Source organism: Sediminicoccus rosea, assembly GCF_033547095.1.
GTDB lineage: Bacteria > Pseudomonadota > Alphaproteobacteria > Acetobacterales > Acetobacteraceae > Roseococcus > Roseococcus rosea.
In genome coordinates, this window is sequence record NZ_CP137852.1 from 1,074,868 (window position 1) to 1,962,654 (window position 887,787).

858 protein-coding genes, 13 tRNA genes and 2 pseudogenes (1 of these 873 only partly in view) are annotated in these 887,787 nt (G+C 70.0%); 476 read left to right on the forward strand and 397 right to left on the reverse strand.

Annotation, left to right across the window (positions count from 1 at the left end):
• From R9Z33_RS05080 to R9Z33_RS05105, 6 genes are all read left to right on the forward strand, one after another.
• A protein-coding gene (locus R9Z33_RS05080) for an ABC transporter ATP-binding protein (RefSeq protein ID WP_318651615.1) crosses the window boundary here: on the forward strand, positions 1-722 show its 3' portion. The gene continues 190 nt to the left of window position 1, outside the view; the window shows 722 of its 912 coding nt (coding positions 191-912); the start codon falls outside the window, past its left edge; it ends in the stop codon at positions 720-722.
• Positions 719-1,699 carry an ABC transporter ATP-binding protein gene (locus R9Z33_RS05085; protein WP_318650217.1) on the forward strand — a complete coding sequence of 327 codons (981 nt, stop codon included), beginning with the start codon at positions 719-721 and terminating at the stop codon, positions 1,697-1,699. Before R9Z33_RS05080 ends, R9Z33_RS05085 begins: the two co-directional genes overlap by 4 nt.
• A gap of 220 nt (positions 1,700-1,919) precedes the next feature.
• Complete coding sequence (locus R9Z33_RS05090; protein ID WP_318650218.1) at positions 1,920-3,023, forward strand: sensor histidine kinase; 1,104 nt, start codon at positions 1,920-1,922, stop codon at positions 3,021-3,023.
• Between the two features lie 51 nt (positions 3,024-3,074).
• Positions 3,075-3,950: a glutathione-dependent disulfide-bond oxidoreductase gene (yghU, locus tag R9Z33_RS05095; RefSeq protein WP_318650219.1), complete on the forward strand. Its 876-nt coding sequence runs from the start codon at positions 3,075-3,077 to the stop codon at positions 3,948-3,950.
• Between the two features lie 58 nt (positions 3,951-4,008).
• The gene (locus R9Z33_RS05100) at positions 4,009-4,818 is read left to right on the forward strand and encodes an exodeoxyribonuclease III (RefSeq protein ID WP_318650220.1); all 810 of its coding nucleotides are present in this window, start codon (positions 4,009-4,011) and stop codon (positions 4,816-4,818) included.
• Positions 4,815-5,702, forward strand: coding sequence for a PhzF family phenazine biosynthesis protein (locus R9Z33_RS05105; RefSeq protein ID WP_318650221.1), 888 nt, complete (start codon positions 4,815-4,817; stop codon positions 5,700-5,702). The genes R9Z33_RS05100 and R9Z33_RS05105 overlap by 4 nt, the downstream gene beginning before the upstream one ends.
• Positions 5,703-5,807: 105 nt before the next feature.
• Here the strand turns inward: R9Z33_RS05105 and holA are convergent, their stop codons facing one another.
• Genes holA through leuS form a run of 3 tightly spaced genes read right to left on the reverse strand, consistent with a single transcriptional unit; the run spans position 5,808 to position 9,971 of the window.
• A complete protein-coding gene (holA, locus tag R9Z33_RS05110; protein WP_318650222.1) occupies positions 5,808-6,821 on the reverse strand; it encodes a DNA polymerase III subunit delta in 1,014 nt (337 codons plus the stop codon).
• A 5-nt stretch (positions 6,822-6,826) separates the two neighbouring features.
• Positions 6,827-7,393 carry an LPS assembly lipoprotein LptE gene (gene lptE, locus R9Z33_RS05115; RefSeq protein WP_318650223.1) on the reverse strand — a complete coding sequence of 189 codons (567 nt, stop codon included), beginning with the start codon at positions 7,391-7,393 and terminating at the stop codon, positions 6,827-6,829.
• Entirely contained in the window at positions 7,383-9,971 is a 2,589-nt protein-coding gene (gene leuS, locus R9Z33_RS05120; protein ID WP_318650224.1) for a leucine--tRNA ligase, read from the reverse strand. The genes lptE and leuS overlap by 11 nt, the downstream gene beginning before the upstream one ends.
• 86 nt (positions 9,972-10,057) lie before the next feature.
• Here leuS and R9Z33_RS05125 point away from each other — a divergent pair, with 86 nt between their 5' ends.
• From R9Z33_RS05125 to R9Z33_RS05140, 4 genes are all read left to right on the forward strand, one after another.
• Positions 10,058-11,164 carry an alpha/beta hydrolase gene (locus R9Z33_RS05125; RefSeq protein ID WP_318650225.1) on the forward strand — a complete coding sequence of 369 codons (1,107 nt, stop codon included), beginning with the start codon at positions 10,058-10,060 and terminating at the stop codon, positions 11,162-11,164.
• A gap of 390 nt (positions 11,165-11,554) precedes the next feature.
• Positions 11,555-22,312 (forward strand): SdrD B-like domain-containing protein, encoded by a 10,758-nt coding sequence (locus R9Z33_RS05130; protein WP_318650226.1) that lies wholly within the window; start codon positions 11,555-11,557, stop codon positions 22,310-22,312.
• Between the two features lie 134 nt (positions 22,313-22,446).
• Entirely contained in the window at positions 22,447-23,775 is a 1,329-nt protein-coding gene (locus tag R9Z33_RS05135; protein ID WP_318650227.1) for an aspartate aminotransferase family protein, read from the forward strand.
• 163 nt (positions 23,776-23,938) lie between these two features.
• A complete protein-coding gene (locus R9Z33_RS05140) occupies positions 23,939-24,907 on the forward strand; it encodes a CobW family GTP-binding protein (protein WP_318650228.1) in 969 nt (322 codons plus the stop codon).
• A 96-nt stretch (positions 24,908-25,003) separates the two neighbouring features.
• Here the strand turns inward: R9Z33_RS05140 and R9Z33_RS05145 are convergent, their stop codons facing one another.
• Both R9Z33_RS05145 and R9Z33_RS05150 read right to left on the reverse strand, forming a co-directional pair.
• Positions 25,004-26,089, reverse strand: coding sequence for a phosphatase PAP2 family protein (locus R9Z33_RS05145; protein ID WP_318650229.1), 1,086 nt, complete (start codon positions 26,087-26,089; stop codon positions 25,004-25,006).
• The gene (locus R9Z33_RS05150; protein WP_318650230.1) at positions 26,086-27,876 is read right to left on the reverse strand and encodes a hypothetical protein; all 1,791 of its coding nucleotides are present in this window, start codon (positions 27,874-27,876) and stop codon (positions 26,086-26,088) included. Before R9Z33_RS05150 ends, R9Z33_RS05145 begins: the two co-directional genes overlap by 4 nt.
• Before the next feature lie 142 nt (positions 27,877-28,018).
• Here R9Z33_RS05150 and R9Z33_RS05155 point away from each other — a divergent pair, with 142 nt between their 5' ends.
• From R9Z33_RS05155 to R9Z33_RS05170, 4 genes are all read left to right on the forward strand, one after another.
• Positions 28,019-29,449, forward strand: coding sequence for a S8 family serine peptidase (locus tag R9Z33_RS05155; protein WP_318650231.1), 1,431 nt, complete (start codon positions 28,019-28,021; stop codon positions 29,447-29,449).
• 16 nt (positions 29,450-29,465) lie between these two features.
• Positions 29,466-30,497 (forward strand): WD40 repeat domain-containing protein, encoded by a 1,032-nt coding sequence (locus R9Z33_RS05160; protein ID WP_318650232.1) that lies wholly within the window; start codon positions 29,466-29,468, stop codon positions 30,495-30,497.
• Complete coding sequence (locus R9Z33_RS05165; RefSeq protein ID WP_318650233.1) at positions 30,494-31,330, forward strand: aldo/keto reductase; 837 nt, start codon at positions 30,494-30,496, stop codon at positions 31,328-31,330. The genes R9Z33_RS05160 and R9Z33_RS05165 overlap by 4 nt, the downstream gene beginning before the upstream one ends.
• Positions 31,331-31,408: 78 nt before the next feature.
• Positions 31,409-31,816, forward strand: coding sequence for a DUF3775 domain-containing protein (locus tag R9Z33_RS05170; RefSeq protein WP_318650234.1), 408 nt, complete (start codon positions 31,409-31,411; stop codon positions 31,814-31,816).
• Between the two features lie 19 nt (positions 31,817-31,835).
• On the opposite strand, the gene R9Z33_RS05175 is transcribed toward R9Z33_RS05170, so the two are convergent.
• The 6 genes from R9Z33_RS05175 to R9Z33_RS05200 all read right to left on the reverse strand — a co-directional run bounded on the left by R9Z33_RS05175 (position 31,836) and on the right by R9Z33_RS05200 (position 38,779).
• Positions 31,836-32,432, reverse strand: coding sequence for a D-sedoheptulose-7-phosphate isomerase (locus R9Z33_RS05175; protein WP_318650235.1), 597 nt, complete (start codon positions 32,430-32,432; stop codon positions 31,836-31,838).
• Between the two features lie 25 nt (positions 32,433-32,457).
• Positions 32,458-33,531 (reverse strand): class I SAM-dependent methyltransferase, encoded by a 1,074-nt coding sequence (locus tag R9Z33_RS05180; RefSeq protein ID WP_318650236.1) that lies wholly within the window; start codon positions 33,529-33,531, stop codon positions 32,458-32,460.
• A complete protein-coding gene (locus tag R9Z33_RS05185; protein ID WP_318650237.1) occupies positions 33,528-34,793 on the reverse strand; it encodes an FkbM family methyltransferase in 1,266 nt (421 codons plus the stop codon). The genes R9Z33_RS05180 and R9Z33_RS05185 overlap by 4 nt, the downstream gene beginning before the upstream one ends.
• A 31-nt stretch (positions 34,794-34,824) precedes the next feature.
• Positions 34,825-35,514 carry a DUF1194 domain-containing protein gene (locus R9Z33_RS05190; protein ID WP_318650238.1) on the reverse strand — a complete coding sequence of 230 codons (690 nt, stop codon included), beginning with the start codon at positions 35,512-35,514 and terminating at the stop codon, positions 34,825-34,827.
• 101 nt (positions 35,515-35,615) lie between these two features.
• Positions 35,616-36,770, reverse strand: a complete 1,155-nt coding sequence (locus tag R9Z33_RS05195) for a DegT/DnrJ/EryC1/StrS family aminotransferase (RefSeq protein ID WP_318650239.1) — start codon at positions 36,768-36,770, stop codon at positions 35,616-35,618.
• 80 nt (positions 36,771-36,850) lie between these two features.
• The gene (locus R9Z33_RS05200) at positions 36,851-38,779 is read right to left on the reverse strand and encodes a polysaccharide biosynthesis protein (protein WP_318650240.1); all 1,929 of its coding nucleotides are present in this window, start codon (positions 38,777-38,779) and stop codon (positions 36,851-36,853) included.
• A 112-nt stretch (positions 38,780-38,891) separates the two neighbouring features.
• Between R9Z33_RS05200 and R9Z33_RS05205 the strand changes: the two genes are divergently transcribed.
• Positions 38,892-40,091, forward strand: a complete 1,200-nt coding sequence (locus tag R9Z33_RS05205; RefSeq protein ID WP_318650241.1) for a Zn-dependent hydrolase — start codon at positions 38,892-38,894, stop codon at positions 40,089-40,091.
• On the forward strand, positions 40,084-41,283 hold the full coding sequence (locus R9Z33_RS05210) for a Zn-dependent hydrolase (RefSeq protein ID WP_318650242.1): 1,200 nt from the start codon (positions 40,084-40,086) through the stop codon (positions 41,281-41,283). The genes R9Z33_RS05205 and R9Z33_RS05210 overlap by 8 nt, the downstream gene beginning before the upstream one ends.
• A gap of 45 nt (positions 41,284-41,328) precedes the next feature.
• On the opposite strand, the gene R9Z33_RS05215 is transcribed toward R9Z33_RS05210, so the two are convergent.
• From R9Z33_RS05215 to R9Z33_RS05265, 11 genes are all read right to left on the reverse strand, one after another.
• Positions 41,329-42,687, reverse strand: coding sequence for a CoA transferase (locus tag R9Z33_RS05215; protein ID WP_318650243.1), 1,359 nt, complete (start codon positions 42,685-42,687; stop codon positions 41,329-41,331).
• Positions 42,684-44,429, reverse strand: coding sequence for an allophanate hydrolase (gene atzF / locus R9Z33_RS05220; RefSeq protein ID WP_318650244.1), 1,746 nt, complete (start codon positions 44,427-44,429; stop codon positions 42,684-42,686). Before atzF ends, R9Z33_RS05215 begins: the two co-directional genes overlap by 4 nt.
• Positions 44,426-45,250: an alpha/beta hydrolase gene (locus tag R9Z33_RS05225; protein WP_318650245.1), complete on the reverse strand. Its 825-nt coding sequence runs from the start codon at positions 45,248-45,250 to the stop codon at positions 44,426-44,428. Before R9Z33_RS05225 ends, atzF begins: the two co-directional genes overlap by 4 nt.
• Before the next feature lie 8 nt (positions 45,251-45,258).
• Complete coding sequence (locus R9Z33_RS05230) at positions 45,259-46,125, reverse strand: polysaccharide deacetylase family protein (protein ID WP_318650246.1); 867 nt, start codon at positions 46,123-46,125, stop codon at positions 45,259-45,261.
• A complete protein-coding gene (locus tag R9Z33_RS05235; RefSeq protein ID WP_318650247.1) occupies positions 46,122-46,886 on the reverse strand; it encodes an ABC transporter ATP-binding protein in 765 nt (254 codons plus the stop codon). The genes R9Z33_RS05230 and R9Z33_RS05235 overlap by 4 nt, the downstream gene beginning before the upstream one ends.
• Positions 46,876-47,676 (reverse strand): ABC transporter permease, encoded by an 801-nt coding sequence (locus tag R9Z33_RS05240; RefSeq protein ID WP_318650248.1) that lies wholly within the window; start codon positions 47,674-47,676, stop codon positions 46,876-46,878. The genes R9Z33_RS05235 and R9Z33_RS05240 overlap by 11 nt, the downstream gene beginning before the upstream one ends.
• On the reverse strand, positions 47,673-48,620 hold the full coding sequence (locus R9Z33_RS05245; RefSeq protein ID WP_318650249.1) for an ABC transporter substrate-binding protein: 948 nt from the start codon (positions 48,618-48,620) through the stop codon (positions 47,673-47,675). Before R9Z33_RS05245 ends, R9Z33_RS05240 begins: the two co-directional genes overlap by 4 nt.
• 147 nt (positions 48,621-48,767) lie before the next feature.
• The gene (locus R9Z33_RS05250; RefSeq protein ID WP_318650250.1) at positions 48,768-49,724 is read right to left on the reverse strand and encodes a D-2-hydroxyacid dehydrogenase family protein; all 957 of its coding nucleotides are present in this window, start codon (positions 49,722-49,724) and stop codon (positions 48,768-48,770) included.
• A 17-nt stretch (positions 49,725-49,741) separates the two neighbouring features.
• Positions 49,742-51,544 (reverse strand): heavy metal translocating P-type ATPase, encoded by a 1,803-nt coding sequence (locus R9Z33_RS05255; protein ID WP_318650251.1) that lies wholly within the window; start codon positions 51,542-51,544, stop codon positions 49,742-49,744.
• Positions 51,541-51,975 (reverse strand): acyl-CoA thioesterase, encoded by a 435-nt coding sequence (locus R9Z33_RS05260; RefSeq protein WP_318650252.1) that lies wholly within the window; start codon positions 51,973-51,975, stop codon positions 51,541-51,543. The genes R9Z33_RS05255 and R9Z33_RS05260 overlap by 4 nt, the downstream gene beginning before the upstream one ends.
• The gene (locus tag R9Z33_RS05265; RefSeq protein WP_318650253.1) at positions 51,972-52,913 is read right to left on the reverse strand and encodes an ABC transporter substrate-binding protein; all 942 of its coding nucleotides are present in this window, start codon (positions 52,911-52,913) and stop codon (positions 51,972-51,974) included. The genes R9Z33_RS05260 and R9Z33_RS05265 overlap by 4 nt, the downstream gene beginning before the upstream one ends.
• A 125-nt stretch (positions 52,914-53,038) precedes the next feature.
• On the opposite strand from R9Z33_RS05265, the gene minC reads away from it, so the two are divergent.
• From minC to R9Z33_RS05300, 7 genes are all read left to right on the forward strand, one after another.
• On the forward strand, positions 53,039-53,812 hold the full coding sequence (minC, locus tag R9Z33_RS05270; RefSeq protein WP_318651616.1) for a septum site-determining protein MinC: 774 nt from the start codon (positions 53,039-53,041) through the stop codon (positions 53,810-53,812).
• A gap of 30 nt (positions 53,813-53,842) precedes the next feature.
• A complete protein-coding gene (minD, locus tag R9Z33_RS05275) occupies positions 53,843-54,664 on the forward strand; it encodes a septum site-determining protein MinD (protein ID WP_318650254.1) in 822 nt (273 codons plus the stop codon).
• On the forward strand, positions 54,661-54,945 hold the full coding sequence (gene minE / locus R9Z33_RS05280) for a cell division topological specificity factor MinE (protein ID WP_318650255.1): 285 nt from the start codon (positions 54,661-54,663) through the stop codon (positions 54,943-54,945). The genes minD and minE overlap by 4 nt, the downstream gene beginning before the upstream one ends.
• The gene (locus R9Z33_RS05285; RefSeq protein ID WP_318650256.1) at positions 54,942-55,982 is read left to right on the forward strand and encodes a serine hydrolase domain-containing protein; all 1,041 of its coding nucleotides are present in this window, start codon (positions 54,942-54,944) and stop codon (positions 55,980-55,982) included. The genes minE and R9Z33_RS05285 overlap by 4 nt, the downstream gene beginning before the upstream one ends.
• Positions 55,983-56,051: 69 nt before the next feature.
• The gene (locus R9Z33_RS05290) at positions 56,052-57,566 is read left to right on the forward strand and encodes a YifB family Mg chelatase-like AAA ATPase (protein WP_318650257.1); all 1,515 of its coding nucleotides are present in this window, start codon (positions 56,052-56,054) and stop codon (positions 57,564-57,566) included.
• Positions 57,567-57,661: 95 nt separating this feature from the next.
• Positions 57,662-59,329 (forward strand): gamma-glutamyltransferase, encoded by a 1,668-nt coding sequence (ggt, locus tag R9Z33_RS05295; protein ID WP_318650258.1) that lies wholly within the window; start codon positions 57,662-57,664, stop codon positions 59,327-59,329.
• 6 nt (positions 59,330-59,335) lie between these two features.
• Positions 59,336-60,121: an FkbM family methyltransferase gene (locus R9Z33_RS05300; protein ID WP_318650259.1), complete on the forward strand. Its 786-nt coding sequence runs from the start codon at positions 59,336-59,338 to the stop codon at positions 60,119-60,121.
• Here R9Z33_RS05300 and R9Z33_RS05305 read toward each other — a convergent pair.
• Positions 60,118-60,837, reverse strand: a complete 720-nt coding sequence (locus R9Z33_RS05305) for an aspartate/glutamate racemase family protein (protein ID WP_318650260.1) — start codon at positions 60,835-60,837, stop codon at positions 60,118-60,120. The two genes, R9Z33_RS05300 and R9Z33_RS05305, sit on opposite strands and share 4 nt — an antisense overlap.
• 136 nt (positions 60,838-60,973) lie before the next feature.
• Here R9Z33_RS05305 and R9Z33_RS05310 point away from each other — a divergent pair, with 136 nt between their 5' ends.
• The 4 genes from R9Z33_RS05310 to R9Z33_RS05325 all read left to right on the forward strand — a co-directional run bounded on the left by R9Z33_RS05310 (position 60,974) and on the right by R9Z33_RS05325 (position 65,248).
• Positions 60,974-62,587 (forward strand): ABC transporter substrate-binding protein, encoded by a 1,614-nt coding sequence (locus tag R9Z33_RS05310; RefSeq protein ID WP_318650261.1) that lies wholly within the window; start codon positions 60,974-60,976, stop codon positions 62,585-62,587.
• 148 nt (positions 62,588-62,735) lie between these two features.
• Positions 62,736-63,689 (forward strand): ABC transporter permease, encoded by a 954-nt coding sequence (locus tag R9Z33_RS05315; RefSeq protein WP_318650262.1) that lies wholly within the window; start codon positions 62,736-62,738, stop codon positions 63,687-63,689.
• Positions 63,690-63,691: 2 nt separating this feature from the next.
• Positions 63,692-64,591, forward strand: coding sequence for an ABC transporter permease (locus R9Z33_RS05320; protein ID WP_318650263.1), 900 nt, complete (start codon positions 63,692-63,694; stop codon positions 64,589-64,591).
• A 108-nt stretch (positions 64,592-64,699) separates the two neighbouring features.
• Entirely contained in the window at positions 64,700-65,248 is a 549-nt protein-coding gene (locus R9Z33_RS05325; protein WP_318650264.1) for a lipid-binding SYLF domain-containing protein, read from the forward strand.
• Positions 65,249-65,255: 7 nt separating this feature from the next.
• On the opposite strand, the gene R9Z33_RS05330 is transcribed toward R9Z33_RS05325, so the two are convergent.
• A complete protein-coding gene (locus R9Z33_RS05330) occupies positions 65,256-65,894 on the reverse strand; it encodes a glutathione S-transferase family protein (RefSeq protein ID WP_318650265.1) in 639 nt (212 codons plus the stop codon).
• A gap of 202 nt (positions 65,895-66,096) precedes the next feature.
• Positions 66,097-67,509: a helix-turn-helix domain-containing protein gene (locus tag R9Z33_RS05335; RefSeq protein ID WP_318650266.1), complete on the reverse strand. Its 1,413-nt coding sequence runs from the start codon at positions 67,507-67,509 to the stop codon at positions 66,097-66,099.
• 189 nt (positions 67,510-67,698) lie between these two features.
• Between R9Z33_RS05335 and aceA the strand changes: the two genes are divergently transcribed.
• Both aceA and R9Z33_RS05345 read left to right on the forward strand, forming a co-directional pair.
• Positions 67,699-68,973, forward strand: a complete 1,275-nt coding sequence (gene aceA / locus R9Z33_RS05340) for an isocitrate lyase (protein WP_318651617.1) — start codon at positions 67,699-67,701, stop codon at positions 68,971-68,973.
• Positions 68,974-69,111: 138 nt separating this feature from the next.
• The gene (locus tag R9Z33_RS05345) at positions 69,112-69,282 is read left to right on the forward strand and encodes a hypothetical protein (RefSeq protein ID WP_318650267.1); all 171 of its coding nucleotides are present in this window, start codon (positions 69,112-69,114) and stop codon (positions 69,280-69,282) included.
• A 5-nt stretch (positions 69,283-69,287) separates the two neighbouring features.
• On the opposite strand, the gene R9Z33_RS05350 is transcribed toward R9Z33_RS05345, so the two are convergent.
• From R9Z33_RS05350 to R9Z33_RS05365, 4 genes are read right to left on the reverse strand one after another with little or no spacing between them, the layout of a single operon-like run.
• Complete coding sequence (locus tag R9Z33_RS05350; RefSeq protein WP_318650268.1) at positions 69,288-69,716, reverse strand: GNAT family N-acetyltransferase; 429 nt, start codon at positions 69,714-69,716, stop codon at positions 69,288-69,290.
• A complete protein-coding gene (gene tsaB, locus R9Z33_RS05355) occupies positions 69,713-70,315 on the reverse strand; it encodes a tRNA (adenosine(37)-N6)-threonylcarbamoyltransferase complex dimerization subunit type 1 TsaB (RefSeq protein ID WP_318650269.1) in 603 nt (200 codons plus the stop codon). Before tsaB ends, R9Z33_RS05350 begins: the two co-directional genes overlap by 4 nt.
• Positions 70,316-70,341: 26 nt before the next feature.
• The gene (locus tag R9Z33_RS05360; RefSeq protein ID WP_318650270.1) at positions 70,342-71,193 is read right to left on the reverse strand and encodes a cell division protein FtsX; all 852 of its coding nucleotides are present in this window, start codon (positions 71,191-71,193) and stop codon (positions 70,342-70,344) included.
• Positions 71,186-71,851, reverse strand: coding sequence for a cell division ATP-binding protein FtsE (locus R9Z33_RS05365; RefSeq protein ID WP_318650271.1), 666 nt, complete (start codon positions 71,849-71,851; stop codon positions 71,186-71,188). Before R9Z33_RS05365 ends, R9Z33_RS05360 begins: the two co-directional genes overlap by 8 nt.
• Before the next feature lie 83 nt (positions 71,852-71,934).
• Between R9Z33_RS05365 and R9Z33_RS05370 the strand changes: the two genes are divergently transcribed.
• On the forward strand, positions 71,935-72,468 hold the full coding sequence (locus R9Z33_RS05370; protein ID WP_318650272.1) for a zinc-ribbon domain-containing protein: 534 nt from the start codon (positions 71,935-71,937) through the stop codon (positions 72,466-72,468).
• An 11-nt stretch (positions 72,469-72,479) separates the two neighbouring features.
• Here the strand turns inward: R9Z33_RS05370 and R9Z33_RS05375 are convergent, their stop codons facing one another.
• The 3 genes from R9Z33_RS05375 to R9Z33_RS05385 all read right to left on the reverse strand — a co-directional run bounded on the left by R9Z33_RS05375 (position 72,480) and on the right by R9Z33_RS05385 (position 75,982).
• Positions 72,480-74,462 (reverse strand): RiPP maturation radical SAM C-methyltransferase, encoded by a 1,983-nt coding sequence (locus R9Z33_RS05375; RefSeq protein WP_318650273.1) that lies wholly within the window; start codon positions 74,460-74,462, stop codon positions 72,480-72,482.
• A 7-nt stretch (positions 74,463-74,469) separates the two neighbouring features.
• Positions 74,470-75,288, reverse strand: coding sequence for a hypothetical protein (locus R9Z33_RS05380; protein ID WP_318650274.1), 819 nt, complete (start codon positions 75,286-75,288; stop codon positions 74,470-74,472).
• A gap of 259 nt (positions 75,289-75,547) precedes the next feature.
• On the reverse strand, positions 75,548-75,982 hold the full coding sequence (locus R9Z33_RS05385) for a DoxX family protein (protein ID WP_318650275.1): 435 nt from the start codon (positions 75,980-75,982) through the stop codon (positions 75,548-75,550).
• Between the two features lie 120 nt (positions 75,983-76,102).
• Here R9Z33_RS05385 and R9Z33_RS05390 point away from each other — a divergent pair, with 120 nt between their 5' ends.
• Complete coding sequence (locus tag R9Z33_RS05390; protein WP_318650276.1) at positions 76,103-77,011, forward strand: LysR family transcriptional regulator; 909 nt, start codon at positions 76,103-76,105, stop codon at positions 77,009-77,011.
• 6 nt (positions 77,012-77,017) lie between these two features.
• On the opposite strand, the gene R9Z33_RS05395 is transcribed toward R9Z33_RS05390, so the two are convergent.
• From R9Z33_RS05395 to gloB, 5 genes are read right to left on the reverse strand one after another with little or no spacing between them, the layout of a single operon-like run.
• On the reverse strand, positions 77,018-77,980 hold the full coding sequence (locus tag R9Z33_RS05395; protein WP_318650277.1) for a Bug family tripartite tricarboxylate transporter substrate binding protein: 963 nt from the start codon (positions 77,978-77,980) through the stop codon (positions 77,018-77,020).
• Positions 77,981-78,035: 55 nt separating this feature from the next.
• Positions 78,036-78,641: an SAM-dependent methyltransferase gene (locus tag R9Z33_RS05400; protein WP_318650278.1), complete on the reverse strand. Its 606-nt coding sequence runs from the start codon at positions 78,639-78,641 to the stop codon at positions 78,036-78,038.
• Positions 78,638-79,078 (reverse strand): cupin domain-containing protein, encoded by a 441-nt coding sequence (locus tag R9Z33_RS05405; protein WP_318650279.1) that lies wholly within the window; start codon positions 79,076-79,078, stop codon positions 78,638-78,640. The genes R9Z33_RS05400 and R9Z33_RS05405 overlap by 4 nt, the downstream gene beginning before the upstream one ends.
• Positions 79,075-79,662, reverse strand: coding sequence for a glutathione S-transferase N-terminal domain-containing protein (locus tag R9Z33_RS05410; protein WP_318650280.1), 588 nt, complete (start codon positions 79,660-79,662; stop codon positions 79,075-79,077). Before R9Z33_RS05410 ends, R9Z33_RS05405 begins: the two co-directional genes overlap by 4 nt.
• A complete protein-coding gene (gloB, locus tag R9Z33_RS05415) occupies positions 79,659-80,387 on the reverse strand; it encodes a hydroxyacylglutathione hydrolase (protein ID WP_318650281.1) in 729 nt (242 codons plus the stop codon). The genes R9Z33_RS05410 and gloB overlap by 4 nt, the downstream gene beginning before the upstream one ends.
• A gap of 56 nt (positions 80,388-80,443) precedes the next feature.
• Here gloB and R9Z33_RS05420 point away from each other — a divergent pair, with 56 nt between their 5' ends.
• Entirely contained in the window at positions 80,444-81,172 is a 729-nt protein-coding gene (locus tag R9Z33_RS05420) for a class I SAM-dependent methyltransferase (protein ID WP_318650282.1), read from the forward strand.
• Between the two features lie 30 nt (positions 81,173-81,202).
• Here the strand turns inward: R9Z33_RS05420 and R9Z33_RS05425 are convergent, their stop codons facing one another.
• The gene (locus R9Z33_RS05425; protein WP_318650283.1) at positions 81,203-81,526 is read right to left on the reverse strand and encodes a hypothetical protein; all 324 of its coding nucleotides are present in this window, start codon (positions 81,524-81,526) and stop codon (positions 81,203-81,205) included.
• Entirely contained in the window at positions 81,523-82,419 is an 897-nt protein-coding gene (gene rsmI / locus R9Z33_RS05430; RefSeq protein WP_318650284.1) for a 16S rRNA (cytidine(1402)-2'-O)-methyltransferase, read from the reverse strand. The genes R9Z33_RS05425 and rsmI overlap by 4 nt, the downstream gene beginning before the upstream one ends.
• A 29-nt stretch (positions 82,420-82,448) precedes the next feature.
• Between rsmI and R9Z33_RS05435 the strand changes: the two genes are divergently transcribed.
• Genes R9Z33_RS05435 through R9Z33_RS05445 form a run of 3 tightly spaced genes read left to right on the forward strand, consistent with a single transcriptional unit; the run spans position 82,449 to position 85,353 of the window.
• On the forward strand, positions 82,449-83,540 hold the full coding sequence (locus R9Z33_RS05435) for a penicillin-binding protein activator (RefSeq protein WP_318650285.1): 1,092 nt from the start codon (positions 82,449-82,451) through the stop codon (positions 83,538-83,540).
• Positions 83,541-83,593: 53 nt separating this feature from the next.
• Positions 83,594-84,901 carry an ATP-binding protein gene (locus R9Z33_RS05440; protein ID WP_318650286.1) on the forward strand — a complete coding sequence of 436 codons (1,308 nt, stop codon included), beginning with the start codon at positions 83,594-83,596 and terminating at the stop codon, positions 84,899-84,901.
• Positions 84,898-85,353 (forward strand): GNAT family N-acetyltransferase, encoded by a 456-nt coding sequence (locus R9Z33_RS05445; RefSeq protein WP_318650287.1) that lies wholly within the window; start codon positions 84,898-84,900, stop codon positions 85,351-85,353. The genes R9Z33_RS05440 and R9Z33_RS05445 overlap by 4 nt, the downstream gene beginning before the upstream one ends.
• Before the next feature lie 3 nt (positions 85,354-85,356).
• On the opposite strand, the gene R9Z33_RS05450 is transcribed toward R9Z33_RS05445, so the two are convergent.
• Genes R9Z33_RS05450 through R9Z33_RS05460 form a run of 3 tightly spaced genes read right to left on the reverse strand, consistent with a single transcriptional unit; the run spans position 85,357 to position 87,729 of the window.
• Entirely contained in the window at positions 85,357-85,800 is a 444-nt protein-coding gene (locus R9Z33_RS05450) for a PaaI family thioesterase (protein ID WP_318650288.1), read from the reverse strand.
• Positions 85,801-85,822: 22 nt separating this feature from the next.
• Entirely contained in the window at positions 85,823-86,689 is an 867-nt protein-coding gene (motA, locus tag R9Z33_RS05455) for a flagellar motor stator protein MotA (RefSeq protein ID WP_318650289.1), read from the reverse strand.
• Complete coding sequence (locus tag R9Z33_RS05460; protein WP_318650290.1) at positions 86,686-87,729, reverse strand: flagellar motor protein MotB; 1,044 nt, start codon at positions 87,727-87,729, stop codon at positions 86,686-86,688. The genes motA and R9Z33_RS05460 overlap by 4 nt, the downstream gene beginning before the upstream one ends.
• A 304-nt stretch (positions 87,730-88,033) precedes the next feature.
• On the opposite strand from R9Z33_RS05460, the gene R9Z33_RS05465 reads away from it, so the two are divergent.
• From R9Z33_RS05465 to mltG, 3 genes are read left to right on the forward strand one after another with little or no spacing between them, the layout of a single operon-like run.
• Complete coding sequence (locus tag R9Z33_RS05465) at positions 88,034-88,276, forward strand: acyl carrier protein (RefSeq protein ID WP_213613217.1); 243 nt, start codon at positions 88,034-88,036, stop codon at positions 88,274-88,276.
• A 40-nt stretch (positions 88,277-88,316) separates the two neighbouring features.
• Positions 88,317-89,600, forward strand: coding sequence for a beta-ketoacyl-ACP synthase II (fabF, locus tag R9Z33_RS05470; RefSeq protein ID WP_318650291.1), 1,284 nt, complete (start codon positions 88,317-88,319; stop codon positions 89,598-89,600).
• A 6-nt stretch (positions 89,601-89,606) separates the two neighbouring features.
• Positions 89,607-90,566 (forward strand): endolytic transglycosylase MltG, encoded by a 960-nt coding sequence (gene mltG, locus R9Z33_RS05475; protein ID WP_318650292.1) that lies wholly within the window; start codon positions 89,607-89,609, stop codon positions 90,564-90,566.
• Between the two features lie 59 nt (positions 90,567-90,625).
• Here the strand turns inward: mltG and R9Z33_RS05480 are convergent, their stop codons facing one another.
• From R9Z33_RS05480 to R9Z33_RS05490, 3 genes are all read right to left on the reverse strand, one after another.
• Positions 90,626-91,330: an AzlC family ABC transporter permease gene (locus R9Z33_RS05480; protein ID WP_318650293.1), complete on the reverse strand. Its 705-nt coding sequence runs from the start codon at positions 91,328-91,330 to the stop codon at positions 90,626-90,628.
• Positions 91,327-91,890, reverse strand: coding sequence for a regulatory protein RecX (locus tag R9Z33_RS05485; RefSeq protein ID WP_318650294.1), 564 nt, complete (start codon positions 91,888-91,890; stop codon positions 91,327-91,329). The genes R9Z33_RS05480 and R9Z33_RS05485 overlap by 4 nt, the downstream gene beginning before the upstream one ends.
• A 131-nt stretch (positions 91,891-92,021) precedes the next feature.
• Positions 92,022-92,468 carry an RrF2 family transcriptional regulator gene (locus tag R9Z33_RS05490; RefSeq protein WP_318650295.1) on the reverse strand — a complete coding sequence of 149 codons (447 nt, stop codon included), beginning with the start codon at positions 92,466-92,468 and terminating at the stop codon, positions 92,022-92,024.
• Positions 92,469-92,570: 102 nt separating this feature from the next.
• Between R9Z33_RS05490 and cysK the strand changes: the two genes are divergently transcribed.
• Positions 92,571-93,533, forward strand: a complete 963-nt coding sequence (cysK, locus tag R9Z33_RS05495; protein ID WP_318650296.1) for a cysteine synthase A — start codon at positions 92,571-92,573, stop codon at positions 93,531-93,533.
• A 109-nt stretch (positions 93,534-93,642) separates the two neighbouring features.
• The gene (locus R9Z33_RS05500) at positions 93,643-96,087 is read left to right on the forward strand and encodes a DNA translocase FtsK (protein WP_318650297.1); all 2,445 of its coding nucleotides are present in this window, start codon (positions 93,643-93,645) and stop codon (positions 96,085-96,087) included.
• Here R9Z33_RS05500 and R9Z33_RS05505 read toward each other — a convergent pair.
• From R9Z33_RS05505 to R9Z33_RS05530, 6 genes are all read right to left on the reverse strand, one after another.
• Complete coding sequence (locus R9Z33_RS05505) at positions 96,084-97,061, reverse strand: UDP-glucuronic acid decarboxylase family protein (RefSeq protein ID WP_318650298.1); 978 nt, start codon at positions 97,059-97,061, stop codon at positions 96,084-96,086. The genes R9Z33_RS05500 and R9Z33_RS05505 overlap by 4 nt on opposite strands.
• Positions 97,062-97,145: 84 nt before the next feature.
• A complete protein-coding gene (locus R9Z33_RS05510) occupies positions 97,146-97,454 on the reverse strand; it encodes a YdhR family protein (protein WP_318650299.1) in 309 nt (102 codons plus the stop codon).
• A gap of 72 nt (positions 97,455-97,526) precedes the next feature.
• Positions 97,527-98,378 (reverse strand): fumarylacetoacetate hydrolase family protein, encoded by an 852-nt coding sequence (locus tag R9Z33_RS05515; RefSeq protein WP_318650300.1) that lies wholly within the window; start codon positions 98,376-98,378, stop codon positions 97,527-97,529.
• A gap of 91 nt (positions 98,379-98,469) precedes the next feature.
• Complete coding sequence (locus R9Z33_RS05520; RefSeq protein WP_318650301.1) at positions 98,470-99,222, reverse strand: SDR family NAD(P)-dependent oxidoreductase; 753 nt, start codon at positions 99,220-99,222, stop codon at positions 98,470-98,472.
• A 75-nt stretch (positions 99,223-99,297) separates the two neighbouring features.
• The gene (locus R9Z33_RS05525) at positions 99,298-100,263 is read right to left on the reverse strand and encodes a Bug family tripartite tricarboxylate transporter substrate binding protein (RefSeq protein ID WP_318650302.1); all 966 of its coding nucleotides are present in this window, start codon (positions 100,261-100,263) and stop codon (positions 99,298-99,300) included.
• A gap of 75 nt (positions 100,264-100,338) precedes the next feature.
• Positions 100,339-100,950 (reverse strand): MSMEG_1061 family FMN-dependent PPOX-type flavoprotein, encoded by a 612-nt coding sequence (locus tag R9Z33_RS05530; protein WP_318650303.1) that lies wholly within the window; start codon positions 100,948-100,950, stop codon positions 100,339-100,341.
• Between the two features lie 68 nt (positions 100,951-101,018).
• On the opposite strand from R9Z33_RS05530, the gene R9Z33_RS05535 reads away from it, so the two are divergent.
• The 8 genes from R9Z33_RS05535 to R9Z33_RS05570 all read left to right on the forward strand — a co-directional run bounded on the left by R9Z33_RS05535 (position 101,019) and on the right by R9Z33_RS05570 (position 106,824).
• On the forward strand, positions 101,019-101,762 hold the full coding sequence (locus tag R9Z33_RS05535; protein ID WP_318650304.1) for a YebC/PmpR family DNA-binding transcriptional regulator: 744 nt from the start codon (positions 101,019-101,021) through the stop codon (positions 101,760-101,762).
• Between the two features lies 1 nt (position 101,763).
• On the forward strand, positions 101,764-102,276 hold the full coding sequence (ruvC, locus tag R9Z33_RS05540) for a crossover junction endodeoxyribonuclease RuvC (RefSeq protein ID WP_318650305.1): 513 nt from the start codon (positions 101,764-101,766) through the stop codon (positions 102,274-102,276).
• Positions 102,273-102,896, forward strand: a complete 624-nt coding sequence (ruvA, locus tag R9Z33_RS05545) for a Holliday junction branch migration protein RuvA (RefSeq protein ID WP_318650306.1) — start codon at positions 102,273-102,275, stop codon at positions 102,894-102,896. The genes ruvC and ruvA overlap by 4 nt, the downstream gene beginning before the upstream one ends.
• Entirely contained in the window at positions 102,889-103,956 is a 1,068-nt protein-coding gene (gene ruvB / locus R9Z33_RS05550) for a Holliday junction branch migration DNA helicase RuvB (protein ID WP_318650307.1), read from the forward strand. The genes ruvA and ruvB overlap by 8 nt, the downstream gene beginning before the upstream one ends.
• A gap of 15 nt (positions 103,957-103,971) precedes the next feature.
• Complete coding sequence (gene ybgC / locus R9Z33_RS05555; protein ID WP_318650308.1) at positions 103,972-104,421, forward strand: tol-pal system-associated acyl-CoA thioesterase; 450 nt, start codon at positions 103,972-103,974, stop codon at positions 104,419-104,421.
• A gap of 47 nt (positions 104,422-104,468) precedes the next feature.
• Positions 104,469-105,212: a protein TolQ gene (gene tolQ, locus R9Z33_RS05560; RefSeq protein ID WP_318651618.1), complete on the forward strand. Its 744-nt coding sequence runs from the start codon at positions 104,469-104,471 to the stop codon at positions 105,210-105,212.
• Positions 105,213-105,216: 4 nt separating this feature from the next.
• Complete coding sequence (gene tolR, locus R9Z33_RS05565) at positions 105,217-105,741, forward strand: protein TolR (protein ID WP_318650309.1); 525 nt, start codon at positions 105,217-105,219, stop codon at positions 105,739-105,741.
• 78 nt (positions 105,742-105,819) lie between these two features.
• A complete protein-coding gene (locus R9Z33_RS05570) occupies positions 105,820-106,824 on the forward strand; it encodes a hypothetical protein (RefSeq protein ID WP_318650310.1) in 1,005 nt (334 codons plus the stop codon).
• Positions 106,825-106,830: 6 nt separating this feature from the next.
• Here R9Z33_RS05570 and R9Z33_RS05575 read toward each other — a convergent pair whose 3' ends face one another.
• Both R9Z33_RS05575 and R9Z33_RS05580 read right to left on the reverse strand, forming a co-directional pair.
• Positions 106,831-107,004, reverse strand: a complete 174-nt coding sequence (locus R9Z33_RS05575; RefSeq protein WP_318650311.1) for a hypothetical protein — start codon at positions 107,002-107,004, stop codon at positions 106,831-106,833.
• Positions 107,005-107,352: 348 nt separating this feature from the next.
• A complete protein-coding gene (locus R9Z33_RS05580) occupies positions 107,353-107,730 on the reverse strand; it encodes a hypothetical protein (RefSeq protein WP_318650312.1) in 378 nt (125 codons plus the stop codon).
• Between the two features lie 174 nt (positions 107,731-107,904).
• Between R9Z33_RS05580 and tolB the strand changes: the two genes are divergently transcribed.
• The 8 genes from tolB (at position 107,905) to R9Z33_RS05620 (ending at position 116,137) form a co-directional block, all read left to right on the forward strand.
• Positions 107,905-109,257: a Tol-Pal system beta propeller repeat protein TolB gene (gene tolB / locus R9Z33_RS05585; RefSeq protein ID WP_318650313.1), complete on the forward strand. Its 1,353-nt coding sequence runs from the start codon at positions 107,905-107,907 to the stop codon at positions 109,255-109,257.
• A gap of 175 nt (positions 109,258-109,432) precedes the next feature.
• On the forward strand, positions 109,433-109,909 hold the full coding sequence (pal, locus tag R9Z33_RS05590; protein ID WP_318650314.1) for a peptidoglycan-associated lipoprotein Pal: 477 nt from the start codon (positions 109,433-109,435) through the stop codon (positions 109,907-109,909).
• A 23-nt stretch (positions 109,910-109,932) separates the two neighbouring features.
• Positions 109,933-110,781, forward strand: coding sequence for a hypothetical protein (locus R9Z33_RS05595; RefSeq protein ID WP_318650315.1), 849 nt, complete (start codon positions 109,933-109,935; stop codon positions 110,779-110,781).
• Between the two features lie 62 nt (positions 110,782-110,843).
• A complete protein-coding gene (gene tilS, locus R9Z33_RS05600; protein WP_318650316.1) occupies positions 110,844-112,007 on the forward strand; it encodes a tRNA lysidine(34) synthetase TilS in 1,164 nt (387 codons plus the stop codon).
• A gap of 90 nt (positions 112,008-112,097) precedes the next feature.
• Positions 112,098-114,020, forward strand: coding sequence for an ATP-dependent zinc metalloprotease FtsH (gene ftsH / locus R9Z33_RS05605; RefSeq protein WP_318650317.1), 1,923 nt, complete (start codon positions 112,098-112,100; stop codon positions 114,018-114,020).
• Positions 114,020-115,045, forward strand: coding sequence for a dihydropteroate synthase (gene folP / locus R9Z33_RS05610; RefSeq protein WP_318650318.1), 1,026 nt, complete (start codon positions 114,020-114,022; stop codon positions 115,043-115,045). Before ftsH ends, folP begins: the two co-directional genes overlap by 1 nt.
• Positions 115,046-115,047: 2 nt before the next feature.
• On the forward strand, positions 115,048-115,512 hold the full coding sequence (locus R9Z33_RS05615) for a TspO/MBR family protein (RefSeq protein WP_318650319.1): 465 nt from the start codon (positions 115,048-115,050) through the stop codon (positions 115,510-115,512).
• A gap of 64 nt (positions 115,513-115,576) precedes the next feature.
• Positions 115,577-116,137 (forward strand): peptidoglycan-binding domain-containing protein, encoded by a 561-nt coding sequence (locus R9Z33_RS05620; protein ID WP_318650320.1) that lies wholly within the window; start codon positions 115,577-115,579, stop codon positions 116,135-116,137.
• Here the strand turns inward: R9Z33_RS05620 and R9Z33_RS05625 are convergent.
• Positions 116,134-117,378: an RsmB/NOP family class I SAM-dependent RNA methyltransferase gene (locus tag R9Z33_RS05625; protein WP_318650321.1), complete on the reverse strand. Its 1,245-nt coding sequence runs from the start codon at positions 117,376-117,378 to the stop codon at positions 116,134-116,136. The genes R9Z33_RS05620 and R9Z33_RS05625 overlap by 4 nt on opposite strands.
• Positions 117,379-117,427: 49 nt before the next feature.
• On the opposite strand from R9Z33_RS05625, the gene R9Z33_RS05630 reads away from it, so the two are divergent.
• The 3 genes from R9Z33_RS05630 to R9Z33_RS05640 all read left to right on the forward strand — a co-directional run bounded on the left by R9Z33_RS05630 (position 117,428) and on the right by R9Z33_RS05640 (position 120,412).
• On the forward strand, positions 117,428-119,116 hold the full coding sequence (locus tag R9Z33_RS05630) for an ArnT family glycosyltransferase (protein WP_318650322.1): 1,689 nt from the start codon (positions 117,428-117,430) through the stop codon (positions 119,114-119,116).
• A complete protein-coding gene (locus tag R9Z33_RS05635; protein ID WP_318650323.1) occupies positions 119,113-119,724 on the forward strand; it encodes a DedA family protein in 612 nt (203 codons plus the stop codon). Before R9Z33_RS05630 ends, R9Z33_RS05635 begins: the two co-directional genes overlap by 4 nt.
• Before the next feature lie 79 nt (positions 119,725-119,803).
• Positions 119,804-120,412, forward strand: coding sequence for a protocatechuate 3,4-dioxygenase (locus R9Z33_RS05640; RefSeq protein WP_318650324.1), 609 nt, complete (start codon positions 119,804-119,806; stop codon positions 120,410-120,412).
• A gap of 7 nt (positions 120,413-120,419) precedes the next feature.
• Here the strand turns inward: R9Z33_RS05640 and R9Z33_RS05645 are convergent, their stop codons facing one another.
• Positions 120,420-120,878: an L-2-amino-thiazoline-4-carboxylic acid hydrolase gene (locus R9Z33_RS05645; protein WP_318650325.1), complete on the reverse strand. Its 459-nt coding sequence runs from the start codon at positions 120,876-120,878 to the stop codon at positions 120,420-120,422.
• Between the two features lie 143 nt (positions 120,879-121,021).
• Here R9Z33_RS05645 and cnbZ point away from each other — a divergent pair, with 143 nt between their 5' ends.
• From cnbZ to R9Z33_RS05660, 3 genes are all read left to right on the forward strand, one after another.
• Positions 121,022-121,780, forward strand: a complete 759-nt coding sequence (gene cnbZ / locus R9Z33_RS05650; RefSeq protein WP_318650326.1) for a 2-amino-5-chloromuconate deaminase CnbZ — start codon at positions 121,022-121,024, stop codon at positions 121,778-121,780.
• A gap of 102 nt (positions 121,781-121,882) precedes the next feature.
• Positions 121,883-122,857 (forward strand): Bug family tripartite tricarboxylate transporter substrate binding protein, encoded by a 975-nt coding sequence (locus R9Z33_RS05655; RefSeq protein ID WP_318650327.1) that lies wholly within the window; start codon positions 121,883-121,885, stop codon positions 122,855-122,857.
• Between the two features lie 7 nt (positions 122,858-122,864).
• A complete protein-coding gene (locus tag R9Z33_RS05660; protein ID WP_318650328.1) occupies positions 122,865-123,257 on the forward strand; it encodes a RidA family protein in 393 nt (130 codons plus the stop codon).
• Here R9Z33_RS05660 and R9Z33_RS05665 read toward each other — a convergent pair.
• Both R9Z33_RS05665 and R9Z33_RS05670 read right to left on the reverse strand, forming a co-directional pair.
• Positions 123,254-124,447 carry an MFS transporter gene (locus R9Z33_RS05665; RefSeq protein ID WP_318650329.1) on the reverse strand — a complete coding sequence of 398 codons (1,194 nt, stop codon included), beginning with the start codon at positions 124,445-124,447 and terminating at the stop codon, positions 123,254-123,256. The genes R9Z33_RS05660 and R9Z33_RS05665 overlap by 4 nt on opposite strands.
• Entirely contained in the window at positions 124,444-125,130 is a 687-nt protein-coding gene (locus R9Z33_RS05670; protein ID WP_318650330.1) for an ArsR/SmtB family transcription factor, read from the reverse strand. Before R9Z33_RS05670 ends, R9Z33_RS05665 begins: the two co-directional genes overlap by 4 nt.
• A 169-nt stretch (positions 125,131-125,299) precedes the next feature.
• Between R9Z33_RS05670 and R9Z33_RS05675 the strand changes: the two genes are divergently transcribed.
• The 12 genes from R9Z33_RS05675 (at position 125,300) to R9Z33_RS05730 (ending at position 138,080) form a co-directional block, all read left to right on the forward strand.
• Positions 125,300-126,169, forward strand: coding sequence for an endonuclease/exonuclease/phosphatase family protein (locus tag R9Z33_RS05675; RefSeq protein WP_318650331.1), 870 nt, complete (start codon positions 125,300-125,302; stop codon positions 126,167-126,169).
• 1 nt (position 126,170) lies between these two features.
• On the forward strand, positions 126,171-127,409 hold the full coding sequence (locus R9Z33_RS05680; RefSeq protein WP_318650332.1) for an MFS transporter: 1,239 nt from the start codon (positions 126,171-126,173) through the stop codon (positions 127,407-127,409).
• Positions 127,406-128,299 carry a polyphosphate kinase 2 family protein gene (locus R9Z33_RS05685; RefSeq protein ID WP_318650333.1) on the forward strand — a complete coding sequence of 298 codons (894 nt, stop codon included), beginning with the start codon at positions 127,406-127,408 and terminating at the stop codon, positions 128,297-128,299. Before R9Z33_RS05680 ends, R9Z33_RS05685 begins: the two co-directional genes overlap by 4 nt.
• Entirely contained in the window at positions 128,296-129,174 is an 879-nt protein-coding gene (locus R9Z33_RS05690; RefSeq protein WP_318650334.1) for a gamma-glutamylcyclotransferase, read from the forward strand. The genes R9Z33_RS05685 and R9Z33_RS05690 overlap by 4 nt, the downstream gene beginning before the upstream one ends.
• 128 nt (positions 129,175-129,302) lie before the next feature.
• Positions 129,303-129,437 carry a hypothetical protein gene (locus tag R9Z33_RS05695; protein WP_318650335.1) on the forward strand — a complete coding sequence of 45 codons (135 nt, stop codon included), beginning with the start codon at positions 129,303-129,305 and terminating at the stop codon, positions 129,435-129,437.
• Positions 129,438-129,455: 18 nt separating this feature from the next.
• Complete coding sequence (locus R9Z33_RS05700; RefSeq protein WP_318650336.1) at positions 129,456-129,662, forward strand: hypothetical protein; 207 nt, start codon at positions 129,456-129,458, stop codon at positions 129,660-129,662.
• Between the two features lie 111 nt (positions 129,663-129,773).
• Positions 129,774-131,987: a sensor histidine kinase gene (locus R9Z33_RS05705; RefSeq protein ID WP_318650337.1), complete on the forward strand. Its 2,214-nt coding sequence runs from the start codon at positions 129,774-129,776 to the stop codon at positions 131,985-131,987.
• Complete coding sequence (locus R9Z33_RS05710; RefSeq protein WP_318650338.1) at positions 131,984-132,640, forward strand: response regulator transcription factor; 657 nt, start codon at positions 131,984-131,986, stop codon at positions 132,638-132,640. Before R9Z33_RS05705 ends, R9Z33_RS05710 begins: the two co-directional genes overlap by 4 nt.
• Positions 132,641-132,733: 93 nt before the next feature.
• Positions 132,734-134,182, forward strand: coding sequence for a hypothetical protein (locus tag R9Z33_RS05715; protein ID WP_318650339.1), 1,449 nt, complete (start codon positions 132,734-132,736; stop codon positions 134,180-134,182).
• Positions 134,183-134,221: 39 nt separating this feature from the next.
• Positions 134,222-135,223, forward strand: a complete 1,002-nt coding sequence (locus tag R9Z33_RS05720; protein ID WP_318650340.1) for a hypothetical protein — start codon at positions 134,222-134,224, stop codon at positions 135,221-135,223.
• Between the two features lie 26 nt (positions 135,224-135,249).
• Positions 135,250-135,915 (forward strand): hypothetical protein, encoded by a 666-nt coding sequence (locus tag R9Z33_RS05725; protein ID WP_318650341.1) that lies wholly within the window; start codon positions 135,250-135,252, stop codon positions 135,913-135,915.
• A 371-nt stretch (positions 135,916-136,286) separates the two neighbouring features.
• The gene (locus R9Z33_RS05730) at positions 136,287-138,080 is read left to right on the forward strand and encodes an IlvD/Edd family dehydratase (RefSeq protein WP_318650342.1); all 1,794 of its coding nucleotides are present in this window, start codon (positions 136,287-136,289) and stop codon (positions 138,078-138,080) included.
• A gap of 127 nt (positions 138,081-138,207) precedes the next feature.
• Here the strand turns inward: R9Z33_RS05730 and R9Z33_RS05735 are convergent, their stop codons facing one another.
• The 5 genes from R9Z33_RS05735 to R9Z33_RS05755 all read right to left on the reverse strand — a co-directional run bounded on the left by R9Z33_RS05735 (position 138,208) and on the right by R9Z33_RS05755 (position 145,195).
• Complete coding sequence (locus R9Z33_RS05735) at positions 138,208-138,801, reverse strand: hypothetical protein (RefSeq protein ID WP_318650343.1); 594 nt, start codon at positions 138,799-138,801, stop codon at positions 138,208-138,210.
• 35 nt (positions 138,802-138,836) lie between these two features.
• Entirely contained in the window at positions 138,837-140,105 is a 1,269-nt protein-coding gene (locus R9Z33_RS05740) for a hypothetical protein (protein ID WP_318650344.1), read from the reverse strand.
• A gap of 863 nt (positions 140,106-140,968) precedes the next feature.
• Complete coding sequence (locus R9Z33_RS05745) at positions 140,969-142,810, reverse strand: pectate lyase family protein (protein ID WP_318650345.1); 1,842 nt, start codon at positions 142,808-142,810, stop codon at positions 140,969-140,971.
• A 10-nt stretch (positions 142,811-142,820) separates the two neighbouring features.
• On the reverse strand, positions 142,821-144,842 hold the full coding sequence (locus tag R9Z33_RS05750) for a phage tail protein (RefSeq protein ID WP_318650346.1): 2,022 nt from the start codon (positions 144,840-144,842) through the stop codon (positions 142,821-142,823).
• Complete coding sequence (locus tag R9Z33_RS05755) at positions 144,842-145,195, reverse strand: DUF6950 family protein (RefSeq protein ID WP_318650347.1); 354 nt, start codon at positions 145,193-145,195, stop codon at positions 144,842-144,844. Before R9Z33_RS05755 ends, R9Z33_RS05750 begins: the two co-directional genes overlap by 1 nt.
• Positions 145,196-145,334: 139 nt before the next feature.
• Here R9Z33_RS05755 and R9Z33_RS05760 point away from each other — a divergent pair, with 139 nt between their 5' ends.
• The 3 genes from R9Z33_RS05760 to R9Z33_RS05770 all read left to right on the forward strand — a co-directional run bounded on the left by R9Z33_RS05760 (position 145,335) and on the right by R9Z33_RS05770 (position 146,619).
• The gene (locus tag R9Z33_RS05760) at positions 145,335-145,646 is read left to right on the forward strand and encodes a hypothetical protein (RefSeq protein ID WP_318650348.1); all 312 of its coding nucleotides are present in this window, start codon (positions 145,335-145,337) and stop codon (positions 145,644-145,646) included.
• A 245-nt stretch (positions 145,647-145,891) separates the two neighbouring features.
• Entirely contained in the window at positions 145,892-146,257 is a 366-nt protein-coding gene (locus R9Z33_RS24760; protein ID WP_404830656.1) for a polymorphic toxin type 50 domain-containing protein, read from the forward strand.
• The gene (locus R9Z33_RS05770) at positions 146,257-146,619 is read left to right on the forward strand and encodes a hypothetical protein (RefSeq protein ID WP_318650350.1); all 363 of its coding nucleotides are present in this window, start codon (positions 146,257-146,259) and stop codon (positions 146,617-146,619) included. Before R9Z33_RS24760 ends, R9Z33_RS05770 begins: the two co-directional genes overlap by 1 nt.
• Before the next feature lie 16 nt (positions 146,620-146,635).
• Here the strand turns inward: R9Z33_RS05770 and R9Z33_RS05775 are convergent, their stop codons facing one another.
• Both R9Z33_RS05775 and R9Z33_RS05780 read right to left on the reverse strand, forming a co-directional pair.
• On the reverse strand, positions 146,636-147,202 hold the full coding sequence (locus R9Z33_RS05775) for a hypothetical protein (protein WP_318650351.1): 567 nt from the start codon (positions 147,200-147,202) through the stop codon (positions 146,636-146,638).
• Complete coding sequence (locus R9Z33_RS05780; protein WP_318650352.1) at positions 147,202-147,888, reverse strand: hypothetical protein; 687 nt, start codon at positions 147,886-147,888, stop codon at positions 147,202-147,204. The genes R9Z33_RS05775 and R9Z33_RS05780 overlap by 1 nt, the downstream gene beginning before the upstream one ends.
• A gap of 41 nt (positions 147,889-147,929) precedes the next feature.
• Between R9Z33_RS05780 and R9Z33_RS05785 the strand changes: the two genes are divergently transcribed.
• Positions 147,930-148,214, forward strand: coding sequence for a helix-turn-helix domain-containing protein (locus R9Z33_RS05785; protein WP_318650353.1), 285 nt, complete (start codon positions 147,930-147,932; stop codon positions 148,212-148,214).
• Between the two features lie 7 nt (positions 148,215-148,221).
• Here R9Z33_RS05785 and R9Z33_RS05790 read toward each other — a convergent pair whose 3' ends face one another.
• The 3 genes from R9Z33_RS05790 to R9Z33_RS05800 form a co-directional block, all read right to left on the reverse strand.
• Positions 148,222-150,390, reverse strand: coding sequence for a tape measure protein (locus tag R9Z33_RS05790; RefSeq protein WP_318650354.1), 2,169 nt, complete (start codon positions 150,388-150,390; stop codon positions 148,222-148,224).
• Position 150,391: 1 nt separating this feature from the next.
• Entirely contained in the window at positions 150,392-150,541 is a 150-nt protein-coding gene (locus R9Z33_RS05795; protein ID WP_318650355.1) for a hypothetical protein, read from the reverse strand.
• A gap of 164 nt (positions 150,542-150,705) precedes the next feature.
• On the reverse strand, positions 150,706-151,083 hold the full coding sequence (locus R9Z33_RS05800; protein ID WP_318650356.1) for a hypothetical protein: 378 nt from the start codon (positions 151,081-151,083) through the stop codon (positions 150,706-150,708).
• A gap of 130 nt (positions 151,084-151,213) precedes the next feature.
• Between R9Z33_RS05800 and R9Z33_RS05805 the strand changes: the two genes are divergently transcribed.
• Positions 151,214-156,529, forward strand: coding sequence for an ATP-binding protein (locus tag R9Z33_RS05805; protein WP_318650357.1), 5,316 nt, complete (start codon positions 151,214-151,216; stop codon positions 156,527-156,529).
• A 17-nt stretch (positions 156,530-156,546) separates the two neighbouring features.
• On the opposite strand, the gene R9Z33_RS05810 is transcribed toward R9Z33_RS05805, so the two are convergent.
• From R9Z33_RS05810 to R9Z33_RS05840, 7 genes are read right to left on the reverse strand one after another with little or no spacing between them, the layout of a single operon-like run.
• Positions 156,547-157,503, reverse strand: coding sequence for a phage tail tube protein (locus R9Z33_RS05810; RefSeq protein ID WP_318650358.1), 957 nt, complete (start codon positions 157,501-157,503; stop codon positions 156,547-156,549).
• Between the two features lie 21 nt (positions 157,504-157,524).
• Entirely contained in the window at positions 157,525-157,953 is a 429-nt protein-coding gene (locus tag R9Z33_RS05815; RefSeq protein ID WP_318650359.1) for a hypothetical protein, read from the reverse strand.
• On the reverse strand, positions 157,950-158,672 hold the full coding sequence (locus R9Z33_RS05820) for a DUF6441 family protein (protein WP_318650360.1): 723 nt from the start codon (positions 158,670-158,672) through the stop codon (positions 157,950-157,952). Before R9Z33_RS05820 ends, R9Z33_RS05815 begins: the two co-directional genes overlap by 4 nt.
• Positions 158,673-158,675: 3 nt before the next feature.
• On the reverse strand, positions 158,676-158,984 hold the full coding sequence (locus tag R9Z33_RS05825) for a head-tail joining protein (protein WP_318650361.1): 309 nt from the start codon (positions 158,982-158,984) through the stop codon (positions 158,676-158,678).
• 6 nt (positions 158,985-158,990) lie between these two features.
• Entirely contained in the window at positions 158,991-159,266 is a 276-nt protein-coding gene (locus R9Z33_RS05830) for a hypothetical protein (RefSeq protein ID WP_318650362.1), read from the reverse strand.
• Complete coding sequence (locus tag R9Z33_RS05835) at positions 159,263-159,913, reverse strand: structural protein (protein WP_318650363.1); 651 nt, start codon at positions 159,911-159,913, stop codon at positions 159,263-159,265. The genes R9Z33_RS05830 and R9Z33_RS05835 overlap by 4 nt, the downstream gene beginning before the upstream one ends.
• A gap of 2 nt (positions 159,914-159,915) precedes the next feature.
• The gene (locus tag R9Z33_RS05840) at positions 159,916-160,266 is read right to left on the reverse strand and encodes a DUF2190 family protein (protein WP_318650364.1); all 351 of its coding nucleotides are present in this window, start codon (positions 160,264-160,266) and stop codon (positions 159,916-159,918) included.
• A 195-nt stretch (positions 160,267-160,461) separates the two neighbouring features.
• On the opposite strand from R9Z33_RS05840, the gene R9Z33_RS05845 reads away from it, so the two are divergent.
• Positions 160,462-160,812, forward strand: a complete 351-nt coding sequence (locus tag R9Z33_RS05845; protein ID WP_318650365.1) for a hypothetical protein — start codon at positions 160,462-160,464, stop codon at positions 160,810-160,812.
• Positions 160,813-160,826: 14 nt separating this feature from the next.
• Complete coding sequence (locus R9Z33_RS05850) at positions 160,827-162,467, forward strand: hypothetical protein (protein ID WP_318650366.1); 1,641 nt, start codon at positions 160,827-160,829, stop codon at positions 162,465-162,467.
• A gap of 39 nt (positions 162,468-162,506) precedes the next feature.
• On the opposite strand, the gene R9Z33_RS05855 is transcribed toward R9Z33_RS05850, so the two are convergent.
• The 10 genes from R9Z33_RS05855 to R9Z33_RS05900 form a co-directional block, all read right to left on the reverse strand.
• On the reverse strand, positions 162,507-164,627 hold the full coding sequence (locus tag R9Z33_RS05855) for a prohead protease/major capsid protein fusion protein (protein ID WP_318650367.1): 2,121 nt from the start codon (positions 164,625-164,627) through the stop codon (positions 162,507-162,509).
• Positions 164,628-164,675: 48 nt separating this feature from the next.
• Positions 164,676-166,133 carry a ubiquitin-activating E1 FCCH domain-containing protein gene (locus R9Z33_RS05860; protein ID WP_318650368.1) on the reverse strand — a complete coding sequence of 486 codons (1,458 nt, stop codon included), beginning with the start codon at positions 166,131-166,133 and terminating at the stop codon, positions 164,676-164,678.
• A gap of 29 nt (positions 166,134-166,162) precedes the next feature.
• Entirely contained in the window at positions 166,163-167,647 is a 1,485-nt protein-coding gene (locus tag R9Z33_RS05865; RefSeq protein ID WP_318650369.1) for a phage portal protein, read from the reverse strand.
• Positions 167,647-167,883 (reverse strand): phage head-tail joining protein, encoded by a 237-nt coding sequence (locus R9Z33_RS05870; protein ID WP_318650370.1) that lies wholly within the window; start codon positions 167,881-167,883, stop codon positions 167,647-167,649. Before R9Z33_RS05870 ends, R9Z33_RS05865 begins: the two co-directional genes overlap by 1 nt.
• Positions 167,884-167,896: 13 nt before the next feature.
• The gene (locus R9Z33_RS05875; RefSeq protein WP_318650371.1) at positions 167,897-169,810 is read right to left on the reverse strand and encodes a phage terminase large subunit family protein; all 1,914 of its coding nucleotides are present in this window, start codon (positions 169,808-169,810) and stop codon (positions 167,897-167,899) included.
• A 25-nt stretch (positions 169,811-169,835) separates the two neighbouring features.
• On the reverse strand, positions 169,836-170,348 hold the full coding sequence (locus tag R9Z33_RS05880; protein ID WP_318650372.1) for a MerR family transcriptional regulator: 513 nt from the start codon (positions 170,346-170,348) through the stop codon (positions 169,836-169,838).
• Between the two features lie 90 nt (positions 170,349-170,438).
• A complete protein-coding gene (locus tag R9Z33_RS05885; RefSeq protein ID WP_318650373.1) occupies positions 170,439-171,296 on the reverse strand; it encodes a DUF3489 domain-containing protein in 858 nt (285 codons plus the stop codon).
• Between the two features lie 131 nt (positions 171,297-171,427).
• A complete protein-coding gene (locus R9Z33_RS05890) occupies positions 171,428-171,664 on the reverse strand; it encodes a hypothetical protein (protein ID WP_318650374.1) in 237 nt (78 codons plus the stop codon).
• Between the two features lie 100 nt (positions 171,665-171,764).
• On the reverse strand, positions 171,765-173,033 hold the full coding sequence (locus R9Z33_RS05895) for a site-specific DNA-methyltransferase (RefSeq protein ID WP_318650375.1): 1,269 nt from the start codon (positions 173,031-173,033) through the stop codon (positions 171,765-171,767).
• On the reverse strand, positions 173,023-174,414 hold the full coding sequence (locus R9Z33_RS05900; protein WP_318650376.1) for a site-specific DNA-methyltransferase: 1,392 nt from the start codon (positions 174,412-174,414) through the stop codon (positions 173,023-173,025). Before R9Z33_RS05900 ends, R9Z33_RS05895 begins: the two co-directional genes overlap by 11 nt.
• Positions 174,415-174,501: 87 nt before the next feature.
• On the opposite strand from R9Z33_RS05900, the gene R9Z33_RS05905 reads away from it, so the two are divergent.
• Positions 174,502-175,676, forward strand: a protein-coding gene (locus R9Z33_RS05905; protein ID WP_318650377.1) for an IS3 family transposase whose coding sequence is annotated in 2 segments (ribosomal slippage) — positions 174,502-174,760 and positions 174,760-175,676 — 1,176 coding nt in all. Because the reading frame shifts where the segments join, the coding sequence is not laid out codon by codon here.
• A 463-nt stretch (positions 175,677-176,139) separates the two neighbouring features.
• Here R9Z33_RS05905 and R9Z33_RS05910 read toward each other — a convergent pair.
• Entirely contained in the window at positions 176,140-177,723 is a 1,584-nt protein-coding gene (locus R9Z33_RS05910) for an LA2681 family HEPN domain-containing protein (RefSeq protein WP_318650378.1), read from the reverse strand.
• 52 nt (positions 177,724-177,775) lie between these two features.
• Positions 177,776-178,159 (reverse strand): DUF6456 domain-containing protein, encoded by a 384-nt coding sequence (locus tag R9Z33_RS05915; RefSeq protein WP_318650379.1) that lies wholly within the window; start codon positions 178,157-178,159, stop codon positions 177,776-177,778.
• A gap of 175 nt (positions 178,160-178,334) precedes the next feature.
• On the opposite strand from R9Z33_RS05915, the gene R9Z33_RS05920 reads away from it, so the two are divergent.
• The 14 genes from R9Z33_RS05920 to R9Z33_RS05985 all read left to right on the forward strand — a co-directional run bounded on the left by R9Z33_RS05920 (position 178,335) and on the right by R9Z33_RS05985 (position 187,701).
• Positions 178,335-178,565, forward strand: coding sequence for a hypothetical protein (locus R9Z33_RS05920; protein ID WP_318650380.1), 231 nt, complete (start codon positions 178,335-178,337; stop codon positions 178,563-178,565).
• A 520-nt stretch (positions 178,566-179,085) separates the two neighbouring features.
• The gene (locus R9Z33_RS05925; RefSeq protein WP_318650381.1) at positions 179,086-180,387 is read left to right on the forward strand and encodes a tyrosine-type recombinase/integrase; all 1,302 of its coding nucleotides are present in this window, start codon (positions 179,086-179,088) and stop codon (positions 180,385-180,387) included.
• Between the two features lie 151 nt (positions 180,388-180,538).
• On the forward strand, positions 180,539-181,327 hold the full coding sequence (locus tag R9Z33_RS05930) for a hypothetical protein (protein WP_318650382.1): 789 nt from the start codon (positions 180,539-180,541) through the stop codon (positions 181,325-181,327).
• A gap of 157 nt (positions 181,328-181,484) precedes the next feature.
• Positions 181,485-181,715 (forward strand): helix-turn-helix transcriptional regulator, encoded by a 231-nt coding sequence (locus R9Z33_RS05935; RefSeq protein WP_318650383.1) that lies wholly within the window; start codon positions 181,485-181,487, stop codon positions 181,713-181,715.
• Positions 181,715-181,918, forward strand: a complete 204-nt coding sequence (locus tag R9Z33_RS05940) for a hypothetical protein (protein WP_318650384.1) — start codon at positions 181,715-181,717, stop codon at positions 181,916-181,918. The genes R9Z33_RS05935 and R9Z33_RS05940 overlap by 1 nt, the downstream gene beginning before the upstream one ends.
• Positions 181,919-182,041: 123 nt before the next feature.
• On the forward strand, positions 182,042-182,638 hold the full coding sequence (locus tag R9Z33_RS05945; protein ID WP_318650385.1) for a hypothetical protein: 597 nt from the start codon (positions 182,042-182,044) through the stop codon (positions 182,636-182,638).
• The gene (locus tag R9Z33_RS05950; RefSeq protein ID WP_318650386.1) at positions 182,635-183,048 is read left to right on the forward strand and encodes a hypothetical protein; all 414 of its coding nucleotides are present in this window, start codon (positions 182,635-182,637) and stop codon (positions 183,046-183,048) included. The genes R9Z33_RS05945 and R9Z33_RS05950 overlap by 4 nt, the downstream gene beginning before the upstream one ends.
• Positions 183,045-183,260 carry a hypothetical protein gene (locus R9Z33_RS05955; RefSeq protein ID WP_318650387.1) on the forward strand — a complete coding sequence of 72 codons (216 nt, stop codon included), beginning with the start codon at positions 183,045-183,047 and terminating at the stop codon, positions 183,258-183,260. The genes R9Z33_RS05950 and R9Z33_RS05955 overlap by 4 nt, the downstream gene beginning before the upstream one ends.
• On the forward strand, positions 183,257-184,207 hold the full coding sequence (locus tag R9Z33_RS05960) for a DUF7146 domain-containing protein (RefSeq protein ID WP_318650388.1): 951 nt from the start codon (positions 183,257-183,259) through the stop codon (positions 184,205-184,207). Before R9Z33_RS05955 ends, R9Z33_RS05960 begins: the two co-directional genes overlap by 4 nt.
• Entirely contained in the window at positions 184,204-185,625 is a 1,422-nt protein-coding gene (locus R9Z33_RS05965) for a phage/plasmid primase, P4 family (RefSeq protein ID WP_318650389.1), read from the forward strand. The genes R9Z33_RS05960 and R9Z33_RS05965 overlap by 4 nt, the downstream gene beginning before the upstream one ends.
• Before the next feature lie 217 nt (positions 185,626-185,842).
• Positions 185,843-186,376, forward strand: coding sequence for a hypothetical protein (locus tag R9Z33_RS05970; RefSeq protein WP_318650390.1), 534 nt, complete (start codon positions 185,843-185,845; stop codon positions 186,374-186,376).
• The gene (locus R9Z33_RS05975) at positions 186,369-186,695 is read left to right on the forward strand and encodes an HGGxSTG domain-containing protein (RefSeq protein ID WP_318650391.1); all 327 of its coding nucleotides are present in this window, start codon (positions 186,369-186,371) and stop codon (positions 186,693-186,695) included. The genes R9Z33_RS05970 and R9Z33_RS05975 overlap by 8 nt, the downstream gene beginning before the upstream one ends.
• Before the next feature lie 131 nt (positions 186,696-186,826).
• A complete protein-coding gene (locus R9Z33_RS05980; RefSeq protein WP_318650392.1) occupies positions 186,827-187,390 on the forward strand; it encodes a hypothetical protein in 564 nt (187 codons plus the stop codon).
• 104 nt (positions 187,391-187,494) lie between these two features.
• Positions 187,495-187,701, forward strand: a complete 207-nt coding sequence (locus R9Z33_RS05985; RefSeq protein ID WP_318650393.1) for a hypothetical protein — start codon at positions 187,495-187,497, stop codon at positions 187,699-187,701.
• Positions 187,702-188,222: 521 nt separating this feature from the next.
• On the opposite strand, the gene R9Z33_RS05990 is transcribed toward R9Z33_RS05985, so the two are convergent.
• Both R9Z33_RS05990 and R9Z33_RS05995 read right to left on the reverse strand, forming a co-directional pair.
• Positions 188,223-188,888 (reverse strand): hypothetical protein, encoded by a 666-nt coding sequence (locus R9Z33_RS05990; protein ID WP_318650394.1) that lies wholly within the window; start codon positions 188,886-188,888, stop codon positions 188,223-188,225.
• A 55-nt stretch (positions 188,889-188,943) separates the two neighbouring features.
• A complete protein-coding gene (locus tag R9Z33_RS05995) occupies positions 188,944-189,420 on the reverse strand; it encodes a hypothetical protein (protein ID WP_318650396.1) in 477 nt (158 codons plus the stop codon).
• Between the two features lie 387 nt (positions 189,421-189,807).
• Here R9Z33_RS05995 and R9Z33_RS06000 point away from each other — a divergent pair, with 387 nt between their 5' ends.
• The 7 genes and pseudogenes from R9Z33_RS06000 to R9Z33_RS06030 all read left to right on the forward strand — a co-directional run bounded on the left by R9Z33_RS06000 (position 189,808) and on the right by R9Z33_RS06030 (position 196,823).
• Positions 189,808-191,154, forward strand: a complete 1,347-nt coding sequence (locus R9Z33_RS06000) for a tyrosine-type recombinase/integrase (RefSeq protein ID WP_318650397.1) — start codon at positions 189,808-189,810, stop codon at positions 191,152-191,154.
• 245 nt (positions 191,155-191,399) lie between these two features.
• A pseudogene (locus R9Z33_RS06005) lies at positions 191,400-192,179 on the forward strand (phage/plasmid primase, P4 family); the annotation flags it as partial.
• Between the two features lie 386 nt (positions 192,180-192,565).
• Entirely contained in the window at positions 192,566-193,078 is a 513-nt protein-coding gene (locus R9Z33_RS06010) for a terminase small subunit-like protein (RefSeq protein ID WP_318650398.1), read from the forward strand.
• 843 nt (positions 193,079-193,921) lie between these two features.
• The gene (locus R9Z33_RS06015) at positions 193,922-194,260 is read left to right on the forward strand and encodes a hypothetical protein (protein WP_318650399.1); all 339 of its coding nucleotides are present in this window, start codon (positions 193,922-193,924) and stop codon (positions 194,258-194,260) included.
• A 52-nt stretch (positions 194,261-194,312) separates the two neighbouring features.
• Positions 194,313-195,116: a TIGR04282 family arsenosugar biosynthesis glycosyltransferase gene (locus R9Z33_RS06020; RefSeq protein WP_318650400.1), complete on the forward strand. Its 804-nt coding sequence runs from the start codon at positions 194,313-194,315 to the stop codon at positions 195,114-195,116.
• A 184-nt stretch (positions 195,117-195,300) separates the two neighbouring features.
• On the forward strand, positions 195,301-196,011 hold the full coding sequence (locus R9Z33_RS06025) for a TVP38/TMEM64 family protein (protein WP_318650401.1): 711 nt from the start codon (positions 195,301-195,303) through the stop codon (positions 196,009-196,011).
• 11 nt (positions 196,012-196,022) lie between these two features.
• Positions 196,023-196,823, forward strand: a complete 801-nt coding sequence (locus R9Z33_RS06030) for a DUF547 domain-containing protein (RefSeq protein WP_318650402.1) — start codon at positions 196,023-196,025, stop codon at positions 196,821-196,823.
• 11 nt (positions 196,824-196,834) lie between these two features.
• Here R9Z33_RS06030 and R9Z33_RS06035 read toward each other — a convergent pair whose 3' ends face one another.
• The gene (locus R9Z33_RS06035) at positions 196,835-197,416 is read right to left on the reverse strand and encodes a rhodanese-like domain-containing protein (RefSeq protein ID WP_318650403.1); all 582 of its coding nucleotides are present in this window, start codon (positions 197,414-197,416) and stop codon (positions 196,835-196,837) included.
• 124 nt (positions 197,417-197,540) lie between these two features.
• Between R9Z33_RS06035 and R9Z33_RS06040 the strand changes: the two genes are divergently transcribed.
• From R9Z33_RS06040 to R9Z33_RS06070, 7 genes are all read left to right on the forward strand, one after another.
• A complete protein-coding gene (locus tag R9Z33_RS06040) occupies positions 197,541-198,842 on the forward strand; it encodes a glycosyltransferase 87 family protein (RefSeq protein ID WP_318650404.1) in 1,302 nt (433 codons plus the stop codon).
• Positions 198,839-199,555 (forward strand): glycosyltransferase family 2 protein, encoded by a 717-nt coding sequence (locus tag R9Z33_RS06045; RefSeq protein WP_318650405.1) that lies wholly within the window; start codon positions 198,839-198,841, stop codon positions 199,553-199,555. Before R9Z33_RS06040 ends, R9Z33_RS06045 begins: the two co-directional genes overlap by 4 nt.
• A 75-nt stretch (positions 199,556-199,630) precedes the next feature.
• Entirely contained in the window at positions 199,631-200,593 is a 963-nt protein-coding gene (locus R9Z33_RS06050; protein ID WP_318650407.1) for a radical SAM protein, read from the forward strand.
• Between the two features lie 11 nt (positions 200,594-200,604).
• Positions 200,605-201,456, forward strand: a complete 852-nt coding sequence (locus R9Z33_RS06055) for a phosphate/phosphite/phosphonate ABC transporter substrate-binding protein (RefSeq protein ID WP_318650408.1) — start codon at positions 200,605-200,607, stop codon at positions 201,454-201,456.
• Complete coding sequence (phnE, locus tag R9Z33_RS06060) at positions 201,456-202,202, forward strand: phosphonate ABC transporter, permease protein PhnE (RefSeq protein WP_318650409.1); 747 nt, start codon at positions 201,456-201,458, stop codon at positions 202,200-202,202. Before R9Z33_RS06055 ends, phnE begins: the two co-directional genes overlap by 1 nt.
• Positions 202,202-202,849 (forward strand): phosphonate ABC transporter ATP-binding protein, encoded by a 648-nt coding sequence (locus R9Z33_RS06065; protein WP_318650410.1) that lies wholly within the window; start codon positions 202,202-202,204, stop codon positions 202,847-202,849. Before phnE ends, R9Z33_RS06065 begins: the two co-directional genes overlap by 1 nt.
• A gap of 193 nt (positions 202,850-203,042) precedes the next feature.
• Entirely contained in the window at positions 203,043-203,198 is a 156-nt protein-coding gene (locus R9Z33_RS06070; protein ID WP_318650411.1) for a hypothetical protein, read from the forward strand.
• Positions 203,199-203,513: 315 nt separating this feature from the next.
• On the opposite strand, the gene R9Z33_RS06075 is transcribed toward R9Z33_RS06070, so the two are convergent.
• The 3 genes from R9Z33_RS06075 to R9Z33_RS06085 all read right to left on the reverse strand — a co-directional run bounded on the left by R9Z33_RS06075 (position 203,514) and on the right by R9Z33_RS06085 (position 205,898).
• Positions 203,514-204,167 (reverse strand): NrsF family protein, encoded by a 654-nt coding sequence (locus R9Z33_RS06075; RefSeq protein WP_318650412.1) that lies wholly within the window; start codon positions 204,165-204,167, stop codon positions 203,514-203,516.
• Positions 204,168-204,174: 7 nt separating this feature from the next.
• Entirely contained in the window at positions 204,175-204,774 is a 600-nt protein-coding gene (locus R9Z33_RS06080; protein ID WP_318650413.1) for an RNA polymerase sigma factor, read from the reverse strand.
• Between the two features lie 641 nt (positions 204,775-205,415).
• Positions 205,416-205,898 carry a DUF302 domain-containing protein gene (locus R9Z33_RS06085; RefSeq protein WP_318650414.1) on the reverse strand — a complete coding sequence of 161 codons (483 nt, stop codon included), beginning with the start codon at positions 205,896-205,898 and terminating at the stop codon, positions 205,416-205,418.
• Positions 205,899-206,054: 156 nt separating this feature from the next.
• Here R9Z33_RS06085 and R9Z33_RS06090 point away from each other — a divergent pair, with 156 nt between their 5' ends.
• Genes R9Z33_RS06090 through R9Z33_RS06110 form a run of 5 tightly spaced genes read left to right on the forward strand, consistent with a single transcriptional unit; the run spans position 206,055 to position 209,318 of the window.
• Positions 206,055-206,654, forward strand: coding sequence for a TetR/AcrR family transcriptional regulator (locus R9Z33_RS06090; RefSeq protein WP_318650415.1), 600 nt, complete (start codon positions 206,055-206,057; stop codon positions 206,652-206,654).
• Entirely contained in the window at positions 206,651-207,361 is a 711-nt protein-coding gene (locus R9Z33_RS06095) for a glutathione binding-like protein (RefSeq protein ID WP_318650416.1), read from the forward strand. The genes R9Z33_RS06090 and R9Z33_RS06095 overlap by 4 nt, the downstream gene beginning before the upstream one ends.
• A 14-nt stretch (positions 207,362-207,375) precedes the next feature.
• Entirely contained in the window at positions 207,376-208,077 is a 702-nt protein-coding gene (locus R9Z33_RS06100; RefSeq protein ID WP_318650417.1) for a glutathione S-transferase family protein, read from the forward strand.
• Positions 208,078-208,105: 28 nt separating this feature from the next.
• Positions 208,106-208,627, forward strand: coding sequence for a redoxin domain-containing protein (locus R9Z33_RS06105; protein WP_318650418.1), 522 nt, complete (start codon positions 208,106-208,108; stop codon positions 208,625-208,627).
• A 7-nt stretch (positions 208,628-208,634) separates the two neighbouring features.
• Positions 208,635-209,318, forward strand: coding sequence for a haloacid dehalogenase type II (locus tag R9Z33_RS06110; protein WP_318650419.1), 684 nt, complete (start codon positions 208,635-208,637; stop codon positions 209,316-209,318).
• 138 nt (positions 209,319-209,456) lie between these two features.
• Here the strand turns inward: R9Z33_RS06110 and R9Z33_RS06115 are convergent, their stop codons facing one another.
• From R9Z33_RS06115 to R9Z33_RS06175, 13 genes are all read right to left on the reverse strand, one after another.
• Positions 209,457-210,152, reverse strand: a complete 696-nt coding sequence (locus R9Z33_RS06115; RefSeq protein WP_318650420.1) for a DUF3047 domain-containing protein — start codon at positions 210,150-210,152, stop codon at positions 209,457-209,459.
• Positions 210,149-210,841: a TIGR04283 family arsenosugar biosynthesis glycosyltransferase gene (locus R9Z33_RS06120; protein ID WP_318650421.1), complete on the reverse strand. Its 693-nt coding sequence runs from the start codon at positions 210,839-210,841 to the stop codon at positions 210,149-210,151. Before R9Z33_RS06120 ends, R9Z33_RS06115 begins: the two co-directional genes overlap by 4 nt.
• Positions 210,838-211,683: a ferritin-like domain-containing protein gene (locus R9Z33_RS06125; RefSeq protein ID WP_318650422.1), complete on the reverse strand. Its 846-nt coding sequence runs from the start codon at positions 211,681-211,683 to the stop codon at positions 210,838-210,840. The genes R9Z33_RS06120 and R9Z33_RS06125 overlap by 4 nt, the downstream gene beginning before the upstream one ends.
• Positions 211,684-211,920: 237 nt before the next feature.
• Entirely contained in the window at positions 211,921-212,085 is a 165-nt protein-coding gene (locus tag R9Z33_RS06130; RefSeq protein WP_318650423.1) for a hypothetical protein, read from the reverse strand.
• Positions 212,085-212,321 (reverse strand): phage head-tail joining protein, encoded by a 237-nt coding sequence (locus tag R9Z33_RS06135; protein WP_318650424.1) that lies wholly within the window; start codon positions 212,319-212,321, stop codon positions 212,085-212,087. Before R9Z33_RS06135 ends, R9Z33_RS06130 begins: the two co-directional genes overlap by 1 nt.
• 13 nt (positions 212,322-212,334) lie before the next feature.
• Entirely contained in the window at positions 212,335-214,248 is a 1,914-nt protein-coding gene (locus R9Z33_RS06140) for a phage terminase large subunit family protein (RefSeq protein ID WP_318650425.1), read from the reverse strand.
• A gap of 25 nt (positions 214,249-214,273) precedes the next feature.
• Positions 214,274-214,789, reverse strand: coding sequence for a MerR family transcriptional regulator (locus tag R9Z33_RS06145; RefSeq protein ID WP_318650426.1), 516 nt, complete (start codon positions 214,787-214,789; stop codon positions 214,274-214,276).
• 78 nt (positions 214,790-214,867) lie between these two features.
• Positions 214,868-215,149: a hypothetical protein gene (locus R9Z33_RS06150; RefSeq protein ID WP_318650427.1), complete on the reverse strand. Its 282-nt coding sequence runs from the start codon at positions 215,147-215,149 to the stop codon at positions 214,868-214,870.
• On the reverse strand, positions 215,149-215,349 hold the full coding sequence (locus R9Z33_RS06155) for a hypothetical protein (RefSeq protein ID WP_318650428.1): 201 nt from the start codon (positions 215,347-215,349) through the stop codon (positions 215,149-215,151). The genes R9Z33_RS06150 and R9Z33_RS06155 overlap by 1 nt, the downstream gene beginning before the upstream one ends.
• Positions 215,350-215,496: 147 nt before the next feature.
• On the reverse strand, positions 215,497-216,354 hold the full coding sequence (locus R9Z33_RS06160) for a DUF3489 domain-containing protein (RefSeq protein ID WP_318650429.1): 858 nt from the start codon (positions 216,352-216,354) through the stop codon (positions 215,497-215,499).
• Between the two features lie 95 nt (positions 216,355-216,449).
• Complete coding sequence (locus R9Z33_RS06165; RefSeq protein ID WP_318650430.1) at positions 216,450-216,677, reverse strand: hypothetical protein; 228 nt, start codon at positions 216,675-216,677, stop codon at positions 216,450-216,452.
• 97 nt (positions 216,678-216,774) lie between these two features.
• A complete protein-coding gene (locus R9Z33_RS06170; RefSeq protein ID WP_318650431.1) occupies positions 216,775-218,043 on the reverse strand; it encodes a site-specific DNA-methyltransferase in 1,269 nt (422 codons plus the stop codon).
• A complete protein-coding gene (locus R9Z33_RS06175; protein WP_318650432.1) occupies positions 218,033-219,505 on the reverse strand; it encodes a site-specific DNA-methyltransferase in 1,473 nt (490 codons plus the stop codon). The genes R9Z33_RS06170 and R9Z33_RS06175 overlap by 11 nt, the downstream gene beginning before the upstream one ends.
• Positions 219,506-219,866: 361 nt before the next feature.
• Between R9Z33_RS06175 and R9Z33_RS06180 the strand changes: the two genes are divergently transcribed.
• Together R9Z33_RS06180 and R9Z33_RS06185 are read left to right on the forward strand one after the other, a co-directional pair.
• Positions 219,867-220,190: a type II toxin-antitoxin system TacA family antitoxin gene (locus R9Z33_RS06180; protein ID WP_318650433.1), complete on the forward strand. Its 324-nt coding sequence runs from the start codon at positions 219,867-219,869 to the stop codon at positions 220,188-220,190.
• Entirely contained in the window at positions 220,187-220,690 is a 504-nt protein-coding gene (locus tag R9Z33_RS06185) for a GNAT family N-acetyltransferase (RefSeq protein ID WP_318650434.1), read from the forward strand. The genes R9Z33_RS06180 and R9Z33_RS06185 overlap by 4 nt, the downstream gene beginning before the upstream one ends.
• A 3-nt stretch (positions 220,691-220,693) precedes the next feature.
• Here R9Z33_RS06185 and R9Z33_RS06190 read toward each other — a convergent pair whose 3' ends face one another.
• From R9Z33_RS06190 to R9Z33_RS06255, 14 genes are all read right to left on the reverse strand, one after another.
• Positions 220,694-221,248: a DUF6456 domain-containing protein gene (locus tag R9Z33_RS06190; RefSeq protein ID WP_318650435.1), complete on the reverse strand. Its 555-nt coding sequence runs from the start codon at positions 221,246-221,248 to the stop codon at positions 220,694-220,696.
• Positions 221,238-221,468, reverse strand: coding sequence for a hypothetical protein (locus R9Z33_RS06195; RefSeq protein ID WP_318650436.1), 231 nt, complete (start codon positions 221,466-221,468; stop codon positions 221,238-221,240). The genes R9Z33_RS06190 and R9Z33_RS06195 overlap by 11 nt, the downstream gene beginning before the upstream one ends.
• Positions 221,465-222,013, reverse strand: coding sequence for a crossover junction endodeoxyribonuclease RuvC (locus R9Z33_RS06200; RefSeq protein WP_318650437.1), 549 nt, complete (start codon positions 222,011-222,013; stop codon positions 221,465-221,467). Before R9Z33_RS06200 ends, R9Z33_RS06195 begins: the two co-directional genes overlap by 4 nt.
• A gap of 420 nt (positions 222,014-222,433) precedes the next feature.
• Complete coding sequence (locus R9Z33_RS06205; protein ID WP_318650438.1) at positions 222,434-224,830, reverse strand: AAA family ATPase; 2,397 nt, start codon at positions 224,828-224,830, stop codon at positions 222,434-222,436.
• A complete protein-coding gene (locus R9Z33_RS06210) occupies positions 224,782-225,549 on the reverse strand; it encodes a hypothetical protein (RefSeq protein WP_318650439.1) in 768 nt (255 codons plus the stop codon). The genes R9Z33_RS06205 and R9Z33_RS06210 overlap by 49 nt, the downstream gene beginning before the upstream one ends.
• Positions 225,549-225,758 carry a DUF6511 domain-containing protein gene (locus R9Z33_RS06215; RefSeq protein ID WP_318647594.1) on the reverse strand — a complete coding sequence of 70 codons (210 nt, stop codon included), beginning with the start codon at positions 225,756-225,758 and terminating at the stop codon, positions 225,549-225,551. Before R9Z33_RS06215 ends, R9Z33_RS06210 begins: the two co-directional genes overlap by 1 nt.
• A 165-nt stretch (positions 225,759-225,923) precedes the next feature.
• Positions 225,924-227,597, reverse strand: coding sequence for a DEAD/DEAH box helicase (locus R9Z33_RS06220; RefSeq protein ID WP_318650440.1), 1,674 nt, complete (start codon positions 227,595-227,597; stop codon positions 225,924-225,926).
• A gap of 20 nt (positions 227,598-227,617) precedes the next feature.
• Positions 227,618-228,262, reverse strand: coding sequence for a hypothetical protein (locus R9Z33_RS06225; RefSeq protein WP_318650441.1), 645 nt, complete (start codon positions 228,260-228,262; stop codon positions 227,618-227,620).
• A gap of 16 nt (positions 228,263-228,278) precedes the next feature.
• Positions 228,279-229,181: an ATP-binding protein gene (locus R9Z33_RS06230; protein WP_318650442.1), complete on the reverse strand. Its 903-nt coding sequence runs from the start codon at positions 229,179-229,181 to the stop codon at positions 228,279-228,281.
• Positions 229,178-229,546 (reverse strand): hypothetical protein, encoded by a 369-nt coding sequence (locus R9Z33_RS06235; RefSeq protein ID WP_318650443.1) that lies wholly within the window; start codon positions 229,544-229,546, stop codon positions 229,178-229,180. Before R9Z33_RS06235 ends, R9Z33_RS06230 begins: the two co-directional genes overlap by 4 nt.
• Positions 229,543-229,899, reverse strand: coding sequence for a hypothetical protein (locus tag R9Z33_RS06240; RefSeq protein WP_318650444.1), 357 nt, complete (start codon positions 229,897-229,899; stop codon positions 229,543-229,545). The genes R9Z33_RS06235 and R9Z33_RS06240 overlap by 4 nt, the downstream gene beginning before the upstream one ends.
• A gap of 33 nt (positions 229,900-229,932) precedes the next feature.
• Positions 229,933-230,505 carry a sigma factor gene (locus tag R9Z33_RS06245; protein ID WP_318650445.1) on the reverse strand — a complete coding sequence of 191 codons (573 nt, stop codon included), beginning with the start codon at positions 230,503-230,505 and terminating at the stop codon, positions 229,933-229,935.
• A 123-nt stretch (positions 230,506-230,628) separates the two neighbouring features.
• Complete coding sequence (locus R9Z33_RS06250) at positions 230,629-231,558, reverse strand: hypothetical protein (protein ID WP_318650446.1); 930 nt, start codon at positions 231,556-231,558, stop codon at positions 230,629-230,631.
• On the reverse strand, positions 231,539-232,771 hold the full coding sequence (locus R9Z33_RS06255) for a hypothetical protein (RefSeq protein WP_318650447.1): 1,233 nt from the start codon (positions 232,769-232,771) through the stop codon (positions 231,539-231,541). Before R9Z33_RS06255 ends, R9Z33_RS06250 begins: the two co-directional genes overlap by 20 nt.
• A 323-nt stretch (positions 232,772-233,094) precedes the next feature.
• On the opposite strand from R9Z33_RS06255, the gene R9Z33_RS06260 reads away from it, so the two are divergent.
• From R9Z33_RS06260 to R9Z33_RS06305, 10 genes are all read left to right on the forward strand, one after another.
• A complete protein-coding gene (locus R9Z33_RS06260; RefSeq protein ID WP_318650448.1) occupies positions 233,095-233,601 on the forward strand; it encodes a DUF2924 domain-containing protein in 507 nt (168 codons plus the stop codon).
• Positions 233,598-234,950, forward strand: coding sequence for a recombinase family protein (locus tag R9Z33_RS06265; RefSeq protein ID WP_318650449.1), 1,353 nt, complete (start codon positions 233,598-233,600; stop codon positions 234,948-234,950). The genes R9Z33_RS06260 and R9Z33_RS06265 overlap by 4 nt, the downstream gene beginning before the upstream one ends.
• Positions 234,947-235,336 carry a hypothetical protein gene (locus R9Z33_RS06270; RefSeq protein ID WP_318650450.1) on the forward strand — a complete coding sequence of 130 codons (390 nt, stop codon included), beginning with the start codon at positions 234,947-234,949 and terminating at the stop codon, positions 235,334-235,336. Before R9Z33_RS06265 ends, R9Z33_RS06270 begins: the two co-directional genes overlap by 4 nt.
• A gap of 317 nt (positions 235,337-235,653) precedes the next feature.
• Complete coding sequence (locus R9Z33_RS06275) at positions 235,654-238,308, forward strand: hypothetical protein (RefSeq protein WP_318650451.1); 2,655 nt, start codon at positions 235,654-235,656, stop codon at positions 238,306-238,308.
• Entirely contained in the window at positions 238,305-239,306 is a 1,002-nt protein-coding gene (locus R9Z33_RS06280; RefSeq protein WP_318650452.1) for a hypothetical protein, read from the forward strand. The genes R9Z33_RS06275 and R9Z33_RS06280 overlap by 4 nt, the downstream gene beginning before the upstream one ends.
• A complete protein-coding gene (locus tag R9Z33_RS06285; protein WP_318650453.1) occupies positions 239,296-242,583 on the forward strand; it encodes a DUF1156 domain-containing protein in 3,288 nt (1,095 codons plus the stop codon). Before R9Z33_RS06280 ends, R9Z33_RS06285 begins: the two co-directional genes overlap by 11 nt.
• A 3-nt stretch (positions 242,584-242,586) precedes the next feature.
• Complete coding sequence (locus R9Z33_RS06290) at positions 242,587-243,090, forward strand: hypothetical protein (RefSeq protein ID WP_318650454.1); 504 nt, start codon at positions 242,587-242,589, stop codon at positions 243,088-243,090.
• Positions 243,090-245,894: an SNF2-related protein gene (locus R9Z33_RS06295; RefSeq protein ID WP_318650455.1), complete on the forward strand. Its 2,805-nt coding sequence runs from the start codon at positions 243,090-243,092 to the stop codon at positions 245,892-245,894. Before R9Z33_RS06290 ends, R9Z33_RS06295 begins: the two co-directional genes overlap by 1 nt.
• Before the next feature lie 196 nt (positions 245,895-246,090).
• A complete protein-coding gene (locus R9Z33_RS06300; RefSeq protein WP_318650456.1) occupies positions 246,091-247,461 on the forward strand; it encodes an HD domain-containing protein in 1,371 nt (456 codons plus the stop codon).
• The gene (locus tag R9Z33_RS06305; RefSeq protein WP_318650457.1) at positions 247,458-247,979 is read left to right on the forward strand and encodes a hypothetical protein; all 522 of its coding nucleotides are present in this window, start codon (positions 247,458-247,460) and stop codon (positions 247,977-247,979) included. Before R9Z33_RS06300 ends, R9Z33_RS06305 begins: the two co-directional genes overlap by 4 nt.
• Before the next feature lie 352 nt (positions 247,980-248,331).
• Here R9Z33_RS06305 and R9Z33_RS06310 read toward each other — a convergent pair.
• A tRNA-Ser gene (locus R9Z33_RS06310) sits at positions 248,332-248,421 on the reverse strand.
• Positions 248,422-248,939: 518 nt separating this feature from the next.
• Between R9Z33_RS06310 and R9Z33_RS06315 the strand changes: the two genes are divergently transcribed.
• A complete protein-coding gene (locus tag R9Z33_RS06315; RefSeq protein WP_318650458.1) occupies positions 248,940-249,863 on the forward strand; it encodes a transglutaminase family protein in 924 nt (307 codons plus the stop codon).
• A 33-nt stretch (positions 249,864-249,896) separates the two neighbouring features.
• Positions 249,897-252,746: a PAS domain-containing protein gene (locus R9Z33_RS06320; RefSeq protein ID WP_318650459.1), complete on the forward strand. Its 2,850-nt coding sequence runs from the start codon at positions 249,897-249,899 to the stop codon at positions 252,744-252,746.
• Between the two features lie 18 nt (positions 252,747-252,764).
• Here R9Z33_RS06320 and R9Z33_RS06325 read toward each other — a convergent pair whose 3' ends face one another.
• Positions 252,765-254,465 (reverse strand): AI-2E family transporter, encoded by a 1,701-nt coding sequence (locus R9Z33_RS06325; RefSeq protein WP_318650460.1) that lies wholly within the window; start codon positions 254,463-254,465, stop codon positions 252,765-252,767.
• A gap of 214 nt (positions 254,466-254,679) precedes the next feature.
• Here R9Z33_RS06325 and R9Z33_RS06330 point away from each other — a divergent pair, with 214 nt between their 5' ends.
• Positions 254,680-254,943 carry a hypothetical protein gene (locus R9Z33_RS06330; RefSeq protein WP_318650461.1) on the forward strand — a complete coding sequence of 88 codons (264 nt, stop codon included), beginning with the start codon at positions 254,680-254,682 and terminating at the stop codon, positions 254,941-254,943.
• A gap of 128 nt (positions 254,944-255,071) precedes the next feature.
• Positions 255,072-255,596: a PRC-barrel domain-containing protein gene (locus R9Z33_RS06335; RefSeq protein ID WP_318650462.1), complete on the forward strand. Its 525-nt coding sequence runs from the start codon at positions 255,072-255,074 to the stop codon at positions 255,594-255,596.
• A 58-nt stretch (positions 255,597-255,654) separates the two neighbouring features.
• Here R9Z33_RS06335 and R9Z33_RS06340 read toward each other — a convergent pair whose 3' ends face one another.
• Positions 255,655-255,819 carry a hypothetical protein gene (locus R9Z33_RS06340; protein WP_318650463.1) on the reverse strand — a complete coding sequence of 55 codons (165 nt, stop codon included), beginning with the start codon at positions 255,817-255,819 and terminating at the stop codon, positions 255,655-255,657.
• A 36-nt stretch (positions 255,820-255,855) separates the two neighbouring features.
• Here R9Z33_RS06340 and R9Z33_RS06345 point away from each other — a divergent pair, with 36 nt between their 5' ends.
• The 3 genes from R9Z33_RS06345 to R9Z33_RS06355 are packed head-to-tail and all read left to right on the forward strand — an operon-like array spanning position 255,856 to position 257,805.
• Positions 255,856-256,185, forward strand: a complete 330-nt coding sequence (locus R9Z33_RS06345; RefSeq protein WP_318650464.1) for a hypothetical protein — start codon at positions 255,856-255,858, stop codon at positions 256,183-256,185.
• Positions 256,186-256,189: 4 nt separating this feature from the next.
• A complete protein-coding gene (locus R9Z33_RS06350; protein WP_318650465.1) occupies positions 256,190-257,041 on the forward strand; it encodes a diacylglycerol/lipid kinase family protein in 852 nt (283 codons plus the stop codon).
• Positions 257,041-257,805 (forward strand): metallophosphoesterase family protein, encoded by a 765-nt coding sequence (locus R9Z33_RS06355; protein ID WP_318650466.1) that lies wholly within the window; start codon positions 257,041-257,043, stop codon positions 257,803-257,805. The genes R9Z33_RS06350 and R9Z33_RS06355 overlap by 1 nt, the downstream gene beginning before the upstream one ends.
• A 6-nt stretch (positions 257,806-257,811) precedes the next feature.
• On the opposite strand, the gene R9Z33_RS06360 is transcribed toward R9Z33_RS06355, so the two are convergent.
• The 5 genes from R9Z33_RS06360 to R9Z33_RS06380 form a co-directional block, all read right to left on the reverse strand.
• Positions 257,812-259,614, reverse strand: coding sequence for an ABC transporter ATP-binding protein/permease (locus tag R9Z33_RS06360; RefSeq protein ID WP_318650467.1), 1,803 nt, complete (start codon positions 259,612-259,614; stop codon positions 257,812-257,814).
• On the reverse strand, positions 259,611-260,243 hold the full coding sequence (locus R9Z33_RS06365) for a hypothetical protein (RefSeq protein ID WP_318650468.1): 633 nt from the start codon (positions 260,241-260,243) through the stop codon (positions 259,611-259,613). Before R9Z33_RS06365 ends, R9Z33_RS06360 begins: the two co-directional genes overlap by 4 nt.
• Before the next feature lie 5 nt (positions 260,244-260,248).
• On the reverse strand, positions 260,249-260,398 hold the full coding sequence (locus R9Z33_RS06370) for a DUF1328 domain-containing protein (protein ID WP_404830658.1): 150 nt from the start codon (positions 260,396-260,398) through the stop codon (positions 260,249-260,251).
• Positions 260,399-260,534: 136 nt separating this feature from the next.
• The gene (locus tag R9Z33_RS06375) at positions 260,535-260,741 is read right to left on the reverse strand and encodes a CsbD family protein (RefSeq protein ID WP_318650470.1); all 207 of its coding nucleotides are present in this window, start codon (positions 260,739-260,741) and stop codon (positions 260,535-260,537) included.
• Positions 260,742-260,817: 76 nt separating this feature from the next.
• The gene (locus R9Z33_RS06380) at positions 260,818-261,531 is read right to left on the reverse strand and encodes a response regulator (RefSeq protein WP_318650471.1); all 714 of its coding nucleotides are present in this window, start codon (positions 261,529-261,531) and stop codon (positions 260,818-260,820) included.
• Positions 261,532-261,761: 230 nt separating this feature from the next.
• Here R9Z33_RS06380 and R9Z33_RS06385 point away from each other — a divergent pair, with 230 nt between their 5' ends.
• The 3 genes from R9Z33_RS06385 (at position 261,762) to R9Z33_RS06395 (ending at position 262,955) form a co-directional block, all read left to right on the forward strand.
• Positions 261,762-262,415, forward strand: a complete 654-nt coding sequence (locus R9Z33_RS06385; RefSeq protein WP_318650472.1) for a sigma-70 family RNA polymerase sigma factor — start codon at positions 261,762-261,764, stop codon at positions 262,413-262,415.
• Between the two features lie 8 nt (positions 262,416-262,423).
• Positions 262,424-262,636, forward strand: coding sequence for a hypothetical protein (locus R9Z33_RS06390; RefSeq protein WP_318650473.1), 213 nt, complete (start codon positions 262,424-262,426; stop codon positions 262,634-262,636).
• A gap of 190 nt (positions 262,637-262,826) precedes the next feature.
• Positions 262,827-262,955, forward strand: coding sequence for a hypothetical protein (locus R9Z33_RS06395; protein WP_318650474.1), 129 nt, complete (start codon positions 262,827-262,829; stop codon positions 262,953-262,955).
• 72 nt (positions 262,956-263,027) lie between these two features.
• On the opposite strand, the gene R9Z33_RS06400 is transcribed toward R9Z33_RS06395, so the two are convergent.
• The gene (locus R9Z33_RS06400; RefSeq protein WP_318650475.1) at positions 263,028-265,376 is read right to left on the reverse strand and encodes an AsmA family protein; all 2,349 of its coding nucleotides are present in this window, start codon (positions 265,374-265,376) and stop codon (positions 263,028-263,030) included.
• The gene (locus tag R9Z33_RS06405) at positions 265,373-266,359 is read right to left on the reverse strand and encodes an RluA family pseudouridine synthase (RefSeq protein ID WP_318650476.1); all 987 of its coding nucleotides are present in this window, start codon (positions 266,357-266,359) and stop codon (positions 265,373-265,375) included. The genes R9Z33_RS06400 and R9Z33_RS06405 overlap by 4 nt, the downstream gene beginning before the upstream one ends.
• A gap of 136 nt (positions 266,360-266,495) precedes the next feature.
• Between R9Z33_RS06405 and R9Z33_RS06410 the strand changes: the two genes are divergently transcribed.
• Positions 266,496-267,035 carry an OmpA family protein gene (locus tag R9Z33_RS06410; RefSeq protein WP_318650477.1) on the forward strand — a complete coding sequence of 180 codons (540 nt, stop codon included), beginning with the start codon at positions 266,496-266,498 and terminating at the stop codon, positions 267,033-267,035.
• A 95-nt stretch (positions 267,036-267,130) separates the two neighbouring features.
• Here R9Z33_RS06410 and R9Z33_RS06415 read toward each other — a convergent pair.
• Positions 267,131-267,205: transfer RNA gene (locus R9Z33_RS06415), tRNA-Thr, on the reverse strand.
• A 119-nt stretch (positions 267,206-267,324) separates the two neighbouring features.
• On the opposite strand from R9Z33_RS06415, the gene sppA reads away from it, so the two are divergent.
• From sppA to R9Z33_RS06455, 8 genes are all read left to right on the forward strand, one after another.
• The gene (gene sppA, locus R9Z33_RS06420; protein WP_318650478.1) at positions 267,325-268,242 is read left to right on the forward strand and encodes a signal peptide peptidase SppA; all 918 of its coding nucleotides are present in this window, start codon (positions 267,325-267,327) and stop codon (positions 268,240-268,242) included.
• Between the two features lie 71 nt (positions 268,243-268,313).
• Positions 268,314-268,616, forward strand: coding sequence for an integration host factor subunit beta (gene ihfB, locus R9Z33_RS06425; RefSeq protein ID WP_318650479.1), 303 nt, complete (start codon positions 268,314-268,316; stop codon positions 268,614-268,616).
• Positions 268,613-268,900, forward strand: a complete 288-nt coding sequence (locus tag R9Z33_RS06430; RefSeq protein ID WP_318650480.1) for a LapA family protein — start codon at positions 268,613-268,615, stop codon at positions 268,898-268,900. The genes ihfB and R9Z33_RS06430 overlap by 4 nt, the downstream gene beginning before the upstream one ends.
• 15 nt (positions 268,901-268,915) lie before the next feature.
• A complete protein-coding gene (pyrF, locus tag R9Z33_RS06435; protein WP_318650481.1) occupies positions 268,916-269,629 on the forward strand; it encodes an orotidine-5'-phosphate decarboxylase in 714 nt (237 codons plus the stop codon).
• The gene (locus tag R9Z33_RS06440) at positions 269,626-270,267 is read left to right on the forward strand and encodes a phosphoribosylanthranilate isomerase (protein ID WP_318650482.1); all 642 of its coding nucleotides are present in this window, start codon (positions 269,626-269,628) and stop codon (positions 270,265-270,267) included. The genes pyrF and R9Z33_RS06440 overlap by 4 nt, the downstream gene beginning before the upstream one ends.
• Positions 270,268-270,336: 69 nt before the next feature.
• Positions 270,337-271,581, forward strand: coding sequence for a tryptophan synthase subunit beta (gene trpB / locus R9Z33_RS06445; protein ID WP_318650483.1), 1,245 nt, complete (start codon positions 270,337-270,339; stop codon positions 271,579-271,581).
• Positions 271,578-272,393, forward strand: coding sequence for a tryptophan synthase subunit alpha (gene trpA, locus R9Z33_RS06450; protein WP_318650484.1), 816 nt, complete (start codon positions 271,578-271,580; stop codon positions 272,391-272,393). Before trpB ends, trpA begins: the two co-directional genes overlap by 4 nt.
• A gap of 40 nt (positions 272,394-272,433) precedes the next feature.
• Positions 272,434-273,225, forward strand: a complete 792-nt coding sequence (locus R9Z33_RS06455) for a sulfite exporter TauE/SafE family protein (RefSeq protein ID WP_318650485.1) — start codon at positions 272,434-272,436, stop codon at positions 273,223-273,225.
• Between the two features lie 5 nt (positions 273,226-273,230).
• On the opposite strand, the gene serB is transcribed toward R9Z33_RS06455, so the two are convergent.
• Positions 273,231-274,124, reverse strand: coding sequence for a phosphoserine phosphatase SerB (gene serB, locus R9Z33_RS06460; RefSeq protein WP_318650486.1), 894 nt, complete (start codon positions 274,122-274,124; stop codon positions 273,231-273,233).
• Positions 274,125-274,153: 29 nt separating this feature from the next.
• Here serB and miaA point away from each other — a divergent pair, with 29 nt between their 5' ends.
• The 4 genes from miaA to ilvC all read left to right on the forward strand — a co-directional run bounded on the left by miaA (position 274,154) and on the right by ilvC (position 279,030).
• Positions 274,154-275,095, forward strand: coding sequence for a tRNA (adenosine(37)-N6)-dimethylallyltransferase MiaA (gene miaA / locus R9Z33_RS06465; RefSeq protein ID WP_318650487.1), 942 nt, complete (start codon positions 274,154-274,156; stop codon positions 275,093-275,095).
• A gap of 51 nt (positions 275,096-275,146) precedes the next feature.
• Complete coding sequence (locus R9Z33_RS06470) at positions 275,147-276,946, forward strand: acetolactate synthase 3 large subunit (protein ID WP_318650488.1); 1,800 nt, start codon at positions 275,147-275,149, stop codon at positions 276,944-276,946.
• Between the two features lie 143 nt (positions 276,947-277,089).
• Complete coding sequence (gene ilvN / locus R9Z33_RS06475; RefSeq protein WP_318650489.1) at positions 277,090-277,605, forward strand: acetolactate synthase small subunit; 516 nt, start codon at positions 277,090-277,092, stop codon at positions 277,603-277,605.
• A 408-nt stretch (positions 277,606-278,013) separates the two neighbouring features.
• The gene (ilvC, locus tag R9Z33_RS06480; protein ID WP_318650490.1) at positions 278,014-279,030 is read left to right on the forward strand and encodes a ketol-acid reductoisomerase; all 1,017 of its coding nucleotides are present in this window, start codon (positions 278,014-278,016) and stop codon (positions 279,028-279,030) included.
• Positions 279,031-279,156: 126 nt separating this feature from the next.
• Here ilvC and R9Z33_RS06485 read toward each other — a convergent pair whose 3' ends face one another.
• The 3 genes from R9Z33_RS06485 to R9Z33_RS06495 form a co-directional block, all read right to left on the reverse strand.
• On the reverse strand, positions 279,157-280,623 hold the full coding sequence (locus R9Z33_RS06485) for a methyl-accepting chemotaxis protein (protein WP_318650491.1): 1,467 nt from the start codon (positions 280,621-280,623) through the stop codon (positions 279,157-279,159).
• A gap of 112 nt (positions 280,624-280,735) precedes the next feature.
• On the reverse strand, positions 280,736-281,143 hold the full coding sequence (locus R9Z33_RS06490; RefSeq protein WP_318650492.1) for an OmpA family protein: 408 nt from the start codon (positions 281,141-281,143) through the stop codon (positions 280,736-280,738).
• A 78-nt stretch (positions 281,144-281,221) separates the two neighbouring features.
• Positions 281,222-281,692, reverse strand: a complete 471-nt coding sequence (locus tag R9Z33_RS06495; protein ID WP_318650493.1) for an OmpA family protein — start codon at positions 281,690-281,692, stop codon at positions 281,222-281,224.
• Positions 281,693-281,805: 113 nt separating this feature from the next.
• Between R9Z33_RS06495 and puuE the strand changes: the two genes are divergently transcribed.
• On the forward strand, positions 281,806-282,765 hold the full coding sequence (gene puuE / locus R9Z33_RS06500) for an allantoinase PuuE (RefSeq protein ID WP_318650494.1): 960 nt from the start codon (positions 281,806-281,808) through the stop codon (positions 282,763-282,765).
• Between the two features lie 36 nt (positions 282,766-282,801).
• Here puuE and aqpZ read toward each other — a convergent pair whose 3' ends face one another.
• Together aqpZ and R9Z33_RS06510 are read right to left on the reverse strand one after the other, a co-directional pair.
• Complete coding sequence (gene aqpZ, locus R9Z33_RS06505; protein ID WP_318650495.1) at positions 282,802-283,488, reverse strand: aquaporin Z; 687 nt, start codon at positions 283,486-283,488, stop codon at positions 282,802-282,804.
• Between the two features lie 95 nt (positions 283,489-283,583).
• Positions 283,584-284,564 carry a Bug family tripartite tricarboxylate transporter substrate binding protein gene (locus tag R9Z33_RS06510; protein WP_318650496.1) on the reverse strand — a complete coding sequence of 327 codons (981 nt, stop codon included), beginning with the start codon at positions 284,562-284,564 and terminating at the stop codon, positions 283,584-283,586.
• Positions 284,565-284,882: 318 nt separating this feature from the next.
• Between R9Z33_RS06510 and R9Z33_RS06515 the strand changes: the two genes are divergently transcribed.
• The 6 genes from R9Z33_RS06515 (at position 284,883) to rodA (ending at position 292,427) form a co-directional block, all read left to right on the forward strand.
• Positions 284,883-286,487, forward strand: coding sequence for a 2-isopropylmalate synthase (locus tag R9Z33_RS06515; protein WP_318650497.1), 1,605 nt, complete (start codon positions 284,883-284,885; stop codon positions 286,485-286,487).
• Between the two features lie 126 nt (positions 286,488-286,613).
• Positions 286,614-287,657 carry a rod shape-determining protein gene (locus R9Z33_RS06520; protein ID WP_213616110.1) on the forward strand — a complete coding sequence of 348 codons (1,044 nt, stop codon included), beginning with the start codon at positions 286,614-286,616 and terminating at the stop codon, positions 287,655-287,657.
• A 125-nt stretch (positions 287,658-287,782) separates the two neighbouring features.
• A complete protein-coding gene (gene mreC / locus R9Z33_RS06525; protein WP_318650498.1) occupies positions 287,783-288,646 on the forward strand; it encodes a rod shape-determining protein MreC in 864 nt (287 codons plus the stop codon).
• Between the two features lie 34 nt (positions 288,647-288,680).
• On the forward strand, positions 288,681-289,190 hold the full coding sequence (locus tag R9Z33_RS06530; RefSeq protein WP_318650499.1) for a rod shape-determining protein MreD: 510 nt from the start codon (positions 288,681-288,683) through the stop codon (positions 289,188-289,190).
• Positions 289,191-289,240: 50 nt separating this feature from the next.
• Positions 289,241-291,109, forward strand: a complete 1,869-nt coding sequence (gene mrdA / locus R9Z33_RS06535) for a penicillin-binding protein 2 (RefSeq protein WP_404830678.1) — start codon at positions 289,241-289,243, stop codon at positions 291,107-291,109.
• A gap of 166 nt (positions 291,110-291,275) precedes the next feature.
• The gene (gene rodA / locus R9Z33_RS06540) at positions 291,276-292,427 is read left to right on the forward strand and encodes a rod shape-determining protein RodA (protein ID WP_318650501.1); all 1,152 of its coding nucleotides are present in this window, start codon (positions 291,276-291,278) and stop codon (positions 292,425-292,427) included.
• Positions 292,428-292,453: 26 nt separating this feature from the next.
• Here the strand turns inward: rodA and R9Z33_RS06545 are convergent, their stop codons facing one another.
• Complete coding sequence (locus R9Z33_RS06545; RefSeq protein WP_318650502.1) at positions 292,454-292,840, reverse strand: c-type cytochrome; 387 nt, start codon at positions 292,838-292,840, stop codon at positions 292,454-292,456.
• Positions 292,841-293,037: 197 nt separating this feature from the next.
• On the opposite strand from R9Z33_RS06545, the gene R9Z33_RS06550 reads away from it, so the two are divergent.
• Positions 293,038-293,304 (forward strand): hypothetical protein, encoded by a 267-nt coding sequence (locus R9Z33_RS06550; protein ID WP_318650503.1) that lies wholly within the window; start codon positions 293,038-293,040, stop codon positions 293,302-293,304.
• Positions 293,305-293,342: 38 nt separating this feature from the next.
• Here R9Z33_RS06550 and R9Z33_RS06555 read toward each other — a convergent pair whose 3' ends face one another.
• Complete coding sequence (locus tag R9Z33_RS06555; RefSeq protein WP_318650504.1) at positions 293,343-293,741, reverse strand: c-type cytochrome; 399 nt, start codon at positions 293,739-293,741, stop codon at positions 293,343-293,345.
• Between the two features lie 122 nt (positions 293,742-293,863).
• The gene (locus R9Z33_RS06560; protein ID WP_318650505.1) at positions 293,864-294,214 is read right to left on the reverse strand and encodes a thiol-disulfide oxidoreductase DCC family protein; all 351 of its coding nucleotides are present in this window, start codon (positions 294,212-294,214) and stop codon (positions 293,864-293,866) included.
• Positions 294,215-294,267: 53 nt separating this feature from the next.
• Here R9Z33_RS06560 and R9Z33_RS06565 point away from each other — a divergent pair, with 53 nt between their 5' ends.
• From R9Z33_RS06565 to R9Z33_RS06575, 3 genes are read left to right on the forward strand one after another with little or no spacing between them, the layout of a single operon-like run.
• The gene (locus R9Z33_RS06565) at positions 294,268-294,789 is read left to right on the forward strand and encodes a demethoxyubiquinone hydroxylase family protein (RefSeq protein ID WP_318650506.1); all 522 of its coding nucleotides are present in this window, start codon (positions 294,268-294,270) and stop codon (positions 294,787-294,789) included.
• Positions 294,790-294,792: 3 nt separating this feature from the next.
• On the forward strand, positions 294,793-295,230 hold the full coding sequence (locus R9Z33_RS06570) for a YqaA family protein (protein WP_318650507.1): 438 nt from the start codon (positions 294,793-294,795) through the stop codon (positions 295,228-295,230).
• Between the two features lie 39 nt (positions 295,231-295,269).
• On the forward strand, positions 295,270-296,784 hold the full coding sequence (locus R9Z33_RS06575) for a phytoene desaturase (RefSeq protein WP_318650508.1): 1,515 nt from the start codon (positions 295,270-295,272) through the stop codon (positions 296,782-296,784).
• Here R9Z33_RS06575 and R9Z33_RS06580 read toward each other — a convergent pair.
• Positions 296,772-297,515 carry a hypothetical protein gene (locus R9Z33_RS06580; RefSeq protein ID WP_318650509.1) on the reverse strand — a complete coding sequence of 248 codons (744 nt, stop codon included), beginning with the start codon at positions 297,513-297,515 and terminating at the stop codon, positions 296,772-296,774. The genes R9Z33_RS06575 and R9Z33_RS06580 overlap by 13 nt on opposite strands.
• 100 nt (positions 297,516-297,615) lie before the next feature.
• On the opposite strand from R9Z33_RS06580, the gene R9Z33_RS06585 reads away from it, so the two are divergent.
• Complete coding sequence (locus R9Z33_RS06585) at positions 297,616-298,986, forward strand: cytochrome P450 (protein ID WP_318650510.1); 1,371 nt, start codon at positions 297,616-297,618, stop codon at positions 298,984-298,986.
• A complete protein-coding gene (locus R9Z33_RS06590; RefSeq protein WP_318650511.1) occupies positions 298,983-300,101 on the forward strand; it encodes an ATP-grasp domain-containing protein in 1,119 nt (372 codons plus the stop codon). Before R9Z33_RS06585 ends, R9Z33_RS06590 begins: the two co-directional genes overlap by 4 nt.
• On the opposite strand, the gene R9Z33_RS06595 is transcribed toward R9Z33_RS06590, so the two are convergent.
• The gene (locus R9Z33_RS06595) at positions 300,098-301,174 is read right to left on the reverse strand and encodes an isocitrate/isopropylmalate dehydrogenase family protein (RefSeq protein WP_318650512.1); all 1,077 of its coding nucleotides are present in this window, start codon (positions 301,172-301,174) and stop codon (positions 300,098-300,100) included. The genes R9Z33_RS06590 and R9Z33_RS06595 overlap by 4 nt on opposite strands.
• A gap of 80 nt (positions 301,175-301,254) precedes the next feature.
• Between R9Z33_RS06595 and R9Z33_RS06600 the strand changes: the two genes are divergently transcribed.
• Positions 301,255-302,226, forward strand: coding sequence for a Bug family tripartite tricarboxylate transporter substrate binding protein (locus R9Z33_RS06600; RefSeq protein ID WP_318650513.1), 972 nt, complete (start codon positions 301,255-301,257; stop codon positions 302,224-302,226).
• A 3-nt stretch (positions 302,227-302,229) separates the two neighbouring features.
• Here R9Z33_RS06600 and R9Z33_RS06605 read toward each other — a convergent pair whose 3' ends face one another.
• Positions 302,230-303,309, reverse strand: a complete 1,080-nt coding sequence (locus R9Z33_RS06605) for a patatin-like phospholipase family protein (protein ID WP_318650514.1) — start codon at positions 303,307-303,309, stop codon at positions 302,230-302,232.
• Between the two features lie 12 nt (positions 303,310-303,321).
• A complete protein-coding gene (locus R9Z33_RS06610) occupies positions 303,322-304,326 on the reverse strand; it encodes an AI-2E family transporter (RefSeq protein WP_318650515.1) in 1,005 nt (334 codons plus the stop codon).
• A gap of 183 nt (positions 304,327-304,509) precedes the next feature.
• Here R9Z33_RS06610 and R9Z33_RS06615 point away from each other — a divergent pair, with 183 nt between their 5' ends.
• The gene (locus R9Z33_RS06615; RefSeq protein WP_318650516.1) at positions 304,510-305,034 is read left to right on the forward strand and encodes a hypothetical protein; all 525 of its coding nucleotides are present in this window, start codon (positions 304,510-304,512) and stop codon (positions 305,032-305,034) included.
• A 25-nt stretch (positions 305,035-305,059) separates the two neighbouring features.
• On the opposite strand, the gene R9Z33_RS06620 is transcribed toward R9Z33_RS06615, so the two are convergent.
• The 6 genes from R9Z33_RS06620 to R9Z33_RS06645 all read right to left on the reverse strand — a co-directional run bounded on the left by R9Z33_RS06620 (position 305,060) and on the right by R9Z33_RS06645 (position 310,247).
• Positions 305,060-305,839: a 3-hydroxybutyrate dehydrogenase gene (locus R9Z33_RS06620; RefSeq protein WP_318650517.1), complete on the reverse strand. Its 780-nt coding sequence runs from the start codon at positions 305,837-305,839 to the stop codon at positions 305,060-305,062.
• A 2-nt stretch (positions 305,840-305,841) separates the two neighbouring features.
• Complete coding sequence (locus R9Z33_RS06625) at positions 305,842-306,594, reverse strand: acetoacetate decarboxylase (protein WP_318650518.1); 753 nt, start codon at positions 306,592-306,594, stop codon at positions 305,842-305,844.
• A 2-nt stretch (positions 306,595-306,596) separates the two neighbouring features.
• Entirely contained in the window at positions 306,597-307,775 is a 1,179-nt protein-coding gene (locus R9Z33_RS06630; RefSeq protein WP_318650519.1) for a patatin-like phospholipase family protein, read from the reverse strand.
• A gap of 167 nt (positions 307,776-307,942) precedes the next feature.
• Complete coding sequence (locus R9Z33_RS06635) at positions 307,943-308,695, reverse strand: FkbM family methyltransferase (protein ID WP_318650520.1); 753 nt, start codon at positions 308,693-308,695, stop codon at positions 307,943-307,945.
• A complete protein-coding gene (locus tag R9Z33_RS06640; RefSeq protein WP_318650521.1) occupies positions 308,692-309,588 on the reverse strand; it encodes a VOC family protein in 897 nt (298 codons plus the stop codon). The genes R9Z33_RS06635 and R9Z33_RS06640 overlap by 4 nt, the downstream gene beginning before the upstream one ends.
• Entirely contained in the window at positions 309,585-310,247 is a 663-nt protein-coding gene (locus R9Z33_RS06645; protein WP_318650522.1) for a glutathione S-transferase family protein, read from the reverse strand. Before R9Z33_RS06645 ends, R9Z33_RS06640 begins: the two co-directional genes overlap by 4 nt.
• 84 nt (positions 310,248-310,331) lie before the next feature.
• On the opposite strand from R9Z33_RS06645, the gene R9Z33_RS06650 reads away from it, so the two are divergent.
• On the forward strand, positions 310,332-311,504 hold the full coding sequence (locus R9Z33_RS06650; RefSeq protein WP_318650523.1) for a murein hydrolase activator EnvC family protein: 1,173 nt from the start codon (positions 310,332-310,334) through the stop codon (positions 311,502-311,504).
• A gap of 56 nt (positions 311,505-311,560) precedes the next feature.
• Positions 311,561-312,028, forward strand: a complete 468-nt coding sequence (locus R9Z33_RS06655; protein WP_318650524.1) for a GlcG/HbpS family heme-binding protein — start codon at positions 311,561-311,563, stop codon at positions 312,026-312,028.
• A 69-nt stretch (positions 312,029-312,097) separates the two neighbouring features.
• On the opposite strand, the gene R9Z33_RS06660 is transcribed toward R9Z33_RS06655, so the two are convergent.
• Positions 312,098-312,730, reverse strand: coding sequence for a flavin reductase family protein (locus tag R9Z33_RS06660; protein WP_318650525.1), 633 nt, complete (start codon positions 312,728-312,730; stop codon positions 312,098-312,100).
• A gap of 172 nt (positions 312,731-312,902) precedes the next feature.
• Here R9Z33_RS06660 and R9Z33_RS06665 point away from each other — a divergent pair, with 172 nt between their 5' ends.
• Positions 312,903-313,169 (forward strand): hypothetical protein, encoded by a 267-nt coding sequence (locus R9Z33_RS06665; RefSeq protein WP_318650526.1) that lies wholly within the window; start codon positions 312,903-312,905, stop codon positions 313,167-313,169.
• On the opposite strand, the gene R9Z33_RS06670 is transcribed toward R9Z33_RS06665, so the two are convergent.
• The 7 genes from R9Z33_RS06670 to R9Z33_RS06700 form a co-directional block, all read right to left on the reverse strand.
• Positions 313,147-314,847, reverse strand: a complete 1,701-nt coding sequence (locus R9Z33_RS06670) for a flavin-containing monooxygenase (RefSeq protein ID WP_318650527.1) — start codon at positions 314,845-314,847, stop codon at positions 313,147-313,149. The genes R9Z33_RS06665 and R9Z33_RS06670 overlap by 23 nt on opposite strands.
• 92 nt (positions 314,848-314,939) lie before the next feature.
• The gene (locus R9Z33_RS06675; protein ID WP_318650528.1) at positions 314,940-315,284 is read right to left on the reverse strand and encodes an FKBP-type peptidyl-prolyl cis-trans isomerase; all 345 of its coding nucleotides are present in this window, start codon (positions 315,282-315,284) and stop codon (positions 314,940-314,942) included.
• A gap of 51 nt (positions 315,285-315,335) precedes the next feature.
• On the reverse strand, positions 315,336-315,806 hold the full coding sequence (locus tag R9Z33_RS06680) for a hypothetical protein (RefSeq protein ID WP_318650529.1): 471 nt from the start codon (positions 315,804-315,806) through the stop codon (positions 315,336-315,338).
• Between the two features lie 116 nt (positions 315,807-315,922).
• Complete coding sequence (locus R9Z33_RS06685) at positions 315,923-318,016, reverse strand: hypothetical protein (protein WP_318650530.1); 2,094 nt, start codon at positions 318,014-318,016, stop codon at positions 315,923-315,925.
• A 142-nt stretch (positions 318,017-318,158) separates the two neighbouring features.
• Positions 318,159-320,840 carry a DUF4159 domain-containing protein gene (locus R9Z33_RS06690; protein WP_318650531.1) on the reverse strand — a complete coding sequence of 894 codons (2,682 nt, stop codon included), beginning with the start codon at positions 320,838-320,840 and terminating at the stop codon, positions 318,159-318,161.
• Between the two features lie 10 nt (positions 320,841-320,850).
• On the reverse strand, positions 320,851-321,729 hold the full coding sequence (locus R9Z33_RS06695; protein WP_318650532.1) for a DUF58 domain-containing protein: 879 nt from the start codon (positions 321,727-321,729) through the stop codon (positions 320,851-320,853).
• Positions 321,722-322,717, reverse strand: coding sequence for an AAA family ATPase (locus R9Z33_RS06700; protein WP_404830660.1), 996 nt, complete (start codon positions 322,715-322,717; stop codon positions 321,722-321,724). The genes R9Z33_RS06695 and R9Z33_RS06700 overlap by 8 nt, the downstream gene beginning before the upstream one ends.
• Positions 322,718-322,883: 166 nt before the next feature.
• Between R9Z33_RS06700 and R9Z33_RS06705 the strand changes: the two genes are divergently transcribed.
• From R9Z33_RS06705 to R9Z33_RS06725, 5 genes are read left to right on the forward strand one after another with little or no spacing between them, the layout of a single operon-like run.
• Positions 322,884-323,462, forward strand: a complete 579-nt coding sequence (locus R9Z33_RS06705; RefSeq protein WP_318650533.1) for a DUF1285 domain-containing protein — start codon at positions 322,884-322,886, stop codon at positions 323,460-323,462.
• The gene (locus tag R9Z33_RS06710) at positions 323,459-324,052 is read left to right on the forward strand and encodes an NUDIX hydrolase (protein ID WP_318650534.1); all 594 of its coding nucleotides are present in this window, start codon (positions 323,459-323,461) and stop codon (positions 324,050-324,052) included. The genes R9Z33_RS06705 and R9Z33_RS06710 overlap by 4 nt, the downstream gene beginning before the upstream one ends.
• A complete protein-coding gene (locus tag R9Z33_RS06715; protein WP_318650535.1) occupies positions 324,052-324,306 on the forward strand; it encodes a hypothetical protein in 255 nt (84 codons plus the stop codon). The genes R9Z33_RS06710 and R9Z33_RS06715 overlap by 1 nt, the downstream gene beginning before the upstream one ends.
• On the forward strand, positions 324,303-325,505 hold the full coding sequence (locus R9Z33_RS06720) for a CCA tRNA nucleotidyltransferase (RefSeq protein WP_318650536.1): 1,203 nt from the start codon (positions 324,303-324,305) through the stop codon (positions 325,503-325,505). The genes R9Z33_RS06715 and R9Z33_RS06720 overlap by 4 nt, the downstream gene beginning before the upstream one ends.
• A 14-nt stretch (positions 325,506-325,519) precedes the next feature.
• Entirely contained in the window at positions 325,520-327,268 is a 1,749-nt protein-coding gene (locus R9Z33_RS06725) for an ABC transporter ATP-binding protein (protein WP_318650537.1), read from the forward strand.
• A 74-nt stretch (positions 327,269-327,342) separates the two neighbouring features.
• On the opposite strand, the gene R9Z33_RS06730 is transcribed toward R9Z33_RS06725, so the two are convergent.
• Positions 327,343-328,317 (reverse strand): Bug family tripartite tricarboxylate transporter substrate binding protein, encoded by a 975-nt coding sequence (locus R9Z33_RS06730; protein WP_318650538.1) that lies wholly within the window; start codon positions 328,315-328,317, stop codon positions 327,343-327,345.
• A gap of 123 nt (positions 328,318-328,440) precedes the next feature.
• Here R9Z33_RS06730 and R9Z33_RS06735 point away from each other — a divergent pair, with 123 nt between their 5' ends.
• Positions 328,441-328,938 (forward strand): MOSC domain-containing protein, encoded by a 498-nt coding sequence (locus R9Z33_RS06735; RefSeq protein WP_318650539.1) that lies wholly within the window; start codon positions 328,441-328,443, stop codon positions 328,936-328,938.
• 3 nt (positions 328,939-328,941) lie between these two features.
• On the opposite strand, the gene gpt is transcribed toward R9Z33_RS06735, so the two are convergent.
• Together gpt and R9Z33_RS06745 are read right to left on the reverse strand one after the other, a co-directional pair.
• A complete protein-coding gene (gene gpt, locus R9Z33_RS06740; RefSeq protein ID WP_318650540.1) occupies positions 328,942-329,421 on the reverse strand; it encodes a xanthine phosphoribosyltransferase in 480 nt (159 codons plus the stop codon).
• Positions 329,421-329,759 (reverse strand): tRNA-binding protein, encoded by a 339-nt coding sequence (locus tag R9Z33_RS06745; protein ID WP_318650541.1) that lies wholly within the window; start codon positions 329,757-329,759, stop codon positions 329,421-329,423. The genes gpt and R9Z33_RS06745 overlap by 1 nt, the downstream gene beginning before the upstream one ends.
• Positions 329,760-329,874: 115 nt before the next feature.
• On the opposite strand from R9Z33_RS06745, the gene ggt (R9Z33_RS06750) reads away from it, so the two are divergent.
• Both ggt (R9Z33_RS06750) and R9Z33_RS06755 read left to right on the forward strand, forming a co-directional pair.
• Positions 329,875-331,476, forward strand: a complete 1,602-nt coding sequence (gene ggt, locus R9Z33_RS06750) for a gamma-glutamyltransferase (RefSeq protein WP_318650542.1) — start codon at positions 329,875-329,877, stop codon at positions 331,474-331,476.
• 152 nt (positions 331,477-331,628) lie between these two features.
• Positions 331,629-333,125, forward strand: a complete 1,497-nt coding sequence (locus tag R9Z33_RS06755) for an amidase (RefSeq protein ID WP_318650543.1) — start codon at positions 331,629-331,631, stop codon at positions 333,123-333,125.
• Positions 333,126-333,132: 7 nt separating this feature from the next.
• Here the strand turns inward: R9Z33_RS06755 and R9Z33_RS06760 are convergent, their stop codons facing one another.
• Together R9Z33_RS06760 and R9Z33_RS06765 are read right to left on the reverse strand one after the other, a co-directional pair.
• On the reverse strand, positions 333,133-333,396 hold the full coding sequence (locus R9Z33_RS06760; RefSeq protein WP_318650544.1) for a hypothetical protein: 264 nt from the start codon (positions 333,394-333,396) through the stop codon (positions 333,133-333,135).
• Between the two features lie 165 nt (positions 333,397-333,561).
• Positions 333,562-333,816 carry an Lrp/AsnC ligand binding domain-containing protein gene (locus tag R9Z33_RS06765; RefSeq protein ID WP_213614786.1) on the reverse strand — a complete coding sequence of 85 codons (255 nt, stop codon included), beginning with the start codon at positions 333,814-333,816 and terminating at the stop codon, positions 333,562-333,564.
• Positions 333,817-334,032: 216 nt separating this feature from the next.
• Here R9Z33_RS06765 and R9Z33_RS06770 point away from each other — a divergent pair, with 216 nt between their 5' ends.
• The 3 genes from R9Z33_RS06770 (at position 334,033) to R9Z33_RS06780 (ending at position 337,871) form a co-directional block, all read left to right on the forward strand.
• Positions 334,033-335,085 (forward strand): ABC transporter ATP-binding protein, encoded by a 1,053-nt coding sequence (locus tag R9Z33_RS06770; protein WP_318650545.1) that lies wholly within the window; start codon positions 334,033-334,035, stop codon positions 335,083-335,085.
• A complete protein-coding gene (locus R9Z33_RS06775; protein WP_318650546.1) occupies positions 335,082-336,074 on the forward strand; it encodes an ABC transporter ATP-binding protein in 993 nt (330 codons plus the stop codon). Before R9Z33_RS06770 ends, R9Z33_RS06775 begins: the two co-directional genes overlap by 4 nt.
• Positions 336,075-336,167: 93 nt before the next feature.
• Positions 336,168-337,871, forward strand: a complete 1,704-nt coding sequence (locus R9Z33_RS06780; protein ID WP_318650547.1) for a thiamine pyrophosphate-dependent enzyme — start codon at positions 336,168-336,170, stop codon at positions 337,869-337,871.
• A 28-nt stretch (positions 337,872-337,899) separates the two neighbouring features.
• Here the strand turns inward: R9Z33_RS06780 and dps are convergent, their stop codons facing one another.
• The gene (dps, locus tag R9Z33_RS06785; RefSeq protein WP_318650548.1) at positions 337,900-338,382 is read right to left on the reverse strand and encodes a DNA starvation/stationary phase protection protein Dps; all 483 of its coding nucleotides are present in this window, start codon (positions 338,380-338,382) and stop codon (positions 337,900-337,902) included.
• Between the two features lie 92 nt (positions 338,383-338,474).
• Here dps and R9Z33_RS06790 point away from each other — a divergent pair, with 92 nt between their 5' ends.
• Positions 338,475-338,813: a DUF962 domain-containing protein gene (locus tag R9Z33_RS06790; RefSeq protein ID WP_318650549.1), complete on the forward strand. Its 339-nt coding sequence runs from the start codon at positions 338,475-338,477 to the stop codon at positions 338,811-338,813.
• Here R9Z33_RS06790 and R9Z33_RS06795 read toward each other — a convergent pair.
• The 3 genes from R9Z33_RS06795 to R9Z33_RS06805 all read right to left on the reverse strand — a co-directional run bounded on the left by R9Z33_RS06795 (position 338,797) and on the right by R9Z33_RS06805 (position 342,256).
• A complete protein-coding gene (locus tag R9Z33_RS06795) occupies positions 338,797-340,368 on the reverse strand; it encodes an MFS transporter (RefSeq protein WP_318650550.1) in 1,572 nt (523 codons plus the stop codon). The two genes, R9Z33_RS06790 and R9Z33_RS06795, sit on opposite strands and share 17 nt — an antisense overlap.
• Before the next feature lie 17 nt (positions 340,369-340,385).
• Entirely contained in the window at positions 340,386-341,672 is a 1,287-nt protein-coding gene (locus R9Z33_RS06800) for an NCS2 family permease (protein WP_318650551.1), read from the reverse strand.
• A 146-nt stretch (positions 341,673-341,818) separates the two neighbouring features.
• Entirely contained in the window at positions 341,819-342,256 is a 438-nt protein-coding gene (locus R9Z33_RS06805; protein ID WP_318650552.1) for an Rrf2 family transcriptional regulator, read from the reverse strand.
• Between the two features lie 83 nt (positions 342,257-342,339).
• Here R9Z33_RS06805 and R9Z33_RS06810 point away from each other — a divergent pair, with 83 nt between their 5' ends.
• The 4 genes from R9Z33_RS06810 to R9Z33_RS06825 all read left to right on the forward strand — a co-directional run bounded on the left by R9Z33_RS06810 (position 342,340) and on the right by R9Z33_RS06825 (position 345,343).
• Positions 342,340-342,492: a hypothetical protein gene (locus tag R9Z33_RS06810; RefSeq protein ID WP_318650553.1), complete on the forward strand. Its 153-nt coding sequence runs from the start codon at positions 342,340-342,342 to the stop codon at positions 342,490-342,492.
• Positions 342,485-342,865 carry a group III truncated hemoglobin gene (locus tag R9Z33_RS06815; protein ID WP_318650554.1) on the forward strand — a complete coding sequence of 127 codons (381 nt, stop codon included), beginning with the start codon at positions 342,485-342,487 and terminating at the stop codon, positions 342,863-342,865. Before R9Z33_RS06810 ends, R9Z33_RS06815 begins: the two co-directional genes overlap by 8 nt.
• 71 nt (positions 342,866-342,936) lie before the next feature.
• On the forward strand, positions 342,937-344,544 hold the full coding sequence (locus tag R9Z33_RS06820; protein ID WP_318650555.1) for an ABC transporter substrate-binding protein: 1,608 nt from the start codon (positions 342,937-342,939) through the stop codon (positions 344,542-344,544).
• Positions 344,545-344,704: 160 nt separating this feature from the next.
• Positions 344,705-345,343, forward strand: a complete 639-nt coding sequence (locus R9Z33_RS06825) for a VOC family protein (protein ID WP_318650556.1) — start codon at positions 344,705-344,707, stop codon at positions 345,341-345,343.
• Between the two features lie 56 nt (positions 345,344-345,399).
• Here R9Z33_RS06825 and R9Z33_RS06830 read toward each other — a convergent pair whose 3' ends face one another.
• Positions 345,400-346,011: a class I SAM-dependent methyltransferase gene (locus tag R9Z33_RS06830; protein ID WP_318651621.1), complete on the reverse strand. Its 612-nt coding sequence runs from the start codon at positions 346,009-346,011 to the stop codon at positions 345,400-345,402.
• A gap of 59 nt (positions 346,012-346,070) precedes the next feature.
• On the opposite strand from R9Z33_RS06830, the gene R9Z33_RS06835 reads away from it, so the two are divergent.
• The gene (locus tag R9Z33_RS06835) at positions 346,071-347,441 is read left to right on the forward strand and encodes a PleD family two-component system response regulator (RefSeq protein ID WP_318650557.1); all 1,371 of its coding nucleotides are present in this window, start codon (positions 346,071-346,073) and stop codon (positions 347,439-347,441) included.
• Positions 347,442-347,546: 105 nt separating this feature from the next.
• Here the strand turns inward: R9Z33_RS06835 and rpmG are convergent, their stop codons facing one another.
• The 7 genes from rpmG to R9Z33_RS06870 all read right to left on the reverse strand — a co-directional run bounded on the left by rpmG (position 347,547) and on the right by R9Z33_RS06870 (position 356,475).
• A complete protein-coding gene (gene rpmG, locus R9Z33_RS06840; RefSeq protein WP_248708211.1) occupies positions 347,547-347,714 on the reverse strand; it encodes a 50S ribosomal protein L33 in 168 nt (55 codons plus the stop codon).
• Positions 347,715-347,829: 115 nt separating this feature from the next.
• Positions 347,830-350,313, reverse strand: coding sequence for a ribonuclease R (gene rnr, locus R9Z33_RS06845; RefSeq protein WP_318650558.1), 2,484 nt, complete (start codon positions 350,311-350,313; stop codon positions 347,830-347,832).
• A 1-nt stretch (position 350,314) separates the two neighbouring features.
• Positions 350,315-353,026 (reverse strand): type I DNA topoisomerase, encoded by a 2,712-nt coding sequence (gene topA / locus R9Z33_RS06850; RefSeq protein WP_318650559.1) that lies wholly within the window; start codon positions 353,024-353,026, stop codon positions 350,315-350,317.
• Between the two features lie 23 nt (positions 353,027-353,049).
• The gene (dprA, locus tag R9Z33_RS06855) at positions 353,050-354,111 is read right to left on the reverse strand and encodes a DNA-processing protein DprA (protein WP_318650560.1); all 1,062 of its coding nucleotides are present in this window, start codon (positions 354,109-354,111) and stop codon (positions 353,050-353,052) included.
• Positions 354,111-354,707, reverse strand: coding sequence for a glycerol-3-phosphate 1-O-acyltransferase PlsY (gene plsY, locus R9Z33_RS06860; protein ID WP_318650561.1), 597 nt, complete (start codon positions 354,705-354,707; stop codon positions 354,111-354,113). The genes dprA and plsY overlap by 1 nt, the downstream gene beginning before the upstream one ends.
• Positions 354,707-355,975, reverse strand: a complete 1,269-nt coding sequence (locus tag R9Z33_RS06865) for a dihydroorotase (RefSeq protein ID WP_318650562.1) — start codon at positions 355,973-355,975, stop codon at positions 354,707-354,709. Before R9Z33_RS06865 ends, plsY begins: the two co-directional genes overlap by 1 nt.
• A gap of 44 nt (positions 355,976-356,019) precedes the next feature.
• Positions 356,020-356,475, reverse strand: coding sequence for a GNAT family N-acetyltransferase (locus tag R9Z33_RS06870; RefSeq protein WP_318650563.1), 456 nt, complete (start codon positions 356,473-356,475; stop codon positions 356,020-356,022).
• A 235-nt stretch (positions 356,476-356,710) separates the two neighbouring features.
• On the opposite strand from R9Z33_RS06870, the gene R9Z33_RS06875 reads away from it, so the two are divergent.
• Positions 356,711-357,751 (forward strand): HAMP domain-containing protein, encoded by a 1,041-nt coding sequence (locus R9Z33_RS06875; RefSeq protein WP_318650564.1) that lies wholly within the window; start codon positions 356,711-356,713, stop codon positions 357,749-357,751.
• 3 nt (positions 357,752-357,754) lie between these two features.
• Here the strand turns inward: R9Z33_RS06875 and R9Z33_RS06880 are convergent, their stop codons facing one another.
• Both R9Z33_RS06880 and ruvX read right to left on the reverse strand, forming a co-directional pair.
• Complete coding sequence (locus R9Z33_RS06880) at positions 357,755-358,708, reverse strand: aspartate carbamoyltransferase catalytic subunit (RefSeq protein WP_318650565.1); 954 nt, start codon at positions 358,706-358,708, stop codon at positions 357,755-357,757.
• Between the two features lie 7 nt (positions 358,709-358,715).
• Positions 358,716-359,189: a Holliday junction resolvase RuvX gene (gene ruvX, locus R9Z33_RS06885; RefSeq protein ID WP_318650566.1), complete on the reverse strand. Its 474-nt coding sequence runs from the start codon at positions 359,187-359,189 to the stop codon at positions 358,716-358,718.
• A gap of 48 nt (positions 359,190-359,237) precedes the next feature.
• Here ruvX and gatC point away from each other — a divergent pair, with 48 nt between their 5' ends.
• From gatC to R9Z33_RS06905, 4 genes are read left to right on the forward strand one after another with little or no spacing between them, the layout of a single operon-like run.
• Positions 359,238-359,531, forward strand: coding sequence for an Asp-tRNA(Asn)/Glu-tRNA(Gln) amidotransferase subunit GatC (gatC, locus tag R9Z33_RS06890; RefSeq protein WP_318650567.1), 294 nt, complete (start codon positions 359,238-359,240; stop codon positions 359,529-359,531).
• The gene (gene gatA / locus R9Z33_RS06895; protein WP_318650568.1) at positions 359,531-361,012 is read left to right on the forward strand and encodes an Asp-tRNA(Asn)/Glu-tRNA(Gln) amidotransferase subunit GatA; all 1,482 of its coding nucleotides are present in this window, start codon (positions 359,531-359,533) and stop codon (positions 361,010-361,012) included. Before gatC ends, gatA begins: the two co-directional genes overlap by 1 nt.
• Complete coding sequence (gene gatB / locus R9Z33_RS06900) at positions 361,009-362,484, forward strand: Asp-tRNA(Asn)/Glu-tRNA(Gln) amidotransferase subunit GatB (protein WP_318650569.1); 1,476 nt, start codon at positions 361,009-361,011, stop codon at positions 362,482-362,484. Before gatA ends, gatB begins: the two co-directional genes overlap by 4 nt.
• Positions 362,485-362,491: 7 nt before the next feature.
• On the forward strand, positions 362,492-363,022 hold the full coding sequence (locus R9Z33_RS06905) for a P-loop NTPase family protein (protein WP_318650570.1): 531 nt from the start codon (positions 362,492-362,494) through the stop codon (positions 363,020-363,022).
• A 16-nt stretch (positions 363,023-363,038) separates the two neighbouring features.
• On the opposite strand, the gene R9Z33_RS06910 is transcribed toward R9Z33_RS06905, so the two are convergent.
• Complete coding sequence (locus R9Z33_RS06910; protein ID WP_318650571.1) at positions 363,039-363,269, reverse strand: hypothetical protein; 231 nt, start codon at positions 363,267-363,269, stop codon at positions 363,039-363,041.
• A gap of 74 nt (positions 363,270-363,343) precedes the next feature.
• A complete protein-coding gene (locus R9Z33_RS06915) occupies positions 363,344-363,652 on the reverse strand; it encodes a TM2 domain-containing protein (protein WP_318650572.1) in 309 nt (102 codons plus the stop codon).
• Between the two features lie 83 nt (positions 363,653-363,735).
• Between R9Z33_RS06915 and R9Z33_RS06920 the strand changes: the two genes are divergently transcribed.
• On the forward strand, positions 363,736-364,368 hold the full coding sequence (locus tag R9Z33_RS06920; RefSeq protein ID WP_318650573.1) for a glutathione S-transferase family protein: 633 nt from the start codon (positions 363,736-363,738) through the stop codon (positions 364,366-364,368).
• A gap of 84 nt (positions 364,369-364,452) precedes the next feature.
• A tRNA-Ser gene (locus tag R9Z33_RS06925) sits at positions 364,453-364,545 on the forward strand.
• Positions 364,546-364,780: 235 nt separating this feature from the next.
• Here the strand turns inward: R9Z33_RS06925 and R9Z33_RS06930 are convergent.
• A complete protein-coding gene (locus R9Z33_RS06930; protein ID WP_318650574.1) occupies positions 364,781-365,512 on the reverse strand; it encodes a hypothetical protein in 732 nt (243 codons plus the stop codon).
• 324 nt (positions 365,513-365,836) lie between these two features.
• On the opposite strand from R9Z33_RS06930, the gene R9Z33_RS06935 reads away from it, so the two are divergent.
• Both R9Z33_RS06935 and R9Z33_RS06940 read left to right on the forward strand, forming a co-directional pair.
• Complete coding sequence (locus tag R9Z33_RS06935; protein ID WP_318650575.1) at positions 365,837-366,169, forward strand: hypothetical protein; 333 nt, start codon at positions 365,837-365,839, stop codon at positions 366,167-366,169.
• A 191-nt stretch (positions 366,170-366,360) separates the two neighbouring features.
• A protein-coding gene (locus R9Z33_RS06940) for an IS3 family transposase (RefSeq protein WP_404830607.1) occupies positions 366,361-367,511 on the forward strand; the annotation gives its coding sequence in 2 pieces (ribosomal slippage) (positions 366,361-366,613 and positions 366,613-367,511; 1,152 coding nt in all).
• A gap of 606 nt (positions 367,512-368,117) precedes the next feature.
• Here R9Z33_RS06940 and R9Z33_RS06945 read toward each other — a convergent pair.
• A complete protein-coding gene (locus R9Z33_RS06945; RefSeq protein ID WP_318650576.1) occupies positions 368,118-368,696 on the reverse strand; it encodes a recombinase family protein in 579 nt (192 codons plus the stop codon).
• A 1,473-nt stretch (positions 368,697-370,169) separates the two neighbouring features.
• Between R9Z33_RS06945 and R9Z33_RS06950 the strand changes: the two genes are divergently transcribed.
• The gene (locus R9Z33_RS06950) at positions 370,170-370,703 is read left to right on the forward strand and encodes an Abi-alpha family protein (RefSeq protein WP_318650577.1); all 534 of its coding nucleotides are present in this window, start codon (positions 370,170-370,172) and stop codon (positions 370,701-370,703) included.
• Between the two features lie 47 nt (positions 370,704-370,750).
• On the opposite strand, the gene R9Z33_RS06955 is transcribed toward R9Z33_RS06950, so the two are convergent.
• On the reverse strand, positions 370,751-372,124 hold the full coding sequence (locus R9Z33_RS06955; protein WP_318650578.1) for a DUF6538 domain-containing protein: 1,374 nt from the start codon (positions 372,122-372,124) through the stop codon (positions 370,751-370,753).
• A 291-nt stretch (positions 372,125-372,415) separates the two neighbouring features.
• On the opposite strand from R9Z33_RS06955, the gene R9Z33_RS06960 reads away from it, so the two are divergent.
• Complete coding sequence (locus R9Z33_RS06960) at positions 372,416-374,095, forward strand: dihydroxyacetone kinase family protein (RefSeq protein WP_318650579.1); 1,680 nt, start codon at positions 372,416-372,418, stop codon at positions 374,093-374,095.
• 169 nt (positions 374,096-374,264) lie between these two features.
• On the forward strand, positions 374,265-375,221 hold the full coding sequence (locus tag R9Z33_RS06965) for an MBL fold metallo-hydrolase (RefSeq protein ID WP_318650580.1): 957 nt from the start codon (positions 374,265-374,267) through the stop codon (positions 375,219-375,221).
• A gap of 7 nt (positions 375,222-375,228) precedes the next feature.
• Here the strand turns inward: R9Z33_RS06965 and R9Z33_RS06970 are convergent, their stop codons facing one another.
• On the reverse strand, positions 375,229-376,902 hold the full coding sequence (locus tag R9Z33_RS06970; protein ID WP_318650581.1) for a formate--tetrahydrofolate ligase: 1,674 nt from the start codon (positions 376,900-376,902) through the stop codon (positions 375,229-375,231).
• Positions 376,903-377,002: 100 nt separating this feature from the next.
• Between R9Z33_RS06970 and R9Z33_RS06975 the strand changes: the two genes are divergently transcribed.
• Positions 377,003-377,977 (forward strand): Bug family tripartite tricarboxylate transporter substrate binding protein, encoded by a 975-nt coding sequence (locus R9Z33_RS06975; protein WP_318650582.1) that lies wholly within the window; start codon positions 377,003-377,005, stop codon positions 377,975-377,977.
• A gap of 4 nt (positions 377,978-377,981) precedes the next feature.
• Positions 377,982-378,752, forward strand: coding sequence for a polysaccharide lyase (locus R9Z33_RS06980; RefSeq protein WP_318650583.1), 771 nt, complete (start codon positions 377,982-377,984; stop codon positions 378,750-378,752).
• Here the strand turns inward: R9Z33_RS06980 and R9Z33_RS06985 are convergent.
• Entirely contained in the window at positions 378,721-380,385 is a 1,665-nt protein-coding gene (locus R9Z33_RS06985) for a glycosyltransferase (protein WP_318650584.1), read from the reverse strand. The two genes, R9Z33_RS06980 and R9Z33_RS06985, sit on opposite strands and share 32 nt — an antisense overlap.
• 2 nt (positions 380,386-380,387) lie before the next feature.
• Positions 380,388-382,004, reverse strand: a complete 1,617-nt coding sequence (locus R9Z33_RS06990; RefSeq protein ID WP_318650585.1) for a PilZ domain-containing protein — start codon at positions 382,002-382,004, stop codon at positions 380,388-380,390.
• Between the two features lie 199 nt (positions 382,005-382,203).
• Here R9Z33_RS06990 and R9Z33_RS06995 point away from each other — a divergent pair, with 199 nt between their 5' ends.
• Complete coding sequence (locus R9Z33_RS06995; RefSeq protein WP_318650586.1) at positions 382,204-382,854, forward strand: OmpW/AlkL family protein; 651 nt, start codon at positions 382,204-382,206, stop codon at positions 382,852-382,854.
• On the opposite strand, the gene R9Z33_RS07000 is transcribed toward R9Z33_RS06995, so the two are convergent.
• Positions 382,842-383,396 carry an NAD(P)-dependent oxidoreductase gene (locus R9Z33_RS07000; protein WP_318650587.1) on the reverse strand — a complete coding sequence of 185 codons (555 nt, stop codon included), beginning with the start codon at positions 383,394-383,396 and terminating at the stop codon, positions 382,842-382,844. The two genes, R9Z33_RS06995 and R9Z33_RS07000, sit on opposite strands and share 13 nt — an antisense overlap.
• The gene (locus R9Z33_RS07005; protein ID WP_318650588.1) at positions 383,393-385,057 is read right to left on the reverse strand and encodes an NADPH-dependent assimilatory sulfite reductase hemoprotein subunit; all 1,665 of its coding nucleotides are present in this window, start codon (positions 385,055-385,057) and stop codon (positions 383,393-383,395) included. The genes R9Z33_RS07000 and R9Z33_RS07005 overlap by 4 nt, the downstream gene beginning before the upstream one ends.
• 88 nt (positions 385,058-385,145) lie before the next feature.
• Between R9Z33_RS07005 and cobA the strand changes: the two genes are divergently transcribed.
• The 4 genes from cobA (at position 385,146) to R9Z33_RS07025 (ending at position 389,860) form a co-directional block, all read left to right on the forward strand.
• Positions 385,146-385,955, forward strand: coding sequence for a uroporphyrinogen-III C-methyltransferase (cobA, locus tag R9Z33_RS07010; RefSeq protein WP_318650589.1), 810 nt, complete (start codon positions 385,146-385,148; stop codon positions 385,953-385,955).
• Positions 385,942-386,115, forward strand: a complete 174-nt coding sequence (locus tag R9Z33_RS07015) for a hypothetical protein (protein WP_318650590.1) — start codon at positions 385,942-385,944, stop codon at positions 386,113-386,115. The genes cobA and R9Z33_RS07015 overlap by 14 nt, the downstream gene beginning before the upstream one ends.
• Positions 386,115-386,765, forward strand: a complete 651-nt coding sequence (locus tag R9Z33_RS07020) for a peroxiredoxin (protein WP_318650591.1) — start codon at positions 386,115-386,117, stop codon at positions 386,763-386,765. The genes R9Z33_RS07015 and R9Z33_RS07020 overlap by 1 nt, the downstream gene beginning before the upstream one ends.
• Before the next feature lie 155 nt (positions 386,766-386,920).
• Positions 386,921-389,860: an Ig-like domain-containing protein gene (locus R9Z33_RS07025; protein WP_318650592.1), complete on the forward strand. Its 2,940-nt coding sequence runs from the start codon at positions 386,921-386,923 to the stop codon at positions 389,858-389,860.
• A gap of 28 nt (positions 389,861-389,888) precedes the next feature.
• Here R9Z33_RS07025 and R9Z33_RS07030 read toward each other — a convergent pair whose 3' ends face one another.
• The 3 genes from R9Z33_RS07030 to R9Z33_RS07040 are packed head-to-tail and all read right to left on the reverse strand — an operon-like array spanning position 389,889 to position 393,096.
• Complete coding sequence (locus R9Z33_RS07030) at positions 389,889-390,833, reverse strand: isopenicillin N synthase family dioxygenase (protein ID WP_318650593.1); 945 nt, start codon at positions 390,831-390,833, stop codon at positions 389,889-389,891.
• 2 nt (positions 390,834-390,835) lie between these two features.
• Entirely contained in the window at positions 390,836-392,401 is a 1,566-nt protein-coding gene (locus R9Z33_RS07035) for an acyl-CoA synthetase (protein ID WP_318650594.1), read from the reverse strand.
• Positions 392,398-393,096, reverse strand: a complete 699-nt coding sequence (locus R9Z33_RS07040) for an SDR family NAD(P)-dependent oxidoreductase (protein ID WP_318650595.1) — start codon at positions 393,094-393,096, stop codon at positions 392,398-392,400. Before R9Z33_RS07040 ends, R9Z33_RS07035 begins: the two co-directional genes overlap by 4 nt.
• A gap of 100 nt (positions 393,097-393,196) precedes the next feature.
• Between R9Z33_RS07040 and dctP the strand changes: the two genes are divergently transcribed.
• From dctP to R9Z33_RS07065, 5 genes are all read left to right on the forward strand, one after another.
• Complete coding sequence (gene dctP / locus R9Z33_RS07045) at positions 393,197-394,237, forward strand: TRAP transporter substrate-binding protein DctP (protein ID WP_318650596.1); 1,041 nt, start codon at positions 393,197-393,199, stop codon at positions 394,235-394,237.
• A gap of 10 nt (positions 394,238-394,247) precedes the next feature.
• Positions 394,248-394,757, forward strand: a complete 510-nt coding sequence (locus R9Z33_RS07050; RefSeq protein WP_318650597.1) for a TRAP transporter small permease — start codon at positions 394,248-394,250, stop codon at positions 394,755-394,757.
• A gap of 25 nt (positions 394,758-394,782) precedes the next feature.
• Positions 394,783-396,069, forward strand: coding sequence for a TRAP transporter large permease (locus R9Z33_RS07055; RefSeq protein ID WP_318650598.1), 1,287 nt, complete (start codon positions 394,783-394,785; stop codon positions 396,067-396,069).
• 81 nt (positions 396,070-396,150) lie between these two features.
• Complete coding sequence (locus R9Z33_RS07060; protein WP_318650599.1) at positions 396,151-398,280, forward strand: acetate--CoA ligase family protein; 2,130 nt, start codon at positions 396,151-396,153, stop codon at positions 398,278-398,280.
• Positions 398,281-398,340: 60 nt separating this feature from the next.
• Positions 398,341-399,174, forward strand: coding sequence for an EipB family protein (locus R9Z33_RS07065; protein WP_318650600.1), 834 nt, complete (start codon positions 398,341-398,343; stop codon positions 399,172-399,174).
• Positions 399,175-399,189: 15 nt separating this feature from the next.
• On the opposite strand, the gene R9Z33_RS07070 is transcribed toward R9Z33_RS07065, so the two are convergent.
• Positions 399,190-400,008: an NAD-dependent epimerase/dehydratase family protein gene (locus R9Z33_RS07070; protein ID WP_318650601.1), complete on the reverse strand. Its 819-nt coding sequence runs from the start codon at positions 400,006-400,008 to the stop codon at positions 399,190-399,192.
• Positions 400,009-400,062: 54 nt separating this feature from the next.
• Between R9Z33_RS07070 and R9Z33_RS07075 the strand changes: the two genes are divergently transcribed.
• Both R9Z33_RS07075 and R9Z33_RS07080 read left to right on the forward strand, forming a co-directional pair.
• Positions 400,063-401,415, forward strand: a complete 1,353-nt coding sequence (locus R9Z33_RS07075) for an amidase (RefSeq protein WP_318650602.1) — start codon at positions 400,063-400,065, stop codon at positions 401,413-401,415.
• Positions 401,412-402,497: an LLM class flavin-dependent oxidoreductase gene (locus R9Z33_RS07080; protein WP_318650603.1), complete on the forward strand. Its 1,086-nt coding sequence runs from the start codon at positions 401,412-401,414 to the stop codon at positions 402,495-402,497. Before R9Z33_RS07075 ends, R9Z33_RS07080 begins: the two co-directional genes overlap by 4 nt.
• 34 nt (positions 402,498-402,531) lie before the next feature.
• Here R9Z33_RS07080 and R9Z33_RS07085 read toward each other — a convergent pair whose 3' ends face one another.
• Positions 402,532-403,512, reverse strand: a complete 981-nt coding sequence (locus R9Z33_RS07085; RefSeq protein ID WP_318650604.1) for a Bug family tripartite tricarboxylate transporter substrate binding protein — start codon at positions 403,510-403,512, stop codon at positions 402,532-402,534.
• Positions 403,513-403,643: 131 nt separating this feature from the next.
• Between R9Z33_RS07085 and R9Z33_RS07090 the strand changes: the two genes are divergently transcribed.
• A complete protein-coding gene (locus tag R9Z33_RS07090) occupies positions 403,644-404,441 on the forward strand; it encodes a hypothetical protein (protein WP_318650605.1) in 798 nt (265 codons plus the stop codon).
• Here R9Z33_RS07090 and R9Z33_RS07095 read toward each other — a convergent pair.
• Genes R9Z33_RS07095 through R9Z33_RS07120 form a run of 6 tightly spaced genes read right to left on the reverse strand, consistent with a single transcriptional unit; the run spans position 404,431 to position 409,083 of the window.
• Positions 404,431-405,186, reverse strand: coding sequence for an NAD kinase (locus R9Z33_RS07095; protein WP_318650606.1), 756 nt, complete (start codon positions 405,184-405,186; stop codon positions 404,431-404,433). The two genes, R9Z33_RS07090 and R9Z33_RS07095, sit on opposite strands and share 11 nt — an antisense overlap.
• Complete coding sequence (locus R9Z33_RS07100; RefSeq protein WP_318650607.1) at positions 405,183-406,010, reverse strand: carbon-nitrogen hydrolase family protein; 828 nt, start codon at positions 406,008-406,010, stop codon at positions 405,183-405,185. Before R9Z33_RS07100 ends, R9Z33_RS07095 begins: the two co-directional genes overlap by 4 nt.
• Before the next feature lie 8 nt (positions 406,011-406,018).
• On the reverse strand, positions 406,019-406,501 hold the full coding sequence (locus R9Z33_RS07105) for a hypothetical protein (RefSeq protein ID WP_318650608.1): 483 nt from the start codon (positions 406,499-406,501) through the stop codon (positions 406,019-406,021).
• A complete protein-coding gene (locus R9Z33_RS07110; protein ID WP_318650609.1) occupies positions 406,498-406,815 on the reverse strand; it encodes a hypothetical protein in 318 nt (105 codons plus the stop codon). The genes R9Z33_RS07105 and R9Z33_RS07110 overlap by 4 nt, the downstream gene beginning before the upstream one ends.
• Positions 406,815-407,804: a GTP 3',8-cyclase MoaA gene (gene moaA / locus R9Z33_RS07115; RefSeq protein ID WP_318650610.1), complete on the reverse strand. Its 990-nt coding sequence runs from the start codon at positions 407,802-407,804 to the stop codon at positions 406,815-406,817. The genes R9Z33_RS07110 and moaA overlap by 1 nt, the downstream gene beginning before the upstream one ends.
• A gap of 49 nt (positions 407,805-407,853) precedes the next feature.
• On the reverse strand, positions 407,854-409,083 hold the full coding sequence (locus R9Z33_RS07120) for an MFS transporter (RefSeq protein ID WP_318650611.1): 1,230 nt from the start codon (positions 409,081-409,083) through the stop codon (positions 407,854-407,856).
• A gap of 185 nt (positions 409,084-409,268) precedes the next feature.
• Between R9Z33_RS07120 and R9Z33_RS07125 the strand changes: the two genes are divergently transcribed.
• A complete protein-coding gene (locus R9Z33_RS07125) occupies positions 409,269-409,682 on the forward strand; it encodes a Rap1a/Tai family immunity protein (RefSeq protein ID WP_318650612.1) in 414 nt (137 codons plus the stop codon).
• A gap of 17 nt (positions 409,683-409,699) precedes the next feature.
• On the forward strand, positions 409,700-409,966 hold the full coding sequence (locus R9Z33_RS07130; protein WP_318650613.1) for a glycine zipper domain-containing protein: 267 nt from the start codon (positions 409,700-409,702) through the stop codon (positions 409,964-409,966).
• 64 nt (positions 409,967-410,030) lie between these two features.
• Here R9Z33_RS07130 and R9Z33_RS07135 read toward each other — a convergent pair whose 3' ends face one another.
• Positions 410,031-410,372 carry a DUF1127 domain-containing protein gene (locus tag R9Z33_RS07135; RefSeq protein ID WP_318650614.1) on the reverse strand — a complete coding sequence of 114 codons (342 nt, stop codon included), beginning with the start codon at positions 410,370-410,372 and terminating at the stop codon, positions 410,031-410,033.
• A gap of 153 nt (positions 410,373-410,525) precedes the next feature.
• On the opposite strand from R9Z33_RS07135, the gene R9Z33_RS07140 reads away from it, so the two are divergent.
• Positions 410,526-412,295 carry an aminopeptidase P family protein gene (locus R9Z33_RS07140; RefSeq protein WP_318650615.1) on the forward strand — a complete coding sequence of 590 codons (1,770 nt, stop codon included), beginning with the start codon at positions 410,526-410,528 and terminating at the stop codon, positions 412,293-412,295.
• 4 nt (positions 412,296-412,299) lie between these two features.
• On the opposite strand, the gene R9Z33_RS07145 is transcribed toward R9Z33_RS07140, so the two are convergent.
• The 7 genes from R9Z33_RS07145 to lpxC form a co-directional block, all read right to left on the reverse strand.
• Entirely contained in the window at positions 412,300-412,761 is a 462-nt protein-coding gene (locus R9Z33_RS07145; protein WP_318650616.1) for a CreA family protein, read from the reverse strand.
• Positions 412,762-412,794: 33 nt separating this feature from the next.
• Positions 412,795-414,909 (reverse strand): NAD-dependent DNA ligase LigA, encoded by a 2,115-nt coding sequence (ligA, locus tag R9Z33_RS07150; protein ID WP_318650617.1) that lies wholly within the window; start codon positions 414,907-414,909, stop codon positions 412,795-412,797.
• Entirely contained in the window at positions 414,906-415,370 is a 465-nt protein-coding gene (locus R9Z33_RS07155; RefSeq protein ID WP_318650618.1) for a GNAT family N-acetyltransferase, read from the reverse strand. The genes ligA and R9Z33_RS07155 overlap by 4 nt, the downstream gene beginning before the upstream one ends.
• Positions 415,367-415,843: a GNAT family N-acetyltransferase gene (locus R9Z33_RS07160; protein WP_318650619.1), complete on the reverse strand. Its 477-nt coding sequence runs from the start codon at positions 415,841-415,843 to the stop codon at positions 415,367-415,369. The genes R9Z33_RS07155 and R9Z33_RS07160 overlap by 4 nt, the downstream gene beginning before the upstream one ends.
• Positions 415,840-417,516, reverse strand: a complete 1,677-nt coding sequence (gene recN / locus R9Z33_RS07165) for a DNA repair protein RecN (RefSeq protein ID WP_318650620.1) — start codon at positions 417,514-417,516, stop codon at positions 415,840-415,842. The genes R9Z33_RS07160 and recN overlap by 4 nt, the downstream gene beginning before the upstream one ends.
• 11 nt (positions 417,517-417,527) lie before the next feature.
• The gene (locus R9Z33_RS07170) at positions 417,528-418,379 is read right to left on the reverse strand and encodes an outer membrane protein assembly factor BamD (protein ID WP_318650621.1); all 852 of its coding nucleotides are present in this window, start codon (positions 418,377-418,379) and stop codon (positions 417,528-417,530) included.
• A gap of 130 nt (positions 418,380-418,509) precedes the next feature.
• Complete coding sequence (gene lpxC, locus R9Z33_RS07175) at positions 418,510-419,481, reverse strand: UDP-3-O-acyl-N-acetylglucosamine deacetylase (RefSeq protein WP_318650622.1); 972 nt, start codon at positions 419,479-419,481, stop codon at positions 418,510-418,512.
• Between the two features lie 304 nt (positions 419,482-419,785).
• On the opposite strand from lpxC, the gene R9Z33_RS07180 reads away from it, so the two are divergent.
• From R9Z33_RS07180 to R9Z33_RS07190, 3 genes are all read left to right on the forward strand, one after another.
• Positions 419,786-420,430: a LolA family protein gene (locus R9Z33_RS07180; RefSeq protein ID WP_318650623.1), complete on the forward strand. Its 645-nt coding sequence runs from the start codon at positions 419,786-419,788 to the stop codon at positions 420,428-420,430.
• Positions 420,431-420,494: 64 nt separating this feature from the next.
• The gene (locus R9Z33_RS07185) at positions 420,495-421,283 is read left to right on the forward strand and encodes a gamma-glutamyl-gamma-aminobutyrate hydrolase family protein (RefSeq protein WP_318650624.1); all 789 of its coding nucleotides are present in this window, start codon (positions 420,495-420,497) and stop codon (positions 421,281-421,283) included.
• Between the two features lie 426 nt (positions 421,284-421,709).
• The gene (locus R9Z33_RS07190; protein WP_318650625.1) at positions 421,710-422,396 is read left to right on the forward strand and encodes a fumarylacetoacetate hydrolase family protein; all 687 of its coding nucleotides are present in this window, start codon (positions 421,710-421,712) and stop codon (positions 422,394-422,396) included.
• Between the two features lie 18 nt (positions 422,397-422,414).
• On the opposite strand, the gene R9Z33_RS07195 is transcribed toward R9Z33_RS07190, so the two are convergent.
• A complete protein-coding gene (locus R9Z33_RS07195) occupies positions 422,415-423,350 on the reverse strand; it encodes a hypothetical protein (protein WP_318650626.1) in 936 nt (311 codons plus the stop codon).
• A 126-nt stretch (positions 423,351-423,476) separates the two neighbouring features.
• On the opposite strand from R9Z33_RS07195, the gene R9Z33_RS07200 reads away from it, so the two are divergent.
• The 8 genes from R9Z33_RS07200 (at position 423,477) to R9Z33_RS07235 (ending at position 431,826) form a co-directional block, all read left to right on the forward strand.
• Positions 423,477-424,427: a lysophospholipid acyltransferase family protein gene (locus R9Z33_RS07200; protein WP_318650627.1), complete on the forward strand. Its 951-nt coding sequence runs from the start codon at positions 423,477-423,479 to the stop codon at positions 424,425-424,427.
• 167 nt (positions 424,428-424,594) lie between these two features.
• Entirely contained in the window at positions 424,595-425,974 is a 1,380-nt protein-coding gene (gene miaB, locus R9Z33_RS07205; RefSeq protein ID WP_318650628.1) for a tRNA (N6-isopentenyl adenosine(37)-C2)-methylthiotransferase MiaB, read from the forward strand.
• Complete coding sequence (locus R9Z33_RS07210) at positions 425,971-427,053, forward strand: PhoH family protein (RefSeq protein ID WP_404830661.1); 1,083 nt, start codon at positions 425,971-425,973, stop codon at positions 427,051-427,053. The genes miaB and R9Z33_RS07210 overlap by 4 nt, the downstream gene beginning before the upstream one ends.
• Positions 427,037-427,543 (forward strand): rRNA maturation RNase YbeY, encoded by a 507-nt coding sequence (gene ybeY, locus R9Z33_RS07215; protein ID WP_318650629.1) that lies wholly within the window; start codon positions 427,037-427,039, stop codon positions 427,541-427,543. The genes R9Z33_RS07210 and ybeY overlap by 17 nt, the downstream gene beginning before the upstream one ends.
• A gap of 35 nt (positions 427,544-427,578) precedes the next feature.
• The gene (locus R9Z33_RS07220; RefSeq protein WP_318650630.1) at positions 427,579-428,427 is read left to right on the forward strand and encodes a hemolysin family protein; all 849 of its coding nucleotides are present in this window, start codon (positions 427,579-427,581) and stop codon (positions 428,425-428,427) included.
• A gap of 57 nt (positions 428,428-428,484) precedes the next feature.
• Positions 428,485-430,005, forward strand: coding sequence for an apolipoprotein N-acyltransferase (gene lnt, locus R9Z33_RS07225; RefSeq protein ID WP_318650631.1), 1,521 nt, complete (start codon positions 428,485-428,487; stop codon positions 430,003-430,005).
• Positions 430,006-430,242: 237 nt separating this feature from the next.
• Positions 430,243-430,692, forward strand: coding sequence for a helix-turn-helix domain-containing protein (locus R9Z33_RS07230; RefSeq protein ID WP_318650632.1), 450 nt, complete (start codon positions 430,243-430,245; stop codon positions 430,690-430,692).
• Between the two features lie 162 nt (positions 430,693-430,854).
• A complete protein-coding gene (locus tag R9Z33_RS07235) occupies positions 430,855-431,826 on the forward strand; it encodes a Bug family tripartite tricarboxylate transporter substrate binding protein (RefSeq protein ID WP_318650633.1) in 972 nt (323 codons plus the stop codon).
• A 3-nt stretch (positions 431,827-431,829) separates the two neighbouring features.
• On the opposite strand, the gene R9Z33_RS07240 is transcribed toward R9Z33_RS07235, so the two are convergent.
• Positions 431,830-432,417: a hypothetical protein gene (locus tag R9Z33_RS07240; RefSeq protein WP_318650634.1), complete on the reverse strand. Its 588-nt coding sequence runs from the start codon at positions 432,415-432,417 to the stop codon at positions 431,830-431,832.
• Between the two features lie 146 nt (positions 432,418-432,563).
• Between R9Z33_RS07240 and R9Z33_RS07245 the strand changes: the two genes are divergently transcribed.
• The 8 genes from R9Z33_RS07245 to R9Z33_RS07280 all read left to right on the forward strand — a co-directional run bounded on the left by R9Z33_RS07245 (position 432,564) and on the right by R9Z33_RS07280 (position 441,038).
• On the forward strand, positions 432,564-433,820 hold the full coding sequence (locus tag R9Z33_RS07245) for a glutamate-5-semialdehyde dehydrogenase (RefSeq protein ID WP_404830679.1): 1,257 nt from the start codon (positions 432,564-432,566) through the stop codon (positions 433,818-433,820).
• A 61-nt stretch (positions 433,821-433,881) separates the two neighbouring features.
• Complete coding sequence (locus R9Z33_RS07250) at positions 433,882-434,733, forward strand: 2-keto-4-pentenoate hydratase (protein WP_318650636.1); 852 nt, start codon at positions 433,882-433,884, stop codon at positions 434,731-434,733.
• Positions 434,730-435,362, forward strand: a complete 633-nt coding sequence (locus R9Z33_RS07255) for a nicotinate-nucleotide adenylyltransferase (protein ID WP_318650637.1) — start codon at positions 434,730-434,732, stop codon at positions 435,360-435,362. Before R9Z33_RS07250 ends, R9Z33_RS07255 begins: the two co-directional genes overlap by 4 nt.
• A gap of 453 nt (positions 435,363-435,815) precedes the next feature.
• Positions 435,816-436,235, forward strand: a complete 420-nt coding sequence (gene rsfS, locus R9Z33_RS07260) for a ribosome silencing factor (RefSeq protein WP_318650638.1) — start codon at positions 435,816-435,818, stop codon at positions 436,233-436,235.
• A 3-nt stretch (positions 436,236-436,238) separates the two neighbouring features.
• The gene (locus tag R9Z33_RS07265) at positions 436,239-436,700 is read left to right on the forward strand and encodes a 23S rRNA (pseudouridine(1915)-N(3))-methyltransferase RlmH (RefSeq protein ID WP_318650639.1); all 462 of its coding nucleotides are present in this window, start codon (positions 436,239-436,241) and stop codon (positions 436,698-436,700) included.
• A gap of 16 nt (positions 436,701-436,716) precedes the next feature.
• Entirely contained in the window at positions 436,717-438,495 is a 1,779-nt protein-coding gene (gene dnaG / locus R9Z33_RS07270; RefSeq protein WP_318650640.1) for a DNA primase, read from the forward strand.
• A 43-nt stretch (positions 438,496-438,538) separates the two neighbouring features.
• A complete protein-coding gene (gene rpoD, locus R9Z33_RS07275) occupies positions 438,539-440,455 on the forward strand; it encodes an RNA polymerase sigma factor RpoD (protein WP_318650641.1) in 1,917 nt (638 codons plus the stop codon).
• 13 nt (positions 440,456-440,468) lie between these two features.
• Positions 440,469-441,038 (forward strand): GNAT family N-acetyltransferase, encoded by a 570-nt coding sequence (locus tag R9Z33_RS07280; RefSeq protein WP_318650642.1) that lies wholly within the window; start codon positions 440,469-440,471, stop codon positions 441,036-441,038.
• A gap of 64 nt (positions 441,039-441,102) precedes the next feature.
• Here R9Z33_RS07280 and R9Z33_RS07285 read toward each other — a convergent pair.
• The 3 genes from R9Z33_RS07285 to ppa form a co-directional block, all read right to left on the reverse strand.
• Positions 441,103-441,176 (reverse strand) — tRNA-Ile (locus R9Z33_RS07285).
• A 36-nt stretch (positions 441,177-441,212) separates the two neighbouring features.
• Positions 441,213-442,220 (reverse strand): tripartite tricarboxylate transporter substrate binding protein, encoded by a 1,008-nt coding sequence (locus R9Z33_RS07290; RefSeq protein ID WP_318650643.1) that lies wholly within the window; start codon positions 442,218-442,220, stop codon positions 441,213-441,215.
• 79 nt (positions 442,221-442,299) lie between these two features.
• Positions 442,300-442,833 carry an inorganic diphosphatase gene (ppa, locus tag R9Z33_RS07295; RefSeq protein WP_318650644.1) on the reverse strand — a complete coding sequence of 178 codons (534 nt, stop codon included), beginning with the start codon at positions 442,831-442,833 and terminating at the stop codon, positions 442,300-442,302.
• Between the two features lie 166 nt (positions 442,834-442,999).
• Here ppa and R9Z33_RS07300 point away from each other — a divergent pair, with 166 nt between their 5' ends.
• Positions 443,000-445,117, forward strand: coding sequence for a sodium-translocating pyrophosphatase (locus R9Z33_RS07300; RefSeq protein WP_450104024.1), 2,118 nt, complete (start codon positions 443,000-443,002; stop codon positions 445,115-445,117).
• 298 nt (positions 445,118-445,415) lie between these two features.
• Here R9Z33_RS07300 and R9Z33_RS07305 read toward each other — a convergent pair whose 3' ends face one another.
• Complete coding sequence (locus R9Z33_RS07305) at positions 445,416-446,582, reverse strand: OmpA family protein (protein ID WP_318650645.1); 1,167 nt, start codon at positions 446,580-446,582, stop codon at positions 445,416-445,418.
• 170 nt (positions 446,583-446,752) lie between these two features.
• Here R9Z33_RS07305 and R9Z33_RS07310 point away from each other — a divergent pair, with 170 nt between their 5' ends.
• The 12 genes from R9Z33_RS07310 (at position 446,753) to R9Z33_RS07365 (ending at position 462,248) form a co-directional block, all read left to right on the forward strand.
• Complete coding sequence (locus R9Z33_RS07310; RefSeq protein ID WP_318650646.1) at positions 446,753-448,795, forward strand: protein-disulfide reductase DsbD family protein; 2,043 nt, start codon at positions 446,753-446,755, stop codon at positions 448,793-448,795.
• A gap of 35 nt (positions 448,796-448,830) precedes the next feature.
• Positions 448,831-450,321 (forward strand): alpha/beta hydrolase, encoded by a 1,491-nt coding sequence (locus R9Z33_RS07315; protein WP_318650647.1) that lies wholly within the window; start codon positions 448,831-448,833, stop codon positions 450,319-450,321.
• Between the two features lie 150 nt (positions 450,322-450,471).
• On the forward strand, positions 450,472-451,554 hold the full coding sequence (locus R9Z33_RS07320) for an efflux RND transporter periplasmic adaptor subunit (protein WP_318650648.1): 1,083 nt from the start codon (positions 450,472-450,474) through the stop codon (positions 451,552-451,554).
• On the forward strand, positions 451,551-454,607 hold the full coding sequence (locus R9Z33_RS07325) for an efflux RND transporter permease subunit (RefSeq protein WP_318650649.1): 3,057 nt from the start codon (positions 451,551-451,553) through the stop codon (positions 454,605-454,607). The genes R9Z33_RS07320 and R9Z33_RS07325 overlap by 4 nt, the downstream gene beginning before the upstream one ends.
• Positions 454,604-455,071 (forward strand): Na+/H+ antiporter subunit E, encoded by a 468-nt coding sequence (locus R9Z33_RS07330; RefSeq protein WP_318650650.1) that lies wholly within the window; start codon positions 454,604-454,606, stop codon positions 455,069-455,071. Before R9Z33_RS07325 ends, R9Z33_RS07330 begins: the two co-directional genes overlap by 4 nt.
• Positions 455,064-455,327, forward strand: coding sequence for a monovalent cation/H+ antiporter complex subunit F (locus R9Z33_RS07335; RefSeq protein WP_318650651.1), 264 nt, complete (start codon positions 455,064-455,066; stop codon positions 455,325-455,327). Before R9Z33_RS07330 ends, R9Z33_RS07335 begins: the two co-directional genes overlap by 8 nt.
• Positions 455,324-455,617: a monovalent cation/H(+) antiporter subunit G gene (locus tag R9Z33_RS07340; protein ID WP_318650652.1), complete on the forward strand. Its 294-nt coding sequence runs from the start codon at positions 455,324-455,326 to the stop codon at positions 455,615-455,617. The genes R9Z33_RS07335 and R9Z33_RS07340 overlap by 4 nt, the downstream gene beginning before the upstream one ends.
• The gene (locus R9Z33_RS07345; RefSeq protein WP_318650653.1) at positions 455,614-456,552 is read left to right on the forward strand and encodes a hydrogenase subunit MbhD domain-containing protein; all 939 of its coding nucleotides are present in this window, start codon (positions 455,614-455,616) and stop codon (positions 456,550-456,552) included. The genes R9Z33_RS07340 and R9Z33_RS07345 overlap by 4 nt, the downstream gene beginning before the upstream one ends.
• On the forward strand, positions 456,549-456,836 hold the full coding sequence (locus R9Z33_RS07350; protein WP_318650654.1) for an NADH-quinone oxidoreductase subunit K: 288 nt from the start codon (positions 456,549-456,551) through the stop codon (positions 456,834-456,836). The genes R9Z33_RS07345 and R9Z33_RS07350 overlap by 4 nt, the downstream gene beginning before the upstream one ends.
• Positions 456,836-458,311, forward strand: coding sequence for a complex I subunit 5 family protein (locus R9Z33_RS07355; protein WP_318650655.1), 1,476 nt, complete (start codon positions 456,836-456,838; stop codon positions 458,309-458,311). Before R9Z33_RS07350 ends, R9Z33_RS07355 begins: the two co-directional genes overlap by 1 nt.
• A complete protein-coding gene (locus R9Z33_RS07360) occupies positions 458,308-459,912 on the forward strand; it encodes a complex I subunit 5 family protein (protein ID WP_318650656.1) in 1,605 nt (534 codons plus the stop codon). The genes R9Z33_RS07355 and R9Z33_RS07360 overlap by 4 nt, the downstream gene beginning before the upstream one ends.
• Positions 459,909-462,248 (forward strand): AsmA family protein, encoded by a 2,340-nt coding sequence (locus R9Z33_RS07365; protein WP_318650657.1) that lies wholly within the window; start codon positions 459,909-459,911, stop codon positions 462,246-462,248. The genes R9Z33_RS07360 and R9Z33_RS07365 overlap by 4 nt, the downstream gene beginning before the upstream one ends.
• A 63-nt stretch (positions 462,249-462,311) precedes the next feature.
• Here the strand turns inward: R9Z33_RS07365 and glsA are convergent, their stop codons facing one another.
• A complete protein-coding gene (gene glsA, locus R9Z33_RS07370; protein WP_318650658.1) occupies positions 462,312-463,316 on the reverse strand; it encodes a glutaminase A in 1,005 nt (334 codons plus the stop codon).
• Positions 463,317-463,523: 207 nt separating this feature from the next.
• Here glsA and R9Z33_RS07375 point away from each other — a divergent pair, with 207 nt between their 5' ends.
• From R9Z33_RS07375 to R9Z33_RS07415, 9 genes are all read left to right on the forward strand, one after another.
• A complete protein-coding gene (locus R9Z33_RS07375) occupies positions 463,524-463,937 on the forward strand; it encodes a Rap1a/Tai family immunity protein (RefSeq protein WP_318650659.1) in 414 nt (137 codons plus the stop codon).
• A gap of 16 nt (positions 463,938-463,953) precedes the next feature.
• Complete coding sequence (locus tag R9Z33_RS07380; protein ID WP_318650660.1) at positions 463,954-464,235, forward strand: glycine zipper domain-containing protein; 282 nt, start codon at positions 463,954-463,956, stop codon at positions 464,233-464,235.
• The gene (locus R9Z33_RS07385) at positions 464,232-466,004 is read left to right on the forward strand and encodes a DcaP family trimeric outer membrane transporter (RefSeq protein ID WP_318650661.1); all 1,773 of its coding nucleotides are present in this window, start codon (positions 464,232-464,234) and stop codon (positions 466,002-466,004) included. Before R9Z33_RS07380 ends, R9Z33_RS07385 begins: the two co-directional genes overlap by 4 nt.
• A 26-nt stretch (positions 466,005-466,030) precedes the next feature.
• Positions 466,031-467,257 carry a patatin-like phospholipase family protein gene (locus tag R9Z33_RS07390; RefSeq protein WP_318650662.1) on the forward strand — a complete coding sequence of 409 codons (1,227 nt, stop codon included), beginning with the start codon at positions 466,031-466,033 and terminating at the stop codon, positions 467,255-467,257.
• A 117-nt stretch (positions 467,258-467,374) separates the two neighbouring features.
• Positions 467,375-468,757, forward strand: a complete 1,383-nt coding sequence (locus tag R9Z33_RS07395) for a M20/M25/M40 family metallo-hydrolase (protein WP_318650663.1) — start codon at positions 467,375-467,377, stop codon at positions 468,755-468,757.
• A 23-nt stretch (positions 468,758-468,780) separates the two neighbouring features.
• Positions 468,781-470,313: an AbgT family transporter gene (locus R9Z33_RS07400; protein WP_318650664.1), complete on the forward strand. Its 1,533-nt coding sequence runs from the start codon at positions 468,781-468,783 to the stop codon at positions 470,311-470,313.
• A 23-nt stretch (positions 470,314-470,336) separates the two neighbouring features.
• Entirely contained in the window at positions 470,337-472,181 is a 1,845-nt protein-coding gene (locus tag R9Z33_RS07405) for an SLC13 family permease (RefSeq protein WP_318650665.1), read from the forward strand.
• A complete protein-coding gene (locus R9Z33_RS07410; RefSeq protein WP_318650666.1) occupies positions 472,178-474,004 on the forward strand; it encodes an SLC13 family permease in 1,827 nt (608 codons plus the stop codon). The genes R9Z33_RS07405 and R9Z33_RS07410 overlap by 4 nt, the downstream gene beginning before the upstream one ends.
• 25 nt (positions 474,005-474,029) lie before the next feature.
• Positions 474,030-475,841 carry an SLC13 family permease gene (locus R9Z33_RS07415; RefSeq protein ID WP_318650667.1) on the forward strand — a complete coding sequence of 604 codons (1,812 nt, stop codon included), beginning with the start codon at positions 474,030-474,032 and terminating at the stop codon, positions 475,839-475,841.
• Positions 475,842-475,897: 56 nt separating this feature from the next.
• Here R9Z33_RS07415 and R9Z33_RS07420 read toward each other — a convergent pair whose 3' ends face one another.
• Entirely contained in the window at positions 475,898-476,446 is a 549-nt protein-coding gene (locus R9Z33_RS07420) for a Yip1 family protein (protein WP_318650668.1), read from the reverse strand.
• Positions 476,447-476,585: 139 nt separating this feature from the next.
• On the opposite strand from R9Z33_RS07420, the gene R9Z33_RS07425 reads away from it, so the two are divergent.
• Complete coding sequence (locus R9Z33_RS07425) at positions 476,586-478,031, forward strand: amidase (protein WP_318650669.1); 1,446 nt, start codon at positions 476,586-476,588, stop codon at positions 478,029-478,031.
• A gap of 6 nt (positions 478,032-478,037) precedes the next feature.
• On the opposite strand, the gene R9Z33_RS07430 is transcribed toward R9Z33_RS07425, so the two are convergent.
• The 5 genes from R9Z33_RS07430 to R9Z33_RS07450 all read right to left on the reverse strand — a co-directional run bounded on the left by R9Z33_RS07430 (position 478,038) and on the right by R9Z33_RS07450 (position 487,173).
• On the reverse strand, positions 478,038-479,300 hold the full coding sequence (locus tag R9Z33_RS07430; protein WP_318650670.1) for a Zn-dependent hydrolase: 1,263 nt from the start codon (positions 479,298-479,300) through the stop codon (positions 478,038-478,040).
• 38 nt (positions 479,301-479,338) lie between these two features.
• Positions 479,339-480,298, reverse strand: coding sequence for a Bug family tripartite tricarboxylate transporter substrate binding protein (locus R9Z33_RS07435; RefSeq protein ID WP_318650671.1), 960 nt, complete (start codon positions 480,296-480,298; stop codon positions 479,339-479,341).
• Positions 480,299-480,384: 86 nt separating this feature from the next.
• Positions 480,385-484,041: a translocation/assembly module TamB domain-containing protein gene (locus R9Z33_RS07440; RefSeq protein ID WP_318650672.1), complete on the reverse strand. Its 3,657-nt coding sequence runs from the start codon at positions 484,039-484,041 to the stop codon at positions 480,385-480,387.
• A gap of 8 nt (positions 484,042-484,049) precedes the next feature.
• A complete protein-coding gene (locus tag R9Z33_RS07445) occupies positions 484,050-485,777 on the reverse strand; it encodes an autotransporter assembly complex protein TamA (protein WP_318650673.1) in 1,728 nt (575 codons plus the stop codon).
• A gap of 133 nt (positions 485,778-485,910) precedes the next feature.
• Complete coding sequence (locus R9Z33_RS07450) at positions 485,911-487,173, reverse strand: MFS transporter (RefSeq protein ID WP_318650674.1); 1,263 nt, start codon at positions 487,171-487,173, stop codon at positions 485,911-485,913.
• A gap of 119 nt (positions 487,174-487,292) precedes the next feature.
• Between R9Z33_RS07450 and R9Z33_RS07455 the strand changes: the two genes are divergently transcribed.
• From R9Z33_RS07455 to R9Z33_RS07475, 5 genes are read left to right on the forward strand one after another with little or no spacing between them, the layout of a single operon-like run.
• On the forward strand, positions 487,293-487,520 hold the full coding sequence (locus R9Z33_RS07455; RefSeq protein WP_318650675.1) for a biotin/lipoyl-binding carrier protein: 228 nt from the start codon (positions 487,293-487,295) through the stop codon (positions 487,518-487,520).
• A 10-nt stretch (positions 487,521-487,530) separates the two neighbouring features.
• Positions 487,531-488,898: an acetyl-CoA carboxylase biotin carboxylase subunit gene (locus R9Z33_RS07460; RefSeq protein ID WP_318650676.1), complete on the forward strand. Its 1,368-nt coding sequence runs from the start codon at positions 487,531-487,533 to the stop codon at positions 488,896-488,898.
• A complete protein-coding gene (locus R9Z33_RS07465) occupies positions 488,895-490,454 on the forward strand; it encodes an acyl-CoA carboxylase subunit beta (RefSeq protein ID WP_318650677.1) in 1,560 nt (519 codons plus the stop codon). Before R9Z33_RS07460 ends, R9Z33_RS07465 begins: the two co-directional genes overlap by 4 nt.
• Positions 490,451-491,401 carry a Bug family tripartite tricarboxylate transporter substrate binding protein gene (locus R9Z33_RS07470; RefSeq protein ID WP_318650678.1) on the forward strand — a complete coding sequence of 317 codons (951 nt, stop codon included), beginning with the start codon at positions 490,451-490,453 and terminating at the stop codon, positions 491,399-491,401. The genes R9Z33_RS07465 and R9Z33_RS07470 overlap by 4 nt, the downstream gene beginning before the upstream one ends.
• A gap of 49 nt (positions 491,402-491,450) precedes the next feature.
• Positions 491,451-492,332 carry a polysaccharide deacetylase family protein gene (locus R9Z33_RS07475; protein ID WP_318650679.1) on the forward strand — a complete coding sequence of 294 codons (882 nt, stop codon included), beginning with the start codon at positions 491,451-491,453 and terminating at the stop codon, positions 492,330-492,332.
• Between the two features lie 6 nt (positions 492,333-492,338).
• Here R9Z33_RS07475 and R9Z33_RS07480 read toward each other — a convergent pair whose 3' ends face one another.
• Entirely contained in the window at positions 492,339-493,322 is a 984-nt protein-coding gene (locus R9Z33_RS07480; protein ID WP_318650680.1) for a Bug family tripartite tricarboxylate transporter substrate binding protein, read from the reverse strand.
• A 125-nt stretch (positions 493,323-493,447) separates the two neighbouring features.
• On the opposite strand from R9Z33_RS07480, the gene R9Z33_RS07485 reads away from it, so the two are divergent.
• The gene (locus R9Z33_RS07485; RefSeq protein WP_318650681.1) at positions 493,448-494,869 is read left to right on the forward strand and encodes an amidase; all 1,422 of its coding nucleotides are present in this window, start codon (positions 493,448-493,450) and stop codon (positions 494,867-494,869) included.
• On the opposite strand, the gene R9Z33_RS07490 is transcribed toward R9Z33_RS07485, so the two are convergent.
• The 8 genes from R9Z33_RS07490 to R9Z33_RS07525 form a co-directional block, all read right to left on the reverse strand.
• The gene (locus R9Z33_RS07490; RefSeq protein ID WP_318650682.1) at positions 494,859-495,836 is read right to left on the reverse strand and encodes a phosphoribosylaminoimidazolesuccinocarboxamide synthase; all 978 of its coding nucleotides are present in this window, start codon (positions 495,834-495,836) and stop codon (positions 494,859-494,861) included. The genes R9Z33_RS07485 and R9Z33_RS07490 overlap by 11 nt on opposite strands.
• A 23-nt stretch (positions 495,837-495,859) precedes the next feature.
• Positions 495,860-497,479 carry a flavin-containing monooxygenase gene (locus tag R9Z33_RS07495; RefSeq protein ID WP_318650683.1) on the reverse strand — a complete coding sequence of 540 codons (1,620 nt, stop codon included), beginning with the start codon at positions 497,477-497,479 and terminating at the stop codon, positions 495,860-495,862.
• A 78-nt stretch (positions 497,480-497,557) separates the two neighbouring features.
• Positions 497,558-498,277 carry an ABC transporter ATP-binding protein gene (locus R9Z33_RS07500; RefSeq protein WP_318650684.1) on the reverse strand — a complete coding sequence of 240 codons (720 nt, stop codon included), beginning with the start codon at positions 498,275-498,277 and terminating at the stop codon, positions 497,558-497,560.
• Positions 498,274-499,029: an ABC transporter ATP-binding protein gene (locus R9Z33_RS07505; RefSeq protein WP_318650685.1), complete on the reverse strand. Its 756-nt coding sequence runs from the start codon at positions 499,027-499,029 to the stop codon at positions 498,274-498,276. Before R9Z33_RS07505 ends, R9Z33_RS07500 begins: the two co-directional genes overlap by 4 nt.
• Positions 499,026-499,814: an SDR family NAD(P)-dependent oxidoreductase gene (locus R9Z33_RS07510; protein WP_318650686.1), complete on the reverse strand. Its 789-nt coding sequence runs from the start codon at positions 499,812-499,814 to the stop codon at positions 499,026-499,028. The genes R9Z33_RS07505 and R9Z33_RS07510 overlap by 4 nt, the downstream gene beginning before the upstream one ends.
• Positions 499,811-500,767: a branched-chain amino acid ABC transporter permease gene (locus tag R9Z33_RS07515; RefSeq protein ID WP_318650687.1), complete on the reverse strand. Its 957-nt coding sequence runs from the start codon at positions 500,765-500,767 to the stop codon at positions 499,811-499,813. The genes R9Z33_RS07510 and R9Z33_RS07515 overlap by 4 nt, the downstream gene beginning before the upstream one ends.
• Entirely contained in the window at positions 500,767-501,666 is a 900-nt protein-coding gene (locus R9Z33_RS07520) for a branched-chain amino acid ABC transporter permease (protein WP_318650688.1), read from the reverse strand. The genes R9Z33_RS07515 and R9Z33_RS07520 overlap by 1 nt, the downstream gene beginning before the upstream one ends.
• Positions 501,667-501,723: 57 nt before the next feature.
• Positions 501,724-502,986, reverse strand: a complete 1,263-nt coding sequence (locus tag R9Z33_RS07525) for an ABC transporter substrate-binding protein (protein WP_318650689.1) — start codon at positions 502,984-502,986, stop codon at positions 501,724-501,726.
• A gap of 192 nt (positions 502,987-503,178) precedes the next feature.
• Here R9Z33_RS07525 and R9Z33_RS07530 point away from each other — a divergent pair, with 192 nt between their 5' ends.
• The gene (locus R9Z33_RS07530; protein ID WP_318650690.1) at positions 503,179-504,225 is read left to right on the forward strand and encodes an LLM class flavin-dependent oxidoreductase; all 1,047 of its coding nucleotides are present in this window, start codon (positions 503,179-503,181) and stop codon (positions 504,223-504,225) included.
• A gap of 1 nt (position 504,226) precedes the next feature.
• On the opposite strand, the gene R9Z33_RS07535 is transcribed toward R9Z33_RS07530, so the two are convergent.
• Positions 504,227-505,261: a Bug family tripartite tricarboxylate transporter substrate binding protein gene (locus R9Z33_RS07535; protein ID WP_318650691.1), complete on the reverse strand. Its 1,035-nt coding sequence runs from the start codon at positions 505,259-505,261 to the stop codon at positions 504,227-504,229.
• 137 nt (positions 505,262-505,398) lie between these two features.
• Here R9Z33_RS07535 and R9Z33_RS07540 point away from each other — a divergent pair, with 137 nt between their 5' ends.
• Positions 505,399-506,940: an amidohydrolase family protein gene (locus R9Z33_RS07540; protein ID WP_318650692.1), complete on the forward strand. Its 1,542-nt coding sequence runs from the start codon at positions 505,399-505,401 to the stop codon at positions 506,938-506,940.
• Positions 506,941-506,946: 6 nt separating this feature from the next.
• Here R9Z33_RS07540 and R9Z33_RS07545 read toward each other — a convergent pair whose 3' ends face one another.
• Positions 506,947-507,933 carry a Bug family tripartite tricarboxylate transporter substrate binding protein gene (locus tag R9Z33_RS07545; protein ID WP_318650693.1) on the reverse strand — a complete coding sequence of 329 codons (987 nt, stop codon included), beginning with the start codon at positions 507,931-507,933 and terminating at the stop codon, positions 506,947-506,949.
• An 83-nt stretch (positions 507,934-508,016) separates the two neighbouring features.
• Here R9Z33_RS07545 and R9Z33_RS07550 point away from each other — a divergent pair, with 83 nt between their 5' ends.
• A complete protein-coding gene (locus R9Z33_RS07550; RefSeq protein WP_318650694.1) occupies positions 508,017-509,192 on the forward strand; it encodes an MFS transporter in 1,176 nt (391 codons plus the stop codon).
• On the opposite strand, the gene R9Z33_RS07555 is transcribed toward R9Z33_RS07550, so the two are convergent.
• Complete coding sequence (locus R9Z33_RS07555; RefSeq protein ID WP_318650695.1) at positions 509,174-509,560, reverse strand: RidA family protein; 387 nt, start codon at positions 509,558-509,560, stop codon at positions 509,174-509,176. The genes R9Z33_RS07550 and R9Z33_RS07555 overlap by 19 nt on opposite strands.
• 75 nt (positions 509,561-509,635) lie before the next feature.
• Here R9Z33_RS07555 and R9Z33_RS07560 point away from each other — a divergent pair, with 75 nt between their 5' ends.
• Positions 509,636-510,619 (forward strand): Bug family tripartite tricarboxylate transporter substrate binding protein, encoded by a 984-nt coding sequence (locus R9Z33_RS07560; RefSeq protein WP_318650696.1) that lies wholly within the window; start codon positions 509,636-509,638, stop codon positions 510,617-510,619.
• A 48-nt stretch (positions 510,620-510,667) separates the two neighbouring features.
• Here the strand turns inward: R9Z33_RS07560 and R9Z33_RS07565 are convergent, their stop codons facing one another.
• Entirely contained in the window at positions 510,668-511,645 is a 978-nt protein-coding gene (locus tag R9Z33_RS07565) for a tripartite tricarboxylate transporter substrate binding protein (protein ID WP_318650697.1), read from the reverse strand.
• 124 nt (positions 511,646-511,769) lie between these two features.
• Between R9Z33_RS07565 and lepA the strand changes: the two genes are divergently transcribed.
• Entirely contained in the window at positions 511,770-513,575 is a 1,806-nt protein-coding gene (lepA, locus tag R9Z33_RS07570) for a translation elongation factor 4 (RefSeq protein ID WP_318650698.1), read from the forward strand.
• A 70-nt stretch (positions 513,576-513,645) separates the two neighbouring features.
• Complete coding sequence (locus tag R9Z33_RS07575; protein ID WP_318650699.1) at positions 513,646-513,843, forward strand: hypothetical protein; 198 nt, start codon at positions 513,646-513,648, stop codon at positions 513,841-513,843.
• A gap of 3 nt (positions 513,844-513,846) precedes the next feature.
• On the opposite strand, the gene R9Z33_RS07580 is transcribed toward R9Z33_RS07575, so the two are convergent.
• The 7 genes from R9Z33_RS07580 to R9Z33_RS07610 form a co-directional block, all read right to left on the reverse strand.
• The gene (locus R9Z33_RS07580; RefSeq protein ID WP_318650700.1) at positions 513,847-514,902 is read right to left on the reverse strand and encodes a 2Fe-2S iron-sulfur cluster-binding protein; all 1,056 of its coding nucleotides are present in this window, start codon (positions 514,900-514,902) and stop codon (positions 513,847-513,849) included.
• Positions 514,899-515,645 (reverse strand): FAD binding domain-containing protein, encoded by a 747-nt coding sequence (locus R9Z33_RS07585; protein WP_318650701.1) that lies wholly within the window; start codon positions 515,643-515,645, stop codon positions 514,899-514,901. The genes R9Z33_RS07580 and R9Z33_RS07585 overlap by 4 nt, the downstream gene beginning before the upstream one ends.
• Entirely contained in the window at positions 515,642-517,936 is a 2,295-nt protein-coding gene (locus R9Z33_RS07590) for a xanthine dehydrogenase family protein molybdopterin-binding subunit (protein ID WP_318650702.1), read from the reverse strand. Before R9Z33_RS07590 ends, R9Z33_RS07585 begins: the two co-directional genes overlap by 4 nt.
• 49 nt (positions 517,937-517,985) lie before the next feature.
• On the reverse strand, positions 517,986-519,257 hold the full coding sequence (locus tag R9Z33_RS07595) for an amidohydrolase/deacetylase family metallohydrolase (protein ID WP_318650703.1): 1,272 nt from the start codon (positions 519,255-519,257) through the stop codon (positions 517,986-517,988).
• Positions 519,258-519,343: 86 nt separating this feature from the next.
• On the reverse strand, positions 519,344-520,162 hold the full coding sequence (locus tag R9Z33_RS07600; RefSeq protein WP_318650704.1) for an ABC transporter permease: 819 nt from the start codon (positions 520,160-520,162) through the stop codon (positions 519,344-519,346).
• On the reverse strand, positions 520,162-520,926 hold the full coding sequence (locus R9Z33_RS07605) for an ABC transporter ATP-binding protein (protein ID WP_318650705.1): 765 nt from the start codon (positions 520,924-520,926) through the stop codon (positions 520,162-520,164). The genes R9Z33_RS07600 and R9Z33_RS07605 overlap by 1 nt, the downstream gene beginning before the upstream one ends.
• An 11-nt stretch (positions 520,927-520,937) precedes the next feature.
• Positions 520,938-522,020 carry an ABC transporter substrate-binding protein gene (locus tag R9Z33_RS07610; RefSeq protein ID WP_318650706.1) on the reverse strand — a complete coding sequence of 361 codons (1,083 nt, stop codon included), beginning with the start codon at positions 522,018-522,020 and terminating at the stop codon, positions 520,938-520,940.
• 246 nt (positions 522,021-522,266) lie between these two features.
• Between R9Z33_RS07610 and R9Z33_RS07615 the strand changes: the two genes are divergently transcribed.
• Genes R9Z33_RS07615 through R9Z33_RS07625 form a run of 3 tightly spaced genes read left to right on the forward strand, consistent with a single transcriptional unit; the run spans position 522,267 to position 525,274 of the window.
• The gene (locus tag R9Z33_RS07615) at positions 522,267-523,244 is read left to right on the forward strand and encodes a Bug family tripartite tricarboxylate transporter substrate binding protein (RefSeq protein WP_318650707.1); all 978 of its coding nucleotides are present in this window, start codon (positions 522,267-522,269) and stop codon (positions 523,242-523,244) included.
• Positions 523,245-523,295: 51 nt separating this feature from the next.
• Entirely contained in the window at positions 523,296-524,951 is a 1,656-nt protein-coding gene (locus R9Z33_RS07620) for an FAD-binding protein (RefSeq protein ID WP_318650708.1), read from the forward strand.
• Entirely contained in the window at positions 524,951-525,274 is a 324-nt protein-coding gene (locus R9Z33_RS07625) for a 2Fe-2S iron-sulfur cluster-binding protein (RefSeq protein WP_318650709.1), read from the forward strand. Before R9Z33_RS07620 ends, R9Z33_RS07625 begins: the two co-directional genes overlap by 1 nt.
• 6 nt (positions 525,275-525,280) lie before the next feature.
• Here the strand turns inward: R9Z33_RS07625 and R9Z33_RS07630 are convergent, their stop codons facing one another.
• Positions 525,281-526,231, reverse strand: coding sequence for a Bug family tripartite tricarboxylate transporter substrate binding protein (locus R9Z33_RS07630; protein ID WP_318650710.1), 951 nt, complete (start codon positions 526,229-526,231; stop codon positions 525,281-525,283).
• Positions 526,232-526,349: 118 nt separating this feature from the next.
• On the opposite strand from R9Z33_RS07630, the gene R9Z33_RS07635 reads away from it, so the two are divergent.
• Positions 526,350-527,042, forward strand: a complete 693-nt coding sequence (locus R9Z33_RS07635; protein ID WP_318650711.1) for a cyclase family protein — start codon at positions 526,350-526,352, stop codon at positions 527,040-527,042.
• Positions 527,043-527,087: 45 nt separating this feature from the next.
• On the opposite strand, the gene R9Z33_RS07640 is transcribed toward R9Z33_RS07635, so the two are convergent.
• From R9Z33_RS07640 to R9Z33_RS07655, 4 genes are all read right to left on the reverse strand, one after another.
• Positions 527,088-527,678, reverse strand: a complete 591-nt coding sequence (locus R9Z33_RS07640; protein ID WP_318650712.1) for a GAF domain-containing protein — start codon at positions 527,676-527,678, stop codon at positions 527,088-527,090.
• An 8-nt stretch (positions 527,679-527,686) separates the two neighbouring features.
• Positions 527,687-528,802, reverse strand: a complete 1,116-nt coding sequence (locus R9Z33_RS07645) for a mandelate racemase/muconate lactonizing enzyme family protein (RefSeq protein WP_318650713.1) — start codon at positions 528,800-528,802, stop codon at positions 527,687-527,689.
• An 89-nt stretch (positions 528,803-528,891) separates the two neighbouring features.
• Complete coding sequence (glnA, locus tag R9Z33_RS07650; protein ID WP_318650714.1) at positions 528,892-530,316, reverse strand: type I glutamate--ammonia ligase; 1,425 nt, start codon at positions 530,314-530,316, stop codon at positions 528,892-528,894.
• 144 nt (positions 530,317-530,460) lie between these two features.
• Positions 530,461-530,799, reverse strand: coding sequence for a P-II family nitrogen regulator (locus tag R9Z33_RS07655; RefSeq protein WP_248707930.1), 339 nt, complete (start codon positions 530,797-530,799; stop codon positions 530,461-530,463).
• A gap of 294 nt (positions 530,800-531,093) precedes the next feature.
• Here R9Z33_RS07655 and R9Z33_RS07660 point away from each other — a divergent pair, with 294 nt between their 5' ends.
• Positions 531,094-532,284 carry an aminotransferase gene (locus R9Z33_RS07660; protein ID WP_318650715.1) on the forward strand — a complete coding sequence of 397 codons (1,191 nt, stop codon included), beginning with the start codon at positions 531,094-531,096 and terminating at the stop codon, positions 532,282-532,284.
• 73 nt (positions 532,285-532,357) lie between these two features.
• A tRNA-His gene (locus R9Z33_RS07665) sits at positions 532,358-532,433 on the forward strand.
• Between the two features lie 18 nt (positions 532,434-532,451).
• Here the strand turns inward: R9Z33_RS07665 and R9Z33_RS07670 are convergent.
• Positions 532,452-533,432 carry a glutathione S-transferase family protein gene (locus tag R9Z33_RS07670; protein WP_318650716.1) on the reverse strand — a complete coding sequence of 327 codons (981 nt, stop codon included), beginning with the start codon at positions 533,430-533,432 and terminating at the stop codon, positions 532,452-532,454.
• 4 nt (positions 533,433-533,436) lie between these two features.
• Positions 533,437-534,312, reverse strand: coding sequence for an EamA family transporter (locus R9Z33_RS07675; RefSeq protein WP_318650717.1), 876 nt, complete (start codon positions 534,310-534,312; stop codon positions 533,437-533,439).
• Between the two features lie 78 nt (positions 534,313-534,390).
• Here R9Z33_RS07675 and R9Z33_RS07680 point away from each other — a divergent pair, with 78 nt between their 5' ends.
• From R9Z33_RS07680 to R9Z33_RS07695, 4 genes are all read left to right on the forward strand, one after another.
• Entirely contained in the window at positions 534,391-534,903 is a 513-nt protein-coding gene (locus tag R9Z33_RS07680) for a MarR family winged helix-turn-helix transcriptional regulator (RefSeq protein ID WP_318650718.1), read from the forward strand.
• A 38-nt stretch (positions 534,904-534,941) separates the two neighbouring features.
• A complete protein-coding gene (locus R9Z33_RS07685; RefSeq protein ID WP_318650719.1) occupies positions 534,942-535,901 on the forward strand; it encodes a Bug family tripartite tricarboxylate transporter substrate binding protein in 960 nt (319 codons plus the stop codon).
• 94 nt (positions 535,902-535,995) lie between these two features.
• Positions 535,996-538,212, forward strand: coding sequence for a sensor histidine kinase (locus tag R9Z33_RS07690; protein ID WP_318650720.1), 2,217 nt, complete (start codon positions 535,996-535,998; stop codon positions 538,210-538,212).
• Positions 538,209-538,835, forward strand: coding sequence for a response regulator transcription factor (locus R9Z33_RS07695; protein WP_318650721.1), 627 nt, complete (start codon positions 538,209-538,211; stop codon positions 538,833-538,835). Before R9Z33_RS07690 ends, R9Z33_RS07695 begins: the two co-directional genes overlap by 4 nt.
• A gap of 15 nt (positions 538,836-538,850) precedes the next feature.
• Here R9Z33_RS07695 and R9Z33_RS07700 read toward each other — a convergent pair whose 3' ends face one another.
• The 5 genes from R9Z33_RS07700 to R9Z33_RS07720 all read right to left on the reverse strand — a co-directional run bounded on the left by R9Z33_RS07700 (position 538,851) and on the right by R9Z33_RS07720 (position 543,606).
• Positions 538,851-539,711, reverse strand: a complete 861-nt coding sequence (locus R9Z33_RS07700; RefSeq protein WP_318650722.1) for an endonuclease/exonuclease/phosphatase family protein — start codon at positions 539,709-539,711, stop codon at positions 538,851-538,853.
• Between the two features lie 94 nt (positions 539,712-539,805).
• Positions 539,806-540,852, reverse strand: coding sequence for an ABC transporter ATP-binding protein (locus tag R9Z33_RS07705; protein ID WP_318650723.1), 1,047 nt, complete (start codon positions 540,850-540,852; stop codon positions 539,806-539,808).
• Complete coding sequence (locus R9Z33_RS07710; protein WP_318650724.1) at positions 540,852-541,670, reverse strand: ABC transporter permease; 819 nt, start codon at positions 541,668-541,670, stop codon at positions 540,852-540,854. Before R9Z33_RS07710 ends, R9Z33_RS07705 begins: the two co-directional genes overlap by 1 nt.
• Entirely contained in the window at positions 541,667-542,506 is an 840-nt protein-coding gene (locus tag R9Z33_RS07715; protein WP_318650725.1) for an ABC transporter permease, read from the reverse strand. Before R9Z33_RS07715 ends, R9Z33_RS07710 begins: the two co-directional genes overlap by 4 nt.
• Entirely contained in the window at positions 542,503-543,606 is a 1,104-nt protein-coding gene (locus R9Z33_RS07720; RefSeq protein WP_318650726.1) for a PotD/PotF family extracellular solute-binding protein, read from the reverse strand. The genes R9Z33_RS07715 and R9Z33_RS07720 overlap by 4 nt, the downstream gene beginning before the upstream one ends.
• Before the next feature lie 86 nt (positions 543,607-543,692).
• On the opposite strand from R9Z33_RS07720, the gene R9Z33_RS07725 reads away from it, so the two are divergent.
• The 3 genes from R9Z33_RS07725 to R9Z33_RS07735 are packed head-to-tail and all read left to right on the forward strand — an operon-like array spanning position 543,693 to position 546,944.
• The gene (locus R9Z33_RS07725) at positions 543,693-545,030 is read left to right on the forward strand and encodes an amidohydrolase family protein (protein ID WP_318650727.1); all 1,338 of its coding nucleotides are present in this window, start codon (positions 543,693-543,695) and stop codon (positions 545,028-545,030) included.
• A complete protein-coding gene (locus R9Z33_RS07730) occupies positions 545,027-545,935 on the forward strand; it encodes an ABC transporter substrate-binding protein (protein WP_318650728.1) in 909 nt (302 codons plus the stop codon). The genes R9Z33_RS07725 and R9Z33_RS07730 overlap by 4 nt, the downstream gene beginning before the upstream one ends.
• Before the next feature lie 13 nt (positions 545,936-545,948).
• The gene (locus R9Z33_RS07735; RefSeq protein WP_318650729.1) at positions 545,949-546,944 is read left to right on the forward strand and encodes an isopenicillin N synthase family dioxygenase; all 996 of its coding nucleotides are present in this window, start codon (positions 545,949-545,951) and stop codon (positions 546,942-546,944) included.
• A gap of 9 nt (positions 546,945-546,953) precedes the next feature.
• Here the strand turns inward: R9Z33_RS07735 and R9Z33_RS07740 are convergent, their stop codons facing one another.
• On the reverse strand, positions 546,954-547,934 hold the full coding sequence (locus R9Z33_RS07740; protein ID WP_318650730.1) for a Bug family tripartite tricarboxylate transporter substrate binding protein: 981 nt from the start codon (positions 547,932-547,934) through the stop codon (positions 546,954-546,956).
• 249 nt (positions 547,935-548,183) lie between these two features.
• Between R9Z33_RS07740 and R9Z33_RS07745 the strand changes: the two genes are divergently transcribed.
• On the forward strand, positions 548,184-549,143 hold the full coding sequence (locus R9Z33_RS07745) for a Bug family tripartite tricarboxylate transporter substrate binding protein (RefSeq protein WP_318650731.1): 960 nt from the start codon (positions 548,184-548,186) through the stop codon (positions 549,141-549,143).
• Positions 549,133-550,125 (forward strand): Bug family tripartite tricarboxylate transporter substrate binding protein, encoded by a 993-nt coding sequence (locus R9Z33_RS07750; RefSeq protein WP_318650732.1) that lies wholly within the window; start codon positions 549,133-549,135, stop codon positions 550,123-550,125. The genes R9Z33_RS07745 and R9Z33_RS07750 overlap by 11 nt, the downstream gene beginning before the upstream one ends.
• 9 nt (positions 550,126-550,134) lie before the next feature.
• Here the strand turns inward: R9Z33_RS07750 and R9Z33_RS07755 are convergent, their stop codons facing one another.
• Positions 550,135-552,945 carry an ATP-binding protein gene (locus tag R9Z33_RS07755; RefSeq protein ID WP_318650733.1) on the reverse strand — a complete coding sequence of 937 codons (2,811 nt, stop codon included), beginning with the start codon at positions 552,943-552,945 and terminating at the stop codon, positions 550,135-550,137.
• Between the two features lie 228 nt (positions 552,946-553,173).
• A complete protein-coding gene (locus tag R9Z33_RS07760; protein ID WP_318650734.1) occupies positions 553,174-553,713 on the reverse strand; it encodes an invasion associated locus B family protein in 540 nt (179 codons plus the stop codon).
• A 138-nt stretch (positions 553,714-553,851) separates the two neighbouring features.
• Between R9Z33_RS07760 and R9Z33_RS07765 the strand changes: the two genes are divergently transcribed.
• Positions 553,852-553,928: transfer RNA gene (locus R9Z33_RS07765), tRNA-Pro, on the forward strand.
• Between the two features lie 48 nt (positions 553,929-553,976).
• A complete protein-coding gene (locus tag R9Z33_RS07770; RefSeq protein WP_318650735.1) occupies positions 553,977-555,596 on the forward strand; it encodes a peptide chain release factor 3 in 1,620 nt (539 codons plus the stop codon).
• Between the two features lie 55 nt (positions 555,597-555,651).
• Here R9Z33_RS07770 and R9Z33_RS07775 read toward each other — a convergent pair whose 3' ends face one another.
• Both R9Z33_RS07775 and R9Z33_RS07780 read right to left on the reverse strand, forming a co-directional pair.
• On the reverse strand, positions 555,652-557,346 hold the full coding sequence (locus tag R9Z33_RS07775) for a GMC family oxidoreductase (protein ID WP_318650736.1): 1,695 nt from the start codon (positions 557,344-557,346) through the stop codon (positions 555,652-555,654).
• A 137-nt stretch (positions 557,347-557,483) separates the two neighbouring features.
• On the reverse strand, positions 557,484-557,897 hold the full coding sequence (locus R9Z33_RS07780; RefSeq protein ID WP_318650737.1) for a RidA family protein: 414 nt from the start codon (positions 557,895-557,897) through the stop codon (positions 557,484-557,486).
• Between the two features lie 248 nt (positions 557,898-558,145).
• On the opposite strand from R9Z33_RS07780, the gene R9Z33_RS07785 reads away from it, so the two are divergent.
• Positions 558,146-558,865 (forward strand): helix-turn-helix transcriptional regulator, encoded by a 720-nt coding sequence (locus R9Z33_RS07785; RefSeq protein ID WP_318650738.1) that lies wholly within the window; start codon positions 558,146-558,148, stop codon positions 558,863-558,865.
• A gap of 20 nt (positions 558,866-558,885) precedes the next feature.
• Here R9Z33_RS07785 and R9Z33_RS07790 read toward each other — a convergent pair whose 3' ends face one another.
• From R9Z33_RS07790 to R9Z33_RS07800, 3 genes are all read right to left on the reverse strand, one after another.
• Positions 558,886-559,542: a glutathione S-transferase family protein gene (locus R9Z33_RS07790; RefSeq protein ID WP_318650739.1), complete on the reverse strand. Its 657-nt coding sequence runs from the start codon at positions 559,540-559,542 to the stop codon at positions 558,886-558,888.
• 64 nt (positions 559,543-559,606) lie between these two features.
• Positions 559,607-560,497: a metal ABC transporter solute-binding protein, Zn/Mn family gene (locus tag R9Z33_RS07795; protein ID WP_318650740.1), complete on the reverse strand. Its 891-nt coding sequence runs from the start codon at positions 560,495-560,497 to the stop codon at positions 559,607-559,609.
• 57 nt (positions 560,498-560,554) lie between these two features.
• Entirely contained in the window at positions 560,555-561,307 is a 753-nt protein-coding gene (locus R9Z33_RS07800; protein WP_318650741.1) for a hypothetical protein, read from the reverse strand.
• A gap of 156 nt (positions 561,308-561,463) precedes the next feature.
• Between R9Z33_RS07800 and R9Z33_RS07805 the strand changes: the two genes are divergently transcribed.
• From R9Z33_RS07805 to nusG, 8 genes are all read left to right on the forward strand, one after another.
• On the forward strand, positions 561,464-562,273 hold the full coding sequence (locus R9Z33_RS07805; RefSeq protein WP_318650742.1) for a class I SAM-dependent methyltransferase: 810 nt from the start codon (positions 561,464-561,466) through the stop codon (positions 562,271-562,273).
• A gap of 110 nt (positions 562,274-562,383) precedes the next feature.
• Complete coding sequence (gene pip, locus R9Z33_RS07810) at positions 562,384-563,331, forward strand: prolyl aminopeptidase (protein WP_318650743.1); 948 nt, start codon at positions 562,384-562,386, stop codon at positions 563,329-563,331.
• Positions 563,332-563,595: 264 nt separating this feature from the next.
• Positions 563,596-563,678: transfer RNA gene (locus R9Z33_RS07815), tRNA-Tyr, on the forward strand.
• A gap of 90 nt (positions 563,679-563,768) precedes the next feature.
• A tRNA-Gly gene (locus R9Z33_RS07820) sits at positions 563,769-563,842 on the forward strand.
• A gap of 85 nt (positions 563,843-563,927) precedes the next feature.
• The gene (gene tuf / locus R9Z33_RS07825; protein WP_318650744.1) at positions 563,928-565,115 is read left to right on the forward strand and encodes an elongation factor Tu; all 1,188 of its coding nucleotides are present in this window, start codon (positions 563,928-563,930) and stop codon (positions 565,113-565,115) included.
• Between the two features lie 78 nt (positions 565,116-565,193).
• Positions 565,194-565,270, forward strand: a tRNA-Trp gene (locus tag R9Z33_RS07830).
• Positions 565,271-565,423: 153 nt separating this feature from the next.
• On the forward strand, positions 565,424-565,615 hold the full coding sequence (gene secE, locus R9Z33_RS07835; RefSeq protein ID WP_318650745.1) for a preprotein translocase subunit SecE: 192 nt from the start codon (positions 565,424-565,426) through the stop codon (positions 565,613-565,615).
• 56 nt (positions 565,616-565,671) lie between these two features.
• Complete coding sequence (nusG, locus tag R9Z33_RS07840) at positions 565,672-566,208, forward strand: transcription termination/antitermination protein NusG (RefSeq protein WP_213617385.1); 537 nt, start codon at positions 565,672-565,674, stop codon at positions 566,206-566,208.
• 60 nt (positions 566,209-566,268) lie between these two features.
• Here nusG and R9Z33_RS07845 read toward each other — a convergent pair whose 3' ends face one another.
• Both R9Z33_RS07845 and R9Z33_RS07850 read right to left on the reverse strand, forming a co-directional pair.
• Entirely contained in the window at positions 566,269-567,054 is a 786-nt protein-coding gene (locus R9Z33_RS07845; protein WP_318650746.1) for a manganese catalase family protein, read from the reverse strand.
• 63 nt (positions 567,055-567,117) lie between these two features.
• A complete protein-coding gene (locus tag R9Z33_RS07850; protein WP_318650747.1) occupies positions 567,118-567,990 on the reverse strand; it encodes a DMT family transporter in 873 nt (290 codons plus the stop codon).
• A gap of 103 nt (positions 567,991-568,093) precedes the next feature.
• Here R9Z33_RS07850 and R9Z33_RS07855 point away from each other — a divergent pair, with 103 nt between their 5' ends.
• From R9Z33_RS07855 to R9Z33_RS08055, 41 genes are all read left to right on the forward strand, one after another.
• Positions 568,094-568,825: a substrate-binding periplasmic protein gene (locus tag R9Z33_RS07855; protein WP_318650748.1), complete on the forward strand. Its 732-nt coding sequence runs from the start codon at positions 568,094-568,096 to the stop codon at positions 568,823-568,825.
• Complete coding sequence (locus R9Z33_RS07860; protein ID WP_318650749.1) at positions 568,825-570,762, forward strand: putative bifunctional diguanylate cyclase/phosphodiesterase; 1,938 nt, start codon at positions 568,825-568,827, stop codon at positions 570,760-570,762. The genes R9Z33_RS07855 and R9Z33_RS07860 overlap by 1 nt, the downstream gene beginning before the upstream one ends.
• 121 nt (positions 570,763-570,883) lie before the next feature.
• Entirely contained in the window at positions 570,884-572,566 is a 1,683-nt protein-coding gene (locus R9Z33_RS07865; protein WP_318650750.1) for a HAMP domain-containing methyl-accepting chemotaxis protein, read from the forward strand.
• Between the two features lie 307 nt (positions 572,567-572,873).
• Positions 572,874-573,308 carry a 50S ribosomal protein L11 gene (rplK, locus tag R9Z33_RS07870; protein ID WP_318650751.1) on the forward strand — a complete coding sequence of 145 codons (435 nt, stop codon included), beginning with the start codon at positions 572,874-572,876 and terminating at the stop codon, positions 573,306-573,308.
• Between the two features lie 2 nt (positions 573,309-573,310).
• On the forward strand, positions 573,311-573,997 hold the full coding sequence (rplA, locus tag R9Z33_RS07875; protein WP_318650752.1) for a 50S ribosomal protein L1: 687 nt from the start codon (positions 573,311-573,313) through the stop codon (positions 573,995-573,997).
• A 288-nt stretch (positions 573,998-574,285) separates the two neighbouring features.
• Entirely contained in the window at positions 574,286-574,801 is a 516-nt protein-coding gene (gene rplJ, locus R9Z33_RS07880; protein WP_318650753.1) for a 50S ribosomal protein L10, read from the forward strand.
• Positions 574,802-574,958: 157 nt separating this feature from the next.
• Complete coding sequence (rplL, locus tag R9Z33_RS07885) at positions 574,959-575,339, forward strand: 50S ribosomal protein L7/L12 (protein WP_318650754.1); 381 nt, start codon at positions 574,959-574,961, stop codon at positions 575,337-575,339.
• Between the two features lie 204 nt (positions 575,340-575,543).
• The gene (gene rpoB, locus R9Z33_RS07890) at positions 575,544-579,731 is read left to right on the forward strand and encodes a DNA-directed RNA polymerase subunit beta (protein WP_318650755.1); all 4,188 of its coding nucleotides are present in this window, start codon (positions 575,544-575,546) and stop codon (positions 579,729-579,731) included.
• Positions 579,732-579,834: 103 nt separating this feature from the next.
• A complete protein-coding gene (rpoC, locus tag R9Z33_RS07895; RefSeq protein ID WP_318650756.1) occupies positions 579,835-584,016 on the forward strand; it encodes a DNA-directed RNA polymerase subunit beta' in 4,182 nt (1,393 codons plus the stop codon).
• A 294-nt stretch (positions 584,017-584,310) separates the two neighbouring features.
• Positions 584,311-584,682 (forward strand): 30S ribosomal protein S12, encoded by a 372-nt coding sequence (rpsL, locus tag R9Z33_RS07900; RefSeq protein WP_131546751.1) that lies wholly within the window; start codon positions 584,311-584,313, stop codon positions 584,680-584,682.
• Positions 584,683-584,693: 11 nt separating this feature from the next.
• The gene (gene rpsG, locus R9Z33_RS07905) at positions 584,694-585,170 is read left to right on the forward strand and encodes a 30S ribosomal protein S7 (protein WP_131546750.1); all 477 of its coding nucleotides are present in this window, start codon (positions 584,694-584,696) and stop codon (positions 585,168-585,170) included.
• Positions 585,171-585,242: 72 nt separating this feature from the next.
• A complete protein-coding gene (gene tuf / locus R9Z33_RS07910) occupies positions 585,243-586,430 on the forward strand; it encodes an elongation factor Tu (RefSeq protein WP_318650744.1) in 1,188 nt (395 codons plus the stop codon).
• 14 nt (positions 586,431-586,444) lie between these two features.
• Positions 586,445-586,753 (forward strand): 30S ribosomal protein S10, encoded by a 309-nt coding sequence (rpsJ, locus tag R9Z33_RS07915; protein WP_131550998.1) that lies wholly within the window; start codon positions 586,445-586,447, stop codon positions 586,751-586,753.
• 10 nt (positions 586,754-586,763) lie between these two features.
• Complete coding sequence (rplC, locus tag R9Z33_RS07920) at positions 586,764-587,447, forward strand: 50S ribosomal protein L3 (RefSeq protein ID WP_318650757.1); 684 nt, start codon at positions 586,764-586,766, stop codon at positions 587,445-587,447.
• Positions 587,448-587,457: 10 nt separating this feature from the next.
• A complete protein-coding gene (gene rplD / locus R9Z33_RS07925) occupies positions 587,458-588,078 on the forward strand; it encodes a 50S ribosomal protein L4 (protein ID WP_318650758.1) in 621 nt (206 codons plus the stop codon).
• A gap of 35 nt (positions 588,079-588,113) precedes the next feature.
• Positions 588,114-588,410: a 50S ribosomal protein L23 gene (locus tag R9Z33_RS07930; protein WP_318651624.1), complete on the forward strand. Its 297-nt coding sequence runs from the start codon at positions 588,114-588,116 to the stop codon at positions 588,408-588,410.
• 3 nt (positions 588,411-588,413) lie between these two features.
• On the forward strand, positions 588,414-589,250 hold the full coding sequence (gene rplB, locus R9Z33_RS07935) for a 50S ribosomal protein L2 (protein WP_318650759.1): 837 nt from the start codon (positions 588,414-588,416) through the stop codon (positions 589,248-589,250).
• A gap of 5 nt (positions 589,251-589,255) precedes the next feature.
• Positions 589,256-589,534 (forward strand): 30S ribosomal protein S19, encoded by a 279-nt coding sequence (gene rpsS / locus R9Z33_RS07940; protein WP_318650760.1) that lies wholly within the window; start codon positions 589,256-589,258, stop codon positions 589,532-589,534.
• Between the two features lie 3 nt (positions 589,535-589,537).
• Complete coding sequence (rplV, locus tag R9Z33_RS07945) at positions 589,538-589,942, forward strand: 50S ribosomal protein L22 (RefSeq protein ID WP_318650761.1); 405 nt, start codon at positions 589,538-589,540, stop codon at positions 589,940-589,942.
• A gap of 1 nt (position 589,943) precedes the next feature.
• Positions 589,944-590,621: a 30S ribosomal protein S3 gene (gene rpsC, locus R9Z33_RS07950; RefSeq protein ID WP_213612956.1), complete on the forward strand. Its 678-nt coding sequence runs from the start codon at positions 589,944-589,946 to the stop codon at positions 590,619-590,621.
• Between the two features lie 15 nt (positions 590,622-590,636).
• Complete coding sequence (rplP, locus tag R9Z33_RS07955) at positions 590,637-591,059, forward strand: 50S ribosomal protein L16 (protein ID WP_318650762.1); 423 nt, start codon at positions 590,637-590,639, stop codon at positions 591,057-591,059.
• Between the two features lie 4 nt (positions 591,060-591,063).
• On the forward strand, positions 591,064-591,270 hold the full coding sequence (rpmC, locus tag R9Z33_RS07960) for a 50S ribosomal protein L29 (protein WP_318650763.1): 207 nt from the start codon (positions 591,064-591,066) through the stop codon (positions 591,268-591,270).
• A gap of 15 nt (positions 591,271-591,285) precedes the next feature.
• The gene (gene rpsQ, locus R9Z33_RS07965) at positions 591,286-591,549 is read left to right on the forward strand and encodes a 30S ribosomal protein S17 (RefSeq protein ID WP_318650764.1); all 264 of its coding nucleotides are present in this window, start codon (positions 591,286-591,288) and stop codon (positions 591,547-591,549) included.
• A complete protein-coding gene (rplN, locus tag R9Z33_RS07970; protein ID WP_213612960.1) occupies positions 591,546-591,914 on the forward strand; it encodes a 50S ribosomal protein L14 in 369 nt (122 codons plus the stop codon). The genes rpsQ and rplN overlap by 4 nt, the downstream gene beginning before the upstream one ends.
• Positions 591,915-591,916: 2 nt before the next feature.
• Complete coding sequence (gene rplX / locus R9Z33_RS07975) at positions 591,917-592,237, forward strand: 50S ribosomal protein L24 (protein WP_318650765.1); 321 nt, start codon at positions 591,917-591,919, stop codon at positions 592,235-592,237.
• Positions 592,234-592,917 (forward strand): 50S ribosomal protein L5, encoded by a 684-nt coding sequence (gene rplE / locus R9Z33_RS07980; RefSeq protein WP_404830663.1) that lies wholly within the window; start codon positions 592,234-592,236, stop codon positions 592,915-592,917. The genes rplX and rplE overlap by 4 nt, the downstream gene beginning before the upstream one ends.
• 54 nt (positions 592,918-592,971) lie before the next feature.
• Positions 592,972-593,277 (forward strand): 30S ribosomal protein S14, encoded by a 306-nt coding sequence (gene rpsN / locus R9Z33_RS07985; protein WP_318650766.1) that lies wholly within the window; start codon positions 592,972-592,974, stop codon positions 593,275-593,277.
• 12 nt (positions 593,278-593,289) lie between these two features.
• A complete protein-coding gene (gene rpsH, locus R9Z33_RS07990) occupies positions 593,290-593,688 on the forward strand; it encodes a 30S ribosomal protein S8 (RefSeq protein ID WP_213612964.1) in 399 nt (132 codons plus the stop codon).
• 12 nt (positions 593,689-593,700) lie between these two features.
• Positions 593,701-594,234 (forward strand): 50S ribosomal protein L6, encoded by a 534-nt coding sequence (rplF, locus tag R9Z33_RS07995; protein WP_318650767.1) that lies wholly within the window; start codon positions 593,701-593,703, stop codon positions 594,232-594,234.
• Positions 594,234-594,596 carry a 50S ribosomal protein L18 gene (rplR, locus tag R9Z33_RS08000; RefSeq protein ID WP_213612966.1) on the forward strand — a complete coding sequence of 121 codons (363 nt, stop codon included), beginning with the start codon at positions 594,234-594,236 and terminating at the stop codon, positions 594,594-594,596. Before rplF ends, rplR begins: the two co-directional genes overlap by 1 nt.
• Positions 594,597-594,614: 18 nt before the next feature.
• A complete protein-coding gene (gene rpsE / locus R9Z33_RS08005) occupies positions 594,615-595,247 on the forward strand; it encodes a 30S ribosomal protein S5 (RefSeq protein WP_318650768.1) in 633 nt (210 codons plus the stop codon).
• Positions 595,240-595,425 carry a 50S ribosomal protein L30 gene (rpmD, locus tag R9Z33_RS08010; RefSeq protein WP_318650769.1) on the forward strand — a complete coding sequence of 62 codons (186 nt, stop codon included), beginning with the start codon at positions 595,240-595,242 and terminating at the stop codon, positions 595,423-595,425. Before rpsE ends, rpmD begins: the two co-directional genes overlap by 8 nt.
• A 37-nt stretch (positions 595,426-595,462) precedes the next feature.
• The gene (rplO, locus tag R9Z33_RS08015) at positions 595,463-595,945 is read left to right on the forward strand and encodes a 50S ribosomal protein L15 (RefSeq protein WP_318650770.1); all 483 of its coding nucleotides are present in this window, start codon (positions 595,463-595,465) and stop codon (positions 595,943-595,945) included.
• A 50-nt stretch (positions 595,946-595,995) separates the two neighbouring features.
• Positions 595,996-597,351 carry a preprotein translocase subunit SecY gene (gene secY / locus R9Z33_RS08020; RefSeq protein WP_318650771.1) on the forward strand — a complete coding sequence of 452 codons (1,356 nt, stop codon included), beginning with the start codon at positions 595,996-595,998 and terminating at the stop codon, positions 597,349-597,351.
• Positions 597,352-597,361: 10 nt separating this feature from the next.
• On the forward strand, positions 597,362-598,015 hold the full coding sequence (locus R9Z33_RS08025; protein ID WP_318650772.1) for an adenylate kinase: 654 nt from the start codon (positions 597,362-597,364) through the stop codon (positions 598,013-598,015).
• 211 nt (positions 598,016-598,226) lie between these two features.
• Positions 598,227-598,604: a 30S ribosomal protein S13 gene (rpsM, locus tag R9Z33_RS08030; protein WP_213612972.1), complete on the forward strand. Its 378-nt coding sequence runs from the start codon at positions 598,227-598,229 to the stop codon at positions 598,602-598,604.
• Between the two features lies 1 nt (position 598,605).
• Positions 598,606-599,001 carry a 30S ribosomal protein S11 gene (gene rpsK / locus R9Z33_RS08035; RefSeq protein WP_213612973.1) on the forward strand — a complete coding sequence of 132 codons (396 nt, stop codon included), beginning with the start codon at positions 598,606-598,608 and terminating at the stop codon, positions 598,999-599,001.
• Positions 599,002-599,124: 123 nt separating this feature from the next.
• Positions 599,125-600,141 carry a DNA-directed RNA polymerase subunit alpha gene (locus R9Z33_RS08040; protein WP_318650773.1) on the forward strand — a complete coding sequence of 339 codons (1,017 nt, stop codon included), beginning with the start codon at positions 599,125-599,127 and terminating at the stop codon, positions 600,139-600,141.
• Positions 600,142-600,320: 179 nt separating this feature from the next.
• A complete protein-coding gene (gene rplQ / locus R9Z33_RS08045; RefSeq protein WP_318650774.1) occupies positions 600,321-600,743 on the forward strand; it encodes a 50S ribosomal protein L17 in 423 nt (140 codons plus the stop codon).
• Positions 600,744-600,884: 141 nt separating this feature from the next.
• Positions 600,885-601,247 carry a YciI family protein gene (locus tag R9Z33_RS08050; protein WP_318650775.1) on the forward strand — a complete coding sequence of 121 codons (363 nt, stop codon included), beginning with the start codon at positions 600,885-600,887 and terminating at the stop codon, positions 601,245-601,247.
• Positions 601,244-602,464, forward strand: a complete 1,221-nt coding sequence (locus R9Z33_RS08055) for an RNA polymerase sigma factor (protein WP_318650776.1) — start codon at positions 601,244-601,246, stop codon at positions 602,462-602,464. Before R9Z33_RS08050 ends, R9Z33_RS08055 begins: the two co-directional genes overlap by 4 nt.
• 86 nt (positions 602,465-602,550) lie before the next feature.
• Here the strand turns inward: R9Z33_RS08055 and R9Z33_RS08060 are convergent, their stop codons facing one another.
• From R9Z33_RS08060 to R9Z33_RS08080, 5 genes are read right to left on the reverse strand one after another with little or no spacing between them, the layout of a single operon-like run.
• Complete coding sequence (locus R9Z33_RS08060; RefSeq protein WP_318650777.1) at positions 602,551-602,973, reverse strand: hypothetical protein; 423 nt, start codon at positions 602,971-602,973, stop codon at positions 602,551-602,553.
• Positions 602,966-603,949, reverse strand: a complete 984-nt coding sequence (locus R9Z33_RS08065; protein ID WP_318650778.1) for a Bug family tripartite tricarboxylate transporter substrate binding protein — start codon at positions 603,947-603,949, stop codon at positions 602,966-602,968. Before R9Z33_RS08065 ends, R9Z33_RS08060 begins: the two co-directional genes overlap by 8 nt.
• Positions 603,950-603,999: 50 nt before the next feature.
• On the reverse strand, positions 604,000-604,767 hold the full coding sequence (locus R9Z33_RS08070) for an SDR family NAD(P)-dependent oxidoreductase (protein WP_318650779.1): 768 nt from the start codon (positions 604,765-604,767) through the stop codon (positions 604,000-604,002).
• A gap of 20 nt (positions 604,768-604,787) precedes the next feature.
• The gene (locus R9Z33_RS08075) at positions 604,788-605,534 is read right to left on the reverse strand and encodes an amino acid ABC transporter permease (protein ID WP_318650780.1); all 747 of its coding nucleotides are present in this window, start codon (positions 605,532-605,534) and stop codon (positions 604,788-604,790) included.
• 20 nt (positions 605,535-605,554) lie between these two features.
• Positions 605,555-606,352, reverse strand: a complete 798-nt coding sequence (locus tag R9Z33_RS08080) for an ABC transporter substrate-binding protein (RefSeq protein WP_318650781.1) — start codon at positions 606,350-606,352, stop codon at positions 605,555-605,557.
• Positions 606,353-606,440: 88 nt separating this feature from the next.
• Here R9Z33_RS08080 and R9Z33_RS08085 point away from each other — a divergent pair, with 88 nt between their 5' ends.
• The 4 genes from R9Z33_RS08085 to R9Z33_RS08100 all read left to right on the forward strand — a co-directional run bounded on the left by R9Z33_RS08085 (position 606,441) and on the right by R9Z33_RS08100 (position 609,938).
• Positions 606,441-607,379, forward strand: coding sequence for an arginase family protein (locus tag R9Z33_RS08085; RefSeq protein WP_318650782.1), 939 nt, complete (start codon positions 606,441-606,443; stop codon positions 607,377-607,379).
• 99 nt (positions 607,380-607,478) lie between these two features.
• Positions 607,479-608,378 (forward strand): YicC/YloC family endoribonuclease, encoded by a 900-nt coding sequence (locus R9Z33_RS08090; RefSeq protein WP_318650783.1) that lies wholly within the window; start codon positions 607,479-607,481, stop codon positions 608,376-608,378.
• Positions 608,368-609,009, forward strand: coding sequence for a guanylate kinase (gmk, locus tag R9Z33_RS08095; protein WP_318650784.1), 642 nt, complete (start codon positions 608,368-608,370; stop codon positions 609,007-609,009). Before R9Z33_RS08090 ends, gmk begins: the two co-directional genes overlap by 11 nt.
• The gene (locus tag R9Z33_RS08100; RefSeq protein ID WP_318650785.1) at positions 609,006-609,938 is read left to right on the forward strand and encodes an AEC family transporter; all 933 of its coding nucleotides are present in this window, start codon (positions 609,006-609,008) and stop codon (positions 609,936-609,938) included. Before gmk ends, R9Z33_RS08100 begins: the two co-directional genes overlap by 4 nt.
• On the opposite strand, the gene R9Z33_RS08105 is transcribed toward R9Z33_RS08100, so the two are convergent.
• The 8 genes from R9Z33_RS08105 to R9Z33_RS08140 form a co-directional block, all read right to left on the reverse strand.
• Complete coding sequence (locus R9Z33_RS08105) at positions 609,901-611,526, reverse strand: hypothetical protein (protein ID WP_318650786.1); 1,626 nt, start codon at positions 611,524-611,526, stop codon at positions 609,901-609,903. The two genes, R9Z33_RS08100 and R9Z33_RS08105, sit on opposite strands and share 38 nt — an antisense overlap.
• The gene (locus tag R9Z33_RS08110) at positions 611,523-612,200 is read right to left on the reverse strand and encodes a cysteine hydrolase family protein (protein ID WP_318650787.1); all 678 of its coding nucleotides are present in this window, start codon (positions 612,198-612,200) and stop codon (positions 611,523-611,525) included. Before R9Z33_RS08110 ends, R9Z33_RS08105 begins: the two co-directional genes overlap by 4 nt.
• Before the next feature lie 138 nt (positions 612,201-612,338).
• Positions 612,339-613,823 carry a Ppx/GppA phosphatase family protein gene (locus R9Z33_RS08115; RefSeq protein ID WP_318650788.1) on the reverse strand — a complete coding sequence of 495 codons (1,485 nt, stop codon included), beginning with the start codon at positions 613,821-613,823 and terminating at the stop codon, positions 612,339-612,341.
• Positions 613,824-613,828: 5 nt separating this feature from the next.
• Complete coding sequence (locus tag R9Z33_RS08120) at positions 613,829-615,997, reverse strand: RNA degradosome polyphosphate kinase (RefSeq protein WP_318650789.1); 2,169 nt, start codon at positions 615,995-615,997, stop codon at positions 613,829-613,831.
• A 9-nt stretch (positions 615,998-616,006) separates the two neighbouring features.
• Complete coding sequence (locus tag R9Z33_RS08125; protein ID WP_318650790.1) at positions 616,007-616,735, reverse strand: HdaA/DnaA family protein; 729 nt, start codon at positions 616,733-616,735, stop codon at positions 616,007-616,009.
• 136 nt (positions 616,736-616,871) lie between these two features.
• On the reverse strand, positions 616,872-617,996 hold the full coding sequence (locus R9Z33_RS08130) for an AI-2E family transporter (protein WP_318650791.1): 1,125 nt from the start codon (positions 617,994-617,996) through the stop codon (positions 616,872-616,874).
• A 10-nt stretch (positions 617,997-618,006) separates the two neighbouring features.
• Positions 618,007-618,576: a CDP-alcohol phosphatidyltransferase family protein gene (locus tag R9Z33_RS08135; protein ID WP_318650792.1), complete on the reverse strand. Its 570-nt coding sequence runs from the start codon at positions 618,574-618,576 to the stop codon at positions 618,007-618,009.
• Between the two features lie 13 nt (positions 618,577-618,589).
• Positions 618,590-619,225 carry a hypothetical protein gene (locus R9Z33_RS08140; protein WP_318650793.1) on the reverse strand — a complete coding sequence of 212 codons (636 nt, stop codon included), beginning with the start codon at positions 619,223-619,225 and terminating at the stop codon, positions 618,590-618,592.
• An 82-nt stretch (positions 619,226-619,307) separates the two neighbouring features.
• Between R9Z33_RS08140 and purM the strand changes: the two genes are divergently transcribed.
• Genes purM through R9Z33_RS08160 form a run of 4 tightly spaced genes read left to right on the forward strand, consistent with a single transcriptional unit; the run spans position 619,308 to position 621,932 of the window.
• Positions 619,308-620,387, forward strand: coding sequence for a phosphoribosylformylglycinamidine cyclo-ligase (gene purM, locus R9Z33_RS08145; RefSeq protein ID WP_318651626.1), 1,080 nt, complete (start codon positions 619,308-619,310; stop codon positions 620,385-620,387).
• 44 nt (positions 620,388-620,431) lie between these two features.
• Positions 620,432-621,064, forward strand: coding sequence for a phosphoribosylglycinamide formyltransferase (purN, locus tag R9Z33_RS08150; RefSeq protein ID WP_450104027.1), 633 nt, complete (start codon positions 620,432-620,434; stop codon positions 621,062-621,064).
• 12 nt (positions 621,065-621,076) lie between these two features.
• Positions 621,077-621,235: an aa3-type cytochrome c oxidase subunit IV gene (locus tag R9Z33_RS08155; RefSeq protein WP_318650795.1), complete on the forward strand. Its 159-nt coding sequence runs from the start codon at positions 621,077-621,079 to the stop codon at positions 621,233-621,235.
• 19 nt (positions 621,236-621,254) lie between these two features.
• Entirely contained in the window at positions 621,255-621,932 is a 678-nt protein-coding gene (locus R9Z33_RS08160; RefSeq protein ID WP_318650796.1) for a potassium channel family protein, read from the forward strand.
• Positions 621,933-622,029: 97 nt separating this feature from the next.
• Here R9Z33_RS08160 and ndk read toward each other — a convergent pair whose 3' ends face one another.
• On the reverse strand, positions 622,030-622,452 hold the full coding sequence (gene ndk / locus R9Z33_RS08165; RefSeq protein ID WP_213612996.1) for a nucleoside-diphosphate kinase: 423 nt from the start codon (positions 622,450-622,452) through the stop codon (positions 622,030-622,032).
• Positions 622,453-622,591: 139 nt separating this feature from the next.
• Between ndk and R9Z33_RS08170 the strand changes: the two genes are divergently transcribed.
• Entirely contained in the window at positions 622,592-624,460 is a 1,869-nt protein-coding gene (locus R9Z33_RS08170) for an ABC-F family ATP-binding cassette domain-containing protein (RefSeq protein WP_318650797.1), read from the forward strand.
• Positions 624,457-624,897 carry a nucleoside deaminase gene (locus tag R9Z33_RS08175; RefSeq protein WP_318650798.1) on the forward strand — a complete coding sequence of 147 codons (441 nt, stop codon included), beginning with the start codon at positions 624,457-624,459 and terminating at the stop codon, positions 624,895-624,897. The genes R9Z33_RS08170 and R9Z33_RS08175 overlap by 4 nt, the downstream gene beginning before the upstream one ends.
• Before the next feature lie 3 nt (positions 624,898-624,900).
• On the opposite strand, the gene R9Z33_RS08180 is transcribed toward R9Z33_RS08175, so the two are convergent.
• Genes R9Z33_RS08180 through R9Z33_RS08195 form a run of 4 tightly spaced genes read right to left on the reverse strand, consistent with a single transcriptional unit; the run spans position 624,901 to position 628,573 of the window.
• Positions 624,901-625,809, reverse strand: a complete 909-nt coding sequence (locus R9Z33_RS08180) for a glucokinase (protein WP_318650799.1) — start codon at positions 625,807-625,809, stop codon at positions 624,901-624,903.
• Positions 625,806-626,660 carry an HpcH/HpaI aldolase/citrate lyase family protein gene (locus tag R9Z33_RS08185; protein WP_318650800.1) on the reverse strand — a complete coding sequence of 285 codons (855 nt, stop codon included), beginning with the start codon at positions 626,658-626,660 and terminating at the stop codon, positions 625,806-625,808. The genes R9Z33_RS08180 and R9Z33_RS08185 overlap by 4 nt, the downstream gene beginning before the upstream one ends.
• A complete protein-coding gene (locus tag R9Z33_RS08190; protein WP_318650801.1) occupies positions 626,657-627,331 on the reverse strand; it encodes a GntR family transcriptional regulator in 675 nt (224 codons plus the stop codon). Before R9Z33_RS08190 ends, R9Z33_RS08185 begins: the two co-directional genes overlap by 4 nt.
• A 30-nt stretch (positions 627,332-627,361) precedes the next feature.
• Complete coding sequence (locus R9Z33_RS08195; protein ID WP_318650802.1) at positions 627,362-628,573, reverse strand: CaiB/BaiF CoA transferase family protein; 1,212 nt, start codon at positions 628,571-628,573, stop codon at positions 627,362-627,364.
• A gap of 93 nt (positions 628,574-628,666) precedes the next feature.
• On the opposite strand from R9Z33_RS08195, the gene R9Z33_RS08200 reads away from it, so the two are divergent.
• Together R9Z33_RS08200 and R9Z33_RS08205 are read left to right on the forward strand one after the other, a co-directional pair.
• Positions 628,667-629,629 (forward strand): Bug family tripartite tricarboxylate transporter substrate binding protein, encoded by a 963-nt coding sequence (locus R9Z33_RS08200; protein ID WP_318650803.1) that lies wholly within the window; start codon positions 628,667-628,669, stop codon positions 629,627-629,629.
• A gap of 67 nt (positions 629,630-629,696) precedes the next feature.
• Positions 629,697-630,878: a M20 family metallopeptidase gene (locus R9Z33_RS08205; RefSeq protein WP_318650804.1), complete on the forward strand. Its 1,182-nt coding sequence runs from the start codon at positions 629,697-629,699 to the stop codon at positions 630,876-630,878.
• Between the two features lie 26 nt (positions 630,879-630,904).
• Here R9Z33_RS08205 and R9Z33_RS08210 read toward each other — a convergent pair whose 3' ends face one another.
• Positions 630,905-631,621, reverse strand: coding sequence for a trypsin-like serine peptidase (locus R9Z33_RS08210; protein ID WP_318650805.1), 717 nt, complete (start codon positions 631,619-631,621; stop codon positions 630,905-630,907).
• 37 nt (positions 631,622-631,658) lie between these two features.
• On the opposite strand from R9Z33_RS08210, the gene R9Z33_RS08215 reads away from it, so the two are divergent.
• On the forward strand, positions 631,659-632,618 hold the full coding sequence (locus R9Z33_RS08215) for a Bug family tripartite tricarboxylate transporter substrate binding protein (RefSeq protein WP_318650806.1): 960 nt from the start codon (positions 631,659-631,661) through the stop codon (positions 632,616-632,618).
• A gap of 55 nt (positions 632,619-632,673) precedes the next feature.
• Here the strand turns inward: R9Z33_RS08215 and R9Z33_RS08220 are convergent, their stop codons facing one another.
• Positions 632,674-633,702, reverse strand: coding sequence for an ABC transporter substrate-binding protein (locus R9Z33_RS08220; protein WP_318650807.1), 1,029 nt, complete (start codon positions 633,700-633,702; stop codon positions 632,674-632,676).
• Positions 633,703-633,960: 258 nt separating this feature from the next.
• On the opposite strand from R9Z33_RS08220, the gene rutB reads away from it, so the two are divergent.
• The 4 genes from rutB (at position 633,961) to R9Z33_RS08240 (ending at position 637,424) form a co-directional block, all read left to right on the forward strand.
• Positions 633,961-634,695 carry a pyrimidine utilization protein B gene (rutB, locus tag R9Z33_RS08225; RefSeq protein ID WP_318650808.1) on the forward strand — a complete coding sequence of 245 codons (735 nt, stop codon included), beginning with the start codon at positions 633,961-633,963 and terminating at the stop codon, positions 634,693-634,695.
• 9 nt (positions 634,696-634,704) lie between these two features.
• Positions 634,705-635,091 (forward strand): pyrimidine utilization protein C, encoded by a 387-nt coding sequence (rutC, locus tag R9Z33_RS08230; protein WP_318650809.1) that lies wholly within the window; start codon positions 634,705-634,707, stop codon positions 635,089-635,091.
• Positions 635,088-635,852, forward strand: a complete 765-nt coding sequence (gene rutD, locus R9Z33_RS08235; protein ID WP_318650810.1) for a pyrimidine utilization protein D — start codon at positions 635,088-635,090, stop codon at positions 635,850-635,852. The genes rutC and rutD overlap by 4 nt, the downstream gene beginning before the upstream one ends.
• A 75-nt stretch (positions 635,853-635,927) precedes the next feature.
• Entirely contained in the window at positions 635,928-637,424 is a 1,497-nt protein-coding gene (locus tag R9Z33_RS08240) for an amidohydrolase family protein (protein WP_318650811.1), read from the forward strand.
• Between the two features lie 6 nt (positions 637,425-637,430).
• Here the strand turns inward: R9Z33_RS08240 and R9Z33_RS08245 are convergent, their stop codons facing one another.
• Positions 637,431-637,976 (reverse strand): carboxymuconolactone decarboxylase family protein, encoded by a 546-nt coding sequence (locus R9Z33_RS08245; protein ID WP_318650812.1) that lies wholly within the window; start codon positions 637,974-637,976, stop codon positions 637,431-637,433.
• Positions 637,977-638,096: 120 nt separating this feature from the next.
• Between R9Z33_RS08245 and R9Z33_RS08250 the strand changes: the two genes are divergently transcribed.
• The 4 genes from R9Z33_RS08250 to R9Z33_RS08265 are packed head-to-tail and all read left to right on the forward strand — an operon-like array spanning position 638,097 to position 642,000.
• Positions 638,097-639,062 carry a Bug family tripartite tricarboxylate transporter substrate binding protein gene (locus R9Z33_RS08250; RefSeq protein WP_318650813.1) on the forward strand — a complete coding sequence of 322 codons (966 nt, stop codon included), beginning with the start codon at positions 638,097-638,099 and terminating at the stop codon, positions 639,060-639,062.
• A gap of 12 nt (positions 639,063-639,074) precedes the next feature.
• On the forward strand, positions 639,075-639,941 hold the full coding sequence (locus R9Z33_RS08255) for an FAS1-like dehydratase domain-containing protein (protein WP_318650814.1): 867 nt from the start codon (positions 639,075-639,077) through the stop codon (positions 639,939-639,941).
• Entirely contained in the window at positions 639,938-641,140 is a 1,203-nt protein-coding gene (locus tag R9Z33_RS08260) for a CaiB/BaiF CoA transferase family protein (RefSeq protein ID WP_318650815.1), read from the forward strand. Before R9Z33_RS08255 ends, R9Z33_RS08260 begins: the two co-directional genes overlap by 4 nt.
• Positions 641,140-642,000: an HpcH/HpaI aldolase/citrate lyase family protein gene (locus R9Z33_RS08265; protein WP_318650816.1), complete on the forward strand. Its 861-nt coding sequence runs from the start codon at positions 641,140-641,142 to the stop codon at positions 641,998-642,000. The genes R9Z33_RS08260 and R9Z33_RS08265 overlap by 1 nt, the downstream gene beginning before the upstream one ends.
• 46 nt (positions 642,001-642,046) lie before the next feature.
• On the opposite strand, the gene R9Z33_RS08270 is transcribed toward R9Z33_RS08265, so the two are convergent.
• Genes R9Z33_RS08270 through R9Z33_RS08280 form a run of 3 tightly spaced genes read right to left on the reverse strand, consistent with a single transcriptional unit; the run spans position 642,047 to position 644,468 of the window.
• The gene (locus tag R9Z33_RS08270) at positions 642,047-642,289 is read right to left on the reverse strand and encodes a hypothetical protein (protein ID WP_318650817.1); all 243 of its coding nucleotides are present in this window, start codon (positions 642,287-642,289) and stop codon (positions 642,047-642,049) included.
• 56 nt (positions 642,290-642,345) lie between these two features.
• A complete protein-coding gene (locus R9Z33_RS08275) occupies positions 642,346-643,497 on the reverse strand; it encodes a mandelate racemase/muconate lactonizing enzyme family protein (RefSeq protein ID WP_318650818.1) in 1,152 nt (383 codons plus the stop codon).
• Positions 643,498-643,499: 2 nt separating this feature from the next.
• On the reverse strand, positions 643,500-644,468 hold the full coding sequence (locus R9Z33_RS08280; protein WP_318650819.1) for a Bug family tripartite tricarboxylate transporter substrate binding protein: 969 nt from the start codon (positions 644,466-644,468) through the stop codon (positions 643,500-643,502).
• A gap of 127 nt (positions 644,469-644,595) precedes the next feature.
• Here R9Z33_RS08280 and htpG point away from each other — a divergent pair, with 127 nt between their 5' ends.
• A complete protein-coding gene (gene htpG, locus R9Z33_RS08285) occupies positions 644,596-646,413 on the forward strand; it encodes a molecular chaperone HtpG (RefSeq protein WP_318650820.1) in 1,818 nt (605 codons plus the stop codon).
• A gap of 19 nt (positions 646,414-646,432) precedes the next feature.
• On the opposite strand, the gene R9Z33_RS08290 is transcribed toward htpG, so the two are convergent.
• The 10 genes from R9Z33_RS08290 to R9Z33_RS08335 all read right to left on the reverse strand — a co-directional run bounded on the left by R9Z33_RS08290 (position 646,433) and on the right by R9Z33_RS08335 (position 656,404).
• The gene (locus tag R9Z33_RS08290) at positions 646,433-647,227 is read right to left on the reverse strand and encodes an SDR family NAD(P)-dependent oxidoreductase (protein WP_318650821.1); all 795 of its coding nucleotides are present in this window, start codon (positions 647,225-647,227) and stop codon (positions 646,433-646,435) included.
• Positions 647,228-647,233: 6 nt separating this feature from the next.
• A complete protein-coding gene (locus R9Z33_RS08295) occupies positions 647,234-647,947 on the reverse strand; it encodes a response regulator transcription factor (protein ID WP_318650822.1) in 714 nt (237 codons plus the stop codon).
• 77 nt (positions 647,948-648,024) lie between these two features.
• Complete coding sequence (locus R9Z33_RS08300) at positions 648,025-648,312, reverse strand: hypothetical protein (RefSeq protein WP_318650823.1); 288 nt, start codon at positions 648,310-648,312, stop codon at positions 648,025-648,027.
• 79 nt (positions 648,313-648,391) lie between these two features.
• The gene (locus tag R9Z33_RS08305; RefSeq protein ID WP_318650824.1) at positions 648,392-649,087 is read right to left on the reverse strand and encodes an SCO family protein; all 696 of its coding nucleotides are present in this window, start codon (positions 649,085-649,087) and stop codon (positions 648,392-648,394) included.
• A 62-nt stretch (positions 649,088-649,149) separates the two neighbouring features.
• Positions 649,150-650,205 (reverse strand): ribonucleotide-diphosphate reductase subunit beta, encoded by a 1,056-nt coding sequence (locus tag R9Z33_RS08310; RefSeq protein ID WP_318650825.1) that lies wholly within the window; start codon positions 650,203-650,205, stop codon positions 649,150-649,152.
• Positions 650,206-650,424: 219 nt separating this feature from the next.
• On the reverse strand, positions 650,425-652,275 hold the full coding sequence (locus tag R9Z33_RS08315) for a ribonucleoside-diphosphate reductase subunit alpha (RefSeq protein ID WP_318650826.1): 1,851 nt from the start codon (positions 652,273-652,275) through the stop codon (positions 650,425-650,427).
• Positions 652,276-652,780: 505 nt separating this feature from the next.
• The gene (locus tag R9Z33_RS08320) at positions 652,781-654,067 is read right to left on the reverse strand and encodes an ArgE/DapE family deacylase (RefSeq protein WP_318650827.1); all 1,287 of its coding nucleotides are present in this window, start codon (positions 654,065-654,067) and stop codon (positions 652,781-652,783) included.
• An 18-nt stretch (positions 654,068-654,085) separates the two neighbouring features.
• On the reverse strand, positions 654,086-655,681 hold the full coding sequence (locus tag R9Z33_RS08325) for an ABC transporter substrate-binding protein (RefSeq protein WP_318650828.1): 1,596 nt from the start codon (positions 655,679-655,681) through the stop codon (positions 654,086-654,088).
• A 62-nt stretch (positions 655,682-655,743) separates the two neighbouring features.
• Positions 655,744-655,956, reverse strand: coding sequence for a hypothetical protein (locus R9Z33_RS08330; RefSeq protein ID WP_318650829.1), 213 nt, complete (start codon positions 655,954-655,956; stop codon positions 655,744-655,746).
• Positions 655,957-656,059: 103 nt separating this feature from the next.
• The gene (locus R9Z33_RS08335) at positions 656,060-656,404 is read right to left on the reverse strand and encodes an ArsC family reductase (protein WP_404830664.1); all 345 of its coding nucleotides are present in this window, start codon (positions 656,402-656,404) and stop codon (positions 656,060-656,062) included.
• A 98-nt stretch (positions 656,405-656,502) separates the two neighbouring features.
• Here R9Z33_RS08335 and R9Z33_RS08340 point away from each other — a divergent pair, with 98 nt between their 5' ends.
• Positions 656,503-657,381, forward strand: coding sequence for a CPBP family intramembrane glutamic endopeptidase (locus R9Z33_RS08340; RefSeq protein WP_318650830.1), 879 nt, complete (start codon positions 656,503-656,505; stop codon positions 657,379-657,381).
• Positions 657,382-657,561: 180 nt separating this feature from the next.
• On the opposite strand, the gene R9Z33_RS08345 is transcribed toward R9Z33_RS08340, so the two are convergent.
• The gene (locus tag R9Z33_RS08345; RefSeq protein WP_318650831.1) at positions 657,562-658,155 is read right to left on the reverse strand and encodes a nitroreductase family protein; all 594 of its coding nucleotides are present in this window, start codon (positions 658,153-658,155) and stop codon (positions 657,562-657,564) included.
• 81 nt (positions 658,156-658,236) lie between these two features.
• On the opposite strand from R9Z33_RS08345, the gene R9Z33_RS08350 reads away from it, so the two are divergent.
• Positions 658,237-658,791 carry a hypothetical protein gene (locus tag R9Z33_RS08350; RefSeq protein WP_318650832.1) on the forward strand — a complete coding sequence of 185 codons (555 nt, stop codon included), beginning with the start codon at positions 658,237-658,239 and terminating at the stop codon, positions 658,789-658,791.
• 50 nt (positions 658,792-658,841) lie between these two features.
• Here R9Z33_RS08350 and R9Z33_RS08355 read toward each other — a convergent pair whose 3' ends face one another.
• From R9Z33_RS08355 to R9Z33_RS08395, 9 genes are all read right to left on the reverse strand, one after another.
• The gene (locus R9Z33_RS08355) at positions 658,842-660,623 is read right to left on the reverse strand and encodes an amidohydrolase (RefSeq protein ID WP_318650833.1); all 1,782 of its coding nucleotides are present in this window, start codon (positions 660,621-660,623) and stop codon (positions 658,842-658,844) included.
• Positions 660,624-660,724: 101 nt separating this feature from the next.
• Positions 660,725-662,293, reverse strand: a complete 1,569-nt coding sequence (guaA, locus tag R9Z33_RS08360) for a glutamine-hydrolyzing GMP synthase (protein ID WP_318650834.1) — start codon at positions 662,291-662,293, stop codon at positions 660,725-660,727.
• Between the two features lie 30 nt (positions 662,294-662,323).
• Positions 662,324-663,154, reverse strand: a complete 831-nt coding sequence (bla, locus tag R9Z33_RS08365; RefSeq protein ID WP_318650835.1) for a class A beta-lactamase — start codon at positions 663,152-663,154, stop codon at positions 662,324-662,326.
• A 2-nt stretch (positions 663,155-663,156) separates the two neighbouring features.
• Complete coding sequence (locus R9Z33_RS08370; RefSeq protein WP_318650836.1) at positions 663,157-663,720, reverse strand: GNAT family N-acetyltransferase; 564 nt, start codon at positions 663,718-663,720, stop codon at positions 663,157-663,159.
• Positions 663,721-663,732: 12 nt separating this feature from the next.
• Positions 663,733-665,040, reverse strand: coding sequence for an RsmB/NOP family class I SAM-dependent RNA methyltransferase (locus R9Z33_RS08375; RefSeq protein ID WP_318650837.1), 1,308 nt, complete (start codon positions 665,038-665,040; stop codon positions 663,733-663,735).
• Positions 665,037-665,747, reverse strand: a complete 711-nt coding sequence (locus R9Z33_RS08380; RefSeq protein ID WP_318650838.1) for a haloacid dehalogenase type II — start codon at positions 665,745-665,747, stop codon at positions 665,037-665,039. The genes R9Z33_RS08375 and R9Z33_RS08380 overlap by 4 nt, the downstream gene beginning before the upstream one ends.
• Positions 665,740-667,230: an IMP dehydrogenase gene (guaB, locus tag R9Z33_RS08385; protein ID WP_318650839.1), complete on the reverse strand. Its 1,491-nt coding sequence runs from the start codon at positions 667,228-667,230 to the stop codon at positions 665,740-665,742. The genes R9Z33_RS08380 and guaB overlap by 8 nt, the downstream gene beginning before the upstream one ends.
• Positions 667,231-667,343: 113 nt before the next feature.
• Positions 667,344-668,027, reverse strand: a complete 684-nt coding sequence (locus tag R9Z33_RS08390) for an RlmE family RNA methyltransferase (protein ID WP_318650840.1) — start codon at positions 668,025-668,027, stop codon at positions 667,344-667,346.
• A 32-nt stretch (positions 668,028-668,059) separates the two neighbouring features.
• Positions 668,060-669,073 carry a Ppx/GppA phosphatase family protein gene (locus tag R9Z33_RS08395; protein ID WP_318650841.1) on the reverse strand — a complete coding sequence of 338 codons (1,014 nt, stop codon included), beginning with the start codon at positions 669,071-669,073 and terminating at the stop codon, positions 668,060-668,062.
• 130 nt (positions 669,074-669,203) lie between these two features.
• Between R9Z33_RS08395 and R9Z33_RS08400 the strand changes: the two genes are divergently transcribed.
• Positions 669,204-669,277: transfer RNA gene (locus R9Z33_RS08400), tRNA-Gln, on the forward strand.
• A gap of 47 nt (positions 669,278-669,324) precedes the next feature.
• Here R9Z33_RS08400 and R9Z33_RS08405 read toward each other — a convergent pair.
• A complete protein-coding gene (locus R9Z33_RS08405; RefSeq protein ID WP_318650842.1) occupies positions 669,325-671,037 on the reverse strand; it encodes an amidohydrolase in 1,713 nt (570 codons plus the stop codon).
• Positions 671,038-671,101: 64 nt separating this feature from the next.
• Complete coding sequence (locus tag R9Z33_RS08410; RefSeq protein ID WP_318650843.1) at positions 671,102-671,608, reverse strand: GNAT family N-acetyltransferase; 507 nt, start codon at positions 671,606-671,608, stop codon at positions 671,102-671,104.
• Positions 671,609-671,721: 113 nt separating this feature from the next.
• Between R9Z33_RS08410 and R9Z33_RS08415 the strand changes: the two genes are divergently transcribed.
• Positions 671,722-672,312, forward strand: a complete 591-nt coding sequence (locus tag R9Z33_RS08415) for a transposase (RefSeq protein WP_318650844.1) — start codon at positions 671,722-671,724, stop codon at positions 672,310-672,312.
• Between the two features lie 8 nt (positions 672,313-672,320).
• Here R9Z33_RS08415 and serA read toward each other — a convergent pair whose 3' ends face one another.
• Both serA and R9Z33_RS08425 read right to left on the reverse strand, forming a co-directional pair.
• Positions 672,321-673,592 carry a phosphoglycerate dehydrogenase gene (gene serA, locus R9Z33_RS08420; RefSeq protein ID WP_404830665.1) on the reverse strand — a complete coding sequence of 424 codons (1,272 nt, stop codon included), beginning with the start codon at positions 673,590-673,592 and terminating at the stop codon, positions 672,321-672,323.
• A 3-nt stretch (positions 673,593-673,595) separates the two neighbouring features.
• Positions 673,596-674,876 (reverse strand): M20 family metallo-hydrolase, encoded by a 1,281-nt coding sequence (locus R9Z33_RS08425; RefSeq protein ID WP_318650845.1) that lies wholly within the window; start codon positions 674,874-674,876, stop codon positions 673,596-673,598.
• A gap of 117 nt (positions 674,877-674,993) precedes the next feature.
• Here R9Z33_RS08425 and R9Z33_RS08430 point away from each other — a divergent pair, with 117 nt between their 5' ends.
• Genes R9Z33_RS08430 through R9Z33_RS08440 form a run of 3 tightly spaced genes read left to right on the forward strand, consistent with a single transcriptional unit; the run spans position 674,994 to position 677,423 of the window.
• Entirely contained in the window at positions 674,994-675,827 is an 834-nt protein-coding gene (locus R9Z33_RS08430) for a hypothetical protein (protein WP_318650846.1), read from the forward strand.
• Between the two features lie 58 nt (positions 675,828-675,885).
• Entirely contained in the window at positions 675,886-676,236 is a 351-nt protein-coding gene (gene uraH / locus R9Z33_RS08435) for a hydroxyisourate hydrolase (protein ID WP_318650847.1), read from the forward strand.
• Positions 676,236-677,423, forward strand: coding sequence for a urate hydroxylase PuuD (locus tag R9Z33_RS08440; RefSeq protein WP_318650848.1), 1,188 nt, complete (start codon positions 676,236-676,238; stop codon positions 677,421-677,423). The genes uraH and R9Z33_RS08440 overlap by 1 nt, the downstream gene beginning before the upstream one ends.
• Before the next feature lie 57 nt (positions 677,424-677,480).
• Here R9Z33_RS08440 and R9Z33_RS08445 read toward each other — a convergent pair whose 3' ends face one another.
• Positions 677,481-678,671: a DUF1501 domain-containing protein gene (locus R9Z33_RS08445; RefSeq protein WP_318650849.1), complete on the reverse strand. Its 1,191-nt coding sequence runs from the start codon at positions 678,669-678,671 to the stop codon at positions 677,481-677,483.
• Positions 678,672-678,690: 19 nt separating this feature from the next.
• On the reverse strand, positions 678,691-679,980 hold the full coding sequence (locus R9Z33_RS08450) for a DUF1800 domain-containing protein (RefSeq protein WP_318650850.1): 1,290 nt from the start codon (positions 679,978-679,980) through the stop codon (positions 678,691-678,693).
• A gap of 112 nt (positions 679,981-680,092) precedes the next feature.
• On the opposite strand from R9Z33_RS08450, the gene R9Z33_RS08455 reads away from it, so the two are divergent.
• Genes R9Z33_RS08455 through R9Z33_RS08465 form a run of 3 tightly spaced genes read left to right on the forward strand, consistent with a single transcriptional unit; the run spans position 680,093 to position 682,476 of the window.
• Positions 680,093-681,124: a ring-opening amidohydrolase gene (locus tag R9Z33_RS08455; RefSeq protein ID WP_318650851.1), complete on the forward strand. Its 1,032-nt coding sequence runs from the start codon at positions 680,093-680,095 to the stop codon at positions 681,122-681,124.
• Complete coding sequence (locus tag R9Z33_RS08460) at positions 681,121-682,116, forward strand: isopenicillin N synthase family dioxygenase (RefSeq protein WP_318650852.1); 996 nt, start codon at positions 681,121-681,123, stop codon at positions 682,114-682,116. The genes R9Z33_RS08455 and R9Z33_RS08460 overlap by 4 nt, the downstream gene beginning before the upstream one ends.
• Positions 682,117-682,152: 36 nt before the next feature.
• Positions 682,153-682,476, forward strand: coding sequence for a hypothetical protein (locus R9Z33_RS08465; RefSeq protein WP_318650853.1), 324 nt, complete (start codon positions 682,153-682,155; stop codon positions 682,474-682,476).
• A 99-nt stretch (positions 682,477-682,575) separates the two neighbouring features.
• Here the strand turns inward: R9Z33_RS08465 and prpF are convergent, their stop codons facing one another.
• From prpF to R9Z33_RS08490, 5 genes are all read right to left on the reverse strand, one after another.
• On the reverse strand, positions 682,576-683,757 hold the full coding sequence (gene prpF, locus R9Z33_RS08470; protein ID WP_318650854.1) for a 2-methylaconitate cis-trans isomerase PrpF: 1,182 nt from the start codon (positions 683,755-683,757) through the stop codon (positions 682,576-682,578).
• 34 nt (positions 683,758-683,791) lie between these two features.
• Entirely contained in the window at positions 683,792-686,398 is a 2,607-nt protein-coding gene (gene acnD, locus R9Z33_RS08475; RefSeq protein ID WP_318650855.1) for a Fe/S-dependent 2-methylisocitrate dehydratase AcnD, read from the reverse strand.
• Positions 686,399-686,597: 199 nt separating this feature from the next.
• Positions 686,598-688,679 (reverse strand): glycosyltransferase, encoded by a 2,082-nt coding sequence (locus R9Z33_RS08480; protein WP_318650856.1) that lies wholly within the window; start codon positions 688,677-688,679, stop codon positions 686,598-686,600.
• 352 nt (positions 688,680-689,031) lie between these two features.
• Positions 689,032-689,625, reverse strand: coding sequence for a class I SAM-dependent methyltransferase (locus R9Z33_RS08485; protein ID WP_318650857.1), 594 nt, complete (start codon positions 689,623-689,625; stop codon positions 689,032-689,034).
• 34 nt (positions 689,626-689,659) lie between these two features.
• Entirely contained in the window at positions 689,660-690,310 is a 651-nt protein-coding gene (locus tag R9Z33_RS08490) for a class I SAM-dependent methyltransferase (protein ID WP_318650858.1), read from the reverse strand.
• 308 nt (positions 690,311-690,618) lie between these two features.
• On the opposite strand from R9Z33_RS08490, the gene R9Z33_RS08495 reads away from it, so the two are divergent.
• From R9Z33_RS08495 to R9Z33_RS08605, 23 genes are all read left to right on the forward strand, one after another.
• The gene (locus R9Z33_RS08495; RefSeq protein WP_318650859.1) at positions 690,619-692,844 is read left to right on the forward strand and encodes a tetratricopeptide repeat protein; all 2,226 of its coding nucleotides are present in this window, start codon (positions 690,619-690,621) and stop codon (positions 692,842-692,844) included.
• A gap of 206 nt (positions 692,845-693,050) precedes the next feature.
• Positions 693,051-694,310: a polysaccharide pyruvyl transferase family protein gene (locus tag R9Z33_RS08500; protein ID WP_318650861.1), complete on the forward strand. Its 1,260-nt coding sequence runs from the start codon at positions 693,051-693,053 to the stop codon at positions 694,308-694,310.
• A complete protein-coding gene (locus R9Z33_RS08505; protein ID WP_318650862.1) occupies positions 694,307-695,989 on the forward strand; it encodes a fatty acyl-AMP ligase in 1,683 nt (560 codons plus the stop codon). Before R9Z33_RS08500 ends, R9Z33_RS08505 begins: the two co-directional genes overlap by 4 nt.
• Positions 695,986-697,176 (forward strand): cytochrome P450, encoded by a 1,191-nt coding sequence (locus R9Z33_RS08510; protein ID WP_318650863.1) that lies wholly within the window; start codon positions 695,986-695,988, stop codon positions 697,174-697,176. Before R9Z33_RS08505 ends, R9Z33_RS08510 begins: the two co-directional genes overlap by 4 nt.
• Positions 697,166-697,432: an acyl carrier protein gene (locus R9Z33_RS08515; protein WP_318650864.1), complete on the forward strand. Its 267-nt coding sequence runs from the start codon at positions 697,166-697,168 to the stop codon at positions 697,430-697,432. The genes R9Z33_RS08510 and R9Z33_RS08515 overlap by 11 nt, the downstream gene beginning before the upstream one ends.
• Positions 697,429-698,340: a glycosyltransferase family 2 protein gene (locus tag R9Z33_RS08520; protein WP_318650865.1), complete on the forward strand. Its 912-nt coding sequence runs from the start codon at positions 697,429-697,431 to the stop codon at positions 698,338-698,340. Before R9Z33_RS08515 ends, R9Z33_RS08520 begins: the two co-directional genes overlap by 4 nt.
• Positions 698,324-699,208: a glycosyltransferase family A protein gene (locus tag R9Z33_RS08525; protein ID WP_318650866.1), complete on the forward strand. Its 885-nt coding sequence runs from the start codon at positions 698,324-698,326 to the stop codon at positions 699,206-699,208. Before R9Z33_RS08520 ends, R9Z33_RS08525 begins: the two co-directional genes overlap by 17 nt.
• Positions 699,205-699,921 (forward strand): class I SAM-dependent methyltransferase, encoded by a 717-nt coding sequence (locus tag R9Z33_RS08530; protein WP_318650867.1) that lies wholly within the window; start codon positions 699,205-699,207, stop codon positions 699,919-699,921. The genes R9Z33_RS08525 and R9Z33_RS08530 overlap by 4 nt, the downstream gene beginning before the upstream one ends.
• Positions 699,914-701,140, forward strand: a complete 1,227-nt coding sequence (locus R9Z33_RS08535) for a polysaccharide pyruvyl transferase family protein (protein WP_318650868.1) — start codon at positions 699,914-699,916, stop codon at positions 701,138-701,140. Before R9Z33_RS08530 ends, R9Z33_RS08535 begins: the two co-directional genes overlap by 8 nt.
• A gap of 265 nt (positions 701,141-701,405) precedes the next feature.
• Positions 701,406-702,752 (forward strand): tyrosine-type recombinase/integrase, encoded by a 1,347-nt coding sequence (locus R9Z33_RS08540; protein WP_318650869.1) that lies wholly within the window; start codon positions 701,406-701,408, stop codon positions 702,750-702,752.
• Positions 702,753-702,923: 171 nt separating this feature from the next.
• Positions 702,924-703,274: a hypothetical protein gene (locus tag R9Z33_RS08545; RefSeq protein ID WP_318650870.1), complete on the forward strand. Its 351-nt coding sequence runs from the start codon at positions 702,924-702,926 to the stop codon at positions 703,272-703,274.
• A complete protein-coding gene (locus tag R9Z33_RS08550) occupies positions 703,271-704,236 on the forward strand; it encodes a hypothetical protein (protein ID WP_318650871.1) in 966 nt (321 codons plus the stop codon). Before R9Z33_RS08545 ends, R9Z33_RS08550 begins: the two co-directional genes overlap by 4 nt.
• Before the next feature lie 135 nt (positions 704,237-704,371).
• The gene (locus R9Z33_RS08555; RefSeq protein ID WP_318650872.1) at positions 704,372-704,599 is read left to right on the forward strand and encodes a hypothetical protein; all 228 of its coding nucleotides are present in this window, start codon (positions 704,372-704,374) and stop codon (positions 704,597-704,599) included.
• A 284-nt stretch (positions 704,600-704,883) separates the two neighbouring features.
• Positions 704,884-705,585 (forward strand): hypothetical protein, encoded by a 702-nt coding sequence (locus tag R9Z33_RS08560; protein ID WP_318650873.1) that lies wholly within the window; start codon positions 704,884-704,886, stop codon positions 705,583-705,585.
• A gap of 5 nt (positions 705,586-705,590) precedes the next feature.
• A complete protein-coding gene (locus tag R9Z33_RS08565; protein WP_318650874.1) occupies positions 705,591-708,416 on the forward strand; it encodes a DUF3987 domain-containing protein in 2,826 nt (941 codons plus the stop codon).
• Positions 708,417-709,098: 682 nt separating this feature from the next.
• A complete protein-coding gene (locus tag R9Z33_RS08570) occupies positions 709,099-709,686 on the forward strand; it encodes a hypothetical protein (protein ID WP_318650875.1) in 588 nt (195 codons plus the stop codon).
• A gap of 348 nt (positions 709,687-710,034) precedes the next feature.
• On the forward strand, positions 710,035-711,372 hold the full coding sequence (locus R9Z33_RS08575) for an RtcB family protein (protein WP_318650876.1): 1,338 nt from the start codon (positions 710,035-710,037) through the stop codon (positions 711,370-711,372).
• A gap of 114 nt (positions 711,373-711,486) precedes the next feature.
• Positions 711,487-712,632, forward strand: coding sequence for a tail fiber domain-containing protein (locus R9Z33_RS08580; protein WP_318650877.1), 1,146 nt, complete (start codon positions 711,487-711,489; stop codon positions 712,630-712,632).
• Between the two features lie 897 nt (positions 712,633-713,529).
• Positions 713,530-713,943 (forward strand): HVO_A0114 family putative DNA-binding protein, encoded by a 414-nt coding sequence (locus tag R9Z33_RS08585; protein WP_318650878.1) that lies wholly within the window; start codon positions 713,530-713,532, stop codon positions 713,941-713,943.
• Positions 713,940-715,685, forward strand: coding sequence for a restriction endonuclease subunit S (locus R9Z33_RS08590; protein WP_318650879.1), 1,746 nt, complete (start codon positions 713,940-713,942; stop codon positions 715,683-715,685). The genes R9Z33_RS08585 and R9Z33_RS08590 overlap by 4 nt, the downstream gene beginning before the upstream one ends.
• On the forward strand, positions 715,675-717,348 hold the full coding sequence (locus R9Z33_RS08595) for an AAA family ATPase (RefSeq protein ID WP_318650880.1): 1,674 nt from the start codon (positions 715,675-715,677) through the stop codon (positions 717,346-717,348). Before R9Z33_RS08590 ends, R9Z33_RS08595 begins: the two co-directional genes overlap by 11 nt.
• Entirely contained in the window at positions 717,345-718,232 is an 888-nt protein-coding gene (locus R9Z33_RS08600; RefSeq protein ID WP_318650881.1) for an HNH endonuclease family protein, read from the forward strand. Before R9Z33_RS08595 ends, R9Z33_RS08600 begins: the two co-directional genes overlap by 4 nt.
• Entirely contained in the window at positions 718,229-719,818 is a 1,590-nt protein-coding gene (locus R9Z33_RS08605) for a class I SAM-dependent DNA methyltransferase (RefSeq protein WP_318650882.1), read from the forward strand. Before R9Z33_RS08600 ends, R9Z33_RS08605 begins: the two co-directional genes overlap by 4 nt.
• Positions 719,819-719,949: 131 nt before the next feature.
• Here the strand turns inward: R9Z33_RS08605 and R9Z33_RS08610 are convergent, their stop codons facing one another.
• Both R9Z33_RS08610 and R9Z33_RS08615 read right to left on the reverse strand, forming a co-directional pair.
• Entirely contained in the window at positions 719,950-720,120 is a 171-nt protein-coding gene (locus tag R9Z33_RS08610) for a hypothetical protein (RefSeq protein WP_318651704.1), read from the reverse strand.
• A 49-nt stretch (positions 720,121-720,169) separates the two neighbouring features.
• Positions 720,170-720,637, reverse strand: a pseudogene (locus R9Z33_RS08615) (IS66 family transposase); the annotation flags it as partial.
• Positions 720,638-720,905: 268 nt separating this feature from the next.
• On the opposite strand from R9Z33_RS08615, the gene R9Z33_RS08620 reads away from it, so the two are divergent.
• Complete coding sequence (locus tag R9Z33_RS08620) at positions 720,906-721,439, forward strand: hypothetical protein (protein WP_318650883.1); 534 nt, start codon at positions 720,906-720,908, stop codon at positions 721,437-721,439.
• Between the two features lie 19 nt (positions 721,440-721,458).
• Complete coding sequence (locus tag R9Z33_RS08625) at positions 721,459-721,905, forward strand: ImmA/IrrE family metallo-endopeptidase (protein ID WP_318650884.1); 447 nt, start codon at positions 721,459-721,461, stop codon at positions 721,903-721,905.
• A gap of 174 nt (positions 721,906-722,079) precedes the next feature.
• Here the strand turns inward: R9Z33_RS08625 and R9Z33_RS08630 are convergent.
• Both R9Z33_RS08630 and R9Z33_RS08635 read right to left on the reverse strand, forming a co-directional pair.
• Positions 722,080-722,170, reverse strand: a tRNA-Ser gene (locus tag R9Z33_RS08630).
• A gap of 45 nt (positions 722,171-722,215) precedes the next feature.
• Entirely contained in the window at positions 722,216-722,416 is a 201-nt protein-coding gene (locus R9Z33_RS08635; protein WP_318650885.1) for a DUF1674 domain-containing protein, read from the reverse strand.
• A 36-nt stretch (positions 722,417-722,452) separates the two neighbouring features.
• Between R9Z33_RS08635 and htpX the strand changes: the two genes are divergently transcribed.
• The 10 genes from htpX (at position 722,453) to R9Z33_RS08685 (ending at position 733,427) form a co-directional block, all read left to right on the forward strand.
• On the forward strand, positions 722,453-723,367 hold the full coding sequence (htpX, locus tag R9Z33_RS08640; RefSeq protein WP_318650886.1) for a zinc metalloprotease HtpX: 915 nt from the start codon (positions 722,453-722,455) through the stop codon (positions 723,365-723,367).
• A gap of 122 nt (positions 723,368-723,489) precedes the next feature.
• The gene (locus R9Z33_RS08645) at positions 723,490-724,578 is read left to right on the forward strand and encodes a TRAP transporter substrate-binding protein (RefSeq protein ID WP_318650887.1); all 1,089 of its coding nucleotides are present in this window, start codon (positions 723,490-723,492) and stop codon (positions 724,576-724,578) included.
• Positions 724,579-724,580: 2 nt separating this feature from the next.
• Positions 724,581-725,174, forward strand: coding sequence for a TRAP transporter small permease subunit (locus R9Z33_RS08650; RefSeq protein ID WP_318650888.1), 594 nt, complete (start codon positions 724,581-724,583; stop codon positions 725,172-725,174).
• Complete coding sequence (locus R9Z33_RS08655; protein ID WP_318650889.1) at positions 725,171-726,535, forward strand: TRAP transporter large permease; 1,365 nt, start codon at positions 725,171-725,173, stop codon at positions 726,533-726,535. The genes R9Z33_RS08650 and R9Z33_RS08655 overlap by 4 nt, the downstream gene beginning before the upstream one ends.
• Before the next feature lie 17 nt (positions 726,536-726,552).
• Positions 726,553-727,524 carry a tripartite tricarboxylate transporter substrate binding protein gene (locus R9Z33_RS08660; RefSeq protein ID WP_318650890.1) on the forward strand — a complete coding sequence of 324 codons (972 nt, stop codon included), beginning with the start codon at positions 726,553-726,555 and terminating at the stop codon, positions 727,522-727,524.
• 1 nt (position 727,525) lies between these two features.
• A complete protein-coding gene (locus R9Z33_RS08665; RefSeq protein ID WP_318650891.1) occupies positions 727,526-729,559 on the forward strand; it encodes a hydantoinase/oxoprolinase family protein in 2,034 nt (677 codons plus the stop codon).
• Positions 729,556-731,178, forward strand: a complete 1,623-nt coding sequence (locus tag R9Z33_RS08670) for a hydantoinase B/oxoprolinase family protein (protein ID WP_318650892.1) — start codon at positions 729,556-729,558, stop codon at positions 731,176-731,178. The genes R9Z33_RS08665 and R9Z33_RS08670 overlap by 4 nt, the downstream gene beginning before the upstream one ends.
• Positions 731,175-731,642 (forward strand): MaoC family dehydratase, encoded by a 468-nt coding sequence (locus tag R9Z33_RS08675; protein ID WP_318650893.1) that lies wholly within the window; start codon positions 731,175-731,177, stop codon positions 731,640-731,642. Before R9Z33_RS08670 ends, R9Z33_RS08675 begins: the two co-directional genes overlap by 4 nt.
• A 46-nt stretch (positions 731,643-731,688) precedes the next feature.
• Positions 731,689-732,669 (forward strand): 3-hydroxyacyl-CoA dehydrogenase family protein, encoded by a 981-nt coding sequence (locus tag R9Z33_RS08680; protein ID WP_318650894.1) that lies wholly within the window; start codon positions 731,689-731,691, stop codon positions 732,667-732,669.
• Complete coding sequence (locus tag R9Z33_RS08685) at positions 732,666-733,427, forward strand: SDR family NAD(P)-dependent oxidoreductase (protein ID WP_318650895.1); 762 nt, start codon at positions 732,666-732,668, stop codon at positions 733,425-733,427. Before R9Z33_RS08680 ends, R9Z33_RS08685 begins: the two co-directional genes overlap by 4 nt.
• Positions 733,428-733,430: 3 nt before the next feature.
• Here R9Z33_RS08685 and pdxR read toward each other — a convergent pair whose 3' ends face one another.
• Positions 733,431-734,885, reverse strand: a complete 1,455-nt coding sequence (gene pdxR, locus R9Z33_RS08690) for a MocR-like pyridoxine biosynthesis transcription factor PdxR (RefSeq protein ID WP_318650896.1) — start codon at positions 734,883-734,885, stop codon at positions 733,431-733,433.
• Between the two features lie 109 nt (positions 734,886-734,994).
• Between pdxR and R9Z33_RS08695 the strand changes: the two genes are divergently transcribed.
• Genes R9Z33_RS08695 through R9Z33_RS08705 form a run of 3 tightly spaced genes read left to right on the forward strand, consistent with a single transcriptional unit; the run spans position 734,995 to position 738,408 of the window.
• The gene (locus R9Z33_RS08695; RefSeq protein ID WP_318650897.1) at positions 734,995-735,711 is read left to right on the forward strand and encodes a pyridoxamine 5'-phosphate oxidase family protein; all 717 of its coding nucleotides are present in this window, start codon (positions 734,995-734,997) and stop codon (positions 735,709-735,711) included.
• A complete protein-coding gene (locus R9Z33_RS08700) occupies positions 735,698-737,104 on the forward strand; it encodes an amidase family protein (protein WP_318650898.1) in 1,407 nt (468 codons plus the stop codon). Before R9Z33_RS08695 ends, R9Z33_RS08700 begins: the two co-directional genes overlap by 14 nt.
• A gap of 38 nt (positions 737,105-737,142) precedes the next feature.
• On the forward strand, positions 737,143-738,408 hold the full coding sequence (locus R9Z33_RS08705) for a hypothetical protein (protein ID WP_318650899.1): 1,266 nt from the start codon (positions 737,143-737,145) through the stop codon (positions 738,406-738,408).
• Here R9Z33_RS08705 and R9Z33_RS08710 read toward each other — a convergent pair.
• A complete protein-coding gene (locus R9Z33_RS08710; protein ID WP_318650900.1) occupies positions 738,398-739,723 on the reverse strand; it encodes a cytosine deaminase in 1,326 nt (441 codons plus the stop codon). The genes R9Z33_RS08705 and R9Z33_RS08710 overlap by 11 nt on opposite strands.
• Positions 739,720-740,310: an ABC transporter substrate-binding protein gene (locus tag R9Z33_RS08715; protein WP_318650901.1), complete on the reverse strand. Its 591-nt coding sequence runs from the start codon at positions 740,308-740,310 to the stop codon at positions 739,720-739,722. The genes R9Z33_RS08710 and R9Z33_RS08715 overlap by 4 nt, the downstream gene beginning before the upstream one ends.
• 92 nt (positions 740,311-740,402) lie before the next feature.
• On the opposite strand from R9Z33_RS08715, the gene hpnA reads away from it, so the two are divergent.
• From hpnA to R9Z33_RS08735, 4 genes are all read left to right on the forward strand, one after another.
• Positions 740,403-741,401 carry a hopanoid-associated sugar epimerase gene (hpnA, locus tag R9Z33_RS08720; protein WP_318650902.1) on the forward strand — a complete coding sequence of 333 codons (999 nt, stop codon included), beginning with the start codon at positions 740,403-740,405 and terminating at the stop codon, positions 741,399-741,401.
• Positions 741,398-742,519, forward strand: a complete 1,122-nt coding sequence (locus tag R9Z33_RS08725) for a glycosyltransferase (RefSeq protein ID WP_318650903.1) — start codon at positions 741,398-741,400, stop codon at positions 742,517-742,519. Before hpnA ends, R9Z33_RS08725 begins: the two co-directional genes overlap by 4 nt.
• A 115-nt stretch (positions 742,520-742,634) precedes the next feature.
• Positions 742,635-744,659 (forward strand): squalene--hopene cyclase, encoded by a 2,025-nt coding sequence (gene shc, locus R9Z33_RS08730; RefSeq protein WP_318651629.1) that lies wholly within the window; start codon positions 742,635-742,637, stop codon positions 744,657-744,659.
• 87 nt (positions 744,660-744,746) lie between these two features.
• Positions 744,747-745,922: a BaiN/RdsA family NAD(P)/FAD-dependent oxidoreductase gene (locus R9Z33_RS08735; RefSeq protein WP_318650904.1), complete on the forward strand. Its 1,176-nt coding sequence runs from the start codon at positions 744,747-744,749 to the stop codon at positions 745,920-745,922.
• Positions 745,923-745,963: 41 nt separating this feature from the next.
• Here the strand turns inward: R9Z33_RS08735 and R9Z33_RS08740 are convergent.
• The 5 genes from R9Z33_RS08740 to R9Z33_RS08760 form a co-directional block, all read right to left on the reverse strand.
• Positions 745,964-746,050: transfer RNA gene (locus tag R9Z33_RS08740), tRNA-Leu, on the reverse strand.
• Positions 746,051-746,096: 46 nt separating this feature from the next.
• A complete protein-coding gene (locus R9Z33_RS08745; protein WP_318650905.1) occupies positions 746,097-747,581 on the reverse strand; it encodes a tripartite tricarboxylate transporter permease in 1,485 nt (494 codons plus the stop codon).
• Complete coding sequence (locus tag R9Z33_RS08750) at positions 747,578-748,006, reverse strand: tripartite tricarboxylate transporter TctB family protein (RefSeq protein WP_318650906.1); 429 nt, start codon at positions 748,004-748,006, stop codon at positions 747,578-747,580. The genes R9Z33_RS08745 and R9Z33_RS08750 overlap by 4 nt, the downstream gene beginning before the upstream one ends.
• 73 nt (positions 748,007-748,079) lie before the next feature.
• Entirely contained in the window at positions 748,080-749,072 is a 993-nt protein-coding gene (locus tag R9Z33_RS08755; RefSeq protein WP_318650907.1) for a Bug family tripartite tricarboxylate transporter substrate binding protein, read from the reverse strand.
• A gap of 94 nt (positions 749,073-749,166) precedes the next feature.
• Complete coding sequence (locus tag R9Z33_RS08760; protein WP_318650908.1) at positions 749,167-750,477, reverse strand: NAD(P)/FAD-dependent oxidoreductase; 1,311 nt, start codon at positions 750,475-750,477, stop codon at positions 749,167-749,169.
• A 151-nt stretch (positions 750,478-750,628) separates the two neighbouring features.
• On the opposite strand from R9Z33_RS08760, the gene R9Z33_RS08765 reads away from it, so the two are divergent.
• The 7 genes from R9Z33_RS08765 to R9Z33_RS08795 are packed head-to-tail and all read left to right on the forward strand — an operon-like array spanning position 750,629 to position 759,203.
• Positions 750,629-752,269 carry an amidohydrolase gene (locus R9Z33_RS08765; RefSeq protein WP_318650909.1) on the forward strand — a complete coding sequence of 547 codons (1,641 nt, stop codon included), beginning with the start codon at positions 750,629-750,631 and terminating at the stop codon, positions 752,267-752,269.
• Entirely contained in the window at positions 752,269-753,210 is a 942-nt protein-coding gene (locus tag R9Z33_RS08770; protein WP_318650910.1) for an ABC transporter permease, read from the forward strand. The genes R9Z33_RS08765 and R9Z33_RS08770 overlap by 1 nt, the downstream gene beginning before the upstream one ends.
• The gene (locus R9Z33_RS08775) at positions 753,207-754,079 is read left to right on the forward strand and encodes an ABC transporter permease (RefSeq protein ID WP_318650911.1); all 873 of its coding nucleotides are present in this window, start codon (positions 753,207-753,209) and stop codon (positions 754,077-754,079) included. Before R9Z33_RS08770 ends, R9Z33_RS08775 begins: the two co-directional genes overlap by 4 nt.
• A 12-nt stretch (positions 754,080-754,091) precedes the next feature.
• Positions 754,092-755,702, forward strand: a complete 1,611-nt coding sequence (locus R9Z33_RS08780; protein WP_318650912.1) for an ABC transporter substrate-binding protein — start codon at positions 754,092-754,094, stop codon at positions 755,700-755,702.
• A 3-nt stretch (positions 755,703-755,705) separates the two neighbouring features.
• Complete coding sequence (locus R9Z33_RS08785; RefSeq protein WP_318650913.1) at positions 755,706-757,139, forward strand: amidohydrolase family protein; 1,434 nt, start codon at positions 755,706-755,708, stop codon at positions 757,137-757,139.
• Between the two features lie 7 nt (positions 757,140-757,146).
• On the forward strand, positions 757,147-758,133 hold the full coding sequence (locus R9Z33_RS08790) for an ABC transporter ATP-binding protein (RefSeq protein WP_318650914.1): 987 nt from the start codon (positions 757,147-757,149) through the stop codon (positions 758,131-758,133).
• The gene (locus R9Z33_RS08795; RefSeq protein ID WP_318650915.1) at positions 758,130-759,203 is read left to right on the forward strand and encodes an ABC transporter ATP-binding protein; all 1,074 of its coding nucleotides are present in this window, start codon (positions 758,130-758,132) and stop codon (positions 759,201-759,203) included. Before R9Z33_RS08790 ends, R9Z33_RS08795 begins: the two co-directional genes overlap by 4 nt.
• Here the strand turns inward: R9Z33_RS08795 and R9Z33_RS08800 are convergent.
• From R9Z33_RS08800 to R9Z33_RS08810, 3 genes are read right to left on the reverse strand one after another with little or no spacing between them, the layout of a single operon-like run.
• Entirely contained in the window at positions 759,200-760,573 is a 1,374-nt protein-coding gene (locus R9Z33_RS08800; RefSeq protein WP_318650916.1) for a sensor histidine kinase, read from the reverse strand. The genes R9Z33_RS08795 and R9Z33_RS08800 overlap by 4 nt on opposite strands.
• A complete protein-coding gene (locus R9Z33_RS08805) occupies positions 760,570-761,235 on the reverse strand; it encodes a response regulator transcription factor (RefSeq protein WP_318650917.1) in 666 nt (221 codons plus the stop codon). The genes R9Z33_RS08800 and R9Z33_RS08805 overlap by 4 nt, the downstream gene beginning before the upstream one ends.
• Complete coding sequence (locus R9Z33_RS08810; protein WP_318650918.1) at positions 761,235-761,555, reverse strand: PepSY domain-containing protein; 321 nt, start codon at positions 761,553-761,555, stop codon at positions 761,235-761,237. The genes R9Z33_RS08805 and R9Z33_RS08810 overlap by 1 nt, the downstream gene beginning before the upstream one ends.
• 134 nt (positions 761,556-761,689) lie before the next feature.
• On the opposite strand from R9Z33_RS08810, the gene R9Z33_RS08815 reads away from it, so the two are divergent.
• Genes R9Z33_RS08815 through R9Z33_RS08825 form a run of 3 tightly spaced genes read left to right on the forward strand, consistent with a single transcriptional unit; the run spans position 761,690 to position 763,437 of the window.
• Positions 761,690-762,013: a PepSY domain-containing protein gene (locus R9Z33_RS08815; protein ID WP_318650919.1), complete on the forward strand. Its 324-nt coding sequence runs from the start codon at positions 761,690-761,692 to the stop codon at positions 762,011-762,013.
• Between the two features lie 14 nt (positions 762,014-762,027).
• On the forward strand, positions 762,028-762,210 hold the full coding sequence (locus tag R9Z33_RS08820) for a hypothetical protein (RefSeq protein ID WP_318650920.1): 183 nt from the start codon (positions 762,028-762,030) through the stop codon (positions 762,208-762,210).
• 45 nt (positions 762,211-762,255) lie between these two features.
• Positions 762,256-763,437, forward strand: coding sequence for an iron-containing alcohol dehydrogenase (locus R9Z33_RS08825; protein WP_318650921.1), 1,182 nt, complete (start codon positions 762,256-762,258; stop codon positions 763,435-763,437).
• 10 nt (positions 763,438-763,447) lie between these two features.
• Here R9Z33_RS08825 and R9Z33_RS08830 read toward each other — a convergent pair whose 3' ends face one another.
• Entirely contained in the window at positions 763,448-764,560 is a 1,113-nt protein-coding gene (locus tag R9Z33_RS08830; RefSeq protein ID WP_318650922.1) for an EAL domain-containing protein, read from the reverse strand.
• Positions 764,561-764,749: 189 nt separating this feature from the next.
• Positions 764,750-767,329, reverse strand: coding sequence for a protein translocase subunit SecD (gene secD, locus R9Z33_RS08835; RefSeq protein WP_318650923.1), 2,580 nt, complete (start codon positions 767,327-767,329; stop codon positions 764,750-764,752).
• Between the two features lie 91 nt (positions 767,330-767,420).
• Between secD and R9Z33_RS08840 the strand changes: the two genes are divergently transcribed.
• Positions 767,421-768,362, forward strand: a complete 942-nt coding sequence (locus R9Z33_RS08840) for a Gfo/Idh/MocA family protein (protein WP_318650924.1) — start codon at positions 767,421-767,423, stop codon at positions 768,360-768,362.
• 9 nt (positions 768,363-768,371) lie between these two features.
• Here the strand turns inward: R9Z33_RS08840 and R9Z33_RS08845 are convergent, their stop codons facing one another.
• Entirely contained in the window at positions 768,372-768,677 is a 306-nt protein-coding gene (locus R9Z33_RS08845; RefSeq protein WP_318650925.1) for a hypothetical protein, read from the reverse strand.
• A gap of 116 nt (positions 768,678-768,793) precedes the next feature.
• Between R9Z33_RS08845 and otnK the strand changes: the two genes are divergently transcribed.
• Genes otnK through R9Z33_RS08860 form a run of 3 tightly spaced genes read left to right on the forward strand, consistent with a single transcriptional unit; the run spans position 768,794 to position 771,273 of the window.
• Positions 768,794-770,056 carry a 3-oxo-tetronate kinase gene (gene otnK, locus R9Z33_RS08850; RefSeq protein ID WP_318650926.1) on the forward strand — a complete coding sequence of 421 codons (1,263 nt, stop codon included), beginning with the start codon at positions 768,794-768,796 and terminating at the stop codon, positions 770,054-770,056.
• A 2-nt stretch (positions 770,057-770,058) separates the two neighbouring features.
• On the forward strand, positions 770,059-770,679 hold the full coding sequence (gene otnC, locus R9Z33_RS08855; protein ID WP_318650927.1) for a 3-oxo-tetronate 4-phosphate decarboxylase: 621 nt from the start codon (positions 770,059-770,061) through the stop codon (positions 770,677-770,679).
• A 9-nt stretch (positions 770,680-770,688) separates the two neighbouring features.
• Entirely contained in the window at positions 770,689-771,273 is a 585-nt protein-coding gene (locus R9Z33_RS08860; RefSeq protein WP_318650928.1) for a nitroreductase family protein, read from the forward strand.
• A gap of 67 nt (positions 771,274-771,340) precedes the next feature.
• On the opposite strand, the gene R9Z33_RS08865 is transcribed toward R9Z33_RS08860, so the two are convergent.
• On the reverse strand, positions 771,341-771,910 hold the full coding sequence (locus R9Z33_RS08865) for a histone H1-like repetitive region-containing protein (RefSeq protein WP_318650929.1): 570 nt from the start codon (positions 771,908-771,910) through the stop codon (positions 771,341-771,343).
• 718 nt (positions 771,911-772,628) lie between these two features.
• A complete protein-coding gene (locus tag R9Z33_RS08870; protein ID WP_318650930.1) occupies positions 772,629-773,750 on the reverse strand; it encodes a bifunctional 2-methylcitrate synthase/citrate synthase in 1,122 nt (373 codons plus the stop codon).
• Positions 773,751-774,651: 901 nt separating this feature from the next.
• On the opposite strand from R9Z33_RS08870, the gene R9Z33_RS08875 reads away from it, so the two are divergent.
• From R9Z33_RS08875 to R9Z33_RS08885, 3 genes are all read left to right on the forward strand, one after another.
• The gene (locus tag R9Z33_RS08875) at positions 774,652-775,029 is read left to right on the forward strand and encodes a hypothetical protein (RefSeq protein WP_318650931.1); all 378 of its coding nucleotides are present in this window, start codon (positions 774,652-774,654) and stop codon (positions 775,027-775,029) included.
• A gap of 188 nt (positions 775,030-775,217) precedes the next feature.
• Positions 775,218-776,591 carry a dihydroorotase gene (locus R9Z33_RS08880; protein ID WP_318650932.1) on the forward strand — a complete coding sequence of 458 codons (1,374 nt, stop codon included), beginning with the start codon at positions 775,218-775,220 and terminating at the stop codon, positions 776,589-776,591.
• 72 nt (positions 776,592-776,663) lie between these two features.
• Positions 776,664-777,551: an S-methyl-5'-thioadenosine phosphorylase gene (locus R9Z33_RS08885; RefSeq protein WP_318650933.1), complete on the forward strand. Its 888-nt coding sequence runs from the start codon at positions 776,664-776,666 to the stop codon at positions 777,549-777,551.
• A gap of 1 nt (position 777,552) precedes the next feature.
• On the opposite strand, the gene R9Z33_RS08890 is transcribed toward R9Z33_RS08885, so the two are convergent.
• Genes R9Z33_RS08890 through R9Z33_RS08925 form a run of 8 tightly spaced genes read right to left on the reverse strand, consistent with a single transcriptional unit; the run spans position 777,553 to position 786,375 of the window.
• Positions 777,553-779,271, reverse strand: a complete 1,719-nt coding sequence (locus R9Z33_RS08890) for an ABC transporter ATP-binding protein/permease (protein ID WP_318650934.1) — start codon at positions 779,269-779,271, stop codon at positions 777,553-777,555.
• Positions 779,268-781,454, reverse strand: coding sequence for a glycosyltransferase (locus R9Z33_RS08895; RefSeq protein WP_318650935.1), 2,187 nt, complete (start codon positions 781,452-781,454; stop codon positions 779,268-779,270). The genes R9Z33_RS08890 and R9Z33_RS08895 overlap by 4 nt, the downstream gene beginning before the upstream one ends.
• A complete protein-coding gene (locus R9Z33_RS08900; protein ID WP_318650936.1) occupies positions 781,454-782,677 on the reverse strand; it encodes a DUF1499 domain-containing protein in 1,224 nt (407 codons plus the stop codon). Before R9Z33_RS08900 ends, R9Z33_RS08895 begins: the two co-directional genes overlap by 1 nt.
• Positions 782,674-782,976: a DUF3253 domain-containing protein gene (locus R9Z33_RS08905; protein ID WP_318650937.1), complete on the reverse strand. Its 303-nt coding sequence runs from the start codon at positions 782,974-782,976 to the stop codon at positions 782,674-782,676. Before R9Z33_RS08905 ends, R9Z33_RS08900 begins: the two co-directional genes overlap by 4 nt.
• Positions 782,973-783,572, reverse strand: a complete 600-nt coding sequence (locus R9Z33_RS08910) for a pyridoxamine 5'-phosphate oxidase family protein (protein ID WP_318650938.1) — start codon at positions 783,570-783,572, stop codon at positions 782,973-782,975. The genes R9Z33_RS08905 and R9Z33_RS08910 overlap by 4 nt, the downstream gene beginning before the upstream one ends.
• On the reverse strand, positions 783,569-784,510 hold the full coding sequence (locus R9Z33_RS08915; protein ID WP_318650939.1) for an NAD(P)/FAD-dependent oxidoreductase: 942 nt from the start codon (positions 784,508-784,510) through the stop codon (positions 783,569-783,571). The genes R9Z33_RS08910 and R9Z33_RS08915 overlap by 4 nt, the downstream gene beginning before the upstream one ends.
• Positions 784,511-784,564: 54 nt before the next feature.
• A complete protein-coding gene (gene zigA / locus R9Z33_RS08920; RefSeq protein ID WP_318650940.1) occupies positions 784,565-785,755 on the reverse strand; it encodes a zinc metallochaperone GTPase ZigA in 1,191 nt (396 codons plus the stop codon).
• A complete protein-coding gene (locus R9Z33_RS08925) occupies positions 785,752-786,375 on the reverse strand; it encodes a DUF1826 domain-containing protein (protein WP_318650941.1) in 624 nt (207 codons plus the stop codon). Before R9Z33_RS08925 ends, zigA begins: the two co-directional genes overlap by 4 nt.
• 103 nt (positions 786,376-786,478) lie before the next feature.
• Here R9Z33_RS08925 and eno point away from each other — a divergent pair, with 103 nt between their 5' ends.
• Complete coding sequence (eno, locus tag R9Z33_RS08930; RefSeq protein WP_318650942.1) at positions 786,479-787,756, forward strand: phosphopyruvate hydratase; 1,278 nt, start codon at positions 786,479-786,481, stop codon at positions 787,754-787,756.
• A 27-nt stretch (positions 787,757-787,783) separates the two neighbouring features.
• Here the strand turns inward: eno and R9Z33_RS08935 are convergent, their stop codons facing one another.
• On the reverse strand, positions 787,784-788,038 hold the full coding sequence (locus tag R9Z33_RS08935; protein ID WP_318650943.1) for a hypothetical protein: 255 nt from the start codon (positions 788,036-788,038) through the stop codon (positions 787,784-787,786).
• Between the two features lie 212 nt (positions 788,039-788,250).
• Between R9Z33_RS08935 and R9Z33_RS08940 the strand changes: the two genes are divergently transcribed.
• The 9 genes from R9Z33_RS08940 to R9Z33_RS08980 all read left to right on the forward strand — a co-directional run bounded on the left by R9Z33_RS08940 (position 788,251) and on the right by R9Z33_RS08980 (position 796,457).
• The gene (locus R9Z33_RS08940) at positions 788,251-788,580 is read left to right on the forward strand and encodes an FtsB family cell division protein (protein ID WP_318650944.1); all 330 of its coding nucleotides are present in this window, start codon (positions 788,251-788,253) and stop codon (positions 788,578-788,580) included.
• A 246-nt stretch (positions 788,581-788,826) separates the two neighbouring features.
• Complete coding sequence (pdhA, locus tag R9Z33_RS08945; protein WP_318651630.1) at positions 788,827-789,789, forward strand: pyruvate dehydrogenase (acetyl-transferring) E1 component subunit alpha; 963 nt, start codon at positions 788,827-788,829, stop codon at positions 789,787-789,789.
• A gap of 1 nt (position 789,790) precedes the next feature.
• Positions 789,791-791,128 (forward strand): pyruvate dehydrogenase complex E1 component subunit beta, encoded by a 1,338-nt coding sequence (locus R9Z33_RS08950; protein WP_318650945.1) that lies wholly within the window; start codon positions 789,791-789,793, stop codon positions 791,126-791,128.
• 15 nt (positions 791,129-791,143) lie between these two features.
• The gene (locus tag R9Z33_RS08955) at positions 791,144-792,430 is read left to right on the forward strand and encodes a pyruvate dehydrogenase complex dihydrolipoamide acetyltransferase (RefSeq protein WP_318650946.1); all 1,287 of its coding nucleotides are present in this window, start codon (positions 791,144-791,146) and stop codon (positions 792,428-792,430) included.
• Positions 792,430-792,918: a GNAT family N-acetyltransferase gene (locus R9Z33_RS08960; RefSeq protein ID WP_318650947.1), complete on the forward strand. Its 489-nt coding sequence runs from the start codon at positions 792,430-792,432 to the stop codon at positions 792,916-792,918. Before R9Z33_RS08955 ends, R9Z33_RS08960 begins: the two co-directional genes overlap by 1 nt.
• A gap of 3 nt (positions 792,919-792,921) precedes the next feature.
• On the forward strand, positions 792,922-794,316 hold the full coding sequence (gene lpdA, locus R9Z33_RS08965; RefSeq protein ID WP_318650948.1) for a dihydrolipoyl dehydrogenase: 1,395 nt from the start codon (positions 792,922-792,924) through the stop codon (positions 794,314-794,316).
• 105 nt (positions 794,317-794,421) lie between these two features.
• Entirely contained in the window at positions 794,422-794,832 is a 411-nt protein-coding gene (locus tag R9Z33_RS08970; protein ID WP_318650949.1) for a hypothetical protein, read from the forward strand.
• A 189-nt stretch (positions 794,833-795,021) separates the two neighbouring features.
• Complete coding sequence (lipA, locus tag R9Z33_RS08975; protein ID WP_318650950.1) at positions 795,022-795,987, forward strand: lipoyl synthase; 966 nt, start codon at positions 795,022-795,024, stop codon at positions 795,985-795,987.
• On the forward strand, positions 795,987-796,457 hold the full coding sequence (locus tag R9Z33_RS08980; protein WP_318650951.1) for a type II toxin-antitoxin system RatA family toxin: 471 nt from the start codon (positions 795,987-795,989) through the stop codon (positions 796,455-796,457). The genes lipA and R9Z33_RS08980 overlap by 1 nt, the downstream gene beginning before the upstream one ends.
• Here R9Z33_RS08980 and R9Z33_RS08985 read toward each other — a convergent pair whose 3' ends face one another.
• Positions 796,458-797,012 (reverse strand): DUF4337 domain-containing protein, encoded by a 555-nt coding sequence (locus R9Z33_RS08985; RefSeq protein WP_318650952.1) that lies wholly within the window; start codon positions 797,010-797,012, stop codon positions 796,458-796,460. It lies immediately after the preceding gene.
• Between the two features lie 67 nt (positions 797,013-797,079).
• Here R9Z33_RS08985 and R9Z33_RS08990 point away from each other — a divergent pair, with 67 nt between their 5' ends.
• The 7 genes from R9Z33_RS08990 (at position 797,080) to R9Z33_RS09020 (ending at position 804,945) form a co-directional block, all read left to right on the forward strand.
• Positions 797,080-798,174 (forward strand): threonine aldolase family protein, encoded by a 1,095-nt coding sequence (locus R9Z33_RS08990; RefSeq protein WP_318650953.1) that lies wholly within the window; start codon positions 797,080-797,082, stop codon positions 798,172-798,174.
• Between the two features lie 58 nt (positions 798,175-798,232).
• On the forward strand, positions 798,233-798,544 hold the full coding sequence (locus R9Z33_RS08995) for a YraN family protein (RefSeq protein ID WP_404830681.1): 312 nt from the start codon (positions 798,233-798,235) through the stop codon (positions 798,542-798,544).
• A 130-nt stretch (positions 798,545-798,674) separates the two neighbouring features.
• On the forward strand, positions 798,675-799,829 hold the full coding sequence (locus tag R9Z33_RS09000; RefSeq protein WP_318650954.1) for an efflux RND transporter periplasmic adaptor subunit: 1,155 nt from the start codon (positions 798,675-798,677) through the stop codon (positions 799,827-799,829).
• Between the two features lie 10 nt (positions 799,830-799,839).
• On the forward strand, positions 799,840-802,956 hold the full coding sequence (locus R9Z33_RS09005; protein WP_318650955.1) for an efflux RND transporter permease subunit: 3,117 nt from the start codon (positions 799,840-799,842) through the stop codon (positions 802,954-802,956).
• Between the two features lie 65 nt (positions 802,957-803,021).
• On the forward strand, positions 803,022-803,594 hold the full coding sequence (locus R9Z33_RS09010) for a pyridoxamine 5'-phosphate oxidase family protein (protein ID WP_318650956.1): 573 nt from the start codon (positions 803,022-803,024) through the stop codon (positions 803,592-803,594).
• Between the two features lie 43 nt (positions 803,595-803,637).
• Positions 803,638-804,096 (forward strand): hypothetical protein, encoded by a 459-nt coding sequence (locus R9Z33_RS09015; RefSeq protein ID WP_318650957.1) that lies wholly within the window; start codon positions 803,638-803,640, stop codon positions 804,094-804,096.
• A gap of 33 nt (positions 804,097-804,129) precedes the next feature.
• The gene (locus tag R9Z33_RS09020) at positions 804,130-804,945 is read left to right on the forward strand and encodes a hypothetical protein (protein ID WP_318650958.1); all 816 of its coding nucleotides are present in this window, start codon (positions 804,130-804,132) and stop codon (positions 804,943-804,945) included.
• A 77-nt stretch (positions 804,946-805,022) separates the two neighbouring features.
• Here R9Z33_RS09020 and metC read toward each other — a convergent pair whose 3' ends face one another.
• From metC to R9Z33_RS09040, 4 genes are read right to left on the reverse strand one after another with little or no spacing between them, the layout of a single operon-like run.
• The gene (metC, locus tag R9Z33_RS09025; protein WP_318650959.1) at positions 805,023-806,207 is read right to left on the reverse strand and encodes a cystathionine beta-lyase; all 1,185 of its coding nucleotides are present in this window, start codon (positions 806,205-806,207) and stop codon (positions 805,023-805,025) included.
• Positions 806,207-807,046, reverse strand: a complete 840-nt coding sequence (locus tag R9Z33_RS09030; RefSeq protein WP_318650960.1) for a sulfurtransferase — start codon at positions 807,044-807,046, stop codon at positions 806,207-806,209. The genes metC and R9Z33_RS09030 overlap by 1 nt, the downstream gene beginning before the upstream one ends.
• 1 nt (position 807,047) lies before the next feature.
• Positions 807,048-807,767, reverse strand: coding sequence for an alanyl-tRNA editing protein (locus R9Z33_RS09035; RefSeq protein ID WP_318650961.1), 720 nt, complete (start codon positions 807,765-807,767; stop codon positions 807,048-807,050).
• The gene (locus tag R9Z33_RS09040; RefSeq protein ID WP_318650962.1) at positions 807,764-808,423 is read right to left on the reverse strand and encodes an NUDIX domain-containing protein; all 660 of its coding nucleotides are present in this window, start codon (positions 808,421-808,423) and stop codon (positions 807,764-807,766) included. Before R9Z33_RS09040 ends, R9Z33_RS09035 begins: the two co-directional genes overlap by 4 nt.
• A gap of 58 nt (positions 808,424-808,481) precedes the next feature.
• Between R9Z33_RS09040 and R9Z33_RS09045 the strand changes: the two genes are divergently transcribed.
• Genes R9Z33_RS09045 through R9Z33_RS09055 form a run of 3 tightly spaced genes read left to right on the forward strand, consistent with a single transcriptional unit; the run spans position 808,482 to position 811,709 of the window.
• Positions 808,482-809,372 carry a DMT family transporter gene (locus R9Z33_RS09045; RefSeq protein WP_318651632.1) on the forward strand — a complete coding sequence of 297 codons (891 nt, stop codon included), beginning with the start codon at positions 808,482-808,484 and terminating at the stop codon, positions 809,370-809,372.
• A gap of 46 nt (positions 809,373-809,418) precedes the next feature.
• Complete coding sequence (locus R9Z33_RS09050) at positions 809,419-810,915, forward strand: ArnT family glycosyltransferase (RefSeq protein WP_318650963.1); 1,497 nt, start codon at positions 809,419-809,421, stop codon at positions 810,913-810,915.
• Entirely contained in the window at positions 810,912-811,709 is a 798-nt protein-coding gene (locus tag R9Z33_RS09055; RefSeq protein ID WP_318650964.1) for a YdcF family protein, read from the forward strand. The genes R9Z33_RS09050 and R9Z33_RS09055 overlap by 4 nt, the downstream gene beginning before the upstream one ends.
• Positions 811,710-811,752: 43 nt before the next feature.
• Here R9Z33_RS09055 and R9Z33_RS09060 read toward each other — a convergent pair whose 3' ends face one another.
• The 7 genes from R9Z33_RS09060 to R9Z33_RS09090 are packed head-to-tail and all read right to left on the reverse strand — an operon-like array spanning position 811,753 to position 818,460.
• Positions 811,753-812,250 carry a GNAT family N-acetyltransferase gene (locus R9Z33_RS09060; RefSeq protein WP_318650965.1) on the reverse strand — a complete coding sequence of 166 codons (498 nt, stop codon included), beginning with the start codon at positions 812,248-812,250 and terminating at the stop codon, positions 811,753-811,755.
• Positions 812,247-813,119, reverse strand: coding sequence for a glycosyltransferase family 2 protein (locus tag R9Z33_RS09065; protein WP_318650966.1), 873 nt, complete (start codon positions 813,117-813,119; stop codon positions 812,247-812,249). Before R9Z33_RS09065 ends, R9Z33_RS09060 begins: the two co-directional genes overlap by 4 nt.
• Positions 813,116-814,000 (reverse strand): glycosyltransferase family 2 protein, encoded by an 885-nt coding sequence (locus R9Z33_RS09070; RefSeq protein ID WP_318650967.1) that lies wholly within the window; start codon positions 813,998-814,000, stop codon positions 813,116-813,118. Before R9Z33_RS09070 ends, R9Z33_RS09065 begins: the two co-directional genes overlap by 4 nt.
• Positions 813,997-815,109 (reverse strand): glycosyltransferase, encoded by a 1,113-nt coding sequence (locus R9Z33_RS09075; protein ID WP_318650968.1) that lies wholly within the window; start codon positions 815,107-815,109, stop codon positions 813,997-813,999. Before R9Z33_RS09075 ends, R9Z33_RS09070 begins: the two co-directional genes overlap by 4 nt.
• Complete coding sequence (locus R9Z33_RS09080; protein ID WP_318650969.1) at positions 815,106-816,170, reverse strand: glycosyltransferase family 4 protein; 1,065 nt, start codon at positions 816,168-816,170, stop codon at positions 815,106-815,108. The genes R9Z33_RS09075 and R9Z33_RS09080 overlap by 4 nt, the downstream gene beginning before the upstream one ends.
• A complete protein-coding gene (locus tag R9Z33_RS09085; protein WP_318650970.1) occupies positions 816,167-817,693 on the reverse strand; it encodes an oligosaccharide flippase family protein in 1,527 nt (508 codons plus the stop codon). Before R9Z33_RS09085 ends, R9Z33_RS09080 begins: the two co-directional genes overlap by 4 nt.
• 38 nt (positions 817,694-817,731) lie before the next feature.
• Positions 817,732-818,460, reverse strand: a complete 729-nt coding sequence (locus R9Z33_RS09090) for a sugar transferase (protein WP_318650971.1) — start codon at positions 818,458-818,460, stop codon at positions 817,732-817,734.
• Between the two features lie 218 nt (positions 818,461-818,678).
• Here R9Z33_RS09090 and R9Z33_RS09095 point away from each other — a divergent pair, with 218 nt between their 5' ends.
• Positions 818,679-820,202 carry a DUF6311 domain-containing protein gene (locus R9Z33_RS09095; RefSeq protein ID WP_318650972.1) on the forward strand — a complete coding sequence of 508 codons (1,524 nt, stop codon included), beginning with the start codon at positions 818,679-818,681 and terminating at the stop codon, positions 820,200-820,202.
• Here R9Z33_RS09095 and R9Z33_RS09100 read toward each other — a convergent pair.
• Both R9Z33_RS09100 and R9Z33_RS09105 read right to left on the reverse strand, forming a co-directional pair.
• The gene (locus R9Z33_RS09100) at positions 820,161-821,162 is read right to left on the reverse strand and encodes a glycosyltransferase family 2 protein (protein WP_318650973.1); all 1,002 of its coding nucleotides are present in this window, start codon (positions 821,160-821,162) and stop codon (positions 820,161-820,163) included. The two genes, R9Z33_RS09095 and R9Z33_RS09100, sit on opposite strands and share 42 nt — an antisense overlap.
• Positions 821,159-822,046 (reverse strand): polysaccharide deacetylase family protein, encoded by an 888-nt coding sequence (locus R9Z33_RS09105; protein ID WP_318650974.1) that lies wholly within the window; start codon positions 822,044-822,046, stop codon positions 821,159-821,161. Before R9Z33_RS09105 ends, R9Z33_RS09100 begins: the two co-directional genes overlap by 4 nt.
• 83 nt (positions 822,047-822,129) lie before the next feature.
• Here R9Z33_RS09105 and R9Z33_RS09110 point away from each other — a divergent pair, with 83 nt between their 5' ends.
• The 5 genes from R9Z33_RS09110 (at position 822,130) to R9Z33_RS09130 (ending at position 826,567) form a co-directional block, all read left to right on the forward strand.
• Entirely contained in the window at positions 822,130-823,062 is a 933-nt protein-coding gene (locus tag R9Z33_RS09110) for a dihydrodipicolinate synthase family protein (RefSeq protein WP_318650975.1), read from the forward strand.
• A gap of 148 nt (positions 823,063-823,210) precedes the next feature.
• Positions 823,211-823,945, forward strand: a complete 735-nt coding sequence (locus R9Z33_RS09115) for an SDR family NAD(P)-dependent oxidoreductase (RefSeq protein ID WP_318650976.1) — start codon at positions 823,211-823,213, stop codon at positions 823,943-823,945.
• Complete coding sequence (gene greB / locus R9Z33_RS09120) at positions 823,942-824,481, forward strand: transcription elongation factor GreB (protein WP_318650977.1); 540 nt, start codon at positions 823,942-823,944, stop codon at positions 824,479-824,481. The genes R9Z33_RS09115 and greB overlap by 4 nt, the downstream gene beginning before the upstream one ends.
• The gene (locus tag R9Z33_RS09125) at positions 824,478-825,395 is read left to right on the forward strand and encodes a 3-hydroxyacyl-CoA dehydrogenase family protein (RefSeq protein WP_318650978.1); all 918 of its coding nucleotides are present in this window, start codon (positions 824,478-824,480) and stop codon (positions 825,393-825,395) included. The genes greB and R9Z33_RS09125 overlap by 4 nt, the downstream gene beginning before the upstream one ends.
• Positions 825,392-826,567, forward strand: a complete 1,176-nt coding sequence (locus tag R9Z33_RS09130; protein ID WP_318650979.1) for an MFS transporter — start codon at positions 825,392-825,394, stop codon at positions 826,565-826,567. Before R9Z33_RS09125 ends, R9Z33_RS09130 begins: the two co-directional genes overlap by 4 nt.
• Here the strand turns inward: R9Z33_RS09130 and R9Z33_RS09135 are convergent.
• Together R9Z33_RS09135 and R9Z33_RS09140 are read right to left on the reverse strand one after the other, a co-directional pair.
• Positions 826,524-827,342 (reverse strand): alpha/beta fold hydrolase, encoded by an 819-nt coding sequence (locus tag R9Z33_RS09135; RefSeq protein WP_318650980.1) that lies wholly within the window; start codon positions 827,340-827,342, stop codon positions 826,524-826,526. The two genes, R9Z33_RS09130 and R9Z33_RS09135, sit on opposite strands and share 44 nt — an antisense overlap.
• Complete coding sequence (locus R9Z33_RS09140; RefSeq protein WP_318650981.1) at positions 827,339-828,223, reverse strand: DMT family transporter; 885 nt, start codon at positions 828,221-828,223, stop codon at positions 827,339-827,341. The genes R9Z33_RS09135 and R9Z33_RS09140 overlap by 4 nt, the downstream gene beginning before the upstream one ends.
• Before the next feature lie 79 nt (positions 828,224-828,302).
• On the opposite strand from R9Z33_RS09140, the gene R9Z33_RS09145 reads away from it, so the two are divergent.
• Entirely contained in the window at positions 828,303-830,639 is a 2,337-nt protein-coding gene (locus tag R9Z33_RS09145) for a xanthine dehydrogenase family protein molybdopterin-binding subunit (protein ID WP_318650982.1), read from the forward strand.
• 72 nt (positions 830,640-830,711) lie between these two features.
• Here the strand turns inward: R9Z33_RS09145 and R9Z33_RS09150 are convergent, their stop codons facing one another.
• The 8 genes from R9Z33_RS09150 to R9Z33_RS09185 all read right to left on the reverse strand — a co-directional run bounded on the left by R9Z33_RS09150 (position 830,712) and on the right by R9Z33_RS09185 (position 838,036).
• Positions 830,712-831,878 carry a Bcr/CflA family multidrug efflux MFS transporter gene (locus R9Z33_RS09150; protein WP_318650983.1) on the reverse strand — a complete coding sequence of 389 codons (1,167 nt, stop codon included), beginning with the start codon at positions 831,876-831,878 and terminating at the stop codon, positions 830,712-830,714.
• A gap of 9 nt (positions 831,879-831,887) precedes the next feature.
• On the reverse strand, positions 831,888-832,328 hold the full coding sequence (locus R9Z33_RS09155) for a cupin domain-containing protein (protein WP_318650984.1): 441 nt from the start codon (positions 832,326-832,328) through the stop codon (positions 831,888-831,890).
• Positions 832,329-832,576: 248 nt separating this feature from the next.
• Positions 832,577-833,278 (reverse strand): ABC transporter ATP-binding protein, encoded by a 702-nt coding sequence (locus R9Z33_RS09160; RefSeq protein ID WP_318650985.1) that lies wholly within the window; start codon positions 833,276-833,278, stop codon positions 832,577-832,579.
• The gene (locus R9Z33_RS09165) at positions 833,278-834,030 is read right to left on the reverse strand and encodes an ABC transporter ATP-binding protein (protein ID WP_318650986.1); all 753 of its coding nucleotides are present in this window, start codon (positions 834,028-834,030) and stop codon (positions 833,278-833,280) included. The genes R9Z33_RS09160 and R9Z33_RS09165 overlap by 1 nt, the downstream gene beginning before the upstream one ends.
• Before the next feature lie 16 nt (positions 834,031-834,046).
• Complete coding sequence (locus tag R9Z33_RS09170; protein WP_318650987.1) at positions 834,047-834,970, reverse strand: branched-chain amino acid ABC transporter permease; 924 nt, start codon at positions 834,968-834,970, stop codon at positions 834,047-834,049.
• A gap of 10 nt (positions 834,971-834,980) precedes the next feature.
• On the reverse strand, positions 834,981-835,901 hold the full coding sequence (locus R9Z33_RS09175) for a branched-chain amino acid ABC transporter permease (protein WP_318650988.1): 921 nt from the start codon (positions 835,899-835,901) through the stop codon (positions 834,981-834,983).
• A 117-nt stretch (positions 835,902-836,018) separates the two neighbouring features.
• Positions 836,019-837,218 (reverse strand): ABC transporter substrate-binding protein, encoded by a 1,200-nt coding sequence (locus R9Z33_RS09180; RefSeq protein WP_318650989.1) that lies wholly within the window; start codon positions 837,216-837,218, stop codon positions 836,019-836,021.
• A 35-nt stretch (positions 837,219-837,253) separates the two neighbouring features.
• On the reverse strand, positions 837,254-838,036 hold the full coding sequence (locus R9Z33_RS09185) for an alpha/beta hydrolase (RefSeq protein WP_318650990.1): 783 nt from the start codon (positions 838,034-838,036) through the stop codon (positions 837,254-837,256).
• Between the two features lie 45 nt (positions 838,037-838,081).
• Here R9Z33_RS09185 and R9Z33_RS09190 point away from each other — a divergent pair, with 45 nt between their 5' ends.
• The 4 genes from R9Z33_RS09190 (at position 838,082) to R9Z33_RS09205 (ending at position 841,340) form a co-directional block, all read left to right on the forward strand.
• Positions 838,082-838,627 (forward strand): nucleoside 2-deoxyribosyltransferase, encoded by a 546-nt coding sequence (locus tag R9Z33_RS09190; protein WP_318650991.1) that lies wholly within the window; start codon positions 838,082-838,084, stop codon positions 838,625-838,627.
• A gap of 105 nt (positions 838,628-838,732) precedes the next feature.
• On the forward strand, positions 838,733-839,161 hold the full coding sequence (locus R9Z33_RS09195) for a DoxX family protein (protein ID WP_318650992.1): 429 nt from the start codon (positions 838,733-838,735) through the stop codon (positions 839,159-839,161).
• A 6-nt stretch (positions 839,162-839,167) separates the two neighbouring features.
• Complete coding sequence (gene opgC, locus R9Z33_RS09200; RefSeq protein WP_318650993.1) at positions 839,168-840,277, forward strand: OpgC domain-containing protein; 1,110 nt, start codon at positions 839,168-839,170, stop codon at positions 840,275-840,277.
• 64 nt (positions 840,278-840,341) lie between these two features.
• Positions 840,342-841,340, forward strand: a complete 999-nt coding sequence (locus R9Z33_RS09205) for a Bug family tripartite tricarboxylate transporter substrate binding protein (protein WP_318650994.1) — start codon at positions 840,342-840,344, stop codon at positions 841,338-841,340.
• A gap of 7 nt (positions 841,341-841,347) precedes the next feature.
• Here R9Z33_RS09205 and R9Z33_RS09210 read toward each other — a convergent pair whose 3' ends face one another.
• Positions 841,348-842,136 carry an enoyl-CoA hydratase-related protein gene (locus R9Z33_RS09210; RefSeq protein ID WP_318650995.1) on the reverse strand — a complete coding sequence of 263 codons (789 nt, stop codon included), beginning with the start codon at positions 842,134-842,136 and terminating at the stop codon, positions 841,348-841,350.
• 128 nt (positions 842,137-842,264) lie between these two features.
• Here R9Z33_RS09210 and R9Z33_RS09215 point away from each other — a divergent pair, with 128 nt between their 5' ends.
• Entirely contained in the window at positions 842,265-842,954 is a 690-nt protein-coding gene (locus R9Z33_RS09215) for a DUF1194 domain-containing protein (protein ID WP_318650996.1), read from the forward strand.
• Here the strand turns inward: R9Z33_RS09215 and R9Z33_RS09220 are convergent.
• Positions 842,935-843,933 (reverse strand): hypothetical protein, encoded by a 999-nt coding sequence (locus tag R9Z33_RS09220; protein WP_318650997.1) that lies wholly within the window; start codon positions 843,931-843,933, stop codon positions 842,935-842,937. The genes R9Z33_RS09215 and R9Z33_RS09220 overlap by 20 nt on opposite strands.
• Before the next feature lie 59 nt (positions 843,934-843,992).
• On the opposite strand from R9Z33_RS09220, the gene R9Z33_RS09225 reads away from it, so the two are divergent.
• Entirely contained in the window at positions 843,993-844,823 is an 831-nt protein-coding gene (locus R9Z33_RS09225; RefSeq protein ID WP_318650998.1) for an intradiol ring-cleavage dioxygenase, read from the forward strand.
• 3 nt (positions 844,824-844,826) lie between these two features.
• Here R9Z33_RS09225 and R9Z33_RS09230 read toward each other — a convergent pair whose 3' ends face one another.
• From R9Z33_RS09230 to R9Z33_RS09255, 6 genes are read right to left on the reverse strand one after another with little or no spacing between them, the layout of a single operon-like run.
• Positions 844,827-846,146 carry a TRAP transporter large permease gene (locus R9Z33_RS09230; RefSeq protein WP_318650999.1) on the reverse strand — a complete coding sequence of 440 codons (1,320 nt, stop codon included), beginning with the start codon at positions 846,144-846,146 and terminating at the stop codon, positions 844,827-844,829.
• The gene (locus R9Z33_RS09235; protein WP_318651000.1) at positions 846,139-846,693 is read right to left on the reverse strand and encodes a TRAP transporter small permease subunit; all 555 of its coding nucleotides are present in this window, start codon (positions 846,691-846,693) and stop codon (positions 846,139-846,141) included. The genes R9Z33_RS09230 and R9Z33_RS09235 overlap by 8 nt, the downstream gene beginning before the upstream one ends.
• A gap of 19 nt (positions 846,694-846,712) precedes the next feature.
• Complete coding sequence (locus tag R9Z33_RS09240) at positions 846,713-847,783, reverse strand: C4-dicarboxylate TRAP transporter substrate-binding protein (RefSeq protein ID WP_318651001.1); 1,071 nt, start codon at positions 847,781-847,783, stop codon at positions 846,713-846,715.
• A gap of 51 nt (positions 847,784-847,834) precedes the next feature.
• The gene (locus R9Z33_RS09245; protein WP_318651002.1) at positions 847,835-850,231 is read right to left on the reverse strand and encodes a xanthine dehydrogenase family protein molybdopterin-binding subunit; all 2,397 of its coding nucleotides are present in this window, start codon (positions 850,229-850,231) and stop codon (positions 847,835-847,837) included.
• Positions 850,228-850,710 carry a (2Fe-2S)-binding protein gene (locus R9Z33_RS09250; protein ID WP_318651003.1) on the reverse strand — a complete coding sequence of 161 codons (483 nt, stop codon included), beginning with the start codon at positions 850,708-850,710 and terminating at the stop codon, positions 850,228-850,230. Before R9Z33_RS09250 ends, R9Z33_RS09245 begins: the two co-directional genes overlap by 4 nt.
• Positions 850,707-851,573, reverse strand: coding sequence for an FAD binding domain-containing protein (locus tag R9Z33_RS09255; RefSeq protein ID WP_318651004.1), 867 nt, complete (start codon positions 851,571-851,573; stop codon positions 850,707-850,709). The genes R9Z33_RS09250 and R9Z33_RS09255 overlap by 4 nt, the downstream gene beginning before the upstream one ends.
• Positions 851,574-851,691: 118 nt before the next feature.
• Between R9Z33_RS09255 and R9Z33_RS09260 the strand changes: the two genes are divergently transcribed.
• The gene (locus R9Z33_RS09260) at positions 851,692-852,291 is read left to right on the forward strand and encodes a TetR/AcrR family transcriptional regulator (RefSeq protein WP_318651005.1); all 600 of its coding nucleotides are present in this window, start codon (positions 851,692-851,694) and stop codon (positions 852,289-852,291) included.
• 43 nt (positions 852,292-852,334) lie between these two features.
• Here R9Z33_RS09260 and R9Z33_RS09265 read toward each other — a convergent pair whose 3' ends face one another.
• The 8 genes from R9Z33_RS09265 to R9Z33_RS09300 all read right to left on the reverse strand — a co-directional run bounded on the left by R9Z33_RS09265 (position 852,335) and on the right by R9Z33_RS09300 (position 857,681).
• Entirely contained in the window at positions 852,335-852,613 is a 279-nt protein-coding gene (locus tag R9Z33_RS09265; protein WP_318651006.1) for a chaperone modulator CbpM, read from the reverse strand.
• A complete protein-coding gene (locus R9Z33_RS09270) occupies positions 852,610-853,530 on the reverse strand; it encodes a DnaJ C-terminal domain-containing protein (RefSeq protein ID WP_318651007.1) in 921 nt (306 codons plus the stop codon). The genes R9Z33_RS09265 and R9Z33_RS09270 overlap by 4 nt, the downstream gene beginning before the upstream one ends.
• A 27-nt stretch (positions 853,531-853,557) precedes the next feature.
• On the reverse strand, positions 853,558-854,040 hold the full coding sequence (locus tag R9Z33_RS09275) for a DUF1178 family protein (RefSeq protein WP_318651008.1): 483 nt from the start codon (positions 854,038-854,040) through the stop codon (positions 853,558-853,560).
• Between the two features lie 104 nt (positions 854,041-854,144).
• Complete coding sequence (grxC, locus tag R9Z33_RS09280) at positions 854,145-854,402, reverse strand: glutaredoxin 3 (protein ID WP_318651009.1); 258 nt, start codon at positions 854,400-854,402, stop codon at positions 854,145-854,147.
• Between the two features lie 40 nt (positions 854,403-854,442).
• Positions 854,443-854,685, reverse strand: a complete 243-nt coding sequence (locus R9Z33_RS09285) for a hypothetical protein (protein WP_318651010.1) — start codon at positions 854,683-854,685, stop codon at positions 854,443-854,445.
• A 76-nt stretch (positions 854,686-854,761) separates the two neighbouring features.
• Complete coding sequence (locus R9Z33_RS09290) at positions 854,762-855,508, reverse strand: ComF family protein (protein WP_318651011.1); 747 nt, start codon at positions 855,506-855,508, stop codon at positions 854,762-854,764.
• Positions 855,509-855,531: 23 nt separating this feature from the next.
• Positions 855,532-857,067, reverse strand: a complete 1,536-nt coding sequence (locus tag R9Z33_RS09295; protein WP_318651012.1) for a rhodanese-like domain-containing protein — start codon at positions 857,065-857,067, stop codon at positions 855,532-855,534.
• Positions 857,067-857,681 carry a cysteine dioxygenase family protein gene (locus tag R9Z33_RS09300; RefSeq protein ID WP_318651013.1) on the reverse strand — a complete coding sequence of 205 codons (615 nt, stop codon included), beginning with the start codon at positions 857,679-857,681 and terminating at the stop codon, positions 857,067-857,069. Before R9Z33_RS09300 ends, R9Z33_RS09295 begins: the two co-directional genes overlap by 1 nt.
• A gap of 74 nt (positions 857,682-857,755) precedes the next feature.
• Between R9Z33_RS09300 and R9Z33_RS09305 the strand changes: the two genes are divergently transcribed.
• The 3 genes from R9Z33_RS09305 (at position 857,756) to radC (ending at position 860,393) form a co-directional block, all read left to right on the forward strand.
• Positions 857,756-858,625 carry a methyltransferase domain-containing protein gene (locus R9Z33_RS09305; RefSeq protein ID WP_318651014.1) on the forward strand — a complete coding sequence of 290 codons (870 nt, stop codon included), beginning with the start codon at positions 857,756-857,758 and terminating at the stop codon, positions 858,623-858,625.
• Positions 858,626-858,687: 62 nt separating this feature from the next.
• On the forward strand, positions 858,688-859,500 hold the full coding sequence (gene map / locus R9Z33_RS09310) for a type I methionyl aminopeptidase (protein WP_318651015.1): 813 nt from the start codon (positions 858,688-858,690) through the stop codon (positions 859,498-859,500).
• 155 nt (positions 859,501-859,655) lie between these two features.
• Complete coding sequence (gene radC / locus R9Z33_RS09315; RefSeq protein WP_318651016.1) at positions 859,656-860,393, forward strand: RadC family protein; 738 nt, start codon at positions 859,656-859,658, stop codon at positions 860,391-860,393.
• Here the strand turns inward: radC and R9Z33_RS09320 are convergent.
• A complete protein-coding gene (locus R9Z33_RS09320; protein ID WP_318651017.1) occupies positions 860,390-861,283 on the reverse strand; it encodes a LysR substrate-binding domain-containing protein in 894 nt (297 codons plus the stop codon). The genes radC and R9Z33_RS09320 overlap by 4 nt on opposite strands.
• Positions 861,284-861,457: 174 nt before the next feature.
• On the opposite strand from R9Z33_RS09320, the gene katG reads away from it, so the two are divergent.
• Positions 861,458-863,662 (forward strand): catalase/peroxidase HPI, encoded by a 2,205-nt coding sequence (gene katG, locus R9Z33_RS09325; protein ID WP_404830666.1) that lies wholly within the window; start codon positions 861,458-861,460, stop codon positions 863,660-863,662.
• An 80-nt stretch (positions 863,663-863,742) separates the two neighbouring features.
• Here the strand turns inward: katG and R9Z33_RS09330 are convergent, their stop codons facing one another.
• Positions 863,743-864,594 (reverse strand): L,D-transpeptidase family protein, encoded by an 852-nt coding sequence (locus R9Z33_RS09330; RefSeq protein ID WP_318651018.1) that lies wholly within the window; start codon positions 864,592-864,594, stop codon positions 863,743-863,745.
• Between the two features lie 201 nt (positions 864,595-864,795).
• Between R9Z33_RS09330 and R9Z33_RS09335 the strand changes: the two genes are divergently transcribed.
• Positions 864,796-865,281, forward strand: a complete 486-nt coding sequence (locus R9Z33_RS09335; RefSeq protein ID WP_318651019.1) for a DUF1269 domain-containing protein — start codon at positions 864,796-864,798, stop codon at positions 865,279-865,281.
• Positions 865,282-865,288: 7 nt separating this feature from the next.
• A complete protein-coding gene (locus R9Z33_RS09340; protein ID WP_318651020.1) occupies positions 865,289-865,861 on the forward strand; it encodes a cytochrome b in 573 nt (190 codons plus the stop codon).
• An 18-nt stretch (positions 865,862-865,879) separates the two neighbouring features.
• On the opposite strand, the gene R9Z33_RS09345 is transcribed toward R9Z33_RS09340, so the two are convergent.
• Both R9Z33_RS09345 and R9Z33_RS09350 read right to left on the reverse strand, forming a co-directional pair.
• Positions 865,880-865,955, reverse strand: a tRNA-Lys gene (locus R9Z33_RS09345).
• A 15-nt stretch (positions 865,956-865,970) separates the two neighbouring features.
• Complete coding sequence (locus tag R9Z33_RS09350; protein ID WP_318651021.1) at positions 865,971-866,966, reverse strand: lysine-2,3-aminomutase-like protein; 996 nt, start codon at positions 866,964-866,966, stop codon at positions 865,971-865,973.
• A 38-nt stretch (positions 866,967-867,004) separates the two neighbouring features.
• On the opposite strand from R9Z33_RS09350, the gene epmA reads away from it, so the two are divergent.
• From epmA to R9Z33_RS09365, 3 genes are read left to right on the forward strand one after another with little or no spacing between them, the layout of a single operon-like run.
• Entirely contained in the window at positions 867,005-868,024 is a 1,020-nt protein-coding gene (gene epmA, locus R9Z33_RS09355; protein WP_318651022.1) for an EF-P lysine aminoacylase EpmA, read from the forward strand.
• 42 nt (positions 868,025-868,066) lie between these two features.
• The gene (locus R9Z33_RS09360) at positions 868,067-869,068 is read left to right on the forward strand and encodes a Gfo/Idh/MocA family protein (RefSeq protein WP_318651023.1); all 1,002 of its coding nucleotides are present in this window, start codon (positions 868,067-868,069) and stop codon (positions 869,066-869,068) included.
• Positions 869,065-870,018 (forward strand): Bug family tripartite tricarboxylate transporter substrate binding protein, encoded by a 954-nt coding sequence (locus tag R9Z33_RS09365; protein ID WP_318651024.1) that lies wholly within the window; start codon positions 869,065-869,067, stop codon positions 870,016-870,018. The genes R9Z33_RS09360 and R9Z33_RS09365 overlap by 4 nt, the downstream gene beginning before the upstream one ends.
• A 10-nt stretch (positions 870,019-870,028) precedes the next feature.
• Here R9Z33_RS09365 and R9Z33_RS09370 read toward each other — a convergent pair whose 3' ends face one another.
• The 4 genes from R9Z33_RS09370 to R9Z33_RS09385 all read right to left on the reverse strand — a co-directional run bounded on the left by R9Z33_RS09370 (position 870,029) and on the right by R9Z33_RS09385 (position 873,233).
• Entirely contained in the window at positions 870,029-870,397 is a 369-nt protein-coding gene (locus R9Z33_RS09370; RefSeq protein ID WP_318651025.1) for a hypothetical protein, read from the reverse strand.
• A 114-nt stretch (positions 870,398-870,511) separates the two neighbouring features.
• A complete protein-coding gene (locus R9Z33_RS09375; RefSeq protein WP_318651026.1) occupies positions 870,512-871,480 on the reverse strand; it encodes a Bug family tripartite tricarboxylate transporter substrate binding protein in 969 nt (322 codons plus the stop codon).
• Positions 871,477-872,274 carry an alpha/beta fold hydrolase gene (locus R9Z33_RS09380; RefSeq protein ID WP_318651027.1) on the reverse strand — a complete coding sequence of 266 codons (798 nt, stop codon included), beginning with the start codon at positions 872,272-872,274 and terminating at the stop codon, positions 871,477-871,479. Before R9Z33_RS09380 ends, R9Z33_RS09375 begins: the two co-directional genes overlap by 4 nt.
• Positions 872,274-873,233: an N-carbamoyl-D-amino-acid hydrolase gene (locus R9Z33_RS09385; protein ID WP_318651028.1), complete on the reverse strand. Its 960-nt coding sequence runs from the start codon at positions 873,231-873,233 to the stop codon at positions 872,274-872,276. The genes R9Z33_RS09380 and R9Z33_RS09385 overlap by 1 nt, the downstream gene beginning before the upstream one ends.
• Before the next feature lie 147 nt (positions 873,234-873,380).
• Between R9Z33_RS09385 and R9Z33_RS09390 the strand changes: the two genes are divergently transcribed.
• Complete coding sequence (locus R9Z33_RS09390) at positions 873,381-874,964, forward strand: ABC transporter substrate-binding protein (RefSeq protein WP_318651029.1); 1,584 nt, start codon at positions 873,381-873,383, stop codon at positions 874,962-874,964.
• Positions 874,964-876,436 carry an amidohydrolase family protein gene (locus R9Z33_RS09395; RefSeq protein WP_318651030.1) on the forward strand — a complete coding sequence of 491 codons (1,473 nt, stop codon included), beginning with the start codon at positions 874,964-874,966 and terminating at the stop codon, positions 876,434-876,436. The genes R9Z33_RS09390 and R9Z33_RS09395 overlap by 1 nt, the downstream gene beginning before the upstream one ends.
• Here the strand turns inward: R9Z33_RS09395 and R9Z33_RS09400 are convergent.
• From R9Z33_RS09400 to R9Z33_RS09415, 4 genes are all read right to left on the reverse strand, one after another.
• Positions 876,433-876,825, reverse strand: coding sequence for a hypothetical protein (locus R9Z33_RS09400; RefSeq protein WP_318651031.1), 393 nt, complete (start codon positions 876,823-876,825; stop codon positions 876,433-876,435). The genes R9Z33_RS09395 and R9Z33_RS09400 overlap by 4 nt on opposite strands.
• Positions 876,822-878,447, reverse strand: a complete 1,626-nt coding sequence (locus R9Z33_RS09405; RefSeq protein WP_318651032.1) for an ABC-F family ATP-binding cassette domain-containing protein — start codon at positions 878,445-878,447, stop codon at positions 876,822-876,824. The genes R9Z33_RS09400 and R9Z33_RS09405 overlap by 4 nt, the downstream gene beginning before the upstream one ends.
• 72 nt (positions 878,448-878,519) lie before the next feature.
• A complete protein-coding gene (locus tag R9Z33_RS09410; protein ID WP_318651033.1) occupies positions 878,520-879,554 on the reverse strand; it encodes an MBL fold metallo-hydrolase in 1,035 nt (344 codons plus the stop codon).
• Between the two features lie 60 nt (positions 879,555-879,614).
• Positions 879,615-881,753 carry a malate synthase G gene (locus R9Z33_RS09415; protein WP_318651034.1) on the reverse strand — a complete coding sequence of 713 codons (2,139 nt, stop codon included), beginning with the start codon at positions 881,751-881,753 and terminating at the stop codon, positions 879,615-879,617.
• 132 nt (positions 881,754-881,885) lie between these two features.
• Here R9Z33_RS09415 and R9Z33_RS09420 point away from each other — a divergent pair, with 132 nt between their 5' ends.
• Together R9Z33_RS09420 and R9Z33_RS09425 are read left to right on the forward strand one after the other, a co-directional pair.
• Positions 881,886-883,448: a gamma-glutamyltransferase gene (locus R9Z33_RS09420; RefSeq protein WP_318651035.1), complete on the forward strand. Its 1,563-nt coding sequence runs from the start codon at positions 881,886-881,888 to the stop codon at positions 883,446-883,448.
• A gap of 7 nt (positions 883,449-883,455) precedes the next feature.
• On the forward strand, positions 883,456-884,094 hold the full coding sequence (locus R9Z33_RS09425; protein ID WP_318651036.1) for a GOLPH3/VPS74 family protein: 639 nt from the start codon (positions 883,456-883,458) through the stop codon (positions 884,092-884,094).
• A 10-nt stretch (positions 884,095-884,104) separates the two neighbouring features.
• On the opposite strand, the gene R9Z33_RS09430 is transcribed toward R9Z33_RS09425, so the two are convergent.
• The gene (locus R9Z33_RS09430) at positions 884,105-884,878 is read right to left on the reverse strand and encodes a hypothetical protein (protein WP_318651037.1); all 774 of its coding nucleotides are present in this window, start codon (positions 884,876-884,878) and stop codon (positions 884,105-884,107) included.
• Between the two features lie 462 nt (positions 884,879-885,340).
• Here R9Z33_RS09430 and R9Z33_RS09435 point away from each other — a divergent pair, with 462 nt between their 5' ends.
• Positions 885,341-886,150: a hypothetical protein gene (locus R9Z33_RS09435; protein ID WP_318651038.1), complete on the forward strand. Its 810-nt coding sequence runs from the start codon at positions 885,341-885,343 to the stop codon at positions 886,148-886,150.
• Positions 886,151-886,254: 104 nt separating this feature from the next.
• Positions 886,255-887,676, forward strand: a complete 1,422-nt coding sequence (locus R9Z33_RS09440) for a DUF1254 domain-containing protein (RefSeq protein ID WP_318651039.1) — start codon at positions 886,255-886,257, stop codon at positions 887,674-887,676.
• The last annotated feature ends 111 nt before the right edge of the window (positions 887,677-887,787 follow it).

Sequence of the window (887,787 nt, forward strand, 5' to 3'; positions counted from 1 at the left end):
ATGAGATGCGCGCGATCCGCTCCAAGCAGATCGGCATCGTCTTCCAGGAGCCGATGACCTCGCTGAACCCGGTCTATACCGTGGGGCAGCAGATCGCGGAGACGGTGCGCCACCATGAGGGCCTGTCCAAGCGCGCCGCCTTCGACCGCGCGGCGGAGATGCTCTCGCTGGTGCAGATCCCGAACCCGCAGAAGCGCGTACACGATTATCCGCACCAGTTCTCCGGCGGCATGCGCCAGCGCGTGATGATCGCCATGGCGCTCTCCTGCAACCCGAAGTTGCTCATTGCCGACGAGCCGACCACGGCGCTCGACGTCACCATCCAGGCGCAGATCCTGGAGCTGATGAACGAGATGAAGCAGCGCCTCGGCATGTCCATCCTGCTCATCACCCACGCGATGGGCGTGGTGGCCGAGACCTCGCAGCGCGTCATCGTCATGTATGCGGGCAAGGTGGTCGAGGATGCGACGGTGGAGAACCTCTTCGCCAATCCGCGCCACCCCTACACCCAGGGGCTGATCCGCTCGATCCCGCGCATCGACCTCGCCGCCACCACGCATACGCGGCTGGAGGCCATCCCGGGCTCGGTGCCGAGCCTGCTCAACCCACCCCGCGGCTGCCGCTTTGCCGCGCGCTGTCGCTACGCGACCGAGGCCTGCACGTTGGCGGAACCGCCTCTGCGCGAGGTCGCTCCCGGGCACAAGGTGGCCTGCATCCTATGACCCAGCCTCAGCCTCTCCTCAGCGTGAAGAAACTGGTGAAGCGCTTCCCCGTGAAGGGGGGCCTGCTGCGCCGCACGGTGGATCACGTGCATGCGGTCAGCGGCGTCAGCTTCGACCTCCAGGCCGGCGAGACGCTGGGCCTGGTGGGCGAATCCGGCTGCGGCAAGTCCACCACCGGCCGCCTCATCCTGCGCCTGATCGAGCCCACCTCCGGCGAGGTGAAGTTCGAAGGCCGGGACGTGACCGCGCTGGACAATGAGCATCTCGGCACGCTCCGCCGGGACATGCAGATCATCTTCCAGGACCCTTTCGCCTCGCTCAATCCGCGCATGACGGTGGGCAGCATCATCGCCGAGGCGCTGATCATCCATAAGCTGGCCAAGACCGCGCGCGAGCGCGAGGACCGCGTGGTGGAGCTGCTGGAGACGGTGGGCCTCAACGCCGACCACATGCGCCGCTTCCCGCATGAATTCTCAGGCGGCCAGCGCCAGCGCATCGGCATCGCCCGCGCGCTCGCGGTCAAGCCCAAGCTCGTCATCTGCGATGAGCCGGTGAGCGCGCTCGACGTCTCCATCCAGGCGCAGGTGGTGAACCTGCTGGAGGACCTGCAGGAGAAGTTCGGCCTCACCTTCCTCTTCATCGCGCATGACCTCTCGGTGGTGGAGCACATCAGCGATCGCGTGGCCGTCATGTATCTCGGCCGCATCGTCGAGATCGCGAGCGCACGCGACCTCTACACCAACCCGCTGCACCCCTACACCGAGGCGCTGCTCTCCGCCGTGCCCATCCCGGACCCCACGGTGAAGCGCCAGCGCATCATGCTGAAGGGCGACGTGCCGAGCCCGTTGCGCCCGCCCTCTGGCTGCCATTTCCACACGCGCTGCCCCATTGCCAATGCCGGCGCCTGCCGCGGCGAGGTGCCGGAGCTGCGCGAGGTCTCGCCCGGCCATTGGGTCTCCTGCCACTTGCGCGGATAGCCAGGCCGGACTCCGCCACGGGGCGCTCTCCAAGTTTCTCGCGCACCGCGCGCCCCGCTTGTGGTATCATCCATGCAGCGGGGCGCGGCCTCGTCTTCTTCATGTCTCTCTTCCTGCGGGCGCCCGGGCTGGATACCGCCGCGCCGCGACCTCTCCCGTGTCGCCGAAGCCCGCGCACCGCCTGCCGCACGCATCTGGCCCGCTCGCGAAAGTCCCCCGCATGACCACCGACGACGCCAAGCCCCGGCCCTTGACGGACCTCATCGACAGCCCGGACCTGGCCGCCGCCCTGGACAGCGACAGGTTCAAGCAGTTCCTCGATCACATCCCCTTTGCCATCGCCGTGGCGGAGCTGGAGCCGGTCGAGCGCGTCACCTACGCCAATCTCGAATTCGAGCGCCTCTCCGAGCAGCAGCCGGCGGAGCTGCTGAATCGCCCCTGGACCGATCTCAAGGCCATTGCGAGCGCGAAGGGCGATGACCGCCGCCTGAGCGAGGCCATCGTCGCGGGCGAGGACCACATCGGCACCTTCCACATCGAGGGTGAGCCCGGCATCGTGGTGGATGCCTGGTCGAACATCATCCATGACGACAGTGGCGTGGCGCTTTTCCGCCTGGTCGCGCTGGCCGCGGTCAAGACGCACAGCCGCGATGACCTCCAGGCCTTCGAGCGTCGCGTCGAGGAGAAGGACGTGCTGCTGCGCGAGTTGCAGCATCGCGTGAAGAACAACCTCCAGATGATCGCGGCCCTGATCCGGATGGAGGCCCGCAATGCGCCGGACGACGAGACGGAGGATTCCTTCAGCCGACTGGCCGGCCGCATCGGCGCCCTGGCGCTGCTCTACCACGCCCTGTCCCCGGACCAGCCACGCGAGAGCGTGGACCTGGGCACCTATCTCAGCCAGATCGCGGCCTCCGTCATGCAGGCCCATGCGGTGGAGGGCATCCGCCTCGACCTCAAGGTGGACACCTGGCCGGTCTCCATCAATGTCGCCATGCCCACCGGCCTCGTGGTGAACGAAGTGCTGACCAATGCCCTGAAGCACGCCTTCGTGGGGCGCGAGGGCGGCACCATCACGCTGCACAGCCTGGTGGAGGCGGAGGGCTGCCGGATCGTGATCGCCGATAATGGCATCGGCCTGCCGCCGGGCACCCGCTGGCCCACCTCCGGCCGGCTCGGCTCGCTCATCGTCGAATCGCTGCGGCAGAATGCCGGGGCGCAGCTGGAGGTGGACGCCCCGCCTGGGGGCGGACTGCGCGTGACGATCCGCTTCGCCCGCGTGGCCGCCGCACCCGAGCCCGGCGACGGGGCGCCGCGCGGGTGACACAGCGCGGGGCCGACCCCACATGATCGCCGATCGCAACGGAGTCCCTGCATGACCGACGCCCCCGAATACACCCCACCCAAGGTCTGGACCTGGGTGAAGGCCAATGGCGGCCGCTTCGCCAACATCAACCGCCCCATCGCGGGCCCGACGCATGAGAAGGAGCTGCCGGTCGGCAAGCATCCGCTCCAGCTCTACTCGCTCGGCACGCCCAATGGCGTGAAGGTGACCGTGATGCTGGAGGAGCTGCTGGCGCGTGGCCACAAGGGCGCCGAATACGACGCCTGGCTGATCCGCATCAGCGAGGGCGACCAGTTCGGCAGCGGCTTCGTCGCGGTGAATCCCAACTCGAAGATCCCCGCCCTGATGGATCGCAGCGGGCCCAAGCCCATCCGCGTCTTCGAGAGCGGCGCGATCCTCATGCATCTCGCCGAGAAGTTCGGCGAATTCCTGCCGACCGAGACGGCGGCCCGCGCCGAGACGCTCTCCTGGCTGTTCTGGCAGATGGGCAGCGCGCCCTATCTCGGCGGTGGCTTCGGCCATTTCTACGCCTATGCGCCGACCAAGCAGGAATATCCGATCGACCGCTTCGCCATGGAGGTGAAGCGCCAACTCGACGTGCTGGACCGCCGCCTGGCCGAGAGCGAATATCTGGCCGGCCCCGACTACACCATCGCCGACATTGCCGTCTGGCCCTGGTATGGCGGGCTGGTGAAGGGCTGGTCCTACGGCGCTGCCGAGTTCCTGTCGGTGCACGAATACAAGAACGTGCTGCGCTGGGCCGACCAGATCCATGCCCGCCCCGCCGTGAAGCGCGGCCGCATGGTGAACCGCATGGTGGGCGAGCCCGAGGGCCAGCTGCGCGAGCGGCATGACGCGAGCGACTTCGAGACGAAGACGCAGGACAAGGTGGAAGCCGCGACCTGACTTCCCAAAGGCGGCGCGGCGCGGCAGAGATGGGGCTCACGATCAGCGAGTCCCGCCCTTGTCCGCGCTGCGCATCGCCACCTGGAACATCAACTCCGTCCGTCTCCGGCTGCCCCTGCTGGCCGATCTCGACGCCGCGCTGAGGCCCGACGTCCTCTGCCTGCAGGAGACGAAATGCCCGGATGAGCTCTTCCCGCATGAGGGCATCCGGGCGCTTGGCTTCGAGCATGTGATGGCGCGCGGCATGAAGGGCTATAACGGCGTCGCCGTGCTCTCGCGCATTCCCTTCACGGCGCGCGCGAATGATCCTGACTGGTGCATGAAGGGCGATTGCCGCCATGTCGGCGTCACGCTCGCACTGCCCTCCGGCCCGCTGGACCTGCACAATTTCTACGTCCCCGCCGGCGGCGACATCCCGGACCGCGAAGCCAATCCGAAATTCGCGCACAAGCTCGATCTCATCGCCGAGGCCACCGCCTGGTTTGCGCAGCAGGCCCCGCTGCGCCGTTCGGTGCTGGTGGGCGACCTGAACATCGCGCCGCTGGAGCATGATGTCTGGTCGCACAAGCAATTGCTCGACGTCGTCTCCCACACGCCGATCGAGGTCGAGGCGCTGCAGGGCTGGATGCGCGCGGGCGACTGGCATGACGCGCTGCGCCACTTCGTGCCGGCCGAGCAGAAGCTCTACACGTGGTGGTCCTACCGCGCGAAGGATTGGGAGGCGGCGGATCGCGGCCGGCGGCTCGATCACGTCTGGGTCAGCCAGGACCTGCGCGGCGCGCTCGCGCGGCACGAGATCCTGAAGCCTGCGCGCGGCTGGGAGAAGGCCAGCGACCACGTGCCCGTGATGGTGGAGATGACGCTGTGAGCGCCTGGGATTTCGTCACGCTGGATGTCTTCACAGACACGCGCTTCGGCGGCAACCAGCTCGCCGTCTTTCCCGATGCGCGTGGCCTGACCGATGCGCAGATGCAGTCGCTCGCGGCCGAACTGAACCTGAGCGAGACCACCTTCGTCCTGCCGCCGGAGAACCCCGGCAACACGGCCCGAGTGCGCATCTTCAATCGCGTGGCGGAGATGCCCTTCGCTGGCCACCCCAATGTCGGCACCGGATTCGTCCTGGCGGATCGCGCGACGGATGGGCTGCTGCGCTTCGAGGAGATCGCCGGCCTCGTCGCGGTGACGGTGCTGCGCGATGCCGTGGGTGCCGTGACCGGCGCCGAGATCGGCGCGCCGCAGCCGCTCTCGTTGGGGCCCGAGATGCCGGCCGCGCTGGTGGCCGGCTGCGTCGGGCTCAGCGAGGCGGATGTGCTGACCTCCGCGCATCGCCCCGTCATGGCCTCGGTCGGCAATTCCTTCGTGCTGGCGGAGGTGACGGGCGAAGCGCTCACCCGTGCCAAGCCGGACCTCGCGCGTTTCGCGGCGGCGGCGGCCGAATTCCCGCATCTCGGGCCGCGCCGCCTGCCGCTCTACCTCTATGCGCGGGCGGGGGAGGCGCGGGTCAATGCCCGCATGTTCTCGCCCCTCTCGGGCACGGTCGAAGATGCTGCGACGGGAAGTGCCGCCACGCCGCTCGTGGCGCTGCTGCTGTCGCTGGGCGATGCGCCAAGGCTGAGCCTGGAGATCACGCAGGGGGTGCAGATGGGGCGGCCGAGCCTGCTCAGCGCCTCGGCCTTCCGTGGGGCCGATGGCATCCGCGCCAAGGTCGCGGGCCGCTGTGTGCCCGTCTTCGAAGGACGTTTCCGCCTTTGACGGCGTGCTGAACGAAGGTCCAAGAAACGGGTTTCCTGGTGGGAGAGCGCGAGACGGCAAAGCCCTCTCGCATTCCTCCGCTCACCTTGCCGCGCTCTGCGAGGCTTACCTCGCTGCACTCCGTGCGAGGCCCAGCACCACCTGCCGCGCCACCGTCTCATCCGGCAGGCCGGTGGATTTCGCCTGGCGTTCGGCGCGCAGCAGTGCGGCGCCCAGCGCCTCCAGCCGTGCCACGGACCAGCGCGACAGCGCCCGTGTCATCGCCGGCTTCGCCTTCCAGAAGACCGGCGGCCGCAGCGCGCCCACCGCCTCGTCGGCCGAGGCGCCGCCCTCCATCGCCAGCCGCGCCATGTGCAGCCGCTGCGTGTGGCGGAGCGCGGCGCGCAGCACCTGCACCGGGTTGGCACCCTCGCCGAAGGCCTTGGCGATGGCGCGGTCCGCCGCCGCCACCTCGCCCAGCGAGGCCGCCATCAGCGCCTCGTCCAGGTCGAGCATGCTGCCCTCGCCCAGCAGTTCCATGGCATCCTCGACCGTGATGCGGCTCCCTGGCTCCGCATGCAGCGCCAGCACTTCCAGCGCGCGGCGCATGGCCATCCGGTCCTCGCCGGCGCGCTCGGTCAGCCAGTCCAGCGCCGCGGGCTCGGCCGCGGCACCCAGCTCGCTGAGGATGCGCGTGATGGAGGCGGCGAGGTCCCGCCCGCGCTCCGCATAGCATTCGATGACCTGGCCGCGCGGATCGGCCGCCACCAGCGCCTTCAGCTTGGACTTCCCGGTGAGACCCGCGCCCTCGATGATGACGAGGCCCGGCCCCGGCCCGGCCAGCGCGCCCTTCACCGCCTCGGCCCAGGCATCGCGCGCATCGCGCAGGCGGATCGCCATGCGGCCCCCCATCAGCGGCACGGAAGCGGCCTCGCCCGCCAGCGAGCCGGGGTCGCGCGCCGCCTCGCGCGGGGGTTCCGCGATGCAGATGGGATCATCCCCGGCGACCGCGCGCACCAGCATGGCCGCGCGCTCATTCACGAGCCCCGCATCATCGCCGATGAGCAGGACGACGCGGCACTCGGCCGGCGGGTCGGCCAGGAAGCCCGGAAGGCGCCGCGGCTCGAGCTTCGCGACCATGGCCCTCAGCTCGTGGCCGCGCTCGCCATCCGGCGCCGCAGCGCAACCGCGACGCCGACGGTGACGCGCTGGCTCAGCTCCGCCACCAGGCGGCGCTCCATGTCCTCGCGCGAGGCGTCGGAGGCGAAGAATTGCAGGTTGGGCAGGTTGTAGGCATCCACCGTGCGCGCCGAACCGCGGTCCACCACCTCGCGCGGCACGGATTGCGTCGCCAGCACCCAATTGGCCGAGGCGACGACCCGCACGCGCGTGGCCAGGCCGTCCGTCTGGTAGCCCAGCACCTCTGTCGCGTAGACGAGCGTGACCTCCAGGTCATAGCGCGACTGCACGCCGGGCCGGCTGCCCTCAAGCTGGCGCTGCAGCGCGCGCCGCATGAGCTGCCCGTTGCGCTCGGGAATCAGGCCGACGCGCACCGAGGCCAGCGCCTCGGCCAGGTTCGGCTCATTGGCCGCCACGGCAGCGCCCGTGCCACCCTCGCCGTTCGGCCCGTAGAGCGGACGGAAGCCGCAGGCGCCCAGGGCCATCAGGGGCGCCAGCAGCGGGGCGGCGAGGAGCGCGCGTCTAGATGACAAGATTGACCACCCGGCCTTTCACATGGATGCGCTTCTTGACCGGCTTGCCGTCCAGCGCGCGGATGACATTGGGCTCGGCCTCGGCCAGGGCGAAGACTTCCTCATCCGTGGCGTCCACCGCAACCTCGATGGTGCCGCGCAGCTTGCCCAGCACCTGCACGGCGAGCGTGGCCGTCTCGGCCCGCAGCAGGGCGGGGTCCGCCTCCAGCCAGGGGAGGGTGGCGACCAGCCCCTGGCCGGGGTTCAGCAGCGCCCAGATTTCCTCGGCGAGGTGCGGCATCATCGGCGCACTCAGCCGCACCAGGGCCTCCATCGCCTCCCGCCGTGCGGCCAGCGGGGCCGCGGCGCTGTCACCGATGGTGTTGGCGAGTTCGTGGATCTTGGCGACCGCCACGTTGAAGGTGAAGGCCTCCAGCGCTTCGGTCACGGCGGCGATGGCGCGGTGCGTGGCCTGGCGCAGCTTCTTGCCCACCGCCTCGTCCGGCTTGTCGGCTTCGCTCATGTTCTGCGCGAGGCGCCAGATGCGGCCGATGAAGCGGCTGGCGCCGGCCACGCCGGATTCCGACCACTCCATGTCGCGCTCGGGCGGGTTGTCGCTCAGGATGAACCAGCGGGCGGTGTCGGCGCCGTAGCGGTTGATGATGGCGCCCGGGTCCACCGTGTTGCGCTTCGACTTGGACATGCTCTCGATGCGGCCGACCGTCACGGGCTCTTCCGTGCCCTTGACCACGGCGGTGCCGTCGGCGCGCTTCTCGACCTCTTCGGGGTAGAGCCAGCGGCCATCGGCGCCCTTGTAGCTCTCATGGGTGACCATGCCCTGGGTGAAGAGGCCGGCAAAGGGCTCGTCCAGCTTCACATGGCCGGTCGCCTTCATGGCGCGGGTGAAGAAGCGGCTGTAGAGCAGGTGCAGGATCGCGTGCTCGATGCCGCCGATATACTGGTCCACCGGCAGCCAGGCATCCACGGCCGCGTTCGTCACCGGCTGCGCCGCGCGGGGCGAGCAGAAGCGCGCGAAATACCAGGAGCTGTCCACGAAGGTGTCGAAGGTGTCGGTCTCGCGCCGGGCCGGCTTGCCGCAACTCGGGCAGTTCACGTGCCGCCAGGTCGGGTGGTGGTCCAGCGGATTGCCGGGCTTCGAGAAATCCACATCCTCGGGCAGCACGACGGGGAGCTGATCCGCCGGCACCGGCACCACGCCGCAATCATCGCAATGGATGACCGGGATGGGGCAGCCCCAGTAGCGCTGGCGGGAGACTCCCCAGTCGCGCAGGCGCCAATTGGTCACACCCTGGCCCTGGCCGAGTTCCTCGATGCGGGCGATGGCGGCGCGCTTGGCGGCCGGGACATCGAGGCCGTTCAGGAAGTCCGAGTTGAAGCTGATGCCATCCTCCGTGAAGGCCTCGTTGCCCACGGTGAAGGTCGCGGCGTCAGCCCCATTGGGCAGCACCACGGGCGTCACGGAGAGCCCGTATTTGCGCGCGAAGTCCAGGTCGCGCTGGTCATGCGCGGGACAGCCGAAGATGGCCCCCGTGCCGTATTCCATCAGCACGAAATTCGCGATCCAGACCGGGTATTCCTGGCCGGTGAAGGGGTGCCTGACGGTGAAGCCGGTGTCGAAGCCCTTCTTCTCGCCCTGCTCGATCGCGACTTCGCTCGTGCCCATCGCGCGGCATTCGGCGATGAAGGCGGCGGCCTCGGCCGAGCGCTGGGCAGCGGCGGCGGCCAGCGGATGCTCGGCGGCGACGGCGAGGAAGCTCATCCCGAACAGCGTGTCCGGCCGGGTGGTGAAGACCTCCACCTCCTCAATGCTTTCGCCGGGGCCATCCACGGGCGCGGCCAGCTTGAAGCGCACGCGCGCGCCCTCGCTGCGGCCGATCCAGTTGGCCTGCATCAGGCGCACGCGCTCCGGCCAGCGATCGAGCCCGTCCAGCGCCTCCAGCAGGTCGGGCGCGAACTTGGTGATGGCGAAGAACCACTGGCTGAGCTTCTTCTTCTCGACCGGCGCGCCCGAGCGCCAGCCCTTGCCGTCGATCACCTGCTCATTGGCCAGCACGGTGCCATCCACCGGGTCCCAGTTGACCCAGCTCTCCTTGCGCTCGACCAGGCCCGCCTGCAGGCAGTCGAGAAACAGCTTCTGCTGCTGGCCGTAGTATTCCGGGTCGCAGGTGGCGAATTCGCGATCCCATTCCAGCGAGAGGCCCATGCGTTTCAGCTCGGCGCGCATGTTGGCGATGTTCGCGTAGGTCCATTTCGCCGGATGGGTGCCGCGCTCCCGCGCCGCGTTCTCGGCGGGCAGGCCGAAGGCGTCCCAGCCCATCGGGTGCATCACCATATGGCCCTGCGCCCGCTTGTAGCGCGCCACCACGTCGCCCAGCGTGTAGTTCCGCACATGCCCCATGTGGATCTTGCCCGAGGGGTAGGGGAACATCTCCAGCACATAGTATTTCTTGGCGCCGGCCGGCGGCACGTCGGGCACGGAGAAGCAGCGCGCCGCCTCCCAGGCCTGCTGCCAGCGGGGCTCGGCGGCGGCGAAGTCGTAGCGGGCGTCAGTCTGGATGGGTTGGGGCGTGTCAGGCATGATGGAAGGTGAATAGAGCCCCCGGCCGGGCATCTCAAGGCGGCGGGCAGGCTTGCGGCGAGCCAATTTATGCCAAACTGCCCCCCATGCGCTGGCTTTTGATCCCGTGGCTGCTGTTGGCCGGCCTTCCCGCCCGGGCGGATGAGGCGGCGCATGCCCGCTTCTTCTCGGCCCGGAGCATTCCCGTGGCCCTGCCCTCCACCGGCCTCTCCATCTCTTTCACGCAGCACTACCGCGGCGCCGTGCCGCATGCGGCCTTCGCCTTCGCACAGGGTCCGGATGGTCGCGCTGCCTGGTCCATGGTCTCGGGCCATGACAGCCCGGAGGAGGCGAAGCGCGCCGCCATGGCCAATTGCACGCGCCAGCTCACCCGCATGCGGGGCGAGGGCGTGGGCAGCCCCTGCCGGATTCTCGCCGTGGATGGCGACCTGCGCGGCCCGACCGGAGAGCCGCAGCCCGGCGCGCCGAGCGTGAGCCCGGAGCGTGGCGGCATCGGCCCCTTCACCCGCAGCCCCTTCCATCTGCATCGCGGCCCCCGCGCCGCGGAGGGCGCCGTGATCTGGGCGCATGGCTATGGCGGCGCCGAGGAGGATCACCGCGGCCATGCCCTGCCCGGCATGGTCACGCCGCTGAACGAGGCCGGCTTCGACATCTTCCGCTTCGACCGCCACCCGGGGGACGACAACCTCTTCGTCACCCTGCCGCGCCTGGTGCGCGCCCTGCCGGCGCTGCGCGAGGCGGGCTATCGGCGCATCATCCTGGGCGGGCAGTCGCGCGGCGCCTGGCAGGCCATCCAGGCCGCCTCGGAACGGCCAGACCTGGTGGACGCGGTGCTGGCCGCCGCCCCCGCCGCGCATGGCGAGCGGCCTGAGCAGCGCGCGGTGGCGCTCGAGGATTTCCGCCGCGTGGTCGCCGGCCTGAACGAGCGCCGCACACGCCTCGCCGTCATGCTCTTCGAGCGCGACGAGTTCGACCCCTCGCCGGAGGAGCGTGCGCAGATCGTGGCGGCGCTGGCCCAGCGGCGCAGCGTTCCGACGCTGGCGCTCTGGGCCTCGGGCCCGGCGCGCGGCCATTCCGGCGTCTCGGACTGGCGCTTCACCCGGGATTATGCGGGCTGCGTGGTGACGCTGGTGCAGGCGCCGCCGGCGGCGGCCCCCCGGGGCTTGCGGCGCGAGGGCTGTGGCGGCGGCTGACGCCCGCGCGGTTGCGGGCGAGGCGACGATCTGGCACGCCCCCCTCTGACCGGGCAGCGCGTCTCATCATTTTGGACGCCTCGGTCTTGAGTCTTGGCGTAGATCCGAGATCAAAGCCATCTCGAAACAAAATAAATGATTCAAAAAAACAGATGACGCGCTTGACAGCCTCGATCTGACGGAGGTCAGTCCGGCCAAGTTTCGATGCAAAACGCGCCGTTTCCTGGACTTCACGCGGAAACCTTCCCGCCAGGGTGAGGTTGTCTTAAAAAATCATCTCGCGGACAGATCCATGCCTGGGATCATTGACGTATAATCTCAAAATCTGTAAAAATCCTCTTAACGGGAGTTCGCAGCCGCCCCCGCGGTCCCCGTCTGGAGGCAAAAAATATGTCCGCTCGTCCGATCGTCACGTTCCTCGCCGGCTCGACCCTGAACGCACCGATCGGAGGCCAGCAGACCCTCACGGTCCGCTTCGACAACATCCCGGACGCCGCCCCTGGCTCCAACGTCGGCTACTCGCCCTACATCAACCTGATCCTGCCCACGAATGGCGCGGACGGGGCTGGCTTTGGCAGCGCGGGGGCGACGGCCAATGACGGCGTGATCTTCCTGGGCGCTACCCATCTCGGCGCCGCGCTCGAGCAATGGATCATCGAGTTCCCGGCCAGCGGGACCGTGATCCATCCCTTCAGCAGGGACGCGGCGGGCAATCCGCTCACCATCAGCGGCATTCCGGGCGAGACGCTGGTCGTCCTGCGCCTGCCCTTCGGCAGCTTCACGCCGGACCAGACCGCGGCCGATGTCGAGGTGAAGCTGCAGGTCTCGAGCTCGGCCGATCTCGGCACGCCGCTGAACCTCCAGGCCAGCGGTGGCTTCGCCTATGGCCTCGATCCGCTGGTAAACCCCGCGACCGACTCGCCCGTCTTCGGCCCCAGCGCCGGCCTCGCCATCACCCCCACCGTCATCGCGGTGGATGTGGAATATGTCGGCCCCGAGCAGGAGACGGCGACCGGCCCCTCCTATCCGCGCGAATGGCTGGTCAAGGCGCTGATCGCCGATGGCCAGACGATGACCGGCCTGACGCTGCGCGACAGCATGCCGGACGGCACCTTCATCAAGTCCGTCTCCATCGTGAACGGCACCGGCACCACCTTCTTTGATAACGCGACGGGCGAGGTGCGCGCCGACTTCAGCGGCAGCTACACCGGCGGCGTCGGCGGCGTGCCCACGCTGAAGATCGAGTTCTACGTCCCCGAATTCCTGCGCGACGGCGTGACGCCCGTGCTCGATCCGGTGACGGGCGCCTTCCGCGTGCTGGAGAACAACGCGCGCCTCGACGCCACCTGGGACCCGACCGATGCGCGCGACCCGATCCAGGTCTTCGCCATCAACCCGGCCGGCCCGGAGGATGTGATCACGGCGAAGTCCATCGCCGTGCAGAAGTCGGTCGCGCCGGTCACCACGCTGAAGGCCGGCGAGAACCTGGAGTGGACGCTGGACGGCCAGGTCTCCAACTACTTCAACATGGATGACCTGATCCTCATCGACAAACTCGGTGACGGCCAGGTCTTCGACGCCAGCAAGGCTGTCAGCATCACGATGCGCGAGGGCGGCACCACGCTCTTCACCGGCACCATCGCCAGCAGCAACATCAACGTGGTGCGCGACCCGGCGACGGGCATCTCCACCATCACCTTCAACATCTCGCAGGAGATGCGGGACCGCGGCATCGACGATGTGCTGAACGGCCGCCCCGGCGGCATCGAGAACCAGGCGACCGTCCTGGTGAAGTTCCAGAGCACGATCGAGCAGAGCTACATCTCGACCAGCCCGGCGCCGTCCAACGAGCCGCTGGTGGACCAGGGCGACCCGCTCTCCAACGGCATCGACTTCGGCGGCGTCGTGGATGAGCACAACAACTACAAGGCCGATGACAGCGGCGCCGGCGTGAGCCTGCCGGTGAGCAACGTCTCCAAGGCCATCTATGCCATCAACGGCAACACCGCCTTCACGCCGGGCCCCGTCTCGGCCGGCGATGCCATCACCTTCCGCCTGAAGCTCGACATGCCGCTGACCGGCGCGCATGACGTGCAGCTGCGCGACTACCTGCCGCTGCCCGTGCTCAAGGCCATCTCCGGCATGACCTTCACCGATCTGGTGAATGGCGCGACGCCGGGGGTGAATCAGGCCAAGTGGGGCCCGGGCGCCACCTATGACAGCTCGGGCGATCCGACCACGCTGCCCAGCATCAGCTATGACAGCGCGAGCAATTCGCTCACCTTCGACTTCGGCGACGCGGTCGCGCCGGGCAATCCCTCCTCCACCATTGATCTGCTCTTCACCGTGGTGGTGGGCGACGAGGAATTCGGCGACGGGCTCCTGCTGACCAACCAGGTCACCAGCACCGAGACCAACAGCTTCGGCACCGAATTCCAGGACAACGCCATCGTCCAGTTCGTGCTGGGCGAGCCCGAGCTGAACATCAAGAAGGGCGTCATCGCCGACACCAACCTGGCAGCGACCACCACGGGCTCCGTCGGGCCCGTGACCTTCACCGCGCCCGGCAGCGCGGGCAACCGCTTCAGCGGCGTCATCAACAGCACCAACCTCGACGTCGCGCCGATCGACGCCAACCTGCGCGGCGCCGATGCGGGGGACCGCGTCTCCTTCGCCATCGTGGTGGAGAACACCGGCTCCTCGCTCAAGGGCGCCTTCGACGTCCTGATCCACGACACGCTGCCGCCCGGCTTCGAGATCCCGGCGGGTGGCCTGAACCTGCGCGTCACCGATGGCGCGGGCAATGTGCTGACCTATACGCTGGTCGGTGGCGGCCTGTTCGACACGGCGGGCGGCCTGCGCCTGGATGACGCGACCAACAGCGGCAGCATCGGCGCCTTCAACGCGACGAGCGGCGACAACATCGTCGTCATCACCTATGACCTCGAGCTGGTGGACAATGTCGCGGCCTTCGGCGCCAACCTGACCAACACCGCCACCATCGAGCATTTCGCCGCCATGGAAGGCGGCATTGACCGCACGCCCTATGCGCCCGGCGGCACGCTGACGGACACGGCCGTTGTCACCACCCAGGCGCCGACGCCGGTCAAGGCGGTCTTCTCGACCAGTGAGAGCCATACCGGCAACCTGGCCGGGAATGACAGCCTGACCGATGCCACGATCGGCGAGCGGGTCACCTACCGCATCACCGTCACCGTGCCGGAAGGCCGGATGACCGATTTCCGCGTGGAAGACTGGCTCCCGACTTCCAACGCCAATGGCGGCGGCGTGATGGAAATGCTGGACGCCCGCTTCATTGGCGTCACCGGTCTGGGCGCCGGGAGCACCTTCGACGACACGCCGGTCATCACCCTGTCCGACAGCGACGGCGTCAACGGCAACGACCGCGTCGCCTTCGTCTTTGGAGATGTGCTGAACACCGCGAATACGCTGGGGACCCAGGCCGCCACCGTCACGCTGGAGGTGGATGCGCGCGTGAAGGATCACGCGGACAACGTCCGCGGCGATGTGCTCGTCAACACGGTGAAGGTCAGCGCCGCCAATCCGAATGGCGGTCCGCGCGCCGAGACCACGGCCACCACCAATATCGAGGTCGTGGCCCCCAACCTCTCGATCGACAAGACGGCCGACAGGACGACGGCCGACTCGCACGACACCATCAAGTACACCATCACCGTCGAGAACAGGGGCGTGCCCGCCGCCGGCGGAGCGACCAACGACTACACCGCCCGCGCCTGGGATGTGAGCATCAAGGACCTGCTGACCGATGTGCAGCTGGACGCCATCTACCAGGGCGCCACGCTGAGCATCACGGGCGTGGCTGCGGGCCGCATCACCAATCTGGGCGTGAGCCCGGTGGATTACGTGATCGACTACCTCGACCCCGGCGAGAAGGTCACCATCAGGTTCGACGTCGTCGTGAAGGCGGATACGGATGCCGGCGAGAAGCTGGACAACACCGCCACCGCGAGCGGCAGCTCGATGGACAATACGGGCAGCCCCGATGACCGCGTGAACACCGTGACGGATGCCCATACCGTCACCATCGTCGCGCCCAGCGTCACCAAGACCATCATCGCCACCTCCAACGCCGACACGCGCGGCCCCGCCGCCGAGGGCACCGCGCCGCTCGACCGGCATGACAGCGGCAAGCCGGACCTCGCCATCGGCGAGGAGGTGACCTACGAGATCCGCGTCCGCCTGCCGGAGGGCGACAGCCCCAACCTGCGCATCATCGACGCGTTGGAGGATGCGACGGGCAGCCGCAACGGCTACCTCCAGCTCGTCCCGGGCTCCATCGAGGTCGTCTCCGTCGGCTCCGCGCTGACCACCTATTCGGGCGGCGTGATCGGAGCGCCGACCATCACCTCGGCCAATACCGGCAACAACAACAGCAACGACACCTGGACGCTGAACTTCGGCAATGTCCGCAACACGCTGGTGAATGCGGACACCGATGCCGAGGTGATCGTGCTGCGCCTGAAGGCCATCGTCACCGACCTGGCCGCCAATGCGGACCGCGACGTGCTGTCCAACTCCGCCAGCGCGCAGACCGGCACGGCCGGCACGCCGAGCAGCACGAGCAACACCTCCACCGTGGATGTGGACGTGGTCGAGCCGCTGCTGGTCATCGACAAGTTCTCGACGCTCGCCGCCCCCGACCAGCCGCTCGATGCCGGTGCGCTGGTGAACTACAGCATCACCATCCGCCACGACGCCAACTCGGACGCGCCCGCCTACGACCTCGCGCTGACCGATCTGATCCCGGCCGGGATGGTGCTGGTGGCCGGCACGCTCGCGGCCTCCACCGGCAGCATCAGCAATATCGGCAATGCGATCTCCTGGAGCACGGACCGCTACGCGCTGGGCTCCGCCACTGTCACCATCACCTACCAGGCCCGCGCGCTGGACACGGTGACGCCCGGCCAGGTGCTGGCGAACACCGCCCGCCTGACCTACGACACCAACCCGGCCGATCCGGTGGATCCGCTGAACCCGACGGCGGCCGAGGATCTCGCCAGCCGCAGCTACAACATCCAGGACACCGAGAGCCGTATCGTCGTCCTGGCGCCGACCATCGACAAGTCGGTGATCGCGACCGGCGATGCCAATACCGGCTCGGGCTTTGTGAATGCGGGCAATCCGGACGCCGCGCCCGGCGAGACTGTCACCTATCGCCTGACCGTCACGGTGGGCGAGGGCACGCAGCGGCTGATCATCTCCGACACGCTGCCCAACGGCCTGATCTTCGAGAGCGCCTCGGTCGAGAGCATCGGCGCCAGCATCAGCGACTCCGCCCTGGCCGTGGGCTCGGGCCCGATCACCTTCCCGGGTGGCGCCTATGCCTTCGACTTCGGCACCATCGTCAATGCCGGCGACAATGATCGCGACGCGGGCGACACCATCACCATCCTGGTCAACGCGCGCGTCGCCACGACGGCCACGGCCGGCAGCACGCTGACCAACACCGGCGTCGCGCAGACCTTCGGGCCGGCGCCCGGCAATCCTGGCCTCGCCACCGTCTCCGATCCTGCGGCGATCGACATCGTCCGCCCCGACCTTGTCATCGCCAAGGACGTGATCTCCGGCAATGGCGGCGATGCCGGGAACCTCGTGACCTACCAGATCACGCTGAGCCACGCCTCGGGGAGCACCTCGCCCGCCTATCTGGTCAATCTCTCCGACGTCATTCCCGCCGGCGTCTCGCTGGTGGCCGGCTCGGCCACCGCCTCGCGCGGCACCATTACCGAGGCGGGCGGCAATATCGGCTTCACGCTCAACCAGTTCCTGCTGGGCGATGCGCCGGTCGTCATCACCTACCAGGCGCGTCTCGCCGGCAATATCGTGGATGGCCAGGCCATCACGAACACGGCCAGCGTCACCTACAGCTCCGCCCCCGTGCTCGGCGTCTCGGTCACCGAGACCGATCCGGCGGTGCTGACGACCGACATCGTGAATACGGTGGTGAAGACCCTGGTCTCCACCTCGCTCGGCGCCACGGTCGGCAATGCGGTGGGCATCGGCGAAGAGGCGACCTTCCTGGTCACCGCCACCCTGGGCGAGGGCGCGCAGCGCATCGTGCTGCGTGACGTGCTGCCCACGGGGCTCGACCTCGTCAGCAGCGAGCTGGTCTCGCTGGGTGGCATCACCGGCTCGGCGCTCAGCATCGGCGCGGCGGGCACCTATGATGCCGCCACGCGCACGCTCTCCTTCAACCTGGGCGACGTCCTCAATCCCTTCGACAACGTCGTCACCGCCAGTGACCAGGTGGTGTTCCGCGTGGTGGCCAAGGTGGCCGACATCGCGGGGAACACCGCGGGCAAGGTGCTGGACAACCAGGGTCAGGTCGTCTCCTCCGTGCCGGTGAACCCCTATGCGGTGGCGCCCGGCTCCTCGCCCACCACGGTCACCGAGAATGAGGCGGTGCAGGTGGTGCGCGCCTCGCTCGGCGGCATCGCCTTCACCGATGTGAACGGCAATGGCCAGCGCAATGTGGGCGACACGGTGCTGGCCGGCATCCTTGTCACCCTGCTGAATGCCGATGGCACCTCGACCGGGCGCACGGCGACGACGGGGCCGGATGGCTCCTACCTCTTCGATGGATTGATCCCCGGCAGCTACCGCGTCCGCTTCGACGAGAGCGGCGGCTTCAAGCGCACGCTGGACAACACCGGCCCGGACACGACGGACAGCGACGCGGCACAGGGCTCCGGCATCACGCCCGTCTATACGCTGGCGAGCGGCGACAATGTCCGCAACGTGGACGGCGGCTTCTACAAGCTCGCCACCATCGGCGACCGCGTCTGGGAGGATATGAACGCCGACGGCCTGCAGAATGACGGCGCCACCGGCATCGTCGGCGCCACGGTGCTGCTGCTGAACAGCAGCGGTACTGTCCTCTTCAGCACCACCACGGGCGCTGATGGCTTCTACCAGTTCACTGGCCTCATCCCCGGCAGCTACTCCGTGCAGGTCCTGCCCGCGGGCTTCACCGCCTCGACGCAGAATGCCGGTTCCAACGCCAATGAGGCGACCGACAGCGACGTGAACGGCACCGGCCGCAGCGACGCCTTCACCCTGGTGAGCGACCAGAACGAGGCGCGGCTGGATGCCGGCTTCTTCAAGGGCGCCAAGCTCGGCGGCACCCTCTTCGAGGATGTGAACGGGGATGGCCTGCAGGGCGGCCCCGGTGAGGGCGGCATCGCCGGCCGCGTCGTGGCGCTGCTGGATGCCTCCGGCAATCCCACCGGCCGCACCACGGTCACGGACGCGAACGGCAACTACCTGTTCGATGATCTGCGCCCCGGCACCTATTCGGTGCAATTCACGCCGAATGCGGGCACGCCCTTCACCAAGGCCAATATCGGCCTGAACAACGCGGTGGACAGCGACGCCAACGTCACCACCGGAAAGACCGAGACGGTCACGCTGCGCTCGGGCGGCGAGGATTATTCGCTCGATGCCGGCGTCTATCGCCCGGCCTCGATCGGCGATCGCGTCTTCGAGGACATGAACGGCAATGGTCAGCAGGATCCGGGCGAGCCTGGCCTCGCCGGCGCCACCGTCCGCCTGCTGAACGCCGACGGCACCCCGGTCTCGGGCGTCTCGCCGATCATCACCGATGCCACCGGCGGATATAGCTTCACGCAGCTCGCCCCGGGCGACTACCGCGTGGAGATCACCCGCCCCGGCTATGTCCCGACGCTGAAGGACAGCGGCGCCGAAGGCAGCGACAGCGACATCGCCGCCAATGGCCGGACCGATGTGGTGAACCTCGTCTCCGGCGAGGTGGAGAACACGGTGGATGGCGGCCTCTACCGCACCGGCTCCATCGGCAATTTCGTCTGGCTCGACGCCAACAATGACGGCGACCAGGATCCGGGCGAGGGCGGCGTCGCCGGCGTCACGGTGCGGCTGCTGCGCGCCGATGGCACGCCGACCGGGCTGACCACCACCACCGATGGCGCGGGCGCCTACAGCTTCAACAACCTGGCCCCTGGCGACTACCGCGTGGAATTCGTGGCGCCGCTCAACCGCGCCATCGGCAAGCAGGACCAGAGCGGCAACGATGCCCGCGACAGCGACGCCAACCCGACCACCGGCCGCACCGGCGTCATCAGCCTGGAATCGGGCGAGATTGACGACAGCGTGGACGCCGCGATCGTCGAGCTCGGCGCGCTCACCGGCCGTGTCTGGGTGGACCGCGATGGCGATGGATTTGAGGAAGCCGGCGAGGCTTCGCGCGCCGGCATCACGGTCAACCTGCTGAACGCGGACGGCACGCCGACCGGCCGCACCACCACCACCAACGCCAATGGCGAATACCTCTTCGACGAGGTGGTGGCCGGCCAGTATCGCGTGCAGTTCGTCCTGCCCTCCGGCCTGAAGCTCACCCTGCAGGACCAGGGCGGCAATGACACGGTGGACAGCGACCCGAACGTGACGAGCGGCGTCACCGGCCTGGTCAGCGTTGTGCCCGCCACCACCACGCGCGACGTGGATGCGGGCGTCTATGTCCCGGCCAGCCTGGGCGACCGCGTCTGGCATGACCTGAACGCCAATGGCGTGCAGGATCCGGGCGAGGCCGGCCTTGCGGGCATCACGGTGCGCCTGCTGGCCGCCGATGGCGTCACCGTCATCAGCAGCACCACCACCAATGGCAGCGGCCTCTACAGCTTCGGTGACCTGGCACCCGGCCAGTATGGCGTGCGCGTGGAGCGGCCCTCGGGCTACGAGACCTCGCCCATCGACCAGGGCGGGGACGAGGCGCGCGACAGCGACGCGAATGGCGCGGGCGTGATCGTGCCGACCATGATCTTCTCGGGCGATGCCCGGACGGATCTGGATGCCGGCCTGTTCCAGCGCGTCGCCATCGGCGACCGCGTCTGGATGGACAGCAACGGCAATGGCCTGCAGGACCCGGGCGAGCCCAATGCGCGCGGCATCACCGTCCGCCTGCTCGACGCGGGTGGCACCGTCATCGCCACCACGGCGACGGATGCGGCCGGCGCCTACAGCTTCGCCAACCTGCTGCCGGGCACCTACAGCGTGCGCTTCGTGGCGCCGGGCGGGACGGTCTTCACGACGCGCGACGCCGGCAATGACGCGCTGGACAGCGACGCCAACCCGACCAATGGCAGCACCGGCCGCATCACGCTGACCTCGGGCCAGACGAACAACACCCGCGACGCCGGGCTGCTCCTGGCCGCCTCCATCGGCGACCGCGTCTGGGCCGATCTGGACCGTGACGGCCGGCAGGATGCGGAGGAACCGGGCATCGCCGGCGTCACCGTGCGCCTGCTCGATGCGACGGGCGGCGTGGCGGCGACCACCACCACGGATGCAGGCGGCTTCTACAATTTCGGCAATCTCCGCCCCGGCAACTACAGCGTCGAGTTCGTGACCCCGGGCGGCTTCACGCCGACCCTGCGCGACAGCGGGGATGACGCGGGTGACAGCGATGCCGGCGCGGGCGGCCGGACGGGCAGCTACACCCTCGTCCAGGACCAGGACCTGACGACGGTCGATGCCGGCTTCATCCCCAATGTCGTCGGCGCCTGCGACCTGCCCACCACGCTGCTGACGCCCGGTGCCGACAACACGGTCGGCACCGCGGGCGCGGACCACATTGACGGCCTGGCCGGCAATGACGCCATGCAGGGCCTCGACGGTGATGACTGCCTGCAGGGCAATGACGGCAATGACGCGGTCTTCGGCGGCAATGGCAATGACAAGGTCCAGGGTGGCCGCGGCAACGACAATGTCCACGGCAACCGCGGCAATGACGTCCTCTTCGGCGGCGACGGCGATGACGTGATCGAGGGCGGCGACGACAACGACTGGGAAGAGGGCGGCGCCGGCAACGACAACATGCAGGGCGAGCTGGGCGACGACACCATGTTCGGTGGCTCCGGCCAGGACAGCATGACCGGCAACGAGGGTGACGACATCGTCATCGGCGGAGCCGGGAATGACGACATCCGCGGCTCGATCGGCCGCGACACCATGGCGGGCGGCACCGACACCGGCACCATCCGCCTGGTCGCCGGCGCCTTCACCAATGTGGTGATCGGCGACAGCGTGCAGGGCGATGCCGGGGCGGACAGCTACGTCTACCAGCGCGGCGACGGCGTGGACATTCTCTACGCCTTCAACGCGGCCGAGGGCGACCGGCTGACCATCTACGGGATCAGCGGGCCGACCGCGATCGGCACCTGGAACTCCATGCCGGTGCTGTATTTCGGCCAGGACAGCGCGATCATCCTGCACAGCTACCAGGGCCCGCCGTTGACCATGGGCGGCCCGCTGCCCGGCATCACCTTCGTGCCGGGCACGCTGGTCGCGCCCCTGCCGACCGAGCGTGCGCCGATCCAGGGTGGCGTCGGCAATGACAGTCTGACCGGCACCACGGCCAATGATCTGATCGAGGGCCTGCAGGGTCAGGACACCCTGGTCGGCCTGGCCGGCGCGGACACGCTGGAAGGCCAGCTGGGCGATGACCTGCTGGTCGGCGGCACCGGCGGTGACGCGCTGGATGGCGGCGCCGGCAACGACACGGCGAGCTTCCGCGATGCCACCGGCGCGGTCACCGCGAACCTCGCCACCGGTCTCGGCACGCAGGGCGAGGCCAATGGCGACACCTATGCCGGCATCGAGAACCTGACCGGCGGCGGGTTCAATGACCGCCTGACCGGCGATGGCGGCGCCAACCGCCTGGAGGGCGGGGCCGGCAACGACACGCTGGCGGGCGGCGGTGGCAACGACACCATCCTCGGCGGCGCCGGTCGCGACTCCATGACCGGCGGCACCGGGGCCGATCGCTTCGCCTGGACCGCGCTCAGCGAGAGCGCGGCGGCGAGCGCGGACCGGGTGGTGGATTTCGCCTGGGCCCAGGGCGACATGCTGGACCTCTCGGCAATCGACGCCAACCTGACCCTGGCGGGCGACCAGGCCTTCACCCTGGTGGCGGGCAACGCCTTCCTGGGCGGCGGCCAGGGCTCCATCCGCCAGTCGCAGACCGCCACCGACACCTGGATCGAGATCGACCAGGGCGATGGCGGCGCGGCGGAGGCGGTGATCCTGCTGACCGGGCTGCATGTGCTGGTGAACACCGACTTCGTGCTCTGACGCAGGGCAGCCATGCCCTGGCCGCGTCCGGCCGGGGCATGTCGCGGGTGCTTTTTGCCACGGGGATGTCTGGCCCGGACGTCCCCGTTGGCGCAGTATGGCGGCGATCCGATCCGGTCCAGGAGCCCGCCGCCATGAACGAACTCTCCATCCCGCGTCCGAACAACCTCGACGCCTTCTGGATGCCCTACTCGGACAACAAGTACTTCAAGGACACGCCGCGCCTGCTCGCCCGCGCGGAAGGCATGCTCTACTTCACGCCTGAGGGGCGGGAGATCCTGGACGGCACCGCCGGCCTCTGGTGCTGCAATGCCGGCCATGGCCGGCGCGAGATCACCGAGGCGATCCAGAAGCAGGCCGCCATCCTCGACTTCGCCCCCACCTTCCAGCTCGGCCATCCCATCGCCTTCGAGGCGGCGGCGCGCGTGGCGGAGCTGACGCCCGAAGGGCTGGACCGCGTCTTCTTCACCAATTCCGGCAGCGAGAGCGCCGACACCGCGCTGAAGATCGCGCTCGCCTATCAGCGCGCCCGCGGCCAGGCGCAGCGCGTGCGCCTCGTGGGGCGTGAGCGCGGCTATCACGGCGTGGGCTTTGGCGGCATGTCGGTCGGCGGCATCGGCCCCAACCGCAAGCAGTTCGGCGCCATGCTGCCCTATGTGGATCACCTGCCGCACACCCACCTGCCCGAGCAGAACGCCTTCTCCAAGGGCCTGCCCGCCCATGGCGCGCATCTCGCTGATGAGCTGGAGCGCCTGGTGACCCTGCATGGCGACACCATCGCCGCCGTGATGGTCGAGCCGCTGGCCGGCTCCACCGGCGTGCTGGTGCCGCCGGTGGGCTATCTCAAGCGCCTGCGCGAGCTCTGCGACAAGCACGGCATCCTGCTCATCTTCGACGAGGTCATCACGGGCTTCGGCCGCATCGGCACGCATTTCGGCAGCGAGCGCCTGGGCGTGACGCCGGACATCATGACCATGGCCAAGGGGCTGACCAACGCCGCCGTGCCCATGGGCGCCGTCGCGGTGAAGAACGACATCTACGAGACGATCATCGGCGGCACCGCGGCCGGCATCGAGTTCTTCCACGGCTACACCTATTCCGGCCACCCGCTGGCCGCCGCCGCGGCGCTCGCCGCGATCGACATCCATGTGCGCGACGACCTGCCCGGCCGCGTCCGCGCCATCGAGGATTACTGGCAGGAGGCGGCGCATTCGATGCGCTCCGCCCCCAATGTGATCGACATCCGCAACCACGGCCTGATCGCGGGGATCGAGCTGGCGCCGCTGCCCGGAAAGCCGACCGAGCGCGCCAACCGCGTCTTCCGCCGCTGCTTCGATGACGGGCTGCTGGTGCGCGTGACGGGCGACATCGTGGCCCTCAGCCCGCCGCTCATCATCGAGAAGTCCCATGTGGACCGCATCTTCACCACGCTGGCGGATGCGATCCACAAGGAAGCCGCCTGAGCCCGACGCACCGGGCTGAGCCTGCCACGCGCCCCCGGCCTCACCCGAGGCCGGGGGCGTCGTCGTTCCGGCTCCCCGCGGCCCGCACCCCCTTGGCCTTCCCGGCCGGGCCAGCCCATATAGGCACCAGAATAGTCGCCCCCCTTTGCGGAGCCCGAGCCCCATGCCCGACCAGATCCCCGTCACCGTCCTCACCGGCTATCTCGGCGCCGGCAAGACCACGCTGCTGAACCGCATCCTCACCGAGAACCACGGCAAGAAATTCGCCGTCGTCATCAACGAGTTCGGTGAGCTGGGCGTGGACAATGACCTCGTCGTGGATGCCGATGAGGAGGTGTTCGAGATGAACAACGGCTGCATCTGCTGCACCGTGCGCGGGGACCTCATCCGCATCCTCTCCAACCTCATGAAGCGGCGCGAGAAGTTCGACGGTATCATCGTCGAGACCACGGGCCTCGCCGACCCCGCGCCCGTCGCGCAGACCTTCTTCGTGGATGAGGATGTGAAGCGCGCCACCAAGCTCGATGCCATCGTGACGGTGGTGGACGCGAAGCACCTTCTGGCCCGCCTGAACGACACCAAGGAAGCCGAGGAACAGATCGCCTTCGCCGACCTCATCCTGCTCAACAAGATGGACCTGGTGAGCGAGGCGGAGGCCGTGGAGGTCGAGCGCCGCATCCGCGCCATCAACCCGATGGTGGAACTGATCCGCAGCACCAAATCCGACGCGCCGATCGACAGCGTGATCGGCCGTGACGCCTTCAACCTCGAGCGCATCCTGGTGCGCGAGCCGGACTTCCTCTCGGGCGAGGATCATCACGAGCATGACAGCGACGTGAATTCCGTCTCCTTCGAGGTCTCCCGCCCGATCGACCCCGAGAAGTTCAACACCTGGATGACCGACCTGCTGGCCGCCAAGGGCCAGGACCTGCTGCGCACCAAGGGCATCCTCGCCTATCCGGACGAGGATCGCCGCTTCGCCTTCCAGGCCGTGCACATGATCGCCGATGGCGACTATATCGGCCCGTGGAAAGAGGGCGATCCGCGCAAGTCGAAGATCGTCTTCATCGGCCGTGACCTGAACCGGCCGCAGTTGCGCCGCGGCTTCGAGTCCTGCCAGGTCGCGGGCTAGGGCATGATGCGTTGCGGCGAAATCGCCGAAACGCTGAATCCTCCTCTGATCAAGCGCGGATCGTGATCCAGCGTCAGCGGATCGCGATCCTGGGCGTCAGGTCCACTCCGCCCGGGCGCGGGCCAGCAGGCCGTCGGCGCCCAGCACCACCGGTTTTGGCGCCCCGCCCGCGGCGTCGGGCAACTGCGGCAGCGTGAGCGGCACGGGGCCGTAGCGCCCCGCCGCATCCACCGTCAGTGCCGCCATCTGGCGCAGCGCGGGCTCGGCGGCCGGGTCGGCGGCGTCGCCCACCACGCTCGGGCAGGCCAGCACCAGCGGCAGCGTGCGCGCGGCGAGTTTCTGGCCGACGAAGCTGTCACTCGGATAATGCACGCCCAGCACCTCGCGGTTGCGGGCGATGCGCCGCGCCATGACCCGCAGCGGCGCGCCGTCGCCTGCCGCCGAAAGCTCGGGCGGCAGGATCTGCTCCAGCACCAGCGCGATCAGCATGGATTCCGTCGCATGCCCGCTCGGATAGGCCGGGTGCCCGGGCACCTCGATCGGCGGCAGCAGCGTGGGGTCGATGCGGGAGGGGCGCGCCCGGGCGAAGCGCCGCTTCCAGTACATGTGCGTGAAGACCGCCGCCGCCTCGGCCAGGTCCATCAGCAGCGCCGTGTTGCGATGCGAGGCGGGCGAGAAGTTCAGCACCCCGCGCAGGTAGTTCTTGATCCCCCAGCGCTGGGCCAGCGCCTCGTCCAGCGCGCCGCCGCGATATTCGGTGAGCGCGCGCAGCTCCTCCAGCTCCGCGCGGATCACCGCCTGGTCGCCCACGGGGTCGTAGCGGTCATCCTGGAGGGAGAGCGTCTCCGTCCAATGCGCGGCCGCCGTGCCCGCCACGCGCTGCGTGCTGAATTCCGCGACCAGCGTGTTGACGAAGAAGGCCGGCGCCCAGTCGGTCTCCCGGAAGGCCGCGCCAAGGGTGACGGGTGGCCAATCGGCGGGCTTCACGGGCATCCAGCGCGTGGCCGGGAAGAGCAGGGGCGAGCCGGGCGGCAGGCCACCCAGCGGCGCGCGGTCGGGGGTGATCACCAGGGGGCGGAACAGCCCGTCGCCACTGGCGGCGCCCTGGCCGCCTGCGGCCATGCCGGTCATGCCCGTCATGCCGGTCATGCCGGTCATGCCCGTGAAGCCCGGACCGCTCATTCCTGTCCCCCGCTGCCTGCCGCCGCTGCGGTGAGATGCAAGCACATGCGCTCGCGTATTTCCACATTCTGGAACACCTGCAGCCGTGGCAGATAGGCCGCGAGGTCGAAGTTGGGTTCGATGCGGAGCATGGAGCGATAGGCGAGGCGCGCCTCCTCCATGCGCCCCTGCGCGGCCAGCGCCACGCAGAAGGTCCGCCAGGCCGAACCATGGGCGGGATTGGTGCCGAGCGAGATGCGGCTGTGCCTCTCGGACCGCGCCATGTCCCCCGCCTGGTAATGCGCCATGGCGAGCAGGTGGTGCTGCACATAGCCCAGCGGATCATGCGGCGAGAGCCTGAGGCCCAGCTCAGCCCGCCGCACCGCCTCCGTGCCCTCGCCCAGATAGGCGAGGGTGGCGCTCGACAGCGTCATCGCCATCGCGCTGTTGGGCGAGGCCTGGAGGGCGCGGTCGAACAACGCCTGCGCGGTGGCGCAATCCTGCCGCAGCAGCGCGGTGTTGTGCGCCAGCACCGCCAGCGCCAGCGGGTTGCGCGGGTCGGTCGCCAGCGCCCGCTCGCACAGGTCGAAGGTGGCCTCGCGGTCGGCTGCCAGGTCGTCCGACAGGCCGATGCTGATCCGCAGGTTGTGCCAGTAGCCCCGCCAGGCGAGCGCGAGGGAGAAGCCCGGATCCTCGGCCGTCGCGCGGGCGAGGTGCACGCCCGCGGCGCGGAACCGCTCGGGATCGCTGCAGGAGAGCGTGTGCATGCCGCGCAGCATGTGGTCATAGGCGGTCAGGCTCTCGGGGCGCTTGCGCATGGCGGCCTGCAGCGCGGCGGCGCGGATGGAGGGTGCCACGCCCTGCACCACGCGCGCCGCCAGATGTTCCTGCATGGCGAAGATGTCGCGATCGGCCGCATCCACCCGTTCGGTCCAGAGCTGCTCGCCCGTCTCGGTCTCCATCAGCCAGAGCGACGCCTGGAAACCGCCGCCACGCCGCCGCAGCGAGCCCGCGACGGCGAAGCGCACACCCAGCGCGCGCGCCACGCGCTGCGGTGTGGGCGACTGGCCGAGGAACATCCGGGCGCTCTCGGGGGCCACGACGAACAGCTCGTGCAGCCCGGCGAGGGAGGCGGTGACATCCTCCACCACGCCGGCCGCCAGATGGTCGTCCGCCGGGTCGCCCGAGAGATTGGCGAGGGGCAGGACGACGACCGAGGGCAGCAGGCTGGGCGGGGGCGGCAGGGGCACCGGCATCTGCCGTGCCGGGTCGAGCGAGACGGCCCGGACCGCGCGTGAGAGGTTGCGCAGGGGCAGTTCGCCCAGTTCCCGGGCGCCGGGCGGCAGCGCCCCGCCCAGCAGCGCCGCCGCTTCGGCCGAGAGCAGCGTGCCGCCCGGCGTCGCGTATTCCTGCAGCCGCGCCGCGGTGTTCACGACATCGCCCATGATCCGCTCGCCCGCCACGATGACGGAGCCCGCATGGATCGCGACCCGGAAGGTGATGGGGGCCTCATGCGCGTCGGCGGCGCCTTCGGCCGCCGCATGCAGCCGCCGCGCCCATTCCAGCGCGGCCGCGACATCGGAGAACTCGGCCAGCGTGCCGTCGCCCTGCACATCCACGATGCGCCCACCCAGCGCCTCCGCGGCGGGTGCCACCACCTCGCGGAACATCGCCATCCATCGCGCGGCGGTCCGCGTCTCGTCGGCGGCGGCGAGGATCGAGTAGCCCACGATGTCCGCGAAGGCGATCGCCGCCAGGCGGCGGGGCAGGACGGCGTCCGGGAGGGGGTTCGAGGGCGGCAGCGCCATGGAAAGCTCAAGCGGTCCCTTCGCTTCTGGCGCTCTGCGGCGCCTCCTGGCAAGGCCATGGACCCGCGCCTCGCCAGGATTCTTTGCCGACCAGCCGGTCGGTGCGGCAGAATGATCCCACCAAGCGCGGCAGGGGTGAAACATGCGCCTGATGGTGGAAATGCGAAAGGCGCAAGGCCGCGACAACGCGCTCTACCAGGCCTATGCGGCGGCGGATTCGCTCGGACTGCTGAAGGAGATGGCCAGCCGCTATGGCCTGACCGACCTGCCGGACCGGGTCATGGACCTGCCATCCCTGCGCTTCGAATCTCCCGAACCGCCCCCTGGCGTCCTGGCGCCTGGGCGGGACGATCTGCTGGACCAGCTGCGCAGCCTCGTCATCCCCGTGGAGTTCGACGATCCCGCGCAGGTGCCGGGCTTCATCGCGCGGGTCCGCGGCGCGGGCGGCCGGGTCGGCGCCGATGTGCCGATCGGCGGGATGGGGGCGCATTGGAACCCCTATGGCGACACGCCGCCGCTCTTCCACACACGGGCGGCGGCCGAGGCACTGATCGGCACCCATGCGCTGCGGGCGCAGGGGTTGGCGGGCGCGGGCGTCAACCTCGTCTTCTTCGACGAAGGCATCTCCAGCCCCGCGCTCGCCGCGCGCGTCGAGGGCCTGCCACACAACGCCGCCCGTGCCGCGCCCGGCTTCATCGGCGGCTGGAAGGTGCAGCAGCCCGGCGGCCCGCCGCGCCTGGCCGGCCGGGCCGCGCCGCGCAGCCATGGCACGCTGGTGGCGCTGAATGCGCTGTCCCTCGCCCCCGCGGCGCGGGTCTTCGACCTGCCGGTGCTGCCGGACCGGATGCGCCAGGTCACGACCTTCGCCAGCTTCGCGACCGCGGCGCTGATCTGGGCGCGCCTGGAGATCGCGGTCTGGCTCGCCGCCACCTATCCCGGACCCTGGGTCTTCTGCCACGCCTGGGGCGTCTTCAACCGGGCACTGGAGCAGCCGCGCGGCGGCTTCACGGCGGACCCGCTGCATCCCTTCCACCAATGGGTGGCGCTGCTCGATCACGAATTGCGGCAGGACCAGGTCTTCGCGGCCGGGAATGGCGGGCAATTCGCGCCGCACCCCTATTGCGGCCCGGGCGATATCGGGCCGGGCCAGAGCATCCTGGGCGCCAATTCCAGCCCGCATGTGCTGACGGTGGGTGCGGTGCGCGCCGATGGCGCCCGGATCGGCTATTCCGCGCAGGGCCCCGGGCAGACGGCGTTCCAGGCTTCGCCGGCGACCGGGCGGCAATTCCCCCTGCCCATCGAGAAGCCCGATCTCTGCGCCCCCAGCCACTTCATCGAGGTGGATGACGCCGCCTGGATCTCCACCGGCACCTCGGCCGCCTGCGGCCTCGCGGCAGGCGCGGTGGCGGGGTTGCGCAGCCCGGCGTCTCCGCTCGCCGCACTCTCGCCGGCCGAATTGCGGGCGCATCTGCGCGGCACCGCCCGCAAGCCCGCGGGCGAGCCCGTCGGCTACGACATCAATCTCGGCCACGGCATCCTGGACCTCGCGGGCGCGTTGCAAGCCCCGCCGTAACGCGGCAAGAAAGGCCATGTCCGACAGCACCGATATTGAATTCCTTCTGGGCCAGCGCGGCACCTCCCACAACTTCGGGGCCTGGGTCATCGGCCTCGCCTTCGGGCGGGAGGGGCGCTCGCTGCATGCAGGGCTGGGCGATGGCACGGTGCGCGTGGCGCAATTCGCCTCCCCCTCCGAATGGGTGGCGGTGGAGGCGCACAAGGGCGCCGTCATGTCGCTCTGCGCCGATGCGAAGGACGGCGCGCTGAGCGGTGGCGATGACGGCCGCGTGATGCGCATCGCGCCCGATGGCACCGCGACCGAGCTGGCCAAGTTCGGCAGCAAATGGGTGGAGCATGTGGCCGCGCATGAGAGCGGCATCCGCGCCGCCGCCGTGGCCAAGGCCGTGCATGTGCTGGATGCGAAGGGCGAGGTGATGAAGTCGCTCGCGCATCCCTCCACGGTCGGCGGCATCGCCTTCGACGCCAAGGGCAAGCGCGTGGCGGCCAGCCACTACAACGGCGCCTCGCTCTGGTTCGTGAACGCGAAGGAGGACAAGCCCCGCGTGCTGGAATGGAAGGGCAGCCATGCGGCCATCGCCATCCATCCCGAGGGCGGGCATGTCGTCACCGCCATGCAGGAGATGTCGCTGCATGGCTGGCGCCTGGCCGATGGCCAGCACATGCGCATGTCCGGCTATCCGGCCAAGACGCACAGCCTCTCCTTCAGCAACAAGGGCAAGTGGCTCGCCACCAGCGGCGCCGAGGCGGTGGTGCTCTGGCCCTTCTTCGGTGGCGGCCCGATGGGCAAGGCCCCGACCGAGCTTGCGGGCGGCGATGGCGTGATGTGCACGCAGGTGCTCTGCCACCCGCAGCACGAGATGGTGGCGGCCGGCTTCGAGGATGGCCTCGTTCTGCTGGCCGACATCAACACGGGGCGTGTCCTGCCGGTGGCGCCGCCGGGGCAGGGTGGCGTCTCCGCGCTGGCCTGGAACCCCACGGGCTCGCACCTCGCCTTCGGGACCGAGAGCGGCTTCGTGGGCCTGCTGGACCTCTCCGCCCGATGAGCGTGCCGGTCCTGACGACCGGCAAGCTCGCCATGCCGGCGCTGGGCCTCGGCACCTGGCCGCTCCGTGGCCGGGATTGCGAGGCGGCGGTGGAGAGCGCGCTCGGCCTCGGCTATCGCCACATCGACACGGCCGAGATGTATGGCAATGAGGAAGCGGTGGGTGCCGCGATCGCCGCCAGCGGCATTGCGCGCGGCGAGATCTTCCTCACCACCAAGATCTGGTACGACAAGCCCGATGGTGCCTCCTTCCGCGCCGCCTTCGCTGCCTCGCTGGAGCGGCTGCGCCAGCCCCATGTGGACCTGCTGCTGGTCCATTGGCCCTCGCCCGCGCTGAACCTGCCCTCGGTGCTGACCGCGCTGGCGCATCTCCATGCCGAGGGGCTGGCCCGCGCCGTTGGCGTCTCCAACTTCCCGGGCGCCCTGCTGCGGCAGGCGCTGGCGCTGGACATCGCGCCCATCGCGTGCCTGCAGGTGGAGCAGCACGCGATGCTCGGCCAGCAGGCCCTGCTGGATATCACGCAGCCGGCCGGCATCGTGATGACCAGCTACACACCGCTCGGCAAGGGCGAGGTGCTGGAGCATCCGGTGCTGACCGGCATCGCCGCGCGGCATGGCGCCACCCCCGCGCAGGTGGCACTGGCCTGGCTGCTCTCGAAGAAGCTGGTGGCGGCCGTGCCCAAGGCAGCGAGCGCGGCCCGCCAGGCCGAGAACCTGGCCGCAGCGAAGCTCCGGCTGAGCGAGGCGGACCTCGCCGCCATCGCCGCCCTGCCGAAAAACCGGCGCTTCGTGAACCCCGCCTTCGCGCCGGCCTGGGATTCGCCGGACGCGTGATCCGAGGGTGATCTGGGTGTCGCGCCGGCCGCGCGGCGGCATTATGCTGCCCCGAAGGCAGTGAGGGAGGCCGTCGTGATGTCGCAATCCGAGGAAGAGGGCGAGGAGTTCGATCTCGGCATCAGCCTGGAGATCGTCGCCACCGTCGTGGACCTCGCCAATGCCGTGCAGGACGCCGAGGAGGGCCTGCTGAGCGGCGAGGATGACGAGGAGGAGGACGAGGAGGATGAAGAGATCAGCGAGGAGATGCTGACCGACTTCATCGACGAGCTGAACGAGGAGCAGCAGGTGGCCCTCATCGCGCTCGCCTGGATCGGCCGGGGCGACTACGAGCCCGAGGACTGGGAAGAGGCCCTGAAGCTCGCCGCCGAGCGCAATGCCCGTGGCGATGCCAGCACCTACCTGGCCGGCATGGAGGGCCTGGGCGACCTGCTGAGCGAGGGCGTGGGCGCCTTCGGCCTCGCCATCGAGGAAGTGGAGCGCTGATCGGCGTCGCGCCGGGGCATCAGCCCTGGCGCGGGAAGATCTCCGCCTCGATCATGGCGCAGAGGGCGTGGCCGAGCACCTCATGCCCCTCCTGGATCGCGGGCGTGCTGGTGCTGGGGATGCGGATCACGATGTCCGACACGGCCGCGAGATCGGCCGCGCCCGGCCCGTTGCCGGTAAAGCCGATGGTCACGATCCCGCGCTCGCGCGCCGCGCGCATCGCGGCCAGGATATTGGGCGAGCGGCCGGAGGTGGTGAGGCCCAGCAGCACGTCGCCCGCCTGGCCCAGCGCCTCCACCTGTCGCGCGAAGACGCGCTCATAGCCGTAGTCATTGCCGATCGCGGTCAGGATGGAACTGTCCGTCGTCAGCGCGATGGCGGGCAGGCCGGGGCGGTCATAGTGGAAGCGGCTGACCAGCTCGCCGGCCCAGTGCTGGGCATCGGCCGCGCTGCCGCCATTGCCGCAGATCATCAGCTTGCGCCCGGCCCTGAGCGCCGTGATGCAGGCCATGGCGGCGTCGCTCGCGGCCTGTTGCAGGGGGGCATCCGCCTCCATGCGCGCGAGCAGGGCGGCGGCGGCGCGCAGCGCGCCCAGGATGGTCGGCGTTTCCGCCATGGGGGTCAGCCCTCCGGACGGCGTCTCACGGCGCCTCGTAGCGCGGCAGCCAGTCGAGATCCGCGCAGAACAGGAATTCATCGGCGCGGTCCGGCCGCATCAGCGCGCGGTGCAGTGCCGCATTCAGCCCCACCTCGTCCAGCACCGGCTGCGGCTCATGCGCCGCGTCGAAGGCCACCACATGCGGGAAGGCGGCCAGGCATTCCGCCAGCAGCTCGCGCGGGCCGGGGCCGGGCTCGGCCAGCAGTTCCGCGAGGTCGAAGCGGATCAGCGCCATCGTCCCGCGCTCGCGCAGCCAGGGGGCGAGGGAAGGGGCCGTGCGTGCCGCGCCCGCCTCGTTCAGCCGCAGCAGGTCGAGCCGGGCGGGCTGCTCCCGCTCCATCATGCCGGCGACGGAGCCCATGGCGACGGCCCGCATCGCCACGCGGTCCAGCCCGTTCTCGGCGAGGTTCTCTGAGAGGGAGGCGGCGCGGCGGAGCGAGCCCTCATGCGCGATGATCGCCGCATGGCCGGGCGCGCCGGCGGCGAGGCCGAGCGTGGTGACGCCGATCCCCGCCCCGGCTTCCACCATCACGCGGCCCTCGCCGCCATCGGGCCAGGCGGCGCGCAGCAGCGCGGCGAGCCGCGGGGCATGGCCGGGGGCGGCGATGAATTCCGGGTCGCGGCTATCGCCCTTCAGGGTGAATTCCTGGCCGAGCAGGCGGATGGCGCGGCTGCGCGGCCCCTCAGGCCGTGGCAGCCGCGCCTCGATCGCCGGACAGGAGAGGAGAAAGCGGCGCAGGCTGCGCAGGCTTGGATGGCGCAGCAGCAGCGCCTCGACCTCGGCGGCGTCGGGCACGCGGTCGGTGCCGAGAACGAGGCAGGCGGCCGCGGCCTCCTCCGTCGCGCGGTTGTCGGCCCAGTTGCCGCGCTCGGCGAAGCCGGACATGGCGACGGCGGCCATCTCAGGGCTGGTCATGATGCCGTCGCGCAGCCCGCCGAGATTGGCGGCGCCGCACCAGCCCTGGACCACGGCGTCGTTCTCGGGGTCGCGTCCCAGCAGGAAACGGTAGGCCCAGCGCACCAGGGCGGGCGTGAGCTCTACCGTCACGCCGCTCATTCCCAGCGCTCCAGCCAGTCGAGGTCGTCGCAGAGGATCAGGTCATCCACGCAGTTGCGCTCGGTCAGTACGGTGTGCAGCACCCAGAGCAGGCCGTCATGGTCCTGGATGGGCAGGGGGCGCCCATCGGGGCCGAAGGCGACCAGATGCCGGAAGGCGGCCTGCCACTCCTCCAGCACCTCCATCGGGTTGCGGGCCCCGGCCGTCATCTGCGTCCAGGTGTTGAACTCGGTGAAGATGATCGGGCGGTGGCGGGCGATGCTGCCGCTCGCGCCCAGGATCGCCGGGGTCTCGCCGCCCTCGACGTCGAGCTTGAGGAAATCCAGACGCTCAATGCCCAGATCGGCCAGCACGCTGTCGAGCCGGCGAACCGGCACCTGCTTGAAGGTGGCGCCGGCCGATTGCGTGCGGCTATGCGCCTCGGCCAGTGCGCTGGTCGCGGCGTTGCGCGCGCCGCAGCGCAGGCGGGCCACGCCGTCGCGTTCCGCCAGCGCGCAGTCCAGCACGCGGGCCTGCGGGAAGTCGTTGGCGGTGAGGTTGTGCCGCAGCAGGGGCAGGCTGCGCGCATCCGGCTCGAAGCAGAGGAGTTCGGCGTGGTAGGGCGCGGCCGCGCCCATGACGAGGCCGGTCACGCCGATATTGGCGCCGACATCCGCCAGCACGCGCCCGGCGCCGCCATCGGGGAAGGCCGCCTGGATCAGCCGCGCGAGGCGCTCCAGGCTCGGGTCGTTCGGGCCGGTGATCAGGTCGTTCCAATACCCTTCCGGCCCATCCCCGCGCAGGACGAAGCTGCGGTCCAGCACGGTGAGGGTGTGGTCCTGCAGGGCGATCGCGCGGGGGGCGGCGGGCGCGGGAGGCGCGGCCATGGGGTCCGGTTGGCCCCAGGGCTCCAGCTGGGCCAGCTCGCGCAGTTCCGGCGCAGCCAGGAAGGCACGGCGGAAGCTCAGCAGGTCGGGATGGGCGGCGAGTTCTGCCTGGATCTCCGCCTCGCTCGGCGCGGCGTTGAAGCGCAGCAGCCAGGCGGCGCGGATCGCGGCGGCACCGAGCGGCGAGACCGCCCAGGGCCCATAGGCCGGCGCGCCCGCCATCATGTGGGATTCGGCCTCGGAGGAGCGCACGAAATAGTTGAGGATCAGCCGCCCGTCGCGGAGCGACGCCCAGTGATGCAGGACGGCATCGGTTTCGGCCTCGCGTCCCAGCAGGAAGCGATAGGCCCAGCGTGCGGCCTCCACGTAGGAAGCAGGCGTCCCGGTGCGATCCATGCTGCTCTTTTCCGCGCGCTCCCGGGCGGCGTCAAGCGATCTCCCGGATCAGCTTGCGGCGGACCGCGGTGCCGAAGGCGTCGAAATCCTCGGCGACGATCATGAAGGCGCCGGCGCCGCCGATCACGCTCTGGTGGAAATACTGGTCAAGCGGGACCTGCGGCATGCGCCCGAAGGTCGGCCGGTCATTGATGATGGGCAGGCCGTTGATGATGATGCCCTGCGCCACCGCCTCGTCCCGCGCCAGCTCCGCCGGCCGGCCGGAATTGTTCACGCCGTCGGCCGAGACGTCGATCACGCGGCGCGTGCCCTCGAAGGGCGCCTCGGCCAGGGTGCGGCGGGAGAAGTCGATCGCGCCCGAGATCGAGGTCCAGGAGAGGGAGGCCCGCGGCGCCTCGGCCAGCGCGGAGGACCAGGCATCGGCATCGGCCTGGTTCGCGATCCGCGTCCAGGGCAGGACGAGGCGCTGATACTCGAAGCCCGCCCATTCGACATAGGCGAGGCCGATGGCGCCGATCATGCCGCGGCGGATCACCTCCACCACCCGCGGGTCGCTCACCGCGTTGCGGTAGCCCTCGCGCTGGAGGCGCGCCTCATCCTCGTCGATCGAGCGGCTGACATCCACGGCGAGGACGAGGAGCACATCCACCGGCTCGGGCGCCTGGGCGCGGGCGCTGAGCGGAAGGGCCGCCGAGGCGGCCAGAAGGGAGCGACGACGCATGGCGTTCGACCTCGCGCGCGGGGTGTCCCGGCATCAAAGCCCCCCAGGCATGGGAAATGCAATGCCTGGTTGCATGCGAGCGGCGCTTTTCCCGGGGGGTCTCAGCCCAGGCCGCGCAGCACGGCGGTGCAGACGCGCTCCACCTCGCCCTCCTCCAGATAGGGGTGCATGGGCAGCGACATGACCTGGTGGCACAGCGCCTCGCTCACCGCGAGCGGCGGGGCGGCGGAGAGCGAAGCCGCATGGCTCGCTGCATAGGCCGGCTGGTGGTGCAGCGGCTTCGGGTAATAGACGCCGAAGGGGATGCCGTCGGCCTTCAGCGAATCCTGCACCCGGGCGCGCTCGGCGGCGTCGCGGCAGCGGATGGTGTAGAGGCCCCAGGCCGATTGCGCCGTGTTCGGCACGCGCTGCAGGGCGACCTTGCCGGCGAGGCGCTGGCCATACCAGCCGGCCACCTTGGCGCGGTCCTTCAGCTCCTGGTCGAAGAGGTCCATCTTGCAGAGCAGGATCGCCGCCTGGATCGTGTCCAGCCGCCCATTCATGCCGATGCGCAGCACCTCGTACCGGCCGCCGCCCTCGCCATGGGTGCGCAGCGAGCGATAGAGCGCGGCGCGGTCTTCCGACGGCGTGAGGATCGCACCGCCATCGCCGTAGCAGCCCAGCGTCTTGGTCGGATAGAAGCTGAGCGTCGTCGCATCCGAATGCTGGCCGAGCGACTTGCCGTGCAGCGTGGCGCCGAAGGCCTGCGCCGCGTCATCCAGCGTGAACATGCCATGCTTCGCCGCGATGGCGCGGATGCCGTCCCAATCGGCCGGCAGGCCGAAGAGGTCCACGCCGACGATGGCGCGCGGCTTGAGCTTGCCCTCGGCCAGGACCAGCGCGATGCGGCGCTCGAGGTCGGCCAGGTCCATGTTGAAGCTGTCGGGGTCCACATCCACGAAGACCGGCGTGGCGCCCAGCACCAGCGGCACCTCGGCCGTCGCGGTATAGGTGAAGGCGGGCAGGAACACGGCGTCGCCGCGGCCGATGCCCTCGGCCATCATCGCGATCTGCAGCGCATCCGTGCCGGAGGAGACGCCCACCGCATGCACGCCGGAGAAGGCGGCCAGGCGGGCTTCCAGTTCGCTCACTTCCGGGCCGTTGATGAAGCGGCCGGAGGAGATGACGTGTGCCACGCGGCGGTCGAGCTCGGCGCGGATCAGCGCCTGCTGCGCCTGCATGTCGAAAAGGGCGATGGGCTTCGGAGTCTGGGTCATGATGGCTTCGTGATCCACCGGCCGCCGGGGATCAACCCCCCGGCGATTCAAGCCGTGTGACGGAAGGTGTCAGCCGCGCTTCACAGGCCGCTTTTTTGTGCGGCCTTGCCGTCCTGGTGGTCGAATTCCGGCACCAGCCGCGCGAGCTGGGCCAGCGCCATCCGGCCGTGGCCGCCGCGCGCCGCGGCCGCGATCTCATCCAGCGCACGGCCGACCAGCGCGGCGTCGGCGGTGCGCGGTGTCGCCACAAGCAGTCCGTCGAACTGCGTGGGGCGCGGCGGCTCCTGCCCGTGGAACATTTCCTCGAAGAGCTTCTCGCCGGGGCGCAGGCCGGTGAAGCGGATTTCCACATCCTCATCGGGCCGGAGGCCGGCGAGGCGGATCATGCGGCGCGCCAGATCCACGATCTTCACGGGGCTGCCCATGTCGAGCACGAAGATGCCGCCCTCGCGCAGCTCGGGCGGTGCGTCGTCGCGGTCCACCGCGCCCACCACGGCGGCCTGGAGCACGAGGCCCACCGCCTCGCGCACCGTCATGAAGTAGCGGCGCATGTCGGGGTGGGTCACGGTCAGCGGCCCACCGCGCTCCAGCTGCCGGCGGAACAGCGGCACGACCGAGCCGGTGGAGCCCAGCACATTGCCGAAGCGCACGGTGATGCAGCGCATGCCCTGGCTGCTGGCCCGCGCTTCGCGGTCCAAGGCCTGGCAATACATCTCGGCCAGGCGCTTGGAGGCGCCCATCACGCTGGTCGGGTTCACCGCCTTGTCGGTCGAGATGAAGACCATCAGCGTGCAGCCCACCGCGCGGGCCGTATCGGCCACGATGCGCGTGCCATGCGCGTTGGTCAGCAGGCCCTCCAGCGGGTCGTTCTCGACCATCGGCACATGCTTCAGCGCGGCGGCGTGGAAGACCAGCTCGGGCTTGATCTCCTCCATGAGCCGGCGCATCCGCGCCTCGTCCCGCACATCGGCCAGCATGGCGCGGCGTGGCACGGCGGGGTGGCGCTCGGACAGCTCGAGGTCGATTTCGTAGAGCACGTATTCGCCGTGATCGAGCAGCGTGAGCATGGAGGGGCCGAGCGCGGCCACCTGCCGCGCCAACTCGCCCCCAATCGTCCCACCCGCGCCCGTCACCAGCACGCGCTTGCCCTGCACGAGCCGCGCCATGCCCTCCCGGTCGAGCGGCACCTGGGGGCGGTCCAGCAGTTCCTCGATGGAGACGGGGCGCAGGTCAATCCGCGCCGCCTCATCCGTGCTGCGCGCGGCATGGCCGAGCGAGGTGGGCTGCGGCGCGCGGCGGATCGGCACGCCATGTCGGTCGGCGGCGTCCAGCACCACCTCCAGCGCCGTGCCGTTCAGATCGGGCGAGGCGAGGACCAGCAGGCTCGGCAGGCGCTGTTCGGCGCGCAGCCGCTCCAGCACCGCATCCGTCTCCTCCAGCGTCCCCAGGATGGGGTGGCCCTGGATGCGCCGCCCCGCCTGGCGCGAGCGGCGGGCCAGGATGCCTTGCACGCGGTAGGCCGGCTGGCGCTGCTGTGCCAGCGCCCGGATGAAGAGGTCCGCCTGGTCCACCCCGCCCACCACCAGCACGGGCTGCGTGGCGCCTTCCTCGGCGGTGCGGCGGATGGTCCGCAGTCGCCCGATCAGGCGGGGCACGCCGAGCAGCCCGGTCAGTGCCACCGCATGCAGCGCCGGGAAGGCGAGGTTGGGCGAGTGCCACAGTCCTGCCACCCACAGCGTCCCGGTGAAGAGCAGGGCGGCGACGGTGCAGGCGCCCAGCACGGCCAGCAGATCCTGTACGCCGGAATAGCGCCAATATTGCTGCGGGAGCCCCAGCGCCCAGCCAGGCGGCACGAGGGCCAGCACCGCGAGCGGCAGGGCGAGCGTCCACCAGCCGGCAGGCGGTACCGAGCCCGGCCCGGCCAGCGCCAGCGCAAGCGGCAACGCCAGGACCGCGAGCGCCGCGTCCAGCGAGAGGTTGAGCAAAATCCGCGTGGGAGCCCTGGCCATGGGGGGCTTATAGGCCGTTCCGCCCCCCGCCTCAAAGGCTGCCGGCCGCAGGGCGCGGCTTGCCGCATGAAATTCCTCGCCTATCCTGCCCGCCTCGCAGAAAGGGTGCAGCATGGCGCAGGTGGATACGGACCGGTTCCTTCGGGATCTCAACGAGCTTCGGAAGATCGGCGAATATAAGACCGGCGTGCACCGCCCGACCTTCTCGCCCGAGGACATGGAAAGCCGCCACTGGCTGATGGAGCGCATGCGCGAGTGCGGCCTTGAGGCCTCCATTGATGGCATCGGCAATGTCTTCGGCCGCCACAAGGGCCCGGGGCCCCACCTTCTCGTCGGCAGCCATATCGAGAGCCAGAACCAGGCCGGCTGGCTGGATGGCGCGCTGGGCGTCATGGCCGGCGTCGCACTGGCCCGCGCCGGCCTGCCCGTGGATGTCGTGGCCTTCGCCGATGAGGAGGGCCATTACGGCAGCTTCATCGGCAGCCGCAGCCTGATCGGCCTGCTGGAAGACAGCGAGATCGACACGCTCACCAACCGCTACCACGGCAAGCCGCTGCGCCAGGCGCTGAAGGAAGCCGGCCTGGAGGGTCTGCCCCGCCCTCGCCTCGACCCCGCCCGCTACAAGGGCTTCTTCGAGATGCATATCGAGCAGGGCACGCAGCTCGAATCGCAAAATCTCCGCGCCGGCGTCGTCACCGGCATCGTCGCCATCTGGCAGTTCCGCATCGTGATCGAGGGCATGCAGGACCATGCCGGCGGCACCACCATGGCCGAGCGGAAGGATGCCGGCCTGACCGCCGTGCGCATGCTGGCCCGCATCGACCGCGAATTCCCGATGCTCTGCGGCCCGCGCACCGTCTGGACCTGCGGGCGCATCGCGCTCGATCCCGGCGCGCCCTCCATCATCCCGGGCCGCGCCGAGGTGCTCTTCCAGTTCCGCGACATCGACACCGAGGTGCTGGAGCGGCTGGAGCGCTGCATGCGCAGCGTGGTGCAGGAGATGAACCGCACCGAGCGCACCGTCAGCACCGTCGAGGTCATGAGCCGCAGCAAGCCCGCCCCCTGCGACCCCGCCATGCAGGCGGCCCTGGCCGAAGCCGCGACCAAGCACGCCAATGGCCAATGGCAGCACATGCCGAGCGGCGCTGGGCATGACGCGCAATACATGGCGCGTGTGATGCCCGCCGCCATGCTCTTCACGCCCTCGATCAACGGGATCAGCCACCACTGGGCCGAAGACACCAAGGAAGAGGACCTGGCGTTGAACATCCGAATCATGGCCGATGCGGCGGAGGCCTTCCTCCGTGGCTGAGGTCGACACCGCCCGCTTCCTCGCGGACCTGCATGAGCTGCGCCAGATCGGCAAGTTCAAGACCGGCGTGCATCGCCCGACCTACACGCCGGAGGACATGCAAAGCCGCCACTGGCTGATGGACCGCCTGCGCGAGGTGGGCCTGACGCCGAGCATGGACGGCATCGGCAATGTCATCGGCCGCCATCCCGGCCCCGGCCCTCACCTTCTCGTGGGCTCCCACCTCGAAACCCAGAACGAGGCTGGGTGGCTCGACGGCGCGCTCGGCGTCCTCGCCGGCCTCGCCCTGGCCCGTGCCGGCCTGCCCGTGGATGTCGTCGCCTTCGCCGATGAGGAAGGCCATTACGGCACCTTCCTCGGCAGCCGCAGCCTGATCGGCGATGTGACCGAGGCGCAGATGGATGCGGCCAAGCACAACATGACCGGCAAGCCGCTGCGTGAGGCCCTGCGCGAAGCTGGCCTCGAAAGCCTCCCGCGCGAGCGCCTGGATCCGTCCCGCTACAAGGGTTTCTTCGAACTCCATATCGAGCAGGGGACGCAGCTCGAAAACGCCGGCCTGCGCAGCGGCGTCGTCACCGGCATCGTCGGGATCCGCTACTTCAAGATCACCGCGATCGGCCAGCAGGACCATACCGGCGGCACCACCATGGCCGAGCGCAAGGACGCGGCCGTCGCCGCCATGCGCGTCCTCAGCCTGATTGACGAGCGCTTCCCGATGCATATCGGCGAGCGCACCGTCTGGACCTGCGGGCGAATCATGCTGGAGCCGAACGCACCCCACATCATCCCGGGCAAGGCGGAACTGGTGTTCCAGTTCCGCGACATCTCGGAAGAGGTGATGGACCGGCTGGAAGAACTCCTGCACCGCATCGTCCAGGAAGTCGGCCGGCGGGACCGCTGCACCCTCTCGGTCGAATGCCTCAACCGCTCGCCCCCGGCGCTCGCCCATCCGGCGATGCATGAGGCGCTGCGCCAGGCGGCGACCAAGCATGCCAACGGCCAGTGGCAGCCCATGCCGAGCGGCGCCATCCATGACGCGCAGCAAATGGCGAAGATCCTGCCGACCGCAATGCTCTTCACCCCCTCCATCGGCGGCATCAGCCACCATTGGGCGGAGGATACGAAGGAAGAGGATCTGACGCTGGCGCTGCGCATCCTGGCGGATGCGGCGGAGAACTACCTGAAGCAGTAGAAAGGGCCTCCGGCGGCTGGGGCCATTGGCCCCAGACCCCGTTCTCTAGGCCCAGGCCGGCAAGGATGCGCCAAGCGGCTCTGCGGGGCGCGGCCACATCGCGGGCGTCAATGACATGCGCGCCGAATGCGGGAGATGGCGGACCAATCCGAAAGGACCGTCCTCAACAACCAACTCGGGCGCATGCGGCACGGCGCCGAAGCCATCGATCCGCCCGAGCCCCCGCAGCCACAGCCCAGTCCGCGCCAGCGTCACCCGCACGCGCCAACTGCCGCCTTCGACCGCGCGCCGATGCCACGCCGCGACGACGCCCAAGGCCAGCAGATACCCCGAGGCATGATCCAAGGGCTGGCACGGCATGACCTTCGGCGCCGCCACTCCCGCCGCCTCGGCCTCCGCGACATTGAAGCCCGTGGAGGTCTGCACCAGGCTGTCAAAGCCCCGCTTCTTGGCCCAGGGCCCGCCCCAGCCATAGGCGCAGAGTTCGCCCACCACGATCCCCGGATGCCGCGCGGCCAGCGCCTCGGCCGAAAACCCCTTCGCCGCCAGCGAACCCGCGCGATAGGACTGCACGAAGGCATCCGCCCCCGCTGCCAGCGCATCCAGGCGCGCGGCATCGCCGGCATCGCGCAGATCCAGCATCGCGCAACGCTTGCCGCGCCCGGTATCCACCACCAGCGTGGGAATGCTCGGTAGATGCGGCCCGGTGATGTGCAGCACCTCTGCCCCATGCGCCGCGAGTCCGCGCGCCGCCACAGGTCCTGCGATCACGCGCGTCAGGTCCAGCACGCGCAGCCCTTCCAGCGGACGGCTCGCCGTGGCGGGCAGCGGGCGCGCCGGCGCATCGCCGATCCGCTCGATCGCGACCAGCGGCGTCGTCGCCAGGTGCTGCGCCTGCGGATGCGCGTCCCATTCGGCGAAGCTCCGCATGGCGGAGACGCAAAGCCCCGCCGCCGTGGCCTCGGTCTCGAAGGCGATCGCGTCACGCCGCAGCAGCGCGGCGGCGACGGCGGCGCGGTCATTGGCGCAGCCGAGAAGCTTCAGGATGCCGTCGCGGTGATGCGGGAAATTCGTATGCAGCCGCACCACGCCGTCACGCGTCGGATAGGCGCCCGCGATGGCATCCCACGGATCGGCCGGCGGCGTGTCGCCGATCTGCAGATACCGCTCCGAATGGAACTCGGCCGCCGCGTCGTCCATCGCGACCGCCACGCGCTGCATCGCGCCACCGCGGGCCGCATGCAGCGACGCCGCAGCGAGGCCAAGTGCGGCGATGGAAGCCTGCGCCGCCTCGCCGATGCGGAATGAAGAGGGCAGCGCCGGGTCCGCCCCGCTCAGATCGGCCTGACCAGCAAGGCCGGGCTCCAGCCCCGCGCCCGCCAGCAGGCCGGCGAGGGTGCTCACTTCGCCGCCAGATGCGCGCGCCAGCCGCCGCGCGCCGTGATCTCGGGGGCGCCAACCACGCCCTCGCTTTCCGCCTGGAAGCCCAGCACCGTGCTGCCATCCTCCAGCGTCACGCGGCCGAAGCCCAGTGGTGGCGGAATGGCAGCCAGGAAGGGTCCGATCTGCGCCGCCGGTAGCGCCCAGATCTCGCCGAGGATGGCGGCACCGCCGCTGGCGGCGCGCACCATGCCCGGCCGGTTGCCGAGGTCGTAAAGCCGATAGGTGGCCGCCGTGCGCGCGGCCCGCACGAAGCGCCCGCCAAAGCCGCGCACCTGCGGGTTCAGCGGCAGGCCGGACATATGCGCGCCGATGCAGAACAGCCCCAGTTCATCGGCCGCCAGCTCGGCCGGTGCGGGCGGCACGGGCCCCAGTCCCGCCGCGTGATGCATGGCGGCACCAATGCCCGCGAGCCGCCCTTCGCTGAAGGCCGGTCCCACCAGCGTGACGCCGGCCGGCACGCCATCCGCCCGGAAGCCGGCCGGAATGGCCAGCGCCGAGAGATCGCAGAGGTTCACGAAATTCGTGTAGGTGCCCAGGCGGCTATTGGCCGCAATCGGTTCCGCCGCGAGCGTGGCGAGCGTCGGCACGCCCGGGCAGGTCGGCAGCAGCAGCGCATCGCACTGGGCGAACACCTGGCGCGCGAGGCGCCGCGCCTCGGCCGCCGCGTGGAAATCATCGAAGGCATCCACGGTGAGGCGGCCGAGGCCGCCTTCCAGGATTGTCCGCGTGACGGGGTGCAGCGAAGCCGGTCGCTCCACCACCCAGTCCCGCAACGCCGAGGTCCGCTCCGCCACCCAGGCGCCGTCGTAGAGCCGGCGCGCCACATCCAGGAAGGGCGCGATGTCCACCTGGGTGATGGTGGCACCCATGGCTTCCGCACGCGCGACCGCGCCGGCGAAAAGCGCCGCGTCATCCGGCGTGTCGAAGAGCAGCTGCGCCTGTTCCGGCACGGCCAGGCGCAGCGCGGGGGGTGCGGCCTCCATCGTGCGCCAGCTGGCGGGGGCGGCGCGGCTGTAGGGGTCCGCCGCATCCGGCCCGGCCGCGATGGCCAGCACGGCCGCCGCATCGGCCACGTTCTGCGCGAAGATGGAAATGCAGTCGAGCGAACGGCAGGCGGGCACCGCACCACGCGTCGGGATCAGCCCGAGGCTCGGCTTCAGCCCCACGATGTTCTGCGCCGCCGCCGGCACGCGGCCGGAGCCCGCCGTGTCCGTGCCGTAGCTGAAGGCGGCGATGCCGGCGGCAACGGCCGTGGCGGAACCGCTGGACGACCCGCCGGGAATCAGATCGGCCCGAACGGCATTGCGTGGCGTGCCATAGGGGCTGCGCGTGCCGTTCAGCCCCGTCGCGAATTGGTCGAGATTGACCTTGCCGAGCAGAAGTGCGCCCGCCGCGAGCAGCCGCGCGACCGCTGGCGCGTCCTCCGCCGGCATACGCGCGTAATCGGGGCATGCGGCGGACGTCGGCAAACCTGCCGCGTCGATATTGTCCTTCACCACGAAGGGCACGCCATGCAGCGGCCCGGGCGGCAGCGCCGCGGCGCGCGCCAGCAGCTCGTCCTCGGGCACGGCGGCGAGGAACAGCGCCGGGTCGTTGAAGGCGGCGATGCGCGAGAGCGCCTCGCGCGCCACCTCCACCGGGGAGCCACCGGCGGCGTAGAACCCCGCCAGCGCTTCCAGTGTGAAGGCGGCGGGCGGCCTCATCGCAGCAGCTCGGCCGCGAGCCGCAGCAGCGCCCCATCCGGGCGGCGCAGCGCCTCGAGCACGCGGAAATGGTCGGCGCCCGGCACAGGCCAGAGCGGGCCGGGGGCCTGCGCCTCGCTCCGCAGCCGATGGAAATCGCGCGACTGGCGGCAGAGTTCGGGCAGCTCCGCCGCGCCATAGGCGATGGCGATGGGCTTCTGCACGATCGGCCGGCGCATGGGCGAGAGTTCCACGATCTCCTCATCCGTCAGCTTCAGCGCGGCGTTCAGATAGGTGTCGCGGATCGGCCCCAGCTCGAAGATGCCGGAGATGGCGATGGCGGCGGAGACGGCCGGATGCTCGGCGCCGAGTGCCGTCAGATGGCCGCCTGCGCTCCAGCCGGTCAGCACGATCGGGCCCGCCAGCCCATGCTCCGCGCCATGCGCCGAGAGCCAGCCGAGTGCGGCATGGATCTGGTAGACGATGCGCGTCAGCGTCACCTCGGGGCAGAGGCTGTAGCCGCAGATGGCGACATTCCAGCCCATGGCCAGCGCGCCTTCCGCCATCGCCGCGAAATCCTCGCGCCGGTTGCGCTGCCAATAGCCGCCATGGATGAAGGCCAGCGTCGGCGCCTGCGGGTTGGGCCCGGGGAAGAGGTCCCATTGCTCCCGCTGGCTCTCGCCATAGGCCAGGTCCAGCGCCTTGCCATGCACGGGGCGGAAGGCGGCGGAGGCCTGGTTGCGCTCCTCGATCAGGCTCGGCGCGTCGGGCACCGCTTCATTGTTGTTGTAGGCGGAGTCACGTTCGCGCTGGGTCAGGCTGAACCAGTTCGTTTTCGTCACGTCGAGACTCATGCGGCTTCCCACCAATCCAGAATGTCTGCGCCCTGAGCGAACACCGCCCCGGGCCGGCTGGCAATGGCGTCCAGCGTGGCTTCCAGCACGCCGATGCGGTGGGGCACGCCCGAGATATAGGGATGCACGGCCAGGCCCATGACCTTGCAGCCCTCGGTCTCGGCCTCGGCCAGCAGGCGGTCGAGCTGCGCGAGGGTGCGCGCCTGCAATTCCTCCGCCTGGTGGTGCTGCACCATGATCATGGGAATGTCATTGAGCTCGACGGAATAGGGCATGGACCAGATGGGCCCATGGCGCGTCTGCACCGGCACCGGCACGTCATCCACCACCCAGTCGGCGCAATAGCGGATGCCGTGCTCGGCCAGGATATCCGTGGTGTCGAGCGTCTGGGTCAGGCCCGGGCCGAGCCAGCCCACGGGCGGCTTGCCGGTGAAGGCGCGGATCGTCTCGACCGTCTCGCGCACCATCTCGCGCTGGTCGAGGATCTGGTGCGTCGGGATCTGCTTGAAGCCGTGCCCCATGAATTCCCAGCCCGCATCGCGCGCGGCGCCGGCCACCCGCGGATAGGCGTTGCAGACATTGGCGTTGATCGAGAGCGTGGGCTTGATGCCGCGCGCCTCGCAGGCCTTGAACATGCGCCAGAAGCCCACGCGCATGCCGTATTCATGCCAGGCCCAGTTCGCCACATCGGGCACGACGGCGACACCCGTCGGCGCCGGCAGCACCTGGCGCGGCATGGGGCGCTCGATGCCCCATTCCTCGATGTTGATGACAAAATAGACCAGCACCTTGGCGCCGTTCGGGCCGGGCCGCGGCGCACGGTCCTGTGGGGCGGCATAGGCGATGCGATCGGTGGGCTTCAATGGTGGCCTCCCAGCATGGAAGCGAAGTGGCGGCGCAGCTTGTTGAAATCGGGGTCCGTGGGGTCGCGTGGGCGGGGCAGGTCCACCCGCTCATCGGCCACGATGCGGCCCGGGCCGGGCGACATCACCACGATCCGGTCCGCCATCAGGATGGCTTCCTCGATGGCATGCGTCACGAAGATGACGGTGAGCTTGGTGCGCTCCCAGATCTCCAGCAATTCCTGCTGCAGGTTCTCGCGCGTCATGGCGTCCAGCGCGCCAAAGGGTTCGTCCATGAGGACGACTTCCGCCTCGTTCGCCAGCACGCGGGCGATGGCGACGCGCTGCTTCATGCCGCCCGAGAGCTGGTGCGGATAGGCCTCCGCGAAGCGCGTGAGCCCCACCATGTCCACGAAGCGCTTGGTGGTCTCGGCCACCTCGGCGGCGGGGCGGCCGCGCGCGGCGGGGCCGAAACCCACATTCTTCGAGACATTCAGCCAGGGGAACAGGCCGTAATCCTGGAAGACCATGCCCCGATCCGGCCCCGGCTCGCCAATCGGCTTGCCCCACATGTCGAGCTTGCCTTCGCTCGGCGTCTCGAAGCCGCCGATCATGCGCAGCAGCGTGGACTTGCCGCAGCCGGACGGCCCGATCAGGCAGACGAACTCGCCCTTGCGGATCGAGAGCGACGCATCCTCCAGCGCCACGATCTGCTGGCCCTGGAAGTCGAAGCGCTTCGTGACATGCGTGATGTCGAGGATGTTGAGGGGCTCAGCCGCCATGTTGCGGACTCCAGCGCAGCAGGCGCTTGCCGATCAGTTGCACCACGTAGTCCGAAAGGTAGCCCAGCAGCCCGATGGTGATCATGCCGCTGATGACGATCTCCGTGCGGGAAAGCTGCCGCGCTTCCATGATGATGGCGCCGAGCCCGGTCTGCACGCCCGTCATCTCGCCCACCACGATCACCACCCAGGCAAAGCCGAGGCCGAGGCGCAACCCGGTGAAGATGGAAGGCAGCGAGGCCGGCAGCACCACCTTCCAGAACAGCGCGGAAGGGCTGACGCCCAGCATGCGCGCCGCTTCGAAGAGCCGCGGCTCCACATTGCGCACGCCGAAGATGGTGTTGACCAAGATCGGATAGAAGGCGCCCAGGAACACCAGGAAGAAGGCCGAACGCGGCCCGATGCCGAAGACGATCATGGCCAGTGGCAGCCAGGCCGTGACCGGGATCGGGCGCATCAGTTGCAGCGTCGGGTCCAGCAGGGCGCGCACCAGCCAGATGCGGCCGATCATCATGCCGAGCGGGAGGGCCAGGGCGGCGGCCAGCAGGAAGCCGCCATAGACGCGGCTGACGCTCGCTACCGCGTGTTCCAGCAGCGTGCGCGAATAGAGATCATCCCAGACCCCGCCGAAGGCGAGGTCCCAGAGCTGGATGCCGACATCGAGCGGCGGCGGGATGAGGCTGAAGGCCCGCCCCGCCGTGGAAAAATGCCAGAAGGCGAGGAAGAGCAGCGGCGCGCAAAGGGCGAGCAAGAGCCCGCCCGCGCCGCCCAGTGCGGATGGGGTCTTCACGCCGTGCGCGCCAACTCGTCCGAGAAGCGCGTGTTGAAGAAGGTGTTGAAGTCCGGCAGCGCGCGGATCTGCTGCAGCTCCAGCATGTGCTGGGCATAGGTGCGGCTGCGCTCGACCATGAGCGGCGTCATCCGCCAGTTCAGCTCCACATTCTCGATGCTGATCTCGAGCGCGGGGCGCTGCATGCCCAGACGCTGCACCGCCATCTCGATCGCGGCGGCGCGGTTGGCCGAGGCGAATTCGGAAGCGCGGCGATGCACGCCGAGCATGGTGGCGCAGAGGGCCGCGTTGCGCTGCGTCGTCTCGAAATGGGTCGCGAAGATCATGTTCAGCGTGCCCATTGGCGTGGAGTAGGGGAATTCCACCACCTTGCCGATGCCGGTCACCTGGCTGATGCCCGGGCCCGGCTCCGCGCCCACATAGGCATCGATATCGCCGCGGGCCAGCGCCGCATGCATCTCGCTGAAGCTGACGCGCACGCTGGTGATGTCGCGGATGTTCATCCCCTCCATCCGCAGCCGCTCGCGGATGAAGACCTCCTGCGTCGAACCGGGCCAGATGCCCACGCGGCGGCCACGCAGGTCGGTCAGCGTGTTGATCGGCCCGTCGCGGCGCGCGACGACGGCCATGCCCTTGTCGCAGCAGGAGCCGATGACGGTGACGGGCTCGCGCGCGGCCGCGCCCAGGATGCCGGCGGCGATGCCGAAGGCGCCGAAATCCACGCTGCGGGTCACCACGGCGTTCTTGCCCTCGGTCGGGCTCTCGAACGGAATGACCTCGATGGTCATGCCGTCGGGCATGAAGCGGTCATAGAAAAAGGGCGTGATGGAGTGGATGAGGCGCAGCGCGCCCATCCGGACCCGCGTGCCCTGGGCGGCGACGATGGCGGGGGCTGCGAGCGTGCCAGCGGTGGCGGCCAGCAGCGTGCGGCGGTGAAGGCTCATGGTCGGGCGCTCCCATCTGAATTCGTGATGGGGCGCTTTTTGGCCGGGGGAGGGGGGCGGGCAAGGCCGATTCGGGGGACGCTCTGGCCGCCCGAAGCAGCGAGGTGCCTCCCGCCTGGGCAAGGCGCCCATGCGGGAGGCAGCGCCTCAGCCCTTGATGACGCGAATGGGTGCGTCCGCCTGGAACGCCTCGATCGCCTCCACCGCGCCCTGGAAATAGGCGCGGTAATTCTCCTCCGTGACGTAACCCAGATGCGGCGTCAGCACGGTGTTGGGCGCCTTGAGCAGCGGGTGGTCGGCCGGCAGCGGCTCGATGTCATAGACGTCGATGCCCGCGCGGATGCGCCCGGCATGCAGCGCCTCCAGCAGCGCCGGCTGGTCCACCAAGGGCCCGCGCGAGGTGTTCACCAGCATCGCCCCCGGCTTCATCGCGGCCAGTTCGGTGGCCCCCACGATGCCGCGCGAGCGCTCTGAGAGGATCAGGTGCAGCGTCACCACATCGGCCTGGGCGAAAAGCTCCTGCTTCTCCACGCGCGTGGCGCCCACGGCGGCGGCGGCCTCGGCCGTCAGATTGGTGCTCCAGGCGATGACCCTCATGCCCAGCGCCTGCCCCACCTTGGCGACCTTGGTGCCCAGCTTGCCGAGGCCGACCACGCCCAGCGTGCGGCCTTCCAGCCCCTGGCCCAGCGCCGTCTGCCATCGTCCGGCATGCAGCGCGCCGACCTGCTCGGGGATGCGGCGCGCGAGCGAGAGGATCAGGCCCCAGGTCAGGTCCACCGTGGGCGCGCCGAAGCTCGGCGTGCCGGAGAAGACGATGCCCCGCTCCGCGCAGGCCTCGGCGTCGATGCCGCGATTGCGCTCACCGGTCGTGATCAGCAGCTTGAGGTTGGGCAGGCGCTCGATCAGCGCGCGCGGGAAGGGCGTCCGCTCGCGCATGGCGAGGATGGCGTCGAAGGGCATGAGGCGCTGCACCAGCGCCTCCCGGTCGGCGATGGTGTCGCGGAAGACGGTCTTCTCGAGGCCGGGCAGCCGGTCCCAGGGGCCCATGGCAAGGGTCACGTCCTGGTAGTCGTCGAGGATGGCGAGGCGCTTCAGTTCGGGCATGGTCCGCTCCCTGGGGATCAATCGGTCAGGGCGCGAAGGGCATTGAGAATCACCGCCACGTCAATGGCCTCCTGGATCAGGGCGCCCTGCACGGGGCTCAGATAGCCGAAGGCGGCGAGCACCATGCCGAGGCTGGAGAGGCCGATGCCGATGGTCACGCTTTGCAGCGCGATGGCGCGCGCGCGCCGGGCGGCGGCGAGCGTGCCCGCGAGATGCGCGAGGCCATCCACCAGCAGCACCGCATCCGCCGCCTCGGCCGCCGCGGCCCCCTTGGTGGCGACGGCGACGCCGACATCGGCCGCGGCCAGGGCCGGCGCGTCGTTCAGCCCGTCGCCCAGCATCAGCACCGGGCCTTCCGGGCGCGCGGCCGCGATCAGCGCGACCTTGTCGGCCGGGCTTTGCCGCGCATGCGCCGCATCGGCGCCGATGGCCGCCCCCGCCGCGCGCACCGGCGCATTGGCATCGCCTGAAGCGAGGATGATTCGGCGGATGCCCTGCGCGCGCAGGGTGGCGATGGTCGCGATCGCATCGGGGCGCAACTGGTCGGCGAAGACGAGGGTCGCGGCCTGGGCGCCATCCAGCGCGATGGCGCAGCGCATCGCCCCCTCTGGCACTTTGCCGGCCGGGAGCGGCAGGGCGGGCGCGCCCGTCATCTCGGCCACCCAATTGGGTCCGCCCACCGCCACGCGGCGGCCCTCCACCAGGCCGGTCAGCCCCTCGCCTGGCGTCTCGTGCACCTCCTCCGGCACGCTGAGCGCGAGGCCGCGCGCGCGGGCGGCGGCGACCAGGGCGCGGGCGATGGGATGCTCGGAGGCCTGGTCGAGCGAGGCGGCGAGGCGCAGCGCCTCCTCCGGGCCTTCCATGGCGACGAGCGAGGGCGCGCCCGCCGTGATCGTGCCGGTCTTGTCGATGACCAGCACGCGGATCCGCGCCATCGCCTCCAGCACCGCCGCCGACTTCACCAGCACGCCGAGCTTGGCCGTGCGCGAGAGCCCCGCCAGCAAGGCCACCGGCACGGCGAGGATCAGCGGGCAGGGCGTGGCGATGACCAGCACGGCAAGCGCGCGCTGCGCCTCGCCCGTCAGCGCCCAGGCGCCGCCCGCCATGGCGAGCGTGAGCAGCAGGAAGCCGACCGACCATTGGTCCGCCAGACGCGCCATGGGCGCCCGGCTGTCGGCCGCGGCCCGCACCATGCGCACGATGCCGGCATAGGTGCTGGCCCCCGCGTCGGTGGTGGCGCGCAGGTCGAAGGCATCGCCCGCATTGGCGCAGCCGGAGAGCATGGCCTCGCCCTCGGTGACGCGCACCGGCATGGGCTCGCCGGTCAGCGCCGCCGTGTCGAGCATGGCGAGCGGCGAGGCTAGCGTGCCATCCACCGGCAGCACGGCGCCGCGGCGGATCAGCAGCAGGTCGCCCACCGCGATGTCCTCGATGGGGATTTCGGTCAGCGCGCCATCGTCATGCCGCAGCGCGGTGCGCGGCTGGCGGGCCAGCAGTGCCGTCATCTCGGCGCCGGCGCGGCGATGGGCGTAGTCCTCGAGATACTGCCCGCCCGCATACATGAGCGCGACGATGCAGGCCGCCAGCGGCTCGCCCATCGCGAGGCCGGCCGCCATGGCGAGTGCGGCGATCAGGTCCAGCCCGAAGGCGCCCTGCCGCAGGCTGCGGACCATCTCGGCCACCAGCAGCACCAGGACGGGCAGCGTGCCCATGGCGAGCGCGACCTCGGGCCGCCCGCCCACCCACCAGAGCAGGGCGCCCGCCAGCAGCCCCAGCAGCGGACAGGCAACCAGCAGGCGCCGGTCCGCGAGCGGGTTCACCCTTTCACCGCCTCCCCCGCGGCGCGCAGCGCGGCGGGCAGGGGCACGGTCTCGGATTGCGCGGCGCGCTTCACATAGACATGGGTGAAGTGCCCCTCCGCCGCCGCGCGCTCCTCGTCATTGCGGAACAGCGCGAGCGCATAGGTGATGGAGGAGGTGCCGAGGCGCGTGACGCGCAGCCCGCCCGTGATCTCGTCCGGGAAGGCGAGGGGCGCGTGGTAGCGGCAGCCCGTCTCGACGACGAGGCCGACATGCTCGCTGCTCTTGAGGTCCAGCACGCCATGCGCCAGCAGGAAGCGCGCGACCAGCGTGTCGAAGAAGCTGTAGTGCTGGACGTTGTTCATGTGGCCGTAGATGTCGTTGTCCATCCAGCGCGTGGGCATGGGCAGGAACCACCGGTAGTCGCTCCGGTTGCCAGGCGGCGCCCTCATGGCAGCGCCCCCTTTGCCTGCGCCCCCTGGGCCAGCGCCTCCGCCACCACCGCCTCATCCACGCAGAGGTCGAAATCCGGGATATGCGGCAGGGCGCCGGCGCGGATCATGGCCTCGCCCAGGGCCTGGAAGGCGGCGCGGGGCATATGCGGGCCGTCGGTCCACAGGCCCGCTGCCTGGTAGCGCGCCACGGCGCGTTCCCGCGTGGCCTGCGGCAAGTCGGGGAAGCGCGCTTCCAGCAGCGTCGCGATCTCGGCCGGTGCGGCCGTCTCCATCCAGCGCAGCGTCTCGGCCAGGGCGCGCACCATGCCGCGCATCGCCTCGCGCCGCGATGCGAGCGTCTCGGTCGTGCTGTAGAGCGAGCTATAGGCCATCGGCCCGGTGCTGGCCTGGCTGAACCAGACCGCGCCGCCCGCCTCCTCCACCTGCGAGGCGAAGGGCTCGAAGACCTGGATGGCGTCGAGCTTGCCTTCCAGCAGGGAGGCCACGTTCTGCGCCATGGTCCCGCCCGCGCGGTCCTTCACCTTGCGGCCGCCGGCGCGGGCCACCGCATCGGCCAGGCACCAGACGGGGGTGGGCACCTCGGTCACGAGTCCCAGGCGGAAGCCGTTCAACTCCGCCAGATGCAGCCCCTCGCGGGCCGAACGGCCCATGATCAGGAAGGGGTCGCGCATGATGACGGCGCAGAAGGCCGTAAGCGGGGAGGCGGGGTCCGCCGCGCGGTGCTGCATGACGCGCATCGGCCCGCTCCAGGCGAGGTCGGCGCGGCCTGCCAGCACGGCCTCGGCGGCCAAGGTGGGGGTGCCGGCGGTTTCCATCCGCAGGTCCAGCCCATTCCGGGTGAAGGCGCCGCGCGCCTCGGCCAGGTAATAGGGGGCGTAGAACAGGGCGCGGAAGGGCTCGGCGAGGATCAGGGTCTCGGGCTTGTTCTTGGACATGAGGCCAGCATGCGGCGGATTCGGCACGGATTCCACTCCCGCTCCCGCAGTTGGGGCTTCGCTGGCGGCGCGCGGGCGGCTATCACACCGGCTTCACCTGTTGCCCCGGGAAGCCCTTGGACCCCATGACCGCCGAAGCTAGGCCCATTCAGCCCCCTTCCGGCCCGCCCACCGAAACCTTCCGCCTGCGCGGCAGCAACTACAGCCTGCTGACGCTACGGCTGCTGACGGGCGATGTCGGGGCGGTGCTGCCGGCGCTGGGGGACCAGTTCCGGAAAGCGCCCGGCTTCCTGCGCTATGCCCCCATCGCCATCAGCCTCGATGACCTGGGCGGCGAACAGGTGGATTTCCCCGCCCTGGTCGCCGGGCTGCGCGCGCTGGAGATCCTGCCGATCGGCGTGGTGGGCGGGCCGCAATTGCTGCGCGCCGCCGCCGCCGGCGCCGGCCTGCCCACGCTGCGCCCGGCCGGCCAGCGCGACACGGAGGTGGAGGCGCCCTCGCCCGTCGCGGCCCCGCCGGTCGCCATCGCGCCCGCCGCCACAGCCGAGCCGCCGCGCCCGGCCCCCGCCGCGCGGACCATGGTCGTGAACCAGAATGTCCGCGCCGGGCAGCGCGTCTATGCCGAGGGGAGCGACCTGATCGTCGTGGGCTCGGTCAATGCCGGGGCCGAGGTGCTGGCCGATGGCAATATCCACATCTACGGCGCGCTGCGTGGCCGGGCGCTGGCCGGCGCCTCGGAGGATGGCGAGGCGCGCATCTTCGCCCAGAATTTCGACCCGGAGCTGGTGGCCATCTCCGGGTTCTACGCGGTGCGCGAGGGGCTGACCCCCGCCTCCATCGGCCGGGGCGTGCAGGTGCGCCTCGATGGCGAGCAATTGCGGTTCGACCCCTTCGGTTGAATCCTTGAACCACTCACGAAGGAACACAGCATGGCGCAGGTGATCGTCGTCACATCGGGCAAGGGGGGCGTGGGCAAGACCACCAGCTCCGCCGCCTTCGCCACCGGCCTCGCGCAGCGCGGCAAGAAGACCGTCGTCATCGATTTCGACGTGGGGCTGCGCAACCTCGACCTCATCATGGGCGTCGAGCGGCGCGTCGTCTTCGACATCGTGAATGTCGTGCAGGGCGAGGCCAAGCTCTCCCAGGCGCTGATCAAGGACAAGCGCGTGGAGGGCCTCTCCATCCTTCCGGCCTCCCAGACGCGGGACAAGGATGCGCTGACCAAGGAAGGCGTGCAGGGCATCATCGAGGAGCTGTCGAAGGAGTTCGACTACATCCTCTGCGACAGCCCCGCCGGCATCGAGAAGGGCGCGCTGCTCGCGCTCTATTTCGCCGACCAGGCCATCGTCGTCACCAACCCTGAAGTGTCGAGCGTGCGCGACAGCGACCGCATCCTGGGCGTGCTGCAATCGCGCACCAAGCGCTCCGAGGAGGGGAAGGACCCGGTGAAGCAGCATCTGCTGCTCACGCGCTACGACCCCGCCCGCGTCGAGCGCGGCGAGATGCTGAAGCTGGACGACGTGCTGGAGATCCTGGCCATCCCGCTGCTCGGCGTGATCCCGGAAAGCGAGAGCGTGCTCAAGGCGTCCAACGCCGGCAACCCGGTGATCATGGATGCCGAGAGCCAGGCGGGCCAGGCCTACGCCGATGCGGTGGCGCGCTTCCTCGGCGAGGAACGCCCGCACCGCTTCCTCGAACCCGAGAAGAAGAAGGGCTTCTTCGGCAAGCTCTTCGGCGGGAGGGCGGCATGAGCTGGCTGAACTTCTTCCGCAAGGAGCGCGAGACCAAGGGCACCGCCTCCACCGCGAAGGACCGTCTGCAGGTCATCATCAGCCATGAGCGCGTGAGCCGCACCCAGGCGGATTTCCTGCCCAAGCTGCAGCAGGAGCTGGTGGCGGTCGTCGCGCGCTACGTCGCGATCGATCCGGCCAAGGTGCAGGTCAACCTGGAGCGCGGCGGCGATTTCTCCACGCTCGCGATCGACATCGAGCTGCCGGGCCCGGCCGCCGTGCCGGGTGGCCGCGCGGCGTGAACGCTGACCTCAAGGCCGCGACGGAATTCGCCGCGGCGCACGAAACCCCCTGGCCGCGCGACATCCTGGCCCATCTGGAAGGCGGCTTCTTCGAAGGCCCGCCCGACAATGCGGTGATCGGCCCCACCGCCCCGCGTGGCGGCCCGAACGGCGTGATCTACCAGCACGGCAAGCGCATCGCCGAATGGGGCGACCCTACGCGCGCCGACATGACCTTCAGCGTGGCCAAGAGCTACCTCGCCATGCTGGCGGGCCTTGCCGTGCAGGAGGGCTTGCTGCCCGATCTCGAAGCGCGCGTGAGCGACCGCGTGCCGCATGAGGCCTTCGCCACCGCTCAGAACGTCCCCATCACCTGGCGGCATCTGCTGACCAACACCTCCGAATTCGAGGGCACGCTCTTCGGCAAGAGCGACCTGATTGATCGCGGCCGGAACCTCGGCGTGGAAGGGCAGGGCAAGAAGCGCAGCCCGCGCCCCATGCAGCCGCCCGGCAGCTACTGGGAATACAACGACGTGCGCGTGAACGCGCTGGCGCTGGCCCTGCTGCACCTGTTCCGCCGGCCGCTGCCCGAAATCTGGGCCGAGCGGATCATGGCGCCGATCGGTGCCGGCACCGGCTGGCAATGGCGCGGCTATGCCACCTCCCAGGTCGAGATTGACGGCCGGATGATCGAGAGCGTCTCGGGCGGCGGGCATTGGGGCGGCGGCATCATCATCAATGCCGAGGACCAGGCGCGCGTCGGCCTGCTCGTCGCCGCCGATGGGGAATGGAACGGCAAGCGGATCATCGCCAAGGAGTGGCTGGATCTCTGCCGCACGCCCTGCGCCCTGAACCCGCATTACGGCTTCCTCTTCTGGCTCAACACCGGCCGCACCAAGTGGCCGGCGGCGAGCGAGGGGGCCGTGTGCTTCTCCGGCGCCGGCGGCAACACCACCTGGATGGAACCGGCCGAGGGCATCGTCGCCGTCTCGCGCTGGCTCGATCCGGCGCATCTGAACGGCTTCATGGGGATGGTGCGGGCGGCCCTCGCCAAATAGGGCTTGCCAAATAGGGCTTGCCAAATAGGGCTTGCCAGGGGCGCGTGCCGGTGAAGACACTGCGCGGGCATGAGCCTCGCCCGCATCGCCACCTTTGCCTTCGCCGGCATCAACGCTGTTCCGGTGGAGGTGCAGGTCCAGCTGGCGCCGGGCCTGCCGGCCTTCCTGCTGGTGGGCCTGGCCGACAAGGCGGTCGGCGAATCGCGCGAGCGGGTGCGCGCTGCGCTGACCGGCCTCGGCCTCGCGCTCCCGCCCAAGCGCGTGCTGGTGAACCTGGCCCCGGCCGACCTCGCGAAGGAGGGCAGCCATTATGACCTGCCCATCGCGCTCGCCCTGCTCGCCGCCATGGAGATCCTCCCGCGGGAGGAACTGGCCGGTTTCGCGGCGCTCGGCGAACTCTCGCTCGATGGCTCCATCCTGCCGGTGGCGGGCGTGCTGCCGGCGGCGCTGGGCGCCTCGCAGCGCGGCCTCGGCCTGATCTGCCCGGCCGCGCAGGGAGGCGAGGCCGCCTGGGCCGGCCGCGGCGAGGTGCTGGCGCCGCCCGACCTGCCGGCCATCCTCAACCATTTCCGCGGCGTCCAGGTGATGAGTCCGCCCGAGCCGCCACGCCTGGAGCGCGAGGCCTGGCGCGGCCCCTGCCTCTCGGAGGTGAAGGGGCAGGAGAGCGCCAAGCGCGCGCTGGAGATCGCCGCCGCCGGTGGCCACAATTTGCTGATGATCGGCCCACCCGGGGCCGGGAAATCCATGCTGGCCGCCCGCCTGCCCGGCCTCCTGCCCGACCTGACGCCGGGCGAGGCGCTGGAACTCTCCATGGTGCATTCCGTCGCCGGCCTGCTGCGCGACGGCAAGCTGCTGACCCGCCCGCCCTTCCGCGAGCCGCACCATTCCGCAAGCCAGGCCGCCCTGATCGGTGGTGGCGCCCGCGCTCGGCCGGGCGAGATCAGCCTCGCGCATCACGGCGTGCTCTTCCTCGACGAATGGCCGGAGTTTCCGCGCCCCGCGCTGGAGGCACTGCGCCAGCCGATGGAGACGGGCCGCGCCGTCATCGCCCGCGCCAACGCGCATGTGGAATATCCCGCGCGCTTCCAGTGCATCGCGGCCATGAACCCCTGCCGCTGCGGCCATCTGGGCGAGGCGGGGCGCGAGTGCTCCCGTGCGCCCCGCTGCGGCGAGGAATATGCCGAGCGCCTGAGCGGCCCGCTGCTGGACCGCATGGACATTACCCTCCAGGTCCAGGCCGTGCCGCCGGCCGAGCTTTCGCGCGCGCCGGCCGGCGAGACGACGCAGCGCATCGCCGCCCGCGTCCAGGCGGCGCGCGACATCCAGCGCGCCCGCTGGGGCGAGGACGGGCCGCGGCACAACGCCGCCGCCGATGGCGCGCTGCTGGAGGAGCGCGGCGGGCTGCTGCCCGAGGCGCGGCAATTGCTGGAACAGGCGGCCGAGCGGCTGGGCCTTTCCGCGCGCGGCTTCGTGCGCTCGATCCGCCTCGCACGCACCATCGCGGACCTCGCCGGCAGCGCCAGCATCCAGCGCACGCATCTGGCCGAGGCGCTGTCCTATCGGGGGCGCCGCCGCGCCGCCTGACAAGGCGGCTTGACACCCCTGCGTGACGGGGGCGGCCAAATAGGGCTACACCCGCCGGCGTGATTCGCGCGCCCCTCCTTGCCCTGCTCCTGCTGATGGCCGCCCCAGTGGCCTCGCAGCGCGTGGCCGCGCAGCCCGTGGTGGCGCAGAACCACATGGTCGTCGCCTCGCATCCGCTGGCAGCCGAGGCCGGCCAGGCCATGCTCCGCGCCGGCGGCTCGGCGGTGGATGCGGCCATCGCCGTGCAGGCGGTGCTGACCCTGGTGGAGCCGCAATCCTCCGGCATCGGCGGCGGCGCCTTCCTGCTGCACTGGGACCCCGCCACGCGTGAGCTTGCAGCCTGGGACGGGCGGGAGACGGCCCCCGCCGCCGCCCGCGGCGACCTCTTCCTGCGCGACGGCCGGCCCCTCGATTTCTTCGACGCCGCGGTGGGCGGCCGCGCGGTCGGCGTGCCCGGCGTCGTTCGCATGCTGGAGGAGGCGCATCGCGCCCATGGCAGGCTGGCCTGGGCCGAGCTCTTCGCCCCGGCCATCCGCCTCGCCGAGGAAGGCTTCGAGGTCTCGCCCCGCCTGGCGCAGCTGCTCAGCGCCTTTGGTGGCTCGCTGCGGCGTGACCCGGGGGCGCGGGCCATCTACTTCACGGCGGAGGGCGCACCGCTGGCCGAGGGTGCCAGGCTGCGCAATCCCGCGCTGGCCGCCACCCTGCGCGCCATCGCGGAGGAGGGCGCCGCCGCGCTGCATCGCGGCCCCATCGCGCAGGACATCGTGCGCACGGTGCGCGGCCACGCCAACCCAGGCCTGATGACGGCCGATGACCTGGCGGGCTACGCGCCGGTGCGCCGCGCGGCGCTCTGCCTGCCCTATCGCGCCTATACTCTCTGCGGCCCGCCGCCGCCCTCGGGTGCGGCGGTGGTCCTGCAGATCCTGGGCCTGCTCGGCCATTTCGAGATGCCGGGGCTCGATCCCGCGGGGCTCGATTCCGCCATGCTGCTGGGCGAGGCCGGGCGCCTCGCCTTCGCCGACCGCAACCGCTTCATGGCTGACCCCGGCTTCGTGCCGGTGCCGGTGACCGGCCTGCTGGACGGCGCCTATCTGACCGGCCGCGCGCAGTTGCTCTCGCCGGACCGCGCCATCGCCGCGCCGCAGCCCGGCAATCCACGCCGCTTTGGCCCGCCGCTGGCCAGCCAGCCGCCGCAGCCCGAGGGCGGCACGGCGCACATGTCCATTCTGGATGCCGAGGGCCGTGCCGTTTCGATGACGACGACGGTGGAGGGGGCCTTCGGCGCGCATGTCGTGGTGCGGGGCTTCTTCCTGAACAACCAGCTCACCGATTTCTCCTTCCTGCCGGAGATGGAGGGCCGCCCGGTCGCCAACCGCGTCGAGGGCGGCAAGCGGCCGCGCTCCTCCATGTCGCCCATGCTGGTCTTCCAGCAGGGGCAGTTGGAGGCGGTGGTGGGCTCGCCGGGGGGCGCGCGCATCATCGGCTATGTGGCGCAAGCGCTGGTCGCGATGCTCGACTGGAACCTCGACCCGCAGGCGGCGGCGGCGCTGCCGCATGTGGGTGCCCTGAACGCGATGACCGAGGTGGAGCGCGGCACCGCCGCCGCCGGCCTCGCCCCCGCGCTGGTCGCCCGCGGCGCGCCGGCCGAGGCGCGGGAGATGAATTCCGGCCTGAACCTCATTCGCATCCAGCGCCAGGGTGAGGCGCGGCGCCTGCTCGGTGGCGCCGACCCGCGCCGCGAAGGGATGGTCGCCGGTGACTGAACGCGCATGAGCCGCAGCCTTGCTCGCTTCCTCTCTGGCCTGGTCCGCAACGCCACGCGCCCCATGCGCCCGCGCCGGGCCGAGGCCACGCGCGCGCTGGTCTCCGAGATGCTGGTGCAGCGCCTGACGGTCCCGACCGAGGCTGGGCCGCTGCTGGTGGAATGCCCCTCGGCCCGGGCGCTGCACGATCCGCAGGGCTTCGGCCAGGACGAGCCGGAGACGGTGGCCTGGATCATGGGGCTGCCGGCGGGCTGCGTGCTCTGGGACATCGGCGCCAATATCGGGCTGTACAGCCTGTTCGCCGCGCGGCGTGGCCTGCGCGTGCTGGCCTTCGAGCCCTCGGCGTCCAGCTTCGCGGCGATGACGCGCAACATCGAGATCAACGGCTTCGACGACCGCATCTCGGCCTATTGCCTGGCCTTCGCCGAGCAAACCGCGCTCGTCACGCTGAACATGGCGAATACCGCCGCGGGCCATTCCATGCACAGCATCGAGGCGCGGGAGGGTGGCTTCCGCCAGGCCGTGCCGGGCTTCTCGGTGGATGAGTTCATGGCCCGCTTCGCGCCGCCGCCGCCCGATGCCATCAAGCTCGACGTGGACGGCATCGAGCCCGCCATCCTGCGCGGCGCCATGGTCACGCTCAGGCGCCATGTGTGCGAGGTACTGGTGGAGATCGACGGCGCCAATGCGGCGGCCGGCGGCAATGGCATCCCCGAATTGCTGGCCGAGGCCGGCTTCACGGAGGCGCCGATGGACGGCGCCGCGCGCAACCGGCGCTTCGTGAAGACCTAACCCGCGAGGCTCGCGGCCAGCGCGTCCGACAGGCCGATGCTGGGCGCGATGGAGCCGAGCTGGCGGGCGGCCGTTGCGGTCTCCGCAGCCTCGATGGCGCAGCGCAGCCCGTCCAGCACCGGGACCGTCACCTGCGGGGCCACCAGCGCATCCAGGCCGACCAGCCCCGCGCCGCCCAGCAGGATCACGCCCGCACCGCGCGCCACTTCGCCGCGCGCCGTCTCGGCCAGCAGGCCGGCGGCCTTGACCGGCTCGCGCGCGATCATGTCCCCGGTGGGCGGGATGGCGGCGACGCGAACCTTGTCCGGCCCCAGGCCGCGCAGCAGGAAGAACTCCTCCAGCATGGGCACCCAGGCGGCGCCGCCGGTCAGCACGCCGACGCGGGGGGCGAGGCGCAGGGCCGCGAAAATGGCCGCATCCGCCATGCCGAGGATGGGGATGGGGAAGCACTCCCGCGCCGCCTCCAGCCCCGGATCGCCGAAGCAGCCGATGATGGCGGCATCATAGCCCTTGGGGTTGTCCCGCCCGATCTCGGATGCCAGCGCGTCCAGCACCGCATGGGCCGCGACGGCCGAGGCCGCGCGCGAGGCGATGTAGCGCGCCCCGAAACGGGCGGTCATCGGCACGATTTCATGCTGGCACATGCCCCTCGCCCCCTGCGCCATGCGCTCGGTGATGGCGGGATCGGTGTTGCCGTTGAGGAGGAGAAGCTTCATCGGCGGGCAGTTGTGCCCGGCCCTTGGGCAAAGGCAAGAGGGGGCTGGCCGATCATCCGGTTCAGGACGCTTGCCCCTCCGGGCCGCTTCGGCGCTAAGTAGGTGGGTGAGGAAACCCCAGACAGGGATCAAGAACATGCGTTTGCGTCACGTCATCATGGCGGCCTTGTTGCCGCTCGCCCTTGCCGCCACGGGCCCGGCCGCCGCGCAGGGCACGCTGCGCATCGGCATGACCGCGGCCGACATCCCGCTGACCCACGGCCAGCCCGACCAGGGCTTTGAGGGCAACCGTTTCACCGGCATCCCCCTCTATGACGGCCTGACCGCCTGGGATCTGAGCCGGGCCGACCGCCCCTCCACCGTGATCCCGAGCCTCGCCACCGAGTGGACGAGCGACCCGAACGACCGCACGCGCTGGATCTTCCGGCTGCGCCCCGGCGTCACCTTCCATGACGGCAGCCCCTTCAACGCCGATGCGGTGGTCTGGAACGTCCGCAAGGTGCTGGATCGCGAGGCCCCGCATTTCGACCCGCGCCAGGTGGGCGTGACCGCGACCCGCATGCCTACGCTGCGCCGCGCCGAGAAGATCGACGACATGACCGTCGCGCTCTTCACCAGCGAGCCGGACAGCCTGCTGCCGATCAACCTCACCAACCTCTTCATGGCGAGCCCGGCACGCTGGGAAGCCCTGCGCGCGCAGCACCCGACGGCCGAGGCGACCTGGAACGCCTTCGCCGCCAACCCCTCCGGCACCGGCCCCTTCCGCCTGACGCGCCTCGTCCCGCGTGAGCGGGCCGAGATGGCCCGCAACGACAATTACTGGGGCACCAAGGCGAAGCTCGACCGCATCATCCTGCTGCCCATCCCGGAGGCCAGTGCGCGCACCGCGGCCCTGCTCTCGGGGCAGGTGGACTGGATCGAGGCGCCCTCGCCTGATGCGGTGCCGCAACTGCGTTCGCGCCAGATGCAGATCGCGACCAACCCGCAGCCGCATGTCTGGCCCTGGCAGCCCTGCTTCCTGCCCTCCTCGCCGCTCTCCGATGTGCGGGTCCGCCGCGCGCTGAACCTGGCGATTGACCGCGAGGGCCTGCGCACGCTGCTGGGCGGCATGATGCAGCCGGCCGTCAGCACCTATCCGGCCGGCCACCCCTGGGCGGGCAATCCCACCTTCCAGATCCGCACCGACAAGGCTGAGGCGCGCCGCCTGCTGGCCGAGGCCGGCTACGGCCCGCAGCGACCGCTGACGATCCGCGTGCAGATCAGCGCGAGCGGCTCGGGCCAGATGCAGCCGCTCTCGATGAACGAGTTCCTGCAGCAGGATCTCCGCACGGTCGGCGTGAATGTCGAGTTCGACGTGATCGAGTGGAACGCGCTCTTCACCAATTGGCGCAACGGCTGCGGCCATGCCTCGGCGCGCGGCGCGCATGCCACCAATGTCAGCTTCTCGGCGATGGACCCGTTCTTCTCGCTGGTGCGCTTCTACGACAGCAAGATGGCGCCGCCCGTCTCCAACAACTGGGGCATGTTTAACGATCCGCGCTTCGATGCGATGGTCGCCGCCGCCCGCACCTCCTTCGACCCTGCCGAGCGTGACGCGGCCCTGGCGCGCCTGCATGCGGCGGGCGTGGACGAGGCGCTGTTCATCTGGATCGCCCATGACGTGGGCCCGCGCGCGATGAGCCCGCGGGTGCGCGGCCATGTCCAGCCGCAAAGCTGGTTCGTGGATCTGCGGCTGCCTCACATCCAATGATCCCCACGAAACCGCTTCGCGCTTCCGCAGGGGCCCTCTTCGGGCTCCTGCCTTCCACGCCCGGCTCCTCCTGGCGAGGCCAAGCCTCGCCAGGGCGCCGCGGGGCGGAAGCGGTTTCGCATGACTGTCTGACCGGAGGGTGGGCCTGATGTTTTTCTATCTGATCCGAAGGCTCATCTACGCGGTGCCCATCGCGCTCGCCGTGGGCTTCGTCTGCTTCATGCTGGTGCAGATCGCGCCGGGCGATCCGATCAACGCGATCGTGCCGCCCGACGCGCCGCAGGAGGTGGTCGAGCAGGTGCGGCGCGACTACGGGCTGGACAAGCCGCTGCCGGTGCAGTTCGGCCTCTGGCTGATGAAGGTGGTGCAGGGCGACCTCGGCCGCTCGCTCGCCACCGGCCGCCCGGTCTGGAGCGACCTGCAATCGGCCATCGGCAACACGCTGACGCTGGCCTTCGCCGCCTCGCTCATCGGCTTCGTGCTGGGCTGCATCCTGGGCGGGCTGGCGGGCACCTTCCGCGGCTCGCTGCTGGACCGCATGGCGGTCACCACCGCCGTCGCCGGCGTTTCCGTGCCGCATTACTGGCTCGGCATGGTGCTCGTCGTCATCTTCTCGGTGCAGCTGAACTGGCTGCCGGCGATGGGGGCCGGCCCGGGCGGCAGCGCCGACTGGGCCTGGGACTGGGAGCATATCCAGCACCTGATCCTTCCGGCCGTGACGCTTTCCGTAATCCCCATGGGCATCGTGACGCGCACCGTGCGCGGCATCGTCGCCGAGATCATGAATCAGGAATTCGTCGTCGCCCTGCGCGGCAAGGGCCTCACCTCCTGGAACGTCTTCGTGCATGTCGTGAAGAACGCGGCGCCGAACGCGCTTGCCGTGATCGGCCTGCAGCTCGGCTATCTCATGGGCGGCTCGATCCTGGTGGAGACGGTGTTCTCCTGGCCGGGCACGGGCCTCTTGCTGAACAGCGCCATCTTCCAGCGCGACCTGCCGGTGCTCCAGGGCACGATCCTGGTGCTGGCGATGTTCTTCGTCGCGCTGAACCTCTGCGTGGACCTGGTCCAGACCGCGCTTGACCCCCGGATTAAGCGAGCCTGAGCATGAGCACCTCCGCCGCCACCGCCGAGCTCGCCATCCAGGCGAAGACCGCCGTCCTCCGCTCCGAAGGCTATTGGGCGGGCGTCTGGAAGCGCCTGAAGCGCGACCCCGTGACGATCTTCTGCGCCAGCGTGCTCTTCGTCATGCTGATGATCATCGTCTTCGCGCCCTACATCGCGCCGCACGACCCCTTCCAGGGCAGCATGATCCGCCGCCTCCGCCCGATCGGCACCGAGAACTACCCCCTCGGCACCGACGAGCTGGGCCGCGACATGCTGACGCGACTGATCTATGGCGGCCGCCTCTCCTGGTTCATGGGCATCGTGCCCGTGGCCCTTGCCTTTGTGATCGGCACCTTCCTCGGCGTCATCGCGGGCTTCGTCGGCGGCCGCACGAACATGCTCATCATGCGCGTGACCGACGTGTTCTACGCCTTCCCCTCGGTGCTGCTGGCCGTCGCCATCTCGGGCGCGCTGGGGGCGGGCATCATGAACGCCATCCTCTCGCTGACGCTGGTCTTCGTGCCGCCCATCATCCGTGTGGCGGAGAGCGTTACCACTGGCGTCCGCAACCTCGACTTCGTGGATGCGGCGCGCGCCTCGGGCGCCTCCGCGGTGACGATCGTGCGGGTGCATGTGCTGGGCAATGTGCTGGGGCCGATCTTCGTCTATTCGACCTCGCTCATCTCGGTCTGCATGATCCTGGCCTCGGGCCTCTCCTTCCTCGGCCTCGGCACGCGGCCGCCGGAAGCGGAGTGGGGGCTGATGCTGAACACGCTGCGCACGGCGATCTATGTGCAGCCCTGGGTGGCGGTGCTGCCCGGCGTCTGCATCTTCGTGACCTCGATCTGCTTCAACCTCGTCTCCGACGGCCTGCGGCAGGCGATGGATGTGAAGGGCTGAGCCTTGTCGTGCGGCCCCGGCCACGCGAAACTCCGCGGGATTTCGCACCGGACGTTGCAACCCCTGGCGGGTTGCAACGTTTTGGCACATCGCCCTGAGGAGATTGTCTTGAATCGTCGCCATCTGATCGCCCATCTGCCGGCCCTGGCCGCGCTCCCGCTCCTGTCCGGCCCCGCGGCCGCGGCCAGCCGGCGCGAGATCGACGCGGAGGTTGCGATCGCGCTCGAGACCCTGCGCGGCATGGAGCATGTCCGCCCCCTCGTCAGCGCCGCGCACGCCATCCTGATCTTTCCCCGCATCATCAGCGGCGGGTTCATCGTGGGCGGGCAATTCGGCGAGGGCGCGCTGATCCGCGGCCGCGAGACCGAGGGCCATTACCGCATCGCCGGCGCCAGCTTCGGCCTGATCGCCGGCGCGCAGACCGCCGGCATCGCCATGTTCTTCATGAACGAGGCGGCGCTCCGGGCGCTGATGGCCGCCGACGGCTGGGAGATCGGCACCGGCCCGAGCGTGGTGGCGCTGGACCACGGCCTGCAGGCCAATGCCAGCATCACGACGCTGCGCGAGCCGGTCTACTCCATCACCTTCGGCCAGCGCGGCCTGATGGCGGCCCTGGCGCTCAACGGCACGAAGATCACCCGCTTCCGGCCGGAATAGCCGCCGGTCAGAACAGCGCGGGGGCGACCCATTTCCGGAAGCCCTCGCGCTCGCCGAGGCGCGCATACCAGGCGGCCAGCGCCGGGAATTCCGGCATGCCCGGCACCTGCACCTCGGGCCCGAACCAGCGCCGCGCATAGCAGCCGAGCACGATGTCGGCCAGCGTGAAGGCCTTGCCCTCGATGAAGGGCCGGCCGTCGCCGAGGCGCGCTTCCAGGATGGCCCAGCAGCGCGCGCTGTTGGTCACCGCCGCCGCCACCGCCTTCATGTCGCGCTTCGCCGCGGGCGTGCGGACCATGTTCCAGAACAGGTCGCGCTCGGCGGGCGAGAGGGTGGAGAGCTGCCAGTCCAGCCAGCGATCCACGCTGGCCCGCGCGCCCGCCGCCTCCGGATAGAGGCCGCGCGCGTCGCTGCCCACCATCATGCAGAGATAGCGGCAGACGCTGTTGCTCTCCCAGAGTTCCATGCCGTCATGGCGGAGCGAGGGGATCCGGCCATTGGGGTTGAGCGCGCGGTATTCGGGCGTGTCCACCACGCCATGCTCCATGCCGGCATCGTGCCGCTCGTAGGGCTGGCCCAGCTCCTCCAGCACCCAGAGCGGCTTCCACACATTCACGCTGTTCACGCGGCCAAAGATCTCGATCACGGTCCGCTGTCTCCTGAACCTTGCGGCGGGTGAAGGGCACCTTGCCGCCTTCCGTCTTGTTCCGCCAGAGATACGAAAGCGGCCGGGAGATGAGGAATCTTCCATGCAACGGCGTTCGGTGCCCCGGGTTGCACGCGGATGGCCCGAACCCGGCGCCGCACGGCCTTTGGCCCCCGGCAGGCGCGAGCCGCGTCGGCCGGGCCTAGGCGCGTTGTGGCGGCTTCGCCTTCGGCTCGAAGCGCCAGGGCGAGCCGCCATCGTCATTGGCGTCCAGCCGCAGCCGGTGCTCCAGCGGTGGGAAGGCGCGGCTGCGGCAATCGGCACGGTCGCAGAGCCGGCAGGAGAGGCCGATGCCCACGCGGGCCGTCGTCAGGTCCAGCCCATCCGCATAGACCAGCTCGGAGGCGCGGGCGATGTCGCAACCGATCGCCACCACATGCGTGGGGGAGGGCTCGCCCCAGCGCGGGGTGGGTCCGTGCACGGCCTTGGCGATACAGAGGAAGGCGGCGCCATCCGGCAGTTCCGCCGCCTGCACGCGCACCTGCTCGGGCGTGCCGAAGGCGTGGTGCACCACCCATTTGGGGCAGCTTCCGCCGAAGCGCGCGAAGGGGAAGCCCGCCGCGGCGAAGCGCTTGGTCACGTTGCCCGCCGTATCCGCGCGCAGGAAGAAGAAGGGCACGCCGCGGTGCCCCTCGCGCTGCAAGGTCGAAAGCCGCTGCGCCGCCTGCTCGTAGGAGACGCCGAAACGCGCGGCGAGCTTCTCGACATCGTGCCGCAGCTCGCGCGCCGCATGCAGGAAGGGCAGGTAGGGCATGAGCAGTACGGCGGCCGCATAGTTCAGCAGCCCGATGCGGATGAGCTGCGTGGCCTCCGTGCTCGAGGGCGGTTCCTCGCCCAGCGTCGCATCCACCACCTCGCGCGCTTCCATCAGCATGAGCTGGAAGGCCATGCGGAAGCCGCGGGATTCGCGGGGCAGCGATTCCGCGAGCCAGAGGTCACGCGTGCGCTGGTCGAAGCGGCGGTCGCTCTCGGGCATCGGCGCCACCGTCACGCGCACGCCATGCGCGTTGCGCAGCCGTTCGGCGATGGCGTGGTTCATCTCGGCCGGCGTCGCGCGCAACTCTGCGCCAAGCTTCTCCCCAAAGCGCTCCAACTCGGGGAAGTGGTTGCCGCGCTCGTGGAAGAAGTCGCGCGCCTCCTCCGTCGGCAGCAGCAGGCGCCGGCCCGAGGGGAGCGCGATTCCGGAGCTGTCCTCCCGCGCCACGCGCCAGGCGCGATAGAGCGCAAGCACGCCGCGCGAGGCATTGGGCGCGGCCGCCGCCATCGCCTGCAACTCGCCTTCGGGGACGGAATCCAGCCCCAGCACGGGATCGGCCAGCACCTCGCGCAGTCCGGCCTCCAGCTGGCGTTCCGCATGGCCGGAGAGCGCGGCGAGATCCACGCCCAGTGCCTCCGTCAGCTTGAACAGGACGGCGGCGGTGACCGAGCGCTGGTCATGCTCGATCAGGTTCAGATAGCTGGCGGAGATGCCCAGCCGCGCGGCGAGCGCCTGCTGCGTCATGCCGCGCTCGGTGCGGATGCGACGGACGGTGCGGCCGATCAGCGGGCGGGCCATGGCACTCTCCTCTTTACAACATTGACTGAATTGCGGGCTGAAATGTCGCCGGCTGAACAGTCTTGCCGTGTCTGGGGCAGTTTTACGCGTGACTTGGCGGGGCGCAATGTCAATCTTTCACAGGTCGCCCAGACCTGAGGAGATTTTCCGATGCGCCCCGAAACCACCAAGCTGACCGCGCCCGACGGCATGCCCCCCGGCTCGGGCGGTGAGCCCGGCCGCTTCGACGGCATCCGCCGGGACTATACCCCGGGCGATGTCGCGCGCCTCGCCGGCAGCTTCCGCACCCAGCACACCCTGGCCGAGATGGGCGCCCGCCGCCTCTGGCACCTGCTCCGCACCGAGCCGCAGGTGACGACGCTCGGCGCCATGACCGGCATGCAGGCGCTGCAGCAGGTGAAGGCGGGGCTGAAGGCCATCTACCTCTCCGGCTGGCAGGTCGCGGCCGACGCCAATTCGGCCAACACCATGTATCCTGACCAGTCGCTCTATCCGGTGGACAGCGTGCCCAACGTGATCCGCCGGATCAACAACGCGCTGCGCCGCGCGGACCAGATCGCCACCATGGAGCGGCATGACGGCAGCGGCGATGACCGCACCCACTACATGGCGCCCATCATCGCCGATGCGGAAGCGGGCTTCGGCGGGGCGCTCAACGCCTATGAGCTGATGCGCGCCATGATCGAGGCGGGCGCCGCCGGCGTGCATTTCGAGGACCAGCTGGCCAGCGAGAAGAAGTGCGGCCATCTCGGCGGCAAGGTGCTGGTGCCGATCAGCCAGCACATCCGCACGCTGAACGCCGCGCGCCTCGCCGCCGATGTCGAGGGTGTGAGCACGGTCCTGCTCTGCCGCACCGATGCGGAATCCGCACAGCTTCTCACCAGCGACGTGGATGAGCGCGACCGCCCCTTCCTCAGCGGCGAGCGCACGCCCGAGGGCTTCTTCCGCATCAAGCCCGGCAGGGGCAAGGCCTACGCCATCGCCCGCAGCCTCGCCTACGCTCCCTATGCCGACCTGCTCTGGTGGGAGACCTCCGACCCGGACCTCGACGATGCGCGCGACTTCGCCGAGGCGATCCACCGGCAGTTCCCGGGCAAGATGCTGGCCTACAACTGCTCGCCCAGCTTCAACTGGCAGCGGAAGATGGGCGTGGAGGCCGCCGCCCAGTTCCAGCGCGAACTGGGCGCCATGGGCTACAAGTTCCAATTCGTCACGCTGGCCGGATTCCACAGCCTGAACCTCTCCATGTTCAAGCTGGCGCGTGGCTATGCCGAGCGCGGCATGGGCGCCTATAGCGAACTGCAGCAGGCCGAATTCGCCGAGGAGGTGAACGGCTTCACGGCTGTGCGCCACCAGCGCGAGGTGGGTGTGGGCTATTTCGACGCGATCGCGAACGCCGCGAGCGGCGGCAAGGCCAGCACCACCGCGCTGAAGGACAGCACCGAAGCGGCGCAGTTTGTTTGACGCCCTCAAGCGCCGGGCGCGCGCTCCGCGCGATTGGCTTCGGGATGCTGAAGCATCCTGCCGTGCCTATTCGGCTCGGAATCCCGAAGTGCAGTGCTTTTTCTTCACGTGTTCTTGCCAACCCGAAGGAGACATCCGATGAACGACAATCACGATGATGGCCTGGTCCACTCCCACAACTATGCGTGCAGCGAGCGCGGCCGCATGGCGCATCGCCCGCTGACGACGCGGCCGGAGGAATTCGACGACGGCCTGGTCCACTCCCACAACTACGCCTGTGGCGAGCGCGGGCAGCCGGCCCATCGCTGAGCGCGCTACCCCTCGAGGGAACGCCGCAGCAGCCAGGCATGGGCGCCCGGCGCATAATAGTCGCGCCGGCGCCCGGCCTTCTCGAAGCCGGCCTTGGCATAGAGCGCCATGGCCGGCGCATTCTCCTCGGCCACCTCCAGGAACATCACCCGCGCCCCCGCCGCCGCCGTCACCACCGCCGCCGTCTCCACCAGCGCCTCGCCCAGGCCCTGGCGGCGGTGATCGGGATGCACGGCCAGCGTGAGGATCTCCGCCTCGTCCAGCACGCGGCGCGCCAGGATGAAGCCGCCCGGGCCCCACAGCCCCACCACGCCCTCCATGCCAAGCAGCGTCGCGATCGTGCCCGCATTCCAGGCGGCGCCGGGCGGGAAGGCGGCCGCATGCAGCAGCGCGAGCGCTTCCGCATCCGCGGCGGTGGCGGCGATGAGCTTCACGTGGTGGCCGGCGGCTCGACGTAGAGCGGCTCCAGCGCCAGCGCCGGCATCTCGCCCCGCAGGCGCCGCAGCGCCACGCGGGCCAGCGCCGCGGCCTCGATCCGCCGCGCATCGCCAAGGCCGGCGGGCCAGCCACGCGCGCGCATCCGCGCCACGGCACGCGGCGCGCCATCGCCCATGATCCAGGTGAGGCCCTCGGGCCTGGGCAGCGCGGCCTCCGCCACCACGCAAGGGGGGGCGTCCGGCCGCTCCAGGAAGAGGTCGCCACGGCGGTTCTCGGTCACCGCCCAGGCGGGGAAGGCGGGGTCGCCCATCGCCACCAGCGCCTCGCCCGTCGTCACCGGGATGACCGGGATGCCGCGCGCGAGGCCGATGCCCTGGGCGAGGGCGATCGCCGTCCGCAGCCCGGTGAAGCTGCCCGGGCCCACGCCGACCGCGACCGCATCCACATCGGTCTGCAGCACCGCCTCGGCCAGTGGCGGCAGGGCGGCGGCCTGGCCATGCGCCCCCTCATGCACGCGCTCCATCAGCACGCGCTCCTCCTCCACCATGGCGGCGAGGCAGCGGGAGAGGGCGGCATCGAGAACAAGAAGGCGCATGCCCCCGCTTGGCACCAAGCGGGCGGTCAGGGCAAGCGGCGCAGCCAGGCGCGCAGCGTGATCAGGGCGGTCAGCCAGCCGATGACGGCGGCGGCCGGTGGCACCAGCGCCAGCAGCGGCCAGGGCAGGTCGCCGATCTGCGCGTCGCGCGCCAACACCACGGGCAGCGCCTGCATCGCCAGGAACCACAGCGCCGGCAGCGCGATGGCGAGCCCCCCGAGCGCGCCCAGGAAGCAGAGCCAGCCGAGCCGCCGCGCGAAGCGCCCGGCAATGTCGGCATCCCGGGCGCCCAACTCGTGCAGGATCACGATGGTCTCGCGCCGCGCCGCGATGCCCGCGCGCGTCGCCACCGCGACCAGCGCGGCGCCGACCAGCCCGATCAGCCCGAGCATGGCGAGGGAGAGGCTGCGCAGCCCGTCCGCAAGCCGCATGGCCAGCCGCACCGCCTCGCTGCGCAACTCGAGCTGCGCGCCGGGGATCGCCTGCACCGCCTCCAGGAGCGGCTGGTGATCCGCCCCGGCCGGCAGGGTGATGGCCAGCATGCGGGGCAGCGGCAGGCTCGGCACCTCGCCGAGCCAGGGGGCGAGAAGCTGGCGCAGCCGCTCATCCGGCACGGCCGTCACCGAGGTGACGCCGGGCAGGGCGGCGAGTCGCGTGATCACCGGCTCGGGCGCCGCATCCCGCGGGAGTTGCAGCAGCAATTGCCCGGCCTCGCCCTGCTGCCAGCGTTCGGCGAGGCGCCCCGCGCCGTCGGCGCCGGCGATGGCGAGGGCGGCCAGGAGCGCCATGGCCGCCACCAGCGCGGGCAGCAGCCGGTCCGCCAGGGCACGGCGCAGCCCGAGCGGATCGCGCCCCTTGAGGCGGCGCCCCTCAGCCATGGCTCACCAGCCGCCCGGCATCGAGCCGCAGGGTGGGGGCGGGGTATTCCTCCGGCAATTCCTCGCTGTGGGTGGCGACGATCACCGTGGTGCCCATGCGGTGCATCTCGCGCAGCAGGCTGATGACGCGGCGTGCCTGGGCGGCGTCGAGATTGCCGGTCGGCTCGTCCGCCACCAGCAGCGCGGGGCGGGCCACCACGGCGCGCGCCAGGGCGAGGCGCTGCTGCTCGCCGCCCGAGAGGGTGGAGGGCGGCGCCTCGGCGCGGTCGAGCAGGCCGACCCAGCGCAGGATCTCCCGCACATCGGCGGCGAGGCGCGCCTCTGTCAGCCCCTGGATGCGCAGCGGCAGGGCCGCGTTCTCATAGACCGAGAGATGCGGCAGCAGGCGGTAATCCTGGAACACCACGCCGATGCGCCGCCGCAGCGCGGGGAAGGCGCGGCGCGGCAGGCGGCGGATGCGCGAGCCGAGCACCTCCACCTCGCCCTCGGTGGCGCGCAGTGAAAGGCTGATGAGGCCAAGCAGGCTCGACTTCCCCGCCCCGGAGGGGCCGAGGAGCCAAGTGTAGCTGCCCGGCGCCAGCGCGAAGCTGACATCGGACAGGGTCCAGTAGCCGTCGCCCTCCGGGTAGCGCAGCCCGACCTGGGAGAATCGCACCATGCGTGGAGTTTCGCAGCGCCGTTCAGGATAAAGCAAACCGGCGGTTGCAGGATGCCGGCCGCCTTGGCACATGCGACACCGACATGGACATTGCCTGCCCGAATTGCGCCGCGACCTATCGAGTCCCTGAGGCGCTGCTCGCCCAGGGCAAGCCGCTGCGCTGCGCGGCTTGCGGCGAGACCTGGGTGCCCGAGTTGCCGCCCGCCCCCGCCGTCGAGGAGGCCCCCCCGGCGGAGCCGCCCGTGGCGGAGATTCCCGCAGCTGAAGCCGCCTCGGCCGTGGTGGAGGCCCCGGCCCCTGAGGCGGCTGCTCCGGCGCCGGAGCCTACTGCGCCGCCGCCTGACGCGCCGCCGCCTGCCTTGCCCCCCGAAACGCCCCCTGTCGCGCCGCCCGCCCGCCACGCATCGCCAGCGAGTCCGCCACCGCTCAATCCCCTCGTCTTGCAGCGGCGGACCGCCCGCGCCGGGGGGCGCCGGCGGGGGCTTGCCCTGGGCTTCGCCTGGGCGGCGAGTCTCGCCACGGTGCTGCTGGCGCTGGCCGGGCTGGTCTTCTACAGCGATGTCATCGCCGCCGCCTGGCCGCCATTCGCGCGGGTGACCACGCTGCTGGGCGGCTGACGCGCCGCCCGTCAGGCGGGAACCGCCTCGGGCAGAGTCACGCCGGTGCGATAGCTGCCCTCGCTCACCGGGGCACAGGGCAGGACCAGCGAGAGCAGGCGGTCATCCTCGCGGATCACGAGATCCTCCGCTTCGAGCCAGGCCAGCGCGGCGGCGATGGCGGGTGCCGGGTGCGCGCCACCCAGGCCCTCCAGCAACGCGGCCTCGCTCACCGGGCGGTCCGTCACCTCCAGCACCGCCAGGGCGAGGGCGTCGAGCGCATGCTCCCGCCGGATGCCGCCGCGGCTGTCGAGCACCAGCGCGCCGCCATCCGGGAGCGTTTGCAGGATGTGCAGGCTGGCGAAGAGGTCGTTCTGCGGGATGCCCCAGGCCTTCACCGTGTCATGGATGCGGCCGTAGCTCTGCTGCAGGTGCAGCGAGTTTTCCCAGCCGCGTTCGAAATAGTAGCAGAAATCCTCGTAGCGAAAGCCGGTGCGCTCGACATAGTCGCGCGAGAAGATCAGCTCATAGGTCGGCCCATGGGCCGCGGGCGGAATGCCGAAGCGCTCCGGCGTCGCCTGCAGCGGCGCGTAGCGCGTCACCTGCACCGGCACGCAGGAGACCGGCGGGTCGAAATGCGCGAGCTTGGGCAGCAGCGTCTCCATCCGCCGGTACTCGGGCAGCGTGTCGTCCGGGAAGCCGTAGAGGATGTTGTAGAGGATCCGGATGCCGTATTTGCGGCCGAGCTTGAGCGTGAAGACGTTCTGGATGGCGGTGACGCCCTTGTCGATCCGCCGCAGCACCTCGCTGCTGAAGCTCTCGATGCCGGGCTGCACCTCGTGGAAGCCGGCATCGGCGAGCAGGCGGAAATGCTCCTCCGTCACATTGGATTTCATCTCGCAGCTCAGGGTGAATTTCGGCTGCTCCGCCGCCAGCATGGGCAGCAGCGTCTTGTAGAAGCCGTGCGGCAGGATGTAGTCCGAGAAGCGGAAGCTCGACATGCCATGCCGCGCGCGCAATGTGCGCAGCCCTTCCAGCACCGTCTCCGCCGCGCGGTGGCGGTAGACGAGGTCGGGCTTGTCGATGCCGCAGAAGACGCAGTGATGCTTCGCCCCCCACCAGCAGCCGCGCGAATTCTCGACCGGGATGGAGGCAGGGGTGAGGTCCACCTGGCACTCGGCGGAAAGTCGCGCCGTGTCGGCGAAGAAGTCGCTGTAGTCCGGCACCGGATTGGCATCGAGATCGGCCTTGGGCGCCGCCGGCGTGGCGATGATGGCGCCATCGGCCCCGCGATGCAGGATGCCGCGCACCGCATGGAGCGGCCGCGCGCCGCGTGCGGCTTCGGCGAGGTCGAGGATGGTCGTCTCGCCCTCGCCCGTGCAGATGGCGTCCACCCAGGGATGGCTTTGCATCACCATGCTGCCGGTCGGGTCCCGCACGGCATAGCCGCCGAGCGCCACAAGCTTCTCCGGCGCGCGTTGCTTCACCAGCTTCGCGAGCGCCAGCGAGGCGATCGTCTGGTCGAACATGCAGGTGAAGCCGATGAGCCGCGCGGGTGAGGCCGCAAGCTCATCCGCCCAGCGTTCCAGCCAGCGGGGAATGACCTCGGCCCGCAGGTGCAGCAGGCGTTCGATCACCGCATCGACCGAGCCCACGCGCTCTGGATCCAGCGCGCCGGCGAAGGCCAGGTCCTCCGCCTTCACGCGCAGGTGCCGGCGCTGCGCGTCGGTCACCACGGGGTCGAGCCCATGGCTGAACAGGAAGTCGTTCAGCGCATAGACGACGCTGATGCCGTCATAGGTGCTCGCCTTCAGGAATTCGAGCGCGAAGAGGTTGAGGTGCAGCACCCGCGTCTGCACCCCGCGCCTGGCCAGGATCGCCTTGAGCAGGGCGAGGCCGAGGCCGGGCTCGATCACATTGGTCCAGGGCATGCTGACCAGGAGGATCTCCGGCTCCGGACGATCCTCCCGGGCGTAGGGCCGCACGGGCGGCCAGGCGGGGGGCACCGCATCCATGGCGCGGCTAGAACTTCTCGACGCCGGAGCGGTCCCGGATGAGGCTGTCGATCGGGTTCATCTGCCCGACGAAGAGTGTGCCGACAGCGATGCAGACGCCCGCCCAGATCACCCCCGCCGCGATCGCCGTGCCGCCATCCGAGAGCCGGTCCGCCAGCGAGCCGCGGCCGCCCACGGCGATGATGCGCTCCAGCGCCGCCTCGCTCACCTTGACCTTCAGCGTATCCGCCACGGCCTTCGGGCGGTCGAACCAGTCGGTGGTGAAGCGGCCATCCTTCAGGACGGCGTGGAACATCTTCATCACCTCCTGGTCCACCGGGTCCTGGATGCGGGCCAGGTTGGAGGGGGCGAGGAGCTGCAGCGCCTCGGCATTCTTGCCGCTGAGCTTGAGGCCCAGTTCCTTCGCCGCTGCCGCCGGCTTCTCGAACACCTGGGTGAGGTCGCGCCCGCCCGCCTTGGCGGCGCGGATCAGCTCCAGCACATCGGCCTCGATCACGCCCTGGCGGACGAGGTCCTGCGGTTCCTTGATGGGGCGGGGCGGCCAGGGGAAGGGGATGGGCGGCTTGCCCGTGCTGCCGCAGGTGAAGCCGCCTTCGCCATCCTGGTAGATGATGGCGCGGTTGGGGTTGAGCGCGCCGAACTGCGCTTCCGCGATCTCTACCGCCAGGTTGGCGGCGCCGATCGCCATCTTGGAGAGCTTGGACTGCATCGCGCGCTCCGGCGCGGCGGCAAGCGCATGGACCAGACGCCCGGCCGCCTTGATCGAGGAGAGCAGCTCCGCCTTGAGGGGTGGGATGGGCAGGACCCGCTCCTCGGTGAGGAGCAACGCTCCCTCCTTGCCGTCCTCCATGCGTCCTGGGGAGAATTCCCCTTTTCATGCACGTTCAGGTTGTTTTTGTTGGAGGAATGCAATCACATTAGTCATGGCGGTTACAACTAAAAATTGTACCGGACGAATCGGCGCCGGGCCGCCGGTGCCAGGCCATGGCGGCGCCCCGCGCAGGGCGGGGCGCAAGCGAAGAGGGCGGCGCCCAGTCTCCTGGACGCCGCCCTCTCGCGCGAAGTGGCCGGATGGCCCGACTGGGTCAGGCGGTGCGGGTGGCCGGCGCCCGGCCCAGCAGGCGGGAGACGTCCAGCGCATGGGCGCCGGCGCCGAGGCCCGCCTGCACCAGCATCGCCGCCGTCAGGAAGGCCGGGAATTCCCAGCCGCCCTGCGGCGCCGAGAAGAGCCAGCCATTGCCCGCATGCATCGCGGTGGCGCCGATCAGGATGGGCAGGCTCAGCAGCGCCGCCGGGCGCACCAGCACGCCGGTGATGAGCGCGATGCCCGCCGCCGTCTCGCCGAAGGCGACGATGGCGCCGAGGATGGGCGGGAAGCCGATCGAGCCGAAGAAGCCCATCGTGCCGGCCAGGCCGAAGACGCCGAGCTTCAGCCAGGCGCCATGCGCCAGCATGATCGCGCCAAGGGAGAGCCGCAGCAGCAGGGCGGCATAGGGGGTGGTGACCTGGGTGGACGGCATCGCGGAAATCTCCTTGGGGATTGCGTGTTCCGATGGCCGCAAGCTGCGCCTTCGCCGCTCGCCCTTCCAATCGCGGCTTGGAACGGGGATCATCACCGCGATGAATGATGGCGGGGCCCGATGACCGAACTCTCGCAGCTCGACCTCAACTTGCTGCGCGTCTTCGACGCGGTGGCGCGGGAGCGGCATGTGACGCGCGCGGCGCAACGGCTGAACCTCTCGCAGCCCGCCGTCTCCAACGCGCTGGCGCGGCTGCGCGCGGCGCTGGGCGATGAGCTGTTCCTGCGCCGGCCGGGCGGGGTGGAACCCACCGCGCTCGCCGCGGCGCTGGCCAGCCCGGTGGCCGAGGCACTGGACCGCCTGGCCGATGCGCTGGCCGTGCAGGCACCTTTCGAGCCCGCGACGGCGCGACGCGTCTTCACCGTCGCCTTCTCGGAATACGCCGAGGCCGCGCTCGCTCCGCGTGTGCTGGAACGCATGGCGCGCGAGGCGCCGGACTGCCTGCTCGCCATCCGCCACGCCGACCGCACCAATGCCGAGGCGCTGCTGGAACGCGGCGAGGCGCAGCTTGCCATCGCCGTGCTGCCGGAGCCCGGCGCGCTCTACACGCGGCTGCGCCTGCTGCCCGAGGCCTTCCTCACGCTGATGCGCCACGACCATCCGCTGGCCGGGGGCGAATTGACGCTGGAGCGCTTCATCTCGGTGCCGCACCTGCTCCATTCGCCCAATGGCTCGCGCGATGGCGCGCTGGACGCGATTCTCGCCACGCGCGGCCTTTCGCGGCGGCTCGGCGCCGTCGTCGCGCATCTCTCGGCCGTGCCGGAGATCCTCGGCCGCACGGAGATGATCATGACGCTCTCAGCGCGCCTCGCCGCGCAGATGGCGACGGGCGGGCAGCTCGTCACGCGTATGCCGCCGCTGGATGTGCGGCATACGCGGCTCTCCATGATCTTCCACCGCCGCTTCGAGGGCGACCCCGGCCATGCCTGGCTGAGGCGTCTGCTGCTGGCGGAAGCGCGGGAGGTCTAGCCGCGTCTAGTCCAGGCGCAGCCCAAGCCGCTGGATGATCGGCTGCCAGGTCGCCGTCTCCTCGCGGATCAGGCGCGCCATGGTCGCACGGTCCTGGTAGCGCGGGATGATGCCCTGGCCATTGAAGATGTTCTGCACGCCCGGGTCGTTCACCGCATCGCGGATCGCGTTCTGCAACGCCTCCAGGATGGGCTCGGGCGTGCCCGCGCGGCCGACGAAGCCCTGCCAGCCGCGCACCACGAGGTTGGGCATGCCCTGCTCGGCGGCCGTCGGCACATCGGGCAGCAGTGGGTGGCGCTCGGTGCCGCCGAGGAAGGCGATGGCACGCACGCGCCCGGAATCCACCTGTGGCTTGGCGAGGTTGATGCCGTCGATCATGAACTGCACGCGCCCGCCCAGCATGTCCTGCAGCGCGGGCGCGCTGCCGCGGTAATGCACCACCTCGATCTGCGTGCCGGATTGCGCGGCGAAGAGCTCGAAGGCGAGCTGCGTGATCGAACCTTGCCCGGCCGAGCCGAAATTGAGCTGCCCGGGGCGCGAGCGCGCGAGGGCCACGAATTCCGGCAGGGTGCGGACATTGAGTTCGGCCGGCACCATGAAGAACAGCCCGCCCACGGTGGCCAGCGCGATGGGCGCGAAGTCCCGCGCGGAATCGAAGGGCAGGTTGCGGTAGAGCAGCGGGTTCACCGCGATCACCGCATTGTTCACATGGCCGAAGGTGTAGCCATCCGGCGCGCTCTTCGCGACGACGTCGAGGCCGAGATTGCCATTGGCGCCGCCCCGGTTCTCCACCAGCACGGGCTGGCCCAGGCTCTCGCTCATGCGCTGCGCGATGGGGCGTGCCACGAGGTCCGAGCCGCCGCCCGGCGGGAAGCCGACGACGAGGCGGATGGGCCGCGTGGGGAAGGCCTGGGCGAGGGCGGGCGTGGCCAGGACGGGGGTGGCGAGCAGGGCGCGGCGCGGGATCATCAGCGTTCCTCCGGATGTTTTCCCGGAGGCTGGCACGAATTCCCGCGCCGTCAAATCATGGTTTGCGCAGCACGCAGCGCACGACCTCGGCGAGGCCCTGGTGGCGCGGTCCCTCATCCAGCCGCACTGCGCCCTCGGTCAGTTCCAGCACTTCGAGGCCGGCGAATTCGCGTTCGACGATGGCGCGATCCCAGAGCAGGCTGAGTATCTTCGGCCCGCCCGAACGCCGCCCCTCCTGCGCCGGCGAGAAGCATTCGAGCACCAGCAGCCCGCCCGGCTTCAGCGCGCGCAGGCAGCCCGCGGTCGCAATGGCGCGATCCTCGGGCGGCAAATGCAGGTAGATCCAGGCGATCAGGTCGTATTGCGCCTCGGGCCAGTCCCAGCGCGCCACATCGGCCTGCCGCGCATCGAGTTCGACGCCGCGCTTCGCCGCGAAATCCTGCGCCTTCTCGACCGCCACGGCGGACCAGTCGAGGCTGGTGACGGCCAGCCCCAGCTTGGCAAGCCAGACGCCGTTGCGTCCCTCGCCATCGCCCACCGCCAGCGTCGCCATGCCGGGCCGGAAGCGCCAGGCCTGCGCGCGCAGATACTCGTTGGGCGCGGTGCCGAACTGGAATTCGCCGCCGGTGTAGCGCTCGTCCCATGCCAGGGATGTGCTCATGGATGCGGCTCCCAGCCGGGCGGGGCCAGTTCGAACCCCTCGAAGGTGAAGGCGGGTGCCACGGTGCAGCCGCAGAGCACCCAGCCATCGAGTGGTGCGGCGGCCTGCCACATCCCGCGCGGCACCATGGCGAAGGGACGCTGCCCGGCGGCGAGGTCGGGGCCGAGATGGACCGTCCGCACGCCGGACCCATCGAAAAGTCGCAGCGCGAGGCCGCCGCCGCCATACCAGTGCCAGCCCTCATCGGCATCCACGCGGTGCCAATGGCTGCGGTCACCCGGGCCCAGCAGGTAGTAGATCGCCGTGCTGTGCCCGCGCGCGCCATCCTCCGGCGCGTGGCGGAAGATCTCGCGGTAATGCCCGCCCTCGGGATGCGGCAGCAGCCCGAGCTTTTCGATCAGCGCGCGCGGGTCGAGCGCGGGGTCGGTCAACCTCACCCTGCGGGCACCGTCTGGGCGAAGATCGGGTTCGCCATCTGCGCGTCATAGAAGGCCAGCAGGCGGGGCCGGCCGGGGCGCCAATCCTCTTCGCCGAAGCGGAAATCGAGATAGCCCAGCGCGCAGACCAGCGTGAGCGTGCCAATGTGCAGCGTGGCCGGCACGCCCTCCGCCTCCAGCAGGTCGAGCGTGCGGAACACCGCCACCTTCTGCCGCGCGATGGTGGCGGCGCGCGCTTCCTCGGCCGGCATCAGCGACTGGCCGCGGCGCAGCACGGCGGCGGTCAGGATGCCATCGGCCAGTGCGGCCAGGCGCAGCGCCGGCCAGCGCGCCTCGCCCGTCGGGTAGAGCTTCGTCGCGCCACCGATGCTGTCGAGATATTCGCAGATGAGCGGGCTGTCGGGCAGCGTCAGGCCCTGATCCGTCACCAGGGCGGGCACCTTGGAGAGCGGGTTGTCGGCCAGCAGATCGGCTGGGCTCGCGTGCGGGTTGGTCGCGACCCGCTCGAGCGCGATGCCGTGATGCATCGCGGTGGCCACCACCTTGCGGACGAAGGGGCTGGCGGCGGAGTAATGGAGTTTCATCGGAAGCTGTCCTTTCCGGCGCGGCGCGCCGCGAGTTCGGCCACATCCTTGGCGCGGACGAAGGGATTCACCGCCCGCTCCAGGCCAAGGGTGGTGGGGATGGTGGGCTGGCCCGCATCGCGCTGCGCCTTGGCCTGCACGGAATAGGCCATGAGCGCGAGGTTGTCGGGCTCGACCGTCAGCGCGTAGCGGATGTTGGAGAGGGTGTATTCATGCCCGCAATAGACGCGCGTCGCATCCGGCAGCGGCGCGAAGGCGGCGAGCGAGGCGAACATCTCGGCGGCCGTGCCCTCCAGCAGCCGCCCGCAGCCGACGGCGAAGAGCGTGTCCCCGCAGAACAGGGCGTGGTCGGCCGCGAAGCTCCAGGCGATGTGCCCGCGCGTATGGCCCGGGCTGTCCAGGATGGTGGCCTTGCTCTCGCCCAGCGCGAAGCTGTCGCCCGGCTTCAGCACGACATCCAGCGGCGGCAGCCGTGCCGCGTCATTCGCATTCCCCGCCACCTTGGCGCCGAAGCGCTGCGCCAGCTCAGGGATGCCCGCGATGTGGTCGCCATGGTGGTGGGTGATCAACAGCCAGTCGAGCCGGCCGCCTTCCGCCTGGACGAAATCCGCGATGGGCGCCACCACGGCCGCGTCCATCACCGCCGTCATCCCCGTCGCCTCGTCGCGCAGGAACCAGGCGTAATTGTCGTCCAGGATCGGAATGGGCTTCACGGTGAGGGTCATGGCTTCTCCATTCAGGGGCACTCCCTTGGGGCTCTCTCCTGTCCTATATCCCTCGCATGAGCGGTGAGGTCCACGGTCTGGCGGAGTTCTATCGCGCGCCGCTCGGGCAGGTCGCGGCGCGGCTGCTGCGCGGGCGGCTCTTCGCCTTCTGGCCCGAGCTGAAGGGGCTGGATCTGCTGGGCCTGGGCTGGGCCGAGCCTTACATGGGGCTTTGGCCCTCCGAGGTTGGCCGCCGCATCGCCTTCGCGCCCGAGGGGCTGGGCCCCCTGCCGGGCGCGGCGCAGGTGCAGGACCGGCAGCTGCCGCTGCCCGACCGCTGCCTGGACCGCATCATCCTGGTGCATGCGCTGGAGGCGAGCGAGGGCGCGCATCCGCTGCTGCGCGAATGCTGGCGCGTGCTGCGCGATGACGGCCGGCTGCTGGTGATCGTCCCCAACCGCCTGGGCAGCTGGTCGCTCTTCGACCACACGCCCTTCGGCCAGGGGCGCCCCTATTCGCGCGGTCAGCTGGAAGGGCTGCTGCGCCGCCACCTGTTCGCGGTGACGCGGCGCGATTCGGCGCTCTTCGTGCCGCCGCTCCCCTGGTCCTTCGCGCTGCGCGGGGCACGGCTCTGGGACCGGATCGGCCGCAACACCCTGCCGCGGCTGGGGGGCGTGACCCTGATCGAAGCGGAGAAGGACCTCTTCGCCGCCATGCCCGCGGGCGCGCCGGCCATCGGCCGGCGCGTGGTGGCGGAGCTGCCCGCCGGCTATGCCCGCCGAGCCTCATCCGCCGGGGACGAGTGAACGGAGCGGCGGATCACCCGCGCAGCAAGCTCATAGAAACCGCCCCGGATCGGTGATCCATTCCTCGCGCTCCCAGGCGAGGAAGCCGCGCGTGACGCGCGCGGCCATGTAGAGCCAGGTGAGCGCCAGCAGCGGCTCCATGAAGCCGATGCCGGCGGAGGCCAGCGCGCCCGCCACGCCCACCACGCCCATCCAGAAGGTCCGCACCGCATAGGCATGCTGCGAGGACCAGGCCGTGCCGCGCGCCCCGCCCCAGAGATGCGCCAGCAGCCCCGCGGCCAGCCAGGGCAGCGCGAGCGCCAGGCCCGCGCCGAAGAGGATGTTGATCCAGAGCACGCGGCGGCGCGGATTCATGCGCCCTCGGCCAGATCCAGCGCACGCGCATAGACGCGCTTGCGCGGCAGGCCGGTTGCGGCGGCCACATGCGCCGCCGCGTCGCGCAGCGTCATGCGTGCCATGGCGGCCCGGAGCGCTGCATCCAGCGCATCGGCGCTGGCCTCGGCCGGCGGCGGCGCCGGGCCGACGCAGAGCACCACCTCGCCCCGCGCCTCATGCGCCGCGTAATGCGCGGCGAGATCGGTGAGCGGCCCGCGCCGCACCTCCTCGAATCGCTTGGTGAGTTCCCGTGCGACGGCGGCGGGGCGATCCGGCCCCAGCCCCTCGGCCAGCGCGGCCAGGGTCTCGGCCACGCGATGCGGCGCCTCGTAGAAGATCAGCGTGGCGGAAAGGCCCGCTGCCTCCATCGCGGCGATGCGCGCGATCTCGGCCGCGCGGGCCGCCGCCTTGGTGGGCAGGAAGCCGTGGAACAGGAAGGGGTGCGGCGGCAGGCCCGAGAGCGTCAGCGCCATCACCGCCGCATTGGGCCCTGGAATGGCCGAGACGGGCACGCCGGCCGCGATCGCCGCCCGCACCAGCCGGAAGCCGGGGTCGGAGACCAGGGGCGTGCCGGCGTCGCTCACCAGCGCGAGATTCTCGCCGGCGAGCAGCCGTGCAACCAGCCGGGGGGCCTCGCTTTCCTCGTTGTGGTCGTGCAAAGCGAGAAGCGGCGCGGAAATGCTGTGCCGGGCGAGCAGACGGGCGGTGACTCTGGTATCCTCGCACAGGATGGCGCGGGCTTCGGCCAACGCCTGCTGCGCGCGGGGGGAGAAATCCGCCAGATTGCCGATCGGCGTGGCCACGAGCGTAAGGCCCGGGCTGGTCCTGGCCGGGGCGGAAGGAGGGGGTTCGGATGGGTCGTCGGTTTCCATGGGGGGTCGCCCTGGCCTCACTCTGTCTTGTGCTCATCGGCTGCGCCCCGCAACCCCCGCAGCGGGATTTCCGCCGGCCGCAGACCGCGGCGCAGCCCTGGACGGCGCCCAATGCCACGCCGGCGGGCAGCACGCTCCCCGTCGGCCTGCTGCTGCCGCTGACCGGCGGCAACGCGCCGCTCGGCCAGGCCATGCTGAATGCGGCGCAGCTCGCCCTCTTCGACCAGGGCGACCGCCGGATCGAGCTGCTGCCCCGCGACACGCGCGGCACCCCCTCGGGCGCCGCCCAGGCGGCCCAGGCAGCGCTGGCCGAAGGCGCCGTGGCGCTGGCCGGGCCACTTACCCTGGGCGAGACGGCGCAGGCCGTCGGCGCCGCGGGCGGCCGCGTGCCGGTCTTCGCCTTCACCTCGGATGAGACCCAGGCCGGCACCGGCGTGTGGGTGCTGGGCATCACGCCCGGCCAGCAGGTGCGGCGCATCGTGGGCGCCGCCTCCGAGGCGGGGGCACGCCGATTCGCGCTCTTGGCGCCGGATGACGCCTTCGGCCAGCGCCTCGCCGTCGCCATGCGGGCCGCCGCGCAGGGCCTGGGCGGGCCGCCGCCCGCTATCATCCTCGCCTCGAACCGCGGCGACATGACGGCCATCGTGCAGCAGCTCACGGGCAGCCCGCCCGATGCGGTGCTGATCGGCTTCGGCGGCCCCGGCGCGCGGGCGGCGGCCAATGCCATCGCGGCGGCCTTCCCGGGCAATGCCCCGCGCCTGCTGGGCACCAGCCTCTGGGCGACGGATTCCACGCTGGGTCAGGAACCCGCGCTTGCCGGCGCCTGGTTCCCCGGTCCCGATCCGGTCGGCCGCGCCCGGTTCGATTCGCAATACGACGCCGCCTTCAACGAGCGCGCGCCGCGCCTCGCGGGCGCGGCCTATGACGCCGTGGCGCTCGCCGCCCGCACCGCGCGGGAAGGCGCGCCGCCGGTCGGCGCCGCCTTCATGGGCGCGGATGGCCCGATCCGTCTGTTGGAGGCCGGCAGCCTCACCCGTGGCCTCGCCGTCTTCGCCCTGCGTCCGGGCGGTGAGGCGGAAATGGTGCAGCCCGCGCCGCTGCCCGGAGGCGCGGGCAGCTGAAGTCCAGGCGGCTTCTCCTCACCACCGCGCTCATCGGCGGGCCGCCTGTCCTGGTGCTGGGCGGGCTGATGGCGATGGGCGCGCTCGCGCCCGGCATGGGCTTCTTGGCGCTGGCCCTCTGCCTCGCCGCGGGCGCCGCCCTGGCCGCCGCCTGGCTGGCCGGCGTGGCGCGGCTCGACGCGGCGCTGCGCCGTGCCGCCGAGGAACAGGGGCCCTTCAGCGCGCCACTGCCCGCCCCGCGCCTGCCCGCGCTGGGCGAGATCGAGGAGGGTCTCGCGCGCCTGACGCGCTCGCTCCAGGCCCGGGCGGAGCTGGTGGGGCAGCTGCGCGCGGCCGATGCGGCCATCGTCGAGGCGCTGCCCGACCCGCTGATCGTGCTGGCGGCCGACCGCACGCCGCTGCGCGCCAACCAGGCCGCCCGCCGCCTCTTCGGGCTGGTGGGGGAGGGGCTCTCGCGCGGCGATCTCGGCGCGCTCCTGCGCCATCCGGTCATGGCCGCGGCGCTGGACCGCTGCGTGGCGGAGGGCGCGCCCCAGGCGGTGGAGCTGGCGCTGCCCGGTGCCGTCACGCGGGACCTCTCGGGCCAGGTGCTGCTCATGCAGCCGCCGCTCGCCGATGGCGGTCGCCTCGTCCTCATGCTGGCTGACCGCACGGCGGCGCGCGCGGTGGAGCGCATGCGCGCGGACTTCATCACCAATGCGAGCCATGAGCTGCGCACGCCGCTCGCCAGCGTCATGGGCTTCATCGAGACGCTGCGCGGCCCTGCGCGGGACGACCCCGAGGCGCAGCAGCGCTTCCTCGCCATCATGGCCGAGCAGTCGGAGCGCATGCGCCGCCTGATCGACGACCTGCTCGGCCTCTCCCGCGTCGAGATGAGCGAGCATCAGCCGCCCTCCGAGACGGCCGATCTCGGCGACCTGCTGCGCGCCGAGGTGGCCGCGATGGAGCCGCTCTACGCCGCGCGCGGCATCCGCCTCGTGCTGGCGCTGCCCGAGGCCCCGCTCACAGCAACCCCGGCCGATGCCGACCAGCTGGGCCAGGTGGCGCGCAACCTGCTGGACAATGCGCTCCGCCACGCCCGCGCCGAGGTGCATCTCTCGGCCGAGCCCGCGCGGCTGGGCGGGCGGGAGGGGGTCGCCTTCAGCGTGCGCGACGACGGGCCCGGCGTGGCGCGCGAGCATATCCCCCGCCTGACCGAGCGTTTCTACCGCGTGGACAAGGGGCGCGCGCGCGGCGCGGGGAATACGGGCCTCGGGCTGGCCATCGTGAAGCACATCCTCACCCGGCATCGAGGGCAGCTCGCCATCGAGAGCGAGCTGGGCCATGGCGCCACCTTCCGCGTCTGGGTGCCGGGCGGGTGAACGTCAGGGTCGCGGTGGAAACCCCGCGCCAGCCGGAGGTGGCGGCGCTGCTGGCGCTGTCCGATATGATCGCGGCGGCGCTCTATCCGGGCGAGCCGCGCCGCGCGCTGAACCAGGAGACGCTGGACGCGCCCGGCATCCATCTCCTCGTGGCGCGGCAGCATGGTGTGGCGGCCGGCTGCTGCGCGCTCTTCGAAGGACCTGAGGGAACGGCCGAGCTGAAGCGCATGGTGGTGGAGCCCTCGCATCAGGGGCAGGGCGTCGGGCGCGCGCTGCTGGAAGCGGCGGAGGGCCTGGCGCAGGGCCTCGGGGTCACGCGGATGCAGCTTGAAGTCGGCATCCGCAACACGGCGGGGGAAGCGCTGTATCGTTGCGCTGGCTATCGCGATCGCGCGCCCTTCGGCCGCTATCGCGCCTCGCCCATCAGCCGCTTCCTGGAGAAGGCGCTGTAGGCCTCACGCCTCCGGCACGCCCTCCAGCGTGTGGCTCCCCGCCCGGTAGCGATGCGTCGAGGCGCCGAAGGCGATGAGGTTGCCGGCCTCGTCCTTCACCTCGCCACGCGCGAAGAAGATGTTGCGCCCCGCGCTCACCAGCCGCCCCTCGGCGATCAGGAGGGCGCCGAGCTTGCCCTGCCCGGTGAAGCGCGTATCGAGGTCGAGCGTGACCGCATGGCGCTTGCGCCCCGGCGTCGGGCAATAGAGGCCGGCGAAGGCATTCACCTGGTCGAGCAGGGCGAGCATGACGCCGCCATGCACGATGCCCGAGCGGTTCGCATGCTGCGGCCCCGGCATGCAGACGAGGCGGGCGAGGCCCTCCTCCCAATGCCGCATCTCGATGCCGAGCAGGCCATGGAAGGGCGAGAGCGCCTGGGCGCGGATGTGGTCGGCCAAGTTGTCCATGGCGCGAACCATGCCGCCAGGATCAGGTGATGGAAAGCTCCTGCAGCGCGGCCTCGGTCTCGGCGAAGCTCGGCATGAGGAAGGAGGGAGCGACCTTGCGCCCGGTCTCGACCGCGACCTGCGGCGCATTGCCGTGCAGATGGGCCACGAGCACGGCGCGGATCACCTCGTAATAGGCCGCCTCCTCCTCCACGACGCCCTTCAGGCGCGAGGCGAAGGGCCCCATCATGCCATAGGCCAGGAAGATGCCGAGGAAGGTGCCGACCAGCGCGCCACCGATCATGCCACCCAGCACCGAGGGCGGGCTGTCGATCGACGCCATGGTCTTGATGACGCCCAGAACGGCGGCGACGATCCCCAGGGCCGGCAGCGCATCGGCGGTGCTCTGCATGGCGTGCGAGGGGTGCATCTCCTCCTCCTTCAGCTTCTTCAGCTCGCGCGCCATGCTGTCCTCGATCTGGTGCGGGTCATCGGCGTTCATGCCGATCATGCGCAGGTAGTCGCAGATCAGGTCCGTCGCGTGATGATCCTTCTGGATCTTCGGGAACTTGCTGAAGGCGGGGCTTTCGTCCGGCCGCTCGATATGCGGCTCCAGCGCCATGGCGCCCTTGGTCTGTGCGAGGCGCACGAAATAGTAGAGCAGCGAAAGCAGCTCCGTGTAGTCCTCCTTCTTGAAGCGCGCGCCCTTCAGGATCTTCCCGAAGCCGGCCAGCGTATGCTTCACGTCATGCATCGAGTTGGCCATGAGGAAGGTGCCGAGGGCGGCGCCGCCGATCATCATCATCTCGAAGGGCAGGGCCTTGATGATGATGCCGAACTTGCCGCCGGCGAGCATGTAGCCGCCGAACACCATCACAAACACGACGACGAGACCGAGGATCGTGTTCATCGGCCCGCTCCTTGGTTGGGATGCTCCGCCTGGCGCAGCAGGGTGATGGCGACGCGGCGGTTGCCCGCGGCCTGGGGTTGCTGGGGCAGCAGCGGGTCACGATCGGCCATGCCGGTGACGCCGCGGATGCGCGATTCGGCGACGCCAGCCTCGCTCAGCATGCGGCGCGTCGCATTGGCGCGCTCGGTCGAGAGATCCCAGTTGCTGCGGGTTCCGCCGCCGCGGAAGGGCGTGCTGTCGGTGTGGCCCGTCACCTGGACGGGGTTGGGCAGGCGCGCGGCGGCCTGGGCCACGCGCTGGATCATCTGGCGCGCGCGCTCGGTGGGGGCGGCGCCCCCGGTCGCGAACATCGGCTGGCCATCGGCCTCCAGCAGTTGCACGCGCAGCCCCTCGGGCGTGATCTCGACCAGGACCTGGCGGGCGAGTTCGGCGAGGGCGGGGTCGGCCAGGAAGGTCTGGCGAAGCGCGTCGGCCATCTCCTCGAAGCGCTCCTGCTCGGCGCGGGCGGCCTCCAGGCGGCGGGCGGCCTCGCTGGTCATGGGGGGCGGGGCGGGGGCGGGCGGTTCGGCGGCGGCTTCATGCGTCGAATCGGGGCGCGGGTCGCTCACCGAATCCACGCGGCTCGCGCGGCTGTCCTCGTCGCCGGGCGGGCCGGGGGTGCGGCGCGTCGGCTCGGCCGGGCGGTCGCTTTCATCCTCCTCCAGCTCCTGCTCGGTGGGGCGGGGCCCGCGCTCGAGGCGGATCGCGCCGGTGTCGGAGGTCATGTTGCCCGCGCTGTGCGGCGTCATGCCGCCGAAGGGCTGGCCCGAGCCCGAGGCGGCGGAGGCCAGCGCATTGGTCGGGTTGAAGAAGTCGGCGATGCCGCGTCGCTGTTCCTCGGTGGTGGCGTTGAGCAGCCACATCAGCAGGAAGAAGGCCATCATGGCGGTCACGAAATCGGCATAGGCGACCTTCCAGGCGCCGCCATGATGCCCATGGCCGCCTTCCTCGATCCGCTTGATGACGGTGATCCCGCCATCCCCCTTGCCACGCTTGGCCAAGCCACACCCCATCAGCGGCGTCCTGCCGCCCCGGCAATCTGCCGCCGGGGGGGTTAACCGAGGGCTAAGGGCCGGGCGGAGGGGGCGCGTAACTTCGTGAAGCTTGAAGTGAACGGGCCGGCCGCTGCAACCACGGGCAGAAATTCCAAGTTGCGGGCTTGCCACGGCGCGCGGGGCAGCCTAGTCCGCCCCGCACGATCATGGTAACCGGCCCTGCGGAGCCTGACCGATGGCTCCAGGGGGATTCCCGGCTGGACCCATGGGACGGATTCCAAGGGACCGCTGGCAGCAGGAGAACAGGGTAATGAGCGAGACGGCCGAAAAGGTTAAGAAGATCGTTGTGGAGCATCTGGGCGTCGAAGAGGCCAAGGTGACGGCCGAGGCTTCGTTCATTGACGATCTCGGCGCCGACAGCCTCGACACGGTCGAGCTGGTCATGGCCTTCGAGGAAGCCTTCGGGGTCGAGATCCCGGACGACGCGGCCGAGAAGATCCAGACCGTGAAGGATGCGATCGAGTTCATCGAGAAGCAGCAGGCCTCGGCCTGACCTGCCGCGCCTGACGCCTCGACAGGGATAGGAACGCCACGTGTTCGCGCAGGGCCATGCGCCGCGCCGCGTCGTCGTCACCGGCATGGGGATCGCGAGCCCGCTTGGGCTCGGGATCGACAATGTCTGGAAGCGGCTGATCAACGGCGAAAGCGGCATCTCCAACATCCAGTCCTTCGACGTGAAGGACCTGCCCGCGCGCATCGCCGGGCAGGTGCCCACGGGCGTCAAGGCGGACGGCCGGCTTGACCTTGCCGAATGGATCCCCGTCAAGGATCAGAAGAAGATGGATCGCTTCATCCAGCTCGCCCTCGTGGCGGCGGTGGAAGCGATCGAGACCTCCGGCTGGATGCCGGAGGACGAGCCCAGCCGCTGCGCCACCGGCGTGATGATCGGCTCGGGCATCGGTGGCCTGGGCACGATCCAGGAGGCAGCGGGCCTGGTCGCGGCCGGCCGCACGCGGCGCCTCTCGCCCTTCTTCATCCCCTCCGCGCTGGTGAACCTGGCCTCGGGCCACGTTTCCATCCGCTACGGCTTCAAGGGCCCGAACCATTCTGCCGTCACCGCCTGCGCGACCGGCGTGCACGCCATCGGCGATGCCGCGCGCCTCATCGCCCTGGGTGATGCGGATGTGATGGTGGCCGGTGGCGCCGAGGCCGCGATCTGCGAGCTCGGCATCGGCGGGTTCTGCGCGGCGCGCGCGCTTTCCACCAGCTTCAACGACACGCCGACGGCCGCCTCCCGCCCCTGGGACAAGGACCGCGACGGCTTCGTGATGGGTGAGGGCGCTGGCGTCCTCGTGCTCGAGGAATACGAGCACGCCAAGGCGCGCGGTGCGACTATCCATGCCGAGGTGATCGGCTACGGGATGAGCGGCGACGCCTATCACATCACCTCGCCCGCCGAGGATGGCGATGGCGGCTTCCGCGCCATGAAGGCCGCGCTGCGCGATGCCGGCCTGACGCCGGCCGATGTGCAGTATGTGAACGCCCATGGCACCAGCACGCCGCTGGGCGACGACATCGAGCTTTCGGCCGTCGAGCGCCTGTTCGGCGCCGATGCCAAGGGCGTGGCCATGTCCTCGACCAAGTCGGCGACGGGGCACCTGCTGGGTGCCGCCGGTGCGGTGGAGGCAATCTTCTCCATCCTCGCCGTGCGCGACAATGTGGCGCCGCCCACGCTGAACCTGGAAAACCCCTCGCGCGAGAGCCCGATCGACCGCGTGGCCAAGGTGGCGCAGGAGCGCCAGATCGACGTGGCGCTGTCCAACAGCTTCGGCTTTGGCGGCACCAATGCCTCGATCATCTTCCGGGGCGCGCCCTAGGCCGCCATGTCCCGCCTCCTGAAGCTGGCCGGCGCCGGGCTTCTTGCCCTGGCCCTGCTGGCGGGCGGACTCCTCCTCGTCGCGGGGCAGCGGATCGCCGCCCCGGGCCCCCTGGCCGAGCCGGTCAACCTCGTCATCCCGCGCGGCGGCACCGAGAGCATCGCGGCCGTGCTGCGCGAGGCCGGGGTCATCGCCGATCCGCGCCTCTTCGCCTTTGCCGCCTGGCGCAGCCGCGAGGCCGGGCCGTTGCGCGCGGCGGAATTCACCTTCCCCGCCCGTGCCTCGATCCAGGAGGTTCTGGCGATCCTGCGCGATGGCCGGCCGGTGCAGCGCCGCCTCACGATCCCCGAGGGCCTGACCGCGCGGCAGATCATGGCGCTGCTGGAGCGCACCGAAGGCCTGACGGGCGAGGTGCCGCCGCTCGCCGAGGGCGCCGCCCTGCCCGAGACCTACGCCTTCACCTGGGGCGACACCCGTGCCTCCGTCGCCCGCCGCGCGATCGCCGCCATGGATGCCGCCCTGGCCGAGGCCTGGGCGGCCCGTGCGCCCAACCTGCCGCTGGCCAATGCGCGGGAGGCGCTGATCCTCGCCTCGATCATCGAGCGCGAGACGGGCGTGGCCGCCGAGCGCGCGCTGGTGGGCGGCGTCTTCGTGAACCGGCTTCGGCGCGGGATGATGCTGCAATCCGACCCGACGGTCGCCTATGTGCCGGGGCAGGGGCTGCCGCTGGACCGGCCGCTGACGCGGGCCGATCTGGACCAGCCGCACCCCTTCAACACCTATCGCATCCGTGGCTTGCCGCCTGGCCCCATCGCCTCGCCGGGGCGGGAGGCGCTGCGCGCGGCGACGCGCCCGGCCGAGACGGAGTTTCTGTTCTTCGTGGCGGATGGCACGGGCGGGCATGCCTTCGCGCGCACGCTGGAGGAGCACAATCGGAATGTCGCGCGCTGGCGCGCGCTGCGGTGAGATTGCGCTGGCGCGCGCTGCGGTGAGATTGCGCTGGCGCGCGCGGCGATGAGGCGCGCCTAGCGCACCCGGTCCCGCCAGGCGCCGACTGCGGCCCCGATGATGGCGCCGGCCAGCACCGGCCAGGGCTGGCCGAGCCCCAGCACATGCGAGGCGGTGACCGCCGCCACCGCCGCCACCGCCCAGGGGAGGATCTCGCCCGCGCCGCGCCAGAGCGGCACCATCAGCGCGACCAGCGTGGCGACGGAGGCGAAGAAGATCGGGTGGCCGGGCGGCAGGGCGATCAGGCCGGAAAAGGCGTGGCCGAGCCCGGTCATGCTCATCCAGAAGATCCAGAAGGTCAGGCCCACGCCCAGCAGCAGCGCCGCATCCTTGCCGCCCGCCCGCTGGTCCGCGATCGAGATGGCGAAGCTGTTGTCCACCAGCGTCGCGAGCGTGCCCCAGAGCTTCCAGCCGCGCAGCTTGTCGAGCCAGGGGGCGAGCGCGGCCCCCATGGGCGCCAGCCGCAGGTTGATGACGAAGGCGGCGAGCGTGGCGCCCAGGATCGGCGCCGGATCGGTCCAGAGTTCCAATGCGACGAGCTGGCTGGTGCCGGCGAAGACCAGGGCGGACATCAGAATCGTCTCAAGCCAGGAGAGGCCCCGCCCATCGGCCAGCACGCCGACGATCAGCCCGAAGGGCGCCATCGCCGGCACCATGGGCAGCGAGATCCGCACGCCCCGCCAGAAGCCGCGCCGGGTGAAGACGATGCTGCTGCCGCTCATCGGGCTTCGGCCAGCAGGCGCTCGGCCTCGCCGCGGGGCAGGGCCAGCGCGCGGCGCGCCACCTCCCCGCTGAACCCGGCCCGGGCCAGGCTCGCGAGCCATTTCCGGCGCAGCTCGGGCGCGGGCGGGGCGGCGGCGAAGGGGCCGAAGCGGCGCTTGCGGCAGAGGATCAGGGCGGCGGCGAATTCGCCGGGCATATCTTCGTGCGAGAGGGCGGCGCGGGCCGTCTCGGCGGCGACGCCCTTGGCCGCGAGATGGGCGAGGGTGGCCCGCGCCGAGCGGCCCGAACCCTGCAGCCGACGCGCCCGGGCCTGGGCGAAGAGCGCGTCATCCACCGCCCCCGCCTGCACCAGGCGTGCAGCGATGGCGGCGGCCTGCGCCTGGGCGGTGGCGGCGGTGGCGGCGATGGTGTCGGCGTCCTGGCCCTCGGCGGCGGCTTCCCGGGCCCAGCGGCGGATCCGGTTGCCCAGCACCCGGCGCAGCCCGGCCTCGGTGGTGGCGAAGCGGGCGAGATGGGCGAGGGCGGCCTCGCGCAGGGCGGGTTCGGTGATCTTGGGCATGATGGCCTAACGCGCGGGGGCAGAGGGCTCAATACGCATGCCAGTCCCCCCGGGCATCCGGCCGCATAGCGGCCGGCGCCACCCAGCCGCCCGCATGGCTCTGCGCGGCCGCAGCGCGGTGCCCGAGGGCATCAGATGACAAAATGCAAAGGCTCGGTCACGGGCCGGCGCATGCCTGCCGCGGCCGCGCGCTTCAGCAGGTCCTCCAGCGTCAGCGCCTTCAGGCGCTTGGCCGTCGCCGACTCCAATTCGTGCCAGAGCGGCGCGGTGACCAGCGCGGCCAGCTTGCCTGGCGGCTCTGGCGCGGGCTCATCCTCGGTGACGGCGGCGATGATCTCGATCAGCGGCACCTCGCGGGGCGCGCGGGCCATGCGGTAGCCGCCGCGCGGGCCGCGCAGCGAATCGAGCAGACCGGCCCGCACCAGGGATTGCAGCAGCGGCTCGATCCCACGCCGCGCGGCACCCAGCCGCTCGGCGATATCGGCGGCCCCGGTCACCTCGCCCCCGCGCCCGGCGTGAAAGGCGATGTCGAGGGCGATGTCGAGGGCGAGAAGCCCGCGATCCTGGCGCAGCAGCATGTTTCGAAATTCTCCCGCGATCCGTCGTAGAATAGCGCAAAGGGGCATAAAATCCAGCCATGCCCGGCTCGGTCGCGTGGTTTTTTGTGGTATCGGCATGGCATGGACGCCGAATCGCCACCGCCCCGTCACCGCCTGCGCGCCAGCATCCTCGACACGGTGGGAGAGACGCCGGCTGTCCTGCTGCCCCGGCTCATGGCGGCCGAGGGGCTGAAGGCGCGGCTCGCCCTCAAGCTCGAATTCTTCAACCCGGCCGGCTCCGTGAAGGACCGCATCGGGCTCGCCATGATCGAGGCGGCGGAGGCGGCCGGCCAGATCGCGCCGGAGCGCTCCGTGATTGTCGAGCCCACCTCGGGCAATACCGGCATCGCGCTGGCCTTCGTGGCGGCCGCCAAGGGCTACCGGCTGATCGTGGTCATGCCCGATGGCGCCTCGATCGAGCGGCGCAAAATGTTGAAATTGCTGGGTGCCGAACTGGAACTCACGCCCGCCAAGCGCGGCATGGCCGGCGCCATCGCCCGCGCGGAGGAGATCGTGGCGCGCACGCGCGGCGCCTGGATGGCGCGGCAATTCGACAATGGCGCCAATCCCGACATCCATGCCCGCACCACCGCCGAGGAAATCTGGCGGGACACGGTGGGCGAGGTGGATGTGGTGGTGGGTGGCATCGGCACCGGCGGCACGCTGACCGGCATTGCCCGCGTGCTGAAGCCGCGCAAGCCCGGGCTGCGCGTCATTGGCATCGAGCCCGCGGAAAGCGCCGTCTTGAACGGTGATGAGCCCGGGCCGCACCGCATCCAGGGCATCGGCGCGGGCTTCTGCCCCGGCGTGCTGGAACTCGCGAACCTCGACGGCGTGGAGCGCGTGGCCGAGCGTGAGGCCTTCGCCGCCGCCCGCCAGGTGGCGCGGCTGGACGGCGTGCCAGTCGGCATTTCCTCCGGTGCCGTGCTGCACGCCATGATCCGGCTGGCGCGGGAGCCGGGGATGGAGGGCAAGCTGATCCTCGGCATCGCCGCCTCCTTCGCCGAGCGCTACCTGTCGACCGAGTTGTTCGAGGGACTCTAGCCGGTAGCGAAACGCCCCCGGCGCTGTTATCCTGGGGATCCCCCCGGCTAGTCCCGTGCCTTCCCCCCAAGGCCCGGCCCCAGTGGCGCGTCAACTTGCCGAGGCACCCATGAGTGATTCCGCTGCCGGCTTCAGCCGCTTCGCCTCGCCCGCCGTGAAGCAGGCGATCGGGCGGCGGGTGAACGAGATCCTGGGGATCCTGCTTGGCTTCGCCGGCCTCGCGCTGCTGGTCGCCGTCGGCACCTATCACCCGGGCGATCCCTCGCTTTCCACCGCCACCAGCGGGCCCACGCACAATCTGGCGGGCCCGCTCGGCGCCGTCGTCTCCGACGTGCTGTGGCAGGGCTTCGGCTGGGCCGCCTACCTGCCCGGCGCGGTGCTGCTGGGCTGGGCGCTGCGCATGATGACGCAGCGGGGCGTGAGCCTCCTGCCGGCGCGCATCGTGGCGCTCATGGCCGCGGCCCCCCTGCTGGCGGCCCTGTTCGCGCTGCTGCCCGGGACCGATTCCGGCGTGGCGGGCCCGCTGCTGGCCGATGCGCTGCTGCGCGGGCTGGAGAGCGTCTTCGGGCCGCTGGGCCGGCTGACGGCGCAGCTCGTGACCGGCGGCCTCGCCGCGCTCTTCATCTACCTGGCCTTCGGCGCCTCGCCGAGCGACTGGCGCCGCGCCGCCCGCGTCACCGCCGATGCGGCGCTGGCCACGGCCGACACCGCCGCCCGCGGCGTGGGCGAGGCGGCGGTCTATGGCGCGCGCAAGCGGCACCTGCTGGTGCGCCCCTTCGTGGCGCTGGGCGGGATGTTCCGGCGCAAGCCGCGCCCGGCGCCCGCGGCCGACCTGATGGATGTCCTGAAGGAGGCCGACCGCGCCGCCGCCGCCCCGCACATCGCCCCCTATGTGGCCCCGCCGCCGCCCGCCCCCGTCGAGCGGCCGCCGCTGCGCCAGGAGCCGGAGGTTCGCCCCGCGCCGCGCAGCACGCCGCGTGTGGCGCCGAGCGCCAAGCCCAAGGCGCCGCCGCCCGAGCAGGCCACGCTCGACCTGCCGGTCGAGGGCTGGCGCACACCGCCGCTCGACCTGCTCTCCCCCACGCCGCCGCGCGTGGCGGGCGGCCCGAGCCCCGAGGCGCTGCAGGCCAATGCCCGCATGCTGGAACAGGTGCTGAGCGACTACGGCGTGAGCGGCGCGATCACCGAGATCCGCCCCGGCCCCGTCGTGACGCTCTATGAGCTGGAGCCGGCGCCGGGCACCAAATCCTCCCGCGTCATCGGCCTCGCGGACGACATCGCGCGCAGCATGTCCGTGGTCTCCGTCCGCATCGCGACGGTGCCGGGCCGCAGCGTAATGGGCATCGAGATGCCCAATGTGAAGCGCGAGACGGTCTGGCTGCGCGAGATGCTGACCAGCGAGGAATACCAGCGCGCCGGCGCCTCGCTGCCGTTGATCCTCGGCAAGAACATCGGCGGCACGCCCATCATCGCCGACCTCGCGCGCATGCCGCATCTGCTGATCGCGGGCACCACCGGCTCGGGCAAGTCGGTCGGCATCAACACCTTCATTCTCTCGCTCCTCTACAAGCACAGCCCGGCCGAGTGCCGCTTCATCATGATCGACCCGAAGATGCTGGAGCTTTCGGTCTATGACCGCATTCCGCACCTCCTGGCGCCGGTGGTGACCGAGCCGCCCAAGGCGATCGGCGCGCTGAAGTGGACCGTGCGCGAGATGGAGCGCCGCTACCGCGCGATGAGCCAGATCGGCGTGCGCAACATCACGGGCTACAATGAGAAGGTCTCGGCCGCGCTGGCCCGCGGCGAGGTGCTGACCCGCAAGGTGCAGACCGGCTTCGACCCGGAGACGAACAAGCCCGTCTTCGAGGAACAGGCGCTCTCGCTGCAGAAGCTGCCGATGATCGTCGTCGTCATTGATGAAATGGCTGACCTGATGATCGTGGCGGGCAAGGAGATCGAGGCCGCGGTGCAGCGCCTGGCGCAGATGGCGCGTGCCGCGGGCATCCATGTCATCATGGCGACGCAGCGGCCCTCGGTGGATGTCATCACCGGCACCATCAAGGCGAATTTCCCGACGCGCATCTCCTTCCAGGTCACCAGCAAGATCGACAGCCGCACCATCCTGGGCGAGCAGGGCGCCGAGCAGCTCCTCGGCCAGGGCGACATGCTCTTCCTGCCCGGCGGCGGGCGGATGACGCGCGTGCACGGCCCCTTCGTCGCCGATGCCGAGGTGGAGCGCATCACCGACTGGCTGCGCGAGCAGGGCGAGCCGGATTACGTGGAAGAAGTGACCGAGGTGGAAGAGGATGGCGAGGTCGGCCTTTCCGGCATCGCTGCCGCGTCCGATGCCGACAAGTCGCTGTTCGACCAGGCGGTGGATGTGGTGGCGCGCGAAGGCAAGGCCAGCACCAGCTTCATCCAGCGCCACCTGAACATCGGCTACAACCGCGCGGCCAAGCTGATCGAGCAGATGGAGAAGGAGGGGATCGTCAGCCCCGCCAACCATGTGGGCAAGCGCGAGATCCTGGTCCGGCGCACCAACAACGACGATTAGGCGGCGAAGCGCGCCGCCCTGCCCGTCTCGAAGTAGCGCCGCCGGAAATCCTCAATGGTGCGGATCAGCCCGGCCTCCAGCGGGATGCGCGGCTCCCAGCCCAGCGCGGCGCGCGCCTTGGTGATGTCGGGCTGGCGCTGGCGCGGGTCATCCGCTGGCAGATCGCGGAACTCGATGCGCGAGGCGGAGCCGGTGATGCGCAGCACCTCCTCCGCCAGATGCCTGATCGTGAATTCGCCGGGATTGCCGAGGTTGATCGGTCCCGTCCCGGCGCTGGCCGTTTCCATGAAGGCCACCATCCCCTCCACCAGATCATCCACGTAGCAGAAGGCCCGGCTCTGCCCGCCATCGCCATACAGCGTGATGGGCTCGCCGCGCAGCGCCTGCATGATGAAGTTGGAGACGACCCGCCCGTCATTCGGGTGCATGCGCGGCCCATAGGTGTTGAAGATCCGCACCACCTTCACCGGCACCTTGTGCTGGCGGTGATAGTCGAAGAAGAGCGTCTCGGCGCAGCGCTTGCCCTCATCATAGCAGGCGCGCGGGCCGGTGATGTTCACATTGCCGCGATATTCCTCCGGCTGCGGGTGCACCGTCGGGTCGCCATAGACCTCGCTGGTCGAGGCCTGGAGGATGGGCACGCGCAGCCGCTTGGCCAGGCCCAGCATGTTGATGGCGCCGATGACGCTGGTCTTGGTCGTCTGCACCGGATCGAACTGGTAATGCACGGGTGAGGCCGGGCAGGCCAGGTTGTAGATCTCATCCACCTCCACATAGAGCGGGAAGGTGATGTCGTGCCGCAGCAGCTCGAAGAAGGGGTCGCTCAGCAGATGCGCGATGTTCTCGCGCGAGCCGGTGAAGAAATTGTCCACGCAGAGCACATGGCAATTGCGCGCCAGCAGCGTCTCGCAGAGATGCGTGCCGATGAACCCGGCGCCGCCGGTGACAAGGACGCGCTTTCGGTCACGACGCATGGCCTTCTGCCCCTCCGAGGATGGATCGCGCCGCGCGGCGCGCATCCCGGAGGATCGGCGGGGAAGATGAAGAAAGCCTGAAGGTCAGCCCGCCTTGGTGATCGCCGTCAGCTCGGCATTGATGTCCCAGAGCACGGCGCGGATATCGGTCGCCCCCCGCGCCAGCACGCGCGCGCTGTGCATTTCCTGGTAGGCGAGCGCATGCTCCCGCGTGGTGAAGGCGTAGAGCCCCCCGGCGCGGCCGGCCGCCGCATCCTCGGTCCAGATCTTCCAGACGAGGCCCGGCGTATCGGCCGCGATGGAATGGGCGAGGGGGCGGAGCAGCGCGTTGCGCGCTGGCCCCGGCGCCGGATAGGGGGGCGGCGCCGTCGCGAAATCCATCTGCAGGATCACGGTCGGTTGCCCGGCCGATCCACGGCTTCGGGCTTCGCCCTCAGCCGATCGGACGGGAACGCCGCCCATCACTCAGCCCTTGTAGGCGACGGTGCGCGTGACCTGCTCGCCCAGGCCCGCGATGCCGACCTTCACCTCCTGGCCCGCCTTGAGGAACCAGGGCGTCGGCTTCTTGCCGAGGCCCACGCCGGGCGGCGTGCCGGTGAAGATCACATCGCCCGGGAAGAGCGTGATGCACTGGCTGACATAGCTCACCAGCTGCTTCACGTTGAAGATCATGGTCTTCGTGCTGCCATCCTGCTGGCGGACGCCATCCACATCGGCCCACATCTTCAGATCCTGCGGGTCGGGCACCTCATCCTTCGTGACCATCCAGGGGCCGAGGGGCCCGAAGGTCTCGAAGCCCTTGCCCTTGTCCCAGGTCGGGCCGCGCTCGGCCTGCCATTCGCGCTCGCTCACGTCATTGCCGACGGCGTAGCCCGCGACATGGTCCATCGCCGCGTCCTCGGTCACGTAGCGGGCGGTGGTGCCGATGACGACGCAGAGCTCGCATTCCCAGTCGGTCTTCACCGAGTTCTTGGGGATGATGATGTCGTCGTAGGGGCCGTTCAGCGCGCCGAGCGACTTGATGAAGACGATCGGCTCCTTCGGCACGGCGGCGCCGGTCTCGGCTGCGTGGTCGGCGTAGTTCAGGCCGATGCAGATCAGGTTCTTCATGCCGGTCACGCAGGAGCCGATGCGCGGCGAGCCGGTGACGGCCGGCAGCGTCGCCGGATCAATCTTCGCGAGCTTGGCCAGCACGCCCGGCGCCAGCGCATCGCCATTCACGTCGGGGATGACGCCGGAGAGGTCGCGGATGGTGCCGGCGGCGTCGAGCATGCCGGGCTTTTCCTGGCCCTTGGGGCCGTAGCGGAGCAGTTTCATGGGACGGTTCCTCCTCAGATCGATGCGCGGGAGATTGCCCGCAAAATGTGCGGGCGCGAAGGGTGGCCCCAAGGTGTTGCGGGAGGCGGCGTCAGTGGAAGACGCGGCCCGCGTCGATCACCACGGTCTGGCCCGTCATCGTCCCGGTGCGGCACATGGTCACCACCATGTCCGCGCAGTCGTCCTTGTCCGCGGCCTTGCCCAGCAGCGCGCCGGCCGCCGAGCGCTCGATCTGCTCCGGCAGCAGGTTCGCCGTGGCGCGCGTCCCCTCCAGCAGGCCGGGCGCCACGCAATTCACCAGCACCTGCGGCGCGAGGGCGACCGCCATGCACTTCGTCAGATGGATCAGCCCCGCCTTGGACACCGCATAGGCGATGGAGGAGCCGCTCGGCCCGAGCCCCGCGACGGAGGAGATGTTGACGATGCGCCCGCTGCCTTGCGCCTTCATCACCGGCGCCACCGCCTTGATGAGGCGCATGGGCCCGGTGAGGTTCACCGCCATGATCTTCTGCCACACCTCCTCGGTGAGGCCGTCCAGGTCGGGGAAGGGGATCGCCTTGTTGAAGGCGGCGTCGTTCACCAGGATGTCGAGCCGGCCGAAGCGGGCCGTGACGGCGGCGACCAGCGCCTCCACCGCCGCGCGGTCCGTGATGTCGCAGCCGAAGGCCGTCGCGTTCACCTGATGGCGGGCCGCGATGTCGCGCGCCACACCCTCGGCCTGCTCACGGCTTTGCGCGTACATCACGGCCAGGTGCACGCCCTCGCGCGCCAGCGCCTCGCAGATCCGCTGGCCGAGGCCGCCATTGCCGCCGGTGACCAGCGCCACCTTGCCCCTGAGTTCCATCCCGCTTCCTCCGCCGGTGTGACTTGTCGCGGCAGAGTGCGGCGTATTCCGCGCGCGCGTCCAGCCGGGGCGGCCTCAGGGCGCGGTGATGCCGGCGCGGCGCAGGACCTCCGCCATGCGGGGGATTTCGGCCGCGATCAGGGCCGCGAATTCCTGCGGGGCATTGGCTACCAGCGTGGCGCCCAGGCCATCGAGCCGCGCCCGCATCGCCGGCATGTCCAAGGCCGCCCGGACATCGGCATGGATGCGCGCGATGATGGGCGCCGGCGTCGCGGCCGGCGCCAGCAGCCCGAACCAGGCGCTGGCGTCGAAGCCGGGGAAGCCCAGCTCGGCGATGCCCCGCACCTCTGGGAAGGCGGCGAGGCGCTGGGGCGAGGAGAGGCCGAGCGCCCTGAGCCGGCCCTCGGCCAGCATCGGCCCCGCCACAACGCCGGGGAGGAAGGCGAGTTCCAGCCGGCCGGCCAGCAGGTCCTGCAGCACCGCGGGCAGGCTCGGATAGCCCACGCCGTTCAGCTCGACGCCCGACATCTGCACCAGCAATTCGGCGGCGATCTGCACCGAGGTGCCGGGCCCCGCATGGCCGTAATTGTAGCCACCCCGCGCCGCACGGGCCGCGGCCAGGAACTCCCGCAAGTTTCGCGGCGCAGCCTGGGCCGGCACGACCAGCAGGTTCGGCGTGCGGGCGACCAGCGTGATGGGGGCGAGGTCGCGGCGCGGATCATAGGGCAGGGGCGGCTGCATGCTGACCCGCACCACCACCGCCGCATCGCCCGACATGACGAGGGTGTGGCCATCGGCCGGCGCCCGCACCGTGCGCTCCACGCCGATGCCGCCGCTCGCGCCCGGGATGTTCTGCACCACCACCGGCTGGCCCCAGCGCTCGCCCAGCACGGGCGCCAGCAGCCGGGTGATCACATCGGCCGCGTTCCCGGGCGCGAAGGGCACGATGATGGTGACCGGACGGTCCGGCCAGGCACGGGCGAGGGGCGGGAAGGCCAGGGCCGCGACGAGGACGAGAAAGGCCAGGCGAAGGCGCGGCATGCAGGGCTTCCTGGAATGGAAGCCTTGAAGCTTAGACGCCTGTCCGGAAAGGGGAAGCCTGCCCGGGCCGGTGCCTCAGTAGAGGTTGGCCTTGAGCCGCGCCGGCGCCGCCTGGTCATAGGCCGCCGGGTCAATCCCGCCCTTCTTGTGGGCCGAGATGAGCTGCCCCATGGTCGGCACGCCCTCCGGCCTGGCCTGGCCCGCCCAGAGCGCCGAGCGCATGAAGGCCTTGGCGCATTGCATGAAGATCTCCCGCACCTCGATGACCAGCACGGTGGTGGGCGTCTTGCCCTGGGCCACGCAGCGGGCGCGCAGTTCGGGGTCGGTCGAGATGGTGGCGAGGCCGTGCAGGCGCAGCGTCTCGTTCACCCCGGGGATGAGGAAGAGCAGGGAGACCCGGTTGTCCTCCAGGATGTCGCGCAGCCCGTCGAGGCGGTTGTTGCCCTTGCGGTCGGGCAGCATGACGCGGTGGTCATCCAGCACCTCCACGAAGCCCGGCGCATCGCCGCGGGGGGTGATGTGGTTGCCCCGCGCCCCCTGGGTGCCCAGCAGGCAGAAGGGGGAGGCCGCGATGAAGGCGCGGGTGGGGGCATCCAGCCTGTCCGTGGATTTCGAGGCGGCGACGGGCATCACCTCGTCATAGAGGGACAGGAGGTGGTCGAGGCTGGTGACGGCGTGCGGGTCCATGCCCACATGGTGGCGAAACGCGGCGCCGGGCGCTATACCCCCGACTTCAACCGATTTCTGAAGTCACCATGGCTGGGCATTCACAGTTCAAGAACATCATGCACCGCAAGGGCGGGCAGGACGCCAAGCGCGCCCGCGCCTTCGCGAAGATCAGCCGCGAGATCACGGTGGCGGCCAAGCAGGGCCTGCCCGACCCGGCGCATAACCCCCGCCTGCGGGCCGCCCTGGTGGCCGCGCGCCTCGCCAACATGACGAAGGATGTGGTGGACCGCGCCATCAAGAAGGCCCAGGGGGTCGGCTCGGGCGAGGACTATGCTGAGGTCCGCTACGAGGGCCGCGGCCCGGGCGGGGTCGCCATCATCGTCGAGGCGCTGACCGACAACCGCAACCGCACGGCGAGCGACCTGCGCTCCATGTTCGGCAAGGCCGGCGGCGCGATGGGCGAGACGGTGGCCTTCCAGTTCGACCGCGTGGGCGCGCTGCGCTTCGCCGCCGGCGTGGCCGATGCCGATACCATGCTGGAAGCTGCGATCGAGGCCGGCGCCCAGGATGTGAGCAGCACGGCCGACGGCCATGAGGTGCTGACCGCGCCGGAAGACCTGAACACCGTGCGCGACGCCCTGGAGGCGCGCTTCGGCGAGCCACAGACCGCGCGCCTCGAATGGAAGCCCAACCTGACCGTCGAGCTGGAGGAGGAGGCCGCCGCCAGCGTGCTGAAATTCATCGACCAGCTGGATGATCACGACGACGTGCAGCAGGTCTATGCCAATTTCGAGGTGAGCGACGCCGTGATGGCGAAGCTCTCCGGCTAGCTTGCAGGGCGCGATACGCATCCTCGGGATTGACCCCGGCCTCACCCATACGGGTTGGGGGGTGATCGAGAGTGCGGGGTCGCATCTGCGCTTCATCGCGGCGGGCGCCATCAGCACCGGCACGGTGGACGAACTGCCGGCACGCCTCGTGCAGATCCACAACGCGCTCTCGCACCTGATCGGCGAATGGCGCCCCGATGAGGCGGCCGTCGAGCACACCTATGTGAACAAGAATCCGGCGGCGGCGCTGAAGCTCGGCCAGGCGCGGGGCGTGGCGCTGCTGGCGCCGGCCATGGCGGGGCTGCCGGTCGCGGAATACCAGGCGATGGAGGTGAAGCGCGCCGTCGTCGGCACCGGCCATGCGGACAAGATCCAGGTGCAGGACATGGTGAAGCGCCTGCTGCCCGGCGCCGTGCTGAAGCGCGCCGATGCGGCGGATGCGCTGGCGATCGCCATCTGCCACGCGCATCACCGCGGCACTCGGAACCTCATGGCAAGGCTCGCGCAGGCATGATCGGAATGTTGCGCGGCACGGTGGAGAGCGTCGCCGACGGCGCCTGCGTGCTGGATGTGAACGGCGTGGGCTACCTCGTGGCGTGCAGCCGCAAGACGCTGGACCGGCTGACGGCGCGGGACGGCCTGCAGAAACTGCTGGTCGAGACGCGCGTGAGCCAGGACGCCATCACCCTCTATGGTTTCCTCGACGCCGCCGAGCGCGAGGCCTTCCGCGCGCTGATCGAGGTGAAGACGGTGGGCCCGCAAAAGGCGCTTCTGGTCCTCTCCGGTCTCTCGCCCGAGCAGCTGGCCCGCGTCATCGCCGCCAAGGAGCGCAAGAAGCTCGCCGAGGTGAAGGGCCTTGGCGCGGCCACCGCCAACCGCGTGATCGACGAGCCCGCGATGCAGAAATGGGCGGTGGGCCGCGCCACGCCGGAGCAGGATGGCGGTGGCGTGACCCTTGCCCCGGTCGCGCCCGAGAGCCCGGAGGCTGATGCGGTGAGTGCCCTGCTCAACCTGGGCCTCAAGCGCCCCGAGGCGGAACGCGCGGTGGCCCGTGCCAAGGCGCAGCTGCCCGAGGGCTTCGACCTGAACGCGCTGATCACCCTGGCGCTGCGCGAATCGGCCCGCCATGTCTGAGCGCCTGACCGGCCGCGAGCGCCAGGAGGAGGATGCGGGCGAAGCCAGCCTCCGCCCCCAGCTTCTCAGCGACTTCACCGGCCAGAAGCTGCTGCGCGAGAACCTCTCCGTCTTCATCCAGGCGGCCTCGGCGCGCGGTGAGGCGCTGGACCATGTGCTGCTGCATGGCCCGCCCGGCCTCGGCAAGACGACGCTCGCGCAGATCGTGGCGCGCGAGATGGGCGTGGGCTTCCGCGCCACCTCCGGCCCCGTGCTGCAGCGCGCGGGCGACCTCGCCGCCATCCTCACCAACCTGCAGCCGCGCGACGTGCTCTTCGTGGACGAGATCCACCGGCTGCAGCCCGCCATCGAGGAAACCCTCTATCCCGCGATGGAGGATTTCCAGCTCGACCTCATCATCGGCGAGGGCCCGGCCGCGCGCACCGTGCGCATTGACCTGCCGCCTTTCACGCTGGTTGGCGCCACCACACGCTCGGGCCTGCTTTCAACGCCACTGCGCGACCGCTTCGGCATCCCGCTGCGCCTGAACCTCTACACGCCGGAGGAGTTGTTCCGGATCGTCCGGCGCGGGGCCGAGAAGCTCGGCTTCGCGCTGTCGGAGGACGGCGCGCGGGAGATCGCGAACCGCTCACGCGGGACGCCGCGCATCGCCGGCCGGCTGCTGCGCCGCGTGCGCGACTTCGCCGTGGTGGAGGGGCGCGTGGCCGACCGCACCATGGCCAATCTGGCGCTGGAGCGCCTGGAGGTGGATGCGCGCGGGCTGGATGCGATGGACCGCCGCTATCTCCGCCGCATCGCCGAGCACCACAATGGCGGCCCGGTCGGCGTCGAGACCCTGGCCGCCGCCCTCTCCGAGAGCCGGGACACGCTGGAGGATGTGGTGGAGCCCTTCCTGATCCAGGAGGGGCTCGTGCTGCGCACCCCGCGCGGCCGCATGCTGGGCGAGCCCGGCTGGCGGCATCTGGGCCTGACCCCGCCAGCGGGAAGCGTCGTCCAGCCTGATCTGCTGGACCCGCCGGCCCCTCCAATGGCCGGAGGCGCAAATGCGCCGGAGGGCTGAATCGGTGGGTCCACGATGACAAAGAGTTACGAACACCGGCACAGGATCCGCGTCTATTTCGAGGACACGGATGCGGGCGGCGTCGTCTATCACGCCAATTACCTGCGCTGGGCCGAGCGCGCCCGCACCGAAGCCCTGCGCGACATGGGACTCCCCCATTCCGAGATGCAGCGCCTGCATGGTTGCTTCCTGGTGGTGCGCCGCGCCACCGTGGAGTATGCACGCCCGGCGCGACTCGATGACGAGGTGGAGGTGGCCACCCGGATTCGCCGCGCGGCCGCAAGCCTGCTGCTGACGCAGGAGGTCTTTCGGGGGGAGGAGATCTTGGCCGTGATCGAGGTAACGCTTGCCTGCGTGGACGCGGCGAGCCTGACCCCGAGGCGGCTGCCCGAACCCTGGCTGGGCGCGCTGCGCGCCCGGATCGCAACCGATGACCCTTCACGACCCGGAGGCATGGCCCCTTGAAGTACTTCCTCGCGCTCCCGCTCCTGCTGGCCGCCCCGCTGGAAGCCCTGGCGCAGGGCGTGTCCTCCGCGCCGCTCGCCCCGCCCGCACATGACCTCTCGATGCTCGGCCTCTTCATGCAGGCCGACTGGGTGGTGAAGGCGGTGATGATCGCGCTGCTGCTGGCGAGCGTCTATGTCTGGGCCATCGCCTTCGAGAAGTTCACGGCCCTCAAGCGCGCCAAGCGCGAGGCCGACGAGTTCGAGGACCGCTTCTGGCGCGGCGGCAGCCTGGACGAGCTCTACCGCGCCCAGGGCGACAACCCCGCCCACCCCATGGCCTCGGTCTTCGTGGTCGGCATGCGCGAATGGCACGCGAGCACGGCGGCCGGCACCGGCGCCATGATGGTCGCCGGCACGCGTGAGCGCGTGGAGCGCGCCATGGCCGTGACCATCCAGCGCGAGATGGAGCGGCTGGAGAAGCGCATGACCTTCCTCGCCTCCACCGGCTCGGCCGCACCCTTCATCGGCCTCTTCGGCACAGTCTGGGGCATCATGAACAGCTTCGCCGCCATCGCCGGCATGCAGAACACGAGCCTCGCGGTCGTCGCCCCCGGCATCGCGGAGGCGCTCTTCGCCACCGCCATCGGCCTGGTTGCCGCCATCCCGGCGGTGCTGATCTACAACATGCTCGCCTCGCAGATGGGCCGCTTCGCCGGGCGGATGGAGGGCTTCGCTTCCGAGTTCGGCGCCATCCTGGCCCGGCAGACCGAGGCGGCGGCGAGCGCGCCGCGCGCCGCGGCGGCGGAATAAGCCCATGGCCGGCCCCCTGATGAAGCGCGGCGCGGGCGCCCGCTACCGCCCGATGGCGGAAATCAACGTGACGCCCTTCGTGGACGTCATGCTGGTGCTGCTGATCATCTTCATGGTGGCCGCCCCGATGATGACGACGGGCGTCCCCGTGGACCTGCCCCGCACCACCGCCCAGCCGCTGAACCAGGAGCAGGAGCCGCTCACCATCAGCGTGGACCCGCAGGGTCGCATCTTCCTGCAGGAGACCGAGGTGCCGCTGGAGGGCCTGGTCGCGCAACTCCAGGCCATCGCCCGCAACCAACCGGCCGGCGCCGCCCCCGGAACCCCGCAGGAGCGGCGGATCTTCGTGCGCGGCGACCGCGCCATCAGCTACGGCCGCGTGATGGAGGTGATGGGCACGATCAGCGCCGGCGGCTTCACCCGCGTGGCCCTCCTGGCCGAGCAGGCCAACCCCACGGCGCGCCCCCCCGCGCCCCCGGCCGGCGCGCGCCCCGCCAACCCCCCGGCGCGAGGCCAGGCCCCGCGCTGAGCCATGAACCCCATCGCTTCGCTTGCGGCGCAGGGGCCCTCGGGGCCGAGGCGCCGCCTGCGCCCCGGGCGCTGAGCCATGGATGACGGGCGTTTCCGCCTCTGGGTCGGCGTCTCTCTCGGGGCGCATCTGCTCGTCCTGGTGCTGATCCTCTTCGAGCTGGCGCCGAAGCGCCTGCCCGAGCCGACGGAACAGGCCTTCGCGGTGGAATTCGCGCCTGCGCAGCAGGCCCAGGGCGATACGCCCGCACCGCGCCCGGCGCCGCCCACGCCCGTCCCCGCGCCGCCCACGCCCGATCCGACGCCGCCGGAGCCGCCGCGCAATGCGCCGGTCGCGCCGCCGCCGCCGCCACCCCCGCCGCCCCCGGCCCCCGCCGCGACGCCGATGCCGCCCAGCCAGGCCGCGCGCCCCGCGCCCGCGACGCCACCGCCCGAACCCGCACCCTCGCCGGTGCCGGTCCCGCCGCGGCCGCAGCAGCAGGCGCAGGCCCCCACGCCGCCCAGCCCGACGCCGCCGCCGCCCACCCCCGCGCGCCCCGCGCCGCCCCTGCCGCTGCCCCCGCCCCCGGTGCCGCCGCCGCCCGAGCCCGCGCGCACGCCTGGCACCGGCCAGACGCCGCCCGTGCAGCGGCCGGAGGAGCGCAGCCAATCCGTGCTGAACACGCTGGAGCGACTGCGCCAGCAACAGCAGCAGCAACAGCCGCCCACGGCGCGCGCCAACCCGGCCCCCGGCTCGCCGCAGCAGGGCGGCGGCGCGCCCCCGGGCACCGCCAACCTGACGGCCGCCGAGCGCGCCGGCCTTGCCGACAAGATCGGCGAATGCTGGGCGGTGGATGCGGGCGCGCCCAACCTGCAGAACATCACCGTGGAGCTGCGCGTCGAGGTGGATGCGGGCGGCGTGGTCCGCATCGTGCGCCCCAATGGCGCGGTGCCCACCGAGCCCCGCGCCCGCATGGTCTTCGAGGCGGCGCGCCGTGCGCTGCTCGACCCGCGCTGCAACCCGCTGCCCCTGCCGCGCGAGCGGCTGGACGCGCTTCGCAACACGGTGTTCCGCTTCAACCCACGGGAATTGGGGCTGCGCTGACCGGCTTCAGCGCAGGTCGCAGCACAAGCGGATCGCCATCATGGTCTCCGTGAGCGAGCCGCCACAGGGCGCGAAGCCGGTGAACCTCGCTCCGGCCCCGCGATCGCCGAGCGCCCCGCCGATGATGCCTGTCCTGCGCTGGGCCGGGCCGGTGAGCGTGCGTGCGGCGATGATGTCCATCGGGATGTCCAGCTGGTTCCTCACGATCACATGGACCGTGTTGGCCGGGTGCCGTGACACCACACGCGCATGACATGGGCAACGCACCCATTGGTGCGGTTACCCGTGGCGACCAGCTTGCGGCCGGCCCATCCCATCGGCGCCTGCGCGGCGGCTGGCGCCAGGCCGGCGAAGCTGCCCAGGACGGCCAGGGCCATGATCTGCTTCACACGGGGGCTCTCTCACCGGCGCCATGACGGCAGGCGCGGCCGACCCTCCGGGCGGCCCGGCTGAGCCTTGACCCGGGCCGCGCCTCGCCCCGCGACCGGGATCGCGCGGCCGGCCTTGCTGCCTCCGTCGGCAGCGGCCTCAGCCGGGGGTGCAGCCCAGGAAGCGGATCGCGACGCTGCTGCCGGCGAGCGAGCCACCGAAAGGATGGAAGCCCACAAGCGTCCCTTGCTGCGCGGCGCCGATCAGGCCGGTGATGTTCCCAGCCTTGCGCTGGTTGTCGCCGGTCATGGTGACCTCGGCCATCACGCGCACGGCGGACTGGGCGCGGTTCATGATGATGAAGCGGAGGGAATTGAGCGTATTGCCGCTATGCGACACCTCCACGACGCGCACGTCGCAGCCATTGCTGCGGTTGCCGGCGATGGTGAGGTTCGGGTTCGTCCAGGTCGTTTGCGCCTGAGCCTCCGCCAGGGCGGGGAGGGTGGCGAGCGTGGCGAGGGCAAGAATTCTCTTCATCGGCATCTCCTGTCACCGGAAAAGGTGCCCCGGCTTGGGTCGGGCATCAATCGCCCTGTCCCGATCCCCGCGATCGGCCCTGCCGATCGCGGGTTCGGGCCAGGTTACACAGGGAGAGATTCACCTTTTCCCAAGAATCGGGCAGAACCTCCCGAGGTTCGGAGTAGGCCGCATATGAGCACGATCAACCGCCGTTCGTTTCTCGCCGCGGGGCTGGTGGCCCCGGGCATCTTCGCGACGCCCTGGCCAGCCAGCGGGCAATCGGGCCAGCCCACCATCGTGGACATCACCCGCGCCCGCACCGAGCCCATTCCCATCGCCATCCCCAACATGGCGGGCACCGGCAGCGACGGCGCGCGGCTGGGCGCGCAGATCGCGCAGGTCATCACCAACAATCTTCGCAATTCCGGCCTGTTCCGCCCGGTGGAGCGCGCGGCCTTCATCCAGTCGCCCGAGGCGGCGGCGGCCACGCCGCGCTTCCAGGACTGGCGCGTGATCGGCGCCGTCGGCCTCGTCACCGGCCGCGTGGACGCGAGCGGCGACCGGCTGCGCGTCGAGTTCCGCCTCTGGGACATCCTGCCCGAGCAGCAGGCGCTCGGCACCGCCTACAATGCCAGCGCCAGCAACTGGCGGCAGATCGCGCACATCATCTCGGACGACATCTACAAGCGGATGCTGGGCGAGAACGGCTACTTCAATACCCGCATCGCCTACATCGCGGAGACGGGGCCGCGCGACCGCCGCACCCGGCGCCTCGCGATCATGGACCAGGATGGCGAGAACAACCGCTTCCTGACGGACGGCCAGTTCCAGGCGCTGACGCCGCGCTTCCACCCGAACGCGACGCAGATCGCCTTCATGTCCTACCAGCGCAATGAGCCGCGCGTGTATCTCTTCAGCCTGGAGAGCGGCCGGCAGGAGGTGCTGGGCAATTTCGGCGGCATGACGCTGAGTCCGCGCTTCTCGCCCGATGGGCGCAGCGTGGTGCTCTCCGCCATCCGGGGTGGCGACGCCAACATCTTCGTGGTGGACCTCGCCTCGCGGCGCGAGCGGCAGCTGACCAATTCGCCCGGCCTCGATGTCTCGCCCTGCTTCTCGCCGGATGGCACGCAGATCGTGTTCAACTCGGATCGCGGCGGCGACCAGCAGCTCTACGTGATGGATGCCAATGGCGGCGGCGCGCGGCGCATCTCCTTCGGCAATGGCCGCTACGCGACGCCGGTCTGGTCGCCGCGCGGGGACCTCATCGCCTTCACGCGCATCGCGAGGGGGCAGTTCGCGATCGGCGTGATGCGCCCCGACGGCTCGGGCGAGCGCATCCTCTCCGAGGGCTGGGCGATGGAAGGGCCGACCTTCGCGCCCAATGGCCGCGTCATCATGTTCTACCGCGAGAGCGCGTCGCGCGATCAGCGCGGCGCCGGCTATTCCGCGCGGCTTTCCTCGATCGACATCGCGGGCTTCAACGAGCGGCAGATCGTCACGCCGACCGATGCGACGGACCCCAGCTGGTCGCCGCTGATCAGCTGAGGCGGCCGGCAAGTCGCCCTGTCACGGAGTGTGACCATGCGGTCATTGCGCAGCTTTCGCCTTGATTGCGCCATGTGGCGAAGGTAGGGGATTCCCTCATCATTTTGCGGCTGGCGCGCTTTGCCTCGGGCGAAGCATGAGAGCCAGCCTTTCGGAGCCATCGAAGGAGATGACCATGGCCGCCACGAAATCCCTTCTCGCCGCCATCGCGGCCGCGGGCCTGCTCGTCGCCTGCTCGTCCGACAGCGACACCGCCAATACCGGTGGCGCGGGCGCCGGCGCTGGGCAGATCCGCCCGGGCAGCCAGGAGGACCTGGTCGCCAATGTCGGCGACCGCGTGCTCTTCGACACCGACCGCAGCAGCATCCGCGCCGACCAGCGTCCCGTGCTCGAGCGCCAGGCGCGCTGGATGGGCCAGTATCCGCAGGTGCAGGTGATGGTCGAAGGCCATGCCGACGAGCGCGGCACGCGCGAATACAACCTCGCCCTTGGCCAGCGTCGCGCCAATGCGGCGCGCGATGTGCTGGTGGCGGGCGGCGTCGCCGGCACGCGCATCCAGACCATCAGCTACGGCAAGGATCGCCCCGAGGCGCTCGGCTCGAACGAGCAGGCCTGGGCGCAGAACCGCCGCGCCGTCACCGTCGTCCGCTGATCACGCGCAGGGGGTGAGGGGGCGTGTCGGCATTTCCGGCTGAGCGCGGGCCGCGGGTCCGCTTCCTGGCGGCGGGCCTGCTGGTGGCGGGGTGTCTCGCCCTGGCCGGCCCGGCCGCGGCGCAGATGGACAGCCGCGAAGGCATCGCGCTCCAGAACCAGATCCTGCAATTGCGCCAGGAGCTGGAGCAGCTTCGCAGCCGCGGCGGCTCGGCGCCCGCGCCCGTCGCCCGCGGTGGCGGTGGCGGTGGCGAGCTGGTGGGCCAGCTGCTCGACCGCGTGAACACGCTGGAGGAGGAGGTCCGCCGCCAGCGTGGCCGCGTGGACGTGCTGGAGAACCAGAATCGCCGCCTCGCCGAGGATATCGAGAAGCTTCGCGGCGACATGGATTTCCGCCTGGGCCAGGGCGGTGGTGGCGGTGCCGCGGCGCCCGCGCGCCCGGCCGCGCCGTCCGCCCCGCCCACCACCAGCACCGGCGGCGCCGCGCCCCGCACACCCGAGCGTGCCCTGGCCGAGGGCCAGGCGGCGCTGGGCCGCCGCGATTTCGCCGCTGCCGAAGCCGCCGCGCGCGAAGCCCTGGCCGGCCGCTCGGGCGCCGCGGCCGTCGCCGGACAGATGCTCCTGGGCGAGGCGCTCGCCGGCAAGCGGGACTTCGGCAATGCCGCCATCGCCTTCAACGAGGCCTATACCCGCGCCCGCACCGGCCCCCGCGCGCCCGAGGCGCTGATCGGCCTCGCCAACGCCTTCCAGGGCCTCGGCAACCGGCGCGAGGCCTGCGACACCCTGAATGACCTGCGCAGCCAGTTCCCGAACCTCTCGGGCGCCATGGCGGAACGCGCCAATGCGGCGCGGCAGCGGGGGCAGTGCCGCTAAGGGACGACGAGGGGCCTCGCCCCCCGGCTGCACGCATCGGCGATGCTGAATTCGCCGCGCTCATGGCGCCGCTCGGGCCCTTCACGGCGCTGGCGGCTGTGGGCTGTTCGGGTGGGGCGGATAGCCTTGCCCTCACGCGGCTGGCCGATCGCTGGGCGCGGGCGCGCGGTGGCGCCATCCTCGCCCTGATCGTCGAGCACGGTCTCCGGCCGGAATCCGTGGCCGAAGCCAAGGCCACCGCCGTGGCCCTCACGGCCCGGGGCATCGCGGCCCGCATCCTGCCGCTCGCGCTGCCCGCCGGCCCGCGACTGCAGGAGCGCGCGCGCGCGGCACGGCGCGCCGCCCTGCTCGGCGCTTGCCAGGAGGCCGGCACGCCGCACCTCTTCCTCGCCCACCATGCGGAGGACCAGGCCGAGACCATCCTCTTCCGGGCCCTGCGCGGCAGCGGCGCGCGCGGACTGGCCGGCATGGCGCCCGTTACCATGGCGCCGGAGGCGCTGATCCTCCGCCCGCTGCTCGGCCAGCCCAAGGCGCGGCTCGCGGCCTGCCTGGAGGGGTGGGGCGTCCTTCCGGTCGAGGACCCTTCCAACCGCAACCCGCGCTTCGCCCGTGCCCGGCTGCGCGATGCCGGGGCGGGCGCGCTGGAGGCCGGCGCCTTCGCCCATCGCCGCGCCCGCCATGCCGCGGAGGAAGCGGCGCGGCTGGCCGCCGCCATGCGTCTCCTGCCCGAAGGCTGCGCGGAGCTGGACCCGGTGGCGCTCGGCCAGGACCGCGTGGCCCGGCGCCTCATGGCGGCGTTGATCCGCGCCATTGGCGGCCGCGCCCATGCGCCGCCCGAGGCGGCGGTGGCCGCCCTTCTCGCGCGCGGCGCGGGCACGCTCGGCGGCGCCCGGTGGCTCAAGGGGGGCCGCTGGCTGGTGCGCGAGGCCGCGACGGGCGGGTGGGATGCAGCGACCGGGCTCTGGGATGGCCGCTTCCGCGCCGCGCCCCCGCCCGCGGGCCATCGCTGGGGGGCGCTTGGGGCCGATGCGGCCCGGTTCCGTTCCCGTTTCCGCCATCTGCCCTCCGCCGCCCTGGCCGCCTTGCCCGCCCTGCGGCGCGAGGGCGATGGAATGCTGGCCCTGGTGCCGCATCTGGCCTACCATGCGTCCGGATCAGAAGTTTCCGAGCCACTGCACTTCGCGCCGCTGGCCGGGCCCGTCACGGAATGTCATCCTCCCGGGTGATTTTCATGGCCCCCGGGCATTTTCTCGGGAGGCGCCGACACCATGTTCACCACATGCCGGATCTAGGCCCGGCGAAGGGGAATGCGACACGTGAGCAATTTTGGCCGCAACCTGGCCTTGTGGGTGATCGTCGCGCTGCTGCTGGTGGCGCTGTTCAACCTGTTCCAGCCCTCGGGCCCGAGCAGCCGCGCCCAGATGCAGGTGGCCTACAGCGATTTCCTGAACGAGGTGAACGCAGGCCATGTGCGGGACGTGGTGATCCAGGGCCGCACCGTCTCCGGCCAGCTGACCGATGGGCGCAGCTTCACCACCTTCACGCCTGAAGACCCCGCCATGATCTCCAAGCTGACGGAGAAGGGCGTGCGCGTGGTGGCGCGTCCGGAAGAGAGCGAGGTCAACCCGCTCTTCCAGATCCTCATCAGCTGGTTCCCGATGCTGCTGCTGATCGGCGTCTGGATCTTCTTTATGCGCCAGATGCAGGGCGGCGGCGGGCGCGCCATGGGCTTCGGCAAGTCCAAGGCGAAGCTGCTGACCGAGAAGCATGGCCGCGTCACCTTCGAGGACGTGGCCGGCATCGACGAAGCCAAGGCCGAGCTGGAAGAGATCGTGGACTTCCTGCGCGATCCCGCGAAGTTCCAGAAGCTCGGCGGCAAGATCCCCAAGGGCGTGCTGCTGGTCGGCCCGCCCGGCACCGGCAAGACGCTGCTGGCCCGCTCCATCGCGGGCGAGGCGAACGTGCCCTTCTTCACCATCTCCGGCTCCGACTTCGTCGAGATGTTCGTGGGCGTGGGCGCGTCCCGCGTGCGCGACATGTTCGAGCAGGGCAAGAAGAACGCGCCCTGCCTCATCTTCATTGACGAAATCGACGCGGTGGGCCGCCATCGCGGCGCCGGCCTCGGCGGCGGCAATGACGAGCGCGAGCAGACGCTGAACCAGATGCTCGTCGAGATGGACGGCTTCGAGTCCAACGAGGGCGTCATCATCATCGCGGCCACCAACCGGCCCGACGTGCTGGACCCCGCGCTGCTGCGCCCCGGCCGCTTCGACCGCCAGGTGGTGGTGCCGAACCCCGACGTGAACGGGCGCGAGAAGATCCTGCGCGTGCACATGCGCAAGGTTCCCCTCGCCTCCGACGTGGACCCCAAGACGATCGCACGCGGCACGCCCGGCTTCTCGGGCGCCGACCTGGCCAACCTGGTCAATGAAGCCGCGCTGCTGGCCGCCCGCACCAGCCGCCGCACCGTCGGCATGGCCGAGTTCGAGGCCGCCAAGGACAAGGTGATGATGGGTGCGGAGCGCCGCAGCCTCGTCATGAGCGAGGATGAGAAGCGCATGACCGCCTATCACGAGGCGGGCCACGCGCTGGTGGCGATGCACGAGCCGGAATGCGACCCCGTCCACAAGGCCACCATCATCCCGCGCGGCCGCGCGCTGGGCCTGGTGATGAGCCTGCCGGCCGGTGACCGCTACTCCAAGCACAAGTCCAAGATGAAGGCCGAGCTCGCCATGGCGATGGGCGGCCGCGTCGCGGAGGAGATCGTCTTCGGCGCGGACAAGGTCAGCAACGGCGCCTCGGGCGACATCAAGATGGCCACCAACATGGCCCGCATGATGGTCACCGAATGGGGCATGTCGGACAAGATCGGCATGGTCGCCTATGGCGAGAACAGCCAGGAGGTCTTTCTCGGCCATTCCGTCACGCAGTCGAAGAATCTCTCCGAGGAGACGGCGCGGATCATCGACAGCGAGATCCGCGGCATTATCGACCGCGCCTATGCCCGCGCCACGCAGATCCTGACCGACAACCGGGATGAGCTGGAGCGCCTCGCCAAGGGCCTGCTGGAATACGAGACGCTCTCGGGCGACGAGATCCGCACCGTCCTGCGCGGCGAGCCGGTGGTGCGCAACCGCCCCGACGAGCCGACCTCGGCCGGGCGTGGCAGCGTGCCGAGCGCGGGCCGCAACCCGCGCCCCGACACCGGCGGCGGGCTGAATCCGCAACCGGCGGGGTGATGTCCGCCGAATGGCTGGAGCCGCTGGCCCTGATGCAGGGGCCGGCGGCTTTTTCCGCAATGCGCGATGGGCTCGCCCTGCCACTGCAGGGCGGGCCCTTTGCCTTCGCGCTGGTCCGGGAGCCGGCCGGCACCATCCTGCCCCCGCCCGAGGACCATCCGGCGCTGGAGCGCCTGACCCGCCCCCTGCAACCCTTCGCCGGCATCGAGCGCCACCGCGCCCGGCCGCTGGTCATGGGCATCGTGAACTGCACGCCGGACAGTTTCTCGGGCGATGGGGTGGGGGCCGCGCATGACGCCGCCATCGCCCAGGGCCACGCCATGCTGGAGGCCGGCGCCGACATCCTCGATATCGGCGGCGAGAGCACGCGGCCCGACGCGCCGCCCGTCACGCCGGAGGAGGAGCAGGCGCGCATCCTCCCCGTCATCCGCGCCCTGGCCAAGGCCGCCCCCGTCAGCGTGGACACACGCCATGCGCGGACCATGGCCGCGGCCCTCGAGGCCGGCGCCGAGATCGTGAACGACGTCAGCGCGCTGCGGCATGACCCGGAGGCGGTGCGCGTCGTCGCCCAGGCGCGCTGCCCCGTGATCCTCATGCACATGCGCACGCTCGATCCGCGCACCATGCAGAAGGAGGTGCATTACGAGGATGCGGCGCTGGAGGTGGCGCGCTTCCTGGAAGGGCGCGTCGCGACGCTGGAGGCGCTCGGCATCCCGCGCGGGCGGATCTGCGTGGACCCGGGGCTCGGCTTCGGCAAGCGGGTGGAGGACAACCTCGCCCTGGTCGCGCGGCTCCCGCTGCTGGCCAATCTGGGCTGTACGATCCTGGTCGGCGCCTCGCGCAAATCCTTCATCGGCCGCATCACCGGCGTGGCCGAGGCCGGGCAGCGCCAGGCCGGCAGCCTCGCCATGGCCCTGGCGGCGGCGGCGCAGGGCGCCCATATCCTGCGCGTCCATGATGTGGCAGAGACGGTGCAGGCGCTCAGATGCGCCGAGGCGCTGGCCGCCGGTTTCAACGAGGGCTGACGATGACCGATTGGCTGCCCCTGCTGGGGTTCTTCGCGGCCTGCTTCGCCACCGCCGCCTCGGGCGCGATCTTCACGCCGGGCGCCTGGTATGAGGGGCTGAAGAAGCCCTGGTGGCGGCCGCCCAACTGGCTCTTCGGGCCGGCCTGGGGCGTGCTCTTCTGCATGATCGCGGTGGCGGGCTGGCTGGTCTGGCGGCAGGCGGGCTTCGGCCTCGCCATGGGGCTCTATGCGCTGCAGCTCGTGCTGAACTTCCTCTGGTCGGCCTTCTTCTTCGGCATGAAGCGGCCCGACTACGCGCTCTATGACCTGATCGCGCTGTGGTTCGCCATCCTGGCCTGCATCATCGTCTTCGCGCCGATCAGCCCCTGGGGCATGGCGCTGATGATCCCCTACATCGCCTGGGTCACCTTCGCGGGCTGGCTGAACTACGTAATGTTGCAGCTGAACGGCCCGCGCCCGGCCTGAGCCGCCGCAACGCCCGGGTCCGGGCAGCGTTCGCCCTTGTGACACGCCTCACAAGGAGCTTCCGATGCGAACCTGCCACGCCCTCGCGGCCCTGCTGTTCATCGCGACACCGGGCCTCGCCGCCGCCCAGGCGCCGGCGGGCCTGATCTACACCCAGGCCCTGTCCGGCGGCGTCACCGCCATGGTGCAGGAGAAGCTGCAGCAGGCCGGCGTCTATGCCGGCCGCGCCGATGGTGTCTGGGGGCCGGAAAGCCAGGCGGCGCTGGAGCGCTTCCAGCAGACGCGCAACCTCCAGGTGACGGGGCAGCTCAACCAGGCGACGGCCGCGACCCTCGGCATCCCTCCGGCCGAACTCCTCTCCGCCCGCAATGCCCCCGCCGCGGCCACCACGGCGCCGCCGGCGCTGGAGACGGTGAGCCCTGCCGTCATCCGCAACGTGCAGCAGCGCCTGCGTGCCCTGGGCTTCTACCGGGGCGGCGTGGATGGGATCTGGGGGGCGGGCACCCAGGCTTCGCTGGAGCGCTTCCAGCAGGGCAGGGGTCTGCAGCCGACAGGCCAGGTCAATCCGATCACCCTGCAGGCGCTCGGGCTTGATCCGAACGCGCCGGCCGCCCGCCCGCGCTAGGCGCGCACCAGGCGCATCGCGAAGAACCCGTCCATCCCGCCCTCGGCGCTCCAGAGATCGGGCCGCGTGCGCAGGTGCCCGGCACCCGTGGCGCCGATGCCGGGCAGTTCCTCGTCGCGGATGGGATCGAGCCGCAGCCCCTCGGGGATATGCGCCAGATGCGCCTCGCCCTCCTCGGCCTGGAGCGAGCAGGTGGCGAAGACCAGCCGCCCGCCCGGTTTGAGCAGGCGCGAGGCCGCGACCAGCAGGTTGCGCTGCTGCGCGGCCAGTACCGCCACATCCTTGGCGCGCTTGAGATGCGGCACGTCCGGGTGGCGCCGGATGGTGCCGGTGGCCGTGCAGGGCGCGTCGAGCAGGATGGCGTCGAACAGCGCCTCGGGCTTCCAACCGATCACGTCGCTGTTGACCAGGTCTGGCGTGAGCTTGAGGCGCGCCATGTTCTCGCGCAGGCGCGGCATGCGCGACGCCTCGCGCTCGACGGCGATGACGCGCGCGCCCGCCGCGGCCAGCTGTGCCGTCTTGCCGCCCGGTGCGGCACAGAGATCGGCCACCAGTTCGCCCGGCTTCACCGCCAGCAGCCGCGCGGGCAGGGCGGCGGCGGCGTCCTGTGCCCAGAGCTCGCCCGCCGCGAAGCCGGGCAATTCGGTGATGCGCGTGCCGGCCGGCATCCGCGCCGTGCCGGTCGGCAGCAGGGTCGCGCCCTCGGGCGGCGCGGCGCCGGGCTTGAGCGAGAGGTCGAGCAGCGCCTCCTGCCGGTGGGACGCGGCGATGGCGCGCACCGCGGCGCCGTGGGCGGCGTGCCAGGAGGTCCAGAGCCAGGTGGGCGTGTCCAGCCGCTCGGCGTCCAGCTCCTCCAGCGCGCGCGCCCCATGCTCGGCGACGCGGCGCAGCACGGCGTTCACCAGCCCCGCCAGGGGGCGCGGCACCAGCGAGACGGCGGCGGAGACGGCGGCATGCGGCGGCGTGCCCAGCAGCAGCAGCTCCGCCGCACCGATGCGCAGCGCCCGCAGCGCCGGGGCGGGGGGCGAGCGGCGGAGGAAGGGTTCCATCACCGCATCCAGGCTCCCCAGGCGGCGCAGCACGGCGGCGGCGATGCGATGGCCCGCCGCCTTGTCGCGCGGCTCGATGGAGCCGGGGACGGCGTCCAGCGCTTCCTCCAGCGCGCGGTGCTGTTCCAGCACGGATTCCAGCAGGGCGTCGGCAACGCGGCGGCCAGGGGACACGACATGTGAGATGCTCATTCCCCGCTTTATGGCCGTGCCCGCCCCCCCGTGCTAGACGCGCGGCGACATGTCGACCCTCGCCCTCCGCACGGACCGCTGGATCAGCGGCGTCAGCGCCCGCGCCCAGGCCTGGCCGCGCCTCGCGCTGGTGCTGCTCTGCCTCGCCCTCTTCCTGCCCGGCTTCTTCGTGACCCCGGCGACGGATCGCGACGAGAGCCGCTTCTCCCAGGCGACGCGCCAGATGGTGGAGACGGGCGACTACATCCACATCCGCGTGGGCGACGAGGAACGCAACAAGAAGCCGGTCGGCATCCATTGGGCGCAGGCCGCGAGCGTGCATCTGCTCGAAGCCACGGGGCTGGGCACGCGGCGGGACATCTGGGCCTATCGCATCCCTTCGCTGCTCGGCGCCATCCTCGCCGTGCTCGCCACCTTCCAGTTCGGACGCGTCCTGGTGGGCCGCCGCGCCGCGCTGCTGGCGGGTGCGATGCTGGCCGGCTGCATGGTGGTGATGGTGGAGGCGCATATCGCCAAGACCGATGCGGCGCTGCTTGCGACGATCACCGCCGCCATGGGCCTCTTCGGCGCGGCCTATCTGCAGCCCGGGCAATTCACCGCGCGCCACGCTGCGGCCTTCTGGGTGATCCTCGGCATCGGCGTTCTGCTCAAGGGGCCGATCGCGCCCATGGTGCCGCTGCTGGCGGGCATCACGCTCGTGGTCTCCGACCGTGGCGCGCCCTGGTTCCGCGCGCTGCGCCTGCATTGGGGCCTGCCGCTGATGCTGCTGATGGTGCTGCCCTGGATGGTGGCGATCGGCCTCGCGACCGAGGGGCGCTTCTTCACCCAGGCCATCGGCGACGACATGCTGGGCAAGGTGGGGTCGGGCGATGAGAAGCATTGGGGGCCGCCCGGCTTCTACCTGCTGAGCTTCCTGATCGCGGCCTTCCCGGCCGGCTTCCTGGTCGTGCTCGCCGCCACCACCGCCTGGGCGCAGCGGCGCCAGCCCGTCACGCGCTTCCTGCTCGCCTGGATCGTGCCGACCTGGCTCGTCTTCGAGGCGGTGGCGACCAAGCTGCCGCACTACACCATGCCGACCTACCCGGCGCTGATGCTGCTGGGCGCGGTGTGGGCCATGGACCCGCTGCGGCGCGAGCCGCCGCGCTGGCTCATCCGCGCCATGAAGGGCGCGGTGGCGGGTGTGGCCTTCGGCATCGGCATCGTGGCGCTGGCCGTGCCCTGGTTCGTCACGCGGCATGAGCCGCTGGGCGCGCTGCTCGCGCTGCCCTTTGCCGCGCTGCTCACCTGGCTCGTCTGGCGCGAGATGAGCCGCGCGGCCTGGGCGCGGGCCGCGGTGCTCGGCGTGGTCGCGGCCATTCCGCTCTATGCGAGCATCATGCAGCTCACCTTCCCGCGCATCGAGGCGCTGTGGATCGCGCCGCGCCTGGAAGCGGTGCTGGCGCGCGAGGCGCCGGGCCTCGACCCCGCGCAATTCGGCATCACCAGCCATGCCGAGCCGTCCACGCTCTTCCACATCGGCGGCGCGCTGCGCCTCCTGCGGCGTGGCGAGGATGCGGCGCGCTTCCTGGCCGAGCGGCCGGGCCGCGTCGTCGCCGTCGGCAACCGCGCGCTGGATGACTTCAACCGCGAGGCGGCTGCGCAGGGCATCACGCCCCGCCTGATCGGCGAAGTCGCGGGCTTCAACTACACGCGCGGGCGGCCCATCACGCTCAGCCTCTTCAAGGTCACGACCCCATGATCGATCTCGTCACCTCCTGGGTGGCCGCCGCCGGCTATCTCGGCGTCTTCGCGCTGATGTTCCTGGAGAACCTGTTCCCGCCCATCCCCTCCGAGCTCATCATGCCCTTCGCCGGCTTCGCCGCGGCGCGGGGCGAGCTTTCGCTGCTGCTGGTCATCGTGGCGGGCGTGGTGGGCACGCTGGTCGGCAATGTCGTGTGGTTCGAGCTGGCGCGCGCCTTCGGCGCCGACCGCACGCGCCGCCTCTGCGAGAAATACGGCCGCTGGATCGGCGTGCTGCGCGAGGACCTGGACAAGGCCGAGGCGACCTTGCGTCGCTGGGGCCCGCTCGCCGTGTTCCTGGGCCGCATGATGCCGGGCATCCGCACCGTGATTTCCATCCCGGCCGGGCTGATCGAGATGCCGCGCGTCGTCTTCTATTCCTGGACGGCGCTGGGCAGCACCATCTGGGTCGGCGCGCTCGCCCTGCTCGGCTACATCCTGGAGGAGGGCTACCAGCACATCGAGGGCTATGTGGACCCGATCGGCAAGGTGCTGGTGGTGCTCGTGGCGGGCCTCTTCCTCTGGCAGATCATCCGTATCTGGACGCGCAAGCCGCCCGCGGCCTGACGGTTACATTCGAACGACTTTGTTTCTTGCATCCGCGGGGCCGCGCGGGCCTAAGGGCCATTCCTGAAGGAGTGGACCGATGACGCTGATCCTGCCCCGCCGCCTCCTCCTCGCCGCGCCCGCCGTGATCACGCTGCCCGCCGCGGCGCAGGTCATGCGCACGCCGGCGCAGATGGAAGGGCCCTACTACCCGCGCGCCATCCCCGCCGATGCGGATGACGACCTGCTGCAGGTGGCGGGTCAGCCGCGCGCGGCCCGTGGGCAGAGGCTGCTGCTGGGCGGCGTGGTGCGTGGCCGGGATGGCGCGCCGATGGCCGGCGCCCGCGTCCAGATCTGGCAGGCCGATGCCGCGGGCATCTATCTGCACCCCGGTGATGCGCGCTTCGCCGAACGCGATCCCGGCTTCCAGGGCTATGGCGCCACCCGCACCACCGAGGCCGGCGGCTACGCCTTCCGCACCATCCGTCCGGGCCTCTATCCCGGCCGCACGCCGCATATCCACATGCGGATCACCGCGCCCGACGGGCGGACCGAACTGACGACGCAGGCCTATTTCCCGGACGCGCCCCGCAATGATCGCGATATGCTGCTGCGCTCGCTCTCCGGCGCGGATCGCGCCCTGCTGATGGTGGAACTGACGCCGATGGATGACGGCGCGCGCGCCCGCTTCGACATCGTGCTCGGCTGAGCCGCCCTCAGGCCTCCCGCGTGTAGCGGAAGTTGCAGTGGGTGGCGCCGCCCATGATGGTCTGGGTGCGTTCGAGCTTCAGCTTGGGGTCATAGCCCTCGCACAGCGCGCCATCCCGGTTGCAGGACAGCACGGCGCCGAGCTTGCCGAGGCCCATCTCGCGGTAGGTCTCGGCATAGCGGCAGCGCGTGACGTTGAAGTCGTAATGCGTCTCGTCCTGGCGCAGCACCTCGATGCGCAGCGCGTCATCCAGCTTCCAGCGCTCCATGGCATCGGCGAAGTGCTGGATGCTCGGCGTCTCCGTCGTGGCGGCGATGGTGGCCCCCGCCTGGCGGGCCAGCTTCACGATGGCGCGGGAGAGGATTTCGGTCGCCTGTTCCTCGCCGAGCGTCGCGACCATCTCCTCGAAGACACCCTTGGCGAAGGCGGCTTCGATGCGGCGCTGCTCGAGAACGGAGATGGTCATGCGGGGCTCCTGCCGGGGGTTGCCTGGCAAGCTTGCCGCAGCTTCGCCGCGCTGCCCATCCGCGGCTCCGCAGCGCGGCCCATCCGCGGCTTGTCGCTGCGCGCCGCACGGGCCAGCATGTCGGCCGCATTGCAGGAGGCATCATGTCGGCCACTCAGATCGCCCGCGCGGGCGGGTTCCGCTTCATCCCGGGCGTCTATCAGTATTCCGCCGGCGTCGCGGCCGAGCCGGGCTTCCGGCTGGAGCGCGTGCGCTTCGCCGAGCCCGTGCCGATGGCCGAGGGCTTCAAGCGCATCGCCGCCGTGCTGGAGGCCGCGGGCCGCCCGAAGCAGGCCTTCGCCGCCTGCGAATTGCGCTCGCCCGCGCCTTTCACCGAGGCGGGGTTCGAGGCCTTCAACCGCGAATATGGCGCGGTGCTGACCGAATGGGGCATCTTCCAGGACGGGCTGAACCCCGTGGCGCGCAGCAATGTCTGTCCCGAGCTGCACAAGCCCGCTTCCCCCAGCTTCCATGCCTTCACCTTCACCGTGGTGGACGCGGCGGCCGCGCCTTCCTTCGTCGTCGCCGGCAGCGGTGAATCGGCCGAGGGCAAGGGCAGCTATCGCGACAACACGGTGGCGCTGGGTGATCTCTCGCCCGCCGGCATGCGCCAGAAGGCGCAATGGGTGCTGGGCGAGATGGAACGCCGCATGGCGGCGCTGGGCTTCACCTGGGCCGAGACGACCGGCGTGCAGGCCTATACCGTGCATGACGTGCATCCCTTCCTGGCGGATGAGCTGGTGGCGCGCGGTGCCGCGCGGCACGGCCTCACCTGGCAATTCTGCCGCCCGCCCGTGGTGGATCTGGAATACGAGATGGATTGCCGAGGCGTCTTTCATGAGCGCGTTCTGCCCAAGGGCTGAGCGCTCATTTTTGTCGCCCTGACACAAAAACCCGTCCGGCGCGCTTGACGCGGGGGGGCGGGGGAGCAGCATGATCCCTTGCCGCCCCGAAAGGATTTCGCCATGCCGAAGCTCTCCCGCCGCGCCGCCGGTCTCATGGTCCTCGCCACGCCTGCTCTGGCCGCACGCGCCCGCGCGCAGACCTGGGCGCCGAGCCAGCCCATCCGCGTGATCATCCCCTTCACCCCTGGCGGCACGATGGACACGGTGGTGCGCCCCGTGCAGCAGATCCTGCAGCAGGATCTCGGCCAGCCCGTCATCATCGAGCATCGCCCCGGTGCCGCGACGGTGATCGGCACGCAGGAGGTGATGCGCGCCGCCCCTGACGGCCACACCATGATCATGATCGCCAACAGCTTCGCGGCGAACATCACGCTGCGTCCCAGCATGCCCTACAATTCGCTGCGCGACTTCGCGCCGCTGGTGATGGCGACGGTCGTGCCGCATGTGCTGGTGGTGCACCCCTCGGTCGCGCGGGACTTCCCGGCCTTCCTCGCCGCCGGGCGGCGTGCGGGCGCCAACCTCGCCTTCGGCTCCTACGGCATCGGCACGTCGAACCACCTGGGCGGCGAGCAGTTCCGCGAGCTCACCGGCATCGGTGCCACGCACGTGCCCTACAATGGCGCGCCGCAGGCCTATACCGACCTGATCGGCGGGCGGCTGCAATTCATGTTCGCGAACCTGCCCGATGTGATCCAGCCCGCGCAGGCTGGGCAGATGCGCCCCATCGCCATTTCGGCCGAGCGGCGCGTGAAGGAACTGCCCGACGTGCCGACCATGGCGGAACTCGGCTTCCCGCTGGTGCTCTCCGACAGCTGGTTCGGGCTGATCACCCGCGCCGATGTGCCGGCCGCCGCCCGCACGCGGCTCGAGACAGCCTGGCTCGCGGCGCTGAACCGGCCCGAGGTGAAGGGCCGCCTGGAGGAGCTGGGCTTCACCGTGCTGGCCAAGCCGGGCACGGAATTCGGGGCGGAGATCCGCCGCTACACGGACACCTACGCACAGGTGATCCGTGCCAACAACATCCGCGTGGAGTGAGGGACGCATGAGCGCGCCGCTGGAGCACATCTTCGTCGAGGGGCAGTGGAAGGTCGCCGCCCCGCTCTCGCCCGCGGTGAAGGTGGGCAACCTCATGTTCATCTCGGGCATCCCCGCCTATGACGAGAAGGGCGCCATCGCCGTCGGGGATTTCCCGGCGCAGATGAAGCAGACCATGGCGACCATCACCGGTATCCTCGCCAGCGTGGGGGCGGGCTGGGACCGCGTGGCGAAGGTGAATGTGCTGCTGACGCGGCGTGAGGATTTCGAGGAGATGAACCGCATCTACGCGGCGCATTTCCCGGACGGGAAATACCCGGCGCGCACCACCGCCATCGTCTACTCCCTGCCGCGCCCGAATTTCCTGTTGGAGATCGAGTGCGTGGCGGTGCTCGACTAGCGGCGCGGCAGCCAGCGATAGCCGGCCATGCCGGCGATCAGGAACAGGGCCATGAGGGCGAAGCCGGCGCGGTAGCCGGCCTCGCCCGCACCCACGGCGCCGACCGCCCCGCCCACCAGCGCCGGCAGCAGCGCCGAGCCCAGCACCTGTGCGAGGTTCACCGTGGTCACGCCGCGCCCCACCAGCGCCTCGGGGAAGAGCGCGCGCCCCTGCGTCACCAGCAGGATGGAATAGGCCGAGAAAAAGCAGCACAGCATCAGCAGCGCGACCGCCGGCGCGAGCGGCAGCCCGGGCCAGAGGGCGAGGGCCAGCAGCGTCGCCACCACCGTCCCGGCGGAGACCAGCACCGCCGCATCGCGCCCGAGCCAGCGCTCCATCGGCGGCACGGCCAATTGCCCGGCGGGCACGGCGAGGCCCATGGCGAGGATGACGCTGCCTCGCGCCGCGGCGTCCAGCCCATGCACGTCGAAGAGATAGGGCCCGGCCCAGAGCGCCAGCAGCGTCGCCATCGCGGCGTAGGCGAAGGTGTGCAGCGAGAGGATGCGCGGCAGGCCTGGCGTGCCCCAGACGGTGAGCTGCCCGGCCAGCACCTGCCCGAGCGACTCCCGCGCCACGATGCGCGGCGGCGCATCCGGCGGATCATCGGCGGCGAAGCGCCACCAGATGAGCCCCACCACCAGCATCAGCCCGGCCGAGAGCAGGAAGGCGCCGCGCCAGCCGAGCAGGCCGGCCGTGACGGCGAGCGGCGCGCCGGCGGCGAGGATCCCCGCATTGCTCCAGGCGAAGATGGAACTGAGGGCGCGCGTGAGCGCGGGCCCCTTGTGCCAGCGCCCGGTGAGGAAGACCGCCGCCATGAAGCTCGCCCCGCAGCCGAGACCGAGCAGGAAACGCGCGGCAAGGAATTGCGCGCCATCCTGCGCCAGCGCCTGGGCCGCCGCGCCCAGCACGGCGAGCCCGGTGAGCCAGAGGACGAGGCGTCGCGGCCCGATGCGGTCCAGCATCACGCCGACCGGGATCTGCGCCACCATCAGCGCGCCGAAGAAGGCGGTGTTCGCGGCACCCAGCGCTGTAGGCCCCATGCCGAGGTCCACCGAGAGCTCGGGCGCGATGACGCCCACCGCCGCGCGATGGAATTGCGAGGCGCCGGTCATCGCCGCCAGCGCCACGGCAACGCGCGCCGCTGGACTCACAACGCCATCCCGAACTCGGCGGCGAGCGCGCGCGCCCCTTCCGGCGTGCAGGCGAGGCGGCGGCGTTGCAGCGTGTCCCTCGCGCCCGGCTCGATGCGGGTCAGCCAGTGGCGGCGCAGCATCATCGCCGTCACCTCGCGCCCCAGCCCGCCTGCGAGATGTGGCCGCCGTTCGGACCAGTCCATGCAGTCACAGGCGAAGCGCGGCGCGCGGCGGGCGGCGGGCAGGTCCACGCCGAGGGCCGCGAGCCGCGTCTCGCCCCGCGCGGTGAGTGCCCAGCCGCCGGGGGCCGCCTCCATCCAGCCATCGCCGCTCAGCCGCTCATGCAGCGCGACGCCGAGCCGGCCCGCGAGGTGATGCCAGCACAGCCGGCCCTGGCGGAAGGCCTCGCCATGCGGCCAGGATTTGCGGGGGCTGGTCTGCGGCAGGGCGATCAGCGTCTCCAGCGCGGCCGCCACCTCCTCGCCCGCCAGCCGGTGGTAGCGGTGGCGGCCTTGGGCATGGACGGCGATCAGCCCCGATTCGGCCAGCGCCTTCAGCTGCTGGCTCGCCGCCGCCGCGCCGATATTGGCGACGCGCGCAAGTTCCCCCGCCGTCAGCGCCTCGCCCGGCAGCAGGGCCTGCAGCATGGCGGCGCGTGATGGGTCCCCGATCAGGGCGGCGATGCTGGCGAGGTTCGGCATGCGGGCTTCCGGCTCCGTAACGGCTTGGATGCTAGACCACGCCGAGAGGATGATTCAGCGTCTCGGCGATTTCGTCTCGACGCATCATGCTCTAGCCCACCACAGGCCGGCATGTTTCGGAACCCGCCGAACCCTCGCGCCCCGCACGCTTTCCCGGCAGGATGGATGCATGCGCCGTTTCCTCCCGCTCATGCTCCTGCTGCTGGCCAGCCCGGCCTTCGCCTCCGAGCTCAAGATCGCCAGCTGGAACATCGCCTGGCTGACGCTCCGCCCCGCGAATGACCCGGACCTGCCGCGCGGCCTGACGCCGCGCCAGCCGGGCGACTTCACGCTGCTCGCCGATTACGTCCGCCGGCTGGAGGCGGATGTGGTGGCGCTGCAGGAGGTGGACGGGCCCGAGGCGGCGGCGCGCATCTTCAACCCGCGCGACTACGCCTTCTTCTTCCCCGATGAGCGCGATATCCAGCGCACCGGCTTCGCCGTGCGCCGCAACCTGCGCGCCATCCGCAACGCCGACCTGGCGGAGCTCGACCTGGCGCCCAATGCCCGCTTCTCACAGCGGCGCGGCACCGACATCACCATCGAACATGAGGGGCGGATGCTGCGCCTGCTCTCGGTCCACCTGAATGCCGGTTGCCGCGAGGGGCCGATGGACCCCGCCCGCGGGCGCGAATGCGACAACCTCACGCGGCAATCCGCGGTGCTGGCCGGCTGGGTCGCCGCACGGCGGGGCGAGGGCGCGGCCTTCGCCATCCTGGGCGACTTCAACCGCCGCATCCCGGATGCGCGCGACGACCTCCTGGTTCAGCTCACGCGCGCCGCACCGCTGACCCGCGTGAACGAGGGGGTGGGTAATCCCTGCTGGGCCGATGCGCGGGGTGGGCGGCCCTTCATCAGTCACGTCTTCCTGGGCGGGCCGGCGCAGCGCTGGCTGGTGCCGGGCAGCCTGCGCGTGATGGTCTATGCCGAGCGCGACCCCGCCATGCGGGACCGCCTTTCGGACCACTGCCCCATCAGCTTTCGCGTCAGGATGAACTGAGTTGCACATCTTCCTGCGCGTCACCCTGCCGCTCGCCTTCGTGAACCTGCTGAACCAGGCGAGCCGCGCGATGCTGGCGGTGATCGGCCCGTTGCTCGCGCTCGAATTCTCGCTCTCCGCCTCCGATCTCGGGTTGCTGGCCGCCGTGCTGTTCGTGGCCTATGCCGGCGCGCAATTGCCGGTGGGCGTGGCGCTTGACCGCTATGGCGCGCGGCGGGTGCAGACGGCGCTGGCGGCGCTCTCGGGCGCGGCCTTCCTGCTCTGCGCCCTGGCCGATGGCGTGGTGATGCTGGGCATCGGCCGCTTCCTCACAGGCATCGGCATCGCGGCAGGGCTGATGGCGATGCTCAAGGCCAATACGCAATGGTTCCCGAAAGCGCGGGTGGCGGCGATGACGGGAAGCGGCGTCTTCATCGGCGGGATGGGCGGCATGCTGGCGACGCTGCCGCTTCAGGCGCTGCTGCCACTGGTCGGCTGGCGCGGCGGCTTCGTCATCCTCGCCCTCATGTCCTTCGCCATCGCCGCCTGGATCTGGTTCTCCGTCGCCGATGCGCCGCCCGGCCATGTGAAGCCGCCCCGGCGCGGCTTGCTGAACGAGGTGAAGGCCTTCGGGCCGATCTTCACCCATCCCTATTTCGTGCGCTTCGTGCCGGCGATCATGGTCATGTCGGGCCTGAACTTCGTCTATCAGGGCCTCTGGGCCGGGCCCTGGCTGCGTGACGTGGCGGGCTTCGATGCCGAGGCGCGGGCCATCGTGCTCTTCGCCTACGCCTGCGGCATGGCGGGCGGCAGCCTGAGCAACGGCCAGGCGGCGAGCTTCCTTCAGGCGCGCGGCCATTCGCCCATGCTGGTGCCCTGCATCGCCATGGGCGTGCAGATCTCGCTGCAGGCGCTGTTCGTCTTCCATCCGCCGGCGAGCCTTTGGGCGCTCTGCCTTGTCTGGTTCGTCTTCGCCTTCGCGGGCTCGGCGGGGCCGACGGGCTATGCCGCGGTGGGCCAGCGCTTCACGGCGGAATTCGCCGGCCGCGTGGCGACCGCGATCAACGGCTCCATGCTCGTCATGGTCTTCATCCTGCAATACGTGATCGGCGTCATCATCGACCTCTGGCCGCAGAACGCCACGGGCGGCTGGCACGCCACGGGCTATGCCTGGGCCATGGGCCTCACCCTCGCGCTGCAGGCCTTCACCATCCTCTGGGCCTGGCGGCTGCATGCATTCCGACGGGGAGCAGCGACATGAACATCGCGGAACTCGACATCGACGTGGAGAAGATCCTGGCGCGCTACCGCGTCGAGGGGGGCAAGGGCTTCCGCCTGAAGAAGCACGACCCGGCCGACACGGCCGGCCTGAAGCTCGACAAGAGCGACGCGGCGGAGCTGCTGCAATACGGGGTGGACCGGCTGAGTGCCGAGCAGGACAAGCTCTACGCGCAGGATCGCTGGTCGGTGCTCTGCCTCTTCCAGGCGATGGACGCGGCGGGCAAGGACGGCACGATCAAGCATGTGTTCTCCGGCCTCAATCCGCAGGGCTGCCACGTGGTGAGCTTCAAGCAGCCGGGCCCGGTCGAGTTGGATCACGATTTCCTCTGGCGGCATGTCACGGCGCTGCCGACGCGCGGGCAGATCGGCATCCACAATCGCAGCTGGTACGAGGAGGTGCTGGTGGCGCGCGTGCATCCCCGCGTGCTGGCCGGGCAGAAGCTGCCCGACGCGCTGGTCACCAAGCGCATCTGGGATGAGCGCCTGGAGGATATCGCGGCGTTCGAGCGCTACCTCGCGCGGCAGGGCGTGGTGGTGCTGAAGTTCTTCCTCAACGTCTCTCAGGCGGAGCAGAAGAAGCGCTTCCTCGCGCGGCTCGACGAACCGGAGAAGCACTGGAAGTTCAGCGCGAGCGACGTGGCCGAGCGCCGCCACTGGGACGCCTACATGGATGCCTATGAGCGTGCGATCCGCGCCACGGCCCAGCCGCACAGCCCCTGGTATGTGGTGCCGGCGGACAACAAGTGGTTCACCCGCCTCATCGTCGTTGCGGCCATGAACCGTGCGCTGAAGGGGCTGAAGCTGCACTATCCGGTGCTGACCGAGGCGCAGCGCGCGGCGCTGGCGGAAGCAAGGGTCGCGCTGGGATGACGCTCTACTTCGGCTACGGCTCCAACCTCGACGCGCGGGACTGGAACGCCTTTTGCCAACGCTGGGGCTTCGTCGGCGCGGAGCTGGTGCCGGTCTCGACCGCGCTGATGCTCGATTGCGAAATGGCCTTCGACCGATACGCCGCCTCGCGCCGCGGCGGCGCGTTGAACCTGCGGGCGCGGCCCGGGCAGGCGGTGGAGGGCGTCGTCTTCCGCGCGAACCGGGCCGCCCTCTACGCGCTGGACCGCAAGGAGGGCGCGCCCGTGCATTACCAGCGGCAAGACCGCCATGTCGTGCTGCCCGACGGCCATCTGCTGCCGGTGATGACCTATGTCGCGCCGAGCCAGGGCTTCCACGCCCCGCATGCGGACTATGTCGGCGTGGTGCGGCGCGGCCAGGCGGCGCATGGCATCGCGCATGACATGATGGAGGCCGTGGCGTGCGATGCGGCACCGCCGCTCACCATCCGGCACCTCTTCGTCTATGGCACCCTGATGGAGGGCGAGGCCAATGCCCACCATCTGGAGGGCATCGCGCGCGTGCCCGGCCGCGTGATGGGCCGGCTGCATGATTGCGGCGCCTATCCGGCGCTGAGCCTCGCGGAGGGCGAGGTCCATGGCGAAGTGGTGGAATTGCCGCTGGAGCGCCTGGCCGGCATGGACGCGCTGGAGGATGCGGCGCCCGGCGGCGCCCCGGGTGGCATGTATCGCCGCAGCGTGCTGCGCGTGCGCACGGCCACGGGCGTCATCCGCGCCTATGCCTATGTGATGGATGATGCAGCGCGCTTCCCGGTCATCGCCGCCGGTGATTGGCGCGGCGTGGGCAACCGGCACGCGGCCTGGGCGGCCTATGCCGCGGGGCAGGCGCCGGAGTGAAGCGCCTGGCAGGCGAAGCCGTCCCGCTTCGTCGGAGGCGGGGTGCGGCGAAAGGAGAGCCGCGCGCCCCCAGCCAGGGATTCGCCTTCAAGGCGCAGTTGCTCCTGTGCTAGCCTTTCGATCCTGAGATGACACCGGACCGCCGCCGCTCCCTCCTCGCTTTCCTGACGACGCCCTACGCGTCGTCCCCCCGGCGCCTGCTGGTCGTCAGCGTTTTCATCGCCATCATCCTGACGCTCGGCGCCTTCGGCGCGCTGTCCTGATGCGGGAGGGAACTCTGCGTGGAAAGTGACTTCGCACGGCTGGACTGGGATGCCCTGATCGGTTGGGCGATGACCGCCGTGCCGATGCTGCTGTTCGTCGGCATCATCTGGTACCGGCGGTGGCGGCGCGATCCCAAGGCCTTCCTGGAACGGCTCGGCACCACCACGCCGGGCACCACCATCCCGGGCTCCTCCACCTTCACGCAGCCCAAGGGCCGGCTCTGACTCGCTGGCCTTCCCGTCGTGGGAGCCTTGCCGCCCCCTGAACATCGTGAAAGGAATCAGGCGGTCAGGAGCGAAACGGGACTCAGGGTGCGAAAGCCGGAACAGACGGTCATGGAACGCGGGGCCGCGGCCACCCGGCGCGGTCTTTTCTCGCCGGCCGGCATCATGCTGGCCGCGACCGCTTTCTCCACCCTCTGCGTCGCGCTGGTCCTCGCCGCGGCGCTCTCGCAGCCCTGGCTCGGCCTCACCCTGGCGGCGGAAGCGCCGGGCGGTGGCGTCAGGATCGCGGCGATGGCGCCCGACGGGCCCGCGGCCCGGGCCGGGCTGCAGCCGGGTCAGCGCCTTGCCGCCATAGGCCAGGGGGGCGGCATGCCACTGCGCGCCGAGGACCTCATGGAGGAGCCGGACGCGCACGAGACCTACGCCGCCTATCGCGACTTCATGGCCCGCCAGTCGCGCATGGCCGCGCTGCTCGCCGCGCCGGAGGTCATCCTGCACGTCGCGCCGCCCGGCACGGCGGCGGCGGAGCCGCGCCCCGTTCGGCCCGGGGAGCGGCCACTCGGCGCGCTCCCCCTGGTATTCTGGGTGCAGGTCGCATCCGCGATCGGCTGCCTCACCATCGGCGCCTGGGTGTGGTCGCTGCGGCGCGGTGACCTGGGCGCGTGGCTCTTCGCGCTGTCGGGCCTCGGCCTCTTCGCCTCGGCGCTCGCCGCCGCGGTCTACAGCACGCGAGAGCTGGCGCTGGACGGCGCCGTGTTCCGTCCGCTCTCGGCGGTCAACCATTTCGGCGCCTATCTCTTCGGCGTGGCGATGATCGCGCTGTTCCTCACCTATCCGCGCCAGCTGGTCCGGCCCTTGGCGCTGCTGCTGGTGCCCGGCCTGTTCGTGCCGCTCTACCTTGCCAACATCACCCATCTGGTGGGGACGCCCGCGCTCGGCATCCACATGCCCGTCGCCACCATGATGCTGGGCATCATCCTGCTGGTGCTGCTGCAATGGGTGCTGGCGCGGCGCGATCCGGTCGCGCGCGCGGCACTGCGCTGGATGGGACTCTCCGTGGTGCTGGGCGCTGGCGCCTTCGTCGCGGCCATCGCCGTGCCGCCGCTGCTCGGGCGGGAGCCGGCGCTGAGCCAGGGCTATGCGCTGGCCTTCTTCGGCATCGTCTATGCCGGCATCGCGCTCGGCATTCGCCGTTACCGGCTCTTCGACCTCGGCACCTGGTCCTTCCGCATCCTGTTCTATGGCGCGGGCCTGCTGCTGATGGTGGCGCTCGATGCTGCGCTCATCACGCTGCTGAACCTGGAGCAGGCACCCGCCTTCGGCCTGGCCCTGCTGGCCGTGGGCTTCCTCTACCTGCCGTTGCGCGACGCACTGGCCCGGCGGCTGCTCGGCCGCCGGCAGCCCGAGCATCACGAAATCTTCGCAGCCGCGATGGACGTCGCCTTCGCGCCCACCGCGACGGGGCGCGCGGAGCGCTGGCGCGGGCTGCTGGTCCGCCTGTTCGATCCGTTGGAGATGGAGCCGCTGCCGGATGGGCCGCCGGTGCCCGAGGCCAGCCCCGACGGTGTGGAGATGACCTTGCCCGCCTTGGCCGATGCGCCGCCGCTGCGGCTGCGCTTCCCCTTTCGCGGCCGGGGCCTGTTCGGCCCGCTGCAACTCGGCCTGGTCCGCCAGCTCGCGGTGCTGATCGCCGAGGCCGCCCGCAGCCGCGACGCCTATGAGCGCGGCGTCGCGGAGGAGCGGCGGCGCATCGCGCGCGACCTGCATGACGATGTCGGCGCGCGGCTGCTTACCGGGCTGAGCGGCGCACCGACAGAGACGCGGCCGCTGCTCCAGGCCGCGCTGACCGACATCCGTGCCATCGTCAGCGGCCTCTCGGGGGAACGCGCGACGTTCGACCAGGTGCTGGCGGAGATGCGGCACGAGGCGGCGCGCCGCTGCGAGGCCGCGGGCGTCACGCTCGACTGGCCGCTTGGCGCCATGATGGAAACGGCGCCGCTGGAATACCGCGAGGCGAAGGCCCTGACCTCCGCGATGCGCGAGATCGTCAGCAACATGCTGCGCCATGCCGCTGCGGGACGCTTCTCGGTCCGCGCGGCGCTGGAGGAGGGGGTGGTGACGCTGCGCGCCGCCGATGACGGCGTGGGCTTCGCGGAGCCCGCGCCGGGCGGCGGCTTCGGGCTTGCGAACATGCGGCAGCGCGTCACGGAACTCGGTGGCAGCCTCGCGATCGAGTCCGGGCCGCGCGGCACCAGCACGACGATCCGCCTGCCGCTGCCGGCGGCCGTTGCGGCGCCGCTGCCCGCGCCGCCCGCCGCGCCGTGACGCCCGGTGCCGCGCCGCGCAGCTGCCTGATCGTCGAGGACCTTCCAGCCTCGCGCGAGGTGCTCCGCCGCGTCGCGGAGACCGCGTTTCCCGGCATCGCCACCCTCGCCACGGCGACCCTGCGCGAGGCGCAGGCCGCACTGGATGCGCCCGGCGCCCGGTTCGACCTGGCGCTGGTGGATCTCGGCCTGCCGGACGGGTCGGGCATCTCGCTGCTGCACCGGATCGCCGCGGCGCATGCCGGGACCCTGCCGGTGGTGGCCACCATCTATGACGGCGACGCCCACCTCTTCGAAGCGATCGCCGCCGGCGCGCGGGGCTACCTGCTGAAGCAGGAGGAGCCCGCGTTGCTGGTGGAATATCTCCGGCGCATCGAGCGCGGCGAGCCGCCGCTCTCCCCCGCCATCGCGAACCGCATCCTGGGCCATTTCCGCAGCCGCCTGCCGGGCCGGCGCGACGAGGCTGGGCTGACCCCGCGCGAGGCCGAGACGCTGGCGCTGCTCGCGCGTGGCCTGACGGTGGCCGAGGCGGCGGCGCAACTGGGGCTGAAGCCGCAGACCGTCGCCAGCTACGTCAAGGTCATCTACCAGAAGCTCGACGTGGACACGCGCGCCGCCGCCACGCGCGAGGCGATCCGCCGCGGCTTGGCCTGACGGGCGCCCCCCCGTTCAGGGGTGTCGGCGCGGGTCGGCGCGGTGCAATCTCGACGCCGTGGCGCCCCCCTTGCGGCGCCAAGGATCGTCCTCATGCCCATCGCGCCCGCCCTCGCCACGCTGTTTTCGCTCACGCTCCTTTTCGCCTGGCCCGCCGGGGCCCAACCGCGCGGCTGCACGGTGCCGGCCGGGCCGCTCCAGGCGACGCTGTGCCAGGATGACGTACTGCGTGCCCTGGATGCGCGGCGGCGCGCCTTGGAAGCCGAAGTCGTCGCGACGGAACTGCGCCGCGCCACCTTCGCCCAGCGCGCGCGCGACTGGCAGGCCACGCTGGCGGCGGATGCGCCCGACCGCGGGGCGCTGCGCGACGCCTATGCCGCGCGGATCGCCGCGTTGGAGGAGGCGCTGCGCCAGGCCCGCGCGCTGCGCCGGATCGAGCAGCGGCGCGGCGCGGATGGCCGGCTGGTCGCGGCACAGGGAGGCACGATCCCGCGGCCTGCGATGCTGGAACAGCGCTGCCTCGGCACCGCCCTGCGTGATTGCCGCGTCACCGGCGCGGGGGTCGCGCTTGGCGAGGATGGCCGCACGCGCGTGCTTTGGCAGATCCAACAGGGCTTCACCGAGGCCGATGGCGTGCGCTCCGGCATCGTGCTGCTCGCCGAGGTGCCGGGCGGCGTGCGCCTGCTGGGCTGGTCGTTCGAGGGGCATGGCTATGAGGCGCCGCGCATCCTGGCGGGCGAGGGCGGGCCGCTGCTGCATGTCCGCGGCAGGGCCGGCGGCATGGGCCGCGCGAATGGCGACCTGCTTTACCGGAACGGGCCGCGCGGCTGGGAGGAGATCGAGACCGAGAGCTGGTGGGCCGCGCTGCCGGGCCGCCTGCCGGCCGGGCTCGAGCTGCGCCAGGCGGTGACTTATGACTTCGAGCAGATGGCGGCCGAGGCCGTGCTGTCGCGCGCGGAGGATGCCAATTGCTGCCCCTCGGGCGGGAGCGCGACGCTGGATTTCCGCATCGAGGGCCAGGGGCTCGTCCTCGCAGGCGTCGGGCTGGATGCCATCGCGCGCGCCGTCTCGCCGCGCGCTGATTCCTGCCCGGCTGAACGCGCGACCTATCGCCTCGATGCCCCGGGCGAATGGACGGCGGAGCTGCGGCGCGAAGGGCCGCCCGCCTCCGATGCCTCGGACCTGCTGCTGCGCCTGCGCTCCGGCGCCAGCGGGCACGACCTCTGGTTCCGCTTCGCCGCCGCGCAGGGCTATGGCGGGCTGACCCTCTGGCCCGTCTCCGCGCCGGGGCCCGGGACGGCCGAGGATGGCGTGCGCGACCTCGAGACCGATGACGCGCTGCGCCTCGATTTCCACCCGGTCAGCGACGCATTCGCCATCCTGCCCGATCCACCGCGCAGCGGCGTTCCGGCGCCGCGGCGGCTTTTCATCCCCGCCCTGGGCCGTGCGCTGCACTACGGCGAATTGCCGCAGCAGGCGCAGGCCGGCGCCGCGCGCGCGCCGATGCCGCCGGGCTTCTGGGTCCTTTCCGCCTGCCGCTGAGCGGCGCCGCCTTCCTTCCACCTCACCACAGGAGACTTCATGCTGCGCCGTGCCTTCGTCCGATCCACCACAAGCCTCGCTGCCCTCGTGATGCTGGCGGGTTGCCTTGGCGCCAATGAGGGCGTGCGCCCCGCCACGCAGCGCGGCAGCGTGCTGACCGGCTTCGCGCCCACCTCGGACGTCGTCGTCAACGGCCAGTCCTACCTGGCGGGCGCGCCGCGTCGTGTCTCCGTGGTGGGCTTCGTCGTCGCCTTCCAGACCGACCTCTCGGCCTCCGCCTCCGCATCGCGTCTTGGCAGTTCGGGCGTGGTGCGCGCCTCGGTGCGCGCCAACCTCAGCGGCGTGGATGAGGCGCGCATGCAGCAGATCACCGATGCCGCCTGGAGCGACTTCCAGGAGCGGATGCGCAGCGCCGGGATCGAACTGGTGGAACCGCCGGCCAATGTCTCGGGCCAGCCGAGCCCGGTGCGCGGCAGCGGGCTGATCGTCTTCGCGCCGACCGGCCGTTCCGTCGTCAGCACCGACACGGGCCTGCCCGGCATTTCCGGCTTCAGCGGCTTCGACACCAATTCGCCGATCCGCGTCATCAGCACCCTGCCGCGCAATGATGGCGTGACGGCCGTGGTGGTGCGCCATTATGTGGACTTCGCCAATGCCGAAGCTTCGGGCGGCATGTTCGCGGGCCGCGCGAGCGCCGAGTTCACGCCCGCATTGTCGGTGCGGGCGGGCAGCGGCCTCAGCAACATCGCGACGCCGCGCGGCGTCGCTTGCGTGGGCTATTGCCCGAACAATGTCGGCAGCATCACGCTCGGCCAGGCGGTCTTCTCGATGGACCGCTACGGCGATCCGGTCCGCGATACCTCCGCCGGCGCCGTCGCGACGGGCGTGCTCAGCGCCCTCTCCGGCGCTTCGGTCGGCCGCTATGAGGTGCGGGCGGATCCCGCTGAATATGCGCGGATCTCCACCTCCCTCCTGCGGGACGCGCAAGGCAAGGTGGTGGGCGCGCTGCTCGGCGCGATGGGCGCGGCGCCGGGCAGCTGAGGAGCCGGGCGGCTTTGGACCGGCTGATGCGAGGATCGGTTCCCGCCCTTCTGGCGCCACTCGCCGTCCTGGTGCTGGTCTTCGGGCTCTATGGGACGCTGGCGGGGGCGCTGGTCGGGCTTGCGGAGATGGTCCGGCTGCCCGCCATCCTGCTTGGCGTGGCGCTGGCCTGCCTGCCGCGCGGCGCGGCGCCGCTTCCGGCCATCGCCGGCTGGATCGCCATCGGCCTCGTCGCGGCGCTGGTGCTCCGGGCTGCGCTTGCCACCCTGGGTGCGGCCGCCTGGCTGCCCACCACGGGCGAGGACCTCGCCGGGGCCGACCTGCTGCTCGATGCCGGATGGCTCTGCGCCCTCGCGCTGCTGGCCTTCCGCGGCGGGCGGGGCGGTGTCTCGGGCCCCATGCTGGCGGCCATCGTCGCGACGACGCGCATCGGCGCCTTCGTGGACCTGCCGGGGGCGCTTCTGGGCGAGGCTTGGTCGGGTTCGGCCGGGATCGTCACCTTCGCCGCCCTCTGCCTTCAGGCGGTGGCCGGCGCCTTGGCGGCGGGCCTGGTCACGATCGGCGCCGGCTGGTTGCTCGCGCGCTGCGCCAGGGCTGGGGCGAGGCTCGCGGCGCCTGCGGTCCTTCTCGCCGTGGTCGCGCTGCTGGCGGCTGCGGCGCGCCTCTGGGAATTGTTCGGCAGCAGGCTCTGATCGCGCGGGGTCAACCCGCCAGGACGGTCGCCGGAAGCGCCAGGACCCGTTCCGGCCCCATAAGCGGCAGCGCGCGGTGCGCGTCGTGGAATCGCAGGGGATCGGTGAGGAGCCATCGGCCATCATCGCGCGGATCAGGCTTCACATGGCCATCGGCAGCACAGCACCGGCCATACGAAGATCCGCGATCGCCGCGCCCATGCCCGAAGATCCGTCGCGCGGCGAGGCCCACGGCCAGTCGGATGCGGCGCTGGTGCCGCCCGGATCCCGACGCATCTGCGCGCCGCCAGGCCCGCGGATGGGATGGCCGGTGATTGACAGGTGCTGACGGCGCCGTGTCCCCTCAGCGGCGATCAGCCAGGACGCGTCAGATGGACGAGCACGACCAGACCAGGAAGCCCTTCAAGCTGCGCAGCCAGCGCTGGTTCGACGACCCCGCCGATCCTGGCATGACCGCGCTGTATTGCGAGCGCCAGCTGAACTTCGGCATGACCTTCGACGAGTTGCAGTCGGGCCGGCCCATCATCGGCATCAGCCAGACGGGCAGCGACATCGCCCCCTGCAACCGGCACCACACCATCCTCGCGCAGCGCATCAAGGAGGGCATCCGCGATGCCGGCGGCGTGCCCCTCGAATTCCCAGTGCATCCGATCCAGGAAACGCTGAAGCGGCCCACCGCCGCACTCGACCGCAACCTGCAATACCTCTCGCTGGTCGAGGTGCTGCACGGCTATCCGCTGGATGGCGTGGTGCTGACGATCGGCTGCGACAAGACGCCCGGCGCGGGGCTGATGGCGGCCGCGACGCTGAACATCCCGGCCCTGGCCTTCTCTGGCGGACCGATGCTGGATGGCTGGCACAAGGGCCGCCTCGTGGGCTCGGGCACGGTGGTCTGGGAGGCGCGCCGCATGCTGGCGGCGGGCGAGATCGACTATCGCCAATTCATGGAGATGGTGGCGGCCAGCAGCACCTCCTGGGGGCATTGCTCCACCATGGGCACCGCGCTCTCGATGAACTCGCTGGTGGAGGCGGTGGGGATGAGCCTGACCGGCTGCGCCGCCATCCCGGGCCCGCACCGCGAGCGCGCGCAGATGGCCTATTGGTCCGGCCGGCGCATCGTCGAGATGGTGCGCGAGAACCTGACGCCATCGCGGATCATGACGCCAAAGGCCTTCGAGAATGCGGTGGCGGTGGCGAGCGCCATCGGCGCCTCCTCCAACTGTCCGCCGCACATGATCGCCATCGCGCGGCACATGGGCGTGGAACACTCTCTGGAGGACTGGCAGCGCATCGGGGCGGACATCCCGCTGCTGGTGGATTGCCAGCCGGCCGGGCGCTTCCTGGGCGAGGCCTTCCACCGTGCCGGTGGCGTGCCGGCCGTGATGCGTGAGTTGCTGGAGGCCGGTCGGCTGCATGGTGATGTGATGACGGCCACCGGCAAGACGGTGGCGGAGAACCTCGCCGCCATCCCGCTCTCACCAGACCGCGAGGTGATCCGCGCCTATGCCAGGCCGATGAAGGAGCAGGCGGGCTACCTGGTGCTGACGGGCAACCTCTTCGACAACGCCGTCATCAAGGTCAGTGTCATCGACGCCGAGTTCCGGCAGCGCTTCCTCTCCGACGATCCCGACGTGTTCGAGGGCAAGGTGGCCGTCTTCGAGGGGCCGGAGGATTATCACGCGCGCATCGAGGACCCGGCTCTGGGCATTGACGAGAAGACCGTGCTGGTGATCCGCAATTGCGGCCCCGTGGGCTATCCGGGCTCGGCCGAGGTGGTGAACATGCAGCCGCCCGCGGCGCTGATCAAAGCCGGGATCAAGGCACTGCCCACCATGGGCGATGGGCGGCAAAGCGGCACCTCGGGCTCGCCTTCCATCTTGAACGTCTCGCCCGAGGCGGCGGTGGGCGGCGGGCTGGCGCTGCTGCGGCATGGCGACCGCATCCGCATCGACCTCAAGACGCGGCGCGTGGATGTGCTGATCCCGGAGGAGGACCTCGCCGCGCGCCGCGCTGCCTGGGTGCCGCCGGTGCTGCAGAACAAGACGCCGTGGGAGGAGATCTACCGCAATTCCGTGGGACAGCTCGGCAACGGGGCCTGCCTGGAGGCGGCGACGCTCTACCTCAATATCCTCGAGACGCGTGGCGAGAGCCGGCACAATCACTGAGGGGAGGGACGACCCGGTGGGCTGGATGGCCGGATGCGCAGTCACTGGGGGAATTGGCGGAGGAGGTGCGACTCGGTACAGGCGGTCTCCAGGCTGAAGCCTTGGAGAATAGGCGCCAGGATAAGAATCACCCATTCGCTGCAATCAGCTTTTGGATGAATGTCATCGGGGTATCTGTCGCGGTGCGGGACGGAACTACCAGGCCCGCTATCCTAAGGGTTTGTGCAACGCGAATCATAAAATCTATACAGTCATTCCCGCTCAGAGAATAACGTTCCGCTGATGCTGCAAGATTATCCGGGATACCCAGTATGACCAATGTAGGTCGTGCTGCAGTTAACGCGTCCTGATAGCGAGCCCGATCCACTTGCACGGTTAGGCATGCTTGCTTCATATGGGTGAAGCGTTCCTCGGCCTGCTGACCAGCGACCGATCCCCCACCAAAGTAAGTAAATACTGCTGCTGGGGTCGTGGTTGATGGAGCTACTGTATGGCCAACGGCACGAAAAATGCGACGTTGTCCCGTCGGCTGTTCACTAAAACTGACGAAAGCATGACCGGGGAAACCCCAGGAATTCGGACTCGGTCGCGCACAGAATCCAATCTCTGTAACGCCCGAAGCATCCGTTTGAGTTCTAAGGTCTTTCTCTCTCGCCAAGGCTGCTGGAATCGCCAGCATAATGGTCGCCGCCACCACAATTACAGAGAGAGCCGATTTCATGTGGACTCCTGAAGGATAAATCTGGGATCGTCAGACTAGCACCACGGCAAGCAGATGCGCCTTCCGCCGACCGATCCTAATTGCAGCGGCGCCGGCGCCAGTTGGCTGGGATTATTAAATACTGAATTAGAGCCGCCCCAAATCTGGGATGGATTTCGAACGAACGAATTGGAACCGCCGAAAACCTGGCCAGGATTTCGGACAAAAGAATTGTCTCCACCCCATATCTGACCCGGGTTATTGACAACTGAGTTGGGGCCGCCAGCGATCTGACCTAGTGTCCGAGCAGTCCAACCGTTGCGACCGATGAGGTCGTTAGAATCTCCAAAGCAACCGTCACCTCCGACCCCGTCCGTCATGCATTTAGTTAGCTCACGCATCGTCAGGCGTGAACCGATGCACCCCGCCGCGGCATACGGCTGCCCACCGGTCGAGACGACGCACTGGACAGCGATCTGTTGCTCCGGGTTCAGTTGCAGATTGAACATGTTGGCGCCAGCACACGTTGCCATTCCTGTCGGGTCGCCCTGAGATTGCGCTGCACACTCAAGCGCAACGCGTTGTTCGCGGCTTAACTCGCGGCCCAACATCCGCGAGGCGGAGCATCCAGCAAACCTCCCGGTGTCTCCATTTGCGCTGACAGCGCAGTTGAGGATGGCTTGCTCGTCAGGGGACAGGTTGCGGTTCAGGAAAGAGGCGCCGGCACAAACACCAAAGGCATTGCGATCGCCATTTGAACTTAAGGCGCATCTCGCCAAGATCCGCTGGTCATCAGACATGCGAATTCCCGAATTCGATGCAGCACATGTCGCAAAGGTCTGCGAGTCAGAGGCGGAGACTGCGCAATTCAGAACTGCCTGCTGTTCTAGAGCCAAGAACCTCCCCGAAGCGCAGGATGCGAACTGTCCCGCATCGCCGTTGGAGTTAGCCGCGCAATTTAGGATAGCTCTATCATTTTCGTTTAGCGAGCGGCTCAGATATTGCCCGCCTGCGCAGCTGGCAAACCTACTGGCGTCACCGCGTGTCGTCATTGCACAACCGGCGACCACGCGCTGCTCGTCGGAAAGACGAATTCCAAGATTCGGCGCAGCGCAGTTGGCGAAGCCAGCCGCGTCGCGGTTCGAGACCGCGCAGTCGAGTACTGCCTGCTGGTTCCGCGGCAAAATGATTTGTTGACGCGCACACCCAGCAAAGGCTGCGACATCGAGGCCGACACGCTTTGCGCATTCAGCAGCCAAGCTCTGCGGCGAAGACAAGTCAGCCGGCAGACCAAACGAGGAAGCAGCGGGCACAGGGCCGCTCATGCGATCAAGGCTAAATTGGCCGACCAGAGTGCAAGGGCTCGGCCCGAATGGACCGCTACACATCGGGCCTGTTTCAGAAGTCCCGCCCGGAATCACCTGAGCAGCGCGTGGGTCAAACGCGGCGCCACGCAGTGTTCCAGCCTGTTGTTGGGCCAAGTAGGCCTGGATCACCTGACACGGTGCAGGCCCCATCGGCCCGAGGCAAATAGGGCCTACTCCAGGCGCGTTCCCAATCACATTGAGTGGAAAGCGCTGAGCCCCGATTAGCTGCGCTGCAATGTAAGATCGTACATCGTTGCACGGGCCAGGGCCGAGTGGCCCTCCACACATCGGACCGAAGGTCGGATGCATGCCCAGCATGGGAACATTAATGGTGGAGGCGACGAGCTGGATCCAAAGGAATTGCTGAACTGCTTGACAAGGTCCGGGTCCGAGAGGGCCAGCACAGATTGGGCCAACGAAGGGATCCATGCCAATTTGGTGGACGGGCGGCGGCGGCGGGATCGCACCCGGCTGGGTGTGACCTGGTGAGTGGATCAAGAGGAAAAGGGCGATGATCGCCGTATGAAAACGCCCCATGGGTTCCCCACTCACGCTCAACAGCCAATCCGTTGCATGGGGACCGCCATCGTAACAAGAACATTCGTTCATCAATGAGGAGCGGCTGCTTGGAACGGCTTGGCCCAGCGCAAAAGATTGAAGGGCGCGGTCGTGGGGATGGCGGCGAACCGGTCGGGAGCCCGCCAAGGCGGCCGTCACAGGGCCGGCCAGATGTTGCCCGGCATGCCGGGAGGTGAGACGAAGGGGGTGCGAGGTTGGGCTGCGAACCCCCTCCCTCCTAGGGGTCGGCATTCGGACCGCCGTCACGGCACCCGCCGCTTCGCCACCCCCACCGACAGCGTTGCCGCCGACAGGTCGAACGTCGCCGCGGAGATGTTTCGCGCCATCACCCGCACCGTGTTGTTCGACCACACCGCGGCGTCGAGCTCGATGAAGCGCGTCGACGACACCAGCGACGCCTGCGCGAGATCCCCCGCCCGCGCCCCGTTCACCGTGACGTCGAGCAGCGATGTCGCTCCGGGCGCCAGGCTCGGCAGATCCCAGGACACCTCGGCAGCGAACTCCCGCCGCCCTGAGCCGAACAGCGCGCCGGTCAACAGCGGCGTGCCGTTCAGCACCGCGGGCGCCGCCTCGGGCAGCCCGTAGAGGCGCAGCGATTGCAGGTCGATCGGCCCATCAAACCCGATCACCCCCACCTGCGCATAGGCCACCGCCGCGCCGACGCGGATGGTCTGCCGCCGATTGAAGTTGGCGTCATCCATCGGCGCACCGGCGTTCCATCCCTTGGCCGGCCCGTTCCACTGCATGGTGGTGATCGAGGCCAGCACATCACCGGCGATGTCCTCCCGGACATTGCCCGCTCCGTCGAACACTCGCACGAACAACCGCCCGCCCGAAGCGCCGCTCGTCAGCCAATGCGCCAGCGCGAACTCCTTCGCCTGGGAGGTGTCCAGCATCCACCCGAGCCCACGGTTTGCCGCCAGCGTCACCGCCCGATCGGTCGGCGTCAGGTCGGTCAGCCCGTTGAAGCAGAAATCCGCCATGAAGGTCGCGGTGGTGGTCGACGTGGCTATGGTGATCAGCCCCTCCACCCCGACCTCCGTCGCCGACTGCCGGAACGCCGCCGCCCGGGTGTTCGGCACACCGGCCAGGAAGCGCTGGAAGCGCGACGCCGGCGCGCGGTGCCGATTGATCACCGCATTGCCACAGCGATTGGCCGTCGCCGTGTAGTCGATGCCGACCAGGTAGGTGTTGATCCAGGCGATGTCGTACTCGCAGTCCTGCGCCCCTGCGGTGTGCCGAGCCGCCAAGGGCGAGCAGGCCTCCATGCGCATGTTGCGCGCGATGATGGCACTGCCCGAAGTCTCGTTCAGGAACGGGATGGCGATGTTGCTGCCGGCCTGGCGCAGCTCGAAGTTCGGCGCGTCAAAGACGTGGCGGTTGTGGTTGGTATAGGCGCCGACCTCATTGCCAAACCGCACGCCAAAGCGGTCCAGCGCGGCGTTCACCCCCGTCGCCTGGGCGAAGTGCCCGCCGTAGTAGCGGATGGAGGTGTTCCAGGCCGTGGCCGTGGCGCACCAGATGTCGAGACCGATGCGGTTGTTGACGATGCGCCCGAGCGTGAAGGTGCTGTCCTCCACGCCGCGGCCATCGCCCAGCGTGCGCATGCCGATGGTGAAACCCTCGACGCGGCGAAGCTCGATCTGGCTGGCATCGACGTTGCGCACGGTAATGCCGATATCGGCCTCGGAGGACCAGTCCGACAGCGTCTGACGGATCACGTTTAGCCCCGTGTAGAGCTTCTCGGCGTTGCGGATGGTGCCGCCATCGCCCAGCACCAGCACGGAGGTGGGGGCGGTGCCCGTGTAGCGGATGGTGCCCTGCATGATCAGCCCGCGCGCGCCGCCCGGCAGCGTCACGGTGCCGGAGACGTTCCAGGTGCCGGGCGGGATCATCGCGAATTTCTGGTCCGCCCCGGCGCGATCGAAGGCCACCTGGATGGCGGTGCGATCATCCGCCACGCCGTCGCCCAACCCGCCGAAGTCATTCGGCAGCACCGCCTCGCGGTCGCGCAGATACTTGGCGAAGTCGGTCTTGTTGAGGTTGGCGTTGAGGACCAGCAGGTCGTCGATGCGTGCCGGCATGGCGGGCCTCCTACAAGGCGGTGGCAGTGACCGGGCCGGCGAAGGCGGAGACATTGCCCTCGGCCGAGACGCTGCGCAGCCAGTACCAACGGGTCTGGCCGGTGGTGAGGCCGGTGCGGTCCCAGGGAAGTGCGGTCGGCTCGGCGGCCAGTTTGGTCGCGCTGGCCAGGCTGTTGCTGCTCGCCTCGAAGACCTGCAGCCGCACTGCGTCCGTGGGAAAGCCGCCCGACAGGCGCACGCCACCCACGATCCCTGTTGCGGCCAGGCGGGACGCGGCGGCCGGCACCAGCGCCTCGCGCCAGCCCGACACCGCGCCGCTGCGCGCCTGCGCCCGCACCCGGAATGCCGTGGGCTCCGCGGTGGGGATGGCGACGGCGGTGGCGCCGAAGCCGCCGGCATAGCCCTGCCAGATGGCGACGGAGGTGGGGCGGAACTCGATCTCGTAGCCGGCCAGATAGGCGGAGCCCACCGCCGACCAGGAGACGGCGATCGCCGTGAAGGTCGTCCCCAGCGGCGTCTCCACCAGAATGGCGGCCGGCGCGGCGATCACGCCCGGGTTGGGCAGCACCACGGACGGGTTCTGGCCGGTGGCGCGCTCATCCGTCGCCGGGTTCCAGGCCCAAACGGCCGGGTCCTCCTCGGCCAGTTGCAGGTTCACCCCGCCATCCGGCGCCAGCGCCCAGCCCGTCACCCGCGCCGGGAAAGGCGTCAGACGGTCGAGGGCCACCGTCACCCCATCCCAGGGTCGCAGGCGCAGCGCCGAGAGGTTGGCCTGCATCGCCACCTCACGCTGGCGGCGGTTGCGCTCCAGCTCGATTTTCATCAGGCGCTGCACCGTGCTGGCGCTGGTGGTGAGCGGGAACTCCATGTCCCGGTAGATCGCCTCGCCGCCATCCTCGGTGACGTAGTTGCTGGCCAGCAGCGGCGGCGCATCGGTCGGCTGCCAGGCGGCGGCCGGCTCGACGTAGACGGCGCGCACCCCGTTGAAGAGATCCCGCCGCGGCCGCGAGCCCACGATGGTGACGTCGCCGCGCAGATCGTCGGAGGTGAGCGTCGCGGCCGGCAGCGCCGGTGCGCCAGCATGGATGTAGAAGCGCCCGCCCGAGACCACCAGCGCGCCCGCCATGGCGGCGACGAGCTTGCGGGTGATGGCGATCTTGCCCTCGCCGAGGGTGACGGCGCCGTTGACGGTGTAGCGGCGCTCGGCGGTGCCATCGCGCCGGCCCATGATCTCGTCGCAGATGTTGGCCGCCGCCATGAGCGCCGGCAGGTCGATGTCGGCCCAGGCGGCGGGCCAGCCGAAGGGTGAGGTCAGGTACCAGGCCAGGCACAGCGCGGGATTGTCCGACCAGCCGGTGGTGCCGGTGCGCGGATCGAGGATGGTGTCGGCGCCCTCGACGATGGCCGAGAGGCTGGGCGCGCCGGAGGGAAAGGCCTCGGGCCGCAGCTTGAGCCTCACGGCGAGATAGGCGCGGCCCTGGCCACGGTGCGCTGCGGTCCATTGGCCGCCGGTGTCCGCCACGAGATTCGCATTCGCGGCCTGGCCCGGATCGCCGAGCGCGCGATCGATGCGCAGCAGGCCGGCGAACTTCGCGTCGGTGGAGGCGGTACCGTTCAGGAACACTTCGCCGATGGCGCGGACGCGGTGCGCGGCCAGCACCACGACCACATGGAGGAAGCCGTCGGCGCGGCCCTCGTCGTCGGTGGCGGAATGCAGGAACACGACAGGGCCGGAGGTGCGGCAGCGCCCAAAGACGATTTGGAGCTCGGTGATGGGCTGGTGGAAGGACTGGGTGCGGCCAGCGCCGGGCGTGCGGGGATCGAAGCCGGAGCCCGGCCCGGTGTCGGTGCCTGGCGTGACGTTGGCGCTGCGGGCGGCGGAGGGCGACTTGGGGCGGAAGACCGCGGCACCGACGGCCGAGACCACCAGGGCGGCGCCGGCGGCCGCCACGGCGCCCAGGACGCCGCCGCCGATGACGGCCGAGGCAGCGGCCCCTGCGGCAGCGGCGATGAAGGGAATGGCGACGGGCATCAGCCAACCCTCCAGGCAATGGTGCAGGCGGTGATGGGGAGGCGCAGGAGTCCGGCGGGTCCGACGAAGGCCACGCGGCCGGCGTCGAGCACGACGCCGAGGCGGTCGGGGTCGGCGGCCAGCGCCACGTCCCCAGCGCGGGCGAAGGGCACCGCCACGCGCGGGTAGCCGGCGGTGTCGGCCATCGCGGCGAGCGTGGGGCGGTGCTGCCAGAACGGCCGCTGGCCCGTGCAGGCTGCCACCGCCGCCATGGCGAAGCGCCCGCAGTTCCAGCGCGCTGCGTCGAAGGGCCGATGCTCCGCCGCCGTGATGAGCTCCGCCAGGCGTTCCGGCCAGCCGGGCAGCCGGTTCACGGGCGCGGTAGTCTGGCTGGAGGAAATCATCGATTGGCTGCTTTCGCGTGACCGGAGCCACTTCCGATGGGGGGGTCGGAATATAATCCTTGACAATTAGAACATAAAAGGAACATATAGGTGGCCGGAGGTGCCGCTGATGGCCGAGTTCATTCACGTCACCGAAGAAAGCCTCCGGGCCGCGATGCGCGATCCGCGCTATTGGCGTTCAGGGCATCCAGAGCGTGAGGAATACAACCGCTGGGTCACCGAAGGGTGGCGGGCCGTTGTCAACGAAGGCCAGGGCAAGGGCGGTGTCGTGCAGGTTCGCGCCTACACCCGCACGCGGAATGGCAAGACTGAGCAGGTGGGGCACATACCAGGGCTGATCCGCCCGGCGGTGATGACGACAAAGCTCCGTCCGCGCGAACGCCAAAGGCTGCGGGAGGCGATGCGGATGTTATTCAGGTAGCAGCAGCGCCGGCCCTTGTGCAGGGCGCGATCCGTCTTGCTCCGCAAATCGGACGTGTCCTGCCACGAGGCCTCCCGGCACTGCGGCGGCGGAACTTGCTTGATGACGCAATCGACGAGGCTAGGCGCGGGAGCATCGCTCCTCGGTCATGGTACAATGCAATTCCGGAGCAACCCGGCGAGCGCGAGGCTGCGGCTGGTGCGGACCAGGATGCCCGCAACGACGGCGCTGTGGTACCTCCGAGGGTGGAACCCCGACAGGATGACGGCGAACGACCGCGCTACACTGTCGATGGCGATCAACAGGGCAAACATCTCCCCGGGCATAAAAATCATCGTCCGCAAGGAGGACGTAGCGAACTCGACCCATCCGCAGATCCCCAGGGTCTCATTGATCGTCATGCACACCGCGGCACTTCGGCGAATGGCATGCCCCCTGGGCAGCCGGGCGCACGGGAGAGATTCGATAACGGCGATGAGATCATCGGCATCTACCGCGATGGTCGCGGCGCATCTGCGCCCACAACGCGGGGCATCATCCACTACGGCTCCGATGGCCGAGTGCATATTGTGCCTGCGCGTCCGCGGGGCTGGATTGAAGGAGGCAGGTGATGATCGAGCGAACAGAGACTTGGGAAGAGCGCGTCCGGTGGTATGCGGAGATGGAGTGGCCAGAGCATGCGATGGAAGCTCTGTTGGCGTATTGCTTCGTAGTTGATCGTGCAGCGAAGACAGTAACGCTGAGAGCCCTATTCGACCACGCGCCTTCCGAACAGGAGAAGTCTGATCTGTGGGAACTTGAAGGTGAGATCGGCGTGCATTTTCCCGATGAGTGGCAGATCACCACCAAATTCGAAAGGTTGTCGCCAGTGCAGGAGGCAGACCTTGGCAATGTCGAGATCATCTATCGCCGCGGAGACGCGATGAACCCCCGCGATCGTTGGGAGCAAAGAGAAGCGGGCGAAAGAGCATGAACAACCGAACACCGGTTCACTGGATCGGCAGCCGGATCTCCGCCTCCTGGAGCGCCGGCACGAACTCGAAGAACCGATCGCCGGGGTATTCCGCCTGCTGGTCGGCGTCGGTGTAGCGCCGCACTTCGGCCCGCTCGAGGTCCACCAGCCGGCTCTCGCAGGCCAGCGCCACGGAGGGTTCGGCGCCGTCCGTCACCTCGATCGTGTCCATCAGCCCGGCCCAGAGCGGAAACGGGTCCGCCACAAAGGCACCTTGGGCGTCCAGCAGCGCGCCCCACAGCGTGACCGGCCGAAGCCGATAGCTGCGCTCGGCGAGTGCGATGTCCACCACCTCCTGCGGCACCGGCGACAGCGCGAGCGTCAGGCGGACGGCGCGGAGCTCCACCGTCTCCTCCACATCCGAGATGGCGCCGATGCTGCCGGCGCCCTCAAAGACCTTCCCCGCCCAATCGAGCGGCCCGAGCCCGGTCCAGACGCGAAAGGGGCCGGTGGCGAAGTCGAGCTCGACCAGCACCACGGGCGTGGCGATGGGCGCTGTGGCGGCGGACGCGGCCTGGTTGCCGAGGCGTGGGGTGCCGGACATCAGAGGGCCTCCTCCAGGCGGATGGTCACGGCGGCGAAAGGGCCGGGCCGCGTTGGGTTCGCCGCCTCGTCGTCGGAGACCAGCCGCATCGGCACGCTCGGCAGGGAGAGGATCAGCGGCTCGCCGACCACCACCGCGGCGCGCAGCGGCGGCGCGATGGCGATGGTGGCGGTGCCGGCGCCGGAGGCGGTGACCGCGGCGGTGGCGATGTAGAGGCGCCCACCGAGGCCGATGTAGTCGCCGGCGCCGACCGCCACGGTGCTGGGCCACCAGCCCTGGGTGACGATGGATAGCGCGCCGCGGGGTGCGCCGGCCGCCAGTGAGGGATTGCCCGAGCCCACCACCAGGCCGGTGCCGTCCGTGAAGATGGTCGCGTCCGAGAAGCTGTAGGGCCCGGTCGGCACGTCGCCCTGGCTGCGCGGATCGCCGGTGCGGTATTCGCGCCGCCAATCCGAGATGCGCACCGTGTTGGCGGATCCCGCCAGTGCGGCCAGCAGCCCGTCCATCACCCCGGCCTGCACGCGCCCCAGAGGCTCGAAGGTTGCCTCGGCCACCCAGCGCGCGCCCTCGCGCCGCAGCACCTGGGTGGCACGGGTGACCGGCGACACGAAGCGCGTGGTGTTGTGCTGCAGGTAGAAGGTCAGCCGCGAGGGTCGCAGCGCCTCGGGCCAGGCGTATTCGGTCACAGCACTGCCCTCTTGCCGACAAGGGATGGCCCGGACGGCTCGTGACGCTGGTGCTCGCGCGAATCGTCGCGCCGCAGGCAGACACGAGGATGAAGCTGATGGAGATGAACAGCGCGCCGGCACCGATGCGGAACTCGGTGCTGGCATACCGGATCAGCGAACTTGGGCCGCTGATTGGTGTTGGCCGCAGCACGATCTATCGCTTGATCGGCGAAGGCCGATTGCGCGCGATGAAGATCGGGCACCGGACGGTTGTCTGCGGCGAAAGCGTCCGACGTTTCCTCGCAGAGTTACCGGCAGCAACGTGCAGATCATACCAACGCTGAGAGGCGCTCAGCCTCGCACCGTCTCGTAGGCGCTGCCGCCGCGGCGGATGGCGTCGAGCGTCATGGCCGCGGCCTGCCGCGCGATCTGCCCGGCGAGCAGCCGCAGCCGCGCCTCGACACCGGCATCGGCACCGCGCGCGTCGATGTTGATCGTCTGCTGGATGACCCGACCGCCCGGCGCCATGCCGTTCGGCAGCACAGTGCCGCCACGGTCCGGGACAAACCATTCGGGGCCACGCTCGCCGACGATGTAGGGCTGCCCCGCCGCGACAGGGCCGCCCTCGGCGCGGAACAGCCCGCCAAGCCAGGAGCCGATGCCGTCGAACCAGCTGCCGGCGCCGAGACTCGTGAGGCCGGCCGAGACCGCGTTACCCAGCGGCTCGGTGATGGTGCGCCGCGCGATGATGCGGGTGATGTCCTGCAGCAGACCTTGCATGACCTTGGACAGCTTGTCGCCGCGCACGATCGCGTCCTCGAAGGCCGAGGAGAACGCGAAGCCCAACTCGCGCGCCGCCTCCCGCGTGCCCTCGGTGCTGCGCTGCAGGCGCCGCTCGGCCTCCTCCAGGTCCTCCAGCGCGCGCTGCGCCTCCCGCCCTATCGTCTCGTCCGGGATCGGCCGGCCGGCGCGTTCGGCGCGCTGCACCAGGTCGGACAGCCGCTCCAGCCGGCGCTGGTAGCGCTCATAGGCGGTCTCGTTGTCCTGGATCAGCCGCTCGCGCTCGCGCAGCAGGTCGTTCAGCTGGCGCTCGGCGTCCCGGGCCTCCCGCGCGCCCTCGGTGCTGACGCGGCGCACCGCAGCGACGCGCGGCTCCAGCCTGCGCAGCGCCTCGTCGCGCTCCTGCAGCGCAAGGGTCTCGAGGCGGGTGCGCTCGGCGGCGGTGACGCCGCCCGCGGCCTCCGCCTCGCGCAGGCGACGGACCCGCTCCTCGTATTCGCGGTTGATCCGGAAGCGGTCGTCGAGGTCGCGGGTGAGCTCCTGGACGTCCTGCGTGGCGCGGCGCCGGCGGGCATCGGCGGCGGCCTGACCGGCGCGCTCCTGCTCCTCCAGGCGGCGGTTCAGCGACTCCCGCTCGGCGGTGTCGATCTCGGCGAGTGTCGCGAAATAGTCGCGGCGCAGCTCCTCCAGCCGCGCCCGGCTGTCGACGCCGGCCTGCTGCTCGGCGGCGCCGACCAGGCCGGGGCGGATGCTGCCGCGGCGGACTGGGGCGCGCAGGCTGTCGCGGCCGTCGCCCTCGCTCTCCAGCCGGCCGATCTGCGCCGAGAGCGACTCGGCCTGGCGGCGCAGGCCGGCGAGGCGTTCCTCCTCACTGCGCAGCCCGGCGCCCTGGCGGACGCTGTCCACCGCGCGCGCGGCGCCCGAGAGCGCCCGGGCCAGCGCGTTGGAGAGGCCAATGGCGCGGTCGAGCTGGCCGAGGAAGTTCTCGGTCGCCGCCGTCAGCTGCCCGAAGGCACGGCCGAGCGAGAGCGGGGCGCGGTCGAGTTCCGCGCCGAGGCGTTCGGTAGCGCGCAGCAGGGCGGGAAAGGCCCGCTCGGCGGTGAGCTTGCCCTCGGAGCCGAGCTTGCGGAGCTCGCCGATGGAGACGCCGAGTTCGCGCGCCAAGCCCTCGGCCAGCAGCGGCATGGCCTCGAGGATGGAGCGGAGCTCGTCGCCCTGCAGCACGCCGGAGGCCAGCGCCTGGGCGAGCTGCAGCGTGGCCGAGGAGATCTCCTGCGTGGAGGCGCCGGAGACGATGGCGACGCGCTGCAGGCCGCCGACGAGGCGGACCACTTGGTCGGAGGTGGCGCCGATCTCGCGCGCGGCGATCGAGAAGCGCTGGAAGGCGTCGACGCTCTCGGAGACCGCCACGCCGGTCTGGAGCGCGTTGCGGTACAGCGCCTCATAGACCAGCACGGCGCGCTCGACCGAGCCGGTGGCGTTCTGCAGGCGTGAGAGGCCCTGGGTGAGCGCATCGTCGGCCTGGACCAGGGCCCGCGCGGCGACCGCGACGCCGGCGATCTGGATGCCGCGGGTGGCGACGTCGAGCAGTTCGAGGGAGCGGGAGGCGCGCTCGGCGCCGCCCTTGATCTGGTCGAGGGAGCGCTGGCCGGTCTCGCCGACCTCGCGCAGCCCGGCCTTGACCCGGGCGGCGTCGTCCAGCGAGAGGCGGACCGAGACGCGGCGGGTGGCGTCGGCCATGTCAGGTCGTCTCCCCCTCGCGGCGGGCGGCGCTGCCCTCGGCCATGCCGATGCGGATGGCGAGCAGCAGTTCGGCGGCGGCCCAGCCGGCAGCGCCGAGATCGCGCGCCGCGGCGAGCGCGCCGGCCGTGTCGAGGGTCAGGCCGGACATGGTGGCTTCGGCGCATGAGGTGCCGGCGGCCCAGCAGGCGTGGCCCTCAAGGCTGGTTGGTGCCTGCGCTGCGTAGGGGCACGCGTCGGCGCAGTCGCGGCCGAGGGCGGCACAGCCGCGGCAGTATTCGGGCCCGCGGCCGAAGTGCCAGGCGGCGCGGGCCCTCAGCCGTTTCCCTCGGCGGCCACCACGGCGACCGGCGCAGTGGCGCGGTCCCAGAAGGCGGCGGCGATGTCATCAAGGTCCATCAGCCGCTCGACCGCCTCGGGCGAGAGCGGCAGCGGCTTGCCCGCGCTGTCGCCGACGCCCTCCCAGGCGGTGACGGCGTGGCGGGCGAGAGCTTTCACCAGGAAGGCGAAGGACAGGCCGCGCGACATGTCGGGATCAAGGTCCGGATCGGCGATACGGACCGCGGCGAGGCGGCGCGCGGCGGCAGCCTGGGCAGCGGCCATGACCGCTGTCGTCACAGGCCGGATCTCCACGCGGACGCCGCGGGGCAGGTCGAGCCAGTACTGCTCGGCCGGGAGGTCGAGAGTGAGCATGAGCTTCTCCGTCATTTATGCTTGAGTCGGAAGGGTTCTCTGGCGCTTAAGCTACCGATGGACGCCGGGTGACGATGGCGCGCGACGCCCGCGTGCTTTGCGGTGATCAGAGCGGAGCCTGGCAGGGGACATGCACGATCAGGTGGACAATCTTCGAGCTCATGATGGTGGGAACGAGCCCAGCCTAAACCGCTCACTGTCGACTTCGGCCGCCGACGCGATCCAGAAGCTCACTCGGTCCCAGCTTGAGCATGCACTCGACGCGCACCACCGCGGGCTCAAGGTGTACGAGAGCCTCAAGAGCTTGAACGATGTGATTGGCACCCAGTACGGCGAGCGGGTCCTCTACGAACTGCTCCAGAACGCGCATGATGCCCACGCCCTCGACGAGAAGGGCGAGATCGCCGTCAGACTAGTCATCCACAACGACGCGACCGGCGAGCTGCTCGTTGCAAACAGGGGCCGTCCATTCTCAGCCTCGAACCTCGATTCGATCCGAAACATCGGCACCAGTGACAAAAAAATCGGCGAAGGGATCGGGAACAAGGGCCTCGGATTCCGCAGTGTCGAGGCATTGACAGATGATGTTCGTATCTTCTCCGCCGCCTCAGAGCAAACCTCTTCTAGGTTCGACGGCTTCTGTTTTCGGTTTGCCACGATCAGCGAGATAGCTGCGCGACTGCGAGAAATCGGGGCCGATGCCGCCAAGGCAGAGACGGTAGCTGCGAACGTGCCGCGCTACCTCGTGCCTGTAGTGGTGGAGGAGCAATCTGAGGAGGTGCTGCGGCTCGCGCAGAGGGGATACGCTACGGTGGTCTGCTTGCCCCTTACCTCAGCACGTGCTGTCGACCTGGCGCGCAAGCAGGTAGCCGCCGTGCTGGAGGAGGCCGCGCCTCTCCAGCTCTTCCTCGACCGCCTTGCATCCCTGGACGTAGCGGTCGTCACCTCGGGCCAGCTCACGCAACGAAAGCGTCTGTCGCGACATGTGGAGGCTGTGCCTGCGTCAGGTCTTCCGCCCAACTTCCGCATGGAAAAAGTGACGCTCGATGCCCGGAATGCCTTCCTTATCGTCCGACAGACTCTCCCCAAGGATGCGGTCCTCTCCGCCGTGCGAGACAGCATTCCAGCCGCCCCGCCACTGAAGCGGTGGCTCGACTGGAAGGGTGATGCGGTAGTTTCCGTTGCCGTGCCCCTCGGTCCGACGCCGCTGGCGCAACCCAGGTGCTTCAACTTCCTGCCTATGGACAAGCAGGCGGTCTCGCCGATGGCGGGACACATCGATGCGCCGTTCTTTGCTGACATTGATCGGCGTTCGATCAAGCCTGATCTAGCGCTCAACAGGTTTCTTCTCCAGTCCGTCGCCGTGACCGCAGCGACGGCAGCTATCGCAATCGTCGACCACGATATGCCCCTCCCCGCGAATGCCGTGATTGACCTGACCGCCTGGTCCGGGCCGCACATGCATAAAGTCATTGCGGCGTTCCAGGCACTTGGACGTCCGCTCTCCACCGCTGCCGTTTGGCCATTGACCTCGGGCGGGAGCAAAAGGTGGGCCAGCCTCGAGACGCTCTATGCCTGGCCAGAAATCCGCACGAAGCAGCTGACCCCCAGTCGACTAGCGTACCTCGCGAAAGCGGACATCCTGTCCCGTCAAATCGGTGAATCCCGCCTCGCGCGCATTCGGGAAATCGCTGTCGCTATATCCCTGCCGATCACACCCAATGGGGATACGCTGTGCCAGTGGGTGGAGGCAGTCGCCGAGTATCTCGTGAGCAGCGGTCGGCAAGCCCGAGGGCGATGGCGCGACTTCTACGACGACATCGTCACCTTCTTTTCTGCCTCGTCAGTCAGCTTAGAAGCGCTCGTCGGCAAGCGCATCTTCCTCGGCAGTGACGACAAGCTGCTCGTGGCGACCGCCAAGGGGCTGGACGGCGCACCCCCGGTATTCTGCCGCGTCGGACGCGAACGGGGCAAACGGAGCGAGGGACCGCCCAGCCCACCTTCAGCCCTTTCGCGAAAGTTCCGCTTCTTGAGTCAGAGTGTTGACGTCTCTGATGCAGCTTTCCGGGCGTTCGAGAAGGCTGGTTTGCTACGGCGCTACGATCCAATCGAGGCGCTCGCCGGACTGAAAGGGGCGCTGAGCGGGACCGCCACCGAGATCCAAAGGCGCGAAGCGATGACTTGGGCGTTTCGCGTTTGGCGCAGCGCGGGAGGCAGGTCAGTGGAGGAGGCGCTCCGCGATGCGGATCTTCTCGTTCCCTGCTTTGGGGGCTGGCGACTTGCGCGAGAGGCATCGCTTTCAGGCACCTGGAGCGCCTTAGGCCGGACGCTTGAGCAGTATCTCCACGAGGCGGCGTTGCACTCCACGGATTGCCGCTTCGCGCGGGACGGACTCCTCGTGAATTATGGGGAATGGCCACGTTCAGCTACCGACGACCGGCGCGAGGACTGGCTGCGCTTCCTCACCATTCTGGGCGTGCGGGATGGATTGCAGCCAATCGCCGGCGTGACGCGCCGGAAGGGCACCCCCTCGGGTTACTGGAATCGTCTCTTCCAGCTCGGCCAGCAAGACATTGGCCTTGACGTACACTGGACCAACGAGGCGCGTGCAAAAAATCTGTCGTACCCGATGACAGACTACCTGCTGGGCGGCGAGATTTGGCGGGTTCCCGGACAGGTAGAGCACCAAGCGCTACCGGGATCCGCAAAGGAGGCCTTGTCTGACCTTCTGGTCGCGTACCTGCGGGATAGCGGGGATGCGCACTTCACATTTCGCGTTGCACACCATCGAGGCTTCCAGACGATCGAGCTGCCTACTCCACTGCAGATATTTCTTCGCGAGGGCGAATGGGTCGCAAGTCTGCGCCGGGACGAAACTGTATTCGCCACGCCACGCGCGAGCTGGTCGACCTCCGCCGCCCGTCAGCACCCACCGCGGTTTGTGCCGCGCTTCGGCGCCGAGCCAGGTAGCCGCACGGGCCTGCCCCCGATCCTCTTCGACGCACGGGTTGGCCTCCGGGACTGGGCATCGCCCGCCAGCGCTCCAGAACGCCTGGAGACTTTAGCGTCCGTGCTTTTGGACCTCGCCGCCGCTGAACGCCGCGACCTTCGTGATCAGATCCGGCGTGCTTGGCATGACGTCGCCGAGCAGCGCAGTGCAATCCCTCCTCGACTTGAGCTCGTGGTCGAAAGGGCGGGGATCCTTGACCTATGCTCTCCCGACGCGGAGAGCCCGCCGACGGTCTACGTAACGGGCGAGCGCCAGGGCTTCGCGGCTCGCGCTCTGGCCGACGCTGGCGAGGCCGTGCTGGACGTAGGCGAGGCAGATGGGGCCGTCATCTGCGATCTCCTGGTCTCCACCGGCGTCTATGCGCCAAGGCTCGCCGATTCCGGTGATGTGCAGTTCGTCGTCGACGGCGACACATTCGAGCCCTCGGCCAACGATCCGCTGCTTGTAGCGGGCGACCTGTCCTGGTTGAGCTCCGCGGCGGTCCTCGCCCACGAGTACCTCGGGGACCCTCTTGAACTGAGAACCTTACCGACAGACGAAATAGAGCGGAGGCTCCGCCAGATCCGGGTGCGACGGTGCAGACACTTCGCGCTCACCATCGCGGATCAGGTGATTCCAGTCCGAGGCCACGAGCGCACTCAGGCTGTGCCGCACACTCGCGTCCCAACGCTGCTCGTCAGTGGAGACGAGCCCATAGGCATGGACCTCCTCTTTGAGGCATCGCCAGCGCTGACGAAGTTGGTCGGTTCCCGGCGCAACACGCTCGAGACGATGCTCAGCAGGCTAGCGCGCGAGGGGTTTACTGGCGCCGCTGCTGGCCCGACGGAACTGATGCTGGCCCGCGCGATTCGACGGGATGTCGGTGTCGTCCGCGATTATCTTGCCGCCATGCGCGGAGGCGTTGAGCGCCGCGTGGCGGCCGTTCTGCCGGTGGTGGCCTTCCTGAAGGGTCGCGATGCTGCGGAGCGTCTTTCGGACCGACATTTCCGCCTCGGCCCTGCGCTACGGCTGCGCGAATGGCTGGCCGGAGAGTTCGAAGTCGGACTCGCCGAGAGAATCCTGTCCGCGGTCGATGAGACGGACGATCAGCGAGTCATTCGTGAGCGGCTAGGCTTCGACTTCGCCGCCTACGGGCGCACCCTTGTCGAACTTGGCTATCCACCTCTGAACGATGAGGCAGATTTCCGGAGGCTCTTCGCCGTTCTGCTCGCGGAGATGACGCCGTCGCTCCGGGAGCGCCTGCGACGAAAGTTCATCATCGTCTGGCGCGCCAGCAAGGACCTGGCCGAGTATGTCGCGCTGAGGCAGCTCGACTTCATCTCCTTCGATCCGGCGTGGACACTTGAGAGGGAAAATATAGATCTCTCGTTCGTAGCATCTCATGCAGCCGCAGCCATGGAGGCGAAGCTCGGACCAGACGATCCCTCGATTGCGCTGCCGGCACTCGATGCTGTGACATCGACCAACCGTAAGCTGGTGCTTTCGAGATACGCCCGGCTGACAAGCCTGATACGGGCATGGTGTCGAGTGAATGGCGCGGTACGCCCAGTCCTAACGGAATCTGCCGATCCACAGCCTCTCGTCCGTGCACTCGATCAGGCGGGCCTGATTGACTTTGACAATCTCCGATCCGACGAGTTGCCTGCTCTGTTGCGCCGCGTAAACGCGTGGCCGGCCGGCATGCCAACGGCTGACACGCTGGACGTGCTCGGGCTGACTGAAGCCGATCTGCAGCACGAAGAGCGGGAGGCACGGGAGACCCGCCGAAAGGCTGAAGTCGCACGGCGGACGATTGAGTTTGGCGGTAAGCCTATCGACACTGGCGGCGATGACTTCGCGATCGTGTTTGAGCAGCTCGCCAGTGCAGCGCTCACAGAGGGAAACGATTGGTACAATCGGAGCCGTCCTCCCAGGCTTCGCTTGCAAGACCACGCAGATGAGGAGCGGCGGCGGCCGGGTACGCGCGGGGGCAAAGGAGGCGATTGGCGACAGCAACTGCCCGAAGCTGTCCGCACGGCGATGGGCGTCGCCAGCGAGTGGCTAGCCCGTGAGTACCTCAGGCGCCGACACCCGAAGGAGATGACGGACGCGTGCTGGGTTTCCTCAAACCGCCAGGCATTCTGCACGGGTGCGCCGGGCGATGATTCGCTCGGCTACGACTTTTGCGTTCAGACGATGCGGCACGAGTACCTCTACGAGGTCAAATCAGCGCTGGACGATGGCGGCGAGTTCGAGTTGACCGCGCGCGAGTTGGAGGTGGCGAGCAGCGCCAGTCTCGATCGGAAGCGGCGGTACCGGATCCTGTATGTACCCCATGTCTTTGACCCGAAGCGCTGGCGGGTTTTGCCTCTGCTCAATCCCGTCGGCAGCGACACCCGGAGCAGGTTCCGAGTCGTTCGCAGCGGCTCAGTGCGGTATCGGTTTGAGGTGCGCTAGACCTGCGATGCATCATCTCACGCGTACTCCGTCCCAGCCTGCTGGTTCTTCAGCACCACCGTCATCATGCGCGTCGCCGTCGCGTTAAAGGCGGCGCGGAACTCGAAGCTCGCCTCGACCCCCGCCGGCCCCTCGATCGGCGTCTTCGCCAGCGCCAGGTAGACCTCGTGCAGCGTGAAGGTGAGGCTGCGGTTGGCGTCGATCGTGAACGCGAAGGCGAATTCCGCCGCCGTGCCGTTCTGCGCCTGCGTCAGCAGCGTGGTGTCCGCGAAGCGTGCGGTGATCTGGCCGGTGGCGCGCGCAATGCCGGGATCCGCGCCCTCGATCTTGCGGTCGGCGCGGATGGTACGCACGGCCTCGACGCTGTTCGAGTAGGCGAGCCGCGCGCCGGTGACCTGCGCCAGCGCCGAGCCAGCGCGGCTGATCGAGCCCTGCGCCTTGTTGAAGGCGGTGTAGGCCGCAGAGACAGGCGTGCCGCCTGAAGACGAACCGGAGCGCGTCGAGCCCTGCGCAATGAGCTTGATTGTCGCCGTCGCCGGTCCGGTCGGGCTGAAGTCGATCTCCAGCGCGTCGGCGCGGACGCCGGCGCAGACGTCGTAGCTCGGCACGTCGGGGTAGCCGATCTCGATCGCCTGCGACGGCAGCGTCGCCGCGCCGGATCCGAAGGTGTGGGTGAAGTTCGGGTTGGTGCCGGTCGTGGTCGGCGCGCCAAGCAGCAGACGCAGCCAATGGCCGATGTTGATCAGGTCGACAGGTACGACGACGTCGCCCTCGACCGTGACGGTGTCGAAGAACGGCGCGGCCGGATCGCGATTGCCGCCGAGGCCGATGACGTCCGCATCCAGAAGCGGCTGCTCAGCGCCGAGGTTGCAGGAGAGAAAGGGCACGCGCCGCCAGTTGCCGCCGGGCGCGGTGCCGTAGGTGACCTCGGGGACCATGAGCAGGCGCGAGTTGGCGCCGATGGCACGGGGCATGGGGCGTCTCCGGAAGCGGGATCAGGCCAGCGGTGAGCCGGCGACGGTGAAGGACAACGTGATGGGAACGGAGGCGGCGCGGGCCGGGGCGGCGCCCTCGGTCTCGGCATCGTCGAAGGTCGGGGCCCCGGGCTGCGCCCATTCGACTGCGCCGCCGAGGGTGCGGTCGCCAGGGATCGCGGCCGCGATGTCGACCAGCAGCGCATCGAGCAGCGCGCCCGTGGTCGCGACGACCTCGACCTCGGCGCGATGCTCGACCGCCCAGGCGAGCGGCGAGAGGATGGCGGTTTCCTCCACCGTCTCGCCGTCACGGACCACGACGAGCCCGCCGGGCGGAAGGCGCTGCGGAACGCTCTCGTTGCGGAGGACCTTCGGGGCGGGGTTCCGCGCGGCCAGGGCGGCACCCAGGCGGGCGTACAGGGCAGCCAGAGCCGTCTCGCGCACACTCATCCGGTCCTCGCCGTCTCGGCTTCCCAGGCCGCCACGAAGCGCCGCGGCAGGCGACGTAGGGCGCGCAGGGAGGCGCCACCGACGTCGAGGCGCTTGGCCAGCTTCACCTGCGGCAGCAGGAGGAACATCGGCACCATCCCCTGTTCGAGCAGGCCGCGGGCCCAGGCCTCGCGGCCCTTGCGGTTGGCGGTGCCGACCTCGGCGACGCCGCCGGCGATCAGGCGGGTGCGCCGGCGGCGGCCGGTCTGCGTCCCCTGGCGCAGCGGCAGGCACCAGACGAAGCCCCGCCCCGAGCGGAAGGGCCGGAGGAACCCCTGGCCGGAGGCGACCATCTGGGCAGGCGTGACGCGCAGCCCCTTGTCGCCGCGGCCGCGCCAGCCACGGCCCGCGTTGAAGCCCGTAGCGATCGCGAGGAACCGCCCGCCGCCCTTCGGCCGGACCAGCGCGCCGCGCTCGAAGGCATCGATCACCAACGGCGTCTTGCTCCAGACGAGGCCGGCGGCGCGCATCGACACGCCCGTGCGCGGGAAGACCTGCGCGCGCCAGGCATTGGCGATGCCGCGCGCCTTGCCGCCGAGCGAGCCGGTGACCTGCTGGCGCAGTTCCCCCTTGAGCGCGTCGGTCTCGGCGCGCACGGCGCGTGTGGCGGCCCGCTCGCCGGCGCGGACCTCCTCGGCCAGCGCCTTGCGCAGGTCGCCCACGACGGCAGAGAGGCGCATCGCCTACCGCCGGCAGAGCACGCGCCAAGCAACGCCGGCCGCGTCCCGCTCGGCGCTGTCCACCGTCAGCAGGTCCGCGCCGATGGCGAAGGTGTCGCCCGCGTCGATCGCTGGCAGCAGGGCGATGCCGACCGTCACCACATCTGTCGCGCGCAGCACCGCCGTATCGAAGGCGTCCGCCACGCGATCGGGGCTTGAGCGCAGGATGCGGAGGGGCACAGGCGCACCAGTGCCTGCCGCCCGGTAGGTCGCCTCGACGCCGATGTTAGGGTCGGCCGCGAGCACCGCCAGCGCCTCGTCGAACACGCCCATGGCGGATCAGCCGAGCCCGAGCCAGGAGGCGAGCTTCGCGCCGACCGCGGCGCCGACGATGCCGCCAGCCGCCGCCGCGCCCGTGGCCGGGATCGCCGGCGACGCGCTCGGCACGCCGCCCGCCGCCAGCGACAGCGGCGCCGTGAGGCCGGCCATCGCCTTGACCAGCTCCGTGACGGTGCGGGTGAGCTCGCGCATGTCCTTGTCGCCCTCGGCGAGGCGCCTCTCGATCTCGGTCAGGCGGGTGACGATGGTGCCGAGTTCGCGATCATGGTCCGTCATCGAGCGACCTCCCGCTGCCGCTGCAGCCGCTGGTGGATGGTCCAGGCCGCGACGCCGATCACCGCGGCGGCAACGCCCCAGGGGCCGAGCGCCCGCAGGACCGACGCCAAGCCCTCGGCATGCGGCGCGAGCGTCGTGACGGCATCGACCGCCGCTGCCGCCGTGACGCCGGCGACCACCGAGCCCGCGGCCGCGCGCACGGTGCCGCTGTGGGCGAGGCCGGGCGCAATCAGCCCCGCCATGCGCAGCCCCTCCGCGATCGTCTCCGGCGCATAGGGCATGCCGCCGAGCTCGTGTCGGATGATCGCCTCGACCAGCCCGCGCATAGTGGCGGCATCGTGCAGGTCGATCGGATCGTCGAGCCCGACCCCCAGCCGCGCAGCGACCGCCGCTTGGTAGGCGCGCGTGTCGTTCTCGTTGCTCGGGGCCCAGCGCGCCACGATGCCGCGGACCGTGCGCAGCCCGTGCCGGTCCTGGTAGCTCTGCAGCAGCAACGCCAGCGCGCGGATGCCGTGCTGGTGCGAACGGAAGCGGCAGAAGCGCCCGTCCGAAGGCGGATCGACGAGCCCGAGCCATTTGTTTGTGGCGACGTGCTCGATGTTCCCGGGATTGCGGTTGCGGTAGCCCCGGCTGGCCTTGGGATCCATGGTCACGCCCCCGAGGCCGGCACGCGGGCCAGCATGACGCGCACCGTGGTGTCGGCCGCGAGGGCGGCGACGGTGACGACGCCGACCTGGAAGTTCCCCGTCGCGGTGGTGGTCAGGCGCCGGTTGGTGTTGTCCCAGAAAACGCGCGTGCCGGCCGCCATGGCCTGGGTCGGGTCCTTGGCGAGCTCGAACTCGCCGCGGGTCTCGCACTCGACGGTGGCGTTCTGCGCAGCGTCGGCGGCGGCCACGCCGAAGAAGGCGCCGACCAGCATGCCTTGGCCAGAGAGGATGCCGCCGGCGTAGGGCACGACCATGGGGACGGAGCGGGCGTCGGGACGGATGCAGTTGCGCATGGAGGGTCTCCTGTGGATGACGTTGAGAAGGCTCGACTTCCAGCGAGCAGGCCTTGGTGGGAATCCGTCACCTAGACTTCCAAAAAAGCTTCCGAAAATTCTTCCAAAGAAATCTTGCGTTGGTTCCGGAAACTGGAAAGATCAATGGTCTAGGACGGCGTATTTCCCGGCTCGAACCTGATGGGACGGGCCAACATGCAGACCACCGCAGCGGATGAAATCAGCTTCACCCACCACGCCTTGGCTCGGATCAGACAGCGCGGGGTGCGCGCCGAGGCGCTCTCGCTCGTGCTCGCCGAGGCCGACCAGGGGCATCACGTCGGCGGCGGCGCCGTCGCCGAGCATATCTCGCGCGAGAAGCGCAAGCGGCTGGAACGAGGCGGAATCCCCGTCGCCGTCCTTGAGGCGGCCTGTCAGCTGGTTGTCGTGTTTGCAGAGAACGGATCTGTAATGACTGTCATCTCGCACCCAAGCCATCGAGGTCGGGTGTACCTCGGCGCCGATCGTACCAACCCGCGGCGGCATGCGGCTCGGACGCGCCGGTGAAGGGAGCTACGCGCATGGGAGACAAGACGCCTAACGTGCCGGGTCACGATCTATCGCAGCAAGCGGAACGCGACCGGCAAGTCCGCGCCGCTCGCGTTGCGCGGATCAACCAGGATTTGCTTGACCGGCCTCGCGAGATGAAGCGGCAGATGGGCGCGCAACCGAGCCTGCGCCTGCGCATCGCCGAGAACCTCTGGAACATCATGGAAGATGCGCAGAGCCGATCGCCTGCCGTCACGCGAGCGACGATTCTGCACGAGGCGGGGATGGGCAGAGCTAGTGAGTCGACCAAGCGAGCTCCGTACTTCCTTTGTGATCCGACTTGGCCGCCGGCGAAGAAGGCTGAGCGCGCCAAACAGTTGACGCACGATCCTTCAGGGTACGTCAGGCTCGCGCGCGCCGCGGCCAAGCTGCTTGGTCTCGACGACAGGGACTTCTATCTGGTTGATCTGTTCGCCGGCACTCGCTTCGCCGCAGAGATCGAGAGCGAACTGCCGCCCGAGGATCCTCAGCGGGAGGCATGGGCCACCCTACTCGCCCTATTGCAGCATCAGGCACGGAAGATCTCCCAGGAATTCGACCTGCCGCGGTATTTCGCCAGACAGACGGGTTGGGGCCTCGGCTATCGGGACGGCAAGTTCCAACCGGGATCGGGCGGAGCCAAGGAGCCATCGGCGTTCCTGGGGTGGGTTGAAGCAGGCTCTCCCCGATCCGGCGTGTTTCGCTTTCGGCTTCTAGATCCCAAGGAACTCTACGGACCGGACTGCACACCTGATGATGTGGCCAACTACGAAGATCTTCTCCGGCGCGGAGCTGATGAGCTTCCCGTCACCGTCCATACGGTCCTGGTCCTGCATCTCGTCCTAGCGCCGCAAGGCCCGGGAAGCGCAGTCGCCCCGTGTCTGCGCGCCCGGTGCGTCAGCTACATCCTGTCGGCTGACTACTCGAACGTCTTTGAGCCTTACACCGGAAAGCAGATGCAGCGGGGCGACGTAATCGCTGTCTGCCATAGAGCGATTGCCACCAGAGCCGAAAGCCCCCTAACGCGACTGCCTGAATCTCTGGCTGCGGGCCTGGTGAGGAGCGTGAGTCAGCAGCCTGCCCCAAAGCGGGAATTCGAGATCGGTGAGCGTGAAATGGTTTACACGCACATGAGCGATTGCAGCGGCTACGGCTTCGATATGGGCGATGTCGTGCTTCGGGACGAACTGCATGGCATTCCGCCGTCGCTCGCATCAGTCGAACCTGACGACAGTCCGAGGATCATTGTGCCTCTTGGTGAGGAGGCCCTGGTTATACTCGGCTTACGGATCAGCGGCTTCATGGCAGAGCGGAACTGGACGGAAGCGCAGCCGTCCAAGCCTGTGTCGGCCGCGCCCGCGATCCTGACGGCATCGACAGTGCCCCTCGCGGACGAGTGGCTCGCTCAGGACGAAGCTGGGCGCGCCCGCATTGCCGCGATCGCCGCCAATCCGACGCCATTCGCGGCGGGCACGATGCTCGCGGCTCTGGATCGCGCCTGCCAAGCGCCGGACCACGAGCAGACGCCAATCAATCAGCTGCGAGGCTCGGCGCGAGAGTTGACCGCGGCTTTGGCCACAGCGATCGCCGAAATGGAAGCGACGCGTGACGCGAACCTCAGAAAATCACTCTGAGGTCCGCACCAGCGTTGAGGCTTGAGGCAAGCTGCAACATCACGTCCCAGGGTTAAACCAGGCGCCGCGCCAGTCGATGGCGCCGACGCCGAAGTCGAAGATCACGCTGACCTCGATGCCATCCGCGCCCTGCACCGGGCCGGTGGCGACCTGCGGCCCCTCCGCCCCGTTCAGGTAGCCGTAGACATAGACCGGCGCCGAGAGCGGGTCGGAGAAGAGGTACCAGCGGTTCGCTCCGATCAGCGGCTCGACCAGCGGCTGCACGAAGCCCGCGAAGACCTTCGCGTTGCCGATCTGGTTGGCGGCGACGCTGACGGTGAGCTGCCGGGCCGCCAGCTCCTGGCTCGGGCCGACCAGCAGCCGCATGCTGCTGCCGATCGAGATGGGGAGGCCGTCCAGCGTCTTCTGGCGCATGATGGCCGCGCGGCCGACGGCGAGGTTCGGCAGGTCGAGAGCAGAGCCCGCGCCGGCCTTGTTCGCGCGCCCCGCGCCGGTGCCGAACACCGTGGCGTTGCCGGTGGTGAGCGTCGGGCCATCGCCATCGCCATTGCCGCTGTTCAGCAGCTGGTAGGCCGTCGCGTTCTCGAACTCGGCGACGCGGCGGCCGATCGCCGCGGCGAAGTCGGTGAAGGCGCCGAGGTCGTCGTTGACCAGCATCGGTCGCGTGACGCGGATGCGCCGCGCGAAGGTCTGCAGGACGACGATCTCCTGGCTCTCGGACATGGTGCCGACCTGGATCTCGCCGTTCTCCAGCAGCGGCAGGAGCGTCGGGAAGTCGCCGATGCGCAGATGGCGATGCGGCTTGAAATCCCGGAAATCGCGGCGGAGGAAGATCTGTCGGTAGGTCGGCTGCGCCGGGGCATAGGCCGCGAGCAGCATCTTGTTGGCGGCGGCAGAGAGCAGCGCCGGGAAGTCGGAGCTGGTGTGGAAGGCGCGCTCGGCGAGCAGCGTCGGGTTGCGCGGCGGGTTGCGATCGCCGCGGCGCGCGAGGAGCTCGCGCAGCATGTCGGAGGGGCGCCAGCCCATGAACTCGGCGTGGCGGCCAGCGCCGGGGCCCCTGCTGGGCGGCTGGTAGCCCGGCATGGAGCGGGCGGCGAGCGCCTCGGCCATGGCGTCGAGCAGCTGCGCGGGATAATCGTGGCCGGGGCCGCTCTCCGGGCGGGCCGGGAGCGTCGGGCGGGTCGTCTGCGCCTGGGTTAAGGCCTCCCACAGCCGGGCGCGCAGCACCTCGGGGCTGGCGCGATCGCGCATCGCGGCCTGGCGCAGCGCGTCGATGGTGTCGGCGGGGAGCAGGCCGCGCGCGGCGGCGAGCACCGGCTCGTAGCTGGCGATGCGCTCGGCGACGGCGCGCTCGGCCTCGGCGCGGATCGCGTCGAGGTCGATCGGCGAGGTGGCCGGCACCGGCGCGGCGCGGGTGGGCTCGGGCGGTGCGGCCGGCGCAGGGGTGGGCGTGGTGGTCACGGAGGTCTCCTGGGGTGGGATGGACGGCGCGGCGGAGGGCGGCGCCGCGGGCGGGGCAGCCGGCTCAGCCGGCGTCGTCTCGGGCATGATGGGGTCCTCGTCAGACAGGGCAGGCTCGATTGCCGGCGCCGGGAGGCCCTGCTCTCCCTGCGCACGGACTGCGGCGTCCCGGTCCACCGGGACCGGCACGACGGAGATCTCGAAGGGCTCCCAATCCACGGCGCGGTGGACGGTCTCGCCCGTGGCGGCGTCCGGCCGCGGCTCGTAGCGGTGAACGCGATAGCCGACGCTGACCGCCCGCAGCGTGCCGTCGGCGATGCGCTGCCAGACGGGCTCCACATCGGCGGCGGTGCTGAACTGCAGCGTGGCGTAACCGCGGCCGCGCTCGAGGCGGGCAGCGGTGACGCGGCCGAGCACGTCGCGGGCATCGCCGCGGCGGTGGGTGTTCAGCACCGGGGCCTGGCCAGATCGCAGCGCGTCCATGCGCACCGCATTCGGCGACATCTCCAACTCCTCGGTGATGAGGCCGAGGGCGGGGACGAAGTTGCGGGCGCGGGCGCCGGTGGACCAAACCACCTCGACGGTGCGCGCGGCACGATCGACGGTGGCCGGGGCCGCCAGCGCGCGCTGCGCCACGATCGGCATGGCAGGGGCATCCGGCGCGGGGTCGCCCCCGCCCGGCTCGGTCGTCGCGGTCATGTGGATAAGCCTGTGGCTAAGCGCGGGAAAAGCTGTGGACAACGGCCGTCACGGCGCGGCGTAGCCCTGCGCGTTGACGTAGACCTGCGCGCCGGTGGTCAGGCAGGCGAAGTTCACCGCCGTGGCCGCCGTCCCGCGCAGCGGCGTCGGGAAGGCGATGTCCACCGGCGTCGCCATCGCCGCCGGCAGCAGCTGCCGCCAGATCACCGTCGCCCCGTCCTTGATCACCACCTCGGTCGCCACCGTCGCATGCGCGTTCCGCACATCGATCGACGTGACGTAATTCCGGATGCCGGCGGCTGCCGCTTTCAGCACCACGTCGGTCGTGCCGGTAATCCCGCCCGCGGCGCCGGCGTACTGCCAGTCGGCCTCCGGGATCGAGAAGGGCTTGTTCACCAGCGCGCCGATCAGCGTCGCGAGCAGGTCGATGCCGCGGCCGGTGGTCACCGCCGTGGGGTTCGCCGAGAGGCCCGTGGCCACCAGCACCGGCAGAGCGCCAGAGGTGTTGCGCGGCTGGCCGCCCACCGCCGTCAGCGTCGGGGCGATGGTGCTCAGCACGTTCACCCCGAGCCCCTGGCCCGCGACCGACTGGCCGCGGCCGGCGGTGATCTCGGTGGTGAGCTCGGCGTAGTCGGCGATCGTGACGAACTGCACCTTCACATCTGTGCTGGAGGCCGGCGCCAGGTTCCGCGAGACCGAGGCCCAGCCGGTGTTCAGGTAGGCGCCGGAGAAGGTCGAGCCGACCAGATCGAAGCTATTCGCGTCGATGACCGTGATCGTGAAGGTGCCGTTCGCCCCCGGCACGCCGGAGACGTCCGCCACCGTCACCACGTCGTTCGTCGCGAAGCCATGCGCTGCGCGGGTGATCCGAACCAGACCGGAGCCGTTGTTGGCGACCGCCGAGATGCCGTTGACGAACTGCCGGTTCCGCACCCGGATCCGGAATCGGTAGAGCGCATTCGGCTCCGGGATCTGCTGGTGGCGGACGTAGGAGTTCGATCGCGCCGCCGTGGTGTCGATCTGCCGGCCGTGGAACCAGCACTCGTCGTTGGTCGGTTCGATCTCCAGCACCGACCAACCCGCCGGGGCCGTGGTCGGGATGGTCGAGGCGGAGGCGGTGACGAGGCGGGGAGCGCCCTCGCTCTGCACCTCGTAGTTCGCGAGCGTCGGGCTGGTGCCGTCCAGCCGCCAGGCGGCGGCGCTGCGGCCGTCCGGCTGGGCGGAGGTTGGGTCGACGGAGACCAGCTCGAGCCAGACCGACTGACCGGCGATGCGCTGGCTGAGGTTCACCGCGACCATGACCCGGAGCGGGATGGTAAAGGCGGTGCGGCTGGTCAGCACGACCTCGTCGTCGAGCACGGTGCCGGTCGAGATGGTGACGGTGCCGTCGGCGACGGCGAGCGCCATGCCGCTGCCGCTGGCCGCGACGTCCCAGCGGGCCGGGTTGATCTCGGTTCCGTTGAAGCTGTCGCGGAACTTCTTCTGCATGCTCTTGATCTTGAGCATGTCGTCCGTCCAGTCGTAGGCGCCGGCGATCATGCGGGGGCTCCTGGGGTTGGCTCGGCGCGGGGCGGTGCCGCGGCGCCGGTAGCGGCGATCTCGACGGCGGCCATCTGCGCGGCGTCCTGTGCGGCGCCGGACTTCGCGACGCGGCGCGGATCGGTGTCGAGGGCGAGGCCGGCCTCGTCCAGCAGCGCGTTGGCCTCGCGGATCATCTCGACGACCTGGCGGAAGTCGTAGCCGAAGGCGCCCACCGCCTCGGGCTGCGGCACAAAGCCGGCGCGGACCTGCGCGATCAGAGCGGTGGTGTCCTTGAGCGGGTCGATCATCTCGTGCGCGGGGGGGACGTGGGAGAGACCGTCCGGCACCTCGGCGCCCCACAACCCGAGCAGCGCACCCTGCGCATGGAAGCGGTCGGCGATGGGGCGCACCAGCATCGGGATCAACATCCCGTACTGCACCTGCTCGCAGAGGCGGCGGAACTCGATCTTGCCGGCGCGGAGCGAGGAGTAGTTCGCCTGCGTCAAGTCACCGGCGACCTGGTCGTAGGTCAGGCCCGTGCCGACTGCAGAGGCTTCCAGCGCCCGGCGCGCGAAGGCGGCATGCGATCCACCACCGGAGGGATTCACCACCTCCACGGACCCAATGCCGCGGCGATACAGGATCATGCCCGGCTCGAAGCTCTCCACCGTGCGGCCCTGTGCATCCCGCAGCAGGCCCGACGCCGGGCCGGTCATGGCGTCGTCGCCATCCTCGGAGACGACCGCCGCCAGGCAGGCTTCGATCTTGGCTTTCATCAGCAGCGCCGCCTCGTAGTCGCCGAGGTCGCGCAGGCGGGTCAGCACGGGCGCCAGCCAGGAGACGTCGCGCAGCTGTCCCGGCCGGCGCTTGCGATAGATGTGCAGCACATCGCGGGCGGGCACGCGCTGGCTGCTGAGCCAGGTGGCGCCGCCCGGCAGCACCCAGGAGGCACCGGGATGCACGCGGTGCAGCCAATAGCCGACCGGCTCGCCGGTCTCGCCGAGGCCGATGCCCTGCAGCGTAGGGACACCCTCGATGACGCCCTGCCGTGCCGTGTCGAGGTGGTCGCTTTCCAGCACCTGCAGGCGGAGCCCGATCGGATTGGCCGGCGTGATGTCGGCCGGCAGCAGGCGGACGAAGCATTCCCCGCTCTCGACCACGGCGCGCATGACCAGGGCCTGCAGGCCATAGAGATCGAGCCGCCCCTCGGCGTCGCAGGCGGTGCTGTCGGACCAGCGGCGCCAGGCCTCGGCGTGCGCCTTGTCTGGCCAGCGGGTGGTGATGCCGGCGCCGACGGCATTGCCGGTCCAGAGGTCGACGATACGGGCGGCGTAGGGGTCGTTGCGGACAGCATCCCGGGCACGGCGCGCCACAGTGGGGGCCGCAGCACCAACCTCGGCCGTGGCGCTGGTGCCGGACGCAGCCCAGCTCGACGCGCGGTTGTCCTGCGCCGCGGCATAGCCGCGCAGGGCGTTCCAGGCATCACGAAGACGCCCCATCACTTGGTTCCCTCGCGGGAGAAGCTGGCGAACGTCACGTTGGGGCGGCGCGCGGCGGCGTTCTCCGCTGCATGGAGCACCGATAGGGCGCGGCCGAGTTCATCGAGCGACCGGTATTCCACGGTGCGACCGTCGAAGGTCACGCGCGTGGTGCCGCCGGTGAAGGCCGCCGCCAGGACGGCAGCACGGGTACCAGCGGGCTGTGCCAGCGCCCAGGCGAGGACGGTCGCGTCCATGATCGTCCTCCTGTCAGCGAAGCCAGCCGCTGCGTGGCGCGAGCCAGCCTCGCGGGCGCTGGCTGTCGGATGGCGGCACCGCCGCGGCCTGCGACGCCGGCGATGGAGGAGCGACATTCCCAGCGGCGGGAACCTCGCTCGGCCGAAGCGGCGCATCCGCCGCCTCATCCCGCAGCCGCGCCCAGAACTGCTCGCCATAACGATCGGCGCCGAGCAGCCACAGCGCGGCGCGGGCCAGAACAGCGCAGTCCAGCGCCTCGTTCCGCTCGCGCAGCTTGGCCCATTCCTGCCGCGCAAAGCCGCGGCGATCATTGGTGGTGCGCAGCTGCTCGGCGACCAGCTGCTTGACCCATTCGACGTCGATCGCGCGCGGCAGATGCACCCAGCCGGGCGGCAACTCCTCCGCGTCGCCGCGGCCGAGCCAGAGCCGGCGATAGAGATCGGCTTTCCAGGTCGAGACGGACACGGTCCAGAGCTTGAGGCCGCGGCGCAGCTTCTGGCCGTTGACCAGCGCGTCCACCGGCGTCGGGCCCTGGACGGGCTGCGCCCGGTTCCAGCCGTCAATGCCCTTGGTCGGCGCGATGCGCGGATCCCGCAGGCGCCGCAGATGGCCATAGACGGCGGCGGTGTCCCGGCCGCCGGTGTCGACGCAGAGCCGGGCGATGCGCATGGCGCCGCCACCGTGGCGCGGCCAGTCGCGCGCCAGCGCCCGGGCCAACTCGTCCCAGGGCTCGCGGTCCCGCGGGCTGCCGGGGATCACGACGTGATCGACGAGCCAGGACGAGAAGCCCTCCGCCCAGCCCCAGACGTCGCATTCCAGGCGGTCGTCCTGCACGTCTACGCCGGCGGTCAGCACCAGCGCGCCGGGCGGCACCACGCCCATCGGAAAGTCCTCGCGGCGTTCGACCAGCCGCTCCCAATCCGGCGCCTCGCCCTGCTCCTGCCAGGTCTCGCCCAGGACCGTGTTCTTGAAAGTCTTGATGTCCTCGGACTTGCCCTGGGCGGCCTCCCAGTCCCGGGCGATCTGCTCCCAGGAGAGCCAGCCCACGGGCGAGTACAGCGCCGAGATGTGAAAGCCGATAGTGTGGGGATCCTGGCCTTCCGCCGTCGCGCGCCATTCCCCGCCGCCGAGCATGGCGGTCTTGTCGTGCTCCTGCATGGGATGGTCGCAGGCAGTGCAGTGATACCGCGCCGTCTCGGGCGCACCCTTCTCCCAGAGCAGCCGCTCGAAGCGCAGCCACTGCATCTCGCCGCAAGCCGTGCACGGCACGAAGAACCGCCGCTGGTCGCTGGCCAGGTACTCGCGCTCGATGCGGCTGCGGCCCGCGATGGTGGGCGTGCTGACCAGGAAGGCCTTGCGCCGCCAGCCGAAGGTGCGGGCGCGCGCTTCGGCCAGCGCGATCGGATCACCCTCGCCGGCGACGTCGCCCGGATAGGCGTCCACCTCGTCGAGGAACAGGAACCGCGCCGTCATCGATCGCAGCCCCACCGCGCTGTTCGCGCCCGTCAGCACCAGGATGCCGCCGGGGAATTCCTTCGACAGCATGGTGTTGCCGCTGTCGCGGGCCCGGGCCGGCGCAACCCGCTCCCGCAGTGCGGGTGTTTCCTCCAGCAGCGGGTCTATGCGCTGGCGCGAGAAGCGCTTGGCCAGTTCCACGGTCGGCTGCACCGCCAGCGCGGGTGCTGGCACGTGGTGCATGATGTAGCCGAGCCAGTTGTTACCGCTCTCCGTCGCGCCGACCTGCGCCCCCTTCATGAAGACGACGCGCCGGGCGGGATACACCGCCGACAGCGCGTCCATCACGTCCTTGAGGTACGGCGTGCGGCTGGTGCGCCACGGGCCAGGTTCCGCCGAGGCGCGGCTGCCGAGCATGCGATGGCGCTCGGCCCATTCCGAGACGGTGAGCTGCGGCGGCGGGCGGAGCATCGCGCCGACGCGCCGGCGCACATGCTCACGGCTGCGGAGACCGGTCGCCTCCGAGGCCTGCTGGATCGAAGCGATCGGCCGCCTCCGTCAGCAGGTCGTTGATGTGGCTCTGCAGGATGGTCTGCAGCAGATGCGGATCGACGCTGATCTCGGCGGCGATCAGGCCGGAGACGCGGGCGGGCCAGTTCAGCAGCGCGTCACGCATCGTGCTGCCGATCTCGTCGAGCGCGGCATTCGCCTCGGTGACATCGAGCAGGCGGCGCTTGGTCTCATCCAGCGAGAGGCGCTGCGCCTCCACTTTCAGCGCGAGCTGCGCGACCTTCAGCCGGGCGAAGGGCGTGCCCTCAGCGCCGATGCTGGCCAGGGGCGAGCGGGCGGGATCAGCGGTCTCCGTCAGGCGGCGTCGGGTCTTGTCGATGTCCCAGCTACCGTCGGGCTCGCGGGCGATGCGACCCGCGCGCTCGGCCTTGTGGATGGCGGTGTCGCTGACGCCGAGGCGCCGTGCGGCCTCGCGCGTGGAGGCGGTGAGTTCCGGCATGGCGGCGACCTCCCGCCGCACGTGATGGTCATCACGAGCAAGGGCCCGCTACCTGCCGGCGGCGGGCCCTCGACGTGTCCGGCTCCGTGGTCAGGCCGGCAGGTGGTAGATGGTGAAGGAGCCCTTCGCGCCCGTCTTGTTCGGGCCGACCATCCGCTCGCGCGACTTCACCTCGACCGCGTGGCCCTTATTCTTCAGCCCGGCGAAGAAACCTCGGACCGTGTGCTGCGCCCAGCCCGTGGCCTCCGCGATCTGCGCGACGGTGGCGCCCTCGGGCCGGCGGAGCATTGCCAACACCTGCTCCTGTTTCGTGCCCTCGCGCGGCTTGCGCGGCGCTCCGACCTCGCGCGGGGCGCGGGGCGGCTTGCCAGCGAGCAGGGTGCGCAGCGCCTCCATCGGGGCATCGAGCGCGGCGATCATGTCCGTGGCGCGGTTGGCCTCGTCGTCCCAGGCCGCGAGGATCGCCGCGGCGGCGTCGCGCAGGCTGGTCCGCGGCGCGGCGGCGCGTGCCGCGAGGGCCTGGTCGAGCAGGGCGATTTCCTCCACCAGGGGCGCGGCCTGGGCGGCTTCGGCGACCGTAGCGTCCTGTGCGGCGGGCTGCGCGGCCGGCGCCACCGTGGGCGCCGTGTCGGGCACGCTGCCCTCGATGCCCGAGCAGTCGGGCTCGCCGGCCACCGCGTCGCCCTCATTCGGGTCGATGCCGATGGCGCGCAGCCCCTCGTCGGTGATGCGCGCCACAATCCAGGTGCCGTCGTCATCCTGGCGCCAGCCCAGCCCGACATGCTCCCGCGGGGCGTTGATCTCGGTGAGCAGGTCGTTCTTGATCAGGCTGCGGAACACCGCGTTGCGCGCGGCGGCCGGCAGGGTCTTGGGCGCGCGGGCGAGGCCGATCTCGTGCTGCGCGGCGGCGCTGAGGATCACGCGCTGGGTGTCGGAAAGCTTCGTCATCGTGGTGGTCTCCGGTTCCGGGTGCCGGTCATCGGCCCCTACTGCCGGGAGCCCCGCCGGCCTGGGTTCCCATCGCAGCTTGCTGCGATGGGGTCCCGTTGCCGGTCGGGGCGGTGCGGGAGTGGCCCGCGTCAGACTTCGTATTCACCGCGGCGGAAATGCTGATCCGCGATGTCCTTCAGCTTCGCGGTGGCATCGGAAAGCCAGGCCGCTTCGCCCCAGAGCACCGTCTCCGGATCCGCGCCGAAATGGTCTGCGCTGGCCTGGGTGAGTTCCGCGAGGAGGGCGTCGAATTCGGCCTTCTTCGCCAGGAAGGCGGCCAGGCTGCGTTCCTGGTTGCGGGCGGCGCGGGCTTCGCGGTCGGTCATCTTGGTCTCCGTCGTGGTGCAGGGCGGGGTGCTCTGCGTGTGACGGACCATTCGCGCTGTGCCGCGCACGAGCCAAGCAAGATGCAGCGGCGCGGAATTGCTATGTTTCGGCGGTCTGGATCACATCATGATCGACGATGCCGCGCGCCGCGGCGACATCGGCGAAGATGCGATCATCGCCTTCCAGCACGGCCGCTTCGCCAGTCGTCTCCTGCCAGCGCCGTACTATGACGTCGGCATAGGCGGGATCGATCTCCAGCAGCACGGCGCGCCGCCCAGTGCGCTCCGCCGCGATCATCGTCGTGCCCGAGCCGCCGAAGCAGTCCAGCACCGTGTCGCGCGGCTTGCTGCTGTTGCGGATTGCGCGCTCGACCAGCGCCACGGGCTTCATCGTGGGGTGCAGGTCGTTCCTGGCCGGCTTGTCGAAGTGCCAGACGTTCCCCTGGTCGCGCGCGCCGCACCAGTAGTGCTGCGCGCCGGCCTTCCATCCGTAGAGCATCGCCTCGAACTGCTGGTGGTAGTCGGCGCGGCCGAGGGCGAAGGTGTTCTTCGCCCAGATGATGGTGCTGGACCACTTGCCGCCCGCCTCCTGCCAGACGCGATGCAGCGTCGGCCATTCGGAAGAGGACATGCAGACGTAGCAGGCGCCCTTGGTCACGGAGAGCAGATTGGCCAGCGCGGGGCGCAGGAACTCCGGAAAGCCGCCGCCGAGCGCGTCATTGGCGATGGTCATCTTCGCCGCCGTGCCGCCCTCGTAGGCGACATTGTAGGGCGGATCCACGAAGCCCATGTCGGCCAGGTGACCGGCACCGAGGGCGCGCTGCACGTCCTGGATCTTGGTGGCATCGCCACAGAGCAGCCGGTGCTCGCCGCAGCGCCACAGATCACCGGTCCGGCTGACGGGCAACACGGGCGGTGGCGGGGCGTCATCGGCATCATCGTCGAGACCGGCATCGGCCGCGGCCAACAGCCGGTCGAGCTCCATGCCGGAGAAACCGAGCACCTCCAGGTCGACCACCGCCTCGTCGCGGATGCGGGCGATCTCGGCGGCGAGCAGCGCCTCGTCCCAGCCCGAGTTCAGCGCAATCTGGTTGTCCGCGAGCCGCAGCGCCCGCGCCTGGGCCGGGGAGAGATGGCCAAGCCGAAGCACCGGCACCGAGGCGAGGCCCAGCTGCTTGGCCGCCATGACGCGACCGTGGCCGGCAATGAGCACGCCCTCGGCGTCGACCAGCACCGGGTTCACGAAGCCGAACTCGGCGATGGAGGCGGCGATCTGTGCCACCTGCGACGGCGAATGCGTGCGCGCGTTCTCGGCGTAGGGGACCAGCGCTGCGACCGGCAGAGCACAGACAACGAGGTCAGGCTGCATCGGCGGTGACCTCCTGCCTTGCTGCAGCGACCGCGTCGTAATCGCGCCCGTCATCGGCCAGCGTCACCGGCATGTCCGGGTGCAGCATCCGCCACCGCGCCACGGCCAGGTCGACATAGGCCGGCGCCAGCTCGATCGCCCGCACGCGGCGACCGGTGCGCTGGCCGGCGATGACGGTGGTGCCAGCGCCAGCGAAGGGCTCGAACACCACGTCGCCCTCATCGGCATAGGCACGCATCACGAAGTCAGGCAGCGCGACCGGAAACACCGCGGGATGCTCTGTCTCGATACCGCGGGCCTTGTGCCGCGTGATGCGCAGCACGTTGTCCGGGATCCGGGTTTCCTGGACGCCTTGGCCGGCGTGCTGCCATTCGCCGACGGTGCCGTCCTTCGCGCGCAACCCACCCTTCTCCGAGTTGACGTGCCCTGCCCAGCGGCAGGGGATGATCTTGTTGGGGCGCCGGGCCTCGCGATTGAAGTGGAACAGGAGCTCGAAGGCGGGCGACAGCCGCCCGTTCCAGTCGCCCGGCAGGCCCGGCCCCTGGTCCCAGGTGTAGAGCCCGAAGCGGCGCCAACCGCGGGCGCGCATCCAGTCGAGCCAGCCGGACCAATAGGGCTGCCACTCATTGTCGCGATGGATCAGCCCAAGGTTCACCAGCACCTGGCCATCGGGTCGCATGGCCGCGTCGAGATGCTGGAACACAGCCTGCATCAGCGCATCCCAATCCGTGACGCCGCCGGTGGTGTAGTCCCGCTGGTTCCCATAGGGCGGGGAGGTGAAGAGCAGCGCCGCGCGGTCGTCGCCCATGACGCGAGCGACCGAGGCAGCATCGGTGCTGTCGCCGCAGAGCAGGCGGTGGTCGCCCAGCAGCCAGAGATCGCCGGGGCGGGTGACGGCCTGGCGCGGCAACTCGGGTTCGGCGTCGGCGGGATCCTCCGTCGTCTCCTCCGCATCCGCCGCGCCAGTCGCGCCGTCCCCCTCGGCTGGATCCGCGGACAGAGCCTCGGGCGCGTCGCCGTCGGACACGGCATCTCCAGCCGCCGCGAGGATGTCCGCGAGCTCATCCGCCGAGAAGCCGAGCGCGCCGAGGTCGATGTCCTGCGCAGCCTGTACCGCGGCGAGCGCATCCCGCAGCAGCGCCTGGTCCCAGGACGCATTCTCCGCGATGCGATTGTCGGCGAGGCGCAGCGCCTCCTTCTGCGCGGCGGACAGGTGCCGCAGCACGATGGTCGGCACCTTGATCATGCCGAGTGCGGACGCCGCCTCGAGACGACCATGGCCCGCGATCAGCACACCGTCCTCATCCACCAGCAGCGGGTTGGTGAAGCCGAAGGCCCGCATGCTGGCCTTGATCTGCTCCAACTGCTCGGCGCTGTGCACGCGCGCGTTACCGACGTGCGGGCGTGACCTGCCCCCTACCTGATCCCTTGATTTGGGTGAGAGTCCGTCCCCAACAGGAGATGGACGATGAAGAAGAGCAGGTTCAGCGAAGCGCAGATGATTGGTGTGCTGCGGGAGCAGGAGGCCGGTGCGACGACGGAGGACGTCTGTCGGCGGCACGGCATCAGCCAGCAGACGTTCTACCGTTGGAAATCGAAGTACGGCGGCATGGAAGTCTCGGACGCGCAGAAGCTGAAGGCGCTGGAGGACGAGAACCGGCGTCTGAAGAAGCTGCTGGCGGAATCGATGCTGGATGTCTCGGCGTTGAAGGACCTGCTGGGAAAAAACTGAGGACGCCCGCGGCACGCCGGGCTGCGGCGCTGCGCCTGATGGCGGAGCGTGGATATTCGCAGCGGCGTGCCTGCGGGCTGCTCGAGGTAGATCCCAAGACGGTGCGGCGGGAGCCGGTGCCGGGCGATGGCGAAGTGCGTGCTCGTCTGCGCGAACTGGCGGCAGAGCGCCGGCGGTTCGGCTATCGGCGGCTGGGCATTCTGCTGCGGCGGGAAGGCGTGGCGATGAACAAGAAGAAGCTCTACCGCCTCTACCGGGAAGAGGGGCTGTCGGTGCGTCGCCGGCGTGGCCGCAAGCGGGCGACCGGCACCCGTGCGCCGCTGGCCTTGCCGCAGGGGCCGAACCAGCGCTGGTCGCTGGACTTCGTCTCCGACGCGCTGAGCTGGGGGCGACGGATCCGCATTCTGTGCATCGTCGACGATTTCACCCGCGAGGGCCTGGCGCTGGTGGTGGACACCTCGATCGGCGGGCGACGCCTGGTGCGCGAGTTGGAAGCGTTGATCGCCCGCCGTGGCCGCCCCGCGGTGATCGTCAGCGACAACGGCACGGAGATGACCTGCCGCGCCGTGCTCGAATGGTGCAACCGCAGCGGCGTGGCGTGGCACTACATCGCGCCTGGCAAGCCGCAGCAGAACGGGTTCGTGGAATCCTTCAACGGGAAGCTGCGGGACGAGTGCTTGAACGAGGAGGTCTTCGCCAACCTGGCCGAGGCCCGCGCTGTCATCGAACGCTGGCGGCTCGACTACAATCTGAACAGGCCGCACTCGGCGCATGGCGGGCTGACCCCGGATGCCGCACGCCGTCGCCACGCGGACGCGGCCGGGCGGCTGCGCTACCTCGAAGGCTCCGCCGCCCGGCCGCTCCAGCCACCACAGGATTTCGGCTACAACCCCGGCGGGCTCTCACAATGAACGCGGGACCAACGGGGAGCAGGTCAGGCGCACCTCCGCCACCGGACGCAGCAGGATCTTCGCCGCCATCCAGGGGAGCGTCATTGGGCCATCCGGATCTGGGAGTGGGTGCAAACCATGCGGCCCGTGAGAGCAAACCTGGCACGGTATGGTTTGCGGGTTATCTGGCTGATCGCACGGGGAAAGGGCTGCAAACCGCAACCCTGTTTTATGGCCTGGCGCTAGCGACCTTGCGCGCTTCCGCCCCCCGCATACAGCAGGGCCGGGAAGGAACCATCGGCTCGAGAGCCACAGTGGCTGATCAGCTGGCGAGTGGCTCGGGAGCCACTCGCCTCAGCCGCAATTCAACGACTGTCGAGAGATTAGCCGATGTGAGTTTCAGGCATCAACGCGACATTCTTTCGCTGCTCTACGTTTGTCTTCGCTCTCCGAAACTGGTGTCGGTACGGTTTGTGCTTGACTGTCACCGCTTCCAATCATCGCTCCAAAGAGAAAGCGGCATAGAAACCAAGCCAACTGAGCGTTCCCGAGACCGCCGTTCCTCCTCTCGCCTCACCGCGAGCGAGAGGTAGACCACGGCGCTGCGCGTGAGCTGCAACAAGCGAATTGCCTTTGCCTCAAATACAGCTCGATCGACACTCATAGATGGCTGATCGTCAGTCTCCTTCTCAATAGCAGATAATGGGAAGGCGAGTGTCCCATCGTGAATGCGCAGAAAGCGATGCTCGAGGTGGTTTCTGATGGCGCGGACTCCGCGAGCATCTGGGTCGGTGACATCGCTGAAGTCCGGCTCGTATAGGTCCTTCGCCAGCCAAAACAGGCCCCGCAGTGGCCAGTTATCCAGGCGAGCGAACTCAGGCCGAATCACCCAGTCCCTACCCGTTTTCTCAAGCCAGATGCTGCGGAAGCTCACGCGCGCAGTCGGTACGGCCAGACCAAGGTAAACGTTGATAAAAATTGCTATCTTGTCCAGCAGCGAATAAGCAGAACGGTAAGCTATTTTTACTTGCTCTATAGCCAGACCATGGATCGGATAGTCGAGAGTGTTGAAAAGGACAACACCACGATCCGAGTTATGCGGTCCGTCGGCGGCAAGTCCACTGAACAGGAGCCAGCGAGCCGACGCGTATTCCTGCTTGATTTGATTGTAGAATGCGATGATTCGAGGAGGCTCCGGGCCGTCAGTCAGCGGTGTGGTCAGGTCCGGCAGAGTCAGCACGTCGCGAGCAACGATAGGGCGACGCCACAGATCGTTCAGCGGGTTCAGGAAAAGACGCCTCTGCATGCACCACCGGCGATATTCCCGCTCACCTAAATCGGCACCCAAGTGCTCCACATTGTCGGGATCGAGTTCGACGTCTTCAAATCCGTCTAGGCGTGACGTCAGATCATCACGAAGGCGCGCGAATACCTGATGTGGGCCTTTGGCGGCCTCTTCGCCGCCTTCCCAAATGGCGTCTTTTGCAAGTGCGGCGTGAAGACCAGACAGTGCGCCTCTCAGAAAGAGGATTTGGTGGCCTGGATCGTAGAGAGCTCGTGCGTAATGCATCAGGCCAGCACCACGATTCCCAAGTGCCATTGCGAAGTTTTGATTCAAAGCCAGCGCTTGATCCCAAAGTTGAATGGCGTCGACGAAGCGGCCAGCCGCGTTCATCTGATTGGCAAGGTTCGTGAGGATCTGGCACTTCCGGACTGAAGGGAGTGCCGCAAAACCTGGGTGTGCCCAGGCTCTGCGTAGGTGGAGGATCTGCTTGGAAAGCTCGGGGTGTTCCCAAAGCCACGCGTCGGCAGGTTCGCTCTGCCGAATCTCCTGTAGAGCGGCCCAGGCATTGGCTTTAAAATACTCAACAGTTACCTTGAGCGCGTCTGACAGTTGGCGCTTCTCGATCTGGTCACAAAGAGCAAGCGCCCCGAGTACTGTAGCCTCATGACCGAAATCATGCGCGGCATCGATCACCAAACCAATTTGGAAGACAGCATCTTCCGGATCTAAGTCGGGCCTTGATGCTTCTGCTAGAAGCTGGCCGAGGTTGGGTTGGTCCGACATTGTTGCTCCAGAAATGGGGGCTTTGTTCTAGTGCCCCCAGGCCTCCCACAGTTTATAGCCGGTAGTGGGCTGCCAGTACGCTCAGCGCCGCGACCAGCATCCCCTGCGCCTGGGTCGCCGGCACCGTTCGGCCACCCCAGCCCTGCCGCATCGCCCATTCCCGGACTGAGCATTCCAGGCCGATAACATGCCAGACGCAGCTTCCGGCGGCGCTTTCGGAGCCGCCAAGAACCTCCATGGCGGATGCCACCCTGTCCCTGGCTGCGATCTGCTGTTCCGTAATGCAGTCGCCTCCGCCACCCACGATCCGGATCATCGGCATGGCACGCAGGCCGTCCAGCATCGCGGCGCGGAACTGACGCCGGAAGATCCCGCCTGCCTCGAACATTTCGGCCGTGATGGTCCCGTTGGCCTGCATGGCGCCCAGCGTATCCACGGCACGGCGATGCTGGACCGGCACCCGAAAACAGAACGACGCGGTCTGGGGCAAAGGCTGGCGGTGGTCCAGCGCCGCTTAGGGCCAGGTACTCTTGCGGCGGTGAAACGCGGCGCGTCGCCTTGAACGCGAAGGCAAATCTATCGTCTGACAGAAAGGTCAGCGTTGACTCGAGTTGGCTGAGGACCTGCCGGTCGCTCCAGAAGGCGAAGTCACGGACGGCAATGGTGAAGCGGAAATCTCGCTGCCAATCGCCGCCGAGACGAGCCATAAGCTTTGTGTCGCGGCGCGTGAGCTGATCCGCGCAATAGACGTAACAGGCGATGTCCAACAGATCGGCGAGGCGGTCGGGAATCTTCCCGAGCATCTTGCGTGTGACCTCTGCGGCGCTGAGCCGCACCCGTGAGGATGCACGTTCTCGCGCGTTTCATCGAGTGGACCGTCGAACCACTACAAGCCAGGTCTCCGCCTCGCCGAGGGTTCCGTACCAAAGTGTTCGCTCTCGAAGTACGGATTTCGGGCAAGTGGGGTTCGAACCAGGGCAAGCGTCCGCCGCGCGGGAACCGGCCTTTTACCTAGGTTTTTGAGTTCCGTACTGAAACGCCCAAGTCAGGAGGTCCGGAGAGAAAGGGCCTCCGGAGAGCGATTTTCGCCCGTCTCCGCGCCGGGCCAGTCAACAGGTCTGCCCTGAAAACCCCAGGAAACCTGCCACTCAGCGCGGCCCTCGGTCGGGGGGAGAGTGCGGCTCGTATTGGAACTGGCGGAGAGGGTGTCTGCCAAAAGACTGTCCCGGGCTGAACCGCATTGCCTCATAACTAAGGCCTTAGGCCGATAAATCACAAATCCATCATCCCCTGCTGTTTCACCTTGAACCGGGGTAGTCCACAAATTATTTGTGGACGACCTTGTGGACGGGATTGTGTGGCATGGCGGGTAAGCTGACGGCGGCGGCGGTGAAAAGTTTGGTGGCGAAGGGCAAGCCTGGCGCCACGGCGGATGGTGGCGGGCTGTATCTCCGCGTGACCGCACCCGGCATGGGGAAGTGGACGCTGCGCTACATGCTCGGCGGCAAGGCCCGGGAGATGGGCCTGGGCTCATTGGCGGACGTGTCGTTGGCGGAGGCGCGCATCAAGGCGGAGGAGCAGCGCCCGCTTCTTCGCGCGGGAACCGACCCGATCAAGGCGAAGGCGGAGGCGGCGGAACAGGCCGCGCGGGAAGCCGCCTTGGCAACAACCTTCGAGGAAGCCGCCCGCATGGTGGTCAAGGAGCGCCAGCCCGGCTGGCGCAATCCGAAGCACGGCACGCAATGGCTTGCGACCCTCTCCGCCTATGCCTTCCCGGTGATCGGCAAGCGCCCGGTGGCGGCCGTGAATACGGATGACGTTCTGGCGGTGCTGCGCCCGATCTGGCAGCGCGTGCCGGAAACTGCGTCACGGGTGCGGGGGCGTATCGAGGCGGTGCTTGATGCCTCCCGCGCGAAGGGGTGGCGGACTGGTGAGAACCCCGCGCGGTGGAAAGGCCACATGGCCGAGTTGCTGCCGCCGCCTCGGAAGGTGCGGGCGGTGGCGCATCATCCGGCTTTGCCCTTCGAGCGCGTGCCCGCCTTCCTCAAGGCACTCGGCAAGCATGAAGGAGCCGGCGCCCTTGCGCTGCGCTTCGCCATCCTCACGGCGGCCCGGACGGGTGAAGTCCGCAAGGCGACGTGGCGGGAAGTGGACTTGGACAACGCCATCTGGACGGTGCCGGGCAACCGCATGAAGGCCGGCAAGCTGCATCGCGTGCCGCTGGCGCCGGAGGTTGTGGCCCTGCTGAAAGCGCACAAGCCGAAGGAGGTTGAGCCCGGCGCCTTTGTCTTTCCGACCGTGACCGGGAAGGCCCCTTCCGACATGACGCTTTCGGCGGTGGTGCGGCGGATGAATGAACCGGCCGAGGGCGCCAGCCCGGATGCGCCCCCCGCGTGGTGTGACTTGGAGTGCCGCGCGGTGGTGCCGCACGGCTTCCGATCCACCTTCAAGGCTTGGACGCTCGCCCGCGCTTTCCCGGACCATCTGAGCGAGCGGGCTTTGGCCCATACCGACAAAGACAAGGTGCGGGCCGCCTATGCGCGCGGTGATCTGTTGGAGGAGCGCCGGCCGATGATGGAGGCATGGGCGAAGTATTGCCTTGCCGCCGCCGCCAGCGTGGCCGACCTCGCCACGGAAAAGGCGAAGCGGAAGGCGAGCGCGTGATGCCTCGCCTGTGCCCACCCTCCGGCGATGGAAGCGGGGCCGCGTGATCCTGTAGTGTGACTACGGCGGGGCAGGGCCGGCCAGCCCGCGCGGAACCTCTGCCCGCGCAGCCCCGCCGCTTCATCGCAGAGGCGCGAAGTAGAGGCGCGGCATGTCGGTATTGACCCCGGAGGGATACCTTCCGCTTAGTGATGCCATATCGGAGCTTGCTCGTCAGATTGGCGGCGATGTGATGTCCGAGCGTAAGCCGGAGGCTCTTATCCGGCTTGAAGCTGCGACCACTGCCGCCATTGCCAGAAGCAAGGCAGTCTCAGTTGCTCCGATGGGCTCACTCCGAGCGCCGCGTCAAGGCGCCATTATTCCGGTGGGGCCGCCGCCGACCACAGAGCAAATCGCTTCCCTTGTGGCGGAGCTTGCCAAGGCGCGGGCTCAATGGCTTCCGATTGCTGAACGGCAGCAGCGCGCCTTGGCAGAGGCGCGGCGCCGACTTCGAATTGAGTTGGCGGAGGGCCGCTTGATGGCGGTTGCGATTACTGACAACGGCCACTTCAAGAACGTCGCATCCGCGCCATGGCGGGTAGCGGATGGGGAAAAGGCCATGGCTACAGGGCGACTTGTCGCGCCTGCTTTCAGCAACGTGCCCGATTGGCCGGTGTTCCTCCCTGAGCAGGCTTTTCGAGCGTGGCTTAGGCCTCCAACGAAGGAGCGCGTCTCGGATGAAGTCCTGGCGCCAATCGTTGCTGGTATGGCCGAGAAGATTGCCCACGAAACGGGGCAGAAGGTGACCCAAGGAAAGATAGAGGCTGAGCTACTGGCGGCGGATTTCACTGAGGCTGAGGCTAGGCGAGGGGCAAAGATGATACCGCCCCATCTCGCGCGGGGCCGAGGAGATCATGATCGCGCGCCATTGAGCCGGGTGGCAGTCAAAAAGAGCCCTTAGCGGGTGATCCGATAATCGCAGGATAATTGCGGGGTAATCGCAAGGCCAAAGGAGCCGGTTGCGATTATGCGATATCGCGATGAAGCGGCTTGGGTGTGCTCTGGATGCCCCCGGATCAGCGGGAAATTGTTCCCCTGCACCATGGGAGCGACGGTTCATGCCGAACCTCAATTTCACCACCCGCCAGCCGCCCGCGCTGGTGCCGCTGCCGCAAGGGCAAGCGGTGTTTGGCCTGTCTCGCAGCACGACCTACCGCGCTGCCGCTGAGGGCCTGATTACGCTCCGCAAGATCGGATCGCGGACCTACATCGTCACGGAAAGCGCGCTGGCTTACATCGCGGCGCTGCCGGTGATGACCCCGCGCGGCGCCGCGAAGGAGGCCGCGTGATGGCCGCCCGCATGACGCCCGGCCCGATGGAGGCGGAGGCCATCGTTGCCCTGGACGTGCTGGCATCCAGCCGCGCCACGGGCGCGCATGAGTTGGCCGACATGATCGCGCTTGATCTGCATGCGACGATCCGGCGGCTTCAAGCAACGCTCGGCGGCCCCAAGCCGCCCGGCAGCGCTCATCTCGACAACCGCCAGAAATAGAAACGCGCCCGACCCGTTAAGGCCGGAGCGCGCGAAACGTGTTGGACCAGCAACCGACACATACTCATTTCGCGGCAGTTTTCCAAGGTCTTTCGGGCGGCACACATCGCAAAGGAAAGCGATATGCCCGACGATATCCGCCCCATCATGGGGGCCTTTGAACACAACCACGGGGTGGCGGGGGAAGGCCCGCTGCCGGTGCTGGCCACGCGGCCGGATGGCTTTCTGGATGCCCTGCATCACGACTTCGATAGCCTGGCGGACGCGCCCGGCGCCTATGGCTTCGAGGGCGCCGAGCCGCTGTTGGAGGCGGTGGACGGGGGCCAGCTGCAAGCCGCCTTCATCACGCCGGGCGAGATGCGCCCGGGCCTGAAAGCGACCTATCAGGACCGCCGCCCGCATGTGGTGCTGTTCCGCGATACCGGCGCGGATGGTGACGGCCCCGCCGGCTTCCCGCTGGCCGGCGCCGCGATCCGGTGGGGCTATGGCGTGGCGATCTGCACCGCGCCCATGGATGAGGAACGCGCGGGCTTCATCCTGGCCTTCGCGGAACGGCTTCAACGCGCTGTGGCGGTGATGACCACACCGGAGTGGGCGGCAGATTGGGCCAGCTTCGCAGCTGCCTCCGCCGCGCCCCGCGCGCTGCGTTGCGTCACGCTCCGGGAGGGCGAGGCCCTGCCAGCGATCAAGGCGCCTTCGCCCAAGCGGGGGCGCCGATGAGCGGCGGCACCAATCTTCCTCCGGCCGCGCGGCAGCGGCTTGTCCGCTTCTGTGGGATGCTTGGCAGCGACCATGACGGCGAGCGGGCCAATGCAGCGCGCATGGCGGATCGGTTGATCCGTGAAGCCGGGCTGACCTGGGATCACGTTATCGCGGTTCCGGCAGCGATGCGGCAGGACGTGCCGAAGCGACCGGCCCCGCCGCCTGAATGGTCCGCCTCTGAGTTTCGGACGCCGGGCATGCAGCGCATAGCGGAGGTGGAAACGATCCTCCGCCAGCACCGCCCGCTGCTGACGCAATGGGAGGTGGATTTCCTCGGCAGCATCGCTTCCCGGGGCCATCTTACGATCCGGCAGCTTGAAGTGCTTGAGCGCATCCGGCGGAAGGTCAAAGCGCGAGGTGCGGCATGACGCGCCGAGGCAACCGCCCCGACAAGCCCGCCACGGCGCCGCATGGGCCTCTGCACGACGCGGCGCGGCTGGTGATCGTCCCAGGGCTGCAAAACGCCCTGGGCGGCCCTGTGCTGGCCTGGGCGGGCGGATCGGCACGCCGGCCGGTGCTGAAGGCCCTGGCGACCTTCGCGGCCCTGGCAGCCGCCCGGGATGATGGGGGCGCCGCGTGAAGGAACGCCCGGACATTCCCGAAGTGGTGGCCATGCTCTCGGCCCGCATGTCGGAACTCGCCATGCAGTTGTGCGGCGAGCCGACCGAACGCGGCCGGGATACCTGGCGCTACCGCCGCAAGGGCAGTCTCGCGGTGGTGGTGCAGGGCGCCAAGCGTGGCAGCTGGTTTGACCATGAGGCCGGGCAGGGCGGCGATGCGCTGGGCTTCATCGCCCATCTGAACGGGAAGCCCATGCGGGAGGCTTACAGATGGGCGCTGGGCTGGCTGGGCGTTGAGGTAGGGCAGCGACGCCCGGAAGCGCCACAACGCCCTGTAGCGCCTCCTGAGGGGCAAATAGAGGCATCCCGGACGCTGGACCTCGCCCGCCTGATCTGGATGCAGGCTGCGCCCGCCGCCGGGACGGTGGTTGAAGCCTATCTCGCATCGCGCGGGCTGGCGCTGCCGGATGCGGCGCCGATCCGGTTTCACGGTTCCTGCCCGCGCGGCCCGGAGCGGCTGCCCGCGATGGTGACGCTGATGGTCTCGCCATCAACCGGCGAGGCGGCGGGCGTGCATCGCACCTTCCTCAAGCCGGACGGCACCGGGAAGGCCGAAGGCAAAGCCAAGATGATGGCAGGCCATGCGGGCGTGATCTGCCTTTCACCACGGCGCGACGTGGGCGACGCGCTGGGCCTGGTGGAAGGCATCGAGACGGGCCTTGCGGTGATGCAGCGCGGGGGATGGCGGCCGGTGTGGGCGGCGACCTCGGCGGGAAGCATCGCGGCGTTTCCGGTGCTGCCGCCCATCGGGACGCTTCACCTCTTTGCGGATGCGGACACGGCAGGACTGAGCGCGGCGCGGCAATGCGCGGGGGCGTGGGCAGCGGCGGGCCGGAGGGCGCGGGTGATCTGGCCGCCGGCTGGTGATTGGGACGATGCGCTACGGCGCGGAAGGGGGATCAATTGAGCGATAGGGACGAAGCCGAGCGGATCTTCCGTGAGGCAGGCGCACAAGAGGAATGGTTCACGCCGAGCGGCGCGAAGCCGGAGCCTCCGGCGGAAGGGGAACCGCCTGAGCATTCGGACGACGCGCTGGCGCTGGCCTTCTCGGATCGGCACGCGGGGCAATTGCTGCATGTGCCGGAGTGGGGCGCATGGCTGCGCTGGGATGGCTGCCGGTGGGCCTTCGACAAGACGCTGGCGGTTTACGATCTGGCGCGGCTGATCTGCCGGGAGGCAGCGATTGCGGCGGAGGAGGGCGGGCGGCGCGATGAACAGGCCGCCGCCGCCAAGCTGGCCAGCGCGCAAAAGGTCTCGGCGGTTGAACGACTGGCCCGCGCGGATCGGCGCCATGCACGCCCGGCCGATGCGTTTGACGCCGATCCTTGGGCGCTGAACACGCCGGGCGGTGTTGTGGACCTCAGGACCGGCGGCATGCGCCAGCACGGCACGGCGGACTTGTTCACCAAGGTCACGGCGGTTGCGCCTGGTGGTGACTGCCCGCGCTGGCGGCGCTTCCTGAATGAGATCATGCAGGGCGACGCCGAGGCCATCGCCTACGCGCAGCGGTGGTGCGGATACGCCCTGACAGGCAGCACGCGGGAGCATGCCTTCCTGTTCCTCTATGGGCCGGGCGGCAACGGTAAATCCGTCCTGCTGAACACGCTGGCGCACGTCATGGGGGACTACGCCACCACGGCCGATATGGAGCTGTTCACGGTGGGCGGCGGGAACAGTCATCCGACCGGCCTTGCGGACCTACGCGGCGCGCGGCTGGTGCTGGCGCAAGAGACGGAACAGGGCCGCGCGCTCGCGGAAGCGAAGATCAAGGCCATGACGGGCGGCGACCGCATCAAGGCCCGCTTCATGCGGCAAGACTTCTTCGAGTTTCAGCCGGTCTTCAAGCTGGTGATGACAGGCAATCACCGGCCTGTGATCCGCAACCCGGATGAGGCGATGCGGCGCCGGCTGCATCTGCTGCCGCTGACCTACAAGCCGCCGGCACCGGACCGCGATCTGGCCGAGGCGTTGCAGCGCGAAGCGCCCGGCATCCTGGCCTGGGCCATCGAGGGCTGCATGGCCTGGCAGAGCGAAAGGCTCGGCAGCTGCCCGACCATGTTGGAGGCAACGGCCGAATACTTCGCGGAACAGGACTTGATCGCGCAATGGCTGGCCGAGCGATGCGAGGCGGTGCGGCACGGCGAAGCGCCATCCTCGGCGCTGTTCCGGGACTGGCAGGCATACGCGAAGGATCGCGGCGAGGAGGCCGGGACAAGCAAGACGTTCTCCGCCGCGCTGGAGCGGCACCACGCGAAGAAGCGGAAACCGAGCGGGGTTGTCTTCCTGGGGCTGCGTTTGCGGCCGAGCGATACGGGGGTTTTCTGATGGCGCAGCACATGGCCGATGTAGGGTTGTGTAGGGTTTTTCGTTGTCTCTCGTGTGTGACGCGCGAGCGCACGCGCGAACGGGTATTACGAGAAACCATACACAACCCTACATGCTTTTGCGGGAAAGCGGCGGGTAACTGCGGATTTTGGCCAAATGGCCCTATCCTGCCGAAAGGGCGCCTTTCGTGACCGGCGCGGCGAGGAAATCGGGCCGCGTGGCGGTGCCGGAGAAGCCCGCCGGGAAGGGCAACGTGGCGCGCATCGCTTCCCCTGAGGAGGCGGCCCATCACCGCAGAGAGGGCCACCTTGCCCGCATCACGGGCGGCAAGACGGACCGCTTCAACAACCACGCCATCCGCCAGCTGGTGGACACGCTTTGGCTGCCCGGGTGGGCGGACCGGGATCAAGTCATCGGCGCGGCGGTGGACGCGGTGGCAGGCTTCGAGCCGACCGACCCGGTTGAGGGGATGATGGCAACCTTGGCCGTGGCGCAGCACGCGGCGGCGATGGAATGCCTCCGGCGCGCGATGCTGGCCGAACAACCTTTCGAGATCACGACGCGGCTTCGCCATGACGCGGCAAAATGCACCCGGGCCTTTGCCGAGATGGCCGAGGCGATTGATCGGCGCCGGGGCAAGGGCCAGCAAACCGTCCGGGTTGAGCATGTCACGGTGCAGGCCGGAGGGCAGGCCATCGTTGGGGCTGTCGCGGCGCCGAGCGGCAAGGCCCGGGGGGTGGGGCATGAATGAAGAACCGCCCGACAAGGCGATGCGGCGCGGCCGGTTGAAGAACGGCAATCCGGGCGGCGATCTCAGCAAGGCGCCCCGGTGCGGCGCGAAGACGCGGGCCGGAACGCCCTGCCAGCAAGCCGCGATGCGCGGGAAGCGGCGGTGCCGGATGCACGGCGGCGGCAGCACCGGACCCAGGACGCCGGAGGGCATGGCGCGGATGCGCGCCAGCAAAATCAAGCACGGGTTGAAGACGAAGGAGGCGAAGGAGCTTCGCAAGCTGATCCGGGAATTGGACCGGCTTTGCAAGCCGATGGCGCGGGAGGAGCGGGACAGTTGAGTTTCGGGGGTTCGACTGGGCGGCCGGGACGAGATGCAGATGTCTAGGCTCCCTTGATCCAGCGCGCTTTCTCCTATTGCCGCAGAAAATTATGTATCTCAGAGTGGGGTAGGAACCCTTTGGAGCACCTTATGAGTGTCTGGCATTGGCTTATATTAATTCTCGTTTTTGCTCCGTTTGCCGGTATCATTTACGTGGCAGTTTCGAGGGCAAAACTAGAAAAGATGCAAGGTTTAGGAATTACGGCCGGACTGAAGGGGTGGCTATTTATATTTGCTGCATCATTGTGGATCGGTGTCTTAAAGGCGTTGGGCGAAATCGCTAAATTTTTAGAAAACAGAGACCCGCAAATATCGGCGCAGTTTCCTTTGCTCGATCACATTGATTTAATGGCTCTGATTGTGCAGTTGTCTTTAATTGGTTTGTGTATTTTTGGTTTGATGAGGGGGAAAATATACTTTAAGAAGTGCTGGGTTGCGTTGGTGGGGTTTGTGGTTGTTTCGCCGTTTCTTACATCGGCTTTGGCTGTTTTGGCGTTAAGCTTAAAGTATGGGGTTTCTGTCGGTTTTGGGGCAGTTCTTGACGAAATTCCGGGTGAAGCCTGGGGCTCGTGGTTTGGCGCCCTGGTGGGGCTGGGGGTGTGGTCCATCTATGTTTTCCGGTCGCGTCGTGTGGCCGTGACTTGCGTCGCGTGATCTGCCGCGAGGCTGAGCGCAGTTAGGGAAATCGAGGCGCTCGATATCGGAGGCGGAGAGGTCCGCGCTTGTGTCCCGGCTTTTGTTCGCTTTATGTTCTCGACATGCCGCAGCCCTACCGCACGCCCCCTTGGCTTACGGCCCAAACTGCTGACGCCATGCGGCGAGCGGCGGCCCTGGCCCTTAGCCGCCGCCTGGATGCGGCCGAGGAAGCCCGCCGGGTGGCGTGGGCGCTGCATCCGGCGCTACCGGCGAAGATGATCGGGGAGGCGGTTCAGGCGGTGCTACAGCACGGCGAGGGCGAGGAGTGACCGCACCGGACCTGACGCCCGCCGAGCCGGATGATCTGGCCGAGACCATCGCCTACGCCCTGAGGTTCAACGACCGGGGCAAGCCTCTGGGCATGCGGACCCGGGATGATCCGGCGGCGGTGGCACGGGGCGTGGTGGCACACTTGGCCCGGTGCGGGTTTGTGGTGCTGAAAAAGCCACCGATGGAGGCACACTCAACCGGGTAGGCCAGCGCGCACGTGGGGGGGTATCTGGCAACCCCTTGTGGACGCATTTGTGGATCGCCTAAAGCGACAACAGAAAAAACAAAATCCAATCAGTGTCTTGTATGGAAATGCTGGCGGGGCGTAGTTCACTGGGAATGAACGGTCTCTGCGATCGCGGGTCGCCGGATGGTCACGCCGCGCGCGCTCTGGGCGAAAATCGTGCGCCAGGCCAGCGCGGCCACGCTCGACGCCATCCGCTGCGGCTGTGGTGCCGCCTCTACCGTGCGCGAATAGCTGCCACCGTCGAGAACCACATCGCCGTACGAGACGCTTGGATTAGTTCACAGGGCTCGAACGCGTGTGCCCGGATACTGGATGACCATCACGAGTATGAGGGCGGACCTGCACGGCGCCACCTGTTGTGTTGCTCTCGCGCTCCGGTCTGCCGCCGCCATCGATCCGACGACGATACGTCCTGAAATGCTCTGCCTCGTCGATCTTGGACCAGTTGTTCGGCGACCAGTTGGCCAACGTCGAGCCCTCCGACCAATATCTCGCCTCACGCCAGTACGGACTGTTCCCACGTCCGGACCCGCCTGTGGTCTCGATGGCACGCTCCATCATAGAGCGGACGCGCATGACAACATCTTCGGTAGAACGCGCCCGAGCACCTATTCCAACCGCGAGAAGGTTGTTGTGACGATCCATCCTGCGCGCCACAGGCATGTTGCTTGGAGCAATAGGTCTGCCGCCGAGAATTGAGCGCAGCATCGCTTCGGTGCTGGCCCACTCATTCCGCTCAGCCATCGCTGCGGCAAGCAGTGGACCCGCGCGGCGTGACAGTTCCGCAACTCCAACGAGATGGCGGTAGGCATCTGCTGGTCCTTGGTCCTGCCCGGGCAGCCGCGACGCCTCGGCTTCGTCGTTAGCAAAGTCGCGCACTTGCGCAGCGATCGCGCGCAGACGCGCAATCCTGCCCAAGCTTGGGCTGGGATCATCCATAGTTTCATCCTTTCAGGGGGTAGGTTGCAATCGCCGGCGCCAGCCGATCTCGGCCTCAGTGTCGCCAAGTACCGCCGTAGGAGGCAGGTCGATGGTTGGTGCAGGCGCTGGCGCGCGGCCCTTCCTCAGCAAAGCGGACCGCCACGTCGCACTGACTTTGCGCGATGAGATCGACGTCGAACTGGAAAACCTTCGTCTCAGCACTGTGACCGACGCGGTAGCGGATTTCGGCTTGTTGGCGGCCTTCACGTGCCGACACCGTCGCCCAGGACATTGTCCCGCGGCTCGATGGGCTAGGGATCGTGTAGCTCCTGTCGGAAGCTTCCTCGCTCAGGCGCGCGTTTTCACCGAGACGAAAAGCGACGATCCGGACCTCATCCGGCCGCTCTCCAACAAAGGAGAAAACCGCGGCCCCATGGTCGGAGAGGGGATCCTCGAAAATCAAAACTAGGATGTCCCAGGCAGGGCGCGCGGCGATGGCCAGGAGCCCGGCGACGCAGAGGCCGATCAGCAATGGCTTCTGCACCTTCAAAAGGCATGGCTCCACGCATAAGAGCTAAGGATATTCCTATTTTGTTCTTCGTGTCAAGACGTTTATGAGATCCATTTTGTGTGCCGCTTGCACATTGTGCTGCGGTCGTCGCGGCTGGGCTTCTACACGCGGTCCCTCGCAGATTTTCGCGCGTAATTGATGGTTTCCTGAGTGACACCGCGAACCGGAGCGAAAAGCAGCGTAGCCGAGCGAAATTCTGCGAACTGGCGGATGAGGTGTCCGCCTGTATGGTGCCCCTGACCGTCCCGGACTGTGCCAAAACTGACGTTTAAGCTGGGCACGATCGAATGGGAGTGTGCCCCTCTGGTTTCCCTTGCCTCCCTCCGTTCCCACGCTAATGTGGGAACCAGTGTGGGAAGCGAAATCATGGCGGACATATCAGCGAAGGCGTTGAAGGCGCGGCTTTCAGCCCTGGCAGAGAACCCACCCGGCAAGGTGGTACGGATCATGGCCGGCGCTGGCCTGCATCTGCTGGTGAAGCCCACCCATGAGGCCGGCGCGGGCGTATGGGTGTTGCGCGTCACGGTGGCCGGCAAGCGCAGGGACATGAGCCTGGGGGCCTTCCCCCTGGTGGGGCTGGCAGATGCCCGCATGGCTGCCGAGGATGCCCGGAGGCTGGCAACCAAGGGGGCGGACCCTATCGCCGCCCGTGCCGAGAAGAAGGCCGCTGCTGCCCCCGCCGTCACCACCACCTTCAAGGCCGCTGCCGAGGCCCTGCACCGCGCCAAGGCCCCGGAGTGGAAGAACCCCAAGCATGGCGCCCAATGGCTCGCCACCTTGAAGGCCCATGTGTTCCCCAAGATCGGGGCGCGGCCTGTCGCCAAGGTGGACACGGATGACGTGCTGCGCGTGCTGCAACCCATCTGGACGAAGACGCCTGAGACTGCCTCGCGCGTGCGGGGCCGTATCGAGGCGGTGCTGAACTACGCCGCCGCGACCGGCAGCCGCCCGCGCGGCCCGAACCCTGCCACATGGCGCGGGCATCTGTCGGAAGCCTTGGGCGCCCCGTCCAGGCTCAAGGCGGTGGTGCGGCGGGAGAAGGGGAAGGGCGAGAACCATCCCTCCCTGCCGTGGCAGGAGATGCCCGCCTTCATGGAGGCGCTGGAAGGCCGGAAGGGCATGGCGGCCCTGGCGCTGCGCTTCTCCATCCTGACCGGCGCCCGCACGGGCGAGGTCCGCGGGATGACGTGGGGCGAGGTGAATGAAGCTGATGCCGTATGGATTGTTCCCGCTGCCCGCATGAAGGCTGGCAAGGTTCATTTCGTGCCGCTCTCCCCTGCCGCGCTGGCGGTGCTGGAGGAGGTGAAGAAGCTGGCGGAGGGGCGGGATAGCCTGGTGTTCCCCGGCCAGCGCAGCGGCAAGGCCCTCTCCGACATGACGCTCTCCATGCTGGTGCGGGGCATGGCAACCGATGGCCTGGCCGAGGGCGAGCTACCCCGCTGGCGCGATCCCGAGGGCCGGGTGGTGGTGCCGCATGGCTTCCGCGCCAGCTTCAAGGCGTGGTCCCTGGCCCAAGGCTGGGGCGACCATCTGAGCGAGAAGGCCCTCGCCCATACCGACAAGGACAAGGTGCGGGCCGCCTATGCGCGCGAGCCGCTGACGGAAGAACGCCGGCCGATGATGGAGGCGTGGGCAGCTTGGCGCGCGAAGTCGGCACCGGCTGTCGTGGCATCGCTGGCCGCCGAGAAGGCGAAGCGGCAGGCTTCGGCCTGAGTGATCCGCGCCCGGCGGTTCCGGGCAACGAGGGCGGCCGGAGGAGTGGTTGTGACACCCTTCCGGCCTGACCCCACAACGGGAGAGGTATTCCCATGAGTGAGGCTGATAGAACGATGCCCATGCGAGCGATGGCCGGCAATTGCGCTGACACAGCCTGGAGGACGAGCGCATGAACCACGTGGATCAGGTGGCGGCCGCGAACTGCGGCGGGCCTGGGAGCGCGCTGACCGGGCGGCAACGGAAAGAGCGTCTTCCTGAACACCCTCGCCGGCATCCTGGCTGACTACATCGCATCGGCAGCGATGGACACCTTCACCAGTTCGCCCAACGACAAGCATCCTACTGACCTCGCCATGCTGCGCGGCGCGCGTTTGGTGACAGCGACCGAGACCGAGGAGGGCCGGACATGGGCTGAAGCCCGCATCAAGCAGATGACCGGTGGCGACCCCATCTCAGCTCGCTTCATGCGCCAGGATTTCTTCACCTACACGCCTCAGTTCAAGCTCACCATTGCAGGCAACCACAAGCCTGCCCTCCGGAATGTGGACGATGCTGCGAGGCGGCGGTTCAATATCGTGCCGTTTCTCCACAAACCTGAGACGCCCGACCGTCACCTTGAGCAAAAGCTAAAGGCCGAATGGCCCGGCATCTTGCGATGGATGATCGAGGGTTGCCTCGATTGGCAGGAGAACGGCCTCGTTCGCCCGGCAATCGTGACCGGCGCGACTGAGGAATACTTCGAGGCCCAGGACGTCATTGGGCGCTGGCTGGCTGAGCGCTGCATCCTAGCGTCACATCTGGAGATAAAGCCGGGCGTGCTGCTTGCGGATTGCCGCACCTGGGCCGCGGAGAGCGGCGAGGCCCCGCCCACCCCGCAGCAATTCCGCAGCGCGTTGGAGAAGGTGAAGGGCGTCCGATACGCCACAGTGAAGGGCGTGCAGTGGATTAAGGGCATCGGCCGCCAGGCCCAGCCGGACGCCCGGGGGGAGAGGGTGGAGGAGGGTGGAAGTGAGGAACGTTAATCTCCCACGTGCGCGCGTGCGTTGAAACGGGTCAGTCCTCCACCCTCCTCCACCCTGGCCAGCCGGCCGCTCGCCTATGAGGGGCGGCTGAACGCCCACTGGCGCTGCCGGCGCCGCCTGAGCGCGACCGCACCTGCCTCACCGGATGGCGCGGGAAGCCCCCTGGCGGGCGTTGTGGGCAATCCTGACGCTTTTGGTAGACGGCCTGTCGTGAAACCATATACCGAGGAGGGTGCGTCCCCAGCCTTCCAAGCAGGACCGTTGAGGATGGCGCCCGGCACTCTCGCGGTCCTGATACCGTGGATTGCCGCTACGCTGCCGTGTTAAACGAGCGTCTCACGGCCGCGCATGAGTGCGATCCAGTCCGATCAACGCGGAGGGACCTCATGACAAAGCGAAAAACTGATAGCCCGACCAAGGGGCAGGCGAAGCAGCGTGGAGCGCCCGCGCGCCGCCCGATTGGCCGCCCTCCGATCAAGCCATCACCTGATGATCCCCAGGCCATCGATCGGCTGTGCCAGCTTCTCATTGGCGGGATGAGCATGAGCGAGGCCTGTGCACAGGATGATTGCCCCGCCCGCACGGCGGTCTATGCGAAGATGGCCGTGGACGGGGATTTTCGGAACGCTATCGCGCGTGCGCGCGAGGCGCAGCAGCATGCGATGATTGATGAGACAATCGAATTGGCCGATGCCGCCACGCCGGAGAACTGGCAGGTGGTGAAGCTCCGCATCTGGGCGCGGCAATGGCGAGCTGCGAAGCTGGCGCCGAGGACCTATGGAGAGAAGGTTGAGGTCGCCGGGAGCGCAGAGAACCCGTTGACCCTGCTGATCCAGGAAGTGCAGGGGCGCGCCTTCAAGCCCGTGCAAATCGTGGATGGGGAGGCGGAGGAAACGTGATGGAGGCGGGCGCGGCGCATCGGACTGATCGCCAGGCAGATGCCGCGGCGTATCCACTGCCTCCCCCATGCCAATGATGGCTAAGTAGTCCGGCGCGGGACGGGCCGACTTCACAACACGGCAACGTCAACCGCACCGTGCTCGCATTTTTCCGCCTCGCATCCATTCGTCTCATGATGCGAAGACTATGCAAGCATTAAAAATGTTCGCGGACAGACACTCAGGCGTTGCGCTATCTAGAAACACGGAGCAAGGCGGCCGGTAATCGCCGCAGGAGATACGCATCCCTGCAACCCTCCCCAAGTCTCGCATTCGGCAGATAAGCGGGGCTCTCAAAGCTAGGAAGTGCCAAAGGACGCCCCAGGCATCCGCCCCGATCCCCCCCGCTTGGAAGGCGGGCGATGAGGGCGGCGCCGAGGGCGCGAGTGTCAAGCTGGATGAAGTGCCCACCGAAATCAAGGTAGCTCTCCGGCTGGGGCTCGATCGAGACAGCCAACGAGGAGCCCCGCTGACACCCGAGGGCGAAGCGATCTTGCGCGAAATCCTGAAGCGCATCGCAGGTCCGGAGCCGTGCTGGAGGCCGGCCGCACGGGCGCCGAGAATGGCATTGCCGCCCGGCAACACGATGCTGCACGAGCCCGTCCATCCCCCACCCATCCTGCGCCTAATTGGCGCGCGGGAATGGGCGGTGCTGGAGCTTCCCCTCACACGGCAAATGTGCTGGCATGAATGATGCCCCTCCGTCGAAAGACCCTCACCGTTCTAGCCTCGGCAGCAATCGCGTTGGTTGCTGGCAGCGCGGGCGCAATGGAATTCACTTCGGCCCCTCTCGCGAGTGACACGATGGCGATCCGGGCGCAGGGGAACATCGTACGGGGAGACGCAGAGCGCCTGCGGCGTGCGATCCGCGCGCATCCGGGACAGGAGGTTGTGCTTCACATCTCCAGCGAGGGCGGTTTGCTGGGCGAAGCCTCCGATATGGCGAGCATGATTGCTCGATATCGCATCCCCGTCTTTCTTCCACACAATGCCATCTGCGCTTCCGCCTGCTTTCTTCTCCTGGCGGCCTCGCCGGACCGGATGATGAGCGAGACGGCGCGGGTGGGCGGCGTCGGCGCCGCAGTCAACGGCGCCAATACCCGTCCTGAAGCTCGGCGCCAGGATCTGATGCATCCGAGGTAACCTCCTCGGTCTCGTGAACGTATGGCCGGTTCAACAATGTGAGTGAGGAGCGATGGGTCCGGGGGCTGCGATTTCGATTGTCTGCAAGACGCCGGGCGTCGGCGGGGGCAAATCGCGCCTTCGGCCTCTGCTCGGGGCGGAAATGGTCGCACGACTGTCCGGCTGTTTCATTCGTGACGTTGCTGCTGCGCTGGAAGCCGTGCCCAGCCCTCTCGGCCGGCAACTTTACGCGCTCTACAGTCCAGCCGGGTCGGACGTATTGCTGCGGGCGCTGCTGCCACCGCCCTGGACGCTGGTGTTGAGCCACGCGCAGAGCGTCGGCGCAGTTCTGGACATGAGCATGGCGGCCTTTCTTGGCGACGGTCACGACTGCGCCATTATGGTAAACGGCGACAGCCCGACCCTGCCGACGGATTTCATCGTCGAGGCCATCGCTGCACTCCGTGCGCCCGGTGACCGGGTCGTTCTCGGTCCCGCTCTCGACGGTGGCTACTACCTGGTCGGGCTGAAGCGGCCCCATCCGCGACTTTTCGAGGACATCGCCTGGAGCACGCCGGATGTGCTCGCGTGCACGGTCGAACGCGCGCGGGAACTCGGCCTGCCCGTCATGCTGTTGCCGCGTTGGTATGATGTCGACGAGCCTCAAGACGTCCTTCGATTGCAGAGGGAATTCGCCGGGCAAGCGCCATGCCTCAATTCGGGGATGACGGGCGGCCCGGCGCCGCACACGCGCGCTCTGCTGGCCGAGTGGGCCGGCGGTGAGAGGTCTGCCTTTTCGGGAGGTCTCGAGACGAAATGCTTGGCTCCGCCTGTAACCCCCACGAGTTGCCCGCCGATCTGTGGCGCGAACCAGTGAGGCTCAACCCCGATGGATGCGATGCTGCCAGCCCCCGGCGTTCCGGCGCGCTGCCCTCGACCTCCGCCTGATCGGCGTGGGCTTTGGTGGCATCTCGGTCGCGGCCGGCACTTCCGTTGTCCCGATCAAGACGCACCGGTTGGTCGGCCTTATCCAGCGCCTGTTGCGCTGAGGAGAGCACGTCATGATCTTTCCCCTTTTGCTGCGCGACCGCCGGGTCTGGATCAGCCTCGGTATGGTCGGACTGCTCGTCGCTCTACGCGCGACGGGGCTTTCGGAGCACCTTTCCCTTGCCACGCTGGCAGCACACCGTGAGGCGCTGAACGCCTTCGTCGCGGCGAACCTGGTGCTGGCCGCGCTCGGCTATGTCGGGGTCTATGTCGTGGCCGTCGCCTTCTCGGTGCCTGGCGCCGTGTTCCTCACCCTGTCGGGCGGGCTGCTGTTCGGTACGCTCGGTGGAACGGCACTGACGGTGGTGGGTGCGACGGTCGGCGCGACGCTGATCTTCCTGCTCGCGCAGCGCCTGTTCGGCGCGGATGCGCTGGACCGGCTGGGACCGAAGGCGCGCACGCTGGGCGATGGCATCCGGCGCAACGCCGCGTCATATCTGCTGGTGCTACGCTTGGTCCCGCTATTCCCCTTCTTCCTGGTCAACCTTGTCCCGGCTTTCGTCGGCGTGCGGCTGACGACCTACATCGTCACCACCGCGCTCGGCATCCTGCCAGGGACGATGGTGTTCAGCCTCGCGGGCGCCGGGCTCGGCGATGTGCTGGCGATGGGGGGCGACTTCGATCCGCGCGCGGTGCTGACGCCGCAGATCCTGGGTGCGCTGCTGGGCCTCGCGGCCCTTTCACTGGCCGCTATCCCGATCAAGGCGCGGTTCGCGCGCAACTGATGGAGCCGAACATGACACCTCGCCGAACATTCCTGGCACTCCCCCTCGTCGCGCTGCTGCCGCGCGCCTCGCATGCGCAGGCTGATGCCGATGATGTGCTGGACGCACTGCTGGCCCGCCATGTCGTCCCGCATGCGGATGGCGTGATGCGCGTTCGCTACGCCGCCTGGAAGGCCTCCGCCGCCGACATGGGCGCGCTGCATGGCTGGATCGCCTTAGCCGCGACGCGCCGCCCAGCGGCGATGCCGCGCAACGAAGCCTTCGCCTTTTGGTCCAATCTATACAATGCGCTGACCCTGAAGGTCGTGTTGGACCGCTACCCGGTGCGTTCCATTCGCGACATCCGATCAACCGGCGTTCCCTTCGACCCGCGCCAGTTCATCGGGCCGTGGCGCACGCGCCTCGTGACCATCGAGGGCCGGCGGATGTCGCTAGATGACATCGAGCACGAGACCATGCGCCCGACCTTTCGCGACCCGCGCGTGCACTACGCCGTCAACTGCGCTTCGATCGGCTGCCCGAACATCTGGCCACGTGCCTGGCGAGCGGCGACGCTGCGGGCGGAGCTGGACGCGGCCGCGGCCGCCTTCGTCAACCATCCCCGCGGTGCTACGGTGCTGCCGGACGGACGGCTGCGCGTCAACTCCATCTACCACTGGTTCAAGGAGGATTTCGGGGGCAATGATGCGGGCGTGCTCACCCACCTGCGCCTGTACGCTGCGCCGGCGCTCGCGGCGCAACTCGCTGCCGTCGCCACCGTTGCCGACCATGTCTATGACTGGACGCTGAACGACGTCGCGCCTAGCGGATGAGGCTTCATCGCTCAGCTGCCTGTGAGCCTCTGCAGCAGCAGCCCCCAGGCGGCGTTGAACTGGTGCACGCCCTCTGCGCCGGCCGCGAGTTCGAGGGGACGGTGCTCCGCGTGCCAGCGGAAGATGCCACCGCGAAGGTTCAGCAGCGCCGCCGCAGGCGCCTCTGCCGCTGCCTGCCTGATACCCTTCAGCATCAGGCCGGAACGCCAGCCAACGGCGCAGTAAAGCACCACGGTGGTGCCGGCCATCCGCGTGCCGAGCTCCGCCAGGACCGCGCCGGCCGGGGCGTCGGGCGGGACGCGCAGCGCGCCAGGGATCCGGCTCTGCGCGTATTCGGCTGGCTCGCGCACGTCGAGCAGCAGGATGCGTTCACCCGTCCCGATCCGCCGGGCGAGCTCCGCGGAGGTGATCTCCGGCACCGGGAGCAGTCGGGCTACGGCCGCTTCGACATCGCGCATCGTCGTGCGCGGGTTGGCGGGGTCGGGCAGGCCGCGCGGCCAGGACAATGCCAAGGCCGTGCCGCCCGTGACGGCCAGCGCCCCGGCGCCGGCAAACAGAAGGCTCCGTCGTGTGGGTCGAGAGAAAGGCGCCATGGCGTTGGGTCCTTCGGTTGGGTCTGGGCCTGGTATACCCCAGCGATGATTCGTCGCAGGCCGCACCTGGGTTACACAGATGGGGCATAGCGCCGCCCCGCGCGAGGGTCAGCGCCTGCTGGCGATGGCTGCTGTGCTCGCAGGCGCCCATGCCGGCATGATCGCCCTGGCTCCCGCGCTGGTTGAGCAGGATAGCCCGGGCGCGCCGCAGATCGCGGCCTTTGTCGGCCTCGCGCTGCTTGGCGGCGCGGCCTGGTTCGCGGCGATCGGCCCGCTGGAGCGGCTGCCGCCGGCTCGGGTGGCGGTCGGCGCCATATTCATCCTTGGCGCCGCCATGCGCCTGGGTTGGCTTGCAACCCCGCTGGTCCTCGACACCGACGCGCTGCGCTATCTATGGGACGGGGCGCTGGTGGCGCATGGCATCTGGCCATGGGGCGCGCCGCCAGGCGCAGGGCTCCCCCCCGGGCTTGGCGAGGCCGGATCGGCACTGCATGCCATCCTGCCCTTTGCGGCGCTGCGGACCATCTACCCAGGCACCGCCCAGCTCGCTTTCCTACTCGCGCATTGGGTTGCGCCGTGGGAGCTCCTGGGTCTGCGGGTCATCATGCTCGCGGCGGAACTGGCGACGCTCGGGCTGCTCGCGGCGATGCTGCGGCGGTCGGGCCAACCCGTGATGCGCGTGGCGGTGTGGTGGCTTTGCCCGCTGCTGCCTCTGGTGCTGACGAACGCCGCGCATGTGGACGCGCTCCTGCAGCCACTCCTGCTCGGCGTTCTGCTGGCGACGCTGAGTGGGCGCGGCTGGTTGGCCGGCGCCTTGCTCGGCCTGGCGGCTGGCGTGAAGGTCTGGCCGCTGCTGCTTGCGCCGCTCATCGCGCGCTGGCTGCCACCTGGGGCGAGGGTAGCGGCGGCGGTTGCCTTCGTCACGGTCGCCGCGGCCACGCTCCTGCCACTGGCAACGACCTTGGCGGCGCCAGATGCCGGCCTCAGCGCCTTCGCCGTCAAATGGGTCGTCAACAATGCCCCGGTGTCTTGGATCGTGGCTCTGCTCGGGCGGGATGCCGGCCAGGTCCTGCGGCCGCTTCTTGCCCTGGCCGCGGGCGCGGTGGCACTGGCGGTGGCGTTCCGCCCGCCGGGCGGCCCAGTGGAACTGGTCCGCGCCGCACTCGTCGTGTCGGCGGCAACCTTCTACCTCTCGCCGGCACAATACCCCTGGTATGCGGTGTGGTTCCTGCCCTTCGCAGCGATGCTCGGGTGTCGGGCGCTGCTGCTGCCGGCGGTCCTGCTGCCGCTGTACTACCTGTTCTTCGCCTTGCTGTCTGAGCCCGGCCACCGGGCCTTCTTTGCCAACGGGATCGCCGCCGTGCACGTGCTTGGAGTTCTTGTCATGTTAATCTGGTCAAGACGGCGCAGGGAGTTCCGACCATGACCGCGCCGGCGGGATTGCGGGTCGGTGTGATCATCCCGACCCGCAACGAGGCACTGGCACTGCCGAGCGTCCTGCCGGCGATCCCGCCTTGGGTCGCCGAGGTGATCGTGGTGGACAATGCCAGCAACGACGGTACGCCCGAAATTGCTCGCCGCTACGGGGCGCGCGTCGTCTCGGAGCCACGCCGCGGCTATGGCCGCGCCTGCCTCGCCGGCATTGCTGCTCTTTCGCCTGACGTGGATACGGTGATCTTCATGGATGGTGACGCCTCCGATCGGCCGGAGGACATGTTGCGGCTCCTCGCCCCGATCGCGGCGGGGGAAGCGGAACTGGTCATCGGCGCGCGCACGCTCGGCGTCGAGACCGGTGCGCTGACGCCCCAGCAGCGCTTCGGCAATGCACTGGCGTGCCTGCTGATCCGCCTGGTCTGGGGCGTGCGCTACACCGATCTCGGCCCGTTCCGCGTGATCCGCCGGGAGGCGCTGGCGCGGCTTGCCATGCGCGACGAGACCTGGGGCTGGACGGTGGAAATGCAGGTCCGGGCGGCCCGTCTCGGCCTGCGCGTGCAGGAACTGCCCGTAGGCTATCGGCGTCGCATCGGGATATCGAAGATCTCCGGGACACTGTCGGGCACCATCCGGGCGGGGTGGAAGATTATTTGGGTGATCGGGGCGGAAGCGCTTGATGGCCTGCGAGCCCGGCGCCGATCGTGATTGGGCGGGTAACCTCGCCGTTGCCTCCGGCGTAATGGCAGCCTGACCATCCGATCTGCCAGGAGGAACGCTGCCTTGTCCGTCCGCATCATCGTGCCGCATGCGCCGAGCCCCGCGAAGTTTCAGGATCCGGTCCGGACGGCCAAGGGGCAGCCACGCGCGCAGGTGGCGCCGCAGGGTCTCCAGACCCTGTGGATCAATACCGGCACGCTGTGCAACATCACCTGCGCCGGCTGTTACATCGAGAGCAGTCCGCGCAACGACGCGCTGGCCTACATCTCGCCCGCCGAAGTGGCTGGTTTTCTCGACGAGGCGACCTTTCGCGGTGAGCCGCTGGAGGAGGTCGGCTTCACCGGCGGCGAGCCCTTCATGAATCCTGGACTGCTGGCGATGCTGGCGGATGTCCTCGCCAGGCCGGGCCTCTCCGCCTTGGTGCTGACCAACGCGATGCAGCCGATGCGGCGATACGCCGACGGGCTGATGAAATTGCAGGCCCGCTTCGGATCAGCCCGGCTGGTGCTGCGCGTCAGCCTCGATCACCACGATGCCGCCATCCACGATCTGGAGCGCGGCGAGGGCAGCTTCGCGAAGGCGTTGGATGGATTGGTCTGGCTCGCCCGGCAGGGCTTCACGGTGCATGTCGCCGGTCGGCTCGGCTTCGGCCGCGAGGGCGAGGCGGCGATGCGCGCCGGCTACGCCGCGCTCTTCGCGGAACACAGCATCGCGGTGGAGGCACAGGACCCGGTTGCGCTGATGCTCTTCCCCGAAATGGACGAAGGCGCCGAGGTGCCGGAGATCAGTGAGGCCTGCTGGGGCATCCTGGGCAAGGCGCCAGGCAGCGTGATGTGCGCCTCCTCCCGCATGGTGGTGAAGCGCAGGGGCGCGGCGCGGCCTGCCGTCATCGCCTGTACGCTGCTGCCCTACGACACGCGCTTCGAACTCGGCGCGACGCTCGCCGAAGCCGCGCGCCCGGTCGCGCTCAACCATCCGCATTGCGCGCGCTTCTGCGTGCTCGGTGGCGCCGCGTGCTCGCGATAAGGTCCAAGCCCATGCATCGCCGTTCCCTGCTGACCCTGCCGCTTGTTGCGTTGGCCACACCCGCCATCGCCCAGGCTGCGCCGCTGCGCTTCGCCGTCGGTCCCTTCCAGCCGACCGCCGGCGACACGCGCCGCGCCTTCGCGCCCTTCTTCGCCCATGTCGCCGCTGCACTCGGCCGCCCGCACGAACTGGCGGTGACCACGGATTGGGCCGGCATCGCGGTGGCGCTCGGAAGCGGCCAGACCGACTGCGCCTGGATGGGCCCATGGGGCTACGTGCTTGCCCGAGCGCGCGCGCGGGCGGAGGCGCTGGCCACTGTGCTGTACGAAGGCCGGCCGACCTATCACGCCATCATCATCGGCCGACCCGATCTGCCCATCGCACGCTTCCCGGAGGATGCGCGGGGGATGTCGATCTCCTTCGCCGATGCGGGCTCCACCAGCGGCTGGCTGATCCCGCACCACTGGTTCCTGACGCGCGGCATCGAGCCGCGGAGCTTCTTCCGCTACCGCGACGGCGCGAGCCATGCGGCGAACGTCATCTCCGTTGCCTCGGGACAGGTGGACCTCGCGACCGATTTCGACCGCAACCTCGCCGCCATGATGGCGGCGGGGCGCGTGCGCGAGGGGCAGGTGAAGGTGGTCTGGCGCAGCGATCCGTTGCCCAATGACGCGCTGGCCGTGCGCCGCGATCTCGACCCCGGCCTCAAGGCCGCCATCGCGCAGGCGGCGCTGGCGATCGGGGATGCCGATGCGCCGCGGATCATGCCACCGAACTACACCGGCTGGCTGCCCGCCACCGCGGAAACCTACGCGCCGATCGAGGCGGCGGGCCGCGCACTCGGCCGGCTCTCCACGACCTGATGCGGCGCACGGCCTGGATCGCCGCCTTCTTCGCGCTGCAGGCGGCGTGCATCTGGGTGGTGGAGCCCGATCTGGCGCGCCTCTGGGCCGGCTTGCCGCGGCTCGCGGGCTGGATCGCCGGCGGCTTCCCGCCAGATTTCTCGGGTTTCGGCGACCTGATGGCTCGCGCGGCAGAGACCGTGGCGCTCGCCACCCTCGGCACCACGCTCGCCGCGGTTCTGGCGCTGCCGCTGGCTCTGGCCGCTGCACGGCCGTCGAACCCCATCCCGGCGCTCTATCATCCAGTCCGCACGCTGCTCGATGCGCTGCGCGGCATCGACAGCTTCGTCTTCGCGCTGATCTTCGTCGCCGCGGTCGGCCTCGGCCCGTTCGCGGGCATGCTTGGCGTCGCGCTGCATTCCGCCGGCAGCCTCGGCAAGCTGTGGTCCGAGGCGCTGGAGGCGGCTGACCCGGCGCCAATGGAGGCCGCCCGCAGCGCCGGTGCCGGCCGCGCCCAGGCTGCCGCCGTGGTGCTGCTGCCGGAGACGTTGCCGCAGACCGCCTCCGCCACGCTTTATGTCTGGGAGTTCAACATCCGCGCCTCCACCGTGCTCGGCCTCGTCGGTGCGGGCGGCATAGGGCAGGAGTTGAAGAACGCCGTGGACCTGCTCGACTTCGGCCGCTTGCTGGCCATCCTCACGCTCATCGTCGCGATGACGCTCGCAGCCGACCGTCTCTCCGCCATGCTCAGGGCGCGGCTTCTGTGATGCTGCGGGCCGATCCGGGGCTGGTGGTGCGCGGGCTCAGCGCGACGCTCGGCGGGCGCGCGGTGCTGCGCGACGTCGCGCTCGATGTCTCCCCCGGCGAGCTGGTGGCGCTGACGGGCGCCTCCGGCGCGGGCAAGACGACGCTGCTGCGCGCCATCGCGGGGCTGCTGGTCGCGCGCGGCACGATCCTTGTGGCCGGCCCGCCGGCGCTGGTCTTCCAGCAGCACGCGCTGGCGAACCGGCTGAGCGCGCGCGACAACGTGCTGGTCGGTGGGCTCGGCCGTATCGGCTTCTGGCGCGCAGCCTTCAGGCTCTGGCCGCGCGCGGATATTGCGGCGGCCGAGGCCTGCCTTGACCGTGTCGGCCTCGGTGGGCTCGGCGCGCGGCGGGCCGACCGGCTGTCCGGCGGGCAACGCCAGCGCGTCGCCATCGCTCGCGCGCTGCACCAGCGCGCCCGCATCCTGCTGGCCGACGAGCCGGTGGCAAGTCTCGATCCCGCGCTGGCGGAGGAGGTGGTCGCCCTGTTGCGGGACCTCGCTCGCCGGGACGGGCTCGCGGTGCTCGTTTCGCTGCATCAGCACGATCTCGCCCGCCGCTTCGCCGACCGCCTGCTGCATCTGGAGAATGGGTGTCTGAAAATCAGTTGACGCGCCTGGCCGCCGACGGGCCGATGCGCGTCTTCGGCGGCCCTATTCGAACCTGCGGGCGACACGGGCCGTGCTGACCGAGGCGGCGCGGCATCCCGCCCCAGCGCGTGGTGTTCACCTGCGACGTCGTCGCCTATGGAGCCCATGCCTCCGACTGCTTTCACCCGCCTGGTACGCGCATGCCGATCGCGAAGTGACGGCGGCCCACCGCGCCGGGATGGCAGCGCTGCCACGGCGGATGGTGCTGGACCTGCCGGACGGGCGCAGCCTGGCCGTGTCGCGTGGGGGCTTTGGTGACATCAGCCAGTTCATCTTCGCCTCCACGCCCGAAGCGCAACTGGCCGAGTAACTTGCCGCGATCGGCTGCGATGGCGGCTGGATGAATGTGGGCGCCATCGGCATGCCGGCGGATGACGGTACGCCGCGCGTCTGGCTCGCGGTGCTGACGCCCGTGGCAAGCGAACTTCAGGTCTAGATCCTGCCGCTCGACTACGAGCATGCCGCAGCGGCCGGGGCGATGCGCGCGGCACGGCTGCCGGAGTGCTACGCCGCCGCACCCGGCAGCGGCATTTGGCCAAGCTCCGACGTCCTGCCCCCGGCAGGGCGGGCCCGGCGCGGCGTGCGGCGCGACCCCGCCATCCTCGACCGGGAGCGCCGCGCTCGGTCAGCCCAGCGGGCGCGCGCGGCGCATCAGTCGCGGCCCGAGCAGCGCGGCAAGCAAGGTGACGACCAGCATCGACAGGCCGTGCCACGCGAGCACCATCGCAGCGCCGTCCAGGTGGTGAATGAAGCTCAGCCCGACGCTGGCAAACGCCGCCGCGGATAGTCCGCCAAGTGCCGCGACGGGGCCTGCGCGCAGCCGTGCGGCGTGGCGTGCAAGCCACAGCATCGCGACGGTGAGCGGCACGCTGAGACCGGCGATGAACACCATGCAAGACACGCTTACGCCGATCCGCAATCCGTCCGGCCCAAGACGCGCCAGGTCCTGCAGGCACCCCCAGCCCATGGTCGCGAGCCATGCGACAGCGGCTGGAAGTGGCAGCAATGCCCAGCGCCTGCTCCGCTCAGGCAGGGCGAGCTCGAAGGCTGCGAAAGCAGCCAGAACCCCGGTGACCGAGGCTGTCACGATTTGCGGCAGGTCGAAACCGTCGGTGAGGCGTTCCGCGAGGTCATGCCGCGGTCCGGAGACGAGCACCGCCAAGCCGATGACGGCCGCAACGATGGTGAGCCAGACAGCGGTGGCGAGCGCAGGGTGCGATGCCGGCCGGACCGGGCGCAGATTGATGGCAAGGCGATGGATCAAGTCTTCGCTGCGCATGGTTGCGTCACTCTTTCGTGTCGAAGCGGCGCCGCAATGCATGCAGCGCGCGATGGGTGGCCACCTTGAGCGCGCTCACGCTCATCCCCGAACGCTGGCTGGCTTCAAGCAGCGTCAACTCCTGGATCTTTGTCAGTCCGAGCGCCGTACGCTGCGCCGGCGGTAGGTCCTCGATCGCCTGCCGCAGGTTCGCTGCGGCACGCCGTGCGTCCAGCCCAGCTTCCGCGCCAGCATCGCCTGAAGCGATTTCTCCCGCTGCATCCACCGACACCTCGCGGCGGACCCTGCGCCCGCGTGATCGAACCCGGTCCAGTGCGCGCCGCTCGGCGATGGCGACCAGCCAGGGACGGAAGGGACGCGCGGCATTGTAGCTGTCCCGCGCCCGGTGGATCGTGAGCAGCGTGTCCTGCACAGCGTCCTCCGCCTCGGTCGCGTCGCGCAGGCGCGCCCGGCATATTGCCCGCAGAAGCGGCAGGCACTCGCGGAGGAGCGCCTCATAGGCTCCGGCGTCGCCGGCCTGCGCGGCGGCCATCATTCGCGACCAGCGCAGGTCGCGCGTAACCCGCTCGGCGATCGCGGCCGTCTCACTGACGTCGCCCAAGGTCACCTGGAATGCACCCGTTGGGGATGCTGACGCTCTGGCATGGGACATCCGGATTGAACCCCGTGAAGGATGGTCGGCGTGCGTTCATGGCGGGGGACGTCGCAGAACTGCCCTACCCATACGCCTGAGCGGCCGCAGAGGTTACGCGGGGCGCTCCACCCGCCAATTGGCCTCCCAGCACACCACGGAGACAGACAATCGGTTGCGCCATCCACATCCGGTGCAATCGCTGGCGGGCCGCAACCAAGGTGGCGCATCCGATGCCATGGGTGATCTGCGTGCCGACGCCGAAGATCCCAGCGTTGGCCAGCAGCGGCAGCCCGATCGGGGGCGACGAACCGCCCATAGCCCTCCACCAGCATCTCGACGGGCAGCACGACCCACGCGACCACCGCGGGCACGGCGAAGGCAGCGCCAGGCGCACAGCCACCTCGCTCCACGAGGAACGCGCGGAAAACGGCTGTAAACAGATAGTCGAGCCAGACGAACACTGCGCCGAGCACCATTAATGTCGCCAGCACAAACGCAAGTGTTGCATCGCCGATGCCGGAGACGTCCGCAACGGCCAGAACGGCGCCGGCAGCCCAAGCAGGAGGACCGTCACATGGACAGGCGGTGGCGCGGCCGAGAGCACGCCCGCCACGCTATTCGGCGGCGTTGCGAACCAGTGTCTCGATAAAGGCTTCGGTGTTGCGCTGGCCTTCGGGCGGGATGGACACGCCGTGGCGGGCAAAGACCCGCTCCGCGACATCCGCCCCGTTGCTCCTGGTGACGAAGGTCCGGCCCTGGTCATCTTCCCACACCAGGACACGCATCGGCAGGTCGATGGCGAGCGTGGGGTTGGCGGCCATGCCCGGCGTGCCAGCGCGTGGATTGCCGAACAGCACCACCGTGCGCGCCCGCAGCGTCATGCCGACATCGCGTGCCGCGGCGGCGTGGTCCACCTCTGTGAAGACGATCCAACCGGCCTCCCGCACAGCGGCGGTGAAACGATCAAGCGTTGCGCGCGTCGGATGCGCGCTTGGCCTCGTCACGAGGCTAGCCTGCTGCGCATGGACGGTGGAGGTGGCCGCGACCCAGCTGAAAGCCAGTGCCATGAGCAGCGGGCGGCGGGGCAGGTTTGGCATGGCGGTCTGTCTCCTCAGTGGGACGGGCGGGCCCGCTTGTGTCGGCTTCGACGGGCTTCGATGGAAGGTTACGTCGGCCGGGCAGAAATTTGGATCTTGCCGGCAGTCGCAAACATTCTAAACCGGGCGCTCTAGAATTAGGGATCCCATCTCCTGATGGCACGCGCCCGTGAGTTCAATGACAATGCAGTCCTCGACGCTGCAACCGACCGCTTCTGGCGACAGGGCTACGTCGCAACCTCGGTGCGCGACCTCGGTGAGGCGATGGGGCTTGTGCCGGCGAGCCTCTACAACGCCTTCGGCAGCAAGCACGCGCTGTTCGCGTTGTGTCTCGACCGTTACCTTGACCGCAACATGCGCGAACGGATCGAGCGTCTGGAAGCGAGCCATCCACCCCGCGCGGCCATCGAGACCTTCCTGAAAGAGATCGTGGCGCGCTCCCTTGCCGATCCGCGCGGCTGCCTGCTGGTCAATTCAGCGCTAGAAGTGGCGCCGCATGATGTGGAGATCGGTTCCGTCATCGCCGCCCGGCTTGGTGAGTTGGAGGCATTCTTCCACCGTTGTGTCCTCGCGGGGCAGCGCGATGGGAGCATTGCCGCGGCGTCGCGCGCGCGCGACCTCGCGCGGCTGCTGTTGACCACGGTGATGGGTTTGCGCGTTCTGGCGCGCAGCAAGCCGGAACCAGCCCTGCTGCGGGGCGCCGCGCGCCAGGCGTTGGCCCTGCTCGATCCCCCCTTTAAGGAGCAATCCACATGATCGACCTGCACTACTGGACCACGCCGAACGGACACAAGATCACGATGTTTTTGGAGGAGGCAGGCCTGGCCTACCGCATCGTCCCAGTGAACATCTCGGCCGGCGACCAGCTCAAGCCAGAGTTCCTGGCGATCGCGCCGAACAACCGCATTCCCGCGATCGTGGACCATGCGCCCGAGGGTGGTGGCGCGCCGGTGTCGCTGTTCGAAAGCGGCGCCATCCTCCTGTATCTGGCGGACAAGATCGGCCGCTTCGTGCCGCCCGCCAGCGATGTTCGCGGCCGGGCCGAGGTGCTGCAATGGCTGTTCTGGCAGATGGGCGGGCTTGGCCCGATGGCCGGTCAGAACCATCACTTCAGCCAATACGCGCCGGAGAAGATCCCCTACGCCATCAATCGCTACGTCAACGAGACGGGGCGGCTTTATGGCGTCCTGAACAAGCGGTTGGCCGATCGTGAATTCATGGCCGGTGCCGACTACTCCATCGCCGACATGGCAAGCTACCCCTGGATCGTACCGCATGCGCGGCAGGGCCAGAACCTTGACGACTTTCCGCATCTCGCGCGCTGGTTCGGCGCCATCAAGGCGCGGCCCGCGACCGAGCGCGCCTATGCCCGCGCGGCCGAGGTGAACACCGCACCCACGGTCAGCGCAGCCTCGGCCGCGCTGCTGTTCGGCCAGACCGCCGCAACCGTCGCCAAGACCTGACACCGGAGAGCCCCGTGATCCGCTTCTATTTCCACCCGACGCCGAACCCCGCGAAGATCGCCCTGTTCCTGGAAGAGGCCGGCCTCGCTTACGAGACCGTGCCGGTGGACACGATGAAGGGCGAGCAGCATGAGCCGGCGTTCCGCGCCATCAACCCCAATGGCAAGGTGCCGGCCATCGTCGATACCGAGGGCCCGGGCGGGTCCGAGGCGCGTATCTTCGACAGCAGCGCCATCCTGCTCTACCTCGGCGACAAGACGGGGCAATTCCTGGGCACGCCCGCGGACCGGCCGGAGCTGCTCTCCTGGCTGTTCTTCATCGCCTCAGGCCTCGGTCCCTTCTCCGGCCAGGCGGTGCATTTCCAATGGGCCGCGCCCGAGGGGCTCGACTATGCGCGCAACCGCTACCGGCGCGAGGCGGAGCGGCACTACGAAGTGCTGGAGGGTCACCTTGCCGGACGCGATTTCGTCGTCGGGAACGGCTACACCATCGCCGACATGTCGGCCTGGGGCTGGATCGATCGCGCAGCCCGCGTGATGAAGGGCGAGGCCGATCCGCTTTCTGCCTTCCCGAACATCAAGCGTTGGTTTCATGGCATCGATACGCGGCCCGCGGTGGCCCGCGCGCGCGCCGTGGGGAAGGACCACGCCTTCAAGAAGGATGCGGATGAGCAGACTCGCCGCGCGATGTTCCCGTCCAACTATCCCCGTGCCTGACGCAACCCATATCTCGGAGATTTCGACGATGAGCCAGACCGTGAAACTCGCCGCCGGCGCGGCCTTTCCCGCCATCACCGTGCCGCGCCTCGGCGGCGGTGAAATCGCGCCCGCTGCGATGGAAGGTTGGCGCCTGCTGGTCGTCTATCGCGGCAAGCACTGCCCGCTGTGCAAGCCCTATCTGGGCACGCTCGATAAGCTGCTGGAGGAGTTCGAGGCGGCCGGCGTCGCGGTGGTGGCGGTATCCGCCGACCCGGAGGAGAAGGCGGCGGCAGATCATGCCGAGTTCGGCTGGCGCTTCCCGCTTGGCTTCGGGCTGACCATCCCGCAGATGCAGGAATTGGGGCTGTATGTCTCTAACCCGCGCTCGCCGCAGGAGACCGACCGACCCTTCTCGGAGCCTGGCTTGTTCCTGATCAACCCCGCCGGACAGGTGCAACTGATCGACATATCCAACGCGCCCTTCGCCCGTCCCGACCTGGCCGGCATCGCTCGCGGCGCGAAGCGCATCCAGGAGATGAACTATCCGATCCGTGGCACGCTGGTCTGATCGCGCCATGCTGACCGGGATCCGCGCCTGCGTCTTCGACGCCTATGGGACACTTTTCGACTTTGCCTCGGCGGCAGCCGGCTGCGCCGACGTCCTAGGTGACAAGGCTGGTCCTTTGACCGCCCTTTGGCGAGACAAGCAGCTTCAGTACTCCTGGCTGCGCGGGCTGCAGGGCCGTTACGTGCCGTTCTGGCAGGTCACGGGCGACGCCCTCGACTTCGCGTTGGAGACACTCGGCCTGCCGACGGATGGGCCGCTGCGCAAGCGTCTGATGAACCTGTATCTCACGCTGGGCACCTTCCCCGAAGTGCCCAGGGTGCTGGGCGCGCTGCGCGAGGCGGGCTACGCCACCGCCATCCTGTCCAACGGCTCGCCGGATATGCTGGCGAGCGCGGTGGAGGGGGCTGGGCTCGCCGGGGCCTTCGATGCGGTGATCTCGGTCGAGGAGGTCGGCAACTTCAAGCCGGATCCGCGTGTCTATCAGCGCGCGGTCGACCGGCTCGGTGTGCCCGCGGAGGCGATTGCCTTCCAGTCCTCGAATGCCTGGGATGCGCATGCTGCCTCAGCCTTCGGCATGCGCGTGGTGTGGTGCAACCGCTACGGCCAAAGGCGCGAGAGGCTGCCCGGCGCTCCGGACCACGAAATCCACAGCCTTGCAGATCTGCCGGGCTTACTCGCAGCGTCCGCATAGCCAAAAGAGGGCGACTGCAACGAAGACCTGGTTGCGCATGCCGCGCTCCTGCGGGCGCATTCCGGCGCGATCCTCGGCGTGGCGACGCGGTGAGCCGGGGCAGCGGCGGCGTGACCCGATGACGGTGCGATGCGAATGTCAGAGCGGCAGGAAGCGCGGCGCCTGAACCTCCGCCACCGCGACACCGCCCAGGTCGTCGGTGTCGGCGGACAGCGCGAGATGCGTGGGGGGCGGTGCCACCTCGCCGAACGCCGCGCGGTAGTCGGCTGCCGGATCGACTTTTTCGTCGTGCCAGGCGCGGAGAGGCGCCTCCGGTCCGCGCAACACGATCAGCGCGCCGTCCGGCGCGATGTGCGGGTTGGCGCTGACGGTGCCCGGCGGGGCTCGTCCGCCCCACACGTAGGTGAGTACGCGCCCCGAGAAGGCACTGCCCAGGAGTCCTGCGCGCAGCCGCCGACGGAGCGCGGCGCCGAGCCCGCCACCGCGCCCCGCACCGGCAAACAGCAGATGCACGCTGGCCGGCCGGTCATCGGCGCCGATCGTCGCTGCATCGCTAGGCGCCGGCGCCGCGAGCACACGCCAGCGCCAGGCCAGGCGATAGTCGCCACCCAGGAGCTCGTCAGGCCGGGTCGGGCGCAGGAGAAAGCCCACCGCGCTTTCGGCGGTCATGACGACCGTCCCCTGCGGGCGCCCTACGAAACGCGTCGGGGTCCGCCCTGGCACATCGAGGCAACTCCATCCCTCGGCCATGAGTGACGCATCGGCACCTGCAGCCGGCCGGGCCGCAAGGGAGGACAGGAGGATCAGCGGCAGAGTGCGACGCGGCGTCGTCATCGCGCGCGGCTTCGAGCGGAATTGTACAGCGCGGCCAGTCGATCCGGAGCGACACCCAGCGCATGCAGCAGGTGCACGCGCAGCCAGCCCGCGATGATCGCAACCCGCCCCCGCCCGGCGAACCGCCGTGACGAAGTGATCAGCGCCGGTGTCTCGATGTGGAGGGTGGGCCCCGCGCGCTCCAGCCGCCGGACCAGATCGAAATCCTCCATCAGCGCGATTGGACGGATGCCGCCGATTGCGTCGAGGGCCGTGCGGCGGATGAAGATGCCACTGTCGCCGTAATAGACGCCATGCTGCCGCAAGCGGGCATAGAAGCCCTCAAGCCAGCGGGAGAACGCTTCCTCCCCGTCGAACAACAGTCTGAAATTGCCGCCTGGCGCTTCCGCCCGGCAAGCGAGCGCAGCCTCGATCGCCGCCAGCCCGCCGGACGGGAAGGTGGTGTCGGCATGCAGCATCAGCAGCACGCTGCCCCGCGATGCGGCAATGCCACGGGCCAACTGGCCGCCACGCCCGGGCGGGCCGCAAATCCATCGCGCGCCACCCGCGAGGGCTGCCGATCGGGTGTCATCCGTGCTGCCACCGTCGCTAACGACGATCTCGCCAAGCGAGACCTCGGCGCGCAGTTGCGCTAGCAGCACCGGCAGGCATAGCGCCTCATTGAGCGTCGGGATGATGACTGAAATCACGCACTCGTCTCGGCGAAGAGGCTGTCTTCCCCGGCGCCGATCAGGCCCACCCGCCGAAATCGGGCCTGAAGCCGGCGCCAACCCGTCTCCAGGCGGCCCTCCGGAGCAGCGCGAGCGAAGGCCCATCCGTGATCAGCCTTGGCGGCAGCTGCACAATCTCGCCATAACCGCCGCAATTGGCGATGGAGCTTAAGCCTCACCTCGAACGGTTGGGCAGGCAGGGCCGCCGCGCGCAGCAATACGCGGCCGAGCGCGATGTGTCGGCTCTCGTCACGCGCCGAGAATCGCGAAATCTGATGCATGATCGGGCAGGGGAAGTCGCGTGCCAATTCCTGCTGAATGGCCAATGCCTCGCTTTCCAGCACAACATGCGTGGCCAGTACCAGACCGATGGCGCAACCCTGCCAATCCTGGATATGGCCCAAGGCCTGAACCAGCAGCGGGCGCGGTGGCGCAATGTCGCCGATGCGGGAGAGATAGCGCGCATGGGCTTCGACGTGGCGTGCCTCATCGGCGATCTGCGTCTCCAGGGCCTGGCGGAACGGGCCCTCGGGCAGCAGCGGTAACAACGTCTCGCACGCGGATCTTGCGACCTGTTCGCCATGCAGGAACTGGCTGGTCAGAATCACATGGTTGCGACGCGGAAGCCACCAGGGGCGTTGCGGTGGCACGTGCCAATCGATATCCCGCGTAGCCGACCATGCCTGTTTGGCCGCCTTGTCCACCAGCATACCGCAATACCTTTCCGTATGGCCGGAGGCGGCGAAGCCCTCATTAGGCGGATCTGCGGATTTGGACGGCTGCATGGTTGCGCTCCCAAGCCAATGGAACGCCTTCGCCATGGTTGCGCCCGAGGTTACGGTGCATCGCGCGGCGTTCCGCACGAACGCCGGACTCACGACTGCCAGCGATGACCAGCGGCGGTGGACCGGGACGATGAATTAGCGTGTCGCGAGTTCCTGGTTCAGTCTGACCAGCAGACGCATCGAGGCGCCGATGGCAATGGGCAGCCCTGGATCTTTTGGCACATGACCTTGGCGTGGCCGGCGGCGAGTAGCGGCTCGTAGCCCGCGATGCGCTCAGCCAGGGCGCGCTCGGCTTCGGCGCGAATTGCGACGAAGTCGGGGGGTGGCACCGACCTCGGCCGTGGCGCTGCTGCCCGAGGCCGCCCAGCTCGAGGCGCGGCTGTCCTGCGCGGCGGCATAGCCGCGCAGGGCGTGCCAGGCATCGCGAAGGCGGCCCATCACCTGGTTCCCTCGCGGGAGAAGCTGGCGAAGGTGACGCTGGGCCGGCGCGCGGCGCTGTTTTCCGCGGCGTGGAGTACCGACAGCGCGCGGCTAAGCTCGTCGAGGGAGCGGTATTCCACGGTGCGGCCATCGAAGGTGACGCGCGTGGTGCCGCCGGTGAAGGCGGCGGCGAGTACGGCTGCGCGGGTGCCGGCAGGCTGCGCCAGCGCCCAGGCGAGGACGGTCGGGTCCATGATCGTCCTCCTCTCAGCGCAGCCAGCCGCTGCGCGGCGCCAGCCAGCCGCGCGGGCGCTGGGTGTCGGGCCCCGATGCCGGGGCAGCCAGGGACGGCGGTGATGGGGGAGCGATGTTCCCGGCGACGGGAAGCTCGCTTGGCCGCAGCGGCGCGTCCGCCGCCTCATCCCGCAGCCGTGCCCAGAACTGCTCGCCGTAGCGATCAGCGCCGAGCAGCCAGAGCGCCGCCCGCGCGAGGACCGCGCAGTCCAGCGCCTCGTTCCGCTCGCGCAGCTTGGCCCATTCCTGCCGGGCAAACCCACGGCGGTCCTTGGTCGTGCGCAGCTGCTCGGCGACCAACTGCTTGACCCATTCGACATCGATCATGCGCGGCAGATGCACCCAGCCGGGTGGCAGCTCCTCTGCATCGCCGCGGCCGAGCCAGAGCCGGCGGTAGAGATCGGCCTTCCAGGTCGAGACCGACACGGTCCAGAGCTTCAGGCCACGACGGAGCTTCTGGCCATTGACCAGGGCGTCCACCGCCGTCGGGCCCTGGACGGGCTGCGCCCGGTTCCAGCCATCGATGCCCTTGGTCGGAGCGATGCGTGGATCCCGCAGCCGCCGCAGGTGGCCATAGACGGCCGCCGTATCCCGGCCGCCGGTGTCGACGCAGAGCCGGGCGATGCGCATCGCGCCGCCGCCCTGGCGCGGCCAGTCGCGCGCCAGCACGCGGGCCAGTTCGTCCCACGGCTCGCGGTCCCGCGGGCTGCCGGGGATCACCACGTGATCGACGAGCCAGGAGGAGAAGCCCTCCGCCCAGCCCCAGACGTCGCACTCGAGGCGATCGTCCTGCACGTCGACGCCGGCCGTCAGCACCAATGCGCCGGTGGGCACCACGCCCATGGCGAAGTCCTCGCGGCGCTCTACCAGGCGCTCCCAATCCGGCGCCTCGCCCTGCTCCTGCCAGGTCTCGCCCAGGACCGTGTTCCGAAACGTCTTGATGTCCTCGGGCTTGCCCTGCGCCACCTCCCAATCCCGCGCGATCTGCTCCCAGGAGAGCCACCCCACCGGCGAGTAGAGCGCCGAGATGTGAAAGCCGACCGTGTGCGGATCCTGGCCCTCTGCCGTCGCGCGCCACTCGCCGCCGCTGAGCATCGCGGTCTTGTCGTGCTCCTGCATCGGGTGGTCGCAGGCGGTGCAGTGGTACCGCGCCGTCTCCGGCGCTCCCTTCTCCCAGATCAGCCGCTCGAAGCGTAGCCACTGCATCTCGCCGCACGCCGTGCATGGTACGAAGAAGCGCCGCTGGTCGGAGGCCAAATACTCCCGCTCGATGCGGCTACGGCCGGCGATGGTCGGCGTGCTGACCAGGAAGGCCTTGCGTCGCCAGCCGAAGGTCCGCGCCCGGGCCTCGGCGAGTGCGATGGGGTCACCCTCGCCGGCGACATCGCCGGGATAGGCATCCACCTCGTCGAGAAACAGGAACCGCGCCGTCATCGAGCGCAGCCCAACCGCGCTGTTCGCCCCGGTCAGGACCAGGATGCCGCCGGGGAATTCCTTCGACAGCATCGTGTTGCCGCTGTCGCGGGCGCGAGCCGGGGCGACGCGCTCCCGCAGCGCCGGCGTTTCCTCCAGCAGCGGGTCGATGCGCTGGCGCGAGAAGCGCTTGGCCAGTTCCACGGTTGGCTGCACCGCCAGCGCGGGCGCCGGCACGTGGTGCATGATGTAGCCGAGCCAGTTGTTGCCGCTCTCCGTCGCCCCGACCTGCGCGCCCTTCATGAACACGACGCGCCGTGCCGGATGCACCGCCGACAGCGCGTCCATCACGTCCTTGAGGTAGGGCGTGCGGCTGGTGCGCCAGGGGCCGGGTTCCGCGGAGGCACGGCTGCCGAGCATGCGGTGGCGCTCGGCCCATTCCGAGACGGTGAGCTGCGGCGGCGGGCGGAGCATGGCGCCGACACGCCGGCGCACATGGTCACGGCTGCGAAGACCGGTCCCCTCCGAGGCCTGCTGGATCGAAGCGATCGGCCGCCTCCGTCAGCAGGTCGTTGATGTGGCTCTGCAGGATGGTCTGCAGCAGATGCGGGTCGACGCTGATCTCGGCGGCGATCAGGCCCGACACGCGGGCGGGCCAGTTCAGCAGCGCGTCGCGCATGGTGCTGCCGATCTCGTCGAGCGCGGCGTTTGCCTCGTTCACGTCGACCAGGCGACGCTTGGTCTCGTCCAGCGAAAGGCGCTGCGCCTCCACCTTCAGGGCAAGCTGCGCGACCTTCAGCCGGGCGAAGGGCGTGCCATCCGCGCCGGCGCTACTGGCCAGGGGCGAGCGGGCGGGATCGGCGGTTTCGGTCAGGCGGCGTCGGGTCTTGTCGATATCCCACTGGCCGTCCGGTTCACGGGCGATGCGGCCGGCGCGCTCGGCCTTGTGGATGGCGGTGTCGCTGACGCCGAGGCGCCGCGCAGCCTCGCGTGTGGAGGCGGTCAGTTCCGGCATGGCGGCGACTCTGCCTCCCATCGCGGAGCCGCGATGGGGGCCCGCAAGCCGCCGCGCGTGATGGCGATGCCGGCCTTGTCAGAGGGGACGAAGGGCGCGCTGGCGGGCGGCTTCAAAGGCGGTGATGGCGGCGGACCAGTCCAGCGTGGCGCCGTCGCCGAGCATCTGCACCGGCGCGAGGGCCACGCGGCGGCGCGACCAGTAGTTCCCGTCGAGTGTGGCGAGCCAGCCTGCCAGCCCCTGTGCGGCAAGCGCCGCGGCGGCGGCCTCGACCTCGGCTTCGCTGGGCGGCGCGGCGCGGCCCATCGTCACGTGCCGGCCATCCTGCGCCAGGATGATCCAGCGGCGCTCGGAGGGCATCAGCCCTCCTCCTTCTCGGTCTGCCAGGTGGCGTAGTCCACCGTGGCAAAGATCCCGCGCCCGTCGCTGGCGGTGCAGACCTGAATGGTGGCGCGGCCCACGCTGTCGGTGCTGCGCGGCGCGGTGGCAAGAAGCTGCTGCCAGGCAGCGCGGTCCTGCGGGCCTTCGGCAGTCTGGTGCGGGAGGATGGTGGTGCTCATCGTCGTCTCCGTCTCGGCGGGGCGGGATGGCCCTGCGCGTGACGGACGATTCGCGCTGTGTCGGAGCGCAGCCAACTCGATAAGGCGCCGGGAATCTCGATGATCCCCGGCGCTCCCGATCATGTTCAGCGGCGTGGCTGAGATGCTTCACTCCGCCAATGCGTAGATGGTGAAGGACCCCTTCGCGCCGGTCTTGTTGGGGCCGACCATCCGCTCCCGCGACTTCACTTCGACCGCGTGGCCCTTCTTCTTCAGCCCGGCAAAGAAGCCGCGTACCGTGTGCTGCGCCCAGCCCGTTGCCTCGGCGATCTGCGCGACCGTGGCGCCCTCGGGGCGGCGCAGCATGGCCAGCACCTGCTCCTGCTTGGTGCCCTCGCGCGGCTTGCGCAGCGCGCCCGGCTCGCGGGCGATGCGGGCGGGCTTGCCGGCGAGCAGGGTGCGGAGCGCTTCCATCGGCGCGTCGAGTGCACCGATCATGTCGCCCTCGCGGTTGGCCTCGTCATCCCAGGTGGCGAGGATCGCCGCGGCGGCGTCGCGCAGGCTGGCGCGCGGCGTGGCGGCGCGCGCAGCGAGGGCCTGGTCGAGCAGGGCGATTTCCTCCGCCAGGGGCGCGACCTGGGCGGCTTCGGGCGGCGGGGCGTCCTCACCCTGCGGCGCCGGCTCCTCCGCGCCCGTGGGCGCCGTGTCGGGCACGCTGCCCTCGATGCCGGAGCAGTCGGGCTCGCCGGCCACCGCGTCGCCCTCGTTCGGGTCGATGCCGATGGCGCGCAGCCCCTCGTCGGTGATACGCGCCACAATCCAGGTTCCGTCGTCATCCTGGCGCCAGCCCAGGCCCACGTAGTCCCGCGGGGCGTTGATCTCGGTCAGCAGGTTGTTCTTGATCAGGCTGCGGAACACCGCGTTGCGCGCGGCGGCCGGGAGCGTTTTCGGCGCGCGGGCGAGGCCCATCTCGTGCTGCGCGGCGGCGCTCAGGATCACGCGCTGGGTGTCGGAAAGCTTGGTCATCGTGGTGGTCTCCGGTGTCGGGCGCCGACCATCGGCCCCTACTGCCCGGAGCCCCGCCGGCGTCGCCGGTCGGGGCGGTGCGGGAGTGACCCGCGTCAGGCTTCGTATTCGCCGCGGCGGAAATGCTGGTCCGCGATGTCCTTCAGCTTCGCGGTGGCATCCGAAAGCCAGGCCGCTTCGCCCCAGAGCACCGTCTCGGGGTCCGCGCCGAAATGGTCCGCGCTGGCCTGCGTGAGTTCCGCAAGGAGGGCGTCGAATTCGGCCTTTTTCGCCAGGAAGGCGGCCAGGCTGTTTTCCTGGTTGCGGGCGGTGCGGTCGGTCATGTTCGTCTCCGTCGTCGTGCAGGGCATTCCCTGCGTGTGACGGACCATTCGCGCTGTGGCGCGCACGAGCCAAGCAAGATGCAGCGGCGCGGAATTGCTATAATTCGGCGGTTTGGATCACATCATGATCAACGATGCCGCGTGCCGCGGCGACGTCGGCAAAGATGCGATCATCGCCTTCCAGAACCGCCACCTCGCCGGTCGTGTCCTGCCAACGCCGCACGATCACGTCGGCATAGGCCGGATCGATCTCCAGCAGCACGGCACGCCGCCCGGTGCGCTCCGCCGCGATCATCGTGGTGCCCGAGCCGCCGAAGCAGTCCAGCACCGTGTCGCGCGGCTTGCTGCTGTTGCGGATGGCGCGCTCGACCAGCGCCACCGGCTTCATGGTCGGGTGCAGGTCGTTGCGTGCCGGCTTGTCGAAGTGCCAGACATTTCCCTGGTCGCGCGCGCCACACCAGTAGTGCTGCGCGCCGGCCTTCCACCCGTAGAGCATCGCCTCGAACTGCTGGTGGTAGTCGGCGCGACCGAGCGCGAAGGTGTTCTTCGCCCAGATGATCGTGCTGGACCATTTGCCGCCGGCCTCCTGCCAGACGCGATGCAGCGTCGGCCATTCGGAGGAGGACATGCAGACGTAGCAGGCGCCCTTGGTCACCGAGAGCAGGTTGGCCAGCGCGGGCCGGAGGAATTCGGGAAAGCCGCCGCCAAGCGCGTCATTGGCGATGGTCATCTTGGCGGCGGTGCCGCCCTCGTAGGCCACATTATAGGGCGGATCGACGAAGCCCATGTCGGCCAGGTGGCCGGCGCCAAGCGCGCGCTGGACGTCGGCCAGCTTCGTCGCATCGCCGCAGAGCAGCCGGTGTTCCCCACAGCGCCAGAGATCGCCCGTGCGGGTGACGGGCACCGCGGGCGGCGGCGGCGCCTCGTCCACCTCATCGCCGAGCCCCGCGTCGGCAGCCGCCAGCAGCCGGTCCAGCTCCATCCCGGAGAAGCCGAGCACATCCAGGTCAACCACCGCCTCGTCGCGGATACGGGCGATCTCGGCGGCCAGCAGCGCCTCGTCCCAGCCCGAATTCAGCGCAATCTGGTTGTCGGCCAGGCGCAGCGCACGCGCCTGCGCGGGGGAGAGATGGCCGAGCCGCAGCACCGGCACCGAGGCGAGCCCGAGCTGCTTCGCCGCCATGACGCGACCATGGCCGGCGATCAGCACGCCCTCGGCGTCGACCAGGACCGGGTTCACGAAGCCGAACTCGGCGATGGACGCCGCGATTTGGGCCACCTGCGTCGGCGAATGCGTACGCGCGTTCTCGGCGTAGGGGACCAGCGCCACCACCGGCAGCGCGGAGACGACGAGGTCAGGCTGCATCGGCAGTGACCTCCACCCGCGCCGCGGCCACGGTGTCGTAATCGCGCCCATCATCGGCCAGCGTCACCGGCAGGTCGGGATGCAGCATCCGCCACCGCGCCACCGCCAAGTCGACATAGGCAGGCGCGAGTTCGATCCCCCGCACGTGGCGGCCGGTGCGCTGGCCAGCGATAATGGTGGTGCCGGCGCCAGCGAAGGGCTCGAACACCACATCGTCCTCATCAGCATAAGCACGCATGAGGAAGTCCGGCAGCGCGACGGGGAACACCGCGGGATGCTCCGTCTCGATGCCGCGGGCCTTGTGCCGCGTGATGCGCAGCACGTTGTCCGGGATCCTGGTCTCCTGGACGCCCTGGCCGGCATGCTGCCATTCACCGACGGTGCCGTCCTTGGCGCGGAGGCCACCCTTCTCGGAGTTGACGTGCCCCGCCCAGCGGCAGGGGATGATCTTGTTGGGGCGCCGGGCCTCGCGATTGAAGTGGAAGAGCAGCTCGAAGGCGGGCGACAGCCGCCCGTTCCAGTCGCCCGGCAGGCCGGGCCCCTGGTCCCAGGTGTAGAGCCCGAAGCGCCGCCAGCTGCGGGCGCGCATCCAGTCGAGCCAGCCGGCCCAATAGGGCTGCCATTCATTGTCGCGATGGATCAGCCCGAGGTTCACCAGCACCTGGCCATCGGGCCGCATGGCCGCGTCGAGGTGCTGGAATACGCCCTGCATCAGGGCATCCCAATCCGTGACGCCACCGGTCGTGTAGTCCCGCTGGTTCCCATAAGGCGGGGACGTGAACAACAGCGCCGCACGATCATCGCCCATCACGCGCGCCACTGAGGCGGCGTCGGTGCTGTCGCCGCAGAGCAGGCGATGCTCGCCGAGCAGCCAGAGATCGCCGGGGCGCGTGACGGCTTGGCGCGGCGGCTCCGGATCGGCGTCGGCGGGATCGTCCGCCAGCGCATCCTCGGCGCCTGCCGCGCCTGCCGCACCGCCCCCCTCGACGGGATCCGCGGACAGCGCCTCGGGCGCGTCGCCGTCGGACACGGCATCTCCAGCCGCCGCGAGGATGTCCGCGAGCTCATCCGCCGAGAAGCCGAGCGCGCCGAGATCGATGTCCTGCGCCGCCTGCACCGCAGCCAGCGCATCGCGCAGCAGCGCCTGGTCCCAGGTCGCGTTCTCCGCGATGCGGTTGTCGGCGAGGCGCAGTGCCTCCTTCTGCGCCGCGGACAGGTGCCTCAGCACGATCACCGGCACCTTGGCCATGCCGAGCGCCGACGCAGCCTCCAGCCGACCGTGGCCGGCGATCAGCACGCCGGCCTCATCGACCAGCAGCGGGTTGGTGAAGCCGAAGGCCAGCATGCTGGCCTTGATCTGCTCCAGCTGCGCGGCGCTGTGCACGCGGGCGTTGCCGGCATGCGGGCGAAGCTCCGCCACCGGACGCAGCAGGATCTTCGCCGCCATCCAGGGGAGCGTCATGATGCCATCCGGTTTGCAGGTGGTTTGCAGGGCCGCGGCCCGGCGTTGGTTTGCAGCTAACGAGTTGAAGCCGCGGGCGAAGGCTGCAAACCGCAACCCATATTTTCGGCCTGGCGCTAGCGATGTTGCGCGCTTCCGCCCCCCGCATACAGCGGCGCCCGGAAGGAACCATCGGCTCGAGAGCCACTGTGGCTGAACAGCGGGTCAGTGGCTCGGGAGCCACTCGGCTGCGGTCGCAATTCAACGACTGTCGAAACACTATCCCTTCTGGTTCCGGTGCCGCAATCGGGTTTCAGCAGCGCCGCGACTGCGTGGTGGACAATGTCCACACAAATCCGTAGAACCAGCCCCGGAGGCCACCATGCCCACACCCGCCAAGCGCATCACCACCCCGACCCGACGCCCGGCGAAGGCCAAGCCCGCCATCACCGTCGGCGCGATCAACATCCGCGTCCGGCCCGAGGAGCGGACCCTGATCGACCAGGCAGCGGTACTCTCGGGGAAGTCACGCTCCGAGTTTATGCTGGAGGCTGCTCGCCGCGCTGCGACCGACGCCATTCTCGACCGCACGCTGTTCCGCACCCAGCCGGCTGCGTACGCCAAGTTCCAGGCCCTACTCGACGCGCCGCCCAACCCGAACGGCCGGCTTCGCAAGCTGCTGGAGACCGCGCCTCCGTGGGAGTGAGTGCCGAACGGCTCAGCGCCCCGGCGCCACTCGACGGCACGCACGACCTGGCGTTGTTCGATAGCGGCGAGGCCTCGCTTGACGACTGGCTACGGCGGCGTGCGCGGGCGAATCAGGCGGCCGGCGCGTCACGGACCTTCGTGGTGTGCCGCGCCGGCTTCGTGGTGGGGTTCTACTGCCTGGCGGCGGGGGCTGTGGCCGTGACCGCCGCTCCAGGGCGTGTGAAGCGCAACATGCCCGACCCGATCCCGATGGCGATGCTGGGCCGACTGGCGGTGGACCGCAGCCTGCATGGCCAGGGCATCGGCCGGGCTTTACTGCGGGATGCGGTCTTGCGCGTGCTACAGGCCAGCGAGGTGCTGGCGGTGCGCGGGGTGTTGGTGCAGGCCCTGAACGCCGACGCTCAGCGCTTCTACCAGGCCTGCGGCTTCACGCCGTCACCGATCGACCCAATGACGCTGATGGCCACGATGACCGACCTGAAGGCCGCCCTGGGCTGAGGCTTACGCGGCACGCTCCCGCGGTAGCAGGCCATAATGGGCGGCCAGGACGCCGAGCGCGGTGAGCAGGATGCCCTGCGCCTGGACGTGATGGACCGGACGGCCCGACCACCCCTGCCGCATCGCCCATTCCCGCAGGGAACACTCGAGGCCAAGCACGTGCCACAGGCAGCTTCCGCCGGCGCTGTCCGCGCCGCCGAACAGGTCCAGGGCCGCGGCCAACCGGCGGCGCGCAGCAGCCTGGCGTTCGCTCAGTAGGTCGCCGCCACCGCCCTGGATGCGGAGCAACTGCGTGGTGCGCATGCCGTCCAGCGCCGCGAGGCGGAAGGTCACCCGGAACATCGCCCCGGCCTCGTGCATCTGCGGCGTGATGCTGCCATTGGCGAGCATCAGCCCGAGCGTGTCGACGGCACGACGATTCGCGACGGGTGAGCCCGTGTCCGGATCCGTGTCGCGGACCGGCTCTGAGAAGCCGCCGTGTTGCAGGCGCCACTTCGACGGCTTCGTCAGATCGTCGTGCTTCGGCTTCGCCACCTTGGTCTTGCGCTTACCGGCCATGATGGTTCTCCGCGTTGCGACGCCCCCAGCGCCGGTTGGCCTCGTTGGTGATGGCCTGGCGCAGCCAGTCGTCGGTGATGTCGGCGACGGGCAGAGCGGCGACGCCATGCCGATGCCAGGCAGCCGCACGCATGGCGTTGACCTCGGTGTCGTTCGTCGGGCTGCGCGTGCCCCGGTCGAGGCAGGAGCGGGGCGGCAGCGGTGCGCCGTGCATGCTCATGCGCGGCCTCCGCTGGGTTCAGTCGCCCAGAGCAGCAGGGCGATGGCATCGGCCTCGTTGTCGTCGGCCGGTGCAAAGCCGCGAGCCTCGATGGCGGCGACCATCTTCGCCTTGTCGGCATTACCCTTGCCGGTGGCGTAGCGCTTGATCGTGCCGACCGGGACGCCCTCATAGGGGATGTCGCGCTCCTCGCACCAGGCGGTCAGGGTGCCGAGGAAACCGCCATAGATGTGCGCCGCGTCCGTCCCGGCATGGGCGCGCACTTCCTCGAACACGATACGCGCCACACCGCCGGACAGGGCGGCGACCTCGGCTAGCCATCCGCGGAAGCGCAGGAAGCGCATCCCGCCGCCCTCGAAGCGGGTCGGCTTGAAGGTCATGGTGCCGGAGGTGATGCCGCCGTCACGTGACCGCAGGGCCCAGCCAGTGGTGGTGCCGAGATCCAAGGCGAGCACGGTGTGGTGCGCCAGGCTGATCGCGGGCAGGAGGGCGATGGGCGGGCTGCTTGCATGGGCGGCGGGCATGGTGAGAGTCGTGGGTGCCATGGTGGTCTCCGGAATGGGATCGTCCTGGTGAGGGCGGCGACGGTGCGGTTCTTGGCGGAGCTCGCCGTCGCTGCCCGGCTTGGGGTGGATGGCCCTGGGAGGGGGGTGGCCCGCGCGCCGAACCCGGTCGCCCGAGGTGTGGTGTGCGCGCGCCGTTGAGGCGCGCACGCACACCCCCCGTAGGGGGGAGGCGAAAAACCGAATCTGCCAATCTGCTCCAAGTCGCTGATTTCAAATCAGAAAAAGCAGATTCGGAGCAGTTTCGGACAGATTCGTTACGCGAAACTGCTTTCGGCCAGAAGCCGTTGATCTGATTGACGAAAAGCAGTTTCGCAGTTTTGGTAGGGGAGCAGATTCGGACCGAAACTGCGCAGTTTCGGGAGCAGTTTCGGTCAGTGCGGAGGCGCATCGAGAGGGCCATTAGACGGGCTCCTCGGGGTCGTGCAGCACCCACACCTCGGGGTTCTCGACCTCGAGCAGCGCCTCGCTCCGGGGGCACTGGAAGTGGCTCGGGAGCACCCGCACGGTGGCCGGGATGATCTCGCCGGTCTCCGGATCGATGGCCTCCTCGCCGGTGCCGAGGAGCATGTCCTGGACAACGAGATAGCCGTTCTTCGACTTAGTGTATGGCTGCCCGAGGTCGCGCGCTTCGCGCCGGTACTTGATGTAGCCCTTCATGGCCAGGACACCGATCCGCTCGCGGATGTTGTCCTTGCCGCCGAGCCCGCGCTTGTTCTCGAATTTCGACGCGAAGGCGTTGGCGGTGCAGAGCCGGCCTTCCTCCGCCTCCTCGGCGATGAGGCGCAGGATTACGTCGTGGCGGCGCGTGCGCTCGGCATCGAGCTTGCGGCCGATGTCTTTCCTGACCAGGCGCTCGCCCGTCCGGTCGAGCTCGACCCAGGCGCCACCGCGTTTGTCGACTAACATCGGCTCGAGGCCCGGGCCATTGCGGAGTTCGACATGCAGCTCGCGTTCAGTCTGTTCCTCGTCGGGGCGGAACAGGATGGCGCCCGAGGTGTAGTAGCCGCGCAGCGCGCTCGCGCCGGAGAGGGACAGGAAGGGATCGTCCTTCACCTGCTGCTTGCTGAGCTTCTTCGTGTGGTGGGCGAGGATGATGCCCGCCTCGGGGGCGACCTGGTCGCGCAGCGCCTCGACCCGGCTCTGCAGGAAGAACATCATCGCCGCGTTGTCGTTCTCCCCTTCGCCCGCGGGCCCGCCATCGAAGAGGTTGCGGATGGGGTCGATGCAGATGATGTCCGGCGGCGCGTCGGGGAATGCGGCGCGGATGGCAGTCGCGACGAGCGGCACGCCCTGGTCGTCGAGCAGCATGCGCAGCTTCGGGGTGACGACGAGGGTGTCGCGCGCGCGGGCCACAACGGCGGGGTCGAGCCGGAGTTGCTGCAGGCGCTCACGCAGGTAGTGGTACTGGATCTCAGCCTGCAGATAGAACACCCGCAGCGGGCGCGGTGCCGTGAAGCGCAGGAATGGGGCGCCGGCGGCGGCGTGCACCAGCAGGCTGATCAGGAAGTCGGATTTGCCGACCTTTGGCGCGCCGCCGAGGACTAGCATTCCGCCCGGGGTCAGCAGGCGAGGCCCGATCAGGTCGTCGGGCATCGGGGAGGTGTCGTCGAGCAGCACGCCGAGGGTGTGCGCCGGGATGGTGCTGGGCGGCGGGGCCGTAGCACGGAGCAGGGGCGGCCCGTTCCGATCGACATGCAGTGCCCAGATGCTGTCCGCCTCGACTTTGAGGCGGTCCAGCGGCCACGCCGGGCGGAGGCAGGCGGCGTTGTATTGGCAGATCGCCTCCCAGCCCTCGTCGCCGGTGATGCGGCCCTCGTGGACCATGCGGACAAAGTGGCCGATGGCGGCGCTGGCGCCCTGGAATCGGGTCCAGGCGTCCTGAGCGCCTTCCCGCACCGGGGTGGTCAGGACGTCATCGAGGCCGGGGCGGTTGGCGCCAGGGGCAGCGGTGGGTGCCTCCAGACCCGGTATGGTGGGCATGGCCGCGACCGCCGCGGCAAAGTCGGGGAGCTCCACCTCGACCCTGGGGTGGTGCTCCCGGATCGTGACGCGCCGCTGCACGCCATGCTTCTGGTGGACAGTGCCGGGCACCCGGATCGGCTGGTGCGCGGAGCGGAAATGAAGATCGCCACCAACCTTCTCCGCGATCTCCCCCCGCAGCGCGCATACCCGCGCTAGGTCCTCACCCTCGGCCGGCTCGGTGAGCCGCCACCAGGCGTGCAGCTTGGCGGCACCCTCGGCGGTGCGGCCGCCGCTTTCGACCAGGAGGGTGGGCGCACCGAGATGGTGGACGAGATGCGCCAGCTTGGCGGCGATGTCGCCGGCGTCGAGGTCGACCGCCACGGTCTGCATCTGCAGCACATGCTCGGCGCGGGCCTGGCCCTGCTCGGCGACGGTGCCGGGGATGACATAGACGGCGCTGCCTTCGCGCGCTGCCCAGGTGGCATAGGCGCTGAGGGATGCTGCGGCGTGCCGGTCGGCCGGGACCCAGATGTTGTGCGGCTTGGTGTCGAGTCCCTGGCCCTGGTCGACAAAGCCGCGGACGGGGATCAGCCCGTCGCAATAGCCAAACACCACGTCGAGGAAGGCGGCGATCTGCTCGATGTCCGGCGCGAGGTAGCCGCAAGCAGGCAGCGTCGACTCCCCATCGCTGGGAAGTCGATCGACGGCGATCTGCCCACCGCTGGGAATCTCGCCCGCGCTATCGTCCGGCAGCGGCACGGCATCGTTGAAGTCGCCCCATGCGGTCATGCAGGCTGCGCCCAGCAGCGCTTGGCCCAGGGGCAGAAGCGGCACTCGAAATGGTCGGCCTGGGCGGCAACGCGGGGGAGTAGTTCGCCAGCATCCGTCGCGGCCAGGATGCGCACGGCCCGATCCGACATGCGCTGCGCCAGCTCGGCGTTGAACGGCACCAGCTCGTGGTGCAGCTCCGCGGTGTCCTTGTTGATGGCGGTGAAGAGCGCCGGGTTGTCCGCCACGCCAGGAACGCTGGCGTCCATGTAGGCCTGGTAGACCGCGATCTGCGCCGCGTAGATCGGCTTGGCTGCCGCGACGCCCTTGCTCGACGTCTCGCGCCAGGCCTTGGCGTTCATGGTCTTGCATTCCCACAGCGCCGGGAACGCCATGCCAGGGATGGTCGGGCCGCCGGCGAAGACGCCGTCCACATGGCCGCGGATGCGACCGCCGGCGACCGAGAAGCCGAACTGCTCGCCATGCTCGCCACCACCGCGGCGGGTGTAGAGATCGAAGCGGGCACCCCGGAGCCAGGCGACGGCCACGTCCTCCAGCGCGTGGCCGATCCCAAAGATGCGCAGCAGGCGCCCGTCGAAGTCGGCGCCCTCATCCTTCGGCGCTTGTACGAACTCGAACTGCAGCGCCCGTTCGCAGGCATGGCCGAGGCGCGACCCACCCAGGTAGCTGCGGGGCGGCGCTGCCTGATTGGAGGCGACCAGCGCCGCGTCGATGGCGGCATTCACATGCGTTGAGGTCTGGCTGCGGCTGTTGAAGTCGAGCATCAGAAGGGCACCTCCGCCGCCGCGTCATGCCGGGCGATCGCCTGCATCGCCTCCTGGAAGCCGCCGACGGCGACCTCGATCAGGGTGAGCACCTGCGCCTCGCTCAGCTCCTGGAAGCGGGTGCCCCAGCCGATCTCGGCCATCGTCTCCGCGACACGGCGCATGGCGGCGCGCATCGCGGCCTTCTCCTGCTCGGTGAGGTCAACCATGGCGGACGACCTCCCCGCCAAGCGCGACCAGAAGCTCTGGCAGGCGATGCAGCAGAAGCAGACCGAGGGCCGCGGCCTCTTCCGCGGCGCCGGGTCGAACCAGCCAAAGCCACGCGCCGGGCGGGAGCAGACGGCGCAGGGCGGTTCCGGGGAGCGGGCCATCGATCATGCGGCCTGCCCCAGCGCCGCGGGCTGGGCGCTGCGCACGAGATGCTGGATGGCCTGGCGGTTGAACTTGAAGGTCAGCAGCGCCGAGGCCTGGTACCGGGTCATGCCGAGATCGGCCCGTGCCGCCGGGGGCAGATGGATCAGCTGGCGTTCGGTCGGCGGCTCCCGCAGCCAGCGCCGGCTCTTGTGGGCGCTCTCGTCCGTCTCGTAGGCGTTCAGCCAGTCGTCCGCCGCGGCCAGCGCCACCAGCCGCTCCCCGATAGACAACAGCCGCGGCCGCTCCTCCTTCGCCGCGCCGACCGCGTGCCAGGCGCCGTTCAGGAAGAAGATGCCCGCCCAGCCGTTGAACCCATTGGCCAGCAGCGCGGCATCGTCACCGAACAGGTCGCACCACTGGAAGGCGGAGCGGCGGAGCAGATCGATCTCCGTCATGATGAAGTCGGTGAGCGGCGCCGTCTCGCGCCCGCTGGGCTCGAAGGCGTGGCCGCAGATCGGGCACTCCATCACCGCGATCGGCACCTCGGCATCGCAGGAGGGGCAGGTCTTGGTGGGTGGCTCGCCCTCGCCGGGCTGGCTGTCGAGATCGACGTCCTGCTCAAGGCAGCCGTGGATCTGCGAGGATGTGCCGAAGTCAAGGACGATGCAGTCGCGCTTGACGATGCCGGGATGCTCGCTGGGATCCACGGTGCGCAGCCCGCGGCCCACCATCTGGATCATCGTGCACTTGAACGAGCTCGGCCGCAGCAGCACGACGCAGGAGGTGGGCGGGTGGTCCCAGCCCTCGGTCAGCACCGCGACATTGACGACGATGCGCGCCTCGCCCCTGGCATAAGCGGCCAGGACGGAGCGTCGTTCGCCCTCCGGCATGTCGCCGGTCACCATGACGGTGGGGACGCCGGCCGCATTGAAGGCGGCAGCGACGTGCTCGGCGTGGCCGATGGTGGAGCAAAAGGCCACGGTCTGGCGGCCGCCAGCCTTCTCCTGCCAGTGCTTCACGACCGCGTCGGTGACCGGCACCGTGTCCATCACGCGGGCGACCTCGCCCATGTCGAAATCGTCGCCGCTGCGCCGGACGGCGCGGAGCTCATCCTCGACGCCGACATCGATGATGAAGGTGCGCGGTGGCACCAGGTGGCCGGAGGCGATCAGCTCGCCGAGCCGGATCTGGTCGGCGACGTTCGAGAAGACCTGGCGCAGCCCAATCTTGTCGCCGCGGTTCGGTGTGGCCGTGACGCCATAGATGCGGCAGGCCGGGTTGCGATCCAAGGCGCGGTCGATGATCCGGCGATAGCTGTCGGCGACAGCGTGGTGCGCCTCGTCGATCACCAGCAGGTCCAGCGCCGGCATCGCCTCGAGGTTCGCCTGGCGGGTCAGGGTCGGCACCATGGCGAAGGTAACCTGGCCGCCCCAAGACTTCTGACCGGCGTCAACCACCGAGGTGGTGACGCCCGGGTTCAAGCGGCGGAACTTCGCCAGGTTTTGCGCCGTCAGCTCATCCCGATGCGCGAGGACCGCAGCCTTCGCGGCGCCGCTGCCGATATGCTCACCCACCGCCGCCGACAGCATGATCGTCTTGCCGGCGCCGGTCGGGGCGACGCCGAGGGTGTTGCCGTGCTCGCCGAGCGCACGGAGGCTGCGCTCGACGAAGAGCTTCTGGCGGGGGCGGAGCATCATGCTGGTGCAGCCCTCCCTCAGCGCGCCCAGGCGGGGCGATTGTCGGCACCAGCCGCCGGCGAGTTGCGCGGCACGGCGGCAGGGAAGGCGCCCTGCGTCGGGGCCGCGGGCGGCGGGGCATAGGTCTGGGCCGGCGGCGTATAGGCGGGCCCGGGGGCCGCCGCGTGCGGCCCCATGGCGGCGGCGTAGGCCCGGTGCTCAGGCGTCACCGCCATGCGGATTTCGTTCTTCGCCTCGCCATTGGCGTCGGTGCCGGTGTCGATCTTGGCGAGGAACTCCAGGCCCTCGAGGTCCGCGAAGCCGCCGATCCGCCGCGCGGCCTGGGCCTGCGGCGAGGCATCCTTGTCGGAGATGCCCCGGGCCGAGTTCAGCATGCCGCGCACGAAGCTGCGGCCCATATTTCCCCAGTCCGGACCCTTCGGGCTGTAGAGGCCGATCAGCGTGAAGATCTTCCGCTTCGCGTAGGGCCCCTCCAGCACGGTGAACTCACCATTGAGGTAGACGGCGCCGGTGCTGCCGCGGGTGGCGTAGCCACCCGTCCAGCCCTGGCTCGGATCGTCGAAGCCGCCGGGGCGGATGGTGAGGCGCACCTTGGCGATGGTGCCCTTGGGGATCAGGTTCGGGTTCTGCGAGGCGTCGTTGTAGTCGTTCCAGGAAGCCATGCGGGATCTCCTCGGATCAGGTGTTCGGGGTGTCGGATGGGGCGGCCAGCGCGAGCGGCGGCGGAGGCAGTGCGAGACGTTCGGCGACGGGGCGCGCAGGGCCTCGGATCTTCTCGAACAGCCGGCCGAGATGCGGCTCTTCGACCAGGTCGAGCCGACCGCTGCGGTCCTTCGCGGGATAGCCCCAGGGGTTCAGCGTCTGGCAGATCAACGAGCGGCGGAGCGCGCCGGCCTCGTCTTTGATCGCCGCCAGCGTGAGCACCTCATCGACGATGCCGGGCAGCTCGAGGCCGGTCTTGCTGCCGTCGATCTGCGGCACGAAGACCTTGCGGTTGAAGTCGTCGAGCTTCTCGTCGAGGATCCCGACGAAGATGATGTTCTTGCCGCGCGTGTGCTGCAGATGGGTCAGCCAGGCGATCATCTCGCGCCCGTGCAGACCGTAGGCGCCGCGGATGTCCGGCTTGCCGGTCTTCTCCGCGAAGGCCTCGGGCTGGCCGCGGCACCACTGGAAGCAGAGGCGGCCCGCGACGGTGATGCTGTCGATGAACACCGTCTCGTAGCGGGTGAGCAGGGCGGGATCGCCGAACTGCTCGCAGACGGCGGCGTAGTGCGCCGGGGAATAGGGCTGGTCGTCGCGCAGCGCCGGGTTCGGGCCGCCTATGAAGGCGGCGAAGTCGCGGCATTCCTGCCAGGTGCGCGGGCGGATCGTGTCGCCACCCCAGCCCTCGACCGCGAGATCACCGGCCTCGAGGTCCATGAAGAGCGTGGTGCTGGCGAGCAGGGTCCAGAGCAGGCTGGTCTTGCCTTGGCCGCTCCCCCCAAAGATGCAGGCTTTGACACCGCGAGGCTCAGCCTGGCGCTCGTCGGCAGTGATAATCCGGAAGCCGCGCCCCGGCGCCTGCGCGAAAGGGGCGCTCATTCCGCGCTGTCCACGATGCGGGCGGCGGCGGCCGTCGCATTGACCGTGCCGACGGCGCCGGCGCGGCGCGCCAGGTCGTGGATCTGCCGCAGCGCGTCGGCCTTGCGATGCAGCGCGACCGACTGGCGAAACAGCGCCTCGGCGGCGAAGGCCACGTCGTCCACTGTCGCCTGCGCGATCGGCTTGGTCATGACCGGGCTGCCGCCCGTGCCGGTCGGCACCTCGATGCTGTCGGGCAGCATCTTCAGCCAGAGCTTCTCACGCAGATGGTCAAGCGGGGTCCGCGGCGTCATGCCGTTCTCCTGGTTGCGGGCGATGGAGAGGGTGCCGGGCGCGGCACCCGCATCAGGGGTGGGTGCCGTCACGCCGCGATGCTCGTCGGCTTGGCCGCCGCTAGGACGGAGGCCAGCGTGCCAGCACGGCTTCGGGCGCGCGGCCGGGCGATAGCGAGGTAGGTGAAGTCGCTTTCGCCCATGCGGCGCTGGACGAGATGCACCAGCCCGTCCTCGGCCAGCTGCAGGGCGCGTTCGGCGATGCGCAGAAGAGCGCGACGCTCGGCGTCCGGCACCGTCGAGGTGAGCGGCGAGGCGTCGACCGCCAGGAAGCCGCGGTGATAGACGATGCGATCACCAGGCACGGCGGAGCCGAACCAGGCGCAGAACATCGTCTCGGTGAGCGGCGGCTCCGCAGAGCGGAAGCCAGTGATCGTGCTGTCCATGTTGAGTATTACCCAGCCTCTCGCAAATCCGTCTCACGCTGCTGCCGGGATGCCGGCGACGAGCAGGCGGAGCCGCAGCTCGCGCAGGTGGCGGTAGAGGGTGGCGCGCGACGTTGGGCTGGCCTTGGCCAGCTCGTGCGGGGAGCGCTCTGTCAGTTCGGCGCAGAGGGGGAGGGTCTCCGCCGGCAGCGTGCCCAACGCCCGATCGAGGTCGATGCGGCGCTCCACCGCCGCGAAGGCCTCGGTCGGCTGGCCCAGCCAGGCGGCATAGCCGTCCGCCTCGGCGATGCTGTCACCGATGGTCAGGCCCTCGCCGCCGGGCTGCGGGTCGTCGAGCGAGATCGGGGCCATGGTGGCGCGGCCGCGCAGGATGCGCTCGGTGAGGCGGATGGCGCGGTGGTCAATGCAGGCGGCGGCGAAGGCGCCGAGGTCGCCGCGGGCCGGATCGAAGCCCTTCAATCGGGCGAAGAGGTCCGTCAGCAGGTCCTGGCGGAGGTCCTCCTGCTCATGGCGCGGAATGCGGCAGGTGCGGATGATGCGCAGGGCGACGCGGTCGGCGCTGCGCTGCAGGGCATGGATTTCGGCGCGGGTGGGGGTGAAGGGCATCGGCTGGTCCTGTCCATCGGGTGGCGATGGGGACAGCCTCGTGGACGACGCGCGTCCTGGCCTTTCGGCAGTCTATCGGTTCCTATCGGTAGTCTATCGGGCGCCCAGTGGACCGCCCGCCGGTCAGGCGAGAAAGATCTTTCCCGGCTCGATCGCGAGCCTGTATCCGCCCTTCCGGTCGTTCTGTATGAGCTTCTGTGCCGCCGCACGTTCCAGACCGGCGGCGGAGCCGAGCGCGTTCCGCAGGCGGCTAACCGAGCCCGTGACCTGCTCCCCTTGGGGAAGCGCGTCATGGACCTTGCCTTCTGCAAGGGCTGTGAGGAGATCTTCCCCAGGTACGAAGCCGCCGTCTGTTCCGGCTTCACGCGCCAACTCTAACAACACACGGAAGTCCCGCGGCTCCAACTTCAGCATTTTCCGGTGATATCGGGCCGTGAAGCCATGCTCAGAAATCTCGAGCGCATCCGGCGGCAGTTCGGCGGACATCCCAACAGGGGCCAGCACCAAAGCCAAAGGCAAGGTGGCCTCATCGTCCAGCAGTTCTGATGCGGCGGCGATGGTCACGCCTTCCAGGGTGATCCGGCGCGTGACGTCCAAGCCGAGATGACGCGCTGTCGGGGTCAGAATCACAGGTGACGCCGAGCCGGCCCGGCCCTTCAGCGAAATGGCGAGTTCGATGGCGTTGGCGTCTGTCAGGAGGCGAACGAAGTAGAAGACGCGCCGATGGGGATCATCCGCGAACTGCCCGAGATGGATGACCTTGTCGCTGAGCTTCTCGAGAGGCGGTCCGGCCAGCTGCGAGGATCGCCGGATCTGCAGCCCGACGGCCCGGAAGTTGACGTCGAGCCAACGGCTGCCATCGTGCGCGCCGCTTTCGATGACAGCATCCCCGTGCTCGCTGACGGTGACGAAGCTCAGATCGAGATCGTCCGGCGCCCGGCGAAACCGAAGCAGCTGCAGGCGACGATACTCTGCAACGGCGTCGCCGAACGGCTCGACATCCGCGGCGCTGATGGCGCGTATGGGATGCTGATCAAGCTGCTGCAGCAGCAAGCAGCAGAGGCGGGGGGGCTTGGCTGAATCCATTCTGGCGCAGGTGCTCGAAAATTCGGGCCTCGAACATGTGGTCACGGAAGCTGGCCACATTATGAGGACGGATGGTCACCAATACGTCTCGTCGCTGACCGTCTACATCAAAGCGCAGCAGCAGCTTCACATGGCTGATCCGAAGGGTGGCGAGATCGATGCCGGGCATCATCTCGTAGAGCCGCGAGAGGGCGTTTTCGTTGTCCCACATGGTGAGGTGCCAGGGCGAGCCGCCACGGCCGCTCCGCTCGGGGTCCGCCTCATCGATCTCGATCTCCTTGACGAACACCTCCTTCAGGTCGTCGTCCCAGTCATTCCTGAACTCCCAGGCCGCACCCTTCTGCTGGATGGGGCGCAAGGTGAACAGCCGTTGGCTGGATGGGTTCTTGAAGAAATCGGGTTCGCCGAGCAGGTGCTGCGCAAACAGGTTTGCGAGCTCGCGGCGCTCGACTGCGGTGCGGGCGCTCACCTTTATATGGCCGGTGGCCGGTTCATAGCAGATCGTGTCCAGCGTCATCTCGCGGATGGTGCGGACCTTCTGTTCCCCATTCTCCTCAACGGTGGTGGTTACCGCGCTCATGCCATGCTCGACGATGACTTTCACCAGGCCGGCCTCAGGATACCAGTAAGGGTCGCAGATTCGTCCCTGGTAGCGACGGGCGAAGAATGTCGAGCAGGCTGCGCGGAACGCTTCCTGAGCGTCAGGGTCGTCGTGACGCGAGGGAACGCCGCGGCGGGCTCCGACAAGCCGAAGCGGCGAGGGCGCAAAAAACGCATGCCGATGCACGGCCTTGTCGAAAATCTGCCGGTGATGGAGGTAGGCGATCAACGCCAAGTGCCGGGGCGTCAAATTACGCCCGTCGTCGGGCGCGTCCACGTCTGCCTCGGGCACGAGCTGGACGCCGAACCGTGCTGCGGTTTCTTCCAGCGCCGCCTGGCCGTTGGGGTTGGCGAGGATCAGGATGCAGTGGAGGGCGTCCAAAAGAGCGTCCGGGAACTTACTGCCGTTGTTCTTGAAGAGATCGAAAAGTGCGCCCCGGCACTTCGCATCGTCGGCCGGCAGGGTGTCCCACGCGAGATCGATGGCGGCTGCGTGTGGCGTCAAGAGTTCCCGCAGCAAGTCGAGGTCCACGGTGCGCATGAATGCGCGATTCACAAAGTTCCCGACATTCTTCGCCAACCTGGACTCCACGCAACGTGTTCGTAATGTGTTCTATCAACCCAGGCGTGCGTCTGTCGAATCGAATCTACGCCCCGTGAGACGGATTCCCGCGTGCCTGGGTAAATGCTGGGGGTGGCAAGTGAACCCCTCCGCCCTGCGGCCAATCCCCACCTCCCGCCGCACCTCCGCGAGGTCTGCAGCATCCTGGCCGCCGGCCTCGTGCGGCTGCGGAGCCGCGCTGCCGAGGAAGCTGCGCGCGAGGCTGCTGAGCTGGGAGAGCGCGGCCTACACTTCCCGTCCCCTCAGCGCCTGGATGCGAACCGGACCAACCGGAGACCCGCATGACACGCGCCACCAAATCCAAACCCGGCACCCCGCCGGCGCCGACCATCCCCGCCATTCCGCCGGCCGACGTGCTGGTCCGGCTGGCTGCGTTGAAGACAACCACCACGCCGGACCTGAAGCAGCAGTGGCGGGAACTCTTCGCGGCGGAGCCGCCTCCCTACAACCGGCGCTTCCTGGAAAGCCGCCTGGCCTACCGGATCCAGGAGCTGGCCTATGGCGGCCTGAAGCCACAGACCATCCAGCGCCTCGAGGCCCTGGGCGAACAACTCGATGGCGGCAACCCCGTCCTCCGCCGTATCCGCGGCGACGACAAGCCGATCACCGGCACGCGCCTGATCCGCGAGTACCAGGGCGTCGAGCACAGCGTGACCGTGCTCCACGACGGCTATGAGTATCAGGGGCGCCCCTACCAGTCGCTTTCGTCCATCGCGCGGGCGATCACCGGCACGCGCTGGAATGGCTGGCTGTTCTTTGGCCTAAAAAACCGGAGGGGCACGGCATGAAGCGCAAGCCAGCCGCCGACGCTGCGATGCCGGCCACGGTAAGGAAGATCCGCGCCGCCGTTTACACGCGCAAGTCGAGCGAGGAAGGGCTCGACATGGAGTTCAACTCGCTCGATGCGCAGCGCGAGGCCTGCGAAGCCTATATCACCAGCCAGCGGTCGGAAGGCTGGGTGCTGGTACCGGACCGCTACGACGATGGCGGCGTGTCTGGAGGCACGCTGGAGCGGCCTTCACTGCGCCGCCTGCTGGCCGACATCGAGCGCGGGCTGATCGACGTGGTGGTGGTCTACAAGATCGACCGGCTGTCGCGCGCGCTGATGGACTTCGCCAAGCTGGTGGAGGTGTTCGACGCGAACAGCGTGACCTTTGTGTCAGTGACGCAGAGCTTCAACACGACGACCAGCATGGGGCGGCTCACGCTGAACATCCTGCTGAGCTTTGCCCAGTTCGAACGGGAGGTCATCGGCGAGCGCATCCGCGACAAGGTGGCGGCGTCACGGGCGCGAGGAATCTGGATGGGGGGCTTCGTGCCACTCGGCTACGACGCCAAGGACCGCAAGCTGCTGGTGAACGAGGCGGAGGCGGGACTGGTGCGCCGAATCTTCGAAGGCTTCGTCGAGACGGAATCCGGCACGAAGCTGGTTCAGGCGCTGCGTGCCGAGGGCGCCGCCACGAAGCGCGGCCGCGCCTTCACCAAGAGCGACGTGTATCGCGTGTTGAACAACCGGACCTATCTCGGCGAGGCGATGCACAAGGGGAAGTCGCATCCCGGCGAGCATGCCGCCATCGTGCCGCAGGCGATGTGGGACGCGGCGCACGCCCTGCTCTCGATCAGCCCGAAGACACGCGCCAACCGCACCCGCTGCCAGACGCCTTCGCTGCTGCGCGGGCTGATCTTCGGCAGCGACGGGCGGGCCATGTCGCCCACCCACGCGCGGGGGCGCCGCGGCCAGCAATACCGCTACTATGTCAGCCAGTCGGTGCTGAAGGGCGGCGCCGCGGACGGCCCGGCCATCGCGCGCATTTCCGCCGCGGAGATCGAGGGCGCGGTCATCGCGCAGGTCCGGGGGCTGCTGCGCCAGCCGGAGGTGGTATTGGGCGCCTGGCGCGCGGCACGGGCCGCGGCGCCGGATATGACGGAAGACGAGGCTCGGCTGGCGCTGGAGCGATTCGACCCGCTGTGGGATGAACTCTTCCCCGCAGAGCAGGCGCGCGTCATTCGGCTCCTGGTCGACCGCGTGGACATCGGGGCGGGCGGCGCCGACGTGCGGCTCAAGCTGGAGGGGCTGGCGAGCCTGGCGCGGGACCTGGCGGCAACGCCGGTCGAAACCGCGAGGGTTGCAGCATGACCGGCGCCGCGCAGATGCTGACCGTCCGGGTGCCGCTGGCGGGACGGAAGCCGCGGGGCGGGCGGAAGCTGATGATCGCGCCTGTCAGCACCACGAACCGGGGGTCCTCGACTGCGGACATCACGTTGGTGAAGGCGCTGGCCCGGGCGTTCCGGTGGCGGCGGATGATGGAGGCGGGCCGCTACGGCACGATCAACGAGCTGGCGGCGGCGGAGAAGATCAACTCGTCCTATGTCTCGCGCCTCCTACGCCTAACGCTGCTGGCGCCTCACGTTGTCGAGGCGATCCTGGATGGGGGACAGCCCGAAGGGATGACGCTGCCCGGGCTGATGGAGCCGTTTCCGGTGGAGTGGGAGCAACAGATTAGCATCGGCGCTTGGGACTAGGGCGCGTCGGCACGGTAGCTCTGGCATTTCTGTGCTGCAATAAGTAGCATGGCTTTGCATGGTGCGTGATTCAAGCGCGACGGATGGCGGTCCAGTCTCGCTTTAGAAATCGCCCGCCGTCTACAAAAGGGCAATGCCGTCCGAATCGCCGTAGGGGCTAAAAAAGAATGCTGGGACTAAGCCTTCGGCTCGAATTTCGAGGGAAAATACTTCAGGGGACCCAGATTGACCTGACAAACCCCAAGAAGACCGGCGCTACCCAGCTTCCGGCGCCAGATTTTCTAGAGATCACCTACCCCACCACCGACCTAATCGGCATGCTGCGTGCTGCCGCGCCGGGCCAAAGCCATCCTATAGCGCTCATGGGCGAGCGCGGCCTTGGCAAGTCGCACCTGCTGGGTGCGCTCTATCACGCGCTGAAAGACGGAACGGCGGCCTCAGCATGGCTGTCGCATTGGGCTCACGTGTTGGGCGATGCGTCTCTGGCCAGCTTGCCGCTTAGGTCGGGGCTGGAGGTCGTTACAGCAAGCCTGCACCAGCAGCGCTTTCCTTTCCTTTGGGATGTGCTCTTCGATCAACATCCGGACGGCAAAACATACCGCGGCGCGTGGGAACATGGCGGCGGCCCCAAGACGCAGGTCCCGTCGATGGACCTGCTGCTCAAGATGTTCGAACAGCGCCCAACGGCATTGATCCTCGACGAGTTCCAGACCTGGTTCGATGGTCTTGTTGATGCGCCGAACAAGCCTCACAAGACCTGGGCATTCAACTTCATCCAAATCCTCTCGGAGATCAGCGCGCAGAGGCCTGACATCTTCCTGCTTGTCATTTCCATTCGGAACGGCGATTCGGATGCGTTCAAACAGGTCCAGCGCATCAACCCGGTTCTGCTCAACTTCAGTGGCGCCTACGCGAAGCGCGATCGGCGCCGGTTGCTGCTGCACCGGCTCTTCGAGAACCGCTTGCAGGTGGCTGACACTGACATCAATGCGCTCACCGCCACACACATAGCCGAGTACCTCCGGCTCGCCGAAATCCCATCTTCACACCATGCCGCAGCGCGCCAGGACTTCATCGAGGCATGGCCATTTGCGCCGCACCTGCTGCAGCTGCTCGACGACCAGATCCTCGTCGCCACGTCCGCGCAGTACAATCGCGATCTCGTCAAAATCCTGGCGGGCCTGTTCAAAAGCCGCGGGAGCGTGATTCCCGTGCTGACCGCGGCTGACTTCCAGATCGACAATGAGGAAAGCGGCATCGGTCCACTCCTGGACTCGGTGAACAACCCGCAGCATCGCGCCCTTCGAGACAAGGCGCGCCGCAACCTCGAGGCCGTGACGGAAGCGGTAGATAATCCCGCCAAAGACGTCCCCCATTTGGATGACGTCATCGCATCGCTGTGGTTGCGTTCCATCGCTGCAGAAAAGACGGTGGGCGCCACGCGGACGCAGCTTCAGATCGATTGCACGCGCGACGTCGTCCTCGATGCCAACGCCTTCCCAGCCGAGCTCGACACCATTCTCGACAACAGCTTCAACCTTCATGAGGTTGGCGATCGGCTTGTCTTCCGTGAGGAGGAGAACGCCGAGGCGAAGCTGAAGGCAGCGGCACGCAACCCGAAGCTCTTCGCCGGTGGGGAGGACGAGGCCCATCTCGCGAAGGAGCTCCGCTACGTCATTTACGGCGATCCTGGCGTCCCCTTGCCATTCCGCGTTATCGCTCTGCCCAAGACCTGGCTCGCAGACCCCTGGACCGCGCTTGCCGACGAGGACAAGCCTGGGATGTGGGACAACCGCATCCCTATCCTCGTGCTGCCGGAGACGCCGGATCGCCTCAGTGAGCGGCTGGCTCAATGGCTGAAGGATCATCTCCAGCAGCGCCGGAACGCCGTGCGCTTCCTCTTGCCGCGCGCCGATGCACCACCGTTGTTTACTGACCCGACACTGCTCTTCCACGCACGTGCCGTGGTCAAAGCGACGGAATGGCAAGGCCAGGGCCCCGAGTACGGCAAGCTGCGGACCAAGTACCAGAAGCTGCTGCGGGACGCGCTGAAGGACCGCTACGACCGCTTCGCCATCCTCGCGGCCTGGGACAATCAGACGCCCGCGAAGTCTCGCTTCACCGAGGAAAAACTGAAGGTCCGCGGTAGCGAAATTCCGAAGGCGATGGACGAAGTCATCGCCACTGACCTGTTCGAGCCGGAAGCCTTCGCCGATTACGCTATCGAGGCTGCCAAAGGGGCGGCCTCGGTCAAGAAGGTGCTCGACGAGCTTAAGGAGCCGCGCCCAGCGCCGGCCGATACGATCCCTTGGCTCGGTGACGCGCTGATGAAGGAGAAGCTCATCTCCGTCTGCGCGCAGGGCAAGATCACGATCAACGTGCAGGATCGGGAGCGCCTGGAGCGTCGGCCCGGCGAAGAGATCAAAGACGCCTACACGCGCCTGCGCGGCAAACTGCCGGACGGCAAGCAGTTGGAGGAGGTCATCCTCGGCCTGCCGGGCGCAGGCGCTGCCACCCATGGCGCGGCACCGCAGCCCGGCACGGGCAATGGCGCCACGCCCGGTGCAACGCCGCCGCCTGGGGCAGGGCCTGGCGGCGCCGGTACTGCCCCGCCACCAGGCGGCAACCCTGGCGGAACGACGTCACCGCCGCCCGGTGGCGGCACCCCGCAGCCCGGCTTCGGCGAAGGCCCCCCTGGCAACCTCTTCGGTAACGGCGGCGCCGGGATCTTCGGTGGCAGCGGCACCGCACCGCCAAAGCCCCGGATACGGCTGGAGGCCCCCAAACCCACATCGGGCCTCAACCTCGCTGGCCAGCTTGAGATGTGGTCGATCACACCCGCCACGCCGGTCCAGTCCGTGACTATCACGCTCGAGGCCGCGACCGGGGCTCAGCTCAAGAAGCTGCTGGAGAAACTGCCGGACGGGATGATCTATGGCCTCGCGCTGGATCGCGAGGACGGCCCAGCATGACGCTGCCCCTTCCGCTGTTGCGCCAGCTCCAGGAAGCGACACCGGCGGAAGCCTGGGCTGCGATCACGGAGCATGCACTTCATGTCTGCGACACGGCCGGCCAGGGCAAGCCGTTCGATGCGGCCGCGCGGCTGCGCGACGAGGGCTTGCGCGCGCTCGACGCCTGGATGGCCGGTGCCGGTTGGGATCTCTGGGCGGAGTTCGGCGCCGCCATGCCGCGCACGGCTGATCGCCTGATCGAATGGTGGGGTGCAATTCCACCAGGTGCCGGTGCCGCGGTGCTGATCCTGGACGGGCTATCACTGCGCGAGCTTCCGCTGCTGCGTGAGGGCGCGGCAGCTCATGGCTTCGCTGTCGCCAGCGTAGAGGCGACGGGCGCTGAACTGCCGGGGGACACCAATGCCTTCGCCCAGGCCTTGGGGGTGAGCAGCCGCGGCACGCTCGCCAACAACCACCCGCCTGGCGGTTTTCGTCTCGGTGGAGCCACCACCGAGGTGGCCGACCTGCCCTGGGCGGATTGCGCCGCGCTGGTGAAAGCGGAGCCGCGGTGGCTGTTCTGGCACGCATGGCCCGACACCCGGTTCCACAGCGGCAGCAGCTTCCAGGCCCTCGCCAAGAACGCCGATGAGACCTTCGCCGACGCAGCCTTCTGGGCCTTCCTGCGCCGCCTCGCCACGGGACGGCGGCTGCTGGTCACCTCCGACCACGGCTACGCCCATATCGGCAGCTTTCAGGACACCCACGACGACCAGAAGACGTGGCTCCGTGGCGTCTTCGGCGGGGGGCGTACGGCCGCGGATGGCGAGACGGGCGCGTGGTCCCCACCGCTTGCCCTGGCGGTGGATGGCCGGCAGTCACGGGTACGCCTGCCCCTCGGCCGGCGGAAGTGGCCGGTGCCGGGCGGCAACGCCAGCCTTAGCCATGGTGGTCTGACGCTGCTCGAAGCCTTGTCGCCCTTCATTGAACTCAGACTTCAGGATTCTTCGAATGCCACGTGAAGGCGCCACTGTTTCGCCCAAAGACAAACTCGCCCAGGAGATTGCGAAGGCTGTCGGTGCCGGCCGCCCCATGGCGGTGGAGACCGTAGACTTCTCCGATCCCAATCGACCGAAGACCTGCATCGAGGTGGATTTCCCGATCCTGGCGATCAATCAGATCGCCCAGATTGAAGGGAATGCCGGCAAGCCGATCTACCAGATGTCGAAGTGGTGGGCGCGCCGACGGTCCTCGGTGTTCCGCGCCATGCTGCTGGCCAGCGCGATGAAGGCGCCGGACGACCCGGCCCAGGCCGCGAAGGCAGTGTGGGAGGCCTACTACGCCAACCACCAGAAGAAGGGTGCGCTGAAGCACCTGAAGGTGGCGGACATCTTCATGGGCGGTGGCACCACGCTGGTGGAGGGATCGCGCCTTGGCATGCAGATGTCTGGCGTGGATCTCAACCCTGTAGCCTGGTTCGTCGTGAAGCAGGAATTCGCGAAGCCTGACCTCGACGCGGTGAAGCGGTTGCTGGCCGATGTCGAGGCCGAGGTGAAGCCGCAGATCATGCCCTTCTATGCCTGCGAAGGTCCGGGCGGGGAGAAGGGAGTCTGGACGCGACTGGCCGATGGCAAGGTCATGGGTGACGACTTTGATCCGCTGAGGCTGACGCCGGATGAGCGGAAAGGCTTCTCCTACGCCGGGCCGGAGGCGATTTACACCTTCTGGGCGAAACATGGGCCTTGTCAGGTGACTGGCTGCGGTCACCGCACGCCGATCATGTCCAGCAACATCATGGCGGTGAAGACGCTGACGGTGAAGCGCTGGCCACACGTGTGTGTTGCTTGCAGCCAGGCTTTCGACATTGAAAACGAGCCGGCGCGCATGGCGCCTGATGCACCACTGGCGCTCGCGCCTGGCGAATGCGCTTTCGCGGTTCCGGACCGGGCTGGACGGGTGAAATGTCCGCATTGCGGCAATGCTGAGCAGATCAAACTGAACGGCAAGGGAGAGAACAAGAAAGTCGAGCTCGCGCTCATCGTCGATCCGAACTGGATAACGGGTGCGCCTCAGTTCGATGCGGCTGGTCAAGCTTACGGAGGTTCAGCGCAAGATGACGCGGCCAGCACACGGCGCTGGGATGCCGTGCGCGCAGAAAATTCTGGACTAATTGAATTGCGCGGTATGTCCGTCTTTGAGCGGACAGATAAGAAAACTGGAATCAAGAAGACTGTAAAAGATTGGCCCGAAGTATTTATTCATCCGCTTACGGGCGAAGAAATTCGTGTTGGCGACGCTGGCGGTACTGTGCCGAAGAAATCTGCCTACACGTGTGCCGCTTGCGGCACGGTGCAAGACGTTTTAGCGACGGTGAAAGCATCTAAAAAGACCGGACCGCTGGGAGGATATGCTATTCAGGGATACTCGCCCGCGCTAGCGAGGAACGGTGCCGCCTACAACGGAAGGTTTTTCCTTCCCTTCGATGTTGCGGCGCAGCAGCGCTACGATGCCGCTGTAGCTGAATGGGCGTCCCGTCGAGACGGTGACCTCGCCGAATGGTGGCCTCGTTCGGAGCTGCCCTACGGCTTCATGACGCACCATCTCCAAGGCGGTGTACCAAATCATGGCTTCACGCACTGGTGGACCATGTTTAGTCCGAGACAGCTGCTGGTCCATACTCAATTGCTTAAAGCTATAATGACTGTTGGAAAATATGATAGTGAAACTCGCGAGTACGTTTTGGGCGCATTCCAGCAGTACCTTCGCAATCAATGCCTATTCTCATTTTGGCATGTGGCGCGCGATCACTATGCTCCAGCCCTTTCCAATAATAATTATCATCCAAAATCGACTGTTATCGAAGTTGGCGTATTTTCGCCAGTCGGGTACGGAGTTTGGCGATCTGCTTGGGAGCCATTGATCGAGGGACGCGCATGGGCGGACGCGCCATGGGAACCAGTCGTTGCCGAATATCTGAAGCGCCAGAAACCCGAGCTTGCAGCGGCGATCAGCGGCAAAAGCTTCCGCGTTGAGCCCGGCGATGCGTTAGGTTCTGCGAAAATCGAGGCGCGATCTGCAACCGACTTATCAGATCGACATGACTCGTCTGTCGATATCGTTGTTACCGACCCTCCTTTCGGCGGACTTTTACATTATTCAGAGCTGGCAGATTTTTTTCACGTGTGGCTACGGCTTGCTCTAAAGAATCAGTATCCACGAGAATTTCAGCCAGAGTATACGCCGAAGACGTTGGAAGCGGTCGCGAACCGCGCGCGTCAGCCTGAAGAAGGCGAAGCAGATGCTTTTTACCAGCGGCTGCTCACGCAGGCCTGGCGCGAGGCGCATCGCGTTCTGAAGCCCGGTGGCACCCTCGCATTTACCTTCCACCATAGCGAGGACGATCCCTGGGTCGCCGTACTCGAATCACTCTTCGATGCCGGCTTCTATCTGGAAGCCACCTATCCCATCCGCTCTGATGAGACGAAGGGCGAGGGCGAATTCGGTAGCAAGACGATCGAGTACGACATCATCCATGTCTGTCGGAAGCGCATAGAAGCGCCCACGCCGGTGTCTTGGGCGCGCATGCGCCGCGAGGTGCTTCAGGATGTGAAGCAGCTGCAGAACCTCCTGGAGGGGCATGCGCAGGAGGGGCTTCCGGCGGCCGACCTCGCGGTCATCAAGCGAGGCAAGGCGCTGGAGTATTTCTCCCGCCACTATGGCCAGGTGTTCAAGAACGAGGGCGAAGCGATCAGCGTCAAGGAAGCGATCCTTGGCATCAATCAGATCATCGATGAGGGCGGCAACACAGCCGATATCCCGCCCGTCGATGCAGAGCCCTATACGCGCCAATTCCTCCGCATCTTTAACGACAGTGCCGAGCAGAAGCGCGATCAGATGCAGAAATTCCTCCGCGGCACAGGCAGCACGCCTGATGAATTCGAGACACGCGGATGGTGCACCGAGAAAGCCAAGGTCTACCATATGACGCCACCGCTTGAGATCGCGCAGTCGTGGCATAAGCGCCAGAAGCGAAAGCTCGATAGCGATTACGATCAGGCGATGGTCCTCATCGGTGCTTGCCACACCGGCAGCGGCCTCGACGCGAACGACACGCTGCGCAACCTGAACTTCAAGCCGCACCCGGCGCTCCGCCCGCTGCTGGAATGGTTCGAGCGTCGCGGTCACAGCCAGACCGTTCGTGACGCCGCGAAGCTGGCGAAGATGCGCTTCGAGGCTTGGCAGAACGCCCAGCCCAAGAAGCCGGCCAATGCGCAGATGTCGCTGTTCGGGGAGAGCTAGGCGGTGCCGGTCGTCGAGCCCTGGGCACGCAGCGGCCTGACTTTGCTCTGGGGCGCCGAGGCCCTGCGCGATCTCGCCGAGCCGAGTCAGATTCTGCCGCTGCGAGCGCTCTTCGGCTGGCGCGGTGAATGGCCCGCGGACCTTCCGGCCAATGAGGGGCGGACGCTCGTCGCCACCGGGTTGGAAGCGACCCTGGATTGCCTGGTGCAGGATGATGCCGAGGCGTGGCTCGCCTTCGACCTGCGCGACCTCGTTCTCGGATTTCAGCAGGCCTATGAAGGGCAGCGTGCCCTCGTGCTGTGGCTGCCCAGCGGCCAGCAGCGCGTGGCGTGTGACCCGGCGACCGACGCCTGGCTTTGGACGACAACAGAGAACACCAAGCTGCCCCTCGGCCGACTGCTGTTCTCTGGCGCTGCCTCTGATGCGCGCGCCATCTCTCCGCCCGGTTGGCGCGGTGCGAAAGAAGGCCCCGGATTGATCGGCCTACATCAGGCGCGGCTCTCCTGATGGGCGAAACGCTGGAGATGACGCCTGGCGTGCGGGTGTCGCATGCGGAGCTGGGCGAAGGGGTGGTGCTGGAGGCGTCGCGGGACGGCTACGTCCGCGCCTTCTTCGGCGCCGGCGAGCGCCGCGTGCCGCTTGCCGCATTGCGTCCTGCGCTCTCGCGGGCCGATCGAATCCTGGCCAATGTCGCCGGCACACCGGAGCGATTGCGCACCATCCGCCTGACCTTGCAGGCGCATATGCTGCCCCTGATGGAAGGCGCGGCCGCGCTGACCTCGGCGCGGATTGACCTGCTGCCTCACCAGGTCGTGCTGACCCATCGCGTGGCCACTGCCAGCCCGCGCCGCTTCCTGATCGCCGATGAGGTTGGCCTGGGTAAGACCGTCGAGACGGCGCTGATTCTGCGCGAGTTGGCGAGCCGTGGGGAGCTCGAGCGCGCCCTGATGGTGGTTCCCGCCGGCCTGGTGAACAACTGGCACCGCGAGCTGAATGAGGTGTTCGGTCTCGACTTCGAGGTCTTCGGTAGCGAAGGCGATGTGACCGACCGCAAGACCAATGCGTTCGCCAAGCACCACCGCCTGATCGCCAGCATCGACACGCTGAAGCGGCCCGCGCGCGTGAAGCGCCTGCTGGAGGCGCCGCGCTGGGACCTCGTGGTCTTCGATGAAGCGCATCACCTGACGGCGGTCCAGGAAGGGAAGCGTGTCCGCCGCACGGAAAACTACAAGCTGGCGGAGGCGCTGAAGGACCACGCACGAGACCTGCTGCTGCTCTCTGCCACGCCGCATCAGGGGCACCATTTCCCCTTCTGGATGCTCATTCAACTGTTGAACCCGACCCTGTTCCGCAGCGTGGACGAGATGGTGACGCAGCGGCACCGGCTTTCTACCGTGGTGTTCCGGCGGACCAAGGCTGATGCATGCCGACCGGATGGCTCGCCGCTCTTTGCTAGGCGCTGGGTGCACACCGAATCCTTCGTGATGTCCGACGCGGAGCGAAAATTCTACGAGGCCTTGCAGCGCTTCCTTCAGGACGGCTTTGACCTGGCCAAGCGCCAGGGCGGCAAGGGCCGGGCGCTCGGCTTCCTGATGGCGATCTTCCAGAAGATCGCGGCGTCGAGCTTCGCTGCTGTGCGCCGCACCCTGCGTCGCCGGATGCTCGCGCTGACAATCCATGAAGCGGTGCTGCGCGACCGCGCCCTGGATATCGATGGCCGCGACTCCCTGTACGGCGAGGCGCGGGCACTGATTCACGAGGAATACGGGCTGCCGCAGGATCCCGTTGGCCGCGGGCAGGTGGACCAGGTACTGGCCGACCTGAAGCTCCGGCTGGTGCGCCGCCTGGACAATGAGGAGGAGGCGCTCGCGGAGGCCTCCGATCCCTACGGGAACGAGGCTGCCGCTCAGTCGGCGGAAGACCTCGCTAGCCTCGCTGTGTCGGTCCACCTGCCGGAGGAGCGCCTGCGCATCGCTGAGATGCTGGCGACCTTCCCAGCGGCGCGCGAGACCAAGATTGCGAAGCTGTTGGCCGGCCTCGGCGTGCTGTGGCGACAAAATCCGCAGGAGAAGGTGGTTATCTTCGCCACCTACCTCGGCACCGTCGAGCAGATCGCGCGCGACATCGAGGCAGAGTATCCGGGCCAAGGTGTCGCCGTGCTCCGCGGCGGCGACCACGGCGCGAAGCTGGCGGCAGAGCGCCGGTTTCGGCAGAAGGACGGCCCGCGGGTTCTGGTCTGCACCGCGGCGGGCCGGGAGGGCATCAACCTCCAGTTCGCCCGCGTGCTGTTCAACTTCGATCTGCCCTGGAATCCGATGGATGTGGAGCAGCGCATTGGGCGCATCCACCGCTACGGCCAGCGCGACACAGCGCAGGTCTACAATCTCATCCTGTCGGACACGATCGAGGGACGCATCTTCCTGATGCTCGATCAGAAGCTGACAGAGATTGCGCGCGCGCTCGGCAAGGTGGACGAGGCCGGCAATGTCGCTGAGGATTTGCGGGCGCAGGTGCTGGGCCAGCTGTCGGAGCGGCTGAACTACGACAGGCTGTACCAGGCGGCGCTTTCGGATCCGGAGTTGCGGCGGACCAAGGTCGAACTCGACGCAGCGCTGGCGAATGCCAGCGAGGCGAGGGAGGTTGTGTTCGAGCTTTTCCAGGACCTCGATGGCTTTAGCTTGGAGGATTACCGGCCGTTTTCTGACCTTGCCGGCAGTGTGGGCCGTATCCACGACTTCCTGGCTGCCGCTCTGGCCGAGCAGGGTTGGACACTAAGGAAGGCGGCGGATGGACTGTTCGAGGTCACCGACCAAGCGGCCACGACGGTGGCGCGTTTCACGGACGACCGCGAACGTGCCATGGCGACGGATGGCCTGGGCCTCCTCGGGTTGGACCATCCCCTTGTCGCCAGTCAGCTGACGAAGTGGCGGAGCACGCCGCCCGAACGCTTGGGCTCCAGCGTGCGCCAAGCTGGCGGCGACGCGGCCGTGCTGTGCTGGTGGTTGTTCGAAGCGTCAACAGCGCAGGGAGACCGGAAGTCGCAGGTGCTCGCCCTTGCGATGGGGCTCAGCGGTGGGCGGTCGGCACCCCTGGAGCGGTTGCCTGAGCGGATGCTGGATCGGCCGCCAGCGGATGGCTTTCTCGACCTTGCTGAGCGTCGGCGCTTCCTGGCGGAGTTCGCAGAGCCAGCATTGCAACGCGAGGTTCAGCATCGTGGCCTGCTTGCAGCGGGGGGCTCATTTTCGGCGGAGCTCCTGGGCTGGCTGGAGGTAGGTGCTGACGACCTGCTAGGCGAAAATCAGGCCGGATGACGACGCTGTCGATTATGCCCAGCGAGGCGGCGTGGTGCGCCCGAGCTGTCCGCTACTACGACGGTGACCGGGCAGGAATCTTGACAGTCTTGCCTGAGTTTTCGCTGGTGCCCTTCAATGCGGGGGCGGACGAGCCGGCTAGCTTCGCGCATCGGCTGATCCCAGCAATTGATCGCCTGCGGCAAAGGGACAACCAATGAGCAAGCGTCTGCGGGACCCCATCCACGGGCTGATTGTGTTTGATATCGAGAACCAGGAGGTGGATCGGCTCGCCTGGCGGCTGATCGACACGCCCGAATTCCAGCGCCTGCGTCGTATCCGCCAGCTAGGCGTTTCGGAATTCACCTTCCCTGGCGCCGTGCACACGCGCTTCGCGCATTCGATTGGCGTGTTCCACGTCGCCCGCACGCTGGTCGGCGTTATCCGGCGTGAGATGACCCGGAACGGCGAGATGCCCGATGAGAGGAAATGTGACGTCGCGCTTATCGCGGCCCTTCTGCATGATCTTGGTCACGGTCCCTTCAGCCACACCTTCGAGGGCGTTCAGGAAGCGCGCGGCGTCAAAAAGCGGCACGAGCAGTGGACGGCCGAGATCATCCGCAACGAGACCGGGGGCATCCGGCCCTTACTCGAAGCATTCAGTCCGGGCTTCACCGAGAAGATCGCCCTCCTTCTGGAGAAGGAGGACCCGGAGGACATCTACCACGCGGTGGTCTCCAGCTCCTTCGACGCAGACCGGCTGGATTATCTTCGCCGCGACAAGCTGATGACGGGCACCGGTGCGGGCGGCATCGACTTCGATTGGCTGATCGAGAACATCCGCGTCGCCCCCATCGTACTCGATGTGCCGGATGCGGAGGATGAGGCGTCGCCCCGAAAGGTGCCGACCTTTTGCCTCGACCGAAAGGCGCAGCCGGCGGCGGAGCAGTTCCTGCTCGCCCGCTACACGCTCCACGAGCAGGTCTATTTCCACAAGACCACGCGCTGCGTTGAAAAGATGATCGGTCGGCTGTTCCGCGGCATCGCGGGCGCGGCCGTCGCGGGAGAGGAGGCCGCGCGCCGCACTGGCTTGCCGCCCCGGCATCCGCTGCTGCGTTTTTTCGGTGAGGGGGGCGAGACGGTCGAGAACTATCTCGCACTCGACGACATGCTGGTGCTCGGTGCCCTGGAAGTCATGACCCAGGCCGAGGACCTCGACATCAGCGGCATGGCGCGGAGGCTGCGTGGGCGGAGCCTTTACAAGACGCTCGACACAGCCGAGTTCGGCGCCGACAAGGGCGCACAGGCTATGCGGAAACGGCGAATCGAGTTGCAGTTCAAGGATCAGATAAGCCAGGGAACAGTGATTCTTGATGATAAGGCGGCCATCGGCATCTATTCGGAGATCGGTGGGGATGAGGAGCGGATGCACAAGCGGCTGCACATCCTTGATGGCAATTCGCCCAAGGAAATCAGCACGCTTTCGCTACTCATCAAGACACTAGAGACCAAGAAGCCATTTATCCGTTTCTATTTTTCTGAGACAGCGGATCGCGACAAAGCACGAGGTACGAAGGGGAGAACATGATGCAGGAGCGAGAGAAAGCGGTGGCTGACATCGTAGCAGCCACAGGTGGTCGGCTCGTCAGCCGCGTGCGCTTGCAGAAGCTCGCCTATCTGCTGGATCAGCTCGGAGCGCGGAGTGGCTTCAATTATGTCTACCACCATTACGGTCCGTATTCGCGGGACCTCGATGCCGCGATTTTCGACGCGGAGGCCGATAAACTCGTCGAAGAGCGCATCGAGCACCGGCAGAGTGACGGCGCGCGCTACAGCATCTTCGTCGCACTCAGCACCGCCGATTCTCCTGGGTTCTCGTACCTAAGTGATCCCATGCTGCGAGAACGTGCGCGCGAAATGGCTGCGAGGCCGGTCACTGTCCTGGAACTCGCCGCTACGGCGCATTGGCTGGCGCATGCGGAGAAGGTCGATGACTGGCGCGCGGAGATAGTCCGGCGGAAGGGAACGAAAACGGGTGCTGGGCGGCTTGAGGAGGCGCTGAAGCTGCTCACGGACCTCGGTTTGCCTCCTGCCGCAGCGGCGTGACGCTTTCACAGTGACGACCTGCACGCCATGGCCTGACCTCGTTGGAGAATGGTCATGGCTCTTCTCCTCCGAGAGAGCGTACCAAAGTGTTCGCTCTCGAAGTACGGGTTTGGGGCAAGTGGGGTTCGAACCGGGGCAAGCGCCAACCTCGCTGAAACCGGCCTTTGACCTCGGTTTTTGAGTTCCGTACTAAATCGCCCAAGTCAGCAGGTCCGGAGAGAATTGGCCTCCGGAGAGCGATTTTCGGCCGTCTCCGCGCCGGACCAGTCAACAGGTCTACCCTGAAAACCCCAGGAAACCTGCCACTCAGCGCGGCGGTCGGTCTGGCGGAGAGCACGGCTCGTATGGGAACTGGCGGAGAGGGTGGGATTCGAACCCACGGTACGCTTGCACGTACTCCGGTTTTCGAGACCGGCGCGATCGACCACTCTGCCACCTCTCCATATGCCCGACGGCGGGCTCCCGCCGGTTGGGCGGACGTGGCCGCGCCTAATTGCCCGGATGGACGCGGGGACGCAAGGGCCCGGGAGGCCGGCTAGCCAGAATCCCTCCGCCCCAACCCGCAGGGGCGGCCGTGTCCGTGTGTTCCGCCCCGCTCTCGGGTCAGGTTTCATGCCGGTTGGCCCGACGGCAGGCACCAGCCTTGGCGTCCGGTCCTCGCCTGGCCCGCGCCGCCATGCCCGGGGGGGGCGCCCTGCCGGCGGCGGAGCCTGGAAGCGCGCGGGCAGGGCCCCGGCGGCGAGGCCGCTCCCCCGGGTGTTTGAACACGCGATCTCCCCCCGCTCCAATTCGCCGCTTTCCGCGCAATCAGCCCCGCGCCGGCAAGGCATGGGCCGCCCCCGCGTGCCGGCCCATGCATGCCAGCCTCGTGCAATGCGTCGCTGCATTCCGTGCAAATCAGGTGCAACCTCCGCGGGGCAGCGGCGTTCCATGCCTCGCCAAGCCCCAGGGACCGCACGCATGCCCCGCCTCCAGATCACCCACCGGACCGAATACGCCTATCAGCGGCCGGTCGGCCTGCTGCGGCACCGGCTTCTTGTCCGCCCGCAGGACAGCCACGACCTGCGGCTGCATGCGGCCACGCTGACCGTGGACCCGCCCCCCAGCGCCACCGTCTGGGCGCATGACGTCTTCGGCAATTCCATCTGCCTGCTGGACTGGCCCGAGGATCTGCAGACCGAACACCTCACCATCGTCTCGGAGCTGGAGCTCACGCACTACCCCTCGGGCCTCGGCGTGCCCGCCACCACCCTCGATCCGGCGGCGGAGACCTTCCCCTTCGCCTACCCCGTGGCCGAAATTCCCGATGTGAGCCGCCTGGCCGAGCGGCAATACCCGGACCCTGCCGGACGGGTCGATCGCTGGGCACGGCGCTTCGTGACGCGCGAGGGCGATTCGCCTCCCCGCACGCTCGAGGTTCTCTCCGCGATGACCCGGGCGGTGAAGGCCGAGTTCGCCTACCAGGCGCGCGAGGCGGAGGGCACGCAGCTTCCGGCCGAGACCCTCCAGCGGCAGAGCGGCACCTGCCGCGACTTCGCGCTGCTGATGATGGAGGCGGCCCGCAGCCTCGGCTTGGCCGCGCGCTTCGTCACCGGCTACCTGTACGATGCCGATGCCATGCCGGACCCCGCGGGCCAGCACGGCGCCGGCGCCACCCATGCCTGGTGCGCCATCTACCTGCCCGGCGCTGGATGGGTGGAATACGATCCGACCAACGGCCTTCTGGCCGGCGCCAATCTTGTGCGCGTCGGCGTCTCCCGCACGCCGGAGCAGGCCCTGCCGGTGAGCGGCGGCTTCCTCGGCGATGCGGAGGATCCGCTCGGCCTGCGGGTGGATGTGGAGGTCATGCTGCTGCCCCGGCGGGGCCTGGCCGAGGCTGCCTGAGGCCGGAGGCGAAAGGGAAGGGGAGGGCCCGCCGTGCAGTGGCTGCGACGCAAGGCAAGCGCTCTCCCGCTCGCGGTCTGGGCGGTGATCGGGCTCGTCCTCGCGCTCGTGCCCGCCGCCTTCGTGCAGGTGCTGCTGGAGCGCGAGGCGCGGATCGAGCGCACCCAGCAATTGGCCGAGCAGGCGATGCGCTTCGTCCGCCTCGTCGGCCAGCAGCAGACCAGCATGCTGGAGGGCGCAAGCCAGCTGCTCAGCAGCATGGCGGCGCATGACGCGATCCGCGCGCTGCGCCCCGACCCGGCATGCGATGCCTTCCTGGCCCGCATCGTCGCCGCCAACCCGCGCTACCTGACGGCCACCCTGCTCGACCGGCAAGGCCAGCCGGTCTGCGTGGCGCATGAGACGGCGCGTCAGGTCAATCTGGGGGACCGCCAGCATTTCCAGGAGGTGCTGCGCAGCGGCCGCTTCCAGGTCGGCAGCTATTCCATCGGCCGTGCCACCGGCCAGCGCAGCTTCCACCTGGCAGCGCCGCTGCGCGACGATGCGGGGCAGGTCATCGGCGTCCTGGCCCTTGCCCTTTCGGTGGACTGGCTGATCCGGGAGCTGCAGGAGATCCCCTTGCCGCCGGGCAGCGCCTCCACCATCGCCGGTCCGGACGGTGTCGTCCTCGCGCGCTCGCTCGACCCCGAGCGCTTCGTGGGCCATCCCATGTCGCCGGTCGGGATGGAGGTGCTGCGGGCGCCAGCGCCCGGCATCATCGACGCGCCCGCGCTGGACGGCGTGCGCCGCATCGCCGCCTATCTGCCCGTGGCGGTCGAGCCCGCCGGCCTCTTCGTGAGCGTCGGCCTCGAGACGACCGCGCTGCTGCGCGATGCGGTCTATGCCGACCGGCGCGCCGCGCTGATGATCATCGGCTCCCTCCTGCTCACCTTCGTGCTGGCCATCCTCGTCTTCCACGGCGCGGTGGAGCGGCCCGTGCGCCGCCTGCTGGCCGTGGTCCGCAACTGGGAGGCGGAGGACTGGTCGGCCCGCGTCGGTCCCATCGCGGGCGGGCGGGAGTTCAGCAAGCTCGCCGAGGCCTTCGACAGCATGGCCGAGAGCGTCGCCTCGCGCGAGGCGGCGCGGCTGCGGGCGCAGACGCGCATGCAGGCGGTGGTCGCGGTCGCGCCGCAGATCGTGCTGACGGCCGACCAGCATGGCCAGGTGGACTGGACGAACCGCTACTGGGAGGAGCTGACCGGCCTGAGCCTCGCCGACAGCAGGGGCGATGGCTGGCTCGCGGCCGTCCATCCCGAGGACCGCGAAGGCGCGGCCGCGGCCTGGCGCGAGGCGCTGGACCGCGCCGCCCGTGGCGAGCAGGAGCAGTTCTCGCGCGAGATGCGGATCTGCCAGGCGGCCGCCGAGCAATGGCGCTGGTTCCTCTTCACCGGCGCGCCGATCCGCACCGCCGCCGGCCGCCCCGCCGCCTGGACCGCCGTCGGCCTCGACTACCACGAGCGGCGCGAAGCCGAGGCGGACCGCGCCGAAACCGCCGCCCGCCTGCGCGCCACCTATGAGAGCGCGCCGGTCGGCCTCTGCCTGCTCGACCGTGAGCTGCGCTTCGTCGCCATCAACGAGATGCTGGCCGAGACGAACGGCCATTCGCCCGCCGCGCATGTGGGCCAGCCACTGGAGGAGATCGCGCCCGAGGTGGCCCCCGTCATCGCCCCCTACATGCGGCAGGTGCTGGAGACGGGCGAGCCGGTGGAATCCGTCGAGATGAGCGGCATGCTGCATGGGGAGCCGCGGTCCTGGCTCTGCAGCTACTTCCCCGTGCGGGACGAGCGGGGCCATGTCACGGGCGTGAGCAGCGCCGTCGTGGACATCACCACCCGCAAGCGGATCGAGGCCTCCGAGCGCATGCTCTCGCGCGAGGTGGATCATCGCGCGCAGAACGTGCTGAGCGTCGTGCGCGGCCTGGTGCGCCTTTCGGCGGCCGAGGCGGATGACGACGTACCGGCGCTGATCGAGGTGCTGGAGGGACGGATCGCCGCGCTCAGCCGGGTGCACAACGTGCTGGCGCAGGAGCGCTGGGTCAGCGTGGCGCTTTCCGAGATCCTGCAGCAGGAGCTGGCGGCGGTGCGGGGGCAGGTGGCGATGGAGGGGCCGGCGCTGCGCATCGCGGCCGATGCGGCACAGCCCTTCGGCCTCGTCGTGCACGAGCTGGCGACCAACTCGATGAAGTACGGCGCACTCTCCAGCGCGGCGGGCTGCCTCAGCCTGCAGTGGCGCTTGCAGGGCCAGGAGGTGGTGCTGGACTGGATCGAGCAGGGCGGCCCCGAGATCCTGGAGCCGCCCCAGCGGATCGGCCTCGGCTCCCTGCTGATCGACGCCAATGCCGGCGCGCAGCTCGCCGGCCGGATCGAGCGGCGCTGGCGGCGCGAGGGCCTGCATTGCGTGCTGACCATGGGCGCCACGGCCTTCGCAGGCGAACTGCGGCCGGACATGTCCGCGCAGACCGGCGTGCTCGCTGGCCGCCGTGTGCTGGTCGCCGATGACCAGCCGGGCCGCGCCGCCGCCTTCGGCGCCGCGCTGCGCGAGGCGGGCTGCGAGGTGCTGGGCCCCGCGCCCTCGATCGAGGAGGCGCTGGCCGCGCTGGAACTGGCGGGCGCGGTGGATGCCGCGGTGCTGCCCGCCACGCTGCGCGGCGTCTCCGTCCAGCTCCTGCGGCAGGCGCTTGACCGGCGGGCGGTGGCGACGCTGCTGCTCACCGCCGAGGGCGGCCTGCTCGACGACGATGAGGGCGCACCCGGGCTGCCCGAGGGCGGCAGCTCGGCCGAGCTGCGCGCGGCGCTTGCCGCCGTGCTGGGTGCGCGGGGCAGCGCGGAGCCTGCCGTGGCGTGAGACCGGCGGCGGGGCGGGTCACGCGGCATCGCCGCGGCTGTCCGCGGCTTCCTCGATCCAGCGGTCCACCTGCTCGACGAGCGCGGGCAGCCCGATCGCCCAGGGCAGCGCGACGCCCTCATGCGCCAGGGCCTGCTCGGCCCCGTCATTCGCCGCGAAAGCCAGCACATGGCCGGTCAGCCGCCGCGCCCCGCGCAGCGCGCGCAGCAGGCGCGGCCGGGGCGGGCGTGCCGCGGCGACCAGCACCGTGACCACGGGCGAGGGGGCCTTCTCCAGCTGCTGCGTGGCGGCGTGCCCGGCCTCCAGCAGGGCCGCGACCACCAGCGCCGTGGCCGCGCGGTCCAGCGCGCCGGCCACCGGCTGCACCAGGATGTCGGCCTCGCCATCCGGCTCGTCGGCATAGGGCTCCAGCACGCGCACCAGGGTGCGCGAGGCGCGGATGGCGAGCGCCGTGCCGAAGGACTCGTTGGGTCTCTCGCTGCCGATCTGCGCGATGGCCGGCAGTGCCAGCTGGTCCAGCGCCAGCTGCACGCCCTGCCGCCCGATGGCGGCGCCGAGCAGCACCCCCGCGCCGCGCGCATCCTCCGCCAGCACGCGCTGGTAGAAGCGGGCGGGCAGGGGCAGGGGCTCGGCATCGCCCAGCAGCACGTCGAGGAAGCCGAAGGCCGGCACATGGCGGCCGATGATGACGAGGCAGGCCGTCATCGCCGGGGCCAGGATCAGCCCGACCGGTCCCCAGAGCACCGCCCAGAAGGCGGAGGAGATGAGCAGCGCCAGGGGGGTCACCCCCGTGCTCGCGCCGTAGAGCCAGGGCTCCAGCACGTAGGTGATGGTCAGGTCCACCAGCGCGAAGAGCGCGAGGACGAGCAGCACGGTGGACCAGCCCTCGGTCGTCGCGAAGGCGAGCAGCAGCGGGAACAGCACGGAGAGCGGCGCGCCGAGGAAGGGGATGAAGCGCAGCGCGAAGCCGAGCACGCCCCAGAGCGGCGCATTGGGAATGCCCAGCCCCCAGAGGCCGAGCCCCATGCAGAGCCCGAACAGGCCGTTCACCGCGAGCTGCATCAGCAGGAACCGGCCGATGCGCGCCGTCGCTTCCGTCATGGCGCCCGTGGTCCGGTGCAGCTCGTGCACGCCGGCGAGGCGCAGCGCGCGGTCCCGCACATCCTCACGCCGGACGAGGATGAAGGCCATCAGCAGCAGCGTGATGGCGAGCATCGCGACCGGCGCGACGATGACGATGCCAAGTTCGGCGAGGGTGCGCAGGGCGCTCTGCCCATTGCCGACGATGGCGACCGTCATGGCGGCGGGCGTGGCCTCTTGCGGGTCCAGCGCGGTGCCGAGGCGGCGCAGCAGCCGCATGACGCCCTCGACCGGGCCTGAGCCCTGGCCCAGGCTTTCGAGCTTGCCGCGCAGCACGTTCTCGTAGTCCGGCAGCTCGGCGGCCAGGGCGAGGGCCTGGGTGAGCACGACATAGGCGATGCCCCCGAAGAGGCCCAGCACCAGCAGCAGCACGAGCAGCACGGCGATGACGCGCGGCAGGCCGCGGTCTTCCAGCCATTGGGCGGCGGGCAGGGCGGCGATGGTGAGCAGCAGGGCCAGCGCCAGCGGGGCCAGGACCTCATGCCCGACATAGAGGGCGAGAAGGACGCCGGCGACCAGGAGGAAGCGGCCGCTTCGCCCCTCCGTCGCGCCAGGCTCGGGGGGACGGAACGGCGCCATCGAAGTCTCCTTGCTGAACCCGCCTGCAACGCGCCGCGCGATGTGGCGTTGCGGAAGGAGAGGGAGCCGGTGCCGATGGATCAGCCGACGCCCGCCGCCCATCGCGGCGCTCAAGGCCGGCCCGGCGGATGGAACGCACCGACCCCGCGCATGAGAAGGCCGCCGGGCAGCCCTGCCGCCTGGCGCGATCGCAACCCGAGACAGGAGCCGCCCCATGATGTCCGAACAGCCGCCGCCGCGTGACCCGATGATGCGCGAGCGCCCCCTGCAGGCGCAGGTGGAGGCGATGATGGATCGCCAGGTGACGCCCGCGCTGGGCGAGGTGGTGGGCCAGACGGAAATGGCCGTGCAGGAGGCCGCGGAGGAGCTGCGCCACCGCCTCGAAAGCCTGAGCGGGACGGTGCGCGCGCATCCCATCACCGCGCTCCTGCTCGCGGCGCTGGCGGGATTTATCGTCGCGCGGCTGCGGGAGCGCTGAGTGGGCGCAACGCGGCGCGCCACGGGGTGTTCACTCCTGGTGCGCCACCCGCGCCCCTCGGCGCCGCACCGGAACCCAGAGGAGAGATTCAGTTGCAACACCCCCAGACGGCACCCGCCTTGCTCCGCATGACGCTGGCCGCGGCCTTGCTGATGGCGCCCGGCCTTGCCTTGTCCCAGGCGCCGCCCGCGCCCGGCCAGTCGCCTTCCGGGATGCAGCCCAGCCCGACGCGGCCCATGAATCCCGCGACGGATCCGACCGCGCCCACGCGGATCGCGCCTGCCCCCGCCATGCCGGCCGTCACGCTGAATCCGCCGGTCACCGGCGCCCTGGCCAATGCCCCGCCCGGCGCCATGACCGGCTCCGTCATGGCGGCGCGGCCGCGGATGAGCCAGATCATCAGCAGCCGAATCTACAATGACCGCGATCAGAATGTGGGAGAGGTGGATGACGTGCTGCTGACGGCGAACGGCCCCATGGCCATCGTCCAGGTGGGCGGCTTCCTCGGCATCGGCGGGCGCCTCGTGCAGATGCCGCTGAGCGAGCTGCGCTGGAATGCCGAGCGCGAGCGCCTGATGCTGCCCGGCGCCACGAAGGAGATGCTGGAGGCGCGGCCCGCCTTCGAATACGACGCGGCGCATCGTCGCCGCTGAGTCGCGGCACGGACCACGATCGAGGGCCCGCGGCCAACCGGCCGCGGGCCCTGCCGCGTTAAAGCACGCCGAACAGCCACAGCGCGATGATCACCGGGATGGGAATGCCGATGAGCCAGAGCAGTGCGCCACGCATGAAATCTCTCCTTGGTTGAACAGCAGCGGGAACGCGACGTGCCGCCCGCGGTTGCGGCGGCAACCCGGCGGGCAGGCCGGCGTTCATTCCTGCATCCCAAAGAACCCATCGAAGGACGCTCTCATGACCCTGCTGCGAAACCTGACCCCCTCGGCACTCCTGCTCGGCACGGTCGCCTGCACCGATTCCGGCGGCGGCAACCCGCCCGGCACAGCTGGCACGCGCGCGCTTGACCGCGCTGCCGGCACCAACACCTCCGGCGCCTATCCCGCGCAGTCGGATGGCATGCCCGGCAATCCGCCGGGCGTCGCGAGTTCGCGCGCGCTCGATCGCGCGGCGGGCACCAACACCTCCGGCGCCTATCCCGCGCAATCGGACGGCATGCCCGGCAATCCGCCCGGCACCGGCGCCAGCCGCGCGCTGAATCGCGCCACCACGCCCGCCACGCGCTGAGGACATGCAGGCCGCGCTGATCGTGAACCCCGGGGCCGGCACCATGTCCGGCCTCGCCACGCCCAGGGCCGCGCTGTCGGAGGCCCTGCGCGGCGCGGGCTTCCGCCTCGGCGATCTCGCCGAGGATGCGCCCTTGGAGGCGCAATGGCAGGAGGTGGACGCCTGCGATGCCGAGGTCGTCTTCGTCGCCGGCGGGGACGGCACGCTGCGCAGCGCCGCCGCCCGCCTCCTGGAACGGCGGCGCGCCATGGCGCCCTTGCCGGGCGGCACCATGAACCGCGTCTGCACGCGGCTCGGCCTGCCCGGCGATCCGCTCGCCGCCGCGGCCGCCTATCGCCCGGATGCCTTCACGACGCTGGATGTGGCGAGCGCCAATGGCGAGGTCTTTCTCTACCAGAGCATCGTGGGCCAGCCCTCGCGCCTCATGCGCTTCCGCGAGATGCAGCGCGGCGCGGGCCTCGCGGGCTGGGCACCGGTGGTGCGCGCAGCCCTGCGCGGCCTGCTGCGCCCGCCGGGCCAGGGCCTCGCGCTGCGCACCGGGACGCGCGGGCGCGTGCGTGGCCATGCGGCGGTGGTGACGCTGCCCGTGCCGGGCGATCCGCCGCTCCTCCAGCTCGATCTCGCACGCCCGGCCGGGCCGGTGGCTCGGCTGCGGCAGGCCATCCGCTGGCTGCGCGGCGGGTTGAGCCGCGATGCCGAGGTCCGCAGCTTCACCGGCCGGCGCCTCGTCGTCCACGGGCCGACGCCCTGGCTGCGTCTCAGCCTGGATGGCGAGATGATGCTGGTGCCTGGCCCGGTCCGCTTCCGCCTGCACCCCGGCGCGCTGCGCCTGCTGGCGGCGCGGCGTGCCCCGTGATGGCGCGCATCGCCCACCTCGCGGACCTGCATTTCGGCGAAGGCAGCGAGGCCGCGGCCGAGGCCCTGGCCGCCGACATCCGAACCCAGGCGCCGGATGCGGTGGTGGTCAGCGGGGACCTCACGCGTCGCGCCCGGCCCGCCGAGTTCAGCGCAGCCCTCGCCTTCCTCGAGGCGCTCGAGGCGCCGTTGCTGATCGTGCCCGGCAATCACGACATTCCGCGCGGCGATGTGCTGGCGCGCTTCCTGGACCCGCGCCGCCGCTGGCGTGCCGCGCGTCCGGGCGCGCTGCGCGACGTGCTGTCGCTGCCGGGCCTGCGCCTCATCGGCCTGGACAGCGTGAGCCGCGCGCAATGGCATCTCGACTGGGCGGCCGGCGCCATCTCCGCGCCACGCCGGGCGGGGCTCGATGCGGCGCTCGCGCGGCCTGGCGAGGCGATGACGATCGTCACCTGCCATCACCCGCTGCGCCACCCGGCATGGGCCGCGCACCGGCGCGCGCCGCGCCATGCGGAGCCGACCATCGCCCTGCTGCGTGAGCATGGGGTGGCGGCGCTGCTCTGTGGTCACCTGCATCGCGCGGCGGTCACGGTGCTGGGCGCGGGCGGGCCCCTGCAGGTGGTGGCGCCCAGCGCGCTCTCGCCGCGCGGCCTGGGTTGTCCCAATGGCTGGAACCTGATCATCGCCGAGGCCGGGCGCTGCCGCGTCATCCTGCGCGAGCGTGGCGGCGACGGATGGACCGCGCAGCCGCTCGACCCCGCGTGAGGGTGCTCACCGTCGTGCCCGGGGCTGGGTCCATTGGCGGCGCGCGCCCTCGCGCCGCGGGCGGGAGAGACGTGCGCCGCCCTCCGCGCGCACCAGCGTGAGCGTGCGGGTGTGGAAGGCGGCAAGGCCTGGGCGGTGGCCAATGGAGACCAGCGCCGCCTCGGGCAGGGCGTCGAGCGCGAGCTGCATCATCGCGTCCTGATTCGCCTCGTCGAGGGCGGCGGTCGACTCGTCCATGAAGATCCAGCGCGGCCGGTGCAGCAGAAGCCGCGCGAAGGCCAGGCGCTGCTGCTCGCCCAGGCTCAGCACGCGGTCCCAGCGTTCCTCCTCGGGCAGGCGGTCGGCCAGTCGCTCCAGCCCCACCTGCGCCAGCGCCGCGCGCTGCGCCTCCACGGGAAAACCGTCCTCCGCCGCCGGATAGCAGAGCGCGGCCGCAAGGGTGCCAAGCGGCAGGTAGGGGCGCTGCGGCATGAACATCATGGTCTCGCGCGGCGGGATCTCGATCTCGCCGGCGCCCCAGGGCCAGAGGCCGCCGATGGCGCGGAACAGGGTGGATTTGCCGGTGCCCGACTCCCCCTGGATCAGCACGCGCTCGCCCGCGTGGATCTCGGCCGAGGCATCGGCGATGACCGTGGTGCCATTCGCGAAGGCGACCTCGAGGTTGCGGAAGACCAGTGAATCCTCCTGCCCCACCGTGATGGTGATGGTGGGCTGCGCGGGGTCCTCCACCAGCGCGTCCAGTTCCTCGATCAGGTCGCGGAACACGACGATGCGCGAGACGGCGCTGCGCCATTCCGCGATGCGGCCGAAATTGTCCACGAACCAGTTGAGCGCGCCCTGCACCTGGCCGAAGGCGGCGCCGATCTGCATCAGCCCGCCCAGTGTGATGGCGCCCGAGAAATAGGCGGGCGAGGCGACGATGGTGGGGAAGATCATGGCGAGCGTGCCATAGGCGCTGGTCAGCCACATCAGGTTGCGCTGGCTGCGCATCAGCCCGCGCACCGCCTGGGCCACGCCGCCGAAGAGGCGCGTCAGGCCGCGCTGCTCGTCCGCCTCGCCACGGATCAGCGCAATGCCCTCGCCGCTTTCGCGCGCGCGGTTGAGGCCGAAGCGGAAATCGGCCTCGGCCGTGGTGCGCGCCACGTTCAGCGGCACCAGCGGCCGGCCCACGATCCAGGTCAGGAAGGTGCCGAGCAGCGCATAGGTCAGCGCGGCCCAGACCATGTAGCCCGGGATGTCGAACTCCCGCCCCGCGAGCGTGAGATGCAGCGCGCCCGAGAGCGTCCAGAGAATGCCGATGAAGGCCGCCAGCATCAGCAGGGAGTTCATCAGCCCCGTGGCGAAATCCACCGCGAGGTCGGTGGCCACGCGCACATCCTCGGCGATGCGCTGGTCCGGGTTGTCGGCGCCGGTCTGTGCCATCTCGAGCTGGTAATGCCGCCCCTCGCGCAGCCAGGCCTGCAGCAGGTGCCCTGTCAGCCATTCACGCCAGCGCAGCTGGATCAGCTGCTTCATGTAGAGCTGGTACACGGCGACGCTCATGGACAGCGCCGCGAGGCCCAGGAAGAACAGGATCTGCGCGCGGAAGGCGCCGCCGTCGCGGTTTTCCAGCGCGTTGAAGAAGTCGCGGTTCCAGATGTTGAACCGGATCTGGATCGCCACCTGCGCGAGGGTGAGCAGCACGAGCCCGGCGAGCAGCCAGCGCGCCTGGCCCCGGTTGGGGGCGGTGAGCCAGAGGCGGAAGGTGCCGATGAAGGCCACCACCGGCGAACCGGCGGCGGGGGTGTGCGGGGCGGCCGGTTCGCTCATCCTTGCGGGACAGGCCGCAGGCTGTCCATCGCGCGGCCGATCGCAACCGCATCGAGCGCGACGAGGCCGCCGCGCCGCGTGCCGAGCCCCTCGGCCGCCAGCGGTTCGCCGGGCTTCAGCAGATCCCCCAGGCTGCGATGCGCGGCGACGGAGAGGCGGATGGCGCCGCCCTCGGCCAGCACCACGCCCATCCCCTCACCGCGCGGGGTGAAGAGCGGGCAGAGGATCCGCCCGGCCAGCTGCAGCGGCTCGCGCCCCGGTTCATGCGCGACGAACCAGGCGGGGCGCTCGACGAAGCCCAGCGGCTCGGAATCCGACCGGCCCCAGGCCAGCATGAGCACGACGGCGGCGTTGCGCGCGCGGATACCCCAGACGCTGATCGGCGCGCCCGGCTCGATCGCCGCCATCAGCCCCTCCGCCTCCGAGGGGGCGAAGACGAATTGCGTCCCCTCGCGCAGCAGGCCGCGGTCCACGACGCCCGCGGGCGTCGCGATCCAGCGCTCCAGCCGGCCGGTGTAGGAGGGCAGTTGCGTCGGGTCGAACCAGAGCGAGGCGCCGCGCTGGGCGGTGGCATGGTCCGCCAGCAGCAGGGCTGGGGCCAGCCATAGGGCATCGCGGCGGCGCGGCATGCGCGTCACAGCTCGTGCCCGGCGCCGGTCACCAGCGCCAGGGCGAAGAGGGTCAGGAAGACGAAGAACATGAGGCGCGCCGTTCCGTCGCTCGGGCTGGCCACGCCGCCGAAGCCCAAGGCACCGGCGATCAACGCGACAAGCAGGAAAATCATGGCCCAGGCCAACATGACCGGTCCTTTCAGGCGTCACCCTTGGCTGGCGCCGGCAGGGCGGAGGGGAGAGGCTGCGGGGCCGTCCCTGCCGCCAAGGCGGCCGGGCCAGCCCCGCGCGATCCAGTTGGCTCCGCGGTCACATCGAGCGCTGGCGGGCCTCCCAGGCCTTCACCTGCGTCTCGGCCTCTTCCTTGGCGATCCCGTATTTCTCCTGGATCTGGCCGACCAGCTGGTCACGCCGGCCCTCGATCGCGGTCATGTCGTCATCGGTCAGCTTGCCCCATTGCTCCTTCACGGAGCCGGTGACCTGCTTCCAGTTGCCCTTGATCGTGTCCCAGTTCATCTGCGTTCCCTTTCATGGCCGCGCCATTGCGGCACCGCCCGGGAAACGCGGCGTGGGACAGGCGGTTGCAGCCGTGTCAGGGCAGGGGCACGACGCCTGCGCTGATCGCCTGGTAGGTCAGAACTGCCAGCATGAAGCGGTCGAAGGGCTTGCGCATGACGAAGGCGGGCTCGACCCCCTCGGCGGTCAGCAGGTCTTCCGGATAGGCGGTGACGAAGATCACCGGCACGTCCACGCGCGCGAGGATCTGCTGCACGGCGCGGATGCCGTTGCCGCCGCGGCCGAGGTTGATGTCGGCCAGGATCAGGCGCGCATCGCCCTCCGCCGCCATGCGGACCGCATCCGCCTCAGTCGCCGCGATGCCGATGACGGTGTGGCCGCAATCCTGCACCAGCATGCGGAGGTCCATCGCGATGATGGGCTCGTCCTCGATGATCAGGACGCGGGTGACGACGGCGGAGCGGATGGCCTCGCGCGCCGCGGCGATCCGTGCCTCCACCTCCGCCAGCTCCAGGCCGGTCACGCGCGCCGCCTCGTCGGTGGAGAGCTCCTCGATCGTCGTGAGCAGCAGGAGGTGCCGCGCGAGCGACGGCATGCCCGGCCCCGCGGAGAGGTCCGCGGTGAGGGCCGTGATGGCGGTAAAGAGGCCGATCCGGGCCGGCAGGCCGTCCGGCACGTGTCCCGCGGCGCGGCCCACGAGGTCGTCGCCCGCGGCTTGCGACCCCATCAGGGCCCGTGCATAGCGCCGCGCGTAGGGCAGGGCGGTGATCAGCTCAGACGTCTTCGGCAAGTTCGGATTTTCCCGTGCGATGAGAGGCGGAAGCCGCAGGCGTTCTGCCGCGGGCGTCGGACAGTCTTCGACCCCATGTCGTCATGCCGATTCCACCAGACAGGCAACCGGGCGCGCAACGCAAGGTTGCATGACGTGGCGGAAAATCGCCAAACATGAATAAATTGTCATGCATCGCAAGGGCGGCTGGCGGGTTCTCTCCCCGTCACATGGTGAAAGGGCCTTATTCGATGAGCCGTGAAACACCAGATTGGAACCGGGGCGATGTCACCCTGGGGGAGAAAGCCACCATCGATTTCCATGACCTGATGATGGCGGCCCTTCCCTCCCTGCGCCAGCAGGCCCTGGCGCTGACGCGCAACCGCGCCGATGCCGATGACCTGGTGCAGACCGCCGTCGCCAATGCCCTGGCCGCGAAGGCCTCCTTCGAGCCGGGGACGAATTTCCGCGCCTGGATGGGCAGCATCCTGCGCAATCGCTTCCTTTCCGATTGCCGCCGCCGCCGGCCCACCGCCTCGATCGAGGATGCGCCGCCGGCCTCGCTCGCGCGCAGCGGCGGGCAGGAGGAAAGCCTGGCGATGAAGGAGCTGCAGCATCACCTCGCGCGGCTTCCGGCCGACCAGCGCCTGCTGCTGATGATGATCTCGGTGCAGGGCGTCTCCTACGAGGAGGCCTCGGCGCAGATGGGCATCCCCGTCGGCACGCTGAAGGCGCGCGTCTCCCGCACGCGGGCGCAGCTGCGGAGCTGGATCCTGGGGGAAGGGCCCGTGCGGCCTCCGGCCCGTGAGGGGCGGCTGAGGATGCCGCTTGACGGATCGGTTTCCCGCGATGCAAGCCCGCTCTCGAGGCCTGGGGGCGCACCCCAGGGGATCCGGCTCACCTAGGAGGTGGCTTGCCCAAGGACCACGACAATTCCGCCAAGGAGAAGCGGGTGATGTCTGCGGCACGGCAGAAGAAGCGGCGCACGCGCGATGCGGCGCCCGACGCCGCCTTCGATCTGTGGCTGGACCGCGGGCTCAACTCGATGTTCGGCAAGGTGGCGGAAGAGCCCATCCCGCCCGAGCTGATTGCGCTCATCGAGAAGAGCCGCAAGGGCGGCGCCTGACCCCAGGCCTTCGGGCGCTCGCGTTTTGCAACCTGCAGGGGGGTATCTTGCAATTTGCAACGCGTTTTCCCCTCCAGGCCTCTGGCACGGGCCAGACTGTCCTGGGCGTCTTGTGTGAAATCAATCGGTTAAGATATTGGCCTGTAGCTTGCTCCTTGGGGATCAGACCACCCCACCCAAGGAGCACCTCATGTCCCAGATGACCGAAGCCGCCCGCGGTGACATCGCCCTGACCGTCCTGCGCCTCGTGGTGCTCGGCACCGCCAGCACCCTGGTCGGCGTCCTCGGCCACATCGCCTGGCGCGCCATCTCGCAGTAACCCCCCGAACGAGGCCCTCACGCCAGGCCCCCCCACCCGGAGACTCCTCACCCGGGCCCCCTCCCTGGCGGATCAGCGACCCAGCAATCCCCTGAGCAGGTTGTTGATCGAGGGCTGCGACTGACCGGGCGGAACGGGTGCCCCCTGCGGCACCGGACCTTCCCGGCCCCCCCGCGCGATGCGCAGCGCCCCCGCGCAATCCGGCATGGCCGCCCCCCCGGCCCCCCCACCGGACCCTCCACTGGGCGCACCGAGCAGACTGCCCACCGCCCCCTCGGTCAGGGCAGCGAGCTCCAGGCGCGGCGCCGCCAACGTTCCCCCGAGCGGGATCGGCGCCCGCACCCTTACCCCGGCCAGCCGCAAATCCCCCTGCATGCGGATGGCCAGCGTCTCGTCGCGCAGACTCATCCCCCCCTCGCCGGCGAGACGCCCCGCGGCCCCATCCAGATGGAAGGCGCTGAAGCGCACAAGGCCGCGGTCTGCCTCCCCCCGCAGGGCCAGGCAGTTCACCGGAACGCCACCCGCGAAGCCCGGGATCTGTGCCATCACCTGCGCCGGCCCGCCGCTCAGGCGCCCCTCGACCACCGCCAGCCCGAAATGCCCCGTCGCGCTCGCTGCCACGGCCCGCCAGGTCGCGCCTTCGCCGCGCAGGTTCAGGTCGAGATCGGTGCGGCCGGTCAGCGGCCCCGAGAGCCCGAAGGCCCCGAGCAGCGCCGTGGGGTCGAGCCCCTGGCCGCCGCCGCGGATCTGCACGGCCGGCGCGGCGCCCGTGGCATCGGCCGCCAGCGCGACCGCGAGGCGCCCACCGGGGAGCGTGGCCGCGAAGGGCTCCAGCCGCGCGCGCGCGCCGGCGTTCACCAGCCGGCCTTCCACCTGGCGCAGCGTCAGCTCGCGCTCGATCACCTCGCCCAGGGTGAAGCTCACATCCGCATCGAACAGGCGCAGCGCCGCAAGATCGAGCGGCGTGTCGGGGATGACGCGGCCCGCGGCGGCCGGCGCGGGCGTCGGTGGCACGGCGGCGGGTGGTGCCGCCACCGCTTGAGGCGGCGGCGGCAGGCGCAGCGCGTTCAGATCCATCCGGGTCGACGTGACCCGCCCGCTGACGGTGGGGCGTGGCGCCCAGCGCCATTCCAGCGCCCCCGCCAGATCCCCGGCCGAGGAGGCCAGCGCGAATTCACCGAGCCGCACGCCCTCGCCGAACATCGGCCCCAGCGCCGTGAAGGCGGCACTGAGGCTGGCGTCGCGCAGCGGCGGCAGGGGACGCCCGGCCAGGGCCGAGAGTCGCGCCAATTCGGGCGCCGTGGCGGTGAGGCGGAGCGCGCCGGGCCATTCGCCAGCCAGGCTGGCCGTGGCGCCGCCAGCCGAGAGCCACAGCGCCAGCGGCGCCGGCGTGCCGGCGGCCAGGGCCATCGGCCGGGTTTCCGCGGTGAGCCTCACCGCTTCGCCCCGCAGCTGCCCATTCGCCTCCAGGGTGAGGGGCGCCTCCTGGCCCGTCTGGATGAAGCGCGCGTTGGTCAGCGTGAAGCCGCCGACCTCGCCGCCCGTCGCCTCCCCATCCAGGCCCGCCAGGCGCGCCACGCCGCCCGTCACTTCGGCCGCCGCGCGCAGCGTGATGCCGGTCAGCGCCGGCAGGGGGCGCCTCGCCAGCGGGGCCAGCGCATCGAGGCGGGGAATGTCCGCACGAAGCGCGGTACGCCAGTCGCCCTGCGTCTGCTGCCCCTCCGCGGTCAGCCGCAGGAAAGGGAGCGCGGCGGTCAGTTGGAAGGGCCAGGGCGCCGGGCCGTTCCACGCGGCCGGCGCGCCGAGCCGTCCCTCGATCCGCGCCTCGGTGCCGCGCGTGGCGAGCCTGGCGGTGAGGTCCAGCTGCGATGCAGGCCCGCTGCCGGTCAGGCGCAGCTCGGGCAGGTGCAGCGTCTCGCCGCCCGCCGTCACCCGCCAGTCGCGCAGGGTGACGGCGCGCAGGTCCAGCTCCATCGGTCGGCCCGGCGGGTCCTGGGGGGCCGCCTGGGAGGCGGGCGCAGGCGGCGCCGCCTCGGGTGCCGCGGGCCGGGCGAAGCGCCAATTCTCGCGCTCCAGCAGCAGCCGCCCGCCTTCGAGGCGCAGATGCGCCAGCTCGATCCGGCCCGAGAGCAGCGGCAGCAGGGCGAGGCTGAGCTCAGCCTCGGCGATGCGCAGCATCTCGGGCGCGCTGCCGCCCGGCACATTGGCCAGGACCAGCCCCTCGGCGGCGAGGGTGGGGGAGAGGGCGGGCGTCAGGTGCAGCCGGCCCTCGATGCGGAACTCGCGCCCCGTGGCGCGCTGCACCGCCTCGACCACGCGGGGGCGAAAGGCGTCGGCATCGAAGAAGAGAAGGAACCCCGCCACCACCAGCAGCGGCAGCAGGAGGAGGATGCCAAGCCCGACGGCGAGCGCGCGTTTCATCGGTTGCGGCGGGGTGGGCGGGCGGCCGGGTTGTCGAAGCCGAAGAAGCGCATGGTTTCCTCGAAATGCGGTGGCGGGGCGGCCATGACCTCCAGCCACCCGCCCTCGGGATGTGGCAGCCGGAGCGCGCGGGCATGCAGGTGCAAACTGCCGGAGAGCCCCTCCAGATGCGCGGCCTGGCCGCCATATTTGCCGTCGCCCAGGATGGGGGTCTTCAGCGCCTCGGCGCAGTGGACGCGCAACTGGTGCGTGCGGCCGGTCTGCGGGCGCAGCTCCAGGAAGGCGGCGCGGTGCTTGGCCGCCTCCAGCACCTGGTAGTCGGTGACGGCGCGCATGCCGGCCTCGCCCTTCTCGGCCGGCGCGGTGCGCTCGCCGCCGCGGCCCGCCGCCTGCGCGCCCACGAGCCGCGCGAGCGGCATGGTGATGCGGCCGAGCGCGATCTGCGGCTCACCCACCACCACGGCCCAATAGGTCTTCTCCATGTCGCGCCCGCGGAAGGCCTTGGCGAGATGCGCGGCGGCTGAGACGGTGCGCGCCACGACCAGCACGCCCGAGGTGTCACGGTCCAGGCGGTGAACGAGGCGGGGCTTCTCGCCGTCTTCGGCGAAGGCCTCCAGCATGCCATCCACATGCTTCTTGATCCCCGGGCCGCCCTGCACGGCGAGGCCGGGCGGCTTGTTCAGCACGATCAGGCTGTCATCGCGGTAGAGCACCATGGCGTGCATCTCCGCCACCGCCGCCTCCGAGAGGGGGCGCGGCTCGGCCTTGGGGGCGGGCGCCGTCGGCATGGGCGGCACGCGCAGCTCCTGGCCGGCCAGCAGGCGCGTATTCGCCTCGGCCCGCTTGCCGTCCACGCGGATCTGCCCGGTGCGGAGCATCTTCTGCAGCGCCCCCTGGGTGAGGGCCGGGAAGCGGCGCTTCAGCCAGCGGTCGAGGCGGGTGTCGTCTTCCGCCGGGGGGACTTTGAGCGTGGTGATGGACATGCGCGCCCTCTAGCAGATTTCGGGCGGCAAGGCGTGTCCGGCGCGGAGGGCTGCCGCGCATGGAACGCGGCTTGCATCGGCGGCGGGACCGGTTCCATGCTCCCAACAAACATGGAAGGCAAAAAGGAGAAGCACCATGCAACGCCGTTTTCTCGTCACCGCCCTGCCCGCCGTCCTGGCCGCCCCGCTGCTCGCGGGCTGCGTCTCGGAGCAGCGCTACAACCAGCTGCAGGCCGCCTACGACCAGCTCCAGGCGCGCTACAACGCCGATGAGGCGACCATCCAGCTGCTGGAAGGCCGGCTGAAGGTGACCATGAGCGACCGCATCCTCTTCTCCTCGGGCGGCTATCACATCGATCGCCGCGCCCAGGAGGCGCTGGGCAAGATGATCCCGACGCTGCAGGGGCTGCAGAACACGCGCATCATCGTCGAGGGCTACACCGACACGACGCCGGTCGGGCCTGAGCTGCGCCGCCAGGGCATCAGCACCAATCTCGACCTCTCCTCGCGCCGCGCCGACACGGTGGCGGACAGCCTGATCCGCCAGGGCGCGCCGCGGAACCTCGTCTCGGCCGATGGTCGTGGCGAAGCGAACCCGATCGCCAGCAACGACACGCCGGCCGGGCGCGCGCAGAACCGCCGCATCGAGATCACGCTGGTCGGCCCCGGGACCTGATCCGGACGCAACGCGCGGCGGCCGCCTCCGGAAGGGGGCGGCCGTTCGCATGTCCGGACTCCGGCTTGGTGTGAGATGTCTGGATCGTGGGGGAATGGTGCCGACTCGGGGAATCGAACCCCGGACCTACTGATTACGAATCAGTTGCTCTACCCCTGAGCTAAGTCGGCGCCCTTGGTGGCGCGGTCCATAGCGCCAGCCGCGCCGCCTGTCCATCGCCCCTGTCCCGTCTTCGCAGCCGGCATGCGTCACCCTATGTCAGGGCCAACCCTGACGGATGCAGCACCCCATGGCCCTCGAGCCCGATCTCCTTCTCGACCGGCGCCGCCTGAAACGGCAGCTCGGCTTCTGGCGCGCCGCTCTCATCCTCGGCGCCGTGCTCGGCGGCGCGGCGCTGATGGCCGACGGCCTGCCGGAGAACCCCGCACTCGGCGGCGAGCACATCGCCCGCCTGCCCATCTCCGGCACGATCACCGACAATCGCGAGATGGTGCGCCTGATCGAGCGCGCCGGCCGGGATTCCCAGGTGCGCGCGCTGCTCGTCTCGATCGACAGCCCGGGCGGCACGGTGGCCGGCGGCGAGGCCTTCCACGCCGCGATCCGCGGCGTGCGCGCGGCCGGCAAGCCGGTCGTTGCCGTCATGGGCGGCACCGCCGCCTCGGCCGGCTACATGGTCGCCCTTCCCGCCGAGCGCATCTTCGCCCGCGAAGCGACGGTGACCGGCTCCATCGGCGTCATCCTGCAATCCTTCGAGGTGTCGGAACTGATGGAACGCCTCGGCCTGCGCACCGAGGCGCTGACCTCGGGCCCGCTGAAGGACCAGCCAAGCCCCTTCCGCCCGCTGACCGAACAGGGTCGCGCCTCGCTCAACGCCGTCGTGCAGGACATGCAGAGCCAGTTCGTCGCCATGGTGGTGGCTGGCCGCAACATGCCGGAGGAGCGCGTGCGCGAGATCGCCGATGGCCGCGTCATGACCGGCCGCCAGGCCGTGGCGGCGGGCCTGGTGGACGCGATCGGCGGCGAGGCCGAGGCGCGGCGCTGGCTCAGCGAGACGCATGGCCTGCCGGCCGACCTCCGCCTGCGCGACCTCGACCCGCGCGGGACGGCGGAACGGGTGCTCTCCATGGCCTCGACGCGGCTCTGGGAAGGGGGCGTGGCGGTGCTGCGCGCGCAGGGATGGTGGCCCGGGCATGTTCTTCCCCGGTGAGACGGCACTCAACCCTTGCCAAAGCCTCCAACTCGGCCTGCTATACGAGACGCCCAAGACCTGAGGGATCCATGACCAAGAGCGAACTGATCGCGCATCTCGCCATGCAGCACCCTCATCTGCGCCTGCCGGACGTGGAGGCCGTGGTCAGCACGATCTTCGAGGAGGTGAGCTCCGCCCTCGCGCGCGGGGACCGGGTGGAGTTGCGCGGCTTCGGCGCCTTCACCACGCGGCGGCGCGACCCGCGCCAGGGCCGCAACCCCCGCACGGGCGAGGCGGTGGCGGTGGCCGGCAAGGGCATGCCGCATTTCCGGCCCGGCAAGGAATTGCGCGCGCGCGTGAATGGCGGGCAGGACCCCGGCGAGGCGGGGTGATCACCTATCTGCTGCCGGCGCTGCTTGCCGCGGCGCTGGCCTTTTTCGCCCTGGCCAATCCGCACCCCGTCGCCGTCACCATCTGGCCTGAGGGCTGGGTCCTGGAGATCCCGCTCTGGCAGGCCATCCTGGCACCCTGCCTCGTCACCTTCCTGGCGGGCGCCGTCACCGTCTGGCTGGCCCATCTGCCGGCGCGGCGCAGCGCGGCGCAGCTTCGCCAGGCGGCCGCCCTGCTTGACGCGGAACTCGCCAGCCGCGATCCCAGGCCCGCCAAGCCGCGCTGAGGATGTTTTCGAGTCATGCTGCACCGCCCGACTGGCCCCAAGGGCCGGCTGATCGTCGCCCTGGACACGCCCCGCCTGGACCAGGCGGAGGCGCTGGCCGGACAGGTGGCGCCCTCGGCCGGGCTGGTGAAGCTGGGGCTGGAGCTGTTCTGCGCTGCCGGCCCGCCCGCACTGGCGCGCCTCGCCGCCCATGCGCCGGTGTTCCTCGACCTCAAGCTGCATGACATCCCGAACACGGTGGCCGGCGCGGTTGGCTCGCTGGCCCCGCTCGGCGCCTCGATGCTCACCCTGCATGCGGGCGGTGGGCCGGCCATGATCACGGCCGCGCGCAAGGCGGCCGAGGCCGCCGGGCCCGCGCGCCCCATCCTGCTGGCCGTGACCGTTCTGACCAGCATGGATGCCGAGCAGCTGGGCGCCGTCGGCGTCGCCGGCGGCCCGGCCCAGCAGGTGCTGCGCCTCGCGCGCATGGCGATGGCAGCGGGCGCCGATGGCCTGGTCTGCTCGCCGCGCGAGGTCTCGCTCATCCGCGACGCGCTCGGTGAGGCGCCGATGCTGGTGGTGCCCGGCATCCGTCCCGTCGGCAGCGCGGCGGGTGACCAGGCGCGCATCGCGACACCCGAGGATGCGGTGGCGGCCGGGGCCGACTGGATCGTCGTCGGCCGGCCCATCACCGAGGCCGCCAGCCCCGCCGCCGCCGCCGCCGCCATCACGGCGAGCCTCGGCCGGTGAGCATCGCGGTCAAGATCTGCGGCGTGAACAGCCCCGAGGCGCTGGCCTGGGCGGCCGAGGCGGGCGCGGATTTCGTGGGCTTCGTCTTCTTCCCGCCCTCGCCCCGCGCGGTGACGCCGGAGCAGGCGGGCGCCATTTCGGCCAGCCTCGCGGGCGGCCCGCGCCGCGTCGGCCTCTTCGTGGACCCGGGCGACGCACTGGTGGAAGCCGCGCTCGCCGCCGCGCCGCTCGACGTGATCCAGCTGCATGGCGAAGAGACGCCCGCCCGCGTGGGCGAGATCCGCGCCCGCTTCGGCGTGCCCGTGATGAAGGCGCTCGGCATCGCGACCGAGGCCGATCTCGCGCAGGTCGCGGAATATGCGCCCGTCGCGGATCGCCTGCTGCTGGACGCCAAGCCGCCGCCCGATGCGGTGCTGCCCGGCGGCAATGCCGCGCCCTTCGAATGGCGGCTGGCGCGCCTCGCCGCGATCCCGAAGCCCTGGCTGCTGGCCGGTGGCCTCACCCCCGCCAATGTGGCCGAGGCCATCGCGGCCAGCGGCGCGCCGGGGGTGGATGTCTCCTCCGGGGTCGAGCGCGCGCGCGGCGTGAAGGACAGGGGCCTGATCCGTGCCTTCATCCAGGCGGCCCGCGGCGGCTGAGCAGGGGTTGGGAAAAGCCGAGGGCTTCTATATGACAACCTGTCACCGTCAGCCCCCGGGAATGTCCAGTTGAACCAGCTCCTCAAGCCCAACACCTTCAAGAGCGGCCCGGACTCCGCCGGCCGCTTCGGCGGCTTTGGCGGCCGCTACGTCGCCGAGACGCTGATGCCCCTGATCCTCGAGGTCGAGGCGGCCTATGCCAAGGCCAAGGCGGACCCGAGCTTCGATGCCGAGTGGCGCCGCCTGCTGAAGGACTATGTGGGCCGCCCGAGCCCACTCTGGTACGCTGAGCGCGTGACCGAGCATTGCCGCGCCCAGGCCGAGCCGGGGAAGGGCGCGAAGGTCTATTTCAAGCGCGATGAGTTGAACCACACGGGCGCGCACAAGATCAACGCGGTGCTCGGCCAGATCCTGCTGGCGAAGCGCATGGGCAAGAAGCGCATCATCGCCGAGACGGGCGCCGGCCAGCATGGTGTCGCGACGGCGACCGCCTGCGCGCTGTTCAACCTGCCCTGCACCGTCTTCATGGGTGCGACCGATGTCGAGCGGCAGCAGCCCAACGTCTTCCGCATGAAGCTGCTGGGGGCCGAGGTCGTTGCCGTCACCTCGGGTGCGGCGACGCTGAAGGACGCGATGAACGAGGCGCTGCGCCACTGGGTCGCAAATGTCGAGGACACCTACTACTGCATTGGCACCGTGGCCGGCCCGCACCCCTATCCGATGATGGTGCGCGACTTCCAGTCGGTGATCGGCGAGGAGACCCGGGTGCAGATGCAGGAGGCCGAGGGCCGCCTGCCGGACCTGCTGGTGGCGGCGATCGGCGGAGGCTCCAACGCCATGGGCCTCTTCTATCCCTTCCTGGACGACCCCAGTGTGCAGATGCACGGCGTGGAGGCCGGCGGCCACGGCATCGAGACGGTCACCGGCCATGCGGCGAGCCTGACGGGCGGCCGCCCCGGCGTGCTGCACGGCAACCGCACCTACCTGCTGCAGGATGAGTTCGGCCAGATCCTGGAAGGCCATTCGATCAGCGCGGGCCTCGACTATCCCGGCGTTGGTCCCGAGCATTCCTGGCTGCATGAGCTGGGCCGCGTGCAATACGTGAACGCAACCGACAAGGAGGCGCTGGACGCCTTCCAGCTCTGCTCCAGACTCGAGGGCATCATCCCCGCGCTGGAGCCCGCGCATGCGCTCGCCCATGTGCTGAAGGTGGCGCCGACGCTCCCGGCCGAGACGCTGATCGTAATGAACATGTGCGGCCGCGGCGACAAGGACATCTTCACCGTCGCCGGCCATCTCGGAGTCAAGTTGTGAGCCGCATTGCTGCCAAGTTCGCCGCGCTGAAGGCCGAGGGCCGTGGCGCGCTCATCCCCTTCCTCGAGGCCTATGACCCGGATCCGGCGACCAGCATGGCCATCCTGCGCGGCATGCCGGGCGCGGGGGCCGACCTGATCGAGATCGGCGTCCCCTTCACCGACCCGATGGCCGATGGCCCGATCATCCAGCTGGCCGGCCAGCGCGGGCTGAAGGCCGGCGCCACGCTGGCCGGCACCCTCGCCATGGTGCGCGACTTCCGCGCCGAGGACGACGCGACGCCCGTGATCCTCATGGGCTATCTCAACCCCATCCTCTCCTATGGTGCGGATCGCTTCGTGACCGACGCGGCGGCAAGCGGCGTGGATGGCCTGATCGTCGTGGACATGCCGCCCGAGGAGGCCGAGGTGCTGGCCCCCGCCGCGCAGGCCGCGGGGATGGACATCATCCGCCTCGTCGCGCCCACCACGGATGACGCGCGGCTGCCGCTGGTGCTGAACGCCTCCTCCGGCTTCGTCTACTACGTCGCGATCACCGGCATCACGGGCACGCGCAGCGCGGACCCCGAGGCGCTGCGCGCCGCCATCCCGCGCATCCGCGCTCATACGGACCTGCCCATCGCCATCGGCTTCGGTGTGCGCACGCCGGAGCAGGCGGGCTTCGCGGCCAAGGTCGCCGATGGCGCGGTGGTGGCCAGCGCCCTGATCGACACGCTGGCCAAGTCGCTCGACGAGCAGGGCCGCGCCAGGCCGGACAGCGTCCGCAAGGTGCTGGACCAGGTGCGCGCGCTGGCCGCGGCGGTCCGGGGCTGAGCATGGCCCGGGCGGCCCCCCATCCGATCGGGGGGGCGCCTTGGAACTGACCCTGCTGAGCCTGCTGGCCTTGTTGCTGGCGGGCGCCGGAGTCGGCCTCGCCGGGGGGCTGCTTGGCATTGGTGGCGGCGTCATCGCGGTGCCGGCGCTGCTGGAAATCCTGTCGCATCTGCCGGTGGCGCAAAGGCTGCCTCTGGCCATCGGCACGGCGCAGGCGGTGATCCTGCTCTCAGCCGTCACGGCGGTCAGGGCCCACGCCCGGGCGGGCAGCGTGGATGCCGGTCTCCTGCGGGCCTGGCTGCCGGCGATGATCCTGGGCGGGCTGCTCGGGGTGGTCGTCGCACCCTTTGCGCCGCCGGCGATCTCCCTCCTGGTCTTCGCGGCGATCGCCGCGGCACTCGGCTCCACCTTGCTGTTCGAGTTGCGCCGTGGCGGGGGCCTGCCGACCCCGCCCGTGGGCTGGCTGCCGCCCGGCGTGATCGGGCTGGCCTCGGCCGCGCTCGGGGTGGGGGCGGGGACCCTGAGCGGGCCGGTACTGGGCGTCTTTGGCGTCGGGCTGCACAGGGCCGTGGGGGTGGGGGCGGTGTTCAACCTCGCCATCGCCGCGCCGGCCACGCTGGCCGCGCTCACGGGCGGCCCCTGGTCCCTCGCGGCGCTGGGGCAGGTCAGCCTGCCGGGCCTCGTGCTGCTGGCCGCGCCCGCCATGCTGGTGGCGCCCGCGGCGGCGCGGTTGAGCCGGCGCCTGCCGCAGCGCGCGCTCGCCTGGGTCTTTGGGCTTTGCCTTTACGCCATCGCGGCCCGCGTGGCGTGGCGGGCGCTGGCTGGCGGCTGAGGGAGCTACCCGGCCACGAACTCGCTGGCCTTGTAGCCCTGCGCGAACAACAGGCCCCGCAGATCGCCATGCTCGATACGGTGCCGCGCCGCCGCCGCCACGCTGGGCTTGGCGCGATAGGCCACGCCCAGGCCGGCGGCCTGGATCATCGCGAGATCATTCGCGCCATCGCCGATCGTGGCGGCCTCGCTCAGCGCCAGGCCATGCGCGGCGGCGAGGCGCTTCAGCGTGGCGAGCTTGGCATCGCGGTCCAGGATCGGCTGGCCCACCGCGCCGGTGAGCTTGCCGCCATCGAGCAAAAGCGTATTGGCGTGGTGCTCATGAAACCCCACCAGCTCCGCCACGCGGCCCGTGAAGAAGGTGAAGCCGCCCGAGACCAGGGCGGTGCGCGCACCATGGTGGCGCATGGTCGCCACCAGTTCGCGCGCGCCAGGCATGAGTTCGGTGGCCTTCCAGGTTTCCTCCAGCGCGGAGGCGTCGAGGCCCTTGAGCATGCCGACGCGCTCGGTCAGCGCCTGCCTGAAATCCAACTCGCCATTCATCGAGCGCGCGGTGATCTCGGCGATCTTCTCCTTGAGACCGGCGAAGGCGGCGATCTCGTCCAGCGTCTCGGTGGTGACGATCGTGCTGTCCATGTCGGCCAGCAGCAGCTTCTTGCGGCGCCCCGCGCGGGGCTGGGCGATGAGGTCAAGCGCGCCGTCGCCCAGCGCGCCGCGCACGGCGGCGATGGCCTGTTCGGCGGCGAGCGCGGTGAAGGGCAGGTCCGCCGCCTCGCCCTCGGCGAGCCATTCGGCGGCGTCGCAATCGGCGCCGAGCGCGGTCAGTGCCGCGCGGGCGGCGTTGAGATGGGCGGGCGCGAGCGCACCGGGCGGGGCGATCAGGGTCAGGACATGCGGCATGGCGGCCGGACCATGCCGGGGGCGCGCGCATGACGCAACCGCGCGCGTTGATCATTGCGGGCCCCACGGCCTCCGGCAAATCCGCCCTGGCGCTGGAACTGGCCGAACGCTTCGGCGGCACCGTCATCAACGCCGACGCCATGCAATGCTATCGCGAGCTGCGCATCGTCACCGCCCGCCCGCCGCCGGAGGATGAGGCCCGCGCGCCGCACGCGCTCTACGGTGTGCTGCCCGCGGCCGAGACGGGCTCCGTCGCCTGGTGGCGCGAAGCGGCGCTGGCCGAGATGGCGAAGGCGCGCCTGCCCATCCTATGCGGCGGCACGGGGATGTATCTGCGCGCCCTCACCCAGGGACTTTCCATCCTGCCCGAGGTGCCCGCCGGAGCGCGGGAGGAAGCCCGCGCCCGGCTGGCGGACCTGGGTCCCGAGCGGCTGCACGCGACGCTCCATCCGGAGGATGCGGCGAAGCTGCGCCCTTCCGATAGCCAGCGCCTGGCCCGCGCGCTGGAGGTGTTTCTCGCCACCGGCCAGAGCCTCACCGCCTGGCAGCGCGAGGCGCCGCGGCTGCCGCCCGCGCCCTATGATTTCCGCGCCATCCTGCTCACGCCGCCGCGCGAGCAGCTGCACCCCGCCATCATCACGCGCTGGGGCCTGATGCGCGCGCAGGGGGCGCTGCGCGAGGTGGGGGCACTGGTGGAGCAGGGCCTCGATGCCAGCCTGCCCGCCATGCGGGCGCATGGCGTGCCCGAGCTCGCCGCCGAATGGCGCGGCGAGATCAGTGCGGCCGAGGCCGACCGCCGCGCCATCGCCGGCACCTGGACCTATACGCGCCGGCAAGCGACGTGGTTTCGCCACCAGGAGCTGGTCGCCCCCACGGCGATGCATAGGATCAATGCGCGAATTGCGGGTCTGGCGCAATTTTCAGAAAGAATTTCGCCCGAAATCTTCGCATTTCTTCAATCGGACGGTTGACGCCTCGCGGCATGGCCCCTAAGCCTCGCCTGCCAGAACACGAGGTCCACCATGTCCATCACCGCAGCTCCCGCCGCCGACACCGCTTTGCAGAGCGGCGCCGAGGTCGTCCTTCGCGCGCTGAAGGACCAGGGCGTGGATGTCATCTTCGGTTATCCGGGCGGCGCCGTCCTGCCGATCTATGACGCGCTGTTCCAGCAGAATTCCATCCGCCACATCCTGGTGCGCCATGAGCAGGCGGCGGTGCACGCGGCCGAGGGCTATGCGCGCTCCACCGGCAAGGTGGGCGTGGTGCTCGTCACCTCCGGCCCCGGCGCCACCAACGCCGTGACCGGCCTGGTGGACGCGCTGATGGACAGCATCCCGGTGGTCTGCCTCACCGGCCAGGTGCCGACGCACCTGATCGGCAATGACGCCTTCCAGGAGGCCGACACCACGGGCATCACCCGCCCCGCCACCAAGCACAACTACCTGGTGAAGCGCAGCGAGGACCTCGCCCGCGTCATGCATGACGCCTTCTACGTGGCGAAGTCGGGCCGCCCGGGCCCGGTGGTGGTGGACCTGCCCAAGGACATCCTGATCAAGCCCGCCCCCTATGTGGACGCGCCGGCGCCGAGCGCGCCGCATCGCAGCTACCGTCCGGTGACGGCACCCGATCCCGCGCGCATCCAGGAAGCGGTGCGGATGCTGAAGCAGAGCCAGCGCCCGGTGATCTATGCCGGCGGCGGCGTGATCAATTCCGGCCCCGAGGCCTCGCGCCTGCTGCGCGAGTTCGTGCACCTGACGGGCATGCCCTGCACCAACACGCTGATGGGCCTCGGCGCCTTCCCGGCCACCGATCCGCAGTTCATCGGCATGCTGGGGATGCACGGCACCTACGAGGCGAACCTCACGATGCATGGCTGCGACGTGATGTTCAACATCGGCGCCCGCTTCGATGATCGCATCACCGGCCGCCTCGATGCCTTCAGCCCCGGCTCGAAGAAGATCCACGCCGACATCGACCCCTCCTCGATCAACAAGAACGTGAAGGTGGAGGTGCCGATCGTGGGCGATGCGGCGGCCGTGCTCGCCGCCATGATCGAATGCTGGAAGAGCGACCCGACGCCGGTCGCGAAGGAGGCGCAGCTCGGCTGGTGGCGCCAGATCGACGAATGGCGCAAGCGCGACTGCCTCGCCTATGTCCAGCAGGGGCCGATCATCAAGCCGCAGCACGCGGTGAAGCGCCTCTACGAGATCACGAAGGAGCTGGGCCGCGAGACCTTCATCTCGACCGAAGTGGGCCAGCACCAGATGTGGGCCGCGCAGTATTTCGGTTTCGACAAGCCGAACCGCTGGATGACCTCGGGCGGCCTCGGGACCATGGGCTACGGGCTGCCGGCCGCGATGGGCGTGCAGATCGCGCATCCCGATGCGCTCTGCATCGACATCGCGGGCGAGGCCTCGATCCTGATGAACATCCAGGAGATGGGCACGCTCGCGCAGTATCGCCTGCCGGTGAAGGTGTTCATCCTGAACAACGAGTACATGGGCATGGTGCGCCAGTGGCAGGAGCTGCTGCATGGCGGCCGCTACTCGGAATCCTACAGCGACGCGCTGCCCGATTTCGTGAAGCTGGCCGAGGCTTTCCACGCCCGCGGCCTGCGCGCCGAGACGAGCGACCAGCTGGATGACGTCATTCGGGAAATGATCGCCCATCCGGGCCCGGTCATCGCCGATATCTGCGTGGCGAAGGACGAAAACTGCTTCCCGATGATCCCCTCGGGCGCCGCGCACAACGACATGATCATGGGCCCAGGCCAGGAGGCCAATGCGGCGGCGGTCACCGACGCCGGAAAGGTGCTGGTCTGACGCCCTCAAACGCCGGGCGCGCGCTCCGCGCGCTTGGCTTCGCGCCACGGCGTTTGCGCCGGGTGTGATCTCAGTCTGGGCGCGGCGGCTGCCTTGCAGCCGCATCCTCCGAGCGAGGCGCCCGCAAACATGTGGATGGTCTGATGTCTGGAACGAATACGCGCACGGCCACGATCGCCGTGCTGGTGGAGAACGAGGCCGGCGTGCTGGCCCGTGTCATCGGCCTGTTTTCCGGCCGCGGCTACAACATCGACAGTCTGACCGTCGCCCCGGTCGAGGAAGAGGGGCGCCTCTCCCGCATCACCATCGTCACCTCGGGCACCGAGATGGTGATCGAGCAGATCAAGGCGCAGCTCGACCGCCTGGTCCCCGTGCACCGCGTGCATGACCTGACCATGGAAGGCCCGCATCTGACGCGCGAGCTGGCGCTGATCAAGGTGGTGGGCCGCGGTGAGCATCGCGTCGAGGCGTTGCGCCTGGCCGATGCCTTCCGCGCCCGCGTGGTGGACGCGACGACGGAGAGCTTCGTCTTCGAGATGACCGGCAATGCCGAGAAGATCGACGCCTTCTGCGGGCTGATGCGCCCGCTCGGCCTCAAGGAAGTTTGCCGCACGGGGGCAGTTGCCATCGCGCGCGGTCCGCGCTCAATGGAGAGGTGAGTGCAGGAGATCGCAGTGAGCAAGTCAGACGAACTTCGCTTGTTTTTGGTGACGTTTGACGCAAATTCTGAATCGCGGGAACACTACAAGAAACTCCGTGCGTCCTCAAATGTTCGTATGCCGACTACCCTCTATAATGGTGTAGACAAATATTTGTCTGATCATGGCGTATTTTTGAAGCCAATGCATCAGGTTCGCCTCATTTTGACGTACGAAAGAGCGCCAACTATTAGGAGTGGAATTAAACGACTGATCGGTACGAGGCCTATTTTTGTGACCAGACTGTCAAAAGAATGGGCGGGCTGTCATCCAGATGAGGCTATTCGACAGAAGTTCGGTCGTTGGCTGAGAGGTAATTATTTGCAGAGTGAGCTTTTGGAGCTTCGCTCGTTAGGGAAGGATTAATAAATGCGCGTCTATTACGATCGTGATGCCGATGTGAACCTGATCAAGGCGAAGAAGGTCGCCGTGATCGGCTTCGGCTCCCAGGGCCACGCCCATGCCATGAACATGCGCGACAGCGGCGTGAAGGATGTGGTCATCGGCCTGCGTCCGGGCGGTTCCTGGAAGAAGGCCGAGGCCGCCGGCTTCAAGGTGATGTCCCCCGCCGATGCGGCCAAGTGGGCCGATGTCGTCATGGTGCTGACGCCGGATGAGCTGCAGGGCGACCTCTACCGCGAGCACCTGCATGACAATCTGCGCCCCGGCTCCGCACTCGCCTTCGCGCATGGCCTGAACGTGCATTTCAACCTGCTCGACCCGCGCCCGGACATCGACGTGTTCATGATCGCGCCCAAGGGCCCCGGCCACACGGTGCGCGGCGAGTACCAGAAGGGCGGCGGCGTGCCCTGCCTCGTGGCCGTCGCGCAGAACCCCTCGGGCAATGCGCTCGAGATCGCGCTCTCCTACGCCTCGGCCGTGGGCGGCGGGCGTTCGGGCATCATCGAGACGACCTTCAAGGAAGAGTGCGAGACCGACCTCTTCGGTGAGCAGGTGGTGCTCTGCGGCGGCCTCGTGGAACTCATCAAGGCCGGCTACGAGACGCTGGTCGAGGCCGGCTACGCCCCCGAGATGGCGTATTTCGAGTGCCTGCACGAGGTGAAGCTCATCGTGGACCTGATCTACGAGGGCGGCATCGCCAACATGAACTACTCGATCTCCAACACGGCCGAGTACGGCGAATACGTGACCGGCCCGCGCATCATCACCGCCGAGACCAAGGCCGAGATGAAGCGCGTGCTGGAGGACATCCAGTCGGGCAAGTTCGCCCGCGACTGGATGCTGGAGAACAAGGTCAATCAGGCCAGCTTCAAGGCCACCCGCCGCCGCCTGGCCGAGCACCCGATCGAGGAAGTGGGCGCCAAGCTGCGCGCCATGATGCCCTGGATCACCAAGGGTGCCCTGGTGGACAAGGCGCGCAACTGAGCCTGCGTCCAGCGCAGACGAAAAGGGGCCGGCGGAGCGATCCGCCGGCCTTTTTTCATGCGGGGCGGCGCCGGACGCGGCGGGGCGCCCGGGGCGAGGACGCGCCCCAGACCTTGATCCGGCGCCTCAGCTGGCAAGCGCCTCCGCGATCTGGCGCGTCTGCCCGATCGCGGTCGAGACCTGGCCCACGGCCGCCTCGATCTGGCCGATGCTGCCATTGGCCTCCTCGATCGCGGCCAGGGCGCTCCCCATGGAGGTGGCCATGCCCATGGAGACGGCCTTCTGCTCCTCCACCGCCGCGGCCGTGACGCTCACGCTCTCGGTGATCGTCGTCATCGAGGTGCGGATGCCCGAGACCGCGCCGGCCACACTCTGCGAGGTCTGCTGCAGGCCATCGATTTCGCTGCGGATCTGCTCCGTTGCGCGGGCGGCCTGCAGGGCCAGGTTCTTCACCTCGGAGGCGACGACGGCGAAGCCCTTGCCCGCCTCGCCCGCGCGAGCCGCCTCGATCGTGGCGTTGAGGGCGAGCAGGTTGATCTGGCTCGCGATATTGCCGATCAGGTCCACGATGCCGGTCATCGCCTGCGCGGCGGCGGCCAGTTCATCGGCGCTCTTCGCGACCTGTACGGCCCGGTCCAGGCCAGAGGCCGCGGCCTCGCGCGTGCGGGCCATGGTCTGCGCGATCTCGCCGGTGGAACTGGCCAGCTCGCCGCTGCTGGCCTCCACATCCCGCACATTCGCCACGGTGGAGGCGGTGGCGCCCGAGGCGGCGGCGGCCGACTGCGTGGATTGTCCGACGGCGCCCTCGATCTCGGCGATCTGCTGGCGCAGCTTCTGCTGCATCTCCACCTTGCTCGAAGCGTCCACGGCGAATTTCACGACCTTCGTGACCTCGCCCTTCTCGTCCATGATCGGGTTGTAGGTCCCCTCGATCCAGACCACGCGGCCGCCCTTGGCGATGCGGCGGAAGCGGGCGACGCGAAATTCGCCCGCGCGCAGGCCGTCCCACATCGCTCGGTATTCCGCGCTGCCGGCATCCTCCGGCAGCAGGAACATGCGGTGATTCTGGCCGACCACCTCCGCCTCACCGTAGCCCATGGTCTCGAGGAAGATGGGGTTGGCCCGCAGGATCGTGCCATCGGTCGCGAATTCGATCACGGCCTGGCTGCGGTTGATCGCCGCAAGTTGGGCGGCGTAGTCGAGGTTCAGCAGGCGGTGGCGCGCATCCGCCCATTCGACGACGAAGCCGAGCTTGGCGCCCTTGTCCGTCAGCGGGGAAACGAGAAGGTCGAACTTGCGGCTGCCGACCGAGATGGTCGCGGCATGCGGCTTTTCCATCGCGGCCAGCATCCGGCGCTGATGCGTGGGCGTCTTGTGGAAGATGTCGATGTTGCTGCCGATCAGCTTGTCCAGGTCGAAGCGGGGCAATTCCCGCTTCAGCTCGGCCGCCGCCTCCCGCATCAGGGCCATGGCGGCCGCGTTCACATAGGTGATGTTGAGCCCGGGATCGGCCAGCATGACGCGGGCCCCCAGCGCCTCGAGCGCGACGATCTTCGGGGTGGCGTGCTCGGCGGCGGGATTTCTGAGAAACATCGGGGGTCTCCGGCAGGGGGAGGCCGCGCGCCCGGGGGCCGCGACCCAACAAGGCCGATAACCAGAAGCCGTGAAGAAAGTTCTAACCGCCGGGGCCGGGATCGCCGGCGGGTTACCGCACGCGGACGAGAACCACCCCGGGCTCCGCGCCGCGCGACATGCCCGCGTTCACGATGCGGATGCGCCGGCCCGGGATGCCGCGCCCGGTCAGCGCGCGCCGCACCGCCATGGCGCGTGCCCGCGCGACGGAGAAATCCATTCCAGCGGCATGGGTGATGATGGTGGCGACGGAACGCGGCTCGGCGAGGAGGCGGGCGAGAATGGGGGCGAGGCTGGCCTGCCCGGCCTCGTCAAGGCTGGAACTGCCGGGCGCGAAGCGCACCGACGCCGCAACCCTGGATGCGGCGGCCGGCCGGACTTCACCCGGTGCAGGGGATCCCGGGCGCCGCTCCTGCGCCCAGGCCGCCAGGCTGAACAGGATCGTCACGCCCAGGGCGCCGGCGAGAATGGAACGAGACATGGGGGAACTCCCTCGGGCACCGGGTCCGCGCGGAACCCAACACCCGAAGGCGGGGGCGGTTTCCCGCCCCGTCCGGAATTACCGCTGGCCGCGGTCCACGCGGACTTCGACGCGGCGGCTCTCCAGGCTCTCGAAGCCCGGCGTGGCGCCGCGGTAGAGGATGCGGATACGGTTCCGCGGCACGCCGTTCTCGACCAGGGTGTCAGCCACGACGCGGGCGCGCAGGCGCGAGAGGATCATGTTCGCCTCGGCCGAGCCGCGCGGATCGGCATAGCCGACCACCAGCACGGGGATGCGCGGATTGGCCTTGATGTAGGTGGCGACCTCGGCCAGGGCGACGCGGGCGGGCTCCTCAAGGAAGGCCGACCAGGCCTCGAAGAAGATCGGCAGGGCGCGGTTCGGGTCCACCTGCGTCGCGGTCGGAGCAGGGGCGGCGGCCGGGGCCGGGGCGGGCGGCGCGGCGGTCACCGCGGGGGCAGGGGTCTCGGCGCAGGCGGCCAGCGCCAAGAGGGCGGCGCCGAAGGCGGCTGGGGTGAGGCGGCGGGACATGGGCTCTTCTCCTGGATCGTCCGGCGAATCGGCGGCGTTCCCTTGTCTTTTGCTACAGCCCCGCGCCGCTGTCACCGCTTGACCGTGGCTTCGGGCCGTTGAAGCTGTGCGGCATGAGCAAGACGCCCCCTCCGCACCCCGTCGCGCCCCATGTGATGGCGCCCGGCACGACCTATCCGCGCGACCTGCGCGGCTATGGCGCGACGCCGCCCGACCCGCGCTGGCCCAACGGCGCGAAGCTCGCCCTCTCCTTCGTGCTGAACTACGAGGAGGGCGGTGAGAACACCGTGCTGAACGGCGATGCGGGCTCCGAGCTGTATCTCCACGAGGTGCCCGGCGGCAGCCCGACGCTGGGCGAGCGCAACCGCACGGTGGAGACGCAATTCGACTACGGCGCGCGGGCCGGCGTCTGGCGCGTCATGCGCCTCTTCGCCGCCCACGGGCTGAAATTCACCGTCTATGGCGTGGGCCGGGCCCTGGAACTGAACCCCGACGTGACGCGCGCCTTCGCGGCGGCGGGCCATGAGGTGGCAAGCCATGGTTGGCGCTGGATCGACTACCATTCCATGCCCGAGGCCGAGGAGCGCGCCGAGATCGCCCGCTGCGTCGAGACCATCGAGCGGCTGACCGGCAAGCGGCCGGTCGGCTGGTACACGGGCCGCATCAGCCCCAACACCCGCCGCCTCGTCGCCGAGCATGGCGGTTTCCTCTACGATAGCGATTCCTACGATGACGACCTGCCGCACTACATCGAGGTGGCAGGCCGGCCGCAGCTCATCATCCCCTACACGCTCGACGCCAATGACATGAAATTCGCTGTGCCGCCCGGCTTCGGCGACCCGGACGGCTTCGAGCGCTACCTGCGCGACGCGGTCGAGATGCTGCGGGCGGAGGGCGCGGCAGGTGCGCCCAAGATGATGAGCGTGGGTCTGCACTGCCGCCTGGTCGGGCGGCCGGGGCGCGCGGCGTCGCTCGCGCGCTTCCTGGACCATGTGGTGGCCTGCGGTGATGTCTGGGTCGCGACGCGCGAGGAGATCGCGCGTCACTGGTGGGCGACCCACCCGCCGAAATGAGCGGGAAGGGGGCGGCGCGCCGCCCCCGACCGGTTCCTAGTCTTCGTCGCTGAAGCGATGCGCGAGGCCCGCCAGCGCCGCCCCGATCATCGGCGCCACCCAGAAGAGCCAGAGCTGGTGCAGCGCCGTGCCGCCCAGCACCACCGCCGGGCCCGTGCTACGGGCCGGGTTCACCGAGGTGTTGGTGACCGGGATGCTGATCAGGTGGATCAGCGTGAGCCCCAGGCCGATGGCGATGGGCGCGAAACCCGCCGGTGCCCGCTTGGAGGTGGAGCCCAGGATGATCATCAGGAACATGAAGGTCATGACCAGCTCGGTCACGAAGCCGATGGCCATGCTGTATTTGCCGGGCGAGGCATCGCCGTAGCCATTGGCCGCGAGCCCCTTGCTGATGTCCCAGCCCGGCGCGCCGGAGGCGATGGCATAGAGGAGCATGGCGGCCAGGATGGCGCCCGCAACTTGCGCGACCATGTAGGGAATCGCCTCATCGGCGTCGAAGCGGCCGGCGCAGACCAGGCCGAGCGTGACGGCCGGGTTCAGGTGGCAGCCCGAGACATGGCCGATGGCATAGGCCATCGTCAGCACGGTCAGGCCGAAGGCGAGGGCAACGCCCAGAAGGCCGATCCCCACCTCGGGGAAGGCCGCGGCCAGCACGGCGCTGCCGCATCCGCCGAGCACCAGCCAGAACGTGCCCAGAAATTCGAAACCGAGTCTTTGCGGCATACCATGCCTCCTCGTAGATTTTTTTCTTCCCAGCCGGGACCAAGCTACACGTCATTCACGCCCGGAGAGAAGAGGGCATGTAAAAGCCGATTCAGCTACTCGGTGATGCGCTCGATCCGGTTCACCCGCACCACCTCGCGCCAGCGCGCCACTTCGCTCTGCACATGCTGCGCGAAACGGTCCGGCGGGCCGCCTTCCGGGCGGGCGCCGAGGTCGCGCAGGCGGGCCTGCACCGCCTCGTCGGCGAGGGCCATGTTGAAGAGCTGGTTGAGCCGCGCGACCACGGGGGCCGGTGTGCCGCGCGGCGCCATGTAGCCGAACCAGGGCTCGATCACGGCATCCGACATCCCGGCCTCCTCCAGTGTCGGCACGTCGGGCAGGGCCGCGTCACGGGTGCGGCCGCTGACCACGAGCGCGCGCAGCTGCCCGCCGCGGATGGCGCCGATCAGGGTGGGCGTGTTCTCGAAGAACATCTGCGTATCACCCGAAATCACCGCCTGCATGCCCGGCGCGCCGCCCCGGAAGGGCACATGCGTCATGGTCAGGCCCAGCCGCCCGTTGAGGAATTCGCCGAGCAGGTGGTTCGAGGCGCCGAAGCCCGAGGAGGAGAAGTTCACCCGGTTCCCCTCGCGCTTCGCCCAGGCGACGAATTGTTGGAAGTCGCGCGCCGGATGGTCGGGGCGGACGACGAGCGCGTTCATCACGCTGGCACTCCAGAAGACCGGCACCAGGTCGCGCTCGATGTCGAAGGGCATGCGGGCGTAGATGGCGGCATTGATCGCGCAATTGCCGATGGTGCAGGCGCCGAGCGTATAGCCGTCGGGTGCCGACTGCGCGGCCGCTGCCATGCCGATATTGCCGTTGGCGCCCGAGCGGTTCTCCACCACCCAGCGATGCGGCAGATCGCGCGAGGCTCGCTCGGCCAGGATGCGGGCGATGAGGTCCGTCGCGCCCCCGGGCGGGAAGGGCACGATGATCCGGACCGGCCGTTCCGGGGTCCATTCCTGGGCCGACCCCTGGGCCATGGCGGGCAGGGTGAAGAGCAGGGCGCAGAAGGCCAGCAGGCTGCGGCGCATGGGTTTCCTCCGGTTTTGTTGCGACGGAGCTTGGCCGGGCCGGTGGCCGGCGTCCATGGGGCAAATGCCCCGCTTGATCCAACCCCCGCCGGGGCCTATGTTGCCACTATGGCGATGATGACTGCATGCGTGATGCTGTCCGCCGGGCTCCTGGCGCTCCAGGCCCGGGCGCTTCCGCTCGCCCTCCTTCCGGCCCTTCGGCCGCTTCGACTTTCCCGCCCCTGGGTGTGACACGCGGCCGCGCGCGGCCCGCACCACTCAGGGGACCCTGAACCATCAGGGGCATGCACCGGAAACGTCGAACCTCACGAGATCGCCATGAGCATCAATCATCCTTCCTTCGGCAAGCTTGAAGCTGGCCGCATCATCATCTTCGACACCACGTTGCGAGACGGCGAGCAGTCGCCCGGCTTCTCGATGAACCTGGACGAAAAGCTGCGCATGGCCGAGGCCCTGCACGAACTCGGCGCCGATGTGCTGGAGGCGGGCTTCGCCATCGCGAGCCCCGGCGATTTCGAGAGCGTGCAATCCATCGCCAAGCGCTTCTCGAAGGATGGCCCGGTCATCGCCAGCCTGAGCCGCGCCAACGCCGCGGACATCCTGGCCTCCGCCGAGGCGACCAAGCCCGCCGCCCGTCCGCGCATTCATATCGTGCTCGCGACCAGCGACCTGCACATGCGCGTGAAGCTGCGCATGACGCGCGAAGAGGTGCTGGAGCGCATCACCGAGAGCGTCAGCCTCGCCCGCAACCACGCGGCCGATGTCGAGTGGTCGGCCGAGGATGGCTCGCGCTCCGACCTCGATTTCCTGTGCCGCTGCGTGGACACCGCCATCAAGGCGGGTGCGACCACCATCAACATCCCCGACACGGTGGGCTATTCGCTGCCGGCCGACATGGGCCTGATCTTCTCGACCCTGATCAACAAGGTGCCGGACGCGGACAAGGTCATCTTCTCCGCGCACAACCACAATGACCTGGGTCTGGCCGTGGCCAACACGCTCGCCGCGATCCAGGCGGGCGCGCGGCAGATCGAGTGCACCATCAACGGCATCGGCGAGCGCGCCGGCAATGCGAGCCTGGAAGAGGTCGCGATGGCGCTGCGCACGCGGCACGACGCGCTGAAGCTGCGCACGGGCATCGAGAGCAAGCGGATCCTGCGCACCTCGAAGCTGCTGGCCACCATCACCGGCTTCGACGTGCAGCCGAACAAGGCCATCGTCGGCCGCAACGCCTTTGCGCATGAGAGCGGCATCCATCAGGATGGCGTGCTGAAGGATGCCTCGACCTACGAGATCATGACGCCGGAATCCGTGGGCTGGACCACCAACTCCATCGTGCTCGGCAAGCATTCCGGCCGTGCCGCCTTCCGCGACCGGCTGAAGACCCTGGGCTACGAAGTCGGCGACAACCAGTTGAACGACGCCTTCAAGCGCTTCAAGGATCTGGCTGACCGCAAGAAGGTCGTCTACGACGAGGACATCGCCGCGCTGGTGGATGACGAGGTCGGCCGCGGCAATGACCGCATCAAGCTGACCGGCCTCAATGTCTCGACCGGCATGGGCACCAAGCCCATGGCGACCATCGCGCTTGACGTGGATGGTGAGCGGCGCGACGGCATGGCGATGGGCGATGGCGGCGTGGACGCCACCTTCAACGCGCTGCGCCAGGCCTTCCCGCATGACGTGAATCTCAAGCTCTTCGCCGTGCAGTCGGTCACCGGCGGCACCGACGCGCAGGCGCGCGTCACCATCCGTCTGGAGGAGAACGGCAAGCTGGTGGACGGCCAGGGGGCGGACACCGACACCATCGTGGCCGCCGCCCGCGCCTATGTGCATGCGCTCAACAAGCTGCTGGTGAAGCGCGAGCGGACCGAGCCGCCGCCGGTGCCGAGCATGGCCGCGGCGGTGGCGCAAGGCGACTGAGACCCGGGACCGGCAGGGGAAGGGGAGGCGGGGCCGCGTGATGGCTTGCCCCGGGGGGCGCTAGGCGCTACGCCACTCCCCACCCCTCCGTTCCCCCCACCGCCCACCCGCTGGAAGGCATCGCGCATGTTCTCACGCCTGTTCGGCTTCCTCTCCGCCGACATGGCCATTGACCTCGGCACCGCGAACACGCTTGTTTACGTGAAGGGCCGGGGCATTGTGCTGAACGAGCCCTCTGTCGTCGCCATCTCCGACAATCGTGGCCGCAAGCAGGTCCTGGCCGTGGGCGAGGAGGCGAAGCAGATGCTGGGCCGCACGCCCGGCAACATCGCGGCCATCCGCCCGCTGCGCGACGGCGTCATCGCCGATTTCGAGGTGGCGGAGGAGATGATCAAGCACTTCATCCGCAAGGTGCACAACCGGCGCAGCTTCACCTCTCCGCTCATCATCGTCTGCGTGCCCTCCGGCTCCACCGCGGTCGAACGCCGCGCGATCCAGGAGAGTGCCGAGAGTGCGGGCGCCCGCAAGGTGCTGCTGATCGAGGAACCCATGGCCGCGGCGATCGGCGCCGGCCTTCCGGTGACCGAGCCCTCGGGCTCCATGGTCGTGGATATCGGCGGTGGCACCACGGAAGTGGCGGTGATCAGCCTGGGCGGCATCGTCTATGCGCGCTCGGTCCGCGTCGGTGGGGACAAGATGGACGAAGCGGTCATCAGCTACATCCGCCGCACCCACAACCTGCTCATCGGCGAGAGTTCCGCCGAGCGGATCAAGATGGAGATCGGCGCTGCGGCACCGCCCTTCGATGGCGAGGAAGGCCCGCTCACCGAGGTGAAGGGCCGCGACCTCATGAACGGTGTCCCGCGCGAGGTGGTGGTGAGCCAGCGCGAGATCGCCTATGCGCTGCTCGAGCCGGTCACGCAGATCGTGGATGCGGTGAAGGTGGCGCTGGAGAACACGCCGCCCGAACTCGCGGCCGACATCGTGGACAAGGGCATCGTGCTGACCGGCGGCGGTGGCCTCCTGTATCGCCTGGACGAAGTGCTGCGCGATGCGACAGGCCTGCCTGTTGTCGTGGCAGAGGAGCCGTTGAACTGCGTGGCCATGGGCACGGGCCGCGCCCTGGAGGAGCTGAAGCGGCTTCGCCAGGTGCTGACTTCGATGTATTGAGAGGGTTGTCCTCGCCTTTTTGGTTCTGCTGACTGGTTCTGAGCGATTTCCCCTGCTGCGGGACATGATGTCCCCGTGAGCCTGGTCTCAATTCCCCAAGGGGCCCCCCCAGGGGCGGAGCTGCCGTGATCCGTCTGAGTATCCCGCTGCGACAGGCATTGGCCCGGCTGTCCCTGCCGGTGCTGATCGCGGCTGCCTTCGGCATCATGCTGCTGGGCAAGGCGGATGCCGTGCTGATCGAGCGCGCGCGCATGGCGCTGGCCGATGCGCTCTCTCCCATCTGGGCGGCGGTGCAGCAGCCCGTCTCGGCTGTGCGTGGGGCGGTGCAGGAGGCGGAGGCGCTGTGGCACATGCGGGCCGAGAACGTCCGCCTCACCGAGGAAAACGAGCGGCTGCGCCGCTGGCAGGCCACCGCCTTGGCTCTGGAGGCCGAGAACGCGTTGCTGCGCCGCCAGCTCGCCTGGGTGCCCGACCCCGCGCCGCAATTCCGTACCGCGCGCGTCGTCGCCGATGCCGGCGGCACCTATGCCCGCGCCGTGCTGTTGGCGACGGGTCCGCAGCATAATGTCCGCAAGGGGCAGATCGCCCTGGACGAGCGCGGCTTTGCTGGCCGGGTGACCGAAGTGGGCAGCCGCTCGGCCCGGGTCCTGCTGGCGACCGACATCAACAGCCGCGTGCCCGTGACGCTGGAAGGCAGTCGCGCGCGTGCCATCATGGTGGGCAACAACACGGCACGCCCCCGCCTGCAGCATTGGCCCGAGGGCACGCTGCCGCGCGAGGGAGATCGGGTGGTGACCAGCGCCCAGGCCGGCGCCTTCCCCGCGGGCCTACCGGTCGGCGTGGTGCGCTGGACCGAGAGCGGCGCCGTGGAGGTCGAGCTCTTCGCGCATCTGGAACGGCTGGACGTGCTGCGCCTTTTTGACTTCGGGCTCTCGGGAATCCTGCCGCCGGAAGCGGTCGCCCGGCCCGAGCCGCGCGGACGGCGCTGAGCTCATGGTCTCCAAGGGCCGGCCAGAGCCGCCCATGGGCCTGCTCCGCCGCCTCGACGCTGCGGCGCGGGCGGGATTTCCGGGGATGTTCACCGCCTTCCTGATCATCCTGGCGGCGGTGCCGGTCGGCATTCCCGGAATCGTGGGCGCGGTGTCACTGCCCTGCATTTTCTTCTGGACGATCTTCCGCCCGGCTGCCATGCCCGCGCCCGTGGTGTTCTCCCTGGGACTCTTGCAGGATCTGCTCTCCTTCGCCGCGCTGGGCACGGGGGTGCTCACGCTGCTCATCCTGCACGGCGTGACGCTGCGGCTGCGCGACATCCTGGCGCGGCAATCCTTCCTGGCCAATTGGCTGGTGTTCTGCGGCTTCGCGCTGTGCGCCGTAACGCTCGGCTGGGTGCTGCAGGCCATCCTCGGCTGGATGCTGCCGCCGGTTGCGCCGGGGCTGCATCAGCTCGGCATCGCTGCGGGCCTCTATCCGGCGCTGGCCTGGGTGCTGTCCCGCGTGCACACGGCGATGCGGCGCGCGGAGACGGCGCTGTGAGGTTCCCGCGCATCTTCCGCCGCACCAAGGGCGGCATCGAGAATTTCAGCATGCGCGGGGTGAAGCGCGAGGAGGAGGAGCGCCGCGGCGTCTTCACCCGCCGCGCGCTGCTGCTGGGCAGCGTCCAGCTTGGGGCCTTCGGCTTCCTGGGCTACCGGCTCCACAAGCTCCAGGTCGAGCAGGGCGAGCGCTATGCCACGCTGGCGGAGGAGAACCGCCTCTCCGCGCGCCTCATCTCGCCGCCGCGCGGGCGCGTGCTCGATCGCAATGAGCGCGTCGTGGCCGGCAATCGCCTGAACTGGCGCGCCCTGCTGGTGGCCGAGCACACGGCCGATGTCGGCGCCACGCTCGAGACCTTCAGCCGCATCGTGCCGCTGGCCGAGCATGAGCGTGCCCGTGTCGAGCGCGATGTGCGCCGCCGCCGCCGCTTCGTGCCCGTCATCGTCCGCGAATTCCTGACCTGGGAGGAGATGGCGCGCATCGAGGTGAACGCGCCCGACCTGCCTGGCATCCTGATCGATGTCGGCACCACGCGCATCTACCCGGAGGCCGAGCACCTCGCCCATATCGTCGGCTATGTGGCGCCGCCCGCCGAGCGCGACATGGATGGCGACCCGCTGCTGCAATTGCCCGGCATCCGCGTGGGCCGGGCGGGGATCGAGCGGCACCATGATCAGGTGCTGCGCGGTCGCGCCGGCGCGGTGCAGCTGGAGGTGAACGCGGTGGGCCGCGTGATCCGCGAGCTGGACCGGCGCGAGGGCATGCCCGGCCAGGACATCGAGATCAGCGTGGATACCGAGCTGCAGAAGGCGCTCCGCGGCAAGATCGAGGAAGGCACCTCGGTCGTCGTGATGAACGCCCGCAACGGCGAGGTGCTGGCCATGGCGAGCCAGCCGAGCTTCGACCCCAACGTCTTCAACTCGGGCGTCAGCAGCGCGCAGTGGCGGCAATGGACGGCGAACCGCGCGACGCCGCTCATCAACAAGGCGACGAACGGGCTCTATGCGCCGGGCTCCACCTTCAAGATGGTGGTGGCGCTCGCCGGGCTCGAGGCGCGCGTGATCACGACGGGCGAGCGCATCAGCTGCCCCGGCCATTTCGACCTGGGCGACAGCCGTTTCCATTGCTGGAACCGCAACGGCCATGGCGCGGTGGACATGCGCGCCGCCCTCAAGGTGAGCTGTGACGTCTATTTCTATGAATTGGCAAAGCGCCTCGGCATCAACCGGATCGCCGCCATGTCCCGCCGCTTCGGCCTGGGTGTGGACCTGGAGATCGAGTTGCCGGGCACCCGGCGCGGCCTCGTGCCGACACGCGAGTGGCGCGAGGCGCAGGGCCGGTCCTGGGCGCTGGGCGACACGGTGGTGCATGGCATCGGCCAGGGCTTCTACCAGCTCACGCCGCTCAGCCTCTGCACGATGACGGCGCGGCTCGCGACCGGGCGGGCGGTGCAGCCGCATCTGACGCGCAGCATCGGCGGGCGCCCGGTGCGCGGCAGCCGGCCGGAGGACTGGCCGACCATGGGCATCCCCGACCGCGACATGCGGCTGGTGCGCGATGCCATGTGGGCCGTGGTGAACGAGCAGGGTGGCACGGCGCTGACATCACGCCTGCCAGGCGGCTACGGCATGATGTCGGGCAAGACGGGCACCACGCAGGTGCGCCGCGTGACGCGCGAGCAGCGTGAGCGCGGCTTCAATGTCAGCCAGGTGCCGCGCGAATGGCGGCCGCACGCGCTGTTCGTCGGCTATGCCCCGCATGACAATCCGCTCTATGCGGTGAGCGTGATCGTCGAGCACGGGACGTCAGGCTCCGGCACGGCGGCACCGCTCGCGCGCGATGCGCTGGTCGAGACCTTCAACCGCTTCCGCCAGACCCCGCCCGGGCCGCGCGTGGCGGAGAGCGGACGGCGGACGTGATGCGGCAACTCATGCCGAGCGCATCCGAACAGGTCCAGCGCCGTGCCCGGAGAAGCCGGCCGCAAAGCGGCCGGCGGGCCCAGCCCGCCCTTCCCATCAGCTCCATCAGTCCCCGGCGCGCCAGCCAAGCCGCCGGAGGTGGCGCCCGGCGCCTGAGGGCCAGATAATGTCCACCGTCTTTGAGAAGCGGCTGCTGACGGGCGATCGTGGCGCCGGCATCCTGCAGAAGCTCTGGCAGATCCCCTGGCTCTTCGTCCTGCTGCTCTGCGCGGTGGGCAGCATCGGTTATGTCGCGCTCTATTCGGCGGGCAGTGGCAATCCGGACCTCTACGCCACCAAGCATGCGCTGCGCTTCGGCTTCTGCCTTGTGCTCATGCTCTGCATCGGCTTCGTGGACATCCGGCTGGTCGCGAAGCTGGCGCCGCTTGGCTACATCGTCGGCGTCGGCCTGCTCGTGCTCGTCGCGCTGCATGGCGAGGTGGGGAAGGGCGCGCAGCGCTGGGTGGATCTGGGGCCGCTCCAATTGCAGCCCTCGGAACTGATGAAGATCATGCTCGTGCTGGCCCTCGCCGCCTGGTTTCACCGGGCGAGCTGGGACCGGGTGGGCAATCCCTTCTTCCTGGTCATCCCCGCCATCCTCGTGCTCGTCCCGGTGGCGCTGATCTTCAAGCAGCCCAATCTCGGCACCTCGCTGATCACCGCGGCGCTGGGCGGCGCCATGTTCTGGGCGGCGGGTGTGCGCTGGTGGAAATTCGCCGCCATCATCGGCGCGGTGGTGGCGGCAGCCCCCATCGTCTATGAGAATCTGCGCGATTATCAGCGCGCGCGCATCACGACCTTCCTCGACCCCGAGAGCGACCCTCTGGGTGCCGGCTACAACATCATCCAGTCGAAGATCGCGCTTGGCTCGGGCGGGCTCTGGGGCAAGGGCTTCCTGCAGGGCACGCAGGGCCACCTGAACTTCCTGCCCGAGAAGCAGACGGACTTCATCTTCACCATGATCGCCGAGGAATTCGGCCTGGTGGGCGCCATGGGCACGCTCGCGCTGCTCATGGGCATCGTCGCCTTCTGCTTCCTGGTGGCACTGCGCTGCCGCCACCAGTTCGGCCGGCTGCTCGCCATCGGCCTGGGGACGAACTACTTCCTCTATATCTTCGTGAATGTTGCCATGGTCACGGGCAGCATTCCCGTGGGCGGCGTGCCCCTGCCGCTCATCAGCCATGGCGGCAGCGCGATGCTCACCACCATGATCGGCTTCGGCCTGCTGATCAGCGCCTGGGTGCACCGCGACGCCGAATTCGGGCCGGCGCAGGACTGAGCTTCAGTCCGCGCCGGCGCCGAGCCTTACTGCGCCGTGCTGGCGCGCTGCAGATAGGCGAGCAGGTCGTTCAGCTGCTGCTCGTTGCGGATGCCGGCGAAGGACATCGAGCCCCCGGGCACTACCGCCTTCGGGTCGGTCAGGTAGGCGCGCAGATTCGCCTCATTCCAGCTCAGGCCCTCGCCCGCCTTGGTCCGCATCGGCGCGGAATAGCGGAAGCCCTCGACCGCGCCCGCGGCCCGGCCCCAGACGCCGTAGAGGTTCGGGCCCACGCCGTTGCGGCCGCCCTGGTTGATCGTGTGGCAGGCGCGGCACTGGTTGAACACCCGCTGCCCGGCATCCGCATCCTGCGCCATCGCGCCACTCATGGGCGCCAGGGCCAGGGCCGCCGCCGCCATCATCCAAACCCGCATCAGACCATCCTCCATGCACATGTCGTATCGTTGTTAATGGGCATTCCTGACCTTCGTGCAATACCCGCGACATGCTGGCAAGGTGTCCTTCGCGACCAGCTGGACGGTGCCGGGGTTGCATCGGTTCGGGGGGCGGGCATTCCGCGGGAGAAGCTGATGCGACGAATGACGGCGAAGCGGCGGCGGGCCGGCCGGTGATGGCGGAGTTCTTCGCCTCGGGCCGGGTGGCCGATCTCATCCTGCTGATGCTGGTCCTGGAGGGGGCGGCGCTCGGCCTCTATCACCACCGGACGGGGCGGGGGATCGCTCTCGGGGCGATCCTGCCCTTCCTGCTGGCCGGGGCGGCCTTTGCCCTCAGCCTGCGCGCGGCGCTGACCGGGGCCGGCTGGACCTGGGTGGCCCTGCCGCTGATGGGCGCCTTTGGCGCCCATCTCTGGGACATCGCCGCGCGCTGGCGGCGCTGAAGCGTGACCCGCCGGGGCGGATCACGCGCCGTGGCGGCTTACTGCCCGCCGACCTGGCGCAGATAGGCGATCACGTCGCTGATGTTCTGCGCATTGTCCTTGAAGCCGGCGAAGGACATGGTGCCGGCCGGCACGACGGCCTTGGGATCGGCCAGGTAGGCACGCAGATTCGCCTCGTTCCAGACCAGGCCCTCGCCCGCCTTGGCGCGCATCGGCGCGGAGTAGCGGAAGCCCTCGATGGAGCCGGCCGCACGGCCATAGACGCGGTAGAGGTTCGGGCCCACGCCGTTGCGGCCGCCCTCATTGGCGGTGTGGCAGGCGCGGCACTGGTTGAACAGGCGCTGCCCGGCCTCGGCATTGCCGGCCGGCGCGTCCTGGGCCAGGGCGGCCAGGGGCGAGAGAGCCACGAGAGCGGCGGCGAGAATGATGGAGCGCATGCGCGGGAAGTCTCCTCGGGGTGGGGCGCGGCGAAAGCCGAGCCAGCGCGTTGGAATAACGCCCCGAATTCGCCAGAAACAACTTTCTGGCACATGACGTTTGCGCAACGGTCCAGGTGGGCTCAGCGCCAGGCGCGACGGACCCGCAGAAAGCCCTGATAGCCAAGCTCCAGGGCGGGCGCGACCACGGGCCAGGCCGCGATGCGGCCGAGCCAGGCCCAGCGGGGCAGGGCGCTCCAGAGGGCGGCGAAGGCGGCGGCGCCGCTCGCCATGCTGCCATCGGCGCGGCGCACATGCATGCGCGCCAGCGCCGCCTCCCGCGTCAATCCGGGCGCAAGCGGCGCATCGGGGCGGGAGACATCCACAAAGCAGACGGCCTCGGCCCCCTCCGCACGGCGATAGGCCGCGATCTCGCGCGAGCAGACCGGGCAGGCGCCGTCGTAATAGACCTCGGTGCGGGCTTCCTGGGGCATGCCAAGCAGATGGTGGGCTTGCCGCCTGCCGCAACCGGGCGATATGGGCCGGCATGCAAAGCTACCCAGACTGGCTGATCGCCGAACTCCGCTCCGACCATGCCGGCGAGACCGGTGCGGTGATGATCTATCGCGGCATCCTCGCCTTCTGCCGGGACGAAGCCCTGCGCGACTTCGCCCAGCGCCACATGGCGACCGAGCAGGGCCACCTGCGCCTGATCGAGGAGGTGCTGCCCAAGCACCAGCATTCGCGCCTGCTGCCCATCTGGCGCGTGGCCGGCTGGATTACCGGCGCGCTGCCGGCGCTGTTCGGGCCCCGCGCGGTCTATGCGACCATCGATGCCGTCGAGACCTTTGTGGACCACCACTATCAGCAGCAGCTCGACCGGCTGGATGCCGAGCGGATCTTCCCCGAACTCCGCGCGATGCTGGCCCGCTGCCAGGAGGAGGAGGTGCATCACCGAGACGAAGCGCGGGAGATGCATGGCGGCGTGGTGGGCGCGCTGGTGCGCGGCTGGGGCAAGCTGGTGGGCTTTGGCAGCGAGGCGGCGGTGCATGCGGCCCGGCGCATCTGAGGCGTGTCGGCGCTGATCGCCTATCTCAGCCTCGCCGCCTCGGCCTTCGTCGCCGCGACGGTCTTTCCCCTGCAATCCGAGGCGGTCCTGGTCGGCCTCATGCTGGCCGGCGAGCAGCCCGTCTGGGCGCTGGTGCTGGTCGCCAGCGTCGCGAACACGGCGGGTTCGGTGGTGAACTGGTGGCTGGGCGGGGTGATCCACCGCTACCGGGACCGGCGCTGGTTCCCCGCCTCGCCCGAGGCGCTGGCCCGGGCGGAGGGCTGGTATCGCCGCTGGGGCCACTGGTCCCTGATGCTGAGCTGGGCGCCCATCATCGGGGACCCGCTGACCGTCATCGCCGGGGTGCTGCGCGAGCCGCTCTGGCGCTTCCTGATCCTGGTGGCCCTGGCCAAGACCGGCCGCTACGTGACCCTGGCGCTGATCACCCTGGGGCTCACCTGAAGATTGCCTTTGACGGGGCAAGTGTCACATGATGTTGACATGTTGCAGCGCTCCCCGGACCTACGCCCCCACGCCATCATCATCGGCTCCGGCTTCGGCGGCCTGGCCGCCGCCGTGCGCCTGGGCGCGCGGGGCTATCGCGTCACCGTACTCGAGAAGCTCGATGGCCCGGGCGGGCGCGCCTATGTCTATCGCCAGGACGGCTACACCTTCGACGCCGGGCCCACGATCATCACGGCGCCCTATATCCTGGAGGAGCTCTGGACGCTCTGTGGGCGCAAGATGTCCGATGACATTGACCTCCGCGCCATAGACCCCTTCTACAAGATCCGCTTCGACGACGGCGAGACCTTTGCCTGCACAGCCGACCTCGACGCCATGCGCGCCGAGGTTGGGCGCATCTCGCCCGGGGATGTGGAGGGCTTCGACCGCTTCATCCGCGACAGCGAGGCGATCTACAAGGTCGCGTTCGAGGAACTGGCGGACCAGCCCTTCCATCGCTTCACCACCATGCTGCGCGCCATTCCGAACATGCTGCGCCTGGGTGGCTACCTCACCGTGCACCAGAAGGTCGCCACCTATTTCAAGAACGAGAAGCTGCGTGTCGCCTTCAGCTTCCACCCGCTGCTGATCGGCGGGAATCCCTTCACCACCACCGCCTACTACTGCCTGATCGCGCATCTGGAGCGGCTGCACCGCGTGCATTACGCGATGGGCGGCACGGGCGCCGTGGTGCAGGGCCTGGTCGGCCTCGTCGAGCATGTGGGCGGCACCATGCGTTACAACGCCGAGGTCGCGCAGATCACGGCGGAGCAGGGCCGCGCCACTGGCGTGCGCCTCGCCTCGGGCGAGCATCTCGCGGCCGATGTCGTGGTCTCCAATGCCGATGTCGCCTGGACCTACAGCAAGCTGCTATCCGAGACGCCGCGCAAGCGCTGGACGGACCGGAAGCTGGGCCGCGCGCGCTACTCCATGTCGCTCTTCGTCTGGTATTTCGGCACCACGAAGCGCTTCGAGGACGTCTATCATCACACGATGGTGCTGGGCCCGCGCTATCGCGGGTTGCTGAAGGACATCTTCACCACCAAGCGGCTCGCCAAGGATTTCAGCCTCTATCTGCATCGGCCGACGGCGAGCGACCCTTCGCTCGCCCCGCCGGGCTGCGATGCCTTCTATGTTCTGGCCCCCGTGCCGCATCTGGGCAGCGGGACGGATTGGCGCGCACAGGCCGAACCCTATCGCGCCGCCATCCAGAAGCGCCTGGAGGAGACGGTGATGCCGGGGCTCGGTGAGGTCATCGCCACCTCGCACATGCTGACGCCGCAGGATTTCCAGGACCGCCTGTCCTCGGTCAACGGCGCCGCCTTCTCACTGGAGCCGCAGCTTTTCCAGAGCGCCTGGTTTCGTCCGCACAATAAGAGCGAGGAGGTGGAGGGGCTGTACCTGGTCGGCGCCGGCACGCATCCGGGCGCGGGCGTGCCCGGCGTGATCTCCTCGGCGCGCGTGCTGGACGAGATCGTGCCCGACCCCGTGCCCCTCCGTCAGCCGGCGTAGCTCGCTGCCGCGCGCCGCTGGCGGAACTGCAGCGCCACCTTGCGTTGGTGGTAGAGGATCAGCGAGATCCCGGTAACGAGCGGGATGGACCAGAGCCCGGGATGCAGCGCCAATTCCGGCAGGATGCGGACTGAGCCGAAGGCGAAGAAGGCCGTGTAGACCGAGATTCCGGCGCCCACGAGCGCCTTGATGTGCTCATCCAGCCAGTCCTTCTCGCCCCGCACCGGCTTGTAGAGGAAGCGCAGGTTGGTGCCCGCCGTGGCCAGGCCCACCACGGTCAGGCCGATCATCAGGAACTGGCCGATCAGCCAGCCCTGGATGGCGCAGTTCACGGCGGCGGCGATCAGCAGGAATTGCAGCGCGATGTTGAAGCGGGTCAGGTTCCGCGCGTGGTCGCGCCGGTTCTGCACGCAGAGCCAGCCATACCAGGCGAGGTTGATGGTGAGGATGCCCATGTGCAGCATCAGCCACCCGAAGATGCCGCGGACGAAGGGCGCGTCGAACATGCCCTCCAGATGCGGATGCGTGCCCATGGGGTCGAAGATGGTGAGCAGGCTCATGCAGACGGCGAAGCCGCCGGTGGCCAGCATGCAGATGGTGAAGACCTTGCCCCAGCGCTTGTGGTTCACGCCGCCCTTGCGGCCGATCACCGGCACCCAGAAGGCGATGGCGCCGGTGCTGCCGGTGATGATGTGCAGCGCGACCAGCGTGTGAAAGAGATGCAATTCCATGGACGGGCGACCCTGATCTCCAAAGTGACAATGCGACTTGACACATGGGCTTGTAAAGCGGGAACGTCATCCAGCTCGCCTGCGTCGGGGATGGCTTTGAATGGTTTTGGAATCAACACTTTACGAGCCGCCCAGGCCCCGTCCGCTCTCGCCCGTCCTGGCCCTGATCCGCGCCGCGGCGCGCGGGGATGGAGACCTCCTGAGCCTCCTCCCGGCCGAGGCCTACCGGATGGCGATCGGCCCGCTCGGCTATTCGCGGCGCTCCATCGTGATCGTGAATGCGCCGGAGCTGGTGCGCACCATCCTCTATGACACCAAGGACATCTTCCCCAAGAATGACCTGATGGTGGATGCGCTGGAGCCGCTGGTGGGCAATTCCATCTTCGTCTCCAGCGGCCCCGAATGGCGCCGCCAACGCGCGATGATCGACCCGGCCTTCAGCATGATGCGCGTGAACCGCGCCTTCGCGCCCATGGTCGCCGCCGTGGATGATTGCGAGGCGAAGCTGGATGCCGAAGAGGGCCGCTTCTCGCTCGACCTGCTGATGAGCCATCTGACGGCGGATGTGATCTGCCGTACCGTCTTCTCCACCTCGCTCGCCACGCAGACCGCGCATGACGTCTTCGAGGCCTTCACGGTGTTCGAGCGCAGCGTGGCGCAGGTCGAGTATCGCCGGCTGATCATGGACCCGGCCTTCAAGCCGGTGGCGCAGAAGCCCGAGGTGCTGGCAGCCTGCGAGAAGATCCGCGGCCATCTGGGGGACCTGGTGGACACCCACCTCGCCGAGGGACATTCCTTCGACGACATCGCCACCGCGGTCATCGCCGCGCGCGACAGCTTCGACCAGAAGGCCTTCACGCGCAAGGAATTGCTGGACCAGCTGGGCGTGCTGTTCCTGGCCGGGCACGAGACCTCGGCGAGCGCGCTCACCTGGGTCTTCTTCCTCATCGCGACGCAGCCCGAGGTGGTGCGCCGCATCCGCGCCGAGGTGGATGAGGTGGTGGGCGAGGGCGAGGTGGAGTTCGAGCACACGCGCCGCATGCCCTACATCATGAACGTCTTTCGCGAGACGCTGCGGCTCTACCCGCCCATCACCTTCCTGCCCCGCGTGGCGCTGGAGGACACGATGCTGGGCGAGCGGCGCATCAAGCGCGGCGCCATGCTGATGGTGGCCCCCTGGATCCTGCATCGGCATGACCTCTACTGGCGCAACCCGCATGGCTTCGACCCCGACCGCTTCCTGCCCGAGCGCAAGGAAGAACTGACGCCCGGCGCCTACCTGCCCTTCGGAATCGGCCCGCGTGTCTGCGTGGGTGCGGCCTTCGCGCAGACGGAAGCTGCCCTGATCGTGGCGCGGCTGATCCGCCGCTACGACTTCCATCTGGAGGAGGCGGAGAAGGTGCGCCCCGCGGCGCGCCTGACCACGCGGCCGACGAAGCAGATCATGTGTCGCGTGACACGCGCCAGATGACACGGACGGTCCTGCTCACGCTGGGCCGTCTGCCCAAGGCGCTCGACATCGCCCGCAGCTTCGCGATGAACGGCTGGCGCGTGGTGGTCGCGGAACCCTTCAAGCGGCATCTGGCAGGCGCCTCCAACATGGTGGCGAAGAGCGTGCAGGTGACCGCGCCGGCCGTCAGCAAGCAACGCTACCTGGAGGAACTGGCCGCCATCATCGCGGCCGAGGGCGTGGAGCTGGTGGTGCCCGTCTCGGAAGAGACGATGCATGTCACCTTCCTGCGCGACCTGGTGCCGGACGGCGTGCGCATCTTCACCATGCCGCCGGACGCGCTGCTGCCCGCCTATGACAAGCACGGCTTCATCCATCTGGCGGAGGCGGCCGGCGTCAGCGTGCCCGAGACGCACGCCATCGGCACGGCGGGTGCGGTGGCCTTGGCAGCCGCCGGGCCGGTGGTGGTGAAGCCCGTTCATTCCTGCTCCGGCCGCGGCGTGCGCATCCTGCCGGCCGGCGCAGCGCTGCCCGACGAGACCGGCAGCGTCGTCCAGCGCTTCATTCCCGGTGAGGTGCATTCCTCCTGCTCCGTGGCGCATGAGGGGCGCGTGCTTTCCACCGTGATCTATCGCGGCTCGCTCTTCTCCGGCTCCGTCGCCATCGCCTTCGAGCGTGTGCAGAACCCGGTGCTGTTCGAGCGATGGATCGAGGATTTCGTCCGCCACGTGAACTGGTCGGGCTTCATCTCCTTCGACTTCGTGCTGGACGCGCAGGGCATGCCGCATGGGATCGAGTGCAACCCACGCACCACCAGCGGCCTGCATTTCTTCGAGACGGCGGACATCGCGCCCGCCATCCTGGACGCCCGCCCCCCGCGCCACCGCGCGACGCTGCACCTCCAGCAATTCTATTCCTGTTTGACCGAGACGCAGAAATCGGTCCTCACGCCACGCCAATTCCCGCGCAACCTGAAGGCGCTGCTGACCACGCCCGACGTCACCTGGGATGGGCGCGACAAGCGCCCTTTCCTGACGATGACCTGGACCTCCTGGGAGATCATCCAGCGCGCCATGAAGGCGGGGACGACCTTCGGCGAGGTCGCCACGCTCGATGTCGGCTGGTACGAAGGCTAGCCCAGCGCGGCGATGACGCGCCGCCCCACTTCGGCCGTGCCATGGCTCCCGCCGATATCGGGCGTGCGCAGTCCCTCCGCGAAGGCCTGGTCCACCGCGGCGCGGATCTCGCCCGCCGCCGCGCGCAGCGCATCCCCGCCGCCGCGCAGTGCCAGCCATTCCAGCATCATGGCACCCGAGAGGATCATTGCCGTCGGGTTGGCGAGACCCTTGCCCGCGATGTCGGGCGCCGTGCCGTGGCTCGGCTGGAACACGGCATGCTCGGCGCCGAGATCGGCCGAGGGCGCGAAGCCCATGCCGCCGATCAATCCCGCCGCGAGGTCGGAGAGGATGTCGCCGAACATGTTCTCGGTCGGCAGCACGTCGAAATCCCAGGGGCGGCGGATGAGGTCGAGCGCCATCGCATCCACGTAATGCGCATCGAAGACGATGCCCGGATGCTCGGCCGCGACCTCGCCGAAGACCTCGCGCAGCCAGGCAAAGGCGCGGAAGACATTGGCCTTGTCCACCAGCGTCACGCGGCCGGGCCGGCCCAGCCGCGCCGCGCGCTCGCCCGCCAGCTCGAAGGACATACGGGCCAGGGCGAGCGAGGTGGGGCGCGTCAGCCGCAGCGTCTCCTCCGCCATCTCGTGGGTGATGAGACCCTTGTCCTTGGAGAAGAACAGACCCTCCGTGCTCTCGCGCAGGATCACGAAGTCCATCTTCGCCGCGCGCGGATCACGCAGCGGCAAGGGCACGCCCGGAATGGCACGGATCGGCCGGACGCCGCCGAAGAGGCCGAGCCGCATGCGCAGCGTGATCTGCGGCGCCAGTTCGGTCCCGTCATCGCGGCGGATGCCGGGCCAGCCCATGGCGCCGAGCAGGATCGCATCCGCATCGCGCGACCGTGCGAACACCTCTTCCGAGAGATCCTCGCCGGTGTCGCGATAGGCCATGGCGCCCGCGCGATGCGACGAGAAGCGCAGGCCGAGCTTGTGGCGCTGGTCCACCGCCTCCAGCACGGCGAGGCCGGCTTCCATGACTTCCGGCCCGATGCCATCCCCGCCGAGCACGGCGATCTCGAAGCTGTTCACTGGCTTGCGCTTCTCCTCATTTGCCCCACAGGCTAGCGCCCAGAACCACGGCGGCAAGCCTGACCCGGAGGAACACCATCATGAATGCATCCCGCCGCGCGCTGCTGGCCGCGCCTTCGCTCCTGCCGCTCACCGCGCGCGCCCAGGGCGCCTGGCCCGACCGGCCAGTCCGCATCATCGTGCCCTTTCCGCCGGGCCAGGCGGCGGACATCTTCACCCGCCTCGTGGCGGACCAGCTCTCGCAGCGCTGGCCGCAGCGCGTGGTGGTGGAGAATCGCGGCGGCGGGGCCGGCGCGCCCGCGCTGGAAGCGGGCGCCCGCGCGGCCCCCGATGGCTACACGCTGATCGCCGGCACCTCGGGCACGCTCGGCGTCAATCCCTCCGTCCTGCCGCGCATCCCCTATGACGCGGAGCGTGACTTCGCCGCCATCACCAACATCGCCATGGTGCCGCTGCTGCTGGTGGCGCATCCCAGCTTCCCGGCCCGCACCGTGCAGGAGATGGCCGCCGCCGTGCGCGCCCGCCCGGGCGAGGTGAACATCGCCTCGGCCGGGCCGGCCACCAGCCAGCACATGGCGACGGAACTTCTGCAGCTTCGCACCGGCCTGCGCTTCAACATCGTGCATTATCGCGGCTCGGGCCCCGGCATGGCGGACCTGCTGGCCGGCAATGTGCCGCTGATGATGGACAGCGTGGCCAGCGCCCTGCCGCAGATCCAGGGCGGGCGGGTGCGCGCGCTGGCGGTGGCGCAGCCGCGCCGCGTTCCCCAGTTGCCCGATGTGCCGACCATCGCCGAGACGCTGGCACCCGGCTACGAGGCGGCGGGCTGGAGCGGCCTGGTTGCGCCCGCGGCGACGCCGGCCGAGATCATCCGCCGCATCTCCACCGATATCGGCGCCATCCTGCGCGACACGGCGATGCAGGAGCGCTTCCTCTCCATGGGCGCGATCGCCGATCCCGGCACGCCGGAGCAGTTCGCCGCCTTCATTCGCGCCGAGATCGTGAAGTGGCGCGAAGTGGCGCGCGCCGCGAATGTGCGGCTGGACGGCTGAGGCTCAGTCCGCTTCCAGCAGCCGGTCGATGTTGAGCGTGGAGCGCTGGCCGAGATCGGCGCCCCGCTCGCGCAGGAAGGCATCCATGGCGCGCCGTCCCTCATCCCGGAGCATGGTGAGGAAGGGCCATTCGGCATTGAGCTTGGAGGATGCGCCGAGCTCGGCCACGCGGTCGGAGCGGACGAGGTGCAGGCGCATGCTGGCCCAGTGCCGCGCCTCGGGATCGTCGATGCGCGCGGCGGCCCGGCGCAGCAGGGCGATCATCTCCAGCTCCTTCAGCAGGACGGCGTTGAAGGAGACCTCGTTCAGGCGGTTCAGGATATCGCGCGCGGCGCGCGGAATGCCCGGGCGCTGCACCGGGTTGATACCGACCAGGATGGTGTCGTCCGAGGTGCATTCGCGGATCAGGGGCGTCATGGTCGGGTTGCCGGCGAAGCCGCCATCCCAATAGCCGTCGCCCTCGATCTCCACCGCCTGAAACATCTGCGGCAGGCAGGCCGAGGCCATCAGGACCTGGGGCGAGATCTCGGCGTTGCGGAAGACGCGGCCGCGCCCGGTGCGGACATTGGTGGCGGTGATGAAGAGCTTGATCGGCGCCGCCGAGAGTCGCCCGAAATCGAGGTTCTGGGCCAGGATCTCCTCCAGCGGGTTGCCGCCGCCGAAGGGCATGTCATAGGGCGAGAAGAGGCGCGACATCACGTCCATCGCCACATAGGCGGGCGAGGAATCGAGCGTCCAGCGATCGAGCATGATGTCGAGCGGGCCGCGCTTCAGCGGGCTCAGGGCCGCCGCGCGGGAGACACTGCGCCAGAACTTCTCCAGCGCCGCGCGCGCCCCCTCGGCGCCGCCCTCCGCATGGCCATCCGCCAGCACGGCGGCGTTCATCGCGCCGGCCGAGGTGCCGGAGATCGCCTCGATCTTCAGCCAGTCCTCCTCCAGCAGGCGGTCCAACACGCCCCAGGTGAAGGCGCCGTGGCTGCCGCCGCCCTGCAGGCCGAGATCGATCAGCAGCGGATCGCGCCGTGACGGCTCGGGATTCGCGGGCTTCGGCTTGGCGGGCTGGCGCTTCGGGGATGTGGCCATGAAGTCCTCGTGTCAGGCAGGGCCGGGGTCGCGGCCGGAGAGCAGGTCGGCCACCCAGCGGGAGCGGGGGAATTGCTGGCAAATGGTCAGTGTCGCGATCAAGACCGGCACGCCGATGAAGGCGCCCGCGATGCCCCAGAGGAAGGAGCCGAGGAAGACGGCCAGCAGCACCATGAAGGAGGAGACGGCCAGCGTCTTCCCCGCCAGCAACGGCTCGATATAGCTGCCCGAGATGGTCTGGATCAGGTTCAGGCTGACGAAGACCACCAGCGCCACCTCCCAGGAGGCGAATTGCAGGATGGCGAAGATCGTGGGGAAGAGCGTGGCCACCAGCGGCCCGATGAAGGGGATGTAGTTCAGCACGAAGGCGATCACGCCCCATTCGGCCGCGAGGTCCAGGCCCATGAAGCTCGCGAAGCCCCAGACGCAGAGGCCGGTGACCAGGCTCATGATGCTGCGGACCAGCATGTAGACGCGGAACTTCTGGGCTGTCACCGCCGCCGCGCGCAGCAGCGCGGCCGGCGTCTCGCCCGGCATGCGGGCCATCTGCCGTTGCACCACCTCCACCTCCAGCAGGCCGAGCACGAGGAAGACCACGGTCACGATGGTGAAGCTGACGATGCCCTGCAGCCGGCCCGTCACCTCCTGCGCGATCCGCACCAGCCAGCGTGTGTTGAAGTTCTCGGCGAAGACGCTTGCCACCTCGATTCCCTGCGCCGCGAGGAAGGCCAGCTTCTGCGTGTAGAGCATCTGCAGCTGCGCGGAATTGGTCACGACCCATTGCGCCACGCCGCCGAAGGCCCACGCGATCAGCAGCGCCATCCCCACCAGCGTGACCAGCGCCACCGCCATGGTGACGAGCATGGCGAGCGGGCCGGTGAGCAGCCCCGCGAGCCGCCGTTGCAAGGGCCAGACGAGCGCGATGGCGAAGATGGCGAAGAGGATCGGCACGACGAGGGACTGCGCCAGCACCATGGCGCCCGCCACCAGGATCGCCGCGCAAAGGCCGAGCAGCATGTCAGGTTCCTTTCGGCCGCATCATGCCACCGGCCAATCGCCTTCTCCTATCGCATGGCTGTTTCGCGCCGCACAACGGGCGGCCGCGGCCTGGGACGTCCGGTTCAGCGGCGGGACGGAGTTCCCTGGCTTCGCGGCCGGGCGGCGTGCATGATGACGGCCCAGAACCGAGGGAGACGCAACATGGGTGTGGAATTCGCCGCCGAACGCCGCCTGCTGAGCGAGGAGGAGTTCGCCCCCGTCGTCAGCAGCCATTACCCGGAACTCGCGGCCCTGCCGCATGAGGATCTGGTCAGCCTCGCCCGCTGGCTGCGCGGCCAGCATGCCCGCGCGCGGGACATCATCCGCGGCCGGCGCCGGGTGCATCGCGGCAAGGCCGAGGCGCGCGGCACCGCCGCCGAGACGGCGAGCGACCGCGGCCTCCTCGAGAAGAAGCAGGTCTTCGCGCGCGGCCTGAAGCGCGTGAATGCCAGGCTGGCCGCCCTGCGGGCCGAGGCGAAGCGTGCCGAGGCGACGGCGGCGCTGCAAGCCGCGCTGGCGCGCCGCCAGGCCGCCCAGCCCCATCATCCCGGCGCGGGCGCGACGCCGGCCGCCGGGCCGGCCTCGCTGCCCAATGCGAAGCGCCGCGGCATCATCACGGGCGGGCGCGTGGGCAGCGTCTCCCAGGCCGGGCGCAACGCGCAGGCGGCGCGCGACGCGCGGGGCTGAGCGCCGGCGGCCCCAGCGGGGGCCGCTACTGCATGAACCATCCATGGCTCACCACCAGCGACTGGCCGGTGAGCGCGTTGGAGCCGAAGCTGGCGAAGAAGAGCGCCGTCTCCGCCACATCCTGGACCGTGGTGAATTCCCCATCCACGGTCTCCTTCAGCATGATGTTCTTCACCACCTCCGCCTCGGAGATGCCGAATTCCTTGGCCTGCTCGGGGATCTGCTTCTCCACCAGCGGCGTGCGCACGAAGCCCGGGCAGATGACGTTGGCGCGCACGCCATGCTTGGCGCCTTCCTTCGCGACCGTCTTGGCGAGGCCAATCAGCCCATGCTTGGCGGTGACATAGGGCGCCTTGAGCTGCGACGCCTCCTTCGAATGCACCGAGCCCATGTAGATGATGCTGCCGCCGCCCGGCCGCGTGTACATGTGGCGCAGCACCGCGCGCGTGGTGAGGAAGGCGCCGTCCAGATGGATGGCGAGAAGCTGCTTCCACTTGTCGAAGGGGAACTCGTCGAGCGGCGAGACGACCTGGATGCCGGCATTGCTCACCAGCACGTCGATGCGGCCGAACTTCGCCAGCGCCTCGGCGACGCCCGCCTCCACCTGCGCCTCGTTCGTCACGTCCATCGCGACGCCGATCGCGCGATCCGTCCCGCCCATCTCGAGCGCCGCCGCATCGGCCGCGGCCTTGTTGAGGTCCGCGATGACGACCTTGGCCCCCTCGCGCGCGAAGGTGGCGGCGATCTCCTTGCCGATGCCGCTCGCGGCCCCGGTGACGACGGCGACCTTGTCCTGCATCCGCATGGTCAGCTTTCCTTTCCAGGGTTGAGGTAGTCATGCACGACCCGGCCCAGCCCGAGCGTGAGGTCCGCCAGGATATGCGTGGCCGAGACGATCTCCAGCACCGGCAACTCCGCCACCGGCGCCAGCGCATGCGGCATGAGGGAGAGCGCGCCGGGGCCGGTCCAGGCGCCCTTCAGCGTCACATTCTCCAGCGTGTATTCGACCAGCTCGCAGATGCGGGGGGTGCCGTCCACATGCGGGATGATCTTCAGCAGGAAATTCGGCGTGAGCATGGAGGCCAGCACCGCCGCGTGATCCGCCTGCTGGTGCTTGAATCCCATGGTGCCGGTCGCGATGCGCACCGGCCCGTAGTCCAGCGTGCCGATCAGCGTGTCCACCTCGGCCTTCAGGCGTGGCTCCGCCAGCTTCTTGGGGAAGCCCCAGAGCTCGCGCCCACCTGCGATCGGCCCCTCATCGTTGAGGAACATGCAATGGGTGTAGCCGCCATGCCGCCCCTGGAAGGAGACGGGGATCACCTGGCCGCTCTCGGTGTAATCGCCGAAGCCGGTGGAGTTCGGCATGCGGATGAATTCGTATTTCACCAGCGGCGCGTCGATCATCAGCGGCTCCGGCACCAGGGCACGCAGCTTCTCCGGGTCCGTCCGGTAGGTGATGATAAGGTATTCGCGATCCACGAAGCGGTAGGGCCCGGGCGGATAAGCCGGGCTCGTCAGCGGCATCGCGAAGGCTTTCGCCCGCACGTCATCCTCGTTCATCGTCAGACCTCTCCCTGGTCGGTGGGGGCGCGGGGCGGGATGTCCTGCGTGTGGTGGAAATCGAAGGCCTGGAAATGCACGTCGCCTGGCGGCCGCTGGAAGATCTCCGGGTGGCTCAGGGCGAGCTGCGCATCGGCCAGGCCTGTCTGCCAGTGCTCGACCATGCTGCGGCGGGAGAAGTTGTAGTCCTTCGAATCCGCCTCGTAGGAGGGTGAGCGGTAGATCAGTTGCACGACGTTGTAGACTTTCCGGTCGGCGAATTCGCGCAGCATCCGCCCCTCCTCCGTCTGGCAGGCTTCGGGCGGCACGTCGCGCAGCAGCACGCTCAGCGCGCCGCGGATATTCTGCAGGTGCTTGAGGTGGTCCGTGCTGGCGCGGGTGCGGCTGGAGAACTGGATCTCCTTCTGCCGCACCGCGACCTCCGTGAGGTCCCGCGGCAATTCGCCGCGCGCGCTCCAGAGATCCACCTGGAAGGCCAGCGTGTCCCGCCGCTTGCGCGCCTCCACCAACCATTGCAGCGGCGTGTTGGAGACGAGCCCGCCATCCCAGTAGTACTCGCCGTCGATCTCGACCGCGGGAAAGCCGGGCGGCAGCGCGCCGCTGGCGAGGATGTGCTCGGCGCGGATCCTGTCGGTCTCGCTGTCGAAATAGGTGAAGTTGCCGGTGCGGACATTCACGGCGCCCACGCTGAACCGCATCTCACCCGAATTGATGCGGTCGAAATCCACCAGCGATTCCAGCGTCGCCTTCAGCTTGCTCGTGTCATAGAAGCTGGTCGCGCCCTCGCTGCCCGGGATCTGCGCGAAGGGCGGCGGGAAGCGCGGCTCGAAGAAGCCGGGCGCGCCCGTCACCAGCGCCTGCGCGGCGCCCCAGCGGTCCATCGCCTGGTGCAGGATGTTGCCGGCCTTGGGCGGCGTGTCGCCGAACAGGGCGCGCGTCAGGTTGGAGATGGGGCGCTCGGTCACCGTCTCCCAGAAGGCATGCAGCTGTGCCACGCGCCGCTCGGGCGGGTTGCCGGCGATGAGTGCGGCGTTGATCGCGCCGATGGAAATGCCGACCACCCAATTGGGCATCACCCGCGCCGCGGCCAGCGCCTCATACACGCCGCCCTGATAGGCACCGAGCGCGCCGCCGCCTTGCAGAAGCAGGGCCACACAGGGAAAGCCCTGCGGCGTGACCACGGCGGGCGCGGCCTGAGCGGGCGCGCTTAGGGCGGGTGAGCTACGGGCTGGCGGTTCGGCGGGGGCTTTGCGCTTTCGGCCGGGCGCAGTGGCCATGGGGTGATCCTTACCTGCGAGGGAAAGGATTGAGGCATGGCCACCGCCAAATGTCACGGCGCGATCCGGCGTCAGCCGTGTGAAACCAGCTCCGGGTTCGGCGTGGCATAGACATCGCCGCTATTGGCCTCGGCCGGCAGGTCGCGAAGCCATGCGGCCATGGCGTCCGCATCCACCGCCCGCGAGAATTCCCAGCGCATGCTCTCGCCGAGGCAGGCGTTGAAATGCGTGAGGCCGAGTGCGGTCAGCCGCTCGATGCAGGCATGCGCCACACCGCGCTGGATGGTGGTGAACTCGAAGGAGAGCGCGCGGGGCGGGCGGGAGAGGCCGGCCAGCACCTCCGCCTCCCAGCCCTCCACATCGATCTTCACGAAATCCGGCATGCCATGCGCGGCGATCAGGGCGTCCAGCGTGGTTCGGGGCAGGGGGATCTCGGCGTCCCACACTTGGCCCTCCCAGCCGGGGGCGCCCTGGGCGGCGGCGATGAAATCGGCGCTGGCCGTGGCGACGGTCGGGTTGGCGCTGTTCAGCCGCAGCACCGCCTCGCCCGCCGTGGCGCCAATCAGCGCGGGCACCAGCGTGAAGCCGGGCGCATCGCGGAACAGCAGCCGCAGTGCACGGCCAAGGCGCGGCTGTGGTTCGACGGCGACGACGCGCGCGCCGATGCGCAGGAAGCTCGCCGCGCGGTCCCCCACATGGCAGCCGACATCGAAGGCGAGGTCGCCCACGCCCAGGAAGCGCCGGTAGAAACCATCCAGCAGCGGCTGCCGTCCGGGCGCGTGATAGAGGCGCAGGCTGCGGCCGATCGCCGCGGCGTGGGTCACGGGTGGAAGACCAACGCGGCACCGGCGGCATGGGCGGGCGGCACCATCAGCGCGCCGCCGGGCAGTTCCACCAGCGGCAGGTGGCCGAGCAGGCGGCGCACCGCCGCATTGCCGTCGCTGGTCTGCACCCAGAAGCCCGCCATGAAGGGCAGGTCGGGGATGGTGACACCCGGCAGCGTCGCGGGCAGATCCTCTGGTGCGCAGATCGAGACGCGGGTCTCCATGGCCGGCGCCTGCGGCCCGGCGACGCCGGCGCCGCCAGGGAAGCGCAGCAGGAAGCCGCCCGCGCCGCGCGGCTCGATGACCAGGCCGGTCAGCTTGGAAAGGCGGCCCGCCGTCACCGCCGGCTCCGCGCTGACCAGCAGCAGTTCTGTCAGGGCCACCGCCTGGTTGGCGTGGTCCATCCAGCGTTCCTGCCAGATCAGCTCGGGCGTGTGGTGGGTGATGAGTTGCAGCCGGCCCTCCGGCGCATCGGGGTAGGGCAGGCGGGAGAATTTCGCGCGCGGCCCGTCCGGCTTGTCCACCGGGCGCTCGAGATGCGCCACACCGGGGATAGGAATGCCCGCGCGGCGCATGCGGGCGAGATTGGCCTCCGCGTCATCCATGCCCATGGCGAGGATGTGCAGCCCTTCATAGCGACTGATGAACCTGGACAGGCCATTGTCGAAGCGGCCGGGCTCCAGGATCGCCAGCAGCTCGATATAGCCGTGCTTCAGGAAGGCGCAGCGATTCCCGGTGGCGTAGAGCTCGACTGGCTTTTCGGGCGTGGGCCGCCCCGATTGCTGCGCGATGGGCGAGAGCGAGAAGCCCAGCGCCTCGAATTGCGCCGTCATCGGCCCGAGCTGCTGCGCGCAGATCCCGACGTGATCGAGCGCGAGGGCGGTGCTGGTCATGCCGGATCCTCGTATTTGGGCAGCAGCCACTCCTTGGGTTCCGCCATGGCACCGCGATACCAATCCTCCACCAGAGGATGCGCGCGCACCGCCGCCATGTAGGTCTGGCTCGTCGCGGAGAGCTCCGGCTGCCAGGTGAGGAAGCGGGCCACCACCGGCGCATACATGACATCCGGGATGGTGAAGGCGTCGCCCATCAGGAAGGGCCCGCCATGGAGGGCCAGCGCCTCGGCCCAGATCGCCTCGACGCGGGCGATATCGGCCAGCGCGCCGGGAGTGCGGCCGCGGCCGGGGAAGCTGCGGCCGAGATTCATCGGCATCGCCATGCGCAGCTCGCGGAAACCCGCATGCATCTCGCTCGCGATGCTGCGCGCATGGGCGCGGGCCTTGCGCTCCGCCGGCCAGAGCGCTGGGGCGAATTCCGCGCAGTATTCGGCGATGGCCAGGCTCTCCCAGATGCGGGCGCCCTGATGCTCCAGATAGGGGACAAGGCCGCTCGGCGAATTCTCCTGCACGGCGGGGCTGCCCTTGCCGCCGGTGCCGGCGAGCGGGAGCACCACCTCCTCGACGTCGAGCCCGGCCAGCTTCACGGCCAGCCAGCCGCGCAACGACCAGGAGGAATAGCGGCGATTGCCGATGAAGAGGCGACCTTCGGCCATGGTGTTGTCCCTGATTCCGTGGCCGCTTTTTCGCACGCGCGCGAAAGGCTGGCGACACCCCCTTGGCTCCCGTTACCAAGGCGCGTGATCCGCCTGCTTGCCCTCTTGCTGCTGCTGATGGGCCCCGCCCTGGCGCAGGATGTCCCGGCCGCCCGCCGCGCGGCCGAGGCCGAGCGCGCCGCCGCCGCCCAGGCCGCCGAGCGCGCCCGGGAGGCCGCCACCCAGGCGCAGCAACTGGCCGCCGAGCGCATTGCCGGCGCCGCCCGGGTGCAGGCCGCCGAACGCGCGGCCCTCGCCGCCGGCGGCCGGGCCGAGGCCGCCCGCCGGGCCGAGGCAGAGGCCCGGGCCGAGCAGGAGCGCATCGCGGCCGAACTCGCCCCCCTCATGCCGCTGCTGATGCGCCTTGCGGCGCAGCCCGCGCCCATCCTGCTCGCCGCGCCGCTGCCGCCCGCCGAGGTGGCCATGGGCCTGGCCGCGCTCCGCGCCATGCTGCGCGAGGCGCAATCCATGGCGGAGGCGCTGCGCACCGCCGAGGCTCGCGCCGGTGCCGAGGCGCAACGCTTCGCGGAGGAGCGCCGCCAGCGCAGCCTCGCCGAGGCTGAGGCGCGCCAGGCCAGCATCCAGCTCGACCGCCAGCTCGAGGCGGCGCGCCAGCAACTGGCCGAGCGCAGCGCCGCCGAGCGCGCCGCCGCCGCACGGGCCGAGGAGGCCGTCGCCCGCGCACAGAGCCTGGAGGAGGCGCTGGCCCGGCTGGAGCGAGAGCAGGCCCGCCGTGCCGAGGCCGAGCGACGCGCCGAGGCCGAACGCCGGCGGGAGGCGGAGCGCCGGGTGGTGGCACAACGCCCACCCCTGCCAGAGCCTGCCCCTGCCCCTGCTCTGGCCCCCTCGGCGGGTCCCTCCCTGCCCGTGGCGGGCCGTCTCGTCCGCGGGTTCAACAGCCCGGGCGAGGGCGGGCCCGCCAAGGGCATGACCTTTGCCGCCTCGCCCGGTGCGCGGGTCACGGCGCCTTGCGGCGGCAGCGTTGCCTTTGCCGCGCCGTTCCGCAGCTATGGCCGCATGGTGATCCTGGATTGCGGGCAAGGGCAGCACCTGGTGCTGGCGGGCATGGAGCGGCTGGATGTCTCCGCCGGCCAGCGCGTCCAGGCGGGCGAGCCGGTGGGGGTGCTGCCGGGCGCGGGCACGCCCACCCTCTATGTCGAGCTGCGGCGGCGGGGCGAGGCCGTGGATCCACGGCCGCTGGTCCGGGCCGGCGCTTGACGCTGCCGGCCGGACGGGCCATCCGCGCGGCACAACGAAACCAAAAGGATCGCGCCATGCCGCAGCCCGCCCACCCCGCCGCCGTGAACGGCCTCACCCTCGCCCAGGCCGAGGCGATCGCCGATGCCGCCCTCGCCAAGGGGCGCGAGATCGGGCTGTTGCCGCTCTGCGTCGTCGTGCTGGACGCGGGCGGCCATGTGAAGGTGACCAAGCGCGAGGATGGGGCGAGCCTGATGCGGCCCGAGATCGCCATGGGTAAGGCCTATGGCGCGCTCGCCATGGGCTTCGGCACGCGTGAGCTGGCGCGCCGCGCCCAGGCCATGCCGGGCTTCACCAATGCGCTCTCGGACCTGACGGGCGGCCGCGCCGTGCCGGTGCCGGGTGGCGTACTGGTGCGTGACGCGGCGAACATCCTGCTCGGCGCCGTCGGCATTTCGGGCGACGCCTCTGCGCAGGACGAGGTCTGCTGCATGGCGGGCATCGAGGCCGCTGGCCTCGTTCCCGACAATGGCGACCCGGCCTGAAGCGACCCTTGGGCCAAGCCAAGGGACTGGTTCACGCCTTTGGTGGATCCCCCAAAGGCGAACAGGCTCTCACCGATCCGGCTGGCCGGGGGCGAAGCCGCCCCCGTCCATCGGGCGCAGCGCCTCGAACATCTCGGTGACCGCGGCATAGTCGCGGTAGCCGCAGCGGGCGAGGGGGGTGGCGGCCAGCGTGTCAAAGCGGCCATCGCGCAGATAGGCCTCGTCGATGTGCACGCCCACCACCTCGCCGATGATCATCCAACCTTCCAGCGCGCGGCCCGACGCATCCTTCAGCTGGAAGGACTGCGCCACGCGGCATTCGAGCGAGGCGGGCGAGGCGGCGACGCGCGGCGCCTTCACGATGCGGCAGGGCGCCGTTTCCAGTCCCGCGGCCTCGAACTCGCTCTCGCCGGCCGAGAGCGCGCCGGAGGAGATGTTCATCGCCTCGAAGAGCGGCCGGGTGCAGAGGTTGAAGACGAATTCGCCGGTGGCGATCGCATTGGCGGCGCTGTGCTTCATCGTCTCGCTGGTGAAGCAGAGCATGGCGGGGCGGGAATGCACCGCGTTGAAGAAGCTGTAGGGCGCCAGGTTCGGGCGCCCCTGCGCATCCAGCGTGGAGATCCAGCCGATCGGGCGGGGCGCCACGATGGCCTTGAAGGGATCATGCGGCAGGCCGTGGCCCAGGCGCGGTTCGTAGAACATGGCAACTCTCCAGAACTGGCAGTCTGCCGCAATCTGGCCCCCGGCGGGGCGCCTGGGAAGCCGCTTGCGCCATGCGGGATTCGGGCCCATCTCGATCCCGCGCCAACCTGTGGCGCGAATCCGCGTTAGGCATGGGGTGGCTTCTCCCGAAGGACCCTCTGGAGGACGATCCGTGTTCAAGGTGCTGTACCGCTTCTCGGGCCACAACTACGCGAGCCGCATGGAAGGCGGCGGGAAGTTCTCCGAGGGGCAGTTGCAATTCCTCACCATCCCGCGCGTCGGCGAGCATGTGCAGATCCTCGACCACAAGAGCATGTCGGTCGCCAATTCCCGCACGATCGACCCGCAGCACAACGGGACCTACGTGGTCGAGCGCGTGACGCACAGCCTGGTCGAGAACACGAACGAGATCGTGCTCAGCTTGCGCCGCGACTGGTGACGAGACCCGCCTCGCGCGCCTTGATCTGCATGGCGAGGAATTTCGAGTAGATCCGGCACTGCGCGAGGCTGCCGGCGGTGAACCACAGCCCGTCCTGCGCCGTCGGCCGCCACATGTTGCGCAGCTCGCCCCCCGCATCGAAGCCCCAAACGGGGCCAACGCTATCGGCCACCGCATCGCCGAGATAGGCGCGCACCGTCTCCTGCTGGTTCTTGTAGCCGGTGGCGAGGACGAGCAGTTCCGCCGGCACCACGCGGCCATCCTTCAGGCGCAGGCCTTCCGCCACGACGCGGTCCACATCGGCGTATTGCACCAGCCCGATCTCGCGCCGTGCGATCAGGTCCGAGCAGCCGACATTGAAGTAGTAGCCACCGCCACGCTCCAGATACTTCATCTGGAAGCCCATCGAGCCTTCCTCGTTGTCCAGCCGGAAGCCGGCGGCGGCGAGCGCATCGAGCAGCGGCTGGTCGAGCTTGCGCGAATGCGTCGTGGCGCGGCGATAGGCTTCGCACAGCACAGGATAGGGCATGGCGGTGGCGAGCAGGTCGCAATCGCGGATCGGCAGGCCCTCGGTGTAGATGGAATAGACGCGCTGCGCCTCGCTGAGGCTCACGATGTAGGTCGGGCTGCGCTGGACCATGCTGACCTGCGCGCCGGAGGCGTGCAGGTCCTGCGCCACGTCATGCCCGGAATTGCCGGTGCCAAGCACGAGCGCGGGCTTCCCCTTCCAGGCATGGCCCGCGACATACTCGCCCGAATGCATCACCTGGCCCGCGAAATCCTCGAGCCCCGGCAGCTTCGGGCGGATCGGGATGCTGCTGACGCCGGTGGCGAAGACGATGTGCCGCGGCCGCATGACGCGCGTGCTGCCGTCGGCGCGCTTCAGCGTCACCTCCCAGGCGTCGCCCGCGCGGTGGCCGGAGACCAGTTCCGTACCCGTCCAGAAGTTCAGCTCCATCGCCTCGACATAGAACTCGAACCAGTTGGCGAGCTTGTCCTTCGGGATGAAGACCGGCCAGGTGTCGGGGAAGGGCAGGTAGGGGAGGTGGTTGACCGAGGTCTCGTTGTGCAGCGTCAGCGCGTGGTAGCGCTTGCGCCAATTGTCACCGATGCGCGCCGCGCGATCCACGATCAGCGTGTCCACGCCGAGCTGGCCGAGGCGGGCGGCGATGGAGAGCCCCGCCTGCCCGCCGCCCACCACCAGCACGGCGGGGTCGTGATCCTGGTAGGCGCGCGCGCGGTTGCGCTTGTCGAGCCAGTTCTCGCCGCCGAATTCGCGGCTGTAGTCGGGCAACTCCACCTGCCCCTCGCCGGCCATCGCGTCCAGCGCCGTCAGCAGCGTCCAGGCGCGGCCTTCCACCAGCCGCGCAGCGCCGGCCCCGGCGCCATGCTCGGCGTCAAAGGCGAAGATCACCTCCAGGCATTCGACGCCCGCGCGCTGCACGCGGCGCGGGGGTGAGCGGCCGGGGTCGAGACGGAAGTTTCTCGCCCGCGCGCCGCTCAGCGCGGTGGCGATGGTGGTGGCGCCGGTTGTGGTGCGGATGTCCCAGCCGAAGGCCAGGATGTCCCGCCAATGGCCGTCGGGCTGGAAGACGCCGCTCACATCGCCGCGCGCCAGGGCGGCCTCGAAGGCGCCGAGCCAGGCGGTCGCGGCCGCGGTGTGGTCCATGGCGTTCATGGCGTCGTCTCCCTGATGCGGGAGGAAGCCCACAGGCTGCCGGGCGGCGCGTCAAGCCGCCCGGGGCCGTCTTCGCGATTGAGCGGCGACGCTCAGCCGACTTCGAGCAGTTCCACGTCAAACACCAGCGTGGCGTTGGGCGGGATCACGCCGCCTGCGCCGCGTGCGCCGTAGCCGAGCTCGGGTGGCAGGACGAGGCGGCGGTGGCCGCCCACCTTCATGCCCACCACGCCCAGGTCCCAGCCCTGGATCACATGGCCGGCGCCGAGCGGGAAGCGGAAGGCATCGCCGCGATCGCGCGAGCTGTCGAACTTGCGGCCTTTGTTGTCCGGCGCCGCGGCGTCGTAGAGCCAGCCCGTGTAATGCACCGCCACGGGACGCCCGGCGGTCGCGGTGGCACCCGTGCCCAGCGTCACGTCGGTGAAGAAGTCGGTCATGAAGAATCTCCAGGTGATGGGGGGGACGATGCCCCCCGCATCAGGGCTGTATCAGCGGGGCGCGATTTCGGAAATCAGCAGCTGCGCAGGGACGCCCGCGCCGCGGCCGTAATGGCCGATCCAGATGTCGTACTGGCCGGATTGCGGGTTGGTGAAGACGATCCCGGGATCGGTGCCGCGGAAGTCGTCATTGCAGATCCAGCGCCCGTTCGGCAGGTTGATGACGAGTGTCACATCGCTGCGCGCCGTCGCCGAGATGTAGAGCGGCAGGCCGCCACCGGCACGGTAGTTCAGCCGCACATCGGGTGGCGTCGCGATGGAGCCGACGCAGCCCGGGCCGCCGATGCGCTCGGCCGGGATGGTGCCGCCGGCCGTGATGTTCACGACCGTGGGGTCGGGCGCGAAGTTGAAGTTCAGGTTCAGCGTCCCGAAGGACGGGCGGCGGTTGACATCCTGCGCAACGACGCTGCCCGCCGTCATGGCGAGGGCGGCGGCCGCGACGGCCAAGGTGCGTGGAAACATGGAAGGAGCTCCCTCAGGGTTGGTGGCAAGGTCGGCGGTACCGCCTGCGCAACCAGCGTCCATCAACATGCAAAATCTGACAAGCTGAAGCTGATCCTTGGCTCAAAATCAAAAATTCAGCGCGCCTCGCGCCGCCAGGCGAGGATGGCGACCCCCAGCAGCAGCGGCAGCATCAGCCAGGGTGGCAGCAGGGGCAGGGCGGCGATGCCGGTCACCGTGTGGTCGTCGCGCTTGCGCAGCCCGATCCAGCCCGAGCCCTGGGCATCGCGCCCCGCCGCGACGGAGCGGATCTCGGGCAGGCTCGTGCCCTCGCCGACCCAGCGCGCCGCACCGCCGGTCGCGTTCACCAGCGGCTGGAGCCGCGCGGGATCGGAGCGGAGATCGCTGAATTCGGGCGGGTTGGCCGGCATGGCGGCGGCGAAGGCCTGGCGGCGCCCGTCGCTGACCTGCCAGAGGCCCGGTGCTTCGGCCGGGGCTTCGGCGCTGGCGCGGCCGCCCACGCCCGGGGTGAGGGGCGCGCGGAAGCTGCTGCCATCCGGCGCGATGATGGTGACCTCGGGCGGTGCCGCGGCGTCCAGGCTGCGGCGCGCGATGAAGAGGCGTCCGGCCTCGATCCGGGCCGTCAGGTCCTCTTCCTCCAGCTCCGGCTCGCGCATCAGCCAATGCGCGGTGCGGCGGAGCAGCTCCTGCTGCGGCCCGCCGCCATCATGCCCGCGCGACCAGAGCCAGATGTGGTCCGAGAGCATCAGCGCCACGCGCCCCTGGCCCACGCGGTCGAGGATGAGCAGCGGCGCGCCGCCCGCCCCTTCCATCAGCGTGGCCCCCGCCCGCGGCTCGGCGCGGATGGTGCGGTACCAGCGGCCCCAGCTCGGCTCGGCGGTCTCGGTGTTGCCGCCCGGCATGCCCTCGGTCACCGGGTGGCGCGCGCCGGCGCCACTGATCCGCGGGCGATAGGCCTGCTCGATGATGGCCTGCTGCGGGTTGAGCGGGCGCGCTGGCAGCACGGCGCCGAGCGGCGTTGCGGCGAGGCTCGTCGGCCCCACGAATTCCGGGCCGACCGAGAGCAGCAGCGCGCCACCGGCCCGGACATATTCGGCGATGTTGCGCATGTAGCTGGGTGGCAGGATGCCGCGATTGGCGAAGCGGTCGAACACGACGAGGTCGAACTCGCGCAGCTTCACCTGGAACAGCTCGCGCACCGGGAAGGCGATGAGCGCGAGTTCGTTCAGCGGCGTCAGGTCATCCTTCTCGGGCGGGCGGAGGATGGTGAAGTGCACCAGATCCACGCCGGGATCGGCCTTGAGCAGGCGGCGCCAGGTGCGCTCCCCCGCATGCGGCTCGCCCGAGACGAGCAGCACGCGCAGCCGGTCCCGCACGCCGTTCAGCGTGACGACAACGCGGTTGTTCACGTCACTCACTTCGCCCGGCCGCGTCTCGGCGACGAGATCGATCACGGAGGGGCCGGCACGCTCGATGGGCAGGGTGATGCGGTGCTCGCGCCCGATGGGCACGGCCTCGGTGATCGGCGCCGCGCCGTCGCGGCGGAGGGTGAGCTGCGCGGTTCCCTCGCCGCCGCCGCGCACGCCGAGATCCTCGATGATGAGGCGCAGCTCCACGCTGCGGCCGACGATGCCGAAGCCCGGCGCCTCGATCAGCCGGATGCGGCGGTCGGTCTCGCCGGCGCGGCCAGGCATGAGCAGGTGCAGCGGCACGCCCTCGCCCGGCGCCCAGCTGCCATCGGCCGGCACGTCATGCACCTGGCCGTCGGAGAGCAGCAGCACGCCGGCGAGGCGCGCGGCGGGAATGTCGGCCAGGGCGCGTTCCAGCGCGGCGAAGGCGCGGGTGCCCTGGTTGCCGCCCTCGGGGATGTCCACCACGCGGAGTTCCACGTCGCGCATGCGGCCCAGACGCGCTTCGATGGCACGGCGGGCGGCCTCGATGCCGGCGGCGTGGTTGGCGGCGACGCGCGTGCTGTCGCTGCGGTCCACCAGCAGGAGTGCGATGTCGGGCCGTGTCTCGCGCGTCTGCTCGACGAGGCGCGGCTGGGCCAGCGCGCCCAGGATCAGCGCGAAGGCGGCCGCGCGCCACCAGACGCCCCGCGCGCGGCGCAAAGCGGCCGGCAGCAATGCCAGCGCGCAGAGCAAGGCCAGCGTGCCCAACAGCCAGAGCGGCAGGATCGGCGCGAAGTCGAAGGCGAGCGACGTGTTCAAGCGCCCCAAATCCTCAACATGCGCGACGGCCCGCCAGGATCATGACGCCCTCCCAAGGTTCCGCGCTCCGTGATGGTCAACCACGACACAGCACCCATCAGGCCCCCCCGCCAAGGCGCCGAAGGCGGGGTCGTGGGGAGCGTCAATTTCCGAGCCTCTCGAGGATGGCCGGCACATGCACCTGGTCGCCCTTGTAGTTGCCGGTCAGCGCGTACATCACGAGGTTGGCGCCGAAGCGGTAGGCGAGGATGCGCTGCCGCGCGCCGCCGGGGACCGCCGCATGCAAGTTCTGCCCGCGCGCATCCACCGCCCAGGCGCCCGCCCAGTCGTGCCCGCCGATGACGACGGGCGAGACGCTGTCATTGGCGCGGTCCTGCTCGCGGCTCACCCAGACCGTGCCGCCGGCGAAGCGGCCAGGCAATTCGGCCAGCAGGTAGAAGGCCCGGCGCAGCACATGCTCTTCGGGTACCGGCATGAGGGGCGGGATGGCGAGGCCCTGCGTCACGCGACGCAGCGCGGCCCGCGCGCCGGGCGCGAAGCCCTCGCCCGAGCCCTCGTCGCGCGTGTCGAAGAGGATGATGCCGCCATTCCGCATGAAGCCGTTGAGTGCCGCCGTGGCCGCGGCGTCGAGCGCTGGGGCGTCCGGGCGGATGGCGAAGTAGAGCAGCGGGTAGAAGCTCAGGTCATCGCGCCCCGGGGTGACCCCCACCGGGTCCGCCAGGGTCGCGGCGGTGCGGCGGTTCACGAAGTCGGAGAGACCGACCAGGCCCTGGCGCGTCGTCTCGTCCAGCGCCGCATCGCCGGTCAGCACGTAGCCGAGGCGCGTGACCAGCGCCGATTGCCCGGGATTCTCCTGCGCCATGGCAGGTGTGGCGCAGAGCAGCAGGGCGATGGCCGCGGCGCGGGCAGGCAGCAGCAGGCCGCGCAGCCGCAGCGAGACCAGCAGGTCCGCCGCCAGGATCAGCAGAGCCGCGGCCAGCAGCCAGGGGCCGAGGTCGCGCTCGGGCGGGATGCTTGCGATGGTGCGGAGCGTGGTGCCGGCCGGGGGCGGGGCGTGCAGGGCGGGGGCGGGCAGGGTCTCGCCCAGGTTCACGGCGCGGCGAAAGCCCTCGCCGCCCGCGGTCCCGTACCAGCCGGGCGGATGGCGTGCGGAGATCACCACCTCGCCGGCAGCGGGCAGCGGCTGGGCGCCGGGCGGTGGCGGCACGGCGCGGCCGAAGCCGTCCAGCGCCTCCAGCGGTGCGAGCATCGACTCGCCCTCGGTGCCCGCGACGCCGCCCGACAGCGCGACGAGGCGGCGCAGCATCTGCACGAAGAGGCCGGAGAGCGGCAGGTCCGACCATTCGGCGGTGGCGGTCACGTGGAACAGCACGATCCGCCCGGCGCCGCGCGTCTCGGCGGTCACCAGCGGCGTGCCGTCCGCGAGGCGCGCCCAGACGCGCTCTGCCAGGCGCGGCGAGGGTTCAGCCAGCACCTGGCGCTCGATCGTGACCTCGGCCGGCACGGCGAGGCCGGCGAAGGGGGAGCCCTCGGGGAAGGGGGCCAGGCGCTGCGGCTGCTCCCAGGAGAGGGAGCCGCCCAATTGCCGCTCGGCGCGGAGCTGCACCGGCAGCAGCGGGTCCGGCCGCTCCGCGAGGCGCGCGCCGGCGAAGCGGATGAGCAGCCCGCCCTGCTGGACGAAGCGGGTGAGGGCGGCCAGTTCCGGCCCTTCCGCCACGGGCCGGTCGGCCAGGATGAGGACCGAGATGGGCCGCGCCAGCAGGCGCTCCACATCGCCCCGGCGCAGTTCGGCGAAGGGGGTGAGTGCGCGCTCGAGGTAAAAGAGGTCACCGATCAGCGGCGCGTCGGCGCCGTCCTCGGCGCCGGGCAGCAAGCCCACCGGGCGGCGGCGGAAGCGCTCGTCGAGCAGGACCACCGCCCCGGCGCCGTTCTCCTCCGCGAGGTCGAGGCGATGGACGCGGTTGCGGATCTCGGTCGGCAGTTCCAGCACCGCCTGCGCCTCGGTGGCGCCGGCGCCGAGTGCGAAGCTCGTGCGGGCCAGGGCGCGCCCATCCTGCGCGCGGGCGATCAGGTTCGCCTCGCCAGCCACCGGCACGGGGGACTGGCGCAGCGTCGCGATCAGCCGGTCCCCCTCGGTGCGGGGCGGGGCGAGCAGGCGCACCGGGCGCTCCTCGGCGCGGGCCAGGGTGAGGGCGGGGCCGAGCCGCGCCATCAGCGCCGCGGCCGCCGCCCCGTCATGATGGGCGAGGCCGTCGGAGAGATAGAGCGCGGAGAAGCGAGCTGGCTCGCTGCGGCTCCAGGCCTCGAGGGCGGCCAGCGCTGCCGCGCGCTCGGGCGGCCAGGCGCGCGGGCGCAGCGCGGCGAGGCGGGGGGCAAGGTCGCCTGCCGGCATGGGGCCGATCACCCGGGGCGCGGCCGCGCCCTCGCCCGGCGCCGTGGTCAGCAGGGCGGCGGGTCGCCCCTCGCGCCCCGCGCGGTCCAGCTCGGCCTGGGCGATGGCGATGCGCAGCGGCCAGTCGGGCCCGGAGGCCCAGCCATCATCCAGCACCAGCAGCAGCGTGCCCGCGCCCGCGGCATCGCCGCCCGGCCCCAGCACCGGGCGGGCGAGGCCCAGGATGAGCAGGGCGGCGGCCGCGATCCGCATCAGCAGAACCCACCAGGGCGTGCGGGCGGGCGTCTCCTCGGCCAGCGGCAGGTCGCGCAGCAGCATCGCGGCCGGGAAATCCATCCGGCGTGGCTGCGGGGGCGTGACGCGCAGCAGCCACCAGAGCAGCGGCAGGGCCGGCAGGGCGAGCAGCAGCCAGGGGGCGGCGAAGGAGATCATGCCCATGGGCTCATGATGGCGCCAGGGCCTGCCACAGCGCCAGCAGGGCGGCATGCGGCGGGTGGTCCGTGCGATGGGTGGAGAAGCCCCAGCCCGCGGCCCGCGCCATGGTGGCGATGCCGGCCCGATGCGCGGCCAGGCGCTCGGCATAGAGCGGGCGGATGGTCTCCACGCGTGGCACCAGCAGCGGCGCCTCGCCCTCCAGCCCGTCGAAGCGGATGCGGCCGGCATAGGGCAGCGTCTCTTCCGCCGGGTCCATCACCTGGAGCAGCTGGCCGCGCACCGGGCGCGCGGCGAAGCTCGAGAGCGCGGCCTGGATTTCCGGGATGGGCTGGAGGAAATCGCCGATCATGACGAGGCGCGCATGGCGCGGCACGGCCATGTCCAGCCCGGACGCGTCCGCCGCCTTCCCGCGCAGCAGCGCCATGGCTAGGGCCGGCAGGGCCGCGCGGCCCATGAAGGCGCGCCGGTCGCCCTGCACCAGCCGCACGCGCTCTCCGCCGCGCAGCAGCAGGGAGGCGAGGGCGAGCAGCAGCAGGTCGGCGCGCTCCGCCTTGGTCTCCAGGCCGCGGCCGGAACGCCAGTCCATGGAGGGCGAGGGGTCACGCCAGAGCAGCACGGTCTGCGCCGCCTCCCACTCCGTCTCGCGCACGAAGAGGCGGTCGGCCTTGGCGCTCTGGCGCCAATCCACGCTCGCCGCCGCGTCGCCCGTCGTGTAGGGGCGGAATTGCCAGAAGGCATCGCCATGGCCGGAACGGCGCCGGCCATGGACGCCCTGCATCACGGTCGCCGCGATTCGCTCGGCCGCGACGACGAGAGGCGGCAGCCGGGCGGCGGCCGCCTCCGCCCGGGCGGGCGAGGCGGGGGCCGGGGTGGCCAGCTCAGCCAAGGCCGGCCTTCAGCTCGGCGATCACGTCGGCGAGCTTCACGCCATCGGCCCGGGCCGCGAAGGAGAGAGCCATGCGATGGCGCAGCACCGGCTCGGCCAGGGCCAGCACGTCGTCCAGGCTCGGCGAGAGGCGGCCATCCAGCACGGCGCGCGCGCGGGTGGCGAGCATGAGCGCCTGGGCCGCACGCGGGCCGGGACCCCAGGCCAGGTTCTCGCGCACGCTGGGCAGGCCATCGGGGCCGGGGCGCGCGCCGCGCACCAGCTTCATGATGGCGTCCACCACCTGCTCGCCCACCGGGATGCGGCGGATCAGCTGCTGCGCCGCGATGAGTTCCTGCGCCGTCATGGCCGGCGTGGCGCGCGCCTCGCTGGCGCCGGTGGTGGCGAGCAGCATGGCGCGCTCGGCCTCCTCGCTCGGGTAGTCCACCTCGACTTCGAGCAGGAAGCGGTCGAGCTGTGCCTCGGGCAGGGGGTAGGTGCCTTCCTGCTCGATCGGGTTCTGCGTGGCGAGGACGTGGAAAGGCTCGGGCAGGGGCATGACCTGGCCGCCGATCGCCACCTTGTGCTCCTGCATGGCCTGCAGCAGGGCGGACTGGGTGCGCGGCGAGGCGCGGTTGATCTCGTCGGCCATCAGCAGCTGGCAGAAGACCGGGCCGGGCAGGAAGCGGAAGGCACGCTTGCCGTCCGCCCCTTCTTCCAGCACCTCGCTACCCAGGATGTCGGCCGGCATGAGGTCGGGGGTGAACTGCACGCGGCGTTCGTCGAGGCCCATCACCGTGCCCAGCGTCTGCACCAGCTTCGTCTTGCCAAGGCCGGGGACGCCCACCAGCAGCACATGGCCGCCGGAGAGCAAGGTGATGAGGACCTGGTCCACCACCTCCTCCTGGCCGAAGATCACCCGCCCGATGGAGGCGCGGGCCTTCTGCAGGCGCGCGCCCAGGGATTCGATCTCGGTCATCAACGAATTGCTGTCTGCCACTTCACCCATGTGGTTGCTGTTCCCATATTGACGAGGTGCGGGGGGCGATGCTGCGCTGGGTGTCATCGCCGAACCACACGGTGGATTGCCAGGGAAGACTATGCCGCCCCATCGCCGGATCAAAGCATCGAAAATGACACCCGCCCCGGAATGGGCGCGCCGGAGTGATGATTCCGTGAGCAACCCGCCCTCTGCCGCCACCCCGGTGGCCGCCCCGCCGCGGACGCCGGGCGCCAAGCGTGACTGCGGCGATCTCGACATGCGGATCGCGCGCGACGGCACCTGGTACTACAAGGGCAGTCCGATCGGCCGGAAGGAACTGGTCTGCCTGTTCGCCAGCGTGTTGAAGCGCGAACCCGATGGCAGCTACCTGCTGGAGACGCCCGTCGAGCGCGGGCGGATCGAGGTGGAGGACGCGCCCTTCGTCGCCGTCGAGATGGTCTGGCGCGATTGCGAATGCGGCGGCGCCGTCCGGCAATGCCTCAGCTTCCGCACCAATTGCGACGAGGTGGTGCCCGCCAACGCCGAGCACCCGATCCGCGTGCAGCTCTGCCCCCGCACGCGCGAGCCGCGGCCCTACATCATGGTCCGTCCCGGGCTCGAGGCGAAGATCAACCGCGCCGTCTTCTACGAGATGGTGGCGCTCGCCGTCACCGAGACGGTGGATGGCCGCGACCTGATGGGCGTCTGGAGCGAGGGCGTCTTCTTCCCGATCGACGAGGCGGTGGCGGATCCCGTGCTGGCGGCGGAGTGAACGCGGCCTCCCTGCGCGCGCGGCTGAACCATCCCGGTTTCCTCGATTCCCTGCCGCCCACTACCAGCGATGACGGCGCGCTGCCCCATGCGGGCGCGATCAAGCCGGCGGCGGTGCTGGTGCCCCTCATCCTGCATGATGACGCGCCCTCCGTGCTGCTGACCTGCCGCGCGGCGCATCTCAACAACCATGCGGGGCAGGTCAGCTTCCCCGGTGGCCGCATCGAGCCGGGCGAGACGCCGGAGGCCGCGGCGCTGCGCGAAAGCGCCGAGGAGATCGGCCTCGATCCCCGCTGGCCTTTGCTGGCCGGTCGCATGCCCTCCCACCGCACCGGCACCGGCTACGAGATCACGCCCATCATCGGCATGCTGGAACCTGGCTTCACCCTGATGCCCGATCCGGCGGAGGTGGCGGCTGCCTTCGAATTCCCGCTCTCCGTCCTGCTCGACCCCGAAGCCCCACGCCGTGAGCGGAAGGAGTGGAAGGGCCGCATGCGCGAATACTGGGTCTGGCCGCATGGCGAATATTTCATCTGGGGTGCGACGGCCACCATCCTGGTCAATCTGGCGCGTGGCCTGCGGGAGGCCTGATGGCCGCACTGCTGGAATTCTCCCTCTTCGCCCTGCCCTTCCTGGTCTACCTCGCCTGGTGGCGCGTGTCCGGGCGGAAGCCGGGGCATGAGCCCTCCCGCCGCATCCTGACGCTGGCCGCCATCGGCGTCGCCTGCGGCGTGGCGGGCGCGGTCTATTACGGCCTCTCCCGCAGCTTCGAGCGCGGCGAGCGCTATGTGCCGGCGCGGATCGAGCGCGGCGTGATCACGCCGGGCGAGGGCGTCTCGCGGTGAGCCTGCCGGCCTATCTCCGTGCTGAGGGGCCGCAGCGCGTCTTCGCTGCCCTGCCCGGCGCGCGCGCGGTCGGTGGCTGCGTGCGGGACGCGCTGGCTGGACTGTCCGTGCATGACCTCGACATGGCCGCGCCATTTCCGCCCGAGGTGATCGCCGAACGGCTCGCCGCCGCCGGGTTCCGCGTCTTCGAGACCGGGCTGAAGCACGGGACCGTGACCGCCGTGCTGGGCGGTGCGCCCATCGAGGTGACCTCGCTGCGCCGCGACGTCACGACCGATGGCCGCCACGCTGAGGTGGAATGGACCACCGATTGGGATGAGGACGCCGCCCGGCGCGATTTCACGATCAACGCCATGTCCATGGGCGGCGATGGCGTGCTGCATGACCCCTTCGGCGGTCAGGCCGACCTTGTCGCGCGGCGCGTGCGCTTCGTGGGCGATGCGGACCAGCGCCTGCGCGAGGACTATCTGCGCGCCTTGCGCTTCTTCCGCTTCCAGGCGCGCTATGGCGGCCCGGTGCCCGATGCCGAGGCGGTGCGCGCCATCCGCGCCGCCGTGCCCGGCCTGGCCCGGCTTTCGGCCGAGCGGGTCTGGAGCGAGATCAAGCGGCTGATGGCCGCGCCCGACCCGCGCGAGGCGCTGCGCCTCATGGCCGAGACCGGCGTGCTCCCCGCCGTGCTGCCCGAGGCGGGCGAGGTCGCGCGGCTGAATCTCGCGCTCTCCCGCGGCGTCACGGAGGTCGTGCTGCGCATGGCCATGCTGCTGCCGGTGGGCACCGACATCACCGCTCTTGCTTCCCGCCTGCGCCTCTCGGGCGAGGAGGCGGCCCGGTTGCGCGCGCTGCACGCCATCGCCGACGCTCCCGCGCCCCATGAGCGGGACCCCGACACGCTGCGCCGCTTTGCCGCCCGGGCGCGCATCCGCAGCGAGGCGGCGCAGCCGGCGGAGATCCTGCTGGTGGCGGCCGCCGCGCATCCGCACGAGGATTATGCCGGCCTGCTGGCCGCCATGCCCCCCGGGCTCGGCCCCGCCTTTCCGCTGCAGGGGCGCGATGCGCTGGCGCTCGGCCTGCCGCATGGCCCGCGCATCGGCCAATTGCTCGCCGCCGCGCGGGAGTGGTGGCTGGCGGGCGGCGCCAAGGCGGACCATGCCGCCTGCCTGGAACAACTGCGGCAACTGGCCGAAGCCGAGACTTCCTGATAGCGGGTCGCCGCATGAGCAAGCCTGCCGCCTCGATCCCCCTGATCCGCCGCTTCTGGCGGGAACACCTGTTCGAGCAGAAGAAGCGGCTCGCGCTCGCCGTCCTCTTCACCATCGGACTCGCCGGCATCACGGCGCTCTACCCGATCATCATCCAGCAGAGCTTCGACAAATTCGGCCAGGGCGACACAAGCGTGCTCTGGATGCTGCCGCCGCTGATCATCCTGGTGACGGCGCTGCGCGGCGGCTTCATGTATCTGCAGCAGATCACCATGCAGGCGGCGGTGCTGCGCAGCATCGAGCATCTGCAGAACAGCCTCTTCGTCGCACTCACCCGCGCCGACTACGCGACGGTGGCGGCCGAGGCGCCGGCCCGCCATGCCAGCCGCTTCACCACCGACGCCACCCAGATCCGCGAGGCGCTGGCGCGCAGCGTGAACGGCATGGGCGATGTGCTGACCATCATCGGCCTCGTTGCCTCAATGATCTGGCTCGACTGGGAATTGGCGTTGATGGCGGCGCTGCTCTACCCCATCGCCGCTTGGCCGATCCTGACGCTGGGCAAGCGCATCCGCCGCGCCTCCTCCGGCATGCAGGACCGTGTGGGCGAGACGAACGCGCTGCTGAATGAGAGCTTCGCCGCGGCGCGCGTGGTCCGCACCTACCGGCTGGAAGGCCAGGAGGAGACGCGCGCGCAGAAGGCCTTCGCGGACCTGCGCGCGAGCCTCTATCGCATCGCCTCCACCCGCGCCCGGGTGGATCCGATCCTGGAAGTGCTGGGCGGGCTTACCGTGGCGCTGGTGCTCGGCTTCGTCGGCTGGCGCGTCTCCAGCGGTATGGGCACGATCGGCGAATTCACCGGCTTCGTCGCCGCCGTGCTGATCGCGGCGCGGCCGGTGCGCTCGCTGGGGTCGTTGAACGCCGCCTTGCAGGAGGGGCTGGCCGGCCTCGCGCGCGTCTTCTCCATTATGGATGCGAAGCGCACCATCACGGAGGCGCCGGATGCCCAGCCCCTGCCGGCCGGCAAGGGCGAGGTGGTGTTTGACCGCGTGGCCTTCCGCTACGCGGGCAGCGAGGCCAGCGCCATCACGGAGCTGAGCTTCACGGCGAAGCCGGGCGAGACGGTGGCGCTGGTCGGCCCCTCGGGCGCGGGAAAATCCACCGCCATCACGCTGCTGCCGCGCCTCTTCGACGCGACGGGCGGACACATCACGCTGGACGGCGCCGACCTGCGCGCGCTGAAGATCGCCTCCCTGCGCGACGCCATCGCCTATGTGGGGCAGGAGGCGGTGCTTTTCGACGATACGGCCTTCGCCAACATCGCCTGCGGTCGCCCGGGTGCGACGCGGGAGGAGGTGGAGGAGGCCGCGCGCGCCGCCCAGGCGCATGGCTTCATCGCCGCCCTTCCTGCCGGCTACGACACGCCGCTCGGCCCCTCGGGCGGGCGGCTCTCGGGTGGGCAGCGCCAGCGCGTCAGCCTGGCCCGCGCCCTGCTGCGCAATCCGCGCGTGCTGCTGCTGGACGAGGCGACCAGCGCGCTCGATGCCGAGAACGAGGCCGCGGTGCAGGCCGCGCTCGAGACGCTGCGTGCGGGGCGCACCACCCTCGTCATCGCGCATCGCCTCGCCACCGTGCAGAAGGCGGACCGCATCGTGGTGATGGAGGAAGGGCGCGCCATCGAGCAGGGCACGCATGCCGAGCTGATGGCGATGGATGGGCTCTACGCCCGCCTGGTGCGGACGCAGGCCTTCGTCGCGGAGTGAGGGCGTGAAGGCGAGAGGGCGCTGCCCTCTCGCGCTGTACCGCCAAGCAACCCGTTTTGCTGGATCTTCCGGCGTTACGCCGCGACGATGCCCTCGGCCCGCGCCATGGCCACCCAGTGGTCACGGAAGCCCGCCACGAAGCGCGCGAAATCGGGGCCGTAAAGCGCGGGGCTGCGCGGCGCCGAGGCGAACTCCGTGAGGCGGGCCTGGATCGCGGGCGTGGCCGCGATGGGCGGCACGGCGGCGATGATGCGCTCGGCGATCGCGGGCGGCAGGCCGCGCGGCGCGCTGATGCCGATCCATTGCGTGTGCGTCGCCTGGCCATAGCCCAGCTCCGCCAGCGTCGGCACATCGGGGAAGCCCGGCACGCGCGCCTCGGAGGAGGTGGAGAGCATGCGCAGCGAGCCGTCGCGCAGCTGGCCGACCAGTGTGGTGATGGGCGCGTTCAGGCAGTCGATCTGCCCGGCCATCAGGTCCTGCAGGGCGGGCGCCGTGCCGCGATAGGGGATGTGATCCAGCTGCGTGGCCCGCGCCGCGCGCGCCACCACGGCACCCGTAATGTGCTCGGCCGAGCCGACACCGGAGGAGCCGTAGCGCACCGGCCGCGTGCGCGCCGCCTCCAGCAGCTGCGCCATGCTGGTGAAGGGCGATCGGCCCAGCACGACGGTAACGGTCGGCGCCTCGGCCAGCAGGGCGAGATGGGTGAAGTCGGCCACCGGGTCATAGGGCATGCTGGGCAGCACGCCCGGCGCGAAGCCGAAGGGGATGGCGTGCGAGACGGCCAGGGTGAAGCCGTCCGGCGCCGCCTTGGCCACCACATCGGCGCCCAGCGTCCCCGAGGCGCCGGTGCGGTTCTCGACCACGATGGAGGTCCCCAGCGCCTCGCCGAGTGGCGCGGCGTAGAGGCGGCCGATCGCATCCGCGAGGCCGCCGGCCGGGAAACCCGCCACGAAGCGGATGGGCTGGCGGTTGGGCCAGGCGGGGGCCTGGGCATGGGCGCCAGCGGCTGCGAGAAGCGCCGGGGCGGCGAGGAAAAGGCGGCGTTGCATCAAGTTTGGGCTCCTGGAAGCGGCATTGCCTGCCCCGCGCGCCATCTGCATGGTTGAGTGGCGCGCTGGGGCATTCACCGCCCAGGGGGAGCAAGCGCCGTGCCGCCGGGCTAGGATGCGCGCATGCGCCCCCCGCCCGAATCGCTCATGGCCCGCCTGCTCGATGCGCCGATGGCCCCCGGCCGCCTGGCCTGGATCGGCCTGCGCCCGGCGCGGCGCGCGGCCATGCGCGCCGTGGATCAGGCGATGCTCGCCCCCGGACAGGGCCTGGAGGGGGATCGCTGGAAGGGGGCGGTCACCGGCGGGCGCCAGGTCACGCTGATCGCGGCCGGGCATCTGGCCGCCATTGGCGGCTTCCTCGGCCGCGCGGCCGTGCCGCCCGAGGCGCTGCGCCGCAACCTCGTGATCGAGGGCGTGAACCTGCTGGCGCTGAAGGGGCGCCGCTTCCGGATCGGCGCCGCGCTGCTGGAGTTCAGCGGCGAATGCCATCCCTGCTCGCGCATGGAGGAGGTGCTGGGCCCCGGCGGCTACAATGCCGTGCGCGGGCATGGCGGCATCACCGCCCGCGTGACCGAGGGCGGCGCGATCCGCCTGGGTGATCCGCTCACCCGGGTGGATTGAGGGCTACTTCGCCACCTGGCCCTTGGCGATCGGGGGTATGAACTGCACTTCGGTGTCCCAGGGGAAGAGGATCCAGGTGTCCTGGCTCACCTCGGTCACGAAGGTGTCCACCAGCGGCTTGCCGGCGGGCTTGGCGTAGATGGTGGCGAAATGCGCGTGCGGCAGCATGGCGCGCACCACCTTGGCCGTGGTGCCGGTATCCACCAGGTCATCGATGATGAGCCAGCCCTTGCCGTCACCGGCGGCGGCTGGCGGCTTCACCACGCGCGGCTCGCCCTTCGTCTCCTCGTCATAGGTGACGACGCTCACCGTCTCGATGATGCGGCATTCCAGCTCACGCGCGATGATGGCGGCCGGGATCAGCCCGCCGCGCGTGATGGCGACGACGCCCTTCCAGGGGCCGAGGTCGAGCAAGCGCCAGGCCAGCGCCTTGCTGTCGCGGTGCAGCTGGTCCCAGGTGACGGTGAAATAGCGCTGCGCCATCAGAACATCCTTCCGCCATCGGGCACGTGCAGGTCGGGCTTGAGCAGGACGACCGCGCCGTTCTCGTCCGGCACGCCCAGCACCAGGACCTCGCTCATGAAGGGGCCGATCTGGCGCGGCGGGAAATTCACGACCGCGACGACCTGGCGGCCGATCAGCCGGTCGGGCGAGTAGTGCACGGTGATCTGCGCCGAGCTTTTCTTCACGCCGAGCGGCGCGCCGAAATCCACCCAGAGCTGGATCGCCGGCTTCTTCGCCTCCGGGAAGGGCTTCGCGTCCACCACGGTGCCGACGCGGATCTCAACCTTCTCGAAATCGGGGTAGGTGATCGTCTCCATGGGCGGGCGCTATCCCATTTCCGCGCGGGAGGCGAGAGGGGGCCGGGTTCCCTGCCGGGCCGGCTTCGTCCAGAATAGGGATGAAACGATTTGCCCGTTTGAGGAAATGTCCCCGATGCGCGACTTACACGCCCCCGGCCGCAGCCCCGTCATCGCGGCGCGCGGGATGGCCGCCACCTCCATGCCGGCGGCCACGCTCACCGCCATCGAGGTCCTGAAGTCCGGCGGCAACGCCATGGACGCGGCGATCGCGGCGGTCGCCGTGCTGGGCGTGATCGAGCCCCAGAGCACGGGCATCGGCGGCGATTGCTTCTGCCTCTACAGCCCGGCTGGCTCGGGCAAGGTCTATGCCATGAACGGCTCGGGCCGGGCCGGCATGAACTACTCGATGGAGAAGCTGCACGCCGCCGGCGTCACCTCGCTCTCGGACACGAGCCCGCATGTGGTGACCATCCCCGGCGCCGTCTCCGCCTGGGAGGCGCTGAACGCCGCGCATGGCCGCAAGGGCCTCGACGTGCTGCTGCAGCCGGCCATCCGCTTCGCGGAGGAAGGCTTCCCCGTGCTGGAGCGCGTGGCGGCCGACTGGGCGGATGCCAAGGGCAAGCTCGCCGCCAATGAGGCGTCGTCGCGCCACTACCTGAAGAACGGCGCCGCCCCGGTCGAGGGCGACATGATGCGCTTCCCGGCGCTGGCCAGGACGTTGCGCGCCATCGCCGCCAAGGGCGCCCGCGGCTTCTATGAGGGCGCGGTCGCGGCCGACATCGTGAAGAGCCTGCGCGCGCTGGGCGGCATGCAGACCGAGGAGGATTTCGCGAACGCCCTGCGCGGCGCGGAATTCGTCGAGCCCATCAAGCGCGCCTGGAAGGACATGGAGATCTACGAGTGCCCGCCGAACGGCTCAGGCATCGTGACGCTCATGATCCTCGGCATGCTCGAGACCTTCAAGGCGCCGGAAGCGGGCCCCATGTCGGCCGAGCGGCTGCACCGCCACATCGAGGCCGCCCGCCTCGCCTATCGCGACCGCGACACCTGGATCGCCGACCCCGCGAAGGTGGATGTGCCGACGGAGACGCTGCTCTCCGACGCCTATCTGCACGGCATGGCGAAGAACATCAGCGACGCGAAGGCGCTGGGCGAGCTGCCCTGGTCCGACACGCTGATGCCGAAGCACAAGGACACCGTCTATCTCTGCGTGGTGGATGAGGAGGGCAATGCGTGCTCCTTCATCAACTCGCTCTTCAAGAGCTTCGGCTCTGGCATCCTGGCCGAGGGCTCGGGCGTCATGCTGCAGAATCGCGGCTTCGGCTTCCGCATGCAGGAGGGGCATCCGAACTGCATCGCGCCGGGCAAGCGGCCGATGCACACGATCATCCCCGGCATGGCGTTGAAGAATGGCCGTGCCGTCATGCCCTTCGGCGTGATGGGCGGCCATTTCCAGCCGATGGGTCAGACGCTGCTGCTCTCGAACATGTTCGACTACGGGATGAACCCGCAGGCCGCACTCGACGCGCCGCGCCTCTTCCCGGAGGACGGCAAGATCCAGGTCGAGCGGCACATCCCGGCCGAGACGGTCGCGAAGCTCAACGCGCTCGGCCATGTCTGCGAGCCGATCGCGAAGCCGCATGGCGGCGGGCAGGCCATCTACATGGACCATGAGCGCGGCGTGCTCATCGGTGGCAGCGACCCCCGCAAGGATGGCTGCGTATTGGGATATTGATCCCGCCCTCAGGCGGCGGGCGCTCGCTCCGCTCGCTTGCCTTGCGCGCCGCAGACAGGGCGCGCGGGGCCAACAAGTCAGTCGCCGCGCGCCGGCCGCTTTGCGGCCGGATCCTTTGAGGGCGGCAAGCATTCTGGGAAGTGGAGACGGTCTTGACGGAACCCTGTGATCTGACGGCCCTGGAGGCGCGCCGCATGATCGGCGTGAAGAAGCTCTCCGCGACGGAGCTTCTGGAATCCTGTGTGGCGCGCATCGCCGCCGTGAACCCGGCGGTGAACGCCATGACGGCCATGGATGTGGACGCCGCCCGCGCCACCGCCAAGGCCGCCGATGCCGCCACCATGAAGGGCGAGAAGCTCGGCCCGCTGCACGGCCTGCCGCTCGGCATCAAGGATCTGGAGGCGACCAAGGGCCTGCGCACCACCTGGGGCAGCCCGCTCTTCGCCGACCATGTGCCCGACCATGACGAAGGCATGGTCCGCCGCCTGCGCGAGGCGGGCGGCATCGTCCTTGGCAAGACCAATGTCCCGGAATTCGGCCTCGGCGCGAATAGCCGCAACGTGGTCTGGGGTGCCACGGGCAACGCCTTCAACCCGGAATACAACGCCGCCGGCTCCTCCGGCGGTTCGGCGGTGGCGCTCGCCACCAACATGATCCCGCTGGCCTCGGGTAGCGACACGGGCGGCTCGCTCCGCAATCCCGCCGCCTTCAACGGCATCGTGGGCTACCGCCCGTCCAGCGGCCTGGTGCCGAGCGAGCGGCGCGGCCATGGCTGGTCGCCTCTGCCCATGCTGGGCCCGATGGCGCGCAACGTGCCCGACCTGGCCTTCATGCTCGCCGCCATGGCGAGCGACGACGTGGCGGACCCGCTGGCCTACAGCTTCCCCGGTGTCGCGATGCGCGAGCGGCCGGAGCTGTTCCACCCGGTGCAGCCGGCCGACCTCGCCTCCATGAAGCTCGCCTTCACCGAGGATTTCGGCCTGGCGCCGACGGAGAGCATCGTCCGCCGCGCCTTCCGGAAGGTGGTGGCCGCGATCGCGCCCATGTTCGCGCGTGCGGTCGAAGCCACGCCTGATGTGAGCGGCGGCGACGAGGCCTTCGAGGTGTTGCGCTCGGTCAACGTGCTCTCCGCCCATGGCGAGAAGGTGGACAAGACGCCGCATCTCTGCGGCCCCAACATGCACGCCAATGTCGAGGAGGCGCGGCGCTACAGCTTCGCCGACAACTCTGCGGCGCTGACGCGGCAGACGCAGATCTATCGCAACTTCCAGTCCTTCTTCGCCGAGCAATCGGTGCTGATCAGCCCGGCCATCTGCTGCTCGCCCCGGCCCTGGCGCGAGCTCTATCCCGCGCTGATCGACGGCAAGCCCGTGCGGACCTACTTCCACTGGCTGAGCCTCGCCTACTACGTCACGCTGACGGGCCACCCGGCGATGAGCCTGCCCGTGGGCCGCGACGAGAAGGGCTTTCCCTTCGGCCTGCAGATCGTGGGCCCGCGTGGCGGCGATGCGGTGGTGCTGCGCGTGGCGGCGGCGATCGAGGCCGCCTTCGCGGGCGATGCCGAATTCGGCCGCCCCATCCCCGATGTCGCCGCGCTGGCCAAGGCGCGGCCCATCTCGGAGATGGAAGCCTTCAAGACCTGGGACTGACGGGCGCCTACCAGTAGGCGCGGCGCGGCGGGTGGTAGCCGCTGTAGTAGACGGGGCGGCCATAATACGGGCGCCCGTAACTGGGCCTCCCGTAATAGGCCGGGCGGCTCGGCTGGCTGGCGGCGACGCCGACGGCGACCGCCGCCACGGCGGCACCCGCGGCAAGGAAGCCGGTGGCGACCGGATCATAGCGGCCATAGGCATCGGTGCAGGCGGTGAAGCCGAGAAGGCCGGTGAGGGCGAGGGCAGGCAGCAGCTTGCGCATCGTCATGGCTCTTTCCAGAGCATCAGCCCGGCGTTTTCGGGCGCCCGGCCGGGAGGGGGGTGTCTGGTCCTCTGGAGCGCATCAGGCCACGCCCCCGCGGCGACAGCGGGGTGGGATCAAGGCATTTTCGCCACAAGCGTGGCGGGCCTGCCATGGAGAGCCGTCGGCGGCTTATCCCCGCGCGCCGGAGAACGCGTTGAAGGTCTGCAACGTGTAGGTGTCCTTCACGCCCTTCACGCTCTGCACCCGCTCGACGACGAAGAGGCCGATATCCTGGTCGGGCTCCAGATAGAACTTGCCGAGCAGGTCATACTGGCCGGAGACCGAGTGCATCTCCGACAATTCCGGGATGTTGTCCGCCATCTCGCGCGCCACGCGATAGGCCTGCCCCATTTCGCACTTCACCATGACAAAGATAGCGCGCATGCATCCAGACTCCCGAGCGAGCGGCGCAGGATGGGGGAGGCGCGCGGGGGCGTAAAGCCATCTCGCCGGTTGGAACGGGATGGCGGAGGGATTGACCCGGGCGCGGGCGGGCGGCCAGGGGGACTGCCCAGGATTGCGGCATCGGCCGTACCATGGCCTGCTGTGCCGTCCCGGCGGCGCGTTTCGCCCGGTTGCAGGAGGAGATAGGTTGTCGTGATGGACGCTCTCGATCCCACGCCCGACCGCGGTGGCCCCGCGCAGCCCCTCCTCGCCGTGAAGGGGCTGGTCAAGCACTTCCCGCTGAAGGGCGGCCTGCTCGGCCGCACCCAGGCCGTGGTCCGCGCGGTGGACGACGTGGAATTCGACGTGGTGAAGGGCGAAACCCTCGGCATCGTGGGCGAGTCCGGCTGTGGCAAGTCCACCACCGCACGCCTGCTGATGCGCCTGCTGGAGCCCAATGCCGGCACCATGATCTTCGACGGCGAGGCGGTGGGCGAGAATGTGCAGGCCGGGGGCCTGACGCTGCGCGAATATCGCCGCCAGGTGCAGATGGTCTTCCAGGACAGCTACGCCTCGCTTAACCCCCGCCTGCCGATCGAGGAGACGATCGCCTTCGCCCCGCGAATCCATGGCCTCTCGGCCGATGAATCGGTGGTGCGCGCGCGGGAGTTGCTGGCGGCGGTGGGCCTCGCGCCCGAGAGCTTCGCCCGGCGCTACCCGCATGAGCTTTCGGGCGGTCAGCGGCAGCGGATCAACATCGCCCGCGCGCTCGCGCTGCGCCCCAAGCTGGTGATCCTGGACGAGCCGGTCTCCGCGCTCGACAAGTCGGTCGAGGCGCAGGTGCTGAACCTGCTGGTGGACCTCAAGGCCGAGTTCGGCCTGACCTATGTCTTCATCAGCCACGACCTGAACGTGGTGCAGTACATCAGCGACCGCGTGCTGGTGATGTATCTGGGCGAGGTGGCGGAGATGGGCCCGGTCGGTGCCATCTATGACCGCCCGGCGCATCCCTACACGCGCGCGCTGCTGGACAGCCGCCCCTCGATGGACCCCGCGAAGCGCCGGACCAAGCCGCCGCTGACGGGCGATCCGCCGAACCCGGTGAACCCGCCCTCCGGTTGCCGCTTCCGCACGCGCTGCGGCCATGCCGAGGAGGTCTGCGCCGCCCGCAAGCCGCTGATGGCCGATCTCGGCGGCGGGCACATCGTCTCCTGCCACATGGCGACACCCGATAGCGGGCACAGCCAGGCGGGGAGCCTCGCGGCATGAGTGCGGCGCTCAAGACCAATGCGCCGCCGCTGGTGAAGCTGCGCGACCTGCATGTGACCTTCAAGACGCGCGACCGTACCGTGCATGCGGTGAACGGCGTGGACCTCGACCTGGCCGCCGGCGAGGTGCTCTGCATTCTGGGCGAGTCGGGGTCGGGCAAGTCGGTCACGCTGCGCGCGCTGATGAAGCTCCTGCCGAAATTCGCTCAGATCAAGGGCGGCATCGAGGTGGGCGGGCGCGACGTCAACGCCATGAGCAACAGCCAGCTCGCCGATTTCCGCGGCGGCGAGGTGGCGATGATCTTCCAGGAGCCGATGACGGCGCTGGACCCGGTCTTCACCGTCGGCCGCCAGATCGCGGAGACGGTGCAGCGGCATGAGGGCGTCTCCCGCGCCACGGCCGATGCGCGGGCGCTGGAACTGCTGGAACTGGTGCAGATCCCCTCCGCCAAGCGCCGCCTCGCGGCCTATCCGCATGAGCTCTCCGGCGGCTTGCGTCAGCGCGCGATGATCGCCGTGGCACTCGCCTGCCGCCCCAAGCTGCTGCTGGCCGATGAGCCGACCACGGCGCTGGACGCCACCGTGCAGATCCAGGTGCTGCTGCTGCTGCGCGAGCTTCAGGAAAAGCTCGGCATGGGCGTGATCTTCGTCACGCATGACCTCGGCGTCGCCGGCGAGATCGCCGACCGGGTCGCGGTCATGTATGCGGGCCGCGTGGTGGAGGAGGGGCCGGTCTCGGGCCTCATGGCCGGGCCGCTGCATCCCTATGCCCAGGGCCTGCTCGGCGCCACCGTCCATCCGGGCATGCGCGGCAAGCGGCTGACGACCATCCCCGGCGCACCGCCCATGCTGGATGTGGCGCCCACCACCTGCGCCTTCAGCCCGCGCTGCGAATACGCCGAGGCCGCCTGCACCGATGGCGTGCCGCCGCTGGTCGAGGCTTCCCCGGGGCGTTTTGCGCGCTGCGTCCGCGTGCAGAAGGGCGTGTGATCCATCGCTGCAGCCGCGGCATCCGCCGCGTGGAGTGACGAGCGCGCGCGCCTGATCTAGCCTCCTCTCCGATTCCAGAGGGGAGCAAGCAGCATGGCGAAGGCGCCGAAGACGAAGACCACCGAAAAGGCGAGCGAGCGCAGTGGCGGCAAGCTGCTGGCTGATGCCCTGGTGGCCAATGGCGCGACGCATGTCTTTGCCGTGCCCGGCGAGAGCTATCTCGACCTGCTGGACGGGCTCTACTCCGTCCGCAACCGCATCGAGCTGATCACCTGCCGCTTCGAGGCCGGCGCCGTCCACATGGCGGAGGCCCATGGCAAGCTGACCGGCCGGCCCGGCGTCTGCATCGTCACCCGCGGGCCTGGCGCCTGCCATGCCGCCATCGGCGTGCATGTGGCGCAGCAGGACAGCACGCCCATGGTGCTGCTGGTCGGCCAGATCCCGCGCGAGGAGACGGATCGCGAGAGCTTCCAGGAGGTGGATTACCGCCGGATGTTCTCGCCCATCGCCAAGTGGGTGACGCAGATCGACGACGCGCACCGCATCCCCGAGATCATGGCCCATGCCTTCGACGTGGCGGTGAGCGGTCGCCCTGGCCCTGTCGTGGTCGCGATCAGCGAGGAGATGCAGAAGCACCTCGCCGGCGTGCCGGATATCGGTGCGGCCGATGTGGCGCCCGCGCATCCGGCGCCGGATGCCATCCCCAAGCTGATGAAGCTGCTCTCCAAGGCCGAGCGGCCGCTCGCCATCCTCGGCGGCAGCCGCTGGAGCGAGGAGGGCCGCGCCGCCATCCGTGACTTCCTGGTGGCGAACGACATCCCGACGGCGGTCTCCTTCCGCCGGCAGTCGCTGTTCGATGGCACGTCCAAGCATTACGCGGGCGATCTCGGCGTCGGCGCCGATGCCGCGCTGGTGGCGGCCGCCAAGGAATCCGACCTCATCCTTGCCTTCGGCACACGCATGGGCGAGCCGGTGAGCCAGGGCTACACGCTGCTGGACATGGCCGGCGCCACCCCGCTGGTGCAGGTCTATCCGGAGCAGTCGGAGATCGGGCGCGTCTACCGCCCGGCGCTGGGCATCACCAGCGATGTGAACGCCTTCGCGCTCGCCATTCGCGATGAGCGGGTGAAGAAGCCGAAATGGGGCGCCTGGCGCAAGCAGGTCCGTGCCGCACGCGAGGTGCAGGCCGTGGCGCCCGAATATGAGGGCCCGCTCAACCTCGCCCGCGCGCTGCAGGCGCTCGAGAAGGTGCTGCCCAAGGATACGATCTTCACGACCGATGCGGGCAACTTCGCCACCTGGCCCAGCCGCTTCATGCATGTGAAGCAGGATCAGGAATTCCTGGGCCCGACCAATGGCGCCATGGGCTATGGCGTTCCGGCGGCGATCGGCGCGGCCATCACCTATCCTGGCCGGCAGGTGATCTGCTTCGTCGGCGATGGCGGCTTCCTGATGACGGGGCAGGAGATCGCGACCGCCTTCCACCACAAGGTCGCGCCCATCATCATGGTGTTCAACAACGGGATGTACGGCACCATCCGCATGTACCAGGAGCGCGTCTATCCCGAGCGCGTCTCCGGCACGGCGCTCACCAACCCCGACTTCGCCCGCTTCATCGAGGCCTTCGGCGGCCATGGCGAGGTGGTGACGACGACGGAGGAGATGGTGCCGGCCTACAAGCGCGCCGCCGCCAGCGGCAAGCCCGCCATCATCGAGGTGCGGATGAACCCGGAGCAGGTGACCAACCGGGCCACCATCGCGGATCTGCGGGCGCAATCCACCGGCAAGAAGAAGTAGCCGGCGAGGGGGGCGCGAGCCCCCCTTCTCAATCCAGATGCGCCTCGAGCATCCAGAGCGCCTTGTCGAGCATGCGCGAGGTGCCGGTGAAGAGGTCCGCCGTGTCGGCATCGCCGGCTTCCGCTGCGGCATCAATCGCTTTGCGGGTGGTCTCGGCCAGCGCGGCGTAGCGTTCGGCCAGCGCCGCCACATGCGCCATGCCGTCGCGCAGATCGGCCGGGTAGGGGGCGAGGCGCGTGGTGCTGCCCACGGCCTGGGTGGTGCCGGAGGGCGTGCCGCCCAGCTGGACGATGCGCTCGGCCGTGTCGTCCACCGCCGTGCCGAGCTGGTTGTAGAATTCCTCGAACTGGGCATGCAGCGCCGCGAAATTCGGCCCGCGCACGGTCCAGTGCGCCATGCGCACGCCGTTGGTCAGGTCCATCAGGTCCGCCAGCGCCGCGTTGAGCAGGTCCACGCTGGTCAGGCGGGCATTTTCGCCCAGGGTGTTGCGGGTGCGGGCAAGCTTGGCCATGCATCGAATCTCCATCCTGTGATGGCATGGATATGGGGAGCGTCGCGCCGCTTTCAGATGACAAGAACGTCATGTCATGGCAGCGTCATACCATGGCAACGCGCATCTCGACCTATGCGGAGTTCTGGCCCTGGTACCTGAGCGAGCATTCGGCGCCGCTGACGCGCCGGCTGCACGCGCTGGGCACGGGGCTTGGCCTGCTGCTGCTCCTCGCCACGCTCCTGATCGGCCCGTGGTGGCTCTTCCTCGTCGCGCTGGTCGCGGGCTATGGCTTCGCCTGGGTCTCGCACATGGTGGTCGAACGGAACCGCCCCGCAAGCTTCCGCCATCCCTGGTGGTCCCTCCTCTCCGATTTCCGCATGGCTTGGTGCATGGTGACCGGCACGCTGGATGATGAGCTGCGGAAGGCCGGCGTCACACCCGGACGTTGACGTAGCGCACCGCCTCCGGCCCGCCTTCGCCCACATGGAAGGCGGCGGCGCGGGCCAGCGTCACGCGGTCCTCGTCGGAAAGGCGGCCCGCTTCGCGCAGATGCTCGGCCCAACTCTCGATGGCCCAGAGCTCCACCCAGCGGTCGGGCTGGGCGATGTCCTCGTAGAGGCGCCACGTCGCCGCCCCGCCGCGCAGCCGCACCAGCCGGCACTCGGCCATGACGGCGAGGAAGGCCGCGCGGTCGGAGGGCGCCACCTGGTAGCGCACCACCTCCAGCACGCGGTTGGCGCCCTCATGCAGCAATTCGCGCAGTTCGGCCGCGGCCGGGGCAGGGCGGACGAGCTCGACCGCGGGTGGCGCGCTCGGCGCCTCGGCGTCGAGCGTCCAATGCCGCACGAGGATCGCGCCGATCGCTGCCCCCAGGGCGAAGAGGAACATCGCCCAGGTGACGCCGACCTGCACGGCGATCCATCCCGAAAGGGCGGAGCCCGCGGCCAGCGCCCCGAAGAAGCACATCTGGTAGATGCCGATGGCGCGTGCCCGCACCCAGGCCGGGGCCGCCATCTGGGCCGAGGCCTGGAGCGTGGAGGCGGCCGAGATCCAGGAGACGCCGTAGAGCGTCATGCCCAGCGCCGCGAAGCTCCAATGGTGCAACAGCGCGAGGATCGCCATGGCCAGGGCCCCGATCAGCGAGGCCCAGAGCACCATCCCGGAACGGTCCAGCCGCCCGCGCAGAGCGGGCAGCAGGAAGCCCGCCGCCACCGCGCCCACGCCCATGCAGCCCAGCAGCAGGCCGAAGGATTGCGGCCCGAGGCCCAGCGTGTCCCGCACCAGCAGTGGCAGGAGGCCCCAGACGGCCGAGCCAAACAGGAAGAACACCACCGCGCGGATGATCGCCGCATGCATGGCTGGCGTCGCCGCCACGAAGCGCGTGCCTGCCCGCACGGCGGAGAGGAAATGCTCGCGTGGCATGCGGGAGCTGGTCTGGGGCCGCTTCCAGACGAAGAGCGCCAGCACCATCACCATCAGGCACGCGGCGTTCAGCGCGAAGGCGGCGCCCATGCCGAACCAGGCGATGGTGAGGCCGCCGATCGCCGGGCCGATGGCGCGGGTGATGTTGAAGCCGATGCCGTTCAGCGCGATGGCGCTGATGAGGTCGCTGCGGGGGACCAGTTCGGGCGTGGTCGCCGCCCAGGCCGGGAAGGTCATGGCGAGGCCCGCGCCCAGGGCGAAGGTCAGCGCCACCAGCCCCCAGGGGCCCAGCGCGTCGAAGCCGCTGAGCAGGCAGAGCAGCAGCGCCGTCCCCGCCATCCAGAGTTGCGCGCCGATGAGGAAGAGGCGGCGGTCCATGATGTCGGCCAGCGCCCCGGCGGGAAGGGCGAGCAGGAAGACCGGCAGCATGGAGGCAGCCTGGACGAGGCTCACCATCATCGGCGAGGGGTCGAGGCTGGTCATCAGCCAACCCGCCGCCGTGTTCTGCACGAAGAGCCCGATATTGGAGGCGAGGTTCGCCAGCCAGAGCATCCGGAAGGCCGGATGGCGCAGGGGCGCCAAGGCGGCCGGATTTCGCATCAACTGACGGCGAATTTCACGGCGCAGAGGGCCGAGAGCACCCAGACGGCGCCATGAACCTCGGCCGCGCGGCCGGCCAGCGTCTTGATGCCGACATAGGCGAGGAAGCCCAGGCCGATGCCGGTCGCGATCGAGAAGGTGAAGGGCATCGCCAGCACGGTGAGCATGGCGGGGAGGTACTCGGTCTCATCCCCCCAATCCATGGATTTCAGCGCCTGCGCCATCAGGCAGGCGACAAAGATCAGCGCGGGCGCGGTGGCGAAGGCGGGCACGGAGGCGGCGACCGGCGCCAGGAATAGCGCCAGCAGGAAGAGCGCGGCGACGGTCAGCGCGGTGAGCCCGGTTCGCCCGCCCTGCTGGATGCCGGCGGCACTCTCGATGTAGCTGACGGTGGGCGAGGTGCCGAGCGCAGCGCCCCCCATGACCGCCCCGGAATCCGCCAGCAGCGCGCGGCCGAGCTTGGGGACGCTGCCATCGGGCCGCATCAGCCCGGCGCGCTGCGTGGTGGCGATCAGCGTGCCGGTGTTGTCCAGCAGGTCCACCAGGAAGAAGACGAAGACGATGCTGACAAGGCCAAGCGAGAGCGCTCCGGCCAGGTCCATCTGCAGGAAGCTGGGCGCCAGCGAGGGCGGGGCCGCGACGATCCCGTGGAAGGTGGTGAGGCCGAAGGGAATGCCCGCCGCCGCCGTGGCGAGGATGCCGATGACGACCGAACCCTGCACGCCGCGCGCGGCGAGGGCCGCGATCAGCAGCAGGCCGCCGCAGCCCAGCAGCACGGGGGTGGAGCCCAGATGGCCCATCGCGACCAGCGTCTGGGGATCGCCGACGACGAGGCCCAGGTTCTTCAGGCCGATCAACCCGAGGAACATGCCGATGCCCGCCGCGATGCCGAGCTTGAGCGAAACCGGGATGCCGCCGATCAGCCATTCGCGCACATGCAGCAGGCTCAGCACCAGGAAGAACACGCCGGAGATGAAGACCGCGCCCAGCGCCACCTGCCAGGGCACGCCCATGGCGCCGACCACGCCGAAGGCGAAATAGGCGTTGATGCCCATGCCCGGGGCGAGGGCGATCGGATAGTTCGCCAGCAGCCCCATCAGTGCCGAGCCGAGGGCCGCGGCAAGGCAGGTGGCGACGAAGGCCGCCCCGGGATCCATGCCCGCCGCCGCCAGGATCTGCGGGTTCACGATCAGGATATAGGCCATGGTCAGGAAGGTGGCGGCGCCGGCCGCCATTTCGCGGCGGACCGTGGTGCCATGTTCGGCGAGGGCGAAGAATCGTTCCATGTCGCTGCTCCGCGTGAATCCGGTTTCGCTCTACTTACGCGGAATCAGCCTGGGTGCCTCCCTGGGCGGCAGCCCGGACGGCGCCGCCAGACGGCATCGCTTGGCGGATGGGCAGATGGCGCCGCGGCTTGGGCGGTGCCTGCGGGTCAGGCCGGCTCGGACAGGCCGAGCAGGCCGCGCAGGGCGGTGGCCGGTGCGGCCAGCTCCGCGAGGCTGGTTGCGTCCAGCACGGCGAGGAAGGCGGCCCGCGCCTCGGCCAGGCGATGCTTCAGGAGGCAGGCGGGGGTGATGGCGCAACTGCCGCCGGCCAGGCAGGGTACGAGGTCGAGATCCGGCTCCATCCGGCGGACGACCTCGCCCGCGCTGATCCCGGCCGCATCGCGCGCGAGCGCCAGGCCGCCGCCGCGCCCGCGCAGGGTGCGCACCAGGCCCGCCTGGCCGAGCTGGTGCGCGACCTTCATGAGATGCGCCTCCGAGATCGCATAGGCCCGCGCCACCTCGGCGATGGTCGCGCGGCCCTGCGGCTGGACCGCGAGATGGATGAGCATGCGGAGGGAGAAATCGGTCAGGGAGGTCAGGCGCATGGCCGAAAAGATACATCTATGATGTTGCTTTGCAAGCGATCGGCGAGATAAGGTATATCCAACATAGATCTTATGAGGCTCCCATGTCCCCCGTCGCCCTCTTCCTTCTCCCCGGCAACCTCGTCAGCGATGCGCTGCACATCGAGGCGGAAGACAGCCGCGTCATGACCCGCACGCTGGTCAACATGCTGTTCTGGAACCTCTGCGCCGTCCTCGTGGTGCTTCCCTTTGTCTGAGGTCGTCAGCGAGGCGGAGATCGCGGGTCTCGTCGCCGCCTTCTACGAGCGGGTGCGGGCGCATCCGACGCTGGCTCCCATCTTCGCCGCCGCGATCGGCGAGGGGGAGGCCGAATGGGCGGCGCATGAGGAGAAGCTCTGCCGCTTCTGGTCCTCGCTGATGCGGCGCAGCGGCGCCTATCACGGCGACCCCTATGGCGCGCATCTGCGCCTGCCGGGTCTGACGCCCGCCATGTTCGGCGAGTGGCTGGCGCTGTTCGAGGCCTGCGCCGCCGAAACGCTGCCGCCCGAGACCGCCCAGGCCTTCAACGACCGGGCCGCGCGCGTGGCCCGCAGCCTGCGGATCGGGATCTTCGAGCGCATCGGCGCCTGAACCGGGGTGCACTCCCGCGCGGCACAGGCATTGCATGGCTGCAATGCAAACTGCGAATGGGAGCCCCCGTCATGCTCGACCTCCGCCGCCGCGCGCTTCTCGCCGCCCCCGCGCTCATCGGCGCGCTCGGCGCCAATGAGGCGGAGGCGCAGCAGGCCCAGCCGCTGCGCATCGCCATGTCCATCGGCGACGTGCCGCGCCTCTGGGGCGGGCCGGAGGCGGGGTTCGAGGGTGTCCGTTTCGGCTCCTACTTTGTCTATGACAGCCTGACGCTGTGGGATCTTTCCCGCGCCGACGCGCCCTCCACCCTGCGTCCCGGCCTCGCCACCTCCTGGCGGGTGGACGAGGCGGATCGCCGCCGCTGGATCATCGAGCTTCGGCAGGGCGTGAAGTTCCATGACGGCTCGCCCTTCGACGCCGATGCGGCGATCTGGAACCTGGACAGCATCTTCAACAGCACCGCCCCGCAATTCGAGGGCACGCGCTCAGGCCTGGTGCGCGGCCGCGCCACGGGCGTGCACGCCTATGAGAAGCTCGACACCCACCGCATCGCGATCATCACGCGCGAGCCCGATGCGACCATGCCCTTCCAGATGGCCTTCCTCTGGTTCGCCTCGCCCGCGCATTGGCAGGCGATGGGGGGCGACTGGCAGCGCTTCGCGCTGAATCCCTCCGGAACCGGGCCCTATCGCGTAACGTCGGTGACGCCGCGCCAGCGCGCGGAGCTGGAGGCGAACCGCGACTATTGGGAGCCGGGTCGCGTGCCCAAGGCGCCGCGCACCGTGCTGCTGCCGATCCCTGACGGGCCGGCCCGCGTGGCCGCCCTGCGCGCCGGCCAGGTGGACCTCGTGGAATCCCTCCCGACCGACACCATCGCCCCGCTGCGCGCGGCCCGCTTCCAGATCGTGCAGAACAGCTATCCGCATATCTGGGCCTGGCGGCTCAATGTGGACCAGGGCTCGCCCTTCCACGACATCCGCGTGCGGCAGGCGGCGAATCTCGCCGTGGATCGCGACGGCATCGTCTCGCTCCTCTCGGGCGCCGCGCTGCCCGCGCGCGGCAAGGTGACGCCGGACGACCCCTGGTTCGGCAACCCGCAATTCCACCTGCGGCATGACCTGACCGAGGCGCGGCGGCTGATGAACGCGGCCGGCTATTCCGCCACGCGACGCTGCGCCATCAGCGTCATCATGCCGATCTCGGGCGGCGGGCAGATGGTGCCCCAGCCGATGAACGAGGCGGTGCAGGCCGGCCTGCGGGAGGCCTTCTTCGACGTCAGCTTCCTGCCGGTGGATTTCGCGACCGCGATCAACCAGATGCGTGCCGGCTCCCGCGACCCTGCTTCGCGCGGGGCGGCGGCGCTGAACGTGGCCATCCCCTCCATGGAGCCGAATACGGGCTGGGTGATCTATGACAGCCAGCTCGCGAATCCGCGCGGCATCAACTGGGGCCACTACAACTCGCCCGCGGTGGACGCGCAGCTCCGGGTGGTGCGCAACAGCTTCGATCCGGCCGAACAGGCCCGGCAGATGGCCCAGCTGCACAACATCCTGATCGACGAGGCCGCGCTGCTGGCCGTGGTGCATGATCTCAACCCGCGCGCGCTCAGCCCGCGCTGCCGCGGCTTTATCCAGGCGCGCAGCTGGTTCCAGGACTACACGCAGATCAGCCTGGCTTGAGGCGGGGCCACACCGGGCGGCGCATTGATCTTGCGCATGTCCGGCCGCGCGAAAGCTGCCATGATGCCGGTGTCGCCTCCCATTCCGGGGGGCGGCTCCTGATTGCACGAGGAAACGCGCGAACATGTCCGCCGCCATCCGTCCCGAGGCCCGTTGAGTCATGGCCGAGATCGACCACATCGTCCTCGGCGCCCGCACCCTGGAAGAGGGTGCGGCCTTCGTCACGCGCCTGCTCGGCGTGAAGCCGCAGCCCGGCGGCAAGCATGAGGGGGCGGGCACCCACAACATGCTCGTGGGCCTCGGCCCCGATTGCTACCTCGAGATCATCGCGCCCGATCCGAGCCAGCCGGAGCCGCCCCAGCCGCGCCTCTTCGACCTGGACGACCCCGCGACGCGCCTCATGCTGGAGGCGGAGCCGCGCCTGCTGGGCTGGGTCGCGCGCACGCCTTCCATGGATTCGGTGATGGCGCGCCTCGGGCCCCGCGGCGGCACGGTGCGGGAGATGAAGCGCGGCGACCTGGCCTGGCGCTTCGCCGTCCCGCCGCAGCGGCAGGACATGGACAACCTGATCCCGCCGATGATCGAGTGGCGCGGCGAGCGTGCCGGCCGCCACCTGCATGACAGCCATTTCCGCCTGACAGCGCTGGAGGCGGAGTATCCGGAGGACGAGGCGCTGCGCCGCGCGCTGGATGAACGCGGCCTCGGCGCCGCGCTCAAGGTCAAGCGCGGCCCGCATCCCCGCCTGATCGCCCATCTGCACGGCGCCGACGGGGCGGAGCACACGCTGACCAGCGGCTGAGCCGCGTGGGAGGCCCCTCCCCGCCGCGATCAGGCCATGGTATTTTGCATGGCATGTCAGGCGTGATGCATAGCTGCGGTCTGCGGAACCCGCGTGGGGCGGTAGCGCCAGACGCTGGCCGGCGGGAAGTTCGCCGGTGTGAAGGCCATGCGCCGCGCCGTGAGCTCCAGCTTGCGGTAGGGCAGGGGCGAGGTGGCGCAGTAGGTGTAGAGGAGGAAGCCGCGGCCGGGCGCCACGGCCTCCACCGCGTCCCGGAAGGCCGCCTGGCGCTCCAGGGGCAGCAGCACCAGCGGAATGCCGCAGATCGCCGTGCCGATGCGGCCATGCATCTGCGCCGGCAGCGCAGCCTTGAGGTCGAAGGCATCGCCGCAGATCACGTTCACGCCGGGCAGGCTCTGGCGCAGGAATTCCGCCATTTCCGGCACGATCTCGACGACGATCAGCTTCTCGGCCGGCACGCCCGCGGCCAGGAGCGCGGCCGAGATGACGCCGGTGCCGGCCCCCAGCTCCAGAACATATTCGTCCGACCCCCGTTCCACCGCCGCCGCGATCCTGCGGGACAGCGCGGGCGAGGAGGGGATGATCGAGCCCATCTGCAGCGGGTTGCGCAGCCAGCGGCGGAAGAACAGGCCTTTATTGGCGGCCGGCGCCGGCCGGCCCAGGGTCATTTCAGACACATCACGCTCCTGTTGCGTTGCGTGCCCGACCTGAGGGGAAGCACTGACCGATGACCGCCCGCGTCCTTGCGGTGGATGACATCGCGGCCAATCTCCGCCTGCTCGAGGCCAAGCTGCAGGCCGAGTATTACGAAGTCATGCTCGCCTCCAGCGGCCAGGAGGCGTTGCAGATAGCTTTCACGCAATTGCCAGACGTCATTCTCCTGGATGTCATGATGCCGGGGATGGATGGCTATCAGGTGTGCACCGCGCTCAAGGCTGATGCACGCACCCAGCACATTCCCGTCGTGATGGTGACCGCCCTGACCGACAGCACGGAGCGCGTGCGCGGACTCGAGGTGGGCGCGGACGACTTCCTGTCCAAGCCGGTGGATGACGCGACGCTCTTCGCGCGGCTGCGCGCGCTGCTGCGCGTGAAGCAGGTGCAGGATGCCTGGCGCCTGCGCGCGGAGACCGCCCGCGAGCTCGGCCTCGAGAGCAGCGCGCCCGAGCCCGCCATCTCGGTCGCCAATGCGCGTGCCCTGGTGCTGGCCGAGGTGCCGGAGGAAATGGCCGTGGTGCGCCAGGCGCTGGAGGCGGATGCCATCAAGGCCATCTGCGTCACCAATGTCGAGGATGCGCAGAAGCAGCTGGGCAAGGGCGAGTTCGACCTCGCGCTGCTCGCCCTGCCCTCGGATGCGACGGAGGTGCTGCGCCTCGCCTCGCGGCTGCGCGCACAGAACAACACGCGCGACCTGCCCCTGCTGCTCCTGGCTGATACCGCGCAGAAGACGCAGGTGCTGCGCGGTTTCGACCTGGGCGCGAATGACCACGCCTTCCGCCCGCTCGACCCCAATGAGCTGCGCGCCCGTGCCCGCAACCAGATCCGCCGCAAGCGCTACCAGGAGCGGCTGCGCGCAGAGCTGGACCGCTCGCTGGAGATGGCCGTCACCGACCAGCTGACGGGCCTGCGCAACCGCCGCTACGTCCGCCGCCACCTGGACGGGCTGCTGCGCACCGAGGAAGCGGCGGTGCTGCTGGTGGATATCGATAAGTTCAAATCCATCAACGACACCTATGGCCACAATGTCGGCGATGTCGCGCTGCGCGAGGTGGCCGAGCGGCTGCGCGTGCAACTGCGCGCGGCGGACGTGGTGGCCCGCTATGGCGGCGAGGAGTTCCTGGCCGTGCTGACCGGCGCGCCCAGCGCCTATGCCCTGATCGTGGCCGACCGCCTGCGCGAGGCCATCGCGGCCGAGCCGATCCGCACCGGCGATGTGGTGCTGCCGGTCACCATCAGCATTGGCGTCGCCGTCGGCGGGCCAGGCGTGCCGGCGGACCAGCTCATCGGTTCGGCCGATGAGGCGCTCTACCGGGCCAAGCGTGACGGCCGCAACCGCGCCTATCTGGCCGACCCCGAGCTCGACAAGTCGGCGCAGTAGGACCACGCCCACCACGGGAAAACCCGGCACGAAAAAAGGCGGCTGCCCCGCGAGGGACAGCCGCCTTTTTCATGGCATGCGCGGGCCCGGGCCCGCGGCTTCGCCTTACTTGATCTTGCCTTCGCGATAGACCACGTGCTTGCGCACCTTCGGGTCGTACTTCTTCAGCTCGAGCTTGCCGGTGGCCGTGCGGGTGTTCTTCTTCGTGACGTAGAAGTGGCCCGTATCGGCGCTGCTGATCAGCTTGATGAGGATCGTATTGGCCTTGGCCATGGTCTTGTCTTTGCTCTGCTCTGCGCGGAATGCGCGTGAGGGCGCCGGGCCGGAGGCCGGTGCTGGAATGGAGTGGCGGTTCTAGCGCCCCCGCCCAGGACGTCAACCCTTTGCGTCAACCCTTTCGTTTGCGCCCGCCGCGCATGCGGGCCGGCGCGCCGCCCATCATCAGTTCGAAGACGAGGCTGCCGGTCTGGGCATTGGCCTCGCGCAGCCGGGCCTCCACCTCGTCGGCCAGGCGGATCACCTGGCGGGAATGGCGGCCCACCACGCTGCGCTTGTCCTCCGAGACGATCCAATGGTCCTGCGGCAGCGCCTTCATCGGAACGAAGCCCGAGGCGCCGGTCTCGGTGAGCGTGACGAAGACGCCGAAGGCGTGGATGCCCGAGACCCGCGCGGCGAAGGTCGCCCCCACCCTGTCCGCCAGATAGGCGGCGAGGTAGCGGTCCACCGCGTCCCGCTCGGCCGCGGCGGCGCGGCGCTCGGTCGCGGTGATATGCTCGGCCGTCTCGGGGAATCGGGCGGTCTCGGGCTCGGAGAGGCCGTCGGCTCCCAGCTTGAGGCCCCGGATCAGGGCGCGATGCACGAGAAGATCGGCGTAGCGGCGGATGGGCGAGGTGAAATGGGCGTAGCGCGGCAGGGCCAGGCCGAAATGGCCGATATTGTCGGGGTCGTAGGCCGCCTGGGACTGGCTGCGCAGCACCGTCTCATTGACCATCCGCGCCTCCGGCATCTCCTTCACCTTGTCCAGCAGGCGCTGGAAATCGCGCGGCTGGAGCTGGCCCACAGGGTTGAGCGAGAGGCCGAGTGTCGCCAGGAACTCCTTCAGGGAGTTGTATTTCTCCTCCGAGGGTGGCGCATGGATGCGGTACATGCAGGGCTGTCCCAGCCGCTCCAGCTCCTCCGCCGCGCAGACATTGGCGGCGACCATGAACTCCTCGATGAGGCGGTGGCTGTCGAGCCGGGCGCGGGGAATGACGGCGGTGACATTGCCTTCGGCGTCCAGCATGACGCGCCGCTCGGGCAGGTCGAGATCGAGCGTGCCGCGCCGCTCGCGCGCCGAGAGCAGGGCGCGGAAGGCGCCGTAGAGGCGCCCCACATGGCCTTCGGGGACGCTCTCCAGCTCCCCGCCGGCATCCTGCAGCGCCTGGATCTGCTCATAGGTCGTGCGAGCGAAGCTGCGCATCAGGCCGCGGCCGAATTTGTGCCGCGTCTTGGTGCCGGAGCCGTCGAAATGCATCTCGACGAAGAGGCAGCCGCGCTCCTCCTGCGGCTTCAGGCTGCACCAGCCATTGGAGAGCGCCTCGGGCAGCATGGGCACGACGCGGTCGGGGAAATAGACGGAATTGCCGCGCGCCCAGGCGTCCCGGTCCAGCGCGGAACCCGGCGTCACATAATGCGCCACATCGGCGATGGCGACGACGACCTTCCAGCCATCCCCCTCCGGTTCGGCGAAGACGGCGTCGTCGAAGTCCCGCGCATCCTCGCCGTCAATGGTGATCAGCGGCATCTCGCGCAGGTCGGTCCGCTTGGCGAGCGGCAAGGCGCGGGCGCGCTCGGCCTGCTCCTCCGCCTCGGCGGTGAAGAGTTCCGGGATGCCATGGGCATGGATGCAGATGAGCGAGACCGAGCGCGGCTCGCCCAGCCTGCCCAGGCGCTCAACGATGCGCGCCGGGCGCAGGCCGAAGCCGGTCGAGGGCAGCGACTCGGCCAGGACGATCTCACCGCCATGGGCGCCGCCCGTCTCGCCCGGGGGCACGGTCCATTCGGCCTTCTGGCGCCTGTCGGTCGGGATGATGCGGCCATCCTGGAACACGCCCAGGATGCGGCGGCGGTCTTCCACGGCGCCGAGGCGCTTGAGGGTGCGGCCCTCGTATTTCTCGCCGGTGATGTGGCGCAGCTTCGCCAGCACGCGCTCGCCGGCGGCCAGCGCGGTCTGCCCGCGCCGCTCGGGGTGCATGTAGATCACCGGCCGGCCCTCGCCCTCCCAGCCGACGGGCCGGGCGATCGGGTCGCCATCGGGATCGGTGCCGAAGACCTCCACCACCGCAGTCTCGGGCAGGCGGGTGGGGCGTGGGCGGGGCGCTTCCTCCGGCGCCTCGGCCTCGATGCGCCGGGGGAGGCGGCCGCGCGCGGGCGGGCCGTTGCGGTCGGGCGGCGTGCCGCGATCCGTCTTGGTGAAGGCGCGGCCGGGGGCGGCCGGCTTGAATCGCTGGCCGGGGGCGACATTGGGCGGCGGGGCGGCCACGGGCACGGGCGCGCCAGCCGCTTCGCCCGCGAAGGTGCGCTTGCCGACGGGCTTTGCGCTGCCGTCGAACTTCATCTCGGAGAGCAGCTGACGCAGGGCTGGGCGCTGTTCGGTGTGCAGGCCGAAATGCCGGGCGATCTCACTCTTGCCGACGCGCCCACCCATGCTGGTCAGGAACAGCTTCAGATCGGCCTTGCTTGGCAGGGGCGCGCCCTTGGGGGCGGATTTGACCTTGGCCCGGCCGGTCTTCGCCTTGGGCGGTGGCGGCGGCGCGGAGAGGCCATCCGCCCGGCGCTTGGCGTTGGACTTGCGGGCCTTCTGCCCCTTCGCCGGAGGCCCGCTGCGCGGCATCTCAGCCGCCCGCCTTGGTCTTGACGGCGGGCTTTTTCGCGGGTGCCTTCTTCGCCGCGGGCTTCTTCGCGGCCGGCTTCTTGGCGGGTGCGGCCTTCTTGGCCGGCGCCGCCTTCTTCACGGCGGGCGCCGGGGCCTCGGCCCTCTTCGGCGCGGCCTTCTTCGCCGGGGCCTTCTTGCCCCCCTTGCCCTTGAGCGGGGGCAATTCCTTGCCCTTCTCGGCGAGGATGGCGATGCCTTCCTCCAGCGTCACCGCCTCCATCTCCGTGCCGCGCGGCAGGTTGGCGACGCGCGTGCCGTGCATGAGGTAGGGGCCGAAGCGCCCGCGCCGCACCTCGACGATGCCGCCCTTGGGATGCTCGCCCAGCGTGACACCGCGCGGCTTGGCGCTGGCCATGAGGTCCACGGCCCGATTCAGCCCGATGGTCAGCGGGTCATCGTCGCGGTCCAGCGATTTGCTGAGCGCGCCCATCTTCAGATAGGGCCCGAAACGGCCGAGATTCGAGGTGATCTCCTCGCCCGTCTCCGGATGCAGCCCCACCACGCGCGGCATGGAGAGCAGCGCGAGCCCCGACTCCAGCGTCATCGTCTCGGGATCCATCCCGCGCGAGAGGCTGGCGCGCTTGGGCTTGGTGGGCTTGCCCTTGGCGTCCACGCCGGGCTCGCCCAGCTGGGCATAGATGCCGTAGGGGCCGCGCCGCAGCGAGACCTCCAGGCCGGTCACCGGGTCGGTGCCCAGCACGCGCACGCCATCGGCCAGCGCACCGCCGCCCTCGCCCTCGCCGCCCGGTACGGCCAGCGGCCGGGTGTAGCGGCATTCCGGATAGTTGGAGCAGCCGATGAAGGCGCCGGTCCGGCCCAGCCGCAGCCCGATCCGGCCCGTGGAGCAGGAGGGGCAGGCGCGCGGGTCGCCGCCATCGGCGGGCTTGGGGAAGAAATGCGAACCGAGCTCGGAATCCAGCCGGTCGATGACGTCGCTGATCTTGAGGTCCTTCGTGGCGTCCACCGCGGCGCGGAAGTCGTTCCAGAAGGCGTGCATCACCGCGCGCCAATCGGCGCGGCCGCCCGAGATGTCATCCAGCTGTTCCTCCAGCCCGGCGGTGAAGCCCGTATCCACGTAGCGCTCAAAGAAGGCGACCAGGAAGGATGTGACAAGGCGCCCGCGGTCCTCCGGGATGAAGCGGCGCTTGTCGAGCTTCACATATTCCCGGTCCTGCAGCACCTGCAGGATGCTGGCATAGGTGGACGGCCGGCCGATGCCGAGCTCCTCCAGCTTCTTGACGAGCGAGGCCTCGGAATAGCGCGGCGGCGGCTGGGTGAAGTGCTGCGTCGCCTCGACGGATTGCCGCTTCACCGGATCCTTTTCGCGCATCGGCGGGAGGATGCGGCTGTCCTCGTCGCCGTCATCCGGCGCATCATCCGTGTCCTCGCGGTAGAGCTTCAGGAAGCCGTCGAAGGCGATGACGCTGCCATTGGCGCGCAGCCTGGTCTTGCCGCTCGGCTCCACCAGCTCGACCACGGTCTGGTCCAGCTCGGCCGACTGCATCTGGCTGGCGACGGCGCGCTTCCAGATCAGCTCGTAGAGCTTGCGCTGCTGGTCGTTCAGGTAGGGGGCGACCGATTCCGGCGTGCGGGCCACGTCGGTCGGGCGGATCGCCTCATGCGCTTCCTGCGCGTTCTTCGCGCGGCTGGAATATTCGCGCGGGGCGCCGGGCAGGTATTCCTCGCCAAAGGCGCGCTTGATATGGGCGCGCAGTTCCTGGACCGCCTCGCGCGCCATCTGCACGCCATCGGTCCGCATATAGGTGATGAGGCCGACGGTCTCGCCGCCGATCGCGACACCCTCGTAAAGGCCCTGCGCCGTGCGCATCGTGGCCTGCGCGCCGAAGCCGAGCTTGCGGCTCGCTTCCTGCTGCAGGGTGCTGGTCTGGAAGGGCGGTGGCGGGTTGCGCTTGGCGCGCTTCTTCTCGACCGAGCCCACGGTGAAGGAGGCGGCCTCGACCGCCGCCTTCGCCGCCATGGCTTGGGCCTCGTTGCCGAGGTCGAACTGCTCGAGCTTGCGGCCTTGGTGATGAGTGAGGCGGGCCGGGAAGGGGATGCCGGCCGGCGTGGTGAAGCGCCCCTGGACCGTCCAGTATTCCCGGGCGATGAAGGCCTCGATCTCGCTCTCGCGCTCGCAGATCAGGCGCAGCGCCACCGACTGCACGCGCCCGGCCGACTTGCTGCCGGGCAGCTTGCGCCAGAGCACGGGCGAGAGGGTGAAGCCCACCAGGTAGTCCAGGGCGCGCCGCGCGAGATAGGCCTCGATCAGCGGCAGGTCGAGCTGGCGGGGATGCGCCATGGCGTGCTGGACGGCGCGCTTGGTGATCTCGTTGAAGGTGATGCGCTGGACATTCACCCCCTTCAGCGCGCCCGCACGCTCCAGCATGTCCTTCACATGCCAGGAGATCGCCTCGCCCTCACGGTCCGGGTCGGTGGCGAGGTAGAGGCGCTTGGCGCCGCGCAGCGCGCTGCTGATGGCGCGCATCTGCTTCTGGCCGCGCTCATCCGCCTCCCAGTCCATGGCGAAGTCTTCTTCGGGACGGACCGAGCCATCCTTCGCCGGCAGGTCCCGTACATGGCCGAAGGAGGCGAGGACGCGGAAATCCCCGCCGAGATATTTCTCGATGGTCTTTGCCTTGGCGGGGCTTTCGACGACGACGATATCCGTCACTTCTGGTCCTTCGGGGCCTGAATTCAGGCCAGTGCCACCCGGTTCCCGGGCAGGGTTTCGATGCGCCCGGCCAATTCCAGTTCAAGCAATATGGCCGAGAGCTCAGAGGCCGATAGCTGGCAGCGCCGACCCAACTCGTCAACCGCTATCGGGGTTGCACCTATCATTTCAAGGACTTGTGCCGAGGCTCCGGTTTGCGGCGATGAGTCTTCCATGGCTTCGGGGGCCATTTCCGGCAATTCGGCGAGGCGCAGGATGGGCAGCGCGGCCGGCGCCTCGGGCAGGAAGGCCAGCACATCCTCGGCCGTCTCGGTCAGCCGGGCGCCGCGGCGGATCAGGTCGTTCGACCCCCGCGCGCGTGGGTCGAGCGGGCTGCCGGGCACGGCGAACAACTCCCGCCCCGCCTCGGCGGCGAGGCGCGCGGTGATGAGCGTGCCCGATTGCAGCGCCGCCTCGATCACCACGACGCCCAGCGAGAGCCCGGCGACGATGCGGTTGCGGCGGGGGAAGTGCCGGGCGAGGGGGGCGGTGCCGAGCGGCGCCTCGCTCAGCACCAGGCCGCCCTCGGCCACGATCCGGGCCTGCAGCGGGGCATTCTCCCGCGGGTAGGGCCGGTCCAGGCCGCCGGCGATGGCGGCGATGGTGGTGCCCGAGCGCAGCGCGCCGGCATGGGCCGCGGCATCGATGCCGCGCGCGAGCCCCGAGATGACGGCGATGCCGCGCACCGCCAGCGCATCGGCCAGGTCCTCGGCGAAGCGGCGGGCCATGGCGCTGGCATTGCGGGCACCCACCAGTCCCACGCCGCGCAGGCGGAGCGGCGCGAGGCTGCCCTGGGCGGCGAGCACCAGCGGCGCATCCTCGGTCAGTGCCAGCAGGGGCGGGTAGTCCGGATCGTCCTGGAAGATGAGCCGAGCGCCCATGGCGTCCAGCGTCTCCATCTCGCGCAGGGCTGCATCGCGCGGGAAGGCGCGGGGGCCGAGGGCGCCGAGCGCGCCCTCGGCGCTTCCGTGCCGCGCCAGCAGGCGGCGGTGCAGCGTGGGCCCCACCCCTTCCGTCCGGGCGAGGCGCAGCCGCGCGAGGGACATTATTTCCCCTGGCCGATGCGCGGCTCGGTGCGGGTGATCAGCCGCTGGATATTCGCCTCATGCCGCATCACGACATAGACGGCGATGATGGTGATGGCGACGGCGGCGTCGAAGCGCAGCACGAGGAAGGCGGTGATGGCCGCCACCACCATGGCGGAAAGCGCGCCGACGGAGGAGATGCGCGAGGTGGCCGCGCCCACGATCCAGCCGGCCGCCGCCGCGACGAAGACACCCCAGCCGAGGCCCAGGAAGACGCCGAGGGCGGTCGCCACCCCCTTGCCGCCCTTGCCGCCCAGCCAGGGCGGATGGCAATGGCCCAGCACCGCGGCCAGCGCCGCCATCGGCGCATTCGCCGCGCCGAACAGCCAGGTGACCAGCACCACCGCCAGCACACCCTTGCCGAAATCCAGCAGCAACGTCCCCGCCGCCAGCCATTTCTTGCCGGTGCGCAGGACGTTGGTGGCGCCGATATTGCCCGAGCCGATGCTGCGGATGTCGCCAAGTCCGGCCGCGCGCGTCAGCAGCAGGCCGAAGGGGATGGAGCCGAGCAGGCCGGCCAGCAGCGCGGCGAGGCCGGTGGATAGGATGTCGTCCATCAGCCGAAGACCCTGCGCCCCGCCTTGAAGGTGGCCATGACCTTGCCCTCCAGCGCGCGGCCGTCGAAGGGCGAGTTCTGCGCCTTGCCCGGCAATTGCCCCGCCTTCACCTGCCAGGCGCGGTCGGGCCAGAAAAGGCAGAGATCCGCCGGCGCGCCCATGGCGAGGCGCCCGCAATCCAGGCCCAGCAGCGCGGCCGGGCGATGCGTCATCAGGCCGAGGGCCGTCAGCAGGGGCAGGTTGCCGCCATGCACCTGCGCCAGCGTCACCCCCAGCAGGGTCGCGAGGCCGACGCCGCCCGCCTCGGCCTGGGCGAAGGGCAGGCGCTTGTCATCCGCGTCGCGCGGCTGGTGGTCGGAGGCGATGGCGTCGATCGTGCCATCGGCCAGCGCGGCCAGCACGGCGAGGCGGTCTTCCTCGCGCCGCAGCGGCGGGCTGAGCTTGGCGTAGGAGCGGAAATCGCCGATCGCCGTCTCGTTCAGGTCGAAATAGGGCGGCGCGGTATCGCAGGTGACGTGCAGCCCCTCGGCCTTGGCCGCGCGGATCAGGTCGAGCGCCGCACCGGTGCTGACATGGCCGAAATGCACATGGCCGGAGGTGAGGCGCGCGAGGGCGATGTCGCGCGCCACCATGATCGCCTCCGCTGCCGCGGGGATGCCGGGCAGGCCGAGGCGCGTGGCGAGTTCGCCCTCGGTGGCCGAGCCGGTGCCGGCGAGCGAGGGGTCTTCCGGGTGCTGCACCACCATGGCGCCGAAGGCCCGCGCATAGGAAAGGGCGAGGCGCATCATCCGCGCCGAGCCGATCGCCTTGGCGCCGTCACTGAAGCCGGCCGCCCCCGCCTCCCGCAGCAGGCCGTATTCGGAGAGCTCCTTGCCGGCGCAATGCTTGGTCGCCGCGCCATAGGGCAGCAGGGTCAGGCTGCCGGTCGTCTCGCCACGGCGGATGATGAATTCGATCAGCGCGGGGTCATCCAGCGCGGGCTCGGTGTCGGGCAGCAGGGCGAGGGTGGTGATGCCGCCCGCCGCCGCCGCCTGGGCCGCACTCGCGATGGTCTCGCGGTGCTCCGCGCCCGGCTCGCCGATGCTGGCGCGCATGTCCACGAGGCCGGGGCAGAGGCAGGCGCCGCCCGCATCCAGCACCGGCACGCCCTCCGCCGGCGCGCCGGTCAGGCTCGCGATGCGGCCGTTCTCGATGAGGAGCGTGCCAGGGGCGTCGAGGCCGCTCGCTGGATCGAGCAGGCGGGCATTGGTGATGAGGAGATGTGCCATCGCCCCCGTTATAGCCGGGGCCGCGCGCCGCGCCACGGGGCGCCTCAGCCGAGCGCCTTTTCCATGAAGACGCGACGATGCCCGTGCTGCTCGCCCCGGTGCGTCTCCCGATAGCCGAGGTGCCTGTAGAGGGTGATGTTCTCCACCATCTTCTCGTTGGTGTAGAGCCAGATGCGCGTGTGGCCGCGGCGCCGCGCCTCCTCCTCGGCGAAGGCCATGAGGCGGCGGCCCTGGCCTGTTCCCCGCGCCTCGGCGGCGACGGCGATATTGTCGATCAGCATCCCCTCGGCGGTATCCTCCAGCACCAGGGCGCCGATGGAGGCGCCAGCTTCCTCCAGCACCCAAGCCTGCCCAGCGGCGATGCGCGCCGCGTAATCGTCGGTCATCGGCGCCGGCTCGCGGCCCAGGCGGGGGACATAATGGGCATAGGCGGCGCGCACGAGGGCGCGCAGGGTCTCGGCCTCATGGGGGCGGGCGGGGCGGAGGTGGATCGAGGCCATCTCTGGAAAGGTAGGGCATGGCGCCGCGTGGCGGAATCGCCGAAGTGCCGCATCCTCCCGCCCGCCAAGGCCCGATGTCGCAGGGGGAAAGTGGCGCCAGCGCTGCCGCCATCGGGGCTGCGCATGACAAATTGTTTACCATCATCGGCTAGCTGCATGCGCGATCAAAAGAGGATCCGGAACCTTGCCGACCGAGCGCGCTTCATTCCCCGCTTCGCGACCCGATGACGGACCCATGCGGCAGGCCGCCCCGGAACGCGTCCTGCACCTCGTGGAGCGGGCCGCCGATGTCGCGGGCGCCAAGGTGAAGGCCATCCAGGCCATCACGCGGCAGACCCGCGTGCTCGCCCTCAATGCCACGATCGAGGCGGCGCGGGCCGGCGAAATGGGGCGTGGCTTCAGCGTCGTCGCAGGCGAGGTGAAGACCGTCTCGAGCGAGGTGACGCGTCTGGCGACCGAGATGGAGACAGAACTCTCCGGGGCCTTCGACGAATTGCGCGAGGTTGGGCGCAGCATGCTGCGTGACGTCCGTGGGCAGCGCCTGGTGAACCTCGCGCTCAACGCGATCGAGATCATGGACCGCAACCTGTATGAGCGCACCTGCGACGTCCGCTGGTGGGCCACCGATTCCGCCGTGGTCGAGGCGCTGGCCGACCCGTCGGCCCCGCGTTGCGCCCATGCCGCGAAGCGGCTTGGTGTCATCCTCTCCGCCTATACCGTCTATCTCGACCTTTGGCTGGCGGATGCGACGGGCCGGGTCATCGCCAATGGCCGGCCGGACCGCTACCCCGGCGTGCGGGGCATGAGCGTGGCCGGCGAGGCCTGGTTCCGCGATGCCCTTGCCTCGCACAGCGGGGATGATTTCGCCGTCGCCGACATCACGCCCTGCGCCGCGCTCGGCCAGGCGCCGGTTGCCACCTATGCCGCCGCGGTGCGGGAAGGCGGCGAGGCCCAGGGCCGCGTGCTCGGCGTGCTTGGCATCCATTTCGACTGGGGCCCGCAGGCGGATGCGGTGATGCGGGGCGTGCGCCTCCTGCCGGAGGAGGTCGCGACGACGCGTGCGCTGATCCTCGATGCGGGCGGCCGCGTTCTCGCCGCTTCCGATGGCGTGGGCGTGCTGGAGGAAGTCATCGCGCTGCCGCCCGGCGCCGGCGAGTCGGGTTTCTTCGAAGCGGATGGCCGAGCGATCGCCCATCATGTCACCCCGGGCTACGAGACCTATCGCGGCTTGGGCTGGCGGGGGGCGCTGGTCCAGCGCCTGGGTGGCGCCGGCTGAGCCTCAGGTGTTGCGCCGCAGATCGCGCGAGAGCACGTCCAGCACCGCCATGCGGACGGCCACACCCATCTCCACCTGCTCGCCGATCACGCTGCGCTCGGGGTCGTCGGCGATGGCGCTGTCGATCTCGATGCCACGGTTCATGGGGCCCGGATGCATCACGATGGAATCCGGCTTGGCGTGGGCGAGCTTGGCGGCGTCCAGCCCGTAGAAGCGGAAGAATTCGCGTGGGGAGGGGACGAGGCCGGCATTCATCCGCTCCTTCTGCAGGCGCAGCATCATGACCACGTCGGCCCCCTCCAGGCCCGAGCGCATATCGTGATGCACCTCGACGCCGAGGCGCGCGCATTCCGAGGGGATCAGCGTCGGCGGGCCCACCACGCGCAGCCGGGCGCCCATGGCCGAGAGCAGATGGATGTTGCTGCGTGCCACGCGCGAATGCAGCACATCGCCGCAGATGGCGACGATGAGGCCCTCCAGCCGGCCCTTGCGGCGGCGGATGGTCAGCGCGTCCAGCAGCGCCTGGGTCGGGTGCTCATGCGTGCCGTCGCCGGCATTGATCACGGCCGCATCCACCTTCTGCGCCAGCAGGGCCGGCGCGCCCGACTGGGCGTGGCGGATCACCAGCAGGTCCGTGTGCATGGCGTTCAGCGTGGCCGCGGTGTCGAGCAGAGTCTCGCCCTTGTTCACGCTGCTGGTGGAGACCGACATGTTCACGATGTCCGCACCCAGGCGCTTGCCGGCCAGCTCGAAGCTGGTGCGGGTTCGGGTGCTGTCCTCGAAGAAGAGGTTGATCAGCGTGCGGCCCTTCAGCAGGTCCCGCTGGGTCTTTCCCTGGCGGTTCAGCAGGGCGTAGCTCTCGGCCAGGTCGAGCAGGGCGGAGATATGCGGCGGCTCCAGCCCCTCGATGGCCAGGAGGTGCCCCGTGGGCAGGATGGGGTAGGAGAAACCGCTCATGGGCGATTCATGTAGCCCGGGGCGCGGTGGCATCCAAGGCGGCCTGGAGCATGTAGGCCGCCGCCGCCGAATCCACGGCGGCCGCACGGCGCTTGCGCGTCATGTCCGCCTCCTCGATCAGCATGCGGTTCACCGCGGCGCTGGAGAGGCGCTCATCCCACATGGCGCAGGGCAGGCCGGCCGCCTCGCTCAGCGCCAGCGCCCAGTCGCCCGCCGCCTGGGCTGCCGGGCCGCGCGTGCCATCCATGGAGAGAGGCAGCCCCACCACCAGCCCGCCCACCCCCTGCTTTTCGGCGATGGCGCGGATCTCGGCCGCGTTCGCCGCCAGTTTGCCGCGCTTCAGACTGCCATAGGGGCTGGCCAGCAGCAGCGTCACGTCGCTCAGCGCGAGCCCGATGACCTTGGCCCCGGGGTCCAGCCCGAGCAGGCGCGCGTGGCGGGGCAGGAGGGCACGGAGATCGGCCATGTTGATGAGAGGCATGCGCGGCCTTATGGTCCGCCCCCTTCACGAACGGAAGAGTGGTTTCCCATGTCGCTTGATGCCGCGACGGTGCGTCGCGTCGCCAATCTGGCCCGGTTGCGCCTGGATGATGCCGAGGTTCCCAAGCTCCAGGCCGAGATCAACGGCATCCTGGGCTGGATCGAGCAATTGCAGGCGGTGGACACCGATGGGGTCGAACCCATGGCCGGTGGCTCGCCCAGCCCGGTGGCACTCCCCTGGCGGGCGGATGCCGTGACCGATGGCGGCCAGGCCGACGCCGTGCTGCGCAACGCGCCCGACCGCGAGGGCGAATATTTCGGCGTGCCGAAGGTGGTGGAATGATGCGCGCGACCGACCTGACCCTCGCCGAGGGCCTCAAGGCGCTGGAGAAGCGCGAGATCAGCGCCGTCGAGCTGACCGACGCCTTCCTCTCCGGCATCGAGCGGCTGAATCCGCGCCTCAATGCCTATATCACCGTGACGGCCGAGCAGGCTCGCGCATCCGCCGCCGCCTCCGATGCGCGGCGCGCCAAGGGCGAGGCCGGGCCGCTGGAGGGCATTCCCCTCGGCATCAAGGACCTGTTCTGCACCGAGGGCGTGCGGACCACGGCGGCCTCGAAGATCCTGGGCGAGTTCACGCCCCCCTATGAGAGCACGGTCAGCGCCAATCTGAAGCGCGATGGCGCGGTGTTCCTCGGCAAGCTGAACCTGGATGAGTTCGCCATGGGCTCGTCCAACACCACCTCCGCCTTCGGGCCGGTGGAGAACCCCTGGTCCCGCGCCAATGACCCGACGAAGCGGCTGGTGCCCGGCGGCTCCTCGGGCGGTTCGGCCGCCGCGGTCGCCGCGCGCCTCGCCATGGGTGCGACGGCGACAGACACCGGCGGCTCGATCCGCCAGCCGGCCGCCTTCTGCGGCATCGCCGGCATCAAGCCGACCTATGGGCGCTGTTCGCGCTGGGGCATCGTGGCCTTCGCCTCCTCGCTCGACCAGGCCGGGCCGGTGGCGCGCTCGGTCGAGGATTGTGCGATCCTGCTGCGCTCCATGTCGGGCCATGACCCGAAGGACAGCACCAGCGCCAACCTGCCCGTGCCGGATTTCGCGGCCGCTTGCGGGCGTTCGGTAAAGGGCCTGCGGATCGGCGTGCCGGCGGAATACACGCTGCCCGGCCTCGCGCCCGAGATCGAGGCGCTGTGGCAGCAGGGCCTGGACTGGCTGAAGCAGCAGGGTGCTGAGATCGTCCCCATCAGCCTGCCGCACACCAAATACGCGCTGCCCACCTATTACGTGGTGGCACCCGCCGAGGCCTCTTCCAACCTCGCCCGTTATGACGGCGTGCGCTACGGCCTGCGCGTGACGGAGCGGGATTCCGACCTGCGCGACCTCTATGAGCGCACCCGCGCCGCCGGCTTCGGCGCCGAGGTGAAGCGCCGCATCATGATCGGCACCTACGTGCTGAGCGCCGGCTATTACGACGCCTACTACCTGAAGGCGCAGAAGGTCCGCGCGCTGATCGCCCGCGACTTCACCGAGGCCTGGGCGAAGGTGGACGCGATCGTGACGCCGGCCACGCCCTCCTCCGCCTTCGCCATGGATGAGAAGCAGGATGATCCTGTGACCATGTATCTGAACGACGTCTTCACCGTGACCGCCAACCTCGCGGGGCTTCCGGGCCTTGCGGTGCCGGCCGGGCTGGACGGGCAGGGGCTGCCGCTCGGCCTGCAGGTGATCGGCCGGCCCTTCGATGAGGAAACCGTGTTCGCGGTGGGCGCCGCCCTGGAGCGCGCGGCCGACTTCACCGCCAAGCCGCAGGTGATGGCATGAGCTACACTCTCAAGGGTGAGACCGGGGATTGGGAGGTCGTCTGCGGCCTCGAGATCCATGCGCAGGTGCTCTCCAGGTCCAAGCTGTTCTCGGGTGCCGCGACCGCCTTCGGCGCCGAGCCCAACAGCCAGGTGAGCTTCGTGGATGCGGGCTTCCCCGGCATGCTGCCCGTCATCAATGAGGAGTGCATCGCACAGGCGGTGCGCACCGGGCTCGGGCTGAACGCGAAGATCAACCTCTGGTCCCGCTTCGACCGGAAGAACTACTTCTACGCCGACCTGCCGCAGGGCTATCAGATCAGCCAATACGCGCACCCCATCGTGGGCGAGGGCGTGGTGGAGATCACGCTGGGCGATGGCAGCGTGAAGCAGATCGGCATCACGCGCCTGCACCTCGAGCAGGATGCCGGCAAGTCGCAGCATGACCAGCACCCGTCCAAGTCCTTCATCGACCTGAACCGCAGCGGCGTCGCGCTGATGGAGATCGTGAGCGAGCCGGATATCCGCAGCCCGGAGGAAGCCGGCGCCTACCTCGCCAAGATCCGCCAGATCACGCGCTACCTCGGCACCTGCGACGGCAACATGGACGAGGGCTCGATGCGGGCGGACGTGAATGTCTCCGTCCGCAAGCCGGGCGAGGCCTTCCGCACGCGCTGCGAGGTGAAGAACGTCAACTCCGTGCGCTTCGTCATGCAGGCCGTGGAGGCCGAGGCGCGTCGGCAGATCGAAATCTGGGAATCGGGCGGCACGGTCGAGCAGGAAACGCGCCTGTTCGACACGGCGCGGGGCGTCACGCGCTCCATGCGCAGCAAGGAAGACGCGCATGACTACCGCTACTTCCCCGACCCCGACCTCCCGCCGCTCGTCTTCACGCAGGATTGGGTGGAGCAGCTGAAGGCGACGCTGCCCGAGCTGCCGGATGCGCGGCGCGCCCGCTACGTCGCGCTCGGCCTCTCGCCCTATGACGCGCATGTGCTGACCATCGAGCGCGAGACCGCCACCTTCTTCGAGGCGGTGCTGGGCCCGGAGGGGGGCGCCAGGCGCGATGCCAAGACCGTGGCCAATTGGTTGACGGGCGATTTCTTCGGCCATCTCAACAAGCGTGGCCTCGGCATCGAGGAGAGCCCGGTGCCGGCCGCTGCCCTGGCCGAATTGCTCGACCTGATCGCCAACAAGACCATCAATGGCAAGATCGCCAAGGATGTGCTGGAGATCATGTTCGACGAGGGCAAGGGTGCCGCTGCCATCGTGGATGAGCGTGGCCTGCGCCAGGTGGTTGACACGGGCGCGATCGAGGCCGCGGTGGACGCGGTGTTGGCGAACAATGCGGGCCAGGTCGCGCAATATCGCGGCGGCAAGGCCGGCCTCTTCGGCTTCTTCGTCGGCCAGACGATGAAGGCCATGGGCGGCAAGGGTAACCCCGCCCTGGTGAACGAGGTGCTGAAGGCGAAGCTCGGCGAACCGGGCGGGTAAGGCGGCCGTGCGCCGGGTTGCCATCTTCGGCAATGCGGGCGGCGGCAAGTCCACCCTGGCGCGGCGCCTCGCCGCCACGACCGGCCTGCCGTTGCACGCGGTGGACCGGATGCGCTTCCGGGACGGCGGCGGGCCGGTCCCGGAGGCGGAATACCTGTCCCGCCACGCCGAATTGCTGCGGGGCGAGGCCTGGATCATCGAGGGCTTCGGCAGCGTGGAGACGGCCTTCGCGCGTTTCGACAGCGCCGACACCCTGATCCATGTGGACCTACCGCTGATCCTTCACCGCTGGTGGGTGACCAAGCGGCTGATCAAGGGCCTCTTCGTCCAGCCGGAGGGCTGGCCGGCCCGCAGCCCGATCTGGCGCAGCAGCCTGAGCAGCTACCGCGTGATCGGCCCCTGCGACCGGCACCTCACGCCGCGCTACCGCCGCGTGATCCAGGAGATGGCCGGCACGAAGCGCGTGCACAGCCTGACGTCACCGGCCGCGATCCGGCGTTTCATCGATGCGGTGGCGCAAGAGCACCGGCGGGTGTGAGGCGAGGGGTGGCGCCTCAGTTGGCGGCGCCGTCCTCTTCCTCGTCTTCCTCGTCCTCTTCCTCGATGTCGTCGAGGTCGAGCACCTCGGCGTCACGCACCACGGCGAGGCAGGCCGCGAAGGTCTCCAGGAACCATTCGCGATCCCCGTCCTGGTCCTTGCCCTCGGCGGTGGAAATCATCCTGAGCAGGGCGAGGGCCACGGCGGCGTCACTGTCGCCCTCGATTTCGATCTTCACATCCGACATGCGGCAGCCCTCCGGTTTGGTGCGCGAAGGGTAACGCCGTGGGCCGGCCCGCGTTACCGCGGCCCGATGACAATTCAGCGCGCCAGCCGGTCGATGACGCGGTTGTTGGCGCGACGTGTCATCCCCGGGATCAGCAGCGCATCCACCACCCACCAGAGGATGATGAGGCCGAGGCCGAGATAGCCGATGAACACCAGCGTCAGGAGCAGCGAGACGCCGAACAGCGCCAGCATCAGGAAGCCGCTGATCCAGCGGCCGAGATACATGCGGTGCACGCCGCCATAGCCCAGGAAGAACCAGATCAGGTAGGCCAGCAGCACCGAGCGGCTCTCGGCCTGGTAGCGCAGCTGGGCCAGTGTGTCGGCGGAGGGGCGGGACGTCATGCGGGGGTCCTGTGCTGGGGGATGCCTCTGGGGCGGCGAAGTGGCATTCTCGTTCTCTCCCCTGTTGGAAAAAAGGCACGCTGATGACGATCGAACTGCACACCTGGAATACCCCCAACGGCCGCAAGATCAGCGTGGCGCTGGAGGAGATGGGGCTGCCCTATACGGTGGTGCCGGTGGACATCAGCAACAAGAAGCAGTTCGAGCCGAGCTTCCTGGAATTCTCGCCCAACAACCGCATCCCCGCCATCAAGGACCCGAACGGGCCGGACGGGAAGCCCATCACGGTCTTCGAGAGCGGCGCCATCCTCTACTACCTGGCGGAGAAGACCGGCCGCTTCATGCCGAGGGATCTGCGGGCGCGCGTGCCCGTGATGGAATGGCTGATGTGGCAGATGGGCGGCTTCGGCCCCATGCCGGGCCAGGTGCACCACTTCCTGATGCAGCCCGAGGGACCGGCGCGCGACTACGGCTTCACCCGCTACCATACCGAGACCAAGCGCCTCTATGGCGTGCTGGACCGTCGCCTGACCGGCCGCGACTTCGTGGCGACGGCGGGCGAGCCCAGCATCGCCGACTTCGCCATCCTGGGCTGGGCCTGGCGGCATGAACGGCACCAGGTTCCCTTCGACGACCTGCCGAATGTGGCCGCCTGGTATGCGCGCATGATGGCGCGCCCCGCGACGGCCCGCGGCTTCGAGGTGGCGCTGAGCTGAGAGCGTTTGACGGGGCGGGGCTGGGCCTGTATCACCAGCCCCGCATACGCCGTGTAAACTTCAAGCTCATCTGAGTACCCTTGCGGAGGGGTGGCCGAGTGGCCGAAGGCGGCGGTTTGCTAAACCGTTAGAGGGAGATAATCCCTCTCGTGGGTTCGAATCCCATCCCCTCCGCCACCCCTCTCTTGGGGTCTTTTTCCTCAATTAAATCAAAGCGATGTGGCGTTCGTGAGTTTGGTAATCCCCCTCACGTTCCCCCTCACGGTTTCCCCCGCACGACCACATTCCATCCTAGCCCTTCAAGGCAGCCTGCCTGTGGGTGCGGCCAAGCACGTTGGTGCTTAAGGACCTTGGTTGAGACGCAGGTGCTCGGCGAACAATGTCGCCGGGTCAAGATGTAGTTCGTCCTTCTTCAACCCATCGCCTTTGCGGAAGCGAAAAGGCCCTTGCTGAGCCCTAGGAAGCCCCCGCCCCTCGCAAGGATAACTGCCACATCGGCGCAGACATTGCGCCCTAGGCTTGGTGCCGGATGGCTCCCGAGTGAGAGAACAGAGCGGAGGATGCGCTGGGACTTCTCTTGCTGCACCGTTGGTGGGTTAGTCCGTCTCCATTCGTCATAGTGGCGGAAGTTGTTGGCTGCCGCCTCCACCACGGCTGTGAACGAATGATCAGCGAACAGCGGTCCGGCCCCCTCCCAGTCGGCCTTGCTTCCCTTCACGTCCCGCCAGTAGCGGCGGAGCATCGCTCCCATGACCACCATCACGGTCCCCGCGTAGGCGTCCATTCCAACCGCGTCGGCGTCCATTGCGTCGTTGATTTCATGGTAGCGCCGCAAGCGATCGGGGTTTGCGGTGAAGGCGAGTGGATGGCGTTCCTGTGGCTGCATTACCGCCTCCATCTCCGCTTGGCGTTGCTGTCGCCGGGTGGGTGCATCGAAGACGAACTGACATAAGGTTCCGAGCGCCCCCGCATGAAAGCGCCAGCGTTGCGCCAAGCGATACATCGCGTTGTAGCGGTCGCTGCTCAACTTCAGGTCGCCGTCATGCACCGCGAGGTCGCCGTTCTCAATCGCCAGGTCACCCCGCTGGCGTAGGATATCGAGGTCGAACAACTCGACCGTCTCTTCGTAGGCAGGGATGGGCATCACAGTCGCTCGGTTCCTCCATTGGCGGGCAGAAGCTTAGCGTCATGCCGCCTCCGCCAGCGGCGGGGACAGAGCAGAGAGTATCTTTCGCACGGTCCCCATGGCTCTAAAACATGCCGCAGAAAATAAAAGGTAGCTCGCGCTTACCGAGCGTGTTGCCCCCTATCCCTAGATAGGATCAGTGGCTCGCCGGGCGTGTTGCCTCCTATCCCTAGACACAACCCGAGGGCGTTGGAGGTGGGGGGCGATTTCGGCGGTTCCGTTGCGGGGCTGACTATCGCCCGCCTAACCCGCCAAACTGCCCTCCCAGCGGGACCCCCCAACATGGAACCCATCATCGCTTACTACGCCACACCCACGTCCGCCGTGTGCGGTCATCTTCGCGTCACGCATCGGACGCCCGCGCTGGCCTTGGCGCGGAAGCTCATCAGGGCCGGACACGATCCCCGAACCATCCTGCAAATGGTCTGGCAGGGGACCGGAACGCCATCGCTGCGCGGTCCTCTCTGGAAATTCGCGGCGCTCACGGTGGAGGAGAACGACCGGCGCGGGCCGCTCTTCGTGCCGTATCGGGACCCGTCCGCCCGCCTGGCTCTTCATGGCGAGGCACCCGCTCCCATGCCAGCATCTCGCCCGTCGCTCGCCTTAGCTGCCTAGCAGACGGGAGGAGGGGCGCTTCGCTTTGGAGACACGGTTGAGGGGAGGGGGACGCTCTGCACCGTCATTCAGTCCCTCCCTCTCCCTCTACTGGATACTGTAACGGGCCGTAGCGGGGCCGCTTCGCTTGACGTGCTCCCCTGAAGTGGTGCCATTTTTCGGTAGAGTCCGATCCAGCGAAGGACGGACGAATGAAGCGCAGCAGGTTTAGCGATGAGCAGATCATCGGGATTTTGAAAGAGCAGGAGGCCGGTGCGGCTACGGCGGATGTGTGCCGGCGGCACGGCATCAGCGGCGCGACCTTCTACAAGTGGAAGGCGAAGTTTGGCGGCCTTGAGGTGACTGAGGCCAAGCGGCTGCGGACGTTGGAAGAGGAGAACGCCAAGCTCAAGAAGCTGCTGGCGGAAGCGATGCTGGACATCGCGGTGCTGAAGGACATCTCGACAAAAAAATGGTGACGCCCGGCGCGAAGCGGAACGCGGTCGCCCATGCCCGGGAGTGTCACGGGCTGAGCGAGCGTCGGGCGTGTGATCTGATCGGCATCGCCCGGCGGGTGGCGCGGTATCAGCCGAGCCGGGCGGATGACGCTGGCCTGCGGCAGCGGCTGCGGGAGCTGGCGGCCGAGCGTCGCCGGTTCGGGTATCGGCGTCTGGGCTATTTGCTGGCCCGCGAGGGCCTCGCGCCGAACCACAAGAAGCTGCTGCGGCTCTACCGCGAGGAGGGGCTCAAGGTGCGCCGCCGCGGGGGCCGTAAGCGGGCGCTGGGCACCAGGGCGCCGATGGTGCTGCCGCAGGGGCCGAACCAGCGCTGGTCGCTGGACTTCGTGTCCGACGCGCTGGGCTGTGGTCGGCGGTTCCGCATCCTGTGCGTGGTGGACGACTTCACACGCGAATGCCTGGCACTGGTGGCCGACACCTCGCTGTCGGGTGCGAGGGTGGCCCGTGAACTCGATGCGATTGTGGCGCTCCGCGGGAAGCCTTTGGCGGTGGTCAGTGACAACGGCACGGAACTGACGTCGACGTCGATCCTGCGCTGGTCGCAGGAGCGGCAGGTGGAGTGGCACTACATCGCCCCCGGGAAGCCCACCCAGAACGCGTTCGTCGAGAGCTTCAACGGCCGCCTGCGGGATGAGTGCCTCAACGAGACGTTGTTCACGTCGATGCCGCAGGCCCGGGCGGTACTGGCCACCTGGCGGCAGGACTACAACACCATCCGGCCGCACTCGAAGCTGGGCGGGCGGCCCCCCGCCGAGATCGCCGGCCAACCGGGTTGGGGGCATGCCCCCAACCCCGTTGCCATCCCATCAACCATCAGACATCAACGCAGAGGACTCTCCGTCTGAGTGGATACATCAAGGGGGGCACGTCACTACGTTTCCCGTTAAGCTTCAACCTCCAACCACAACCTCCAATCTTTTCCCACTCCTCTCTCCCTCTGAAGGCCCCTTTACGGGAACCTCTACGGGTTCAGAAGAATTAGGGGTGTAGAGGTGGTATAAACGTCATGCGGACGATCCTCCCCGATCAGCTTCCCATAACGACCCGTTATTGTTCCCGTTAAGGGGGTAGGGGGGCTTATCGCTGAAGGTAAAGTGGAACTTTACTTATCTCGCTCCCGCTATGATCGCGTGATTGATGGAGGTGGTGGAGGCGTCTCCGGGCGTCAGCCCCGTTCTGGCCCCGTGCCGGGCTGAGACGGGCCGTGAAGGGGACGGTCCCCTGTGAAGGTCAAGTCAACTTTACCTTCCGTCTCCCTCTCTCTCCGGGCGTCGTGTCGGGCCGTCCCGGGACCACGAAGGCCCGTCGCAAGTTTCATGGCAAATTTTCGTGAGGGTGCAGCGTCATTCCGGCGCTGGGTTTACCCCCGTGGGGTGGGGGACCATCCCCGCCACCGCCCTGAAACCAGGCGAAGGTCCAGTCAGCTTTACCTTCGTGGGGGGGAGGGCGGTTCACCCGCTCCTCGCACCTTCCGTATCCCGTCCCAGGATGCGGTAAACGCTGGCCCGTCCCATCCCGAGGCGCTGGGCAATCTCGGTCGGCTTCACACCCTCGGCCTTGAGCTTCATCACGGCGTCGGCCTGTCGTTGGGCGGTGGGGACGCGCCCCTTGTATTTCCCGTCCGCCTTCGCCTTGGCAATGCCCTCCCGCTGGCGTTCCAGCATCAAGGCCCGCTCAAACTCCGCAACAGCCCCCAGCATGGTCAGCATGAGCTTCCCGGTCGCGGTCCCCGTATCCACCGGCTGCCCGCCCATGGACAGGACCCGCAACGCCACGCCCTTCGCTTCGAGCCGGGCGACGATGGCGAGGAGGTCCGCCACGGAACGGGCGAGACGATCAAGCTTGGTGACGGCGAGGGTGTCTCCCTTCCGGACGAAGTCCAGGGCCGCTTCCATCTGCGCCCGCTTGGCGACGGAAGAGACGCGCTCTGCGAAGACCCGCTCACACCCGACGCTGAGAAGGTCCCGCTCCTGGGCTTCTAGCCCCGCCTCCTGCTCAACGGTTGAGGTGCGGGCATATCCGACGATCATTACGAGGCTCCATGTCGTTCGCCGGGAGATTGTCTCACACGGCTTTAAGACATGAAGCCCCATGCCGTCTCAATTCGTCAAGGGTATTCGTGTGAGACACATTCGCAGGGTCCCGAGACGGCTCACTAGGGCAGGGCCTATCGAGACGCTTGGCGGACGCCCTCGCCCCGTGACTGTCGCCCAGTCCGAAGGCCGCCTCACGCCCATCCTCTTCTCCAGTGGGAAGGCAAAGTCCGCTCTACCTATTGGCGAGGGACACACTGGAAGGCCGTAACGAGGTGCCCGCCCTGCCCTCCTCGGATGGCCGAAGCGGCGTTGGCGCAAGCTTCTCGGCTAGGCATGTCAATGACCGTGGGCGGGGTCGTGCCGGTCATGAAAAGGATGAGAACCCAAGCTGACATGATGCTCCTCCAAAAGAAGGGGACATATCACGTCGCCTAGGTTCCTACAAAGTGTTCTTGAGTGTGCTGGTATACGGCCGTTGCTGCGGGCCTTATGGTTTACCGATAGTGCCGACCTTGCTTCTTCTATAGGGGAGGAGACGGAGTTCTCCCGGAGCGGGGAGAGGGGGCGATGCTGGCATCTCCTCTGCCTACGAAGGCCAGTACCGCTTCCACCTGCGCCCGCTTGGCGACGGAAGAGGCGCGCTCCGGGGAGGCCGCTACCATGGCCGCTACCAGCCGAGCGGAGGAGTGTTGTATAAATGACACAGTCGGGTTGTCCCTGTTGGGTTTTGTGAAGAACGATCCCCTTAGAGGGACTATCCCCTTCTTTTTCAATAGCTTGATGTAACCTCTCCCGGTGCCGTCAGGGTGGTCCTGCACGGCTGCCATAACGGGAGATACGATGATGGTGGTTCTGTCCCTGGGTTCTTCGCTTCGCCTTGAGTGCGACCGCGCGGGGGCCTTCGTCCGGTTGGGAAGTCGAGAGCTTTACGCCCGCCGCTATGCCGATGCGGCCCCGTCATGGGCATGGCACAGGGACGCGGAGGAGGCCTTGGAGGTGGATGCGGGCCGGTTCCGCCTCACTGTGTCCCGGATGCCCGTAGCGGCCCTGTAGCGGCTCCCTGAAGGGCGTGGCGGGGGAGGGGCATCCTTGTTGGGGGTCTCTCCCGTCAGGGCCTCTTGCGGCCCGTCCCGGCTCTGCCGTAGCGGCGGACGTGGCGGGGGCCTGTAGCGGGCCAGCCCCTACAAGCGGGGATGCGGGCGGGCAGGGGTCCTTAGGGGCACTTGCCGGGCGCTTCCCGCTCACTGTGTCGGGGTGCCCGTCGCTGGCCTGTCGCGGCTCCCGTAGCGAGCCGTATCGCTTACCCGCGTGGTGGCAAAGACGGCCCGTGCCGTTGCATACTCAGGCATTGGACGGGGGTGAAGCATGGTGTCGGATGAGACTGTGAGGGCGGGGGCTGTAGCGATAGCCGAGACGGCCAAGACGGCGGGGAAGGCGATTGATGCGACTAGCGGCTTCGGCGGGTGGTTGAAGCAGACCCTTGGCACCATCCCCGAAGACCTACTTGGGATTGCCGGTGGCGATTGGCTGCACCAACAGCGACAACGGAACGTCCTGGCAATGAAGGCCAAGACTGAAGAAATTCGCCTCCGCATCGGGGCCGGTCCCCCGAACGCGCCAAGCCCCTCAGTCGTGCTGCCGTTGCTGATCGGTGCGGCGGACGAAAGCCGTCCAGAGCTTCAAGACCTATGGGCCGCGTTGCTTGCGAGTGCCCTTCAGCCGGACGGGGGGGAGCGTGTCCGGAGAGCGTTCTTCGACACGCTGAAAGCCATGGAACCGGTTGACGCTCGTTTGTTCAGGGCGTTGGCGGCCTACGGTCCGGGTGCATTAATCGGCGATCAGGTGGAAGCGCGTATCGAGGAAGACTTGAGGCTATTCGGCGCGGCCGCCGCTGTCGGATGGGAGGCTCTAACCAAGCTTGGCCTTATTCGGACGAGCTTGAACAAGCAGATGACCCTTTACGGCCAAGAGTTCTGGCGGGCATGCAACCCATCCATGTGACTGAAGGTCCCCCGAACGGGTCACGAAGGTAAAGTGCAGCTTTACCTTCACGGGCCTTCACGCCCCGCCAGAACGGGGAGCTTAACGGCTTCCACACAGGCCCGCTTGAGGTCCTGAAGCTGCCCCGGAGTGACGTAGCGGCTTGTCGTCACGTCTTCCTTCGGTTGCTTGTGTCCAACGACCTCCCGGATGACGAAGAGGGGCTGTCCCGCCGTCGCTGCCCTTGTGATGAACCATCGCCGGAAGCTGTGGAAGTTGACCAGCGAACGGCGCTTGCCCTCCGGCTTTTCGTGAACGCCCACCTTCTCCCGGTAGTAGTTGAACCGCTTGCTTGCGGAGGGGGAGCGTTCGCCGTGCTGGTTCATCTTCAAGCCATCGTCGAAGAGGTAAGCCGTCGCGGGCTTGTCCTTTGATCGGCGGGCGATGATGGGCACAAGGTCCGGGTGCATCGGCACGTCGCGGGGGACCACGGCCTTGTTCCCCTTAACGCCGGGGGCGCGGATCACGTTGCCCTTGCACATGCCGACCGTGAGACGCGCAATCTCCTCAATCCGCATCCCCGTGAGCGCCCCAATCCGCATGAAGTCGAGGAGGAAGGTATCCGTGGTTCCCGTCAGAAGGGTCTTCACCTCCTCATCGGTAAACGCCCGTTCCTTCGCGTCGTCGCCGTCCGCCAGCGGCTTGCGTGGGGCCTGCTTCTCCCACGGGTTATGGGACCCTTCGGCAACGACACCCCGCCTCTCCATCCACACCCAATAGCCGGACAGCGCCGCAATGATGGTCCTGATGCGCGTGGCGCTGATGCCCTGCTTCTGAAGGTGCTGAAGGTAGAGGGCGACGGATCGGCGGCTTACCCTCTCGATGATCACGCCGCTTGCGTCCTTCGTGGACCAGCCTGCGAAGGTCTTCACGATGCTCCGGTAATCGGCAGCGGTGCGGGAGCGGTAAGCCCCGCGCTGGCCCGGTTCGGCTAGCCAATCTTCGATGTAGGTGGTCGTGAGTGTGGCGCGGCCCATCGCAATGTCCGCGAAGTCCTCGGCTCGGGCCGGGCCTTGCTCCCGTTCAATCCGATGCCCACGGTCCGCCACCATGTCCAAGACGAGGGTGTCGTCAGGGACCTCCTGAAGCAGCCCGTTGGGGTCCTCGATCAGCACAGAGGGGACGCCCTTGCCCTCCCGCGCATCCTTCAGCGTCTCCCGCCACCCCATCGCCTCGGCCACAAGCGGGTCCGTATCGGGCTTCTTGCGGCGGACCCCATCAAGCCATTTGTGCAGTTCCCCCAAGACGGCCCCAAGCCGCGCCTTGGCAACGTGCTTGTCAGACGTGCCGAGCGTCTTGCGCTTCTTGTTGCAGCCCGCCGCCGCCCTGAGATCAGGGGGGACTTCCAGCACCGCATACCAGCCCTGGCGGCGCTTCTCCATGTAGCCCGTTATCCTTGCCACCCCCTCACGATCCCCCTCACGATTTCCCCCTCACGTTGCCCTTGAAGGTGAGGTTTTGCAAGGGTTCTGCCGTGGTCAGGATCGTAAGGGGAGGCTCCCATCCCCTCCGCCACTTCTCTATGCCCGTCCGCGAACCTGCGACGCATTCCCGCAGACACCGCTTGCTCGTGTCCTGGCGGAAGCCACCCTCCATCTGACCGCCGCTCGTTGCGGCGACTGGTGGAGCGAGCGCGTCAGGCGCTACGCTTCTGTCCCGTCCGGGGGAACGCCATGCGAAAATTCGTCAATGACCCGCGCGCCGCGGCGCGCGAGATGCTCGAGGGGCTTGCGGATCTCTCGCCCGGGCTCGCGCTGATCGCGGAACACGGCATCCTCCTACGGGCGGCCCTCCCGCCGCCCGCGGCACGGCGCGTTGCGGTCATCTCCGGTGGCGGCTCTGGGCATGAGCCGGCGCATGCGGGCTATGTCGGCCCCGGGCTGCTGACCGCGGCCGTGGCGGGCGACGTCTTCACCTCGCCCTCCGTGGATCAGGTTCTGGCGGCGATCCGCGCCACGGCCGGTCCCGCCGGGGCGCTGCTGGTGGTGAAGAACTACACTGGCGATGTGCTGAATTTCGGCCTCGCCGCCGAACTGGCGCGCGCCGAGGGCATCCCGGTCGAGAGCGTGATCATCGGCGATGACGTCGCGCTGCGCGAGTTGGTGGAGCCCGATCGGCGCCGCGGAATCGCGGGAACCGTGCTTGTTCACAAGGTTGCCGGCGCCGCCGCCGAGGCCGGGTTGCCGCTGGCCGCAGTCGCAGCCGAGGCTCGCGCCGCCGCGGCGGCGGTCCGCAGCATGGGGATGGCGCTCGGCCCCTGCACCGTGCCCGCCGCGGGCCGGCCGGGCTTCGAGCTGCCGGATGACATGATGGAGCTCGGCCTCGGCATCCATGGCGAGGCCGGCCTGCGCCGCGTGCCGCGCGCAGCGGCCGATGCCGCGGTCGCCGCCCTGCTGGAGGCGATCCTGGCCGACCACGCCCTGCCGCCCGGCGGGCGGGTCGCGCTGCTGGTCAACGGCCTTGGCGGGACGCCGCCAATGGAGCTCGCCATCCTCGCGCGGGCCGCCCTGGCCGGGCTGCGCGGGGCCGGGCTGGTCGTGGAGCGCGCCTGGTGCGGCGCCTTCCTCACCGCGATCGAGATGCCGGGTTTCTCGCTCTCGGTCATGGCGCTGGATGCCGCACGTCTGACCCGGCTGGATGCCACGGCCGCGGCGCCGGCCTGGCCGGGTGGCGGGCTCCTGCCGGCGGCGCGGCAAATCGCCGCCGATCCGTCCCCGCCACCTGCGCCGCCGTCGGGCGCGGCCGATCCGGACCTGCGCGCGGCGGCGCTGGCGGTGGCCGAGGCGCTGGATGCGGCCGAGGCGGAGCTGACCGCGCTCGACGCTGCGGGGGGCGATGGTGATCTCGGCCTCTCGCTCGCGCGAGGCGCTGCGGCGATGCGGGCCCTGCCCGAGGGTGCCTTCGCGGATGCGCCCACCGCGCTCGCGGCGATCGCGGGCGCGCTCCGCCGCGCGATCGCCGGCAGCTCCGGCCCCTTCTACGCCGCGGCGCTGGTGCGGGCGGCGCGCCACTTGCCGGCACGGCCCACCCCCGCCGAATGGGCGGCCGCCTTCGAGGCCGGCATCGCCGCCCTTGCCGCCTTGGGCGGTGCCAGGCCCGGCGACCGCACCATGCTCGACGCGCTGCAACCGGCGGCGGAGGCGCTCTCGGCCGCGTTGCGGCAGGGATCCGGCGCGCGGGACGCGCTCGACCGCGCCGCCGAGGCGGCCGAGGCGGGCGCGCAGGCGACCGCGGCGATGCACCCGCGGCGCGGCCGCGCGAGCTATCTCGGCGCGCGCGCTCTCGGCACCCCGGATGCCGGCGCCGTTGCCGTCGCTGTCTGGTTGCGGGGCCTCGCGCGCAGCCTGACATAGGGCAAGGCCCCGCGCCGCTTGTCCCGCAGGCCTTCACGATCAGGATGAAGCGACCGGGCGACGCTGTCCTCGCCTCGCGGCGGCATGCGCGCCGGTTGCAGCCGCGCGCCACACGGGCATAGGCTCCTCTCAGGAAGGCCGGCCCAATCGGCCCCTGGAGGAAGCCCGCATGTCCCTGCCACGCCGCCACGCCATCCTTGCCGCGCCCTTGCTTCTGGCCGCCTCCGGCGCCGCCCGGGCTGCGCAGCCACCGGTCGGGCGCCAGGTCGCCAGCCTCTACCGCACCAGGATCGGCGATATCGAGGTGACAGCGGTCAGCGACGGCACCATCGCGCTGCCGCCTGGCGTCTTCGGCGAGGCAAACCTCGCCGAGGCGCGCCGCATCCTGGCCGAGAATTTCCAGCCGACCGAGGGCCCCGTCCCCTGCGCGCTCAACACCTTCCTGGTGAATTCCGGTGGCAGGCTCTCCTTGATCGACACCGGCTCGGGCGACGCGCTGGGGCCCACCATGGGGCAGCTTCCCGCCAACCTCGCCGCCATGGGCGTCACGCCGGCCATGGTGGACAGCGTGGTGCTGACGCACATGCACCGCGACCATGCGGGCGGGCTGTGCAGCCGCGAGGGTGCCGCGCTCTTCCCCACCTCGGAACTGGTCATCCCCGAGGTCGAGGCCGCATTCTGGTTCGATGAGAGCAACATCAACCGCGTGCCGCAGGGCTCACGCGGCGGGTTCGCCTATGCGAAGCAGGTCGAGGCCGCCTATCGCGGCCGCATCCGCCGCGTGCCGGGCGGGCGTGAGGTGAATCCCGGCATCACCTCGGTGGATGCCTTCGGCCATACGCCGGGCCACACCATCTACCGGATCGCCTCCGGCCCCGCGCAGTTGCTGGTCTTCGGCGACATGGTGCATTTCCCGGCGCTGCAGACCCGCCACCCGGAATGGGGCATTGCCTTCGACGTGGATGCCGCCGCGGCCGTCGCCACGCGCCGCCGCGTCTTCGACATGGCGGTGGCGGACCGGCTGCTGGTCGCGGGCATGCACATGGACTTCCCGGGCTTCGGTCGCATGCGGCGGGACGCCGCGGGCTATCACCTGGTCAGCGCGCCCTGGCGTCCCTTCCTGTAGGGCGGCCTTAGAACAGGCCCTCGATCCGCCCCTGCTCGTCCAGCCGGATGGTCTCGGCCGCCGGCACGCGGGGCAGGCCCGGCATGGTCATCACATCGCCCGTGATGGCGACGACGAAGCCCGCCCCTGCCAGCAGCCGCACGTCGCGCACGGGCAGCACATGGTCCACCGGGGCGCCCATCGCCGTGGGGTCGGCCGAGAAGCTGTATTGCGTCTTGGCGATGCAGATGGGCGCGGCGCCGAAGCCCATCGCCTCGAAGCGCTTCAGCTTCGCCAGCACCGAATCCGGGATCGCCACGTCGCGCGCGCGGTAGATCTCGCGCGCGATGGTGCCGATCTTCTCGGCCAGTGGAATCGCGTCGGGGTAGAGCGGCTGGAAGGCCGCCTCCTTCGCGTCCAGCCGGCGCATCACGGCATGGGCGAGTTCCACCGTGCCGGCCGCGCCATCCGACCAATGGGTGCAGAGGATGGCCTCGGTGCCGAGTGCGGCCATCGCCTCCTGAACCGCCCGGATCTCGGCCTCGGTGTCGGCGGTGAAGCGGTTGAGCGCCACCACGGGCGGCAGGCCGAATTTCTTGATGTTCTCCACATGGCGGGCGAGGTTCGCCACGCCGCGCTTCACCGCGTCCACATCTTCGCGGCCCAGATCGGCCTTGGCCACGCCGCCATGCATCTTCAGCGCGCGGATGGTGGCGACGATGACGCAGGCATCGGGCGAGAGGCCGGCGAGGCGGCACTTGATGTCGAGGAATTTCTCCGCGCCCAGGTCGGCGCCGAAGCCCGCTTCGGTGACCACCACATCGGAGAGGTGAAGGCCCAGCGTCGTCGCCATGACCGAGTTGCAGCCATGCGCGATATTGGCGAAGGGTCCGCCATGCACCAGCGCGGGGGAGCCCGCCAGCGTCTGCACGAGGTTGGGGGCGAGCGCGTCGCGCAGCAGCACCGCCATGGCGCCATCGGCCTTGAGGTCGGCCGCCGTCACGGGCTTTCCGTCGCGCGTGGAGGCTACGATGATCCGCCCCAGGCGGCGTTGCAGATCGGCCAGGTCATGGGCCAGGCAGAAGGCCGCCATCACCTCGCTGGCGACGACGATGTCGAAGCCATCCTCGCGCGGGAAGCCATTGGCCGTGCCGCCGAGCGAGCCCACAACGCTGCGCAGCGCGCGGTCGTTCATGTCGAGCGCGCGGCGCCAGGTGATGCGGCGCGCATCGATGCCCAGCGCGTTGCCCCAGTAGATGTGGTTGTCGATCATCGCGGCCAGCAGGTTGTTGGCCGCCGTGATGGCGTGGAAATCGCCGGTGAAATGGAGGTTGATGTCCTCCATCGGCACCACCTGCGCATGGCCGCCGCCCGCAGCGCCCCCCTTCACGCCGAAGCAGGGGCCGAGCGAGGGTTCGCGCAGGCAGATCATGGCGCGCTTGCCGATGTGGTTGAGCGCATCGCCGAGGCCGACCGTGGTGGTCGTCTTGCCCTCGCCCGCCGGCGTCGGGTTGATGCCGGTGACGAGGACCAGCTTGCCGCGTGGCCGGTCGGCCCGGGCGCTCGCCACGAAATCGAGGCCGATCTTGGCCTTGTACTTGCCGTACGGCTCCAGCGCCGCGTCCGGGATGCCGGCCTTGGCGGCAATCTCGGCGATGGGGCGCAGCGTGGCGGCGCGGGCGATTTCGAGGTCAATGGACATTCATGTTCGCTCCCGTAACGTGGCGGATATGACGGCAAGAGGTTGTTTGGACAAGCCGGGCCCATCGCGGCAGGATGCGGCCAAACCGGAGGAACCCCTGATGCTGAACCGTCGCGCCCTGCTCGCCACGCCCGCGCTCCTGCCCGCCCTCGCCCAGGCGCAGCCCCAGGCCGATTGGCCGCAACGCCCGGTCACGATGATGATCCCCTTCGTGGCGGGCGGCCCGTCCGACATCACCGGGCGCGTCATCGCCGCGCGGCTGGGCGGTCTGCTCGGCCAGACCGTGGTGGTGGAGAACCGGCCCGGCGCAAATGGCGCCGTGGCGGCCCAGGCCATGGCGCGCGCGGCCGCCGATGGCCACACGATCATGACGGGCTCCATCGGCGTCTACGCCATCAACAAGGCGCTGCGCCCCAACCTGCCTTACGACCCGGTGCGGGATTTCGCGCCGATCACGCTCGCGGTCACCACGCCCAATGTGCTGGTGATCAACCCGCAGCAGGTGCCGGCCACCGACTATGCCGGCGTGCTGGCCTGGCTGCGGGCCAATGGCGCGCGCGCCTCGTACTCCACCTCCGGCGTCGGCTCGTCGGAGCACCTGACGATGGAACTGTTCAAGCTGCGCACGAATTCGGAGGCGACGCATATCCCCTACCAGGGCGGAGCCGCGGCCGCGACGGCGCTGCTGGCCGGCGATGTGCAACTCACCTTCCAGAATCTCGGGACGGTCGCGCCGCATATCGCGGCCGGGCGGCTGCGCGCCGTGATGGTGACCAGCGCCGCGCGCAACGCAACCATCCCCGCCGTGCCGACGGCGGGCGAGGTGGGGCTCTCGGATTTCGTCGTCACCTCCTGGCAGGCGGTGATGGCGCCCGCCGGCGTGCCGGCGCCGATCCTGGCGCGGCTGGAGGCCACCTGCATCGAGAGCCTGCAGCACCCGGAAAGCCGCCAGCGGCTGAATCAGATCGGCTTCGACGTCGTCGCCTCCAGCGCCGCCGATTTCCGCCGCTTCCAGGAGGCCGAGGTGGCCCGCTGGCGCACCGTGGTGGAGCGCGCGCAGATCCGGGCGGAATAGGCCGGTGCGGCGGCTGGCGGGCCTGCTGATCCTCGCCGCCGGCCCGGCCCTGGCGCAGCCCTGCGAGGGGCGCTACCCGGTCGCCACGCCGCTGCCGGCGGAACTGCGCGAGGCCGGGCTCCGGAATTTCTGGGGGCGGGAGAACATCGCGCCCCTGCCGGGCGAGCCAGGCGCCTTCCGCATCCGCTACCCGGCCGGCTCGATCAATCCGGGCAACGCCACGGCGCCGGTCGGCGGGGCCGGCTTCTCCTGGACGCCCGGTGCGCCCGCCGAGGCACGCTGCCTCAGCTATCGCGTGCGCTTCAGCGAGGGCTTCGATTTCGCGCTGGGCGGCAAGCTGCCTGGCCTTGCGGGGGGGGAGGCGCCGCGCGGCTGCAACCCTGCGGATCTCTCCCGCGGCTTCTCCGCGCGCCTGATGTGGCGCGCGCGGGGCGAAGGGGAGCTCTACCTCTACGCGCCCGACCGGGCGGCGCGCTGTGGCGAGAGCATCGGCCGCGGCAGCTTTCGCCTCGCCCCCATGCAATGGGCCGAGATCCAGCAGGAGGTCATCGTCAACCGCCCTGGCGCGGCGGATGGCGTGATCCGCCTCTGGGTGAACGGGCGGCGCGTGCTGGAGCGGCGGGATCTGGTGCTGCGCGAGAATGGCTCGATCCGCGTGAACGGCCTGCTCTTCGCGACCTTCTTTGGCGGCAGCGACCCACGCTGGGCCTCGCCCCGCGAGCAATGGGCCGACTTCGCCGCCGTTACCCTCTGGGACGCGGCCCAGGCGCGCTGACCGGCGGCGGCGGGGTCATCACGCTGCAGGGCGTGAGGCGGTCGGTCGAGCAGGGCAGGCGGAGCGAGTGTTCCTCGCGCGGGCGGGTGTCGAGCACGGCCGGAAGGCCGACCGGCGCCCCATGCTCCAGCTCAGGGTCGAGCTGATGCGCGGTGACGATGACCAGCAGCATGAAGCCCATGAGCGAGAGGGCGAAGAAGCCGCTGGACAGCCGGGCCGCGAGGCCCTGGCCCCCCACCGCCGCCAGGCCCTGGCGGTTCCAGCGTTGCCGGTCCGGGTGGTGCAGCACGAAGATCTTCACCAGCGAGCCGACGATCTGGTTGTAGTAGAGCAGCAGCGGGAAGATCGGGTGGAAGCGGCCCGTACCGAACCAGTTGAGCAGCGTGATGGCGCTGCGCGTCATCAGCACCCAGAGGATGTAGAGGATGATGAACGCCGTGCCGTGCAGGAGCGCGGCGGTCAGCATCACGGCCGGGCCGGCGAGGCTCGTCCAGGGCGAGATGCGCTGGTCGAGCACGCTGAGCCAGAAGAACCAGCCGAGGTGGCGGGGGCCAAGCGCCAGCGCGCGGCCATTGTTGCGGGTGGTGTTGCCGTACCAGCGCAGCATCAGCGCCGTCGTCGCGCGGAACCAGCCGCCGGGCGGCAATTCCTCGGCGCAGCCCACCGCGACATCGGGGATGTAGAGCATGCGCCAGCGCGTCTTCAGCAGCGCGAACCAGGTGCTCTTGTCATCGCCAGTCACCATCCGGATGAAGCCGAGCCGCCAGTGGTTGATGCCGTCATTGCCGATGGCGAGCGCGAAGGCGGGTGAGGCGACGGCTTCCATCCGATACAGCGAGAACCGGCCGGTCAGCACCAGCAGGCGGCGCGACAGCGCCATGGAGCACATGTTCTGGTCGCGCTGCGCCATGCGAAGCCGGTACCATTCGCGCACCGGCACCGAGCCCTGCACCAGCGGGCGGTTGTCGGTCGTCACCGCGCCCACATCCGGGAAGGCCGCGAGAAAGCGGCAGGTCTTCTCCAGCTGGCCCGGCTCGATGAGCGTGTCGCCATCCATCAGCAGCAGCTGCGCGTGCGGCGGCGGGCCGAGTTGCTGGATCAGGTTGATCGCATCCACCAGCGCGCCGCGCTTGCCGGTGCCCGCCTGGGGCAGCAGGTGCAGCGCCGAGCCCTCCGCCAGGTGGGCGCGCCGCCGCTCGAAGGCGCGGTGCAGGACCTCGGCATCCGCGAGGTCGGTGATGCAGGCGACGACGCAGCAGCGCAGGCCCGTGCGCAGCGCCTCGTCGAAGAGGCGGCCATAGACGGCGGCGTTCATCTCCGGGCTGATGCGGTAGCTGGTGACGACGACGTACAGCATGGGCGGCAGCGGCGCATGCTCAGCCGCCGCGCGCAGCCGCGGGAAGACACGGCGCCGGTAGATCATGGCGCGGATGTAGTGGATGGCGGCCCAGCCCCATCGCCACAGGCCAATCATGCCCACCGTGATCAGGGCCTGGGTGGTGGAGGCGACCTCCTCGTGCGGCAGCAGCGCGAGCAGCAGGAGCGTGATGGCCGCGAGCAGCATCCAGCCGGCCACGGCCGCCGCGGTGGAGGAGCGCGCCTTGTGGCCGGGCAGCAGCGCCTCGCCGGGCATGCTCAGCCGCCGAGCCGGGCGATCCAGGCGAAGCCCGGCAGGTTGAGCAGCAGCATGCGGAGCGAGACTGGCGCCTGCAGCAGCGCGGGCATGCCGATGGCATTGGCGCCGCCCGGCGGCGGCGCGTCCAGTGCCACGGTGACGAGGCCGTAGATGCGAAGGCTGCGCAGATTGTCGGGCAATCCGATGCGCCCGGTGTTTTCGGGATTGTGGTTGAGCGCGATGATCCGCCCCGGCGTCACGTCCCGCGCGCCGGCCAGCCGCACGCCGACGCGCTGGCCGAGCGCCAGGAAGGGGATGCGCGTACTGGGCACCAGCGCATCCACCTCGAGCGGCGCGGCGCTGCCCTCGGCGGCGAGGCCGAGCAGCACGTCACCCGCGAGCACCGCCGTCCCCGAGGGCACCGCCACCTGCGCGATCCGGCAGAGGCAGGGCGAGAGGATCGGCACGGGGGCGGCCAGCCGCGCCAGCGTCTGGCGCATGTCGTTCAGCGAGGCCGTCACGGCAGCGACCTCGCGCCGCACCTCCTCGGGCGAGCGCGCCGTGGGCCGGCCGTCATGGCGGAACCGTCCGGCCCGCGCCTCGCCCGCCAGGATCCGCGCCGCGTTCTCCGCCGCCCGTGCCTCGGCCAGGCTGCGGCGGTGGTGCATCAGGTTGATCTCTTCCTGATCGGCCCGGGCGCCGGCGACGATTCCCTGGCGCGTCAGTCCGGCGAGGCGGTTGAACAGCCGCTCCTGCGTCTCGACCTGCCGCTCCATCAGGCGCCGTGTCTCGGTGGCGGCGAGAAGATCGGCCTCGGCCTGGGCGCGGAAGGCCTCGAAGCTGGCCTCGCCGTGCTCCAGCTCGCCCTGCAACTGCCGCAGCCGCGCCTCGAGGGCGTTGATCTGGTGCGTGGTGTCCGCCACCACCTGCGTGGGCAATTCGGGGCGTAGCTCGCCGAGCACCTGGCCGGGCTCGGTGCGCAGCCCGGGCGCGCCGGCCTGGAGCACAAGCAGGCCCGGCTGCGGCGCGCGGATCATGGACATGGGGGCCGCGACCGCGCCGAATTCCGAATAGACGACGAGGCGGCTGGAGGCGACGTAGCCGGCTGCGAGCAGCAGGGCGAGCGCGGCCGCGCCGAAGGCGAGCAGGCTGCGCCGGTTGCGCCCGGTCGCCTCGGCGGGTTCCGGCGCATCGAGCGAGGCACGGGAGAGGGCGGAGGCCAGGCTGTCCGACCCGCTGAGCCAGATCGCCACCAGCCGGTCGAGTGCCACGGCGCCATCGGGCGAGATCTCGATGATCTGGAAGGATTTGGCGCGTCCGCCGGAGAGGCGGCGCACCTTCACCACCGCCTCGATCGCGAGCGAGAGATGGGGCTGCCCGATCCGGAAGATCACGCGGAACGGGTCGTCCAGCGCGGCGGGCGGGCCGTCCTCCTCGAGCGCGAAGCCGCCCACGCTGAGATCGGCCAGGCGATAGGTCGCGCCTGCCAGGTCCACCGTGGCGGGAAGCGCGACGCGCGGATGCGCGCGCTTGCCCGAGGGGCTGCGAAAGGAGAGCGGCGTGCCGCCCGTGGGGCTGGCGGGCAGGCCCGGATCCGCGCGCGGGGCGCGGAGATCAGCGTCAGAACTGCCCTCCATCCGCGGCCCATCCCTCCAGCAAACCGCCTGCGCGGGGAGCCTGGACCATAATCCACGCAGGAAGAAAAGCGAATTCCCCGCGGGCATCTGGTGCCGTTGCCTGAACCTTCCCATGAAGGGTTTGACACAGCGCAATGCAACATGACGTCGCCTCGGTAGATTTTGCGCCGGCAGCAGGGGCTGCGAAGAGGAAGAGGCGATGAAATCCTGGGGAAGACTTGCGGCAGCCGCGATGATGCTGGCGGGGGCCGGCGGCGCGATGGCGCAGGAAGTCGAATTGCGCGGCAAGCGCGCGGGCGACTTCATGATCGGTTTGGGCGCGGTCGGCGTGCTGCCGACCAATGGCGGCTCGGTGGGCACGATCGGTGGGACGCCCAATGCCAGCAACGCGGCGAGCCCGCTGCTGGACGGCACCTATTTCTTCACGCCGAACATCGCGCTGAACCTGATCGCGGCCACCACGCGGCACAAGCTGACGGTAACGAATTCGGCGCTGGGGACGGTCAATCTCGGCACTGCCTGGGCGCTGCCGCCGACGCTGACGGTGCAGTATCATCTGATGCCGCAATCGCGCATCAGCCCCTATGTGGGCGTGGGCCTGAACACGACCTTCTATTACGGCTATGGCGGCAACCCGACGACGGGCATCAACCGCGTGCGGATCGACCCGAGCGTGGGCGTGGCGCCCAATATCGGCGTGGACTACGAGATCGCGCCGAACTGGCTGGCGAATTTCGACCTGAAGTGGATCCTGATGCAGCCCGATGTGAGCGTGAACAGCGGCTTCGTCCGCGCGCGGGCCGACATCAACCCCTTCGTGATCAGCGCCGCCCTGCGCTACCGCTTCTGAGCGGCGAGGCCTCCGCGCCCTTCGGGCCGGACGCAGGGACAGTCGAGCCAGGCTGACTCCCGGATGCGGGCGCTCAGCGCCCGCATCACCTCGGGCGGTGCCGCACCCGCCGCCCGCAATTCCTGGCGCTGGCCGGCCAGCGCCTCCAGATGCGCCTCCCATTCCGGGCCGAAGCGCTGGTCGAGCCAGGCGCGTAGCGCGGCCGCCATGGCGGGCGCCCCGCCCCCGGTCGAGACGGTCAGCAGCAGATCACCACGCCGCACCAGCGCCGGCACATGCACGTCGCACAGATGCGGCACATCCTCGATGTTGACCGGGATGCGCCGGGCGCGCGCGGCCGCGGCCAGCGCCTCGCCCTCCGCCTGCTCCAGGCCGGCGCCGAAGACGAGTCGCGCGGCATCGAGCGTGGCCTCATCGGGCAATGCCGCGTGCAGCGTGAGGGGCAGGCCGGCCGCCTCCAGCAGCGCGCGGCGCTTCTCGAAGGCGGGGCCGCGGCCCACCAGCAGCACGGGCGTGGCCTTGGTGAAGACGAGCGGCATCATGCAGCGAGGGTCGCCCCTGCCAGCGCGCGGCAGGAATCCGGCCCCTGCCGCGTGCAGAAATCGCCGAAGCCCTCGCCGGGCACGCGCCATGCGGCCCAATGCGCCAGAAGCGGCGCGAGCGTGGCGCCGATCGCTTCCATCGGCACCTTGTCGGCCACGGCAAAGCTGAGGCGCGTTCCGGCGAAATCGCCGCCGACGAAGAGGGTATAGAGGCCAGGCGCCCGGCCGACCACGCCGATGTCGCCCTGGTAGGGCCGGGCGCAGCCATTGGGGCAGCCGGTCAGCCGCAGCGAGATGCGTTCGCCGAGCAGCCCGAGGCTCTCGAGCTCGCGCTCCACCTGTTCCAGGACGGGCTGCCGCACGCGCTCACCCTCGGCGAGCGACTGCCCGCAGGTGGGCAGCGCGACGCAGGCCATCATCGCGCGCGCGATGGGGGTGAAGGCCGCCGGCAGCGGCACGGCATTGGCGCGGAGCACCGCCTCGAGCGCGCCGCGATCCGCCCCTGCCACATCCGAGAGCAGCAGGTCCTGACCCGGCGTGGCGATGGGGTTCACGCCGAAGCGCTCCACCGCCTCGCGCAGCGCCGCGCGCAGCCGGCCCGCGATGCGCCCGGAAGGGATGTGCAGGCCGAGCCACCAGCGCCCATCCCCCTGGGCGTGCCAGCCGAGGTGATCGGGCACGGAAAGGCGCGGCAGCGGCGGGGCGGCGCGCAGCGGCCGGCCGAGATCCTCGGAAAGCCGGGCGCGGGCCCATTCGACGCCGCGCTCGGCCAGCACGTATTTGAGGCGCGCATGCTTGCGGTCGCTCCGGTCGCCATGATCGCGGGAGAGGCGGACGACGGCCTCCGCCACCTCCAGCACCTCATCCGGGCCGATCAGCGCCACGGCATCGGCCAGGCGCGGGAAGGTGGCGGGCTTGTTGTGCGTCATCCCCATGCCGCCGCCGATGGTCACGATCCAGCCTTCGGGGTGCATCACGAAGCCGAGGTCATTGGCCAGCACATCGGCCGTGTTGTCGTCGGGATGGATGAGGGCGATCTTGAACTTCCGGGGCAGGTAGGTGGGGCCGTAGAGCGGCTCCTCCTCGGGCGCGGTGGCCGCTTCCGCGCCCAGGAAGATCTCGTGATGGGCGCGGCTCTTCGGCAGCAACGCGTCCGAGAGGCGCCGGGCCTCCGCCTCCAGCCGGGCCTGCACGGCATCCCGGCGGGGCGCGGGCGAGGTGATGACGTTGCGCACCACGTCGCCGCAGGCGGCCAGGGTGGTGAGGAGGGTCGCGTTGATGGCGGCCACGGAGGCGCGCAGATTCTCGCGTAGGATGCCGTGAAATTGGACGCCCTGGCGGGAGGTGAGCCGTAGCGTGCCATCCGCGTGGTCACCGGCCAGGTCGTCCAGCGCCAGCCATTGCGCGGCGGTAAGCCGCCCGGCCGGGGCGCGGACACGGACCATGAAGGACCAGTCCTTGTCCTCGCCAGCCTGCTTGCGGGCGGTCGCGGTATCGCGGTCGAACTGCTCGTAGGTTCCGTGGAATTTCAGCAGCGTATAGGACGCTTCGGAGAGGCCGCCCTTGGCCGCGGCCGCGCTGAGTTCGGCATCGAGCGGGCCGCGCAGGCCGAGGCTCTGGGCCTTGATGGTTTCCGCGCCGCTGGGCTTCCCTTGAGTCATTTTCCAAAATCCTGTCGTAAAACCCCTGGACAGGCATTCCGCATTTATCTACGTTTTCGTCAAGCAGATTTTCCGGATTCGATCGTAGATGAACGTGCAATCTTTCTCGGCCCTGGCCGGATCGCAATTCCACCCGGGCGAGGTCTGGCTCTGCGGCGCCGGCCCGGGTGATCCGGAATTGCTCACGCTGCGCGCGGTCCAGGCGCTGGGCCAGGCGGACCTGATCCTGCACGACTCGCTGCCTGGGCGCAGCGCGCTGCGCCATGCGCGCCGCTCGGCCGAGATCGTCGCGGTCGGCAAGCGGAAGGGCGCAGCCCCCGTGCCCCAGGCCAAGATCAACACCCGCCTGATCGCCGGCGCCCGGGCCGGCCTGCGCGTGCTGCGACTGAAGGGTGGCGATCCCTTCACCTTCGGCCGCGGCGGCGAGGAGGCGCTGGCCTGCGAGGCCGCCGGCATTCCCTGGCGCGTCATCCCCGGTATCTCCGCCGGCATGGCCGCGCCGGCCGCGGCCGGAATCCCGATTACGCATCGTGGAATGGCCTCCGCCGTCACCTTCGTGACCGCGCATGACGAGACCGGCGCGCTGCCGGAGCTCAACTGGGCAGCGCTGGCGCAATCGGGCGCCACCATCGCCGCTTTCATGGCCGTCTCACGCCTCGACGAGCTGGCGTTGCGGCTGCTGGCCGGCGGCCTGCCCGCGGCCACGCCCGTCGCCCTCATCTCGCAGGCCAGCCTGCCGGGCCAGGCAGTGCTCCGCAGCACGCTCGGCCAATGCACGCTGGAGGCCCGCCGCGCGGGCCTGCCCACGCCGGCCCTGATCATCATCGGCGCAGTCGCCGCGCTGGGCGGCGCGACCGCTCTTCGGACCCTGGGAGGATTGCGCCATGCGCATGGCTGACTGGAGCGAGCCGGCGGATATCGAATTCTTAACCCCCGAGCCGCCCCCGCCGGTTCAGGATTTGCCCGAGGAACCCTGGCTTCCCGCCTGGGATGTAACCCTGATGACTGTTGCGGCCTTCGCCCTCATCGCGCTGGCCGCTCTCCTGGAGATCGGATGATGACCTTGCAATACGGTGCCCAGCTCTCGCTCGGCCAGATCGCCCCTGATTTCGAGGCCGAAACCACGGACGGCCCGATCCGCTTCAGCGACTGGGCGAAGGACAGCTGGGTCGTGTTCTTCTCCCACCCGCGCGATTTCACGCCGGTCTGCACCACCGAGCTGGGTGAGGCCGCGCGCCTCAAGCCCGAATTCGACAAGCGCGGCGTCAAGGTCATCGGCCTCAGCGTGGACCCGCTCGACAAGCACGACGCCTGGGCGGAGGACATTCGCCAGACCCAGGGCACGGCGCTGAACTTCCCGATGATCGCCGACCCCTCGAAGCATGTCTCGCAGCTCTACGGGATGATCCACCCGGAGGCCGACCCCTCCATCACCGTTCGCACCGTCTATGTGCTGGACCCGGCGCGGAAGGTGCGGCTGACGCTGACCTACCCGCCCAGCACGGGCCGCAACTTTCACGAGGTGCTGCGCGTCATCGATAGCCTGCAGCTGACCGACCGTCACAAGGTGGCGACGCCGGTGAACTGGCAGCCGGGCGAGCGCGCCATCATCGTGCCCTCGCTCTCCGACGAGGATGCGGCCAAGCGTTTCCCGCAGGGATGGCAGGCGGACCGGCCCTATCTGCGGTGGGTGGAGCTGAAGGAGTAAGCCTTCGGCCCTGACCGGGCGCGCGCGCATCGCGCAACCATGGCGCGTTTTTCCGTGCACTGATGCACGGGAATGTTGCAAGGTTTCGCTTTGCCTGAGGCGGGATGACCGTTAATAAATAGTATCTACATCAAGAAACCTTGAAGGGTGCCGCCATGACCCGTCTGCTTGTGCCGGGAAGCGTGAAATCTGATCGCCTGGCCGGTCCCTTCGACGATCCCTTCCGCCCGCTCGACATCTGGGGTTTCGGCGGGAATGACACGCTGACGGGCGGCCTCGCAGCCGACATCCTGCGTGGCGGAAGCGGCCATGACGAGCTGTTCGGCGATGCCGGAGCCGACCTTCTGCTCGGCGAGGACGGGCAGGACACGCTGGATGGCGGCGAGGGCGAGGATACGCTCGATGGCGGCGCCGGGCATGACGTGCTGCAGGGCGGCGCGGGCCATGACCTGCTGCTGGGTGGCGCCGGGCAGGACACGCTCGCGGGCGGCGAAGGCGATGACGCGCTGGATGGCGGCGATGGTCACGACCAGCTCACGGGCGGCATCGGCCATGACCAGTTGTCCGGCGGCGCCGGGCAGGACACGCTGACCGGCGAGGATGGCGATGACGTGCTGGCCGGCGGCGATGGGCATGACCAGCTCAGCGGCGGCGCCGGCCAGGATCAGCTCTTCGGCGAGGCGGGCCAGGACACGCTCACCGGCGGCGCCGGGGATGACCTGCTGGATGGTGGCGAGGGCCATGACCAGCTCGCGGGCGGCGCCGGCGCCGACCTTCTGCGCGGCGGCGCGGGCAATGACAGCCTGGAGGGCGGTGGCGGGCGCGATGTGGCCGAGTTTGCCGGCAACCTCGCAGATTACCGCATCACCGAGATGGGCCAAGGCCAGGTCGAGATCCGTGGTCTCTCGGGCGCCGGGCAGGGCGAGGGCCGCGACACGCTCTCGCGCGTCGAGCTGGTGCGCTTCGCCGATGTGACGATCGAGGTGAACGGCGTGCCCGGCGCGCCGGGCATCACGGGCTTCTCCGAGGATACCGGCATCGCGGGCGACGGGCTGACGGCCGACCGCAGCATCACCCTCACCGGCAGCGCGGCGGCGAATGCGCTGGTTGAGGTCTATGGCAATGGCGAGCTGCTCGGCGAGGCGACGGCGGGGGCCGATGGCGCCTGGTCCTTCACCACCGCCCCGCTGGCCGATGGCACCCAGGAATTCACCGCGCAGTCCACCCGGGGGGGGCTGACCAGCGCCGCGTCCGCGCCGCTCTCGCTGGTGATCGACGGCACGGCGCCGGTCGTGGCCGCGCTCGACCTGCTCGCCTCCTCCGACAGTGGCGTGCGGGGGGACGACATCACCGCCTTCCGCTGGGTGGACCTGGTGGGCCAGGGCGAGGCGGGGGCGACGGTCACGCTGCTCGGCACCGACCTCACCACCACGGTCGGCGCGGATGGCCGGTTCCAATTCGGCAATGTGGCGCTCGACCTCGGCTTGAACAGCTTCACCGTCGAGATCACGGACGCGGCGGGCAACAGCAGCCTGGCCGATTTCGGCATCACGCGCGTGGATGATGGCACGACCGACCCGATCTACGGCTGGAACTGGGTGATGCTGGAGGCCATCCGCGTGGGTGGCTCGGTGACGGCCAATGCCTCGCGCCTCCTGGCGCTCGAGAGCATCGCCACCCTCGACGTGCTGGCGGCGATCGACGGCACCAACCCCTTCATGGTCTCGCTCGACGCACCGGAGGGCATCTCGGCGCCCATCGCGGCCGCCGCGGCGGCGCATCGCGTGCTCAGCGTCTTCTATGCCGGCAATGCGCAGGCGGCCGTGCTGCAGGCCAGCTTCGACGCGCGCCTTGCGCAGGATCTGGCACAGCTCGCCCCGGGGGCGGAGCGGGATGCGGCTGTGGCCTTCGGCCAGGCGGTGGCCGATGCGGTGCTGGCGATCCGCGCGGGGGATGGCCATGACGCGGTGGTGAACTACGTCCCCGGTACCGATCCGGGCGATTGGCGCCCCACGCCGCGCGTGGGCCCCGGCGGCACGGAACTGCCGGGCCGCCCCGCGCAGCTGCCGCAATGGGGTGAGATCACGCCCTTCCTGATGGAGGATGGCGGGCAGTTCCGCCCGGATGGCCCGCCCGCGCTCACCAGCGACGAATACACGGCCGAGTTCAACGATGTGAAATCGCTCGGCGCCATTGATTCCACGACGCGCACCGAGGAGCAGACCGAGATCGCCTTCTACTGGCGCGACCTCACCAACACCTACACGCCGGCCGGCCGCTGGGCGCAGATCGCGGGCGAGGTGCTGGAGCAACTGGGCCATTCCAGCGCCTCCGCCGCGCGCATCATGGCGGGACTGAACCTCGTGGGCGCGGATGGCGCCATCGCTGCCTGGGATGCGAAGTACGAGTACAATTTCTGGCGCCCGATCACCGCGATCCGTGAGGCCGACACGGACGGCAATCCGGACACCATCGCCGACCCGAACTGGCGCCCGCTCTTCGAGACGCCGCCGCATCCGGACTACACCTCCGGCCATGCGACCTGCAGCCTGGCCGCCGCCTGGGCGCTGACCCACTTGCTGGGCGACAACATCGCCTTCACCAATGCCAGCGTCGGCCTGCCGGGCGTGTTCCGCAGCTTCGACAATTTCGTGCAGGCAGGCATCGAGGCCGGCGACAGCCGCATCTATGGCGGCATCCACTTCACGAGCGCCAATATCGAGGGGCAGCAACTCGGCAAGGCGGTCGCGGATTACGGCATCGCGGAATTCCTGCGCAGCGAGGGCGAGGACATCTACGCGCCCATCATCCTGCTGAACACGGTGGCCGGTAGCGCGCTCACCGCCCCGCCTGTCCTGAGCGGCTTCGCGCTCGACAACCGCGACGGCATGGAGGTGATCCAGGCCAGCCTCAATGGAGGCGCGGAGGTGGAGATCGCGATCGACACCCTGGGCCGCTTCAGCTTCGATGTGGGCGCGGTGTTCGGCCCCATCGCGGATGGCGACCACATCGTGACGCTGGAAGCCGAGGACGCGGCCGGGCTGGTCAGCACGCCAGTCGTCTTCAACTTCACGCTGGACGCCGTCTTCGGCTAGGCGAGGCGCGCGGGGCGGAACCTCCTGCTCACGCGCCTTTCCGGTAGGCGAAGGCCTTGGCGAAGCAATCCAGGATATGCCCGCCTGCCGTGGTCGGCGGATAGATCGGCGCCGCGGCGCCCAGCGCGCGGGGGTCGATCGGCGCCTGGAAATTCGGGTCGTGGAAGGTCGCGATGGACATGCGCTCATGGCCCGAGCGATTCACCACCCGGTGCGGCGTGCTGGCAAAGCGGTCATTGCTCCAGCGGCCCAGCAGGTCACCCACATTGATCACCAGCGTGCCGGGCAGTGGCGGCGCGGGGATCCACTCGCCCGACTGGCGTTCGCGCACCTCGAGCCCGCCGCTGTCATCCTGCCAGAGCAGGGTGATGCAGCCGAAATCCGTGTGCGGGGCCACGCCGAAACCCTCCGTGTCATCGGGCGGCTGCGGCGGGTAGAAGACCGCCTGGGTCCGTTGCAGCGGCAGGGTGTAGTGCGGCGCGAAGAAATCCTCGGGCAGGTCCAGGCTGATCGCGATCGCGCGCATCAGGCCGGCGCCGCAGCGCATCATCTCTGCGTAGTAGGCCTCCATGGCGGGCTGCAGTTCCGGCACCTCGGCCGGCCATTGGTTCGGACCGCGCAGCTTCTCGCCGGCCAGCACCACGGGATGATCGGCCGGCAGGTCGAGGCCGAGCGAGAAGAATTCCTTCAGGTCGGGCTTGGTGGCGCCGGCCATCACCGCGCCGCCCGCCGCATGCCAGCCGCGATGCGCGAGGTTGGCGCGGGTGCGGACCTTCACTTCGGGCGGCAAGTGGAAGAAGCGGCGCGCGGCCGCGACGGCGGCGGCGATGGTCGCCTCGGGCACGCCGTGGTTGCGGATGTAGAAGAAGCCCGGGCCGGTGCAGGCGGCACGGATCTCGGCCGCGATCTCCCGCAGCCGTTCGCCGCTGCCAAGCCCCGCGACGTCGATTACGGGCAGGCTCTGTCCAGACATCGTCAATTCTCCTTGTTCGGTCCGGCAAAGCCCACGCCCTCGGCGCGCAGGCGCTCGGCCAGCAGCGTCTTCGGCACCTTGCCATAGGCGGATTTGGGCAACGCGTCCCACACCACGAAGCGGCGCGGATGCTTGTAGCGCGCAAGCCTTCCGTCGAGATGCGCGAGCAACTCCTCGGGCGGCGTCGGCGCGCGCAGCACGAGGCAGGCGACGCCCGATTCCCCCCAGCGCGGATCAGGCAGGCCGACCACGGCGCATTCCACAACGGCCGGGTGGGTCAGCAGCGCCTCCTCCACCTCGCGCGGGTAGATGTTCGAGCCGCCCGAGATGAACATGTCGGATGCGCGGCCGGTGATGTGCAGGAAGCCGTGGCGGTCCAGGAAGCCGAGATCACCCGTGTGGAACCAGCCCTGGCGGAAGGCCTTCTCATTGGCCACGTCGTTCTGGAAATATCCGGCGAAGACGCCTGGGCCGCGCACGCAAATCTCGCCGCGCTCGGCATGCCGGCCCTCCTCGTCCAGGATCGCGATGTCCATGCCCGTGCGCGGTGCGCCGACGCTGAGCGCGCCCGGTGCAGCGTCCTCCGTGCTGTGCTGGTCGGGCCGCAGCACGGTGATGCAGCCCGTCACCTCGCCCAGGCCGAAATACTGCACGAGGCAGGGGCCGAGGCGCTCCATCGCGCGCAGCTGGTCGGCGCGATACATCGGCGCGCCGGCATAGATGACATGCCGCAGCTGGTGGGGCGCGGCCGCTGGGTCCGCCACCAGCATGTTCAGGATGGTGGGCACGGTGAACATGTTGGTCACGCCATGCCGCGCGATGAGGTCCCAGGCGACGCCAGGGTCCAGCCGCTCGCCAGGCAGCAGCACGGAGCAGGCGCCGCGCGCCACCTGGCAGAGCGCATGGATGCCCGCGCCATGGCTGAGCGGCGCCACCACGAGCGAGACGTCGCGCTCGGTCAGGCCGGGCATCAGGTCGGCCAGATGGTTGGTGATGATGAAGCCCATTTGCCCATGGGTCAGCACCGCGGCCTTGGGCCGCCCCGTGGTGCCGGAGGTGAAGAAGAACCAGCAGGGGTCGTCCCGGCCGACCTCGGCCTCGTGGTTCAGGGGTGGCGGCGTCGCCTCGGTCAGCAGGGTTTCGTAGTCGGCCTCGTTCGCGCGCGCATCGCCCACCGCGATGACGAGGCGGCAGCCGGGTGCGGCCTCGCGCACCGCATCGGCATGGGCGGCGAAGCCATGGTCACGCAGCATCACGCGCGCACCGCTCGCCTCCGCGAGATAGGCGACCTCGGGCGGCGTCAGGCGCACATTGGTCGGCACCCAGACGCCGCCGATCTTCCATGTCGCCCAGAGGCTCTCGAACATCGCGTTGCCATTGCGCGCATGCACGAGAACGCGGTCGCCCTGGCCGATGCCATGGGCGCGCAGCGCCGCGGCCAGCCGGTCCACGCGCGCATTCAGCTCCGCCCAGGACCATGCCTGGTCGCGCCAGATGAGCGCCGGGGCATCGGGCAGGCGGCGTGCCGTCTGGCTCAGCAGGCGCCCGAGATTGGTGGCCGGGATCATGCCATCACCCCCGCGCCGGCATAGCCGCCATCCACCGGCAGCGCATGGCCGGTGATATAGGAGGAGCGTGCGGAGTCGAGCAGGAAGAGCGCCGCCTCCGCCACCTCCTCCACGCGGCCGTAGCGCGCGGCCGGGATGCGGGAGGTCCATTGCGCGCGCGTGGCCGCATCATGCAGGGCGGTGACCATGGGCGTCTCGATCGGTGCGGGGCAGATGGCATTCACGCGGATGCCGTGCGGTGCGAGGTCCATCGCCATGACCTGTGCCATGTTGATGACGGCGGCCTTGGAGGCGCCATAGGCCACGCGCCCCTGCACGCCACGCAGGCCGGAGACGGAGGCGACCAGCACGATGGCGCCGCCCTTGCCGCCCGCCACCATGGCTCGTGCCGCCGCCTGGGCGGCGAGGAAGCAGCCGGTCACATTTACGTCGAGGATGCGGCGGAACGTCTCGGGTGGGGTGTCGAGCAGGGGCGTCGCCGCCGAAATCCCGGCCGAGCAGACCAGGCCCTGGAGGTCGGTCAGGCCCGCGATCCAATCGGCCACGGCGGCGGCATCGGTCACGTCCAGCGCGGTGCAGCCCGCGACGGGCATGTGGTCGGCCAGCGATGTTTCCCAGCCCGTCGCGCGCGCGGCGGCGCCGATCGCCGCGCCGATCCCCGAGGCCCCGCCCGTGATCGCCAATCGTTTCGCCATGCAGCCTCCCTGATGGGGCGTCTTGCGCGTCCGCCCTGCCCGGCGGCATTGTGGCACCCGAAACGCGGCGCGCAAAAGCCGCCTGGAGGAGATGACCCGCATGAGCCTGAAGACCCATCGCCGCACCCTCCTGGCGGGCGGCGCCGCCCTCCTTGCCGCGCCCCGGATCGGTGGCGCGCAGCCGGCCTACCGCCCCGAATACAAGCTCTCCGTCGTCGGCAACCGCCCCATCCCCTTCGCCGAAGGCGCCTTCCAATGGGCCGAGCTGGTGACCCAGCGCTCCAATGGCCGCATCAATGTGCGCGTCTATCCGGGCAGCCAGCTGGTCGGCGGCGACCAGACGCGCGAGCTGCTCGCCATGCGCCAGGGCATCATCGACTTCTGCGTCTTCAGCACCATCAACATCGCGCCGCAGGTGCGTGAGGCCGGCATCTTCCAGCTGCCCTTCCTGATGCCCGACCACCGCGCCTTCGACGCGCTGATCAATGGCGAGGTGGGGCGTGACCTGGTCGGCATCATGGACCGGCGCGACGTGACGGCGGTGGCCTTCGGCGAGAACGGCTTCCGCGAGATCAGCAATTCCCGCCGCGCCATCAGCGCGCCGGCCGATCTGCGCGGGCTGAAGATCCGCTTCGCCGCCGGCGCCATCTTCAACGACATCTACAATGGCCTGGGCGCCAACCCGCTGCAGATGTCCTTCGCCGACCTGCAGCCGGCACTCAGCACGGGCGCGGTGGATGGGCAGGAAAACCCGGTCAATCTCTTCCTCGCCTTCCGCATGGACACGCTGGCCCAGCGCCACATGACCATCTGGAACTATGTGAATGACGCGCTGATCTTCGGCCTCTCGAAGAGCGTGATGGCGAGCTTCACGCCCGCCGACCAGGAGCTTGTGCGCGAATGCGCCCGCGAGGCCGCGCGCAATAACATCGCGCTCGCCCGCCGCGGCCTTGGCATTCCCGGCACGGATGACAGCGCGCTGGTGGAACTGCGCAACCGCAACGTGGAAGTGACGACGCTGACGGCGGCGCAGAAGCAGGCCTTCGCGACGGCGCTGCGCCCGGTCTATGAGCGCTGGTCCGGCACCATCGGCAACGACCTGGTGCGCAAGGCGGAAGCCGCCATCCGCGCCGCCTCGTGACGCACGCCTGATGGCCGCCGATTTCGACCCGACGGCCACGCCGCCCGATCCGAAGACGCGCGTTCCGCTGACGCTGGAGCGCGTGCTGCTCGCCGCCGCGATGGGGGCCATGGCCCTGATCACGGCGGCGAATGTGGTGACGCGCTATCTCTCCAACATCTCACTGGCCTTCACCGAGGAATACTCCGTGGCGCTGATGGTGGTCGTCGCCATGGTGGGCACGGCGCTGGCCACCGCGGGTGGGCGGCATATCCGCATCGGCTTCTTCGTGGACAAGATGAACCCCGGCCGCCGCCGCGTGGCGGAAATCATGGGGCTTGGCCTGCTCATCATCTGCTTCGGGCTGATCCTCTGGTATGGCGGCCGCATGGTCTGGGACGAGTATGACTTCGAGGTGCTCTCGCCCGGCCTCGGCCATCCGCAATGGCTCTACACCGTCTGGCTGCCGCTGCTGGCCATCCTGGTGATCGGGCGCGCGCTGGGCCGCATCATCCGCCTCGCGCGGGGAGAGGACGGATGATCGGCCCCGGCCGCGGAGCGGACCAATGATTGGCACTGTCCTCTTCCTCATGTTCATGATCCTGCTGTTGGCGGGCGTGCCCATCGCGGTGGCGCTCGGCCTGGCAGGCGCGCTTGCCATCGCGCTGGCCGACCAGACGCTGATGGCGATGCCGACCAACGTCTATGCCGGCATCGCGAAATACCCGCTGATCGCGATCCCCATGTTCGTGCTGGTGGGCTGCGTCTTCGACCGCACCGGCGTCGCACTCCGCCTCGTGAAATTCGCGACCGCGCTGGTCGGTGCCGGGCGCGGGGCGCTCGCTTCCGTCGCGGTGCTCGTCGCCATGATCATCGGCGGCATCTCGGGCTCGGGCCCCGCGACTTCGGCCGCGGTGGGCCAGGTGGTGACGCGCGGCATGGTGAAGGACGGCTATCCGCGCCCCTTCATCGCCTCCACCGTGGGCGCGGCGGCGGCGACCGACATCCTCATCCCACCCTCCATCGCCTTCATCGTCTATGCGGTGATGGTGCCCGGCGTCTCGGTGCCGGCGATCTTCATGGCGGGCATGTTCCCAGGGATTCTCGCGGGTGTGGCCATCATCGTGCCCATCCTTATCATCTCCTGGCTGAAGGATTTCGGCGGCAAGAACCCCGATCGCGACGAGAACTCGCTCTGGCAGAGCTTCAAGGAGGCGATCTGGGGGCTGATGGCGCCCGTCGTCATCCTGGGCGGCATGCGGATCGGCGCCTTCACGCCGACGGAAGCGGCGGTGATGGCGGTGTTCTACGGCCTCTTCGTCGGATTCGTGATCTATCGCAGCATGACGCTGAAAGATCTTTACGAGATGCTGGTGGAGGCGGGCGAGATCTCTGCCGTCATTCTCATCATCATCGCGCTGGCCAGCGTCTTCGCCTGGTCCACCTCCACGCTCGGCATCGTGCAGCCCATCGCCGGCTGGATCGTGGGGCTGGGGCTTGGGGAATACGGGACCATCGCGCTGCTGATGGTGGCGCTGGTCTTCATCGGGATGTTCCTGGACGGCGTCTCCACCTTCCTCATCCTGCTGCCGGTGCTGATCCCGATCGCCCGTGCCTTCGAGTGGGACCTGACTTGGTTCGGCGTGATCCTCACCATGAAGATCGCGATTGGCCAGTTCACGCCACCCATGGCGGTGAACCTGATGGTGTCCTGCCGCATCGCGGGCGTGACCATGGAAAGCACCATCCCCTGGGTGATCTGGATGATCCTGGCGATGTTCGTGGCCCTCGCCCTCGTCGTCGTCTTCCCTGGCATCGCGCTCTGGCTGCCGCGCGTGACCGGCATGATGTGAACGAAGCCTGGCGGGGGCTTGTCGAAACGCCCCGCCTGCTTCCGAATGGCGCCCAACGAAATCACAGGGAGCGAATATCCGATGTCCAGCGTGGAAGCCTTGCGCGACCCCCAGAGCCTCACGCGCCTGTTGGCGCCGCGCAGCTTCGCCGTGGTGGGCGTCTCGGCCGAGCCCACGGGTTTCGGCGCGCGCACCGTGCAGAACATGCGGGATTTCGACGGCCCGGTCTGGTGCGTGAACCCGAAATATGCGGGCCAGGAACTGCATGGCCGCCCCTGCTTCGCCTCCGTCGCGGACCTGCCGGGCGCCCCTGATTCCACCGTCATCGCCCTGCCGCGCCCGGGCGTGATGGATGCGGTGCAGGCGCTGGCGAAGAAGGGCGGCGGCGGCGCCGTGATCTACGCCTCCGGCTATGGCGAAACCGACCTGCCCGAGCGCGCGGTGGAGGAGCAGGAACTGCGCGAGACGGCGCGGCGCATGGGCTTCCCGCTGCTCGGCGCCAATTGCCTGGGCTTCGTGGATCATCGCCAGCGCGTTGGCGCCACCTTCATGCCGGACTACGTGAAGATGACGGCGCCGGCCGGCGGTGTCGGCGTCGTCAGCCAGTCGGGCGCGCTCGGCTATGCGCTGATGCAGGCGGCCGAGCGCGGCTTCGCCATGTGCCACATGACGACGGCGGGCAATGCGACGGACCTCGATGTCTGCGACCTCGCGGCCTTCCAGCTCACCATCCCCGAATGCCGCAGCATCGCGCTGGCGGTCGAGGGCCTGCGCGACGCGCGGCGCCTCTTCCTGCTCGGCGAGATGGCGGCGAGCATGGGCAAGACCATCGTCGTCCTCAAGCTCGGGCGTGGCGAGGTGGGTGCCAAGGCGGCGGCCTCTCACACCGGCTCGCTCGCCGGCAGCAGCGCCGCCTGGTCGGCGGGGTTCAAGCGCGCCGGCATGCTGGAGGTGGGTGACTTCGACGCGCTGCTGGAAACGGCCGGCTTCTTCGCCAAGGCGGGGCCGCCGAAAGGCCGTGGCGTGGGCATCGTCACGCCCTCGGGTGGAGCGGGCATCATGGCGGCCGACCACGCGGAATTCGCCGGCCTGCCGCTGCCCCAGCCCGCGCCCGAGACGGAGCGCGTGCTGCGCTCGGCGATCCCGGATTTCGGCAGCCCGCGCAACCCCTGCGACCTCACGGCGCAGGTCGCGACCAATCCGAAATCCTTTGAGGACTGCATGCTCGCGATGCTCAATGACGAGCAATACGCGACCGTCGTCTTCCCCGTGGTCTATCACAACCCGGCCCCCGCCGCGACGCCGACGCGCATGAAGACGCTGGAGCCGATGGCGGCCGCCACCGGCAAGCCCATCTGCATCGCCTGGATTCCCGAGAGCCTGGAAGGCCCGGGCGCCGAGGCCGTGGATGTCAGCCCCAACCTCGTGCTGTTCCGTAGCATGCGCCGGATGATGAAGGCGCTCAGCCTGTGGTTCGAACGGCATGATCCGAAGCCCGCTGCCGGCACGGTGGATGCCCGCGCCAAGGCGGCTGCCGCCGCCATTCCGGCCGGGGCCGCCACGCTGATGGAGGCCGCCGCCAAATCCGCCTTCGCCACCGCTGGCCTGCCGGTGGTGTCCGAGCATCGCGCCAAGGATGCGGCAGGCGCCGTGGCCGCCGCGCAGGCGCTGGGCTTCCCCGTCGTGCTCAAGCTCGACAGCCCCGATGTCGCGCACAAGACCGAGGTGGGCGGCGTCGAGCTGAACCTGGCGGACGCCGCCGCCGTCACCGCCGCCTTCGGCCGCATCATGGCGGGGGTTGCGAAGCACGCCCCCAAGGCCCGGGTGGATGGCGTGCTGGTGCAGCGCATGGAGGCGCGCGGCGTCGAACTCATCCTGGGCGCCCGGCGCGACCCGCAATTCGGCGTCATGGTCCTGGTGGGCCTGGGCGGCGTGCAGGCCGAGCTGTGGAAGGATGTGGCGCTGGACGTGGCGCCCGTCTCGCCCGAGGGCGCCATGGCCATGCTGCGCAGCCTCAAGGCCTTCCCGCTGCTGGATGGCTTCCGCGGCAGCCCGAAGCTGCCGGTGGAGCAGATCGCCGCCGCCATCGCGCAATTCTCGGGATTCGCGGCCGCGATGGGCGACCGGCTGGAGGAGGCGGAGATCAACCCGCTGGTCTGCCGCCCCGATGGCTGCGTCGCGGTGGATGGATTGATGATGCTCTCGGCCTGACAGGAAAGGTTACCAAGAGCGCGATTCCAGGCGGGTTCATTCTGGTCTATGTAGCAGCGCATGAACCTCCGCCGCCGCCTCGCCTGGCTTCCCCTGGCCGCCTTCCTGGCCGGATTCCTCCCTGCCACCCCGAGCCTGGCCGCCGAGCCGGGCTCCGAGAACATGCTGGCGCATCGCGCCGCCTATCGCCTGAAGCTCGACAGCGTGCGCGACAATGCCAGCATCGAGCAGGCCGAGGGCATCATGCTCTTCGAGGTGATCGACGCCTGTGACGCCTGGGCCTCGCGCCAGCGCTTCACGCTGCTGGTGGGCGACCGGGACGGCAACATCGTCGAGACCACCTCGGATTATGCGACGCTGGAGGCGAAGGACGGTTCCTCGCTGCGCTTCTCGCTCACGCAGATGACGGGCGGCGCCGTCACCTCCCGCGTGGCGGGCGAGGCGAGCGTGACGCCGCAGGGCGGGCGCATCCGCTACCAGGAGCCGGCCGCGACGGAGGATGAACTGCCGCCCGGCACCATCCTGCCGATGATCCACACCATCCGCAGCCTGGCCGCGGCGCGCGCGGGGCAGCGCATCTTCGTGGCGCCGCTCTTCGATGGCACCTCGGCCGATGGCGCGCAGGATACCACGACGATCATCTCCGGCGGCTGGCTGGCGCCGCAGCCCAACGCGAATTTCCCGCTGCTCTCCACCCTGTCCAGCGCGCGCATGCGCATCGCCTTCTTCGAGCGCAACACCACCGGCCAGGGCGGCGGCGCCGCCACGCCCGACTACGAGGTCAGCCTGCGCTACTACGAGAACGGCGTGGCGGATGAGCTGAAGATGGATTTCGGCGAATTCGTCGTAGATGGCCGGCTCGGCGAGTTGCAGACCATCCCTTCCCCCTGCTGACCGGAAGCTGGCCGCTCACTCGAGGCTGAAGGCGTCGCGCGGCGGCGGCGTGGGCCTGGAATAATCCGCCACGCAGAAGGCGCCGCCCTGGTGGCGCCGGCCCACCTCATCCGGATGCAGCACGCCCTCCAGACGGGCGCGATACACCTCCGCGCTGTCCCGGGGCGCCCAGCCGATCCGGTCACGGTGATCCTTGGCCCACCAGCTCGCCGGATTGGCCGAGGCGCCCCAGACCACCGCATGGCCCGTGCGCTCTGCCGCCACGCAGGCCCGCACCAGCCGCGCGAGATCGGGGTAGGAGAGCCAGGTGGAGAGCGCGCGGGCGTCGCGCGGCTCGGGCAGGCAGGTGCCGATGCGCAGGTTCACATTCTCCACGCCGTGCTTGTCCCAGTAGAGCCGTCCCATCAGCTCGCCATAGGCCTTCGACAGGCCGTAGAAGCCGTCCGGCCGGAACTGGCAGTCAAGGTCGAGGCTCTGCCCCTGCTCGTGGAAGCCGATCGTGTGGTTGGAACTGGCGAAGACGACCCGCGCCTTCTCCCGCCGCGCCGCCTCATAGATGTGGAAGAGGCCGCGCAGGTTGGGCCCGAGGATGTCCTCGAAGGGCTGCTCCACCGAGATGCCACCGAAATGCAGGATGGCGGCGCAGCCCTCCGCCAGGCGCGCGATGGTGACGCCGTCGTTCAGATCGGCGCGGATGAAGCTGCAGCCCTCGGGCACCGCGTCCGGGAAGGCAGCGATGTCCGTCAGGCGCAGCGTCATGCCGGCCGCGGCCAGCTCTCGGGCCAGCATGCGGCCGAGGGCGCCTGAGGCGCCGGTGAGGAGGATGGGTTTCATCATGAGCGTTGTCCTTCCATAGTCAGGCTGTCGCAAATCCAGCAGGACGGCCAGATGCCCCGCCACGCCCACCCCACCATCGCCCATGCCGCCATCGCCCTCGAGAGCGGCCGCATCACCGCGACCGCCCTGGTGGAGGAAGCGCTGGCGCGCGCAGCGGAGGGGGAGGGGCCGCGCGTCTTTACCGCGCTGCACGCCAAGGCCGCGCGCGAGCAGGCGCTCGCCATGGATGCGCTCCGCCAGGCGGGCCGCGCACCCAGCCGCTTCGCCGGCATCCCCATCACCGTGAAGGATCTCTTCGACGAGGCCGGGCAGGTGACGCACGCGGGCTCCGTCGCGCGGGACGGTGCCAAGCCCGCCACCGCGCCGGCGCCGGTGATCGAGCGGCTGAACCGCCAGGGCTTCATCGTCATCGGTCGCACCAACATGACGGAATTCGCCTTCTCCGGCCTTGGCGTGAACCCGCATTACGGCACGCCCTCCAGCCCCTGGGACCGCAAGACGGGCCGGCTGCCGGGCGGCTCCTCCTCTGGCGCGGGTGTCGCGGCGGCCGATGGCATGGGCTTTGGCGGCCTGGGCACCGATACCGGCGGCTCCTGCCGCATCCCGGCGGCGCTGAACGGCGTGGTCGGCTTCAAGCCGACGGCGCGGCGCGTGCCCATCACGGGCGTCCTGCCGCTCTCGCCCTCGCTTGATTCCGTGGGTCCGCTCGCGCGCTCGGTGGGCTGCTGCCAGGTGCTGGATGCGATCATCGCGGGAGCCGAGACGCCGCCGGCGCTGCCCGAGGTGAACCTCTCCGGCCTGCGCTTCGGCGTGCTGAACAACATCGTGGAGGAGGGCATTGATGGCGAGGTGGCACGCGCCTATGCGCGCACCCTCGCCCGGCTGGAGGCGGCGGGCGTGAAGCTCGAGGATGTGACGCTGCCCGAGCTGGACCGCATGCCGCAGATCAACGCCAAGGGCGGCCTCACTGCCTCCGAGGCCTATGCTTGGCACCGCCACCTGATCGCCAGCGACGGTCCGCGCTATGATCCGCGCATCCTCAAGCGCATCGCCCGGGGCGAGCACATGAGTGCCGCCGAATACCTCGACGTCGTGCAGGCCCGTGCCGAGGTGATCGCGGCGACCGCGCCGCGCACCGCGCCCTATGACGCGGTGATCTGCCCGACCGTGCCGCTGATTCCGCCCGCGATCGCCGAGGTGACCGAGGAGACCGAGTACAACCGCATCAACCTGCTGCTGCTGCGGAACACGACCATCGCGAATTTCCTCGACCGCTGCGCCATCAGCCTGCCCTGCCACCTGCCGGGCGATGCGCCGGTCGGCCTCATGCTGATGGGCGAGGCGATGGGCGATGCGCGGCTGCTGGCCATCAGCGCCGCGGTCGAGGCGCTGCTCGAGGCATGAGGCCCCTGGAATTCGGCTGGTACCTGCCGACCAATGGGGACACCACGAGCTATGCCGAGGGGCCGAATGTGGTTCCCTCCAGCACCGCGATGTTCGACCGCGTGGTGAGCGCGGCCGAGGCGGCGGGCTTCGAATACCTGCTGGTGCCCGTCGCCATCCCCTGCTGGGAGGCCTGGGTGACCACGGCCTTCATGGCGGGGCGGTCCAGCTCCATCCGCATGCTGGTGGCGGCCCGCCCGGGCTACATCAACCCGGTGATGCTCGCGAAGATGGTGACGACCTTCGACCAGCTCACCGGCGGGCGCATCGCGGTGAACCTCATCGCCGGTCAGTCGGAAGCGGAGAATGCGGCCGATGGCATCCGCTACGGCAAGGAGGATCGCTACGCGCTGATGGCGGAGGAGGTCGCCATCATGAAGGCGCTCTGGACCGGCGAGGCGCCGCTCGATTGGGAGGGTAGGTTCCACACCCTGCGCGGCGCGCGCGTGATCCCCCGGCCCCTGCAGCAGCCGCATCCCCGCTTCTACCTGGGCGGCGGCTCACGCCAGGCCTGGGAGATCTCCGCCGCGCATGCCGATGTGCACCTGTTCTGGGGCGACCGGCCGGAGACGATCGCGGAGCAGATGGCCGAGATCCGCGGCATGGCGGAAGGGCAGGGGCGGGGCGAGGCGATCGGCTTCGGCATGCGGCTGCAGATCATCTGCCGCGAGACGGAGGAGGAGGCCTGGGCCGCCGCGCATGAGCTGGTGCGCGACGTGGGCGAGGAGCGCAGTGCCGCGGTGCGCGCCAACATCGCCAATTCGGTCGCCAACCAGCGCGTCCAGGCGCTGCTGGCGGAGACGGGCGGGCTGATCGCGCCCAACCTCTGGGCGGGCCTGGCCAAGGCGCGCCAGGGCGCGGGTGTCGCGGTGGTCGGCAATCCGCAGCAATGCGCCGATGTGCTGCAGCGCTTCATCGCGATCGGCTGCCACAGCTTCTGCCTCTCGGGTTACCTGCATGACGAGGAGGCCGAGCGCTTCGGCCGCTGGGTGCGGCCGATCCTGGCGGAGCGGAATCCGGGGCGACTCGCGCCGCTCATTTGAGCGGTCGATCCACGCCCAGCGCGCGACCAGGCGCTCAATCCAGCCGGACGTTGTTCTCGCGGATGGCGTTGCCCCACTTCACGCCCTCGCTGCGGATGAAGGCGGCGAACTGCTCGGGCGTGCTGGTCAGCACCTGCGCGCCCAGGCCGCCCAGGCGTTCGCGCATCGCGGGCTCGGCCAGGATGCGATGGATCTCCTGGTTGATGCGCAGGATGATCGGCGCCGGCGTCCCGGCCGGTGCGACCAGGCCGAGCCAGGCGGCGGCATCGAAGCCCGGCATGCCGCTCTGGGCCAGCGTCGGCAGGTCGGGCTGGCGGTCGGATCGGTTGGCGGTGGTCAGCGCCAGCGCCCGCACCCGGCCGGACTGGATATGCGGGAGCGAGAAGACCTCCGTCTCGAACATGAAGTCGATGCGCCCGGCCAGCAGGTCGGTCAGGACCTGCGGCCCGCCGCGATAGGGCACATGCGTCATGTCGAGCCCGCCCGCCGCGCGGGAGAACATCATGGTGATGAGATGCGCCGTGGTGCCGTTGCCCGGCGTGCCGAAGGTGACCTGCCCGGGCCGCGCGCGGGCCATGGCGACCAGCTCGGCCGGGGTTCGCGCTGGGGAATTGGCGTTCACCAGCAGCACGAAGGGCAGGTTCGCCACCAGCGTGATCGGCGCGAAGTCGCGCGCCGGATCATAGCCGATGTTGGAATAGAGATTGGGGTTGGTAGCGAGCGGCGCGGTGGCCGAGAGCAGCAGGGTATAGCCATCGGGCGCGGCCTGGGCGGCGGCGGCGGCGGCGAGGCTGCCGCCCTGGCCGGGGCGGTTCTCGATCACCATGGACCAGCCAGGATTCTCACCCAGCTTCTCGGCAAGAAGGCGGGCGATGGTGTCGGTCGCCTGGCCGGGCGGAAAACCCACCAGGATGCGGATGGGGCGCGCCGGCCAGGCCTGGGCCTGCGCCTGCCCCGCCAGCGCCAGCATGGGGGCGGCCAAGAGCGCGCGCCGGATTTGTCCGTAGCTATTCATGAGTTTCCCCCTATGCCGCCCTTGCCTTGGGCCATTTTCTCTCGGCAGATTATGGGAGGCTCGGATTTGTCCTGGCAACCTGAGATGTGAGCCGGTGCGAATGCGGCACGAAAAGGAGTGAGGGAAACGCCATGATCTACGCCACCTCGGCCGAGGCCGCGGCACCCACGCGCTTCTCCCGCGTCGCCCCCGAGGGCGGGCTCCTCTGGCGGACGGATTATTTCGGCCCGCCGCCGTCGCCCAAGGGATCCAGTTCGGTCGATCCCAAGGCGATGGGCGCGCTGGACTACACGCCCCCCGCGCCGGGCGAGACACGCCCGCCCCAGGCCTTCCTGGTCGAGCAGGAGGTGAATGCGGTGGTGCATCCGCATTTCCACTTCGTGGACCAGTTCCAGGTGGTGGTGGAGGGCGGCGGCGCCATCGGCCGGCATGCGGTGCAGCCGATCATGGCGCATTTCGCCGGAGCGAGCACGGGTTATGGCCCGATCACGCCGGACGAGGGCGGGCTGAAATACTTCACCCTGCGCGCCAGCGCCGATGGCACGGGCGCGCAATTCCTGCCCGCTTCCAAGGCCCGCATGTCGCGCGGCCCCAAGCGCTACGTGCTGGCCGACCCGGTCCTGCCCAGCACGGCCGAGGCGCTGGCCGCCCGGCGCGAGGCGGTGACGGAGATGGTGCTGGGCGAGCCGGACGGCCTCGCCATCCTCATGCTACGGATCCCGCCGCATGGGCGCCTCTCGGCGCCTGATCCCGCGCGCGGGGCAGGGCAGAGCATGCTCGTGACCACCGGTTCGATCCGCCATGAGGGCCAGGTGATGGGCCGGCTCAGCGCGCTCTTCGTGCCGCCCGACGAGGCGGCCTTCCTGGCCGAGGCGGGGCCGGAGGGGGCGGAGATCCTGCTGCTCCAGTATCCGCGGACTACACCGTGAACTGCTCGGCGATGATCCGCTCCGAGAGGCTGCGGTCGGGGTCGAAGAGCATGGTCATCGTGATGCTCCGATCCTCCCGCACCTCGACGCTGCGGACGTCGCGCACCTCGGTGTAGTCCGCCGTCGCGGAGACGGGGCGCTTGTCGGGCTCCAGCACCTCGAAGACGACGCGCGCGCTGGAGGGCAGCAGGGCGCCGCGCCAGCGGCGTGGCCGGAAGGCGGAGATGGGCGTCAGCGGCAGCAGCCTCGCATCCAGCGGCACGATCGGCCCATGCGCCGAGAGATTGTAGGCGGTGCTGCCGGCCGGGGTGGAGATCAGGATGCCGTCGCAGATCAGCTCCGGCAGGCGTTCCTTGCCATCCACCAGGATCCGCAGCTTGGCCGCCTGGCGCTGCTCGCGCAGCAGCGAGACCTCGTTGATGGCCAGGGCCGCATGCGTGCCGCTCGCGGAATGCGCGCGCATGCGCAAGGGATGCAGGTGCGCCGCCTGGGCGGCGCCGATCCGCGCGGGCAGGTCCTCCTCGCGGTAGGAGTTCATCAGGAAGCCCACACTGCCGCGATTCATGCCGTAGATCGGCGGATTGCGGCCGAGGAAGCGGTGCTGGGTCTCGAGCATCAGCCCATCGCCGCCCAGCGCCACGATCACCTCGGCCTCCTGTGGCGGGTGGTCGCCATAGAGGGCGACGAGGCGCGCGCGTGCTTCCTGCGCGGGCTCTGTCGTCGAGGCGAGAAACGAAATCTTCACGCGAGCCGCCGGTGTTCGAGCACGGGCATGTCGCGCCGCACGCGGGCCGTCACCGCGGCGTCGAGCCGCGCGGTGGTCCAGCCGATGCCGTCGCTCGCCTTGGCGACCACATGGCCCCAGGGGTCGGCGATCAGCGAATGGCCATAGACCTGCCGTGTCGCGCCGCGCTCCTCATAGGCGCCCCAGGAGGCGGCGGCGATGACCCAGCATTGCGTCTCGATGGCCCGCGCGCGCAGCAGCACCTCCCAATGGTCCTTGCCGGTCATCAGCGTGAAGTTGGACGGCACCAGGATCGCCTCCGCCCCCGCCCGCCGCAGCGCGAGATATTGCTCGGGGAAGCGCATGTCGTAGCAGATGGTGCAGCCGAACTTCACGCCGCCCGCCTCGAAGGTGACCAGCGCATCGCCCGCGCCGTAGAGCGCGCTCTCGCGATAGCCGGTGCCGTCCGGGCCCGTGATGTCGAACAGATGGATCTTGCGGTAGCGCGCGATCTCGCGGCCCGTGGGGTCGAAGACCAGAGTCGTGTTGAAGAACTTCTCCGGCCCCTGTTCGATGATCGAGCCGCCATGCACATGGATGCCCGCGCCCTTGGCGATGCCGCGCAGGAACTCATAGGCCGCGCCGCCCGTGCCGCCCGGCTCGGGCAGCACCTCCGCCGCGGCCGCCCGTGCCTCGCGCCCGCCGCCGAGATTCGTCCAGGTCTCGGGCAGGGTGACCATGTCCGGGCGGTCCGCCGCCAGCGCGCCTTCGATCAGGCGGCGCGCCTGGTCGAGATTGGCCTGCTTGTCGCTGGTCTGGTTCATCTGGATGGCGGAAATGCGCATGGCAGGGCCTATCTGGTGGCGGGCGGGACGCGGCGTTCATCGAGCGGGACGCCGCGGCCGACGCCCCAGCGCAGGAGTTGCGGATCGAGCATCTCGCTCCGCTCGCCCGAGGGGCGTTGGGAGACGAAGCGCACGCGGCCGCCGGTGAGGATCGCGACCTCCATGATCCCATCACGGGGACGGATCGAGAGGAAGGCCTCCTGCTCGCCCAGCGCCTGCTGACGGGCGCCGCGCAGCACCAGGGCCGTGCCGTCGAAGGCGATGGGAGCGACGAGCTGGAGGTTGCTGGCCAGCAACCGCACCCCCGGCTCGCCCAGCAGGCTTGCGAGCGTCCGGCGCACCGCGGGGTCGGCCAGGATCTGCGGCGTGTTGTTGGTGCCGATCTGCGCCGACAGATGGCCCAGCACGCCCTGCTTGTGGTCCACCGGCTGGGCCAGGGCCGGAAGCGGCGGCAGCAGCGCCAGAAGGGCGGCGCGGCGGCCGAGCCTCAAGGCTGGCGCGGCCAGGAGATGCGCGGCTCGGCCCGGCCGGACGGGGGCGGCGGCGCATAGGGCTCGGGGATGTTGGGCATGGCGTCCCAGCTCTCGCGCCGCGCCTCAGGTGGGCGGGCGGCCATCATGCGCAGCTCCGCGCGGAGGTCGTCGAGCTGCGCCTCGATCGAGTCCAGCCGGCCCTTCAGCCCGAAGACCGAGAAGGGCATGACCAGCAGGCAGACCGCCAGCAGCAGCAGGATGAGCAGCGCCACGAGCCCGGTCCATTCCGGCAGGCCCGGCAGGGTCAGGCGGGTGACGAGGTCGTTCAGCATCAGCCGCCGGTCACGCTCATGTGGCGCGCGACGGCCGGCGCGGCCCGCCGGCGGTCTATGACGAAGTCATGGCCCTTGGGCTTGCGCGTGATGGCCTCCGCGATGGCGGCGCGCAGGCCCTCCTCGCCCAGCTCGGGGTCGCGGAGCGGCGCGCGCAGGTCGGCCGCATCTTCCTGGCCCAGGCACATGTAGAGCGTGCCGGTGCAGGTCAGCCGCACGCGGTTGCAGCTTTCGCAGAAATTATGCGTCATCGGCGTGATGAAGCCGAGGCGCGTGCCGGTCTCGGCCACGTCGTAGTAGCGCGCTGGGCCGCCCGTGGTGTGGCTGCTCTCGTTCAGCGTCCAGTTCTGCTTGAGGCGGGCGCGGACCAGGGAGAGCGGCAGGAACTGGTCCGTCCGGTCCTCGCTGATCTCGCCGAGCGGCATGGTCTCGATCAGGCAGAGGTCGAAGCCGTGCTCGCCGCACCAGGCCAGCATGCGGTCGAACTCATGCTCGTTCAGCCCCTTCAGAGCGACGGCGTTGATCTTCACATGCAGGCCCGCGGCCTTGGCGGCGAAGATGCCATCCAGAACCTTGTCCAGCTCGCCCCAGCGCGTCGCGGCCTTGAAGGCGGCGGCATCCAGCGTGTCCATCGAGACGTTGATGCGCCGCACGCCGGCGGCCGCCAGCTCATCCGCGTACTTGGTCAGCTGCGTGCCGTTGGTGGTCAACGTCAGCTCATCCAGGCCGGAACCGATGCGCGCGCCCAGCCCGCGCACCAGCGACATCACGTTCTTGCGGACCAGCGGCTCGCCGCCCGTCAGGCGCAGCTTGCGCACGCCGAGGTCGATGAAGGTGCCGCAGAGCCGCTCCAGCTCCTCCAGCGTCAGAACCTCGGATTTGGGGAGGAAGGTCATGTCCTCCGCCATGCAATAGACACAGCGAAGGTCGCAGCGGTCCGTGACCGACACGCGGAGGTAGCTGATATGTCGCCCAAAGGGGTCGATCATGACGGCGAGGGATCCCGGAAGCGGTTGGTTTCACCCCATTTGGGGCGGATCAACCCGCTGTTGCAAGGGTCCCCCGCGCGCCGGGCGCCTTGGCCATCCAGTTCAGCACGCTGGCGGTGAGGCCGACCACGATCATGACCGGCCAGAAGGCCGCGTAGCTGCCGGTCCAGGCCATGAGCACCGCGCCCGAGCCCGCGCCCAGGAAGCCACCGATCTGGTGGCTGAAGAAGCAGACGCCATAGAGCGCACCGAGGTCGCCCACGCCGAAGCGGCGCGCGATGGCGGCCGAGGTCAGCGGCACGGTGCCGAGCCAGACGAAGCCCATCACGGCGGCGAAGAGGATCGTCCCCCATTCGCTGGGCGCCGCCACCGCGAAGCCGGCGATGGCGAGCGTGCGGACCAGGTAGATCCAGCCGAGTCCCGTCTCCGGCTTGATCCGGCTGGACAGCCAGCCGCAGAACCAGGAGCCCGGGATGTTGAACAGCCCGATCATCGTCATCGCCACCATGCCGAGCGCCGCCGGCTGGCCACAGAGCGCGATGTGCGAGGGCAGGTGCGTGGTCAGGAAGGCGAGCTGGAAGCCACAGGCGAAGAAGCCGCCGGTCAGCAACGCGAAGTCGCGATCGGCCAGCGAGCGGCGGGCAAGCGCGGGCAGGCCGGAGAGGCCCGCGGCGGGCGGGCCGCTGCGGGGCGCGGGCCGCCATTCGATGTTGCGCGCGAGCGGAATGATCAGCACGGCCGAGGCGGCCAGCATGATGAGGGCGCCCGCCGCGCCGAAGCCGCCGATGGCCGAGAAGGTGAGCGGCACCATGGCCGCCTGGCCCAGGCTGCCGCCCGCACTTGCGATGCCGATGTACTCGCCCCGCTTCTCGGGCGGCGCGAGCCGGCCGATGGCGGCCAGCGCCAGGCCCGTGCCGGCGCAGGCCACGCCAAAGCCCGAAAAGACGCCGATCCCGATCATCACCGTGGCGTTGGAGGGGAACAGCGCCGGCAGGCCGCAGCCGATCAGGTAGAACACCCCGCCCATGGCCATGACGCGGCCCGAGCCGTGCTTGTCGGCCATCGCCCCGGAGACAGGCTGGCCCAGGCCCCAGGTGAGGTTGTGCAGCGCGACCGCGAGGCCGAAGGCCCAGGGGGCGATGCCGTTCTCGGCGGCCAGCGGCAGCAGCAGCAGCCCGAAGGTCTGCCGGATGCCCATGGCGAGGCTGGAGGTGGCCGCCGCCGCGATGATCGCGACCCAGAGGATGCGTTTGGCGGAATGAACGGCGTCTTGGGACATGTCCGGATGTGAGCGAACCGGCCCGCTCGCCGCAACCGAGGTTGTCGCCGGGGCCGGCATGCACGCGGCGCGGGGGTATGGCGCAAGCATGTTGCGGCGGCCGGGACGCTGGCGCAGTCTTTGGTGGTGAAGCCCTTGGTGGTGAATCGAGCGAGCCCGGCGCCGGCCGGGGAGGGAGAGAGAGCATGACGACACGATGGACCGGGGCCGCTCTGGCCGCGGCATTGTCCCTGGCGGGCGCCCCGGCGCTGGCCCAGGTGACGCCGGACAATTTCGTGGGAGGCAAGACCTCCGACCTCGCGGCGCTCTGCGCCGCCGGGCCGTCCGACCCCAATGTGGTCTCGGCGGTGAATTTCTGCCACGGCTTCCTGCTGGCGGTGGGTCAGTTCCATGGCGAGCTGACGCAGCGCGGCAGCCGGGTCGGCCCCTTCTTCTGCCTGCCCGATCCGCGCCCGACGGTGGCCAGCATCACCGGCGCCTTCGTGACCTGGGCGGGCGCCAATCCCCAATATGCCGGCAGCTCGGCCGCCGAGGGCGTGGTGCGCTTCGCCACCGCCGCCTATCCCTGCCCGCGCCGCCCGGCGCGCCGCGCCTCGTGACGCGAAGGATGAGAGAGATGCGCAAGATCCTGCTGGTTCCCGTGCTCGCCCTGGCCCTCGGCGGCTGCGAGAACATGTCTGACACGGGCCGTCTCACGGCCGGCGGTGCCGGCCTCGGTGCGGCGACGGGCGCGATTGTCGGCTCCTTCTCGGGCAATGCCGGCTGGGGCGCGCTCGCCGGGGCGGGCATCGGCGCCGCCGGCGGCTACCTCGTCGGCCGCACGCGCGAGGCGGAGCAGCAGGCCTGGCAGCGCGGCTACCAGGCGGGCCGTTCCTCGCAATAGGCGCGCGAAAAAGGGCGGCGGAGCTTCGCCCCGCCGCCCTTCCCGTTTCGTCCTGCCTCGCGGCTCAGGCGGCCACGCGGGTCTCCGCCTGGTCGTTCGCCGCCATCGGCGTGGCCGCCACGGCGGTTGCCGTGATGTTGCCGCGGGTCAGGCCGATATCGGCCAGCTCGCGGTCGCTCATCGCGCGCAGCTGCTCGATCGTCTCGCGGCGGGTGCGCAGGGCGGTCAGCACGGCGCGCAGGCCGTGGAAGAAGCCGCGGATGCGCTCGGCCAGCGCACGGTCGCGCGCCTGGCGCGCCTCGGCGATGATGGCGGCGATGCGCTCGGCCTCGGCGTTGCGGGGGGCCCCATGGAGGGAGCTCTGGGGCATCAGCAGCACGGCTTCGGCTGGGGTGATGCGGGTCATGATCTGTGGTCCTGTTGTGGGGGACGGCGGCGCCGTCCGGATGGCCATGATGTAGGGGATTGCGGCCAGGACAGGTTGTGCGAAGCTCAAGTTTCAGACATGCGCTGAGAGCATGTCATATTGTGGACACATGTCTTAACGACGGGGCTCCAGATGTTAACCAAAGCCGATCGCCTCGCCGCCCTGCGCCAGTCGCTGGCCGCGCAGGGCGTGGACGGATTCATGGTGCCGCGCTCGGATGAGCATCTCGGCGAATACGTGCCTCCCTCGGGCGAGCGCCTCGCCTGGCTCACCGGCTTCACCGGCAGCGCCGGCCTTGCCATCGTGCTGCCGGACCGCGCCGCCGTCTTCACCGATGGGCGTTACACCACCCAGGTGGCCGCCGAGACGGACGCGGCGCATTGGGAGCGCCGCCACCTGATCGAGGAGCCGCCTGAGGCCTGGCTGCGCGAGCATGCGGGCGAACTCCGGCTCGGCTACGATCCCTGGCTGCACAGCGAAGCCTTCCTCAAGCGCCTGGCGGGCCTGAACCTGACGCCGCTGACACCCAATCCGCTGGACGCGATCTGGCACGACCGGCCAGCGCCTCCGGCCGCCGTCGTGCTGCCGCATGGCCCCGACCTCGCGGGGGAGAGCGCCGAGGCGAAGCGAGAGGCGCTGGCGGCCAGCCTGCGCGCCGCGGGCGAGCAGGCGGCCCTGCTGGCCGACGCGCATTCCGTCGCCTGGCTGCTCAACCTGCGCGGCGCCGACCTCGCCCATACGCCCATGCCGCTCGCTTTCGCGCTCGTGCATGATGATGCCTCCGTCCGGGTCTTCCTGCATGCGCCCGAGCGCGTGCCGGAGGCGACGCGGGCTCATCTGGGCAACCGTGTCGCCATCGAGCCGCGCGCGAATCTGCCGCGCGCGCTGGGCGACCTGGCCGGCCGGGCGGTGCGCGTGGATGCGGATGCGACGCCGGCCTGGTTCGCCTCCAGCCTGCGCGACGCCGGCGCGCGCGTGATCGCGGGCGAGGACCCCACGCGCCTGCCGCGCGCCACCAAGAACGCGACCGAGCAGGAGGGCGCGCGGCGGGCGCATCGGCGCGATGCGGTGGCCGTCGCGAACTTCCTCGCCTGGTTCGCGGCCGAGGCGCCGCGCGGCCAGCTCACCGAGATCTCGGCCGCGGCCCATCTGCTGATGGAACGCCGCCGCCAGCCGGGTTTCGTCGCGGAGAGCTTCCCCGCCATTTCCGGCGCTGGCGAGAACGGCGCCATCGTGCATTACCGCGTGACCGAGGCGACCAACCGCCGCATCAACCCCGACGAGTGCTACCTGATCGACAGCGGCGGTCAGTATCCGGATGGCACGACGGACATCACCCGCACCCTCTGGAGCGGCCCGGATGCGGCGCCGGCCACGCTGCGCGCCCGCTACACCGCCGTCCTGCGCGGCCATGTGGCGCTCGCCACGGTACGCTTCCCGGCCGGCGTGGCCGGGCCTCACCTGGATGCCATCGCCCGCCGCCCGCTCTGGGATGCGGGGCTCGACTATGACCACGGCACGGGCCATGGCGTGGGCAGCTTCCTCTCGGTGCATGAGGGGCCGGTGGCCTTCAGCCGCGCCGCGCGCGTCGTCCCCATCCGCCCCGGCATGATCCTCTCCGACGAGCCGGGCTACTACCTACCGGGCCATTACGGCATCCGCATCGAGAACCTGCTGCTGGCGCGCGATGCCGCACCGCAGCCCGACCAGGCCAAGCCCTTTTTGGAGTTCGAGACGCTGACGCTGGCGCCCTATTGCCGCGCGCTGGTCGAGCCCGCGCTGCTGACGGCGGCCGAGCGCGAATGGGTCAACGCCTATCACGCGCGCGTGCTGGCCGAGGTCGGCCCCGCGCTCGAGCCGGCCGTCCATGCTTGGCTGGCGCAGGAATGCGCGCCGCTATGACGCGTCAGCGGTAGGGAATGGTCGCCAGGGCGTTGTAGGGCGAGCCGTCGATCAGCCGCGTGCTCCAGGCGAGATAGACGAGGATGCGCTGCCCCTCGTCCACGAAGCGATGCACGCGCGTCTCCTTGAAGAGGAAGCTGGTCGAGGCCTCCCAGACGCGTTCGCCCCGCTCGCCGCGCCGGACGGCGTCGGTCAGCGTGACCGGGCCTGTCGCCGTGCAGGCGAGGGCGAAGCGCGCCGGATCCTCGGCCACGCCCACCATGCCCGCGATGCCGCCCGTGCGCGCCTGGCTGACATGGCAGACCACGCCGGGCACCTCGGGGTCGGTGAAGCGCTCGACGACGACGCGATGGCTGCGCGTGAGGCCGAGATTGGTCAGCGCCGTGTTCACATGGCCGATCTCGGTCGTGTCATCCGCGAGCGCGGGGCCGGCGAGCAGGAGAAGCAGGAGCAGGGCAGGGCGCATGCGGGAGGAACGCCGTCCCCAGCTGCCGGTTGCTCAGCCCAGGCCCGCCATCTCCCGGAACTCCGCCTCGCTCAGCACGCGCAGGCCGAGCTCGGCCGCCTTGGTGGCCTTGGAGCCCGCATCGGCGCCGACGACGACGAAATCCGTCTTCTTCGAGACCGACTTGGTGACCTTGGCGCCGAGCGATTCCGCCCGCGCCTCCGCCTCCTGGCGGGAGAGCGTCTCCAGCGTGCCGGTGAAGACCAGCGCCTTGCCGGCGAAGGGATTGTCGCCCGCCTCGATCGCCGCCGTCTCCTCGGGCGTCACCTCGGCCAGCAGCGCGTCGAGCGCGTCGAGGTTGTGCGGCTCGGCGAAGAATTCGACGAGTTCGGTCGCGATGGCGGGGCCGATGCCCTGGATGCTGCCCAGTTCTTCGCGCGCCTCGCTGCCGATGATGCGGGCGGCGACCATCCGCTCCCGCAGCGCGCCGATGGCGTGATAGTGCCGCGCCAGCAGCTTCGCGTTCTGCTCGCCGATGCGGCGGATGCCGAGTGCGAAGAGGAAGCGCTCCAGCGGCGGCTTGCGGCGGGCCTCGATGGCGTCGAACAGCTTCTGGGTGGAGAGCTTGCCCCAGCCTTCCAGCGCCTCAAGTCGTTCGGCATGGGTGTGCAGGCGGAAGATATCGGCCGGGCCGCGCAGCAGGCCCATGGCGTGCAGCGTATCGATCCGCTCCTCGCCCAGCCCCTCGATGTCGAGGCAGCGGCGGGAGACGAAGTGCTTGAGGCGCTCGACCGTCTGCGCCGGGCAGATCAGGCCGCCGGTGCAGCGGCGCACCACATCGTCGTTCTCGCGCACGGCGTGGCTGCCGCAGGCGGGGCAGGTGGTGGGGAAGGCGAAGGGGGCGGCGCGGCCGGGGCGGTCGGGATCCACGACGGCGACGACCTGCGGGATCACATCGCCCGCGCGCTGCAGGGTGATGGTGTCGCCCTCGCGGATATCCTTGCGGGCGATCTCGTCCTCATTGTGCAGCGTGGCATGCGTGACGGTGACGCCGCCGACGAAGACCGGCTCCATCACCGCGCGCGGCGTCAGCGCGCCGGTGCGCCCCACCTGGATCTCGATGCGGAGCAGCTTCGTCTGCGCCTGCTCGGCCGGGAATTTCCAGGCTATGGCCCAGCGCGGCGCACGGCCGACGAAGCCGAGCCGTGCCTGCCAATCCAGCCGGTCCAGCTTGTAGACGACGCCGTCGATCTCATAGGCCAGCGCCGCGCGCTCGCGCGCCATGCGCGCCTGGAAGGCGGCGGGGGTCTCGGTCAGCAGGTCGGCCGCGCCCTCGGCCACCGGGGTGGAGAGCGGATTCACCCGGAAACCCCAGCGCTTCAGCGTGGCGAGCCAGCCATGATGGGTGGTGGCCGGCGCCTCGCTCGCCTCGCCCATGGCGTAGGCGAAGAGCTTGAGGGGGCGCTGCGCCGTGATGCTGGCATCGAGCTGCCGAAGTGAACCGGCGGCCGCATTGCGCGGATTGACCGGGATGGTGACGGCGGGACCGAGCTTCTCGCCGCGCGCCTTGCGGGCCTCTCGCTCGGCCAGCGCGGCTTCCTGCGTCGCGCGGAAAGCCAGGAAATCCGCGCGGTCCATGAAGACCTCGCCGCGGATCTCGATCAGCGTGGGGCAGGGGGCGGGCAGCTCGCGCGGCAGGTCCGCCAGCGTCAGGAGGTTGGCGGTGATGTCCTCGCCCTCGGCGCCATCACCGCGGGTCGCTCCCTTCACGAAGCGGCCCTGCTCGTAGAGCAGGTTCACGCTCAGGCCGTCGATCTTCGGCTCGGCGATGAAGTCGAGCGGCGCGTCCTCGGCGAGGCTCAGGAAGCGGCGGATGCGGGCGGCGAATTCGGTGAAATCCTCGGGCGCGAAGGCGTTGTCGAGGCTGAGCATGGGCGCCAGGTGGCGTGATTTCGCGAAGCCCTCTGCGGCGCGGCCCGAGACCTTCTGCGTCGGGCTCTCGGCCTGCACCAGTGTGGGATTCTCGGCCTCCAGCGCGCGCAGGCGGCGCATGAGGGCGTCGTATTCGGCATCGCTGATTCGGGGCGCGTCCTGCTCGTAATAGAGCCGGTCATGCTCGTTGATCTCGGCGATCAGCCGGGCGATCTCGGCTTCGGCGCTCTCGCTCATGCGTCCTCCGCCAGGGCGTTGAAGGCGGCGTGGGTCAGGGCGCAGGCGCGGACAGCCTCGCTCTTCGCGCCCAGGGCCGCATAGAAGGCGAGGCCGCCCGGATTCTTCGGCAGGGCGGTCCACCAGAGGAAGGAGCCGCCCTCGCTGCGGACCTGCCGCACGGCGGCCGCCACCAGGGCGCGCCCCAGGCCCTGCCGGCGATGCTCCGGCGCCACGTAGAGATCGCCCATATACGCACCGCGTGCGCCGATCTCCGTCTCGAAGCTGGGATGCAGGGTCAGGTAGCCGCGCGCCGGCTCGCCCGCCAGGAGAAGCCGGCCCAGCGCCTGGGGCCCGAGAAAGGCGTCACAGAGCGCGGCCGCATCGGCGGCCGTGCGGCGGTCATAGCCCTCCTCGGCGTTCAGGGCCGCTACGAGCTCGGCGATGTGGGGCGCGTCGGGGGCGGTGAAGGTGCGGATCACGCGGCGCCCGCCGCCAGCTGCCGAAGGGCGGCGCCCTCGATGATCTCGCCGCTGAACCGGCCCTCGCTGACCGCGCCGATCGCGCGATAGAACAACAGAGCCTCGTCGTCGCCGTCATCCACGCCCCACCAGAGGCAGGCGGCGCCCGCCGCCTCGGCATGCGCGGCCAGCGCGGCCATCAGCCGGCGCGCCAGGCCACGCCGTCGCGCCTCGGGCGCCACATAGAGGTCGAGCAGCATCATCGCATCAGCGTGGCGCACGGCGTCGTAGATGGGAGTCGCGGTGGCGAAGCCCGCGACCTTGCCCTCCCACTCGGCGAGGCGCAGCCAGGCCCGCGCCCCGGGGCCGATCAGGTCCCTGAGCGCGATCCCGGGCGTCATCGGCCGCTCGGGCGGTGGGCCATCCAGGCTGTTCAGCGCGTTGAGCAGGGCGGCGAGCGCCGGGGCATCCTCCGGCCGCGCGGCGCGGATCACGCGACACCATCCAGCAGGCTGGCCGCCGCCGCGCGTGCGGCCTCGGTCACGGTCTCGCCGGCCAGCATGCGGGCGATCTCCTCACGCCGGGCGGCCACGTCGAGCGGTGTGACACGCGTCTCGGCCTTGCTGCCGCGAACGGCCTTGGCGACTTGCAGATGGTGGGCGCCGCGCGCGGCGACCTGCGGCGAATGCGTCACCACCAGCACCTGCAGGCGCTCGGCCACGCGCGACAGCCGCTCGCCCACCGCGGCCGCGGTCGCGCCGCCGATGCCGGCATCCACCTCGTCGAAGACCAGGGTCGGCACGGGCGAACCCCGGGCCAGAACCACCTTCAAGGCCAGCATCAGGCGCGAGAGCTCGCCGCCCGAGGCGATCTTGATCAGCGCGCCCGGCGTCTGGCCCGGATTGGTCGAGACCAGCAGCGTCACCCGGTCCATCCCATCGGCGCCCCAGGCGGCTTCCTCGCGCGGCGCCACCTCGATCACGACGCGGGCGCGGTCGAGCTTGAGCGGGGGCAGTTCGGCGGCCAGCGCCTTCTCAAGCCTGGTCGCGGAGGTGCGGCGGGCGGCGGTCAGCGCTTCGGCGGCCGCGACATAGGCGGCGCGTGCCGCCTTGCGCGCGGCCTCCAGCGCCGAGACCCGGCCGGTGCCGGCGTCCAGCGCCGCAAGCCGCTCGCGCAGCGCATCCAGATGCGCGGGCAGTTCCACGACCGCCACGCCATGCTTCCGCGCCGCGGAACGCAGGCCATAGAGCCGGTCCTCCAGCGCTTCCAGCCGGCGTGGATCGGGCAGGGCGTCCACGGCCAGGCGCTCGAGCAGCCGCTCCGCCTCGGCCAGCGCGTCCTGCGCCTGGGTGAGGGCGGCCAGTGCCGGCTGCGCCGCCTCGTTCGGCGGCGGCAGGCGTTCCAGCGCGCGCACGGCGTTGCGCAGCGCATGGCCCGGATGGGCCGAGCGCCGGTCGCGCGGCTGGATCTCGGCGAGCGCGCCGGCGATCGCCTCGTTCCGGCGCTCGGCCTGCTGCAGGCCCTGCCGCTCCTGGGCGAGGCGCTCCTCCTCGCCATCCTCGGGGGCGAGGGTGGAGAGTTCCTCCACCGCGTGGCGCAGCCATTCCTCGTCGCGCAGCGCGGCGGCGACGGCGGCCTCGGCCTCGGCCAGCTCCTGCTCGGCGTCGCGCCAGGATTTATAGGCCGTGGCGACACGGCCGCGTGCCGCCTCATGCACGCCGAAGGCGTCGAGCAATGCGGCGTGGGTGGCGGGGTCGGCGAGGCCCACCTGGTCGTGCTGGCCCTGCACCTCGACCAGTGTGGCGGCGAGGCGCTTGAGCAGGGCGACGCCCACCGGCTGGTCATTCACGAAGGCGCGGGAGCGGCCATCGGCCTGGAGCACGCGGCGCAGGACCAGCGTGTCCTCCGCCTCCATTCCCTGCTCGGCGAGCAGGGCGAAGGCCGGGTGCCCCTCGGGCGGCTGGAAGACGGCGGCGACGCTGGCCTGGGGCTGGCCGGCGCGGACCAGTCCCGCCTCGGCCCGCATGCCGAGCGCCAGGCCGAGCGAATCAAGCAGGATGGACTTGCCCGCGCCGGTCTCGCCGGTCAGCACCGAGAGGCCCGGCCCGAAATTCAGGTCAAGCCGCTCGATCAGCACCACGTCCCGGATGGAGAGGGAGGCGAGCATGCGCTCGCCCGCTAGAAGATGCTGTTCCAGGCCCGCCGGAAGAAGCCGGGACGGTCCTGCGGCGCCATTTGCGCGCCGGGCGTCAGCATGGCGTAGCTGTCCTGGTACCAGGCATTGCCCGGGAAGTTGTGGCCGAGCACCGAGGCGGAGCGCGCGGCTTCGTCGCGCAGGCCGAGGGCGAGATACATCTCGGTCAGGCGGTGCAGCGCCTCGGGCACGTGGTTGGTGGTCTGGTAGTCCTCGACCACGCGGCGGAAGCGGCCGATGGCGGCGCTGTAGAGGCCCTGGCGCATGTAGAAGCGGCCGATGTTCATCTCGCGGCCGGCCAGGTGGTCGCGCGCGAGGTCCATCTTCAGGCGCGCGTCGCGGGCATAGGCCGTATTGGGGAAGCGGTTGGCCACATCCTGCAGGGCGGTCAGCGCGGTTTCCGTGCCGCGCTGGTCGCGCTGGCTGTCCGCGATCTGCTCGTAATAGGCGAGGCTGCGGAGGTAGTAGGCATAGGCGATGTCACGATGCGCCGGGTGCAGCTGGATGAAACGATCCAGCGTACCGATGGCCTCGGTGTAGCGGTTGCGCATGTAGTCGCCATAGGCCGCCATGATCTTCGCGTTGGTGGCCCAGGTGGAATAGGGGTGCTCACGCTCCAGCGTCTCGAAGATGTCCACCGCCTGCTGGTAGCGTTGGGCCTGCAGGGCCTCGATGCCGGCGGCGTAGAGCGATTCGGGCGAGCGATCCACGAGGCCGGTCCCGGCGGGCGGCGTGCGGAACAGGCCGGCGGCCGAGCCATCCCACTGGCTTACGCCGCAGCCGGAGAGCGGCAGCGCGAAGGCAAGGAACAGGGCAGCACGAGAGAGTGGGCGCATGTGCGATGAAGGCTCCGATCGGCGGGCTCTATACCATGGGAGCCGCCGATGCGCACAAGTGGGTGGCCGGCCCCAGGGAAGCGACCATGGAGCGACCAGAGGCGCGACCATGGCGCGCCCGGGCCTTGCCTCAGGCGGCGACGAGTTTCTCGCGCTCCGGCTCGACCAGTGCCTGGCCGCCGGTGGAGCGCCAGTTGCGGCTATCCGCCAGCAGGGCGAGGAGGAGCTGGTTGTTCAGCGCATGGCCGGAGCGATGGCCGGTGAAGCGGGCGAGCAGCGGGGCGCCGGCCAGGGCCAGATCCCCCACCACGTCGAGCATCTTGTGGCGCACGAACTCATCCGGGCGGCGCAGGCCACCGGGATTGAGGATCATGGGGCCATCCACCACCACGGCATTGGCAAGGCTGCCGCCCTGGGCGAGGCCGGCGGCGCGCAGGCGGGCCACATCCTCGGCGAGGGTGAAGGTGCGGGCATCGGCCAGCTCGCGGCGGAAGCTCTCGACCGAGATCCGCATGGACAGGCTCTGGCGGCCGATCGCCGTCTCGCCGAAATCGATGCTGAGCGTCGCGTCGAAGGCCGGCTCTGGGTTGGGCGCGAGCTCGGCCCAGGCGCCGTGGCTGTCCTCGACGCGGACGCGGCGCAGCACTTCGATGGCGGAGCGGGGCGCGTAATGCTCCACCGTGCCGGCGCAGTCGATCAGGAAGAGGAAGGGGGCGGCGGAGCCGTCCAGGATGGGCACCTCGGGACCGTCCAGCTCGACGCGGGCGTCATCGATGCCGGCGGCGGCGAGGGCCGCCATCACATGTTCGATGGTGCCGACGCGCGCGGCGCGGTCGCCCGGCAGGCCAATCTGCGTGCAGAGGCGCGTCTCCACCACCAGGTCGTGCCGGGCGGGGATGTCCAGGCCGAGGTCGGTGCGGTGGAAGACGATGCCGGTGCCGAGCGGCGCGGGCTTCAGGGTGAGCGAGATGGTCCGGCCCGTGTGCAGGCCGATTCCGCGGCAGCCGATGCTGCTCGCCAGACGGCGCCGGGTGAGGCCATAGGAAGCCGCGCCGAAACCTTGAGGGCCGTAGCCATGCGTCAATGGAGCGAAACCATCCATGTGTTGAAAGCCCCCGTTTGACCGGATCGGTGCATCCCCCGCACCTCAACCGGAGCCGGAATGTGACAGCAGCGATGACGTGCCGCCAGTCAAGGGTTGTTTCTCAATATTTCGCTATAACACATTGATATCGCTTGGTTTTGATGGTGATTTTTGCGCCCGAATTTCGCCATTTTCGTCCGGGTCCGTATCGTCTCGCCGCAAGGCAGCATGCGTGGGCAGCCCTCGGGCGGGCCGATGCGGCGCGCGTGACGCATCGTGACGAGGCCTTTCTTTGGCCGGCATCCGGGACCACAAGAGAGGCATGAATCGTCGCCCGCTCCTCGCCCTGCCCGCCCTCCTCCTCGCCACGCCGGCCGCCGCGCAGACGCCCACCCGGCCCTTGCCCGCGCTGAGCGAGGCGGACCGCGCCGTGCTCGGCCGCATCGAGGCCTATTTCAACAGCATGACCACGCTGCGCGCCCGCTTCCTGCAGATCGCGCAGGGCGGGGCCGCGGCTGAGGGCACCGCCTGGATCTGGCGCCCGGGCCGCATGCGCTTCGAATATGACCCGCCGGAGCCGACGCTGCTCATCGCCGCCGATGGCCAGTTCTTCCATTACGACCGGCAGTTGAAGCAGCCCACCATCGTGCCGCTTTCCTCCACGCCGCTCAGCGTGCTGCTGCGCAATCCACTGCGCCTTTCGGGTGACCTCACCGTCGCGGGCTTCGAGCGGGCGGGCGGGTTGCTGCGCGTCACGGTGCACCGCACCAACCAGGCGGCCGAGGGGCAGATCCAGCTCATCCTCGAGGAGCAGCCGATGGCGCTGCGCCAATGGGTCGTGCTCGATCCGCAGGGGCGCAGCACGCGCGTCACGCTGACGCAGGTGCAGCTGGGCGAACGCTTCGATCCCTTCCTCTTTGCCTTCAACGATCCGCGCTTCCGCGAGGAACTTGAGCAACAGCGCTGAAATTTCGACACGCCGCGTGTCCAATTGCCTTGAAACTGCCGCATCCCCTTGGTTTGTTGCCGGGATGCGACCGATCATTGGCATCTCCTGTTGCGTGAAGGCCTTCGGGATCTTCAACACGCCCAACCACGCCGCGTCCGACAGCTATGTCCGCGTCGTGCTCGGCCCCGTGGGCGGGGTGCCGGTGCTGCTGCCCGCCGCCGGGGAGAGCCTCGCGCCGCAGATCCTGCCGCGGCTGGACGGCCTGATCCTCACCGGCAGCCGCAGCAATGTCTGGCCCGGCCATTACGACGGCCCCGACCACGCCGAGGGCACGCCCGAGGACCAGCAGCGCGACGCCACCACCCTGCCGCTGATCCGCGCCGCGATCGCCGAGGGCGTGCCGCTGCTCGCCATCTGCCGCGGCATGCAGGAGCTGAACGTGGCGCTGGGCGGCTCGCTCGACCAGCGCATCCAGGACCTGCCGGGCCGGATGGATCATTCGACGCCGTCGGACCAGCCGATTCCCCTGGTGCGGACGGGCAAGGCGCATGCCGTGCGCCTGGCCCCCGAGGGCCTGCTGCATGAGTTGGCCGGCGCCACTGAGATGCCGGTGAACTCGCTGCACAACCAGGGTGTGCAGCGCCTGGCGCCGCGGCTGGAAGCCATGGGCTGGGCGCCCGATGGCACGGTGGAGGCGGTGCGCGTCCGACAGGCGCCGGGCTTCGCCTGGGGCGTGCAGTGGCACCCGGAATATGACTGGGAGAAGGACGCCTTCAGCCGCCGGATCTTCGAAGCCTTCGGCGAGGCCTGTGCCGCCCACGCGGCGCGCCCCCAGCTCCGGCCGGCCGCCCTGCGAGAGGCCGCCGAATAAGGCAAAAATCGGGCGGAGAGCCCTTGATTCGAGTCGATTGGGCTTGGCTTCCGACCCATGTCGCGGTATGACATGCGCATCGGCGGTGGTTCATCCGCCGATGGACGCTCCGATTCCCCCAATCGGCTCGCCCGACCTTTCCGATCGGAAGTATGAACAGTATGGGCGCCCGACCACCCCCCTGGTCGGGCGCTTTTCTGTTCAGGGCGGCTCTTTGAACCCGACCCGCGCACCCTGGCATCCGCGCCGAAGCCGGGTCAAGCCACGCTGGATGGGCCGCCGGCAGGTTCCCCGCATCACGAAGCTGGTCTAGACCTTGGACGCTGAGGTGGAACCACCGAAGCGGTGAACCACCTATCTCGAACTTGGCCAGGCCCCCTCTACGGATCACGGCCCGGCCGCCCGGCACTGCCGGAAGGAGCGCCCATGCCCGAATATGTCGTCCCGCCCCCCGCTATCTCCGCCGTCCCCATCCAGGGCAGCAGCGCCATGTTCCCGGTCCGCCGCATCTTCTGCGTCGGCCGCAACTACGCCGAGCATGCCATCGAGATGGGCTCGGACCCGACGCGCGAGCCGCCCTTCTACTTTACCAAGCCGGCCGATGCCCTGGTGATCAACGGCGCCGACATGCCCTATCCGAGCGTCACCAAGTCCCTCCATCATGAGATGGAGCTGGTGGTGGCGATCGGCACGGGCGGCAAGAACATCGCCGTGGCCGACGCGCTGAAGCATGTCTGGGGCTATTGCGCCGGCCTCGACATGACCCGCCGCGACATCCAGAACGAGGCGAAGAAGACCGGCCGCCCCTGGGACATGGGCAAGGGCTTCGACCTCTCGGCGCCGATGGGCGCGCTGATCCCCGCTGCCGGCTTCGACCCCTCCAAGGGCAAGATCGAGCTGAAGGTGAACGGCAAGGTCACCCAGGTCTCCGACCTCTCGAAGCTCATCTGGTCGGTCCCCGAGGTGATCGCCAACCTCTCCGAACTGGTCGAGCTGGCCCCTGGCGACCTCATCATGACCGGCACGCCCGAGGGTGTTGCGGCCGTGGTGCGTGGCGACGTGCTGGAAGGCTTCGTCGAGGGCGTGGGCGAGGTGCGGACGAAGATCGTCTGACGCCCGGCCGGCGGCGCCTCAGCCGCCGCCCAGCAGCCGGGCGAGCGGGCCCGGCTCCAGCGCGGCCAGCACCGGATGCGGGCCGAATCGCTCGCCGGCCGCCGTCTCCAGCACATGGAGCGCGGCGGATACGAGCGGCGCGGGCGTTCCGCTGGCCCGCGCCATGGCCTCCAGGAAAGCGAGGCCGGCGCCCGTCTCGGTGAGCGGCCGGCGCTCTGCCGGCAAGCCACCCTGCTCGGTCACCAATGCGGCGATTCCCGGAAGCCCGGTGCGCCCGGTCGCCGCCCCCACCGCATCGCGTTCCGCCGCCAATCCCAGCAGCAGCCGGCCCACCGCATGCGCGACGCCGGGCGGTGCCAAGATGCGCGCCGCCTCGACCAGCGCGCCCGGCTCGGTGAGGCCCGCCGCCAGGATGTCGCCCAGCGGCTCGACCGGCAGGCCGAAGAGCCGCTCAGTGAGCACCACGAGCCCTGCCGTCGCCTCGCGCGGCTGACCGCCGACCCAGAGGCGTGGGCGCAGCGCCGTCACCTCCACGACGCCATCCGCCCCGCGCCCGGCCAGGGCCGGCGGCACCGCCAGCGCCCCGAGGCGCGGGACGAAGCCGCGCGCCGCCGCGAATTGATGCAGCAGGGCAGGGGCGAGCCCCGCGGCGGGAGCGAAGAGGATGTCGGGCGTGCCGACCAGCGCGCTGGCCAGGCGCTGCAGGATCGCGGGCTGGGCCACCGGCGGCAGCGCGATCACGATCGCCTCCGCCGTTTCCGTCGCGCGCCAGAGATCGGCCGCGACGCGGATGCGCCAGCTCCCCTCCAGCACGCCGCGCGTGGCGAGTTCATGGCCCAGATGCCGCGTGCCACCGCCGCGCGGCGACCAGAGCGTGACGTCATGCCCGCGCCAGCAGGCCAGCGCCGCCATCGCGCTGCCCGACGGCCCCGCGCCCAGAACGGCGACCCTCATGGCCCCACATCACTCCCCATCCGAGGGGGCAAGTTGCGCCCCCGCGCGGCCGCGCCGCAACATCTGTCACGCAGGATTCGCCATCCCGTCATTGCCCTGTGCGCCCCCGCGCGATAGCGAGCGGGCATGAGCACAGACGCGCAGATTCTGCCTACCCCCGGATCCGCCCCGCCGCGCCCGCTCGTGGAGGGCAAGCCGCAGGCCCGCCGCATGAAGCGCGGCCGGCCGTTGCGCTTCCAGCCACGGCTGCCCGGGCCGATCTGGAACGACGTGCTGGGCGAGCGGCCGGTGGGCGGGCGGCTGCGCGCCATCCGCCGCATCTCGACGGCGATCCTCTTCACGCTGTTCTGCATCCCCATCCAGGCGGTGCTGCTGCAACTGCCGGGCACGGCCAAGAGCCGCTTTCCGCGCTTCTACCACCGCACGCTCTGCTGGCTGATCGGCCTGAAGCTGCGCGTGATCGGCCAGCCCTGCCAGCAACCGCGCACGCTCTACATCTCCAACCATTCCTCCTGGCTCGACATCCTGGTGCTGGGCGCCACGCTCGATGCGCGCTTCGTCTCCAAGGCGGAGGTGGCGGAATGGCCGCTGATCGGCTGGGTCTCGAAGCTCGGCCGCTCGGTCTTCGTCAGCCGCAACCGCGGCCGCACCGGCAGCGAGGCGCAGGAGTTGCGCGCGCGGCTGGAGGCGGGGGACAGCATCATCCTCTTCCCCGAGGGGACGACGAGCGACGGCGCGCGCGTGCTGCCCTTCCGCTCCTCCTTCTTCTCGGTGGCCGATGCTGCGGCCCGGATCCAGCCGCTCACCGTGGTCTATGACCGGCTGGGCGGGCTGCCGCTCGGCCGCAAGGACCGCCCGCTCTTCGCCTGGTATGGCGACATGGAGACGGGCAGCCATGCCTGGACGCTGCTGCGCCGCACCGGCGCGCGGGTGACGGTGGTGCTGGACGAGGCCTTCACGCCCGACGCCGCGCCCGACCGCAAGGCGCTGGCCGCGCGGCTCGGCCGCTCCATCACCGAGACGGCGGCCGTGCTGCGGCAGAACCGGGACGTGGTTCGCGCCCCGGGGCGGGCTTGAATCCGCTTGACCAATACGGCGGCGATTTGACAGCTTCGAACCCATGAATGGTCTGCCCCCCTTGCCGGATCGGGGCCGCTCTTCTTGACCGCGCGGCTCAAGCTCCGCATCTGCTCCCGCTGGATCGCCCCGGGGTTGCCCCGCCGGGCGGGCAGCGAGGACCCCGCATGACAGAAAACCCTCCCCCGCCTTCGGGCAAGAAGCGCCTCTTCCTGCGCTCCTGGGGTTGTCAGATGAATGTCTATGACAGCGCCCGCATGGCGGATGTGCTGGCCCCCCTCGGCTATGCGCCGGTGGACGCGCCCGAAGGGGCGGACATGATCATCCTGAACACCTGCCACATCCGCGAGAAGGCGACGGAGAAGCTGTTTTCCGAACTCGGCCGCCTGCGCCAGCTCAAGCAGGCGCGCGAGGCCGAGGGGGGCGAGATGGTGCTGGCCGTCGCCGGCTGCGTCGCCCAGGCGGAAGGCGCCGAGATCACGGCGCGGGCGCCCTATGTGGACATCGTTCTGGGGCCGCAGAGCTACCACAAGCTGCCCGAGATGGTGGCCCGCGCCGCCCGCACCGGCCGCGCCGTGGTCGAGACCGACTTCCCGGTGGAGGAGAAGTTCGACTTCCTGCCCGAGGTGAGCGCGCCGCAGGGGATCACCGCCTTCCTCACCATCCAGGAGGGCTGCGACAAGTTCTGCTCCTTCTGCGTCGTCCCCTATACGCGCGGCGCGGAATACAGCCGCCCGGTCGCCGCCGTGCTGGCCGAGGCGCGCAAGCTGGTGGGGCAGGGGGCACGGGAGATCACGCTGCTCGGCCAGAACGTGAATGCCTATCACGGCGCGGCGGAGGAGGGCGGGGAATGGGGCCTGGCCCAGCTGCTGCGGGCGCTGGCCGAAATCCCGGGCCTGGATCGCCTGCGCTACACCACCTCCCACCCGCGGGACATGGATGAGGCGCTGATCGCCGCCCACCGGGACATCCCGGCGGTGATGCCCTTCCTGCATCTGCCGGTGCAGTCGGGCAGCGACCGCGTGCTGGCGGCGATGAATCGCGGCCATACGGCGAAGGAATACCTGGCCCTGGTGGACCGGCTGCGCGCGGCCCGGCCGGACCTGGCTCTCAGCACCGACATCATCGTGGGCCATCCGGGCGAGACCGAGGCGGACCATGAGGCGACCATGGCGCTGATCCGCCGCGTGAAATTCGCCCAGGCCTTCTCCTTCAAGTATTCGCCCCGTCCCGGCACGCCCGCCGCCGGCGCGCCGCACCGGGTGGACGAGGCGACGAAGGATCGCCGCCTGCAGGAGGTTCAGGCCCTGCTGCGCGACCAGCAGGCCGAGTTCAATGCGAGCCTGACCGGCCGCACCGTGCCCGTGCTCTTCACCGGGCCGGGCCGCCAGGCGGGGCAATTGTCCGGGCGCACGCCCTGGCTGCAGCCCGTGCATGTGCCCGGATCTTTATCTCTCATCGGAGCCACGGCCCCGGTGTTCATTCGCGCCGGCAACCCCAACTCCCTCGCGGGGGAATTGGCCCAACAGGAGAAGACAGCCGCTTGAGCAACGCCCTCGCCCTCCGCAACCGCCCCGGTGTTTCCGCTGGGGGCCCGCCATCTTCCGAGAGCCGCAGCGTCACGCTGCAATTCGAGGACAATGCCCTGCTCCCCCTGCTTTATGGCGAGCATGACCGGCACCTGGCGCGGATCGAGCAGCGATGCGGGGTGCGATTGGCGAGCCGCGGCAACCGGCTGACCATCACCGGCAATTCCGAGCGCACCGGCATGGCCGAGAATGTGCTGCGCGGCCTCTGGCGGGGGATCGAGCGCGGCCAGGCGCCCGGCGCCTCCGAGGTCGAGGCCGCGATCCGCATGGCGGAGGGCGAACTGGAGCAGGATCCGCGCCTGCCGTTGCAGGACGTGCCGCAGATCCGCACCCGGCGCGGCGCCATCGCGCCCCGCACCCCCGCGCAGTCGGCCTATATGGAGACGCTCGCCAAGCACGAGATGGTCTTCGGCATCGGCCCGGCCGGCACCGGCAAAACCTATCTGGCCGTGGCGCAGGGGGTGGCCCTGCTGCAGGCGGGGCGGGTGGACCGCATCGTCCTCAGCCGCCCGGCCGTCGAGGCGGGGGAGCGGCTGGGCTTCCTGCCGGGCGACATGAAGGAGAAGGTGGACCCCTATCTCCGCCCGCTCTACGACGCGCTGCACGACATGCTGCCGGCCGAGCAGGTGACGCGGCGGCTGGCGGCGGGCGAGATCGAGATCGCCCCACTCGCCTTCATGCGCGGTCGCACACTTGCTCACTGTTTTGCCATCCTGGACGAGGCGCAGAACACCACCCCGGCCCAGATGAAGATGTTCCTCACCCGCATGGGCGAGGGCACGCGCATGGCCATCACCGGCGATCCCTCCCAGGTGGACCTGCCCTATGGGCAGAAATCCGGCCTGGTGGAGGCGATTTCCATCTTGCGGGATGTGCCGGGAATTGGTTTCACCCACTTTGACGAGCGGGATGTGGTAAGGCATCCGCTCGTGGGCCGGATCGTCTCGGCCTATGGGAAGATGGAGGGCGCGCGGCCTGCCTCGCCGGAAGCGAGGGGCCGTGTCGCCGGGAAGGAGTTGAATGTCACCGGGAAGTAGTCTGCCCGGCGGGGGCTTTTCCACCGCCGGGCTTGCCGAGGTCGAGGTCATCTTTGCCGCACCGGGATGGCGCGCCGCCGTGCCGCCGGTGGAGGCCCTGGCCCGCCGTGCCGTGGAAGCGACCCTGGCCGACCAGCGCGAAACCGGGCACCTCACCCTCCTCCTGACCGATGATGCCGAGATCCGCCGCCTCAATGGTGGGTTTCGCGGCAAGGACAAGGCGACCAACGTCCTCTCCTTCCCCGCGCCCCATGGCAGCCTGACCCTGGGGGATCTAGCGCTCTCGCTCGGCGTGCTGCGGCGCGAGGCGCTGGCCGAAGGGCGGCCGCTGGCGGCGCATTTCGCCCATCTGGTCGTGCATGGCACGCTCCATCTGCTGGGTCATGACCATCTGGCGGCCGGCGAGGCGATGATGATGGAGCGTGCCGAGGCGCGCATCCTCCATCGCCTGGGCTTCCCCAACCCCTGGCGCACGCGGTGGGCCGCCTGATGCCCTCGGACCAGCAGACCCCCGCCCGCCCTGCCATGATCCGCCGCCTGCGCGGCCTCTTCACCAAGCGCGAGGAAAGCCTGCGCGACCGCGTGGAGGAACTCATCGAGGCGCCCGACGCGCTGGCGCCCGATGGCCGCACCCTCGATCCGCATGAGCGCTCGCTGCTCTCCAACGTGCTCAAGCTGCGGGGCGCGACCGCCTATGACGTGATGCTGCCGCGCGCCGACATCATAGCCCTGCCGGCCGACCTCACGCTGGACCAGGCGGTGGCCGCCATCCAGCGCGAGGGGCACAGCCGCTATCCGGTCTATGAGAACCAGCTCGATGACGTGCTGGGCATGGTCCACATCAAGGACATCATCGCCGCGGTCGGCCGCCAGGCGCCCTTCAGCCTGCGCGCCATCCTGCGCAAGCCGCTGCTGGTGGTGCCGAGCGTGCCGGTGCTCGACCTGCTGCTGCGCATGCGCGAGGCGCGGATGCACATGGCCCTCGTCGTGGATGAATATGGCGGCATCGATGGCCTGATCACCATCGAGGACCTGGTCGAGACCATCGTGGGCGACATCGCCGACGAACATGACGAGATCGACGCGCCGCAGATCGTCGAGCGGGGCGAGGGCGTGCTCGAGCTCGACGGCCGCACCGAGATCGAGACCTTCGAGGCGCGGATCGGCCCGGTCCTGACCGAGGAGGAGCGCAATGCCGATATCGACACGGTGGGCGGCCTTGTCCTGACCATGGCCGGGCGCGTGCCGGCGCGGGGCGAGATCTTCTCGCATCCCTCGGGGCTGGAGTTCCGTGTGCTGGACGCGGATGCCCGGCGCATCCGCCGCCTGCGGGTCCGCCGGCCGGTCGAGGGCGGGAAGGCCGCGGCCGAATAGCATCCGCCGGGGGCGGGGCTTGCCCGGCGCGGGCGGATGCCCCTCTTTGGGACCATCATGCCCGCTTTCCTCCTGAACCGTCCCTGGCTGCTGGCCTTCCTGCTCGGGGCGGCCTCCGTGCTCGCGCTGCCGCCCGTGCATCTGGTGCCGGTGCTGCTGGCGACCATTCCGGGGTTCCTCTGGCTGATCAGCCGGGCGCCGGGCTGGCGGCGGGCCGCCTGGTGGGGCTTCGGCTTCGGCTTCGGGCACCAGCTGGCCGGGCTCTACTGGGTCACGCATTCGCTCTTCACCGATATCGGGCGCTGGTGGTGGCTGGTGCCCGTGGCGGCACCCGGCATCGCCCTTCCCATGGCGCTGTTCAGCGTGATCCCGGCGCTGGCGGCGTGGGCCCTGCCCGCGGGCTGGCGGCGCTGGCTCGGCTTCGGCGCGGCCTGGGTGGCGGCCGAGCTGCTGCGCGGCGTGCTGTTCACCGGCTTCCCCTGGAACCTGCTCGGCACTGCCTGGGCCTTCCATCCGCTGCCGCTGCAGCCGGCCGCCGTGATCGGCGTGCACGGTCTTTCGCTGCTCACGGTGCTGCTGGCGGGGCTGCCCGCGCTGCGCAGCCGGGCCGCCTGGGCCGGGGGAGTCGCGGTACTGGCGCTCTGGATGGGCTTCGGCGCGTTGCGCCTCTCCGGGCCCATGCCGGCGGACCATGCGGTGCGGCTCGTCCTCGTGCAGGGCAATGTGGCGCAGGACACGAAATGGGATCCGGCCCGGCGCATGCCGATCTTCCAGCGCTACCTGGAACTCTCGGCCGAGGGCGCGCAGGCGCAGGCGGCGGCGCATCCCGGCGAGCCCATCCTGGTCATCTGGCCCGAGACGGCGAGCCCCTTCCTGCTGGCGCAGGATGCCGAGGCGATGCGCCTCGCTGGCGCCGCGCTGCCGCCCGAGGCCCTGCTGCTGGCCGGCACGGTGCGCGCGGATTGGGGCAGCGACGGGCGGCTGCAGGCGCTGTTCAACAGCCTCGTCGCGCTCGACCCCACGGGCCGGGCGGTGGGCCTCTTCGACAAGGCGCATCTGGTGCCCTTCGGCGAGTACATGCCGCTGGGCGGCATCCTGCCGATCCGGATGGTGACGGGCGGGGTGGATTTCTCGGCGGGGCCGGGGCCCGAGGTGCTGCGGCTGCCGCGGGGCCTGCCCTCGCCTGGGCCGCTCATCTGCTACGAGGTGATCTTTCCCGGCCGGGTGGTGGGGGAGGAGCGGCCGGCCTGGCTGCTGAACGTGACCAATGACGCCTGGTTCGGGATATCGGCCGGGCCCTACCAGCACCTCGCCGCCGCCCGGCTGCGCGCGGTGGAGGAGGGGCTGCCGATGGTGCGGGTGGCGCAGACGGGCGTGACCGCCATCTTCGATGCAACCGGGCGGGAGCGTGCCCGTATGGGGTTGGGAGACTCGGGGTTGGTGATGGCGGGGCTGCCCGGTGCCATGGCGCCCACGGTTTTTGCGGTCTGGGGTCTCTGGATTCCCCTGGCGTTGGTGGGAGTTTCTCTCGTTGTTTCAATAGCTTGGCGTCGTGCCCCGCGGTCTGAGAAAAGATGATTTTTTTGGTGTGTGACTTTAATTATTGAGAATTCCCAAAAATATTGACGCTTTCTTGGCCAGGCGGTAAACACAACCCTGAGGCTGAGTTGTCGAGGGTGTCGCAATCGCGTGCCCTGATCGCTGCATGCGCAAGGATTGCGAGAATGCTCGGGCCGCCGTGCCGAGAAAGCGACAAAAGTCAGGCGGCAACGCAACGAGGACCGAGCAGAGGCGCGTTTTGAGATGAGAGAAGCGATGTCGAGCGGCGATACGACCGAGAAGGTCGAGAAGGAACACCGGCCCAGCCCGATTGATGTGCATGTGGGGTCGCGCGTGCGCCTGCGCCGCACCTTGCTCGGCATGAGCCAGGAACGCCTGGGCGAGGCGCTGGGGCTGACCTTCCAGCAGGTGCAGAAATACGAGCGTGGCGTGAACCGCATCGGCGCCTCGCGCCTGTTCGATCTCTCGCGCGTGCTCGACGTGCCGATCAGCTTCTTCTTCGACGACCTGCCGGGCTCGGTCGGCGGTAGCCAGGGCTTTGCCAGCCGCGTCGCCGGCTTCGCCGAGGCGCAGGAAGGCTTCGGTGACGATACGCTGCACCGGCGCGAGACGCTGGAACTCGTGCGCGCCTATTACCGCATCTCGGACCCCTCGGTCCGCAAGCGGGTCTTCGACCTGATCAAGGCGATGACCCCGGTCGAGTGACGACCGCGCCCGCGGAGGCGTAGCCGCGCTGCCCTTTTGGTGGGCGAACGCGCGCGGCGCGCGCAATCCCGCGTGCCGGAGGATCGCGTGGCGGGGCGGAACCCGCTTGGTGGCGCAGGGCGCGCAGCCTAGCCTGGGCGGGTCCCAAGGGAGTCCCCGCCCATGATCACCCGCCGCCATGTCCTGCTCACGCCCCTCGCGCTCGCCACGCCCGCCCTGGCGCAGCAGGACTGGCCCGCGCGGCCCATCCGCGTGGTGCTGCCCTTCGCCGCCGGCGGCTCCTCCGACATCGCGGCCCGGCTCGTGGCGCCCCGGCTCGGCGCCGCGCTCGGCCAGCAGATCCTCATCGAGAATCGCGGCGGCGGGGGCGGCAACATCGCCGCCGAGACGGTCGCCCGCGCCGCGCCCGACGGCTACACCATCTTCCAGGGCAATATCGGCGTGCTGGCCGTGAACCCGACCCTGTATCGCAGCCTGCCCTTCGATCCGGAGCAGAGCTTCCAGCCCATCGCCCACCTGAACTCCGTGGCGAACATCCTCTGCGTGCCGGCCGATCGTCCCTGGCGCAGCGTGGCGGAGTTGCGCGCAGCCATGCTGGCGGCCCCCGAGCGCATCCGCGCCGGCAATTCCGGCCCGGGCTCGATCGGGCATCTGGCGGTGGTGCAGTTCGACCATCTCGCCGGCACGCGCTCGGTCCATGTGCCCTATCGGGGCGGCGGGCCGATGTCGACGGACCTCATCGCGGGCCATCTCGACTATGCCTTCGCCACCGCGCCGACGGTGCTTTCCGCGCTGGAGGCGGGGCGGCTGCGGGCGCTGGCCATCGGCACGGCCACGCGCAGCGCCCTGCTGCCCGACCTGCCGACCGTGGCCGAGGCCGGGCTCACGGGATTCGAGGTGTCGAACTGGGATGCTTGGCTCTTCCCCCGCGGCGTGGCGCCTGCCGTCACGCAGCGCATGGTCGCCGCCCTCCGCCCGCTGCTGGCTGACCCCGAGCTGCGCGCCGAATTCGCGCGGCGCGGGATGGAGACGATCACGGCGAGCGGACCGGCCGAACTCGCCGCCAGCATCCGGGCCGAGACCCTGCGCTGGGCGCCCATGGTGCGCGCGAGCGGCGCGACGCCCGACGGCTGAGCGTCAGTTCCGCGTGAAGCCGATCAGCACCAGCCGGTCCTCGCCCAGGTCGAGCCAGGCGGTATAGGCGCCGCCGCTCGCCTGGCCTGGGGCATCGCCCGCGCGGGTGACGCGGCCGGTCGCGCGCAGGGGGCGGATCTCGAGCTGGTAGGTCGGGGCCAGCGCCTCCCCCGGGGCGAGCCGGGCCTGCACCTCGCCCCGCCAGGTCCGCGCATCCAGATGCACCCAGTTGCGCAGCGGCTCCCGCCGCAGCCAGACCTCGTCCAGCGGCGTCACGCTGCCGGGCACGGGCGCCACCGGCAGGCGCAGCAGCAGGCCACGCGGCGTCGGCAATTGCTCGGGCCGCTGCGGTTCGCCATAGCCAGGCTCGGTCCAGGCGACGACCTCGCCACGTTGCTTCACCACCATCATCCGGAAGCTCATGTCGCCCGAGCCGGCGCGCGGCGCGACATAGACGCGCGCCTGCATCTCCCAGCTCAGGCCATTGGCCATTTCGCCGCGCCGCAGCACCGTGCAGCTGCGCATCGGCGTCGCGTCCTGGACGCCGGGCGTGGGGGTGCAGCCGCCCGGCTGTGCCAGCGCGGGCGCCATGAATGCAAAAATTAAGCTGGCAACAAGGTAAATCACGAGACGTATCGTCCGGGGAGACGGCCCGGGAAGCAAGATGTTTGCCTGCCCTTTCGCCGCGTGGCGCAACCGCGCTATGCCCTGGGGCAGGAGAGCCCCACGTGAACGCCATCACCGACGCCACCGCGCAACTTCTCGACACCGCGGCCCGCGCCGCCCGCGCGGCCGCCGGCGACCTCGCCCGCGCCGGCACCGCGCCGAAGGACGCGGCGCTGCGTCATGCCGCCGCCGCCATCCGCCAGCACGCCCCGCGCATCCAGGCCGCGAACGAGACGGACCTCGCCGCCGCCCCCGGCCTCTCGCCGGCCTTCCGTGACCGACTGACGCTCACGCCCGCCCGCATCGAGGCGATGGCGCAGGGCCTGGAGGAGGTGGCCGCCTTGCCGGACCCCGTGGGCCGCGTGCTGGCCGAATGGACGCGCCCCAACGGCCTGCGCTTCCAGCGCGTGGCGCAGCCGCTCGGCGTCATTGGCATGATCTTCGAGAGCCGCCCCAATGTGACGGCCGATGCCGGCGCGCTCTGCCTCAAGGCGGGCTCGGCCGTGCTGCTGCGCGGGGGCAGCGAGAGCGCGCATTCCGCCCGCGCCATCGCCGATTGCCTGCAGATCGGCCTGCGCGCGGCCGGCCTGCCCGAAGCCGCGATCCAGCTCGCCCCCACCCAGGACCGCGCCTTCGTCGGCGCCATGCTGCGCGCGGCGGGGCTGATCGACCTTATCATCCCACGCGGCGGCAAGGGCCTCGTCACCCGCGTGATGGAGGAGGCGCGCGTGCCTGTCCTCGCCCATGCGGAGGGGCTTTGCCACACCTATGTGCATGCGGCGGCCGATCCGGCGATGGCGCGTGCCATCCTGCTCGATGCCAAGCTGCGCCGCACCGGCGTCTGTGGCGCGACCGAGACGTTGCTGATCGACGCCGCCATCGCGCCGGTCCTGCTGCCGCTGCTGGTGGGCGACCTCGCGGCCAAGGGGTGCCGCTTCCACGCCGATGCGCGCGCGCGGGCCATCTGCCCCGGACTGGAAGCCGCGACGGACGCGCATTTCGCGACCGAATGGCTGGACGCCGTGCTCAACATTGCCGTCGTGGATGGCCTCGAGGGCGCTCTCTCCCACATCCGCCGCTTCGGCAGCGAGCATACGGAGGCCATCATCACCGAGGATGCGGCCGCGGCCGAGGCCTTCCTCGCGGGCATCGACTCCTCGGTCGGCCTCTGGAACGCCTCCACCCAGTTCTGCGATGGCGGGGAGTTCGGCTTCGGCGCCGAGATCGGCATCGCGACGGGCCGGCTGCATGCGCGCGGGCCGGTCGGCCTCGAGCAGCTCTGCACCTTCCGCTACCGCGTGACGGGGACAGGCCAGGTGCGGGGCTAAGCTTCCGCTTCCCTCGCCCGCTGGAACGGCTAGTCTCCCGGAAAATCCAGGGAGACACCCGATGCGCCGTCTGCTCCTCGCCGCCGTTGCGGGCCTTGCCCTCGCCCAGCCCGCGCTCGCCGCCTGCCCGAGCGACGAGGCGGTGGCGGCGCTGGCCCGCTCGCTCCTCGCCAATACGCCCGCGCAGCCGCTGACGGGCATGACGAGCCTGGCCGATGGCCAATGCGCGCAGGACAAGCTCGTGGCCATCATGGTGCGGCATTGGGGGCGGCCGGTGGGCTACAAGGTGGGCCTCACCAACCCCGCCGCGCAGCAGCGCTTCGGCGTGGCCCATCCGGTGACGGGCACGATCTACGAGAACACGGTGCGGCTGCGTTCCGGCGCGGAAGTGCCGGCGCGCTTCGGCGCCGTGCCGACCGTCGAGGCCGACCTCATGGTCCGCGTGCGGGACGAGGCGATCAACCAGGCGCGCACCCATCTGGACGTGCTGCGCAACATCGACGTGATCATCCCCTTCCTGGAGATGCCGGACCTCGTCCTCGCCTCGGGCATGGATGGGCCGAACCTGCTCGGCATCAATGTCGGCGCGCGGCTGGGCGTGGCGGGCGAGCCGATCCCGGTGCAGGTGAGCGAGGAATTCGCCGCGCGCCTTGCCAGCATGACCGTCACGCTGGCGAGCGACCAGCGCGAGCTGGCGCGTGCGCCCGGCACGGCGCTGCTGGGCCATCCGCTGAACGTGATCCCCTGGCTCGCGCAGGACCTCGCCTCGCGCGGGGAGCGGCTGCGCGTGGGCGAGCTGATCTCGCTCGGCGGCTTCTCCCCCGCGCTGCCGGCCGAGGCGGGCCGGACCTACACCGTCACCTATGACGGGCTGCTGGCCGCCCCCGTCTCGGTGAACGTGCGCACGCGTTGAAGGCGCATCCGGGCCGCTTCGGCGATGGCCGGCGCCAGCGGATCGGCCTTCTGGGCGGGAGCTTCAACCCCGCCCATGCGGGCCACGCCCATGTGGCGCTGGCGGCGCTGCGCGCGCTGCGGCTCGACCAGGTCTGGCTGATGGTCTCGCCCGGCAATCCCCTGAAGCCGGCGCGCGGCATGGCGCCCTTCGCGCAGCGCCTGGCGAGCGCGCGGGGCGTGGCGCGGGATGGGCGACTACTGGCGACCGACATCGAGCAGCGCCTCGGCTCGCGCTACACCTGCCAGACGCTGGCGCTGCTGCGCCGCCGCTTCCCGCGCGCACGCTTCGTGCTGATCCTGGGTGCGGACAACCTGACGCAGCTGCCGCGCTGGCGGCGCTGGCGGGAGATCGCGCGCACCACGCCCCTGGCGGTGCTGCCCCGGCCGGGCTACAGCCGGGCCGCGCTGCGCGGCCGGGCGGCCTCGGTGCTGCGGCATCGGCGCCGGCGCGCGGCGGCCCTGCACGCTTCGCGCTGGACGGCGGGTGCCCCCTGGTGCTTTGTGCCCGCGGCGGAGCGGGCGATTTCGGCCACTGCCATCCGGGCGGCCTCGGCAGGGGCCGGGCTGCCCAACGAACCGACGAAGTGAGAGACCGAGCGCATGGCGCGGACACCTGACGAGACCAAGAAGCCGGCCCGCAAGCCCGCCGCCAAGCCGCGCGCCGGGGCGCCGAAGGCCGCGCCGTCGCGTGCAAAGGCAGCCGAGGCTGCCCCGCGCAGCCGCAAGCCGGCCGAGGAGGCGCCCGCGCGCAAGCCGGCCGCCCGCGCGGCGGCGCCGGCCCGGAAGCCGGCTGCCGCATCCTCGCGGAGCGCGTCCGCCGCACCTGCCCGCAAATCCAGCGCCGCGCCTTCGCGGAAGTCCGGCGCTGCGCCTTCGCGCAAATCCAGCGCTGCGCCTTCCCGCAAGCCCGCCGCGAAGGCCGTCTCGCCCGCCAAGCCGCGCGCGAGCCGTACCGCTGGCACGGAGGCGCCCGCGCCTGCCAAGGCCAAGCCGCGCGCCACCACGGCCACCGTGCGCGCTGCCCCCAAGGCGAAACCCGCCGTGGCCCGCAAGCCCGCCGCCCCCAAGCGTGCCCGTGCGGCCAAGGCCGATCCGGACCGGCTGGAGCGCCTGGTCGAGGCCGCCCGCAAGAGCCTCGATGACGACAAGGCGGAGAACATCGTCATCCTCGATGTCACGAACCGCGCCAGCTACGCCGACCGCCTGATCATCGCGACCGGCCTGGTCGGCCGCCAGATCGAGGCCATGGCGACGCATCTGGATGACGCGCTCGCCAAGGAGGGGATGAAGCTGCGCCGCAATGCCTTCAGCAAGAGCGAGGAATGGGTGCTGATCGACGCGGGCGACCTCGTCATCCATCTCTTCACGCCTGAGGCGCGGCTCAAGTTCGACCTCGAGAAGATGTGGGGCCCGGACAGCCCGATGGGCGAGGCGGCGCCCGGCGAGCAATCGCCGATCTGACGGGTGAAGGCCCGGCTGGTCACCATCGGCCGCTTCAAGTCCGGCGCCGAGGGCGCGCTTTTCGCGCAATACAATGCCCGGCTGCGCCCGCCGCTGGAGCTGACGGAAATCCCGGAAGCGAACGGCAGCCCCGCCGAGGCACGCCGCCGCGAGGGGGCGGCGATCCTGGCCGCCCTGCCGGCGAACGCCCTTCTGGTGGCGCTCGACCTCGGCGCCACGGCGCCGAGCAGCGAGGCGCTGGCGCAGTTGACGGAGCGTTGGGAGGCGGCGGCGCGGCCGCTCTGCTTTGCCATCGGCGGTGCGGAGGGGCTGGACCCCGCGGTGACGCAGCGCGCCGAGCACCGCCTCTCGCTCGGCCCGCTCACCTGGCCGCATCTGCTGGTGCGCGCCCTGCTGGCCGAACAGCTCTTCCGCGCGCAATGCATCCGCGCCAATCACCCCTATCACCGCGCCTGGCGGCCGTGAGATAGATCGGGGTTGCATGGCCCTCCCGCCCAACTTCCTCGATGAACTTCGCGCCCGGACGCCCATGCCGTCCCTGGTCGGACGGCGCGTGCGGCTCACGAAATCCGGGCGGAATTGGAAGGGCCTCTGCCCCTTCCATAACGAGAAATCCCCCTCCTTCTACGTCTACGACGACAGCTTCCATTGCTTCGGCTGCGGCGCGCATGGCGATGCCTTCGCCTTCATCATGCGCGCCGAGGGCGGCGGCTTCATGGAAGCGGTTGAGCGGCTGGCGGGCGAAGCCGGGCTCGAAGTCCCCAAGCCCAGCCCCGAGGCCGCCGCGCGGGAGCGCCGCGCCAAGGATCTGCACGGTGTGCTCCAGGCGGCCGAGGCCGCCTATGCCCGCCGCCTGCGCAGCCCAGAGGGGGCGGAGGGCCTCGCCTATCTCAAGCGCCGCGGCCTGACGGAGGAGACCATCGCCCGCTTCGGCCTCGGCTGGTCCGGCGCGGGGCGGGGCGCCCTGCTGGCGGAACTGCGCGAGGAGGGGATCGACCAGCGCCAGCTCATCGAGGCCGGGCTCATGCAGGAGCGCGATGAGGGGAGGGTTGTGGACCTCTTCTTCAACCGCGTGATGTTCCCCATCCGCGACCGGCGCGGCCGCACCATCAGCTTCGGCGGCCGCATCCTGGGCGATGGCCAGCCCAAATACGTGAACGGGCCGGAGACGGTGCTCTTCTCCAAGCGGCGCAACCTCTATGGCCTGGACCTGGCGCGGGAGGGCGTGTTCCGCGGCGCCCGTCTGATCGTGGCCGAGGGCTACATGGACGTGATCGCGCTGCACCAGGCGGGCTTCACCGGCGCCGTGGCGCCGCTCGGCACCGCGCTGACGGAGGAGCAGTTCCAGGCGCTCTGGCAGGTGAGCCCCGAGCCGGTGCTCTGCCTGGACGGTGATGCGGCCGGCCAGCGCGCCGCCGCCCGCGCGGCCGAGGTGGCCATGCCCCTGCTGGCGCCCGACCACACGCTGCGCTTCGTCACCTTGCCGGCGGGTGAAGACCCGGACACGCTCATCCGCCAGAAGGGCGCGCGCGGCTTCCAGTCCCTGCTGGACGCGGCGCAGCCCCTTTCAGAGGCGGTGTTCGGCCTGATCGTGGGGAACAAGCTGCCCGAGGCGCCCGAGGCGCGGGCCGCCCTGCGCAACCGGCTGACCGGGATCGCCGGCAGCATCCCGGACAAGGCGCTGGCCAGCGAGTTCCGCAGCGATTTCCTCAATCGTTTCTTTGCCTTGTCCCGCGCGCCAGGCAAGCGGGCCGCCCCCCGCCACCCCCGCCCGGTGGCCGACCCCGAGGCGATCCAGGCCGAGCGCGCGCGCATCCTGCTCGCCATCTGCGTCCATCAGCCGGAGATCTTGCGCGACGCGGAAGAGCCTCTCGCCCTGCTCGAACTGCCCGAAGGGCCCGCCCGACAGGTGAGAGATGCGCTTTTGGCGTGGATCGCAGGGGCTGAACGCCTTGACTCGGCGGAGTTGATCGCCCACCTCGCCCAGAGCGGAATGGCCACAGCCAGTCAATGGGTGCTCCGCGCTGCCGGTCTGCCTCCCGAGGCCCGCCCCGGCGCGCAACCCAAAGAGGCGCTGGACGCTTTCTGGCAGATCTATGGTTTCCTCCGGGGTGAGGCGGAGCTGGCTGAGGACGCTCGGGCAGCCCAAAGGGCGTTCGCCGCGACCAACGACATGGCCGCGCAAAATCGCCTGATCCGCCTGACCCAGGCGCTCGACGCGCTCCGGCGCGGCGAGGTGGAGGATGCCGAGGCGACATAGGGTAGGGGGACATTTTTCTCCCCGGATGCAAACGGAGTGACGCATGGCGACCAAGACGGCGAGTGGCAGCGATACGGCCGAGGCGCGTGAGGAAGCCGTTGACGGGGTGGTGCTCGACATCACCTCCGCCGCCGTCAAGAAGCTTATCGTCCGCGGCAAGGAGCGGGGTTACGTCACCTATGACGAGGTGAACGCCGCCATGCCGCAGGAGCAGGTGAGTTCCGAATTCATCGAGGACACCCTCTCCTCCCTTTCGGAAGCCGGCATCAACGTCGTCGAGGCCGAGGAATCCGAGGAAGGCGAGACCAAGGCCGCCAAGTCCGAGGATGGCGAGGAGAAGGAGGACGAGGAGGGCGGCGGCAATGTGGACGAGGAAAGCCTCGGCCGCACCGATGACCCCGTCCGGATGTATCTGCGCGAGATGGGCAGCGTCGAGCTGCTGAGCCGCGAGGGCGAGATCGCCATCGCCAAGCGCATCGAAGCCGGGCGCGACATGATGATCACGGGCCTCTGCGAGAGCCCGCTGACCTTCAAGGCCATCATCGCCTGGTATGAGGCGCTGAAGGCCGAGCCGCCCCGCATGCTGCTGCGCGACGTGATCGACCTCGAGGCCACCAACGCCGCCGACACGCCCGAGGGCGCGCCGCCCGAGCCGGAGGAATTCGAGGAAGGCGAGGAAGGCGAGGGCATGGGCCTCTCCCTCTCGGCCCTGGAAGAGAAGCTGAAGCCCGATGTGATCGCCAATTTCGAGGCGATCCAGACCATCTTCACCAAGCTGAACAAGCTCTCCTCCAAGCGGATGGACGCCTATACCTCCGGCGAGGAACTGGCCGGCCGGGGCGAGAAGAACTACGAGAAGCTGCGCCAGGAGCTCGTGCAGCTCGTCGAGAAGGTGCATCTGCACAACAACCGCATCGAGGAGCTGGTCGAGCAGCTCAAGGGCCTGAACCGCAAGCTGAACACGCTGGACGGGCAGGTGCTGCGCCTCGCTCTCGCGCAGAAGGTGAAGCGCGAGGAGTTCCTCGAGCACTGGATCGGCGCAGAGCTGGACCCGGGCTTCCTGGACCGCGTGGCCAAGCTGAAGGGCAAGGCCTGGCCGGCCTTCGCGCTGAAGGCCCGCGATGAGCTGGAGGCCGTGCGCGTCGAGATCGGCGCCATCGCCTCCGCCACCGGCCTGCCCGTCGCGGAGTTCCGCCGCGTCTACAAGACGGTCTCCGCCGGCGAGCGGGACATGAACCAGGCGAAGAAGGAGATGATCGAGGCGAACCTGCGCCTCGTGATCTCCATCGCCAAGAAATACACCAATCGTGGCCTGCAGTTCCTGGACCTGATCCAGGAGGGCAATATCGGCCTGATGAAGGCGGTGGACAAATTCGAGTACCGCCGCGGCTACAAGTTCTCGACCTACGCGACCTGGTGGATCCGCCAGGCGATCACGCGCTCGATCGCCGACCAGGCGCGGACCATCCGCATCCCGGTCCATATGATCGAGACGATCAACAAGCTGGTCCGCACCAGCCGCCAGATGCTGCACGAGATCGGCCGCGAGCCGCAGCCCGAGGAGCTGGCGGAGAAGCTCGGCATGCCGCTCGAGAAGGTGCGGAAGGTCCTGAAGATCGCAAAGGAGCCGATCTCCCTCGAAACGCCGATCGGCGACGAGGAGGATAGCCACCTGGGCGACTTCATCGAGGACAAGAACGCGATCATTCCGCTGGATGCCGCCATCCAGTCCAACCTGCGCGAGGCGACGACGCGCGTGCTGGGCAGCCTGACCCCGCGCGAGGAGCGCGTGCTGCGCATGCGCTTCGGCATCGGCATGAACACCGACCACACGCTGGAAGAGGTCGGCCAGCAGTTCAATGTGACGCGCGAGCGCATCCGCCAGATCGAGGCCAAGGCGCTGCGCAAGCTCAAGCACCCGAGCCGCTCCCGCAAGCTGCGCAGCTTCCTGGAGACCTGAGCAAGCCATGGGGATGAGGCTGGTGGAGCCGACCACCCGCATCGCGGTGGATGTGACCTTCCTGCGGATGGACCGGCGCCCGCCCGGCCCCTTCGCGCATCTGCCCTATGGCCTGAAGGTCGAGACCTGCCTGCCGCGCTGCAGCGTGGCGCATTACCGCGAGCTCTATGCCACGGTCGGCCATGACTATGTCTGGTGGCTGCGGCGCACGCTCTCCGATGCCGAGCTCGACGCCGTCCTCTCCGACCGCGCGATCAGCATCCATGTGTTGCGCGACGCGGAGGGCGACCTCGGCTTCTACGAGCTGGACCGGCGCGGCTGGCCGGTGATCAACCTCGCCTATTTCGGGCTCTATCCGCGCGCGGTTGGGCTTGGCATCGGCATGGCCTTCCTGCAGCACGCGATCCGCGCAGCCTGGGAGGAATCGCCCGTGGCGCTGACCGTAAACACCTGCACGGCGGATCACCCGCGCGCCCTGCCGAACTATGTGAAGGCTGGCTTCACCCGGCTGCGCACGGTGCGCGAGGAATGGCCCGTGCCCGATCGCCTGGGCCTGCCGATCCCGGACCGGCTGCGGATCTGAACGACGCAGGAAGGCTCAGCCTTCCTGCCCCCAGACGCCGGCGTGGCGCCGCCTTCGCGCCCCCTGCGCCCGGCAGGACTTGAACCCGCAACCAAGCCGTTATGAGCGGCCCGCTCTGACCAATTGAGCTACGGGCGCATGGGATTCCCACATGGGGCGATTCACCCGCCGGGATCAACCCTGCGTCCAGCGCCGCGCCTGCCACAGCGCGCGCAGCTCCGCATCCATCGCCAGCGCCATCGCCCGGTAATCCGCGCCCAGCACCGGCCGCAGCGGCATGGCAAGGCGCTCGGCCTCGCGCAGGAAGGCGGGGTCGGCCAGCATGGCTGTGAAGGCGGCGAGAAGCCGTTCGGTGATCTCGGGCGGCAGGCCGGCGGGGCCCACGAAGCCGCGGCTCGCGCTGCCCAGCACATCCACGCCCTGTTCGCGATAGGTCGGCAGGTCGGGCAGGCCGGGCCAGCGCGCGGCGGCGGCCTGGCCGATCCCGCGCAGCCGGCCCTCGCGCACGAAGGGCAGCGCCTCGCTCACATTCATCGCCGCCAGGTCCACCTGCCCCGAGAAGACCTGCGGCAGCATCTGGCCGATGCCCGGGAAGGGCACATGGGTCAGCCTCGCGCCCGTCGCGGCCTCGAAGCGGAACATGGTCAGGTGGTCGTCCGAGCCGATACCGGTCAGGCCATAGGTCAGCACCTCCGGCCGCGCCCGGCCGGCGGCGATCACGTCGGCCAGCGTCCGGTAGGGGCTCTCCGGCCGCACGAAAAGGGCGCAGGGGTCGTCCACCACATTGGCGAGGTAGGTGAGGTCGGCCGCGCGATAGCGCACCGGCCGCTCGATCGGGTGGGAGACGAGGCCGGGCATGGTGGTGGCGCCCAGCGCATAGCCATCGGCCGCCGCATTGGCCGCCGCCTCATGGCCGAGCTGCCCGCCGGCGCCGGGCCGGTTGACGATGACGAAGCGCGCGCCGGGCAGCAGATTGGTCAGGAAGGGGGCAACCGCGCGCGCCATCACGTCCACGCCGCCGCCGGCCGAGAAGCCCACGAAGATCTCGATCGGCCGGGCGGCGGGCCAGCCTGACTGGGCCTTGGCGGACCGGATGGCTGTGGGCCAGAGGGGCGCTGGCCAGAGGGGCGCAGGCCAGAGCGGTGCGGAGGCAAGGGCCAGGGCGGCGCGGCGGGTCGGCATGGGGCGATCCTTTGGACAGGTTGCACCCCAGCCATGCAAAATCCATGCGAGGTCCAGCAAAGGACCTCGCGGCCGGCCCTTACTTGGCGGCCTTGGCGCGCTCCACCGCTTCCAGGATCAGCTTGTGAGCCTCGGCCGCGTTGCCCCAGCCGATGATCTTCACCCACTTGCCGGGCTCCAGATCCTTGTAGTGCTCGAAGAAGTGGCGGATCTGGTCGAGCGTGATCTGCGGCAGGTCGGTCACCTCGTGCACGTTCACGTAGCGCTTCGTGAGCTTGGGCGAGGGGACGGCGATGATCTTCTCGTCATGCCCGCCATCATCCTCCATCTTCAGCACGCCGACGGGGCGGACATTGATGACGGCGCCGGGTGCGATCGGGCGGGTATTGGCCACCAGCACGTCGATCGGGTCGCCATCATCCGAGAGGGTGTGGGGCACGAAGCCGTAATTGCCGGGGTAGCGCATCGGCGTGTGCAGGAAGCGGTCCACGAAGAGCGTCCCGGCCTCCTTGTTCATCTCGTATTTGATGGGCTCGCCGCCGATGCCCACCTCGATGATCACGTTCAGGTCATGCGGCGGATTCTTGCCGATGGGGATCGCGTCGAGGTTCATCAGGGGCTCCAGAGGCCAGGGATTGGGAACAAGCCGCCCTCAAACCACAAAAACCGGCCGGAAGCGAGGGGTGCATCGGTTGCATACCTGATCCGACGCGGCCTAGGCTCCATTCCAATGGTGGCCGCCAAGCAGCCGCCGGAACGGGAAGAGAGGGACAAGATACGTGATCACAGTGACGTTGCTGCTGGTCATCCTGCTTGGGGGCGCCTCGCTCGCCTATGGCTGGATCACGACCAAGGAAATCATGGCCAAGCCCGCTGGCAATGCGCGGATGCAGGAAATCGCCCAGGCCATCCAGGAGGGCGCCTCGGCCTATCTCAAGCGCCAGTACATCACCATCGGTGCGGTCGGCGCCGTCCTCTTCGCCCTGGTCTGGGTGTTCCTGGGGGCGACGGTGGCGGTCGGCTTCCTGGTCGGTGCCGTGCTCTCGGGCCTTGCCGGCTTCATCGGCATGAACGTCTCGGTCCGCGCCAATGTGCGCACCGCCGAGGCGAGCCGCCAAGGCCTGGCCGCGGGCCTCGACCTCGCCTTCAAGTCGGGCGCCATCACCGGCATGCTGGTGGCGGGTCTCGCGCTGCTGGGGGTCGCGGTCTATTTCTTCGTGCTGGTCATCATCATGGGCCACGCGATCAACTCGCGCATCGTGATCGACAGCCTGGTGGCGCTGGGCTTCGGCGCCTCGCTCATCTCGATCTTCGCCCGTCTCGGCGGCGGTATCTTCACCAAGGGTGCGGATGTGGGTGGCGACATGGTGGGCAAGGTGGAAGCCGGCATCCCCGAGGATGACCCCCGCAATCCCGCCACCATCGCCGACAATGTGGGCGACAACGTGGGCGACTGCGCCGGCATGGCGGCCGACCTCTTCGAGACCTATGCGGTGACTGCGGTTGCCACGATGGTGCTCGCGGCCATCAGCTTCGGCGATGTGGGCCGCACGGCAGGGATGCTATTCCCGCTGGCCATCGGCGCGGTCTGCGTCATCACCTCCATCGCCGGCACCTACTATGTGAAGCTGCCGGCCAACCAGTCCATCATGGGGGCGATGTATCGCGGCCTGATGATGACGGGCGTGCTCAGCCTCGCCGTGCTGCTGCCGCTCTCCTTCATCTTCTTCGGCTTCGGCACCACGACGGCGGGCGGCCACAGCTTCGGCGCCTTCAGCCTCTGGCTCTGCGGCGCGGTCGGCCTCGGCGTAACTGCGGCCATCGTGATGATCACCGAGTACTACACGGGCACGGATTTCCGCCCCGTGAAGTCCATCGCCGAGGCGTCCCAGACGGGCCACGGCACGAACGTGATCCGCGGCCTCGCCGTCAGCATGGAAAGCACGGCGATCCCGGCGATCATCATCATCGCGGGCGTGATCTGCGCGCATTCGCTGGCCGGCCTCTACGGCATCGCGATCGCGACGACGACCATGCTGGCGCTGGCCGGCATGATCGTGGCGCTCGATGCCTTCGGCCCGGTGACGGACAATGCCGGCGGCATCGCGGAAATGGCGGGCCTGCCGCCGGAAACCCGCGTGACGACGGATGCGCTGGACGCGGTGGGCAACACCACCAAGGCGGTCACCAAGGGCTATGCGATCGGCTCGGCGGGCCTCGGCGCGCTGGTGCTCTTCGCCGCCTACACCCAGGACCTCAACTACTTCATCGCGAACCCGGCCGAGTTCCCGTATTTCGCGGGGCTGGGGACGATCGACTTCTCGCTGGCCAATCCCTACGTCGTCGTCGGCCTGCTCTTCGGCGGCCTGCTGCCCTACCTGTTCGGCGGCATGAGCATGACGGCGGTGGGCCGCGCGGCGCAGTCCGTCGTCGAGGAGGTCCGGCGTCAGTTCAAGGAGAAGCCTGGCATCATGGAGGGCACCGAGAAGCCCGACTATGCCCGCGCCGTGGACATGCTGACCAAGGCGGCGATCAAGGAGATGATCATCCCCTCGCTGCTGCCGGTGCTGAGCCCGATCGTCTGGTTCTTCCTGATCGCGGCTATCGCGGGCAAGGGCGCGGCCTTCGCGGCGCTCGGCGCCATGTTGCTGGGCGTGATCGTGACCGGCTTCTTCGTCGCCGTGTCCATGACCACCGGTGGTGGCGCCTGGGACAATGCGAAGAAGTACATCGAGGAGGGCCATTACGGCGGCAAGGGCAGCGATGCCCACAAGGCCGCCGTGACCGGCGACACCGTGGGTGACCCGTACAAGGACACCTCGGGCCCGGCGGTGAACCCGATGATCAAGATCACCAACATCGTGGCGCTGCTGCTGCTGGCGATCCTCGCGCATTAGTCCCCCGGGAAAACGCCGAAGAGGCGTTTTCCCGGTGGCCCCGGTTTGGTTCCGTTTCCTGGCAGCTTGGTTCTTCCTCCGATGGCAAAGCCATCGGAGGGTTCCGGGGGGGGATGGGCCGGGAGGGCAGAAACGAAACGGCCGGCGGATCGCTCCGCCGGCCGTTTTGCTGTCGATAGGCTGCTGGCGGCGCCGCGGTGCCCTCCGGTGGTTTGCCACCGGAGGATGGGCCCAGCGCCCCGCGAGAAACGCCAAGCCCGGGGCCCCCGCAAAAATGCCGAAGGCGTGTTTGCCGGGATTAACGCAAGACGATCTCCACCCGGCGGTTCTGCGGCTCGCGGACGCCCATGGCGGTGGGCACCAGCGGGCGCTCGAAACCGAAGCCCTGCACCGTGATCTCGTTGCGCGAGATCCCGCGCCGGACCAGCTCGCCCGCCACCGCCTCGCCGCGACGGACCGAGAGGCGCTGGTTGTAGGCAGCCGAGCCGGTGCGGTCCGCATGGCCGGAGACCTCGATGCGCGTGGAGGCGACCGTCCGCGCATTGGCCGCCGCATCAGCCACGATCTGGCGGGCGCGCTCGGTCAGGTCGGCACGATCCCAGTCGAAGAAGACCAGGTAGGTGCGCGCCGGCGCCGGGGCCGCGGCGGCCACCGGCTGCGGGGCGGGGGCCGGGCGCGGCTGGTTGAAGGCGTAGCGCAGGCCCAGCATCACCGAATGGTTCGCATCGCTCGCGCGCAGCTGGCCGCCGGCGAGGCCAAGGCCCGTCGGCCCGATCACCCGCGTGTTGAAGTCGCTCGGCTGCGTCGCGAAGTAGCGATACTCGGTCGTGATCGCGAGGCCGGGGACGGAAGGCACGGCGAAGGCCGCGCCACCAATCGCCTGGTAGGCGAACTGCCCCTCGATGGCGCGCGAGCGGATCGTGGCCCCGCCCGTGGTCGAGGCGCTGACGCCATCCCATTCGCGCCAGACATAGCCCGCGCCACCGCCGATATACGGGGTGAACCACGGCACGCCCGGGATGCGGAAATCGTAGATCAGGTTGCCCATCACGCCGTAGCTGCTCTGCGTGCCCGAGGCGGTGTTGCGCAGCCGCGCACCCGGGAAGCCGCCGATCTTGTCGAGGTCATTCTGGCGGTAGTTGCCTTCGACCTCGGCGCGCAGGCCGTTGCCGAAGCCCCAGCCGATGGCGCCCACGCCGACGAAGCCCGGCTCGAAGATGGCGCGCCCACGCCCGCCCGCGCCCACGGCGGCGAGGCCGGCGGCGAGGCTGCTGTTGCTGCGCAGCAGGCTGTTCTCCGAGAAATTCACGCCGGCGCCGGCGCCGATATAGAGGCCGGTCACGGTCTGTTGCGGCACGAGGCGCCAGTCATCGAAATAGCCCCTCGACGGGCTCTGGGCCTGGGCGAGGAGCGGGGTGCAAGCCAGTGCAGCCCCGGTCAACAGGAGGGTTTTCAGGCGGGTCATGTCATTCTCCAGACAGGGTTGCGTCTGGAAGGGCAACGCGGGAGTTCAGCGGCGGTTCCAGGCCGGGGAGCGGAACCGGCGGCCCGGTGGCATAAATGCCACACCGCCCCGCAAGGCGGCCATGCGCCGAAAGCCTTGCGGCGGGGCGCGGGATGCCCCTTCTATCCGGCATGGCGCGCGCGTTGCTCCTCCTCCTGGCCCTGATGCTGGCCCCGCTTGCGGGTTGGGCGCAGGAATCGGCCCCCGTCGCCTCACCGCGGGCGACGGTCACGCTGCTGGCCGAGCGCAGCGCCATCGCGCCCGGCGAGCCCTTCCGGCTGATGCTGCACCAGCGCCTCGCCCCCGGCTGGCACACCTATTGGCGCAACCCGGGCGATGCGGGCGCGCCGCCCGAAATCACCTTCGACTGGGCCCGCCCCGGCTGGCAGGCGGGTGAGCTGCAATTCCCGGCTCCCAGCCGCAAGCCCTTCGGCCCCTTGATGAATTTCGGCTACTCGGGCGAGGTCGGCTTCCTGATCGAGGTGACACCCCCGCCCGACCTCCGCCCCGGCGACTATGTGACGATCACGGCCGACGCCACCTGGCTGGTCTGCGCCGACATCTGCATCCCCGAGGAGGGGCGCTTCACCCTCGGCCTCGACGTCGCGGCCACCGCCGTGCCGGCGCTGGCGGAGCGGTTTCGCGCGGCGGAGGCGGCGCTGCCCCGGGCCGCGCCCTTCACCGCGCGCTTCGCCTTTGCCGGCCCGCGCGGGGCGCTCACCATCCAGGGCGCCGGCTTCTCGCCCAGCGCCGTCCGCGAGGCGAGCTTCTTCCCCGACGGGGCCGGCGTCATCGAGAATGCGCCCGAGCAGCGCCTGACCCGGCGCGAGGGCGAGATCACGCTGGACCTCATCCGCGGCCCGGCCGAGCTGCCGGCCCGCCTCTCCGGCGTGCTCACCCTGACCGACGCCGCCGGGGTGCGCGGCGCCTACCTGATCGAGGCAACGCCGGGCGGGCCCCTGCCGGCCAGCCCCCTGCCGCTCTGGCAGGTGCTGGCCTTCGCGGCGCTGGGCGGGCTGATCCTGAACCTGATGCCCTGTGTCTTCCCTGTGCTGGCCATGAAGGCGATGGCCATGGCGAAGCTGGGCGGGGCCGCACGCGGCGCGATCCGCATCGAGGCGGCCAGCTACACGGCGGGCGTGGTGCTGGCCTTCCTGGCCGTGGGCGGGCTGATGCTCGGGCTGCGCGCGGCGGGCGGCGGGGCGGGCTGGGGCTTCCAGTTTACCTACCCGGCCTTTGTCGCCGGCATGGCCTGGCTGATGCTGGCGGTGGGGCTCAATCTCTCGGGCGTCTTCCAGATTGGCGGCTCCATCGGCGCGGGGCAGGGGCTCACGGAGCGCGGCGGCGCGGTGGGCAGCTTCTTCACCGGCGTGCTCGCCGTGGTCGTCGCCACCCCCTGCACCGCGCCCTTCATGGCGACGGCGATCGGCGCGGCCCTGGTGCTGCCGGCTACGGCGACGCTCGCCATCTTCGGCGCGATGGGCCTCGGCCTTGCCTTGCCCTATGCGCTTCTTGGGGTGTTTCCCGGGGCTGGCCGCTTCCTGCCGCGCCCCGGCGCCTGGATGGAGCGGCTGCGGCAATTCCTGGCCTTTCCCATGTATGCCGCCGCCGCCTGGCTGGTCTGGGTGCTGGCGCAGCAATCGGGGCCGGATGGCGTGCTGACGGCGCTGGTGGGCGCCGTGCTCATCGCGCTCGCTGCCTGGGCCTGGGGGGTGGCGCAGCAATCCGGCCGCACGCCGCGCCGTCTGGGCGAGGCGCTGGCCCTGGCGGCCGTGCTGGGGGCGCTGGCGCTGCTGCCGCTGCTCGGCACCGCGCCGCCCGCCGCGGCCGCCGCGACCCAGGGCGAGGCCTGGTCCGCGCCTCGCCTCGCGGAACTGCGGGCCGAGGGCAAGCCGGTCTTCGTCAACCTCACCGCCGCTTGGTGCATCTCCTGTAAGGTGAATGAGCGCGTCGCGATCCATACCGATGCCGTGCAACGCGCCTTCGAGGCGGCTGGCGTGGTGCAGCTCACCGGTGACTGGACGCGGGGCGACCCCGCCATCACCACGTTGCTGCGCGAGCATGGGCGGGACGGCGTGCCGCTCTACCTGCTCTACCCGGCCGGCGGCGGCGCCCCGGTCATGCTCCCGCAGATCCTGACCGAGGGCATCCTGCTCGGCGCCCTGCGGGGCTGACGGCACGGCTGGTCCCGCCGCGCATTCCGTGGGACATGATGCGGATGCGGCGGATCGGCTCCTGGCTCTGGCGGTGGACACGGCGGCTGGCCTATGCGCTGGTGGCCGTGGTCCTGGTCATCATCGCGGTGCGCGTCGTGGACAGCCAGATGGGCCCGCCGCTCGAGCTCTGGCACACCGAGATCCCGGATGAGCCGCGCGCCGCTCAGATCAACCAGATGGACTGGGCGGCCTATCTCGCGGCCGAACGGCGCGTCTTCGCGCAGGTGGAGCGCGAGGTCACGGCGCGCATCCCGCCCGAGGCGCGCACGCCGGAGAACCGCTTCTTCGCCGAGAGCCCCATCCATCCGCCTCGCTTCGCGCAGGACTGGAACCGCTCTTTCGTACTTGAGCCGACCCTGGAGCAATTTGGGGGCCGGGCGCGCGGCGCCGTGGTGCTGATTCATGGCCTGACGGATGCGCCCTACAGCCTGCGCCATGTGGCGGAGCTTTACCGCGCCGAGGGCTTCGTGGCGCTCGGCCTGCGCGTGCCGGGCCATGGCACCGTGCCGGCCGGGCTGACCGAGGCGGTCTGGGAGGACTGGACGGCGGCCACCCGCATGGCGATGCGCGAGGCGCGGCGCCGCGCCGGCCCGGATGGCGTGGTCCATATGGTCGGCTATTCCAATGGCGGCGCCCTCTCGCTCAAGCACGCCATGGATGCGGTGGAGGATGCGAGCCTGGTCCGCCCGGACCGGGTCATCGTCGTCTCCCCCATGGTGGGGGTCTCGCCCTTCGCACGCTTCGCGGGGCTGGCCGGGCTGCCGGCCATGTTGCCGCGCTTCGCCAAGGCGGCCTGGCTCTCTGTCCTGCCGGAGTTCAACCCGTTCAAATACAACTCCTTTCCGGTGAATGCTGCGGTGCAGTCCTTCCGCCTGACGCAGGAGGTGCAGGGCCAGGTGCGGCGCCTCTCGCGCGCCGGGCGGCTCGACGGGCTGGCGCCCATCCTGGCCTTCCAGTCGCTGATGGACTTCACCGTCAGCACCCGCGCGCTGGTGGATGACTTCTTCGCCCTGCTGCCCGCGAACGGCAGCGAGCTGGTGATCTTCGACCGCAACCGCGGCACCAAGCTGAGCTTCCTGCTGCGCCCCGCCTTCGACCCCGCGGTGGAGCGCATCGTGCCCGACCCGCCGCGCAACTGGCGGCTCGCCATCATCACCAACCGCGACGAGAACAGCCTGGAGATGGTGGCCCGCGTGACGCCGGCCGGCGCCACGGAGGAGGAGGTGATCCCGCTGCCGGGCCTGCTCTACCCGCGCGATGTCTATTCCCTCTCCCATGTCGCGCTGCCCTTCCCGGAGAGCGATTCGCTCTACGGGCTGAGGCCGGAGCCCGAGGGCGAATTCGGGGTGAGCCTCGGCGCCACCGCCATCCGGGGCGAGACCGGCGTGCTGGTCATGGCGCTGGATTCGCTGGTGCGGATCAGCTGGAACCCCTTCTTCGCGCATATGGCCGGCCGCATCCGCGAGGCGCTGCCGCCGCGCTGAGCCCCCCCTTTGGGACGCGCGGCGCAGGACTGGGATGGGCGGCCGTTCCCCCGGGCCGTCAGCGGTGCGAGATTCTCGCGCCCGCGCGATGGATCGTGTTTCATGCTGCCCGCGCGCGCCCAGCCGGGTCGAACCAGACAGAGGATGCCCATGCCATTGCCACCGCCCCTCGGCCACGCCCTGCGCGCCCTGCCGCTCGCGCTGCTGGTCCTGGCCGGCTGCGAGGATGCGGCGCCGCCGCCCGCCCCCGAGATCCGCCCGGTCCGCGTCGTCGCGGCCGAGCGTAGCGCTGGGGGGGATGTGGCGAGCCTGACCGGCACGGTGCAGGCCGAGACCGAGGTGAACCTCGCCTTCCGCATTGACGGCCGGATGGTCGAGCGCCTGGTGAATGTGGGCGATGCCGTCCGCCCCGGGCAGGTCGTGGCCCGGCTGAACCGCGACAATGAGGAGAACGGGCTGCGCGCGGCCCGCGCCAACCTCGTCGCCGCGCGCGGCCAGCTGCGCGAGGCCGAGAACAACTACTGGCGCCAGGGCCAGCTGCTGCGCGAGGGCTTTACCACGCGCGTGCGCTTCGACCAGGCGGCGCAGCAGCTCCAGACCATTCGCGCCGCGGTGGATGCCGCCGAGGCGCAGGTGAGCATCGCCGAGACGCGCCTGGGCTATACCGAGCTCGTCTCCGACGTGGCGGGCCGCGTCACGCAGCGCGGTGCCGAGCCGGGCGAGGTGGTGCAGCCCGGCCGCATGATCCTTCGCATCGCCCGCAGCGAGGGGCGGGACGCGGTCTTCGACGTGCCGGCCACGCTGAAGGACCAGGCGCCGGCCAATCCGCTGATCGAGGTGAACATCACCGGCCAGCCGCAGATCCGTGCCCAGGGCCGCGTGCGCGAGGTCTCGCCCCAGGCGGACCCGGTCACCGGCACCTTCCAGGTCCGTGTGGGGCTGGCCGAGCCGCCGCCGGAAATGCGGCTGGGCTCCACCGTGACGGGCAGCCTGCGCCTTGGCGCCACGCCGGGCATTTCCATCCCCGCCTCGGCGCTGACGCGGGCCGAGCGCGGCCCGGCCGTCTGGGTGGTGGACCCGGCGAGCGAGACCGTCTCGCTGCGCGCGGTGGAGCTGGTGCGGCATGATCCGGGCCATGTGGTGGTGGGGCAGGGGCTGCAGCCCGGCGACCTGGTCGTGACGGCGGGCGTGCAGACGCTGCGCCCGGGCCAGAAGGTGCGGCTGCTGCGATGATCGGCCCCAACCTTTCCGAATGGGCGATCAACAAGCGGTCGCTCGTCATCTACTTCATGATCGTGGCGCTGATCGCGGGCGGCTTCGCCTTCTTCAAGCTCGGCCGCAACGAGGACCCGGCCTTCACCTTCCGCACCATGATCGTCTCCGCGGTCTGGCCCGGCGCCTCGATGGAGGAGACGCTCCTCCAGGTGACGGAGCGGCTGGAGCGCACCCTGCAGGAGACGCCCAATCTCGACCGGCTGCGCAGCTACAGCGTGCCGGGGCAGACGGTGATCTTCGTGGACCTCAAGGGCTCCACGCCCGCCGCCATCGTGCCGGACATGTGGTACCAGGTGCGCCGGCGCATCGCCGACATCCGCCACACTTTGCCGCAGGGCGTCGCCGGCCCCTTCTTCAACGATGATTTCGGCGACACCTTCGGGATCATCTACGGCTTCACCGCCGATGGCTTCACGCCGCGCGAATTGCGCGACTATGTCGAGGCCGCGCGGTCCCGCCTGCTGCTGGTGCCCGACGTCTCCAAGATCGAATTGCTGGGCGCGCAGGATGAGCGCGTCTTCCTCGAATTCTCGACCGAGCGCCTGGCCGGGCTCGGGCTGAACTATGGCGCCATCCTGCAGGCGCTCCAGGCACAGAACCTCGTCCGGCCCTCGGGCCTGATCGAGACGGGGCAGGAGCGGCTGGCGGTGCGCGTCTCCGGCTCCTTCGAGAGCGAGCAGGATCTGCTGGCGGTGAACTTCGTGATCGGCGAGCGCGTCTTCCGCCTGACCGACATCGCGACCATCCGCCGCGGCTTCGCCGACCCCCCGCAGCCCATGTTCCGGGTGAACGGGAAGCCGGCCATCGGGCTGGCCATCGCCATGCGCGAGGCGGGCGATATCCTGGCGCTGGGCCGCAACATCCAGGCCGCGATGGCCGACATCCGCGCGCAGCTTCCCATCGGCATCGAGGCCTCGCTGGTGGCCGACCAGGCCGTCACGGTGGATGAGGCCATCGGCGACTTCATGGAGAGCCTCTGGCAGGCCATCGTCATCATCATGGTGGCGAGCTTCCTGGCACTCGGCGTGCGCGCGGGCTCGGTGGTGGCGCTGTCCATCCCGCTGACGCTCGCCATCGTGTTTCCGGTCATGCTGCTTCTGGGCATCGACCTCCAGCGCATCTCGCTCGGCGCGCTGATCATCGCGCTGACGTTGCTGGTGGATGACGCGATGACGACGATCGACGCGATGATCCGCAGGCTCGCGGCGGGCGACAGCAAGCGCGACGCGGCGACCTTCGCCTACAAGGCGCTGGCCGCCCCCATGCTGATCGGCACGCTGGTCACCATCGCGGGCTTCCTGCCCATCGGCTTCGCGAAATCCTCGGCCGGCGAATACACCTTCACCATCTTCGCGGTGGTGGGCATCGCGCTCATCGTCTCCTGGTTCGTGGCGGTGCTGTTCGCGCCGCTGCTCGGCATGGCGATCCTGAAGAAGCCGGCGGCGGTTGCAGCCGCAGCCGAGCCGGAGAAGCAGGGCGCGGTGCTGCGCGCCTATACGGCGCTGCTGACTCTGGCGCTCAAGGCGCGCTGGGTCACCATCGCCATCACGCTCGGCGTCTTCGCCGTATCGGTCTTCGCGATGCAGTTCGTGCCGCGGCAATTCTTCCCCTCCTCGGACCGGACGGAATTGCTGGTGGACATCACGCTGCCGCAGAGCGCCTCGATCTTCGCGAGCGAGACGGCGGCGAACCGGCTGGATGCCGCGCTGGCCAATGACCCCGATGTGGAGCGCTGGAGCACCTATGTCGGCCGCGGCGCCATCCGTTTCTACCTGCCGCTGAACGTGCAGCTCGCGCTGCCCTTCTTCTCCCAGGCCGTGGTCGTGGCGAAGGATCTGCCGGCGCGCGAACGGCTGCACCTCAAGCTCGAACGCCTGATGGCCGAGCAATTCCCCGAGGCGGTGGCGCGCGTCTATCCGCTCGAGCTCGGCCCGCCCGTGGGCTGGCCGCTGCAATACCGGGTGAACGGGCCGGATGTGGAGGTGGTGCGCGACATCGCGCAGCGCGTCGCCGCCATCATGGCCGAGGCCGAGGGCTCGCGCCTCGTGCATTTCGACTGGATGGAGCCCGCGCGGCAATTGCGGGTGCGTGTGGACCAGGATGAGGCGCGGCGCCTCGGCCTGAGTTCGGCGCAGGTGGCGGCCGTGCTGAACGCGGCGCTGACCGGCACCACGGTCACGCAGCTGCGCGACGACATCTACCTGATCAACGTGGTGGCGCGCGCGACGGCGGAGGAGCGGCTTTCGCTCACCACGCTGCGCTCGATCCAGCTGCCGCTGCCGGGTGGCCGAACCGTGCCGCTCAGCCAGCTCGCCGCCTTCGACTATGAGCAGGAATACCCGCTGATCTGGCGGCGGGACCGCGTGCCGACGCTGACCGTGCGCGCCGATGTGACACCCGGCACGCTGCCGGATTCCGTGGTGGCGATCATGCAGCCGCGCATCGACGCGCTGAACGCCACGCTGCCGCGCCCCTACCGCGTGGATCTGGGCGGCATCGCGGAGGAGAGCGCGCTCTCCCAGGCCTCCGTGCTGGCGGTGGTGCCGGTGATGCTGGTGGTGATGCTGACGCTGCTGATGTTTCAGCTCGTCTCCTTCCGGCGGCTCTTCATGGTGCTGGCGCTGTTGCCGCTGGGCATCATCGGCGTGGTGCTGATGCTGCTCGCCTCGGGACGACCGCTCGGCTTTGTCGCCATCCTCGGCATCCTGGCGCTGCTCGGCATGATCGCGAAGAACGCCGTCATCCTCATCATCTCGATCGAGGATGAGCGGAAGGCCGGGGCGGAGGTGTGGGATGCGGTGGTGCGCGCCGCCTCCTCGCGCCTTCGGCCCATGATGCTGACGGCGATCTCGACGGTGTTCGGCCTCATTCCCATCGCGCCCACGGTGTTCTGGGGGCCGATGGCCTTCGCCATCATGGGCGGGCTGATGGTGGCGACGCTGCTGACGCTGGTCTTCCTGCCGACGCTCTACGTCACGATCTTCGGCGGGCGCCCGCCGGCGAAGCGATGAGCGTGGAGCGCGCGGCCCGCTTCGGCCTCTTCCTCGGGCTCTGGCTGGTGCTGGCCGGCGGTGTCGCGGGGCTGGGCTTCGGGCTGCTCGCGGCGGGTCTCGCCACCTGGGCCAGCGCGCGGCTGATGCCGGGGCGGATGCGCCTGGGCGACCCGCTGGCGGCGCTGCGGCTGCTGGGCCGAACGGCGGTGCAGACGCTGCTCGCCGGAACGGACATCGCGCGCCGCGCCTTTGCCCCCAGCATGAACCTGCGGCCGGGAATGGTGATGCATATGACGGCCTTGCCGGAGGGCACGGCACGCGATGGGTTCACCGCGCTGGCCAGCCTCGCCCCCGGCGCGCTGCCGGCCGGCAGCGAAGGTGCCGCGGTGGTGGTCCACGCGCTGGACACGCGCCTGCCCGTGGCGGCCGACCTCGGCGCGACCGAGGCGCTCTACGCCCGCGCCGGGGGGCGGCATGGCTGAGGCACTGCTGCTCGCCGCGGGGCTGATCCTGCTGGCCTCCCTCGCCGGGCTCTATCGCGCGTTGCGCGGCCCCGGTGCGGCGGATCGCATGATGGCGGCGCAGCTTCTCTGTTCCGGCGGCATCGGCGCGCTGCTGCTGGTGGCGGCCGCCACGGGCATGGCCGGCGTGGTGGATGTGGCGCTGGTGCTGGCGCTGCTCGGTGCCTTCGCCTCCGTCGCCTTCGTGCTGGCGGCGCGGGGGCTGGGCGGCCGATGAGCCTGCTGCTCACCCTGTTCAGCGGAATCGCCATCGCGGCCGGGGTGGTCTTCTTCATCGCGGGCAGCGTGGCGCTGCTGCGCTTCCCCGATCCGCTGAGCCGGCTGCATGCGCTGACCAAGGCCGACAGCCTCGGGCTCGGCCTCATCGTGCTCGGCCTGCTGCCCTGGGCGGGCGGCTGGCTTGCCGCGCTCAAGCTCATCCTGGTCTGGCTGCTCGTGCTGCTGGCGGGGGCGACGGCCACGCAACTCATCGCCGAGCGCCTGCGCCGCGAGGACCCGCCGCGGTGAGCCTGCTGCTCGATCTGCTGCTGGGCCTCGCCGTCCTCGGCGTTGCCGGCTGGACGCTCGCGGTGCGCGGAAACTTCCCGGCGGTGATCGGCTTCGTCGCCTATGGGCTCCTGCTGGCGCTCGTCTGGGTGCGGCTGGGCGCGGTGGATGTGGCGCTGACCGAGGCGGCGCTGGGGGCGGGCGCCACGGGCGTCATCCTGCTCTTCGCGGTGGTGCGGCTGCGCGGCGGTCGCGCGGAGATTGACGCGGCGACACCCGGCCCGCGCCAGCGGATCGCCGCCGGCCTCCTCTGCGCCATGGTGGGTCTCGCCCTGGCCGTGGCCGTGCTGAACCTGCCCAACCCCGCGCCGAGCCAGGCGGCGGCGGTGGCACGGCACCTGCCGGAGCTGGGCGTCGCCAATCCCGTCACCGGCGTGCTCATGGCCTATCGCGGCCTGGACACGCTGCTGGAGGCGGTGGTGCTGGTCTTCGCCGTGCTCGCCATCTGGAGCATGGCGCCCGACCGGCGCTGGGGCGCAGTGCCCGGGCCGGTGTTTCCGGTGCAGTCCAGTGGACCGGTCTCGCTGCTCGCGCGGCTGCTGCCGCCCGTCGGGATCGTCATCGGCATCTACGTCGCCTGGGTCGGCGCCGATGCCCCTGGCGGCAAGTTCCAGGGCGGCACCATCCTGGCCGCCATGGGCATCCTCACCTGGGTCGCGGGTCTCTGGCGCCTGCCGCCCGTCGCCTCGCGGGGGTTGCGCTGGGCCGTGGTGGCGGGGCCGCTCGCCTTCATCGGCGTGGGGCTGCTGGGCTTCGTCATCGCCGATGGCTTCCTCGCCTATCCGCCCGGCTTCGCGAAGCCGCTGATCCTGTTGATCGAGGCGGCAATGACGCTCTCCGTCGCGGCGGCACTGGTGCTGATGGTGGCTGGCCCGCCCGAGGGGCGGCGGGAATGATCTACGGCCTGGTCGCATCCGCCCTGGTGGCGCTCGGGCTCTATGGCCTGGTCACGCAGTCGGCGCTGCTGCGCAAGGTGCTGGCCTTCAACCTCCTGGGCGGCGGGGTCTTTCTGCTGTTCGGCGTGGTGGCCCGGCGGGGCGGGGATGCGGTGCCGGAGGCGCTGGTCATCACCGGCCTCGTCGTCGCCTTCGCGGCGACCGCGCTGGCGTTGGTGCTGGTGCTGCGCCTGTTCCAGATCACGGGTGCCGCCACCATCGCCGAAGACGAGACGCCGCGCTGATGGAGGCCACGCCCGGCGGAGCCCTCCTGGTGCTGATGCTGGTGATCCCGGTCACCGGACTGCTCATCGCCTTCGCCCAGGGCGGCCGGGCGCCCGAGCGGATCGCGCTCTGGCTCGCCCCGCTCGGTCTTGCCATGGCGGCGGTGCTGCTGGCGGGCGTACTGCATGCCAAGGCGCCCGTCATCGCCTTCGTCGGCGGCTGGGCGCCCCCGCTGGGCCTTGCGCTGCGCGCCGACGGGCTGGCCGCGGCCATGCTGATGACCACGGCCGTGATCATCGCCGCCATCATCCTCTTCGCCCGCGCCGACTACATGACGCCACCCGGCCTGCCGGAGGCGCGCGCGCCGCTCGCCTTCTGGTGCTTCCTGCTGGCGCTCTGGGCCGCGCTGAACGCGGCCTTCCTGGGGGGCGACCTGTTCAACCTCTTCGTGGCGCTGGAGATGCTGACCTTCGGCGCACTCGCGCTCGCCTGCCTCGATGGCCGCGCCACGCAGTTCAAGGCGGAACTGCGCTATCTGCTCTTCGCGCTGATCGGCTCGGTGCTCTACCTGCTCGGCACGGCACTGCTCTACGGCGCCTACGGCACGCTCGACATCCTGCTGCTCTCCCGCGCGGCGCGGGCGGATGCGCCAACCATCGTGGCGGCTTCGCTGATGACGGTGGGCCTGCTCGGCAAGATGGCGCTGTTTCCGCTGCATCTCTGGCTGCCGGCGGCGCATGCCGGCGCGCCGCCCGCCGCCAGCGCGCTGCTGTCGGGCCTCGTGGTCAAGGCCTCCTACGTCCTGCTGCTGCGGCTGTGGTTCTGGGTGATGCCTGCGGCGCTGCTGCTGGCGGTCGCCCCCATCCTGGCGCTGCTTGGCGCGGCCGCGATCCTCTTCGGCAGCGTGGTCGCGTTGCGCCAGGCGCGGCTGAAGCTGCTGGTCGCGTATTCGACCGTCGCGCAGATCGGCTACCTGTTCCTGATGTTCCCGCTGGCGGCCGGCAGCCTGGCCGAGGTCGCGGAACGCGCCTGGACCGGCGGCGCGCTGCAGGCCATCAGCCACGCCTTCGCCAAGGCGGCGATGTTCCTGGCGGCGGGCGTCATCGCGCGCGGAATGGGGCATGACCGCATCGCCGAACTGCACGGCGCGGCGCGCGTGGCACCGCTCTCGGTGCTGGCCTTCGGCCTGGCCGGCCTCTCGCTCATGGGCATCCCGCCGAGCGGCGGCTTCACCGCGAAATGGCTGCTGCTCCAGGCGGCGCTCTATGCCGGCCAATGGTGGTGGGCGCTGGTGATCGTGGCGGGCGGATTGCTGACCGGCGGCTATGTCTTCCGCGTGTTGAGCACCGCCATGCGCGCGCCTGCGCCGGATTTCGCGCCCGCCGCGCCGGTGGACGCGATGCAGGAGCGCGTGGCGCTCGGCCTCGCGGTGATCTCGGTGGTGCTCGGCCTGCTGCCGCTGGCCGCCTTCGGCCTGGTGCTGATCGGCCGATGACGCTGCTGGCCCATCTCGCGCTGCTGGCGACCATCCTGGCACCTCTCGCGCTGCTGGCGACGGCCGTGACCGAGCGCGGCCGCGCGCGCCTGCCGGGGCTGCTGGCCTTCGCACCGCTGCCGGGCCTCGCCGCCGCGCTGCTCGCCGCCGATGCGCCGCCGCTCGTCCTCTACGCAGACTGGCTGCGCCTCTCGCTCGGCCTCGATGCGCCGGGCGCGCTGCTGCTCGGGGTGGCGGCGCTGCTCTGGTCGGCCGCGGGCGCCTATGCGGGCGCCTATCTGCCGGGCGCCACGCGCTTCGCGGGCTGGTGGCTGCTGACGCTGGCGGGGAGTCTCGGCGTCTTCATCGCGGGCGACCTCGTGACCTTCTACTTCGCCTTTGCGCTGGTCAGCCTGGCCGCCTATGGCCTCGTCGTGCACGATGCCACGGCCCAGGCCCGCCGCGCGGGCGCGATCTACCTCGCCCTCGCCGTGCTGGGCGAGGTGTTCCTCCTCTTCGCCTTCGCGCTGCTGGCCGTGAATATCCCGGGCGAGAGCCTGGCCATCTCCGATGCGGTGGCGGCGCTGCCCGGCTCGCCGATGCGGGATGTGACGATCCTGCTCCTGCTCCTGCTGCTCGGCTTCGGCCTCAAGGCGGGGCTCGTGCCGCTGCATGTCTGGCTGCCGCTCGCGCATCCCGCGGCCCCCATGCCGGCCTCGGCGGTGCTGAGCGGGGCCATCATCAAGGCGGGCATCATCGGGCTGATCCGCTTCCTGCCGATGGAGGGTGGCATTCCGGCCTGGGGCGAGGTGCTGGGCCTGCTCGGCTTTGCCACGGCCTTCTATGGCGTGGCGCTCGGGATCACGCAGCGCAATCCCAAGACCGTCCTCGCCTATTCCAGCGTGAGCCAGATGGGCGTGGTGATGGCGGCGCTCGGCTTCGGGCTGGCGGCGGGCGATGCCGGAACGCCGCTCGCCGCCGCGCAATACGCTTCGCACCATGTGCTGGCCAAGGGCGCGCTCTTCCTCGGCGTCGGCGTGGCGCTGGCGACCGGTGCGCGGCGCTGGCCCTGGGTGCTGGCTCCCGTCCTGCTGCTGGTGCTGAGCTTTGGCGGCCTGCCCTTCACCGGCGGCGCGCTGGCCAAGGAGGCGACAAAGGCGCAACTTGGGGCCGGGCTGCTGGGCTGGCTCTCGGCCCTTTCGGCAGCGGGGACGACCATGTTGATGCTGCATTTCGCCGCCCGGCTGCGGGGCGGTTCCGCACCGGAGCCGGAGGCAAGCGCTCCTCTCGGCCTCATCCTGCCCTTCGCGGGGATGACGGCGGCCGCCCTGCTGCTGCCATGGTGGCTCTACCCGGCCCCGGTGAAGTTCTGGCCGGCGCTCTGGCCGGTGCTGCTGGGCGCGCTCGGCTTCCTCGCCCTGCGCGCCGTGGATGCGCGGCTGCCGCGGCCGCCGGAAGGCGATGTCCTGGTCTTCGCCGAGCGCGCCGCGACTCGCCTCGCACCTCCGCTGGCCGCCCGTGCCGCCCGGATCGAGACCGCGCTGCGGGCCTGGCCGAGCGCCGGTCTCGCTCTGCTCGGCCTCGCCGTCCTGCTCGGCCTCACCATGGCACTGGCCGCATGAGGCGCTGGTGGCTCTGGGGGCTCGGCGTCCTCCTGCTGCTTCTCCTGGCGAGCCCCTTCGCGCTGCGCATGGCGCTGGAACGCGGCGCGCTCACCGCTTCGCTGGACGCAGCGCTGGAACGCGCCACCGGGCGGGCGGTCACGCTGGGCCCCATCGCGCTCCGGCTCAGCCTGCCGCCGCAGGTAACGGTGCAGGATGTGCGTGTCGCCAACCTGCCCGGCATGCAGGCGCCGGACTTCGCGCGCATTGGCCGGCTGGAGGTCACGTTGGCGTTGCGCGCGCTGCTGGATGGCCGGGTGGACATCCTGGAGCTTCGCCTCGCCGAGGCCGAGCTCTGGCTGGAGCGCGATGCCGCTGGCGTGGCCAATTGGCGCTTCGGCGGCGAGGGTGGCGGTGGCGCCGGCACCATGCCCGGCCTGGTCCGCATCGAATCCTCCCGGCTGCATCCGCCCGATGGGCTGCCCGGCCCGATCGGCATCGAGAGCCTGACCGTGCGTCGCGAGGGCAATCTCACTCTGCAAGGCCGCATCCGGTTGCGCGACGAGGTGATGCGGGTGGAGGCCAGCCTGGATGCCGCCGCCGCGGCGCGCGCCAGCCTCGCGGGTGATGGCTTCCGCCTGGGGGCCGAGGGGCGCGTGGCCGAGAGCCTCGCCGATCCCGCCTGGAACCTGGCGCTGACGGCCGATGTCGTCTCGCCCGCGCGGCTCATGGCGCTGCTCGGCAGTGACGCGGTGCTGCCGGCGCTGGGCCCGCTCACCGGCACGGCGCGGCTCGGGCCGGCGGGGCGCCTTGCCGATCTGCGGGTCACGGCCGGCGCCTCTGAGCCCTGGGCCGGGCTGAAGCTCAGCCAGGCCGTGCTGTCGGCCTCGGCGCTGGATCAGGCCATGCAGCTCAGCCTCCAGGGCGAGCGCGGTGGCGTCCGGCTTGGCGCCGAGTTCTCGCTGCCGCCGCCGCTGCGCGCCTTCACCACCAGCGCGCCGATGCCGGTGACGGCGCGGATGACCGCCGGGCCGGCGCGCCTGACCGCGCGCGGTGCCTTCACCTGGAGCGACCCGCTGGGCGCAGCGCCCTTCGACGTCACGCTCTCCGCCCCGCAACTCGCCCCGCTTGGCCGGCTGCTTGGCTTCGAGTTGCCGGCGCTGCGGCAGGTCGAGGCGCAGGGGCGGCTTTCGCGTGCCGGCGCCGCCGCGCTGCGCTGGGATGCGGCCCGGCTCCAGGCCACCGGGCTCGCCGCCACGGGCGCGATCACCATCGGCTGGGGCGGCCGGCCCAACGTCCAGGGCAGCCTTCAATTCGCCAATCTCGACCTCGGCGCGGCGCTGCCTGCCGCCCCGGCGCCGCCGCGCCTGCCGGGCCGCGTGATCCCGGACGTCCCCCTGCCGGTGGCGGCCTTGCGCGGCTTCGACGCCACGCTCGACCTCACGGCCGACCGGCTGGAGGCGGCGGGCCTCACCTGGCGGGGCCTGCGCAGCCGCGTCACCCTGGCGGCCGGCCGGCTGGAGCTGGCGGATTTCGCCATCACCTCGCCGGGCGGGTCGCTGGGCGGGCGGATCGGCTGGGATGTGGCGCACACGCCGCCGCGCGCCACCGTCGCGCTCCGCTCCGGCGGGCATGGCCTCGACATCGCGGCGATCCGGCGCGAGCTGGGGGCCGGCATCGGCGTGCAGGGGCCGGTCGAGGTCGCGCTCGACCTGCGGGGCGAGGGCGCCACCACCCGCGCGCTGGCGGCGAGCGTCAGCGGCGCCCTGGGCCTCGCCATGGTGGAGGGACGCCTCTCGCGCGCGGGGATGTTCCAGATCGGGCCGGACCTGACGCGCATCCTGCTGATGGGCCGTGCACCGCCCGAAGGCGTGGAGATCCGTTGCTTCGCCCTCAGCTTCGCCGCCGAGGCGGGGCTGCTGCGTAGCGAGGCGCTGCTGTTGGAGAGTTCGGCCGGGCGCATCACCGGCAGCCTCGCCGTCAACCTCCGCAACGAGACGCTGGCGGCGCAGCTGCGCCCCGACCTGCGCGTCTTCGGCGCGACGATGCGCGCGCCGGTCGGCATCGGCGGCACGCTGGCGGCGCCGCGCGTGGGCGTCGAGCCTGGCCAGGCGCTGGCGCAAGTGGTGGGCGATACGGTGGCGAACCGCCTCTGGCGGAGCAGCACGGTGGAATGGTTGCGCGGCGACACGGGCGAGGAGGATTGCCCGGCGCAGCTCCGTCAGGCACGGCTCGGCCGGGCCGGGCGTGAACCGGCGGCCGCGCCCACCGTCATCCCGCTGGTTCCGCGCGAGTTGCAGGCGCCCGTGCAGGAGGTGTTCCGCGGCCTGGGCGGCCTGCTGGGCGGCCGGCGCTAGGGTCTCGCCCGTGCCGAGAGGATGATTCAGCGCATCGGCGATTCCGCCTCAACGCATCATGCTCTAGCCGGCCGGCCGCGAAGCGAAGAGGTTGAGGCCCAGCGCCTCGGAGAGGAATTTCGTCGCCAATTGGCCGCGCACGCTGTTGCCCGCCGCATCGAGCGGCGGTGAAAACACGCCGAGCCCGCCCTTGCCGGGCGCGATGGTGACGATGCCGCCCGCGACTCCGCTCTTGCCCGGCAGGCCGACCTCGTAGAGCCAGTCGCCCGAATGCTCGTAGAGGCCCGCGGTCGCCATCACGGCCAGCACGCGCTGGCATCGGTCGGCATCCACCACACGCTCGCGCGTCACCGGATTGACGCCGCCATCGGCCAGCGTCGCGCCCATCACCGCCATGTCGTGGGCAGTGACGTTCAGCGCGCATTGCCGCGTGTAGAGCTCGGTCGCCTCGTCGGGGTCGGCATAGAGGCGGCCATAGCCGTGCAGCAGCCGGGCGATGCCCTGGTTGCGCTGGTTGGTCGCCGCCTCGGAGGTGTAGACGCGCTCGTCCATCGCCAGTTCGCGCCCGGCGAAGCGCGAAAGGCCCTCGCGGATGAACGCCCATTTCGCCTCGATGTTCGCGCCGGGCACCAGGCTCGTCGTCGCGATGGCGCCGGCATTCACCATGGGGTTCATGGTGCGCTCGGCATTGAGCTCGATCGCCATGACGGAGTTGAAGGGCAGGCCCGTCGCGTTCACGCCGACGCGCTCGCGCGCGATGCCGCCGCCCAGCGCCTCGCAGACCAGGGCGAAGACGAAGGGCTTGGACATGCTCTGGATGGAGAAGGCGTGATCCGCATCGCCCAGGGCGAAGCTGCGGCCATCCACGCCGGCGATGCAGAGGCCGAAGAGGCTGGGATCGGCCTCGGCGAGGGCGGGGATGTAGTCGGCGACATGGCCGTCGGTCACGGGGGCGAAGTGCTCCCACGCCTCGCGCACGAGCGCGCGGACGGTCTCGGCCGGTGGCAGGCTGCCGGTGGAGACCCGCATCGGGCCGGGCGGCCCGCCGCGATACAGGCGCTGGTCCATGAATTCCTCCTGCCGGCATGAAAGGCGGATTTCGCCGATCGTGCCAGCACCCCGGGCGCGCCCGGCGCCCGCCTGGGACGCAGCGCACGGGGCGGGCACGAAATTCCTATTGTTGCCCCCGGGAACCGCCCCTAGCCTCGAACCCGCATTGTCAGCGCGAAGCGTGCACCGCTCGAGCGCCGCCAGGGACCAAGGGGAGAGCGCGCCATGCCGCATGTGAGATCTGGGTTGGGGGCGCTCATGCTTCTGGCGCTGGCCGGCGGCCCCGCCCTCGCGCAGTCCGCCGCTCCCCTGCCGCAGCTCAGCACCGGCACGCTCGCGGCGCTGTGCGGCGCCACCGGCACCGATGCCGAATCCCTGATGGCGGTGGGCTATTGCCGCGGCTTCATCGTCGGCATGGGCCAATACCACATCGAGATCACCCGGCCCGGCGGCATCATGCCCGCCTTCTGCCTGCCGCGGGAGACGCCGGCGCTGGAATTCGTGCAGACCTCCTTCGTCACCTGGGTGGCCGCCAATCCGGACCAGGCGGAGACCAAGGCGGTGGATGGCCTGCTGCGCTGGGCGGCGACGACCTATCCTTGCGCCGCCCCGGCCCCGCGCCGCGGCGGGGCGCGCTGACGCGAAAGGACACGCCATGACGCTTCGCCTTCTCGCCCCCGCCCTGCTGCTGCTCGGCCTCGCCGGCTGCGACGGCACGGGGCAGATGACGCCCACCACGCAGCGCGTGGGCGGCGGCGCCGCGGTGGGCGCGCTGACCGGCCTCGCCATCGGTTCGATTTCCGGCAATGCCGGCACGGGCGCGCTGATCGGCGCGGCGGCCGGCGGCGTCGGCGGCTTCGCCTGGGACCAGCACCAGCGCGCGCAGCAGCGCGCCTTCAACCAGGGCGTCGCGGCCGGGCGCGCCTCCTCGCAATGAGGGCAGGGGGCGGATTCCCCCAGGCCGGGGCGACGCCCGCGCTGCTCCTGCTGGCGGCGGCCCTGGGCGCGGCCGGCGCCCCGCCGGCGGCCCGCGCCCAAGGGGGGGTAGGTGCCGGGGCCGATGCGGCGACCATCGCGGAACTGCGCCAGCAATTGCAGGAGATGCGCCGGCGCGACGAGGAGATGCGCCGCCGGATGGAGCAGCTGGAGGCGCTGGTCGCCCGGCAGTCCCGCGCGCAGCCGGCCACGCCCACCCGCGCTGCCCGCGCGCCAGCGGCGGCGCCGGCTGCCACCCAGGCGGATGTCCAGGCCGCCCAGGCGGCCGCGCGTGACGCCCGTGCCGCCGCCGACCAGGCGCAGAGCATCCAGCAGAACATGGCCCGCGCGGCGCTGCCGCCCGCCGCCGGCGCGGCACCGGCGGAACGTGACGTGCCCGGGCTGCAGCCGCCCGAGCCCATGGGCGACCAGACCGCGACCGGCGATGCCCTGCGTTCCGACCTGCCCGGCATCGCCTTCCGCGTGCCCGGCACCGAGACGCAGGTGCGGCTCTATGGCTTCGCCAAGCTCTCCGCCTGGACCGATGCGAATGGCCGCAACCAGACCGATGCGCCGCTGCCCGGCGGCATCCCGCTGACCGGCAGCCCGGCCGCCCAGCAGGGCGGGGATTTCGGCATGACGGCGCGCTTCAGCCGCTTCGGCGTGGACACGCGCAGCCTGACCGGCTGGGGCACGCTGGAGACGCGACTGGAGGGTGATTTCGGCGGTGGCTCGCCCACCTCATCCAACGCCGTGTTCCGGCTGCGCCAGGCCTGGGGCGAACTGGGCGACGAGCGGTTCCGCGTGCTGGTGGGCCAGGCCAACAGCCTGTGGAACGAAGGCGTCTACGAGACCCTGATCGACGCCACCAACCTCAACCAGTCCTTCGTCCGCCAGGCGCAGCTGCGGCTCACCGCGCGGCTGGCCCCGGGCCTCACCGGCCAGATCTCGGTCGAGGCGCCGGAGACGCAATACACCTCCGCCGCGGGCGTCTTCACGCCCGGCAGCACGCTGGATGGCGGCGCGAGCCCCGCCTTCAATGCTGCGCCCGACCTGCTGGCCCGGCTGAACTACCGCAAGGACGGTTTGGAATTCGGCCTGCGCGGGATGCTGCGGCAATTGCAGATCCGCCCCGCCGGCACCGCTGCCGCCCAGCCCTTCAGCGGGACGACCAGCGCCACGGGCGTCGGCGCCGCGGCCCATCTGCGCTTCCCGATGCGCTGGTTCTCGGAATCCTTCGGCGCGGATGAGCTGCTGGGCCAGGCCTATGTCGGCGAGGGCATGGGCCGGTATTTCGCCGGCAGCACCAATGGGCAGGATGCGCTCTCCAACATCGGCATGCCGGGGCTGACCGGCCGCGTCAGCCTGGACCCGGTGCCGGCCTGGGGCTTCACCGCCGGCTATCGCCGCTTCTGGACGCCGCAGATCCGCAGCAACCTGACCTATTCCTACTCGCGCCAGGATTTCGCGAGCTATGCGCTGGCCTTCGCGCCGGGCTCCGCCTCGGCCACCAGCCTCAACCGAGAGATCCAGCAGCTCTTCGCCAACATCATCTGGAGCCCCTTCGGCCAGGTGCGGAACGGTGTTTTCGGTTCGGGCTGGCTGGATATCGGCTTCGAGTATCTCTACACCCGGCGTGACCTCTATGGCGGCGCGGCGGCGGCGGGGGCGGGGCAGGCGGGGCATGGCATCGCCAACCGCTTCCTGTTTGCGACGGTCGCGCGCTTCTGAGGCGTTCCTCCAGACCGGTGTGAAGCATGACCGTCCAGCCTGAGCGGCTCCCGCCGTTGCGCCGCGCCGCGATGCTCTTCCTGGCCGCCCTGCTGATGACGGGCTGCGCGAGCTATATCCGCCTCGACCCGCCGCCGGCGACCGAGACCGAGGACATCCCGGTGCTTGGCCTGCCCAATGCGCGCTTCTGGCTCGATGCCTCGCCCGAGCGGCTGATCCGCGAGGGGCGGATGATGGCCGAGCGCGAGGCGGCGACAGCGCAGGGCCGCCCGCTCGGGCCACAGAACTTCCTCGCGCTTTCGGGCGGCGGCGACAATGGCGCCTTCGGCGCGGGCATGATGCTGGGCTGGACGGCGTCCGGCACGCGGCCGCAATTCAACATGGTGACGGGCATCTCGGCCGGCGCGCTGATCGCGCCCTTCGCCTTCCTCGGCCCCGACTACGACCCGGCGCTGCGCGATGTCTTCACCGGGCAGCGCGCGCAGGACATCCTGCTGCTGCCGCGCCAGGTCGCGGCCGTGTTCTCCCTGTTCTTCGGCGAGGCGATCGCCGACACCTCGCCGCTGAGCCGTCTCATCGCCCGCCACGCGAATGAAGAGATGCTGGCGGCGATCGCGGCGGAATACGCCAAGGGGCGGCTGCTGCTGATCGGCACCACCAATCTCGACGTGCAGCGGCCCGTGGTGTGGAACATCGGCGCCATCGCGGCGAGCGGCCATCCGGATGCGCTCGGCCTGTTCCGCCGCATCCTGCTCGCCTCCGCCTCCATCCCCGGCGCCTTCCCGCCGGTGCTGGTGGAGGTGCAGCACCAGGGCCGGGTCTTCCAGGAGATGCATGTGGATGGCGGCGCCACCATGCAGGTCTTCCTCTATCCGCCGACGATCAACCTGCGCGGCGAGGAGCGCGGCCGCTGGGGGCCGCGGCAGCGCACCGCCCATGTGATCCGCAATGGCCGCGTGGATGTGGAGGCGAGCCGCACGCCGCGCGGCGTGCTGAGCATCACCCGCCGCTCGGCCGCCACGCTGCTGCACTACAGCGGCCTGGGGGACATCAGCCGCATCCACCTGACGACGCAGCGTGATGGCGTGGGCTTCCGCGTCGCCTATATCGGCCGCGAATTCGACCACCCGCGGCGCGAGCCCTTCGATCCCGCCTATATGCGCGCCCTGTTCGACTACGGCTTCGAGCGTGGGCGCCTTAGCGATGGCTGGCGGAACGAGCCCTCCACCGTCGGCGTCATGGGCGCGGATTGAGGCGCCCGCCTGGGACGGGCGGACCATGAGGCGGGACGCCAAGCGCATCCGGCGCTGGCGCTGGCGGTGTAAATTCGGGCAGCATGACCCGTTAAGAACAACGCCGCTGGAGGCCTGATGTCCGAGCTCGCCGCCGTCCTTGCCCATATCGACGCCAACATGGATGCCGCGCTGGAGCGCCTCTTCGCCGTCATCCGCATCAAGTCCATCTCGACCGACCCCGCCTACAAGGCCGAATGCCAGGCCAATGCCGAATGGCATGTGGCGGATCTGAAGGCGATCGGCTTCGACGCCGCGGTCCGCCCCACGCCGGGCCACCCCATGGTGGTGGCGCATGACCGCAGCACGCCGGGCAAGTCGGCCCTGTTCTACGGCCACTACGACGTGCAGCCGGTGGATCCGCTGGAACTCTGGGACCGCGACCCCTTCGAGCCGACGATCCAGACGCTGCCCTGCGGCACCAAGGTCATCACGGGCCGCGGCTCGGCCGATGACAAGGGCCAGCTCATGACCTTCATCGAGGCCTGCCGCGCCTGGAAGGCCGTGACCGGCAAGTTGCCCATCCCCGTCTCCATCCTGCTGGAGGGCGAGGAGGAATCGGGCGGCGTGAACCTGCCGGGCTTCCTGCAGGCCAATGCGGATGAACTCCGCGCCGATATCGGCCTGATCTGCGACACCAACATGTGGGATGCCGAGACGCCGGCCATCACCACCATGTTGCGCGGCCTCTGCGGCGAGGAGGTCATCATCCACGCGGCCGACCGCGACCTGCATTCGGGCTTCTACGGCTCTGCCGCCGCCAATCCCAACCGCGTGCTGGCCCGCATCCTGGCCGACCTGCATGACGCGGATGGACGCGTCACGCTGGATGGCTTCTATGACGGCGTGCCGGAGCTGGACCCTGGTCTGCGCGCGCAGTGGGAGACGCTGGGCTTCACCGCGGAGGCCTTCCTGGGCGCCGTGGGTCTCTCCATCCCGGCGGGCGAGAAGGGCTACAGCGCGCTGGAGCAGACCTGGTCCCGCCCGACGGCCGAGATCAACGGCATGGGCGGCGGCTACCAGGGCGAGGGCTTCAAGACCGTCATCCCCTCCATCGCCTCGGCCAAGGTCTCCTTCCGGCTCGTCTTCGACCAGGACCCGCACAAGGTCCGCGCCGCCTTCCGCAAGCACGTGATGGACCGCCTGCCGGCCGATTGCCGCGCCGAGTTCATCGAGCATGGCTCGGGCCAGGCGATCCGCTTCCCGACGGACGACCCCGCCTTCCTCAAGGCGCGCGAGGCGCTGAGCGACGAATGGCCGAAGCCCGCCGTCTTCATCGGCGGCGGCGGCTCCATCCCGGTCACGCACCAGCTGAAGCAGTCGCTCGGCATGGACGTCATCCTGGCCGGCTTCGGCCTTGAGGATGACCGTATCCACAGCCCGAACGAGAAATACAACCTGGTGAGCTTCCAGAAGGGCATCCACTCCTGGGCGCGCATCCTGGACGCGCTGTCCCGCTAGCCTTCGACGAGAGGACCACGCCGATGAGTGACGCGAGCGCCCCCAAGACCCGCATGCAGAAGATGCTCGACACGGTCGAGCGCGTCGGCAATCAGGTGCCGCATCCGGTGATGATCTTCATCTACCTGATCGGCATCATCATCGCGCTTTCCACGCTGCTGGCGCTGTTCGGCGCGGAGGTCAGCTACCAGGCCTACAACCCCGCCACCGGCAACATCGAGCCCGCGACGACCGCGGCGCGGAGCCTTCTCACCATCGAGGGCATCCGCTTCATGTACACGGGTGTCGTGGGCAACTTCATGGGCTTCACCGCCGTCGGCGTCATCATCATCGCGATGGTGGGCGTCGGTGTCGCGGAGGAGGCGGGCCTGGTGAAGGTGCTGATCCGCAAGCTCGTCATCATCTCGCCGCGCTGGGCGCTGACCTGGATCCTCACCTTCGTGGGCATCCTCTCCTCCGTCGCGGCGGATGCGGGCTACCTCGTGCTGATCCCGCTCGCGGCGGCGGCCTTCCTTTCGGTGGGCCGGCATCCGCTGGCCGGCCTCGCCGTCGGCTTCGCCTCGGTGGCGGCGGCCTTCCTGGTGAACATCCTGATCGTGCCGGTGGACGGCATCCTGACCGAGATCACCAATGACGCGATCCGGCTGGTGAACCCGACCCAGACCATCGACCTTGCCTCCAACCTCTGGTTCTCCATCGGCTCGGTCGTCATGCTGACCGTGCTGATCGTGCTGATCACCGAGCGCGTGATCGAACCCCGCCTTGGCGCCTATACGGGCGACTACACGGTGCCGGGCGAGAATGTGCTGAGCGAGGCCGAGTATCGTGGCCTGCGCTATGCGGGCATCGCGCTGCTCGGCGTGCTGGCCTTCATCGGGCTGCTGCTGCTGCCGCCTGGCGCGCCGCTGCGCAACCCGGTGACGGGTGCGATGATCGAGGGCTCGCCCTTCATGAACAGCCTGATCGTCACCATCGCGCTGATCTTCCTCGTTACCGGCGCCGCCTATGGCAAGGGCGCGGGCACCATGAAGGGCTCGGCCGACATCATCGCGGCGATCCAGAAGGCGATCGGCGGGCTCTCGGGGCTGATTCTGCTGCTGCTGGTCATCAGCCAGTTCATCGCCTTCTTCAACTACACGAACATGGCGACGCTGGCCGCCGTCTCGGCCGCGAAGTTCCTGGAATGGCTGAGCCTGCCCTCCATCGCGCTCATCATCGGCTTCGTCATCGCCGTGATGGGCATCGACCTCATCATCACGGCGGCCATCGCCAAATGGGCGATCTTCGCGCCGGTCTTCGTGCCGCTGCTGATGCAGCTCGGCGTGGAGCCGGAGGTGGTGCTGGCCGCCTATCGCGTGGGCGACAGCCCGCTGAACGCCATCACCCCGCTCAACGCCTATTTCGCGATGATCGTGACCTTCGCCATCAAGTACCAGAAGGATGCGGGCATCGGCACGGTGATCGCGCTGATGCTGCCCTATGTGATCTGGATCTCCGTGATCTGGACCGCCTTCCTCGCCGCCTGGTACCTGCTCGGCATTCCCTGGGGCCTGTGATGGCGAGGGCCGCGTGACGCCGGATGAGCGACATCGCCATCACCTTCGCCATCATCGGCGGCATGGTCGTGCTGTTCATCTCGAACCGCGTGCCGGTCGCGGTGGTGGCGCTCTGCGCGGCGCTGCTGCTCTACGCGACCGGCATCCTTGACCTCCCCGAGGCGCTGGCCGGTTTCGGCGACACCACCATCCTCTTCATCGCCTCGCTCTTCGTGGTGAGCGCCAGCCTCGATGCGAGCGGCGTCACCGCCTGGGTCGGGAAGGTCCTGGTGCGCCAGGCGGGGCAGGACCGCGCGCGTCTTCTGCTGCTGACCATGCTGCTGGCGGCGATGCTGACGGCGATGATCGGCTCCAGCGGCGCGACCGCCGCGCTGCTGCCGGTGCTGGTTCTGGTGGCGGTGCGGCTGCGCCAACCGCCGGCGCAGCTCATGATGCCGCTCGCCTTCGCCTCCTATTCCGGCTCCATGCTGGTGCTGACCGGCAGTCTGGTGAACGTGCTGATCTCGGACGCGGCGGTGGAGCAGGGCATGCCCGCCTTCGGCTTCTTCGAGATGAGCCTGATCGGCGTGGCACTTCTGCTCGGGCACCTGGCGATCGTGCTGCTCTTCGGCGCGCGGCTGCTGCCCACGCGCCTGAGCCGCGGCATGCCGGAAGATCTGAGCCGCCACTCGGGCCGCCTCTCCGAGCAATACGGCCTCTTCGAGGATCTGCACCAGCTGGAGGTGACCGCCGCCTCGCCCTTCATCGGCACGCCGCGCGCGGCGCTGGAGTTGCGGCTGGAGGGGCGGAACCATCCCGGCCTTAGCCTCATCGCCATCCGCGGGCCGGACCGCGTGGGGCTGGCGCGCCACCGGCCCATTGCGGCGGGCGACACGCTCATCATGCGCGGCGAGGCGGCGGTGGTGCAGGGCTTCATGGCGGAGAACGGGCTGGCCCCCCGACTGGCCGGGCGGCCGCAGCTGAACGAGGCGCTGTTCAACCAGGACACCGGCTTCATGGAGGTGGTGCTGCCGCCACGCTCGGGGCTGATCGGCGAGACGGTCTTCCCCGGCATGATCACCGAGAGCGGAGACCTCGTCATCCTCGGCATCCAGCGGCGTGGCGAGCGGCTGGGCCCGGGGCAGGTGGCGCTCGCGGCGGGCGATACGCTGCTGCTGCAAGGCACCTGGGAAGCCCTGGAGGAGCAGTCGCAGGATCCCAACGTGCTGGTGGTGACGGCCCCGTCCACCCTGCGCGGCCAGGCGATCCCGCTCGGCACCGGCTCGCGCCGGGCGATCGCCATCCTGCTGCTCATGGTGGGGCTGCTCGCCAGCGGGGCGGTGCCGAGCGTGGTGGCGGCGCTGCTGGCCGCCTGTGCCGTGATCCTGCTGGGCGTGCTGAAGGTGGAGCGCGCCTATCGCGCGATCAACTGGAACATCCTGATCATGATCGCCTCGCTCATCCCGCTCTCGACGGCGATGTACAAGACGGGGGCGGCGGGCCTCATTGCCGAGACGCTGGTGGCCGTGGTGGGAGAAGCGAGCCCGTATGCGCTGCTGGCCGGCCTCTTCCTGCTGACGGCCGGCCTCGGCCAGCTCATCTCCAGCACGGCGACGGCGCTGATCGTCATCCCTGTCGCCATCGCGGCGGCGGGGGCCATGCAGGTCTCGCCGCGCACCGCGCTCGTGACGGTAGCGGTGGGGGCGGCGGCCTCCTTCCTGACGCCCATCGCCTCCTCGGCCAGCCTGATGGTGCAGGGGCCGGGCGGCTACCGCTTCGGCGACTATTGGCGCCTGGGCCTGCCCCTGCTGGCCTGGTCCTTCCTGGTGGCGGTCTTCCTCGTCCCCTTCCTGTTCCCCTTCCCCTGGCCCTTCGGACGCGCCGCATGAACACCGAGCTCGCTCTGGTCCTGCTGCTGCTGGCCGCCGCCATCGTCATGTTCGTCGCCAACCGGCCGCGCATGGATGCGGTGGCGCTGCTGATGATCGTGCTGATGCCCTTCACCGGCGTGCTCACCATCAACGAGGCGCTGGCCGGCTTCAGCGACCCGTCCATCATCCTCATCGCCGGCCTCTTCGTGATCGGCGAGGGGCTGGTGCGAACCGGCGTCGCGCGCCGTCTGGGCGATTGGCTGAATGCGACCGCCGGGCAGAGCGAGACGCGCATGCTGATGCTGCTGATGCTCTGCGTCTCGGGCCTCGGCGCCTTCATGAGCTCGACGGCGGTGGTCGCGATCTTCATTCCCGTGGTCCTGCGCATCTGCCAGAACACCGGTACGGCGCCCTCCCAGCTCATGATGCCGCTGAGCGTGGCCGCGCTGGTCAGCGGCATGCTCACCCTCGTCGCCACCACGCCCAACCTCGTCGTCCATGCCGAGCTGGTGCGCCAGGGTGCGGAGGGCTTCGGCTTCTTCACCTTCACGCCCTTCGGCCTCGCCTTCCTGGTCCTCGCCATCGCCTACATGCTGGTGGCGCGGCGGATGCTGCCGGCCCAGGCCGCGCCCGAGAGCGAACAGCGCGCGCCCAACCTGCGCGACTGGGTGCGCGAATACGGTCTTGTCGGCCGAGCCTTCCAGCTGCGCATCCGGCCCGGCTCGGCGCTCGCCGGCCAGCGGTTGGAGGAGGTGCGGTCCAGCATCCAGGGCATCAACCTGCTGGCCATCGAACTGCCCGGCCGCTTCCACACCGAGGTGATCCGCCCCACGCCACGCACCGAGCTGGCCGTGGGCCAGGTGCTGCTGCTGGATGTGGTGGCGCCCGGCGTGGACATCGTAAAGGTCGCGGCCGAGTACGGGCTGGAGGCGCTGCCGCTCGGCGAATGCGGCTACTTCACCGACCGCTCGCAGGAACTCGGCATGGTGGAGGCGCTGGTCGCCCCTGAATCCCGCCTCATCGGCCGGAGCGTGCTGGAGGCGCGGATGCAGAGCGAGACGGGGCTGACCGTGCTCGGCCTGCGCCGCGGCCGCACGGTGCTGACCGAAGACCTGCTCGAGGAGCGGCTGAAGGGCGGCGACACGCTGCTGCTGACCGGCTTCTGGTCCGACATCCGCAAGCTCCGCTCGGACTACCACGACCTCGTGCTGCTGCGCCTTCCGGCGGAGGAGCGCGAGGTGCTGCCGGCAGCGAGTCGCGCCCCGCAATCCGTCGCCGTGCTGGCGCTGACGGTGGGGATGATGGTCAGCGGCATCGTGCCCAATGTGCATGCCGTGCTGATCGGCTGCCTGCTGATGGGGCTGCTGCGCTGCGTGGACTTCAACAGCGCCTATGCCTCCATCTCCTGGAAGAGCCTCGTGCTGATCGTGGGCATGCTGCCCTTCTCGCTCGCCCTCCAGCGCACCGGCGGCGTGGATCTCGCGGCCGAGGCGGTGATGCGGCTCGCCGGCGATGCCGCGCCGCACCTGGTCCTTGGCCTGCTCTTCGTCATCACGGCCACGCTCGGCCTGTTCATCTCGAACACGGCGACGGCTGTGCTGATGGCGCCGGTCGCCATCGCGGTGGCGACCGAGCTTGGCCTGTCGCCCTATCCCTTCGCCATGATCGTGGCGATCGCCGCCTCGGCCGCCTTCATGACGCCCATCTCCTCGCCGGTGAACACGCTGGTGGTGGGGCCGGGCGGCTATGGCTTCGGCGATTTCGTGAAGGTGGGCGTCCCTTTCACGCTGATCGTGATGGCGGCATCCCTGGTTCTTGTGCCATGGCTGCTGCCGCTTTGACCGCAACCCCGGGAACCCGCGCGCCATGAGCGACATCTGGATCATCGCCGCGATCATCTGCGTGGCCATCGTGCTTTTCATCTGGAACCGCCTGCCGGTGGTGCTGGTGGCGATGGGCACGGGCCTCTCGCTCTGGGCGACGGGCGTGCTGACGCTGAACGAGGCGCTGTCGGGCTATGGCGACCCTGCGGTGATCTTCATCGCCTCGCTCTTCCTGATGAGTGCGGCACTGGAGCGCACCGGCGTCACCGCCTGGGCGGGGCAGCAGCTGATCGCCAGCGCGGGCGAGGACAGCCGGGCGCGGCTGCTGGGCCTCACCGGCCTTCTCGTCGCGCTGCTGACGGCGCTGATCAGCCTGAACGGCGCGGTGGCGGCGCTGCTGCCGGTGGTGGTGGTGATGGCGGTGCGCCTGAAGCGCGCGCCCTCGCAGCTGCTCATGCCGCTGGTCTTCTCCGCCCATGCCGGCTCGCTCCTGGCGCTGACCGGCACGCCGGTGAACGTGCTTGTCTCCAACGCGGCGCTGGAGGCGGGCTTCGGCCGCTTCGGCTTCTTTGAGTTCACGCTGGTGGGCGTGCCCCTGCTGCTCGGCACGCTCGCCATCATCATCCTCTTTGGGCAATTCCTGCTGCCGACGCGCGGCGGCCCCTCCATGCCGGCCGATTTCTCCGCCCATGCCCGCACGCTGGTCGAGCAGTACGGCCTGGCCGATGGCCTGTTCCGGCTGCGCGTGCGCGAAAGCTCGGCCTATGTCGGCCAGGCGACGCCGCTCGATTTCAGCGCCTATCCGGGCCTGCAGATCATCGCGATCCAGGAGGGCGATACGGCGGCGCCACTCAAGCGCGGCTATATCGCCATGGGCGACCACATCCTGGTGCGCGGCGATGCGGAGGGTGCCGCGCGCCTTGCCGCCGACCAGCACCTCGCCTTCCGGCCCGAGGCAGGCGATGCCGAGGCGGAGGAGGCGCTGTTCAACCGCCGCTCCGGCCTCGCCGAGGTGATGATCCCGCCGCGCTCGGCCATGATCGGGCGCGAGGTGTTTCCAGGCATGACGACCGACAGTGGCGATCTCATCATCATCGCCGTCCAGCGCGGCGGCGCCGATGTGGGGCCGGGTGCGACCAGGCTCGAGGCCGGCGACACCATGCTGCTGCAGGGCACCTGGAAGGCGCTCGACATCCGGCTGAACGACCCCGAGGTGCTGGTGGTGAACTCGCCCGATGTGGTGCGCCGCCAGGCCGTGCCGCTCGGCCAGGGGGCGAAGCAGGCGCTGATCATCCTGGGCGCCATGGTCTTCCTGCTGGCGACCGGCCTCGTCCCTGCCGCCGTCGCCGGCCTGCTGGCGGGCTTCGCGCTGATCCTCTCGGGCGTGCTGACGGTGGAACAGTCCTACCGCTCGGTGGATTGGACGACGGTGATCCTGGTGGGCGCGATGATGCCGCTCTCCGCCGCCATGGAGCAGAGCGGCGCGGCCGCGCTGATGGCGGAAGGGCTGGTGGCGCTGGTCGGCGATGCCGGTCCCTATGCGCTGCTCGCGGGCCTCTTCATCCTGACCGCGGTGCTGGGCCAGCTCATCAGCAACACGGCGACGGCGCTCATCGTGATCCCGATCGGCGCGGCGGCCGCGCTGGGCATGGGTGTCTCGCCCCTGCCGGTGCTGATGAGCGTGGCGGTCGCCGCCGCCGCCTCTTTCCTGACGCCGATCGCCACGCCCACCAACCTGATGGTGATGGGCCCGGGCGGCTATGTCTTCAGCGACTACTGGAAGCTCGGCCTGCCGCTGATGATCTGGTTCTTCGTGGTCGCGGTATTCCTCATCCCGCTGATCTGGCGGTTCTGATCCTTGCGGCGGGGCTGATTCACGCCTTTGGCGAGTCCGCCAAAGGCGACCACGCCCTAAAACAGGATGCCGACGATGATGCCGATCACGATGTTCACCAGCACCGCCACCAGCACGACGGAGAGCGCGAAGCCCATCACGCGCTCCTTCGGGATGCGCATGACGATGGGCGTGCCGACATAGAAGAGGAACAGGCTGTAGAGTCCGCCGGCCAGGGCGGGGATCCAGCCGATCCAGGGGATGATCATGAAGGCGCCGCCGACCCAGGAGGCGGTGGGCGCATAGGCCGCGAGCTTCATGGCGGCGATCGGGTCCGCCGGCCCGCCGAAGCGCGGCGTCAGCATCGCCACGATCTTCGCCAGCACGAAGACGCCGATCAGCGAGAGCCCCCAGCCGACCAGCGCGCTGCCGATCAGCCCGCCGAAGCCGAGCGCGCCGAAGCCCATCAGCGCCGTGCCCACCAGCCCGCCCACCGCCTGCAGGGCGGAGAGTGGGACGACGTAGGATTTGAAGAGATCGGCGGTCTCGGCGGGCTCGGCCGCGATGACCTGCCATTCCGTCAGCGGGTTCGTCATCAGGCCCTTGGCGCGCGCGACGATATCCATGCATCCCATCCTTCCGCAGCGCGCCCTGGCCGGGCGCGCGGCAATACTGCGCGCGCGCGATGCGCCGGGGCAAGCGTCACCTTCCTCCCCCGCCGGGCTTGCGCCATGCTGCGGCCCAGGCACGAGGAGGGGAGCGCCCATGGAACTGCATCAGCTCAGCGCCCGCGAGGCGGTGGCCCGGCTGGCCCGGCGCGAGGTCTCCCCGCTCGAGCTGGTAGAGGCGGCGGCGGCGCGCATCGCGGCGGTCGAGCCCGAGGTGAACGCGCTCCCTACCCTCTGCCTCGACCGCGCGCGCGCGCACGCGAAGCGCCTGATGCAGGGCGAGGGGCGCGAGATGGAGGGGGCGCCCGGCTGGCTTGGCGGCCTTCCGGTCTCGATCAAGGACCTGACGGATGTGGCGGGCGTGCGCACCACCTATGGCTCGCCCATCTTCCAGGACCATGTGCCCGCGCGCTCCCACCCCGTGGTGCAACGGATCGAGGCGCGGGGCGGCATCGTCATCGGCAAGTCCAACACGCCGGAATTCGGCGCGGGCGGCTCCACCTTCAACGAGGTCTTCGGCCGCACACGCAACCCGTGGAACACGTCGCTCACCTGCGGCGGCAGCACGGGCGGCGGCGCCGTCTCGCTCGCGACTGGCGAGGTCTGGCTGGCGCAGGGCACGGATCATGGCGGCAGCCTGCGGCGGCCCGGCACCTATTGCAGCGTGGTGGGCCTCAGGCCCTCGCCGGGGCGGGTCACGCGGGGCACGGTGAACAACCTCTTCGCGCCGCTCTCGGTCCAGGGGCCGATGGCGCGCAACATCCCCGACCTCGCGCTCTTCCTCGACACCATGGCCGGCTGGTGCCCCGAGGACCCGCTGACCTATGACGCGCCGGCCGTGAGCTACAGCCAGGCGGTGGCAGAGGCGCGGCCGCCCAGGCGCGTCGCCTTCACCATGGACTACAACGGCGCGCTGCCGATCGACCGCGAGACGCGCGCCATCTGCACGGCTGCGCTCAGGCATTTCGAGGAGATGGGCTGCATCGTCGAGGAATACGCGCCCGACCTGGCCGACCTGACCGACGCCTTCCTCGCGCTGCGCAGCCAGAATTTCGTGGTGGATCGCGAGATCCAGATGCAGACCCATCGCGAGCTGCTGAAGCCCGACATCATCTGGAACACCGAGCTGGGCCTGAACGCGACGCCGAGCCGCATCGCCTGGGCGGATCGCGAGCGCGCCGCCTTCTATCGCCGCATGGTCGAGCTGTTCCGTCGCTACGACATCTTCGTCACGCCCAGCGCCGGCACCCCCGCCTTCGACGTGATGCTGCGCAACCCGACCAGCATCGCCGGCCGCAAGCTGGAGAACTACATGGCGGGCTCGATGTTCAACGCGGCGATGACGCTTGCGGGCTCGCCCGCCGTCGCCGTGCCCTGCGGCTTCGACCAGTATGGCCGGCCGGTGGGCTTGCAGATCGCAGCACCCTCGCGCCGGGACGAGGTGGCGCTGCAGGCGGCGGCGCTCTTCGAGCGGTCAACCGGACTTGACCGGAAACTGCCGATCGACCCGCGGCCGGGCGTGGTGCCGCCCGACGAGACGTGACGCGGCTCAGGCCGCGATGGCCTCGATCGCACCGGCCAGAACGGACAGCGCCGCCGCGAAATCATCCAGTTCCATCGCCTCGTGCGGGTTGTGGCTGCCATTCTGGTTGCGGATGAAGAGCATGGCCGAAGGCACACCCTTCAGCACGAAGCTCGCGCAGTCATGCCCGGCGCCGGAGGTCATTTCCATCACCGGAATGCCGGCCGCCGCGGCGCTGGCGCGCAGGGCCGCACGCAGGCGCGGGTCCATCAGCGCGGGGTCGGCGCGCATGCCCTCGCCATAGTCGAGCGTGACGCCGCGCCGCGCCTTCGCGCCGGCCGCCACGTCGCGCATCAGCGCCTCCACGGCGTCGAGCACGGAATCCTGCTCGCTGCGGATATCGAGGCTGAAGCGCACCGCGCCGGGCACCTTGGTGGGGGCGTGCATCTCGGCGGGCGTCCAGAACTCGCCGATGGTCAGCACCAGATCCTGGCTCTCCCGCTCCACGCGGTCCCACAGGGATTCGAGGCGGGTGGCGAGTTCCGTCACGGCCAGCACCGCATCCTGCCGGAAGCCGCGCGGCACGGCGCCGGCATGGTTCCAGGCGCCCGTCGCATGGCAGATCGGGTGGCGCAGGATGCCACGGATGCCGGTGACGATGGCGCAGGGCAGATCGGCACCCACCAGCACCGGCCCCTGCTCGATATGCGGCTCGATGAAGGCATGGATGCGCGCGGGGTCGAGCGAGGCGCGGCCGTCACGGACGAATTGTGGGTCGAAGCCTTCCTCCGCCATGTGCTCGGCGAGGGTCTTGCCGCTGTCGGAGCGGCGGGCCGTGTCCGGCACATGCGGCGGCAGCAGGCCGAAGGCGGCGCGGCTGCCGATATAGTTCACTGGGAACCAGCACATCTCCTCGGCGCGGATGCCGAGGATGGTGAGGTCGCGCGGCAGGCGCCGCCCCTCCGCCTGGAGCCGCGCGACCAGCGCCAGCCCCATGACCACGCCCGCCGCGCCGTCGAAATTGCCGCCATGCGAGACGGCATCGAGATGCGAGCCGGTCATCACCGGCGGGAGGGAGCGATCCGCGCCCGGCCAGGTCATGAGGAGCGTGCCCACCGGATCCACCCGGCATTCCAGGCCCATCGCTTCGGCGGCATTGCGGATGATGGCATGCGCCGCGCGTTCCCCCGCGCCATAGCTGGCGCGCGAGACGCCCGGCGGGTCGAGCGAGGCCTCGCGCAATGCGTCGAAGAGGGCGGCCGCGAGGGCCATGGGGGCGTGCTGGGTCATGGCCATGCAGCCTTGGCCCAGACGCCGTCCCGCGCAAGCTACTCCACGGTGGCGCCGGAGATCCGCACCAGCTCCGTCACGCGCGGCAGCTCCGCGGCCTGGAAGGCGGCGAACTCCTCGGGCGTGCTGCCCACCACCTCGTAGCCCAGTTGCTCCATCCGTGCCTTCACCACGGGCGTGGCGAGCCCGGCCGCGATCTCGCGCGAGAGGCGCAGCACGACGGGGGCGGGCGTGCCGGCCGGGGCGAAGACGCCGAGCCAGGAGTTGAAGACATAGCCGGGCAGGGCTTCGGCCACCGCCGGGATCTCGGGTAGCTGCGGCGAGCGGGTCGGGCGGGTGATGCCCAGCGCCCGCACCTGGCCCGCGCGCACCTGCTCGATCGCCTCGACCACGGGTGTGAACATCACGTCGAGCCGGCCGGAGACGAGGTCCGCCATGGCGGGCGCGCCGCCGCGATAGGCGACCTGCGTGAAGCGGATGCCGGCCTGGTGCTCGAAGAGCGCGGCGGCGAAATGCTGCGAGGAACCCGCACCTGCGATGCCGCAATTCAGGCTGCCTGGCGCGGCCTTCGCGCGGGCGATCAGCTCGGCCACGTTCTGCACCGGCAGGTTCGCGCGCACCACCAGCAGGCAGGCGCTGAGCGCCACCAGCGAGACCGGCGCGAAGTCCCGCACCACATGGAAGGAGAGGTTGCGGTAGAGCGCCTGGTTCGTGGCATGCGTGCCCATCGAGCCCATGACCAGCGCATAGCCATCGGGCGTGCTGCGCGCGACGTGCTCATTGGCGAGGTTGCCGGCGGCACCCGTGCGGTTCTCCACCAGCACGGATTGGCCGAGCCCGGCGGTGATGGCCTGCGCCACGACGCGCGCCGTGGTGTCCGTGCTGCCGCCCGGCGCGAAGCCGACGACGAGGCGGATGGGCCGGTCCGGCGTCCAGGCCGGTTGCGCGCGCGCGGCCAGCGGCAGGGCGAGCAGGGCAGGCAGGCTGCGACGAAACATGGGGCGATCCTCCGACGGCGCCGCTTTGGCGCGGCACTTCTGTCAGCGCGCAGCATGACCCGGCCGGGGCGGACGGTCCATGGCCGTCAGTATTCGCGCTCCCAGGTGATCCCGAGGCGATCCCCCGCCGGGCCCGTGCTCGTCTCGCCCTCCAGCCTGAGGCGCGGCGTGAGTTCCACCTGCACGCCCACGCCCGGCGTGCCGCCCGCCGTGCCCTGGCGGATGCCGAGATAGACGCCGGGCGCGACATAGCCGCCCGCCTCCAGCGCCGCCCGCCCCGCGCCATCCGAACCGACGCCGAGCCGGTCGAGCCCGAGGCCGCGGCGCAGCCGGTCCATCGCGTTCAGCCCCGGCGTCGGCAGGCCCGCGAGCTGCGCGGCGGCCTGGGTGATGGTCACGATCTCGAAGGGCGAGAGGCGGCCCGTCTCCCGGTCAAACAGCAAGCGGGCCAGCGCCTCGTCCTGTGGCAATTCGGGCTCGGCGGTCACCTGGATCACGGGTGTCGCGGGGCTGCCGGTGATGGTGAGGTTGATGGTGTGGGTGCGGCTGCGTGCCGTCGCCAGGAAATCGAGGCTGGGCGAGAAGCTCGCGGAATCGAAGCCGATCACGCCGCGCGTGAATTCGAGCCGCCGGCCCGCCAGGTCGAAGCTGCCGCGCCGGAGGCGGAAGCCGCCCGAGGGGATGGGCGCCGCCACGGTGCCGCGCAGCGTCAACTCGCCGCCCAGTTCCGCCTCCAGCCCGCGCCCGCGCAGGAACAGGGCGCGCGGGGCGGCGATGGTGAGGTCGAGCGTCATGGGCAGGCTCGGCGCCTTCACCGGCGGCGGCGGCGGCGCGGGGGCCGGGCGGCCGGGCGGCATGGGCCCGATCTGCCGGACGGGTGCGAGGCTCGCCACGCTGGAGGGGAGGCTTTCCGGGATCCGCAGTTCGGCCCGGCGCAGCGTGACACGCCCGCCCAGGCTGCCGCCCGAGAGCAGCGGGCCGTTGAGCCGCAGATCCGCATCCACCACCGCATCGCCCAGCGTGCCGCCGATCGGGCGGGCGGCCTCGGCCCGCAGGCGGAATTCGGCGGGCAGGCCCTCGCCCAGCGGGTCGACCCAGCCCTGGGCCGAGAGTGTGCCGCCGCCGCCGGTGCGCCCCGTCAGGCTCTCCACCACCACACGCTGCCCCTGGGCGGTGAGCCGCGCGGCGATGCCTTCCACCCGCGTGCCATAGAGGGGGTTGGCGTAGCTGCCCTCGCTGAGCGTCGCGCCGCCGGCCAGCACCGGCGCCTCGGGCGTGCCGCTGGCGCGAAGGTCGAGCGCGAGGCGCCCGGCCACGCGATCCGCGCCGCCGGCCAGGAAGGGCCGCGCCAGCGCGCCGAGGTCGAGCCGCCCGCGCAGCGCCGCTTCGAAGGGAAGTCGCGGCCCGATCCCGCGCGGCTGCTGCGCCGTGAGATCGAGCTGCACGGAGGGCCCGGCGGTGAGCCGCGCCTCGGCCCTCAGCCCCTCGCCCTGCAGCCGGGCGGTGGCGGTGAGCTGGCCGGGCGGGAGTTGCGGGGCGGTGGGCACGCGCAGCCCCTCGGCGCGCAGGCTCGCCTCGATCTGCGGCGCGGCGAGGGTGCCCGCGGCGGTGGCCTGGGCGCTGGCCGTGCCGGTGACCGCGCCGCCGGCATAGGGGGCGAGGGGCAGCGCCGAAAGTTCCGCCCGGCCCTGGATCCGCCCGCCCTGGAGCCCCCCTTGCAGGCTCAGCGCACCGCCGCGCCGGCTGGTCAGACGCGCCGGTTCGAGCGCCACGTCGCCCGCATGGGTGATGGTGAGGCGTGCGGGGGCGGCGAGGCTCAGCGCGTCCTGCCCCGTGCGCGCCTCCAGCCGGTTCAGCGTGACCCGCGCCGTCTCGCCGGCGAGTGCAAGCTGGCCGGCCAGGTTCAGCCCGCCCTCGGGCGCGGTGACGCCGAGGCGGAATTCCAGGGCCTCCAGGCTGCCCTCGGCCTCCGCCTCCACGCCCGCGCGGAAGGCGGGCGTGCCGAGATTGGCGCCGGTGAGCCGCAGCCGGATGCCCTGCGCGGCCCAGCCGCCCGCCTCGGGCCGCGCGGTGGCGCTCAGCTCGGCCGAGAGGCGGCCGGCCAGGCCAAGTTCCAGCGCCGCGAGGTCGGGCGCGTCCAGCCGCAGCTCGCCGCTGAAGGGGCCGGCGGGGAGGTTGCCCTGGGCCTGGCCCGTCAGGGTCGCCTCGGCGAAGCGCGCCTCCAGCCGGTCGAGATGCAGCGCGTCGCCCTCGCGCCGCGCGCTGAGGTCCAGGTTGAGTGGGCGGTCCCGGAAGCGGCCCTCGGCAGTGACGCGCGCCGCGGTGAGCGAGGCTTCGGCGGTCAGCCGCACGGCGTCCAGCGCCTGGCCCTCGGCCTCCAGCCGGTCGGCCGTGAGCCGTGCCTGGATCTGCGGCGCGGCGGGCGTGCCGGTCAGGCGGCCCTCGGCGGAAATGGCGCCGCCCAGGCCCGGCGGGTCCTGCGCGGTGAGCGTGAAGGTGACGTCGAGCGGCGCCTGGATCGGGCCGGCGAGTCTTGTCGCCAGCCGCTCGCCGGTCAGCTCGGCTTCGATACGCGCGGGGGTGATGGCGGCGTGCAGGCGCAGGCTCTCGCCCAGCCAGGCATCGGCCTGTCCCAGGCCCTGCGGTCCCTCGGCCAGCAGCGTGACATCGAGCGCGGGGGCGGCGAGGCGGCCGGTGACGCTGCCCTCGGCGCGGAGCGCCCGCCAGCCCAGGCCCTCGGGCAGCCAGGTGGCGAAGGTGGTGGGCGGCGCGGCGGTGAACCGGAAGCGGGCCTGCAGGCTCTCATCGGCGCCGAGCCGCCCCTCGGCGCTGGCCTCGCCCGCCGGTGCCGAAAGCGCGAGGCGGTGCAGCGTGAGGGCGCCATCCGGGGCACGGGCCAGCGCCGCGTCCAGCCGGAGGGTGGCGGCCAACGGCGCGAATTCCGGGGGCAGCAGCCCGGCGGGGGTGGCGGTGCCGGCCCATTCCAGCGCGATCTCGCCCGCCGGGGAGAGCCGCGCCTGTCCGGTGAAGCGCGCCGCGGCCTCGCCCAGGCGCGCATCCAGGCTCCAGGCGGCGCCGCTGGCCGGGCCGTCCAGCGTCAGGTCGAGCTGGAAGGGCGCGGCGGGCAGGCCGGCGAGGGTCGCCACCAGCCCGCCCGGCGGTTCGCTGGCATTGATCCGGGCTTGGAGCGTCTGGCCGTCCAGCCCCAGCGCCAGCCGGGCACTGCCCGGCGCATCCAGCCGCTGCAGCGTGAGGTCCGCGGCGAGCCGCGCCGCCTCAAGCCCGAGATCGCCGTTGAGCGAGAGGGCAGCGGCCTGGCCCAGCACGGGCGCGCCCAGCTCAAGCCGCGTCAGCGCCAGCCGCTCGATGCGGATGGGCAGGGGCAGGTTCGGCAATTGCGGCATGGCGAGCGGCGCGGGCTCGGCCGGTGCGGCGGGCGGCAGGCGGTGCAGCGCGATCCGTCGGGCCGTCACCGCCTCCAGCCGCAGCCGCCCGGCGAAGAGTTCGCGCCAGGCGAGGCGCAGCTCGGCGTCCTCCACTTCCAGCCAGGGGCCTTCCGCATCGCCGAGGGACAACTGCGCGACGGCCAGGCGGCCGGGCAGGGGGCCACTGATCCCCTCGACGCGCAGCCCCGGCACGAAGCCTGCGGCGAAACCGAGCCCCCAGGAGGTGCCCCAGGGCGTCAGCAGCGCGCCCAGCGCCAGCACCGGCACCAGGAGCAGGACCAGGAGGAGGCGCAGCACCCACCGCATCAAAAGGCCTGCCCGATGCCGACATAAAAGCCGAAGGAGCCGCTGCCCTGCTGCTGGATGAGGGGGACGGCGAGGTCGGCGCGGATCGGCCCGATCCCGGTGTAGTAGCGGAAGCCCATGCCCACGCCGACGCGCACCGCATCCATCGGCGCGAAGGATTGCGTGCCGACCGAGCCGACATCCACGAAGGCCACGGCGCCATAGCTCTCGCCGAAGCGCTGCCGCCACTCGATCGAGCCCTCGACCAGGCTCGACCCGCCGGCCGGCTGGCCCTGCGGGGTGCGCGGCCCGATGGACTGATAGTCATAGCCGCGCACCGAGCCGCCGCCGCCCGAATAGAAGCGCTGGCTGGGCGGCACATTGGGCGCCGTGGTGTTCACCAGGCTGCCGATCACGCCGCGCAGCGCGAGGATGCTGCGCCCATTGCCGGTGATGTCGAAATAGGTGGAGCCCTGCACGCGCAGCGGCAGGTAGGCCGTGCTGGCCTGGAAGGCGTAGGAGGGCGTCACGCTCGCCTGGGCGCGCAGGCCGGAGCGCGGGTCGAGCAGGCTGTCGGCGTTGTCGAACCGCGCCTGGAAGGCCCAGCCGGCGAGTTGGTAGGGGGTGAGGGGATTGCCCGGCGCGGCGCTCTCGCCCACCTCCGCCGTCGGGCCAGTGGTCAGTGTCCAGCGGTCGCCCAGGCGGCGCTCATAGCCCAGGTTGAAGAGGAAGGCGTTGCGGTCGTAGCTGATCAGGCGATCGCGCACCACGGAGGGGCCGCCCACCAGCGTGCCGTCCCAGCCGAAGGGCAGGGGCTGCCGCCAGGTCAGCGCCGCGCGGGCGTTGAGCAGGTCGGGGTCGGTGCCGATGCGGCTCGCCTCCAGGTCCAGGCGGAGATTCTCGGCGCCGCCCAGCAGGTTGCGGTGCTGCCAGGAGAAGCGGAGCGAGGCGCCGTAATTGGTCTCATAGGCCGCGTTGGCGCTGATCACCCGGAAGGGGCGCTCGCGCACATTGATCGTCACCGGCAGGCGGCCATAGGCGTCCAGCGCGCTGCCCGTCTCGATCCGCACCGAGGCGAAGGGGCCGAGGGCGGCGACATCGGCGCGCGCGCGGGCGATGCGGTCGGGGCTGTAGCTGCGCTCGGCGAGGCGGAGCGCGGCGACGCGGCGCACCACCTCGGGGTTCACGCGCTCGGTGCCGGTCACCACCGGGTCCGCGAAATCGGCGCGCGGGCCGGGCTGCACCTGGAAGGCGAGGTCCATGGCCTGGGCCGGGTGGTCCACCGTCGCCTGGCGTTCGATTCGGGCGAGGGGGTGGCCCTCCTGCCTCAGGCGCGTGAGCAGCGCGGCCTCGGCCGCCAGCACGTCCTCGGCGCGGGCGGGCTGGCCGGCCGCGAGCTCGGGGGCGGGGCTGCCCTCCACTGTGATGCGGCGCAGCGTGTAGAGGGGGCCGGGCGTGACGCGGATCTCCACCGCCTCGCCCTGCTGGGTGATGGCGAAGCGGGCGGCCCAATAGCCCTCGGAATCGGTCACGGGGCGCAGGCGCTCGGGCTCGGCGGCGATGCGGGCGGCGAGGCCCTCGGCATCGGTCGGCGCCACCTCCTGCAGGGCGATCAGGTTGGACACGGCCTGGAGCAGCCCATCCAGCGTCGCGTCGCCGGTCGGGACCAGGCGGGCGCGATAGGGTGTGACGGCAGGTTCCTCCGGCGGCGCCTCGGCGGGCGCCGTGGCCGGGAGGGGCTGTGGCATCGAAGGCGGGGCGAGCACCAGGGCGAGGGCCAGGACGCCTCCAAGCTGCTGAATCGGTCGCCAGCGCAAGCGGTTCTTCCATCGCCGATCGGGCGGACATATGCGCATGGAAGGGCGCGTTTGTCTCGCCGCCTCAACGCAGGGCGGCGTCGTCGGTTGCGGGCTTGCGCATCAGCACGATGCCCACCACCAGCGCCGGCAGGCCGCAGACCGCGAAGCCCAGCCCATGGCTGCCGGTGAGAAAGAGCAGCACGGCGTAGATCAGCGGCAGCAGCAACCCGCCCATCTGCCCGAAGGAGAGCACGCCGCCCGTCGCACCGCCGCGCATGCCGGGTGGGGCGAGGCGCGCGGCCTCGGCCAGGAGCACCCCGTGCCAGGACATGGCAGTGGCGCTGAGCACGCAGGCCGTGAGCCCGATCAGGAAGACCGGCCAGGCGGGGCTGTAGAAGCCCATCACCAGCGTGCTGACCGCCATGCCCAGCGCCAGGCCCCCCATCATCGCGCGCGGGGTGACCGCCGTGCTGCCGAGCCAGCCCCAGAAGATGCGGCAGGGCACGGCCACGAACATCGCCACCGCGAAGATGAAGCCCGCCCCGCTCAGGCTCAGGCCGAGATCCACCAGGTAGATGATGAAATAGGAGGTGAAGACCGTCTGCAGCCCGTTGAAGGCGAAGCAGGCGAAGGAGAGGTTGCGCAGCTCCGTCGTGGCGAGGACGGCGGTGATGGTCGTCTTGAAGTCGGAGAGGTGGAATTGCCGGCTGGGCACGCGGTCGGCGTCGAATTCGCGGCGCGTGGGTTGCAGCAAAAGTGCGAAGAGCAGGCAGGAGAAGGCGGCCACGTCGAGCGCCAGCTGCCAGCCGCCCCAATGGGTGATGGCGGGCCCGGCGAGCCCGGCCAGCAGCAGCCCCGCCGGCACCGCCGTCTGCTTCACGGAAAACACCAGCGGCGCGTATTTCGGCGGCGAGTAGCGGCCCAGCAGGTGGGAGCTGGCCGGCGTCGAGATGGCCGAGCCGCCGCCGCCGATGATGGCCGAGAGCGCGAGCAGCACGATCCAGCCCGAGGAGGCGGCGAAGAGGCCGAGCGCCAGCAGCACCAGCGCGACCTGGCTCATCCTGAGCGCGCCATGCTTGATGATGAAGCTGCCGCAGCCGAGCTGGAAGGCGAGCGCCGAGACGGCGATCAGGCTGACATAGACGCCCACCCAGGCCGGATCGATGCCGAGATCGGTGATGATGGCGGGCGCGATGACGCTGGGCAGGCTGCGGCCGAGCGAGGCGAAGCTCTGCTGCACGAACATGGCGCCCAGCGCCAGCAGCAGAAGATTGGTCTCGCGCCCCCAGCGCATCCGCAGCGTCCTGTCCTTGGGGCGGCGTGCGCCCCATGCATGGGCCAGCATGGGCCCGCCGACCGCGCGCCGGAAGGGGGTGCGTCACGCGATTGACAGCACGGGGCTTTCCTCTTGAAGTCACGAGGAAGCCCGGCCGCCAAGCGCCGGCGAGGAAGCGACGTCCCAGCATGGCCGAGAGCCCCATCACCATCCGCGCCGAGATCGGCGCCTCCGTCTGGAAGATCGTGGCCGCACCGGGCGCGACCCTGGCGGAGGACGAGCCCATCGTCATCCTGGAATCCATGAAGATGGAAATCCCCGTGGTGGCGCCGCGTGCTGGCGTGGTGCTGGAGATCCTGGTCACGGAGGGGCAGCAGGTGGAGGAAGGCCAGGCGGTCGCCACCTTCTCGGCATGAGGGGGCGGCCTTGAGCGGCCCCGTCCTCATCGCCAATCGTGGCGAGATCGCCGCGCGCATCGCCCGCAGCTGCCGGCGCCTCGGCTGGCCCAGCATCGCGGTATTCTCCGACGTGGACGCCACCGCGCAGCATGTGGCGGCGGCGGACCAGGCCGAGCATATCGGCCCCGCCAACCCGCGCGAAAGCTACCTCTGCATCCCCGCGCTGATCGCGGCGGCCGAGCGTAGCGGCGCGCGCTACGTGCATCCGGGCTACGGCTTCCTCTCTGAGAATGCGGATTTCGCCGAGGCCTGCGCGCGCGCGGGGCTGGTCTTCATCGGCCCGCCGCCGGCCGCGATCCGCGCCATGGGCGGCAAGGCGGAGGCGCGGCGCCTCGCCGCCGCATCCGGCCTGCCCTGCCTGCCTGGCGCGGATGACGCGCTGGAGGAAGCGGCGGCGCGCATCGGCTATCCGGTGATGATCAAGGCCGTCGGCGGCGGTGGCGGGCGCGGCATGCGGCGCGTCGCCACCGCCGAGGAGATGCCGGCCGCGCTGGAGGCCGCGCGGCGGGAGGCGGCGATCTCCGGCGATGACCGGCTGATGCTGGAAAAGCTGGTGGAGCAGGCGCGCCATATCGAGGTGCAGATCCTGGCCGACACGCACGGCAATGTGCTGCACCTGCATGAGCGCGACTGCACGCTGCAACGCCGCCACCAGAAGCTGGTGGAGGAATGCCCCGCGCCCGGCATGGACGCGGCGCTGCGCGCCGAGCTGGGCCGCCGCGCCTGCACGCTGGCGCGCGCCGTGGGCTATGTCGGCGCCGGCACGGTGGAGTTCATCGCCGAGGCGCCGCTGCATGCCGACCGCATCTGGTTCATGGAGATGAACACGCGCCTGCAGGTGGAGCATCCGGTGACCGAGATGGTCACGGGGCTCGACCTCGTGGAATGGCAGCTGCGGATCGCGGCCGGCGAGAAGCTGCCCTTCGCGCAATCCGACATCGCGCTGGACGGTCATGCGGTGGAGGCGCGCCTGTGCGCCGAGGATCCGGCGCGGCGCTTCCTGCCCTCACCCGGGCGGATCACCGCGCTGGACTGGCCCGAGACGGTGCCTGGGCTGCGCGTGGATGCAGGCTTTCGCGCGGGCGATCTGCTGACGCCCTATTACGACCCGCTGCTGGGCAAGATCATCGCCCACGCGGCCACGCGCGAGGCGGCGCTGGAGCGATTGGCGGCGGCGCTGGATGCCTGCCGCGTCGAGGGTGTGCGCGTGAACGCCGCCTTCCTGGCCGCCGCGCTCCGCGCGCCTGAGATGCGCGCAGCCCACATGACCACCGGCTTCCTCGAGGCGGCGCGTCAGCGCCTGGTCGAGGAGAGCATGAAGGAGCCCGCCGCATGACCTGGCAACCCGAGTTGGAGGAGCTGCGCGCGCGCGAGGCGGAGGCGCGCAAGCTCGGCGGCGCCGACAAGATCGCGCGGCAGCATGCGGGCGGGCGGCTGACCGTGCGCGAGCGCATCGAGGGCGTGGTGGACCCGGGCAGCTTCCATGAGGTGGGCGCCATCGCGGGCCAGGCGGAATATGCGCCCGACGGCACGCTGAAGCGCCTCACGCCGTCCAACTGCGTGATGGGGCGCGCGCAGGTGGAAGGCCGGCCGGTGGTGGTGGTGGGCGACGACTTCACCGTGCGCGGCGGCTCGGCCGATGCGACCATCCGCGAGAAGCCGATCATGGCCGAGCGCATGGCGCATGACCTGCGCCTGCCCATCATCCGCATCATCGAGGGCTCGGGCGGCGGCGGTTCAGTCAAGACGATCGAGACGACGGGGCGTGCCAACCTGCCCGGCGGCGTCGGCGGTACGGCGCTCTATCACTACACGGGCGCCAATCTCAGCGTGGTGCCGGTGGTGGGGCTCGGCCTCGGCTCCGTCGCGGGGTTGGGCGCGGCAAGGCTCGCCGCCAGCCATTATTCGGTGATGACGAAGGAGACCTCGGCCATGTTCGTCGCCGGGCCGCCGGTGGTGAAGCGGCTGGGCGAGGACCTGACGAAGCAGGAGCTGGGCGGCTGGGAGATCCAGACCAAGGCCGGCGCCGTGGACCATGCGGTGGACAGCGAAGAGGAGGCCTTCGCGGCCGCGCGGCGCTTCCTCTCCTACCTGCCGGCTTCCGTACACGCGCTGCCACCGGTGATCGCCCCGACCGATGATCCGAACCGGCGTGACGAAAAGCTCTTCACGCATATCCCGCGCGACCGGCGGCGCGTCTATCAGATGCGGCCCATCATCAATGCGGTGGTGGACCAGGGCAGCTTCTTCGAGATGGGCCGCATGTTCGGCCGCAGCATCATCACCGGCCTCGCGCGGCTGAACGGCAGGCCCGTCGCGCTGATGGCGAGCGACCCCTTCTTCTATGGCGGCTCCTGGACCGCGGATGCCTGCGCCAAGATCATTCGCTTCGTGGACCTGGCGGAGACCTTCCATCTGCCCGTGGTCTATCTGCAGGACTGCCCGGGTTTCATGGTGGGCCTCGCCGCCGAGAAGGCGGCCACCATCCGTCTTGGCGTGCGGGCCATGGCGGCGGTGAACCAGACGACGGTGCCCTGGTGCACCATGATCATCCGCAATGCCTTCGGCGTCGCGGGCGTCGTCCACCAGCCGGCCAACCGCTATTCGCCGCGCTATGCCTGGCTTTCCGCGCGCTGGGGCTCGCTGCCGCTGGAGGGCGGGATCGAGGCTGCCTATGCCGCCGAGATCGCGGATTCCAGCGATCCGGCCGCGACGCTCGCAGGCATCGAGGAACGCCTGAACCGGCTGCGCAGCCCCTTCCGCACCGCCGAGGCCTTCTGGGTGGAAGAGATCATCGACCCACGCGACACGAGGAGGTTGCTGTGCGAATTCGCCGACCTGGCCTGGCCGCTTCTCACGCCCGCCCCCAGCGGGCTGCGCATGCGGCCATGAGCCGCCTTCTGCTTCTCGCCACGCTGCTCCTCACGCCGGGCCTGGCGCTCGCGCAGGAGCGTGGCCCCCGCATCATCGTGGGCTTCGCGCCCGGCGGCACGGCGGATCTGGTGGGCCGGCTGATCGCGGAGGGGATCGGCAGCGTGACCGGAACGCGGGTGGTGGTGGAGAACCGTACCGGCGCCAACGGCATGATCGCCGCGGAAGCCGTGGCGCGCGGCCCCGCGGATGGCAGCACGCTGCTGCAATGCCCGATGGGCACCATGACCATCGGCCCCGAGATGCCGGGCGCGAACCTGCCGGTGGACCCGCGCACGGATCTCGTTCCCGTCGCCAATGTCGCGCTCTCGAGCTATGGCGCGGTGACCGGCGCGCGCGGCCCCTACCAGAACATGGGTGAGCTGATTGCCGCCGCCCGCGCGCGGCCGGGCAGCATCACCTATGCGAGCGCCGGCGTGGGTTCGGCGCAGCACCTGACGGGCGCGCGGCTCGCCGCCATGGCGGGGCTGGAGCTTGTGCATGTGCCCTATCGTGGCGCGGCGCCCGCGGCGCTCGATGTGATCGCCGGGCGGGCGGATCTGCTCATCACCAATCTGGGCGACGTGATGCGGCAGATCCAGGGCGGCGAGTTGCGCCTGCTGGCGCTGGCCGATGCGCAGGGCGTGCCGGAATTCGCGAATGCGCCCCGCCTCTCGCAGACCGTGCCGGGGCTGGAGGTGGCGGGCTGGTTCGGCCTTTGTGGGCCGCGTGGCATGCCGCCCGCCGCCATCCAACGCTGGACGGAAGCGACCGCCCAGGCGCTGCAGGACGCGACGCTGCGGCAGCGCCTGCTGGAGAACGGCCTCACGCCGCTCATCGAAGGGCCGGACGCCTTCGCCGCGCGCATGCAGCGCGACCGCGCAGGTTGGGCCGAGGCGATCCGCCGGGCGAATATCCGCGCCGATTGACCCCTGCGGCCGTGGCGTCAAAGTGGCGGCGCCGAATCCGGAGCCTGCCATGCCTGACGCCAATCCCCGTATTCCCTTCCAGATGGAGGGCGATGCGCCCGCCCTGCCGGCCTACAAGGGCAAGCGGGTCATCGTGCATGTCGCGGTCAATGTGGAGCATTGGCCCTTCGACCAGCCCATGCCGCGCGCCATCCTGCCGCCGCCGCACGGCATCCGCGCCGTGCCGGACGTGCCGAACTTCACCTGGGTGGAATACGGGCTGCGCGTCGGCATGCCGCGCCTGCTGGACCTCTGCGCCGCGCTTGGCATCCGCGCCTCCAACCTCTCCAACGCGCAGATCTGCACGCATTACCCGCGCCTGGCGGAGGCGATGCTGAAGGCCGACTGGGAATTCGTGGGCCATGGCCTCTACCAGAAGGCGCTGGCCACGATCGAGGATGATGCCGGGATGGTGGCGGAGGCGCTCTCCATCATGCGCGGCTTCTCCGGCCAGAAGGTGCGCGCCTGGCTGGGTGCCGGGCTGAGCGAGAAGGCCGACACGCCGGAGCTGCTGCGGCGCAACGGCATTGAATTCCTGCATGACTGGCTGGTGGACGACGTGCCCACGTGGATGCGGACGGATGCCGGCCCCCTGCTCTCGCTACCCTACACGGTCGAGCTGAACGACGTGCCGATCTATGTGGTGGGGCAGCACCCTTCCGCCGCCCTGGCCGACCGCATCCGCGACAGCCTCGCCTATTTCGCGCGGGACGGCTTCGCGCGGACGCGGGTGATGACGGTGGCGCTGCACCCGCATGTCATCGGCGTGCCGCACCGCATGGAGTCCTTCACCGCGGTGATGCAGGAATTGGCGGCGCATCCGCAGGTGGCCTTCGCCACCTCCAGCGAGATCGGTGACTGGTATGCGGGGCTGGTCCCGCCGCCGGGCTGAGCGCGCTCAGTCCAGCGTGACATTCGCCTCGCGCGTCAGCCGGCCCACCAGCTCCTGTTGCTCGCGCACATAGGTGGCGAAGGCCGCGCGGGGCGAGGCGACGGGCAGCATGCCGATGGCGTTCAGGCGCTCACGCACCGCAGCCTGGCCGAGTGCCTGGCCGATGACGGTGTTCAGCCGGTCGAGGATCGGGGCCGGCGTGCCGGCCGGCGCGAAGACGCCGCCCCATTCGGTCCACTCATAGCCGGGCATGCCGCTCTCGTTCAGCGTCGGCAAGGCGGGCAGTTGCGGGATGCGCTCGCGCGTCGTCACCGCATAGCCCTTGAGCTGGCCGGCCTGCACCAGCGCGGTGGAGGAGGCGGCGGTGCCCATGTGGAACTGCACCGTGCCCGAGAGCAGCGCCTGCACGGCCGGGCCGCCGCCGCGGAAGGGCACATGCGTCGCTTCCCATCCCGCGCGCTGCAGGAACAGCACCGCCGCGTAATGCGCGGCCGAGCCATTGCCGGAGGAGGCGTAGACCAGCGGCTGCCCCGCCGCCGCCCGCGCCCGGCCGAGGGCCAGGAATTCCGCGATGGTATTGGCCGGCACGGAGGGATGCGCGACGAGGATGAGCGGGACGGAGGTGAGCTGCGTCACCGGCGAGAAGGCGGTCGCGTAGGAGAAGTTGAGGTTGCGGACGAGATGCGGCGCCGAGGCATGCGTCGAGGCGTCGAAGAGCAGCGTGTAGCCATCGGGCGCCGCACTCGCGACGGCGCCGCCGGCGATGGTGCCCGTGGCGCCCGTGCGGTTCTCGATGACGATGGGCTGGCCCAGGCTTTCCGAGAGGAAGGGCGCGATCAGCCGTGTGGTGGTGTCGATCGCGCCGCCGGGCGGGAAGGAGACGATGGCGCGGATCGGCCGCGTGGGCCAGGCCGGCTGCGCCAGCGCCGGCAAGGGCAGGGTAGCGGCGCCGGCCAGCAGCGTGCGGCGGGCGAGGGGCGGAAGCTTCATCGGACGTCCTCGGTCTTGTTGCCGCCATGATGCGGGGCGCGCGGCACGCGGCCAAATGAAATCGCGCGGCGCGCTTGTGCCGCACCCGCTCCGGCGGAAGGATGCCTGGCCTGGAGGAGCGCCATATGCCGAGGATCGCAATCCGCAATGCCGATGCGCCGCAGGGCGGCTACGACCCCGCGTCGCGCCTCGCCGACTTCGAGGGCGCGCGCGCGGGCTTCCTCGCGGGCACCGACACGCCGCGCGCGCTGCTGGAGCGTGGGCTCGCCGTGATCGCCGCGCGGGAAGGGGAGGTGCAGGCCTTCGCGCATCTCGACATCGCGGGCGCGCGAGTCGCGGCGGATGCGGCGACCGGGCGCTATCGCGCCGGGCGGCCGCTCTCCGCGCTGGATGGCTGCCCCATCGCCATCAAGGACACGCTGGCCGTGCGCGGCATGCCGGGCGAGATGAACAGCGCCGTCTTCCGCGGCCATGTGGACACGCTCGATGCGGCCTGCGTCATGGCGCTGCGCGCGGCGGGGGGCGTGATCCTGGGCAAGACGCAGGTGCCGGAACTCACCATCGGCCGCGCGCCGCCCACGCGAAATCCCTTCGATGCGACGCGCACGGCAGGCGCTTCCTCCAGCGGCAGTGGCGCCGCGGTGGGGGCGGGGATGGTGCCGGTCGCGATCGGCAACCAGACGGGCGGCTCGCTGATCCGCCCCTCCTCCTTCAACGGCATCTACGGCTTCAAGCCGAGCTGGGGCGCGCTCAATGTCGCGGGCATGCATGCGATCGCGCCCAGCCAGGATCATATCGGCCCGATGGCCGCCTCGCTCGCCGATGCCTGGCGCACGGCCTGGGAGATCTCGGCGCGGGCCGGCGGGCACAATGGCCATCCCGGCCTCACCGGCACCGCCGAACCGCCGCGCGCCTTGCGTCCGCGCCGGATCGCCCTGCTGCGCACGCGCGGCTGGGCGGAGTTGGATGACGCGACGCGCGAGGGGTTCACGCGGGTGCTCGCCGTGCTGGAGCAGGCGGGCGCCGGCATCGTCGAGGCGGGCGGCGATGGCGCGCTGGCGGAATTGGAGCGGTTGCTGCTGGAGGCGGACCGCATCTCCAACGACATCATCATGTATGAGGCGCGCTGGCCCTATGGCGCCTGGATGGCGGCGCACGGCGAAGGGGCGCTAGGCGAGGCGGTGCGGGCGCGCATCGCCCATGGCCTTGCGATGACGCCGGCCGATTACCGCCGCGCGCTGGCGGAGCGAGACGCGATCCGCGCCGCCATCGGCGCGATCGGGGCCGGGGTGGATGGCTTCATCACCCTCGCCTCCTCAGGCCCTGCGCCGCAGGATGGCGCCGCGGCGGACCAGGCGGGCGCGCATATGAAGACGGGCAGCCGCAGCTTCCTCTCGCCCTGGTCCATGGTGGGCGGGCCCTCGCTCAGCCTGCCGTTGCTGGTGGTGGATGGCATGCCGGTGGGCGTGCAGCTGATGGGCCTGCCAGACCGGGACGCCGCCCTCTGCGCCGTCGCGGCCTGGATGGATGGGCTGTTCAGCGGGTGAACCAGGGCCTGAGATTGGCGCGCACCCGGTCGAGCACCGGCCCTTCGCCCTCGGGCAGGGTGAAGCGCTGGCCGGTGATGGTCTCATAGGCCTCGATATAGACCGCGGCGGTGCCGAGGATGAGCTCCTGCGGGATTTCTGGGATCTCGTCCTTGTAGGGGTCGCAGCGGGCGGCGACCCAGCTGCGGACGAAATCCTTGTCGAAGCTCTCGGGCTTCGCGCCCGCCTCGAACCGGGCCTGGAAGCTGGCCGCGCGCCAGTAGCGGCTGCTGTCGGGCGTATGGACCTCATCGGCCAGGATGATGCGGCCTTCGGCGTCGGTGCCGAATTCATACTTGGTGTCGGCCAGGATCAGCCCGCGCTCGGCGGCCATCTTCTGGCCACGCGCGAAGAGGGCGAGCGCATAGGCGGAGAGCTGCTCCCACTGCGCCTTGGTCAGCAGGCCGCGCTCCAGGATTTCGGCGGGGGTGAGCGGCGCGTCGTGCCCGCCGTCGAATTCCTTGCTGGTGGGCGTGATGATGGGATGCGGCAGGCGCTGGTTGTCGCGCATCCCATCCGGCAGGGTTACGCCATACATCTCGCGCTGGCCGGCCTTGTAGAGCGTGAGGATGGAGGTGCCGGTGGTGCCGGCCAGATAGTCGCGCACCACGATCTCGACCGGCAGGATGTCGAGCCGCTTGCCGATGACCACGTTCGGGTCGGGGTAGGAGATCACGTGGTTGGGGCAGATGTCGGCCGTCTGTTCGAACCAGAAGCGCGCAGTCTGCGTCAGCACCTGGCCCTTGAAGGGGATGGCGCAGAGGATGCGGTCGAAGGCGCTCAGCCGGTCGGTCGAGATCAGGATGCGGCTGCCATCGGGCAGGTCGTAATTCTCGCGCACCTTGCCGCTGTAGTGGTTCGGCAATTCCGGGATGGCGGCGTCCCGCAGGACGCGATGGGCATGGGGGCGGAGGGCTTCGAGATTCATGCCCCCCGCATAGCCCATCCGCCTCATTCTGTCAGCGCGAAGCCCTCATAGCCGCGGGCCGCCACATCGGCGCAGATCTTCGCGTAATGCGCCATGCCACCCGCATAGGGCATGAAGACGCGCGGCTTGCCCGGCACATTGGCGCCCAGATACCAGGAGCTGGAAGCCTGGGGCAGCAGCGTGGCCTCGGCCGCGCGGTTCACCTCCGCCACCCAGGAATCCGCGGCCTCGGCCGTCGCTTCCATGCGCGCGATGCCGTGCGCGCGCAGATGCGCGATGCAATCGGCGATCCATTCGGCGTGCTGCTCGATGGCGACGGGCATGTTGCACAGCACGGAGGGGCTGCCCGGGCCGGTGATGGTGAACATGTTGGGGAAGCCTGGCACCTGCAGCCCCAGATGGCTGCGCGGCCCGGCGGCCCAGGCCTCGCTGAGCGGCTGGCCGTCCCGTCCCTCGATGTTCAGGCGCAGCAGCGGGCCGGTCATGGCGTCGAAGCCGGTGGCGAAGACGATGATGTCCACCTCGTATTCGCGCCCGCCGGTGACGATGCCGCGCGGCGTGATGCGCTCGATCGGCGCCTTGCGGACATCCACCAGCGTCACGTTGTCGCGGTTGAAGGTCTCGAAGTAGTGGCTGTCGATCGGCGGGCGCTTGGCGGCATAGGGGTGATCGATGTCGGCGAGAAGCTCGGCGGTGGCCGGGTCCTTCACGATGCTGCGGATCTTGCGCTTGATGAATTCGGCCGCCGTCGCATTGGCCTCGAGGCTCTGGAGGATGTCGCCGAAGGTGGCGCGGAATTGCAGCCCGCCCTTGGCCCAGGCCTGTTCGAACAGCGCCTCGCGCTCGGCGGGGTCGGCGTCGAGGGCGGAGCGCTGCGAGATGTTGAAGGGATGGCCGTTGGTGTTGCTGGTCATCACCGCGCGGAGATGGTCGTAGTTCGCCTTCACCCATTGCTTGAACTCGGGCGTGAGTGGCGCGTTGTGGGCGGGCACGCTGTAATTGGCGGTGCGCTGGAAGACGGTCAGGTGCTTCGCCTGCGCCGCGATGACCGGCACGGCCTGGATGCCGGTGGAGCCGGTGCCGATCTGGCCCACGCGCTTGCCGGTGAAGTCCACGCCCTCATGCGGCCATTCGCCGGTATGGTACCAATCGCCCTCGAAGGATTCGAGGCCGGGGATCTTGGGCACATTGGCGGTGGAGAGGCAGCCCACGGCGGTGATGAGATAGGTGGCGGTAAAGCTCTGGCCGCGCGCGGTGCTGATGCGCCAGAGATTCGCCGCGGCATCATAGCGCGCGCCGGTGACGCGGGTGCCGAAGCGGATGCTGCGCTTCAGGTCCAGTTTTTCCGCCACGAAGTTCATGTAGCGCATGATCTCGGGCTGCTGCGGATAGCGCTCGGACCATTCCCATTCCTGCTGGAGCTCCTTCGAGAACATGTAGCAATAGGAATGGCTCTCGGAATCGCAGCGCGCGCCGGGGTAGCGGTTCCAGTACCAGGTGCCGCCCACGCCCTCGCCCATCTCCAGCACGCGGACATCGAGGCCGAGTTTGTCCCGCAGGAGATGCAGCTGATACATGCCGGAGAAGCCCGCCCCGATGATGACGGCGTCCAGATGTTCGGCGGGCATCATGGTGTCGGGCATGGCGATGTTCTCCTGGGCGCGTGATTTGTCCGCATGTTTTTGCCGGTGCGGGTTCGCGTCAAGTGCGCGAAACGCGGGTCAGACCTGGAGGTAGCGCGCCTGCACCTCGGGGTCGGCGCGGAACTGCTCCACGCTGCCGCGCCAGACGATGCTGCCCTTGTCGATCACCGCGACGCGCGTGGCGACGGCGAGGCAGAAGCGGCTGTTCTGCTCGGCCAGGATGATGGTGGTGCCGAGGTCGCGAAGCCGGCGTATCAATGCGCCGATCTCCTGCACGATGAGTGGCGCCAGCCCCTCCGAGGGCTCGTCCAGCAGCAGCACGGCGGGGTTGCCCATCAGGCTGCGCGCGATGGTGAGCATCTGCTGCTCGCCGCCGGAAAGCCGACCCGCCATGCGCCGCCAGAGCGGCTGCAGCAGGGGAAACATCTCGAAGGCGCGGGCGCGGTTCCACTCGCTGCCGCCCACCCCCAGGCGCTCGGCGATCTCGAGGTTTTCTTCCACCGTGTGCTCGGGAAAGACCTGCCGGTCCTCGGGCACATAGGCGATGCCGGCGCGCGCGATCCGATAGGGCTTCTGCCCCGCCACATCCTGCCCGCGGATGACGACGCGCCCGGCCCTGGGCGGCAGCAGGCCCGCGATGGCCTTGAAGGTCGTGCTCTTGCCCGCGCCGTTGCGGCCCATGAGCGCGAGGGTTTCGCCGCGCTCCACCTCCAGCTTCACGCCGAAGAGCACCTGGCTTGCGCCATAGGTGGCGTCGAGACCATCCACCACCAGTTCGCTTCCCCCATGGTTGCTCATAGGGCGTGCTCCGCGCCGAGATAGGCCTCGACCACGGCCGGGTTGCGGCGCACCTCCTCCGGTGTGCCTTCGGCCAGGACCGCGCCGTAGCGCAGCACGCGCACGTTCTGCGCGATCTTGAAGACGATATCCATGTCGTGCTCGATGAAGATGAGCGTGAGCGAGCGCGCGGCCCAGAGGCGCTGCACGCGCTCGATCATGCGCCAGCGCTCATCCGGGCCCATGCCCGCGGTGGGCTCGTCCAGCAGCAGCACGCGCGGCTCCAGGGCGAGGGCGAGCGCGATGTCCAGCAGCTTCTGGTCGCCATGGGAGAGATGCCGCGCCTCTGTGCGGGCGAGCTGCGTCAGGCCGCAAAGCTCCATCACCTCCTCCGCCTGGCGCTTCACATCGGGCGGCGGGAAGCTCTGCAGCAGGCTCGCGGTGCGGCCGGCATGGGCCATCAGGCCGGCGGCCAGGCTGTCTTCCACGGTGAAGGTGGGAAACAGGTTCGCCACCTGGAAGGCGCGGCCGATGCCCCGGCGGACGATCTCCCGCCGGTCCAGCCCGGTGATCGAGACGCCGTCCAGCAGCACCTGACCAGCGGTGACCGGCAGCTTGCCGGTGATGAGGTGAAACAGCGTGGTCTTGCCCGCGCCATTGGGGCCGATGATGGCCGAGAGCGTGCCCGGCTCGAAGGTCAGGCTGACATCATCGGTCGCGACCACGCCGCCGAAGGCCTTGCGCAGGCCGCGCAGCTCGAGGTGCCCGGTCATGGCAGGTTCCCCCGCGCGGGCGGCAGCCCGCCATAGGTGGCCCAGGAGCCGGCGACCAGCCAGCCCGCATCCACCGGCAGGTTGATGCCGGTGATGCTGCGCGCGGCGTCGGAGGCGAGGAAGAGCACGGCTTCCGCGATGTCCTCCGGCGTCACCATGCGGCCCTGGGCGGCGGCGTTCTCCAGCAGCCCCGGGTCGCGCTCGCCGGCGGCGATGGCGCTGGCAAGGGCCGGCGTCAGCGTGAAGCCGGGCGAGACCGCGTTCACCCGCACGCCGGAGCGGCCCCATTCGGCGGCGAGGCAGCGCGTCATCTCGATCACCGCGGCCTTGGCCGGCGAATAGGCGTGCAGCGGCATGGAGCGCATGCCGGCGATGGAGGCGATGGTCACGATGCTCCCCTGGCCGCGCCGCGCCATGCGCCCGCCGAAGGCGACGGCGGAATTCCAGGTGCCGATCTGGTCGATCCGCACCACCTCCTCCACATCGGCCTCGCTCAGAAGCTCGGCGCGCAGCGGGCGTTGCAGCACGCCGGCCGAGGTGACGAGGATGTCCACCGGGCCGAGACGCGCCTCGATCTCGGCGGCGGCCTCGTCATTGGCCGCCCGGTGGCCCACATCGAGCGCCAGGGCCGTGCCGCCGATCTCCTGCGCCAGCGCCTCCGCGCGGGCGAGGTCTCGGTCGGTCACCACCACGCGCGCGCCGCGTTCGGCGAGCATGCGGGAGCAGGCGGCGCCGATGCCGCTGGCGCCGCCGGTGATGACGGCAATGCGTCCCGTGAAGCTCATGGCTGGCCCCCCTTGCGCGCGCGCCAGTGCTCCACCACGAAATCCAGCAGCCCCTTGCGAAGGCCGAGCACGATGATGAGCAGGATGATGCCGAAGAACAGGCCGTGATGCTCGGTCAGCGCCGTGATCCAGTCATTCAGCAGCAGGAAGATCCCGGTGCCGACCAGCGGGCCGAGGAAGACCGAGACGCCGCCCAGCATGATCATGAAGATCGCCTCGCCCGAGGTGGTCCAGAACGCGAAGGATGGAAAGGCGCCGGAGACGTAAAGGCTCATCAGCACGCCCGCCAGGCCGGCGAAGCCGCCCGCGATGACGAAGGCGGCGAGGCGATAGCGAAAGACCGAAAGCCCGACGAAGGCGGCACGGTCCGGATTGTCGCGCAGCATGCGAAGGGCCGCGCCGAAGGGCGAGCGCAGCACCTGCCGCAGGATCACCGCCGAGAACAGCAGGCAGAACACGCTGAACCCCGCCAGATGGTCCTGCCGGGCGAGGTCGATGCCGAGGAAGGGGGGCTTCGGAATGCCGCCCATCAGCCCCTGGTCGCCGCCGGTCAGGCCGATCCAGGAGAGGATCAGCGAATGCAGCAGCATCTGGAAGGCGAGGGTGAGGAAGGCGAAGTAGATCTCGGAGAGCCGCACGCACAGCGCGCCGATCACCAGCGCCAGCAGCGCGGTCAGCGCCACCGCGGCCAGGATGGCGGCGGGGATGGACCAGGCGCCGGTCTGCATCAGCAGTCCGAAGCTATAGGCCCCCATGCCGAAATAGGCCGCATGCCCGAAGGAGACGAGGCCGGCGCTGCCGATCAGGAGGTTGAGCGAGAGGGCCAGCAGCCCGAAGGTGGCGAAGCGGATGGTGAAATCCACCAGGCCCGGCGAGCGCATGCCGGCGAATTCCAGCGCCAGGAAGGCGACCAGGACGGCGAGCGCGATGCCCGCATCACGGCCAAAGCCCATCAGCCGCGCCTCCCGCCGAGGCCGCTGGGCCTGAGGATCAGCACCAGCGCCATGATCACGAACATCGCGCCCTCGACGAAGAGCGGAAAGCCGATGGAGCCGAAGGAGCGGGTGAGCCCCAGGATCAGCGAGGCGGCAAGCGCGCCGCCGATCGAACCCATGCCGCCGATGACGGTGACGATGAAGCTCTCGATCAGGATGGAGACGCCAGCCCCCGGCACAACGGAGCGGATCGGCGCGGAAAGCGCGCCCGCCGCACCCGCCAGCCCCGCGCCGATGGCGAACACCGCCGCATAGATGACGGTGGTGTTGATGCCCAAGGCCCCCACCATCCCCGGATTCACCGCCGCCGCGCGTACGATGCGGCCGAAGCGCGTCCGCCCCATGCCCCAGGCGAGGGCGACCGCGATCAGGGCCGTGATGCCGAAGAGGATCGCGTAGAAATAGGGCACGATCCCGCCACCGATGATGAAGGGCGGATGGAGGAAGGTGGGTGGTACGCCCATGTTCCGGAAATCAGCGCCCCAGATGATCTTCACCACATCATCCAGGATCAGGATGATGGCGTAGCAGACCAGCAGCTGCATCAGCACATCCTGCCCGTAGATGCGGCTCAGCAGGAAGCGCTCGAAGAGCAGGCCGAGCAGCGCGGCGCCGAGCGTGCCCGCCACCACCGCCAGCGCGAAGCTGCCCGTGGGTTCATAGGCCGCCAGCGCGAAATAGGCGCCCATCATGTAGAGCGAGCCATGGGCGAAATTGGTGATGCCGAGCACGCCGAAGATCAGCGTGAGCCCGGAGGCGACGAGAAACAGCAGCATGCCGATGGTCAGCCCCGCGGCCAGCTGCGTGACCATGCAGGAGACGGAGGTGACGCATTCGGCGAGTTCAGTGAGTTCCATCAGGGGCTTCCGCGCAGGAGTGGGTCAAAGGGCGGCCGCCCCGGATGAGCGCTGGGGTCAGGTCCAGCCCTTGGCGCGCTTCCACTCGGCCTCGAGCCGCAGGATGGTCGCCCAATCGGCCTTCTGCATGTTCTCGACGAAGGGATCGGCGCTGATCGTGGTGCCCCAGCCGATGGCGTAGTTGATCAGCGTCTGGTCCTCCGCACGCATGGTCACGGTGCCGTCGGCGGCGAAGGGGCTCGGGATGGTCATGCCCTTCAGCTTGGCCGCCAGCTCGCGCGGGTTGGTGCCGCCCACCTGGCGCAGCGCCGTCGTCAGCAGGCGGACGGCGGTGGCCGACTGCCAGGACCAGTTGGTGGGGAAGGTGTTGAAGCGGCGGTTATACTCCGTCGCGAAGGCCTGGTTCTCCGGCACGGGCGGGAAGTTCCGCAGGTAGCGATTGCCCGAATGCACGCCGCGCGGCAGGTTCCGCACCTGCTGCAGCGTCGTGTAGTCGGCCATGTTGACCGCGAAGAACTGCGACTGCGCGAAGAGACCGAAGATCGAGGCCTGCTCGACGAAGGTCACGAGGTCCCCTGCCCAGAGGCAGGAATAGATCGCCTGCGGGCGGCCCTGGCTCAGGCGGGTGATGTTCTCGGTGTAGTCGGGCTGGAAGAGGCGCGGCCAGGTCTCGCCCGTGATCTGGATGTCGGCGTTGAAGCTGCGGGCGAATTCCACGAATTCAGCGGTCGTGTCGCGGCCATAGGCATAGTCGGGCGAGATGGTCATCCAGCGGCGCAGATTGCGCTGCCGCGCGATATTGGCGGCGTAGTAGCCGCCCGCGATCGAGTCATGGATGCCCTGCCGCGCCACGCGGAAGGCGTTCCAGAAGCGCTGGCGCGGATCGGCGGTCAGCGAGGACGTCTCGGAATTGATGTGGAAGGTCAGCGTTCCCGTCTCGCGCACCACCTCATGGATGGCGAAGCCGCCCGAGGAGGGTTCCGCGTCGAACAGGACATCCACCTGGTCGCTGCTGATCATCTCACGCGCGATGCGCGCGGCCTCGGCCGGCACGCCGCGGCTGTCGCGGACGATCAGCTCGATCGGGCGCCCATCCAGGCCGCCGGCGGCATTGAAGGCGTCCACCTCCATCTGCATCGCGTTGCGCGAGGAGATGCCGAGCTGCGCGACGCGACCCGAGAGGATGGTGGGCACGCCGATCTTGATGGGCTGGCGCGGCTGGGTGAAGCCCAGGCGCGGGAAGCCGGTGATGGCGGCGGCCGCACCCGCCGCGCCCAGGATGCCACGGCGGCGGAGGCCCGCCCTTGTGCTGTCGCTCATGCTCGTCTCTTCCCTTACGTTCGCGGCGTGCCGCCTTGGTCTTGTGCCCGCGCTCTTGCGTCGGTTGATGCCTTGGACGGCAAAACGCTAGGCGCGTGTTCCGCGCGCTGTCAATTCGACAGCGAAGGCTTGGCATGCGCGGCGAAACCCCTGTTTACTTCCCGTGCTCCGCACTGCGGGAAAGGCCGTCGCATGGATTTCGCCCTGTTCAACCTGATGTCCCTCAACCACGCCGAGGAGACGCCCGGGGAGGTGATGGCGCTGACCACCGCCGCCGTGCAGCAGGCCGAGGCCCTGGGCTTCGATTCCACCTGGTTTGCCGAGCACCACTTCACCAGCGCCTCCGTCTGCGCCTCGCCCCTGATGATGGCGGCGCATTGCGCGGCGCTGACCAAGCGCATTCGCCTCGGCCCCGCCGTGGTGGTGCTGCCGCTGCACCACCCGCTGCGCGTGGTGCAGGAGGTGGGGATGCTGAACATCCTGACCGGCGGCCGGCTCAACCTCGGCATCGGCACGGGCCACCAGCCGCACGAGTTCCGCAGCTTCGGCGTGGATCTCGCGGCGCGCACGGAGATCCTGACCGAGGGGTGGGACATCCTGGAGCAGGGACTTCGCACCGGCGTGGTCGAGCATGCGGGCACACATTACCAGATTCCCGCCACGCCCATCTGCATCCCAAGCGCGATGCCGCCGCTCTATCTCGCCGGCGGCAGCCCCGATCTGCTGGCCCGCGCCGCGCGCTGCGGGGCCACGCCGCTGATCAGCCAGGGCCTGCGCGAGGCGGAGGCGGCGCTGCCGCTCAAGGCGCGCGCCGAGGCCGGCTATCGCGCGGGCGGCTTCACCGGACGCGACATTCCGCTCGGCATCCAGCGCTATGTCTTCGTGACCGAGGACCCGGCCGAGCAGCGGCAGGCGGCGGAGGGGCTGCTCAAGCTCGCGCGCGCCACGCTCTCGCTGCGCGACGACGTGCCGCCGCGCGACGGCGTCATGATGCGCTCCGTGCCCTATGAGGGTGAGCCCAGCGTGGAGTGGCTGCTGGAGCGCGCGCCGATCGGTCCGGCCGAGAAGGTCGCGCGCATCCTGGCGCATGACATGCGCGTGCTCCGCCCCTCGCATATGAGCCTCTACATGGGCTTTTCCGGCCTGCCGCGGGGCCGGGTGCTGGAGGCGCTCGAGCGGCTGGGGCGGGACGTGCTGCCTGTGCTGCGCCGGGGCGAGGCGTTGGCGCTCGCCTCCTGAGCTACTCTACCCGCGCGCCCACGCGCTCCACGATGGCGCGCCAGGTGACAAGGTCGCGTGCCAGGCGCGCGCTGGTGGCCGGCCCGTCCGCCACGGCCGGCGTGAAGCCCATGGCGACCACGCGCTCCTCGATTTCGCGCTCGCGTGCCACGCGGGTGAAGACGTCCGAGAGGCGGCGCACGATGGGAGCCGGCGTGCGGGCCGGAACCAGCAGGCTGTACCAGGTGGTGCTGTCGAAGCCTGGCAGGTTGCAGGCCTCGGCCAGGGTCGGAATCTCGGGCACCGCCGGCACGCGGGTGGCGGAGGTGACGCCGAGCAGCCTCACCCGGCCCTGGCGATAGGCCTCGATCACCGGGCCGGTCTGGTAGAAGAAGAGGTCCACATCGCCCTGGTAGAGCGCGGTGATGGCGAAGGGCCCGCCGCGATAGGGCACGTGCACGAGATCCAGCCCGAAGGCGACCGCGAATTGCGCGGCGGCGAGATGCGTCGAGGCGCCGATGCCGGTGCTGGCATAGTTCATCCGCCCCGGCGCGGCGCGTGCGGCGCTGATCACCGCCTGGCAATCGGTGAATTGCGGCCGCCGCTCCGGGCTGACCGTGAGGAAGTTTGGCGCCTCGAAGGTCGTCAGCAGCGGGATGAAATCCGCCTGGGTGTCCACCGGCATGCGCGGGAAGACCGAGGGGCTGATGGAGAGCATGGCCGAGGTTGCGATCAGCACGGTGTGGCCGTCGGGCACGGCGCGGGCCGCATATTCCATGCCGATATTGCCCGAGGCGCCGGCGCGGATGTCGATCACCACGGGCACACCGAGTTCCTGCTGCACGCGGGCCTGGATGAGGCGGCCATAGATGTCGGGCGCGGTGCCGGCAGGGAAGCCCGTGACCAGCATCAGAGGCCGGCCCGGCTGCGGGAATTCCTGCGCGGTTGCGGGCGCCCAGACGCCCAGCAGGGCGGCCGCGGCCAGGATCACGTTGCGAAGCCCATGCGTCATCGAGGCATTTCCTTGTCCGATGGTGACCGTGCCGGCGTCCTTCACGCCGAGTGTGGAATGAATGGCGCGCGGCTTTCAAGCGGGAAGCGCGAGGGCGCTTTGACGCCGCGCGCGGCGGCACGATAGCCTTTGCCGGCGCAGCAGGAGGATCAGGGCATGGCACAGCAAGGGCGGCACGCGCGATGAGCCGCAGCCTGGTCCGCGGCCGCCACGTCATCTGCCGGGCACTGGACCGCGACCGCGCCGAGATCATCGAGAACGGCGCGGTGCTGCAGGAGGATGGCGTCATCCTCGAGATCGGCCCCTATGAGGATCTCGCGCGGCGGCACCAGGTGGATGAGGTGCTGGGCTCCGAGAACCACGTGGTGATGCCGGGCTTCGTGAACGCGCATCACCATGTGGGGCTGACGCCGCTGCAGTTGGGTTCGCCCGACATGCCGCTGGAGCTGTGGTTCGGCACGCGGCTCGCCGCGCGCAGCGTGGATCTCAGGCTCGACACCCTCTACTCCGCCTTCGAGATGGTGGAGAGTGGCATCACCACCGTGCAGCACCTGCAGGGCCGCCTGCCGGTGCCGCTGGCGAACATGGTGGCCGGCGCGACGGAGACGCTGCGCGCCTACCAGGATCTCGGCATGCGCGTCTCCTACGCGCATGGCATCCGTGACCAGAACCTGCTGGTGTATGAGGCGGACCAGCAGTTCCTGGCCCGCCTGCCGCCTGATCTGGCGCGGGAGCTGGCGCCCATGCTGGCGCGGCAATTGGCGCCGCTCGATGATCACTTCGCGCTGTTCGACGAGTTGCGCAGGCGCTTCGCCGATGACCCGCGCATCGCCATCCAGCTCGCGCCCGCCAACCTCCACTGGTGCAGCGACACCGCGCTGGAGCGCGTGCGCGAGGCCTGCGAGCGGACCGGCGTGCCGCACCACATCCATCTGCTGGAGACGCAGTACCAGAAGGCCTATGCCCACAAGCGGGCAGGGGTGGGCGCGCTGGAGCAGCTAGACCGCGCCGGGCTGCTCGGCCCGCATTGCACGCTCGGCCATGGCGTCTGGCTGACCGAGGCGGAGGTGGAGCGCGTGGCCGAGACGGGGACGCGCATCTGCCACAACTGCTCCTCCAACCTGCGGCTTCGCAGCGGCGTCGCCGCGCTGAACCACTGGGAGAAGCGCGGCGTGCGCGTCGCCATCGGCATTGACGAGGCCGGGTTGAATGATGACCGCGACATGCTGCTGGAGATGCGCCTCGTGCTGCGGCAACACCGCGTGCCGGGCATGAGCGAGGCGGACGTGCCCACCCCGGCCCAGGTCTTCCGCATGGCGACGGAGCACGGTGCCGCCACCACCGGCTTCGGCGAGACCGTCGGTAGGCTGGTGCCGGGCGCCCTGGCCGACATCGTGCTGCTCGACTGGCGGCAGGTCGCCTTTCCCTTCCTGGACGAGGACACGGATGTGCTCTCGGCCGTGGTGCAGCGCGCCAAGACCGGCGGCGTGGACAGCGTCATGGTGGCGGGCGAGGTGATCTATCGCGATCGGAAGTTCACCCGCGTGGACAAGGAGGCGGCGCTCGCCGCGCTGGCCGACCTGCTGAAGCGCCCGCGCACGGAGGAGGAGGAGCGGCGCCGCCTGGTCTCGCGCCGCGTCCTGCCCTTCATGCGCGACTTCTACGCCGACTACCTGCCGAAGGCCGAGCCCGCGCCCTTCTATGTCACCAGCGCGCGGCGCTGAGCCGCCTCAGCCCACGCTGATGCCGGCGCTGCGCACCACCTCGCGCCAGCGCGCGAGATCGGCGCTGATGGTGCGCGAGAGGGTGGCGGCATCCGTCGCCTCCACGGTAAAGCCCGTGGCGGCGAGGCGCGCCGCGATCTCCGGGTTGCGCAGCGTGGTCCGCAGCGTCTCCTCCATGCGGGCCTGCAAGGGTGCCGGAAGTCCGCGCGGCGTGACGATGCCGTGCCAGCTTCCGGTGGTGTAGTCGGCGAGGCCGGCTTCCGCGAAGGTCGGCACGTCGGGCAGCAGCGGGTGGCGCCGCGCGCCGCCGACGGCGATGGCACGCAGCCGCCCGCCCTGCACATGCGGCGCCACGGTGGCGAGGTTGAGCAGCGAGAGCTGCAAGGTGCCGGCAATCAGGTCCGTCACCGCCGCGCCGCCGCCGGGATAGGGGATGTGCGACTGCTCGGTGCCGGTCCGCAGCTTGAACAGTTCCATCCCCAGATGCTCCGACGAGCCGATGCCGGAGGAGCCATAGGAGGCGCGCGTCGGGTTGGCCTTCAGCCAGGCGATGAGTTCCGTGAGGTTGGTCGCCGGGAGGCTCGGGTTCACGACGAGGACGTTGGGCGCGCTGATGGCGAGCGTCAGCGCCGTCAGGTCATTCTCCGGGTCGAAGGGCGGGCGTGCGGCGAGCACGGGCGTGATGGTCATGAGGCCGCTTGCCGCGATGAAGAGCGTGTGGCCATCGGCCGGCTGGCGGGTGACATATTGCACGGCGACGACGCCATTGGCACCCGCGCGGTTCTCCACCAGGACGCTCTGCCCCACCGCCGCCTGCAATGGCCCGGCGAGTGCGCGGGCCAGCAGGTCGGACGGGCCGCCCGGCACGAAGGGGACGACGATGGAGACCGGCCGCGCGGGCCAGGCGGGTGGCGTGGTTTGCGCCATCGCGCCGCCGGATGCGGCAAGGCCGGTGAGGAGCTGGGCGGTAAGGACGCGGCGCGTGACGCTCATGGCAAGGGTTCCCGGCAGGACGGCGCCCCGGTGGCGCCGCGACGCCCGCCATGGCATGCAAGGCACATGCCGAGGGGGGACCGATGACCGGCGAGAAGATCCGCAACCTCGCGCTGCTCACGGGCGCGATCATGCTGGCGCCCGCCATCTGGTTTGCCGGCACGGCGGCGGTGCCGGCCCTGCTGCGCGACGGCGCGGTGACGCGCGGGGAGGCGGGCTGGCTGGTCGCCGCGGTGCAACTCGGCTTCGTCGCGGGGACGATTCTCTCGGCGCTGCTCTCGCTGGCGGATCGCTGGCCGTCACGCGCGCTCTTCTTCGGCGCGGCGACGGTGGCCGGGCTCGGCACCATCGCGCAGGCCTTCATCGAGCCCGCGGGCCTGGGCGCCTATGCGCTGCGCTTCGTCGCGGGCGCGGCCATGGCGGGCGTCTATCCGGTGGCGATGAAGCTGGCCTCGGGCTGGGCGCGCGGCGACCTTGGGTTGCTCATCGGCATCGTCGTCGGCGCGCTCACCATCGGTTCGGCCGCACCGCATGCGTTGCCGGGGCTGCTCGGCTCGGTGGATTGGCGACACATCTACCTCGCGGCGGGCGCGCTGGCGCTGCTCGGTGGCGTGCTCATCCTGCCGTTTCGTGAGGGACCGAACACGGCGAAGCGCCCGCCCTTCAACCCGCGCGCCGTTCTGCTGGCCTGGCGTGATCCTCGCCTGCGCCTCGCCAATGCCGGCTATCTCGGCCACATGTGGGAGCTCTACGCGGTCTGGGCCTGGGTCGGGCTGTTCCTCGCGCAGCAGGGTGCTGGCGGCGATGCGGGCGTGCTGACCGCGCTGGTGGTGGGCTCGGGCGCCATCGGCTGCGTGGGGCTCGGGCTGCTGGCGGATCGGTTCAACCGTGCGCGGATGGCGGCGGCCGCCATGTTCGTCTCGGGCGCCTGCGCGCTGCTGATCGGCGGCACGGCGGGCTGGGCGCTGCCGCTGACGCTGGTGCTGGCGGCGATCTGGGGCGTCTCCGTCGTCGCGGATTCAGCGCAGTTCAGCGCCTGCACCTCGCTCTGCGCGCCGCCCGAGCTGGTCGGCACCATGCTGACGGTGCAGACCTGCGCGGGCTTCCTGCTGACGGTGCCGGCCATCCAGCTCATGGCTTGGGCGGTGCCGGCGCTGGGCTGGGCGGGCGCCTTCGCCATCCTCGGCATCGGCCCGCTGCTGGGGGCGGTGGCGATGCTGAAGTTGGCGCCGCTGCTGCCTCAGTCGGTGCCGAGATAGGCGGTCGCATCGATCTCGACCAGGCAATCGGGCGAGCCGAGGCCGCTGACGATGCAGGAGACGCGGTGCGGCGGATCCTCCGCGAAATTGGCGAAATACACCTCGTTCATCGGCGCCCAGTTCGCGCGGTCCGTCACATAGACGGTGCACTTCACCACATCCTTCAGCGTGCCGCCGGCCGCCTCGATCAGCGCGCGAATGTTGTCGATGGTCTGCTGCGTCTGCGCGCGCACATCGCCGATGGCGAAGCGGCCCTCGCGGTCGCGCCCGGTCGAGCAGGCGAAGACGAAGCCGCCCGCCTTGCTGGCCTGGGCGAAGGGCAAAGCGGGCTTGAAGACCTTGTCGGTGGAGATGGCGGTTTTCGGCATGGGGGCCTCCCTCGGGCTTTGACGATGCCCGCCCAGTGTGGGAGCGTTTTGGCTTCGCTGCCAGGAGGCTTGGCCATGATGCAGGTGACCCGCCGCGCCGTCCTTCTCTCCGCGCTCGCCACGCCCGCGGTCGCGCAGATCATCAACCGGCCGATGCGCTGGGTGGTGCCCTTCCCGCCGGGCGGGGCCGCCGATGCCATCGCGCGCATCTGGGCCGAGGCCGTCACCACGCGCACCGGCCAGGCCATCGTGGTCGATAATCGCGGGGGCGCGAATGGACTGCTCGGCGTGCAGGCGGTGCTGCAGGCGCCGCCGGATGGCAGCACGCTCGGCGTGCTCAGCATTCCCTTCTTCACGGCGCTGCCGATGATGATGGCGAACCCACCCTATGATCCGGCGCGGGACCTGGTGCCGATCATCCGCCTCGTCACCTCCACCGTGCTCTGCTGCGTGACGGCCGAGCGCGCACGGGAGCGGGGCTGGACGGATTTCCGCGCCCTGATCAACGCGGCGAAGCGGCCCGGCGCGCGGGTGGTGAAGGGCTCGGCCGGCAATGGCTCGGCGGCGCATCTGCTGATCGCGACCATCGCCACGCGTTCGGGGGCGAATATCGAGCATGTGGCCTATCGCGGCGGGGCGCCCGCCTTGACCGACCTGCTGGGCGGGCAGATCGACATGGTGTTCGACTTCATGCCCGCGCTGATGCCGCATGTGGCGTCGGGCCGGCTGGTGCCGCTGGCGGTGGGCAGCAATGCGCGCAGCCCCCTGTTGCCGGATGTGCCGGGCCTGGGCGAGTTCACCGATCTCAACCTGGGCGATCTCGACATGCAGTCCTGGAATGCGCTGACGGGGCCGCGCGGCACGCCGCCCGAGGTGCAGCGCGCGATCGCGGAGGGCGTGCTGCGCAGCGCGGATGCGCCCGGCCTGGCGGAGCGGCTGCGTGCCAGCGGCCTGGTGCTGGCGACGAGCGCCGGCCCCGCCGCAACGGCCGCCCTGATCGCGGCCGACGCCCCGCGCTGGGCCGAAATGGTCCGCATTTCCGGCGCCAGGATCGAATAAGACGGGGTGTGGGGCCAATGGCCCCAGCCGCCGGAGGCCCCTTTCTCGTTACCCCGCATTCTGGGGCGTAATCCCGGCGGCCCGCGCCGCCGCCCCCCATTTCTCCATCTCCGCCTGCACGAAGTCCCGGCTTTGCTCCGGCGTGGAGGTGACGACCTCCGCCCCCAGGGTCCGGTGGCGGGCCAGCACGTCATCGCGGCGCAGCGCGGCATGGATCTCGGCCACGAGGCGGCTCAGGACGGGGGCGGGGATATTGGCAGGGCCGATCACCATGCCCCAGGTCGAGGCCTCGAAGCCGGGCAGGAATTCGCCCAGCGTCGGCACATCGGGGAGCTGAGGGGCGCGGGTGGCGCCGGTGGTGGCGAGCGCCTTCAACGTCCCGGCCTGGATGTGCGGCAGGGCGGCGGGCACCGTGTCGAACATCACATCCACGCGGCCGGCGATGAGGTCTGGATGGGCCTGGGTGCTGCCACGATAGGGGACGTAGGTCATCTCGATCCCGGTGCGCTGGGCGAAGAGCACGGGGGCCAGGCGCACCACGCCGGCCGTGCCGGCGAAGGTGAGGCGCCCGGCCGGCTGGCTCTTGGCATGGGCCACGAATTCGGCCGGCGTGCTGGGGGCGAAGGACCGGGCCGCGCACATCACCAGCGGCGTGCGGGTGGTCATGCTCAGGAAGGTGAAGTCCCTCACGGTGTCGAAGGGGAGGCGGTAGAAGGCGGCGTTGACGGGGTGGCCGACCGAGACCAGGCCCAGCGTGTGGCCGTCCGGGGCGGATTTGGCGATCACGTCGGTGCCGATCACGCCATCCGCCCCGGCCCGATTCTCGACCGGCACGGCTTGGCCCAGGGCGGCGGCCATGGGTTCGGCGATCAGGCGGGCGGTGATGTCCGAGACGCCGCCCGGCGTGTAGGGGACGATCATGCGGATGGGGCGGCTCGGGAAGGCCTGGGCGCGGCCTTGGGCAGCCCAGAGCAGGGCAGGGGCGGCCAGCAGGGTGGCGCGGCGGGTGATGGTCACTTCGGGCATGGGGGCTTCCTCCGGCGGGGTTGCTCCCCGCTCCGGGGTGATCCTGGGACATTCCGGCCCCGGCGGGAAGCCAAACCCGGTTCCGCGCTTTGACTTATGGGGCTTTGGCCCTATCTCCCCCCGCATGACCGAAACGCCGCTGCACCTGATCCGCAACTTCTCCATCGTCGCCCATATCGACCACGGGAAATCCACCCTGGCCGACCGGCTGATCCAGTCCACCGGGACGGTCGCCGCGCGCGACATGAAGGAGCAGATGCTCGACAGCATGGATATCGAGCGCGAGCGCGGCATCACCATCAAGGCGCAGACCGTCCGCATCGCCTACAAGGCCAAGGACGGGCAGACCTACACGCTGAACCTGATGGACACGCCGGGCCATGTGGACTTCGCCTATGAGGTGAGCCGCAGCCTCGCCGCCTGCGAGGGCTCGCTGCTGGTGGTGGACGCCTCCCAGGGGGTCGAGGCGCAGACGCTGGCGAACGTGTACCAGGCGCTGGACGCGAATCACGAGATCGTGCCGGTGCTGAACAAGATCGACCTCCCGGCCGCCGAGCCGGACCGGGTGAAGCAGCAGATCGAGGACGTGATCGGCCTGGATGCCGAGGATGCGGTGATGATCTCGGCCAAGACCGGGCTCAACATCGAGGGCGTGCTGGAGGCGATCGTCACGCGCCTGCCGGCGCCGACGGGCGATGCCGATGCGCCGACCAAGGCGCTGCTGGTCGATAGCTGGTATGACAGCTACCTCGGCGTGGTCGTGCTGGTGCGGGTGAAGGATGGGCACCTGCGGAAGGGCCAGAAGATCCGCATGATGTCCAATGGTGCCACCCACACGGTGGACCAGGTGGGCTATTTCACGCCGAAGATGGTTCCGGCCGACAGCCTCGGCCCGGGCGAGATGGGCTTCCTGACGGCGGCGGTGAAGTCGGTGGCCGACACCAATGTGGGCGACACCATCACCGATGACCGCACCCCCGCGACCGAGGCCCTGCCCGGCTTCAAGCCCAGCATCCCCGTGGTGTGGTGCGGCCTCTACCCGATCGACGCCGATGACTTCGACAAGCTGCGCGACGCGCTGGGCAAGCTGCGCCTGAACGACAGCAGCTTCCATTTCGAGCAGGAGACCTCGCTGGCCCTGGGGCTGGGCTATCGCTGCGGCTTCCTGGGCCTGCTGCACCTGGAAATCGTGCAGGAGCGGCTCTCGCGCGAGTTCGACCTGAACCTGATCGCGACCGCGCCTTCGGTCGTCTACAAGCTGCGCAAGACCAGTGGCGAGGTGACGGAGCTGCACAACCCGGCCGACATGCCCGACATGATGACCATCGACGCCATTGAGGAGCCCTGGATCAAGGCGACCATCATGGTGCCGGACGAGCATCTGGGCTCCATCCTCACCCTCTGCAACGAGCGGCGCGGCCAGCAGGTGGAGCTGACCTATGTCGGCACCCGCGCCATGGCCGTCTATCGCCTGCCGCTGAACGAGGTGGTGTTCGACTTCTATGACCGGCTGAAGTCGGTCAGCCGCGGCTATGCCAGCTTCGACTATCAGATGGATGGCTATGCCGAGAGCGATCTGGTGAAGATCAGCATCCTCGTGAACAACGAGCCGGTGGACGCGCTGGCCTTCATGGCGCACCGCACGGCGGCGGATAAGCGCGGGCGCTCGATCTGCGAGAAGCTGAAGGAGCTGATCCCCCGCCAGCTCTTCAAGATCCCCATCCAGGCGGCGATCGGCGGGCGCGTGATCGCGCGCGAGACGATCTCCGCCATGTCGAAGGACGTGACCGCCAAGTGCTATGGTGGCGACATCAGCCGCAAGCGCAAGCTTCTGGACAAGCAGAAGGAAGGCAAGAAGCGCATGCGGCAGTTCGGCAAGGTCGAGATCCCGCAGAGTGCCTTCATCGCCGCGCTCAAGATGGATAGCTGAGCGCGGCTTCCCCTCCGCCGCCCGCGGGCGGCATCACTTGGCTGCGCCTCATCAGATCGGAATTTGACCCATGGCCGAACATCGCGGCTGCGTCTTCACGGTTGGCCCCCTCAAGGGCCGCAACAATTGGCGCTGGACCACCTATGACGGCGCGACCTCGGCCGCCAAGCCCGTGAGCACGGGGGAAGTGATGGGCCAGCATGAGCGTGTGGCCAAGCAGGAAGCCATGGCCGCCATTGACGAGTGGCGGAAGAAGAACCGCGAATAGCCCTCAGCGGGCGAAGAGGCCCTTCCACCACGCGAGGATGAGGGACCAGAGGCTGGGTTGCGCGGCCGGCGCCTCGCCACGCGCCGCGCGCTCCACATTGCGCGCGAAATCGCCCGCCATGGCGGCCACCACCCCGCGCAGCAGGGCGGGGCGGGAGAATTGCGCCAGCGGCCCGGTCAGGCGCCAGCCGAGCTCGACATCCAGCGTCGTGCCGGCGCCATTGGGCGTGAGGCGCCACTCCACCTCGCCCTCCGCGCCATTCGCGCCGTCGCGCCCCTGACCGCACAGGCGGCCGGTGCGGGTGACGGCATCCAGCGTGAGGGTGCCGAAGCCCGCGAAGCGGGCGGAGAAGGGGCCGAGGATGACGGAGAACTCGCCCTCCACTGCCTCGCCTTCATGGCGCAGCAGCGTCATGCCGGGGACGCATGCGGCGATGCGGGCGGGGTCGGACAGGATGGCCCAGGCGGCGTCGGGCGCCAGCGCCAGGGTCTCGCCGTGGGTCAGGCGATTGGGCAGGTCGATGCCGGCGACGGGGGCCGGCGTGGCGAGTGGCGCGGGCGGGGGCGTCAGTGGCACCTCGCGCTTCGGCAGGGGGGGCGCGGCTGGGCGCGTCGCGGCGACCTCGGCGATGGCCCGGACGATGCCGCGATAGCCGGTGCAGCGGCAGAGATTGCCGGCCAGCTCGTCGCGGATGCGGTCCTCGTCCACGGCGCCGAGGCGCGTCACGATGTCGCGCGCCGTCACCATCATCCCCGGCGTGCAATAGCCGCATTGCAGCGCGTGGTGCCTGGAGAAGGCGGCACGCAGGGCCATGGCCACCGGGTCCTCGTCCAGGCCTTCGATGGTGGTGACCTCCATCCCCGCGGCCTCGTGGGCATAGAGCAGGCAGGAGCGGGTGGGGACGCCATCCACCATGACGGTGCACGCGCCGCAGACGCCCTGCTCGCAGCCGAGATGCGTGCCGGTCAGGCCGCAATGCTCGCGCAGCACATCGGCCAGATGGGTGCGGGCGGGGGCGGTGACCTCGCGGGTTTCGCCGTTGATGGTGAGTTGGATCATGCTTCCATCATCGCGATGGCGCGCTGCACGGCGATGCCGGCCAGGCGCTGGGCCCCGGCATCGAGATGCGGCAGGCGCGCGGGGATCTCGTCCGGGCTGGCCAGCAGGACGGGCGGGCCTTCGACGGCGCCAGCGAGAAGGCGGCGCGGGGTCTCGATGGCGATGCCGATGGCCTTGGCGAATTCGCCGATCTTGCGGTTGATCTTGCAATAGCCCCAGCGCGCGCCTGGCGGCAGGCGGGGGACTTCCACGGCGAGGATGATCTCGCCGGGCGTGAGTGCCGTGGTGAAGGGAGCCAGGACGAAGCCCTCGGCCGGGATGCGGCGGTTGGCGCTGGTCAGGATGGTGGCGCCGAGAGCGGCCATCACGCTCGGCCAATCGGCGGCAGGGTCGGCATGGGCCAGGCTACCGCCCAGCGTGCCGCGGTTGCGCACGGCGCGATAGGCGATGCCATGCGCCACATGCGGCATGAGGCCGTTGGTCGGGTCCGGCACGGCGCCGTCCTCGATCTCGGCATGGGTGGTCGCGGCGCCGAAGCGGATGTGATCGGCCGTCGCCATCACGCCGCGCAGACCGGGCAGGCGCTTGATGTCCACCAGCGTCGCGGGGCGCACCAGGCGGAGATTCATCATCGGCGACAGGGATTGCCCACCGGAGAGCGGCTTGGCGCCGGGCTGGGCAAGCAGGCTCAGGGCGTCGGGCAACGCACCGGGCGACGCATGGTCGAAGGCTGCTGGTTTCATGCGAGGGCTGCCAGGACACGCGCCGGCGTCGCCGGCAGATCCGTCACTTCGCGCCCCAGATGCGCGATGGCGTTGTTGATCGCGTTCACGATGGCGGCGGGTGGTCCGATCGCGCCGCTTTCGCCGATGCCCTTCTGGCCGAAGCGGCTGATGGGCGAGGGCGTCTCCATGTGCAGGATCTCGATGTCCGGCACGTCCGAGGCGCCGGGCAGCATGTAGTCGGCGAGGGTGGAGGCCAGCGGCTGGCCGCCCGTGTCATAGGGCATTTCCTCGAAGAGCGCCGTGCCGATGCCCTGTGCCGTGCCGCCCAGCACTTGGCCGTCCGCGATCAGCGGGTTCAGCAGCACGCCGCCATCTTCCACGATGACATAGCGCGTCAGGGTCACATGGCCGGTGGCCGCATCCACCTCCGCCTCCACCGCGTGGCAGGCGTAGCTGAATGTGCCGGTGTCGCGCGCCGTCTTGTGGCCCACGGTGCATTCCAGGCCCTGGGCCTGCATCGCCTCGGTGAGGTTCTGCGGCGCGCGGTGGAAGGTGCGGGCGATCTCGGCGACGGTCACGCTGGCGGCCCCAGCGCGCACCGCGCCATCGGCGAAGATGGCGTCCTTGTCCTGCAGCAGATGCGCGCCCATGGGGATGAGGCGGTTGCGGAGTTCCATGCAGGCCTCGGCCACGGCGCCGCCGGCCATCACGGCGCAGCGGCTGCCCCAGGTGCCGGTGGAATAGGGCGTCAGCGCCGTGTCGCCATGGATGAGCTGTACGCGCTCCACCGGCACGCCAAGGATCTCATGCGCCACCTGGGCCAGCGTCGTCTCCATGCCCTGGCCATGGCTGTGGACGCCGACGCGGAGTTCCAGCCCGCCATCGGGCGTCAGGCGTGCCTGGCAGGGTTCGGCGCCGGGCACGAAGGGGATGCCCCAGCCATGATAGACGGAGGTGCCATGCGCGCCCTGCTCGCAGAAGACGGCAAAGCCCTGGCCGATCAGGCGGCCCTCTTCGCGCGCGGCCTTCTGGCGTTCGGCGAAGCCTTCGGCGTCCACCGCCTCGGCCGCGCGGCGCAGCGCCTCGGGGTAGTCGCCACTGTCGAAGATCTTCTTGGTGACGTTGAGGTAGGGCATCTGCTCGGGTCCTGGCAGATTGCGCAGGCGGAGTTCCACGGGGCTGATGCCGGCGGCGCGGGCCACGGCGTCGAGGGTGGTTTCCAGCGCGTAGCAGACGCCGGTCCGCGCCACGCCGCGATAGGGCAGGATGGGCGGCTTGTTGGTGGCGACACTCCAGGTCTTGCAGCGGAAGCGCGGCACGACATAGGGGCCGGGCAGGATGGAGCCGATCTGCGCCGCCTCCAGGCAGGCGGAAAACGGATAGGCCGAGTAGGCGCCGCTATCCACATGCGCCTCGCAATCCAGCGCCAGGATGGTGCCGTCCAGGCCAGCATGGACGGTGATGTCGTAATGGTGCTCGCGGCAATTGGCCTGGGCGGAGAGGCCCTCCCGCCGGTCCTCGATCCAGCGCAGCGGCGTGCCGCCCAGCTTGCGGGCGAGCCAGCCGATGGCGACCTCCTCCTGCAGCAGGATGCCCTTGTAGCCGAAGCCGCCGCCGACATCGGGGCTGATGATGCGCACGGCGGATTCCGGCAGGCCCAGGCATTCGGCGAGGCCCGTCTTGGTCACATGCACCATCTGGGACGAGGTGTGCATCTCGAGCTGCGCGAGGCGCGAATCCCAACGGGCGACGACGCCGCGGCCCTCCAGCGGCGCCATGTGCTGGCGTGCGGTGCGCAGGCGACGGCGGATGACGATGGGAGCCTGCACATCGCTGATGTCGTCCTCGACGAGGGCCTGGAGCACGACATTGTCGGGCCAGCCCTCGTGGATGGGCGGGCCGGCGCGGTGGGCCAGCATGTCGGTGGCGGCGGGGAGTTCCTCGATATCGAGGATGATGGCGTCGAGGATGTCCTCGGCTTCGGCGCGCGAGGCGGCGACGACCATCGCGATGGGCTCGCCCACCTGGCGGACGCGGCCCTGGGCCAGCGGCCACTGGTCGGTGCGGCGGAAGCCGGGCAGGGCTGAGGGTGCGCGGATGGGCAGGACGCCGCTGAGGTCCGCCATGGTGAAGACCATGGCCCCTTGCGGGGCGCGCAGGCCGCGGACCACCCCATGCGCCACTGGGCTGCGCAGAAACGCAACCTCCCGCATGTTGGGAAGCTGGATATCGCCCACGTATTTCCCGCGCCCGCGGAGGAACCGATCATCCTCCTTGCGGGTGATCGCCGCGCCAACGCCCTGCTTCATGGTGCGGCGGGGTCCGGGGTCCGCCACGGACCCCGGCGGAGCCTCGCCTTCATGCCGCGATGGCTGCCGGCAGGATCGGCGCCGTGGCCTCGAACTTCACCCCGCCCTTCAGGCAGAAGGCGGGCTGCAGCAGCCGCTCGGCGATGACTTCCGTGCCTTCGTTGTCGGCCATCTTGAACCGCCCCCGCAGGTCATCCAGCACCGAGATGTCGGCGACCGAGCCGATGCGCAGCGTGCCGATGCCGTCATCCAGGCGCAGCATGGCGGCGGGCCCGGTGGTGACCATCGGCACCACCTTCTCGAAGGGCACGCCCAGGGCGATGAGCTCGCTCATGGCCAGCGTGAGCGAGAAGCGCGCCTTGCCGGTGAAGGGGTGGTCCTCCTCCGGGTCCGAGTGGTTGGCGGGCGTTCCGGGCGGGGCCGGGATGCGGGTGTTGTAGCCATGCATGTCGGCGCCGAGCGTGTCCGGCATGATCCCGGCATCGAGGCTGATGCGCGCCATCTTGAAGGAGAAGTGGGAGCCATGGCCCACATCCACCTTGAGGCCGGCGTCCAGCGCCGCCTGGACCATGCCATGCACCTTGCCGGTGCGCCGGTCCACGAAGCCGCCGGGGTGGCGGGTGAAGGGGTGGGCCAGGATGTCGCCGGGGCGGAGCAGGGGGATGACGAGCGGCAGGATCTCGTCCGGGTCCACGCCATTGTTGCCGGTCTCGGGCGTGGGCCAGAGCTGGCCGAAATGGCAATAGACGGGGAGGTCCGCCTCGCGGCCGATCTGCGCGGCCTTCTTCAGCACTTCCAGGCCATAGCGCGCCATGTTGCCGATCTCGGCATGGGCCTTCACGCCCTTCACGACATCGGGGTTGGCGCGGGCGGCCTTCACCGTCGCGTCCACATCCACATGCTCGGGGCCGTAGAGCGTGGGGTAGTAATGGCCTTCCAGGCCGCCCACGACATAGGCGCTGATGAAGCTGAAGACACGCGAATGAGCCGGCTTCACGATGAATTCGCGGAAGCCCGGGAAGGTCATGCAGGAGGCGCCGCCCTGGTCCACCAGGGAGGTCACGCCGCTGTGCACGCCCGCCATGTCCGCCGGCAGGCCAAAGCGGCCGGAGACGTAGGTGTAGATATGCGCGTGGGTGTCCACCATGCCGGGAAGGACGATCTTGTCCTTCACGGAGATCACCTCGCGCGCGGAACTCGCCAGGATCTCGGGCTGGATGGCGGCGATGCGGCCATTCGTCACCGCCACATCCATGATGCCGTCGAGGCCGGAGGCGGGGCAGACCACGCGGCCGCCCTTGAGCAGGATGTCATGTTGCATGGGGTCTCTCCTCAACATTCTCAGCCGGCACGTCATTCAGCCAGCGTTTGATGGCCCGGCCAAGGGGAAGCCTGGCCGGGCGACGATCAATGCCCGTATTTGCGCAGGATCAGCTTCTCCAGCCCCGCCACCACGCCGTAGAGCACGAGGCCGACGACGCAGAGCATGCCGATCGAGGCGAGGATCAGCGCCGTCTCCGCCTGGCTGGAGGCAAAGAGGATGAGGTAGCCGAGCCCCGCCTGCGCGGTGATGAACTCGCCCACGATGACGCCGATGATGGCGAAGGTGACGGCGATCTTCAGCCCCGAGAAAATGTGCGGCAGCGCATAGGGGAAGCGCACCGAGAGGAACACCTGCCAGGAGCGCGCGGTGAGCGCCTTGCACAGCCGCAGCATGTCGGGCGGCGTCGAGTTCAGGCCGGTCAGCGTCGCGATCACCACCGGGAAGAAGGCGATGAACATCGAGAAGGCGAGGCGCGAGGAGGAGCCGATGCCGAGCCAGACGATGAAGAGCGGCGCCAAGGCGATCTTCGGGATGAGCTGGAAGAAGATCACATTCGGATAGAGCGCCGCATAGGCCCATTTGGAATAGGCAAGGATGACGGCCAGCGTGATGCCGAGGATGGTGGCGAGCATGAAACCGATGGCGGCCTCCGTGCCGGTCGGCACCGCATGCTGCACCAGGAAGGGCCAGGCCGAGACGGCGCGGGCGTAGATGTCGAGCGGCGAGGGCAGGATGACCTTGGGCACCTGGTAGAAATCCACCAGGAATTCCCAGAGACCGAGCACGGCCAGCGCAAAGGCGATGGGGAGCAGGATCTGCACCGCCGGGTGCTTGGCGAGGTCGCGCTTCTCGACGTTCAGCGCGGCGGGGGCTTCGGTGATGATCGTGTTTCCGCCGTCCATCACGCCGCATCCTTGATGCTATGCTCGATCATGCCGCGCAGCTTGGCCACGATGGCGATGAATTCGGGGCTGTCCTGCACGCTCTCATCGCGCGGGCGTGCAAAGGGAATCGGCACGTCGGCGACGACGACGGCGGGGCGCTTGGTCATGACCAGGACGCGGTCGGAGAGCAGCACCGCCTCGCGGATCGAGTGGGTGATGAAGATCCCGGTCTTGCGATGGCGGGACCAGAGGTCGAGCAACACCAGCGCCATCTCGTCACGCGTGATGGCATCGAGCGCGGAGAAGGGCTCGTCCATCAGCATGATGGACGGCGTGTGGATCAGCGAGCGGCAGAGCGCCACGCGCTGGCGCATGCCGCCCGAAAGCTCGCGCGGGCGCTTGTCCATGAAGGCGCCGAGGCCGACCGAATGCAGCAGCTCCTCCGCGCGCGCCACGTATTTCTCGCGCGGCAGGCGCATCATCTTGATCGGGAAGAGGACGTTGTCGCGGGCGGAGAGCCAGGGCAGCAGCGTCGCGTCCTGGAAGACGAGGCCGGCATCGCGGCGCGGGCCGGTCATCGGCTGGCCGCCGATGGTGATGCTGCCGGCCGTGATGGATTCGAGGCCGGCCAGCATCATCAAAAGGGTGGACTTCCCGCAGCCCGAGGGGCCCAGGATGGAGACGAACTCGCCCTCGGCGATGTCCACGGAGACGCCGGCCACGGCCTCGATGGGCCCGGCCGGCGAGGCATAGGTCTTGCGGACCCCGCGAAGGGAGATCATCGGGGGCGCGATCAGCCCAGCATCGCGCCGAAGGGGGCGAGGCGGGTGCGCTGCGCGGCCCACTCGGCCTCGGTCAGCTTGATGCGGCCGGCGAAGCGGTTCGAGATGATGGCGTCGGTCGCCGGGCGCTTGGCATCGGCCGGGGCGCCGAACTCCATCACGAGGTCGGTCATGGCGTTCCACTTCGCCATGTCGGTCCAGCCCAGGCCGTTCTGGATCGCCTCGGGCGCCAGCATGGTCGCTTGCATCAGGCCCTGGGAAAGGCGCGCATTCTCACGCCCGCCCGAGGTGATGCCGATCTCGGGCACCTGGCGGATGAACATGTCGAGCGCGCGCTCGGGCTCGCGCAGCTGGAAGGCGGCGGCTTCGAGCAGCGCGTCGGTCACGGCCTCGGCCTGGGCGGCGCGGTTCTGCAGCACCTCGGGGCGGGTGCAGATCACGTTGGCGTAGAAGTTCAGCCCGGCCGAGGAATAGGGGATGAAGCGGTGCGCCGCGTTCTGCGCCTGCATCACCGGGATGGTGGAGGAGCCGATGGCGGTGATGGCATCCACCTGGCGGTCGATCAGGCTGCGCTCCAGCACGCGGTTGTCCATCTGCTGGATGGTCACGCTCTGCAGGTTGATGCCGGCACGGCGGGCGAAGGCCGGCCAGAAGGGGAATTCCGCGCTGGTCGGCACGGCGCCGATGCGCTTGCCCTCCAGGTCCTTCGCGGTGCGGATCGGGCTGTCGGCGCGCAGCGCGATGCCCATGGTCATGTCGTAGTTCACGGTGGCCATGCCGAGCACCGGAAGCTCGCGTGCGGCGGCGAGGATCATCGGGCCGGCGCCGATGATGGCATAGTCGAACTGGCCCTGGGCCAGGGCCTGGGCGGCGGCGACGGAGCCGAAGCCGCGCGTCACTTCCACATTCAGGCCGCGGCGGGAGAAGGCGCCCATCTCGCGCGCGATGAAGGCGTAGGCCGTGGAGCCCTGGGCGAGCCAGGGCAGCGTCAGGCGCAGCGCCGCCTGGGCGCGGGCCACATTCGGCGCGGCCAAGGGGGAGGCGATGATGGCGGTGCCCGCGGCGAGGGCGGAACGGCGGGACAGCGTGACCATGGGCAGGGCCTCCAGGCGGGGAATGTGAACGCGCCGTCATATGCGCGCCGCGCGCCCCCGCTGCAAGCGTCCCGCATGGGTCACCCGGCCGGCGCCAGCCCCGCCATGCCTGAAATCGGTGCAGACGGGCCGGCCCGCGCCCGCTTTGACGCCAGCCCCCTGCCGCCCGCAACCCGCGCTCCGCCTTGCCGGCGCATGGCGCGGGGATTGCTTGGGCCGCACCATCATCCGCCCAGGAGGCCTCCCTTGATCCAGCTTTCCCGTCGTCGCCTGCCCGTCCTTGCCGCCTCCCTCCTCGCCGGCGCCGGCGCCGCGCGCGCCCAGGGAATCCCGGCTGGCACGGTGCGCATCGTGGTCCCCTTCAACCCGGGCGGCATCAGCGACATCCTGGCGCGCAGCCTCGCGCAGAACATGACGACCTCGCTTGGCCAGACGGTGGTGGTGGAGAACCGGGCCGGTGCCAATGGCAGCATCGGCGCCGGCGTTGTCGCCCGCGCCACGCCGGATGGGCTGACGCTGCTGCTGGGGGTGACGGATACGCATGCGGTGAACCCGGCCGCGATGCGCAACATCCCTTACGACGCCAACGCCGATTTCGAGCCGATCAGCCTGCTGACGCGCGTGCCGCTGGCGCTCGCGGTGGGTCCCACCCAGCGCGAGATCGCCGATCTGCGCGCCTTCGTCGCCGCCGCCAAGGCGCGGCCCGGCGCGCTGACCTATTCGAGCTGGGGGGTCGGCAGCACCTCGCAGATCGCCATGCTGCGCATCGGCATCGCCGCGGGGGCCGAGATGCTGCACGTGCCCTTCACCGGCGCGGCGCCCGCGCAGCAGGCGCTGGCCGCGGGCCAGGTGGATGCCATGGTGATGCCGGCCGGTGCCGCCGAAGCGCTGGCGCGGGATGGGCGCGTGCGCGTGCTGGCGACGCTCTCGCCCGCGCGCCTGCCGCTGCTGCCCAATGTGCCCACTCTGCAGGAGCAGGGCGTGCCGCTCACGACCAGCATCATCCAGGCGATCTTCGCGCCCGCCCGCACGCCGGCCCCGGTGGTCGCGCGGCTCAACCAGGCGATGGCTGCGGCCATGGCCACGCCCGCGATGATCGAGGTCTTCCGTGCCCAGGCCGCGGTGCCCGAGCACACGACGCCCGCGGCACTCGCCGCGCTGGTCCGCACCGAGCAGGAAGCCTGGGGCAATGTGGTGCGCAGCGAGAACATCCGCCTGGACTGACGCGGGCCGCCGCGCCGTCTATCCTCGCGCGGTGATCAGGGAGTGGAATGCGTGACGCATCTGGAAGCCGATGTGCTGATCATCGGCGCGGGCGGGGCCGGCATGTATGCGGCCATCGAGGCGGCGCGGCAGGGGGCGGAGCGCGTGCTCCTGCTGGATCGCAGCCTGATCGGGCGCGGGGGTGCGACCGTGATGGCGCAGATGACCGTCGCCGCCGCCGTCGGCGCGGGCGATCACTGGGAACACCACCTGGCCGATACGCTCACCGCCGCGCGTGGCCTGGCGGACCCCTCGCTCGCCGCGCTGCTCTGCGAGGCGGGCGCGGAATGCATCCTGGAGATGGATGAGTGGCGCGTCGGCTGGGCGCGCGCGGGCGAGGGCTTCGCCGCCGTCCAGGCGCCGGGGCATGACCGCGCGCGCTGCGTCTATGTGGATTTCCTGAACACCGGGCCCGCCGTGAGCCGCACGCTGCGCGCGCAGGTGCAGCGCGTGGGCCCCGCCATCCGCCGGCTGGGTGAGGTGGCGGTGACGGACCTCGTCGTGCAGGACGGCACGGTGACGGGTGCCGCCGCGCTGCATGTGGCGAGCGGCGAGGCGCTGACCATCGCCGCCCCGGCCACGATCATCGCGACGGGCGGCCTGACGCGGCTCTACGCGCGCAACAGCGCCAGCGCCAACATGTCGGGCGATGGCTATGCGCTGGCGCTGCGGGCGGGTGCGACGCTGGTGGACATGGAATTCGTGCAGTTCTTCCCGATCGGCCATCTCGCGCCGCGGCTGATCGGCATGGACCCGATCATGTGGGACCCCTTCCGCTACAAGCTCGGCGGGCGGCTGCTGAACGGCGCGATGGAGGATTTCCTCGACCGTTGGGGCGGCGATGCCGAGCAGGGCCGCTACAGCACCACGCGCGACCTCGCGACCTATGCCATCACGAAGGAGAACGAGGCCGGGCGCGGCTCGCCGCATGGCGGGGCCTGGCTCAGCTTCACGCATATCCCGGAGGCCGAGCTGCGCGCGGCCTTCGGCCCGGTGGTGGACAAGCTGGCGGCCAATGGCATCGACCTCACGCGCGACTGCATCGAGGTCTCGCCCATCGCGCATTATCACATGGGCGGCGTGCGCGTGGACACGCGGATGCGGACGGATGTGCCCGGCCTGCTGGCGGCGGGCGAGGCGGTGGGCGGCGCCAATGGCGCGAACCGCCTTTCCGGCAATGCGATCACCGAGGCGCTGGCCTATGGCCGCACGGCGGGGCGGGAGGCGGCGCGGATGGCCGCCGCCGGGCCGGTGCGCGGCTTCGCCGCCGGCGCCGCGCTCGACCTGTTGCGCGCGCAGGGCCCCGTGGCGAACACGGCGGCGATGGTGGCGCGGCTGCAACGCGTGATGTCCGCCGATGTCGGGCCGTTCCGCACGGCGGCGGGGCTGGATCGTGCCGCGGCGGCGGTCGCGGAACTTCAGGCGGAGCTGGGCGTGGCCCCGCCTGGCGCGCCCGGCCAGCCACATGACCTGGCGCGACTCGACTGGCTGGATCTGCGGCAGATGCTGCTGGTCGCGGCCGCCGTGATCCGTGCGGCGCGCGCGCGGGAGGAAAGCCGCGGCGCGCATCAGCGCGAGGATTTCCCGGAGATGCGGGAGGAATGGCGGATGAACCAGCTGTTGCGGGGCGAGGGCCTGGCCCTCTCGTGCCAAGCGGTGCCGGCATGATGCGCGCGGCCCTCCTCATCCAGCGCGGCGGCCCTGGCGAGGCACCGCGCGAGGACCGCTTCGAACTCGATTTCGAGCCGGGCGAATCGGTCCTGGACGGGCTGCGGCGGCTGCGCGTCAGCGCCGATGCGACGCTGGCCTTTCGCTATGCCTGCCTGAACGCCAATGCCTGCAAGGAATGCATGATGCTGCTGGACGGCCGCGTCATCTATGCCTGCACGGCCAGGCTGGAGGCGCGTGAGATGCGCCTCGCCCCCCTGCCCAACAAGCCCTTGCTGCGCGATCTGGCCACGGTCATCGCGCCGCCCGACGAAAGGCTGTAGCGCGCCCTACTGCTTCTGCAGACCCAGGCTGCGCGCCACCTCGCCCAGCGCGTCGTATTCGGCGCGCATGGCGCGGCCCATGGCGTCGCCCACCAGCAATTCGCGGGTGGCGCCCTGCGCCTGCATCACCTCCAGGAAGCGCGGCGTGCGCGCGGCGGTGGTGAAGGTCTCGGTCAGCTTCGCCATGCGGTCGGCCGGGATGCCCTGGGGCGCGATCATCCCCCACCAGATGGTGATGGCCATTTCCGGCAGGCCGAGGCTGCCGACGCCGGAGCCCTCGGGCGCCGCCGGGCTGCCGCCTACCGTGGTCAGGAAGTAGCAGCGCGCCGTGCCCGCGCGCACCGCCGGCATGGCGCCGACCAGCGAGCCGCCGAAGAAGGTGATGTGCCCGCCGAGGAAGGCCGGGAGCGTCTGCCCAGCGCCCTGGAAGGGCACCGTCGTCATCTGCAGGCCGAGCTGGCGGAGGATGCGCTCGACGCCGAGATGCATCACGCCGCCCAGGCCCTCATTGCCCCAGGTGTAGGTGTTGGGCCGCGCGCGGATGGCCGCGATCATGCTGGTCAGGTCGGTCGCCGGGAAATCCGGCCGCGCGCAGAGCGCGAAGGGCGAGTAGCCCACCTGGAAGACCGGCGCGATGGACTGGATGGTGTAGCGCGTGCCGAGCGTGTGCGGCGCCGAGGTGATGGGCGTGTTCCAGACGAAGCCGAGCGTATGCCCGTCGGGCCGGGCCTCGACCACCTGCTGCACGCCGATGGTGCCGCTGGCACCCGGCCGGTTCTCGACGATGATGGGCTGGCCCAGCGAGTTGCCGATGATCTCCTGCAGCGCCCGGGCGAAGATGTCGGTGCCGCCGCCCGGATTGACGGGGACGATGATGCGGATCGGCCGGTCGGGGAAGGTCTGCGCGGCGGCAGGCAGGGCGATGCAGGCCAGCAGGGCCAGGAACCAGCGACGCATGGGCTCTCTCCTTCACCGTGAAGGCTTGAGCTTGGCACGGATGCGCGCCCACGCAACCTACGGGATTGTCCCATGCCGTGGGAGTCGCATAGTGGCGGTTCACGCCGCGGAGGATGCCATGAAACTGATCGATCTGAGCCGGGAACTGCACCACAAGGCGCAGCGCCTGCCCAACCACCCGACCATCGAGGTCTATCCCTTCAGCACGCATGACGAGAAGCGCGTGGTGGATGGCTATGAGTTCTCCTCGGCCACGATGGTGCTGCACATGGGCGACCATGGCGGGACGCATGTGGATGCGCCGGTGCATTTCGACGAGACGCCGGGTGCCCTGACCATCGACCAGATGCCGCTCGAGACCTTCTTCACCGAGGCCCTCTGTCTCGACCTCACCCATGTGCCGGACAAGACGGACATCACCATCGCGCATCTGGAGGCGGCGGAGAAAGCCGCGGGCGTCAGCATCAAGCCGAAGGACACGGTGCTGCTCTACACCGGCTTCTACAAGCGCGCGGCCGGCACCGAGGGATACATCACGGATTTCCCGGGCCTGACGAAGGAGAGCGCCACCTGGCTGGGTGCGAAGGGCATCACCGCCTTCGCCGTGGAATCCGTGAGCCCCGGCCGGCCCGGGCGCAACAATTTCGAGGTGCACCATGTCTGCCGCGACATGGGCTTCACGCATTACGAGGGCGTGATCAACATGGACAAGGTCGTAGGCAAGGGCCGCTTCCGCTTCCTGGCCATGCCCCTGAAGATCCGCGGCGGCACCGGCAGCCCGGTGCGCGCGGTGGCGATCCTGGAAGACTGATGGGGTCTGGGGCCCGTGGCCCCAGCCGCCAGAGGCTATTTCTTCCTAGGTTCCGACACTTCGGCGGGGCAGCTTCGAAAGATCCTGCGCCGCCATCCAGGCGGGCCCGCCCTGGGCGACCCAGAGGCTGGCCGCCAGCGCCGCGAAGCCGCGATGCGCGATGAGATCCGCCTCGCCGAAGGTGTTGCGCGCCGCGTTCGCGCAGATCAGCACGCCGAGATATTCGTCCTGCCAGAGGATGGGCGCGAACATCGAGGAACCCGCGCGGAAGCTCTGCAGGATCTTCACGAAGCTCGAATGCAGCGCGGTGTCGCGCAGCAGCATGGGCTGGCGCGTCTTCGCGACTTCGCCCGGATGCCCGAGCCGGATGTCCACCAGCTCGTGATACTGCTCGGGCGCGAAATTCACCGGCGCCGTGATCATGTGGTGCTGCCGGTCCGCCGTGACCATGAAGGCGACGGCCGCGGCACCGATCGTGGGCGGTGGCGATTCCCGGAAGGCATTGGGGCGCAGCGCGGCCGAGGGGTCGCCCAGCAGCGCGGGGAGGGCGCGGGTGATGGCGTAGAGCGCTTCCTCCGGTCCATGCGCTGCCGCACCCTCGGCCGCGATCCGCGCGAAGCCTGCCATCTGTTCCATGCTGTTCCTCAGATCCTGAAGCGGTTGAGCCGTGCGGCATCGGGCGTCACGCCGATGCCGGCACCGGCGGGAAGGCGCGCCTGCCCGGCCTCGATCACAAGGCCGGGCGCGGCGATGTCCTCGGTCAGCATGGCATGGGTGAGGCTCAGGCCCCAATCCACCTCCGGCACCAGCGCCGCGAGATGCAGCACGGCGGCATTGCCGATGGAGGTCTCGGCGATCTTGCAGGCGAGCGTGGTCTGCATGCCGCCCTCGCGCGCCAGCGCATCGGCCGAAAGGGTAGGCAGCAGGCCGCCGAGCTTGATGGATTTCAGCCCGAAGCCGGCGGCGATGCCGCGACAGGCGGGAATGTCGGCCAGGCCGTGCAGGCCCTCGTCCACGCAGATCGGACAGTTGCTCTGCGCGGAAAGCTGCGCGAGGCCGGGCTGGTCATCATCCGGCAGCGGCTGCTCCAAATAGTCGAGCGTGCCCTCGGGCAGGGCGGCCAGGAAGGCGAGGGCCTCGGGCAGGCGCCAGGCCATGTTGGCATCGCCGGAGAGATGCGCCCGCGGGCCGAGGGCGGCGCGCAGCTTGCGGATCATCGCCGCGTCGTCGCGCGCGTCGGGCTGGAGGCCGAGCTTCACCTTGATGTGGCGGAAGCCGCGGGCCTGGGCGGCCAGGGCCGCTTCCAGCACGGCGGCCTCGGTCGCGCCGCCGATCATGGCGATGCAGGGCGCCGCATCGCGCCGGCGCTGGCCCAGGAAGTCGCAGAGCGGCAGGCCGGCCCGGCGGGCGGCGAGGTCGAGCAGGGCGGCCTCGGCGGCGCATTTGGCCCCGGTGTTGCTGCGGATGGCGCGGTCCAGCCGGTGGGTGATCTCGGCGGGCGCGGCGAAGGGCGCGGCGAGCAGGGCTGGGGCGAGGTAGCGGCGGGCGACCTCCGCCATGCCGGCCAGGACCTCGCCCGTCATGGTGGGCGCGGCCGAAGCTTCACCCCACCCCGAGCGGCCCTCCTTGTCCTGCGCTTCGATCACCAGCGTTTCGGCATGGGTGATGGTTTCGCTGGCCAGCTTGAGCGGCTGGCGGAGCGGGATGCGCAGCGGCCAGACATGGATCGCGGTGAGGCTGAGGGGCCAGGGGGAGGTCATGCCGACAACCTAGCAACAAAAAACCCGCCGCCAATGCTGGCGACGGGTTTGCAGGATCCGGCCGCAACTGCGGCCGGCGCTTGAGGCCGTTAAACCGAGTAATACATCTCGAACTCGACCGGGTGCGGCGTGTGCTCGAAGCGATACACCTCACCCCACTTCAGCTCGATGTAGCTCTCGATCTGGTCCTTCGAGAACACGTCGCCGGCCAGCAGGAAGTCGTGGTCGGCGGCGAGCGCACCCAGCGCCTCGCGGAGCGAACCGCAGACGGTCGGGATGTCCTTCAGCTCTTCCGGCGGCAGGTCGTACAGATCCTTGTCCATCGGGTCGCCCGGGTGGATCTTGTTCTTGATGCCGTCGAGGCCGGCCATCATCATCGCGGCGAAGGCCAGATAGGGGTTCGCACCCGGATCCGGGAAGCGCACCTCGACGCGCTTCGCCTTCGGGCTCGTCGCGTAGGGGATGCGGCAGGAGGCGGAGCGGTTGCGGGCCGAATAGGCCAGCAGCACGGGGGCCTCGAAGCCCGGGATCAGGCGCTTGTAGCTGTTGGTCAGCGGGTTGGTGAAGGCGTTCAGCGCCTTGGCATGCTTGATGATGCCGCCGATGTAGTAGAGCGCCGTCTCGGACAGGTCGGCATAGCCGTTGCCCGCGAACACCGGCTTGCCATCCTTCCAGATGGACTGGTGCACGTGCATGCCCGAGCCGTTGTCGCCGTAGATGGGCTTCGGCATGAACGTCGCGGACTTGCCGTAGGAGTGGGCGACGTTGTGGATCACATACTTGTAGATCTGCATGTGGTCGGCCTGCGTCACCAGCGTGCCGAACTTGGTGCCGAGCTCATGCTGCGACTGCGCCACCTCGTGGTGGTGCTTCTCGCCGGCGACGCCCATCTCGATCATGGTCGAGAGCATCTCGGCGCGCAGGTCCACTTCGCTGTCCACCGGGTTCACCGGGAAGTAGCCGCCCTTGACGCCCGGGCGATGGCCCATGTTGCCCTCGGGGAAGTCCTTCATCGAGGCGCCGGGGCCTTCGATGCTGTCGAGCGAGAAATGGCCGAAATTGCCGCCCGTGCCGAACTTCACATTGTCGAAGATGAAGAACTCGGCTTCCGGACCGAAGAAGGCGGTGTCGCCGATGCCGGTGCTCTTCAGGTACTCTTCGGCCTTCTTGGCGGTCGAGCGCGGGTCGCGGTTGTAGCGCTGGCCGGTCGAGGGCTCATAGATGTCGCAGAAGAGGATCAGCTGCGGCTTGGCCGAGAACGGGTCCATGCAGGCCGAGGCCGCGTCCGGCATCAGGATCATGTCGGACTCGTTGATCGCCTTCCAGCCGGCGATCGAGGAGCCGTCGAACATGATCCCTTCCTCGAAGGTCTCTTCTTCGATGGTGGAGACGTGCTGAGCGGTGTGCTGCCACTTGCCGCGCGGGTCGGTGAAGCGGAAGTCCACATACTCCACGCTGTTCTCCTTGATCATTTCCATGACCTTGGAGACTGCCTCGGGGGAATTCATCGCCATGTCGTCTCTGTCCTGTTGCCTGCGTCCCTGTGGAAATTTCCCCGCGGGCGTTTCCCGCGCGGGCGCCGCATCGCTGGCCAGGGACGCCCCCAGGGCCAGCGTGCAGCGAAACTCGTCCGCGCCCTCCGGGAGGGCGCCGCAACCTCAGACCGCGTCCTCGCCCCGCTCGCCGGTGCGGATGCGGATCACCTCGGCGATGTCCGAGACGAAGATCTTGCCGTCGCCGATGCGGCCGGTGCGGGCGGCGGCCTGGATGGCCTCGACCGCGCGTTCCAGCATGTCATCGGCGCAGATCACCTCGATCTTCACCTTGGGCAGGAAGTCCACGACATATTCGGCGCCGCGATAGAGCTCCGTATGGCCCTTCTGCCGGCCAAAGCCCTTCGCCTCGAGCACCGTCAGGCCCTGAAGGCCGATCTCGTGCAGGGCATCCTTCACCTCGTCGAGCTTGAAGGGCTTGATGATGGCCTCGATCTTTTTCATCGCATCCAACATGTCTGTGCCTGGGCGTATGGCTGGCCCAAGACGTTTCCCGATCGGCTCCGGGCGGCGATGCTTGCCGCCTCCCGTGAAGCCGACTGCCTTTTGCACGCGGCGGGCAACGGGCGCAATCGTGCCCGCATGGGGTTCCGGTCCGGATCCAGGCCAGGAAAGCCTGAATCGGAGGCAGCCTGCCGAGGATCAAGGCAGGTCCGGTCCCCGCGCCTTGCGTGGCCGCGGGGGTGCCCCCATGCTACAGCGCAGGACCTTTTCCCCTTGCCGCCAAGGTTGCCGCCGATGAAGCCGATGAATGAGCTGCTCTCCGCCACGGGAACGACGATCTTCACCGTCATGTCCGCGCTCGCGGTGCAGCATGGCGCGATCAACCTGGGCCAGGGCTTCCCCGATTATGACGGCCCGCCCGACGTGCTGAAGGCGGCTGCCGACGCGCTGATGGATGGCCGCAACCAATACCCGCCGATGACCGGCGTGCCCGAGCTGCGCCAGGCCGTCGCCGCCGCCAACAAGCGCTTCTACGGCATCGAGGTGGACCCCAATGCCGAGGTCGTCGTCACCTCCGGCGCGACCGAGGCGATCACGGCGAGCCTGATGGCCGTGCTGAACCCGGGCGACGAGGTCGTGCTGATCGAGCCGCTCTATGACACCTACGTGCCGACGGTGAAGCTGCTGGGCGCCATCCCGCGCATCGTCCGCCTCAGCCCGCCCAAGTGGGAGCTGCCGCGCGCCGAACTCGCCGCCGCCTTCGGGCCGAAGACCAAGGCCATCCTGTTCAACACGCCGATGAACCCGACGGGCAAGGTGTTCACCGCCGCCGAACTCGCCTTCATCGCCGATCTCGTGACGCGGCATGATTGCTACGCCATCTGCGACGAGGTCTATGAGCACCTGACCTATGATGGCTGGAAGCACATCCCGCTGATGACGCTGCCCGGCATGCGCGAGCGGTCCTTGCGGATCGGCAGCGCGGGCAAGACCTTCAACCTGACCGGCTGGAAGGTGGGCTACGTCACCTGCGACCGCGCCCTGCAGCCCAATGTGGCGAAGGCGCACCAGAACCTGACCTTCACCACGCCGCCCAACCTGCAGCGCGCCGTGGCGGTGGGCCTCGCCAAGGATGACGCCTATTTCGCCTCGCTCGGCGCGGAGCTGGCGGCGCGGCGGGACATCCTGGCGGCTGGCCTCACGGAACTCGGCTTCCATGTTCTGCCGGCCATGGGCAGCTATTTCGTGACGGCCGATATCCGCTCCATCGGCTTCACCGGGGATGACGTGGCCTTCTGCCGCACCCTGACCGAGGAGGCGAAGGTGACGGCGATTCCCGTGACGGCCTTCTACGCCGGCGAGAACCCGCCCAACCACTACGCCCGCTTCGCCTTCTGCAAGAATGAGAGCGTGCTGCGCGAGGCGCTGGCGCGGATCGGCGCCTGGATGCAGGCGCGCCGCGCGGCCCAGCGCGTGGCGGGCTGAAGCCTCGGGGCGGCCCGTCGCGCGGGCCGGGTTGACGCAAACCGCATCGCGGGCCTATCCAGCGCCGCGTGCGGCGGTCGTAGCTCAGGTGGTAGAGCGCCAGGTTGTGGTCTTGGATGTCGCGGGTTCGAGTCCCGTCGATCGCCCCATCTCTTCCCTCATCATGATCATCCCAGGGCCTCGCGCCCATGCGGGGCCGTGAAGTCCAGCTCCGGCCCCACGGGCAGGATGCCGCCCGGGTTCAGCTGCCGGTGGCTGAGGTAGTAGTGCCGGCGGATATGGTCGAAATCCACCGTCGCCGCGACGCCGGGCCATTGGTAGAGCTCCCGCAGCCAGCCCCAGAGGTTGGGATGATCCAGGATGCGGCGACGGTCGCAGCGGAAATGGCCGACATAGACCGCATCGAAGCGCACGAGCGTGGTGAAGAGCCGCCAGTCGGCCTCCGTCACCTGGCCGCCCAGCAGGTAGCGTGAGCGGGACAGCCGCGCCTCCAGCTCGCCCAGCATCTCGAAGAGCGGGCCGATCGCCGCGTCATAGGCGGCCTGGCTGCGGGCGAAGCCCGCCTGGTACACGCCGTTGTTGACGGCCGCGTAGATGCGCGCGTTCAGCGCATCAATCTCCGGGCGCAGCGCCCGAGGGTAGAAATCGCCGGGGCGGGCGCCGATTCCGTCGAAAGCGGAATTGAGCATGCGGATGATCTCGGCGGATTCATTGTTCACGATCCGCCCGCGTGCCTTGTCCCAGAGCACCGGCACAGTGACGCGCCCCGTGTAGCTGGGCTCGGCCGCGCTGTAGAGCTCGTGCAGATGCGCGGCGCCGCGGACGGGGTCGGGCACCACGCCGGGGGCGGGCGAGAAGCCCCAGCCCTGTTCGCCCATCAGCCAATGGGTGACGGAGACGGAGATCATCCCCTCCAGCCCCTTCAGCGTCCGGAAGATCAGCGCGCGATGCGCCCAGGGGCAGGCGAGGGAGACGTAAAGGTGATAGCGCCCCGCCTCCGCCGCGAAGCCGCCCTCGCCGCCGGGGCCGGGGGCGCCGTCCGGCGTGATCCAGTTCCGGAATTGCGACTCGCGGCGGATGAAGGCGCCGCCCGCGCTGGCGGGCGGGGGCTCCTCGCTGGTCCAGGCGCCATGCAGCAGCAGGCCCATCGGCTCAATCCCTCCGGCCCGTGGCGGGTTGCAGGAACTGGCTGGCGACGATGCTGCCGATCACCACCGCCATGCCCAGCATCTGCACCGGCGAGAGCGTCTGGCCCAGCACCATCCAGCCCAGCAGCACGGCCGAGACCGGGCTGAGCAGGCCGAGCGGCGCGACCACGCCGGGCCCGAGCCGCCCGATGCCGCGGAACCAGAGGATGTAGGTGCCCGCCGCGCCGATCAGCCCGAGCCAGGCCAGGCCGATGGCGCCCCGGGCGGAGAGCTCCGGCAGGGGCGGGTGCCACCAGAGCAGCAGCGGCAGGAGGACGAGGCCGCCCGCGGTGAGCTGCCAGGCCGTGAAGGTGAGCGGCGAGACGGGCGGCTGCCACTTGCGCGTCAGCACCGTGCCCGCCGCCATGCCGATGGCACCGGCCAGGCCCGCCGCGATCCCCCACATGTCCAGCGCGGCGCCCGGGGCCAGCACCAGCAGCGCCACGCCCAGCATGCCGGCCAGCGCGGCCAGCACGGCGGCGGGCCGGATGGTGCTGCCCAGGACCGGGGCGGCCAGCAGCAGGACGAAGAGCGGCTGGATCGCCCCGACCGTCGCCGCCACGCCGCCGGGCAGGCGATGCGCCGAGATGAAGAGCATCACCCAGAAGAAGGAGAAGTTGAGGATGCCCAGCACCAGGGCTCGCGCCCACCAGATGCCCTGCGGCAGCTGACGGACGAGCAGGAGCAGCAGCAGTCCCGCCGGCAGCGCGCGCAGCAGGGCGAGCGCCAGGGAATCCCAGCCGCCCAGCAGCTCCGTGGTGACCAGGTAGGTGCTGCCCCAGATGGCGGGGGCGAGGGCGGTGAGGGCGAGGTCCCCAAGGGGGGGTGTTGCACGGGGCATGGGGCGGGTCCGATTATCTTGACTTCAAGATAACATCGAATGTCTTGAGTTCAAGATATCCCGGCGGCACAAGAACGCATGGACCATCTCGACCTCGTCCTCGCCCAATGGGCCCGCGAAAGGCCCGACCTCGACACCGGCCCGATGGGGCTGATCGGCCGCGTGCTGCGCCTCTCCCGCCACCTGATGCGCGAGATGGAGGCAACGCTCGCTTCCCATGGGCTGAACTTCGCGAGCTTCGACGTGCTGGCGACGCTGCGCCGCGCGGGCCCGCCCTTCGCGCTCTCGCCGAATGACCTGCTGGGGACGATGATGATCACCTCCGGCACCATGACGCACCGCGTGGACCAGCTGGAAAAGGCGGGCCATGTGCGCCGGAAGCCCAACCCGGAGGATGGGCGCAGCGTGCTCATCACCCTCACCCCCGCGGGACGGGCGCTGGTGGACCGCGTGCTGGGCGCGCATGTCGCGACCCAGGCGCGGCTGGTGGCCGGGCTCGGCCCGGCCGAGCGCGCGGCGCTGGGCCCGCTGCTCTCGGCCTGGCTGGCCGCGCTGGAGCCGCCGCCCGAGGCGCTTTCCCAATCCGCGTGATTGCCTCTACACCCGGCGCAACAACCCTGGAGGAAACCATGTCCCTGCGCCGCATCCTGCTGGCCGGCCTTGCCGCCTTCGCGCTCGCCTCGCCCGCCGCCGCCTTCCCGGACCGGCCGATCCGCCTCGTCGTCCCCTTCGCCGCCGGCGGCGCCACCGATGTGGGCGCCCGCGTGCTGGCCGAGGCGATGTCCGCCCACCTGCCGCAGCCCATCGTCGTCGAGAACCGCGTGGGCGGTGCCGGCATCGTCGCCTCCGAAGTGGTGGCGCGCGCCCCGGCCGATGGCCATACGCTGCTGATCAACAACACCTCACACTCGGTGCTGCGCCTCGTCGTCCCCAATGCGCCGATCGACGTGACCACGGCGCTCTCGGCCGTCTCCATCCTCTCGGAGATGCCGATGGTGATGCTGGTGGCCAACAACCACCCGGCGCAGAACGTGCGCGAGTTCATCACCATGGCGCGCGCGGCCCCCGGCCGCTTCGACTATGGCAGCACCGGTGGCGGCGGCACGCTGCAGATGGCGGCGCTGCTCTTCCTCAACGCTGCCGGGCTCGAGCTGAACGAGATCCCCTATCGCGGCGGCGCGCCCGCCACGCTCGACCTCGCGGCCGGGCGCATCGCCATGGTCTTCGACGTGGCGCTGACCGGCGTGCAGACCGCCCGCGGCGGCCAGGCCCGCGCCTTCGCCGTCACCAGCGCCGGCCGCAGCCCGGCCCTGCCCGATGCGCCGAGCCTGCGCGAGATCGGCCTGGATGCCGAGATGAATGTCTGGCAGGCGATCTTCACCGCCAGCGCCACGCCGGCCCCGGTCAAGGCCACGCTGCAACGCGCCATCGCCGCCGCCATGGGCACCGAGGCCATGGCCCGCCGCATGGCGGAACTGGGCGCCGACCGCATCGTCGCCAATACGCCCGAGGAGGCGCAGCGCTACGTCACGGCCGAGGTCGCGCGCTGGGAGACCCTGCTGCGCGGGCGCATCACGCCGGCACGCTAGGGGGATCGCGGCAGGCCGGGGCCGTGCGGGAAACCATCCCGGCCGGCGTGAAGCCGTGGCGGGTGCGGCCCGTCTCTGGCATGCTCCGCCGGTCATGAGCACCGAGAGACCGGCCCCGAGCCTGCGCCGCCACCTGCTGCGCCTCGCCGTGCTCATGCTGCTGCCCGCGACGCTGCTGGGCGGCTGGCTGACCATGGAGCTGGCGGCCCGCCTGAAATCCGACACCGAGGCGCTGCTGGCCAGCGGCGCGCGTTCGCGCGCGCTGGCGGTGGAACGCGACCTGGAGGCGGCGGTTCTGCTGCTCCAGTCGCTCGCCACCTCGCCGCATCTGGACGCCGGCGAGGCGGGCCTGGCCGCCTTCCATGCCCAGGCGCGGGAGGTGGTGGCGCCGCTCGGCAGCTTCGCCATCTTCGTCCGGCGGGAGGAGCCGCGGCGGCAGCTGGTGAACAGCCGCCTGCCGCTCGGCAGCACGCTGCCGACCATGCTGGAGGACGGCGCCGCCGCGCGGGCGATGCGGACCGGCCAGCCGGCCTTCCGCGAGCCGCTGCTGCTGCCCCGGATCGAGCAGAACCTGGCCAGCGTCGCCGTGCCGGTGCGCCGTGACGGGCAGGTGGTGGGCGCGCTCTCCATGCCGATCCTGCCATCCCGCCTGGCCGCGCTGCTGCGCCAGCCGGTCGGCCAGATCGGCTCGGCCGGCTTCATCATCGCCCCGCCGGACGGGCTGGTGGCGAGCCTCGTCTTCGCCGACGGCGCCTCCGACCCCTGGACCATTCCGCCCGGCTTCCTGGAGCGCCTGGGCCCGGCCGCGCGCGGCATCATCCGCGCCCCGGGCCCGGTCGGCGAACCCCTGCTGATGGCCTTCGAGCGCGTGCCGCTCAACGGCTGGATCGTCATCCTCGCCGCCACCGAGGCGGAGGAGCAGGCGGCCTGGCTGCAGCCCGCGCTGAATGCGGCCGCACTCGCGCTCGGCGTCGTGCTGCTGCTGGCGCTGCTGACCATCCGCTTCATCCAGCGGCTGATCCGCCCCCTGTCGCGCCTGACGAGCGACACCCGCCAGGCGCCCCCCGGGGGGCTGCGCGTCGCGGAGTTCGAGGCGCTGGCCGCCGCCGTGGCCGAGGCGCGGCGCGCCCCCCTGCGGGAGGCCGAGGCCTCGCGCGAGCTGGTGGCGCAGACCATCGCGCTGGCGCGCGAGGTGGAGGATGACCGGCAATTGCTCCGCTCGGTCATGGAATCCGTGCCGGACGAGATCTTCGTGAAGGATGCGCGGCTGCGCTACGTCATGGTGAACCGCGAGGTGGCGCGCGTGATCGGGCGGCCCGAGGGCTATATCCTGAACCGCACGGATGAGGAGCTGCTGGATGCCGAACTGGCCGCCCGGCTCGGCGCGATCGACCGCGAGGTGATGCGCAACGGCGTGATCCACGAATACGAGAGCGCGATGGCCATGCCGGGCCATCCGGGGGAGGAGCGCACCTATTTCGTCGTGAAGGCGCCCTGGCGCGATTCCACCGGGCAGGTCGTCGGCCTCGTCGGCGTGGCGCGCGACGTGACGCGCCGCCGCGCGACCGAGCAGCGGTTGCGCCAGGCGGAGGAGGCGATGCGCCGCATCGCGCGCGCGGACACGCTCTCCGCCATGAGCATGGGCGTCGCGCACGAGCTGAACCAGCCGCTGACCGCGGCCGGCAATTTCCTGCGCGCGGGGATGCGCATGCTGCAAGGCGAGCAGCCGGACCAGAAGCGCGTCGCCGCCGCGCGGGACGCAATGCGCGAGGCGGCGAACCAGGCGCTGCGCGCAGGCGAGATCCTGCGCCGCCTGCGCGACTTCATCGGCCGTGGCGAGACGGAGCAGCAGCTGGTCTCGCTCGGGCCGCTCGTGGCCGATGGCGCGGCGCTGGTGCGCGCGGCGCAGGGCACGGATGCGCCGCAGATCGCGCTCGACCTCTCGGTCTCGGGCTGCGTCGTGATGGCCGACCAGGTCCAGCTCCAGCAGGTCTTCGTCAACCTGCTGCGCAACGCCATCGAGGCCACGGAAGGGCTTGCCGACCGCGGCATCGCCGTCAGCCTGCAACGGGAGGGGGGGCGTGCCGTACTGAGTTTCCGCGACGCGGGCCCCGGCCTGCCGCCCGAGGTGCGAGAGCGCCTGTTCCAACCCTTCGTCAGCACCAAGGAGAGCGGCATGGGCATCGGCCTTTCCATCTGCCGCGCCATCATCGAGGCGCATGGCGGGCGCATCTCGGCCCCCGCCGGCGAGGGCCGCGGCACGGTGATCCGCATCGAGCTGCCGCTCAGCCAGGCGGCGCTCGCGGCATGAGTGGCCCGCTGGTCCATGTGGTGGATGATGACGAGGCGGTCCGCCGCTCGCTCGCCATGCTGCTGGAGTCGATGAGCCTGCGGGCGACGACCTATCCGAGCGCCGAGGCGCTGCTCGCCGTCGCCGCCGCGCCCGAGGGGCTGGAGCCGGGCTGCATCCTGCTCGATGTCCGCATGGAGGGGATGGACGGGCTGTCGCTGATCGAGGTGCTGCGCCGCCAGGGCGTGAGCCTGCCCGTGGTGGTGGTGACCGGCCATGCCGACGTGCCGCTGGCCGTGCGCGCGATGCGCGCGGGCGCGCTGGATTTCGTCGAGAAGCCCTATTCGGAGGAGCGCATCCTGGAGGCGGTCGGCGGCGCGCTCACCGCGCTGCGCACGGCCGACCAGCGCCGCGCGCTGGAAATCCAGGCCGAGGCGCAGGTGGCCGCCCTCTCGCCGCGCGAGAGCGAGGTGCTGGCCGGGCTGGTTGCCGGCAAGCCCAACAAGGTGATCGGCTATGAGCTCGGCATCAGTCCGCGCACGGTGGAGGTGCACCGCGCCAACCTGATGGAGAAGCTCGGCGTGCGCAGCCTGCCCGAGGCGGTGCGGATCGGCCTCGCCGCGGGGATCTCGCCGGAGCGCTAGTGGCCGTGGGCCGCCTCAGGCGGCAGCGGCGAGGGTCTCTTCCTGGGCCCGGCGCAGGTCGATGCGCGCGCGCAGCGGCAGGTGGTCCGAGGCGAGGCGCGCGAGCGGCGAGGCATGCGCCTCCACGCCGGCCAGCATGTCGCGCGGGTGGGCCAGGATGCGGTCCAGCGCGAGGAAGGGGAGGCGCGAGGGGAAGCTCGGCTCGCCCGGGTCGAGCGGGCCGAAGAGGCTCTCCAGCGGCACGAGCGAGGAGGGGATGCCCGGCCGCCACTCGTTCAGGTCGCCCATCAGCAGGGTCGGCATGGGGCTGCCGCTGCGGATCGCCTCCAGCAGCGCCTCCGCCTGCATGGCGCGGTGGCGCCGCAGCAGGCCGAGATGGGCGGCGACGACGCGTACGCGGCCGGCGGGCAGCTGCAGTTCGGCCACCAGCGCGCCACGCGCCTCGGCCCCGGGCAGGTGCAGGCGGCGCAGCCGGACCAGCCGCGCCTGGCGCACCAGGATGGCATTGCCATGCCAGCCATGGCCGCCCGGCGTGTCCGAGACATGCAGCATGGTCAGGCCGGTGCGGCGCTCCAGCGCCGCCGCGTTCAGCAGCCCGGTGCGCTGGCCGAAGCGGCGATCCACCTCCTGCAGGGCCAGCACATCGGCCTCGAGCTCGGCGATGACGGCGGCGATGCGGCCGGGGTCGAAGCGATTGTCCACGCCCACGCATTTGTGGATGTTGTAGGAGGCGACGGTGAGGCAGCCTTCCTCGCGCGGGGCGGCGGGCCCGGCGGGCTTGCGGCCGCGCAGGATGGCGCCGCCCAGCTTGCGCAGGGCGCCGTGCAGTTCGAGCGGCAGGGCAGTCCGTGGCGGGCGCGGCGGCGGGGTGGGCATGCGGCTTTCTTTGCGGGAGCCCTCTCCATATGGGAGGTGCTGCGTGGAGCGAAACGTTTTCGCGCCGCCTTGCAAAGAATCCATGAAGCTCGCCTCAACCCGTTTCCATCGGGATGATGCGGCAGGCGGCGGGCGCCACGGCCAGGCTCAGGCTGCTCCCGGGCGCGGGCAGCGGCGCCTGGGGCGGGAGGGCGAGCGCGACGGGCGCGGTGCCGTCCACCAGCAGGTCGAGCAGGGTCGCGGCGCCGCGATAGCGATGGCCGAGCACGCGTGCCTCCAGCGTGTTCTCCTCGGCGCGGGCCGCGCCGGGGCGCAGCGCCTCGGGCCGGATCAGCAGGCCATGCCCCTGGGCGACGCGGCGGGCCGGCGGGGCCGCGAGGCGCGTGCCGGCGCGGGTGACGAAGCCGCCCGGCTCGGCGCGGCCCTCGAGCCAGAGCGCCTGGCCCAGAAATTCCGCCACGAAGCGGCAGGCGGGCTCCTCATAGACCTCGCGCGGGCTGCCGATCTGGAGGACGCGGCCTTGCGCCATGATGGCGATGCGGTCGGCCAGCGCCATCGCCTCCTCCTGGTCATGCGTGACGATCAGGGTGGTGGTGCCGATGCGCGTCAGGATCTGCCGCAGCTCGGTCTGCAAGGTGTGGCGCAGCTTCGCGTCGAGGTTGGAGAGCGGCTCGTCCAGAAGCAGCAGGCGCGGGTCGATGGCGAGCGCGCGGGCGAGGGCCACGCGCTGCTGCTGCCCGCCCGAAAGCTGCGCGGGACGCCGCGCGCCAAGCCCCGCGAGGCGCACGAGATCGAGCATCTCGGCCACGCGGCGCTCGCGCTCGGGGCGGGCGATGCCGCGGCGGCGCAGGCCATAGGCGATGTTGTCGGCGACGCTCATATGCGGGAACAGCGCATAGTCCTGGAAGACCAGGCCGATGTCGCGCGCATGCGGCGGCAGGCGGATGAGGTCTCGGCCGGCCAGGGTCACGCTGCCGGAATCGGCGCTCTCGAAGCCGGCCACGATGCGCAGCGTGGTGGTCTTGCCGCAGCCCGAGGGGCCAAGCAGGGCGACGACCTCAGCGGCGCCCGCATCGAGGCTGGCGCCATCCAGCGCGAGGGCGGCGCCGAAGCGGCGCGTCAGGTTCTGCACCTCCAGCATCAGCCGCGCGCCCCCACATCGCCCGCCAGCCGCTCGATGCCGATGGTGCGGTCGAGCAGCAGCAGGAGCACGAGCGTGGCCGCGAGGAAGACGGTGGAGACCGCGGCGATGGTGAGGTTCAGGTTGGCCCGCATCTCGGCCACCAGGGCGATGGGCAGCGTTTGGGTGAAGGCATCGGAGAGGAAGAGGCTCACGGCCACCTCGTCGAAGGAAAGCACGAAGGCCATGGCTGCACCGGCCACGATGCCGCTGCGCGCGGCGGGCACGGCCACGTCCCAGAGGGCCCGCGCCTCGCTGGCGCCGAGCGAGATCGCGGCCTCGATCTGGCTGCGCTTCACGCCGATCAGGCTTGCCAGCACGGCGCGCAGCGTGAAGGGCAGGGTGATGACCACGTGTCCCATGACGAGCCGCGTGAAGGGGTCGAAGATGCCGAGCTTCGCGGTGAAGACCAGCAGCGAGAAGCCGATGACGACGGTGGGGATGAATTTCGGCGAGAGGAATACCGCCTCCAGCGTGTCCCGCCCGGCGAGCCGCGGGTCCATCAGGGCCAGCGCGCCCATGGTGCCGAGGATGGTGGCGATGGCGGCCGCGACCAGGCCGAGCTGGAGGCTGACGAACAGCCCGTCCATGTAGGTCGGGTTGGTGGCGAAGGCGCGGTACCAGCGCAGCGAGAATTCGCGCGGCGGAAAGGCGCCGAGGAAGCTGCGATCGTCGAAGGAGAGCAGGCAGGCGACCAGCAGCGGCACGAGCAGGAAGAGCACGGCGGCCAGCACCGCGGCCCGCGCCATCAGCCGCGCCAGCAGGTCGAGCGCCCTCATCGGGGCACCAGCCGGCGCGCCAGCGCGCTCAGGCCATAGACCACGAGGAAGGCGAGGATCAGCATGGTGACGCCGATCGCCGCACCCGCGGGATAGTTCCCGATATCGGCGAAGCGCGTGTACATCAGGCTCGTCGTGAACACGACGACGCCGCGGCCCAGCACCAGCGGCGCCACGAAATTGCTGATGCACATGGCGAGCGAGACCAGGAAGGCCGAGACCATGCCGGGTGCCGCCAGCGGCAGCAGGATGCTCACCACCGCATCGCTGCGCGTGGCGCCGAGCGAGGCGGCGGCCTCCTCCAGCCGGGGGCTGAGGGCGCGGAAGGTGCCGACCAGCATGAGCGCCACCACGGGCAGGGTGAAGTGCAGCAGGCCGATGCCCACCAGCACCTCGGCATAGCGCGGATGGCGCGGCGCGATGCCGAGCAGCGCGCCCAGCGGCGCCAGCGGGCCGAGGCTGCCCCAGGCCATCTCGACGGCGTAGAGCCGCGCGATCAGGCTCATCACCAGGAGCCCCACCAGCAGCGCGAGCAGCGCCTTGCGCAGCCCCGCGCGCGGGCTGCGGACGGCGGCGAAGGCCAGCGGCGCGCCGAGCAGCAGGCTGAGCGTGGAGACGATCAGCCCGATGCGGAAGGTCTCCCAGAAGTAGAAGAGATAGGCCGGCTGCAGGAGCTCGCGGTAATGGGCGAGCGTCCAGCCCTCGCCGGGGCGCATGCTGCCGGGCACGAAGGGCTTCAGGCTTTCGAGCGCGAGCAGCGCCACCGGCCCGCCCATGAGCAGGGCCAGCAGCAGGAGTCCGGGCGCCAGCAGCCAGAGCGCCAGTCGGGACGTCATCCCCGCCGGACCAGCGGCGTGATCTCCGTCTCCCAGCGCCGTGTCCAGGCATCCACCTGGCTCGACATGTAGGCGTAGTCCGGGATGTAGGCGAAGCGCTCCAGCTCGTCCGGCTTGTAGAAGATGTCGGCGATGGCGGGTGCGGGCGTCGAGTTGATGTTGGTGGGGCCGGAGCCCAGCGGCATGTTGTAGCGCGTGTTGATCGGCGCCGTCGCGAAGTGGTTGGCGAAGCGCTTGGCCGCCGCCACGCGGTTCGCGTTCTCGCCCTTCATGACCGCGAAGCCCTCGTTGAAGAGGAAGCCCTTGTTGTCAGGCAGGCGGGTCAGCAGGCGGCAGGGGAAGCGGTCGCGCACCGCCTGCCAGCCGCCGGTGTTCCAGAAGGCGACGGAGAGATCGCCCGCGCTCATCGCGTTGATCATCTCGGAATTGTTGGCGACGACGCGGCCGATCTGCCCGCGCTCGGCCAGCTGCTTCAGGAATTGCCAGCCGGGCTCGATGTTGCGCTCATTGCCGCCGCGCTGCATGGCGAGGCTGACCAGCAGCAGGCCGGAGAGGTTCACCGGCACCGGCACGCAGAGCTTGCCGCGGAAGCGCGGCTCCAGCAGCTGCTCGATGCTCTCGATGGGCGGGCCGGTCACGAGGTCGGTGCGGTAGCCCCAGAAGGCGCCGGCGGTGGAGAGCGGGACGGTCATCTTCCGGCCCTGCGCGTCCTTCTTGAAGAAGGCGTCGGGGATGTCGCGCAGCGCGGGCATCTCCGTCTCGTTCACCGGCTCCATCCAGCCGGCCTCCATCATCGCGGCGAAGACCGGATCCCAGGCGGCGATCAGGTTCTGCGGCACGCGCGGCCAGAGCGGGCGCAGCCTTCCCACGATGGCCATGGCGCCGCCCGCATGCAGCTCCCACTGGATGCGGTCGCCTGTCGCGCGCATCCATTCCTCGCCGATCGGTCGGCTCACCTCGATCCATTGGGCGCCCCACATGACGACGAGCAACTGCTCGCCGCGCGGCTGGGCGAAGACCGGTCCCGACCCCGCCATGGTTGCGAGGCCGCCCAGCAGGGCGCGGCGGTTGACGGCAGGCGAGGCGATGATCCGGGCCATGGGAGTCTCCGCGAGGGTTCCGCGGCACGGGGCATGCATGGCGCATGCCAGCACCCTCAGTGCCAGCCGAACCGGGAGAGACATCCATGCAGCCTGACCTCATCTTGACGGATGCGATGCTCGTCACCCATGGCGAGGCGCCGATCCCCCGCGCCTTCGTCGCGATGGGCGGCGGCAAGATCCTGGATTGCGGGCCGATGGAGCGCCTGCCGCCGAGCGATGCGCCGAAGCTCAGCCTGCCCGGCCGCCTGCTGACGCCGGGGCTGATCAACATCCACACCCATGCCGTGCTCTCGCTCATGCGCGGCATCGCCGTGGATATGGGCTTCGCGCCCGCCTATACGCCCGGCGTCCCGCATGGGCACGAGATCAACGCGGAGGAGGCGCTGGCGCTGGCGCGGCTCGGCGCGATGGAAGCCCTGCTCATGGGCTCCACCGTGATGGTGGACAGCTACGTGCATGGCGAGGTGACGCTGCCCGCCATCGCCGATCTCGGCCTGCGCATCTGGGCCTGCGGGCGGCTGCATGATGTCGATTTTTCGCGCGTGCATCTCGCCGATTGGCGCCATGTCCCGGAGATCGGCGCAGGGCGCCTGGCCGAGGTCGAGGCGCTGATTGCCCAGTTCCATGGCAGCCATGGGGGCAGGGCGCATGTCATCGTGGCACCGCACGCGCCCGACACCTGCTCCGCGGCACTGCTGCGCCGCGCGGCCGATCTCGCGCGCGACGCGAAGCTGCTGACCACGACGCACCTCTCGCAATCCCAGCTGGAGAACGCCGAGATCCAGCGGCGTGACGGGTGCTCGCCCACCCAGTTGCTGGAACGTTGCGGCCTGTTGGATGACCGGCTGATCGCGGCCCACTGCATCCACATGTCGCCCGATGACGTGGCGCGCTTCGGTGCGGCCGGCGCCACGGTCGCGCATGTGCCGAAGGGCAACGCGACCGGCGGCGCCATCGCCAATACGCCGGCCCTCCGCGCGGCGGGTGCGCGCATCGCGCTCGGCACCGACAACCTGACGCAGGACATGGCCGAGCAGATGCGCTGGGCGCTCGCCACGGCGCGCATCCGCGTGGGCTCGGTGGGCGAGGGCTGGCAGCCGGAGGACGCCTTCGCCATGGCGACGGTGAATGGCGCGGCCGCCCTCGGCAAGTCGGGGCGTCTTGGTCAGTTGGCGCCGGGCTTCGCGGCCGATGTGGTGGCCTGGGATTTCCGACGCGCGCATCTGACGCCGCTGCTCGACCCCTTGGGCACGCTGGTGCATGACGCCAATGGCCGCGATGTGGAGCATGTCTGGATCGCCGGCCGTCAGGTGGTGGAAGCGGGCCGCCCGACGCAGGCGGATGAGGCGGCGGTGCGTGCCGCGGCCCAGAGCGCGGCCGAGGGACTCTGGGCGCGCGCCCGTGCCATGATGGCGGCATGAGCATCCCCTTCCGCCTCGTCGAGAATCTCCGCACCCCCGGCTACCTGCCCTTCTATCTCGGCCTGCATGGCGGGTTCTGGGCGCGGGAGGGGCTGGATGTGCAGATCATCACGGCGCCCGCGACATCCGAGACGCCGAAGCTGCTGCTCTCCGGCCAGGCGGATGCCGCCTGGGGCGGGCCGATGCGCGTGATGATGTATCACGACGCCGACCCCGCCTGCCCGCTGGTCTGCTTCGCCCAGGCCGTCGCGCGTGATCCCTTCATGCTGGTGGGCCGCAGGCCCAACCCGGCTTTCCGCTTCGCCGACCTCGCGGGCCTCACCGTCGGTGTCGCGACGGATGTGCCCACCCCCTGGATGACCTTCCAGGATGACCTGCGCCGCGCCGGCTTCGACCCCGCCGCGCTGGTCCGCGCGCCCGACCTGCCGATGGCGGAGAATGCCGCGGCCTTCGCCGCGGGGGCGATGGATGTGGTGCAGCTCTTCGAGCCCCATGCCGACCGGCTCGTGCAATCGGGTGCCGGTCATGTCTGGCACCGGTTCAGCGACCGCGGCGACATCGGCTACACCACCCTCGTCGCCACGCGCGCGACGCTCGCCGAGAAGCGGCCGGCGCTGATCCGCCTGGTGCGCGGCCTGGCCGCCGCGCAGGAGGCGCTGGCCCGCGCCAGCGGCGCCGAGCTGGCCGAGGCGCTGGCCGCTTTCTTCCCCGACCTGCCGCGCGCGCAGCTGGAGCGCATCGCACTCGCCTATCGCGCTGCGGGCCTCTGGGCCGCCACACCTGAGCTGCCCCCCAGCGCCTTCGTGCGCCTCAAGGCCGCGCTGCTCTCCGGCGGGCTCATCGCGCGCGATATTCCCTATGACGCGGCGGTGGATGCTGCATTATCCTCGCGTCATCCCAGCTGAGGCTTCGACCGCCATGAATGTCAGCCTGCCCGCCATCCCCACCATCAATCTCGGCCGCTTCCTGCGCGGCAGCGCCGAGGAGCGGGCGGAGATCGCCGCGACAGTGGCCGAGACCTGCCGCCGCGTGGGCTTCCTCATCATCAGCGGCCATTCGCTCGACCAGGATTTCTTCGACCGGGTGGTGCGCGAGAGCTTCGCCTTCTACGACCAGCCGCGCGCGGTGAAGGACCGCTTCCACCCGACCGGCCCCGCCCGCCAGCGCGGCTATCACGGCATGGCCACGCGCGGCCTTGGCCGCACGCTCGGCCAGGATGCGCCGCTCGATCTGCGCGAGAGCTATTTCCTGGGGCCGGTGGACGACCACCAGGCGCATTTCGCGCATATCCCCGAGGCCGCGACCTCCTATGCGCCGAACATCCTGCCCGACAGCCCGGAGGGCTTCGGCGAGACGCTGGTCGCGCTGTATCGCAGCTTCGAGCAGGTGGCGGCCGACATGTACCGCCTCTTCGCCGTCTCGCTCGGCCTGCCGGAGGGGTATTTCGACGGGATGATCCAGCGGCATTTCTCCATCCTCGCCGCGCATCACTACCCGCCGCTCGCCGAGCCGCCCGAGCCCGGGCAATTGCGCACCGGCGCGCACACGGATTTCGGCGCCATGACCATCCTCGCCATGACGGAGGCGCAGGGGGGGCTGGAGGCGCGGCTGCCGGATGGAAGCTGGGCGCCGGTGCAGGCGAAGCGCGGCGAATTGGTCATCAACCTGGGCGACATGATGCAGCGCTGGACCAACGACGCCTGGGCCTCGACGCTGCACCGCGTGGTGAATCCGCCGGGCCTCGCCATGGCCTCCTCGCGCCGGCTGTCGGTCGGCTTCTTCGTGCACCCGGACTACGACGCGGCCATCAGCGCGATCCCGACCTGTGTCGCGGCGGGCGAGGCGCCGAAATATCCGACCATCACGGCGGGCGAGCACATCGCGGCCAAGATCGCGCGCAGCCACAAGGGCTGAGGCGTCGCCTCAATCCGGCTTGATGTTCCCCGTCCGGATCACGCCACCCCAGCGCGCCCGGTCCTCCGCGATGAAGGCGCCGAAGGCGGCGGGCGTCATGGGCAGCGGGTCGGCGCCCTGGCCGGCCAGGCGTTCGCGCAGGGCGGGCTGCGCGAGTGCCCGGTTCACCTCCGCATTCATCCGCTCGATGATCGGCGCGGGCGTGCCGCTGGCCGCGGCCAGGCCATACCAGCCCACGGCCTCGTAGCCGGGCACGCCGGACTCGGCCACGGTCGGCACATCGGGCAGGGCCGGGTGGCGCTGCTTCGTCGTCACCGCGACCGCGCGCAGGCGCCCCTCGCGGATATGGCCGAGTGTCGCGGGCAGCGTGTCGCAGATGAATTGCACGCGGCCGGCGATGGTGTCGGTGATGGAGGGGCCGCTGCCGCGATAGGGCACGTGCAGCGCCTCCAGCCGCGCCATCTGCAGCAGCAGCTCCACGAAGAGATGCGTGGCCGAGCCGGTGCCGCCCGAGGCGTAGGAAAGCCGCCCCGGCTGCGCGCGGATCAGCGCGATGAGCTCGGCGAGGTTGTTGGCCGGCACCGAGGGGTGGACCGCGAAGACCGAGGCGACGCCCGCCACCATCGCCACAGGAGCCAGGTCCCGCGCCGGGTCGAAGTTGAGGCGGACGAGTTCAGGCGTGATGGAGAAGGGACCGGTGCTGGCCATGAGCCAGGTGTAGCCATCGGGCGTGGCGCGGGCGACGAATTCGCTGCCGACCGTCCCGCCCACGCCGCTGCGGTTCTCGACCGTGACGGGCTGGCCAAGCGGGCCGCGCATTTCGTCGGCCATCACGCGGGTCAGCAGGTCGGCCGCGCCGCCGGGCGGAAAGGGGGAGACGAAGCGCATGGGGCGGGTGGGCCAGTCAGCCGTCTGGGCTTGGGCGGCATAGAGCGGCAGCGCGCCCGAGAGCGGCAGGGCGGCAAGGGCAAGCTGGCGGCGTCGGATCATCGGGAATCTCCAGGCTGAAGCCAGCGATCCGGTTCATGGATCGTCCATCTGGCATGGCGGATCGGGCCGCCCCGCTTCAACGCCTATCTGCGGCGGGCGGGGGCTCCCCCGCCGCGACCTGCCCGCGGGCCGGCCAAACGGGCGTGCGCCTGCCTCGATTTCAACCAACTCGCCGATCCGCCGAAAACGGTTGAACTGCGGGGGCCGGCTCTGCCAGCCTCCGTCCACAAAATGACCAGGAGGAAACAGATGCTTTTGTCCCGCCGGGGCCTCGGCCTTTCCGCGAGTCTGCTTGCCGCGCCCAGCATCGTCCGTGCGCAATCGGGCGCGATCCGCCTCGTCGTCGGGTTTCCGGCGGGTGGCGGCGTGGATTCCATCGCACGCCCCGTCGCGGCCCGCTGGCAGGAGCGGCTGGGCCAGCCCGTCGTGATCGACAACCGGCCGGGCAATAACGGCAACATCGCCATGGATTTCGTCGCCAAGGGCGTGGCCGACGGCACGCAGCTCTTCCAGGGCAATGTCGGCAACCTGGCCATGACGCATGCGCTCTTCCCGAACCTGCCCTTCGACACGGGCCGCGATTTCCGGGGCGTGGGGCAGCTCACCCTCGGGCCGCTGGTCTTCGCCGTGCCGGCCGACAGCCCGATCCGCTCGATGCAGGACTTGGTCGCCGCCGCGAAGGCGCGGCCGGGCGCGCTGAATTTCGGCTCGGGCGGTTCGGGCGGCGTGCCGCACCTGGCCTTCGAGGTGTGGAAGCGTTCGGCGGGCGTGGACATCGTGCATGTGCCCTATCGCGGCTCGGCGCCGGCCCTGCAGGACCTGCTGGGCGGGCGCATCCAGCTCATGGTGGATGGCTATTCGCTGATGCGCGGCGCGCATGAGGGCGGCCGCGTGCGCGTCATCGGCATCACCTCGGCGGACCGCCATCCGCAGCTGCCCGATGTGCCGACGGTGAAGGAAAGCGGGCTCGACTGGGTCTTCACCTCCTGGCAGGCCATCGTCTGCCCGGCGGCGACGCCGGCCGCCGTGCGGCAGCGGCTGGAGGACCAGCTGGCCCGCACCTTCCGCGAGAGCGACCTGCCCACGGTGCTGACCGGCCTCGGCACCTTCCCGCGCTTCGCGCCGGGTGCGGAGGTGGACCGGCTGATCCGCGAGGATCGCGCGCTGTGGACCAGTGTGGTGCGGGAGGCGAACATCAGTGCCGATTGAGCTTCTGCGCCGCGCCGCGGTCGCGCGCCGCGCGGCCCTGGCGCTGCCGGCGCTGATCCTGGCGCGGCCCGCGGCCGCGCAGGACTATCCAAGCCGCCCGGTGCGCGTGGTGATCGGCTTCCCGCCCGGCGGCGGGGTGGACATCGTGGCGCGGCTGATCATGCCGCGCCTCTCCGAGGCGCTGGGCCAGCCCTTCCTGGTGGAGAACCGGGCCGGTGCCAATGGCAACATCGCCATGGACGCGGTGCACCAGAGCAGCCCGGATGGCTACACGCTGTTCTACGGCAATGTCGGCAACCTCGCCGTCACCAACGCGCTCTACCGCAACCTCAGCTTCGACACGCTGCGCGACTTCGTGCCGATCGGCCAGACGATGGAGAGCTTCTCCGTCATCGCGGTGAATGCCGAGCTGCCGATCCGCACATTGCCCGAGCTGATGGCCTATGCGCGCGCCAATCCGGGGCGGCTGAACGGCGCTTCGGCCGGCGCGGGCGGGCCCACGCACCTGGCGCTGGAACTGTTCAAGCGGCAGTTCAACCTCGACATCGTGCACGTGCCCTATCGCGGTTCGGCGCCGGCCATCGTGGATCTCGCGGGCGGGCGGGTGCAGCTCATCATCGATGGCTATTCGCTGATGCGCTCGGCGGTGGAGAGCGGACGCGTGCGCGTGCTGGCGGTCGCCGCCGCCCGGCGCGAGGCGCTGCTGCCCAATATTCCGACCACCGCCGAAGCCGGCGCGCCCGGCTTCGAGGCCGGGAGCTGGCACATGCTGACCGCGCCCCGCGGCACGCCCCAGGCCGCGCTGGACCGGCTGGAGCGCGCCCTGGGCGCGGCCCTGGCCGAGCCCGCCCTGGTGGCCGCCATGGCCCAGCAGGGCGTCGCGGCGCGCTTCCGCAACCAGCGCGACGCGGCCGCCTTCTTCGCCGCCGAGCGCGAGCGCTGGACGCGCGTGATCCGCGAGGGGAACATCACGGTGGAGTGACGCCGGGCCTCAGGCGCTGACGGCCACGCGCTGCAGCAGCGGCAGCGTGTCGGCCACGATTTCCGGCAGGGCGGCCAGATGCGGCGTCACGTCCTGCCCGGCGCGGATGGCGCGCTGCAGCCGGTCGATCCCGTTGGTCAGCCGCTCGGCGCCCAGGCTGCGGGCGGGCTCCATCACCATGTGCGCGGCCTGGCGCATGCGCGTCACATCCCGCGCGATGCGCGGCTCGGCCAGCACGGCGCAGCCTTCGCGGATCTCCTCCACCATGTCGTGCATCGCATGGGCGGCCAGCGCGCCGAGATCGGCGAGCGAGCGCCGCAGCGTCGCCTCGTTCACCAGGGGCGGCTCCTCGGGGCGGGGGGCGGTCATGCTGGGCAGGGCGCTGCGCCAGGAATGGCCCGCGACGAGGTCCTGCATGGCGGCGAGCAGCGCGTCACGGTCGATCGGCTTGGCCAGGTGGCCATCCATCCCCGCCTCGTAGCAGGCGGAAATCTCCTCGGGCAGGGTGGAGGCGGTGACGCCGAGGATGGGGATCGTCCCCTTGGGCGCGGGCAGGGCACGGATGCGGCGCGTGGCCTCCAGCCCGTCCATCCCGGGCATGTGGACATCCATCAGCACGATATCGAAGGCGTGGCGCTCCACCGCGGTGACGGCCGCCGCACCGCTGCTCACGAACTCTACCCGGTGCCCCGCGGGCGCCAGCAGCGCCTGCACGACGAGGCGGTTGGGCGCAAGGTCATCGGCCACCAGGACCAGCAGGCCGGGCATGCCGGGCATGGGCGGGGGCGGCGCGGGCGCGGGCTCGGGCAGGGGCCGTTCGGCCAGCGTCCGCAGCGGCAATTCGAGCCAGAAGAGCGCGCCTGCCCCGGGCTCGCTGTCGCAGCCGATGGCGCCCCCCATGGCGGCGGCGAGCCGCGCGGTGATGGCGAGGCCGAGGCCGGTGCCCAGCCCCTCGCTCTCGCCATGCGGGGAGATCTGCGCGAAGTCCCGGAACAGGAGGTGGCGCTTGTCGGGCGGCACGCCGGGGCCGCTGTCCTGCACTTCGATCCGCAGGCCCTGCTGGTGGCGCGCGAGCGGACGCACGCGCAGATCCACCCGCCCGCCATCGGGCGTGAACTTCACCGCGTTGGAAAGCAGGTTCAGCAGCATCTGCCGCAGCCGCATGGCGTCCGCCTCGACCATCTCCGGCATGGCGGGCGAGAGGTCGAGCGAGAGGCGAAGGCGCTTGCGGTCCACATCGGGCGCCATGAGGCCGACGCAGGCCTCGAAGAGCGGGCGCAGCATCACGGGCCGGAGGTCGAGGTCGAGCTGCCCGGCCTCGATCTTGGTGAGGTCCAGCAGGCGGTTCACCAGCTCGCGCAGATGGGCGCCGGCATCGTGCAGCAGGCGCAGCTGGTCGCGCTGGGTGTGGCCCAGGTTGTTGTCCTGCATCAGCGCCTGGGCGAAGCCCAGCATGGAGTTCAGCGGCGTCCGCAGCTCATGCGACATGCGGGCGAGGAACATGCCCTTCGCCACGTCCTCGGCATGGGCGGCGTCACGCGCGCGGGCGAGTTCCTCATTGGCGCGCTTCAGCTCGGTGATGTCGGTGCGGATGCCGATGGTGCCGCCATCGGGCGTCATGCGCTCGGTGATCAGGATCCAGCGGCCATCGGGCAGCAGGGATTCGAGCGGCGGGCCCTTGGAGCGGCGCCAGCGCACCATCTCGTCGATGGCGGCCTCGATGTCGCCCGTCAGCTGCGGGAACTGCCCGCGCAGCGCGCCCTCGCGCATGATGTCGCGGAAGGAGGCGCCCTCGCGAATGAAGGGGGCGGAGAGGGCATACATCTCGCGGAAGCGCTGGTTGCAGATCACCAGCCGGTCATCGGGCCCGAACAGCACGAAGCCGTCGCTCATGCTGTCGAGCGCGTTCGCGAGCGTGGTGCGCCAGCGGTCGCGGTCGCCCTCCGTGCGCTCGCGCTGACGGAGCATGATGGAGAGCAGGCCGGCCAGCGTGATGATGAGCAGCCCGAAGGCGGCGGAAAAGAGGATGGCGGGCCAGCGGTCCGACGACCAGGCGGCCAGCGCCGCCTCGCGCGTCATGGTCACGCGGATGGTGAGGTTGCCGTACAGGGTGGGCCGGGTGAGCGCGACCACGGGCGGTTCGGCCGCGGGATCGGGGCGGGTCGCGATCTGTGCTTCCTCATGCGGCAGGGCGGCGAGCAGCAGCCCGTCATTGCGCATCAGCGTGATCCGCAGCCCCGGCGCATCGCCGCCCGAGGCAAGCAGCTGGCTGAGATTGGCGAGCGGGATCTCGGCCATGGCCGTGGCGTTGGGCAGGCCCGAGATGTTCACCGGATGGGCGAAGAACAGGCCCCATTCGCGGGAGGCCGGGTTGCGGATGGGCCCGCCGATGCGGAGCCCGCCCTCATGCAGGCCGGATTCGTTGAAGCTCGGCCCCGTCGGCCCCGGCAGGCGGCGGCGACGATAGACGCTGAGCGCGGTGGCGACGGCCTGGCCGGTGGAATCCAGCACCAGGATGTCGCGGTAGATGAGGTTCTGGTTGTTGAGTTCCTGCAGCACCTCGCTCGCGCGGTTGGCGTCGAACCGGCCGTCGCGGGCGGGGCCCAGGATGACGGGCAGGCCGAAGAGCAGCGATTCGACCTGGGTGAAGTGGCGGTTGATGTTGGCTTCGACCGCGCGGGCAATGCGCTCCACCGTCTGGTGGGCCTGGGCCAGCGCCTCCTGCCGGCCGCGCTCCACCATCAGGCCGGTGGCCAGCGCCTGCACGAGCAGGATGGCCACGGCGGCGCCGAGGACGGTGCGGCGGAGGGAGCGGGTCAAGGGCGCGTCAGACCGGGCATGGCCGCTCATTCGCCGGCGGGCCCTGCGTTGCAGGATCACCGACGCCGGGCGTCTCGCCGCGGGTGGAGCGTGCAGCCAAGTAATTGCCCTGGAATTTGGAATTGTCTCTGAGGTGGAAATTTATCTGTCCGGGCGTGATTCGACAACGAAAGAAGCCCGAATTCAGATGTTTGTAGAGAAGTGTTGCCCCGAAGACTCAGGTGGGGGTCAAAATCCCTCGCGGGCCAGGGCGTCCAGGGCCTGGCCGAAGCCGCGGGTGGAGAAGGGCAGCGCCACCTCGCCGCCCAGGGCATCGCGATATTCCAGCCGGCCTTGCGCCTCGCGCGCGCGCAGCCGGGCGAGCTGGGCCGCGCTGACATCCGTCTCGGCCACGCAGCCGCGCGGGCCGCAGGCGCGCAGGGTGACCGGGATGGCGGCGGCGCGGTCGGGCAGCTGGATGAGCATGGGGGCGGCCACCGTCACATTGGCGGGGATGAGGACGATGAGGCGCATGGGGTCGCCCCGCTGCGCCCGGCCGAAGGCGAATTGCGCCACCGGCAGGCGGCGCTGGTCCTGGAGGGATTGCAGCACCTCGCAGCCGCGCGGGCCGGCCGGGCGCGTCTCGCAGCGCAGCACCCAGTCGCCGAAGCTGGCATTGGTGACGTTGGGGGGAGTGGCCGGCGCCTGGCCCGGGGGCTGGTTTGGTGCCTGGGCTTGCGCCGGCGCGGCCAGCAGCGCCGCCGCCAGCGCCATGCTCCAAAGCCGCATCGCTCGTCCCGCCTGTTTCATCGCCGCAGTCTAGCCGGGCCGGCCGTCCGACGCGACGTGGGCAAATGTGACGAATGCCGACAAGTCATGCCGGGGCCCCTTGGACAAGCGCGAAACGGGTGGTAAGGCCTCCCGCGTCGGAGCGTAGCGCAGTCTGGTAGCGCACCAGTCTGGGGGACTGGGGGTCGTGGGTTCGAATCCCGCCGCTCCGACCATCGCGGCCTTTCCCCGAGCTTCCCCCTGCCTCCCGCGGAGAGCCGTTCTTGGACCAGGACACGCCCGAAGCCTTCACCACGGCGGCCGCCCATGAGGCGTCGCGCCGGCGCAGTTTCGCCATCATCGCCCACCCCGACGCCGGCAAGACCACGCTGACCGAGAAGCTGCTGCTCAAGGGCGGCGCCATCCAGCTGGCCGGCCAGGTGCGCGCCAAGGGCAATCGCCGCGCGACGCGCTCGGACTGGATGAGCATCGAGCAGGATCGCGGCATCTCGGTCGCGACCTCGGTCATGACCTTCGAGCGCGACGGGCTGATCTTCAACCTGCTGGACACGCCGGGCCATGAGGACTTCTCGGAGGACACCTACCGCACGCTGACCGCGGTGGACGCGGCCGTGATGGTGCTGGACGCGGCCAAGGGCATCGAGGCGCAGACGCTCAAGCTTTTCGAGGTCTGCCGCCTGCGCGACATCCCGATCATCACCTTCATCAACAAGATGGACCGCGAGGGGCGGGACCCGCTGGAACTGCTCGACGAGATCGAGAAGACGCTGGCCCTCGACGTCTCGCCCGCCGCCTGGCCGGTGGGGCAGGGGCGGGACCTGCTTGGCGTCTATGACCTGCTGGACCCGGCGCTGCGCATGCTGGACACGGCGGATGGCAGCCATATCCCGCTCTCGGGCCTGGAAGACCCGCAGCTGGAGACGCTGGTGCCCGAGGGGCTGCTGGCCGAGCTGCGCGATCAGGCGGGCCTCGTCACCGGCGGCTATCCGGAATTCGACCGCGAGGCCTTCCTGCAGGGCACGCTGACGCCCGTCTTCTTCGGCAGCGCGCTGCGTGATTTCGGCGTGGGACACCTGCTGGACGGGCTGGCGCGCCTCGCCCCCCCGCCGCGCCCGCGCGCGGCCGATGCGCGGATGGTGGCACCCGGCGAGGCGAAGCTGACGGGCTTCGTCTTCAAGGTGCAGGCCAATATGGACCCGCAGCACCGCGACCGCGTGGCGTTCCTGCGGGTCTGCTCGGGCCGGCTGCAGAAGGGCGCGCGCCTGCTCCAGGTCCGCACCGGCAAGCAGGTGCCGGTCAATGCGCCGCTCTTCTTCTTCGCGAAGGACCGCCAGGTGGCGGAAGAGGCCTGGCCCGGCGATGTGGTGGGCATCGCCAATCACGGGATTCTCCGCATCGGCGACACGCTGACCGAGGGCGAGCCGATCAATTTCCGCGGCGTCCCCTCCTTCGCGCCCGAGCATCTGCGCCGCGTGCGCCTGGATGATCCGATGCTGGCCAAGAAGCTCAACAAGGCGCTGGAGCAGCTGGCCGACGAGGGTGTCGTGCAGATCTTCCGCCCGCTGGATGGCTCGCCGCCGGTGATCGGCGTGGTGGGCCTGCTGCAGATCGATGTGCTGCAGAGCCGCCTCAAGGTGGAATACGGTGTGCCGGCGGGCTTCGAGCACACGCAGTGGGAGTATCTGCGCTGGGTGACCTCGGAGGATCGCGACGCCATCGCGCGCTTCAGCCAGTTCAACCGGAGCGAACTGGCCGAGGATCATGACGGCGCGCTGGTGGCGCTCTTTGCTTCCGACTGGCGGCGCAAGCGGGCGGAGGAGGAGTGGAAGATGCTGAGCTTCCACGCGCTGCGGGAGCAGCACGCCCTGCCCGAGAAGAAGTAGCAGGGCGCTGCCCGCACCCGCCGGGGCCCAGAGGCCCCGGACCCCAGGCCTGGGATCAACCCACCATGCTGGCCGCGATCTTCTCCGCCGTCATCATCGTCGGGAAGTTCGTGTTGGCGCAGGGGACCACCGGGAAGATCGAAGCGTCCACCACGCGCAGGCCCTCAATGCCCTTCACGCGGCCCTCGTTGTCCACGACGGCGCGCGGATCATCCTCCGCCCCCATCCGGCAGGAGCAGGAGGCGTGCCAGACGCCGATCGCGGCCTTGCGGATGAAGCCCTCCAGCGCCGCGTCATCGGTCATCACCTCGTCGAAGCGGTAGCCTTCGATCACGAAGCGATCGATGAAGCGCGAGCGGAGGAAGCCCGGCCCGTCCATCACCGCGCTGATGACGTTCGTCAGGAAGCGGTTCTTGGCATTGATGACGCCGAGCTTGCGGACGCGGTCCGTGTAGCTCGCCGGGAAGTGGTCCGTCGTCACCTTGCCGAGCTCGCCGCTCATCTGGATCGCGGCCATCATGCGGAAGCCCGTCATCAGGCGCTCGAGGTCGCGCGTGTCGGAGAGGAGGTTGAACTCCACCACCGGCTCGGCGTTCCAGTCGCGCGAGGCGAGGCGCACCTGGCCAGCCTCGGAATAGGTCTTGTTCACCCAGAGCAGCAGCGAGGCCACCTGCTTGCCCACCGCATGCCAGGCCGATTTGCTGACCGCGGCGGCGAACATGTCGCCCGGCGGGATGCCCTCGAGGTTCGAGGAATAGCGCAGCCCCACCAGGATGTGCCGCCGCGTTCGCTCATCCACCCGCGCACCGCGGCGCAGATAGGAGGAGAGCGAGACGGAGGGGTGGTCCATCAGTCCCTGGCCGACGCCGGGCAGGTTCTGCCGCACCTCGATCCCCATCTCGCGCAGATGCGCCGCCGGGCCGATGCCGGCGCGCAGCAGATGCGCGGGCGAATGGATCGCGCCGGAGGAGAGGATGATCTCCCGCCCGCGGAATTCCTGCTCCTGGCCTTTGACCAGGGCCACGACGCCGACGCAGCGATTGCCCTCGAAGATGAGGGACTTCACCTGCGTCTCGGTCGAGATGGTCAGGTTCTCGCGCGCGCGGGTCGTGCGGTCGAGATAGCCCATCGCCGCCGAGGCGCGCTGCTCGCCCTCGTTCGAGATGGTCATCGGGAAATAGCCGTCCTCGAAGACGCCGTTCTGGTCGGGCAGGAACTTGAAGCCCGCGGCCTTGAAGGCGGCGGCGGCGGCCTTGGCGTGGTTGTTCCAGTGCTCGGGCGGGATGCGGCGCACCGGGATGCGCCCTTCCTTGCCATGCAGCGGGCCATCGAAATCGAGGTCGCGCTCGACCTTCTTGAAGAAGGGCAGCACGGCATCCCAGTTCCAGCCGGCGGCACCGCGCTGCTCCCATTCGTCGTAGTCCGTGGGGGCGCCGCGATTGGCGAGCTGGCCGTTGATGGAGGAGCCACCGCCCAGCACCCGCGCCTGCTCATATTTGCGGAGCGGCGGGCGTTCCTCCGGGCGGTTGTGGGGGATGACCTGGGTGTGGACCTTCAACTCGGTCCAGTGGAAGCGCGGGTCGAAATAGGCGGTGCCGGGGTAGCTGTCCTTGATCTCGGCCGGCTCCTCGCCCGGGGGCGTGTCGGGGCCGGCCTCGCAGACCAGGACCTTCCGGTGACTCTGCGCCGAGAGGCGATGCGCCAGCACCGAACCGGCCGAACCGCCGCCGACAATGATCGTGTCCCACATGCGGATTCCCGCGCCTCCCTGATGCGGCCGCCCTGCTGCGGCGACCTTCCTGTTCGGCATGGAATCTGCACGGGAACGCCCGGCCTGTTAAGCGGCCGGCGCGTGAAATCGCCGCCGCGCCGCAAGCCGGCGCGGCCTCAGTCGAGCCAGACGACGGCCTCGACCTCGAACAGCATGGCATCGAGCGCGAGCCTCGGCACCGGCACCAGGGTCTGCGCCGGCGGGGCATCGCCGAAGGCGCACCGCACCGCCTGCGTCAGCGGGCCGAGCTTCGGCATGTCATGCCCCACCACGAAGAGCGTGAGCTTCACCACCTGGCGCGGCGCGGCGCCCAGCGACTCCAGCACCGCGAGGAGATGGGCGTAGGCGAGGTTCACCTGCTGCCCGAAATCGGGCGGGAAGCCGCCATCCGTATCATGCCCGCCCAGCCCCGAGATGAAGGCGAGGCGTCCCGCGGCGGGAGTGACCACGGCGGTGCTGTAGCCATGCGGGGTGGGGTCGGGCAGGCAGGACGGGTTGATGATGCGGGGCGTGGTGTCGCGGGATGCCATCTTCGGTCTCCATGTCGGGTTGGACATGGCGCTGATGCAGCGCAACGGTGCCAGATCCTGGCACCATTCACGTTCCGGCCCTTCGCCGGGAGGCTGATCCACGTCTTCGGGGTTTCCAGCAAGGACGATCAGGCCCCAGACCACGCTGCGTTCACATGCGCGCACGCCGCAGGGTTCAGCCTTGGCCGGGCGGATGATGGGGCGTTGCGGCGATACCGCCGCGACGCATCTTGCCCTAGCGTCCCGGCATGACGCCCCGCCTCAGACACGACGCCATCGTGCGGCTGCTGCGCCGCCAGGGCAGCGCCACCGTGCAGGAGCTGGCGCGCGCGGTCGGCGCCTCACGCCGCACCATCCTGCGCGACATCGCCGCCCTGCGTGACCAGGGCTTCGTCATCCATGCCGAGGCCGGGCGGGGGGGCGGGCTGCAGCTGGACCCGCAATCGGTGCAGACCAGCCCGCGGCTTTCCGTGCCGGAGGTCTTCGCCCTGCTCATCAGCGTCGCCGCCATGCGCGCGAGCGGCGCCTTGCCGTTCTCGGGCCTCGCCGATGCCGGCCTCGCCAAGATCGAGCGGGCCCTGCCGCCGGAGAAGGTGCGCGACCTGCGCCGCTTTCTCGATTGCCTCCATGTCGGGCGTCTCTCGCCGCGGCAGGATGTCTCAGCGCTGGGGGCGATGGATGCGGCGCTGCTTCCGGCCTTCGAACGCGCCTTTCTCGAACGGCTTCGCCTGCGCTTCCGTTACCGGGATGCCAAGGGGGCCGTCACGACGCGCGAGGTGGAGCCGCAGGCGATGCTGCTGCTCCCGCCGCTCTGGTATCTCGTCGCCTGGGATCCGGCGCGGGCGGATTTCCGCCATTTCCGGATGGATCGGATCAGCCGGCCGACCCTGCTGGAGGGCCCGCCCTTCCGGCGCCGGCACGTGCCCTTCGAGCAGGATGTCTGCCCCTTCCGGGACCTGCCGCGCTGAGGGGCGCGGCAGGCCGGGCCTCAGGCCGGTTCCTTGTCCCGGTCCGCCATCATCTGCTTGAAGGCGGGCCGCGCGTGGCAGGCGGCGAGCCAGGCCTTCACATGCGGCGCCGCCTCGAACAGCTCTTTCGCCGGCATGGCGTAGCGGATCACTTCGGCCAGGTTGATGTCGGCCACGGTGAAACGCCCGCCCACCAGGAAGCCGGTCTTGGCCAGCGCCGCGTCCAGCACGGCGAAGGGCGCGCGCAGCGCCTCGATGGAGGCCTGGGCCAGCGCCGCATCGCGCTCGGCCGGCGGCTTCGCCACCATGTTGTAGAGGATCTCGATCGTGTGCGGCTCGGCCTCGGTCATCGCCCAGATGGACCAGGCGGTCATCTCCGCATCCTCGCGCAGGTTCGCCGGTGCCAGCGGGCCGCCATGCTTCTTCGCCATGTAGAGGTTGATGGCGAGCGACTCGGCGAGCACCAGCCCGTCATCCTCCATGGCCGGGATGCGGCCATTGGGGTTCACCTTGAGGAATTCCGGCGAGCGCGTGTTGATCTGGGCCCCGGGCGCCAGCGGGTCGGCCAGGCGACCGGCCTGGATCACGGGCACATGGCGGAAGGGCATCCCCGCCTCCAGCGCCAGCCAGACGTTGCGGGAGGCGCGCGAGCGATAGACGCCGTAGATGGTGAGCATGCGGAAGCGTTCTCCAGGAATTTCGCCAAGCCTCGCATGATCGCCCCGGGAAGGGGAGGGGGCGTCAGCCCTGCATCGCCGCGACCATCAGCGTCACATTGTGGCGCATCATCGCCTCATAGGTCGCGGCTGGGCCGTCCGGCGCGGAGAGCGCATCGGCGTAGAGCCGCCCGCGCACCGTCACCCCCGCCTCCTCGGCCAGGCGGCGCAGCGTGGCGGGGTTGGCCATGTTCTCCATGAAGACCGCGGTGATGTTCTGCGCACGGATCTGCCGGATCAGGTTCGCCACCTGCTGGGCCGAGGGCTCGGATTGCAGCCCCACCCCCTGCGGCGCCAGGAAGCGCACGCCATAGGCGGCGCCGAAATAGGCGAAGGCGTCGTGGCTCGTGATGACGACGCGCCGCGCCTCCGGCACGCGGGCGATCTCGGCGCGCACCCAGGCGTCCAGCGCCTCCAGCCGCGCGGTGGCGGCGGCTGCGCGGCCGCGATATTCCGCCGCGCCCGCCGCATCCGCCCGGACCAGCCCGGCCTCGATATTGCGGAGATAGCCGATGGCCAGGCGCGCATCCTGCCAGGCATGCGGGTCCTGGCTGCCATGATTGTGCCCGGGCGTAGGTGCCGCGCGGCGCAGCGTGAGCCCCTCGGTCGCCAGGACGTTCACGCCGGAAAAGCCGGTCGAGGCGATCAGGCGGTTGAACCAGTTGTCGAAGCCCGCGCCGTTGCGCAGCACGAGGCGCGCGCCGCGCACCGCCTCGGCATGGGAGGGGCGGGGCTGGAAATGATGCGCGTCCACATCGGGGCCGGCGATGACGCGCAACTCCATGCGCTCGCCCGCCACGTCGCGCAGCAGGTCCCCGAGGATGGAGAAGGAGGCGACGGCGACCGGGCGGGGCTGGGCCGCGGCGGGGCGGGCCAGCAGAAGGCCGGGGGCGGCGAGGAGGGCGCGGCGATGCATCGGGCGAAGTCCAGACGGGTTATGATATAACCTATCTGGACCGGAAGCGCGCCCTTTTCAACGCCCGAAGAGGCGCTTCAGCCAGCCGCGCAGGCCCTCGCCGCGCTTCACGCTCTTCTGGTGCGCGACATGCGGGCGGCGGGACGGGGGCGGCAGGGCGGTGGCGACGCTGTGGCGCCCGGTGTCCAGCGCTTCGATCAGCCGAAGTTCGAGCATGATGACCTGCGCCACCGCCTCGGGCGGATTTTCGCGCAGCAGGGCCTGCGCGGTCTCGGCCGCGTCGTCCCAGGCTTCGGCGCGGCGCAGCGCGTCCACCACGCGCACCCGCTGCTCGGCATCCAGCGGCGGGCCGCTGCGCCAGAGCGCCACCGCCTCCAGCCGCCAGGCGGAGGCGAGGTCGTGCCGCCCGAGGTCATCGGCGATCCAGGCGGCGTGCAGCGTGGCCTCGGCCGCGGCGTGCAGCGCGCCGGTCTCCTCCAGCACGAGCGCCCAGGCCAGGAAGCGCCGGGCGAGCGGCGGATGGGAGGCGTCGTTCAGCAGGGCGCGGAAATTGGCCGCGCCCACGGCCTGGGCGGCGGCGGGGTGGGCCTGGGTGATGTCGGGCGCCGAATAGCCGCAATGCGGGCATTGCTGCAGCCAGCGGGCCATGGTGCCGCGGATCGGCTGGCCCGGCCGCAGGTCGAGGTCGGGCGCCTGTTCGGGGGCGGCGGGGCGGAAGGGCTGCTGGCGGCTTTCCGTCCCGCAGACGCCGCAGACCGCGCCATGGGGCGCGGTGGAGGCGGAGCCGGGGGCGGGGCGGGGTTGGGCCATGGGTATAATCTAGGCATGCCGGGGCGTTTGGCGAAGGGGGCATGCGTGGCATGCCGCGCCGTCTGGCACGCTTGCAATCCGCCCCGGCTGCTTGCAAGGAACCCGCGATGCGGCTGCGCGATGCCCGCCGGCCCGGCCCGACCCAGGACGCCCATGGTGAACACCCCGTCTCAGCCGCGCGACTTGCCGACCGACCTCGCGGAGCGCTTCGACCTCTGGGCGGCGGGAATCGCCTATGAGCTGGGCTTCTGGACGCATTGGGCGCAGACGCGGGGCGGCGGCTGGCCGGATGAATACGCCGCGCGCATGAACCCCGAGACGCCGCTGGTCCCCTGGCTGGCCGATCGCGCGCGGGAGACGGGGCTCACGCATCTGCGCGTGCTGGATGTGGGCGCGGGCCCGGTCACCTCGATCGGCTATGTGCCGCCGCCCGGCATGACCATCGAGATCGTGCCGACCGATCCGCTGGCCGATGCCTATACGCGTATCTTCGACGCGATGGGCCTGAAGCGGCCGGTGCCGACCGTCTTCGCCCCGGCGGAGGAGCTTTCGGCCTTCCTGCCGGAGGATTCCTTCGACATCGTCCATTGCCGCAACGCGCTGGACCATTCCTTCGACCCGATCCGCGGCCTGACGGAAATGCTGCGCGTCGTGAAGATGGACGGGCAGATCATGCTCTACCACAACCCGAACGAGGCGGAGGGCGAGGGCTATTCCGGCTTCCACCAGTATAATTTCGACGTGGAGGATGAGCGCTTCATCATCTGGCGCGGCGCGCAGCGCTGGGACGTGCAGAACGAGCTGCCGGTCCGCACCTGGATGCGGGCGCGCCGGCGCGGGCATGTCTCCGTCCTGATCCAGAAGCGCAAGCCCATGCCGCAGGAGCGCGAGAGCCGCTTCCGCACCCGCTTCGCCGAGACCTCGCGCGCGCTGACGAACCTGCTGATCCGCCGCAGCCTTGGCTGACGCAGGGGGCGGCGGATCATGAATGGGACGCGAAAGACTCTGGAGGTTGCGCGGCACATCGCCTAACCTCGCCGCCGCCAGGCCCCCGACAAACCGGATTTGCAAGCACCATGCCGCGCGGTGACCTTTTCCCCGATATCGCCCCCTTCGAGACCGGCCTCCTGCCGCTCGGCGACGGGCATGTGATGTATTGGGAGCAGGTCGGCAATCCGCGCGGGCAGCCGGTGCTCTTCCTGCATGGCGGGCCCGGGGCCGGGGCGGGGGCGGTGCATCGCCGCTTCTTCGACCCCACCCATTGGCGCCTCATCATCTTCGACCAGCGCGGCGCCGGCCGCTCCCGCCCCTTGGGCGAATTGCGCGCCAACACCACGCCGCACCTGGTGCAGGACATCGAGACGCTCCGGAACTTCCTCGGCATCGAGAAATGGCTGCTTTTCGGTGGCTCCTGGGGCTCCACGCTGGCCCTGGCCTATGCCCAGGCGCATCCGCAATGCGTGACGGGCTGCGTGCTGCGCGGCGTCTTCCTCGGCCGCGACGAGGAGGTGGACTGGTTCCTCTACGGCCTGCGCCGGATCTTCCCCGATGCCTGGGCCGCCTTCGCCGAGCACATCCCCGAGGCCGAGCGGCATGACCTGCTGACCGCCTATCTCAACCGCCTGACCGACCCGGAGCCGGCGGTCCACCTCCTCGCGGCCCGGGCCTGGAGCCATTACGAGGGCAGTTGCTCCACCCTGCTGCCCAGCCCGGAGACGGTGGCCTCCTTCGCGCAGGACCGCACGGCGCTGGGCCTCGCGCGGATCGAGGCGCATTATTTCGCGCACAAGCTCTTCCTGCGGGAGGGTGGGCTTCTCGCCGGCATGCAGGACATCGCGCAGATCCCGGCCGAGATCATCCAGGGCCGCTACGACATGGTCTGCCCGGCGGAGACCGCCTTCGAACTCGCGGCGCATTGGCCGCGCGCGCGGCTGACGGTGGTGCCCGATGCCGGGCATTCGGCGCTGGAGCCGGGCATCCGCACCGCGCTGGTGAGTGCCGTGGAGCGCTTCCGCCGCCGCTGAGGCGCGACGTGCGGCGCCAAGGCCGCGCAATTCGAGCGTGCCCGCCATGCGGCATGCGCATCGCCCGGCTGCCGCATGCGCGATTCGCGCGGCGGGATTCCCGGTGCCTTCCGCATCTTCGTGGCGCGATCGCGCGGGAAGCCCCTGGCGGACGCGTTTCCTCGGCGGGGGCTGATTGACAGGGTGCCGCGAAACCGCTTGAACCCGCCCGCTTCCATCGGACGCGCGGACCGCCCTGCCTGAGGTTGGTTCGTGCGCTTCTACGGAGGGGTGCCCGAGTGGCTAAAGGGGACGGACTGTAAATCCGTTGGCTTGCGCCTACGCTGGTTCGAATCCAGCCCCCTCCATATTCCCCGGTGGCAGTGGGTCTTTTCCGCGGGTGGCCTTTTGGCCGTGCGTGCGGGGGGCTCCTCGGTTATCCTCACCACCGCTTCGGCGCGGGTGTAGCTCAATGGTAGAGCACCAGCCTTCCAAGCTGGCTACGGGGGTTCGATTCCCCTCACCCGCTCCAGCCCCTGGGGTGGCGGGTTGGTGCTCCCAGGCGGCCCTCCCCGTGTCCGTGCGGCTTCTGGAACGATCATTCTCGGAGCTTTACGATGGCCAAGGCGAAGTTTGAGCGGAACAAGCCGCACTGCAACATTGGGACGATCGGCCATGTGGACCATGGCAAGACGTCTCTGACGGCGGCGATCACGAAGGTGCTGGCGAAGTCTGGTGGTGCGTCGTTCACGGCGTATGACCAGATTGACAAGGCGCCTGAGGAGCGGGCTCGAGGCATCACGATCTCGACGGCGCATGTCGAGTACGAGACGGCGAACCGTCACTACGCGCATGTGGATTGCCCTGGCCACGCGGACTACGTGAAGAACATGATCACGGGTGCGGCGCAGATGGACGGCGCGATCCTGGTTTGCTCGGCCGCTGACGGCCCGATGCCGCAGACGCGCGAGCACATCCTGCTGGCGCGCCAGGTGGGCGTGCCGGCGCTGGTGGTGTTCCTGAACAAGATGGACCTGGCGGACCCCGACCTGGTCGAGCTGGTGGAGATGGAGCTGCGCGAGCTGCTGTCCTCCTACCAGTTCCCGGGCGACGACATCCCCATCATCAAGGGCTCGGCGGTGGCCGCGCTCGAGGACAAGACGCCTGAGATCGGCGAGCAGGCGATCCTGAAGCTGATGGAAGCGGTGGACAGCTACATTCCGCAGCCGGAGCGCGCGATTGACCGTCCGTTCCTGATGCCGGTCGAGGACGTGTTCTCGATCTCGGGTCGCGGCACGGTGGTGACGGGCCGCGTGGAGCGCGGGATCGTGAAGGTGGGTGACGAAGTCGAGATCATCGGTCTGAAGGACACGGTGAAGACGACGGTGACGGGCGTCGAGATGTTCCGCAAGCTGCTGGACAGCGGCGAGGCGGGCGACAACATCGGCGCGCTGCTGCGTGGCACGAAGCGCGAGGATGTGGAGCGCGGCCAGGTTCTGGCCAAGCCCGGCTCGATCACGCCGCACACGCAGTTCAAGGCCGAGGCGTACATCCTGACGAAGGAAGAGGGCGGCCGCCACACGCCGTTCTTCACGAACTACCGTCCGCAGTTCTACTTCCGCACGACGGACGTGACGGGCATCGTGAAGCTGCCGGAAGGCGTTGAGATGGTGATGCCGGGCGACAACGTCTCGATGGATGTCGAGCTGATCGCGCCGATCGCGATGGATGAGGGCCTGCGCTTCGCGATCCGCGAGGGCGGCCGCACCGTCGGCGCCGGCGTCGTCGCCAGCATCGCGAAGTAAGCCGCGTTGACGCGGGCCTCGGCCTGCGGCAATCAAGGTTCGGGACGGGGTGGCGTGAATCGCTCCCCCGCCCCATGCAGGGGCGTAGCTCAATTGGCTAGAGTGCCGGTCTCCAAAACCGGAGGTTGTGGGTTCGAGACCCTCCGCCCCTGCCACTTTTCTTTCGCATCAGGCCGCCCCCATCAGGCCCCCCTGGGCGGGCGCCGGATGGTCTCCCCTGACCCTTGGATGTGGCGGCACGTTGCAAGACGGCCGCCAACATGCTTTCAGGGGGCACGCCGAGCGGCGCAAAGCAGGAAACCGGAATTTTGGCCAAGATCGATCCCGTTCAGTTCTCCCGGGAAGTGCGTCAGGAAGTCGCGAAGGTCACCTGGCCGTCGCGGCGGGAGACGTTGATCACGACCGGCCTCGTCCTGGCCCTGTCCTCGCTCGCGGCGGTGTTCTTCCTGGTGGTGGACCAGATCATCCAGTTCGCGATGAGCTGGATCTTCGGGTTCTGAAATTTCTGACGTGACCGCGCCCGCGGGCGCCGGATTGTGAAGCGAGGTTCTGGCCGATGGCCGATAAGCGTTGGTATGTCGTGCATGTCTATTCGGGCTTCGAGAAGAAGATCGCCGAGCAGATTCGCGCGCAGGCCGCCCAATCGGGTCTCGCCGACCGGATCGAGGACATCCTGGTCCCCACCGAGCAGGTGGTCGAGGTGCGTCGCGGCCAGAAGGTGGACACCGAGCGCAAGTTCTTCCCCGGCTATGTGCTGGTGAAGATGGAAATGACCGACGACACCTGGCACCTGGTGCGCGACACGCCCAAGGTCACGGGTTTCCTCGGCGCGCGCAACAAGCCGCAGCCCATCACCGAGGCCGAGGCGATGCGCATCGTCAACGCCATGGTCGAGGGCGCCGAGAAGCCGCGCCGCCCCGCTGTCCTCTTCGAGGTGGGCGAGCAGGTGCGCGTCTCGGACGGCCCCTTCACCAGCTTCAACGGCACGGTCGAGGAAGTGGACGAGGAGAAGGGCCGCCTGAAGGTCAGCGTCTCCATCTTCGGCCGCTCCACGCCGGTCGAACTCGAATACGGCCAGGTCGAGAAGCTCTGAGCGTGAAAAGGCCGGCGCCCCAGACGGGGCGCCGGCCTTTCCGTTATCCGCGCGGCTGGTTCAGCGCGACTTGGCGCGGCGCCCGGGGCTGGCTGCCGCCGCTCCCTGCGGCTTCTCGTCATCCGGATTTGTGAAGGGCGGCGGCTCGCCCAGCGTGATCAGGCTCTCGGGGTCGCCCGTGATGCGCATGCCCGCGCCGACCAGGGCCGGGCCCGGCTCCTCCGCATCCTTCCCGCCCAGCTTCGACATGTTGAAGTAGATGTCCACCGTCTCGTCCGGCGGGACCGTGCCGAAGAGGGGGACGTCCAGCTTGCCCAGGCGGTCCAGCGCCGTCATGAACATCTGCGTGTGGGTGATCTCGCGCGTGTAGAGGAAGTGCAGGGCGCGCAGCGTGCCCTCGTCCGGCGCCATCTTCATCAGCGCCTCGTAGGTCTGCCGGGCGCCGGCCTCGGCCCCGATATTGGCGCGCAGGTCGCGGACGACATTGCCGCCCTCATCCACATAGGCCGCGGTCCAGGCATTGCCGCAGGAATCCAGCAGATGCGGCCCCATGCCGCGCACGGCGAAGAGGGTGGAGCGCCAGGCCTTCTCCTCCACCGCGCCGGAGGAATGCTGCTGGATGATGGCGCCCACCACCTCCAGGTGGCTGAACTCCTCGACGGCGATGTCCTGCAGCATGTCGCGGATGCCGGCATCCTCCACATGGAAGGACTGCACCCAGTATTGCAGCGCGGCCTTCAATTCGCCGGTGGCGCCGCCGAACTGCTCGAGCATGTACTGCGCGAAGACCGGATCGGGGCTGGTGACCTCGACCGGCGTCATCAGGGTCTTGCTGTGGCTGAACATGGGGGGCTCTCCGCCTGGTTGTGGAGACCCAACCATCCCGGTGCCCGCGGGTTGCCGGCCGGATCAGGCCCGCCGCGTCTGGCTCCAGCCGATATAGAGCCCGGCGCCCACGATGATGGCGGCACCCACCCAGGTCACCGCATCGGGGAATTCGCTGAAGAGCAGCCAGCCCACCGCCACCGAGCCGAGCAGCTGGAAATACTGGAAGGGCGAGAGGACATTGGCCGGCGCATAGCCGAAGGCGCGGGCCACGCAGTAATGGCCGAGCGCCCCCAGCATGGCCACGCCGCAGAACAGCCCGACATCGAGCAGCGAGGCCGGGGCGATCCAGACGAAGGGCAGCACCAGGAACATGCCGAAGCCGCCGACGAAGGCGGAGTAGAGGGCCGAGGTCTCGGGCGGGTCGATGCCCGCGATGCGGCGCGTCAGGATCTGATAGAGGCCGTAGGCGGTCGCGCTGATCAGCACGAAGACCGAGGCCCAGTGGAACAGCGCCGTGCCGGGGCGGATCACCACCAGCACGCCCAGGAAGCCGATCAGCAGCGCGATCACCCGCCCGCGCGTGGTGCGCTCGCCCAGCATGGGCCAGGCGAGCACCGCCACGATCAGCGGCGCGGCCAGGCTGATGGCGGCGGCCTTGGCCAGCGGGATGAAGCTGATGGCGTAGAAGAAATTCAGGTTCGAGGTGAACAGCATGGCCGAGCGGAAGAGCTGCAGCCCCGGCCGCCGCGTGCGGAACAGCGAGAGGCCCATGCGCGGCATGAAGAGCGCCGAGAGGAAGAGGATGTGCCCGAAGGCGCGCGCCCAGCTGATCTGCAGCGAGGAATAATCCTGCCCCAGCAGCTTCGCGAAGCCGCCCATCACGGGGAAGAGCAGGCCGGCCGTCAGCATGAAGAGGATGCCGAGCAGGATTCGCGTGGGCGCGGGGGATGACACGCGGGCAGGATGCGGCGCGCGGCGTACGGCGTCCAGACGCGTCAAGCCGGCATTAACCGGGCCGGGTGTTCCCTGCGGCCATCATGTTCCGCAGGAATTCGCCATGCGTCGCCGCGCGCTGATCGGCTCGCCCCTTCTTCTCGCCGCGCCGGCGGTGCAGGCGCGCGGCCTGATCGAGCTGGTGACCACGGAGCAGCGCCCCTATGCCATGGCCGAGGGGCCGGAGCCCGGCTTCGTCCTCACCCTGGTGGCCGAGATCTTCCGGATGGTGGGGCTGCAGGTGGTCTTTCGCTTCCTCCCCGCGCCGGAGGCCGAGGCGCGGGCGGCCGCCAGGCCCGGGACCGCCATCGCGCCCCTGGCCCGGACCCCGGCGCGGGAGGCGCGCTTCCTCTGGGCCGTCGCGCTGTTCGACGACCCCTCCGGCTTCGCCACCCTGCAATTCCCGCCGCCCGGAACGCTGGAGGCGGCCCGGGCGCTGCCCCGCATCGCGGTGGTTCAGGACACGCCGCAGGAGGTGTTCCTGCGGCGCGAAGGGCTGTCGAACCTCGCTCCCTTTCCCCGGCCGGCGCAGGCGCTGGCGGCGCTGCGCGAGCGCGACGTCTCGGCCTGGTTCGGCGCGCTGGCGCCGATGCGCGCGCAGTTGGGGCCGCAGGGGCGGTTTGGCGGCGCCCTCCTGTCGGAGCCGGCCTGGCTCGCGCTGCACCCGGCCAGCAAGGACCTGCTGCTGGATGCGCTGCGTGAGGCGCATGCGGCGCTGGAGGCGGATGGCAGCCTGGCGCAGCTGCTGCGCCCCGCCCTGCACCTCCCCCTCCACCCGCCCTTGGGCACCGGCTGATGGCGCGGGCGGGACGCAGCGCGCTGGATGCGCGGGTGGCCGTGGCCGGCGCCCTCTGCCTCGTGGCGGGGGAGCTGGTGGGCTCCTACCTCGTCTCCCAGGGGATGCTGCACCGGGAGGTGCTGCGCGCGCGCGACGCCGCGACCGCGCAGACCGAGCTGCTGACCGCGATGGCCGCGCCCGCGCTGCGCTTCAACCGGGGCGCCACGCTGGATGCCGCGCTGCTGCCCATCGCCGCGCGCAACCCGGCGCTGATGGCCGCGCGCTTCGAGCGCAGCGACGGCTTCGTCGTGCATGAATGGGCGCGCAGCGATTTTCCCGCGCGCGCCGATTGGTGGCGGGGCGAGGCGGTGCCGGACGAGCCGCGCATCGCTGTCATCTCCCGCACCGCGATCGGCGCGGATGGCGCGCTGGTGGGGCGCGTCAGCATCGCCTGGGACCAGAGGCCGGTCTTCGCGGAGGCCTCGACGCAATTCTGGACGGTGGGGACGATCTCGGTCGGCGTCAGCCTGGCGCTGGGCGCGCTCGGCATGCAGCTGCTGCGCCGCCGCCTGCGCCGCTTCCGCCTCGCCGAGGAAGCCACGCGCGACCTCGCGATGCGCGACCCGCTCACCGGCATCCGCAACCGGCGCGGCCTGACCGAGGCGCTGGAGAGCGAGGAATTCGCCGAGGCCTGGAGTTCGGGCGCGCCCATCATGCTGGCGCTGGCCGATCTCGACGGCTTCAAGCCGGTGAACGACACCTATGGCCATGCGGCGGGCGACGAGCTGCTGAAGCAGATCGCGCACCGCCTGGATTGCGAAGTGGCGCGCCAGGGCATCGCGGCGCGGCTCGGCGGCGATGAATTCGCGCTGATGCTCCTGCTCGACCCGGCCGATCCCGAAGGGGCGGCCGAGGATGCCGCGCGCCGCCTGATGGGGGTGGTGCGCGTGCCCTTCACCCTGAACCCAGATGGCACCGCGGCGGGCGGCGGCACGGTGCAGGTGCGCGTCGGGCTCAGCCTCGGCGTCGCCCTGGCGCCCGGGGATGCGGCCGATGCGGAGGAGCTGATGCGCCGCGCCGATTCCGCCCTCTACCGCGCCAAGGCGGAGGGGCGCGGCCGCTTTCGCCGCTTCACGCCGGAGATGGACCCGCGGCTGGGCAAGCGGCGCGGCGCGATGCGGCTGGAGGCCGAGCTGCGCGAGGCGCTCGCCCAGGATGCCCTGACCTGCCACTACCAGCCGATCCGCCTGCTCGCCTCAGGCGGGCTGCTCGGCTTCGAGGCGCTGGCCCGCTGGCCGCACGCCACGCGCGGCTTCGTCTCGCCCACCGAATTCATTCCGATCGCGGAGGCGGCGGGGCTGATCGTGCCGCTGACGCACCACCTGCTGCGAATGGCCTGCCGAGATGCGGCGGCCTGGCCGCAGCCGGCGACGCTCTCCTTCAACCTTTCGCCCCTGCACCTGACCGAGTCCGACCTGCCGCGCCAAGTGGCGCAGGTCCTCGAGGAGACGGGTCTGCCGCCCGGCCGCCTCCAGCTCGAACTGACCGAGGGCGCGCTGCTCGGCGACCTGCGCCAGGGCCATGCGATGCTTTCGGAGCTGAAGGCGATGGGCGTGCGGCTCGCGCTGGATGATTTCGGCACCGGGCATTCCGGCCTGCGGGAACTCCAGGCGCTGCCCTTCGACGTGATCAAGGTGGATGCGGGCTTCGTCCGCGCCATGGCCTCCGATGCCGGGGCGCGGAAGATCGTGGCGGCCATCATCGGCCTGGGCGAGAGCCTGGGCCTGCCCGTGGTGGCGGAAGGCATCGAGGAGGAACTGGATGTGGAGTTCCTGACGCGGCTGGGCTGCGACATGGGGCAGGGTTGGCTGCTTGGGCGGCCCGTCCCGGCCGGGCAGGTGGCGGCGCTCATGCAGGGCGCGGCCCGGGCGGCGGGGCGGCTGGACGCCGCCTGATGCGGCCGAGCCGGCAAGGCGCGGAGCTGCGGGCCGGCGCTGGGCCGTGAAGGCTCGGGTAAGCTCTTGAGCGTAGAAGCGCCGGGATTCCGCATCCTTCCGAAACAGGAGCCGCCCCGGCATGTCATTCCGTCGTCTCTCCCTCGCGAACAAGCTGCGCGCCGGCCTGGGGGGCCTGCTCCTCCTGGTCACCCTGCTGGCGGGCGTGGCCTTGTATGTGATGCGCGACATGAATCATCGCGCGGTGGACATCCAGACCAACTGGCTGCCCTCGGTGGTGGCGGTCGCCGGGCTCAACACCGCGGTGCTGGATCTCCGGCGCGGGGAGCTCTCGGCCTTCACGCGCAGCGACGCCGCGGACCGCGCGCGCGTCCTGGAGACGCTTCCCGCGCTGGTTTCGCGGATCGGGGCGAGTCTCGAGGCCTACCGGCCGCTGCTGGCGCATCCCGAGGAATTCCGGATCTTCCCCGGCGTCGAACGCAGCCTGCAGGACTATCTGAACGGCCACCGGCAGATGCGCGAGGCCCTGGCGGCGGGCGACATCGCGCGCGCGACTGCACTTCTCGGCGAGGGGCGCGCGGCGGTGGACCGCGCCCTCCAGGGGCTGCAGGAACTGGTGCGGATCAACGCCCGCGAGGCCGGCGCCGCGGCGGACCGAGCCTCCGCCGCGGCCAGCCTGGGCCGCACCTTGCTGGTCATCGTGTTCGCCGGGATCTTCGCGGCGGGCGTGGCCATCGCCGTGCTGACGGCGCGCACCATCACGGGCCGCGTCATGAACATCTCCGCGGCGCTGGACCGGCTTTCGCGGCGGGACTACGCCTTCGAGCTGAAGGAAGTGGCCGACCAGGACGAGCTCGGCCACATGGCGCGGGCACTCGACACCTGCCGGGACGGGCTGAAGGAGGCGGACCGCCTGGCCGAGGCCGCGGCGGCCGAGGCGCGCGCCCAGGCCGAGCGCACCGCCCGCGTGGATCAGCTGGTGCAGGGCTTCGAGGCGCAGGCGAGCGAGGCGCTCAGCACCGTGTCCAGCGCGGCGACGGAGCTTTCCGCCACTGCCGTCGCCCTGTCGGAGACGGCGGGGGAGGGGACGCGGCAGGCCACGGCGGTCGCTTCCTCGGCCGGCCAGACCAGCGCCAATGTCCAGACGGTCGCCGCCTCCTCCGAGGAGCTGGCCAGCTCCATCGCGGAGGTGGCGCGCCAGGTGCGGCACACCGCCTCCATCACCGGGCGCGCCACCGAGGCGGCGCGCGAGACGGACAATACGGTGCGCGGCCTGGCGGAGGCGGCGGCGAAGATCGGTGATGTCGTGCGCCTGATCAGCGACATTGCGGGGCAGACCAACCTGCTGGCGCTGAACGCGACGATCGAAGCGGCGCGCGCGGGGGATGCTGGCAAGGGCTTCGCCGTGGTGGCGAGCGAGGTGAAGAGCCTGGCCGGCCAGACGGCGCGGGCGACCGAGCAGATCAGCCAGCAGATCGCCGCCATGCAGGCCGAGACGACGCGCACGGTGGAGGCGATCGCCGGCATCGGCCGCACCATCGAGGAGCTGAACGAGACGACGGCGCAGGTGGCCGCCGCCTCCGAGCAGCAGGCCGCGGCGACCCTGGAGATCGGGCGCGCCGTGGCGGAGGCGGCGCAAGGCGCCGAGGAGGCATCGCGCGGCGCGGCGGGGATGATGGATGGGGCGGAGCGGACCGGCGGCTCGGCCCGGGATGTGCAGGGCGCCTCGGCCGAACTGGCGCAGCAATCCGAGCGGCTTCGCGCCCAGGTGGATGGCTTCCTGCGGGATATCCGCGCCGCCTAGGGCATGGCCCGCCGCGGTGGAAACGCCGGGGCGGTCGGTCATTCTCTTATCGGGGCTGGACCGTGATCCGGTGATGGCGGATCACGGTCCGCGGCCGGTCTGCATCTTCCGCATGGCAGATGCGGCCGGATCCTGCGGGAAAGCGCCGAAACGGGGTGGACAGACGGGCTCCGGCATTCTACACGCCGCGCTTCCGGTGGGAGGCATGCGCTTCCCGGCCGCAGGGAAACGCGGGAGGTCGGGAGCGTGACTTGGCTCCAGGCCGGTGGGACCGCGGGTCTCTCCACATCGAGAGGACTGGATTGTCATGGCTAAGAAGATCGCCGGCTACATCAAGCTGCAGGTGCCCGCCGGCAAGGCGAACCCCTCGCCGCCCATCGGCCCCGCGCTGGGTCAGCGCGGCCTGAACATCATGCAGTTCGTGAAGGAATTCAACGCGGCGACGCAACAGATGGAGCCGGGCACGCCGACGCCCGTGGTCATCACCGCATATACCGACCGCAGCTTCTCCTTCGTCACGAAGACGCCGCCGAACACCTACTTCCTGAAGCGCGCCGCCAAGATCGAGAAGGGCAGCACCACCCCGGGCAAGGGCGCCATGGTGGGCCGCGTCACGAAGTCGCAGCTGGTCGAGATCGCCCAGGTGAAGATGAAGGACATGAATTGCACCGACGTCGAGAGCGCGGTGCGGATGCTGGCGGGCTCGGCCCGCTCCATGGGCATGACCGTGGTGGAGGGCTGAACATGAGCAAGCGCATGAAGGCCCTCGCGGCCACCGTTACGCCGAACAAGGCCTATCCGCTGAACGAGGCGATCGCGCTGGCCAAGGCCAATGCCAAGGCCAAGTTCGACGAGACCATCGAGATCTCGATGAACCTCGGCATCGATCCCCGCCATGCCGACCAGATGGTCCGTGGCGTGGTCGGCCTGCCGAACGGCACCGGCAAGACGGTCCGCGTGGGCGTCTTCGCCCGCGGCCCGAAGGCCGAGGAAGCCAAGGCCGCCGGCGCCGACGTGGTGGGCGCCGATGACCTCGCCGCCCTGGTGCAGGAAGGCAAGATCGACTTCGACCGCTGCATCGCGACGCCGGACATGATGGCCCTGGTGGGTCGCCTCGGTAAGGTGCTGGGCCCGCGCGGCCTGATGCCGAACCCGAAGCTCGGCACCGTGACCATGGACGTGAAGGGCGCGGTCACCGCCGCCAAGGCCGGCCAGGTGGAGTTCCGCGCCGAGAAGGCCGGCATCATCCATGCCGGCATCGGCAAGGCGAGCTTCGGCGAGGAGGCCCTGCTGGCCAATGCCCGCGCCTTCGTGGACGCCATCCAAAAGTCCCGCCCGACCGGCGCGAAGGGCACCTTCGTGAAAAAGGTCGCCGTCTCGTCCACCATGGGCGTCGGCGTGAGCGTGGATGTGACCAGCCTCAACGGCTGATGGAATTCGCCCCGGCCTTGGCCGGGGCGCGCAGGGGGTGGGCCTTCGGGCCCGCCGCCGCACCTGTCGGAGATTGCAGGCGCCTGACCCCGGTCAGGCTTAATGGGCCGAGGCCCGCCCGCATGAGACGGGGAACCGAGATTCTCCCGCCCGGGCCATGGCCCGGGTCGGAATGGCTTGGCTTTCCGGCGACGACAGGCGAACGGGGCAGGGGGATGGTCCCCTTGCCCCCGTGTGAACCGGTCGAAGCCCTTCCACAAGGCTCCGACCACCGACGGAGACGTGACGTTGGATCGTACGGAAAAGCGCGCCTTCGTTGACTCGATGGCCGAAGTCTTCGCGCAGACGTCGTTCGTGCTCGTGGCCCAGAACAAGGGTCTCACGGTCGCGGCGGTGGATGATCTGCGGCGGAAGATGAAGGCTGCCGGGGCAACGTACAAGGTTGCGAAGAACCGGCTGGCCAGTCGCGCCCTCGACGGCACCCGTTTCCAGGGCATCTCGCCGCTGCTGAAGGGCCCGACCGCGCTTGCGTGGTCGGCCGACCCGGTGGCCGTGGCGAAGACCGCCGTGGAGTTCGCCAAGGGGAACGACAAGTTCGTGATCCTGGGCGGGGCGCTTGGCACCCAGAACCTGAACGCCGATGGCGTGAAGGCGCTGGCCGAGCTTCCCTCGCTCGACACGCTGCGCGCATCGCTGCTGGGTCTGATCCAGACCCCCGCGACGCGCATTGCCGGGGTGGTTCAAGCCCCCGCAGGGCAGCTGGCACGGGTGCTGAAGGCATATGCGGACAAGGAAGCCGCCTGAGGCGGGCTGCCGGCGGACCTAGGGTCCGGCGGCGGGATGCCAAGCGGCGGTGGGTCTGCAGAGGGACCGATCAGCTTTCCACTATTCTGGCCCTGCCACGATGTCGCGGTGGGGTTGTCAAGCCACAGTCAAGCCATTAGTTAGAAGGAACACGAATATGGCCGATCTTGCAAAGCTCGTTGACGAGCTGTCCGCGCTGACCGTCCTGGAGGCCGCCGAGCTCTCCAAGATGCTCGAAGAGAAGTGGGGCGTCTCCGCCGCCGCGCCGGTGGCGGTTGCCGCCGTGGCCGGCCCGGCTGCCGCCGCCGCTGCTCCTGCCGAGGCGCAGACCGAGTTCACGGTGACCCTTGCCGCCGCCGGCGACAAGAAGATCAACGTGATCAAGGAGATCCGCACCATCACCGGCCTGGGCCTCAAGGAAGCCAAGGACCTGGTCGAGGGCGCGCCGAAGGTCGTCAAGGAGAACGTCTCCAAGGACGAGGCGGACAAGATCAAGAAGGTTCTCGAAGAGAACGGCGCGACCGTCGAGGTCAAGTAAGGTCGCGCGGTACGCGTTTCACGGTTCGCGCCGGGGCTTCGGCCCTGGCGCGGATCGGATTGATACCAAGTCGGGATGGGCGGCAATCGGGCCCGATTGCCGCCCCTCTCGCCGTTTCAGGGGCAGGGTGCCACTGGAATGCTGGCGGATGATTTTGCCGGCGCTGGGATTGCCCAGTCGCCAGGATAAGGAAGCGGGACAGGCATGAACGCTATCAGCAAGTCGTTCACGGCACGCAAGCGCATTCGCAAGAGCTTCGGCAGGCTGCCCGAGGTTGCGCCCATGCCCAACCTGATCGATGTGCAGCGTGCCTCCTATGCGTTCTTCCTGCAAATGGAAACGCATCCGGACAGCCGGACCAACACCGGCCTCCAGGAGGTGTTCAAGTCCGTCTTCCCGATCAATGATTTCGCGGGCCGCGGCCGACTCGAGTTCGTCCAGTACGAGCTGGAGGAGCCGAAGTATGACGTGGAAGAGTGCATCGCGCGCGGCCTGACCTTCGCCGCCCCGCTCAAGGTGAAGCTGCGCCTGATCGTCTGGGACCTGGACGAGGACACCGGCGCCCGCTCCGTCCGCGACATCAAGGAGCAGGATGTCTACATGGGCGACATGCCGCTCATGACGGACAACGGCACCTTCATCATCAACGGCACCGAGCGTGTCATCGTCAGCCAGATGCACCGCAGCCCGGGCGTCTTCTTCGACCATGACAAGGGCAAGACGCACAGCAGCGGCAAGTACCTGTTCGCCGCGCGCGTCATCCCCTATCGCGGTTCCTGGCTCGACTTCGAGTTCGACGCCAAGGACATCTGCTATGTCCGCATCGACCGCAAGCGCAAGCTGCCGGCCAGCACGCTGCTGCTGGCACTCGACAGCGAGGCGACCGAGGCGAAGCGCGCCGAGCGCGCCGCCCAGGGCCTGGAGATGGAGCCCTCCGAGATCCGCGGCATGGACGCGGAGGAGATCCTGGCGGCCTTCTACGGCCAGGTGGAGTTCAGGCGCGGCCCCAAGGGCTGGTCGCGCGCCTTCGACCCCGAGAGCTTCCGCGGCATCAAGCTGCTCGAGCCGCTGGTGGACGCCAAGACCGGCGCCGTGGTGGCCGAGAAGGACGTGAAGATGACGCCGCGCGCGGCGCGCAAGATCGTCGAGGCTGGCACGACCGAAGTGCTGGTCGGCCGCACCGACCTGCTGGGCCGCTTTGTCGCCGTGGACCTCGTGAACATGGAGACCGGCGAGATCTGGGCCGAGGCCGGCGAGGAGCTGACCGAAGCCAAGCTCGCCGCCATCGAGGATGCCGGCATTGACGTGCTGCCCACGCTGGCCGTTGACCAGACGGTCGGCCCCTGGATGCGCAACACGCTGTCGGTCGACAAGAACACCAACCGCGACGAAGCGCTGATGGACATCTACCGGGTGATGCGCCCGGGCGAGCCGCCGACGCCGGAGACGGCCGAGGCGCTGTTCAAGGGCCTGTTCTTCGACGCCGACCGCTATGACCTCTCGGCCGTGGGTCGGGTGAAGATGAACATGCGCCTCGGCTTCTCGCTCGAGGAAGCGCCGGACCATCTCCGCACCCTGCGCAAGCAGGACATCGTCGCCACCATGCGCGTCCTGATGGACCTGAAGGATGGCCGCGGCTCGATCGACGACATCGACAATCTCGGCAACCGCCGCGTGCGTTCGGTCGGCGAGCTGATGGAGAACCAGTACCGCGTCGGCCTGCTGCGCATGGACCGCGCGATCAAGGAGCGCATGGGCGCGGTGGATATCGACACCGTCATGCCGCATGACCTGATCAACGCGAAGCCGGCCGCTGCCGCCGTGCGCGAGTTCTTCGGCTCCTCGCAGCTGTCGCAGTTCATGGACCAGACCAACCCGCTTTCCGAGGTGACGCACAAGCGCCGCCTCTCGGCGCTTGGCCCAGGCGGTCTGACGCGCGAGCGCGCGGGCTTTGAGGTGCGCGACGTGCACCCGACGCATTACGGCCGCATCTGCCCGATCGAGACGCCGGAAGGCCCGAACATCGGCCTGATCAACTCGCTCGCCACCTTCGCGCGGGTGAACAAGTACGGCTTCATCGAGACGCCCTACCGCCTGGTGAAGGACGGCAAGATCACCGGCGAGCCGCGCTACCTCTCCGCCATGGAGGAGGAGAAGCTGGTCGTGGCCCAGGCCGACGCGCATGTGGATGCCGGCACGGGCGAGTTCCTGAGCGACCTCGTCTCCGTCCGCCAGGGCGGCGATTTCCGCCTGGTGAAGCCGAACGAAGTCACCGCCATCGACGTCTCGCCGAAGCAGCTCGTTTCGGTCGCCGCGGCCCTCATTCCCTTCCTGGAGAATGACGACGCGAACCGCGCGCTGATGGGCTCGAACATGCAGCGCCAGGCGGTGCCGCTGATCCGCGCCGATGCGCCGCTCGTCGGCACCGGCATGGAAGCCGCGGTGGCGCAGGATTCGGGTGCTGCGATCTCCGCGCGCCGCGACGGCATCGTGGACTCGATCGACGGCGCGCGCATCGTCGTGCGCGCGACCAATGACGAAGGGCAGACGGCGGGTGTCGACATCTACCGCCTGCGGAAGTTCCAGCGCTCCAACCAGAGCACCTGCATCAACCAGCGCCCGCTGGTGAAGGTGGGTGACCGCGTGACGGCCGGCGAGATCATCGCCGACGGCCCGTCCACGGAGCTGGGCGAGCTGGCGCTGGGCCGCAACGTGCTCTGCGCCTTCATGCCCTGGAACGGCTACAACTTCGAAGACTCCATCCTGATCAGCGAGCGCATCGCGCGCGATGACGTGTTCACCTCCATCCACATCGAGGAATTCGAGGTGATGGCGCGCGACACGAAGCTGGGCCAGGAGGAGATCAGCCGCGACATCCCGAATGTCGGTGAGGAGGCGCTGCGCAACCTCGACGAGGCGGGCATCGTCTATGTCGGCGCCGAGGTGCATCCGGGCGACATCCTGGTCGGCAAGGTGACGCCGAAGGGCGAGAGCCCGATGACGCCGGAAGAGAAGCTGCTGCGCGCCATCTTCGGCGAGAAGGCGTCGGACGTTCGCGACACCTCGCTGAAGCTGCCGCCGGGCGTCTCGGGCACCATCGTCGATGTGCGCGTCTTCTCCCGCCGCGGCGTGGACAAGGATGAGCGCGCCATGGCGATCGAGCGCGCCGAGATCGAGCGCCTGGCCAAGGACCGCGACGATGAGCGCGCGATCCAGGAGCGCTCCTTCTATGGCCGTCTGCGCGAGCGGCTGCTGAACAAGAAGGCCTCGGGCGGCTTCAAGGGTGTGAAGGCGGGGACGCCGATCACCGATGAGGTGCTGGACCAGTTCGCCAAGTCCACCTGGCGGCAGATCGCCGTCACGGATGACGCGGCGATGGTCGAGATCGAGGCGCTGAAGCGCGAGTTCGACGCCGCCGTGGAGCGCCTGCAGAAGCGCTTCGAGAGCAAGGTCGAGAAGCTGCAGCGCGGCGACGAGCTGCCGCCCGGCGTGATGAAGATGGTCAAGGTCTTCGTCGCGGTGAAGCGCAAGCTGCAGCCGGGCGACAAGATGGCCGGCCGCCACGGCAACAAGGGCGTGGTCTCCCGCGTCGTGCCGATCGAGGACATGCCCTTCCTGGAGGATGGCACCTCGGTGGATCTGGTGCTGAACCCGCTGGGCGTGCCCTCGCGCATGAATATCGGCCAGATCCTCGAGACGCACCTCGGCTGGGCCTGCGCCAATATCGGCCGCGAGGTGGGGCAGCTGGTGGATGATTTCCGCCGCTCCTCCGCCGTGCGCGACGAACTGCTGGAGAAGCTGAAGGACGTCTACGGCGACGAGATCTTCGAGCGTGACATCCTGCCCATGAGCGAAGAGCAGCTCATGGAGCTGGCGGACAACCTGAAGAAGGGCATCCCCATCGCGACGCCCGTCTTCGACGGTGCCCGCATCTCGGACATCGAGAACATGCTGACCAAGGCGGGGCTCGACACCTCCGGCCAGATGCAGCTGATCGATGGCCGCACGGGCGAGCTCTTCGAGCGCAAGGTGACGGTGGGCTACATCTACATGCTCAAGCTGCACCACCTGGTGGATGACAAGATCCACGCGCGTTCGATCGGCCCCTACTCGCTGGTCACGCAGCAGCCGCTGGGCGGCAAGGCGCAGTTCGGTGGCCAGCGCTTCGGCGAGATGGAGGTCTGGGCGCTGGAAGCCTATGGCGCCGCCTATACGCTGCAGGAGATGCTGACGGTGAAGTCGGACGACGTGTCCGGCCGCACCAAGGTCTACGAGGCGATCGTCCGCGATCAGGACAGCTTCGAGGCCGGCATCCCCGAGAGCTTCAACGTGCTGGTCAAGGAGCTGAAGAGCCTCGGCCTGAATGTGGACCTGGAGAACCGGGGCCCCTGATCCGGGGCTGGCCAGACCAATACGGTGACCCCGGGGCAGGGGTCACCGCGACGAAATTCCCCTTCAAGGCCTGGTGCGCGCACCGGGAAGAGAGCGAGGCGGCATGAACGAGTTGATGAAGATCCTGGGCCAGACGGGCCAGGCGATGACCTTCGACCAGATCAAGATCTCCATGGCGTCGCCGGAGCAGATCCGCTCCTGGTCCTATGGCGAGATCAAGAAGCCGGAGACCATCAACTACCGCACCTTCAAGCCGGAGCGGGACGGCCTGTTCTGCGCCCGCATCTTCGGCCCGATCAAGGACTACGAGTGCCTGTGCGGCAAGTACAAGCGGATGAAGTTCCGCGGCATCGTCTGCGAGAAGTGCGGCGTGGAAGTGACGCTTGCCAAGGTCCGGCGCGAGCGCATGGGCCATATCGAGCTGGCCGCGCCCGTGGCCCACATCTGGTTCCTGAAGAGCCTGCCGAGCCGCGTCGGCCTCATGGTCGATATGAGCCTGAAGGAGCTGGAGAAGGTCCTCTACTTCGAGAGCTATGTGGTGCTGGAGCCGGGTCTGACGGACCTGAAGCTGCACCAGCTGCTGACCGAGGACCAGTTCGTCACCAAGCAGGATGAGTTCGGCGAGGACGCCTTCCGCGTCGGCATCGGCGCCGAGGCCGTCAAGGAAATCCTGCATGGGATGGACATGGGCAAGGACGCCACGCGTCTGCGCGCCGAGCTGAAGGAGACGACCTCCGAGGCCAAGCGCAAGAAGCTGGTGAAGCGCCTGAAGCTGATCGAGGCCTTCTCGGAGTCGGGCGCGCGTCCGGAGTGGATGATCCTCGACGTCGTGCCGGTGATCCCGCCCGAGCTGCGCCCGCTGGTGCCGCTGGATGGTGGCCGCTTCGCGACCTCCGACCTGAATGACCTGTATCGCCGCGTCATCAACCGCAACAACCGCCTGAAGCGCCTGATCGAGCTGCGCGCGCCGGACATCATCGTGCGCAACGAGAAGCGCATGCTGCAGGAATCGGTGGATGCGCTGTTCGACAACGGCCGTCGCGGCCGTGCGATCACGGGTGCGAACAAGCGCCCGCTCAAGTCGCTCTCCGACATGCTGAAGGGCAAGCAGGGCCGCTTCCGCCAGAACCTGCTCGGCAAGCGCGTGGACTACTCGGGCCGTTCGGTCATCGTGGTGGGTCCGGAGCTGAAGCTGCACCAGTGCGGCCTGCCGAAGAAGATGGCGCTGGAGCTGTTCAAGCCCTTCATCTACTCGAAGCTCGAGAAGTACGGCCACGCCTCCACCATCAAGCAGGCCAAGCGCATGGTGGAAAAGGAGCGTCCCGAGGTGTGGGACATCCTGGAGGAGGTGATCCGCGAACACCCGGTTCTGCTGAACCGCGCGCCGACGCTGCACCGCCTGGGCATCCAGGCCTTCGAGCCCGTGCTGGTCGAGGGCAAGGCGATCCAGCTGCATCCGCTGGTCTGCACCGCCTTCAACGCCGACTTCGACGGCGACCAGATGGCCGTGCACGTCCCGCTGTCGCTTGAGGCACAGCTGGAAGCGCGCGTGCTGATGATGTCCACCAACAACATCCTCAGCCCCGCCAACGGCAAGCCCATCATCGTGCCGAGCCAGGACATCGTGCTCGGCCTCTATTATCTCAGCCTGGACACGCCCGAGTTCCGCGTGGCCGAGGACGACAAGGCGCCGCTGATCGGCGACATCGGGGAGATCGAGCACGCCCTCGAAGTGAAGGCGCTGACGATCCACACCAAGATCCGCACCCGCCGCGCCACGGTGGACCCGGACGGCAAGCCGATCGTCGAGCGCGTGGTGACCACGCCGGGCCGCATGCTGATGGGCGCGCTGCTGCCCAAGCACCCGCAGCTGCCCTTCTCGCTGATCAACCGCCTGCTGACGAAGAAGTCCATTTCGGACGTGATCGACGCCGTGTACCGCCATTGCGGCCAGAAGGAATCGGTGATCTTCGCCGACCGCCTGATGGGCCTCGGCTTCAAGCACGCGGCGAAGGCTGGCATCTCCTTCGGCAAGAACGACATGATGATCCCGGCCGAGAAGGAGGGCTTCATCGCCTCCACCAAGGCCGAGGTGAAGGAGTTCGAGCAGCAGTACCTGGACGGCCTGATCACCTCGGGCGAGCGCTACAACAAGGTGGTGGACGCCTGGTCGCGCTGCACGGACGAGGTGGCGAAGGCCATGATGGCCGAGATCCAGAAGCAGGAAATCGGCAAGCCGACCAACTCCGTCTGGATGATGTCGCACTCCGGCGCGCGTGGATCGCCCGCGCAGATGCGCCAGCTGGCCGGCATGCGCGGACTCATGGCGAAGCCCTCCGGCGAGATCATCGAGCAGCCGATCATCTCGAACTTCAAGGAAGGCCTCACCGTGCTGGAGTACTTCAACTCCACCCACGGCGCGCGCAAGGGCCTGGCCGACACCGCGCTGAAGACGGCGAACTCCGGCTACCTGACGCGCCGTCTCGTGGACGTGGCGCAGGACTGCATCATCATGGAGGATGATTGCGGCACCGAGCGTGGCCTCAACGTGCGCGCCATCATGGATGGCGGTGACGTGGTCTCCTCGCTGAGCGAGCGGATCCTCGGCCGCACCACGCAGGAAGATGTGCTGGACCCGGCGACGGGCGAGGTCATCATCGCGAAGAACATGCTGGTCGAGGAAGCCGATGCTGAGCGCATCGAGAAGGCCGGCGTCGAGGCGGTGAAGATCCGCTCGGTGCTGACCTGCGACTCGCTCCAGGGCGTCTGCGGCAAGTGCTACGGGCGTGATCTCGCGCGCGGCACGCCGGTGAACATGGGCGAGGCGGTGGGCGTCATCGCCGCGCAGTCCATCGGCGAGCCGGGCACGCAGCTCACCATGCGCACCTTCCACATCGGCGGTGCGGCGCAGCGTGGCGCCGAGCAGTCGGCAGTGGAGGCGACGGTCGAGTCGACGGCCAAGCTGCACAACCTCTCGCTGGTGACCAACTCCTCGGGCGCGCCCATCGTGATGAGCCGCAACTGCGAGGTGGGCCTGATCGACGCCAATGGCCGTGAGCGCGCGCGCTTCCGGGTGCCCTATGGCGCGAAGATGCTGGTGACCGACGGCACGAAGGTCGAGCGCGGCCAGAAGCTGGCCGAGTGGGACCCCTTCACCCTGCCGATCATCACCGAGCGCGAGGGCAAGGTCGAATACCAGGACCTGATCGAGGGCGTGACGCTGGTGGAGCGCACGGACGACGTGACGGGCCTGACCTCCAAGGTGGTGGTGGACTACAAGGCCTCCGCCAAGTCGGCCGATCTTCGCCCGCGCATCGTGATGAAGGATGCCCGCGGCGAGGTGATGAAGCTGCCGAACGGCGCCGAGGCCCGCTACTTCCTCAGCCCCGACACGGTGCTGAGCGTGGACAATGGCGCGACCGTGGAAGCGGGCGACGTGGTGGCCCGCATGCCGCGCGAATCGTCGAAGACGCGTGACATCACCGGCGGTCTGCCCCGCGTGGCCGAGCTGTTCGAGGCCCGCCGCCCGAAGGATGCCGCGATCATCAGCGACATCGACGGGCGCGTGGAGTTCGGCAAGGACTACAAGGCCAAGCGCCGCGTGATCGTGAAGAGCGAGCCGATGGGCGATGAGCCGCCGATCGAGCGCGAATACCTGGTGCCGAAGGGCAAGCACGTCTCGGTGCAGGAAGGCGACTACGTGAAGGCCGGCGACCCGCTGGTGGACGGCCCCCGCGTGCCGCACGACATCCTGCGCGTGTTGGGTGTGGAAGCGCTCGCCAACTACCTGGTGAACGAGATCCAGGACGTCTACCGACTGCAGGGCGTGAAGATCAACGACAAGCACATCGAGGTGATCGTTCGCCAGATGCTGCAGAAGGTCGAGATCCTCGAGCCGGGCGACACGACCTATCTGATCGGCGAGCAGGTGGACCGCTTCGAGTTCGATGCGGAGAACGAGAAGCGCCTGAAGCTGGGCGAGCGCCCGGCCCGGGCGGAGCCGGTGCTGCAGGGCATCACCAAGGCCTCGCTGCAGACGCAGAGCTTCATCTCGGCGGCCTCCTTCCAGGAGACGACCCGTGTGCTCACCGAGGCGGCGACTGCCGGCAAGGTGGACAGCCTGGGCGGCCTGAAGGAGAACGTGATCGTGGGCCGCCTGATCCCGGCGGGAACGGGCTCCGTGATGAACCGACTGAAGGTGTTGGCCGCGCGCCGGGACAGCGGGCGCCTGCCCGCCACGCCCGCGCTGGCCGAGCCGGATACGAGCCCCGCGGCCGCCGAATAGCGGCATGCGGAAAACCCTTGGCCCGCGCGTGGCCAAGGGCGCCCTGGCACGGGGGAATCGCCCCCGCGTCGCTTGACTCAGGTCGGGGGGGTGGTTAAGACGCGCATCTCGCCGGGACGTTTCGCAAGTTGCGTCCAGGTATGTTGGTTCAAACGCCTTGCTTCGGTCGCCCCTGCCGCGAATTGGCAGGACAGGCCCGGGGTTGACGCGGTGGCCCGTTCGGAGCGCAGAAGCGCCCGTCGGGCCGCGTGTCGTTTGGTGAATGGGTCGCAGAAACGATTACGAAGGGGCGTCATGCCGACGATCAACCAGCTCATCGCGCAAGGGCGCGAGCCGCGCCGCAGCCAGAACAAGGTTCCGGCTCTCGAAGGCTGCCCGCAGAAGCGCGGCGTGTGCACGCGCGTCTACACGACCACGCCGAAGAAGCCGAACTCGGCGCTTCGTAAGGTCGCGAAGGTGCGCCTCACCAATGGCTTCGAAGTGGTGAGCTACATCCCTGGCGAGGGGCACAACCTGCAGGAGCACTCGGTGGTGCTCATCCGTGGCGGCCGCGTGAAGGACCTTCCGGGCGTGCGCTACCACATCCTGCGCGGCGTGCTCGACACGCAGGGCCTGCCGAAGCGGCGCAAGCGGCGCTCGCTCTACGGCGCCAAGCGGCCGAAGTGAGGAACTGAGAGATGTCACGTCGTCACCGCGCGGAGAAGCGCGAAGTCCTGCCGGACCCGAAGTTCGGCGATGTCGTCCTGAGCCGCTTCATGAATGTGCTCATGTACGACGGCAAGAAGTCCGCGGCCGAGGGCATCGTCTATGCCGCCATGGACACGCTGAAGCGCAAGGGTGGCGCGAATGCCGACCCGCTTCGCCTGTTCCACGAGGCGCTGGACAATGTGAAGCCGGCCGTCGAGGTGCGTTCGCGCCGCGTCGGCGGTGCGACCTACCAGGTGCCCGTCGAGGTGCGTCCCGAGCGGCGCCAGGCGCTGGCCATCCGCTGGCTGATCGACGCCGCCCGCAAGCGCGGCGAGAGCACGATGGAAGAGCGCCTTTCGGCCGAGCTGATGGACGCGGTGAACAACCGCGGCACGGCGGTCAAGAAGCGCGAGGACACGCACCGCATGGCCGAGGCGAACAAGGCCTTCAGCCACTATCGCTGGTAAGCGGTCCCACAACTCCTTTTTGGCGCCCGTGAGCGGGCGCTGACACACCCTTCTCGGATTGGATGCACGACGATGGCCAAGGCGAAGTTTGAGCGGAACAAGCCGCACTGCAACATTGGGACGATCGGCCATGTGGACCATGGCAAGACGTCTCTGACGGCGGCGATCACGAAGGTGCTGGCGAAGTCTGGTGGTGCGTCGTTCACGGCGTATGACCAGATTGACAAGGCGCCTGAGGAGCGGGCTCGAGGCATCACGATCTCGACGGCGCATGTCGAGTACGAGACGGCGAACCGTCACTACGCGCATGTGGATTGCCCTGGCCACGCGGACTACGTGAAGAACATGATCACGGGTGCGGCGCAGATGGACGGCGCGATCCTGGTTTGCTCGGCCGCTGACGGCCCGATGCCGCAGACGCGCGAGCACATCCTGCTGGCGCGCCAGGTGGGCGTGCCGGCGCTGGTGGTGTTCCTGAACAAGATGGACCTGGCGGACCCCGACCTGGTCGAGCTGGTGGAGATGGAGCTGCGCGAGCTGCTGTCCTCCTACCAGTTCCCGGGCGACGACATCCCCATCATCAAGGGCTCGGCGGTGGCCGCGCTCGAGGACAAGACGCCTGAGATCGGCGAGCAGGCGATCCTGAAGCTGATGGAAGCGGTGGACAGCTACATTCCGCAGCCGGAGCGCGCGATTGACCGTCCGTTCCTGATGCCGGTCGAGGACGTGTTCTCGATCTCGGGTCGCGGCACGGTGGTGACGGGCCGCGTGGAGCGCGGGATCGTGAAGGTGGGTGACGAAGTCGAGATCATCGGTCTGAAGGACACGGTGAAGACGACGGTGACGGGCGTCGAGATGTTCCGCAAGCTGCTGGACAGCGGCGAGGCGGGCGACAACATCGGCGCGCTGCTGCGTGGCACGAAGCGCGAGGATGTGGAGCGCGGCCAGGTTCTGGCCAAGCCCGGCTCGATCACGCCGCACACGCAGTTCAAGGCCGAGGCGTACATCCTGACGAAGGAAGAGGGCGGCCGCCACACGCCGTTCTTCACGAACTACCGTCCGCAGTTCTACTTCCGCACGACGGACGTGACGGGCATCGTGAAGCTGCCGGAAGGCGTTGAGATGGTGATGCCGGGCGACAACGTCTCGATGGATGTCGAGCTGATCGCGCCGATCGCGATGGATGAGGGCCTGCGCTTCGCGATCCGCGAGGGCGGCCGCACCGTCGGCGCCGGCGTCGTCGCCAGCATCGCGAAGTAAGCGAGCGCCCCACCATGGACAGCCAAAATATCCGCATCCGCCTCAAGGCGTTCGATCACCGCGTGCTGGATGGCAGCACGCGGGAGATCGTGCAGACCGCGAAGCGGACCGGTGCGCGCGTGCGGGGTCCGATCCCGCTGCCGACGCAGATCGAGCGCTTCACGGTGAACCGCTCGCCCCACGTGGACAAGAAGAGCCGCGAGCAGTTCGAGATTCGGACGCATCGCCGGCTTCTCGACATCGTCGACCCCACCCCGCAGACCGTGGACGCGCTGATGAAGCTCGACCTCGCCTCGGGCGTGGACGTCGAGATCAAGATCTGAGGACGGAACCATGGCCACCCAGGTCCGGACGGGGCTGATCGCGCGCAAGCTCGGCATGACCCGCCTTTTCAATGATGATGGCACCACCACGCCGGTGACCGTGCTCCACCTCGACGCCGTGCGCGTCGTGGCGCAGCGCACGGCCGAGAAGGATGGCTACACCGCCCTCCAGGTCGGCATCGGCAAGGCGAAGGCCAAGAATGTCTCCAAGGCCAATCGCGGCCACTTCGCGAAGGCCGGCGTCGAGGCGCCGCTGAAGGTGACGGAGTTCCGCGTGGACCCGGCCGCCCTGGTCGAGCCCGGCACGGCGCTGACGGTCGCGCATTTCGTGGCCGGCCAGAAGGTCGATGTCACGGGCACGTCGAAGGGCAAGGGGTTCGCTGGCGCGATGAAGCGCTGGAACTTCTCGGGCCTCGAGGCGTCGCACGGCGTGTCCATCAGCCACCGCTCGCACGGCTCCACCGGCAATCGCCAGGATCCGGGCAAGACCTTCAAGAACAAGAAGATGGCGGGCCATCTCGGCGTTGAGCGCATCACCACGCAGAACCTCGTGATCGCCGGTCACGATGCGGAGCGCGGCCTGCTGCTCATCAAGGGCGCCGTTCCGGGTTCCGCCGGTGGCTATGTGCTGGTGCGTGACGCCGTGAAGCGTGCGCGCCCTGCCGATGCGCCCTTCCCCACGGCGACGGTCTGAGGTCAGGTCCATGCAAGTTTCCGTCATCACTCTGGACAACGCGCCGGCCGGCCAGGCCGAGCTGCCGGACGAGATCTTCGCCGCCGCCCCGCGTGCCGACATCATGGCCCGCGTGGTTCACTGGCAGCTGGCCAAGCGCCGCGCCGGCACCCACAAGGTGAAGGGCATGGGCGAGGTTTCGGGCACGACCAAGAAGCCCTATCGCCAGAAGGGCACGGGTTCGGCCCGCCAGGGCTCGCTTCGTGCGCCGCAGTTCCGCAAGGGCGGCATCGTGCACGGCCCCGTCGTGCGCGACCATGGCTACAGCCTGAACAAGAAGGTCCGTCGCCTCGGCCTGATTTCCGCCCTGAGCCAGAAGGCCAAGGACGGCAAGCTCGTGGTGCTCGAGGCCGCGACGGCCGACCAGGCTGCCAAGACCAGCACCATGGCCAAGCAGGTCAAGGCGCTCGGCTGGACCAAGGCGCTCGTCATCGACGCGGAGGTGAACGATCACTTCCTGCGCGTGCTGCGCAACATCCCGGGCATGGACGCGCTGCCGACGGCGGGCGCGAATGTGTACGACATCCTCAACCATGACGTTCTCGTGGTCACCCGCGCCGGCGTCGAAGCCCTGAAGGAGCGCCTCGCATGAGTGCTTCCGTCAGCAAGCCGAAGGCTGCGCCGAAGATCAGTGCCGAGCGGATGTATCAGTGCATCCTCTCGCCGCTCGTGACCGAGAAGGCCACGGTGATGAGCGAGAAGGGCCAGTATGCCTTCCGCGTCGCCATGGATGCCTCGAAGCCTGAGATCAAGCAGGCGGTCGAGGGTCTCTTCGGCGTGAACGTGCTCGCCGTGAACACGCTGGTGATGAAGGGCAAGGCCAAGCGCTTCAAGGGTCGTCCCGGCCAGCGCTCGGATTGGAAAAAGGCGATGGTGCGCCTGGCCGACGGCCAGAGCATCGATCTGACCACGGGGCTCAGCTAAGCCATGTCGCTCAAGAACTTCAACCCGACGACGCCGAGCCTCCGCGGCACGGTCCTCATCGACCGGTCCGGCCTGTGGAAGGGCAAGCCCGTGAAGGGGCTGACGGAGGGCAAGAGCCACTCCGGCGGCCGCAACAACCACGGCCGCATCACCGTGCGGTTCCGTGGGGGTGGCCACAAGCAGTCCTACCGCATCGTGGACTTCAAGCGCCGCGCGAACTGGGGCATCCCGGCGACCGTGGAGCGGATCGAGTACGACCCGAACCGCACGGCGTTCATCGCGCTGGTGAAGTACGCGAACAACGAGATCGCCTACATCCTGGCGCCGCAGCGCCTGAAGGTGGGCGACACGGTGGTCGCCTCCGACAAGGCCGACATCAAGCCGGGCAACGCCATGCCGCTGGGTGCGATCCCGGTCGGCACGGTGATCCACAATATCGAGCTGAAGCCGGGCGCTGGCGCCAAGGTCGCGCGGTCGGCCGGCACCTTCGCGCAGCTGGTCGGCAAGGATGCCGGCCTTGCGCAGGTGAAGCTGATGTCAGGCGAGCTGCGCACCGTGCGCAGCGAGTGCCTGGCCAGCATCGGTGCTGTGTCCAACCCGGACAACAGCAACCAGGATCTGGGCAAGGCGGGTCGCAGCCGCTGGCTGGGTCGCAAGCCGCATAACCGCGGCGTGACCATGAACCCCGTAGACCACCCGCATGGTGGTGGTGAAGGCCGGACCTCCGGTGGTCGCCATCCGGTGACGCCGTGGGGCAAGCCGACCAAGGGTGCGAAGACGCGCAACAACAAGCGGACGGATCGCCAAATCGTGCGCCGCCGCAACGCGACGAAGGGCTGATCGCGATGCCGCGCAGTGTATGGAAAGGGCCGTTCGTGGACGGCTACCTGCTCACCAAGGCGGAGGCCGCTCGCGGCTCCACCCGCAATGAGCTGATCAAGACCTGGTCGCGCCGGAGCACGATCCTGCCGCAGTTCGTGGGCCTCACCTTCGGGGTCTACAACGGCAAGAAGTTCCTGCCGGTGCAGGTCTCGGAAAACATGGTTGGCCACAAGCTCGGCGAATTCTCGCCGACGCGGACCTTCGGGGGTCACTCGGCCGACAAGAAGGCGAAGCGGGGCTAAGCCATGAGCAAGCCGAAACACCCCCGCGGTCTCGCGGACACCGAGGCGCAGGCCATCACGCACAACATCCGCGTGAGCCCGCTGAAGCTCAACCTGGTTGCGGCGATGATCCGCGGTGCGAAGGCGCAGGACGCCGTCGCGACGCTGACCTTCAGCAAGCGCCGCATCGCGCAGACGGTGAAGAAGACGCTCGAGAGCGCGATCGCCAATGCGGAAAACAACCACCAGCTGGACGTGGATCGCCTCGTGGTGACCCGCGCCGAGGTGGGCCGCTCGATCGTGATGAAGCGCTTCGCCGCGCGCGGCCGTGGCAAGTCGTCCCGCATCGAGAAGTGGTTCAGCCACCTGAAGATCGTGGTCGCGGAACAGCAGGCGCCGGCGGCGTCGAGCGAAGCGAAGGCAGCTTAACATGGGTCACAAAGTCAATCCGATCGGTCTTCGCCTCGGCATCAACCGCACCTGGGACAGCCGCTGGTATGCCGGCCGCGACTATGCGCGCCTGCTGCATGACGACCTGAAGCTGCGCGAGACGCTGAAGGACAAGCTGAAGTCCGCCGGCGTGTCGAAGGTGGTGATCGAGCGCCCGGCCAAGAAGCCGCGCGTGACGATCCACGCCGCGCGGCCTGGCGTCGTCATCGGCAAGAAGGGCGCTGACATCGACACGCTCCGCAAGGACCTGTCGGTCAAGGCGGGCGCCGAGGTGTCGCTGAACATCCTCGAGATCCGCAAGCCGGAGCTTGACAGCGTCCTGGTGGCTGAGAGCATCGCGCAGCAGCTGGAGCGCCGCGTGGCCTTCCGCCGCGCCATGAAGCGCGCCGTGCAGTCCGCCATGCGCCTGGGCGCCCTGGGCATCCGGATCAACTGCTCCGGCCGTCTCGGCGGCGCCGAGATCGCGCGCATGGAGTGGTACCGCGAAGGTCGCGTGCCGCTGCACACGCTGCGCGCCGACATCGACTATGGCGTCGCCACGGCGAAGACCACCTATGGCACCTGCGGTGTGAAGGTCTGGATCTTCAAGGGCGAGATCATGGCCCATGATCCGAGCGCGCAGGACAAGCGCGCGCAAGAACAAGCGCCCCAGCGGTAACACAGGTGAACTGACATGTTGCAGCCGAAGCGAACCAAGTATCGGAAGGCCCACAAGGGCCGCATCAAAGGCGTGGCCAAGGGCGGCTTCACGCTGTCCTTCGGCGGCTACGGGCTGAAGGCACTGGAGCCTGAGCGCGTGACGGCGCGGCAGATCGAGGCGGCCCGCCGCGCGATCACCCGCGCCATGAAGCGCCAGGGCCGCGTGTGGATCCGCATCTTCCCGGACGTGCCCGTTTCTTCGAAGCCCGCGGAAGTCCGCATGGGTTCGGGCAAGGGCGCACCGGAATACTGGGTGTCCCGCGTCAAGCCGGGCCGGATCATGTTCGAGATCGACGGCGTCCCCGTGGACACGGCGCGCGAGGCGCTGTCCCTCGGCGCGGCGAAGCTGCCGATCCGCACGAAGATTGTCGCGCGTCTCGGCGCGACGGAGGCCTGAGGTCATGACCAAGATCGTGGACATCCGTACCAAGACGGAAGATGAGTTGGGCGGCCTGCTGCTCGACCTTCGGAAGGAGCAGTTCAACCTGCGTTTCCAGCGTGCCACCGGGCAGCTGGAAGCGACGGGCCGCATCAAGGCGGTTCGTCGTGATATCGCCCGTGTGAAAACCGTCCTGGCCGAGCGTACGCGCGCGGCCGTCAAAGCCTGAGAGGAGACCCCGGCCATGCCGAAGCGAGTCCTCACCGGGCGGGTTGTCAGCGACAAGATGGACAAGACGATCACCGTCTTGGTCGAACGTCGCGTGATGCATCCGCTCTACAAGAAGTTCATTCGCCGCTCGAAGAAGTATGCGGCGCATGACGAAACCAACCTCTGCAAGGAGGGTGACCTCGTCTCGATCGAGGAGTGCCCGCCGATCAGCAAGCGCAAGACCTGGATGGTCGTCGCCCGCAACGGCGCGCCCATCTCTGAAGGAGCCGCGGCATGATCTCGGTTGAATCCAACCTCGACGTCGCTGACAACAGCGGCGCGCGCCGGGTGCAGTGCATCAAGGTCCTGGGCGGCTCCAAGCGCCGCACGGCCTCGGTGGGCGACATCATCGTGGTGGCCGTGCAGGAAGCCATTCCCCGCGGCAAGGTGAAGAAGGGCTCGGTCGAGCGCGCGGTCATCGTGCGCACCTCCTATCCCGTTCGCCGCCCGGACGGCTCGGCGATCCGCTTCGACCGCAACGCGGCCGTGCTGATCAACAAGTCGAACGAGCCGATCGGCACCCGCATCTTTGGGCCGGTCGTTCGTGAGCTGCGCGCGCGCAAGTTCATGAAGATCATCTCGCTGGCGCCGGAGGTGCTGTAATCATGGCCGCCAAGATCAAGAAGGGCGACCGGGTGCACGTGCTCTCGGGCCGCGACAAGGGCAAGCGCGGCGAAGTGCTGCGCGTGATGCCGACCGAGAACCGCGCGGTGGTGCAGGGCGTGAACCTGGTCAAGAAGCACACGAAGCAGACGCGCGTGGGCGAGACCGGGGGCATCGTCTCGAAGGAGGCGACGATCGACCTCTCCAACCTGGCGCTGATTGACCCGAAGACGGACAAGCCCACCCGCGTCGGCTTCCGCATCCTCGAGGATGGGAAGAAGGTTCGCGTGGCCAAGGGCTCTGGTGAGGTGCTCGACGCATGAGCGGGACGAAGAAGGGCAACGCGCCCGGCAACAAGAACAAGCCCGCGGCGAAGAAGCCCGAGGCCGGCGAGACCAGCAGCCGCCGCGTGGAGGCCGTGCCGGCCGCCGCCGGTCCGGCCGCGGCCTCCTGGTCGGAGCCGACGCGCCTGCAGGTTGTCTATAACGACGTCGTGCGGAAGAAGCTCCAGGACGAGTTCGGCTATGCGAACCCGATGGAAGTTCCGAAGCTCGAGAAGATCGTGATCAACATGGGCGTGGGCGAGGCCGCCGGCGACCAGAAGAAGCTGGACGCGGCCGTCGCCGACCTCACGCTGATCGCCGGCCAGAAGCCGGTGCGCACGCGGGCGAAGAAGGCGATCGCGGGCTTCAAGATCCGCGAAGGCCAGGCGATCGGCTGCAAGGTCACGCTGCGCAAGGCCCGCATGTACGAGTTCCTGGACCGCCTGGTCACCATCGCGCTGCCGCGCGTGCGTGACTTCCGCGGCATCCCCGGCAATCGTGGCTTCGACGGGCGGGGCAATTACGCTCTCGGCCTCAAGGAGCAGATCGTGTTCCCCGAGATCAACTACGACAAGGTTGATCAGGTGCGCGGCATGGACATCGTGTTCGTCACGACGGCGAAGACGGACAAGGAAGCCAAGGCGCTGCTGAAGGCTTTCGATCTCCCCTTCGTCAACTGAATCATTGGAAAACCGCCGGCGTGAGCCGGCAGGTTCCGGAGGACCACAGACCAAATGGCCAAGACCTCTTCTGTCGAGAAGAACAAGCGCCGCGAGAAGCTGACCGCGTCGCACGCCAAGAAGCGCGCTGCGCTGAAGGCGGTCGTGATGAACCGCGAGACGCCGATCGAGGAGCGCTTCGAGGCGACCTTGAAGCTCGCGCAGATGCCGCGCAACGGTGCGAAGAACCGCATCCGTCTGCGCTGCGAATTGACCGGGCGCCCGCGCGGCAACTACCGGAAGTTCAAGCTCAGCCGCAACCAGCTGCGGGATCTGGCCAACAAGGGCCAGCTCCCCGGTGTGGTCAAGGCGAGCTGGTAAGGAGCGCGGCCCATGTCCATGTCCGACCCGTTGGGTGACCTGCTCACCCGCATCCGCAACGCGCACGGCGCCCGCCAGACCCGTTGTGTCGCCCCGGCCTCGCGCCTCAAGACCGACGTGCTCGACGTGCTCAAGCGCGAGGGCTACATCCGCGCCTGGCGCGTGGAGGAGCTTCGCGCCGGCGTCAGCCAGATCGAGATCGAGCTGAAGTATTCCGAGGGCGAGCCCGCCATCAAGGAGATCAAGCGCGTCTCGAAGCCGGGCCGTCGCGTCTACTCCAAGATCAAGGAGCTGCCGAAGTTCTACAGCGGCCTCGGGATCTCCATTCTGTCCACGCCTCGCGGCGTGATGAGCGATGCCGAGGCCCGCGCTGCCAATGTTGGCGGCGAAGTCCTCTGCCGCGTGTTCTGATCGGGGGCCCGCATGTCTCGCGTTGGTAAATATCCTGTCCCCGTGCCGGCCGGCGTCCAGCTTTCGCTGGCCGGCCGCACGCTGGTGGCCAAGGGCAAGCTGGGCGAGCTGAAGCTCGACCTGACGGACGCGGTGGATCTCGACATCCGCGCGAACGAAGTGGCGGTGATGCCGCGTGGCAAGAGCACGCGGGAGCGCACCCTCTGGGGCACGACGCGCAGCCTGGTCGAGGGCATGGTGCAGGGCGTCTCCGTGGGCTTCACCAAGTCCATGGAAATCACCGGCACCGGCTATAAGGCGGCCGTGGTCGGCAATGACCTGGTGCTGAACCTGGGCTACAGCCACGAGATCCGCTACCCGGTTCCTGCCGGCATCAAGATCAGCTGCGAGCGCCCGACCGCGATCAAGGTCGAGGGCGTGGACAAGCAGAAGGTCGGCCAGGTGGCCGCCGAGATTCGCGCCTATCGCGGCCCCGAGCCCTACAAGGGCAAGGGCGTCAAGTACGACAACGAAGTCATCCTCCGGAAGGAGGGGAAGAAGAAGTAATGGCCGACAAACTCGCATTGCGGGATCGCCGTCGGGCGCGCCTGCGCTACCAGATCAAGGTGAAGGGCGGTGGCCGTCCTCGTCTGTCGGTCTTCCGCTCCGGGCGTCACATCTACGCCCAGGTGATCGACGATGCGGCCGGCCGTACCGTCGCCGCCGCCTCGACGCTGGAGAAGGATCTGCGCTCCAGCCTCAAGACCGGCGCCGACAAGGACGCCGCCGTCACGGTGGGCAAGCTGGTGGCCGAGCGTGCGCTCGCCGCCGGGGTGTCCGCGGTCGTCTTCGACCGTGGCCCCTTCCTGTATCATGGCCGCGTCAAGGCGCTGGCGGAGGCTGCCCGCGAGGGCGGCCTGTCCTTCTGAGCCGCGGGGAGAACGAATATGGCACGTGAACCGCGCAGTGGCGGCGATGGCGAGAACCGGGGGCGTGGCCGTGGCCGCGACCGCGACCAGAACCGCAACCAGCCCGAGCGGGAGCAGGGCGACGAGCTGCAGGACAAGCTGGTCACGATCAACCGCGTCGCGAAGGTGGTGAAGGGCGGCCGTCGCTTCAGCTTCGCCGCGCTCGTCGTCGTGGGTGACCAGAAGGGTCGCGTCGGCTGGGGTTCGGGCAAGGCCCGCGAGGTGCCGGAGGCCATCCGCAAGGCCACCGAGCGCGCCAAGAAGGGCATGATCCGCGTCCCGATGCGCGAGAGCCGCACGCTTCACCACGATGTGGTCGGCGTGTTCGGCGCGGGCAAGGTGGTGCTGCGTTCGGCCCCGGCCGGTACCGGCATCATCGCGGGCGGCCCGATGCGCGCCGTCTTCGAGACGCTGGGCATGGGCGACGTGGTGGCGAAGTGCACCGGCTCGACCAACCCGCACAACATGGTGAAGGCGACCTTCGCCGCCCTCTCGCTGGCGACCAGCCCGCGCAGCGTGGCGAACCGCCGTGGCAAGAAGGTCGCTGACCTCATGGGTCCGCGCAAGGATGGCGCCGCCGAGCCGGCGCCGGAGGCTGCTGCCAATGTCTGAGAAGAAGACCGTCCGGGTGACGCAGATCGCGTCCGGCAATGGGAAGAAGCCTGGTCAGCAGGGTACGCTGATCGGCCTCGGCCTGAACAAGATCAACCGCTCGCGCGAGCTGGAGGACACGCCCGCGGTGCGCGGCATGATCCGCAAGGTGGCGCATCTCATCAAGGTGGAGGGCTGATCGCGGCAACGCGGTCATTCCTTCAAAGGACATGGTCATGAAGCTCAACGAATTGCGTGACAACGAGGGCGCGCGGCCGAAGTTCAAGCGCGTCGGTCGCGGCATCGGCTCCGGCAAGGGCAAGACCTCCGGCCGTGGCGTGAAGGGCCAGAAGGCCCGCACGGGCGTCTCGCTGAACGGCTTCGAGGGTGGTCAGCTGCCGATCTATCGGCGTCTGCCCAAGCGCGGGTTCAAGAACATCTTCCGCCTGGAATACACGGCGCTGAACATCGGCACGCTGGACAAGGCGATCGCGGAGGGCAAGCTCTCCGCCGATGCCGAGATCACCGAGGCCGCGCTGCGCGAGGCCGGCATCGTGCGCCAGGGCAAGAAGTTCGCGGGCGTGCGCCTGCTGGGCCATGGCGAGATCAAGCGTGCGGTGAAGATCTCCGTCTCCGGTGCTTCGGCGGCCGCCATCGCGGCGGTCGAGGCGGCGGGCGGCACGGTCACGCTGCCTGTGGCGGAAGCCGCGGCGGAGTGATCCGCCGGCTTTCGCCAGGCGGCATGGACAGGTCTCAGGAGGTTTAGGGCATGGCGTCGGCCACGGATCAGCTCGCGAACAGCCTGAATTTCGGCGTGCTTTCGAAAGCGACCGAGCTGAAGAACCGCATCTGGTTCACGCTCGGCGCCCTCATCGTCTATCGGCTCGGCACCTATATCCCGGTGCCGGGGGTGGATGCGGCGGTCATGGGCGAGATGCTGCGCCAGCACGGCGGCGGCATTCTCGGCATGTTCGACATGTTCACGGGCGGTGCGCTGGGCCGGATGACGGTCTTTGCGCTGAACATCATGCCCTACATCTCGGCCTCGATCATCGTCCAGCTGATGACGGCGGCGATTCCCTCCTGGGAAGCGCTGAAGAAGGAAGGCGAGAGCGGGCGCAAGAAGCTCAACCAGTACACGCGCTACCTCACGCTGGTGATCGCCATCGTGCAGGCCTATGGCATTTCCGTCGGTCTGGAGGGGATTCGCGGCACGACGGGCTCCGCCGTGGCGGATCCGGGCATGGCCTTCCGCATCTCCTGCGTGATCACGCTGGTGGGCGGCACCATGTTCCTCATGTGGCTGGGCGAGCAGATCACCGCCCGCGGCGTGGGCAATGGCATCTCGCTCATCATCTTCGCCGGCATCGTGGCGAACCTGCCCTCGGCGCTGGTCTCCACGCTGGAGCTTGGCCGGACGGGCGCGCTCTCCACTTTCTTCATCATCTTCTTCCTGCTGGCGGCGCTGGGCACCATCGCCCTCGTGGTCTTCATGGAGCGCGCCCAGCGGCGCATTCCCGTGCAGTATCCGAAGCGCCAGGTCGGCAACCGCATGTTCGGCGGCGAGAACACCCATCTGCCGCTCAAGCTGAACACGGCGGGCGTCATTCCGCCGATTTTTGCCTCCTCGCTGCTGCTGCTGCCGGCCACGATCGCGGGCTTCAGCACGGACCGGACGGCGGACACCTGGCTGCAGAGCATGGCGAACCTGCTCGCCCATGGTCAGCCCCTCTACATGGGGCTCTACATGGCGCTGATCGTGTTCTTCGCCTTCTTCTACACCGCCGTGGTGTTCAACCCGACGGAGACGGCCGAGAACCTGAAGAAGTATGGCGGCTTCGTGCCCGGCATCCGCCCCGGCCAGCACACGGCGGATTATCTGGACCGCGTGCTGACCCGGCTGACGGTGGTGGGCGCCATCTACCTCTGCATCGTCTGCATCATCCCCGAGATCCTGATCTCGAACTATGGCGTCCCCTTCTACTTCGGGGGCACCTCGCTGCTCATCATCGTGACCGTCACGATGGACACGGTGGCACAGGTGCAGTCACATCTCTTCGCCCACCAGTACGAGGGCCTGATCAAGAAAGCCCGGTTGGGCGGTCGCGGCCCCAGGCCGCGGTAGGGAGAGACGCATGAACCTCATCCTCCTCGGCCCCCCCGGTGCCGGCAAGGGAACGCAGGCGAAGCTCCTGGAGCAGCGCTTCGGCCTGGTGCAGGTCTCGACCGGCGACATGCTGCGGGCCGAGGTGAAGTCGGGCTCCGCCATCGGGCTCGAGGCCAAGGCGATCATGGAACGCGGCGCGCTGGTGCCCGACTCGATCATCACCGCGATGATCGCCTCGCGCGTGAAGCAGCCGGATGCCGCCAAGGGCTTCATCCTGGACGGCTTCCCGCGCACCGCGCCCCAGGCGGCCGCGCTGGATGAGATGCTGCGCGAGAATGGCATGGTCCTCGACCATGTCATCGAGCTGAAGGTGGATGACGCGGCCCTGGTGGAGCGGATTTCCGGCCGTTTCACCTGCGCGAGCTGCGGCGAGGGCTATCACGACAAGTTCAAGCAGCCCAAGGTGGCCGGCGTCTGCGATGCCTGCGGCGGGACCGAGTTTACCCGGCGCGCGGATGACAAGGCAGAGACGGTGGGCGCGCGGCTCGCGGCCTATCACAGCCAGACGGCGCCGCTGCTTCCCTATTATGCCGCGCAGGGCAAGCTGCGCAGCGTGGATGGCATGGCGGACATGTCCGACGTGACCATCGCTTTGACGAGGATTCTTTCGCCGACGGCTTGACGCGGGGACAGCCTTGGTTCTATGTGCGCGCCTCTCACGGGCGCGGCGTGTCTCCAGGGCACTCTTCGGCCGCGTTTTGTTTTGCCTGTCCAGTCTAGGCGCGGTTCGCCAGGGCAGGGTGTCGGGGTTTGAAAATTTCGCCGTAAGGCCGGGCATCCGGAACCGCGGTAACCATTGGACGGGCCCTCCCGGGGGCCACAGGAGCTTGAACGTGGCGCGTATCGCTGGCGTGAACATCCCCACCAACAAGCGCGTGGTGATTTCGCTGCGCTATATCTACGGCATCGGCCCGCAGAACGCGGTCGCGATCTGTGAGCAGGTGGGGATTCCGGCCGAGCGCCGCGTGAACCAGCTGACCGACGAAGAGATCGTGAAGCTGCGCGAGGTGATCGACCGCGACTACCGTGTGGAGGGTGACCTCCGCCGCGAAGTGGCGATGAACATCAAGCGCCTCATGGATATGGCCTGCTACCGCGGCCTGCGGCATCGCCGTGGCCTCCCGGTGCGCGGCCAGCGCACGCACACGAACGCGCGCACGCGCAAGGGCAAGGCCGTGGCCATTGCCGGCAAGAAGAAGGTGACGAAGTAAGATGGCTCGCAGCCCCGGCGGTTCCCGCCCGAAGAAGAAAGAGCGCAAGAACATCAGCTCCGGCGTGGCGCATGTTCTCGCGACCTTCAACAACACCATCGTGACCATCACGGACGCCCAGGGCAATTCCATCGCCTGGTCCTCCTCGGGCTCGAAGGGCTTCAAGGGCAGCCGCAAGAGCACGCCCTATGCCGCCCAGATGGCCGCCGAGGACGCCGGCATGAAGGCCCGCGAGCATGGCATGGAGACCGTCGAGGTGATGGTCTCGGGCCCCGGTTCGGGCCGCGAGTCGGCGCTGCGCGCGCTGCAGTCCGTGGGCTTCCACGTGACGGCCATCCGCGACGTGACGCCCATCCCGCACAATGGCTGCCGCCCGCGCAAGCGCCGGCGCGTCTGAGCGCGACGCTCTGAGACCGCGGGTGCGCCGGTGACGGCCGCACCCGCGGATTTTTGGTTTTGTGAGCATCTTCATCCGCCCGGCTCATCCGCCGGGGCCTGATCTGCTCTAGGAGAGACACCCTTGCTCGAACGCAACTGGCAATCCCTGATCAAGCCCGAGAAGCTCCAGGTCGAGTCGGGCAGCACCGATCTGCGTCAGGCGACCCTGGTGGCCGAGCCGCTCGAGCGTGGCTTCGGCCAGACTCTGGGCAATGCGCTGCGCCGCATCCTGCTCTCCTCGCTGCAGGGCGCCGCAGTGACGGGCGTGAAGATCGACGGCGTGCTGCATGAATTCAGCAGCCTGACCGGCGCGCGCGAGGATGTCACCGACATCATCCTGAACCTGAAGCAGCTCGCCATCCGCTACAATGGCGAAGGCGCCAAGCGCCTGATGCTGACGGCGACCGGCCCCGGCGAAGTCACCGCCGCGATGATCCAGACGACGGGCGACATCGAGATCGCGAATCCGGAGCTGGTGATCTGCACGCTGGATGACGGTGCGAAGCTCTCCATGGAGCTGACGGTCCAGGTCGGCCGTGGCTATGTGCCGGCTGCGATGAACCGCCCCGAGGATGCGCCGATCGGCATGATCCCGGTGGATGCGATCTATTCGCCGGTCCGCAAGGTCTCCTACAAGGTCGAACCGACCCGCGTGGGCCAGGTGACCGACTATGATCGCCTCGTGCTCTCGCTGGAGACCAACGGCACGATCGTGCCTGAGGATGCCGTGGCGCTCGCTGCCCGCATCCTGCAGGACCAGCTGGCCCTCTTCGTCACCTTCGAGGAGCCGCGCGAAAAGGCCCGCGACGAGGTGGAGGACGACCTCCCCTTCAACCGCAACCTGCTGCGCAAGGTGGACGAGCTCGAGCTCTCCGTCCGCTCGGCGAACTGCCTGAAGAACGACAACATCGTCTATATCGGCGACCTCGTGCAGAAGTCCGAGCAGGAAATGCTGCGGACGCCGAATTTCGGCCGCAAGTCGCTGAACGAAATCAAGGAAGTGCTGGCCTCGATGGGCCTTTCGCTGGGCATGCCGATCATCGGCTGGCCGCCGGAGAACATCGAGGACCTGGCGAAGCGGATCGAGGATCCGTTCTAGCGCCCTCAGGCGCCGGGCGCGCGCTCCGCGGGCTTGGCTTCGCCGCGCGACTGGTGCGCTGGCGGGTGGGGCGGTTGGGCGGCACCGGCCACGGTGTGGCCGGATCCTCTGGGTGGAAGTAGCGCTTCCATCTGGGTGTTATTGGTGATTGCGGCCGAGGCCGCTGATGGAGACTTGTTATGCGTCACGGTATGGCCAATCGGAAGCTGAACGTCACCTCGTCCCACCGGGCGGCCATGTTTCGCAACATGGCGACCAGCCTGCTGAAGCACGAGCAGATCACCACCACGCTCCCCAAGGCGAAGGAACTGCGCCCCTATACGGAGCGACTCATCACCCTCGCCAAGCGCGGTGGCCTGCATGCGCGCCGCCAGGCCCATGCGATCATCATGGATGACGCGGTGGTCGAGAAGCTCTTCACCACCATCGCCGAGCGCTACAAGACGCGCCAGGGCGGCTATTGCCGCGTGCTCAAGGCCGGCTTCCGCTACGGCGACGCCGCCGCCATGGCCGTGATCGAGCTGGTGGATCGGGACGTTTCCGCCAAGGGCCTGGACAGCGGCCCGAAGCCGGAAGTGGCCGAGGAGCAGGAGGCGGCGTAAGCCAGCCTCCCCAGGCTTCCCCGAACAGGGGCGAGGGGGCGACCTCTCGCCCCTTTTCTTTTTCGCCCGGTGTCGAAAACAACCCATGGCGCGGCTCATGGCGGTGAGGGGATGATCCCTCGACCATCCAGGAGACCGCCCATGCAATACGCCCTGATTTTCGCCGAGCCCGCCGGCGAATTCGAGAAGCGCAACGATCCCGCCCAGGCCCCCGCCTATTGGGGTGCCTGGATGGGCTATATCGGCGCGATGCAGGCGGCCGGCATCATGCGCGGCGGCCATGGGCTGGAGCCGCCGATGCTTGCCACCACCCTGCGCCTGCGCGACGGCCAGCGCCATGTGCAGGACGGCCCCTATGCCGACACGAAGGAGCAACTGGGCGGCTTCATCGCCATCGAGGTTCCCGATCTCGACGCCGCGTTGGAATGGGCGGCGCGCAGCCCGGCCGCCTCCGTCGGCTCGGTGGAGATTCGTCCCGTCCTGCCGCCACCCGCCGAGTCGTGAGCGCCGGCGCGGCGGCGGAGCGCGCGGCGCGGCTGGCCTATGGCCGGCTTGTCGCGATCCTCGCCGCCCGCACGCGCGACGTGGCGGCGGCCGAGGATGCATTGGCCGAAGCCTTCCACGCCGCGCTGCGCCGCTGGCCGGAGACTGGCGTGCCCGACAATCCGGAGGCCTGGCTGGTCACCGCCGCGCGGCGCCAGCACGGCCATGCCCGGCGCCACGCCCAGGTGCGCGCCGCCGCCGAGCCGACGCTGCGGTTGCTGCTGGCGGAGGAGGCCCCCGAGATGACGGAAATTCCGGACCGCCGGCTGCAACTGCTCATGGTCTGTGCCCATCCGGCCATCGCGCCCGAGGCGCAGGCCCCGCTCATGCTGCAGGCGGTGCTCGGGCTGGATGCGGCGCGCATCGCCGCCTGCTTCCTGACCTCGCCCGCCGCCATGTCGCAACGGCTGGTGCGCGCCAAGGCCCGCATCCGCGATGCCGGCATCGGCTTCGCGCTTCCCGGCCCGGCCGAGTTGCCGCCCCGGCTGGAGGCGGTGATGAGCGCGATCTATGCCGCTTTCGGCACCGGCTGGGCCGACCTGCTGGCCGAGGGCGCGGGCGGCCAGGGCCTGACCGAGGAGGCGATCTGGCTCGGCCGGCTGCTCGTCGCCCTGCTGCCCGAGGCGCCGGAGCCGAAGGGCCTGCTCGCCCTCATGCTTTACGCGGAGACGCGGCGCGGCGCGCGGCGGGATGCGGCGGGGGGCTTCGTGCCGCTCTCGGCGCAGGATCCCGCCCTGTGGTCCCGGCCGCTGCTGGCCGAGGCGGAGGCGCTGCTGCGTGCGGCGGCGCGCGCGGGAACGCTCGGGCGCTTCCAGCTGGAGGCGGCGATCCAGTCCGTGCATGTCGAGGCGCGGCTCACCGGGGCCGATCGGGCCGAGGCGCTGCTCGGCCTCTATGACCTGCTGGCGCGGCTTTCACCCACGGCGGGCGTGCTCGTCGCGCGTGCCGCCGCGCTGGCCGAGGCGGGGCAGCCGGCGTCGGCGCTGCGCGAGCTGGACGGCATGGCCGGGCCGCTCGCCAACTACCAGCCCTGGTGGGCGGCGCGCGCCCATGCGCTGGAACGCAGCGGCGCGGTGGAGGCGGCGCGGGAGGCGCGGCGCCGCGCCGCCGGCCTCACCGAGGATGCGGCGGTGCGGGCCTGGCTTCTGGCCCGCTGCGGGGGTGGCAGCCCGCGCTAGACCCGGCTGCGTTCACGCCGCCGGGACCAGCGATTGCAGAGAGGATGAGTCGGCGTTTCGGCGATCCCGCCTCAACGCATCATGCTCTAATCGCCGAAGCGCATCTGCGCCGCCATCTCCGGTGCGAATTCCTGCACGGCGGGGCGCAGCGCGGCAGGCCAGGGCGCCACGCGGGGCGGGATGAAGAGCGAGGGGCGCCCGCCCTCCAGCAGCAGGATGACCACGGATTCCGTCCGCGTGTCGAAGGCGAGGAAGACCCGCCCCTCGCTGGTCACGCCATAGCCGTGCACCCAGCGCCCGTCGGTGATGGCGATGGGCGGTCCCGCGCCGCGCAGGGTGTCGCTCACCAGGCGCTGCCGCCCGGCGGACATGGAGCGCAGTCGCGGCCCGACCGTCGGGTGGCGGGCCAGCTCCAGCACCGGCTGGCCGGCCAGCTCCAGCACCTCAGGCGCCTCGGCGCGGGCGGCGAGCGGCAGCAGGGTGAAGCCGAGGAGGGCGCGCCTATTCAATGCGGATATTCGCCACGCGCACCAGCTCGGCCATGGAAGCGCGCCCCTGCGTGACGAAGCGGGCGAACTCCTCCGGGGAATTGCCGACCGGCACGGCGGCGAGCTGGGCGAGGCGGGCCTGGACCGGCGCCTCGGCCAGCGTGGCGACCAGCGCCGCGTGAAGGGCGGCGATGGGCGCGGCGGGCGTGCCTGCGGGTGCGAACATGGCCACCCATTCGCTCAGCTCGATGCCCGGCGTGCCGAGTTCGGCGAAGGTCGGCACATCGGGGCGCAGTGGCACGCGCTGCGCGGCGGAGACGGCGATGAAGCGCGCCCGCCCGCTATCCACGATCGGGCCCGCCGAGAGCATGGTGATGAAGCAGCCATCCAGCGTGCCGGCGGCAAGGTCCCGCGCCGCATCGGCGCCGCCGCGATAGGGGACGTGCGTCGTCTCGATGCCCGCCGCGCGGTTGAGCTGCGCGAGGCCGAGATGCCCCGCCGTCGCATTGCCCTGCGTGCCGATGTTGAGTGGCTGGCGGCGCGCCAGCGCGATGAATTCGGCAAGGTTGCGGGCCGGCAGATCCGCCTTCACGGCCAGCACCTGCGGGAAGGTGCAGACCAGCGAGATGGGGGTGAAGGCCGTCGCGTAGTCGAAGGGCAGGCCGCGCAGCAGGCTCGGGTTCACGATGTGGCTGGAGGCGTCCATCAGCAGCGTCGTGCCATCCGGAGCGCTGCGCGCCACCTCGCCGCCGCCGACCGAGCCGCCGGCGCCGGTGCGGTTCTCGACCACGATGCTCGTGCCCAGGCGTTCCCCCATGCGCGGGGTGATGCTGCGCGTCGCGCTGTCGGCGGCACCACCGGCGGCGAAGGGGACGACGATGCGGATGGGCCGCGCCTGCTGCGCGCGGGCCAGGCCGGGCAGGGCCAGAGCGGGCAGGGCGAAGGCGGGCAGGGCGAAGGCGGGCAGGGCGAGGGCGGTGCGGCGGGGCAGGGTCATGGCGTTCTCCCGGAAGCTTCGCGCTCACATCGGCCGCGTGGCGCGCCGCGTCAAGCTTGCGCGGCCTTGGGCTCCACGCGCATCAGCAGCGCGTTGCGCCAGCCTGGCGGCAGGGCGCCGATGATGCGGCTCATCGCATAGAGCGGCCAGGGATAGACCACGCGCAGCTTCCCCGCACGGATGCCGGCCAGCGTGCGCTGCGCGGCCATCTCCGGCTCCATCAGCCCGGGCATGGGGAAGGCGTTGCGGTCGGTGATGGCGGTGCGGATGAAGCCGGGGCAGACGGCGTGCAGCCGGATGCCGCGCTTGCGCTCGGTCGCGTCGCGCGCCTCGGCCCAGCGCTGCACCGCGGATTTGCTGGCGCAATAGGCGGGCGCGGTCGGGCCCGCCACGAAGGCGGCGATGGAGGCGATGACGGCGACGCGCCCGCGCAGCCCATCGGCCCCTGGCGCCTGCGCGGCCATGGCGGTGATGGCGGGCAGCGCCGTGTTCAGCACGCCGGTCACGTTGGTGTCGAAGATGTCGCGCACCACCTCGGGCGCCTCCATCCCGGTTCCCGTGCCCGCGCTGATGCCGGCATTGGCGATGACGAGATCCAGCCGCCCCGCCCCGGCGATCCAGGCCGCCATGCCCGCCGCGTCGCGCACATCGAGGCCGACTGGATGCACGGTGGCGCCCTTCGCCACGCAGGCGGCCACGGTGGCGGCGAGGCGCGATGCGTCGCGCGCCGAGAGGTGCAGGGTGACGCCGGGCGCCGCGCATTCGCGCGCGAGCGCCGCGCCGAGGCCGGCCGAGGCGCCGGTGATCAGGATGCCCATCAATCCATTCCCGCTGAGGTTCAGGCGGGTTTGGCGGGCTCCGCGCGCCGCGTCGAGAGGCTGCGCGCCAGGATGGCATCCTTGCTGCCGCCCATCATCTCGGCCGCCAGCGAGCCGGGGATGGCGGCGCGGCGCTCGGCCGTCACGAAGAGGCGGGCAATGAGGGTGCAGATCGTGTAGTAGATCAGCGCGACCAGGCTGTAGATCAGCAGCACGCGGAAGGTGGCACTCGCCAGCAATTCGCCTGAGCGCATCAGCTCCAGCACCGAGATGGTGGCGACGAGCGATGTCTCCTTCACCAGCACCGTCGCGTAGTTGCCGAGGGCCGGCAGGATGGTGCGGAAGGCCTGGGGCGCCACCACCAGTGCGAAGGATTGCAGGCTGCCGAGGCCGAGCGCCATCGCCGCCTGGCGCTGGCCGCGATCGACCGACTGGATGCCGCCGCGGAACAGCTCGGCCAGGTAGGCGCCGAAATTCAGGCTGAGGGCCAGCACGCCAGCGATGAAGGCCGGCATGACGATGCCAAGCTCGGGCAGGCCGTAATAGATGTAGAAGATCTGCAGCAGCAGCGGCGTGCCGCGGATGAGCGAGATGAAGCCGCGCGCCGGCGCCGAGAAGAGCGTGACGCCGGACATGCGCGCCCCGCAGACCAAGAGGCCGACGCTGACGGCGCCCACCGCCGAACAGGCGGCGAGCGCCAGTGTCCAGACCGCGCCGCGCAGCAGCGCGGGCATGTAGAGGAGGATTTCAGCCCAGAGTTCGCTCACGCCGGTTCGGCCGCGCTGGCTTACGGGATCAGCGTGTCGGGGATGTCCCAGCTGGTGAGGATGCGCAGCAGCTCGCCATCCGCCTTCAGCGCCGCCACCGCCGTGTTCACCGCCGCCAGCAGCGTGGCATTGCCCTTGGCGACGGCCATGCCGATCTGCCAGCGGTTCACGGGGCGATAGCCCTCGACCAGCCGCAGGTCGGTCAGGCGCCGCGCGCGCAGCTGGTAGGCGATGCTGGGCGGATCGATCAGCGCGACATCAATGCGGCCCGCGCGCAGGTCGAGCAGCATGGTGGGCGCATCGGGATAGGTCCGCACCTCGCGGATGCCGGGCACGGCGCGCAGCATCTCGAGCTGCACGGTGCCCACCTGCGCGCCGACATTCTGGCCGGAGAGCGCGTTGAGGTCGGGATAGGCGCGCGTGTTGTTGCCGCGCGTCACGAAGCCCTCGCCCCAGCCATAGATGGGGATGGAGAAGTCCAGCACCTCGGCGCGGGCGGGCGTGATGAAGAGCGGCGCGGACATGAGGTCGGCGCGGCCCGAGGTGATCTCGCCGATCAGGCTGCCGAAGGGCACTTCGGAGAAGGTGGCGCGCACGCCGATGCGGCGGGCGACCGACTCGCCCACCTCGAACATGATGCCGCGCAGCGTGTTCGAGGTCGGGTCCAGGAAGCCATGCGGCGGCGAGGCGGAGGTGGTGACGATGCGCAGGGTGCCGCGCTGGCGGATGGCGTCCAGCGATTGGGCGCCGGCAAGGCCGGCGGGCAGGGTGAGGCCCGCCGCGAGAAGGAGGGAACGGCGGCTCGGGGCAAAACTCACGGCGCATCTCCTGCTGTCCGTCGTGAGATTGACCGAGCCTCCCGCGATGCACAAGACTTGTCCGTAGCTTTGGCAGAGGTTCCGAATCATGGGCGATGCGCCCCTTTTCACGCCGCCGCTGACCTTCCTGGGCCTGCCCGCGGGGCCGCCGGGTCCGGGCAACCGGGTCGCGATCCTCGGCGTGCCCTTTGATTGCGGCATCCATCCCTTCCGCATCGGTTCCCGCGAGGGGCCTGCCAGCGTGCGCGCGCAATCGGGACTGGTGCGGCGGCATCATCCGACGCTCGCCGATGTGGACGTGCCGGCGCTGCTCGGTGCGGTGGACAGCGGCGATGTCGCGGGCATCACGCCGGGCAAGATCGCCGACGCGCATCCGCGCATCGAGGCGGCGGCGGATGCGATCCTGAAAGCGGGTGCCGTGCCCATCGGCATCGGCGGCGATGGCTCGGTCTCGTTGCCGCTGATGCGCGCGGCGGCGAAGTACCATCCGGGCCTGGTCGCGCTGCATGTGGACAGCCACACGGATGCCTATCCCTACAATCCGGCCGACCCTTTCGATGCCTCCAACCAGTTCACCCATGCGGCGGAGGAAGGGCTGGTGGATGTGAACTCCACCTGGCATGTCGGCATCCGCGGCTTCACCGGCGTGCGCGGCGTGCTGAAACACGCGGACAAGCTCGGCTTCCGCGTGCTGACGACGGAGGATCTCGTCCGCCGCGGCACGGCCCAGGCGATGACCGAGTTCCGCGAGGTGGTGGCCGACCGCCCGCTCTATCTCTGCTGGGACATGGATGTCTTCGATCCCTCGGTCGCGCCTGGCGTCGCGACGCCGTCCTGGGGCGGGCTCACGGCGCGCGAGGGGATCGAGCTGATGCGCAGCCTCTCGGGGCTGAACATCGTCGCGATGGATTTCAACACGGTGAGCCCGGGGCATGACGTGCAGGGCATGGCGGCGCATCTCTGCGGCCACATGATGATGGAGGCGATGGTGCTGCTGGCCGGACGCTGGGGGCTTCTTCCCGAGTGAGCCTGATCGCCTTTGGTGGAATCGCCAAAGGCGTGGATCAGCCTCACAGCGAGGCCAGGCCACCCTGGACAGGCCGCGTTGCGCGGAGGACAAGCGCGCATGACCCAACGCCTTTGCAGCATGACGGGCTTCGCGCGCGAGGCCGGCACCCTGGGCGACGGCACCGCCTTCGCCTGGGAGATGAAATCGGTGAATGGGCGCGGGCTGGAACTGCGCTTCCGCCTGCCGCCCGGCCTGGATGCGCTGGAAGGCCCGGCGCGCGAGGCCGCCTCCAGGCGGTTCAAGCGCGGCAATGTGCAGATCGGCCTGACGCTGAGGCAGGAGGGCCGCGCGCCGCTCATGCCCGACATGGCGGCGCTGGACCGCATGGTGGAGATGGCACAGGCGCTCGCCACGCGCCTCGGCGCCGAGACGCCGCGCGCCGAGGCGCTGCTGGCGCTGCCCGGCATCTTCCGCGCCGAACAGCCCGAGCCGAGCGAGGCGGAGGAGGAGGCGCGGCGCACGGCCCTGCTCGCCGCCTTCCAGCGCGCGCTGACCGCCCTGTGGGACTCGCGCGCGGCGGAGGGGGCGCGGCTTGGCGGCATCCTGACCGCGCTGCTGGACGAGATCGAGGCGCTCTGCGCGGCGGCGGCGACCGAGGCCGCGACCCAGCCCGAGGCGCAGCGCGCGAAGCTGATGGACAGCCTGGCCGCCCTGCTGGGCGAGGCGGGCCGCGCGCGTTTTCCCGAGGAGCGCCTGGCACAGGAGGTCGCGCTCCTCGCCGCCAAATCCGATGTGCGCGAGGAGCTGGACCGGCTCGGCGCGCATCTCGCGGCCGCGCGGGCGCTGGTGAAGGAAGGCGAGGGGGCGGGGCGCAAGCTGGATTTCCTGGTGCAGGAATTCGTGCGCGAAGCGAACACGCTGTGCAGCAAATCGGCCAGTGTCGCGCTGACGCGGATCGGCCTCGAACTGAAGGCCGCCATTGAACGGCTCAGGGAGCAGGCGGCCAATGTCGAGTGACGCGACCCCGACGCGGCGCGGTGTCTGCCTCGTCCTCGCCTCCGCCCCCGGCGGTGGCAAGACCAGCGTCTCGCGCGAATTGCTGAAGACCGAGCCGGAGCTCGCCCTCTCCGTCAGCGCCACCACCCGCGCGCCGCGCCCGGGCGAGGAGGAAGGGGTGCACTACTTCTTCCGCACCCAAGAGCAATTCGCGGCCATGGTCGCGGCGGATGAGCTGCTGGAGCATGCGAGCTTCCTCGGCCGCTCCTATGGCACGCCGCGTGCCGCGGTGGAGGCGGCGCTGAGCGCGGGGCGGGACGTGCTGTTCGACATCGAATGGCAGGGCCACCGGCAGCTGCGCGCGAAGATGGCGCAGGATGTGGTGGGCATCTTCCTGCTGCCGCCCTCGATCGAGGAGCTGGAGCGCCGGCTGCGCGGCCGCAACCAGGACAGTGACGAGGAAATCGCCAAGCGCATGAAGGCCGCCCGCACCGAGCTCGCCCATTGGGACGAGTTCGACCATGTGCTGGTGAACGAGGATTTCTCCGCGACGGTCGCCAATGTGCGCGCCATCCTGCACGCGGCGCGCACGCATCGCAGCCGCCAGCCCTGGCTGCCCGGCTTCGCGGCCAGGCTGCTCGGCGGCGCGTGAGGGAGGCCTTCCTTGTCCTGATCGAGGTGGTGGCGCCGATCTTCGCCATCATCGCGGCGGGGTATTTCTGCGCGGCGCGCGGCATCGTGGATGCGGCGGGCTTCAAGGGCCTCAACATCTTCGCCTTCTCGTTCGCCGCGCCCGCGCTGCTCTTCGCCAGCGGCACGGCGGGGCACCAGGGCGGCGGGGCGGCGGCGCTGGCCTATTTCGTGGCGGCGGGGCTGCTGTATGCCGTGGTGCTCTGGGGGGCGCGGCGCGCGGGGATGGGGCTCGCCGCCGGCGGGATGCTGGCGCTGGATGTCAGCTACGGCAATACGGTGATGATGGGCATCCCGCTCATCCTCGCCGCCTTCGGCACGCCGGGGCTGTCCATCCTGCTCACCATCCTGGCACTGCATTCCATGGTGCTGCTGGGCGCGGCGACGGTGGTGGCCGAGATCGGGCAGAACCAGCGCGCCGCACCGCTGCGCCTGCTCAAGACCACGGCTCTGGGCGTCGCGCGCAACCCGGTGGTGATGGCGGTGATCCTCGCCATGGTCTGGAGCGCCTTGCACCTGCCCGTGCCGGGTGCCGCGCGCCGCACGCTGGAATTGCTCGGCGCCGCCTCGCCGCCGGTCGCGCTCTTCTGCCTGGGCGGCAGCCTGCATGGCTTTGATGCGCGCAAGGCGTGGAAGCAGATGTCGGTGACGGTCAGCCTCAAGCTGGTGGCGTTGCCGCTGCTGGTCTGGGCCATCACGGCGGCGATGGGGCTCTCGGAGCTGGAAATCGCGGTGGCGGTCGTGACGGCGGCACTGCCGACCGGCGCCAATGCCTTCCTGCTGGCCCGGCGCTATGCGGTGGGGACGGAAGCCTCGGGCGCTTCCGTCCTGGTCTCGACGCTGCTCTCGCTGCTCACGCTGACGGTGCTGCTGGCGGTGTTCCGGCCGTAACCTCCGCCTTGGGCGCGGGCTTGAGCTTCGCCTTGGCCTTGCTGACGAGATCCTCCACCCAGGCGGGCGCCTGCCCCTCCTGCCGCGCGCAGGCCATGAGGAAGACGGCGACCATCAGATAGGCGAAGGCCAGCGCGGGCGTCACCGCGAAGCCCACCGCCGGCCCATGCATCAGGCCGAAGAAGGTCATCACCGCGCCCGCCGCCGCGAAGCCCGAGGCCTTCACATAGTCGCGCTCGATGATGAAGACGGCGATGGCGCCGAGGACGAGGCCGCCCAGGATCGCGCCTTCGCCCATCACGGCCAGGCCCGGATAGAGCACGCCCATGCCGATCAGCTTGTCCATGCCGACGGCGGCCGCATTGGTGCCGGCGGCCCCCAGCGCGCCATCGATCAGCGTCTTCGCCCAATGGGCCAGATGCGGCGTCAGCGAGAGCACCACGGCGGGCGCATGGCCCTTCGGCACCTCCTGGAAGGCCTGCGCGCCGATCAGCATGCCGATGTAGAGCAGGATGGGCGCGATCGCGACGACGGGAACCAGCGCCAGCAGCACCGAGGCGATGCCGAGCCAGGTGAAGACCAGCACGGCCACGCCGGTCGCGGCCGAGTAGCCGATGCGCCCGCCCATGGATTTCCAGCCGGGGTGGCCGATATAGACCGCGTTGATGAAGGGGTTGCCCATGCAGCAGCCGATCAGGCTCACCACGCCATCGGCGGTCAGCACGCGCGTCGTCGGGTAGTGGTCGCCTGCGGCTTCGGCGCTCTCGACGTTGTCCAGCGCCTCCACCAGGTCATAGATGCCGAAGGGAATGGCGGTGACCAGGATGATCCCGATGAACTCGAAGCCGCCGAACACATGGCCGATCGCCGGCATGGGGATGTGCAGGCCGAGCTGGCTGAAGGAGGCGCCGAGCGCCGTCAGCCCCACGCCACCGAAGCCGAGGCCGATGGCCGCCGCCCCCCAGGCGATGACGAGGCCGAAGGCGATGGCGACGAGCCCCGCCGGGATGTTGCGCGGATAGCGGAAGCCGCCGAACCAGGCGACGAGGATCACCGCGAAGCAGATGAGGCCGAGGATCGGCGTCATGAACATCTCGAGCGCGGGGCGCATGGCGATGAAGGTGACGGAGACGCCCGCCAGCGTGCCGAGCAGGGCCGCGCGCGGCGTGATGCGGCGGATCCAGGGTGCGGCATGCGCGCCGAAGATCAGCACGAAGCTCTGGATGAAGACCCAGGTGAGCCCGGCCTCCCACCCCTTGATCGGATCATTCGTCATCCGCGCGATGGGCATCATGATGACGAGGCAGACCACGAACATGTGCGGCACCGAGATGCCGGAGGGCAGCGCGCAGACATCCGTCCGCCCCGTCTCCTTCATCAGCCGCCAGCCGAGATACGCGTAGTAGCCGGTGGAGAGGAACATCATGAGGCCGGCCGCGGGCAGGATGCGGCCGAAGACGATCTCATCGGGCATGCCGACGACGAAGCGGAGCAGGCCCGTCAGCACCAGCAGGTTCACCAGGATGTTGGTGCCGAAGCCGAAGAGGGCGTTCCAGTCGCCCGGGGTCCAGAGTTGCGTGCGCATCATGCGGGGCTCTCCCTGAGGGCGGCGGTGGCGGCGGATGAGGTGGCGACCCAGCCGAAGATCCCCCCTTGGGCGTGGATCATGGCCAGTGCCGCCGCGTGGAATTCCGGGAAGTAGGAGGCGCAGGCATCGCCGATGACGGCGCAGCGGAAGCCGCGGTCATTGGCCTCGCGCACCGTGGTGCTGACGCAGACTTCCGTGGTCACGCCTGCCACCAGCAGCGCCTCGATGCCGCGATGGCGCAGGATGGGTTCGAGGTCGGTCGCCCAGAAGGCGCCCTTTCCGGGCTTGTCCAGCACGATCTCGCCGGGCAGGGGCGCGAGTTCGGGGATGATGTCGTGCCCGGCCTCGCCGCGCACCAGGATGCGGCCCATGGGGCCGGGATCGCCGATCCGCATGCCGGGCGGGCTGCGCGTCAGCTTGGCGGGTGGACAATCGCCGAGGTCCGGGCGGTGGCCCTCGCGCGTGTGCAGGATGAGCAGGCCGGCGGCACGGCTGGCCGCGAGCAGCGCGGCGCAGGGGGCGATGGCCGTGTGCAGCCGCGTGACGTCATTGCCGAGTGCCGCGCCGAAGCCGCCCGGCTCCAGGAAGTCCCGCTGCATGTCGATGACGATCGTGGCCGTGCGTTCGGGCTCGAAGGTGAAGGGGCCGGGCAGGGCCTCGATCCGACGCAGCATGCACAACCCTCCGGGTGTCGGAGGGAGTTAGCCGGAAGCCCGCGGCGCGCGGGATGCAAAAATGCGCCTGGATTGGGCGATTCCGCCGGGATCTGGGGTGAAATCGCCGCGAATCACGGCGCCGTGCCGCGAAATTGGTCAGGCCACTTCCAGTGATGGGTCCAGGCCGAGCGCCAGCGCCAGCACCTCCAGCCGGCGCAGCACGCTCTCGCCCGCGAAGACGCCGGCCCCCTGCTCCAGCCGCAGCACCAGCCGCCGCCCGCGCCGCTCGAGCTGCGTCGCGTCCAGCAGGCTCGGCACGCCGCCCGAGAGCGTATAGGCGAGGCGCAGCGCGGCGCCGAGGATCTCCGCGCGCCGCACCGAGGCGGCGGAGAGCAGCAGCCGCGCGGGCGCGAGCCAGGGCGCCTGCGGATCGGCCTCGTAGCGCAGCGCCGCGACCAGGGCGAGGAAGGCGCGGGCATGGTGATCCAGGCCCACGCCATGCAGGCGCAGCAGGCGGAAGAAGGCCTGCTCGGCGCGGTATTCCGGGTGGTCCAGCGCGCCGCTGTCGCTGATCCAGCAGGCGGCGACGCGCAGCGCGGGCTCGGCATCGCCCTCCTCGATGAGCGGTTCGGTCCAGCGCAGCAGGGCCGGCGGCAGGCCGGCATCGCGGCCCAGGCGCAGGCCGATCTCCTGCGCGGCGGCCAGCAGCGGGTCGCGCGCGCGCTCGGCCGCGTGCAGGCGGCGGCCATACCAGCCCTCGCGCAGCCCGTTCGCCGAGAAGACGACGCGCGCCGCGCCCGAGGCGCGCAGCAGGCGGCGCATCACCACGGCCGCGAAGGGCAGGTCCCCCACGCGCTTGGTGGGGGCGGCGGGCATGCGCTCCAGCGATTTGCGCGGCGCGTTCATGACGACGCCCGCGAGGTCGCGCGCTTCCTCGCGCCGGATCGCGTAGTGATGCACGATGGAGAGCGGATAGCCGGTCTGCGCGATGTGGATGCGCGCCAGCGCGCGGAAGGTGCCGCCCACCAGGAACAGGTCCTTCACCGGGGTCGCGCCCAGCCAGGGCACGCGCTTGAGCTCGGCCTCCGCGATGCTGCGCGCGCGGGCGATGTCGCCCTCCGCGCGGTCGGCCAGGCGGATGGTGCCGAGGGGGAGCGAGGCGGTCTCCATGATGCGCCCCTGCACCAGCCGCACCAGTTCCAGCGAGCCGCCGCCCAGGTCGCCCAGCACGCCATCGGCCTGCGGCACGCCGAGCAGCAGGCCCTCCGCCGAGAAGCGCGCCTCCTCATCGCCCGAGAGGATGGTGATGCGGGCACCCGGCATCACCTGCGCGAGGCCCGCCATGAAGGCCGGGCCGTTCGTCGCGTCACGGACCGCGGCCGTGGCGAGCACCTCCACCGGATCGGCGCCCATGCCGCGGGCGAGGGCGTGGTAGCGGCCGAGCACGGTCAGCGTCTGCGCCGCCGCCTCCTCGTTGAGCAGGCCCGTGCTGTGCAGCCCGCGGCCAAGGCCCAGCACCGCCTTCTCGTTGAAGATCGCGTGCGGGTTGCGCAACAGCCCCTGGTAGACGACGAGGCGCACGGAGTTGGAACCAAGGTCCACCACGCCGAAACGGGGCGGGTGCTGGGGCGAAGTCGCCATCAAATTCAATCCTGATGCAGTCGGTCCGTCTTCGGCCGGCGGGCCGGGGTGCGGGCGGCGGGCGCGTGCAGCGCGCTGCCCCGGCCGGAGAGGGAGGGGTTGGTCATGAAATACTCATGCGCCGAGAATTGGCGCGGATCGGGCGTCCGGCGGCGCCAGCTGCCATCGGGCTCCAGGTCCCAGCTCTGCGCCGCGTCGCGCAGGTTCACCACCATGATCTGGTCGAGCACCTGGGCATGCACGGTCGCATTCTCGACCGGCACCATGGTCTCCACCCGCCAGTCCATGTTGCGCGCCATCCAGTCGGCGCTGGAGATGAAGACGCGCGCGCGGCGCGAGGGCAGGCGGTGGCCATTGCCGAAGCAGTAGATGCGGCTGTGCTCCAGGAAGCGGCCGACGATGCTCTTCACGCGGATATTCTCGGAGAGGCCCGGCACGCCCGGGCGCAGGCAGCAGATGCCGCGCACCACGCATTCGATGCGCACGCCCGCCTGGCTCGCGCGGTAGAGCGCGTCGATCAGCTCATTGTCCACGAGGCTGTTCATCTTGAGCCAGATGCCGGCGGGCTTGCCGGCCATGGCGAAGGCGATCTCCTGCTCGATCAGCCCCATCAGCGAGGGGCGGATGGTGAGCGGCGCGAAGGCGAGCCGCTCCATCGCTTCGGGCCGGGCATAGCCGGTCATGTAGTTGAACAGCTTCGACGCATCGCGCGTCAGCACCGGATCGGCCGTGAAGAAGCTGAGGTCGGTGTAGATGCGCGCCGTGATGGGGTGGTAGTTGCCCGTGCCGAAATGCGCGTAGCTGCGCAAGCTGGCGCCCTCGCGCCGGATGACGAGGCTGATCTTGGCGTGGGTCTTCAGCTCGACGAAGCCATAGACCACCTGCACGCCGGCCGCTTCCAGCTCGCGCGCGATGGAGATGTTGCGCTCCTCGTCGAAGCGGGCCTTGAGCTCCACCATGGCGGTGACGGATTTGCCGGCCTCCGCCGCCTCGATCAGCGCGCGGGCGATGGGGCTGTCGCGGCTCGTGCGGTAGAGCGTCTGCTTGATGCCGACGACATTCGGATCGCGCGCCGCCTGGCGCAGGAACTGCACCACCACGTCGAAGGATTCGTAGGGGTGGTGGACCACGATGTCCTTGGCGCGGATGGCGGCGAAGCAGTCCCCGCCAAAATCCAGGATGCGCTCGGGGAAGCGGGGCGTGTAGGGCGTGAACAGCAGGTCCGGCCGGTCATCCACGATGAGCACCTTGAGGTCCGCCACGCCGAGCAGCCCATCCACCGCGAAGACGGCGGCGCGGTCGGCGTCCAGCTCCTCGGCCACGAAGTCGATCATGTCGGACGGCATGCGCGCATCCACGGCGAGGCGGATGGCACGGCCACGCCGGCGGCGCTTCAGCGCCGTCTCGTAGCTGCGGACCAGGTCCTCGGCCTCTTCCTCGAATTCCACGTCGGTGTCGCGGATCAGGCGGAACAGGCCGCGCTCGGCCGGGATGAAGCCGGGGAAGAGGTGGTGCAGGTTCAGCGCCACCACATCCTCCAGCACGGCGAAGCGGATGCCGCCCTCCTGGCTCGCCGGCATGCGGATGAAGCGGTCCACCTGGGGCGGCAGGTTGATCAGCGCCCGCATCGTGCCGCCATCCTCCTCGCGCACCAGCTTCAGCACCATGCAGAGGGCGAGGTTGGAGATGAAGGGGAAGGGATGCGCCGGATCCACCGCGAGCGGCGTGATCAGCGGGAAGATCCGCTCCTGGAAATACTGCTCGAGCCAGATGATGTCGGCCGGCTGCAGCTCATCGGCGTCGAGCACGGAGAAGCCGGCGGGGCGGAGCAGGTGCCGCAGCGTGCGCCAGGCCTCCTGCTGGCCCTCGATCAGCGTGGCGCCCCGCGCCTGGATGGCGGCCAGCTGCTGCGTGGGGGAGAGGCCATCGGGCGTCAGCGTCTGCACGCCCTCGCGCTCCTGGCCGACGAGGCCGGCCACGCGCACCGAATAGAACTCATCCAGGTTGGAGCCCGAGATGGCGACGAAGCGCAGGCGTTCAAGCAGCGGGTGCTGCGGGTTCGCCGCCTCCTCCAGCACGCGGGTGTTGAAGTCCAGCCAGGAGAGCTCCCGGTTGAAGAAGCGGCCCGGATCGTTGAGCGGCAGGGGCAGGGGGATGGCTTCGGCTGTGGACATGGGGCGAGCCTACAGCAAGGCCGTGCCGGGGGGCATGGGTTCCGTGTCCGATGTCTCCGAACCGTCATCCATGAGCGGCGCCAGCACGGCGAGCGCGGCGGGCCGGGTCAGCCGGCGGCCGGCGGCGAGCGAGGCGCGGTCGAGCCGGGCCACCGCCTCGGCCATCACGGCGGCGCGGCGCGGCAGGCGGCGGCGCAGCGTTGCGAGCAAGGCGGGATCGAGCTGGATCTGCCGGTCGGCTGCGTGCTTGGCCAGCAGCGCATCGAGCAGCGCATCCGAGGGTTCGTCGAGCTGCGCGACCGCGGTGGCGGCGAGGCGCGAGCGCAGGTCCGCCAATGCCACGCGCCAGCGCGATGGCGGACAGGGTGCGGCCATCAGCAGCGGCAGCCGGGCCTCGGCGCAGGCATTCATCAGGTGGAGCAGGGCGGTCTCCTCGCCCGGCAGGTCGGCTTCGTCCAGCGCCACGCCGCGCAGCGGGGCCTCGGGCAGGCCGGTCAGGTCGGGGCCGCGCAGCAGCGTCCAGCCCTCGGCCTCCGCGGTCGCGTGCAGCAGGTGCGTCTTGCCGGTGCCGGGCGGGCCGGCCAGCAGAAGGCGGCCATCGGGCCAGCGCCCATGGGGCGGAAAGCCGGGGGCGGAGAGCCAGCGCAGCGCCTCCTCGTTGCTCGCATCGGGCACGAAGTCGGCGGCGGCGAAGGAGGGTTGCGCCTCCATCGGCAGCGCAAGCTGGGAGGAGGTCATGCCTTGGCGCCCTCAAACGCCGGAAGCGGCCTCCGGCCGCTTGGCTTCGCGCCGTGACAGGTGCGTGGGTGGGCGGGGCGGCCTGGGCGCGCCGGCCGCTTTGCGGCCGGATTCCGGGAGGATGTCACAACTTGCGTCACAATCCGGTCCTGGGCGGGTCGAGGTAGAGGGGGCTTTCCAGGTAGCGCCGGAGCCAGTGGCGCGCCAGCACGCCGATGGCGGCTGCGATCGGCACGGCCAGCAGCACGCCCAGGAAGCCGAAGGCCACGCCGCCCGCGAAGAGCGCGAAGATGACCCAGACCGCATGCAGCTCCACCCGGTCCCCGATCAGGCGGGGATAGATGATGTAGGCCTCCAGCACCTGGCCCGTCACGAAGACGGCCACCACCATCAGCACGCCGTTCCAGTCGCCCCACTGCCCCACCGCCAGCAGCACCGCCAGCGCGAAGCCGGTGAAGGAGCCGACATAGGGGATGAAGGAGAGGAAGCCCGAGACCAGCCCCACCATCAGCCCCAGCTCGAGCCCGATCAGCGAGAGCGCGCTGGCATAGAAGACGCCGAGCGCGAGGCAGCACAGCAATTGCCCGCGCAGCCAGGCGGAGAGCACGCGGTCCATGTCGCGCGCCAATTGCCGGAGCGAGGCGGCGGAGCGGCGGGGCAGCCAGCTCTCCATCCGCGCCATGATGCCGGGCCAGTCACGCAGCAGGTAGAAGCTCACCACGGGCGTGACGATGGCCAGCGTGAGGACGTTGAACAGCGCGAAGCCGCCGCCGATCAGCCGCGTCGCGGCGGTGCCGATCCAGCTCACCATGGCGCCCGCCTGGCCGATGATCAGCTCGCGCAGGCGGGCATCCACCATCTCGGGACCCGCGGCTTCCTCCAGCGAGAGCAGGAAGTCGCGCAGATTGGCATTGATGGTGGCGATGTAGCCGGGCAGGCGGGCCAGCAGGATGCCGATCTGCGCGATGATGAGCGGATAGAGCAGCAGCAGCGCCAGCAGGCAGAGCAGCAACAGCACGAGGACCAGCACCATCGCCGCAACACCCCGCGGCACGCCGAGGCGGGCGACGCGCGTCGCCAGCGGGTCGAGGAAATAGGCGATGCAGATGGCCAGCACGAAGGGCGTGAGGATCCCCGAGAAGAGCCAGAAGGCGAAGATGAGCGCGGCGAGCACGCCGACCGACAGCATGGTGCGCTGCCGCCGGGTGGCGACCATCGGGCCCGGGCGGCCGCGGCCGGGGGCTGGGATGGGCTCGTTCATGCGGCCTCGTTCATGCGGGGGGCGCCTGCATGCGCCGCGCCGCCTGCGCGACATAGGCGATGCCCGAGGCCGCCGTCGTCCCCGCCACCAGCCAGATCAGCAGGGTGATGGCCGTCTCCATCGGCACCTCGAAGCCATGGATGAACAGCGCGAGGGCGGCGAGCGCGATCTGCAGCAGCGTGTTCAGCTTGGAGATCCAGAGCGGCTTGATCGGCGGCCGGTTGCCCACCATCCAGAGCAGCGTGAGGCCGCCCACGATCACGAGGTCGCGGAAGACGACGAGGATGGCGAGCCAGTCCGGCAGCACGCCGATGGCCGCCAGCGTGACATAGACGCTGACCAGCAGCGCCTTGTCCGCCACTGGGTCGAGCAGCGCGCCGATGGCCGAGCGCGCGTTGCGCACCCGGGCCAGCCAGCCATCCAGCGCGTCCGAGAGGCCGGCCGCGAGGAACAGCAGGAAGGCGTGGTCCAGCCGGTGCTGCAGGATGAACCAGATGGTCCATGGCACGGCGACGAGCCGTGCCAGGGTGATCATGTTGGGCAGCGTCAGCAGGACCTGGGGGGCTGGGCTTTCGCTCATCGCGGGCGCGGGCTCAGCCGCCCGCGCCCAGCGCGACCTGCCAGTTGGCGCCATTGTTGGTGACGACGAGACCCACGCCGCTCATCGCCGTCGCGGCCTCGGCCGCGGGCTGCCGCAGGCCGAGGCGGAAGCGCGCCGCCTCCATGCTGAGCGAGATGATCTCCATGCTGGCGACGCTGCCCGAGGCGCGCAGCCGCCGCCGCAGCTCCAGCCATTCGCCGAGCGAGCTGTGCTGGCTGCTCGCCTCCATGAAGGACTGCGCGGCCATGGGGATGTTGAGCGCGAGGCCACCGCCGCCGGCGCCGGGCGGCGGCGTGAAGCTGCGCCCGGTGGTGGAGGCGACGAGGCCCGGGTTGAACTGCACGGTGAGCCGGCCGGAATAGCGCGTGGGCGTCGTCCGCTCTTCCTCGACGATGAGGGCGGCGACCATGTTTTCCAGCTGCGAATCCGGCGGCGTGGGGCCGCCCGTGGCGCCGGTCTGCTCCAGCAGCCGCTGCCAGGCGATGCGCCGGGCGCTGGCATGGGCGCGGTCCCGCGCGAGGACGGCGTTCTCGGCCGTCGCCTCGGCAGGCACGCCGCGCTGGACCAGGGGGTTGTCCTGGGCGGCCAGGGGGGCGCAAAACAGCAGGACCAGGACGGTCGCCGCCATCACGTGTCGGATTGTCGCGGCGGCCCTGACCATCTATCCCATCCTCATCGCACCCCATCCGTGTAGCCCATCGGAGGCGACCCTGAACAGTTCCGAGAAGCCCGAAGCCCCCGCGCAGGGCCTGACCTATGCCGCCGCCGGGGTGGACATCGAGGCGGGCGATGCGCTGGTGGAGCGCATCAAGCCGCTGGCCCGCAGCACCAACCGCGCCGGCAGCATGGGGGGCCTCGGCGGCTTCGGCGCGCTGTTCGACCTCAAGGCGGCGGGCTTCACCGACCCCGTGCTGATCTCCTCCACCGATGGCGTCGGCACCAAGCTGCGCCTCGCGATCGAGGCGGGCATCCATGGCAAGGTCGGCATCGACCTCGTTGCCATGTGCGTGAACGACCTGATCGTGCAGGGGGGCGAGCCGCTCTTCTTCCTGGACTACTTCGCGACGGGCAAGCTCGACGTGGCGCAGGCGGCCGAGGTCGTCTCCGGCATCGCCGAGGGCTGCCGCCAGGCGGGCTGCGCGCTGGTCGGCGGCGAGACGGCCGAGATGCCGGGCATGTACCACGGCGGCGACTATGACCTGGCCGGTTTCTCGGTGGGGGCCGCCGAGCGCGGCGCGCTGCTGCCCCGGGATGTCGGGCCGGGCGACGTGCTGATCGGGCTTGCCTCCTCCGGCGTGCATTCCAACGGCTTCTCGCTGGTGCGGCGGGTGATCGCGGCCTCGGGCCTGGCACTCACAGATCCGGCGCCCTTCGCGCCGGGCCTCTCGCTCGGCGAGGCGCTGCTGGCGCCGACGCGCATCTATGTGAAGCCGCTGCTGGCGCTGCACCGCGCGGGGCTGCTCAAGGCGGCGGCGCATATCACGGGCGGCGGGCTGCCGGGCAACCTGCCCCGCGTGCTGCCCGAGGGCGTGGCGGCCGAGGTCGAGGCCGGCTCCTGGCCCGTGCCGGCGGTCTTCTCCTGGCTCGCCAAGGCGGGCGGCGTGGCGGAGGCGGAGATGCTGCGCGTCTTCAATTGCGGGCTCGGCATGGTCTGCGTGGTGGCTGCGGCGGAGGCCGAGGCGGTGCTCTCGCACCTGACCGCCTCCGGCGAGGCGGCCTTCCGCATCGGGCGCTTGGTTCCCGCGACGGGCGAGGCCGAAGTCACGCTGCAAGGCACGATCGGGCTGTGAGCCGCCCGCGCGTCGCCATCCTGATCTCCGGCCGCGGCTCCAACATGGTGGCGCTGCTGGAGGCGGCGGCGCATCCCGACTACCCGGCCGAGATCGCCCTCGTCCTCTCCAACCGGGCGGATGCCGGCGGCCTCGACCGCGCGCGGGACATGGGCGCCCCTGCCATGGTGGTGCCCAGCCGCGGCCGCACGCGCGAGGATTTCGAGGCGGAGCTGGCCGGGGTGCTGGCGGCGCAGGGGATCGAGATCCTGGCGCTGGCAGGCTTCATGCGGGTGCTGACGCCGGGCTTCGTCGCGGCCTGGGAGGGGCGGATGATCAACATCCATCCCTCCCTGCTGCCGAGCTTCCCGGGGCTCGACACCCATGCCCGCGCGCTGGCGGGCGGCGTGCGCCTGCATGGCTGCACCGTCCATCTGGTGAGCGCCGGGGTGGATGAGGGGCCGATCCTGGCGCAGGCCGCCGTGCCGGTGCAGATGCACGACACGGAGGAGACGCTGGCCGCCCGCGTGCTGGAGCAGGAGCACCGCCTTTATCCGGCGGCGCTGGCCTGGCTCGCGGCGGGCCGGGTGCGGGTGCAGGGGGGGCGCGCCTATGTGGCGGCGGCGGATGCGCGCGGGCGCCTCGTGAACCCCTTGCCGGCCGGCGCGGCAGTTTCTACACAAGCGCCACGTGATTGAGGAACAACAGGCATGGCCGAACAGCCGATGAGCATCGAGATGGTCGAAGTGAAGGCCGCGGACATCATGGACGAGCGCCGCGCCATGTATGACGGCTTCATGACCGCGTCCAAATGGGGCATCGGCGCCACGATCGTGCTGCTGGTCGCGCTCTACCTCTTCTTCGGCTGAGGCCTTTGCGGGCCGCGGGATGAACTGGGCCCTGCCGCGCGGCGAGAACGCGCTGCATCCCCTCCTGCTGGCCCTTGTCCTTCTCCTGCTGGTGGTGAAGCCGCTGGTCGAGTTGGGCGTGCTGCCCAACTACGGCATGGCGATCGGCCTGCAGGTGGTGATCCTGGCGGGGTTGTTCTGCCTCGATTCGGCCCGCCAGCGGGGCCGCCATCTTGTCATCGTCGCGCTGCTGACCGGGGCGGGGTTGCAGGGGCTGGCGCTTGGCCTGCCCGGCGGGCCGCCAGGGCTGGTCGCCGCGGGGGCGGCGGCGCTCTCCCTCTCCGTGCTGATCGCCGCGATCCTCGTGCAGGTCTTCGCGGCCGGGCGCGTCACCACCCGCCGGATCGAGGGCGCGATCGCGGCCTATCTGCTGGTCGGCATCGTCTTCGCCTGCCTTTATGACCTGGTCTCGGCGCTCGATCCCGGCGCCTTTCAGTACAATGGCGTGGCGCCGGAGCCGGGGCGGGTGGCGGGCCACCTGTTCTTCAGCTTCGTGACGCTGACGACGACAGGCTATGGCGATGTGGTGCCGGTGCATCCGCTCGCGCGCGCGCTCGCCATTCTGGAGGCGCTGATCGGCCAGCTCTACATCGCCATCCTGCTGGCGCGGCTGGTGTCGCTGGAGATCGCGCATCGCCGGGACGGCGTGGGGAAGTGAGCCGGGACGGCGTGGGGAAATGAGCCGGGACGGCGTGCGGGCATGAAAAAGGCCGGGCGCTTCCGCCCGGCCTTTCCGACAGGCGCGGTGGGCCGGCTCAGCCGACCAGTTCGCAGCCCGCGAAGAAATAGGCGATCTCGATCGCGGCATTCTCCAGGCTGTCGCTGCCATGCACGCTGTTCGCCTCGATGCTCTCGGCGAACATCTTGCGGATGGTGCCCTCGGCGGCGTTGGCCGGGTTGGTGGCGCCCATCAGGTCGCGGTGGGCCTGCACGGCGTTCTCGCCTTCCAGCACCTGCACGACCACGGGGCCGGAGACCATGAAGTCCACCAGGTCATTGTAGAAGGGGCGGGCGGCATGCACCTCGTAGAACTTCTTGGCGTGCTGGCGGCTCATCCAGATGCGCTTCTGCGCGATGATGCGCAGGCCGGCCTTCTCATAGACGGCGTTGATGGCGCCGGTCAGGTTGCGGCGCGTGGCGTCGGGCTTGATGATGCTGAAGGTGCGTTCGATGGCCATGAATTGCGTCCCTTGACGTGATGTGGGGGGCAATTGCCCAAGCCCGGGCGCGGACGCAAGCCCTGATCGGCATCATTCGCGGGGCGGCCTTCGCATATCGGGCATGTCGCCGCACCTGATTCCCGTCTAAACCGCCGGCATGACCGTCCTGACCATCCAAGACCTGACCATCCGCATGGCCGGCCGCCCCTTGATGGAGGGCGCCTCGCTGCAGGTGGACACCGGCCGCAAGATCGGGCTCGTCGGGCGCAATGGCGCGGGGAAATCCACCCTGATCAAGGCCATCCTGGGCGACATCCAGCCCGATGGCGGGGAGATCCGCATCGCCCAGCGCGCCCGCATGGGCCATGTGGCGCAGGAGACCCCGGCGGGCGAGACCGCGCTGCTCGACATCGTGCTGGAGGCGGATACCGAGCGTGCCGCCCTGCTCGCCGAGCTGGACAGCCACCCCGAGCCGGTCCGCGCGGGCGAGATCCATGAGCGGCTGCTCGCCATCCAGGCCGATGCGGCGCCGGCGCGGGCCGCCACCATCCTGGCCGGCCTCGGCTTCGACGCGGAGGCGCAGCAGCGGCCCAGCTCCGAATTCTCGGGCGGCTGGCGGATGCGCGTGAGCCTGGCCCGCGCGCTGTTCCTCGAGCCCGACCTGCTGCTGCTGGACGAGCCGACCAACCACCTCGACCTCGAAGCCGCGATGTGGCTGGAGGGCTGGATCCAACGCTTCTCCGGGGCGGCCATCATCATCAGCCATGACCGGGGGCTGCTGGAGCGCTGCGTGGATTCCATCGCGCATCTGGATCGGCAGAAGATCACGCTCTACCCGGGCAATTTTGACAATTTCGTCCGCGTGCGGACCGAGCGCGCGGCGCAGGTGGTGGCGCAGAATGCGCGCATCGCGGCGCAGCGCGCGCATATGCAGGCCTTCGTGGACCGCTTCCGCGCCAAGGCGACCAAGGCCCGCCAGGCGCAGTCCCGCCTCAAGGCGTTGGAGCGCCTGCCCGCGCTGGAAAGCGTGATCGAGGATGTGGCGACGCGCTTCCAGTTCCCGCAGCCCGGGCAATTGCCGCCGCCCATCCTGACCGTCAGCCGCGGGCGGGCGGGCTATGGCAATCATGTGGTGCTGCGCGACCTCGACATCCGGATTGATCAGGAGGACCGGATCGCGCTGCTGGGCGCCAATGGCAACGGCAAATCCACCCTGGCCAAGGTGCTGGCCGGGCGGCTCAACCCGCTCTCGGGCGAGGTGCACCGGGACCGGCGGATGCGCGTGGGTTACTTCGCGCAGCACCAGGAGGATGACCTCGACCTGGAGGGCACGCCGCTCAGCCACATGATGGATGCGCTGCCGAAGGCGACGGCGGGGCAATGCCGTTCGCAGCTCGCGCGCTTCGGGCTGGATTCCGAGCGGGCGGAGACGCCGGTGAAGGGGCTCTCGGGCGGCGAGAAGGCGCGGCTGCTGATGGCGCTGACGACGCGCGACGCGCCGCACATGCTCATCCTCGACGAGCCGACCAACCACCTCGACATCGATGCGCGCGAGGCGCTGGTGAAGGCGCTGGCCGATTACGAGGGCGCGGTCGTGCTGATCAGCCACGATCCGCATCTGGTGGAGCTGGTGGCGGACCGGCTCTGGCTGGTGGCGGGCGGCAAGGTGACGCCCTTCGACGGCGACCTCGATGACTACCGCGCGCAGCTGGGCGGCCGCACGGCGGCGGCGGCCCGGCGCGAGGAGAAGAAGGATGACCGCAAGCAGGGGCGCGTCGCGGGTGTGGAGGCGCGCGCCGCGCATGCGCCGCTGCGCGCAAGGCTGAAGGGCATCGAGGTCACGCTTGCAAAGCTGAATGACGAGGCGAAGGTGATCGAGACGGCGCTGGCCGATCCCAGGCTTTATGAGCGCAACAAGACCGACCTGATCGCCCGCGCCACCGCCCGCCGCGCCGCCATCGCCAAGGAGGTGGAGCGGCTGGAGCTGGAATGGCTCGAGATCACGGAGAAGCTGGAGGCGGCGTGAGCACGGACCATTCCTTCCTCTGCGAGGCCATCGCCGAGGCGGAGCAGGGCTTCGCCGAGGGCGGCGTGCCGATCGGCGCGGTGCTGGTGGAGGAGGGGCGCGTGGTGGCGCGCGGCCACAACCGCCGCGTCCAGCAGGGCGACCCGATCGCGCATGGCGAGATGGACTGCCTGCGCCAGGCTGGGCGGCGGGCCAGCTATCGCGGCACCACGCTCTACACCACGCTCAGCCCCTGCATGATGTGCGCGGGCACCATCGTGCAGTTCAAGATCCCGCGCGTGGTCATCGGCGAGAACCGCAGCTTCGGCGGCAATGAGGAGTTCCTCCGCGCACGCGGCGTGGAGGTGCTGGTGCTGGATGATCCACGCTGCCTCGAACTGATGCTGCGCTTCCAGCGCGAGAAGCCTGCGGTCTGGGCCGAGGATATCGCCGAATAGGCCTCAGCCGGCGAGTTGCGCGAGGCCGAGCAGCCCCGGCTGCGGATGGGTGATCCGCCGCACCGGCACGCGGGCGAGATAGGCGCGCATGCGGGGGCGGTCCTGGAAGCGTTCGAGGAAGGCGGCATGGTCGGCCGGCGCGCGAGCCACGCCGCCGGCCAGGTAAACGCCGCCGCGTGCGCCCAGCAGCAGCGCCACATCGCCGCAGAAACCCGCGAGCCCGCGCCAGAAGATGGCCAGCGCCTCGCGCGCCACCGGGCAGCCGGCTTCGGCTGCGGCGCTGATCTCGGGGCCGTCGCGGGGCGGGACGGCGATGCCGCGCAGTTCGGCGATGCCCTCATGCAGGGTGGCGAGGCCGAGGCCGGACAAGAGATCCTCGGCGCAGACGGCGCCCTGGCGCGCGCTGAGCCAGGCCAGCAAGGCGGCTTCCGTCGCGTCGCGGGGCGCGAAGCCCATATGGCCGGCCTCGGTGGGGAGCGCGCCATGGCCAGGCAGGAAGCCGGCCACGCCCAGCCCGGTGCCGGGGGCGATGATGGCCTGGGGCGCGCCGGGCAGGCTCTCGCCAGCCTGCCAGGTTTCGAGATCGGCCGGGGTGAGGGCAGGGAGTGCCCAGGCCATGGCCTCCAGGTCGTTGACGAGGCGCACCGAGGCGAGGCCGAGGGAGGCGGCGAGCAGGGGCGCGTCGAAGGCCCAGTCGCCATTGGTGAGGCGCGCGTGATCGCCCTCGATGGGGCCGGCGATGGCCAGGATGGCGCTGTTGGCGGGGCCGAGTGCGGCAAGTGCGGCGTGCATCGCGGCCAGCGGCGTCGCGTGATCCGCCACGCGCTGCGCCACCACGGCGCCGTAGCGCCCGCCTGCGGCGAGGGCGAAGCGGGCCTGGGTGCCGCCGATATCGCCGATCAGAATCGTCAAATCGCGGCCGCTTCCTCTGAGAGCGCGATGATGCGCTCCATCCGCGGCACGAGGTCCATCGCGATGAACTCCCCATCCACCAGCGCCACCGCTTCGCCGCGCGCGGCCGCCTCGCGATAGGCGGCGACGAAGCGGCGGGCCTTCGCCACCTCCGCCGCATCGGGCGTGAAGGCGGCGTTGATCGGCGCGATCTGGTCGGGATGGAACACCACCTTGCCGGAGAAGCCCAGCTCCTTCGCGGCCAGGGCATCAGCATGCGTGCCTTCCACGTCGCGCAGGCCCAGCAGGAAGGGCGCATCAATCGCCTGGATGCCGACCGCGCCGCAGGCGGCGGCGATGGTGGCGCGTGGGAATTCCAGCGCGCGGGCGGTGAGCGCGCCGCCGGTCTGCAGCGTGTAGTCGCCGGGGCCGAAGAACATGCCGACGAGGTTGGGCGAGGCATCGGCGATGGCGAGCGCATTCAGCACGCCGCGCGGGGTTTCCAATGTCGCGATGATTCCGATGTCACGCCCGGCCAGCGTCGCGTCGAGCTGCTGCAGCTGCGCGGCGCTCTCCACCTTGGGCACCAGCAGCGCATCCAGGTGATCCAGCGGCAGGGCGGCGAGGTCACGGGCGAAATCCTCGGTGCCGATGCCGTTGATCCGCACCGCGCGCTCGCGCCTTCCGAAGCTCACCTCACGCAGCACGGCGGCGATGGTGGCGCGCGCCTCCTCCTTGCGGCTGGGCGGCACGCCATCCTCGAGGTCGAAGGCCAGGCTGTCGGCCTGGAGCGTCGCGGCCTTTTCCAGCCGCTCGCGGCGGTGGCCCGGGGTGATCATCATGGAGCGGCGCAGGCGCCAGGGCTTGGTCATGCGGGGATTCCAGCGGGTGGGGTGAGGCCGAGCCGGCGGAAGCCGCTGTCGAGGATGACGCGGCGGAACTCCGCCTCGGCGCGGTCGGGGTCGCCCGCGCGCAGCGCGGCCAGCAGGTGGTCGTGGTTCAGCAGCACGCCCTCGCCCGCCGCCTCGAAGGCCCCCCCTTCAAAAGCAGGGTGGCGGTGCAGGAAGAGGCGCACCAGGTGGGACATGGAAAGCCAGGCGCGGAGCAGGAATTCATTGCCCGAAGCGCGGCAGACCAGCTCGTGGAAATGCCAGTCGGCGTCGCGCCATTCGGCGACGCGGCCCGCCTTGGCGGCGGTCAGGATGCGCGCATGCTGCGCCTCCAGCTCCTTCAGTTGCGTGGGCGTCGCGCGCGCGGCCAGCAGGCGGGCGGCCATGCCTTCCAGCGTGGCCCGCATCACCACCATCTGCGCCGCCTGCTCGGGCGAGACCTGGGCCACGCGGGGCGAGCGGCCGGGGCGGCGTTCCACCAGCCCCTCGCCCTCCAGCGCCTTCAGCGCCTCCCGCAGGGGCCCGCGGCTGACGCCGAAGCGGGCGGCGAGGCTCGCTTCGATGATCCGCTCGCCCGGCGCCAATTCGCCCGCGCGCATCGCCTCGACCATGCGCGCGGCCAGCGTCTCGGGCAGCGAGGCGCGGGGCGCCAAGGGGGCAAGGCATGTGGAGGCGTCGAGCACTCAGATGACCTGGAGCTTGGTGAGCCGCTCGATCTCGGCCTCGTCCAGCTTCAGCCAGTCCTTGTAGACCTCGTCATTGTGCTCGCCCATCGAGGGGCCAAGCCACTTCACCTTGCCCGGCGTGTCGGTCAGGCGCGGCACGAGGTTGGGGATCGCCAGCTCACCCACGCGCGAGTCCTTCATCATCAGGATGTTCTCGCGGTGCTTGTATTGCGGGTCCTGGAAGATCTCCTCGATGGAATAGACCGGGCCGCAGGGCACCTGCTCGCGCTCGCAGATCGTCATGAGTTCGTCGCGCGTGTATTGGCTCGTCCAGTGGCTGACATAGGCATCCACCTCGCCGCGCGCGGCCTCGCGCTGCTTGATCTTGCCCCACTTGCCCTCGCCGGCCCATTCGGGAACGCCCATGGCATCGGCGAGGCGCGCGAAGATCTTGTCGGAGGTGCAGGCGATGGCGATCCAGCGCTTGTCCTTCGTCGGGTAATGGCTGTGCGGCACGACGTTGACCGTGCCCGGCCCCATGCGCTCACGCACGTAGCCATTCAGCTGGAAGGAGGGGGCGAGCTCGTCCAGGATGCGGAAGATCGGCTCATAGAGGCCGATATCCACCACCTGGCCGCGGCCTGTCTTTTCCCGCGCCTGGATGGCGAGCAGCGCACCCAGCGCGCCGTAGAGGCCGGCGAGATAGTCCGGGATGGTGGCCGAACCCGGCGTCACCGGCGGGCGGTCCGGATAGCCCGCGAGGTAGGAGAGCCCGCCAAAGGCATTGCCGATGCGGCCGAAGCCGGGGCGGCCGCTATAGGGGCCGGTCTGCCCATAGCCCGAGATGCGGACCATGATGAGGCGGGGGTTCACCTCCTTCATCACATCCCAGCCCAGGCCCCATTTCTCCAGCGTGCCCGGCTGGAAATTCTCCACGAGGATGTCCGCCTCGGCGACCATGCGCTTCAGCAGCGCCGCGCCATCCGGCTTGCGGAGGTCGAGCGTCGCGGAGCGCTTGTTGCGGCATTCGGAGAGCCAGGGAAGCGTCTCGCCGCAATCCGTGACCGTGCCGAACTTCCGCAGCGGGTCGCCCACGATCGGGAGCTCCAGCTTGATGACGTCGGCGCCGAATTCGGCGAGCTGCGTGGAGCAGAAGGGGCCGGCCAGGAAGCTCGAGACATCGATGACGCGGACGCCGTCCAGCGGCATGACCTTGGGAGAGTCGGACATGGGTTTCCTCGGTTCAATTCTGTTGACAGTTTGCACTGGCTAAATTTGTCCGGTCAAGCCAGGATGAGCAAAACACGTCGGAGGACAACGCCCATGACCCGCATCACCCGCCGCGCCACGCTCCTGGGCGCGCTCGCCACGCCGGCCCTCGCGCAGACGTCCACCTGGCCGCAGCGCCCGGTGCGCATCATCGTCCCCTATGCGGCGGGCGGCGGCACGGACCTGACCACGCGTGCGGTGATGGAGGCGGTGGGGCAGCGGCTGAACCGGCCCGTCATCATCGAGAACCGGCCCGGTGCGGATGGCGCGATCGGCAGCGAGGTGGTGGCGCGCAGCGCGCCCGATGGCCACACGCTGACGGGCATCAACCCCACGCATCTGCTGCTGCGCCACACGGCGGCCAGCCTGCCCTATGATCCCACGGCCGATTTCACGCCCATCGCCGTCTTCGCGCTCTATTCCTTCGTGCTGCTGGCGGCCGCCGACGCGCCCTTCCGCGACGTGCCGGGGCTGATCGCCGCCGCCCGCGCGAGGCCCGGCGCCATCGCGCATGGCACGGCGGATGTGGCCTCGGGCGTGGTCGGCGCGCAATTCGCCAAGGCCGCCGGGATCGAGCTGAACGAGATCCGCTATGCCGGCGGCGGGGCTTCCACGCGTGACCTGATGGGCGGGCACCTGCCGCTCGCCTGGGTCAGCACGGCGACGGCCATGCCGCTGATGCAGAGCGACCGCATCCGCATCATCGCCGTCACCTCGCCGCGGCCCTCGCCCTTCCTGCCGGAGGTGCCGACCTTCGCGAGCCTGGGTCTGGCTTCGGCCAGCTATGAGGGGTGGTTCGGCCTCTGGGGCCCCGCGCGCATGGCGCCCGAGCTGGTGGAGCGCATCAATGCCGAGGCCAATGCGGCCGCCGCGACGGATGCCGTGCAGGCGCGCTTCCGCACCCTCGCTGTCGAGCCCGGCGCGCTGGATGTGGCGGGCGTGCAGAATTTGATGCGCGAGGATGCGGCGCGCTGGGCGCGCGCGGCGGAGGCGGGGCTGTTGCGCCGCGCCTCCTGAGGCCCGGTTGCCTCATGCGGCGGCGCATGCTGGCCTGTGCTGAAACCAATCTCCTGGAGCGCCCCGCATGAGCACCGAAACCGAGATCACCAACTGGCTCGCCACCCAGCAGCAGGCCATGCTGGATTCGCTCCAGGCCATGGTGAACACCGATGGCGGCAGCTACGACAAGGCCGGCGTGGATGCGGTGGGCGCCATCGTCAAGGAATTCTGCGAAGGCCACGGCCTCGCGGTGGAGACGGTGCGCGGCGAGAAATTCGGCGACTGCATCCGCGCCATCCTGCCGCATGAGGGCACGGCCCGCGCCCGCGGCAACCACGCGCAGAACATCGTGCTGATGGGCCATCGCGACACGGTCTTCCCGAAGGGCGAGCCGGAGCGCCGGCCCTTCACCATCCGCGATGGCCGCGCCTATGGGCCGGGTGTGGCGGACATGAAGGCCGGGCTCGTGATGAACATGTTCGTCCTCGCCGCCTTCAAGAAGTTCGGCGGCGCGCCGGGGCCGATGGTCGGCCTCTTCACGGGCGATGAGGAGATCGGCAGCCCCGAGGGCCGCGCGGTGATCGAGGAGGAGGCGCGCGGCGCGCGCGTGGTGTTCAACTCGGAGCCCGGCCGTCCGTCGGGCGGCGTGGTGACGGGCCGCAAGGGCGGCGTCTTCTCGATCTTCGAGATCGAGGGCAAGGCCGCGCATTCCGGGGGCAATTTCACCGCCGGCATCTCGGCCATCGGCGAGCTGGCGCACAAGATCGTCGCCATCCATGCGCTGACCGACCTGGAGCGCGGCATCACGCTGAATGTGGGCCTCGTCTCGGGCGGGCAGAGCGTGAACACGGTCGCCCCCTCGGCCGTGGGCCAGATCGACCTGCGCTATGTGAACCCGGCCGATCGGGACGAGATCGTGGCCAAGCTGCATGAGATCGTGGCCACCAGCTACGTGCCTGGCACCAAGGCGAAGCTCACCATCAAGGGCGAGTTCCTGCCGCTGACCCAGGATGCGGCGGCGGCCAAGCTGTTCGAGCTCTACAAGGGCGCGGCGGCCGATGCGGGCCTCGACGTGAAGGGCGAATTCTCGGGCGGTTGCGCGGATAGCGGCTTCACCGCGGCCCAAGGCGCGCCCACCATCTGCGCGGTCGGGCCGGTGGGGGGCCTGGCGCATAGCCCGGAGGAATATCTGGAGATCGCGAGCCTGGTGCCGCGCGCCCAGGCGCTGGCGCGCTCGGTGTTCCGGCTGGAGCAGGCGGGGCTTTAGACCCCGCCGCGTGCTCCAGCCCCGCTTCAGCGCAGCGCCTCCGCGATCACGGCGGCGGGCACGGCGAGGCCCATCGCCGCATCCGCCGCCGCGCGGGAAGCGACGCCCGCCACCGCCCAGCCGCCCGCGGGCAGCGCCGCCAGCACCGGCCCGCCGCTCACGCCGCGCGTGCCGGCGCAGTCATGCAGCAGCATGTGGGCCGAGGTGATGCCGATGGCGCGGCAGCGCGTGTCGGCCAGCAGCACCTCCGGCCGGTCCTGCTGGTAGCCGGCGAGCATGAGCGGCATGCGCGCGGCCGGCAGGCCGGTCATCAGCGGCAGCGTGGCCGCAGGCGGGGCGATGTCCCGCGCGAGGGTGAGGATGGCCCAGTCCGAGGCGGCGGGCGCGCCGGGTTCGGGGCGATAGCCCTCGCCGGTGCGGAAGGACAGCACCTGGGCATGGGCCACATGCGCGCCGCGCTCATGGCCCAGCAGGAAATGGAGGCTGCCCGGCTGCACCAGGTTCCCCGTGCGGCGCGCGATCAGGCAATGCGCGGCGGTGAGCACCTGGTTGGGCGCGATCAGCGCGCCGGTGCAGCGCCCGCCCAGCCCATGCTGCACGCGGCCGAGCGCGGCCCAGGGCATCGCGCGCGCATCCACCGTCCGGCGCGGATCCTCCTGGCCGATGCCGGGCAGCATCGGACGCGGGGCGTCCTGCGCGGCGGCGGCCAGGGGACCAAGCAGGAAAAGGGCGAGCCAACGCATCCGCGGAGTGTGGCGTGGCGTTTGCATCGCACAAGGCATGACAACACGCATCTCCCGCCGATCCCTCCTCGCCACGCCCGCCTTGCTGCCCATGGCAGCCGGCGCGCAAGGCTTTCCCGACCGTCCCGTGCGGATGATCGTGCCCTTTCCGCCCGGCGGTGCGGCGGATTTCCTGGGGCGCGTGGTGGGCGAGCGCATGTCGCGCGGCCTCGGGCAGCCCGTCACCATCGAGAACCGCAGCGGGGCAGGCGGCAATATCGGCACGGCGGCGGCGGCCCAGGCCGAGCGTGACGGGCAGACGCTGCTGCTGAACGGCGTGCCCATCGCGGTGAACCGCTTCCTCTTCGCCACCTTGCCGTTCGACGCGGAGCGCGACTTCACGCCACTCGGCATGATCGCCGTCGTGCCCAACATCATGGTGGTGCCGGTCAGCCTGCCGGTGAACAGCGTGGCGGAATTCATCGCCTTGGCGCGCACGCGGCCGATGAACTACGCCTCGATCGGCAATGGCACCTCGCTGCATCTGGCGGGCGCGCAGTTCAGCCTGGCGACGGGCCTGAACCTCACGCATGTGCCCTATCGCGAGACGGGGGCGGCCAATAATGACCTGATGGCCGGCCGCGTGGAGGTGATGTTCCAGACCATCTCGGCGGCGGCGGAGCTTGTGCGGGGCGGGCGGATGAAGGCGCTGGCGGTGACGAGCGCCGAGCGCGCGCCCGCCTTCGCCGATGTGCCGACGCTGCGGGAATCCGGCGTGGACCTGGTTTCGGTGGGCTGGTTCGGGCTGTTCCTGCCGCGTGGCGTGGCGACGGATCGCGCGGCGCGGCTGGAGGCGGAATTGCTGACCGCCGTGCGGGACGAGGCGGTGGCCGCGCGCATCACCGGCAGCGGCAGCATCCCCCGCGCCATGCCCGGCGCCGAATTCGCTGCCTTCATCGCGGAAGAGACGCGCCGCCTGGGTGAGTTGGTCCGAGCGGCCGGCATCCGGGCTGACTGAGAACGGGGGCCGGGGCCTTTCGGCCCCGGCGGGTCCAGGGCGGAGCCCTGGATCTTTACCCGAGCTGGCGTTCCGCCGCCGGCGGCAGGAACCGATCCGTGTAGAACCGATCCGGCGTCGGCATGTCGCCCAGGCCATAGGCCAGCTTCACCGCCTCAATCTGGCGCTGGAAGCGCGGCGCCTCGATGACGCCGAGGCCGAGGCGGCGGACATTCGGGCTGTCCACCAGTTCGCGCATCGCCATGTCCTGGCGCACCGTCTCGATCGCCACATCGGTCAGCTGCTCGCGCGCGCGCAGTGCCTCGATGGCGGCCGGGCGATTGGCGAAGGCCCAGCGCAGCGAGCGGATCAGCCCATGCGTCACGGCCCGCACCGCATCGGGGTTGCGCTCCATATAGGTGCGCGTCGTGAGCAGGACGGAGCCGTAGAAGAAGTCGAGCCCGTGCTCGCGGTAGCGGAAGATGCGCTGCGCCGGCAGGTCCATCCCCAGCGCGCGCAGCGAGAGCGCCGTCGAGGTGACGAAGCCCGTGATGCCATCGGCGCGGCGCTGCACCAGCATGGGCTCGCGCAGCTCGGGCGCCACCGACATCCAGTTGATGGAGCTGAAGGGGATGTTGTTCACGGCGGCGAAGGCCGGGAAGACCTGGCGGCCGCCGTCGAATTCCGGGGCGGCCAGCGTGCGGCCGGCCAGCATGGAGATATTGGTGATCGGCCCATCGGCGCGGACCGTGACCGCCGTCGGCGCCTGGTCCCACAGGAGGGCGACGGCGATCAGGTCATTGTTCGGGTTCTGCGACATGAAGCGCAGCACGGGCGTGGGGTCGGCCATCGCCATGTCGAAGGTGCCGGCGGACATGTCGAGCGGCACGCGGGCCGAGCCGAAGCCGCGGCTGATCGTGATGTCCACGCCGGCCTCGCGGAAGAAGCCCTGGCGCTCGCCCGCGATGCCGAAGGCGTAGGGGCCGTTCAGGATCCAGTCGAAGGCGAAGCGCACGGTGGGGCGCGCCTGGGCATGGGCGACGTGCGGTGCCGCGAGGAGGGCGGGGGCGCCGAGCAGGAGGCGGCGGGGGAGGCGAAACGCCATGCGGAAGCTCCTTTGCGCGGGGGGCGACGCAGCCCGCCCGATGCATGGAATCTCCGCATGTGCGGGCGTGCGGGCAAGCGCGAAGGCCGTGCCGTGCGGAGGCGCCGGACGGGTTCCGCCCGCCGCACCGGCAATCGCCAAGCGGATTGCCTTTTCGTAAGGCAGCGTCCCCGCAATGATCGCGCCGGCCCCCGGCGCCCCGGCTGGCCGGCCCGCCCCGCCTTGCGCATGATGCGCCCGAGCCGAGGAGTGCGCCCCATGTCCGAGCCCATGTCCGAGCCTGCCGGATTCGTTCCCGTCATCACGCGCGAGGCGGTGACGCTGCCCGCGCGGCCCGAGCCGATCCGCCTCAACCCGGCCGAGACGGCGATGATCATCGTGGACATGCAGAACGCCTATGCCTCGCCGGGCGGGTATCTGGACATCGCGGGCTTCGACATCGCGGGCTGCGAGAAGGTGATCGCGCGCGCGGCGGTGGCCGCCGATGCGGCGCGGCGCGCGGGCATCCAGGTGATCTATTTCCAGAATGGCTGGGACCCCGACTACAAGGAGGCCGGCACGCCCGCCTCGCCCAACTGGCACAAGTCCAACGCGCTGAAGACCATGCGGAAGCGGCCGGAGCTGGCCGGCACGCTGCTCGCCAAGGGCGGCTGGGATTACGCGCTGGTGGAGGCGCTGGCGCCCAAGCCAGGTGACCTCGTGGTGCCCAAGCCGCGCTATTCGGGCTTCTTCAATACGAACATCGACAGCCTGCTGCGCGCGCGCGGCATCCGCAACATCGTCTTCACCGGCGTCGCCACCAATGTCTGCGTGGAGAGCTCGCTGCGCGATGCCTTCCACCTGGAATATTTCGGCATCGTGCTGGAGGATGCCACGCATGCGGCCGGCCCCGACTTCGCGCAGAAGGCCGCGCTCTACAACATCGAGACCTTCTTCGGATGGGTCTCCACCGTCGCGGATTTCTGCGGCGCCATCGGTCAATCGCCTGAGTAGGAGACAGCCATGCCCTTCGCCCCCGTCATCCCCGCCGGTTCCGGCAAGCCGCTCGCCCCTTATTCGCCGGGCGCGCTCGCCGATGGCGTGCTCTATGTCTCGGGCACGCTGCCCTTCGACAAGGACAACAACGTGATGCATCTGGGCGACGCCGCGGCCCAGACCCGCCTGGTGCTGGAGACGATCAAGGGCGTGGTGGAAGCCGCCGGCGGCACCATGGCCGATGTGGTGATGAACCACATCTTCCTGACCGACTGGGCGAACTACGCCGCGCTGAACGCCGTCTATGCCGAGTATTTCCCGGGCGACAAGCCGGCGCGCTACTGCATCCAGTGCGGCCTGGTGAAGCCGGGCGCGCTGGTCGAGATCGCGACCGTCGCGCATATCGGCAAGTGAAGTTCGAGATCACCGGCAGCGGCGCGGAGGTCGTCCTCCTCTCCGCCGGGCTGGGCGGGGCGGCGGCCTTCTGGGCGCCGCAGCGCGCGGCGCTGGAGCAGCACTTCCGCGTGCTGGGCTTTGACCAGCGCGGCACCGGCCGCAATGCCGAGACGCTGCCCGAGGGCTACACGATCGGCCACATGGCCGATGATGTGATCCAGGTGATGGACGCGGCGGGTGTCGCGCGCGTCCACTTCCTCGGGCATGCCCTGGGCGGGCTGGTCGGACTCGATCTCGCGCGGCGTTTCCCGGAGCGCGTGGGCAAGCTGGTCCTGGTGAATGCCTGGGCGAAGGTGGACCGCCATTCGGAGCGCTGCTTCGACATCCGCATCGGCATCCTGCACAGCCAGGGGCCCGCGGCCTATGTCGCGGCTCAGCCGCTCTTCCTGCACACGGCGCCCTACATGTCCGCGCATCACGAGAAGATCAGCGCCGAGGTCGCGCATGGCACGGCGCATTTCCAGGGTGCCGCGAATCTGCTGAAGCGCATCGGCGCGCTGCGCGCTTTCGACGCGCGGGCGGACCTCGCGCGCATCACGGCCCCCACTCTCGTCGCGGCCTCGCGCGATGACCTGCTGGTGCCCTGGACGGCCTCGGAGGCGCTGGCCGCCGGACTGCCCCATGCGGAGCTCTGGGTGACGCCGGAGGGCGGGCATGCCTTCAGCGTGGAGCAGCCGGAGGTCTTCAACCCGAAGCTCATGGAATTCCTGACGGGTTGAGAGCGCGCTTGCGCCCGGCGCGGCTTCCGCGCCACGATGCATGCGCCGGGAACAAGAACACAGAGGAAGGCTCCCATGGGCGGTTTCCTGACCGATGACGACATCGCGGCCCTGCGCCCGGCGGAGGAGGCGATGTTCGCCTCGCCCATCCCGACGCAGGTGGTGAGCTCGGACGAGTTCTGGCCCATCCCGCAGACCGAGCGGCAGAAGCAGGTCGAGGCGCGGATCAAGGACATGGCGGATACGATCGGCCCCAGGCAGGGAATGGATCGCCGCCGCTTCCTGCAGACCAACGCCGGCATGGCGGCCGCCTTCCTCGCGATGAATGAGGTCTATGGCCCGCTCTATGCGGTCAGCCGGGCCGAGGCGCAGACGGCCGGGGCGGCGGACATGCGCACGGCCGCGCTGCGCCAGCAATTCATCATGGATGTGCACACGCATTTCCTGCGCCCCGACACGCGCATCATGACCTTCGTGAACGCCCGCCGCGCGGTGGGCCGGGCCGGCTGGAACCCCGACCTGGTGGGCCGCGAGCAGACCATCCAGGACCTGATGGAGGCCAATTGGTTCAAGGAGGTGTTTCTCGACAGCGACACCAAGGTGGCGCTGATCTCGGGCGCGCCCTCCGAGGAGGCGATCGACTGGTTCCTGACCAATGACATGAAGTTCGACGCCCGCAAGCGCGTGAACGACGCGGCCGGCAACAAGCGCGTGCTGAGCCACGCCATCTTCACCCCCGGCAAGCCCGGCTGGATGGACGAGGTGGAGCGCTGCATCGAGCAGCTCCGGCCCGACAGCTGGAAGGGCTACACGATCGGCGACAACACGAACAAGCACCTGGCCATCCACCCCTGGCGGATGGATGACGAGCGGCTGATGTATCCCTTCTATGAGCGCATCCTGCGTGCGGGGAACAACATCGTCTGCGTCCACAAGGGGCTGTTCCCGCCGCAGGTCGAGCAGCAATTCCCGCATCTCACGCCCTATGCGCGGGTGGATGACGTGGGGAAGGCCGCGCGCGACTGGCCGCAGATCAACTTCGTCATCTACCACTCGGCCTATCGCTTCGCCGGCGGCGGCCGGGCCGAGCAGGGCTGGGCGCAATTCCAGCAGACCGGACGCGTGGACTGGGTGAGCGACCTGGCCGAAATCCCGGCCAAGTATGGCGTGAGCAATGTCTATGGCGATCTCGGCCAGATCTTCGCGCAGAGCACGGTGGTGGAGCCGCAGCTTTGCGCCGCGATGATGGGCATCCTCATCAAGGGGCTGGGTGCCGATCACGTGGTCTGGGGCACGGATGCGATCTGGACCGGCAGCCCGCAATGGCAGATCGAATCGCTGCGGCGGCTCGAGATCCCGGAGGAGATGCAGCGGCGCTACGGTTTCGCGCCGCTGGGCGCACCGGACGGGCCGGTGAAGAATGCGATCTTCGGCGAGACCTCGGCGCGCATGTACAACTACACGCGCCGCGCCGCGCTGGAGAGTGACGGCGTGGCGCGCGTGAAGGCGGATTACGCGCTGAACGGCGCCGGGCGCAGCAACCTGGCCTATGGCTACGTCGCGGCCGGCTGAGGCGCTTCAGGCCGGGAAGGGGAAGCGGTCGAGGTAGGGCTGGTATTCCGGCTCCACGTCGATCGCGAGGCTCGCCAGCGTGCGGACCACGGCGCAGTAGAAGGAGGCGGTGACCGTCAGGTCCACCATCTGCTCGTTCGTGAGGTGGGCCTGGAGTTCGCGGAAGGTCGCCTCGCTCATGCCGCCCGCATAGACCTCGCGCGTGCCTTTCAGCACCAGCCTGGCCAGCGGCTCCAGGCTGTTGGGGCGCCCATCGGTCTCGGCGATCAGCGCCTCGATATCGGCATCGGTCACGCCGAAGTCGTGGCCGATCTTCACATGGTGCGACCATTCATAGGGCGAGCGCGCCAGCCAGCCGACCTGCAGGATGGCGAGTTCGCGCAGGCGCGGATCCAGCTTCGCGCCATAGCGGATATACTGGCCGAGGCCCCCGAAGGCGCGCGCCGCACCCGGGCTGTTCACCAGGCAGCGATGCAGCGTGATCATCCGCTTGAGCAGCGGGCGATCCTCCTCGGCCAGGTCCTCGGGGTTCAGATAGGGCAGGCGGGCCATGGGTTTCCTCCGTGTCGGTGCGCGGAGGGTGAAGCGCGCCCTGCCGCTTGACCAGGGGCACCCCTTGGCCCCCGCGCCGATCGGGGAAAGAATGCCGCAAAACACATGGGAGGAAGACGCATGAGCGCCACGCGTCGCGCCGTTCTGCTGGCCGGGCTCGCGGCCCCCGGCCTCGCGCATGCCGCCTTTCCCGAGCGCAGCATCCGGTTGCTGGTGCCCTTCGGCGGCGGCGGGCAGACCGACATCGTCTCCCGCGTCACGGCCGAGGCGCTGACGCAGCGGCTGGGCCAGGTGGTCCTGGCCGACAACCGGCCGGGCGGTGCGGGCAACCTCGCGGCCGAGACGCTGGCCCGCGCGACGCCCGATGGCTACACGATGATGGTCGCCACCATGGGCACGAACAGCGGCGTGAATGCGCTGATGTACCGGGCGCTGGGCTATGACTGGGAGCGCGACTTCGCGCCGATCGGGCATTTCTGCTCCACCAGCAACGTGCTGCTGGTGCACAACTCGATCCCGGCCGCCGATTTCCCCGGCCTCATCGCCTGGATCCGCGCCAATCCGGGGCGCTTCACCTATGCCTCGGCGGGGGTGGGCGCCATCACGCATCTCATCATGGAGGATCTGGGCGCGCGGCTCGGGCTCGACATGGTGCATGTGCCCTACCGGCAAAGCACCCAGGCGATGACGGACCTGCTCTCGGGCCGGGTGCATGCGCGCTGCCTGGGCCTGCCCGAGGCCGAGACGGTGCGTGGGCAGAACAGCATCCGCGCGCTCGCCGTCACCAGCGCCACGCGGCGGGAGAACTGGCCGGGCGTGCCGACCATGGGCGAGACGGTGCCGGGCTTCACCGGCTCCTCCTATTTCGGCCTCACCACGCGGGCCGGCACGCCGCCCGAGGCCATTGCCCGCATCTCGGAGGCGCTGAACGATGCGCTGCGCGACCCCCGCGTGCAGGCCGCCTATGCGCGCGTGGGGGCCGACCCCGCGCCGCCCAATACGCCCGCCGATTTCCTGCGGACCATCCGGGCCGCGCATGACCAATGGGCGCCCTTGATCCGCCGCCTCAACCTCGTCGCCGAATAGGACCAGACCCGTATGGATTTCGTGATCGCCATCGAGAAGGTGCGCCAGGATTGGCTGGGCCGCGTCCGCACCATCGAGGACGACGTTTCGCCCAGCATGCTGCGCCGCATCGCCGCCATGTTGGATCTGGACCCTGATGCCTATCCGCGCGGCACCCCGCTGCCGCCGCATTGGGTCTCGCTCTTCGCGCAGGAGAGCGCGCGCCAGGGCGATATCGGCGTGGATGGCCATCCGGAGCCGGGCGTGACGCTGCCGCCCATCCCGCTGCCGCGCCGCATGGGGGCGGGGCGGCGGGTGACGCTGCCGGGCGCGCTGCGCGTCGGCGATGCGCTGACGAAGCGGGCCGAGGTCGCGGCGATCGAGCCCAAGCAGGCGCGCACCGGCACCATCTGCGTGCTGACCATGCGCCACACCTACCTGGTCGGCGGGGCGGTGATCGCGGTGGATGAGTTCGACGCCATCTACCGCGAGGCGGTGCCGCCCGGCACGCCCTCCCCGGTCAATCCCGGCACGCCCGCGCCGGAGGGGGCGGCCTGGAGCCGCACGGCGCAGGTCTCCAACGCGCTGGTCTTCCGCTATTCGGCGGTGACCTGGAACGCGCATCGCATCCATTACGACGCGGATTACGCGCGGCAGGCGGAGGGCTATCCGGCGCTGGTGCAGAATGGCGGGCTGACCATGCAGTTGCTGCTGGATGCGGCGGTGGAGAATACGCCGGGCCATCGCCTCACGGGTTACACCGCGCGGCTGACGCGGCCGATCTATGTGGGCGCGAAGATCACGCTGGCCGGCGGCGCGCTGGAGGGCGGGCGCATGCGCGCCTGGGTCGCGGATCAGGATGGCAAGCTCTGCGCCGAGATGGAGCTCGACTTCGCATGAGCGGCCCGCTGGATGGCGTGAAGGTGGTGGACCTGACCACGGTGGTGGTGGGGCCGATCGCGACGCGGACGCTGGCCGACCAGGGTGCGGATGTGATCAAGGTGGAGGCGCCGGGGGGGGACATCCTGCGCTTCCTCGCGGCCGGCAGCCGCACGCCCGCGATGAGCGGGAAGTTCATCAACTTCAACCGCAACAAGCGCAGCATCGGGCTCGACATCAAGCAGCCCGAGGGGCTCGCCGCGATGAAGGCGCTGCTGGCCAAGGCTGACGTGTTCGTGACCAATGTGCGGCCGCAGGGGCTGGAGCGCGCGGGGCTCGACTTCGCCTCGCTGCATGCGCTGAACCCGCGGCTGATCCATTGCGGCATCGTCGCCTTCGGCCGGGGTGGGCGCTACTACAACCGGCCGGCCTATGACCCGATCATCCAGTCGCTCTCGGGTGTGGCCGGCACCTTCCACCGCGCGACGGGCGAGCCGCGCTTCGTGCCCATGGTGATGACCGACCACACGACGGGGCTGATCGCCGCGCAATCGGTGGGCTTCGCGCTGTATCGGCGCGAGAGGACCGGGGTGGGCGAGGCGATCGAGGTGCCGATGTTCGAGAACATGGCGAGCTTCGTCATGAGCGAGCATCTGGGGGCCGCGACCTTCGACCCGCCGGAGGGGCCGAGCGGCGATGCGCGGCTGCTCTCGCCCGATTACCGCCCGCTGCCGACGAAGGATGGCTACCTGACCGTCCGGCCCAACAACAACCGCCAAGCCTTCGCCTTCTTCGACGCGATCGGCAAGCCGGAGCTGAAGGACGACCCGCGCTTCAGGACGGCGCTGACGCGCACCCAGAACGCGCCGGATTACTTCCGCGTTCAGGTGGAGGCGCTGGCGACGAAGACGACGGCGGAGTGGCTGGAGATCTTCGCCAAGGCCGACGTGCCGGCGGGGCCCTATAACGAGATTGATGACCTGCTGGAGGACCCGCATCTGGCCGAGGTCGGCTTCTGGCATTTCGACGATCACCCGACCGAGGGGCGCATCCGCCGCACCAAGGTGCCCAACAGCTTCAGCGGCGGCATGCGCGAGGAGGTGCTGCCCGCGCCACAGCTCGGCCGCCACACGCGCGAGGTGCTGCGCGAGCTGGGCCATGACGAGGCCGCGATCGAGGCCATGCTGGCGAGTGGCGCCGCCTTCGAGGGATTGAGCTGATGCCCGCACCCAACTGGCGCTCGCTGCTTTTCGTCCCGGCGAGCGCGGAGAAATTCGTGGCGCGGGCGCATACCCGCGGCGCGGATGTCATCATCCTGGACCTGGAGGACAGCATCCCGCCGGAGGGCAAGGATGCGGCGCGGGCCGCCCTGCCGGCCGCCGCCAAGCGGGTGGGCCAGGCGGGGGCCGATGTCTGCGTGCGGATCAACCGGCCGCTGGAGATGAGCATCCCCGACATCGCGGCGGCGGTCATGCCGGAGGTGTCGGTGCTCATGCTGCCCAAGGTGATGGGCGCCGAGCATGTGAAGCTGCTGAGCGAGGTGGTGGCGGTGCGCGAGGCGGCGCTGGGCCTGCCGGTGGGCCATACGCGCTTCATCGGCGTGGTGGAGACGCCGCAGGCCTTGCCGAACCTGGTGGCCATCGCGGGCGCTGATCCGCGCATGGCGGGGCTGGGCGTGGGGAGCGAGGATCTCTCGACCGAGCTCGAGGCGGTGCCGGGGGCGGATTCGCTCTACGTGTTCGGGATGATGTGCGTGGCCGCGGCACGTGGGGCGGGGATCCTGCCCATGGGTTCGATCGGGGCCTTCGCGGATTTCTCGGATCTGGAGGCGTATCGGCAATCGCTGCGGCGCTCGCGGCGGCTGGGGTTTGGCTGCGCCTCCTGCATTCATCCGGCGCAGGTGCCGATCATCAACGAGGAGTATGGCCCCGCGCCGGCGGAGGTGGATCGTGCGCGGCGCCTGATCGCGGCGTTCGAGGCGGCCTTGGCCGGGGGCCAGGGCGCGGTCGCCTTCGAAGGCGCGATGATTGATCTGCCGGTGGTCGAGCGCGCCCGTCGTCTGTTGGCACGGGTCCGCTGATTGGGGTCTGGGGCCTTTCGGCCCCAGCCGCCGGAGGCCCTTTTTCTTACTCGGTGATCAGCTTTTCCTTGGCGAGCGTGACGAGCTGCAGCAGCGCCGCCGCCAGGGCCAGCCTGTCGCGCGGGTCGTCGCTCGCCATAGGGTGGCTTTCCGCCTCGCGCCGCATGCGGCCGGCGAACTGATCGAGCATGCCGGCGGGGTCGGGTGATTGCCGGGCTTCGGCGACGAGCAGGCGGGAGACCACGGCTTCCAGCGCGGCGAGGCGGATGTTCGGGTCGGGCTGGTGCATGGGGATTCTCCTTCTGGAGGATGATGGTGGCGCTGAACGGGCCTGGGCGGCAATGGTCAGCCGAGGCGCGGATCGAGCCAGGGGCGCGCCATGGGCTGCCAGGGCGTGGCGCGCGCGCCGGCTTCATCGAGCGCGAGCCCAAGGCCAGGCGCGGCGGGGAGCGGGGCCGCGCCCTGGAGGAAGCGCTGGTCCGCGCCCGTGGTCATGGTGAAGAAGCGCTCCGTCTCGCCGAATTGCACTTCCAGCGGCAGCAGGTTGGGCAGCGTCGCGCAGAGCTGCACGGAGTGGCCGTGGCAGATGGGCCCGGTCGGGTTGTGCGGCGCGATCTCGATGCCGGCGGTCTGGGCGAGGGCCGCGATGCGGCGGATCTCCTCATGCCCGCCCGCGTATTTGATGTCGGGCATCAGCACGTCGTAGCAGCCGGCCTCGATGACGGTGCGATAGGCGGCGAGGCCGGCCAGCGTCTCGGCGCCGGCGAGGCGCATGCCGCGTTCATTGGCGAGGCCGCGCAGGCGGCGGATCTCGGCGTGGTTGGCCTCGGCGACGGGGCATTCCAGCCAGAAGAGGTTGAGGGGCGCGAGGTCGCGGATCAAGCCGGCCGCGCCGCCGGGCGAGAAGCGCCAATGCGCGTCCACCATCACGTTGAGGTCAGGGCCCACGGCCTCGCGCACGGCGGCGATGCGGGCGAGGCCCTCCGCATAGGCGGCGCGCTGGCCGGGGTTGGCGGCATCCTCCCAGACCATCGGCTCGAAGGGGGCGAGCTTCACGGCGCGGAAGCCGGCCGCCACGGCGCGGCGCGCGGCGGTGGCGAAGCCCTCCGGCGTGCGGGGATCGGCACCGCGGTTGATGTTGGCGTAGAGCGGCACGGCGGGGCGCAGGGCGCCGCCCAGCATGGCATGGATGGGCCGGCCCGCTTCCTGCCCCGCCAGGTCCCACAGCGCCTGTTCCAGCGCGGAGACGAGGCTGTGCGTGACCAGGCCGCCCGGCGCATGCGGCAGCAGGCGGGCCAGGCGGTTGCGGGAAGCCGCATCCTCCCCCGTGAGGCGGGCCGCGAGCCGCGCGGCCTCGGCGGCGAGGCCAGCCTCATGGTCGGAGAGGGTGCATTCGCCCGTGCCGGTCAGGCCGGATTCGGTGCGGAGCAGCAGGAAGGACCAGTTGGTCTTGGGCGTGACATTCACGCCGAGGAACTCGACGGCGGCGATCCGCATGGTCACTGCGCCTGGATGTTCGCGGCCTCGGCCAGCCGGCGCCATTGGCCGATATCGGCCGTGACCCGGGCCCGCAGCTCGGCCGGGGTGGAGACCACCAGCGCGCCGCCGAGCAGGCGGATGCGCTCGGCCAGCGTCGCATCCTCCCGCAGCTTCGCCAGTTCGCGCCCCAGCCTTTCGCGGATTCCGCCCGGCGTGCCGCGCGGGGCGAAGAGGGCGTTCCAGGCCAGCGTCTCGAAGCCGGGCAGGCCCGCTTCCTCCATGCTGGGGATCTCCGGCAGGCCGGGATCGCGCGTGCGGGAGGTGACGGCGAGCAGCCGCACCTCGCCGCTGCGCGCCTGGGGCATGATGTTCACGAGATTGGCGAAGGCGACCGGCGCCTCGCCCGTGACGACGGCCTGGGCCAGGCCGGCGGCCCCCCGATAGGGCACGTGCTGGATGTCGAGCCCGGTGCGGTTCAGGAAGAGCGCCATGGACATGTGCGCCGAGGAGCCGATGCCGGCCGAGGCGTAGCTGAGCTGCCCCGGCCGCGCGCGCACCCAGGCGATCAGCTCCGCCACGCTGTTCACCGGAATCTGTCGCGGATTCACGAAGAGCGTGTTGGGGCCGACCACCAGCAGCGAGACGGGATCGAAGGCGGTGAGTAGGTCATAGGGCAGGTCGCGGTAGATGGCGGCGTTGATGCCGTTGGAACCGGCATTGCCGAGCAGGAAGGTCGTGCCGTCCGGCGCGGCGCGGAAGGCGGCCTCGACGCCGATGCGTCCGCCTGCGCCGGGGCGGTTCTCCACCACCCAGGGCTGGCCGAGCGCCGCCTCCAGCAGGGGGGCGACGAGGCGGGCCGTCGTGTCATTGCCGGTGCCGGGCGTGTCGGGGACGATGAGGCGGATGGGGCGGGTGGGCCAGGCCTGCGCCAGGGCGGGGGCCGCCAGCAGCGCGCCCATCACGCCCAAGCCCGTGCGCCGTCCGAACATCCTGGCCTCCCTCCGTCGTTCGGGGCAGCTTTGCCCCGGCCCGGCCCCCGCGCAAGCGCGGGAGGTTGAAAGCCACGAAAGCCCCACGCATATCGCGCGCGGCCCGATCTTCTGACTGGAGGCAAGCATGAGCGAGACGGTGGAACGGCACGAATTCGGCGCGGAGGTGGGGCGGCTGCTCGACCTCGTCGTGCATGCGCTCTACTCGGAGCGCGAGATCTTCCTGCGCGAGCTGGTGGCGAACGCGGCCGATGCGGTGGACCGCCGCCGCTTCGAAGCGCTGACCAACGAGGCGCTGGCCCTGCCGGCCGAGGCCAAGCTCCGCATCACGCCCGACAAGGCCGCGCGGACGCTGACCATCAGCGATGCCGGCATCGGCATGGGCAAGGCCGAGCTGGCGCAGCATCTGGGCACCATCGCGCGTTCCGGCACGCGCGCCTTCGCGCAAAGCCTGGCGGAAGCGCCGGCCGGCGAGAAGCCGAGCCTGATCGGCCAGTTCGGCGTGGGCTTCTACTCGGCCTTCATGGTGGCCGAGCGCGTCGAGGTCACCTCGCGCCGCGCGGGGACCGAGGAGGCCTGGCTCTGGGCCTCGGAGGGCAAGGGCGACTACACGCTGGCGCCGGCCGAGCGTGCCGATGCGGGCACCGATATCGTGCTGCACATGAAGGCCGATGCGGAGGAGTTCCTGGAGCCCTTCCGGCTGAGTGCCATCATCCGCAAATGGGCGGACCACATCGCCATCCCCATCATGGTCGTGAAGGATGGGAAGGAGGAGCCGGCCAATGAGGGCACCGCGCTCTGGCAGAAGCCGAAATCCGAGGTGAGCGAGGAGAGCTACACCGAGTTCTACCGCCATCTCGGCCACATGTTCGACAGCCCCTGGGCCACGCTGCATTGGCGGGCGGAGGGCGCGCTGGATTTCTCGGCCCTGCTCTTCATCCCCGGCATGAAGCCCTTCCAGGCGGTGGAGGAGGAGCGCAAGAGCCCGGTGCGGCTGCATGTGCGCCGCATGTTCATCACCGACGAGGCGGAGCTGCTGCCGCCCTTCCTGCGCTTCGTGCAGGGCGTGGTGGACACGGAGGACCTGCCGCTCAACGTCTCGCGCGAGATGCTGCAGGCCACACCCGTGCTGGCGCGCATCCGCCGCGCCGTCACCAACCGCGTGCTCTCCGAGCTGAAGAGCAAGGCGAAGGATGCCGAGGGCTACGCCAAGTTCTGGGAGAATTTCGGCACCGTCCTGAAGGAGGGCGTCTGGGAGCCGGGCGAGCACCAGAAGGATGTGGCGGCCCTGCTGCGCTTCCGCTCGACCGCGGTGGAGGGCTGGACCTCGCTCGCCGACTACGTCTCCCGCATGAAGGAGGGGCAGGAGGCGATCCATATCCTGGTGGGCGATGATGCGGCGGCGCTGGCCAAGTCCCCGCAGCTCGAGGGGTATCGCGCGCGTGGGCTCGAGGTGCTGCTGCTCTCCGACCAGATCGACGCCTTCTGGCCTGAGCGCCTCGGCAGCTTCGAGGAGAAGCCGATCCGCAGCATCACCCAGGGCGCGGCCAAGCTCACACCGGCCGAGGGCGAGGAGGCCGCCCCGGATGTCTCGGCCCTGCTGGAGCGGCTGAAGACGGCGCTCTCCGAGCATGTCTCCGAGGTGCGGGCGACGGACCGCCTGGTGGAGAGTGCGGCGGTGCTGGCGGCCGGCGAATTCGGCCCCGACCTCGCCATGCAGCGGCTGCTGCGGCGGGCGGGGCGCGGCTTCGCGGGCGGCCTGCCCGTGCTGGAGGTGAACCCGCGCCACGCGCTGATCCGCAAGCTGGCGGAAGGGGAATTCGACGATGCGGCGCTGGCCGAACAGGCCGGGCTGATCTTCGACCTGGCCCGTTTGCAGGATGGCGACTCGCCGCGCGACCCGGCTGATTTCGCCCGGCGCGTGGCGGCGGCGCTGGCCGGCTGAGGGAAGGGGGCGCGCCCGCTCAGTCGCAGCGGGCGGACATGCCCCCATCCACCACCAGCTCCGTGCCGGTGATGAAGCGCGCCTCCTCGGAGGCGAGGAAGAGCACGGCGGCCGCCGTGTCCCGCCCATCGCCGGCGAAGCCGAGCGGGATGCGCCGCAGGCGCTGGGCGAGCAGCGCGGCCACATCCCCGCCCGTGCGCTGGCCGGCGAGCCGCGCCTCGACCATCGGCGTGTGCATCTGCCCGGGCACCACCGTGTTCACCCGCACGCCGCGCCCCGCGTATTCGACGGCGACGACGCGGGAGAACTGGATCACCGCCGCCTTGGAGGCCGCATAGGCGACCTGCGCCGCGCCGGTCCAACGCGTGCCGGAGGTGGAGGCGAGATTCACGATCGCGCCGCCCCCCTGTTCCACCATGCGCGGCAGCACATGCTTGCAGGTGAGGAAGACGCTCTTCAGGTTGAGGTCGATCTGGAGGTCCCAGACCTCCTCGCTCATCTCCACCGGGCCGCCGCGGGCCGAACCGCCGACATTGTTCACCAGCACATGGATCGCGCCATGGCGCGCGGCCACGTCCGCGACCATGGCCGCGATGGCCGCATGGTCCGTCACGTCGCAGGTCAGCGCCTCGAAGCGACCGCCGGCCTCGGCGATGCGCGCCGCCGTCTCGGCCATGGCCGCCGGGTCGCGGTCCACGCCGATGACCTGGGCGCCTTCCGCCGCGAAACCCACGGCGGCGGCGCGGCCATTGCCCCAGCCAGGCCCGACCGAGCCCGCGCCGGTGATGAGCACGGTCCTGCCCTGGAAGCGCATGGCGGATCAGTCCTTGGGGGGGACGAAGATGTAGCCCACGCCGCGGACCGAGCGGATGGCCTCGGGCTTGGAGGGGTCGGCCTCGATCTTGCGGCGCAGGCGCATGATGCGGTTGTCGATCGCGCGGTCGAAGACCTCGGCCTCGCGATGCGCCGCCGTCTCCAGCAGCCATTCGCGGGTAAGCGGGCGGTTGGGGTGCTTCACCAGCAGCGCCAGCAGGTCGAACTCGCTGGCCGAGAGCGCATCCTCCGTGCCGTCGGCCAGGATCAGAACGCGGCGCTCCAGGTTGAGGCGCGCGGTGCCGACGCGCATCTCGGTCAGCAGGGGCGGCGGCGGCGGCGCCTCGGCCGCGCGGCGCAGCAGGGCCTTGATGCGGGCCAGCAGCTCGCGCGGTTCGAAGGGCTTGGTGACGTAGTCATCGGCGCCCGATTCGAGGCCCACCACGCGGTCCACCGTGTCGCCCGCCGCGGTCAGCATGATGATGCCCATGCGCGAGGAGCGGGCGCGCGCCCACCGGGCGAGGGCGAAGCCGTCCTCCGCCTCGTTCAGATGGACGTCGAAGAGCGCGAGGTCGGGCAGGGATTGCGCGTGCTCGCGCTTGAACTCCGCGCCCGAGGCGAAGGTGGCCGGGCGCAGGCCGTGCTGCGCCAGATATTCGCTGACGATCCGCCGCTGCAGCGGATCATCCTCGACCAGGGCGAGCCGCGTTGGCCCGCTCATGGCAGCGTCTCAATCCTGGATCGAATCCCGTGCATGCGGCATTGGAGGCGCATCACGGGGGGAAAGGCAAGGTGGCGCTACTGCTCGCCATCCGCCTCCGGATGGCGGAGGTGCCAAAGACGCTCATGCGCCGCCACCAGCGTCTCGATGTTGCGGCGGCGGTTGATGTCGGGCGAGACCGGGCGGCGCGTCAGCATCATCTCCAGCACACGGAGCAGCTGCTCGGCCACCTCGAAATCGGCCTGGTCACAGGCCTGATGGAAGGCGACCAGGATCTTGTCCGAGAGGCGGCGGCCCTGGCGGGGGGCCGCGCCGGCGCGGGCGGCTTCCTCCATCCCTTCCGTGCGGTCGTCATCTTCCGCCATGCGAAACTCCTTTTGCGGTCGCAACGGCGACCACGATCATGGGAGGGTTATGCGCCAGATCGGGGATGCTCGCCAAGCCTCACGAGCCGGGGTTTCGCGGCGCGCGGAGCTGCGCCTGGACCGCCGCGGCGATGGCCTCGGGGCTGGTTTCCGGGCGGAACAGCGCGCGCACCCTCGCATCCGGGCCGACGAGATAGATGAAGCTGGAGTGGTCCATGACGTAGTCCGTCATGTCGGGGCGCTGCACGCGGGCGTAATAGACGCGGTAGCGGCGCGCGGCGGCGGCGATCTGCTCGGGCGTGCCGGTCAGGCCCTCCATGCGCGGATGGAAGCGGGAAACGTAGTCCGCCAGCTGGGCCGGCGTGTCGCGCTGCGGATCGATGGTGATGAGAACCGGCGTCACCTGCTCGCCCTGGGGGCCGAGCGAATCGAGGGCGGCCGCGATGGTGCCGAGCTCGGTCGGGCAGATGTCGGGGCAATAGGTGAAGCCGAAATAGACCAGCAGCCAGCGTCCGGCATAGTCGCGCTCGGTGACGGTGCGGCCCGCCTGGTTCACCAGCTCGAAGGGCCCGCCGAGGGACATGCCGGCGGGGAGCTGCATGCCGCCGCCGCTGGCGGTGGGCGCCGTCATCTCCTGGCCGAAGACGCCGGCCAGCCGGTTGGCGAAGGCCTCGCCCAGGGTTTCCTGGGGGGATTTGCTCACCCAGGCATAGGCCCAGATGCCGGCGACGAGCGCCAGGAGGAAGATGCTGGAAAAGCGGATGATGCGAAGCATGGCGGGGAGTTAGCCCTCCGCCGCCATGTCTTCAATCGTGCCCCATGCGGGGCTGACCCCCGTCAGTGCCGGGCGTCGAGCTCGATCGCGCCCTCGGGCTGGGCCGAGGTGAAGGTGCCGTCGGCGAAGGCCTCCTCCCACGAACCTTCGGTCGAGGCCTTGGAGTATTCCGTCGCGCGGTTCTCGAAGAAGTTCGTGTGCTCGATGGCGTTGAGCATCTCATCCAGCCAAGGCAGCGGGTTCTTCTCGATGTGGTAGAGGGATTCGAGGCCCAGCTGTTGCAGGCGGCGATCGGCGATGAAGCGGATGTACTTCTTCACATCCTCGGCCGTGAGGCCCTCCACGCCGCCCAGCTCGAAGGCGAGGTCGATGAAGGCGTCCTCGTGGTCCACGATGGTGGCGCAGATCAGGTAGAGGTCGCGGCGCAGCTCCTCGGTCCAGATCTCGGGGTTCTCCTGCACGAAGGTGCGGAAGAGGCGGATGACGGAGAGGCAGTGCAGCGTCTCGTCACGCACCGACCAGGAGACGACCTGGCCCATGCCCTTCATCTTGTTGAAGCGCGGGAAGTTCATGAGGATGGCGAAGGAGGCGAAGAGCTGCAGCCCCTCGGTGAAGGCGCCGAAGGCGGCCAGTGTCTTCGCGATCTCGACCTTGTTGTCCACCGAGAAGGCATGCATGTAGTCGTACTTGTCCTTCATCTCCTTGTATTTGAGGAAGGCGGTGTACTCGGTCTCGGGCATGCCGATGGTGTCGAGCAGGTGGCTGTAGGCGGCGATGTGGATCGTCTCGGTGTTCGAGAAGGCCGACATCATCATCAGCACTTCGGTCGGCTTGAAGACCTGGCTGTACTGCTTCATGTAGCAGTTGTTCACCTCGACATCCGCCTGGGTGAAGAAGCGGAAGATCTGCGTCAGCAGGTTCTTCTCACCGGGCGTCAGGTTCTTCTGCCAATCCTTCACGTCATCGGCGAGCGGCACCTCCTCCGGCAGCCAATGGATGCGCTGCTGCTGCAGCCAGGCCTCATAGGCCCAGGGGTAGCGGAAGGGCTTGTAGACCGGGTTGGAGGTCAGGAGGTCGAACTTCACGGGAAGCTCGTCGATCGAAATGCCGTCAGCCATGGCTTTGCCCCGGATTGGTGGTGTTGAACGTCAGGGGCTCCGCCCCTGAAACCCCGCCAGGAAACTCAGTTTCCTGGACCTTCGTTGAACTTGGTCCGGCCCTGGAAACCGCAAGGCCCAAGTCAAAGATTTAGTCGGTAAAATATCAATCAAATGAAGGTGCAGGAAACGTGTTTCCTGCCGGGAGGGTATGGGAGGGCAGAGCCCTCCCATGACTTCTCACTGGCAGGCCAGGCACTCTTCATAATTGGTGCTCGCCGGTGCCGGTGCTTGCAGCGGCAGCACCGCGTCATCCTTGTGGCGCGTCATCACGTCGCTCTGGCCCACCACCTTTTCGCTCACCGTGTCGGCGCGCTGGATGGAGAGGCTGCGGCAGTAGTAGAGCGACTTCACGCCCTTCTTCCACGCCATCATGTGGATCTGGTGCAGGTCCCGCTTGTGGACGTTCGCGGGCAGGAAGAGGTTGAGCGATTGCGCCTGGCAGATGAAGGGCGTGCGATCGGCAGCGTGTTCCACCACCCAGCGCTGGTCGAGCTCGAAGGCGGTCTTGAAGACGGCCTTTTCCTGCTCGGTCAGGAAGTCGAGGTGCTGCACCGAGCCCTTGCTGACGGTGATGCTCGTCCAGGTATCGGCGTCGTCGCGGCCGTGCTGCTCCAGCACCTTCTTCAGGTAGGGGTTGCGCACGATGTAGGAGCCTGAGAGCGTCTTGTGGTTGTAGACGTTCGCCGCGATCGGCTCGATGCCGGGCGAGGCGCCGCCGCAGATGATGGAGATGGACGCCGTCGGCGCGATCGCCATCTTGTTCGAGAAGCGCTCCATGAAGCCGTATTCGGCGGCATCCGGGCAGGGGCCACGCTCCTCGGCCAGCAGGCGGGAGGCGTTGTCGGCCTGGGTGCGGATGTGGCGGAACATCTTCTTGTTCCAGACCTTCGCGATCACGCTCTCGAAGGGCACGCCCATCCCTTGCAGGAAGGAGTGGAAGCCCATCACGCCGAGGCCGACCGAACGCTCACGCATCGCGGAGTAGCGGGCCTTGGCCATGCTGTCCGGCGCGGTGTCGATGAAGTTCTGCAGGACGTTGTCCAGGAAGCGCATCACGTCGGTGATGAAGAGCGGATCGTCCTTCCACTCCATCCAGGTCTCGAGGTTCAGCGAGGAGAGGCAGCACACGGCCGTGCGCTGCTCGCCATGCTGGTCGATGCCGGTGGGGAGCGTGATCTCCGAGCAGAGGTTGGAGGTCTTCACCTCCAGCCCCGCGAGCTTGTGGTGCTCGGGCCGCGCGTTGTTCACGTGGTCCGAGAAGATGAAGTAGGGCTCGCCCGTCTCGATGCGGGCGGTGAGCATGCGGATCCAGAGCGAGCGGGCCGAGATGGTGCGCACCACGGCGCCGTCCTTGGGCGAGGTGAGCGCCCAGGCCTCATCGGCCTCGACCGCGCGCATGAACTTGTCCGACAGGAGGATGCCGTGGTGCAGGTTCAGCGCCTTGCGGTTCGGATCACCGCCGGTCGGGCGGCGGATCTCGATGAATTCCTCGATCTCCGGGTGGGAGACGGGGAGATACACGGCGGCCGAGCCGCGGCGCAGCGAGCCCTGGGAGATGGCGAGCGTCAGGCTGTCCATCACGCGGATGAAGGGCACGATGCCCGAGGTCTTGCCGTTCTGGCCGACCTTCTCGCCCAGCGAGCGGAGATTGCCCCAGTAGGAGCCGATGCCGCCGCCCTTGGAGGCGAGCCAGACATTCTCGTTCCAGAGGCCGACGATGGAGTCGAGGCTGTCATTCGCCTCATTCAGGAAGCAGGAGATGGGCAGGCCGCGCGTGGTGCCGCCATTGGACAGCACGGGCGTCGCCGGCATGAACCAGAGCTTGCTGATGTAGTCATAGAGGCGCTGCGAATGCGCCGCGTCATCGCCATAGGCGGATGCCACGCGGGCGAAGAGGTCCTGGTAGGACTCGCCCGGCAGGAGGTAGCGGTCATCGAGCGTCGCGCGCCCGAAATCCGTCAGCAGGGAGTCGCGGCTGCGATCCACCTGCACCTGGAAATGGCCCTGAAGCTGAACGGCATCGAACACGGTACTTCCCCCTCAAATCCCCGGCTCAGCGATATGCCTGAAACCCATCCTCTCGGCAACTACATATAGACAGCGCGGGGTGAACGGCCACCACATGCTGTGGTTGCGGGGCGCTTCCTTCCGCCGCGGGAAAGTCTTGTAACTCTGCCGATGTTCTAGTTTCGTTCATATCCCAGGCTGGCGCCGGCGTCCATCGAGAAGCGCGACGGGTGTGTCATGGCAGCCACAGGATATGGGGGGAAGCGGGAATGCGGGGTGGGGGGAAACCATCCCCCGAATCCACAGGGGGCGGGGGGCTGGGGATAGAATCGGGAGAAGCGTCTCCCCAACCCATCCGGCCGTCCCGGCCGAAGGCCGCGCCCGGCGCCTGAGGGCGGGAAACACCTTCCCAAGCCCATCCGGCCGCACAGCGGCCGGCGCCGCCAAACCGCATGCCGGGACCGGCGCACCCGCGGCGCGGCGCCCGAGGGCGGGAAAACCTCGAGCCTTGGGACCGCCCCCGGGCCTATTCCAGGGGCTGCAGGCCGCACCAATCGGCGATGAAGCAGGCCATGGCGAGGGTGGTGGTCCGCAGCTGCTCGAGGTTGGTGCGCTCGTCGAAGCCGTGGTTGTTCTCGCCCTTCGGGCCGTAGCAGAGGGCCGGCATGTCGAAATACAGGCCGTAGAATCGCGTGTCGTTCACCGCGGTCGTGATGCGGGCCCCCATCTCCGTGCCGAAGGCCGCGCGATGCGCCTCGGCCAGGATCGCCTCGGCCTCGCTGCCCGGCTCGAGGACGAAGCCATCGGCCAGGAAGCCGTGCCACTGCACCTCGGGCGGGTTGTTGGAGAGGAAATGGTCGCCCCGCGCGGCGGCGGCCACCGCCTGCTCCACGCCGCGCTGGCATTCGGCCACGTCCTGCCCGGGCAAGAGGCCGATGCGGCAATCCACCTCGCACCAGGCCGGCGTGGAGCTGGCCCAGTCGCCGCCGCGGATCTGCCCCGGGTTGAACTTGATGGGGTCCTGCACCTGCGCGTACCAGGGGTGGGTCTTCGCCACCTCGTTCAGCGCGCGGGTGTGCTCCTGCAGCGCCTGGATCAGGTGATAGGCGCTCATGATCGCATTGCTGCCCGATTGCGCGACCGCGACATGCACGGGCACGCCGCGCACCTTGAGGCGGAACCACATCGTGCCGGTATGCGCGCGGGTGATGGTGCCGCCGGTCGGCTCGGGGATCAGGCAGGCCTCGGCGCGGTAGCCGCGCAGCAGCGTGGCGAGCGCGCCATTGCCGGTGCTCTCCTCCTCGGTCACGGTCTGCAGGTGGACATCGGCGGCCGGGGCGAAGCCCGCGCCGCGCAGCGCCTCCATGGCGAAGCACATGGCCGAGACGCCGGCCTTCATGTCATTCGCGCCGCGGCCGTAGAGCCAGCCATCCTTCACCGTGCCGCCATAGGGCGGGAAGCTCCACATCTCGGCCGGGCCCTCGGGCACGACATCGATATGGCCCTGGATGATGAGGCTGCGGCCGGTGGGCGAGGCGCAGCGCCGCGAAGCGACGACCTGGAAGGAGCCGGCGGGGTCCACATCCACCATGGGGCTCGCCTTGGCGTGCTCGGCGAGCGGGACATCGGCGAGCGAGAAGCGGTCCACGCTGTAGCCGCGCGCGTTGAACCAGCGCGCCATGTGGTCCTGCAGCGGCGCCTCGCGCCCGCGCAGCGAGGGGTGGCGGACGATGTCGGCCAGGAAGCGGACCTGCTCGTCGAAGGCGCGGTCCACGGCGTCGCTGAGGCGGTTGCGGATGGACTTGTCGGGCATGGACTTACCTCGGATGTGTCACTCCGCGGGCGAGGCCAGCAAAGCGTTGGTGTACCAGATGGGGCTCGCATCGTAACGCACACGCGCCCGCTGCGCTGCCCAGCTCACGCGGAGATAGTGCACCGGAATCACCCCGAGATCATCGGTCGCGGCCCGCATCGCCTGCGCGGTGAGTGCGAGGCGCCGCTCCGGGTTCATGGTCCGCAGCGCCTCGGAGAGCGGGGCATCCACCGCTGGGTTGGAATAATGCTGGCGGTTGAAGGGGCCGAAGCCGGTCACCGGATCGCGCGTCGCCACCACCTGGCGCAGCATGTTGGCGGCGGTGGAGGTGGTGAAGGTCGTCATGAACATGCCGAATTCGCGGGCGGTGGCGCGGGTGAAGAAATTGGCCGGCGGCAGCACCTCGACGCGCGTCTCGATGCCGATGCGCGTCAGCCCCTGGGCGATGGCCTGCAGGATGTCGGCATCGGAGGGGATGAAGCCGTTGGGGCCATGGATGGTCATGCGGAAGCCATCCGGGAAGCCCGCCTCGGCCAGCAGGGCGCGGGCGCGGGCGAGGTCGGTCGCCATCGGCGGCAGGCCCTGCACGCGGTCGGGCAAAGCGGGGGCGGCGAATTGCTCGGCCGCGCGGCCTTGGCCCACGAGCAGGCGGCTCACGATCGCCTCGCGCGGGATGGCGAGCGAGATGGCCTGGCGCACGCGCAGGTCCCGCAGCGGGTTGCGCGGCAGCGGGTTGCCCTGCTTGTCGGTCACGAAGGGCGCCTGGTCCCGCACCGTGTCGGGCATGAGGTAGGAGGTGGTGATGCTGTCCGCCGTGAAGACGGCGAGGCGCGGGTCCTGCGAGAGGCGCTGCACATCCTGCACCGGCACGGCGTCGATCAGGTCCACATCGCCGGCGAGCAGGGCGGCGACGCGGGCGCCGTTGTTCGTCATGTAGCGGGTGATCACGCGATCCCAGGCGGGCCGGGGGCCCCAGAAATCCGGGTTGCGGGTGAATTCATGCCGCTCGCCCTGGGCGTAGCTGACATGGCGGTAGGCGCCGGTGCCGATCAGCGCGCGGCCCTGGTTGAAGTCGCCCAGCACCGCATTCGCGTGGATGCGGCGCGAGAGGATCATGATCGCGGTGATGTCGCGGTCGAAGAAGGGGGCCGGCTCGCGCGTGATCACATGGATGGTGCGCGGGTCGATGATGCGGACTTCGGCGATGGTGCGGACCATCGGCGTGAAGGGGCCCGGCGAATTGGGCACCTGCGGCACCCGGGCGAAGGAGAAGGCGACGTCCTCCGCCTCGAAGGGCGTGCCGTCATGGAAGCGCACGCCCTCGCGCAGGCGGAATTCCCAGGTGAGGTCGTCAATGTTGCGCCAGCTCTCGGCCAGCACGGGGAAGATGCGGCTCTGCGTGTCGAGATCCAGCAGCGGATTGAAGATCTGCCGCAGCTGCGCGTTGTTGTTGTTGGAGGAGTGGTAGTGCGGGTCCATGCCCGTCGGAATGCCGGCCATGCCGATGGTCAGCGTGCGCGTGGGCTGGGGCTGGGGCTGGGCCTGGGCCGGGGCCTGGGCGGCGGCCAGGCCGGCGGCCAGCATGCAGGTGGCCAGCAGGGCGGAACGCAGCATCGGTCTCTCCTCGGGATGACGCGGCGTTCATCTTCCGGCCGGCGCGCCGGCCGTCAAGCGAATTACCGGACGGGCTTGCGGTAGAAGGCCATGGGAATGCCGATGGCGAGCACCACGGCGCCGGCCAGGATGTAGGGGATGTTGCGGTGGCTCTCCGGCGCGCCGAACTTCTCGATGAAGATCGAGACGATCAGCCCGATGCCGATGATGCCGAAGGCCAGGAACTTGCCGCGGCCGGACACCTCTTTCCGCGCGGGGGCGGCGTTCTCCTGCATCCTCTTTGTCCTTCCTCAGAACCTCGGGCCACAGAACCGTGGGCCTCGGGGTCTTGGGGCGGAGCCTATCCCGCGCTGGCCGGCCGCGCCAAGCGAAACCGGATCAGCCGAGCGCCTTCGCGTAGGCCTCCGGGCTGAAGCCCACGAGGCGGCGCGGGCCGAGGTCGAGCACGGGGCGCTTGATCATCGAGGGCTGCGCCAGCATCAGCGCCATGGCGCGCGTGGCGTCGAGGCCCTGCTTCTCGGCGTCGGGCAGCTTGCGGAAGGTGGTGCCCGCCCGGTTCAGCAGCGCCTCCCAGCCGAGTTCCTGCACCCAGGCCGCAAGCGTCGCGGGGGCGATGCCTTGGGTCTTGTAGTCGTGGAAGGCATAGGCCACGCCGCGCGCATCCAGCCAGGCGCGGGCCTTCTTCATGGTGTCGCAGTTCTTGATGCCATGGAGCGTGATCATCGGGCCTATGTCGCATCGAAGCCGGGCCGCGCCAAGCGGCGGGTGGACAGGCCGGCGGGCGGCCCCATAGCCTCGCATGCGACCAGCCGGAGCCGACCATGCAGGACATCGCCGAACCGAGGCCCGCCGCGTGGCGGCGGATCCTGCGCCTGCCGGTGATCCGGCTGCCGCTGCTGGGCGGCGGCCTCTTCTGGCTGATGATGGTGAACAACGGCTTCATGGAGGACCTCGCGGCCAGGCCGCTCACGGCGCTGGCGGTCACGGCCGGCATGGTGACGCTGGCGCTCGCCCTCTATGCGGGCTTCGTCCGTTGGGTGGAGGGCCGCGCGCCGGGCGAGCTCTCGTTCCCCGGCATGGGGCGCGAATGGGCGATGGGCGCGATGGTGGGGGCGGCGCTCTACACCTCCTCGGTGCTGCTGCTCATGGCGCTCGGCATCTACCGGATCGAGGGGCTGAACCCCGCTTCCTTCCTGCTGCCGGCGCTTGCCATGGCGCTCAGCTCCGGCGTCTTCGAGGAGCTGATCTTCCGCGGCGCGCTGATGCGCATCCTGGAGGAGCATCTCGGCAGCTGGATCGCGCTGGTGCTCTCCGCGCTGGTCTTCGGCTTCACCCATCTGCTCAACCCCGCCGGCACGCTGATGGGCGCGCTCTTCATCAGCATCGAGGCCGGGCTGCTGCTGGGCGCCGCCTATCTGCTGACGCGGCGCCTCTGGATGAGCATGGGTTTCCACATGTCCTGGAACTACACGCAATCGGCGATCTTCTCGGGCATCGTCTCGGGCGGGGACAGCGACCCGGGGCTGATCCGCGCCAGCGTCGCGGGCCCGGAACTGCTGACGGGGGGAAGCTTTGGCCTCGAATCCTCGATCATCGCCTTCATCCTCTGCACGGGGACGGGGCTGCTGCTGCTGGGCATGACGGTCCAGCAGGGGCGGATGCGGCCGCCGGGCTGGATGCGGGGCGCGACACCCGGCTAGGCCACGCTGGGTCCACACGCGTTCACGCCGCATGGTCCGGCCTTGGCCGGGAGGATGATCCAGCGTCTCGGCGGGTCCGCCTCAGCGCATCATGCTCCAGGCGGACCACGCCCCCGTGGGAGAGGGCATGAGGTTGCGTCGGCCGGGGCGGCCGCGCCACCTCGGTGGGTGACGGGCCGGTCATGGCCCGGACCACCAGCGCCGGTGCGGCGCGGGGTCGGCCCGCTCCGGGCGCGGCCGCTCTCCCCTGGGCGTGCCGGCATAGATCCAGCCCAGCAGCGCATCCCGCTCCGCGAAGCCGAGGGCGCGCTTCACCTCCGGGTCGCCCAGCGCGGCAGAGGAAAGCCAGATCGCGCCGTAGCCCTGCGCGTCGAGCGCGTTCAGCAGGTTCATCGTCCCGGCCGCCGCCGTGGCCTCCTGCTCCCAGAGCGGGACCTTGTGATCATGGCGCAGGACGGCGCCGGCGGCGATGACCAGCGGCGCCCGCAGCGGCTTGGCGCGCTCAAGCTCGAGCCGCTCCGGCGGCGTGGCCGCGTCGCGCCGCGCGAGGGAGGCGGCGAGCAGCCCGCCCAGCGCGACCCGCGCCGGGCCGGCGATGAGGACGAAGCGCCAGGGCCTGAGCCCGCCATGGTCGGGCGCGCGGAGAGCGGCGGCCACGGCGCGGTCCAGTGCGGCGGCATCGGGCCCGGGCTCGCCCAGCTGGCGCGGCGGGACGGAGGCGCGGGCGAGCAGCGCGGCGAGCGCGGGCGGGAGTGTCGGGAGGCTGTCAGGCATGGGGGCTCCTGTCGGGTCGGATGAGTTATTGCGAACGATTATCATTCTCAATATACTCGAACCAGCCCTGGAGGTCACCCCATGCCGAAGCTCCCCCTCTCTCCCTTCCTGCTCGACCCGAATGCGGAGCCGCCGCTGCCCGAACCCCGCCCCGGGGCCTGCGCCGCGCATGCCCCGGCGCATGGCCGGCGCGGCGCGATGGACCTCGACGCGGCCGAGCTCTTCGTCACCGCCGCCTTGCGGGCCTGGGTCGCGCCGCACATGCACCCGGGCGAGGTGCACCCGGATTGGCGCGAGCTGTTCCGCCTGGCCCGGCTGGGCGCGCCGGCGATGGTCGCCTTCGACGGCCTGATGTCGGTCATCGCCGCGCAGGCGAAGCGGATGATCGACGTGCATTGCTGCCGCTGCCCCGCACTCGGCGACGATGAGGCCTTGATGCTGCGCCTCGTCACCGCGCTGCAATCGGGCGAGGCGCTGCCGGCGCTCGAGATCCTCGGCGACTGGCTGCCGGATGAGGCGACGGCCCCGGCGCTGCTCGCGGCCAGGCGCTTCGCGCTGTCCATCGCCGAGGCGGGGCTGGCGCTGCCGCGGCGCGGCCAGGTGATCGCGCTGCGCGCGGGCCGCACCCTGCACTGAGGCTTGGGCAGGCCCTGGCGCGGCGAAGATCCGCGCCGCGCCTGCCTGCCCTAGCCGAATGCCTTCTCCCCCGCGACCCAGGTCTCGCTCACCTGGATCTCCGCGAGCTTCGCGGGATCCGTGGCATAGGGGTCGCCCTGCAGGATGGTCAGGTCGGCCGCCTTGCCGGGCGCCAGGGTGCCCAGCATCTCGCCCAGGCCCATCTGCCGCGCGGCGTTGATGGTGATGCCGCGCAGCGCCTCATCCACGCTGAGCGTGATGTCGGGGCCGAGGACCGAGCCATCCACCATGCAGCGCCGCGTCACCGCCGTCTGCACCAGGCGCAGCGGGTTCAGGGGCATGCCGGCCGCCGGATTGTCGGTGTGCAGCGAATGGCCGACGCCCGCGCGCGCCGCGGCGCCGACCGGGCACATGAACGCCGCGCGCTCCGCCCCGAAGAGCTTGTCGCGGTAGTCGGCGCCGTAGAGGTGGATGAAGTCGGTCATGAAGCTCGCCTCGATGCCCAGCCGCTTCATGCGGGCGATCTGGTCGGGCCGCGCCATGGTGGCGTGCTCGATGCGGTTCACGCCGGTCGGCGGGTTCGCGCCATAGGCCGTCGCGATCGCGTCCAGCGCCTGGTCGATCGCGGCATCGCCCTGCGAGTGGATCAGGATGCTCCAGCCCGCCTCCTTCGCCGCGGTGCACAGCGCGACCGCCTGCGCCTGGCTGTAGCCCAGCGTGCCGCGCGCGGTGGAGTTGAGGTAGGGCCGCGTCTGCGCCGCCGTCTCCGCCTGGTTGGAGCCGTCGCCCCAGTATTTCATGCCGTAGAGCGAGAGGCGGCTGTCGGGCACATGCCGCGCCCGGTGCGCGGGGCCGAGGGCTGCGAAGGGCTTGCTTGCCTCGATCATGTCCGTCGAGAAGCTGGCGCTGAGGCGGATGGGCAGGCGGTTCGAGAGCTGCGCCAGCATCCCGATCCATTCCGGCTTCACCGTGCCGGGCTCGTGGAGCGCGGTCAGCCCGGCGGCGGCGGCCTTGTGCGCATAGGCCTCGATCGCGCGGGTCATCGCCGCGGCATCGGGGCGCGGCACGGCCTGGCCGGCGAAGCGCAGCAGGGCGGGCTCGTTGTAGATCAGGCCGTTCAGCGCGCCATCCGCGCCGCGCCCGAAGAAGCCGCCGCCGGGCAGGGGGCCTGTCTCGCGCGTCACGCCCGCGCGCTGGAAGGCGAGGTTGTTGCCGGCGCCGACATGGCCGTTCACGTAGAGCACGAAGATCGGACTGGTGGTGGAGATGGCGTCGAGTTCCGCCATCGAGAGATCGCCGCCCTGCAGCAGGTTGTCGTAGAAGCCGAAGGCCATCCAGGCGCCGGGCGCGGCGCGCGCGGCGGTGGCGCGCATGGCGGCCAGCGCATCGGCCTTCGTGCGGCAGCGGAAGAAGCCGATATTCACCAGCAGCGCGTCGAACAGGCTGGACAGGACGGTGTGGTTGTGCGGGTCGATGAAGCCCGGGAACAGCGCGCGGCCCCCCAGATCCACCATGCGCGTTCCAGGCCCGGCCAGCGCCGCGGCCTCGGCGGCCGTGCCGGCGGCGAGGATCCTGCCGCCGCCGATGGCCAGCGCCTCCAGCGGGGGCGCGCCGGTCATCGGATGGATCCTGCCGTTGCGGAAGATGGCCTCGGCGCGCGGGGCCGGGGCGGTCTGAGCCGGGGCGGTCTGGGCTGGGGCGGTCTGGGCCGCGGCGGGCGCCTGGGCCGCGAGGGCGGCGCCCGCCGCGGCGGCCATGAACCGGCGCCGGCCGGGGGTGATGCCGGCGGTCAGCGCCTCGGCGATCCGCGACCGCGCGCACCAGTTGCACATCCTCGCCTCCTGCGTTTCCTCGGGGCGGGTGCGTCGTGGCGATGCTTCCGCCCGGGGGCGAGGCTAGGGTTTCGCTTGCTTGACCGGCAAGGGAGGCTTGGTCACTCCCACTCGATCGTGCCCGGCGGCTTGCTCGTGATGTCGTAGGTCACGCGGTTCACGCCGCGCACCTCGTTCACGATGCGGTTCGCGACGCGGCCGAGGAAGCCCATGTCGAAGGGGTAGAACTCCGCCGTCATGCCATCCGTGCTGGTCACGGCGCGCAGCGCGCAGGCCATGTCATAGGTGCGGCCATCGCCCATGACACCCACGGTGCGGACCGGAAGCAGCACGGCGAAGGCCTGCCAGATGGTGTCGTAGAGGCCCGCGGCGCGGATCTCCTCCAGGTAGATGCTGTCCACCTGGCGCAGCAGGTCCGCCTTCTCGCGCGTCACCTCGCCCGGGATGCGGATGGCGAGCCCCGGGCCGGGGAAGGGGTGGCGGCCCACGATCTCCTCGGGGATGCCGAGCTCGCGGCCCAGCACGCGCACCTCGTCCTTGAAGAGTTCGCGCAGCGGCTCGACCAGCTGCATCCGCATGCCCTCGGGCAGGCCGCCCACATTGTGGTGGGACTTGATCGTCACCGAAGGCCCGCCGGTGGCGGAGACGCTTTCGATCACGTCGGGGTAGAGCGTGCCCTGCGCCAGGAAATCGGCGCCGCCGATCTTGTTCTGCTCCTCCTCGAAGACCTCGATGAAGAGGCGGCCGATGATCTTGCGCTTCTGCTCGGGGTCGGTGACGCCGGAGAGCTGGCCGAGGAAGAGCTCGCTCGCGTCGCGATGCACCAGCTTGATGTTGAAGCGGTCGCGGAAGGTCTTCACCACCTGCGCGCTCTCGTTCGCGCGCATCAGCCCGTGATCGACATAGATGCAGGTGAGCTGGTCGCCGATCGCCTCATGCAGCAGCACGGCCGCCACCGAGGAATCCACGCCGCCCGAAAGCCCGCAGACGACGCGGCCCTTGCCCACCTGGGCGCGGATCTTGGCGATGGTCTCGGCCCGGTAGCCGGCCATGGTCCAATCACCGGTGCAGCCGCAGACGCCATGGGTGAAGTTGCGCAGCAGCGCCGCGCCATGGGGCGTGTGCACCACCTCGGGGTGGAACATCGTGCCGTAGTAGCGGCGCGCGTCATCGGCGATCAGCGCGAAGGGCGCGCCCTCGCTCTCGGCCACCACGCGAAAGCCGGGCGGCAGCACGGTGATGCGGTCGCCATGGCTCATCCACACCGTCTCCTGGGCGCCCTTGGCCCAGACGCCCTGGGTGATCGGGCAATCGCCCGTGACGGTGACGACGGCGCGGCCGAATTCGCGCGCATGCCCGCCCTCCACCGTGCCGCCCAGCTGATGCGCCAGCGTCTGCTGGCCGTAGCAGATGCCGAGGATGGGCAGGCCCGAGGCGAAGGCATAATCCGGCGCGCGCGGGCTCTCGCCCTCGGTCACGCTGGCCGGCCCGCCGGAGAAGATGATGCCCTTGGGCGCGAAGGCGCGGATGCGCGCCTCGGGGGCCGCGTTGTAGGGCCAGATCTCGCAATAGACGCCCGACTCGCGAAGCCGGCGCGCGATGAGCTGCGTCACCTGGCTGCCGAAATCGAGGATGAGGATGCGGTCGTGCTGGGCGGGGGTGCTGGTCATGGCGTTGGGCAGCATGACGGGCGGCGGACGTCAAGCCTCCAGCGCGGTGACCAGCCTTGCGACATCGGCCAAGGCCGCGTCACGCGCGGCGGGCGGCGCCTGCGACTCCGTGAGGAAGGCGGCGACGACCCAGGGCGCAGCCCCGCCCGGCGGCCAGAGCAGGCCCACCACATTGCTGGTGCCATGCGCCGCGCCGCCCGTGCGGTCCCCCACACGCCAGCCGGCCGGCACGCCCGCGCGCAGCCGGGCCCCGCCCGTGGTGTTGGCTTCGAGCCAGCCGAGCCAGCGGGCACGGCCTTCCGCCCGCAGCACATCCCCGAGCGCGAGGCGCGACAGCGTGGCCGCCATCGCCGCGGGCGTGGAGGTGTCGCGCGGATCGCCCGGGCGCGCCTCGTTCAGCGCGGGCTCCATGCGATCGAGCCGCGTCGCGTCATCGCCGATGGAACGCAGCCAGGCCGTCAGCCCCTCCGGGCCGCCCAGCACGCCCAGCAGCAGGTTCGTCGCCGTGTTGTCGCTGATGGTCATGATGGCGGCGCAAAGCTCGTCCAGCCGCATCGCCTCGCCCCGGCGCGTCTCGGTCACGGGCGACCAGGCAACCAGGCCTTCGCGCGGGATGGGCAGGCGCTGGTCGAGCGAGAGCGCGCCGGCCTCCGCGCGGGCCAGCACGGCGGCGGCGAGCAGCGCCTTGAAGGTGCTGGCCATGGGGAAGCGCTCCCGGCCGCGATGGGCGATGAGGCGGCCGCCCTGCCGCGCCATGACGCCGAGCCGTCCGCCCACCCGCGCCTCGATCGCCGAAAGCCCCTCGGCCAGGGCCGGGCGCGGGGCGAGGCCCGCCAGCAGCAGCGCGCGCCGTCCCCACATGTTCAGCGCGGCAGCCGGGTGGTCGCCGTCGCGGTCAGCAGGGTGTGGATCGGCTCCCAGGCATAGGCGAGCTGGGTGGTGCGCTGGCCGGCGAAGGTGAATTCCTCCCGCGCGGACAGCTTCGCGCCGAGGCGGGCGTAGAACCAGCGCGCGGGATTGTCCTGCAGCACCCAGGCAAAGGCGGATTCGGCGCCGAGCGAGGCGAGGTGCGAGGCCATGGCGCGCATCAGCCGGCGGCCCACGCCGCGGTCGCGGAAATCATCCAGCAGGTAGAGCGTCTCCACCTCGCCCTCGGCGATGCCCGGCCGGCGCGAGAGGCCGCCGGTGATGAAGCCCACCACGCCGTCGCCCGCCGCCTCATGCCCGTCGGCGATGGCGACGAAGCCCGCATGGCCGCCGCGCCGCTGCAGGATGCCGCGCTCATAGTCGAGGCTCTCCCGCTCGGCGGAGAGGCCGGCGAGATAGGCTTCGGGCAGGATGCCGGCATAGGTGCTGCGCCAGGCGGCGAGATGGACGCGCGCCATGGCGTCGGCATCACCGGGCCGGGCACGGCGGATGGTGACCATCGCCCGCGGTGCCTAGCTCGCCTTTTCCAGGACGGCGCAGAAGAAGCCATCCGTGCCATGCGCGCCGGGCGAGAGCAGCAGATGCGGCGCATCGGTGGGCGGTGCGCCGGGCAGGCCGGCCTCGGCCCAGGCCTGCGTCAGGGGGATGGGTCGGAAGCCCGGATGGGCCGCCAGGAACGCCTCAACCTGCACTTCGTCCTCCTCCGGGAGCAGCGAGCATGTCGCGTAGACAAGCCTACCCCCAGGCTTCACCAGAAGTGCCGAAGTTGCAAGAATTTCATGTTGCTTCCCGAGCAATTCCCTCAGGTCCTCGGGGCCGGTCCGGCTGCGCGCATCGGGGTTGCGGCGCCAGGTGCCGGTGCCGGTGCAGGGCGCGTCCACCAGCACGCGGTCGAAGGTGCCGGCGCGGCGCTTCACCCAGCGGTCGCCCGCCTCCAGCAGATGCGTCTCGGCATTGTGGACGCCGGCGCGGCGCAGGCGCTTGTTCGCCCCTTCGAGGCGCGGCACCGAGACATCGCAGGCGGTGATGCGGCCCTGGTTGCCCATGGTGGCCGCCATGGCGAGCGTCTTGCCCGCGGCGCCCGCGCAATAATCCACGACGCGCATGCCGGGGCGCGCGGCCACGAGCGCGGCGATGAGCTGGCTGCCCTCGTCCTGCACCTCGATCAGGCCATCCTTGTAGGCGGCGCTACCGGTGATGGGGGTGCGGTGGGCGAGGCGCAGGCCCCAGGGGGAGAAGGGCGTGGTCTCGGAGACGAGGCCCTCGCCCCGCAGCGCCGCCTGCGCCGCCTGCCGCGTGGATTTGAGCAGGTTCACCCGGAGGTCGAGCGGCGCGGTCGCCTCCATGGCGCGGGCCTCGGCCTCCAGCGTCGCGCCGAAGCGGGCGGCGAGGCCGGGCAGCGCCCATTCGGGGAGGTTGAGGCGCGCGCCCTCGGGCATCTCCTTGCCCATCAGCGGCTTGCCGACGAGCTGCTCGCCCACGCCCATCTCGCCCGCATCGAGCGGGCCCGCGGCATAGCGCCCGCCGTCAAACAGACGCGCCGCCTCCGCCAGCTTGCGCTTCTCGGCGAGCAGGAGATGCGCCAGCAGCAGGAGGCGCGGCGTGAGGCGCGCGCCCGTCCCGGCGATCCACCATTCGAGGCGCAGCCGCTGCCGCAGCACGCCCCAGGCGAGGTCGGAGACGGCGCGGCGGTCGCTGCCGCCGATGTAGCGCCGGGCGCGGAAGAAATCGGCGCTGATCGCGTCCGCCGGGCGGCGCGGCTGGTCCAGCACGGCGTGCAGCAGGTCGATCGCGGCGGAGAGCCGCCCCTCGGGCGTCACGAAACGAGGCCGGGAAGCGGGGAGAGGTTGGTCAGGCTGGGCACGCCGGCGGCCTCCAGCCCGTATTCATCGGGCGCATGGGTGCGGTTGACGCGGATCGCGCGGAAGCCCGCGGCCAGCGCCGCCTGGGTGTCCCACGGATTGGCGGAGACGAAGGCCATGCGATGCGCGGGCAGGCCCAGGCGCTGCTCGGCCAGCGCATAGACGCGGCGATCGGGCTTGAAGACGCCGACCGCCTCGACCGAGAGAAGCATGTCGAGCTGCGTCGAGATGCCGGCCGCGCGCGTCGCGTCCGAGAGCATCATGGGCGCGCCATTGGAGAGTATGGCGGTCCGCATGCCCTGCGCGCGCAGCGCCTCGAGCATGGCGGGCACCTCGGGATAGGCGTCGAGGCGGCGATAGGCATCGAGCAGGTCCTGCACCAGGGCCGCGTCCCGCAGGCCGAAGCGGGCGCAGACATAGCGCAGCGCATCCACCGTGCAGGTCCAGAAATCCTGGTGGTGCTGCGGCCCGGTCAGGCTGCGGACCCAGGAATATTCGAGCTGCTTCGCGCGCCACTCGGCCGAGACGGCGGCGGCTTCCGGCCCGATGCGCGCGGCATGGCGCGCGACGGCCGAATGCACGTCGAGCAGCGTGCCATAGGCATCGAAGATGACGGCCTCGATCTCACGCTCCGGCCGGGCGGGCGGCGCCCAGCTCTCACCCATCGGTACGGTAGTTCGGCGCTTCGCGGGTGATCGCCACGTCATGCACATGGCTCTCGCGCAGGCCCGCATTGGTGATGCGGCGGAAGCGCGCATTCTTCTGCAGGTCCGCGATGGTGGCGCTGCCGGTATAGCCCATGGCGGCGCGCAGGCCGCCGACGAGCTGGTGGATCACGGGACCGACCGGGCCCTTGTAGCCGACGCGGCCTTCCACGCCCTCGGGCACCAGCTTCAGCTGGTCGCTCACATCGGCCTGGAAGTAGCGGTCGGCGCTGCCCTGCGCCATGGCGCCGAGGCTACCCATGCCGCGGTAGGATTTGTAGGAGCGGCCCTGGTAGAGAAACACCTCGCCCGGCGCCTCGTCGGTGCCGGCGAACATGCTGCCCATCATCACGCATTCGGCGCCGCCCGCCAGCGCCTTGGCGATGTCGCCCGAATTGCGGATGCCGCCATCGGCGATGCAGGGCACGCCGCGCTCGCGCGCCGCGGCCGAGCATTCCATCACGGCGGTCAGCTGCGGCACGCCGACGCCGGCCACGATGCGCGTCGTGCAGATGGAGCCGGGGCCGATGCCGATCTTCACCGCATCCGCACCCGCCTCGATCAGCGCCAGCGCGCCCTCGGGGGTCGCGACATTGCCCGCGATGATCTGCACGGTGTTGGAGAGGCGCTTGATGCGCTCGATCGCCGCCAGCACGCCGCCCGAATGGCCATGCGCCGTATCCACCACGATCACATCGGCCTCGGCCGCCACCAGCGCCTCGGCGCGCTTCAGCCCGTCATCGCCCACGCCGGTCGCGGCGGCGGCGCGCAGGCGGCCCATGCCGTCCTTCACCGCATTGGGGTGCGCCTCGGACTTGTCCATGTCCTTGACCGTGATGAGGCCGACGCAGCGGCCCGCATCATCCACCACCAGGAGCTTCTCCAGGCGGCGCTTGTGCAGCAGGGTGCGCGCCTGCTCGGCCGTCACGTTCTGCGGCGCGGTGACGAGGTTTTCGCGCGTCATCAGCTCATAGACGCGCTGCTTGGGGTCGGTCGCGAAGCGCAGGTCGCGGTTGGTGATGATGCCGACCAGCCGATTCGTGCCGGGCTCGACCACCGGGAAGCCCGAGATGCGGTGACGGGCCTTCAGCTCCATCACATCGGCCAGCGTCTGCTCGGGGTTCACCATGACGGGGTTCACCACCATGCCGCTCTCGAAGCGCTTCACCTGGCGGATCTGCTCGGCCTGGTCGGTGGGGGACATGTTCTTGTGGATGACGCCGATGCCGCCGCGCTGGGCCATGGCGATGGACATCGGCGCCTCGGTCACCGTGTCCATGGCGGCGGCGACGAGCGGGATGTGCAGCGAGATCTCGCGCGTCAGGCGCGTGCGCGTGTCGGTCTGGCCCGGCAGGATGGTGGAGTAGGCCGGGAGCATCAGCACGTCGTCGAAGGCGTAGGCCTCGGCGATGCGGATGGGTTCGGCGAAATCGGAAGCTGCCATGGCGGGGCCTTTCGGGGGCGGTCACTCGACCTTGGCGAGGTGGCTTAACCGGAGGCGGGCCCGGCGTCCAGCATGGGAATCCGGGAAGGTGCCATGTGTTTTCCTGTCGCCCCTCAGGCGCGGAAGCCCGTCGCCACCACGTAGAGCTCGCTGCTTTCCTTGCGGCTGGCCGGTGGCTTCGCGTGGCGCACCTCGGTGAAATGGCGGCGCAGGCGCTCCAGCATCGCCTTCTCGCTGCCGCCCTGGAACACCTTGGCCACGAAGCCGCCGCCCGGGGCCAGCACCTTCACCGCGAAATCGAGCGCCAGGGAGGCGAGGTCCATGATCCGCAGATGGTCCGTCGGACCATGGCCCGTGGTGTTGGGCGCCATGTCGGAGAGCACGAGGTCGGCCTGGCCGCCCAGCGCCTCCAGCACCGCGGCCTCGGTCGCGTCGTCCTGGAAATCGCCCTGCAGGATCTTCGCGCCCGCCAGCGTGTCCATGGGCAGGAGGTCGAGTGCGACGACCTGGCCGCGCTCGCCCAGGGCCCGCAGCGCCACCTGGCTCCAGCCGCCCGGGGCGGCGCCGAGGTCCACCACGCGCTGGCCCGGCTTGAGCAGCTTGAAGCGCTCATCCAGCTCGATCAGCTTGAAGGCGGCGCGGGAGCGATAGCCGGCGGCCTGGGCCTTCTTCACATAGGGGTCGTTCAATTGCCGCAGCAGCCAGCGCTGGCTCGCATTGCTGCGGCTGCGGGCGGTCTTGACGTTGACATGGGTGCCGCGGGGGCCGGCCCCGGGCTTGCTCGGCGGTTTGGCCATGGGCGCGGTTTAGAGCAGTTCCGCCGGCCGGCCTACCGGCCCGGGAAGCGGTCCCCGCGCATCAGGCGCATCAGCATGCCCTCGCGCAGGCCGCGATCGGCGACGGTGAGTTCGCCAAGCGGCCAGAGCTGGCGGATGGCGGCATAGACGGCGCAGCCCGGCAGCACGAAATCGGCCCGCTCGGGCCCGACGCAGGGATGCGCGGCGAGGCCCTTGCGCCCCATGGCGAAGAGCTGCTCGAGCGCGGCATCCGCGGCCTCGGCGTTCAGCCGTGTGCCGTCCACCAGCTGGCGGCGATACTTGGGCAGCGCCATGACGACGCCGGCCAGGGTGGTGACCGTGCCCGAGGTGCCGATGAGGCGCACGCCGCCCGCCCGGATTTCCTGCCCGATGCAGTGCAGCCGGTCGAAATCGGCGAGGCGGGCGTGGATGTCCTCCACCACCGAGGCGAATCCGTGCGTCGAGAAGCAATCGCCCCCCTCGCGCTCGGCCAGTGTCACGACGCCGCAGGGAATCGAGATGTAGCCGATGAGTTCCGGCCGGGGGCCGGTGCGGATCCAGGCGATCTCGGTGCTGCCGCCGCCGATGTCGAAGAGGATGGCGCGGCGGTCCCCCGGCTCCAGCAGGGGGGCGCAGCTTTCCATCGCCAGCTCCGCCTCCTCGCGCGGCGAGATGATGCGGGGGCTGAGGCCGGTTTCCCGGGCGGCGCGGGCCAGGAAGGCCGGGCCATTGGCGGCGCGGCGGCAGGCCTCGGTGGCGACGGCGGCAAGGCGGCGGACGGGGCGGCGGTGCAGGCGCTCGGCGCAGGCGGACAGCGCGGAGATGGTGCGCTCCATCGCCGCATCCGAAAGGGCGCCGGTGCCGGCCAGGCCCTCGCCCAGGCGAACGATGCGGGAGAAGCTGTCCACCACGCGGAAGCCCTGGCGGGTGGGCGCGCCGATCAGCAGGCGGCAATTGTTGGTGCCGAGATCCAGCGCCGCGAAAAGCGCGGGGGGCGGGCCAGACGGCGAGCCGTGGGGGCCGTGGCGGGGAAGGAGGGCACTCATCGGGGGATGACGGGTCCTGCGGGGGGCGGTGCTGTCATGATCGTGAAGCAGGGCTGTCATCGCAAGCGGTATGTGCGCTTGGCAAGTGCGAAATGCGGTGTTAGGACGCCGCCAGCCGAGCGTTGGCGCTTGGGGGATAGTTTAACGGTAGAACTTCCGACTCTGACTCGGACAGTCTTGGTTCGAATCCAGGTCCCCCAGCCATCGCCCGCCGGTGCCCCGGAACACCAGGGGATCGCGCCCCGGCGGCCTCACCCGCGGCGGTAGAGCGTCCGGCCCCGCTTGATCGTCTCCACCACCTGGATGTCCTTGATCGCCCCCGGCGCGACCGTGAGCGGATTGCCGTCCAGGATCACGAGATCGGCGATCTTGCCCGCGGTGATCGTGCCCTTCAGCCCCTCCTCCCGGTAGTTGTAGGCGGCCTTGCTGGTGAAACCCTGCAGCGCGGCATAGGGGGTGAGGCACTCCTCCGGTCCCATCACCCGGCCGGTCAGCGTGGTGCGCGTCACGGCGGACCAGATCGTGGCCATGACGTTGGGCGAGGCCGAGGGATAGTCGCAATGCAGCGTCGTCCGCACGCCGAGCGAAAGCGCCGTCGCCATCGGCGCCTCCCGGTTGGCGCGCGCGGGCCCGAGCAGGCCGAGCTGCTGGTCGCCATAGACGGTGAGGTGCGCCGGCATCATCGAGGCGCCAATGTCGAGCTGCCGGTAGCGCGCCAGCTGGTCGGGCCGGGCGAAGTAGGAATGGGCGATGAGGCTGCGGCGGTCGCCCGTCTTGCCCGTGGCCGCGATGGCCTTCTCGATGGCGGAGAGGCTGAGGTCGATCCCCGCATCGCCATTGCTGTAGGCGAAGAGCTGGATGTCGTTGGCATAGGCGTAGGTCACCCATTGCTCGACCATCTCGCGTGGCAACAGCGCGCCCTTCCAGCCATCGGGGAAGCCGCGCGTGTCCGCATAGGGCTCGGTGAAGGCGGCCAGGCGCAGCTGCGGCGCGGCATCGGTGACGACCTGGTAGCCGGGCACCTTCAGGCCGCGGTCGCCATGGCTGTAGCGGCCCCAGCGCCAGTCATTCTGCTGCACCATCCGGCCCGAGGCGGCGTCGGAGATCGCGGGCAGGCCCATCACGTCGAGCGAGAGCACGCCCTGGTCGAAGGCGGCCGACAGCGTCGCCATGTCGCCGGGGACGAGCTGGTAGCTCTGCACCGTGGTGTAGCCCTGGCGGGCCAGCAGCGCCTCGGCCGCGCGGAAGGTCTGGAAGGCCTGGGCCTGCGGGTAGGTGCCCAGCGCCGCGGCCCGGGCCTGGAGATAGGGCGTGAAGAGCAGGTCGCCCGTCAGGCGGCCGGTCGCGGGGTCCTTCACGATCATGCCGGGCTGGGCCGCCGGCGTGGTGGCCGTGAGGCCGAGGCGCGCCAGGCCCGCGCTGTTGGCCTTGCCGGTGAGGGTGGAGAGCGTGCCGATCAGCACCGGCGTATCGGGGAAGGCGGCGTCGAGATCGGCCAGCGTGGGCGGGCCGTCCGCGAGCAGGGCCTCGGAATAGCCATAGCCCATGATCCAGCCGTTGAAGGGCGGTGTGGCGCGCAGCAGGCGGATGACATCGGCCTTGGTGCGGGGCGGGTCGTCGGCGAAATAGGCGAGGTTCACGCCCAGCGTCTGCTGCGCGAAGAGCAGGAAATGCCCCCAGGTGTCGATGAAGCCGGGCAGCATGGTGCGGCCCTCGAGGTCCACCGCGCGCGCCCCCGGCAGGGCCGCCTCGGCCTGTGCGCGGGGGCCGGCGAAAACGATCCGCCCGTCCCGCACGGCCACGGCCTCCACATGGGCGGGGGCATCGCCCTCCATCGTGAGGATCCAGCCATTGGCGTAGAGGGTGCCGGCGTCCGCGGCCTGGGCCCGGGCCGCGCCGGCCGGCAGCGTGGCGGCGGCGAGGCCGAGGCCCATGACGTCCCGGCGATGCAGCGTCTCGGCCATGCGCGCCTCCCTGGCGATGCGAGGCCCCCTCGTGGGGTGTGGGGCCGGCGGCGATCAGATCATATCAGGCGGCGGGATGCACGCCCCGGGCTGCCTCCCAGTCCGGCCGCAGGATCGCCATGATGAGTTCATCCCGGTGGATGCCGCCGAAGAAGGCGCTGCCGCGCGCCACCCCCTCCGCCACGAAGCCGGCGGCCTCATAGGCGCGGCGGGCGCGCAGATTCTCGGGGAAGACGCCCAGCCAGAGCCGATGCGCCGGAGTCTCGTGGAAGGCGGCCTCGACCACGCGGGCGAGGAAGCGCCGGCCCCATCCCTGGCCGGGATCGCGGACGGCGATGCGCTTGATGAGCGTGACCCGCTCCTCCGAGGCCCAGTCGCGCAGGATGGCGAAGCCGATGGGGTCGGCGCCCGCATGGCCGATGAAATAGGCGTGCCGGCCGTCCCGCAGCGCCGCCCGGTGCCGCGATTCCTCCCAGCGGCCGACGAGCGCGCCATAGCCCTCCCGCCGTTCGGTCGCCATGACGAAGGGGAGATCGGCTTCGGTGGCGCGGGTGATCGTCGGTTCGGTCATGGCGCATCATAGCGGCGCCGGGCCAGGCGGGGAGGGGCTTCAAGTCATTGTATGGGCTGAACTATTACGCAAATTCCTTGCTTTTTGGCGGCATTCAGGACTAAATTCCTGGCATGAAGCAGCGCGTCCCCTTCACCGCCCTCTCCGACCGCCAGTGGGATGCCCTGCGGCCCTATGTCCTGGCGCAGAAGACCAGCCCCGCCGGCCGCAAGACGGCCGACCTGCGCGAGCGGATGAACGCCATCCTCTTCCTGCTTTCCACCGACGCCCCCTGGCGGGAGCTGCCCGAACGCTATGGCGCCCATGGCACAGTGGCGCGGCATTTCCGGCGGCTGACGCATGGCGGGCTCTGGGAGCACCTGCTGGAAGCCCTGCACGATCTCGGGCCGCGCCACCCGCTGCAGCAGCTTCGCCGCGTGATCTTCCGCGGCGCCAGGCGGGCCGCGAAACTGGTCGGGCTCGGCATCATCGTGCTGGCGCGGCGATTGAACCTTCTCGAGGCCCTGCCTGGACCGCCCTGGCTGGTGGCCGATCCCGATTTGTCCAAAACCCTGGTGGGCCTGTTCCAGCGCGAATTCGAACATCCTGACCCAGGCCGGTTCCGGCGCTGGTGGCGCGAGAAAGGCCGCGCCTTCATCCAGGTCTTCGCCATCGCGGGCGGGCGGCCCAACATGCCGCGCTCCGTCCGCCTCGCCATGCCGTGAGGTGACGGCTATTCCCGCTCGTAGAGCAGCCGCGCGCGGATGGTGTGGGGCAGGGCACGCAGCTCCGCCAGGATCGCATCGCCATCGCGCGTCGCGCCCGCATCCACCACGACGTAGCCGATCTCGCCATCCGTCTGCAGATACTGGCCCGCGATGTTCACGCCGCGCTTGGCAAACACCTGGTTCACATTGCCCAGCACGCCCGGCGCGTTGCGATGCACATGCATGAAGCGCGTGCCGGTGGGGCGTGCGGGCAGCGCCACCTGCGGGAAGTTCACCGCGCCCTCGGTGCTGCCCGTGTCGGAGTAATCGGCGAGCTTGCGCGCGACTTCCTCGCCGATGCGCGACTGTGCCTCCTCCGTGCTGCCGCCGATATGCGGGGAGAGGATCACATTCTCGATCCCCTGCAGCGGCGAGACGAAGGGGTCGCCATTGCGCTTGGGCTCCTCGGGGAAGACGTCGAGGGCGGCGCCGGCGAGGTGGCCGGAGCGGAGTGCCGTGGCCAGCGCCTCCACATCCACCAGCGTGCCGCGCGCATTGTTGATGAGGAAGGCGCCGGCCTTCATCTTCGCGATCTGCTCTGCGCCGATCATGTTCATGGTGGCCGGCGTCTCGGGCAAATGCAGCGTCACGATGTCGGACCAGTGCAGCAGCTCGTCCAGGGAGGCGCAGCGGCTGGCATTGCCATGCGGCAGCTTGGCCGCCGTGTCGAAATAGATCACGCGCATGCCGAAGGCCTCGGCCAGGACCGAGAGCTGGCTGCCGATATTGCCATAGCCCACGATGCCCAGCGTGCGGCCGCGCACCTCGCGGTAGCCATCGGCCGACTTGTCCCACTCGCCGCGATGCGCGGCGTTGGACTTGGGGAAGATGCCGCGCAGCAGCATGACGATCTCACCCAGGGTGAGTTCGGCGACGGAGCGCGTGTTGCTGAAGGGCGCGTTGAAGACCGGGATGCCGCGCTGGCGCGCCGCATCCAGGTCCACCTGGTTGGTGCCGATGCAGAAGCAGCCGATGCTCATCAGCCGGTCGGCATTGGCCAGCACCTCCTCCGTGATGGTGGTGCGGCTGCGGATGCCGAGCATGTGGACGCCGCGCACGGCATCCACCAGCGCCTGGCCTTCCAGCGCCTTCTTCTCGCGGGCGACATTGGTGTAGCCCTCCTGCCCCAGCAGCTCGACCGCGGTCTCGGAGATGTTCTCGAGCAGCAGGGCGCGGATGCGCTCCTTCGGCAGGGAAAGCTGGTCGCTCATGGGGGCACCGCTGGTCTGGAAGGGCATGGATCAGGAATTCGCGAGGTCGTTGAGCACCTGGGCCAGCACGCGCGCGCCGGCGGCCAGTTCGGAGGGCTCGGAGTATTCGGAGGGGTGGTGCGAGACGCCGCCCCGGCAGGGCACGAAGATCATCCCCGTCGGGCAGAGCGGGTGCATGAACTGCGCGTCGTGGAAGGCGCCGGAGGGCAGGCGGATGGCACGCAGCCCCTGGGCGCGGGCCGCCGCCTCCACCGCGTTCGGCACCATCGGGTGGAAGACCGTCGGCGTGGCGTGGAAGCGCTCGATCACCTTCGCGGTGCAGTAGCGCATCGCGGATTGCACCACGCCCTCGATCGCATTGCCGCGCGGCTGGAGGATGCTGTTGTCCGGGTGGCGCAGATCAATGGTGAAGCGGACGGTCTGCGCGACCGAGTTCGAGGAATTGGGCAGCACCTCGATCGAGGCGACGGTGAAGCGCAGCGTGTCCGTCGGGTCATGCATCAGGGTGTTCAGCGCGTTGATGGCGCGCACCATGTCCTGCACGGCGTCCTTTCGCAGGCCGACCGGCGTGGTGCCGGCATGGTCGGACTTGCCGGTGATCTCGACCAGGAACCAGCGGCTGCCCTGGATGCCGGTGACGATGCCGATATCGGCATCCTGGCTCTCCAGCGTCGGCCCCTGCTCGATATGCGCCTCGACATAGGCGAAGGGCGCGGTGCCTTCCACGACGCCGAGGGGGCGGCGGGGGATATCGGCCTCGCTCTTCAGGTGTTCGGCGAGCGCCTGGCCGAAGGGGATGCCCTCCTTGTCCAGCACGGCGTCCCAGGTCTCGGGCGGGCGGTAGCCGGCATAGGCCATGCTGCCCATGCAGCCCGGCGCGTAGCGGCCGCCTTCCTCATTGGTCCAGGCCACGACCTCGATGGGGCGCTTCGTGGAAACGCCTGCCTCGCGCAGGGCCTGCACGGCCTCGAGCCCGGCGATGACGCCCCAGATGCCGTCGAAGCGGCCGCCGGCGGGCTGGCTGTCCATGTGGGAGCCGGTCAGGACCGGGGCCAGTGTCGGGTCCGTGCCCTCATGCCGCAGGAAGAGGTTGCCCAGCTGGTCGATGCTGGCGGTGAGGCCCGCTTCCGCCGCCCAGCGGATCAGCAGGCGGCGGGACTTGCGGTCATTGTCGGTCAGGCAGGCGCGGTTCACGCCCCAGTGGCCATCGGCGTCCCGGAAGCCGCCAAGCTCCCCCATCTCCATCAGGCGTTGCCATTGGCGCGCCTCGCTGACGGCGGCGACGAGGTTCGGGGCGACGGTATCGGGCATGGGGGAGCGCATTACGGCCCCGGGCGCGGGGGATCAAGCGCGGCCCCCTATGGTCTGGCATGCTTGGCGGCGCCCTCTCCCCTTGATCGGGGCCGGGGCGGGGGTCAGGCTCGCGCCATGTGGACCCGTCGCCTGGCGCTCGCCGCGCCGCTTCTCGCCGCACCCTCCCTCCTGCGCGCCCAACAGGGGCCGCGCTTCGAGCCGGTGCACCGCTTCAACACGCAAGCCGCCCGCCAGGGCGTCTGCGCGGATCGCGACCATGTCTATGTCGTGGATGACCGGCTGATCGTGAAATTCACGAAGCAGGGCTTCCGCGAGGTGGCGCGCTTCGAGACCCCGCGCGAGGGGCCGATCATCCACATGAACAGCCTCTCCTTGCATGACGGGCGGCTGCTGGCGGCCCATTCCAACTATCCGGAGGAGCCGATGCTGTCCTCCGTCGAGATCTTCGACCCGGCGAACCTCGCCCATCTCGGCAATCATTCCTTCGGGCTGATGCCGGGCAGCCTGACCACCTTCGAATGGAATGGCGGGCATGCCTGGGCGGTCTGGGCCAATTACTCCCGCGTCTTCGGCCGCAACCAGCGCCCCTATGGGCACACGCATTGGACGCATCTGACGCGCCTTGCCCCCGACATGCGGCAGACCGCCGGCTGGTCCTTCCCGGCGGATGTGCTGACGCGGGCGGAACCGATGAGCATCTCGGGCGCCTCCTGGGGGCCCGGCCTGCCGGGTCATCCCGGCCCGCTGCTCTGGTGCACCGGGCATGACCACAAGGAGGTCTACGCCCTGCGCCTGCCGCGCATGGGCACGCGGCTGGAGCGGGTGGCCACGCTGCCGATCGAGGCGGAGGGCCAGGCCATCGCCTGGGACACGGCGGAGCCGGACCTGCTCTGGATGATCATCCGCAGCCGGCGGGAGGTGGTCGCGATGCGGCTGGTCGCCGCATGAATCCTTGCCAGCGGATGGGCCACGCGGCAGTTTTCGCAGTGCAACACGAGGTGCCCCGATGAGCCGGCTTTCCACCCACGTCCTCGACACCGCCCACGGCCGGCCCGGCGCCGGCATGGGTTTCACCCTCTACCGGCTGGAAGGCGAGGCGCGGGTGAAGCTGGCCGAGGGCGTCACCACCGCCGATGGCCGGGCCCCCGGCGAACTCCTGCCCGAGGCCAGCTACCGGCCCGGCCGCTACCAGCTGGTCTATCAGGTCGCCGCCTATTTCCGCGCCCAGGGTGTCGCGCTGCCCGAGCCGCCCTTCCTGGATGAGGTGACGCTGAGCTTCGGCCTCGCGACTGACGCGCATTACCATGTGCCGCTGCTCGTCTCGCCCTTCGGCTACACCAGCTACCGGGGCAGCTGATGGAACTCGATGCCGCCTATGTGATGGAATGGGCGAACCTGCTGCTGCGCTGGCTGCACATCATCACCGGCATCGCCTGGATCGGGGCGAGCTTCTACTTCATCGCCCTCGACAACAGCCTGGAGCCACCGAAGGACGGCAACCCGCTGGTCCGCGGCGAGCAATGGTCACTGCATGGCGGCGGCTTCTACTACAAGCGCAAATACAAGGGCGCGCCCGAGGCGATGCCCACCACGCTGCACTGGTTCAAGTGGGAAGCCTATTGGACCTGGATGAGCGGCTTCGCGCTCTTCGTGCTGATCTATTGGGGGCAGGCGAGCACCTACCTGATCGATCCCCAGGTGCTCGACATGCCCGTCTGGCTCGCGATCCTGGTTTCGCTGGCGATGATCGTGGCGGGCTGGGTCGGCTACGACAGGCTGTGCCGGCGCATCCCGGATGAGCGGCGCCTGCTGCTGGCGGGCTCCGGCCTCCTGGTCGTGCTGGCGCTGATCGCGACGCACATCTTCTCCGGGCGCGGCGCCTTCCTGCTGATCGGCGCCATCACCGGCACCATCATGGTGGCCAACGTCGCGATGGTGATCATCCCCGGCCAGAAGAAGATGGTGAAGTCCATCGAGGCGGGTGAGGCGCCGGACCCGATCCATGGCCAGCGCGGCATGCAGCGCAGCGTGCACAACACCTACCTCACGCTGCCCGTGCTGCTGCTGATGATCAGCCCGCATTACCCGATGCTCTATCAGCACCGGTTCAACTGGCTGGTGCTGATCCTGATCTTCGTCGCGGGCGCGCTGATCCGGCAGTTCTTCGTGCTGCGCCATTCGGGCCGCTCCAACTGGGCGCTGCCGGTGGGGGGCGTGGTGGCGCTGGGCCTGCTGGCCCTGCTGGTGGCGCCGCGGCCGGATCCGCGCTTCGCGGGCGCCGAGGTGCCGGCCTTCGAGGAGGTTCAGGCGATCATGGCCAGCCGCTGCGCCGCCTGCCACGCCGCGCGGCCGAGCTTCGAGGGGATCGCCGCGGCCCCCAAGGGCGTGCTGCTGGACAACCCCGCGCAGATCCGCCGCTGGGCGGCGGCGACGCGCCAGCAGGTGCAGACCGAGGCGATGCCGCCCGGGAATGTGACGGAGCTGACCGACGCGGAGCGCGCGAAGATCATCGCCTGGGTCGCGGCGGGTGCGCCCGCGCGCTGAGGCGCGCCAGGTTGGCCCGCGCTGAGGCGCGCCAGGTTGGCCCGCGCTGAGGCGCGTTCAGCTCTCCGCGCGCAGCAGGCCGCGCAGCGGCGGCGCATCCTCGCTGTCGGGGAAGGCATGGGCGAGGGCGGCGGGGCTGAGACCCAGATGCTGCGCCAGCAGGCCCTTGGCGATGCGCCGCTGGTCCAGCGTCGGCATCAGGTCCCGGTTCTCGAAGAGCCGGCCCTGCGCCAGGCCCGGCCAGTCGGCGATGACGCGGCCGCCGCGGACGGCGCCGCCCAGCACGAAGGCGACGCCGCCCGTGCCGTGGTCCGTGCCGGCGGTGCCGTTGATGCGCGCGGTGCGACCGAACTCGGTCAGCACCAGCACGGCGGTCTCGGCCCAGGCGGGCCCGAGACTGGCCTGGAGCGCCGCCATGCCGGCATCGAGCGCGCCGAGCGGGCCCAGCAGCCGCGCCGCCTGCCCCGCATGCGTGTCCCAGCCGCCCAGCTCGAGGGCGGCGACGCGCGGCCCGCGCTCGGCCGCGAGCAGGCGGCCGGCCGCGCCGGTCAGGGCGACGAAGGGATGGGTGCGCGGCGGCGCCGGCTCCTGGCCGGCCAGGATGGCGGCGGTGAAGCCGCGCGCGCGCAGCCCCTCGGCGAAGGGCGCGCCGAGCACCGGGTCCTCGCCGTGCCATTCGGCGAGGCGGGCCAGGATCTCCGGCTCGGCCTGGGTGCGGCCGACCGGGGCGTAGCTGCCGACGCGCACGGCACCGCGCAGCAGCAGCGGCACGTTGAGCCCGGCGGCCAGGCCACGCCGCACGCCCTCCGCCGTCGCGAGCTGTGCGGCCAGCGCGCGGTTCAGCCAGCCATCGGGCAGGCGGCGGGTCGCGCCCATCTCCATGAAGTCCTGCGCCTGGAAATGGCTGCGGCTGCGCCAGGGGCCGGCCACCGCATGCAGCATCAGCGCCTGGTCCTGCCGGTAGAGCGCGTGCAGATGCGGCAGGGCCGGGTGCAGCCCGTAATGGCCGCCGAGGTCGAGCACGCCGCCCTCCTGCCCCGGTTCGGGCAGGGCGAGCGGGCCGCGCAGCGCCGCGAGGTCGGCATCGCCATAGGGCTGCACCGCGGAGAGGCCGTCGAGCGCGCCGCGCAGCAGCACGACGACGAGGCGGCGATCACTGGCCGGCCCGGCGGCGACGGCGAGGCGCGAACGGCCGAGCGTGACGGCGCCGGCGAGGCCGAGCAGGAAGGAACGACGTCGCAAGATCATGGGCAGGACTCCCCGCTGGTCATCGACGTTGCGCCTCGGGACTGGCGAGGACCAGCAGCACGGCCTCCTGCAGGGAGCCCGCGCGGCGCGCCGCCGTCACCGTCTCGGCCCGGGCGAGGGGGCCGAGGAAGGCCTCGACCATCTGGGCGAGCGGCAGGCGCTGGCCGAGTTCGGCCCGGGCGGAGAGCTCATTGGCCCAGTCCACCCGCCGCATGAGCTGTTCCGGCGCCGCCCAGGCCCCCGCCTCGTCGGGCCAGCCGATCGGCGCGGGCGGCGTCCAGAGCCGCTGGTTGAGCCGGGCCAGCGTGGTGAGCAGGGCGGGGGCGGACTGCGCCGGCTCGCCCAGGCCGCGCAGGACGGCGATCGCGTAGTCCTGCGCCGAGCGGATCTTGGTGAGCGGCTGCCAGGCGGCGGGCTCGGCGATCACGGCCCGCGCGGCCGCGGAGAGATCGCCCTGCGTATCGCGCAGCGCCGCCTCCAGCCGGGCGACCGCCGCGGGGGGCGGGTCGTCGGCGATGAAATGCCGGGCGAGCTTCTGCGCCAGGGCGCGATGCGTGGAGGGGTGCCGCGCGAGGAAGCGCAGCGCCAGCACGCCGCCCTCCTTGCCCTCGGGGAATTCCTGCCCGAGCACGGTCTTCGGCCCGGGCTCATGCGCGTCCGGCCGGAACACGGCGCCGGCCGATTCCCCCGCGCCGGCCCCGCGGCCGATGGACCAGCCGGTGAGCACCTGGGCGAGGGCGGTGACGTCGGCCTGGGTGTAGCCCGCCGCCGGGGTGACGCTGTGCAGCTCCAGGCATTCCCGCGCCAGGTTCTCGTTCAGGCCGCGGTTGCGCCGCTGCCCGGCGCGGCTGCGCGGCCCGATGGAGGCGGACTGGTCGAGATAGGCGAGCATGGCCGGGTGCTGGTAGGCGGCCAGCAGCAGGTCCTCGAAGCGGCCGAAGACATGCGAGCGGATCGCCGTCTGATGGAAATGGCCGGAGAAGCCGATCAGGATGCCGCCGCGCCGGCTGATGGCGAAATGGTTGCTCCAGAACTCGCACCAGCGCTCGGCGAAGGGGGCGTCCGTCGTCAGCATGCGGGTGGCCCAGGCGCGGCTATCCGCCTCGGCGAGGCTGTTCCGCAGGCGGGCGGAGCCCTGGCGGTCGGTCTCGTTCAGGATGACGCGGATGTCGTCGAGGCTCGGGCCCTCGATGGCGTCGAGCGGCCGGACCTGCGCCAGGAGCCACGCCCGCGGGTCATCCGGGACAGGCGCCCCGGGCCGGGCTCCGAGGCCGAACCGGATCGCGGCATGGGCGGCGGCTGGAGTCATGCAGTCTGCATAGCATCGCGCCATTCCGCTGTCTGGCGACAAAGTGTTTCCGCCCGGCGCATGCTTCTCAGCGCCCGGCCAAGGGTGACAGGATGCAGGCAGAGAGGCCCGCATGACCGCCGTCTTCCCCATCCGCCTGCCCATGGCGGCCCCCGACGACCTCGGCGCCTTCGAGGCGATGCTGGAGGATGGCCGCCTGGACCCGGCGGAGATCATCTCCGTCTGGTGCAAGACACGCGGCAACGGCCTGCGCAACGACTTCACCAAGCCCTGGGTGGACCTGCTGCTGCGGCTCTCCATCGGCCGGCGGCTCGGCCTCACGGAGCAGGCGGTGGCCGAGCGCGTGCCCATCCTCGTCTCGGGCGGGGCGGAGGGCGCGGTCTCGCCGCATCTCGTCATCTGGTCACGCGGGCGGCCGGCAGGACAGGGGCTGCTGGCGGCGGTGGAGCGCGCGCTGGTGGCGCCGGCCGACCAGGGGACCGTGCTGCACGCGATGGCGACGGCCGCCATGGTGCGCGCGGCCGTGGCGGGCCTCGGCCTGACCGACCCCGCGCAGGTGGGGCTCGTGCTGGTGCGCGCCCCCGCCCAAGCCGAACGCGCGGGACATGACGTGCGGGTGCGCGTGGCGGCGGCGCAGGGCGTGGCCCTGGCACTCGGGCAGATCGGGGCCATCGCGCTCGACGATCCGGACAGCTTCGCGCATGGCGCCTTCGTGGTGGCGCGGCATGACGGGCCGGCGCAGCAGGTGCTGCTGCTGGCGAACGGCCCGGGCGGTGATGCGCGCGCGGCGATCGCGAGCGGAATCCTCGAAGACCCGCTGGATTCACCGGGGGCGGCCGCCATCCTCGCGCGGCTCGGCCTCGTCGCCGCGCCGCAGCTGGCACCCCGGGACGCCGCGCGCGTGCTGGCGGTGATCTCCAAGGGCGATGCGCCGCGGGACGGGCTGATCCGCGGCCTGCCGCACGCCATGCACCTCGACAATGACGTGGCCATGCATCGCCATGCGCGCGCCGCCTATGGCGCGATGCTGGGCGCCGTGACCGGCCATGGCGCCGTGCTGGTCTCGGGGGGCGCCGAGGCGCAGGGCCCGCCCGATGGCGGCTTCGCCGCCTTCATCGCCGCCACCGCAGGAGACAGCGCATGAGTGCCGTACCCGTGATTGACCTGAGCCCGATCCGCGGCACGGACGCCGCCGCCATCACGGCACTCGGGCGCAAGGTGGATGCGGCCTGCCGCGAGATCGGCTTCCTGATCGTCGAGGGGCATGGCGTGTCGCCCGACCTGATCGCCGAGGTCCGCCGGGAATCCCATGCCTTCTTTGACCTGCCGGAGGCGGAGAAGCTCGCCGTCCGCCCGCCGCCGGGCACCATGCTGCGCGGCTATACGCCGCCCGAGACCAACACGCTCGCCCGCTCGCGCGGCGTCGAGACGCCGCCCGACATGCGCTCGCTCTTCTCGATGGGGCGGCCCGAGGCGGATGGCACCCAATATGCCGACATCCCCGAGGCCAGGCCCTTCTACCAGCCCAATCTCTGGCCCGGGCGGCCCGCCGGGCTGCGGCCCGCCTTCACCGCCTATTTCCGCGAGATGGAGCGGCTCTCCACCGAGATCATGCGCGCCTTCGCCGTGGGGCTCGGTCTGCCGGTCGGCTTCTTCGACGACAAGATCGACAATCACTTCGCCGCGCTCCATGCGCTGCATTACGGCGCGCGGACGACGCCCGCGGCGCCGGGGCAGCTGCGTGCCGGCGCGCATAGCGACTTTGGCAGCCTCACCATCCTGATGCCGCCGGCCGAGGGTGGCATGGGACTCGAGGTGCAGCGGCCCGACGGCAGCTTCGCGCCGGTCGAGCCGCCGCCCGGCGCCTATGTCATCAACATCGGCGACCTGATGCAGCAATGGACCAATGAGCGCTGGGTCAGCACCGTGCACCGCGTGGTGAATCCGGAAGGGGAGGGCTGGGCCAAGCCGCGCCTCTCGCTCGGCTTCTTCTGCCACCCGAACTACGATGCGCCGGTCGAGGCGCTGCCCGGCACGGTGCCGGCGGGCGAGGCGCCCAGGCATGCGCCGGTGCTGGCCGGCGTCTATATGAACCAGAAGATCTCCGCCGTGCGCCGCCCGGTGGCAACAAGCTGAGCCGGCACGCAGACCGGCCCCCGAGGAGGACACATCATGCGACGCCTGATCCTGGCGCTTGCGCTCTCACTGCCCGCGGGCCTCGCCGGCGCGCAGGGCGGCGGGCTGCAGCCGCACAATCTCTACAGCTCGACGCGCAACCAGGCGGACCTCGCCACCATGCGCCGGCTGATCGCCTGCGGCATCCAGGTCGCTGCCGAGGACAGCAATTTCTATGAGGGGCTGGCGTCCGGCTTCTACGTCGTGATCTCGGACCCGCTGCCCTCGCGCGCTGCGGCGGAGGCGCAGCTGGCCCGTGCCAAGGATTGCGGCGTGACGGGCCAGGTGCGGATGGTGCGTCGGCGCATCGCGCCGCACTAACCTAAGAGGCGCATCGCGCCGCACTAACCTAAGAGGCGCATCCCGCCGCACTGAGCTAAGAGGCGCATCGCGCCGCGCTGGATCCAGCGGCGCCGCGTGTCACCCGCTGAAGGGAACGTGCACCCGGCCTTCCATGAGCACCCGCGCGCTGCGGCTCATGATCGCCTTGGTCACGGTCCATTGCCCATCCACCAGCTGCGCCTTGGAGCCGACACGCAGCGTGCCCGAGGGGTGGCCGAAGCGCACCGCCTCGCGATCGCCCCCGCCGGCGGCCAGGTTCACCAGCGTTCCGGGCACGCAGCCGGCCGTCGCGATCGCGACCGAGGCGGTCCCCATCATCGCGTGGTGCAGCTTGCCCATGGACATGGCGCGCACCAGCAGGTCCACGTCGCCGGCGCCGATCTTCTTGCCGCTGGAGGCGGTGTAGTCCCTCGGCGGCGCGACCCAGGCGACCTTGGGCGTGTGCTGGCGGCCGGCCGCCTCCTCGACGGACTTGATCAGCCCCATGCGCAGCGCGCCATGCGCGCGGATGGTCTCGAGCTTCGCGAGCAGCGCGGGGTCGCCATTGATGTCGTCCTGCAGCTCGGTGCCCGTGAAGCCCAACGCCTCGGCATTCAGGAAGATGGTGGGGATGCCGGAATTGATCATGGTCGCCTGGAAGCTGCCGATGCCGGGCACCTCCAGCACGTCCACCAGCTGGCCGGTCGGGAACATCGAGCCGCCATCGGCGTCATCCGCCGGGTCCATGAATTCGAGCCGCACCTCGGCCGCCGGGAAGGTGACGCCGTCCAGCTCGAAATCGCCGGTCTCCTGCACCTCGCCCGCCGTCATCGGCACATGGGAGATGATGGTCTTGCCGATATTCGCCTGCCAGATGCGGACGATGGCGATGCCGTCCCGCGGCACGCGGGCCGGGTCGATCAGACCGTTGCGGATGGCGAAGGGGCCGACGGCGGCGGTGAGGTTGCCGCAGTTGCCGCTCCAATCCACGAAGGGCTTGTCGATGGAGACCTGGCCGAAGAGGTAGTCAACATCGTGATCCGGCCGCGTGCTGCGGCTCAGGATTACCGACTTGCTGGTGCTCGACGTGGCCGCACCCATGCCGTCGGTCTGCTTGCCATAGGGGTCGGGGCTGCCGATGACGCGCATCAGCAGCCGGTCCCGCGCGGGGCCGGGCTGCTGCGCGACTTCGGGCAGGTCCTGCAGCACGAAGAAGACGCCCTTGCTGGTGCCGCCCCGCATGTAGGTGGCGGGGATACGGATCTGGGGTGCGTGGGCCATGGGTGCGTCCTGCGCGATGGTTCGGTGGTTCGGGTCAGCTCGCTTGCCGCGCCGGGCCTTCGGCCTCGAGGAAATCTTGCGCGAAACGTTGCAGCACGCCGCCCGCCTCGTAGATCGAGACCTCCTCCGCCGTATCGAGGCGGCAGGTGACGGGGACTTCGGTCACGCTGCCATCCTTGCGGTGGATGACGAGCGTGAGCGTGGCGCGCGGGGTGCGGGCACCCGCCACGTCATAGGTCTCGGTGCCGTCGAGGCCGAGCGTCAGGCGGTTGGTGCCGGGCTGGAATTCCAGCGGCAGCACGCCCATGCCGATGAGGTTGGTGCGGTGGATGCGCTCGAAGCCCTCGGCCACGATGGCCTCCACACCCGCGAGGCGCACGCCCTTCGCCGCCCAGTCGCGCGACGAGCCCTGCCCGTAATCGGCACCGGCCACGATGATGAGCGGCTGGCGGCGCTCCATGTAGGTCTCGATCGCCTCCCACATGCGCATCACCTGGCCCTCGGGCTCGACGCGCGCGAGCGAGCCCTTGCGGATGCTGCCATCCTCGTGGCGCGCCATCTCGTTCAGCAAGGTGGGGTTGGCGAAGGTGGCGCGCTGCGCCGTCAGATGGTCGCCGCGATGGGTGGCGTAGGAGTTGAAGTCCTCCTCCGGCAGGCCCATCCGCGCGAGATACTCGCCCGCCGCGCTGTCCGGGAGGATGGCGTTCGACGGCGAGAGATGGTCCGTCGTGATGTTGTCGCCCAGCAGCGCCAGCGGGCGCATGCCGGTCAGCGTGCGTTCGCCGGCGAGCGCACCCTCCCAATAGGGCGGGCGGCGGATATAGGTGCTCTGGGGCCGCCAGTCATAGAGCGGGCTGACCTTCTTGCGCGCACCCTGGTTGCCGAACATGGGCGCATAGACCTTGCGGAACATCTCGGGCTTCACGGCGGCGGCGACCACGGCATCGATCTCCGCGTCGGAGGGCCAGATGTCCTTCAGGCGGATTTCCTGGCCCGAAGCATCCAGGCCCAGCACGTCACGCTCGATGTCGAAGCGGATGGTGCCGGCGATGGCATAGGCGACGACGAGCGGCGGCGAGGCGAGGAAGGCCTGCTTCGCATAGGGGTGGATGCGCCCGTCGAAATTGCGGTTCCCGGAGAGCACAGCCGTCGCATAGAGGTCGCGCTCGATGATCTCCTGCTGGATCTTCGGATCGAGCGCGCCGGACATGCCGTTGCAGGTGGTGCAGGCGAAGGCGACGACGCCGAAGCCCAGCGCCTCCAGCTCCGAGGTCAGCCCGGCCTCATCCAGGTAGAGCGCGACCGCGCGCGAGCCCGGCGCCAGCGAGGACTTCACCCAGGGCTTGCGCGTGAGCCCCGCGCGGTTCGCGTTGCGCGCGAGCAACCCCGCCGCGATGACGTTGCGCGGGTTGGAGGTGTTGGTGCAGCTGGTGATGGCCGCGATGATGACCGCGCCATCGGGCATCAGGCTGCCCTCCTGCACCACCGGCCCGGCAATGCCGCGCGCCGCGAGGTCGGAGACGGGCAGGCGGCGATGCGGGTTGGACGGGCCGGCCATGGTGCGCACCACGGTCGAGAGGTCGAAGCGCAGCACGCGCTCATATTGCGCGCGCGCCAGCTGGTCCGACCAAAGGCCGGTCGTCTTCGCGTAGGTCTCGACCAGGCGGATCTGCGCCTCCTCGCGGCCGGTCAGGCGGAGGTAGTCGATGGTCTGCTGGTCAATGGAGAACATGGCGGCCGTCGCGCCATATTCGGGGGCCATGTTGGAGATGGTGGCGCGGTCGCCCAGCGTCAGGCTGGTCGCGCCTTCGCCGTGGAATTCGAGCCAGGCGCCGACGACGCGCTCCTTGCGGAGGAATTCGGTCAGCGTCAGCACGATGTCGGTGGCCGTGATGCCGGGGGCGGCCTTGCCGGTCAGCTCCACGCCCACGATGTCCGGCAGGCGCATCCAGGAGGCGCGGCCGAGCATCACATTCTCGGCCTCGAGCCCGCCCACGCCGATGGCGATGACGCCCAGCGCATCCACATGCGGCGTGTGGCTGTCGGTCCCCACCAGCGTGTCGGGGAAGGCCACGCCGTCCAGCGTGTAGATGACGGGCGACATCCGCTCCAGGTTGATCTGGTGCATGATGCCGTTGCCGGGGGGCACGATCTCCATGTTCTCGAAGGCGTGGCGCGTCCATTCGATGAAGTGGAAGCGGTCCTCGTTGCGGCGGTCCTCGATGGCGCGGTTCTTGGCGAAGGCGTCCTTCTCGAAGCCCGCATGCTCGACGGCCAGCGAGTGGTCCACGATGAGCTGGACGGGCACGACCGGGTTCACCTTGGCGGGGTCTCCGCCCTTCTCGGCGATGGCGTCGCGCAGGCCGGCCAGGTCCACCAGCGCCGTCTGGCCCAGGATGTCGTGGCAGACGACGCGGGCGGGGAACCAGGGGAAATCAATGTCGCGCTTGCGGTGGATGAGCTGGCCCAGCGCTTCGGGCAGCAGGGCCGGCGCGCAACGGCGGACCAGGTTCTCGGCCAGCACGCGCGAGGTGTAGGGCAGGGTGTCATAGGCGCCCGGGGCGATGGCCTCGACGGCGGCGCGGGCATCGAAGAAGTCCAGCTCGGTGCCGGGCAGGCGCTTGCGGTGTTGCGTGTTCATGACTTTGCTCCCTGCCGGGTTCGGCCCAGCGATCTTCCTTCGAGGTCCCCGCCGCGGAAACCGCCGCGCGGCAGGGGGCGGTCAAGGCCCATTCTGCGCGAGGCGCGGCGGCGCCGCCAGATGCGGTGGCGCGGATCAGCCCGTCGCGGACCGCAGCCGCCATGGCCGGGAGGGCGCGGCCCGGATCCTCGCCGGGCGCTCAGTCGGCGGCGGGGAACGGACGCTCCAACAGGGGGAAGGGGATGTGCAGCTCGTGCAGCCGGTCGGTCATCATCTCCTGGTGCCACTTCACCCAGCTTTCCCAGTATTTGAGGCGCAGCGGCGAGAAGCGGTGCTCGTCAAAGGCGGCGGGGCCGGAAGTGGTCAAGGATGCGTCATGCTGCAGCCCGATGGCGAGCGAGGCCTGGAGCTGCTGGACCGCGCCATGGCCATAGACCCGGCGGACACGCCAGCAGAACTCCGAATCCGCGCCGGTCCGGACCGAGTCGAAAAACCCCACGCGCTGGAACACGCTGGCGTGGACGAAGATGGAGGCCGGGTTCTCGTGCACATAGCCGCCGAACCGGCGGACCACGACCTTGCCGTCGCGGCTGACGCGGATCCATTGCGAGGTGGTCAGCGCGACGCCGTCATTCTTGGCTTCTTCCAGGTGGGTCGCGAGGCGATACGGATGCATCCAGTCGTCGGAATCATGGAATGTGTAGAAATCGGATTCGAACTCACGGATCGCGTGGTTCTTCGAGCAATAGGTCCCGGCATTGACGGTATTGAACAGGCCAACCACGCGGGGGTCCTGGCCGGCGAATTTCCGGATGATGTCCGGCGAGTGATCCGTGCTGGCGTCGTCCACGACGACAAGCCGGAGGTTGCGGTGCGTCTGCTGCAGGACGGATGAAATCGCGTGTTCCAGCGTCGCCGAGGAGTTGAAACTGGTCATGATGACGGTGACGAGCGGGCCTTCGCTCGCTTCCGTCCGCGGTGGCGCCGCCTGGGGGAAGACCAGGCCATGGGGGTGGTCGCCTGAAAAACGCAGGGGGATCTTCGACTTGGTTGATGCCTCGAAGAACTTGCCCACAAAGTTGTCGCGCAGCACCCGCAGCCCGCATTCCAGGAAGATGTTGGCGTATGCGAGATACGACTCGAAATAATCGGGATTTTCCTTGAGCAGCGTGGCGATGCGCTGCGATGCGTCCTTGATGGAGCCAGCGGTCAGGTGCGTCTCGGCAATGAAGACCGTCGCTGATGCGGGCAGGTTGGTGCTCTTCGCCTCCGCAATCGTCAGGTAGGCCAAGCTTTCTTGGCTGTTGCGGTTCGATGAGATGATGCCGAGCTGGTAGTAGGGTTCCCAGTCGAGCGGGTGTTGCGTGATGATGTCGAAATAGATCGTCTCGGCCTCGGCGATGCGCCCGCTCCGCGCGCAGGACCTTGCCAGGATCTTCATGGCCCGGCGGCAGTCGTGATCCAGCAGGTGCTGGACGAGCTGTTCCGAGTTCAGCAGCTCCGACATGGCGTGATAGGCCGTCTCCGCCGCGTTCAGGTCCAGCATGCACCGGGCGTAGTTCAGCAGCGCATAGGCAGCCACGGTGCTCGACTTCAGGGCCGGGTCGCCCGAGGCTTCGATGGTGCGGATGACCTGCTGCAGGCGGGTGCAGTCGCGTTCGATGTAGAGCTGGTTGAACACGCCGTTGAGGTAGGAAATGTCGTCGGAGCGGAGGATCTGGTCCAGATCGAAGGCAAAGGCCCGATTTGATTCTGACGTCGCGATATCCGGGTCTTCATAGCTGATGGTTTCCGGCGGGGGCGCGAGAGGCAGGAATTCTCCCGTCAGGCCCTTGATCCGGATGTTGTGCAGGGTGAGGCGCCCCTCCGTATTCTTGAAGCGGATGACGACGATGAACCTTCCTTCCACGCTGGGCGGGATACGCAAGACGCACCGGCCGGCCACGCGTGTCCGTGACATGTTCCGCGCAGTATTCACCAGCTTTTCAAGCGAGGCGCCTTGCCCGTTCGGCTTGATGTGAATGACGGAAATGTATTCGACGATCGCGCCGCGATCATGGCTATAGTTGAAATTGATCTCGATCGTGCTGCCTGCGATCAGGGATTCATTAGGAATTCGGCATGTCAGGTTGAAGGAGGTCTGCGTGACTCTCTTTTCAAGCAGAAGGAGGTCATTTTCATCCTGAGGTTCCAGAAACTGGACCGCTTCAAGATTTCGGCTGTCCTTGGATAAAAAACTCCAGGCATCGTTAATCTTGAGCGGCGGCGTCTTGCCGAACATTTCACTCGGGATGGGCGGAAGCGTGTGGAAAGTATTGCTTTCGGTGGCTGGATTCGAGGTCGTCATTTTGCCCGATGCCGCTGGATGGAGCCGAATGGCTCTTCGTGACCTGGAATTAAAGATTAGGACAAACACGCTGCCCGTGAAACCCGCTTCGCGCGGCGACATTCGCGGGCCGGGCGAACATCATGGAGGCCAGGCGACGCGGCCCATGCAGCCCAGGGTGACCTGGACCGCCGCCTCTCGCGGCTCGCCATCGCGCCCTATCCTGGGCCAGCCTCCCAAGGTCGCCCCGGACAGGCGGCCGGCATGGCGGCTGGGCCCTGGCGCGCCGCAACCCGCGCCCCCGTGATCAGGCCTTCGCGAGGGGCATGATGCGGGACTGTATCTCGGTCCCGCCGAAACGCCGCTTGGGATCAGCATCATAGATGGCGATGAGCCTCTCGTGCTTCTTGGTCCGCAGCGGCTCCTGCACGATGATGTGATAATTCGGGCGACGGCCGAACCATTGGGACAGGAGATCCAGATCCACGGGGTCCTGGACATGGCCCGGGGTCTGCCCAGGCGGCCAGTTATAGGGCACCGAGACGATCACCCGCTTCCCGAGCTCGGTCAGCCGCCGGGCGAAGGGGGCCGGATCCTGAACATGCTCCAGCACCTGGAGACACAGGCACAGGTCGAATTTCTGCGGCAGTTCCGTCGTCAGGATGTTGCCGTAGATCGCCTCGACCGTCTCGGACGCGTAGGGCGCGATGATGTCGATCGAGGTCTTCTTCTCGATCCAGTGGAACCATTCGAGGTAGGGGCACTTCCCGGTTCCGACATCGATGATCGAGGTCGCCTTCGCCCCCACGCACCGAACGAGGTATTCCACGACCCTGTAGTAGATCAGGTCGGAGCGTTCCTCCCAGTAGGCGCCTCCGTAACGTGACTGCGGTTTTTCCATGGGCGGGGTCAACTTTCGGGCGGGGAGGGACAGATCACGCTGCTGCCGCCGGCGGCGGCGGGGCGAGGCGCTTGAGGATCACCTGGCCATCCTTCCACAGGATCTCGATCTCATCCTTGTGCAGATCGAGGAAGATGTTGATCGCATCATGCGGCCTGCCCTCGGGCGGGCGATCCTTGCCCCAGTCATAGTCATCGATCATCAGCAACCCGCCCGGGCGCAGCAGGGGCCAGGTCAGCAGGGCCTGGGCCAGCACATGGTCGCGCTTCTTGCCGGCATCGAGATAGATGAAATGATACTGCCGCTTCTCGCCGGCCAGGCGATCGAGATGGGCGATCGCGCTGCCTTTGATCTTGGTCAGGCGGTCGCCGAAGCCTTGCATGTTTCGATCGAACCGCGCCTCGAGCGGGCCGGGGAAGAGGTCGATGCAGGTCAGGCGCGACTGGGGCAGGTAGTTCAGGAAGAACAACGCCGACCGGCCTTCGAACGAGCCGACCTCCAGCAGATCGACCGGCCGGTCCCGGAACCGGCGCAGGAACCGGTGCCACCGCCGGATCTTGTTGGTCACCCAATCCGTCGTGAATTCCTTGTCCCGGAACCAGTCCTGCGCCTCAAGCACGACGGCCTGCGCCTGTTCGGCCGCGCTTGGCGCGCTGGTGCCGGGTGTCGCGGCAGCATTGGTCATGACGCAAACCCCCGCAGTTCATGTTTCCCGCCGCGGCGACCTTCGGGCCGTGCTGCGCCGGGAGTTGTTGCGCCGCGCCTCCGCGACGGCTGGTGGCGCCGGCCTGAGGCTTTTCCAGGCCGGGAAAGGACGCCCGGCGCGATATTGCGCCGGCCGCGGGCCCTTGCAAAGGCGCGGGCTTCCAGGCCAGCAAGCGGTCCGGCGGGTTGCGGCCCTGCACGGCCCGGGCCGCGCGCATGGACAGGGCAACTCCGCCTATTCCAAGGTGCGGCCGAGGGCCGAATCGCGGGGCGATCGCAATGAAGGACATGGCGTCCGGTGAGCAGACGGAACGGCCTGGCGCCGAGCAGGCCGAGATCCTGCGGCGCCTTCGGGAGAGTCTCGCGGCCGGCGCCACCGACGGTATCGGGGCGGAACTGGAACGCTGCTTCGCCACCTGGCCGCGCAGCCCCGAATTCCGCCTCCTCTGGCTGCAATGGCTGGAGGGAACGGGGCAGCAGCCGGCATTTCGCGCGGCCGCCCGCCTTTCCCGCACGCTGTTCCCCCATTCCGTGCCGGTGGCCCGGATCGCGTTGCGCGTCGCCGTCGAAGAGGGCGCCTTCGAGGAGGCGGCGGATCTGCTGACCGGCGTGATCTGGCCGGCGCGTCTCGATGCCGCGATCCGGGAGGCCTGCCTGCGTTCGTTCCTCCGCTTCAACGCCGAGGGGGATCGCGTCGAGGCTGTGCTGCTTCGCCTGCTGGAGATCGAGCCGGATTGCCCCGCGCTGCTGATCCACCTCGCCGACGGCGACCTGCGGCGGGGGCGCTTCGCCATGGCGCTGGAACGGCTCGAACGCGCGGAGGGCGCGGCCCCCCTCCCGCCGGGCGCGGAGACCCTGCGCCTCGAGGCGCTGCTGGCCTCCCCCGAGCGGGACGAGGCCTTCCTCCGCGCGCTGGAGCGCGCCCTGCTGGCATCCCCCAACACGCCCCGCCTCTACGCGCTCAAGCACGAGGTCCATCAGGCGAGGGGCGAGAAGGAGGCGGCACGCGCCACCCTCGAACTCGCCTGCCACCGCTTCCCGGAGGATCCGTCCTTCGCGCTGCTCGCGCTCCATGGCCGCCTGGCCGACAAGGATGCGGAGGGCGCGGGGCAACTGCTGCGGGACCGGGTCTGGCGCTCCGCCCTGCCCGAGCGCAAGCGGCGCGAGGCGCTGGGCCTGGTCGTGCGCGGCTGGACCAGGGCCGAGACGCTGCAGCCCTTTCTCGAGGAATTGCTGCAGGACACGCCGGATGACCGCTTCGTGCTGGTGAAGCTGGCCAGCCTCGCGACGCGGCAGCGGCAGCATGTCCGGGCCGCCCGCTACCTCCAGCGGGCGGAGGCGCATGGCCCCTTGCCGCCCGAGGCGCAGTCCATGCGGATCAACCTGCTCGTGCTCGGCGGCAACCTCGAAGGCTCGCTCGCCCTGGCCAAGCAGCAGCTGGCCGCGAATCCCGACCGGAAGGACCTCGTGCGCCGCGTCAATGTCGTCGCCTCGCTGCAGGGCAGCGAGGAGGATGTGGTGCAGAGCCTGCGGCAGGCGATCACGCAGTGGCCGACCGACAACTCGATCCTCCAGCGCTACAACCGCGCTATCCTTCCCGAAGCCGAGGACGAGGCCCTGTTCGAGCATGTGACGCGCTTCCGGCGGGCGAATTCGGTGGACGGGCGGTGGCGCTACCAGTTCGCCCTCGCATGCCTGCGCCGGAATCGGACGCCGGAGGCCTGCGCCATGCTGCGCGACCTCGCCCGCGACGAGCAGGTGGGCGTTGAGGCGCGGCGGCTCCTCGGCGTGCTGGAAACCTTGCCGCGCGAGGAGTGGGACGCCCGCGCCCGTTTCTCGAACGACGCCACGAAGGATGTGCGGGTGATGCGGGCGCCGGCGGCGAAGGCGACCTTCATCGTCATGGCCGGCGTCCATGGCGGGCTCGGCAGCCTGCCCTTCACCCATCTCGACGTCCTGCTGCAGCGGCACCCGATCAACATCATCTACCTGCGCGACAACAAGTGGAGCGCCTTTACCGCCGGCGTCCCGGGCCTGGGTCCGGACGAGCCCTCCACCATCGCCGCCCTGGTCGCGCTGTGCGCCGAGCTCGGCCCCCTGCCGGTGGTCACCTTCGGCGGCTCGCTCGGCGGATGGTCCGCCCTGCGCTATGGCGCGCTGATGGGGGCGCAGGCCGCGGTGTCCCTGGCCGCGCCGATCCGGCTGTCGCCGCGGGATCCCGACTCCGCCCGCTTCATGCAGCACTACCTGACGCACATCATGCCCGAGGCGACGCAGGACCTGCTCGGCCTGCTCGGCCGGACGCCCTCGCTGCGCATCATCCATGTCTATAGCGGGCAGAATGCGCGGGACGCATCCAACGCCGAACAGCTCGCGCAGGCGGGCCATGTGACCCTGATGCCGCTCGAGAACTGCGACGATCACTTCGTCGCCGCGCACCTGGTGGCCGCGAAGGGCTTCCATCCGCTGATCGAGCAGGCCATCGCGCTCGCACAGGACGCGATGACCGCCTGATCGCGCGCGCGGGGGCAGGGGGCGGCATCCCGGCAGCGCCGGCCCTGGCCATGGCGCCGCGGCCTTGCGGTGGTGGAGGCGGTGACGAAGGGCTATGATATGCGCACCCTCCGATCATGGACCGCCGCCGGTGATGGAACATCTCCCCTGATGCCGATGCCGATCAATCCGACCGTGGTCATCGCCGTTGCCCGGGCAGGCCTTGCATGACCGATGGCCCCGCGCCGCATCGCCGGCTCGCCATCGCCGGCGTCTTCGACATCGCGAATTATGGCGACCAGCTCTTCCCGCTCATCGCCATCCATCGCCTGGCGTCCCAGGGTGTCGAGGTCGAGGCGGTGGCTCCCGCCGGGCGGCTTCGCCTGCGGCCCGATGCAAGGACGCCGCGCGACCTCACCTGGCTGATGACGACCGAGGAGGAGATCCATGCGGTCCTCATCGGAGGCGGCAACATCCTCTACAACCTGCGCGTGGACTACGCGGCGGATGCCCGCATCGGCGAGAGCCATTTCGGCCAGGGGCAGCACACCGGGCTGTGGCTCGGCGCCGCGCTCGCGGCCGCCATGCGCGACATCCCCTTCGGCTTCAACGCCCCCGGAATCCCCTATCCCTTCTCCCGGCCGGTCGCCCGCGACGTGCTGAAGCCCGTGCTGGACGCGGCCGACATCGCCGCCGTGCGCGACGAGGCCAGCGCCGTGCTGGCCCGCGCGGCGGAGGCCCAGGTCCATGTCGTTCCCGACACCGCCATCGACATCGCGGACATGTGGCCGCGACATTCCCTGGACCCGGCGCTCGGTGCCTTCGCCGCGCGCAGCGGCTGGAGCGGCGCGCCCCATGTCGCGGTCCATCTGCGCGCCGGACCGGATGAGGGCGGGCATATCCGCGAGGTCGCGCGCGAGCTCGACCGCTTCTGCACGGATCATGCGCTCGAGGCCGTGATCATCGCCATCGGCGACGATCTCGGCGACGGGCAGACCGCCGTCGCGCTCCGCTCGGCCATGACCGTGCGAACCCACCTGCTGGACGGATCGGCCACCCTGCGCGAGGTGGCCGCCGCCATCGCGCAGGCGCGCCTGTACCTGGGCGGCTCGCTGCACGGCTACATCACCGCGGCCGCCTATGGCGTGCCCGGCGTCATCACCACCACGCGCCCCCACCGGAAATTCGGCGGCTTCCTGGAATGGATGGAGCGGCCCGAGGATCTGGCGCGAAGCTGGAGCCTCGCCTGCGAGAAGGGTGCCGCGCACCTCCAGGCCGGGCTCAGGCCGCAAGTGCCGCCGCGGCTGCGCGCCGGGCTGGACCAGCACTGGCAGGCGGTGGCCGGGATGCTGCGCAGCCCCACGCGCCGTGCGCCGGAGCGCGCCGCGCTGCTGCGGGCCCTGACCGCGCGGGCCGCCGCCCAAGGCGGCATGGCATGGCTGCTGCAACCCTTCCTCCGGCCGGCCGCGGGCGGCGGCACGCCATGACCCACGCGACCATCGCCGACCTGCTGCATCACCGCGCCCTCAGCCAGCCCGAGGCGCCGGCGATCCTGTTCCTCGAGCGCGGCGAGCGCCCGGGCGGCTCCGACACCTATGGCACGCTGGACCTGGCCGCGCGCCGCATCGCGGCGCAGCTTCTGGCGATGGGCCTCTCCGGCCGGGCGGTGCTGCTGGCCTGCGACACGGGGCTGCCCTTCGTGCGCGCCTTTCTCGGCTGCCTCTATGCCGGCACCTATCCGGTGCCGGTGCCGCCCCTGGCGCGGCGGGAGCGTGGCGAGCGCCTGCGGCACATCATCCGCGATGCCGCGCCGGCCGCGATGATCGTGGAGAGCCGGGGGCGCTCCCTGGCGCAGGAGGCGACCGACCTTCCCATCCTGGTCGTGGACGAGGCGCTGCCGGAGATTCCCGCGCTGGAGCGGCCCGAGGCCGTGGCGCCGCAGGATATCGCGTTCATCCAGTACACCTCGGGCTCGACCATGGCGCCGCGCGGCATCGCGGTCACGCATGGCAACATCATGGCCAACCAGGCGATGATCCAGCAGGCCTTCGGCCATGACGCGAGCACCGTCGTGATGAGCTGGCTGCCGCTCCATCATGACATGGGGCTGATCGGTTCCATCCTGCAGCCGCTCTACCTGGGCGGGCGCTGCATCCTGGCCTCGCCTCTCGCCTTCCTCCAGCGGCCCGTGCGGTGGCTCCGCGCGATCTCGGAATACCGCGCGACCACCAGCGGCGCGCCGAACTTCGCCTTCGACCTCTGCGTGCGGCAGATCCCGGAAAAGGAGCTGGCGGGGCTCGACCTCTCCTCCTGGACGCTCGCCTTCTGCGGCTCGGAGCCGGTGCGCCCGGGCACGATGCAGCGCTTCGCCGCCCGCTTCGCCCCCGCCGGCTTCGACCCGGCGGCGCTCTACCCCTGCTACGGCATGGCCGAGGCCACGCTGTTCATCAGCGGCGGCGCCCCGGGGCAGGGCGCGCGCAGCGTGATCCTGCCGCGCAGCGGTTTCGCCGATGTCTCTGCCCATGCCGACGCGGCCCAGCCGGTCACCAATTGCGGGGCAGCGACGGCGCCCGGGCGCGTGGCCATCCTCGCGCCCGAGACGGCGCGCCCGCTCGGCGAGAATGTCGTGGGCGAAGTCTGCGTGGCCGGGCCGCATGTCAGCCCCGGCCTCTGGGCGCCCGACTGCGCCGGGCGCATCCGCCCGCATGACGGCCGCATGGTGATGCTGGACGGCACGCCCTATCTGCGCTCGGGCGACATGGGGATGATGATCCAGGGCGAGCTGCATGTCGTCGGCCGCATCAAGGACATGATCATCGTGCGCGGCGCGAACATCTACGCGGAGGACATCGAGCACGCGCTGCTCGAGCAGCCCGAGGCGGCCGATCTCGTGGCCGCGGCGGCGGTCGCGGTCGAGCGCGACGAGGCGGAGATGCTGGTGCTGCTGTGCGAGCTTTCCACCGGGGCGCGGGCCGGCCTGCCCGTGACCATCGCCGAGACGCTCCGCCGGCGCGTCGCGGAAGCGGTCGGCCTGATGCCCGGCGAGATGGTGCTGCTTCCCCCGCGCAGCCTGCCGCGCACCACCAGCGGCAAGATCCAGCGCGGCAGGGCGCGCGCCGCCTGGCTCGATGGCCAGCTGGCGCCGTCCCGCTGGTTGCCGGCATGACCGCGCCCTTCGCGCCGCAGCCCCCGGACGCGCGGCCCGGCCCGCCCGTCTGGTGCGAGGCGGAGCAGGTCTGGCGCCTGACGCGCTACGCCGATGTGAGCGCGCTCCTTCGCAAGGCCGACGCGGAGGTGGTCGAGTTCCAGGACCGGATCGCCGCGATCGGGCGCCGGGCGGGGCGCGACTATGGCAGCCTTGTCCGGCTGCTGTCGGGCATCCTGTTCTTCCGCAATCCGCCCTGGCAGACGGAGGCGCGCGCCGCGCTGCGCCGCGCCCTGGGCGCCATGGCCGCGCGCATCTCGGAGGCCGAGATCGCTCCCCTCGTCGAGGACGCTGTCGCCGGGCTGCTTGCCGATGCGGAGGGGAATGTCGATGTCGTCGCGCCCCTGGCGGACCGTGTTCCGGTCCTGGTCATGGCGCATCTCCTCGGCCTTTCCGAAGCGACGGTCGAGACGCTTCACCTGCAGGGCAAGGGCGTCGTCAATGCCTGGCAGAGGGCCATGCCGCTGCGGGCCTATGATGCCCTCCAGCAGCAGGCGGCCGGGATCGACGCGGCACTCCGGCAGGAGATCGACCGCGCCCGCGCGGATGGCGGCCCCCTGCGGATGTTCCTCGAGGCGGGGGAATTCGTGGAGGATGACGAGACCGTCGGCATCCTCTTCGGCATCATCATGGCGGGCATCGAGACCACGTCCGGCCTCCTGGCGAGCGTGCTCTACGCTGCCTGCCTCGAGCCGGGCGCCGCCGAGGCGCTGCGCCAGGGGAGTTTCCCGGAGCGCGGCTTCGTCGAGGAGGTGCTGCGCATGGCCCCGCCGGTCCGCCGTCCCTCCGCGCGGCGGCTTGCCACGGCGCAGCAGTTCGGCGACATCGCCTTGCCGCCCGGCAGCCTGGTCGGCGTGGACCTGATGCTGGCGCAGCGCGACCCCGCGGCCTACGAGGACCCGCACCGGTTCGATGCCCGGCGCCAGCGGCCCACCGTGCTGGCGTTCGGCAGCGGAATCCATGCCTGCCTGGGCGGCCACCTCGCCACGCTGGAGGCCCGCCTCCTGCTCCGTTCCGTCCTGCGCCGCGGCGTCAGCCCCGCCCCCGGCGCCGAGATCGAATGGGACCCGGATCCCACCTTCTGCCGCCTGCTGCGGTTCAGGCTCCGCCTCGATCATGAAAGAAAGCGCCCGCTCCATGCTGAATGACCAGCCGCCCGCCCGTGACGCCGTCCAGACCTGGATGGTCCAGTACATCGCCTCCGTCATCGACGTGGCGCCCGATGACGTCGTGCTCGATCGGGATTTCCGCGAGATCGGCATGGACTCGGCCGAGGTGGTCATCATGACGGGCGTCCTCGAGGAGGAGTTCGCGCTCGAGGTGCGGGCCGAACTGCCCTTCGAGCACCCGACCATCGCCGCCTTCATCGACGCCCTGGCCGAGAAGGGCCTGGTGGCTGCATGAGCGGAGGGCCGCGCCCCTCCGTCAGCCTCGTCATCGCGGCCTATGCGATGCAGCGCGAACTCCCGCGCACCCTCCGCTCGCTCTCGACCGCCTACCAGCGCGACCCGCCTGCCGCGCGCTGGGAGCTGATCGTCATCGACAACGGATCGCCGGAGCCGCTGGCGGAGCCCAAGGGCTGGGCGGATCCCGCGGTCACCCTCCGGCTGGTCCGCCTGGAGGGGGAGGCCAGCCTGGCCGCCGCGCTGAACCATGGGCTCGGCCTAGCGCAGGGCGAGCTGGTCGGTGTCTGGATCGACGGTGCCCGCATGGCCTCGCCCGGGCTGCTGGGCGCCTGCGCCCGCGCCGCCGCGCTGCATCCGCGGCCGGTGATCGCCACGCGGAACTATCACCTGGGCCACGGCCTCCAGCACAGCGAGGGCATGCGCGGCTACGACCAGCAGGCCGAGGATGCGCTGCTCGCCTCCATCGGCTGGCCGGACGGCGCCGAGCGCCTGGTCGAGATCTCGACGCCCGAGCAGGCGGACCCCGGCGGCGCGCTCATCGAGACCAACGCCCTGTTCATGACGCGCGCCCTCTGGGGCGAGCTGGGCGGCTTCGACACCCGCTTCGCCGGGCCGGGCGGCGGCGCGGTCAATGCCGACATGTTCCTCCGGGCCTGCGCCGCGCCGGGCACCCAGCTCATCCGCATCCTGGGGGAGGGGACCTTCCACCAGTTCCATGGCGGGGTCACGACCGGCGCCGGGCAGGAGAGGGCCGCCTGGCTGCTCAAGATGGGCAGCAAGCAGTATTTCCGCCTCCGCGGCCGGCCGCTGCGCGCGGTGCGCGACCTCGGCTGGCTCTATGATTCGCGGCGGGGGCTGGTTCATCCCCCGGCCATGCAGGAGGCGGCCGATGACCGAGCAGGCTGAGATCGGGATCGTCGTGATCAGCTACAACATGGCGCGGGAACTGCCACGCACCCTGATGTCGCTCTCGCCCGGCTACCAGGCGAACTGCCCGCCCGGGCGCTGCGAGGTGGTCGTCATCGACAACGGCTCGGCCGAGCCGCCGCGGGCGGAGCAGTTCGCGGACCTCGGGCTGCGCCTCTCGGTCCATCGCCAGCCCGATGCGGGCCCGTCGCCGGCCGCGGCGGTGAATCTGGGCCTCTCCCTGCTCTCGGCGCCGCTCATCGGCGTCTGGATCGACGGGGCGCGGCTTGCCTCGCCCGGGCTGATCGATGCCTGCGCGCGCGCCGCCCGGCTGCACCCGCGGCCCGTGGTCGCGACGGTCAATTATCATCTCGGCCCGTCGGAACAGTATCTCAGCATGCAGTCCGGCTATGACCAGCAGGAGGAGGATCGCCTCCTGGCCCGGATCGGCTGGCCCGGGGGCGCGTCGCGGCTCGGGGAGATCTCCACGCAGGTCTGGCACGGCGGACGCGACGGCCCGATGCTGGAGAGCAATGCCCTGTTCCTCCCCCGCGCGCTCTGGACCGAGCTTGGTGGCTATGACGAGGCCTTCACCGGCCCCGGCGGCGGGGCGGTGAACATCGACACCTTCACGCGCGCCTGCGAGGCGCCCGGGACGCAGTTGATCGTGGTGGAGGATGAGGGCACCTATCACCAGTTCCACGGCGGGACGATCAGCAACGGCCCCGGCCATGCGATCGAGGCGACAAAGCGCCTGGCCGCGGAATACTATCGGCTGCGCCGCCGGCCGCTGCGGCCGGTCAAGGTGCCACGCTGGTGCTTCGATCCGTCTTCCGGCGCGGTGGACAAGGGCAGGGAAGACCAATGACGACAGCAACGCAGACCCATGAACCGACCTGGGAGCGGCTGCCGGCGCCCTACCCCGATCTCGTCATCGCGCCGGACGAGCCCTTTCCGGCGCTCGCGCATCTCTCCCTGCGCCTGAAGACCTATCGCCACCTCCTCGCGACGCGCGTGGCCGGGCCGGCCGGGCGCAGCCTGCTCGATCTCGGCGCCGGCCCGGGGCATTTCGCCCGGATCGCCAGCCGCCAGGGCTTCGCCGTCACCGCCGTTGACGCGCGCGAGCCCTGGACGCTGACGGGGCAGACCTCCGCGCGCCAGATCCGCGAGTATGACTTCGTCCAGATGGATCTGCGGAAGTTCGACCGGCTGCGGGATTTCGACGTGATCGCCATGATCGGCGTCATCTACCACCTGCCGCTGGAGGATCAGCTGGGCCTCCTGGCGGCCTGCCGGGGCAAGGTCGTCATCATCGACACCGAGATCTACGACCCGTCCGCCATCGCCGCCGACCGGCAGCACCGCTTCACGCGCCGCACGACGGCCGAGGGCTATGCGGGCGCGGATTGCCTCGAACGCGGCGAGGTCTATTCCTCCCACCTCAATCCATCGAGCTTCTGGTTCGAGGAGGAGAGCTTCGCGCGGGCGATCGCCGATCTGGGCTTCCCCCGCGTGACCGTCCTCGACCCGCCCTACCGCTCCGCCTTCGGGCCGCGCCGCTGGTATGTGCTGGATGGCTAGCCGGCCGAGCGTCTTCCTGACAGGAACCTTCGACGTCTCCAACTACGGGGACCTGCTCTTCCCGCTGGTGGCGGCGGCCCGCCTCGCGGCGGCCGGTGTGGATGTCGTGCCCGTCGCGCCCACCGCGAACCAGCCGGCCTTCAGCGACGCCATGGCCCCGGTGGCGGCCGCGCGGATGCTCGGCGATGCCTCGCTCGCGCCATGCGGCGTTCTGGTGGGCGGCGGCTACATCCTGATGGCGCAGCCGGCCAGCGGCATGCGGAGCTACGAGCAGGCGGGCGTCGCGCGCGAGGCCTATCCGTCGCTGTGGATCGGCGCGGCCCTCGCCGCCGCGATCCGTGACATCCCGCTGGTGCTGAACGCGCCGGGCGCGCCGTTTCCCTTCGCATCGGGCCGGCGGGATGATTTCGCCGTCCCTGCGCTGCGTGCCGCCGACTACCTCAGCGTGCGGGACGCCCAGAGTGCCCGGATGTTCGCGCCCGCCGCACTCGATTGGTCCATCGTGCCCGATACCGTCCTCGACCTGCCGCGGGTCTGGTCGGCCGAGGAACTGGCCGGGCTGCATGCCGGCCGGCTTGCGCATTGGGGCCTTCCGTCCGGCACGCCCACCCTCGCGATCCATGTGCGGGCGCGCGCCCTCGGCGACCCCGCCGAACTCGCCGCGCGGATTGACGCGCTGGCCCTTCGGCACGGCCTGTTTCCCCTGCTGATGATCCTCGGCTCCGAACTGGGGGACCGCCCGACGGCGCGGCGAATCTCCGCCGGCATGACCTGCGCCCACCGGATCGTGGATGACGCGGGCAGCCTGCGCGAGCTGGCGGCCCATCTCGCCAGCTCGGTGGCCTATGTGGGCAGCTCATTCCACGGCTATGTCACGGCGAGCGCCTACGGGAAGCCGGCCGTCTCGGTCGCCATTCCGGCGCATGGCAAATACCGTGGGTTGCTGGACCAGCTGAGCCGGCCAGGCGATCTCGCCCGGGACTGGCAGGAGGGCTTCGCGCGCGCGGAGGCGCATCTGGCCCGCCCGCGACCATCGCTTCTGCCGCCCGGGATCGGCGAGGCCCTGGACCGGCACTGGGCCACGATCACCGCGGCGCTGAACGACGCTTCCGCGGGCCGTGCCCGGCGGATGGACTTCCTGCGGAGCTATCTGCGCGGCGGCGCCCGCCACCTGACCGCGCCGTGGGTGGTGGCTCCGCATCTCTCCCGCCGGCAGTGACCTGCCGCCCCCGGACAAGGCGCCGGCGTCCGCTGGGGGCGATGCGGGACGGATTGCGGGCGTCGGCGAAAGATCGCCCGGAACTCGCGAACAGGGTTGGGGAATGGCGGATGAGGTGTCCGCCTTGATAGTATCCCGGCCCGTCTCTACCTGTTCCAAGAGCGGCCTTTTTTCTGGGGTAATTCGTTAAGCTCATCCCCTACCGTTTCCGCTTGTCTCCCTCTGTTCCCACGCTATTGTGGGAACAAGAGTGGGAAGCGAGAGCATGGCGGACATATCAGCGAAGGCGTTGAAGGCGAGGCTCGCAGCCCTGGCAGAGAACCCGCCCGGCAAGGTGGTCAGGATCATGGCTGGCGGGGGCCTGCATCTGCTGGTGAAGCCCTCCCATGAGGCCGGCGCCGGGGTGTGGGTGCTGCGCGTCACGGTGGCCGGCAAGCGCCGCGATATGAGCCTGGGGGCCTTCCCCTTGGTGGGGCTGGCAGATGCCCGCGTGGCCGCAGAGGATGCGCGCCGGCTGGCAGCCAAGGGGGCGGACCCCATTGCCGACCGTGCCGAGAAGAAGGCCGCTGCTGCCCCTGCCATCACAACCACCTTCAAGGCAGCCGCCGAGGCCCTGCACCGCGCCAAGGCCCCCGAGTGGAAGAATCCCAAGCATGGCGCCCAATGGCTCGCCACGTTGAAGGCCCATGTGTTCCCCAAGATCGGCGCGCGGCCTGTCGCCAAGGTGGATACGGATGATGTGCTGCGTGTGCTGCAACCCATCTGGACGAAGACACCTGAGACTGCCTCTCGCGTGCGGGGGCGTATCGAGGCGGTGCTGAACTACGCTGCCGCGACGGGAAGCCGCCCGCGTGGCCCGAACCCGGCGACATGGCGGGGGCATCTGTCGGAAGCCCTGGGCGCCCCGTCCAAGCTGAAAGCGGTGGTCAGGCGGGAGAAGGGGAAGGGGGAGAACCATCCCTCTCTCCCCTGGCAAGACATGCCGGCCTTCATGGAGGCCCTGGACACTCGCAAGGGCATGGCTGCCCTGGCGCTGCACTTCTCCATCCTGACCGGCGCCCGCACGGGCGAGGTGCGAGGCATGACCTGGGGAGAGCTGGATCTTCAAGCCTCCCTGTGGGTAGTCCCTGCTGCGCGCATGAAGGCGGGTAGGGTGCATTTCGTCCCTCTGTCCCCTGCCGCGCTGGCGGTGCTGGACGAAGTGAAGAAGCTCGCCGCTGGCCGGGATAGCCTGGTGTTCCCCGGCCAGCGCAAGGGCAAGGCCCTCAGTGACATGACCCTCTCCATGCTGGTCAGGGGCATGGCAACGGATGGGCTGGCCGAGGGCGAGCTTCCCCGCTGGCGTGATCCTGAGGGGCGGGTGGTGGTGCCGCATGGGTTCCGCGCGACGTTCAAGGCGTGGTCCCTGGCCCAAGGCTGGGCGGACCATCTGAGCGAGAAGGCCCTTGCCCATACCGACAAGGACAAGGTGCGGGCTGCCTATGCGCGCGAGCCTCTGACAGAGGAACGGCGCCCGATGATGGACGCATGGGCCGGGTGGTGTGGAAAGTCCGCACCGGCTGCCGTGGCCTCCCTGGCGGCTGCGAAGGCAAAGCGGCAGGCTTCGGCCTGAGTGATCCGCGCCCGGCGGTTCCGGGCACGAGGGCGGCCGGTGGGGTGGGTTCAGCACCCCTCCGGCCTGACCCCACAACGGGAGAGGTCTTCCCATGGGTGAGGCTGACAGAACGATGGCGATGCGATCCATCGCCGGCAATGGTGCCAACACGGATCGGAGGAAGCGCGCATGACGCCCGTGGATCAGGTGGCGGCCCTTCGGGCGCTGACCACGACACCCCATCCGGACGCACGCCTGCTGGCCATCTGCGAGCGCCTGGCCATCATCTTCGATGAGCAGGATCAGCTATGGCGGCACAAGCGGCCTGGCTACGTGGCTCGATCCAATGAGCTGACCAGCGAGCGTGAGCCGCTGATGAGGGAGCTTGCGAAGCGGCCGGCGCTGACCGCTGCGGGGCGGCAGGCGAAGGGCGAGATCGCCGGCCGAGGGATGATGGGTGGCGCCGTGTGGACTGACCTCGCGCGCTCCGCCTTGCAGGACTACCGGAACGCTGGCCAGTCCAGCGAGATCGGACAGTGAGCGACGAGCCCGATCTCCGGATCATTCCGGCAGGCTGGGTGCCCCTGAGCGCTGCTATTGCCTGGGTGGCCGAAGGCACAGCCATGGTTGATTGGAACACCCGCTTCTACCTCGGTGCCAACTATTGGCCGCTGAAGACCCCCCAGCAGATCGCGGCGGCTTTGCGCGATCTGCTCGAAGGGAACGACGGGCGCCATCGCGAATTCCCCTACCTCACCCGTATCGCGGATCGAATGGCACGCAGTCGGTCGATCATAGGGCCTGACGAGCATCTCTGGAGCGTGCTGAATCTGGCTTGCCCGCACCAGCGGGCGCCAGCAGCGCGCGCTTTTGCCGAGGAGTTGATCCGCAGCCTGGACGGCAAGGAAGTCCAATACGAGGCGCTTTGGCGAGCGTCCGAGACCCTTCGTCGCGCGATCGCAAAGGGCGAACTGCCGGCGTTCGGCTTCGAGGGAGAGGCGCCCGAGCGCCAACATCCTTACGATCCGGATGATCTGGACCCGATCCGCAAACCGCGTGCGCGCATTCCGCCAGAGGTCTGCGCTGCGCCCGTTACTGTGGGCCGCACCGGCATTCTGCCCTATGCGCGCGGCGACGACGCTGACGGGGGCTTCGAGTATCTCTGGTCTGAGGTGCTCATTGATGGGGAAGACCTCCTTCGCTTCAGGGAGGCGTCAGGAGCGCCGTCCGCGCCCTACGTGCCGCGGCGCCCACCGTATGACGACGAACCGGATGAGAGCGAGCGAAGCCGCCGCGGCCGGAAGCCCACCTACGATTGGGAGCCGTTCAAGCAAGTTTTGAAAGCCAAGGTGAGGGAGAGCTGCGGCGGCCTAACCGATAAGTCTTTGACGGACGACATGTGGGCTTGGGTCGGAGAGAACATGCCGGCTGGCCCTGACGACAAAACCATCAGAACCGAGTTCCGGAAGTTGGTTCCACGCGGCCTGCTCGCCGACAAATAGGCCCGGCGCAATTCGGACAGTCCCGGCGCAATTCCAGATCGAATTGCGCCGGGAATTGCGCCGTGCATCGCGCCGCTCAAGGTGACTATTGGATCGCCGTTCCCGCGCGCTTCCGTGCGGGTCAGGAGACGGCGAATGAACACTGAAACCCTGAACACCCCCGAGATGGTGCCGCTTCCGCGTGCGCCCGGCATCTTCGGCCTTTCGCGGTCCGGGCTCTACCGCCTGGCCGCCGATGGCCACATCCGCATGGTCAAGATCGCGTCGCGCACGCTGGTGGATGCCGGCAGCGTGCGGGCGTTCCTGGCGACGCTGCCCGAGGTGCAGCCGCGCCACGACCCGCGCCGTGCGGGTGGCCGGTAAGCCATGACGCAGATTGGCAGCGCCACGACGCGGCGGGGTAGCGCCCCGCCCGTTTCCACCTCGCAGCGCAAATAGAAACGCCCTCGACCGGGGGCCGAGGGCGCGCGAACTGCTGAAAAACTCTGGCGGCACCGGAGATATAGGCGGATCGCGGCGCTTTTCCAAGGCTTTTCGGGCGGGGCAAACCGGAAGATCGTCCCGTGGTTCAACGTTCTGATGTCAACAATTCTCGCAACCTGCCGCCTGACCTGGTGGCGATAACCCAGGCGGCGCGGACGTCCCTGGTGGCCGCCGCCATCCTGAACGGGGAGACGGAGCGGCCGACGCAGGCCGATGTTGCGCGCCATGAGGCGGGGCACGTCATGGGGAGCGCGCTCCTGGGCGGCGGCACGCGGTCCAGCTGGGTTCGGTATTGCCAAGGTGCGTGGATCGGCATGACCGTCCCGCGGGATGTGCCCGCCTGGCACGTCCCGAAGATCGGTGGGCTTCAGATGCTCACCCCGCAGGGCTGCATCGCCCGCACCGTCTTTTGCTGGAGCGGCCCTGTTGCCGAACGCCAGCACGGCCGGGGTGGTGGCGCCCTCAACTTGGCGAACGACATGGCCGAGATGGTGCAAGGGTGCGAGGCGCTCCGTGTCGGCATCACCATGGCGATGTTCCCGAACGCGCAGCCCGAGGACCACGACGACTACGAGAGCATCCAGCATGCCGGGAAAGTCATCACCGACCGTCTCCACGGCTGGACTGTCGCCGCGCTGGGGCGGGAGCTCGAGCGCGTGGAGGCCACCGCGGCGAAGCTGGTCACGCACGGGCGCCTGATCGGCCGCCAGCTTGATTGGATCATGCGTGGCCTCACGCCGATCTCGCCCAGCGACCTGTTTGACCACCTGCGCCAGGGCCTCGCGGTTGGCCCGCTGCCCCCCAACATTCCGCCGGCCTACCTGGAAGGGATGCAGGCCTCCGCTTTCGGCTCGGGCGCGGAGTAAGCGCTATGAAACCTGCGATCCCCGAAGACAACCACAAGGAGACGCAGGAAGCGTTTCGTGAGGCGGCACACGGCGCCTACGACCCTCACGAAGCCGAAGGTCGCGCGGCTATGGCTGAGTTGGAAAGCCAGGCGACCCTCGCGCCTGAGAATGGCAGCGGCGTTGCTGCCGCCACGGCCCCGCTGCCTGAGCCCCGCTTCGGGCTGACCTTCGGCCGGTCCCGGGCGGAGGTCCGCTGGCAGGATCGTCGCGCCGTCACCTTCACCGAGCTTGGCGACCTGCTGCGGCACGCGCCCGTGGGCGGCAAGGATGGCCCCTGCTACACGCCGGCCGTCTTCTCCGGCACGGTGCGCCGGAAGGATCAGGCGACCAAAATCCATGTCGTGGTGCTGGACGCCGACTGCGGCCACACCCTCGACGAGATCAGGACCGCCATCGCGGCGCGCGGCTGGCGCGCGATCATCCATTCCACCCATAGCCACCTGACCGAGCGCACCCACCTCGCCGCGGCGCCGGCGGAGAAGTGGCTGACGGCCAACCCGGGCGCGACGATCACGGACTACATGGTGGCCAAGGCCGGCTACCTGCCGCGCGTCGTCGCCAAGGCCCAGGTGGTGGACGAGGTTGCCGAGGGCGCGGCGCGGAACCTCGTGGTGCAGCACGCGCCCTGCCCGAAATACCGGGTGATCCTGCCTCTCGATCAGCCGTGGATCGCCTCGGAATACGAGACGCAAGACCTGGCGAACGCGAAGTGGCGCGAGCGCATCGGCGCCCTGGCCCATGCGCTGGGGCTGCACCATGACCAATCCTGCGTGGACACCTCGCGCCTGTTCTACCTGCCGCGCCGCCGGAGCGAGGATCAGCCCTTCGAGCATGTGATCCTGGATGGCGAGCCCTGCGACCTGTGGGATTTGCCCGACGCGGCCCCCGTGGCGGCGCCCGCCCCGGGCCTGTTCGACACGCCCAAGGCCCGCGCGCCGCACCTTCAGCCGGTGGACCCGACGCACAAGACGGCCATCACACCCCAGGGGGAGTTCATCGACCTGACGACCTGGGCGGCGCAGTTCGGTGGCCGGTTCGAGATCGTGACCGCCCTGCGCGCCAAAGCGCCGGGCATCTTCTCCAAGCGCCGGAGCGGGGTGAAGTTCCACATCCATTGCCCCAACGCTGGCAGCCACGTCACCAACAGCGCCGAGGGCACGGGCACCTATGCGGTGAACGCCAGCCAGGTGCAATTCGCCCAGCTTCCGAGCGTCAACGGCTTCGTGATCCACTGCATGCACAACGGGTGCGCGGGGCTCGATCGGCTGGACCACCTGAAGGCGATGCTGGAGGACGGCACACTCACGCCGGATGACATCGCGTCGCCCGCCTTCCTCGTGCCCGACATCCCGCAGATCGACCCGTCCGCGCTGCTGAAATCGAAGGGCGAAAGGATCATCGAGGAAGCGAGCGACGAGGATGAAGCGTTGGTGGCTGCTGCGGCGGCGGAGGGTCAGGGCAACATTCCGCCTGCGCTCTACACCAACCTGCCCGGCGCCCTGGGGCTGATGATGAGCTGGGTCCTGGCGACGTCCACGAAGCCGCAGCCCGTTCTGGCTCTTGGTGCCAGTCTCGCCTTCTTTGGGGCCTGCGTGGGCCAGCGGGTGCAGCTCCAGAACTGGGGTACGCGCCCGAATGTGATGATCCTGGGTGTCGCCTACTCTGGCGGGGGCAAGCAGCAGGGCATGAGTGCCTGTAAAGCCCTCGCGCGCGCGGCGGGGCTGACGAACGAGTTGATCGGGCCGGAGGACCTATCTTCCGACGCGGGAATCGTCACGGCGACCATCAAAGCCCCGGCCAGCGTCATGCTGATTGATGAGGCGTCCAAGCTGATCTCGGCCACCAATGCCAAGCACGCGGGGCCACACGTCAAAGGTATTTCGACGACGCTGATGAAGCTATACTCCTCCAGCGCCACCACCTACGCGAGCAAGGCGTATGCGGATGGCGACCGGGTGAAGACCATCGACCAGCCCTGCATCAGCTTCTATGGCTGCTCCACGCCGGCCGAGCTCGCGGGCTCGCTCACAAGCAACGACATCACCAATGGCCTTCTCTCCCGTATGGTGGTGTTCGATGTGGGGGAGCGCGACCCGCGTTCCGTTGCGCCTTCGCAGGAGGCTCCGCCGCTCGCGCTGGTGGATTGGGTGCAAGCTTGGCGGCGGATTGACCCGATCAGGAACCCGATGGCGCGCGAAGGTGGCGAGCCCGTGATTGATCCCATCGTGGTCCGGCTGACCGACGACGCCGACGCAATCCGTCAGGCCTTCGATGATGAGATGCACGTCGCCAAGCTGCGCGCCCGCAAGCGTGGCACGGACGCCCTCTATGTCCGCGCCCATGAGAACGCGCTGAAGTTCGCCCTTATCCGCGCGTGCGCCGCCGCTATGCCGATCCGTAACGAGGCCCGCCTCCCGGTGATCGACGAAAGCTCGCTGGTGGTGGATGCGACCACTATGCGGTGGGCGGTGGACCTGTCCCGTGCGACCGTGATCCGCATGGAAGCGACCACCGAGGACATCGCTGACAACCAGTTCCAGGCCGACGCGAATAAGCTGCGAAAATTTATCAAGAAGGCGGGCGAGAAAGGGGCAACGATGCGCGAAATCTGTCGCACCGGCGCCGGCCGATACCCGGAAAAGATGTTGAAAGACCTTCTCACCGCGCTCTCGACGGGTGGGGAGATCGCCTGGGTTGGTGGCATCAAGACGGGGACCAGGCCCCGTGATGCCTATGTCCACGCCGATTATCTCCACCTCCATGGGCATGTGGCCGATCCGGAAGCTTAGGGGGTCGGCGGCAGCTCCACGCCCGACACCCAGGGGGTGTGGGCAGGCACCAGACCGGAGGTCGCGAGGAGGCCAGTCCAGCGCGGATGGCGGTTTCCATTCGTCGCGTTCAAGCTCTGGCCGGCCTGCGGCACCCATCCCGCGAGCTGCTCTCCCTCGGGCCAGGCTGAATCCGTCACTGACGCATTCGAATGTGTCAGTGACGGATTTCCATGGCGTAACACACTGAAAGAGCTAGGCAATTCGGACCGCTTTCGAATGCGTCAAAAGCGTCACTGGTGCCTCATAATATCTCCCCCCTCTGGGAGCCCCGGGGAACCTAACCAGCCAGGGGAAACAGAAGGCACTGACACTTTTGACACATTCGATTTCTTTTGGGTTTAGTTGTTGTAGTTCAATATGTTAGGCCCCCTCAAATCCGTCAGTAAATGTGTCAGTGAATCCGTCAGCGGCTGACGCATTTCCCCTCATCCGGCCGCATGCGCAGGCCGTCCCTGTCGCGCCACCCACAACTTGCTTGCCCTCGCCGCGATGGGACCGCTATCGGCAAAGGCATGCCCATCTCGATCCGCAAATTAGGAAGCCGCGCTGAGCCTCATAGGAAGCGCCCTGGGGCCGCGAGGGCACTGGGCGGCGTAACCGGACACCGAGGCGGGCAGAACCGTCCCAGCGAGCGCGCCTGATGGCTGGCAACGCGAAAGCGAAGACCCCGGCGAAGGGGAAAGGCGGCCAGGCCGCCAAGGCGGCCGGCAAGCGCAAGCCGTCGAGCGAAATCGCCAAGGTCATCGCCGCCCGTCCGGTTGGCCGCCCGCCCAGCTACCACCCCAAGCTGGCAGACCTGGCCCACAAGCTCTGCAAGCTTGGCGCGACCGATGTGGAGATCGCTGACGCCCTCGAAGTGGACACGCCCACCCTCTACCGATGGAAGGCGACCCACCCGGAATTTTGCAATGCCTTAAAGTTGGGCAAAGAAGCGGCAGATGAGCGCGTTGTGCGCAGTCTTTATGCAAAGGCGACCGGCTATAGCTACGATGCGGTCAAAATCCTCCAGCATGAGGGCGCTCCGGTCATCGTGCCCTACCGCGAGCACGTTCCGCCGTCTGACACCGCCGCGATTTTCTGGCTGAAGAACCGCCGCCCGCAGGAATGGCGGGACAAGGTTGAGGTGGCAGGCAGCGCCGAGAACCCGCTGACCCTTCTCATTCAGGAGGTGCAAGGCCGCGCGCTGAAGCCCGTGCACATCATCCCCGGTGAAGCGGAAGACGCTTGAGGAGGCGGCGCCTGGCTCCGCCGGGCCTCGCCGGCCGGGATTTGCCGGCTATGCCAGTGCGCAGTGAAATCATGGCGTTCCAGCGCCAGGGCTGCTACGACCCTGCACACACCACGGCAGGCAAGGGAGGCTGGCATGCACATCATCGCAGACGCGCGCGGCACCCTACGGCGAACTACGCGGGCGCTCGCCTGGAATCGCGTCCGAGGATCGTGGCTCCAGGAACGCTGAGCGCAGCTTCCTAGTCCGCCGGTCGGACCCGCCCCCCATCCGGTGGGATCGCCGTCCACCTTTCCCAAGACCTGCCTGCATCCCTCACACCGCAAGGCTGAGGCGAGGATCAATCCCATGGACCTTCAGGAATCCGTCGCGGCCGCGCTGGCTGGCGACCGTGCCGTGCTCATCAACCTGGCGCTGCGCCGGCTCGACTGGTCCCGCGCGGAGGTGGCCCTGCTCGGCCGCGGCGAGGCAGATGCCATCGCCCGCGCGCTGGAGGCAGCCCGCAAGCTGGTGGCGCCGCGCCGCACCGCACCGATCGAGCCTGTGGTGATCGGCCAGCACACGCCGACGACATTGGCGCAGCTGGCGCGCTGCCTGGATCATGACGATGCGGTGGGCGGTGCCATCTGCGCGGATGGACATCTCGGCTATTCGCAGCCGGTCGGCGGCGTTGTCGCCTATCGCGAGCACATCAGCGTCTCTGGCGTGGGCTTCGACATTGCCTGCGGCAACCTGGCCGTGCGGACCGACATGCCTTTCGCCGCCGTCGAGGGGCGGGTGGACGCGGTGCTCGATGAGATTTGCGCCCGCATTTCCTTCGGTGTGGGGCGGGTGAATGACGCGCCTGTGGAGCACGCTATCTTCGATGACACGGACGCCTGGCGCGCGGCGGATGCGATAGGGCTGCTCTCGACGGCGCGGAAGCAGCTCGGCACCGTGGGGGCAGGGAACCACTACGTGGACCTGTTCCACGAGGTGCAGCCTGGCGTCACGCCTTTGGCCAGCCCGGTATGGATCGGCATCCACTTCGGCTCGCGCGGCCTCGGGCACAAGCTCGCCACGGCCTATCTGAAGCGCGGCGGGGGGCGTGAGGGCATCGACGTGCCTCCGACCCTTCTGCACCAGGACAGTGACCTCGGGAGGGGCTACCTGGCCGCGATGGAGCTTGCGGGGCGCTATGCCTATGCCGGCCGGGATTGGGTGGCAGCGACCGTGCTGGACATCCTTGGCGCCCATGAGACGGACCGCGTGCACAACCATCACAACTTCGCCTGGCGCGAAGAGGTGGGCGGGGCGCCGGCCTGGGTGGTGCGGAAGGGCTGCACGCCCGCCTTCCCAGGCCAGCGGGGCTTCGTGGGCGGCTCCATGGGCGATGACGCGGTGATCCTGGAGGGCGTAGCCGGTGCGGAGGCGACGGCGTTGCTCTCTTCCACCGTGCACGGCGCGGGGCGCATCTGCGGGCGGAAGGAAGCGAAGCGGCGGTTTGATCGGGCCGAGATGGATGCCTGGCTCTCGGGGCGCGGCGTGGCGCTGCGGGGCGGTGATCTGGACGAGAGCCCGATGGCCTATCGGCGCCTGCCGGAGGTGCTGGCACAGCACGCGGGCAGCATTCGCATCCTTCACACGCTGCGGCCCTTCGCGGTGGCGATGGCTGGGGCGGATGTGGTGGACCCGTTCAGGGATTGATGGCGCCGGCGCGCATAATCTGCGGGCCTCCCGCTGCCCATTGTGATAGGAGCTTGAGCACGCTCGCTGCGTAGTAGGCGCGGTCCCACTCCTGACATTCGGAGGGCTCGCCTCATGGGTAAGAAGACGACCGTTCAGGCCCCCGCGCCTGACCCCAACATCGGGCTTTCCGCCGCCGCCGCTGCCGACCTGGGCCGCGACTGGTTCAACGAGAGCCGCAACCAGTTCGGCGTGGCGAATGTTCGCCAGGACCGCGCTGACGCACTCACGAACGAGGTGGTGCAAGACCAGCTTGCCGCCAGCCGAACCGCGCAGCAGTGGGCGGCCGAAGACCGAGCGCGCTACCGGAGCGTGTTCCAGCCGGCGCAGGATCGGTTCATCGAGAAGGCCAATGGCTGGGATAGCCCCGAGCGGCAGGCGGAGGCGGCGCGCGAGGCCCGGGCCGATGTGATGAGCGCGGCCGAGGCGCAGCGTGGCACGACGCAGCGCCAGGCCGCGGCCATGGGCATCAGCCCCACCAGCGGGCGCTATGCCGGTGTCGAGCGGGCAGGAGAGGCGGCCACGGCCATCGCGGCGGCGGGCGCCGAGAACACCGCCCGCAGCCGCGTGCGGCGCGAGGCGGTGGCGCTCCAGGCCGACGCGGTGAACATGGGCAATGGCCTGGCGGTGAATCCCGGCCAGTCCCTTGGCCTGGGCGTCCAGGCGGGCAGCGCGGCCGTGGGCAACACCACCACCAACAACGCGGCGGCGCGGGGCAATCTCGGCATCCTGGAAAGCGGCTATCGGACGGCGATGGGGGGCCTTCAGTCCCAGGCCGGCATACTGGGCCAGCAGTATGGCCAGACGATTTCGGCCTGGAACGCCGGGCAGCAGCGGGCGGGGCAGGAGACGGCGGGTCTGTATGGCGCCATCGGCTCCGCCGTTGGCATTGGCGCGGGGATGTTCATGCGCTCCAGCAAGGACGCCAAGAAGGACAAGCGCCCGGCGCGCGGCGCCCTCGAAGCGGTGATGAACATGCCGGTCGAGGAGTGGACCTATAAGGAGGGTGTGGGCGACGGCGAGCGCCACATCGGCCCCTACGCGGAGGACTTCAAGCGCGAGACGGGCATGGGCGACGGGAAGACGATCAACGTCATCGACGCCATCGGCATCAACATGCGCGCGACCCAGGAGCTTGCGGAGGAGGTGCGCGAGATGCGCGGCGCGCTAAGCAGCAAGCCCAAGCCGAAGGGCCGGGGCGTCATGCGCGAAGCGGCGTAGGAGGGCGCGGCATGTCACTCGGGATGGGGCGTAAGTCGCCCCCAACGGCTTTAGACGAGCGGCCCTCGACTACGGCGGATAAGGCCGGGGTGGTGGGATAGACGCTCGGCGCCTAACGTCTTGATTGTCGCGTTCCGCACCGCTTAAGGTAAGCGTCCGCTGACGGCTGCCTTGCGGCTTGGGGCACGGCTTGGGTGAACTGCGCGGCTGGTGGGTGGCCGGAGCGTTCATTGCCGTCCGTAAGCGTAGGGGTACGCGCCCATCTCGGTCGCCAAGGAGTGGGGACGCATCACCCGAAAGCAGACTCTCGGTCAGCTTCGTCTGTCGGCGGCGGAGCCTCAAGCAGGGTCGTGTCGGTGGGCTTCCGTTAGCGCGGGGTGGATTTCCCAAGGCCTTAAGGTGATGGGGACCGGCGCCTCGCTGGGAGGCGGGGCGTCGTCAACGTGCAGTGGGAGTCGATCATACACTTGCCCGGCTTGATGGACCGCCGTTGACCTTGTTATCAGCCATACATAACCTACGGGAGGTTATGCACCGACTGGGACCAAAGCTCCGACACATTGCTCGATCTGGACGGCCAGACGCTGCTTTTGGACGCCGCCGGCCGACATTGGGTCAAGTTTGTGGTCAGACGCGTGGCGGCGACGCCCGAGAGGCCGCACGGCCTCGACTACTCGCTCACGCTGCACTTCCCCCCGGCGGCGTGCGGCTGGTGGGCTCCGACAACGCCCACCCGGTGGCGGGAGGCTCGGGGCGCGGACGCCGGCGGTCGGCGACGCGGGACCACCGGCACCGACTGCGAACGGTACGGGCGTGCGAGTACGTCGACGCTGGGACCCTAGTCGGCGACTTCTGGGTGGAGGTGGACACGGTACAGCGGGAACGGGGAGTAGTGCCATGAGCGGAACCGATGCGGGCGGCGTGCTACGGGTGGCCATCGCTCCCTACGAAGAGATGAAGGCGCGGACGATGGCTATCGCGCGCGGGGAGCGTCGCGTCGGCGCCGACGAGCCGCGCGTCTGGTTTGCATCGCTAGAGAGCTTCACGCGCGTGCTGTCGGAGCGGAACCGCGAGCTGCTTTCGCTGATCGCGGACCGGGAGCCGGCTTCGCTGGCCGAGCTGGCCGCGCTCTCGGGGCGCGCGAAGCCCAACCTTTCGCGCACGCTGCGCACGATGGAGCGGCACGGGCTGGTGGAGCTGCGTCCCGGTGAGGGCCGTACGCTGCGGCCCCGGGTGTGCTACCGCGACATCCGGCTCGACCTGCCGGTGGTCGGAGGGCCGCCCGGCAAGGCCGGGCGGCGGGCGGCGTGACCAATCCAGAGGACAACGGCGACGGGCCGAGGGGCTGGGTCACCGTGCCGGTTGGCAGTGTCGGCGGCGTGCGCGTCGGCAAGCAGCGATCGCCCGGCGCGCAGACCGGCCGGCATCCCACGCCGTACATCCGGGCGGCCAACATCACGCCAGCTGGCCTCGACCTGTCTGATCTCTTCACCATGGACTTCTCGCCAGCCGAGCGGAGGACGTTTAGTTTACGGCAGGGTGACGTGGTGCTCACCGAGGCGTCGGGAAGCGCGGCGCAGGTCGGGCGGGCCGCGCTCTGGCCCGCCCAAGCGCCTGAGTGCTGCTTTCAGAATACGGTGGTCCGCTTCCGCTCCCATGCCGCATCACCGCGCTACGCCCTTGTCGTATTCCGGCACTTCGCGGCGTCGGGCACGTTCGCCCGGACCGCGCGCGGGGTCGGCATCCAGCACCTCGGTGTGACGCGCTTCGCCGCGCTGCCCTTCCCGCTTCCGCCCTTGGCGGAGCAGGACCGTATCGCCGCCGAGGTCGAGGTCCGCATGTCCGGGATCGAGGAGGCGCGGGCGTCGTTGACGTCCGCCCTCGCGCGGGTTCGCGAGCAAGAGCGGGAGATCGTCGCAGCGGCCGCCCGGGGTCGGCTCCTGACCAAGAACGAAGACGGAGGCGCTACTCCGTCCGGCGCCGCCCGCCCACCCGCACCCAATGCGAAGGACGGCGGACAGCGATTGCTGTTTGAGGGCGCACATGGCGAAGAGGCTTGGTCGGATCCTCTCCCGGCAGGATGGCGCTGGGTGCGCATCGACGAGGCGGGCGAGTTGAAGCTCGGGCGCCAGCGCTCGTCCGCGCGCAGGGGCGGGGGCAGCCCCACGGCTTACCTCCGCGTCGCGAACGTTCAGGAGGACGCCATTGCCACCGACGACCTTGCGACCATGGACTTCACGCCGGCCGAGCAGGAAGCCTATGCGGTCCACCCAGGCGACATCCTGCTCAACGTCGGCCAGAGCCCGGAGCTCGTCGGCCGGCCAGCGCTCGTACGCGAGGACCTGGGCCGCCTCGCGTTCCAGAACCACCTGGCGCGCTTTCGACCCAGACCGGGGATAGACGGCGAATACGCCCTGCTCGTGTTCCGGCACTACCTGCATTCCGGGCTGTTCCGCTCGGTCGCGACGTGGTCCACCAACCTGGCGACGCTTGGGCTGGGTCGCTTGGCCGCTTTGCCCTTCCCACTGCCACCGCCCGAAACCCAGTCACGCATAGCCGCGGAGGCGGCCCGGCGACTGGAGGCGTCCCGCTCGCAAGCGCAAGCGATCCGCGCGGCGCTCGAAAAACTGCCTACCCTCGAAGCCGAACTGCTGACGGCGGCGGTGAGGGGCACACTCGTGCCGCAAGACCCCTCTGACGAGCCTGCCTCAGTGCTTCTTGAGCGCCTCGGCCCAGTACCGGTCGACGCCGATCGGGCTGCAAAGGGCGGCACGGAAGACCCGCCCAGCGCCGAGGACCCGACGGTGGACACCGCTGCAAAGTATGACGACGACCCCGTGGCCGCTGGCGGCCGTCTTGCCGCTTCGCTCCGGGCCGCAGGACGACCGCTTCCGCTTCCTGATCTCCTCGCCCGGGCCGGATACGACGGCGCCGCGGTTGATGACGTCGAGCGTTTCTACCTTGCCTTGCGGGAGGAGCTGGAATGCACCGTTCGCGTGGTCGGCGACGCGGTCGAGAACGCGGTGCTGGAGGCCGTACCCAATGCGGCTTGATGAGCTGACGGTTGGCAGCTTCAAGAACCTGAAGGACTTCCGCGTCGATTTCGACGAGGGCTCGCCGTACACCGTCCTCGTTGGCGAGAATGGGGCCGGCAAGTCCAACCTCATCGAGGCCCTCACGCTGATCTTTCGCAACCTCGACCTCGACGAGGAGGCGGCCTTTGCGTACCGGCTCAAGTACCGTTGCCGCGGGCACGACGTTGAGGTGGTCGCGGAGGCCGCGGGGCAATTTCCGCGCTTCCGCGTCAGACCCAAAGGGAGCGGGGAGCCTTTTGCCGACCTGCCGCGGAAGCGGTTCATGGAGTCCGACGACGACGGGCGGCCACGCTACCGGCCGGCGTTCGTGTTCGGCTACTACTCCGGGCCGAGCGATAGGCTGGCCGGCCTCTACAGAACGCATGAGGAGCGCTATTACCGCTGGATCATCAAGTCGGCCGAACAAAGAGGCGGAAGGGACGTTACCGACCCCAACGCGCTGCGCCGCCTCTTCTACGCGCAGACAATGCACGGCCAGTTCGCTCTGCTCGCGTTCTTCATGGCGCCGGGCGACGACGCAGAGCAGGACCGGGCGTTCCTGAGGGAGCACCTCCAGATAGACGGTCTGGACAGCGTGCTATTTGCGCTGAGAAGGCCCCCTTGGGGCAACACCCGCAAGAGGGGCGGTGATCCACGCTTCTGGCACGCCGAAGGCGAGATTCGGGCGTTCCTTGAGCGGCTCTACAGCGTGGCGCTGCTGCCGGCACGTATGGCGCGTCGAATTCCGGCGGACCTCGGCAGGGACGGACCCGTCGAAGGCCTCTACCTCTTTCTGCCAAAGGCCGAAGACCTCCACCAAGTGTATGCGTCCTACGGCGACCAGTATGCCTTCTTCACAGCGTTGGAGAGTGCGCATCTGTCGCAAGTGGTCGGCGACAACGATGTCCGCACGCGTGTGCGCTTGACGGCGAAAGGCGGCAGTGGCGCGGTCACCTACCGCGAGTTGAGTGAGGGCGAGCAGCAGCTCCTCCTCGTCCTTGGGCTGTTGAAATTCACAGCGCGCGACGACGCGCTGTTCCTTCTCGACGAACCGGACACTCACCTCAATCCCGTGTGGAGCACGCAATACCTGGATTTTCTGGACCGCTTCATTCGCACGCGGGAGCGGGGCGAGAGCTGCCACATCGTCATGTCATCCCACGACCCTCTTGTCCTCGCGGGTCTGAAGCAAACAGAGGTGCGGATTCTCCGGCGCGATGCAACCGGACGGCCGATGGCTGAACCGCCGGTCAACGACCCGCGGGGGATGGGCATTCAGGCCATCTTGGCGAGCGATCTTTTCCGCTTGCCGGCGGCTGGACTGGATACGGAAACCCAGCGCGAACTGGACACGCAAAGAGAGTTGGCCACGGATCCGAACCTCACGGCCGAGCAGCAGCAGGCTTTGCGCGACGTGACAGACCGTCTCAACCGCAAGGGGTTTTGGCGAAGCGATCGCGATCCGCTCTACCAAATCTTCCTGCAAAAGTTTGTCCCCCGGTGGATGGAGCGAGCGAGGCCCGAATGGCGCGAGGCGGTTCAGCTCACGCCTGAGCAGATGCATGAGCGAGATGCCCTCGCCGACGAGATTGCGGCCGAGATCGCAGAGGAGGTGGCGGCCGAGAGGGCGGCCCGCGCATGAGATACATCGATCTTGATCTACTGGTGGGCCGCACGGACGCGCAGCCGCTCATCGAAGCCGCCGAAGCCGCCCGCCACGCGATCTGTGCCGCAAGCGACGCCTCGGCGCGCAAGGCCCTCATCAATGCCAATCGCGAGCGATGGGTCGCGTTCCGACCGGTTTTTCAAGCGGTGTTTGGCGAGAAGTGCTGGTATACCGAGTCTCGCAATCCCGGCACCGATGACGATGTGGACCACTACCGACCGAAGGGTCGGATCGCCGAAAGGCCAGGGCACGGCGGCTACTGGTGGGAAGCGCTGCATTGGCGAAACTTCCGCCTGAGCTGCCATCGCGCCAATCGCTTGCGCGAGAACCCGGAAACCGGTGAGACGCACGGCAAGGGTGACCGCTTTCCACTCATTGAGGAGCAGGACCGCTGGCGACGGCCTAGCGACGCGTGCCAAGAACGCCCGGCGCTCCTGGACCCGACCGACCCGTCCGATCCACCGCTACTCACCTTCGAGATCGACGGGCGTGTGGCAGTCGCGCCGGCCCACGCGAGCGACGCGACGGCTGCGAAGCGGGTCGAAATCTCGCGGATCTACCTCCACCTCGACTGGCCAGCGTTCGTTACCGATCGGCGCGACCTGTACGCCACTGTGCTGCTGAAGGTGGGAGATGGTGACAAGGCCGATGCGGCGTTTCGGCGAGGCGAGGCAGGAGCTCGGGATACGCTGAAGGCAGTCGCGCGCGATCTCATCCGGATGGTCCATGACCGCGCCACCTACTCCCGGGCGGCGGTCGCCTATATCCACCGCTTTGGTGACCGCGATTGGGTCAGGCGCTACGTCCTGCCGCACATCCCGGCGGCTGCTCTGCCAGGCGTCCCGGTGGCCGCTCAATGAGTGGACATGACGCTGCCGCCTCTCTGGTTCGAAAGCTGTGGCAGTATTGCAATGTGCTGCGCGACGACGGCCTCTCCTACCCTGACTACGTCGAGCAGCTCACCTACCTCCTGTTCCTCAAGATGTCGGATGAGCAGGGCTCGGAGGCGGTGCCGGCTGATTGCTCCTGGTCGTCGCTCGTCGGTCTCGACGCACCGGCAATGCACCGTCACTACTCGGTGGCTTTATCCGCCCTCGGGAGCCGCGGCGGCATGCTCGGGCTCGTGTTTCGCAACGCCAGAAACAAGATTCGCGATCCAGCCAAATTACGCCTCCTCGTTCTGGACTTGATCGGCACAACGGAGTGGATGGGTCTATCCGCCGACCTTAAAGGCGATGCGTACGAGGGCCTACTAGAGAAGAACGCGCGGGACACAAAGAGTGGCGCCGGACAGTACTTCACCCCACGTCCCCTCACAGAAGCCGTCGTCGAGTGCATCGACCCGCGCCCCGGCGAGGTGGTCTGCGATCCGGCATGCGGGACCGCCGGCTTCCTGCTGGCGGCGCAACGGCACATCCAAGCCAGGAACCCCGGGCTGACGCGCGCCCAGAGGCGGCACTTGGCAACGCGGGCGTTGCGCGGCACTGAGCTGGTCGAGGAGGTCGCGCGCCTGGCCGCTATGAACCTGTTGCTGCACGGCATCTCGGGGGGCGCGGACGACGAGTTGCCCATCGTGTGCGAGGACAGTCTGCACCGGCGACCGCAGACTAAGGCGGACGTCGTGCTGAGCAACCCACCGTTCGGAGTAAAGGGCAGCGTGACGTACGCGAAGGATGGGCGAAGTACCGGCCGCGCGCTGGACGAGTTGACGATTGTGAGGCCCGATTTCTGGGTTCGTACCGCGAACAAGCAGCTGAACTTCCTCCAGCACATCTCCAGCCTGCTGAAGCCGGGGGGACGGGCTGCAGTGGTCGTGCCGGACAACGTGCTGTTCGAGGCCGGCGCCGCCGCCGCGGTGCGGCGTCGTCTGGTGGAGGAGCATGACGTCCACACGCTGCTCCGGCTGCCTACCGGCCTGTTCTACGCGCAGGGCGTGAAGGCGAATGTTCTATTTTTCGACAAACCAAAAGCTCGGTCAGGACCGTCCAAGCCTGACCTTTGGGTGTACGACCTCCGGTCGGCGAACCGCTTTACCTTGAAGACGAAGCCGTTGCAGCGCAGCGATCTCGCGGAATTCGTGCGCTTGTATAGGCCCGGTGACACCCAAGGGCGGGCCTCGGCTGACGCCGCGGGGAGCGACATCGGACGATGGCAACGGTTCAGCAGGGAGGCAATCCTCGCCCACGTCGATTGCCGTCTCGATCTGATGCCCGAAGTGGGCACAGACACCGGCGATCGGTCAGGCACGGACCGGATCGACGAGATCTCGCGCTTGATCGCAGAGGACCTCGCGCATGCTCTCCGTCACTTGGCCCTTGTGTCGCACAGCACGGTGGCCGTCAAGCGCGGCAAGCCGGATCACCAAGGGCCAGATGCGGACGCGCAGGCAGGGACGAAGGCGCAGGCCTCGTCAGCTCGTGGACGCAGCCCCAGAGGGAAGGATTAGTTCGCGCGCGAGGCGAGCACCCGCCGCACTTGCGCCGGCGCCCAGCGGTGCCCTCCGCGCGGCGCGGGAATGCTACGCGCCATAAGGGCCTTGGCGACCTCGGCGAGCGTCGCGGCGCCGGCGCGCTTCGCCTACTCCACGTAGGGCAGCACCGCGGCGGTGCGGCGCATGGCGTTCTCCACCTGCGCCTTGTTGGCGCGCGCGGCGAGCACAGGGTCACGCGCGAAGAGGTGCGGGTTGCCGAGCCCAGCGCCACGCGCCTTCGCCACGGGGAGTGCCGCCTTCGTGTGCGCGCTGATCATCCACCTCCTCCTCGGCGACTGTGGCGAGGATGATGCCGCCGCCTGCCGCGGCGAGCGTCTTGTAGGCGCCGTAGCCATCGCATTGCAGGAGGCCGCGATAGCCGCGCAGCAACTCCTTCGCGTGCTCGGCGCCACGGCCCGGCGCGGAATGGAACACCACCGCCGGCGGATCCGTGCCGCCCTAGGGACGGTCGTCGCGCGCGATCGCCCAGGCATAGCCCTTCTTCGTTCGGCCGCGGCCGGGGTCCAGTACCGGCATCGTGGTCTCGTCGGCGAACAGCCGCGCGGAGCCCAGCAGGATCTCCCGCATGCGGCGCACGACCGGCATGACTTCGTTCGCCGCCGTGCCGGTCCAGTCGGCCAACACCCCGCGGCCGATCTCGATCCCCTGGCGCGCCAGGATCTACGCCTGGCGATAGAGCGGCAGGTGGTCGGCGTAGCGCGAGACCAGCACATGCGCGACCGTCGCCTCGGTCGACACACCGCCCTCGATCAGGCGGGCTGGCGCTGACGCCTGCGGGCGGCGCTGCCAGCCAGGCGCCGAAACCTGACCGCCGCCGCCGTGGGATGCATCCAGGCCGAGCACGCGGCTAGCATCGCTCCCATCGCGGCGCGTCTCGCCACGGCACGCATGCAGGAGCGCACGCTCTCCGATCTCGTGAACCGGGCGTTCGGCCTCACACCCGCCGAGGAAGCGCTGATGTGGAAGGCCGCGCCGCCGCGCATGCCGATCCCAGCGCCGATGAGCCTCAGCGAGGAGGCCCCCAAACCCGAGAGGGCGCAGCATGACGCCGGCGTCCCTGCGGGCCGTCCTCGCGGCTCTCTGGCGCGTCGCGTGGCAGGGCTCGATGCTGATTGGAGCCTCGGCGGGAGCCGTTGCCGCCGTGCTCTATATCGCGGACTTCGCCTTTCCGAGCCCGGGCGAGGGAGGAACGGCCCCGGCAGACTTCAATGTGGTCATCGGGCTCATTCTGACCGCCGTCACGGTGATCCTTGGGGCGTTGGCCTTGGTGCTGGCGGTAGCGGCGGTGGTGGGTTACGCGCAGATCAAGGCGGCCGTGGAGCGCACGACGGCAGAGGAAGCCCGGGAAATGACCAAGGCGGTCACTCCGGACGGCGCCCGACCCGTGGCCGAGGCTATCGCAAGGGAGACAGCCGCGGCGGTTGCCTCTAGGGTCGCAGGTAACGTGGCCGAAGTGATCGCGGCCAGAACCTTCGCCGCAGCCTCTGAGCGGGGCGTTGAACCTTCAAGCGATGGTGACGATCTCAAGAGCGCTGCCGTGGGAGGGGAGGGGGATGCGAAGCCAAGTTCAGACTGAAGCCGCGGCGCTCCTTCCCATGGAGGTGATCCGCGATTTCGCGGATCGAGCGCCCGTGGACCTCGATGCGATGGCCCGTGCCCTCGGTGTGGAGGTGCGGCGCGACCAAAACCTGCCTGAGAACGTCTCAGGGAAGATCGAACGGCGCCGGGCTGGCGTCGTGGCGACGATCAATGCGTCCCACCTCGCCAACCGCCAGCGCTTCACCTTGGCGCACGAGTTGGCCCATCGCATCCTGCACAGCGACCTGATTGGCGACGGCATCACCGATGATGGGCTGTATCGCAGCAGCTTGTCCGACGACATTGAGCGCCAGGCGAATGCCTTCGCTGCCGAGCTGCTCATGCCGGCGCGATTGGTCCGGAAGCTCTACCGCGAGGGGATGAAAGACACGCCGAGCATCGCGGAGCGATTCGATGTCTCCTACGACGCGGCCAGGGTGCGGCTGCGCGAGCTTTTCGGGTAGGACGGGACCGATGATGGTCCGGGCTCCGGTCCAACCCATAGCCTTCCCCGTTCTCAAGCCACAGCACTGGGCGCTCCCAGGCGGAACCATCCCCCACTATTTCCAGCCAAGTGTGGGAACCATTGTGGGAACCTGGGGAACGCGGCCCCGAAACCCGCAGAAAACCTATGGTAATGGCGGATGAGGTGGGATTCGAACCCACGATAGGCTTTTGACCTATACGCACTTTCCAGGCGCGCGCCTTCGACCACTCGGCCACCCATCCAGCGCGCCCCTCCTTAAGGCGGCTCGCGCCCGTGGGCAAGCGGGGTCAGAAATCGCTCACCCGGCCCTTGCGTTCCCAGTCATTGTAGCGCGTGGGTTCGGGGCCAGCGGGACCGCCTTCCTCGACCGCGGCGGGTGCCGCCGGGCGCGGCGGGCGGTTGATCGGCGTCAGCGGCGGCGCGCTGCGCGGCTTGCCCGCGGGCACGGCCACGGGAGAAGGTGAGGGGGTCTTTTCTTCATCGCTCATGATGCCGATGTGGGATGGCACAGGGATTCGCGAAAGATGCTCAAGACCTTCATCCTCCTGGGCGCCCTCACGGCGCTCTTCATGGTGGTGGGCTACGCCCTCGGCGGCGAGGCGGGCGCCACCATGGCGCTGCTCATGGCCGGCGGCATGAACCTCTTCGCCTGGTGGGGCAGTGACCGCATGGTGCTGCGCATGCACAACGCCCAGCCCGTGACCGAGGCCGAGGCGCCGCAGCTCTACCGCATGACGGCCGATCTCGCCGCGCGCGCCGGCATGCCCATGCCCGCGCTCTACATCATCCATGAGGACCAGCCCAACGCCTTCGCCACCGGCCGCAGCCCCGAACGCGGCGCCGTCGCGGTCAACACCGGCCTGCTCGACCTGATGAACCAGCAGGAGGTGGCCGGCGTGATCGCGCATGAGCTGGCCCACATCAAGAACCGCGACACGCTGATCATGGCGGTGACGGCCACACTCGCCGGCGCCATCGGCTTCCTCGCGCAGTTCGCCTTCATGATGGGCCGCGGGCGGGAGAACCGGCCCAACCCCATCGCCATGATCCTGATGGTCATCCTCGCCCCCATGGCCGCGATGCTGGTGCAGATGGCCATCTCCCGCGCGCGGGAGTTCGAGGCGGATGCGGAAGGGGCACGCATCTGCGGTGATCCCTCCTGGCTCGCCAACGGCCTCGCCAAGCTCGAGCGCGGCAAGATCGGCCATGTGAACCAGACAGCCGAGGCCAATCCCGGCAGCGCCCACATGTTCATCATCAACCCGCTCTCCGGCCTGCGCATGGACCGCCTCTTCGCCACCCATCCGCCGACGCAGGAGCGCATCGCGCGGCTGATGGCACTGGGCGGCATGTCGCCCCCGCGCGGCGCGCCGGCGATGGCCGCCCCGCGCGGCGCCTCGCCCTGGTCGGCGCCGGCCAAGCGCAACCCTTGGGCATGAGGGGCGACGCCTGCCCGGGCCCCGGGCAAAGCCCCCGGTTCTGACAAGGACGTAATCCTTTCCGGGCTGTCGCTCCCGGTGCCGCATGGCATGCTGCCCGCTGCATTCATGCAGGAGGCGACATGTTCCGCAGGGGTTTGGCCGCGCTGCTCGGCGCCGGATTGATCAGCAGCGCTGGCTGGGCGCAGACCGCGACCCCCGCCGTCCCGGCCCCTATTCCGCCGGGGCCGCGCATCGCCATCACGGCGGTGACGCAGCCGCTGCCGACGCAGCCGCAATACATCCTCGTGGATCAGCGCCTGATCCGCGACGGCCTGCGCGAGCGCAGCGGCGGCCGCATCGAGGTGACGCTGGCGAGCCATGCGGAGCGCAACCTGGGCGGCGCCGAGATCGTGCGCCTGGTGCGCGCGGGCCAGGCCGAAATCGGCGCGGGCACGCTCTCCACCCTCTCGGGCGACGTGCCGATCCTGGACGGCGTGGACCTTTCGGGCCTGGCGCCCGACATCGCGCTGGCGCGGCGCATCGCGGATGCGATGACGCCCGTCGCCAACCGTGACCTGGAGCGCTTCGGCACGCGCATCCTGGCCATGTATCCCTTCCCGGCGCAGGTGGTGTTCTGTCGCGCGCCCTTCACCTCGCTCGCCGATCTGCGCGGGCGGCGGGTGCGGACCTTCGGCAACAGCCTGGTGGATTTCTTCAACGCGGTGGGCGCGCAGCCCACCTCCATCGGCTTCCCCGAGGTCTATTCGGCGCTGGAGCGTGGTGTGGTGGATTGCGCCATCACCGGCACCGGCTCGGGCGTCGCGGCCCGCTGGCCCGAGGTTTCCACGCATATCAGCGACCTGCCGGTCGCCTGGGCCGTCGCCGCCTATATCGTGAACGTCGCCTGGTGGAACCGCCAGGATCCGGCCGTGCGCGCCCTGCTGGAGCAGACCTTCCGCGAGGTGGCGGATGCCCAATGGGCGCTCGGTGCCGCCGCCACGCGCGACGGCATTGATTGCGCCATCGGCAACCGCGAGGGCTGCCGCATCCACACGCTCGCGACGCGCCCGATGACCGAGGTGAAGGCCACCGACGCCGACCGCACCGAGACGCGCCGCATCTTCGAGCAGGTGGTGCTGCCCGGCTGGGTGCGCCGCTGCGGCGCACGCTGCGGCGAGATCTACAACCAGACGGTCGCCCCGCTCACCGGCGTTCGGTTCGGCGGCTGAGCTTGCTGCGCGCGGCAAGCCTGCTGCGCCGCGGGGTCGCTGGCCTCGCGGCGCTGATGGCCTGGGCGGCGGGCTGGAACTACGTGGCCTGTGCCCTCTTCATCACGGGTGACATCATCGGGCGCAACGCCTTCGGCGTGTCCTCCGCCGCGACGGTCGAGGTCACGGGCTACATGCTGGCCTGCGGCATCGCCTGGGGCCTCGCGCATACGCTGGCCTGCCGCGCGCATATCCGGGTGGATGTGCTGCTGATGCGCCTGCCCATGCGGTGGCGCGCGCCGCTGCATGTCTTCTCCCTGCTGCTGCTGACGGTCTTCGCCGTCTTCGTCGCCTGGGCCGCCTGGGCGCTGGTGGATGAAAGCGCGCTCTTCGACGCGCATGACAATTCCGCGCTGCGCGTGCCGCTGGTGATCCCGCAGGGCATCTGGGCCGTGGGGCTTTCCGCCTTCGTGCTCATGTGCGCCGTCCTGCTGCTGGAATCCGCGCTGGCCCTGCTGCTGGGCGCGGGCGCGCGGCTGGATGGGCTGCTCGGCTCCCGCACCCTGGCCGATGAGACGGAGGAAGCGCTGGAAGCGGTCGCGATGGCGCGCAAATGATCGCGATCGTCTTCCTGCTGGGCCTGCTCGGCGTTCTGGTCGTGGCGGCCGCCGCCGGCGCCCAGGCGCTGCCCATCGCCGAGATCCTGATGCTGATCGGCGTTTTCATCATCTTCTTCAGCTCGGGCGTCTATATCGCCGCCGTGCTGGGCGTGCTGGCCTTCCTGACCGGCTTCATGTTCAGCGACCGGCCCTGGTGGAATTTCGCGGGGCAGACGCTCTGGGGGCCATCGTCGAACTTCGTCCTCGTCGCCGTGCCGCTCTTCCTCCTCATGGGCGAGATCCTGCTGCGGGCGGGGCTGAGCGACCGTCTCTATCGCGCGCTGAACATCTGGCTGAACCGCCTGCCGGGCGGCCTGCTGCACACCAACATCGTGAGCTGCGCGGTGTTCAGCGCCATCAGCGGATCGAGCGTGGCGACGGCGGCCACCATGGGCTCGGTGGCGCTGCCCTATTTCCAGGGCACGGCCTACAACCAGCGCTGGGTGCTGGGCTCGCTGGCGGCCGGCGGCGCGCTCGGCAACCTCATCCCGCCCGGCATCACCTTCATCATCTACGGGCTGATCACCGAGACCTCGGTCGGCCAGCTCTACATCGCCGCACTCCTGCCCTCGATCCTGGTCACCGGCCTCTTCCTGCTGCTGATCGCGGCCCATGGGCTGCGCCACCCGATGGAGAAGCCGCCGCCGCTGCCGCTTGCCATGAAGCTGGCCGCGCTGCGCGACCTCGTGCCCACCATGCTGCTCATCTTCCTGGTGCTCGGCTCGATCTATGCCGGCTGGGCGACCCCGACGGAAGCCGCGGCACTCGGCGTCACGGGCGCGATGTTCTTCGCGGCGCTGGAGCGCAAGCTCTCCTTCCGGATGCTGCACGCCTCGGCCGAGGCCACGGCGCGCAACACCGCGCTGCTCGGCCTCATCATCTTCGGCGCCTATCTGCTGAACTACATCCTGACAACCATCAACGTGCCCCAGGCGCTGGCCGGCCTGATCGCGGACCTGCCGCTGCCGCCCTGGGCCATCATGCTCTGCATCATCGGGCTCTATTTCGCGCTCGGCACCTTCATGGAGGGCTTCTCCATGATCATCACCACGGTGCCCGTCGTCTTCCCGATCGTCGTCGCCCTTGGCTATGACCCGATCTGGTTCGGCGTGATCATCACCATGCTGGTGGAGATCGCGCAGATCAGCCCGCCCGACGGAACCGTGATGTATGTGCTGCAGGGCATGCGCCGAAAACCGGGGCCGATCACCGACGTCTTCGTGGGCGTGATGCCCTTCCTGCTGGCCTATCTGGCGGCGGTCGGGCTCCTGCTGATATTCCCCGAGATCGCGCTCTGGTTGCCGCGAATCCTCTCCTGACCCTTCGGAGCCTCTTCATGTTCAGACGCATGCTTCTCCTCGCCGCCGCGCTTGTCGCGTCTCCCGTCCTGGCGTCCGCGCAGGCGCCGCAGCCGGGCTTCGAGCGGCCGATCCGCATCATCATCCCGATCGCGCCCGGCGGCGGCACGGATGTCTTCGCCCGCCTGCTGGCGGAGATCGTGGGCACCTCGCTCGGCCAGCCCATCGTGGCGGAGAACCGGCCCGGCGCCTCCTCCACCATCGGCACGCAGTTCGTGGCCGAGCAGCGGCCCGATGGCACCACGCTGCTGTTCACGGCGAATGCGCCCATCACCGCGGCCCCGCATGTGATGAATGTGCGCTACACGCTGGACCAGCTGGACCCGATGTTCATCGTGGGCCACACCGGCTTCACCCTCTGTGTCCGGCAGGACAGCCCGATCCAGAACGCGCAGCAGCTCATCGCCGCGATGCGCGCCGCGCCGGGCCGCTTCACCTACGGGACCGATGGCGTGGGCGGGAACATGCATCTCGCCGCCGAGCGCGTCTTCAAGGCGCTGGGCATCGAGGCGACGATGGTGCCCTTCCAGGGCGCGGCGCAGACGCTGACCGCCTTCTCCGGTGGCCATATCGACCTCTATGGCGGCTCCATCGCGGTCGCCATGCCGGCCATCCGTGATGGCCGTGCGCGCTGCCTGATCCTGACCCAGCGCGCCCAGCACCCGGAGGTGCCGACCGGCTCCGGCCTCGACGCGCTTGGCATCCCGAATGAGGAGACGCTGATCTGGTGGGGCATGCTGGCGCCGAAGGGCCTGCCGGCCGACCGCCGCGCCGCGCTGATGACGGCCTTCGAGGCCGCCTGGCGCACCGAGCGCTTCCAGACGCAGCTCGCCCGCTCCGGCGTGACCCCGCAGTTCCGGGACAGCGCCGCCTCGGCCCAGCTGATCAACGGGGAGAGCGAGGCGCTGGGCCGCGTCGCGCGCCAGGTCGGCATCGAGCGGCAGCGCTGAGATGGAGACCCGCCCGGTTCGCATCGCCGTCGATATCGGCGGGACTTTCACCGACCTGCAGATCCTCGATGCGCGCCAGGGCCGGGTCGTCGCCTGGAAGACGCCCACCACGCCGGCCGACCCCTCCGAGGGGCTGATGACCGGCGTGTGCGAGGCCGCGGAGCGCTTCGGCTTCGCGCTCTCCGATGTCGGCATGCTGCTGCATGGCACGACCATCGCGACCAATGCCGTGCTCGAGCGCAAGCTCGCGCGCGGCGTGCTGCTGACCACGGCGGGCTTCGAGGATGTGCTGGAGATCACCCGCCATTTCCGGCGGGACGTGTACGGCCTCGCCCCCGACCCGCTGCCCTGCCTGATCGAGCGCGACATGCGCCTCGGCGTGGCCGAGCGGCTGCGGGCCGATGGCAGCGTGGAGACGCCGCTCGGCGATGTCTCCGCCGTCATCGCGCGGCTGAAGTCCTTGCAGCCCGAGGCCATCGCGATCGGCCTGCTGCACGCCTATGCCAATCCGGCGCATGAACTGGCGCTGCGCGATGCCGTGCGGGCCGCGCTGCCGGATGTGCCGGTCAGCCTCTCCAGCGAGATCAGCCCCGAGATCCGCGAGTATGAGCGGCTTTCCACCACGGTGCTGAACGCGCTGCTCATGCCCGTGGTGCAGCGCTACCTGGCACGGCTGGAGGCGCGGGTGGGGGAGGGCGGCTTCGCGCCGCGCATCTTCCTCGTGCAGTCCAATGGCGGCATGTGCAGCCTGAGGCGCGCGGCGGAACAGCCGGCGCGACTGCTGCTCTCCGGCCCCTCGGGCGGCGCGCTGGCGGCGGAGCGTCTCTCGCGTCGCCTCGCGCGCCCCAACCTCGTCGCCGTGGACATGGGCGGCACCAGCTTCGATGTGAGCGTGGTGCAGGATCACCGCATCGGCCTCGTCACCCAGGGCGAGGTGGACCGGCTGCCGGTGCGCCTGCCCATGGTGGAGATGCGGACCATCGGCGCGGGTGGCGGCTCCATCGCCGCCGTGGATGCCTCGGGCCGCCTCACCGCCGGGCCACGCTCGGCCGGTGCGCGGCCGGGCCCGGTCTGCTACGGGCGGGGCGGCACCCAGCCCACCGTGACCGATGCCAATGCCGTGCTCGGCCGCTTCGACCCGGATTTCTTCCTGGGCGGCGCCATGGCGCTGGAGCTGGACGCGGCGCGCGCCGCCATGGCGCAGCATGTGGGCCAGCCGCTTGGCCTGCCGGTCGAGGAGGCGGCAGAGGGCGTGATGCGCGTCACCAACGTCAACCTCGCCGCCGCCGTGCGGCTTTCGCTGTTCGAGAAGGGGCTGGACCCGCGCGACTTCGCGCTGCTCTCCTTCGGCGGCGCGGGCGGGCTGCACGCCACGGAAGTGGCGGATGAGCTCGGCATCACCGAGGTGATCTTCCCGCGCGAGCCGGGTACTCTCTCCGCCTATGGCATCCTGTTTTCCGACCTGGTGCAGGACCTCGCCCGCTCCCGCCTGCTGCCGGCGGAACCGGCGGCGCTGCCGGCCATCACCGCCGCCATCGCCGAACTCCGCGCCGAGGCGGTGGCGCGGCTGGATGCGGATGGCGTCCCGGAGGAGATGCGCGCCATCGAGGTCTCGGCCGACCTTCGCTATCACGGCCAGGCCTTCGAGCTGCTGGTCCCCTGGCCCGAGGCGCCGGACCTGCCTGCCTTGCTCACCCGCTTCCACGCCGAGCACCGCGCCCGCTTCTCCTACGCGGCCGAGGACGAGAAGGTGGAGATCGTGACGCTGCGCATGTCGGCCATTGGCCGCCTGCCCAAGCCGGCCGAGGCCGCGCCCACGCCGCCCGCCACGCGCACGCCCCCCGGCACGCGCCAGGTCTGGCAGCAGGGTGGCGCGGCCGCTTGGCCGGTCTGGCGGCGCGAGGCGCTGCACGGCGCCGATGTGATCGAAGGCCCGGCCATCGTGGAGGAGGCCTTCGCCACCCATGTCATCTCCGCCGGCTGGCGCGCGGGGCTGGACCCTGAAGGCGCCGTCATCGCGAGGAAAATCGCATGAGCTTGGGACCGATCGAGATCGAGGTCATCCGCAACGCGCTGAACGCCGCGGCGGCCGAGATGGACGTCACCGTCTGGCGCACCAGCCGCAGCACCATCGTGCGCGAACTGCTCGACTACTCCACGGCGGTGTTCGACGCCGAGGGCTGGAACCTCGCGCAATCCGCGCGCATCCCGGGCCATCTGAACTCGATGAGCCACGCGCTGCGCGAGTTGCTGGCGCACCATGTGCCGAGCGGCGAATGGGGCGAGGGCGATGTCGTCATCACCAACGACCCCTATTGCGGCGGCCAGCACCTGCCGGACATCCTGGCCTTCAAGGCGGTGTTCCACGAAGGCCGGCGCATCGCCTTCGTCGGCACGCTCTGCCACCACATTGATGTGGGCGGCCTTGCCGCCGGCAGCTACGCCGCCAAGGCCACCGAGATCTTCCAGGAAGGCCTGCGAATCCCGCCGGTGAAGATCATCGCGAAGGGCGTCCGCAATGACGGCGTCTGGGCGATGATCCGCCAGAACATCCGCAAGCCCGACCTGCTGCTGGGCGACCTCTCCTCGCAGCTTGCGAGCCTCGACGTGGGTGCCACCGCCATCCTGCGCCTCGCCCGCCGCTATGGCGCGGATGCGATGCTGGAAGCGGGCAACCGCATCCTCGCGATGAGCGAGGCCGGCATGCGCGCCGCCATCGCCCGCATGCCCGATGGCACCTATGAGTTCGAGGATTTCCTCGATGATGACGGCATCGCGCTCGGGGTTCCCATCCGCCTGCATGTCGCCGTCACCATCACGGGCGATACGGCGAGCGTGGACCTCTCCGGCTGCGGGCCGCAGGTGGCGGGGCCGACCAATGCGACGCTCGCCAGCACCAATGCGGCGGTCATGTTCTCGCTCATGTGCTGCGCCGATCCCTCGCTGCACATGAGCGCCGGCTGCTACCGCCCGATCAGCGTGGTGGCACCCGAGGGGCTGGTGGTGAATGCGCGCCATCCGGCCCCCGTGGCGCATCGCGTGGCCGTCACGCACCGGCTGCTCAACGCCATGATGGGCGCGCTGCACCAGGCGGTGCCGGACATCATTCCCGCCGCCTATTACGGCAACAGCTACGTCACCACCTTCCAGACGGTCGCCGAGACGCGCGAAGTGCTGGTGGAGATCGAGATCGGCGGCTCGGGCGGGCATCCGGCGAAGGATGGCGTGAACGCCTATGCGTCGGGGATGCACAACAACAGCAACATCCCGATCGAGATGATCGAGGCGCAGATGCCGCTCACCATCATGCGCTACGGGTTGCGCAATGGCAGCGGCGGGGCGGGGCGCTTCCGGGGGGGCTTGGGCCTCATCCGCGAATGGCGCATCGACAGCCCGGCCTGCTTCTTCACCAGCAACATGGACCGCTTCGACCACGCGCCCTATGGCCTGGCCGGCGGCGGCCCGGCGGCCAAGGGTGCGCTGGTGTTGCGACGCGATGGGGTGGAAAGCCCCATCCCGCCCAAGACCGACAACCTGCCACTTCGCGCGGGCGATGTGGTGCGGCTCGAGACCTCGGGCGGCGGCGGCTTCGGCCCGCCCGCCGAGCGCACGCCGGAAGCGGCCGCGCATGACGCCGCGATGGGCTACCTGTGAGTTTCGACCCGCGGGAACATCGCCTGGCGCCGCAGCGCTGGTTCGAGGATTTCACCCTGGGCGAGCAGTTCCGCCTGCCCAGCCGCACCATGACGGAGGCGATCTTCCTCGCCTTCCAGGCCGCCAGCGGCGACAACCACCCGGTGCATTACGACGTGGAGTTCTGCCGCGCGCGCGGCATGCCGCACATGCTGGCGCACGGCTTCCAGGTGCTGATCCAGACGGCGGCCGGGGCGGGGATGCTCCCCTTCATGATCGAGGACAGCCTCAAGGGTTTCCTGGAGCAATCCAGCCGCTTCCTGCACCCGGTATTTGTCGGCGACACGCTCTACGCGACGCTCACCGTGGACGAGCTGACGCCCGGCCGCACCACCGGCGTTCTGGGCCTGGCCTCCACGGTCCATAATCAGGCGGGCGTCTTGGTGATGGACGGAAAGCAGCGCTACCTTCTCCGCAAGCGGTGACATGAGCGGGGGCGATGGCTCTCGGCCGCACCCAGGGAGGACACACATGCCAAAGCAACTCCGCGTCGCCGTCATCGGCGCCGGCACCATGGGCCATGCGCTGGCCCTGGTCTTCGCCATGGGCGGCCATCACGTGCGGTTGACCGATGCCAGCGAAGCCACGCTCGCCCGCGCCCAGGTGCTGATGGAAAAGGCGCTCGCCACGCTGGAGGAGGTGGGCGAGGCGCCCAGGGGCTGGGGCAGCGCGCAGCTTGCCCAGGCCTGCACCCGCCACGCGACGCTGGAGGAATGCGTCGAGGGCGCGGAACTCATCGTCGAGGCCATCGTGGAAAACCCCGAGGCCAAGCGCGACCTCTATGCCCGGCTCGATGCCTGTGCCCCCGCGAATGCGATCTGGGCCAGCAACACGAGCTACTTGGATGTGTTTCCGCTCATGCCCGTGCATCGCCTGAAGCGCGCGCTGATCGCCCATTGGTACACGCCGCCTTATCTGGTGGACCTGGTGGACCTCGTCCCCCATGCCGAGACGGAGGAGGCGGTGCTGCAGGAGGTGAAATCGGTGATCGAGGCGATGGGCAAGGTTCCCATCGTCATGCGGAAATTCATCCCCGGCTACATCGCCAACCGCATCCAGGCCGCCGTCCAGGCCGAGGTGCAGATGCTGATCGATGAGGGCTATGCCACGGCGCAGGAGGTGGATGCGGCGGTGCTGCACGGCATCGGGCTGCGGCTGAACATCATCGGCGTCATGGCCAAGGCGGATTTCACCGGGTTGCCGATGCTGCAGCACGCCTTCCGCAACAAGATGTACACGCCGCCCGAGGACAAGGGCGGCAGCGCCAGCATGGATGCGCTGGTGGCCAAGGGCATGGGCGGCGTGATGGATGGCCGCGGCTATTACGACTGGGAAGGCCGCCCGCCCGCCGAACTCTTCGAGGAGCGCGACCGCAAGCTCATCCAGCTCAAGCAGAGCCTCCGCAAGATCGGCTACATGGCGGGCTTCGACGTGAAGGCGAACAAGGCATGATCACCTACGACCTCAAGGGCAGGACGGCGCTGGTCACGGGTGGCGCCTCCGGCATCGGCCTCGCCACGGTTCGCTTGCTGGCGAAGAATGGCTGCAAGGTCGCCATCAACCACCTGGCCGGTGATCCGCGCGGGATGGAGCAGGTGGCTGCGCTGACCGCCGAGGGCTTCGACGTCATCTCCGCGCCCGGCAATGTCGGCGATGCCGCGGATGGCCCGCGCATGGTGGACCAGGCGGCGGCCGATCTCGGCCGCCTCGACTTTCTCGTGAACAATGCCGGCACGCCGGGCACCCGCACCACCATCAAGCCCACCGAGCTGGACCGGTTGACGGAGGAGCTTTGGGCCGCCGTGATCGAGGTGAACCTGCTCGGCGTGTTTCGCTGTTCCAAGGCGGCTGCGCCGCACCTGAAGAAGACGCGCGGCGCCATCGTGTCGGTCGCCTCCATCGCGGGTATCAACTCGCCCGGCTCCTCCATGGCCTATGGCGCGACCAAGGCGGGCGTGATCTCGCTGACGAAGAACCTCGCGCGCGGGCTGGGGCCGGAGGTGCGCGTGAATGCCATCGCCCCCGGCGCCGTGAATTCCAGCTGGACGGTGGAATGGAGCAACGAGGAACGGGCCAGCTCGATTGATGGCGCGGTCCTCAAGCGCCGCTGCGAGCCGGAGGACCTGGCCGAGGTGATGGTCTTCCTGCTGGCGGGTGCGGCCATGGTGACGGGCCAGACCATCGTGGTGGATGGCGGGCTGACGCTGTAGCGCTTACGCCTTGGTCAGGCACGCGGCGAGCGACTTCGCCGCCCAGCGCAGCGCCCCCGGCTCATGGCCGGTGAAGCCCAGCATCAGCCCCTGCTGCGGCGGCGCGCTCAGATACATGGGGCTGACCGCGCGCGCGATGATGCCACGCGCGGCGGCGGCGGCCGCGACCTCGGTGTCCGCCAGCCCCGGGCGCAGCCGCGCGATCAGCTTCATGCCCTGATCGGGCGGTTCCACGCTCAAGGCATCGCCGCATTCGCGGGCCAGCGCCTCGACCAGCGCATCGCGCGCGATGCGGTAGCGCTGGCGCATGCGGCGCAGATGCTGGGCGAAATGCCCGCCTTCCAGGAAATCGGTGACGACGCCCTCCTGCAGCGTCGCCGGGTGCCAATCGGCCAGCAGCCGCGCCGCCAGCACCGGTTGGAGCAATTCCGCCGGCAGCACGGCATAGCCCAGGCGCAGCCCGGGAAAGAGCACCTTGCTGAAGGTGCCGATATAGATGACGCGCCCGCCCTCATCCACGCCTTGCAGCGACGCCAGGGGACGGCCGGCATAGCGGAACTCGCTGTCGTAGTCGTCCTCGATCACCCAGGCGCCGGAGGCGCGCGCCCAGGCCAGCAGCTCCATCCGCCGCGCCATGGAAAGCGTGACGCCCAGCGGATATTGCGAGGAGGGCGTGACATAGGCGAGCCGCGCATCGGGTGCAGCCGCCACGCCCGCGCCCACCACCAGGCCCTGCCCATCCACCGGCACGGGGATGATGCGGGCACCCGCCGCCGCCATGGCGGCGCGCACGGCGGGGTAGGCCGGGTCCTCCAGCCAGGCGGCGTCGCCCGTCGCCAGCAGCACGCGCAGAACAAGCCCGATCGCCTGTTGCGCGCCGGAGGTGATGACCACCTGTTCCGGCGTGCAGCGCACGGCGCGGGCCGCACCGAGATAGGCCGCGATGGCCGCGCGCAGCGGATGCGCGCCCTGCGGGTCGCCATAGCCGAGCATGCCGGGGTCGGGCGTGTGCAGGCGGCGCAGGGTGAGCTGCCGCCAGATGCGCGCGGTGCGTTCATCCCAGGCGGTACGGCCGGTGTTGAAGGGCGCGGTCCCTGGCTGCGCCATGTTCGGGATGGGCGCCGCCACGGGAGCGGGAATGGGGGGCGTGGCCGTGCTGGGGGCGGGCCGCGCCTCCAGCCCCTCCGGCAGGTCGCGTGAGACATAGCTGCCCGCGCCGGGCCGGCCCGCGATGAAGCCTTCCGCCAGCAGCTGCTCATAGGCCGCGACCACGGTGTTGCGTGCCACGCCCAGTCGCTGCGCCAGCGCGCGCGTGGCCGGCAGTCGCGCGCCCGGCGGCAGCACGCCGCCCAGGATGGCGCGGCGCAGCTCCAGATAGAGCTGGCGCAGCAGCGGCGCGCCGCCCGCGCGGTCGAGGCCGAGCAGCAGCAGGTCCGGCAGGTCGGGTGGGGCGGCCATGCGGCAGGGGAGCGCGGATTGGACCAGTCATGCAAGCCGGAATTGGCTCTCCCCTGGGACCATTCCGCGCGGTGTGATGCCGCCATCACGCATCCCAGGGGGCCATCCCATGACCGATTCCACCCACTTCCCCGTCACCGAGCGCAACAAGGTGCGCCGCCTGCATGAGCGCGGCCGCTACGACCGGGAGAGCGTCTACGCCATCCTCGATGCCGCGATGCTCTGCCACATCGCCTACATCATCGACGGCCAGCCCTATTGCACGCCCACCGCCTTCTGGCGCGAGGGCGACAAGCTCTACTGGCACGGCTCATCCGCCAGCCGCATGCTGCGCGCGCAGAAGCCGGGCCTGCCCGTCTGCCTCACCGTCACGCATCTCGACAGCCTGGTGCTGGCGCGCTGCGGCTTCAACCATTCGGTGGACTACCGCTCGGCCATGTGCTTCGGCCAGGCGCACATCATCGAGGACCTGGACGAGAAGGCGCGTGCGCTGGACCTGATGATCGACCGCTTCTACCCCGGCCGGAACGCCGAGCTGCGCCCCAGCACGACGCAGGAGCTGAAGGCAACCATGGTGGTCGGCATGGAGATCGAGAACGCCTCGGGCAAGATCCGCAGCAAGGGCGTGGGCGATGAGGAGGAAGACTACGCCCTGCCCATCTATGCCGCGCGCTTCCCCGTGACGCAGGTGATCGGCGCGGCCGAGCCCTGCCCGCGCATGCCCGCGGGGGTTCCGGTCCCGGCGGGCCTTGCGGGTTTCACCCCCGGTCGTAGGCTCGATGAGATCATGAGCGAGAGCTACAGAACCACCTATGGCGACAACTGACCTGGCCACCGCTTCGGCGGTCGAACTGGCGGCACTGGTGCGCGGCAAGCGCGCCTCGCCGCTCGAGATCACCGAGGCGGTGCTGGAGCGGATCGCTGCGAAGAACCCGGGCCTCAACGCCTTCGCGGCGCTGGACGAGGAAGGCGCCCGCGCCGCCGCCCGCGCGGCGGAGGTCGCCGTGATGCGTGGCGAGGAACTCGGGCCGCTGCATGGCGTGCCGGCGACGATCAAGGATGTGCAATCCATCGCGGGCCTGCCCACGCGGCGCGGCTCGCGCCTCACGGACCCGGCGCCGGCCGAGGCGGACTCGCCCGTCTCGGCGCGGATGCGCAGGGCGGGCGCCATCCTGCTCGGCAAGACCACCAGCACCGAGCAGGGCTGGACCGCGGTGAGCGACAGCCCGCTCACCGGCAGCACGCATAATCCGTGGATGCACGGGCGCACGGCGGGTGGTTCCTCCTCCGGCGCGGCGGCGCTCTGTGGCGCGGGCTGCGGTCCGCTGCATCTCGGCACGGATGGCGCGGGCTCCATCCGCATCCCCGCGCATTTCTGCGGCGTGGTGGGCTTCAAGCCGACCTATGGTCGCGTGCCCTATGTGCCCGTGCCGAACAATGGCGCGCTCTCCCATGCCGGGCCCATCACGCGCAGCGTGGAGGATGCGAGCCTGATGTTCTCCGTCATCGCGGGGCCTCATCCGCTGGACCACACCACCCTGCCGGATCGCTTCGCGTCCGGGATCGAACCGGGCGGCCTCGCGGGCCTGCGCATCGCCTATAGCCCCGATCTCGGCCATGCCCGCGTGGACCCCGACGTGGCGGTGGCGGTCGCGGAGGCGGTGCGGAAGCTGGAAGGCATGGGTGCGATCGTCGAGCAGGTGACGCCGCCCTGGGGCCCCATGGGCCCCGCGCTGGAGCGCGACATGTGGGGCTTCGGCATGCGCCCCTTCCTGGCGAAGACGCCCGAGGAAGCGGCGCAGATGGACCCCGGCCTTGTCGCCTGCACCGAGGATTATCGCCATTTCGGCTTCATGGACGCGCATGCCGCACAGGGCCGCCGCATCGCCTATGCGGCCCAGGTGAACAGCTGGTTCGAAGCGGCGGGCTTCGACCTGCTGGTGACGCCCAGCGCCTCCGTCGCCGCCTTCGAGGTCGGCCGGCAGATCCCCGCACATTGGCCGCAGCACCCTTGGGACTGGCTCGTCTGGGCGGAATTCTCCTACCCCTTCGACCTTTCGCATGGCCCGGCGATTTCCGTCCCCTGCGGCCTCAGCAAGGAGGGCCTGCCGGTCGGGCTGCAATTCGCGGGGCCGCGCCTCGCCGATGCGCTGGTGCTGCGCGCCGGCGCCGCCTTCCTCGCCGCCCATCCCTTCGAGATCACGCCCGCCCGGGCGTGAGGACGGGCCGCATCATCGCGCCGGATGGATAGCCGCCCATGGACGACCTGGCCGGAGTGATCCTGCGCCTGATCGGCGCCTTTTATGCGGTAGGGGCGGTCTTCGGCCTGCGCCGCTGCGCGATGGACCTGCTGATGACGCGCGCCCTCGCGGCGCTCAGCGCGGCCGATCCGGCCGAGACGCGGGCCGAGGCGCGGCAGATGGCCTTCTACATCGCCCAGATCCTCCTCGTCGGCCTGGGTGGCATCGCGCTGCTGGCCCTGCTCGACCTGGCGCTGCCCATCTTCCTCGCCTCGATCGGGCTGCAGGCGCTCTATGCCTGGGTCATCGGGCCGCGCCTCGGGGATCTCGGTGATCCGCCGGGATCACCCGAGCGGGCGCGGCGGCAAGGGAGCCGGGTGCTCTTCGTCGTCGTGACCTTGCTGGTGGCGGGGGCGGCCCATGCCGGGGTGCTGCGCGGATGGCAGGCGGCGCCCTGGCCGGCGCTGGCCCTGGCGGCGCTGCTCGCGCTCGCCCTGCTCCTCTATGCGGCCCGACTGTTGCGCGGCATGCCAGGGGCGCTGCCGGCCGCCGATCCCGGCGCCTCTCCCCCGATGGAGGAGGCGGGGCCCCTGGATGACGCGCCCGCGCCGCTGCATGACGAACGGCTGCGCACGGCCTCCTTCATCCTCTCTCCATCCTGGAATGAGGGCGGCCTTTTCGAGGCGACCACCCGTCGCCCGGTCTTTTCCGACCTGCCCGAGGACATGCTGACCGAGGCCGACCGGGATGCGATCCGGCATTGGCTCGGCGTGTTCCGCGAGGTGGCCGACCCGGCCGATCCGCGGCGCTGCGGCTTCAGCGCGCCGGACGGCGCGGCCCGCATGGCCAGCGAAGGGCAATGGGTCTTCGAGCAATTGGCCGCGCGCCTCGCCCCTTGCCCGCTGCGCTTCGAGCCGGTGCCCTGGCCGCGCCTCTCCCGCCATGGCGCGACGGCGGTGCGGCTGATGGCGGAACAGCAGATGGACGCACTCTGGCTGTCGGACGGGCAGGGGCAACAGCCCATCAACCCGCAGGAATTCGGCCTCTCCTGGAAACTCGCGCTCGACATCCATGTCTGGGCGCTGGATTTTGACGCGGGGACCGGATGGGACGGGCCGGATGGCGCGCCGCGCTGGACCGAGGCCGAGGCGGCGGCGCATGAGGCCGAGGGGCTGCGCCTGGCACAGCGCCTGGCGCTGGAATTGGCGGCCACGGGCCGCGGCCACCTGCCCGTCAGCTTCTGGTCGGAGAGCGAAGTGCGGGCGATCCCGATCAGGCCGTGACGAAGGCGTCCAGCTCACGCCAATCGGGCGGCGTCGCGTCGCTCACGCGCCCCCCGCGTAGCACCACCCGGTCGGATTGCGGGCGGGAGAGCAGTTCCGTCATGTGCCGTGCGTGGAACAGCACGACATCGGCCGGCGCGCCCACGCGGAGCTGGCCCGCTTCGAGGCCCATGGCCGCCGCCGGCTCCGCCGTCACCGCGCGCGGCCAGTCGGCGAAGGGGTGGTCGAGATGCAGGATGCGCGTGGCCTCGCGATAGACTTCCAGCATGTCGAGGTCGCCATAGGCATAGAAGCCATCGCGCGTGTTGTCCGAGGCGAGCGAGACGGGAATCCCCGCCGCCCGCATCTCCTGCACCAGTGTCACGCCCCGCCAGCGCGGCGTGCGGCCCGGCGCGCGGTCCTGGAGATACATGTTGCACATGGGCAGGACGACGACGCGCATGCCCGCCTCGGCCATGAGCGCGATCGTTTCGCGCTGATGCGCCTCGGGCTGCAGGGTGAGCGCGCAGCAATGGCCCACCTGGATGCGGCCCCTGAACCGGCGGCGCAGCGCGGTGGCGGCGATCTCGCGCAGGGCGCGCGCGCCGGTCTCGCCGCTCTCGTCCACATGCAGGTCGAGGTCGAGGCCACGCGCCTCGGCCAGGGCGAAGAAGTGGTCCAGCATGGGCTGGAAATCGGCGGGCAGGGGCGCTGCGAAATCCCCGGCGAGGCGCGTGACCATGCCGAGCACGCCGCCCGATTGCGCCACGATATCGGCCAGCGCCTCGCCCTCCGCGCCGAGAAAGCGCTCGAGCGGCGCGATGGAGCAGAGCTGCAGCGTGATCCGCCCGGCCCAGGCCGCGCGCAGCCGGGTGAAGAGCGGCCAGCTCATCCGCGCCAGCGGCAGGTAGCTGTCCAGATGGGTGCGGATCGCCGTGGTGCCGTGTGCGAAGGCCGCGCGCAGGGCGAAATCGGCGCGGGCCTCCATCTCGGCCTCGGCCCAATGGGCGTCCCGGTCTTCCATGACGGAGCGGACGGCGCCGGCGAAATCGCCCGTGGGATTGGGCGCGCGCTGCCAGATCTGGCCCTTGTCCAGATGGGTGTGGGCGTCCACGAAGCCGGGCCAGAGCTGGCCGCCCTCCAGGCTCGGCGCATCCGGCGGCGCGGTGCCGAGGGGGGCGATGGCGGCGATGCGCCCATCCTCCACGCGAAGATCGAGGCGCAGCAGCCCCTCGGCATCCATCGGGCCGGGTGGGGTCGCAACCAGCGCGGCGGGCGCGCGGGCATCGCGCAGCCAGAAGCGCGCGCCCTGGATGCGGGAGGCGAGGGGCCTCACCCGCCCAGCAGCCGCGCCGTCCGCGCCTGCAATTCGCGGGTGACGCGCTCAGCCCCGCCCTCGCGGATCAGCGTGGTGAATTCGGCGCGGCGGGAGGCCAGCTCGCTGATCGTGCCCGTCAGATAGATGTCCACGATGCGGGGCGGATTGCCGCGCAGCAGGTAGGAGAGCAGGACCGGTTCCTGCCCGCCGGTGCGGTTCAGCGTGGTCCGCACCAGCGTATCGCCATTGGGCTGGGTCTGGGTGCCGGTGGTGGCGAAGCTCTCGCCCGAGAAGCCGTCGAAGCGCGCGGCATAGGTGGCGATGGACCAGCGGGTGAAGGCCTCGGTCAGCGCGGCTTGGTCGGCGGGTGAAAACCCGGTCCAGGGCGGGCCGACGGCGATACGCGTCATCGCCGCCAGGTCGAAGGCCTGGGACATGACGGGGCCCAGGCGGTCGAAGCGGCCGCGCACGCCCAGGCGCTGCGCGTCGCGCATCACGCCGAGGAGCGCGGCATGGAAGCGCTCCACCACCTCCGTCGCAGCGGATTGCGCCAGGGCGGGCAGGGGGGCCAGCGGGGTGAGCAGCAGGATTCGGCGAGCGATCATGGGCCGCCTATAGCCGTTCGGGGCCGCGGGCGGAATCGCCAAGCGGCCGCGCCGCATCTGGACCGCGGGCGGCGCCTCGGCCACAAGGCCGCATGCCGCCCACCACCATCCTGCTGACCGGCGCCACCGGCTTCCTTGGCGCCTCCCTCGCCCGCGCACTGCTCGCCCAGGGGCATGCGGTGCGCGCCTTGGTGCGCCCCCAGGCGCCGCGCAAGGGGCTGGAGGGGCTGGATATTTCCTATGCCCTCGGCACCGTCACCGACCAGAAGAGCCTGATCTACGCCATGGCGGGCGTCGGCGGCGTGATCCATGCGGCGGCCGATTACCGCATCTTCGTCCCCAATCCCGGGCAGATGCGCGAGACCAATGTGATCGGCACGGCGGCGGTGATGCAGGCCGCACTCGAGGCCGGCGTGCCGCGCATCGTCCATGTCTCCTCGGTCGCCACGCTGCGCCCGCGCGCCGACGGCACCCCGGCGACGGAAGCGGACGCCGCCACGCCCGAGGAAGCGATCGGCCCCTACAAGCGCAGCAAGACCGAGGCCGAGCGCGTGGTGGAGGCGATGGTGGAGCGCGGTGGCCTGCCCGCCGTCATCGTGAACCCCTCCACCCCGATCGGCCCCTATGACGTGCGGCCGACGCCGACCGGCCGCGTCATCCTCGAAGCCGCGCTGGGCCGCATGCCGGCCTATGTGGAGACCGGGCTGAACCTCGTCCATGTCGCGGATTGCGCGGCGGGGGTGGTGGCCGCCCTCGACCATGGCACGCCCGGCGAGCGGCACATCCTGGGCGGCCAGGATGTGAGCCTGGCCGAGATGCTGCGCTTCATCGCGGCCGAGCGCGGCCACCGCCCGCCCATCCGCCTGCCCCGCGCGCCGCTCTTCCCGCTCGCCTGGATGGCGGAGACCATGGCGCGCTTCACGGGCAAGGAGCCGATGCTGACGCTCGACGGGCTGCGCATGGCCGGCCACCACATGTTCTTCTCGGCCGAGAAGGCGAAGCGCGTGCTGGGCTTCCAGGCCCGCCCCTGGCAGGAGGGCGTGCGCGACGCCATCGCCTGGTTCGAGCAGGCGGGGATGCTGAAGAAATGATCTGGCTGGCCTTGGCCGCCGCCATCGCCTGGGCCGTGCTGCTGCTCGGGCGTGGGATGTTCTGGCGCGCCCGCGACGATGACCGCGACGCCGCCCGCCTGCCGGCCCCCGCCCATTGGCCCGAGGTGCAGATCATCATCCCCGCGCGCGACGAGGCCGAAACCATCGGCGCCACCGTGCGAAGCCTCGCGCGGCAGGATTATCCGGGGCGCTTTTCCATCCTCGTCGTGAATGACCGCAGCCGGGATGCGACCGGCGCGCTGGCCCGCGCCGCCGGCGCCGAGGTGCTGGAGGGGCAGGGCCGGGCGCCCGGCTGGTCCGGCAAGCTCTACGCCCTGCAGCAGGGCCTCCAGGTGGTGGCGGGGCGGGGGCACGAATTCCTGCTCTTCACCGATGCCGACATCACCCACGCGCCGGACAGCCTGCGCCGCCTGGTGCAGCGGGCCGAGGCGGGGGGGCTGGACCTCGTCTCGCTCATGGCGCGGCTGCGTTGCGAGAGCTGGGCCGAGCGCTGGATGATCCCGGCCTTCGTCTTCTTCTTCCAGATGCTCTACCCCTTCCGCTGGTCCAACGACCCGGCGGCCCGCACCGCGGCAGCGGCGGGGGGCTGCGTGCTGCTGCGGCGCGATGCCTTCGAGGCGCGGGGCGGCCTGGCGCCCATCCGTGGGCGCATCATCGATGATTGCGCCCTGGCCGGGCTGATGAAGTCCGGCGGCTCGGCCATCTGGCTGGGCCTGACCGAGCGCGTGCGGTCCGAGCGGGCCTATGAGGGCATGGGCACGATCCGCGCCATGGTGGCCCGCACCGCCTATGCGCAGCTCGGCTACAACCCGGCCCTGCTGCTGGGCATGGTGCTCGCCATGGGGCTGGTCTTCCTGGCGCCGCCGCTGCTCGCGCTCTTCGCCACGGGGGCGGCGAAGTGGCTGGGCCTGGCCGCCTGGTGCGCCATGGTGGTGGCCTTCACGCCCATGCTGCGCCGCTTCGGCCTGGCGGCGGAGCGGGCCATCCTCCTCCCGCTCATCGCGCTGGCCTATCTTGTCTTCACCCTCGATTCCGCCTGGGCGGAATGGCGCGGCCGGGGTGGGGTCTGGAAGGGCGAGGCCTTGTCGCGCGAATGAAGTCGGGGCAACACACGCGCTTGCACCCTTCCGGCATGGGCCCGAAATGCCCTATCGGAAGGGTCAAGAGATTCGCTTCCGGACCAGGAGCAAGGGATATCGCGACTTGAACATCATGCCGAACCTGACATCGGGGGCGCCCGCGCACCCGAATGCGGGGCATGACGGGCAGGCCGGTGACCCGCTGGACCGGGCGGTGGCCGCCGCCGCGCGCCACCTGCTCCAGCGCCAGCGCCCTGACGGCCACTGGGTCTTCGAGCTGGAGGCGGATGCGACCATCCCCTCCGAATACCTCATGCTGCACCACTTCTTCGGCCATGTTCAGCCGGAGAAGGAGGCGCGGATCGGCCGCTACCTGCGCCGCATCCAGGCCGAGCAGCGGGCCAATGCCGGCGGTGGCTGGCCGCTCTTCCATGGCGGGCCGCTCGACATCTCCTGCTCGGTGAAGGCCTATCTGGCGCTGCGCCTGATCGGCGACGCGCCGGATGCGCCGCACATGATCGAGGCGCGGGACGCCATCCTCGCCGCCGGCGGGGCCGAGCGCAGCAATGTCTTCACCCGGGCGGCGCTCGCGCTGTTCGGCGCGGTGCCCTGGCGCGCCGTGCCGATGATGCCGCCCGAGATCATGCTGCTGCCGCGCTGGTTCCCCTTCCATGTCAGCAAGATCAGCTACTGGGCACGGACCGTGCTGGTGCCGCTCACCGTCGTCATGGCGCGCCGCCCGGCGGCGCAGAACCCGCGCGGCGTGACCATTGACGAGCTGTTCCGCACGCCGCCCGAGCAGGTGAAGGACTGGCCCGGCGGCGCCCACCAGGCCGAGCCCTGGGCCTCCCTCTTCAAGGCGCTGGACGGCGCCCTGCACCGCGCCCGCATGCTCTTCCCGCGCAACCACCGCGCCCGCGCCGAGGAGGCCTGCGAACGCTTCGTGACCGAGCGGCTGAACGGCGAGGACGGCCTGGGCGCCATCTACCCCGCCATGGCCAATGCGGTGCTGATGTATCACTGCCTGGGGGTCGCCCAGGATGACCCGCGCATGATCACCGCCTGGGCCGCGATCGAGAAGCTGGTCGAGGAACGCGGCCCACAGGGAGAGCTGGGGGAGACCTATGTCCAGCCCTGCCTCTCGCCGGTCTGGGACACGGCGCTGGTCAGCCACGCGCTGCTGGAGGCGGGCGGCGAGGCCGAGCGCGAGGCGGTGGGCCGTGGCCTCGATTGGCTGCTGTCCAAGGAAATCCGCGATGTGCGCGGCGACTGGGCCTGGAAGCGGCCCAATCTCGAGCCCGGCGGCTGGGCCTTCCAGTATGAGAACGCGCATTACCCGGATGTGGACGACACCGCCGTGGTGGTGCTGGCCATGGACCGCTACCGCGCCACGGCGCCCGCCGACACCGGCCTCGACGGCGCCATCCAGCGCGCGACGGACTGGACGGTGGGCATGCAGTCGCGCGGCGGCGGCTGGGGCGCCTTCGACGCCGACAACACCTTCCACTACCTGAACCACATTCCCTTCGCCGACCACGGCGCGCTGCTCGACCCGCCCACGGCGGACGTGTCGGGCCGCTGCCTCGCCATGCTGGCGCAGCTCGGCCGGGGCGAGGACGCCGCCTCCAAGGCCGCCATCGAATATCTGCTGCGCGAGCAGGAGGCCGATGGCTCCTGGTATGGCCGCTGGGGTGTCAACTACATCTACGGCACCTGGTCCGCCGTCACCGCGCTGAACGCCGCCGGCCTGCCGCCCGAGCATGACGCGATGCGCCGCGCCGCGGGTTGGCTGGTCAAGAACCAGAACCCCGATGGCGGCTGGGGCGAGGATGGCATGAGCTATCCCGCGCGCGGCGGCACGCGGCCCGATCCGCGCGTGCCCGCCCCTTCCTCCGCCAGCCAGACGGCCTGGGGCATGCTGGCGCTGATGGCTTGCGGCGAGGCAGGGCACGAGGCAGTGAGCCGCGCGGCCGCTTGGCTCATGGAGCGGCAGAAGGAGGATGGCGACTGGCCGGAGGAGGACTACACGGGGACCGGCTTCCCGCGCGTGTTCTACCTTCGCTACCACGGCTACCGCCGGATCTTTCCGCTCTGGGCGCTGGCGCGGCTGCGCAACCTGCGCGCGTCCAACACCCGGCGTGTGAGCTACGGGCTTTGACGAACGGAGGGGCTGCGCCCCTCGAACCTGGCAAGGTGAGAACCTGCTTGGTTTTCATCAGGTTCCTGCAACTCCGACCAGGGTTCCATGAACGCCTTTGACGTCCTGATCATCGGTGCCGGCGCCGCCGGGCTCATGGCCGCCATCCGGGCGGGGCAGCGCGGGCGGCGCGTGCTGGTGCTCGACCATGCCGAAGCCCCGGGCAAGAAGATCCTCATCTCGGGCGGCGGGCGCTGCAACTTCACCAACCGCGACATCCGGCCCGAACGCTTTCTCTCCGCCAATCCCGCCTTCGCCCGCTCGGCCCTCGCGCGCTACACGGCGCGGGATTTCCTCGCGCTGATCGAGAAGCACCGCATCGCCTGGCACGAGAAGACGCTGGGGCAGCTCTTCTGCGACGGCTCGGCCCGGCAGGTGGTGGCCATGCTGCTGGCCGAAGCCGAGGCGGTGGGCGTGGAGATCCGGCTGGAGACGCGCGTCACCGACATCACGCGCGGCACCGACTTCACCGTGACCACCGATCGCGGCGCCTTCACCGCGGCCGCGCTGGTGCTGGCGACGGGCGGCCTCTCCATCCCCAAGATGGGCGCCACCGGCTTCGCCTATGACGTGGCGAAGCGCTTCGGGCTCGGCCTCGTGGAGCGCCGTCCCGGCCTCGTCCCCTTTGCCTTCGGCGGCGAGGAACTGGCGCTGATGCAGCCGCTGGCCGGCGTCTCCCTGCCCATCCTGGCGCGGGCGGGCGGGGCGAAATTCCCGGAGGCGATGCTCTTCACCCATCGCGGCCTCTCGGGGCCCGCAATCCTGCAGATCAGCTCCTACTGGCATCCGGGCGAGGCCATCACGCTCGACCTTCTGCCGGGGCAGGATGCGATCTCCCTGCTGCTGGCGGCCAAGCGCGCCCGCCCCAAGGCGGAACCCCGCACGGCGCTGGGCGAGCTGCTGCCCGCGCGCCTGGCCCAGGCCCTGGCCGAGCGGCATCTGCCGGGGATGCGGATGGCCGACCTGCCGGACCGCGCGCTGACGGGCCTCGCCAACCTGCTCAAATCCTGGCGCCTGACGCCCGCGACGACGGAGGGCTACGCCAAGGCGGAGGTCACGCTCGGCGGCGTGGACACGGCCGCGCTCTCGCAGCAGACGATGATGGCCAAGGCCGTGCCCGGGTTGTTCGTGGTGGGCGAGGCGGTGGACGTGACCGGCTGGCTCGGCGGCTACAATTTCCAGTGGGCCTGGGCGAGCGGTTGGGCGGCGGGGGAAGCTGCCTAGGCGGCGCCTTGGGTTGGCGGGCGGCGAGGCGCCAGACGGAATGGTGCGGGCGGTCGGAATCGAACCGACACTCTGTCACCAGAACCGGATTTTGAGTCCGGCGCGTCTACCAGTTCCACCACGCCCGCGTGCTGCCAGTCCTACACGCCAGGGCGGCGCGCTTCAACACCCCGGTCAGGCCACGCGGCGGCGCGCGAGCAGCGGCCAGAGCAGCGCGCCCAGCGTCATCGCCCAGAGCGCGATGGAAACCGGCGAGGCCAGCAGCGCCATCACATCCCCATCCGAGAGCGACATGGCGCGGCGCAGATTGTCCTCCAGCATGCGCCCCAGCACGAAGCCGAGGATGATCGGCACCAGCGGCACATCCAGCTTGCGGAACACCCAGCCCATGATGCCGAAGCCGATGGCGAGAAGCAGGTCGAACGCCGAATTGCTGGCCGCATAGACGCCCGCGAAGCTGAGCGCGAGCACGCCCGGGTAAAGCACCCAGGCCGGCACGGTGAGCAGCCGCGCGAAGATGCCGACCAGCGGGAGGTTCAGCAGCAGCAGCATGCAGTTGCCGATATACATGGAGGCGATGAGCCCCCAGGCCACCTCGGGCTTCTGCTCGAACAGCAGGGGCCCCGGGGTGATGTTGTACATCAGCAGCGCGCCGAGCAGCACGGCGGTGGTGCCTGAGCCCGGAATGCCGAGCGAGAGCATGGGCACGAGGTTGCCGATCTGCGCCGCGTTGTCCGCCGTCTCGGGTGCGGCCACGCCGCGCATGTCGCCCTGGCCGAGTTTTCCGTTCGTCTCGTTGAGCCGCTTCTCGGCCGTGTAGGAGAGGGCGCTGGCAACGGAAGCGCCGGCGCCCGGCAGCACGCCGATGACGAAGCCGATGCCGGTCGCGCGGAACATGGCGGGGATGCAGAAGAGGATCTCGGCGAAGGTCAGGCGCTGGCCGTGGCCGAGCTTCGCGGCCTCGGCGCGGATGCGGGTCTCGATCAGCAGCAGGATCTCGCCGATGGCGAAGAGCCCGATGGCGAGCACGGTGAAGTCGAGCCCGCCCAGCAATTCCATCGAGCCGCCGGTGTAGCGCTCGACCCCCGTGCCGGAATCGATGCCGATCATGGCGAGCAGGATGCCGAGGCACCCCGCCGCCCAGGCCTTGGGCGCGGAGCCGCCGCCGACGGCGCCCAGGAGCGAGAGCGCGAAGGCGATCAGCGCGACATAATCCGCCGGCGAGAAGGCGACGGCGACGCGCGCGAGCGGCACCGAGAGGAAGCTCATCAGCACGACCGCGATGGTCGCGCCCACGAAGCTGCCGATGCCCGAGATGGCGAGCGCCGCGCCCCCGCGCCCCTGCTTGGCGAGCGGATGCCCATCCAGCGTGGTCAGCACCGCCGAGGGCTCGCCCGGCATGTTCAGCAGGATCGCCGTGATCCGCCCGCCATAGCCCGAGCCGTAATAGACCGCGGCCAGCAGGATCAGCGCCGATTCCGGCGGCAGCTTCAGCGCCAGGCAGAAGGGCAGCAGCAGCGCGATGGCATTGAGCGGCCCGATGCCCGGCAGCACGCCGATGGCGGTGCCGATGATGCAGCCGATCAGCGCGAGGAAGAGGTTGGTGGGCTGGAGCGCCACGGCGAAGCCGCCGCCGAGCGCCGCAAAGGTTTCCATCATGCGCCGAGGAATCCTTTCGGCAGCGGCAGGTCCAGCACGCGGTCGAACAGCGCCCAGAGCACCGCACTGGTAAGGAGCCCGGTGCCGATGGCGGCGAGCGGCCGTGCACCGAACAGCAGCGCCACGCCGATCGCCAGCAGCGCCGTTGCCACCAGGAAGCCGAGCGGGACCAGCAGCAGCGCATAGCCCGCCATGACCAGGACCAGCAGCGGCGGCGCGGCCAGGCGCTCGGGCCGCTCGAAGGCGGGCCCGCGCGGGATGAGCAGCAGCGCGCCACACAGCCCCATCAGCAGTGCGACCGTCGTGGGGAAGGCACGCGGGCCCAGCGGGTCGGCCGCGAAGGGCACTTCGAGCGACTGCGCCGACCAGATGGCGAGCGCCGCCAGCGCCATCAGCGCGAGGCCGAGCGCGCGCCCGGCGGTCATGGCCTGCCGCCTCGCGGCGCTGCGCGCCAGTGCCTCGCGGCCCCCCGGACCTGCCGGCAGCGCCTGTCGGCGGTCATTGGCTCTGCGTCACCAGCCCGACCTCGCGCGCCAGCTGCCGGAACTCGGCGGTGCGGCGCTTGGCGAGCTCGGCATATTCGGCGCCGACCAGGTTGAACTCGAAGAGGCCCTGCGCCGCCCGCGCCTCGGGCCAGGCCGGGTTGGCCTGCAGGCGGCGCAGCGCCTCCACCCAGAAGTTGTAGGCGGCATCGGGCATTTGCGGCGGGCCGTAGAAGCCGCGGACGATGGGCCAATCCACCTCCACGCCCTGCTCGCGCGCGGTCGGCACCTGCGCCAGCGCGCCGGGCAGGCGCTGCGCCGACAGCACGGCGAGGAGGCGGATCTCGCCCGCCTCGAACTGGCCGCGCACCTCGGAGGCATCGCCGGGGAAGACCTGGATGTGGCCGCCCAGCAGCGCCGCCATGGCCTGGCCGCCACCCTCGAAGGGCACGTAGCGCATGCGGCGCGGATCGGCGCCCGCCGCGCGCGCCACCAGCGCCGCCTTGTGCCAGTCCTGGCTGCCCACGGCGCCGCCGGCGCCCATGGGCACGCTCGCCGGGTCGGCGCGCAGCGCGGCCATCAGCTCGGCCAGGCTCTGGAAGCGGCTGTCCCGCCGCACCGCGATCACGCCGTAATCCGCGCCGATGGCGCCGATCCAGCGCACGTCATTCTCGGCGAAGCGGCCGAAGCGGCCCTGCGCCATGTTCACCCAGGAGCCGGTGGAGACGGCCACGATCACATTCGCATCCGCGCGCCGCTGCGCGTTGATGTGGTTGATGGCCACCGCCCCGATGCCGCCCGGCATGTTCTGCGTGCGGATCGGCTGGGTGACGATGCCCGTCTCGTTCAGCATCCGCGTCGTCAGCCGGCAGGTCAGGTCGAAGCCACCGCCGGGGGCGGCGGGCGCGATGCATTCGGGGTTCTGGGGGGTGAAGCCCCCCGGGATACCCTGCGCCTGGGCCGCAAGCGGCATGAGGGCGGTGGCGGCAATCAGCGCGCGGCGTTGCATGTGGTTCTCCCCGATCGGGCCGCGCCAAGACGTGCCGCGCGGCCCATGATTTTCCATTCCCTCCTGGGGGATTCAGCGTGGGCTTGCAAGCATGTCAGGCCAGCACCCGGTCCACCCGGTCCCGCAGGCGATACCAGCCGCCGACGATGGGCAGGAACCAGTCCGGATTGCCGTCATAGAAGGCGCGCGTCGGGAAGTGCAGGCTGTCGAGCGCGAAGCCCGCATTGGCCGCGCCCGCGATCTTCAGCGCGGCGTTGTGGCCCATCCAGCTCGCCATCGCGACGCCGCTGCCCTGGCAACCGGCCGCATAATGCACGCCATCCTCCACGCCCAGATGCGGCAGGTAGTCGAAGGTGAAGGCGACATTGCCGGTCCAGGCATGGGTGATGCGGACATCCTTCAGCTCGGGCAGCACCTCCAGCATCATGGCGTGGAGCGTGGGTGCCGCCTCTTCCGGCGTGCTCGGCCCGAAGCTCGCCCGGCCGCCCCAGAGGATGCGCTTCCCGTCCGGCGAGGGGCGGTAGTAGTTCAGCACGCGCTTCGTGTCGCTGATCATGTGGCGGTGCGGGAAGATCCTGTTGATCCGCTCCTCGCCCAGTTCCTCGGTCGCGATGATGTAGCTGCCAATGGGCATGAGCCGCTTGGTCAGCCAGGGCATCGGCCCGCCGCGGCTATAGCCGTTGGTCGCCATTAGCACCGCATCCGCCCGCATCTCGCCCCGCGTGGTGACCAGGCGGAAGCCGCCCGCCTCCTTCACCGTCGCCGTCACGCGCACCTGGTCCACCAGATGCGCGCCCAGGCGCTCGGCCGCGGCGGCGAGGCTGCGCGCATATTTGCCCGGGTGCAGGCTGCCCGCGCCCGCCGCATGCAGGCCGCCATAGTAATGGTCCGTCGCGACGAAGCCCCGCACGCCGGCCTTGTCGATCATCGTGGCCGAATCGCCGCTGATCTCCTCGATGCGGGCGCGGTTGCCGGCCAGCGTCGCCAGGTGCTTGGGCGTGTAGGCGCCGACGAAGCGGCCGCTGCGGACATAGTCGCAATCCAGCTGCTCGCGCGCGATGAGTTCCTCGATGAAGGGGAAGCTTGCGCCGCAGGCCCGCGCGATCTCGGTCGCGCGTTCCTCGCCGAAATTCTTGGTCAGCGGCCCGCGCGCCACCTTGAGCCCGCCCGAGACCATGCCGCCATTGCGCGAGGAGGCGCCCCAGCCGATGCGCTCGGCATCCAGCACCGTCACCTCATGGCCGAGGCGCCGCAGCGTGAGCGCCGCGGACAGTCCGGTATAGCCGCCGCCGACGATGGCGACGCGGCAGCGTTCCGGCAGCGCATTGTCGCGCTGGGGCGGCTCGGCCGCCTCCCACCAATAGGGCCTGGCCTGGAATCCGGGGGCGAAGATGCGGTCGCTCATGGCATTGCCCAAGGCTTCGGCATGCGGGGTCTCCCTCTGCTGTGCGGCGAGCGTGCCACGACGCACGCGCCCCGCGAAAGGCCCGCCTGCGTGGTTGACGCGCTGGCAAGGCCGCGTGAGCATGAAAATCGCATCACGAAAGAGGGCCGGGTTGAGCGCAGACATCATCTTCACGGGCGGCAGCGTCTTTCGGGGCCTGCAGGGCGGCATGGCCGAGGCGCTGGCGGTGACGGGCGGGAAGGTGATGGCGGTGGGCAGCACCGCCGAGATCGAGGAGTTGGCAGGGCCGCGGACGCGGCGCGTGGCGCTCGACGGGCGGCTCGCGATTCCCGCCTTCCACGAGGCGCATATGCACCTGCTGCCCTTTGGGCTCGGCCTCTCCATGGTCAACCTCCGCGCCGAGGAGGTCCGCACGCTGGAGGAAGCCCGCCGCCGCCTGCGCGAGGCGGCGCAGGCCACGCCCAAGGGCCAATGGGTGATGGGCTGGGGCTATGACCATGGCGCGCTCGACATCGGCCGCCACCCCACGGTGAGCGAGCTGGATGCGGCGGTGCCCGATCACCCGCTGCTGATCATGCGCACCTGCGGCCATATGGGGGTCGCGAACAGCGCGGCATTGCGCGCCGCCGGCATCGGCCACAACACGCCCGACCCGGAAGGTGGCGTGATCGAGCGCCGGGGCGGCGCGCTGACGGGCCTGATCCAGGAACGCGCGCTCAGCCTGATCAAGGCCGCCATGCCCGAGCCTGACGAGGCGCGGATGGTGAACGCCATCGAGGCCGCCGGCCGCCGCCTCGCCTCGCTTGGTTTCGCGTCCGCCACCGACATGAATGTGGGCATGAGCGGCGGCCTCGCCGAAATCGCCGCCTTCGAGCGCGCGGCGCGCGAAGGGCGCTGCCTGCAACGCATGTGGCTGGTGCTGGCCGGCAACCCCGAGGGCATCGCGGATGCGGCCTGGGAGGGCGGGCTGCGCCCCTGGAAACCCGGCGATGACCTGGATGCCGCGCTGCGCTGGGGCGCGGTGAAGGTCTTTGCCGATGGCAGCGCGGGCGGGCTCACCGCCGCCTTCTTCGACCCCTATCTGCAAGAGGCCGGCGGCGGCACCGGCGTCTTCACCTTCCCGACCGAGACCATCCACGCGTTGCTGAAGAAGTTCCATGACCAGGGCTGGCAGCTCGATATCCACGCCATCGGCGATGCCGCGATCGAGCAGGTGCTGACCGGGATGGAGGAGGCGGGTGCCGCGCCCGAGCGCCGCCACCGCATCGAGCATTGCGGCTTCGTGACGCGCGACCAGCGCCGGCGGATGAAGGCGCGCGGCATCCTGCCCGTGCCGCAGCCCGTCTTCATGTATGAGTTCGGTGACCTCTACCTCCGCAACCTCGGCCGCGCCCGCGCCGAGGCCGCCTATCCGATGAAGACCTGGCTGGAGGAGGGCCACCACCCCTCGGCTTCCTCCGACAGCCCGGTCTCCACCGTGGAGCCCTGGCCCAACCTCTTCACCATGGTCACGCGCCAGACCAACCGCGCCACCATCCTCGGGGCCGAGGAACGGCTCTCCATCCAGGAGGCGCTGCATTGCTACACCTGGTGCGGCGCCTACAGCAGCTTCGCCGAAGGCGCGCGCGGTACGCTGGAGCCGGGGATGGACGCCGACATCGCCATCCTCAGCCAGGACGTGACCGCGCTGGCGCCGGAGGAATATCTCGGCGTGCGCTGCGACGTGACGTTGCGCGGCGGCATCGCCATCCACGACCGGCATGACGAGCTCAGCCGCGAGGGATTCGCCTGATGCTGCGCCATGCCCTGACCCGCATCGGCCTTGCCATTCCCGTCCTCTTCGGCGTGCTGCTGATCGGCTTCCTGCTGATGCAGGTCGTCCCGACCGACCCCGCCACGGTGCGCGCCGGCCCGCAGGCCACGGCCGAGATCGTGGCCGCCATCCGCACCGAGCTCGGGCTCGATGAGCCCATCTGGGTGCAGTTCGGCATCTATCTGGGCCGCCTCGCGCAGGGCGACCTGGGCGTTTCCATCATCAACAACGTGCCGGTGACGCAGGAATTGGGGGCCACGATCGGCCCGACCATGGAGCTGATGTTCGCCTCGCTCCTCTGGTCCATCCCGGCGGGCATCTTCCTCGGCACCATCGCCGCCTATTGGCGCGGCTCCCTGCTCGACAAGGGCATCATGGCGATCAGCGTGGCGGGCGTCTCGGTGCCGGTCTTCTTCCTGGGCCTCGTGCTGATCTGGTTCGTGGGCTTCCAGTGGCAGCTGCTGCCCTTCACCGGGCGCGGCGGGCCGCTTTGGACCATGGACGGCATCCGGGCGATCATCCTGCCCGCGGTCACGCTCGGCGGCGTGCTGGTCGGCCCGGTGGCACGGATGACGCGCACCGCGGTGGTGGACACGCTCTCGGCCGACCACGTCCGCACCGCCCGTGCCAAGGGCCTCTCCGAGCGGCTGGTCGTGCTGCGCCACGCGCTGCGCAACGCGCTGATCCCGGTGGTCACGCTGATCGGCCTGCAGATCGGCTTCCTGCTCGGCGGCGCCGTGGTGACCGAGACCATCTTCTCCTGGCCCGGCGTGGGGCGGCTCGCCGTCGGCGCCATCCTCTCGGCCGATTTCCCGATGGCGCAGGGCACCATCATCGTGCTGAGCGCCGGCTTCATCCTGATCAACCTGACGGTGGACCTGCTCTACGCCGTGCTCGACCCGCGGGTGCGGCAGTCATGAGCGCCACGACCGTGACCCCGGCCACGCCCGAAGCACCGCGCCGCCCCACGCCGCTGCGCATGCTGCTGCGTGACACGGGCGGCGCCATCAGCCTCGTCTTCGTGCTGCTCATCATCGCCGCCGCCCTGCTCGCGCCCTGGCTCGCCCCGCGCGATCCGTTCGAGACGGACCTGATGGCGATCATGCAGCCGCCCTCGGCCGAATACTGGTTCGGCACGGATGGGCAGGGCAGGGACATCTTCTCCCGCATGCTCTACGGGCTGCGCATCACGCTGGGCATGGGCCTCGCCTCGCTCATCGCGGGCGGGTTGCTGGGGGCGCTGATCGGCTTCCTCGCCGCCTTCTACAAGCGGGTGGACGGGCTGCTCATGCGCCTGATGGACATCCTGCTGAGCTTCCCGGCCATCCTCTTCGGCCTGGCGCTCGCCGCCATCTTCGGGCCCGGCCTCACCTCCGTGATCATCGCGCTCGCCATCGCCACGGTGCCGCTCATGGCGCGTATCGTCCGCAGTTCCGCGCTTGTCGTGATGGGCCTCGACTACATCGAGGCGGCGCGCGCCATCGGCATGAGCGATGCGCGGCTGATCGCGCGCCACCTCGCGCCCAACTGCCTCTCCGCCATCTTCGTCTTTTCCACCCTGCGGCTCGGGCAGGTGATCCTGCTCGGTTCGGCGCTGTCCTTCCTCGGCCTGGGCGCGCAGCCGCCGCTGGCGGAACTGGGGGCGATGGCGGCGCAAGGCCGCAACTTCCTCTTCATCGCGCCGCATATCAGCGTGATCCCCTCGCTCGGCATCTTCGTGATCGTGCTGGCCTTCAACCTGCTGGGGGATGCGCTGCGTGACGCGCTCGACCCCCGGCTTCGTATCTGAACATAGGGAGTGATGACGATGACTCACATGTGGAAGCGCATGGCGCTGGGTGGCCTCGCCGCCCTCGGCCTCGCCGTGACGGCGCAGGCGCAGACCCAGCCGCGCAACCAGATCACCATCATGCGCGAGATCGACAGCGACCGTTACGATCCGCACCGCTCCACCGCGCTGGCCGCCGGCGAGGTGCTGACCATGCTGAGCGACACGCTGGTCAGCATGGATTTCGACATGCGGACCATCCGTCCCGGCCTGGCCGAGCGCTGGGATGTCTCACCCGATGGGCTGACCTACACCTTCCACCTCCGCAGCGACGTCACCTTCTGCGACGGCAAGCCCTTCACGGCGGCCGACATGGCCTTCAGCCTGAACCGCTGGATCGGCCGCACCACGCCCCGCGTGGCCTCGCCCGTTGCCTGGCGCGCGGGCAATGTGAAGGAGATCCGCGCGACCGGCCCGCACACGCTGGTCTATGAGCTGAACGAGCCCTTCGGCGAGCTGCTCTCCCAGCTCACCCTCTTCTTCGGCTCGGCGATCGATCCCGCCACGGTCGAGCGCCTGGGCGACAATTTCGGCGTGCAGGGCTTCAACGGCACCGGCCCCTATTGCTGGGGCAACTGGACGCCGCGCAATGAGATGGTGCTCACGCGCCACCCCAACTACCGCTGGGGGCCGCCCGCCCTCGAGAATCGCGGCCCCGCGCATGTCGAGCGCATCGTCTGGCGCGTGATCCCCGAGGCCGCGGCCCGCGTGGCCGCGCTCCAGGCCGGCCAGGCGGATGTGACCAACTACATCCCCGAGGCCTTCTGGGACGCGATCCGCCGCGTGCCGACCGTCACCACCTCGCAGCAGCCCAACTACTTCTGGGACTTCTTCATGGGCTTCAAGGTGGACAAGCCCGTGGTGAGCGACGTCGCGATCCGCCGCGCCGTGCACCAGGCAGTGAATCGCGAGGGCCTGGTCCGCGCCGTCTGGTCCGGCCATGCGGAAGTGGCGCGCAACATCGTGAACCCGCGCGCGCCCGACTATGACGCGCAGTCCGACGCCATGGTCCCCGCCTTCGACCAGGCCTCCGCCCGCCGCACGCTGGACGAGGCCGGCTGGCGCATGGGCCCGGACGGCATCCGCGTGAAGGACGGCCAGCGCGCCACCTTCCTGCTCTATGGCATCAACACGCTGGTGAACCAGCGCTCGGGAGAGATCATCCAGCAGGCGCTGCGGCAGGTCGGGATCGAGATGCGCGTCCAGCTGTTTGACGCGACGGTCGCCTGGGGGCGGCTCGCCACGCAGGAATTCGATGCCTTCTTCCTGAGCTACCCGTACCTCTCGGCGACGGATGCGCTGAACCTCTACTGGCACAGCCGCAACCGGCCCACGCCCAACCGCATGAACTGGGCGAACCCGCAGACCGATGCCTGGCTGGAAGGTGCGCGCCGCGCCATCGACCCGGCTGAGCGCGCGACGCTGGCCGCCAATATCCAGCGCCAGCTGGCGCAGGAGGCGCCCTGGCTCACGCTCGCGCGCAGCCAGATGGTGGTCTTCGCCAACCAGCGCGTCACCGGTGCGCGGGCGCATGGCCTCTATGGCATCGGCATCTACAAGGGCCTGGATCTGAGGGTGCGCTGAACCATGACCATCACGCTCATCAAGAACGCCGATCTCGTCGTTGCCTGGGACGAGAGCGAGAAGCGCCACGCCTACCTCCCCGGCGGCGATGTCGCCTTCGAGGATGGCGTGCTGCGCTTCGTGGGCCGCGGCTATGAGGGCACGGCGGATGTGGAGATCTCGGGCACGGGCCTCATGGTCATGCCCGGGCTGGTCAACATCCACTCGCACCCGACCAGCGAGCCGATGAACAAGGGGCTGATCGACGAGATCGGCTCCCCCGGGCTCTACAACTCGTCGCTCTACGAGTTCATGCCGATCTTCCGCTCCGATGCGGAAGCCATCCCCGACTGCGTCCGCGTGGCGCTGTCGGAACTGCTGCTCAGCGGCGTCACCACGCTGGCGGATCTCTCCATGGCCCATCCGGGCTGGCTGGATCTGCTGGCCGAGGCGGGCATGCGCGTCTGCATCGCGCCCATGTTCAAGTCGGCGCGGTGGTTCACCAAGAACGGCCACGTCGTCGAGTATGAGTGGGACGAGGCAGCGGGCGTGAAGGCGATGGAGGAGGCCTTCGCCCTCATCCAGCGCGCGGAACAGCACCCGAGCGGCCGCCTCTTCGGCATGGCCTGCCCCGCGCAGATCGACACCTGCGCGCCCGAGCTGCTGCGCGACAGCCGCGCCGAGGCCAAGGCGCGCGGCCTCTCCTGGCAGATCCACGCGGCGCAATCCGTGGTGGAGTTCCACGAGATCACCCGCCGCCACGGCTTCACCCCCATCCAGTGGCTGCACGAGATGGGGCTGCTGGATGAGCGCGCGGTGATCGGCCACGGCATCTTCCTGGATGACCACCCGAGCACGCCCTGGCACACCAAGCGCGACCTCGACATCCTGGCCGACACCGGCACCACGGTCGCGCATTGCCCGACGGTGTTCGCCCGGCGCGGCATCACCCTCAAGGATTTCGGGCGCTACAAGCGGCGCGGCGTCAATCTCGGCGTGGGCACCGACACCTATCCGCACAACCTGCTGGATGAGCTGCGCCTCGTCGCCTACCTCGCCCGCACCCAGGCGAATGACCCGCGCACCATGACGACGACCGACGTCTTCGACGCCGCCACCATCGGCGGTGCGCGGGCGCTCGGCCGTAACGACATTGGCCGCCTCGCGGTCGGCTGCCGCGCGGATTTCGTGCTGGTGGACGCGACGCATCCGCGCATGCAGCCCAACCACGACCCGGTCCGCGCGCTGATCTACGCGGCGGGCGACCGTGCCGTGCGCGACGTCTATGTGGATGGCATCAAGGTGGTGGGTGACGGCCAGGTGCTGACCATGGACTTCAAGCAGGCGGCGCTGAACCTCAGCGAGGCGCAGAAGCGCATCGTCGCCCGCGCGCCGCAGCAGGACTGGGCGCACCGGCCAGTGGACAAGATCGCGCCGCCGACCTTCAAGTGGCTGTGACGGGGGCATGACGGGCCCCCTTCTGCAGATCGAGGACCTCCGCACCGTCTTCCGCACCTCGGGCGGGGATGTGGCGGCGGTGGATGGCGTCTCGCTCGATGTCGTGCGCGGCCGCACGCTCGGCATCGTGGGCGAGAGCGGCTGCGGGAAATCCGTGCTCTCCCTCTCCATCATGCGGCTCGTGGCGCATCCGGGGCGCATCGCCTCGGGCCGCGTGCTGCTGGAGGGAAGGGACCTCGCGGGCCTTTCCAATGCCGAGATGCGCGGCGTGCGCGGCAAGGATATCGGCATGATCTTCCAGGAGCCGATGACCTCGCTGAACCCGGTGCACACAGTGGGCTTCCAGATCACCGAGGGCATCCGCGCGCATGAGCCGCATGTGGGCAAGGCCGAGCTGCGCGAGCGGGGCATCGCAGCCCTGGCCCGCGTGCGCATCCCCTCGCCGGAGCGGCGCTTCGACGAATACCCGCACCAGCTCTCGGGCGGCATGCGCCAGCGCGTGATGATCGCGATGGCGCTCGCCTGCTCGCCCAAGCTGTTGATCGCGGATGAACCGACCACGGCGCTGGACGTGACGGTGCAGGCGCAGATCCTGGATCTGCTGCGCGACCTCCAGGCCGAGACGGGGATGGCCATCATCCTCATCACCCATGACCTCGGCGTGATCGCCGAAATGGCCGATGACGTGGCCGTGATGTATGCGGGCCGCGTGGTGGAGCGCACCTCGGCGCGCGATCTCTTCGAGGATCCGCAGCACCCCTATACGCTGGGCCTGCTCGGCTCCATTCCGCGCCTGGATGAGGATCGCGAGCGGCTGCTCGCCATCACCGGCGCGGTCCCGCCGCCCTTCGCGCTGCCGCCCGGCTGCCGCTTCGCGCCGCGCTGCCCCTTCGCCATCGAGGCCTGCCGCGCCGAGATCCCCGCACTGCGCGCCATCGGCGCCGGGCATGAGGCCGCCTGCCTTCGCGCCCCCGTGGAAGAGGCACTCGCATGAGCGGCATGAACCGTTCCGCCGATGGCGGCGCGCTGCTGGAGGTCGAGAACCTCGCGAAGCACTATCCCATCCGCAGCGGGCTGATCCTGGCGCGCGAGATCGGCCGGGTGCGGGCGGTGGATGGCGTCTCCTTCACGCTGCGCCGCGGTGAGACGCTGGCGCTGGTGGGGGAGAGCGGTTGCGGCAAGTCCACCACCGCGCGCCTCGTGCTGCGGCTGATCGAGCCCAGCGCCGGCTCCGTCCGCTTCGAGGGCACCGACATCACGAAGCTGGAGGGGCCGACGCTCAAGGCCTTCCGCCGCCGCGCGCAGATCGTCTTCCAGGACCCCTACGCCTCGCTCAACCCGCGCCTCACCGTCGGCCAGACCATCAGCGAGCCGCTGGAGGTGCATGGCATCGGCGATTCCGCCTCGCGCCGCGCGCGGGTGGAGGAGTTGCTGCGCCTGGTGGGCCTTGCCCCCTATCAGGCGGCGCGCTTCGCGCATGAATTCTCGGGCGGGCAGCGCCAGCGCATCGGCATCGCGCGCGCCCTCTCCACCGAGCCGGACCTCGTGGTCTGCGATGAGCCGGTGAGCGCGCTCGACGTCTCGATCCAGGCCCAGGTTGTGAACCTGCTGCGTGATCTGCAACAGCGGCTGGGCTTGTCCTACCTCTTCATCGCGCACGACCTGGCGGTGGTGAAGCATGTGGCCGACCGCATCGCCGTCATGTATCTCGGCCGCATCGTGGAGATTGCGGAAAAGCGCGAGCTGTTCCGCAACCCGCGCCACCCCTATACCCGCGCCCTGCTGGCCGCGATTCCGCATCCGGACCCCGCGCGGCGCGGCCGCGTGCAGCCGCTCGGCGGCGACCTGCCGAGCCCGCTGAAGCCGCCCTCCGGCTGCCGCTTCCACACGCGCTGCCCCTTCGCCATCGAGCGTTGCCGGCACGAGGAACCCGCCCTGACGGATGGCGTCGCCTGCCACCGCGATGGCGAATTGCCGTCGCATGGCCTCGATTTCTCGGGTGGGCTGACGGAGAAGGCGGCGCGGCGCATGGCGCTCTACGCGCAGGGCAGCGTGGCGGGCTAGCCCGCCGGCAGCCGCAGCGTCACCGTCATCGCGCCCGGCGCGGTGGGGCCGAGCTCCAGCGCGCCGCCGACCTCCTCCAGGATTTCCCGCGCGATGGCGAGGCCGAGGCCGGTGCCCGGGCCCGCCTCATCCAGCCGCCCGCCGCGGCGCAGCGCCTCCGCATGGCGCTCGGGCGGAATCCCCGGCCCGTCATCCGTGACCGAGAGGGCGAGGCGGCCCGGCGCCTGGCGCAGCGCGATCCGCACCCGCGCGCTGGCGAAGCGCGCGGCATTCTCCATCACGGCGCCCAGCGCCTCGGCCAGGTCATCCTCATGGATGGCGGCGAGCGGGCCGGGCTCGCCCTCCATCACCCAATCCAGCCTTGCGCCCTCCGCCGTGCGCGCCAGCACCGCGATCAGGCGCCGCGCCACGCGCAGCGGCTCGGCGCGGTCACCGCGGCCGCGCAGCGCGCGACGCGCGCGGGAGAGCTCGCGCTCCACATGGCGGCGCATCGCCTCGGCCGCCTCGCCCACGGCGGCCGCCGTCTCGCGCTGTTCGGCCGCCTCCATGGGCCATTCCAGCCGCTCGGCCTCCGCCAGCAGCACCTGGATGGGCGTCTTGAGCCCATGCGCGAGATCCCCCGCGCGGGCGCGCGCCGCCGCCACGTCGCGCTCGCGCTGCGCCAGCAAGCCGTCGAGCTCGCGCGCGAGGGGCAGGATCTCGCTGGGGAATCCTTCCTCGCCCAGCCGCGCCGCCTGGCCTGAGCCGATGGCGGCCAGCCGCGCCCGCATCCGCCGCAGCGGCGCGAGGCCCACGGCCACCTGCGCGCCGAAGGCCGCCAGCAGCGCGAATGCGATGACGCCGAGGAAGGGCAGCAGGTCGCGCCGGAAGTCGGCCGCCGCCGCGCGCAGCTCGGCCGCGTCCCGCGCCGCCAGCACCACCAGCCGCTCGCCGCCCAGCCGCGCCGGCATCGTCACCGGCAGGCGCAGCGCCAGCAGCGCCTCGCCGCCCGGGCCGGGCAGGGGAAAGAGCGTCTCGTTCATCGGCGCATCGGCGGGCGGGGCCAGCGTCGCATCCCAGAGCGAGCGCGATTGCAGCAGCGGCGCCCCGCCCGCGGCGCGCGAGACCTGCCAGTAGAAGCCCGAGAGCGGCCGGTCATAGCGCGGATCGCCCGGTGGCGCGCTGAGCGTCCAGTCGCCGCCGGGCATCGCGCGGTCGAGCTGCGCGGCGATCCCCTCGGCCAGGGCGGAGAGTTCCCGCGCCAATTGCCGCTCCGCATGGCGTTCGAACAGCAGCGAGAGCCCCGCCGTCGCCGCCGCCAGCGCGAGGCCCGCCGCGACCAGCCCGGCCAGCAGCAGCCGCAGCCGCAGCGAGCGCGCCCAGCCGCTCAAGCCGGCGCCATGGCCAGCGCGTAGCCGAGGCCACGCCGGGTCTCGATCACCTCGCCGCCGAGCTTGCGGCGCAGGCGCAGCACCAGCGCCTCGACGGCATTCGCATCGCGCGCATCATCATCGCCATAGAGCTGCTCGACGATCGCGCCGACAGAAACCGCCTCGCCGGGGCGATGGGCCAGCAGGCTGAGGAAGCGCCATTCCAGCGCCGAGAGCGCGACGGGAATGCCATCCAGCCGCACCTCCTTCAGGCGCGTGTCGAGGCTGAGCCGCCCCGCCTCGATCACCGGCGAGCCGAGGCCCGCCGCGCGGCGCAGCAGGGCGCGCACGCGGGCCAGCAATTCCTCGATGCGGAAGGGCTTGGGCAGGTAGTCATCCGCGCCGGCATCAATGCCCTCCACCCGCTCGGACCAGGCGCCGCGCGCCGTCAGCACCAGCACGGGCATGTGTCGCCCCTCGGCGCGCCAGCGCTTGAGCACGGCGAGGCCATCCAGGCGCGGCAGGCCGAGGTCGAGCACAGCCAGGGTGTAGTCCTCGGTCTCGCCGCGGAACAGCGCCTCCTCGCCATCGCCCACCAGGTCCACGCGGTAGCCCGCCGCCTCCAGCGCGCGCTGCACATGGGCGGCGATGCGGGGATCGTCCTCGGCCAGCAGGATGCGCATCAATCCTCCACCTTCAGGATGCGGCCGGTCGCGGCATCCACCTGCAGTTCGCGCCGCCGCCCGCCGCGCGTCAGCACCTTGATCTCATAGACGAAGACGCCGTCATCCTCGTCCAGCTCCACGCCGATCACCTCGCCGCCCAGCTGCGGCCGCACCAGGGCAAGGATCTCGGAAAGCGGGCGGATGCGGCCCTCGGCGATGGCGCGGCGCACACGCTCCTGCTCCTCGCGGCGGCGGCGTCCATCGGCGCGGGCCGGCTCGGCCGCGAGCAGCAGGGGCAGGGCCCCGGGCAGGCCGAGGAGGGCGCGGCGAAATATCACCCGCATCTCCTACAGGGAGCCTGCTGACGGAATCCTGACGGCCGGGCGCGGCAGCCCGTCAGGGCAGGGCCGCTAGACATCATCCCACACCCACCGGATCGGCCGGCGCGGTGACAGACGGAAAGAACCACTCCATGCGCAAGACGCTCCTTCTCGCCGCCCTCGCCGCCAGCATCGCCGCCGGCCCGCTGGCCGCGCAACCAGCCACCACCCGCTTCGCCGACATCGCCGCCCGCCTGGAAGGCCAGGGCTTCCAGATCCAGGAGATGGAGCGCAAGCGCGGCCGCTTCGAGGTGAAGGCGATGAACGCCGAGGGCCAGCGCATCAAGCTCGAGGTGGATGCCACCACCGGCGCCATCCTGCGCCAGGATCTGCGCCAGCGCGACGGTCATCGCGACGGCCATCGCGACGGCCATCGCGACGGCCATCGCGACGGCCAGCGCGATAGCCAGCGCTGATCGGGGCGGCGGCGATGCACCTCCTCCTCGATCCGACGGGCGCGCGGCTGGTGCTGTTTCTCCTCGCCCTCGCCGTGGCGCCGCTGGTCCTGATGATGCTGGATCGGCGCCGCCGGGAGGGGGGCAACGCCGCCCGGCGCGGCCAGGCGAAGCGGGCCTGGGCGCCGCTGGCCTGGGCCGCGGCCCAGGGGGGCTGACGGCCCCCTATGCCAACCGGGCCGGGCCCGCTTAACCTCCGGCCCATGACAACATCCGCTTCCCTGGCCATCGTCGCCCCCCGCCAGATGATCATCGGCGGGGGCAGCCTTTCCCGCCTCGGCGATCTTCTCAAGCAATTCGGCTTCTCGCGCCCGCTGGTCGTCACCGACCCCTGGATGCAGAGCAGCGGCACGGTCGAGAAATGCCTCGCACCGCTGCGCGCGGCCGGCTTCGCGCCCGTGGTGTTCCACGAGACCGTGCCCGATCCGACCGACACGGTGATCGCGGCCGGCGTCGCCGTGCTGCAGGCGGGCGATTTCGACGTGCTGATCGGCTTTGGCGGCGGCAGCCCGATGGACACGGCCAAGGCCATGGCGATCCTCGCCGCCGCCCCCGCCGGCACGCCGATGAGCGCCTTCAAGGTGCCGGTCGCGGCCGACAAGGCGGCGCTGCCCGTCATCTGCATCCCCACCACCGCCGGCACGGGCAGCGAGGCGACGCGCTTTACCGTCATCACCGATGTGGCGCGGGACGAGAAGATGCTCATCGCGGGGCTCGGCGCCCTGCCGCTCGCCGCCATCGTGGACCATGACCTGACCCGCACCGTTCCCGCCCGCACCAAGGCGGATACCGGCATCGACAGCCTGACCCACGCGCTGGAGGCCTATGTCAGCAAGCGCGCCAACCCCGTCTCGGACATGTATGCCGAGCGCGCGATGCGGCTGATCGGCCCCCATCTGCGGCGCGTCTACAAGGACCCCGCCGATGACGCGGCGCGCGAGGCGATGATGCTGGGCGCCACGCTGGCCGGCCTCGCCTTCAGCAATGCGAGCGTCGCGCTGATCCATGGCATGTCGCGGCCCATCGGCGCGCATTTCCATGTGCCGCATGGGCTGTCCAACGCCATGCTGCTGCCGGCGGTGACGGGGTTCGGCCTGAACCACGCACTGCCGCGCTATGCCGAGGCCGCGCGCTGCATCGGCTGCGCCGCCCCCTCCGACGCCGACCAGGTGGCGGGTGCGAAGCTGATGGAGGAACTGCGCGCCCTGAACCACGAGTTGGAGGTGCCGAGCCCGGCGGCCTATGGCATCGCGCAGGCCAAGTGGAACGCGCTGCTGCCGGTGATGGCCGAGCAGGCGCTGGCCTCCGGCAGTCCGGGCAACAACCCGCGCGTGCCCGATGCGGCGCAGATCATGGAACTCTACGTGGAGGCCTTCGGGGCCTAGGCCTTCGGGGCTAAGTCCTGGACGCGTGGGGCTTCGCCGGGCGGGCCAGCCCCTCGGCGCTGCGCCAGCGCTGGTTCCAGGCCGGCAGGGCCGCCACCGGCAGGGGGCGGCCCATCAGGAAGCCCTGCGCGCGCGCCACGCCCAGCACCCGCAGCGTGCGGAGCAGCGCCGGGGAGGAGACACCCTCCGCCGTCATCACCAGCCCGCGCCGCGCCATGCGCAGCACCTGGTTGCGCGCCCGCGCCGATCGCGGCAGCGACTGCACGAGCGAGCGGTCGAGCTTGATGCCGGCGAAATCCAGCCGCAGCAGGCGCTGGCGCGGATCATCCAGCAGGTAGTCATCCATCAGCACGCCATGCCCCGCCGCCTTCAGTCGCCGCAGCGTGCGCGCCATGCGCGAGAGGTCGCGCACCGGCGCCGTCTCGGTCAGCTCGATCATCAGGCGCTGGCGCGGAAAGCGGGAGCGGCGGAGCTGCTGCCCGAGCCAGGCCACCACGTCACGCTTGTCCAGCTCGGGCGCGGGCAGGTTCACCGAGACGGGAATGTCGATCCGGGCCGGCAGGCGGGACATGTCCCAGGCGGCGATGCGCGTCACGGCCGCGGCGAGCGGGCGGGAGAGGCCCATCTGCTCCATGGCCGGGATGAAGTTCACCGGGGTCAGCGCCACCGGCTCGCTCCGCCAGCGCGCCAGCGCCTCGACGAGAACGAGGCGGCGCGTGCGGACATGGATGATCGGCTGGTAGCGCAGCAGCAGGCTGTTGCCCTGCAGGCCCGCCTGCAGTCGGTTCGAGTTGCGGCTGGCGCGGTTCGCGTCATGCGCCAGGTGCCGCGTGCCGCCGAGCAGGCCGCGCAGGAAGGCGCCATCCTCCGAGAGCGCCGCCTCGGGCGTCAGCAGGGAGATGATCGCCGCGGGCGAGGCCTCGGCCATGGCATCCACCAGCGATTGGTCGATCGGCAGGTCGCCATCCTCGAGGATGAGATGCGAGAAGCCGCTCACGCTGGTGACGACGGCGCGCAGCACCTCGCGCTGGGTGCGGAGCACGACGGGCGGCGGCGCGCCCAACTCGGCGACAGCGGCCTGGGTGGCGTTGATCAGGCCGGGGTCGCAGGCGAGGACCAGCACAGGGCCGGGCGGGCGCGGCTTGGGCGCGGGCGTCGGCCCTCCACTGGCCCGAGGTGTCTCAGAAAAAGTCAAAATATCGGCCGCTCTTCTCTGAATTTGAGACTAGCCGATTCCGGCCGTGAATCCAAGAGTCGCGTCGGCCCGCGGCGCCGCGAGGGTGTGCCAGCGCACATCCCCGCGGCCCATGTCTCAGCGGATGGCCGTCTGCCCCTTCGGCGCCACCGGCTCCAGCTCGCCCCGCCGCAGCGAGTTGCGCCCGCTGAACAGCACGATCGGCGCCGCGATGAAGACGGAGGAGGAGGCCGAGATGAAGATGCCGAACACCATCACCCAGGCGAAGCCGGCCAGCGTGTCGCCGCCGAACAGCGCCAGCGGCAGCGCTGAGAGCAGCAGCGTGACCGAGGTGCCGAGGCTGCGGTTCAGCGTCTCGTTGATCGAGAGGTCCACCAGCTCCTGCAGCGGCATCGTCTTGAACTTGCGGAGGTTCTCCCGCATGCGGTCGAACACCACGACCTTGTCGTTCGCGCTGAAGCCGATGACGGTGAGGATGGCGGCGATGGTCGTCAGGTTGAACTCGATCTGGAACAGGACCATGAAGCCGATGGTCTTGGTGGTGTCGAGCAACAAGGTGCTGATGGCGGCCACACCGAACTGCCATTCGAAGCGCACCCAGATATAGATGAGCATGGCGATGAGGCTGAGGCCGAGCGCCATCAGGCCGCCGCGGAACAACTCGTCCGAGATGCGGTTGCCGACCGCCTCCACGCGCATGATGCGGATGCCGGGTGCCGCCGCTTCCAGCGCGCCGCGCACCGTGCTGACCACCTGCTGCGTCTGCCCCTCCTGCGGGGGGGCGGGGACGCGGATCAGCAGCGTGCTCTCGTCGCCGAATTGCTGCAGGCCGACATCGCCCACGCCGAGCGTCGCGGTCGCGGCGCGCAGGGCGTTGATGTTGGCCGGCCCCTGGGTGCGGACCTCCATCACGATGCCGCCCTTGAAATCGATGCCCTTCTCCAGCCCCGGATAGAAGGCGCCGACCAGCGAGGCGGTGGACAGCACGCCTGAGATGATGAGGCCCGCGACGGCGCCGCGCATGAAGGGGATCTTCGTCACATCGGGGCAGAGCCGGAACAGCGGCCGCGCCAGCCGCTGGAAGAAGCCGAGGCCCGGCTTCTCCAGCACCGGCAGCTCCTTCGGGCGGCGCCAGCGATACCACCAGACGACGAGCAGGCGGGTCACCACCGTCGCCGTCCACATCTGCACGATGGTGCCGATGGCGACCGTGACGGCGAAGCCCTTCACCGGGCCGGAGCCGAAGCCATAGAGGCAGGCCATGGCGATCAGGTTCGTCAGGTTCGAGTCGAGAATCGTGCCCGAGGCCTTGGTGTAGCCGATCTCCAAGGCGTTGATCGGTGACCTGCCGTTCTTCACCTCTTCCCGGATTCGTTCATTGATCAGGATATTGGCGTCGAGCGCGGTGCCCAGCGTCAGCACGATGCCCGCGATGCCGGGGAGCGTCAGCGTCGCTTCCAGCAGCGAGAGGAAGGCGATCAGCAGGATGATGTTGATGGCCAGCGCCACATTGGCGAACCAGCCGAACAGGCCGTAGGCGAAGCCCATGTAGAGGAAGACGAAGGCGACACCCACGGCGAGGCTGATGATGCCCGCCCGGATGGCGTCCGCCCCCAGCTCGGGCCCGACGGTCCGTTCCTCGACCACGGTCAGCGGCGCGGGCAGGGCGCCCGCGCGCAGCAGCACGGCCAGGTCGTTGGCGGTGCGGACGGTGAAATTGCCCGAGATCTGGCCGCGGCCGCCGGTGATGGGCTCGCGGATATTGGGGGCGGTGATCACCTTCTCGTCCAGCACGATGGCGAAGGGCCGGCCCACATTGGCGCGGGTGATCTCGCTGAAGCGACGGGTGCCGACCGAATCGAAGGTGAAGTTCACCACCCACTCGCCGGTCCGGCTGTCCTGGCTGGCGCGGGCATCGGTCAGGTTCGCGCCATCCACCTCAACGCGGCGGCGCACGGCATAGCGTTCGCCGGCGCGCTCGCCGTTCAGGAACATGATGCCGGGCGGCGGCGTCGGGGCCTGGGTGTTCACCGCCTCGTCCAGCAGGTGGAAGGTCATCCGCGCGGTGCGGCCCAGCAGGTTCTTGATGCGGTCCGGGTCCTCGACACCGGGCAGCTGCACCAGGATGCGGTTCAGCCCCTGGCGCACGATCGTGGCTTCCACCACGCCCGTCTCGTCGATGCGACGGCGGACGATCTCGATGGACTGCTCGACGGCATTGGTCGCCTTGGCGCGCAGCCCGGCCTCGGTGACGGTCGCCGTCAGCAGGCCCTCGGCGTTGATGCTGACCTCGATGTCGGGCTGCTGGGCGCCGCCGCCGACATTCACGGGGTTGGCGAGTTCGCGCACCACGCGCAGCGCGGCGTCCCGCTGGCCGGGCTCGGTGATGCGGAGCGACATGCGCCGCTGGTCGGGCTGGGCTGAGAGGCCGGTGTAGGAAATGCGCGGATTGGCCTGGGTCATGCCCCGCCGCGTGCCCTCCACCAGGCCCTCCAGCCGCTCGCGCAGCAGGACGGAGGTGTCCACCTCCAGCAGCAGGTAGGAGCCGCCGCGCAGGTCGAGGCCGAGCGCGATCTGCCGCACCGGCACCCAGTCAGGGAAGGCCGAGCGGGGCAGCAGGTTGGGCAGGCTGACCAGCGTGCCCAGCAGGCAGACGAAGATAATGGCGGCCGTCTTCCAGCGCGCGAAATACATCATGACGAGACGAGGCCCTGACCTGAATTCCGGCGGAACATGACGAGGGGGAGGGGGGGATGCAAGCCTTGCCGGGAATTGTTAGTCCAGCGCCATGAAATCGCTCAAGATCGGCGTCTTTGGCGCCGGCCATTTCGGCCGCTTCCATGCCCTCAAGCTGCGCGGGGCGGCGCGGGCCGCGCTCGCTGGCCTGCATGACCCGGACCCGGCCCGGGCGGCCCTGGTGGCGGGCGAGGCCGGCTGCCAGGCGCTGACGGCCGAGGCGCTGATGGCGGCCAGCGACGCCATCGTGATCGCCACCCCCACCCTGCACCATGCCCGCCTGGCCGAGCAGGCGCTGCGGGCCGGCCGGCATGTCTTCGTGGAAAAGCCCATCACGGCGACCCTGGCCGAGGCGGATGCGCTGATCGCCCTGGCCGCGGCCGAGGGGCGGGTGCTGATGGTGGGCCAGATCGAGCGCCATTCCGCCGCCATCCGCACCCTGCGGGAGAATCTGGGCGGCCGCCGGCTGATGGCGCTGGAGGCGACGCGCGTCGCCCCCTTCCGGCCGCGCAGCCTGGATGTCTCGGTCGTGCTGGACCTGATGATCCACGACCTGGACCTCATCCTCTCCCTGGTGCCCGCGCCGCTGACCGAGGTGCGGGCGGTGGGCGGCCCGGTGATGACCAACCTGCCTGACTGGGTGGTGGCGCAGCTGCGCTTCGCCAATGGCGCCCAGGCCCAGGTGACGGCGAGCCGCGTGGCCGTGGGGCTGGAGCGCAAGCTGCGCGCCCTGGGGCCGGAGGGCGAGATGCGGGTGGATTTCATGGCGCGCAGCCTGGAATTCCTGGCACCCGATGGCGGCCAGGGCGTGGAGAACATGCCCGGCTGGAGCCTCGTGCGCCGCAGCTGGACCGACCACGACAGCCTGGAGGCCGAGCAGGCCGCCTTCATCGCCGCCATCCTGGACGGCGTGCCGCATGAGGCGAATGGCGCGCAGGGGCGCGCCGCGCTGGATGCGGCGCTCAGGGTGGAGGCGGCGCTGGCCGGCGCCTGAGCCCGGCCGCTACTGGCGGCGGACGATGATCCGGATCGGCCCGGGCTCGATGCCCATCTTCCGCAGGCGGCGGCGGCGCCACCAGAGGGAGACGGCGGCGATGGCGCCGGCGCCGATCACGACCGGCAGCAAAAGCCCGATGAAGAAGATGGCGACCGCCACCAGCAGCAGCCCGCCCGCCGCGATGGCGACGAGCATGGCGATGCCTCCCATCCGCGCGAGCAGGAGGTTGAGACCGCTGGGCTTCGGCGCTTCCCGGAATTCGCCATCAGGCGTCATGTCCAGCACCGGCCGAGGGTGCATCGGATCGTTCATGCCCCCCATGTTGCCCCTCGCCACCCGCGCTTCAAGCCCTGCGCTCGCCCTGCGCCGTGGCGTGTTTGCGGGGGCGGGCGGCTCGGCTTACATCACGCCTGATTGAGGAGATCCCCATGCCGCTGCTCGGATGCATCGCCGACGACTTCACCGGCGCGACCGACCTCGCCAGCACGCTCGTCCGGCAGGGCATGCGCGCCGTGCAGGTGATCGGCGTGCCAACCGGGCCTTTGCCGGAGGCGGATGCCGTGATCATCGCGCTCAAGTCCCGCACCATCCCGGTGGGCGAGGCGGTGGCGCAGTCGCTCGCCGCCTGCGAGGCGCTGCTGGCAGCGGGTGCGAAGCAGATCCTCTTCAAATACTGCTCCACCTTCGACAGCACGGAGGCGGGCAATATCGGCCCGGTGGCCGAGGCGCTGCTGAAGCGCCTCGACGGCGGCTTCGCCATCGCCTGCCCGGCCTTCCCGACCAATGGCCGCACCATCTACCAGGGCCATCTCTTCGTCGGCCCCAACCTGCTGAACGAGAGCGGGATGGAGAACCACCCGCTCACGCCGATGCGCGACGCCAACCTGGTGCGCGTGCTGGGACGGCAGAGCGAGGGCAGCGTCGGCCTCATTCCCTTCACCGTGGTGGAACAGGGGGCGGCGGCCATCCGCCACGAGGTGACGCGGCTGCGCGATGCCAATCGCCGCTTCGCCATCGCGGATGCCATCACCGACGCGCATCTCATGGCGCTGGGTGAGGCCTGCGCGAACCACGCGCTGATCACCGGCGGGTCGGGCATCGCCATGGGGCTGCCGGAGAATTTCCGCCGCGCCGGGCTGCTGCCGGCGCGCGCGGATGCGGGCGCGCTGCCGGAGGTGGGCGGGCTGTGCGCCGTGGTCGCCGGCTCCTGCTCGCGCGCCACGCTCGGGCAGATCGGCCTCGCGCGGGACCAGGTGCCGACGCTGGAGCTGGATGCGCTGGCGACGCCCGACGCCGCTACCCTCATCGGGCAGGCACGCGACTGGATGGCGGGCAAGCTCGACGCCGCGCGCCCCATCGTCATCGCCGCCTCCGGCACGCCGGAGCGCGTGGCCGCACTCCAGGCCAAGCTCGGCCGCGAGGCGGCCGGCGCGCTGGTGGAGGAAGCGCTGGCCGGCATCGCGGCGGATCTCGTGGCAGCCGGCGTGCGTCGGCTCGTGGTGGCGGGCGGCGAGACCTCGGGCGCCGTGGTGCAGCGCCTGGGTGTCGAGGCGCTGCGCATCGGCGCCGAGATCGACCCCGGCGTGCCCTGGACGCATGCGACGCCCGCGACCGCGCCCGAGGGCATGCACCTCGCGCTGAAGAGCGGCAACTTCGGCGCGCGCGACTTCTTCCTGAAGGCCTTCTCCTGACCATGCGCGAGGAAGACCAACGCCAGCTCCTGGTGAGCCTCGGCGCCTCGCTCTTCGCGCGCGGCTTCAGCGTGGGCAGCGCGGGCAACATCAGCGTGCGTCTGCCCGACGGCTACCTCATGACGCCGACCAACTCCTCGCTCGGGCGGCTCGAGGCGGCGCGCATCAGCAAGCTCGACCTGGAGTGGCGGCATGTCGGCGGCGACAAGCCGACCAAGGAGGTCTTCCTCCACCGCGCCTTCCTCGACGCGCGGCCCGATGCGGGGGCGGTGGTGCACCTGCACTCGACGCACGCCACCGCCATCTCCTGCCTGGAGGAGGCGGTGATCCCGCCGCTGACACCCTATTTCGTGATGCGCGTGGGGCGCCGGCTGCCGCTCATTCCCTATTACCGGCCGGGCGATGCGGCGATGGAGCCCGCGATCCACGCAGCCGCGCGCGAGGCCAAGGCCGTGCTGCTCGCCAATCACGGCCCGGTGATCTGCGGCCCGACTCTCACCGATGCGGTGAACGCGGCCGAGGAGCTGGAGGAGGCCGCGCGCCTCGCCCTCATGCTCCGCAGCCTCAACCCCCGCCTGCTGACGCCCGCGCAGGTGGATGATCTTCTCAACACCTTCGGATAAGGATTTTCCATGGATCGCATCGCCCCCACCGAGCATCCCGTGCTGCCCGCCATCGCGGCGCGCTGGAGCCCGCGCAGCTACCTCGACACGCCGGTCACCGACGCGCAGCTGCATGCGGTGCTGGAAGCCGGGCGCTGGGCCGCCTCGGCCTACAACGAGCAGCCCTGGCAGTATCTGGTGACGCGCAAGAATGTGGAGCCCGAGGCCTATGCCAAGCTGGCGGCCTGCCTCGTGCCCTTCAACCAGGGTTGGATCGGCCAGGTGCCGGTGCTGATGCTGGCCTGCGCGCGGCTGAATTCGGCCGGCAACGGCAAGCCCAACGCCTGGGCGCATTACGATGCTGGCCAGGCGAGCGGCTCCATGGCGATCCAGGCCGCGGCGCTCGGCCTGCAGCTGCACCAGATGGCGGGCTTCGACGCGGCCGCGGCGCGCGCGGCCTTCAACATCCCCGAGGATGTGGCGCCGATCGCGGCGATGGTGCTGGGCACGCCCGGGCCGGCCTCGGCCCTGCCGGAGCAGCTGGCCCAGCGCGAGACGGCGCCGCGCGTGCGCAAGCCGGCGAAGGAGCTGTTCTTCTTCGGCCAGTGGGGCTGACACGCCCATAGAAAAAGGCGCCACCCGGTGGGTGGCGCCTTCGTTCCGGACCCGAAGGTCCGCCTGATCAGCTGGACGACGAGTCGGTCGCGGGAGCGGGCGCCGGAGCGGCCGCGGCGGCCTTCTTGGCGGCGCGCGTCGCAGCGGCCTTCTTTGCGGCCTCGGCGCGCTTCGGGTCCTTCGCGGGAGCGGCCTTCTTGGCAGCGGGCTTCTTCGCGGGAGCGGCCTTCTTGGCGGGAGCGGCCTTCTTGGCAGCCGGCTTCTTGGCGGCGGCCTTCTTCGGCGCGGCCTTCTTGGCGGGGGCGGCCTTCTTGGCAGCCGGCTTCTTGGCGGCGGCCTTCTTCGGCGCGGCCTTCTTGGCGGGGGCGGCCTTCTTGGCAGCCGGCTTCTTGGCGGCGGCCTTCTTCGGCGCGGCCTTCTTGGCGGGGGCGGCCTTCTTGGCAGCCGGCTTCTTGGCGGCGGCCTTCTTCGGCGCGGCCTTCTTGGCAGGCGCGGCCTTCTTGGCGGCGGGCTTCTTCGCGGCGGCGACGCGGCCACGCGCGGTGGCGGGCTTCTTCGCGGTGCGGCGGGCGCCGGCGGCAACGGCCATGGCTTGCGCGCGTGGCGCCACGTCGGGGGTTTCGGTCGTGTCGGTCATCATGTTCTCCTTGCGCTATGGCGCATCGGTTGGGTTGGACTTACTGGCCGCGGCGGCATCGCGCCGCGACGGATGGCAGAGTGTTCGAACAGGCGAAGATCATCGTCGTGAGGAACCCTTGCGCTGATCCGCGCAACCGCCTGGATGCGGGCTGACCACTGTGATCACCCATCGCCCGGCGGAGGCTTGCGCCCTCCTCCCGCAGAGGCCGGAATTCCGTTCCGGCTAACCTCATCGAGGTTTCCCCCTTCCGTCCGCCGCTCGCCCTGCTCCGCGATCGCGATGCCAGGCTCTCCATCTCTCGCGTGATGCGCGGCGGTCAGAGCGTGGTACGAATCGCGCGTCAATGCGTGCGTGGGCAACGCTATCGGAATGCGCGACTTGCGTGTCAAACACATTCTGCTTTTGTGGCGAGAATTTTTGCGTCGTGCGTCCAGCGCGCATCAGCGGTTGCGTCCAGCGCGCATCAGCGGTTGCATCGAGCGCGGATCATCGGTTGCGTTCAGCGCGCATCAGACGATGCGACCAACGCGCACCAAAAGATGAATCCAGCGCGCGTCGAAGTCAGCGCGCAGTGCGCAGCGCGCATCCGCGTGAGCGTCGCGCGCATCACGTCGCCGGCCGCCTTGCGCATCGCGCGCGCCCCATCGCGACCTTGCGAAAAGGGCCGCCCGGTCTCCCGGGCGGCCCTTCGCGTCAACGCATCGCGGCGCGGCGTTCAGCGCTTCGGCACCGGCCGCTGCTCGACGCCGTTGTAGAGCGAGAGCGGGCGGATCAGCCGGTTGTCGGCGCCCTGCTCGAAGACATGCGCGGCCCAGCCGGTGATGCGGCTGCACACGAAGATCGGCGTGAACATCGGGATGTCGAAGCCCATCAGGTAGTAGGCGGGGCCCGCCGGGAAATCGAGGTTCGGGTGGATGTTCTTCTCCGCCAGCATGACGCGCGCCAGCACGGCCGAGGTGTTCATCCAGCGCTTGTCGCCCACCACCTCCGCCATGATCTCGGCGTATTTCTTCATGGTCGGCACGCGGCTGTCGCCGTTCTTGTAGACGCGGTGGCCGAAGCCCATGACCAGCGCCTTGTGGTCGAAGCGCTCGCGCAGCCAGGCTTCCGCCGCCTCGGGGGAGGGGATCTCCTTCAGCATGTGCATCACGGCCTCATTGGCGCCGCCATGCAGCGGGCCCTTGAGTGCCGCGATGCCCGCCGTGATCGCGCCATGCAGGTCCGCCATGGTCGAGGTCACCACCCGCGCCGCGAAGGTCGAGGCGTTGAAGGTGTGCTCGGCGTAGAGGATCATCGAGACGTCGAAAGCCTTGATGACCTCGGGCTGCGGCACCTTGCCGAAGACCATGTTGAAGAAGTTCTCGCAGAAGGGCAGCGAGGGATCGGGCGCGATGGGCTCAAGGCCCTTGCTCAGCCGGTTCGTCGCGGCGACCGCGGTCGGGATCTTCGCCAGCAGGCGGATCGCCTTGCGGCGCTGCGCGGCGTCGCTGATGTCGCCCGCCTCGGGGTCTTCCATCCCCATGAAGGAGACGGCGGTGCGGATCGCGTCCATCGGGTGCGCGTCCTTCGGGAAGTCGCGCAGCACGCGCATCAGCGCGGGCGAGAGGGCGCGCTGCGAACGGCCCTCGGCCTGGAAGGCTGCCAGCTGCTCGGCGGTCGGCAACTCACCGTTCCACAGCAGGTAGGCGACCTCGATGAAGCTGGAATTTTCGCAGAGGTCCTGCACGGCATAGCCGCGATAGGTCAGGCTGTTGGTCTCGGGCATCACCTTCGAGACGCTGGATTCATCGGCATAGACGCCAACGAGCCCTTTGCGGACTTCGATCTGTTCGGCCATGGCATTCCTCATCTTGGGCAAGATCGGTTTCTTGTGCGGTGCAGCTTAAGCGCGCGGGCGCGCCTGTCCATGGGTGCGGCCTATCGTGGGGATCGGCGGAACCGACTTGCGGAGGGCATATGGCTCGGGCAGCTTGCACAATGAAGCGACGAGGAGACGGCCATGCTGCGATACTCGGGCGCGCTTGCCCTGGGCTTTGGACTCCTTGCGGGCCCGGCCGAAGCGACCACCATGGGCCCAGGGACAGACATCCGCGGCCCCGGATCCGACTGTATAGCGAGCGGACGGATGAGTATCGTCGGCTTCCAATCCACGCACGTTCCCAGCTCTCAAGGGATGTCGGCGGGCTACTACATCTACAGGGTGACCCTTCGCGCAAACCAGGCGGTGACGCTTGGGAGGGTCGCATTGGCAAACCACATGCGGATGACCAACCAACCGCCGCCAGCAAATCCCGTCGACCTGCCGTCTGGTCAACAGGTGGCGGTAGGGCTGGGCCAGCGGTCTGGAGGGCCCCTGAATCATGAGTACATGCGCCAGAACATCTTCATTGCCTGTTTTCCAAGAGGGTGAACGGGTCGACAGGGCGCGCCATCCATGACGTTGGAATTCCCGCAGAGATCCTGCACGGCATAGCCGCGATAGGTGAGGCTGTTGGTCTCGGGCATCGCCTTCGAGACGCGGATTCATCGGCATAGACGCCGACCAGCCCTTTGCGGACTTCGATCTGTTCGGCCATGGCATTCCTCATCTTGGGCAAGATCGGTTTCTTGTGCGGTGCAGCGTAAGCGCGCGGGCGCGCCTGTCCATGGGTGCGGCCTATCGTGGGGATCGGTGCAATCCGCCTTGAGCCGCCTTCCGGCTTTGGCATGCTCACCACACCGCATCAGGAGAAGCCAAGATGCTTCGTGCCACCGCCGTCCTCGGCCTCACTCTCGGCCTTTTCGCCGGTACGGCCGCGCAGGCGCAGACCGGCCCCGGCCGGGGCGATTGCATCTCCAACGGAATGGTCCGGCTCGGCGCCTTCACCGCCGAGCCGGTCGTGACGGAGCGTGGCGTTGATCCCAACGCCTTCGCCTATGCGGTGACCCTGCGGGCGACGCAGCCCCTCGGCTCGGTCATCGTCATCCTCCGGATCGTGAGTTCCGCGGTCATGACCTCCGAGGTCGAACTGCCGGTGGGCCAGGATGTCCGTGTGGCGCTTGGCCGCCGGTCAGGTCCGCGCATTCCGGACGCCGAGCTGCGCAGTTCCCTTCGCGTCGCCTGCACGCTGGCCTGAGGCCTGCCCGGATCCAGCGGGCGCCGATGCAGGCCCTCCGCATCCGGCGTGAGCCGGCGATGCGCGCCGGCAGCGCGCAATCCTCGCCCGGATGGGTTGGCGGGCGCGCTTCACGCGCCTAGCCTTGCGCCCGGGATGACGCCGTGCCCGGTGCCTCGTGGCACGGCAAGGTTGGGGAAGACGCAAGCATGGCCTTTGATCTGGTGGTGCGCGGCAGCCTGGTGCTGGCCGATGGGGTGCTCGAGAACGGCTATGTCGCCATCACGGGCGGCGTGATCGCCGCCATCGGCCAGGGCAGCCCGCCCGCCGCCGCCGAGGTGGTGGACCATCGTGGGAAGCTGGTCTTCCCGGGCCTGGTGGATGGCCACATGCACACCAGCAGCAGCACCGGCTGGCCGGGAATCGAGGGCGCCTCGATGTCGGCTGCCGCCGGCGGTGTTACCACCTGCGTGGACATGCCCTATGACGTGCCGCGCCCGGTGACCGATGCCGGCATCCTCGCCGAGAAGATCCAGGTGGTGAATGCCACCTCCCATGTGGACATGGCGCTCTACGGCACCATCCGGAAGGATGGCGGCGTGGAGGAGATCGCGGGCCTCGCCGCCGGCGGCGTCTGCTCCTTCAAGCTCTCCACCTATGAATATGACGCGGTGCGCTTCCCGCGCATCAACAACACCATGATGGTCGAGGCCTTCGCCGAGATCGCGAAGACCGGCCTGATGGTCGGCATCCACAACGAGGATCAGGAGATCGTCGAGGGCGCCATCGCCGCTGCCAAGGCCACCGGCCGCACCGACCCGATCATGCATGCCCGCACCCGCCCGCCGCTCTGCGAGACGATGGCGGATCTCGCCATCTTCGAGATGGCGCTGGAGACGGGCGCCCATGTCCATATCGCCCATTCCAGCCTGGCGCGCGGCTTCGACCTCGCCGAGATCTTCCGCAAGCAGGGCGGCAAGACCTCGGGCGAGGCCTGCATCCAGTACCTCTGCATGACGGAGGAGGACCTCGTCCGCCTCCAGGGCTTCGGCAAGTGCAACCCGCCCTTCCGCACGAAGGATGAGGTGGAGCGCATCTGGGCCAGCATCGCCGAGGGCAAGGTCGCCTATGTCTCGACCGACCATGCGCCCTGGCCCCGCCACCGCAAGGAATACACGGGCGACATTTTCGCGGTCGGCGCCGGCCTGACCGGCTTGCAGAGCTTCGCGCCGCTGATGTTCACCCTGCTGGCCCAGCGCGGCCTCCCGCCCACGCTGATGGCCAGCCTCTGCGCCGAGCGGCCGGCGAAGTTCCATGGCCTCTTCCCCAAGAAGGGCGCCATCCGCATCGGCTGCGACGCCGATCTGCTGGTGATGGAGGAGGGCGAATTCACCTTCGACGCCCGCGACATCCAGGACCGGGAGGACGCCAAGTGGTCGCCCTATGACGGCATGGCGATGAAGGCGCGCGTCGCCGCCACCTATCTGCGCGGCGGCTGCATCTGGGACGGGACGCGGGTCCTGGCCCGCCCGGGCACCGGGCGCTTCGTGCCGCGCCAGCATCGCGAGACCTTCACGGGCTGACGCTCCCCGGGTGGTTGGCGGGAAGGCGGGGCGCCGGTATGGACGTCCCGTCACCACCCGGAGCGCCTGCCCATGTCTGCCAGCATCACCCCCGTCATCGGCCTGATCGGCGGCTCGGGCCTCTACGATATTGACGGCTTGCAGGACCGGGAGTGGCGGCACGTTCCCACCCCCTGGGGCGCGCCGTCGGACCAGCTTCTCTTCGGCACGCTGGCCGGCATCCGCTGCGTCTTCCTGCCGCGCCATGGCCGCGGCCACCCCAACCCGCCCTCGGCCCTGAACTTCCGCGCCAATATCGACGCGCTGAAGCGCAGCGGCGTGACCGACGTGATCTCCCTCTCGGCGGTCGGCTCGCTGCAGGAACAGTATCCGCCCGGCCATTTCGTGATCGTGGACCAGTTCATCGACCGCACCTTCGCGCGGGAGAAGTCCTTCTTCGGCCCGGGCTGCGTCGCCCATGTCAGCGTCGCCCACCCGACCTGCCCGCGCCTGTCGGATGCCATCGCCGATGCGGGGGCGGAGCTTGGCCTGCCCATGACCAAGGGCGGCACCTACCTCGTCATGGAAGGCCCGCAATTCAGCACCAAGGCCGAGAGCCTGCTCTATCGCCAGTGGGGCTGCGACGTGATCGGCATGACCAACATGCCCGAGGCCAAGCTCGCCCGCGAGGCGGAGCTTTGCTACGCCTCCGTCGCCATGGTGACCGATTTCGACTGCTGGCACCCGGACCATGACCACGTCACGGTGGACCAGGTGGTGAAGGTCCTCTTCTCCAACGCCGACAAGGCGCGCGCTTTGGTCAAGGCGCTGATCCCCCGCATCGGCGCCCCGCGCGGCCCCTGCGAGGCCGGCTGCGACCGCGCGCTGGACCATGCGCTGATCACGGCCCCCGAGATGCGCGACCCGAAGATGGTTGCCATGCTGGACGCCGTGGCCGGCCGGGTGCTGCACGCCAAATAGGCTACTCCACCAGCGCCCCGTCGCTGAAGCGGATGTGCCGGCTGTGGTATTCCGCCACGGCCGGGCGGTGCGCGATGGAAAAGATCATCGCCCCGGGCAGCCGCTCCGCCAGCACCTCGTAGAGCGCGCGCTCGCCCGCCGGGTCCAGGCTCGCCGTCGCTTCGTCGAGGAAGAGCCAGTCGGGCTTCAGCAGCAGGGCGCGCGCCAGCGCCACGCGCTGCTGCTCGCCGCCCGAGAGGAGCTGTGACCAGGCCTCCTCCAGGTCGAGCTTCGGCGCCAGGTGCGAGAGGCCGGCATCGGAGAGCGCGGCCGCGATCGCGTCATCGCTGAAGGCATCGGCGGCGGCGGGGTAGCACAGCACGCGGCGCAGCGTGCCAAGCGGCAGGTAGGGCCGCTGCGGCAGGAAGAGGGCGCGGCCGCCCTCCGGCGTCTCCAGCCGCCCATGCCCGAAGGGCCAGATGCCCGCCAGCGCGCGGAACAGGGTGGATTTGCCGCTGCCCGAGGCGCCGGTCAGCAGCACGCGCTCACCCGCGCGCAGTTCCAGCGCCGCGTCTTCCAGCAGAACGCGGCCATCGGGCAACCGCAGGTTCAGCCCTTCGAGGCGGATGAGGCCTGGCGCGCCCGTGGCCGCGCGCATGCCCTCGCCCTCGTGCGCGGCGGCCCGCGCCGCGTCCAGCGCATCGCGGAAGCCGGTGAGGCGCGTCACCGTCGCCCGCCATTCGGTCAGGCTTGCGTAATTATCCACGATCCAGGAGAGGGCGCCCTGGACCTCGCCGAAGGCCTGGGCCGTCTGGGTCAGGCCGCCCAGCGGGATGCGCCCGGCGAAGAAGGCGGGGGCGGCGACCACGAAGGGAAACACCGTCGCCACCTGGGTGTAGCCGGCGGTGAAGAAGGTGAGGCGCTTGGTCGCCACCATCAGCGCCCAGAAATTCTCCATCAGCGCCCGGAAGCGAGTGACCAGCGCGCCGCGCTCCTCCGCCTCGCCGCGATGCAGGGCGACGCCTTCCGTGCTGTCGCGGAAGCGGACCAGCGCGTAGCGGAAATCCGCCTCCACCTTCTGCTGGTTGAAGTTCAGCCGGGTCAGCCGCCGCCCGATCAGGTGGGCGAGCCAGGTGCCGAGCGCCGCATAGAGGATGGCGATCCAGACCATGTAGCCGGGGATGGTGATGCCCAGGATGGTCGCCGGCCCGGACAGCGCCCAGAGCACCAGGAGGAAGGAGAACAGCGTCACCACGCTGCGCATCAGGCCGAGGCCGAGTGTGAGCGTCTCGTCCACGAACAGGCGCGCATCCTCGGAGAGGCGCTGGTCCGGGTTGTCCGTGCCGTAGCTGGTCAGCGCCATGCGGTAATAGGCGCGGTCCGAGAGCCAGCCCGCCAGCAGCGTCTCGGTTGTCCAGCGGCGCCAGCGGATCTGCAGCGCCTGGCGCAGGTAGATGGCGTAGACCGCGATGAGGATATAGGCCGTGGCGATCCAGACGAAGCCCGGCATCAGGCCGCTCTCCGTCTGCTTCCAGGTGAAGAGCAGGGCGGAGAAGGCCTCCGCGTCGCGCGCCTCCAGCGCGTTGAAGAACTCCCGGTTCCAGTAGGAGAGCATGACCGACATCGCGACCAGGGCGAGATTGAGCCCGACGACGACGGCGAGCAGGCCGCGCGCGGCCCAGCGTTCCTCGCTGCGCCAATAGGGCAGGGCGAGCGAAAGGGCCTCGCGGATGGCCGTCATGCGGGGGGCTCCGGAATGCGGGAGAGAAGATCGAGCGCGCCGGGATGGCCGGGCGCGATGCGCAGCGCCTGGGCGGCCAGCAGCCGGGCCGTCGCGCGATGCTCCTGCCCGAGGGCGAGGCGGGCGGCGGCCAGCATGGCCTCGGCGCTGTTCGGCGGCAGTCGGGCCACCTCGCCCTGCGCTTCGGTCACATGGGGGGCGTGCTGCCAATAGGCCTCGCGCCGCGCCTGCATGCCCGCCAATTCACGCTCGACGGCAAGGCGCAGGGCCGGCCGCAGCGCCTCGGGCAGGGCGGCGAGGGCCGGGCGCATGGCGCGGGCATAGCTGCGATAGAGGAAATCCGGGTCATGCGCCGCGGTCTGCGCCCCTTCCCAGATGCGGTAGCAATAGAGGATCTCGGGCAGGCATTCGATGTGCAGGCCGGCGAGTGCCGCCGCCTGCAGGAATTCCCAATCCTCGAAATAGGCGCGGTCCAGCGTGAAGCCGCCCATGCGGTCCCAGGCGGTGCGGCGCATGAACATGTTGGCGTCGCCCATGCCGTTGCGAAACACGCCCAGTGCGGAATTTGGGCCGGTCGGGATCCAGCCGATGGGCCGCGCGCTGCGGTGGCGCGGCGGCGGGCCGGCACCGCGGAAGGATTGCATCTGGCAGGTGAGGATATCGGCGCCCGAGCGGCGGGCGGCGGTGACGAAGGTCGAGACCTCATCCGGCCAGGCGGCGTTGTCGTCATCCATGAAGAGCAGGAATTCGCCCCGCGCCGCCTCCGCCGCGCGGTGGCGCGTGATGCCCTGCCAGGAATTCTCCGCGTTGCGCAGCAGCGTCCAGCCGCGCGCGGCGAAGCGCGGGGCCAGCGCCGCATGGAAGCGCTGTGCGGCGGGGTCGGTGCTCGCGTCATCCACCAGGATGAGTTCGAGGTGGGGGTAATCCTGCGCCTCGATGGAGGCGATGGCGTGGGCGAGCGGCCCGTGCCGGTTGAAGGCTGCCATGCAGACCGAGACCAGCGGCTGGCCGCTCAGCACCGGCGGCGCGGTCAGCGGCGCCAGCGCCTCATGCCAGTCGAGCCAGAGCCGGCCGGCCGCCTCGGGCGTGATGGCGGCGCGGCCGGGGGCGGCGCCCTCGGTCAGCGCGCGGCCCAGCGCCGCGGCCAGGGAAGCGGGGTTGCGCGGATAGAGCAGGCGTGCGCGATCCGCCTCGGCCACCAATTCACCGATGCCGCCGACATCGGGCGCCAGGAGGGGCAGGCCGGCCGCCAGGCACTCCAGCACCACATAGGGCGCGTTCTCCATGCGCGACGCGATGACGGCGAGCCGCCCGGGCTCGGCCAGGTATTCGCGCGCCTGGTGCGGGTCGAGGTCGTTCACCACCGTCCAGGGCATCGGCCAGGCCTCGGCCGCGGCGCCGATCCAGGCCAGCGCGTGCACGCCGGCCATGTGCCCGACCTTGCCGAGGAAGGTGACGCGCGCCGGCGCCTGCCCCGCCCGGATCAGGCGTGTGACGGCTTCGCAGAAGAGGCCGAGGCCCTTGCGCTCCTCCAGCCGGCCGAAGAAGACCAGCTCCTCCACCGGCCGCGGCGCGGGGTCCGCCGCGCGGCCGAGGAAGCTCGATGGCAGCAGGTTGGGCATGACCTGCGCGCTCGGCAGCTTCCAGCCCATCTCCGCCGCCACGTCGAGGATGTAGCGCGAGGGCGCGGTGACGAGGTCCGCCCCCTCCGCGCTGCGCCGCTCCATCCAGTCGGTCTCCAGCTCGCCGCTATGGGTGATGAACTGGGCCGAATGGGCGAAGTGCCAGAAGGTCGGGCTGTGGATCTGGCAGACGAGGCGCGTCCGCGCGAAGGCCAGGCCGCAGCGCTTGGCGACGGTGATCCAATAGCCGATGCCGCGCATCTCGTGGAAATGGATCGCGTCGAAGTCGCGCGTCTTCAGCCAGTGATAGGCGCCCAGCGAGAGCTCCGCCTCGCCGCCCTCCAGGAAGAGCGAGACGAAATCAATGCCGCGCTTCGCATAGTGCCGCCGCCATCGGGTGACGGGCTCATTCTCGGTGTAGGAGGAGGGGTAGCAGATGGTCACCTCATGCCCGGCCGCGACCAGCGTCTCGGCCAGCGCCAGGAAGGCCGTGCCCATCCCGCCATTGCGGATGGGGCCGACGAAATCCAGCGTCAGCAGGCAGATGCGCTGGCGCCGCATCAGGCGGCCGCCGTGACGATGAGCGCCACGCCCTCCCGCTCGCTCGCCTGGATGCGCCAGCCGGTCTCGGCGAGCAGCTCCGCCAGCGCGGCTTCGCTGATGAACCACCACCAGGGGGCGGCGAGACGGGCGGCCTGCGCTGCCTCGCGCGTCAGGCGGCCGGGGAAGGCCGCGAATTGGGGCAGGGTGACGCCCGCCGCGCGCAGGGCGGCGTCCAGCGCCGCGCCGCGCGCCGCATCCAGCTCGCCCGCATGCCAGAGATCGAAGCCCAGCGCGGCCAGTTCGGCGGTGACGGGCACGACGCTGCTGCGGAGGATGAGCCGCCGCGCGCCCGTCGCGCGCAGGCCGAGCAGGCGGCGCGGCGGGTCGCCATCGAGCTGCGCGAGATCCGCGCCATCGAGCACCAGGTCCAGCTCGGGCAGACGCTCGCGCAGGTCGGGCGCGTCGAGCGAGCCGCGCATCCACCAGGCGCGCCAGGCGCCGGGGTCGGCATGGAGCGGCGGCGGCAGCGGGTCGCGCGCGACGGCGCGGGCCTCGACCAGCGCCTCGGCCTCGGCGCCGAGGCCGAGGCGGGCACCCGCCTCCAGCAGCAGCGCATCGGCCTGGTCCGGCCGGTCGGTCGTCATCACCTGGATCGCGGCGGCGCCGGCGGCGAGGGCGCCGAGCGCGATCTCCGGCGTCTCGCGCGCGTCATTCCAGGCGAGCAGGACGCGCTGGCCCTGGGCCTCCCCGATGGCGCGCGCGGCGAAGCGGCTGGGCGGGGGCGGGGGCGGCTCGGGCGCGGGCTCGGCCGGCAGGGCTTCCAGCGCGCCGAGCCAGCGCTCGACGCGGCGGCGATTGGCGCCGAAATCCGAATAGCCGATCAGGCTGCGCGAATAGAGGAAGAGGCTGCTCCCCTCCGGCGTCGCCACGCATTCGGCGACGATGATGTCGGGGAAGTTCAACGCCGACCGCTCGACCCATTGCGCCTGCCGCCGCTCAGGCCAGGCGGCAAGCTGCCAGGTGCGGGGGAAGCCCTTGGCGAGGGCGAGCAGGCGCGCGAACACCGCCTCGGGCGTGCCGGGCAGGAGGGGGGCCACCACCTGCTTCGGCCCCGGATGCGCCGCGGGGGCCGCGAGGCAGGTATTGGGCGAGGGCGGCGGCACGAGGGAGGCGAATTCGACCGGGCTTGGCGCCTCCAGCCCCTTCGGGCCCTGTCCCAGCAGCGCGGCGATGCCGCTCACGCGTCGCTTCCGCCTTCGCCCTGCGCTGGGCCGGCGCCGCCGGTGGGGGCGCGCTTGCGGCGCAGGCGGATCACGCCGTGCATCGCCTCGGGCGCGATGGGCTTGCCCTTGCGCAGGATCTCGACCTCGCCCGCCGCCGAAAGCCGCGCCGCCGCCTGGCGGACCAGATGCATCAGCGGGCGCCAGTTCTCGGCCTCCAGGCCGCGCGCGACCTCCGAGGGGCAGATGGATTTCTCGGTGGCGTCCAGGCGGCGCAGCATCTCGGCCTCGATGGCCTCGGGTCCGGGCGTGCGGCTCATGGCACGAGCCAGGTGGCGCGCTCTTCGCCCGGCAGCCATTCGAGCCGCGCCCGGCGATGCCCCTCGGCGGCGAGCCAGAGCCATTCGAGGCTATGGGCATGCAGCAGGATGGTGCCGAAATGCGCGCGGCCGGACACGGCATCCTGCGGCGCGGGGAGGGGCGCGGGGATGGCGCGGCCGGGCCCGGGCTCGATCGCGTAGCACATGCGGCTGAAGCTGCGGCTGGCCTGCCAGGCGGCCTCCGCCACCTCATCCTCGGTGTGGAGCGAGGCGATGCCCTCCAGCCGGATCTGCACCTGCGCCACGGGGTCATAGGCATGCAGGGCGCAGCGCGGGTCGCGCGTCAGTTCGGCGAATTTCTCGCTCCGGCGGTCGCTGTGCAGGCGCAGCGTGCGGGTGGCGGGCTCGAAGCCGCGCAGCACCAGCGTGCGGGCGCGCGGCGTCCCGTCCAGGCCGATGCTGGCCAGCGTCGGCGTGTGCAGCGGGCTGCGCCGGTTCGTCACGCCTTCGGCCAGCAGGGCGAAGGCGGCGTCGCGGACGGCGCCGATGTCGTCGGCATGGGCCGGGCGCGGCATGGGTTGTGCGCGGGCACTCATGCGCCGAGCACCCTCTGGGCCAGGGCCTGCCCGCTTTCCCAGGCGGATTCCGCCCGGCCCGCGAGGCAGCCATCCGAGGCGTAGCCGAGGCCGAGCCCCGCATCCCAAAGGCAGGGTTGGCCCAATGCGACCTCCAGCAGCGAATAGCGCCAGCGATGCGCCATGGCAAAGAGCGGCGCCGGCGCGGGAAGTTCGGCGAGCAGCGCCGCGATGACCTGCTCGGTCGGTGCTTCCAGCTGCGCGCGGCTGAATTCCGGCCCCGCCTGGATCACCCAGTTCTCCTGCGCCGCCTCCCGTCCCGGCTTGGCGCTGTCCCGCGCGGCCCAGCCGATGGGGCCGTGGTAGCGCAGCGTGTCGGGCAGATCGAGCTTGCGGTCGAAGGCGGCCATCACCGTCCAGCAAGGCGCGTATTCGATGGGCGCGAGCGGGGCTGCCAGCTCGGGCGGCAGGATGGCGCGGGCCTGTTCGGCCGGGAAGGTGACAAGCACGGCGGAGAAGGGGCCGGCCAGCTCGGCCGGGGTGCTGGGCATCGGGCGGCCGGGGCGCACCAGCGCGGCATCCAGATGCGCGACCATCCAGCCCTCCGCCGTGCGGTGCAGCGCGCTGGCATGGCGGCCGGTCCGGATGTCGAGACCCTGGGCCAGATGGCGGCCAAGGGCGGACATGCCAGGGACCGGCACGCGCCGCTTGGCATCGGGCCAGGGTGCGGTGCCGCCCGCCTCCAGCAAGGCCGCGAATCCGGCCCGCTCCGCGCGGAGATATTGCGCGCCATGGTCGAAGCGGTGGCTCTGTCCCGCATGCTCGATGCGGCGCGTGGCGAGGCGCCCGCCAGCGGCGCGGCCCTTGTCGAAGAGCCGGACCGCGCGGCCCGCGGCGGTGAGGGCTTGGGCGGCGGAGAGCCCGGCGAGGCCGGCGCCGAGAACGGCTATGGGGAGCATTCCCGCATCAACGGCATTTGCGGCGCGCCGCGCAAGTGGGGGGCGGGCGCCCGCTCAGCTGGACCAGGCGGGGAAGGGGTCGGGCAGGCGGGCATGGGCGCGCGCGCCGGCCCGCCATTCGGCATTGGTGAGCAGCGTGGCGTCCAGCTCGGCGCGAAGCTTCGCCTCATCCATGCCGATGCCGATGAAGACGATCTCCTGCCGCCGATCCCCCGTGGGCTCCACCCAGAGGCCGCGGATCATCTCGCGCCAGGCGGGGTCCTCGGGCCAGCGCTTCTCTTCGATCGCGGCCCACCAGAAGCCGGCGCCCTGGTGGCGCCCCATGCGGCCGGCAAGCTGCCATTCGCCCACCCAGGCCGGGCGCGTGGCGAGCCAGAAGAAGCCCTTGGCGCGCACCACGCCGGGCAGCTCGCCCTCGATCAGCGCCTTGAAGCGCGCGGGATGGACGGGCCGCCGGGCGCGCCAGACGAAGCTGGTGACCCCGAATTCCTCGCTCTCCGGCAGGTGCTCTCCCGAGAGGGCCTGCTGCCAACCGGCGGCGTTCTGCGCGCGCTCCATGTCGAAGCGGCCGGTGCCCAGCACCTTGGAGAGCGGCACCTGGCCATGCGCCGTCGAGAGGATCTCCGCCGTCGGGTTGAAGGTGGCGAGCAGGGCCGCGAGACGGCCGAGTTCCTCTGGCGTCACGAGGTCGGCCTTGTTCACCACGATGGTGTCGGCGAATTCGACCTGCTCGATCAGCAGGTCCACCAGCAGGCGATGATCCTCCTCGCCCGCGCTCTCGCCGCGGCTCCGCAGCGTATCGGCGCTGGCGTAGTCCTCCAGGAAGGCGCGGGCGTCCACCACGGTCACCATGGTGTCGAGCCGCGCGACATCGCCCAGGCGGAAGCCCGTCTCGGTCGTGAAATCGAAGGTGGCGGCGACGGGCATGGGCTCGCTGACGCCGGTGCTTTCGATCAGCAGCGCATCGAAGCGGCCTTCGGCGGCGAGCTTCGCGACCTCCTGCATCAGGTCCTCGCGCAGCGTGCAGCAGATGCAGCCATTGCTCATCTCGACGAGCTTCTCCTCGGTGCGGGAGAGCGTGCCGGTGTTCGCGACGAGGCTCGCGTCGATGTTCACCTCGCTCATGTCATTCACGATGACGGCGACGCGCTGTCCCTCGCGATTGGCCAGCACGTGGTTGAGCAGCGTCGTCTTGCCCGCGCCGAGGAAGCCCGACAACACGGTGACGGGGAGGGGGTTGGTCATGCGCAGCAATCCGGTTCGTCGATGCAGAAGACGAGGCGCGAGCGCTGCGCCTCGGGCAGGTGGGAGAGGGGCGGGGAGCGGTGCAGGGTGGTCGCGCCCTCCCGCTTGCGGCCGCGGAAGAGGGCGACGGCGCAGCGCGGCACCTCCTCGATCCCGGCGCCGGCCTCGGGGTCGCCCATGCTCCATTGCGTGCCGGGGCCGGCATAGGTGACGAGCAGGCGGAAGCCCACCGAATCCACGTGGAACTTGCGGCAGGCATCGCCGGTGATGCCATCGAAGCGCAGCCGCACATGCTCGTTGCGCGTCAGCACCGCGAACATGTGGGACAGGCGCAGCATGTCCGAAAGCAAATCGATCGGCGCGCCGGCCGGCAATTGCTCGCAGAGCAGGTCGAGCGCCTCCTCCGGCTTGCCCTCGGCCAGCGCGCGGAAGGAGCCCGCCTGGCGGAGCGGGCGAAGCGGGCGGGCAAAGCTCGCCGGCTCCTCCCGCAGCCAGAGGGCGAGGGCGACATCGGGGCGGAGCGCGGTGAGCAGCACCGTCTCAGGCGTGCCGATCACGGCCCGGGGCGGGGCCTCATGGGTGGCGGCGTCGGGGGCGAAGGCTTCGCAGAGAAGAGGCATGGATGTGATATTATAACATCCGGCGCTGATGGCAAGGCCTCACCTTGCCCTTTCGCCCGGCCCGGCCTATCCGCGCGGCATTCTTTGCCGGAAGGACCGACCCATGCCCGCCATTGCCGACATCATTGCCCGCGAAGTGCTGGACAGCCGCGGCAACCCGACGGTGGAGGCGGAGGTGATCCTGGATGACGGCAGCCGCGGCCGCGCCGCCGTCCCCTCCGGCGCTTCGACCGGCGCGCATGAGGCGGTGGAGCTGCGCGACGGCGACAAGGCGCGCTATGGCGGCAAGGGCGTGCTCAAGGCCGTCGCCAATGTCGAGGGCGAGATCTTCGATGCCATCGGCGGCCTGAACGCGGCCGACCAGGTGAAGATCGACCAGATGATGATCGAGCTGGACGGGACGCCCAACAAGTCGCGCCTCGGCGCCAATGCGATGCTGGCGGTCAGCCTTGCCACCGCCAAGGCCGCCGCCCAGGCGCATGGCCTGCCGCTCTATCGCTATGTGGGCGGCGCCTATGCGCGCACCCTGCCGGTGCCGATGATGAACATCATCAATGGCGGCCAGCATGCCGACAACCCGATCGACATCCAGGAATTCATGATCATGCCGGTCGCCGCCGGCACGATCGCCGACGCGGTGCGCGTGGGCTCGGAGATCTTCGCCGCGCTGAAGAAGCAGCTGCACGCCGCCGGCCACAACACCAATGTGGGCGATGAGGGCGGCTTCGCCCCCAATATCGGCAGCGCGGACGAGGCGCTGGCCTTCATCGCCAAGGCCTGCGAGGCCGCCGGCCACCGCGTGGGCGAGGATGTGATGTTCGCCCTCGATTGCGCCGCCACCGAATTCTACAAGGACGGCGTCTATGACATGGAGGGCGAGGGCAAGAAGCTCGATGCCGCCGGCATGGTCGCCTACCTCGAGGGGCTCTGCGCCAAGTGGCCCATCATCTCCATCGAGGACGGCATGTCCGAGGATGACTGGGCCGGCTGGAAGCTGCTGACCGACCGCCTGGGGGCCAAGGTCCAGCTGGTGGGCGACGACCTCTTCGTCACCAACCCCGAGCGCCTGGCCATGGGCATCGAGCGCGCCACGGCCAACTCCATCCTGGTGAAGGTGAACCAGATCGGCACGCTGACCGAGACGCTGGAGGCCGTGGATATGGCCCATCGCGCCAGCTACACGGCGGTGATGAGCCACCGCTCCGGCGAGACCGAGGATTTCACCATCGCCGACCTCGCCGTCGCCACCAATTGCGGGCAGATCAAGACCGGCTCGCTCAGCCGCTCGGACCGGCTGGCGAAGTACAACCAGCTGATCCGCATCGAGCAGGATCTGGGGCCCGCGGCGCGCTACGCGGGGCGGACGATCCTGAAGCGCTGATCGCGAAGCGCGCCGGGCGAGCCGCCCTCAGCGCGGCTCGCAGCGCAGCGTGACGTCCGGGCTGTTCTGGTCGCCGCGCGGGCGCAGAATGGTCATCCGGCGGTTCGAATCATAGACGCCGTTGGGCGTGGTGCAGACCACGCCGAACAGGGAGTTGTGCGACAGGCCCACCGTGCCCGCATTCGGCGCGGGAAAGACGGGCTGCTGCGCCCAGGCCAGGCCGCCCATCGCGAGACCGGCCGTCAGGAGGCCGGCACCGAAGCCCTTCAGAAACTTGTTCATTTCCTGTCTCCTCTCTGTGTGTGCGGGGTGGCCCGCCCGGGCAAGCATGCCAAAGCGGCGTGCGGGCGCAAATCGTCCTGGCCTATGGGGCGCATCGCGCCGCCCGATCTCCGCCGACTCGCCGGAAACCTTCCCTCTTGTACCGCTTGCGTTTCGCCGCCGTTGGTGATTCTGTGCCCTGGACGCGTCGGGGGACGCGCTGTGGGGGCTTCATGAATTTCGGGCGGTGGCTCATCCGCATGCTGAAGCTGCTGGCGCCGCCGGTGATCCTGGCGAGCATCGCGGCCTTCTTCGTCTGGCACGCCTCGCACGGGGATCGCGGGCTGATCGCGCGTGAGCAGCGCCTGGCCGAGATCGCCGCCGCCCGCACCGACCGGGACCGTGCCATCGCCGAGCGCGAGGCGGCCGAGCGCCGGGTGAACGCCATGCGCGGGGACCAGCTCGACCGGGACCAGCTGGAGGAACGCGCCCGGGCCATGCTGAATCTCACCACGCGGGAGGAGATCGTGATCCCCTATCCGCCCGGCCAGCGGCTTTTCTGATCCTTCAAGGGCTTCGCCCAATTGCTGCGCTGCGGCATCGCCGGGTTCGTTAACCGATAGTCAGTTAATCGTCGCATTGCGTTGCAATGCAAGGCCTTTTTGGCATCCCTTCCATGCTTGCACAGCCTGCCGGGGCAGCGTAATCAGCGATGATCACGCAGGGAGAGACCCATGGCCGCCAAAGCCGCCCCCCCAACCGCGAATGCCGGCAAGCGCCGCTCCAAGGGCGCGGCCGAGCAGCCCGCCATGGGGCGCGACGCCCTGCTCCAGGCCTATCGCGACATGCTGCTGATCCGCCGCTTCGAGGAGAAGGCGGGCCAGCTCTACGGCATGGGCCTGATCGGCGGCTTCTGCCACCTCTATATCGGCCAGGAGGCCGTGGTGGTCGGCATGCAGGCCGCGCTCAAGCCGGGCGACCAGGTCATCACCTCCTACCGGGACCACGGGCACATGCTGGCCACCGGCATGGAGGCGCGCGGCGTGATGGCGGAGCTGACCGGACGGATCGGCGGCTATTCGCGGGGCAAGGGCGGCTCCATGCACATGTTCAGCCGCGAGAAGGGTTTCTATGGCGGCCATGGCATCGTGGGCGCGCAGGTCTCGCTCGGCGCGGGGCTGGCGTTCGCCAACATGTATCGCGGCAATGACCATGTGGCCGTCGCCTATTTCGGCGAGGGCGCGTCCAACCAGGGGCAGGTCTATGAGAGCCTGAACCTCGCTGCCTTGTTCAAGCTGCCCTGCATCTTCGTCATTGAGAACAACAAGTACGGCATGGGCACCAGCGTCGACCGCGCCTCGGCCAGCCGTGACCTGTCGCAGAATGGCAGCCCCTGGGGCATCCCGGGCGAACAGGTGGACGGCATGAACGTCCTCACCGTGCATGAGGCGGCGCAGCGCGCGGTCGCGCATTGCCGCGCCGGCCTCGGCCCGTATCTGCTGGAGATGAAGACCTACCGCTATCGCGGCCACTCCATGTCCGACCCCGCGAAGTACCGCACGCGCGAGGAAGTGCAGAAGATGCGCGAGCAGCATGACTGCCTCGAGACCGCGCGCAGCATGCTGCTGGAGCAGGGTGTGACCGAGGCGGAGCTGAAGAAGATCGATGACGAGGTGAAGGTGATCGTCCAGGACAGCGCCGATTTCGCGCAGGAATCGCCCGAACCGCCGGAGAGCGAACTCTGGACCGACGTTCTGCTGGAGGCGAAGTAAGATGGGTGTCGAAATCCTGATGCCGGCGCTGAGCCCCACCATGACGGAGGGCAAGCTGGCCAAGTGGCTCAAGAAGGAAGGCGATGCGGTCAAGGCCGGCGACGTGATCGCCGAGATCGAGACCGACAAGGCGACGATGGAAGTGGAAGCCGTGGATGAGGGCGTGCTGACCCGCATCCTGGTGCCCGAGGGCACGGAGAATGTGGCGGTGAACGCGCCCATCGCCGAGCTGGATGGCGGCGGCGCCGCGAAGGCCGCGCCGGCGCCCGCGCCGGTGGCCGCACCCGCCCCCGCCGCTGCACCCGCCACGGTCCCTGCCGCGCCGCGCGCCGCGAGCGCCGAGAAGGACTGGGGCCCGACCCGGAGCATGACGGTGCGCGAGGCGCTGCGTGATGCCATGGCCGCCGAGATGCGCCGCGATCCGGACGTCTTCCTGATCGGCGAGGAGGTCGCGCAGTACCAGGGTGCCTACAAGGTCAGCCAGGGCCTGCTGGACGAGTTCGGCGCGAAGCGCGTGATGGACATGCCCATCACCGAGCACGGCTTCACCGGCATGGCGGTGGGTGCCGCCTTTACCGGGCTCAAGCCCATCGTCGAGTTCATGACCTTCAACTTCTCGATGCAGGCGATCGACCAGATCATCAACTCGGCCGCCAAGACGCTCTACATGTCGGGCGGGCAGCTGGGCTGCCCCATCGTGTTCCGCGGCGCCAATGGCGCGGCGAGCCGCGTCGCCGCCCAGCACAGCCAATGCTATGCCAGCTGGTACGCGCATTGCCCGGGCCTGAAGGTCGTCTCGCCCTGGAGTGCCGCCGATGCCAAGGGCCTGCTGCGCGCCGCCATCCGCGACCCGAACCCGGTCATCTTCCTGGAGAACGAGATCCTCTACGGGCAGAGCTTCGAATGCCCGACCGATGAGGATTTCATCCTGCCCATCGGCAAGGCCAAGGTGGAGCGCGAGGGCACGGATGTCACCATCCTCGCCTTCTCCATCATGGTCGGCATGGCGATGCAGGCGGCGGACAAGCTGGCCGAGCAAGGCATCAGCGCCGAGGTGATCAACCTGCGCAGCCTCCGTCCCCTCGACATCGACACCATCGTGGCGAGCGTGAAGAAGACCAACCGCGTGGTGACGCTGGAGGAGGGCTGGCCCTTCGCCGGCATCGGCGCCGAGCTGGCGATGCAGATCATCGAGCATTGCTTCGATGACCTCGATGCGCCGCCGGTCCGCGTGCATGGCCTCGACATCCCGATGCCCTATGCCGCGAACCTCGAGAAGCTCGCATTGCCGCGTCTCGAACAGGTGGTGGAAGCCGCCCGTTCCGTGACCTATCGCTGAGAGGGAGCGCGCAACATGGCCACGAACATCCTGATGCCCGCCCTTTCGCCCACGATGACGGAGGGCACCCTCGCCAAATGGCTGAAGGCCGAGGGCGATACCGTGAAGGCGGGCGACGTGATCGCCGAGATCGAGACCGACAAGGCGACCATGGAAGTGGAAGCCGTGGATGAGGGCGTGCTGGGCAAGATCCTGGTCCCCGCCGGCACCGAGGGCGTGAAGGTGAATGCCGTGATCGCCGTGCTGGTGGAGCCGGGCGAGGCCGCGCCGACCGGCGCCGCCCCGGCCGCGCCGAAGCCCGCCGCCGCCGCGCCGGCGGCCGCCGCTGCCCCGGCGCCGGCGCCCGTTGCCGCTTCCACGCCGGCCTCGCATGCCGGCGAGCGCGCCATCGCCTCGCCGCTCGCCAGGCGCATGGCGGCGCAGGCGGGGCTGGACCTCGCTTCCATCAAGGGTTCGGGGCCGCAGGGCCGCATCGTAAAGGCCGATATCGAGGCGGCGATGAATCGCCCCGCGCCGGCCGCGGCACCCGTCGCCGCTGCCGCGCCCGCGGCCGCTGCCGTGGCCCCTGGGCCGCGCCCGGCGCCGGCCCCCGCGCCGGTCATCGGCGCCACCACCGCCGTGCCGAACAGCAGCATGCGCAAGGTGATCGCCCGCCGCCTGTCGGAGAGCAAGGCCACGATCCCGCATTTCTACGTGGCGATGGACATCGAGCTGGATGCGCTGATGAAGCTGCGTGCCGAGCTCAACGCGCAATCGCCGAAGGATGGGCCGGGCGCCTTCAAGCTCTCGGTGAACGACCTCATCATCAAGGCGTGCGGCGTGGCGCTCCGCCGCCATCCGGGCGTGAACGCCGCCTGGACGGACGAGGCGATCCTGCAGTTCAACGAGGTGGACATCAGCGTGGCCGTCGCCATCCCCGATGGCCTCATCACGCCCATCGTGAAGGGCGCGGACCGCAAGGGCCTCGCCACCATCAGCAACGAGATGAAGGACCTGGCCTCCCGCGCCAAGGGCGGCAAGCTGAAGCCCGAGGAGTTCCAGGGCGGCGGCTTCTCCATCTCGAACATGGGGATGTATGGCGTCAGCCACTTCGCCGCGATCATCAACCCGCCCCAGGCCGGCATCCTGGCCGTGGGTGCGGGCACGCAGCGCGCGGTGGTGAAGAACGGCGCCCTGGCCATCGCCACCGTGATGACCTGCAACCTCAGCGTGGATCACCGCGTGATTGATGGCGCGCTGGCCGCCGAGTTCATGGCGACGCTGAAGGGGCTGATCGAGAACCCGCTCTCGCTGATGCTCTGATGTCGGGCTTCACCCTCCGTGACGCCGTCGAGGCGGACCTGCCGGAGATCAACCGGCTGGTCCGCGCGCTGGCCGAATACGAGAACCTGCTGCATGAGGCGGTGGGCACGGAGGAGGATTTCCGGCGGGCCCTCTTCGGCTCGAACCCGACGGTTTTCTGCATCCTGGCCGAGATCGGGGGCAGGGCGGTCGGCCAGGCGATCTGGTTCCCGATCTTCAGCACCTTCACCGGCCGACATGGCCTTTATGTGGAGGATGTCTTCGTGGAGCCCGTGCATCGCGGCAAGGGCATCGGCGAGGCGCTGTTCCGCCATTGCGCGGGCATCTGCGTGGAGCGCGGCTGGAAGCGGATGGAGTGGCAGGTGCTCGACTGGAACGAGCCCGCCATCCAGTTCTACCGGCGCATCGGCGCCCGCAGCATGGATGAGTGGCGCGTGCAACGTGTGACGGGCGAGGCGCTCACCGCCCTTGCCGCAGGAAAGGGCTGAAGAATGGCCGAGAATTTCGACGTGGTGGTGGTGGGCGGTGGGCCTGGCGGCTATGTCGCCGCGATCCGCGCCTCGCAGCTCAAGATGAAGGTGGCGCTGGTCGAGCGCGAGAACCTGGGTGGCATCTGCCTGAACTGGGGCTGCATCCCGACCAAGGCGCTGCTGCGCGCCTCCGAGATCAACCACCTGCTGCACAGCCTGGATAGCTTCGGCTTCGCGGCGGACAATGTGCGCTTCGACTTCGCCAAGGTGATCAAGCGCTCGCGCGGGGTCGCGGCGCAGCTCTCGGGCGGCGTGAAGCACCTGCTGAAGAAGAACAAGGTCACGGTCTTCGACGGGCATGGCGCGCTGGCCGGCCCCGGCAAGCTCTCCGTCACCAAGGATGGCAAGCCGGTGGCGGAACTCGCCGCCAAGCACATCCTGCTCGCGACCGGCGCCCGCGCCCGCGTGATCCCGGGCATGGAGCCGGACGGCAAGCTCATCTGGTCCTACCGCGAGGCGATGACGCCGACCGCCCTGCCCAAGAAGCTGATCGTGGTCGGCTCCGGCGCCATCGGCAGCGAGTTCGCCAGCTTCTACCTGAACATGGGCGCCGAGGTGACGCTGGTCGAGGTGATGGACCGCATCCTGCCGGTCGAGGATGCCGAAATCAGCGCCTTCGTCCGCAAGGCCTTCGAGAAGCAGGGCATGAAGATCATCACCAATGCGCGCGTGCAGGGCGTGCGCAAGGGTGCGGATGACGTGACCGCCGTGATCGAAGCCGATGGCAAGGTGACGGAACTCAAGGCGGACCGCCTGATCTCCGCCGTCGGCATCGTCGGCAACACCGAGAATCTCGGCCTCGAGGGCACGAAGGTGGTGGTGGACCGCACCCATATCGTGACCGACGCCATGGGCCGCACGGGCGAGCCCGGCGTCTACGCCTTCGGCGACATCACGGGCGCGCCCTGGCTCGCGCACAAGGCGAGCCATGAGGGCATCATCTGCGTCGAGGCCATCGCGGGCCTGCATCCGCACGCGATGGACGTGCTGAACATCCCGGGCTGCACCTATTGCCGCCCGCAGGTCGCCTCCGTCGGCCTGACGGAAGCTGCTGCCAAGGCGAAGGGGCATGACGTCCGCGTCGGCCGCTTCCCCTTCATCGGCAATGGCAAGGCCATCGCGATGGGCGAGCCCGAGGGCTTCGTGAAGACCGTCTTTGACGCCAAGACCGGCGAGCTTCTCGGCGCTCACATGGTCGGCCCGGAGGTGACGGAGATGATCCAGGGCTATGGCATCGCCCGCACGCTGGAGACGACGGAGGCGGACCTCATGCACACCGTCTTCCCGCACCCCACGGTGAGCGAGGCCATGCATGAGAGCGTGCTGGACGCCTACGGGCGGGTGATCCACATCTGACGGCATCCCCCATGCCGCATGCGGAATGGTGCCACAGCGTGCTTGTCGGCGGCATGGAGTTTCGGCCAGGATATGAGAAATATCCCGCCCTCCTGGAGGAATCTCATGGTGTCATTCATCCGGCGGCTCGCCGTTGCGAGCCTGCTCCTCGGCACCCTCCTGGTCGGGGCCCCGCCCATGGCCGAGGCCCAGCAGCCTCAATTGCGCAGCTTGGTCTTTCAGAACAACTGCCGCACGCCAGTCCGCCTGTTGGTTCGCCATCTGGAAGAGCAAAATAGGTACACCACCACCGGCTTCTATACGATTCGCCCCAGTACTTCGACCAGACTGACCGAACGTGGCGACAACATCATGCACAGGACTGGCTCGCCGCTGTTTTTCTTCGCGGAAACGGATGGCAGAACCTGGTCGTCGTCGGAGGTGACCGTCGCCTTCAACGGGGTCAACTATCGCATGGTGCGTGCGAACCAGACCGTCTCCGGCGACAGCATCCAGTTTTCGGTGGGCTGCGGGTAGGCAACGCCGCGCCGCACCAGCGGGTGGTTCCGGGGGGCGCTCCTCCGCCCGCGCTTGCGGCGCCCCTGAAGTTCGGGTGGGCAGGTTCTGACCCCTGCCCAGCCACCATCGGAAACCTGCCCTTCGCGGCAAGGGTTGAACGACTCCGGGGCTGTGTTTGCAACGCGGTGCGCTATATGAACACGCACCATGGCACGCATCGAAATCAACCATAATGGCCCGCGCACCGGCGCCGCCCGCCACCCGGAAAAGGCTGCGCGCCCGGACAACCCGATCCAGCGCAAACCCGCCTGGATCCGGGTGAAGGCACCCACCCACCCGATCTACCACGAGACGCGCGCCCTGATGCGCGACAACAAGCTCGTCACCGTCTGCGAGGAAGCGGCCTGCCCGAATATCGGCGAGTGCTGGTCGCAGCGCCACGCCACCATGATGATCATGGGCGAGACCTGCACCCGCGCCTGCGCCTTCTGCAATGTCGCGACCGGCATGCCCAATCCGCTCGACCATGACGAGCCGCGCCGCGTGGGCGAGGCGGTGGCCAAGCTCGGCCTGCGCCACGTCGTCATCACCAGTGTGGACCGCGATGACCTGGCCGATGGCGGCGCCGAGCACTTCGCCCAGACGATCCGTGCCATCCGTGCCGCCGCGCCCGAGACCACCATCGAGATCCTGACGCCTGATTTCCTCCGCAAGGAGGGCGCGCTGGAAGTCGTCGTCGCCGCACGCCCGGATGTGTTCAACCACAATCTGGAAACCGTGCCGCGCCTCTACCCCACCATCCGGCCCGGCGCGCGCTACTACCATTCGCTGCGCCTGCTGGACCGCGTGAAGCAGTTGGACCCTTCCATCTTCACCAAGTCCGGCATCATGGTCGGCCTGGGCGAGGAGAAGATCGAGGTGCAGCAGGTGATGGATGACCTGCGCAGCGCCGAGGTGGATTTCCTCACCATCGGCCAATATCTGCAGCCGAGCGTGAAGCACGCGGCGGTGGCCCGCTTCGTCGAGCCCGCGGAGTTCGAGGATTACGCGAGCGTGGCGCGTGCCAAGGGCTTCCTGCTCGTCTCGGCCACGCCGCTGACCCGCAGTTCCTACCATGCCGACCGCGACTTCGCCGAACTGCGCGCCGCCCGCGAGAAGAGCCTCGCCGTCTGATGCCGACGCATGCCGAGAAGCGCATCCTGCGGCAATCGCCGGAGCAGATCTTCCAGATCGTGGCCGATGTGCACCGCTATCCCGAATTCCTGCCCTGGTGCGCCGCCGCCCGGGTGCTGAGCCGGGAAGAGACGCAGCTGGTGGCGGACCTCACCATCGGCTTCAAGATGTTCCGCGAGACCTTCCGCAGCGAGGTCACGCTGGACCGCCCGGGCCTCGTCCAGGTGAAATACCTGGACGGCCCCTTCCGCTACCTGAACAACACCTGGCGCCTGAGCCCGGTGCCGCAGGGCACGGAGGTGGATTTCTTCGTGGATTTCGAGTTCCGCTCGCGCGTGCTGCAGGCGGTGATCGGCACCGTCTTCAACGAGGCGGTGCGCGTCATGGTCCGCGCCTTCGAGCGCCGCGCGATGGCGATGCATGGGCGGCTGCCGGCCGCGGCGGCCGGCGCCCCGGTCAAGCCCGCCTGATCAGAAGTGGATCAGGCCGGGCGCGAAGAAGCCCAGCATCATCAGCCCGAAGCCCACGGCCCCTAGCGCGCCGGCCAGCCAGACCAGCAGCGCCACGCCGGTGATGATCGAGGCGGAGGCGACGACGATCGCCACCTGGAAGCCCGCGCTCGAATATTCGAACATGTGATACTTCTCCATGTTCTTGTCCCGCCGCGCCTCGGCCACGCGGGCGCGGGCCATCAGCTCGCGCCGGCCCTCGCCGGTCTCGGGCTCGCTCTCCCAGCGGGCGGCGGTGCTGGTCCAGCGCTCGCGCTGCGCGGTGGTCGCGGCCGAATTCGCCTCGGTGCGGGCGAGCTCGGCCTGCTCGGCCGCGGTCCGCACCTGGGTCTGGCGGATGGTGCGGGCCTGGAAGAAGGACCAGAGGTTGGCGGCCTCGATATTCGCGTTCAGCGCCTCGGTCTGGGCCGATTTCGCGCCCACCTCGGCGAGCGCCAGGAAGAGCGCCAGGATCGCGATAATCAGGGCGACGCCCTTGTTCTCCGTGCCGTGATGCGCGCCATGTCCGCCAGCCATGAAGTCCCTCCTGCGATCTGCGGGCGGGGGGATGCCACAGTCGCGCGCCTCGCGCTACCTTGCCCCCATGGTCCAAGCTCCCTCCTTCGCCCGCTCCACCTCCTTCGCGCCCGCCCGGCCGCCCGCCGGCGCGCCGCCCGTGCGCATCAACCTCTATTCCGACACGCAGACGCGGCCCACGCCCGCCATGAAGGACGCGATGATGCGCGCCGAGATGGGCGACGAGCAGCATGGCGACGACCCGACCGTCCATCTCCTCTGCGACCGCATGGCGGCGCTGATGGGCAAGGAAGCCGCCATGTTCCTGCCGAGCGGCACCATGTGCAACGTCATCGCCATCCTCACCCATTGCCAGAAGGGCGATGAGGTCCTGGCGCACGAGACCAGCCACATCCTGCACAGCGAAGGCGGCACCCATGCCGCGCTGACCGGCGTGCAGATCCTGCCGCTCAAGGGCGAGCGCGGCCTCTTCACCGCCGATGACGTGCGCGCCGCCATCCGCCCGCGCACCCGCTATGCCCCCCCGCAGAAGCTGCTCGAGGTCGAGCAGACCGCCAATATCGGCGGCGGCGTGGTCTGGCCGCTCGAGCAGCTCAAGGCCGTGACCGCCGTGGCGCGGGAGCAGGGCTGGAACACCCACATGGACGGCGCGCGGCTGATGAATGCCTGCGTCGCCGCCGGCATCGCCCCCGCCGAGATGGTGGCCGATTTCGACAGCGTCTGGCTCGACTTCACCAAGGGGCTGGGCGCGCCGCTCGGCGCCGTGCTCTGCGGCTCGGCCGAGTTCATCGGCCAGGCCTGGCGCTGGAAGCAGCGCCTGGGCGGCTCCATGCGCCAGGCGGGCATGGTGGCCGCCGGCTGCATCCATTCGCTCGACCACCATGTCGAGCGCCTCGCCGAGGACCACGCCAATGCCAAGGCGCTGGCCCGCGGCCTGCGCCAGATCGAGGGCGTGGTGGTGGAGGAGCCCGACACCAACCTCGTCTTCTTCGACATCAAGGGGACCGGCGTCTCCGTCGAGGAATTGCAGAAGCGCCTGATGGCGCAGGGCATCATGGTCAGCGGCCTCGGTGGCCGGGTGCGCGCCTGCACGCATCTCGACGTGACCGCCGCGATGATCCCCGAGGCGGTGTCCGCGATCCGCGAGGCGCTGGCTGCCTGACTTCGTCCGCCAGCGCCGCGGCGCGCGCGCGGATCGCACCGGCCGCGGCGCCGAGGCGATCGCCCGCGCCGCACTGCTGGCCGAGGGCTGGCAGGTCCTGGCCGAGCGCCACCGCACGCCGGCCGGCGAACTGGACCTCATCGCCGAGAAGGACGGGCTGCTCGCCTTCATCGAGGTGAAGGCGCGGCCCAGCTGGCGTGAGGCGGCCTTCGCGCTCACCCCACGCCAGCAGGCGCGGCTGATGGCGGCGGCGGAGATCTGGCTCGCCAGCCATCCCGGCCATGGCAGGGCGGGAATCCGCTTCGACGTCATGCTGGTGGCGGCCGATGGAAGCCTGCGCCGGATCGCCGATGCGCTTCGCGAAAGCTGACATTCCGGCAAGGCGTTGTGACAGCTTGTTGCGTGCGGCGCTTTCGCGTTGACCACCCCCGGGCGCGGGCTCAGATTGGCCGCATGAGCCTCCGCGCAACCCTTCCCGACGCGCGGCGTCGGAGATGAACATGTTGGACCGCCCGATTCCCGTCGAGGCGCCGCAGGAGGCCACCGCACCCCCGAAGCCACGGCGCCGCTGGCTCTGGCCCGCGCTCTGGGTGCTGGCGCTCGCTGGCGGCGGCTTTGCCGCGGTGACCTGGCGCGCGGCGAACCCGCCCGCGCCACCGCCCGCGCCCACGGTCGCCGTGCCGGCGCTGACCGTCGCCGTCGCCCCCGTCACCATGCGCCGCCTTGCGTCGAGCGTGGTGGGCGATGGCTCCATCGTCGCGTGGCAGGAGCTGGTGATCGGCACCGAGGTCGGCGGGCTGCGGATCGTGGAGGCCCCACTGGACGAGGGCATGCCCGTCCGTGCCGGCGATCTGCTGGCGCGGCTGGATGACAGCGTGCTGGCCGCCCAGGCCGCGCAGGCCCAGGCCGTGATCGGCGAGGCGGAGGCCTTCCTGGATTTCGCCCGGCAGGAGGAAGCGCGCTCCGAGACGCTGGTCCGCACGCAGACCGGCTCGCGCCAGGTGCTGGAGCAGCGCCAATCCGCCACGCGCCAGGCCGAGGCCCGGCTCGTCTCCGCCCGCGCCCGCCTGGCCGAAGTGCAGACTCGCCTCGCGCAGACGCGCATCCTGGCGCCGAGCGATGGCCTCGTCTCCCGCGTCTCGGTCCGCATTGGCGCCGTGCCGGGCCAGGGGCAGGAGCTGTTCCGCCTGATCCGCGACAACCGGCTGGAGCTGGAGGCCCGCGTGCCCGAGCTGGAGCTGGCCGATGTGCGCCCTGGCCAATCCGCCACGGTCCGCCATGGCAACCGCGAGGTCGCGGCCGAGGTGCGGCTCGTCGCGCCCGTCGTCGCGGCCGAGACGCGGCTGGGGCTGGTCCGCATCGCCCTGCCGGCCGATTCCGGCCTCAAGCCCGGCATGTTCGCCCGCGCCGAGATCCAGGGCCCCGCGCGCGAGGCGGTGATGGTGCCCGCCTCCGCCGTCGTGTTCCGCGAGGGGGCGCCCCAGGCTTTCGTGCTGCCCGAGGGCGGCGAGCGCGTGCAGATGCGCCGCCTCGCCACCGGCGCCCGCCAGGACGGCATGATCGAGATCACCGAGGGGCTTCGCGCCGGCGAGCGCATCGTCACCGCCGGCGCCGGCTTCCTGGTGAATGGCGACCTCGTGCGCGTCGCACCCTGAGGGCCGCGCCATGATCGAGGAGAGGCATCGCAACATCTCCGGCTGGGCCATCCACAACCCGGTCGCCACCATCGTCATCTTCCTGCTGCTGACGGTGGCGGGCCTCTTCGCCTACCCCTATCTGCGCATCAACAACTCGCCCGACATCGATCTCCCCGCCGTCGTCGTTTCCGTCGTGCAGCAGGGCGCCGCGCCGTCCGAGCTGGAAACCCAGGTGACGCGCCGCGTCGAGGATGCGGTGGCGGGCCTCGGCGATGTGAAGCGCATCTCCTCCACCGTGGTGGATGGCAGCTCCACCACCGTCATCGAATTCGTGCTCGGCAAGAACATCGACCGCGCGACGAATGACGTGCGCGACAAGATCGCGCAGATCCGCGCCGACCTGCCCGCCGGCATCCGCGACCCCGTGATCACCCGCGTGGAGGCGACGGGCGGCGCCATCGTCACCTTCAGCATCTCCTCGCCGCGGATGACCGTCTCCGAGCTGAGCTGGTTCGTGGATGACGTGGTGGCGCGCTCCATGCTCTCCGTGCCCGGCGTGGCGCAGATCAACCGCGTGGGCGGCGTGGAGCGCGAGATCCGCGTGGCGCTCAAGCCCGAGCGGCTGGTGGCGCTCGGCATCACCGCGAACCAGGTGAACGCCCAACTGCGGGACCAGAACATCAACCTGGCCGGCGGCCGCGGCAATATCGGCACGGGCGAGCAGTCCATCCGCACGCTCGGTGCCGCCGTGACGGTGGCCGACCTGCGCGAGCGGCGGATCATCCTCAGCAATGGCCGTTTCGCGCGGCTGGGCGACATCGCCGATGTCGAGGATGCGACGGCCGAGGTCCGCACCGCCGCCCGCCTCGATGGCCGCCCCGTCGTCGCCTTCGAGGTGCTGCGCACGCGCGACAGTTCCGAGGTGCGGGTCGCCGAGGGCGTGATGGCCAAGGCCCAGGCCATCATGGCCGAGCACCCGGAGGTGACGATCAACGTGGTCACCACCACCGTCACCTTCGTGCTGGCCGGCTTCCATGCGGCGGTGGAGGCGCTGGTGATCGGCGCGCTGCTCGCCATGCTGGTGGTCTATGCCTTCCTGCGCGACTGGCGCGCGACGGTGATGGCCTCCATCGCCATGCCGCTCTCGCTGATTCCCACCTTCTTCGTCATGCAGATGCTGGGCTTCTCGCTCAACAACGTGACGCTCCTGGGCCTGACGCTGGTGGTGGGCGTGCTGGTGGATGACGCGATCGTGGAGATCGAGAACATCGTCCGCCACATCCGGCAAAATCCGGGCGTCAGCGTCTATCGCGCGGCGCTGGAGGCGTCGTCCGAGATCGGCCTGGCCGTGGTGGCGACGACGGCGGCGATCCTGGCGGTCTTCGTCCCCGTGGCCTTCATGCCGGGCATCCCGGGCCAGTTCTTCCGGCAATTCGGGCTGACGGTGGCCGCCGCGGTCGCCTTCTCGCTCATCGTGGCGCGGCTGCTCACGCCTTTGCTCGGCGCCTATTTCCTCAAGCCGCACCACGCGCCCGAGCCGGCGGATGGCTGGCTTGCCAGGCGCTACTACGCGATGCTCGCCTGGTGCCTGCGCCACCGGCTGACGACGCTGGCGGGTGGTGTGGGCTTCTTCGCCCTCTCCATCGCCCTCGTTCCCTATATCCCGCAGGATTTCGTGCCGGGTGCGGATCGCGGCCGCTCTTCCATCGCGATCGAACTCGCCCCTGGCGCCTCGCTGGCCGATACCGAGCAGGTGGTGCAGCAGGCGACGCGCATCCTGAAGGCGCGGCCCGAGGTGGTCTCGGTCTTCGCCAGCATGGGTACCTCCAACACGGGGGTCGGCGGGCCGGGCCTGGGTAACACGACGCGGGCGGGTGACCCGCGCACCGCCAACCTCACCGTCACGCTGGTGCCCCGCTCCGAGCGCAGCGTGACGCAGAACCAGTTCGAAGCGGCCGTCCGCCCGCTGCTGGACGTGATCCCGGGTGCCCGCGTGCGCTTCGGCGCCGATGGCCAGAGCGGATCGCGCCTCCAGATCACGCTGGTGGGCGCCGATGGCGCGGCGCTGGCGGAGGCCGCGCGCAAGCTGGAGACCGAGATGCGCGGCCTGCCGCAGCTGGCCGGTGCGCGCTCCACCGCCTCGCTCGCGCGGCCGGAATTGCAGATCCGGCCGATGGAGGACCGCGCGGCGGAACTTGGCGTCTCGCCCGCCAGCATCGGCGCCACGGCGCGCATCGCCACGATCGGCGATGTGGACCAGCTCCTGCCGCGCTTCACCCTGACCGACCGGCAGATCCCCATCCGCGTCATGCTGGATGAGCGCGCCCGTGCCGATCCCGAGGCGCTGCGCGGCCTGCGCGTGGAGGGGCGCGGCGGCATCATGGTGCCCATCGAGAGTGTCGCCGAGATCGGCCACGGCGCGGGCCCGGCGCAGATCGACCGCCTGGGCCGCCAGCGGAAAGCCACCGTGGAGGCCGAGCTGAACGGCATGCCGCTGGGCGAGGCCGTGAAGCTGGTCAACGCGCTGCCCATCATGCAGCACCTTCCCGCCGGCGTGCGCGAGCAGGCGACGGGCGACAAGGAGGTGATGGCCGAGCTCTTCGGCGGCTTCGCCCTCGCGCTCGGCACCGGCGTGCTGCTGGTCTACCTGGTGCTGGTGCTGCTCTTCGGCGGCTTCCTCCAGCCGCTGACCATCATGAGCGCGCTGCCGCTCTCGCTGGGCGGTGCGCTGATGGCGCTGCTGATCGCGCAGAAATCTCTCGGCGTCTCGGCCGTCATCGGCGTGCTGATGCTGATGGGCATCGTCGCCAAGAACTCCATCCTGCTGGTGGAATACGCCATCATGATCCGCCGCGATGACGGGCTGGGGCGCGAGGCCGCGATCATGGAGGCCGCGCGCAAGCGGGCGCGGCCCATCGTGATGACGACCATCGCCATGGTCGCCGGCATGGCGCATATCGCGGCCGGCATCGGCGCCGACAACGAGTTCCGCGCCCCCATGGCCCTCGTCGTCATCGGCGGGCTGATCACCTCGACGCTGCTCAGCCTGATCTTCGTGCCGGTCTGCTACCTCTACGTGGACCGCTTCGAAAGCTGGATCGCACGGCGCTTCCGGCCGAAGACGGCGCCGCAGCCGGCGGAGTAGAAAAGAAAAGGGGCCTCCGGCGGCTGGGGCCATTGGCCCCAGACCCCAGAACTGGGAGGCACCTGATGACGCGACCTTTCTACCATGATGGCATGCGGGAATGGCAGGATGCGACGGATGGGCGGCGCGTCGCGGACGCGCTGGAAGAACGCCGGCTGCACCGGACGTTCTGGGACGAGGATCGGGCGCTGATCACCAGCGCGCCCTTCTTCTTCATCGCCACCGGCCATGGCCAACACATGGATTGCAGCATCCGCGCGGGCGATCCGGGCTTCGTCACCATCCTCGACGACCACACCCTGGAATGGCCCGAATATGACGGCAACTCGATGTTCCGCACGCTGGGCAACATCGCGCGCAACCCCCATGTCGGCCTGCTCTTCCTGCGCTTCGACGGGCAGAGCCGCCGCCTGAGGATCAGCGGCCGCGCCACCATCCACGGCGTGCAACACCGCGTGGTCCGCGTGGAATGCCTGGAGATCTACCCCAATTGCCCGCGCTACATCCCCGACCTCGCCTCCGGCACGCCCTCGCCGCATGTGCCGCGCGAGGGGCATGTCCCGCCCGCCCCCGAATGGAAGCAGCGCGACTACATCCGGGATATCCTGCCCGCGGATGATCCGTTCCGGCCGAAGTGAGAGAGATCGTCTAGGTATTTTTTCTTGACCTTGGAGCCGATCCATGCCAGATGAAGCGAAGCCAAGGCACAGCCGCGTCCGCACCTGGTTCTGCGGTGTCCTTGCTGGTGTCGCGGCGGCACATATCTTCCATGTCGTCAGCGAGGCCTTCGACGAGGCCTTTGGGCCTCCCGAGGCTCAGTTGATCGTGACATCCGAAGCGCCGCTGCTGGATGTGCGTGTCCGATACGGCGGACGAGAGATTGCGCCCAGGCCCGGCTGGCTCGAGGGAAGCCATATCCGTTACGCGCTTTTCCCCGCGATGCGGACGCGGAACTACGAGACTGTCCTGGAAGTCACGTGGCGGACGATGAGCGAGGAGCGCTCTCTCTCCCGAACGATGCGCCAAACCTCGGATCGTCTATGCCTCTACGTCCTACGTCTCGACATTCTTGGACAACCCGTCGAGCTGGGTCGGCCCGACGCACACTCACCCTTCTGGTGGAACTGTCGATTTCCCTGAGATCACTCTCCGTTCGTTGATGGAGGTTTGGCGATGACCGAATTCAGGTTTTGGAACTCAGTTGAACGCGCCGCGGCCGGGGAGGCAGAAGCCTCGCCCCTGCCGGGCTTCTATGATGGTCCCGCGGATGCCTACCGGCATATCGTTGGTGCGGCGGAACTCCGGCGACGGTTTGGCTGGGCGATCGCCTATGGAATCGTCACAGGAAACGAAGTCAGAGGCACACACGCAAAGGGACATGCGCCTGAACTCCGTCGGATGGATGATCACAACAACGCGATCGGCCTCTCGATCGGGGCCGATGCGACGAGTAATGAGGAGGTGGTTCGCCGCGCGCGGGCGGCCATCGACGCAGGGGTCGAAAATAGCGGCTCAGGCCTTGGGCAGACGCCTTTGTGGCTGCCGCAAGAGCGATGGAGAGAGGTTTCCGCCCGACCGCCAGCCGAACGCGCTCTTCCCGTCGAATGGCCCGACGCGATCCCCTCTGCCGCCGCCTATCGTTTCGGTGATGAGCGCTTCGGCGCGGATCGGGCCTTCCGCGCGGGCACGCCGCGCGAGCGGCAGGCCGCCCTCTTCGAGCGTCTGGAGGCGACGCCCACGGCGGAATGGTCCGAGGCGGATGTCCGGGGCGTCATCGCCTCTCCTGCCTATCGCAACTCTTCGGCGGCGGAGCATGCGCTGTGGCGGGAGCGCGTGCGCCAATACTTCCAGGAGCGCGCGGCGGGCCAGGACCAGGCCGCCGAGGAGGAGGATGCCGATGGCGTCGCCCATGTCCGCGCCTATACCCGCATGGGCCCATCGGGCCCCATCCAGGTCCGTGCCCACGACCGGGCCACGCCTGCCCCATAGTCAAGGTTTCCAAAAGCCGCCATGTGAAAAGAATGGGGCCTTTGGTGGGAGGTCCGGAGGGCAAAGCCCTCCGGTGATCAGCCGAGCTGCTTCAGCCCCTGCTGAAGATCCGCGATCAGATCCTTTACATCCTCCAGCCCGATATGGATGCGCAGCATCTGCCCGCCGAAATCGCCCGTGCCGGCGGTGCGGGTGATGAAGCCCGTGGTCGGCAGCGCCAGGCTCTCATATCCGCCCCAGCTCGCGCCGATACCGTAGAGCTTCAGCGCGTTGATGAAGCGGAACATGTCCTCCTGGCTGTACTTCGCGTCGAGCACCACGCCGAAGAGGCTGCACCCTCCGTTGAAGTCGCGCTGGAAGAGCGCGTGCTGCGGGTGGGAGGGCAGGGCCGGGTGCATCACCTTGGCCACCTGCGGCTGGGCTTCCAACCATTTGGCGACCTCGATGCTCGCCGCTTCCTGCGTCTTCAGCCGCACCGCCATGGTCCGCACGCCGCGCAGCGCGAGCCAGACATCATCCGGCGAGGCATAGTGCCCGATGGTGGAGGCGGCGGCGCGGACGATCAGGTGATCCTCCTCGCTGTTCACGGTGACGCTGCCGAGCAGGATATCCGAATGCCCGCCGACATATTTCGTCAGTGCCTGGATGGAGACGTCCACGCCATGCTGGAAGGGCTGGAAGGTGTGGATGCCCCAGGTGTTGTCCATCAGCACCTTGCATCCGCGCGCATGGGCGGCGCGGGCGATGGCCGGGATGTCCTGGATCTCGAAGGTGTGGGAGCCGGGGCTCTCGGTATAGACGACCTTGGTGTTGTCGCGGATCAGCGCGGCCATGCCCGCTTCATCCACGCAGGGGTCGTAGAAGGTGGTCTCGATCCCCCAGCCCTTGAGCAGCGTGTTGGCGACGTTGCGGCCCGGGCCATAGACGCTGTCCGGCATCAGGCAGTGATCGCCCGACTTCAGATAGGCCATGAGCGGCAGCGTGACGGCGGCGAGGCCGGTGCCGACGATGGTGCAGCGCGTGCCGCCCTCGATCTCGCAGATCACATCCTCCAGCGCGTAGTGGGTCGGCCCCCCCTGCGTGCCATAGGTCATGTACTGCTCGTAGCGCTTGGCCGCACCGTCGCGCCGCGCCTCGGCCGTGGGGAAGAGCACGGTGGAGCCGCGATGCACGCCCGGATTCACGAAGCCATGGATGCGCACGCCCGCGCGCCCCGCATGGCTCATGCGGGTCGAGAAGGCGTGGTCGTGGGAATCGGTCATCAGGCGGTCGCTTTCACGGTTTCGGGACGGCTGGCCCATTCGGTCCAGGAGCCGTCATAGACGGCGGGTTCAGGCAGCCCGGCGCGCACGGCGCCGAGGGTGAGGATGCAGGCGGTGACCCCCGTGCCGCAGCTCGTCACCAGCGCGGGCGCCGCGGCCGCACCGGCGGCGGCGAAGCGGGCGCGCAGCGCATCGGGCGGGAGCATGGTGCCATCGGCCGCGAACAGCTCGGGGAAGGGAATGTTGGCGGCACCGGGCATGTGGCCGGAGGGCAGGCCCGGGCGCGGCTCGGGGGCGGTGCCCTTGAAGCGGCCGGCGGCGCGGGCATCGAGGACGAGGGCGGATTTGTCGGCCAGGACGCGCTTCACATCGCCGATGCCGGCCACGCGGCCCGCCACGAAATCGGCCACATAGGTGGTGGGCGCGGGTGCCGCGGGCGCGCCGGAGGCGACGGGCCGCCCCTCGCGTTGCCATTTTGGCAGGCCGCCATCCAGCACCGCCGCCTTTTCATGGCCGAAGAGGCGCATCAGCCACCAGCCGCGCGCCGAGGATTGCAGCCCCTTCTGGTCGTAGAAGACGACGCGGCTGGCATTGCTGACGCCCATCGCCCCCATCAGCTTCTCGAAGCGCGCCGCACTCGGGATCATGTGCGGCAGCGTCGCGTCCGGGTCGGCCACCACGTCCAGGTCGAAGAAATGCGCGCCGGGGATATGCGCCTCGGCGAATTTCGTGGCGCCGTCGAAGGGCTCGTTCGGCAGGTATTTCGTGGTGTCGAAGACCAGGAGGTCGGGCGCGCCGAGCTGTGCCGCGAGCCATTCCGTGCTGACGAGGTTGTCCACCTTATTCCTCCACCAATGCGATGCTGATGCGGCGGTTCTGCCGCCCCTTGTTCTCGAGCTTGAGCACTTCCACCCGGCCGATCTCGCCCGTGCTCCGTACATGCGTGCCGCCGCAGGGCTGCAGGTCCACCGGCGCGTCCAGCGGCCCGATCCGCACCAGCCGCACCCGCCCCGCGCCGCGTGGCGGCTGGACGGAGAGGGTGCGCACCAGGCCGGGATTGGCGTCCAGCTCGGCCTCGGTGATCCAGGTGTCGCTGACGGCGTGGTCGGCTGCGATCAGGGCGTTCAGGCGCTCGGTGAGGGATTCCTTGGTGGGCGGCTCGGCCAGGTCGAAGTCGAGGCGCGACTTGTCGGCGCCGATCTGCCCGCCGGTGACGCCTGCGCCGGGGATCAGGCTGCACAGCAGGTGCAGCGTGGTGTGCATCCGCATGTGGCGATGGCGCCGCGCCCAGTCGAGGGTGAGCGTCACCTCCGTGCCGGGGGTGGGAAGGGCGCTGCCCTCCGCCAGCTTGTGCAGGATGGCGTCGCCCTCGCCCTTCAGGGCCTCGGTGATCGCGGCCTCGCCGCCCGCCCAGCGCATCACGCCGGAATCACCCGGCTGGCCGCCGGCGCGGGGGTAGAAGTTGCTGCGGTCGGTGACGATCCCGGCCTCATCGGCCTGGATGACGCGGGCGGTCACTTCACGCAGATAGGCGTCGTCGCGGAACAGGGTCTCGGTCATGCACGGGTCCATTCGGCGCGGAGGCGCGCGTGGTTCTGGCGGAGCCAAAAGAGGCAAAGGGCGCAGGTGGCGTTCTGGATCGCATTGCGGTCCAGCATGGCGAAGGCTTCGGACGCCGGCATGATGAGCAGGCGGATATCCTCGCCCTCATGCAGCAGGCCATGGGTGCCGGCGGCTTCCGGCTCCGGCAGCCGGGCGCGGCCGCAATAGAGCTGCATGAGCTCGTCGCAGCCGCCCTGGAGGAGCATGTAGCGGCCGATATGCTCGACCAGGTCGGGCTCGACGCCGGCCTCCTCCAGGGATTCGCGGCGGGCGGCGGCTTCGGGCGCCTCGCCCGGCTCCAAGAGCCCGGCCACGCATTCGGTATGGATGGGCGGGAGGCCCGCCGCATGGACCGGCAGGCGGAACTGCTCGATCAGCGCCACGCGGTCCGACCAGGGGTCGAAGGGCAGCATCGCGACACCGCCCGCGCGGCGCCACAGCTCCCAGGTCAGCTCGGCGGAGCGCGAGCCGTCGAAGCGCTCATAGGTGAAGCGCACGCGCTGCAAGGGGAAGCGGCCGGACCAGACCACCTCATCGGCGCGGATTTCGAGCCCGGGATAGGCGGCGATGCGCGGGGCCTTGGCGGGCCGGTCCTCGGGGTCACTGGCGCTCATGTCGCGGCGACCGTAACTTGGCGGCTCACGCCCGTCCATGAGCCCCAGCTTGCAAATCATGCCCTCGGTCGCGACCCGCGCCAGTCGCCGTCGCGCCATCCTGTTCATCCTCATGGCCGCCCTTCTCTTTGCCCTCGCCGCCTGCTGCGTGAAGGCGCTGGAGGGCGGCGTGCCGCTGGCGCAGGTGGTGCTCTTCCGCAGCGTCTTCGCGCTGCCCGTGCTGCTGCCGCTGCTCAGCCAGGCGGGCGGCTGGGCCGCCATCCGCACCGCCCACCCCATGGGCCATGCCTGGCGCACCCTGTTCGGCCTGATCGGCATGGCCGGCGCCTTCTACGGCTATGCCACCATGCCGCTCGCCACCGTCACTGCGCTCGGTTTCACCATGCCGCTCTTCCTGACCCTGCTGGCGGTGCCGCTGCTGGGCGAGCGGGTGGGCTGGCGCCGGGGCAGCGCCGTGATCGTGGGCTTCCTCGGCGTGCTCATCATGGTCCGCCCGACGGATGCGCAGGCCGCGCAGCTCATGCCGAGCCTGGTGGTGCTGGTGGCCGCGCTCGCCTGGGCCATGGCGATGATCACCATCCGCCGCATGGGCGAGGCGGGGGAGAGCGGGGTCACCATCGTGCTCTGGTTCGCCATCGGCTCCTCGGCCGTCGCCTTCCTGGCGAGCCTGCCGGTCTGGGTCTGGCCCAGCGCCTGGCAATGGCTTCTGTTGCTGGGCATCGGTGTCATCTCGGCCATGGCGCAGCTGCTGATGACGGATGCCTATCGCTCGGGCGAGCCCACGCTGGTGGCACCCTTCGAGTATTCCGGCATCATCTGGACCACCCTGCTCGGTGCCATCATCTGGGCCGAGGCGCCGGATGGGTGGGATGGCCTCGGCATCGCCGTGCTGGTTGCCTCCGGCCTCTACATCTGGTGGCGCGAGGTCCAGCTTGGGCTGAAGCGGTGAGGGGCCGCCGCTTGCGGCCGGGCTGCGGCTGGGCCAAGTGGGGCTGATGTCCGCTGGTCTCCCCGCCTGGCTCCTGCGCCAACGCTGGCCCATCGCGCTGGCGCTGCTGCCGGTGCTGGTGGTGGCGATCCGCTGGGCGTCCTTCCTGCCTTCGGTCATCGACTGGGATGAGAGCCTCTACCTGCTCCAGGCGCGGGAATGGTTGCGCGGCAACTGGCCCTTCTCCGGCGTGTGGGACATGCACCCGCTGGGCGCGCCCGCCATCATCGCGCTCTTCTTCCTGATCTTCGGCGAGAGCCTGGAGACGGTGCGGTTCCTGGGCGCCTTCTGCGTGACCGCCACCGGCTATGCGCTGATCGCGCTGACGCGCGTGGCGGGGGCGCCGCGGGCGCTGGGCTATGCGGCCGCCGTGCTCTACGCCGCGCATACGCTGCAGATGGGCGGCCTCGCCTCCAACACCGAGATTCTCTTCGCGCCCTTCGTCGTCTCGACGCTGGCGCTGGCCCTCGCCCAGGGGCCGCTCTGGCCGCGCCTCATCGGCATGGGGCTGCTGATGGGCTGCGCGCTGCTGGTCAAGCAGGTGGTGACGCCCGAAGGCTGTCTCGCCTTCGCGATCTTCGCCTGGCCACTGCTGCGCGCGCGGCGCTGGGGGATGCTCTTCGCGACGGCCGGGGCCTATGCGGCGCTCTGCCTCATGCCCACCGCGCTGGTCGCGGGCATCTATGCCCTGCGCGGCGAATTCGACATCTGGTTCGAGAGCACCGTCCTCGCCCCCCTCGAATATGCCTCGGGCCGCATCCCGCTGGAGCAGATGTTCTGGCGCATCACCCTCGCGGCGCTCGCGCTGCGCTGGCTGCTCGCGCTCGCCCTGCCAGCCTTCGTCTTCGCCCCGCGCGAGCCGGTGCTGCGGCGCCTGATGTGGCTTGCGTTGCTCTGGCTGGTGGTCGCCTGCCTCGCGGTGGCGGGGCCGGGCTTCTTCTTCCCGCACTACTTCCTGATCCTGGTGCCGCCGCTCGCCCTGCTGGCCGCCATCGGCGCCTATTCCTTCGCCATGCATGTGGGCGGCGTGCGCGCCCGGCTGGCGCTGGCGGCCCTGCTCGGCTTCGCGGCGGTGGACATGGTGGCGACCGACCTCACGCCCCGCCTCACGCGCGGCTTCGCCATGGGCACGCCCGACACGCCGCGCCGCATGGCCGCCCTGATGAATGACGAGCTGCAGCCGGGCGACACCATCTTCGTCCCCAACTACCAGCCCGTGGTCTATTTCCTGACCCAGGCGCGGCTGCCCACCCGCTTTCCCTTCCCGGTGCACCTGACCGGCGGCTTCGCCAACCTCGCCGGCGTGGACACGGATGCGGAGGTGGCGCGCATCCTCGCCTCCCGCCCGCGCTTCATCGTGCTGGACCGCACCGAGTGGTTCACCATGCGGCCCTCCGCCATGTCCATGCTGACGGAGGCGCTGGAAGAGGGGTATGAGCTGGCGGCGAGCTTCGCGGAGGAGCGCGGCTCGATCGAACTCTGGCGCCGCGTGGAGGCCGAATGATCGAGGACACCCTTTTCCTCGTCTCCAAGCTGTTCTGGCTCTTCGCGCGGCCGAACACCTTCGCGCTGTTCCTCGCCTGCCTGGGGGCGGCCGCGCTCATCGCCCGGCGCCGCTGGGGGCGCTGGCCGCTGGTGCTGGGCCTGGGCTGGTTCGTCGCCGTGCTGCTCACGCCGCTGCCCGCCTGGATCACCCTGCCGCTGGAGGACCGCTTCCCCCGCCCCGCGGAAGCGGGCCGCGTGGACGGCGTCATCATCCTGGGCGGCGCCGTCGAGCAATTGCTGACCGAACGCCGCGGCATCCCGGCACTGAACGGCGCGGCCGAGCGCATGACCGAGGCGGTGACGCTGGCCCGCCTGCACCCCGAGGCACGGATCGTCTTCACCGGCGGCCAGGGCACGCTGGCGCCGGGCCAGATGACCGAGGCCGATGTGGCGCGCCAGATCTGGGCCGGGATGGGCCTCGAAGGCCCGCGCGTGATCCTCGAGAGCGCGGCGCGCAACACCTGGGAGAATGCGACGCTGACCCATGCGCTCATCCAGCCCAAGGCGGGCGAGCGCTGGCTGCTGGTCACCTCGGCCAGCCACATGCCGCGCTCGGTCGGCTGCTTCCGCCGCGCGGGGTGGGAGGTCACGCCCTGGCCGGTGAACTATTCCACCTCGCCGGGCGGGCAGGGCTGGTTCGACCCGCCCTTCTCCTTCCGGCTGGGCCAGGCGGAATGGGCGATCCGCGAATACATCGGGTTGATCGCCTATCGTTTCCTGGGCCGCACCAGCGCGTTGTTTCCCGCACCCTGAGCCGGATCGCCTTGGTGACTTCACCCGGAGGCGTGAAGTCGCCTCACGGCGCGTCCAGGATCAAATCCCGCCACATGATGGTGACCGGGCGGCGGCCATCCTCCGTCTCCTCCAGCACCTGCCAGCCGAGCTTGTGGTAGAGCGCCTGCGCGTCATGGGTGTAGAGGAACAGCGCCGTCTCGCCCGCCGCGCGCGCCGCCGCTTCCACCGCCCCGATGAGCCGCGCCGCGCAGCCCTGGCCACGCGCCTCAGGCACCACAAACACGCCGGCGAGCCAGGGGCCGATATCCTGCCGCAACTCCAGATCGGCCGAGACGAAGCTTGCCGTGCCGCAGGGCACGTCGCCCGCGAAGAGCACGAAGCATTGCGGCGTCCCCGCCTCGGCCGTGGCCGCGCCGACGATCTCGCGCACCTCCTCCAGCGGGTGGCCATTGGGCTGCCAGAAGGCGTCCCAGAGCCAATGCGCGACGAGGGAGGTGAGGTCGGGCCGCTCGCGAATGGTCACGATGCGCCAGGGCAGGCCCCGCGGCGTGGTGGTCACAGGCGGAGAATCCGCCCCGGGTCGCCCCGCCCGCGCAGCAGGTCCCAGACGCCCAGCATATTGCCCTTGAAGCGCCCCCAGCGATCCACCTCGGGCTCGGGCCGGAGGGAGCGCAGCAGGTTGATCAGGCAATGCCGCCCGGCCGAGGGCAGCGCATGGGACCAGGGAAAGCTGCCCTTCCGTGCCAGGTAGATCGGGTTCACCACCTGGGAATAGCCGAGCCTGAGCCCCGGCACGCGGCCCTGCTTCACGCCAAGATGCACGCCCCGCGCGCCCTCGAGGCGCAGGATGGTGCCGTAGGGCAGCATGCGCCGCGTGAGGTCGATATCCTCATACCAGGCATAGAGCGGCAGGCGCTCGTCGAAGCGCAGGCCATGGGCGTGAACGGGCGCGAGGCGCAGCGCCATGTTGCAGCCATAGCCGTTGAAATGCGCGTGCCGCGCGGTGAGGTCGGTGGGCGGCGTGTCGGTGGCGATCAGCGCGCGGGCTTCCTCCGGCGTGATGCCCGGGCCCTTCGCGCCATCGGCGATGACGGTGCCGGTCGCCACCACGCAGCCGGGCTCGGCGCGCAGCACGGCTTCCAGCGCCGCGAGCCACCGCGGGGCTGCGATGAAGTCGTCATCGAGGAAGAGCACCACGTCGCAATCGGGGATCGCATCCAGGATGCGGTTGCGCTGGCGCGGCAGGCCGGCCTCGGCCGTCAGGAACTCCACGCCCGGGAAGCGCAGCGGCAGGTCGTCCACGTCGGAGGGTGTCACGTGACAGACCAGGATGCGGTCCGGCGCGCGGGTCTGGAGGTCCAGTTCGCGCAGGGTCTCGGCGAGGATGGCGGGGCGGCCGCGCGTCGCGATGCCGATCGCGATCCTCATGCCGCGCGCTCCATGGGGCCGGGCTCGGGCAGACTGCGCGCCTCGGGCGCGAGGAAGCCCTCCAGCCGGCCCTGGAAGGTCGCGGCATAGTAGCGCGCATGCAGCATGCGCCCGCGCAGCAGCGAGACCCCGATGCCGCCCAGCGGCCGGTAGAGCAGCGGCGCCCAGGTGCCGATGGGCGCGTGATGCCGCCGCAGCGCGAAGCCGAGGCCAAGGCCATAGCGCTTGGCCCGCGCCACCGCCTCGGGAGTCAGGCGCTTGTCGGGATGGATGATCCGCAGCGCCGGGTCGTAGCGCGCGACATGCCCCCGCGCCATGGCGCGGCAGACCAGGTCATTTCCCTCGGCCGAGCCAAAGCGGGCACCCGGCCCCATCGCCTCGTCGAAGCCGCCCAGCGCCAGCGCCAGGTGGCGGCGCAGCCAGAGGTTGAACTCGATCACGCTGGTCCAGACATTGGCGATGGTGATCGCGCCGCCCTCCGGGTTCCAGCGGCCCGAGCCGAGGCCGCCCTCGGGCGCCGCCGCCGGCCCGGTGAGGATGGCGAGGCGGCCCTCCATATCGAAGGCGGCGCGCACCTTCGCCAGAACGCCGGGCGGGAAGACGCAGTCATCATCCGGGAAGCCCACGATGTCGCCGGCCGCATGCCGCAGGCCGAGGTTGCGCCCGGCATTGGCGCCGCTGCCCGCGCCATGCTCGGCGCTGCGCAGATGCCGGAGCGGCAGGCGCGGCAGGTATTCGGCGACCAGCGCATCGAGGCGCCGGTCGGCATTCTGGTCCACCAGGATCACCTCGAAGGGCGCGCCCTGCTCGGCCAGCAGGCTGTCGAAGAGCGCGCCGATCTCGGCGACGCGCCCCATGGTGGAGACGACGAGCGAGATCATGCCGGGGCCATCGCCATGCGGACGATCCCGGTGAGCTTGCGGCGGAATTCGGGGATGCTGAACTGCCGCGCCTGGGCGGCGCAGGCCTCAGGCGTGAAGTCGGCCTCGCGCGCCACGAAGGCCCGGACGGCGGCGATGATGGCCTCGGGCGTCTGCTGCTCGAAGAAGACGCCGGTCTCGCCCTCGCGCACGATGTCCCGCGCGCCGCCACGGCCATAGACGATGAGCGGCGTGCCGCAGGATTGCGCCTCGACCATCGCGATGCCGAAATCCTCCTCCGCCGCGAAGACGAAGGCGCGGGCGGTCTGCAACAGGGAGACCAGCTCGGCCTGGGGCACGCGGCCGCGGATGGTGATGTTGGGCGACCCCGCCGCCGCCTTCGCCACCAGCGGCGCCGCCGGCCCGTCGCCCACGATGGTGAGCGGCAATTCCGGCATGCGCGCGAAGGCCTCGGCCACCAGCTCGATCCGCTTGTAGGGCACCTGGCGAGAGGCAACGAGGAAATGCGTGCGTGGCGCGGTCGAGAGCGGGAAGCCGTCCAGGTCCACCGGCGGGTGCAGCACATCCGCCTCGCGCCGCCAGACCTTGCGGATGCGCTCGGCGATGTAGCGTGAATTGCCCAGGATCACGTCGGGGCGGGAGGCGCTCATCTGGTCCCAGGCGCGCATGCGGCCGAGCAGCCAGCGCGTGTAGAGGCCCTTCAGCCCGCGCGTCAGTCCCGCCTGGCGCAGATACTGGTGCTGCAGGTCCCAGGCATAGCGCATCGGGCTGTGCACATAGCTGATGTGCCGCGTGCCCGGCCCGGTGATGACACCCTTCGCGACCGCATGGGAGGAGGAGAGCACCAGGTCATAGCCCTGCAAATCGAACTGCTCGACGGCGAGCGGCATGAGCTGGAGGTAGTTGCGGAACATCCGCCGCGCGAAGGGCAGGCGCTGGATGAAGCTGGTGGTGGGCACCTTGCCGCCGAGGAAGCCGCGCTGGTTCTCGGGCAGGAAGTCGCAGAGGGCAAAGAGGTCGGCTTCCGGGTAGCAGGCGAGCATCTGCTCCACCACGCGCTCGGAGCCGGCATAGCTGTCCAGCCATTCATGGATGATGGCGATCTTCATCGCGGCAGGAACCCCAACAGGCGTTGCGCCGCCTGCTCCCAGGAAAATTGTTGCACGCGGGCCCGGCCGGCTTCGGCCAATGCCCCGCGCTGCCCGGCGTCATCCGCCAGCAGCGCCACCGCCTCGCCGAGGCTCTCCGGCAACGCCGGGTCGAACCAGAGCGCCGCTTCGCCGCAGACCTCGGGCACGGCGCCGGCGCGGGAGGCGATGACCGGGCAGCCGCACCACATGGCCTCGACCGGCGGCAGGCCGAACCCCTCATAGCGCGAGGGGAAGACGAGGCAGAGCGCCGATTCATAGAGCGCCCGCAGCTCGGCGTCGGAGACGCGGCCCAGCGGGCGCAGATTGGGCGCGGGCGGCGCGCCGGCCTGGCGGAACACCGCCGCGTCCTGCGCACCCGCCACGGCGAGCGTCAGGCCGCGCTCGCCCAGCGCGCCGATCGCGTGGTGCAGCGCGGCCAGGTTCTTGTGCGCGGCCCCCGTGCCGATGACGAGCGCATGGCCGCGCGGGGTGAGGCCGTGGCGTTCCAGTATCGCGGCATCGGCGGCCTCGCGCAGGATGTGCTCGCCGCCTTCCAGCGTCACGCCGATGCGCGCGGCGTCGAGGCCGAGATGGGCGGCGATGCGCCCGGCGGAGAATTCCGAGACGGAGAGGATGCGCGCCCCCCGGAACACCAGCATGCGCTGCAGGCCGCGATACCAGTTGCGGAACTTCCAGGAATAGCTCTCGGGCGTGTCGAAGACGCCGGCGTCATGGATCACCACGGCCTGGTTGCGCCCCTGTGCCACGGGCGCGGTGTTGCCGAGGTTGAGCAGGAAATCGCCGCCCGCCGCGCGCGGCAGATCGAGCTGTTCCCAGAGCTGGCCGCCACGCGTGCCGGTCAGGCTGGGGGCGAGGTTCGGGAAGGCCTCCAGCCCCTCGGCGCCGGGTGGCGCGATCAGGCGCATGGGCGGCGCCGCGCCGGTGGCCACCAGCGCATCCAGGGCGCGCGTCATCTCGCGCGCGTAGCGCTGCACGCCGGTGAGGCCCTGGGTGAGGAATCGGCCGTTGATCGCGATCATGCGGCGCCTGATCGCAGCAGGGCGCGGGCCTGCCAAGGCCGGCGCAGCAGGGGCTTGAGGGCGGCGCGCTCCTCGCCGGTCAACACGCGCAGCATGGCGGCCACGACCAGCGCGAAGCCGGGGAGCGCCAGCGCCGCCGCCCAGCGCCAATCGGGCGCGAGCACCATCGCGGCCAGCGCCAGCGCGGAGAGGCCGAGCGGCCAGGCGAATTGCCGCGCGCTGGCGCCGGCGGCCGGATAGAGCCGCCCGGCCAGCCAGAACTTGCCCGCGCAGTCGGCCGCGGCACGGATCGCCCAGGCCAACGCCGCGCCCTCGATGCCCCAGAGCCAGAGGAAGAGCGCCGAGAGCGGCAGGAACGTCACCACCTGGAGGAAGATGAACTTCGCCGTCGCATCCGGACGGCCGATCGCGTCCAGCAGCGCATTGGGCGCATAGGCGAGGCAGGAGAAGAAGATGCCGGCCGAGAGGATGCGCAGCACCAGGCCGCCGCCGGCCGCGAAATCGCGCCCGAGCCAGAGCGCCAGCACCCAGTCGCCGATCCCGGCCAGGACGAGGCAGGGCGGCAGCGTCATCAGCAGCATGAGCAGCGCGCCGCGCCGCAAGAGCCCCGCCGTCACCTCCGGCAGCAGCCGGAAGGCGGAGGCCATGGCCGGCAGCAGCGCCTGCGCGATGGCGACGGGCAGGATCCACATGCGCAGCACGAGGTCGAGCGGCGTCGCGTAATAGGCGACGGCGGCGAGCGTCAGCATCGCGCCGATCAGGAAGCGGTCGGCGTAGAGCAGCGCCTGGTTCAACACCGAGGCCACGGTCATCCAGCCGCCGATCCGCAGCAGCGGCAGCACCATCATCGGGCTGCCGACGGAAAGGCGGGGCAGCACGGGGCGGGCCAGCCAGAGATAGGAGAGGGTATTGGCCAGGCGGCAGGCCACCAGCACGAGCATCACGCCGACCAGGCTCTGCCAGAAGACCAGCAGGATCACCGGGCCCACGTAATACATGACGGCCACGGGGATGGTGGCGAGGTTGGCGGCGGCGAATTTCTGGTGCGCCGCCAGCACGCCCCAAAGCGCCGCGTTCAGCACGATGAGCGGCGCCGCGCAGGCCAGGATGCGGAAGGCGATGAGCGCCTCCTCCTGCAATTCCGGCGGCACGTTCAGCGCGCTCTGCATCAGCCAGGGCAGCAGGGCCCAGAGGGTGGCCGCGCCGAGCGCCGCGAAGCCGCCCAGCGCCAGCATGGCGGTGCCGACCAGCTTGCCCGCCTCATGATCCTCGCCGCCATCCGTCATCCGTTCGGAGAGGCCGCGGGTGAGGGCGGGGCCGATGCCGAGGTCGAAGATGCCGAAGACGCCGACCAGCGCGAGGGCGAGGGTGAAGAGGCCCCAGCGTTCCAGCCCCATCTGGCTGACCAGCAGCGGCGTGAGGGCCAGGGCAAGAAGGAGGGGCAGGCCGCGCCCGAGCGCGTTCCAGACCATGCCGGAGACCAGGCGCCCGGTCCCGGCCCGCGCGGCGGCGGTGTCGCTCATGGGAGGTGTCTTCGGGCCTGCACGGCCCGAAGCCTAGCTCAGTGGGCGCCGCGGCGCGACAGCACCGCGACCGGCGTGCGCAGGAGGATGCGGATGTCCTGCCAGACCGAGAGGCGCGCCACATAGGCCATGTCGAGCGCCACGCGCTGGGCGTAGCTGGTGTCCGAGCGGCCCGAGACCTGCCAGAGGCCGGTGATGCCGGGGCGCACGCTCATGTAGTGCAGCGCGGCCGCGCCGTAGTAGCGGTCCAGCTCGGCCTGGATGACCGGGCGGGGGCCGACCAGGCTCATCTCGCCGCGCAGCACGTTGATGAGCTGCGGCAGCTCGTCCAGCGAGGTGGCGCGCAGGAAGCGGCCGATCTTCGTCACGCGCGGGTCGTTCTTCAGCTTGCGGGTTGCGTCCCATTCGGCGCGGGCGGCGGGGTCGCTCGCCAGCAGCGCCTCGAGGCGGGCCTGGCTGTCGATCACCATGGAGCGGAACTTCAGGCAGCCGAAGCTCTCGCCGTCACGCCCCACGCGGCGATGCGCGAAGAGGGCGGGACCGCCATCGGCGCGCACGATCAGCGCGAGGATGAGGAAGACGGGCGAGAGGACCAGCAGCATCAGTCCGGCGCCCACCATGTCCATGGCGCGCTTCAGCGCGGGCTGGAAGGCAGGCAGGCGGGCCGGCACCAGCACGGATTCGGGGGCGGCGTAGCCACCACCGATCCGGCTTTCGCGGATCGCGGTCTCACGTTGCAGGGACGTAAAAGCGTCCAGGCCCGGCATCTTTGCCTCATTCACGGTCCATCCGGCGTGTCCGGCAGAACCGATCTGATCGTGGCGGGGAGGCGGGTCATCCGCTCCTGGCCACGATGCGGTTATGTCCCTGATCCCGGGCGGCAATTGGACCCGGTTGGGGCAAGAATGTGGCAGCGCAACAATCGCCGGCCTTGCGGCCCCGGGCCTGGGATGGCAGGGCAGGAGGGCTGCCCAGGAGCGCGCCCGTGTCCCGTCTCGCCTATCCCGCTTCAGCCTTGCTGGGAGCCTTGCTCGCCATGCAATTGTTCGGGCTGGATTTCATCTGGCCGCGCGCGGGGCTGGATTGGCGGCCGGTCGGTGATGCGGCGCAGCATGCCATCGCCCAGCGGCACTTCCTGGCCGATGCCTGGCGCTGGCCGCTGCTGGATGTGGGCACGCTCCAGGGGGTGAACCTGGCCTTCCTGGACGGAATTCCGGCGCTGGCCCTGCCGCTGAAGCTGGTGGCGCCGCTGCTGCCGGAGGGCTTCCACGGAATCGGCCTGTTCTACGCCCTGGCCTGGGTGCTGCAGCCGGTCGCTGCCGTCTTCGCGCTGCGGGGTGCCGGCGTCCGCGGGCTGCTGCCGGGAATCGCCGTCGCCGTGATGGCGAGCGCCATGCCGGCCTTCATCATGCGCTATGGCCATGCGGCGCTGTGCGGGCATTTCGTGATCCTGGTCGCACTCGGCCTCTATTTCCGTGCGGTGTCCGATGCGCGCTGGTGGCGGGTGGCGGTGCCCTTCCAGGCGTTGGCGCTGCTCATCCACCCCTATCTCGCGCTCATGTCGCTGGCGCTGCTGGCCGCCGTGCCGCTCTCGCTCGCGCTGCGCGGCCAGGGCTTCGTGAAGGCCGGGGTCGGGGTCGTGGCCTCGGCGGGCGCCATGTTCGGCACCATGGCGCTGCTCGGCTATTTCGGCGCGGCGGGCGATGGCGGCTACGGCCAATATGCGCTGAACCTGCTCTCGCCGCTCTGGCCGTTCCGCTCGGCGACGCTCGGCTGGCTCGTGGCGCGCGAGGTGGACGCGACCGGCCATGGCGGGTGGGAGGGCTACAACTGGCTCGGCCTCGGCCTCTGGGCCGCGCTGGTGTCGGGCGTCCTCATCGGGCGGGAGCGGATCGCGCCGGGCTTGCGCGCGCATCTGGGCCTGGTGCTGGCGCTGCTGGGGCTGACCGCCATCGCCGTCTCCTTCCGCGTGGGCCTGGGCGGCGTGGTGGTGCTGGACCTTGGCCCCGCGCCGGGGTTTCTTGAGCAGTTCCGCGCCTCGGGCCGCTTCTTCTGGCCGGTCGGCTATGCGCTGATGATCGGCGCGGCCGTGCTGCTGCAACAGCGCCCGGTCATCTTCGCGGCCTGCGCGCTGGTCCAGTTCGTGGACGCTGCGCCGATGCGGGCGGCCCTCTCCACCTGGGCGCATGAGCGCACCGCCTGGAGCATCGAGGCCGATGCCCTGCGCCCGATTCTGCGTGACGCCGGCCAGCTCACCCTGATCCCCTCCTGGCCCTGCATCCCCCCGGAGGATGCGGCGGCGCGCATCCTCTCGCTGGAAGTCCTGCTGCTGGCGAGCGAGACGCCGCGGCCGGTCAACACCATGTATGCCGCCCGCTGGCGCACCCCGCCGCGCTGCACCGATGCCGAGACCCTGGCCCGCCCGCTCACCCCGGGCGAGGTGCGGATCGGTCCCGGCCTCGGGGGGTCAGGCTGCGTCGCGCTGGGTGGCCTGGGCGTGTGCCGATGAGGGGATGTGCCGCTCCACGATGTAGAGCGGCCGGCCCTTGGTCTCGTTGAAGATCCGGCCGAGATACTCGCCGATGATGCCGAGCGTCATGAGCTGCACCCCGCCCAGGAAGAGCACGACGGCCATCAGGCTCGGATAGCCCGGCGTCGGGTTGCCGAAGAAGACGGTGCGGACCACGAGCTGCAGGATGTAGATGCCGGCGAAGAAGGCGGTGGCCAGGCCCAGATAGCTCGCGATCTTGAGCGGCCCCACGGTGAAGCTGGTGATGCCCTCGAGGCTGAGGTTCCACAGCTTCCAATAGTTCCACTTGGTCTCGCCGGCGGCGCGCGGCGCGCGCTCATAGGGCACGGCGATGGCCGGGAACCCCACCCAGGCGAAGAGGCCCTTCATGAAGCGGTGCTGCTCGCGCAGCTGCAACAGGGCATCGAGCGAGCGGCGGGACATGTAGCGGAAATCGCCCGTGTCGGGCGGCAGCTGCACCTTGCCGCCCAGGCGCTGCATCACCCGGTAGAAGGCGGAAGCGGTCATGCGCTTCACGAAGCCTTCGCCATGGCGGACGCTGCGCTGGGCATAGGCGATGTCATAGCCCTGGCGGGCGGCGGCCAGGAGGTCCGGGATCACCTCCGGCGGGTCCTGCAGATCGGCGTCGATCACCACCACGCCCTCATGCCCCCGCGCATGGTCGAGGCCGGCGGTGAGCGCGATCTCCTTGCCGAAATTGCGCGAGAGATTGACCAGCGCGACGCGGGGATCGGCGGTGGCCAGGCTGGTCATCACGGTCAGCGTGGCATCGCGCGAGCCGTCATTCACATAGACGACCTCCCACTCCAGGCCGAGGCCTTCGAGGGCGGCGGCGAGGCGGTGGTGGAATTCGGGCAGCACCTCCTGCTCATTGTAGCAGGGGACGACGACGGAGAGGGCGGGCGAGGGGACCATGCCGCCTTCTACCCCAGGGATCATGGCGTTTCCTGGGCGCGTTTCAGCCAATGCGCCGCAATCTCCCGCCGGGGCGCCACCCAGATGCCGGGCCTCTTCGCCACATGCGCCAGGATATCCGCCAGCGCCCGCATCCGCCCCGGCCGGCCGATGATGCGAAGGTGCAGCCCGATGGAGAGCATCTTCGCGCCGGGCTCCTCCATCAGCCAGTTGATGGCGCCGATGGCATAGCGGGAGAAATCCTCGGCCTGGACGAAGCCGCCGCCCGGCGAGAAGCGCATGTCGTTCACGTCGAAGCCATAGGGCAGGATGACGTGATTGGCGGTGTGAAACCGCGGCAGGTCGTCGTCATAGACGTCGCTGTCGTAGAGGAAGCCGCCCTCCTCCAGCAGCAGGCGCCGCGTGTTCATCGAGGATGCGGAGCGCGTGTGCCAGCCCACCGGCCGCTCGCCCGTCGCATCCCGGATGGCGGCGACGGTGGCCGCGATCACCGCGCGCTCGGTGTCCTCGGGCATGTTGGCGTGGCTCTCCCAGCGCCAGCCATGGGCGCTGATCTCGTGCCCCGCCTCGTGCGGCGCCCGTGCCAGATGCGGCGAGTGCGCCACCGCCCGCCCGCAGGAGGAGAAGGTGGCGCGCATCCCGTGCTTTTCGAAGGCGTCGAGGATCCGCCAGATGCCGACGCGCGCGCCATAGGCGTAATGCGTCTCCATGCAGGGGTCGGGCTGGCCCGTCACCTCCTCGCGGATTTCGTGCACGCTCTCATTGCGCGCATCGCCGCTGGCGAGCGACAGTTCCGCCCCTTCCTCCACATTCACCACGAAGGAGAGGGCAAGCTTCGCACCGCCCGGCCAGCGCGGGTCGGGCGGGTTGCGGCCATAGCCGACAAGGTCGCGGTTTGTCGGCGGCATTCCCCCGGGAAGAGCCATGGTCCATCCTTCGCAGCTTGACGGAACGGGTTTAGTTTCGTGCCGAACCCAGGAGAAGTCCCCTCATGCTCACGGCCGAAGCCACCGGTGTCTGCGTCATTTGCCCCACCCCCTTCACGCCCGATGGCGCGCTGGACGAGCGCAGCGCCGCGACGATGACGGAGGCCTATGTGGCCGCCGGCGCCAGCGCGCTCACCATCCTCGGCATAATGGGCGAGGCGCCGAAGCTGGATGCCGAGGAGGCCATGCGCCTCGTCCGCATCGTGTTGAAGCATGCGGGCGGCCTGCCGGTGATCGTGGGTGTCTCGGCCCCCGGCTATGCGCCGATGAAGGCCCTGGCCCAACGCGCCATGGAGGCGGGCGCGGCCGGCGTGATGATCGCGCCGCCCACCGGGCTGCGCGGCGATGACGCGACGCTCTCCTGGCTGCAGGGTGCCGCCGCGGCCGTGGCACCCGCCCCCTGGGTGCTGCAGGATTTCCCGCAGGCCAATGGCGTGCATCTCTCGCCCCGCGTGATCGCGGCGCTGGCCGCAGATCCGCGCTGCGTGATGCTCAAGGCCGAGGATTGGCCGGGCCTCGACAAGATCACCACCCTCAAGGCGATGATGGCCAAGGGCGAGATGCGCCGCATCGCGATGTTCGGCGGCAATGGCGGGCTCTTCCTGCCCGAGGAGATCGCCCGCGGCAATGACGGCGTGATGACCGGCTACGCCTTCCCGGAACTTCTCGTCCGCGTGGTCGGTCTGGTGAAGGCCGGCCAGATGGACGCGGCGATGGACGCCTTCGAGCCGCATCTGCCGCTGATCCGCACCGAGCACCAGCCGGGCCTGGGCCTCGCCGTGCGGAAATACGTGCTGACGCGCCGTGGCATCATCGCCCACCCCACCATCCGCGCGCCGGGGCCGAAGCTCAGCGATGCGACGCGGGCGGAGGTGGATGCGATGCTGGCGCGGCTGGCGCGGCGGGATCCGGTCGCGATGAAGATGGCGGCGGAGTGATGCCGCTCTGCCTTCGAGAGGGCTCTGCCTTCTTGAGCTCTCCCGGCAGGAAACCGGTTTCCTGCACCTTCATTTTGCCGGAGATGCAGGAAACTGAGGTTCCTGCTGGGGTGCTCGGGGGGCGATGCCCCTCGAAGGAGTGTTTCCCATGCGCCTGAAGAACCGCATCGCCCTCGTTACCGGGGCGCAGCAGGGCATCGGCGCCGCCATCTGCGAGGCCTTCGGCCGCGAGGGCGCCCGCGTCGCCGTGAACTGGCTGGATGACGCCGAGGCCGGCGCGCGCGTCGCCGCCGCCTGCGGGGGTGTCGCCATCCAGGCCGATATCGCGACCAGCGCCGGCCGCGCCCATCTCCAGGCCGAGACGGAACGCCTGCTCGGCCTGCCCGACATCCTGGTCTGTAATGCCGGCATCTTCCCCCGCGCCGATTTCCTGGAGCTCACGGAGGAGACCTGGGATGCGGTGCAGGATGTGAACATCAAGGCGACCGCCTTCCAGACGCAGCTTTTCGCGCGCGCCTTGGTGGCCGCCGGCAAGCCTGGCGTGGCCATCACCATGTCCTCCTCCGCCGTGCGGGGCGACCCGCGCGGCGCGCATTATTCGGCCAGCAAGGCCGGGCTGCTCGGCCTGACGCGCGCCATGGCGCTGGCATTGGCCCCGCATGGCATCCGCGTGAACGCCATCGCCCCCGGCCTGACGGATACGGCCCAACCGCGCTACGGCAACACCGAGGCCGAGATCGCCGAGCGGGTGAAGACCATCCCCATCGCGCGCCTCGGCCAGCCGTCGGACATCGCGGAACTGGCCTGTTTCCTGGCCTCCGATCAGTCGAGCTGGATCACCGGCCAGGTGCACCACATCAATGGCGGGCTGTGGATGCCGTGAGCGCCACGGATGACGACGAGGAGGAGGACGGCCCGCCGGGCGTTCCCCCCGGCACGCCCTTCTACATGACGCCCGCCGGCCACGCGGCGTTGCAGGCCGAACTGCACGAGCTCTGGCATGTCGAGCGGCCGAAGGTGACGGAGATCGTCTCCTGGGCCGCCTCCCTCGGCGACCGCAGCGAGAATGCGGACTACCAATACGGCAAGCGCCGCCTGCGGCAGATCGACAGCCGCGTCCGCTTCCTCCGCCGCCGGCTGGACCGTGCGGAGGTGGTGGATGCGCGCGACCAGAAGCGCCGCGACCAGGTGTTTTTCGGCGCGACCGTGACCTATGCCCGCGAGGATGACAGCGAGACCACGGTCACCATCGTCGGCATGGAGGAGGCGGTGGCCGAGCAGGGCCGCATCTCCTGGGTTTCGCCCGTGGCGCGCGCGCTGTTGGGCAAGCGCGTGGGGGACCTCGTGAAGCTCCGCACGCCGGCCGGCGTGGAGGAGATCGAAGTGGTGAAGATTTTCTACCCGGAGCGTGAGGCATGAGCGAACAGGCCGCCATCATCGGCATGGGGCTGATGGGCTGCGACATCGCGGCGATTTTCCTGGCCGGTGGCTGGCGCGTCGCCGCGCAGGAGCCGGTCGAGGCCGCCTGGCCGGAGAAGCGGGCGCGGGTGCGCGTGGCGCTGGGGCAACTCGGCGCCGACCCGGCGCTGGAGGCGGGGCTGACGCTGCATGCCGCGCTGGCCGAGATGCCCTTCGCCGACTGCGCCTGCGTGGTGGAGGCCGCACCTGAGCGGATGGAGTTGAAGCGCGCCGTCTTCGCCGAGCTGGACCGGCTGGTGCCGGCGGCCATCCCCATCGGCTCCAACGCCTCGGGCTATCGCATCACCGAGATCACGCGCGACTGCGCCACCAAGGCGCGCATGTGCAATTTGCACTTCTTCCTGCCCGCGCATCTCGTCCCCGGCGTCGAGGTGGTGAAGGGCGAGGCCACGGAAGCCTGGGTGGTGGATCGCTTCTTCGTCATCATGGAGAGCCTCGGCCGCATGCCCATTCGCGTGGCGCGGGATGAGCCTGGCTTCCTCGCCAACCGCATCCAGCACGCGCTGATGCGCGAGGCGTTTTCCTGCATCGATTCCGGCCTGGCCACCGCCGAGGATGTGGACCGCGCCGTGCGCTACTGCTTCGGCTTCCGCTATCTCGCCGCCGGGCCCATCCTGCAGAAGGAGCTTGCGGGACTGGAGACGCAGCTTGCCGCCGCGGCCACGATCTATCCCAGCCTGAACACCAGCCCGGAGCCCTCGCCGGGCCTGGCGAAGCTCGTCGCTGAGAACCGCCTCGGCCCCAAGACCGGGCGCGGCTACCGCGACTGGCCACCAGAACGCGCGGCCGAGGAACGCGCGCGCTATGAGCGCGTGCTGACCGCGGCCCAACCGCTGCTGCGGGACCGGACATGAGCAAGAGCTGGGTCGTCGTCCTTCTGGGCACGTCCCAGACCCTGGCCTGGGCGAGCAGCTACTACATTCCGGCCATCCTCGCCGGCGCCATGGCGCGCGACCTTGGCATCGAGGCCTCCACGGTCTTCGTGGCCTTCTCCTGCGCCATGCTGCTGACGGCCTTCCTGGGGCCGCGCGTGGGCCGCGCCATTGACCAGTATGGCGGGCGCGTCGTGCTGCTCGCCTCCAACCTCGTCTTCATGCTGGGGCTCGCCATGCTGGCCATGGCGCAGGGGCCGGTGGTGCTCTTCGCCGCCTGGCTGGTGCTCGGCCTCGCCATGGCGATGGGCCTCTATGACGCAGGATTCGCCACGCTCGCCGGGCTCTATGGGAAGGATGCGCGCAGCGCCATCACCGGGATCACGCTGATCGCGGGTTTCGCCAGCACCATCGGCTGGCCGCTGAGTGGGCTGATGCTGGCGGAATTCGGCTGGCGCGGCGCCTGCTGGGGCTGGGCGCTGGTGCATCTGGCGCTCGCCATGCCGATCAACCTCCTGCTGCCGCGGCCGACGCAGCGGGCGGCCCCGGCCGCCAAGCCCGCGGCCCCCCCCACGGCCGAGGCGAAGCGCGAGACGCGGCGCACCGCCATCCTGATGGCCTTCGTCTTCGCTTCGGGCGGCTTCGCGGCAGCGGCGCTCGCCGCCCATCTGCCGGCGCTGCTGGTGGCGGCCGGGGCCACGCCGGCCGCGGCGATTGCCGCCGGCGCTCTCATGGGTCCGGCCCAGGTGGCTGCCCGCGTCCTGGAATTCACCGTGCTGCGCCGCGCGCATCCGCTGCTCTCGGCCAAGATCGCCCAGGTGACGCACCCGATCGGCGCGGGAATCCTGCTGGTCTTCGGGGCACCCTTCGCGCCGCTCTTCGTGCTGCTGCACGGCGCGGGGAACGGCATCAACACCATCGTGCGCGGCACGCTGCCGCTCGCGGTCTTCGGTGCGGCGGGCTATGGCGCGCGCCAGGGGCTGATCGTGGCCCCCGCGCGCTTCCTCGGCGCGGTGGCGCCGGCGCTTTTCGGCTTCGTCGTGGCTGGTTTCGGGGCGCATGCGCTGTGGTTCACGGCCGGGCTGTCCCTCGCGGCCTTCGCCGCGCTCTTCATGCTGCGCGTTGCGCCAGAATCCGCAGAAGCGCCGCGTTGAAGGCCTCCGGCGCCTCATAGGCCACCCAGTGGCCGGCATGGGGGATCACCGTCTCCAGCAGGCCCGGGTCCAGGCTCCGCAGCACATCGAGGCGCGCCTGCACCTCGGGCCATGCCACCGCATCGCGCTCGCCCCAGATGCCGGCCAGCGGCGCCTTGGCCTCAGCCAGCGCGTCCCGCAGCATCGAGGAACTGGCGAAGCCGCGCGAGCGAAGGCGCGCATGCTGCGTGTTGTGCTCCTGGATCTCCAGCGCCACGTCGTCAATCAGCGCGCGGTCATGGAACATCAGGCGCGCCAGGTTCTCCCGATGCGCCTCGCGCCGGGCCTCGCCCGTCTTGTCGCGCACCTTGAGCAGGTCCAGCGGGGGGCGCGGCAGGCCGAGCGAGGCGGCGCCGACGGCGGTGTAGCTCCGCACATGCCTCCCCTCCATCGCGGCCAGCTGCCCGCCGACATTGGCGCCGAAGGAGAAGCCCGTCAGGTGGTAGCGGCGATCGGCGCCCAGCAGCGCCTCCAGCCCCTGGCGCAGGACGAGGGCGGCGCCGGCCGGCGTCTCCTCCTCCGGCAGGGCGGATTCGCCGAGGCCCGGCATGTCCGGCACCAGCAGCCGGTAATGCGCGGAAAGCGCCGTGATGTTCCGCAGCCAATGCCGCCAGGAGCCCGAGCCGCCATGCAGCAGCACCAGCGGCACGCCATCTCCCCATTCGCGCCACACCACATGGCCCGCGGTGACATGGCGCTTGGCGGTGGCTTCGAGAGCGGCAATTTCGGGACTCATGCAGCAGGGCTCCGCGTGCGGCGGGCTTCGACCCGCGCGATCCAGGTGGTGGAGATGAAGATGACGAGTGCGCCCAGAAACGTCGAGGAGGTGGGCGTCTCGGCAAAGACCAGGTAGCCGAGGCTCGCAGCCCAGATGAGGTCCAGGAACTTCACCGGCTGCGCGCTGGAAATGTCGGCCAGCTTGAAGGCATGGGTCAGCATCCAGTGGCCAAAGCTGCCAAGCATCCCGCAGAGCAGCACCAGCCCCCATTGCCGCGCATCCGGCCACTCCCAGACCATCAGCGCGGCAGGCAGGGTGAAGAGCGCCACGGTGATGGACTGCCAGGCCACGATCACCTCGGGGCTGTCGCGCTTCGTCAGGGCCTTGGTGATGAGGAAGGAGGCGGCGAACAGCGGCGCGGAGGCCAGCATCATCAGCGAATAATGCCCGCCCTCGCCGGTGAGCTGCGGCCCCACCACCACCAGCACGCCGGCAAAGCCCAGCAGCCCCGCCACCCAGCGCTGCCAGAACATCCTCTCGCGCAGGAAGATCACGGCGCCGATCATGACGAAGAGCGGGCTGGTGAAGCCGATCGCCGTCAGGTCGGCGAATGGGATGTTGGGCAACGCGGCGAACCAGAGGTAGAGCGCCGTGGAATGCACCACGCCCCGCCAGAGCTGCCCGCCAAGCCCGCGTGGGCGATAGGCGGCGACACCCTGGCGGATGATCCAGGGCAGCAGGACCACAAGGCCCGAGGCATAGCGCAGGAACTGCACCTGGAAGGGCGGCAGCTCCGTCGCCAGGATGCGCAGCAGCACGTTCAGCACGCAGAAGGTGAGGCCCGCCATCGCGGCCAGCGCCATGCCGGCGGGGGTGGGATTGAGGCGGGGCAGCACCATTGCGGCAGCCTGAGCCTCCCTGGCCCCTTGCGGAAGCCCTCCCCGCGCTTACCATCCATGCAGCCCCGGAGAGCCCCGCATGCCCGATACGAACCTGCCCTTCGACCCCACGCGCCTGAAATTCGGCGTGGGCCAGCCGGTCCCCCGCCAGGAGGACCCCAAGCTGCTGCAAGGGCAGGGGCGCTACACCGATGACCTGGCGCTGCCCGGCCAGCTCTACGCCCATGTCGTCCGCAGCCCCTATGCCCATGCCGTGCTCAACGCCGTGGATGTCGCCGCCGCCCGCGCCGCCCCCGGCGTGCATGCCGTGATCACGGCGGCCGATCTCGCGGAATATGGCGACATGACCTGCGCCATGCCGCTGAAGAACGCCGATGGCAGCCCGCTGCGCACCACTCGCCGCCCGGCGCTGGCCGGCGACAAGCTGCGCTTCGTGGGCGACCCGGTCGCCGTCGTCGTCGCCGAGACCAAGGCCCAGGCGAAGGACGCGGCCGAGCTGGTGGAGCTCGACGTGGAGATCCTGGACGCCGTGACCGAGGCCTCCGCCGCCGCCGCCGCGCCGCTGCTCTATGACGACATCGCCGAGAACTGCGTGCTGGACTTCGCCTTCGGCGACAGTGCCAAGGTTTCCGACGCCTTCGCTTCCGCCGCGCATGTGCAGAAGCTCTCCATCCGCAACAGCCGCATCGTGGTGGCGGCGATGGAGCCGCGCAGCGCGATCGGCGAGTATGCCGATGGCCGCTACATCCTGCATGTCGGCTGCCAGGGCGTCTTCGGCCTCCGCAACCAGCTGGCGGATGACGTGCTGAAGGTGCCGAAGGACCAGGTGCGCGTGCGCACCGGCAATGTGGGCGGCAGCTTCGGCATGAAGGCCAATGCCTATCCCGAATACCTGCCCCTGCTGCATGCGGCGAAGACGCTCGGCCGCCCGGTGAAATGGACCGATGAGCGCAGCGGCTCCTTCATGTCCGACCAGCATGGCCGCGACCATGAGGTGGAGGCCGAGCTGGCGCTGGACACGGAGGGCCGCTTCCTCGCCGTGCGCCTCACCAGCTTCGCGAATATGGGCGCCTATCTCTCGACCGTGGCGCCGCTCATGGGCACGGGCAATTTCGTGAAGAACGTGCAGTCCAACTACACGCTGCCGCTGATCGAGGTCCGCACCCGCTGCATGCTGACCAACACCACCCCCGTCTCGGCCTATCGCGGCGCCGGGCGGCCGGAGGGCAACTACTTCATGGAACGGCTGATCGAGGAAGCCGCCCAGGCCATGGGCAAATCCTCCATCGCCATCCGCAAGCTCAACCACATCAAGCCGGATCAGTTCCCCTACGCCGCCCCCTCGGGCAGTGTCTATGACGGCGGCGACTTCTCCGCGATCCTGGACGAGGCGCTGAAGGCCTCCGACTACGCCGGCTTCGAGGCGCGCCGCGCCGAGGCCAAGGCCCGCGGCAAGCTGCGCGGGATCGGCATCGGCAACTTCCTCGAATGCACCGCGCCGCCCGCCAAGGAGCAGGGCGGCATCCGCTTCGAGAAGGACGGCACCGTCACCATCATCACCGGAACGCTCGACTATGGGCAGGGCCATTGGTCCGCCTTCGCCCAGGTGCTGCACCAGTATCTCGGCGTGCCCTTCGAGAGCGTGCGCCTGCTGCAGGGCGATTCCGACGAGCTGGTGGCCGGCGGCGGCACGGGCGGCTCGAAGTCGCTCATGGCCTCCGGTGCGGCGATCATCGAGGCCTCGGCGCTGGTCGTGGAGAAGGGCAAGCTCGCCGCCTCCTATGTGCTGGAAAGCTCGGTGGCGGACATCGAGTTCGACGCCGGCCGCTTCACCATCGCCGGCACCGACCGCGGCATCGGCATCATGGAGCTCGCCGCGAAGCTGCGCGAAAGCCACTCGCTGCCGAGCGAAGTCCCCACCTCGCTCGATGTGCAGCATGTGTTTGACCAGGCCCCCATGGCCTATCCGAACGGCTGCCACGTCTGCGAGCTCGAGATCGAGCCGGACACCGGCCATGTGAAGATCGTGAACTACACCTCGGTCAACGATTTCGGCGTGGTCGTGAACCCGCTGCTGGTCGCCGGCCAGGCGCATGGTGGCATCGTCCAGGGGATCGGCCAGATCCTGCACGAGCAGGTGGCCTATTCCGAGGAAGGGCAGCTCCTCTCCGGCAGCTTCATGGATTACGGCCTGCCCCGCGCCGATGACCTGCCGAGCTTCTCCCTCGTCAGCCACCCGGTGCCCTGCACCACCAACCCGCTCGGCGCCAAGGGCTGCGGCGAAGCGGGCTGCGCCGGCAGCCTGCCCGCCGTGATGAACGCCCTGGTGGACGCACTGCGGCCGCTCGGCGTGAACCACCTCGACATGCCGGTGACGCCCGAGAAGCTCTGGCGCGCGATCCACGCGGCGGGGTAGGGCGCGACTGTCCTCGGGAGAGCGCTGCTCTCCCCGGACTCTTCTCGCGAAGGTCCGGAAGGGGCCGCGCCCCTATCCGCGCAGCAGGGCCCGCGCGGCCAGCGCTGCGCTGCCGGCCAGTGCGATGGTCGTCGCCATGGGCATGGCGGTGCCGTTGTGCAGGGCGGAGAGGACGGCGCCGGCCAGCGCCCCCATGCCGAATTGCAGTGTGCCGACGAGGGCGGAGGCGGTGCCGGCCATGTGGGGGAAGGGCGTGATGGTGATGATGGTGCCGAGCGGGAGAGCGATGCCGAGCAGCGAGACATAGAGAAACACCGCGGCGTATTGCGTGGCGAAGGGCGCGCCGAGGGCGGTCAACGCCAGCAGGGCGAGGCCGGTGGCCGCGATGGCGGCGATGGTCGCGTTGAACAGGCGTTCGCGGCCCAGGCGGGCGGCCAGTTTCGCGGAGAATTGCGAGAGCAGGATGAAGCCCGCCGCGGCGCCGCCGAAAAGCCAACCGTAATGCGCGGGGGCGATGCCGTTCAGCGTGATGAACACGAAGGGCGAGCCCGCGATATAGGCGAACATGCCCGCGATGGCGAAGCCCGAGGCCAGGGCCGCGCCCATGAAGCGCCGGTCCTTCAGCAGCCCGCCATAGCTCCGCAACACGGCGAGGAGGGAGACGCGGCGCCGGCGCTCCTCCGGCAGGGTTTCGTGCAGCATGAGGGCGCAGAGGATCAGCGCCGCGAGGCCGATCGCCGCCAGCAGCCAGAAGATGGCGCGCCAGCCGAACCAGGCGGCGACATAGCCGCCGATGAGCGGCGCGAGGATGGGCGCCACGCCCATCACGAGCATGAGGCGCCCCATGAGGCGCACCGGATCGAGCCGGTCCGACACGTCGCGCACCACGGCGCGGGAGATGACCATGCCCGCGCAGCCGGCCAGCGCCTGCAGCAGGCGGAGAGCGATCAGCGCCTCCATGCTGGTGGCCAGCGCGCACAGGATGGAGGCGGCCACATAGATGGCGAGGCCGGCGAAGAGCGGACGCCGGCGCCCGAGGCGGTCGGAGAGGGGGCCGTGCAGGAGCTGCCCCGCCGCCATGCCGATGAAATAGGCGGCGAGCGTGAGCTGCACGCCTTCCACGCCCCCGCCAAGGCTCGCCCCGATCTCGGGGAAGGCCGGCAGGTACATGTCGATGGAGAGCGGGCCGAAGGCGGCGAGCAGACCGAGGAGTGCCGCCAGCCGGCCCGGGGATGTCATGCCCGGGAATTAGCCCGGCGGCGGCAGGAAATCCACCTCGTGCAGCGCGGAAAGGCGGACGACCTCGGCCGGGTCGGGCACGTTGTGGATGGCCTTGAACAGGTCATGCAGGCGGCGGGCGGGCGTCACCCAGAAGAAGGCGCGGGCGGGCGCGCCGCTCTCGTTGAAGTAGCCATGCATGATGCCGCGCGGCATGCGCACCAGGTCGCCCGGCTTCGCGAAATGGGTCTGCCCGTCGAGGATGAGCTTCCACTCGCCTTCCAGCATCAGGATGTACTCGTCCTGCGTGGGGTGGATGTGCGGCGGCACGAAGGTGCCGGGCGGCGAATTGGCGACGAAGGAGAAGCAATCCTCGGTGGACTGCTTGGGGTGATAGACCTGCCCCAGGATGTTCCAGGTGACGTCCTCCAGGCCGGTTCCGGCGCGGGTGATGCCTGCGGATTCGGTCATGCTGCCTTGCTCCCTCGGTTGTGGCGGCGGCTCGTCCGCGCCGGATATTGCGGGGACAGTCTGCACCAACGGAGTCCCCGCGCAAGGCGGTCCTGCCTGCCAACGGGCGCCGCCCTGCCAAGACTAAGTCCACGCTGGTAGAATCCGCGCGCAACGCGCGCGGCGCGCCCAGACCGCCCTACGGGCTCGCGCTCCCGCGGCGGCGCGAAGCCAAGCCGCCGGAGGCGGCGCCCGGCGTCTGAGGGCATCTACACATGCAGATACTGCTCGCGCAGATGCGGGGCGGCGGCCAGCGCCGCGCTGTCGCCGGTCCAGACGGTGCGGCCGCGCTCGATGATGACGTGGCGGTCGGCCAGGCGCATCACGGCGCCGAGGTTCTTGTCGATCAGCAGGATCGCCTGGCCCTCGCCCTTCAGACGTTCCAGCACGGCCCAGATCTCGGCGCGGATGAGGGGGGCCAGGCCCTCGGTCGCCTCGTCCAGGATGAGAAGGCGCGGGTTGGTCATCAGCGCGCGGCCGATGGCCAGCATCTGCTGCTCGCCGCCCGAGAGGTTGCGGCCCGCATTGGCGCGGCGTTCGCGCAGCCGGGGGAAGAGGGCGTAGATGGCGTCGAGGTCCCAGCGGCCGGGCCGCGCGGTGGCGATCAGGTTCTCCTCGACGCTGAGGGTGGGGAAGACCTGCCGCCCCTCCGGCACCAGGCCGATGCCGCGCCGCGCGATGACGTGGGAAGCGAGGCCCACGAGTTCCGCCTGGTCGAAGGCGATCCGCCCGCCGGTGACGCGCCCGCCCACCGGGCCCAGCATCCCCATGATCGCGCGCACGGTCGTGGTCTTGCCCATGCCGTTGCGGCCGAGCAGCGTCACGACCTCGCCCGTCTCGATGGCCAGCGAGACATCCTGCAGCGCCTGGCTCTGGCCATAGGCGGCGGCGAGGCTTTCGATCCAGAGCATCAGGCCTCCTCGTCGCCGAGATAGGCGTCGCGCACCGCGGGGTCGGCGCGGATCACCTCGGGCGTGCCGGCCGCGATGACGCGGCCCTGGGCGAGGACCGAGATGCGATCGGCCAGGGCGAAGACGGCGGGCATGTCATGCTCGATCAGCAGGATCGCGTAGCGCGCGCGCAAGCCGCCCAGGATGCGCATCAGGCGCTCCGCTTCCTCGGCGCCGGTGCCCGCCAGCGGCTCGTCCAGCAGCAGGACGCGCGGCTGCATGGCCAGCGCGATGGCGAGTTCGAGCTGGCGCTTCTCGCCATGGCTGAGGGCGGCGGCGGGGGTCGCGGCCCGGCGCTCCAGGCCCACCTCGGTGAGGGCCGCCATCGCCTCGTCGTTCAGCGCGGCCTCGGCGCCCGCGGCGCGGAAGAAGCGGAAGGAGGAGCCATGCCGCGCCTGCACGGCGAGCGCCGCGTTCTCGAGCGTGGTGAAGGAGGGGATGATGCTGGTGATCTGGAAGCTGCGGGCGAGGCCCATGCGCGCGCGGCGGGCCATGGGCAGGCGCGTCACATCCGTGCCGGCGAAGAGGATCTGCCCGGAATCGGGCGCGAGCGTGCCGCTGATCTGATGGATGAGCGTCGTCTTGCCCGCGCCATTGGGGCCGATCAGCGCATGGATCTCCCCCCGCTTCAGGTCGAGCGAGACGTCATCCGTGACGGTGAGGCCACCGAAGCGCTTCTGCAGGTGGCGAAGCTCGAGGAGCGTCTCGGCCACGCCATCTTCCGCGCGGCTACCCACGACGCAGCAACCCCGCGATGCCGCCGCGCATGAAGAAGACGCAGAAGATGAGCAGCGGCCCGAAGATCAGCCGCCAATGCTCGGTGAGCTTGGCGAGCCATTCCTCGATCAGCACGAAGGCCAGCGCCCCCATCAGCGCGCCATGCGGCCCGGCCAGCCCGCCCAGGATCACCATGAACAGCAGGTCCCCGCTGCGCTGCCAGGCGAGATAGGCGGGCGCCACGAACTCGGCCGCATTGGCCAGCAGCACGCCCGAGAGCCCGCCGATGGCACCCGCGATGACATAGGCCGCGAGGCGATAGGGATAGGGCTCGAACCCCACCGCGCGGGCGCGGGTTTCGTTGTCGCGCGCGGCCTGGAGCACACGCCCGAAGCGGCTGTGCAAAAGCGCGCGCACCAGCGCCCAGACGCCGATGAGCAGGCCGAGGCAGGTGAAGTGGAAGACGAGGCCGCCCTCCAGCGCGCGGGAGCCGAAGACCTCCAGCCGGTTGTAGAGGGTGTAGCCGTCATCCCCGCCATAGAGCGCGAAGGAGGAGGTGGTGAAGAAGGCCATCTGCCCGAAGGCCAGCGTGATCATGATGAAATGCACGCCCGAGGTGCGGATCGCGATCGCACCCGTCAGCAGCGCGAAGAGCGCGGCCGCGCCGATGCCCACCGGCACCACCATCCAGGCCTCGGTGATGCGGGCATGGTCCAGCACCACCACGGCATAGGCGCCCACGCCCAGCATGGCGGCATGGCCCAGGCTGACCAGCCCGCCGCCGCCGACCAGCAGCGAGAGCGAGATGGCAGCCATGCCGAAGATCATCGCGCGAGCCAGCAGCGTCAGCGAATAGCCCTGGCCGAAGCCGATGAAGGGGGCGATGGCGAGCGCCGCGAAGATGGCGAGCGCGATGGCGATGTCCTGGTGCCTCACCGGCGTCCCCTCATCGCCGCACCGGGAAGAGGCCGGCCGGGCGGAAGGCGAGGATCGCGGCCATCACGACGTAGATCAGCATGGAGGCCATGGCCGCCCCCGCCTGCCGCGCGGCGGAGGGGTCGAGGAAGAGGCGCATCAGGTCGGGCATCATGCTGCGGCCGATGGTCTCGACCAGGCCCACCAACAGGGCCGCGATGAAGGCGCCGCGGACCGAGCCGATGCCGCCGATCACGATCACCACGAAGGCGAGGATGAGCAGGTTGTCGCCCATCCCGGGTTCGACCGAGAGGATGGGCGCCGCCATGGCGCCGGCGAAGCCCGCCAGCATGGCGCCGAAGCCGAAGACCAGCATGAAGAGGCGCCGGATATCCACACCGAGCGCCGAGACCATCGGCGCATTGGTGGCGCCGGCCCGCACCAGCATGCCCACCCGCGTGCGCTCGACGAGGAACCAGAGCAGCCCCGCGGTGGCGAGGCCGGCGACCAGGATGGCGATGCGATAGGTGGGGTAGAGCAGCCCATCCATCACGCGCACGCCGCCACTCAACAGCTCCGGCACCGGCATCTGCATGGGCGCCGTGCCGAACACCGCCTTCACGCCCTGGTTCAGGAAGAGGATGACGCCGAAGGTGGCCAGCACCTGGCTGAGATGGTCGCGCTCATAGAGATGTCGGAAGACCAGGAATTCCAGCAGCAGGCCGAAGGCGAGCGTCGCCGGCAAAGTCAGCAGCAGCCCCCACCAGAAGCTGCCGGTCAGCGCCGCGAGCGTCGCGCCCAGATAGGCGCCCAGCATGTACTGGACGCCGTGCGCGAGGTTGATGAAGTCCATCACGCCAAAGACGAGTGTGAGGCCGGCGGCCACGAGAAAGAGCAGGATGCCGAACTGCAACCCGTTCAGCCCCTGCACCAGAAGCAGCGTCGTGTTCACAGCCAGACCCCCGCGGGGCCCTCCTGTGGCTTAGCCACAGGAGGATGAGCCGAGCTTCCAAAAAAAAGCGCCAATCCGGGGCCCTCGCGAAATTGCGAAGCGATTTCGTGGGGAATGTCAGATGCGCGCCGGCATGCGGCACTCGGCCGCCCAGGGGTCCACATTGGCCTCCAGCACGCGGCGCACCGTCTCGGTCTGGAACTTGCCGTCCGGGCGGCGGGCCACCCGCAGCAGCCAGAAATCCTGCACCGGATACTGGTTCGTGCCGAAGCGGAAGGGCCCGCGCACGCTCTGGAAATCGGCCGCCGCGATGGCGGCGCGCAGCGCGTTCTTGTCGGTGAGGTTGCCGCCGACGCGCCGCACCGCCGCGTTCAGCATGTTCGCCGCGTCGTAGCTCTGCGCCGCATAGGTGGCGGGGACGTAGTTGAAGGCGGCCTCGAATTCCGAGACGAAGCGGCGGTTCACCGGGTTGTCCATGTTGGGTGCCCAGCTCGCCGCGCTGAAGAAGCCGAGAGCGGCCTCGCCCTGTGCCGGCAGCGTCGCCTCATCCACGGTGAAGGTCGAGAGGAAGGGGATGTTGGCGAGGCCCGCCTGACGATACTGGCGAACGAGGTTCACGCCCAGGCCACCCGGCATGAAGGTGAAGATCGCATCCGGCCGGAGCGAGGCGATGCGCGCGAGTTCGGCCGAGAAGTCGAGCTGCGTGAGCGGCACATAGACCTCGTCCACCACGGTGCCCTGGAAGCGGGACTTGAAGCCCGCCATGGCATCGCGCCCGGCCTGGTAGTTCGGCGTCATCAGGAAGACGCGGCGGTAGCCGGCATCCTGCGCCGCCTGGCCCATCACCGAATGGACCTGGTCGTTGTTGTAGGAGGTGGTGAAGAAATACGGGTTGCAGCCACGGCCGGCATAGGTGGAGGGGCCGGCATTGGTGGAGATCAGGAAGGTGCCCGCCTCCGTCACCGGCCGCATGATGGCGGCGAGGATGTTGGAGAAGACCACGCCCACGATGAAGTCCACGCGGTCCCGCTCCAGCGCCGCGCGCACCTTGGTGACGGCGACATCGGGGCGCAGCTCGTCATCGATGACGATCGTCTCGACCGGGCGGCCGCCGAGCTGGTTGTTGAGCTGCCGCATGCCGAGCATCCAGCCGTCGCGCAGCTGGGTGCCCAGCGCCGCCTGCGGTCCGGTCTGCACGGCCACCAGGCCGACCTTGATGGGCGCGCCCTGGGCCTGGAGCACGGCGGGGGCGGCCAGCAGCCCGGTGCTGGTGGCGAGAAGGGTGCGGCGGCGGAACGCCGGGATCTGGAACGCCATCAGCTGCTCTCCCAATGTTTTAAGCTTCAATGATCTCATAGGTGACCGCAGACCTGCCATGCAAGCCTCGCGATTCTCATCGTCAGCGGATGACGGGCCTGCGGCAAGGGGCTGAGGACGGTGAAATGGTCCAGCCCTGGCAGCGCCTCGCTCGTGCCGCCCCAGAGTGGCGCGAACTGGGCGCTCTGCCGCAGGAATTCCGGGCTTTCGGCGCCGCCCACCACGGCATGGAGCGGCCGGCCGGGGGAGGGGAGAAGGGCCGGTGAAAGCGCGCGCGCCGTCGCCGCGTCAAGGCCGAGCGCCGTGTTGATGCTGGTGGGGATCAGCGGCTCCAGCCAGAAAAGGCCCGAGATCGGCACCGCGGCGGCGACCATCTCGGCGGGCAGCCGCGCCAGCAGATGCGCGGCCAGGTGCCCGCCCGCCGAATGGCCCGAGACCAGCATGGGCCGTCCCAGCCGCGCATGCAGCGCGCGCGCCGCCGCCTCGGCCTGTGCCGCGATGGTGGCGAGCGGCACGCTGGGGCAGAGGTCATAGGAGGGGCAGGCCACCGCCACGCCCTGGGCGAACAGCCCCGCCGCGCAATGGCTGACGGACGAGCGGTCCAGCGCCTGCCAGTAGCCGCCGTGGAAGAACATCGCGACGCCGCGAATCTCGGGCGGGAGGAAGAGGTCCATCACCTCGCGCGGCCCGGGCCCATAGGCCAGCGTCTCGGGCGGGTGCGCTTCGCGGAAGGCGGCGGAATCGCGTACCCAGCCCGCGATGATGGCGGGGTGGCCGGGCACGCGGGCGCGGTTGTTGTATTCGGCTTCCAGATCCATCGGATGATCATAGGCCGGAAACCGCTTTCCTGGCAGAATGACCGGATGCGTATCTATCTCGCCGGTCCTGAGGTCTTCCTGCCCGACCCCCTCGCGGCGGGGGCGGCGAAGAAGGCGATCTGCGCGAAGCACGGCATGGTCGGCGTCTTCCCTCTCGACGCGCCGGCGCCCATGCCCTCCGGCCCGCCCGACTGGCGGCGCATCCATGCGGCGAACGAGGCGCATATCCAGGGCTGCGACGTGCTGGTGGCGAACCTCACGCCCTTCCGCGGCCTCGCCGCCGATCCGGGCACGGTGTTCGAACTGGGCTACATGCGCGGCCTGGGCCGGCCCGTCTTCGGCTACACGCATGTGCCGCACGACTACCGCACCCGCGTGGGCGAGGCCCGGCATGACGGCGCGGCCTGGCGCGATGCCGAAGGGCTGGAGGTCGAGGATTTCGGCCTCGCCGAGAACCTGATGCTGGAGGGCGCCATCGCCGCCTCGGGCGGCGTGCTGCTCCGCGCGGAGGATGGGCTCGGCTGGCAGGACCTGACGCTGTTCGAGGCGTGTGTGATGGCGGTGCGCCGGAAGCTTGTGGGTGAATTGTAATCCCTCGCCTGGGTAACCCGCCGCATCCCGGCGGCGAACCCGGACCAGGCGCGCCTTTCGATCCATCGGGGATCCTGTGGGGGCGCCCGCTCGAAGAGGGTTCCCATGCCGCACCGCACCCCCCTCCTGGTCCATCTGCTCGCCTGGGCCGCCGCCATCTGGATCGCCTATGAGCTGCTCTACTACGAGCAGTTCAAGCTGACCGGGCCGACGTTGATCTTCGACCGCCTCTCCGACTGGTCAGGCATCCCCGAGAAGCCCTTCCGCCTCTTTGTCGCGGGCATGGAGATCGTCGCCGCCATCCTCGTGCTGATCCCGCGCACGCAGGGTTTCGGCGGGCTCTTCGCGGCCGGCATCATGGGCGGCGCGATCTTCTTCCACCTCTTCACGCCGCTCGGCGTGGACCCCTATGAGGATGGCGGCAAGCTCTTCCAGGAGGCGTGCTTCACCTTCGCCATGGGCCTGCTGTTGGCCTGGCTGCGGCGTGAGCAGCTGCTCGCGCTGCTGCCGCGCCGCGCGCCGCTCGCGGCCTGAGCCATGATGAGCGCCATCCCCGCGCGCCCGCCGCGCGACCTGCGCCTCGACGTGCTGCGCGGCTGGATGCAGGTCTCGATCTTCGTCTCCCATGTGGTGGGCACCTGGCTTGCCTGGGGAATCCACGCGGCCTGGGGCCTGTCGGATTCCTCGGAGATGTTCATCCTGCTCTCGGGCATGACGCTGGGCTCGGTCTTCTCGCTGAAGGCGGCCAAGGCGGGGGCGGGCGTTGCGCAGCGGGACCTGCTGGGCCGCGCGCTGCGCCTCTACCGGACGCATCTGCTCGTCTTCTTCATCTTCGCCGCCATGGTGCTGCTGGCGGAGATGCTGTTCCAGGTGCCCGGTGCCGTCGCGCGCTTCGGCTGGCAGCATCTGGTGGAGCACCCGTTTCAGGCGGTGGCGCTCGCCTTCACCGGGCTGTTCCAGCCCGACTTCATGGGCACGCTGCCGGTCTTCGTCCTGGGCATGCTGCTGCTCGGCCCCTTCCTCATGCTGGTGCCGCGCTTCGGCGCCTGGGCCCTGCTGCCGAGCCTGCTGCTCTATGCCGCCGTCAACCTCGGCTGGATCGCGACGCCGGGCCTGGGCGGGACGCTGATCGCCTTCGATCCGCTGGCCTGGCAGTTCCTCTACCTGCTGGGCGGCTTTCTGGGTTGGCGGGCGCTGCATGGCATGACGCTGCCGCGCTCCTCCATGGTCACGCTGCTGGCGGCGCTGGTGGTGGTGCTGGGCTTCGGCGTGCGCCTCGTCCAGCACGGCTTCGTCGAGGGGGCGGACTGGATTCCGGGCCTCTTCGAGCACAAGGACGTGCTGGCGCCCCCGCGCCTCCTGCATGCTCTGGCGCTGGCCTGGCTGGTCGCCATGCTGGTGCCGCGCCGGGCGGACTGGATGGAGGGGCTCGCGGGCCGCGCGCTCGCCACCATCGGGCGGAATTCGCTGCGGGTCTTCTGCACCGGCCTGTTCCTCGCCTGGATCATCTCCCGCGCGATGGAGGCGGTGCCGGAGCGGGCGCAGCTGGTGGGCTTGCTGCTGATCTTGCCCAGCATCGCCGCGCTCTGGACGGTGGCGCTGTTCTCCGAGCGGGCGCGGGGGGCCGCGGTGGCGACGGGGCGAGCCTGAGACAGGGCTTGCGCTTCCGCGCGCGCATTACGACGATGACAGGGAAACCTGCCGGAGAATTCGCGTGACCCGCCTGACCCGCCGCTCTGCCCTGCTCGGCGCCGCCGCGCTGCCCGTCGCCGCGCCCCTGTCCTCGCCCGGCGCGCAGGAGGCCTGGCCTACGCGTGACCTGCGGCTGATCGTGCCCTTCCCGGCCGGCGGCACCACGGATGTGATGGCACGCCTCCTGGCGCAGGAGATGGGCCAGCGCCTGGGGCGGTCCATCATCGTCGAGAACCTGGCGGGCGCGGGCGGCATGGTCGGCGCGCAGCGCTTCGTGCGCGACGGCAATGACCACACGATGTTCCTGAGCCAGATCGCCTCCAACGCGATCGTCCCGGCCCTCCAGCGCAATGCGGGCTACGATCCGGAGCGCGACTTCCGGCCCATCACGCTGCTGGTGACGGTGCCCAATGTCTGGATCGGCAACGCCACGCGCATGGGCACGCGCGATGCGCGGGACTACATGCGCCGCGTGCGCGCCGACCGGCCGGGCCGGCCCTTCGGCAGCGCGGGCAACGGCACCTCGACGCATCTGACGGGCGAGCTGATCAGCCAGCTCGCGGGCCTGCGGATGCAGCACATCCCCTTCCGCGGCGCCGCACCCGCGATGACGGCGCTGATCGCGGGCGACATCGACGTCTTCCTCGACAACCTGCCGACCGCGCTGCCGGCGATCCGCGGCGGGCTGGTCGTGCCGCTCGCCGTCACCTCGGCCGAGCGCGTGCCCGAATTGCCGGACGTGCCGACGGTGAGCGAGCTGGGTGCCGAATTCGGCCTGGCGGGCTTCGAGGCGGTGGCGTGGTTCGGCCTTTCCGCCCATGCCAGCATCAGCGATGCCCATCTCGCGCGCCTCGTCACCGCCGCCGAGGGCGCGATGGCCGACCCCAATGTGCGCCGCCAGCTGGCCGAGCGCGGCACCACGCCGGCCGGCGGCGGCCCGGCGCGCTACGCCGCGCTGATCCGCACGGAGCGCGAGCGCTGGGCGCGGGTGGTGCGCGAGGGCAACATCCAGGCCGATTAGCGCCGGTTCACGGCGCCCAGCGCGGCTTGCGCTTCTCCCGGAAGGCGGCGAGGCCCTCGCGGCCTTCGGCGCCCGCGCGCTGCATCCAGCTCTCATGGGCGAGTGCGGCCATCTGGTGCTCGCTCAGCATGAGGCCGTTGGATTCCAGCAGGCTCGTCTTGGTCGTGGCGATGCCGGCCGGCGAGGAGAGCAGCATGGCGCCGATGATCTCCTCCAGCCGCGCCTCGATCGCCTCCGGCGCGTGCACCTCATGCACCAGGCCGATGCGCATGGCTTCCTCCGGCCCGAAGCGCTCGCCGGTGATGGCGTAGCGCCTGGCGTGGCGCAGGCCCATGGCGTGCACCATGTGCGTGGAGATCGGCGTGGGGGCGACGCCCACGCGCACCTCGGAGATGCCGAAGCTGGCGGCGGTGGTGGCCAGCGCCACATCCACGCAGCAGGCGATGCCGGTGCCGCCGCCGAAGCAGGCGCCATGGATCACGGCGAAGCTCGGCTTCGGGAATTCATTGAGGCGCTGCATGGCGCGCGTCGTCAGCATCGAGGCGGCGAAGGCCTGTTCGGGCGGCGCGGCGGCGGCCTCGCTCAGCCAGTTGATGTCCGCACCCGCCTGGAAATGCTTGCCCGCCCCGCGGATGACGAGGCCGCGCACGAGGGGGTCTTCGGCGAGCTGCGGCAGGCCGTCGATCAACGCCTCCAGCATCTCGCCATTATAGGCATTGCCCAGAGCGGGGCGGTTCAGTGTGGCGGTGACGATGCCGCGCGCATCGCGGCTCATCAGGACGGGCGGTTCGGTCATGCGTGGTCTCCCTGTTGGGACCGAGCCTCCCGCCGCCGCGCGCCCGGCGCAAGCCCACGCATTTTTCTTGTCAGACGGCCCCGCTTCGCGCGACGAATCGGGCTTCCCCCAGTTGGAGGCATCCCCCGATGGCCATCTCCCGCCGCGGCGTCCTCGTCGCCCCCGCCGTGGTCGCGGCATCGCCCGCCCTGGCGCAGGAGGCGCTGGACATGCTGCTGGTGCTGGCGATGGACGCATCCGGCTCGATCGGCGAGGAGGAGTTTCGCCTGCAGCGCGAGGGCTATGCCGAGGCGCTGACGCATCCGCAGGTGATCGCCGCCATCCGCAGCAAGCGGCGCGGCGCCATGGGCATCGCCATGATCGAATGGGGCAGCCCCGGCGGCTCGCAGACCATCGTCGACTGGATGCGGGTCAGCGACCTCGCCTCCGCCCAGGCACTGGCCGATGCGCTGCTCGCCGCCCCACGCACCCAGCAGAGCTACAACGCGATCGGCGATGCCATCCATCACGCGAGCCACCTGCTGCGCGAGGGGCCCTTCACGGCCGAGCAACTGGTGATTGACGTCTCGGGCGACGGGCCGGATTTGCGGAGCCTGCGCCCGGCGCCGATCGCGCGCGACATCGTGGTGCGGCGGGGCATGGTGGTGAATGCGCTGGCCATCGCCGTCGCCGGCCAGGTGACGCGCGGCGGCGAGACGCTGGAGGAGCATTACCGGCGCGATGTGATGGGCGGCCCCGGCGCCTTCGTGATCACCGCCGAGAGCCGTCGCGACATCGCCCGTGCGCTGCGCGCCAAGCTCATCCGCGAGATGGCCTGAGGTGGAACGCCAGGCCATCCGGGCCGGCGTCGAGCACCAGCGTGGCGAAGGGATCGAAGGCCAGCAGCGCGCCGCGATGCAGCTCGCCCCAGGCCTGGAGCAGGGCCGGGGGAAGGTCCAGGCCACGGAACAGCGCCGGGGACGGCTGGCGGATCATCTCGCCCTCGCGCCGCGCCGCATCGCCCTGTGCCGCGGCCAGCGCCAGCAGCAGCGACGGGCCGTCCCCCGCGCCCAACGCCCGCGCCGCCTGGCGTGCGTGCTGCATGGCGGTGAGCCGCGCCGCGTGGCCGAGCAGCGCGCCCGCCGCCTCGGCCCCCCATTGCGCGACGGCCGCCTGCATCACGCTGCGGACATACTCCATCGCATAGCCGCGCTTCGCCTTGGCGAGGCGTTCCGCCGGCCAGGAGGGCGGCAGCGCGGGCGCGGCGGCCGCGTCGAAGCGGGGCATGCGTTCGGCGCGGGTGAAGCGCAGGCGATCCTCCTCCGTCAGGTCATGGTCGTGTTCGAGGTAGTAGCCCTCGAGGCCCGGATCGCCCTCCACCGTCTGCCCGGTGCAGACGAAGCCGAGGCGCGGGCAGCCGAGCGAGACGCCGTTCTGCGCGTGCCAGCCGCGCAGCATGGCCGCATTCACCTCGGGCGGGATGCCGCAGAGGGCCGTGCCTTGCCAGATCCAGCGCGGCGGCGGATAGCGGATCCAGGCCTTGCGCTGGCTTTCCTCGTGATACTCCACGCCGACGCCGCCGATGGCATTCGACAGGTAATGATAGCGCGCGGCGGCGATGGCGGGCGGGAGGCCGGTGAGGCCGAGCTTCTCCAGCCCCTCCAGGAAGCGCGCCTGCTGTTGCTGGCGGAAGACGCGGAAGACCAGTTCCGCCGCCTCGCCCGGGCCGCGGCGCGAGACGGCCATGAGGATGATCCCGGTGAACCAGGCGTGGTACCAGTCGCCCACCGTCTCCATCGCGTCCGTGCTCGGCTGCATCCCCGTTCCCGCCCCTGTCCTGTGGTGCCAGAATAGAGCCTGACAGGGGAGGCCACGCCATGCGCGATTTCGACGAGACCAGCATCACGGACGCCGTGCTGGAGCGGCTCTCCGCCACGCCTGATCCGCGCATGCGGCAGGTGAGCCAGGCGCTGGTGCGCCACCTGCACGCCTTCGTGCGCGAGGTGGAGCCGAGCTTCGAGGAATGGCAGGCCGCCATCGGCTTCCTCACGCGCACCGGCCAGATGTGCGACGACAAGCGCCAGGAATTCATCCTGCTCTCCGACACGCTGGGCGTCTCCATGCTGGTGGATGCGATCAACCACCGGCTGCCGGAAGGCGCCACGCCCACCACCGTGCTCGGCCCCTTCTATGTGGAGAACGCGCCGGAGCTGCCGTTGGGGGCCGAGGTGGCGCAGGCCATGAAGGGCGAGCGGCTGCACGTCTCGGGCCAGGTGAAGAGTGCCGGTGGCGGGCCCATCGCCGGCGCCGTCGTGGACATCTGGCATTCGGACGAGGACGGATTCTACGACGTGCAGCGCCCGGCCGAAGCGGAGGCGAGCCTACGCGCGCGCTTCCGCACCGATGCGGAAGGGCGGTTCCATTTCTGGACGCTGCTGCCCACCTCCTACCCCGTGCCCGATGACGGGCCGGTGGGCGACCTGCTGCGCGCCACGGGACGCCATCCGATGCGCCCGGCCCATGTGCATTTCATGATCGCGGCGCCGGGGCATGAGACGCTGGTGACCCATGTCTTCGTCGCGGGCGACCCCTATCTGGACAGCGACGCGGTGTTCGGCGTGAAGCAGGCGCTCATCGCCGAGTTTCCGCGGGCCCCGGAGGGGCACCGCGTGCTGGCCTATGACTTCGCGCTGAAGTCGCTGGGCTGAGGCTCAGCGCACCAGCGCGGTGGAGAGCACGGGGAAGAGCGCGATGCAGACCAGCGCCACCCCCATCACGGCGACGAAGGGCAGGGCGCCCGCGAAGATGGTCTCGATGCCGACCTTGGGGTCGGCCAGCGTCGCCTTCACGGTGAAGACCGAGATGCCGAAGGGCGGCGTCAGCAGCCCCATCTCGACCGCGATGATGGTGACGATGCCGAAGTGGATCAGGTCGAACCCCATGGCCTGGGCGATGGGCGCGCCGATCGGCACCATGATGAGCAGGATCGAGGTGCTGTCGAGGATCATGCCCATCAGCAGGATGACGATGACGAAGGCCGCGAGGAAGCCATAGGGGCCGAGGCCCAGATGCTCCACGAAGTCGCCGATGGCATTGGGCACGCCGGCCATGGAGAGCATGCGCGAATAGAGCCCCGCCGCGATCAGCAGGAAGAGGATGGCGGCGGAGACGAGGCCCGTCTCCCGCAGCACGCGCCAGAACTTCTTCGCATCCAGCCGGCGGCGGACCAGGGCGATCAGCAGCGCGCCGGCGGCGCCCACCGCGCCCGCCTCGGTCGGCGTGAAGAAGCCGCTGTAGAGCCCCCCCAGGATCAATACGACCAGCGAGAGGATGGGCACGGATTTGCCGAGCATCTCCGCCGTGCCCATCACCGGCTCGTCGCGCAGGGCGGGGCTTTCCGTATGCGCCATGATGCGATGGGGAAGGAAGGCCGCGTAGACCCAGATCATCACGACGAAGCCGAGCGCGATGATCACGCCCGGGATCACGCCCGCGATGAACATGGCGCCGATCGAGACCTCGGCCAGCACGCCATAGACGATCATGAGGAGCGAGGGCGGGATGAGCATGCCGAGGATGCTGCTGCCCGCCACCGTGCCGGCTGCGAAGCGCATGGTGTAGCCGTGGCGCACCATCTCGGGCACCGCCACCTTGGTGAAGACGGCGGCCGAGGCGATGGAGACGCCGGTGACCGCGGCGAACACCGCATTGGCGCCCACCGTCGCGATCCCGAGCCCGCCCTTCACGCGTCGCAAAAGGTTCTGCGCGACATCGAACGTGTCCTTCCCGACATCCGAGATGCTGACGAGCAGTCCCATCAGGACGAAGAGCGGGATGGTCGCGAACAGGTAGTCCTGGATGCCGGAATAGGTGGCGAGTGCGGTGAAGCGGAAGGCGAGGTCCGGGTTCTCGCGAATCAGCCAGACGCCGATGGCGCCGGTCGAGATCAGCGTGATGCCGATGGGCAGGCCGATGACGATCAGCGCCACCATCAGCCCGATCAGCGTGAAACCGAGGGTCACGTCATCCATGGCGGGGCAGCATCCGGCGCATTTCGTGGAGGAAGAGGACGAGATAGGCGAGGCAGCCCGCGCCGCCACCCAGCACGATCAGGCCGCGGAAGGGCCAGGTCGGCACGGTGAAGAGGCCCTGCACGCCGAAGAACTCACGCAGGTTCAGCGAGTTCCACATGCCCGGCCAGGCCGCCTGCGCCACGAAGAACATCACCGCCGCGCCGATCAGGTAGAACAGCGCCTCCAGCACGCGGCCAAGGCCCGGCGCCCAGCGCAGGATGCGCTCGATCAGGAAGTCGGCCCGCGTCATGCGGCGGTGGTAGATGGTGGAGCCGATCTGAAGAAACACGATGCCCACCACCGAATGCGCCGCGATCTCGGCGACGCCGGTGATGGGCGCGTTGAGGAAGGAGCGGCCGATCACGTCCGCGCAGATCAGCAGCATCAGGCCGAAGGTCCAGATGGTGCCGATGGCGGCCAGGCCATCGAGGATCATCCGGACCGGATCGAAGGGCTGCGGGGCGGCGGCGGCGTCGAGCGCCGCCATGTCGATGTCATCTGCCATGGCGGCGCGCTCCTCGCTGTTACGCGGTCAGTTCGCGGTCCCAGTCGCGGCCGGGCGTCTGGCCGGCGCCACGGATCGCCGCGAAATAGGCGGTCAGAACATCGCGCGAGGCGGGGCCCGAGCTGTCCGCCCAGGTGCGGGCCAGGTTGGGCAGGCCGCGGATCCAGCGCGTGCGCTCGGCCTCGGGCAGCGTCGAGATGACGGCGCCCTGGCGCACCATCTCGGCCTCGGCCACGGCGATGCGGGCCGAGACGTCGCGGATATGCGCCTGGGTGGTGGCCTTGCCAGCCTCGGTCATGGCGCGGCGCACCGGCTCGGGCCAGCGCTCGAAGCGCTGCCGGTTGGCGGCGATGCCGCCCACATACATCGCACCCACGTCGCATTTGGTGATGAAGCGCGCGACCTCATGCACACGCGTCGGTAGGATGCCGACGAAGAAGGAGAGCGCGCCCTCGGACACGCCGGTCTGGATGTCGGTGTAGTAGGTGGTCAGCGCGCCATCCACGGGCGTGGCCCCCGTGCCGGTCAGCCAGTTGGCGCTGGTGCCGGGCGCGGAGATCTTGCGGTTGCGCAGATCGTCCAGCGTGCGGATCGGGAAGTTGGACCAGATGTGGTAGGTGTCCGTGATGTAGGAGCTGAGGGGCACCATGTTCAGCCCGTTCCAGTTCGCGCGGATCGCGGGCACGCTCGCGTTCATGCCCTCGAAGGCGTTGGCGATGACGCCATGGTCGCCGGTCGCGAAGGGGGTGAAGTAGGTGACGTTCTGCAGGGGCATGGTGCTGCCCTCCCAGAGCGTGCCGACATAGCCGATATCGGTGATGTTGTCGCGCACCGCCTCCATCGTGTCCTGGAAGCGGTAGAGCGTGCCACCATAGGATTCGCGCCAGTTGATGCGGTGCGTGTTGCCGTTGTCACGCAGTTGCTTGTCCACCTCCGGCTGGAAGACGTTCTTCATCATCGCCACCCAGAAATTCGCGACGGGATGGCTGGAGGCGATGGTGACGTTGAGCGCGGTCTGCGCCCTCGCATGGATGGAGAAGAGCGGCAGGGCGGAGGCGCCCATGAGCAGGCTGCGGCGAGCGGTCGTCATCCTTGGAAACTCCCTTGTCTTTGCGCCTTGGCGGCGCTGCTGTGATGGACGTTACGCGATGGCGCCGAGCGCGCGAAGGATGCGCTCGGGCGTGAAGGGTTGTTCATGCACGCGGGCGTTCAGCGGGCGCAGCGCGTCATTGATGGCGTTCATGATGGCGCCGGGCGCGCCCGCCGTGCCGGCCTCGCCCGCGCCCTTGGCGCCGAGGAGCGATTCGCGCGTGGGCGTCTCCACATGGCCCACATGCATCTCCGGCATCTCGGCCGACATGGGGACCAGGTAGTCGGCCAGCGTCGTGGTCAGCAGATTGCCCTCGCTGTCATAGACGCAATGCTCGTAGAGCGCGCCGCCAATGCCCTGGACGATGCCGCCGCGGACCTGCTCATCCACCAGCATCGGGTTCACGACGCGGCCGCAATCCTCGACGCACCAATGCTCCAGCAGCTTCACCATGCCCGTCATGGGGTCCACCTCGACCCAGCTCGCCTGGATGCCGTTGGTGAAAGCGAAGGGGTATTCCTTGGTGATGAAGTGGCGCGTCTGCACCAGCTCGCGCTGCAGGTCCTTGGGCAGGGTATCGCCGCGGAAATAGACGATGCGGCCGAGCTCATGCAGCGTCATCCGCTCGGCGCCCGTGGCCTTGTCGGTGACGTGGCCCATGCTGATGTCGAGGCTCTCGGGGGCCGCCTGGAGCATGGCGCCGGCCACCTCCAGGATCTGCTGCTTCAGCGCGATGGCCGATTGCAGCGCGGCCTCGCCGCCGATGCCCGCGCCCCGGCACGCCCAGGTGCCGCCGCCATAGGGCGTGGTCTGGGTGTCGCCGGTGATGATCTTCACGCGGCTGACCGGTACGCCCACGCCGTGTGCGACGATCTGCGCCAGGATGGCCTCCGTGCCCTGGCCTTGCTCCGTCACGCCGGAGGAGGCGACGATGGAGCCATCCGGGTCCATCCGCACCGTGCAGCCATCCTGCGCCGAGATGCGCGCACCGCCGATGCCGTACATGAAGGGCGAGGGGTTGGTCAGCTCGATGAAGGCGGCGAAGCCAAGGCCGCGATAGACGCCGCGCTTGCGTGCCTCCTCCTGGTCGGCGCGGATCTTCGCGACCGGCACCATCTCGAGCAGCTTTTCGAGCGAGGCGTGGTGTGACAGCCCCTCGAAGCGCATGCCGGGCGGCGAGGTGTAGGGATAGGCGTCGTCGCGGATCAGGTTGCGGCGGCGGATCTCGATCGGGTCCATGCCCAGCGCCTCGGCGGCGAGGTCCATCAGGCCCTCGGTCACGGCGGTGGCGATGGGGTGGCCGACCGCGCGATACTGGCAGGTGGGCGCCTTGTTCTGCAGCACCACGGTCGTCGTGCAGCGGTAGTTCTTGAAGTCGTAGGGCCCGCCGCAGAGGTTCACCACCTGGTTGCCCTCGATGGCGCTGGTGCGGGGATAGACTGAATAGGGCCCGATGCCGGTCAGGTCATCCACGTCGAAGGCGAGGACCTTGCCCTCGGTATCCACGGCAAGGCGGGCCTTGATGCGGTGGTCGCGCGCATGGATGTCGCTGGCGAAGGCCTCGAAGCGGTCGGCGATGAACTTCACCGGGCGGCCCAGAATGCGGGCCATCGCGGCGACGGCGACCTCATCCGGATAGACATGCACCTTGATGCCGAAGCTGCCGCCGACATCCTTGCAGATGACGCGGACATCGCCCTCCTCCATGCGGAGGTGCTTGGCGAAGACGCCCTGCATCATGTGCGGCGCCTGGGTGGAGTGATGCACCGTCAGCGTGCCATCGGCGCGGTTGTAGTCGGCGATGATGGAGCGCGGCTCCAGCGTCACGCCGGTGTGGCGGCCGGTAACGAAGCCGGCTTCCACCACCTTGTGCGCGGCGGCGAAGGCGCCCGCGACATCGCCCGTCTCGGCCGTGCGGGTGAAGACCAGGTTGTCGCCCAGCTCGGGATGGATGACGACGGCGCCGGGGGCGAGGGCGGTCTCCATGTCGGTCTGCGCGGGCAGGGGCTCGAACTCGATGCGCAGGGCCGCGACACCATCCTCGGCGGCGGCGCGCGTCTCCGCGACGACGGCCACGATGGGCTCGCCCTGCCAGGTGGCGCGGGTCAGCGGCAGCGGGTGCTGGGGTGCGGACTTCATCCCCTTGAGGTGATCGAGCGTCGCCACCCACGGGTCGCAGACCTTCGCGAGGTCAGCGCCGGTGAAGACGCGGATCACGCCGGGCACGGCCTCGGCGGCGCTGGTGTCGATCGCGCCGATGCGCGCATGGGCGTGCGGGCTGCGGAGGAAGGCCGCATGGACCATGCGCGGCAGCACCACGTCATCCGTGTAGGTCGCGCGGCCCTGGACGAGCTTGGGCGCGTTCGGGCGCGGCACGGAGCGGCCGATGTAAGAATTCGGCAGGTCCTCGCGCGAGAGGCCGATCGAGGCGGGGGTGATCTCGTTCATGCGTGTTCGGCCCGCGCCTTGAGGGTGTCCTCGACCGCGTCCACGATGGCCTGGTAGCCGGTGCAGCGGCAGTAATTGCCGGAGAGATGCTCGCGGATCTCGGCGCGGCTCGGCGTGCCGCCCCCGGCTTCCTTGGCATGCGCCAGGATATCGGCCGCGGTCATGATCATCCCCGGCGTGCAGAAACCGCATTGCGCGGCGTTGCGCGCGACGAAATTGGCCTGGAGATCGGCCACCTCGCCGCTGTCGGACAGGCCCTCGATGGTCACCACCTCGGCGCCGTCGAGGCTGGCGGCCAGCACGAGGCAGCCGCGCACGATTTCGCCATCCACGCGCACCGTGCAGGCGCCGCAGACGCCATGCTCGCAACCGGCATGGGAGCCGGTGAGGCCGAGGTCGAGACGGAGGAAGTCGATCAGGTGGCGGCGGGGCTCGACATGGCGCGTCACGCGCTCGCCATTCACGGTCAGGGTGATCATGCGGCCATCTCCGTGGCAGTCAGGAAGCCGTTCAGCACGCGGCCGGTCAGCACGCGGGCCAGGTGGCGTTTCATCTCAGGCGGGCCATGCAGGTCCTGCGGCGGGTCGAGATCCTGGGCCAGCGCGGCCTGGGCGGCGGCGATGGCGGCGGCGTCGAGCGCGCGGCCTTCCAGCGCGGCGGAAGCGCGGGCGGCCAGCACCGGGCCATTGCCCACGCCGAAATAGACGAGGCGCGGCGCCACGACGCGCCCACCCTCCAGCCGCAGCGCGGCGGCGAGGCCGGCCATCGCATAGTCGCCCGACCGGCGCGCGACTTCCTGGATGGCGGAGAGGCGCGCGGCCAGCGGGATTTCCACGGCGGCGATGATCTCGCCCGGGTTCAGTGCGGTCTGGAGCAGGTCGGTGAAGAAGTCGCGCGCCGGGATGCGCCGCTCGCCGGTGGCGGAGGCCGTCACCACCACCGCATCCAGCGCCACGATGCAGGCGGGCAGTTCGGCCGCCGGATCGGCATAGGCGAGGCTGCCGCCGATGGTCCCGCGGTTGCGGATGGCCGGGTGGGCGATCAGCGGCACGGCGCCGGTCAGCAGCGGCGCGTGCTGCGCCACCAGCGCATCGCGCCCCAGCTCGGCATGGCGCGTCAGCGCGCCGATTCGCAGAACGCCATCCGTCATGCGGATGCCGCGCAGTTCGGGGATGCGGGTGATGTCCACGAGCGTGCCGGGTTCGGAAAGACGGAAGGCGAGGGTGGCGAGCAGCGTCTGCCCGCCCGCGATGATCTGCGCCGATGCGCCGTGCTGCGCGAGCACCGACCAGAGGTCGGGCAGGCTCGCGGCGCGGACATAGCCCATGGCCGGCCACTTCATGAACGATTTCTCCCAATCGACGTCTTGGTAGGGTCTTGTTGATCGAATGATCACCGGCCCCCCTTTCCTGTCAAGCCATCCCGGTTTCAGATGGACGCAGCAAGCAGGAGGAGGCCCCGTGGAGGGCAGCATCACGCGCCGCAGGCTCGAGCCGGCGGCCCGGCGCGAGGAGATCATCCGCGCCGCCGTCGCCTATTTCGCCGAGGTCGGCTTCGGTGGACCGACGCGCGACCTGGCGCGGCGGGCGGGCGTCACACAGGCGCTGCTCTACAAGTATTTCGCAAGCAAGGCCGAACTGCGCGAGGCGGTGTTCGAGCGCGTCTATCTCGGCCGCATCGCGCCGCATTGGCTGGACGAGCTGCGCGACCGCACGGTGCCGATCCGCGCCCGGCTCTGCCGCTTCTACGGCGAATACACCCGCGCCATCTTCACCTATGAATGGATGCGCATCTTCATGTGGGCCGGCCTGGACGGCGATGCGCTGAACCGCCGCTACCTCGAGCATGTGAGCGCGCTGTTGCTGGCGCCGATGCGCGACGAGATCACCGCCGCGGCGGAAGGCCGATGGGCGCCGGGGATGGAGGATCTGTGGAACCTCCATGGCGGCATCATCTATCTCGGCATCCGCCGGCACATCTACCATCTGCCGGTGCCGGAGGATGTGACGCCGGTGATCGAGGCGGCGGTGGACCGGTTCCTGGCGCCGCTCGGGGCATGAACCGCCAAGCTGATGTCACCGAAGCGGTGAAGCCTGCTTCCGGCTAAGGCGTGGCGTCCGGCTCCACGCCCATGGCGCGCAGCCGGCGCCGCAATTCGTAGAGCTGGTCGAGCAGGGAGAGGACGACGGGCAGCGCCTCCTCGTTCACCGCCATGTCGTGGCGCAGTTCCAGGATCAGGCGCACGCGTTCCACATCCAGCTCGGTGAAGACGAGCTGGCCGCCCTCGCGCTCGGGCCGCACATGGCCCTCGGTGATCCAGCCTTGCAGGTCCTCGATGCGCAGGCGGGTGAAGCGGGCGCAAAGGATGTCGAGCGTGATCATGGCGTTTCCCCCAGCCCGGCGCGGGGATCCTCTGGCTGCTCGGGCGTCCAGTCGCGCAGGAAGGCTTTCAGCGCCTCATCCGCGGCGCCGATCACGATGCGCGGCGTGAGGAAGAGATCGCCCGCCTCGCGCCCGCCATGGGCGGCGACGCCGCGGCCGCGCAGGCGGATCTGACGGCCGGAATCGCTGCCCTCCGGCAGGGTGACGCGCAGCGGGCCGCCCGGTGTCGGCACCAGCACCGGGCCACCGAGCACCGCCTCCTTCAGCGTCACCGGCAGCTCCATGTGCAGGTCGAAGCCGTCGCGGCGGTAGAGTTTGTCCTCCGCCACCTCGAGTTCGATCAGCGCGTCACCGGCCGGGCCGCCATTGCGGCCGGGCCCGCCTTGTCCGCGCAGCCGCAGCACCTGGCCGGTCTCGACGCCGGGCGGGATCTTCACGCTGAGGCTGCGGCCATCGGGCAGGGTGAGCGTCTCGGTCGCACCCTGCACCGCGTGCAGGAAGGGCACGGCCAGCCGGTAGCTTTCGTCCTGGCCGCGGCGGGGCGCGGATTCGGCGCGGCGGCGCTGCTCGAAGAGATCGGCGAAGAGATCCTCGAACACCTCGGCCTCGGGCCGCTGGCCGTAGCGGGCGCCGTATTTCTCGCCGGTGGGCTGCTCGGCATATTGGCGATAGCCGCCGGCCGGGCGCTGCTCCTGGCCCTCGGCGTCGATCTCGCCGCGGTCGAAGCGGGCGCGCTTCTCGGGGTCGCTCAGCAGGTCATTGGCGGCGGAGACCGCCTTGAAGCGGGCCTCGGCCTCGGGCTTGCCGGGGTTGAGGTCGGGGTGGTGCTGGCGGGCCAGCTTGCGATAGGCCGCCTTGATCGCCTCGGGCGAGGCGTCCCTCGGGACACCCAGCGTCTTGTAGGGGTCTTCGGCCATGGATTTCTCCTTCAGGCCAGGATGGCATCACCCGTCGGCGCGGGGAACCCAGGGCAGGCGCGCCACCTCGATCCCCTCCTCGCGCAGGGCCTCGGCCTCGGCCTCCGTCGCCTCGCCATAGATGCCGCGCGGCTCGGCCTCGCCCTCATGGATGCGGCGGGCTTCCTTGGCGAAATCCTTGCCGAGATAGTCGCAGTTCTTCTCGATCTCCTGCCGCATGCGCTGCAGCAGGGCGACGACCTGCGCCGGCATGGGGCCGGCGGCAAGGCGCGGCGTCTGGCTGTCCGCCTCGGCCTTGGGCGGCTCGGCCGGAACGGCCGCGGGCGCGCGGCCCTTCACGCCCGGGGTCTTGCGGATGGCGGGCGCCATCAGCGCCTTGCTCACCCGGGTGTCGCCACAGACCGGGCAATCCACCAGGCCTGCTGCGGCCATGCGGTCATAGGCGGCGCTGTCCTTGAACCAGCTTTCGAATTCATGCGCGTTGTCGCAGCGGAGCGAGAAGCGGATCATCCCTTCATACCTTCATCGGGCCGGCCAAGACGGGGCCAGTCACCTGCATGTCACATGGGGAGCGCGTGGGTGATTTTGAGGGGGCGATGGCGAGGGCCTGCGCCTCAGCCGGCGAGCAGCGCGTCGAGCTTGCCCGCGCGGTCGAGTGCCACGAGGTCATCCGATCCGCCGATCGCCTGCCCGTTGATGAAGATCTGCGGGACGGTGGTGCGGCCGCCAGAGCGGGCGATGGCGTCCTTGCGCGCCTGGCTGCCATGCGGCGCGTCGAATTCCTCGAAGTTCGCGCCCCGCTTGGTCAGCAGCGCGCGGGCGCGGTCGCAATAGGGGCAGAAGGCGGTGGTGTAGATTTCGATCTTGGCCATGGGCCCAATACGCCGTGGGGCGCCCCCGGCGTCAAGCTGGTCAGTTCCCGAGGATCGAGAGCAGCAGGGCCGCGAGGCCGAGCCCGAGGCCCAGCGCCCCGGTCAGCAGGACGAAGAAGCCGCGCCACTCCGAGCCATCCAGGCCGAAGAGCGGGCTGTTCTGCGTGGTCGGCCGCGTGCCGTCCATGTTGAAGCGGTGCTCCGGCTGGCTCGTCAGGAAGCCGTCGAAGGGCGAGGTGGGACCTGTGCCCGGGGTCTGGAAGTTGCGGCCGTCGAAGGGCATGGCGCCTGCTCCATCCTGTTACCGGGGCAGGATGCGCGCGAGAGATTGACAAAGGATTAAGGCGGACCTGCCGGAATCAGGCGGGCCGCTCGATCCGCGGGTCGGACACGCGGGCGGCGGCCAGCACCATCACCTCCGCCGCGCCGGCCGCGAGCAGCACCCGCGCGCAGGCATCGGCCGTGGCGCCGCTGGTCAGAACGTCATCCACCAGCAGCACGCGCTTGCCGTGCAGCCGGGCGGGCGCGCCCGGAGCGAGGCCAAAGGCGCCCTCCAGCACCGCCTCCCGCGCGCGGGCGCCGAGCTCACCGAGCGGCTGAGTGGCGCGCTGCCGGCGCAGCAGCATGGGCGCATGCGGCACCCGGCTCAGCCGCGCCAGCCGCGCCGCCAGCAGCGCCGCCTGGTTATGCCGCCGCCGGAAGAGGCGCCAGCGGTGCAGTGGGACCGGCACCAGAAGCTCGGCACGGCGCAGCAGGTCGGCCCCGGCGCGGGCCATGTGCCGGGCGAGGGGGGCGGCCAGCTCCGTCCTGTCGCGATGCTTGAAGGGCAAGATCAGCGCCTTGGCGCCCGCGTCATAGCGCAATGCGGCGCGGGCCTGGGCGAAGGCGGGCGGCGCGGTGACGCAGGCCTCGCACCATAGCGCCTCCAGATGCGGGATGCCGGCGCCAGCATGCGGGAAAGGCACGCCGCAGCGGTCGCAGAGCGGCGCGGTGACGAAGGCAAGGCTGCCGAAGCAGTTGGGGCATTGCCCACCCTGGGCGCCGACCGGCGCCTCGCAGGTCAGGCAGGTGGGCGGCAGCAGCGCATCCAGGATGCCGCCGCCCAATCTGCGGAAGGTGGTTGTCGCCCCTACCAGGCGCCGAAGCGCGCATCGCCGTCGCGCGCCACCTCATGCACGAGGTCGATCTCCCAGGAGAGATAGGCGTGCATGGCCGCCTCGATGCCGGAGTTCCGGTCATAGGGGCGGAGATACCAGTCCACGCAGGCCTCGTCGGCCGGGTTGGTGCGGTCGGCCGCGATCGGCAGGCCCGCCGCCTTCCAGGCGGCGACGCCGCCCTCCAGCACCCGCGCGCCAGGGATCTCGGCCGCGGCGAGATGGGCGAGCCAGGGGTCGGGCGCCGTCACCACCACGGGGCCCGCCACCTTCGGCACGCGGCCGCGCACCGCCCAGACCGAGCCCGGGATGTGGCCCACGCGGAAGTCGATGCTGCGCGCCAGGTCCACCACGGTCACGCCGGCCTCGGCGGCCAGCGCCTGGGGGGGCACGGTCGGCATCTGCGGCACCTCGGGCGCCACGGGGCGCCAGGGGCCGGTCTCGAGCGCGCCGTCGAGGGCGCCCTCGACCACGAAGACCTCCCAGCCGCCCATCTGGCGCAGCCAGGCGGCGGACATGCGGGCGCGCACCGTGTCGTCATCCGCCAGGATCACGCGTGCGCCGCGCACCGCGACCCATTGGTCGGTCGCCTGCACCAGCTGCCCGCCCGGGGCGTGGCGGAAGCCCGGGATGTGGCCGGCGGCGTATTCCTCGGCCGCGCGGACATCGAGCGCATAGGTGCTGCGGTCGGCATCGGCCAGCATCGCCTCGGCGGCGGCGCGGGTGATGAGCTTCACGCCGTGCTCGGCGGCGAAGGCGCTGGCGCGTTGCAGCGCCAGCGCCGCGCTGGCCGGCGTGCCCGGCGCGTAGCTGCGGGTCACGCCGCGCTCACATTGGAAGCCCGCCAGCTCCCAGCCCATGGTGCCATTGCGAAGTGCGACGATGCGGTTGGGCACCCCCGCGCGGCGCAGGCTCTCGGCGCCCATGATGCTGCGGGTGCGGCCCGCGCAATTCACCACGATGGTGGTCCCGGCATCGGGCACCAGGTCCCCGATGCGATAGGCCAGCTCGCCGCCCGGCACGTTCACCGCGCCGGGGATGGTCATCTTGACGAACTCGTCCATCGGGCGGCTGTCGAGGATGACCATGGGCTGGCCGGAATCCTTGAGCGCCTGCAGCTCCGGCGGGTCCAGGCTCTCGGTGCCGTAGTGGTGTTCCACCCACTCGCCGAAGGCCTTGGAGGGCACGTGCACGCCGGTGAAGACGACATAGCCCGCCGCCGCCCAGGCCGGCGTGCCGCCCTGCAGCACATGCACATCGGCATAGCCGATGGCGGTGAGGTATGCGGCGAGCTTCTCCGCATGCCCCTCGCCGCCATCCACGCAGACCACGCGCGTGGCCTTTCGCGGCAGCAGCGCGCGGGCGCGCAGCTCTTTCTTGGAGAGCGGGCAGGGCACCGCCCAGAAGAGGTGCCCATGGCCGAACTCCCCCTCCTCGCGCGCGTCGAGGATGGCGAGTTCGGACCCTTCCGAAATCCAGGCCTTCAGCGTGGCCGGCGTGACACTCGTCATCAGGCCTTCGCGTCCGCCGTCGGCTTCATGAAATTCTTGTTGTAATAGGAGACGACGCCCGTCTTGTCGTCGAAGGCGCGGCGGCCATCCAGCTTCTCCAGCGCCAGCCCGTACATGTGCAGGTGCCGCGTGGGGCGGGTGCCTGTGGTGTGGATGGAGTGGATGTCGTCCGGCATCAGGCAGATGCCGCGGCCCGGCTCCACCATGATCTCCTCGCGCACGCGCATCTCGCAGCGCTCGGGGTCGGAGCCGTCATCCACGCGGTCATAGACCTTGTTCAGCTCCTGCCCATCCACGGCGACGACGACGGCCCAGGTGGTGTGGTCATGCGGCTTGGTCTCGTTGCCCGGGTTCAGCGCGTTCAGGTAGAGGGCGAAGCGGTTGTTGTCCTCCTCGCGCAGCAGGTAGCGGTTGCTGCCCTTCTCGCCATTGGGCGGGGGCGGGAATTCGGCGCTCGGGAACAGGTGCTCCTGCGCGGCGAGCGTCATGAGTTCGGCCTTGATGGCCTCCAGCGCCTCGCGCGTGACGCCCATGCGGGCCTCGATCTCTCGCACGCGGCCCACGGCGGCGGCCACGGCGGCGGTGCGGGCCGCCTTCACATCCATGCTGTTCATCTGCGTTCTCCCTCTCGGTTCTGGAAACGATAGTCCCGCTTGCGCCCGAGTGCCACCGGCCGCAGATGAACTCCATGGAAGCCAATCCGGACATCTTCGACCGCCGCCTGATGCGCCTCCGCCGGGAGCGCGCCGCCCCGCATATGGACCAGGTGGCCCCCATCCTGGAGGCCGCGGCCGAGATCCTGCTGGACCGGCTGGACGACACGACGCGCCGCTTCTCCCGCGCGCTCGACCTGGGCGGGCGCGGCGTGGTCGCCCCCCGGCTGGCCGCGCGCGGCATTCCCCTCATCGTCTCGATGGACCTGGCCCGCGGCATGGCCATGCGCGCCGGCGGCCATCCCGTCGTGGGCGATGAGGAATGGCTGCCCTTCGCCGAGGGCAGCTTCGACCTCATCGTCGCCAATCTCAGCCTGCATGGCGTGAACGACCTGCCCGGCGCCCTGGTCCAGCTGCGCCGGGCGCTGCGGCCGGATGGCCTCTTCCTCGCCTCGCTCCCCGGCTTCGGCACGCTGCAGGGCCTGCGCGAGGCGCTGGCCGCGGCGGAGGCGGAGACGCGCGGCGGCGTCTCGCCCCGCATCGCCCCCTTCGCCGAGCTGCGGGACCTGGCCGGCCTGCTGCAGCGTGCGGGCTTCGCCCTGCCGGTGGCCGACCAGGACCGGCTGCCCCTGGAATACCGCACGCCCCTGGGCCTGATCGCCGACCTGCGCGCCGCCGGCGAGGGCAATGCGATCCGCGCGGCGGATCGCCGCACGCCGCCGCGCGCCTTGTTTCCCCTGGCTTTTTCGGCGCTCGATCTCTCGATGGAGCTGCGCCTGCTGGTGATGACGGGCTGGGCGCCGCATGAGAGCCAGCAGAAGCCCGCCCGCCCCGGCAGCGCCGATGCGCGGCTCGCGGACGCGCTTGGCACGCGGGAATACAAGGCCGGCGATAAAGCGGGTTGAACCTTCGGCGCCCTGCGCGCATCTTAGGAAATCTTCAAAACCCGATCGGTCAGCCTATCCAGATGGAAAATTCGGGCGGCGAATCCCGCCGCATCACGCGCCATGCGCCAGAGGATTTCGAGGGAGCGCGCCGGGCCGGCGCGCTCGCTGCCGCATGCCTCGACATGATCACGCCGCATGTCCGCCCCGGCGTCACCACCGGGCAGCTGGACCAGCTCTGCCATGACTTCATGGTGGCGCATGGGGCGGTGCCGGCCACGCTCGGCTATCGCGGCTACACCAAATCCTCCTGCATCTCGATCAACCACGTCGTCTGCCACGGCATCCCGGGCGAGCGGACCATCGCCGACGGCGATATCCTCAATATCGACGTGACCGCGCTGCTCGATGGCTGGCATGGCGACACCAGCCGCATGTACGCGGCGGGCGAGATCAGCACCAAGGCGCGGCTGCTGATGGACGTGACCTATGAGGCGATGATGCGCGGCATCGCCATGGCCAAGCCGGGCAACACCTTCGGCGACATTGGCCACGCCATCCAGATCTATGCCGAGAAGCACCGCTTCTCCATCGTGCGCGACTTCTGCGGCCACGGCATCGGCCGCAAGTTCCACGAGCCGCCGAACGTGCTGCATTTCGGCCGCCCGGGTGAAGGCCCGAAGCTGGCACCCGGCATGTTCTTCACCATCGAACCCATGGTGAATGCCGGCCGCCCCGAGGTGAAGATCCTGGATGATGGCTGGACCGCCGTGACGCGCGACCGCAGCCTCTCCGCGCAGTTCGAGCACATGGTCGGCATCACCGAGACGGGCTGCGAGATCTTCACGCTCAGCCCCGGGGGGATGCACAAACCCCCTTATGTCGTGCCGGGCTGAGCGTTGATTTTTGGCGCCCTCAAACGCCGGGCGCCGGCTCCGCCGGCTTGGCTTCGCGCCGCAGCTGTTGCGCTGGTTGATGAGGCTGTCCGGGCGCGCCGGCCGCTTTGCGGCCGGCCCCGTGCAGGGGCGCCTTGTTTTTTGCTCGGGTGTCCATGACGCGGCGGCGCGGCTTGTCCGAGGCGGGCGGCCTGTTTGATCCCGCCCCGGTCGCGGCCACGCCCGCGGGCGTGGAGGGCCATCGCGGCCGGATGCGGCAGAAGCTGATCGAGGGCGGGGCGGAGGGCATCCTCGACCATGAACTCATCGAGATGCTGCTCTTCCTCGCCCTGCCGCGCCGCGACACCAAGCCCATCGCCCGCGCCATGCTGGCCCGCTTCGGCAGCTTCGCCGATGCCTTGAGCGCGCCCACCCAGGAACTCCGCCAGATCGACGGGCTGGGCGATGCCGGCATCGCTGCGCTGCGCACCGTCCAGGTGGCGGCGCTGCGCCTCGTCCAGGCGCCGCTGAAAAAGCAGGAGGTCCTGAACAACTGGGACCGGCTGATGGACTACCTCACCGCCGCCATGGCGCGGGAGCGGGTGGAGCAGTTCCGCGTCATCTTCCTCGACGCCAAGAATCGCCTGCTGGCCGATGAGGCGCAGGCGCGCGGCACGGTGAATCACACGCCGGTCTACCCGCGCGAGGTGGTGAAGCGCGCGCTCGAACTGCACGCCACCGCGCTGATCCTGGTGCACAACCACCCCTCGGGCGACCCGACGCCCAGCCGCGCCGATATCGAGATGACGGCGGAGGTGAAGCAGGCGGCCGCCGCGCTCGGTATCACCCTGCACGACCATGTGATCATCGGGCGGGAGCAGCAGCTCTCCTTCCGGCGCGAGGGCCTGCTCTAGGGCAGGGTCACCGCGAAGGCCCGCAGCCGCGTCGCGATCACCTCCGCCACCGCCTGCACCGCCGCGTGGCGCGGAAAGCGGGCGCGCCAGACGATGCGGATGATGCGCCCCGCGGGCTCGGCCAGCGGGCGGAGCGTGATGCCCGAATCCTGCGCCACGCCGGCAGCGAGCCCGGGCACGAGGGTCGTCCCGTAGCCCGCCGCCACCATGTTCATCAGGGTGGGCAGGCTGGCCGCGCGCAGCGTGCCCCCCAGCGCGCCGCGATGCCCGCAGGCCTCCAGCGCCTGTTCGCGCAGGCAATGCCCATCGGCCAGCACCAGGATGTCCCGCGCCAGGTCGGTCTGGCTCACACGCGCCTCGGCGGCCAGGGCGTGCTCGGGCGGCAGGGCGGCCAGGAAGGGCTCCTCGAACAGCGCCTCGCTCTGCCATTCCGGGCCCTCCGGCTCGGTGGCCAGCAGCGCCGCGTCCAGCTCATGCCGCTGGAGGCGTTCGAGCAGCAGGGCGGTCTGGTCCTCCCAGGGTTCAAGGTCGAGCCGGGGCAGCGCCTCCCGCAGCGGGCCGAAGACGAGGGGAAGCAGATAGGGCGCCAGCGTCGGGATGACGCCGAGGCGCAGCCGCCCGGCCAGCGGGTCCCGCAGGCCGCGCGCCAGGTTCAGGATGGCATCCGCCTCCGCCACCGCGCCACGCACATGGCCGAGCAGCCGGGTGCAGGCCTCGGTGGGGGTGACGCCCTTGTTGCCGCGCTCGAAGAGCGCCACGCCCAGCTCCTCCTCCAGCTTGCGGAGCTGCACGGAGAGGGTGGGCTGGCTGATGCCGCAGGCCTCGGCCGCCAAGCCGAAATGCCCGTGCTCGGCCAGGGCGAGGAGGTAGCGGAGGTCACGCAGGTTCATTGGGCCTCCGGCGTCGCGGCGATAGTTTTCATCTATCGAATACGTTGATTGAATTGACTGGAAGTCAACCCGCTCCCGCCGCTAGGGTGCCGGCCAGCCGGGGGAGGGGGTCGGGATGCCCAAGCCCTGCCCCGCGCCCACCGCGTGATACGCAAGCACAGCTCGGAGAGAAACATGGACGGAAATGCAGCGCCCAGCGGCGGCAAGTGCCCCGTGATGCACGGCACGCCCAAGCACACGGTCTTCGCCGGCCGGTCGAACAAGGACTGGTGGCCGAACCAGCTCAACCTCAAGATCCTGCACCAGAACACCGCCGAGCTGAATCCGATGCCCAAGGGCTTCAGCTATGCCGAGGCCTTCAAGAAGCTCGACATCGACGCGGTCATCCGTGACCTGCACGCCCTGATGACGGACAGCCAGCCCTGGTGGCCGGCGGATTACGGCCACTACGGGCCCTTCTTCATCCGCATGGCCTGGCACAGCGCCGGCACCTACCGCATCGGCGATGGCCGCGGCGGCGCGGGCGCGGGCACGCTGCGCTTCGCCCCCCTGAACTCCTGGCCCGACAATGGCAACCTGGACAAGGCCCGCCGCCTGCTTTGGCCGATCAAGCAGAAATACGGCAACGCCCTCTCCTGGGCGGATCTGATGGTGCTGACCGGCAACGTTGCCCTCGAATCCATGGGCTTCAAGACCTTCGGCTTCGCCGGCGGCCGCGAGGACGTGTGGGAGCCCGAGGAGGATGTCTACTGGGGCAATGAGACCACCTGGCTCGGCGATGAGCGCTATGTCGGCGACCGCCAGCTGGAGGATCCGCTCGGCGCCGTGCAGATGGGCCTGATCTACGTCAATCCGCAGGGCCCGAACGGCAAGCCCGACCCGATGGCCTCCGCCCGCGACATCCGCGAGACCTTCGCGCGCATGGCAATGAATGACGAGGAGACGGTGGCGCTGGCCGCCGGTGGCCACACCTTCGGCAAGTGCCATGGCGCGGGTCCGGAATCGCATGTTGGCCGCGAGCCGGAGGGTGCGAGCATCGAGGAGCAGGGCTTCGGCTGGGCCAACAGCTTCGGCACCGGCAAGGGCAAGGACACCATCACCAGCGGCATCGAGGGGGCTTGGACCAACAACCCGATCCTCTGGGACAATGGCTACTTCGACAACCTGCTGGGCTATGAGTGGGAGCTGACCAAGAGCCCCGCCGGCGCCTGGCAGTGGACGCCGAAGGATGCGGCGGCGGAGGGCACGGTGCCCGATGCGCATGACCCGAACCTGCGCCACAAGCCGATCATGACCACGGCTGACATGGCGCTGCGCACGGACCCGGCCTACCTGGAGATCTCCAAGCGCTTCCACGCCAACCCGGACCAGTTCGCCGATGCCTTCGCGCGGGCCTGGTTCAAGCTGACCCACCGCGACATGGGGCCGCGCGCCCGCTACCTCGGCAAGCTCGTGCCGGCCGAGGTGCTGGTCTGGCAGGACCCGATCCCGGCCGTCACCCACCCGCTGGTGGATGCGGCCGACATCGCGGCGCTGAAGGGGCAGATCCTGGCCTCCGGCCTCTCGATCGCCGATCTCGTCTCGGTCGCCTGGGGTTCGGCCTCCACCTTCCGCGGCTCGGACAAGCGGGGCGGCGCCAATGGCGCGCGCATCCGCCTCGCGCCGCAGAAGGACTGGGCCGTGAATGAGCCCGCCAAGCTCGCCCGCGTGCTGGGCGTGCTGGAGGGCATCCAGGCCGGCTTCAACGCCAAGGGGGCCAAGAAGGTCTCGATGGCGGACCTGATCGTGCTGGGCGGTGGCGCGGCGATCGAGCAGGCGGCCAAGGCGGCCGGCGTCGCGGTGGAAGTGCCCTTCACCCCGGGCCGCGCCGATGCGCTGCCGGAGCACACGGACGTCGCCTCCTTCGCGGTTCTCGAGCCGAAGGCGGATGGCTTCCGCAACTTCGTGGGCGAGGAGAACGGCCTCACCCCCGAGGAGCGCCTGGTGGACCGCGCGCAGCTGCTGACGCTGTCGGCACCCGAGATGACGGTGCTGGTGGGTGGCCTGCGCGTGCTGGGCGCCAATCACGGCAGCGCGCCGCATGGCGTGTTCACGACGCGGCCGGGCGCGCTCACCAACGACTTCTTCGTGAACCTGCTCGACATGAGCACGGCCTGGGCGCCTTCGGCGGACATGCACGGCCTCTACATCGGGCGGGACCGCGCGTCGGGTCAGGTGAAGTGGACGGCGAGCCGGGTGGACCTGGTCTTCGGCTCCAACTCGCAGCTGCGTGCGCTGGCCGAGGTCTTCGCGGTGGACGGCGCCCATGCCGCCTTCGTGCATGACTTCGTGGCGGCCTGGACCAAGGTGATGAACCTGGACCGCTTCGACCTCGCCTGAGCGAGGGAACGGGGTCCGGGCCATGGCCCGGACCTCCCTTGCGGGCCGCCGGGGCGAGAGCCGCGGCGGCCCTTTCTTTTTCAGATGCGCCCGGCGGCGGCGAGGGTGGCGCGGGCAGCGGCCTCCACCTCCAGCGGATCATCCGGCGTGTTGCGCGGGACGCGGCGGAAGCTGGCGCGGCGGCCATCATGCCCATAGGGGTCGGGGTGGATCAGGATGCGCCCCTCGGCATCCGGCCAGGCGGTCATGTAGGCGAGGACCACCTGCACCTCCTGCAGGGGGTGCAGCTCGATGGTGCGGCCGGTCGCGACCTGTTCGTTCAGATCCTCCACCGGCATGTCCAGCACCCAGGCGCAGAGCTCGCGGATCGCCTCCACCCGCACGCAGCCATGCGAGAGGGTGCGCGTCTCCCGCGCGAAGAGGGCGGGGCGGTTGGTGCCATGCAGGAAGATGCCGTCCGAGTTGAGCAGCCCGAGCCGCAGCGGGCCGAGCGGGTTGTTCGGCCCGGGCGGCTGGATCAGGCGCCCGCCCACCGCGTGGAAGCCCGCCGTGCCGCCGGCCCGCACCTCGGCCATGATGCTGGGCGGCACATGCCAGGGCGGGTTGCAGCGCACCGAGGTGGTGAAGGTCATCAGCTGCGGCGTGCGGTGGCGCGGCGTGCCGACGACGACGCGCGAGCGCATCACCTCGCGCCCCGCCTCGAAGGCCACCAGCTCGGCGCCCGCGATGTTCACCAGGATCAGGCGTGGCGCGGCCCAGTCCACATCCATCTCGGCCAGCCGCTCCAGCGTGCGGTCGAGCGCCTGGGTGGCCCGTGGATGGGCCTCGCCGTCGCGGGCGCGCCGCAACGTCTCGGGCATCGGCAAGGCCCGGGCGGGCGGGGCCAGCGCGAGCAGGGGAGCGGCGAGGAGCAGGCGGCGGGTGGGGTTCATGGGGATGACGGGCCGATGGATTTGCCGCCATGCTAGGGAACGACGCGGCTGAATCTCAACGAAAATCCACTTGGGGGAAAATCCGCTTGAGTGCGCGGCGGTGCGCTGGAACGCCCGGTATACGATCTCGCCATGTCCCCCGCCGCGCCGCGTGTTAGGCTTCTTCCGCAACGAGGCTGACAACAAGGAAGGACAAGCCCCATGGCCGATCTCATCATCATTGCCTACGACAATGTCGCGACTGCCCAGGCGGCGCGCGCCAAGCTCGTCGAATTGCAGGGCCGCTACCTGATCGAACTCGGCGACGCCGTGGTGGCCGAGCGCGAGGCCGATGGCCAGGTGAAGCTGCACCAGCCGGTGAACCTCACGGCGGTCGGCGCCGCATCGGGCGGCATGTGGGGTGCGCTGATCGGGCTGCTCTTCCTCAACCCGCTGCTGGGTGCCGCCGTCGGCGCGGGCGCCGGCGCGCTGAGCGGCAAGTTCACCGACCTTGGCATCAACGACCAGTTCATGAAGGACACGGCGGCGGCGCTGCCGGCGGGCGGGGCCGCGCTCTGCATCCTCGTGCGCAAGGTGACGGCGGACAAGGTGATCCCCGAGATGGCGCATTTCGGCGGCCATGTGCTGCAGACCAGCCTGACCAAGGAGCAGGAGGCCAAGCTCGACGCCGCGCTGAAGGCGGGCTGATCCAGGCTTGGCCTGGCTGAGCACATCGTCCGGCTATGGGGGGCTCGCCAAGGCCTTCCATTGGCTGACGGTGCTGCTCTTCGCCTTCCAGCTGCTCTCCGCCCAGATCATGCTCCGGCTCGACGAGCATGGCCGCGTGATCGGGCTGGGCGGGAGCGACTGGTACAACTGGCACAAGACGCTCGGGCTGGTCGCGCTGCTGGTGGCGGCGGGCCGGCTCTGGGCCCGGCGCGCCGGGACGCTGCCCGATTGGGCGCCGAGCCTCACGGATCTGGAGAAGCGGCTGGTGCACCGGGCGGAGCAGGCGCTCTATGCCGCCATGTTCCTGATGCCGGTGAGCGGTTTCGTCTTCACCATGGCGGCGGGGTATGGGGTGCAATTCGCCAGCATCTGGCCCCTGCCGAACCCGATCGGCCGATGGGCGACGCTGGGCGAGGCCGCACGCCTCGTCCATCTCGGCATGGCGATCCTGCTTGGGCTGGCGGTCGCCGTGCATCTGGGGGTGGTGCTGCGGCACGCGCTGTGGCTGCGCAACGGGCTGCTGCGGCGGATGCTCCCAGGGTCATCTGGGCGACAATAGGAGCGGCGGTGGGTGGAATGGTGGGCGATGTAGGGCTCGAACCTACGACCCGCTGATTAAGAGTCAGCTGCTCTACCAACTGAGCTAATCGCCCGCCGTGCGGGGCGTTCTAAACGGCTTCGCGCGCTTGTCCAGCCCCGCCACGCATACCGGCCATGCCAAGAGGCATTTTCCCCGCCCCCGCCGGCTGCTCCTGCACATAGCTGGGCCAGGCGAGACCGGTGACGCGGCCGCGCAAGGCCCGCAGCAGGGCGAGGCCCTCCTCCACCGGCACATGGAAGCGCGCCGTGCCGGGCGCGGGGTCGAGCTGGTGCAGGTAGTAGGGCTTCACGCGGTGCCGCAGCATGGCGCGGAACAGCGCCTCCAGCGCGGCCTCGCTGTCATTGACGCCGCGCAGCAGCACGGATTGGCCGAGCAGCACGAGCCCCGCCGCGTGCAGCCCACGCAGCCCGGCCGCCGCCTCGGGCGTGAATTCCGCCGCATGATTGGCGTGCACGCAAAGATAGAGCGGCCGGTCCAGGGTCAGCGCCGCCAGCATGCCAGGCGTGATGCGCCCAGGGTCCGCCACTGGCACGCGGCTGTGGATGCGCAGCGTCTCGATGTGGGGAATCGCGGCCAGCCGCGCCAGGATGCGCCCAAGGCGCCGCGGTGAGAGCATCAGCGGGTCACCGCCGGTCAGGATCACCTCGCGCACCGCGGGCGTTTCGGCGAACCAGTCCAGCGCCGCCTCCAATTCCGCCTCGCTCAGCAGGCCGCCATCGGGGCCGACGGCCTCGCGCCGGAAGCAGAAGCGACAATAAACCGGGCAGGCCAGCAGGGGCTTGAGCAGCGCGCGGTCCGGATAGCGGTGCACCACGCCCTTGATGGGGGTGAAGGGCGCGTCGGCCGTCGGGTCCTCCAGCTCATGCGGCGCCGTGATGAGCTCCTCGGGCTCGGGCAGGTATTGCGCGGCGATGGGCGCGCCGGCCTCGCGGATCAGGGCGGCCATGGCGGGGGTGACGGCGATGGAATAGCGGGCCGCCACCGCCTCCAGCGCGGAGGCTGCGGCGGGCGCGATCAGGCCGGCGTCAACCAGCTCCTGGGGGGTGCGCAGCGTGCGGGTCATGGCAGGCGAGGCTCTGCCCTGGTAAGGGCTGCCGCGCAATGCCCCATCCCGTATGGCACCCCGAGAGCCTGGCCGCGCGCCTGCCCTTCCTCGACGCCCGCGCGCGCCTGACCGCCGCCACGCGCGCCTGGCTCACCCAGCGCGGCTATCGCGAGGTGGAGACGCCCTGCCTCGTGCCCGCGCCGGGGATGGAGGTGCATCTGCGCGGCTTCCAGAGCGCCTATGAGCCGCATCTGGGTCAAGGGGAGCGGCGCGCGCTCTGGCTGCGCACCTCGCCGGAACTCGCCTTGAAGCGGCTGCTGGTCGGCGGTGCCGGGCCGGTCTTCGAACTCGCCCGCGTCTGGCGCAATGGCGAGATCGGCGCGCGCCACGCGCCCGAATTCACCATGCTGGAATGGTATCGCCCGGGCCTCATGCTGGAGGGACTGATGGCGGAGACGGAGGCGCTGGTCCGCGCGCTCTGCCCGCCCATGGTGGCGCATGAGGGGGTGACGACGGACCTGACCCTCCCCTTCGAGCGCATCACCTGTGCCGAGGCCTTCGCGCGCCATGCGGGGCTCGACCTTCTCGCCAGCATCCGGCCCGATGGCACGGGCGATGGCGCCGCACTGGGCGCGCGGGCGGATGAGAGCTGGGAGGAGGCCTTCTTCCGTATCCTGCTCGACCATGTGGAGCCACATCTGGGCCGCGCGCGCGCGAGCTTCCTGACGCATTGGCCCGCCCCGCAGGCCGCGCTGGCCCGGCGCGATCCGGACGACCCGCGCGTGGCGTTGCGCTTCGAGCTGTTTGCCGGCGGCATCGAACTCGCCAACGCCTTCGACGAACTGACCGATGCGGCGGAACAGGCCGCGCGCTTCGCCCATGACGTGGCCGAGCGCGAACGCCTCTACGGCGCCGCCGCCTCCTGGCCGGTTGATGCGGATTTCCTGGCGGCCCTGGCGCAGGGCATGCCGGCGGGCAGCGGCATCGCGCTCGGCTTCGACCGGCTGGCGATGCTGGCGAGCGGCGCGCGCCGCATCGAGGATGTTCTCTGGCTCGGCGGCTTTCCCTATGGCTGAGGCCGCGCCTATCCTTCCCGCGCGATCGGGAAAGGATGCGGGATGGCGGTCAGGACATTGCGCTGGGGCCTGGTGGGCCTGGGTTCGCTCGCCACCACGGTGATGGGCGCCTCGCGCCGCGCGGAGCATGCAGTGATCCAGGCCGGCGCGACGCGCGACCCCGCCAAGGGCCGCGCCTTCTGCGCGATGCACGGCATCCCGAACTTCCACGCCACGCATGAGACGCTCGTGACGGATCCCGAGGTGGACGCCGTCTTCGTCATGACGCCGAATGACAGGCATATGCCCGTGGTGCTCGCCGCCGCCGCGGCCGGCAAGCCCGTGCTCTGCGAGAAGCCGCTCGCGATGACGGAGGCCGATGCGCTGGCCATGATCGCGGCCTGCGAGAGCGCGGGCGTCATGCTGCGCCTCGGCCTGCATCTGCGCTTCGAGAAATTCCTCGACCGCGTGGCCGCCGTGCTGGCCGAGGGGCGCATCGGCACCATCCGCGCCATTTCCATCGAGCGCGCGGCGCCGCTTTCCGAACGCGCGCCCTGGCGCGAGGACCCGGCGCAGGGTGGCGGCATTCTCTATGATGTCGCGCTGCACCTATTGGACCTGGTGCCGAAGCTCGCCGGTGGGTGCCTCGCCTCGGTCGGCGGCCTCGCCCATCCGCCGCCGGGCAGCGGGCAGGGGGCGGACACCGTGACCCTGCTGCTGCGCACGATGAACGATGTGCAGGTGAGCCTGCGCGCCTCGCGCGAGGCGCCCTATGCCGGCAGCGACCTCGTCGTCATCGGCACCAAGGGCATGCTCCGGACCGGCCCGCTGCGCTGGGTGGAGGAATTCGTGATGACCATCACCCATGCGGAAGGCGTCACGGAGGAGCGTGTTCCCGCCTGCGACCTTTATCGCGACGAGATGGACGGCTTCGCGCGGGACCTTGCGGATGGCGGCACGCGGCTCGGCACGGGGGCGGATGGGCTGCGCCTCGTCCGCCTCGCCACCCGGATCGAGCAGGCGCTCGCCGAGGGACGGAGCATCACCCTGGAGGACATCCCATGATCGCCCGCCGCACCGCACTCGGCCTTGTGCTCGCAACCCCCGCGCTGGCGCAGGACGCCTGGCCGCGCCGGCCGCTGCGCCTCGTCATTCCCTATTCGCCCGGCGGCTCGACCGACACCGTCGCGCGGCTGATGGCCGAGCGCCTTTCCCGCGCGCTGGGCCAGCCGGTGGTGGCGGAGAACCGCCCCGGCCTGGCCGGCAGCATCGGCGTGGATGCGGTGGCCAAGAGCGCCCCGGACGGCCACACGCTGGTGGTCGCCACCACCAACCAGGCGATCAACGAGACGCAGCAGCTGCGCCGGCCCTTCCGGCTGATGAACGACCTCGCGCCCGTCGCGATGATGGACAGCTTCCCCTTCGCGCTGGCCGTGACCAACAGCCTGCCCGTGCGCTCGGTGGCGGAGCTGGTGGCCTATGCCAAGGCCCATCCCGGGGCGCTGAACTACGCCTCCTCCGGCACGGGCGCCGCGCTGCACCTGACGATGGAGCGGCTGCGCAGCCAGGCGGGCATCGAGATGCAGCACGTGCCCTACCGCAACTATGCCGAGGGGCGGACGGCGCTGATCGCCGGGCAGATCCAGCTGCTCTTCGACGCGACCTTCACCCTGGCGCCGCTGATCCAGGGCGGGCAGATCCGCGGCATTGCCACCACGGGCCTGCAGCGCGCCGCCATGCTGCCCGACCTGCCGACGCTGGCCGAGTCCTGGCCCGGCTTCCAGGCGGCCCTGTGGAACGGGATCCTGGCCCCCGCCGGCACGCCCGAGCCCGTGCTGGACCGCCTGAATCGCGAGGTGAACGCCATCCTCGCCGAGCCCGAGGTGATCGCCGCGCATGACCGCCTGGGTGCCGTGACGCTGCCGATGACGCGCGCCGCGTTCCGCGACTTCCTGCTGGCCGAGATCGCGCTCAACGCGCAGATCCTGCGCGCGGCGGGGGTGCAGCCGGAATAGCCGCCGCCCCTCAGCGGCAGATGTATTGCAGCACGGCCTGGACCTGGCCGGGCGTCAGGGTGCTGCCGGCTGCGACGTTCAACACCCCCTGGCGGCGCGAGGCATTCCCGTCCAGCTCCACCTCGCGGCTCGCATTCACGGGTGCGCCGGGCAGCTGGCCGACGCGGATGAACACCAGCATGGGCTGGGGGGTCAGGTTGCGCAGTCCCACGGAGAATTGCCGCCGCGCCTCGTTGAACTCGCGCGAGGCCGCGATCTCCGTCATCGTCACCGGGTCCACCTGGAGCCGGCCGTCGCAATGGACGCTCTGGGCCTGGGCGGGCAGGGCGGCGAGGCCGAGGCCGGCGGCGAGGAGGCTGGAGGCGAAGATGGCACGCATGGGAAGGGTTCCTTCTGTCTCAGGTGCAGAGTGCCAGCCCCGCGCGCCGCGGACCAATCGCCAGAGGCGATCACGCGCTTCAGCCGGGCCGATCATCGCCGCCCTCCGGCCGGGCTAATCCGCACGGATGCCGGCGCGGCGGATCACCTCGCCCCAGCGCGCCGTCTCTGCCGCCTGGAAGCGCGCCAGCTGCTCCGGCGTGCCGGGCAGCAGCTCGAAGCCCGCATCGCCCAGGCGCTGCCGCGTGGCCGGCGCGTTCAGGATGCGGACGATCTCGAGGTTCAGCCGCGCGATGGCGGCGGGCGGCGAGCCGGCGCGGGTGTAGAGCCCGCTCCAGATCGAGCTGACGAGGTCGGGGTGGCCGAGCTCCGCGGTGGTGGGCACATCGGGGATGGCGCTATGCCGCGCCCGCGCCATGGTGGCGACGGCGGCGACGCGCCCGCCACGCAACTGCCCCAGCACATCCGAGATGGAGGGGAACATCAGGCTGAGCCGCCCGCCGATCAGATCGTTCAGCGCGGGCGCCTGGCCGCGATAGGGCACGTGTTCCAGCCGCAGGCCCATGGCATGGGCGAACATCTCGCCCGCCAGATGCGTGGGCGAGCCATTGCCGGAGGAGCCAAAGAGGCTGCGCGCCGGCTCGGCGCGCAGCCCTGCGATCAGCCCCGCGAAATTGCGCGCGGGTGGGGCGGGCCAGTCGGGGCCGATCGCGATGCATTGCGCGTAGTCGCTGACCAGGGTGACGGGCGCGAAATCGGCGACGGGATCATAGGCGAGGCGCGGATAGAGCCAGGGATTGGCCGAATGGGTGCCGGTCGTCGCCATGAAGAGCGTGAGGCCATCGGGTGCGGTGCGCGCCGCCTCGGTGGCGCCGATGGTGCCGCCGGCGCCCGGCCGGTTCTCGATCACCACGGGCTGGCCCAGCGCCTGGGAGAGGGGCTCGGCGATCAGGCGGGACTGCACATCGGCGCTGCCGCCGGCGGGGAAGGGCACGATGATGCGCAAGGGCCGGTCCGGCCGCCATTCGCCCTGCGCGAGGGCCGGCGTGGCCAGCGGGGTCAGCAGCAATGCGCGTCGCTTCATGGGGCCTCGCGGAGGAAGGGCAGGACGATGCTGTCGAACAGCGCGGGTTCGGTGCGGGAGAGCGCATGCCCGCCGCGCGGGACGAAGACGGCATAGGCGCCGGGAACCAGAGCGGCCATCTCCTCGGAGAAATAGCGCGGGGTCAGGATGTCGTCATCGGCGCAGAGCACCATGAGCGGCGGCCTGAGGCGCGGCAGTTCGGCGCGCGGGTCGAAGGCGAGGATGGCGTCCAGCCGGCTGCCCTGCACCACGGGGTCGCCCAGCGCGCCGGCGGCGGCAGCCTCATCCGCCGCGATGCGTGCCTCGTTCGCGTTGATCCAATAGGGCGGGTGGAGCAGCAGCGTGGTGTAGCGGGCATAGGCATCGGCCCCGGCGCGCTCCATCAGGATCTTGCGCAGCGCGAAGACGCGGTGGCGATAGCGGTCGCCATGGGTCGTGCTGGCATAGACCACCATGCGGGAGAGGCGCGCGGGCTCGGCCAGCGCCAAGGCCACGCCGATGGCGCCGCCGGTGGAGTGGCCGAGATAGGCGGCGCGCGGCATGCCCGCCGCATCCATCACGGCGGCGAGGTCGGCGGCCATCTGCCCGACCGAGGCCACCGGCACGCGGGACGAGTTCCCGGTGCCGCGCTGGTCGAAGACCAGCACGCGGAATTCCCGCGCATAGGCATCGAGCTGCGGCGCCCACCAGCCATGCGTGCCGCCCAGCCCGGCGGCGAGCACCAGGGGTGGCGCATCCGGCGCGCCCCTCACATCCCACCAGATCTCGGCGCCGTCGCGCTGGATCTTCGGCATCAGGCGGGCGTCCAGACCGGTGGCTCGACCGAGCCCACCTGCTCCAGGATGCGGCCATAGGCTTCGGGCCGGCGATGGGCGGCGAAGTTGAAGATGGTGGTGCGGCCCAGCTTGCAGTCGTCCAGGTCGCAATCGGCGGTGATGAGTTCGTCGCCCCAGCTCGTCGCCTGGGCCATGATCTCGCCCTGCGGGTTCACGATGATGGAATGGCCGAAGAGCTCATGCCCATCCTCCGTGCCGCCCTTGGCCGTCGCCACGCCGAAGCAGGCATTCTGGTAGCAGCCGGCGCGGATGGAGAGGTGCGAATGCTCGACGCGCAGGTGGTGCGCCTCGAAGCCCCGATTGTCCATGTTGAGCGAAGGCGTGTTGTAGCCGAGCATGACGATCTCGACCTGCTGCAGCCCCATGACGCGCCACGCCTCAGGCCAGCGGCGGTCATTGCAGATCATCATGCCGATATTGGCCTCTTGCTGGCCGACCGGCGCGCGGATGACGGGGAAGCCCAGGTCGCCCACCTCGAAATAGCGCTTCTCCAGGTGCTGCACCTTGCGGATCGGGTCGTATTCCTTGTGCCCGGGCAGGTGGACCTTGCGGTATTTCAGCACGACCTGGCCCGAAGGGTGCACGTAGATCGCGGTGTTGTAGCGGTGGCCATCGGGCGTCTTCTCGGCATAGCCCAGGTGAAAGCCGATGCCGTACTTCTTCGCGGCTTCGAAGAGCGGCGCCGTCTCGTTGGAGGGCATGGCGTGCTCATACCAATGGTCCGCCTTGGCGATGTCCTCCTCATACCAGCGCGGGAAGAAGGTGGTGAGCGCCAGTTCGGGGAAGACCACGACCTCGACGCCGCGGCGATGCGCGTGCTCCATGAGCCGCACCATGCGGCCCACCGCGACATCGCGGCCTTCGGCCTTCTGGATCGGGCCCAACTGGGCGGCGGCGAGGGTGACGCGGCGCGGCATGGCATGGCTCCTGGAGATGCTTGCGCAGGATTGCGGCGGATGCGGCGCGCGGCAAGGGTGCGATCGCCTGCATCGGCGGATTCCGCTTGCATGCCGGGCTCCCGGGAATTCACGCTGCGGTGCCGAAGCTGGAAAGGGTTCTGCCGCATGGCCATCCGCCGCCGCCATCTGCCGCTCGTCGCCGCCCCCGCGCTCCTCTCGCTCGAAACGCGCCAGGCCATGGCGCAGGACCCGCGGCGGGTGATCCGCTCCGTCCCGATCGGCGATCTGCGCGCGCTGGACCCGATCTGGACCACCACCTACCTCACGCGGAACCACGGCTATCTGGTGTGGGACACGCTCTTCGCGATGGACGCGCAGAACCGCCCGCAACCGCAGATGGTGGACGAGTTCGGCGTGTCAGGTGACCGGCGGGAATGGACCTTCCGCCTGCGCGAGGGGCTGCGCTGGCATGATGGTGCCCCGGTGCGCGCGGCGGATTGCGTGGCCTCGATCCGCCGCTGGGGGGCCAGGGACGGCATGGGCCGCGCCCTGATGCGCGTGACCGAGAGCCTGGAGGCGCGGGATGATCGCGTCTTCGTGCTCAAGCTCTCGCGCCCCGTGGGCTTCGTGCTGGAGGCGCTGGGCAAGATCGACAGCAACGTGCCCTTCATGATGCCCGAGCGCCTGGCCCGCACCGACCCCAACACCGCCATCACGGAGGTGGTGGGCTCCGGGCCCTTCCGCTTCATCCGCGAGCAATGGAACCCGGGGGCGCGCGTGGTCTATGAGCGCTTCCGCGAATATGTGCCGCGCGCGGAGCCGCCGAGCCAGGCGGCGGGCGGCAAGGTCGCGAAGATCGACCGCATCGAGAGCCTCTACACGCCCGATGTCGCGACGGCCGCCAATGGCCTGACGACGGGTGAATTCGACCTGCTGGAGAGCCCCGCGCCGGACCTGGTGCCGCGCCTCTCCCGCACGCGCGATGTGGTCGTGGCGCCCAATGACCCGCTGGGCTACCAGTTCTTCATGGCGCTGAACCACCTGCACCCGCCCTTCAACAATGTGGCGGCGCGTCGGGCGCTGATGGCGGTGATCCGCCAGCCGGACTTCCTCATGGCCAGCATCGGGCGGGACATTCCGTCGCGCGAATGCGGGGCCAATTTCGGCTGCGCGCCGGGCGCCGATGCGGGCTTCGAGGCGCTGGGCTGGCCGCGCATGACCGATGCCGAGGCGGCCGCCGCCTTCCGCGCGGCGGGCTATGACGGCCGCCCCATCGTCGTGATGAACCCGGCCGACAATGCGACACTCGCGCCGCTCGCGTTGATGACGGCCGAGGCGTTGCGGCGGCTCGGCGCCAATGCCGATGTGATCGCGAGCGACTGGAGCGGCGTGGTGCAGCGCCGTGCCTCCCGCAATCCGCCGGCCCAGGGCGGCTGGAACATCTTCTGCACCAACGCCACCATCACGGGCATCCAGAACCCGCTGCTCAACGTCTTCGTCGGCCATTGCGAGGGCGGCTGGTTCGGCTGGCCCTGCGATGCGCGCGTGCAGGCGCTGAACGACGCCTGGACCTTCGAGGCCGACCCGGCCCGGCAGCGCGAGATCCTGACCCAGCTCGAGAAGCTGCATGTGGAGACGGTGACGAACATCCCGCTCGGCCAGTATCGCGGCGTGATCGCGCATCGCCGCAACATCCGGGGCATGCTGCCTGGCCCGGCGCTCTTCTACTGGAACCTGGAGAAGGTCTGATGCCGCAACCCATCCTCCTGCGCGGCGTCGCCTGGGCGGCGCTGTGGGACGCGGCGCAGCAGCGCCAGACCTACGGCCGCGACCTCGATATCCTGATCGAGGGCGGCAAGATCGCCAGCGTCGCGCCGCATGCGGGCGATGCGCCGCCGCCCGAAGGCGCGGAGGTGGTGGATGCGCGCCACATGCTCGTCATGCCGGGCCTCATGAACATCCACACCCACCCGACGACCGAGCCCGCCTATCGCGGCGTGCGCGACGACCACGGCGTGCCCGAGCAGTTCATGAGCGGCCTGTTCGAGCGTTCGCAAAGCATGCGGCTCGACCAGGCGGGGCAAGCGGCGGCGATGCGCCTCGCCTATGCCGAGATGCTGGCGGCCGGTGTGACCAGCGTGGTGGATCTCTCCCGCCCGTTTCCCGAATGGCTCGGCATCATGGCCGAGAGCGGCATGCGCGTCTGGGCGGGGCCTGGCTACGCCGCCGCGCGCTGGGGGATGGAGGCGCCGCAGACCGTCACCTGGCTGTGGAACCGCGAGGATGCCGTGCGGCAATTCGCCGCCGCCAAGGCGGTGATGAAGGAGGCCGAGGCGCATGCCTGCGGCCGGCTCACGGGCATCGTCTTCCCCGCGCAGATCGATACCGTGGAGGAGGAGATGCTGCGCGAGAGCATCGCCTATGCCGCGGAGACCGGCCGGCCCTTCACCACCCATATCTCCCAGGCGGTGGTGGAGATCCATGAGATGATCCGCCGCCATGGCGAGACGCCGATCCAATGGGCGTCGCGCATCGGGCTGCTGACCCCGCGCAGCATCCTGGGGCACGCCATCTTCGTGGACGAGCATTCCTCCATCCGCTGGCACACCCGCACCGATATCGGGCTGATCGCCGACAGCGGGGCGAGTGTGGCGCATTGCCCTTCGCCCTTCGCGCGCTATGGCGAGCACCTGCAGGATTTCGGGAAATATCGGGCGCGCGGCATCAACATGGGCTTCGGCACGGATTGCGCGCCGCACAACCTGATCGAGGAGATGCGCCTCGCCGTCATCCTCGCGCGCAACGCCGACCGGAACCTGCATGCGGCGGATGCGGGCAGCGTCTTTCACGCGGCCACGGTGGGTGGTGCGGATGCGGTGGGAAGGCCCGATCTGGGGCGCCTGACGCCTGGGGCGACGGCGGATGTGACGCTGGTGGATCTCGGCCACCCGCTCATGCAGCCGCCGCGCGACCCGGTGCGGAGCCTCGTCTTCCACGCGGCCGACCGTGCGGTGCGGCGCGTGATCGTGGGCGGCGAGACGGTCTGGGCGGATGGCAAGCCGACGCGGCTGAACGTGGCGGAGGCGGCGGGAATCCTGGCCGAATCCCAGGCGCGGATGCTGCGCGACGCGGCCAGGCATGATTACGCCGGCCGCGATGGCGACGTGATCGCGCCGCTCAGCCTCTCGATGTGGCACGGCCGGAATGCGGCGGTGAACTAGGCCTTCACCGGGTAGTCGGCCAGCTCGGGGCGCATCGCCTCCAGCACCCAGTCCACGAAGGCCTCGGGCAGGTCGAGGTAGAATTCGCGGTCGGAATAGGCGCCGACCGTGGCGGCGAGGCCGCGCGCCTCCGCCCAGGCGGCCAGCGTCTTCAGCGCCGCTTCCGGCGTATCGCTGAGGAAGGAGACCTGGGAGCGCAGCTTGTCGGCGTCGCGGTGCGCCGTCTCGCTGCGGCTGAACTGGAGGTCGATATTGCTGCCGGGCTGGCGCAGCCAGATGGAGCGCTCCGTCCGGCGCAGGACGACAAAGCCGAGCTGCCCGACGAAGAGCTCGACCACCGTCTCGAAATGCGCCGCGTCCAGGCGATGCGCGGTGTGGTTGAACCTCATGCCGCCCTGAGCCCCGGCGCCTCATGGCCGCTGCGCGCCACATATTCCGTGTAGCCACCGCCATATTGATGGATGCCCTCGGGCGTCAGCTCCAGCACGCGGTTGGAGAGGGCGGCCAGGAAGTGGCGGTCATGCGAGACGAAGAGCATGGTGCCTTCGTACTGCGCGAGTGCGGCGATCAGCATCTCCTTGGTGGCGATGTCGAGGTGGTTGGTCGGCTCGTCCAGCACCAGGAAATTGGGCGGATCATAGAGCATGCGTGCCATCACCAGGCGCGCCTTCTCGCCGCCCGAGAGCACGCGGCAGCGCTTGTCGATGTCGTCACCCGAGAAGCCGAAGCCGCCGGCCAGGGCGCGCAGCGAGGCCTGGGGCGCGCGCGGGAATTCAGCCTCAAGCGCCTCCAGCACCGTCTGCTCGCCGTCGAGCAGCTCCATCGCGTGCTGCGCGAAATAGGCGAGCTTCACGCTGCCGCCCAGCGCCACGCTGCCCGCATCCGGCTCCGTGGCACCCGTGACGAGCTTCAGCAATGTGGACTTGCCCGCGCCGTTCACCCCCAGCACCGCGCAGCGCTCCCGCCGGCGGATCAAGAGGTCCAGCCCCTCATAGATCACCCGGCTGCCGTAGCGCTTGTGGACGCCGCGCAGGTTCACGACGTCCTCGCCCGAGCGCGGCGCCGGCTGGAACTCGAAGGACATGGCCTGGCGGCGCTTCGGCGGATCCACGCGCTCGATCTTGTCGAGCTTCTTCACGCGGCTCTGCACCTGGGCCGCGTGGGAGGCGCGGGCCTTGAAGCGTTCGATGAACTTGATCTCCTTGGCCAGCATCGCCTGCTGGCGCTCGAACTGCGCCTGCTGCTGCTTCTCGGCCATGGCGCGCTGCTGCTCGTAGAACTCGTAGTCGCCCGAGTAGCTGGTGAGCGCGCCGCCATCGATCTCGATGACCTTGTTGATGATGCGGTTCATGAACTCGCGGTCGTGCGAGGTCATCAGCAGGGCACCGTCATAGCCCTGGAGGAACTGCTCCAGCCAGATCAGGCTCTCGAGGTCGAGGTGGTTGGAGGGCTCGTCCAGCAGCATCACGTCGGGGCGCATCAGCAGGATGCGGGCGAGTGCCACGCGCATCTTCCAGCCGCCGGAGAGCTTGCCGACATCGCCATCCATCATCTCCTGGCTGAAGGAGAGGCCGGCGAGGACTTCGCGGGCCTTCCCCTCCAGGGCGTAGCCGCCCAGCTCCTCGAAGCGGGCCTGCACCTCGCCGAAGCGCTCCAGGATCTCGTCCAGCCGGTCCGCCTGCTCGGGGTCGGCCAGCGCCGCTTCCAGCCCGGCCAGCTCGGCCGCGACGGCGCTGACATCGCCCGCGCCGTCCATCACCTCGGCCACCGCGCTGCGGCCCGACATCTCGCCCACATCCTGGCTGAAGAACCCGATGGTGACGCCGCGATCCACCAGCACCAGGCCCTCATCGGGCGGTTCCTCGCCGGTGATCATGCGGAAGAGCGTGGACTTGCCCGCGCCATTGGGGCCCACCAGGCCGATCTTCTCGCCGCGCTGCAGGCTGGCCGAGGCCTCGATGTAGAGAAGCTGCTTGCCGTTCTGCTTGCTGATGTTGTCGAGGCGGATCATGAGGGGGCCTGGGCTGGTTGCGGCGGGCTTATGCCACGCCGCGCCGCCCATGGCACCCGATGAACGCGCAGATCAGGCCAGCCGGCCGCCCGCCTTCTTCCAGGCCGCCATGCCGCCCTCGATATGGCTGGCCTGCCCGAGGCCCGCATCCTGCGCCGCCTGCACCGCCATGGCCGAGCGTTCGCCATAGGCGCAGAAGAAGACAAGCTGCTTGCCGGTGGCGGTTGCCAGCTCATGCAGCACGCCGCCCGCGCCGATATTCTCCGCCAGGTCAGGGTAGGGGGCATGCAGGGCGCCCGGGATGCAGCCATGCCGCTCCCGCTCGGATTTCTCCCGAAGATCGATCAGCACGGCGCCCGGCTGGCCCACCAGGGCCTGCGCGGCCTCGGCCGTGACCGCCCAGCCGCGGCGGGCCACCTCCTCCTGGTGCAGGCCCTGGCGCAGATTGGCGGGCACCGCCACGTCCATCATCTTGGGGTTGGGCAGGTTCAGGCCCGCCATCAGCGCCGCATATTCCTCGACCGACCGGACCTGGAGGCGCGGATTGTGGCGCCGCTCCTCGCCGATCGTGCTCACCGTGTCGCCCTTGTAGTCATGCGCGGGGAAGACCAGCGTCTCCTCCGGCAGCTTCAGCAGGCGGTTGAAGATGCTGTCATATTGCTGGCGCGCATCGCCATTCTGGAAATCGGTGCGGCCGGTGCCGCGGATCAGCAGCGTGTCGCCGGTGAAGACGCGGTCGGGCAGGGTGAAGCTGTAGGAATCATCGGTGTGGCCGGGCGTGTAGATGACGCCGAGGCTGATCCCTTCGATCGAGAGCCGGTCCCCGTCCGAGACGCGCATGGACACCACGTCCACGCCGGACTGCTCGCCCATGACGGTGATGCATTTCGTGTGGTCGCGCAGCGCGCCGAGGCCGGTGATGTGGTCGGCATGGACATGCGTGTCCACCGCCTTGACCAGCTTGAGGTCCAGTTCCTCGATGAGCTTGAGGTAGCGCTCCACGCGCTCCAGCACGGGGTCGATGATCAGCGCCTCGCCCCCCGGCCGACTGGCCAGCAGGTAGGTGTAGGTGCTGGAGGTGCTGTCGAAGAGCTGCCGGAAAATCATGAAAGCCTCCCCGTTTCCGGGGAGGCTAACAAGAAAGGCCCGTCGCCGGGAAGGAAGCCGTCAGGCGGCCTTGGCCATCCGGCGATACTGGGTCAGCAGGAACTCGGTGTAGCCATTGGGCTGCGCCGCCCCTTCCAGCACCAGGGCGCAGGCGGCCTTGAAGGCCACGCCGTCGAAATTGGGCGCCATCGGCGTATAGGCGGCGTCGCCCGCATTCTGCTTGTCCACGATGGCGGCCATGCGCTTCATGGTCTCCATCACCTGCGCCTCGGTCACGATGCCGTGGCGCAGCCAATTGGCGATGTGCTGGGCGGAGATGCGCAGCGTCGCGCGATCCTCCATCAGGCCGACATCATGGATGTCCGGCACCTTGGAGCAGCCGACACCCTGGTCGATCCAGCGCACGACGTAGCCGAGGATGCCCTGCGCGTTGTTGTCCAGCTCGGCCTGCAGGTCGCTCGCCGGCCAGTTGGTGTTGCTGGCGACGGGGATGTCCAGCAGCTCCGAGAGCTTGCCGCGGCGGCCGCCGGCGGCGATCTCGGCCTGGCGGGCGGCGACGTCCACCTGGTGGTAATGCAGCGCATGCAGCGTGGCGGCGGTGGGCGAGGGGACCCAGGCGGTGTTGGCCCCCGCCTTGGGGTGGCCCACCTTCTGCTCCAGCATCGCGGCCATGGCATCGGGCATGGCCCACATGCCCTTGCCGATCTGCGCGCGGCCGCGCAGCCCGCAGAGCAGGCCGATATCCACGTTCCACTCCTCATAGGCCTTGATCCAGGCCGTGCCGCGCATGTCGTTCTTGCGGATCATGGCGCCGGCTTCCATCGAGGTGTGGATCTCGTCGCCCGTGCGGTCCAGGAAGCCCGTGTTGATGAAGGCCACGCGGTCCGCCGCCTCCTTGATGCAGGCCTTGAGGTTCACCGTCGTGCGGCGCTCCTCGTCCATGATGCCCATCTTCAGCGTGGCATGCGGCAGGCCCAGGATCTTCTCGACGCGGCCGAAGAGCTCGACCGCCCAGGCCACTTCCTCCGGGCCGTGCATCTTGGGCTTCACGATGTAGACGCTGCCGGTGCGGCTGTTCAGGCGCTTGCCCTTGATGTCATGCAGCGCGATGGCGGAGGTGATCAGCGCGTCCAGGATGGTCTCCGGCACCTCGGCGCCGTTCCAGGTCACGCAATCGGTCATCATGTGGTGGCCGACATTGCGCACCAGCATGACCGAGCGGCCGGGCAGGGTGACGGTGCCGCCGGCCACCGCCGTATAGGTGCGGTCCTCGTTCAGGCGGCGGGTGATGGTGCGGCCACCCTTCTCGAGATCGGCCGAGAGCTGGCCCGTCATCAGGCCGAGCCAGTTGCGGTAGACATCCACCTTGTCGGCGGCATCCACGGCGGCGACGCTGTCCTCGCAATCCTGGATGGTCGAGAGCGCCGCTTCGAGCACGAGGTCGGCGACGCCGGCCGGATCGGCCTTGCCCACCTCGGTCGTGCGGTCGATGCGAAGTTCCAGGTGCAGGCCGTTATGCGCGAAGAGCAGCGCGGTGGGGGAGTTGGCCTCGCCCGTATAGCCCACGAGCTGCGCGGGGTTGCGCAGCGGAACGGCACCGCCGCCCTGCAGCGTGACGGAGAGGGCGCCGTCCTTCACCTGGTACTTCAGCGCCTCGGAGTGGCCGGCGCCCATCAGCGGCACGGCCTGGTCCAGCACCTTGCGGGCGAAGGCCACGACCTTGGCGCCGCGCGTGGGGTTGTAGCCGCGGCCGCGCTCGGCGCCATCGGCCTCGGGGATCGCATCCGTGCCGTAGAGCGCGTCATAGAGGCTGCCCCAGCGGGCATTGGCGGCGTTCAGCGCGTAGCGGGCGTTGTTCACGGGCACGACGAGCTGCGGGCCGGCCACGGCGCCGATCTCGGGGTCCACATTCTGGGTGGTGACGGCGAAATCCGCGGGCTCGGGCAGCAGGTAGCCGATTTCGCGCAGGAAGGCTTCGTAGGCGGTGGCATCGATCGGCTTCTGCGCGTGATCGCGGTGCCAGGCGTCAATCTTCGCCTGCAGCGCGTCGCGCTTGGCGAGCAGGGCGGCGTTGCGGGGCGCAAGATCGGCCAGAAGGCCGGAAAGGCCGGTCCAGAACGCCTCGGGGGCGACGCCGGTCCCGGGCAGCACCTCGGTCTCGATGAAGGTTTTCAGGACGGGCGCGACATGAAGGCTCATCACCAAACTCCGAAGTGAACAGTCGCGCGCGGTTTACGCCAGATATGGTGCAATGCGGAAGGGGTAGGGCCCGTCTTGCGGCGCGGCCCGGCGCATTGGAGCATGCGGAGAGGAAACCCGCAGGAATAGCCCATGTCCCTCCCTCCGCATGTCTCCCAGCATTGGATCGTCCGCAAGCCCGCCGCGCGGGGCGAGGGCGGCATGGTCGCCAGCCAATCGCGCGATGCGGCCGAGGCGGGGGCGGAGATCCTGCGCGCGGGCGGCACGGCGGCGGATGCGGCGGTCGGCGCCGCCTTCGCGCTGGCGACGGTGGAACCCTGGAACAGCGGCCTGGGCGGCATCGGCTTCACCCAGGTGATGAAGCCCGGCGGCCCGGCCGAGACTTTTGATTTCGGCCCTGTCGCGCCGCGTGGCCTCGACCCCTCGGCCTATCCGCTGACGGGCAGGCTCAAGAACGACCTTTTCGCCTGGCCCGAGGTGGTGGGCGATGTGAACATCCATGGGCCGAAATCGGCGCTGATCCCCTCGGCCGTGGCGGGCTATGCCGAGCTGCACAAGCGGCACGGCCGCATGCCGATCAAGGATGTGATGGCGCCGGCGGTGGCGCTGGCCAGGCGGGGGCTGAGCCAGGACTGGTTCACCACGCTGAAGGTGGCCAACAGCGCCGCGGTGCTGCGGATGTATGAGGAAAGTGCCCGCATCTACCTGCCGGGCGGCCTGCCGCCCGTGCCGCCCTACCAGGGCACGCCCGGCTTCTTCCAGCAGGGGCGCCTCGCCGACACGCTGGAGCGGCTGCAGCATGCGGGCCTGCAGGATTTCTACACAGGCGACGTCGCCGCCTCGATCGCGGCCGACATGAAGGCCATGGGCGGCTTCGTCACCGCCGAGGACCTCGCTGCCTGCGCCGCCGTGGTGCGCCCCGCGCTGGAGCGCAAGTTCCGCGGCCGCACCTGGATGCTGGCCAATGGGCTGACGGCCGCCCCCACCCTCTCGCGCCTCATGGAGCTGATGGAAGGCGCGCCCTATGCGGCGATCCCCGATGCCGGCTGGTATGCGCATCTCGCCCGCTCGCTGCGCGCCGCCTACGCCGAGCGCCTTGCGGGCCTCGGCGATGCCGAGCCGAAGGGCGCGGACAGCTGCACCACGCATCTGACCGTCGCCGACAAGGACGGCATGATGATCGCGATGACGACCACGCTGTTGTCATCCATGGGATCACGGATGGTCCTCCCGGGCTCGGGCGTGCTGATGAACAACGGCGTCATGTGGTTCGACCCGACGCCGGGCAGCGCCAATGCCATCGCGCCCGGCAAGCGCCCGCTCTGCAACATGTGCCCGGTGATCGCGCTGGACGCGAAGGGCATGCCGGAATTCGCCGGCGGCGCCTCGGGCGGGCGGCGCATCATGGCGGCCGTCTTCCAGGTGTTCTCCTACGCGCTCGACTTCGCGATGGAGGCCGAGGCCGCCTCGCACCACCCGCGCCTCGATGTCAGCGGGCCCGAGGGCGTCACCGCCGATCGCCGCCTGGGCGAGGCGGTGATCGCGGCGCTGGCCGCCGATTCCCCGGTCGAGGTGGTGGAGCATGCGGTGATGCCGGTGAACTTCGCCTGCCCCAACATGATCCAGCAGAAGGCGGGCATGCGCGTCGGCGTCACCGACACCATGTCCCCCTGGTCGGCCGCCGTCGCGGAGTGAGCCGCGCATGACCGGGCTTTCCCTGCCGGAGGAGATCGTCCTCCTCACCCTCGATGACGCGACGGGGCGTGCCATCGGCCGCCAGGGCATCGCCGCCTCCATCGCGCTGGCCGGCGCGGTGATGATGGAGCTGGCCCTGGCCGGCCGGGTGGACACGGACCGGCACCGGCTGGAGGTGCTGGACGACAGCCCGACCGGCGACCCCGTGCTGGATACGGGCCTGCCCCTGCTGCGGGAGGCGTCGGATTCCCGCGGCGCCCTCATGCTGCTGGCGCGCGAGGAGACCGGCCTGCGCCCGCTCGTCCTCTCCGCGCTCCTGGCGCGCGGGCTGCTCCATCGCGTGGATGGGCGCGTCCTGCTGGTCTTCCCTGAGCGGCGCTACCTCAAGCCCGAGGACCGGCCGGAGCCGCGCGAGGTGCGCGCGCGCCTGCTCCGCAGCATCGAGACCGACGACATTCCCGAACCGCGCGAGGCGCTGCTGTTGGGCCTCGCCCGGGCCACCGCGCTGCTGCCCCTGCTGCTGCCGCCCGAGCTTCTGGCGGCGCGGCAGGAGCGGATCATGCTGCTGAACCGGATCGAGGCGCTGAACCGCTCGGTGTCGGAGACGGTGGGGGATCTCTACCTCTACCGGCTCCGCTCGGTCTGACGCGGGCGCCTCACGGCTGGAAGTTGCAGGCGCCTTCCTTGCAGGCGTCGTAGGTGTTCTGCTGCTCGTCCTGCATGATCCAGTTGTAGCCGCGCGGCGTCGGGATCGTCAGGTCGCGGTCCAGCACCTGGACTCGGAAGCGCCACCCTGGCGGCGGGCGCAGGCTCCGCGCGAGGCTCGGCAACGTCGCGTAGGTCAGGCTCGGATTCACGATCTGGCCGAAGGCCTGCATCACCCAGGGCGTGCCCTCGGGGTCATCCAGGATGAAGGCCGGCTGCCCCGCCCGGAACGTCATGGAGGAGCGGCGATGCGACTGCGGCGGGCTGTAGGGCGCCATGTGCGCGGAGGCCAGCGAGACGCCGGCCGGCAGGCGGCCTTCGCCCATCCAGCGGGTGTCCAGCCCGTCGAAGTTCACGACCGGGCCGACCGGCAGCGTGATGGTGTCCATCGTCCAGCCGCGCGGCCCGTTGCGATAGGCGGCCAGCACATCGAACTGCGCCTGGAGCGAGGGGACGGTCACGCGGTCCCACAGCGCCGCCGGGCAGGTGTTCCGGGGGGCGGCCGCGTTGTTCAGCGCGGAGGTGTTGTAATAGACGCCGGCGATCTGGTTTTCCGGCGTGTGGCGGAAGAGCCAGATCTCGCAATAGATGACGCCACGCAGGCCGTTATAGGTCATGTCCGCCGGCTGGGCGGGGATGGGCACCGGGCGGGTGGCTGGCGTCTCGCGCGCGGCGGCGGCGGCGGTCAGCATGGCGTCCACGCAGCCGGCCGAGATGTGAGACATGTTCTCGCGCATGCAGTTCCGGATGCGGCCTTCGCCAGGGAGGGTTCTCCCGCAAAGCCGCACAACATCCCAGGAGCAGCTGTGCAGGACGCGAAGCTCCTGCCCGACGCTTTGTGCGGTCGCGGGCAGGGCGAGGAGAGCGCCCAGGGCCGCACCAACCAATCCAGGGCCAATCCTCATGAAGTCTCTCCATCCCTGCGGTGTTGTCTGTGCCGTTTCGCACCGTGCCTGCTTCCGCGACACGGCCTAGGGGGGAGAGAACACTATCCCGAACGGGTAATTTTGTGCGCGGATGCTTCCAGATAGCGCTTTCGCGCCGGCAAACTGGATAGAAGATTGGCCATGTAGACTTCCCGATCGGTCCGATTTGGCATCGGTCCAGCGACGAATATGACCCAATCCTTAACTTGATCTCGTAACCAGGGGCTGATCCACTGCCCTTCGGTTTGGAGAGCGCCGACCATGAAGTCACGGTCGAATATTTCGCAGGCGTTTTTCGGTGCTGCCGCGCTGGTCGCCGCGGGGGCTTTTGCCCCCTCGTCGGAAGCCATTGCGCAGACTGCGGCGGCACCTCCGCCATCAGTCGCCCTGACCGGGCCTTGCGAGGTCCGGTCCCTGAACTGGCGGGGCAGGGCCTTCTACGAAGTCCTGTTCATGAACCGCGCGCCCGGCGGACCGGCCGGGATCGGCAATTATTTCAACTCGATCGGGACCCCGCTCGAAGCGCCCGCCGAGGTGACGGATGCGCGCTTCCGGGCGCTGAACGCCGACGCGCTGCGGCGTGAATTCGGCGGCGATGCGGTCTTCTTCAACGGGCCGCGGCGCTTCGTGGCGAACGGAGTCACCGGCATCGCCTACAACAACTGTGCGCGGCGGGAGATGGGCGGGATCCACTTCTATGTCTACGGCACCTTCGAAGTTCCCAATCTCGAGGCGATGATGACGACGGCGATTCCGGCCTATCATCCGCTGGTTTCCAGGCGCACCAACAGCTTCATCTTCAACGCCGGCGAGCAGGTCCACGAGTTGGTCACGCCCGCGGGTGAAGTTTACACGCTGTTCAGCCTCTCGCTGAAGGTGGATCCCAACAATTCCATCGAGCGTCTGGCAACCCTGGGAGAGCGCCTGACCTTGCCCCCGGGATGGCGGTACCGGACCCGGACGCTGGACAAGCAGCTGATCCTGTCGTCGACCTATGATGCGAACCCGCCCAACACCATCGTGCTCGACCAGTTCGAGGGCAACTACCAGCACAACCCCGGCCAGCGGTAGCGACCTGTCCGGCGCGCGGCGACGCCTGATCGCCGCGCGCCGTCACCGCCGCCCTGCCGCCGCGGCAAGGTTACCCTGGCACACAGCTTTCGGAGGCAGCTTCCATGACGACCCGCAGGACCATCCTCGGCGGTGCGGCCGCCGCCGGCGCCCTCGCCCTGTCCCGGCCGTTGATCGCGCAACCCTCTCGCCCCGGCTTGGTCGGCACCTTCGAGGCCGCCGAAGCCGCCTTCATCTTCGGCCTGCCGATCGTGACGAATTACGCGGTCATGTACCAATTCGCGATCGACCGGAACAGCGGCCAGTTCAAGGCGCCGTTCAACACCATGTGGAACGATGCGCAGGTCTTCACCTGGCGCGACACCGCGATCCCGACACCCAACAGCGACACCCCCTATTCCATGTCCTGGCTCGACCTGCGGGCGGAGCCGGTGGTGATCTCGGTGCCCGACGTGCCGGCGGGGCGCTATTTCTCGGTACAGGTCTGCGACGGCAACACCTACAATGTCGGGTATATCGGCAGCCGCGCGACCGGCCAGGGAGCGGGCTCATGGATGGTCGTGGCGCCGGGCTGGCAGGGTGCAACGCCGCCTGGGATCAAGGGCGTGATCCGCTCCACCACGCAATTCGCGCTGACCATCTTCCGCACGCAGCTCATGGGGCCGGACGACATGCCGAATGTCGTCGCCGTGCAGCACGGCTATCGGTCCGAGCCGCTCTCCACCTTCCTGCGCCAGCCCGCCCCGCCGCCGGCAGTCGAGATCCGCTGGCCGCGGATCAACAACGACCTCGCGAAGCACCATTTCTTCGACTACCTGGCCTTCGCGCTCCAGTTCAACGCGCCACAGGCGAATGAAGCGGCGATCCGCGCGCAGATGGCGAGCATTGGCCTGGATGGCCGCGGCGCCGCCCTGCCGCATTCCTTCCTGGACCGGCTCGAACTGCTGGCCGCCGCCTTCTCGGGCGAGCGCAAGGTGGAAGCCGCGGTTGCGGCCGCCGGTGTGAAGATGAATGGCTGGAACGTCACGCCGATCCCGGGGAGCCCCGAGGCCTACAACGGCGACTGGATGACGCGCGCCGTCGTCAGCAAGGCCGGCATCTACGGCAACAGCACGGAGGAGGCGACCTACCCATTCACCCGCACCACCGCGACGGGCGAGACGCTGGATGGCAGCAAGGGGCGCTACACCCTGACCTTCGGGCCGGGCCAGCTGCCGCCGGTGAGCGCCTTCTGGTCGGTCACCATGTATCACAGCGGCAACCAGCTGCTCGTGCAGAATCCGATTGACCGCTACCTGATCAATTCGCCCATGCTCGCCGGCATGCGGCGCAATCCTGACGGCGGCGTCACGCTGCATATCCAGAAGGATGACCCGGGCGAGGCGCTGCGCGCGAACTGGCTGCCGGCGCCCGATGGGCCCATCTACATGGTCATGCGCCTCTACTGGCCGAGGACCGAGGCACCCTCCCTGCTGCCGATCGGCAGGGGAGCCTGGCAGCCGCCGGGGATCGTGAAGATCGGCTGACGGCCCGGCGCGGCATGCCGCTTGCGTAACACTTCTCCGGAACCGCTCGCCACCGCCTGATTGCATGGTCTTTGTGCAATCTCGCGGCGGGAGCCTGACGGAGAGATTACA

Bases quoted from the DNA above. Each gene is read 5' to 3' on its own strand.
- metC (WP_318650959.1), bottom strand. From the start codon at position 806,207: ATGACCGATTCCCACGACCACGCCTTCTCGACCCGCATGAGCCATGCG.
- R9Z33_RS08025 (WP_318650772.1), top strand. From the start codon at position 597,362: ATGAACCTCATCCTCCTCGGCCCCCCCGGTGCCGGCAAGGGAACGCAG.
- ligA (WP_318650617.1), bottom strand. From the start codon at position 414,909: ATGAGCGAGAGCGCCGAAGCCGAGATCGCCCGGCTGATCGCCGAGATC.
- bla (WP_318650835.1), bottom strand. From the start codon at position 663,154: ATGTGGGGACGGCGCGCGCTGCTGCTGGCGGGCCTCGCCCCGCGCCCG.
- R9Z33_RS08790 (WP_318650914.1), top strand. From the start codon at position 757,147: ATGACGGGCCCCCTTCTGCAGATCGAGGACCTCCGCACCGTCTTCCGC.
- R9Z33_RS06365 (WP_318650468.1), bottom strand. From the start codon at position 260,243: ATGCCGCGCCGCCGCGATGCCCTATGGCTGGCCCCAGCCCTGCTGCTG.
- R9Z33_RS08715 (WP_318650901.1), bottom strand. From the start codon at position 740,310: ATGATCGCTCGCCGAATCCTGCTGCTCACCCCGCTGGCCCCCCTGCCC.
- R9Z33_RS07635 (WP_318650711.1), top strand. From the start codon at position 526,350: ATGAAACTGATCGATCTGAGCCGGGAACTGCACCACAAGGCGCAGCGC.
- R9Z33_RS07800 (WP_318650741.1), bottom strand. From the start codon at position 561,307: ATGGCCCAACCCCGCCCCGCCCCCGGCTCCGCCTCCACCGCGCCCCAT.
- R9Z33_RS09430 (WP_318651037.1), bottom strand. From the start codon at position 884,878: ATGTCTCACATCTCGGCCGGCTGCGTGGACGCCATGCTGACCGCCGCC.
- rutB (WP_318650808.1), top strand. From the start codon at position 633,961: ATGTCCGAGCCCATGTCCGAGCCTGCCGGATTCGTTCCCGTCATCACG.
- R9Z33_RS05300 (WP_318650259.1), top strand. From the start codon at position 59,336: ATGAGCCGCAGCCTTGCTCGCTTCCTCTCTGGCCTGGTCCGCAACGCC.
- R9Z33_RS06220 (WP_318650440.1), bottom strand. From the start codon at position 227,597: ATGCTCCGCCCCCGCCAGAAGCTCTTCGTCGAGCGCAGCCTCCGTGCG.
- R9Z33_RS05690 (WP_318650334.1), top strand. From the start codon at position 128,296: ATGACGCTCTACTTCGGCTACGGCTCCAACCTCGACGCGCGGGACTGG.
- R9Z33_RS07560 (WP_318650696.1), top strand. From the start codon at position 509,636: ATGATGCAGGTGACCCGCCGCGCCGTCCTTCTCTCCGCGCTCGCCACG.
- R9Z33_RS08735 (WP_318650904.1), top strand. From the start codon at position 744,747: ATGAACGCCTTTGACGTCCTGATCATCGGTGCCGGCGCCGCCGGGCTC.
- R9Z33_RS08340 (WP_318650830.1), top strand. From the start codon at position 656,503: ATGCAGGACATCGCCGAACCGAGGCCCGCCGCGTGGCGGCGGATCCTG.
- R9Z33_RS08815 (WP_318650919.1), top strand. From the start codon at position 761,690: ATGCGCAAGACGCTCCTTCTCGCCGCCCTCGCCGCCAGCATCGCCGCC.
- glsA (WP_318650658.1), bottom strand. From the start codon at position 463,316: ATGGACCAGCGCCTGTATCGCGGCGGGCCGCCCGGCCCGATGCGGGTC.
- R9Z33_RS05620 (WP_318650320.1), top strand. From the start codon at position 115,577: ATGCGAACCTGCCACGCCCTCGCGGCCCTGCTGTTCATCGCGACACCG.
- rplC (WP_318650757.1), top strand. From the start codon at position 586,764: ATGGCCACCCAGGTCCGGACGGGGCTGATCGCGCGCAAGCTCGGCATG.
- R9Z33_RS07590 (WP_318650702.1), bottom strand. From the start codon at position 517,936: ATGAAGCAGGGCGTTGGCGCGGCGATCACCCGCAAGGAGGATGATCGG.
- ppa (WP_318650644.1), bottom strand. From the start codon at position 442,833: ATGAACCTCGACGCGATCCCCATCGGCAAGAATCCGCCGCATGACCTG.
- R9Z33_RS07720 (WP_318650726.1), bottom strand. From the start codon at position 543,606: ATGGCCCGGATCATCGCCTCGCCTGCCGTCAACCGCCGCGCCCTGCTG.
- R9Z33_RS06245 (WP_318650445.1), bottom strand. From the start codon at position 230,505: ATGCCCTTCACCCCCACCCGCGCCGAAATCCATGCCCTGCAGCGCAGC.
- R9Z33_RS09235 (WP_318651000.1), bottom strand. From the start codon at position 846,693: ATGGCAGATGACATCGACATGGCGGCGCTCGACGCCGCCGCCGCCCCG.
- R9Z33_RS09100 (WP_318650973.1), bottom strand. From the start codon at position 821,162: ATGATCCCTGGGGTAGAAGGCGGCATGGTCCCCTCGCCCGCCCTCTCC.
- R9Z33_RS06990 (WP_318650585.1), bottom strand. From the start codon at position 382,004: ATGGAGGGCAGTTCTGACGCTGATCTCCGCGCCCCGCGCGCGGATCCG.
- R9Z33_RS08520 (WP_318650865.1), top strand. From the start codon at position 697,429: ATGAGCGGAGGGCCGCGCCCCTCCGTCAGCCTCGTCATCGCGGCCTAT.
- R9Z33_RS06400 (WP_318650475.1), bottom strand. From the start codon at position 265,376: ATGAAACGCGCGCTCGCCGTCGGGCTTGGCATCCTCCTCCTGCTGCCG.
- R9Z33_RS05450 (WP_318650288.1), bottom strand. From the start codon at position 85,800: ATGGACAACTTGGCCGACCACATCCGCGCCCAGGCGCTCTCGCCCTTC.
- R9Z33_RS06985 (WP_318650584.1), bottom strand. From the start codon at position 380,385: ATGCCCGGCGAGGCGCTGCTGCCCGGCCACAAGGCGCGCTCCTCCACC.
- R9Z33_RS07425 (WP_318650669.1), top strand. From the start codon at position 476,586: ATGGAACTGCATCAGCTCAGCGCCCGCGAGGCGGTGGCCCGGCTGGCC.
- R9Z33_RS06485 (WP_318650491.1), bottom strand. From the start codon at position 280,623: ATGTTTCTCAGAAATCCCGCCGCCGAGCACGCCACCCCGAAGATCGTC.
- R9Z33_RS08275 (WP_318650818.1), bottom strand. From the start codon at position 643,497: ATGCGGATCGCCGCCGTCGAGTTCCTCGGCGTGAATGTCACGCCCAAG.
- rpsJ (WP_131550998.1), top strand. From the start codon at position 586,445: ATGGACAGCCAAAATATCCGCATCCGCCTCAAGGCGTTCGATCACCGC.
- R9Z33_RS08910 (WP_318650938.1), bottom strand. From the start codon at position 783,572: ATGAGTGCCCGCGCACAACCCATGCCGCGCCCGGCCCATGCCGACGAC.
- R9Z33_RS05655 (WP_318650327.1), top strand. From the start codon at position 121,883: ATGCCGAAGCTCTCCCGCCGCGCCGCCGGTCTCATGGTCCTCGCCACG.
- R9Z33_RS05630 (WP_318650322.1), top strand. From the start codon at position 117,428: ATGTCGACCCTCGCCCTCCGCACGGACCGCTGGATCAGCGGCGTCAGC.
- R9Z33_RS06030 (WP_318650402.1), top strand. From the start codon at position 196,023: ATGACACCTCGCCGAACATTCCTGGCACTCCCCCTCGTCGCGCTGCTG.
- R9Z33_RS09270 (WP_318651007.1), bottom strand. From the start codon at position 853,530: ATGGCCGAAGACCCCTACAAGACGCTGGGTGTCCCGAGGGACGCCTCG.
- R9Z33_RS08700 (WP_318650898.1), top strand. From the start codon at position 735,698: ATGGCGACAACTGACCTGGCCACCGCTTCGGCGGTCGAACTGGCGGCA.
- aceA (WP_318651617.1), top strand. From the start codon at position 67,699: ATGCCCCCCGGCTCGGGCGGTGAGCCCGGCCGCTTCGACGGCATCCGC.
- R9Z33_RS07305 (WP_318650645.1), bottom strand. From the start codon at position 446,582: ATGACCCGCCTGAAAACCCTCCTGTTGACCGGGGCTGCACTGGCTTGC.
- R9Z33_RS05910 (WP_318650378.1), bottom strand. From the start codon at position 177,723: ATGTCGGACCAACCCAACCTCGGCCAGCTTCTAGCAGAAGCATCAAGG.
- ihfB (WP_318650479.1), top strand. From the start codon at position 268,314: ATGACCAAGAGCGAACTGATCGCGCATCTCGCCATGCAGCACCCTCAT.
- R9Z33_RS08140 (WP_318650793.1), bottom strand. From the start codon at position 619,225: ATGGCGGCGACCGTCCTGGTCCTGCTGTTTTGCGCCCCCCTGGCCGCC.
- R9Z33_RS08240 (WP_318650811.1), top strand. From the start codon at position 635,928: ATGGGCGGTTTCCTGACCGATGACGACATCGCGGCCCTGCGCCCGGCG.
- R9Z33_RS05990 (WP_318650394.1), bottom strand. From the start codon at position 188,888: ATGGATGATCCCAGCCCAAGCTTGGGCAGGATTGCGCGTCTGCGCGCG.
- R9Z33_RS07420 (WP_318650668.1), bottom strand. From the start codon at position 476,446: ATGGATATCGTCGCGCGCGCCAAGGGCCTGATGACGAACCCGCTGACG.
- rplF (WP_318650767.1), top strand. From the start codon at position 593,701: ATGTCTCGCGTTGGTAAATATCCTGTCCCCGTGCCGGCCGGCGTCCAG.
- htpX (WP_318650886.1), top strand. From the start codon at position 722,453: ATGCTCAAGACCTTCATCCTCCTGGGCGCCCTCACGGCGCTCTTCATG.
- R9Z33_RS05865 (WP_318650369.1), bottom strand. From the start codon at position 167,647: ATGGGGCGTCTTCGTGATGCCTGGAACGCCCTGCGCGGCTATGCCGCG.
- R9Z33_RS07455 (WP_318650675.1), top strand. From the start codon at position 487,293: ATGGCCGAGAGCCCCATCACCATCCGCGCCGAGATCGGCGCCTCCGTC.
- R9Z33_RS06155 (WP_318650428.1), bottom strand. From the start codon at position 215,349: ATGAGCACCACCATCCTCCCGCACCAGACTGCCGAAGGCCCGCAGGAC.
- R9Z33_RS06870 (WP_318650563.1), bottom strand. From the start codon at position 356,475: ATGGCCTCGATCCACCTCCGCCCCGCCCGCCCCCATGAGGCCGAGACC.
- R9Z33_RS05925 (WP_318650381.1), top strand. From the start codon at position 179,086: ATGGCGGGTAAGCTGACGGCGGCGGCGGTGAAAAGTTTGGTGGCGAAG.
- R9Z33_RS07735 (WP_318650729.1), top strand. From the start codon at position 545,949: ATGAATGTCAGCCTGCCCGCCATCCCCACCATCAATCTCGGCCGCTTC.
- R9Z33_RS08960 (WP_318650947.1), top strand. From the start codon at position 792,430: ATGTCGGGCTTCACCCTCCGTGACGCCGTCGAGGCGGACCTGCCGGAG.
- R9Z33_RS09070 (WP_318650967.1), bottom strand. From the start codon at position 814,000: ATGATCTCGCTCGTCGTCTCCACCATGGGGCGCGTCGCCGAGATCGGC.
- R9Z33_RS08445 (WP_318650849.1), bottom strand. From the start codon at position 678,671: ATGATCTTGCGACGTCGTTCCTTCCTGCTCGGCCTCGCCGGCGCCGTC.
- R9Z33_RS08220 (WP_318650807.1), bottom strand. From the start codon at position 633,702: ATGGCGTTTCGCCTCCCCCGCCGCCTCCTGCTCGGCGCCCCCGCCCTC.
- R9Z33_RS06555 (WP_318650504.1), bottom strand. From the start codon at position 293,741: ATGCGCTCCATCATTCTCGCCGCCGCTCTCGTGGCTCTCTCGCCCCTG.
- R9Z33_RS07855 (WP_318650748.1), top strand. From the start codon at position 568,094: ATGCGTCGCCGCGCGCTGATCGGCTCGCCCCTTCTTCTCGCCGCGCCG.
- R9Z33_RS06195 (WP_318650436.1), bottom strand. From the start codon at position 221,468: ATGAGCATGCACGGCGCACCGCTGCCGCCCCGCTCCTGCCTCGACCGG.
- R9Z33_RS07730 (WP_318650728.1), top strand. From the start codon at position 545,027: ATGAGCATCCCCTTCCGCCTCGTCGAGAATCTCCGCACCCCCGGCTAC.
- R9Z33_RS05480 (WP_318650293.1), bottom strand. From the start codon at position 91,330: ATGAGCGGCAGCAGCATCGTCTTCACCCGGCGCGGCTTCTGGCGGGGC.
- R9Z33_RS08915 (WP_318650939.1), bottom strand. From the start codon at position 784,510: ATGCTCCCCATAGCCGTTCTCGGCGCCGGCCTCGCCGGGCTCTCCGCC.
- katG (WP_404830666.1), top strand. From the start codon at position 861,458: ATGGACGGAAATGCAGCGCCCAGCGGCGGCAAGTGCCCCGTGATGCAC.
- secY (WP_318650771.1), top strand. From the start codon at position 595,996: ATGGCGTCGGCCACGGATCAGCTCGCGAACAGCCTGAATTTCGGCGTG.
- R9Z33_RS06395 (WP_318650474.1), top strand. From the start codon at position 262,827: ATGTCCCAGATGACCGAAGCCGCCCGCGGTGACATCGCCCTGACCGTC.
- R9Z33_RS07235 (WP_318650633.1), top strand. From the start codon at position 430,855: ATGATCACCCGCCGCCATGTCCTGCTCACGCCCCTCGCGCTCGCCACG.
- R9Z33_RS05875 (WP_318650371.1), bottom strand. From the start codon at position 169,810: ATGCTCCGCCCGCCGCCGCAGCTCACCGTCTCGGAATGGGCCGAGCGC.
- R9Z33_RS09255 (WP_318651004.1), bottom strand. From the start codon at position 851,573: ATGAAGTGGCCGGCCATGGGCTATGTCCGCGCCGCGAGCCTGCCCGAC.
- R9Z33_RS05815 (WP_318650359.1), bottom strand. From the start codon at position 157,953: ATGAGTGTGCGCGAGACGGCTCTGGCTGCCCTGTACGCCCGCCTGGGT.
- R9Z33_RS08680 (WP_318650894.1), top strand. From the start codon at position 731,689: ATGCCAAAGCAACTCCGCGTCGCCGTCATCGGCGCCGGCACCATGGGC.
- R9Z33_RS07050 (WP_318650597.1), top strand. From the start codon at position 394,248: ATGGCCGCCGATTTCGACCCGACGGCCACGCCGCCCGATCCGAAGACG.
- R9Z33_RS05685 (WP_318650333.1), top strand. From the start codon at position 127,406: ATGAACATCGCGGAACTCGACATCGACGTGGAGAAGATCCTGGCGCGC.
- pdxR (WP_318650896.1), bottom strand. From the start codon at position 734,885: ATGGCCGCCCCACCCGACCTGCCGGACCTGCTGCTGCTCGGCCTCGAC.
- R9Z33_RS09035 (WP_318650961.1), bottom strand. From the start codon at position 807,767: ATGACCGAGACCCTGTTCCGCGACGACGCCTATCTGCGTGAAGTGACC.
- R9Z33_RS06725 (WP_318650537.1), top strand. From the start codon at position 325,520: ATGAGCAAGCCTGCCGCCTCGATCCCCCTGATCCGCCGCTTCTGGCGG.
- R9Z33_RS06560 (WP_318650505.1), bottom strand. From the start codon at position 294,214: ATGCCCCAGGAAGCCCGCACCGAGGTCTATTACGACGGCGCCTGCCCG.
- rpsG (WP_131546750.1), top strand. From the start codon at position 584,694: ATGTCACGTCGTCACCGCGCGGAGAAGCGCGAAGTCCTGCCGGACCCG.
- R9Z33_RS08090 (WP_318650783.1), top strand. From the start codon at position 607,479: ATGACCCAACGCCTTTGCAGCATGACGGGCTTCGCGCGCGAGGCCGGC.
- R9Z33_RS07845 (WP_318650746.1), bottom strand. From the start codon at position 567,054: ATGTTCAGCCACAGCAAGACCCTGATGACGCCGGTCGAGGTCACCAGC.
- R9Z33_RS05860 (WP_318650368.1), bottom strand. From the start codon at position 166,133: ATGCTCAAGATCAAGAGCATGCAGAAGAAGTTCCGCGACAGCTTCAAC.
- R9Z33_RS08135 (WP_318650792.1), bottom strand. From the start codon at position 618,576: ATGAGCGAAAGCCCAGCCCCCCAGGTCCTGCTGACGCTGCCCAACATG.
- R9Z33_RS09105 (WP_318650974.1), bottom strand. From the start codon at position 822,046: ATGCCGCCGACAAACCGCGACCTTGTCGGCTATGGCCGCAACCCGCCC.
- pdhA (WP_318651630.1), top strand. From the start codon at position 788,827: ATGGGGCGCGACGCCCTGCTCCAGGCCTATCGCGACATGCTGCTGATC.
- R9Z33_RS07605 (WP_318650705.1), bottom strand. From the start codon at position 520,926: ATGATCTCCCTTCGCGGGGTCCGCAAGACCTATGCCTCGCCGGCCGGG.
- R9Z33_RS05975 (WP_318650391.1), top strand. From the start codon at position 186,369: ATGAATGAAGAACCGCCCGACAAGGCGATGCGGCGCGGCCGGTTGAAG.
- R9Z33_RS07360 (WP_318650656.1), top strand. From the start codon at position 458,308: ATGACGCTGCTGGCCCATCTCGCGCTGCTGGCGACCATCCTGGCACCT.
- R9Z33_RS06945 (WP_318650576.1), bottom strand. From the start codon at position 368,696: ATGATCGTCGGATATGCCCGCACCTCAACCGTTGAGCAGGAGGCGGGG.
- R9Z33_RS07120 (WP_318650611.1), bottom strand. From the start codon at position 409,083: ATGTCCCAAGACGCCGTTCATTCCGCCAAACGCATCCTCTGGGTCGCG.
- R9Z33_RS07780 (WP_318650737.1), bottom strand. From the start codon at position 557,897: ATGGCATCCCGCGACACCACGCCCCGCATCATCAACCCGTCCTGCCTG.
- R9Z33_RS08500 (WP_318650861.1), top strand. From the start codon at position 693,051: ATGACCGATGGCCCCGCGCCGCATCGCCGGCTCGCCATCGCCGGCGTC.
- R9Z33_RS07520 (WP_318650688.1), bottom strand. From the start codon at position 501,666: ATGGAACTCACTGAACTCGCCGAATGCGTCACCTCCGTCTCCTGCATG.
- serA (WP_404830665.1), bottom strand. From the start codon at position 673,592: ATGCCCTTCCAGACCAGCGGTGCCCCCATGAGCGACCAGCTTTCCCTG.
- prpF (WP_318650854.1), bottom strand. From the start codon at position 683,757: ATGGCCCACGCACCCCAGATCCGTATCCCCGCCACCTACATGCGGGGC.
- R9Z33_RS05515 (WP_318650300.1), bottom strand. From the start codon at position 98,378: ATGAAACTGCTCCGCTACGGCCCCAAGGGCCAGGAAAAGCCCGGCATG.
- zigA (WP_318650940.1), bottom strand. From the start codon at position 785,755: ATGACCAACCCCCTCCCCGTCACCGTGTTGTCGGGCTTCCTCGGCGCG.
- R9Z33_RS08290 (WP_318650821.1), bottom strand. From the start codon at position 647,227: ATGCGCTTCCAGGGCAGGACCGTGCTCATCACCGGCGCGGGCTCGGTC.
- R9Z33_RS08115 (WP_318650788.1), bottom strand. From the start codon at position 613,823: ATGGCGACTTCGCCCCAGCACCCGCCCCGTTTCGGCGTGGTGGACCTT.
- R9Z33_RS09160 (WP_318650985.1), bottom strand. From the start codon at position 833,278: ATGCTCTGGATCGAAAGCCTCGCCGCCGCCTATGGCCAGAGCCAGGCG.
- R9Z33_RS05135 (WP_318650227.1), top strand. From the start codon at position 22,447: ATGAACGAACTCTCCATCCCGCGTCCGAACAACCTCGACGCCTTCTGG.
- R9Z33_RS05930 (WP_318650382.1), top strand. From the start codon at position 180,539: ATGTCGGTATTGACCCCGGAGGGATACCTTCCGCTTAGTGATGCCATA.
- R9Z33_RS06110 (WP_318650419.1), top strand. From the start codon at position 208,635: ATGCTGACCGGGATCCGCGCCTGCGTCTTCGACGCCTATGGGACACTT.
- R9Z33_RS09370 (WP_318651025.1), bottom strand. From the start codon at position 870,397: ATGCGTGCCATCTTCGCCTCCAGCCTCCTCGCCGCCGGCCTCGGCCTC.
- R9Z33_RS07515 (WP_318650687.1), bottom strand. From the start codon at position 500,767: ATGGGCTTTGGCCGTGATGCGGGCATCGCGCTCGCCGTCCTGGTCGCC.
- R9Z33_RS08110 (WP_318650787.1), bottom strand. From the start codon at position 612,200: ATGCTGCGTCGGATCGAGGCCCTGCCCGGCCCCTTCACCTTCGAGCCC.
- R9Z33_RS09015 (WP_318650957.1), top strand. From the start codon at position 803,638: ATGCCAGATGAAGCGAAGCCAAGGCACAGCCGCGTCCGCACCTGGTTC.
- R9Z33_RS06325 (WP_318650460.1), bottom strand. From the start codon at position 254,465: ATGGCGCCGTTCCGTCCCCCCGAGCCTGGCGCGACGGAGGGGCGAAGC.
- plsY (WP_318650561.1), bottom strand. From the start codon at position 354,707: ATGGACGACATCCTATCCACCGGCCTCGCCGCGCTGCTGGCCGGCCTG.
- R9Z33_RS07540 (WP_318650692.1), top strand. From the start codon at position 505,399: ATGAGCCGCAGCCTGGTCCGCGGCCGCCACGTCATCTGCCGGGCACTG.
- R9Z33_RS07220 (WP_318650630.1), top strand. From the start codon at position 427,579: ATGATCCGCCGCCTGCGCGGCCTCTTCACCAAGCGCGAGGAAAGCCTG.
- R9Z33_RS08265 (WP_318650816.1), top strand. From the start codon at position 641,140: ATGCCCGCACCCAACTGGCGCTCGCTGCTTTTCGTCCCGGCGAGCGCG.
- R9Z33_RS06645 (WP_318650522.1), bottom strand. From the start codon at position 310,247: ATGGCCGAAGGTCGCCTCTTCATCGGCAATCGCCGCTATTCCTCCTGG.
- R9Z33_RS06075 (WP_318650412.1), bottom strand. From the start codon at position 204,167: ATGCGCAGCGAAGACTTGATCCATCGCCTTGCCATCAATCTGCGCCCG.
- R9Z33_RS06745 (WP_318650541.1), bottom strand. From the start codon at position 329,759: ATGGAGACGATCACCTACCCCGATTTCGAGAAGGTTGAGATCCGCGTC.
- R9Z33_RS08635 (WP_318650885.1), bottom strand. From the start codon at position 722,416: ATGAGCGATGAAGAAAAGACCCCCTCACCTTCTCCCGTGGCCGTGCCC.
- R9Z33_RS08510 (WP_318650863.1), top strand. From the start codon at position 695,986: ATGACCGCGCCCTTCGCGCCGCAGCCCCCGGACGCGCGGCCCGGCCCG.
- R9Z33_RS08450 (WP_318650850.1), bottom strand. From the start codon at position 679,980: ATGACTCCAGCCGCCGCCCATGCCGCGATCCGGTTCGGCCTCGGAGCC.
- tolB (WP_318650313.1), top strand. From the start codon at position 107,905: ATGAGCACGATCAACCGCCGTTCGTTTCTCGCCGCGGGGCTGGTGGCC.
- R9Z33_RS05895 (WP_318650375.1), bottom strand. From the start codon at position 173,033: ATGCAGCCTGACCTCGTTGTCTGTGCTCTGCCGGTCGCAGCGCTGGTC.
- puuE (WP_318650494.1), top strand. From the start codon at position 281,806: ATGAGCAAGACGCCCCCTCCGCACCCCGTCGCGCCCCATGTGATGGCG.
- R9Z33_RS08105 (WP_318650786.1), bottom strand. From the start codon at position 611,526: ATGATGCGCACGCAACTCTGGACCCCGGGCGACTGGAACGCCCTCTTC.
- R9Z33_RS08540 (WP_318650869.1), top strand. From the start codon at position 701,406: ATGGCGGACATATCAGCGAAGGCGTTGAAGGCGAGGCTCGCAGCCCTG.
- R9Z33_RS09195 (WP_318650992.1), top strand. From the start codon at position 838,733: ATGCCGCACCGCACCCCCCTCCTGGTCCATCTGCTCGCCTGGGCCGCC.
- R9Z33_RS05850 (WP_318650366.1), top strand. From the start codon at position 160,827: ATGGGAGACAAGACGCCTAACGTGCCGGGTCACGATCTATCGCAGCAA.
- R9Z33_RS06775 (WP_318650546.1), top strand. From the start codon at position 335,082: ATGAGTGCGGCGCTCAAGACCAATGCGCCGCCGCTGGTGAAGCTGCGC.
- R9Z33_RS08895 (WP_318650935.1), bottom strand. From the start codon at position 781,454: ATGCGGCGCCAGCGCATCTGCCTGCTGACGCTGGATTTCGTCGGCCCC.
- R9Z33_RS05235 (WP_318650247.1), bottom strand. From the start codon at position 46,886: ATGGCGGCTGAGCCCCTCAACATCCTCGACATCACGCATGTCACGAAG.
- R9Z33_RS09225 (WP_318650998.1), top strand. From the start codon at position 843,993: ATGCGCGATTTCGACGAGACCAGCATCACGGACGCCGTGCTGGAGCGG.
- R9Z33_RS06295 (WP_318650455.1), top strand. From the start codon at position 243,090: ATGGGCGAAACGCTGGAGATGACGCCTGGCGTGCGGGTGTCGCATGCG.
- R9Z33_RS05730 (WP_318650342.1), top strand. From the start codon at position 136,287: ATGGACGAGCACGACCAGACCAGGAAGCCCTTCAAGCTGCGCAGCCAG.
- R9Z33_RS05505 (WP_318650298.1), bottom strand. From the start codon at position 97,061: ATGCGTCGTGACCGAAAGCGCGTCCTTGTCACCGGCGGCGCCGGGTTC.
- R9Z33_RS07335 (WP_318650651.1), top strand. From the start codon at position 455,064: ATGGCTGAGGCACTGCTGCTCGCCGCGGGGCTGATCCTGCTGGCCTCC.
- R9Z33_RS07675 (WP_318650717.1), bottom strand. From the start codon at position 534,312: ATGCCCCGTGCAACACCCCCCCTTGGGGACCTCGCCCTCACCGCCCTC.
- R9Z33_RS05645 (WP_318650325.1), bottom strand. From the start codon at position 120,878: ATGACCATCTCCGTTCTCGAGCAGCGCCGCATCGAAGCCGCCTTCGCC.
- R9Z33_RS05725 (WP_318650341.1), top strand. From the start codon at position 135,250: ATGCGAGGATCGGTTCCCGCCCTTCTGGCGCCACTCGCCGTCCTGGTG.
- R9Z33_RS08125 (WP_318650790.1), bottom strand. From the start codon at position 616,735: ATGACCTCCTCCCAGCTTGCGCTGCCGATGGAGGCGCAACCCTCCTTC.
- R9Z33_RS07085 (WP_318650604.1), bottom strand. From the start codon at position 403,512: ATGAATAGCTACGGACAAATCCGGCGCGCGCTCTTGGCCGCCCCCATG.
- R9Z33_RS06730 (WP_318650538.1), bottom strand. From the start codon at position 328,317: ATGCAACGCCGCCTTTTCCTCGCCGCCCCGGCGCTTCTCGCAGCCGCT.
- holA (WP_318650222.1), bottom strand. From the start codon at position 6,821: ATGGTCGCGAAGCTCGAGCCGCGGCGCCTTCCGGGCTTCCTGGCCGAC.
- gpt (WP_318650540.1), bottom strand. From the start codon at position 329,421: ATGGCGCAGCGCTATTTCACCGTCACCTGGGACCAGCTGCACCGCGAC.
- R9Z33_RS07200 (WP_318650627.1), top strand. From the start codon at position 423,477: ATGAGCACAGACGCGCAGATTCTGCCTACCCCCGGATCCGCCCCGCCG.
- R9Z33_RS08330 (WP_318650829.1), bottom strand. From the start codon at position 655,956: ATGCAGGAGAACGCCGCCCCCGCGCGGAAAGAGGTGTCCGGCCGCGGC.
- R9Z33_RS07760 (WP_318650734.1), bottom strand. From the start codon at position 553,713: ATGCGGCTTTGGAGCATGGCGCTGGCGGCGGCGCTGCTGGCCGCGCCG.
- rplA (WP_318650752.1), top strand. From the start codon at position 573,311: ATGAGCAAGCGCATGAAGGCCCTCGCGGCCACCGTTACGCCGAACAAG.
- R9Z33_RS06405 (WP_318650476.1), bottom strand. From the start codon at position 266,359: ATGTCCATCACCACGCTCAAAGTCCCCCCGGCGGAAGACGACACCCGC.
- ilvN (WP_318650489.1), top strand. From the start codon at position 277,090: ATGTCTGGAACGAATACGCGCACGGCCACGATCGCCGTGCTGGTGGAG.
- R9Z33_RS08050 (WP_318650775.1), top strand. From the start codon at position 600,885: ATGCAATACGCCCTGATTTTCGCCGAGCCCGCCGGCGAATTCGAGAAG.
- R9Z33_RS07055 (WP_318650598.1), top strand. From the start codon at position 394,783: ATGATTGGCACTGTCCTCTTCCTCATGTTCATGATCCTGCTGTTGGCG.
- R9Z33_RS09085 (WP_318650970.1), bottom strand. From the start codon at position 817,693: ATGAGCGACACCGCCGCCGCGCGGGCCGGGACCGGGCGCCTGGTCTCC.
- R9Z33_RS05580 (WP_318650312.1), bottom strand. From the start codon at position 107,730: ATGAAGAGAATTCTTGCCCTCGCCACGCTCGCCACCCTCCCCGCCCTG.
- R9Z33_RS06330 (WP_318650461.1), top strand. From the start codon at position 254,680: ATGATGTCCGAACAGCCGCCGCCGCGTGACCCGATGATGCGCGAGCGC.
- R9Z33_RS06690 (WP_318650531.1), bottom strand. From the start codon at position 320,840: ATGATCTCCTTCGCCGCCCCCTGGCTGCTGCTCGCCCTGCCGGCCCTG.
- R9Z33_RS06605 (WP_318650514.1), bottom strand. From the start codon at position 303,309: ATGGCCACATCCCCGAAGCGCCAGCCCGCCAAGCCGAAGCCCGCGAAT.
- R9Z33_RS08430 (WP_318650846.1), top strand. From the start codon at position 674,994: ATGTGGACCCGTCGCCTGGCGCTCGCCGCGCCGCTTCTCGCCGCACCC.
- R9Z33_RS07080 (WP_318650603.1), top strand. From the start codon at position 401,412: ATGAGGCCCCTGGAATTCGGCTGGTACCTGCCGACCAATGGGGACACC.
- aqpZ (WP_318650495.1), bottom strand. From the start codon at position 283,488: ATGCCGCAAAGACTCGGTTTCGAATTTCTGGGCACGTTCTGGCTGGTG.
- R9Z33_RS06130 (WP_318650423.1), bottom strand. From the start codon at position 212,085: ATGGGCCGCCTTCGCGATGCCTGGCACGCCCTGCGCGGCTATGCCGCC.
- rodA (WP_318650501.1), top strand. From the start codon at position 291,276: ATGTCCACCGTCTTTGAGAAGCGGCTGCTGACGGGCGATCGTGGCGCC.
- ilvC (WP_318650490.1), top strand. From the start codon at position 278,014: ATGCGCGTCTATTACGATCGTGATGCCGATGTGAACCTGATCAAGGCG.
- R9Z33_RS05675 (WP_318650331.1), top strand. From the start codon at position 125,300: ATGCGCCGTTTCCTCCCGCTCATGCTCCTGCTGCTGGCCAGCCCGGCC.
- R9Z33_RS08705 (WP_318650899.1), top strand. From the start codon at position 737,143: ATGGACGACCTGGCCGGAGTGATCCTGCGCCTGATCGGCGCCTTTTAT.
- R9Z33_RS08575 (WP_318650876.1), top strand. From the start codon at position 710,035: ATGGACCTTCAGGAATCCGTCGCGGCCGCGCTGGCTGGCGACCGTGCC.
- R9Z33_RS08840 (WP_318650924.1), top strand. From the start codon at position 767,421: ATGAAATCGCTCAAGATCGGCGTCTTTGGCGCCGGCCATTTCGGCCGC.
- R9Z33_RS06585 (WP_318650510.1), top strand. From the start codon at position 297,616: ATGGTTTTGGAATCAACACTTTACGAGCCGCCCAGGCCCCGTCCGCTC.
- R9Z33_RS06935 (WP_318650575.1), top strand. From the start codon at position 365,837: ATGGAACCCATCATCGCTTACTACGCCACACCCACGTCCGCCGTGTGC.
- R9Z33_RS07610 (WP_318650706.1), bottom strand. From the start codon at position 522,020: ATGGTCACGCTGTCCCGCCGTTCCGCCCTCGCCGCGGGCACCGCCATC.
- R9Z33_RS08745 (WP_318650905.1), bottom strand. From the start codon at position 747,581: ATGATGGAAACCTTTGCGGCGCTCGGCGGCGGCTTCGCCGTGGCGCTC.
- R9Z33_RS06680 (WP_318650529.1), bottom strand. From the start codon at position 315,806: ATGTTTCCACGCACCTTGGCCGTCGCGGCCGCCGCCCTCGCCATGACG.
- tsaB (WP_318650269.1), bottom strand. From the start codon at position 70,315: ATGCGCCTTCTTGTTCTCGATGCCGCCCTCTCCCGCTGCCTCGCCGCC.
- R9Z33_RS09045 (WP_318651632.1), top strand. From the start codon at position 808,482: ATGCCCTCGGTCGCGACCCGCGCCAGTCGCCGTCGCGCCATCCTGTTC.
- R9Z33_RS05715 (WP_318650339.1), top strand. From the start codon at position 132,734: ATGCCCATCGCGCCCGCCCTCGCCACGCTGTTTTCGCTCACGCTCCTT.
- leuS (WP_318650224.1), bottom strand. From the start codon at position 9,971: ATGCCTGACACGCCCCAACCCATCCAGACTGACGCCCGCTACGACTTC.
- R9Z33_RS09155 (WP_318650984.1), bottom strand. From the start codon at position 832,328: ATGACCGAATCCGCAGGCATCACCCGCGCCGGAACCGGCCTGGAGGAC.
- R9Z33_RS09300 (WP_318651013.1), bottom strand. From the start codon at position 857,681: ATGAACAGCATGGATGTGAAGGCGGCCCGCACCGCCGCCGTGGCCGCC.
- R9Z33_RS07595 (WP_318650703.1), bottom strand. From the start codon at position 519,257: ATGCAACATGACATCCTGCTCAAGGGCGGCCGCGTGGTCTGCCCCGCC.
- R9Z33_RS05705 (WP_318650337.1), top strand. From the start codon at position 129,774: ATGGAACGCGGGGCCGCGGCCACCCGGCGCGGTCTTTTCTCGCCGGCC.
- R9Z33_RS05955 (WP_318650387.1), top strand. From the start codon at position 183,045: ATGACGCGCCGAGGCAACCGCCCCGACAAGCCCGCCACGGCGCCGCAT.
- R9Z33_RS07710 (WP_318650724.1), bottom strand. From the start codon at position 541,670: ATGAGGGCGCTCGACCTGCTGGCGCGGCTGATGGCGCGGGCCGCGGTG.
- R9Z33_RS09265 (WP_318651006.1), bottom strand. From the start codon at position 852,613: ATGATCACGCTCGACATCCTTTGCGCCCGCTTCACCCGCCTGCGCATC.
- R9Z33_RS05155 (WP_318650231.1), top strand. From the start codon at position 28,019: ATGCGCCTGATGGTGGAAATGCGAAAGGCGCAAGGCCGCGACAACGCG.
- R9Z33_RS08820 (WP_318650920.1), top strand. From the start codon at position 762,028: ATGCACCTCCTCCTCGATCCGACGGGCGCGCGGCTGGTGCTGTTTCTC.
- R9Z33_RS08795 (WP_318650915.1), top strand. From the start codon at position 758,130: ATGAGCGGCATGAACCGTTCCGCCGATGGCGGCGCGCTGCTGGAGGTC.
- R9Z33_RS05195 (WP_318650239.1), bottom strand. From the start codon at position 36,770: ATGACCCAGACTCCGAAGCCCATCGCCCTTTTCGACATGCAGGCGCAG.
- R9Z33_RS08985 (WP_318650952.1), bottom strand. From the start codon at position 797,012: ATGGCTGGCGGACATGGCGCGCATCACGGCACGGAGAACAAGGGCGTC.
- ggt (WP_318650258.1), top strand. From the start codon at position 57,662: ATGGCCGCCCCAGTGGCCTCGCAGCGCGTGGCCGCGCAGCCCGTGGTG.
- R9Z33_RS08670 (WP_318650892.1), top strand. From the start codon at position 729,556: ATGAGCTTGGGACCGATCGAGATCGAGGTCATCCGCAACGCGCTGAAC.
- R9Z33_RS09050 (WP_318650963.1), top strand. From the start codon at position 809,419: ATGTCCGCTGGTCTCCCCGCCTGGCTCCTGCGCCAACGCTGGCCCATC.
- pal (WP_318650314.1), top strand. From the start codon at position 109,433: ATGGCCGCCACGAAATCCCTTCTCGCCGCCATCGCGGCCGCGGGCCTG.
- R9Z33_RS09005 (WP_318650955.1), top strand. From the start codon at position 799,840: ATGATCGAGGAGAGGCATCGCAACATCTCCGGCTGGGCCATCCACAAC.
- R9Z33_RS06275 (WP_318650451.1), top strand. From the start codon at position 235,654: ATGCTGCGTGCTGCCGCGCCGGGCCAAAGCCATCCTATAGCGCTCATG.
- R9Z33_RS08515 (WP_318650864.1), top strand. From the start codon at position 697,166: ATGCTGAATGACCAGCCGCCCGCCCGTGACGCCGTCCAGACCTGGATG.
- radC (WP_318651016.1), top strand. From the start codon at position 859,656: ATGACGCGGCGGCGCGGCTTGTCCGAGGCGGGCGGCCTGTTTGATCCC.
- sppA (WP_318650478.1), top strand. From the start codon at position 267,325: ATGGCCCTCGAGCCCGATCTCCTTCTCGACCGGCGCCGCCTGAAACGG.
- R9Z33_RS09150 (WP_318650983.1), bottom strand. From the start codon at position 831,878: ATGACATCCCCGGGCCGGCTGGCGGCACTCCTCGGTCTGCTCGCCGCC.
- R9Z33_RS08425 (WP_318650845.1), bottom strand. From the start codon at position 674,876: ATGCCCGATACCGTCGCCCCGAACCTCGTCGCCGCCGTCAGCGAGGCG.
- R9Z33_RS08875 (WP_318650931.1), top strand. From the start codon at position 774,652: ATGCTTCGTGCCACCGCCGTCCTCGGCCTCACTCTCGGCCTTTTCGCC.
- R9Z33_RS07400 (WP_318650664.1), top strand. From the start codon at position 468,781: ATGAGTGACGCGAGCGCCCCCAAGACCCGCATGCAGAAGATGCTCGAC.
- R9Z33_RS07575 (WP_318650699.1), top strand. From the start codon at position 513,646: ATGGCCGAACATCGCGGCTGCGTCTTCACGGTTGGCCCCCTCAAGGGC.
- R9Z33_RS06305 (WP_318650457.1), top strand. From the start codon at position 247,458: ATGATGCAGGAGCGAGAGAAAGCGGTGGCTGACATCGTAGCAGCCACA.
- rpsS (WP_318650760.1), top strand. From the start codon at position 589,256: ATGCCGCGCAGTGTATGGAAAGGGCCGTTCGTGGACGGCTACCTGCTC.
- R9Z33_RS09295 (WP_318651012.1), bottom strand. From the start codon at position 857,067: ATGACGAGTGTCACGCCGGCCACGCTGAAGGCCTGGATTTCGGAAGGG.
- R9Z33_RS08415 (WP_318650844.1), top strand. From the start codon at position 671,722: ATGAAGCAGCGCGTCCCCTTCACCGCCCTCTCCGACCGCCAGTGGGAT.
- folP (WP_318650318.1), top strand. From the start codon at position 114,020: ATGTCCGCCGAATGGCTGGAGCCGCTGGCCCTGATGCAGGGGCCGGCG.
- R9Z33_RS07380 (WP_318650660.1), top strand. From the start codon at position 463,954: ATGACGCTTCGCCTTCTCGCCCCCGCCCTGCTGCTGCTCGGCCTCGCC.
- R9Z33_RS08260 (WP_318650815.1), top strand. From the start codon at position 639,938: ATGAGCGGCCCGCTGGATGGCGTGAAGGTGGTGGACCTGACCACGGTG.
- R9Z33_RS08535 (WP_318650868.1), top strand. From the start codon at position 699,914: ATGGCTAGCCGGCCGAGCGTCTTCCTGACAGGAACCTTCGACGTCTCC.
- R9Z33_RS09250 (WP_318651003.1), bottom strand. From the start codon at position 850,710: ATGATCACCCTGACCGTGAATGGCGAGCGCGTGACGCGCCATGTCGAG.
- R9Z33_RS07865 (WP_318650750.1), top strand. From the start codon at position 570,884: ATGTCATTCCGTCGTCTCTCCCTCGCGAACAAGCTGCGCGCCGGCCTG.
- gloB (WP_318650281.1), bottom strand. From the start codon at position 80,387: ATGACCCTCACCGTGAAGCCCATTCCGATCCTGGACGACAATTACGCC.
- R9Z33_RS09055 (WP_318650964.1), top strand. From the start codon at position 810,912: ATGATCGAGGACACCCTTTTCCTCGTCTCCAAGCTGTTCTGGCTCTTC.
- R9Z33_RS06035 (WP_318650403.1), bottom strand. From the start codon at position 197,416: ATGGCGCCTTTCTCTCGACCCACACGACGGAGCCTTCTGTTTGCCGGC.
- R9Z33_RS05525 (WP_318650302.1), bottom strand. From the start codon at position 100,263: ATGCCGCGCCTTCGCCTGGCCTTTCTCGTCCTCGTCGCGGCCCTGGCC.
- R9Z33_RS07630 (WP_318650710.1), bottom strand. From the start codon at position 526,231: ATGCGTCGCTGGTTCCTGGCCCTGCTGGCCTGCATCGCCCTGCCTGCC.
- R9Z33_RS08595 (WP_318650880.1), top strand. From the start codon at position 715,675: ATGCGGCTTGATGAGCTGACGGTTGGCAGCTTCAAGAACCTGAAGGAC.
- R9Z33_RS06340 (WP_318650463.1), bottom strand. From the start codon at position 255,819: ATGAACGCCGGCCTGCCCGCCGGGTTGCCGCCGCAACCGCGGGCGGCA.
- R9Z33_RS06915 (WP_318650572.1), bottom strand. From the start codon at position 363,652: ATGACGTCCCGCCCCTCCGCCGACACACTGGCCCAGCTGCGCTACCAG.
- R9Z33_RS06810 (WP_318650553.1), top strand. From the start codon at position 342,340: ATGTCCCCCGTCGCCCTCTTCCTTCTCCCCGGCAACCTCGTCAGCGAT.
- R9Z33_RS06765 (WP_213614786.1), bottom strand. From the start codon at position 333,816: ATGCGCGCTATCTTTGTCATGGTGAAGTGCGAAATGGGGCAGGCCTAT.
- R9Z33_RS08725 (WP_318650903.1), top strand. From the start codon at position 741,398: ATGATCTGGCTGGCCTTGGCCGCCGCCATCGCCTGGGCCGTGCTGCTG.
- R9Z33_RS08545 (WP_318650870.1), top strand. From the start codon at position 702,924: ATGACGCCCGTGGATCAGGTGGCGGCCCTTCGGGCGCTGACCACGACA.
- R9Z33_RS08440 (WP_318650848.1), top strand. From the start codon at position 676,236: ATGGAACTCGATGCCGCCTATGTGATGGAATGGGCGAACCTGCTGCTG.
- R9Z33_RS07565 (WP_318650697.1), bottom strand. From the start codon at position 511,645: ATGCCCGAAGTGACCATCACCCGCCGCGCCACCCTGCTGGCCGCCCCT.
- R9Z33_RS05980 (WP_318650392.1), top strand. From the start codon at position 186,827: ATGAGTGTCTGGCATTGGCTTATATTAATTCTCGTTTTTGCTCCGTTT.
- R9Z33_RS06960 (WP_318650579.1), top strand. From the start codon at position 372,416: ATGCGAAAATTCGTCAATGACCCGCGCGCCGCGGCGCGCGAGATGCTC.
- R9Z33_RS06615 (WP_318650516.1), top strand. From the start codon at position 304,510: ATGGGTGTGGAATTCGCCGCCGAACGCCGCCTGCTGAGCGAGGAGGAG.
- R9Z33_RS07315 (WP_318650647.1), top strand. From the start codon at position 448,831: ATGATGCGGATGCGGCGGATCGGCTCCTGGCTCTGGCGGTGGACACGG.
- R9Z33_RS06910 (WP_318650571.1), bottom strand. From the start codon at position 363,269: ATGTCGGATGTGAAGATCGAAATCGAGGGCGACAGTGACGCCGCCGTG.
- R9Z33_RS05410 (WP_318650280.1), bottom strand. From the start codon at position 79,662: ATGAAACTCCATTACTCCGCCGCCAGCCCCTTCGTCCGCAAGGTGGTG.
- R9Z33_RS05090 (WP_318650218.1), top strand. From the start codon at position 1,920: ATGACCACCGACGACGCCAAGCCCCGGCCCTTGACGGACCTCATCGAC.
- R9Z33_RS08380 (WP_318650838.1), bottom strand. From the start codon at position 665,747: ATGGGTGAGAGCTGGGCGCCGCCCGCCCGGCCGGAGCGTGAGATCGAG.
- R9Z33_RS09040 (WP_318650962.1), bottom strand. From the start codon at position 808,423: ATGAGCGCCAGTGACCCCGAGGACCGGCCCGCCAAGGCCCCGCGCATC.
- R9Z33_RS05205 (WP_318650241.1), top strand. From the start codon at position 38,892: ATGGCGCAGGTGGATACGGACCGGTTCCTTCGGGATCTCAACGAGCTT.
- htpG (WP_318650820.1), top strand. From the start codon at position 644,596: ATGAGCGAGACGGTGGAACGGCACGAATTCGGCGCGGAGGTGGGGCGG.
- R9Z33_RS06970 (WP_318650581.1), bottom strand. From the start codon at position 376,902: ATGTCCATTGACCTCGAAATCGCCCGCGCCGCCACGCTGCGCCCCATC.
- rnr (WP_318650558.1), bottom strand. From the start codon at position 350,313: ATGCCGCGCAGCGGGCCTCCGGCGAAGGGGCAGAAGGCCCGCAAGTCC.
- ybeY (WP_318650629.1), top strand. From the start codon at position 427,037: ATGTCACCGGGAAGTAGTCTGCCCGGCGGGGGCTTTTCCACCGCCGGG.
- R9Z33_RS05660 (WP_318650328.1), top strand. From the start codon at position 122,865: ATGAGCGCGCCGCTGGAGCACATCTTCGTCGAGGGGCAGTGGAAGGTC.
- R9Z33_RS07190 (WP_318650625.1), top strand. From the start codon at position 421,710: ATGCCCGAATATGTCGTCCCGCCCCCCGCTATCTCCGCCGTCCCCATC.
- R9Z33_RS08530 (WP_318650867.1), top strand. From the start codon at position 699,205: ATGACGACAGCAACGCAGACCCATGAACCGACCTGGGAGCGGCTGCCG.
- R9Z33_RS07405 (WP_318650665.1), top strand. From the start codon at position 470,337: ATGAGCGACATCGCCATCACCTTCGCCATCATCGGCGGCATGGTCGTG.
- tolR (WP_318650309.1), top strand. From the start codon at position 105,217: ATGGCCGGCCCCCTGATGAAGCGCGGCGCGGGCGCCCGCTACCGCCCG.
- R9Z33_RS06095 (WP_318650416.1), top strand. From the start codon at position 206,651: ATGATCGACCTGCACTACTGGACCACGCCGAACGGACACAAGATCACG.
- R9Z33_RS07860 (WP_318650749.1), top strand. From the start codon at position 568,825: ATGGCGCGGGCGGGACGCAGCGCGCTGGATGCGCGGGTGGCCGTGGCC.
- R9Z33_RS07450 (WP_318650674.1), bottom strand. From the start codon at position 487,173: ATGCTGGCCCATGCATGGGGCGCACGCCGCCCCAAGGACAGGACGCTG.
- R9Z33_RS07070 (WP_318650601.1), bottom strand. From the start codon at position 400,008: ATGAAACCCATCCTCCTCACCGGCGCCTCAGGCGCCCTCGGCCGCATG.
- R9Z33_RS08155 (WP_318650795.1), top strand. From the start codon at position 621,077: ATGGCCGAACAGCCGATGAGCATCGAGATGGTCGAAGTGAAGGCCGCG.
- R9Z33_RS07660 (WP_318650715.1), top strand. From the start codon at position 531,094: ATGAAGCCGATGAATGAGCTGCTCTCCGCCACGGGAACGACGATCTTC.
- R9Z33_RS05890 (WP_318650374.1), bottom strand. From the start codon at position 171,664: ATGACCGACCGCGAAGCCCGCGCCGCCCGCAACCAGGAACGCAGCCTG.
- R9Z33_RS07745 (WP_318650731.1), top strand. From the start codon at position 548,184: ATGCTTTTGTCCCGCCGGGGCCTCGGCCTTTCCGCGAGTCTGCTTGCC.
- R9Z33_RS06515 (WP_318650497.1), top strand. From the start codon at position 284,883: ATGAGCATCAATCATCCTTCCTTCGGCAAGCTTGAAGCTGGCCGCATC.
- gatB (WP_318650569.1), top strand. From the start codon at position 361,009: ATGAGCTACACTCTCAAGGGTGAGACCGGGGATTGGGAGGTCGTCTGC.
- R9Z33_RS05145 (WP_318650229.1), bottom strand. From the start codon at position 26,089: ATGAGCGGTCCGGGCTTCACGGGCATGACCGGCATGACCGGCATGACG.
- R9Z33_RS08980 (WP_318650951.1), top strand. From the start codon at position 795,987: ATGCCGACGCATGCCGAGAAGCGCATCCTGCGGCAATCGCCGGAGCAG.
- serB (WP_318650486.1), bottom strand. From the start codon at position 274,124: ATGCCGCATGTCCTGACCCTGATCGCCCCGCCCGGTGCGCTCGCGCCC.
- R9Z33_RS08490 (WP_318650858.1), bottom strand. From the start codon at position 690,310: ATGACCAATGCTGCCGCGACACCCGGCACCAGCGCGCCAAGCGCGGCC.
- R9Z33_RS06760 (WP_318650544.1), bottom strand. From the start codon at position 333,396: ATGACGATGCGCAAGCTGCTGCCTGCCCTCGCCCTCACCGGCCTTCTC.
- otnC (WP_318650927.1), top strand. From the start codon at position 770,059: ATGCGCGAGGAAGACCAACGCCAGCTCCTGGTGAGCCTCGGCGCCTCG.
- R9Z33_RS05830 (WP_318650362.1), bottom strand. From the start codon at position 159,266: ATGACGGACCATGATCGCGAACTCGGCACCATCGTCACCCGCCTGACC.
- epmA (WP_318651022.1), top strand. From the start codon at position 867,005: ATGCCCCATCCCGTATGGCACCCCGAGAGCCTGGCCGCGCGCCTGCCC.
- tuf (WP_318650744.1), top strand. From the start codon at position 585,243: ATGGCCAAGGCGAAGTTTGAGCGGAACAAGCCGCACTGCAACATTGGG.
- R9Z33_RS07715 (WP_318650725.1), bottom strand. From the start codon at position 542,506: ATGACGTCCCGACTGGCGCTCTGGCTGCTGGCGCCCGGACTCCTGCTG.
- R9Z33_RS06520 (WP_213616110.1), top strand. From the start codon at position 286,614: ATGTTCTCACGCCTGTTCGGCTTCCTCTCCGCCGACATGGCCATTGAC.
- R9Z33_RS07430 (WP_318650670.1), bottom strand. From the start codon at position 479,300: ATGACCCAGCACGCCCCCATGGCCCTCGCGGCCGCCCTCTTCGACGCA.
- R9Z33_RS06145 (WP_318650426.1), bottom strand. From the start codon at position 214,789: ATGCCGGAACTGACCGCCTCCACACGCGAGGCTGCGCGGCGCCTCGGC.
- R9Z33_RS08565 (WP_318650874.1), top strand. From the start codon at position 705,591: ATGAAACCTGCGATCCCCGAAGACAACCACAAGGAGACGCAGGAAGCG.
- miaA (WP_318650487.1), top strand. From the start codon at position 274,154: ATGACGCAACCGCGCGCGTTGATCATTGCGGGCCCCACGGCCTCCGGC.
- R9Z33_RS06820 (WP_318650555.1), top strand. From the start codon at position 342,937: ATGCTCGACCTCCGCCGCCGCGCGCTTCTCGCCGCCCCCGCGCTCATC.
- R9Z33_RS07655 (WP_248707930.1), bottom strand. From the start codon at position 530,799: ATGAAAAAGATCGAGGCCATCATCAAGCCCTTCAAGCTCGACGAGGTG.
- R9Z33_RS06470 (WP_318650488.1), top strand. From the start codon at position 275,147: ATGTCCATCACCGCAGCTCCCGCCGCCGACACCGCTTTGCAGAGCGGC.
- R9Z33_RS08760 (WP_318650908.1), bottom strand. From the start codon at position 750,477: ATGAGCGACCGCATCTTCGCCCCCGGATTCCAGGCCAGGCCCTATTGG.
- R9Z33_RS06165 (WP_318650430.1), bottom strand. From the start codon at position 216,677: ATGACCGACCGCACCGCCCGCAACCAGGAAAACAGCCTGGCCGCCTTC.
- R9Z33_RS09230 (WP_318650999.1), bottom strand. From the start codon at position 846,146: ATGGATGACGTGACCCTCGGTTTCACGCTGATCGGGCTGATGGTGGCG.
- R9Z33_RS07555 (WP_318650695.1), bottom strand. From the start codon at position 509,560: ATGCCGAAAACCGCCATCTCCACCGACAAGGTCTTCAAGCCCGCTTTG.
- R9Z33_RS06590 (WP_318650511.1), top strand. From the start codon at position 298,983: ATGACACGGACGGTCCTGCTCACGCTGGGCCGTCTGCCCAAGGCGCTC.
- R9Z33_RS05425 (WP_318650283.1), bottom strand. From the start codon at position 81,526: ATGAATCCGCGCCGCCGCGTGCTCTGGATCAACATCCTCTTCGGCGCG.
- R9Z33_RS06225 (WP_318650441.1), bottom strand. From the start codon at position 228,262: ATGGCTTCCTGGAACGACTACAACGACGCCTCGCAGAACCCGAACCTG.
- R9Z33_RS05800 (WP_318650356.1), bottom strand. From the start codon at position 151,083: ATGCTCACTCTCGACCTCCCGGCCGAGCAGTACTGGCTCGACCTGCCC.
- ndk (WP_213612996.1), bottom strand. From the start codon at position 622,452: ATGGCCATCGAACGCACCTTCAGCATCATCAAGCCCGACGCCACGCGC.
- R9Z33_RS05180 (WP_318650236.1), bottom strand. From the start codon at position 33,531: ATGAGCGGCGTGACGGTAGAGCTCACGCCCGCCCTGGTGCGCTGGGCC.
- R9Z33_RS05310 (WP_318650261.1), top strand. From the start codon at position 60,974: ATGCGTTTGCGTCACGTCATCATGGCGGCCTTGTTGCCGCTCGCCCTT.
- ruvA (WP_318650306.1), top strand. From the start codon at position 102,273: ATGATCGGAATGTTGCGCGGCACGGTGGAGAGCGTCGCCGACGGCGCC.
- R9Z33_RS05085 (WP_318650217.1), top strand. From the start codon at position 719: ATGACCCAGCCTCAGCCTCTCCTCAGCGTGAAGAAACTGGTGAAGCGC.
- R9Z33_RS07385 (WP_318650661.1), top strand. From the start codon at position 464,232: ATGAGGGCAGGGGGCGGATTCCCCCAGGCCGGGGCGACGCCCGCGCTG.
- R9Z33_RS07365 (WP_318650657.1), top strand. From the start codon at position 459,909: ATGAGGCGCTGGTGGCTCTGGGGGCTCGGCGTCCTCCTGCTGCTTCTC.
- R9Z33_RS05615 (WP_318650319.1), top strand. From the start codon at position 115,048: ATGACCGATTGGCTGCCCCTGCTGGGGTTCTTCGCGGCCTGCTTCGCC.
- purN (WP_450104027.1), top strand. From the start codon at position 620,432: ATGGTGGCGCTGCTGGAGGCGGCGGCGCATCCCGACTACCCGGCCGAG.
- R9Z33_RS08505 (WP_318650862.1), top strand. From the start codon at position 694,307: ATGACCCACGCGACCATCGCCGACCTGCTGCATCACCGCGCCCTCAGC.
- R9Z33_RS06000 (WP_318650397.1), top strand. From the start codon at position 189,808: ATGGCGGACATATCAGCGAAGGCGTTGAAGGCGCGGCTTTCAGCCCTG.
- R9Z33_RS07035 (WP_318650594.1), bottom strand. From the start codon at position 392,401: ATGATCCCGGCCACCAATCTCGGGCGCCTGCTGAGCCAGACGGCACGC.
- R9Z33_RS05530 (WP_318650303.1), bottom strand. From the start codon at position 100,950: ATGGACCCGCACGCCGTCACCAGCCTCGACCACCTCCTGTCCCTCTAT.
- R9Z33_RS05190 (WP_318650238.1), bottom strand. From the start codon at position 35,514: ATGCGTCGTCGCTCCCTTCTGGCCGCCTCGGCGGCCCTTCCGCTCAGC.
- R9Z33_RS07325 (WP_318650649.1), top strand. From the start codon at position 451,551: ATGATCGGCCCCAACCTTTCCGAATGGGCGATCAACAAGCGGTCGCTC.
- R9Z33_RS05265 (WP_318650253.1), bottom strand. From the start codon at position 52,913: ATGTCCAAGAACAAGCCCGAGACCCTGATCCTCGCCGAGCCCTTCCGC.
- tilS (WP_318650316.1), top strand. From the start codon at position 110,844: ATGGCGCCGCTCGGGCCCTTCACGGCGCTGGCGGCTGTGGGCTGTTCG.
- R9Z33_RS06210 (WP_318650439.1), bottom strand. From the start codon at position 225,549: ATGCTCGACTTCAACAGCCGCAGCCAGACCTCAACGCATGTGAATGCC.
- R9Z33_RS06025 (WP_318650401.1), top strand. From the start codon at position 195,301: ATGATCTTTCCCCTTTTGCTGCGCGACCGCCGGGTCTGGATCAGCCTC.
- R9Z33_RS05200 (WP_318650240.1), bottom strand. From the start codon at position 38,779: ATGGCCAGGGCTCCCACGCGGATTTTGCTCAACCTCTCGCTGGACGCG.
- miaB (WP_318650628.1), top strand. From the start codon at position 424,595: ATGACAGAAAACCCTCCCCCGCCTTCGGGCAAGAAGCGCCTCTTCCTG.
- R9Z33_RS08750 (WP_318650906.1), bottom strand. From the start codon at position 748,006: ATGACCGCCGGGCGCGCGCTCGGCCTCGCGCTGATGGCGCTGGCGGCG.
- R9Z33_RS08695 (WP_318650897.1), top strand. From the start codon at position 734,995: ATGACCGATTCCACCCACTTCCCCGTCACCGAGCGCAACAAGGTGCGC.
- R9Z33_RS06265 (WP_318650449.1), top strand. From the start codon at position 233,598: ATGAAGCGCAAGCCAGCCGCCGACGCTGCGATGCCGGCCACGGTAAGG.
- R9Z33_RS09395 (WP_318651030.1), top strand. From the start codon at position 874,964: ATGCCGCAACCCATCCTCCTGCGCGGCGTCGCCTGGGCGGCGCTGTGG.
- R9Z33_RS08940 (WP_318650944.1), top strand. From the start codon at position 788,251: ATGAATTTCGGGCGGTGGCTCATCCGCATGCTGAAGCTGCTGGCGCCG.
- R9Z33_RS07465 (WP_318650677.1), top strand. From the start codon at position 488,895: ATGACCTGGCAACCCGAGTTGGAGGAGCTGCGCGCGCGCGAGGCGGAG.
- R9Z33_RS05245 (WP_318650249.1), bottom strand. From the start codon at position 48,620: ATGAGCCTTCACCGCCGCACGCTGCTGGCCGCCACCGCTGGCACGCTC.
- R9Z33_RS06175 (WP_318650432.1), bottom strand. From the start codon at position 219,505: ATGACGCTCCCCTGGATGGCGGCGAAGATCCTGCTGCGTCCGGTGGCG.
- R9Z33_RS08070 (WP_318650779.1), bottom strand. From the start codon at position 604,767: ATGGGCATCCTGATCACCGGCGCCTCGGCCGGCCTCGGCGCGGCGCTC.
- R9Z33_RS06300 (WP_318650456.1), top strand. From the start codon at position 246,091: ATGAGCAAGCGTCTGCGGGACCCCATCCACGGGCTGATTGTGTTTGAT.
- R9Z33_RS06085 (WP_318650414.1), bottom strand. From the start codon at position 205,898: ATGCCAAACCTGCCCCGCCGCCCGCTGCTCATGGCACTGGCTTTCAGC.
- R9Z33_RS08665 (WP_318650891.1), top strand. From the start codon at position 727,526: ATGGAGACCCGCCCGGTTCGCATCGCCGTCGATATCGGCGGGACTTTC.
- R9Z33_RS08120 (WP_318650789.1), bottom strand. From the start codon at position 615,997: ATGTCCACAGCCGAAGCCATCCCCCTGCCCCTGCCGCTCAACGATCCG.
- R9Z33_RS05640 (WP_318650324.1), top strand. From the start codon at position 119,804: ATGACGCTGATCCTGCCCCGCCGCCTCCTCCTCGCCGCGCCCGCCGTG.
- R9Z33_RS07320 (WP_318650648.1), top strand. From the start codon at position 450,472: ATGCCATTGCCACCGCCCCTCGGCCACGCCCTGCGCGCCCTGCCGCTC.
- R9Z33_RS06660 (WP_318650525.1), bottom strand. From the start codon at position 312,730: ATGTTCTACGAACCGCGCCTGGGCCACGGCCTGCCGCATGATCCCTTC.
- R9Z33_RS09010 (WP_318650956.1), top strand. From the start codon at position 803,022: ATGACGCGACCTTTCTACCATGATGGCATGCGGGAATGGCAGGATGCG.
- R9Z33_RS05375 (WP_318650273.1), bottom strand. From the start codon at position 74,462: ATGGATGCGGTGCCCCCCGCCTGGCCGCCCGTGCGGCCCTACGCCCGG.
- R9Z33_RS07510 (WP_318650686.1), bottom strand. From the start codon at position 499,814: ATGAGCTTCACGGGACGCATTGCCGTCATCACCGGCGGCGCCAGCGGC.
- R9Z33_RS08905 (WP_318650937.1), bottom strand. From the start codon at position 782,976: ATGAGCCGCACGCCCGGACCCGAGGCCATCGAGGCCGAGATGCTGCGC.
- R9Z33_RS05400 (WP_318650278.1), bottom strand. From the start codon at position 78,641: ATGAGCACATCCCTGGCATGGGACGAGCGCTACACCGGCGGCGAATTC.
- R9Z33_RS07060 (WP_318650599.1), top strand. From the start codon at position 396,151: ATGTCCAGCGTGGAAGCCTTGCGCGACCCCCAGAGCCTCACGCGCCTG.
- hpnA (WP_318650902.1), top strand. From the start codon at position 740,403: ATGCCGCCCACCACCATCCTGCTGACCGGCGCCACCGGCTTCCTTGGC.
- cysK (WP_318650296.1), top strand. From the start codon at position 92,571: ATGGACGCCGAATCGCCACCGCCCCGTCACCGCCTGCGCGCCAGCATC.
- R9Z33_RS08570 (WP_318650875.1), top strand. From the start codon at position 709,099: ATGGCTGGCAACGCGAAAGCGAAGACCCCGGCGAAGGGGAAAGGCGGC.
- pyrF (WP_318650481.1), top strand. From the start codon at position 268,916: ATGCTGCACCGCCCGACTGGCCCCAAGGGCCGGCTGATCGTCGCCCTG.
- R9Z33_RS06920 (WP_318650573.1), top strand. From the start codon at position 363,736: ATGACGATCGAACTGCACACCTGGAATACCCCCAACGGCCGCAAGATC.
- R9Z33_RS06190 (WP_318650435.1), bottom strand. From the start codon at position 221,248: ATGGCCGGTAAGCGCAAGACCAAGGTGGCGAAGCCGAAGCACGACGAT.
- R9Z33_RS05825 (WP_318650361.1), bottom strand. From the start codon at position 158,984: ATGGGCGTGTTCGACGAGGCGCTGGCGGTGCTCGCGGCCGACCCTAAC.
- R9Z33_RS08755 (WP_318650907.1), bottom strand. From the start codon at position 749,072: ATGCAACGCCGCGCGCTGATTGCCGCCACCGCCCTCATGCCGCTTGCG.
- R9Z33_RS08580 (WP_318650877.1), top strand. From the start codon at position 711,487: ATGGGTAAGAAGACGACCGTTCAGGCCCCCGCGCCTGACCCCAACATC.
- R9Z33_RS07545 (WP_318650693.1), bottom strand. From the start codon at position 507,933: ATGAGCGTCACGCGCCGCGTCCTTACCGCCCAGCTCCTCACCGGCCTT.
- rpmC (WP_318650763.1), top strand. From the start codon at position 591,064: ATGACCAAGATCGTGGACATCCGTACCAAGACGGAAGATGAGTTGGGC.
- R9Z33_RS09115 (WP_318650976.1), top strand. From the start codon at position 823,211: ATGCGCCTGAAGAACCGCATCGCCCTCGTTACCGGGGCGCAGCAGGGC.
- R9Z33_RS07040 (WP_318650595.1), bottom strand. From the start codon at position 393,096: ATGGCGAAACGATTGGCGATCACGGGCGGGGCCTCGGGGATCGGCGCG.
- glnA (WP_318650714.1), bottom strand. From the start codon at position 530,316: ATGGCGATGAATTCCCCCGAGGCAGTCTCCAAGGTCATGGAAATGATC.
- R9Z33_RS07240 (WP_318650634.1), bottom strand. From the start codon at position 432,417: ATGGCGCCCGCGCTGGCACAGCCGGGCGGCTGCACCCCCACGCCCGGC.
- R9Z33_RS09440 (WP_318651039.1), top strand. From the start codon at position 886,255: ATGACGACCCGCAGGACCATCCTCGGCGGTGCGGCCGCCGCCGGCGCC.
- R9Z33_RS05855 (WP_318650367.1), bottom strand. From the start codon at position 164,627: ATGACCGCGACGACCGAGCCGGGCGGGGGCGACCCCGCGCCGGATGCC.
- R9Z33_RS06360 (WP_318650467.1), bottom strand. From the start codon at position 259,614: ATGAGCGAACCGGCCGCCCCGCACACCCCCGCCGCCGGTTCGCCGGTG.
- R9Z33_RS09135 (WP_318650980.1), bottom strand. From the start codon at position 827,342: ATGAGTCCCGAAATTGCCGCTCTCGAAGCCACCGCCAAGCGCCATGTC.
- R9Z33_RS05880 (WP_318650372.1), bottom strand. From the start codon at position 170,348: ATGCCGGAACTCACCGCCTCCACGCGCGAGGCCGCACGGCGCCTCGGC.
- R9Z33_RS05160 (WP_318650232.1), top strand. From the start codon at position 29,466: ATGTCCGACAGCACCGATATTGAATTCCTTCTGGGCCAGCGCGGCACC.
- R9Z33_RS07550 (WP_318650694.1), top strand. From the start codon at position 508,017: ATGACCGGCGAGAAGATCCGCAACCTCGCGCTGCTCACGGGCGCGATC.
- R9Z33_RS06575 (WP_318650508.1), top strand. From the start codon at position 295,270: ATGTTGCAGCGCTCCCCGGACCTACGCCCCCACGCCATCATCATCGGC.
- R9Z33_RS05740 (WP_318650344.1), bottom strand. From the start codon at position 140,105: ATGAGCGGCCCTGTGCCCGCTGCTTCCTCGTTTGGTCTGCCGGCTGAC.
- R9Z33_RS08605 (WP_318650882.1), top strand. From the start codon at position 718,229: ATGAGTGGACATGACGCTGCCGCCTCTCTGGTTCGAAAGCTGTGGCAG.
- R9Z33_RS05845 (WP_318650365.1), top strand. From the start codon at position 160,462: ATGCAGACCACCGCAGCGGATGAAATCAGCTTCACCCACCACGCCTTG.
- R9Z33_RS08655 (WP_318650889.1), top strand. From the start codon at position 725,171: ATGATCGCGATCGTCTTCCTGCTGGGCCTGCTCGGCGTTCTGGTCGTG.
- R9Z33_RS08160 (WP_318650796.1), top strand. From the start codon at position 621,255: ATGAACTGGGCCCTGCCGCGCGGCGAGAACGCGCTGCATCCCCTCCTG.
- rutC (WP_318650809.1), top strand. From the start codon at position 634,705: ATGCCCTTCGCCCCCGTCATCCCCGCCGGTTCCGGCAAGCCGCTCGCC.
- R9Z33_RS08770 (WP_318650910.1), top strand. From the start codon at position 752,269: ATGCTGCGCCATGCCCTGACCCGCATCGGCCTTGCCATTCCCGTCCTC.
- R9Z33_RS08785 (WP_318650913.1), top strand. From the start codon at position 755,706: ATGACCATCACGCTCATCAAGAACGCCGATCTCGTCGTTGCCTGGGAC.
- R9Z33_RS08355 (WP_318650833.1), bottom strand. From the start codon at position 660,623: ATGTGCAACTGGTGCGCGCGGTCGCGGATCGCCGAGGCGCTGACCGCC.
- R9Z33_RS09210 (WP_318650995.1), bottom strand. From the start codon at position 842,136: ATGACCGAACCGCCCGTCCTGATGAGCCGCGATGCGCGCGGCATCGTC.
- R9Z33_RS07390 (WP_318650662.1), top strand. From the start codon at position 466,031: ATGACCGTCCAGCCTGAGCGGCTCCCGCCGTTGCGCCGCGCCGCGATG.
- R9Z33_RS08200 (WP_318650803.1), top strand. From the start codon at position 628,667: ATGACCCGCATCACCCGCCGCGCCACGCTCCTGGGCGCGCTCGCCACG.
- R9Z33_RS09365 (WP_318651024.1), top strand. From the start codon at position 869,065: ATGATCGCCCGCCGCACCGCACTCGGCCTTGTGCTCGCAACCCCCGCG.
- R9Z33_RS05810 (WP_318650358.1), bottom strand. From the start codon at position 157,503: ATGCCCCGTGCCATCGGCGCCAACTCGCGCCTGCTCATGGTCCCCGAG.
- rpsK (WP_213612973.1), top strand. From the start codon at position 598,606: ATGGCTCGCAGCCCCGGCGGTTCCCGCCCGAAGAAGAAAGAGCGCAAG.
- R9Z33_RS09110 (WP_318650975.1), top strand. From the start codon at position 822,130: ATGCTCACGGCCGAAGCCACCGGTGTCTGCGTCATTTGCCCCACCCCC.
- motA (WP_318650289.1), bottom strand. From the start codon at position 86,689: ATGAACACGATCCTCGGTCTCGTCGTCGTGTTTGTGATGGTGTTCGGC.
- R9Z33_RS08860 (WP_318650928.1), top strand. From the start codon at position 770,689: ATGGATCGCATCGCCCCCACCGAGCATCCCGTGCTGCCCGCCATCGCG.
- R9Z33_RS05185 (WP_318650237.1), bottom strand. From the start codon at position 34,793: ATGGATCGCACCGGGACGCCTGCTTCCTACGTGGAGGCCGCACGCTGG.
- R9Z33_RS05770 (WP_318650350.1), top strand. From the start codon at position 146,257: ATGATCGAGCGAACAGAGACTTGGGAAGAGCGCGTCCGGTGGTATGCG.
- R9Z33_RS07395 (WP_318650663.1), top strand. From the start codon at position 467,375: ATGTCCGAGCTCGCCGCCGTCCTTGCCCATATCGACGCCAACATGGAT.
- R9Z33_RS07110 (WP_318650609.1), bottom strand. From the start codon at position 406,815: ATGCTGAACGACCTCGTCACCCGCCTGACCCTGCCGGGCCTGCCGGAA.
- R9Z33_RS09245 (WP_318651002.1), bottom strand. From the start codon at position 850,231: ATGAACGAGATCACCCCCGCCTCGATCGGCCTCTCGCGCGAGGACCTG.
- R9Z33_RS08390 (WP_318650840.1), bottom strand. From the start codon at position 668,027: ATGGCCAAACCGCCGAGCAAGCCCGGGGCCGGCCCCCGCGGCACCCAT.
- R9Z33_RS06835 (WP_318650557.1), top strand. From the start codon at position 346,071: ATGACCGCCCGCGTCCTTGCGGTGGATGACATCGCGGCCAATCTCCGC.
- otnK (WP_318650926.1), top strand. From the start codon at position 768,794: ATGCCGCTGCTCGGATGCATCGCCGACGACTTCACCGGCGCGACCGAC.
- R9Z33_RS05175 (WP_318650235.1), bottom strand. From the start codon at position 32,432: ATGGCGGAAACGCCGACCATCCTGGGCGCGCTGCGCGCCGCCGCCGCC.
- R9Z33_RS07355 (WP_318650655.1), top strand. From the start codon at position 456,836: ATGGAGGCCACGCCCGGCGGAGCCCTCCTGGTGCTGATGCTGGTGATC.
- R9Z33_RS08310 (WP_318650825.1), bottom strand. From the start codon at position 650,205: ATGGCTGACGGCATTTCGATCGACGAGCTTCCCGTGAAGTTCGACCTC.
- R9Z33_RS05420 (WP_318650282.1), top strand. From the start codon at position 80,444: ATGAGCGGTGAGGTCCACGGTCTGGCGGAGTTCTATCGCGCGCCGCTC.
- R9Z33_RS05805 (WP_318650357.1), top strand. From the start codon at position 151,214: ATGCACGATCAGGTGGACAATCTTCGAGCTCATGATGGTGGGAACGAG.
- R9Z33_RS08170 (WP_318650797.1), top strand. From the start codon at position 622,592: ATGACCGTCCTGACCATCCAAGACCTGACCATCCGCATGGCCGGCCGC.
- mltG (WP_318650292.1), top strand. From the start codon at position 89,607: ATGTCCCGCCTCCTGAAGCTGGCCGGCGCCGGGCTTCTTGCCCTGGCC.
- rpsL (WP_131546751.1), top strand. From the start codon at position 584,311: ATGCCGACGATCAACCAGCTCATCGCGCAAGGGCGCGAGCCGCGCCGC.
- rpoB (WP_318650755.1), top strand. From the start codon at position 575,544: ATGAACGCTATCAGCAAGTCGTTCACGGCACGCAAGCGCATTCGCAAG.
- R9Z33_RS09075 (WP_318650968.1), bottom strand. From the start codon at position 815,109: ATGAAGATCGCCATCATCCATGAATGGCTGGACAGCTATGCCGGCTCC.
- R9Z33_RS09415 (WP_318651034.1), bottom strand. From the start codon at position 881,753: ATGAGCCTTCATGTCGCGCCCGTCCTGAAAACCTTCATCGAGACCGAG.
- R9Z33_RS07350 (WP_318650654.1), top strand. From the start codon at position 456,549: ATGATCTACGGCCTGGTCGCATCCGCCCTGGTGGCGCTCGGGCTCTAT.
- R9Z33_RS08465 (WP_318650853.1), top strand. From the start codon at position 682,153: ATGCGACGCCTGATCCTGGCGCTTGCGCTCTCACTGCCCGCGGGCCTC.
- R9Z33_RS06105 (WP_318650418.1), top strand. From the start codon at position 208,106: ATGAGCCAGACCGTGAAACTCGCCGCCGGCGCGGCCTTTCCCGCCATC.
- R9Z33_RS06610 (WP_318650515.1), bottom strand. From the start codon at position 304,326: ATGCTGCTCGGCCTTTGCGCGGCGATCCTGGTGGCGGGCGCCATGGTG.
- R9Z33_RS06930 (WP_318650574.1), bottom strand. From the start codon at position 365,512: ATGCCCATCCCTGCCTACGAAGAGACGGTCGAGTTGTTCGACCTCGAT.
- minC (WP_318651616.1), top strand. From the start codon at position 53,039: ATGACCGCCGAAGCTAGGCCCATTCAGCCCCCTTCCGGCCCGCCCACC.
- R9Z33_RS08405 (WP_318650842.1), bottom strand. From the start codon at position 671,037: ATGGCCGAGACGCTGCATCGCCGGGACGTCATGGGCCTCGGCCTCGCC.
- R9Z33_RS06115 (WP_318650420.1), bottom strand. From the start codon at position 210,152: ATGACGACGCCGCGTCGCACTCTGCCGCTGATCCTCCTGTCCTCCCTT.
- R9Z33_RS08250 (WP_318650813.1), top strand. From the start codon at position 638,097: ATGAGCGCCACGCGTCGCGCCGTTCTGCTGGCCGGGCTCGCGGCCCCC.
- R9Z33_RS08300 (WP_318650823.1), bottom strand. From the start codon at position 648,312: ATGGCGGAAGATGACGACCGCACGGAAGGGATGGAGGAAGCCGCCCGC.
- lpxC (WP_318650622.1), bottom strand. From the start codon at position 419,481: ATGGATGGTTTCGCTCCATTGACGCATGGCTACGGCCCTCAAGGTTTC.
- gmk (WP_318650784.1), top strand. From the start codon at position 608,368: ATGTCGAGTGACGCGACCCCGACGCGGCGCGGTGTCTGCCTCGTCCTC.
- R9Z33_RS09330 (WP_318651018.1), bottom strand. From the start codon at position 864,594: ATGAACCCCACCCGCCGCCTGCTCCTCGCCGCTCCCCTGCTCGCGCTG.
- ruvX (WP_318650566.1), bottom strand. From the start codon at position 359,189: ATGCCTCTCATCAACATGGCCGATCTCCGTGCCCTCCTGCCCCGCCAC.
- R9Z33_RS05670 (WP_318650330.1), bottom strand. From the start codon at position 125,130: ATGCCGAACCTCGCCAGCATCGCCGCCCTGATCGGGGACCCATCACGC.
- minE (WP_318650255.1), top strand. From the start codon at position 54,661: ATGAGCTGGCTGAACTTCTTCCGCAAGGAGCGCGAGACCAAGGGCACC.
- R9Z33_RS09145 (WP_318650982.1), top strand. From the start codon at position 828,303: ATGCCCGATACGAACCTGCCCTTCGACCCCACGCGCCTGAAATTCGGC.
- R9Z33_RS06600 (WP_318650513.1), top strand. From the start codon at position 301,255: ATGAATGCATCCCGCCGCGCGCTGCTGGCCGCGCCTTCGCTCCTGCCG.
- R9Z33_RS08950 (WP_318650945.1), top strand. From the start codon at position 789,791: ATGGGTGTCGAAATCCTGATGCCGGCGCTGAGCCCCACCATGACGGAG.
- R9Z33_RS06700 (WP_404830660.1), bottom strand. From the start codon at position 322,717: ATGGGTGAAGTGGCAGACAGCAATTCGTTGATGACCGAGATCGAATCC.
- R9Z33_RS08185 (WP_318650800.1), bottom strand. From the start codon at position 626,660: ATGACCAAGCCCTGGCGCCTGCGCCGCTCCATGATGATCACCCCGGGC.
- R9Z33_RS08065 (WP_318650778.1), bottom strand. From the start codon at position 603,949: ATGACCCTGCCCCGCCGCACCGCCCTCGCCCTGCCCGCCTTCGCCCTG.
- R9Z33_RS07645 (WP_318650713.1), bottom strand. From the start codon at position 528,802: ATGACCTCCCCCTGGCCCCTCAGCCTCACCGCGATCCATGTCTGGCCG.
- R9Z33_RS05985 (WP_318650393.1), top strand. From the start codon at position 187,495: ATGCCGCAGCCCTACCGCACGCCCCCTTGGCTTACGGCCCAAACTGCT.
- R9Z33_RS07410 (WP_318650666.1), top strand. From the start codon at position 472,178: ATGAACACCGAGCTCGCTCTGGTCCTGCTGCTGCTGGCCGCCGCCATC.
- rpsN (WP_318650766.1), top strand. From the start codon at position 592,972: ATGGCCAAGACCTCTTCTGTCGAGAAGAACAAGCGCCGCGAGAAGCTG.
- dprA (WP_318650560.1), bottom strand. From the start codon at position 354,111: ATGTCCCTCGCGCGGCTGCGCCTCGCCCGGACGGAAGGGGTGGGGCCC.
- rplE (WP_404830663.1), top strand. From the start codon at position 592,234: ATGAGCGGGACGAAGAAGGGCAACGCGCCCGGCAACAAGAACAAGCCC.
- R9Z33_RS08345 (WP_318650831.1), bottom strand. From the start codon at position 658,155: ATGCCTGACAGCCTCCCGACACTCCCGCCCGCGCTCGCCGCGCTGCTC.
- R9Z33_RS06040 (WP_318650404.1), top strand. From the start codon at position 197,541: ATGGCTGCTGTGCTCGCAGGCGCCCATGCCGGCATGATCGCCCTGGCT.
- R9Z33_RS05745 (WP_318650345.1), bottom strand. From the start codon at position 142,810: ATGCCGGCACGCATCGACGACCTGCTGGTCCTCAACGCCAACCTCAAC.
- R9Z33_RS06270 (WP_318650450.1), top strand. From the start codon at position 234,947: ATGACCGGCGCCGCGCAGATGCTGACCGTCCGGGTGCCGCTGGCGGGA.
- R9Z33_RS08270 (WP_318650817.1), bottom strand. From the start codon at position 642,289: ATGCACCAGCCCGACCCGAACATCCGCCTCGCCGCGCTGGAAGCCGTG.
- R9Z33_RS07670 (WP_318650716.1), bottom strand. From the start codon at position 533,432: ATGGGCCTGCTGCTGCATGGCGCCTGGACCAGCGAGGAGCCCCCGCCC.
- R9Z33_RS09190 (WP_318650991.1), top strand. From the start codon at position 838,082: ATGCGTATCTATCTCGCCGGTCCTGAGGTCTTCCTGCCCGACCCCCTC.
- R9Z33_RS05635 (WP_318650323.1), top strand. From the start codon at position 119,113: ATGATCGATCTCGTCACCTCCTGGGTGGCCGCCGCCGGCTATCTCGGC.
- R9Z33_RS06805 (WP_318650552.1), bottom strand. From the start codon at position 342,256: ATGCGCCTGACCTCCCTGACCGATTTCTCCCTCCGCATGCTCATCCAT.
- R9Z33_RS07195 (WP_318650626.1), bottom strand. From the start codon at position 423,350: ATGAGGGTCGCCGTTCTGGGCGCGGGGCCGTCGGGCAGCGCGATGGCG.
- R9Z33_RS08320 (WP_318650827.1), bottom strand. From the start codon at position 654,067: ATGCCCGACAAGTCCATCCGCAACCGCCTCAGCGACGCCGTGGACCGC.
- R9Z33_RS06865 (WP_318650562.1), bottom strand. From the start codon at position 355,975: ATGGCACATCTCCTCATCACCAATGCCCGCCTGCTCGATCCAGCGAGC.
- R9Z33_RS08955 (WP_318650946.1), top strand. From the start codon at position 791,144: ATGGCCACGAACATCCTGATGCCCGCCCTTTCGCCCACGATGACGGAG.
- R9Z33_RS06260 (WP_318650448.1), top strand. From the start codon at position 233,095: ATGACACGCGCCACCAAATCCAAACCCGGCACCCCGCCGGCGCCGACC.
- R9Z33_RS05130 (WP_318650226.1), top strand. From the start codon at position 11,555: ATGTCCGCTCGTCCGATCGTCACGTTCCTCGCCGGCTCGACCCTGAAC.
- R9Z33_RS07690 (WP_318650720.1), top strand. From the start codon at position 535,996: ATGAGCACCGAGAGACCGGCCCCGAGCCTGCGCCGCCACCTGCTGCGC.
- R9Z33_RS07530 (WP_318650690.1), top strand. From the start codon at position 503,179: ATGGATTTCGCCCTGTTCAACCTGATGTCCCTCAACCACGCCGAGGAG.
- R9Z33_RS07185 (WP_318650624.1), top strand. From the start codon at position 420,495: ATGCGACCGATCATTGGCATCTCCTGTTGCGTGAAGGCCTTCGGGATC.
- R9Z33_RS09320 (WP_318651017.1), bottom strand. From the start codon at position 861,283: ATGAACCTGCGTGACCTCCGCTACCTCCTCGCCCTGGCCGAGCACGGG.
- R9Z33_RS06975 (WP_318650582.1), top strand. From the start codon at position 377,003: ATGCTGAACCGTCGCGCCCTGCTCGCCACGCCCGCGCTCCTGCCCGCC.
- R9Z33_RS08845 (WP_318650925.1), bottom strand. From the start codon at position 768,677: ATGAACGATCCGATGCACCCTCGGCCGGTGCTGGACATGACGCCTGAT.
- R9Z33_RS06735 (WP_318650539.1), top strand. From the start codon at position 328,441: ATGCGCCCCCCGCCCGAATCGCTCATGGCCCGCCTGCTCGATGCGCCG.
- R9Z33_RS05575 (WP_318650311.1), bottom strand. From the start codon at position 107,004: ATGGACATCATCGCCGCACGCACGCTCACCGGCCCGGCCCAGCGCAGG.
- shc (WP_318651629.1), top strand. From the start codon at position 742,635: ATGCCGAACCTGACATCGGGGGCGCCCGCGCACCCGAATGCGGGGCAT.
- R9Z33_RS08280 (WP_318650819.1), bottom strand. From the start codon at position 644,468: ATGTTCGGACGGCGCACGGGCTTGGGCGTGATGGGCGCGCTGCTGGCG.
- R9Z33_RS09380 (WP_318651027.1), bottom strand. From the start codon at position 872,274: ATGCCGAAGATCCAGCGCGACGGCGCCGAGATCTGGTGGGATGTGAGG.
- R9Z33_RS08925 (WP_318650941.1), bottom strand. From the start codon at position 786,375: ATGCCTCTTCTCTGCGAAGCCTTCGCCCCCGACGCCGCCACCCATGAG.
- R9Z33_RS06335 (WP_318650462.1), top strand. From the start codon at position 255,072: ATGACGCTGGCCGCGGCCTTGCTGATGGCGCCCGGCCTTGCCTTGTCC.
- R9Z33_RS06135 (WP_318650424.1), bottom strand. From the start codon at position 212,321: ATGGACCCGACCGTCCTCGCCTGGGCGCTGGCGCAGCCTGCCGGCACC.
- R9Z33_RS09405 (WP_318651032.1), bottom strand. From the start codon at position 878,447: ATGATCCGCCTCGACAACATCAGCAAGCAGAACGGCAAGCAGCTTCTC.
- R9Z33_RS08990 (WP_318650953.1), top strand. From the start codon at position 797,080: ATGGTCCAAGCTCCCTCCTTCGCCCGCTCCACCTCCTTCGCGCCCGCC.
- R9Z33_RS06140 (WP_318650425.1), bottom strand. From the start codon at position 214,248: ATGCTCCGCCCGCCGCCGCAGCTCACCGTCTCGGAATGGGCCGAGCGC.
- R9Z33_RS05535 (WP_318650304.1), top strand. From the start codon at position 101,019: ATGGCTGGGCATTCACAGTTCAAGAACATCATGCACCGCAAGGGCGGG.
- R9Z33_RS05735 (WP_318650343.1), bottom strand. From the start codon at position 138,801: ATGAAATCGGCTCTCTCTGTAATTGTGGTGGCGGCGACCATTATGCTG.
- rplP (WP_318650762.1), top strand. From the start codon at position 590,637: ATGTTGCAGCCGAAGCGAACCAAGTATCGGAAGGCCCACAAGGGCCGC.
- rplV (WP_318650761.1), top strand. From the start codon at position 589,538: ATGAGCAAGCCGAAACACCCCCGCGGTCTCGCGGACACCGAGGCGCAG.
- R9Z33_RS06065 (WP_318650410.1), top strand. From the start codon at position 202,202: ATGCTGCGGGCCGATCCGGGGCTGGTGGTGCGCGGGCTCAGCGCGACG.
- phnE (WP_318650409.1), top strand. From the start codon at position 201,456: ATGCGGCGCACGGCCTGGATCGCCGCCTTCTTCGCGCTGCAGGCGGCG.
- R9Z33_RS07525 (WP_318650689.1), bottom strand. From the start codon at position 502,986: ATGAGCGACAGCACAAGGGCGGGCCTCCGCCGCCGTGGCATCCTGGGC.
- ybgC (WP_318650308.1), top strand. From the start codon at position 103,972: ATGACAAAGAGTTACGAACACCGGCACAGGATCCGCGTCTATTTCGAG.
- R9Z33_RS07600 (WP_318650704.1), bottom strand. From the start codon at position 520,162: ATGGACGGCGGAAACACGATCATCACCGAAGCCCCCGCCGCGCTGAAC.
- R9Z33_RS05335 (WP_318650266.1), bottom strand. From the start codon at position 67,509: ATGGCCCGCCCGCTGATCGGCCGCACCGTCCGTCGCATCCGCACCGAG.
- rpsC (WP_213612956.1), top strand. From the start codon at position 589,944: ATGGGTCACAAAGTCAATCCGATCGGTCTTCGCCTCGGCATCAACCGC.
- R9Z33_RS05625 (WP_318650321.1), bottom strand. From the start codon at position 117,378: ATGAGCATCTCACATGTCGTGTCCCCTGGCCGCCGCGTTGCCGACGCC.
- rpmG (WP_248708211.1), bottom strand. From the start codon at position 347,714: ATGGCCAAGGCCAATACGATCCTCATCAAGCTGATCAGCAGCGCCGAT.
- R9Z33_RS06875 (WP_318650564.1), top strand. From the start codon at position 356,711: ATGCGGCAGGCCGCCCCGGAACGCGTCCTGCACCTCGTGGAGCGGGCC.
- R9Z33_RS06965 (WP_318650580.1), top strand. From the start codon at position 374,265: ATGTCCCTGCCACGCCGCCACGCCATCCTTGCCGCGCCCTTGCTTCTG.
- R9Z33_RS05485 (WP_318650294.1), bottom strand. From the start codon at position 91,890: ATGCCCAAGATCACCGAACCCGCCCTGCGCGAGGCCGCCCTCGCCCAT.
- R9Z33_RS05790 (WP_318650354.1), bottom strand. From the start codon at position 150,390: ATGGCCGACGCCACCCGCCGCGTCTCGGTCCGCCTCTCGCTGGACGAC.
- R9Z33_RS07685 (WP_318650719.1), top strand. From the start codon at position 534,942: ATGTCCCTGCGCCGCATCCTGCTGGCCGGCCTTGCCGCCTTCGCGCTC.
- R9Z33_RS07485 (WP_318650681.1), top strand. From the start codon at position 493,448: ATGCCGAGGATCGCAATCCGCAATGCCGATGCGCCGCAGGGCGGCTAC.
- R9Z33_RS07230 (WP_318650632.1), top strand. From the start codon at position 430,243: ATGTCGAGCGGCGATACGACCGAGAAGGTCGAGAAGGAACACCGGCCC.
- R9Z33_RS05360 (WP_318650270.1), bottom strand. From the start codon at position 71,193: ATGGCTGAGGGGCGCCGCCTCAAGGGGCGCGATCCGCTCGGGCTGCGC.
- rplO (WP_318650770.1), top strand. From the start codon at position 595,463: ATGAAGCTCAACGAATTGCGTGACAACGAGGGCGCGCGGCCGAAGTTC.
- R9Z33_RS05165 (WP_318650233.1), top strand. From the start codon at position 30,494: ATGAGCGTGCCGGTCCTGACGACCGGCAAGCTCGCCATGCCGGCGCTG.
- R9Z33_RS08880 (WP_318650932.1), top strand. From the start codon at position 775,218: ATGGCCTTTGATCTGGTGGTGCGCGGCAGCCTGGTGCTGGCCGATGGG.
- R9Z33_RS05720 (WP_318650340.1), top strand. From the start codon at position 134,222: ATGCTGCGCCGTGCCTTCGTCCGATCCACCACAAGCCTCGCTGCCCTC.
- rpoD (WP_318650641.1), top strand. From the start codon at position 438,539: ATGGCGACCAAGACGGCGAGTGGCAGCGATACGGCCGAGGCGCGTGAG.
- R9Z33_RS07795 (WP_318650740.1), bottom strand. From the start codon at position 560,497: ATGCATCGCCGCGCCCTCCTCGCCGCCCCCGGCCTTCTGCTGGCCCGC.
- R9Z33_RS08805 (WP_318650917.1), bottom strand. From the start codon at position 761,235: ATGCGCATCCTGCTGGCCGAGGACGATCCCCGCATCGCCGCCCATGTG.
- R9Z33_RS08295 (WP_318650822.1), bottom strand. From the start codon at position 647,947: ATGAGCGGGCCAACGCGGCTCGCCCTGGTCGAGGATGATCCGCTGCAG.
- gatC (WP_318650567.1), top strand. From the start codon at position 359,238: ATGTCGCTTGATGCCGCGACGGTGCGTCGCGTCGCCAATCTGGCCCGG.
- R9Z33_RS09020 (WP_318650958.1), top strand. From the start codon at position 804,130: ATGACCGAATTCAGGTTTTGGAACTCAGTTGAACGCGCCGCGGCCGGG.
- R9Z33_RS05395 (WP_318650277.1), bottom strand. From the start codon at position 77,980: ATGATCCCGCGCCGCGCCCTGCTCGCCACCCCCGTCCTGGCCACGCCC.
- nusG (WP_213617385.1), top strand. From the start codon at position 565,672: ATGGCCGATAAGCGTTGGTATGTCGTGCATGTCTATTCGGGCTTCGAG.
- R9Z33_RS06125 (WP_318650422.1), bottom strand. From the start codon at position 211,683: ATGGCGAAGGCGTTCCATTGGCTTGGGAGCGCAACCATGCAGCCGTCC.
- ruvB (WP_318650307.1), top strand. From the start codon at position 102,889: ATGTCTGAGCGCCTGACCGGCCGCGAGCGCCAGGAGGAGGATGCGGGC.
- R9Z33_RS08660 (WP_318650890.1), top strand. From the start codon at position 726,553: ATGTTCAGACGCATGCTTCTCCTCGCCGCCGCGCTTGTCGCGTCTCCC.
- rplN (WP_213612960.1), top strand. From the start codon at position 591,546: ATGATCTCGGTTGAATCCAACCTCGACGTCGCTGACAACAGCGGCGCG.
- cobA (WP_318650589.1), top strand. From the start codon at position 385,146: ATGAACGTGCAATCTTTCTCGGCCCTGGCCGGATCGCAATTCCACCCG.
- R9Z33_RS08935 (WP_318650943.1), bottom strand. From the start codon at position 788,038: ATGAACAAGTTTCTGAAGGGCTTCGGTGCCGGCCTCCTGACGGCCGGT.
- R9Z33_RS07375 (WP_318650659.1), top strand. From the start codon at position 463,524: ATGCCGCATGTGAGATCTGGGTTGGGGGCGCTCATGCTTCTGGCGCTG.
- rplL (WP_318650754.1), top strand. From the start codon at position 574,959: ATGGCCGATCTTGCAAAGCTCGTTGACGAGCTGTCCGCGCTGACCGTC.
- R9Z33_RS06955 (WP_318650578.1), bottom strand. From the start codon at position 372,124: ATGGAGAAGCGCCGCCAGGGCTGGTATGCGGTGCTGGAAGTCCCCCCT.
- rplQ (WP_318650774.1), top strand. From the start codon at position 600,321: ATGCGTCACGGTATGGCCAATCGGAAGCTGAACGTCACCTCGTCCCAC.
- R9Z33_RS06375 (WP_318650470.1), bottom strand. From the start codon at position 260,741: ATGAACTGGGACACGATCAAGGGCAACTGGAAGCAGGTCACCGGCTCC.
- R9Z33_RS05870 (WP_318650370.1), bottom strand. From the start codon at position 167,883: ATGGACGCGACCGTCCTCGCCTGGGCGCTGGCACAGCCCGCTGGTACC.
- acnD (WP_318650855.1), bottom strand. From the start codon at position 686,398: ATGAACACGCAACACCGCAAGCGCCTGCCCGGCACCGAGCTGGACTTC.
- R9Z33_RS09285 (WP_318651010.1), bottom strand. From the start codon at position 854,685: ATGCCCTTCGACGGCCGCAACTTCCAGACCCCGGGCACAGGTCCCACC.
- R9Z33_RS05365 (WP_318650271.1), bottom strand. From the start codon at position 71,851: ATGGTGCGATTCTCCCAGGTCGGGCTGCGCTACCCGGAGGGCGACGGC.
- R9Z33_RS07580 (WP_318650700.1), bottom strand. From the start codon at position 514,902: ATGATCCAACTCACCATCAACGGCGAAACCCGCGAGGTCACCGCCCCC.
- R9Z33_RS07740 (WP_318650730.1), bottom strand. From the start codon at position 547,934: ATGATCCGACGCCGCCAGCTTGCCCTTGCCGCCCTGCCGCTCTCGGGC.
- R9Z33_RS07330 (WP_318650650.1), top strand. From the start codon at position 454,604: ATGAGCGTGGAGCGCGCGGCCCGCTTCGGCCTCTTCCTCGGGCTCTGG.
- R9Z33_RS05935 (WP_318650383.1), top strand. From the start codon at position 181,485: ATGCCGAACCTCAATTTCACCACCCGCCAGCCGCCCGCGCTGGTGCCG.
- R9Z33_RS08205 (WP_318650804.1), top strand. From the start codon at position 629,697: ATGAGCACCGAAACCGAGATCACCAACTGGCTCGCCACCCAGCAGCAG.
- R9Z33_RS09420 (WP_318651035.1), top strand. From the start codon at position 881,886: ATGTCCCTCCCTCCGCATGTCTCCCAGCATTGGATCGTCCGCAAGCCC.
- R9Z33_RS09130 (WP_318650979.1), top strand. From the start codon at position 825,392: ATGAGCAAGAGCTGGGTCGTCGTCCTTCTGGGCACGTCCCAGACCCTG.
- R9Z33_RS08210 (WP_318650805.1), bottom strand. From the start codon at position 631,621: ATGCGTTGGCTCGCCCTTTTCCTGCTTGGTCCCCTGGCCGCCGCCGCG.
- dnaG (WP_318650640.1), top strand. From the start codon at position 436,717: ATGGCCCTCCCGCCCAACTTCCTCGATGAACTTCGCGCCCGGACGCCC.
- R9Z33_RS07500 (WP_318650684.1), bottom strand. From the start codon at position 498,277: ATGAGCAACCATGGGGGAAGCGAACTGGTGGTGGATGGTCTCGACGCC.
- R9Z33_RS05940 (WP_318650384.1), top strand. From the start codon at position 181,715: ATGGCCGCCCGCATGACGCCCGGCCCGATGGAGGCGGAGGCCATCGTT.
- R9Z33_RS06350 (WP_318650465.1), top strand. From the start codon at position 256,190: ATGCAGGCCGCGCTGATCGTGAACCCCGGGGCCGGCACCATGTCCGGC.
- grxC (WP_318651009.1), bottom strand. From the start codon at position 854,402: ATGGCCAAGATCGAAATCTACACCACCGCCTTCTGCCCCTATTGCGAC.
- R9Z33_RS05320 (WP_318650263.1), top strand. From the start codon at position 63,692: ATGAGCACCTCCGCCGCCACCGCCGAGCTCGCCATCCAGGCGAAGACC.
- rplX (WP_318650765.1), top strand. From the start codon at position 591,917: ATGGCCGCCAAGATCAAGAAGGGCGACCGGGTGCACGTGCTCTCGGGC.
- R9Z33_RS07505 (WP_318650685.1), bottom strand. From the start codon at position 499,029: ATGACCGGGCACCTCGAGCTGCGCGGCCTGCGCAAGGCCTTCGGCGGC.
- R9Z33_RS09125 (WP_318650978.1), top strand. From the start codon at position 824,478: ATGAGCGAACAGGCCGCCATCATCGGCATGGGGCTGATGGGCTGCGAC.
- R9Z33_RS07280 (WP_318650642.1), top strand. From the start codon at position 440,469: ATGAGGCTGGTGGAGCCGACCACCCGCATCGCGGTGGATGTGACCTTC.
- R9Z33_RS09375 (WP_318651026.1), bottom strand. From the start codon at position 871,480: ATGAAGCGACGCGCATTGCTGCTGACCCCGCTGGCCACGCCGGCCCTC.
- rpsE (WP_318650768.1), top strand. From the start codon at position 594,615: ATGGCACGTGAACCGCGCAGTGGCGGCGATGGCGAGAACCGGGGGCGT.
- tuf (WP_318650744.1), top strand. From the start codon at position 563,928: ATGGCCAAGGCGAAGTTTGAGCGGAACAAGCCGCACTGCAACATTGGG.
- R9Z33_RS09065 (WP_318650966.1), bottom strand. From the start codon at position 813,119: ATGAGGATCGCGATCGGCATCGCGACGCGCGGCCGCCCCGCCATCCTC.
- pip (WP_318650743.1), top strand. From the start codon at position 562,384: ATGCCGCGCGGTGACCTTTTCCCCGATATCGCCCCCTTCGAGACCGGC.
- R9Z33_RS06880 (WP_318650565.1), bottom strand. From the start codon at position 358,708: ATGAGCGGTTTCTCCTACCCCATCCTGCCCACGGGGCACCTCCTGGCC.
- R9Z33_RS06620 (WP_318650517.1), bottom strand. From the start codon at position 305,839: ATGCGGATGCAGGACAAGGTCGCCGTCGTCACCGGGGCCGCGAGCGGC.
- R9Z33_RS08780 (WP_318650912.1), top strand. From the start codon at position 754,092: ATGACGATGACTCACATGTGGAAGCGCATGGCGCTGGGTGGCCTCGCC.
- rpoC (WP_318650756.1), top strand. From the start codon at position 579,835: ATGAACGAGTTGATGAAGATCCTGGGCCAGACGGGCCAGGCGATGACC.
- R9Z33_RS06545 (WP_318650502.1), bottom strand. From the start codon at position 292,840: ATGCGGGTTTGGATGATGGCGGCGGCGGCCCTGGCCCTGGCGCCCATG.
- R9Z33_RS06215 (WP_318647594.1), bottom strand. From the start codon at position 225,758: ATGGTTGACCTCACCGAGCAGGAGAAGGCCGCGATGCGCGCCGCCATG.
- R9Z33_RS06160 (WP_318650429.1), bottom strand. From the start codon at position 216,354: ATGACCAAGCTTTCCGACACCCAGCGCGTGATCCTGAGCGCCGCCGCG.
- R9Z33_RS09425 (WP_318651036.1), top strand. From the start codon at position 883,456: ATGACCGGGCTTTCCCTGCCGGAGGAGATCGTCCTCCTCACCCTCGAT.
- R9Z33_RS05945 (WP_318650385.1), top strand. From the start codon at position 182,042: ATGCCCGACGATATCCGCCCCATCATGGGGGCCTTTGAACACAACCAC.
- R9Z33_RS09185 (WP_318650990.1), bottom strand. From the start codon at position 838,036: ATGGATCTGGAAGCCGAATACAACAACCGCGCCCGCGTGCCCGGCCAC.
- R9Z33_RS08195 (WP_318650802.1), bottom strand. From the start codon at position 628,573: ATGTCCGACTCTCCCAAGGTCATGCCGCTGGACGGCGTCCGCGTCATC.
- R9Z33_RS08865 (WP_318650929.1), bottom strand. From the start codon at position 771,910: ATGACCGACACGACCGAAACCCCCGACGTGGCGCCACGCGCGCAAGCC.
- R9Z33_RS06490 (WP_318650492.1), bottom strand. From the start codon at position 281,143: ATGTCTCGTTCCATTCTCGCCGGCGCCCTGGGCGTGACGATCCTGTTC.
- R9Z33_RS08495 (WP_318650859.1), top strand. From the start codon at position 690,619: ATGGCGTCCGGTGAGCAGACGGAACGGCCTGGCGCCGAGCAGGCCGAG.
- R9Z33_RS09390 (WP_318651029.1), top strand. From the start codon at position 873,381: ATGGCCATCCGCCGCCGCCATCTGCCGCTCGTCGCCGCCCCCGCGCTC.
- R9Z33_RS07075 (WP_318650602.1), top strand. From the start codon at position 400,063: ATGCCCCGCCACGCCCACCCCACCATCGCCCATGCCGCCATCGCCCTC.
- R9Z33_RS09410 (WP_318651033.1), bottom strand. From the start codon at position 879,554: ATGATTTTCCGGCAGCTCTTCGACAGCACCTCCAGCACCTACACCTAC.
- R9Z33_RS09400 (WP_318651031.1), bottom strand. From the start codon at position 876,825: ATGAGGTTCAACCACACCGCGCATCGCCTGGACGCGGCGCATTTCGAG.
- R9Z33_RS05140 (WP_318650228.1), top strand. From the start codon at position 23,939: ATGCCCGACCAGATCCCCGTCACCGTCCTCACCGGCTATCTCGGCGCC.
- R9Z33_RS09435 (WP_318651038.1), top strand. From the start codon at position 885,341: ATGAAGTCACGGTCGAATATTTCGCAGGCGTTTTTCGGTGCTGCCGCG.
- R9Z33_RS07135 (WP_318650614.1), bottom strand. From the start codon at position 410,372: ATGACCCGCATCACCCCAGCCGAAGCCGTGCTGCTGATGCCCCAGAGC.
- R9Z33_RS06355 (WP_318650466.1), top strand. From the start codon at position 257,041: ATGGCGCGCATCGCCCACCTCGCGGACCTGCATTTCGGCGAAGGCAGC.
- R9Z33_RS07700 (WP_318650722.1), bottom strand. From the start codon at position 539,711: ATGCCCACCCCGCCGCCGCGCCCGCCACGGACTGCCCTGCCGCTCGAA.
- R9Z33_RS07775 (WP_318650736.1), bottom strand. From the start codon at position 557,346: ATGTGGGACACGATCATTGTCGGCGGCGGTTCGGCCGGTTCGGTGCTG.
- R9Z33_RS06550 (WP_318650503.1), top strand. From the start codon at position 293,038: ATGGCGGAGTTCTTCGCCTCGGGCCGGGTGGCCGATCTCATCCTGCTG.
- R9Z33_RS05520 (WP_318650301.1), bottom strand. From the start codon at position 99,222: ATGGAACTCAGGGGCAAGGTGGCGCTGGTCACCGGCGGCAATGGCGGC.
- R9Z33_RS07785 (WP_318650738.1), top strand. From the start codon at position 558,146: ATGACGCCCCGCCTCAGACACGACGCCATCGTGCGGCTGCTGCGCCGC.
- R9Z33_RS06495 (WP_318650493.1), bottom strand. From the start codon at position 281,692: ATGTCCCGCCGCCTCACCCCAGCCGCCTTCGGCGCCGCCCTCTTGGCG.
- R9Z33_RS05125 (WP_318650225.1), top strand. From the start codon at position 10,058: ATGCGCTGGCTTTTGATCCCGTGGCTGCTGTTGGCCGGCCTTCCCGCC.
- R9Z33_RS09385 (WP_318651028.1), bottom strand. From the start codon at position 873,233: ATGCCGCGCCGCGTCACCCTCGCCGCCGCCCAGTTGGGCCCGATCCAG.
- R9Z33_RS05695 (WP_318650335.1), top strand. From the start codon at position 129,303: ATGACACCGGACCGCCGCCGCTCCCTCCTCGCTTTCCTGACGACGCCC.
- R9Z33_RS06020 (WP_318650400.1), top strand. From the start codon at position 194,313: ATGGGTCCGGGGGCTGCGATTTCGATTGTCTGCAAGACGCCGGGCGTC.
- R9Z33_RS07180 (WP_318650623.1), top strand. From the start codon at position 419,786: ATGAATCGTCGCCCGCTCCTCGCCCTGCCCGCCCTCCTCCTCGCCACG.
- R9Z33_RS07100 (WP_318650607.1), bottom strand. From the start codon at position 406,010: ATGCGCATTTCCGCCATCCAGATGAACCAGACCAGCGACAAGCAGGCC.
- R9Z33_RS09305 (WP_318651014.1), top strand. From the start codon at position 857,756: ATGGAAGCCAATCCGGACATCTTCGACCGCCGCCTGATGCGCCTCCGC.
- R9Z33_RS05500 (WP_318650297.1), top strand. From the start codon at position 93,643: ATGAGTGATTCCGCTGCCGGCTTCAGCCGCTTCGCCTCGCCCGCCGTG.
- R9Z33_RS07020 (WP_318650591.1), top strand. From the start codon at position 386,115: ATGACCTTGCAATACGGTGCCCAGCTCTCGCTCGGCCAGATCGCCCCT.
- R9Z33_RS07250 (WP_318650636.1), top strand. From the start codon at position 433,882: ATGCGCCGTCTGCTCCTCGCCGCCGTTGCGGGCCTTGCCCTCGCCCAG.
- R9Z33_RS09335 (WP_318651019.1), top strand. From the start codon at position 864,796: ATGGCCGATCTCATCATCATTGCCTACGACAATGTCGCGACTGCCCAG.
- R9Z33_RS05345 (WP_318650267.1), top strand. From the start codon at position 69,112: ATGAACGACAATCACGATGATGGCCTGGTCCACTCCCACAACTATGCG.
- R9Z33_RS06715 (WP_318650535.1), top strand. From the start codon at position 324,052: ATGGCCGCACTGCTGGAATTCTCCCTCTTCGCCCTGCCCTTCCTGGTC.
- R9Z33_RS07140 (WP_318650615.1), top strand. From the start codon at position 410,526: ATGTTAACCAAAGCCGATCGCCTCGCCGCCCTGCGCCAGTCGCTGGCC.
- R9Z33_RS05750 (WP_318650346.1), bottom strand. From the start codon at position 144,842: ATGCCCGTCGCCATTCCCTTCATCGCCGCTGCCGCAGGGGCCGCTGCC.
- R9Z33_RS08555 (WP_318650872.1), top strand. From the start codon at position 704,372: ATGAACACTGAAACCCTGAACACCCCCGAGATGGTGCCGCTTCCGCGT.
- R9Z33_RS08585 (WP_318650878.1), top strand. From the start codon at position 713,530: ATGAGCGGAACCGATGCGGGCGGCGTGCTACGGGTGGCCATCGCTCCC.
- lpdA (WP_318650948.1), top strand. From the start codon at position 792,922: ATGGCCGAGAATTTCGACGTGGTGGTGGTGGGCGGTGGGCCTGGCGGC.
- lnt (WP_318650631.1), top strand. From the start codon at position 428,485: ATGCCCGCTTTCCTCCTGAACCGTCCCTGGCTGCTGGCCTTCCTGCTC.
- R9Z33_RS09140 (WP_318650981.1), bottom strand. From the start codon at position 828,223: ATGGTGCTGCCCCGCCTCAATCCCACCCCCGCCGGCATGGCGCTGGCC.
- R9Z33_RS06200 (WP_318650437.1), bottom strand. From the start codon at position 222,013: ATGGCACCCACGACTCTCACCATGCCCGCCGCCCATGCAAGCAGCCCG.
- R9Z33_RS07015 (WP_318650590.1), top strand. From the start codon at position 385,942: ATGCGCATGGCTGACTGGAGCGAGCCGGCGGATATCGAATTCTTAACC.
- rplR (WP_213612966.1), top strand. From the start codon at position 594,234: ATGGCCGACAAACTCGCATTGCGGGATCGCCGTCGGGCGCGCCTGCGC.
- R9Z33_RS07480 (WP_318650680.1), bottom strand. From the start codon at position 493,322: ATGAAGCTTCCGCCCCTCGCCCGCCGCACGCTGCTGGCCGGCGCCGCT.
- R9Z33_RS06240 (WP_318650444.1), bottom strand. From the start codon at position 229,899: ATGGACAGCACGATCACTGGCTTCCGCTCTGCGGAGCCGCCGCTCACC.
- R9Z33_RS08890 (WP_318650934.1), bottom strand. From the start codon at position 779,271: ATGACGGCCATCCGCGAGGCCCTTTCGCTCGCCCTGCCCTATTGGCGC.
- R9Z33_RS07640 (WP_318650712.1), bottom strand. From the start codon at position 527,678: ATGGAACAGATGGCAGGCTTCGCGCGGATCGCGGCCGAGGGTGCGGCA.
- R9Z33_RS07340 (WP_318650652.1), top strand. From the start codon at position 455,324: ATGAGCCTGCTGCTCACCCTGTTCAGCGGAATCGCCATCGCGGCCGGG.
- R9Z33_RS05490 (WP_318650295.1), bottom strand. From the start codon at position 92,468: ATGCTGCTGCGCCAGGATCGCGGGCTTCTCGCCCTCGACATCGCCCTC.
- R9Z33_RS05290 (WP_318650257.1), top strand. From the start codon at position 56,052: ATGAGCCTCGCCCGCATCGCCACCTTTGCCTTCGCCGGCATCAACGCT.
- R9Z33_RS06045 (WP_318650405.1), top strand. From the start codon at position 198,839: ATGACCGCGCCGGCGGGATTGCGGGTCGGTGTGATCATCCCGACCCGC.
- R9Z33_RS05315 (WP_318650262.1), top strand. From the start codon at position 62,736: ATGTTTTTCTATCTGATCCGAAGGCTCATCTACGCGGTGCCCATCGCG.
- R9Z33_RS06010 (WP_318650398.1), top strand. From the start codon at position 192,566: ATGACAAAGCGAAAAACTGATAGCCCGACCAAGGGGCAGGCGAAGCAG.
- atzF (WP_318650244.1), bottom strand. From the start codon at position 44,429: ATGAGGCCGCCCGCCGCCTTCACACTGGAAGCGCTGGCGGGGTTCTAC.
- R9Z33_RS08775 (WP_318650911.1), top strand. From the start codon at position 753,207: ATGAGCGCCACGACCGTGACCCCGGCCACGCCCGAAGCACCGCGCCGC.
- R9Z33_RS06510 (WP_318650496.1), bottom strand. From the start codon at position 284,564: ATGCGCCGCAGCCTGCTGGCCTTCTGCGCCCTGCTCTTCACCCTGCCC.
- R9Z33_RS05835 (WP_318650363.1), bottom strand. From the start codon at position 159,913: ATGGATCCCAAGGCCAGCCGGGGCTACCGCAACCGCAATCCCGGGAAC.
- R9Z33_RS07435 (WP_318650671.1), bottom strand. From the start codon at position 480,298: ATGTTTCGTCGCAGCCTGCCTGCCCTGCTCGCCCTGCCGCTGGCCGCG.
- rpsQ (WP_318650764.1), top strand. From the start codon at position 591,286: ATGCCGAAGCGAGTCCTCACCGGGCGGGTTGTCAGCGACAAGATGGAC.
- R9Z33_RS07470 (WP_318650678.1), top strand. From the start codon at position 490,451: ATGAGCCGCCTTCTGCTTCTCGCCACGCTGCTCCTCACGCCGGGCCTG.
- R9Z33_RS06410 (WP_318650477.1), top strand. From the start codon at position 266,496: ATGCAACGCCGTTTTCTCGTCACCGCCCTGCCCGCCGTCCTGGCCGCC.
- R9Z33_RS06670 (WP_318650527.1), bottom strand. From the start codon at position 314,847: ATGAACGCCATGGACCACACCGCGGCCGCGACCGCCTGGCTCGGCGCC.
- R9Z33_RS07585 (WP_318650701.1), bottom strand. From the start codon at position 515,645: ATGAAACCAGCAGCCTTCGACCATGCGTCGCCCGGTGCGTTGCCCGAC.
- R9Z33_RS07025 (WP_318650592.1), top strand. From the start codon at position 386,921: ATGACCCGTCTGCTTGTGCCGGGAAGCGTGAAATCTGATCGCCTGGCC.
- R9Z33_RS06640 (WP_318650521.1), bottom strand. From the start codon at position 309,588: ATGACCAGCACCGCCCTCGCGCTCGATCACGTCGGGATCTGCGCGCAG.
- R9Z33_RS05150 (WP_318650230.1), bottom strand. From the start codon at position 27,876: ATGGCGCTGCCGCCCTCGAACCCCCTCCCGGACGCCGTCCTGCCCCGC.
- R9Z33_RS08885 (WP_318650933.1), top strand. From the start codon at position 776,664: ATGTCTGCCAGCATCACCCCCGTCATCGGCCTGATCGGCGGCTCGGGC.
- R9Z33_RS05950 (WP_318650386.1), top strand. From the start codon at position 182,635: ATGAGCGGCGGCACCAATCTTCCTCCGGCCGCGCGGCAGCGGCTTGTC.
- R9Z33_RS08245 (WP_318650812.1), bottom strand. From the start codon at position 637,976: ATGGCCCGCCTGCCCTATCTGAACCCCGAGGACCTGGCCGAGGAGGAT.
- R9Z33_RS08350 (WP_318650832.1), top strand. From the start codon at position 658,237: ATGCCGAAGCTCCCCCTCTCTCCCTTCCTGCTCGACCCGAATGCGGAG.
- R9Z33_RS09080 (WP_318650969.1), bottom strand. From the start codon at position 816,170: ATGATCGCGATCAACGGCCGATTCCTCACCCAGGGCCTCACCGGCGTG.
- R9Z33_RS08480 (WP_318650856.1), bottom strand. From the start codon at position 688,679: ATGTTCGGCAAGACGCCGCCGCTCAAGATTAACGATGCCTGGAGTTTT.
- R9Z33_RS07680 (WP_318650718.1), top strand. From the start codon at position 534,391: ATGGACCATCTCGACCTCGTCCTCGCCCAATGGGCCCGCGAAAGGCCC.
- R9Z33_RS09215 (WP_318650996.1), top strand. From the start codon at position 842,265: ATGGCCATCTCCCGCCGCGGCGTCCTCGTCGCCCCCGCCGTGGTCGCG.
- R9Z33_RS05840 (WP_318650364.1), bottom strand. From the start codon at position 160,266: ATGCGCAACTGCATCCGTCCCGACGCCCGCTCCGTCCCCATGGTCGTG.
- R9Z33_RS06770 (WP_318650545.1), top strand. From the start codon at position 334,033: ATGGACGCTCTCGATCCCACGCCCGACCGCGGTGGCCCCGCGCAGCCC.
- cnbZ (WP_318650326.1), top strand. From the start codon at position 121,022: ATGTCGGCCACTCAGATCGCCCGCGCGGGCGGGTTCCGCTTCATCCCG.
- R9Z33_RS08130 (WP_318650791.1), bottom strand. From the start codon at position 617,996: ATGAACGAGCCCATCCCAGCCCCCGGCCGCGGCCGCCCGGGCCCGATG.
- R9Z33_RS09220 (WP_318650997.1), bottom strand. From the start codon at position 843,933: ATGCAGCCGAGCACGGACGCGATGGAGACGGTGGGCGACTGGTACCAC.
- R9Z33_RS06090 (WP_318650415.1), top strand. From the start codon at position 206,055: ATGGCACGCGCCCGTGAGTTCAATGACAATGCAGTCCTCGACGCTGCA.
- R9Z33_RS09090 (WP_318650971.1), bottom strand. From the start codon at position 818,460: ATGCCGGGCCTGGACGCTTTTACGTCCCTGCAACGTGAGACCGCGATC.
- R9Z33_RS05250 (WP_318650250.1), bottom strand. From the start codon at position 49,724: ATGCCCGAACTGAAGCGCCTCGCCATCCTCGACGACTACCAGGACGTG.
- R9Z33_RS07475 (WP_318650679.1), top strand. From the start codon at position 491,451: ATGCCTGACGCCAATCCCCGTATTCCCTTCCAGATGGAGGGCGATGCG.
- lepA (WP_318650698.1), top strand. From the start codon at position 511,770: ATGACCGAAACGCCGCTGCACCTGATCCGCAACTTCTCCATCGTCGCC.
- rplB (WP_318650759.1), top strand. From the start codon at position 588,414: ATGTCGCTCAAGAACTTCAACCCGACGACGCCGAGCCTCCGCGGCACG.
- R9Z33_RS07695 (WP_318650721.1), top strand. From the start codon at position 538,209: ATGAGTGGCCCGCTGGTCCATGTGGTGGATGATGACGAGGCGGTCCGC.
- R9Z33_RS08525 (WP_318650866.1), top strand. From the start codon at position 698,324: ATGACCGAGCAGGCTGAGATCGGGATCGTCGTGATCAGCTACAACATG.
- R9Z33_RS08485 (WP_318650857.1), bottom strand. From the start codon at position 689,625: ATGGAAAAACCGCAGTCACGTTACGGAGGCGCCTACTGGGAGGAACGC.
- R9Z33_RS06830 (WP_318651621.1), bottom strand. From the start codon at position 346,011: ATGACCCTGGGCCGGCCGGCGCCGGCCGCCAATAAAGGCCTGTTCTTC.
- R9Z33_RS07705 (WP_318650723.1), bottom strand. From the start codon at position 540,852: ATGCTGGAGGTGCAGAACCTGACGCGCCGCTTCGGCGCCGCCCTCGCG.
- R9Z33_RS09180 (WP_318650989.1), bottom strand. From the start codon at position 837,218: ATGGCGTTCCAGATCCCGGCGTTCCGCCGCCGCACCCTTCTCGCCACC.
- R9Z33_RS09275 (WP_318651008.1), bottom strand. From the start codon at position 854,040: ATGATCCGCTTCTCGCTCCGCTGCGACAACGCGCATGAATTCGAAAGC.
- R9Z33_RS07445 (WP_318650673.1), bottom strand. From the start codon at position 485,777: ATGCCACAGCCCCTCCCGGCCACGGCGCCCGCCGAGGCGCCGCCGGAG.
- R9Z33_RS06825 (WP_318650556.1), top strand. From the start codon at position 344,705: ATGGCCGAGATCGACCACATCGTCCTCGGCGCCCGCACCCTGGAAGAG.
- R9Z33_RS06180 (WP_318650433.1), top strand. From the start codon at position 219,867: ATGCCCACACCCGCCAAGCGCATCACCACCCCGACCCGACGCCCGGCG.
- R9Z33_RS07000 (WP_318650587.1), bottom strand. From the start codon at position 383,396: ATGATGCCGCTCGTCTTCACCAAGGCCACGCCCGTGCTGCTGGTGGGC.
- R9Z33_RS07170 (WP_318650621.1), bottom strand. From the start codon at position 418,379: ATGCGCCCACTCTCTCGTGCTGCCCTGTTCCTTGCCTTCGCGCTGCCG.
- rsmI (WP_318650284.1), bottom strand. From the start codon at position 82,419: ATGGAAACCGACGACCCATCCGAACCCCCTCCTTCCGCCCCGGCCAGG.
- R9Z33_RS06015 (WP_318650399.1), top strand. From the start codon at position 193,922: ATGGCGATCCGGGCGCAGGGGAACATCGTACGGGGAGACGCAGAGCGC.
- R9Z33_RS08215 (WP_318650806.1), top strand. From the start codon at position 631,659: ATGACAACACGCATCTCCCGCCGATCCCTCCTCGCCACGCCCGCCTTG.
- uraH (WP_318650847.1), top strand. From the start codon at position 675,886: ATGAGCCGGCTTTCCACCCACGTCCTCGACACCGCCCACGGCCGGCCC.
- R9Z33_RS08325 (WP_318650828.1), bottom strand. From the start codon at position 655,681: ATGCTGCGTTCCGCCCTGCTGGCCACCTGCATGCTGGCCGCCGGCCTG.
- R9Z33_RS07625 (WP_318650709.1), top strand. From the start codon at position 524,951: ATGCGCGCGGCCCTCCTCATCCAGCGCGGCGGCCCTGGCGAGGCACCG.
- R9Z33_RS05170 (WP_318650234.1), top strand. From the start codon at position 31,409: ATGTCGCAATCCGAGGAAGAGGGCGAGGAGTTCGATCTCGGCATCAGC.
- R9Z33_RS06370 (WP_404830658.1), bottom strand. From the start codon at position 260,398: ATGATTTTCCTGCTTGTCGCGTTGATCGCCGGTGCCTTGGGCTTCGGC.
- rpmD (WP_318650769.1), top strand. From the start codon at position 595,240: ATGTCTGAGAAGAAGACCGTCCGGGTGACGCAGATCGCGTCCGGCAAT.
- R9Z33_RS05760 (WP_318650348.1), top strand. From the start codon at position 145,335: ATGGCCGAGTTCATTCACGTCACCGAAGAAAGCCTCCGGGCCGCGATG.
- R9Z33_RS07415 (WP_318650667.1), top strand. From the start codon at position 474,030: ATGAGCGACATCTGGATCATCGCCGCGATCATCTGCGTGGCCATCGTG.
- dctP (WP_318650596.1), top strand. From the start codon at position 393,197: ATGAGCCTGAAGACCCATCGCCGCACCCTCCTGGCGGGCGGCGCCGCC.
- R9Z33_RS08460 (WP_318650852.1), top strand. From the start codon at position 681,121: ATGAGTGCCGTACCCGTGATTGACCTGAGCCCGATCCGCGGCACGGAC.
- R9Z33_RS06170 (WP_318650431.1), bottom strand. From the start codon at position 218,043: ATGCAGCCTGACCTCGTCGTCTCCGCGCTGCCGGTGGTGGCGCTGGTC.
- R9Z33_RS08305 (WP_318650824.1), bottom strand. From the start codon at position 649,087: ATGCTTCGCATCATCCGCTTTTCCAGCATCTTCCTCCTGGCGCTCGTC.
- R9Z33_RS07125 (WP_318650612.1), top strand. From the start codon at position 409,269: ATGACGACACGATGGACCGGGGCCGCTCTGGCCGCGGCATTGTCCCTG.
- R9Z33_RS06995 (WP_318650586.1), top strand. From the start codon at position 382,204: ATGAAATCCTGGGGAAGACTTGCGGCAGCCGCGATGATGCTGGCGGGG.
- R9Z33_RS06285 (WP_318650453.1), top strand. From the start codon at position 239,296: ATGCCACGTGAAGGCGCCACTGTTTCGCCCAAAGACAAACTCGCCCAG.
- R9Z33_RS05385 (WP_318650275.1), bottom strand. From the start codon at position 75,982: ATGCCGTCCACCCAGGTCACCACCCCCTATGCCGCCCTGCTGCTGCGG.
- R9Z33_RS06345 (WP_318650464.1), top strand. From the start codon at position 255,856: ATGACCCTGCTGCGAAACCTGACCCCCTCGGCACTCCTGCTCGGCACG.
- R9Z33_RS08610 (WP_318651704.1), bottom strand. From the start codon at position 720,120: ATGATCAGCGCGCACACGAAGGCGGCACTCCCCGTGGCGAAGGCGCGT.
- R9Z33_RS08255 (WP_318650814.1), top strand. From the start codon at position 639,075: ATGGATTTCGTGATCGCCATCGAGAAGGTGCGCCAGGATTGGCTGGGC.
- R9Z33_RS06055 (WP_318650408.1), top strand. From the start codon at position 200,605: ATGCATCGCCGTTCCCTGCTGACCCTGCCGCTTGTTGCGTTGGCCACA.
- R9Z33_RS06530 (WP_318650499.1), top strand. From the start codon at position 288,681: ATGGGCCTGCTCCGCCGCCTCGACGCTGCGGCGCGGGCGGGATTTCCG.
- minD (WP_318650254.1), top strand. From the start codon at position 53,843: ATGGCGCAGGTGATCGTCGTCACATCGGGCAAGGGGGGCGTGGGCAAG.
- gatA (WP_318650568.1), top strand. From the start codon at position 359,531: ATGCGCGCGACCGACCTGACCCTCGCCGAGGGCCTCAAGGCGCTGGAG.
- lipA (WP_318650950.1), top strand. From the start codon at position 795,022: ATGGCACGCATCGAAATCAACCATAATGGCCCGCGCACCGGCGCCGCC.
- R9Z33_RS07145 (WP_318650616.1), bottom strand. From the start codon at position 412,761: ATGCGCCCTGCCCTGCTCCTGCTTCTCCTGCTCGCCGGCCCCGCGCTC.
- R9Z33_RS07495 (WP_318650683.1), bottom strand. From the start codon at position 497,479: ATGCCCGACACCATGATGCCCGCCGAACATCTGGACGCCGTCATCATC.
- rplK (WP_318650751.1), top strand. From the start codon at position 572,874: ATGGCTAAGAAGATCGCCGGCTACATCAAGCTGCAGGTGCCCGCCGGC.
- R9Z33_RS08625 (WP_318650884.1), top strand. From the start codon at position 721,459: ATGGAGGTGATCCGCGATTTCGCGGATCGAGCGCCCGTGGACCTCGAT.
- R9Z33_RS05465 (WP_213613217.1), top strand. From the start codon at position 88,034: ATGAGCGAGACGGCCGAAAAGGTTAAGAAGATCGTTGTGGAGCATCTG.
- R9Z33_RS08370 (WP_318650836.1), bottom strand. From the start codon at position 663,720: ATGGTCACCATCCGCCGTGCCCGGCCCGGTGATGCCGACGCCATGGCG.
- R9Z33_RS07030 (WP_318650593.1), bottom strand. From the start codon at position 390,833: ATGTCTGGACAGAGCCTGCCCGTAATCGACGTCGCGGGGCTTGGCAGC.
- R9Z33_RS09350 (WP_318651021.1), bottom strand. From the start codon at position 866,966: ATGACCCGCACGCTGCGCACCCCCCAGGAGCTGGTTGACGCCGGCCTG.
- R9Z33_RS06580 (WP_318650509.1), bottom strand. From the start codon at position 297,515: ATGGAATTGCATCTCTTTCACACGCTGGTCGCGCTGCACATCATCACC.
- yghU (WP_318650219.1), top strand. From the start codon at position 3,075: ATGACCGACGCCCCCGAATACACCCCACCCAAGGTCTGGACCTGGGTG.
- R9Z33_RS09360 (WP_318651023.1), top strand. From the start codon at position 868,067: ATGGCGGTCAGGACATTGCGCTGGGGCCTGGTGGGCCTGGGTTCGCTC.
- R9Z33_RS05775 (WP_318650351.1), bottom strand. From the start codon at position 147,202: ATGTCCGGCACCCCACGCCTCGGCAACCAGGCCGCGTCCGCCGCCACA.
- R9Z33_RS08685 (WP_318650895.1), top strand. From the start codon at position 732,666: ATGATCACCTACGACCTCAAGGGCAGGACGGCGCTGGTCACGGGTGGC.
- rpsH (WP_213612964.1), top strand. From the start codon at position 593,290: ATGTCCATGTCCGACCCGTTGGGTGACCTGCTCACCCGCATCCGCAAC.
- R9Z33_RS08600 (WP_318650881.1), top strand. From the start codon at position 717,345: ATGAGATACATCGATCTTGATCTACTGGTGGGCCGCACGGACGCGCAG.
- secD (WP_318650923.1), bottom strand. From the start codon at position 767,329: ATGATGTATTTCGCGCGCTGGAAGACGGCCGCCATTATCTTCGTCTGC.
- R9Z33_RS07090 (WP_318650605.1), top strand. From the start codon at position 403,644: ATGATCTACGCCACCTCGGCCGAGGCCGCGGCACCCACGCGCTTCTCC.
- R9Z33_RS05370 (WP_318650272.1), top strand. From the start codon at position 71,935: ATGGACATTGCCTGCCCGAATTGCGCCGCGACCTATCGAGTCCCTGAG.
- map (WP_318651015.1), top strand. From the start codon at position 858,688: ATGGAAAATTCGGGCGGCGAATCCCGCCGCATCACGCGCCATGCGCCA.
- R9Z33_RS08085 (WP_318650782.1), top strand. From the start codon at position 606,441: ATGGGCGATGCGCCCCTTTTCACGCCGCCGCTGACCTTCCTGGGCCTG.
- guaA (WP_318650834.1), bottom strand. From the start codon at position 662,293: ATGACCAGCACCCCCGCCCAGCACGACCGCATCCTCATCCTCGATTTC.
- R9Z33_RS09240 (WP_318651001.1), bottom strand. From the start codon at position 847,783: ATGACGACCGCTCGCCGCAGCCTGCTCATGGGCGCCTCCGCCCTGCCG.
- R9Z33_RS05885 (WP_318650373.1), bottom strand. From the start codon at position 171,296: ATGACGAAGCTTTCCGACACCCAGCGCGTGATCCTCAGCGCCGCCGCG.
- opgC (WP_318650993.1), top strand. From the start codon at position 839,168: ATGAGCGCCATCCCCGCGCGCCCGCCGCGCGACCTGCGCCTCGACGTG.
- R9Z33_RS07065 (WP_318650600.1), top strand. From the start codon at position 398,341: ATGAACCTCCGCCGCCGCCTCGCCTGGCTTCCCCTGGCCGCCTTCCTG.
- R9Z33_RS05305 (WP_318650260.1), bottom strand. From the start codon at position 60,837: ATGAAGCTTCTCCTCCTCAACGGCAACACCGATCCCGCCATCACCGAG.
- R9Z33_RS07725 (WP_318650727.1), top strand. From the start codon at position 543,693: ATGCAGCCTGACCTCATCTTGACGGATGCGATGCTCGTCACCCATGGC.
- R9Z33_RS06385 (WP_318650472.1), top strand. From the start codon at position 261,762: ATGAGCCGTGAAACACCAGATTGGAACCGGGGCGATGTCACCCTGGGG.
- dps (WP_318650548.1), bottom strand. From the start codon at position 338,382: ATGGCCAAGCTTGCCCGCACCCGCAACACCCTGGGCGAAAATGCCCGC.
- eno (WP_318650942.1), top strand. From the start codon at position 786,479: ATGCCCGCCATTGCCGACATCATTGCCCGCGAAGTGCTGGACAGCCGC.
- R9Z33_RS07130 (WP_318650613.1), top strand. From the start codon at position 409,700: ATGCGCAAGATCCTGCTGGTTCCCGTGCTCGCCCTGGCCCTCGGCGGC.
- R9Z33_RS06230 (WP_318650442.1), bottom strand. From the start codon at position 229,181: ATGAGCGCCCCTTTCGCGCAGGCGCCGGGGCGCGGCTTCCGGATTATC.
- R9Z33_RS06780 (WP_318650547.1), top strand. From the start codon at position 336,168: ATGGCGAAGGCGCCGAAGACGAAGACCACCGAAAAGGCGAGCGAGCGC.
- R9Z33_RS08645 (WP_318650887.1), top strand. From the start codon at position 723,490: ATGTTCCGCAGGGGTTTGGCCGCGCTGCTCGGCGCCGGATTGATCAGC.
- R9Z33_RS08410 (WP_318650843.1), bottom strand. From the start codon at position 671,608: ATGACCGAACCGACGATCACCCGCGCCACCGAAGCCGATCTCCCCTTC.
- R9Z33_RS08970 (WP_318650949.1), top strand. From the start codon at position 794,422: ATGGTGTCATTCATCCGGCGGCTCGCCGTTGCGAGCCTGCTCCTCGGC.
- R9Z33_RS06655 (WP_318650524.1), top strand. From the start codon at position 311,561: ATGCCGCAGCCCGCCCACCCCGCCGCCGTGAACGGCCTCACCCTCGCC.
- R9Z33_RS08825 (WP_318650921.1), top strand. From the start codon at position 762,256: ATGACAACATCCGCTTCCCTGGCCATCGTCGCCCCCCGCCAGATGATC.
- moaA (WP_318650610.1), bottom strand. From the start codon at position 407,804: ATGATCGACCCCTTTGGGCGACATATCAGCTACCTCCGCGTGTCGGTC.
- R9Z33_RS06280 (WP_318650452.1), top strand. From the start codon at position 238,305: ATGACGCTGCCCCTTCCGCTGTTGCGCCAGCTCCAGGAAGCGACACCG.
- R9Z33_RS07490 (WP_318650682.1), bottom strand. From the start codon at position 495,836: ATGAATCTCGAAGCCCTCCGCCCCCATGCCCATCGCGTCCTGCGGGAC.
- R9Z33_RS08395 (WP_318650841.1), bottom strand. From the start codon at position 669,073: ATGAGTGCCCTCCTTCCCCGCCACGGCCCCCACGGCTCGCCGTCTGGC.
- R9Z33_RS07790 (WP_318650739.1), bottom strand. From the start codon at position 559,542: ATGCTCACCATCTACGGCGTCTATCGCTCGCGCGCCTCCCGCAACGTC.
- R9Z33_RS07310 (WP_318650646.1), top strand. From the start codon at position 446,753: ATGGCGCGCGCGTTGCTCCTCCTCCTGGCCCTGATGCTGGCCCCGCTT.
- R9Z33_RS08620 (WP_318650883.1), top strand. From the start codon at position 720,906: ATGACGCCGGCGTCCCTGCGGGCCGTCCTCGCGGCTCTCTGGCGCGTC.
- R9Z33_RS06625 (WP_318650518.1), bottom strand. From the start codon at position 306,594: ATGAACGAGGATGACGTGCGGGCGAAAGCCTTCGCGATGCCGCTGACG.
- mrdA (WP_404830678.1), top strand. From the start codon at position 289,241: ATGCGCGGGGTGAAGCGCGAGGAGGAGGAGCGCCGCGGCGTCTTCACC.
- R9Z33_RS08455 (WP_318650851.1), top strand. From the start codon at position 680,093: ATGACCGCCGTCTTCCCCATCCGCCTGCCCATGGCGGCCCCCGACGAC.
- R9Z33_RS08870 (WP_318650930.1), bottom strand. From the start codon at position 773,750: ATGGCCGAACAGATCGAAGTCCGCAAAGGGCTCGTTGGCGTCTATGCC.
- R9Z33_RS05390 (WP_318650276.1), top strand. From the start codon at position 76,103: ATGACCGAACTCTCGCAGCTCGACCTCAACTTGCTGCGCGTCTTCGAC.
- ggt (WP_318650542.1), top strand. From the start codon at position 329,875: ATGCGCGACTTACACGCCCCCGGCCGCAGCCCCGTCATCGCGGCGCGC.
- R9Z33_RS06790 (WP_318650549.1), top strand. From the start codon at position 338,475: ATGGCAACGCGCATCTCGACCTATGCGGAGTTCTGGCCCTGGTACCTG.
- R9Z33_RS06565 (WP_318650506.1), top strand. From the start codon at position 294,268: ATGCAAAGCTACCCAGACTGGCTGATCGCCGAACTCCGCTCCGACCAT.
- R9Z33_RS05260 (WP_318650252.1), bottom strand. From the start codon at position 51,975: ATGAGGGCGCCGCCTGGCAACCGGAGCGACTACCGGTGGTTCCTGCCC.
- R9Z33_RS06150 (WP_318650427.1), bottom strand. From the start codon at position 215,149: ATGCCCTCCGAGCGCCGCTGGATCATCCTGGCGCAGGATGGCCGGCAC.
- R9Z33_RS05820 (WP_318650360.1), bottom strand. From the start codon at position 158,672: ATGCGCCTCTCTGCCGTCGTGGGCGACCTGCGCAAGGCGCTGGCCGAG.
- R9Z33_RS09000 (WP_318650954.1), top strand. From the start codon at position 798,675: ATGTTGGACCGCCCGATTCCCGTCGAGGCGCCGCAGGAGGCCACCGCA.
- R9Z33_RS06800 (WP_318650551.1), bottom strand. From the start codon at position 341,672: ATGGAACGATTCTTCGCCCTCGCCGAACATGGCACCACGGTCCGCCGC.
- R9Z33_RS06675 (WP_318650528.1), bottom strand. From the start codon at position 315,284: ATGACCGACTTCTTCACCGACGTGACGCTGGGCACGGGTGCCACCGCG.
- R9Z33_RS05570 (WP_318650310.1), top strand. From the start codon at position 105,820: ATGGATGACGGGCGTTTCCGCCTCTGGGTCGGCGTCTCTCTCGGGGCG.
- R9Z33_RS08335 (WP_404830664.1), bottom strand. From the start codon at position 656,404: ATGATCACGCTCCATGGCATCAAGAACTGCGACACCATGAAGAAGGCC.
- R9Z33_RS07005 (WP_318650588.1), bottom strand. From the start codon at position 385,057: ATGACTCAAGGGAAGCCCAGCGGCGCGGAAACCATCAAGGCCCAGAGC.
- R9Z33_RS07290 (WP_318650643.1), bottom strand. From the start codon at position 442,220: ATGCCGACCCGCCGCGCCGCCCTGGCCCTTGCCTCCGCACCGCTCTGG.
- guaB (WP_318650839.1), bottom strand. From the start codon at position 667,230: ATGGCAGCTTCCGATTTCGCCGAACCCATCCGCATCGCCGAGGCCTAC.
- R9Z33_RS05795 (WP_318650355.1), bottom strand. From the start codon at position 150,541: ATGTCCGGCCTGACCCTCGACACGGCCGGCGCGCTCGCCGCGGCGCGC.
- rplD (WP_318650758.1), top strand. From the start codon at position 587,458: ATGCAAGTTTCCGTCATCACTCTGGACAACGCGCCGGCCGGCCAGGCC.
- R9Z33_RS06315 (WP_318650458.1), top strand. From the start codon at position 248,940: ATGCCCCGCCTCCAGATCACCCACCGGACCGAATACGCCTATCAGCGG.
- recN (WP_318650620.1), bottom strand. From the start codon at position 417,516: ATGCTCGCCTCCCTCTCCATCCGGGACGTGGTGCTGATCGAGCGGCTT.